Below are 922,746 nucleotides of genomic sequence, written 5' to 3' on the forward strand. Positions count from 1 at the left end.
CGGAGACGGACCCGGACGACCCTCCCCGCCGATGAGCCAGACCTGCGGGCACGACGACGGGGGTCGACTCACCGAAACGTCGTCCCGATCCGCCCCGGGCGCCCTACCCCACCGTCATGACAGACCGACGAAGAGCTAGGGGCACCCGCGACGGCGGCCTCCATCCGGGTACGACTCGCGATGTGATCCCGGCGGGGGCGCTGTCACTGAACCCGGCACCGTCACGACGGCGGGGCTGCAACTCGCCTCGGTGGTGGCGGTGGTGACCGTCATGCTGCTGATCGACCGGCAGCGGCATGCCCGGGAGACGCGCCACGAACTGGTCGGCTGACCACATCCGGTACGCCAATCAGCCACGCGTCCGTGCCACGCCCTCCGGTCAGGAGACGACGAGCGCCGCTCGCAGCAGGTCCCGGGTCGGCTCGTCGAAGGCGACCAGTCGGATCCGTTCGACCCGGGTCGGGGTCGAACGGATCGCGTCGACCGCGATCCGGGCCGCCAGCTCGGCCGGGAAACCGTAGACGCCGGTCGCGATGGCCGGAAACGCGACGCTGCTGGCGCCCAGTTCGTCGGCGACAAGGAGCGAGCGCCGGTAGCAGGAGGCGAGCACCTCCGCCTCGCCCCGGTCGCCGCCCTCCCAGACCGGGCCGACGGTGTGGATCACGTACCGCACGGGCGGATAGAGGTCGTACGCCGGTGTCGCCTTCGCGTCGCCCGGGTCGCACGGGGCGATCGCCGCGCCCGCCTCGGCCAGGCTCGGGCCGGCCGCCCGGTGGATCGCACCGTCCACCCCGCCGCCCCCGAGCAGTGACTCGTTGGCGGCGGTCACCACCGCGTCCACATCCTCACGGGTGATGTCACCCAGTACGACGTCGATCGTGGCCATCGGCCCATCATCGCAGTTACGGACCCTGCGCGAGGGCAACCGGCCCGGCTCGCGGGCGAATCGGGTCTTCCGCCCGCACCCATGTATGTCGATACTTGGTGAGCTGTCGATCATGGCCGGTTCGCTACCACCGGCCGCCCACCCGCAAGGAGACGCGTGAAAAACTCGCTCACCCTGCCGGCCGCCGCACTCGGTCTGGTCCTGGCGACCAGCCTGGCGTCGGCTCCGGCCCAGGCCCAGGCCCACGCCGCCGCCACCGCACCCGCGGAAAGCGGCACCACGGCGAACCTCACCGAGGAGCAGACCCGGCATCTGGTCGAGCGGCTGAAGTCCGGGTTGCCCGGGGACTACCGGGCCCGGATCGCCGCGCTCGACGCCGCGGTGGGGCTGCCACCGGCTGGCCTCGGGGAGACGAACGCCGGAGTGGCCGGCGCGGAACCGAGCCGGCTGGTGCCGGCCGGCGGACGGAGCGCCAGCCCGGAACTCCGACTGGCCGATGGGGACAACGAGGTCTGCCAGACGACGCCGCTGCTGGAGTGGCAGTCGGCGGCCTACGCGGAGTGGACCGAGTACGACCTCGCCGAGGTGGTGCCGTGGATCGACTTCTTCCGGATGTACGACGCCGTCCTGTTCGGCACCGAGGCCGACCACCAGTACTACGGCACCGACGGGCAGTTCACCACCCGGGTACGGCAGACGGCCCGGGACCTGAAGCGCTTCTGGGACATCCCCTCCGGCGAGATCCAGGTGGTACCCATGCACGCCACCGTGGCGCTCGACCAGGCGAAGGTCGCCCGGCTGATGGAGCTGCTCATGCTCTACCCGGCTGACCAGGCGGCACAGTTCGCGGCCGACTTCGTTCCCCTGGTGAACCAGGAGAAGTTCGACTACGGGATGCACCCGGCGCTGAGCTTCGACGCGTTCGCCTACTACGGCGGCGAGGTCCCCGGTGTCGGAGTCATCCCGCCGAAAATCCTCATCGGCGACGGCATCCTGGAGGCGTACGCCACCCTCGGGCTGGGCGACGTCGCGCCGAGGGCGATCGTGGCGCACGAGTACGCCCACCAGATCCAGTACGTACGGGGCTTGTTCGCCTCGGAGCTGACCGGCGCCGAACTCGCCCGGCGGGCGGAGATGATGGCGGACGCGTACGCCGGCTATTTCCTGGCCCACGTACGGGGTGGCGCGCTGGACCGCCGGCAGACGAAGCAGGTCAGCCAGACCTTTTTCCAGCTCGGCGACTGTTACCTCACCAGCCCCGGCCACCACGGCACACCGAACCAGCGGATGCGCGCCGCCGACTGGGGCGCCCAGGTGGCGAAGGACGGCTTTCCACGGGGCCGGATCCTGCCCACCGTCGCCTTCGCCCAGCGCTTCGACGCGCACCTGCCCGAACTCGTCTCCGCCGACCCCGCCTGACCGCTCCCACCGGCAGCGGTGGCCGTACCGGTTCACAGCTATGTGATCTTGGGGTCACCGCGTCGACACAGCTTGATCCCACAGTGGGACAACGTTTCTCAGCTGGAGGAGCATCAATGGCACCCGCCCCGCCGACCGACGCCGAACTCGACATCCTGATCAGGGCACGGCTCGCCGCGCTCGGAATCGACCTCAACCAGCTACCCCCAGGCAGCACCGCCGACCCGGAGACCGGCTCCCCCGGCCAGGACTCCGTGCTCGCCTCGCTGCGCTCGTTCATGCGCGGCACGGTGCCGGCGCTCGCCGCGTACCAGCTTCCCACCCCCGTCGGGACCGACCCGGCCGTCGCACGGGCCCTGTCCCAACAGGCCGCGCCGATGCTCTACCCCTCGATCAGTACGGAATGGCGGAGGTGATGACGGCGATCGGACCACAGGACCGTACGGTCGACCGGCGGGCCTTCCTCGCCCGCAGCGCCGCCCTGGCCGCCGCCGCCACGGTCGGCGGTACGGTCGCACTCCCCGCGATCGCGCTGGCCGCGCCGGAGGCCGGCACCAACTCCGGCGGTAACCCGGTGCGGTGGAACCCGGAGCTGGACCGGCCGAGCGCGTACACCAGGCCCCGACCGGAGGCGGTCGCCGACCCGACCGAGCTGACCATCTCCGAGGCGGCGTGGCTGATCCGCGCCGGCAAGCTCACCCCGTTGCGGCTCGTCGAGGCGTACCTGGCTCGGATCGAGGCGTACGAGGGCACGTACCAGGCATTCAACCTGGTGCTCGCGGACGCCGCGGTGGCGGCGGCACGGGCGGCGGCCGGCAGACCGCACCGGGGCGCGTTGCACGGCATCCCGCTGGCGATCAAGGACAACTACTGGACCGAGGGGGTCCGGACCACCGCGAACTCCTACCTGTTCCAGGACTTCGTGCCGCCGTACGACGCGACCGCGGTGGCGAAACTCAAGGTCAACGGCGGGATCGTGATGGGCAAGACCCAGATGGGTCCGCTCGCCACCACCCGGGCCACCACCCCGGCTGGCGTGGTCACCACGGTCAACGCCTGGACTCCGACCAACCCCGGCACCGACCCCGGCGGCTCGTCCACCGGCACCGCGACCTCGGTCGCCGGGCGGCTGGTCGCCTCCGGGATCGGCACCCAGACCGGTGGCTCGATCACCGCGCCGTCGAACGCGCAGAACCTGACCGGGTTGAAGCCGACCATGGGTCGGGTCTCGCTGAACGGCATCATCCCGCTCAGCTACACCCGTGACCATCCCGGCCCGCTGGCCCGGGACGCCAAGGACGCGGCGATCATGCTGACCGCGATGGCCGGCGCGGACCCGGCCGACCCGCGCAGCCAGGGCCTGCCGGAACTGCCGAACCTGCTCAACGCGGCCACCCCGGCGTACGACGGCAGCCGGCTCAAGCTGCGCTGGCCGTCCCGGATCGGGGTGCTGCCCGGGTACGGCAGCGGCTCGTCCGCGACCGCGCTGGCCCAGCGGGCGTACCTGGACACGCTCGCCGCGATCCCCGGCGTGACCCTGGTCGACGTGGCCCTGCCGGACGAGTGGGAGCTGCTGACCGGCAACAACTTCAACAACGTACGGCTGCCGGAGCGGAGCGAGCCGTTCATGCCGTACCTCCGCAGCGACCTGCGCGGGTTCGGGGTCTCGGTCACCGGCTGGTTGCAGGGCGCGCTGATGGGCGGCAACGAGTTCATCACCGGTCAGCGGGCCAAACTGGTGCTGATGGAACGGGTGCTGAACCAGCTCTTCGAGACCTGCGACGTGGTGGTCCAGACCGGTCCGGTGCCCTTCGACATCATCGGACTGCCGGAGATCGCCTTCCCGATCGGCTTCACCGCCGCCGGGGTGCCGATCGGCACAATCCTGGGCGGGCTCCCGTACGGCGAGGACCGGTTGCTCTCCATTGTGGCCGCGTACCAGGCCGTCACCGACTGGCACTGGCGCCGCCCGCCGAACCCGCCGGCCGGTGCGGCCTCGGCGCGTACCGCCGCCCCGGCGCTGCGCCTCACCGCCGACGAGGTGGCCACCCTCTCCCAGTGAGGGGTAAGGAAGGGCCCCTTGTTAACGCATAGCGTTAACAAGGGGCCCTTCCTTACCCGCGCTGTAGGGAGGACAGGCCCCACAGCTCGGCGATACACCCGTTGCGTACCCGGAAAATCTCCAGCATGGTCGGTGGCTGCTGTCCGGGAACGCCGCGCACGCTCGTGCGGACGGCGACGCTGTCTCTCTCGACGACCATGTCTTCGACGACCATCTGGACCTCGGGGAACGCCTCGTGGAACCGTTGCCACGCCCACGCGACGCTCTCCGGCCCAGTGGTTCCCAGCGGGTGGCTGTAGAAGTCCGCTGTGAAGATCTCCTCGACAGCGCCGTAGTCGTGGGTATTGAACGCCGCATACATGCGCCGGGCCGCGGACCGCACCTCGTCTGTCATCGGTTCTCCCGCTCGGTGACGTTCGCGCGGACGCGCCGTAGGACGCGCAGCACGATCTCCTGCTCCTGTGTGGACACGCCGTCGAGCAGCCGCTCCTGGTAAGACTGGTGCGATCGCCCCAGGTCGTCCGCCATTCGCTCACCTGCGGGCGTCAGTGCGGCCAGGGTGTAGCGGTTGTCCGCCGGGTCGAGGCGACGGCCGACCAGCCCTTCGGCCTCGAACTCCTTGACCAGCCGCGTGACGCTCGCACCGTCGATGCCCAGCGCCAGGCGCAGGTCGCTGTGGCTGATCTCGCCGTCTCGTCTCAGCCGGACGAGCAGTTGCACTCGAAGCGGGCTCATGCCCACGTGCCGCGCGAACGCCTGCCGCAGCTCGGCGTAAGCGCCGCCGAGCTCGCGGAAGAACTTGTCCTCCGATGTTTCGTCACGCCCCATCTCTTGATGGTATCAACTCTTGACGAGGTCAAGAGATTCGCCCGACGCAGGATCGTCGGAGCCCGTGTGGCCGGGTCACGCGCAGGCCAAAGTCGCGGTCAGCGCCCCACCGACCGGGGCGAGGCGCTGACCGCGACGCAAGGCGTCAGGCGACCTTGAAGCTCAGGTAGGCGGTGGAGGAGGTGTGGAGGTCGCTGACCGGGACGGTGATCGCGGTGCCGGTGCAGTTGGCGCCCCGGTAGAGCTTGAGGGTCTGGCTGGTCAGGTTGACCCAGCCGTGGATCGTGATCGGGGTGTTGGCACAGCCGGTGCCGAGCGGGGCGGCGTACTCCGCCTCCTGTCCGGTGAACCAGATCGAGTCGTTGAAGCAGACCGTGCCATCCGCGTAGGAGCAGGTGCTGCTCGCCGCAGTGGTGGTGGTCGGGGCGGCGTACGCCGGGGCGGCGAATGCCGCCGAGGCCATCGCGGCGGCGGACGCGGACGCGAGGACGGACGTGAGGGACGGCTTGCGGAGACGCATGAATCCTCCTGTGAACAGGGGGTCGATGGGCACTGCCGCGCGGCATAACTGGTGTGGAAGCGCACAAAAACGCCAACACCAGGTAGTTGAATCTTGCACTACCTTCAGGGTGACGTCAACACCTTGAAGCGCACTGTGGAATGAGGGCAGATCAGACCACTCCCGGATCTTGCGCTGAACGGCGCGAGCAGGACTGACCGACTGTGCTCAATCCGGTACGGTCGGCTCCGGGGAAGGACGACCGATTCCGGGAGGACGATGTCATGGCGTCGATCGAAGAAATCAAAGCCGGAGTGGCCCGATTCAGCAGCGAGACCAGCCAGCAGGCGGCCACCATCCGGGGCATCGCGGACTCGCTGGAACAGAGCACCGCCCTGCTGCGCAGCCTCACCCAGGGAACCAGTCACTCCCGGGTCGGCGAGGCGCTGTCCCGAATGGAGCAGGCAAAGCAGAAACTGCATGAGGCGACGACGCTCGCCCAGGGCGCGGTCGAGGCCACCAACAGCTACGCCGCCAGTTTCTGACCAAGGGGTACGCCATGCCAACCGTCATCGTGCCCGTCGGGCTCTCCATGGGACCGCGCTACCGCTACGTACGCCCACCGGACCCGACGCCGGAGTGCTACGAGATCCACCTCGGCGACGACCTGGTCGAACTGGACGAGACGGAGGCGGCGGTCTGGGCGGCTGCCTTCGTGGATGCCGAACGGCACGCCAAGCTCGCGATCAACCGGAAGTCGCTGATCCAGCTCGTCCAGACCGCACCGAAACCCGAGCCACGGGCCGCCGAGATCGTCGACGACCTGATCGCGCGCGGACTGCTGGTCGAATTCGACCCGGAAGGCGACCTCGAACCCGTCTTCCGCCGCCACAAGCTCCTCCCCCTGGGCCAGGGCCTTGGCTCCACCCCCGACGAGCCCCACCTCCACCGCATCGGTTTTGCCAACCAGCCCATCCTGGCGGTTCCCAACGACACGTACGGCATTTGGTCGTTTTCGTTCTTGCATCACGATCTGTGGGCAGCGTGTGTTGACCTAGCCGATGAGTCCGAGGAAGAGGCCGAGGGCGAGGAGGTTCAAGGGCTTACCCCAGAAGGCGTTGCTCAAGAGTTTGCAATGCAGCTTCCCATGCTGGTCTCGACAAGCTGCGCGTTCTTGGATCGCTTGGTCGAACCATGAGAAGTAGCCGGCAGATACGCCGGAACGGCAAAGTCGAGCGGCCGTTCGCTCGGCGGTTCGGCTACGAGACCGTCAAGGAGGGCACCGGCAACCTGGTGCAACAGGCCGCGATGGGTCTCGGCGCCCTGATGGGACTTCTCAGTAGCAGATGGGGATTGCCTGCCACCGCCTCCGTAATCACTGGTGCGATCATCGGCAACGCGGTGGGCTCAATCGGCAAGGGTTTCGTCGCCGCGACCGTTGACCATCTACGCGAACGCCGGGAGGAACGTGCTGCCGGCCCCGGCAGTGCCGGCAGGACTCATGGCGGTAGTGGCACAGCCAGTGGTAGCAGCAGCGAGGGCACGGTCAGCGGCCTGCACGCTCGACGTCGCGGCTCCGGCGGGTTCTCGGCGGGCCGTGGGCAACTGATAGCTGGCGGTGGGTCGGGTGGGATCGCGGGGCAGGTGATCTCGGGGATCGAGCGGGTCATCGAGGAGGTCGAGCAGACCGCGAGAAAGATCAACGCGGTCGGCACCAGCATGTGGCACAGCCAGGACGGGATGATGGTGCTGCTCAACGGCGGCCGAGAGGACGTTGTGCGGCGTACGCACGACGCCATGAGCGAGGCGCGGGACCGGATGTCGGAGAGCGCGGTCCTGCTTCGGGCGGCCGGCGAGGACCTGAACGCGTACCGGGCGAGCATCTGACGTTGCACTGTGGCGTTCTACTGCCCCTATAGGGGTAGTAGAACGCCACAGCCCTGTCAGCGCTCGACGACAAACACTCCCAGCCCATGGACGCCTTCAACAAGGCCCTGGGTCTGAAGGACGAGGATCGCCTGGCGAACGACGCCTGCCGACACTCCGTGCTCCGCACGAAGCGCTGCCGTAGACGGCAACTTGTCTCCGGGGGCGAGTGTGCCGGACGCAATCTGCTCACGAATGTGATCCGCGAGCTGCGCCCACTTCGGTTTGGCGGGCATCTGGTCTCCCTGGTCTGCACCGCCATTTGATCACAGTCAACTTGCCAGGACAAGTACGGAGTAGTACGTCGTTGACTTTGCTGGACTAGTATGACAAAGTTCGGACCGGCCGGCTCCCTGGTCTGCAAACTTCGGAGCTGGTCTCCACCGCACAGAGCCCGGTCGGCTGGTTCCCCCTGGTCGGCCGGGTGCGTGAACCTGCCCGCACCCCAGCGACGGGAGGCACCGCCGGTGAACCCACCCCAATCCGAACCCCCATCCCGACCGCCCGACTTTCTCTCCGTACAGGACGTCGAGGATGCCGAGGAGATCCTCTTCGCCCATCCGCCGATGCGGGTCGTCACGACCGTCTGCACCTGCGGCGAGGCGTACCCGTGTCGGGACGTGCGCTGGGCGCGACTGGTCAAGCAGGTCACGGAGGCGGGCGGGTGAACGCCCTCTCCGAGACCTACTACCGGCGGTACGCCCAGACTCGCCTGGCCGAGGCCCGGCAGACGATCGACCGGCACGCCGTTTGTGCGTACACCGGGGTCTGCCTCGGCTGCGGACGGCCCGGCCCCTGCGCCGACCGGACCCGGGCCCAGGAGACGCTGGCGCGCTACTCCCACCCGCCCAACCGCAGCCACCGCTGGGCGGAGCAGACCGCAGACACCACCAGGAGCGCGATCCGCACCGCCGACGGGACCGTCGAACCACTCCGCGCCGCCTGTCTCGCCGCCACCGAGGCGGTCGAGCGCGCCGGGCAGCAGCTCGACGGGGTCGAACACGAACTCGCCCGGACCGCCCTCGCCAACTGGGACAACGCACTCGTCCTCGGCTGGGAGTCACTGACCACGGTCTACGCCGGCCTGGCCGAGGCCCGCCAACTGCCCGGCGCCGAACCCCCTCAGGTCGGCGACGTGCTCGCCGGGCTCAGGCAGGCGCGCCTCGACGCCGGCCGCGCCGCCCGCGAGATCGACCGGGTACGTCAACAGCTGACCACCGCCGAGGACCGGCTCCGCCGCGCGTACGACGATCCACGCGCCCGCGCGGCGGCCCGGAGCTGGGCGGTCGCCGGCCGCCGACTCGACCTGGTCGCCGCCCGGCTCGCGCTCGGCACCCGGGCCCTGGAGCGGTACGCCGCCAACCTCGCCGGCACCCCCGAACCGGCCACCCTCACCGTCGACGCCCGGCTGCACCGGCTGCTCGCCCGCGCCCGCCCGAGCGGCGCGCAGACCCGTGACGGCGCCCGATCCGCCGCCCTGCTTCTGCTGAGGCGACACCCCTTCGGCGGCTGGCGGGGCTTCCTGGCCCGCTTGCGGCAGAATGCCTGGAAGGAGTTCATCCGCCCGTGGACCGCCTGAACCCGTACAGCAGCGCCCTGCGGGACCTGGTGCTCGGCCGGGTACGCGACCACCAGCGTCGACTACGCCGCTTCGACGACAACGACCTGCGGCGGTACGCCGAACTGCTCGACGCGATGTTCCTGCTCGCCGTCGACCGTCGGTTCCGCCCCGGTCAGGACTGCGCGCCGGTCATCCGCTTCGTCGCCGGGGTGCGCGAGCGCTACGACCACAGCGGTGTGGAGATCGACCCGGCGACGGCCGAGTCGCTGATCCAGGCCGCCCTCGGTCAGCACCCGCCACCGTCCATGGACGCCACCACCGTCGCCGCCCAGACCATGCTGATCGTCGGCCTGCTCGACGACGAAGGGCTCTCCCCCACCGAGCTGACCACATTGCTGCACGCCGCCGAACGGCAGGCGGCGGGCATCAGGTCAGCGTCAGGGCGTGACCCAGAAACAGGTGCTGATGGCCAGGACGAGGAAACACAGGAAGAAGCCGAGTCTGGCGTACAGGTTCGGTTGGCTGGCGCCGAGCCGGGGACGTCCCCAGATCGTCAGGCTGATATAGGCACCGAAGAACGCCAGCGCGGGTAGACCGGCGAGCATCCAGGCAAGCGCGGTGAACCATCCGACCTCACCGGACTTGTAACCGTCGCCGAGAAGCCACTGGGGAATGTTCGCGACCGCGATGAAGATCAGGTAGGCGGCGAGCGCGCGACCGAACGGCGAGGCGGTCGGCAGGAACGCCGGCTGGCCGGCCTGTGATTCGACCCGTTCGGCCGCCTCGTCCGCCGCCGCAGCGGCCCGGTACGCCAGATCCAGTTCGGCGTCCGGGTTCACCGGCACCGCCGGAGCCGGCTGTGGGAACTGCTGGGTCGGCGGGGCGTACGCCCCCGACGTCGGCAGCCGTGGGCCGGGCACCGACGGCGTCGGGGCGGGGGTGGTGGTCAGCGCCACCCGGTCGGGACCGGCCGCCAACTCCGGGTACGTCTCCTGTCCGGCCACCCCGCCCTGGGGCGACGGGCCGGGCGGTGAGCCGAGATGGCCGGTCACGGAGAGCGGCGGCAACGGTGCCGGGGCGTTCCACTGCGGCAGCGGCTCACCGATCAACTGGGCGAGCTCGGTCAGTCGCTGCTGCTGCATGGTGAGCCGCTGTCCGAGCTGGTCGATCGCGTCCCCGGTGGACTCCCGCCGGGCGGCGGCCTGCTCGGTCGTACGCTCACCGCTGCGCTGGAGTTCGTACAGGTGCCGGGCCAGGGCCGCGTACTCGTCGAAGCCTTGCATCGTCACAGTCCCTCGTCCAGCTCGTACCCGGGTCGGACGTACGGCACGATCAGTTTGCTGCGCTGGTCGTGCCGGTCCACCAGCAGCGCCCGGTTCGCCCGTGGCGTGTACGCCAGATCGTGCATGCCGAGGTACATGCCCAGCTCGGGGCCGGGCACGTTCAACGCCACCAGGCAGGCGATGTCGTCCTTGTTGTGCGCCCCGCCGATGTCGTCGGCGAGCCGGCGCAGCCCCCGCCACCAACCGAGCAGGTGCACCCCGTACGCGGGGCCCTGACGCAGCACCTGCTGAAGGTCGTCCAGACCGGAACGGTAGTTCTGGTCCTTCGCGGCGAGCACCCCGCTGGCCGCGTCCATACCGAACACCACCAGGTACGTTCGCTCGGTCGGCTGGGCCACCGGTTCGGCGAGCTTGCGGATCTCCTCCCGCAACGCCATCGGGTCCAGCCGGGTCACCGGGTGACCGGCGGCCAGCAGGGTCTGCTCGGTCGCGTCGCCCACCTCGTCGGCGGCGGCGACCAGCGGGGCGAGCAGGAAGCGGGCCGTACCGGGCTGGGCCTGGCGGGCCAGGCTCAGGGTGGCGGCCTGCAACACGTCGGCACCGACCGGGGTGGTGCCGACGATCGCCAGGTGCCGGCCGGGGGTGGCGTCGAGCATGAACATCGCCGAGGTCAGGTTCACGTCGACGACCCGGCCGACCAGGGCGAGCGGACGCCGTCCGCCCGGCGTCAGGCCACGGAAGGTCGGGTCGTCCTCGACGTGCGCCGAGTCGTACCCCTTGAAGACCGCGGGTGGGAACGAGCCCTGCGCCCGCGCCTGCCACAGTTCGTGCCGCAGCGCCGCGACCCGGGCCGCGCTGCCGTGCGCGTCGGGGAAACGGACCACGGTGTTCGCCGAGGCCAGGCCGGCGGCCGGGTTGATGATCGCCGACCCGAGCGGCAACGCCCCGGCGGCGTCGTTCAACGCGTCGAGCACCCCCGAGCCACCCGGCAACGCGACCCGGAGCGGGAACTGCCCGAAGATAGAGTCGACCTTGCCGTAGAGCGCTTCGATCCCGGACATGCTCTGCGACGCGAGCACCAGGTGGATGCCGTACGAGCGGCCCTTGCGGGCCAACTCCTCCAGCAGCGCGACCGCTTCCCGGGCGAGCGCGTCATTGCCGGCGAAGAGCACGTGGAACTCGTCGATGACGGCAACCACCCGTGGTACGGGTTTGCCGTCGCGGGGCAGGTCGGCGAGTTTCGTGACGCCGTGCCGCTTGAGCGCGTTCGCCCGCCGGTTCAGCTCCCGCCGCAGCTCGCGTAGGACCGCCACACCGTATTCCCGGTCGGACTCGATGCCGACGGCGCGGGCGTGCGGGATCCAGGAGCCGTCGTGCCCGGTCGGCACGAACTCGGTGAAGCTGACCCCCTCCTTGAAGTCGAGCAGGTAGAGGGCCAGTTCGTCCGGGGAGTAACGCGCCGCGAGTCCATAGAGGACGTCGAGCAGGAAGACGGTCTTACCGGAGCCGGTCCGTCCGCCGACCAGCCAGTGCGGGGTGGCGTCGTCGAACGCCAGGGTCGCCGGCTCCCGCCCGGCCCGGCCGATCACCGTACGGAGCCCGGTGGCGGCCGACTCGGCCCAGTTCCGGGCCGGGAGCAGGTCGGTGAAGTCGAGGCTGGCGTCGCGGCGGGTGGCGTCGCCGTGCCGTCCCGCGACCGCGTCGACGGTGCCGGTCGGCGGGTCGCCGTCGAGCAGGACCGGCACCACCAGGCCGGTCCCGTCGGTGCTGTACGGCCACCACGGCGGATCCCCGACCCAGGCGTAGTCGCCGTCGCGGGTGACCCGGGTGGTGTTGCCGAACGGCGGCGGCTCCAGCCCGGTGGAGCGGGGCGGGTATCCGGCGGCGAGCACGCACACCCCGGCGGTCGGACCGGCGTGGGTCAACGCGGCCAGCCGGGTCGCCTCGGCCCGCCCGTCCGGCATCGACGCCGCGACGACCAGCAGCAACTGTCCACCGTTCTCGGCGGAGTGACCGGCGCGGGCGTGCCGCTCGGCGTCGGCCAGCAGTGCCCCGATCTCCTCGTCGGTGGTCGCCGGCGGGGCCAGCACACCGGCGTCGACCAGTGGCCGCAGCGGCAGGAAGGTGGCACCGAGCGCGGCGTTGTCGATCGCCACCACCCGTACCGTCCCGGCGGGCGCGATCATGAGTAGCCGGATCACCAGGGAGCGGAGCAGCGCCGCCGTACGCGGGTCGCGGGCGTCCGTGTCGACCGCCAGGTGCGCCCCGCCGGCCAGTGGTACGACCACCGGAAAGCCGCCGTCCGAAGTGGCCGCCTCGGCGAGCCGGACCGGGATCGGCCGACCGGGGAACTCCGGCCCCGCCGACACCGCGCTCAGCGCCTCGCCGACCCGACGCAACCGCGCCACCATGTCGGCGGTCTCCGCGGGCGGGGCCGGGGCGGTGGCTCCGGCCAGCGCCTGGCGTGCGGCGTCGAGATGCGCGCGCGCCTGCCGGTGTGCCGCGACCGCCCGCCCGTACGTGGCTGCGAGCCTGCCCACACTGCCCCCCACCCCTGTCGGCGTGCGTAGTCACCGGAACACTAACCGAAGCACCCTCGTACGGGCACCTGGACGTGCCAGCGGTGTCCGCTGTCTGGACACTGTCGGAGGGAACCGCCAGACGCCGTCGGGAGGGCGCGCCGGGCACTGTCGGGAAGACGCGCTGACGGATCGGTGGCAGACGCGGAACCTCGGGGCCGACCAGGATCGGCTGCCATGTCCCGTGTTCCCGCCCAGACCACTGTCGACGACCTGGCCCGACTCCTCTTCCAACAGGACCAGGTGATCACGTACCGGCAGGCCCGCCAGCACCTTTCCGAGTCGACCGTACGACACCGGGTACGGTCCGGGCGCTGGCGACGGGCGCACCGCAGCGTGTACGTGACCCACACCGGGCCACTCACCCGGGACCAGCGACTGTGGATCGCCGTACTCGGCTGCGGGACCCGGAGCGCGTTGGCCGGGCTGACCGCCGCCATCCGGTGCGGTCTGGTCGGGTTCACCGAGTCGCGGATCCACATCATCCGACCGGCCCTGATGCGGACGAGCGCACCACCGCCCGGGGTGGTGGTGCACCGGAGCACGGTTCTCGGGTCGGTGGACGTCAACTGGCGCGCGGGTCCGCCGTACACCACGCATGCCCGGTCTCTGGTCGACGCGGCCGCCTGGGCCGACTCGGACGACCGGGCACGCGCCGTCATCGCGGCTGGTTTCCAGCAGCGGCTGGTCGGTGGTGACGAGATCCACGAGGTGGTGCACCGGCAGCCCACGTTACGGCGTCGGGCGCTGATCCTGGCCACCGCGAACGACGCCCGTGACGGCTCACAGTCCCTTCCCGAGCTGCGCTATCTGGCTTCCGCGCGCCGGGCCGGGCTGCCCGAGCCGAGTCGTCAGCACCGGCGTACGGACGCCTCGGGGCGAGTGCGGTACCTGGACGTCTACTACCAGGAGTGGGGCGTTCAGGTGGAGATCGACGGCGGGCAGCATCTGGAGGTCCGGGCTTACTGGGCGGACATGGCCCGACAGAACGACCTGTGGATTGCCGGCGACCGACTGCTGCGCTTTCCCGCGTGGCTGATCCGTGACCGCCCGCAGGAGGCGATCACCCAGGTACGCCGGGCCCTGATGGCCGCCGGCTGGCAACCACCGTCCCGTACACCCTCATGATCCGAGATCTTGGAAACGTACCGTCGCCGGAACGACGATGCCGTTCCAAGATCTCGGATCTTGAACACGCTCCCCGGTCAGCGGGCGGCGGACAGGGGTTGGGCGGAGGCGGTGACCGGGGCGGGCAGGGCGCCGGAGCCGCCGAGGTACGTGTGGATCGCGGCGGCGGCGGCCCGGCCCTCGGCGATCGCCCAGACGATCAGCGAGGCGCCCCGGTGCATGTCACCGGCGACGAAGACCCCGTCGGCGGCGGTCTGCCACTGCGCCGTGGCGTCGATCGCGCCGCGCCGGTTGCGGTGCACCCCGAACTGGTCGAGCAGCGGCTGCTCCTCGGTCCCCTCGAAGCCGATCGCCAGCAGCACCAGGTCGGCCGGGAGTTCCCGCTCCGAGCCCGGCTTGACCGTGACGATCCGCTGCCCGTCGACCTTCTCCACGCTGACCTCGGCGATCCGGACGGCGCGTACCTGGCCGGTGCCGTCGTCGACGAACTCCTGCACGGCGACCGCGAAGACCCGCTCGCCGCCCTCCTCGTGCGCCGGGTAGTCGCGCAGGATCCACGGCCAGGTCGGCCACGGGTCGCGGGACTCGTCGCGGGTGCCCGGCGGTTCCGGGTAGAGGTCGAGCTGGTGTACGCCGGCCGTGCCCTGCCGGTGTGCGACACCGAGGCAGTCGGCAGCGGTGTCCCCGCCACCGATGATCACGACGTGCTTACCGGCGGCGTCGATCGGGGTGCTCGACTCCCGGCCGCTCACCACCCGGTTCGCCGCGACCAGGTGCTCCATCGCCTGATGCACCCCGCGCAACGCCCGGCCGGGGGTGGCCGGGGTGTCCCGGCCCTGCAACGCGCCGCAGGCGAGCAGGACGGCGTCGTACTCGGCGCGCAGCTGCGCGGCGGTGATGTCGACGCCGACGTTGACGCCGGTGACGAAGCTGACGCCCTCGGCGGTGAGCTGTTCCAGCCGCCGGTCGATGTGTTCCTTCTCCAGCTTGAAGTCGGGGATGCCGTAGCGGAGCAGCCCGCCGATCGCGTCGTCGCGCTCGTACACGGTCACCGCGTGCCCGGCCCGGGCGAGCTGCTGGGCCGCGGCGAGGCCGGCCGGCCCGGAGCCGACCACGGCGACCCGCTTGCCCGACGGCTTCGCCACCACCTGCGAGGTGACCAGGCCCAGGTCGACGGCCCGGTTGATGATCTCGACCTCGACCTGCTTGATGGTGACCGGCTGCCCCCCGGAGATGCCGAGTACGCAGGCCGCCTCGCAGGGCGCCGGGCAGAGCCGCCCGGTGAACTCCGGGAAGTTGTTCGTGGCGTGCAGCTGCTCGACCGCGTGCGACCAGTTGCCGGTCCGGACCAGGTCGTTCCAGTCCGGGATGCGGTTGCCCAGCGGGCACCCGTCGTGGCAGAACGGGATGCCGCAGTCCATGCAGCGGGTGGCCTGCTCGCGGATCAGGTCGTCGGGGGCGGACGGGTAGACCTCCCGCCAGTCGCTGATGCGCACCGGAACCGGACGGCGGGCCGGCATCCGGCGGCCGTAGCGCAGGAAACCGTTCGGGTCAGGCACGAGCCACCTCCTGGGACGCGCGCGGTGCCGGCGCGGCGGGCGACGGTGCGGACCCGGCCGCTGGTGCCACCGGGGCGGCCAACGCGGTCATCACCACCTCGTCGACGTTCTGGCCGGCGGCTTCGGCGGCCCGCATGATCTGCATGACCCGCTTGTAGTCGCGGGGTACCACGGCGGTGAACTCCTCGACCGCCTCCGGCCAGCGCTTGAGCAGCCGCTCGGCGACCGCCGAGTCGGTCTCGGCGAAGTGCCGCTGGACCAGGTCGTGCAGGGTGACCCGCTCGTCGTCGGTGAGCGGGGCGAGGTCGACCAGTTCGGGGTTGATCCGACGCCGGTCGAGCCGCCACACGAAGGCGGCACCACCGGACATGCCGGCGGCGAAGTTGCGGCCGGTCGGCCCGAGCACCACCACGGTGCCACCGGTCATGTACTCGCAACCGTGGTCGCCGACCCCCTCGACCACGGTCACCGCACCGGAGTTACGCACCGCGAACCGCTCCCCCACCCGTCCCCGGAGGAAGAGTTCGCCGGCGGTCGCCCCGTACAGGATGGTGTTGCCGGCGATGATCTGGTCCTCGGCGCCGGGCGTACCCTCGGCGCGGTCCGCGGCGCGGGCGGCGAACGGCGCGGCGGCGTCCGGGCGGACGACCAGTCGGCCGCCGGAGAGTCCCTTGCCGACGTAGTCGTTGGCGTCGCCGTGCAGCCGCAGGGTCACCCCGGCCGGCAGGAACGCGCCGAACGACTGGCCGGCGGTGCCGGTGAGGGCGAACTCGATGGTGTCGGCGGGCAGGCCGGCGCCGCCGAACCGGCGGGTCACCTCGCCGCCGAGCATCGCGCCGACGCTGCGGTGCTCGTTGCGGACCCGGAGCGAGGCCCGGACCGGGGTGCCGTCGGCCAGCGCCGGGGCGGCCAGCGCCAGCAGCTCGTTGTCCAGGGCGGCGGCGAGGCCGTGGTCCTGGGCGCGGATGCCGCGCCGGGCGGCCCCCGCCGGCAGTTCCGGCACATGGAGTACAGGGCGCAGGTCGAGCCCGCGCGCCTTCCAGTGGTCCAGCGCCGGGGCGAGGTCGAGCAGCTCGGTCTGGCCAATCGCCTCCTCCAGGGTGCGGAAGCCCAGCTCGGCGAGGTAGCCGCGGACCTCCTCGGCGAGGAAGAGGAAGAAGTTCTCCACGAACTCCGGCTTGCCCGTGTAGCGCTCGCGCAGCACCGGGTTCTGGGTGGCGATGCCGACCGGGCAGGTGTCGAGGTGGCAGACCCGCATCATGACGCAGCCGGCGACGATCAGCGGTGCGGTGGCGAAGCCGAACTCCTCGGCGCCGAGCAGCGCCGCGACGAGTACGTCCCGACCGGTCTTGAGCTGCCCGTCGACCTGCACGGTGACCCGGTCGCGGAGCTTGTTCAGCAGGAGCGTCTGCTGCGCCTCGGCCAGGCCCAGCTCCCAGGGGGTGCCGGCGTGCTTGAGCGAGTTCAGCGGGGAGGCACCGGTGCCGCCGTCGTGTCCGGAGATCAGGATGACGTCGGCCTTGAGCTTCGCCACCCCGGCGGCGACCGTACCGACGCCGATCTCGCTGACCAGCTTGACGTGCACCCGGGCTGCCGGGTTGACGTTCTTCAGGTCGTGGACGAGCTGCGCCAGGTCCTCGATCGAGTAGATGTCGTGGTGCGGTGGCGGGGAGATCAGGCCGACGCCGGGGGTGGCGTGCCGGGTCCGGGCGATCCACGGCCAGACCTTGTTGCCGGGCAGCTGCCCGCCCTCGCCGGGCTTCGCCCCCTGCGCCATCTTGATCTGGAGGTCGTCCGCGTTGACCAGGTATTCGCTGGTCACGCCGAACCGGCCGCTGGCGATCTGCTTCACCGACGAGCGGCGGCGCGGGTCGTAGAGGCGCTCGACGTCCTCGCCGCCCTCACCGGTGTTGGACTTGCCGCCGAGGTTGTTCATCGCGATGGCGAGGGTCTCGTGCGCCTCGGCCGAGATGGAGCCGTACGACATGGCGCCGGTGGCGAACCGCTTGACGATCTCGCTGGCCGGTTCCACCTCGTCCAGCGGCACCGCCGGCCGCACGCCGGTCCGCAGGGTGAAGAGCCCGCGCAGCGAGCCGGCCTTCGCGGCCAACTCGTCGACCTTGCTGGTGTAGTCGCGGAAGACGTCCCACTGGCGGCTGCGGGTGGCGTGCTGGAGCAGGAAGACCGTCTCCGGGTTGAACAGGTGCAGTTCGCCCTCGCGGCGCCACTGGTACTCGCCGCCGACCTCCAGCCGGCGGTGCGCGCCGGCCGCCGCGCTCGGCGGGTACGCGACCGCGTGCCGGGCGGCGATCTCCTCGTGGATGCCGGTGAGGCCGATCCCGCCGATCCGCCCGGGGGTGCCGGCGAAGTAGCGCTGGACCAGGCGGGCGTCGAGGCCGACCGCCTCGAAGACCTGCGCCCCGCAGTACGACGAGACGGTGGAGATGCCCATCTTCGACATGATCTTGAGGACGCCCTTGCCGAGCGCCTTGACGTAGTTGCGCACCGCCAACGCCGGCTCGATGCCGGTCAGCGCGCCGGTGGCGATCAGGTCCTCGACCGACTCGAAGGCCAGGTACGGGTTGACCGCGGCGGCGCCGTAACCGATCAGCACGGCGGCGTGGTGCACCTCCCGGCAGTCGCCGGACTCGACGATCAGCGCGGCCCGGGTCCGGGTCTGTTCGCGTACCAGGTGCTGGTGCACGGCGGCGGTGAGCAGCAGCGACGGGATCGGGGCCAGGTCGGCGGTGGAGTCCCGGTCGGAGAGGACCAGGATGCGTACCCCGTCCTCGATCGCCTCGGAGACGTGCCGGCAGATCTCGGTCAACCGGGCCCGGATGCCGGCCGCGCCGTCGCGCAGCCGGTAGAGGCCGGAGACCCGGACCGCCTTGAAGCCGGGCAGGTCGCCGTCCTCGTCGACGGAGAGGAGCTTGGCCAGTTCGTCGTTGTCCAGCACCGGGTACGGCAGCACGATCTGCCGGCAGCTCGCCGGTCCCGGGTCGAGCAGGTTGCCCTCCGGGCCGATGGTCGACTGGAGGCTGGTGACCAGTTCCTCCCGGATCGCGTCCAGCGGCGGGTTGGTGACCTGCGCGAAGAGCTGGTGGAAGTAGTCGTAGAGCAGCCGGGGCCGGGTGCTCAGCGGCGAGATCGGGGTGTCGGTCCCCATCGAGCCGAGCGGTTCGGCGCCGGTCCGCGCCATCGGCCCGAGCAGGATCTTCAGCTCCTCCTCGGTGTAACCGAAGGTCTGCTGGCGGCGCTGGACCGAGTCGTGGGTGTAGACGGTGTGCTCGCGGGCGGGCAGGTCGGCGAGGTCGATCAGCCCGGCGTGCAGCCATTCGCCGTACGGCCGCTCGGCGGCGAGACCGGCCTTGATCTCGTCGTCGTGCACGATCCGACCGGCGGCGGTGTCGACCAGGAACATCCGGCCCGGTTGCAGCCGCCCCTTGGCCACCACGGTCGCCGGATCGAGGTCGAGTACGCCCGCCTCACTGCCGAGGACCACCAGGCCGTCGCTGGTCTGCCACCACCGTCCGGGGCGCAGCCCGTTGCGGTCGAGCACCGCGCCGACGATGGTGCCGTCGGTGAAGGCGACCGACGCGGGCCCGTCCCAGGGCTCCATCAGGCTGGCGTGGAAGCGGTAGAAGGCCCGTTCGGCGGGGGCCATCTCGGGGTCGTTCTCCCACGCCTCGGGGATCATCATCAGCACCGCGTGCGGCAGGCTCCGCCCGGCCAGGTGCAGCAGTTCGAGGACCTCGTCGAAGTTGGCCGAGTCGGAGCCGCCGGGGGTGCAGACCGGGAAGAGCCGCTTGATGTTGCCGGGCAGGGCGGGGCTGGCGAGCAGCGCCTCCCGGGCGTTCATCCAGTTCTTGTTCCCCCGGATGGTGTTGATTTCTCCATTGTGGGCGATGAACCGGTACGGGTGCGCCAGCGGCCAGGACGGGAACGTGTTGGTGGAGAACCGGCTGTGTACCAGGGCGATGGCACTGGTTACCCGCTCGTCGGTGAGGTCGGGGAAGAAAGCCGGCAACTGGTCCGGGGTGAGCATGCCCTTGTAGACCATGGTCCGCGCGGAGAGCGACGGGAAGTACGCCGGAATCCCGCGCTCGGCGGTTTCCCGTTCGGTCTGCTTGCGTACGCAGAACGCGACCCGGTCCAGGTCGAGTCCGGTCAGCGCGGTGCCGGCGGGACCCGCGGCCGAGCCGGTGAGGCGGCGGGCGGCGAGGAAGACCTGCCGGATCAGCGGACGGGCGTTCAGGGCGGTCTCGCCCAGGTCGGTCGGGTCGACCGGTACGTCCCGCCAACCGAGGATCTCCGCCCCCTCGACCAGGGCGTACTTCTCCGCGACGGCGGTGGCGCGCTGGCGCTCGTCCGGGTCGTTCGGCAGGAAGACCAGGCCGGTGGCGTACTGCCCGGCCGGCGGCAGCGGGAAGTCGACCGTCTGGCGGAGGAACTCGTCCGGTACCTGGAGCATGATGCCGGCGCCGTCGCCGGTGTTCTGCTCCGCGCCCCGGGCGCCACGGTGGTCGAGCCGGCAGAGCGCGCCGAGCCCCTTGGCGACCACGTCGTGCGAGCGGCGGCCGTACAGGTCGGCGATGAAGGCGACCCCGCACGCGTCACGCTCGTAGGCGGGGTCGTACATCCCTTGCGCTGCGGGGGGCCCGGCCAGGGTCGCGTTACCCGAGGCCGGCGACGCCGGCAAGGCGGGCGGCGAGGAGAGGCGAGGTCCCTGAGGGTACGGAAAAACCACCGGGTCTCCTGTCGTCACTCACGTTCAATCATGGGTCGGGACGACGTCGGCCCTGCGAGGTTCCTTGAGTCTACGTTAGGGCCCACCTCGCACCACCAGTACGGATTGATCACACTTCCAGAGAGTGGGACATGTAGTCTCGCGCGGTGAGCCTGGTGCATGGTGAGGTGTTTGAGCGTTTAGAACGCTTTTATGATGGCGTGCCTCGTGACACAGCTCACGTCGAAACGTACGGGGGGCTGGTACTTTTCGTCCGTGATGGGGCCGGATGGCCGTTCTACGCCCGACCCCGCCCCGGCGCGTCCGAACCACCCAGCGCCGCCGACGTCACCACGGTACGTGAGCGCCAGCGTGCTCTCGGCGTACCGGAAGCCTTCGAGTGGGTGCACGAGAACCACCCGGAACTGCTGCCAGTGGCCCGCTCGGCCGGACTCGCCGTGCTGGAGGCACCACTGATGGTGCTCGACCCGGCCATCCTGCCCCCGGCCGAGCGCCTCAGCGACGTACCGGTGCGGCTGGCCGACCCGACATCGCCGGACTTCGGCCGCGATGTCGCCACCCAGCGGGCCGTGGCCGCCATCGGTTTCGCCGCCCCCGGCACCGCCCCCGGCGACGCCGGCCCGGTCGCCCGCGACGCCGCCCTGGTGGCGCTCACCCCCCGTCGGGTGGACGAGGAACGGGCCCAGGCCGCCGACGGGCGACGGGCCTACGCGCTGGCCGAATCGGTCGACCAGGGCGCGGTCGCCGCCGGTATGGCGATGCGGGTCGGTGACGTGGCCGAGATCGCCGGCATCGCCACCCTGCCCACCGCCCGGCGGCGCGGGCTGGCCGCGGCGGTCACCGCGGCACTGGCCCGGCACCTGCTCGACAGCGGCACCGAACTGGTCTTCCTCTCCGCCGGCAGCGAGGAGGTCGCCCGGATCTACCTGCGGGCCGGATTCCGTCGCCTCGGCACCGCCTGCATCGCCGAACCCGCCCCGGTCACCGCCTGAACCCCGCCCGTCGACCCGACCGCCGCCGTTCGTTGATCATGAAGTTGGTGCCGATGTTCGCGCCCCCGCCTGCGCCAACTTCATGATCAACCGGCGGCTGGTGGTCCGGGGCTAGCCGGTCAGGGGGAGGGGGGCGGCGGGTGCGGGGGCGGCGGGTGCGGGGGCGCGGTCGGCCCGGCCCGGAAAGGCGGTGAGCAGGCTGTCCAGCGGCGCGCTGAGACCGAACCCGTGCGCGATGACAAATCCGGCGTCGCCGAGCTCGCCCCGAAGCGCCCGACCGGTCGCCTCGGTGTCCGGGCGCTCGCAGGCGGGCACCGGCGCGCCTATCTCGGCCCGGATCCCGGCCGCCGCACCGAGCAGCCGCGCACCGCGTACCGGGTCGCCCTCCAACCGGGCCACCTCCGCCAACGCCTCCAGCACACTCGCCGTACGCCACCGGTCGCCGACCTGCCGATGCGCGGCGAGGCTCGCCAGCAGGTGCGTACCGGCCCGATCGGGTCGCCGGGCCCGCAACTCCACCAGCCCGCGCAGGTTGTGCGCCCAACCGACCCCCTCCGGGAAGCCGACCGCGGAATACCGCCGGAGCGCCACGTCCAGCAACGACGCCGCCCGGTCGGTGTCGCCCCGGTAGAGCGCCACCGCGCCGAGGTTCATCAACGTCTCGGCCTCCGCCCGCGGGTCACCGAGCCGCTCGTACCAGCGGCGACTGACCCGCAACCGGGAGTCGGCCCGGTCCAGGTCACCGGAGAGCCAGGCGGTGAAACCCCGCAGCTGTACGGTCTGCGCCTCGCCCCACTCGTCGCCGTACTCGGCGAAGGTCGCCGCGGCGGTGGCGAGGTACACAGTGGAGTCGACGTACCGCGCCTGCTCCCGGGCGATCGAGCCGAGGGTGAGCAGCACCCGCGCCACCCCCGCCTGGTCGCCCACCTGCCGGTACGCCGCCAACGCCGCCTCAGCGTGCCCGGTCGCCGCCGGATAGTCGCAGCTCAGCATCGCCAGCATCGCCGCCGCCGCACCTGCACCGGCCCGCACCTCGGGCGGCGCGTCCGGGTGCCGGTCCAACGCGGCGGCGAGCCAGCGGTGCCCGTCCCGGTAGTGCCCGTCCAGCCGGCAGTAGCGGGCCAGCGCCGCGGCGAGCCGCAACTCGGCGTAGGGCGGCACGTCGGCGCTCGCACCCGCCTCCGCCAGCCACGACATCGCGGCCCGCAGGTTCGCCGCCTCCGCGCGCAACCGGCGCAGCCACCACTCCTGATCGCTCCCGCGTAGCCGGGCGTCGGCCCACTCGGCCAGCCCCAGACAGTGCTCCGCCAACGCGGTACGCGCCGCCGCCTCGCCGTCACCGAGCAGGGAGAGCGCGTGCCGGCGGATCGGCACCAGCATCCGGTAACGCGGCGGCAGCGGTGACTCGCCCGGCGACGGCTCGGCGGGGAAGGGCTCCCCCTGCCGGTCCCCGCCCCATCCGGCCTCCGCCGGTGCCAGCGCGTCGTGTGCCAGCACCGCGCGCAACAGTCCGGCCGGTGGTAGTCCGGCCGGTAGCAGTCCGGCCGGTAGCAGTCCGGCCTCTTGCGGTCCGGGCGGTGTCGGCAGGCCGGGTGGCAGTCCGGGCGGTGGCGGCAGGCCGGGTGGCAGGGTCGCCGGCAGCGGCGGCGCGGCCAGCGGCGCGGGCACCACCAGCGACGACTCGACCAACGCCGCCAGTGCGGCCGGTGCGTCCGGCCCGGCCACGGCGCTCGCGGTCTCCGCGTCGAAGCCGCCGACGCAGACCGCCAGCCGCTCGAAGAGCGCCCGAGCCGCCGGGTCCAGCCGCTCGACGCTGGTCTCCACCGCCGCCGCAAGCGTCCGGTGCCGGCTCGGCGCGGTCGGGTCCGGGCTGGAGAGCAACCGAGAATCGGTACGGAGCCGGGCGACGATCTCACCGACACCGAGTACCGACACGTGCGCGGCGGCCAGTTCGATCGCCAACGGCAACCCGTCCAGTTCCACACAGAGCTGGGCCACCGCGTCGGCGCTCGCCTCCGGCACCGGTCGCCCGGAGCGGGCTCGGGCCCGCTCCAGGAAAAGCCGGGTCGCCGGGTGGGCGTTGAGCCCGGCGATGGTGTTGCCGGTCACCTCCGGCGGTACGGCCAGCGTCGGCACCGTCACCACCGCCTCCGTCGGCAACCGCAGCGGCACCCGGCTCGTCGCCAGCACCAGCAGCCCCGGGCAGCGCCCCAGCAGCCGGTCGACCAGTTCCGCCCCACCGGCGATCAGGTGCTCACAGTTGTCCAGCACCAGCAGGGCCGGGGTCCCCCCGATCTCCTCGGCCAGGGTGTCGACCACGTCCCGCCCCGGCTCCGCCCGTACGCCGAGCGCTGCGGCGACCGCCTCCGGCACCCGTACCGGGCTCTCCACCGAGCTGAGGTCGACGAACCAGGCGCTGCCGAAACGACTGGCGGCGGCGACCGCGAGTCGGGTCTTGCCGGCGCCACCCGGCCCGGTCAGGGTCACCAGCCGCTGCGTCGCGAGCCGCTGGTTGACCACGGCGAGCAGCGCGTCACGGCCGAGCAGTGGTGTCATCGGCACCGGCAGCGGGGCCCGGACACCGGCCCGCGCGGCGAGCCGGGAGACCGGCTCGGACCCGTACGAGGGAAGCCACCGTTGGGCCAGATCACCGCGTTGCGCGGCGGCGGCGAGGAAACGCAGTCGCTCGCCCGGTTCGACACCCAACTGTTCCCGGAAGGTGTCCCGCGCCCGCTGCTCGACCCTGGCGGCCGAACTGCGGCCGGCGCCGATCGCGGACGCCACCAGCAGCAGTTCCCAGAGCCGGACCCGCAGCGGGTGTCGGGCCAACGCCGCTTCCAGTTCGCCGACCGCCGCGAGTCCGGTACGCGCGGCGGCGAGCCCGGCGACCACCGAGGCGCGGTCCGCGGTGGGTCCGCCGGCGGTCGCCTGCGCGGCGAGGGCGAGCCGCAGGGCGCACTCCCAACGCTCCTCGACCGCCGCGACCCGCCCCTGGACCAGCCGTCCGACCTCGGCGGCGAGCCAGCCGGACGGGCGCGGCGGGCAGCCGCCGAGCGGGTCGCTGTGCAACGGCACCCGCCAGAGCCGCAACGCGGCGTCGAACAGGGGCAGCGCCCCGGACCACTGCTCGGCCGCCATCCGACGACGGGCCCGGGTGATCAGGCGGGTGAACCGTTGGACGTCGACCCGGCGCGGCGGCAGGCGCAGCAGGTAGCCGATGGGGTGGGCGACCACCGCGTTCGGAAGTCCGGCGCGGGTCAGCGCGGCGGCGAGTTCGGCGGCGGCCCCGTCGAGGGAGTGGATCTCCGGGGTGGCACCGGCCGGTAGGACGCCGCGCAGGTCGGCGGCGGCGACCGGTTGCCCGGCCCGGAGCGCGAGCAGACCGAGCATCCGGCGTACCTCGTCGGTGAGCGGAACCGGTCCGTCGGAACCGATCAGCTCGACCGGGCCGAGCAGTCGCACCGCGCGTCGGGCCCGATGTCCCGAGCCCACGGCGGTCCGCGAAACCGGCACACTACCCCGCACCTGGAAGCCCTCGCTCTCAGTCCCGGGTAGTCTGCGCTGTGTTCCCCCCCGAGGTCATCCCCCCGTCCGGCCCGATCGGATAACGAAGAGGACGAATCCCCGCACCGCTCGGCCCTCGCGCCACCACCCACCGCGCCAGATTCTGGGCGGTGCCCCGCCGGGATCCACAGTGCGGTTCGCGCGTCCCGAGGACCGGAACAGCGTTCGGGCGGCGGGCAGGTGCCGCGCGGCAGGGTGGAACGGACGGGAACGGGTCAGGCCGGGGGGCGCCAGGCCGCGGCGGCGGTCGCGGCGCTGCCCATCAGCCTCGGCGTGATCGTGCCGAGGGCGGCGTCCCGGGCACGCAACGCGAGCCGGCCCCGGCTCTGCAACACCGCCGACATCCGCCGGGTCTGCCGTACGACGGTGACCGCGCGCGGCCGACGGGCCCGGTTGTACGCCTCGACGGCGCCGCGCAACGACTCACCGGGGACCGCGTCCCGGACCGCCGAACGGAGCGTCGCGGCGTCCTCGAACGCCAGGCAGGCGCCCTGTCCCAGGTGGTGTGGCATGGCGTGGGCGGCGTCGCCGAGCAGCACGACCCCGCCGGGTCCGGACGGGAAGGCGAACCCCCGGGGCAGCGGGCGCAGCTCGCGTACCTCCTGCTGGACCAGATCCTCCGGCTCGGTCGCGGCGAGCAGGTCGCCGATCGGCGCCGGCCAGTTCGCGTACCAGCGGCGGAGCAGGGCGAGCTGGGTCTCCGGCGACTCGGGGCGGGACGCACCGGCCGCGGTCGCCACCCAGTAGATGCCGCCCCGGGTGGAACCACCGGACGAGCCACGCTCACCGAGCGAGATCGCCACGAACCGGTAGCCGGCGCCCAGGGTCTCGCCGTTGACGGACTGGTCGGCGGGGAGTTTCGGTGCCCGGTACCAGGGGATCACCGCACGCCAGGCGGCGGAACCCGAACTGACCACGGTCGCCTCCGGGGCGAGCCGCTGCCGGACCACACTGTCCACCCCGTCGGCGGCCACCACCAGGTCGGCCTCCCACTCGGTCCGGCCGTCACCGACCGCCGGGCGGTCCGCCGCCGACGTGCGCACGGTACGCACCCGCACCCCGGTACGGATCTCGACCCGGTCACCGAGTCCGGCGATCAGGGCGTCGTGCAGGTCCTCCCGGTGCACCACGACCGGGGCCCGCTCGTCGACCATCGGGCGCGGCTGGACCAGCCAGTGCCCGTCCGGGCGACGGACCCCCACGTCGGGCAGGGCGGTCGCGATCGCGTCCAGGCCGTCACCGAGCCCGAGCGCGCCGAGCGCCCGTACCCCGTTGGGCCAGAGCACCAGTGCGGTCTGCTCGGCCCGCAGCCGGTCACCCCGCTCCAGCAGGGTGACCTGCCAGCCGGAACGGGCGAGGGCACCGGCGACGGCGAGGCCACCGATTCCCGCGCCCACCACCACGGCCGTACGCATGGCTGCGGTTCCTCCGCTCAGCTCTCGCGGTCCGCGTTGCCCGGCGGCGCCGCGCCCGCCCGAGCCTGACCGGTGTCCCCCGTCGCCCGCTCGTCGTCGCCGTCGGGCCGCTCGGTGGCGGTCGCGTCCGGCTCGTCCGACTCGTCGTCGAGGTCGTGGTCCGCGCCGTCGGTCGCGCCGGCCGCCGGCTCGGGCAGCTCACCGGTGCGCAGGTACGTCTGGTACTGCTCCTCGGTGACCACCAGGTAGCCCTCGGGGACGCCGCCGGTGTCGGGGGCGAGGGTACGCCGGGAGAGGTCGACCTGGGAGATGTCGCTCTTCGCCGCGGGCTCACCGTCGGTGCCGTCGAGGATCTCGTCGTCGCCCGGGGCGACCGTGCCCGTCCCGGCGCCCAGCGGCACCAGGAACTGCTGCGGTCCACGGACCCGCAGGAAGTAGATCAACGCACCCAGGAAGACGACCACGGCGGTCCAGACGTTGAGCCGGACGCCGAGGATCTCGTTCGCCTGGTCGGTACGGAGCAGCTCGATCCAGAACCGGCCGACGGTGTAACCCATCACGTACAGCGCGAAGGCGCGTCCCCGGCCGAGCTTGAGCTTGCGGTCGACCAGGAACACCAGCAGGGCCACGCCGACGTTCCAGAGCGCCTCGTAGGCGAAGGTCGGGTGGTAGAGCCCGGGTTCCAGGATCGGGTTGCCGTTCTCGTCCAGCAGCGCGTGACCCGGGTTGCCGGAGTCCATCCGGTGGATCTCCAGGCCCCACGGCAGCGTGGTGCGTCCGCCGAAGAGCTCGTTGTTGAACCAGTTGCCGAACCGGCCGACCGCCTGGGCCAGTGGCAGACCCGGGGCGAGCGCGTCGGCGGCCACGGTGAGCGGGATGCCGAGCTGGCGGGCGGCGAGCCAGGCCCCGACCGCGCCACCGGCGACCGCGCCCCAGATGCCGAGGCCACCCTCCCAGATGTAGAGCGCCCGGATCGGGTCACCGTCGGCGCCGAAGTATGCCTGCGGCGACGTGATCACGTGATAGATCCGCGCGCCGACGATACCGAACGGCACCGCCCAGACCGCGATGTCCAGGATCGCCCAGGGCGCGACTCCGCGCGCGCGCAGCCGGTACTCGGCCACCACCGCGGCCACGACGATGCCCAGCACGATGCAGAGCGCGTACGCCCTGATCGGGATCGGCCCGACCTCCCAAACGGCGGTGCTCGGACTGGGCAGGGATGCCAGCGGGGACACTGAGGCTAGGGTCACGATTGCACACGGTACCGCCGTACCCGCTCGCTGCGGCACCCCGGGCGGCCAGCTTCTACCCGAGTGGCCTCAGCTGTGCACGGTCCTGCGCGTTTGTCCGTGAGCCCACTCACCATCGGGAAGCACCGCTGGCGGGCCGGCCCGACCGGCGGAACACGCCACGAGGCGGCTACCACCCGGGGGCGGATCGACCGGGCGTCAGCGACCAGCCGCGCCCGGTACGGCGGGCGGACCGGCCGGGCCGGACGGCGGGCGGACCCGTCGCACCAACCCGGTCGGTACGGCCTGGGTCAGCGGACCGGCCGGGGCGTGGCCGGGTGGTTGCCGGCGTTGACCAGTTCGGCCACCGCCTCGCGCGGGCTCTTCTGGGTGACCAGTCCCTCGCCGACCAGCACCGCGTCGGCTCCGGCCGAGGCGTACCTGATCAGGTCGTGCGGTCCCCGTACGCCGGATTCGGCGATCTTGACGACGCTGTTCGGCAGGCCGGGGGCGATCCGCTCGAAGACCGACCGGTCGACCTCCAGGGTGCGCAGGTTGCGGGCGTTCACGCCGATCACCTGGGCCCCTGCCTCCAGCGCCCGGTCCGCCTCCTCCTCGTCGTGCACCTCGACGAGCGCGGTCATGCCGAGCGACTCGATCCGCTCCAGCAGGCCGACCAGCGCGTTCTGCTCCAGCGCGGCGACGATCAGCAGCACCAGGTCGGCGCCGTGGGCGCGCGCCTCGTGCACCTGGTAGCTGGAGACGACGAAGTCCTTGCGCAGCACCGGGATGTCGACCGCGGCCCGGACGGCGGCGAGGTCGGCCAGCGATCCGCCGAACCAGCGCCCCTCGGTCAGCACGCTGATGCAGCGGGCGCCGCCACCGGCGTACTCACCGGCCAGTTCGGCCGGATCGGCGATCTCGGCCAACTGACCCTTGGACGGCGACGAGCGCTTGACCTCGGCGATCACGCCGACGCCGGGGCGTCGCAGCGCCGCGTACGCGTCGCGGGGCGGGGGCATGGCGGCGGCCAGCTCCCGGATCCGCTCCAGCGGGACCTCGGCCTGTCGGCGTTCGACGTCCTCGCGCACTCCGGCCAGGATCTCGTCGAGCACACTGCCGGGGGTGGTCGGCGCGGCGCCGTCCCCCTCCGCGTGTGGATGCTCAGCAGTCACCAACGGACTCCCCTCTCCGGGCGTCATGGGCCGATGCTAGGGGGCGCCGGGCTGGGGCCGGAGCCGGGGGGTATGGCGCACCTCACCAGATGGGCTCGGGCATAATGGCCGACCGCTGGTGAGCGGACTATCACCCACTGCCACCGGCACCATCGACGGTCATCGGGTAATCACACCACGGTCGGGCGGACCGCGCAGCCCGCCGAATCGTCCTCCGTACCGCCCTCGACGGCACAGTTGACCGCCGGGTCACCGGTTCGAAACACCGCATGGGCACCATCGACGTCGGGCAGACTGGTCGCGGGGTGGCCGCGGCGGCGTCGGATCGATCATCGTGCGGGGTGGACCATGAACAGCACCGGGCCGGGCTCGACCATCGACCTGACCAGCATCCCGCGCGCGGTGGCCGCGGCGGCGATCGGCGTGGTCCACTCGGTGGAGCGGGCCGTGGTCGGCGACGCCCGGGCCAGCACCGCCCGGGGCAACGCCTGGGCCGCGATCTGCGCCGACCGGGACCGCGCGCACCAGCGCGCCGAGGTCCGGGCGATGGTGGCCGCGCTCGCCGCGTCCCGTACCGATGCGGCCAGCCGGACCAGCGGCGCGACCGCGCCCGGTAGCCGGGCCGCGTCGCCGGTCAGTTGACCGTCGGGTCCTCGCCCCGGTCGAGCGCCTCCCAGGCGGCGACGGTCCGGCCGGCCTCCACCCGGCCACCCTCCACGGCGGTGCCGGCCGGCGCGTGACCCGGGCCCGGGGTGCCGGGACGTGGCCGGTCGTACCGGGCGCCCATCGCCGGCCAGGTGTGGCCGCGTGCGGCGGTGACCAGTCCGGCGGCGACGACCAGCAGCCCGCCCAACCCGCAGAGCACCGCCCAGACCACCTTCGTCTGGTCGCCCTCCAGGCCGGCGAGCCCGTTCGCGCCACCGGCCGCGACACCGAGCCCGACCAGCACCATCAGCCCGCCGACCAACCGCCGCCCGGTCCCCCGGGTGGCCAGCAGGGCACCGGCCGCGGCCAGGCCGACCAACGCCAGCGCCGGCAACCAGGGCAGCAGGTCGCCGCCGGTGTGCGTGGCGGTCTTCGGGGGCAGCGGCGTCGCCCGGACGGTGATCTCCACCGACCAGGTCCTGGTCGCCGCGTAGAGCGCCAGCCCCGCACCGGCCAGGCAGAGCAGCACCGCGTACGTCAGCTGTCGTCGAGCCGGCTGAGCCGGCCGGGCGCTCATCGGGCCGGCCGGAGGGTCTCGGCGGCGGCGATGGCGGCGAGGACGGCGGCGGCCTTGTTCCGGGTCTCCTGGTCCTCGGCCGCCGGGTCGGAGTCCGCGACGATCCCGGCACCGGCCTGCACGTAGGCCCGGCCGTCCCGGATCAGCGCGGTCCGGATGGCGATCGCCATGTCCATGTCTCCACCGAAGCCGAAGTAGCCGACGGTGCCGCCGTAGAGGCCCCGCCGGGTCGGCTCCAGACTCTCGATGATCTCCATCGCCCGTACCTTCGGGGCGCCGGAGAGGGTGCCGGCCGGGAAGGTCGCGGCCAGCGCGTCGAACGCCGTACGGTCCTCCCGCAGCGTGCCCACCACGGTCGAGACGATGTGCATGACGTGGCTGTACCGCTCGATGGTGGCGAACTCGGGCACCTCGACCGTGCCCGGTTGGCAGACCCGGCCGAGGTCGTTGCGTCCCAGGTCGACCAGCATCACGTGTTCGGACCGCTCCTTCGGGTCGGCGAGCAGTTCGGCACCGAGCCGGTTGTCCTCCTCCGGGGTCCCGCCGCGCGGTCGGGTCCCGGCGATCGGGTGCAGCATCGCCCGGCGGGAACCGCCCTCGGCGGCGGTGACCTTGAGGTGCGCCTCGGGTGACGAGCCGACGATGTCGAACCCGTCGAAGCGGAGCAGGTACATGTACGGGCTCGGGTTGGTGGTCCGCAGCACCCGGTAGACGTCGAGCGGGTCGGCCCGGGTGGCGCGTTCGAACCGCTGGCTCAGCACGATCTGGAAGCACTCGCCGGCCCGGATCGCCTCCTTGGCCTCCTCCACCGCCAACGGATACTCGCCGTCGGGCGTACGGCAGAGCACCTCGCCTGAGGGCGGACTCTCCACCGTCGAGATCATCGGCGGGATCGGGCGGGAGAGCGCGGTGGTCATCGCGTCGAGCCGACCCACCGCCTGGTGGTACGCGGCGAGCACCTGCCCGGCCCGGTCCGGTTCGTCCGGCGGCGGCAGCACCGCGTTCGCGACCAGGATCGCCGAGCCGTCGAAGTGGTCCAGCACCACCAGGTCGGTGGCGAGCATCATGCCCAGTTCGGGGAGGCCGAGGTCGTCCTCGGCCCGCGACGGCAGGCGTTCGAGGCGGCGGACGAAGTCGTACCCCAGGTAGCCGACCATGCCACCGGTCAGCGGCGGCAGGGGGTCGGCTCCGGCGTCGGGTTCGGGTCCGGCCAGCGCGGCGACGGTCTCCCGGAGGGCGTGTACCGGGTCGCCGTCGGTCGGCACACCGGCTGGCGGCTGCCCAAGCCAGTGTGCCTCGCCGTTCCGTTCGACCAGGGTGGCGCTGCTGCGTACGCCGATGAAGGAGTAGCGGGACCAGGCGGCGCCGCCCGGTCCGGCGCCCTGCTCGGCCGACTCCAGGAGGAAGGTTCCCGGCCCGCCGGCCAGCTTCCGGTAGACGCCGACCGGGGTCTCGCCGTCGGCGAGCAGTCGCCGGGTGACCGGCACCACCCGTCGGCCGCCGGCCAGGTCGCGGAAGGTCGCCTCGTCCGGGCTGACCGCACCGGTCGTCTGGCTCATCGGGTCACCGCCGGGGTGTCGGGCCGGGCGTGGGCCGGGTCGGCCTGCGCGGTGACCGGGTGGTCGAGGAGACCGGTGACCGGAAGGTGGTCGGCGAAGCAGCTCCGGTTGCCGGTGTGGCAGGCCGGGCCGACCTGGTCCACGCTGACCAGCAGGGCGTCGCCGTCGCAGTCGAGCGAGACGGAGCGGACGTACTGGTGGTGCCCGGAGGTGGCGCCCTTGACCCAGTATTCGCGGCGGCTGCGTGACCAGTAGGTGGCCCGGCCGGTGGTGAGCGTGCGGTGCAGCGCCTCGTCGTCCATCCAGGCGACCATCAGCACCTCGCCCGAGTCGTGCTGGCGGACCACCGCCGTGACGAGGCCGTCGGCGCCCCGGCGCAGGCGCGCGGCGATCGCCGGGTCGAGCCCGGAACGGGAGCCGGGGCCGGTCGGAACCGGGGCGGTCGGGGTGGCGGGTGGGGTGGCCGGCGGGGCGCCTACCGGCAGGTCAGGTACGGGCACAGTAACCGATTGTTCCGCACGGGGGCGGGTGGTCGTCCACCCGTACCCGCCCGGTCCGGTCCGTGGCCGTGACGCACCCGGTGCTCACCGGGCCCGTTCGAGTTGGCCGTACACCTCGATCTTGAAGTCGAGCACGGCCAGGTCCTGTTCCAGTTCCGCCATCCGGGCCAGCACCCGTTCCCGGTGGGCCTCGAAGAGCTGGCGCCGGGCGCCCAGGGTGTGGTCCCCCTGGCGGGCCAGTTCGGCGTAGCGACGCATGTCACGTACGGGCATGCCGGTGCGGCGCAACCGGGTGAGCAGCATCAGCCAGTCGACGTCGGAGGTGGTGTAGCGCCGTCGACCGGCCGAGTCCCGGCCGACCGGCGAGACCAGTCCCTCCTGCTCGTACCAGCGCAGGGTGTACGCGGTCAGGCCGACCCGGTCGGCGGCCTCGCTGACGGTGAGCGTCGTCTCGTCCAGTTGGGTGTCCACCGGTCCAGGCTTCCAGGGGACCCGGGTCGGCTCAAGGGGTCCGGAACCGGACTCGGGGTCGATTGCCGGGCGCGAGGATTTCAACTAGCGTTGAGTTCATCAAGCGTTGAATTAATCGGAGGAGGCGCCATGAACACCGCGATCGATCTGCGCGACCTCGTCGTCGACCGGGGCGGACGGCGGGTACTGCACGGCCTGAACTGCGCGCTGCCGCGCGGCAGCGTCACCGGCGTGCTCGGCCCGAGCGGCAGCGGGAAGACCACCCTGTTGCGGGCCGTCGTCGGCGTGCAGATCGTCACTTCCGGCACGGTCACCGTGCTGGGCGAGCCGGCCGGCACCGCCTCGCTGCGCCACCGGCTCGGCTACCTGACCCAGGCGCCGAGCGTCTACACCGACCTGACGGTCCGGGAGAACGCCCGCTACTTCGCCACCCTCCAGGGGCGCGGCAGCAGGGAGGCCGACCGGGCGATCGCCGACGTCGGCCTCACCGCGGCCGCGAACCAACTGGTCGGCACCCTCTCCGGTGGACAGCGCAGCCGGGCGTCGCTGGCCTGCGCCATCGTCGGCGAACCCGAACTGGTGATCCTCGACGAGCCCACGGTCGGGCAGGACCCGGTGCTCCGGGCCGAGTTGTGGGACCGGTTCCACGCCATGGCCGCCGCGGGCACCACCCTGGTGGTCTCCAGCCACGTGATGGACGAGGCGGCACGCTGTGACCGGTTACTGCTGATCCGCGAGGGCCGACTGATCGCCGACGACACCCCCGCCGCCGTACGCGCCAGCGCCGGCACCGACGACCTGGAGGAGGCATTCCTCCGGCTGATCAGAAGGAACGAGGCGAGCCGGACGGAAACGTCCCCGCCACCCCCACCGCCGTCCCGGACACCGGTCGACGGCGCCACCGAAACCGGGACGGTGACCCGATGAACGTCCGACTGCTCGCCGCCACGACCGGGCGGATCCTGCGCCAGCTCCGCCACGACCCGCGTACGGTCGCGATGCTGGTGGTGGTGCCGACGGTGCTGCTCACCCTGCTCTACTTCATGTTCGCCGACCAGCCCACGCCGCCCGGCCAGCCGAGCACCTTCGACCGGATCGCACTGATCATGCTCGGCGTCTTCCCGTTCGTCATCATGTTCCTGGTGACCAGCATCGCGATGCTGCGCGAACGCACCTCCGGCACGCTGGAACGGCTGCTCACCACCCCACTGGGCAAACTCGACCTGCTCTTCGGCTACGGCATCGCGTTCGGCCTGGCGGCGACGGTGCAGGCGAGCGTCGCCACCGGGGTGGCGTACTGGCTGTTCGACCTGCACACCACCGGCAGCGCCGGCCTGGTCATCCTGATCGCGGTGGTCAACGCCGTACTCGGGGTCGCCCTCGGCCTGTTCTGCAGCGCCTTCGCGCAGACCGAGTTCCAGGCCGTACAGTTCATGCCGGTCGTGGTGATCCCGCAGCTCCTGCTCTGCGGCCTGTTCGTCGGACGGGACCGGATGGCCGGCTGGCTCCAGGCGATCAGCGACGTGCTACCGCTGTCGTACGCGGTCGAGGCGCTGCAACAGGTGGGTGCCCACGCCGAGCCGACCGGCACCATGTGGCGCGACCTGGCGGTGGTGGTCGGCGCGGTGCTGGTGGCCCTGGTCCTCGCCGCGGCCACCCTGCGTCGGCGCACCGGCTGACGCGGGAGACGACCGCGCACCACGGGACGAGGACGAGGTACGGCGATGGCACGACGGACCGGGCGGCGGCCGGGCAACCCCGACACCCGCGAGGCGATCCTCACCTCCGCCCGGGAGGCGTTCGCCGAGCGTGGCTTCGACGGCGCCTCGATCCGGACGATCGCGGCCGGCGCCGGGGTTGACCCGGCGCTGGTCCACCATTACTTCGGGGCCAAGAACAAGCTCTTCATGGCCGTGATGAACGTCCCCTTCGACCCGGACGAACTGCTGCCGCAGGTCCTCGCCGACGGGCCGGACGGGGTGGGCGAACGACTGGTCCGGACCTTCCTGCGGGTCTGGGACTCCCCCGCCGGCGCGGCCGGTGTGGCCCTGCTCCGCTCGGTCATCAGCAACGAGTGGACCGCCCGGCTGATGCGCGAGTTCGTGGTCACCCAGATCCTCCGTCGGGCCATGGCCGGGCTGGACCTGCCCCCGGCGGAGGCGCCCCTGCGTACCTCCCTGGTCGCCTCCCAACTGGTCGGGCTCGCGATGGCCCGCTACCTGCTCCGGATCGAGCCGCTGGCCGGTGTGCCGGCCGAGGTGGCGGTGGTGGCGATCGCGCCGACCGTGCAGCGCTACCTCACCGGCGACCTGACCGACGTCTTCGCGGCCCACCCGGTGCCCGGGGCGCCGGCCGAGGTGTCGACGGGCACCCCACCGACGGCCTGAACCCGCCGAGCCACCGGCCGGCAGGCAGCTCACGGGACGGTTGGTCCGCCCTGGTTGAGCCGGCCCCGTTCCGGCCGGGCGTGTCGGGCCGGCCAGAGCACCGGGTGCAGCAACTGGACCAGGTCGGCGTGGTCGTGCACCGGTCGGGGGAAGGCGAGTCGGGCCCGGTAGCGCGAACCGGGCGTACCGAGCAGCACCACGAAGCCGTACCGGTCCAGGCGGACCACCCGTGGCGGCGGACCCTCCCGGTGCGGGCCGGCGGGCTCGCCGAGTTGCCGCAGCACGAAGTCGGTGATTTCCGACTGGTGGTGGTCGGCCAGGTCGGCCAGGAGTTCCCGCTCCAGGTGGTGCAGCGGATCGGGTTCCGCCGCGCCGTACTCCGCCGGGTCGATGTGGATGGTCTCGGACTCCCGCTCCAGCCGGACCTCGGCCGGCTCGAACCGGTACAGCACGAACCGGCTGCCGACGTCGAGCAGGTCACCGGTGGGATCGACCTCGGCGTAGTCCAGCGCGGCCTGCCGGGCCTCGGCGCCGTCGAGGGCGGTGGCCCACCCCGAGATCCAGGCCCGGCCCAGCGGCGGCGCGCCGGCCGCCGGCGGCAGATCGCGTACATCGAGGACGAGCGCGGTGTCGTCGGTGCCCGGCACCGGGCGCAGGGCCAACGCCAGGTCGTCGACGACCGAGACGAGCAGCAGCACCCGGCCGAGCGGATCGCTGACGTGTCGGGTCCGGTACGGGCCGGGGCGGTTCGCGACGTACGCGCTGGCGGCGATCCGGCCGGCGGCCAACGTACGGGCGACCTCGGCGGGAGTGGGTTGCATGACCGGACCTCCGAGTGGTTTCTTAGGGTGGACTAAGTTAGGGCAGGCTAACCTACGAAGCAGGAGACGTCCACGTGAACCAGGCAAGACCCAAGGTCCGGATCTCCCGTGCCCTCGGCATCCCGCTCACCCCGAAGTGCGTGAAGTACTTCGAGCGGCGGCCGTACCCGCCCGGCGTACACGGCCGGCAACGCCGCAAGACCTCGGACTACCAGGTACGACTCCTGGAGAAGCAACGCCTGCGGCACCAGTACAACGTCAGCGAGACCCAACTGCGACGCGCCTTCGACGACGCCGTACGCCTCGACGGCAAGACCGGCGAGAACCTGGTCGGCCTCCTCGAACGGCGCCTCGACGCGGTGGTGCACCGGGCCGGGCTGGCCCGCACCATCTACCAGGCGCGGCAACTGGTGGCGCACGGACACTTCGTCGTGGACGGCGTCAAGGTCGACCGCCCCTCGTACCGGTTGCGCCCCGGCCAGACCGTACGGGTACGCGAACGCAGCCGGCAGAAGCCGCCGTTCCAACTCGCCACGGCGGGCGCGCACAGCGGCGACGGGCCGAGCGCCCCGTACCTCTCGGTCAGCCGCACCGACCTGACCGCGACCCTGGTCCGTGCGCCCGTACGGCGCGAGGTCCCGGTGATCTGCGACGAGCAGCTCGTGGTCGAGTTCTACTCCCGCTGACCCACCCCACAGCACTCCCCCGGTGTAAGGAAGGGCCCCTTATTAACGCTATGCGTTAATAAGGGGCCCTTCCTTACACCTCAGCGGGTTTGTTCGAGCCAGGAGGCGTAGAGGAGACCGTAGGTGGAGGTGGGGTCGAGGACCAGGTCGTCGTGGGGGCCGCGCTGCACGATCCGGCCCCGGTCGACCACGATCACCTCGTCGGCGGCCTGGGCGGTGGAGAGCCGGTGCGCGATCGCCACCGTGGTCCGCCCCCGGGTGACCGCGTCCAGGGTGCGCTGGAGCCGTACCTCGGTCGCCGGGTCGACCGCGCTGGTCGCCTCGTCGAGCACGAGCAGGTCCGGGTCGGCCACGTACGCACGGGCCAGCGCGACGAGTTGGCGCTCGCCGACGCTCAACGCCTCGCCGCGTTCACCCACCCGGGTGTGCAGCCCTTCCGGCAGCCCGTCGACCCAGTCGGCGAGGCCGAGTTCGGCGAAGGCCGCCGCCAGTTCCTCGTCGGAGCAGCCGGGACGACCGAAGCGGACGTTCTCCGCCACCGTCGAGTCGAAGAGGAAGCCGTCCTGCGGGACCATCACCACCCGGGAGCGCAGCGACGAGAACCGCACCCGCTCCAGCGGGACACCGGAGAGGAGCACGGTACCGGTGCTCGGGTCCATCAGCCGGGTGAGCAGCTTCGCGAAGGTGGTCTTTCCGCTTCCGGTTTCGCCGACGACCGCCACCCGGCTCTTGGCCGGGATCTCCACGTCGATGTCGGTCAGCACCGGCGGACCGCCCGGATAGGCGAAACCGATCTCGGCGAACCGTACCTCGATCGGCCCGGCCGGCAGGTCGACGCCCTGCTCGCCGGGGTCCGCGACGTCCGGGGCCAGGTCGAGTACGTCGAGCACCCGTCGCCAGCCGGCGACGGCGTTCTGCGCCTCGTTGAGGACCTCGGTGGCGATCTGGACCGGCTGGATGAAGAGGGTCACCAGGAAGAGGAAGGCGGTGAGCTGGCCGATGCTGAGCGTCCCGTCGACACCGAGCCGGACACCGAGCACGACCACCGCGGCGAGCGCCAGGCCGGCGGAGATCTCGCCGGTGGAGAAGCTGACCACGCTGGTCCGGATCGCCTTCTGCTGGGCCGCACGCTGGCCGGCGATCGCCTCGTCGAGGCGGGCGGCGGTCCGACCCGAGACGCCGTACGCCCGGATGACGGGGGCTCCGACGACGCTCTCCGCGATCACCCCGAGCAGGGCGCCCATCCGTTGCCGGACCACCCCGTAGACCTGGGCGAGCCGCTTCTGGAAGGCCCGGATGACCAGGACCGCGGGAATGAACGCGGCGAACACCACCAGGGTGAGCTGCCAGGAGTAGACCGCCATCACGATCGCGGTGACCGCCACCTGGCCGACGCTGATCAGCAGGATCACCCCGCCCCACTGGAGGAACTGGGTGATCTGGTCGACGTCGCTGGTGACCCGGGAGACGAGCGAGCCGCGCCGCTCCGACTGCTGGTGCAGCATCGACAGGTCGTGCACGTGGCGGAAGGCACGGGTGCGTACCCCGGCGAGCGCGGTCTCGCTGACGGTGAAGAGCCGGCGCATCATCAGGTAGCCGCAGACCGTGGTCAGCACCAGCACCGCGGCGGTGAGGGCGACCACCAGGCCGACCACGCCGAGGTCCGGGCCGCCGGCCGCGCGCAGGCCGCGGTCGATGCCCTGTTGGATCGCGACCGGTACGGCGGCCCGCCCGATCATCGACACGAGGGCGAACGCGAGCGTGCCGGCGAGCCCGGTACGCAGTTCGGGGGAGAGTGCGAGGCCACGGCGCAGGGTGCGCCAGGTGCCCTCGGTCGGTTCGGTGCCGGCCACCGTCGCCGCGTCGGTGCTCACGCGTTCACCTCGCTGACGTCGTCGTCGGCCGACTCTTCCACGTACGCCTTCTCCCGTTCGCGTTCGGCTTCCGCCTTCTCGTAGGCGGTGACCAGGTCGGCGTAGCCCGGCACGGTGGCGAGCAGTTCGGGGTGGGTGCCCCGGGCGACCACCCGGCCCTGCTCGACGTAGATCACCTCGTCGGCGAGCGCGATGGTGGCCCGGCGGTAGGCGACCACCAGGATCGAGCTGGCCATCGGCCTGGCCGGCGGTTCGTCGGTGCCGGCGGCTGATTCGTCGGTGCCGGTGGCGGCACCACGGCTGAGGGCGGCGAGGATGGCGGCCTCGACCCTCGGGTCGACCGCACTGGTGGCGTCGTCGAGCACCAGCAGGCGGGGTCGCCCGGCGAGCGCGCGGGCCAGGGTCAATCGCTGGCGCTGGCCGCCGGAGAGCGAGGTGCCGCGCTCGCCGACGGCGGTGTCCAGCCCGTCCGGCAGGGCCGCGACGAACCCGTCCGCCTCGGCCAGCCGCAGCGCCGCCCAGACGTCGTCGTCGGTGATGCCCGGCCGGTCCAGGGCGATGTTGGCCCGGACGGTGTCGTCGAAGACGAACGGCACCTGTGCCACCAGGGCCACGGTGCTGGTGAGCGAGGCCGCGGTCAGCGACCGTACGTCGGTGCCGTCCAGGCTGATCGTGCCGGACTGCGGGTCGACCAGCCGTACGGCGAGCGACACGATGGTGGACTTGCCGGACCCGGTCGGTCCGACCAGGGCGACGGTACGGCCGGGCGGCACGGTGAACGAGACGTCGCGCAGCACCGGTACCCGGCCGTCAGGCCCACGTCCCGATCCGGCCCGGGTGTCGCCGGCACGCTCGACGGCGGCCGCCGCCTCGTCCGGGTCGGCGAGCAGGTCCACCCCGACCGGGTCGGCCGGAACATCGACGCCGTCCGGGTCGGTGGCGGTGGGCGGGCCGCCGAGGCCGGCCGACTCATCGTCCTGCTCGGGCGGGTCGTAGCCGAACTCGACCCGGTCGAAGACGAGCGTGGCCGGGGCGTCGCCGCGCCGGTCCAGCACGGTCTGCCCGTACGGCATGTCGCCGGTGGCGGTGAGCACCCGCTGTACCCGGTCCCAGCCGGCGACGCTGCGCGGGAGCTCGGCGAGCACCCAGCCGATCGCGCGTACCGGGAAGGCCAGCACGGTGAAGAGGAAGGCAACGCTGACCAGTTCGGTCACGGTGACCGCGCCCTGGCGCAGCCGGAACGCCCCGACCAGCAGCACGGCGAGGGTGCCGAGGCTGGGCAGGGTGTCCAGCATCGGGTCGAAGACGCCGCGCAGCCGGCCGACCGAGATCAGGGCGTCGCGCAGTTCACCGGCCCGGTCGCCGAACCGGGCCGTCTCCTGGGCCTCCCGGCCCATGGTCTTGACCACGAGGGCACCGTCGAAGCTCTCGTGCGCGATCGCGCTGACCTCGGCCCGCAACTGCTGCGCCCGTGCCTGGCGCGGCGCCATCCGGCGGGAGTAGACGACGTTGAGCGCGAAGAGCGCGGGGAAGATCGCCACGCCGACCATGGCGAGCACCCAGTCGGTGAAGAAGAGCGAACCGATCGCGGCGACCAGCATCACCAGCGTGCCGACCGCGAAGGGCAGCGGCGCGATCGGGTACCAGGTCGCCTCGACGTCGGAGTTGGCGTTGGAGAGCAGGGTGCCGGTGGCGTGCCGGTGGTGCCAGGCCAGCGGGAGGTCGAGGTAGCGCCGGGTGACCCGGCGCCGGTAGGTGGCCTGGAGCCGGTACTGCATGTAGCCGGCGGCGATCCGGCGCCCGAAGACGCCGAGCACCTTGAGCAGGCTGACCCCGACCAGCGCGGCGGCGGCGAGCGCCACCAGCGCCGCGTCGGCCCGCCGGTCGGTGATCGCGGGGACCACCACATCGCCGACGATCGCCCCGACCACGTACGCGCTGGCGATGGTCACCAGCCCGAAGAGCACGCTGCCACTGACCGAGATGGCAAAGATCCGAGGTTCCTCGCGGATCGCCCGGCCGAGCACCCGCATTCCTCGACTGAGTACGTCCCGACTTGTCTTGCTCGCCACTCGCTCCCCCGCCGTAAGCCACCGGTGTCTGCCTCATCCTTACCGACCGGTGTCCATCACATCCTTACCGATCTGGGTGGTCGGGGACGATCTGGGGCTGAATGTGGCGGCGGTCACCTCCATCCTCACCTCGTCGGCCGGTCCGCGCCGACCGGTCGGGGGTGATCCCGCCTACGATCGGAAACATGCCTCGGTACGCCGAATCGGAACGCCAGTCCCTCGCCGACCTTCTTGTCACGCTCGGCCCGGAGGCGCCGACCATCAACGAGGGATGGGGCACCCGTGAGCTCGCCGCCCACCTGGTGGTACGCGAACGGCGACCGGACGCCGCGGTCGGGCTGGTGGTCCGCCCGCTGGCCGGGTACACCGAGCGGATGCTGCGGCAGGCGGCGCGGCGCCCGTACCCCGAGCTGGTTGACCAGGTGCGCCATCCACCCCGGTGGAGCCCGCTGAGCAACGCGTGGCTGGACGAGGCGGCCAACGGCATGGAGTTCTTCGTCCATCACGAGGACGTCCGTCGGGCCCAGCCGGACTGGCGGCCCCGTGACCTCTCCCCCGGGCACCAGGCGTTCCTCTGGCGGAAACTGCCGCTGCTGACCCGGATGGCGCTGCGCCGCTTCCCGGCCGCGTTGCTTGTTCAGGCACCCGGCTACGGCGAGACGTCGACCGGCGCCGGCGGCGAACCCGTACGCCTGGTCGGCTCCCCGGGGGAGCTGGCGCTCTTCCTGATGGGGCGACAACGGGTCGCCCGAGTTCAGCTGACCGGGTCGAACACGTTGACCGAACGGCTGCGTACGATCCGGCTCGGCGTCTGAGCGGAAGCTGCCGTCACGTCGGGGCCACCTGGTAGACCGGTCACCGCCGGACAGGCGCCGTCCAACGCGGCGGATCGACACTCCGCCGAGTCCGACCAATCTTGTGCCCGGCGCAGTAACCGTGTGTCGCCCGGTGGCCGTAGGCTGCATCCGCACCTCTCCCGGGCACCGTACGGCCGACGGCCCTCGGCGTCCGGTCCACCTCTCGGTCAACATCAACGGCGCGGACCCGATGCGGCGGGCCACGGCCGGTTGGGAGACGAGAGGCGTTCACCGGCACACCCCCTGGTGCCCGACTGCCGTGGTGACGCGGTTGGTCAGTCCGTTGTGGACGCCCAGCGTGCCGTGCACGTCTCGACGCCCGATCGCCGCCTGCCGCGACGAGCATCGCGCGACAGGGGGCAACATGCGGTCCTTCGCCGTGGTGGCACTCATCGCGCCGCCGTTTCCGGCGCGAGTCCACCCACACGCCGCGGAAGCGGCCCAACGGTCCGCCCGGTGGGCCACCGAACTCGGCCTGATCGTCACCGCCGACGCCGCTCGCCGTCTCGACCGGGCGAACGCCGGCGACCTCGCCGGCCGGGCCTGCCCGGACGCGCGACCGGACCGGCTCGACCTGCTCACCGACCTGGTGACCTGGCTCTTCGCCTTCGACGACGCCTGCGACGACGACGGGCTCGGCGCCGACCCGCGCCGGCTCTCCCCGGTGGTGAGCCGACTGCTCGACGTACTCGACCTGCTCGGCTGCGCCGCGCCACCGGCGTTGCTCGCCGCCGCCGGGCCGACCGGTGTCGCGCTGCACGACCTGTGCCGCCGGTTACGCGACGGAGACCACCCCGACCTGCTAATACGTTTCGCCGCCCAGGTCCGCGACTACCTGCTCTCCCTGCTCTGGGAGGCCGCGAACCGGGAGCACCACCGGGTTCCGGCGGTCGACGAGTACATCCAGATGCGCCGGCACACCGGGGCCGTACATCCCAGTTTCACGCTGACCGACCACGCCCGGGACGCCCGACCGAGCTGGTCCGCGCTCGCCGATCCGCGACTGTCCGCACTGGACCGTCTCGCCGCCGACCTGGTCTGCTGGTGCAACGACGTCTTCTCGTACGGCAAGGAACGCCGTCTGGAGCAGGACGGACACAACCTGACCCTGGTGATCGCCCGGGAGACCGGGCAGGACGAGCAGACCGCGCTCGCCGAGGCCGCCGACCGGTTCAACGCCGGGCTCGACGCGTACCTGGCGTTGGAGCGGACCGTGCTCGACGGCGCCGAACCGGCGGTCACCCGGACCGTGGAGGGGCGCCGGGCCTGGATCCGGGCCACCTACGACTGGTCCATGAACGCCAGCCGGTACGCCTGACCGGCGCCTCGGTCAGGCGTACCGACCGGCGTCCGGTCAGCCGATGGTGAGTCACCCGGCGCGGGGGTGTCGACGGCGGCAACCGGCCTCCGCCACGGCCGCCACGACGGTCAGGGTGTGGTGAGCCCGGCGGGTGATCCTGGTCCGGCCCGAACGTCGGGCGGAGACGGAGTGGTCATGCGTTGGAAATCGAGCATCGGAACGGTTCTCGCGGCCGTACTCGTGGCGGCCGTCGTGGCGGCGCCGGGCGCGGCGTCCGCCGCACCCGCAGGGGGTGGCGGCGGGTACGGCGGTTGGGTGCCGGCGCCGCAGGAGGACTTCGAGACGCCGGCCGGGGCACGTTGTGACTTCGCGGTCCGGGTTCAGCCCGTGGTCGACGAGGTCCGCAAGCTCGTACTGGCGGTGTATCCGGACGGGTCGCCGCGACGGGAGCTCTACACCGGTGCGCTCATCAACGAGGTGACGAACCTGGAGACCGGGGCGACCAGCACCGCGGACGCGAGCGGCACGTCGCTTGTCGAATACGCCACCGACGGCTCGATGACCTGGTACGTGACCGGACCGGTGCTGCTCGGCTTCCGCGAGAACGCCGGCTCCCTGCCCCGGGGTCTGTGGATCGTCGACGGACAGTTCATGGTCGAGTTCACCCCGACGTTCGACAAGACCATCACCATGCTGCACGGCACGACACACAACGTCTGCACCGACGTCAGCTGACCGGGGCGGGGCGGGACCCTGGTCGTCGTCCAGTCCCGGTGCTGCTGGCGGAGACCGCAACGACGACCGGTCGGAGCGGGCCGATGCCCGGCTCGGCACCCCGTGGGGCGGCCGGGCCGGGCATCGGCGCGAGATGTGGATGGTGCGGGTCAGTTCACCACGAACAGCAGCCGGTTCGGCGAGCCGCTGCCCGGGCTGCCGACCACGTTGGGGGTCGCGTTGTTGTAGAGGTAGTTGCGCACCTGGGTCGGGGTGTAGGACGGGTTGGCCGAGAGCACCAGGGCCGCCGCGCCGGCCACGTGCGGCGACGCCATCGACGTACCGCTGATGCTGTTGGAGGCGGTGTTGCTGGTGTACCAGGCCGAGGTGATCGCCGAGCCCGGCGCGAAGAGGTCCAGGCAGGTGCCGTAGTTCGAGTACGAGGCGCGGGCGTCGGTGCTGGTGGTGGCGCCGACGGTGATGGCCGACGGGGTACGGGCCGGGGACGAGTTGCAGGCGTTCGCGCTGGAGTTGCCGGCGGCCAGGGCGTACGTCACGCCGGAGGCGATCGAGTTGGCCACCGCGTTGTCGAGCGCGGTGCTCGCGCCGCCGCCGAGGCTCATGTTCGCCACCGCCGGCTTGACCGCGTTCGAGGTCACCCAGTTGACGCCGGCGATGACGCCCGCGTTGGTGCCGCTGCCGGAGCAGTTCAGCACCCGTACGCCGATCAGCCGGACCGCCTTCGCGACACCGTACGCGGCGCCGCCGACGGTGCCGGCGACGTGCGTACCGTGCCCGTTGCAGTCGTCGGCCGAGCCGCCGTCGACGGCGTCGTAGCCGCTGGTGGCCCGGCCGCCGAAGTCGTTGTGCGAGAAGCGGATGCCGGTGTCGATGATGTACGCGCGCACGTTGCTGGCGGTGTTCGGATAGGTGTACGACCGGCTCAGCGGAAGGTTGCGCTGGTCGATCCGGTCGAGGCCCCAGGAGGGCGGGTTGGTCTGGGTGGCGTTGATGGAGACCACCTGGTCCTGCTCGACATAGGCGACGTCCGGGTGGGCGGCGAGCCGCTCGGCCGCCCTCGCGCTCATCTTCGCCTCGAAGCCGTTGAGGGCGGCACCGAAGACGCGGGCCACGCTCCCCCCGTACCGGCTGGTCAGCTCGTTGGCCTTGGTCGGCACCGCGGCCGCGGCTCGGGCCGTGCCGGCCGCCGCACCGACCGCACCGTCGTTGAGTACGACGATGTAGCTCCCCGCGACCGCGGTGGCGCTGCCGGCGAGCCGGACCTCACCGGTCGCCGGTGCGGCCATCGCCGGGCTGCTGGTGGCCACGACGCCGGTGGCCGCGGCGACGAGGATTCCGAGCGCCAGCCGGCGCGCGTGGCGCAAGTCCGCACGTGTCATCTTCCGACTCCTCCCTGACCGTCCCGCATTGGTCCGATCGAGGTCAGCCTAGGGAAAAACATCAGCCTTCCTCTATATCGAAATCCTCATATCACGAACCGTCCGGACCATCGCCGACCCCGACGTTCGGCCATCGACCCACCCGGTCACTCCGGGGGTAGCCGAGGTCGGACCCGAACGAATACTGTCTAGTAACCAACATTTAACGTGATGCCCGTCACGCACCCATATTCGGAAGGCTGACCCCCTCATGGCTTTCGACCTCCCGTACCGGTCCGTCCCGGACATGCTCCTACAGCGCATCGCGGCCACTCCGGACCTGAGAGCGTTCGGTTCGCCCGCGCCGGACGACTCCGGACCGATCTGGCTGACCTGGGCCCAGGTGGGCCAGCGGGCCAAGGCGGTCGCCGCCGGCCTGCACGCGCTCGGCGTCGGCCGCGAGGACCGGGTGGCGATCCTGGCCAACACCCGACTCGACTGGGTCGTCGCCGACCTCGGCGTGATGTGCGCCGGCGGCGCGACCACCACGGTCTACCCGACGACCGAGCCGGAGGATGCGAGTTTCATCGTGGCCGACTCCGGTTCCCGGGTGCTGATCGCGGAGAACGCCACCCAGGCGGGCAAGATCGCTGGTGCGGACCTGCCCGCGCTGACCCACGTGGTCCTCATGGACGGCACCGCCGACCCGGCCGCGGCCGTACCCCAGCTCACCTTCGACGACCTGGAGATCCGGGGTACGCAGCTGCTGGAGGAGGAGCCCGACCTGATCGAGCGGATCGTCGCGGGGATCGACGGGGACGACCTGGCGACCCTGATCTACACCTCGGGCACCACCGGCCGTCCCAAGGGGGTCGAGCTGCTGCACACCGGCTGGGTCTGGGAAGGGGTGCGTCAGGCCGAGTTCGAGCTGCTCAGGCCGGACGACCTGCAGTATCTCTGGCTGCCCCTGTCGCACTCGTTCGGCAAGACGCTGATCTGCGGGGTGATCCACGTCGGGCTGCCGACCTATGTCGACGGTCGGGTGGACAAGCTGGTCGACCTGCTCGGGGTGGTCCGGCCGACGCTGATGTGCGGGGCGCCCCGGGTGTTCGAGAAGGTCTACAACCGGGCGGTCACCACGGCCCAGTCGGCGGGCGGCGCCAAGGCCAAGATCTTCACCTGGGCGGTCCGGACCGGCAGGGAGAAGGTGGCGCTGGAGCAGGCCGGCGCACCGGTGCCGGGCGGCCTCGCGTTCCGTTACCGGCTCGCCGAGAAGCTGGTCTTCAGTAAGCTCCAGGCGCGCCTCGGCGGCCGGATGCGGGTGATGGTCTCCGGCGCCGCCCCGCTGAGCCCGGAGATCAGCGCGTTCTTCGCCGCCGCGAACCTGCCGGTCTCCGAGGGGTACGGCCTGACCGAGACCAGCGCCGGCAACTTCGTCAACCGCCCCGGCCACCTGAAGATCGGTACGGTGGGACAGCGCCTCGGTGACCTCGAATGCAAGATCGACACCGACGGTGAGGTGCTGCTGCGCGGCGCGCCGGTGATGCGGGGCTACCACAACCTGCCGGAGGAGACCGCCGCCGCCTTCACCGAGGACGGCTTCTTCCGCACCGGCGACATCGGGAGCCTCGACGAAGAGGGCTACCTGAAGATCACCGACCGAAAGAAAGACCTGGTGAAGACCTCCGGCGGCAAGTACATCGCGCCGTCGCACATCGAGGGGCTGTTCAAGGCGCTCTGCCCGTACACGTCACAGACCGTGGTGATCGGGCAGGCCCGCAACTACTGCGTCATGCTGGTCACCCTGGACCCGGACGCAATGGCCGCGTGGTCGGTCGGCGGCCCGCTGGAGGGCAAGCCGTACGCCGAGATCGTCGCCTCCCCCGAGGCGCGGGCAATGGTCGACGGTTACGTCGCGGAGTTGAACGGCAAGCTGAACCGCTGGGAGACCATCAAGAAGGTCGCCATCCTTCCCCGCGACCTGACGATCGAGGACGGCGAACTGACCCCGTCGCTGAAAATCAAGCGTCGCGGTGTGGAGGCGAACTTCGCCAGCGAGATCGACAAGATGTACGAGGGCACCCTCGCCGAAATCTGATCTCCGCACTCGACCGCTCCCCCGGTCGAGGCCGATCAGGGGCTGCCTGGCACGGTGGCACACCCGCCTGGCGAGCAGCCCCTGATTCGGCCCCCACCCCACCCCGCCCCGCCCACCCCGGCCCGGCCCGGCCGGAGGTTAGGAAGGGGCCCTTCCTCTACCGAATGCGATAACAGGGGGCCCTTCCTTACGCGATGACGGCGGGTTGGCGTCGGTGCGGGTGGGTGGGCGCGCGGTCGAGGTCGTAACGGACAGTGGCAATGCGGTGCACCGCCTCGACGAGTTCGGCGGCGGGCAGGGTGAACGGCAGTCGGAGGAACCGCTCCAGGGTGCCGTCCAGCCCGAACCGGGGACCGGGCGCCAGTCGTACCCCGACCTCCTCCGCCGCCCGGGACAGTGCGCTGGAGATCGGCCCGTCGAGCTCCGCCCAGAGGGTGACCCCGCCGTTGGGCACCACGACCTGCCAGTCCGGCAGCGAGGCGCGTACGGCGGCAACCAGGGCGTCGCGCTGGGCGGCCAACTGGGTACGCCGGGCGGCGACGATCGTCTCCGCCTCCGCGAGCAGCCGTACGGCGACCAACTGGTCCAGCACCGGGCTGGCCATGTCGACGCCGACCCGGGCGGCGGCGAGCCGCTGCACCTGGGGTGCCGAGGCGCGTACCCAGCCGATCCGCAGCCCACCCCAGTACGGCTTGCTCATCCCGCCGATGGAGATCACCCGGGAGTGCCGGTCGAAGACGGCGGTGGGTGGCGGTACCGGTGTGCCGTCCAGGGGAAGGTCGACGAAGGACTCGTCGACGACCAGGTCGGTGCCGCCGGCGTGGGCCGCCGCGACCACCCGTTCGCGCAGCTCGGCGGACATCAGGTGCCCGGTCGGGTTCTGGAACTCCGGGATCAGGTAGGCCAGCCTCGGCCGGCTCTGGCGTACCGCGCTGAGCAGCAGTTCGGCGTCCCAGCCGGAGCCGCCCGGGGCGAGACCGTGGGTGGCGATGCGGGCCCGCCGGGCGGCGAGGGCGGCCAGCGCGTTCGGGTACGTCGGCGACTCGACCAGTACGCTCCCGCCGGTCGGCAGGGCGAGCCGCAGGACCAGGTCGAGTGCGTGCTGGGTACCGCTGGTCACCATGATCTGTTCGGCGCTGGTCGGCAGGCCGCGCTCGGTGTAGTTGCGGGCCACCGCCTCGCGCAGTTCGACGATGCCGGTGGGGTGGTAGCCGGCCCCGCCGAGATAGCGGGGCAGGTCTTCGGCGGCGGCACGGGCGGCGGGCACCAGTTGCGGTGGTGCGGAGAGCGCGGCACAGCCCAGGTCGATCATGTCCAGGTCGTCCTGGGGGGTCCAGAGACCGGAGCTGGCGACCCGGTGTCCACCGGGGAGCATGGTCCAGCTGCCGGCCCCGCGCCGGCTGTTGAGGTGGCCGCTCTCGCGTAGTTCCCGGTACGCCGCGGTGACCGTGGTCCGGCTGACCCGCAACGCCTCGGCCAGTTCCCGTTCGGCCGGCAGTCGTACGCCGAGCGCCAGCCGGCCGTCGGCGAGCAGGCCACGTACGGAGCTGGCGAGGGCGAGGTAGTCCGGGTTGCGCCGACGGCCCGGCAACGCATGCCACTGACCGAGCAGTCGAGCCAATTGTGTGCCACGTACCAGGACCGTCATGGCCACCTACCCCTGATTGGCTCTCTTATGGCTCCAGAATTGGTCCTTAGAGTGGCACTCGTGACCGAGATTGGCAACCTTCGCGACCGGCTGACGCGCCGCCTGGTCCAGCTCTACGCCGGCCTGGTGCTCTATGGCTTCAGCATGGCGTTGATGATCGAGTCAACACTCGGCCTCGACCCGTGGGATGTCTTCCACCAGGGGGTGGCGGAACGCACCGGGCTCTCCTTCGGCACCGTGGTCATCCTGGTCGGTGCCGTGGTGCTGCTGCTCTGGATTCCGCTGCGGCAACGACCCGGCATCGGCACGGTCAGCAACGTGGTGGTGATCGGGCTGGTGGTGGACGGGGCCCAGGCTCTGCTGCCGACCCCGTCCGCGCTCGCCGCCCGGATCGGTTTCCTGGTCGCCGGCATCCTGCTCAACGGCGTGGCGACCGGTCTCTACCTGGGCGCCCGGCTCGGTCCGGGGCCCCGCGACGGGCTGATGACCGGCTACGTCGTACGCCGCCCCGGCCGCTCCATCCGCCTGGTCCGTACGGTGATCGAGCTGGCCGTCCTCACCGTCGGGCTACTGCTCGGCGGGACCGTCGGCTTCGGCACCGTCGCGTACGCGCTCGCCATCGGTCCGTTGGCCCACCTGTTCATTCCGATGTTCCGGGTCGCACCGACCGCACCGACCGAGCCGACCGGTCCCGCACCTGGTCAACCGGCTGCCACCGGAAGCGGCATCGGATAGACCGTGTTCACTTCGAGACGATGGGGTCGCGGGCGGTAGTGAGGCGGGAAACACAGTCGCGGCAATGGTTCCCTCCACGGCGATCACACGGCATCATTTCCCCATGGGGGAAGAGGGTTGGCGTTGGGCAGACGCCTGGATCTTCGTGTCGCTCGTGATCGCCGGAGGTGCCGGACGGCACCGACGGTCGGCGACCACCCGGCGACCGGAGGGCGTACGCCTGGCCGACGTGCTCTCCACGGCGGACCACCTCAACCACGCCATCCCCGGCCGGCACGAGGTCGAGGCGGCCGTACGCCGGCTCGCCGGGGCCGGGCTGATCAACGTCGCGGACGGCTGGTTCCGGGTCACGCCCGCTGGTGAGCAGCTGTGGCGCACCCGGCCACGTGGCGGTCTGGCGACCACCGTCGAGACGGTGCACGGAGTGCTGACCCGACGGACCGCCCCCGGCTCGGCCGACTGGGCGCTGGACGAGGAGGAGCACGCGGCGGCGGTGCAGGAGTTCTCGGCCCGGACCACCGCGCCGAGGCCCCGGCGCTCCCCCGAGGGCGGACCGCGCTAGCGCCGGACCGGGTGCCCGGCGTCCCGCAGGGCGTCCTTGACCTCACCGATGCTCAGCTCGCCGAAGTGGAAGACGCTGGCCGCGAGCACCGCGTCGGCGCCCGCCGCTACCGCGGGTGGGAAGTCGCCGACCGCACCGGCACCGCCGCTGGCGACCACCGGCACCTCCACCACCTGGCGTACCGCCTCGATCAGCGCCAGGTCGAAGCCGGCCTTGGTGCCGTCGGCGTCCATCGAGTTGAGCAGGATCTCACCGGCGCCGAGTTCGGCACCGCGCCGCGCCCATTCGACCGCGTCCAGGCCGGTGCCCCGGCGTCCGCCGTGGGTGGTCACCTCGAACCCGCTGGCGGTGGTGCCGTCCGGGGCCCGGCGCACGTCCAGGGAGAGCACCAGCACCTGCCGGCCGAACCGGTCGGCGATCTCGGCGATCAGCTCCGGCCGGGCGATCGCGGCGGTGTTGACCCCGACCTTGTCCGCGCCGGCGCGCAGCAGGGTGTCGACGTCGGCGACCTGCCGGATGCCGCCGCCGACGGTGAGCGGGATGAAGACCGACTCGGCGGTCCGGCGGACCACGTCGAGCATGGTGCCCCGGTCGTCGACCGAGGCGGTGACGTCGAGGAAGGTCAGCTCGTCCGCACCGGCCCGGTCGTACGCGGCGGCCAGCTCGACCGGGTCGCCCGCATCGCGGAGATCGAGGAAGTTGACCCCCTTGACCACCCGGCCGGCGTCCACGTCGAGACAGGGAATCACCCGTACCGCCACCGTCATGGATCGAGCTTAACCGCCCGCCCCGGCCGGTCGACCGGGGCGGGCGGCTGGTCAGAGCCGGACGAGCATCTTGCCGAGGTTCTCCCCGCGCAGCAGGCCGAGAAAGGCCGACGGCGCGTTCTCCAGCCCCTCGACCACGGTCTCGTGGTAACGGATCCGGCCGTCGCGGAGCCATCCGGACATCTCACCGACAAACTGCTCACGCAGCCCGAGATGGTCGTGGAGCAGGAAGCCCCGCAGGGTCAGCCGCTTGGAGATGGTCAACGCCAGGTTGCGCGGTCCGGGTACCGGCTCGGTCGCGTTGTACTGGGCGATCATGCCGCAGATCGCCACCCGGCCGTGCAGCCGCAGCGCGGACAGGGCCGCCTCCAGGTGATCGCCGCCGACGTTGTCGAAGTAGACGTCGATGCCCTCCGGTGCGGCCTCGGCCAGGGAGCGCCGTACCGGCTGGTCGCGGTAGTTGAACGCGGCGTCGAAGCCGAGTTCGAGCAGCCGGCGCACCTTCTCGTCCGAGCCGGCGCTGCCGACCACCCGGGAGGCGCCCTTCAGCTTGGCGATCTGGCCGGCGAGGCTCCCCACCGCGCCGGCGGCGGCCGACACGAAGACGGCGTCGCCGGGCTGGAGCGCGGCCACGTCGAGCAGTCCGGCGTACGCGGTGAGCCCGATCCCGCCGAGCGGGCCGAGGTACGCCGAGACCGGTGCCACCGTCGGGTCGATCCGGTGCGTGCCGCGTTCGTCGAGGACCGCGTACTCCCGCCAGCCCTTGCCGTGCTGCACCAGGTCGCCGGGGCGGAACGCGTCCGTCTCGCTCGCCACCACCTCGCCGATCGCACCGCCGTCCAGCGCCTCCCCGAGCGCGTACGGCGGGGTGTACGACTTGGCGTCGTTCATCCGCCCCCGCATGTACGGGTCGACCGACATCAGCACGTTGCGGACCAGGAGCTGTCCCGGTCCGGGGTCGGGGACGGGCACCTTGACCAGGTGGAAGTTCTCCAGTGTGGGCCAACCGTGCGGCCGACTGGCCAGGTGGACCTCATGGCCCGTACGGCTCACCGGGTCTGCCCGACCCGCAGCGCGACGTCGATGTTGCCCCGGGTGGCGTTGGAGTAGGGGCAGACCTGGTGGGCCTGCTCGACCAGTTGTTCGGCGGTGGCCCGGTCGAGCTCGGGCAGGTCGACGAGGAGCGTCACGGCGAGACCGAAGCCACCGGACTCGACGCGGCCGATGCCGACCTCGGCGGTGACCGCGGAGCCGGTGACGTCGGCCTTGGCGCGCCGCCCGAGCAGCTTGACGGCGGAATGGAAGCAGGCCGCGTAACCGGCGGCGAAGAGCTGCTCGGGGTTGCTGCCGCCACCTTCGCCGCCCATCTCCTTGGGCACGGCGAGGTCGATCTCGAGCGTCCCGTCGCTGGTACGCACCCGGCCGCCCCGGCCCTCGCCGGTGGACTGGGCCTCGGCGGTGTAGGTCACCTGCATGGTGATCACTGCTCCTTCTGCTCGTGGATCAGTTGGGTGATCTGGTTCAGGGTGCCGCGGAGCGCGACCAGGTCGCCCTCGGTGAGGCCGGTGGCCCGGACGATCCGCCGTGGCACCTGCTCGACCCGCTGCCGCAGGGCGCGCCCGGCCCCGGTCAGTTCGATCTCGACCAGCCGCTCGTCCCGACTGGCTCGCCGCCGGGTCACCAGCCCGGCCCGTTCCAGCCGCTTGAGCAGCGGCGAGAGGGTGCCGGAGTCGAGGTGCAGCGCGGCACCGAGCTGGGTGACCGTGAGTGGGTCGTCGGGTCGTTCCCAGAGCACGAGCAGGGCGAGGTACTGCGGGTAGGTGAGCCCGAACTCGTCCAGGATCGGCCGGTAGAGGTCGGTGACGGCCCGGGAGGTGGCATAGAGCGCGAAGCAGACCTGGCGGCTCAGGGCCAACTCGTCCGTGGCATCCACGAGGATGACGCTAACGCACAATTGAATTGTGCACAACTAATCGGTGGTCGCAGCGCGACGCCGCCCGCCACGATCGGCAGCGGCCCCCGGAACACGACGGTGCCCCCGACCCGACGGTCGGAGGCACCGTTACACGAAGGCCGCCCGGGTCAGTCGCGCCCGGCCAGCACCGCGAGCGCCTCGGCGACGGTGAACGCGCCCGAGTAGAGCGCCTTGCCGGCGATCACACCCTCCACCCCGATCGACTCCAGCGCGGCCAGCGCCCGCAGGTCGTCCAGGCGGGAGACACCACCGGAGGCGACCACCGGCGCGTCGGTGCGGGCGCAGACCTCCCGCAGCAGGTCGAGGTTCGGCCCACGCATGGTGCCGTCCTTGGTGATGTCGGTGACCACGTACCGGGTGGCACCCGCCTTGTTCAGCCGCTCCAGCACCTCGAACAGGTCACCGCCGTCGCGGGTCCAGCCCCGGGCCGAGAGGGTACGGCCGCGCACGTCCAACCCGATCGCCACCCGGTCGCCGTACTCGCCCAGCACCCGGTCGCACCAGACCGGGTCCTCCAGCGCCGCGGTACCGATGTTGACCCGGGCCGCACCGGTGCCGAGCGCGGCACGCAACGACTCGTCGTCCCGGATGCCACCGGAGAGCTCGACGTGCACGTCCAGCCGCCGGACCATGTCGGCCAGCAGGTGGGCGTTGGAGCCCCGGCCGAAGGCCGCGTCGAGGTCGACCAGATGGATCCAGGTCGCCCCGTCCGCCTGCCACGCCAGCGCCGCCTCCAACGGGTCGCCGTAGGTCGTCTCGCTGCCGGCGGCGCCCTGGAGCAGGCGTACCGCCTGCCCGTCGGCGACGTCGACGGCGGGAAGCAGGGTGAGGCTCAAGATGGATCTCCTGTCTGGTCGGGGCCGGATCCCCACGTCGGATCGGGCCGGATCGGGCCGGGAGCCGCGCTGATGCCGGCCCCGGCAAGGGTCGCGTGCTAGATCCGGCGTCCGAGCGCTACCACCACGACCGCCGGCAGGACGAGCAGCAACAGCACCATCAACGCCAGGCGGAGCCCCAGGTCGTCGACGAGGAACCAGATCGCGCCGAGCGCCGCGATCGAGAGCACCGCCACGCCGGCCCGCTCGCCTCGGCTGCGTCGGGCGAAGAGCCGCCCGGTACGCCGGTCCGGCAACCGGGGCGTGAGACGCCGCAGCAGTGCCCGGCGCCGCTGTCGACGGCCGACCCGCCGGGCCCGCGCCGCCTTCTCCCGCTCCGCCTCGGCCTGGCGCACCGCGCGCAGCCGGGCCCGCTCCTTGCTCACCCGGCCACCCCGCGCCCCGTCAGCCGACCGGACGACCCGCTCACAGCGTGCCCAGCCAGTTGCGGAGCAGGGTCGCCCCGCTGTCCGCGGACTTCTCCGGGTGGAACTGCGCGGCCGAGAGCGGCCCCCGCTCCACCCCGGCGACAAACGGGGCGCCGTGTGTGCTGGTGGTCACCCGGGCACCCACACCGGCGAGCGCGACCAGGTCGGCGGCGGCGTACGAGTGCACGAAGTAGAACCGGCTCCCCTCGGGCAGCCCGGCGAAGAGCACCGAGTCCGTGGCCGGCTCGACGGTGTTCCAGCCCATGTGCGGCACCCGCTGCGCGGCGAGCCGGGTCACCCCGCCCGGCAGCAGCCCCAGCCCCTTGGTCACCACGCCGTGCTCCTCCCCGTACTCGAAGAGGACCTGCATGCCGACGCAGATGCCGAGCACCGGACGACCGGCGGCGACCCGCTCGGCGATGACCGGGCCGGCGCCGAGCGCCTCGATCCCGGCCATGCACGCCGCGTACGCGCCCACCCCCGGCACCACCAGGCCGTCGGCGACGAGCGCCGCGTCCAGGTCATCGGTCACGGTCACCTCGGCGCCGACCCGGGCCAGGGCACGCTGCGCGGAACGGATGTTGCCCGACCCGTAGTCGAGCACGACCACGCCGGGCATCACGCGTCACCCGGCATCAGCCAGAGCACGCCACCGGCGGTGGCCATCAACGCGAGCACCCCGACGAAGACGACCACGCCAACCGTCGCGCCCTGCCGGTGCAGCGACCAGGCCCCGCCGACCAGCACACCGGCGAGCACGAAGAGCGCCGGCGCCACCTACAACGCCCCCTTGGTGCTGGGTATCGCACCGGCGTTGCGCGCCTCGACGGTGACCGCCTCACGCAGCGCCCGGGAGACCGCCTTGAACTGCGCCTCCACCACGTGGTGCGCATCCGGGTGGCCACCCTCACGGGCGGCCCGCAGGACCGACACGTGCAACGTCATCCGGGCCGACTGGCCGAACGACTCCCAGACGTGCCGGGTCAGGCTGGTCGGGTAGACCGGGCCGATGTACGGCGCCAGCGCCGGCTCGTCGTGCACCACGTACGGCCGGCCGGAGAGGTCGACCGCGGCCCGGACCAGCACCTCGTCCATCGGGATGGTCGCCGACCCGTACCGCCGGATGCCGGCCTTGGCACCGAGCGCCTGGTCGAACGCGGCGCCGAGCGCGAGTGCGGTGTCCTCGACCGTGTGGTGCGCGTCGATCTCCAGGTCACCGACGGTCTGTACGGTCAGGTCGAACCCGCCGTGCCGGGCGATCTGGTGCAGCATGTGGTCGTAGAAGCCGACCCCGGTGCTGATCTCGGCCTGGCCGGTGCCGTCGAGATCGATCTCGACCAGGACCTTGGTCTCGTTGGTGGTCCGCTCGACCCGGGCGGTTCTGCTCACAGCGACTCCAGCACGATCGTCAACTCGGTCAGAAAGGCGTCCGTCTCGGCCGGGGTGCCGGCGGTCACCCGCAGCCAGCCCGGCAGGCCGACGTCGCGGACCAGCACGCCCCGGTCGACCAGGGCCCGCCAGACCACGCCCTGGTCGCCGCCGACCTCGAACAGGACGAAGTTCGCGTCGCTCTCGGCGACCCGCAGTCCCCGCTCCCGCAACGCGGTGACGATCCGGTCCCGCTGCGCCTTGATCGCGTCGACCGTGGCGAGCAGCGCGTCGCGGTGCGCCAGCGCCGCCCGCGCGGCGGCCTGGGTGAGTGCGGAGAGGTGGTACGGCAACCGGACCAACTGCACCGCGTCCACCACCGCCGGATCGGCGGCGAGGTAGCCGAGCCGGCCGCCGGCGAAACCGAACGCCTTGCTCATGGTCCGGGTCACCACCAGCCGGGGGTGGCCGGGCAGCAGGCTCAGCGCGGTCGGCGTGCCGGGGCGGGCGAACTCGGCGTACGCCTCGTCCACCACCACCATGCCGGGCGCGGCGGCGAGCACCGCGGTCACCACCGCCGGGTCCAGCGCGGTCCCGGTCGGGTTGTTCGGCGAACAGAGCAGCACCACGTCCGGCCGGTGCGCCTCGACCTGCGCGACCGCGTCCGCGGCGGTCAGCCCGAACTCCGCGCCCCGGCGGCCGTCCACCCAGGTGGTGCCGGTGCCGAGCGCCAGCAGCGGGTGCATGGAGTACGCCGGGGTGAAGCCCAACGCGGTCCGCCCCGGCCCACCGAACGCCTGGAGCAGCTGCTGCTGGATCTCGTTCGACCCGTTCGCCGCCCAGAGGTTCGCCGTACCGAGATCGTGCCCCAGGTAGTCGGCCAGGTCGGCGCGGAGCGCCAGCGCGTCCCGGTCCGGGTAGCGGTTCAGGTCGGCGAGCTCCGCGTGCAGCGCCTTGCCGATCGCGTCCACCACGGTTTCCGGCACCGGGTACGAGTTCTCGTTGGTGTTCAGCCGCACCGGTACGTCCAACTGCGGCGCCCCGTACGGCGAGCGCCCGCGCAGCTCCGGGCGGAGCGGCAGGTCTTCGAGGGAGGTCACGACGGTTACCGGTACCGCTCGTCGGGGAACCGGACCGCGACCGCCTGCCCGTGCGCGGGCAGGTCCTCGACCTCGGCCAGGGTCACCACGTGCCGGGCCACGTCCCGGAGGGCGGCCTCGTCGTACTCGATGATGTGGATGCCGCGCAGGAACGACTGCACCGAGAGTCCGGAGGAGTGCCGGGCGCAGCCACCGGTGGGGAGCACGTGGTTGGAGCCGGCGCAGTAGTCACCGAGCGACACCGGCGCGTACGGGCCGACGAAGATCGCCCCGGCGTTACGTACCCGCAGCGCCCACTGCCGGGCGTCCCGGGTCTGGATCTCCAGGTGCTCGGCCGCGTACGCGTCGACCACCCGCAGCCCCGCCTCGAGGTCGTCGACGAGCACCACCCCGCTCTGTGCCCCGGAGAGCGCCTCGGTGATCCGGGGGCTGTGCTTGGCCGAGGCGATCTGACGGGTCAGTTCCCGCTCGACCGCGTCGGCCAGCTCCAGCGAGGGCGTGACCAGCACGCTCGCCGCGAGCGGGTCGTGCTCGGCCTGGCTGATCAGGTCGGCCGCGACGTGCGCCGGGTCGGCGGTCTCGTCCGCCAGGACGGCGATCTCGGTCGGTCCGGCCTCGGCGTCGATGCCGACCACCCCGCGCAGCAGCCGCTTCGCGGCGGTGACCCAGACATTGCCCGGACCGGTGATCATGTCGACCGGGACGCACCGGGTGTCACCCGAGGCGTCGGTGGTCGCGCCGTACGCGAGCATCGCCACCGCCTGCGCGCCGCCGACCGCGTACACCTCCTCGACGCCGAGCAGGGCACAGGCGGCGAGCACCCGGTCGTCGGGCAGGCCGCCGTTCTCCCGCTGCGGCGGGCTCGCGACCACCAGCGACCGGACCCCGGCCGCCTGCGCCGGTACCACGTTCATCACCACGGTCGACGGGTACATGGCCAGGCCACCGGGGACGTAGAGGCCGACCCGCTCGACCGGCACCCAGCGCTCGGTGACGGTGCCACCGGGGACCACCTCGGTCACCGTCTCCGTACGCCGCTGGTCGTCGTGCACCCGGCGGGCTCGCGCGATGCTCTCGGTCAGGGCGGCCCGGACCGCCGGGTCGAGCGCCCGCTCGGCGGCGGCGATCGCCTCGGCCGGCACCCGGAGCTGGTCCAGGGTCACCCCGTCGAATCGATGGGTGGCCTCCCGGATGGCCCCGAAGCCATGCGCGCGCACCGCCTCGACGATCGGGCGGATCTGCTCCACCGCGACCGAGACGTCCAGTTGGGCCCGGGGCAACAGGCCCCGCGGGTCACGCGCGCTGCCGCGCAGGTCGATCCGGTTCAACACGCCCACGAGTCTAGGCGGCGCGGATCGGGAGGACCGACGCGCGCCCAGCCGGCGGGACGGTGAGTCAAACCACTCACCCCCAAGGTGTGCGAAACCGGCTAGGCTCGACCGGTGCACGCGCGGCTGCCGGTGTTCCCGCTCGGAACGGTGCTCTTCCCCGGTTTGGTCCTGCCGCTGCACATCTTCGAGGAGCGGTACCGGGAACTGGTACGGCACCTGATCGGGCTCCCCGACGGCACCCCGCGCGAGTTCGGCGTGGTCGCCATCCGCAGCGGCTGGGAGACCCGGCCCGCCGCCGGCCAGGGCGGGTCCGACGCCGCGGTCACCCTGCACGAGATCGGCTGCACCGCCGAGGTGCGCCAGATCACCGAACTCGCCGACGGCCGGTTCGACCTGGTCACGGTGGGACGCCGACGGTTCCGGATCAACGAGGTCGACGAGTCGGCCGCGCCGTACCTGACCGCCGAGGTGGAGTGGCTGCCCGAGCCGGGCGGTCAGGAGGAGGCGGCCGACCTGCTGGCGCCCCGGGTGCTCGCGGTGTTCCGCCAGTACCTGAGCCTGGTCCGGGCCGAGCCGGAGGAGATCTCGGAGCAGTTGCCGGACGACCCCACCGTGCTCTCCCACCTGGTGGCGGCCACCGCGTCACTGACCGTGGCGGACCGGCAGCGCCTGCTCGCCACCCCGGACACCGCCGGTCGACTCCGGGCGGAGCTGCGACTGCTCAGTCGCGAGGCGGCTCTGCTGCGCCAGGTGCGGGCGGTGCCGGTGCCGTTGACGGAGCTGGGAGCGCCACCGAGTCCCAACTGACCCCGACCGGCTCCGGCTCTGCGCCGAGCCCGGCGTACCGGGACCAGCCGGCCAGCATGGTGTACATCACCACCGCGCCGAACGCCGGGACCAGCAGGTCGCCACGGAGCGCCGGGATGAACCCGAAGATCCACTCGAATCGACCGGCGCGCAGGTCCGGGGGCTTGCCGAAGGTACTTCCGGCGGCCGAGGTCTCCAGCAGGTGGTGGTACTCGCCGAGCCCGATGTGGCGACCCACCTGCCAGGCGACCACCGCCGCGCCGAGTGCTCCGAGGCCCGCCACCACCATGCCGATCGGACCGCGGTAGCGGCGCAGGAAGAGCCAGACCAGGATCGCCGCCAGCAGGCCGAAGATCAGGCCGAAGAGGGCGAACCAACCGTCGGCGGCGACGAACTCCTCCGGCTGCGGCTGGGCCAGCACGGCCCCGCCGTCGGCCTGGATCACCGGCACCGAGGGCGCGACCGCCCGCCAGAGCAGCCCGAGCGGCACACCGAGCAGGACCAGCACCAGCACCGCGACCACTCCGGCGGTGAGCGTCCGCCACGGCTCGCCGCGCCGGGCCGGCACCGGCTGGTCGTACGCCGGAACCTCCGCGGCGGCCGACGGACCCGGCACGTCGCCGGCGCCCCCCGCCTCGCTCTCCGGGCCGTCGGGACCACCGGTTCCGACCGCGTCCGGCGCGGTCGTCGCGGACCGGGGCGGGTCGTCGGAGGTTTCCGGGGCGGTACGCGGCACCCCGTCCCGGACGGGGCTGGCCTCGTCCGCGGGTTGCTCGTTCTCGGGGGTCGCCGGGCTCACTCCGTGATCCTCTCAGGCCGCCCGGTCGCGCCGGGCGGCGGATCCACGACTCGACCCGACCCGGCTGGCGCGTCGTCCGTCGGCGTGGCGAGCGGCCGGCCCGGTTCGTTCCCGGCGCCGGGGCGACCACCGTCCGGCACGTTCACCGGTGTGCCGGGACGGTCACGGTGGCGCGCGGGTGACCGGTCAGCCGGCGACCGCGCTCGGCCCGAGCAGCGCCTTGAGGTCGGCCATCAGCGCGGTGCTCGGCGCGACCCGCATCCGGCCGAGCCGCAGCAGGGTGCCCCGGGATCCGTTGACGAGCCTGACGTGCACCTCGGCCGAGCCGGGATGGCTGGTCAGCACCTCACGGAGCCGTTCGACCAGGGGCGGGGTGCAGCGGGACGGCGGCAGTGCGAGCACCACCGGCTTCACCTCGTCGGCCGCGGTGATCTCCGGCATGGACATGTCCATCGCCATCAGCCGGGGCTGGTCGTCCCGCCGGTCCACCCGCCCCTTGATCACCACGATCGCGTCTTCGGCGATGTACTGGCCGACCACCTCGTAGGTGTTGGGGAAGAAGAGCACCTCGACCGCGCCGCCGAGGTCCTCCAGGGTGGCCGAGGCCCAGGCCCGGCCCTGCTTGGTGATCCGGCGCTGCACCCCGGAGAGGATGCCGGCGAGGTTGACGATCTGGCCGTCCGCGACGTTGCCCTCCTCCGCCAGCGAGGCGATCGACATGTCGGCCGCGGCGGCGAGGACGTGCTCCACCCCGAAGAGCGGATGGTCGGAGACGTAGAGGCCGAGCATCTCCCGCTCGAAGGTGAGCAGGTCCGTCTTGTCCCACTCGGTGGTCGGGATGGTGGGCGTGACCGAGATGCCGGGGACCGCGCTCGCCTCGCTCTCGAAGGCGGTACCGAAGAGGTCGTACTGACCGGTCGCCTCCTTCTTCTTCACGTCGAGGAAGGAGTCGATCGCGTCGGTGTGCACCGCGAGCAGCCCCTTGCGGGTGTGCCCGAGCGAGTCGAACGCCCCCGCCTTGATCAGCGACTCGATGGTCTTCTTGTTGCAGGCGACCGCGTCCACCTTGCGCAGGTAGTCGTAGAAGTCGGTGAACCGGCCCTTCTCCTTGCGGGTCCGGCGGATCGACTCGACCACGTTCGCGCCGACGTTGCGGACCGCCGCCAGGCCGAACCGGATGTCCTCGCCGACGGCGGCGAAGCGGGCGTTGGACTCGTTCACGTCCGGCGGCAGGACCTTGATCCCCATCCGCCGGCACTCGGCCAGGTAGACAGCGGACTTGTCCTTGTCGTCACCGACGGAGGTGAGCAGCGCACCCATGTACTCGGCCGGATAGTTCGCCTTCAGGTACGCGGTCCAGTACGACACCACCCCGTACGCCGCGCTGTGCGCCTTGTTGAACGCGTAGTCGGAGAACGGGACGAGGATGTCCCAGAGGGTCTTGATCGCCTCGTCGGAGTAACCGTTGGCCTTCATACCGGCGGCGAACGGCTTGAACTCCTTGTCGAGGATCTCCTTCTTCTTCTTACCCATCGCCCGACGCAGCAGGTCCGCGGCGCCGAGGGTGTACCCGGCCACCTTCTGCGCGATCGCCATGACCTGCTCCTGGTAGACGATCAGCCCGTAGGTGTCGCCCAGGATCTCGGCGAGGGACTCGGCCAACTCGGGGTGGATCGGCACCACCGGTTTGCGCTTGTTCTTGCGGTCGGCGTATTCGTTGTGCGCGTTGGCGCCCATCGGACCGGGCCGGTAGAGCGCGCCGACGGCGGAGATGTCCTCGAAGTTGTCCGGCGCCATCGACCGGAGCAGGGCCCGCATCGGTCCGCCGTCGAACTGGAACACGCCCAGGGTGTCACCCCGGCCGAGCAGGGCGTACGTGGCCGCGTCGTCCAACGGCAGGTCCTCGAGGACCAGGTCGATGCCCCGGTTTTCCTTGATCGACTCCAGGCAGTCGTCCATGATGGTCAGGTTGCGCAGGCCGAGGAAGTCCATCTTCAGCAGGCCGATGGTCTCGCAGGCACCCATGTCCCACTGGGTGATGATCGAGCCGTCCTGCTCGCGCTTGTGGATCGGCAGCACGTCGAGCAGCGGGTCCCGGGACAGGATCACGCCGGCCGCGTGTACGCCCCACTGGCGCTTGAGGCCCTCCAGCCCCTTGGCCGTGTCGACGATCTTCGCCACTTCGGCGTCGGAGTCGTAGAGCGACCGGAACTCGGCCGCCTCCTGGTAACGCGGGTGGTTCTTGTCGAAGATGCCGCCGAGCGGGATGTCCTTGCCCATCACCGCCGGTGGCATCGCCTTGGTGATCCGGTCACCGACCGCGAACGGGTAACCGAGCACCCGGGCGGCGTCCTTGATCGCGGCCTTCGCCTTGATCGTGCCGTACGTGATGATCTGCGCGACCCGGGCCTCGCCGTACTTCTCCGTGGCGTAACGGATCATGTCACCGCGCCGACGCTCGTCGAAGTCCATGTCGATGTCGGGCATCGAGATGCGGTCCGGGTTGAGGAACCGCTCGAAGAGCAGGCCGTGCTGCATCGGGTCGAGCTCGGTGATGCCGAGCGCGTACGCGATCAACGCACCGGCGGCCGAACCACGGCCCGGACCGACCCGGATGCCCTCCCGCTTGGCGTACGCGATGAGGTCGGCGGTGACCAGGAAGTAGCCGGGGAAGCCCATCTTCAGGATGACGTCGAGCTCGTACTCGGCCTGCCGCTGGCGGTCCTCGGGCACCCCGTTCGGGAACCGCCGGGCCAACCCACGCATGACCTCCTTGCGCAGGAAGGTCTCCTCGGTCTCGCCCTCGGGCACCGGGAACTGCGGCATCAGGTTCCGGGAAGCGAACATCACCGAGTAGTCACCGATCTTCTCGGCGATCTCCAGGGTGTTGTCGCAGGCCCCCGGTACCTCGGCGTCCCAGATCGCCCGCATCTCAGCCGGCGACTTGAGGTAGAAGTCCCGGGCGTCGAACCTGAACCGCTTCGGGTCGGCCATCGTCGAGCCGGACTGCACGCAGAGCAGCACCTCGTGCGCGTCCGCGTCGGCCGCGTGGGTGTAGTGCAGGTCGTTGGTGGCGATCGGCTTCAGGTTCAGGGTCTTGCCGAGGCGGATCAGGTCCTGCCGGATCCGGGTCTCGATGTCCAGCCCGTGGTCCATCAACTCCAGATAGAAGTTGTCCGCGCCGAAGATGTCGCGGAACTCCGCCGCCGACTCGCACGCCTTCTCGAAGTTCCCGATCCGCAACCAGGTCTGCACCTCACCGGACGGACAGCCGGTGGTGGCGATGATGCCCTTGCCGTACTGGTTGAGCAGTTCCCGGTCGGCCCGGGGCTTGTAGAAGTAGCCCTCCAGGCTCGACCGGGAACCGAGGGCGAAGAGGTTGCGCAGCCCGTCGGCGTCCTGGGCCAGCATGGTCATGTGGGTGTACGCCCCACCACCGGAGACGTCGTTCTCGCCACCGTCGGCCCAGCGCACCCGGGTCCGGTCCCGCCGGTCGGTACCGGGGGTCAGGTACGCCTCCAGGCCGATGATCGGCTTCACCCCGGCGGCTGTCGCCTGCTTGTGGAAGTCGTACGCGCCATAGAGGTTGCCGTGGTCGGTCATCGCGAGGGCGGGCATGCCGAGCCGGTTGGTCTCGGCGAAGAGCTCCTTGAGCCGGGCCGCCCCGTCGAGCATCGAATACTCGGTGTGCGTGTGCAGGTGCACGAACGAGTCAGACACCGGGACCCCCTTCACCTCAGCGTCAGCACGAACGGGCGTCCCCGGGCGACCGGCCACGGGGGCCGGTCCGGGGTCGCCAGACCGAGAAGCCTAGTCCCCTCTTCGGCGGACGAGGACCGCCGACACCCGTGCGGGAGAAGAGACACATCACGGTTGCTCGGGGGCGCACCGTCACCGCCTCCCGGCGCCCGGCACCGACTGCGATACCGTCTCAATCCAGTCGTGGCAGTCCGCCATGCAGCCATAGCTCACCTGTCGAAGGAAGAACCATGACCGCCCACGACAGCACGGTCGTACCAACCCCGCGGCAGGAGGTGACGGCCCCGCTGCATCAGGGCGAAACGGTACTCACCGACCGCCCGGAGGCCGCCAACCCGGCCCACGCCGGAGCCGGCGACACCAGCGGTACGGGCACCGGCAACGCCCGCCGACCCCTGTGGTTCGCGCTCGAGGTGCTGGCCAGCGTCGCCACGGCGGTCGCGTTCCTGGCCTGGAGCCGGAACATCGACGTCGACCCGCTCGACCGCAAGGGGCAGGTCAGCGGACTGGCCGCACTGCAGTTCCGGTTCGCCGTGGTCGCCATCGTCGTGGTCGCGGCCCTGGTCGTGGCACACCGACTCCTCGACGACACGCGTCGTAAGCGAGCGGTCACCATCGGTTGCGCGGTTATCGCCGGCCTGACCACCGGACTGGTCGCCGGTGGCATCGACGTCGCCCTCCGTGGCACCCAGTGGGGCCTGTGGGCCGGCGGCGGCGACTACAGCTGGATCCTCGACTGGGTCAGCCGGATGCAGCGCGGCGAAGCGGTGCCGAACCACTACCCGCCGGTCATCTTCTGGCTGATCCGGGGCTGGGCGAAACTGAGCGACCAGCCCGCCGCGTACGCGATCAAGGAGATCCAACTGGTCGGCACCGCCCTGTTCGGGCCGGCCGCCTACCTCGCCTGGCGCCTGGTCCTGCGCCCCGTCTGGGCGCTGGGCATCGGCGTGGTCGCCATGCTGCCGTTCATCGAGCCGGTCAAGCCGTACCCGCAGATCACCCTCGTGATGCTGATGCCGGTCCTGGTCAGCTTCCTGCAACTGATCCGGCGCAGCGCCACGCTGAGCACCCGCCGCGCGATCGGGCTCGGTGTCGCGTTCGGCGGCGGCCTGGGCCTGCTGTTCCTGCTCTACTCCGGCTGGTTCGTCTGGTGCGCCCCCGGCGCCGCCGCGGCCTTCCTTTTGCTCGCCCCGTGGCGACGAGGGTGGGCCAAGGTCCTGACCGTCGGCACCTCGGCGCTGGTCTCGATGATCCTGGTCTCCTGGGTACACCTGCGCGGACTGCTCTCCGACACCGGCGGGACCTCGGACAACTACTTCTACTTCGACACCAACACCGAGCCGACCTACTTCGCCATGTGGCGCAACGACCGCCCCGCCGACGTCGGCCCGGTCTGGCCGCCGCTCGGCGAACTCGGCGGCGTCGGACTGTTCACGATCTTCCTCGCGGTCGGGCTCGGTCTCGCGCTCTGGTTCGGCTGGCGGCGGACCGTGGTGGCCACCATCGGACTCAGCGCGGTCAGCAGCTGGCTGCTGCGGATGTGGCTGGCCAGCGAGCAGTGGGAGACGCTGACCGTACGCCTGTACCCACGGACCACCATGATCCTGCTCTACTGCATGCTGCTCCTCGCCGGCTTCGGGGTGCTCTTCGCCTTCACCGCACTGCGCGAACGGCTCCGGGCCAGCCCACTGCTCACTCCGGTGACCGGGGGGCGGGCCGGAGCGGGAGTGCCGATCGGGATCATGTTCATCCCGCTGTTGCTGGTCCTCGCCTCGGCCGGCTCCGCCACCGCCAACCACTACATGCCCGACAGCCGTCGGGACAGCACCGGCTACTTCGCCTGGATCGCCCAGACGAGGTGGTACCCGCACGAGAAGACCTGCTCGGCGTACGGCCGCCTGCACGACTGCGGTACGTCCGACCGGTCCACCTCGCCGGCGGCGGTCAACACCCCACCCCCCAGCCCCAGCGTCACACCGACGCCCACCCCGGCGACGGCGTCGCAGCCGGCACCGCAGACCTCCAGCGGCGCACCGGCGCGACGGCCCTCGCCGAGCAGCACGGCGACCCGCTGATCGGACAGAACGACAACTGACCGGTCCGACCCCCGGGGGGTCGGACCGGTCAGTTTTTTGGACCACTCCCGAGCGCCGGCACCAGCCGGGTCAGCGGGCGAAGGGCTCGATCATCACCGAGGCCGCCTTCAGCCACGCCTGCCGCGTCTCGTGCTGGAGGTTGGCGTACTCGATCGACGAGCCGCTCTCCAGTGCCGGGTCGTACGGCACCACCACCACCGCCCGGGTACGGGTGGCGAAGTGCCGCTCCAGGTCCGCCTGCAACGGCGAGCGGCCCGGTGTCGGGCAGGAGACCAGGGTGACCGCGTTGTCCGCCAGTTCGCCCATGCCCACCTCGTGCAGCAGGTCGAGCATCCAGTCGGCGGCGAACGCGGCGTCCTCCCTCGGCACGGTGGTGACCACCAACTGGTCGGCGGCCTGGATCACCGTCTGCCAGTTGACGCTCTCCACGTTGTTGCCGGTGTCGACACAGATCACGTCCTGGGTACGGCGCAGCAGGTCGAGCACCCGTCGTACGGTCTCCTTGTCCAGCCGGGAGGCGAACCGTGGGCTCTCCTCCCCGGCGAGGACGTTGTACGAACCGTCCGAGGCGTGCCGCAGATAGTCGTCGAGACGCCCGGTCAGGTCCGTACCGTTGCGAATCTCGACCTCGGCCAGGTCGGTGATGAGGTGCCGGATGGTCCGGGCATGCCGGGCGCTGCCCGCGCGCAGCCCCAGGGTGCCGCGAAGCTCGTTGTCGTCCCAGGCCAGCACGCCCCGGCCCCGCACACTGCCGACGGTGGCTGCGGCGAGCACGGTCGCGGTGGTCTTGTGCACCCCGCCCTTGGGGTTGGCGAAGGCGAGCACCCGGGGCGTGCCGAGGTCGCGGCGCAGCACGCTGACCGCCCGCTCGACCTCCACGTCCGGCTCGCCGTCACGCCACTCGACCCGACCCTGCGCATAGCCGTTGCCGCTGGCGGGCACGGCGGCGGAACGGGCGGCGCTGGCGGGCGCCGCGGTGGCACGGGCGGCGCTGGCGGTCCGCACGGGCGCGACCCGCGCCGCCGCGGTCACCGGGCCGGGCGGCGGAACGGGATCCGGCAGCGGCGGCGGCACAGCCGGCGCCTGGGTCGGCATCGGGGCGACGGCGGCAGCACCGGCGCTCGGCATGGGTACGCCCATCGGTACGACGACCGGCACCGAGGCGGCGCCGGCCGGAGCGGCACCCACCGGGGGCGCGGCAACCGGGGCGGCACCGACCGGCGGTACGCCGACCGGGGCGGAGCGGTTCGGCGAATAGCCCGGATCAACCCGCCCGTACGCACCGGGCTCCGCCCGACCGTAATCCTGGTCGCCCCGCGCGTAGTCCGGCTCGACCCGACCGTAACCAGCGGTGGGCTCGGGCCGACCGTACTCCGGCTCGACGCGACCGTAGCCGGGCGCCTCGGGCCGACCGTAGTCGTTCTCCGGCGCGCTGCGACGGGCTCCCGGGTCGGCGCGACCGTAGCCGGCCGCGACCTCGGGCCGACCGTAGCCCGGCTCGGCCTGACCGTAACCGCCACCGACCTCCGGGCGGCCGTACGCCGGCTCGGGCTGACCGTAACCACCGGCACCAACCGGAGTACCTGGGGTACCGGGAACACCCGGAGTACTGGGAACACCCGGTCCAGCGGGGCCGGCGGGCACCTCGGGCCGGCCGTAACCCGGCTCGGCCTGACCGTAACCACCGCCGACCTCCGGCCGTGCGTAACCGGGGTCGGCGCGACCGTAGTCCACGTCCCCGGCGGCCCGCCGGTAGTCGGACTCCAGCGCCGCGTACCGGGACTCCACCGGTGGCCCCAGGTCGCGGTAACCGTTGTCCAGCACCGCATAGCGGGACTCGGACGGTTGCCCGGGACCGGGGTCGTAACCCCCGGCGGTGGGCTCCGCCCGGTATCCGCCGTCAGCGGGATCGTCGAAGTCCCAACCGGACCGACCACCGCCGGCACGGGGACCGGCGAGTTCGGCCGACCCACCGGCCGCCCGGATCTCGTCTACCCAGCGGTCCTCCGGCTCGGCCTGCTGTTCGGTGGAACGGCCGCCAAGCCGTGCTCGGTCCAGCAACGCGCGCCAACGCGGTGCTGGTTCCGCCGGCCGGCTCCAGCCGGTCTCGGTGCCGTCCACGGCTCGCCCTCCCAGCGCCTTCGGTGCCCCGCCTGACAAGGCTATGAGGCAAACCCTATTAAGGCCACACCGGAGCCCCTACACCAGTGTCCGGTTCGCCAGACATTGCGCTTACCGTGCCGCCGTGACCTGGTCCCTCACCGCGCCTCCACCTCGACGATCTCCGTGGGCTCCACCAGGACATCGTCGGCGACGGCCGGCACTGTCGACGCCACCGGCGGGGCCGGCGTCGACGGTTCGACCGGGGGCTGCGGGGCCGACGGCGGGGCGGTGGTCGGCTCCGACGTCGGCGGGCTCACACTCACCGGCGCGGTCGGCGGCGTCGACGGGGGCGTCGGGTCGAGACTGGGATCCGGTGCCGGAGTCCCGCTCGCGGGGGCGGTGGTCGAACCGCCGGACGGGGTCGGCGACCCGTCGTCGGCCGGCGGACGCACCACGTCCCGCTGCTCCGGCAGGGGCGGGGTGAACACGGCCCGGTCCAGACGACGTACCTCCGGCGCCGCGTCGACCGCGCGTACGCCGGGCCGGGCCGCCACCCGGTCGAGCACCGTCGGGGTGGCGCGGACGATCGCCGCGTAGACACACGAGCAACCCGAGCCGTACGCGGTCGCCTCGTCGAGCGCGACCTGCGCACCACTGTCGTACAGCCGGCGGAGTTCCTGGTCGGCGTCGGGCGGCAGCTCGGCGGCGCGGGCCCGGTAGTCGGCCGCCTCCCGGTCCTTGCGCTCGGCGACCCGACGCATGCCGGCGACCACGTCCGCCGGGATACGCATCGCCGGGATACGGACGAGTTCGGTCTGGGTCTGCGGTCGGGGCACCCGGCCGAAGACCTCCGACACCGACACGTCGCCGATGATCGGGGTCAACCGGTCAGGTGCCAGGTACGCCGCCAGGGTGACCAGCGCGTACGTCTCGCCGCCCGGTTCGTCCGGCGGGGTGGCGACCAGCGCCTTCAACTCGCTACGGCTGGACTCGACGTAACCGGGGATGGACTCTCCCTCGATCACCCCGACCCGGGTCACCTCGCCCACCGTGGTGTCGCCCCCGACCTGCGCCCGGTCGGCCGCCCAGACCGCCGTGACGAGCACCGCGACCGAGGAGAACAGGGCGGCGGTGGTGAGCACCCGCATCCGCAGCGGCCCCTGCCCGAGCCGGACCAGACCCCTGGCCAGCGGGGGGAGCAGTCGTCGGTCCAACTGTCGCAGCAGGTCCCCGGGGCGCACGGACGGAACTCCCCCTCGTCGGGCGGTCGATAGCGGTCGCGTCGACGCTCAGTCGCGGAGTATCGCGAGAGCGTTCTTCAGATCGTCAGGGTAGTCGCTGACGAAGCGAACCTCTTCGGCCGTACGGGGGTGGAGAAAACTGAGCTCTCGGGCATGCAGCCACTGCCGTTCCAGCTTGAGTCTGCCGGAAAGCGTCGGATCCGCACCGTACGTCAGGTCACCCACGCAGGGGTGGCGCAGCGCGGAGAGGTGCACCCGGATCTGGTGCGTACGGCCGGTCTCGAGCCGGACGTCGAGCAGGCTCGCCGAGGGAAACGCCTCGAGCGTGTCGTAGTGGGTGATGCTGGGCTTGCCGTCGGCGACCACGGCCCAGCGGTAGTCGTGGTGCGGGTGGCGGTCGATCGGGGCGTCCACCGTGCCCCGCAGCGGGTCGAGATGGCCCTGCACCACGGCGTGGTAGCGCTTCTCGACCTCGCGCACCTTGAACGCCCGCTTGAGCGAGCTGTACGCCTGTTCGCTCTTGGCCACCACCATCACACCGGTGGTGCCGACGTCGAGCCGGTGCACCACGCCCTGCCGCTCGGCGGCACCGCTGGTGGCGATGGTGTGCCCGATGCCGGCCAGCCCGCCGATCACCGTCGGGCCGGTCCAACCCGGGCTCGGGTGGGCGGCGACCCCGACCGGTTTGTCCACCACGACGATGTCGTCGTCGGCATAGATCACCCGTAGTCCGGGCACGGCCTGGGGAATGATCTGCGGCGCGACCGGTGGGGCCGGCAGCGTCACCTCCAGCCAGGAACCGGCGCTGACCTTGTCGGACTTCGGTCGCGCGACCCCGTCGACCAGCGCGTCACCGGCTTCGACCAGGGCGGCGGCGGCGGTGCGGGAGAGCCCGAACAGGCGGGCGACCGCCTGGTCCAGCCGCATCCCGTCGAGCCCGTCCGGCACCGGCAACGAGCGCTGGTCGCCGACCGCGCGGGCCGGCCCTGAGTCATAGGTGGAAATCATTTCGCATCCCGATCCCGAGTGCCCGAACTGGCTTCTGGATCGCCGTCCTGAGCGGTCGCGGCACCCGACTGGGCGCCCTTGTCAGCCGAGCTGTTGCGGATCCGGGTGCCGTCCCGCTGCCGTCCCGTCAGTTCGAGCAGGATGGCCAGGATCACGCCGCTGACCAGCGCGCTGTCCGCCAGGTTGAAGATCGGCCAGGTCTGCCCGTACGGGTCGAAGAGGCTGACCATGTCGACCACGTGGCCGAGGAACGGGCCCGGGGCGCGGAAGATCCGGTCGACGAAGTTGCCGAGCGCCCCGGCGAGTACGAGCCCGAGCGAGATGGCCCAGGGCAACGAGCGCAGCTTGGTCGCCATCCAGCTGATCCAGCCGACCACGCCGACGGTGACCAGGGGGAAGACCCAGGTGTACTCGGAGCCGAGGCCGAACGCCGCGCCGCTGTTGCGGATCAGGGTGAGGTACACCGCCCCGCCGAGCAGGCGTACCGGCTCACCGTCGGTGAGGTTCGACAGGGCGAGCTGCTTGGTGCCGATGTCGGCGAGCAGGACCAGCAACGCGGTCGCCACCAGGATCGTGATCGCCCGCCGACGGCCCACACCCGCCTTCGGCACGGCGGTGTCGGGCCCGTCGGGCCGTACTGCGGTCATCTGCTCCCCATCGACGTTCAGCGGTACTGCCCTTCACCCGTGGCGACGCAGTCCCGCGGTCCGCGCGGCCCGGGGGTGTGCCCCCCGAACCACGTCGGACCGGTCGCTCAGCGTCGCTCTTCCAACTGTTTGCAGGAGACGCAGAGGGTGGCGGACGGGAACGCGGCGAGCCGCTCCACCGGGATCGGGTTGCCGCACTTCTCACACCAGCCGTAGCCGCCCTCGTCGAGCCGCTCCAGCGCCCTCTCCACCTGCGTGATCCGCTCCAGGATGCTGTTGGCGAGAGAGATCTCCTGCTCCCGCTCGAACGTCTTGGTACCGGTGTCGGCCTGGTCGTCACCGGCCGAGTCGGTCAGACGGTCGCGCTGCAGCTCGGTAATCTCGCTCAGCGTCTGATCGTACTCGGCGCGCAAGTCATCCCGCCGGGCCGCCAGCGCCGCGCGGATCTTCTCGGTCTCCGCGACACTGCGGGAGGCCCTCTCCGCTGACTTGCGGCCCGCGGCGGTCTTGGTGTCAGCTGGCTTCGCCATCGTCGCTCCCTCGGCCGCGTTCCCCGCGGCGATCGGCGGTGCCTGGAAGGATCTGTTCCGCGACACGGAGACTGGATCCGGCCGCGCCGTTCGCGGTCACCCCGGTGGTGTCCGCCGCACTCGTGACCGGGGCCCGCCGAGCCTTGGCCCACTTCGCGAGCGTGGCCGGACTGGGCGGGGTCACGGGTGTGACCGACGGCGTCGGGCGGTCCTCCGCCCCACCGGCGGGTACGGCCTGGGCCGCCTCCGGCGCCGGTGTGCCCGTCGGCCGTTCGCCGCCGTTCTTCTCTGGTGACGAACCCGGATCCGGGGCCGCCTCGCCCGCGGTCTGCGCCCGCTCGGCCATTGCGCCCCCCAGTTGCAAAACGGGCGCGCGGCGGGCCGCCGCGCACTCCGGAGGTTGGCAAGAATACGGAACGTATACGCGTCCGACAACACGCCGCACCGATGTCACGCATTTCACCCCGGACTAATCCCTAATCCGGGCAAAAAGAACCTAGCAGATCATCCCTCGCGATCGTCCCCGCTTTCCCCGAACCACCGGGCCAGCCGCCCGCGCCGGCTGACCGCCCGCAGCCGGCTCTCGGCCGCGTCCCGAACCCGCTCGGTGGCGACCACCAGCAGGCTGTCGCCCACCTTCAGGCGGGTGTCCGGAGCGGGTACGAAGCCGGTGCCGTCGCGGAGCACCAGGGTCACCGCCGCGCCGACCGGCAGCCGAAGCTCGTCGATGTGCACCCCCACGAGTCGGGAACCCGACGGTACTTCCAACTGGAGCAGGTCCGCGCCCATCCGCTCCAGCGGCGCCGTCTCCACCCGCAGCTCCGCCGCCTCCGCCGGGGCGACCACCCCCAGCCAACGGGCCACCGGGGCGAGCGTCGAGGTCTGCACCACCGTGAAGATGACGACCAGCACGAACACCGCGTCGAAGAGCCGGTCGGCCCCGGGCATCCGCTCGGAGAGCGGGATGGTGGCCAGCACGATCGGCACGGCCCCCCGCAGCCCCGCCCAGGAGAGGAAGACCTGCTCCCGCAGCCGGCTGCCGAACGGCGCGGCGGCGACCGCCACCGACAGCGGACGGGCCAGGAAGACCAGGGCCAGCCCGGCGACCACCGCCGGCAGCAGGGCGTTGTCCAGGCGCCCGGGCGACGCCAGGAGCCCGAGCAGGACGAAGAGGCCGATCTGGGCCAGCCAGGCCAGCCCGTCGGCGAACCCCAGGATGGCCGCGCGGTGGGGCAGCCGGGCGTTGCCGAGCACCACCCCGGAGACGTACACGGCGATGAACCCGGAGGCGTGCAGCACGGTACCGGCGCCGTAGGCCAGCACGGTCAGCCCGACCGCGGCGATCGGGTAGAGCCCGGACGAGGGCAGCGCGGCCCGACGCAGGGTCCACCGCCCGCCGAGGCCGACCAGGAAGCCGACCGCCGCCCCGGCCACCAGCTCGTAGACGACCAGGAGCGCTTCCTGCCACCACGGGTGCGCGCCGAGTGCCGGGGTGGCCAACAGGATGACCAGCAGCACCACCGGGGCGTCGTTCATTCCCGACTCGGCCTCGACGGTGGCCACCAGTCGGGGTGGCAGCCGCAGCCGGCGCAGGGTGGCGAAGACCGCCGCCGCGTCGGTCGACGACAGCACCGCGCCGTACAGCAGGGCGAGCCGCCAGTCCAACCCGAGCAGGAGGTGGACCGCCACTCCCACCACCGCGATGCTGACCACCACACCGACGGTGGAGAGCATCAGGGAGAGCCCGAGGACCGGGCGCAACGTACTCCAGCGGGCGGTCAGCCCACCCTCGGCGATGATCACGATCAGCGCGCAGAAGCCGAGCACCCGGGTCAGTTCGGCGTCGTCGAAACGGATGCCGAGGCCCGACTCGCCGATCGCCACCCCGATGGCCAGGTAGACCAGGAGACTGGGCACACCGAGCCGGGTGGAGAGCCGGACGGCGCCGACGGCGATCAGCAGTACCGCCGCTCCGACCAGGAGGGCGACATCGAGTCCGTGTGTCATGCGCGCCCCGCGCGGACGGCCCTCACCCGGGAATCCCGTCGCGCAACCGACGCAACCGGGCGTCCAGCTCCCCGGCCACACCGGTGACCAGGAAGAGCTTGTCCCGGCTGGCGGCACCGGTCCGCAGGGTCACCGCACCGGGGCGCACCTCCAGCGCCCGGGCCAGCGCCAGTCGGGCGGCCTCGGTCGCCCGGCCGTCGGCCGCCGGCGGGTTGACCGCGATCACCAACGCCGAGCCGTACGGGCCCGCGAAGCAGCCACCGACCCGGACCCGGGCGGACCCGGGCTTGACCCGGACCGCGACGGTCACCACGTCGGGGCTGGCGGACGCGGCCCCACCGGCCGGCACGACGCGGCGGCTCAACCGCGGTGGATGTTGGCCAGCAGTGCGGTGTCCGGCGCGCAGATGGCGCACGGAGTGAAGCCGAGCTCGACCGCCTCGCCAACGGGCAGCGGTTCGGTCTCCCGGTCCCGCAGGTGCGGGCAGTCGGCCAGGTGGTAACGCGGCCGGCCATCGACCACCAGGATGTCGTCGGTCATCCGGGCGACCCGGGCGGCGTCGGCGGGATCGACCCGCTGCGCCGCCGGCTCGTCCGGGTACGGGTCGTCGTCGACCTCGGCCGCCGCGACGGTACGGTCCTCGGACCATGGCGGCGCCCCGTCGGCCAGCCCTGCCGCCTCAGCCGGTTGCCGCCGGCCTCGGTCGTCGGTGCTGGTCGGATCGGGGCGACCGTACTGGTATCCGCCCTGGTGGGGAACCAGTACCTCGACCGGGCCGTCGTAGCCTGCCGAACCGAAGCTGGTCGGCTGGTCGTCGAGCTCGTCCCGTGCCGGTCGCCACCGTCGTTCAGCGGTGCGCGCACCGGCCGCGGCCCGGCGAGGGTGTGGTTCTCCAACACCCTCGCCACCGGCCCGCAGGTCTGACTCCTCGTCGGAGTCAGTCGCACCAGCGCGGATGGCAGCCGCCTGGCGGGCGCCCACCACCAGCGCGACGGCAGCCAGCAGGCTCGCCGCGATGGAGGCGACCAGCAACACGCTCGAACCGTTGGCCAGCCCGAACACGAGCAGCGCGACCGCGACGAGGATGAGCAGGAGACTTCCGACTATCACGGCTCACCCCTCGCCGCTTCGTTTCCAGCTGTTGTCGTGTGGTACGGGCTGAACTGGAGCGAGCGGGTCAGCGCCCGGCTTCAAGCGCGCCGGACCGGCTGCCACCGTAGGAGTTGGCCAGCCCTGCCGCAGCGAGGCTCGCGGATCCGCCACCAGACCGATTGCCGTCGGTCCGGGTCATCTCCGCTTCGAGACCCTGTCCACGCCCGTCGAGGTCCCGCAGCTGGCTCTCCAGGTAAGCCTTGAGCCGGGTGCGGTACTCACGCTCGAACTGCTTGAGTTCCTCGATGTGCTTCTGCAGCGCCGTGCGCTTGGCGTCCAGGCCGCCCATGGCCTCCTGGTGCCGCTGCCGCGCGTCCCGCTCGAGGGCGTCGGCCTTGGCCCGCGCCTCGCGGGTGACCTCCTCGGCCTTGGACCGCGCGTCGGAGAGCAGCTTGTCGGCCTCGCGACGGGCGTCCGACACGTGGTCGTCGGCCGTACGCTGCGCCATCATCAGCACCCGCAGTGCCTGCTGCTCGCCATCGCCGCCCGCGACCGGACCGCCCTGGGAACGCACCTGCTCCAGCTCGGCCTGCATCGCCCGGGCGGCCTGCTCGGCCGCCGCCTTGTCGCGCTGCACCCGGTCGAGCTGGGCCTTGACATCGTTCAGCTCTGCGGCCAGTCGCGGGTCGGCGCCCGGGCCGGCTGGAGCGCCGCCACGTCCGCCGCGCTCCACCTGGGCGCGAAGCTCATTGTTCTCCTCGATCAGACGGGCGAGCTCTCGCTCGACCTCGTCCAAGAAGGCGTCGACCTCCTCCTCGTCGTACCCCCGCTTGCCGATCGGCGGCTTCTTGAAGGCGACGTTGTGTACGTCAGCCGGGGTCAGCGGCATCGAAACTCCTCGGGTCAGTTGCGGCCGCGTAGCGCGCTGGTCACCTGGTAGATCACCTGATGATCAACGGCCTTAACACGAACTCCATCAGCACGAACAGGATAACCAGGAGCACAAGGGAGGCCAGGTCGATGCTCACGGTACCAATTCGCAACGGTGGGATCACACGCCTCAACGCCTTGAGGGGCGGATCAGTGACGCTCCACACCGTTTCGAGTCCTGCCGACGCTCCGCGACCCGGCTGCCAGCGGCGACCGTACTGAAGCACGGCGCCAAGGACAAAACGGGCTAAAAGAACCAGCAAAAAGACGTAGAGGATCAGGTACAGGACTTGGAACAGGATCGAAGACACGGCAGGCGAGATCCCTCGGTCGGGCTAACTCAGGCTGAAAAACCCACCCTCAGCGATCTTGGCCTTGTCCTCCGCGGTGACCTGGACGTTAGCCGGTGAGAGTAGGAACACCCGGTTGGTCACGCGCTCGATCGTACCGCGCAGCCCGAAGGCCAACCCGGCGGCGAAATCGACCAATCGGCGGGCATCGGCCTCATCCATCTCGGTGAGGTTGATGATCACAGGTACCCCATCGCGGAAGTGTTCGCCGATGGTCCGTGCCTCACGGTATGTGGTCGGATGCAGAGTGGTGATCTGATACCGCTGGTCCTCGTCGGGCGCCGACCGCTCACGCAACTGCACCTGCGGCGCGAGCGCCAGGTTGTCGCGGGTGTGGTAGCTCAACGCCGAGGACGGCTCCGGCGAACTCGGCCGGGTGATCGACCGTACGCTGGCACGCTCGCCCCGCTCGGGACGTTCGGTCCGCTCCGGACGGTCACCGTCAGACCGATCCAGATCAGCGGTACGGGTGCCGCTCCGCTCACTCAACCGGCCACGGTCGGTGGACCGGGCGCGTGGCACCGCCGGCTCGTCCGGCTCGTCGTCCTCGTCGGCGAACTCCTCGGCGTACCGGCTCTGCCGGTAGCGCGAGTCGCCGCGGTAACCGGCCTTCTCGTAGCCGTCGTCGTAGGCCCGCTCGTCGTCCTCTTCGACCAGCCCGAGCCAGACCCCCGCCTTGCGCAGTGCACCCATCGCCGCGCCCCTCCGTCCGCCGTGCGACACGCCCCCCGTGCCCATGCCACTGTCACGCGCGTGAACACTGCAGTGCCCACCGGTTCAAGGCCGCTCCCCGACGGCCGGTGTCCCGGTCGTCCCCCCTACCCCCCGATGGCGGTGAGTACGCCTCAAACAACACTGTTGTAGTTTGGTGTCCGTTGCCAGGCTACCGCAGCGTGGAACGCATTCCGAGCAACGCGCTACCGACGCGCACATGTGTCGCGCCGTAAGCGATCGCCGCCTCCAGGTCACCACTCATACCGGCGGAGAGCAGTCCGGCCCCCGGATGGTCGGCCCGCAGCCCGGCGGCCAGCTCGGCCAGGCGCGCGAAGGCCCGTTCCGGTTCCCAGCCCAGCGGCGCCACCGCCATCAGCCCGGCCAGCCGCAACGCGTCCCGGCCGGCGATCTCGTCGGCCACCCGCTCCAGCCCCCGGTCGTCGTCGGCGCTGCCCGCCAGTGCCCCGCCCCGCTCGGCGTCGCCGTCGATGCTGACCTGCACCAACACCTCGAGCGGCCGGTCCCGGTGGCGCGCCGCCGCGCCGGCCAGCGCCCCCGCCAGACGTACGCTGTCCACCGAGTGCACCAGGTCGGCGTACTCGACCACCGAACGAGCCTTGTTGCGCTGGAGCTGACCGACGAAGTGCCAGCGGACGTCCGCCCCGGCGGCGGCCACCTCGGCCGCCTTCGGTGCCGCCTCCTGGTCCCGGTTCTCGCCCAGCTCCCGCACACCGAGCCCGGCCAGCAACAGAGCGTCACTGGCCGGGTACGTCTTGGTCACCGCGATCAGGGTGACCGCGTCCCGGGGCCGACCGGACGCCTCGGCGGCGTGCGCGATGCGGTCCCGGGTACGGGCCAGAGCGTCCTGGAGTTGCGCGCGGCGGTCACGCTGCGCCGCGCTGGCTGGTGCACTCATCACCGGTCGACTCAGGAACCGTTCTTGAGGAAGTCCGGCACGTCCACGTCGTCGAAGAGGACCCGGCGGGGCGACTGGGTGGGCGCGGGCGGCGTACTCGGCGTGGCCGAGCCCGACCCGTGCGTGGCCGCGGGCTGCGGCTGGGGCGGGACCGACTTGCGCGGCGCCTCGGCCGCCTTGTACGACGGCGTACCGCCGTCGAAACCGGCCGCGATCACGGTCACCCGGACCTCGTCGCCGAGGGCGTCGTCGATGACCGCACCGAAGATGATGTTGGCGTCCGGGTGGGCCGCGTCGGTGACCAGCTGGGCGGCGTCGTTGATCTCGAAGAGGCCGAGGTCGGACCCACCGGCGATGGAGAGCAGGACACCGCGCGCACCGTCCATGCTCTGCTCCAGCAGCGGGCTGGAGATGGCCGCCTCGGCGGCCTCCACCGCCCGGTTGTCGCCCCGGGCGCTGCCGATACCCATGAGCGCGCTGCCGGCCCCGCTCATCACGCTCTTCACGTCGGCGAAGTCCAGGTTGATCAGACCCGGCGTGGTGATCAGGTCGGTGATGCCCTGCACACCGGAGAGCAGCACCTGGTCCGCCTGACGGAACGCGTCCATCATGCTGATACCCCGGTCACCCAGGGCGAGCAGCCGGTCGTTCGGGATCACGATCAGGGTGTCGCACTGGTTGCGCAGTTCTTCTATTCCCGCCTCGGCCTGCACCTGCCGCCGCTTGCCCTCGAACGAGAACGGGCGGGTGACCACACCGATGGTCAGGGCGCCGAGCTTGCGGGCGATGTTCGCCACCACGGGCGCGCCACCGGTGCCCGTACCGCCGCCCTCGCCGCAGGTGACGAAGACCATGTCGGCGCCCTTGAGCACCTCTTCGATCTCGTCGCGGTGGTCCTCGGCGGCGTTCTTGCCGACATCGGGGTTCGCGCCCGCCCCGAGGCCCCGGGTCAGCTCGCGGCCGACGTCGAGCTTGACGTCGGCGTCGCTCATCAGCAGAGCCTGGGCGTCGGTGTTGATCGCGATGAACTCGACGCCCTTGAGTCCAACCTCGATCATCCGGTTGACGGCGTTGACGCCGCCGCCACCGATGCCGACGACCTTGATGACCGCCAGGTAGTTGTGCGGAGGTGTCATCGGGGTCCTTCCCTTCGAGATTGGCGGGCGCCGACCCGTCGCGTGGCCCGGCCGGACCATGGTCGACGTCCACCCCGGTACGAGGGGCGAAGGGAAACCCTCACCCTCTACTAGAGAGTTATAGTTATGTCAACCACTGATCCTCTCCGGGCAACGTAAGCGCCCCCGCGTCCTCAACCAAGGACCCGCGCGGCGTGTCGCCACGCCCGTCCAGGATCGGTGGAGCCGACGCCCACGATCGACCCGGCGAAACTCCACTCCGGCCACCGCCAGCCGAGCCCACCGCCGGACCCGCCGGATCAGCGGATCGTGACCACGTCCGGGGAACTCACATCGATGGTGTCGGTGCGCTGGCCGAGCAGGGCGGTCGCCACACTGGCCTTCTTGTCGCTCTCGGTCGCGTCACCCCAGACCACGGTCCGGTCGTCCGCGAGCCGCACCAGGATCCGCGCCGGCCCCTCGACCGCCACCTCGACGAGCCCCTCACGCAACTGCGGGGTCAACGCGCCGAGCACCTGCAGGGCGGCCCGGGTCGCCGGGTCGTCCCGCCCTGGTCCGGGGACCTGAACCAGCGGCAGCCCGGCCGGCCGCTGGGCGACCGTCCGGAACACCACCCCGGCCCGGTCCACCACGGCGAACTGCCGGCCCTGCGGCACCACCGCCGCCGGGGTCCGCTCGACCACCTCGATCAGCAACGCGCCCGGCCAGTGTCGGGAGACCGTCGCCCGCTCCACCGGGGCCAGCGCACCGACCCGGTCACCGACGGCGGCCAGGTCCACCCGGGCCAACGGCTGCCCGTCCGGCACCGCGGCCGCCTCCCGTACCTGCTCCGGGCTGACCAGGTCGGTTCCGGTCACCCGTACCTCGCCGACCCCGAGCAGCGAGGTGCCGTAGACGACCCAGCTGACCAGGCCGGCGAGGGCCAGCACACCGCCGGCGATCGCCCACGGCAGCACCGCGCGCAGCTGCCGCTGGCGGGCCCGACGCATGAACCGCCGGGCCGACGGCGGCACCGCGTCGCTGCCGGCCCGGACCAGACGCCAACGCCGTCCCGCGCCGCTGCGCCCGACCGACCCGGACCCGCCCCGGCCGTTGGAGCCGGAGCCGACGGACGAGCCGGTCGACCCGGCGCCCGAACCGGAGGCCCGGCCGCGCGGCGTACCCGGTGTCACGCGCCGGCGGCGGCCGGACCGGGCGCGGTGACCGGGCTGCGCCCGGCATCGGCCGTATCCGAGGCGTCGGCGAGAGCGGCGAGCAACTCGTCGCCCATCAACGAGATCGGCGGCGCGCCCATGGTCACCACCACGTCGCCCCGGGTGGCCCGCCGGACCACCTCAGCCGGCACGTCCGCCCAGGACTCAAGGAAGATCTTGCGCTCCGCCGGCAACGGCACCGCCGCGATCAGCGACGCCGCCCCCTCCCCCGGCTGGCGTACCTCACCCGGGCCGAAGACCTCCAGCATCACCACCTCGTCGGCGATGCCGAGCGCGGCGGCGAGCTGGTCCTGCAGGTCCCGCGTCCGGTAGACCCGGTAAGGCTGGAAGACCACGATCAGCCGCCCCTCCCCGGCGACCTCGCGCAGCGTCTGAAGGGACGCGGTCATCGAGGTCGGGTGGTAGGCGTACTCGTCGTAGACCAGGACGCCGTCGACCACGCCCTTACGCTCGAACCGCCGGCGTACGCCGGGGAACACGCCGAGCGCGGTGACCGCCGCCGACGCCGGCAGCCCCAACCGCAGCGCGGTCAACACGGCCGCGGCGCTGTTCAGGGCCAGGTGCCGGCCGGGTACCGGAAGCTGGATCTCGCCCAGCGACTCGCCGTCCAACGTGGCCAGGTAACGGGCTCCGGCGGCCGACGAGGCCACCTCGCTCAGCCGCAGGTCGGCGTCGTCGGCCAGCCCGTACGTGTAGACGTCGCGCCCCTCGGCGCGCAGTGCCTCGGCCAACCGGCGGGTGCCCGGGTCGTCGGCGCAGGTGACCACGAAACCGTCCGGGTCGGTCAGCCGGGCGAACTCGCCGAAGCCGGCCTCCAGCCCCGCGTAGTCGCCGTACGTGTTCAGGTGGTCCTCGTCGATGTTGGTGATGATCGAGACGTACGGCCGGTAGAGCAGGAACGAGCGGTCGCTCTCGTCGGCCTCCACGACGAAGTACTGGCCGCTGCCGTGGTGGCCGTTCGAGCCGGCCTCGGAGATCTCCCCGCCGATCACGAAGGACGGGTCCTCGCCGGCCTGCTGCAGGATCAGCGTCAGCATCGAGGTGGTGGTGGTCTTGCCGTGGGTGCCGGCGACCGCGATGGCCCGTCGGCCGATCATCGCCGCGGCCAGCGCCTCGGAGCGGTGCATCACCCGCACCCCACGCCGACGCGCCTCGACCATCTCCAGGTGGTCCTGCGGGATCGCGGTGGAGTAGACCACGGTGTCCACACCGTCGAGGTTGGCCACGTCGTGGCTCATGTGGATGGTGCCGCCGAGGGCACGCAGGCCGGCCAACGAGGGCCACTCCCGCAGTTCGCTGCCGGAGACCGGGATGCCCCGGGTGAGCAGCAGGCGGGCCACCCCGCTCATGCCGACCCCACCGATTCCGATCAGATGTACGGTGCCGAGGTCCTCGGCGGCGACCGTACCGGTCGGAGTGGACTGCGCGGTGTTCATAGGGTCAACCTTCCGTTCGCGACGGGCCGGGTCACCGGCCCACCGCCTCGTAAACGAAGTCCAGCAACGCCTCGTCGCCGTCCCGCCGGCCATAGGTGCCGACCGCGTTGCTCATCGCGGCCAGCCGGCGCGAGTCGCGCGCCAACGGCAGCACGTTCTGCTCGACCCAGCCCGGGGTCAGTTCCGCGTCGTCGACGAGCAGGCCGCCACCGGCCTCGACCACCGGCAACGCGTTGCGCTTCTGTTCCTGGTTGCTGTACGGGTACGGCACGTAGATCGCCGGCAGCCCGACCGCGGAGACCTCGGCGACCGTCATCGCGCCGCCCCGGCAGAGCATCAGGTCGGCGGCGGCGTAGCCGAGTTCCATCTGCGACAGGTAGGGCACGGTCACGTACGGCACCGGCAGGTCGGTGGGGATCGACACGGGTTCGTTGCGGGCACCGATCACGTGCAGCACCTGCACCCCGGCGCGGGCCAGCTCCTTGGCCGCCCCGGCGACCGCGAGGTTGATCGACCGGGCGCCGCCGGAGCCACCGGAGACGAAGAGGGTCGGCAGGTCGGGCCGGAGCCCGAAGTGGGCGCGGGCGGCGTTGCGCTGGGCCATCCGGTTCAGCCCGGTGATGCCACGGCGCAGCGGTACGCCGACCACCCGGGCGTCGCGCAGCGACTCGGCCTGGACCGGCTGGTGCGGGAACCCGACCGCGACGTGCTTGGTGAACTTCATCCCGAGCCGGTTGGCCACCCCCGGCGGCACGTTCACCTCGTGGATCACGATCGGCGTCTCGCGCCGCCACGCGGCCAGGTACGCCGGCACCGAGACGTACCCACCGAAACCGACGACCACGTCCGCGATGACCTCGTCGAGCACCTTGCCGGCGGCGCGCGCGGCCTTCCACATCCGGTCCGGCGTACGCATCAGGTTGACGTTGACCGACCGGGGAAGCTGGTAGGCGGGAATCTGCCGCAGCTCGTACCCGTGCGGGGGGATCAGTTCGTTCTCCAGCCCCCGGAAGCTACCCACACAGGTGATCCGGACACCGGGGTCGTGACGGCGCAAGCAGTCCGCGAAGGCCAGCAGCGGGTAGATATGCCCCCCGGTGCCACCTCCGGCAAGCACTACCGACCGCAGCGGACCCATCAGCGTCTCCTCTCGTTCGCCGGGCCGGCACGCTCGCGCGCCGCCCGACTACCCGCCGCCCGGCCGGTTTCCGACCGGGCCTGCCCGTCGCGCCGCTTACCCGATCGGGACGGGCCATCACCGGCGGCCGGGGCGGGACTCGACCGTCCGCGCCGGCCCGTTGGAAGCGGCGGCAACGGGGCCCAGACTAGTCGTACCCAACGGGCCGGCGGGCGGGCGTTCAACGCTCGGGCGGCGTCCGGTTCGGCGCGGGCGAAGGAGGCGAGCATGCCGATCGCGGCGAGGGTGACGACCAGGGCGCTGCCGCCGTCGGAAATGAACGGCAGCGGCAGACCGGTGATCGGCAGCAGGCCGGTCACCCCGCCGACGTTGATGATCGCCTGACCGACCAGCCAGGTGGTCGCCGCGGCGGCGGCGAGCCGCCGGAACGGGTCGTCCACCCGGCGGGCGATCCGCAGCCCGCTGTAGGTCAGCACGGCGAAGAGGGCGAGCACCACGGCGCAGCCGACCACGCCCAGTTCCTCGGCGATGACCGCGAAGATGAAGTCGTTGTGCGCCTGCGGCAGCCAGTCCCACTTGGCGATCCCCCGGCCGAGCCCCACCCCGAACCAGCCGCCGTGGTCGATCGCGAGCCGGGCCTCGCGCAGCTGGTAGCAGGCGTTCTCGGCGCAGTCGGGGGGCGGGTTGAGGAACGTGGTGAGCCGCAGCAGACGGTAGTTCGGTTGGTTCGAGGAGCCGGAGCCGCCACCGGAGGAGGCGGCGGCGACGAGCAGCCCGATCCCGGCGAGTCCGAGCAGGGAGAGGGTGGCGAAGACACGCATCCGTACGCCGGCCGCCCAGAGCAGGCCGACCAGCAGGGCGAGCAGGCAGAGCATGGTGCCGAGGTCGTTGAAGCCGACCAGTACGAAGAGGAGTCCGACGACCGGGAAGAGCGGCAGCGCCAGTTCCCGCCAGTAACCGAGTTCGGCGCCCTTGCGTACCACCAGGTCGGCTCCCCAGAGCACCAGACCGAACTTCGCCAGTTCGGAGGGCTGGACCTGGACCGGTCCCAGGTGCAGCCAGTTCAGGCTGGCCATCAGCGGGCCGAGCTCGCCCATCTTGAGGTCGGGGTCCCCGACGGGAAACAGCACCAGCAGCCCGTTGAGCACCAGCAGCAGGACCACGGCCAGGCCGAGCACGGGTCGCCCCAGGGCGCGGAAGGTGCGGGCCGGCAGCCGCTGGCAGGCCCAGAACGCGACCAGTCCGATCACCGCGAAGAGCGCCTGCTTGGTGAGTGCGCCGAAGGCGTTGCCGCCGTTGGCGTACTCGGTGACGCTGGTCGCCGAGAAGACCATGGTCAGCCCGATCACCAGCAGCAGACCGGCGCTGGACAGGAGCACGTAGTAGGAGGCCAGTGGCCGGTCGAGCAGGCCACGGAGGGCGGCCAGGCCGCCGGCCAGGTCCAGCTCCGCGCGGGCCGCGCCGACCGGGCCGGGTCGGGCCGCGGGGGCCGTTCCCGGCGTACGTCCGGCGCCGGGCGAGGGCCTTGGCTGCTCACCCGTCATCTCGCCCGCCCCTTTGGCCTCCCCAGCGCAGTCATCGGCCCATCATCGACGTTCACCGCACGCGCTCACCGCAGGCGCACGGTCGGCGTGTCGGATCCGGTGGTACGTCGGCCGTACCGCCCGCCCGGGGTGACCGCCGCGTCGCCGGTTGACCCGGGTCGACGCGACGGCTCCACCGGGTGGGCCGGTAACCGCCCGGCTCAGCTGACGGCGGCGAGGAAGTCGCTGTAGAACAGGCCCAGGGCGATCGCCACCCCGATCCCGGCGATGATCCAGAATCGGACCACGATATTGACTTCGCTCCACCCCGCCAACTCGAAGTGGTGTTGCAGTGGAGACATCCGGAACACCCGTTTGCCCGTGGTACGGAACGAGATGATCTGGATCACCACCGACATCGTGATGATGACGAAGAGGCCACCGATGATCGGCAGCAGCAGGACCGTCCGGGTGGACATCGCCATACCGGCGATCAGCCCGCCGAGCCCGAGCGCGCCGGTGTCCCCCATGAAGATCCGCGCGGGTGAGGTGTTCCACCAGAGGAACCCGACACAGGCACCGGCCGCCGCACCGGCGATCAGCGCGATCTCCAGCGGGTCACGTACCTCGTAGCAGTAGATCGAGGGCCTGATGTTGTAGTCCGGGTCGGCGCACCAGTGTCGGTACTGCCAGAACGCGATCAACGCGTACGCGGCCAGCACCATCACCGAGGCGCCGGTCGCCAGCCCGTCCAGCCCGTCGGTCAGGTTCACCCCGTTGGTCGAGGCCATCACGACGAAGATGAAGATGACCACCGAGGCGATCTTCCCGATCTCCAGCGCGTCGATGTCCCGGATGAACGAGAGCGTGGTCGCACCGACCGTCTGCCCGTTGGTGCTCGGGAAGTAGAGGGCGATCACCCCGAACACCGCGCCGACCAGGATCTGACCCAGCAGCTTGCCGCGCTTGTTCAGCCCGGCGCTGTTGCGCTTGCGCACCTTCAGGAAGTCGTCGATGAACCCGACCGCACCGGCGAAGACCATCAGCCCCAGCAGGACCAGCGCGGTGATGGTCGGCTGCACCTGGGCGATCTGCTGGCTCGGCAGTGTGGTCAGGGCCAGGTGACCGGCGACGTACGCGATCACGGTGGCGATGATGAACACCACCCCGCCCATCGTCGGGGTGCCCTTCTTGCCCTGGTGCATCACCGGACCCTCGGCCCGGATCGGCTGCCCCGCCTTGAGCCGGGTGAACAACTTGATCGCCAGCGGCGTGCTGAAGAGCGACACCAGGAAGGCCACGCCGATGGCGACGATGACCGCCCTCACGCGCGAACCCCTTCGGTTCCGTTCCCGGTCTCCGTCACGGCGTCGGCGCGTAACGCGTCAACCACCTCCCAGGTGCGGTAGCGCGAGCCCTTCACCAGGACCACGTCGCCCGGGCGCAGCTCGGCCCCTACCGCGGCCACCGCCTCCGCCTGATCGGTCACCAGCACCGACACTCCTCCCCAAGTCCTGACCGCCGACGCCCCGTGGTGGATCGGCGCCGCCGACTCACCAACCACGAAGAGCCGGTCGACGCCCAGGTCGGCCGCCAGCCGGCCGACCTCCTCATGTCCCTGCTGCTCGAACTCGCCGAGTTCGGCCATGTAGCCGAGGACCGCGACGGTCCGGCGGCCCCGCCCGAACTCGGCCAGCGCGCGCAGCGCGGCCGACATCGAGGCGGGGTTCGCGTTGTACGAGTCGTCGATGACCGTCACCCCGTCGGTGCGGTCGAAGACGTCCATCCGGCGGGTCGACACCAGGCGGAGTTCGCCCAGCGCCGCCGCCAGGTCGGCCAGCGGCATCCCGAGTTCACGGGCCACGGCCGCCGCCGCGAGCGAGTTGCCGACCTGGTGCCGGCCGGTCAACCCGAGCCGCACCGGTGCGCTGCCCTCCGGCGTGACCAGCATGAACGCGGGCCGACCCCGCTCGTCCATGGTCACCTCGGTCGCCCGCAGTTCGGCATCGGCGGCCTCGCCGACCAGCACCACCCGCGCGCTGGTCCGGGACGCCATCGCGCGTACCCGGGGGTCGTCGGCATTCAGCACCGCCACCCCGCCGTCGACCGCGGCCGGCAACGCCTCGACCAGTTCACCCTTTGCGGTGGCGATCCCCTCGACCGAGCCGAACTCACCGAGATGGGCCACCCCGACGTTGAGCACCACCGCGATCCGGGGCGGTGCCACGCCGGTCAGGTAACGGATGTGTCCGATCCCCCGGGCGCTCTTCTCCAGCACCAGGAACCGGGTCTGCTCGTCGGCCTTCAGCACCGTGTACGGGTGCCCCAGCTCGTTGTTGAAGGAACCGGGCGGGGCCACGGTCGGGCCGAGCCGGGCCACCAGCTGCGCGGTCAGGTCCTTGGTGCCGGTCTTGCCGGAGGAGCCGGTCAAGCCGATCACGGTCAGCTCCGGCAACCGGTCCACCACCGCCCGGGCCAACGGCCCCATCGCCGCCAGCGCGTCGTCGACCAGCACCATCGGCACGCCGTCGATCTGCCGGGTGCCGAGCACCACGACCGCGCCGGCCTCGACCGCGGTGGCGGCGTAGTCGTGCCCGTCGACCCGCTCGCCGGGAAAGGCGACGAAGAGCGAGCCGGGCTGGACCTTGCGCGAGTCGAACTCGACCGGTCCGGTGACCCGTACGGTCGGGTCGGCGGCCACCAGCCGCCCCCCGACGGCCTCGGCCACCTCGGCCAGGGTGAGGGCGATCATGACTGACCCACCAGGTGCCCGAAGCGGGCGGTGAGCGCGGCGGCCAGTTCGACGTTGTCGTCAAAGGGGAACACCTGGCCATCGACCTCCTGCCCCCGCTCGTGTCCCTTGCCGAGCAGGGCGATCACGTCACCGGGCTCGGCCAGCCGGACGGCCTCGTCGATGGCGGCGCGCCGGCCGGCCAGTTCGACGACCTCGGCGCCGTCGGTCACGGTGACCGCGCCCTCGACCACCTCCGCCCGGATCGCGGCCGGGTCCTCGGTCCGCGGGTTGTCGTCGGTGACGATCACCAGGTCGGCGCCGCGCGCGGCGGCGGCCCCCATCACCGGCCGTTTCTGCCGGTCCCGATCACCACCGGCGCCGATCAGGCAGATCACCCGGCCACCTCCCACGGTCAGCTCGCGCAGTGCGGCGAGTACGGCCACCACCGCGTCTGGTTTGTGCGCGTAGTCGACGACGCCGCGTACCGGTCCCGGGGCCTCGACCCGCTCCAGCCGGCCCGGTACGCCCGCACAGGCGCCCACCCCGGCCACCGCGGTCACCGGGTCGACCCCGGCGGCGACCAGCAGGGCGATCGCGAGCAGCGCGTTCGCGACGTTGTGCCGGCCCGGCAGCGCCACAGTGGCATCCAGCGTCAGCCCGTCCGGGCCGTGCGCGGTGAACCGCTGGGCGTAACCGGAACCGCTGATCCCGGTGGCCCACCAGGTGGCGTCCGGGTTGCCGGCGGCCGAGTAGCTCACCGTGTCCGGCTTGAACAACGGGCCCAGCGCGGGGTCGTCGAGGTTGAGCACCTCGACGTCGCAGCGGCCGTCGAAGAGCTGCGCCTTGGCCGCGAAGTACTCGTCCGCGTCGGCGTGGAAGTCCAGGTGGTCCTGACCGAAGTTGGTGTAGCCACCGGCGCTGAACCGCACCCCGCCGACCCGGCCCAGGGTGAGCGCGTGGCTCGACACCTCCATCACCACCGAGGTCACCCCCCGCTCCCGCGCCGCGGCGAGCATGGCGTGCAGGTCGGTGGCCTCGGGGGTGGTCCGTACGCTGTCCAGGCTCAGGTCGCCGAGCCGGGTCTCCACCGTGCCGATCAGGCCGGTCACCTGCCCGGCGGCGCGCAGCCCCGACTCGACCAGGTACGCCGTGGAGGTCTTGCCCGCCGTACCGGTGATGCCGATCATGATCAGCCCGGCGGTGGGTTCTCCGTAGACCGCGGCGGCGATCGTGCCGAGCACAGCCCTCGGGTCGGGTACGACCAGCGCGGGAAGGCCCGCCTCGGCCGCCGCCTGCGCCCCGGCCGGGTCGGTCAGGACCGCCACCGCACCGGCGGCGGCGACCGACGGGATGAACTCGGCGCCGTGGCGGCGCGCTCCGGGCAGCGCCGCGTAGAGGTCACCGGGCTGCACCTCGCCACTGGCGTGGGTCACTCCGGTCACCACCAGGGCGGTGTCGTCGGGCGGTTGGATCCCGAGCCGGTCGGCGAGTTCGCGGAGCCGGATCGGATTCACCGTGCGTGGACGTGGATTGCCGGGCACGGCGTCAGACCCTACCGGGTCGAGGGACCGGCACCGCACAGCCGCCCCGGTGGTTTGCCCGCACCCACCGATGATGTCCCGTATTGGCCGCTCAGCGGGGATAGACAACAAACTTCGGCGGTTTGGTCCCCGTTTGAGGCACCCGGTAATGGGTCAGGGTGAACTCCATCATCTTCTTGAAAGCGGGGGCGGAGATGTCACCGCCACCACCGCCCGGCGTGTACGCGAAGACCGCGATGACGTACTTCGGGTCCTCGGCCGGGGCCATGCCGATGAACGAGGCGACCTCGCCGGGGGCGTACTTGCCGTCGACGATCCGCTTGCCGGTGCCGGTCTTGCCGGCGACCCGGTAACCGGGGATCTGGGCCTTGGTCCCGGTGCCGTCCGGCACGGTCACCGGGGCCTCCAGCATCCCCCGGAGCACCGCCGCCGTCTCCGGGCTGATCACCTGCCGGGTCTGCGGCGCCTTGGTCGGCGTACGGGTGCCGTCCGGCGCGATCGTCTCCTTGATCAGCTGTGGCTGGACCCAGGTGCCGTTGTTCGCGATCGCGGCGTACGCGGCGGCCATCTGCAGCGGTGTCGCGTCGACGCTGTGCCCGATCGGGATGGAGCCGGGCGACGACGCGCTCCACTGGTCCGGTGGCAGCACCCGGCCGGTCGCCTCGCCCGGCACCCCCTCGCCGGTCGCCTCGCCGAGCCCGAACTTGCGCTGGTACTCGTAGAGCTTCTGCGGCCCCAGCTTCTCCCCGATCCGGATGGTGCCGATGTTGGAGGAGTAGGCCAGGATGCCGGGCAGGCTCATCTTGGTGCCCGGCGGGGCGTAGTGGGTGTCGCTGAACCTCTGGCCACCGATCCACTGCACCGGGTCGACGGTGATCGTGTCCCCCGGCTTGACCACCTTCTCCTCGAGCGCCGCGGCGAAGGTGATCGCCTTGTGCACCGAGCCCGGGTCGACCACGAAGCTGGTCGCCGCGTCCTCGCGGTCGGTCGGCAGGGTGCCCTTCCAGTCGGCGGCGCTGTACGTCGGATGGCTCGCCTGGGCCAGCACCTGGCCGGTACGGACGTCGAGCACCACGGCGGCGGCGACGCTCGCCTTGTTGCCCTTGGCCGCCGCGCTGAGGATCCGTTGGCACTCGAACTGCAGGTCCCGGTCGATGGTCAGCGACAGCGAACTGCCCGGCTTGGCCGGCGTGACCTTGTCGTAGCCGCCCGGGATGGCGGTGCCCAGGTCGCCGTGACCGGCCTCGAAGACCCGCTCGCCGTCGACCCCGTGCAGCAGGTCGTTGTAGCGGGCCTCGATCCCCTCCAGCCCGCTCATGTCGTCGCCGATGAAGCCGATCAGGTTCGCCGCCAGGTCGCCGCCGGGCACCTCGCGCCGCTCGTCCGGGCCGGTGAAGATGCCCTCCAGGTTCAGCTCCGCGATCTTCTTCGCGGTCGAGATCTCGACCCCTCGGGCGAGGTACTGGAACTGGGAGTCGCTCCCGTCCGACCGCTTCTTCTTGTTCAGGTTCTCGACCAGCGTGGAACGGGGGATGCCGAGCAGCGGGGAGAGCACGTTCGCGGTGCCGGCCACGTCCGTGACCACACTCGGGTCGGCGTACACGTAGCGCGCGTCGACGCTGTGCGCCAGCACGGCGCCGGATCGGTCGTAGATCGCGCCCCGGGGCGCGGAGAGGATCACCGATCGGTACCGGTCGCTCAGCCCTCCGTCGGCGTATGCGGGGGGTTGCACGACCTGCAGGACGATCAGCCGGATGCCGATGGTGGCGAAGAGCGCGAGCGCGAGCAGCGTGCCCAGGCGCAGCCGACGGCCGGGGTCGGCCAGCCGGGGTGGGCGCGGCGGCTTGCGGGGCGGCCGGGCGGGCGCGGCGCGGCCCCGGCCGGCGCCGCTGGCGCGGCCGTCGTTGGTGCCACCGGCGCTGGGCCGGCGGCGGGGTGCGGGGACCGGCTTGGCGACGTCGGCGGCGCGCGGGGTGCGCGGCGGCACGGTGCGGCCGGCGCCGGTGCCCCGGGTATCGGCGGGTGGGCTGGGTTCGCGGCGGGTGCGTGCGGCGCCGCCCCGGCCGCCGCCGTCGAGCACCTGCAGGGCGGGCCGGAACGGGTCCGCGGAGCGGGTGGACCGGGGGGTACGGCGCAGTTCCGGGGCGTCCCGGACGGTACGGCCCCGGGGGGTGTAGGCCCGGGCGCCGGAGATGCCGCCGAGACCGGCGTCGCCCTCGTCGGCGGCGCCCCGGGTTCCGTTGCGGGCCCCGCCGTCCCGGGCGGCACCACGTCCAGCGGTGTCCCGGCCGGCGGAGCGCGCCCCGGTCTCCCGCTCCGGGCCGGCCGCCGACGCACCGCGCCGGGACGCTGACCCGTCCCGGCGCGGTTCATCGGAGCGTGGCGACACGCTAACCCCCCGCGTTCTGCTGACTGGTGATCGAAGGCTGGCCGCCGGCCGGCTTCGGTACGCCGATCAGCCGGCCGTCCGGGAGCCGGATGAACGCCGGCGGACCGGAGTCCACCAGGCCCAGCTTGCGGGCTTCGGCGACCAGGTTGCCCGGCGCCTGGGCCTCGTCGATTTCCCGCTTCAGTTCCTGCTGCTGGAGGTCGAGCGTGGCCTGCTGCTTCTGTAGCTTGTCCAGCCGGATGGCGTTTTCGTTGATCTTGGTGTTGATCACCAGAACCCCGAGCACCCCACCGACCACCATGGCCAGGATCAGCCCGACGAAGGGCGCCCTCGGCACGCTCACCGGCAGCGGCGGAGCGACCCGCAGCGCAGGCGGGTCGACCCGACCGGAGCCGGCCGGGTGCGCCTCGCGGGCGGTGGCGCCGGCCCGAGACGCCTGCCCCGACCGCTCACCGCCGGCCGGATGCGCCGCCCGGGCGCTTTCCCGGGCGGCGCGGTCCCGCGTGCCGACCTCGGCAAGCTCCGGTGCCCGCAGCGCCGCGCTGCCCTGGATCGGAAAACTGCTCCGCGCCGAGAACTCGCGCGCCCCCCGGGCGCGAGCCTCCGAAACCGGTGCCTGGCGAGTCGCCGTCCGAGCGCGGTTGATCCGCTCCGTCGTGCTCCGCTCCGCCGCGGTCCGGCCCCCCGACCGCGGTGTGCGCGGCTCCACGCCGGTCTGGTCCCGGTGGTCGCGCTTGTTGACGTTCATGATCCCTCCCCCTCTACAGCCGTGCCGTCTGCGTCCCCTGGCCCCGATGGCCCCTTCTCCCGGTCCACGTCGGACCGACCCGGCGCGGTCGCACCGGGGATGTGCAGTGCCTTCACTCGTCGACGGGGCCGCTCGCGGTCGGCCCGCCCGGTTGCCTTCGGCCCACCCGCGCGCTCCGGGTCGACCCGTTCCGCTGCCCGCAGTCGCACCGAGGCGGCCCGCGGATTGGCCGCCACCTCTGCCTCGCTCGGCAACTCGGCCCCCCGGCTGAGCAACCGCAAGGTCGGACCGGTGCCGGGCAACTCGACCGGCAGGTCGACCGGACCGGTGCTGCGGGCCCGGCCGGCGAACGCCTGCTTGGTGATTCGGTCCTCCAGCGAGTGGTACGAGAGCACCACCAGCCGACCACCAACGGCGAGCGCGTCCAACGCGGCCGGCAGCGCCGTCTCCAGCGCGGCCAGCTCCCGGTTTACCTCGATCCGCAGTGCCTGAAACGATCTTTTCGCCGGATGCCCGCCGGTACGCCGGGCGGCGGCCGGGATCGAGTCGCGGACCAGCTCGGCGAGGAAGGCCGACGAGGTGATCCGGGACCGTTCCCGTTCCCGCACGATCGCCGAGGCGATCCGTCCGGCGAACCGTTCCTCGCCGTACACCTTGAGCACCCGGGCGAGTTCGCCGTGCGAGTAGCTGTTGACGATCTCCTCGGCGGTCACCCCACGGGTCTGGTCCATCCGCATGTCCAGCGGCGCGTCCTGGGCGTAGGCGAACCCGCGGTCGGGCGCGTCGAGTTGCAACGACGACACCCCGAGGTCGAACAGCAGGCTGTCGACGTGCGGGTAGCCGAGCCGGTCGAGCACGTCGGGCAGTTCGTCGTAGACGGCGTGCACCAGATGGATCCGGTCGGCGTACCGGGCCAGCCGGGCCCGGGCGTGGGCCAGGGCCTCGGTGTCGCGGTCGAGCCCGATCAGGATCGTCTCCGGGTGGGCGGCCAGGACCGCCTCGGCGTGGCCGGCGAGGCCGAGCGTCGCATCGACGTGGATGGTGCGGCGGTCCCGGTCCAGCGCGGGGGCGAGCAGCTCGAGACACCGCTCAAGCAACACCGGCACGTGCGTACCGCGCAGCTCCCCCATGTCGACCCCCACTGACCGGCTTCCTTGTCTGTTCACGTCTGTATGCTGTCAACCGCTCGTCATACCGCCAGATCCCCATCCGCTCTGGCCCGTCGACCGGCCCGGTGTAGGCCCGTCAGCGGATCGCGTCCCTGGCACCGGGGAAGAGGCGCCAGGAACAGGAGCGGCTGGAGATCTCGCAGTACGTCAAGCGTGCTGGCCCGCCCTACAGACCGCCTGGCAACACCCCCTCCTCGATGTCCGCGAAGTCGTCTTCGCTTTCCGCGAGGTAGGTCTCCCAGGCCCGCTTGTCCCAGATCTCCACCCGGGTACTTGCCCCGATCACCACCAGCTCGCGATCGAGTGCGGCGTACTCCCGCAGGTGCCCCGGGATGGTCACCCGGCCCTGCTTGTCCGGCACCTCGTCGTGGGCGCTGGCGAAGAAGACCCGGCTGTAGGCCCGTGCCGCCTTGTGTGTCATGGGTTGCTCGCGCAACTGGTCCGCGATCCGCTGGAACTCGGGCGTCGGGAAGACGTACAGGCAGCGCTCCTGCCCCTTCGTGATCACGACACCTCCCGCCAGTTCGTCCCGGAACTTGGCCGGAAGAATCAGCCGGCCCTTTTCGTCCAGGCGCGGGGTATGTGTGCCGAGAAACACGGCTCAACCCCCTCGCCCTTCCAGCGGCGTTCGCGGCGCCGCTGTCCCCCGGGCCGGCAGGCCCTCCCGGCCCCACCATTGGGCCCCACTCTACTCCACTTCCCTCCACCCGCAACCGGAAACGCGGGCAAACCACGGCGGTGTCATTCGCAAAACTGCACGTCAGAGGGGGTGGTGCGAAGTGGAGGGCGGTGCGCCGCCGGGCCGGCGTCCGCTTTCCGACAAAGATCAAAACCAACCTCTGGTACGCCCACGGGGCGCCCGTCCCACACCCATCGGACCCGGTTTGCACCCAGCGGTACGCCCGCAATCGGCCGCGCGACGGCCATCGGTGGAGGAAAGTGGGGAGAAAGGTGGAGGGATGGCAATGGTCGGGGAGGAAGTGGGGCAGGTCACCGGGGTCGTAACCGGACAGGCCGGCGGCCCCTGCGGGACCGAACGCCTCGTGCGACGGTCTGGACACCGCCGCTGTCCGGTAACCTCGCTCGCGTGACGGACGCGAGAATGCCCCTGCGGGCGAAGGTGGCCAGCTCCGTGTCGCGCACCGCGGCGGCGCTGTCGCGGGCCGCTGGCCGTGGCGACGGATCGGTGATCGGCGGCTGGATCGGACTGAAGATCGACCCTGACCTGCTGGCACACCTCTCCGCCGGCCGAGCCATCGCCCTCATCTCCGGGACCAACGGCAAGACCACCACCACCCGCCTGAGTGCCGCCGCCGTGGGCAAGCTCGGCACGGTGGCGACCAACTCCTTCGGCGCCAACATGCCCACCGGCCACACCTCGGCCCTGGCCAAGGCGGGCAGCACCCCGTACGCGGTGCTGGAGGTCGACGAGCACTACCTGCCCGAGGTCCTCGAAGCCACCGAACCGCACGTGGTCGCCCTGCTCAACCTCTCCCGGGACCAGCTCGACCGGGCCAAGGAGGTCAGCATGATGGCCCAGCTCTGGCGGTCCGCGCTGGTCCGCTACCCGGAACTGCGGGTGGTCGCCAACGCCGACGACCCGATGGTGGTCTGGGCCGCCACCCCACCGGAGAAACGCAGCGGGACGCTGAACACCCCGGTGGTGACCTGGTTCAGCGCCGGGCAGCGCTGGCACGACGACTCCTGGGTCTGCCCCGAGTGCGGCTCACCGATCGAACGCGCCCAGGACCAGTGGTGGTGCACCGGCTGCTGGCTGCGCCGGCCGCAACCGCAGTGGGTGGTGGAGGACGACGGCGTACTCGACCCGTCGGGTGCCTGGCACAAGGTGGTGCTCCAGCTACCGGGACGGGTGAACCTCGGCAACGCGGCCACCGCGCTCGCCGTCGCCGCCGAGTTCGGCGTACGACCGGCGGACGCGGTCTCCCGGCTCGGCGGGGTCGCCTCGGTCGCCGGCCGGTACGCCCAGGTGGTCCGGGCCGGACGGAACATCCGCCTGCTGCTGGCGAAGAACCCGGCCAGTTGGCTGGAGGCGTTCGACATGGCGGAGCACGCCCCGACCCTGCTCTCCATCAACGCCCGGGACCCCGACGGTCTGGACACCTCGTGGCTGTTCGACGTGGACTTCTCGCCGCTGCGCGGCCGGCAGGTGCTGATCACCGGCGACCGGGCGTACGACCTGGCGGTCCGGCTGGACGTCAACGAGGTGCCGTTCCAGCACGTCAAGACGTTCAGTGAGGCGGTCTCGGCGGTGCCGCCGGGGCGGCTCGAGGTGATCGCGAACTACACCGCGTTCCAGGACATCCGAGCGGAGTTGGACCGTGTCAACTAACTCGTACTTCCCGGTGAACCAGCCCAGCGGGTACGCCACGCACTCGCCGAGCGGCTCGGAGAGCACCCTGCGGATCGCCTGGATCTACCCGGACCTGCTCTCCACGTACGGCGACCGGGGCAACATGCTGATCCTGGCCCGTCGGGCCCAGCAGCGCGGCATGCCGGTGGAGACCATCGAGGTCCGCTCCGACCAGCCGCTGCCCGCCGTCGCCGACATCTACCTGCTCGGCGGCGGCGAGGACGGGCCGCAGGCGCTCGGCGCCCAGCGCCTGATCGCCGACGGCGGGCTGCACCGCGCCGTCGCCCAGGGCTCGGTGGTCTTCGCGGTCTGCGCCGGCTACCAGATGCTCGGCGGCTCGTTCTTCGCCAAGGGCGCCAAGTGCGCCGGCCTGGACCTGCTCGACCTGCACTCCGACCGGGGGCCGTCGCGGGCCGTCGGCGAGCTCGCCGGGGAGATCGACCCCCGGCTCGGGCTGCCGCCGCTGAGCGGCTTCGAGAACCACGGTGGCCGTACCCACCTCGGCCCCGGGGTCTCCCCGTTGGCCCGGCTCACCACCGGCATCGGCAACGACGGCAGCAGCGAGGGGGCCTGGCGCGGCAAGCTGCTCGGCACCTACTCGCACGGTCCGGCACTGGCCCGCAACCCGGCCCTGGCCGACCTGCTGTTGCGCTGGGCGACCGGGATGAGCAACCTGCCACCGCTGGACGACACCTGGCAGGAGCGGCTGCGCGCGGAGCGGGTGGCCGGCGTCGCCGCCGCACGGTCGTGATCGTCCCGCACCTCCGTCGGCTGCTCCGGCAGCGGTCGGTCGTGCGGTTCGGGTCGCTCCTGCTCATCCTGGCCCTCTTCGGCCTGGCGCTGCTGGTCGTACAGCCCGACCTGGCTTCGGCGCCGCGGCTGGTCGACCGGCTCGGCCCGGCAGCGCCGGTCGCCGCGGTGCTCGTCGGCGCGCTGCTGATGGTGGCGTTGGTGCCCCGGACGCTGATCACCGTGGCCTGGGGGGCGCTCTTCGGCCCACTCGGCGGCGCCGGCTACACCCTGGCCGCCGCGCTGGTCGCGGCGGCGCTCGGGTTCACCGTCGGGCGGATGCTCGGCCGCGACTTCGTGGCCGAGCGGGTACGCGGCCGACTGGCCCGGCTCGACGGTTGGTTCAGCCGGCAGAGCGTGCTCGGGGTGATCACGGTCCGGCTACTGCCGGTCGGCGGGTTCGGGCTGGTCAGCTACGGCTACGGGACGACCGGCGCACGGGTGGTGCCGTTTCTGATCGGCAGCGTGCTGGCCTCGGTACCGTCCGCCTTCGGTTACGCCGCGATCGGCGCCGCGGTGGCGGACCCGGACGAGTTCAACTGGTTGGCGGTGGCACCGGCCAGCTTCGGGCTGGTCGCCGCCGCCGTACTGGTCGCCCGTTGGCGCCGGGCCGAACGCGCGCACCGTCGGCGCGCGGCCGACACCGCACCGGACTGAACGCGCCGAACGGAAAGTGGCCGCCCCGATCGGGACGGCCACTTCTCCACTCGGCGATCAGGCGACGACGCTGACCATCCGACCGGGAACCACAATGACCTTGCGGGGTTCCTTGCCGGCCAGTTGGTCGGCGATCTCGGCCAGCGCGGCGGCGCGTACGGTCTCCTCCGACGCGTCGGCGGCGACCTCGACCCGTCCCCGGACCTTGCCGTTGATCTGCACCGGGTACGTGACCGTGTCGGCCACCAGCAGCGCCGGGTCGGCGACCGGGAACGACGCGTACGTCAGCGAGCTGTCGTGGCCCAGCCGCTGCCACAGCTCCTCGGCGATGTGCGGGGCGAACGGCGCCAGCATCAGCACCAGTGGTTCGGCCACCTCACGGGGCGTACCGGCCAGCCGGGTCAGCCCGTTGGTCAGCTCGATCAGCTTGGCGATCGCGGTGTTGAACCGGATCGCGTCCATGTCGGCGCGTACCCCGTCGATGGTCTTGTGCAGCAGCCGCCGGGTCGGCTCGTCGGCCGGTGTCTCCACCACCCGCGAGGCGCCGGTGTTCTCGTCGACCAGGGCCCGCCAGACCCGTTGCAGGAACCGGTACGACCCGACCACCGCCCGGGTCTCCCACGGCCGGGAGACCTCCAGCGGTCCCATCGACATCTCGTACACCCGGAAGGTGTCCGCGCCGTACGCCGCGCACATCTCGTCCGGCGTGACCACGTTCCGCAGCGACTTGCCCATCTTGCCGTACTCGCGGCGGACCTGGTTGTCACCGTGCCAGAAGCCGCCGTCGCGCTCGGCCACCTCGGCCGCCTCGACGTAGCGTTCCCGCTCGTCGGTGTACGCGTACGCCTGGATCATGCCCTGGTTGAACAGCTTGCGGAACGGCTCGACCGAGGAGACGTGCCCCAGGTCGTACAGGACCTTGTGCCAGAACCGGGCGTACAGCAGGTGCAGCACGGCGTGCTCGGCGCCGCCGACGTACAGGTCGGTGCCGCCGGTGTCGCCGGTGTCGCGGGGGCCCATCCAGTAGCGCTCGTTGGTCGGGTCGACGAACCGGTCCGAGTCGGTCGGGTCCAGGTAGCGCAGTTCGTACCAGCAGGAGCCGGCCCACTGCGGCATCACGTTCGTCTCGCGGGTGTAACGCTTCGGCCCGTCACCCAGGTCCAGCTCCACCTCGACCCAGTCGCCCTTGCGTGACAGCGGGGTCTCCGGGTTCGAGTCGGCGTCGTCGGGGTCGAAGGTGCGGGGCGAGAAGTCCTCCACCTCGGGCAGTTCGACCGGCAGCATCGACTCGGGCAGCGCGATCGGGGTGCCGACCTCGTCGTAGACGATCGGGAACGGCTCGCCCCAGTAGCGCTGCCGGCTGAACAGCCAGTCCCGCAGCCGGTAGGTGACCGCGCCCTGGCCGTACCCGTTGGCCTCCAGCCACGCGATGATCGCCGCCTTGGCCTCGGTGACGCCCAGGCCGTCCAGGTTCAGGCCGCGCTCCGGCGCGCTGCTGTTGATCGCCGGGCCGTCCCCGGTGTACGCCTTGCCGTCGAAGCCGGCCGAGGGCTGCACGGTACGCAGGATCGGCAGGTCGAAGACCTCGGCGAAGGCCCAGTCCCGCTCGTCCTGACCGGGCACCGCCATGATCGCCCCGGTGCCGTAACCGGCCAGCACGTAGTCCGCGATGAAGATCGGGATCGGCGCACCGGTGACCGGGTTGGTGGCGTACGCGCCGACGAAGACACCGGTCTTCTCCTTGGCGTCGGCCTGCCGCTCCACGTCGGTCTTGGCGGCGGCGGCCTTGCGGTACTCCTGGACCGCGATGCGCGGGCTGGCGTGCCCGCCGGTCCAGGCGTCCCGGGTCCCCTCCGGCCAGACCGCCAGGACCAGCAGGTCGACCAGTTCGTGCTCGGGCGCCAGCACCACGTAGGTGGCGCCGAAGATGGTGTCCGGGCGGGTGGTGAAGACCCGGATCGGCGCGACCTCCGCCCCGGTCTCGACCGGCGCGGCGACCGGGAAGTCGACGTGCGCGCCGACCGAACGCCCGATCCAGTTGCGCTGCATCAGCTTGATCGGCTCCGGCCAGTCCAGCCGGTCCAGGTCCTCCAGCAGCCGGTCGCCGTACGCGGTGATCCGCATCTTCCACTGCTTCAGGTTCCGCTTGAACACCGGGAAGTTGCCCCGGTCGGAGCGGCCGTCGGCGGTGACCTCCTCGTTCGCCAGCACGGTGCCCAGCCCCGGGCACCAGTTGACCGGCGCCTCGGAGACGTACGCCAGCCGGTGGTCGTCGACGATCACGCGCCGCTGCGCGGCGGACAGCTCGCCCCAGGGCTGGCCGTCCGGGGTGGGCCGGGTGCCGGCCTCGAACTCGGCGACCAGCTCACCGATCGGCCTCGCCTTGCGCGCCGCCGGGTCGTACCAGGAGTTGAAGATCTGCAGGAAGATCCACTGGGTCCAGCGGTAGAAGTCGGTGTCGATGGTGGCGACCGAACGCCGGTCGTCGTGCCCCATGCCCAGCCGCCGCAGCTGTGCCTTGTACCGCTCGATGTTCGCCTCGGTGGTGGTCCGGGGGTGGGTGCCGGTCTGCACCGCGTACTGCTCGGCCGGCAGCCCGAACGCGTCGAAGCCCATCGCGTGCAGCACGTTGCGGCCGGCCATCCGCTGGTAGCGGGCGTACGAGTCGGTGCCGATGTAGCCCAGCGGGTGCCCGACGTGCAGCCCGGCGCCGGACGGGTACGGGAACATGTCCAGCACGTACAGCTTCTCCGCCCCGGCCCGGGGGTGGTCCGGGTCGGCGAGCGGTCCGACCGGGTTCGGCGCGTGGAACGTGCCCCACTTCTCCCAACGGTCCTGCCAGCGCTGCTCGATCTCACCCGCCAGCCCGGCGGTGTATCGATAGGGCGGAGTGTCCGCCGCCGGCTCGACTGTCTCGGTCATGTCGTCTCCTCGCCGCGCTCACCGTCGTGCGTCTCAAGGCCCGTTCCGCGCATCTCCGCGGGGGCGTTTCGTACTCCAGGGACATGCTTTTTTCGGGCACAAAAAAGCCCCTCGCGCAGGAGGGGCAGCCGTGCCGTCACGCTTGTCAGCGTCAGCACGGCTCGCTAAGGAGCAGGTAGGCCCGGGCCATACCCGGCAGTCTACGCCTTCGCCAGATGGCCTGTCGCGCCGGTTCGACCGTCGGCACGGTGGCGCCGAGCGGTCAGCAGGACCGACGTGTGGTCGGCGTGAGCGCGAGTTACGGCTAGCCTGATTCCAAGCGGGTGATCCGAGCGAGCCCGGCGGACGTATTTTCCCGTGAACCTTACGGCCGGCCCAGCAGGTCTGGACAGAGAAGCCGTGCAGCGACGAGGAGGAGGCCCGTGACACAACAGACGTGGGACGAGTTGGGCGGCGCGCTACAGCCCGACGAGTTCCGTACCGCCAGCGAAGCCATCGTGGCCAACATCGAACAGGTCATCGAGGGCAAGACCGCGACGGTACGGCTCGCGCTCGCCGTCCTGCTCGCCGAGGGTCATCTCCTGATCGAGGATGTCCCCGGGGTCGGCAAGACCAAACTCGCCAAGGCCCTCGCCCGATCGATCGACTGCTCCGTGCGACGCATCCAGTTCACCCCCGACCTGCTGCCGAGCGACGTCACCGGGGTCAGCGTCTACAACCAGGAGACGCACGACTTCGAATTCAAGCCGGGCGCGGTCTTCGCCAACCTGGTCGTCGGCGACGAGATCAACCGCGCGTCGCCGAAGACCCAGTCGGCTCTCCTCGAGTGCATGGAGGAGCGTCAGGTCACGGTCGACGGTGTCACCTACGAGCTGCAGACCCCGTTCATGGTGATCGCGACCCAGAACCCGATCGAGATGGAGGGCACCTACCCGCTGCCCGAGGCCCAGCGCGACCGGTTCACCGCCCGGATCGCGATGGGTTACCCGGACGCCGGGTCGGAGCTGGCGATGCTCGACGGCCACGGTGGCGTGGACCCGTTGCGCGCACTCCAACCGGTCGCCGACGCCGAGACCGTACGTCGCCTGATCGCGACCGTACGCGACATCCACGTCGCGGACGCGGTCAAGCAGTACGCCGTCGACCTCGTCACCGCCACCCGCGAAGCACCCGACCTGCGGCTCGGCGCCTCCCCCCGGGCGACCCTGCAACTGCTGCGCACCGCCCGCGCGGTGGCCGCGCTGGAGGGTCGCGACTACGTCCTTCCGGACGACCTGCAGGCCCTCGCCGTACCGGTGCTCGCGCACCGGATCATCCCCACGGCGGACGCGCAGCTCGCCCGGCGGACCACCGACGCGGTCGTCTCCGACCTGGTGCACCGGTTGCCGTTGCCGCACGAACGGCAGCAGCGCTCGCAGTACGACACCCGTCCCGCCCCCGCGCCGGACGGCAAGGGCCGATCCCAGTACGAGCCGCGGAGGCGGTGACCGTGCGCGAGGCACTACGCGGCCTCACCACCCGTGGCCGGTCCTTCCTCGCCGCGGCGGTGGCGGCGGCGATCTCCGCCGCCATCCTGGGCGAACGGGACCTGCTCCGGGTGGCGGTACTGCTCGCGGTCCTGCCGCTGCTGGCGGCGGCGTACGTCGGGCGCAGCCGTTACAAGCTGGCCTGCAGCCGGTCGCTGGAGCCGCAGCGGGTGCCGATCGGTGCCAGCTCCCGCGTCGTGCTGCGGTTGCAGAACATGTCCCGGCTGCCGACCGGGACCCTGCTGCTGGAGGACCGGCTGCCGTACGCGCTGGGCAGCCGGCCCCGGGTGGTGCTGGAGCGCCTCGGCGCACACCAGGCCAGCTCGGTGGCGTACACGGTTCGCGCCGACGTCCGCGGCCGGTACGAGGTCGGGCCGCTGGTGGTCCGGCTGACCGACCCGTTCGGGCTCTGCGAGCTGACCCGGGCCTTCCCCAGCGTCGACCGGCTGACCGTCATCCCCCAGGTCACCGCCCTGCCCACGGTCCGACTCGCCGGCGAGTACGCCGGCAGTGGCGACAGCCGGGCCCGGTCGGTGGCGGTGCACGGCGAGGACGACGCGGCGACCCGGGAGTACCGGCGTGGCGACGACCTGCGCCGGGTGCACTGGAAGTCGACCGCCCGCACCGGTGAGCTGATGGTGCGGCGGGAGGAGCAGCCGTGGGAGAGCCGGGCGACGGTGGTGCTGGACACCCGCGCGGTGGCACACCGGGGTGAGGGGCCGACGGCCAGCTTCGAGTGGGCCGTCTCGGCCGTCGCCAGCGTCGCCGTGCACCTGCGCCAGTCCGGCTACAAACTGCGCCTGGTCAGCGGTTCGGGGATGGACGCGGACGCGACGGAGGGCGGCGGCGAGGGTCTGCTGCTGGACCACCTCGCCGACGTCCGACTCAGCCAGCGGGGCGATGTCGCCACCCTGGTCGAGCAGGTCCGGCAACGCTCCGACGGCGGTCTGGTCATCGCTGTCCTCGGCACCCTGAGCACCGCCGAGGCCGAGGTCCTGGCCGGGTTGCGGGGCAACGGCGCGACCTGTCTGGCCTTCCTGGTCGACAGCACGACCTGGCTCACCCTGCCGGCACCGGCCAGGGCCGAGGCCGACCACGCCCACGGCGCCGCCGTGCTGGCGCTGATGCAGAGCGGCTGGCGGGTGATCGGGGTCGAACACGGCAGCCGGTTGCCGGCGTTGTGGCCGCAGGCCGCCCGCGGCTCGCAGGGCTTCGCCTGGCGGGCCGCGATGGCCGAGACCGTGGCCGGAGGGATGCGATGAGAGGACGCCGTCACCTGGGGTTCGTCGCCGCGGCGGCGACCCTGCTCGCCGCCGCGCCGATGTCGGCGATCTTCGAACGGTGGACCTGGCTGCTCGACTCGGCGATCGCGGTCGCCCTGATCGCCGGGGTGGCCACGCTGACCCGGTCGCTGCGGGCACCGGTCTGGGCGCAGGTGCTGAGCATGCTCGGCGCACTGCTGCTCGGGCTGACCTGGATCTTCCCCGGCGGCGGCGAACTGCTGGGCGTGGTCCCGACCCCCGACACGATCGCCCACTTCGGCGCGCTGCTGAACGGCTCGGCGACGGACATGCGGACGTACGGGGTGAAGGTGCCCGACACCGATCCGCTGCTCTTCGTGGTGGTGCTCGGGGTCGGCGCGGTCGCGATCGTGGTGGACCTGCTCACCGTCGGGCTGCGCCGGCCGGCGCTGGCCGGGCTGCCGATGCTCGCCATCTACTCGGTACCGGTCGCGGTCTATGTGGACAACGTGCCGGCGATGCCGTTCGTTGTCGGCGCGATCGGCTTCCTCTGGCTGCTGGCGGCCGACAACGTCAACCGGGTACGGCACTTCGGCCGCCGGTTCACCGGCGACGGCCGAGACGTCGACATCTGGGAGCCGTCACCGCTGGCGGCGGCGGGTCGTCGGCTCGCGGTGGTCGGGGTGGTGATCGCGGTGCTGCTGCCGCTGGCCGCACCGCAGATGACCGACGGGCTGCTCAACCGGTTCAACAACTCCGGCACCGGCATCGGCGAGGGCAACGGCCGGGGTGGCCCCGGTGGCGGGGTCCAGCTCTTCTCGGCGCTGCGCGGTCAGCTCAACCAGACCGCGGTGACCGACTACGTGAAGGTCACGACGAATGAACCGGAGCCGTTCTACCTGCGGTTCGCCACCGCCGACCGGGTGCGTTCGGCCGGGTTCGACCCCCGTCCGTCGACCGGCTCGCCGCTGAACCAGTTGCCCGACCCCAGGGTCGGGGCGGCGCCCGGGATCTCGTTCAACACCTACCGGGCGCAGGTCGAGGTGACGAACTTCAACATGCAGATGTTGCCGATCTACGCCAACCCGGTGGGCTTCTCCAACCTCGACGGCAACTGGCTCTACGACAAGAGCGCGCAGGTGGTCTTCTCCAACCGGCGGCTCTCGAAGGGCAAGAAGTACTCGTTCGACTACGTCCGGGCGACGTACACGCAGAAGGTGCTGGAGGGGATCAAGCCGCTCGCCGGGAACGACCCGATCCGCGCGAACTTCACCGAGGTGCCGCAGGTGCCGGAGGTCGAGCAACTGGTCGGCGAGCTGACCCGGGGCAAGACCACGCAGTACGCGAAGGTCCGGGCGATCTACGACTACTTCTCCCGGGACAACGGTTTCACGTACAGCCTCAGCACCGAGGGCGGGACCAGCGGCGAGGACATCGTCAACTTCCTCGACAACAAGGTCGGCTTCTGCCAGCAGTACGCGAGCGCGATGGCGTGGCTGGTCCGGGCGGCCGGCATCCCGAGCCGGGTGGCGTTCGGTTTCACCGTCGGCGGAAGCGAGCGGGAGAACTCGTACACGCTGACCAACCTGAACATGCACGCCTGGACCGAGATCTACTTCGCCGGGGCGGGCTGGGTGCCGTTCGACGCGACCCCGGCGGCGAACGTGACCGGCTCGACCCGTACCGACTGGGCGCCGGACACCGACGCCCCGGACCCGGTCGCACCGGCTGCGGCGCCGTCGGCGGCCCCGGGGGCGAACGCCACCGCCGGACCGGACGCGGCGGACCGGCCCGAGCGGGGCTTCGACGACCCGAACCTGGCCGGCGGCGGCACGCTCAGCACCGACACGACCACCTGGCCCTGGTGGACCGCGAGTGGGGTGCTGGCGCTGCTGCTGCTGCTCGCCGGACCGGCGATGCGCCGCTCGGCGCTGCGCCGCCGGCGACAGCTGCGTACGGAGGCGGCGACCAACGCGGTGGCCGCCGAGGGTGATCCACCGCCGGGCGTGGTCCGGGTGGTGGTGACCGGTGGCGAGGCTGATCGGGCCCGGGCCGACGCGCACGCCGCCTGGGACGAGTTGCTCGACACGATGGTCGACTTCCGGGTCCAGGTGGACCGGACCGAGACGCCCCGGGCGACCGCCGAACGGTTGATCACCCAGGATCTCGGCGAGACCGGGTCGGAGGCCGCTCGACTGCTGGGCCGGGCCGAGGAGCGGGCCCGCTATGCCCGTACCCCGCTCGCGGGTGGGGAGTTGAACCCGGCCCTGCGGACCGTACGTCAGTCGCTCGCGGCGCGGGCCGACCGGCGTACCCGCCTGATGGCGACCGTGTTGCCGCCGTCGGTGTTGCTGCAGTGGCGCCTGGCGGTCATGGATGGTTCGGAGCGGTTCGTCGCGGCTACCGGGCGGTTCCGTGACGGGCTGCTGCGGTGGAGCCCGCGGCGGCTGCTCGCCAACCGGACGGCGGCCCGGTGACGGGGGCGCGCTGACAGAATCGAAACCCGTGGTGTCCCGGTACTGGTCGGGGCACCACGGGTTTTCGTTTGGGACGAATCACGTTTGGGACGAAACAGCACGAAAAGGAACTAAGTCGGCAGAAAAAACCCGCCGACCACCGCCGGAGGGACGTTCCGGCGGGCCGTCACGCGGGCGAACCCGCGATGACGGAAACACCTGCGGTCAGCGGTGACCCTCCGGCCGTTGCCGCCACCGGTCCTCGAGACGATCGATCAGCGACATCCGCCGACCCCGCGTACGACGGCTGGTCGAACCGCCGACCACGCGCAGATCGGGCGTCTGCGCCTTGCGATGCGACTGCATCGCAAATGCCGCCGCGCCGAGCATGACCACGAAGCCGGCCACTCCGAGAAGTGAGGTCTTGCTCACCGTGCCGTAAACGACCAGTGCAAGGCCAGCGATGATCACGCCAGCGGCGACGAGCAGGCGACGTCGCGCATGGAAACGCGGGTCGCTGGCACGCACAGCCGAGGCGAATTTGGGGTCCTCGGCAAGCGACTGTTCGATCTGCTCGAACAGTCGCTGCTCGTGCTCCGAGAGCGGCACGGCACTCCTCCCCGGTCACGTTGAGTCGGTCCGGTCGGACCGACAGACCGTGGCAGCCAACCGGCTGCTTGACGCAAGTCTACGAGGGGGCTCGCGGCTCGGAAAGCGGGACGACCTACGGTCGCGCCTGATTTTCCGTCCGCCGCAGGTCATCACGTCCCAACAGACTCGCTGGACGCACCACCGGACGACCAAAACGAGCCGCCGCGGCGTCCGCGGCGGCCTCGGCCTCCCGCCAACCACGCTCCGGCTCGTCCAGGGTGAGCTGTCTTGGCGTCTCCCGGGCGTCGGTCAGCCCCTCCATCCGGACCCCCACGAGCCGAATCCGGTCAGTCGATTTGAGCGCGACGAACAGTGCCCAGGAGACCTCGAACAACTCATGGGCGACATCGGTGGCACCCGCCAGGGTCCGGGAACGGTTGACCGTACGGAAATCCGCCGTCCGGACCTTGATCGAGACCGTCCGCCCCACCTGCCCCGCCCGCCGCATCCGTACGCCCACCTTCTCGGCCAGGGCGAGCAGTGCCCTCCGAATCGCCTCCGGGTCACTGATGTCGGTGTCGAAGGTGACCTCCGCGCCGATCGACTTCTCCACCTGCTCCGGGCTGACCGTCCGGGGATCACGCCCCCAGGCCAGCTCGTGCAGGTGCTGGGCCGCCGCCTCACCGACCGCGCCGCGCAGCATCTCGATCCGCGCCTGGGCCAGGTCGGCGACGGTGTGCAGCCCGAACCGGCGCAGCGTCTCGGCCGACCGCTCCCCCACCCCCCAGAGCGCCTCGACCGGCAGCGGATGCAGGAACTCGAGCACCCGCCCCGCCGGCACCACCAGCAGCCCGTCCGGCTTGGCCCGGGTGGAGCCGAGCTTGGCGACGAACTTGGTCGGCGCCACCCCGACCGAACAGGTGATCCGCTCCTGCTCGCGCACCCTGGCCCGGATCAGCCGGGCGATCTCGACCGGGCGCCCCAACAGCCGTCGCGCACCCGCCACGTCAAGAAAGGCCTCGTCCAGCGAGAGCGGCTCGACCAGCGGGGTGACCTCGCGGAAGATCTCCATCACCGCCCGCGAGGCGGCCGAATATTCGGCGAAGTCCGGCGGTAGGAACACCGCCCCGGGGCAGAGCGCCCGTGCCCGCATCGTCGGCATCGCGCTGTGCACCCCGAACCGCCGGGCCTCGTAGCTGGCCGAGCTGACCACGCCACGCGGACCGATCCCGCCGACCACCACCGGCCGCCCCCGCAGCTCCGGCCGCTTGCGCACCTCGACCGCGGCGAAGAACGCGTCCATGTCGACGTGCAGGATCGGGCAACCCTCGTCGTCCCCGTCCGGACCGAAGCGCGCCTGGTCACCGCTCGACCCGGAGCCGCCGGCCGAACGGGGTGGCACCGCCTGGCTCCGACCCATGTCCGCAGGCTAGACCCCGGGTACGACAGCACCTCACCTGCCGCCGTGTGCCGGGCCGGGTCGGGACGGCGGCCGGCGGACCCGTGCCGCCCAGCCGGGACGTCGAGGCGTTCCGGCGGGTACTCCTCGTCACCTCGACGACCTCTCGCCGCACCGGTGTGACAGACGACGGGCACGATGTGCCCGAACCGTGCCTCCATGCCGTCGTGGGGTGTCGGTCCCGTTGCCGGTCGGCGACGCATGACGAGCGGAGACACCACCACCGTGAGCACCACCGAGGTCCGGCCCACGCACGACGTACCCGACACACGCCGTCCGGCCGGGGCGGCACTGTTCGCGCTCGCGCTCGGCGGCTTCGGCATCGGCACCACCGAGTTCGCCACCATGGGCCTGCTGCCACAGATGGCCGACGACCTGCACGTCTCCATTCCGGCGATGGGGCACGGCATCACCGCGTACGCGTTGGGTGTCGTCGTCGGCGCGCCGGTCATCGCGGCCCTCGCGGCGCGGGTGCCCCGGCGCGGGCTGCTGCTCGTGCTCATGCTCGCCTTCGTGGTGGGCAACGCGCTGACCGCTGTCGCGCCCGGCATCTGGTCGCTGGTCGGGGCCCGGTTCCTGACCGGTCTGCCGCACGGTGCCTACTTCGGCATCGCCTCCGTCGTGGCGGCCGGGCTCGTCCCGCCGGACCGCAAGGGCCGAGGGGTGGCGCGGGTCATGGTCGGGCTGACCGTGGCCAACATCGTCGGCGTACCGCTCGTCACGCTCGCCGGACAGATGTTCGGCTGGCGCGCCTCGTACGCGCTGGTGGCCGGGATCGGCGTCGTGACGATCGTCGCCGTCCGGCGGTGGGTGCCGCCCGTGGCCGCCCCGGACGGGGCCAGCATCGCCCGAGAACTGGGTGCGTTCCGCCGGGTGCACGTATGGATCGCGCTGCTCACCGGCACCGTCGGCTTCGGTGGCATGTTCGCCGTCTACAGCTACGTCGCGCCGACCCTCACCGACGTCGCCGGGATGCCGGCCCGGGCGGTGCCGTGGGTCCTCGCCGTCTTCGGCCTGGGGATGACCGTGGGCGCGTTGCTCGGCGGGCGGCTCGCCGACCGGTCGGCGCTCGCCACGCTCATCGGCTCGCTCGTCGCGATGACCACGGTCCTCGCGCTCTACGCGCTCACCGCCTCGTCACCGGTCGCCGCCGTGCTGCTCGTCTTCGCGATCGGGCTGGTGTGCCAGGCGCTCGGCGCCGGTCTCACGATCCGACTCATGGAAGCCTCGCCGGACGCGCCCGCGCTGGCGGCGTCGTCGAACCACTCCGCGCTCAACCTGGCCAACGCGATCGGGGCGTGGCTGGGCGGCGTCATGATCGCAGCCGGACACGGTTACCTGGCAACGGCGTGGGTCGGCGCGGCGCTGTCGGTCGCCGGGTTGCTGTTCGTGGGCGGCTCGGTGCTGGTGCCGCGCCTGGCGGGTGGGCGCGCTCCGCGAATCTGACCACAGCGTGTTAGGAAGGGGCCCTTGTACCACCGAATCCGATAACAGGGGGCCCTTCCTTACCGGGCGAGGAGTTTGTCCAGGGTGATCGGGAGGTGGCGGATCCGTACGCCGGTGGCGTGGTGGACGGCGTTGCCCACCGCCGCCGCCGTACCCACGATCCCGACCTCGCCCATCCCCTTGCTTCCCATCGGATTCACGTACGGGTCGTGCTCCTCCACCCAGTACGCCTCGACCGAGCCGACGTCGGCGTTGCTCGCGATGTGGTACTGCGCCAGGTCCTGGTTGACCACGTGCCCGAACCGCCGGTCGAGCACGCTGTGCTCGTGCAGCGCCATGGAGAGCCCCATGGTCATCCCGCCGATCAGCTGTGACCGGCCGGTCTTCGCGTTGATCACCCGCCCGACGGCGAAGACCCCGAGCAGCCGGGGTACGCGTACCTCACCGGTCTCCTCGTGCACCCGCACCTCGGCGAACTGGGCGCCGAAGGTGTCCATGGCGAACTTGCCGATGTGCGGGTTCACCGGCATCGACTCCTCGACCTGGAGACCGTCGGGCGGCACCTGCCCGCCGTGCTGCTCGGCCAGGGTGCGACGGAACCTGTCCGCCGCCGCGACGACGGTCGACCCCCAGGAGGCCAGCCCGGCCGAACCGCCCGCCGAGATGGCCGTCGGCGTCGCGGTGTCGCCGATGGCGAGGTCGATCCGGTCGACGTCGACATCCAGGGCGTCGGCGGCGATCTGGGTCAGCGCGGTCCAGGTGCCGGTGCCGATGTCGGCGGCGGCGATCTCGACCGCGTACCGGCCGTCCGAACCGAGCCTGATCCGGGCCGTCGAGCCGGGGAATTCGAGCACCGGATAGGTGGAGGCGGCCACCCCCGTACCGACCAGCCAGCCCGCCTCCCGGCGGACGCCCGGGGTCGGGTCCCGCCCCTCCCAGCCGAACCTGCGGGCACCGTCACGCAGGCACTCGACCAGGTTCCGGCTGGAGAACGGCAGCCCGGTGGTGGGATGCACGCTCGGCTCGTTGCGGATCCGGAACTCGATCGGGTCCAGCCCGCAGGCGATCGCCATCTCGTCGACCGCCGTTTCCAGCGCCCACATGCCCGGGGCCTCGCCCGGCGCGCGCATGATGCTCGGTGTCGGTACGTCCAACGCGGCCAACCGCTGGGTGCTGCGCCGGTGCGGTGCCGCGTAGACGGTCTGGGTCATCCGGGTGGCGTGCTCGGCGAACTCGCTGAGCTTCGAGGTCTGCTCCACCGAACTGTGCCCGATCGCGACCAGGCGGCCGGTCGCGTCGGCACCGAGCCGTACCCGCTGGATGGTCGGGCTGCGGTAGCCGACCTGGGCGAACATCTGCTGACGGGTGAGGGTGAACTTCACCGGCCGACCGGGCAGTGTCCGGGCGGCCATGACCGCCAGCACCACATCCGCGCGCGGCAGGACCTTGGAACCGAACGCGCCGCCCACGTGCCGGGACACCACCCGGACCTGGTCGGCGTCGAGTGCGAACAGGCCCAGCACCGTCTGCTTGACCCGGTACACGCCCTGGGTCGAGACGTAGAGGGTGAGCCCGGCGTCGGTCCAGTGCGCGATGGTGGCGTGCGGCTCCATCGGATTGTGGTGGAACATCGGCGTGGTGTATGTCTGGTCCAGGGTGACCGCCGCCGAACCGAGCGCGCTGTCGACGTCGCCCTGGTCGGCGTCCATCGGGAACTGCGACAGCGTCGGGGACGGGACCGACAGGTCGCCCCGGTCCGCCCGCAGGTCGAAGTCGGGCTCGTCGGCGGCGTAGGTGAACCGGACCAGGCCGGCGGCGTACCGTGCGCTCTCCGGGCTCTCGGCCACCACCGCACCGATGAACTGCCCCCGGAAGGCGACCCGGTCCGACTGGAGGACGCCGTGCTCGCCGTTCTCCACCTTGGCCAGTCGGGGCGCGTTGTCGTGGGTGAGTACGGCGTGCACCCCGGGTTCGGCGCAGGCGGCCACGGTATCGATCGCGCTGATCCGGCCGGTGGCGATGGTCGACTGCACCGGGTAGAGGTAGAGCGGCGCCTCGACCGGGTGCTCGAAGGCGTACCGGGCCAGCCCCTGGACCTTGTCCGGGCCGTCGATCCGGTCCATCGGCCGACCGATCGCCCGTGGCGTGATCGTCATCGGCCGTCCTCCGCCGCGTCGCCGGTGAGGTCGAGCAGGGTACGGATGATCGCCGCGCGGGCCAGTGGCACCTTGAAGGCGTTGCCGGGCAGCGGCTGGGCGGCGGCCAGTTCGGCGTCGGCGGCGTCGGCGAAGCTCTGTGCGATCGCCGGGGCACCCCGGAGCAGTTCCTCGGCACGGGTCGCCCGCCACGGTTTGTGCGCCACCCCACCGAGGGCCAGCCGCACGTCGCGGACCACTCCGTCCACCACGTCCACCGCGGCGGCCACCGAGACCAGCGCGAACGCGTACGACGCCCGGTCGCGTACCTTGCGGTAACGCGAGTTGGCGGCGAAGCCGAGCGGCGGCAGCTCCACGTTCATGATCAGCTCGCCGTGCCGGAGCACGGTGTCCCGGCCCGGCTCCTCACCGGGCAGCCGGTGCAGCTCGGTGACGGGGATGAGCCGGTCGCCGTCCGGTCCCCGGGTGCGCACCAACGCGTCGATCGCGGCCAGCGCGACTGCCATGTCGGAGGGGTGGGTGGCGACGCACTCCTGCGACGCCCCGAAGATCGCCATGTCCCGCTGGTGGCCCTCGCGGGCCGAGCACCCGGTTCCGGGTACCCGCTTGTTGCACGGGGTGGTGATGTTCTGGAAGTACGGACACCGGGTGCGCTGGAGCAGGTTGCCGCCGGTGGTGGCGAGGTTGCGCAGTTGTCCGGAGGCGCCGTCGAGCAACGCCTGGGAGAGCACCGGGTAACGGGTACGGATTGTCGGGTCGGCGGCCAGTTCGCTGTTGCGTACCGCGGCGCCGACCAGGATGCCGCCGTCGGGCAGGTCCTCGATCCGCTCCGAGGTGAGTCGCCGGACGTCGACCAGCAGTTCCGGTGTTGCCACGCCGAGCTTCAGCAGGTCCACCAGGTTCGTCCCGCCGGCCAGGTACGCACCGTACGGCGCGGCGGCGAGCATCCGCACCGCCTGCGGTACGTCCTGCGCGCGGGCGTAGCGCAGCGGCCTCACGACCGGGCCACCTGGGCGATGGCGGGGACGATGTTGGCGTACGCGGCGCAGCGGCAGAGGTTGCCGCTCATCCGCTCCCGGATCTCCGCCTCGTCGAGCACCACCTCGGCGTCACCGGCCGCGGTCACCGCGCTCGGCCAGCCCGCGTCGACCTCGTCCAGCATGCCCACGGCGGAGACGATCTGTCCGGGGGTGCAGTAGCCACATTGGAACGCGTCGTGCTCGATGAACGCCTGCTGCATCGGGTGCAGGTTGCCGTCCATGGCCAGGCCCGCAGCGGTGACGATCTCCGCGCCGTCGTGCGCGACGGCGAGGGCGAGACAGCTGTTGGCCCGCCAGCCGTCGAGCAGGATGGTGCAGGCGCCGCACTGCCCGTGGTCGCAGCCCTTCTTCGGGCTGGTGATGCCGAGCCGTTCACGCATCGCGTCCAGCAGCGTGGTGCGGGTGTCCACCCCCAGCGTGTATGTGGTCCCGTCCACCCGCAGCGTCACTTCGGTATCCATCGCCGCCCCCGATCGTCCGAATCACCCGAAATTATCCCAATTCAGGTATCCGGACGGTCGGTATCCCCGGTTGATCTTCCGCTGCACTCCCCAAGCCGCCAGCGGGACGGGTCAGCCTCGGACCGGGGTCAGCCTCGGACCGTCAGCAGCGGAATGGTCATCTCCGCCGCCGTCCAGGAACCGTGGTACGCCACCAGCTTCGCCTCGATCGGCGCGTCCGTCCGGCTCGCCAGCACCACGTACGACTCCCGGCAGCAGACCACCACGTCACCGATCCGGCTCAGGTGCGCCTCCGGGACCGGCCCGAACCAGCCGGCGGCGACCGCCTCGGCCCGGGAGGCCACCCACGCCGCCGGTCCCAACACCTCGGTCCAGGCGGCCCGCACGTCGTCCACCGCACCGGGCTCGGTGTGCAGGTAACGAACCCGGGGCTCGCCCGCCACCACCCGCACCCCGGCCCGCAACCGGGGATCGATATCAAGGTCGAACCGCCGGTCCGGCGGCACGTTGAGCTGCCCGTGATCGGCCGTCACCAGCAACGCGGCGTCGGCCGGCAGCCCACCGACCAACCGGTCGAGCAACCGGTCCAGGTCGGTCACCGCCGCCCGCCAATCGGTCGAGTCGACACCGGTCAGGTGTCCCCGCCGGTCGAGGTCCGGATGGTAGCCGGAGACCAGGGTCGGACCGGGGCCGGCGGAGAGCGCGGCCAGCATCTCGGTGGCGAGCTCCTCCACCCCGGCCGCGCCCCGGTAGTCGCCACCGGAGTTGGCGGCCAGGGTCAGCCCGCTGCCCGCGTACTCGGGGCGACTCACCACGGTCACCGCCACCCCGGCCGCCCGGGCCAGCTCCCACTGGGTCGGCAACGGCTGCCAACGCCGGGGCTCCGGGTCCGGCGTACGCAACCCGCCGGCCGGACCGGACCAGTTGATGTGGGTCAGCACCCGGTCGGTGCCCGGCACGTTCACCCGGAAACCCAGCACCCCGTGCGCACCCGGTGCCGCCCCGGTGCCGAGACTGACCACACTGGTCGGAGTGGTCGAGGGAAATCCGCTGGTCAGCGGCCGTCCGGTCCGGGCCGCCAGGTCGGTCAGGACCGGGGCGTACGGGGCTGCGGTGGGGAGCTGGTACCAGCCGAGCCCGTCGACCAGCAGGACCGCGATCCGGCGTACGCCCGCCATCGGGCCGACCAGGCCCAGCGGATCGGCCGCGCCCGGCACCCCGAGCACCGCCAGGGCGCTGGGCAGCACGTCGGCCAGGCTGTCGCCGCCGTACTCCGGCCGTACCAGGTCCAACGGCCCGGTGGCACCGAACGGGCCGGACCCGGCGGCCGGCCCGGTGGACCCGGTCACTCCGGCCGGCGGGCGAAAAGGTGCAACTGGGCGGCCATGTCCCGGTAGGGCGGCCGGGCCGCCGCGGCGATCTCCAGATCGAGCAGGGCCTGCGGGTCACCATCGGCGGCCGCGGCCGGAATCAGGTCGGCGAAGACCCGTACCCCGTGGGTCTGCTCGACCCGCAACCCGGCGGCGCCGAGCAGCGCCCCGGCGCCCTCCGCGTCATAACGCCGGCGCAGCGTGTCGCGCGGCCCGGCGCAGCCGTCCGGGTCTGCCAACAGCGCCGCGGCGACGTCCAGGTGACCGTTCATCGCGCGGCTTAGCACGGCCGCCGCACGGCTCGCGACCAGTACGCTGGCCGCGCCCCCGGGCCGCAGCGCGGTCGCCAGCGCCGCCACCACGCCCGCCGGATCGTCCACCACCTCGAGTACGGCATGGCAGAGCACCAGGTCCGCGCTGGCCGGCTCGACCAGCCCGGCGAGGGCGTCCCCGTCCCCCTGGACCGCCCGGATCCGATCCGCCACGCCCGCCTCGGCCGCCCGCCGGGTCAGCGCGGCGAGCGCGTCCGGGCTGGCGTCGACCACCGTCACCCGGTGCCCCGCCTCGGCCAGCGGTACGGCGAACCCGCCGGTGCCGCCGCCGACATCGAGCACGGTCAGGGCGCGCCCGGTGAGCCGGTCGAGTTCACGGCGCAGCACCGCCCAGACCACGGCGGTACGCGGGGCCGGATACGGCCCGGATGCTGGCGCCGGCCGGCCGCGCACCGCGCCGGACCCGATCTGTGTTCGCTCCACCCGGACGAGCCTAGGCCACCCGGTTCCCGCACCGGTCAGGAGAAGCCGACCGATGCCCTCCCGTGCTCCGACGCGCTCCCGCCGACGGTCGTCGCCGACCACGCCCCGCCCACCCACGGCGCCGGCCGGCCCGGTTCGGCCCGGCTTGGCCCGGCTTGGTCAGCTGTCCGGGGCTGGTCAGCGGAAGTCGCGTGAGGCGGGGGTGACCGGCGCGGCGATCGCGTCCAACCGGTCGGCGAGCAGGTTCGTCACCCCCTCGGCCCGTTCCAACCGCCCCCGTACGACCAGCGCGTTGCTGCTCCGGGCCACCTTCCGGTAACGCTGCCACAGCCCCGGCGAACAGATCACGTTGAGCATGCCGGTCTCGTCCTCCAGGTTCAGGAAGGTGACCCCACCGGCCGTACCGGGACGCTGCCGGTGGGTGACGATGCCACCGACCCGGACCCGCCGCCCCGACTCCACCCGGGCCAGCTTCGCGATCGGCACCGCGTCCAGCGCGTCGAGCCGGTCCCGGACGAACCGGGCCGGGTGGCTCTCCGGTGAGAGGCCGGTGGCCCACACGTCGGCGACCAGCCGGTCCACCGCCGCCATCCCGGGCAGGGTGGGCGCCGTCACCCCGGTCACCGTGCCCGGCAACCGGCCCGGCTTCTCCTGCGCCGCCGCGCCGGCCGCCCAGAGCGCCTCCCGGCGGGTCAGCCCGAAACAGGCGAAGGCGTCCGCGGTGGCCAGCGCCTCCAGTTGCGCGGCCGGCAGGCCGACCCGGCGGACCAGATCCGGCATGTCCGCGTACGGGCCATGGGCGTTGCGTTCCGCCTCGATCCGCTCGGCCAGGTCGGCGCCGACGGTGCGGACCCCGGCCAGCCCCAGCCGCACCACCGGACCACCCAACCCCCACCGGTGCGGTGGCTCGCCCGGTTCGCTGCCCCACCGGGTCTGCGGGGTCGACTCCAGCACCGCCTGCGCCCCGCTGGCGTTGATGTCCGGCCGGCGCACCTCGACCCCGTGCCGGCGGGCGTCGTCGACCAGGGTCTGCGGCGAGTAGAAACCCATCGGCTGGGCGTTGAGCAACGCGGCCAGGAACGGCGCCGGGTGGTAACGCTTGAGCCAGGAACTGGCGTAGACCAGGTAGGCGAAACTCATCGCGTGGCTCTCCGGGAAGCCGAAGTTGGCGAACGCGGAGAGCTTCAGGTAGACGTCGTCGGCCACCTCACCGGTGATCCCCCGCTCGGCCATGCCGGCGTAGAGGCGTTCCCGGATCCGGTCCATCCGCTCGGTGGAACGCTTCGACCCCATGGCCCGGCGCAACTGGTCGGCCCCAGCGGCGTCGAACCCGGCCAGGTCGATCGCGAGCTGCATCAACTGTTCCTGGAACAACGGCACACCGAGCGTCTTCTCCAACGCGTTGCGCATCAGCGGATGCGGGAAGGTGATCGGCTCCTGGCCGTTGCGGCGCCGGATGTACGGATGCACCGAACCGCCCTGGATCGGGCCCGGCCGGATCAGTGCCACCTCGACCACCAGGTCGTAGAACTCCCGGGGCTTGAGCCGGGGCAGGGTCGCGATCTGGGCCCGGCTCTCCACCTGGAAAACCCCCACCGAGTCGGCCCGGCAGAGCATGTCGTAGACCTCGGGATCGTCCAGCGACATGCTGCTCAGGTCGAGGGTGGAACCGATCATGTCGTACGCGTAGTGCAGCGCCGAGAGCATGCCGAGCCCGAGCAGGTCGAACTTGACCAGCCCGGCGTTGGCGCAGTCGTCCTTGTCCCACTGCAACACGGTGCGGCCGGGCATCCGCCCCCACTCCACCGGGCAGACCTCGATCACCGGCCGGTCGCAGATCACCATGCCACCGGAGTGGATGCCCAGGTGCCGGGGGAAGGTCTGCAACTCGTTGGCGTACGCGACGACGTGCTCGGGGATCTCCTCGACGTCCACGTTCGACACGCTCCCCCACCGGTCGATCTGCTTGCTCCAGGCGTCCTGCTGTCCGGGGGAGAAACCGAACGCCTTGGCCACGTCCCGCACCGCCGACCGGGGCCGGTACGAGATGACGTTCGCGACCTGCGCGGTGTGCTCCCGGCCGTACTTGGTGTAGATGTACTGGATCACCTCCTCCCGCCGGTCTGACTCGATGTCCACGTCGATGTCGGGCGGCCCGTCCCGTTCGGGGGCGAGGAACCGCTCGAAGAGCAGGTGGTGGCGGACCGCGTCGACGTTGGTGACCCGCAGCGCGTAACAGACCGCCGAGTTCGCCGCCGAGCCCCGCCCCTGGCAGTAGATGTTCGCCCGCCGGCAGAACGTGACGATGTCGTAGACCACCAGGAAATAGCCGGGAAAGCCCAGCTCGTCGATCATCCTCAGCTCGTGTTCGAGCTGCTCGTACGCCCTCGGGTGCGCCTCGCGCGGGCCGTAGCGCTCCAGCGCGCCGTCCATGGTCAACTGGCGTAGCCAGCTCATCTCGGTGTGACCGGGCGGCACCGGATAGGCGGGCAGATCGGGCGCGACCAGTTGCAGGTCGAAGGCGAGCTCGGCGCCGAACCGCGCGGCCCGCGCCACCGCACCGGGGTAGGCGGCGAACCGGGCCGCCATCTCGGCCCCGCTCCGCAGGTGCGCGGTGGCCGCCGCCGGCAGCCAACCGTCGAGTTCGTCCATGCTGCGCCGGGCCCGTACGGCCGCCAGCGCGGTGGCCAGCCGCCGCCGCGACGGGGTGGCGTAGTGCACGTTGTTGGTCGCCACGGTCGGCAGCCCGGCGCTGGCGGCCAACGCGGCGAGGGCGTCGTTGCGGTCACCGTCGGTCGGGTCGCCATGGTCGGTCAGTTCCACCGCCACGGTCTCGGCGCCGAAGAGCGCGGTCAGCCGGTCGAGTTCCCGGGCCGCCGCGTCGACTCCCTCGGTGAGCAGCGCCGCCGGCACCGGCCCCTTGCGGCAGCCGGTCAACACCAGCACGTGGTCCCGCAGGTCGGCCGCGATCTCCTCCAGGTCGTAGACCGGGCGCCCCTTCTCACCGCCGCGTAGCTGCGCCCGGGCGATGGTCCGGGCCAGTCGGGCGTACCCCTCCGGACCGTGCGCGAGCACCAGCAGGTGCCGCCCGAGCGGGTCGGGCTCACCGGCCGCCGGTCCGGGCAGGCCGAGGGAGAGCTCCGCACCGAAGATGGTGGGCAGGTGCAGCGCGCGGGCCGCCTCGGCGAAGCGCACCACACCGTAGAACCCGTCGTGGTCGGTCACCGCGAGTGCGGTCAGCCCCAGCCGGGCCGCCTCCTCGGCCAGTTCCTCCGGGTGGCTGGCACCGTCGAGGAAGCTGAAGTTGGTGTGCGCGTGCAGTTCGGCGTACGGCACGGTGTCGCCGGTGGAGGTGACCGGCCGCGTCGGTGAGGTGTAGCGCTCCCGTCGCCGGCTGCTCGGTGCCTCGTCGGCGAGCGGGTCGACCACGCGCAGGTGACCGGCCGGATCGGCGGCCGGGTCACGCCGGCCGGAGAGCGCGCGTTCCAGCTCCGACCAGGGCATCTTCGGGTTGCGGAAGCTCACCGGCGACACCCCGCGTGGACCGTTGCGCGGCGGGCCGGGTGGTCAGTCATAGACCGCCTCCACCGCCCACTGGCCCCCGGCGAGGGAGAGCAGCAGCGCACCACCGTCGGCGAGCCGTACCTGGAACCGGGCCCGCCGCCGGGCCTCGGCCGGCGCCCACCAGCGCTCGTCCAGAGGCCAGGGCCCGGCCCAGCCGACGATCTCCACCGGGGCGGCGGCGCCCACCACGAGCCGGACCGGGGCGGCACTGACCGCCAACCGGGCGGTCACCACGACCAGTTCGCCGGTGCTGTCGTAGACCGCGGCCGGCACCGGAGCGGGCAGCACCACCGCCGGCGCGGGCGGCGGCAACCGGCCCGGCCAGGGCGGTGTCGCCGGGCGGCCGGGGGTCCGCTCGTCCCCCCACGGCACCAACCGGGCCTGGTCGGACGGGGACCGCCCGCCGCCGAGCACCGCGGTCAGCACCGCGTCGGGGCCGAGGATGCCCTGCACCCGGCTCAGTGCCCGGTGTGCCCGGTCCCGTTCGGCGCCGGTCTCACCCCACAGGCCCGGTTGCAGGCCGGCCTGGGCGAGCAGCCCGTCGGGCACCAGCCGCAACCGGATGATTCCCGAGGTCGGCCGGGGCGGAACGGGACGCCCTCCGGCGCCGGGACGCCGGTTGGTCCCGGAGAGCCAGCCGTCGAGTTGCCAGCGGACCCGGTCGGCGATGGCCGCCGCGCTGAGCAGCCCGTCGTGCCGCCAGACCCGGTGCAGTTCCTGGCCGTGTTCGGTGACCGCCTCGATGCCGAGCCGGGTGCAGGCCAGGGCGTGCCCGGCGAGGGTCTCGTGCAGCCGTTCGGCGAGGGAACGGGCGGCGAACGCGGCGGCGTCGACCCGGTCGAGCGCTTCGTCGTACGTCTCGGTCACGGCCAGGTCGGGTGGCGGCCGGCGGACCGCGAGCCGCCGGTGGTCGCGGCCGGCGGCCAACTGGTGGGCGAGCGCGGCGTCGAACCCGAACCGGGCCAGTACGTCACCCGCCGGCAACGCCGCGAAATCGGCCAGGGTACGCAGCCCGAGCCGGCGCAGCAGGTCGGTCAGGGCCGGCCGGCCGAGCGCCTCGACCGGCAGCCCGGCGAGGAATTCCGGGGTGCCACCGGGCGGTACGAGCTGACCGGTACGGGCGGCCAGCCCGGCGGCGAACAGCCCGTCGGCGATGCCGATCTGGCTCTCCACCAGGCAGGTCTGGGCGACATGCTCGACGATCCGCTCGGCGGCCTGCTCCTCGCCGCCGAAGTAGCGGGCCGGGCCACGGGCGACGAGCGCGCAGGCACCCGGTCGGATCACCTCGACCCCGGCGGCGACCTCCTCGACCGCGGCGACCACCGACTCGAAGGCGCGGGCGTCCCGGCCGGGATCGTGGTCGACCACGATCAGTTGCGGGCAGCGGTTCTGTGCCTCCCGTTTACGCAGGCCACGTCGCACTCCCTCGGCTCGGGCGGCGGTGGAGCAGGCGTACACCCGATTGGCGTGCAGCACGGCGACCGGGGCGGACGCGGGCACCCCGTCGACGATCTCGGCCGCGACCACCGGCCAGTCCGGGCACCAGAGGAGCAGGGTGCGCACCGGTGCCGGTCGTTCGGCGTCCCCCGTCCCGCCGCCCATCACACCCTCCTCGACCAGCCCGTCGAGCTCGACCAGCCCGTCACGCCACCTTAGAACATGTGTTCGATTCTTGTATGGCCGGACCTCCCCTGACGCCCTGTCGACCCGCCCGGTTCGCGCAGTTGGCGGTCGCCCCGACGAGTTCTCTCCGCCACCTGGCGACCCCGGCCGCTCACGCCGGTCGGGTCCGTCACCGCGCGACCAGGGTGAGCGCGGTACGCCGACCACCGGTCTCCGGTCCGGTGGTGGGCGAACCGGGCGTACGGCTGCCGCCGGCCGCCTTGATCGTGCGGGTGACCTCGTCGCCCGGCATCCAGACCTTGATCTCCTTGGGCCGGGCGGCGGCGCCACGTCCCCGGGCGGAGACGGTCACCTCGCGCCGACGCAATCTGCCCCGACCCTGACCAAGCCCTTCCCACGCGCCCCCGATCACCTGGAGGGTGACGTCGGCTCCGGCCCACTGGCCGTACGGAACCAGCACGCTGCCGCGCTGACGGGCCCGGGCGGCCAGCCGGCCGGTGACCGAGGCGCTGATCGAGCCCGGCACAGCGACGACGACCACGTCGACCCCGTCGATCAGGGCGGCGACCACGGTCGCCCATTCCGGTCCGGGGTTCGGCACGAGGGCGAGCCGGTCCAACGCGATGCCGAGTTCGGCCGCCGCCCCCATGCCGAGGGTCGGTACGCCGACCACCGCACACCACGAACCGGTCCGGGACGCCTCGGCGAGCAGCGCCAGCAGGAGTGAGGTGCCGCCGCTGCGGGCGGGTTGGCCGGTGCCGACCGCGACCGTGCTGCCTCGTCGCAGCCCTCGGTTGGGCAGCAGACCGATCAGTTCGGGAAGCACCGGCAGGGTCCGGTGGGCACCGGCCGGATCAGGAGCGCTCGCCGGTCGAACCAGGTCCGTCAACGCTGCCGACCCGACCGTCATCCGGCCCGCCATGGGCTCACCCGTCCCCGTCTGTAGCTGTGTCGCCGATCCGATGGCGCGGTCGGACGGCCGTCGTGGTCTCCGCCGCCCGCTTCGCCTGCCCCTCGATGGTTCTCGCGGCTCAGGCGGCCAATCCGTCGAGGGCGGGTTGGTGGGACAGGCCGAGCGCGGCCTCGACCACGGCCACGAACTGCTCGGCCGAGCGGAGCAGGTCGTCGGCCTCCCGCTCGGTCACCACCCGGGGGATGCCGGCCTCGGCGGCGGCGCGCTTGGTCGCGCCGGTGGCGAAGTAGGTGGCCCACTCCCCCATCTCGGGGGCGACGAGCACGAGCAGGGCCCAGACGCTGGTGACCCGGTTGCGCCGGGTGGGGGCGGGACGGGCCCGGGCGGCGAGCACCGCGGCGGCGGCGCGCAGGGCGGCCAGGTGTGCCGCGGCGTAACGCAGTCCCTCGGGTCGGGTCTGGGCGGCTTCCGCCAGCCCACGCCGGGCGATCACGAGCAGTTGGGCCGGGGTCCGGTGCGGCAGCATGTGCGCCGGCACCGTCGGCGCCTGAACCGGGCTGGTCGGCATGGGACTCTCCTCCGCTTCGCCGCCGCGTCGCCACCGGTCGGGCCCGGAGCCCGGATGGCCACGCACTGTCGGATAGCCCGCTGCGGAGGAAGACGCACCGGTGGTGCCGGCCGGGTGTGGATGCTTCCCCACACCTCACCCTGCCGGCTGAACCGGCGGGGTCACCGTCCGCCGCCCGGGGGTCGTGGGCGGCGGACGGTGATCCTGCCTTGGTGGCCCGGGCTGGTGTGCCCGGAGCCCGCGCGGTCCGCGGAACCGCACGCCGGGAGGCACGCCGCGAACGCGACTCCCGATCGCCAGGACGAGCGCTCGACCCGGTGAGGACGACCGGACCGAAGACGACCGATCGAGCGACACCTAATCGAACACGCGTTCTAACTACTGATGACAGTACACCTCGCCGCCGACAAAAACGCAACGTACGACCGGCACCGCCGGCCGCATGTCGACGCCGGTCGTACGTCCTGTCGGCCGCCCGGGAGGCGGTCGGGTCACCCGGTGACGGCCACGAGAGCGTGGCGGTGACGCGGATGCACTCCATCAGACCGACAGAGAGGACCCGCCACTTCACGGCCCGGCCGTACGGGCTTCATCTGCCCTTCCCCCGCCCACCGGGGCGGAGTGGATAGCATCCGAAGAGTTGATCAAGAGTCACCCGAAAGGGGACCACCAGATCGGCCGACCCGTCCCGGTGATCGATCCATCGGCACCGCTGTCCCGGGCGGTGTTGACGGGGCGCTCCGGCGCCGCCTCCACGAGGGGCGACGCCGTGCGCGTGGGTCCGCCACTGATGCCGTGGCGGGCCCACGCGGCGCCGGTCACGCCCAGCCCACTCACCCCTCGCCGTCGGGCTCCCCGGTCAGCAGGAAATCCGGGCGGTCCGCCCGCCACCCCGGCAGATCCATCGAGTTCAGCACGGAGATCAGCTTCTTCTCCTCGTACGTGAAGTGCGTCTCCATGATGGCCGCCAGACCCTCCAGTTCCGCGCGTACCCGGCTCGCGGCGCCCGGGTCCGGGTCCGGGTCCGTCGGGAGGTCGCTCAGCAGCTTCTCCAGCCTGCCCAGGATCCAGTCGATCCGGTTGTGGTCGGTCTTCAACTCGGTGATGCGCCCGCAGGTCCCGGGGCGGGAGACCCTCGCCCGCGAAATAGGCGTCGACGTTGTCCCGGAGGTCTTCCAACTGCTCGCGGAGCCAGATGTGTACTTCGATCAACTGGTTGCCGAAGGCGGTGAGGCGACTGCTCGCCTCGAAACGTGCGTCCATGTTCCTCCCCGGATCGGGCGCCCGGGTGTGGAACACCACGGGCACCACGCCCCAGTATCCCCACGGACGTCCGCCTCCCGGTGCCCCGCGCCCGCCGCCCGCTCCCCGGCCAGGGGCAGGGCGCGTGTCCGAGGTGTGGGAGTAACGGGCGGGTGGCGGGGTGGGTGCTGACGTCACGCCGGTAACCTCGGTCGGTGACAACTCGTAACCCGGCTCTCGGCGTACTGATGGTGCTCTCCGCGAGCGTCCTGTTCGCCGTCAACGGGACCGTGTCGAAGCTGGTGCTCCGCGCCGGCGTCGAAGCGCCACAGCTCACCCTGATCCGGGCGGCGGGCGCCTTCGCCGGGCTGCTGCTGCTGAGCGTGCTGGTACGTCCGGGCGTACGCCGGCTCCGGGTCAGCGTCCGCGAGCTGCCGCTGCTGATCGGCTTCGGCCTGGCCGGGTTCTTCCTCACCCCGATGCTCTACTTCACCGCGATCTCCCGGCTGCCGGTCGGGATCGGACTGCTGTTCGAGTACACCGCTCCCCTGCTGGTCGCGCTCTGGGCCCGCTTCGGTCAACACCAGCGGGCCCGTCCCCGGCTCTGGCTCGGACTCGCCGCGAGCCTGGCCGGACTGGCCTGCGTGGCCGAGGTGTGGGGCGCACTGGAGTTGGACGGGCTGGGAGTGCTCGCCGGGCTCGGCGCGGCCGTCGTGCTCGCCTGTTACTACGTGCTCGGCGCGCGGGGTGTGCAGCAGCGGGACACCCTCTCCCTGACCACCTGGGCGTTCGGCGCCTCGGCGGTGGCCGGCCTGATCACCCGGGCGGTGACCGTCGGCGGTGGCGGTTGGGAACCGTTCGGTGAGCGCAGCGGCGGGGTTCCGGTGCCGCTGCTCTGCGCGTACGTGGTGGTGCTCGGTTCGATCGTGCCGTTCCTGCTGGTCTCCGGCTCGATGCGGCACCTCCCCGCGACCAGCGTCAGCATTCTCGGGATGGCCGAGCCGGTGATCGCCTCGGTGGTCGCGTGGCTGGCCATCGGTACCGGTGAGGCGCTCACGCCCGTCCAGATCGCCGGCGGCCTGGTGGTCCTCGCCGGCGTCGCGCTCGCCGAAACCGCCCGCCTCCCCGCCCCCACCGCCCCCCTACCCGATCCCCCCGTCTCCGTCGATCATGAAGTTAGTCCCCTCGGCACGCCCGATCCGGCGCGCTAACTTCATGATCGACGGGAGCGGAAACGGGAGCGGAAACGGGAGCGGGCGGGTCAGGCGGGTTTGATCGTGCCGAGCTGGACCAGGAGTTGGATCAGGGAGTACGCCTGCGGCATGTCCTCGGCCGTGAAGGTGACCGTACGGGCACCGGGCGCCCGGGAGACGCCGGGCACGAGCACGGCCAGGTCGACGGTGGTCGGGCTGTAGATGTCGACCTCGACCTGCAGCGGGCCGGTGAGCGTGAAGGGTGGCACCTGCGCGCGTCGCGCGACGGCAACGGCGGCCCCGGCGCGGAGGTTTTCCCGGGCCTCCTCCGGATGGATCGTCTCCGCCGCAGCCTGACCCAGCGCGAACTTCACCGGCACCGTCAGCGCGGCCGGGACCAGGGCGTTCAGCTCCGCACACGCCGCGTCGTCGCCGCTGAGCAGGACCGCCGGTGCGCCATGGTGACCGGCCACGGCGGCGTTGAGCCCGATCTCGCCCAACGAACGGCCGTTGATCCGCACGTCGAGCACCGTGTCACTCATGGTGTGGGCGAGCACTGCCGGACCGGCGCCGGCACGGGCGTGGTAGCCCACGAAAAGCACCACCCCGCCCTCCTCGCCGGAACCACTGGCGTCATCGGAACCGCCGGCATCGGAAAACGTGGGCAGCCCGAGGCCGCCGAGCATGCCCATCGGGCGTGGCTTGCCCCGGACCAGGCGGGCCCGCCGGTCCAGTTCCTCCGGCAGCAGGTTGCGGAACGACCCGTGCGCGTCCGCCACCCGCACCGCCGCGTCCGGCTCCGCGTCCAGCACACCGGCGATCGCGGCGTTGACCTCCGCCGTCATCAACCGGCGGCCCCGCTCGTAGTCGTACCGCTCCGGATTGGTCTCGGTCGGATGGACGATTCCGGCGATGCCCTCCATGTCGGCTGAGATCAGTACGCGCAGTGGCCCAGTCATGGGGTCAACATAGATCAATCCGCACCCGGCCGCCGCCCGCGACCACCCGCAGGGGCCGACCGGAGGGGGCTGACCGGCGGCCCCCGCCCACCCTGGGCAAGATGGGGGCATGCAGCTACACGCCAACGTGCAGGCGGTGCAGGAGACCCTGGACCAGGCCCGGGCGCAGGACGGCTCCGGTCAGCCGGCCCGGGTCCGGATCCTGCCCGAGGCGGTGCACACCGCCGCCGCGGCGGCGGCCGCCCTCGGTGTCGAGGTGGGTCAGATCGCCAACTCCCTGATCTTCGAGGCGGACGGTACGCCGCTGCTGGTGCTCACCTCGGGCGCACACCGGGTCGACACCCCACGGCTGGCGGCCACGCTCGGCCTCGGCACGCTGAAGCGGGCCACCCCGGAATTCGTCAAGCACCACACCGGCCAGCCGATCGGCGGCGTCGCCCCGGTCGGGCATCCGGGTCCGGTCCGTACCGTGGTCGACACCGCGCTCGCCGGACACCCCGAGGTCTGGGCCGCCGGCGGCGTACCCCGGGCGGTGTTCCCGACCACCTACCCGGAGTTGCTGCGGCTCACCGGCGGCGACCCCGCCGAGGTCGCGTGAACCAGCCGCCGGACCTTGTCACCCTGCACGTCTGGCGGATACCCCGCCGGGCGTTGCCGAGGGCGCTGACCCGGATGGCGGTCGACCGGCGCCGGCTGCGGGCCACCCCCGGCGTACGGTTTGGCAAGCTCCTCGGCACCGGAAGCGGGACCAGCTTCGGGCCGACCGACGCCGACCTGACCCGCTGGGCGGCGCTGGTGGTCTGGTCCGAGCCGGCGCGGGCGGCCGATTTCGACGACAGCCCGGTCGGGCGCGCCTGGGGTCGGATCGCGCTGGCCGGCGCCCGCCTCGACCTGCGCCCACTGTCCAGCCGGGGCCGCTGGGCCGGTACGGAACCCTTCGGTGACCCGACCGCCCGCACCAACCCGGCCGACCGCACCGACCCGGCCGACCGCACCGACCCCGCCGGTCGCGGCGGCCCGCCCGGGCGGCTCACCGCGTCGGACGGGCCGGTGCTGGCGCTGACCCGGGCCCGGTTGCGTCCGGCGCGGGCGGCCACGTTCTGGCGGGCGGTTCCCCCGGTCGTCGCGGCGCTACGGAACGCCCCCGGCCTGGTCGCCCGGTTCGGTGTCGGAGAGGCGCCGCTGGGCTGGCAGGGCACGGTCACCGTGTGGCGCAGCAGCACGGACCTGGTCGAATTCGCGTACCGTCAGCCGGAGCATCGCGGCGCGATCATGCGCACCCCGACCGAGCGGTGGTACGCCGAGGAGCTTTTCGCCCGGTTCGAGGTACGGGCGGTGCGCGGTGACCGGACCGTACTGGACTGGGCCGGTCACGATGGTGGCCCAGAGTGATGATTGCCGAGAGTGACGATGGCGATGAGGAGCGGGCAGGCATGAGGCTGGTGCCGTGGCAGCCGGACGATCTGGTCCGGCGGCTGGACGACGTGGTGACGGTCTACGGCGAGGCGATGGGTTACCGGGCCGAACTGCTGGAGGCCCGACGGGGCTACATCGCCACCCACGTACGCCGCCGCGGCTTCCGTGCGGTGGCCACGCTGACCAACGACGGGCGGCTGGCCGGCTTCGGTTACGGCTACCACTCCTACTCCGGCCAGTGGTGGCACGACCAGGTGTACGCCGCGCTGACCGACGACGGGCGCAAGACCTGGTTCACCGACTGCTTCGAGGTGGTCGAGCTGCACGTACGCCCGGCGGCGCAGGGGCACGGGATCGGCGCCCGCCAGCTCACCGCCCTGCTCGGCATGGCCCAGGAGAGCACCACCCTGCTCTCCACTCCGGAGGCGGACGAGCAGAAGTCCCGGGCGTGGCGGCTCTACCGGCGCTTCGGTTTCACCGACGTGCTGCGCGGCTTCCACTTTCCCGGCGACGAGCGTTCGTTCGCCGTACTCGGTCGGGAGTTGCCGCTCGCCCCGCCGATCCCCGACTGACCTGGCGGAGGATCGATTGGACCGGAACCGGTTGCGGTGGCTGCCGCTGGTCGTACTGGTGCTGGCGCAGATCGGCTACCCGCTCACCGAGGGTCGGGACCGGGCCCGGTTGACCGTGGCCACGGTCGTGCTCGGTTACCTGCTGTCGGTCGGCCACGCCCTGCTCAGCCGGGGTGCCCGGACCGCCGCCGTGCTGATCCTGGTCACCACCGGCGGCGGCTGGGCGGTCGAGGCGCTCGGCGTGACGACCGGCTTCCCGTTCGGCGACTACGACTACTCCGGGCAGCTCGGGCCGAAGCTGGGCGGCGTACCGCTGGTCATCCCGCTCGCCTGGACCTGGATGGCGTGGCCGGCCTGGTTGGCGGCGGTGCGGCTGACCCGACCCGGTCCCCGACGGGTCGCGCTGGCCGCGCTCGGGCTCGCCACCTGGGACCTCTTCCTCGACCCGCAGATGGTCGCCGAGGGCTACTGGAGCTGGCACCGGCCGACCCCGGCCCTGCCCGGCGTGGCGGGGGTGCCGGTCGGCAACTACCTGGGCTGGTTGCTGGTGGCGGTGCTGCTGATGGCGGTGCTGGCCCGGCTCGCCCCGGCCGAGGGGGCGCGGGACGCCGCCGACGCCCCGATGTACGCGCTCTACCTCTGGACGTACGCCTCCAGCGTGCTCGCCCACGCGGTCTTCCTCGACCTGCCCGGCTCGGCCGTCTGGGGGGCGCTGGCCATGTCGGTGGTCGCCGTGCCGCTGGCCGGCGCGCTGCTACGGCCCCGCCTTCCACACCGGGTACGCGCGTGAGCTGGGCCGGTGCCGTACCGGCCCTGGTTCTCGCCGCCGTGGTCGCCGCGCTGACCGTGCACAGCCACGTCAACGCCACCCGTTGGCTGCGCCGTACGCCCGCACAGGCCACGGTGGACGAACCGGTCTCGGTCCTGCTGCCGCTGCGGGACGAGGCCGACCGGCTCACCCCGTGCCTGCGGTCGCTGCTGGCCCAGCGGGGCGTACCCGGCCTGGAGATCGTGGTCCTCGACGACGGCTCCACCGACGGCACCGCCGACATGGTGCGTACGGTCGCCGCCGGTGACCCGAGACTGCGGCTGCTCACCGGCGCACCGCCCCCGCCCGGCTGGCTCGGCAAGCCGTACGCGTGCCAGCAGCTCGCCGAGGCGGCCACCGCTGAGGCGTCCGCGCTGGTCTTCGTTGACGCCGACGTGGTCCTGAACCCGTACGCGGTGGCGGGCGCCGTCGCGGCGCTGCGTACGGCGCGGGCCACGCTGCTCACCCCGTACCCCCGGATCGTCACCGGTTCGGTCGGTGAGCGGCTGGTCCAGCCGCTGCTGCAGTGGACCTGGTTGACCTTTCTGCCGTTGCGGGCGATGGAACGCTCGCCGCGCCCCTCGCTCGCGGCGGCCGGTGGGCAGTTCCTGGTCGTCGACCGGGCCGGCTACCAGCGGGCCGGTGGGCACGCGGCGGTCCGGGACCGGATCCTGGAGGACATCGAACTGGCCCGCGCGGTCAAGCGGGCCGACGGGAGGATCGCCCTCGCGGACGGTTCCGGCCTGGCCGACTGCCGGATGTACGGCTCCTGGGTCGAGTTGCGCGACGGCTACACCAAGTCGCTCTGGGCCTCGTTCGGTTCGCCGGTCGGCGCCGCGTCCGTGGTCGCGCTGCTCCTGCTCCTCTACACCGTGCCGCCGCTGCTCGCGGTGGCGGCGGCGGTCGCCGGTGCGGTGCCACTGGCCCTGGCCGCGTCCGTCGCCTACCTGCTCGGCGTCGCCGGCCGGCTGGTCAGCGCCCGGGCCAGCGGTGGCCGACGCTGGCCGGACGTTTTGGCACACCCGCTCTCGGTCGCGCTGCTGGGCTGGTTGACCCTGCGGTCGTACCATCTGCGCAGGCGGCGACGGCTCTTCTGGCGCGGTCGGCCGGTGCTCTGACCCAGCTCACGGCACCCGCGCCGGTCCACGCCGGCACCGGATTCCACGATCGACCGGCGCGGTCGGCCAGCGGAGAGGAGGCGCACGGGGTGAGTCGAATCGTCGTTGTCGGCGCCGGGGTGGGCGGCCTCGCCACCGCGGCCCGGTTGGCCGCCACCGGTCACGAGGTCACGCTCTTCGAGCGGGCCGAGACGGTCGGCGGCAAGCTCGGCCGGCACTCCCGCGACACCCCGGCCGGTACGTTCCACTTCGACACCGGCCCCAGCCTGCTCACCCTGCCGCAGGTCTTCACCGACCTCTTCCTCGACACCGGCGCCAAGCTCGACGAGTACCTCGACCTGGTGCCGTTGGACCCGATCGTGCGGCACCACTTCCCCGGGTACGGCGGCGGCGCCGCGACGGTGCTCGACTCCTGTGCCGAACCGGGGGCCTTCGCGGCCCGGATCGGCGCTGTCTTCGGTCCCGAGGCCGAGGCGGACTGGGAGCGGTTCTGGCGGCGGGCGGGCCGGATCTGGCACGCCGCCTGGCGGGACATCCTGCGCAGCAGCGTCGACTCGCCGCTCGACCTGGCCCGCCTCGCCTGGCGGCTGGGCGACCTGGCCGCGATCCGTCCCGGGCAGAGCCTGCGCGGGCTCGGCCGCTCGCACCTGCGCGACCCACGGCTGCGGATGCTGCTCGACCGGTACGCCACCTACACCGGTGCCGATCCACGCCGGGCGCCGGCCGCGCTCGCCGCGGTCCCCTACGCCGAGCTGGCCTTCGGTGGCTGGTACCTGCGCGGCGGCCTCGGCGGTCTCGCCGACGCGCTCCTCTCCCGCTGCCTGGACCTGGGGGTGGTGGTGCAGACCGGCACCACGGTGACCGGCATCAACGCCGCCGGAGGTCGGGTCCACGGGGTACGGCTGGCCGGCGCGACCGCCCCGGTGCCGGCGGACGTGGTGGTGGCCAACGTGGACGCGCTGACCGTCTACCGGGATCTGCTCCCCCGCCCGGACCGGCTCGCCGGCCTGGCCGACCGGAGCCTCGCCGGTTTTGTACTGCTGCTCGGCGTACGCGGGGCGTCCGGCCTGGCGCACCACAACGTGTTCTTCCCGACCGACTACGACGCCGAGTTCGACGCGGTCTTCGGCGACGCGGGGCGGGGCGTACCCGCCCGACCGGCAGCGGACCCGACCGTCTTCGTGACCGTCGCCGACGACCCCGCCGTCCGACCGGCCGGGCACGAGTCCTGGTTCGTGCTGGTGAACGCGGCACGGCAGGGCCGTTCGCTCACCTCGATCGACTGGCGCCGCCCCGGGCTCGCCGAGGCGTACGCCGACCGGATCCTGGACGTACTCGCCGCGCGGGGCGTGGACGTACGGGACCGCCTGCTCTTCCGTGAGATCCGTACCCCGGCCGATCTCGCCACCGCCACCGGCACCCCGGGCGGGGCGATCTACGGCACCGCCGGAGGCATGCTGCGCCCGGCCAACCGGGGCCCGGTGCCCGGTCTCTTCCTGGTCGGCGGCTCCACCCACCCCGGCGGCGGGTTGCCGATGGTCACCCTCTCGGCCCAGATCGTCGCGGCCCGGATCGGGGCCGCCTGACCGCTGCCGGGATCAGAGCAGCGCCCGGCGCACCGCCCCCAGCAACTGCACCAGTCCGAAGCCGGCGAGCAGCACCCAGATCGCGGCGACCACGGTGATGGTCCCCGCCCCCAGGTCGAACTGGATCAACCGGGCCGCCCCGGTCACCAGCAGGCCGATGAGCGCGACCAGGACCCGGCTGGGGCGCTCGCCGACGGTCACCGCCCCGATCTCCCGCATCCCGGCCGAGACCGACCGGGCCCGGACGTACTCGTGCAGCCAGGAGAGCGCCCCGGCCGCCACGACGAGCGCCCCGGGGGCGCCGAGCAGCCAGAACGCGATCAGCCAGGCGACCTCACCGACCCGGTCGGCGACCGAGTCGTAGACGTACCCGAGTCGGCTGGTCCGGCCGGTGACCACGGCGACCGCGCCGTCGACGCTGTCCGCGACGGCGGCGAGCAGCACGAACCCGGCCGCGATGAACGGCCCACCCGGCTCCCGGAGCACGGTGATCGGCACCACGACGCAGAAGAGGGTGCCGACGACGGTCACCGCCGTCGGCGGCACCCGCAGCCGGCCGAGCAGGTGCCCGATCTGGTACGCGAACCGCAGCCACCCCTGGACCGCGGGCGCGGCGCGGCGCGGGTCGAAGTCACCGTGCAGCCGCGCCCAGGCGGTCGCGTACTCGTCCCAATCCAGTCGGGTTCCCGCCACGGGTCAATTGTCGGCGTAACCGTGGGCCGACGCGGCGGGCTTGCTCACACCTCGACGCCGACCTGGAGGTTCTGCCAGATCTCCCGGGTCGCGGTGGAGCGGTTGAAGGTGATGAAGTGGATGCCGGGCGCACCCTCGGCGAGCAGCCGCTGGCACATCTCGCTGGTCTGCTGGATGCCGAGTTCGCGGACCGCCTCGGGGTCGTCGGCGACCCGAGCGAAGCGGGCGGCCAGCGCGGGCGGGAAGGGTGCCCCGGAGAGCTGCTCGGAACGCTCGATGGTGGTGATCTTCGTGACCGGCATCACCCCCGGCAGGATGGGGGTGTCACAGCCGGCCGCCGCCACCCGGTCCCGCAGCCGCAGGTAGTCGTCGGCGTCGAAGAACATCTGGGTGATGGCGAAGTCCGCGCCGGCCCGGCACTTGCGGATGAAGTATTCGGTGTCGGTGGCGATGTCCGGCGACCGGGGATGCTTGTACGGGAACGCGGCCACCCCGACGCTGAAGTCACCGGACTCCCGCACCAACCGGACCAGCTCCTCGGCGTAGAGCACGCCCTCGGGGTGCTGGACCCACTCGCCGGTCGGGTCACCGGGCGGGTCACCCCGGACCACCAACAGGTTCCGCACGCCCACCCCGGCGAGCCGGCCGACGATGTGGCGCAGTTCGGCGACGGAGTGGTTGACGGCGGTCAGGTGCGCCATCGGCAGCAGGGTGGTGTCGGTGGCGATCCGCTCGGTCACCGCGACGGTGGTGTCCCGGGTCGACCCGCCGGCACCGTAGGTGATCGAGACGAAGGAGGGCTGGAGCGACTCCAGCTCACGGATCGCCTGCCAGAGCAGCCGTTCGCCCTCGGCCGTCTTTGCCGGCCCGAACTCGAACGAGAACGACGGCCGGGGTCCACGGACGAGGTCCCCAATCGCCGGTTGCGGGTTGGGGAGAACAGAGGGGAGTCCGAGCGCCACCCTACGACCTTACCGGCCGGGTGAGCCGAATATCCGCACCTTCCCATTTACCGGCCGGTCGCACCGCCCCCGTCCGCCGGTCCGCGCGCCCCACGCCCTGCTCACGTCCGGCCCGGGAGCGGGCCGGGACCGGTTGGACGGGCCTGGGGCGGCGGCGGGCGGGGCGGGCCGCGGCGGCGGACTTCCCGCGGAACGGATAGCGTCAAGGCGTGACCGATGCCGCCCCCGTCCCGCCCCTGGACCGCGCCAGCCTCCGGCTCCGGACCGACCAGGCGTTGGCCGACTTCCTCGCCGGGCAGCGTGCCTGGCTCGCCGCCGCCGACGCCGCCCTGCTCCCGGTGGCGGAGGCGCTGGAGGCATTCGTGCTGCGTGGCGGCAAGCGGTTGCGCCCGGCCTTCGCGTACTGGGGTTACCGGGGCGCCGGTGGGGTCGACTCCGATCCGATCGTGGCGGCGCTCGCCGCGCTGGAGTTCGTCCAGGCCAGTGCGCTCATCCACGACGACCTGATGGACCGTTCCGACACCCGCCGGGGCGAGCCCGCGGTGCACCGCCGGTTCGCCGCACACCACCGGGGGGCGGGCTGGCCGGGCAACGCGGACGGGTTCGGCGACTCGGCCGCCATCCTCCTCGGCGACCTCTGCCTGGTCTGGTCCGACCAGCTGCTGCACGGAGCCGGGCTCGACCCGCACCAGGTGCAGCGGGCCCGGCCGGTCTTCGACGAGATGCGTACCGAGGTGACGATCGGGCAGTACCTGGACGTACTCGCCCAGGCGTCCGGCGACACCTCGATCGAGCGGGCCGGCAAGATCGCGCGCTACAAGTCGGCGAAGTACACCGTCGAACGCCCGCTGCTGCTCGGCGCCGCCCTCGCCGACGCCCCCGCGCCACTGCTCGCCGCCTACTCGGGGTACGGGCTGCCGCTGGGTGAGGCGTTCCAGCTGCGCGACGACGTACTCGGTGTGTTCGGCGACCCCCGCCAGACCGGCAAGCCGGCCGGTGACGACCTGCGCGAGGGGAAACGGACCTTCCTGGTGGCGGCGGCGCTGGAGACCACCGACGCGACCGGGCGGGCGCTGCTGACCAAGCGGCTCGGTGACCCCGGGCTCGACCCGGACGGGATCGACCAGCTCCGCGAGGTGATCGCCAGCAGCGGGGCGCTGGCCCGGACCGAGGAACGGATCACCACGCTGACCCACTCCGCGCTGGCCGCCCTGGAGCGGGCCGAGGTGACGGCCGAGGCCGGTGAGGTGCTGGTCGAGCTCGCGATCGCGGCCACCCGCCGCTCCATCTGACCTTGCCACCCGCGCCCGGCCCCCGGCGGTGACGGCGGCGGCGTACCGGCCGGACATCCCCAGCCCACCCCGACGTCATCCGCCCGATAGAACGGCGTCAACGTCCCGTGCGACCTTCGGGACGTGCCTGGCCCGGATCGACCGGTTTCCGAACACCCCACCCGGCTACGGCTGACCGGCCTCGCCGGGACCACGCTGATGGCCCTCGGCGGATACAGCTCCGGCGCTCTGCCCGGGGCCGCGTCGGGTCAGCGGGGAGATCCCGCACCCTGGCCCTACTGGCTGGGCCTGGCGGCCTGGTTCGTCGGCCTGGTCGTGCTGGCCGTCGCGTGGTGGCGACTGGGCGCGTCCGCGCCCCGACCGGGTCGGCGCCCTGTCCGGTTGCGGTGGCTGCTGGTCACCGGCGCGCTCTGGGCCGTACCCCTGCTGTTCGCGCCACCCATGGGCAGTCGGGACGTGTACGCGTACGCGTGCCAGGGTGCACTCTGGCTGGACGGGGTTAACCCGTACGCGGTCGGGGTGGCCGATGGCGGGTGTCCGTGGACGGCCGCGGTGCCGTCGCTGTGGTGGGACACCACCACCCCGTACGGGCCGCTGGCGATCACGCTCGCCGGCGGCGTGGTGGCGCTGGCCCGGCTGGTGGCCACGACTTCGGCGGACCAGTTGCTCGCCGCGACGTTCCTGTTCCGGGCGCTCGCGCTGCTCGGCGCGCTGCTGCTGGCCCGCTACCTGCCCCGGCTGGCGCGGGCCTGCGGCGCGGCGCCGGCGACGGCGGCCTGGCTCGCCCTGCTCTCGCCGCTGACGGCGGTGCACGTGGTGGGCGGGGCGCACAACGACGCGGTGCTGGTGGGGCTGGTGGTGGCCGCACTCGCGGTGGCCTGTGGTTCGGGTTCGGGTTCGGGTTCGGGGCTTGGTGCCCCGTGGGCGAGGTTGCTCGCGGCCGGAACGCTGGTGGGGTTGGCGGTGGCGGTCAAGGTGACGGCGGTGGTGGCGCTGCCGTTCGTCGCCCTGCTCGCCGTCGTCCGGCTCACCGGCGACCGGCAGTCGACGAGCCTCAGGGGCCGGATGCCGGCCGCGTCCGTGGCGTTGGCCGGCGCCGTGACCGCCGGGGCGGCGACCTTCGCCGCCGTGACCGTGGCCGCCGGTCTGGACACCGGCTGGCTCGACGCGCTGCCGGCGACCGGCCGGATGGTGCAGTGGACCTCGCTGCCGACCGGACTGGGGATGGCCGCCGGCTACCTGTTACGGGCGCTCGGCTGGCCCGAGGCGTTCGGCACGGCGGTGGCGACGGCCCGGACGCTGGGCGTCGCCGTGCTGGTCGCGGCGTCGGTGGCGCTGGTGGTCCGGGCCTGGCGCGCGGTCGGCGGCCCGCCGGTGGACGCCCGTCGGGCCGTGGTGACCTCGTGCGGCCTGGCGTTCGGCGCGGTGACCCTGCTCTCCCCCGTCTTCTACCCCTGGTACGCGCTGGCCACGGTGGGCGTGCTCGCCGCGACGCTCGACGGACGGTGGCGTCGCCCACTGGCCGGGGCGGTGCTGGCGCTCAGTTTCCTGGTGTTGCCGGACGGGCTGGGAATCGCGAGCCGGACCAAGCTGCCGGGAGCACTCTGCGACGTTCTGCTGGTGGTAACGCTGACGGTGCTCGCCGTACGCAGCAGGCGGCGGAGTCGACAGAGTCGGAGGCGACGGGCGGCAGACGCGGCCGGAGCCGGTCCTGATCCGACGCCGGCACGGCCTGGACCGGTCGGCCGGGTCAGCGTTCACGGCGGCGGGGCCACCGGCCGCCGGCACCGGCGGTCGGGCCTCGCTGCACGCCCCGGCGCCCCAGCCAGACCCAGGTCGAGAGGGTGAGCAGGACCAGGGCGAAGCCAAAGAACAGGTCTTCCACCGGGGCGTGGACCAGCCGTAGCCCGATGATCGCGTCCGGGTCGTACCGGACGATCCGGCGGCCGGTCAGGATGCCGTTGGAGACCAGTTGGAAGAAGACGATGATGGGATAGGTGGCCCAGAACACCCGTCGGCACACCAACCGGGTACGCAGCACGTACAGGTCGACCAGTACGGCGCCGGCCACCCCGAGCAGCGCGGCCACGGTGTAGCTCACCGGGACGGCCGGTTCACTGCTCGTCCCCGGCCGGCCAGCGTCGTACCGCCCGGACCGCCTCGAACCCGAGCACGGCACAGAGCGGTACGACGAGGAAGAAGAACACCTCGTCCAGGGGCAGGCCCCCCGGGAGCAGTACGCCGGTGATCTGCTCCGGGTCGAAGGTCCAGTGCCCGGCGGCGATGGCGGCGAGGTCCCAGAGGACGAAGAGCGCCGCCACCGGGGCGATGGTGAGCAGCAGCCGGCGCCAGCGGCGGAGCACGTTCACCCGCAGGATCGGCTCCAGCCAGAGCGCCCCGGCCAGGCAGCCGGCGAGCACCGCGAGATAGGTGAGATGCCCCATGGCCGGCGCGCTCGGCTAGAAGCCCAGCGCCTGCGCCCGGCGCTTGACCTCGCGGGCCAGGTCACCGCCGAGTGCCTTGGCCGGCGTACCGGGGAGGGTGTCGTCGACCTCGTAGAGCCAGCGCATCGCCTCCTCGTCGTCGTATCCGGCATCGGTGAGCAGGTTCAACACGCCCGGCAGGTGCTTGCGTACGGTGTCGTTCGCCACGAGATCGACGGGGATCCGCCGGACCCCGTCGCGGCGTACCGCGAGCAGCTCGCGGTCGCGGATCATCTGGTGCACCTTGCTGATCGTCACGTCGAGTCGCAGGGCGACGTCCGGCAGGGTCAGCCAGCCGTTTTCGTCCGCCGGGCCGGCGAGTGGGGATTCGGTCACCCGATCACAGTGCCACGACCTCCCCGCACTTCCACCAGCACCCCCGGCGAGGTAGCTTCCGGGCCACGCAGGGTACTTTCCAGGCGGTACGTGGCCAATTAGGCACACTGGGTGATCTTATCCCGTGGGCACGATTTCCTCACAACGCCGCCTGTGGCATCCTGTTCTGCCGTCACCCTCTGGAGACATAGACTGCCTGCCGATGGACATTCAGGTCGCCGACACGTTACTGGGCTCGCTCATCGACGGGCGTTACCGCATTCGCGGCCGCGTCGCCCGTGGCGGAATGGCGACCGTGTACACCGCCACGGACGAACGCCTTGAGCGAACCGTCGCCCTCAAGATCATTCATCCCAGCCAGGCGCAGGGCGCCCAGGGCCGGATGGCCGGGTTCCTGGCCCGGTTCACCGACGAGGCGAAGACGATCGCCCGGCTCACCCACCCGAACGTGGTCGCCGTCTACGACCAGGGCACCCACGGCGGCCTGCCGTACCTGGTGATGGAGTACGTGCGGGGCCGTACCCTGCGCGAGATCCTGGCCGAACGGCGCCGGCTCAACCCCGGCGAGGCGCTGGCGATCCTGGAGCAGATGCTCGCGGCGATCGCCGCCGCACACCGGGCCGGCCTGGTCCACCGGGACGTGAAACCGGAGAACGTGCTGGTCGCCGAGGCGCCCAGCGGCGGTTCCGGCAACCTGGTCGACAGCGTGGTGAAGGTGGCCGACTTCGGTCTGGCCCGCGCGGTCGAGGCGAGCGCCGACGACGACTCCGGCAGCCAGTTGATGGCGACCGTCGCGTACGTGGCGCCGGAGCTGGTCACCGACGGCCGGGCCGACCCGCGCACCGACGTCTACTCGGCCGGAATCGTGCTGTTCGAGATGCTCACCGGACGCGTGCCGTACGACGGCGACCGCCCGGTCGACGTCGCCTGGCAGCACGTGGATCGTGACGTACCGGCCCCCTCGACGCTGGTTCCCGGCCTGCCCCCGGTCCTCGACGACCTGGTGATCCGGGCCACCCGCCGCGATCCGGGCGCCCGCCCCACCGACGCGGGCGCGTTGCAGGCCGAGGTGCAGGTGGTCCGGGACGACCTGGGCAACGCCAACGCCAACACGGCGCTGCTGCGGCAGGTCGCCCAGCCGACCATGGTGGTCGCCTCGGTCCGCCCGACCGACCGGCCGTCGTGGGCCCGACTGCCCGACCAACCGGAGCCCCGTACCGCCGGCGCCCGCCCGCACCGTCGCCGGGCCGCACCGCCCCCGTCCAGTCCGCTCGGCCGGTTCCAGGCCCTCCGCGACCGGGTGATGGCCGACCCACGGGGACGGCGGGCCTTTGCCGCCGCCGTGGTGGTACTCGGGCTGGTCGCCGCGATCGGTGGCTGGTGGTTCGGGGTCGGCCGCTACACCGACGCCCCCCAACTGGTCAGCATGCCGAGGGCGGAGGCGGAGGCGGTCGCGGCACAGCGCGGCTTCACCCTCGCGTTCGGCACACCCCGCTATGACGAGAAGGCCGCCAAGGACCAGGTCGTCGGGCAGGAACCGGCCGCGGCCGCCCGGATGGTGAAGGGCGGCACGATCACCCTGATCCTCTCCCTGGGCCCGGAGCGCTACGAGGTCCCGGACGTGGTCGGCAAGACGTTCGACCTGGCCAAGGCGGATCTGGAGCGGGTCAATCTCCAGGTGGCCAAGGGACCGGACCGCTACGACGAGAGCCTGCCCGCCGGCACCGTGGTGGCGGTCGATCCCAAGGTCGGCACCCAGGTCAAACCCGGCGACAAGATCACGCTACTGGTCAGCAAGGGCCGGGCCCCGCTCTCCGTACCCAACCTGGTCGGCAAGAACATCAACGAAGCTCGCAGCGAGCTGCAACGGCTCGGTCTCAACGCGGTCGAGCAGTACCAGGACTCGGACAAGCCCAAGGACCAGGTGATCGAGCAGGACCCGCCGAACGAGACCGGTGTCGAGAAGGGCGCCGAGATCAAGCTCAAGGTGAGCAAGGGGCCCCCGGCGGTGCTCGTACCCCAGGTCATGGGCCTGCCCTGCGTGGAGGCGCAGCAGCGCCTCCAGGCGGCGCAGCTCGCCCCGGTGGTGCAGCTCAATCCGAACGGGACGGTCGGGTTCCAGAACCCACCCGAGGGCGCCCAGGTTCCACCCGGCAGCCAGGTCACCATCGCCTGCTTCTGACCGGACCAGCACATGCGCTGCCCGGGCCGACGGTCCGGGCAGCCAGATCGAAGCAGTAGGTGAGTCGATGAGTACGCGCAACAGCCGACCGGTCGGCTCACACACCCCTACCTCGGGCGGGATGGCGAAGGCGGCTCTGCCCTATCTGGACGCGGCGGAGTCCGAGGTCGCCCAGATCTACGTCTCCAACTCCCGGGGCTGGGCCCTGCCGCCCGGGGACCCGGCCCAGGACGCCGCCTTCCGGGAGGGCTGCGAGCAACGCGGTGTGCCGATCTACATCCACGCGTCCCTGCTGGTCAACCTCGGTTCACCCACCCCGGCGACGGTGGAGAAGTCGGCCGCGACACTGGCCCACGCACTGAACCGGGGGGCGGCCATCGGTGCCGCCGGCGTGGTCTTCCATGCCGGCAGCGCGGTCGACGCCGACTACGCCGAGACCGCGATGGCCCAGGTACGCACCGCGCTGCTACCGCTGTTGGAGAGCGCCGCCGCCAGCGGCGGCCCGAAGCTGCTGGTGGAGCCGACCGCCGGGGGTGGGCGCTCGCTCGCCTCCCGGGTCGAGCAGCTGGGCCCGTACCTGGAGAACGTCGACCGGCACCCGTGGTTGGGGGTCTGCTTCGACACCTGCCACGCCTGGGCCGCCGGACACGACCTGGCCCGGCCGGGCGGGATGACCGAGACCCTGGACGAACTGGTCGCCACGATCGGACCGGACCGGCTGTGGCTGGTCCACGCGAACGACTCGCGCGACGCCTGCGGCTCCACCCGGGACCGGCACGAGACCATCGGCAAGGGCAGCATCGGGGAGGCGGCCTTCGCCGAGTTGATGACCCACCCGGCCACCGCCGGAGTGCCAGTGGTCGCCGAGACCCCCACCGAGGGCTACACCGGTCACGCCCACGACATCGCCGTCCTCAAGCGCTTCCGCCCCTGACGCCCCGCCACCGGGTCACCGGGTCACCGGGTCACCGGGTCACCGGAGAACGGAAAACACTAACGCCGGAAAATACCCACCAGCACGTCGATCGCCCGTTCCACGCCGGCGTCGTCCAGGTCGAGGTGGGTGACCAGCCGGGCGGTCCGTGGCCCGAGCACCGAGACGAGCACCCCCTCGGCCCGCGCGGCAGCGGCCAGCGCGGGGGCGTCCAGCGGGAACTTGGTCAGGTCCAGCGGCACCAGGTTGGTCCGGACCGGGCCGGCCAGCACCCCGAAGGGTGCCAGCGCCTCGGCCAGCCGGGCCGCCCGTACGTGATCCTCGGCCAGCCGGTCGAGGTGCGCGCCGAGCGCGTGCCGACCGGCGGCGGCGAGGATGCCGGCCTGCCGCATGCCGCCGCCCATCCGCTTGCGGATCAGCCGGGCCCGTTCGATCTTCTCCGCGCTGCCCACGACCAGCGAACCGGCCGGGGCACCGAGCCCCTTGGAGAGGCAGACCGACAGCGTGTCGAAGAGTTCCCCGTAGCTGGCCAGCGGCACGCCGTCGGCCACGTGGGCGTGCCAGATCCGGGCCCCGTCGCAGTGCAGCCCGAGGCCGGAGTCGTCGGCCACCTGTCGCAGCTGGCGCAGGGTGCCCAGCGGGATGACCCCGCCACCACCCCGGTTGTGCGTCTGCTCGACCGCGATCGCCCTGGTCGCCACGGCCATGTAGCCGTCCGGCCGGACCATCGCCGCGACCAGGTCGGGGTCGATCTCCGCGCCGACCGCGGGCCACGTCCGGGTGGAGATGCCACCGTACGCGGCGGCAGCGGCCATCTCGTACGTCACCACGTGCGCGTCGGCGTCGCAGAGCAGTTCACCGGCCGGCGGCACCAGCACCTGCAGGGCGATCTGGTTCGCCATCGTCCCGGTCGGGGCGAAGAGCGCCGCCTCGTGTCCGAAGAGCGCGGCGACCTCGGCCTCGAGCGCGTTGACGTTCGGGTCCTCGCCGTACACGTCGTCGCCGACCTCGGCCTCGGCCATCGCCGTACGCATCGCGGCGGTCGGCCGGGTGACGGTGTCGGAACGCAGGTCGACCGGGCGGGGGTCAGCCACGGAGCATCTCCGCCACCAGGAAGGCCAGTTCCAGCGACTGCTGGGTGTTGAGGCGCGGGTCACAGGCGGTCTCGTACCGGTCGGGCAGGTGCACGTCCTCGATCGCCTGGGCGCCGCCGAGGCACTCGGTGACGTCCTCGCCGGTCAGTTCGACGTGTATGCCGCCCGGGTGGGTCTCCAGGCCACGGTGCACCTCGAAGTAGCCGAGCACCTCGTCGACGATCCGGTCGAAATGCCGGGTCTTGTAGCCGTTGGACGACTCGTGGGTGTTGCCGTGCATCGGGTCGCACTGCCAGACCACCTTGGCACCGGAGGCGGTGACCTTCGCCACGATCGGCGGCAGGGTGTCCCGGACCTTGTGGTTGCCCATCCGGCTGACCAGGGTGAGCCGGCCCGGCACGTTCTCCGGGTTGAGCTTCTCGCAGAGTTCGATCGCCTGGTCCGGCGTGGTGCCCGGGCCGATCTTGACGCCGATCGGGTTGGCGATGCGGGAGATGTAGTCGATGTGCGCGCCGTCGATCTGCCGGGTCCGCTCGCCGATCCAGAGGAAGTGACCGGAGAGGCCGTACGCCCGACCGTCGGAGACCCGGGTCAGTGCCCGGTCGTACTCCAGCGCGAGCGCCTCGTGGGAGCAGTACAGGGTGACCGTACGCAGCGCCTCGTCGTCGGTCATGCCGCAGGCCCGCATGAAGGCGAGCGCCCGGTCGATCTCGCGGGCGATGGCGTCGTAGCGCTCACCGGCCGGCGAGTTGCGCACGAAGCCCTTGTTCCAGTCGTGCACCGCGTGCAGGTCGGCCAGGCCACCGGCGAGGTACGCCCGGAGCATGTTCATCGCCGAGGAGGAGTTGGCGTACGCCCGGATCATCCGCTGCGGGTCGGCGATCCGTGCCTCCGGCACCGGCTCCAGCGAGTTGATCATGTCGCCGCGGTACGCCGGAAGGCCCCGCGCGTCCGTCGGCAACGACCGGGGCTTGGTGTACTGCCCGGCCACCCGGGCCACCTTGACCACCGGCAGCGACGCGCCGTACGTCAGCACGACCGCCATCTGGAGCAGCGTGCGCGCGTTGGCGAGCAGGTGGCTCTCGGTGTTGTCCGTGAAGGTCTCGGCGCAGTCACCGCCCTGCAAGAGGAACGCCTTGCCCTCGGCGACCTGCGCCAACTGGCTCCTCAGGTGATCGACCTCATACGGTGCGACCACCGACGGCACGGTAGAGAGGACCTGACAGACCTCGTCGACGGCCTTCTGGTCGGGCCAGGGCGGAGTCTGGGCACGGGGAAGCTCCCGCCACCGGTCCAGCCCAAGGGCCTCGTCCTCGACCGAATCATCGGTGGGACGGCTCGTTTGCGGGCCCAGGGTGCCCACCGTCGGGTAGCTCAGCTGATGCCACTCATGGCGCATGAGGGAAAGCGTACGGCGACGACCGGGGTCGGCCGCCAGTGAGGGTGGCCATCGTCCGAGGTATGGGAGGTGCGTCGGTCGCCGTCACTTCCGATCGACGGGTATCCTGCCTCCCCGCACCGTTCACCGGCGCGCGCCCGCAGGGCTGCCGGACGGGGCCGGCGCGGTCGCCCCGCCCACCGTCTCGTTGGCGATGCACCAGTCGGCTTCGGCCCGTACCACCGTGAAGAGGATCCGGACGGCTCTCGCCGTACCGCCCACCGCGACCGTGATCTCGGTGCTGACCTCGATCTGCCCGGCGTTGGCACGCACGTCGACGATCGACGTCCGGGAGACGGTGAAGTGGTCGGCGAAGTCGCCGTTGCGCCCGGTGGCCGCCCGGTCGAAGGCGGCGCGCATGGGCGTACAGAGTTGGGCGCGTCCGGCGGGAACGTCCTTGGCACCCATCGCGTCGAGATACGCCTGGACCCGGGCGCGGGCCTTCTCCGGACCGTCGTCCGGCCCGGCACCGGTGACGGTGGCGGTGGCGGTCGGGGTGCCGGCGGGGGTCGATCTGCCGGCGGCACCACCGTCACCGCAGGCGGCCAGCCCGAGCGGCAGCAGCGCCAGCGGTCCGACCGGCCCGACCAGACAGCGCCATCGCGTACCCATCGCGCTCCCCCACCGATTTCGGACATCTTCGCAACCTGCCCGTTCGGGCGAGACCGACCGGCGATCCGCCACTTTCCAGGGGACTACCGGACGGTTCGGTACAACGACAAAGGGGCCCGGTGGTGGCGGTGGACACCACCGGCGGGCCACTACCGGCGCCGCGACCCGCCGGGACGGTGTGAACATCCGACACAGGTCGGCTCAGTCGAGCGGGGAGACCAGCGGCCACCACCGATATTCGACCGGGCCGCCCCGCCCCATCGGTGACCGATGGCCGGTGGGTGAACGTCGACCGAACTAGATCTTGCAAGCGTTCCGCCGGGCCACCACCACGCATATGGTCAAAGGCGGGGAACACTCACATTCCCCTTCGGACAGTCCACAATGGGGGAACAATGTCTCGACTCGTGAGCCGCGGCCTGACCGCCCTCGCGATGGCCGGAGCGGCCGTCGCGACCTCGTTGGTTGCCGCCTCACCCGCACAGGCCGCGTCCTACTACAACGTGGTCAACTACAAGAGCGGCCTGTGCATGTCGGTCTCCGGCGGTGGCAGTACGGCCAACGGCGCCCACGTCATCCAGTGGGGCTGCAACGACGGCTGGGAACAGGTGTGGCGCTGGTCCGGCGACCGCCTGATCAACGGCAAGAGCGGCAAGTGCCTCTCCCTCGACAACGGGGGCAGCACCGCGAACGGCACCCACGCCATCCAGTGGACCTGCAACGACGGCCCCGAGCAGGACTGGTACCCGTCCGGCGGCTACCTCGTGAACGGCAAGAGCGGCAAGGTGCTCTCGGTCGACAACGGCGGCAGCACCGCCGAGGGCGCCCACGTCATCCAGTGGGGTTCCAACGGCGGCTCCGAGCAGGGCTGGGCGTTCTACCTGAAGTACGAAGAGGTCTGAACCGCGCCACCGGACACCCGATCGGCAACCAGGCAGGAAGCCCCCGGCGTTGACGCTGGGGGCTTTCTTTGTTCTGCTGGCCGAGCGCCGGTCCTCGGCCGACCCGTGGGCGCGGGTCGGCCGGGGACCGTCCTACTGCCGGCGGTAGCTGTCACGCCGGTGCAACGTCAGCCGTCGGCTCAGCCGAGGCCGTTCTTGACCGCGGTGATCAGTTCGCCGTTGGTGGTGTCGCCGGAGAGCTCCCAGAAGAAGGAGCCGCCAAGGCCCTGGTTGTTCGCGTACGACATCTTGCCGTTGATGGTGCTCGGGGTGTCGTAGCTCCACCAGTTGCTGCCGCACTTGGCGTACGCGGTGCCGGCGACCGTACCGGTGACGGGGCAGGTGTTCTTCAGGACCTTGTAGTCCTCGATGCCCGCCTCGTACGTGCCCGGCGCCGCCCCGGTGGCCGTGCCGCCCGGCGCGGCCTGGGTCACCCCGGTCCAGCCCCGGCCGTAGAAGCCGACGCCGAGCAGGAGCTTGTTGGCGGGGATGCCCTTGCTCTTGAGCTTCTGGATCGCGGCGTCGGAGTTGAAGCCCGCCTGGGGGATGCCGGTGTACGAGGTCAGCGGCGAGTGCGGGGCGGTCGGGCCCTGCGCGGCGAAGGCGCCGAAGTAGTCGTAGGTCATCGGCATCAGCCAGTTGAGGTTGTTGATCGCACCGGCGTAGTCGGTGGCGTCGATCTTGCCGCCGTTGCTGCCGTCGGCGGTGATCGCCGCGGTGACCAGAGCACTGGAGCCGAACCGGGTACGCAGCGCGGAGATCACGTTCTTGAAGGCGTTCGGGCCGCTGGCGTCACAGGTCAGGCCGCAGGCGTTCGGGTACTCCCAGTCGATGTCGATACCGTCGAAGACGTCCGCCCAGCGCGGGTCCTCGACCAGGTTGTAGCAGGAGTTGGCGAAGGCGGTCGGGTTCTGGGCGGCCTGGGTGAAGCCGCCGGACCAGGTCCAGCCGCCGAACGACCAGATCACCTTGATGTTCGGGTACGCCGCCTTGAGCTTGCGCAGCTGGTTGAAGCTGCCCCGCAGCGGCTGGTCCCAGGTGTCGGCGACGCCGTCCACGCTCTCCGCCGCCGTGTACGCCTTCTCGTAGTCGGCGTAGCTGTCACCGATCGTGCACTGGCCGTTGGTGGTGTTGCCGAAGGCGTACATGATGTGGGTCAGCTTGGCGGCGGACCCGCTGGTGACGATGTTCTTCACGTGGTAGTTGCGGGCGTAGACGCCCCACTGCGCGAAGTAGCCGACCACCTTCTTGCCGCCCGGCGGCGGGTTGGTGGGCGGGGTGGTCGGCGGTGTGGTGGGCGGGGTCGTCGGCGGCGTGGTCGGCGGCCGGGTGGTCGGCGGCGTGGTGGGCGTGGTGCCGCCACCACAGGAGGCACCGTTGATGGTGCAGTTCAGCGGCGCCTTGTACGGGCCGGTGCCGTTGTAGCCCCAGGAGAACGAGGCACCCGGGGCGAGCGCGCCGGCCCAGCTCTTCTTGACCGCCACGTAGTGGTTGTTGGTCCGGGTGACGTCGGCGTCCCAGAAGCTGCCGATGGTGGTGCCGGCGGGCAGGTCGAACTCGAGCCGCCAGGTGGCCAGGGACGCGTCGGTGCCGTTGGTGATCGTGACCCGGGCCTCGTGGCCGGTCCCCCAGTCGGAGGCGGCCGCGAAGGTGGTGGTGACGTTGCCGGCGCCGAAGGCCGAGGTCATCGGGACGGCGGCAACCGTCACGGCGACCACGGCGCCAGCCCACAACGCCCGACGGAGGGAAATCTTCATGTGGCGTCTCCCCAAAACAGTTAGGAAACTTTCCAAATAGCTAATGAGACGCTACTCACGGGTTCACCACTCCGTCAAGATGTACATGTTTCGATTTCCGCTTACCGCCGGTTGGCCAGGTCAACGGGTAACCTCGGGCCATGACGATCTTCGACATCGAACTCGCCGCGCTCGGCGGCGGCCCGGCCCGACTCGACCAGCACCGGGGCAACGCCGTACTGGTGGTCAACGTGGCCTCGAAGTGTGGAAACACCCCGCAGTACGCCGGGCTCCAGGCCCTCCAGGAGAGCTACGGCGAGCGGGGGCTGGTGGTGCTCGGCGTACCGAGCAACCAGTTCGCCGGCCAGGAACCCGGCACGGACGCCGAGATCGCCGAGTTCTGCCAGGTCAACTACGGGGTCACCTTCCCGTTGACGGAGAAGATCGAGGTGAACGGTCCCGGCCGGCACCCGCTCTACGCCGAGCTGGTCGACGCCGCCGACGCGGAGGGCTACACCGGCGACGTCCGCTGGAACTTCGAGAAGTTCCTGGTCGCACCGGACGGCACGGTCGCGGCCCGGTTCAACCCGAAGACCGCGCCGGAGTCGGCCGAGCTGACCGCCGCGATCGAGAAGATCCTGCCCCGCTAGCGCCGATCCGCACCCGCCGGCCGGCGCCGTGTCCTGCCACCGACACCGGGATCGAACCGGCGGGTGATCGCGGTGCTCACGTACCTCAAGGGCAACCTCGGTTGACGGGCGTCTCGACGATCGTTGCGCTGCTCGCGGAATCCTCCCGGTCGTGGCGCTCCGGCATGCTTTGATCACGGCATGAGCCTGGTCGCGGAAGCCCATGGGTCGGGCCTGCCGATGCTGTGTCTGCCGGGATTCAGTCTGGCCCGCTCGGCGATGGTCGCGGCGATGGAGCCGGCGGTCACCGCGAGTTCGGCACTGCGCCGGATCTACCTCGACCTGCCGGGCACGGGCCAGTCCCCGGGTGGCCCGGCGGACTCGGACGGCGTGGTCGACTGGGTCGGTGATTTTGTCGACCGGGAGATCGGGTCCGAGCCGTTCCTGATCGCCGGCTGGTCCTACGGCGGGTACCTGGCGGCGGCGCTCGCCCGGCGGCGACCGGAGCAGGTCGCCGGCCTGCTGCTGATCTGCCACGGCACCCGGATCCTCCGAACGGACCGGGACGTGCCGACGGCGCCGGTGGTGCCCGAGGACGCCGAATGGCTCGCCGACGTCCCACCGGACCTGCGTGCCCACCTCTCTGTCGCGCTGGGTAACCGGACCCTGGAGGCGGCCGGGCGGGTGGCGACGGTGCTGGTCGCCGCCGGAACCGGCGACGAGGAATACCTGGAACGGTTGCGGGAGAACGGTTACCAGCTCTCCGACGAGGGCTCCACCATGGTCTACCCCGGGCCGACCAGCATCATCGCCGGCCGGCACGACTACATCGCCGGTTACGCCGACCAGTTCCGCGCCCTGGCCAGCTATCCCTCGGGCAGCTATGCCGCGCTCGCCGAGGCGGGGCACTACCTGCCGTTCGAACAGCCGGAGGCGTTCCGCGGCCTCACCCTCGACTGGCTCGCCCGCTGCACGGCCGCGCTCGGCGTCGCGCCGCTCGACTACCCCGCCGGGTAGTGGACGGCCATCCCGCGTACGGTCTCGCCGATCCGCGCGACCAGTTCCGGCGGGGCCAGCACCTGGCCGTGCGCGCCCAGCCTGAGCAGGTCGGTCGCGGCGTGCTCGATCGACTCGATGGGCAGCACCGCCTGGCGCCAGCCGTCCCCGTCGGCCGGTCCGAGACTCTCCGTGGCGAGCCGGCCGGTTTCGGCCCCGAACAGGTCGGGCAGGATCCGGATGCCCTGCGGGGAGAGGCGGACCAGGCAGGTCGTACTCCGCGCGGTCCGCTCGTACCGTTCGACGTGTGACCGCCAGAACCCGGCGAGGTCGAAACCGTCGGGACGGCTGCTGGTCTCGGCCAGGGTGGTCAGCTCGATGATGCTCGCCACCCGGTAGGTGCGGACCTCGCCGTCCCTGCCGGCGACCAGGTACCAGACACCGGCCTTGAGTACGAGCCCCAGCGGGTGCAGTCGGCGGGTGACCGTTCCGGGACGGGGTGCCCAGCGGCGGTATCCGATGTCGATGACCTTCTCCTGCCATACCGCCTCCGCGACCGCGAGGAGGTGGGGCACCATCTCGGGCTCGCGGAACCAGCCGGGTGCGTCGAGGTGGAACCGCTGCCGGATGTGCAGTGACGCGTCCCGGTACGGGGTCGGCAGTGCCGCCATGAGCTTCAGTTCGGCGGCGGCCAGTTGGGCGCCCAACCCCAGTTCGGCGGCGGGCTGCGGCATGCCGGTCAGGAACAGGGAGCCGGCCTCGTCGGCGGTGAGCCCGGTCAGCCGGGTGCGGTAGCCGTCCATCAACCGGTAACCGCCGGCCGGCCCCTGTTCGGCGTAGATCGGCACACCGGCGGCAGCCAACGCCTCCACGTCGCGGTAGATGGTCCGCATGGTCACGCCCAGCTCGGTGGCGAGTTGGGCGGCGCTCATCAGGCCGCGGTTCTGGAGCAGCAGGAGCAGGGAGAGCAGACGACTGGCGCGCATGGGCGGAAACCTAGACCGGAACCACTGACAGCAGATGTCAGGTACGGGCCACAGAATCGGCTCCATGAACGACTTCGCATTTCTCGTCGGCTCGTGGACCATCGTCAACCGCCAGCTGAAAACCCTCTTCGTCGGCTCCACCGACTGGCACGTCTACCCCTCCACCAGCACCTGCCAGCCCATCCTGGACGGCATCGGCAACATGGAGGAGATCGTCTTTCCGGATACCGGTAGCCGGGGCATGACCCTGCGCCTGTTCGACACCGACCGGAAGCAGTGGTCGCTGTACTGGGCGAACAGCCGTACCGGCGTGCTCTACCCGCCTGTGGTCGGCACCTTCACCGACGGCCGGGGCGACTTCTACGGCGACGACACGCACGACGGGAAGCCGATCAGGGCGCACTTCATCTGGTCGGAGATCACCCCCACCTCGGCACGCTGGGAGCAGGAGTTCTCCCTCGACGAGGGCCTGACCTGGGAAACCAACTGGGTCATGGAGTTCACCCGCGCATAGCCGTACGGCCAGGGACATCGAGCTGCCGACCGGGCGGGACGACCGGGCGACCCGAGCCGGTCGGCAGCACCATCAGCCCACCCGCCGCGACCGGGTACGGGTCGCGCGCGAACGGGAGGCCGGGACAAACGCCCGGAACAGCCAGGTCAGGTGATCCGTACGACCGTACGGCGCTGCCGTTCTTTGCGGTCGGCCCACATTGGTCGGCGCCAACGCGGTCGATTGTCGCCCCGGTCACCGCCACCTGACCTGGCCCGAAGTCATTCAGCGATTCCTCGAACCGGTCGGCGGATGACCAACTGTTAGCGACTCGCTACAAAGGGAGAGCGTCAGTACGGCAACCGCCGCTGACGGATCCACCCGTCGCCCGGCTGAACCCCTCCGCGGCTGGTGGCTCCGTCGCCGGCCCGGCTGAGAGGAATCCGGTACGGATGAGTCCACCCGCTGAACCGGCCCCACCGCTCGACTCCCCACTCCCCGACCCGTCCGGCCCGCTACCGAACACCTTCCTGGCGCAGCTGCCCGCGCCGGCCCGCGCCGCACTGCTCAGCATCGGTACACCGCAGCGCTATCCGGCCGGGGCGCCGCTGTTCCACCAGGGCGACCCCTCGCAGCACGTGGTGATCATCGAGTCGGGTTGGGTCAAGGTCACCTCGATCTCCCGGCTGGGCTGGGAGGCGTTGCTGGCCATCCGTGGTGCCGGCGACATCCTCGGCGAGCTGTCCGCGGTGGACGGCCGGCCCCGGCTCGCCACGGTCCGCGGCCTGACCCCGGTGGAGACGACCGTGATCGCCGCCGACCGGCTCCGGCGCTGCCTGCTCGAACAGCCGGAGATCACGCTCTCGTTGCTGCGTCACCTCGCCGCCAGCCTGCGTGAGGCGGACGGCCGCCGGGCCGAGTACGGCGCGAGCAACGGCGACAGCCGGCTGGCCGGGCTGCTGCTGGAGCTGGTGTCCCGCCACGGTGTGCGTACCGCCGAAGGGGTGGTGATCGACCTGCCCCTGACCCAGCAGGACCTGGCCGCCTCGGTCGGCGCCTCCCGCGAGGTGGTGGCCCGGACCCTGCGGATACTGCGGGACCGGGAGATCGTACTCACCCGTCGGCGCCAGATCATCGTGGTCCGACCCGAACTCCTCCGCTCACTGGCCCGCTCTGTGTCAATCCCTACAGACGCTCCGTGACGATCGACGCGGCACCGCCGATCGACACGGGCCACTCTGGACCGGCAGGAATCCGCTGTTGGCGAGGGAGCGTCATGAACAGAGTCCGACCGTACGAGGCACCGACCCGTTCGCCGTACGCCCGCAACGCCGGCACCCCACGCCCGGTCGCCCACCGGTTGCGACGCCGGCCGGGCGACGATTCGTACTCACCCGCCGTCCGGCTCGCGGAACGTCTCATCGCCGAGACCCGCGACGAGGTACGCCGGGCGGACGAAAAGGCGACACACTGGCTGAGCGTGCTCGGCGGGGCGGCACTGGCCCTGGTGACCGCGTTGACCGGACAGTCGTGGCTGCCCTCGGATCTGCGCGGTGCCGACCGTTGGACCTGGTGGACGGGTTGCCTCTGCGCGGCGCTCGCCACCCTGGCACTTGTCCTGGCGCTGGTGCCGAGGACCGGTGGCGACGAGAACATCCAGCAGGTCGGCTACTTCGGACACGTCCACCAACTCGGTGACCCGACGGTGGTCCGGCTCTGTCTGGAGCGCGCCGCGCGCGACAGCATGCCGGGGCTGGTCGGGGAACTGTGCTGGATCAGCCGACTCGCGATGACGAAGTACCGCTACACGCGACTGGGGACAGGGCTGTCCGCACTCGCCGCCGGGCTGATCTCCACCAGCCTGTTGTAGGCACCACAGCGCGCCGTACCGACGCCGGACCATCCAATTGGTCAACGCTGATGGCTTCGACCCCGGGGAGAAGCAATGAACGACGTCGACAGTCAGCACCGGCCGGCCCAGAACCGCTGGCCGGCGAGCACTTTCGCCGGCCGTCTCGGCCCTGGCGAGCACGACGCACTGATGCGCCTGGGCAGGCGTACGGATTTTGTCGACGGGCAGTACCTGCTGCGTCAGGGCGAGCGGAGCCGGCACCTGCTCCTGCTGCTCAGCGGACGGGTCAAGATCATGGTCACCAGTCCTGACGAGCACCTGCACCGCATCGGTTCCCGTTCACCCGGCGACCTCATCGGCGAGATGTCCTATCTGGACGGGCGTCCGCGCTCCGCCTCGGTGGTGGGCATGGGATCGGTGACCGCGGCGCACATCACGCACAAGGCGTTCGACCGCTTCCTGGAACACCATCCGGCCGCACACCGGCCGTTCGCCCGACTGCTGACCGACCGGCTGCGGGCCTCCGACAGCCGGCACGTCGGGTCCGCGTACGACACGGTGACCCGGATCGCCACCGCGCTCTGCCAACTCACAGCTACCGTCAGTGACCGCACTTCGGACGACATCATCATCCACACGACCCAACGCGAACTCGCCCAGATGGTCAGCGCCGCACCGGTGTCGGTCTACCGCGCCCTCCAGAAACTCGCAGCCCAGGGCTATTTGGAGACCCGCCACAAGGCGATCGTCATCCGAGACCTGGACGGTTTGGCGGACGCCGCGAAGCGGCTGCCGAAAATGCATCACCTGATGTAGATCGAGTAGCTCGGGACGAAAAGCCTCACGCACAGTGATAGCAATCCCTCTAATTGATCAAGGTGAGACGATGACCCTGGAACTCCCCCAGCCCTTCACCGCCATCTCCTCCGACGTCGTGAACTCCAGTGCCGGCGGCTATCCCCGGCACACCGATCTCGGTACGGCCGCCGAGGCGACAATCACCGCCGGCATCGAACGTTGCCGGTACGCCGGAACCTGGATCCGCAGCGGCCGGGGTGACGGCGAGCTGACCCTGGCCCCGGCGAACGTGCCGAGCGCCTGGCTGCTCACCGAGTTCGTCGACTCCCTGCGGGTGACGCTGCTCGACTACAACCGCAACAAGGACGCCGAGCACAAGCTGCGGCTACGCGTCGGCATCGACTCCGGCGACGTCCACGTGGACCAGCACGGGGTGCCGCGCGGCGGCGACGCCATTGTGGTCTCCGCGCGGCTGCGCGACTCCACCGCCGCCCGGGAGGCGCTCGCCGCCATCCCCTCCGCCCCGCTGGTAGTCGTCCTCTCCGACCGGACCTACCAGCGGGCCGTACCGTACGGCGCGCTCGGGCTGGAGGAACGACAGTTCCGGCGGGTCCTGGCGCGGGTGCAGGGCAAGGAGTTCGCCGAGGTGTGCTGGCTCCACGTGCCCGGCCACCAACCCCCGTTCGTCACCGGCGCCCAGCACGAACCGTCGCCGCCGCCGGCCCCGGAGCCGCCGCCCGCAGCGGCCACGGCCGGCCCGTCGACGAACCCGGCACCGGGCGGCGCCCAACCCGGCTCCGCCCGTACCGGAGACGTGACCGTGCACGGAATCGCCGCCGTCGACCGCTCCATCGCCGTCAACCACGGCGGCATCCACTTCGGCGAGAACGCCCGATGAGCGCCGACGAGCCGACCGGGGCGGGCACCACCCCCGATCCCGGCCCCGAACCCGTCGCGGTGCCGGAACAGACCATGCCCGAGCAGCCGTCGGCCGGCCACTCGGACGGTCAGGTGCCGGTGGCGCCTCCACCGGCGGAGCCCCCCGACCCGGCAACCGGTGACGGCCCGAAGGCTCCGGAGCCCGGACCGGCCAGCACCGCCGCCCCTGCGGCCGGTCCCCGGCCGACCCCCGCTGACCAGGGCGGCTACCGGAACAAACTGCACGACCTGCAGAGCGGCGAGACCGCCGAGGAGGACCGGGACGGCACCGACACCAGTTGGAACGGGGCGGGCCAGCAGGCCACGGCGGAGGCCCCCGCCGATCCCCCACCCCCCTCGGTGCTCTCCCAGGGCGTGACCGCGATCGGCCCGAACGCGCAGGCGTACAACATCGTGCTCGCCGGCGAGCAGCGGATCACCGTCCTGCGCTCGCACCGGACCGAAACCTGGATCAAGGAGACGCAGGAAACGTACGTCACCGACGCCGGCTTCGAACAGAACCTGCGGGTCCTGGCCGACCATCGGCTGCTCTACCTACGGGCGCCGGTAGGCAGTGGCCGCCGCACCACGGCCGAGATGATGCTCGCCCGACTGGTGGGCAACGGTCGGGTCGCCGGGATCGAGGTCTCCCAGGACAGCGTGAGCCTGGCCGAGATCGCCGGCCAGCCGGACCTGCTCGTCGCCGACCACGGCATCGTGCTGGAACTCGTCCGGACCGGGACCGTGCGCTCGGGGACCCTGGGCACGCTGGCCACCCTGGCCCGGGACTGCCGGGCGTACGTCGTCGTCCTCGACGACCGGGCCGGCAGCCCCGACCCGTCGCTGCGGCCGTACGAGATCCTGCACACCCGGCCCGGCGCGGAGCCGGTGCTACGCCGCCACCTCACCTGGCGACTGGGACAGGCGCAGCGCTGCGTCGGCGACTGCCAACCCTGCCAGTCCCTGTGCCACCAGGACTTCGTCGACCGCTGTCTGGGCGAGGAACTGGTGCTGGAACAGCTCCGGAGCCACCCCCAGCCGGGCGAGGTGACCGAGCTCGCGATGGCGCTCGCCGAATGGAGCGGCGTCACCGAGGATCTGGAGCGGGCGCTGGGTGGGCTGCGGGCCCGGCTGCGGGCCCTCGCGGCGCAACTGCTCAAGGCCGATTCGGCGGGACCGGAGAGCGACAAGCTCCCGGCCGCGCCCCGGCGGCAGGCGTTCCAGATCGCGTACGCGGTCTTCGACGGTTTCCCCCTCGCCGACGCGTTCCGGGCCGGCGAGGTGCTGTTGCAGATCCTCTGGGCGGCCCAGTACGCCGAGGAACGACCGACCCGGGTCGTCTTCGACGGCGGCGTCGACCAGATGCTCCAGTCCGGACTCGGCGCCGTCGGGACGGACGAGCCGACCGAGGTGGCCGAACATCCGCTGCGTGCCCGCCTCTCCGATCCCCGTCTCCTGGTCGACGTGCTGGACGTGGTCTGGAACGACTTCGACGGCACCCGGCTGCCGCTGCTGCTCTGGCTCAACGAGTTGGTCCTGACCCAGCGCAACGGGGTGCCGCGCCGGGCCGCGCAGTTGGTCGGCTGGCTCGCCAGGTACGACTTCCACGAGGTCTACCGGCTGCTGTTGAGCGGTTGGGCCCGGTCCGGCAAGAGCGCGCTGCGGCAGGCCGCCGCCTGGGCGCTCGACATCGCCGCCGGGGACAGCCGGCTGCTCGGCCAGGTCCGCCAGCAGACGCACGACTGGGTACGCAGCTCCTCGCCGCGGTTGCACGACGCGGCGGCCCGCACGTACGGCACCCGGGTGGGTGCGGTGCTGCCCGAGGACGCCCTGCGTGACCTGCGCGTCCTCGCCGGGCGGGACGATCTCAACGGCAGTGCCTCGGTCGCGTTCGCGATGCGGGCGCTCTACCTGGTCGCGCCCGACCAGACCCGGGTCGCCCTGATCGAATGGAACCGCGAGGAGCTCTACCGGGTACGGGTGCACGCCGCCCGTGCGCTCACCCTGCTCGCCCGGCTGGCCGCCGACGAGCCGCACGAGGGTTGGCCCCTGCTGCTCGCCGACACGGTCGGCGTACCGGAGCAGCGGCAGGGGCTGATCGAGCTCTGGCGCAACGCCCTGATCGGACCGACCACCGCCTACCCGGCCTGGGCCATGTTCCGGAACTGGCTCTACCTGGCCGACACCGACCCCGCCATCGCCGACGAGGTCGTCTCGCTCGCCTGCCCGGTCCTCGCCGGACAGCTGGCCACCCGGGGGCGGTTCCACCTGCGCACCTGGAAGTCGGCGACGCCACCCTGCGAGACCGCGCGCCGCCTGCTCGAACTGCCCTGGGCCTGACCCGCGCCACAGCCCGACCCGCGTCCCCCGGACTGTGCGGGCCGGTCCCACCCGAACCCGGCCCGCCCGGTTTCACCTGATCTATAGGCATATCCACTGGAGGAAAACATGAGCACGCCCGCATCCGCCACGCCCCGACGCCGTGGTCTCTGGCGCCGCTTCGTCGAATGGCTGTTCGGCACCGACGAGACACCGGAGCCGCCGCGCCCCGAACCGGTCACCCCGGTCCGGTTGCGGGAGGTGAGCTACCAGCCGTCCGACTCCGACCGGGTGTTCACACCGCTCTGCCTGGGCGACGTCTTCGAGTTCCAGGTCCACGCCGACCTGGTCTGGTCCACCGACGCGATCACCTACACCGAACTCGTCGAGCAGGCGAAGGAGTACGGCCCCAGCGCCCACGACACCGTACGGGAGCGGGTCTGGCGCGTCGCCCGGACCTTCTCGCCGTACCACGCCGCCGACGCCGAGGCCGCCATCCAGCAGGAGTTGGACCAGAGCTGGTGCTACTCCCGCGACGACCAGACGATGGTCCGGTGCACGGCGAAGGTCCGGGTGCTGCCCGACCCACGGGTACGCCAGCACCTGCTCCCCGCCGCCATGCGGGAACTGGACACGGAGGCGCAGGCAACCCTGGGCCGGCTGCGCGCCGCCCGGGTGGAGGAGATCACCGAACGCTGGCGCGCCCTGCTCGACGAACTCGGTCACGGGCCGGCCGTGGTGCACGCCGCCCAACTGACCGAGCCGGCCTTCGCCGCCGTACTCCAACAGCTGACCTCCCGTCGCCGCGCATCGGCGATGGAACTGGTCGACGTGCTCCGTCAGGCGACAAAGGACCACGAGAACGTGGGGCTGTTCGAGTTCGCGAACGCGTACGACACCGCGCTCCAGGCGTTCCGCAAGGAGATGGGGCTCGAACCGGGTGCCTGGTTCAACGAGCCGGACGGCAGCCAGAACGCCGGAACGGGAGCCACCCAGTGACCGCCCGGCTGGTACGCGTGGGCACCACCGCCGCACTGCTGCTGACGCTCGGCCTCACCTCCGCCTGCGGTGCGGAGGAACTGGACTGCGACTGGATGGCGAACCGGGACCTGACCGGGGCGGGCCGGACGGTGTTCCTGGTCGACGTCTCCGGCTCCACCCGCTCGACCGGCGAGGCCCCCGACTACCCGGTCGCGTTGGACCCGTGGCTGCGGGCGGCGGTGGCCCGGGGCGACGCGGTGTCGATCGGCAGCTTCGACGGCTCGGCGACCACCGTGCGCTGGACCACCGAACGGCAACTCACCCGCTCCGACCGCAACCGACCGAGCCGTCAGGAGGACGAGGAGAAGGACGCGCCCGGTTGCCTGGACCGGCACCTGCGGGCAGCGGCGGGCACGGCGGCGCGGACCGACCGCACCGACATCCTCGGCGCCATCGGTGTCGCCGGCAAGCAGACCGGGCCGGCCGCCGGGGCACCGGACGGGGCCGCCGGCCAGGCCGGTTCGGAAGGCGGACCGGGCGGTACGGCCACCCCGGCCCGACGCACCGTCGTACTCGCCACCGACGGACTCGGCACCACCGGCTGCGCCGACCTGAGCGCGCGGCCGGCCGGTGACCCGGGCATCACCACGGCGATGGCGAGGGCCTGCCCGGGAGAGGCCGACTGGCCGAAGGAACTGGCCGGGGCGGAACTGGTGATGGTCGGCGTCGGCCAGCCGGCCCAGGGACAACCTATCCTCACCACCGCCGCGCTCGGCTGGTTGCAGCGGCACTGGGAACGGCTCTGCGCACTCACCGGCGCGGTCTCCTGCGAGATCTCGACCGCACCGGTGCCGGCGCGCACCGGAGGTGGGCCGGCCGGCCCAGGACCGGAGCCGGTGGTGACCTTCGCGGCCGGCACCAGCGCCCCGCCACCGGATCCGAAAAGGACCTTCAACCTCTCCGCCGAGGTGCTCTTCGACACCGCCTCCGACAAGGTACGGCCGGCGGGCGTGGCACAACTGCTCGCGTTGGAAATCGAACCGGGGGCGACCATCACGGTCACCGGACACACCGACTCACGCGGGGACAGGGCCTACAACCAGGATCTGTCGCAGCGCCGGGCGGAGGCGGTCGCCTCGGTGCTGCGTACCCGCCACGACGGTCAGATCAGGTCGGCCGGCGCCGGCGAGACCGACCTGCTCTGCCCCGGCGAACAGAACGCGAGCGGCGCCTGGGACCAGGAGTGCCTGCAACGCAACCGGAGGGTCCAGATCGCGATCACCAAGGGAAGTGGCTGACCGATGAGCGAGCACACGGTGAACGGCGGCCCGGCCAACGGTGCCGCCCCGAACAACACCTCCCACACCTCGACCGGCAGCGGCGGGCGGCGGTACCAGCCGGTGCCGTGCCCGCAGCAGGTGGGACTCGGCCCCACCCGATTGGCCCCGGAGACACCGGTCGCGGTTCCGCAGCCGTACGAGGTGCGGCAGCTCTCGCACGCCGAGGCCGCCCGCCTCGCCCGCGCGGCGGTGTCGGCCGACGAGACGCTCTCGGCGGCGCACCACCCGATCCGGCACGCCGGGGACGCGCTGCTCGACGCCTGGCACCGGGCCCGTTCCGCGATCCAGCGGCTGAGCGTGCTGGAGTCCGAGCAGGAGTTGCTGATCGCGGCGACGGCCAAACGTACCGTCGTCGAACGGCACGCCCGCGACGGCGCCGAGGACCGGACGGCCCGGACGAAGTGGCTGAAGCCCGGGGTGGTCTGGACCGTCATCATGCTCAGCGCCCTCTACGACACCTTTTTCTTCGCCACGTCGTTCCGGGACGCCCTGGACGCGGTGGACGACCTGTCCACCCCGGAGTTCTGGGTCTCCTTCATCCCCGGCGTCGCGATCGCGGTGGCGCTGATCCTCTCCGGCAGCTGGCTCGCGGTGCCGCTGTTCCGGCACCGCCTTCGGGCCGAACGTCGCCGCCAGCGGGGTCGACTGAACTGGCGGATCGTGCTCCGACGCACCTTCGTCGACTGGCGACCGGAGGAGCAGGAGCGCGAACCCGACGACCTGCCGTGGCCGAGCTGGCCCCTGCCGGTGGCGTTCGCCACCCTGGTGGTCTGCGTGCTGGGCCTCTGGGCCTGGCTGCGCGGCGCGGACATGCAGGACGAACTGCGGTGGCCGATGGTGGCGCTGCTGCTCCTGCTCACCCTCGCCGCGATCGCGCTCAAGGCCAGCGCGCACAACCCGTACGCGGATCGGGCCGAGGCGGTGGAACGGGAGTTGGTCGAGGTCACCGGGCGGTACCGCACCCTGGAGGCCGAAGCCCGGACCAGCCTCGGCGCGCACGGCAAGGCGTGGCAGGAGATGCACGTGGTGACCGAGGACGCGGCCGCGGCGGCCCGCCGGCCCGTGGTGCAGGCGTGGGCGGAGATCGCCGACGACCGGGCCCGGCACGGACTCACCGGGATGATCGCCCCGGACTTCGCCGCGCTCGACGAGGAGGACGTCGCGGGCTGCCAGCTCTTCGACGGACTGGGGGGTCCGCCGCTGCGGACCCGGGTGCTGCGGTACGGCCGGGAGGCCATCGCGCAGTACCACCCGGACCGGCTCGCCGAGGATCTCGACCAACAGCTCGCCCGGCTCAACGCCCAGCTCAGCACCGGGCTCGGCGAAGCGGGCAGCACCGGGAACGGCAGCGGGATCGGGAATGGCAGCAGCACCGGGAACGGCAGCGGCAGCGGGAATGGCGGAGCCGGGTAGGTCGAGAATCGGGTCAGCTGCGCGACGTCCAGGCCGGGTGGGGGACCACCCCGACCCGGTCGAGGAAGTCGCGCAGCACCCGGTGCCACCGTGACGGATCCTCGAGGTGCAGGTCGTGGCCGGCGTCCGGCAGTTCCACCAGCTCACTGCCGGGCAGCCGGTCCAGCATCCGCCGGGCCTGCTCGACCGGGACCACGCCCCGCCCGGCACGTACCACCAGGGTCGGGCAGCGGACCGCCCGCCAGTCGGCCCAGAACGGCGCGCGCGACGATTCGCGCAGTGACTCGACCATCAGCTCCGGCACGAACCGGGGCCACCACCCGTCCTCCTCCTCGGCCAGCCCGTCGGCCCAGGCCCGGCCCCGGCCACCGCCGCCGAAGAAGCGCACCGCGTCCGCGTACGACGGGAACGGGACCGGCCACCGGGCCAGCCAGTCGGCGGTCCGGCGCGGGGCCGTCGGATCCCCACCCGGCCAGGCGTCCACCATCACCAGTGCCCGGACGAGTCTCGGGTAACGCGCCGCGGTGAGCATCGCGGTGTGCCCGCCGAGCGCGTGTCCGACCAGCACCACGGGTGCGGCCCGCAGCGCGCCGAGCACGGCGGCGACGTCCGCCACGTACGCGGAGCGGGTGAGTTGCGCGGGGCGGCGCTCGCTGCGTCCGTGGCCCCGCTGGTCGAGCGCGAGCACCCGGTGGGTGCCGCCGAGCGCGGCGGCGCTCGCGTCCCACTCGCCCGAGTGACCGGCCAGGCCGTGCAGGAAGAGGACCGTCGGTTCCGGACCCGGTCGGTCCAGACAGGCTAGTCGTACGCCGTCCCGACTCAGGTTCTGCCAGTTACCGGCCACCACCATGGGCACCCCCTCGTCGGTGGGACCCCACCCACCCCGCCGAACCGAATTCTCGGCTCCCCCCGCCCCGACCAGGCAATGTCCTTAAGTAACAATTTGATTACTTGCCGTGCTGCACTTGCCTCGGAGTCTCACCAACGGGACTCTTTTGTGCGGACCGCTCCCCCGGTCCCGCCGCATCCAGGAGGCAGCATGCACATCCCCCAGCCGTTCGCCCGCGCACTCCGCCGGCTACTGGCACTCAGCTCCGCCGCCCTGCTCGGGGCCGGTCCGGGCCTGGTCACGGCAGCACCGGCGGGCGCCGCCGGAGTCGGCTACGTCCGGCTCGCGCACCTCTCCCCGGACACCCCGGCAGTCGATGTCTACCTGGGTGCGGCAACCGGTTCGGCCGAACCCCGCGTCTTCCCCGCGGTCGGCTACGGGGTGGTCTCGGGTTACCTGTCGCTCCCCGTCGGACGGTACGCGGTCGCCATGCGCCAGGCCGGCGCCCCGGCCAGCGCACCGCCGGTGCTCACCACCGAGGTCGCGGTGACCGCCGGGAACGCGTACACGGTCGCCGGGGTGGGCCGCTACGCCGACCTGGGACTGCGGGTGCTCGACGACGACCTGAGCGCGCCGGACAGCGGCTGGTCGAAGGTACGGGTGGTGCAGGCGTCCGTACGGGCACCCGTGATCGACATCGCCGCCGCCGCCGGCCCGACCATCGCCAACGGGGTCCAGTTCGCCACCACCACGCCCTACACACAGGTCCGACCCGGCTCCTGGAAACTGAGCCTGAACAGCACCGGAGGCGCACCGACCACGTCCGACGTCAGCCTCGCCGCGGGCACGGTCTACTCGCTCCTGGTGCTCGACGGGAAGCAGGGCGGGCTCACCACCGAACTGCGGGTGGACGCCAAGGGCGGATCTGTGGTCCCCGCCGGTGGTGTGGACGCCGGCGCCGGCGGTGCCCGTGCGGCGGTCGCCGGTCAGGACCCCGGTCGCCGGGTCGACACGATGGACGCGACCGAGCCCACCGACCGGGCGTACCCGTTCATCGCGGCCACCGCGGTCGGTGGGGTGCTGCTCGCGTTGCTCGCCGCGGCGACGGTGTTGCTGCTCCGGCGCCGCGCGCGGCGCACCTGGTGAACACCGCGCCGTCCACCCGCGCCGCCACGACGGTGCGGCACCGTGGACGGTGGTGGCGCCCACTGTCCGGGTCGCCCGGGGATCGCCCCCGAGCGGCCCGGCCGTCGTCCGGGGATCGCCGACGGGTGACCCGGCTGCTCCTGCTCGGGGTGAGCCTGCTGCTCGTCGGCGCGGTCAGCGGCACCGACGACGGACCTGGCCCGCGTGGCACCGGGCCCGCCAGCACCGGGCCCGCCAGCCCGGACGGTGCGTGGCACGCCGGCTGCGCCTCCGACTGCCCGCCGACCAGTCCCGTCACCACCACCCGAGGCACTGATCCGCTGCCCGGGCCCGCGCCGGCCGACTCCACCGCTGGCCCTCCCACCCGGGTACGGATCCCCCGCATCGGCGTGGACTCGTCCCTGGCGGTGCTGGGGCTGGACCGGTCCGGGCAGCTGGAGACCCCGGCCGACTACGCCCAGGCCGGCTGGTTCGGTGCCGGCCCGTCCCCCGGCGACACCGGGCCGGCCGTGATCGCCGGGCATGTCGACTCGACCACCGGTCCCGCCGTCTTCTACCGGCTGCACGAGTTGCGTGCCGGCGACCGGGTCGAGGTACGGCGCGGAACGACCTGGATACCGTTCCGCGTGGTGGCGACCAGCCGGCACGCCAAGGACGACTTCCCCACCGCCGAGGTCTACGACCCCACCCCCGGCCCGGAGCTACGCCTGATCACCTGCACCGGCAGCTTCGACCGCGCCACCCGCAACTACCACGACAACCTCGTCGTCTTCGCCGTCGCGGGGTAAGGAAGGGCCCCCTGTTATCGCATTCCGTACAGGAAGGGACCCTTCCTAACCGGAGCCACGCGGGGGTGGGAGAGTCAGACCGGACGACGGCCGGGAAAGCCGCACTCGACCCGGTGGTACCAGCGCACCTCGTCGTCCCCCTCCAGCCAGCACCAGAGCACCTGCCGGCCCTCCCGCTCACCCGCGAAGTCGAGCAGCACCGGGGCGAAACCCTTGACCTGGATGTCGTGCTCGTTGAACTCGTCGAGGATGCCGTGCAGGCGGGCCTCCAGGGCCTTGAGCTCCGGCATCCCACCTAGCGGACTGAGTCCGCCGCCGCTGAGGTCGGCCCGCAGTTCGGCCAGGTCGGCCCGGATCGAGATCAGCTCGTCGATCCGCGGACGCAGGGTGGCGACCAGGTATCTGGCCTGGGCGAGGGTGAACACAACGGACAGTATGGGGCACCGGCCGCCGTACCGGGGGCGGCCCGCTCCAGGTTCTCAGTCGCTCTGCGCGGCGATCTCCCGGGCCCGGTCCCGGGCCGCCTCCAGGGCGGCGAGCAGCGCCGCGCGTACGCCGTGCTTCTCCAACTCCCGGATCGCCGAGATGGTGGTGCCGGCGGGTGAGGTCACCGCCTCGCGCAGCTTCACCGGATGTTCACCGGAGTCGCGCAGCATCGTCGCCGAGCCGATCGCGGTCTGCACGATCAACTCGTGGGCGACCTGCCGGGGCAGCCCGAGCAGGATGCCAGCGTCGATCATCGCCTCGACCAGCAGGTAGAAGTAGGCCGGTCCGGAGCCGGAGAGCGCGGTGACCGCGTCCTGCTGCGACTCGGGCACCCGGATGGTCGCGCCGAGCGGGGTGAACATCTCCTCGGCCAGGCTCAGGTGCGCGCCGGTCGCGTACGGGCCGGCGGAGATGGCGGTCATCGCCTGGTCGACCAGGGCCGGGGTGTTCGTCATGACCCGGATCACCGGGGTGCCGTCCGGCAGCCGTTTGCCGAAGAAGCTGGTCGGCAGACCGGCGCAGAGCGAGATCACCAGCTTGTCGGACGGGACCTTCGGGCCGATCTCCTCCAGCAGCGCGGCGGCGTCCTGCGGCTTCACCGAGATCGCGAGCACGTCCGCCTCGGCGACCGCGGTGAGATTGTCGACCACCCGGATGCCGTACCGGGTGGCCAGTTCCTCGGCCCGGGTCAGGCGACGCGTGGTGGCCAGCAGTCTGCTCGCCGGCCAGCCCGCTCGGAGGAGTCCGGAGAGCATCAGCTCGCCGATCTTCCCGGTACCGATCACGGCAACGGTGTGCCCACCCGGCGCCATCCGCTTTCCCCCATCTCGTCGCACCGGCCCCGTACGGCGCCGGCTCGTCACCCGTACCGGCCGTGCCGGGACGGACATACCGGCTGGCCGCACCGATCCGGGGCGGACCCCCCGCCGGTCTGGGACCAGCTTCCCGGAGTCCGCCCCGGATCGGTTACGACACGCGCCGGACTAGCTGCCGAAGAAGACCTCGGCCTCTTCGTAACGCTCAAGTGGCACGGTCTTCAGCTCGCGGGTCGCGTCCGCCAGCGGCACCCGCACGATGTCGGTGCCCTGCATGGCGACCATCTTGCCCCAGTCGCCGTCGTTCACGGCGTCGATCGCGTGCAGGCCCAGCCGGGTGGCGAGGACCCGGTCGAACGCGGTCGGCGTGCCGCCGCGCTGGATGTGCCCGAGGACGACCGTACGGGCCTCCTTGCCGGTCTTCGTCTCGATCTCGCCGGCCAGCCACTGGCCGATGCCGCCGAGCCGGACGTGACCGAAGGAGTCGAGCTCCTGGTTGTGCAGCACCATCTGCCCGTCCAGCGGTTGCGCGCCCTCGGCCACCACGACGATCGGGGCGTACTGCTTCTGGAACCGCTTCTCGACGTACGTGGCCACCTGCTCCACGTCGAACTGCCGTTCGGGCAGGAGGATGACGTTGGCGCCACCGGCCAGGCCGGCGTGCAGCGCGATCCAGCCGGCGTGCCGCCCCATCACCTCGACGACCAGGGTGCGGTGGTGGCTCTCGGCGGTGGTGTGCAGCCGGTCGATCGCCTCCATCGCGATGTTGACCGCGGTGTCGAAGCCGAAGGTGTAGTCGGTGGCACCGAGGTCGTTGTCGATCGTCTTCGGTACGCCGACAACGTGGACACCGAGCTCGGTCAGCTTGGTGGCGACGCCGAGGGTGTCCTCGCCGCCGATCGCGACCAGCGCGTCGACCCCCTGCTCGGCCAGGTTGTCCTTGATCCGCTCAACACCGTTCTCGATCTTGAACGGGTTGGTACGGGACGAGCCGAGGATGGTCCCGCCCCGGGGCAGGATGCCCCGCACCTCGTCGATGCCGAGCGGCTTGGTCAGCCCCTCGAGCGGACCGCGCCAGCCGTCGCGGAAGCCCACAAATTCATGACCGTAAGTAGCGACACCCTTACGAACGACCGCTCGGATCACCGCGTTCAGACCCGGGCAGTCACCGCCGCCGGTGAGCACGCCGATACGCATGATCTGCTCATCCTCCAGGAGCTGCAGGTAAGCCCAATTCAGCCCCAGGAACGAAGTCACGTCAGACCATCGGCGTCATTGCCGGCCCGGGGCGGGCCGTCAATGCGCACTGTAGTCGTCACACGGGGGCCAAGCCAGCATGCCTCACAGCCGTTGGCCCAACCGTCGCCTGATCTCAACAAAGGCTTCTCCCGGGCGAGGTGATCGATCTCTGCCCGGGCCGCGACCGGCCCGACCGGTGCGGTTCAGCCCCCCATCGCCCGCCAGCGGGCCAGGTTGTGCCGGGCGTCGACCAGTGCGTCGTGCCGGGCCGACGCCGCGACCGGCAGCGACGGGCGCCCCTGGTCGTCCCAGAGTTGCCGCAGGTCCTTGGTGAACCGTGGGATCTCCCGGGGCAGCGCCGGCATCGCCCCCCAGAGCTGCGCCAGCGCCACGTGGTCGTACGCCGCGTACCAGGCCCAGAGCTCGAGCTGCTCGTCCGGGCGGCCCCGCACCGGTTCGACCAGGAACTCGTAGAGGTCGTCCCGGATCCGCTCCCGGGAACGCCAGGCCCGGTCGGCCGGGGACGGGAGCTTGTCCAGCACGTTGCGGCGCACCCAGGGCACCGCGCGGGAGTCGTCGAACTGGGTGGAGACGGCGTAGAACTCGCGGCCGTACTCGTCGACGACGCCGATCGACACCAGGTCGACGATCCGGCCGTCCTCGATGAACTCGCAGTCGTAGAAATAGCGGTAAACCATTCCCGCCATCCTCGCCCACCGGCCCGGCCGGCCCGGAGCCGGGGGCATGCCCGCCACCAGCGGCGATCTTCCGGATGCCACCGGGGCGCCACCGCGCCGCCCCCACGCGACCGGCCGGACGGCGACGAGTTCACGCCCCGTCCGGCCGGTCGCGGCACCCCGCGACCCCAACCCGCCACGCCCCCGTACAGCCCCCACCCAGCGGCGGATCTGGTGACCAGAATGCCGGCTGTCAGGACGCAGGACTGTCACAGAAGCGATTCGAGGGGTGTACAGCACGCGACAGGACCGTCATGATCTGATGTGTACCGCTACCGGACAGGTCATCCGGTGTCAGTTCATCTGGCTCTCGGGGGCGGGAGCCTTGACCGTGCAGACTGTGAGGGGTTGAGCCTTGGAGGTTCGCCTGCCGGAGCCGGGTGACGCGCTCACGGGTGTGCAGATGTTCGCCGGCCTCGAGCCGGAGGTCCGGCAGCGGGTGATCGCTGCCGCGGTGCCGCGCACCTATCGCAAGGGTCAGTTGCTGTTCGTCGAGAACGACCCCGGGGAGTCGCTCATCGTGCTGCGGCGCGGCGCGGTGGTCGTCTTCCGTACGGCACCCACCGGCGAGCGCGCCGTGCTGTCGGTGATCCGTCCGCCGGACGTCCTCGGCGAGGTCTCCCTCCTGGATGCCTCGACCCGATCCCTCTCCGCCGAGGCGATCGAGGACTGCACCGCGCTGGCGCTCTCCCGGGGCGCGTTCATGGAACTGGTCCATTCCAATCCGCGCATCCTCGACGCCGTGATGCGGTCGCTGGGCGGGCTGATCCGCCGGCTCACCGAGCAGAACGCCGACCACGTCTTCCTCGACCTGCCCGGCCGGGTGGCGAAGACCCTGGTCCGGCTCGCCGGGGAGAGCCAGGCCCCGATGATCACCATCGAGCTCAACCAGAGCCAGCTCGCGGAGATGGCCGGCGGCTCGCGCCAGAGCGTGAACCAGGCGATCGGTTCCTTCGCCAGCCGGGGCTGGCTGCGCACCGAGGGGCGCCGGATCGTGGTGACCGATGTGGGGGCGCTGCGGCGCCGGGCCGGCATGTCGGACCGCTGAGCGCTGGCATGTCGGACCGCTGAGGGCCCCTTGGGGACACTCGAGACGCAGCAATGTGGGGCTCCGCGGTCGCCGTTGGCGGACCGGGGAGCCCCACACTGGTCTCCTGCTCAGGGGCGGACCGGGAGATCAGGGGTTGGTGCTGGTCGGGCCGACCCATTCCTTCTGGTCGCCGCCGGCGCCACCGCTGCCGCCGCCCTCCTCGCCCACGATCCCCTCGGCCTGCAGCCGAGCCAGGGTCGCGGCGTCCACATCGACCATTTCACCCGCGGCGTGGTTGACGCCCTCGTCGTCAGTCCACCCCTGCGCCAGCTGGACGTACACCATCGACGTATCTCCCTAACATCGCTCGATCACTTGGCTGCCCGACTGTAGCCGGCAGTCGCTTGGGTCAGCCGGCCGAACGAGTGTCTGCTAGCCAACAGCCCGGTTCCCGACACTGGCGGGGACCGGCGATACTCGGCGTTGGCGACCAACAGGGCCACCACCGGCGCAACACGGCCAGCCTGGCGTAACCCGGCCAGCACACCGCAAGCCGGGCAGCGGCACGTACGGATCGCCCCAGTGCTCCGGCTGGAACGCTGGCCGGTGACAGCAGCCCGACCATCCCGACTGCGGTAGGAGGACACGATCTCCGCTCCGTGCGCGACGTGTGGCCGGATCGCCGCAGCCGAAGACCGCTTCTGCGGCGGCTGCGGCAACGAACTCGTACCCGCCTGTCCACACTGCGACCGGCCGCTCGCCGCCAACGCGGCGTTCTGCACCTCCTGCGGCAAACCCCGGCCGGGTGGGAGCGTGACCCGACCGGCTACGGCCGCCCAGGAGGACCGGCGCCGGGTCAGTGTCCTCTTCGTCGACCTGATCGACTTCACCCCGTACGTCGAGCGCGCCGACCCGGAGCTGGTCCGGGGCATGCAGACGAGCTTCTTCTCGGCGGCCCGCCGGGTGGTCGGCCAGTACGGCGGGGTGGTGGAGAAGTACATCGGGGACGCGGTGATGGCGTTGTTCGGGGCGCCGGTGGCGACCGAGACCGACCCGTTGCGTTGTGTCCGAGCTGGACTGGAGTTGCAGCGGGTGCTCGCCCGGTTCGCCCCGGCGGACGCCGGTGGACTCCGGTTCCGGGTCGGGGTGGCGACCGGTGAGGCACTGGTCGACGTGGCGGCGGCCCGCGACGGTGGTCAGGCGATCGTCGCCGGCGACGTGGTCAACACCGCGTCCCGGATGCAGTCGGTGGCACCACCGGGTGGGGTGCTGGTCTGTGGCAACACGTACGCGCTGACCAAGGACTCGATCCGGTACGAGGAGCAGCCGCCGGTGACGCTGCGCGGGCGCTCCTCCCCGACCGAGGTGTGGCTGGCCCTGGCCCCGGTACGACGGCAGCACCCGGACCGGGAACTCGACTCGACCCCGCTGATCGACCGCGAGCACGAACTCGGCCTGTTGGTCAACGCGCTGCACCGGTCGACTAGGGAGCGGGTCCCGCAGGTGGTCACGGTCTTCGGCCGGGCCGGGATCGGCAAGAGCCGGCTGGTCCGGGAGCTGTTCCGGCACGCGGACCGGTTGATCGACGAGCCGGTGACCTGGCGGACCGGGCGCTGCCCCCCGTTCGGCGAGAACGTCACGTTCGCCGCGCTGGCCGACATCGTCAAGTCCGAGGCCGGCATCCTCGACACCGACCCGGCGACCGTCGCGGCCCAACGCCTGGAGGCGGCGGTCGGCGAACTGGTGCCGACCGAGGGCGGAAGGGCCAGGCTGGTGGACGCGCTGCGCCCGCTGGTCGGGTTGCCGGGGCCGGCGCTGCCGGTGGAGGAGACCGAGTCGGCCTGGCGTCGGGTGCTGGTGGCGCTCGCCGCCCGCCGTCCGACGGTGCTGGTCTTCGAGGATCTGCACTGGGCCGACGAGGCGATGCTGCGATTCGTGGAGCTGCTCGGCGCCTCGGCCCGGGACGTACCGTTGCTGCTGCTCTGCACCGCCCGACCGGAGCTGGTCGACCGGGAGCCGAGTTGGGCGGCGAGCATCACCTCGTCGCTGACGATCAACCTGCCGCCGCTGCGCAACACCGGCATCGCCTCGCTCTACGCGCACATGTTCGGCCAGGCCGCGTTCTCCGCGGACATGCTCAGCCCGCTGGTCGAGGTTGCCGACGGCAACCCGCTCTACGCCTACGAGTACGTCCGGATGCTGATCGAGCAGGGCGCGCTGCGCCAGTCCGGGCGGGGGTGGTCGCTGGAGAAGCAGCACGACCTGCCGATGCCGGACAGCGTGCACGCGGTGATCGCGAACCGGGTCGACCTGCTCGACGTGAACGACCGGACCGTGCTGCTGGCGGCGTCGGTGGTCGGGATGCAGTTCTGGCCGGGCGCGGTCGCCTCGGCGCTGGGCCAGCCGGTCGAGTCGGTCGAGCGGGCGTTGCGCCGCCTGGAGCAGCGGGACTTCGTCCACGAGCAGGCCGGGTCCATCATGGCCGGCCAGCCGGAGTTCCGGTTCCGGCACGTACTGGTCCGGGACGTCTGTTACCAGCGGCTGCCGCGTACCGAGCGGGTGGCCCGGCACGAGCGGACCGCGGACTGGCTCGACGCGTTGTCCCGCAGCCGGGACACCGACCTGGCCGAGGTGCTCGCGCACCACCGCTGGGCCGCACACGAGATCGCCGGCACGCTCGGGGTGGACACCGAGCGGTACGCCCCGGCCGCCCGGGACGCGCTGCACCGGGCCGCCCGGCGGGCGTACGCCCTGCACGCCCTCGACGCGGCGGCGAACCACGCGGGCCGGGCGCTGCTGCTCGCCGGTCTCGACGACAAGCTCGACCGGTTGCAGTTGGAGTTGCTGAGCACCGAGATCTCGTTCTTCCGGGACGGTCGCGCGTTCCTCTCCGGCGGCGGCACCGAGCAGTTGACCGCGCTCGCCGACCGGCTGTACGCGATCAACGACCAGGGTTCGGCCGCCCGCGCCTGGACCCTGCTCGGGCACGCGGCCTGGCTGCGGGCCGACCGGGCGGCGGCGCTGGACTGCCTGGACCGGGCGGTGGAGTTGTTCGACGCGTTGCCGGACAGCGAGCAGAAGGCGGAGGCGTACGCCGAACTCGGCCGGTTGCACATGCTCAACCTCGAACGCGACCCGGCGCTCGCCGCCGCCGGGGCGGCGGCCGATATCGCCGAACGGCTCGGGTTGGTCGAGGCGCAGGTCAACGCCCGGATCACGGTGGCGATGACGCGCTACCAGGCGGGTGACCGGACCGGTCTGGACGAGTTGCACGCCGCCGTGCAGTTCTGCCGTACGAACAAGCTGCAGGCGCTGCCCCGGGCGATGCAGAACCTGGCCTACGCGATGTTGGAGGAGGGCGACTGGGTTCAGTCCAACGCCCTGCTCACCGCGGCGACGGCGGAGGAGGCGGACGGGCAGCCGCTGACCACCGGTTACTCCGGCGAGGCGATGCGGGCGTATTTCAACGGCGAGTTCGGCAAGCTGCTCGCCGCCGCCGACGCCTTCGTCGACACCGAGGACGGCCGGTGGGACATGCAGGTCCGGGGGCTGCGTGCGTGCCTGCGGGTGTTGCGTGGCGAGCCGGTCCCGGGCGCCCCGGACGGCGCCCAGGGCATCGCCAACCGGCCGGCTCCGCTGGGCGACGACATCGCGGAGGCGCTCGAGACCGCCCGCCGCAGCGGCTTCCACCGGTTGCACTGGACGGTGCTGGGGCCGGCCGCGCTCTGCCGCGCCCTGCAGGGTCGCAGCACGGACGCGGCGGCGCTGATCGACGAACTGGCGGACGCCTGGTCCACCGTGCCGGCACTGACCAGCGGCGAGTGGATCACCGCGGCCGCGTACGCCGCCGCGTTGACCGGCCGGGACCAGGCGGTCCGGGTCCGGGGCATGCTCGACCGGGTCACCCACCGGACGCCGTGGGCGGAGGCGGCGCTGCGGGTGGTCACCGCCGCGGTCGCCGCCGCCGACAGCGACCATGAGCGCGCCGCCCAGCTGTACGCCGCCGCGGCGGAGATCTACGCGCAGATCCCGGACGTGACCGACCGGATGCTGGCCCTGGCGTTGGCCGGCGGGGAGCTGAGCCGTTCCGGGGAACGGGCCAGCGCCCAGGTCACGCTCGCCGAGGTACGCGCCTTCGCGCTGCGTAACCAGGCCCCCGGCCTGCTCCGGTTGGGTGGCAATCCGGGCGGCGCGGGCTGGTCGCCGGTGCTGGCGTCCTAGTGGTCCGTCGCGCTGCCGGGGACCCGTGACCGGTGGCGCTCAGGCGGCGATCCGGTCCGGGGGTTCCACCGTCGGGCCGGGCTTGCCGGCGAGCTGCCCGGTCTTCACCTGTTGCGCGTAGACGTCGACGTACTCCCGGCCGGAGAGCTCCATCAGCTCGTACATGATCTCGTCGGTGACGGCGCGTTCGACGAACCGGTCTCCGGCGAGCCCGGCGTAGCGGGAGAAGTCCAGCGGGGCGCCGAACCTGATCCGTACCCGTCTGATTTTCGGGAGGAGTGTGCCCGGCGGCTGGATCTCGTCCGCGTTGAGCATCACCACCGGGATGACCGGGGCACCGCTGACCAGGGCCAGCCGGGCCACGCCGGTCTTGCCCCGGTAGAGCCGACCGTCCGGTGAGCGGGTGCCCTCGGGGTAGATCCCGGCGAGCTTTCCCTCGGCGAGGACCTGGAGTTGGGTGTCGAGGGCGGCCTGGGCGGCGCGGCCGCCACCACGGTCGACCGGGATCGTGCCGGTGCCGGTGAAGAAGGAGCGGATCAGCCAGCCCTTCAGGCCCCGTCCGGTGAAGTATTCCGCCTTTGCTACGAAGGTCACTTTTCGCTTGACCATCAGCGGCATGAAGATCGAATCCGAGAACGACAGGTGGTTGCTCGCGATGATCGCGGCACCCGTGCCGGGGACGTTCGCCCTCCCCTCGACCTGCGGCCGGAAGATCAGCCTCAGCCAGGGCCCGAGGATGACGTACTTCATCAGCCAGTACAGCACGGGCATCCTTTCCGGGCGCGTCGCGCGGGTGCGCATCTCGGCTCCGCGGGCGGATCTGTCGGGAATGAGCCTACGAACCAAGTACGGCACGCCACAACGCACTCCCGGAACCCGTGCCCGCCGTGTCACGATTCAAGGCACGGCACGCGCGATCAGCGCTGCGGGGGTCTGGGTCGGGCGCGCACACGCGCCGGTGAGGGAGGGTATCCAGTGTCACCGGGTGGTGCCCGCCGAGGGCGGCGGGACAACGGGCTCGACGCGACCGAATACGCCGTCGCTGGCGACGTGGACCCACGGGTGGGAGAACACCTGTTGGACGTCCTCGCCGCCGGCGGCATCGCCGCCTACCTCCAGCCCTCCGCCGACCTCAACCCGGTGACCCGCACCACGACGGTGCCGGCCCGACCGACCGACCGGCTCTACGTCGACCGGACCCACCTCGCCACCGCCCGCGACTACCTGACCCAGCTCGCCGACGAGGGCGTGCCGAACCAGCCGGAGCGTCCCGATCCGGACGTGGAGGCCGAATGGGCGCGGATCGTCGCGGGTTACCACACCGATGTCACCGGTGGCGCCCGGCCGTGGCCGGCGGCCGAGGACGTCGCCGCCGACACGGCGACCGATCCGGCCGGCGCGGCGACCGGCACCGCCACCCGTACCGGGCAGGAGAGCGCCGGGCCGGCGACCGAGGTACGCCCGTTGCAGTCCGCCACCGAGATCTCCGGCATCTCGCTGGGCGGGCGCTCCGACGAACCGTCCCTGCTCGACGGGCTGGACACGTTCGGTGCCGATCTGCCGGACGACGCCGAAGACCGTTACGTCCCGCCGCCTCCACCGCCCCTGCCCCACGTATCGAAGTACGCCGTGGCCGGCGTACTCGCGGTGGTCGTCGGTTTCCTGCTCTTCGTCTTCCCCGACCTGCTTCCGATCGACCGTGGCCTGGTCACCCTGATCGGGTTCGCCGGCATCCTGACCGGATTCGTGACCCTGGTCTGGCGGCTCCGCTCCGGTGACGAGGAGGACGACGATCCGGACGACGGTGCCGTGGTCTGACGTGATAACGAACGGATAGTGAGATTGATCGCACACCGTTCCCTTGCGTAACACTCGTGTAACTTGATGTCAGTAGGAATAAGGCTGTACGTCACCTCTCCCCCTCACCCCTATCGACTGCCCGATAGCGCATCATTCGCGGTGGTCGCCTCGCCCGGAACGAGGTGCCCGAATGCGACAGAGTCCGCTTGTGGTGGTGGCCAACCGCCTACCGGTTGACGACGGCGTGGCGCTCGACGGCGCCTGCGAGTGGCGTCGCAGCCCAGGTGGCCTGGTCGGCGCCCTACACCCGATCCTGAAGAAGACCCCGGCGGTCTGGGTCGGTTGGGCCGGTGGAAGTGGCCCGGCTCCCGCCGTACCGGACATCGACGGCGTACGGATGCACGCGGTGCCGCTGAGCGACGAGGACATGCGGGACCACTACGAGGGCTTCGCCAACGCCACCCTCTGGCCCCTCTACCACGACGCGGTCGAGCAACCCGTCTACCACCGTCGCTGGTGGGAGGCGTACCAACGGGTCAACCAGCGGTTCGCCGAAGCCGCCGCGGAAGCCGCCGAACCGGGTGCCGTCGTCTGGGTGCAGGACTACCACCTGCAACTCGTACCCGGACTGCTCCGGGCGCTCCGCCCCGACCTGCGGATCGGCTTCTTCCTGCACGTACCCTTCCCGCCGCCCGAACTGTTCATGCAACTGCCCCGCCGGGCCGAACTGCTGCTCGGCATGCTCGGCGCCGACCTGGTCGGCTTCCAGCGGGCCCAGGCCGCGCACAACTTCGCCCAACTCGCGGCCAAGGTGCTCAAGTTGCCCGCCACCGACCGCCGGATCGCGGTGGACGACCGGATGGTCCGGATCGGCGCCTTCCCGGTCTCCATCGACATGGCCGAGATGGAGGCGCTCTCCCGCCGACCGGAGGTGGTCCAGCGGGCCCGCCGGCTCCGCGCCGACCTCGGCGACCCGCAACACGTCATCCTGAGCATCGACCGGATGGACTACACCAAGGGCATCGAGCAGCGGCTCAAGGCGTACAGCGAACTGATCGCCAACGGTCACATCAAGGTCCGGGACACGGTCATGGTCCAGGTGGCGGTGCCGAGCCGGGAACGGGTCGAGCAGTACCAGGTCCTCCGCGAGCGGGTGGAGCGCGAGGTCGGGCGGATCAACGGCGAGTTCGGGCGGGTCGGCGAGCCGGCGATCCACTACCTGACGCAGCCGTTCGACCGTACCGAACTGGCGGCGCTCTACCGGATCGCGGACATCATGGCGGTGACGCCGTTGCGGGACGGGATGAACCTGGTCGCCAAGGAGTACGTCGCCGCCCGGGTCGACGACGCGGGCGCACTGCTGCTGAGCGAGTTCGCCGGGGCGGCGGCGGAGTTCACCCAGGCGTACCTGGTGAACCCGCACGACCTGGAAGGGTTGAAGCTGACCCTGATGCACGCGCTCCAGGCGACCCCGACGGACGTGACCGACCGGATGCGGTCGATGCGCGACCATCTTCGGACATACGACATCCGGGCCTGGGCTCGGGCCTATCTGACGGCGTTGGATCAGACGGGGGCTCTTGCCGATCGGCTGGCTCCGGCGTGACTGGTGGGGATTCGGGGGCGGCGTGCCCCGCTCTGGGCGGATGCTCCTATGGAGTGTCAAGTGGTGAGTGCGGCGAGGTCTGCGAGTAGGGCGGTGTGGACTTCTCGGATGATGTAGCGCTTGAGGCAGCGGATGATCTCTTTTTTGCTGAGGCCTTGGGTGGTGCGTCGTTCGGTGTAGGCGCGGGTGCGGGGATCGTGGCGTAGGCGGCAGAGCGCGATGGTGTAGAGCGCTTTGTTTGCGGCGCGGTCCCCGCCTCGGTTGAGTCGGTGCCGGTTGGTGCGTCCGGAGCTGGCGGGGATGGGTGCGGCGCCGCAGAGGTGGGCTAGGGCGGCTTCGCTGTGGAGCCGGTCGGGGTTGTCTCCGGCGGTGGCTAGGAGTTGCCCGGCGACGTCGGGGCCGACGCCGAGGAGCGCGTTCAGGCGTGGGGCGGTGGTGGCCACGATGGGGTGGAGTCGGTGTTCGAGTTGGGTGATCTCGGTGGTCAGGGTCTGGACCCGGGTGGCGATCGAGTGGAGTGCCGCTCGGGTGGCCTGGATCGGATCACTTGTCGGGGTGTCGTCGGTGGTCAGGGTGGTGCAGGCGGTGATCAGGGCCTGGCCGTGCAGGCCGGTGAGGTTGGCGCGGAGTTCTTCGGGGGCGGAGGCGATGAGGCCGTGGAGTTGGTTGAGTGCGGCGGTGCGGGCCTTGACTGCGCCGCTGCGGGCGACTCGTAGGGTGCGGATCGCTTCGACGGGGCCGGTGCGGGTCTTGGGGGTGCCGTTGGCTTGTCCGGACAGGGCGGCTCGGGCGGCGGCGATCGCGTCGATCGGGTCGGACTTGCCCTTCGTGCGGCGGGTTTTGCGGTCGGGTCGGTCGACTTCGACCAGGGTGATGTTCTGGCTGGTCAGGTAGCGGGCCAGGCCGGCGCCGTAGGCGCCGGTGCCCTCGATACCAACCTTGGTTACCCGGCCGTGTGATCGGAGCCAGGCCAGGAGGTCGTGGTAGCCGGCTGCGGTGGCGGGGAACTGCTGGTCGTTGAGTACCCGGCCGGTCTGGTCGACCACGGCGGCGTGGTGGGTTCTGCCGTGGGTGTCGATTCCACCGGTGATCTGACGCTTCTTGGCTGTCATGCTGGGGTGTCGTCCCGTTCGCTCGCACCGGACAAGGGTCGGCACGCACCGCCGCGACGGTGGACAAGACAGTGATGGGTGCCTCTCGCACAGGCTCCTATCAGGTCACATCCGCCCAGGTGGTGAGTGCGGTAGCGGGTCACCCGGACCGGTCGACGAATCCGCCCAAGGACAGTGATCGTCGGTCAGGCTTTGGGTCAGACCAACCGGGTGACCCGCCCTTACATCCTCACTGTCAGGCTTGATCCCGTCGCGGGGCACGCCGCCCCCGAATCCCTGACCTGGTCGGGCTTGGGCGGTCAGCCAGCGAGGGACGTCGTGGCCACAGTGGCTCTTGGGGTGGGACGGGTGGGTTGCCGCCGCTGGTGGGGGGTCAGGGGGTGGGGGCGTCCTTGTCCAGCCAGTCGAGGATCGCGTCGATCGGTTCGCGCCAACGGGCGTCGAGCATCAGGTCGTGCCCCATGCCGGGAAAGAGCAGCGGGGCGGCCGCGTACCGGGCGGCGGCCCGGGTGAGCGCGCTCGCGGAGACGATCCGGTCGTCCGGGCTGCCGAGGACCAGCAGCGGCGGGTTGCCGACCGGCGGCTCCGGGTCCCGGTGCGCGAGTAGCTGCCACTGCGCGCGGGCGGTGGCCCGGCCCAGTCGGGCGGTGTAGTCGGCGGCGGTGGCGACGGGAAGCTCCCGGCTGAACAGTTGGCGCCGGTTCAGCCTCAACCGCCCGCCGAAAACCGCGGGCAGGGTGCCGGCCAGGTTGCGGCGCAGCGCACCGCCCAGGGTGCCCCAGCCGCCGAGGACCGGCGCGACCAGGACACCGGCGCGGGCCGGGTAACGGGCGAGCGCGTGCGTCACCACGAGAGCGCCGGCGCCGTGCCCCACCAGCACCGCCTGCCGCGGCAGGCTCGCCGCCACCTGGACCACATCATGGACGTACGCCCGCAGCGTCGCCTTCGGCGCCGCGCCGCTGCCGCCGTGCCCGCGCAGACTCACCGCGTGTGCCGCGAACCCGCGCGACGCGCTGTGCTCCAACCAGTGCTCGGCGAACGTCCAGGCACCGTGCCCGTAGCCGGGTACGAAGAGGACCGGCGGCTTCCCCTCGTCCGTCTCGGGGGTGGCGCTGCGCACCTCCCGGTGCACCGGTGGGACGGGGCTCGCCCAGTCCCGGGTCCGGATGATCCGGGTCCGGCTCATTTGGCGGTCTCCAGGTCGTCGAGGACGGTTTGCAGTTCACGCAGGTAGTCGCTGTGGCTGATCTCGAACCAGTGCCGGGTGCTCTCCTTCACCTTCGCCGAACTCCACCGGCCGCCCGCCCCGGCGTCGACCCGCGCGGAGAACGCGGCGGCCCGGTCCGGTGCGGCCTCCTGGAGCCGCAGGCGCCGGGCGATCGCCACCGTCTGCCAGTGCACCAGGGGGAAGATCCCGGAGTCGGCCTGGAGCAGTCCGGCGACGGCGAGCGTGGGATGACGGCGGGGGAAGGCGTTGAGGTAGAGCGAGGGGCGGCCGGCCGGGTCGCCGCCGAGCAACGAAGGGTCGAGGAACTCGAACTTCGGCAGGTAGCCGGTGGCGAGCACGACCAGTTCGGGGTCGATCGTCCGGCCGTCGGTGAGTTCCACGGTGTTGCCCCGGAAGCGGGCCACGTCCGGCACCGGGCTGATCCCGCCGTGACCGACGTAGTAGACAAGTTGGCTGTTCGCGATCGGGTGCGTCTCGTAGATCTTGTGGTCGGGTGCGGGGAGGCCGAAACGGGTCAGGTCGCCGACGGTCAGCCGCAACGTCCGGGCCGCGAACCACTGGCGCAGGCCCAGCGGTAGCCGGGTCAGGCCGGCGTTGACCTGGTCGGTCGGGCGACCGAGCACGTACTTGGGGACGTACCAGTAACCGCGCCGGGTGGAGTGCCACGCCTTGCTCGCCTGCTGGGCGGCCTCGACCGCGATGTCGCAACCGGTGTTGCCCGCTCCGATCACCAGCACCCGCTTGCCCCGCAACTGGGTGGTGTCCTTGTACGCGGAGGCGTGCATGACCTGCCCCCGGAACTCGTCCAGGCCCTCGTACGCGGGGATCTTCGGCGACCAGTTGTGCCCGTTGGCGATCACCACCGCGGCGTACCGCTGGATCCGCTCGGCGCCGTAGCCACCGGTGCTGCGGGTGGTCACGTCCCAACGGTTGCCGTCGGCCGGTTCGACCCGGATCACCTCGGTGCCGAACCAGACGTACTGCAGCAGGTCGAAGTGGGCGGCGTACCGCTCCAGGTAGCCCAGGAGCTGGCTGTGGTGCGGGTAGTCCGGCCAGGAGTCCGGCATCGGGAAGTCGGGGAACTCGGTGGACGGCTTGGACGAGATCAGGTGGGTGCTGGCGTAGACCGGGCTGCGGTCGTGTCGCCAGTTCCAGGCGCCGCCGACGCTGGTCTCGCGTTCGTAGCAGTCGACGCCGAAACCGTGCTCCCGGAGGTTCTTGATGGCGGCCAGGCCGCTGGCCCCGGCGCCGATGACGCAGACGGTGCCGCCCCGGTCGTAGACCGGGCGCCCGTCCGAACGCAGGGTGGCGCTGGTTTCGGAGCTGTCAAGGCCGATGGAGGTGGACACCGGGGAATCTCCTTTTGTCCGGCACGAATGCCGAGTGCTGCCGAATCCTCTCGACTTCCGTCACCCTTTGTCCAGCCCACCGCCCAACGTTTGGCGGTTCGGGGCGGGGACGTGGGCCGGCAGCAGCAGGTCGACGAGGATCGGGAAATGGTCGCTGGCGCGACGCGTCTGTGGCGTGTCCAGCACGTCGTACCCGGTGACCTCGATCCTCGGGTCGACAAAGAGCGCGTCGATCCGGTCCCGGGGTTCGGCACAGGGGTACGTGCCCCGGTCGGCCCGGTCGGCGGCGACCGCCGCGTCGGTGAGCCCGTCGGCGATGGTGCGCCAGGCCGCCCCGCCGGAGTTCTCGTTGAGGTCGGCACCGAGCACCACCGGCAGGCGTAGTTCGGTGAGGTCACGTTTGAGCAGGGCCGCCTGGCCGGGGCGTTCGGTCGGGTCGGTGCCGAGGTGGGTGCCGACGACCACGAACGGGGCGGTGGTGTCGGAGCCGACGGCGCACTCGGCGAAGATCACGCCGCGCATGTGCCGCCCCGGGGTGAGCGGGAACTGACGGTGCCAGGTCCGGTGCACCCGTACCCGCAGGCTGGTCAGGACCAGGTTGCCCAAGGACGGCAGGCCACCGCCGCCGAGCACCAGCCCCAACGAGTCGGCCAGCGCCCCGCACTTGTGGCGCCAGCGGAACCGACGCGGTCCCTCCTGCACGATCACCACGTCCGGTTCGGCCGCCCGTACGGCCGAGGCCAGCGCGGCGACGTCGTCGCGCTGGCCGTGCACGTTGTACGACAGCACCCGCAGTCGTACGCCAGCGCCACCGGTCCCCGGAAGTCCTGCCTGCGTCACGGCGGACACCTCTCCTTTGTCAGGGTCGGCCGGGCTGGTCCACGGTCCCGGTCCGGGACCCGCGTCAGCGGCGTCGGGCCAGGTCGGCGGCGCCGATCATGCCCGCGGTGTTACCCATCTCGGCCGACCGGATCTCGGCGACCGGGAGCCGGCCGCGCTGTGCCAGCGCTTCGGTGAAGGTCCGCCGGGTGGGTCCCATCAGCAGGTCACCGGCCTCGACGACGCCGCCGCCGACGACCAGCACCTGCGGGTCGAGGATCTGCACCAGGTCGGCCAGTCCGAGGCCGAGCCAGTGGCCGATCTGGGCGAACGCCTCACCGGAGATCGGGTCGCCGTCCCGGGCCGCGCTGGTCACCATCGGTCCGGTGATCGCCTCGACCTCGCCGCCGGCCAGTTCGAGCAACCGGGCGGCGCGGACCGGGGCTTGGCGGGCGCCCGCGCGGGCGAACCGGACCAGGGCGTTGCCGCTGGCGTACTGCTCGATGCAGCCGAGTCGGCCGCAGCCGCAGAGGTGACCCTCCGGTACGGAGAGGAAGTGGCCCAGTTCGGCGGCGATGCCGTGCGCGCCCCGGAGCAGTTCGCCGCCGAGGATGATGCCGCCGCCGACACCGGTGCCGATGGTGAGCATGACCATGGACTCGTCCGCGTGCCGGCCGGCGCCGTGCCGGAACTCGGCCCAGGCCGCGACGTTGCCGTCGTTCTCCACGATCACCGGCAGGTTGACCGCGGAACTGACGTAGTCGCGGATGGGTTCGTCGCGCCAGGCGATGTTCGGTGCGAAGAGCACGACCGAACGGTCGGCGTTGATCCAGCCGGCGGCGCCGATGCCCACCGCCTCGATCTCACGACCGGCGGCGAGTTCCGAGACGACCTCGACGATGACGTCGCGGGTCTTGGCCACGTCGTCGGCCGGGGTGTCCCGCCGGGTCCGGGCCAGTACCTCGCCGTCGGCGTCAACCACGCCCGCGGCCACCTTGGTACCACCGACGTCGACTCCGATGGTCAGCGTCACCGCCGCCGCTCCCCTCTGTGCTCTGCTCCGCCGGTACCACACCGGCCGATCATGTTCCGTTCCCGCCGGTGGGTCCGACGCGCGGTCAGACCCCGTCGCCCTCGGCCGGCACCGGCTCGCCCGGAATCCGGGCAGCGGGCACCACCGGGGGTGTACCACCGGACCCGGCGGCCTGAACCGCTCCGGTGGAGCCGGTCGGCGCCGGCCGGCTGGCGGCGCCGGTGTGCTCGGCCGGGTCGGCGGGCGGGTCGGCCTGGTCGGAACGGGGGTCGGGGGCCGCGCGGGTCGCGGCCGCCCAGACGTCCTGCTCCGGGGCCGGCCACGAATCATGCCTGGTACGGGTGGCCTCGCGCCACACCGCGTCGTCAGCCAGGTCGGCCGGGGTGCCGAACGTGTCGGGGGTGGCGCCGAACGTGTCGGGGCCGGTGGGCGCGCCGTACGGGTCGGGGCCGGCAGGCGCGCCGTACGGGTCGGGGCCGGCGGGCGCGGTCTCCGGTTCCGGCGTGCTGGTGTCGGTGGCGGTGGAGAGGGCCCGCAGCAGGCTGGCCAGGCCGGCCGCGAAGTCGCCGGCACCGGTGGCGAGCCGCTCGGCGAACTCGGGGCTCGGGTCGCGCAGCGCGGCGATCGTCCGGCAGATCGGGCAGGCGCGGCATTCGGCCGAGCCGGTGGCGAATCCGCTGCCGTTGGTGCCGTCGCCGGCGTGACCAAGCACACCGGTGACCAGGTCACCCAGCGGGCCGAACCCACCGGGCCGGCCGGACGCGCCCAGTCGGGCCGCGGCCAGCGCGGTGGCGACCAGACGTTCGGCCTCTGTACGCGCGGACCCCGGATCGGTCGCCGTCATGCCCGCCTCCTTTCGCCCTGACGCCGCTTGTCGCGGGTGGCTCAGTCCGTTGCCCCGAGGGACTCAACCCGCTGCTTCAGCTGCTTCAACGCCGTGTCCATGATCATTTTCTCGGCCTTGCGCCGGAACATCCCCAGCATGCCGACCTTCAATTCCACCTCAAGGGTGTACGTGACCGTGGACGTACCGTCACCGTTGTCGCCGATGTCGTACGACCCGTTCTGCGCCTGCTGCATCCGCGACGGGGCGGCCAGGTGCCACTCGATCCGTGAGATGTCCTCGGCGTACTCGTAAACCAGGGTGTACTCGTCCGCCAGCACCCCGGCGTCGATCACGAACCGGACCTGGCTGGCGTAACCGTCCTCGTACTCCTCCAGCACCTCCACCCCGCGCACCGCGTCGGTCCACTCGGGGTAGCGCGCGAAGTCGCAGATCACCCCGGCCACCCGGTCCACGGGTGCGGAGATCACGATCGACTGGATGGAGGAGTCCGCCATGTGGGGCAGGCTACCCGGTTCACCAGCCGAGCCGGCCGTCCGCCTCAACCCCGGCACGTACCTGTCGAACCGGCCTGCCCCGGTTCCCGACCCGGACGGGCGGGTAGGTTTCCGGTATCCGGTCCCGCCCCGCGCCCACCCCTCGGGGCCGAGCACAACCCGATCGTGGGTACGAGCACGAAGGAGTGCAGGTGCGAGAGTTCTCCGTGCCACCCGTCGTCAGCATCGGCGACACGGCCAACCTGACCGACCCGGTCTGGGACAACGCCGAGGTGGCCCCGGACGCGGCGCAGTTCGCCCGGCGTACCCGGGGCACCGGCGACACCCCGGCGGCGGGCGACCGGGACGGCTGGACGGACGTGACCTGCCTCCAGTTCCGCGACGAGGTGGTGGCGCTCGCCCGTGGCCTGGTCGCGGCCGGTGTCGGGGCCGGCGACCGGGTGGCTCTGATGAGCAAGACCCGGTACGAGTGGACCCTGCTCGACTACGCCATCTGGGCGGCCGGCGCGGTGACCGTACCGATCTACGAGACCTCCAGCGCGGACCAGGTGGCCTGGATCATGGCCGACTCGGGCGCGGTGGCCTGCGTGGTGGAGACCACCGCGCACGCGTTGCTGCTGAGCGGGGTACGGGACCAGTTGCCCGCCCTCGGGCAGGTCTGGCAGATCGAGACCGGCGACCTGGACGGACTGGTCGCCGACGGGGCCCGGATCAACCCGGACGAGGTGGAGGCCCGGCGGCGCGCCACGAAGGCCGACGACCTGGCCACGATCATCTACACCAGTGGCACCACCGGGCGGCCGAAGGGCTGCCTGCTGACCCACCGCAACCTGTACGCCGACATCGCCAACGCGGTGCCGGTCCTGCCGCACCTGTTCAACGAGGGCGCCTCCACCCTGCTCTTCCTGCCGCTGGCGCACTCCTTCGCCCGGACGATCCAGATCGGGATGATCTACGCGCGGGCCACCCTGGCCCACAGCTCCGATCCGAAGAACCTGGTCAACGAGCTACAGGCATTCCGCCCGACCTTCGTGCTCTCCGTTCCCCGGGTCTTCGAGAAGGTTTACAACGGGGCTGCGCAGAAGGCCGCCGCCGAGGGCAAGGGGGCGATCTTCGCGCGGGCCGAGCGGGTGGCGATCGCGTACAGCGAGGCGCTGGACTCCCGCGACGGGCCGGGACTGGCCCTGCGGATGCAGCACCGCCTCTTCGACCGGCTGGTCTACCGCAAGCTCCGGGCCGCCCTCGGCGGCCGGTGCCGCGACGCGATCTCCGGCGGCGCCCCCCTCGGCAGCCGGCTCGGCCACTTCTTCCGGGGCGTCGGGGTCACCATCCTGGAGGGGTACGGGCTGACCGAGACCTCGCCGACGGTGGCGGTCAACACGATCAACGCGATGCGGATCGGCACGGTCGGCCGGCCGCTGCCCGGCGTCTCGGTCCGGATCGCCGACGACGGCGAGATCCTGATCAAGGGTGACCTGGTCTTCCAGGGCTACTGGCAGAACCAGGAGGCGACCGCGGAGGCGCTGGACGACGACGACTGGTTCCACAGCGGGGACCTGGGCACGCTGGACGGCGACGGCTTCCTCAGCATCACCGGCCGGAAGAAGGAGATCATCGTGACCGCCGGCGGCAAGAACGTCGCCCCGGCCGTGCTCGAGGACCGGGTCCGCGCACACCCGCTGATCAGCCAGTGCGTGGTGGTCGGCGACCGCCGCCCGTTCATCGGCGCCCTGGTCAGCATCGACGAGGACTTCTGGCCGAAGTGGCTCAGCGCACACGGGCACCCGACCGACACGCCGGTCGCCGACCTGCGCGAGGACCCGGCACTGCGGGCGGACGTACAGTCGGCGGTCGACGAGGCGAACAAGGCGGTCTCGTCGGCCGAGGAGATCAAGAAGTTCCGGATCCTGCCCCGCGACCTCAGCGAGTCGGCCGGTGAACTGACCCCGTCACTGAAGGTCAAGCGAGCCGTCGTACACCAGACATACGGCGCAGAAATCGCCGCTATCTACGGAGACTGACTACGATCCGTCAGGTGCCCGCCTCGACATCCGCCCTCCCCCGCCCGCATCCCCTCGCGGCGGCGGCACGCGTCGTCATGCTCGCGCTGGTCGCGATCCTCACCCTGATCACCACCGGTGACCTCGACCAACTGATCTGGATCGCCCTGCTCGCGGTCGCCGGCATCCCGGCGGTCCTCGCCCCACATCACCGGGTCCTCGCCCCGCTCGGCCGGTTCGCCGAGGTGGTGATCGTCGGTTTCGCGGCCAGCCAGGTGGCGGACGAGGCGTCGCTCGGCGGGATGGGCGCGGCGGCGATCCTGCCGTACCTCTCGGTGCCGCTGACCGTCGCCGCGTTGCAGCGCCGCTCACGGGAGGGTGTCGCGCTGCTCGCGGTCACCACCGCGAGCCTGGCCGTCGGCGGCTTCCTCAGCGGCAACAGCGCTGACGAGCCGTTCGGACACCTCGGCCAGCTCGGCTACCTGGCGGTCTCCGTCCAGTGGCTGGTGCTCGCCGCGCTCGGCCTGTACGCGGCCGGCACCCTGCAACGAATCTGGCAGGCCCGGGGGGAGAGCCGACCGCAGCCGTACGCCGAGGCGACCCGGCTGCTCACCCAGCTCCGGAGCGTGGCGCGCCAGCTCCCCGGGGCGACCCTGGATCCGGGGAGCATCTCCGAACACCTGTTGGAGGAGTTGCGGGTGCTGGTCCGCGCCGACCGGGCCGCGGTCCTCTCGGTCAGCGGCGGCGGTCGTCTGGTGGTGCTCGCCCAGGTGGGTGTGGACCGGGTCGACTGGGAGACCACCCTCGACGCCGACTCGGCCATCGCCGACGCCTGGGCCAGCCAGCAACCCCAGACCGCCCCGCGCTCCCAGGCCCGTTCACACTCCGGCGGCGACGTCTCCGCGCTGGTGGTGCCGCTGGTCGCGGGGGTGCGTACGGTCGGCCTGGTCACCCTGGAGGCGGACGCGGCCAACGCGTACCCGGCGCCCGTGGTGGCCCGGGTGACCGCGCTGACCCGACCGGCCGCGCTCCGGCTGGAGGCCGCGCTCCTCTTCGACGAGGTGCGCTCGCTCGCCACCAACGAGGAACGCCAGCGGCTGGCCCGGGAGATCCACGACGGGGTGGCCCAGGAACTCGTGATGGTCGGCTACGGCATCGACAACGCGATGGCGACTCTGCCCGAGGACGCCACCGAGACCGCCGGCGAACTCCGTACGCTCCGCGGCGAGGTCACCCGGGTGATCACCGAACTGCGGCTGAGCCTGTTCGAGCTCCGCAGCGAGGTCGACCGGCACGGCGGACTGGCCGCCGCGATGGCCGAGTACGCCCGGACCGTGGGCGCCTCCGGTGGACTCCGGGTGCATTTGTCCCTCGACGAGTCGACCGCCCGACTTCCGGCCGCGACCGAGGCCGAGTTGTTACGTATCGCCCAAGAGGCAATCACCAATGCGCGTAAGCACGCCGGGGCGTCCAATTTGTGGGTAACCTGCGCCGTGGACCCCCCGTTCGCACAAATTGAAGTGTCGGATGATGGTCAGGGCATCGCTGACCAGCGCCCCGATGGGCGGTATGGTCTTGCGATCATGGCGGAGAGAGCGGAACGTATCCGGGGCCGACTGGAGATCCGTCCGCGACATCCCAGTGGCACGACGGTGGCGGTGGTGGTCGGAACCACCCCCCGACGCGATAACGTGCGCGATAGCGTCACCGCATCAGAAGGGGAGTAACCCGAGCATGACCACGAGCCCCACACCCGCCGGCCGTACCAAGGTCCTCCTTGTCGACGATCACGACCTGATCCGCAAGGGCCTGCGCCACGCGTTCGAGCGGGACCGGCAGTTCGAGGTCGTCGGCGAGGCCGCGACGGCGGCTGAGGGGGTCCGCCAGGCGGGTGCCCTGCAGCCCGACGTCGTGATCATGGACCTTCGCCTCCCCGACGGTAGCGGCCTGGAGGCCACCCGCGCCCTGCGCAAGTCGAGCGCCACGATGGGCATCGTCGTCCTCACCATGTACGCCGGTGACGACCAGCTCTTCGGCGCGCTGGAGGCGGGCGCGAGCGCCTTCGTACCGAAGACCGCCCCCGCCGACGAGGTCGTCGCCGCCGCCCGGCACGCCGCCTCGTCGCCGAGCGCGTTCACCGCCGCCGACCTGGCCGAGGCGATGAAGCGCCGGCTGGCCCCCTCCGGCCCGCAGCTCTCCCCCCGCGAGGGCCAGGTGCTGCGGCTGCTCGCCGACGGCATGAGCGTGGCCGGCATCGCGAAGCAGCTCTTCGTCAGCGAGTCGACGGCCAAGACGCACATCTCCAAGCTCTACGAGAAGCTCGGCGCGGCCAACCGGGCGCAGGCACTGATGACCGCGCTGCGACTCGGTCTGCTCGAGGCCCCGGACGCGCCCAAGTTCTGATCCCGTCCGGTCCGGACCAGCACGCGAGCACGGCTCACGACTGGACCGGACCGGCGGGAACGGTCCGGGTCAGGAGCCGTCGACCGGCACCCGGGCCGGGATCACCCGCCCGCCGAACCGACGGAACGCCAGGTACGCCTCGCAGCCGAGGCAGAGCCCGAACGCCGCGTTGAGAAACGCGGCAGCCAGCGCCAATGCGGTCGCCACCAGACCCACACCGCTGCCCCCGGAGAGGTATCCGGCCGCCGCGACCAGGGTGAAGACCAGCCCGACGAGCTGGGCGAACCGCACCGGCGCGACCGGTTCCAGCTCCGTCGGCGGCCGCAGCCGACCGGCGACGACGGCCCGGAAGAGCAGCCCGTACGGGCCACGGCGCGGGGACACGGCGGTGATGCCGAAGACCACCGCCTGGGCCAACGCGAGCCAGCCGGAGCCGGTGAACAGTACGACGATCAGGACCACGGTGGTGACGGCGGCGGCGAACCGGGGCCCTCGGGGATCGAGCAACATCGTCAACCTCTGTCGGAAGGGGCGGCGCACACGGCCGCCGGTGAGCCGGGACGAGCGGGGTCCGGGCAGCGACAGAGGCTGGTGCAGAGGCGACCGTGGTCGACGATCCGGCGCCGGGTGAAGAGGCGGGCCGTCACCGGGCGGCACTCCCGGACCGGGGTGCTCATCGGTCGGTGCCGGTGAGCAACGGGGCCAGCGCGGCGATGACCTGCGCCTTCGCCGGCACCCCGGCGGCCCGCTGCACGATCCGGCCCTCGGCGTCGACAACCAGTGTGGTCGGCGTACGCCAGATGTTGAGCGCCCGGACCGCGGCGAGCTGACTCTCCGCGTCGACCTCGACATGCTCCACGCCGTCGAGCAGGCCCGCGACCTCACCCAGCACCCGGCGGGTGGCCCGGCAGGGCTGACAGAACGCCGAAGAGAACTGGACCAGGGTGACCGGCGTACCGAGCCGCACCCCGAGCCCGGTGAGCAGGCCGGGGTCGACCCGCTCGTCCGGCGTACCAATCGGGTCCGGTTGTCGGTCCGACGCCCGCGCCCCGGCGGCCCGGCCCGGGTCGGTGGTCTCGACGGGGTGGGTCGCGCCGGGCCCGGAACCCTGGTGGGCGGCCGGCCCGGATCGGGCGAGCACCGGGCGCAGCCGGCCGTCCCGGCGACGCCGCCACAGCCCGAAAGCGGTGGCGGCGACCAGTACGGTCACGACCACCAGCGGTCCGGTCAACGCGGAGTCCTGCACGGTCCCCACACTGCCACGGCTCGTCGCCGATGGCCACGGCGTCCCGTCCCGGGTGGCCAACGTCCCACTCCCGCCCCGCCCCGGTGGCCGGGCCGACCCCGTGTCCATGTCGGATCCGACACCGTGCGATGGTGTCTGCCGTCGATCGTCTCCGCTGTCGATGTTCCCACCGTCGATGGCCTCCGCCGTCGACGATCTCCGCCGGCATTGGTCCGGACGATGATCCAGCACGGTCTGGATAGCCGGGCAAGCGACGGGCAGAATAACCGGGGAAGACCCGCGGGGCAGTATTTCGTGCGTTCTCAGCATAGGGGCAGGTAGGCATGCAAAGGCCGGACTGGGCACCGCAGAGCATCGACATCGAACGACCCAGCGTGGCCCGGATGTACGACTATTACCTGGGCGGATCGCACAACTTCGCGGCAGACCGGCGGGCTGCCCAGGCGATGATCGCCTCCGTCCCGGAGGCGCCGCTGATGGCCCAGGCCAACCGGGCCTTCCTCCGCCGGGCGGTGCACTACCTGATCGACGCCGGCATCCGGCAGTTCCTCGACATCGGATCGGGCATCCCGACCGTGGGCAACGTGCACGAGATCGCCCAGCGAGCGGCACCCGACACCCGGGTGGTCTACGTCGACGTCGACCCGGTCGCGGTGGCACACAGCCGGGAGATCCTCAGCGGCAACGAGCAGGCGACGGCGCTCTGGGGCGACCTCCGTCAGCCGGCTGAGATCCTCGCCCATCCCGACGTACGCAAGCTGCTGAACTTCGACGAGCCGGTGGCCGTCATGGTGGTCGCGGTGCTGCACTTCATCCCCGACGCCGACGATCCGTCCGGGATCCTGGCGACCATCCGGCGCAGCCTCGCCCCCGGCAGTCACCTGGTGCTCTCCCAGGCCAGCGACGACGGCCGCACGGACGACGAACGCGAGGAAGCGGAACGGGTCTACCAACGCACGGACAACCCGCTCACGGTCCGCAGCCGCCACGAACTCACCCGGCTCTTCGACGGGTTCGACCTGGTCGACCCCGGCGTGGTCTGGGTGCCGCAGTGGCGCCCCGACTCGTTCGACAGTCTCGACGACGCCGAGCGGGCGGTCTTCATGGGCGGCGTGGGACGACATGGTGGGTGACGAGTACGCCGGCCGGGCCGTGCTGACCGCCGCCCAGCCCGGCCTGGCCGCCTTCGCCCGCGCCTGGGCAAAGGCGGTCACCGGCACCAGTTACCTGCCGATGACCCAGACCCAGCTCGAAGAACTCCTGCAACAGCTCACCGCCGAACTCGCGGACGCACTCCAGTCGGAGCCGTTCGATCTGCGTACCGGCCACCGGGTCGGTGCCGCGCTGGTCGCCGCGCACGTCGCGTCGGCCGAGGGCCTGGGGCGCACGATCGAGGTCATCCAACTGCGCCTGCTGCGCGATCTGGGTCTCGGTCAGGACGACGCCCAGGACCGGATGGCGCGGCTGCTCGCCACCGTCGCCACCGGCTACAGCCGGGCGATGCACGACCGTACCCTCGACGAGCAGGAGTCCATCCGGCGCGCCGGCATGGTCGCCCGTGAGCAGGCGGAGCGGGCGCTACGCGAGAGCGAGGCCCGGTTCCGGCACCAGGCCACCCACGACCCGCTGACCGGCCTGCCCAACCGCGCCCTGTTCACCGAACGACTCGGCGCCGCCGTACGCCGGCCCGGTGGTGACGAGAGACGGATCGGTCTCTGCTTCATCGACCTCGACCGGTTCAAGGTGGTCAACGACACCCTCGGGCATCCGGTCGGCGACCAACTGCTGGTGTCGGTCGCGACCCGGTTGCGCCGCGAGGTGGGCGAACACCTCGTCGCCCGGCTCGGCGGCGACGAGTTCGTGATCCTGATCGAGGAGACCAGCTGCACCGATGACGCGATCAAGGTGGCCGACGCGGCGCTGGCCGCGATCAGCGAGCCGTCGATCGTCGACGGGCACGAGTTGACCGTGTCGGCGAGCGTCGGTGTGGTCGAACGACCGGTCGCCGAGACCAGCCCGGACGACATGATGCGGGCCGCCGACGTCACCCTGCACTGGGCGAAGACCTCCGGCCGGGGACGCTGGGCCCTCTTCGACGCCGAACGCAACGAGCTCGAACTGACCCGGCACGCCCTGTCCGCCGCCATGCCGGGGGCGTTGGACCGGGGTGAGTTCTATCTGGACTACCAGCCGTTGGTCTCGTTGACCTGCGGCGGTGTCCTGGGCGTGGAGGCGCTGGTCCGCTGGCGCCACCCGGAGCTGGGCGTACTCCGCCCGGACAGCTTCATCGGGCTGGCCGAGGAGACCGGCCTGATCGTCCGCCTCGGTGACTGGGTGCTCAACGAGGCGTGCCGCGAGGCCCGCCGCTGGCTGACCCTGAGCCCGAACGCGCCCTTCGTCAGCGTCAACCTGGCGGTCCGGCAGGTACACGGGGCCGGGCTCGCGGACGAGATCCGGGCACTGCTCGACGAGACGGGCCTGCCGCCGCACCGGTTGCAGCTGGAGATCACCGAGAGCGCCCTGATGACCACCACCGGCGAACCGGTGCAGGCGCTGCGTGCCCTCGCCGAACTCGGGGTACGGATCGCCATCGACGACTTCGGCACCGGCTACTCCAACCTCGCCTACCTGCGTTCGTTGCCGGTCTGCGAGTTGAAGGTTGCCGGCTCTTTCGTGGCCGGGTTGCAGGCCGCCGGGAACGACCCGGCGAGCCACACCGACGAACGGATCCTGGCCACCCTGGTCTCCCTGGCGCACGCCCTCAACCTGACCGTCACCGCCGAGGGGGTGGAGACCGCCGGGCAGGCCGAGCGGTTACGGGCGCTGGGTTGCGACGCCGCGCAGGGCTGGCACTTCGGCCGCCCCGAACCGGCCGGCCGGATCCACGACCGGCTGGGCCGCGGCAGCGGGTGCTGAGACGGGACCCGCTACCGCCGAGACTCGGCGTTCTCGTCTGACCGGCACCGATCGGGGGTCAGTAGACCCGCCCCGCTCTTCGACCCGGTGCCGGAGAGGTAACGCTCCAGGGTCTTTCGATAGCCGGGTGACAGGTCATAGTCGAGCACCTCGGCCGGACGTACCCACAGGGCCTCGGCGATCTCGGTCGCATCGAGACGCAGTTGGGATGAATCCGTGGTGAAGGAATAGTCGAAGTAGACAAAGTGGACAGGGTGCGCGAGGTTCTCACTGTCGATCAACTCACCCCAGTCGACCAGACCCTCGTACTTCAGGGCGAGTCCCGTCTCCTCTTCACCCTCACGCTGGGCACCAACCGGCAGGCTCTCCCCCAAGCGGAGATGCCCGCCGGGCAGTGTCCATACGTCGCCCCACTTGGGTTGGCGGATCAGCAGGATGGCACCGTCCGGATTCCGGATGAGAGCCGAAACGATGATCTCAATCCCACCCACACTCGACCTCATAACTCACGGCGGACGATTATGATGTTCGTTGATCAGACGATCTCATTCAACGCGCCCGGAAGACGACGCCTCGACCAGAATTACCAGCGACCATGGACACGGCGCGGGAACGACGGCCGCACGGAAACTAGAGGTGGCGGGAAGGCACTATACACCGGGAAGCGCTTGTCAAATCGCCTGCCCACAGATCAGCATAGGTGGCACCCAGACCGACAAGGCAGGCACCTAACGCAGGATCCGGATCATCCAAGATCTTCTGAAGTGGATCAAAACAACCGGACATGGCGGCCTGCGCGCACGCGACGACCACTTTGTGGAACCGGCTTATTCCGAGGTCGGCGCTGGAACGACTCGGCTCGGCTATCAGATGCGAGTTGTCGAGGACGAAGTCGAACGGGGACCGGTCCGAGTAGAGGTCGAACCCGTAACGGCCGAGAAATCGGCGACGGGAGAGGTCGTCCTTCTCGTCGATGAGGCGTACACACTCGACCTGACTCATCGACCTCTCCGCCGGACTGGACACCGCACATTTCCATGCGCGCGACAACCGGTCCGACCCTATCCAGATCCTGATGGCCTCACCTGAGCTGTACCAGGGCAGCGCCCACGCGTCGACGACCAGGTCGTCGTGTCGCAACATCGACTCCCGAAGTATGTTGTCGACCCGGTCATCCGCGTCTCCCCCGTCGCGCAGGGACTCAATCTCCGCCATACGGTGGAACCACACCCCGACCGACGAACCCTGCCCACCGTCCAGCTCCTGAAGCAGGAGATCGGTTATGTGCAGACGGTCATATCGAAGCTCGTCGGCGAGCAGGGCGGTATGTGTCGTCTTGCCGGCGGCGGTGAGACCGCTAATTATTATCCGTGCCATGGAGGTCCATCCAGCCCTCGTAGCGAGCGGCATGACGAGGCGCGTCGAACAGAATCCGAGACGAAACATCAACCAGGTGATCGGAGAGGAAATCACCAACCGTCGGCAGCCGTCCGTCCGGCGGATCCTCCAGCCGGGAAAGCGCCCGCCCCTGCGGGTCGACGAGCAGATACAGACCCACCTTGCCGCGGTCCGTCAAGACTGACAGCTTCGTGTCGAGCGGGCCGAGCTCGGCCCGGACCTCCGCACAAATCCGGAAGAAGTCGACCGTGGACAACTCGTACTGGTCACGGTTGTCGAAACCGGCCTCGATGGCGCTGAACTGCTGCAAACTCCACCGCACAAGAGCGGTGCGGGTGGCGAGCAGGGGGGCCAACGCCACCGCTTCCGCGCCGTTGGCGCGTGAGACGACCGTACGTACGACGTACGGCTGTCCGGCCGAGTCCAGGAAATCCATCAGCTTGAACACCCGACCGAAGTTGCCCCGGCGCTGCCGGAACCCGTCATGGGTGTCGGGGCTGGCCCCGTCGATCGACAGGCCGACAAGGTCCGCGAGCAGCAGTGCGTCCCGTACGGTGGGCGGTTGGTGCTGCGCGTTCGTCAGGACCTCGACCGCCATGCCGAGCCGTTGCGCGTGCTGGACCAACTGTCCCAGGTCGGATCTCAGACTCGGGTCGCCCCCGGTGAAGGTCATGTGCCTGATACCCGCGTACGACAGGCAGTCGAGTAAGCGCACGGCGTCCGAGGTGCCCAACGCTCCGGCCCTGCTCCGGAAGCAGAAGGGGCAGTCGAGATTGCAGAGATCCCAACAGTCCCAGTTGACGCGGATGACCCCTGCCCGCGCCAACGAGCCACGGCACCCGGACGTGTCCGCGGCATGAGGGCCACATGCCCAGCAGGCTCCGATGGCCGGTTCGTCATGGCTCACCCTTCAACCTCCTCCACAACAGCCTGAATCGCGCGCGATTCTCGTCGGCCGCGGCCAGCAGGGATGTCGCGGCAACGCCGGTGAGCAGTTCACGCCAGGCGGACGGCGCGAGGAGTGCCGCCGCCGTGACAGTGGCCATGGCCGTTGCCGTCCATCTCCAGGCGACCACCGCTCGGCGTACCAGGAGGGTTCGGCGGGTGGGAGTCGCCCGGTCCCAGGCCGCGTCGAAGTTCGCGTCGAAGAGCCGGATCAGGTTGCCCCCGCGCTCGTTGACCATGAGCATCTCGCCCATCAGCGATCGTTCGGCCAGCGGTTCGTGTACGTCCAGACGAAGAATTCGACCATCGATCGACACCGAACTGCCGCACTCGATGTCCTGCGCCGTTACGGCTATCCGAACCTCGGTGTTCGGCCAGTCGCTCGTGGCGGTCTTCCATGATTCGATCGCCCGTCGGGCACGTTGTTCATGCGAGGCGCCACGCAGTTCTTTCATCACCTTCGGCGAACCGAGCAGCACCCGAATTTCCACCCCGGCCGACGACCGGTCGCGAAGGTCCTGTAGCCCTTCGATACCGGCAAGCGACTCGAAGAAAGTAATACGAATGATCCGATGTGCACTGCACACGGCGTCATGAAAGGTATCGAGGACGTTTCGGTCCGTCATATGACCGAGTGATTCGAACCGGAGGACGGGCATTCGCCCGAGCGACTCGAGCGCGGTCGCGGAGGCGAGGAGATTCAGGGCCTTGAGCTGCCCGACGTAGTCGGTCGAGGTGGTGATGAGGACGTTACCGACATAGGGGGTGAGCGTCAGCAGCTGGCGCGCCAACAGGTCGTCGATGGCAACATTCACCGACGCCGTACTTTCCAGCCCGATGTGGCCGGACAGCACATCTACCAGCTTTCGCCGCTCTCGGGCGTACCGGTGCATGACCATGGCCGTGAGAATCCTCGCCTGTACCGGCGTGAACCCTTCGGTCTCCAGAGCAGAGATGGCCGCCCGTTCCATGCCCGTCCAGACCATCAAACTCCCCAGTCGAGTGATCAGCCCGTACAGGATAGGTGATGTTCACGGCAACGACGAGCAGCATTCTGCTGGCGACCAATCTAACATTTGAGACATAAACCCACGCCGATCCTGCCGATCCTCAACCCGGTCGGTTGAGCTAACCACTCGACCGGCACGCGCCCTTAGCTGTCCGCCGGACTAAGCAACTTCCGCATCCGATCGGCCTGAATTTCCCAACGCCACTCCCGTTCCACCCACGCCCGCCCGGCACCACCCAGGCGCCGTGCGTGTTCCGGATCTTCGAGCAGGGCGGCAATCCGGTCGGCGACCTGACGAAGGTCCTCGCCGTCGACCAGGTAACCCGTCTCGCCGTCGCGTACCGCATCCGGTGCGCCACCGGAATCTCCCACGACAACAGGCAGGCCGGTGGCGGAGGCTTCGAGATAGACCATGCCCAGACCCTCCACGTCCAAGCCGGCATTACGGGTCCTACAGGGCATCGCGAACACGTCCCCCGCCGCGAAATGCGCCGGGACCTCCGACCATTCCAAGCCCCCGCTGAACAGCACATCCCGGGTCAGGTCGTGCTCGCGTACCAGCTTCTCCAGCGTGCGGCGGTACGGTCCGCTGCCGACGACGAGCAGTGCCGCGTCCGGCACCCGACGCTGGATCAACGGCCACGCCCGGATCAACGTGTCCTGTCCCTTACGCGGCACCAGGCGGGAGACACAGACGACCACCGGGCGGTCGGTGAGGCCGTAGCGGGCCCGCACCCCGGAACCGTCGACACCCGGGTGGTGCAGGTCGACGTCCACCCCGGGCGCCAGCCGGCGCAGCTCGGTGAGGTCACCCAGCACCCGGTCGAGCCGGACCCGGGTGTACTCGCCGAGGTACGTCGTCACGTCCTGCCCCCGGCCGATCCGCCGGAGCAGGGTACGGGCGCCGGGCAGTGCCGCCCAGCCGATCTCGTGCCCGTGGGTGAGGGCGACCGACCGACCGATGCCGGCGCGACGCCGCAGGCCGGCGGCGAGCAGGCCGAGCGGGGCGGCGGCCCCGAACCAGAGCGTGTCGCAGCCGTACTCGCGGACCAGGTGGGCCGCCCGGCGGGCGATCGCGGGAGTGGGCAGCAGCATGCCGGTCGGTTCGCGGACCACCTCGAACGGCTGCTCGGCGTCGAACTTCTCCGCCCCGGGCGAGGTCGAGGCGTAGACCACGATCGAACCGGCCGGCTGCCGTACGGCCAGGTTGTGCACGAACGACTGGATGCCACCGGCCCGGGGCGGGAAGTCGTTCGTGATCACCAGGGCGCGGCTCACCGCCCCTCCCCCCGGCCGTACGCACGCGCCGCGGCCATCCGCTCCACCGTGGACGGGTGCGAGGCGGAGTAGAGGTACTCCCAGCGGGGCGGGTCGGGATCGGCGAGGTTCACCGTGGCGAGCCGGCGCTGCATCGCCTCGAAGTTCGTCGGGTCCCCGGTCAGGGCGAGCGCGTGCGCGTCGGCCCGCGCCTCCACCCGTCGGGAGAGGAGCGCCTGGGCGGGGGTGCTGACCAGGCCGGCCACCGCGACGACGGCGAACACCAGCGCGAAGGCGCGGGGCTGCCCGATCGACTCCACCCCGGCCGCCCGCAGCAGCCCGCCCCACGAACCGAGCAGGTAGAGCACGGTCACCGCCGCGGCCGCGCCGAGCGCGCCGGTGAGGGTCCCGGCGAGCACGTCACGGTCCTTGGCGTGCCCCAGTTCGTGTGCCACGACGCTGGTGACCTCGGCCGGGGACGCCTCGCGCAGCAGCGTGTCGTAGACGACGATGCGCCGGGTCGGGCCGAACCCGGAGACGTACGCGTTGACCGCCCGGGTGCGGCGGGAGGCGTCGGCGACGAGCACGTCCCGTACCGGCACCCGGTCCCGGTCGGCCAACGCCGTCAGCTCCGTACGCAGCGGCCCCGGCTCCATCGGAGTGAACCGGTTGAAGACCGGCTCGACGAGCACCGGCAGGACGAACGACAGGAGCACCACGAGTACGGCGGCACCGGCGGCGCCGAACGCCCACCACCAGCGCGGGGCGAACCGGGTCACGGTGTAGAAACCGAGCAGTGCGACGGCGCCGATCACGGCGCTCACCGCGTACGACTTGAGCAGGTCGACGGTCCAGCCGCCCCAGCTCTGGGTGGAGAGGCCGTAGCGGTCGACGACGGCGTGCCGCCAGGCCGTGAAGGGAAGCGTGACCAGGTCGGCGACCAGCACCACAGCCAGCCCGCCGAGCACCGCCTGGGCGATCCAGTGGTCCCCGAAGGGGCGGCTGACCAGGCCGATCAAGCGGCTGCCGAGCGGCGTCAGGCCGAGCAGCAGCGCGGCCAGCAGACCGATGGCGAGCGCGCCGTACGAGCCGGGGCGCAACGCGGCGTGGAAGGCGCGGCTGCGGGCCACTTCGGTCGGCGCCAGCTCGCGTAGCGCGTCCAACTGGTCGGCCCGGGGCGCGGGCGGGCGACTCCAGGGCACCAGCAGGGCAACGCTGGCGATCAGCAGGACCACCAGCCCGACGAGCGTCACGACCGCCCACCCTCGAGGCGTCATCCGTGTCGCTCCTCCCGTTGCCCGTGTGCGCCGGCCCATCCTAAGCGTCCGCTCGCGCACCGGGACCTGGACGGCTCAGCGGTCGCACCGCAACAGCCCGGTCACTCGCCCCGGAACCGGTCACGCCGGAGGCGGTCAGGCCACCCGGTCACGCCGGAGGCGGTCAGGCGACCCGGGGGCGCCGGGTGCGGCGGGGTCGGGCCAACGGCAGCGGCGCGGCGGCCGGACCGGACGACAGCACCGACACCTCGAAACCGGCACGGCTGAACACCTCTATCGCCCGGTGCTCGTCCGCGGTCAGCCCCGCCTCGACCTCCGGCCGGTCGATCAGGGCACTGACCAGGCACCCGTCACAGGCAGGACCCCGGACGGTGCAACTGTCGCAGTCGATGAGCATCGCTCCTCCTCGGCGGTACGACCGGAGCCGTGTCGCGCTCCAGCCACCCTCAGTTACATCGACGCTAAGTGAGGGGTATGACAAATCAGCCGAGCGCGTTAAGAAGGGGCCCTTGTTCGACCAAAAGCGATAACAAGGGGCCCTTCCTAATCCCGGTTAGGAGCGGGAGAGGCGACGTAGGAGGGAGTCGGCGCCGAGGGGGTAGGCGCCGTGGCGGCGTACGCCGTCGGCGACCTCGCGGTCGGAGGAGACCACGACCACCGGCCGGCCGACCGGTTCGGCCCGGACCAGTCGGCGGATCAGCTCGTCGGCCGTCTCTCCCTTACGGGAGAAGAGGACCCGAACGCCGCGCGGCGCGGGTGGCAGCCCGTGCATCCGTTCGGCGCCGTCGAAGACGACGGTGACCTCGGCACCGGTCTGCGCGGCCAGCCCGCCGAGGCCGGTGATCAGCCGCTTGCGCTGCTGCTCCAGCGACATCTCGCCGAAGCCCCGCTTGGTCACGTTGTAGCCGTCCGCGACGAGGTGTACCCGGGGCATGGCGAGCAGTTCGTCGAGCCGGGCCGGGTCGTCGGTGTCCAGCGCGCGGGCGGAGGTTGCCGCCGCCGGGCGCTCGGCGAAGGCGTCCGCCACGTAGTCGGCGGGCATCCGTTCGGCCGGGTCGAGCGCCAGTTCCCGGCGCAGCCCGACGGCAGCCTGACCGATCGTCTCCAGCAACAGCCAGAGCCGGGCGTCGTCGACCGAGCGGGCCTCCTTGGCGGTCTGCCGGGTGGCACCGGCGACCGCTTCGGCCTCGGCGAGCCGGGCCCGGATCCGGCGCAGCTCGGCGTCGTGGTCGGCGTTGAGCCGCGCGGCGCGGCCCTTTTCGGTGGCGAGCATCTCGGTGGCTTTGCGCTCACGGGCCTGCGTCTCGCGCAGTGACCGGGCCAGCACCCGGGCTTCCTCGCGTAGCTGGCCGAGCTCCTCGCGTACCCGGGCCACCTCGTCGCGGAGCTTGTCCGCCTCGACCCGGGCGACGGCGCGGTCGTGTTCGGCGCGGCTGGCCCGCTGCTCGGCTTCCCGGACCAGTTCGGCGACGAGCGCGCTGTCCGCCTCGGCGCGGACCGCGACTCCGGCGGTCTCGACCAGGTCGCGCCAGCCGCGCGGGCGGACCAGGTACGCGAGCGCGGCGACCTCGACCGGGTCGGCTGCGGCCGGTGCGGTTCCGGCGATCACGGCCGCGCCCAGGTCACCGGCGTCGGCCAGCACCCGCTTGGTGATCCGTTGCCGGAACAGCGGGTCGTTGGCGAGCTGGGCGGCGATCATCGGTGCGCCGAGCCGGGCCCGCCGGTTGGGTGCGAACTTCGCCACCCTGCGCAGCGGTACCGGCAGTTCCTCGGTGGGCAGGCCGGGCAGGGCCACGGCGCTCAGCGCCACGATCCGCTGCCGGACCGGCTCGGGCAGTACGGGCTCCGGTTCGAGATCCAGGTTCTCGCCCCCGCCACCATCCCCGTCGACGGCCGGCACGGCCGGCTCCCCCGGTTCGGGGAGGCGGTCGTCGGTCGGTTCGGTAAGGGGCATGGAGCAAGTCTCCCACCGCCGGCGGTCCGGGCGCCCGATGACTCAGATGATCTCTTTTGGCAGATCGGGTGTGACCCACGGTACGAGTGGTGTCTGAGTGTCGCACCCAGGCCCTAACCTGCCCGAATGGCACAACCCGATTCCCCGGTGCGGCCCGCCCGGCCGCCGCTGCCCCGCAGCGGTTCGGACCCGGTGCGGCCCGGCTACCTCCAGGGCACCCTGGACGGGCTGCTCACCGGCGACCAGGCCCCGGACGAGTTGCCCCTGTTCCAGACGACGTTCGTGGTGGTGGACCTGGAGACCACCGGTGGTGCCCCGGACGGTGGCGGCATCACCGAGATCGGCGCCGTCAAGGTGCGCGGTGGCGAGGAGTTGGGCACGCTCGCCACGCTGGTCAACCCTGATCAGCCGATCCCGCCGTTCATCACCGTCCTGACCGGGATCACCCAGGCGATGCTGCTGCCGGCGCCGCGGATCGCCGAGGTGCTGCCGAGTTTCCTGGAGTTCATCCGGGGCGCGGTCCTGGTCGCCCACAACGCGCCGTACGACGTCGGTTTCCTCAAGGCCGCCTGTGCCCAGCTCGGCCAGCCGTGGCCGAATCCACGGGTGTTGGACACCGCCGCGCTGGCCCGCCGGGTGCTCACCCGGGACGAGGTGCCCAACCGCAAGCTCGGCACCCTGGCCGCATACTTCCGCACCTCCCGCCAGCCGAGTCACCGGGCGCTGGACGACGCCCAGGCCACGGTCGACGTGCTGCACGGGTTGATCGCCCGGCTGGGCGGGCACGGGGTGCAGACCGTCGGCGAGGCGATCGAGTTCGCCCGCGCGGTCACCCCCACCCAGCGGCGTAAGCGTTACCTCGCCGACGGGCTGCCCAAGGCGCCCGGGGTGTACATCTTCCGGGCCGCCGACGACCGGCCGCTCTATGTCGGTACCTCCGGTGACATCGCCACCCGGGTGCGCAGCTACTTCACCGCGGCGGAGAAGCGGGCCCGGATGTCGGAGATGCTGGCCGCCGCCGAGCGGGTCGAGGCGATCGAGTGCGCGCACGCGCTGGAGGCCGAGGTACGCGAGCTGCGGCTGATCGCGGCGCACGCGCCGCCGTACAACCGGCGGTCGAAGTTTCCGGAACGGAAGGTGTGGCTCAAGCTGACCTCGGAGCCGTACCCCCGGTTGTCGGTGGTCCGGCAGCTCGCCCCGGACGACGACGCCTATCTGGGGCCGTTCACCTCCAGGCGGGGCGCCGAGCTGGCGGCGGCGGGCATCCACGACGCGGTCCCGCTGCGCCAGTGCACACACAAGCTCTCCACGAAGACGGTCACGCCGGCGTGCGCCCTGGCCGAGCTGGGCAGGTGCGCGGCGCCGTGTGAGCACCGGATCTCCCCGGCGGAGTACGAGCGGACGGCGACCATTCCGCTGCGGGTGGCGACGATGGAGGATCCGCAGGTGGTGGTCGACGCCCTGCTGGCCCGGATCGAGGTCCTCGCCGCCGAGCACCGTTACGAGGAGGCGGCGACGGTGCGCGGCCGGCTCACCGCGGTGCTCCGGGCCACCCTGCGGATGCAGCGGCTGGCCGGGCTGACCCGGATCGCCGAGCTGGCGGCGGCCCGCCGGACCGAGGCCGGGGGCTGGGAGCTGGTGGTGGTCCGGCACGGGCGGCTGGCGGGCGCGGCCACGGCGGCACCGGGGGTGCATCCCCGACCGGTGCTCGACCTGGTTCGCGCGACGGCCGAGACGGTCCTGCCCGGACACGGTCCGGTGCCGAGCGCCTCGGCCGAGGAGAGTGAGCGGATACTGGCCTGGTTGGAGCGACCGGAGACCCGGCTGGTCGAGGTTTCCGCCGGTTGGGCCTCGCCGGTACGCGGCGCGGCCCGGTTCCGGGACCTGCTCGCGAAGGCGGAGTCGGCGTCCTCGGCCCAAGTCTCGACCGAACGCCTATGAGCAACTGACCGATCGGACTACGTCAACCCAACTAGGCTGTTAAGGAAGTGCAGTCCTGCCCGTTTCGACGGGCTGCTCCCGTACGACCGGACGAGGCCGTACGGCAGCTTGGTGAGGAGGTGTCTCCGCGTGGACGTCGACGCCGGACGCGGCGCCGCTCTCGGAGGCGCCCCGACGACCCGATCGGGCGAGTTGCCGCTGACCAGACGGCTGCGGTCACTGCTCTCCTGGTCCCCCGCCGAGGACGACCCGGTGACCGAGTTGGCCCGCAGCCACCGGGGCATCCACCCGAGCGCCGACACCGCCGTGCTGCGCCGGGGTTACACCATCGCGGAGAACATGCACCGGGGGCAGTTCCGCAAGAGCGGCGAGCCGTACATCACCCATCCCCTTGCGGTGGCGCAGATCTGCGCGGACCTGGGCATGGACACCACCACCCTGGTCGCGGCACTGCTGCACGACACGGTGGAAGACACCCGCTACACGCTCCAGGCGCTGACCGACGACTTCGGACCCGAGGTGGCGCACCTGGTCGACGGGGTGACCAAGTTCGACAAGGCGTTCTACGGCAAGGCCGCCGAGGCGGAGACGATCCGCAAGATGATCATCGCGGCCGGCAAGGACGTCCGGGTGCTGATCATCAAGCTGGCCGACCGGCTGCACAACATGCGTACGCTCGGGGTCCGCTCCCCCGCCTCCCGGGCCCGGATCGCCCGCGCCACGCTGGAGGTGCTGGTCCCGCTCTGTGACCGGCTCGGCATCCAGACACTCAAGCGCGAACTCGACGACGTGGTGCTGATGCACCTCGAACCGGAGCAGTACGCCCGGATCGAGGAACACGTGGCGAACCGTCCACGATGGTCGAGCTACCTGCAGGACGTGGTCGGCCGGGCGAAGGTGGTGCTGCGCCGCAACCGCGTGCTCAGCGTGGTCGAGGCCCGCCCCCGGCACTACTACTCGATCTGGAAGGACACCGTCGCCGGGGAGCACTCCGTCCCCTTCGACCTGCCCCGGATCGCGATCGTGGTGGACGGCCCGGACACCGACTGTTACGCCGCCCTGGGGGCGATCCACGGTGAGTGGCGCCCGGTCGCCGGCCGGTTCAAGGACTTCATCGCCTCGCCCAAGAACAACCTCTACCGCTCGCTGCACACCACTGTGATCGGACCGGAGGAACGTACGGTCGAGGTGCTGATCCGGACCAAGGCCATGCACCAGTCCGCCGAGTACGGCATCGCCGCCGAGTTCCGGTTCCCGCAGTCGGGCGGCGGCGGCTCCAACACCGACCAGTTGGACTGGCTGCGCCGGGTGCTGGACTGGGAGCAGGAGACCTCGGACTCGGCGCAGTTCCTCCGGTCGTTGCGCGGTGACCTCGCCGAGAGCCAGATCCAGGTCTTCGCCGAGGGGCGTCAGATCGTGCTCCCGGCCGGTTCCACCCCGGTCGACCTGGCGTACGAGCTGAGTATCCACAAGGGTGACCACTGTCTCGCCGCGAAGATCAACGGCCGGCTGGTGCCGCTCGCCTCCCCGCTCGACGAGGGCGACGTGGTCGAGATCTTCACCGAGGCGGACGGGCACGACGAGGTCGACGTGGCGACCGAGCCCGCGTCCGGGCCGCGCCGGGAGTGGCTGGAGTTCGTCAAGTCCCCGCACGCCCAGATGCAGATCAACCGGTTCTTCGCCGAGCACCAGGAGCCGGGCATCTCGATCGCGGACAAGGTACGCCTCGGCCGCGCGACGATCGGGCTGACCCTGCGCAAGCACGATCGTGGCCTCGCCAACGACCTGCCGTTGCGACGGCTCTCCGAGGAACTCGGCTACCCCGATCTGGAAACCATGCTGGTCGCGGTGGTCGACCGGACGATCGAGCCCGACACCGTGGTCAACCGGTTGATCGCCCTGGTCGACCAGCCCGAGTAGGTCATCGTGCCCCGGCGGGCGCGGAACATCCTGACGCCCTCTAGCCTGGTGGCGTGATCAGCCGTCGATCTACCCGGGCCCTTTTCTACCGCGCGTTCTACCGGTTGCCCCATCCGGTACGTCGCAAGCTGGTTCGGCTGGCCGTACCGAAGTACATCGTGGGCGCGGTGACGTTGACGTACGACGCGGAGGCACCGGCACCGGGTCGCCTGCTGCTGCTGCGCCAACCGCCGGGCCGGGCCTGGAGCCTGCCCGCCGGGCTGCTCCAGCGTGGCGAGGAACCGATCGTCGGCGCCGCCCGTGAGCTGTACGAGGAGTCCGGTGTCCGGCTGGCTCCGGAGCAGCTCACCCCGGCGACGCCGAACGCGGTGGTGCACCTGAAGGGCTGGGTCGACTGTGTCTTCGAGGCACGGGTGCCGGCCAGCAGCACACCGCTGGTGGTCGACGGTGGCGAGGTCTACGAGGCCGCCTGGCATCCGCTCGACGACCTGCCCCAGCTGACCACCTCCACCGCGCGGTTGCTCGGCCGCTACGGCATCGGCCCGTTGGCCGCAGCAGACCCGGCCGGCACCGGCACCACCCCCGAACCCGATCCCGCCCCCGAATCCGGCGCCGGTACGGCGTGAGCGGCGTACCGGGCGGGATCTGCGCCATCATCCTCGCCGCCGGCGAGGGCACCCGGCTGCGCCCGCTCACCGAGCGGGTGCCGAAGGCGCTCTGCCCGGTCGGCAACGTACCGCTGCTGGAACGGGCACTGGACCGGGTCGCCGGGCTCGGCTTCAGCGGCCCGGAACGGGTCGCGGTGAACGCCTGCTACCTGGGCGAGCAGGTGGTCCGGCAGGTCGGCGACCGGGCGCACCTCTCGGTCGAGCCCGGTCCACCGCTCGGCACCGCCGGTGGGGTGGCGAATCTGCGGGACTGGATCGACGGGCGCGGTGTGCTCGTCGGCAACGCGGACGCCTACCTCGCCGACCCGCAGGCACCGCCCGGTCCGGACATCGCCGCGTTGCTCGCCGACTGGGACGGCCGGACGGTACGCCTGCTCGGGCAGCCGATCACCGACCCGGACGAACCGTACGGCTTCGCCGGTCACCGGTTCGCCGGGTTCTCGTTGCTGCCCTGGAGCTGGCTGCGGGATCTGCCGGTGGAGCCGACCGAGTTGGTCCGGGCGGTGTGGCGGCCGGCCGAGGCGGCCGGTGAGCTGACCGTGGTGCCGTTCCCCGGCACGTACCTGGACACCGGCACCCCCGCCGACTACCTTGCCGCGAACCTGCACGCCGCCGGTGGCGGGAACCTGGTCGATCCGACCGCGACGGTTTCGGGGCGGTGTACGCGGGCGGTGGTCGGTGCGGGCGCCGAGGTGCGCGGGACCGTGCGCGACTCGGTGGTCTGGCCGGGCGCGGTGGTGGCGGCGGACGAACGGCTGACGGGTGCGATCCGGGTCGGCCACGAACTGACCGTGACCGTCGGTGACCCTCTAGCATGAGCGGCAGGCCCACGAAAGGAGCCCCACGGTGATCACCGCAATCGTCCTCATCGACTGCGCGACCGACTCGATTCCCGAGGTCGCCGAGGCGCTCGCCGCCCAGCCCGGAGTCAGTGAGGTCTACTCGGTCGCCGGGAACGTCGACCTGATCGCGGTGGTGCGGGTGCGCGAGTTCGACGAGATCGCCGAGGTGATCGCGGGCCGGATCTCGAAGGTGCCGGGTGTGATGAACACCGAGTCGCACATCGCCTTCCGGGCCTACTCGCAGCATGACCTGGAGGAGGCGTTCGCGATCGGCCTGGCCGACGCGGACTGACCTGACCGTCACCCGTACGGCGTGCCGCCCGCCAACCTGACGGCTGGCGGGCGGCGTGGTCCGCTCCGGTCGGTTCAGCTGTTGGTCAGCTGATGCCGGGGTTGGGCGAGAGCGTGCTCCCCGGACCGGGTTGGCTGCCGGTGCCGCTCGGGCTCGGTGATCCCGAGGAACGTCCCGGGCTGGGTGCACTCGGGTTCGGGGTCGGTCCGACCGACGGGTTCGCCGGCACCGGAACGCCCAGCTTCCGGGCCAGTTGCAGCAGTTCGTCGAAGTGCATCTGCAGCTTCGGCAGGGCGGTCTGGGCCACCTTCTTCACGGCCGGGTCCGAGCCCTGGGCCAGCTCGGTCTGGGTCGCCTGGATGTTCTTCAGGTGCGCGGTCAGCTCCGCCGAGATCCACTGGGTGTCGAACGCGGCACCGCTGGTCCCCTGCAACTGACTGATCACCGCCTGCTGGTCCGGAGTCGGCGAGTCCGGCAGGGTCACCCCGGCGGACGAAGCGGTGCTCTGCACCTGCTTATCCAACTGGGCGTGGTCCATGACGAATTGTGACCCCAGGTCCTGCACCTGTTTGTTCGTACCGTTCTGGCGGGCCAGGTTGCCGCTGGCGATCTCCGCCAGGTTGGCCTGGTGGAGCGCCTGCAGGTACTGCGAATCCTGCTGGGACGGCGCAGCTGCGGCATGTGCGGCGGTAGCGGGCGCGAGACCCACCAGCGCCAGACCGAGCATCGCCAGCCCGGCGCCTATCCCCAAGCGTTTGACAGCCAACATGTGCTTCCCCCCTCGCATCGTTGGACAGCAGGGGCTTACCCCATTGCGGGTCTCACACGCGGCCAATCCCGCCATTCCCCAGCACCGCCGGGTCGATCATGAAGTTGGCGCGGTCGACGGCCTCGAAAATTGCCCCAATTTCATGATCGACGCACCCGGACGACCCGGGAGGGACAGGTGGATCAGGGAGGACGGGGGGCAGAAAGGGGCGGAAAGGGGCGTGGCGCCCACCGGAGAACCGGTGGGCGCCACGTTCGAGGCGGTGGGGCGACGGTTAGTGGTTGCCGCCCCGGCTGCTGATCTCCTCGCGGTCCGGCCGCGGCTCGACCGGCGGGTGGCCGGGCGAGACCGGAGCTTCGACCGGCTTCTCGATCGGGTAGAAGAAGCCCTTGACCGCCGGGCCGAGTGCGCCCAGCCGGTTCATCTTCTTCGGCACCACCCAGCCGACGTACTCGAGCTCGCCGTGGCCGTGCTCGTCGGTGTCGGCCAGCGGCTGGTGCACCTCGATGAAGCGACCGTCCGGCAGCCGCCGGATGATGCCGGTCTCGACACCGTGCGCCAGCACCTCACGGTCGTGCTGCTGGAGACCCAGGCAGAGCCGGTAGGTGACGTAGTACGCCAGCGGCGGAACGATGATCAGCCCGATCCGGCCGGCCCAGGTCATCGCGTTCAGGCTGATGAAGAACTTGTCCGCGATGACGTCGTTCGCCCCGGAGAGGGTCAGCACCAGGTAGAACGAGACCGCCATGGCACCGAGGGCGGTACGGCTGGGGTTGTCCCGGGGACGCTCGAGCAGGTTGTGGATCTTGTTGTCCTTGTTCAACCGCGCTTCGATGAACGGGTAGAAGATCGGCAACATGGTGAGGATGCCCGGCAGGACCACCGTCGGCCAGAACAGCGGCGGGATGACGTACCCGTTGCCGATCGGGATGTTGATCTGCCACGAGGGCATCAGCCGGGTCGACCCGTCGAGGAACATGACGTACCAGTCGGGCTGGCTGGCCGAGGAGACCACCCACGCCTCGTACGGGCCGAAGAGCCAGATCGGGTTGATCTGGAACAGACCGCCGAGCAGCGCGATCACGCCGAAGACGATCATGAAGAAGCCGCCCTGCTTCAGCGCGTAGCGGGGGAACATCCGCTCCCCGACCACGTTGCTGTTGGTCCGGCCGGGGCCGGGCCACTGGGTGTGCTTCTGCTTGAAGACCAGACCCAGGTGGGCACTGATCAGCGCCAGCAGCAGACCCGGGATCAGCAGCACGTGGGCGATGTAGAACCGGCTGACGATGATCTCGCCGGGGAACTCGCCACCGAAGATCGACGAGGTGAGCCAGGACCCGATCACCGGGATGGAGAGCATGATCGCCGAGGCGATCCGCAGGCCGGTGCCGGAGAGGCCGTCGTCCGGGATGGAGTAGCCGCTGAACCCGGCCAGGAAGCCGATCCAGAAGAGCAGCGTACCGATGATCCAGTTCAGCTCACGCGGCTTGCGGAACGCGCCGGTGAAGAAGATCCGCATCATGTGCACCACGATGGACGCCATGAACATCAGGGCGGCCCAGTGGTGCATCTGCCGCATGATCAGACCGCCACGGACATCGAACGAGATGTCCAGGGTCGACTTGTACGCGGCCGACATGTGCGCCCCCCGCAACGGCGCGTAGCTGCCGTTGTAGGTGACCTCCGTCATCGCGGGCTCGAAGAAGAAGGTGAGGAAGACACCGGTCAGCAGGAGCACGATGAACGAGAAGAGCGCGATCTCGCCCAGCAGGAACGACCAGTGGTCCGGGAAGACCTTGTTCAGCAGCGCCCGCAACGGGGTGGCTACTTGCAGCCGGTCATCGACCTCGCCGGCCGCCTTGCCCGGCACCGCTGCTACGTCGAATTTCCGGCGCTTCATGGCCGCTCCCAGAAGTCGGGCCCGACGGTCTCGGTGAAGTCGGACTTCGCCACGAAGAAGCCATCCGCGTCTACCTCGATCGGCAGCTGAGGCAGGCGACGGCTGGCGGGCCCGAAGACTGGCCGGGCGTTGTTGGTGATCAGGAACTGCGACTGGTGGCACGGGCAGAGCAGACGGTTCGTCTGCTGCTCGTACAGGCTCGCCGGGCAGCCGGCGTGGGTGCAGATCTTCGAGAAGGCGATGTAGTTGCCCCACATGAAGTCGCCGTGTCCCGCGCCCTCGTTGGCGGTCCGGGCGGTGCGGGCATCGTCGTCACGCAGGTGGATCAGGAGCGTCGGGGAGTCGGCGTGCTTGTTGCTGACCCCGTCCTCGATGCCCGGGAAGACGGTGAGCTGACCGCCGGCGCTGATGTCCTCGGGACGCAACGGCGTGCCGTCCTCCCGGGTCAGCCGGATCAGCTTGCCGTCCTGCGGGGCCCACCCCGTGGTGAACATCTGGTTGTTCTTGTGCGGCTGCTTGATCAGACCACCGACCAGCGGCGCCGCCGCCACCACACCGACCGGCGCGAGGCCGACCAGGGCGGCGAAGCCGAGCAACGGCCGACGCTTGAAGCCGAGTTCCTCGGCCATGTAGACGATCGTGCTACCGGCGATCTTCCGGTCGGTCTCGCTGGACCCGCCGTCGTGCCGGCCCTGGATCGACACCTCCTTCGGCAGCAGCTTCTTGCCCCAGGCGAGGATGCCGAAGCCGATGCCGAGCAGGGCCACGCCCAGGGTCAGACCGAGCAGCGGGGTGAAGAGCTTGTCGTCACCGCTGCCCGACTCGTACCGCCACGGCCAGGCGATGTAGATCACCAGGAACGCGAGCGAGGCCAGGCCGGTGAGGAGGAAGAACAGCGAGACCGTACGGGTGAGCCGACGCTCCGCCTTGGTGCCCAGGACCGGGAACGGCGGCTCGTAGTGGACGATCTCGATGCCGTCCCGCCGCGCCCCCTCGCGCATGATCTCGAAGTGCGACAACCGGGGGTCGGTCAGATCGAGCTCCTCCTGCTCGGCCCCGTGTGTCGACGTACGCTCGCTCACGACTTCCCCGCAATCCACAAACTGGTGAAGACCAGAGCCACGATGCCTACCAGGAAGATGGCCAGACCCTCGGTGGACGGACCGAACCGACCGAGGTTGAAGAAGCCGCCCGGGTCCTGCTCGTGCTTCAACGTCTCCTGAACGAACGCGATGATGTCGGCCTTCTGGTCCGGGCGGATCTGGTTGTCCCCGAAGACCGGCATGTTCTGCGGGCCGGTGAGCATCGCGGCGTAGATCTGCCGGTCGGTGGCCGGCTTGAGGTTCGGCGCGAACTTGCCCGAGGAGAGCGCGCCACCGCCGCCGCCGAAGCCGTGGCAGGCCGCGCAGTTGATCCGGTACAGCTCGCCGCCCTCGGCGACGTTGCCGCCGGCCCGCAGCTCGTGCTCCGGGATCTGCGGCCCGCCGCCGAGTTCCTGGACGTACGCGCCGAGCTGGGTGGTCTGGTCCTCGTTGAAGACCGGGGGCTTCCGCTCGGCCTGGGCCTCCTGGCGTCCCAGCGGCATCCGGCCGGAACCCACCTGGAACTCGACCGAGGCGGAACCGACGCCGATCAGGCTCGGCCCGCGGCCCTCGATGCCCTGGGCGTTACGGCCGTGGCAGGAGACGCAACTGACGTCGAATAGCGCCTTGCCCTCCTGTGCCGCACTGGACAGCTGCGGGGTGTCCTGCGCCTGCAGGCCCGGCGCGAACACGGTGTACGCACCGCCGGCCAGGATCAGGGCGGCTACCAGGCGCACCGCCGCGCCGAGCCGCCTGCGGCCCCGACTGCGCGGCGCGGACCTGCCGCTGCGCAATCGCGCGATGATGCCGCGTTGGCGATCGCCCCGGCTGGCCCGCGTACCGGGGCCGCCGGATCGCGCGCTGGGGTGTCAGAAGTCATGGCCTGTGTCCTTAACGGTTTCTCGACCTTTTCTCAGGGACGGGGCGGCGGCGCGCAAGGTGACGGCGCCATGATCACTGAAGCCAGTAGATCATGCCGTACAACGCGATCCACACGACGTCGACGAAGTGCCAGTAGTACGACACGACGATCGCCGAGGTGGCCTGAGCCGGAGTGAACCGACCCATGGTGGTACGCATCATGAAGATGATGAACGCGATCAGACCGCCGGTGACGTGTAGGCCGTGGAAGCCGGTGGTCAGATAGAACATCGACCCGTAGCCATCTTCGTTGATCTTGACGCCCTCGTGCACCAGGTTGCGGTACTCGTTGAGCTGACCAAGCACGAAGATCAGGCCCATCACGAAGGTGAGCGTGAACCAGCGCCGCAGCGCATGCACGTCACCCCGCTCCGCGGCGAAGACGCCGAGCTGGCAGGTGACCGAGGACAACACCAGGATCACCGTGAACGTCGTCGCGTAGGGAACCTTGAGCACCTCGGTGTGCTTCTCCCACTGATCCGGCGCAGCCGCGCGGATGGAGAAGTACATCGCGAAGAGCGCCGCGAAGAACATCAGTTCGCTGGAGAGCCACACGATCGTCCCGACGCTGACCATGTTTGGACGCGTCAGAGAGTGGATCCGGCTCTTGTCAATGGCTGGGGCCGCTGTCACGCGGTCATTATTGCCCCCGATCAGCACCCGCGATCCTCGGGGTGGCAAAACCGGCACGAGTTCCGGGGTAGCTAACCTCGCCAGGTTCGACTGGCCTAGCCTGAAAAACGTGCTGCGCGTCGATCCGATCCACACTCTCACCTCGTCCTTGACGCCGACCCTGGCGTCGGGCGAGGCCGCCAATCCGCCCCCGTTCACCGTCTCCACGATCTTCACCCAGACGAGGTTGGACGGCTGGATCGCAGTCGGCCTGGTCCTCGCCGCCGGGCTCTACCTGTACGGAGTCCACCGGTTACGGGTCCGGGGCGACCACTGGCCGGTCTCCCGGACGGTGCTTTTCATCGGCCCCGGACTGGGCTCGATCGCGGCGGTCACGGTGAGCGGACTGCACGCGTACGACACCACATTGCTCTCCGTACACATGATCCAACACATGGTGCTCTCGATGGTCGCGCCGATCTTCCTCGCGCTCGGCGCGCCGATCACCCTGGCGCTGCGTACGGTCACCGGCGCGCCCCGCCGCCGTCTGCTCGCGGTGCTGCACAGCCGGGTGGCCCGGGTCTTCTCGTTCCCGCTCTTCGCTTTCGGCCTGTTCGTGGTCAACCCGTTCGTGCTCTATTTCACGGGGCTCTACCGGATCACCCTGGAGCACCCGTTCGCGCACGAACTCATCCACGCCCACTTCATCCTGACCGGCTGCCTGTTCTTCTGGCCACTGGTCGGGCACGACCCGCTGCCCAACCGGTGGCCGTACCCGGCGCGGGCGCTGCTGATGCTGCTCTCGGTGCCGTTCCACACCGTGCTCGGGCTCACCGTGATGCAGAGCTCCACCCTGTTCGGTGGCGACTGGTACCCGTCGCTGGCGCTCGGCTGGGCCGACCCGTGGGCCGACCAGAAGGTCGCCGGTGGTGTGCTCTGGGCCGGTGGCGAGTTCGTCAGCGTGACAATGATCGCGGTTCTGGTGCTCCAGTGGGTCCGCCAGTCCGAACGGGAGGCCCGCCGGATCGACCGCGAACTCGACCGTCAGGAGGCACGCGAACGCGCCGCGGCGGCGAGTTCCGGCGGCACCGCCACCTGACCACGACCTCGGGTCCGGGGCCGCCGCGAGCGCGGCGCGCCCCCGCGCGTCACGCGGCGCGCCGGTCCCGCCATCCGGGCGCACCCACCCCCGGGTCACGGGGGGAGCCGGCCCGCCGCGCCGGGACCGGTACGATCAGCGGGCAGCTACGACGTGGGAGCCCTGGGACCGATGACCGAACGCCTTTACACCGTCCTGCTCTACAGCGACGACCCGCAGATTCGGGACCGGATGCGCCTCGCCGTGGGCACCCGTCCGGCCAGCGACCTCAAGGTCGAGTTCACCGACGCCTCCAGCTACGAGGAGTGCGTACGGCTGGTCGACGACTACGAGATCGACCTGATGCTGCTCGACGGTGAGGCCACCCCGGCCGGCGGCATCGGCATCGCCCGCCAGATCAAGGACGACCGTGAGGACGCGCCGCCGACCTGTGTGGTGATCGCCCGTGCGGCGGACCGCTGGCTGGCCGCGTACGCCCAGGTCGACGCGACTCTGGTGCACCCGCTCGACCCGGTGACCACCGGCCGGACCGTCGCCGACCTGCTGCGCGTACGCGCGAGCGGGGCGAGCGCCGCGGCCTGACGCCGGACCGGCGCCCGACCGGCCGCGCTCCGTGGCCCGGCTCGACCTGACGCACCGTGGACACCCTGGCACAGCCCGTATCCCAACCCCCGCTCGGGAGGCCCATCATGGGCGAACGGACCTGGTCAAACCTCCTCGCCGCGCTGCTCCGCGCCGAGGAACTGTCCACCGCCGACACGGCCTGGGCCATGGGCGAGATCATGTCCGGCTCGGCGACCACGGCTCAGATCGCCGGTTTCGCGATGGCGCTGCGCGCCAAGGGTGAGACCTCCGGCGAGCTGGCCGGGCTGGTCGAGGCGATGCTGGGCCGGGCGGTCCTGGTGGAGCTGCCCGACGAGGTACGCGCCAGCGCGGTCGACGTGGTCGGCACCGGCGGAGACCGGGCGCACACGGTGAACATCTCCACCATGACCGCGATGGTGGTCGCCGGCGCCGGGGTACGCGTGGTCAAGCACGGCAACCGGGCCGCCTCCTCCTCGTGTGGCGCCGCTGACCTGCTGGAGTTCCTCGGCATCCCGCTCGACCTCGGTCCGGCCGGGGTGGCGCACTGTGTCACGGCGGCCGGCATCGGCTTCTGCTTCGCGTCCCGGTTCCACCCGGGCATGCGACACGCCGCGGTTCCGCGTCGCGAGCTCGGCGTGCCGACCGCATTCAACTTCCTCGGCCCGCTCACCAATCCGGGCCGCCCTCGGGCCGCCGCTGTCGGTTGCTTCGACCCCCGGATGGCGCCGGTCATGGCCGGCGTGTTCGCCGCCCGTGGCGATTCGGTGCTGGTGATGCGGGGTGAGGACGGGCTGGACGAGTTCAGCACCGCCGCGCCGACCCGGGTCTGGATCGCCGACAGGGGTCGGGTGACCGAGTCGGTGCTCGACGCGGCCGACCTCGGGCTGCCCCGTTCCGCCCCGGGCGACCTGCGCGGCGGGGACGCCACCTTCAACGCCGACGCGGCCCGGCGGCTGCTCGCCGGTGAGGCCGGACCGGTCCGGGACGCGGTGCTGGTCAACTCGGCGGCGGCGCTGGCCGCCCAGTGGGGCCTGGACGGCGATCTGATGAAGACGATGGGCGAGGGCCTGCGGGTCGCGGCGGAGTCGATCGACTCCGGCGCCGCCGCCCGGACCCTGGACCGCTGGATCGAGGTCGCCACCGCGGCCAAGGCGGCCGAGGAGAGCTGAACTTCTCCCGCACGTCCTCGCGTACCAACATCGGCTGAAAACGCGGCTACCGGCCGCTGAGCCCATTTTTCGCCACGGCAGCGCGTCAGGACACGGCAGCGCGTCAGGACCAAAAGCCGTTGACCGGGGTCCGGGCGGTGGCTGACCTTGCGTCAGTCCATCGCTGCGGATCCCCGGTCGACGGCGATACGGCGAACATCCAGGGGCCAGTGTCGGCCCGCCGGCTCAGTGCTCGGCGGTGCGCCGGGTGCCGGTGTAGTACTCGAAGAGCAGGCCGCAGGCGGAGAAGATCACCGCGACCATGCCGACCAGGATCAGCCACCACTGCCAGAACACCAGGCCGAGGCCGGCGATGCTGGCCGCGACGGCGAGGCCGAACGGCCAGTAGCTGCCGGGGCTGAAGAAACCGATCTCGCCCGCGCCCTCGGCGATCTCCGCGTCCGGCCGGTCCTCGGGACGGAGCTCGATCCGGCGGGACACGAACCAGAAGAACCCGCCCAGCATCACCAGCAGCAGGGTGGACAGTGCCAGCGCGGTGCTGCCGATCCAGTCGACGTGGCCCAACTGGCCATCGGTCCAACCCGCGTAGACAAAGGTGGCGATGAACAGAAAGACCGCGATGATGCCGAAGAGGCGCCACTCAGACTTCATGCCCGTCCTCAGCTTCCCACGCCGGCGGCGCTGGTCTTGTTGAAGTTGTTCTCGTTACGCCGGGTCTGGAACGGCTCGGTCGTCGTGGCGAGCGGGTTCTCACCGATCGCGGTGAGCGCGTCCTGGGTCGACTGGCCGGCCTTCTTCGCCGCGAGGAACTGGTCGTACTCGGCCGGCGAGACCACCCGCAGCTCGAAGTTCATCATCGAGTGGTAGGTGCCGCAGAGTTCGGCGCAACGGCCCACGTACGCGCCCTCGGTGGTCAACCGGTCGACCTCGAAGACGTTGCGTACGTTGCCCGGGAAGACGTCCCGCTTGAACAGCAGCTCCGGCACCCAGAACGAGTGGATGACGTCCTTGCTGGTCTCCTCGAACCGGATGCTCCGGCCGGTCGGCAGCACCAGCACCGGAATCACCTCGGTGGTGCCGAGCGTGGAGGCGACGGTGTTGGCGTCCGGGCCGATAGCGTCGCGGTAGTTGAACTGCCAGTTCCACTTGAACGCGACGACCTCGACGGTCACGTCCGGGTTCTTCGAGGTCCGGTCGACATCGGTCTGCACGATCGCGGTGTAGTAGAAGAGCACCGCCACGATCAGCACCGGCGCGATGGTGTAAAGGAACTCCATCGGCATGTTGAACCGGGTCTGCACCGGCAGGGAGTCACCGCGCTTGCGGTAACGGATGATGCACCAGAAGATCAGGCCCCAGACGAAGACGCCGACCGCGAGTGCGGCGATCGTCGAGGCGATCCAGAGGTCGTACATCCGGTGCGACTGCGGAGTAATTCCGCCCTGCGGCCAACCGAAGCCGTGAAACGTCTTGCCGACGTCACAACCGGTGAGCAGGGTCAGCAGCGCCGCGCCACCGACACCGAGCCCGGCGAGCCGGACGGCATTACGCCGTTGGCTGCGCCTTCCGGCCGTGGGCCGTACATCTGAACCCCTTGCGACCACCTGGTCCTGCCTCCCTAGCGCGCCGCTGGTGTCTCTTTTCCCAACCAACAGCAAAGGCGTCACCGACGGTCGCAGATTACTCGACCATTCCGGGTCCGACAGCTCTGGGGTCACTCTGTCCCCCAATGGGGATCTTGCTCGATCCGCTGCGGGTTACCGTTGCGCTGTGAATGCCGCACCATCACCGGAGAGCGCCACGCCGGTCTACTTCGACACCGCCACTGCCGCACCGCTGCATCCGGTGGCCCGTCAGGCCCTGCTCGCCGCCCTTACCGACGGCTGGGCCGACCCGGCCAAGCTCTACACACAGGCCCGCCGGGCACGCCAGCTCCTCGACGCGGCGCGGGCCGCGACCGCCGAGATCCTGGGGGTACGTCCGGACGAGCTCTCCTTCACCGCCAGCGGTACGACCGCCGCGCACGCCGCCGTGCTCGGCGGGTTGGCCGGACGTCGCCGCGCCGGGGCCACGCTGGTGCACTCGGCGATCGAACACTCCGCCGTGCTGCACGCGGCGCAGCGGCACGTGGCCGCCGGTGGCGAGGCAGTCTCCGTACCGGTGGACACGCTCGGTCGGATCGACCCGGCGGCCTGGTCGGCGGCGGTGACCGCCCCCGGGGTGGCGCTCGCCGCACTGATCACCGCCAGTCACGAGGTCGGCACGATCCAGCCGGTGACGGTGGCGGCCGAGGCCTGCGCCGGCGCCGGGGTGCCGCTCTACGTGGACGCCGCCCAGTCGGTCGGCCGGGTGCCGGTGCCGGCGGGCTGGTCGGTGCTGTCGGCGAGCGCACACAAGTGGGGCGGGCCGCCGGGGGTGGGGATCCTGGTGGTCCGCAAGGGCACCCGCTGGCTGTCGCCCTATCCGGCGGACGAGCGGGAGGCGGGGCGTACGCCGGGGGTGGCGAACCTGCCGGCGATCGTGGCCGCCGCCGCCGCGCTGCGGGCGGCGAGCGCCGACGCCGCCACCGAGGCGGCCCGGCTCGCGCCACTGGTGGACCGGATCCGGGCGACCGTCGCCGCGACCGTGCCGGACGTCGAGGTGGTGGGCGACCCGGCCGACCGCCTGCCGCACCTGGTCACCTTCTCCTGCCTGTACGTCGACGGCGAGGCGCTGCTGCACGCGCTGGACCGGCGCGGGTTCGCGGTCTCCTCCGGTTCCTCCTGCACCTCCTCGACACTCGAACCGTCGCACGTGCTGGCCGCGATGGGAGTGTTGTCACACGGCAACGTACGGATCTCGTTGCACCGGGAGAGCAGCGCCGCCGAGGTGGACCGTTTCCTGGCCGAGTTGCCGACGGTCGTCGCCGACCTGCGGGCCGAGGCCGGGGTGGTCGGGCTGTGAGCGACTCGCCCGAGATCCCGGTCGAGTCGCCGGAGGTGCTCGACTGCCGGGGCCAGCGCTGCCCGCTGCCGGTGATCGCGGCGGCCCGTCACATGCCCGAGCTGCCGGTCGGCGCGGTGCTGCGGGTGCTCGCCGACGATCCCGCCGCCGCGATCGACTTTCCGGCGTGGTGCCGGATGCGCGGCCAGGAGTTCGTGTCGGCGACGACAGTCGACGGCTCCCCCGCCTACGACCTGCGCCGCCTCCACTAACCCACCTCCCGCCCCGCCCCTGCCCCTCTCCCCTGCCCTCTGCCCCCTGCCCCCCGCGCCCCCGCGCCCCCCACCCCCGTCGATCTAGGGCAAATTGACGTGGATGGCGATCAACAAGCAGGGATTTTCCCTAGATCGACGGGTGGGGTGGGCGGGGCGCGGGGGGGGGCAGGGGGGGCAGGGGGGCAGGGGGGTGGGGGGGTGGGGGGGGTGGGGGGGTGGGTGGGGGCGATGAGTTTTGGGGTTGGCGGGGGTTGTAGTCCTGACGGACGTATCGACCGGAAGGACCGAGCTGAGTTATGGCGACCGACGAAGAGCAGATCCGTGGCCTGATCGAACGCTGGGCCGAGGCGGTACACAAGGGTGACCTGGACGGGGTCCTCGCCGACCACGCCGAGGACATCGTCATGTACGACGTGCCGCCGCCGTACGAAGGGGCACGCGGTCTCGACGCGTACCGGGAGACGTGGCCGCCGTTCTTCCGGTGGCAGGCACAGGGCGCCTCGTTCGAGATCGAGTCGCTCGACATCACCGCCGGCACCGACGTGGCCTTCGCGTACGCCCTGCTGCGCTGCGGCACCGAGGGCGACTTCGCCGCGCACCCCGACAACCGGCTACGGCTGACGCTGGGCCTGCGCAAGGAGGGCGGCCGTTGGCTGGTCACCCACGAACACCACTCGTTCCCGCTCACCGACCCGCCCGGCGCCGCGCAGGACGTCGACGGCGAGGGGGAGGTGCGCCGGGTGCACGAGCGGTGGTTCGACCGGACCGCCGCGAAGGACCTGGACGGCCTGATGGCTGTGATCGCCGACGACGTCGTCTCGTACGAGCATGTGCCGCCGCTCCAGTACCTCGGGGTCGAGGCGGTACGGGAGGTCTGCGAGCGCGGTCTCGACGCGGGTGACGGGGCGGCCGTGAGCTGGGACGTACCCGACCTGAAGATTCTGGTACGCGACGACCTCGCCGTCGCGTGGGGACTCAACCGGATCCGGGTCACGCAGCCCGCCGGCCAGACCTTCGAGACCTGGTCCCGGGGAACCCGGGTGTTCGAGCGGCGCGAGGGTGCGTGGCTGATGACCCACCAGCACCTGTCGGTGCCGTCGGAGCCGGCCGGCGAGTCGGGAAGCGATCCGCGCCCCTGACCGCCCGCGCCACCGGTCGTCCTGCCGGGTGACGTACGCCGCCCGGCAGGACAACCGACCACGGGTCAGTTCAGGTGCGGCTGCACGTCCTCGGCGGCCTGGTCCCCGTACGACTCGGCCAGGCGCTTCACGAAGAGGTCGCGGCGCACCTCGTACTCCTGGGTTCCGACGGTTTCCAGCACCAGGGTGGCGAGCAGCGAGCCGACCTGGGCGGCCCGCTCCAGGCCGAGTCCCCAGGAGAGCGCGGCGAAGAAGCCGGCCCGGAAGCCGTCACCGACACCGGTCGGGTCGGACGCCTCGATCTCGCGGGCGATCGGCACCCGGAACGTGGCGAAGTCGCGGCCGGCGATCTCCACGCCGTCCTTGCCCAGCGTGGTGACCCGGATCTTGACCCGCTCCAGCAGCTGGGCGTCGGTGAGCCCGGCCTTGCTCTGCAGCAGCGACTTCTCGTAGTCGTTGGTCATCAGGTACTCGGCGCCGTCGATCAGGGAGACCACGTCGGCGCCCTCCATCCGGGCGAGTTGCTGGGACGGGTCGGCGGCGAAGGCGTAGCCCCGCTCCCGGCACTCCTCCGAGTGGCGGATCATCGCCTCCGGGTCGTTCGCGCTGACCAGGACCAGGTCGAGGCCGCCGATCCGGTCGGCGACCGGGGCCAGCTCGATGTTGCGGGCCTCGCTCATCGCCCCGGCGTAGAACGAGGCGATCTGGCACATGTCGAGGTCGGTGGTGCAGACAAAACGCGCGGTGTGTGCGATCTCGCTGACGTGCACCGACTCGCAGTCGACACCGTGCCGCTCCAGCCAGGAGCGGTAGTCGGCGAAGTCGGCGCCGACCGCCCCGAGCAGGATCGGCTTCAGGCCGAGCTGGGCCATGCCGAAGGAGATGTTGGCCGCCACGCCGCCGCGCCGGAGCACGAGATCGTCGACGAGGAAGGAGAGTGACACCTTGTGCAACTGGTCGGCGATGAGCTGGTCGGCGAATCGACCGGGGAAGTGCATCAGGTGATCAGTGGCGATCGAGCCGGTAACGGCGATCTTCATATCGGCGCCCTCGCGTCGGTGTGGGTTGTACAGCCGAGTCAGCCTACCGGCCCGGCCATCCCGTCGCCCCCGCTCAGTCAGTTACCGGCCATGCGGGGGTAAGGAAGGGCCCCTTCCTATCGTTTTCTGTATAGGAAGGGGCCCTTCCTAACCCCAGCTGAACCCGGACGTACGAAAGCGGGGCCCTCCGGACAGGAAGGCCCCGCTGAACGTTCGTACGTACGTGGCGGTCTCGCGACCGCGGTCGTGCTAGTGGAACGAGTCGCCGCAGGCGCAGGAGTTCTGCGCGTTCGGGTTGTCGATGGTGAAGCCCTGGGCGTCGATCCGGTCCGCGAAGTCGATCTTCGCGCCGGCGAGGTACGGGGCGCTCATCCGGTCGACGACAACCTCGACCCCGTCGAAGTCGTTGACGACGTCACCGTCGAGCGAACGCTCGTCGAAGAAGAGCTGGTACCGCAGGCCGGAGCAGCCACCAGGCTGTACGGCGACCCGCAGCCGCAGGTCGTCGCGGCCTTCCTGCTCGATCAGGGCCTTGACCTTCTGCGCCGCGATGTCGGTGAGGACGATGGTGCTTGGGGCCTTTGCCTCGGTCGACTCAGTCGACTCAGTCTGCACTGGCGTGGTCACGTGAAAGTCTCCCCTGCGACGGTGTCTTGGGTCCGTACTGGCCAACGCTAGCCTTCTGACCGGCCATTCCCAATGTGGTTCGGATCTAATTGTAGGTCGGTGAGGTGCGGGTCACCCGGCTGCCGGCACTGGCGCCGACCCGAGGCTCGTCTCCAGCACCGCCCGACGAGTGGGTCGGGCCTCTTCCTGCCGCTGCCGCCCGGCGTCGGTGAGCGTGACGAAGACGCCACGCCGGTCCTGCTCGCAGAGGGCCCGGCAGACCAGCCCGTCCCGTTCCAGCCGGGCCACCGCCCGACTCAACGCACTCTGACTTAGATGTACCAGTTCGGCCAGTTCCTGCATGCGCAGTTTGGCCGCCTCGCTCGTGGCGAGCCGGTCTATCACCTCGAACTCGCTCACGCCGAGCCCGTGTCGGTCCTGTAGCTCGCGTTCGAGCGCGCACGAGGCCGCCGCGTACCGGCTGGCGAGCTGGCGCCATTCGGTGACTAGCAGGTCGTCCTCGGACACGTCCCGGACCCTACCACATGTCCAAGCAAAATGTGTGCAAGCACTTATTGTTTGTGCATTAGATGCGCGTGCAAGTAAGTTGCTCAGCATGGCACTTTCCACCACGCCCGACAGCGGGCCACCATCCCGGCCGTCCCCGCCGGACACGACCAGCGGCGGACCACGGATGACCCCCCGCCTCTACGGCACGCTGCTCGTACTCTGTGGCGCGCTCTTCCTCGACGGCCTCGACGTCTCGATGGTCGGCGTGGCACTGCCCTCGATCCAGACCGACCTCGGCCTCTCCAACTCCGCCCTGCAATGGATCGTCAGCGGCTACGTGCTCGGCTACGGCGGCCTGCTGCTGCTCGGCGGCCGCGCCGCCGACCTGCTCGGCCGGCGCCGGGTGTTCCTCTGGGCGATCGGCGTCTTCGCCTTCGCGTCCCTGCTCGGCGGTCTGGTCGACGACCCGAACCTGCTGATCGGCACCCGGTTCATCAAGGGCGTCGCCGCCGCCTTCACCGCACCGGCCGGCCTGTCGATCATCACCACCACGTTCCACGAGGGGCCGGCCCGCAACCGCGCGCTGAGCTTCTACACCGCCTGCGGGGCCAGCGGCTTCTCCATGGGACTGATCCTCGGCGGACTGCTCACCGAGGCCGGCTGGCGCTGGACCTTCCTGCTGCCCGCCCCGATCGCCCTGGTGATCCTGATCGCCGGCATCAAGCTCATCCCGCGTCACCGCACCGAACGCCCGTCCGGCGCCGGCTACGACCTCGGGGGCGCGGCCACCTCCACCGCGGCGTTACTCCTGCTGGTGTACGCCGTCGTCCAGGCACCGAACGTCGGCTGGGCCTCCGCCCGTACGCTCGGCTCCTTCGCCCTGGTCGCGGCACTCATCGCCGCTTTCGTGGCGATCGAACGACGGGTCGCCCACCCGCTGGTACGCCTCGGCATCCTGCGTAACCGGACACTGGTCCGGGCCAATCTCGGCGCGCTCGCGGTGACCGGCTCCTACATCGGCTTCCAGTTCATCGGCACGCTCTACGTACAGGTGGTGCTCGGCTGGTCGCCGCTGGAGATGGCGCTCGCCTTCCTCCCCGCCGGGCTGATCGTCGCCTTCGGCGGACCCCGGACCGGCGCACTGGTCAACCGGTTCGGCACCGCCCCGGTGGTGGCCGGCGGTTTCGTCGCCTTCCTCGCCGCGTACCTGCTCTTCCTGCGGATCGGCGGGGAGGCCCGCTACTTCAGCGTGATCCTGCCCACCATGCTGCTGCTCGGTGCCGGCTTCGCCCTCGCCTTCCCGACGCTGAACATCCAGGCCACCTCCGGGGTGGCCGACGAGGAGCAGGGGCTCGCCTCCGGGCTGGTCCAGACCGCGTTCCAGATCGGCGGGGCGATCGCCCTGGCCGGGGTCACCGCGATCCTGGCCAGCGACGCCCCCGCGCTTGGGCACGTGCCGGACTCGTTCTACCCGGCGATCGGACTGGTCAGTGGGATCGCCGTGTTCGGGCTGGTGATCGCGGCGATCGGTGTCCTGAGCCGGCGGGGCCGCCACCGGGGCACCGCCGTCGGTGACCAGGCCGCCCCGGACTACCGCCAGGTGGAACTCGAGCGCATCGGCCGCCGCGCCGCCTGACCACGATGTAGGAAGGGCCCCTTGTTATACAGAAAGCGATAACAAGGGGCCCTTCCTTACTTCTCAGCGGCTCCACTGGCGGGCCAGGCGGGCGGAGACCTCCCGCAGGCCCTCGGCGGGGCGGGTCATGGCCTGCTCGACCCCGCCGTGCTCCTCACCGCCGAAGTGGTCGACCAGGCTGTACGCCTCGGTCACCCCAGCCGCCGCCGCCTCCCGCCGACCGGTGCTGACCCGGCCGGCGAGCACCACGCAGGGCACCCCCCGGTCCCGGGCCGCGCCGGCGATGCCGGCGACCACCTTGCCGCGCAGCGACTGGTGGTCGAACGAGCCCTCGCCGGTGATCACGAGATCCGCCTCGTCAAGCGCGGCCTCCAGGTCGATCATGTCGCTGACCAGCTTGATTCCCGACTCGCACCGGCCACCGAGAGCGAGGATCGCCGCGCCGAGGCCGCCGGCCGCACCGGCGCCGGGCAGCGCGGCCAACTCCGGTGGGCAGGTCGACAGTTCCCGCTCCAGCACCACCGCGAAGCGCTCCAGCGCGGAGTCGAGCAACAGCACGTCCTCCCGGCTGGCGCCCTTCTGCGGGCCGTACACGTTCGAGGCGCCGTGCAGGCCGGTCAACGGGTTGTCGACGTCGGTCGCGGCGACCAGTTCCACCTCCCGGAGCCGGGGTGCACCGCCCAGCGACGCGGCGGCGGCGAGCACCGCTCCCCCGTACGGCAGGGCGTGGCCGGTCTCGTCGAGCGGTGCGGCGCCGAGGGCGGCGAGCAGGCCGGCACCGGCGTCGTTGGTGGCCGAGCCGCCGAGCCCGATCACCACCCGGCGGGCTCCCGCCTCGACCGCCGCCGCGACCAGCAGACCCAGGCCGTACGAGGTGGTGGCCTTCGGGTCGCGCTCGTCGGGGGCGAGCAGGTGCAGGCCGCACGCCTGGGCGCTCTCCACGTACGCGATGGGTCCGCCACCGGCACCATCAAGATCAGTGATAAGGATCTCGCCCTCGACCGGGCGGCCGAGCGGATCGACGGTCGACACCGGCAGCCGGCGCCCGGCCACCGCGCTGGCGAGCACCTCGACGAAGCCCGGACCGCCGTCGGCCAGCGGTCGGGCGACCATCTGGTCCCCCGGTGCGGTGTCGTGCCAGCCCGCGATCACCGCGGCGACCACCTCGGGGGCGGAGAGAGTACCGGCGAATTTGTCTGGACAGATCAGAACCCGCATCACGGCAGTGTGGCAGCCCACATCGGCCGGCGCTGCGGGCGGCCCGCGCTGTGGGAGCATGGAGGACGTGACTTCGACCTGGGTAGAGCCGTCAAACACCGCTGCCGCCCTGCTCCTGCTGGGTCGCGGGACCGACCCGGACAGCGAGCGTGGAGTGGACTGTCCGGGGGAGCTTCCCCCGCCGAGTGACCCCAACCTGGTGGCCCGTGCCACCGCGGCCAAGGCCAAGCTCGGCCAGCGGGTTTTCGTGCTCGGCCACCACTACCAGCGCGACGAGGTGATCCAGTTCGCCGACGTGACCGGCGACTCGTTCAAGCTGGCCCGCGAGGCCGCCGCCCGGCCGGACGCGGAGTACATCCTCTTCTGCGGCGTGCACTTCATGGCGGAGAGCGCCGACATCCTCACCAGTGAGAAGCAGCGGGTCATCCTGCCGGACCTGGCCGCCGGCTGTTCGATGGCGGACATGGCGGCGCTGCCGCAGGTCGAGACGGCATGGGAGCTGCTGGAGGAGTTGGGCGTCGCCGGTTCGACCGTGCCGGTGACGTACATGAACTCGTCGGCGGACATCAAGGGCTTCGTCGGGCGCAACGGCGGTGTGGTCTGCACCTCCTCGAACGCGGAGCGGGCGCTGCGCTGGGCGTTCGAGCGGGGCCAGCGGGTGCTCTTCCTGCCCGACCAGCACCTGGGCCGCAACACGGCGGTGCTGGAGATGGGGCTGGACGCGGACGACTGCGTGCTCTACGACCCGCACAAGCCCGGTGGTGGGCTGACCGCGCAGCAGTTGCGCGAGGCGAAGATGATCCTGTGGCGGGGGCACTGCTCCGTACACGGCCGGTTCACCCTGAGCAGCGTGAACGAGGTCCGGATGCGGGTGCCCGGGGTGAACGTGCTGGTCCACCCGGAGTGCCGCTACGAGGTGGTGACGGCGGCCGACTACGTCGGCTCGACCGAGTACATCATCAAGATGATCGAGGCCGCGCCGGCCGGCTCGGCCTGGGCGGTCGGCACCGAGCTGAATCTCGTACGCCGGCTCGCCAACGCTCACCCGGACAAGCAGATCATGTTCCTGGACCGGGCCGTGTGCTACTGCTCCACGATGAACCGGATCGACCTGCCGCACCTGGTCTGGGCCCTTGAAGAGCTGGTCGCGGGCCGGATTGTCAACCAGATCACGGTGGATCCGGACACCGCGCACCATGCTCGGGTGGCACTGGACCAGATGCTCGCACTCCCATGATCTGAGTCAATTACTCAAAGTAACGGTCGCTGTACCGATAGGCGCGGACGTCCCGATTTCATGCCATCTAAGTCGGGGTGAGCAACGCCATTTCGGTCACGGAGCGCTATGCTGCCCAGGCGACACAGAGCCAGTCGTACGTTGTGCGACTGCGCCCCCGGCGGGCTACGGCCGTGACTGACGCTCAGCCGCCCCGCACCCCTTAACCCGGCAGCACCTATCCGCTGGAGGTTGCGTTGACCGACGACGTTCTGGTCGTACACGGAGGTACCCCGCTCTCGGGGAAGATCCGGGTCCGCGGCGCCAAGAATCTGGTCTCGAAGGCGATGGTCGCCGCCCTGCTCGGCGACACCCCGAGCCGCCTGTACGACGTGCCGCGTATCCGCGACGTCGAAATCGTCCGCGGACTGCTGGAACTTCACGGTGTGAAGGTCAGCGACGGCGACGAGGACGGCGAGCTGGTCTTCGACCCGGCGAACGTGGAGAGCGCCACCACCGACGAGATCAACGTGCACGCCGGTTCGAGCCGCATCCCGATCCTGTTCTGCGGGCCGCTGCTGCACCGACTCGGCCACGCGTTCATCCCCGACCTCGGTGGTTGCCACATCGGTCCCCGGCCGATCGACTTCCACATCCAGGCCCTGCGGCAGTTCGGCGCCATCGTCGACAAGGCACCGGAGGGCATGCACCTGACCGCACCGAGCGGTCTGCACGGGACCAAGTTCGAGCTGCCGTACCCGAGCGTCGGGGCGACCGAGCAGGTGCTGCTCACCGCCGTGATGGCCGAGGGCGTCACCGAGCTGCGCAACGCGGCGGTGGAGCCGGAGATCGTCGACCTGATCGCGATCCTCCAGAAGATGGGCGCGATCATCAAGGTCCACACCGACCGGGTGATCGAGATCCAGGGCGTACCCCGGTTGACCGGCTACACCCACCGCCCCATCCCGGACCGGATCGAGGCGGCGAGCTGGGCCGCGGCGGCGCTCGCCACCGGCGGTGACGTCGAGGTGCTCGGTGCCGAGCAGGTCGACATGATGACCTTCCTGAACGTGTTCCGCTCGGTCGGTGGCGCGTACGAGGTCACCGACGCCCGCCCGCCGAAGCTGGGCTCGCCCGGCCAGGAGGGCGGCATCCGGTTCTGGCACCCGGGCGGGGAACTCCAGGCGGTGGCGCTGGAGACCGACGTACACCCGGGTTTCATGACCGACTGGCAGCAGCCCCTGGTGGTCGCGCTGACCCAGGCCCGGGGCCTGTCGATCGTGCACGAGACGGTGTACGAGCAGCGGCTCGGCTACACCGACGCGCTGAACAAGATGGGCGCCACCATCCAGGTCTACCGCGACTGCCTGGGCGGCACCCCGTGCCGGTTCGGCCGGCGCAACTTCAAGCACTCGGCGGTCATCGCCGGGCCGAGCAAGCTGCACGCCGCCGATCTGGTCATCCCGGACCTGCGGGCCGGGTTCAGCCACCTGATCGCCGCGCTCGCCGCCGAGGGCACCTCCCGGGTGTACGGCGTCGACCTGATCAACCGTGGGTACGAGGACTTCGAGGCGAAGCTCTCCGACCTCGGCGCCCACGTCGAGCGCCCGTAACCGTTTGACACACCGGCGGTGCCGGAGAGCGGTTTCACTCCGTTCTCGGCACCGCCTGACGGGTCCGCGCCGACGCCTCCCGCACCGTGATGTGTGGGAGGCGTCAGCCGCCCGCTACCCTTCATCCGTGCCGTCGTTGTTTCGCCGTAAGCCCACCGACCTCGTCGAGGAGAACGTCACCGTGGTGACGACCGACGAGGCGACCGAAGCCGCCCGCCCCCGGGGCTACACACCCAGCAAGAAGGAGCTCGGCAAGGAGACGCCGAAGCGTCCCGGCGCCGGGCGCCGACCGGGTGCCGTGGAGACGAGGCCACCGGCGAACAAGCAGGAGGCGCGGGAGCGTCGCCGGGCCGCGCGGGCCGAAGCGGCGGCCGAGTTCCGCCGCGAGGGCGGCCCCCGGGACCGGGGTCCGGAGAAGCTGCTGGCCCGCAACGTGGTCGACTCCCGTCGCACGGTCGGCACCTGGTTCTTCGGTGGCGCACTGATCGTGGTGCTCGGCTCGTCGGCCGTGATGCCGCCGGCCGTACAGCTGATCTCGAATCTGCTCTGGGGCGCACTCGCCCTCGGCGTGGTGATCGACTCGATCCTGATCTCGCGCAAGATCAAGAACCTGGTCCAGCAGCGGTTCCCCAAGACCGAGGCACGGATGGGTTCGCTCTACCTCTACGCGATCATGCGGGCGATCACCTTCCGCCGGATGCGGGCGCCGGCACCCCAGGTCAAGATCGGCGACAAGATCTAAACCCGTCCCGCCCCGAAGCGCCGTACGGCGCCGATAGCATCTGCGCCAGACCTCCCCTCTCCAGGAGAGGAGTGTCGGTCGGTGCCGGTCGGGTGGCGCGGGACGGGCGGCCGGATCCGGGCCGCCACCACCCGCTGGCGGGGTACGGCATCCCGGTCGAGCGGCCGGGTGGAGCCGGTCGAACTCTTCATCGACGTGGTCTTCGTCTTCACCCTGACCCAGTTGACGCAACAGATCATCAACCGCCCGACGTTCACCACCGTGGGTCAGGTCACCCTCCTGTTCAGCCTGCTCTGGGCGAACTACAGCGGGTACGCCTGGCTGACCAACCACGTGACACCGCGACGTACGTCACAGAAGCTGCTGCTGCTCGGCGGCGTGGCCGGCTTCATCATCGCGGCGGCCGGGGTGCCGGACGCCATCGCCGGACGGGCGACGGTCTTCAGCATCGGCTACCTGGTGCTGGTCTGCCTGCACCTGATCCTGTTCACCCAGTCCGACAGCTGGCGCACCGTCCTGCGACTGGCCCCGGGCAACCTGGGCGCGGCCCTGCTCGTGCTCGGATCCGGGTTCGCCGACGGTCCGCTGGTGTACGCGCTCTGGGCGACCGCGTTCGTGGTGCAGAGCGTCATCCCGACCCTCCTCTGGGGCACCTCCCGGGGCGGCCCCCCGCACGCGTTCCACCTCTCCGCCGGTCACTTCGTGGAGCGGCACGGCCTGCTGGTGGTGGTCGCGTTCGGTGAGGAGGTCGCGGCGATCGGCGCCAGCGCGGGGCCGGCGCACACCTCGGACGAGACCGTGTGGGTGATCATCCTGGCGCTGACCCTGCCCGCCGCGCTCTGGTGGACGTACTTCGCCGACCCGAGGGCGGCCGAACAGAGCCTGAACCGCGTCGACGACGTCACCCGGGACGTGTTGGGCGGCAAGGCGTACATCTTCGCGCACATCCCCCTGCTGCTCGGGATCGTCATCGGGGCCGCTGGCATCCACACCGCCGTCTCGCACCCGGAGCAGCCCCTCGACCACGCGTCGGCGCTCGCCCTGAGCGGCGGAGTGGCGCTCTTCCTCGTCGGGATCGCCTGGGTCCGGCGGGTACTGACGATCCGGGGCGCGTGGCGTCGCCTGCTGACCGCCGCGGCGGCGCTCGCCACGATCCCGCTGGCCCGGGTGATCCCCGCCGCCGCACAGCTCGCGGTGGTCGTCGGCATCGTCGTGGTGATGCTGCTGCTCGACACCCCGCCGCGCCACGCCCAGGAAGCCGTTAGGAAGGGCCCCTTCCTCTACCGAATCCGATAACAAGGGGCCCTTCCTTACCTGAGTCAGGGGGTGCCGGTGAGGTCGGGGCGGGAGGCCGGCTCCGGGTTCTGCGTGGGGATCGGGTGCGCCGGCACGACGACCGGCGGCGCCGGGGTCCGGTAGAGGCGGCTGACCACGTCCTCGATGTCCGGCTCGACGATGGCGATGTCGCGGAGCGTGGCGAGCCCGGCCAGCCGTGCCACCACCGCGCCGGCGGTCGCCGACTCCAGCTCGAAGACGAGCCGTCGACCGTCCGCCTCGACCCGCAGCACCGGCGCGCCCGGCAGCACCGGCACCTCCGTCAGGGGCTCGTCGAGGTCCACCACGACCAGCCGCCGGGAACCGTACCGGGCGTGCAGCGCCTCGATGTCGCCGTCGTGCACCACCCGACCGTGATCGATCACCACCAGGCGGCGGCAGAGCCGCTCGATGTCGGCGAGATCGTGCGTGGTGAGCAGCAGGGTGGTGTCACCGGCCCGGCCCAGCTCGCCCAGGAACTCCCGGACCGCCTGCTTGCTCACCAGGTCCAGCCCGATGGTCGGCTCGTCCAGGAAGAGCACCTCCGGCCCGTGCAGCAGGGCGGCGGTCAACTCGCCGCGCATCCGCTGGCCCAGCGAGAGCTGGCGGACCGGGGTGTCGAGGAAACCGTCGAGGTCGAGCAGGTCCCGGCAGCGGCGCAGCCGGGCCGCGTGGTCGGCGGCCGGCACCCGGTAGATGTGCCGCAGCAGGTCGAACGAGTCGCGCAGCGGCAGGTCCCACCAGAGCTGCGAACGCTGACCGAAGACCACGCCGATACGCAACGCCAGCCGGGTGCGCTGGGCCACCGGGACGAGCCCACAGACGCGTACCTCCCCGGCGGAGGGCATCAGCACACCGGTGAGCATCTTCAGGGTGGTGGACTTACCCGCGCCGTTCGGTCCGATGTAGCCGATCATCTCGCCCCGGGCCACGGTCAGATCCACCCCGTCGACCGCGGCGACCACCTTCTTCGTCCGGCGCAGCCGACCGGTCTTGACCCGTACCGTGAACTCCTTGCGCAGCCCGCGCACCTCGATGACGTCGCTCATGACCCCGTACTCCGGTAGTGCCTGATGCCGGTCCGCCAGACGGCGGCGGCGGCCAGCGCGGCCAGGACCGCGACGCCCGGCGAGGCCCACCCGGCCCAGGCCGGCAGGCCGAGCGGATCGGCCCGGCCGAGCAGAGCCAGCGCCGGGTAGTAGGCCACGAAGGCGAACCCCAGGCCGTACGCGAAAATCGCCCGGAACCATCCACCGTAGACGGTCACCGGGTACGCGGTGAAGTCCCGACCACCGTAGGTGAACGCGTTCCCGACCTCACCCGAGTCGATCCACCAGAACGCCAACGTCGCCGAGGCCACGAAGATCGAGCCGAAGAAGACCGCTCCGGCCAGCGGCGCGACGATGACCAGCAACACCCGACCCGGGGTCCACTCGATTCCGGCGGAGCTTGCCGCGACGGTCAGCACGGCGAGCCCGAACAGGGCACGGGACAGCTTGCGCAGCGGCAGGTCCATCAGCAGCAACTGCGGCAGCGCCCCGAGCGGGCGGACCAGGACCGCGTCCATCAGCCCCGTCCGGACGTACTGGCGGACCCGCTCGATGTTGCCGACGGCCAGGTCGGCGGTGGCGAAGGAGCAGGCGGAGAGGCTGACCATGACCATCGCCTCGCGTACGTCGAAGCCCCCCAGGGTCCGGGTCACCTGGAACAGCACCAGCACCGTGAGCACGTCGAAGACGGTGGCGCCGACATTGCTGACCAGGTCGACGACGAACGAGGTGCGGTACGACGCCTGGGACCGCGCCTGCCCGCGCAGCAGCGCCAGGTAGCCCGCCGCCGGTCCGGCCGTACGTCCCCGGTCAGCCACCCTGCACGACCAGTCGCCGTTCCGCGCGCCGCTGCACGACGGCGCAGGCGAACAGGGCCGCCCCGACCCAGCAGAGCTGTAGACCGACGAGTCCCGCCTGCACCGGCGCACCGTCGCGCTCGACCAGCACGTCCAGCGGGGTCTGCATCATGCTCGGGAAAGGGGTGGCCAGCCAGATCGTCACGAAGGCCCAGTCCGGCAGGAAGCGCAGCGGGAAGTAGAGGCCGGCCAGGATGCCGGAGCAGAGGGTCCAGAGCAGCATCGGGCCGCGTACGTCCGCGAGCCAGTAGACGGTGGCGTTGACCAGGTAGCGGCAACTGAACGAGAGCACCACCGCCAACACCATGGAGAGCAGGAAGAGCGGTACGGTCGGCCAGCGGGTCGGCAGGTAGACGTCGAAGAAGATCGGGCCGGTGAGCACCGGCGGGACGAAACGGGTGAGCACCGCGTGCGCCGCCCGCCCCAGGTCGGTGGCGAGGTAGCTGACCACCGGGGAGACCGGCCGGAGCAGGTCGCTGGCGACGTCGCCGGTCCGGATCCGATCAGCCAGCTCGCTCCAGCCCCAGAGTCCCACGACGGCGAGCAGTCCCTGTCCGACCCAGACGAAGGTGGCCAGTTGCCTGGTGTCGTAACCACCCGCCAGGCCCCCCGCGCCGGTGGCGACGGCGAGGAAGACGTAGCAGTGGAGGAACCCGAACACGATATTGGTGAAGGCACCGGCGAACGTCGCCTGTCGGTACGTCGAATAGCGACGGTAACCTGATCCGGTTATGGCGGTAAATGTCCGAAACCAGGGGATGATGTTTCTACCGATCAGCGGTGGCACAGTGGCGGTGACCGAGCCCACGCCGTTACCCTCCTTCCGCAACCAAGCTGCCGCGAGCCGGGGAACAATATCCGGAATCCCCGGCCGCCCAGTGAGAATTTTTCCGACGAGGTGACACCGCCGTGAGCGAGCGACGCGAGCCGTTCAACCGGCCGCGCCGCGCGCCCCACCTCAGCGGGGTTGCATCGTGACTGATCGCTACCGCGACCGCTGGGGCGAGCCGCCCGAGCCCTCCTGGATGGTCGAGCCGACCACGGAGTGGCAGCCCGCTTTCCCTGGCCAACGCTATCCCGGCGACCCGGGGCCGAAGCGCCCGCCACACCGCCCTTCGGGGCGTGCGTCGGTCATCTCCGGCCGGGCCGAGATCCCGTCACCCGACGACCAGTCGTCGCACCCACACGAGCCGTACGCCAGCCACCCGCGCGGCCAGCAGGGGGGATACGGTCCGACGTCCACCCCCGGCCCCGGCCGCGGTCCCGGTCCCGGTCCCGAGCAGGGACCGTCCCACCGGTACGGACGCGAACAGGCGTGGGACCGCGAACAGGGACGCGACCGCGAACAGCGCTGGGACGGCTCCCCGGGTCACGGCCGCCCGTCCGGCTACGGCCCGCCTGGCGCTTACGACCAGCCGCCCGGTTACGGGCAGCCCGCCGGCTACGGTCAACCGGCGGAGCGGGGCCAGCGCCGGTCGGTGGAGGGCGAGCCGCCCCGCGCCGATCGCCCGCAATCTCGCGGTGACGGCCAGCCGCCGCGGGTGGACGGCCAGCGCACACCCATGGACGAGCAGCCGCCCCGGATGGACGGCCGACGCCCCGGCGCGGACGGTCGACGTCAACCGACGGAGGAGCGGCGCCCGCCAGCGGAGGACCACCGGCCCGGTGTCGACGGCTGGAGCACGCCACCCGCGCCCGACCGGGCCGAACACTGGGGCGGGCCACTCCCTCCGGTCCGCCCGGTAGGTCGTCCACACCAGACAGACCCGAACCACCCGGCAGGCCCGAACCAGCCGGCGGGCCCGGCACATCCGGTCAGCCCGGCATACCCACCGAGTTCCGCTCGTCCGGTCGGCCCCGCTCACCCGTCGGGTTCCGCTCGTCCGGTCAGCCCCGCCCACCCGGTCAGCCCGGCATATCCACCGGGCTCCGCTCGTCCGGTCAGCCCGGCCCACCCGGTCAGCCCCGCCCACCCGGTCAGCCCGGCACACCCACCGGGCTCCGCACACCCGGTCAGCCCCGCCCACCCTGGCGGCCCCGCCCACCCTGGCGGGCCTGGGCGCCGTGGACCGGTGGGACCAGGGCACGGCGAATCGGCTCATGGTGACTACCGACCAGTCGACGGTCCGGACCAGCGACAGCGACCGGACCAGGGCCGGCCCACCGGTCGGCGCGGGCCAGAGCGGGACCCTCGGGAGCAGCCGCAGTACCGCGCCGGCACCGGTGCGCCCCCCGGCGGGCCCGGGCCGTACGACCGCACGGGCGGCTGGCGGCCGGACTCCGGTCCCGAGGAGACCCAGGCGCTGCCGGGCCGCCGGCCGACCCCGCCGGTCCCCCGGTTCCCGTCCTCCGACGCGCCCGCCGGCCGGCCGCACCCCACCGACCCCGGCTGGTCCACCGCGGAGCCCCGCCCACCGGTCGCCCCGGGTACGGCCCGCCCTGGTTGGCACGACGGTCCGGCCGATCACCCCGAGCGGGGCGAGGCGGGTCATCCGTCCACTCCCGAGTCGCCACGCCTCCAGATGCCCCTCGCGGGCCGCCATGAGCGCGACGTCGTGCCCCCGGTGGAGCGCCGTACGGGTGGTAGCGGGCCGGCGCCGGAGGAGACCCGGTCCCCCGACCGGGGTCCGGCCGTACGCCGGGAACCTCCACCAGCGCGCGACCTCAACCGGGCGCCTGACGGCGCTTCTCGGCCGCCCATGGCCGTTCCAGGTGCTGCCACCGGTCGTCCGGATGGGCCGACCCGGCCCGACCGCGCTGCCGGACCGGGGCGGGACGGCCAACTGCCGCCCGGTGCCGGCTGGCCGATGGCGGAGGTTCCGCCGACCTACCGAGGCCCGGAGCGGTCGAACGCGCCCGTCTCCGGTCCGCCGGTGGCGAGCGAGCCGCTGCTGAGCGGCGCCGACCTGTTCACTCCGCCCCGGGAGCGACGCAAGCAGCCGGCCGAAGCGGCCGAGACGCCGGTGCCGGCCCAGCGCACCGGTGACCGGAACGTCGAGCCGGCGCAGGTCCAGGAGCCCGGCTCCGCCTGGCTGGCACCGAAGACCGACCCGGAACCGACGTCGCGACCGGCACAACCCGAACGGCCGGCACAACCCGAACGGCAGCCCGAACGGCAGCCCGAACGGCCGGCCGGGGGCGACCAGCCCCGTCCCCCGGTCGCCGTGCCACCGGCGGCCGGGCTGCGCCTGGAGTTCCTGCCCGCGCCGACGCCGGCTCAACCACCGACGCCGAGTCAACCACCGACGCCGGCCCGACCGCCGGCACCGGTCGAGCCGGACCGGACACCGGAGAGCGCCGGGCCCGCAGTGGTGGAGCCGGCGCCCCCGAGCGCACCGCCCGTCGCCGCCCCGCACCCCGTTCCCACCCTGGACTCCGATCCGGACGCCCTCACCGGTCGGCCGGCGGGCTCCACCGAGCAGCCCGCCACACCGGACGTACCGGCACCGGTCTGGCCACCCGCGGTCCCGTCACCGGTCGTCCCCGCGCCGGCGGCGGTCACCCGGGCCGAGCCGACCCCGGTCACGCCCGCCCGGCCCGAGCCGGCGCCGTTCGCCGGCACGACGACCGAGCCGCCGACCGCCCCGAGTGACCTGGATGGCGGGTCGACCGAGGCGACCGCAACCGGTACGGACACCCCCGGGCAGGCCACCGCCACCACCACCTCATCGGTCGGGACCGGCGGGGCGGCCGATGACGCCGACCCCGTCGGGGACGCCACGATCGCTCCAGTTCAGCGCACCGACCCCGGCCCCGGGACGGACGGTGTGGCGGCCGCCGCGACGGGAAGTCCGCTGCCCGAAGCGGTCACCACCGACGGCGACCTGCCGGCGGCACCGGTCTCCGGTCCACCCGCCCCGCACTCGCCCGCCGACGCCCCCGGGTCGACTCCGACACCGCCGACGGAGGCGCGCACCCGCCCCGACGACGGGCAACGGCCACCCGAGGAGGAGCCAGCGGTCGCCGGTACGTCGGACCCGACGTCGGCCGCACCGGGCGATCCGGCCCCGGCCGCGTCCCCCTCCGACGGCCTGTACGCCGAACCGGCCGATCGGGCGCCGTACGACCAGTCGGGGCAGGCCGTCGAGGTGGAACCGGTCGTCGGGTCGGTGGACGCCGCCGAACCGCCACCGGTCCGCGCCGAGGAACAGTCACGCAGCGCCGAATCGGGACCGGGCAACGCCGACGCACACCTGGACGCGCTCGACACCCGCCCGGACCCCGTGGGCGCGCCGCTGGACGAGGGTCCGCTGCCGGAGGACCCGGTGCCGGTGTCGGGTCCACCGCTGGCCACCAGCGCTCCCGGCTCACCGGTCGCCGAGGCCAGCCCGGACACGGTGCTGCCGCCCCCGGAGGGGCCGGCGGCCGGCGCCGCCACGGCGCTGCGCGCGCCGACCATGCTGACCCCGATCATCACGACCGACGAATCGGCGGGCGGGACGAGCCCGGCGGACGAGACGGCCGAGACGGACGAAGCCCCGGTCGCCGACCCGGAGCAGGTGCTCTCGTCGTACAGCTGGCGGTTCCACCACGAGACCCTGCGGGAACTGGTCGAGGATCCGGACGAGTTGCGGGCGATCCGCGACCGGTTGACCGAGAAGCTCGAACCGGCGCAGGACGACCCGACCCGGGCCCGGCTGCTCAGCCTGCGCGCGGTCGTCTCCCGGATCCTCGGGGATCTGGGCAAGGCGCTCGCCGACGGCAAGCTCGCCCTGGGCCACGCCGAGGCCACCGGCCAACTGCGGCGGATCGCCATCGCCCAGGCGCGGTTGGCGCACGTGATGCAGTGGCGGGGTGACTTCGCCGAGGCCGACCGGCTCTTCGAGGAGGCGAACTCCTCCGAGCTGCCCGACCGGCTGCGGGCCACCATGCACGAGCACGCCGGCCGTTCCTGCTACGACCAGGGCCGCTACATCGAGGCGTGCAACCACTTCGAGAAGGCACTCGAACTGCGCAAGGTCGAGGACCCGGACCTGATCGCCCGGACCGAACTCGCGCTCGACGCGGTGTTCAACAAGGTGGCCCAGCAGGGCTGGGGCCCGTACCCCCGGGACCGCGACGAGATCCTCCAGGTGCACCAGCCGCCGGTGCCGACGTTCAGCGAGAAGATGCAGCGCTGGGGCTACGCCCTGCCCGACGGGGAGCTCGCGGTGGCGCCGAGCTACGCCGACGCCCAGCCGTTCCACGACGGTGTGGCCTGGGTACGCCGGCCCGAGACCCGTACCTGGGAACTCATCGACGAGTCCGGCGAGCCGCTGATCGAGGCGACCGCCGGTTACCTCGGCGTCGGTTCGTTCGCCGACGGTCTGGCCTGGGTGTCCCGGGACGGAACCGGCGGTTGGATCGCGATCGACAAGACGAACCAGGTGGTGATCGGGCAGGGCTGCGACGACGTACGGCCGTTCCGCCGGGGTGTCGCGGCGGTTCGTCGCGGCGGCTGGGGCGCCGTCGACAAGACCGGTCGGGTGGTGCTGCCGACCCGGTACGGTGCCTTCGCCACCGCCCTGACCGACGGCCGCTACGTCGAGGGTTTCACCGACGAGGGTCTCGCGATCGTCGACTCGAACGGTCGTAAGGGCGTGGTCGACCGGACCGGACGGGTGATCGTGTCGCCGACGTACCCGGCGATGGTGATCCATCCGGTGGCTTTCCTGATCGCCACCCCGGACGGCCAGTGGGGCGCCCTCGACCGGCGCGGCGAACTGCTGATCGACCCGGTCCACGCCAGCCGCGCGGACGTGATGGACGAGATCGACCGTCTGCTGGCGGACACCAAACCGGTGCTCTGAGCGCCCTGCGGGAGATTCCGGCACCCCAAGTCGATCATTGGTTGGAGATCGGCACCAGTTAAGGTCTGAGCATGGACTTCCGACACCTCGGCCGTTCCGGTCTCCGGGTCAGCGAGATCTCGTACGGCAACTGGATCACCCACGGCTCCCAGATCGAGGAGGACGCCGCCCTCGCCTGCGTCCACGCCGCGCTGGAGCAGGGCATCACCACGTTCGACACCGCCGACGTCTACGCCGGCACCCGCGCGGAGGCCGTACTCGGTCGTGCCCTGCAGGGCCAGCGCCGGGAAGGGCTGGAGATCCTCACCAAGGTCTACTGGCCGACCGGTCCCGGACCGAACGACCGGGGCCTGTCCCGCAAGCACATCATGGAGTCGATCAACGGCTCGCTGCGCCGGTTGCAGACCGACTACGTCGATCTCTACCAGGCCCACCGGTACGACTACACCACCCCGCTCGAGGAGACGATGGAGGCCTTCGCCGACGTCGTACGCTCGGGCAAGGCTCTCTACATCGGGGTCTCGGAGTGGCGGGCCGACCAGATCCGCGAGGCGTACGAGCTGGCCCGCCAGCTCAAGATCCACCTGGTCTCCAACCAGCCGCAGTACTCGATGCTCTGGCGGGTGATCGAGGCTGAGGTGGTGCCGGCGAGCGAGGAACTCGGCCTCGGCCAGATCGTCTTCTCCCCGATCGCCCAGGGCGTCCTCTCCGGCAAGTACCTGCCCGGCCAGCCGCCGCCGGCCGGCTCCCGGGCCACCGACGAGAAGTCGGGGGCGAACATGATCGCCCGGTTCATGACCGACGAGGTGCTCACCACCGTGCAGCAGCTCAAGCCCCTCGCCGCGCAGGCCGGGCTGAGCATGGCGCAGCTCGCCATCGCCTGGGTGCTGCAGAACCCGAACGTCTCGTCGGCGATCGTCGGCGCGACCCGACCGGAACAGGTCGCGGACAACGTCAAGGCGGCCGGGGTGAAGCTCGACGCCGACCTGCTCAAGGCGATCGACGAGGTGGTCGCGCCGATCACCGAACGGGACCCGGCCAAGACCCAGAGCCCGGCCCGCCCGTAACCGGATCAGCCCGTAACGAGAACGGTCCGGCACCCGTCCCGCAGCGGTCGGGTGCCGGACCGTTTCCGGTGCGGCGGAGTGGGTCGGCCGAACCGACCCGTACCGGATCAGCCCTGCCAGAACCGGATCAGGTCGTATCCGAGGGCGTAGAGCCCACCGGGCAGCCCCAGCCAGTCGCCGACGGTGAAGACGACCGAGAAGAACCAGCCGTTGATCCGCGGGTTCCAGAGCAGCGCGAAGAGCAGCAGGAAGCCGTACGGGGCCATCAGGTCGTAGCCGCGCCGCCACTGCGGCGAGAGCCACGGGTAGAGCATGTTGCCGCCGTCGAGGCCCGGCACCGGCAGCAGGTTGAGCACGCTCGCGGTGAGTTGCAGGAAGCCGAGCAACGCGACGCCGGCCCAGAACTCGGGATGGGCGAACACGTCCGGGCTGAACGCGAACGGGAGCACCAGGACCACGGCGAAGACCACGTTCATGGCTGGTCCGGCGAGGCTGACCAGGGTGTGCCGCAGCCGGCCGGGGATCTGGTGGTGGTCGACCCAGACCGCACCGCCGGGCAGGCCGATCCCGCCGAGCAGCACGATCGCCACCGGCAGGATGAGCGAGAGCAGCGGGTTGGTGTACTTCAGCGGGTTCAGGGTCAGGTAACCGCGATGTGCGACCCCCCGGTCCCCGGCCCGGAACGCCACGATGGCGTGGGCGTACTCGTGCAGGCAGAGGGAGACCAGCCAGCCCGAGACGACAAAGAGGAACACGTCGAACCGGACGTTGCCGAACCGGTTCCAGGCCATCACGCCGCTCGCCACGAAGAGGGCGACCAGGGCCAGGAAGATGGGGCTCGGTCGGAACGCCTCCCTCGGTACGCCGAGGACGAGCCGGTCCCGGCCCGGCTGCTCGTAGCCCATCAGATTCACTCGGCGACCGGTTGCAGGCTCATCCGGTATTCGACCCGATCGTCTTCGAGCAGGATCACGGTGGCGACGCCCGCCGCGGAGAGCTCGCGCCAGGTCTGGCCGATCCAGGACTCGGCGTCGGCCTGGCTGCCGAACGTCTCGTCCGGCCCGCTCACCGCCTGGCCGTCCGTGCCCTCGTACCGCCAGCTCCACGGCATATCGTGTCTCCCCTCACCGATGTCCCCGACAGACCCCCGCCAGCCTAGCCGGCCGGGGGCGGGCGTCGATCGCCCGCGGCGTACCGGACGGACGTAGGGTGCCGGGATGCGATTGGTAAGCAGCCCCGACATCACCTCGGCGGTGAGCCGCCTGGCCGGCCGGATCGTCCGGACTCCCCTGGTCGAGTCGCCCCGGCTCGGCGACAGCCTCGGGCTGCGGGTCCTGTTGAAGGCCGAGAATCTCCAGCACACCGGGAGCTTCAAGGTCCGGGGGGTGCTCAACGCGCTGCTGGCCCGCCGGGCCCGGGGCGAGCTGCCGGCCGGGGTGGCCACCTTCTCCGCCGGTAACCACGCCGCCGCCACCGCCTTCGGCGGCCGGGCGCTGGGGTTGCCGGTGGTCGTCTGCATGCCACCGGGGGCGGTGGTGACGAAGGTCGAGGCGGTCCGGCGCTACGGCGGCGAGATCATCTTCACCGATGACCTGCTCGGCACCTGCCAGTCGGTCGCCCGGGAGCGGGGGTACGCGATCCTGCACCCGTTCGACGACCCGGACGTGATCGCCGGCCAGGCCACCGTCGGCGCCGAACTGCTGCACCAGGCCGCCGAAGTGACGCCACCGGTCGACGAACTCCCGCCAGCGGAGCCGGCTCGGGAACCGGCGCCGGTGGACGTGGTGCTGGTGCCGGTCGGCGGCGGCGGGCTGATCAGCGGGGTGGCGGCGGCGGTACGGGCGGCGTCCCCGTCGACCCGGGTGGTCGGCGTCGAACCGGTGACCGCAAACGCGATGACGTACGCCCTCCGGCTCGGTACGCCGACGCCCCTGCCCCAGCGGCCGGTCTCGCTCGCCGACGGCCTGGCCGCGCCGTTCGCCGGCGTACACACCCTCGCGCACGTGCGGGAGCTGGTCGACGAGGTGGTGGAGGTGCCCGAGGAGGCGATCCGGCCGGCCTGGTGGGAGCTGCTCGACAGCGGCAAGCTGCTGGTCGAGCCCTCGGCCGCGGTCGGACTCGCCGCGCTGCGGCACGGGCTGGTCCGGACCCGGCCGGGCGAGACGGTCGCGCTCGTCCTCTCCGGCGGCAACGTCGCCCCGGCCAGTCTGGCCGGGCTCGGCTGACTCCGGGCGGAAGCTGGTCGCCGGTCCCCTCGGCCGGGCCGCTGCGCACGTTGGCCTGGGCGACCCTGGCAAACACCGTCGGCACCGGCCTCTGGGGCGCCGGGGCGGCCCTGTTCCTCACCCGGAGCGTGGGGCTGCCGGTCACCTCGGTCGGGGTGGGCCTCACCGTCGCCGCGGTGGTCGGGCTGGGTGCCAGCGTTCCCCTGGGGCACCTCGCCGACCGGCGGGACCCGCGCACGCTGCGGGCCGTACTGCAACTCGGGCAGGCGGTGGTCGCGGCGTCGTACCTGCTGGTCGGATCGTTCGCCACGTTCCTGGTGGTCGCGGTGCTCGACGCCCTGCTCCTGGCAGGGAACCTCACGGTCCGGGCGGCGCTGGTCGCGGCGGTCGCCGGGCCCGGGGGGCGGGTGCGCGCGTTCGCCACGCTGCGGGCGGTGGCCAACGTCGGGATCAGCGTCGGCGCCGCGCTGGCCGGGCTCGCGCTGACCGCCGACAACCGCACCGGGTACGTCCTGCTGGCGCTCGGCAACGCGGTCACGTACCTGGTCTCGGCGGGCCTGCTGACCCGACTGCCGGCCCTGCCACCCACCGCCGGTGGGATGCGGGCGGGTGGTGGTCTCGCCGCGTTGCGGGACCGGCCCTACCTCGCGGTGGGCGCCGCCGCCTCGGTCATCTCGCTGCACGCGGTGGTGCTCACCCTGGTCCTGCCGCTCTGGATCGCCGGCCAGGCGCACGTCCCACGGGCGACGGTCTCGGCGGTGCTGGTGACCAACGCGGTGCTGACCGTGCTGCTGACGGTCCGGCTGAGCCACGGCGTACGGGACACCCCGTCGGCTGCCCGCACGATGCGCCGGGCCGGGATCGTGCTGGCCGCCGCGATGCTCCTGTACGCCTCGTCCGCCGGGTTGGCCACCGGGACCGCCGTCGGTCTGCTGCTGTTCGCGACCGTGGTCTACACGGTCGGTGACCTCTACCACGCGAACGCCTCCGCCGGCCTGTCCTACAACCTCGCCGACCCGGCCGCACTCGGCCAGTACCAGGGAGTTTTCGGTCTGGTGACCGGCCTGGCCCAGGCCGCCGGCCCGGCGTTGCTCACGCTGTTGCTGATCGGTGGCGGCCGGGTCGGCTGGGTGGTGCTGGCCGTGATGCTCTCGTTGGCCGGATCGGCGGTGCCGGCGTTGACCCGTCGGGCGCGGCGTGGCGGGGGTGAGTGACCCACCTCCCAGGCGAATCCCCGGCTGGGCGCTCTAAGGTACGGGCATGTCCGTTGACGGGTGGAACACGGTTCTCGTACTCGGCGGGATCCGGTCCGGCAAATCCGAGTTCGCCGAGTCGCTCGTGGGCGACGTGACGGCTGTCCGTTATGTCGCGACTGCGCGGCACCCCGAGTCGGACGATCCGGACGACCCGGAGTGGACCGCCCGGATCGAGGCCCACCGGCGTCGCCGCCCGGAGGGCTGGACGACAGAGGAGACCGCCACCGACCCGTCCCGGCTGGCCGAACTGATCGCCGGCGCCGCACCGGACGAGACGCTGCTCGTCGACGACCTCGGCGGCTGGGTGACCGTCCTGCTCGACCCGGTCCACCAGCCCGCCGACGACCACACGACCATCAACGAGCTGGCCGTCGCGGTCCGCGACTGCACCGCCCGTCTGGTGCTGGTCAGCCCCGAGGTGGGGCTCTCGCTGGTGCCGACGACCACCCTCGGTCGGGCCTTCACCGACGCACTCGGCACCACCAACCGGGCGGTCGCCGAGGTCTGCGACGCGGTGGTCCTGGTGGTGGCCGGGCAACCGTCCTGGCTCAAGCCGGCCGCGACTCGGCAGCCCGCCAGCATCCGGCCGGAGTCGGTCGTGCCGAGCCAGTCCGGACCGCCACGGACCGCTGGCACCACCGACGCCGGGTCGGCCGACCGCAGCGCCCCCGAGACCCGGGCCGTGCCGGTGCCGAGCACCTCGCCGGCCGTGGTCACGCCGCACCTGCCGGAGCCGGAGCCGCAGGTGGCCGAGGATGGTTCGCCCTGGACCGCGCCGACCATGATGCTGCCGATGGTCGCCACCGGGCTGGTCATCCAGACCGGGATGGACCTGCCCATGCCGGACGAGTACGCCGGCCCGCAGGCGATCGACCGGCTCGCCACCCTCGACCTGCCCGGTGCCGGGCTCGGCAACCTCGAACGGGTGATCGGCTTCGCCGCCAGCACCCAGGGCACCGCGACGCCCCGCCCGTGGCGGACGGTACGCGTACTGCTGCTGCACGGCGACCACGACGGCGGCGCCTCGGCCGGGTCCGTGCCGGGCGAGTCCGGCCGCCGGGCCGACCAGGCCCGCGCCGGAGCGGGTCCGCTCGCCCGGCTCGCCGCCGAGGTCGGCGCGAGCCTCCAGGTGGTGGACGCGCCGACCGCCGCGCCGATCGAGGACGGGCCGGCGTTGAGCGCCGAAGCGGTCGAGTCCGCCCTGCGGTACGGCTGGCGGCTGGCCGAGGAGGCGGTCGACGCCGGGGTGGAGCTGATCGTGCTCGGCGCCTGCGGCGCGGGCACCGAGGCCGCCACCGCCGCCGTGCTCGCCGCCACCGCCGGCGCCGAGTCCGCCGCAGTGCTCGGCCGGGTCGTCAGCCCCGGCGGCCAGGTGGACGACGCCGCCTGGATGATCCGCTGCGCCGCCGTACGCGACGCCCTGCACCGCACCCGGCGCAGCCCCCGGGGACCGAAGGACATCCTGGCCGAACTGGGCGGCGGCGACATCGCGATCGCCGCCGGCATCCTGCTCGGCGCGACCGCCCGGCGGACCCCGGTGCTGCTGGACGGGCCGGTCGGGGTGGCCGCCGGACTGGTCACCCGCGACCTCGCCGGCCAGTCCCGGCACTGGTGCCTCCTGCCCGACCACGGCGGACACCCGGCGGTCAAGCTCGCGGCCGACGTACTCGGCCTGACTCCGCTGCTCGACCTGCGGCTGGACCTGGGCGAGGGGGCGACCGCGCTGGCCACCCTGCCGCTGCTGCGCACCGCGCTCACCCTGGCCGCCTCGGTCGGTGAACACCCGTCGCTGACCCCGACCGGCTGGGCGGAGTCGCCGACCGGCCACGGGGACGACGCCCCGGCCACCGGTGAGGACCGTCAGCCGGCGGAGGACGTACGGCCCCCCGCCGACGGCGAGCCGGCCGACGGCAATCAGCCGGACCGGGACGAGCAGCGTACGGGCACCGGGGCCGGTGACGGCCGTACCGCCGACGACGGCGAGTTCGACGAACCGGAACCGGACGGTCCGGGACCGGCCCGCAGCGACTGGTTGCCCGACGGCGCCTCGCGCGGTGCCTGACCGGAGTCTCCCGGCCGGCGCCCGGCTGGCGCTCACCACGTTCACCATCGTTCCGCTGCGCACCGGTCGGGTCGACCGGGAGACGGCGGCGGTGGCGATGCTGCTCGCCCCGGCCGTCGGGGCGCTGCTCGGCGTGGTGCTCGCCGCGATCCTGCTCGGTGCCGCCGGTGCCGGCGCGCCCGTGCTCGTCGCCGCCGGGGTGACCGTGGCGGCCGGCGCGCTGCTCACCCGGGGACTGCACCTGGACGGGCTCGCCGACACGGTCGACGCGCTCGGCTCGTACCGCTCCGGGCCGGCCGCTCTGGAGATCATGAAGAAGCCCGACGTGGGCCCGTTCGGCGTCGCCGCGCTGGTGCTCGTACTCCTGCTCCAGGTCGGGTCGCTCGCGGCCCTGCCGGACCGGCGCTGGCCGGCGCTGCTCGCCACGGTGGTCGCCGCCACCGCGGCGGGGCGGCTGGCGGTGAGCTGGGCCTGCCGGCGGGGGGTGCCTGCGGCCCGGCCGCAGGGGCTCGGCGCGCTGGTCGCCGGGACGGTCGGCCCGGTGCCGCTGGTGCTGGCCACGGTCGCCGTCGCGGGCGTCGCGGTCGCGGCCGTGCCGGGCCGCCCGTGGCAGGGGCCGCTCGTGGTCGGGGTAGCCCTCGCCGCCGGGCTGGTGCTGCTGCGCCACACCGTACGGCGCTTCGGCGGGGTCACCGGCGACGTGCTCGGCGCCCAGGTCGAGGTCGTCACCACGCTGGTCTACCTCGGTCTCGTGCTGACCGGCTGATCCGGCCGGCCTTCTTCGGTAGCGTTCGCGAAAGAGAATCACTACTTCCGGCGAGCGGGGCGCGTCATGATCATCACGGACGATTTCCTGCCTCTACCGGTGCCGGAGTCGCTCACCGCGACCTACCTGGTGCCGGTCTCGACGCCACCCGACGTAACCCCGACGCAGGCGCTGGCGGCGCTCGGGGACCGGGTCACCGAACTGGTCCACGACCTGTCCCGGCAGATGCTGGAGAGCCCGTTGATGACGGTCGACCTGCGGCCGGTCGACGAGTTTCCCGAACTGCCACCGGACCTGCTCACCGCCTTCGGCGCCACCGAGGAACAACTCGGCCGGCTCGCCACCGCGACCAACCTGATCGTGGTCCAGGCGAGCTACCGGCCCGGCTGGCCCCCGGCGCACGAGTGGGCCGCGCGGGCGGTCGGCGCGGCGATGGCCGAGGCGGTCGGCGGAGACCTGGTCGACGTCTTCGGCCTCCAGTTCCTCGACCCGGCGACCGCGCTGCGCTCGCTGCCCGATCCCGAGGGCCGGGTACGGCTGGTGGACTGGGTCCTGGTGCCGTACTCCACCGCCGAGGGCGGGCTCTGGTTCACCACCAAGGGCCTGCGCCGGTTCGGACTGCTGGAACTCCAGGCCCAGGAGGTGCCGACCCACCTCACCCGGGGCTGGGGAGCGGTGATGACCGGGGTGGCCCGCCGACTGCTGCGCACCTGGACCGACGGGCTCTCCGGGATCGAGGTGCCCGCCTTCGTCCAACTGCCGGTAGTGACCACGGTCACCGACCACGACATCGCGGTCGCGTACGGCTATCCGCGCCAGCAGGACGCGGCCGGGCCCGCCGCCCTGCGGCTGGAACTCGACCCGGCCACCGATCCCGAGGCCGACTCGTTCCTGACCCTGCTCCCGCCGATCGGTCACCCGGGTTCCGTCAGCCGGTACTTCGCCGGGGTCTGCACCACCCTGTTCGGCGCGCCCCGGTCGGATGTCCGCTACGACCGCAGCGACGACGCGATGGCGCGGGCCGTCGCCACCGCCCGCGCCGGCCTGCCCGCCATCCGCGAGCGCTTCGTCGGCGGCTCGCTCGCCGGCGACCTGCAACTGCTGGTCAAGTACGCCCTGGCCACCGCCGAGGGACCGGAGTACGTCTGGGCCGGGGTGGACTCCTGGCAGCGTCCGGAGCAGATTCTCTGCACCAGCGCCTGTGACGCGGTCGCCGATCCGACCGTACGGATCGGCGCCGCTGTCACGGTCGCCACCGCCGAGGTGGTCGACTGGGCGCTACTCGACCGGGGTTCGGTCGTCGAGGGCGGCTGGACGCAGGCCGTACTCGACGCCGGCCAGCGCGGCTGAGGTCGGTGGCGGGACGCTCAGCGCACCGACGGCTGCACGAACGGGGGCTTGACCACCCGCATCACCGAGCGGCGTCCCCGTACGTCGACCTCGACCGTCGCGCCCTCGTCGAGCCCGGCGGCGGTGTCGAGCAGGGCGAGCCCGATGCCGGCCTTGCCGGTCGGTGAGAAGGTGCCGCTGGTGACCGTGCCGACCTCGGCGTCACCGGCGAGCACCCGCATCCCCGGGCGCGGAATGCCCCGGTCCTGCGCGGCCAGGCCCCAGAGCAGGCGACGCGGGCCGGCGGCCTTCTCCGCCAGCAGGGCCTCCCGGCCCCAGAACGCCGGCTTGCCCCAGCCGACCGCCCAACCGGAGCGGGCCTGGACCGGGGTGATCTCCAGCGACAGGTCCTGCCCGTGCAGCGGGTAGCCCATCTCGGTGCGCAGCGTGTCCCGGGCGGCCAGCCCGCAGGCCCGCAGCCCGTACGGCTCACCGGCGGCGAAGAGCGCGTCCCAGACCGAGGTCGCCCCGGCCACCGGCACGACCAGTTCGTACCCGTGCTCGCCGGTGTAGCCGGTCCGGCAGACCACCAGCTCCACCGGTTCCGCCACGCCGGTGCCGAGGGTGGCGGTGGAGAAGCTCATGTAACCGTGATCGGTCGGCAGCCCGAGCGCGCCGAGCAGGTCGGCCGAGCGCGGGCCCTGCACCGCCAGTACGGCGTACGCCTGGTGTTCGTCGGTGACGGTGATCCCGGCCGGCGCGGCGGCCCGCAGCCGGCGTACCACCTCGGCGGTGTTCGCCGCGTTGGGGATCAGGAAGACGTGATCGTCGGCGTAGAGGTAGGCGATGATGTCGTCCACCACGCCGCCGGTCGCCTCGTCGCAGCAGAGCGTGTACTGCGCCCGGCCGGGAGTGATCCGGCCCAGGTCGTTGGTGAGGCAGGAGTTGACGAAGTCGGCCGCGCCGGGGCCGGTCACCCGCGCCTTGCCCAGGTGGGAGACGTCGAACACACCGACCGCCTCGCGGACCGCGGTGTGCTCCTTGAGCACCCCGCCCCCGGCGTACTCCAGCGGCATGGACCAGCCGCCGAAGGCGGCGAACTTGGCGCCCAACGCGGCGTGCCGATCATGCAGGGGCGAACGGTGCAACTGGTCGGCGGCGGCCGTGGTCAGGTCGGTCATGGGAGGCAACTTACCGGGGCTCGGCCTCCTGGCTCATGCCGGCTCGACCTCCTCGTTAGCATCGGCGGGATCCCTTCGGCGGCAGTCGCTGGGACATCCGACCTCTTCGGCGGGTAGGTTCGCCGAAGACCTTCGTCGCCGGACCGCGCACAACGCGGCCGGCCAAGCCCGTCCGGAGACGCCGAGTGACATCGCCCAGCACCACCCTCAGCTTGGTCGACACCGACCCCGCCGAGCTTGCCGTCGACGCCCTTGTGATCGGCGTGCACAGCCAGACCGGGTCCGCGGACACCGGAGGTGAGGGGCCCGGCGGGTACGCCGGCACGCTGCTGCTGGCGACCGGCGCGGAGAGCATCGCCGCGGCCTTCGACGGCCGCCTCACCGAGACCCTGGCCCTGCTCGGCGCGACCGGCGCCCCGGGCGAGGTGATCAAGCTCGCCACCCTCGGCACGGTGACCGCCCCGCTGGTCGTCGCCGTCGGCCTCGGCGCGGAGCCGACCGGTGCCGCCCCGGCGCCGGAGACCCTGCGCCGGGCCGCCGGGTCGGCGATCCGGGCCCTCGCCGGAGCCGGCCGGGTGGCGCTGAGCCTGCCCGTGCCCGACGACGAGGACGGCCCGGCCGCGCTTCGCGCGGTCGCCGAGGGCGCCCTGATCGGCGGCTACCGCTTCGCCGGCTACAAGACCCGCCCGCAGCCGACCCGCCGTACCCCGGTGGCGGAGATCGCGGTGCACGTGCCGGACTCCGGGGACGTGCGGGCCCGCGCCGAGATCGCCCGGGCGACCGTGGTGGCCGCGGCCGTCGGCCAGACCCGGGACTGGGTCAACACCGCGCCGAACGAGCTGCGCCCGCCGTCGTTCGCCGAGGCGGTGGCGACCGCCGCCAACACGGCCGGGCTGACCGTCGAGGTGCTGGACGAGAAGGCGCTGGCCGACGCCGGCTACGGCGGCATCATCGCGGTCGGGCAGGGCTCGGACGCCCCGCCGCGCCTGGTGAAGCTGACCTACCAGCCGCCGGCCGGGACCGCCAGCGGCAAGCGGATCGCGCTGGTCGGCAAGGGCATCACCTTCGACACCGGTGGTGTGTCGATCAAGCCGGCCCAGGGCATGTGGGAGATGAAGTCCGACATGGCCGGGGCGGCGGCGGTGGCCGCCACCATGATCGCGATCGCCGAACTCAAGCCGGCCGTGTCGGTGCAGGCGTACCTGCCGATGGCGGAGAACATGCCGTCGGCGAGCAGCTACCGTCCGGGTGACGTGATCACCATGTTCGACGGCAAGCGGGTCGAGGTGCTCAACACCGACGCCGAGGGCCGGATGATCCTGGCCGACGCGATCGCCCGCGCCTGCGCGGACGGCTGTGACTACCTGCTGGAGACGTCCACCCTGACCGGCGGTCAGGTGGTCGCGCTCGGCAAGCGGGTCGCCGGCGTGATGGGCACCGCGGAGTTCTGCACCCGGGTCCAGGCCGCCGGTGACGCGGTCGGCGAGCCGACCTGGCCGATGCCGCTGCCGGAGGACGTACGCAACGGTATGGACTCCGACGTCGCCGACATCTCGCAGGTCAACGCGGGGATGGACCGGGCCGGGCACATGCTGCAGGGCGGTGTCTTCCTGCGCGAGTTCGTCACCGACGGGGTGGACTGGGCGCACATCGACATCGCCGGGCCGAGCTACCACTCGGGTGAGCCGACCGGTTACTGGACCAAGGGCGGCACGGCTGTGCCGGTGCGTACCCTGCTGCACCTGATCGAGGAGATCGCGGCCGAGAACTGACGGGCACCACGGACGGACCGACCCCCGGCCACCCGGCCGGGGGTCGGTCCGGTTCACGGCTCGCGCGCCCGGCTCGCGGTGCTCGTCGATCAACCCCGAGCCCGCGCCCGGCGCGGCTCACGCACCCGCATTTCGCTTGCGGCGCTCGTTAAAGTCGCGCATCCGCTGTGGGTAGCCGACCAGCCGGACATCGTAGATCGGGATCGCCATCTTGTGCGCGAATCGCCGGGCACCCTCCGGGCCGTCGACCCGACGCCGGGTCCACTCGCCGTCGTACGCGATCAACATCACTGTCGTCTCGGTCACCGTCGTGCGTGGCTCGATGAACGCCTCGACACCCCGCCTCGACCTGACGAACTCCTCCAGGTGCTCGAAATCGCCTCGGTTCGCGATTCGGTCCCCTGCCGCGCCCGCACCCTGCTTACGCCGCCGAAACCAGGCCACCCGTCAATCTCCTCCCGCCCGCCCGTGCCGGCCGTGTCCGGTGATTGGGCAAGCGTACGTGGAATGGACGTGTCCTTGGGCACCTCAGTTACGCGGCGCGGGACCACAAGTGACAAGATGACCCAGGTAGAAGGTATCCGGCCGGAATGCAACGGCCGGTGAGGACGAAATGCCCGTTTCCATTGGCATGGCCCTCGTGGCAGCGACGCGACCTGGGAGTTAACTGTGAGCGAGCCGAACGGCGGAACCTTCGATGTCGTCATCCTCGGAGGTGGCAGTGGGGGGTACGCGGCGGCGCTACGCGCCGCCCAGCTGGACCTCTCCGTCGCGCTGATCGAGAAGGGCAAGCTCGGCGGGACCTGCCTGCACAACGGGTGCATCCCGACCAAGGCGCTGCTGCACGCGGCGGAGATCGCCGACCAGACCCGCGAGTCGGAGCAGTTCGGCATCAAGGCCGAACTGGTCGGCATCGACATGTCCGGGGTGAACTCCTACAAGGACGGGGTCATCTCCCGCCTCTACAAGGGCCTCCAGGGCCTGATCAAGAGCGCGAAGATCACCGTCGTGGAGGGGCACGGCAAGCTGGTCGGCCCGGACACCATCGAGGTCGACGGACGGCGCTACACCGGCCGCAACATCATCCTCGCCAGCGGGTCGTACGCCCGCAGCCTGCCCGGCCTGGAGGTCGACGGCGAGCGGGTGATCACCAGTGACCACGCCCTGGTGATGGACCGCGTGCCCAGCTCGGCGATCGTGCTCGGCGGCGGGGTCATCGGCGTCGAGTTCGCCAGCGTCTGGCGCTCGTTCGGGGTCGACGTGACCATCGTCGAGGCGCTGCCCCGACTGGTCGCCGCCGAAGACGAGGAATCCTCGAAGGCGCTGGAGCGCGCCTTCCGCAAGCGTGGCATCAACTTCAAGACCGGCAAGCGCTTCGAGAAGGTCGAGCACACCGACTCCGGCGTCAAGGTGACCATCGAGGGCGGCGAGACCTTCGAGGCCGAGGTGCTGCTCGTCGCGGTCGGCCGTGGCCCGACCACCGCCAACCTCGGCTACGAGGAGCAGGGCATCAAGGTCGACCGGGGCTTCGTGCTGACCGACGAGCGGCTCCGTACCGGCGTGGCGAACATCTTCGCCGTCGGCGACATCGTGCCCGGCCTCCAGCTCGCCCACCGCGGCTTCCAGCAGGGCATCTTCGTCGCCGAGGAGATCGCCGGACTGAACCCCGCCGTGATCGACGAGAACGGCATCCCGCGCGTCACCTACTGCGACCCGGAGCTCGCCTCCGTGGGGCTGACCGAGGCCAAGGCCAAGGAGCAGTACGGCGCGGACAAGGTCTCGACGTACAACTACAACCTCGGCGGCAACGGCAAGAGCCAGATCCTCAAGACGACCGGCTTCGTGAAGCTCGTTCGGGTCGAGGACGGTCCCGTGGTCGGCGTACACATGGTGGGCGCCCGGGTCGGCGAGTTGGTCGGCGAGGCCCAGTTGATCTACAACTGGGAGGCCTACCCGGCCGAGGTGGCGCAGCTCGTGCACGCCCACCCGACGCAGACCGAGGCTCTCGGCGAGGCGTTCCTCGCCCTCGCCGGCAAGCCGCTGCACGCGCACGCCTGACCCGACAGTTCTTCCGCGACACCCGGCGGCAACCGGGTGACGATCGACAGGCCACGAAGGAGTCTTGAGAGATGCCGGTATCGGTCACCATGCCCCGGCTCGGCGAGAGCGTCACCGAGGGCACCGTCACGCGCTGGCTGAAGCAGGAGGGCGACCGGGTCGAGGTCGACGAGCCGCTGCTCGAGGTCTCGACCGACAAGGTCGACACCGAGATCCCCTCCCCCGCGGCCGGCGTGCTGAGCCGGATCGTGGTGAGCGAGGACGAGACCGCAGAGGTCGGCAGCGAACTCGCCGTCATCGCCGGTGAGGGCGAGTCGGCTGGTGACAGCGGCCCGACCGAGCAGGCCGCCCCGCCCGCCCAGCAGGCCCCCGCCGAGCAGGAGCCGGTCGCCCAGGCACCGGCCCCGGAGCCGGCCGCGGCCGAGCCCACCCCGGCGGCGACCACGCCGGCCAGCGGCGGTGGCACCGTACTGAAGATGCCCGCGTTGGGCGAAAGCGTCACCGAGGGCACGGTCACCCGCTGGCTCAAGGCCGTCGGCGACACCGTCGAGGCCGACGAGCCGCTGCTCGAGGTCTCCACCGACAAGGTCGACACCGAGATCCCGTCGCCCGCCGCGGGCACCCTGTTGGAGATCAAGGTCGCCGAGGACGAGACCGCGGCGGTCGGCGCCGACCTCGCCGTGATCGGGACCGCCGGAGCGGCACCGGCCGCGACGCCGGCCCCCCAGGCAGCCCCGGCACCGGCGAAGGCCGCGCCGGCACCGGCCGCCGAGCCCGAGCCGGTCTCCGGTGCGTCGTACTCCGCCCCGGTGGCCGAGACCGAGCAGTCCGCCAAGCCGGTGCAGACCGAGCGGGCGGCCCAGCCGGCCCCGGCGGCCCAGCGGACCCCGGCCCCGGCAGCCGCACCGACCGGCGACGAGGCGGGGTACGTCACCCCGCTGGTCCGCCGGCTCGCCAGCGACCAGGGCGTCGACCTGTCGACGGTGACCGGCACCGGTGTCGGTGGCCGGATCCGCAAGCAGGACGTGCTGGAGGCGGCGGAGAAGGCACGCGCCGCCGCGGCCCGTCCGGCGGCGGCTCCCGCCGCTGCCGCACCGAAGCCGGCGCCGGCCAAGGCCGAGCCGAGCCCGCTGCGGGGTCGTACCGAGAAGATGACCCGCACCCGGGCCACCATCGCCCGGCGCATGTTCGAGTCGCTGCAGAGTTCCGCGCAGCTCACCACCGTGGTCGAGGTGGACGTCACCAAGATCGCCCGGTTGCGCCAGCAGGCCAAGAACGACTTCGTGGCCAAGCACGGCGTCAAGCTCTCCTTCCTGCCCTTCTTCGCGCTCGCCGCGGTGGAGGCGCTGAAGACCTACCCGGTGGTGAACGCCTCGATCGACCTGGAGGCGGGCACCATCACGTACCCGGCGAGCGAGAACCTGGGCATCGCGGTCGACACCGAGAAGGGCCTGCTCGTACCGGTGATCAAGGAGGCCGGTGACCTGAACCTCGCCGGCCTGGCCCGGCGGATCGCGGACGTCGCGGAGCGGACCCGGACCAACAAGATCGGGCCGGACGAGATCTCCGGCGCCACCTTCACCATCACCAACACCGGCAGCCGGGGGGCGCTCTTCGACACCCCGATCGTGCCGGCGCCGCAGGCGGCCATCCTCGGCACCGGTGCGGTGGTCAAGCGGGCCGTCGTGGTGAACGACCCGGAGCTGGGCGAGATCATCGCGCCGCGCTCGATGGTCTACCTGGCCCTCTCCTACGACCACCGGCTGGTCGACGGCGCCGACGCGGCCCGTTTCCTGACCACGGTCAAGGAGCGGCTGGAAGCCGGTCACTTCGAGGCCGAACTGGCCTGACCGGCGCAGATACGCGCTAACCGGGGACCGCGAGGCATCTGCCTCGCGGTCCCCGACGCTTTCCCCAGCCCCTTTCCCCGACGCGAACCCGCGACGCCTCCCCCGATCCCCGTGACAGACCGGCGCGGACGGAGCGGGTGGCGAGGGCGCCGACGGGCACCTGCCGGTGTCGGGGATACACCGTCCGGCACGGCGTGCCGCACCCTCTGCCAGGATGGACCGATGCGGATCCTTGCCGCCGGTGCGTCCGGCTTCCTCGGCAGTCGACTCGTCGACCGGTTGCGGGCCGAGGGCCACGAGGTGGTCCAACTGGTACGGCGACCGGCAGCCCACGCCAGCCAGGTCCAGTGGGACCCGGCCGCCGGGCAGCTCGACCCGTCGGTGCTCGCCAGCACCGACGCGGTGGTCAACCTGGCCGGTGCCGGAGTCGGAGACCGCCGGTGGAACGACCGGTACCGCGAGCTGTTGCGGACCAGCCGGGTGGACACCACCCGTACGCTCGCCGAATCGATCGCCGCGCTGCCGGCGGCGGACCGACCGGGGGTGCTGCTGAACGCCTCCGCCATCGGCTGGTACGGCGACACCGGCGATCGTGTGGTGACCGAGGAGTCGCCCGCCGGTGAGGGCTTCCTCGCCGACATGTGCCGGGTCTGGGAGGCGGCGACCGGACCGGCGGAGAACGCGGGCGTACGGGTGGTCCGCCTGCGTACGGGTTACGTGCTGCACCGCGACGCCGGTTTCCTGAAGCCGCAGCTGCTGCCGTTCCGGCTCGGCATCGGCGGGCCACTGGCCGGGGGCCGACAGTGGATGCCCTGGATCTCACTCGCCGACTGGCTCGCCGCCGTGGAGCTCCTGCTCGCCCGCGACGACGTCGCCGGGTCGGTCAACGTGGTCGGCCCGGAGCCGGTGACGAACGCCGAGTTCACCCGCGAACTCGGGGCGGCGCTACACCGGCCGGCGGTGCTGCCCGTCCCCAGCTTCGCCCTGCGGATCCTGCTCGGCGGACTGGCCGTCGAGGCGCTCACCAGCGCCCGGGTACGGCCCGGAGTGCTGCCTCGAACCGGTTTCACCTACCAGCACCCGGATCTGCGTTCCGCCCTGCACGCCGCCCTCCACACCTGAGCTACGGGGTAAGGAAGGGCCCCTTATTAACGCATAGCGTTAATAAGGGGCCCTTCCTTACCTGCGGGGGGCGCTGGACGGTGACGGCTGGCGCTGGCTCGCGGCGGCAGGCGGCGCGGTCAGCAGCCGATCACCCAGTAGTTCGGGCCGGTCTGCTTCAGGGCCGAGGTGTAGAAGGTGTTGTAGAGGCCCATCCGCTGGTCGGAGCCGTTGGCGTAGGCGTATCCGCCGGACTGGTAGGCACGACCGGCCTGGACGTGCGCGTAGTTGGTCGCGGTGACGCAGACCGGGGCCGTACCACCGCCGGTGGTGGTGGCGGAGACGGTGGCGGAGCGGGCGCTCTCGGTGCCGGCCGAGTTCACCGCGCTGACCGCGTACGAGTAGCTGGTCGCGGCGGTGAGGCCGGAGTCGGTGTAGCCGGTGGCGGCGGCCGCCGTCGACGTGACCCGGGTGCCGTTGCGGTAGACGTGGTACCCGCTGGCCCCGCTCGCCGCCGCCCAGCTCAGCGACACGGAACTGGCGGTGGTGCCGGTGACGGCGAGGCCGGTCGGGGTGGCGGGAGCACCCGGCTCACCCGGGTTGCCCGGTCCGCCGGAGCCGCCGTCCAGGCCGAAGAAGAGCGCGTCGCGGTACGCCGAGCAGATGGTGTCCAGGAAGTACGCGGCGGCGGTGCCGCACTGGTCGGTGCCGGTGCCCGGGTCGACCGGGGTGCCGTGGCCCATGTTGGCGACCTGGTAGAGCCGGACGGCGTCGTTGCCGTACACCTCGAGGGTGGTGCCGGCGGGCAGCGAGGAGGTGCTGGTCGGGGTCTGCGACACGCCGGCCACGTTGGTGAACTGGTCCCGCAGTTCGGTGCCGTTGGCGGGCACCACGACGGCGTCCGAGCGGCCGTGCCAGATCGACACCCGGGGGCGCGGGCCGGTGTAACCGGAGTGGCCGGCGCGCACCAGGTCACCCCACTGCTGCGGGGTCTTGCTCACCGTCGAGTACATGCAGGTGTAGGCGTTGACCTGCGAGGTGGCGCAACGGTACGGCAGCCCGGCGACGATCGAGCCGGCGGCGAAGACGTCGGGGTAGGTGGCGAGCATGGCGGCGCTCATCGCCCCACCGGCGGAGAGCCCGGTGACGAAGACCCGGTCGGCGTCGGTGCCGTAGTTGGCGACCGAGTAGTCGATCATCTGCTTGATCGAGGCCGGCTCACCCTGGCCCCGGCTGGTGTCGCCGGTCAGGAACCAGTTGAAGCAGGCGTTGGCGGCGTTGGCGGCGCTGGTCTGCGGGAAGACGACCGCGAACTTCCACTGGTCGGCGAACTTCTTCCAGCCGGAGTTGGTGTAGTACGCGTTCGCGTCCTGGGTGCAGCCGTGCAACGCGACCACCAGGGGCGCGTTCGACGGTAGGCCATCCGGGCGGTAGGCGTACATGCTGAGGTTGCCGGGGTTGCTGCCGAAGCCGGTGACCTGGGTGAGGCTGGCGGCCTGGGCGGGAGCGGCACCGGTGAGGACCGCCGCGGCGATGAGCACGGGTACGGCGGCGGCGCGGGCGATCCGGGCGAGTAGTGCGGGTGGGCGGCGGCGCACGGGCGTTCTCCTGACGAGGAAGTTGTGAACTGGGTCACCCCCGAGTTGCCGCGACGTTACGTCCGCATGACAGCGCACTGACATGGTTGACACTCACATATTCACCTGTGCCGCCATGTGCCCTCGTCGCCCCGCATGTAAGGAAGGGCCCCTTGTTAACGCTATGCGTTAACAAGGGGCCCTTCCTTACATCTCAGCAGTCGCGCAGGGCGGGGGACTGGTTGCGGATCTGGGCGAGCGGGGAGATGAACCGCTGGTAGGTCTCGCCACCGACCGCACCGAGCTTGAACGCCGCCACCCGGTGGCAGTTCTGGAAGGCCAGTTTCACGCCGAAGTGGCGCTCCAGCCCGCCCCGGATGGCGTCACTGGCCAGCGCGCGCAGCAACTGCCCACGCTCGGCCTCGCTCGGCGGCGGCACCGAGTGGTCGGCGAACTCGGCGGCGGTCTCCGCCGACCGGGCGGCGACGTCGGAGACGATCGTCCAGGCGTACGGCAACGACGTCCGGACACACTCGACGAACTCGGCGTCGTCGACCTGACCGGCCTCGGCCCGCTCCAGCAGCGCGGCGGAAACGTCAAGGGACATGTTCTCTCCTTCTGGTACGGATGGCTGGTACGGATGGCTGGTACGGATGGTTTCCCTGGTTCTGGTACGGGTGCTTCTTGTTCGCGTACTCAGGCGTGATCCGCGAGGTCGACCGCGGTCGGGCCGAGCACGAACTCCGGGTCGACCTGGCCGGCGAGGTCCTCGCCGACCCGGTCGTTGGCCCAGGCGGTCGCGTTGCGCAGGTGGAACTCGACCGCTTGCCGGGTGTAGGCGGCCCAGTCCTTGGCCGTGGCGTCGACGGTGGCGCGCATCAGGTCGAGCGCGTTCCGGTTCGCCGGCTCCAGGGCGGTGATCGGTTGCGGCACGCCCCGCTCGGCGGCCTTGACGTACGACGACCGCCCGATCCAGGTGAGCAGGTCGTCGCCGACGTGTTCGGTGAGGAACTCGACGTCGGAGGCGTCGTCGACCTTGTTGCCGACCACCCGCACGCGTACGCCGTACTCGCGGGCGTGGCCGACGTACTGGCGGTAGACGCCGATGCTGCGCAGGGTCGGCTCGCAGACCAGGAAGGTGGTGTCGAAGCGGGTGAACAGGCCGGAGGCGAAGGAGTCGGCGCCGGCGGTCATGTCGACCACGACGTACTCGCCTACACCGTCGACCAGGTGGTTGAGGAGCAGTTCCACGGCTCCGACCTTGGAGTGGTAGCAGGCGACGCCGAGGTCTTCGGTGGCGAACGGTCCGGTCACCGCGAGCCGGATGCCGCCGATCTCGCGTACCAGGCTGTCGTAGAGCGGGTTGGCGCCGTCGACCCGGAGCAGCCGGGAGCCGCGCCCCGGTGGGGTGGTCTTGACCATCGCGGCGGCGGAGGAGATGCGCGGGTTGTCGCCCCGCAGGTACTCCTTGATTTCCCCGAGTTGGTCGCCGAGTGCCGGCAGCAGCACCGCCTCGTGCTCGGTCGCGCCGAGCGCGGCGGCCAGGTGTTGGTTGATGTCCGCGTCGATGGCGAGCAGCGGCGCCGTCGTGGCGGCGAGGTGACGGGCGAAGAGCGCGGCGAGAGTCGTCTTGCCGCTGCCTCCCTTGCCGACAAAAGAAATCTTCACGAGACGGGACCCTTCCAGCGCATGACCAGGTTTCAAATGAATTGATAGTCATTTTCAGTAACGACGTCAAGGCTAGACGGCACACGGGCGTGTCGGGCGAAAATTGGTAACGTGCCGCCCGTGCCGATCTCCTCGTCCCTGGTCGCCGGGCCGACGCCGACGGAATCCGACCCGCCCCGCCGCCCCGCCGGGCCCCTCCGCGACCGCCTCGGGCGGCGGGCCGACCTGCTCGCCGTCGTCACGGCGGTGGCACTCGCGGTCTGGGTCACCAGCGGCCTCTGGGCCGACCCCGGAGGCCGGGCCATCACGGTCAACTCCAGCGACCAGGCCCTCTTCGAGTGGCTGCTCGCCTACGGCGCACACGCGCTGACGCACGGCAGCGACCCGTTCTTCACCACGTTGCTCAACGTCCCGGACGGGGTCAACCTCGCGGTCAACACCTCGATCACCGTGTACGCCGTGGTCTTCGCGCCGCTGACGTACCTGATCGGACCGCCGACGACCTTCCTCGTCATCCTCACGCTCAACCTGGCCGCCACCGCGCTGGCCTGGTACTGGCTGCTCTCCCGCCACCTGGTGCGGCACCGGGCGGCGGCGCTGGTCGGCGGCCTGTTCATCGGCTTCGCGCCGGGCATGGTCTCGCACGCCAACGCGCACCTGAACTGGACCGCCGGCTGGCTGGTGCCACTACTGCTCTGGCGGGTGCTCCGGTTACGCGAACCCGGCCGCTGGACGCGCAACGGCGTGATCCTCGGCGTACTGGTCGCGGTGACCTTCTCGATCGCCGCCGAGGCCCTCTTCTTCACCGCCCTGGCCTGCGCGTTGTGGCTCGGCACCTGGTCGCTGGACCGGAGCCACCGCAGCGAGGCGCGGGCGGCCCTGCCCACCTTCGTACGCGCGCTCGCGGTGACCGGAGCGGTGGCGTTCGCCCTGCTGTCGTACCCCCTGTGGTTGCACTTCCTCGGCCCGCAGCGTTACCACGGCACCGGCTTCGACCCCCGGATCCACGCCGAGGACATCCTCGCCTTCGGCGCCTTCCCGCAACGCTCACTGGCTGGTGTGGCCGGGCTGGACAGCTCGCTCGCACCGAACCCGACCGAGGAGAACTCGTTCTTCGGGCTACCGCTGCTGATCCTCGCGGCGCTCTGCCTGGTGCTGCTCTGGCGGGCCGAGCCGGCCCGGCGCGCGACCGTACGCGCCCTCGCGGTTACCGCCGTGGTCTTCGCCGTCCTCTCCTGGGGGCCACGGATCAAGATCGACGGGCACATCGTCGACTTCCCGCTCCCGTACGCGCTCCTGGGCAAACTGCCGGTCTTCGACGCGGCCCTACCGTCACGGCTCGCCCTGGTGGTGGCGCCGGTGATCGGTCTGCTGCTGGCCTACACCCTGGAACACCTGGCCGAACTACGGCCCAGTCGCCGGACCAGGATCGGCTGGACCGTCGGCTTCGCCGTCGCCCTGCTGCCACTGGTGCCGGTGAGCCTGCTCACCGTCGAGCGGGAACCGGTGCCCGACTTCATCACCTCCGGCACCTGGCGCGAGTACGTCTCCCCCGGCGGCGTCCTCACCCCGCTGCCGTTGACCCTCGACGTGACGCCCGACGGGCAGCGCTGGCAGGCGTACGCCCTCGCCCACCGGCAGGGCGAGTTCGCCCTCCCGTCCGGCTTCTTCCTCGGCCCCGGCGGCCCGGACGGGCGGGGCCGGATCGGTCCGGTGCCCCGGGCCACCGACGCGCTGCTGGCGGCGGTCGCCGAGACCGGTCAGGTACCGGTGATCACCGACGCCGACCGGGCCACCGCCCGCGCCGACCTGCGGCACTGGCGGGTCGAGGTGGTGGTGCTCGCCGACCGGGTGCACGGCGCCAAGTTCCCCGTACACGTCGACGCGCTCCGCCAGGCCGCCACCGAACTCCTCGGCCCACCGCAGCGGGTGGACGACGTCTGGCTCTGGCGCATCCCGCCCACCGTCTCGTGAGCGCTGCCGACCGTCGGTGAGCATGGTCACCGGGGTCGGTATGCCTCACCGGGACTACTCTGGGGGCGTGACCAGCACTATTTCCGGCCTGAAGACCGTCCAGCTCGGCGAGATCGAGTACCTGGCCGCCTGGGACGAACAGCGCCGTCTGCACGAGGCGGTGGTCGCCGGCGAGCAGCCGGACACCGTCCTGCTTCTGGAGCACCCGAGCGTCTACACCGCGGGCAAGCGCACCGAGCCGGCCGACCGGCCGATCGACGGCACGCCGGTGGTGGACGTGGACCGGGGCGGCAAGCTGACCTGGCACGGCCCGGGGCAGCTCGTCGGCTACCCGATCATCAAGCTGCCGGACCCGGTGGACGTGGTCGCGTACGTCCGGCGCACCGAGGAGATGCTGATGGAGGTCTGCGCCGAGGTGGGACTCACCACGGTGCAGATCGAGGGGCGCAGCGGGGTCTGGGTGCCGCAGGACGAGCGCGGACCGGCGCGTAAGGTCGCCGCGCTCGGCATCCGGGTGGCGCGCGGGGTGACCCTGCACGGCTTCTCCATCAACTGCGACTGTGACCTGGCCGCCTTCGACCAGATCGTGCCGTGCGGCATCCGCGACGCCGGGGTCACCTCGCTCACCGCCGAACTCGGCCGCCGGGTCACCGTGGCCGAGGTGCTGCCGCTGGTCGAGCGCCGGCTCACCACCCTGCTCGGCTGAACCACTCCCCCGCGTAAGGAAGGGCCCCTTGTTAACGCATAGCGTTAACAAGGGGCCCTTCCTTACGCCTACGGGGTGAGGCGGTGCAGGTCGCGGGGGAAGGCGGCGACCTCGCGTACGTTCGCCGCGCCGGTCAGACGGGAGACGAACCGTTCCAGCCCGATCGCGAAGCCCCCGTGCGGTGGCATCCCGTACTGGAACGCGGCCACGTACGCGGCGACCGGCTCGACCGGCTCACCTCGGGCGGCGAGCGCGGCCAGGTAGTCGCTGTGCCGGTGCAGCCGCTGCCCGCCGGTGACCAGCTCCACCCCTCGGAAAAGCAGGTCGAACCCGTTCGAGTACGCCGCCTCGGCGCCACCGTCACCAACGGCCGGCCGGTGCTCGACACTGCCGGGCCGGGCGGGGTGGGTGTAGAACGGGCGCTTCGCCATCGGGTAACCGGTGACGAAGAGGAAGTCGGAGCCGTGCTCGGTCCTGGCCCACTCCCCCAGCGCCCGTTCGTGTGCCGGAGCGAGGTCCGGCTCGTCGGCTGCGGCGCCGGCGATCCGCAGCGCCTCGGTGAAGTGCACCGAGGGAATCTCGGCTGGTACCGACGGCAGTTCCACCCCGAGCGTGGCCAGCGCGCCACCGGCCCGCTCGGCGACCCCGGCGAGCATGCCGGCGAGCACGTCGCGGAGCATCGCCATCACGTCCCGGTGGTCGGCGATGAACCCGAACTCGACGTCGAGCGAGGTGTACTGGGCCAGGTGTCGGGCGGTGTCGTGCGGTTCGGCGCGAAACACCGGGCCGACCTCGTACACCCGCTCGAAGACGCCGACCATCAACTGTTTGTAGAACTGGGGCGACTGGGCCAGGTACGCGGGCCGGCCGAAGTAGTCGAGCGCGAAGACGTTCGCCCCGCTCTCGGTGGCACTGGCGACCACCTTCGGGGTGTGCACCTCGACGAAGTCACGGGCGTCGAGAGTGGCCCGGAACCCGGCCACGGCCGCCGCCGAGATGCGCAGCGCGGCCGACCGGGTGGGATGGCGCAGCGCGACCGACGCGTGGTCGAGCTGGGTCGGCAGGGTTGCCGCCAGGGCCGGCCGGTACAGGTCGAACGGGGGTGCGACGGCGGGTTCGCCGAGCAGTCGTACGGCGGGCTTCACCAGCTCGACCCCGGCGGGTGCCGCCTCGTTCGCGGCCACCTCGCCGGTGACCTCGAGCACGGTTTCCTCGGGCAGTTCGACCAACCGGGCCCGCAGGTCCGGGTCGGTGACCACGACCTGGGTGAGCCCGGCGGCGTCGCGCAGGATCAGGAACGCCACCGATTTGAGCAACCGGCGCCGGTGCACCCAGCCGGCGATCGTCACCGACCGGCCGACGTGGGTGGGGAGAGAGGTGGAAAGGACGCGTCGCATGTGGTGTTACCTCCTCGTCAATCGCAACGCGATCCCCAGGGAGGTGTGGGCGAGCGGGAACCTCGCGGTGCCACCACACCTTCACCGTCAGCGACGCGAGCCGCCGACGGCCTTCTTCGTCGCCCGTGACGGGGGCCAGTCGGCGGGCTCTACTGGGTGCCGGTACGTGCCCCGACACCGTTCTTCCCGCAGCTCAGGAGGGTCTTCACGGCCGGGCGGGGGCCACCTTCACAGCTACCGGTGACTCTCTCGAAACCCCGCTGGTCGAACCGTTACTCGGCTCCGTCGTCGCTGTTGACGCAGGACCCTAGCAGGTGTCGTTACAGGCCCGTAACCGGATTCGAAACGGCGGGTGAGTGCGATCACAACCTGCGGGTAGTGAGCCCTGTCGCCTCCCGCTCCACCGACCCTTCGCTACGCGTAGGCTCGGATTCGTGACCATCGAGCAATCCGGAACGCCGACTGCCGCACCGCAGCCGGCCGGCAATGTCGCCACCGCTTCGGGCCCTCGGACCACTGGACCGGCGGCTCCCGAAGGGCGTCGTCTGCTCCGCGTCGAGGCGCGTAACGCTGCCACGCCGATCGAGCGGAAACCGCCGTGGATCAAGGTCAAGGCGAAGATGGGTCCGGAGTACACCCAGCTACGCAGCCTGGTCTCCCGCGAGGGACTGCACACGGTCTGCCAGGAAGCCGGCTGCCCGAACATCTACGAGTGCTGGGAGGACCGCGAGGCGACCTTCCTCATCGGCGGTGATCAGTGCACCCGGCGGTGTGACTTCTGCCAGATCGACACCGGCAAGCCCGCCGAGTTCGACGCCGACGAGCCGCGCCGGGTCGGTGAGTCCGTGGCGACGATGGGGCTGCGGTACGCGACCGTGACCGGCGTCGCCCGTGACGACCTGCCCGACGGCGGTGCCTGGCTCTACGCCGAGACGGTCCGCCAGATCCACGCCTTGCAGCAGGGCTGCGGCGTCGAGCTGCTGATCCCCGACTTCAACGGCGACCCGCAGCAGCTGGCCGAGGTCTTCGGTTCCCGGCCGGAGGTGCTCGCGCACAACGTCGAGACCGTGCCCCGGATCTTCAAGCGGATCCGGCCCGGGTTCCGTTACGAGCGGTCCCTCGACGTGATCACCCAGGCCCGCGCCGCCGGGCTGGTGACCAAGTCCAACCTGATCCTCGGCCTGGGCGAGGAGCGCGAGGAGGTTTCGCAGGCACTGCGTGACCTGCACGCCGCCGGCTGCGAGCTGGTCACCATCACCCAGTACCTGCGGCCCACGCCCCGGCACCACCCGGTCGAGCGTTGGGTCAAGCCGGAGGAGTTCGTCGAGCTGGCCGCCGAGGCGGAGCAGATCGGTTTCGCCGGGGTGATGAGCGGGCCGCTGGTGCGCTCCTCGTACCGGGCCGGACGCCTCTACCAGCAGGCGCTCGACGCCCGCGAGGGCAACGTCGCCGCTTTGACGAACTGAACTGCCGCGCTGACGAGCTGAACTGCCGCCGGGACCGCCGTCAAGGGCGGATCCCGGCATCGCGGACGGCTGGGGTATTTCGTCGTAGCCGGGTCGGAAACACATTCGACATGTTAGATTCCGGCCGTCGAACCCCAGCCCCCGGCGATCCATGGCCAGCACGCATCCCACCTGCGGATCGTCGCTGGCCAGACGCTGGGGGTTGCCGTCAGCGCTTCGAAGGTGATTAATATCGTCATGGCCACCTCGCCCCATACCGTGATCATCGGAGCCGGCCCGGCCGGGCTGACCGCGGCGTACGCACTGACCAGGCGCGGCGCCACCGTCGAGGTCTTCGAGGCCGACGACGTGGTTGGCGGGATCAGCCGCACGGTGGAGCGCGAGGGTTGGCGGTTCGACATCGGCGGGCACCGCTTCTTCACCAAGGTCTCGCAGGTCGAGGCGTTGTGGCACGAGATCCTGCCGGACGAGGACTTCCTGCTGCGGCCCCGGATGAGCCGGATCTACTACGACGGCAAGCTCTTCGACTATCCGCTCAAGGCCGGCAACGCGCTGCGCAACCTGGGTGTGTTCGAGGCGGTCCGCTGCGTCGGCTCGTACGCGTGGGCCCGGATCCGGCCGCCGAAGGACCAGAGTCACTTCGAGGGCTGGACGTCGGCCCGCTTCGGTAAACGGCTCTATGGCAAGTTCTTCAAGACGTACACCGAGAAGCTGTGGGGCATGCCCGCCACGGAGTTGCAGGCCGCCTGGGCGGCGCAACGGATCAAGAACCTCTCGCTCTCCACCGCGGTGATCAACGCGCTGCTGCCGAAGCGCAACCAGAAGGAGATCACCAGCCTGATCGAGGAGTTCCAGTACCCCAAGCTCGGCCCCGGCATGATGTGGGAACGCTGCGCCGAACACGTCGTCAAGGCCGGCGGCACGGTCACCCTGAACAGCTGGGCGACCGCCGTGCACCGGGGTGACGGCGGCGCGGTCGCGGTCACCGTGACCGATGCCGAACGCAGCCAGCGCCGCGACGCCGACCACGTCGTCTCCACCATGCCGCTCTCCCAGCTGGTGCAGATCATGGATCCGCCGGCCCCGCCACCGGTCCGGGCCGCGGCCTCCGCGCTGCGTTACCGCGACTTCCTCACCATCGCGCTGGTCGTCCCGGCGGAGGCCGGCTTCCCCGACAACTGGATCTACGTGCACACCCCGGGGGTACGGGTCGGCCGGATCCAGAACTTCGGTTCCTGGTCGCCGTACCTGGTGCGGGACGGTTTCACCTGCCTGGGTCTGGAGTACTTCGTCTTCGAGGGTGACGACCTGTGGGAGCTGGCGGACGACGATCTGGTCGCGCTCGGCACCGCCGAACTGGAGCAGTTGGGCCTGGTCACGCCCGGCGCGGTCAGCGCCGGTTACGTGGTACGGATGCCGAAGGCGTACCCGGTCTACGACGAGGGTTACGAGGACGCGGTCGAGACCATCCGGCGCTGGCTCGCCGAGGAGGTGCCGAACGTGCACCCGGTCGGCCGCAACGGCATGCACCGCTACAACAACCAGGACCACTCGATGCTCACCGCCATGCTGACCGCGGAGAACATCCTCGACGGCACCAGTCACGACGTCTGGCAGGTCAACGTCGAGGAGGAGTACCACGAGGAGAAGGACTCCGGCTCGGGCGGCGGATCGGGCAGCCACGGCACCGGACGGTCCGCGCCCCTCCTGCCGAAGCAGCCCGGCGGCAGCCGTACGGCCGAGTGGACCAGCTGACCGAGGCATCCCGGAACACGCCCGGCGGACGGCCAGGGGCCCGGCCGGGTGCACCCGGTAGCCACGGGTGAACGAGATCCGCGCCGCCCACTACACTTCCACGCATGGCAAAACCCCAGGAGAAGGTGTCGTTCGGCCAGCGGCTGAAGCAGATCGGCATGGTGTTCTCGTTCACCGCCAAACAGGACAAGTGGTTCGTCCCGCTGGCCGCCGGTGCCGTACTGATTCCGCTCGCGCTGACCGTGGTCGCGGTCATGGCCTGGGGTTGGCTCTGGCTGCCGATCGGCATCCTGCTGACCGTGCTCGCCCTGCTCATCGTGCTGAACCTGCGTTCCAACCGGGCGATGATGAACGCGGCCGAGGGGCAGCCGGGTGCGGCTCCCTCGATCCTGGAGAGCATGCGGGGTGACTGGCGGGTGACCCCGGCGGTCAGCTCGACCACCCAGATGGACATGGTGCACCTGGTCCTCTGCCGGGCCGGCGTGGTGCTGCTCGCCGAGGGGAACCCGCAGCGGGTCCGTGGGCTGCTCGGCCAGGAGAAGCGCCGGCTGGCGAAGGTGATCGGCAACGCGCCGCTCTACGACTACACGCTCGGCCAGGGCGAGGGTGAGCTGCCGATCCGCAAGCTGCGGATGACGCTGATGCGGCTGCCGCGCAACCTGAGCGGCAAGGACGTCAACGCGCTCGACCGGCGCCTGAAGGCGCTCACCGCCCGGCCGCAGATGCCCAAGGGCGCGATCCCGAAGAACATGCGGCCGGCGAAGGGTGCGTTCCGCCAGACCCGAGGTCGCTGACCCGCACTGACGCGGCGAGGGCCCGGGACCGTCAGGTCCCGGGCCCTCGGCGTGTCCGTACCTGGGCGGTTTCAGGGGCGGGCGCGCAGCCGGCGCAGCATCCGGGCGTCGGCGAAGCCGACCGTACGGGCGGCGGCCTCCACCGTCGTGCCGTGCCCGATCAGGTGCTCGGCCCGCTCGACCCGGAGCAGTTGCTGGTAGCGCAGCGGGGTCAGCCCGGTTGTCTGGCCGAAGAGCCGGGTCAGGGTCCGTTCGCTGACCCCGACGGCGGTGGCGAGGTCGGCCAGGAGCAGGGGTTCGGTGAAGCGGGCGTCGATCTCGTCCTGTGCCCGGTGGACCGCGTCGCTGAGGTGGGCGCGGTGCCGCAGCATGGCGCTGGTCTGCTGCTCGTTGCCGTTGCGTCGGGCGTACACCACCATCGACCGGGCGATCCGGCCGGCGGCCGCGGGGCCGTGCCGGGTGGCCATCAGGTGCAACGCCAGGTCGATGCCGCTGGCGATGCCGGCCGAGGTGACCACCCGCCCGTCGACCACGTACAGCACGTCGCGGACGACGGTCGCCCTCGGGTAGCGCCGGGCCAGTTCGTCCTGCACCTCGTGGTGGGTGGTGCACCGTCGCCCGTCGAGCAGCCCGGCCCGACCGAGCGCGTCGGCGCCGGCACAGACGCTGGCCACCGTACCGCCGGCCGCGTGGTGGTCGGCCAGCCATCGGAGGGTGGCGGCAGTGAGCTGCCCGTTGCGGTCGATCGTCGGGGCAGACCAACCGGGTACGACGATCAGGTCCTCCGGTCCGAGTGTCGGCCGCTCGACGCCGGCCCGTACCGGCAGTCCCTGTGCGGTCGGCACGTCCTCCTGCTCGCCCAGGTAGCTGAGCTGGTAGTCGTACCCGAGGTTCGCCGCGGTGGAGAAGACCTGTGCGGGTCCGGCCAGGTCGAGCAGGTGCACCTGGGGTACGAGCAGGAAGACGACCCGGGTCACGTGCGGTTCAGCCGACCGGTGCGGCGCCGACCGGGCTGGTCAGCTCGTCGACGGTACGGATGGTGGCGAACCGGCCGGCGAGGGCGTACTCAGTGCGGGTCACGATCTCGGCGGTGCCGAGGGTGCGCGGGTCGGCGATGATCTCCTCCACCGACCGTCCGGCCGGGGCGTCCCGGTGCGGGATCGGGAAGGTGGCGGTGGCGTCGGTGACGAAGGTGACCTCGAAGCCGAGGTCGGCGGCGAGGCGGGTGGTGGTCTCGCAGCACTGTTCGGTCTGGATGCCGCAGACGACCAGTTCCCGGATTCCGCCAGTGGTGAGAAGTTGGTGCAGGTTGGTGGTGGTGAAGGCGTTGCGTGAGGTTTTGGTCAGGACCGGCTCGCCGGTCTGCGCGGCGAGCGGTGCGATCAGCCGTACGTGACCGTTGACCGGGTCGAAAACGTCACCGGTGTCGGGTTCGCTGTGCAGCACCCAGACGACCAGGTCGCCGTTGTCGCGGGCGGCGTCGACCAGCCGGGACACCTGGCCGACCACGTCCGGGTTGGAGCCGGCCCGCCAGATGGGCCGCTGCCGGAACGATTCCTGTACGTCGATCACGAGGAGTGCTCTGCTCATGTGTCGATCCTGACCCTGTTCGGTCATCGTAAGAAGACACAATCACGCCCGGTTCCGGACGGATCCGGTCAACTGCCTGCGGCGGGGCGGGCCGGGTCGGCCGGCACGATGACCGAGCCGACGGCCCGATCGTGCCAGCCGCGCCGCCGGCCGTCCATGATCAGAACCGGGATCACCAGACTGACCAGTACGCCGCGGAGCAGTCCCCGGATAACGCCGATCCGGCCACCGTCGGCGTACGCGACGCAGCGGAGCCGGGTGACGAACATGCCCGGGGTCTGGGCGAAGAGCCCGACGAAGAAGCCGTACACCCCGATCAGCACGAGCACCGGGGGCCAGCCGTCGCGTACCGGGTCGCCGAAGAAGTTCGCCACCAGCAGGCAGAGAACCCAGTCGATGACCAGCGCGCCGAACCGGCGGGCCAGGCTCGGCGGCACGAAGGCCGGATCCGTCGCGGGGGTCGGGGTGATGCGGTCATCCTGTGTCGCCACGGAGAGTCAGGGTATCGGTGCCCATCCGGTGTCTCCGCACCGGCCGGTCCGGTACGGGTCCGGACCGCGACACGGAGCCCGAGCACGGTCGCTCTCGGAGTGGGCGGAGTATCGTCCGAAGCGGGGGACCAGACCACGACCAACCAGCGAAGATCACGCTCCGCAGGTGACGTAACACGGCGGAAACATAAGAGACATGCTCGGGCAACGGCATGGTCATAGCGTCCCCAGCAGCCTAGCCACCCCGTGGACGTGCCAGGAGGATGTGTGTTCGCCAATCCCGAGGAACTCCTGCGATACCTCAAGAATGAGGACGTAAAGTTCGTCGATGTACGTTTCTGTGACCTGCCCGGCGTGATGCAGCACTTCAACCTGCCGGTCGAGTCGTTCGACGAAAGCGTCTTCACCGACGGTCTCGCCTTCGACGGATCGTCGATCCGTGGTTTCCAGGCGATCCACGAGTCGGACATGCTGCTGCTTCCCGACGTGGCCACCGCCTTCATCGACCCGTTCCGGGTGGAGAAGACCCTGGCGCTCAACTTCTTCATCCACGACCCGTTCACCCGCGAGGCGTACTCGCGTGACCCGCGCAACGTGGCGAAGAAGGCCGAGGCGTACCTCGCGGCCAGCGGCATCGCCGACACCGCCTACTTCGGTGCCGAGGCCGAGTTCTACATCTTCGACTCGATCCGGCACGAGACCTCGGCGAACCAGGCCTTCTACTACATCGACTCGATCGAGGGCGCCTGGAACACCGGCCGCGAGGAAGAGGGCGGCAACCGCGGCTACAAGACCGCGTACAAGGGTGGTTACTTCCCCGTGCCGCCGGTCGACCACTACGCCGACCTGCGCGACCAGATCGTCCGCAAGCTGATCGACACCGGCTTCACCGTCGAGCGCTCGCACCACGAGGTCGGCACCGCCGGCCAGGCCGAGATCAACTACAAGTTCTCGACCCTGCTGCACGCGGGTGACCAGCTCCAGCTCTTCAAGTACATCGTGAAGAACCAGGCCTGGGCCGCCGGCAAGACCGCGACCTTCATGCCCAAGCCGCTCTTCGGCGACAACGGCTCCGGCATGCACACCCACCAGAGCCTCTGGCTCGGTGGCGAGCCGCTGTTCTACGACGAGACCGGCTACGCCGGCCTGTCGGACACCGCGCGCTGGTACATCGGCGGTCTGCTGCACCACGCCCCGTCGCTGCTCGCCTTCACCAACCCGACGGTCAACTCGTACCGCCGCCTGGTGCCGGGCTTCGAGGCGCCGGTCAACCTGGTCTACTCGCAGCGCAACCGCTCCGCCTGCACCCGTATCCCGGTGACCGGCAGCAACCCGAAGGCCAAGCGCGTCGAGTTCCGGGTGCCGGACCCGTCCGCCAACGTCTACCTGGCCTTCTCGGCCATGATGATGGCCGGCCTGGACGGCATCAAGAGCAAGATCGAGCCGCCGACGCCGATCGACAAGGACCTCTACGACCTCCCGCCGGAGGAGTGGGGTTCGGTCAAGCAGGTGCCGGGCTCGCTGCCCGAGGTGCTCACCTCGCTCGAGGCCGACCACGACTACCTGCTCGAGGGCGGCGTCTTCACCCCCGACCTGATCTCCACGTGGGTCGACTACAAGCGGACCAACGAGGTCGACCCGGTGCGTCTGCGCCCGACCCCGCACGAGTTCGCCATGTACTACGACTGCTGAACCCAGTCACCCTCGGCGAGCCGCCGACCGCCCCACACAGGTGCGGTCGGCGGCTCGCCGCATTTGGCGGAGCTGACAGCATCAGCGGGTCCAGAGGATGAAACGCTCGTACAGCTTGGCCGGCGACTCCCCGCGCAGCTCCCGGGCCGCCGACACCAACTGCTCCCCCATGTACATCGCCATGCCCACCCTGTCGCCGTGGAACGACGCCCTGACCTCCTCGCGGGCCGGCTCGCACGGCCACGGCTGTCCACAGCGGCCACAGTCCCAGCGGTGGCTGGCGCACTTGTGGGTGAGGTCGGCGGCGACCGAGGACGCCGGACGTCGGCTCACCGCCGGGCCTCCCGCTCGGCGGCCAGCATCTCCGGGTCGGCCACCATCTGGCGGGCCCAGCTCAGCCGGGCGCACCGTCCACGCCCATACGCCGGGCAGAGTCGGCACTCCTCGCCGCCCTCGTGGGCGGCCAGCGTCACTCGTGCGTTCCCGAGCATGGCCGGCCACACCGACCGGGGCATGATCGTCAAAGGGTGCCGCTCGGCGCTCATCGCCGCCGCCTGGTCCATCGGACGACGCCCGCGTTGCGCATGATCCGCAGCAGTGGCCATGGCACCGTTTGGCTCCGTGGTTCGTCGGTCCGCCTCGAAGCGGCCGGTAGGACGGGGCGCGGCTCTTCGTCCGCGTCCGTGCTCTGGGGCATCTCACTCACCTCCGTCAGGTGGAGCGCGGGGACGGGTTCGAGCGGGCCGGCCGACCTCGTCTGCGCGCACCGTGTGCACCGGGCGGCACATGGACCGGCCGGTGTGATCGGGGGCGTGGCGATCGGGCTTCGAGAGAGGGCCGCCGGATGGCGGATGTGGTGCACACACCCATCGCCGCGCCGTGATCACGAGGTTACGGACGGCTAAAAAGATCGGTATTACTCGCGGTTATGCCTGAACGTCCGCCCCGACGCGGCGAGCCAAGATACGTAGATCATCCGACATCGACCGGTCCCGAGCCCGGCGCACCATCGCCACGACCGCGTCGTGTGCGAGAGGGTTCAGCGTGAATGTCATGGGCGCGGCACGCTCCGCCCGCATGAACGCGGTCAGCGCCTCCCGGTCGCTACGACCCGAGTGCGCGAGCGCCCGGCCGAGGTCCAGCCAGTACGACTGGTGCCGGATAACCGCGCGCAGTGGACCCGGCTGGACCTCGCGCGCCACCTCGGCCACACGACCATGCTCGCCCAGTTCGGCTGCGATCGACATCTCCCACAGCTTGACGTTCGTCGGCCCGAAGCACGCCTGGTTGAACCCCGCCCCGTCAACCGGATCACCGAGGGTTGCCGCTTCTCGGGCCGCCTCGGCAAGGTGCCCGCTCGCGTCGTCGGCTCGACCATCCACCGCCGACGCGAACGCCGCCGACAGGTGCAGTTGGCCGAGCATCTGCCGCACGTCCGGCGCAGCGGCGGCATTCTGCAGGTCCGCGAGCGCCCGGCCGGCGACCCGGCCGGCGACACCGGCCGCCTCGATCGGCAACGACTGGACGGTGGCGAACCGGGCCGCCCCGATCCAGGCAGTGTGCCCCGAGGACTCGGCGGCGGCCAGTGCCACCTTCGCGGCGACCCGCGCCAGGTGGCGGTAGCCGAGATGACGCAGGCACGCCGACGCCTGGTAGCCGACCTGGGCCAGCGCTCGACCACCGTCGTCGTGACCGGCAGCGGCCAGCAGCAGCGCCGGCAGTGCCCGCGCCATGGCCGCATGGTTTGCCTGGTCCCGAAGATCGGCATTTCGCGCGATCTCGGCGCCCAACTGTTCGGCGGTCCAGGTCGGGGCGCGGCGCTCCCCCTCCTCGATCTCGATCAGGGCGGACCAGATCGCGGGTACGGCGTCGGCGGCACCTGCCTTGATCGGGTCCGTCGGGTCGCCCGGCTGGTCGAGCAGGTCGGCGACGGTGACCTGTAGGGCGGCAGCGATACCGATGAGGGTGGCCCGCCGTTCGATGGTCTTCCGGCCGGCTTCGACCTGTGAGATGTAGGGCTGGGTGACTCCGGCGAGGCCGGCGAGGACGGTCTGGGTCATCCCGCCCCGGCGCAGGCGCCAGTATTTGATCCGAGCACCGATCGTGTCCGTGGACATGGTGTCGCCTCCCCAGGTAGCGGTCTGGGCGGCGGCCTCACCGACCGCTACAACCGGCGGGCCGCCATTCCGGACGGTACACGCTCGGAGCGATCGAGAGGTCCCGATCGAGACGCGACCGGCTCGGAGCGTCGTACCCGCATAAGGCGGCTGGAGCCGGGCGTTACGTAGGCTCGCTCGGCGGGAGATGCGGCTGTGGCGTCCGGCCCTTTCGGAGGTACTGGCCCCGGGCCTCGTCGAGGCTCAAACTGCCGTTCGGCCCGCCCCTGACGACTGCGCTGTCGTGGTTGTCCTGGCCATCGTCCTCCCACCAGCACTCATCGCAGATTTCGTAGCTCCCTCGCTCCGACAACGTGGCGTGGCGGATCCGCTGCCGAGTGGGTGCGACGAGCACGGTCGGCCCCGGCGTCTTCGGTAGCTACCCGTTGCTCCTCCGGCATGATGCACCATTTCCACGGGCCCACATCGCCGAGGCGTCCGGTGTGCCGGAGCAGAACTTGCGTGGAGTGCTCCCGTTTACCTGTCTTCTGGCGCTGTTGGGTCGTCGCGTCCGGGGCCAGCCGAGCCAGAATGCGGGTACTGAACTTCGCGGGTGGCCACCAGTTCACTTTCAGACCCTGGGTGATGTCGTACGTGTGGAGCACAACCTCGGCGACGCCGAGCGCTGCGAACCCGCTGATGTCGCAGGACCCGAAGTGCCACGCCCGCGTACCCGGCCCTGCTGCCCGCAGCGCCGCGACGAGCAGTCCGCCGCATGCCTCGACGGCCAGCAACACGTCCGAGACCGGGGCATCGTCGCGGATCACCAGATCCAACGGCAGGTATGCATCCCGTGCCCGGCCCGCCACCTGAGCCGCGTACGCGACCAGATCATGGCCGATGTGGGCGAGTGTCTCGCGGCACGTCCAGTCGAGGGTGCCAGCGGCGACCGACCAGTCGTGGGCCGAAAGCGGTCCGAGGACCTCGCCCATCATTCGGACGGCACGCTCCAGATCCGCCAGGTCGCGGAGCGCGAGCTTTGCCGGCCGCGCTGTGGTCGACTGGTCGGGCTGACCGGAGGTATCCCCATGCCCAAAACACCCGCGTATCTACAGCTCGCAACCATCCTGCGCACCCAAATCCTCACCGGCGACCTGCCGCCCGGCGCCAAGCTGCCCAGCGAAACCCAACTGATGAAGCAGCACGACATCAGCCGGAGCGTGGCGAAGTGGGCCATCGCCATGCTGAAGAGCGAGGGTCTCGTCGTCGGCCGGGCAGGGTCCGGCGTCTACGTGCGCGACGGTCGTCGTCTCATCCGCTACGCCCACGGCCGCGACATGCGCAACACAGCCGGCACAACATCGCCGTTCGCTCGCGACGCCGAGCAGGCCGAGCGCACCCCGACGTGGGAGCACGACAGCCGGCACGATGTCGCCGACGAGTCGATCGCCCGGCGACTGGCCATCGAGCCGGGCGCGCCGGTGATGCGGACCGCGTACCGGTTCCTCGCCGACGGGGAGCCGATCCAGCTCTCCACCTCATGGGAGCCGCTGGCCATCACCGCCAGCACACCGGTCGAGTGGCCAGAGGACGGCGCAGCGGTTGGCGTGGTCGCCCGGATGGACCTGATCGACGTACGGATCGACGAGTTCGAGGAGCGGCTGACGGACCGGCCGGCCCTGCCGAATGAGGTGGCGGCGCTCGATCTGGCCCCGCCGTCGGCGACGGTCTGGGTCATCGAGCGGACGTACTACGCGGCCGGTGTGCCAGTGGAGACGGCCACGATCGTGCTGCCGCGCGGGCGCTACGAACTGGTGTACCGCGTGCCCGTGCACTGACCGCCCGGTGCCGTAGTCCAGGTACCCCGCCGGCCCGGACCATCGTGGTTCGTGGCCGAGGGTCGGCCCGATTCACGGTCATCCAGTCCGGTGACCCGTCAACGGCAACCGGACCGTTCGATGGTCTTCCGGCCGGCTTCGACCTGTGAGATGTAGGGCTGGGTGACTCCGGCGAGACCGGCGAGGACGGTCTGGGTCATCCCGCCTCGGCGCAGGCGCCAGTATTTGATCCGGGCTCGGAGCGTCGCGGTCCGGGGTGTGCGTCAGGCAGCCGCCCCCACGCACAACCGGGTGGGCCAGGGCACAGCCCAACCGAACGGGGCTACGGACAACTTGGCGTCCTAGCTTTGCCGGCCGCGCTGTTGTCGACTGGTCGGGCTAACCAAAGGTCATCGGCCCGGTCCGGGACGGGACCGGACCCGTCCGGAAGGTACGCCCGCCCGCTCGGCTGGGTCAGCCCATGCCTGCCCATCACCACGGCCCGTCGGTCACGGCCGCTCCGGGCACGTCCTCCGACGCTCGGCCTAGGCGAATCACGAAATCACGCTACAACCCGGGTATCACGGCACCGGACCGTCCGCCGGTACATCCCGACCAGGAAGTCGAAAACCGGCGGGCTGTACCGGCGAACACGCCGCCGGTACAGCCCATCCAGAGTTACTCAGTTCGTCGGCAGTTGCTTGGGCCGTCGACTAGCAGTCCCGCCAGGTGCCGCTCCAACCACGTCCGGAGTCGCTGGTGCACCAGTACCCGGTGCCGCCGGACACCCAGATCGAGATGTTGCGGGTGCTGCCGGACCACCACCAGGCCCGGGTCCCGTCGGGGCGAGTGCCGTTGATGATGTCGTCGGCCGACTTGTTGCCGGGCATCAACTGCCATCCGCCGCCGCCCGGCCACACGTGCCAGACCGTACGGTTGGCAGCGATCGCGAAGAGTTCCGGGCGGGAGCCATCCGACCGCCATTCGGCCCATGCCCAAGCCTCGCAGTCGATGGCGTTGAGCAGTCCGGAGTTCCACTCCGCGACCTCCAGCCAGCAACTGTCCGACGCCTGGGTCGCCCTCGGCGTCGTGACTGCCGACGCGGCCGGCACCGCGCCCGTCGCATCGGCGGGCGCCGCGCTCGCCGGTACGGCGGAGAGCAGTGCGGCCACTCCGACACCGGCGACCGCCAGTAGCATCCTGATTTTCTTCATTTGGATCCTTCCGTTGACGTGGCCCTGAGGCCCGGCCCCCCGGCCCCCCTGCCGTCCGCGCCACCGCCGTCGGCGGGCCCGAAGCGGTCCCCTGGTTGGCTGCGGTGATCGGCCTGTCGTCGACTGTCCAGCGCCGACTGTCCGCGTGGAAGGATCCCGGACGAATCCGGATGGCGGCGGAGCATGCCGCCTCGACCCACCAAAGGGGATGGACGACATGAATCGCCTTGGTGCTGACAGTCAGGGCATCGAGTCGATAGCCTGAACTGGATCCAGGTCCCCTCCGGGAAGCGAGCCATGGCACCCCTGCGGAATCCTGTCGACTCGTTCACGGTGCTGCCCGATCCCGGTCGGGCCGAGACGCTCGACGGCCTTGTCGAGCAGTTGCGGCTGTTGAAGATCTGGGCCGGCGACCCCTCCTACGAATCCATCACCAGTCGCGTCAACTCGGCCTGGGTCGCGGCCGGCCGGCCGGCCGGTGAACTCGCCCGGAAGAGCACGGTCGCGGACTGTTTCCGGCCCAGCCGACGACGGTTGAACAACGATCTCGTCATCGGGGTGGTCCAGGCACTGCACCCGGACCAGGGGTACCTGGCCCAGTGGCGGCAGGCGCTCCAGGTGGTCGGTGGGAAGGCCCAGGCGGCGTCCCAGGTCCGGGTCCAGGACACCCTGCCACAGGACCTTCCCGAGTTCACCGGCCGGACCACCGAGCTGGAGCGGTTACGCCAGGCACTCCGGCACGGGCAGCACGACGGTGGTGCGGTGGTGGTCTCCGCGATCGAGGGGATGGCGGGGGTCGGCAAGACCCAACTCGTCATCCACGCCGGGCATCTCCTCGCCCGGGAGCAGCCGTTCGACCGGGTCCTCTTCGTCAACCTGCGCGGGTTCCACCCCGATCCCGCCCAGCCACCGGCCGAACCGTCCGCCGTCCTGGACGGTTTCCTGCGCCTGCTCGGCGTCCCTGCCCAGAACATCCCTCACGACCTGGAAGCCCGGGCCGCCGCCTACCGGGACCGGCTGGCCGGCACCCGCGCCCTGGTGGTCCTGGACAACGCCGCCAGCACCGGGCAGGTCCGCCCGCTGCTGCCCGGAACTCCCGGCTGCCTCACCCTGGTCACCAGTCGCCGGAACCTCACCGAACTGCGCCCCGCGACGCACCTGACGGTGGACGTGTTCACTCCCGACGAGGCCGTGGCATTCCTCGGTCCGGCGGTACGGGAAGTGCCTGTCGGCGAGGACCCGGACGCCCTCACCCGGATAGCCCGACGGTGTGGCCACCTACCGCTGGCCCTCGGACTGGTCGCCGGGCACATCCGGGGCAGGCCCGGCTGGACTCTCACCGACCACGCGGACCGGCTGGACGAACTCCACCACGGCCGGCGTCTGGAGAGCGGGGTGGAGCTCGCCCTGAGCCTGTCCTACCAGCGTCTTTCCCCGGAGCGGCGACGGCTGCTGCGGCTCGCGGCGCTGCACCCCGGCCAGGACTTCGACGCGTACGCGGCGGCGGCCCTGTCCGACACCGACCTGCCGGCCGGCCGGGCGCAGTTGGATCAACTGGGCCGGGACCATCTGTTGCAGGAGAGCGCGCCCGGGCGGTACACCTTCCACGACCTTGTTCGGACCTTCGCCCTCAGCCGGGCCAGCGACGAAGACCCGCCGTCCGAACGCCGTGCCGCCCTGTCCCGCCTGTTCGACCACTACGTGGCCGCTGCCGCCACCGCGATGGACACGCTGCATCCGGCCGAGGCACACCGCCGACCCCGGATCGCGGCGGGCGGCACCCTTTGTCCGGCCATGCCCGACCCGGAGGCCGCTCGTAGCTGGCTGGACACCGAACTCCACACCCTGGTCGCCGTCGCCGCGCACGCGGCCATCCACGGCTGGCCCAGCCACACCGTGCGGCTCTCCACCACCCTTTTCCGCTACCTCGCCGGCGGACACTTCTCCGAGGCCCTGACCATCCACGGTCACGCCCGCCACGCCGCCCAGCTCGACGACGATCGCGCGGGGCAGGCCCACGCGCTGGTCAACCTCGCCACCGTGCACGGCCAGCTGGGCCAACACGGTCCGGCCGCCGAACAACTCCAGCAGGCGCTGGGCCTGTTCGAACGGCTTGGTGACCCGACCGGCCAGGCCCGCGCCGTGGGCAACCTCGGCGCGGTCGAGCAGCGACTGGGTCGCTACCGGTCCGCCGCCCACCACCTCGAGCAGGCCCTGGTCCTGGAACGGCAGGCCGGCAACCAGACCGGTGAGGTCTACACGCTGCTCAATCTCGGCGTCGTCGAGGAGCGGCTGGGCCACTACCAACGGGCAGCCGACCACTACGAGCAGGCCCTGACGCTGGGCCGGCGTACCGGTGACCGGACCGCCGAAGCGGCTGCGTTGACCCATCTCGGCGACGCCGAGGTACGGCTGGGGCGGCCCGAGGCGGCCACCGAGCACCTGCGACAGGCCCTGGTCCTGTACCGGCAGCTCGGCTACCGCAACGGTGAAGCCTGGACGCTGGACAGCTTCGGCACCCTGCACGCCCACCTCGGTCAGCCCGCGCAGGCCACCGAGCATCACGGGAAGGCCCTGGCCATCTTCCGCGAGATAGCCGACCGGGATGGCGAATCGCTGGCCCTCAACGGCCTCGGCGAGGCCGCCCACGCCGCTGGTCGCGCCGCCGACGCCGTCGACCACCATACCGCCGCCCGGTCCATCGCGGCCGGTGTCGGCGCCCTCGACCAGCAGGCCCGCGCCCACGCCGGCCTCGCGCACGCCCATCGGACGCTCGGCGAGCACGCCCACGCCCACGAGCACTTCCAGCAGGCCCTGACCTGCTACACCACGCTGGGCATGCCGCAGGCCGAGCAGATCCGCGCCCACCTCACCTCTAAGGAGCCAAGGCTGAATTCCGGCCGCTGACCTGCGACTTCAAAAATCCGTTCAGGCGGCTCGATGATACTCGTTGATGATTCCTCCCAGCCGTCGTCGGCGCCGGACGACCCCGTCGATCGGCACAACGACCTCCGGGTCATGGTTGGGTCGCAGGTCGATGCATCCCTCGCGCATGCTGTCATGGCTACCCATCCCGCACTTTGCCGGTTGCCCGGGTGCGTGTGTGTGAGGTCGCCATGGCGATCGGTCCGGTGCTGAAGGTGCGGTTACCGCGGTTGAGAAAGAGGCCGTCGCTGGCCCGGACGTCGGGCCGGCTGTCGGCGTTGGTGACCACCTCGGCGGCCCAGCCGTGCTGATGCGTCCGTGGTTCGCTGATCGGCGCCAGCCGCTTCGTGTCGGCGATCGGCTTTGGCCAGGCCGGTAGAGGGTTCAGGCACGGGGCGCTTCCGGTCTGGCCGGCGAGCCTAGCTGTCGGCGTACCGACTTCGGTGCACAGGCAGATCTCGCTTGACGTATGAAGCTGTGTTGAGGTCAGCCAGCCGTCCGGTGACAACGGCTGCCGTGACGTCTGTGGGTCCGGCCGGCGGTCCCGGTTGCAAACATTGCGTAACGCTCGGCTATCCAACGACGTGCGGCCCGGCTTCCGGATCTGTCGATGTGCGGGCGTTGAGCCGGGGGTGGTGCGGTAGCGATGCGCAACCTGGCCGTTGTCTCGGGCGCCCGGCGCCGTCTTGCACTTAGACGTATACGTCTATAGGTTGCCGGGGTGCCTCTGAACGCGTCACGGAACAGCCTGGTCTTGCCGATCCTCGGACTCCTCGTCGAGCAGCCGGCGCATGGCTACGACATCACGACACGCCTACGCGAGCGATACGGACACCTCTCGGTCACCCGCAGCACGGTCACGTCCCTGCTGAAGGCACTCGAGAGGGCAGGCCTGGTCTCCTCCCGGCTTCCCGAGCGAGTAGGTAACCGGCCACCACGTACGGCCTACGAGTTGACTGCGGCAGGTCTCGCCGACTTCCGCCTCAAGGTCGAGGCTGGGGTGCGAGACACCCCGGCCGCGTCCGTGGACTTCGTCATGGCGGTCGCCTACGTCGGAGTTCTTGCGATCGACCAGGCGGCGTCCATCCTGCTTGGTCGAGCCGACCGGCTCGACCAGGAGCTGGCTGTCCTTTCGGAGCCACCCGACGGCGACGTACTCGAAGTGCACATGCTCGAAGTTGCCTACTGGCGCACCATCGTCGCCGCCGAAATCAGCTGGATCAGGAACCTGGTGCGCCGGATCCGGTCACACGAGATCGGCTGGCCGACCCAACGAACCGACCAACCTGGGAGTGCAGAAGCGTGAAGTTCGGTATCTATCCGGGCGGACGGGCCGGCACCGTCTGCTCCCACCCACCCGATGTCGCCGCGATCCGCCACCTCGTCGACGACCTCTCGGACGGTCGCCCCTTCGTCATCCGCGAGTACGTGCACTTCTTCGGCGACGCGGCACCGCCGGATGTCGTCACCTCACTCGGTGCCGAAGACGAACTCGCGCACCTGACGATGCCCGACGGGTGGTACGTCGAGGGAAACCGCGAACTGGACCTCGTGGTCAGCTACATCCCCCGGGCCGCCGACCTCTCCGGATGGCTGACCTTCCTCGACACCGTCATCGACCGCTACGGTCACCTAACGCGGTACCTCCAGGTGACGCTTGAGCCGAACTTCCCCATCCCGCTCATCGACGGAAGCGCACCCGGCGTGCTCGAAGCCCTGACCCTCGGCATCCCGCACGCACGCGCCGCACTGGACCGGCAGGGTCTCCAGCACGTGCGGATCGGCTTCTCCGTCGCCGAACCACCGGAATGGTTGGGCGGCGACGACCAATTCTGGTCGTACCTCTCCTCAATCCCGCACCACGACTTCGCGGCCCACGTCGACTACGTCGGCCTGGGCCTGTACCCCGACGCCTTCTCCCCCGTCGCCCCGCGGGGCAACCCAGGAGACACCGCATCCCTCACCACCCACGCCCTGCACCACTTGCGGGGCGGGTCGCTGCCCCGCGCGCACATCCCGCCCAGCACTCCCATCCACATCGTGGAGAACGGCACCCCGAGCGGGTCACCGCGCACCGAGCAGGCACAGTGTGACTCACTGTCGGACATGCTCGGCGTCATCCTCACCGAACAAGAGTCTCTGAACATCACCCATTACGAACTGTTCAGCCTCAGGGACGCCGACAGCAGTTCCACGGAACCCACCGGAACACTGGGCATCGTCACCGACACCTACCGGCCCAAGCCCGCTCTCACCGTCTACCGCAACATCGTCCACGGCACTGGCCAGCCTCCCGTGACCAGACAACCCTGAGTTCGGCGGACCGAAACGCAGCAAGGCGGGCCAATGTCCACTATTGGCCCGCCTGCACGCTCTGAAATACCGACGGACCGACACCGTCAACCCCTCGTGTCGCCGACGCGGTACGCCGATCAATGCCCGCACATGCCGCGAGCCGGGCGTCACGGTGCGTAACGGCATGCGTCAGCGCTCCGCGTCCGGTCGTGCCGATCGCAGAACACCCGGGTCGTCGGTTCGGGCGATCACTCAGTGTCGAACCGGCCGAAAGCACGGTCCATAACGGCATGGACCGTGCTTAGGACCGATGCCGGGACCGGACCGCCCGGTCATGGTGAACCCATGCTATTTATCCGTCGACGTCGCGTCCTGGTCGCCACATGCCTGCTCGCGTTGGTCACCGTCGCCGTGTCCGCGACGACTCCCTCGGCCTCGGCCCGAGACACCGTTGCCGACCGCACATCGGCAACGCCGCCAAGCACACCGCGATTGCCCGAGCCCACCGGTCGTCAACCGGTTGGCACGACCTCGCTGCATATGAAGGATCTCTCCCGGCCGGATCCCTGGGTTCCTACGGCGAAGGCGCGAGAACTCATGGTCTCGCTGTGGTACCCGGCGAAGACCAGAGACGGCCGGCGGGTGCAGTACCTGACGCCGAAGGAGTCCGAGCTCATCCTCCAAGGCAGCCTGGGTACGCCGTCCGACGTGCTCAGCAGAACACGGACCCACGCCATCGGCGACGCAGAGCCCGCGGGAGGCAGGCACAAGCTCCCCCTTGTCGTACTCTCGCCCGGCTTCACCTGGCCACGCAGTTCCCTCTCGGCCCTAGCCGAAGACTTAGCCAGTTGGGGCTACGCGGTGGTGGGCATCGACCACACATATGAGACCTTCGCCACGACCTTTCCGGACGGACGGGTCACCACGTGTGCCGCGTGCGAACTGGAAGATGTCGAGGACTTCGGCAGAAAGGCGGAGGAGAGCAGAGCAGTCGACGTCTCGTTCGTGCTCGATCAGCTCCTCGGCGCTCATCCGAAGTGGATCGGCAGCAGGCTGCTCGATCCGTCCCGGATCGCGATCGCTGGCAGCTCCCTCGGCGGCGCGAGCAGCAGCGAGGTTATGCTGCGGGACCCGCGCGTGCGCGCCGGAATCAACATGGACGGTCACATGTTCGCCCCACTGCCCCCGGGCGGGCTATCGCGGCCATTCCTTTTCCTGGGTCAGCAGTCGTTCCACAGCCCCGGAAGCGCGGCCGACACGACATGGGACGACAACTGGCCGCTGCTGACAGGTTGGAAGCGCTGGCTCGTGGTGGCCGGGTCGGTGCACGCCTCCTTCACCGACTACGACCTCCTGGCCGAGCAGATCGGCGCCGATCTGGGCAGCGACCTGACCGGGCTTCGGTCCGTGGAGATCACCCGCAGGTATGTCCGCGCGTTCTTCGACCTGAACCTTCGTGGAGTAGCACAACCGCTGCTGGACCGGCCTTCGGCGCGCTATCCCGAGGTCAGGTTCTGCTCGCCACCGGCAACGACCTGTCAGTAAGGCTCGTAGTGGAGTCCGGCCCGCGGGCGTCCGACGCTTCACGAGCCGGGCTCCTAGCCCTAGTCGTTAGGACCGACCTGCGGCCTACGACCCACACACAAGTAGCCGCGACCCGCGGGTTACGGTCTGTAACGGAGGGATGGCGGCGCTCAGCACACGGATCTGTCGATGAGCGAGCACCTGATCTTGAATGGCGGACCTGCTCTCGCCGACATGCGCCCCCATTCGCGGCGGACTGGACACTGGATCCGCCGCGTCAGTCTTCCCTGAGGAACACCGAGCTAAATAGGTCGGCTGCGTCGATGAGTTCGTCGGTCGGCAGCTTGAGAGCGCCACTGGTCACCTCATCATTGCCGTCCTCGGTGAGGACCCAAGTGATATCTACCGAGGTTGTCTGGGGATCCCTCGTGACGATCACGTAGTCGTCCTGGTCGCTCGTCCAGGGCACGTTCGGACGAAACGACTCCGGTGTTAGCACGACTTCGGCGTCGTCGCCGCGATTGTGCCATGCCACGGGGTAATTGTGGGAGTGGGCTCGCAGGGCGGCGAAGTCGATGGACGCTCCGAGCGGATGACTCGCGCGAAAAATGGGTTCGACCGCCGTCGTGTAGTCCGCGTCATCAGGATCGCGGTAGTCGAGCAGCTCACAGCCATGGAAGGTCACGATCAGGTGGGGCTTGGCGACGAACCTGTCCCGGCTGACGACGCGAACGCCAACACCTGTGAGCGCGACGCCCAAGAAGTGCTCACGGCCTCTCGCGATGTGCTGGGTTCTCCCTTTCCGCCACGTGGCTAATGCACGCTCACGGTCTTCTGCAGTCAGGTGCGCCGTGCCGCCGAAGACGCTCGAGGCCAGCCGAATCGACGTTGCCGCGAACGCGTCCTTCGCGAGCTCTGGTTCCTTGCCGAACTGCTCTTCTTCGTAGTCTCGGAGACTCTCCAGGACCTCTTCCGCACGGGCAACTCGGCTGATCGGGCCAAGCACTTCCACCTCAAGTGCGATCGGCGGCTTCCTGCCACCGCGCGCTCGTTCGACGAGTGCCTCGACCTCTCCGGAACGAGCCGGCCTGGTATTGCTGGTGCCCCGTACGTAGATCGCGCCGTCTTCCAGGTTGTCGCGGCGGTCGTCTCCCTGAAAGCTCTTGTGGCACGCGAAGATCGTCTGCCCTTCCTGCGGTGGCTGCGCGATAACGAACAGCACCTCGTGCTCGGCGTCTACACCGATCCTTCCGAACTCGAACGCCGGGAACTGCGGCCCGAGGTAGGGACGGAGACGATCTTCGAGTTCGTGTGCCTCCGTCCCGCGTGGTACGCCTGATGCGCCGTCCTTCTGCGCACCGATTACCAGCACCGCGTACCCACGGAAGTGCCTGGCGGCTTCGTGCGGACGCCGATTGGCTGCGCCCAGAAGGAACTTCGCGATCTTGGCTGCGGCGGCCTTGCCGTTCGTGTCGAGAGTGCTCTTGACCTCGAGGTAGGTCGACTCAGCCTCGTCTCCGACAGCGATCACGTGGTCAAGGACGCCACGAAGAGCGCGTTCACCGAGAGGGGTGATATCGGTGTCCAGCCCTGAGTGCACCGAGCTGGAACCGATGAAAATACCGTGATCATGCGGCATGGCACGATTCTCTCATCAACCTCTACTCGCTCTTGGCTCGCTGCGGGGCTCTGTTGCATTGAGCGGTGGCGTGTCGAACGCGAGGATGCCCCGGGCGCTTCGCCCGGGGCATCCTCGATCGCTCAAAGCGTGAAGCTGGCGTCCACGATCATTGATCGGCCGGTCGCGCTGCGCGTTTGCAGTTCTGTGACGTGCCCCCGGCTGGAGACGAACCTGCACGCGTCGACCGTGACGTTGCCTGGGGTGAGCTGGGCGGATGCACGGGTTGACCTCGTGTTCGAGCTGCCAAGGCGGTTGCAGTTTGGTGGTTTCAAACAGGCTTCCTGCTGCACTGACGGTCGGCCCGTCTGCGTTCGCACCATGCCCTCACCGTGTCGGCGACGACGGACTCATCTGCCGAGATCAGGGCGTCCAGTCCGCCGGCCGGGTTCGCCGGGCGCGACCGCGGTGTTCAGGGGCCGCCGACGCTTCCCGGTAAGGCGTTGTCCAGTGCCAGGGTGAGCTCGGCGATCCGCCATCCGCTGTCGGACCGGCGTAGTCCGAACGTGTAGACGCCGGTCGAGATCACCTGCACGTTCCCGCCGGTGTTCCTCGTCTGCGTCAGATAGGCCTGTACCTGAGCGCTGTTGGCGTCCGCTGTCCTGACCACGACATTGCTCAGTTGGTGCCGCACCCTTCCGGTCTGGGCCGCGTGCCCGTCACGGACGAAGTCGAGCACCGTCGTGCGTCCGGCGACAGGGCCGAGCACTCCCTGTCCCGGCACCGTGAAGGTCCAGGTGGTGTCCTGGGTCAGAATCGCTTCCAGCGCGGGCACGTTCAGCTCGTCCAGGGCGTGAGCGTAGTTCTCCACCGCGTGCTGGAGTTCGGTGATCACGAGACCACCGTCAGCACGATCTTGCCCTGGATGTGGCCCTGCGCGGCTCGCGTGTGTGCGTTGCCGGCCTCGGACAGCGGATACGTGCTGTCCACCCCGACCTGGAGCTTGCCCTCGTCGAACAGGCGCCCGATCTCGGCGAGCTGGGGGCCGTTGGAACGCACCTGGATATTGGAAACCGAGATGCCCAGGCGCGCCGTCTCTTCCGGGTCGTACTGGGCGAAGAACACCGGAAGCATGGTGCCGCCACGCTTGAGCACGGTCAGGAAGCGTGAGCTGTCCGGGCCACCGACCGTGTCGATCACGAGGTCGACATCGCTGACCACGTCCGCGGCCCGCGTCCGGGTGTAGTCGATGAACTCGTCGGCGCCGAGCTTGCGCAGGAACTGCTCGTGGCGGCCCGAGGCGACCGCGACCACGCGCGCTCCCTTCCACTTCGCCAGCTGCACCGCGAAGTGGCCCACTCCGCCGGCGGCCCCGTTGACCAGCACGGTCATCCCCGGTGTGATCGGCACCGGCTGATGCACCTGACTGGTGAACGGTGACGGCACGTCGTGGCCAAGATCGATCAAATACTGCCAGGCCGTGAGCACGGCCATCGGGGCCCCGGCCGCCTGTACGTGGTCGATACCGGCCGGCTTGCGGGCCAGGTCCGACGCCGGCGCGGCCACATACTCGGCGTACGTCCGGCCGTCGAACCCGGGGAACCTCAGCATGCCGAAGACCTCGTCACCGACGGCGAACTCCGCCACGTCCGCAGCGACCGCCTGGACCACACCCGACATGTCCGTTCCGGGAGTCAACGGGAACTCCAGCGGCGGACGCATCTCGGTCGGCATGACCTTCAGACCCTCCCGCAGGTACCAGTCCGGCGGGTTGATGCCCGCCGCGTACACCCGGACGAGGACCTCGCCCGGTCCGATCTCGGGCACCGGCACCTCGTCGTACTGCAAAAGTTCCGGCCCGCCGGCCTCGTGGAACTGGATCGCCTTCATCACGCCTGTGCTTTCTCGGGGAAACATTGCTCCCTCAGTCAAGGCCGGAACGGCCTAGCCGTCCAAGACCGGTTCGGCAACCCGATCATTCCGAAAAGACATGACGCGTACGCTTAGCCGGGTGAACGATCTCGGACAGGACCTGGAACTGCGGCTGGTGCGCTACTTCACAGCGGTCGCGGCGCACCAGAACTTCGGCCGGGCCGCCGCCGACCTGCACGTCGCCCAGCCGGCGCTGAGCCGCCAGATCCAGCGACTCGAGAAACAACTCGGCGCACGACTGCTGGACCGCGTACCCCAGGGCACCCGGCTCACTCCGGCCGGCCAGGCGTTCCTCCCCCGGGCCCAAGCCCTGCTGCAGGCCGCCCGGCAGGCCGAACTGGCCGTACGCGACCAGGCCGAGACCGAACGGATCACCATCGGCTACGTCGAAGACCTCGTGATCACTGCCGCGGTTCGGGAACTGCGCCGCCGCCACCCGCACGCCGAGATCACCACCCGGTACCTGAGCTGCCGCGACGTGGGAGCGCTGTCCGACAAGCGCGTCGATGCCCTGATCGGGCGGGCCCCGCTGCCGCTGGCCGCCGACAAGGTGCTCACCACCCCGCTGTACGAGGAACCCCGGATGCTCGTGGTCCCGCGCGGTCATTCCTTGGCTGACCGCGCGTCGGTGACCTCGGAGGAACTGGCCGGCGAGAAGGCGGTTCCCTGCGCTTTCGAGACCGCGGACTGGACCTCCTACCAGCTCCTCGGGCCCGGTGTGCCACCGATGGAGAGCTACGAGGACAAGCTCGAACTGGTCGCGAGCGGCCGGGCGATCGCCGTGCTACCAGTCGGCGATCTGCGCAGCTCGCTGCGTCCCGACCTGGTCACCGTCCCGATCAAAGGTGCTCCCCCCAGCCGGGTCGTCGTGGTCAGCCGCAAGGGCGACCCGAATCCAATGATCAAGAGTTTCCGGCTGGCGGCCAAGGCCGTCCTGACCGCCCCGGCAGCCTCACCGGCTTGGCTCTGAACTGCATCCACGGCTCCGAGCGATCGAAAGCCATTTCGTCACCCGCTCAGACCCAAACGCACGCACGCTTCTGCCGCGATCCGCGCGCATCCGCCCGTCCTGCGGTGACCGACGTAGTTAGATCACGCTGTCGTCCTAGTGGGCGAAGGCAATCCCTGATCCGGCCGTCGTCTGTCCGTCGGCTTGTGGATCTCCGTATGTCAGCGTGTACCTAGCACTCCAAGCCGTACCCGACGCACGCTCGCAAGCAGCGTCTCCTCTGCTCAACGCGACGGGGAGCCGATCGCCGTCCGCCACCTCGGCCGGCTCGCCTGTGCCGTGGAGCTGGCGCAGGCGGCAATGGCCACACGACTGGCAGGCAATGGCCAGGTCATCGTTGACGGGACCAGCCTCACCGTTGCGGCGGGACCGTACCGGCCAGTGTCGGCTGGTCCGCGTCCACCGGCCCGCGCCTCGAACGGCGTACCCCGATCAACACCATGACCAGCACGAACGCGGTCATCGCCAGAGCGCCCGGGAGTTTGGTGAACCGGGCCAGGTTGGTCCCGTCGGGCAGGGTCAGGAACGAGATCCACAGACCGGGTACGAGCAACCAGCGGTTCGCCGTACCGGCCACGGTGACGGTGGCCGCGAGTACGGCCAGCGGCCAGGTCGCGTACCAGGGGTGGAAGACCGGGGCGAGGGCGACCGTGGCAGCCAACGCCAACCCGGCGCCCAGCACCGGATCGCGGTGCCGGGCCCGCCACCAGAGCACCACCAGGAGCACGGCGAGCACCGCCAACCCGACCAGTCGGGCGACCGGAACCGCGTCCGTACGGGCGCCGAAGAGCCGGGCGGCGTAGTCGACGGTGAGCCCGAACGCGGTCGGCGGCGACGTCCACTGCACCGAGTCGCCACTGCGGGCCAGCCCGTCCACCCAGCCCCAGCCCAGCCCGGAGAACCCGGTCACGGCGAGTACGGCGAACGCCGCCCCCGCCCCCACCGGCACCCCGTCGCGCAGCAGCGTGCGGAGCCGGTACGGGCCGGCCGTCGCGGCGAGCATGGCGAACGGCAGCACCACACCGGCGGTCGCCTTCACCCCGATCGCGAGCCCGAGCAGCACACCGGCGGCGAACAGTGGCACCGGGCGGCTCGGTCGGGCCACGGTGACCAGCAGCCCGGCGGTGACCAGTCCGATCATCAGCGCGTCGTTGTGCGCCCCGGAGACGAGGTGCACCGCGACGACCGGGCAGCCGAGCAGCAACCAGAGGGCCCGCTGTGGCGGCACCCCCCGGCGGCGGGCCAGGGCGGGCAGGCAGGCGGCGGTGAGGGCGACGCCGAGCAGGGCGTACAGGCGCAGCATGGTCAGGGTGCCGAACAGGGTTCCGCCGATCACCACCGCCAGCCCGGCGGCGAGCACGAAGACCGGACCGTACGGTGCCGGGGTGTCCTGCCAGGTCGGCGAGACCGAGGCCAACCACGGGCAGCCCAGCTCACGTACGCCGCTGGTGTACGGGTTGCCGCCGTCGCGGAGCACCGCCCCCTGGCAGGCGTACGAGTAGACGTCGCGGCTGCCCAGCGGCGGCGCGGCGAGCAGCGGCAGCAGCCACAGCCCGGTGGTGACGTACGCCCACCTGGTCGAGGGGACCTGGTCGCGGGCGGCCCACCAGGCGCCCGCGAGCAGCGCGGTGCCGAGCAGCCAGCCGGTCAGGACCAGCGGGCCGTGGTCATCGCGCCAGATGCTCGCCGGGGTGACGCCGGCCCGCCACTGCGGTAGCACCCCACCGAGCCGGGCCGCGACCGCGAGCAGGATCGCCCCGGCCAGGCCGACGTAGCGGACGATGCGGAGCCGGGGCACGGCGACCATCGTGTCATGTCGCCCGGACTGGCTGGTCGGGGCGGTGCGGCGGCGGTCAGCAGCGCGGACCGGGGGCGGTGAGGCTGCTGCCGAGCCGGTGCTCGCCGGGGGCGGTGACCCGGACCACGGTCCAGCCGTCGGAGGAGGGGAGTAGGCAGGCGCCGGGTTGCCCGGTGACCGCGAGGAAACCCGACCAGCGCACCCGGACCAGCAGGTCGCCGGGTACGTCGCTGGCGAAGGTCACCGCGTGCTGGTCGGACCGGACCAGTCGCCCCGGTGCCGCCACCAGGGGTGACGGGTCCGTCACCTGGTAGAGGCGCCAGTTTCGGTCCTGCCACACCGGGCGCAGCTCCGGCAGGCCCGCGCCGACCAGGGCCGCCTCCTGCCGGGCGTACCGGTCCGGCGGGCTGTCCGGGGCGAAGGCCACGTAACTGACCGCGTTGCGGCGTAACCAGGCGACGTACTCGGCCGGGGTGAGGTCGTCGGCGTAGAAGAGCGGGTTGCGGTCCACGTCGACCTGACGTTCCCAACCACGGGCGAGCGGCACGTGAGGTGCGACGTACGCCGATTCCCAGTGGTCGCGCAGCGGGACCACCTCGATCCGGCCGATCGGGGCGCGCCGGGACAGTTCGGTGACGAGCGGCCGGTAGAACCCGGCCCGGCTCTCGGTCGAACCGGCCCGGGTCAGGTCGCTGACCATCACCGGGTTCTGCCACCAGACGGCGGCGACCAGCAGCGGCACCAGCCAGCGCCAGCGCAGGTCGGCGAGGGCGGCGACGAGCGGCACCGCGAAGAGCATCGGCAGCCGCAGCGCGTTCGAGCCGATCGGGCTCTCCAGGTAGTAGGCCCCGATCAGCAGCAGCACGGTGAGCCCGGCACCGACCCGGACCGCCGGCCACCGGCGCGGTACGACCACCAGCACCACCAGCGCCAGCACCACGTTCGTCCGCATCGAGGCGAAGCTGTACGGCTGCACCCCGCCGTTGCCGAAGAGCAGCGCCATCGGGGCGAGCGCGACCGCCGGGGCCAGGCAGAGCACCAGTCCCCCGACCAGGTGGCCCCCGGTACGCCAGCGGACCGCCCGCCACCGGCGCGCGCGCCCCGAACCGCTCCGGGTCGACCTCGGCGGCGGCCCGGGGCGGACCGGAAGGCGCAGGTTGGCCAGGAGCAGGGCGCCGCCGGTCAGGCCGACGAAGAGCCCGGCCACCGGGCTGGCCCAGGTCGCCAGCGCGGCCAGCACCCCGGCCGCCACCAGCCACCAGACCCGGGCGGCCCGTCCCCCGCCGGTCGCCACCACCCAGCCGCCGGGGACCGACCGTACGGTTCCGGTGGCGGCCACCGCGCAGAGGGCGAGCAGGCCGAAGAGCAACCCGACGGCGAAGGTGATCCGACCGCTGACCAGGTTGCCGACCAGCACCACGGCCCCGAGCAGCGCACCGAGGACCGGGCGCCGGGCACCGGCGCGGACCAGCAGCCAGGCGAGGGCCAGCGCCGAGCCGACCGCGGCCAGCGCGCCGACGACGCGTACGCCGAGGGCGGCGCCGAGGCCGGCGGTGAAGAGGCTGTAGCCGAACTGGTTGACGCCGCCGTACCAGCCGAGGTCGATCGGGGTGGCGCCGAACCGGTCGACGAAGTTGGCCCGCGCCACCTGGGCGGCCAGGTCGGTGCCCATCGCGGGGGCGAGCAGGAACGCGACCGCCAGCAGCAGCGCCGCCACCCCGGCGCCCCGCACCGGTCCACGGACGGCACGGAGCGTGCCGGCCCGTGGCGGGCGGCGCCGGTCAGGCATCGAGGACGCGCTCCACGGCCGCCCGGGAGCGTCGCGCGGTACGCAGGTACTCGTCGAGGAACTCTCCCGGATCACCGGCACCGAGCAGCCGCACCACACCCGCCAACTCCACCCCGTGCCGGGGTAGCTGGTCGCCGGCCCGGCCCCGGACCAGCATCAGCGCGTTGCGTACCCGGGCGGCGAGGGTCCAGCCCGCGGCCATGACGGCGGCGTCGGCCGAGTCGATCAGGTCGGCGTCCCGGGCCGCGGCGAGCGCGTCGAGGGTACGGGTGCCGCGTAGCGCGGGCAGCTCACCGGCGTGCCGGAGCTGGACCAGCTGCACCGCCCACTCGACGTCGGCCAGCCCGCCCCGGCCGAGCTTGGTGTGGGTGGCCGGGTCGGCACCCCGGGGCAGTCGCTCGGTCTCCACCCGGGCCTTGATCCGCCGGATCTCGGTCACCTGTGCCCGGTCCAGTCCCTGTTCCGGGTAACGCACCGGGTCGATCATGAGCTCGAATTCCCGGCCCAGGTCGGCGTCGCCGCAGACGTACCGGGCGCGCAGCAGCGCCTGCGCCTCCCAGACCTTCGACCAGCGGGCGTAGTACTGGGCGTAGGCGGCGAGGCTGCGTACCAGTGGACCCTGTCGGCCCTCCGGACGCAGGTCCGCGTCGACGCCGAGCGGCGGATCAGCCGTGGGCCGGCCGAGCAGCCGGCGCAGCTCCTCGGCGATGGCGTGCGCGGCGGCGCTGGCGGTGCTCTCCGGGACCCCGGGGGGCGGGTCGTAGACAAAGAGCACGTCGGCGTCGGAGAAGTAGTTCTGCTCGTAGCCGCCGAGCCGGCCCATGCCGACGATGGCGAAGCGCAGACCGGGCAGCTCCGGCACGGCGGCGCGGGCGACCTGGAGCGCGGCGGCGAGCGTCGCGTCGGTGACCGCGCTCAGCGCCGCCCCGGTGACGGTGATGTCGGACTCGGCGAGCTGGGCCGGTTCGAGCTGTTCGATCGAGTCCGACTGGGGTGGGGCCAGCGCGCCGGCCCGGAGCAGCACGTCGGCGCAGCCGAGCCGGATCAGCTCGCGGCGGCGCAGTGCGCGGACGGCGCTGATCGCGGCGTCCGGGTCGGCCGGGTTCGGCCCCCGTCCGGGCAGGTGCCGGCTGGCGGCGGCGAGGAACCCCTCGCGCAGCACGGCCGGGTCGCGCGGCACCAGCTCGGTGTCGTCGGCGAGCAGCCGCAGCGACTCCGGATCCCGGGCGAGCAGGTCGGCGACGTACCGGGACAGGGCGAGGGTACGGGCGAGCCGGCGGGCGACCGGTCCCTCGTCGCGGAGCAGCCGCAGGTACCAGGGGGTGCTGCCGAGCTTGTCGGAGACCTGGCGGTAGTTGAGCAGCCCACGGTCCGGCTCGGGTGCGTCGGCGAACTCCTGGAGCAGCACCGGCAGCAGGGTGCGCTGGATCGCGGCGGTGCGACTCACCCCGCCGGTGAGCGCCTGAAGGTGCTGTAGCGCGCGGGCGGGGTCACGGAAGCCGAGGATCTCCAGCCGGTGCCGGGCCGCCTCCGGGGTCAGCCGCAGCCCGTCGGCGGAGACGCGGGCGACCGCCTCCAACAGCGGCCGATAGAAGATCTTGATGTGCAGCCGACGTACCTCGTTGGCGTGCGTCACCCAGTCGGCGCGGAACGCCTCGACCGCGTCCCGCTGCGCGGTGGCGGTGTAACCGAGGGCGTGCGCGAGCCAACGCAGCCCCTGCGGTTCGCTCGGCACGGTGTGCGTACGCCGCAGCCCCTGTAGTTGCAGTCGGTGCTCGACCGCGCGGAGGAACCGGTAGCCACGCAGCAGCGACTCGCCGTCGGCCCGCCCGACGTACCCGCCGGCGACCAGCGCCCGCAGCGCCGGAATGGTGCCGCTGGAGCGGAGCGACTCGTCGCCGCGCCCGTGCACCAGTTGCAGCAACTGGATGGCGAACTCGATGTCACGCAGGCCACCCGGCCCGCGCTTGATCTCGCGGTCCAGTTCCCGGGCCGGGATGTGGTCGATGATCCGGCGGCGCATCGCCCGTACGTCCTCGACCGCCTCCGGCCGCTCGGCCGCGGTCCAGACCAGCGGTGCGAGCTGGTCGATCCACTCCTGAGCCAGCTCCAGGTCACCGGCGGCCGGCCGGGCCTTCAGCAGCGCCTGGAACTCCCAGGTCCGGGCCCAGCGCCGGTAGTAGGCGAGGTGGCTGGCGAGGGTCCGGACCAGCGGTCCCCGGCTGCCCTCGGGGCGCAGCGCGGCGTCGACCGGCCAGGCGACCAGGCCGCAGATGTGGATCAGCCGGGTGGCGATCGTGGTCGCCGGAGCGAGGTCGTCGTCGGTGGCGGCGACGAAGATGACGTCGACGTCCGAGACGTAGTTCAACTCCTCGCCCCCGCACTTGCCCATCGCCACCACGGCCAGCCTCGGCGCTGGCGTACCGGCGGGCAGTTCGGCGACGGCGATGTCGTACGCGGCGCTCAGGGTGGCGTCGGCGAGTCCGGAGAGCGCGGCCATGGTCTGCTCCAGGCCCTGCCCTCCGGTCAGGTCGGCCGCCGCGATCCGCAGCAGCGCCAGCCGGTACGCCCGACGCAGCGCGGCCACCACCGGCAGCGGCGGCAGCACCGGCGGGTCCAGCGCCGGAACGTTCCGGTTGCCCGCCGGGCGGGCCGGGGCGGCACGGTCCCCGGCTCCCCGGGCCGGGGCGGGCCGGTCGCCGTTACGGCCGTCCGCCCGGTTGGCGTCGCCGGCCAGGCCGTCGTGCAGGGTGCCGTCGGCGCGCGGGGGGAGCCCGTCGGCGCCGGTGACCAGCACCCGCCACTGGTCCGGGTTCGCCACCAGGTGATCGCCGAGCGCCGACGACGCCCCGAGTACGGCCACCAGCCGGCGGCGCAGCCCCGGGTCGGTGTGCAACGCGCTCAGCAGCACCGATCCGGCACCGGTGTCCGGGGCGGCGACCCGCCGCTCCGCCTCGACCAGGCGGTGCAGCTGACGCAACGCGAGGTCGGCGTCGGCGGCCCGGGAGAGGGCGTTGATCAGATCGGCCGCCGGGGCGTCGGTCGGCTCCTGGGCGGTGCCGTCCCAGAGCCCGAGCCCGGTCGGCCCGAGCAGGTCCGCCGCGCGGGAGCCGTGGTCGCCGTCGGCGGCGCCGAAGCCGTACCGGGCGAGCCGGGCGTGCGCGCTGGTCGGTCTGGTCACCGCGGCTCCTGCGACCCGAGCAACGGCAGGTCACGGCGGGGCGGCGGTACGTCCAGGTCGCCCTGGGCCAGGGCGGCGAAACGGATCGCGAACGGCTGCCAGACCTCCTCGACGTCGGCCATCACCGCGTCGGCGGCGGCGACGACCGCGTCCGGGTCGTAGCCCAGTTCGTCGAGCATCGCCGAGTCGGTCGCCCAGCCCGCGATCATGTCGGTGTCGGCCTCGATGTGGAACTGGAGTCCCCAGGCCCGGTCGCCGAGCCGGAACGCCTGGTGCGGGTAGCGGGTCGAGGCGGCGAGCAGCACCGCACCCCGGGGCAGCTCGGTGATCTCGTCCTCGTGCCACTGCAACACGTCGGGGATGAGCGGGACCCACTTGAACAGCGGGTCGCCGTCGGCGGCGTCACGCTTGCCTACCACACCCGGCCCCACCTCCGGCCCGGACTCGCTGAGCGCCACCGTGCCGGCGTGGGCGGTGGCGAGCAGTTGCGCGCCCAGGCAGATCGCCAGGGTCGGCAGCCGGTGCCGTACCGCCTTGCGGAGCAGCCCTTCGAGCTGCGGGAACCAGGCCGCGTCCGGGCTGCCGTCGGGCAGCGGGTACGCCTGCTGCTGCCCGCCGAGCACCACCAGCGCCTCGAACCCGGTCAGCTCCCCGGGCAGGGCGTCACCGGCGTGCGGCCGGAGTACGTGCAGGTCGAGACCGGCCTCGGTGAGCCACTCCCCCAGCCGACGGAGATCGTCCGTCGGGTCATTCTCGATCACCAGCGCGGTTGCCACGACGTCGAGGCTATCCGGTGGCCGAACTTGATCCGGATAGGCTGGCACCCCGTGACCGACACCCGACCCGTGACCGCCGTACCGGTGGCCCTCGCGCAGCCCGTACGTCCGGCCGCCCTGCGCCCCGGCGACCAGGTGATGCTGGTCTCGCCCTCCGGTCCGACCAGGCCGGAGCGGTTGGCCCGGGGCCTCGAACTGCTCGCCGGATGGGGATTGCGGCCGGTGCTGGCCCCGAACGCGTACGCCCGCCACGGTTACCTGGCCGGCTCGGACGAGCTGCGAGCCGCCGACGTGAACGCCGCCTTCGCCGACCCGGAGGTACGCGGGATCGTCTGCACCCGGGGCGGCTACGGCGCGCAGCGGATGGTCGACTCGATCGAGATGGCGGCGGTCCGGGCGGATCCGAAGGTGGTGGTCGGCTTCTCCGACATCACCGCGTTGCAGTTCGCGCTCTGGCGCGGTGCCCGTCTCGCCACCGTGCACGGCCCGGGAGCCGCCTGGCTGGACCAGCGCCTCCCGGAGCACTCGGCCGAGTCGCTGCGCCGGGCGCTGATGACCACGGAGGCGGTGACCGTCAGCCGGCTTGCCACCGAGGAGACCGCCCCGGTGGTGGTTGCCGGGGTGGCGACCGGACCGCTGATCGGCGGCAACCTCTGCCTGATCGTGTCCTCGCTCGGCACCCACGACATGCCCGACCTGACCGGGTCGATCCTGCTGATCGAGGATGTCGGGGAGCCGCCGTACAAGGTGGACCGGATGCTCACCCAGCTGCGACGGACCGGGGTGCTCGCCGGGGTGGCCGGGGTGGCGGTGGGCCAGTTCACGAACTGTGCGGACAACTGGGCGGTGAGCGTCGCCGACGTGCTCGCCGACCGCCTCGGCGACCTGGGGGTACCGGTCCTCGGCGGGCTGCCGATCGGTCACGGCGACGGCCAGCTCACCGTCGGCGTGGGTACGTCGGCCACCCTCGACGCCACCGCCGGCACCCTGACCGTCTCCCCGGCCGTCGCCTGACGCACCCTCGCCACCTGCCGAGACGTACGATTCATGCCCGGATTTCGGTTTTTGCGACTGATTCACAGCTCCGGCATAGGTTCGGCACGGTCTTCGTTCAGCTCGACCGGTGACCGTGGGCGGGTCAGATACGCAGACTGAAACGGGGGTTTCGATGTTGAGGAACATCTCCAGGAAGACCGCGCTCGGTGGGCTCGTCGCCGCTGGCGCACTGGCGGTGGGTATCGCCGTACCGACCGTCGCCTTCGCCGAGGACCCGGCCACCCCGGCGCCGTCGTCGTCGAGCACGACCACCGCGCCCGCCCCGGCCCCCGGCGACAAGGGCGGTGAGCAGGGACGCCCCGACCGTGGGGCGGCGTTCGCCGACGCGCTCGCCAAGGAACTGGGCATTTCCCCGGACAAGGTGACGGCGGCGCTCGACAAGCTGCGCGAGCAGCACAAGCCCGGCGGCAAGCCGCCGGCCGGGCAGCCCGGCGACCGGAAGGCCGACTGGAAGGCCAACCTCACGGAGCGGCTGGACCAGGCGGTCAAGGACGGCAAGCTCACCCAGGAGCAGGCGGACGCCATCAAGGCGGCCGTTGACGCCGGCGTACTGCCCGGCGGGTTCGGCGGCCACTGGCGCGGCGGTCCCGGCGCCGGCCAGTCGAAGTAACCGCCGACCGGATTTGCCACCCGGAACGGTCGGGCATTTGCACCTCGGCCCGGGAGCAGCGCCCCGATGTTGCTCCCGGGCCGCCCACCTTTGTACGTTTTCATGCCGAATGTCGTCAATGGTGCAGTAAGTTGATGGCGTGGGGGCAGTCGACAAATCGCCGGCACCCGGCACACCGGCCGCGACCACCGAGACCGACCGCGTGAAGGCCTTCAGCGACGGCGTCCTCGCGATCGTCATCACCCTGCTGGTCCTGGAGCTGCGGTTACCGGAACACGCGCCGGGCCAACTCTTCCACTCACTGCTGCACGAGTGGCCGTCCTACCTGGCATTCGTGGTCTCGTTCGTCTATGTCGGCGTGATCTGGCTCAGCCACCACGCGTTGCTGCGCCTGGTCCGGGCCATGACCCTCGGGCTCGTCTGGATCAACCTGGGCATCCTGTTCGGCGCGGTGATCATTCCGTTCCCCACCGCGGTGCTCGCCTCGGCCCTCGCCAAGGGAGGCGACGACGACCTCCGGGTGGCGGTCGTCTTCTACGCCCTCTCCGCCGCCCTGATGTCGGCCCCGTGGCTCTTCTTCTTCCGCTACCTGCGCCGACACCCGGCCCTGCTGGAGCACGACATCACCGAGACGTACGTCCGCACCCAGTTCCAGCGGCCGGTGACCGGCCTGGTCCTGTACGGCCTCAGCGGGCTGCTCGGCTGGTTCGTCCACCCACTGGTGGGACTCGGCGGCATCATCGTCATGATCATTTATCACGCCGTCACCAGCGGGGGACTCCGCAAAGCCCCTCTCGCCCGCCACTCCTCCTGATCAGGCCACCTGGATCAGGCCCGCCCGATCAGGGCAACTGGACCGGGTACGCCCCGGGCGCGTACGGCATCGAACTGGCCTGGGTCGACGGGCTGTCCCGCCGCTCAGTCTGGGCGAACCCGGCCGACCGGGTGTTCTCCCGGGGCCAGCCACCGGCCTCGTGGAACAGGCGCAGCGCGGTCGCCACCACCTCGCCCAGTGGCTCGTGCGCCTCGATGTCGATGCTCGCACCGGGCGTCTCGATCCGGACCTTCGTCGGACCCGGTCGGGTGGTCACCGCCACCGTCGACGCGTCGGTGGCGACCGCGACCGTGGGGGCGTCGCTGGTCACCGCCACCACCGGAGTCTCGGCGGTGGCGACCACCGTGCCGGTGGTCGTGGTCACCACCGTGGACGCGTCACCGGTCACGGTCGGGGCCTTGGGCTGCGCGGGAACGCTCGTCACGGCACCATTCTCGCGCCACGACGCACCCTCGCGCCACGCCCCCGACCGCACCGCGTCAAAAACCCCGCCCGGGGTCAGAGCGCGCCGAGGTAACGCTTGCGCTCGTACGGGGTGACCTCGCGGCGGTACTGCTCCCACTCGGCCCGCTTGTTACGCAGGAAGAAGTCGAAGACGTGCTCGCCGAGCACCTCGGCGACCAGCTCCGAACCGGCCATCACGTCGATCGCCTCGGCGAGGTTCTCCGGCAACGCCTCGTACCCCATGGCCTTGCGCTCGGCGTTGGAGAGCGACCACACGTCGTCCTCGGCCCCCGGCGGCAGCTCGTAGCCCTCCTCGATGCCCTTGAGCCCGGCACCGAGCAGCACCGCGAAGGCCAGGTACGGGTTGGCCGCCGAGTCGAGCGAGCGCACCTCCACCCGGGCCGAGTTCGGCTTGCCGTACGCCGGCACCCGGACCAGCGCGGAGCGGTTCAGGTGCCCCCAGCAGACGTACGCCGGGGACTCGGTGATCCGGTCCGGCAGGGCCTGCGGGAAGAGCCGCTTGTACGAGTTGACCCACTGGTTGGTGACCGCGGTGTACTCACGGGCGTGCACGAGCAGGCCGGCGATGAAGGCGCGGGCCACCTTGGAGAGCTTCGACGGGTCACTGCCGTCGTGGAACGCGTTGCGCTCCCCCTCGAACAGGGACAGGTGGGTGTGCATCCCGCTGCCCGGCTGGTCGGTGAAGGGCTTCGGCATGAAGCTGGCCTGCACCCCGGTGGAGAGCGCCACCTCCTTGATGACGTGCCGGAACGTCATGATGTTGTCGGCCGTGGTGAGCGCGTCCGCGTAGCGCAGGTCGATCTCCTGCTGGCCGGGGGCGACCTCGTGGTGGCTGAACTCGACCGAGATGCCGATCCGCTCCAGCGAGAGCACCGCCTGGCGGCGGAAGTCGCGGGCGACGGCGTGGGTGGTGTGCTCGAAGTAACCACCGGCGTCGACCGGGACCGGCACCGACCCGTCGTTCGGGCCGTTCTCCAGCAGGAAGAACTCGATTTCGGGGTGGGTGTAGAAGGTGAAGCCCTTCTCGGCGGCCCGGGAGAGCGCGCGCCGCAGCACGTGTCGCGGGTCGGCCCAGGACGGGGTGCCGTCGGGGAGCAGGATGTCGCAGAACATCCGGGCGCTCTCGCCGCTGACCCCACCCTCGAACGGGAAGACCTGGAACGTGGTCGGGTCGGGCATGGCGACCATGTCGGACTCGAAGACCCGGGCGAAGCCCTCGATCGCGGAGCCGTCGAAGCCGATGCCCTCCTCGAACGCGGCCTCCAGTTCGGCCGGCGCGACCGAGACGCTCTTCAGCGTGCCGAGCACGTCGGTGAACCACAACCGGACGAAACGGATGTCGCGCTCTTCTAGGGTGCGGAGCACAAACTCCTGCTGACGGTCCACTTCAACCCCTCGTGACAACTCCTGCTCGACCCGGCCAGCCCATTCCCCGACCTAGCGGCCCAGTCTTACCCGACCTCGTTACGCCGACGTTACGTGATCTCGGTCGCGCCCGGTGCGTCGGGACGGGCGCCTGTCCCGTTCGTGGGTTTCCATCCCGAACATACGAGGACAAACGTTTTCCAGCATCCTCACCGCCGAAACCACCTCCCCCGCGTCGGCGGTTAGGAAGGGCCCCTTCCTCTACAGAATGCGATAACAAGGGGCCCTTCCTTACCTCGCTTCACCCCGGCGCGCGCGGGGGCGGCGACGGCGCGGCAAGATTGGGGGCATGCCCACCCTGCGCCTCGCTCTCGCCCAGGTGAACCCCACCGTCGGAGACCTCGCCGGCAACGCCGCGACGGTACGCCGCACCAGCCGCGCCGCGGCGTCGGCCGGCGCGCAGCTGGTCGCCTTCCCGGAGATGATGCTCACCGGATACCCGGTCGAGGACCTGGTGTTCCGCAAGTCCTTCGTGACCGCGTCCCAGGCCGCGCTCCGGCAACTCGCCGCCGACCTGGACAGCGACGGCCTCGGCGACCTGCCGGTGCTCCTCGGTTACCTGGACTCGGACGAGTTCGGCGAGACCGCCGACGGCGGGACGACGCAGCACGACCAGACGAGCACCGGCGCCGGACCGACCCGGACCCGGGGGCCGCGCAACGCGCTCGCCGTACTGCACCGGGGCGCGGTGGTCGCCACCTACTTCAAGCACCACCTGCCGAACTACGGCGTCTTCGACGAGGACCGCTACTTCCTGCCCGGCGACACGCTGACCGTGGTCCGGCTGGGCGGGGTCGACGTCGGTCTGACCATCTGCGAGGACCTGTGGCAGGCCGGGGGGCCGTTCGCGGTAGCCCGGCAGGCCGGGGTCGGCCTGGTCGTGAACATCAACGGCTCGCCGTACGAGCGGAACAAGGACGACGTACGGCTGCCACTGGTCCGGCGGCGGGCCGCCGAGGCGGGCGCCACGATCGCGTACGTCAACATGGTCGGCGGCCAGGACGAACTGGTCTTCGACGGCGACTCGATGGTCGTCGCCGCCGACGGCACCCTGCTGGCCCGCGCCCCGCAGTTCGTCGAGCACCTGCTCGTACACGACCTGGAACTGCCGGCGGGAGACGTCGACGCGCCGACCAGCGACCGGACCAGTGCCGCCAGCACCGGCGGCGCCGTGGACGGCAGCGGAACCGCCGGCGAGGTGGTGACCTCCATCGAGACCGCCGACGAGGTGCTGGCCGGGAACCGGTACGCCGAGGACGGCGGCCGGACCACGATGCGGATCGCCCGGGTGGTGGTGGGCGACCCGCCGCCCGCTCCCGCCGGACCGCCGGTCGACGGTGGGATCGCCGAACGGATCGTCGACGAGGCGGAGGTCTGGTCGGCGCTGGTGCTGGGGCTGCGCGACTACGTCAACAAGAACGGCTTCCCGTCGGTCATCCTCGGCCTCTCCGGCGGCATCGACTCCGCGGTGGTCGCGGCGATCGCGGTCGACGCGCTCGGCCCGGACCGGGTGGTCGGGGTGTCGCTGCCGAGCCAGCACTCCTCCGGACACTCCCGCGACGACGCCGCCGACCTGGCCAAGCGGACCGGACTGGACCTCCGGACCGAACCGATCCAGGCGATGGTCGACGCGTTCCTCGCCAACATGTCCCTCTCCGGGCTCACCGTGGAGAACCTGCAGGCGCGGGTCCGGGGTGTGGTGCTGATGGCACTGTCGAACCAGGAGGGGCACCTCGTCCTCACCACCGGCAACAAGAGCGAACTGGCGGTCGGTTACTCCACCCTCTACGGCGACTCCGTCGGCGGCTTCAACCCGATCAAGGATGTCTGGAAGACCCTGGTCTGGCAGTTGGCGAACTGGCGCAACGCGGACGCGGTCGCGCGCGGCCAACAGCCCCCGATCCCGGAGAACTCGATCCAGAAACCGCCGAGCGCCGAGCTGAGCCCGGGGCAGCTCGACAGCGACTCGCTGCCGGACTACTCGGTGCTCGACCCGATCCTCGTCGGCTACGTCGACGGGGACCAGGGCCGGGAGGACCTGATCGCGTCCGGCCACGACCCGGAGGTGCTGGACCGGGTGCTGCGGATGGTGGATACCGCCGAGTACAAGCGCCGGCAGGCGGCGCCCGGCCCCAAAATCAGCATCAAGGCGTTCGGCCGGGACCGCCGGCTGCCGATCACCAACCGGTGGCGGGAGCGCGGCTGAATCGGGTGGGCGGTGTGAAATCCTCCACTGCACTCTGACCCGGCCCCATATCGCGGTGCGACGATCGACGCGGACCCGGGGACCGCGAGCGCGGCCTCGAGGCGAGAGGAGTCGTGATGTCCGAACCAGGAGCCACCCCGACACCGGAGACCAGCGTCACCACCCCGGCCGGTGATCCGGCGGCGAACGAGGTGACCGCGTTGTACGGGGGCCCGGCCAGCCGGCGCGTGCGTACCCGTGACCTGGTCACCGCCCGCGAGCGGGGCGAACGGTGGGCGATGCTCACCTCGTACGACCAGTACACCGCGTCGATTTTCGACCAGGCCGGCATTCCGGTGCTGCTGGTCGGTGACTCGGCGGCGAACAACGTCTTCGGTTACGAGACGACCGTGCCGGTGACCGTGGACGAGTTGCTGCCACTGGTCCGGGCGGTGGTCCGGGCGACCCGGTACGCGCTGGTCGTCGCCGACCTGCCGTTCGGCTCGTACGAGGAGGGGCCGACGCAGGCGCTGCGTACCGCGGTGCGGTTCATGAAGGAGGGCGGCTGCCACGCGGTGAAGTTGGAGGGCGGCCGGCGGGTCGCCGCCCAGATCGCCGCGTTGACCACCGCCGGCATCCCGGTGATGGGGCACATCGGTTTCACCCCGCAGAGCGAGCACACCATCGGGGGCTACCGGGTGCAGGGGCGCGGCGACGCGGCCGACGAGGTGCTGGCCGACGCGCGCGCGGTGGCCGAGGCGGGGGCGTTCTCGGTGGTGCTGGAGATGGTGCCGGGTGAGGTCGCCAAGCGGGTGACCCACGAGGTGGGCATCCCGACGATCGGCATCGGCGCCGGCCCCGACACCGACGCGCAGGTGCTGGTCTGGCAGGACATGGCGGGTCTGCGTACGGGCAGGGCGCCCCGGTTCGTGAAGCGGTACGCCGACCTCTCCGGGGTGCTCACCTCGGCGACCCGGCAGTTCGCCGCCGAGGTACGCGGTGGCGGGTTCCCCGGCACGGAACACACCTTCTAGTCCGGCCGCCGGGGGTGCGGGCTCGGATCCGCACCCCCGGTCGGTACGGCTCAGACGTCGGTGATCCGGACGCCGGCGTGGGCCCGGTACCGCTTGTTGATGGCGATCAGGTTCGCGGTGAACGCCTCGACCTGGTGCGCGTTGCGCAGCCGGCCGGCGTAGATGCCGCGCATCCCGGGGATCCGGGCGGCGAGCGCCGCGACGATGCCGACCAGTTCCCGTTCCTCGGTGCAGATCAGCACGTCGAGGTCGATCCGGTCGATCTCCGGGTTGGCGAGCAGCGGTGCGCTGACGTGGTTGAACGCGGCGCAGACCCGGGACTCCGGCAGCAGGGCGGCGGCCTGCTGCACCGCGCTGCCCTCCTCGACCCGCAACGCGTACGGGCCCTGTTTGTCGAAGCCGAGCGGGTTGACGCAGTCGACGACGATTTTGCCGGCGAGCGGTTCGCGCAGCGCGGCGACGGTGGCGGCGTGCCCGTCCCACGGCACCGCGATGACGACCACGTCGGCGTCGGCGCAGACGCTGGCGTTGTCGTTCCCGGTGACGTCCGCGTCGGCGGGGAGCCCGGGCAGGGCGGCGATCTCCTTCGCGGACTGCGCGGCGCGCTCCGCCGAACGGGAACCGATCAGCACCCGCTGTCCGGCGCGGGCGAACCGGTAGGCCAGCCCCCGCCCCTGGTCGCCGGTGCCGCCGATGATGCCGACGGTGAGCCCGGAAACGTCGGGCAGCTCGCTCGCGTCGTATGCCATGGGGTCCATCCTGCCAAACCGGCGACGCCACCGGCCGGCATGGTCGGACGCCACCGGCCGGGATGGTCGGACGCCACCGGCCGGCATGGTCAGTCGCGGGCGAAGAGCACCTTGCGGGCGACCGGATCGGCGGTGACCAGGCGGACCCGTACCCGCTCGCCGAGCGGCAGCTCGCCCTCGCAGCGGGCCCGTACCGGTGGCTCGTCGAGCGCGACCGTGCCACCTGGTCGACGGGCCGACCGACCCGGGCCGCCGGTGGTGGTCGCCGGGCCGGCCGCCACGGCTGGGCGGTCGACGTCGAGTACGGCCACCTCGAAGCTCTCCCCCACCCGGTCGCGCAACAGCACCGCCTCGGTCAGTTCCACGGCGGCGCGGGTGGCGGCCGAGGCGGTCCGGTCGGTGCTGGCCATCACGGCCGGCAGTCGCGGCAGCGCGGCCCGGGCCCACTCCGGTAACTCCGTACCGGCGTGCAGGGCCAGGCAGACCTCGGTGGCGTACCGGTCGGCGAGTCGACGCAACGGCGCGGTGACGTGTGCGTACGCGGCGGCGACTCCACCGTGGCGGGGGTCGGCGGGCGGTTCCCCGTCGAAGGCGGTGTAACCGGAGCCGCGGAGCAGTTCGGCGGCGTGGTCGAGGAAGGCGGCGGCCCGGGGCTGGGCCGGGTCGATGGTGGTGAGCACCTGCCCGACGCTGGCGCCTTCCGGCCACTCGATGTCGAGTCCGGTCGCGGCGACCCGCAGGCCGCGCACCGCCTCCGGCTTCGGGGTCGGCATCGTGCGCAGCAGTCCGACCCGGCCGGCGAGCATCAGGTCGGCGGCGGCCATTCCGGTGAGCAGGGAGATCTGGGCGTTGTAGTCCTCCATCGGCGATGGTGCCCGCAGCACCAGTCGCCAGCCGCCGTCGTCGGGCTCGACGTCCTGTTCCGGCAGCGGAAGGTTGATCGCGCCGCGGTCCAGTCCCCGGTCGATGAGAAGTTTGCCGAGTTCGGGGAGGAGGGCGATCGGTTCGGCCAACCGGCCGGCGTCCGCGTCGGCCTGTACGCCGACATAGTCGAGCTTGGCGCGGCTGCGCACCCGGGCCCGTTCCAGTCCGACCGAGACGGTCGCACCGTCGGCGTCGAGGTCGATGGTCCAGAGCACGGCGGCCCGTTCGACGTCGGGCAGCAGGCTCGCCGCGCCTTCGCTGAGCGTGGTCGGGTGCAGGGGGATGTTGCCGTCGGGGAGGTAGATGGTCTGTCCCCGCCGCCAGGTCTCCGCGGCGAGCGCACCGTCGGGGCGGACGTGGGCGGCGACGTCGGCGATCGCGTACCGGACCCGGTAGCCGCCGCCGGGTCGCCGGCTCAGGCACATCGCCTGGTCGAGGTCGCGGGAGCTGGCCGGGTCGATGGTGACGAACGGGATGTCGGTCCGGTCGGCGGCCGGGCCCGGTGGGGCGGCCGCCGACTCGTCGGCCTCGCGTTGCGCCGCGACTGGAAACTGTGTCGGCAGTTCCAGTTCGCGGCGCAACGCGCTGAAGTCGATGCGGGGCGCCACTACGCGTCGGATCACCACGGGTCATTCCTACCAGCGTGGTGCCAGCCCGTGCCGGGGCGCCCGGCATCGTCGGTCAGCCGGCCGCCTTGCGGACCGTCGCCCGGGTCGACTTCTTGGCCGGTGCCTGCCGGGCGGCCACCTTCTTGGCGGGGGCCTTGCGGGCGGTGATCTTCTTGGCCGGCGTACGCGTGGTGGTGGTCCCCGCCTTTTTTGCGGTCGCCTTCTTGATCGCGCCGACGGTGGTCTTCCGCGCCCCGGTGGCCGCGCGCGAGGTGGTCGACTTCGCGGTGGTGGCCTTCTTGGCCGGGGCCTTCTTCGCGGTGGCGCGGGTGCCCGGGGCGGTCGACCGGGTGGCGGTCGCCTTCTTTGCCGGGGCCTTCTTCGCCGTGGTCTTCGCTCCCACGGTCTTCTTCACCGCGGATCCCGCCGTCGTGGACTTGGCCGGCGTGGACTTGGCCGCCGTCGAGCGCTTGGCGGGCGCCTTCTTCGCGGCGGTCTTCTTCACCGCACCGGCGGCACGGGTCGCCGCCGTGGTCGCCTTCTTCCGGGCGGTGGCGGCCTTCGACGCCACGGTCTTCTTCGCCGTCGTCGTCTTGGCCGCGGCCTTCTTCACCGGGGCCTTCTTCGCCGCCGTCTTCTTGGCGGTCGCCGGCCGGGTCGCGGTCGCCCGGGTCGACGTCGGGCGGGCCGCGGTCGTCGTGCTCTTCGCCGCGGCCGTGGTCTTACGCGCGGCCGGGGTCTTCTTCGCGCCGGTGGTGCTTCGTGCCGCCGTGGTCTTCTTCACGCCGGTGCGTTTGGCAGCCGGGCGGCTGGTGGCCTTTAGTGCTTCGGCCATCTGGGTCCTCCTTGCGGGACATGCTCTCGGGGGTCTCCGGGTGGAGACCGCGGAGTACTTCGACGACGCGGGCTCTGCGCCGCGCCGCTACCTCTCCTCCCCGGCCCAGCGGGCATCCTCGGCGTCCCACTCCTCGTTGCGTTGCCGGACCTTCTCCAGCGCGTGCTCCGCGTCGTGTGCCGAGGCGTACGGACCGAGGACGTAGCGCGCCGGGCAAATGTCGGCGTCCGTCTCGACCCGGTGGTGTCGTAGGCACCAGTAGTACCGTTCACCACTTCCGCTGTCGCTCATGTGATAACTGTGCACCGCAAAGTAACTGGAGCGCTACCTTTTCACACAAAAAGTCGGACTCTTCTCCACAATAGACGCGATCCGTTTCCGCAGGTGAGGAATCCGCAGAGGCGACTCATTTCCGGAAAGTGCTTGTCAGGAAAGGGAATCGCACGACACCGGAGGGTGGACACGGCGCGTGTGCCGGGCCGACCCGGCCCGGAAAAAAATATCCGGTACGCGTGCGCCGACGGCCGTGTCGCCGCCCCTGCCGGGCCGCACCCGCCCCGTCCCGACACCCGGACCGCTCTGCCCGCCACGTCGCGGCGACCGGTCCGGTCGGCAGTGAGTAGCGGCATAGGCGATCGTCTGGTCGGCTGATGGTCCGCGCCGTCACCCGGTCAGATCATCGGAGCATGTCTCGCTACGAGTACGCGGAAATTGTCGCCCAGTGCGCGCTGCACGGTCCGGCGGTGGTGCGGGAGTGGGTCGACTCGTCCGGCCAGACGCACCCGCTCGGCGGGATCCATCCGGCCGCCCTGCTCACCGCCTGGTCGACCGAGGGATGGGACCTCGTCACCTGCGCCACCTACGGGAACCTGCGCATCTACACGGTGCGACGACCGGTCGGGTAGCCGGGGCGGGTTTGACCCGCGACGCGGCGGGCATCACCGGGCATTGTCACCGCGAGGGAGAGCCAGTGTCCGACGCGATGGAACAGGTGGCCGGATGAGACTTCCGGTGGGCCGGGGACCAGCCTCGGCGATGCTGGTCGAGGCGCTCTCGGGCGTACCGGGACGGCTGTCGTTCGACGCCGTCGAGCGGTGGCGCACCGACGGTTCCGTGGACGTCGCGGCGATCGGGGACGAGGACCTGCAACTGTTCCTCTTCACCTGTTACGAGTTGCACTACCGGGGCTGGGACGGGGTCGACGAACGGTGGGAGTGGGAACCGTCGCTGCTCGCCGTACGCGCCGTCGCGGAACACCGGTTCGAATCGGCGCTGCGCCGCGTGGTCGGACCGGTGCCGGCGGTGGAGGCGGCTGACGTACCCGCTGCCCTCGGCACGTTGGTCGCCGACGACGACGGGCCGTCGCTCGCGGCCGAACTGCACCGCCGAGGTGACCTGGCGCGGTTTCGCGAGTTCGTCGCCCAACGTTCGGTCTACCACCTGCGGGAGGCCGATCCGCACAGTTGGGGCATCCCCCGGCTCGACGGTCCCGCCAAGGCCGCGTTGGTCGAAATCCAGATGGACGAGTACGGGCACGGCCAGTTGCCCCGGATGCACGCCGAACTCTTCCGCGACACGATGCGCTGGCTCGGACTCGACACCGGCTACCACGCGTACGTCGACTCGGTTCCGGCGGTCACCCTGGCGGCCAACAACCTCATCTCCCTGTTCGGCCTGCACCGCCGTTGGCGGGGTGCGTTGCTCGGGCATCTCGCCGCCTTCGAGATGACCTCCTCGTTGCCGAACCGCCGCTACGGTGACGCGCTGCGGCGCCTCGGCGGTCCACCGGAGGCGACCCGTTTCTACGACGAGCACGTGGTGGCCGACGCGGTGCACGAGCAGATCGCCACGTACGACCTCTGCGGCTCGTTCGCGGCGGCGGAACCGGCGCGCGCAGCGGACGTGCTCTTCGGCGCCGCCTGCTGCCTGACCCTCGATCGGCTGGTGGCGGAGCACATGCTGGCGAGTTGGGCGCGGGAGCGCTCCTCGTTGCGACTACCGATCGCACTGGGGCATTGACCGCCCGACGGCGCATGAGCGGGCGGTTCACTCAACCGAGCTGCGTCCACACCGACCGGTTCACTCCTGACATGTCCCTCGCGACCCTTCCGGCGCTGTGGGCCCACGGTGCCGGAAGGGTCGCGAGGCGGTGGTCATGCGGCCGACAGGAACCGGTTGACCTCGTTGGCGAACTCGTGCGGGTACTGGAACAGGAACCCGTGGTTCGCGTCGGGATAAATGATCAGCTCGGCGTTCGGCAGGTGCCCGGCGAGCAGGTACGAGTTCGAGGTGGGCACCATGACGTCGTGGTTGCCGTTCGCCACCAGGGTGGGCTGCTGGATCGCGGCCAGCCGTTCGAACTTGCCGGCGCTCGGGATGCCCCAGCCAGCGATCGCCTCGGCCTGCGCGTCGCGTACGGCGAGCGAGGCGGGTGCGTCACGGTCCTCCTGACGGGTGAAGATGCGGCCAACGTATTCCATCCCCTTGGCCCGGCTCTCCTCGGAAGGGGAGAAGAAGAGGTAGAGCAGATCCTCGGCGTCCTGCGCCTCTCGGTAGGCGTGTTCCCGGGTCTCTTCGGACCAGGCGTGGAAACCACGTCCACCCTCCGGCCCGGTGCCGGCGAGGACGAGCCGACGCACCAGGTAGGGACGCTGTAGGACGACACTCTGCGCGACGAAGCCGCCCAGCGAGAAGCCGAACAGGTCGACGCTGGTCAGCGTGAGCGCGTCGATGAACGCGATGGCGTCGCGGGCGAACTCGCCTACGGTGTGGGGCGGCTGCCCGGTCGATCCGCCGACGCCGCTGGCGTCGAAAAGGATGACCTCGCGCTCGGCGGCGATGTCGTCAACCAGGGCGGGGTCCCAGATGTCGATGTTGCCGCGGAAGCACTGGAGGAAGACGACCGGAGTACCGCCAGTCTTGCCGAATCTCCGGTACGTATAGGTTGTCCCATTACTAGCCTGAATGGTCTGGTTCGGCGCGGTCAGCAATGACATGCTCGCTCCTGGTTTCCTCAAAGGGGGCGTGGCGGCCGGCGTCGTTCGAGACCTTCCCAAGATCTTCGATCCGGCGGGGTGACCGCAGCCATCGTTTAGATGATGGGCCTAATCTATCCTCCGTAGTTAGATGTTGCATGTAATCTAAATCCCAATCGCGATGAGACGGCCGCACCAGGGAGCGGCGCCATCGGAGGAGCGCCCTGTGGATGCGGGCAAGCACCGGGACCGGCGTCACGGGCACGCCAGGGCGTCTTGGCGGCTTGGCGGCTTGGCGGCTGGACGCCGTGAACCTCACGTCGGCCGTTGGACCACACACAACGGCTCGCACGGGCACCTCAGCCCCCGAGGATGAACCGACAGTTCTCCGTCCGGCCGGTGGGTTCCCGAGCGCTGACGCCGCACCCCGGAAGCGTCCTACGCAGAGCGCAGCCACGCTGAGTCAGTAACGAGCCGCCCTCATGGGCGGCGACTGGCTCCGGCGTCCGGATCGGCATGTGTACGGCTGCCCGTTGCCGAACGGGCTAAACCTACTGTCGTTGGGCGATGAGGGCGTCGCGGACGACGTCGAGGATCTCGTCCGACAGTGCCGTCCCGCCGGTCGCCCGGGCGAGGGTGAGCGCCCCGACCATCGACGCCAGGTCGGCGATCGCGCGGCGGCGTACCTCCTCCTCCGCGTCCTGGTATCCGGTCAACTGGTCGAGCGCGGCCTCCAGCCCGACCGTGTACGCCGTCCTCAGCGGCCCGTCGTGCGGCGCGCGGGCGGCGTCGCTGGCGAGCGCCACCATGGCACAGCCGGTGCCAGGGGCGTCCCGGTGCTCGGCGGAGAGATACTGGTTGAGCAGCTCGGCTCGGGCTTCCGTCTTGCCGGGGATCGCCTCGGCCACCTGTTCCAGCATGCCCCGGATCTCGTTGTACGCCGTCTCGGTAGCGATGCCCACCAGTTCTTCCTTCGAACTGAAGTGCTTGTAGAACCCGCCGTGGGTGAGCCCTGCGGCTGCCATGAGATCCTGCACACTCATCCCGGCTGCGCCGCGCTCACGCAGGAGCCTCGACGTGGCGGCCACCACCTCTTCGCGGTGCTTCGCCGCGTCGGCGCGTGACGATCTACCCATCGACGTTCTCCTTCCCCGACGTCCGCGTCGCGAACCGGCAACATTTAGATTAGGCCGCCAATTTAAAAACCGCACCTGTCGCCACCGCGGTTTGATCATGTTCATACCCCCGGCCAACTGGCGAAACGCCCGACGACCATCAATTTGATCATCGATCCACGTGTCCCGGGCGCCGTACCGAGCGCGGAAAGGCAGGGCTGCGGTTCGCCGTCACGACGCCTCGGCTCCGGCGGCCCGAGGTTTCGCCGAGACGGTGGGCGGGTAGCCGTGGCGCGGTCCGCGCGACCTGCGACGGTGCCCGGAAGGGGGCCAGGTGGACAGCGGGAGGCAACTGGCGGCGGTCGGCCGGGCGGGAGCCCGTGGCGCGATCGCCGCGATGGCGATGTCGGGCGTACGGCAGGCCACCACCTCGCTCGGCCTGGTCGAACGGACCCCGCCGGAACAACTCCTCAAACACGTCGCACCGGCGCTTTTCAACCGCGTCCCGGTAAACCGGCGACCCGCGCTGGTCGAGTTCATCCACTGGAGCGTCGGCGCCTTCGGCGGGGCGGCGTTCGGTCTGCTGCCCCGAACAGTCCGCCGCCGCGCCTGGGTCGGCCCGGCGTACGGCTTCGTCTTCTGGGCCGCCTTCGAGGCGACGGTCGCGCCGAAGCTCGGCATCAGCCGGAAACGACACGGGCTCGGCGAACAACTCGCCCTCCTGGTCGACCACACCCTGTACGGCGTCGTGGTCGGCTCGTCCCCCTGGCCGCACGCGGACTGACCGCGCTGCCGCACGCTCCTTCACCTCCGGCCCGCGCCAGCATCAGGGGCGGCGCACCCTTCAGCAACGCTGACCTGCGTGTTTCCGAATCGTCGCGACTGGGAAGGAGGCTCCGCGTCGGCGAAAGGAGCCGGAAATGAAACGCTGGCTACGGGCGAACGCACTGTCGGTGACGATGTTCGGCGCGTTCCTGGTCTTCCTGATCCTGCAGAGCGTCTTCGGATGGCAGACCCACAACGACGAGTTGACCCAGTACGGGCGTGCCCCCGAGGGCTACCTCTCCTACCTCGGTACGGGCCACTTCGCCGAGGCGGTCTTCGAGAACTGGGAGTCCGAGTTCCTCCAGATGGGCGGGTACGTGCTGCTGACCGCGTACCTGGTGCAGCACGGTTCGTCGGAGTCGAAACCCGAGCAGGAGACCGACCGCCCGGACGACCACGCCGACCACGCCAAGCCGGACAGCCCGTGGCCGGTCCACGTCCGCGGGGTGGCGCTCACGGTCTACCGCAACAGCCTCTCGCTCGCCCTGCTGCTGCTGTTCGCCGGTTCGTTCGTCGGGCACCTGCTCGGCGGCACCGCGGAATACAACGAGCAGCAGGCGATGCAGAGCGGTGCCGCCCCGATCAGCGCGTGGCAGTTCGTGCAGACCAGTGACTTCTGGTTCCAGTCGATGCAGAACTGGCAGAGCGAGTTCCTCGCCGTGGGCGTGCTGGTCGTACTGAGCATCTTCCTGCGCCAGCACGGGTCACCCGAGTCCAAGCCGGTGACCGCGCCGAACGCCATGACCGGCGGCTGAGCCGCCGGCCCGAGGGCGATCACTGCCGGCGTACGTCCTGCGCGGTCTGCTGGGCCTGTCCGCGCAGGTCCTCGCCGGCTGACCGGGCCTGGTCGCGCAGGGCACCAGCGTTCCCGGTGGCCTTCGACCGTACCGCCCCGACCGCTTCGCTCGCCGGACCGCGCAGGTTCTCCTGCGCCTGCCGAGCCACACCGGTCGCCTGCTGCTTCAGCTGGTCGGAGTGCGCCGACGCCTGGTCGCGGAGCTGGCCCGCGAGCCGCTGCTCCCGCTGGCTCGCCGGCAGCAGCGACGAGGCGAGGACGCCCAGGCCGAACGCGACGAGACCGACCGCGAGCGGATGCCCCTGTGCCTGCTGCTGGGCCTCGTGTCCCATACCGCGCATCCGGTCGCCGGCAGCCGAGGTGGCGGCCGAGGTGGCCGCCGACATCCGGTCCTGCGCGTTCGACAAACGCGCCTGCCCGACGTCCATGCCGTGCATCGAGGCGTCACGGGCGTGCATCGAGGCGTCGCGGGCGTGCGAGGCGGATCCCATGATGTTCTCCTTGAGCTTCTGCCAGGTGCCCCGGGCCCGGTCGGCCCGCACCCGGACGGCCCGGCGCGGGTTCATCTTGTCGGAGAGGGCGTCCAGGTTGCGGCCCAGGTCGTCCTGCGTCTCCTCGATGCTGGCGCGGATCTGCGCCGGGTCCATGCTGCTCATTGCTCTCCCCCCGATCGGTGGTCCGTCCGTCCCTTGACCGCGTCCGGTATCCGCTTCACGGTGCCGGATGTCTGTGGCAGGCCGGCCAGGCCGCGCATCCGCTGCCGTGCCATGGTGACCAGGACGGCCGCGATGAATCCCCAGACCGCCGCGACGATCAACGCGGACCAGCCCTCGTCGATGACGTTCGACAGCCCCCACCACATCGCGTACGACAGGAAGAGCAGCACCATGAACCCGCCGAGCGCGGCGCCACCGAACATGCCGGCGACCTTGACCGCACTGCGTACCTCGGCCCGTACCTCGGCGCGGGCGAGTTCGAGCTCCTGACGGACCAGGATGGTGGTGTCCCGGGTGATCGCGCCGAGCAGCTCGCCGATCGAGGCCTGTCCCGGGTCGCGTTCCTGTTCCCGGGTGGCGCCCGGTCCGGTCGTCGCGGCACTCATGGCCGGGTCCCGCCGGGACGTGGGTCGGCCTCCGGTCCTCCGCCCGGGTCGGCCTCCTCGTCGGCGGTTCCGCGGCCGGCGTCGGTGTACGACGCGCCCGGCGCGCTCGACGCGGTCGGTCGGAACTCGGGCATCGCACCGGGCCGGACGTTCCGGCGATGGCCGTCACCCTCGTGGTGTCCGTCACCGCCGTCCGGTGAGCCGCCACCGCCGGACATGACACCGCCGCCCCCGGCGCCGCTCATGCTGCGCCCGAGGCGGCCGGCGAGCACCCCGGCGACCGCCGCGCCGGCGAGGAAGACACCCGGGTTACGGCGGGCGTAGTCGCGGATTTCCTTCAGCACCGCGCCTGGTTCCCGCTGGTCGAGCCAGTGCGCGGCCTGGTGGACGCGGCCGGCGGCATGACGTACGAGGTCGGTGGCGGGGCCCGGTTGGTCGGTTCGCTCCGACATGGTCCGCAACTGGTCCCCGAGCGCCCGCAGGCCGTCGGCCGCCCGTTGCTGCTGGGCCCCGGCCTGCTCCCGGAGTTGGGACGTTGCCTGTCCCATCAACTGCCGGGCCTGCTGGCTCGCTTCGTGGGCGACGTCTCGCCCCTGGTCGGCGGCGCCGTGTGCCAGCGCGCCGCCGGCCTGGGAAACCTTCTGGCCGGTCTGCGCGGCACCCTGCTTCGCCGCCTGCGTCCTGGTTGCCCGGCCGTCGCCGGCGCTTACGTCCTGCGTCATCAAGGCCCCCCACGGTGCCGCGACCCCTCGACGGGATTGTCGAATGGTGGTGGCTACCCGCTGTCGGGTCTCTCAGTCCCCGATCCGGTTGAGGAGTTCGCGCATCAGCGCCAGTTCACCAGGGGTGAGCCCGGCGGGATCCTGGTCGAGAGCGGCGAGCAACGCGATCGCCGGGGTGGCCCGGGGTCGCTCGTCCGTCCCGGGCTCCGGTGTCCGCGTCGGTGTCAGTACGGAGTCGAGGATCGCGTCGCGGACCCGTACGGAGAGCCGGGTGTCCCGCCGCTGCCCGGGTTGGGTGATCAGGCTGAGTGTGACGCCGACGTTCGCGGCCAGGATCTGGGCGGCGGCCTCGACCGGTGGCACTCGCAGCAGCCCTCGCCGGGCGGCCTCGTCCAGGAGTCTGACCAGCATGTCGGTGGCGGGACCGGTGATCGCACAGGGTCGACCCGGCTCGACGTTGCCGTAGAGCAGGGCGTAGAAATTCGGGTGTTCGAGGCCGAACGCGACGTGCCGGTCCCAACCGTCACGGAGGTCCCGCGCCGGGTCGTCGGAGAGTTCGGGGGAGCCGGCGGACGAGACGTACTGGGTGAAGCCGTGGTGGATCACGGCGTCGATGAGCCCCTGCTTGCTGCCGAAGTGGTGGTAGAGCGTGGGCGCGGTCACCCCGGCGAGGTCGCAGATCGCCCGGGTGGAGAAGGAGCGGTCGCCTCCTTCCAGCAACTGCGCGGCGGCGAGCAGCAGCCGGTCCCGGGCCGGTGCGGGATCGTCGACCGGCGACGTCGCGTCAGGTTGCATGGCGCTACATTAACCCGCCTAGCGGTCCCGCCGGTGCTCGCGGCCACTGTCCCGGCCGGACTGTCGATCGGCGCGCACGGAGATTGGCCGAGCAGCCCGAGGGTATGTAGGTCGCAGCGCCGCCACGACGCGACAGCCGACCAGGAGGTACACCGGGAATGTTCGTCTTCTTCTCGAACCGGCTCGGCTGCCTCGGCTCGATCCTGGTGTCACTGGCGCTGACCGCGCTGCTCATCCTGGTGGTCTCGCTGATCTTCTGAGCAGAACGCCGCCTGACCTCACCCGTAGGTGCGCTTGAGGCCGTGAGTCAGGCGTCGGGCTCCCCGGGCGAGCAGGAAGAGCATCAGACCGATGATGCCGGCGGTCAACAGCGACCAGTTGTCGCCCAGCACCACCCGGACGAGGCTGAAGAGAACAAGCCCGATGAAGGTGACGAACAGTACCGCCCGGATCAGGACAAAGGCCGCGACGGCGGAGGCGACGCGGCTGCGGGAAATGGAGCCGTCGCCCGTACCCGATCGGGTTCTCAGCACCGTGACCACGATGGCGATGGCGGCGAGCTGGGCAACCGCGCCGCCGACGGCGAACGGGAGCCCGGGCAACTCACCGGCCGCGAGCATCGCCGCTCCCCCGGCGGTGAAGCCGGTGAGGAGCACCACCACGACGATCCCGGCCAGGACGGTGCGGACCGCACCGCGTCGGGACGAGGCGGGGTCGGACAGAGGCGTACGGTCGTCACCGGCGTCCACAGGCGCGCTCTCCTCCATCAGCTCTTGATGTTCCAGTCGAGGGTCTTCCCACCATCGTGGACCCGTCCGTTGGAGATGTCCGACACCAGCGTCGGCCAGTGCCCGTCCGGCAGACCGTCACTGTTGTGCAGACGCTGGTCCAGGTCCCGCATCTGGGTCCAGAGCGTGGTCAGGTAGGTGATGGACATGGTGACGACGGCGGTGGTCAGGGCGATGGCCTTGGCGGTGGAGGCACCGGCGGCAGCCGCCGCCGCGGGCGCGGTGACGACGCCGAGCGCCGCTGCCGCCGCCGCGATCAGCTCGACGATGTACGGGGCGAGCACGGCGGCGATGGCGAGCCAGAAGGCGATCACACCGCCGGCCACCTTCCAGAGGGCGTCGTCCAGGTCGTCGGTGGCCGCCTTGATCGCGGCGAGGGCCTTCACCTGGAGGGGCAGCAGTCCGTTGTAGGCGGTGGCGGCGGTCCCGGTCCAGTAGTCGTCGGTGACGAGCTGCCCGGCGTCGACCTTCGAGACGAGTTCGTGGACCGGGCCGCCGACCTGCTGGGTCCAGGTCTGGCCGTGCGAGTAGAGGGTCCAGGGCACACCCCAGCGGGTGAAGAACTTGCCGACCTCGGAAAAGAACTTCGTCACCAGCTCGCCGAACCTGCGCAACAGGTCCAACGCACCCTGGGCCAGCGGTCCGAGGAAGCGGAGACCGTCGTTGACCCGGTCGATGATGTCGTTGGCGAGCTTCTCGATCCGACGGATCCCATCGTCGAGAGTGTGGATCAGGTCGTTGAACTCCGACTCGGACAGTGGCAGACCGTGCCCCACCGCGCTCCCCTTCAGTAGATGTTGTCGAGCCGGTGTACGGCGTTGGCCTCGTCCCGCTCGTACCCGTCGGCCGCGCTGCGCAGCCCGGAGGCGAGCGTGTCGAAGGTGACGGCCCCCTCCCCGAGCAGCCGGACGATCCGGTCCTGAAGCTGCTGGTAGAGCTCCACCAGCCCCACCTTGTCGCCGATGTAGGAGAAGTGCAGGCCACCGAGGTCCAGCCGGGCGCCCACCGCGGCGGCGTCCCGCAGTACGTCGGCGGATTCGTCCCAGACCGCCGCGTCCTTGCGCAGCGCCTCGATCGACGCCTTCAGTTTCTGCTCACCAGGTGGCGCCATGTCAGTCTTCCCCTCGGGGTTGTCTCGTGGCCAGGCCGAGGTCGGCGAGAAGCTGCGCCGGGTCGGCGGTCATCCGGTCGAGCTCCTGGAACGGCCACGAGCCCTTGAACGACGTACGCCGGCGCTCCGAGTCCTGGTAGGCGGCCTGGACGGCGGCGGTGACCGTGCGGCCGACCCGGTCGTCGTCGGTGGCGGCGAGCCACTGCGGGTCCAGTTGTACAGCGGCGAGTCGGCCACCGGTCAGCGTCACGCGTACCCGATTCTCGGCGTCACCGCTGGTCACACTCTCCCGGGCGTGCCGCTCGGCCTCGACGGCCACCTCATCGAGCCGGGCGAACGAGTCCTTGAGTACGTAGAACAGGCCCCGGGCGAAAGTGGTCGACGAGTCGTCCATCGGCGCAGCGGAGTCGACCACGAGGGCGGTGGAATGGTCCGATGGCAGATCGGGTGCGGCTCGGTTGTCGAGGACGGCCGCCCAGGTCTCGGCCGCGCGAAGGGCCGCCTCGTCAGCGGCTTCCACGATCGCGTTCCCCAGTTCGCCGGAGGCGAGGTTCCGACGCCACCCAGGAAGCAGCTCGATCGCGGCCACCCGACCTTCCGGGCCGAGCGTGACGCGTACGGCTTCCCGGGAGTCCCGGGCGGACGACTCGGCCGTCTCCCGCTGCCCCGCCGCGAGCCGCTGGTTCAGCTCCTCCGCCATCCGGCGAAGCTCCTCCAACTCGGCGAACTCGTCGAGCGTCTCACTCATGCAACAGCCCTCGCCGATCAGATCATCTCCGGTGCGCCCAACCTAGCGTCATGGTGCCCACCCCGCTGCCCCCGGTCGCCGTCGCCAGGGGCGGTCCCACCACTACGGATCGTCTCTCCTCGCTCCACGGATAAGCGCCCGTGTATCCGAGTCTGGACTCGATCCTGGTCGGCGCGTTAGCCTCGGCCACCATGACCAGTGCAAACGAGCCGGTTCTCCGGGAACCACCGGTGGCGGGCGACGAGACAGCCACCCTCCTGGGCTCCCTGGAACGCCAGCGAGCGACCCTGGCGTGGAAGTGCGGCGGGCTGGACGCGGCCGGTATGAGAGTGACGATCGGCGCCTCGTCGATCACCCTGGGCGGTCTGCTCAAGCACCTGGCCGCCGTCGAGGCGATCACGTTCTCGTGGAAGCTGCTCGGCGCCGATCCGGGTTCTCCGTGGAACGCGGTCGACTGGGAGAACGACCCCGACTGGCCGTGGCATTCGGCCGCCGAGGACTCCCCCGAAGAACTCTTCGCGCTCTGGCAGGACGCCGTGACCCGCGCCCGCGCGATGGTGCGGCAGGCACTGGCCGACGGTGGCCTGGACCATCCCGGCACGATCACCACCTCGGACGGCGAGTCACCCAGCCTGCGGCGTCTCCTGATCGACATGATCGAGGAGTACGCCCGACACGTCGGCCACGCCGACCTCATCCGCGAGTCGGTGGACGGGCTCACCGGTGAGGATCCACCGGCCTGACGCCCCATGATGTCAGGGTCCTCTCCATAATGGCGAGAATGGACATCATGCCCGGGGTTGGCGTCGAAGCCGTGAAGATCGGTGATCCACGCAGCGATGTTGAGCGGAGGCTCGGGCCTCCGGCCCACGCCGGCAAGCGTCCTCGCGCCGTCTACGACTCGGTGGACCCGATGCTCGTCGTCACCTACGACGAGGACGACATCGTCGAACTTGTCGAGATCGGCTACGGCGTCGACAACCAGGTCTACTTCGACGGGGTGCAACTCACCTACCGGTTCATGGACGAGGTGATGGCCGACCTGGCAGCCAAGGGCCAGTTGGGCACCCCGTCCGACATCGGGTTCGACCTGCGAGCCGGCTTCGCCATCTACTCGATGGACTCGTTGACGGCCCAGGACCTGGATCCGGACGCGCCCGAGGACGACCCGCGCCGCGTCGTCGAGGGCGTATCGGTCGCGCCCTACGCGTACTTCACCGCCGATCCGCCGCCGTTGGACGGGACCGACGAGGAACTCGATGCCTGGCTGCGGAAGCGAGGGATGCTGCCGGCGGAGTCGTGACCGCCGAGCGGGTCGGTGGCTAACCCAACCGCGCCTTGGTGGAGCGGCACCCGCAGCCTCGCCGATCTCCGTTGCTCCTGCTGCGCGGCGAGCGGTCAGGCACGGAACGCGTCGAGCACCATGATCGCGTACCGGCGCCAGACGTTTGGGTCGTTTTCCCGCAGCACGATCAGCTGACGGACCGCGCCACAGAGGATGACCCGCACGTCCCGTACGGTCGCGTCGGGCCGTACCTGGCCGGAACCGGCGGCGTTTTGCAGTAACAGGCCGATGAGGTCGAGCAGCTTTCCTGCCGACGGTATGCGTGCCTCGAAGAAGGCGGTCGCCAGGCCACGGTTGCGGGCCAGTTCGTCGAAGAGAGCCAGGACGTATTCGTTCAGGCCACGGTACGCGTCCGGCGCGGCCAACGCCTGCCGTGCCCCAGCTTCCAGCCGGTTGAAATGCTCGCCGGCAACGGCCGCGACGAGGTCCTCCTTGGTCGGATAGCTGCGATAGACGGTGGCGCGTCCGACGCCCGCCCGGGCGGCGACCTGGGGCACTGTCACCCCGAGGCCGTGCTCTGCGAACAACTCCTGGGCCGCGGCGACAACCTGTTCCTGGTTACGGCGGGCGTCGGAGCGCCGGTGCGTGCGGGCAGCGCTGGAGGGTCGCGGCTCTGTCACCGCATCAGCGTCCCACACCACCACTGGCGCTCAGGCCGTCTCGGCGTCGAGCTTGGTCAACGTCTCTTCGCCATAGACCTGGGTCACCGGCACCTGAAGCACGGTGCTGACCCGACCGAAGGTCCAGTAGTAGCCGGCGACCTGGATGACCTCGACGATCTCACGGTCGCTGAGGTGCTCGCGGGCCTCGGCGAACAGCTCGTCGCTCACCGTCGGCCGCTGCGCGATGTCGGCGGTGAAGCGCATGACCAGGCTGTCGTACGCGGAGAGGCTCGGATCGGTCAGCCGGCGCTCTTTGATGAGCCGGCGGGTCTCGTCGCTGACGCCGGCCGCTCGGGCGATCGGCACGTGCTGAGCGGTCACGAAACCGCAGTCGGTGTACTCGGCGGTGGTAAGGATGACCAGTTCTCGCGTACGTTCGGGCAGTTCGAGCCCGGTGAACAGGGTTCGGGCGAACTGGATGAACGGCTTCACCGTGCCGGTCGACTGGGTGAGCATCTTGACCTGCGGGTCGGGCGGCAGTGCGCTGAGGAAGGTGCTGACCTCCGGGGGGATGGTCGCCGGGTCCGGATCCGGCAGCCGTGGCCCTTCCGAGGGGGACTTATCCCCGATTTCGACGCCCGTCTCGCCGAGCTCGGCGAAGCGGCCGTCCGGCGCGAACCGACCGAACACGACGACCTCCTTTTGGGCAGTCGTGCCGTCGTTCATCGTAATCCGGTAGCGGTGCCGCTCCGCGTACTGGTCGCCGTCGACCACCTCGTCGAGCACGGTGACCGTGCCGCCACGGATCTGACCGCGGACGGCGATGACCATCTGACGGAACGCCGCCCGGTCCATCTCCCGGCCCTCGGCCCGGTGGACGTAGCCGGGGGCGTAGTACCTGTCGAGTGCCGTCTCAAGGTCCTCGGTCGGATAGAGGGCCACGGCGCGGAGAGCGTCGCTGATGCGTACGTGTGCCATGTGACATCTCCTGTAAGTGGACTCGCGTGTCCGCTAAACCGTAGCGGACACGCGAGTCCGCTTGCCAGTACGCTGCCTCACAGCCCGGCTTGATCGACATCGTCGGCGATGTCAGGGACACCTTCCATAAAGTCAGGTGAGCTTGACTAGATGGAAGGGTCACGTTACCTTCGTTCCATGGTGAAGCAGGCACAGCAGGATCAAGTGGCACGCGCGGCCCGCCGCGCCGCTCTCATCGACGGCCTACCGGTGGTCACGCTGGGCTGGGTGGCCCTGGCGCTCGGCAGCAGCCCGGACCAAAGCGCCACCCAGAAGGCGTGGTGGATTGCCGCTACCGGCGCGTTCGCGCTCACCATGGCATGGGTTCTGCTGCGGGCGTTCCGCCGTGCCGACGAGTATCTACGCAAGATCCAGTTGGAGAGCATGGCCATAGCGTTCGCGGTGGTCCTCGTGGCGCTACAAGTGGCCGCTGTGCTCGATTCCGCAGGCATCATCCAGCTCCATCAGCTCACGCAGCTGATCATCATCGGCGGCATGGCGATCTGGTATGTGACCGCGGACCTGCGCACCCGCTTCAACCGATGAACGCACCACACCGATGAAGAACCGACTACGCGAACTGCGAGCAGCCCACCGGTGGAGCCAGGCCGACCTGGCCGACCGGTGCAAGGTCTCGCGACAGGCCATCAACGCCATCGAAACCGAACGGTACGACCCCAGCCTGCCCCTGGCCTTCACCATCGCCGACATCTTCGGTCGGACCATCGAGGAGATCTTCCTGCCCGACCGGGCGGACACGACGAACGACCCGGGCCCATCCGGAGAGGACAGCTCGCGAGATCAGGCTTCGAACCGCCCGGATACGCGAGCCGTATCGGACTGACATTCGTCTGCGACTCAGGGACGGCCTGCTTCGGGTCGAACTGATTGCGTCGGCATGGGGCTCAGCTCTCCCCCGCCGGGCGTCGCTGGGCCGCCAGGGTTCCCATCTCCTCGGCTCGCGCCGACCTGCTGCCGGCCGCCGGCGGTAGCGGTGAGTCCTTTGCGGACGGTAGCCTTTATCGATGTTGCAATATGCCGCTGGAAGCGAAGGCACGCTCGCAATCACTCCACAATGGCAAGAGCTCATCGTCGGGGCTGTGGCGTTCTCGCTGGTGTGCTTCGTGTTGATGAAATTCGTCTTTCCCCGGATGGAGCAGATGCTCCAGGCGAGAACCGAGGCGATCGAGGGCGGCATCAAACGCGCGGAGGCCACCCGGTCCGAGGCGGGTCAGCTGCTGGAGCAGTACCGTGCCCAGATAGCCGAGGCGCGGGACGAGGCCAGGCGGATCCGCGACGACGCTCGAGTCGACGCCGAGCGGATCCGGCAGAGCGCGCTGGCCGACGCGCAGGTGGAGGTGGAACGGGCCGTATCGGCCGCCAGGGAGTTGCTGGCTGGGGAGCGGCAGGCGGTCGCCCGGGAACTACGCGCCGAGGTCGGCGCGCTCGCGGTCGAACTGGCGGGCACGATCGTGGGTGAGTCACTGGCCGAGGAAGCTCGGCGCGCCTGCACGGTCGAGCGGTTCCTCGCCGAACGCGAGGCCGTCTCAACGTCCTGACGGGTCCGCTCTTGGCGAGAGCGGCGGTAAGCCGCCGACAGCCGGCGGGACGGCCACGCCCGCTGGTCGACTCGACCGATACTGTCGCGACGTGGCTGACCCCATCGATCTGAGTCTCGACCGAGCAACTGCCGAGGATCTTCGCGACGCCCTCCACGACCTGGGTGAGCACCTGGCCGCCGGCCGCCAGATCCCTCCGATGCCCGGCGCAACCAACTCCCGGCTCGGGGCTTTGCTCCGCGACCTCGATGTACGGCTAGGAGGGCCGGGCAGGTTCTCGTAGCTCGGACACCCAGCCGGACCGGTTCGGAAGCAGACGGGGCCGGCCCCGCCGCCGTTCAGAGCCATGATCAGGACTGTGCCCTGGAGGGCGACGGACGAGTCGACCTGTACGCCGGATTCTGTGCCCGGTGGCACCGTTGCCGGTGTCACCAGCGGCGGCCATCCATCTCGGCCTACCGTCGCCGGCAGGCTCTAGCGGCCTACCCGCAGACATCGGGCGGGCAGCCCTCAAGCGTCTGCGCGGGCCGTCACCTCGCGGTGATGGCCCTGTCTTGGCCTTGCTCCGGGCGGGGTTTACCTAGCCACCCCGGTCACCCGGGGTGCTGGTGGGCTCTTACCCCACCGTTTCACCCTTACCTGGCGTCACCTGCCGAGCCTGTTGGCTCGGCTGGATCGGCCGGCGGTTTGTTTTCTGTGGCACTGTCCCGCGGGTCGCCCCGGGTTGCCGTTAACAACCGCCCTGCCCTGTGGAGTCCGGACGTTCCTCGGCGGCGGGCTTTCACCCGCCGACGCGACCGCCCGGTCGACTCGTCCGTCGCCCGGCAAGTCTACTTGTCGACACCGTCACAGAGTCGCCGGGAGTAACGCCGTCCCGACCTGGCCGCTGACTACTCTCAGCAGCGATGGATCTCCTCGATGCGGGCCTGCTGCTCGCCGCCGGGCTCGCCGCGGGCACCATCAACGCGGTTGCCGGTGGCGGGTCGTTGATCACGTTTCCGGCACTGATCGCGATCGGTATGCCGCCGATTCAGGCTAACGTAACCAATTCCGTATCGGTTTGTCCGGGTTATCTGGCGGCGGTCGCCGGCAGCAAGGACGATCTTCCCGACCGCAGCCGGGTCCTGCCGTTGATCCCCACGGCGGCGCTCGGCGCCACCGCCGGTGGCCTGCTGCTGCTGAACACCTCCGAAGACGCGTTCAAGATCGTCATTCCGGTTCTGGTGCTCGGCGCGACGGCCGTACTCGCGTTTCAGGATCGATTGCGCCGGCTGGTCGGTCATCCGGCGGATCTCAGCCCGCGCCGCCGTACCCTCACCCTCCAGGGCATGGTCGCGCTCGGTTCGGTGTACGGGGGCTACTTCGGCGCCGCCCTCGGCGTGATGTTGGTCGCCGGTCTCGCCCTGGTGCTGGACGAAAAACTGGCCCGGGTCAGCGCGCTCAAGAACGTGATCTCGGCGGTCGTCGGGCTGACCACCATCGTCATCTTCTCCGCCTTCGGGCCGGTGGACTGGGCGGCGGTGGCTATCGTGGCGCCGGCGACCCTGGTCGGGGGCTATTTTGGTGCCCGGCTGGCCCGCCAACTACCGCCGGCCGTACTCAAAGGCGTGATTGTCGCCTTCGGTACGACCATCGGCGTTCTGCTCATCTAGGGTCTGGGGACCAGTCCGCACGGGGAGACAACGCATGATCACTGTTGGCAGGCTCGCGCCGGAGGATCGCGCCGACTGGGAAGCCCTGTTCCGGGCGTACGTCGACTTCTACCAGCGTGAGCTTCCACCGGAGATGTACGACAGGGCGTGGAACGCGTTCCAGGACGACACCCGGATGCACGCGCTCGGCGCGAAGATCGACGGCAAGTTGGTGGGGATCGCGCACTTCCTCATCCACGCCAACACCTCGGCACCGGACGTCTGCCATCTCCAGGACCTTTTCACCGCCCCGGAGGCGCGTGGCCGGGGCGTGGCCAGGGCGTTGATCGCGGCGGTGACCGAGTGGGCGCGTGAGCAGGAGTGTTGCCGGGTCTACTGGTCGACCCAGGAGACCAACATCATCGCGCGGCGCCTCTACGACCAGGTCGCGATCAACCGAGGCTTCATCCTCTACCAGATCAACCTCTAGTCACCCCGCGCCTCACAGCGCAAGGAAGGGCCCCTTGTTAACGCATAGCGCTCGGGTTCTGGGGATCGTTGCAACGCCTGAGTGTTTCAGGGGTTGCAGTGTTCGAGAGCCGTTCGGATCGTCGGTCGCAGGGTCGTAAGCAACTCCGTGCCGAACGTCAGGCATATTTGGATCTTGTGGCGCGGGGTGTGGGTACGAGTGAGGCGTGTCGCCTGGTGGGGGTCAACCGGAGGACCGGTCACCGCTGGCGGTATGGCAGGGAAAGCCAGACGAAGGCCGGGTGGCAGAGCGATCGAGGCTCCGCCGTCCGGCCTTCGTCTGGGTCGGCCCGCTACTTGTCGCAGGACGAGAGGATCGTGATCGCGGACCGGCTTCGTGAGGGTGCGTCGCAGGCGGCGATCGCGGTGGAGTTGGGGCGTCCGGCCTGCACGATCAGCCGGGAGATACGCCGTAATCGTCATCCGGGTAGTGGTGTTTACCGGCCCTACGCCGCGCAGGAGCGTGCTGACAGTCGGCGTCCACGTCCGAAGCCCGGCAAGATCGCCGCCCACCCCGAGCTACGCGCCCTGGTGCAGGGAAGGCTGGATCTCAGACACAGTCCCGAGCAGATCAGCCGTCGGCTCCGCAGGGACTTCCCCGAGCGAAGCGAGTTGCACGTGTCTCACGAGACGATTTACCAGGCGCTCTACGTCCAGGGCCGTGGCGAGTTACGCCGAGAACTCACCGCGGCCCTGCGGACCGGACGCGCCGTGCGCCGACCCCGCCGGCAGCCAGGGCAACGTCAGACCCGCTTCGTCGCACCGATGCTCATGATCAGTGACCGGCCGGCCGAGGTCGAGGACCGGGCCGTGCCCGGACACTGGGAAGGCGACCTGATCATCGGCAAGGACAGTGCCTCCGCGATCGGCACCCTCGTCGAACGCGCCACCCGCTACGTCCTGCTCGTGCACCTGGGCCACGACCGGACCGCCGACCACGTCCGCGACGGCCTACTCGCCACGATGAACACCCTGCCCACCCACCTGAAACGCTCCCTGACCTGGGACCAGGGCGGCGAGATGGCACTACACCACGAGTTCACCATGGCCACCGACATGCCGGTCTACTTCTGTGACCCGCACTCACCCTGGCAACGCGGCTCGAACGAGAACACCAACGGACTACTCCGCCAGTACTTCCCCAAAGGCACCGACCTGTCCACCCACAGCCCGGAACACCTCGCCGCCGTCGCCGCCGAACTCAACGGCCGACCACGCAAAACGCTCGGCTGGGACACCCCAGCCGAGCGTCTCGCTAAGCTCCTAGCCGTCACCGGCTAGCCATCGTGTTGCAACGACCCCTGGAATCCGCCGCGTTAACAAGGGGCCCTTCCTTTCACGCGACCGGTTCGGTGGGGACGTCGTCGGAGGCGCGGCGGGGGGTGGGGGTGGAAACCGGGACGGGGACGAGGCGGGGGTCGCCCTCGTCGGCAAAGTAGTCGTCGCGGTTGGTGCCGTCCGGCCCCTCGGCGACCTTCGCCGCCCGCAGGATCAGTGTGAAGATGACGGCGACCAGCAGGTTGACCGCCACCGCCACCAGGCCGACGTAGATCGTCTTCGGGGTGTCGAGGCCGAACTTCTCCAGCGCGAAGGCGCTGCCGCCGAAGTGTTCGCGCTTCGTGGCCGGGTTCGGGATCTGGTAGAGCATCCACATGCCGAGCCCCATGCCGGCGGCCCAGCCGGCGATCAGGGCGCCCCGGTGGAACCAGCGGGTGTAGAGCCCGAGTGCGACCGCCGGCAACGTCTGAAGGATGATCACGCCGCCGATGAGTTGCAGGTCGATGGAGAACTGCGGGTCGAGGAAGACGATGCAGGCGACCGCTCCGACCTTCACCACCAGCGAGGCGATCTTCGAGACGTTCGCTTCCTGGGCGGCGGTGGCGTCCCGCTTCAGATACTCCTTGTAGATGTTGCGGGTGAAGAGATTGGCCGCGGCGATCGACATGATGGCCGCCGGGACCAGTGCGCCGATGCCGATCGCGGCGAACGCGATGCCGGCGAACCAGCTCGGGAACTGCTGTTCGAACAGGAGCGGGACCACGGTGTTGTTGTCGACGCTGCCCTCGGTGGCACCGGGCAGCGGCTTCACGTTCGCGGCGATCGCCATGTAGCCGAGCAGCGCGATCAACCCGAGCAGCAGGCTGTAGGCCGGCAGCGCGGACATGTTCCGTTTGATCACGTCCCGGTTCTTGCTGGCCAGGACCCCGGTGATGCTGTGCGGGTAGAGGAAGAGCGCCAGCGCCGAGCCGAGGGCCAGGGTGATGTACTGGAGCTGGTTGTTCTGGTTGAGCAGGATGCCGTCGCCGGGTGAGGGGCTCGCGTCGAACTTGGCGTCCGCCGCGTCGAAGATCTCCCCCCAACCCCCCAACTTGTACGGCAGGTAGATGACCGCCACCAGGATCACGATGTAGATCAGCGTGTCCTTGACGAACGCGATCAGCGCGGGTGCCCGCAGTCCGGACTGGTACGTGTACGCGGCGAGGATGGCGAACGCGATGATGATCGGCAGGTGCCGGGCGACGGTGCTCTCCCCGGTCACGCCCATCGTCTTGAGCACCGCCTCGATGCCGACCAGTTGCAGCGCGATGTACGGCATGGTCGCCGCGATGCCGGTGATGGCGATCAGCAGGGCGAGCGTCGGTGAGCCGAAGCGCTGCCGGACGAAGTCGGCCGGGGTGACGAAGCCGTGCCGGTGCGAGACCGACCAGAGCCGGACCAGCAGCAGGAAGACCAACGGATAGATGATCACGGTGTACGGCACGGCGAAGAAGCCGGCCGCCCCCGCTCCGAACAGCAGCGCCGGTACGGCGACGAAGGTGTACGCGGTGTAGAGGTCGCCACCGACCAGGAACCAGGTGATCCAGCCGCCGAAGCTGCGCCCGCCCAGCCCCCACTCGTCCAGGTGCGCCATGTCCTTCGGGGCCCGCCACCGGGCGGCCACGAATCCCATCGCGCTGACCAGCAGGAAAAGCAGCGTGAAGACGATGATCTCAGTGAGATGGTCGCGCCACATGTGGTTCACCCCCGCCGCTTCGTCATCTGGTAGACCAGCGTCGTGCTGGCCACCCCGAGCAGGACGAAGGCAAGTTGCAGCCAGTAGAAGACCGGGAAGCCGAACAGTCGCGGCGAGTCCTGGTTGAAGAACGCGGTGACCAGCGGCACCACGATCGGTACGAAGAGCAGCCAGTTCCACGGGCTACGGTCGCCCGCCTTCGACTCCGCGACGGGTGTCGGGGTAGCGGCGGTGACGGTACCGGCCGGATCCGGTGGGTCCGCCGTACCGGGATTGGCCGATTCTGGTTCGCTCATCGCACACCTCCACCAGCGTCGTGATCTCGTACGCGGGCGGAGGTTATCGAGGCTGTGACCGCCGTCACGTGCCCGAAACGGACGCTATGCGCCGAACGGCGAGCACGCTGCGCCGAACGGCCACTGGAAGGGCCTGCTGGCAGCCCGTACTCAGTCGAGCATGTTCCACACGGTGGCATGGATCTCCCACGCACCGTCCCTCGGGCGGAGAAACTTGATCAGGACGAGACGGTCGTTACCCGTACGCACGCAGAAGCGGCTGTTCTGGTCGAACTTCGCGGTGTTCACGCCGTAGCTCTGGAGCAGATTGGCGCAGTCGCTCGCCGTCGGGTCACCGGCATCGGTCCACCGCGCCACGTTCTTCCTGCTCGCCCTGAAGGTGACCAGTTGATTGCTCGACCCGTCGTAAATATCCATCTCCGGGCCCGGGTCGTCGTTGGACGGCGGCGTGACGTCGAAGTCGATGCCGCTGTTGTCGAACAGCAGGGTGTTGCTCCAGACGGGAGCGTCGGCGGATGTGTTCGGGATCGCCGCCGAGGTGGTGGCCGGTGCCGACTTGCCAGACTGGGCAGCGGGTGGGGTCGCCCGCTCCGGCTCCGATTGCCCGACCTGGTAGAGGAAGGTCAGGCCAGCCACGACAGCGGTGAGCAGAGCAGCCACAGCGCCCATGACCGCCACGATGATCTGCCATGTGGGTGTCTTGGGTGGCTGATCGGGCGGTGGTGTGAGATTCACGCAATCACCCTCTCCTCGCTACGGCGGTAACGGCCTGAATTTTGGCACGACCCATCGAACGGCAACGACCGCGCGGCCAGGTGGGGCCGCGCGGTCGTCGATGCCGTGTCGGGGCTGGCGGCGAGGTCCAGCCCCGCGACCGGTCAGAAGGTCCAGAGGCCGAGCGAGAGGGCCTTGGTCAGCGACGCGTTGTCGTCGTCGCCGTCGAGCGACCAGATCATCGCCCCGCCCAGTCCCTCCTTGCGGATGTAGAGCGACTTCTGGAGCAGCACGGCCGGGTCGTCGTACGTCCAGAGGGTGGTGCCGTCAAAAAGCCAGGCGTGTCCGGCACGCAGGTCCCGGTGCAGCGTGTAGCCGTTGCCGACCAGGTTCTTCAGCACCTTGTAGTCCTCGTACCCGGCTTCGAAGGTGGCCGGCGCCGGGCCGGTGGCGGGTCCGAAGAGCCCGTTGCCGCCGGTGGTGATCCCGGTCCAACCCCGGCCGTAGTACGGGACACCCAGCACCAGCTTGCGGGACGGCGCTCCCCGGTCACGCCAGGCGTCGATGGCGACCTCGACGGAGAAGTCGGGGTTGTCCGGGGCGCCGGCCGGCACCCGCAGCGCGGACTGCTGGTTGGCGCGCGCGTCCCAGCCGCCGTGGAAGTCGTAACCCTGCACTGTGGCGAAGTCGAGGTACTTGAAGATTTTCTGGCCCTCGAAGCCGGCGTCGATGGTGGACGGGGCGGCCGGCAGGAACGCGGTCAGCTGGTAGTGCTCCCGCTTCTTCTTGCCGTACGCGTCGAGCTGCTTGCGGAACTCGGCGAGCAGCAAGGTGAAGTTCTGCTTGTCGTCCGGGCGGATCACGTTGCCCGGCTCACCGGCCGAACCCGGCCATTCCCAGTCCAGGTCGATGCCGTCGAACACGCCGGCCGCGGTGCCGGGGGCGGTGCCCGGCAGGTTGCCCTTGAGGTAGAGGTCGATGCAGGAGGAGACGAACGCCTTGCGGGAGGCGTCGGTCGCGGCGGCGTTGGAGAAGTACGTCGACCAGGACCAGCCGCCCAGCGAGATCAGCACCTTCAGGTCGCGGTGCTTCGCCTTGAGCTTGGCGAGCTGGTTGAAGTTGCCGTTGAGCGCCTGTCCGGGCGCGTCGGCGACCCCGTCCACGCTCTCCTCGGCGGGGACCGGCCGCTGGTAGTCGGCCCACGGGTCACCCTCGCCCGGTCCGCCGTCGAGGTAGCACCTTCCGTCCTCGCTGACGTTGCCGAAGGCGTAGTTGACGTGGGTGAGCCGGGCGGCGGCACCGGAGGTGTCGAGCTTCTTCACCGGGAACGCCCGGCCGTAGATGCCCCACTGGGTGAAGTAGCCGACCTTGTAGTAGCCGTCGGAGCCGCCCCGGTGGCCGGTGGTGGCGTTGGCGGCGGTCGGTGGCGCGACGGTGAGCAGTACGGACGCGGTGGCGATCAGGACGCCGAGTCGACGGGTGAGACGGTTATTCATCCACACTCCTTGAGGAGCTACGATCTGTAAGGAAACCTTGCAGATCGATGATGTGCGTACCACCTGCCGTGGTCAAGCCTTCTCGGCTGCTGCGATCCGGTCCCGTCTCTGGCATGCTGATCGGGTGCCGAGGTTTCCCTCGTACGACGCGACCGAGCTGACCTACCACGTGCACGGCGCCGGGCCACCGCTGGTCTGCCTACCGGGCGGTCCCGGACGCGCCTCGTCCTACCTGGACGACCTGGGCGGACTCTCCGCCCACCGGACACTGATCATGTTGGATCACCGGGGCACCGGCGACTCCGAGCTGCCGACAGATCCGACCAGCTACCGCTGCGACCGGTTGGTCGACGACGTCGAGGCGCTCCGTACGCACCTCGGGCTGGACCGGATGAGCCTGCTCGGCCACTCGGCCGGCGGGGACCTGGCCCAGCTCTACGCGGCCCGGTTCCCCCACCGGTTGGCCCAGCTCCTCCTGATCACCCCGGTCTCGGCGAGCACCGGGACCGACCGGGTCGGCATGGACGACGCGCTCGACTCACGGGCCGGCGAGTGGTGGTACCAGGACGCCCGCACCGCGTGGACCGCCCTGGTCCAGGCGATGATCGCTGGCGCCGGCCCGGCCGAGACCGCCCCGCTCCTGCTCGCCACCGCCCCGTTCTTCTACGGCCGCTGGGACGAACGGGCCCGCGCGCACCACGAAGCCGGCAGCTGGCAGCGCTCGTACCCGGCCTCCGAGGGGTTCTACGCCGGTTTCACCCCGGACACCGTGGCCGTACGCGCCGCGCTGGGCCGGCTCGACGTACCCGTACTGGTGCTGGCCGGTGCAGTGGACCCGATTTCCGCCCCGCCCGCCGCCCAGCTCATCGCCGACCTCTTCCCACAGGCGCAACTGGTCGTCCAGGACGGCGCCGGGCACTTCCCCTGGCTCGACGCCCCCGCCACGTTCACCCGGCTGGTGCACGACTTCCTCGCCGCACCAGCCGGCACCGCCAGGTGACCCGGGCGGCCGGTCAGACGGTGGAGAGGTGGGCGGTGTCGTTGACCGTACGGACCGCCACCCCACCGTCCGGCCAGAGGTCCACGATGGAGAGACCGGCCGGTTCGAGGTAGAGCCGGTGCAGGAACGCGTCCCCGGCCGCGAGCGCGTCCCGAAGCAGGATCTTCAGCGGGGAGACGTGCGAGACCACCACCACCGTCTCCCCCGGGTACGCGGCCAGCAACGCGGCCAGCGCCCGGCGTACCCGGGTGGTGACGGCGCGGAACGACTCCCCGCCCGGCGGCGCGACGCTCGGCGAGGCGAGCCAGGCGTTCATCTCCCCCGGCCAGCGCGCCTGCACCTCGGCGAAGGTGTGTCCCTCCCAGGCGCCGAAGTCGCACTCGATCAGGTCCGGTTCGACCGCGACCGGCTTGCCGCCGAGCACTCCCGTGATGATCTCGGCGGTTGCCGTACAGCGGGACAGCGGTGAGCTGACCACGGCCGCGACCGACGGTGCCAGCCCGGCCACCCGGACCGCGGTCGCCCGCGCCTGGGCCAGGCCGCGCTCGGAGAGCGGCACGTCACCCCGGCCCGAATAGCGGCGCTCGGCGGTCCGCTCGGTCTCCCCGTGCCGGACCAGCAGCAGCCGGGTCGCGGTCGAGGCCGGCCTCGGCTCCCAGGAGGTGCGGGTGGTCGAACCCTGCGCGGCGACCTCCTGCGCGCGGGCGCGGGCGGACGGGTCCGACCCGGCCGCCGCCCCGGCGGCGGCGACCCCGGGCTTGCCCGCCGCCAGGTCCATCGCCGCGTTCGCCAGCGCGTCCGCGTGCCGGTTCTGCTCGCGCGGAATCCACTGGTAACGCACCGCGTCGAACTTGCGGACCAGCCCGGCCGCCTGCGCGGCCAGCGGACGCAGCCCGTGGTTCTTGATCTGCCACCGGCCGGACATCTGCTCGATGACCAGCTTGGAGTCCATCCGTACGTCGATCTCGGCGGCGCCCAGTTCGACCGCGGCCTCCAGACCGGCGATCAGCCCCCGGTACTCGGCCACGTTGTTGGTGGCGACCCCGATCGACTCGGAACGCTCGGCCAGCACCTCGCCCGACCCGGCGTCCCGGACCACGGCCCCGAAACCGGCCGGACCCGGGTTGCCCCGCGCCCCGCCGTCGGCCTCCATGACCACCCGTGGCCGGCCGCTCACCTCGGCACCGCGTTCATCCGGCCCGCCGGGGCGGGACGACCGGCGGGCACGGTCACAGCCCCGACTCGGCGGTTCGGACCATGATCCGGCGGCACTCCTCGCAGCGGACGACCTCGTCCGGGGCCGCCGACCTGATCCGGGCCAGGTCGGCGCCGTACAGCTCCAACCGGCAGCCACCACACCGCCCGGCGGTGAAGAGCGCCGCGCCGAGCCCACCGGAGACGTCCCGGACCTTGTCGTAGAGGTTGACTAGGTCCGCCGGGAGGTCCGCCGCGAGCGGCTGCCGGGCGCCGGCCTTGAACTCCTCCTCCTTGGCGATCTCGGCGAGCGCGAGGGTACGCCGCTGCTCGGTCGCCGCCCGGGTCTCCCGGGTCGCGGTCAGCCGCTCCTCGACCCCGTCGAGCACACTCTGGGCGGTTTCCCGCTGCTCCATCAGCTCCAGCTCGGTGTCCTCCAGCTCGCTCTGCCGCCGGTTGAGCGAGGCGAGTTCGTGCTGCAACGCCTCCAGCTCGCGGGCCGGGCCGGAGCCGAGGGTCAGCCGGGCCTGGTCCCGATCCTTGCGGGACCGGACCTGGTCGATGTCCTTCTCCATCCGGGCGATGTCCCGGTCCAGGTCGTCGACGGCCACCTGGGCGCGTACCCGCTCGTCCTCCAGCGAGGAGAGCTGGCGGGCCAGCGCCTCCAGTTCCGCGTGCTCCGGCAGGGTCCGGCGCCGATGCGCGAGCTGGGCCAACGCGGTGTCGATCGCTTGCAGGTCCAGCAGACGACGCTGGGCTTTCGGGTCGGCCTTCACAGGCGGTGCTCCTTGTCCACGGGGGATGCGGCGTGCACGTCAGATGCGGCGGCCACAGGCTGAGGTACGGGGGTGACGGTCGACGGCGATCCGGCCCGGACCGTCCACGGGTCGGTGTCCAGGTCGGACACGTAGACGTCGAGGTCGAGCTGATCCCGCAGGTGGGTGGCGAGCTCGTCGAGCCAGGGCCGCTCGGTGGCCCAGTGGGCGGCGTCCAGCAGCGCCGGGCCGCCCTCGGCAAGATACTCGCTCGCCGGGTGGTGCCGCAGGTCCGCGGTGAGGAAGGCGTCCACCCCGGCGGCACGGGCGTCGTCGAGGTACCTGTCCCCCGCGCCACCGCTGACCGCGACCGTGTGGATCATGCGCTCCGGGTCACCGGCGGCGCGTACGCCCCAGGCGGTGGCGGGGAGCGCGGCGGCGACGTACCGGGTCAGCTCGGTGAGGGTCAGCGGCCGGGCCAGCCGGCCGATCCGCCCGATCCCCCGGCCCTGACCCGCCGCCGGGCTGCCGGGGGCGGCGGGACGCAGCGGGCGCGGGTCGACCAGCCCGATCCGGGCGGCGAGCGCGTCGGAAACGCCCGGATTGGCCACGTCCGCGTTGGTGTGCGCCACGTAGAGCGCGACGTCGGACTTGATCAGCTGATGGACGATCCGACCCTTGTACGTGGTCGGCGCGACCGACGAGACCCCACGCAACAGCAGCGGATGGTGGGCGATGATCAGATCCGCCCCCCGGTCGAGGGCCTCGGCGACGGTCTCCGGTACGCAGTCGACCACGCAGGCGACCCGACGGACCGGCGTCGCCAGCTCGCCGAGCACCAGTCCGACCCGGTCCCACGACTCGGCCCAGGCCGGCGGGTAACGACGGTCCAGCGCGGCCACCACCTCGGCCACGCTCGGCGTCTCGGATCCAGTTATGCCCACGGCGGCCCAGCTTACCGGCGCCGGCCCGCCGACCGCGCCGCCGGCTCGAACACCCCGAGCGGCCCGTTCAGCCGGGTCGGCCGTTGACCGCGCATCTGGTCCGTACCGCCTCCAGCCCCAGGTGCCACGGGTACTGGTCGAGGTAGCGGGCGCCGCTGCCGGGTGGGAAGGGCGGCAGCACCTCGTCACCGAAGAGCACCGTGACGTCCCAGCTCCGCAGCCGCTCCAGGCTGGCCCGGAAGGCCGGGTGGGTGGCCATGGCGGCGTTGGTGAAGGGCATCGCCACGATCGGCAACCCCAGCCCCTGCGCCTCGATCAACAACCCGAGGGCCAGGCTGTCGGTGATGCCGACCGCCCACTTGTTGACCGTGTTCACCGTCGCCGGGGCGACGATCAGCGCGTCGGCCGGCGGCAGCAGGTCCGGATCGCCCGGTTGCTTGTACGCGCTGCGGACCGGATAACCGGTCTGTTCCTCCAGAGCCGTGACGTCGATGAACTTCCGCCCGTCCGGCGTACTGATCACGCAGACCGTCCAGCCGTCGCGCTGGGCGTGGGCCACCAACTGGTCGACGTTGCGAGCCAGCGGGGAACCACAGGTGATCACGTACAGGACTCGTTGTCGGTTCCCGGTCATCCGGTCACGAGCCCGCTCATATGCCAACTCCCATGTGCTCAGCCAACTCCGCAATCGGCGCGGGCGGCGCACCCCGTGTGCGACGGAGGATGTCGGACATCACCTCGTGCGCGATCGGCCGGCAACGGATCTCCGAGGGCGCCAGCCGGTCACCGTCGACCAGCATCTCCCCGGCGCTGTGCACGTCCCCGATCTGGGCGAAGCCCCGGGCGATGTCGAGCAGGTGGTGGGCCCGACGCTCGGGCAGCAGGGCGGCGAACCTGCGCTTGTCGATCCGCTGCTCGTGGGTCTCGACCGCCTGCCGTCCCTCGCCCAGTTCGACCGCGGCCGCCGCCCGGTGCAGTTCCAGGTTGGTGGGGCCGAAGCTGGTCCAGTAGTAGTTCTGGTCCGAGCCGAGCGCGTTCGCCGCCTCCTCCGCACCCCGGATCAGGTCCTTGACGGTCGCGCTGTCACCCAACCGGGCGGCGGCCATGGCGCCCTGGAGCAGCAGCATCCCGTAGACCGAGAGCCGGTCCGGGTCCGCCCCGTTCGTGCCGCCGGGGGCGAGCCGGTTGGCGATGTTGACGTTCACCTCCAGCGCGGACCGGGCCCGGCCGAGCGCGAGCAGGGCGTTGCCCACCCGGTACGTCGCCACCCCGGCCAGCAGGTGGTCGTCGGCGCGTACGGAGACCGCCATGGAGCGGTCGGCGGCGAGCCAGGCCAGCTCGTGCTCGCCCAGCTTGCGCAGGGCCGAGGAGGCGATCTGGTAGACCTGCCCGAGCAGGCTCGCGGCGAGTTGTCCGTCGTCGCCGGTGTAGTAGGCGTCCGCCGCCTGGGCGTCGCGCAGCAGCTTCGGCAGCGCTCGGGTCAGCACCCCGTAGCGCGCGTACTGGTAGGTCAGCCAGGCGTGGCTGACCGCCTTGCGGAACTCGGGCAGTGGCGGTGGCACCACCGGCGCGTGGAAGTACTTGCTCATCGAGACGTACCGCTCCAGGGCGGCCCGGATCTCCTCGACCTCGACCTCGTCGATGCAGTTGAGGGCATCGGTACGCCGTTCCGGGTCCTTGCCGAGCAGGAGCTGTACGTCGATCGTGAGCACGTCGGCGATCTCGTAGAGCACGGAGAACTTGTCCAGCCGGCGTACGCCCCGCTCGACCTTGTCGACCCAGCTCTTCGACTTGCCGAGCCGGTCCGCGAAGACCTGCTGGGACAGCTTCCGCCGCCCACGCCAATATGCGACGCGACGCCCGATGGGCAGCTCGTCCACGTCCGTTCCTCCCCTTGTGCCATGCCGGCGGTCCGGGCCGGTCGAGCTCTAAACGGGTGTGGTGGTGCTCGCTGTTCAGGTGTGACGGGGGTGGTGCGGTGGTGCTGGGGCGTACCTCTGTGCGATTTGTGCGTATATGACACGGTCGCACAGCGTGTGCGTCAGGCCGAGGGCTGGCGCTCGTACTTTTCGATGCAAGTTGCAAGTGGCTTTATGCCAGGAGCAACGAATCCACCCGGCGCCGGTGACGGCGCGAAGCTATCGATCTCGTACTGATCGATCCCGGAAGGAGCGGCGTGCCATGTGGGGGACTACCCGACCGCCTATCACCCGTCTGACGACGCTCGAACGGGTACGCCTGCGGCGCGTGGCCGTCCGCTACGCCATGCATGGCTGGGAGGTCACTCCCGGAGCGTTCCTGGCCCGGCACCGGTTCGTCTGTGGCCGCGCCGGCTGCCCCACCACCGGCTGCCACCCGGCACTGGAGGAGTGGGAGGGAGCGGCCAGCTCCGATCCCGCCCGGGTCGCCGCCTGGTGGCGGGTACGGCCGCACGCCGTCCTGCTCGCCACCGGTTACACCTTCGACGTGCTGGAGGTGCCGGCCTACCTCGGCCAGCACGTGCTGGAGGCGACCCGCCCACACCCCGGCGTGACCATTCCCGGACACGACCAGGTACGCGGACCGGTCGCGCTCACCCCCGGCGGCCGGTGGATGTTCCTGGTCCGCCCCGGCGACCCGCTCCGCCCCGAACTGGACCAGTGCCTCTACGTCGTCCGGCACGGTCCGGGCTCGTGGATCCCCGCCCCGCCGACCCGGCTGCCCGAGGGCAGCGTGCGCTGGGTCGTGCCACCGGAGGAGGCCCGCTGGCAACTGCCGGAGTCGTACGCCGTGCAGGAACTGCTGGTGGACGCCCTCCAGGCACACAACCCCGTGCTCCCGGTCGCGCTCCTCCCCGGCCGCCTGCCCGCCCCCCGGCGCGGCTACTGAACCACCGCCGCGCGGCGAGTCGGCACGCGGCACCCAACGTCCGGCCGTGGCCGCGGTCGTTAACGCAGGTGACACAGGCACGGACGGGACCGCGTCGAGCGGACCGGACCGGCGCGCAAACGGGGGATGACATGCGAACCGACGAAACGCTGCCCGCACCAGGCGGGCTGGACGGGGCGGAGCCGGCCACCGGCGCCCCACCGTGCCGCTGGGCGGGAACCCGACCGAAGGGGTCCCGCCCCGGTGGCGCCCGACCGATGGGCTCCCGGCCGGCCGGGACCCACCGCCCGGTGCGCTGATCCGGCCCGACACGGTCGATCAGTCCGCGAACGGCAGGCGGTCGGAACGCGGCGTGCGCCCGTCGTCGGTGACCACGGCCCACTCGTGACCGGCGAGCCGGCCGAGCCAACCGACCCCGGCATGCCCCATCGCCAGCGCCGCGGTGGCGTACGCGTCCGCAGAACCGAGGTCGGTGCCGACCACGGTCACCGACCGCAGCCCACGGGCCGGCGTACCCCGGCGCGGGTCGACCACGTGGTGACCGCGCTCGTACCCGCCGGAGGTGGCGACCGCCAGGTCGGTGCCGTGCACCACCAACGACACCCGGCTCGGGTCCCACGGGTCCTGGATGCCGACCCGCCACGGCTCGCCGGTGTGCGAACGACCCCGGACCCGTACGTCGCCACCGGCGTTCACACAGTGGTTCGGTGCCCCCGCCGCCACCAACCGGTCCGAGGCGACCTGCGCCGACCAGCCCTTCACGTAGCCGGACGGGTCGAGCCGGCCGGTGGCGTACGCGTCGAAGAAGCCGTCGGTCTCGCCCCACAGGTCGGCACAGCGCTCCAGGGTCGCCCGCAGGTCGGTCGACGCCTGGGAGAGCAGCACCTCCCCCCGGTCGAACCGGCTCACCTCACTGTCCGGCTGGTACGTGCTGAACCGCCGGTCCACCTCACGCAACCAGTCGAAGACCTGCCCTGCCAGCTCGTCGAGGCGACCCGGGGGCAGGTCGTCGGCGAGGTCGAGGCTGATCGCCGTACCCATGACGAACTCGACCCGGCGCAGACCCGGCCGCGTCCCCGCAGTGGTCACGACGGCCTCACATCCTGTCCAGCGCGGCCTGCAACGACCGCTTGTACGCGCTGCTGGTCGCGGTGGCCCCGCTGACCGTGTCCGGCGTCCGGCCCTGGTTCGCCGCCGTGACCGCCGCCCCGCCGGTGCCGCTGTAGGCCCGGTCCACCTGGTCGCTCTTGCCGTCGGAGGTGGCCGTCTCGCGCGGCAGCTCCAGCGCGACAACGTTGGTGACCCGGTCACCGGAGACGGTGATCTGCACCTGGACCAGGCCGAAGTCGGCCGCCGGGGTCACCGACCCGTCGATCTTGCGCGGCCCGCTCGCCGGCGGCGGGGCCTTGCTCGTGGTCGTGCCGCCGGGCGGCTTGGTGCTCGGCTTGCCGCTCGGCGTCCTTGACCTGCCGGGTGACGCGCTCGGCGTGCCCGACCGGCCCGGTACGGCCGCCGAACCGGTCGGCGTCGCCGGGTCCGGGGTCGGCTCCGGCGGGGCACCGGCACTCGGGTCGGTCGACGCGCCGGCCGTACCGACCGGCACGTCCTGGGCGGTCGCGGTGGTCGCCGGCCCACCCTTGAGCACCACCAGCAGCGTGGTGCTGGCGGCGAGACCGGTGATGCCGAGAATGGCGCGACGCAAGAAAGGAACCTCCGCTACAGCTCGAACGTGGCCTGGTGGATCTGCCGGCGCGGCACCCCGGCCTTGCGCAGTGCCCGTACCGACTCGCGGATCAGACCCTGCGGGCCGCAGAGGTAGACGTCCCGCTCGGTCAGGTCGGGGACCAGCCGGCGCAGCCCACGCGGGGTGAGGATCTGCTGCGGGCCGGGGTCGTCACGGGAGCCGATGACGTACCACACCTCCGTCTCCCGGGCCTGCGCCAGCCAGTCCAGCTCCCGGCGGAGCAGCACGTCGTCCGGGGTGCTGGCGCGGTAGACCAGCGCCGCACCGGGCGGCAACTCCTCCAGCAGGGCCCGGATCGGCGCGATCCCACTCCCCCCGGCGATCAGCAGTGCCCCCTCACCGACCCGGTGCGCGGCGGTGAACGTACCGCAGGGACCGGAGGTCCAGACCCGGGTGCCCGGCCGGAGCCGGCGCAGCTCGGCGGTGTGCCCGCCGACCACCTTCACGGTCAGCCGCAGCCACCGACCGTTACGCGCGGCCGAGAGCGAGAACGGGTGCGACTGCCACCAGCGCCCGGCGGAAAGGAACCGCCACCGGAGGAACTGCCCGGCGAGCACGTTCAGCCGGTCGAGGTTCCGGCCGGTCAGGTAGATCGAGATGGTGTCCGGGCTCTCCGCCACCACGTCCGCGACCCGGATCCGGTAGCGCAGGTTGAACACCAGCGGCGAGAGCAGCCGTCCCCAGAGCACGGCCACGACGACGAGGGCGTACATGGCGATCCAGCCGGTCCGCACCGGACCCGGCCGGAACAGCTGCTGGCCGTACGTGAACTGGTGGCCGAAGCTGAGCAGCAGCACCGCATAACTGCTCAGATGCAGGAGATGCCAGAACTCGTAGGGCAGGGCGTTGCGGATGAACCGGACACCGGTGAAGCCGAGCAGGAGAACGAGGCCGGCGGCGGCGAACGCGCTCACCATGTCCTCGTAGTCGCGCAGCAACGTGGTCGCCTCGCCGAGGAAGGACTTCCGCTCCACGGCGGCGTATCCGGCGACGGTCAGCGCCACGTGCGCGAGCACGGCCACGAACAGGGTGCCGCCGACGTCCCGGTGCCAGCGGCTGAGCTGCTCGGTGCCGATCCACCGCTCCAACATCCGCAGCCGGCTCATCAGCAGCACCTGGACCAGCAGCAGGTAGCCGGCGATCAGGCCACTGATCCGGCCGGCGGCGGTGAGGCTGGCGAACTGGCTGTTCAGCGAGCCGGGCGCGGTATCCAGCCACCAGGGCAGCACGGCGGCCAGCAACCCCACCCAGAGCAGGAGGACGACCAGCCACCGTCCCACCGGCCCGCGCCGTGCCGGCACCTCGGGCGACGTCGCCGCCGGACTCTCGGACCGGGGCCGGGTCACCGTCCCGGGCCGGGCCGCCCGTTGCGCGGAGTCGTCGAGCGGATGACGCCGCTGCCCGGGGTCCTCCGTGCGGTAACGCTCGGCGGTGGAACCACCCACCTGGTAGCGCCGCACGGCGGAGTCGTCCGTGCGGTAGCTCCGCTCGTAGGCGGAAGCCTGCTGGCCACCGTCGCGGGAGTCACTCCCGGAACGGTGGCCAGTCGAGGTAGACCAGGTCGTCACGCGTACAGCTTGACCGGGGTGATGGTCTGGCGGGGGAACATCTTCTTCACCTCGGCGTCGGTCAGGTCGAATCGGCCCTTCGCCACCGAGCCGTACACGTTGAACATGTTGTTGTACTCCGGTACGTCACCGCTGTCGAGCTTCTCCAGCCCGTTCCAGGTGCCGAGCAGCGAGCCGGCGAGCTTCTTACCGGAGAGCAGGGTGACCACGCCGCCGTGGCCGTGGTCGGTGCCGTTGTTGTTGGAGGCGACCCGACGGCCGAACTCGCTGCTCACCATGACGGTGACGTCCGCGGCGAGGGTCGGGCCGAGGTCGTTGAAGAACGCCGCCATGCCGCTGGCCAGCTCGTTCAGCCGGTTGTGCAGCTGTCCGCCCTTCGCCGTGCCCTGGTTCTCGTGGGTGTCGTAGCCGCCCATGCCGATCGTCGCCACCCGTACGTTGGCGCCGCCCTTGATGAGCTGGGCGAGGGTCCGGAAGGAGTTGCCGATCCCGCTGTACTCGACCCCGGCGGCCGGCTGGTACGGCTTCGCGGCGAGCTGCTGCGCGGTCTTGAGCGCACCCAGGCCGGCGATCACCGACTCCTCGACCGGGTGGTTGATCCCGGTGAAGAGGCCCTGGATGGCCTTGGCGGTGGCGTCCTTGTACTTGCCGTCGCCGTTGAAGCCGAGCGAGCCGACGTTGTTCAGCGAGAGCGCGCCGTTGTTGCCGACCAGCGACCGGGGCAGTGTGCTGCCGACCCCGACGCTGCGGAACGCGGTGCCCGGGCCGAGCGCGTCGACCAGGGTGTCCAGCCAACCCCGGCCGCCGGTCTCGTTCGGCAGCCCGCCGAGGTTGCAGGCGTCCGCGGCCTGGAAGTGGCTGCGGGAGACGCGCGGGTCGGAGGCGGCCGGGACGAAACCGAGCTGGCCGGCGTCGAGGAACCTCTGCAACGGGGCGAACGCGCTGGTCAGCTTGAAGCCCCGGTCGAGGGCGATCGAGTCGTTGCCGAGCAGCAGGTCCGGCCGGGCCTTGCTGAGCACCGGGTCGTTCTCCGGGGCGATCAGGCTCAGCCCGTCCAGCCCGCCGTAGAGGAAGACGTGGATCAGCGTGCCGCCGGGAGTGGCGGCGAAGGACGCCTGGGTGGAGACGAACTGGGTGGTGGCCAGGGCGGTCACGGTGGCGGCGGCACCGGCGACGAACGTACGGCGGGTGACGCCCCGCCCGTCCTGCTGGGCCTCCTCCACTTCGGACAGGTCGAGGAAGTCCCCGCGTACGGCGGCGTTCTCGGCCGTCACCGCGGCGTACTCCGCGCGCAGCACGGCCTCGGTCCGGTTCGGGGCGAGACGCCGCAGGTCGGGGCAGTCGGGGTGCAGGGGGTACGAGTGCACAGTCTTCTCCACTGTTAGCTCACCGGAGGTGGTGCTGGGGGGAGGCGAGCAGGGCCCGCGCGACGGCGGTGATCGCGCCGTTGAACGTGGCGTCGACCTTCGTCGCCGCGGTCACCCCGGCGATGCCGAGAATCAGGTTCTTCTCCTTGTCCGTCAGCTTCTGGTGCACCAGCCGCTGGGCAAGGACGTCGAGGTACGCCCCGGCGGTGGCCGGCGGAGCCGCGACCAGCTTCTCCGGCGCTGTGTAGGAGAACACCTTCCGGTTTCCGTTGATCACGTCGTGGGCCTCGTTCCAGCCGGCGACCATGGTCCCGGCGGAGGTCCAGGCGACGTAGACGTCGGGGTAACCGTTCGGGGTGGAGAGACCGGCCGGGAACTGGCCCATGTCCTCCATCTTGTTCTTGAGCTGGCTGAGCCCGTCCGCGAACGGGGTGCGGCGCAGGTCGTCCCGCTTCTTGTAGTCGGGCGAGGGGTCCGGCTGCATCCCGAGCACCCGGTAGGTGGCGACCAGGTACTCCATCGGACGGCGCACCTTCTGCCCGACCGAGCCCCAGAACTCGGTGGAGCTGAACAGGGTCATCAGCGTGGGCTTGATCGCGCCCTTGTTCGCGCTGTACGTCTTGGCCAGCCGCTCGACCAGTGCCTTCGGCGGGGTGTCCGAGACGAACCGGGTGGCCAGACTCTGCGCGACGTAGTTCGCGGTGGAGGGGTGCAGGGCGAGGTGCCTCAGGTACGCCTTGATCACCGCCTCGCCGTCCTCGGCGGAGCTGTTGGCGCTGGTGAAGCCGAGGATGCTCACCTTGCCGACGTAGTGCCGGTTGGCGCGGTAGACGTACTCGTCCTTGTCCACACCGAGGCCGGTCTGGAGCATCGCCGCCTGCCGGACGTCCATCTCGGTGTAGCCGCCGTCGACGCCGACCGAGTAGAGCTCCAGGTTCTCCCGGGCCAGGTTCTCGTTGATCGCGTCCTTGTGCGACTGGCTCTGGTTCAGGTACGTCAGCAGAGCCGGGTGGGTGTTCGCGGCCACCAGCATGTCGGCGTAGTTGCCGAGCGCGTGCTTGCGGATGACGTCCCGGTCGAACGAGGCGCGCTGGATGTCACCGCCGTCGAAGTACGCCGCCACGTGCAGGAAGTCGTTCCAGAAGTCGACCATCACCTCGTAGAGCTGGCGGTCGGACCAGATCTGCCGGGCGATGGTCGCCCAGATGAACTCCTCGTCGGCGTTGTCGACGTTCTTGACCGTGTCGCGGCGCTCACGAAGCTGCTTGATGGACATGTTCAGCGTGGGCAGTTCGGAGAGCTTCAGCTCGGCCCGGGTGGGGGCGATCTTGTCCGGGTCGAGCTGCCGGCGCAACCACTCGTCGATGCCCAACGTCTTGATCTCGGTCAGCAGCTTGGGCGTCGCGCCGAAGGTGGCCCGGGTGGCGAGGTGCCGGATCGGGTCCTTGGCCAGGACGGTCTTGACCGTGACCTCGGTCTGCGCCGCCGCGATCCCGGGGCCGCCGAGGGTACGGCCGCCGGCCGGGCTGTTCTTCTTCAGCTCCTGCCCGGCCTTGGAGCCCATGTAGCTTTCGTTCTGCTCGGTGTAGGTGCGCACCGTGCTCGGCTGCTGGCCGCTCGGGCGGTCGGCGGTCCCGTCGGTGATCGCCGCGGCGGTGGCGTTGCCACCGTCACCGCCGAACGGGGTGTGGCCGAGGATCTTGTCGGCCAGTCCGGTGCCCCGGGAGGCGACCGCGATCGCACCGGCACCGGCCACCACCGCGGCGGCCCCGGTCAGCGCGATCAGTGCCCGGCGACGACCGTTCGACCTACCCGGTCCCTCGTCGTCGTCCTCCAGTTCGGGCAGTTCGCCCGGTACGGCGTACGAGTGGCGGTCCTCCGGTTCCAGCCCTTCCGGGCCGACCCACTGCGGTCCGCGCCGCCCGCCCGCCCGGTGCTCCTCGGTCCACTGGTCGACCTGTTGGCCGGACTGCTGGTGCGCCCACTGGGCGGCCGGCTGGGAGTAGCCGGAGTATTGCGGGTGACCCGCCGACCGCGGGTAGCGCGCGTCCGGGTAGCCGTCGGACCCGGGCGCCGGGCGGCTGTACGACGGGCCACCGGGCGCGGCCCGGTATCCGTCGGCGCCGGGCTGGGGTCGACCGTCCCAGGGGCTGTCGTCACGCGATCGGCGTGGTGGCACATTCTGGTCAGCCATGTACCAATCCGTCTGCTGAGGCACGCCGGGTTCAGCTCCGCGACAATCAGCGGGGCGCGTTCTCCAGCGGCGGTTCTTGGGGGGTTGCTACGGCAAAGTAGCCAAGGGGCCGACCCGCTTCAAGATGGCCGAAATTGCACTCCAACGCCGACTTAAGGCTCGGCTCAGGGGAGTCGTCGGTACGCGGTATCACCCGGATCGGGCCGGGGTGGGCGCGAGCAGCGCCGATGCTGTCGGGCCGGTGCCCGCGACACCGTCCGTAACCTGCGTGAATGAGAGAAAGGGAATCGGCAGCAAAGGCAAACTTAAGGATGGATTAAGTGAAACCTGTGTCGTACCCGTTGGCATGCGGAGTCGCTTTACCGGGCGCCGTCACGGTCGGTAGCAGGGGCAGGAGTGAGAGCGGCCCCGGATCGGGTATCCCCGCGTCGGACAGTTGACGCGTGAGGGGAAGGCTGCCGCCATGCTCAGCAAAGAGGATCAGCGTCGGTTCGACGAGATCACCCGACAGCTGAGAATCAGCGACCCGGACTTCGTCGCCCGACTCAGTGATCGTGTGCAAGCCCGCCGGGGCAGACTCCTGCTCCTGTTGACCGTCATACTCTGGAGCGCCGTACCGGCCGTGGTCGTGATCGGCGGTTGGGTGGCTGCCGTGATGGCGCCGGTCGTACTCGCCGCCGCCAGCGTGCTGGCCTGGCGGGTGCGCCGACTGCACCATTGACCGGCCGGCGTCACCGATCCGCCCGGCGTCACTGTTTTCGGGCTGGCGTCACCGATCCGGCTGGCGTCACTGTTCCGGCTGGCCGAAACGGGCGTACGCCCGGTGTAGGCGTTCGACCAGCCCGGGACCGCCGATCGCCGCCGCCGGGGCGCCGAGCTGCCGCAACAGCAGGTCCGGCTCGGTGGCCAGAATCGGCGCCGGGTCCGGCAACGGCACCGGCGGCAGCCAGAAGCGGTCGATCGCCGTAGCCAGGGCCGCATCGGGCAGATCGGCCAGGGCCAGCTCGGCGCCGACGGACGGTGCCGCGACGGCCCGGCCGGCGGTGCCGGGCAACGGCTCGGCCGAGGCCGGCTCCTCCAGCCCGGACGGCGTGCCCTCGGCGCGCAGCGTACGGAGCCGGTCGAGCAACTCCTCCCGGGTCCGGCCCCGCCAGTGCAACAGCTGGAACGGGTCGGCGTCGAACGCCTCGGCGAGCAGGTAGAACGACGCGGCGAGATGCTTGCACGGCACCGCGAAGTCGGGGCAGTCGCACCGCATCGTCAGGTCGCCGACCGTCGCCGGGAAGAGCGGGGCGTCCGCCTCGGCGAACACCTCCTCCAGTTCCGGTGGCAGGTCGCCGGCGAGCAGTTGTGCGCTGAACAGCGCCTGCCCGGCGAGCACCGTCTCGATCCGGACCCAGACCGGTTCGGCGTACGGGCGCAGCCGGACCGTCACCCGGTACGGCTTCGGGCGGGAGCCCTGCACCACGGCCGTCACCACGCCCGGGGTGACCTCCAGGGAGAGCACCTGACCGGCGCGGGCGTACGCCCGGCCCCGGGTCAGCCGGGTGCCGAGCGCGAACGACTCCAGTACGTCGACGAACCGCCGGGACCACCAGGACGAGCCGATCGCCCCCCGGGCGGTACGTGCCCGCAGCCCACCGTCGACCTTGCGTGGCCGGCCGAAGTCGGCGAACCGCCCCGAACCCGCCCCCGTCGACTCGCTCACTCGACCACCGCCCCGGCCTCCAGCGCGAACAGTCCGCGCAGCTCCGACGTGGACAGTTCGGTCACCCACTGCTCACCGGTGCCGACGATCTTCGTGGCGAGCCCGCGCTTCTCCGCGATCATCGCGGAGATCTTCTCCTCGACCGTGCCGGCGCAGACGAACTTGCGTACCTGCACCGCCCGGCGCTGACCGATCCGGAAGGCCCGGTCGGTGGCCTGGTCCTCGACCGCCGGGTTCCACCAGCGGTCCACGTGCACGACGTGGTTGGCGGCGGTGAGGGTCAACCCGGTGCCGCCGGCCTTGATCGAGAGTACGAAGAGCGGTGGTCCGGCGTCGGACTGGAACCGGGCCACCAGGTTGTCCCGTGCCGCCTTGCCGACCCCACCGTGCAGGTAGAGCACCTCGCGCCCGAGCCGGGCCGACAGGTGCGCCCGGAGCATGTTGCCGAACTCGGCGTACTGGGTGAAGAGCAGCGCCTTCTCCCCCGCCGCGAGCACCTCGTCGACGATCTCCTCCAGCCGGGCCAGTTTGCCCGAGCGGCCGGTCAGGTTCGACCCGTCGCGCAGCAGTTGCGCCGGGTGGTTGCAGACCTGCTTGAGTTTGGTCATCGTGGCGAGCACCAGACCGCGTCGCTCGATCCCGCTGCTGGACTCGATCCGGGCCATCATGTCGTCGACCACCGCCTGATAGAGCGAGCCCTGTTCGGCGGTGAGGTTGCAGAGCACCTCCATCTCCAGCTTCTCCGGCAGATCGGAGATGATCGACTTGTCGGTCTTGGTACGCCGCAGCACGAACGGGCCGGTGATCCGCCGCAACCGCTGCGCCGCGTCGTCGTCGCCGTGCCGCTCGATCGGCACCGCGTACCGCTTCTTGAACGCGGTGGCGGTGCCGAGCAGGCCCGGGTTCGCGAACTCCATGATCGACCAGAGGTCGGCGAGACGGTTCTCCACCGGCGTACCGGTGACCGCGATCCGGTGCCGGGCGGGCAACGCGCGGACCGCGGCGGCCTGCCGCGTCGCGGCGTTCTTGATCGCCTGTGCCTCGTCCACCACCAACCGGTGCCAGTCGACCTCGGCCAGCTCCACCGCGTCCCGGGCCGCCACCGAATAGGTGGTCAGCACCAGGTCCGCGTCCCGCACCGCCTCGGTGAACGTGCCGCCCCGCGCCCGCTCGGCCCCGTGGTGCACGTGTACGCGCAACCCCGGCGCGAACTTCGCCGCCTCCCGCTGCCAGTTGCCGACCAACGACATCGGACAGACCAGCAGGGTCGGCCCGCACCCCGGCTCGTCACCGGCGAGCAGGGCCAGCAACTGCACCGTCTTGCCCAGCCCCATGTCGTCGGCGAGCACCCCGCCGAGCCCCAGCGACTGAAGGAACGCCAACCAGGCCAGACCCCGTTTCTGGTACGGCCGCAGCGTGCCCCGGAACCCGTCCGGCTCGTCGCGCGGGGTGAGGTGCCGCTCGGCCTGACCGGCGAGCAGGTCACCGAGCGGGCCGTCCGCGGTGACCGTCAGCACCGGCAACGCGTCCGGCTCGTCCGGCGTGGCCAGCCCCATCCGCAGCAGGTCACCGACGGTCAGTTCACCACCGTCGCGGAGCAGCTTCAGACCGGCGGCCAGCCGTCGGGCGTCCAACTCGACCCACTGCCCGCGCAGCCGTACCAGCGGGCTCTTCAGCTTGGCCAGGTCCCGCAGTTCCCGGCCGGACAGGGGCTGGTCACCGAGGGCCAGCTCCCACTTGTAGTCGACCAGCGCGTCGAGGCCGAGCGAGCTGCGAACCGCGACCGTGCCCGGCGCGGTACGGCTCTTCGCCTGCAACCGGGCCCCGAGCCGGGCACTCGGCCGTGACCACCAGGACGGGAGCAGCACCCCGAAGCCGGCCGCGTGCAGCACCGGCGCCCCGTCACGGAGAAACCGGTGCGCCCCCTCGGTGTCCAGCGCCAGCCCGTCCGGCATCGCCGTACGCAGCGCCCCGGTCAGCTCCGGCCAGAGCCGGCTGGCCCGACCGAGCTCCGCCAGGAGCGTCTCCTGCGGGGCGTCGAGGTGCCGGGCCAGTGCCCGCAGCCCGCCCCGGGTCTGCCAGATCCGGTCCGCGCCGACGATCAGGCTCGGCTCCTCGGCGGACTGGAGCGCGAACTCGACCCGCCACCCGTCCCCGTCGTCCACCTCGATCCCGACCCCGTCGCCCCGCCCGTCGGCGCCGCCACTGACGCCGTCCTCGCCCTCCCCGACCAGGTCGGCGTCGGGTGCCGGCGGCTCGACCAGCCGGAAGCAGGCCCGTACCGGGCTGCCCGCCGCGTCCCGCTGCCAGACACCGATCTCCCCGACCAGGGTGCCCAACGCCGCCGGGGTGATCGGGAACCGACGCTCCCGCCCGGTCAGCGCCCGCAGCCAGGCCCGTACGCCCGGCGAGACGCCGGTGGCCCGGGAGTCGATCAGGCGTACGCCCTCCAGGGCGGTCCGGGCGGCGGCGTCGGTGAGCGTTTCCAGAGCGTCGGCGACCAGCGCGGCGGCGGAGGTTTCCGGCTCGGCGGCCCGTACGGCCGGCGGCAGCGCCATCGCCAGGGCGCGTGCACGGGCCGCGTCGGCACCGGTGAGCAGCGGACGCCAGACCGCGACCGCCGTACCGTCGGAGCCGTCCGGACCGGCCAGCACCCCGGGCAGCGTACGGCCCCGGCTCACCAGGTCGGTGGCGAAGCCGGCGAGTTCCTCGACCAGTCGCAGTGTCCCGCCCCGGACCACGGTCGAGGAGGCGGCGAGCGCGAGCAGGACCGGCAGGGCGTGGTCGGCGTCGTACTCCAGGGTCGGCACCCGCCAGGCGGCCAGGGTGAGCCGACCGGTGGCCGGTCCGGCCTGGTCGGCCCCACGGACCAGCTCCGGTGAGTCGGCCGGGGCGCCGGCCCGGGTCGGCAGCGTGAGCAGTGCGGTGCTGGTCGCGGCCTTCGCGGCGACCTCGCCGAGCGTGTCGGCGAGCGCGGCGTAGCCGGCGGCGAACGGGTGCCCGCGCTCGCGCCCCACCCGCCGCGCCGGTGCCATGCCCAGCGCCGCGTCCTCCGCCCAGAGTGCCAGCCGGCCTCCCACCAGCCACACCCCGTGCACCACCCGCAAGGAAGGGCCCCTTCTTATCGTTTTCGGTAGAGGAAGGGTCCCTTCCTAACACCTCAGGCTAGTCAGCCGGTGGAGCCACCCGGCGGACGCGCGGTCCGGTGTTACCAGCCTCTCGCCCCGGCCAGCCGCTCCGCCCGACTAGCCTCGGCAGGATGACCGAGTCGACGACGAAACGGAACGCCGTGGTGATCCCCGGCGGGCAGTTCGGGCCGTACGTGCCGCTGCTGATGTACGCCGCCGACGCGGCGGAGGTCCGGGGAGCCGCGATCCGCGCGATCTCCTGGCCGGGGCCGGAGCAGCCGATGGAGGTGCCGCCGGACGACCGGCAGGGTTGGGTGACCGCCCGGGTCGCTCCGGTGCTGGACGGGCTGGAGACACGAACGGCGCCGCCGGACGAGCTGACCGCTCCCCCGCCGGATGGCCTTCCGCTGCTCATCGGCAAGTCGTTCGGGACGTACGCGACCGCCCTCGCCGCCGACCGGGGACTGCCGGCGGTCTGGCTCACCCCGCTGCTGGTCCACGAGCCGGTGGTGGCGGCGCTGCGGCGGGCGACCGCCCCGGCGCTGCTGATCGGGGGCACCGCCGACCCGACGTGGGACAGCCGGCTCGCCCGCCAGCTCTCGCCGTACGTGCTGGAGGTGACCGACGCCGACCACGGCATGTACCTGCCCGGTCCACTCGCCGGCTCGGCGGCGGTGCTCGGCCGGGTCGCCACCGCGGTCGAGGAGTTCCTGGACAACACACTCTGGCGCTGAACGCCCGCCGCCCGATACGGCCGGACCGCCCCACCCCCGGCGGGGGCGGGACGGTCCGGGACTCTCCGTTATCCGGTCAGCCGCGCGGAGTGACGTTGACCGTCACGGTGATCGGCGTCGCCCCGACCTTCGCCGCGTTGCTGGTCACCATCACCGTGGCGGCGTGCACACCCGGCGCCAGACCGGTGGTGTCGATGGTCAACCCCACCTCGGCCTTGCCGCCAGGGGCGAGCTGCCCGTTCGGGTTGGTCACGGACACCCACGGCACGTCGCTGTACGCCGGGAGGGCACCGTTGATGTGGTAGGCCACCGCCCTGCCCGGGGACCGGACGGCCTGGCCGACCAGCCACAGGTCACCGTGCTCGTCGATGTCGAGCCCGGCACCGCTGACCGGGTCGGCGTCCGGGTCCGGAGCCGAACCGAGCGTGGCGCAGGTGTTCGGGTCGAGCGCCCAGACCGCCTCACCGACGTTGTTGTTGTTGAGCCCCCAGAGCACGTTGTGCTCCTCGTTGAGCGCCAGACCGCCGACCCACGGCACGGTGGGGGTGCACTCACCGAGCACCGATCCGGGCTGGGCGTGCGAGAACCCGGCGAGGTGTCGGATCACCGTGTTGGCCGGCGTGTAGGTGGCGATGTAGAACGTGTCGTCGCTCGCGCGGTAGGCGAGCCCGTACGAGTTGTCCCCGGACCAGGGGCCGGCGATGGTCTCCTTCGTCTCCAGGGTGTCCGGGTCGAAGCACTCGATCGGGCTGCCACCGGTGATCGAAAATCCGGTGGCGCACATCAGGTCCCGGTCCGCCACGTAGGTCATGTCGGTGTAGGAGACACCGGTCGCGACCGCGCCCGTACCCAGCAACTTGCCGTTCCGGTCGAACTTCTGCAGCTTGCCGGTGAAGTACGTGTCGACGACGTACACCTCGCCGTTGCGGTAGCCGATGCCCACCCCGCTGAACAGACCGCTGAGCGGGAAGGACCCGAGCACCTGGCCGGGTGCCGAGGCCGGCGGCGTCGGCGAGTCGATCTCCCGCGCCTGCCAGTTGGCGTCGAGGTCACCCCGGTTGGTCAGGCTCACCGTCGCGGTCCGGGTCCCGCCGGCCCGCGCGGTCACCGTCACGGCGCCCTTGTTGCTGACCAGCAGGGGTGTACGTAGCGCGATGTCGTGCTTGACCACGCTCGCCTCGGCGACCGTCAGGGTTTCGGCCGGCAGGTCGTACCCGAAACTTGTCGCGGTCACCGAGAGCTCACCGGCGGGCACCTCGGCCTGGTAGAACCCGTCCTTGTCGCTGGTCACGGTCACCGGGGCCGGTACGCCCGGCGCCTGGATCCGTACGGTCGCGTCGGCCAGCGGCTGCCGGTCGTTCGCGTCGCGTACGGTGCCGCGCAGCACCCCGGTGCCCGGCACCCGGAAGGTCACCGCGGTACCGGCGTCGAGGGCCGCCTCGTTCGCCGAGTACGTCAGGGCGGTACCGGCCGGCTTCTCCGCGATGCCGACCGTCGCGGTCGCACCGGTCGCGCCCTGGGCGAGGTTGCGGTACTGGAGGGTCACCGTCCCGTTCTCGGCGAGCACGATCTGGAAATCCAGCCGGCTCTTCGGCGAACTCTTCAGCGCGGCCCGGGTCCAGCTGATGACGAACTGGCGGTTCGGGGTGCTGCCGGACGTCTTCGTCCGGACGGTGGAGACGTTGTCCAGCACCAGGTCGTCCCAGAACGCGTGGACGGCGGCGGCCGGCACCGACAGCGCGGGCAGCGCCGCGTTGTCGCCGGTCGAGGTGGTCGCGCCGGTACCGAAGGTCAGGTAACCGTCGGTGTGCACGCTGGCACCGGTGTAGGTGGTGCCGTAGAACGTCACCGGGAACGGCAGTTCGACGACGCGGCTCGCCCGGTCACCGGTGAGCGGGAGGACGCTGCCGCCGTTGACCCAGGCGGTGTCGGCGACACCGGCGGCGTAGCCGTACGCGTCGGTCTTGGCCTCCAGGGTCACGTCCAGGGTCTCGTCGCCGTCGACGGTGAACGGCACGGTCTTGCGCGCCAGCCAGCGCCCGTGCGTGACCTGCACCTCGTAGTCGGCCTCGGGAAGCAAACCGGTGTACGTGCCGTCGGCGCCGGTGGTGAAGCCCGGGAAGGTCTCGCCGACCAGGCTGACCTGCGCGCCCACCACCGGACGTCCGGCCGGGTCGGTGACCGTGCCGTGCACCGCGTGCCACGGCACGGACTCGGAGAGGTCGACCGTCAGGGTGGCCGTACCGTCACCGGCCACGGTGATCGTCTGCTGCCGGGTCCGCTGCCCGAAGAAGCTCGCGGTCAGGGTGTACTCGCCGGCCGGAACCCGGCCCAGCTGCACCGTGCCGTGCTCGTCGGTACGGGCGCTGCGGTCGACCGTGTCGGAGGTGAGCGTCACCTTGGTGCCGGGCAGCGGCTGTCCGCCCCGCGTCGCGGTCACCACGACACCGCCGAGCTGGGCACTGGAGGCCGCGGTCACCAGGGCGTACGCGTCGAGCAGACCCTCGCCGTAGACGTTGTTGTCGGCGGCGGTTCCACCGCACTGCCGGTCGTCGACGTCGTGCGCGGTGCGGTCGAGCAGTTCGCGGGTGGTGGCCACGTCACGCCGGAGGTTCGGCACGGCCGACCAGGCCAGGGCGACGGCACCGGCGACGTGCGGCGCGGCCATCGAGGTGCCGTTGTCCGCGCCGTACTCGTTGCCGGGGCGGCTGGAGACGATGTTGACGCCGGGGGCGGCGATGTCCGGCCGTACCGTGGGGTCGCCGTCCTTGCCTCGGCTGGAGAAGGGGGCGATGGTGCCGGTGTTGTCGACCGCGCCGACGGCGTAGACGCCCGGGTTGACCGCCGGGTAGCCGGCCGTGTTGCAGGGGCCCCATTCCTTTTCCCCGTCGTTGCCGACGGAGTAGACCGGGAAGATGCCGGCCGCCAGCCAGGTGTCGATGATCTGCTCGTAGAAGTTCTCGCCGTCGTTGGCGCCGCCCCACGAGTTGTTGATGATGTCGGGGGCGAGGTCCGGACGCGGGTTCTGGTTGAACCGGTCGGTCGGAGCGAGCATCCACTGACCCGCGGCGAGCAGGTGCGGGTCCTCGCAGAAGGAGTCTCCGCACCCCTTGGCCGCGATCCAGGTCGCCCCGGGGGCCACGCCGACGACCGTGCCGGCGCCGTCGTCGCCGACCATCGTGCCGACGGTGTGCGTACCGTGACCGATGTTGTCGCACGGGGTGGCGCCGCAGCCGTTGGTCGGGTCGAACCAGTTGTAGTCGTGGCTGAACGTTCCCTTGCCCGTGTTGCCACGGTACTGACGTACCAGCGCGGGGTGGTTGTACTGGACGCCGGTGTCGATGCTGCCGACGACGATGCCCTCGCCCCGTACGCCGTACTCGTTCCACACCTTGTCGGCGCCGATCTGGCTGAGGTTCCAGGGCACCGTGGCGCTGGCGGTCGCACCGGAGGACGCGGTCGGTTCCTCCAACGTGGTGTGTCCGACCGGGGCGATCCGGGCGACGTCGGCCCGCTTGGCGAGTTCGGTGACGAGGTCGAGGGTGCCGGTCACCTCGATGACGTTCGCGATCCAGAAGGGCGTGAAGTCGGCCTTGCGCTCCCGCAGCAGCGACCGCAGCCCACGCTGGGTCTGCTCGGCGTGCGAGACCTTCGTCTGGTAGACGCGGGTCGTACGCGCGATCCGGCCGGCCTTGCCGGCAGCCGTCCGCTCGACCCGGTCGAGCTCGGCCTCGTCGAGCTTGAGCTCGTCGGCCAACTCCACGAAGAAGCTCATGCTGGCGCCGGCGGAGAGCGGCTGGAGCAGCCGGGGGTCCACCTTGCGCAGCGGGTCCACCGTCGCGCTGGTGGGCGCGGCCGTTGCCGCGCCAGCGGGCAGCACGAGTACCGCGGCGAGTGCCGCGGCCACGCCCGCTGCCCAGCGCGGGATTCGCCGTCTGGATGTGAACATCAGGGTTGTCCTTCCTCACGGCGCCGAGGGGTTCGGGCGCCGCCGTCGCCGATTGTGCGGCGACCTGAGGCGTGGCCTGGTGCGCCGCCACTGGCGGAGCAATGACATGACGTATCTCCGCCACAACTGTTAAACCAAACAGCACCGGCGTGTTACCGACGATGATCAAAGTCATCGGCCCGTAACACCGCTACCGGCCGGACCGGTCCACCGTCGGCGGATCCGGGCCCCGCTCATCCCGGACAAATCCAGAGGCGGGGCGCGCCGTCGGCCCGTACCGTGCTGGCACATGACGATTGCCATCCGCGCGTTCGACCCCGGCAGCCCGACCGCGGCCACCGACAGCGAAGCCGCCGCCGAGGTGTTGCGCGCGGCGCTGCCGTACCTGGTGGTGACCCCTCGGACGCTCGGCTGGCAGGTGGCGAACTCCCCGGCCGCGCAGCACCACCGGCTGCTCCTCGCCGAGGAGGACGGACGGCTGGTCGGTGCCGCTCGGACCGGAATCTACTACGACAGCAGCGAGCCGGGGCAGGCGTACCTGAACCTCTACGTCCATCCCGAGCTGCGCGGCAGGGGCGCCGGCCGCGCCCTGCTGGCGGCTGGCGAGGCGTACGTGACCGGTCTGGGTGCCCGCACCAACTTCTGCTGGTCGCTCGATGACGAACACTCGATCGCGTTCGCCGAACGTAACGGCTACCGGCGTGGCCGGTCGGCGCACTTCCAACGGCTGCCGCTCACCGACGGATCACTGCCCCCGCTGCCGCCCGTCCCACCGGGGGTCGAGGTGCGTACCGGGACGAGTTTCGGTGACGACCTGCGGGAGATCTGGGCGGCGGACAACGAGACGAGCGGGGACGTGCCCGACGACGTGGATCCGGCGCCGATCGACTACGACGTCTGGTTGGCGCAGTACTGGGAGCATCCGGAGCACGACCGGGAGCTCACCTCGGTGGTGACGGTCGACGGCGTTGTGGCCGCGCTCAGCTTCGCGATCACCGACGGCGCCAGCCGTTACATGTCCGGGCTGGCCGGTACCCGGCGGGCGTACCGGGGACGGGGTCTGGCGAAGTTGGCGAAGTCCTCGTCGCTGCACCGGGCGCGGGCGGCCGGCTACACCGAGGCGTTCACCAACAACGACGCCGGCAACGAGCCGATGCTGGCGATCAACAGGTGGTTCGGCTACGAGCGGTGCGCGACCGAGATCCGCTGGGTGCGTGAGCTGACCGGATGAGTCCGGCGGCGACCACCGGTTGCGGTTGGCCGCCGCGCTGAACGGCTGCGGGCCGGTCCCGGCGCGGGCAAGATGGGGACATGGGAGCGACGGCTCAGGTCCCGCTGGTCGGCGGGGTGGCCGACGGTGCGGTGGTCACCGTCGAACTCGACCGCAATGGACGTCCGCCGCTGGTGCACCCGCATCTCGGCGAGGGCGGCCTGGCCCGCGCGGAGATGTACGAGTTGGAGTCCGCGCGCGACGAGGGACCGCCCTGGGTCTACCGCTGGCGGGGCCCGGTCGCCTGAGGCACGTACCGCAGCGGGCCGCCCGCCGATCAGAGGCGGTTCAGCACCGGGGTGATCAGCTGGCTGGTCAGCCTGGCCTGTTCCCGTACCTGCTCGACCCGCTGGGCGGTGCCCTCGGCTCGGGCCTCCCGTTCGTCCCAGAGCTGGTCCACCTCGGCCAGCAGCGGCCCCTCGACCTCCCGGGCGAGTCCGCTCAGGGCCGGCACTCCGATTCGCTGGGCGAAGTCGAAGACCTTGCCCGCGTACGGCAACGGCAGGAACGGCACACCGGACATCGCGGCGAAAATCAGGAAATGCAGCCGCATCCCGACAGCCATGTTCAGATGCGACATCAGCCCCAGGAGCTGCCGGGGCGTGTAGTCGCCATGGAGGATCCGGCCCTTGTCGGCGGCGGTCATGTGGGACAGCACGCCGTGCGAGTGCTTGATGTCGTCCCGCTCCATCGGCACGAAGAGCACGTTCGCGTCGAGCCGCCGGACCAGGAAGTCGCCGATCTGGGCCAGCAGCCGGTGGTAACCGTCGACGTCCAGCCGCGAGGCCGCCCGCCCCGGCTCCCGTACGCTCATGCCGACCAGCCGCCGGCCAGGGCGTACGCCCTCCCGGTGCAGCAACGACATCGGGAACTCCTCCGGTTCGAGCAGGAAGGCCGGGTCGGCGGTGACGGTGATGGGACGGTTCACCCCGATCCCCTCCAGCACCAACTCCGACTCGTCGTCACGTACGGTCACCTCGACGGCGGCGTCGAGGCTCTGCTGCACCATCGAGCAGTCGACCGGATCGCTGAGCGGGCCGGCGCCCACCGCGTACGTGAACACCGGCAGCCCCCGCTCCTGGGCGGCCAGGACCAGCCGCAGGTAACGCCGCGCCTCGCTGTCGTAGAGGATCCCGCCGCCGCCGAGGATCAGCAGGTCGAGGCGGGCGATCGTGGCCGAGGACTCGGCCCGCCTGATCCCGTCCCACGCCGCGGGCTCCACGCCCGGGTGGGTACGGGCGGTGTGCTCCGGGTTACGGGAGAAGACGATGATGCGGGCGTCCGGGCGGATGGCACGTACGTCGCCCAGTAAACCGGTCAGGATCGCCTCGTCGCCGAGGTTGCGGCCCCCGTACGAGCCGATCACGCCGATGGTCGGTCCGCCGCCGTCCGACATCTCCACCCCCCGGTATTGGGAACGGCCTACCCACTCCGGCCGCCCCCATGCCTACCGGCCCCGGGCGTTTCAGCCCTCCCCGAGCACCGCCCCCAGTCGGATGGCGAATCAGGTCAGTTCGGACAGGACCCGGGTGCCGAAGACGTCGAGGAAGTCACGCTGGTCCCGGCCGACGTGATGCAGGTAGATCTCGTCCACGCCCAGATCGGCGTACTCCCGCAGCCACTGGAGGTGCCGTCCCGGGTCGCTGGAGACAAGGACGTGCTCGCGCATGTCGTCCGGCCGGACGTACGCGGTGGCGCGGGCGAACTCGGCCGGCATCGTCAGGTCCCAGGCGACGTCACTGCCGAGAATCCCGGTACGCCACTGCTCGTGCGCGATCCGCAATGCCTTCTCCTCGTCCCGGTCCCAGCTCAGGTGCACCTGGAGCTTCACCGGTTTCCCCGCCCCGCCGCCCTCCCGGTACGCCTCGATCACCGGCCGGAGCTGTGCCACCGGCCGGTTCACGGTGATCAGACCGTCGGCCCAGGAACCGACCCAGCGGGCGGTCTCCGGGCTGACCGCCGCACCGAAGATCGGCGGCGGCTGCGCCGGACGGGTCCAGAGCGTGGCCCGGTCGACGGTGACCAACCCCCGGTGGCTGACGCACTCACCGGCGAAGAGCGCCCGCATCACCTCGACCGATTCGAGCAGCCGGGCGTTGCGTTCGTCCTTTGCCGGCCAGCGCTCGCCGGTGATGTGTTCGTTGACCGCCTCGCCGCTGCCGACCGCCATCCAGAACCGGTCCGGGAACATCTCCGCCAGGGTCGCGGCGGCCTGGGCGACGATCGCCGGGTGGTAACGCTGCCCGGGGGCGTTGACCACACCGAACGGCAGGTCGGTGGTGGCGAGCGCGGCCCCCAACCAGGACCAGGCGAACCCGGACTCGCCCTGCTCGGGGCCGAACGGTGCGAAGTGGTCGGAGCACATCGCCCGGGTGAAACCGGCCTGCTCGGCGGCCCGTACCTGGCGCAGCAGCTCGCTCGGCGGAAGTTGCTCGTGCGATGCGTGGAACCCGTACGTGGTCACCCGGACCTCCCGGTGGTCGTCTCGACAGTGTCGACGTTCCAGATGCCCACTTCGCCGAATTCTCGAACCCGACCGCGCGCACCCTGATCAGCGCCCTGCGTGACCGGCTGCTCGAGCCGTGAAGGAGCCGGCGGGATCAGGGTTCGACGAGCGCGGTCTGGACGACCTGTATGCCGTCACGGCGCCGCACCAGCGTGCCACGACCCGGTGGTAGCGCCGTGGGCCGGACGCTGCCGGCCACCGCACCCTCCTCGCGGTTGCCGGACATCACCAGGGTCGGGGTGTCGATCTCGCGCAGGCGTTGCAGGACCGGCTCGTACAGCGCCCGGGACACCCCGTTCATCCGCCGGGACACGATCAGGTGCAGTCCGATGTCCCGGGCGTGCGGCAGCAGTTCGAGCAGGACGGCCAGCGGGTTGCTGCCGCCGGTGGCGACCAGGTCGTAGTCGTCCACCAGCACGTACAGTTCGGGTCCGGTCCACCAGGAGCGGTCGCGTAGCTGTTGCGGGGTGATGTCCGGGCCCGGCAGCCGCGCCTCCATGGCGGTGCGGACCTCGCCCAGCACCTGACCGGAGACCTGGTTGGAGGAGGCGTAACCGATCAGGTGCTTGCCCTCGACCGCCCCGAGCAGGCCGCGCCGGTAGTCCGCGACGACGATGCATGCCTGCGCCGGTGAGTACCGGGCAACGATGCCGCGTGCGATCAGCCGCAGCAGGTTGGTCTTGCCGCATTCCGCGTCGCCGAAGACGATCAGGTGCGGGTCGCGGTTCGGTTCGAGGTAGACCGGAGCGAGCGCGGACTCGTTCACCCCGATCGCCAGCCCCTCGTGCTCCGGGTCGACCAGTTCGGCGAGGGCGGCCGGGGTGAGCACCCGGGGCAGCAGTCGGACCGCGGGCGCGCGCTCCCCCGGCCAGCTTTCGTCGACCCACTTCGCCAGGGCGGTGGTCGCCACGGCCAGTTCGTCGCCGGCCGGTTTGCCGTCGATCCGGGGCGCCGCGGCGACGAAGTGCGTCCGGTCCGGGGTGAGTCCCCGCCCGGGTGACCCGACGGGCACGTTCACGGCCGCCCGGCGGCCGATCTCCGAGTCGGACGGGTCGCCGAGGCGCAGTTCGAGCCGGAGGCCGAGCAGTTCGCGCAGGCTCACCCGGATCTCGGACCAGCGGGTGGCGGTGACGATCAGGTGTACGCCGAAGGCGGGGCCGCGCGCGGCGAGGGTGGTGATTGACGGCTCGAGGTTCTCGTACTCCTGTCGCAGGGTGCTCCACCCGTCGACGACGAGGAAGACGTCGCCGAACGGGTCTTCCGGGAACTCGCCGACCGAGCGCCGGCGCCGGTAGTCGGCGATCGAGGCGATGTTCGACCGGTCGAAGGCGACTTCCCGCGCCTCCAGGAGGTTTTCCAGCTCGGCGACGGTGCGGCGGACCGCTTCGGCGTCCCGACGCCCGGTGATGCCCGAGACGTGCGGCAGGCTCGCCAGGTTGGCCAGTGCGCCACCGCCGAAGTCGAGGCAGAAGAACTGCACCTCGCGCGGTGTGTGCGCGAGCGCGAGCGCGGCCATGATGGTGCTGACCAGTGTGCTCTTGCCGCTGCGGGGTGCGCCGACGACGACGGCGTGGCCGGTGGTCCCGCCGAAGTCCAGCAGCAGCGGTTCGCGACGCTGGTGCTGCGGCAGGTCGACCAGGCCGACCGGGACGACCAGCGGGGTGGTCTGCGCCGCGCGCAGCCCGTGGGTCGGGCTGTGCACCAGGTGCAGGAGCGTGTCGAGGCTGGGCGGGTCGCCGAGCGGGGGTAGCCACACCGGGTGTGCGGGCGGGCCGGCGGTGCGCAGCCGGTCCACGACGATGTCGAGGACGCGACGTCCGACCAGTTCCGGGTCGTCGGCCTGGGTTTCCGGTACGTGCGCGAGGTACGGCCCGGAGACGTAGGCGGCCCGGAACCGGGTCGGCCCGCTCGTGTCGACCTTGAGGTAGCCGTGTCCGGGTGCGTTCGGCAGCTCGTACGCGTCCGGCACGCCGAGTATCGCGCGGCTCTCCACCATGGAGAACGTACGCAGCCCGATCCGGTACGACAGGGAGGAGTCCAGGCCGCGTAGCCGCCCCTCCTCCAGCCGCTGACTGGCCAGGAGCAGGTGTACGCCGAGCGAGCGCCCGACCCGTCCGATGTAGACGAAAACGTCGATGAAGTCGGGCTTGGCGGTGAGCAGTTCGGAGAACTCGTCGCAGATGACGAGCAGTGCGGGGAGCGGGGCCAACGCCGGGTTGCTCGCCCGCGCCCGCTCGTAGTCCCACCGACTGGAGAGGTTCCCGGCCTCGCGGAGCAGTTCCTGCCGTCGCCGCAGTTCACTTTGCAGGGCGTCGGCCAGGCGCTCGACCAACGGCAGCTCGTCGGAGAGGTTGGTGACGAGCGCGCTGGTGTGGGGGAGCTGGTCCAGCGTCGCGAAGGTGGCCCCGCCCTTGAAGTCGACCAGGAGGAAGTTCAGTTCCGTCGACGAGTGGCGCATGGCGAGGGCGGTGACGATCGTACGCAGCAGTTCGCTCTTGCCGGAGCCGACCGCCCCGACGAGCAGACCGTGCGGGCCCATGCCGCCCTGGGCGGCCTCTTTGAGGTCGAGCAGCACCGGTTCGCCCTGCTCGTCCAGGCCGATCGGCACCCGGAGCTGGTCCGGGCCGATCGGGGTGCTCGCCCCGGTGTACCCGAGCAGTTCGCGGTAACCGGGCACGCCGAGCGCGGTCAGCAGGTCGTCGCGGGGCACCGCAGCCAGGTGCGCGGAGGAGCCGGTGCCCGCCATCGCGAACGGCGGCGTGCCCCATGCCTCGGCGATCGCGGTGACCATCATCGCGGCGCCGTCCGGGGTCGGGTCGACGGCCTCGGTCTCGGTCTCCACCTCACTCACCGTCAGGTCGGGCACCGCGATCCGGAACATCCGCCGGCCGAGGATGGCCCAGCCGGGGAGGTTGAGCGGCAGCCGCCCGGCGGAGTCGGGGTTGACCAGCGACTCGGACGGTTGGGTGAGTCGGGTTTCGATCCGCGCCTGCGGCAGTTCGAGAAGTTCCTCGGGGATGGTCCGCCAGCTCCGGTCGACCACGGCGACGTGCACCCCGTAGCCGAGGCCCTTGTTGGCCAGGTCGACCACGCGGGCGGTGAAGTCGTGGACCAGGCTGGCGAAGTCCTGCCAGCGGTCGACGACGAGGAAGACGTCGGGGTACGACCCGGCGCCGAGGCTGGCCCGCCGGGCGCGCAGGCTGGTCGGTGATTCCAGTTCGTGCTCGCGGAAGAGCTGCTTGCGCCGCAGCACGTCCTGTTCGAGCTGGTCGAGCAGCTTGCCGACCTCGCCGACCTCGTCGTCGCCGACGACCGCCCGTACGTGTGGCAGGCGGCGCATCGGGCCGAGCCAGTTGCCGCCGGATTCGAGGCAGTAGAAGGCGACCTCGTGGTCGGTGTGGGTGAGCGCGAGCCCGCCGATGATGGTGCGCAGCAGGGTGGTCTTGCCGGTGCCGGCCCGTCCGACGACGAGCAGGTGCCCCTCGGTGGAGGCGAGGTCGAGCCAGACCGGCTCGCCGGCCGGTTGGTCGATCCGTTGGGCCTGGCCGACGGGCACCTTGAGCAGTCCTCGGCGGCGCCATTCGGTGGCGCAGAGCCGTACGTCGTCGGCGGGCTCGAGGGGTCCGAGCAGGTCACCGAGGCGTATCTCGCGTTGGTCGCGGTGGCGTCGCTGACGGTGGTGCCCGTCCCGGGAGAGGGCGATGTGGATCTCGTCGCTGGCCCGGCCGAACTGGCACGGTGACTGGTTTGGAGCCCGGCGGGGCAGCTCCAGTCGAACGTACCGCCACAGGTCCTCGGGGGTGATCCGGCCGTTGCCGGTGATGTCGGCGGCGCCGGTGCTCAGCCCCTGGATGATCGTCTCGGTGAAGGCGGACCGGAGCCGGGGCGTGACCTCGGTCGCCGGCCGTCCGTCGTCGGCGCGTTCGACGGAGTTGGTGGCGGTGATGACGTAGCGCCCGTAGCCGGCGCTCAGCTCCCCGTCGATCGGCAGGTCGTCGGCGGACTTGAGGCCCTCGCCGTCGAAGGCGCCGCTGTAGCAGCAGTCGAGCAGGATGACCGAGCTGGCCGCGTCGGACTCGTCGAGCAGTTCACGGACGAAGGAGGCGGAGACCGCGGTCGACGACAGGGCGTCCAGTTCGGTGTTGGCGACCGCGAGGTAGAGCCGGCCCCGCTTGTTGCTGCGGATGCCGTGACCGGAGAAGTAGAGCAGGATCAGGTCCTCCGGACCGGCGGTCTGCAACATCGTCTCGATCGCGCGTTCGACCGCGCTCTTCGACTCGTTCTCCAGCAGCCGTACGTAGTCGAAGGCGCCGACGTCGGCGTCGGCCAGCAGGCTGGAGAGGTCCCGGGCCTCCTCGCGGGGCGCGTAGAGGTCGGAGAGCGACTCGTCGATGTAACGGTCGTTGGCGATCAGCAGGGCGAGGCGCTGTCCCATCGCAGGTCAGCGACCCGCCTCGCCGGCCCGGTTGCCCTCGATCGCGGGTGGCGCCTCCCCGGCTCCCACGCCGCCTCCGGCTCCGGCTCCGGCTCCGGCTCCGAAGATCTGCTCCAGCTTGGCGACCAGGGCTGGGTCGTCGATCCGACTCGCGCCGGTGATCACGAGTTCGACGTCGCCCCGGCGCAGCCGGATCGAGCGGGCCTTGGCCCGTTCGGCGTACGAGATCGCGATCTGGGCGATCGTCCGCATGGTGGTGGCCGAGAAGAGCCCGCCGACGACGAGCATGCCCAGCTCCCATGCCTGCGGCGACTTGCCGGGGCCGATCGCGGTGGAGCCGGCGTTGCCTACCCGCAGCCCGCGTACGGCCCGCAGGTCGTCGGCGAGTCCCCGGGCGAGTTGGTCGAGCCGTTCGGCTGCGACGGGGGTGTGCGTTTCGATCGCGACGGCGACCTCGGACATGGTGGTACCTCCCACGGTTCGGGCGCGTCTACATTGAACACCATTCACCGCATCAGCCGAGGACCGGAAAGCTGGAGCGAAGCGGATATGTCCGGCAGTGAACATTTCGGTGACGCCCACACCTCGTCAGCGCTGAGCAGGCAAGACGGCTCGGTTATTGTTCACTTTTTGGTGGTTTCTCCGTACCTCAGCGAGCCTAGCGTCGGGCCCACTGTCCACCAATGCGGAGGTACGCATGACTTCCGGAGACCTGACCCGTCGTAACTTGCTGCGTACGGGTGGTGTTCTGGCCGCCGGCGCCACGATAAACCTGCTCCCCGAGGTGGCGTTCGCGGCGCCGTCGACCGACGCGGCCGGCGCCACCGGCACGACTGAGCAGACCAAGACCGTGACCGGCACCTTCACCCCGAGCATCGCCGACTGGTACTACCTGCCGGTCCAGGTGCCGCGCGGGGTCAACCAGATCGACGTCGTCTACTCGTACGACAAGCCGGCCGTGCCCGCCGGCACCCGCGGCAACGCCTGCGACATCGGCATGTTCGGACCGGAGGGCCACCAGCTCGGCAACGAGCGCGGCTTCCGGGGCTGGTCGGGCGGTTTCCGCGACCGGTTCTCGATCAGCGCCTCGGAGGCGACGCCCGGCTACCTCGCCGGACCGATCACCCCCGGCACCTGGCACGTCATCCTCGGCCCGTACACGGTCGCACCGCAGGGCCTGAACTACCAGGTCACCATCACTCTGCACTTCGGTCCCCAGGGCAAGCCGTTCAAGCCGAACCCGGCGCCGTTGACCGCACCGGCCCGCCAGCGCGGCAAGTCGTGGTACCGGGGCGACGCCCACCTGCACACGGTCCACTCCGACGGTCGCCGTACGCCCCCGGAGCTGGTCGCGGCGGCACGTGCCGCCGGTCTCGACTTCATGGTCTCCACCGACCACAACACCTCCAGCTCGGCCTTGCAGTGGGGCGACCACGCCACCGACGACCTGCTGATCCTCAACGGCGAGGAGGTCACCACTCGGTCCGGGCACTGGCCGGCGATCGGGCTGCCGGCGGGCAAGTGGATCGACTGGCGTTACCGCGCCGGCGACCCGTCCGACTTCCGCCGGTTCACCGAGCAGGTGCACAAGGTCGGTGGACTGGTGACCGCCGCGCACCCGTTCGCCAACTGCTTCGGCTGCAGCTACGAGTTCGCGTACGAGATCGCCGACCTGGTCGAGATCTGGAACGGCCCGTGGACCGACGAGGACCAGCAGGCGGTCAACCACTGGGACGGGCTGCTCCGGGCGGGCCAGTTCATCCCGGCCATCGGCAACTCCGACGCGCACAACCCCGAGCAGACGGTCGCGCTGCCGCACACCGTCGTCTACGCCGACAACCTGCGCCGGGAGGCGCTGCTCGCCGGGCTCAAGGCGGGCCGCTCCTGGCTGGCCGAGTCGTCGGCGGTGAACCTCTCCTTCACCGCCAGCGCCGACGGGCGTACCGCCGGCATCGGTGAGCGACTGAAGGCCGAGATCGGCACCCCGGTCACGGTCGAGGTCGCGGTCTCCGGCGTGCCGGGGACGACCGTGACCATCCTCGACCAGCTCGGCAAGGAGTACACCGAGACGGTGCCGGAGACCGGGTCGGCGACGATCCGCTGGACCACGTACCCGCGCTACAGCCGCTGGGTCCGGGTCGAGGTCCGCCGGGCGTCGGGTGGCCCGAACACCACCGTCCCGAACGCGATGGTGGCGATGACCAACCCGATCTTCCTCGGCCAGGACTGACCGCCGCCCGCTCGGCCGCGGGGGCCGGTGTCGTCGCGACGGCACCGACCCGCGCGGCCGGCGGGAACTCGACGCTCGCCGCCCGACCGTCGCCTACACCACAGCCTCCGCCGCGAACCGATCACCGGGCAGAGCCGTGTTGCTGACGTCTGCCAACAATGTCAGGGCCATGATCGGCGCACGCACGGCAAGGAGAGCGTAGTGGGACTGCTGGACAAACTCCGGGGCGAGTTCGTCGACATCATCGAATGGCTCGACGACAGCCGGGACACGGTCGTCTGGCGGTTCCCGCGCTACCAGAACGAGATCAAGATGGGCGCGAAGCTCGTCGTACGGGAGTCACAGACGGCGGTCTTCGTCAACGAGGGGCAGATCGCCGACGCGTTCGGACCCGGCACGTACACCCTCCAGACGCAGAACCTGCCGATCCTGACCACCCTCAAGGGCTGGAAGTACGGCTTCGACTCGCCCTGGAAGGCCGAGGTCTACTTCGTCAACACCCGGCAGTTCACCGACCTGAAGTGGGGCACCCAGAATCCGGTGATCGTCCGCGATCCCGAGTTCGGCGCGGTCCGGCTGCGCGCCTTCGGCGGGTACGCGGTGCGGGTGGTCGACGCCCCGAAGCTCCTCCGCGAACTCGTCGGCACCGACCCGCAGTTCCGCACCGAGGAGGTGCAGGAGTTCCTGCGCCAGTTGATCGTGGGGCACCTGGGCAGCGCCCTGGCGACCGCACGGGTGCCGGTGCTGGACCTGGCCGCGCAGCAGGTCGCGATCGGCGCGACCCTCGCCGGGGTGCTCACCGAGGAGTTGGCGCCGGTCGGCATCCAGGTGCCGAAGTTCATCATCGAGAACATCTCGATGCCACCGGAGGTGGAGGAGGCGCTGGACCGGCGCACCTCGATGGGCGTGGTCGGCGACCTCGACCGGTACACGAAGTTCCAGGCGGCGAACGCGCTCACCGACGCGGCGAACAACTCCGGCGGTGCCGGCGAGGGCTTCGGGGTCGGCCTGGGCATGGTCGCCGGAGCGCGGATGGCCGGTGCACTGGCCCCGACTCCCCCACCGGTGCCGACCCCGGCCGGCCCACCACCGTTGCCGGCGCAGGGACAGTGGTTCGTCGGTGTCGGTGGCCAGCAGCAGGGCCCGTACGACCTGGCCGGGCTCGCCGCGCAGCTCGCCGCCGGCACCCTGACCCGGGCGACGCTGGTGTGGCGGGCCGGGATGGCGCAGTGGACGCCGGCCGGTGAGGTCGCCGAGTTGGGCAGCGTCTTCGCCGCCACCCCGCCGCCGCTGCCGCCGCAGGCATGACCGGCGAGCAGCGGATGAGCCAGCAGCAGTATCCGTGCGCCGGTTGCGGCGCGGGCGTCGAGTTCGCCCCCGGCACGACCGTGCTGCGGTGCCCGTACTGCGGGCACGAGACGGCCCTGGTGCCGACCGGGCGGCCGGTACGCGAACACGCGTACGCCGAGTTCGTCAGCCTGCCCCGCAAGCCGGTGGCCTCGCTCGGCGCGCACGTCTTCACCTGCCAGAAGTGCGGCGCGCAGACCGAGACCGAGGCGATCTCGGACCGGTGTCAGTTCTGCGGCGCGGCGATGGTGGCGGACGTGGCCGCGACCGGGCAGGTGGTGCCGGAGGCGGTGCTGCCGTTCGTGGTCGACCGGGCCGGGGTGCGGCAGGCGCTGCGGGGCTGGGTGGCGTCGCGCTGGTTCGCGCCGTCCGGGCTGAAGCGGGTGACCGAGGCCGAGTCGGCGGCGAGCACCTACCTGCCGCACTGGACGTACGACGCGCGGACCGTGTCGCGGTACCGGGGGCAGCGGGGCGAGCACTACTGGGTGACCGAGTCGTACACCGAGACGGTCAACGGTCAGTCGCAGACGCGTACCCGTCAGGTTCGCCGGACCCGGTGGCATGCGGCGAGCGGTACGGTCGAGCGCGACTTCGACGACATCCTGGTCGCCGCGACCGGGCATGTCAGCGGTGAGCATCTGGACGAGTTGGCGCCGTGGCCGCTGGCGGATGCCGACGGCTACCGACCGGAGTATCTCGCCGGGCACCAGAGCCTGCGCTACGACGTGGAGCCGGAGGCCGGGTTCGCCACCGCGAAGTCGCGGATGGCGCCGGTGATCGAACGGGACTGCCGGCGGGACATCGGCGGGGACGAGCAGCGGGTCGAATCGGTCGAGACGGACTACCGGGACGTCGGTTTCAAGCTGATGCTGTTGCCGGTCTGGATCGCCTGCTACCTGTACGCCGGGCGGACGTACAACGTGCTGGTGAACGGGCGGACGGCCGAGGTCGCGGGTGAGCGTCCGTACAGCAAGGTCAAGATCGCGTCGGCGGTGCTGGCGGCCGTCCTGGTGGTCGCGGCGGTGGTCCTTCTGTTCAGCGTGAACCGGTAGGAATACCGGCTTTTGCATCAACGAACGGAAGTTCGGACGGCTCCCTCGAAAGGTGTAGCCAATTCGACAGATGTCGATTAGTGTGACGCCAACCTCAACGCGGCGTATCGGCGAAGTCACATCGTCGGCGTGGGGCTCCCCCGAGTCGGCGTCTCCCGGGGACCCCATGACGGCAACGTCGCGTGTGGACCGTCCCACCCCCACCGCCCAGGAGACGCCATGGACAGACGATCGTTTCGTCATGCCCTCGTAGCCACCGCCCTCACTCTCCTCGTCCCCACCGCGCTGCCCTCGGCCGCGGCGGCCGGCCCGGTCCGCGCCCCCGCCCCGGGGCCGGCCGCGCTCGCCGCCGCCGCCGTTCCGCCCCAGGAACCCGGCGTCACGCTGCGCGTGTTCGACGTGCAGGTGCCGCTGGAGGAGATCTGCGTCCTCAAGCCCGGCCAGACCCCGAACGTCGACAAGCTGATGCCGACGATCAACTGGACCACCACCGCGGACTTCGGCGGCATAGCCGACAACTTCGTCACGCAGGTGATCGGAAACATCAACATCACCCAGCCGGGGGCGTACAACTTCCGGCTGTTCAGCGACGACGGGTCACGGCTGGCGATCGACAACACGGTGATCATCGACCACGACGGACTGCACGGCGCGAACCCGCCGGCGGAGGGCACCGTCACGCTGACCGCCGGCTACCACGCGCTCCGCATCGACCACTTCGACCGCACCGTGGACCAGCAGATCACCCTGCACTGGCAGCCGCCGGGCGCCTCGTCCTTCGTGCTGGTGCCGAACTCGGTGCTGAGCACCGACTCCGGCGTCGTACGGGTGACCGCACCGGGCCAGAAGCAGTGTGAGGCGAGCACCGACACCCCCGGCGACGGGCTGCCGCTGACCTCGGTGCACCCGAACTACAGCCTGACGAACCTGCGCCCGAGCGGCTTCCAGCCGCAGGTGACCGGGATGGACTTCTTCTCCGACGGCCGGCTCGCCATCACCACCTGGGGCGGCACCGACAACGTGCTCGGCGAGGTCTGGATCCTGAGCAACGCGACCGGTCCGACCGGCCCCGGGCAGGTGACCACGCAGCGGGTCGCGAGCGGGTTGCGCGAGCCACAGGGCATCAAGATCGTCGACGGCAAGATCTACGTGTCGGAGAAGCACCGGCTGACCGAACTCAACGACACCAACGGCGACGGGGTGACCGACAACTACCGTACGGTCGCCACCTGGCCCTTCGGCGGCAACTTCCACGAGTTTGGCTTCGGTCTGCTCTACCAGGACGGGTTCTTCTACCTGAACCTCTCCGTCTCGATCAACCTGGGCGGGAACACGACCGACCCGCAGCCGGCACCGAACCGGGGCACCACCATCAAGGTCAACCGGACCACCGGTGAGGTCTCGTACGTCGCGGGCGGGCTGCGTACGCCGCACGGCATCGGGTGGGGACCGGAGGGCGGCATCTTCGTCACCGACAACCAGGGTGGCTGGCTGCCGTCGTCGAAGCTGCTGCACGTGAAGCAGGACCGGTTCTTCAACCACTACATGAACCCGGCCGGCCCGTTCGACACCCGGCCGGTGACCAAGCCGGTGCTCTGGATGCCGCAGAACGAGATCGCCAACTCGCCGAGCACCCCGGTCTACCTGAACAGCGGCACCTTCGCCGGGCAGATGCTCATCTCCGACGTGACGTACGGCGGCATCCAGCGGGCGTACCTGGAGAAGGTCAACGGCGAGTACCAGGGCGCGCTGTTCCGGCTCACCCAGGGTCTGGAGGCCGGCGTCACCGAACTGGTCCAGGGACCGGACGGCGCGATCTACGCCGGTGGTCTGGGTGCGGGCGGCAACTGGGGCCAGGAGGGCAAGCTCAGCTACGGCCTGCAGAAGCTCACCCCGAACGGCGCGAACACCTTCGACATCCTGGCCATGCGGGCGACCGCCACCGGTTTCGAGATGGAGTACACCCAACCGCTGTCGGCGGCGACCGCGGCGGCGCTGGCCACCGCGTACAAGGTCCAGCAGTGGCGCTACCAGCCGACCTCCGCGTACGGCGGGCCGAAGCTGAACCTGCAGAACCTCACCGTCTCGTCGGCGACCCTGTCGGCGGACGGCAAGAAGGTCAATCTGGTGATCAACGGCCTGCAACCCGACCGGGTGGTGTACGTCCGCTCGCCCCGGCCGTTCACCTCGAACACCGGCCAGGCGCTCTGGAGCACCGAAGCCTGGTACACCCTGAACAACGTGCCCGGTGCCGCCAACCAGACCAACCTGGCCCTGGGCAAGCCGGCCACCGCCGACTCCTCCTGCAACGCCAACGAGGCCCCGGCGAAGGCGGTCAACGGCAGCGTCACCGGCGGCACCACCGACAAGTGGTGCTCGACCGGCGCCAACAAGTGGCTCCAGGTCGACCTTGGCCAGACCCAGTCGGTGAACCGGTTGGTGCTCCAGCACGCCGGGACGGGTGGTGAACAGACCTCCTGGAACACCCGCGACTTCACCATCGCGACCAGCACCAACGGCAGCACCTGGACCACCGTCGCCACGGTCACCGGCAACACCGCCTCGACCACCACCCACACCGTCAACCCGGTCCAGGCCCGCTACATCCGGGTGAACATCACCGCACCGGAGGCCGGCGGCGGCACCGCCGCCAGGATCTACGAGTTCGAGGCGTACGGCGGCAGCACACCACCGGCCACCACCAACCTCGCGGTCGGCAAGCCGGCCACCGCCGACTCCTCCTGCAACGCTGACGAGAGTCCGGCGAAGGCGGTCAACGGCAGCTACACCGGCGGCAACCTCGACAAGTGGTGCTCGACCGGCGCCTCGAAGTGGCTCCAGGTCGACCTGGGCGCGGCGACGAGCGTCAGCCGGTTCGGCGTACGGCACGCCGGGGCCGGTGGCGAGAACACCGCCTGGAACACCCGCGACTTCACCATCGCGACCAGCACCAACGGCACCACCTGGACGACCGTCGCCACGGTCACCGGCAACACCGCGTCGTCCACCACGCACGACATCACCCCGGTCCAGGCCCGGTACGTTCGGCTGAACATCACCGCGCCGACCAGCAACACCGACGGGGCGGCGAGAATCTACGAGTTCGAGGCGTACGGCACCGCGACACCGCCGACCCGGATCAACCTGTTCGACGGCACCAACCTGTCGAACTGGGAGCACACCAACGGGGCCGCCTCGACCTGGCCGGTCAGCGGCGGTTCGGCCGAGGTGCTCGGTGGTGACCTGCGGACAAAGCAGAGCTTCGGCGACTTCAAGCTGCACGCCGAGTTCTGGATTCCGAACCTGCCACCGGAGGTGACCGGTCAGGCGCGCGGCAACAGCGGCATCTACCTCCAGGACCGGTACGAGCTACAGGTGCTCGACTCCTTCGGCGACACCACGCCCGCCGACAACGAGTGCGGCGGCTTCTACCAGAAACGGGCGCCGGACAGTAACCGGGCGACGGCGCCGGAGACCTGGCAGACGTACGAGATCACCTTCCGGGCAGCCCGTTGGAACGGCACCACCAAGACCGAGAACGCCCGGGTGACCGTGGTCTGGAACGGCGTGGTGGTGCACAACAACGTCGAGATCAACGGGTCGACCGGTGGCGGTGCCGCCGAGAGCCCGAGCGTCGGACCGATCAAGCTCCAGGACCACGGCGACCCGGGCGCGAACGTCCGTTACCGCAACATCTGGATCGAACCGCAGAGCTGATCGAACCGCAGGTCTGAGAGAACGGCGGCGGCGCGGGGACGACGTGGTCCCCGCGCCGCCGTGCGGGTAACGGAAGTTACCGCTCCAGCTTGTTGTCGTGGCAGTTGCGCTGCGCGGAGACCGGGTTGCAGCGCACCGGAACCGCGCCGGGGAGTTCGGCGACGAAGTCACTGTCGTAGCGCGCGGCCATGCCCACCGTCGGGAAGTCGGTCGTCACCATCTGCGCACCGCTGGAGAGCGCGACGTCGAGCCGGCTGAACTCCTCGTTCTTCACCGTGCTCAACGGCTCGTCGGACCGGGTACGCACGATGTAGCCGCGCTTGACCAGGTCGGTGATGGTCGCGGCGTTCGCGCCACGGGGGTCGTTCACCATGGTGATCGCCGCGTCCGGGTCACCGGGGTTGCCCCGGGTGAAGACCGCCCGGCCGGCGAGGCTGGGGTGGCCGTCCAGGTACATGTCCCGGATCGTGCCGGGGCCGCCGTTGTCGAAGAAGAACATCACCTTGCCCCGGGCCCACTTGAGGCTCGGCCAGCCGTGCTTGAGCACCGACTGTTCCAGGGTGAGACCGGGCTTGCGCAGGTCGTCGGCGGTGATCAGCTCGTTCTCGGTGAAGACCGAACGAATCTCCTCGTCCACGTCGTCCAGCAGCGACGGGTCCCATGCCGGGCTCACCGCGCCGCCGAGCTTCTCCCAACGGTCGTCGGTCTGCTTCAGTTCGAGCTGGAGGATGATCGGTACGTGTCCCGGGTTGTCGTTCGACCAGTCCCGGACCTGCTGCATGCAGGCGACGAACGTACGGCAGGTGCTGTTGTAGTCCTGGTCGGCGACGTGCAGCACCTTCATCCCCGGTGCGGCCATCGCGGGGTCCTCGATCGGCCCCAGTCCGGCCCGCTGCCGGGCGAGCGGGTTGCGGTAGAGCCCACCCTGCGGATCGGGCAGCAGGTCCAGCTCGATCCCGCGCATGTTCTGCCGGCCGAGCAGGTCGGGGATGGAGGCGTGCGAGTACCAGCCCCAGGAGGGGTAGCCGGGGTCGATGTTGATCGACTCGACCAGCTCGGCGCCCTGCATCTCCCGGTGGAAGGCGTTGTGCGCGCCCATGAACTGGATCTGGTTCATCCGGATGTCGTCGCCGTTGCCGGCGCCGGCCGCGAGGGCCTCCTGCTGGGTCGGCAGCACGGTCGGCAGCAGACTGACGGCGGCGACGGTGGCGACGACGGCGGCGGCCACCGCTCCCATACGGCCGACAGCGGACATGCGTTCGCTTAAGCGGATATTCACCGACTCAGCGTTGGAAACGGGCGTTAACTCCCCATGTCATCGGTCTGCTGACCCGTCGTCCGGGTTGTGAACCTTCCCCGGACATGGAAGCTCCCCGGGTCATGCCCGCCCGGCCAGCCCGGACATGTCACGAGGGGCGAGTTTTGTCGGGGCCGCGCACCATACTCGTTCGGACTGATTCACCCCGGCACGGCCATCGGAGGAAACGGTATGGCGGAAATCCTGTTGTTCCATCACGCACAGGGGCTGACGCCCGGCGTACGACACTTCGCTGAGCTGCTGGAACGGGCCGGTCACCGGGTCCACGTCCCGGACCTGTACGACGGGCAGACCTTCGACAACCTCGACGAGGGGATCGGCAACGCCCAGAAGATCGGCTTCGGCACCATCCTCGAACGCGGGCGGGCCGCCGCCGAAGGGCTGCCGGAAGATCTCGTGTACGTCGGCTTCTCGCTCGGTGTGCTGCCGGCGCAGCTGCTGGCCCAGACCCGGGCCGGCGCGAGGGGCGCGCTGCTGCTGCACGCGGCCGTCCCGCCCGAGGAGTTCGGCGGGGCGTGGCCGAAGGGCGTCCCGGTCCAGATCCACGGGATGGACGCCGACCCGAGCTTCGTGGACGAGGGCGACCTCGAAGCGGCCCGAGCCCTGGTCGCGTCGACCGCCGATGCCGAACTGTTCCTCTACCCTGGCGACGGTCACCTCTTCACCGACGACAGCCTGCCCGAGTACGACGAGCAGGCGGCGGCGCTGCTCACCGAACGGGTGCTCACCTTCCTCGCCGGGATCAGGTAACCCCGCGCAACGTCGACCGCACGGGCCACCCGGCACACCGTTGACCGGTCCCCGTGCGGCCGACGTTCACCTGGTCAGCCGCGCGGCAGCGAGGTCGCGGAGAAGACACCCTCGGGGTCGTAGGTCCGCTTCGCCGCCAGCAGCCGGGCGGTGTTGCCGCCGTACGCGGCATCGGCCTGAGCCGCCTGGTCCGGGCCGATCAGGTTCACGTAGCCGCCGGGCATCGCGTACGGCTCCAGCGCCAACCAGGTGTCCTCGGTCCAGCCGACGTGGTCGCCGGGCATCTCCGGCTCCCAGAGCGACACGATCTCGGCGACGAAGTGCGGTTCCCGGTTGGCGAACGCGGTCGCCTCGGCCGGCACCCGGGTGGCAGCGCCGTGGAACTGGTGCACGACTGTGCCGGAGAAGGGGGACGTACGCTTCTCGCCGGTTCGTACCAGGGCGTCGACCACATCCGGGGTGAGGCTGGCGAAGCTCCGGGTACGGATGGAGGCGTGCCGCCCGGCCGGCGTCAGGCTGTCGTAGACCTTCAGCGCGTCGCCGTAGGTCGTCGGCTCCACCTGGGTCATCAGCGCGGTGCCGAGTCCTTTCAGGTTCTCGATCTGCCGGGCGCCCTCGTCCATGTCACCGACCCAGACCGGGTACACGAGCAGCGTCGGCGAGCCGTCCGGAGCGGAGAGCACGCCACTCTGCACGGTCAGCCCGTCCGGCGCGGTACGCAGGTATTCTTCCAGCCGCGCCCAGGTTCGAGGTGCCTCGTCCCAGGCGAAGAACATGAAGCCGGCGAGCATCTGCTCGACCGGGTGCACCTCGACCCGGGTCGAGGTGACGACGCCGAAGTTGCCGCCACCTCCCCGAATGGCCCAGAAGAGCTCGGGCTCGTGTTCGGCGTCGACCTGGACGATCCGGCCGTCGGCGAGGACCACCTCGGCACCGAGCAGGTTGTCGAGGGCGAGTCCGTGCAGGCCGGAGAGGGGGCCGTACCCGCCGCCGAGGGTGAGTCCGGTGAACCCGACGCTGCCGGCGTTGCCCGCTGCGGCGGCCAGCCCGTACGCGGCGGCGGCGGCGATCACCTCGGCGGTGGTCGCACCGCCACCGATGGTCGCGATCCGCCGCTCCGGGTCGATATCGACGGTGTTCAGGTCGCGCAGGTCGATGACGAGTCCACCGTCACGGACCGCCCGACCGGCCCAGTCGTGTCCGCCGCCGCGCACCGAGACGGGGAGGTCTCCCCTGTCCCGTACGGCCGCCGCCACTTCGGCAGCCGATCGAGGGCGGAGCACCCTGGCGGGTTTGTGGTCGATTGCACCATTCCAGAGATCCATTACACGTCCCATCACACGCTCAGCCAGACCATCACTTCATTCGCCAGAGTAGCACTCTGACGAAAAGGTTCCTGCTATGATCGATGGGTGCCAAAACAGCAATCGAGCCGTCGCGCGGAGTACGCCGAGAACACCCGCGAGGGAATCGTCGAGGCGGCTCGCCAGCTGTTCACGACCCAGGGCTACTTCGCCACCCGGGTCAACGACATCGCCGAACTCGCCCGGGTCGCCCCGGCCACCGTCTACGCGGTCACCGGTGGAAAACAGGGTCTGCTGCGTACGCTCACCGACATCTGGAGCGACGCGCCGATCGTCACCGAGACACTCGATCTGATCGCCCGGATCGAGGATCCGGAGGAGATCATTCGGATCGTGGCGCGGGTGACGCGGCAGATGCGGGAAGAGTTCGGCGACATCATGCGTATGGTCATCGCCACCGCGCCACACGAGACCACCGCCGCCGAGAGCCTCGCCCTGGCGACGCAGCGCTGGCGGCACGGAAACGCCACGGCCGCCCGCCGGATACACGAACTCGGCAAGCTGCGGGCCGGTGTCCCGGTGGAGGACGCGATCGACTCGATCTGGTTCTACTTCGGCTACAGCGCCATGTCCACCCTCGTCGACGACAACGGCTGGTCGTACGACCGGGCCCAGGAATGGCTCACCGAACACGCCATCCGCGATCTTCTCTGAAAGTATTCGATGCGATTCCAGTGACGCCCTCGGAGCGCCGCCGCCACGCCTTGATGCCGGTCGATAAGGTCGACTCCTGGTGGATGACGGCGGCACTACGGAGAGTGGGGCATGGGGCCGGTAGCGCGACGTGAAGACGAGCCGGGCGAGAACGCCCCACAGTTGATACGCGATCTCGTACGGAACGTCGTCGCGGAAATGGCCCCCGACGAACTGGTGCTCGTTGACGCGCTCCGACGTCTCGACGACGACACCGTGCTGCGCCGGCTGACCCGCGCCCGCCGGACCCGGGAGCCGCTCGGGTTCGGCCTGTCGGAAACAGCGGTACTCGTAGCCGCACTCGTCTGGATCGCCCTCGACGAGGTCGTCCGGCGATCGGTCGGAGCCGGCATGACACGCGCCCACAGCAGCTTCGGCGGTTGGCTCCGCAGCCGCCTGGGCCGGGCCGCCCCGCCCCGGTCGACGCCGGCACTCACCAGCGAACAGTTGCGAGCCGTCCGGGACCGGGTACGCGAGCTCGCCGTCACCACCGGCCTGACGCCGGAGGAGGCAACCCTGCTCGCCGACCGGGTGGTGGCCCGGCTCGCCCTGACCACGGAGGACGATCCGCCGCCATCAGGGCCGGTCGACCCGGCCGGCGAACGGTAAGCCCCGTCATGACGTCGACACCTGAGCAGGTGATGACAACGGAGCAACCCCCCACGCACCAGAGGCTGTCGAACGCCGGCACCCTCCCGCGCTTCGTCCTGCTGATCGTCCTCTTCGTAGGGATCGCCACGGTCATCACGGCCAGTCTCATCGAGGCTCGAACCGACCCCGACGGCGTAGGGGTCGGCTGCGGGCTCGCCGCCGGAGGTGACCCAGGCCTGAGCGACCTCGACGTCAGGGTTCGGATGCTCGACCAGCAGTCCGCCTTCGAGGAGTGCGTGGAGCGTTTTGTGCCGGTCCAGCAGTGGTGGTGGAAGCCGGGGGCGGTGCTGCTGGTGTTGCTCTGCGCCGCGGCGCTGTACTGGATGCTGCCGTGGTGGAAGGGCCGGCAGAGCCGGGTCGTGCCGGTCGAGCAGGTCGACGGTCACGGGAAACTGGCCGCGACCCTGGCCGAGCTGGTCACCGTGGCCGGGCTGCGCCGCCCGCCCCGCTTCGTCATCGCTCCCGCCGTGCCGACCACCGGGGCGGTGGTCTTCGGCCGGCTGCGCCGCTACACCGTCTGTCTGGACGGTGGCCTGGTCGCCCGGCGGCACCGTGATCGCGAGGGCTTCCGGGCGGTGGTACTGCACGAGCTGGCGCACCTGCGCAACCGCGACGTCGACATCACGTACGCGACCGTCGCACTGTGGCGGATCCTGCTGCTGGTGGTCGTCCCCCTCGACCTGGCGTACATCGCGACCGTGGCCCTTCCGGGCACGGCCGACACGTACATGGCGACGCGGGAACTGTCCCGGGTGGCGCACCACGTGGCGATGCTGGCCGTCACGGTCGTCCTGGTCTACCTGGCGCGGGCGGACATCCTGCGCACCCGCGAGTTCCACGCCGACCTCACGGCCCGGCGATGGGGCGCGGACGTACGGCTCTGGGAGGCCGCCGCCGGGTCGAACGGGTCGGCGGCCGACTCCCCCCGGTCGGCCACGTGGCGGCTGGCGGCGGCCGGGACGTCGGTCTGGCACACCCATCCCAGCTGGGCGCAGCGGCTCAGGTCGCTGGCCGATCCGGGGGCGGTGTTCGCGCTGCGGGCGCTGCCGTTCTTCCTGACCGGTGCGACGGCGGCGATCGCCGCGACCCAGATGCCGGCGCTGCTGTCTCTGCTGGGGGTGACCAGTAGCGGGGAAAACTGGGTCGTGGCGGTGGTCGTCGCGGTTCTTGTCACCACGATCACCGGGCTGCTGCTCTGGCCGGCCGTGACCCACGCGGCGCTCACCTCCGGTCCGGCGCCGTCCGGGCTGCGGGCCGGCCTCTGGGTGGCTGTCGGCCTGATCGTGGGTGAGCTGGCGGTCGGTCGCGCCGGCAGTGTCTGGGACCTCCTTCCCGAACAGCCCGCCTTCCTGCTGCTGCCCGCACTCGCGGGACTCGCGACCACCTGGTGGACGGCGGAGTACGCCCGGGTCTCGGCTACCCGGCCGACGGGTGCGCGACGAGGCTGGCCGCTGCTGGTGGGGCTCGGCGTGAGCTGTTTCGTGCTGACCCTCTGGTGGCACTGGTGGGAGGCCGAGGGCACCACCCTCGCCGGTGGCTTCCTCGCCTTCGGTGATCTCGTCAACGCATTCGAGCAGAGCGCGACCAACGGCCAGGGGTACGAGGGACCACTGCTGGCCCTCTTTCCCGGTCTACCGCTGTTGCAGGTCCTGAGTGACTCCCCGGAGCTGCTCTGGACGACCGGGGCGCTCTGGGTCCTCCCGCTCCTCGCCTGGCTCCCCCACCGGGCCGGCGCCGCCCGGCCACGGCCGGTCCTTCCCGCCGCCGCGATCGGCGCGCTCTGCGCCACAATCGCCACGGTGGCGGCCACCGCCGGTCTGCGAGTGTGGTCACCGGTGGTCGCCGGCCGGGAACAGAGCCACTTCGTCAGCAACATGACGTGGCTCATGGTCATCGTACTCGGTGTGATGTGGTTGGCGGCCGGGGTCACCGCCGCTCTCGCGGACCGCTGTCCACTGATCCAGGGCCTGATCGTGGCGGGCACCACGGGGCTGGCCGGGCTGGCCACCGTCGCCGTGCTCGCCTCGATCGACGGTTGCGTCCGTCCGCTCGCCATCCTGGCGTCGTCGTGCCAGCCCGATCCCCGGGCGGGCTGGGCGCTGGTGACGTTGCTGATGCCGCCGACACTCGGCCTGGGCGTGTTCCTCGCCGTCGCGGTCGCCGCCCTCGGCACGCTCACCGGGACATCGATACGCCGGTTCCGTGGCGCCGCATCCACCCAGCGGGCCGGGGAAGACCCACCCGTACCGGTCCATACCGGACGGCTGGTGTTACGGCGCGTGGCGGTGGCGGTGCCGTGTCTGTTGATGGTGGCGTCCACCACCGCCGTGTCCGTGGACGATTTCCGGTCGGCCACCTCGGCGTCCGACTCCTCCACCGCGCTGAACCTCGTGCTGAGCGAACACGCCACCTCACCCGAGGTGCGGGCGGCGCAGGTGCACGCCTGGCTGGTGCTCGGCGGGGACGAGCGGGCCGGCCAGGTTCTGGCCGGCCTCCGGGAGCTGACACATGGGCTCGAGCGGCTCCTCGGCGACGGGTCGAACCCGGCGCTGACCGACTGGGCGTTGATCGACACCACGTTGCGGCCGAGCTGTGCCGTCATCTCCGAACGGGTAACCGACGCGCGCCGGTACTTCGACCATCCCGACCCGCGCGGCCAGGCGGCCTGGGATGCGCTGCTGACCCGCGCCGAGCAGGTGGGCGGCGACTGCACCTTCGCGATCGAGCACCGGGACTCGGACAGGTACCTGGCCGCGATTCGACAACTGCTGTCGTTCGAGGACGACCTGCCCGGCATGCTGGAGTCGATCTCCGGCTGAACGTGTCCGGGGTGCGCGCCGAACGGCACGCACCCCGGGCACGTCGGCGCCAACGGTCACTAGCTGGGCAGCGCCTCGGTCCACTCGCCGACGAGCGTGTAGAAACCGTTCTCGGCGGCCTCGGCCCTGGATCCGTCAGAGGTGACGAAGAAGTTGGTCTTACGGAGCTGCCCGGTCGCCGGGTCGATGACCAACCGTGCCTGGTCCCCGCCCGGCAACGGGATCAGCAGGCCCTGTCCGCCCTCGACCTCGCCGAGGCTTTCCACGTCGGGATAGGCGGCGATGGCCTGGATCGCGGCGGCACGAACCTGTGGCGTGGTCGGCAACTGGGAGACCAGGGAGATCAGACCGTCGAAGACGGCCAACTCCCGCAGTTCGGCGGTGAGCAAGCCACCGCTCCACCTGGCGCCGCTGTTCGCGACGGCATCGACAAGCCACGCCTTCAACGCGTCCCGCGACGTCGGTAGCTGCTGGAGTTGCCCGAACGTGACATCGGTGGCGCCGAGCCGCAACGGCACCCCGCCCTTGAGCTCGATCACCTCCCCACCGGTCTTTTCGGCCCGGAACCAGGTCCGGCCGTCCCGGTGAGTCCAGAACTCGTACTCGTAGGCGTTGGCGGGTTGGCCGCCGCCGTCGGACATCACTTTGGTGTGCCAGTAGTCGCCGGTACCTTCGGACGTGGTCAGTACGGTGGTGGCGGCGGCGAGCAGGATCTGCTGGCCGGAGAGGGCCACCACGCCCGGTTGGGCGACCGACCCGTCGCCCGGGTTCCCGACTCCGCCGGTCCCTCCGTTACCGCCAGTGGTGATCACGACCGTGGCGACGGCGACGGCTGCGACGGCGGTCAGTGCCGAGACGAGGGCGACGGCCCGCCGTCTCGGTGAGCGGCGCGGTGTCCGCTCGGCCGCCTGTAGGTCCTGGTGGATCTGGCTCATCACGAGCTCCTGGAGTTGATGGTGGCGGTCGCTCGGCAGATCCCGCTCCACCGGTTCCGGCAGCAGCCGGGCCAGCTCCGCACGTTCGTCTGGGTCGGGCTGAAACTGGGTGGCGTTCATTGGGCGTTCTCCTGAGCGAACAGGACCGCGATGCCGCAGTCACCATCTATCTGTCCGTGGCCGGCGACGGGTTCCCGATGTGTCACGGGAGGCCGAAGTCGTCCGGTGGCGACGAGCTTGGCCAGCTTCTTGCGGGCCCGGGAGAGCCGGGAGCGTACGGTGCCGACCGGCACGCCGAGCGCGACCGCAGCCTCGGCGTAGTCGAGTCCGGACCAGACACAGAGCGCCAGCACCTCACGTTCGGCTTTACGCAGCGCCGCCATTGCCGTGCGGACCAGAGCCAGGCGTTCGTGGTCGTCGATCCGGTTACCGACTTCGTCGGCGAAGTCCGGCTCCACCTCGGGTGCGATTCGCGCCAACGCCACGTCATGTCGCCGGGCGGCCCGGCGTACGTTGCGCGCCACGTTGGTGGCGATGCCGAGCAGCCACGGTCGCAGCGACCCGGTGTCGGTGCCCACGTCCACCCGTTCGCGCAGCCGCCACGCTTCGAGGAAGGTCAGGGAGACCACGTCCTCGGCCGTCGACCAGTTCCCGATCAGCCGGTAGGCGTGGTTGTACACGGTGCGAGCGTGTCCGTCGAACAGCTCTCTGAACGCGTCCGGGTCCCCGGAACGGACCCGGACGCGCAAACTCATCTCCACACATACGAACTGTCCGGTCGGACACCCGAGTTCCCATGAGGTGTGCCACAGGTTCGACGCGGCTCCCGGGGCCGACTTTCGTACACGGTCTTTGATGTACTCACCTCATCGGAGACGGGGGTGCCGTGGACAATCGAGTCTGGGCCGGCTTGGCACTGGCGACGTTCCTGACGCTCGCGGGCAGCTGTTCCGGCACCGCTGACGAGAGGACCCTCCGGGTCGACTTCGGACTGTCGGCCTGCCCTCCCGCCGAACGGGTGTGCTTCAATCTCACGTCCTCGGACGTGGGCATCACCGTGGCGACCGCCGACGGCCGCCAACTCGTGACGGCGGTGACCGATCAGGCGGGTGTCGCCACCATGAGGCTGCCGCCAGCGGAAACGGGAGAAATCAGGGTGACCATGACCTCGCCCCTGATCGAAGGCGGAAGCAAGACCGTGGAGGCGAGCATCCCGGCCCCGGGAGGACTGACGAGCCTCACCGTGCGGGCGACGCTGGCGGGCGACGTACGCGGGCCGGGCACATAGCCGCTCGCTCCGCCCCGGGAGGGTTGCCGGGAGGGTTACCCGGTGGCACGGACCCTGGTTGCCCAGTCAAGTTGGGGGCAGCCGTTCGGGGTGCACTGGCGACAGGTCCCGGGCTGCCAGGAGTTGCCTCCGGGTTGGTGCTGTTGCCAGGTCAGGTCGGCGGACGTACGGACGACGTGAGCGTTGATCGGCTCCCGGGTTCGGCTCATCGCAACGACTCCACTCCTCTCGGTAGCGTTCGCGCTATGGTCGATCAAATCGGGTGAAAGCCATGGAGGGAACCGTCCGGCTGGACGATGGTGATGTGCCCTTCGGGTACAAGAGCAAACGGAAACGCGGCCAACCTCAGCACGAAGTCGACCGCATCCGTCCGTTTGTGATCACAACCCGATGGGTCAGCCCGCCGGGGCGTCGGCGTAGCTGACCGGCCAGTCCGCCCCGCCGCGGACATCCCCCTTCGGGTCCACCACCACGACCAGATAGGTCTGGTCCGGCGCGTCCGGATTCAGTCCGGCCCGCAACCACACATCCGCCACCGTCGACCTCCCGGCACAAGATATCGACCGGTCAACCTCTGCGCCAGGTCAGGCGAGGGTGTGGTGACCGGCTTCGATGACGTCGTCGTACTCCTTGAGCCGCGCGGCGTAGGCGGGACTGAGGAAGTATTCCGCGTCGGGACCGACCGGTAGCCGCAGCGGCGGCTTCTCCATCCTGCTCAGGCGCCAGACGACGTCGGCGAAGAGTTCCGGCGAGTTGATCGCCTCAGCGTGGTTCATGCCCTGCACCCCGCTGAGCGTTCCACCGATGATCGGCGCGTAGTCGTCGATGCGTTGACTCGGCAGCACCAGCGAGGAGCTGTAGCTGGTGGCGAAACCTCCCGGCTGCAGGAGCGTCACCTTCACGCCGAGGTGCGCGACCTCGCTCGCCAACGACTCGGCCACCCCTTCGAGCGCGAACTTGCTCGCGTTGTATGCGGAAAGCCCCGGAAATGGCACCAGTCCGGCGACCGAGCCCACGAAGATTGCGTGCCCGGAATGCTGCGCCCGCCACATCGGCAACACAGCCCGGGTCAGCCGCCAAGGCCCGAAGACATTGGTTTCGAATTGCGCGACGAGTTCCGAATCGGACACTTCTTCGACCGCACCGAACTGACCGTAGGCGGCATTGTTGACCAAGATGTCGATGCCACCGAAGGTCGCCACCGCCAGCTCGACCGCCGCCTCACACTGGGCCTGATCGCGTACGTCCAAGCCGGCCGCGACCAGATTGCCCCGACCCTGCTCGACCAGCTCAGCCAGCACTTCCGGCCGTCGCGCGGTCGCCACCACCTGCTCTCCCTCGGCCGCGAGCCGGGCCGCGAGTGCTCTGCCGAGACCGCTCGAACAACCCGTGATGAGCCAACGCTTCGCCATGACACAACCATCCAGTCTCGACAGGCTTACCGACCGATAGAAGCGTGCCAGCAGAAGGCGCAGACGTGAAGAGTAATTGCTGTCATCTATGGGACACCGGGCACGACTTCCCGGTCCGACGACAATTCCAACGATCAATCATCCCTCGCCGGGAATGGTGCCCTTTGGAATCAATCCGGCCACCTCAGCCGATCCAGACAACCAGGCGTACGTTCCCGTCCCCGAACCTGACGGCCACGTTCCGCATCGCCTCCCAAAGGCGGCCACTGCCCCGGCAGAGGTTCATCCGCCGCCACCCCCACCGCACCCGCCGCCACCACCACCACCGCCGCCACCACCGCACCCGCCACCCGCGCCACCGTCGGAGCCACCGCCGCCGCTGTCGGAGCCGCCGCCACATCCACTACCGCATCCGCCGCCGCCGCTACCGGTGCCAGCGAGCTTGCGCTGCACCTCGGCCTCCGCCGCGAAGCCGGGGTCGAGACTGTAGAGCGCGGCACCTCCGAAGAGTGCGGCACCCATCGCGGCGCTGTTCGCGCCGTAGGTTGCGTAGGCCGGTGAGGCGGACGGGGCAAGGTGTGCGTGTTCGGTTCGTAGCTGCCGTACGGCGCGTCGGGCGGCCCGCGTCTGCTTCGGCCCGCCGCCGATCACCACGATCATCACCACGGCAGACGCGACGAGTAGCACGAAGTGGAACGTCGCCTCCTGGCCGTTGGCGACCCTGAGGGCGAACCGGAGCACACCGAGCCCGAGCAGGCCGATCAGCAGCAACGGAAAGAAGCGGACCGCTCGTCGCTGCCCTTGGGTAGGCGCCAACCCCACCCGTTCGAGCTCCTGCCGAAGCTGGTCGAGCGCCATCACCACCCACTGGTGGGTGACCAGCCTCCGAGGTTGGATCCGTTGTCCGGCAGCGTTGTAGACGGCCTGGTCCAGTGGCGTAGCCCCGGCGGGCAGCGGACCGACAGTGGTGAGAGTGCGTCCTCGCGTCATACCGATCGCACCGGCGGCCCGCAGTCCGCCGAGCGAGGCGTAGACGGCGAGTCGGTCACCGCCGTTGAGGTAGGCGGCCTGCTGCGGGGTCAGTTGGGATGCCGGAAAATCTTTTCGCCCAGCTAGCACGATGGCGCGGTGCACCACGGCGGCGACGATCAACACGCCGGCCACGGCGACGTACAGGAGCAGGAAGTCCGGTTCCGAGATTCCCCAGATGTCCGCAGGCGCCGCAACATTGATCATCATGGCCCCCATTGTCAGACAACCCCGCCACCTGCCCGGAGCCCAACCACTCAACCGGGAGCGGACGCAGCGGCAGGTGCGACGCCACCAACGTTGGCGTTTCACGATGCACCGGGCTGTGGCGAGTAGCTACCCCTATAGGGGCAGCAGAAAGCCACAGCTCGGCCGAGCTTGATGTGGCACCGGAACCGATCAACCGTTGGCAACGTCAGTCAAAGAGGGAAGGAAGATCGTCGATCCAGGAGGAGAGCCATGCGTACCCGCAATCGCGCGACCGTACTGGCCACCATCGTGCTCGCCCTGGCGAGCGCGGGCTGTGCCGGGCAGGCCGGGGCCAGCAACAGTCCCGGCGTCCGCGAGGAGGTGATGCCAAATACCTCGGCACCGAACGACCCCGCTCTCGATCATGCCGCGAACGAGGTCGACGGGCTCCTGAAGTCGAAGTACGCCCAGTGGTACGCCGGCAAGGTCCTGGAGAACCCGGGCCGGACGATGATCATCTACCGGAAGCCCGGAAGCGACCTCGACCAGGCCGTACGGGAGCTGGTGAGCGGCGTGCAGGTGCGGTTCGCGGACGCGCTGCTGTCGGAGCGGGAGATGCTCGACCTGACCGAGCGGGTGATGGCCGATGCGACGTACTGGCGGGAGCAGGGCGTCAGCGTGACCGGGGCCGGCCCGTTGCCCGACGGCTCGGCGGTGCGGGTGATGACCGCCACCGGAGCGCCCGAGGAGGGCGAACGGCTGTCCCGCCACTACCAGCAACCGATCGTGGCCAGCCGCGCCTCGGTGACCTTCGCCCTCGGCTACTGAGCACCCACCGCCAACAAACCGGGCGGCAGCGGCACGGCGCGTCGAAGCGGGCGCCCTCCAGCCCGGAGAGCGCCCGCTTCGTCGGTGTCAGTGTCGGTGCCGGACCCGGTTACGGCGCGAAGTGCACGCCGAGCCGGGAGAGCTGCTGGTTCACGTCGACGTACCACCACTTCCAGGAGCACTGCCGGGAGTTGGGGTCGCTGATCGGCCCGCTCGGCACACCGTTGCAGGCGACGATCTCACTGCTCTCGTCCGAACGCAGACTGATGATGCCGCGCGCCGTACCGGTGGTGCCGGACTGGACGTAGACCGGGCCACCGCTGTCACCGTTGCCGATGCCCGCGACCCGGTTGGCCGCTTCCGCCTGCACCAGTCCCCTGATGGTGCCGAACCCCTCGATGTCGAAGCTCTGGTTGAGCGCCACCACGGTCCACCCGCAGGCGGTGCCGGAGAACGACCCGCCGGTGCAGACCGCGTTGCCGACGTGGTTCGAGGACGGGCCGGTGATCGTACGTCCGACGTTCGTGTCCCCGGAGGCGAAGGACGGTCCCTCGTAGACCGAGTAGCCCGCGTTGGTGAGGATGAGTTCGCCGTCGTACTCCCGGGTGGCGTTGGCGAGGGTGTTGCCGATGACCGCGCCGGTGCCGGTGGTCCACTGCCCGCCACCGCAGTGCGCGGCGGTGAGCAGGTAACGGGCCGCCCCGTTCAGGCCGCGTACGCCGAATCCGGATGTGCAGGCGCCACCGCTCAGGATCAGGGCGCCACCCCAGTACGGCACGGTGTCCGAGCCGCGCGAGGTGAACTCCCGGGGCGTCTCCACCGCCAGGTCGAGCGGAACCGTGGCGGTCAGTTCGCTGTCGGCCCGCTGGAGGTCGGTGCTGGCGATCCCGGTACTGGCGATCCCGGTACTGACCGCCTTGACGCCGACCTTCAGGCCGCTGCCGTCGTTGGCCGGGCTGGTCGAGATGACCCGGACACCGGAGACGGTACGGCCGATCACCCGGTCGGCTTCCTTCAGCAACTCGTCGAGCGAGTGCTTCGCGGCCCGTACCTCGACGGCGATCCCCTCGCTGCGCATCGCCTCGACAGTGGCCGCGACCGGCGCCGGCAGCGCTCCCCGCCAGTAGACCGTCAGCGTGTTGGCGGCCGCGTCGACCCGGTCACCGGCGAAACCCGACCCGGCCTGGTCACCGCCGGCCGCCCGGATGCTGTCCGCGGCCCGGTTCAACTTCTCCTGTACGGCGAAGAGTGGCGCCATCTTCGCCGCCTCGCCGCTCGGCGTGCCGGTCAACGTGGTCTTGGCGCTCGCCGACCCGGTGCCAGCGGCTCCGTCCGGTGCCGCCGCCGCGGGCACTCCGGCACCGGCTACCAGCACCAAGGCGCCGGCTACGGCACCGGCCATTTTCCATACTCGACTCATACCAGTCCTTCCTCGGACAGGGGTGGTGGCCGATACGAGCCTTACATCGAAGAATGGCAATGGTGTTACAAGATCTAGATGGCCGAGTACATGACAAAATGCCCGCTATATGCCCGACCAGCGAGCGGCGCCGTCCAGGCACCAGGGGGACCTACAACCCGTCAGGCACATACATGGAATTTCGTGTACGGCAGATACTGAACAGGCACCGGTTACAGTCGATGAAGTAACAGACCCCGTTACGGTGTCTCAACCCGGACGGTGACGGCAAGGTCGCGTACGGCCAGGGCGGCGAGATCAGCGAGTTGCTCCGGACCAAGAGTCACGCCGCGCAGGTTGCCGAGCGCGCCGAGGATGTCGGCCAGCTCGTTGCCCCGCAGGTCTGCCCCACGTAGGTCGCACCCTTCGAACTCCAGCCTGTCCAGCCGACAGCCCCGAAGTACGAGTTCACGGAGACGGCAGTTCGCCATGCTGGCTTCGGTGAGGATGCAGTCGACCAGGGCCACCGGCCCCGTACCGGCGACATCACGCAGGGCAGCGAAGTCGAGTCGGCAGTTCTCGAAGACGACGTTTTTCAGGGTCGCGCCGATGAAGTGCGTGCCGGTCAGGCGGCAGCCACTGAAGACGCAGCGCTCGACCACCACGTCGGAAAGCTCGGCGTTGGAGAAGTCGACCCGTTCGAAGACCGACCCGTGCAGGGTGACCTTTTCCCAGGCCGCATTGCTGGCATCAACCCCGGTGAGCTGACTGCTGCGGATTCGGGTCTCGTACAGACGACTCCCCGACCAGCTCTCCTCGGTGATCAGGGCCTCTACCAGATCCCCGTCCGGCAGCCCCGTCACCTCGTCCAGGTCCCGTGGGTCCAGGTCAGGGACCAGGACGTCGAGCCCACCGATTCGTCTCGTCTGCATAATCTCTCAACGATGCCAGGGCCGGGGACGGGTGCAGCCCGTCCCCGGCGGGTCGGATGATTCATTTTGGCAAGCGGCGCTACTTGCCCTTCTTGCTCCAGTTGTCCCAGCCAGGCTTGCTGTCGAACTTCGGCTTGTTGTCCCACGTCGGCCGGTTGTCGAACCTCGCAGCGTCGACGGCGACGAGCGTCGGCTGGGTCAGGTCGACCCCGAAACGCTCCAGGTAATCGGCGTCCGCGCTGACGAGAGTGACCAGTGGACTTGCCACGTCTACCTCCCTTTCTCCTCCGGATGAAACTGGTCCGCGGCGGCGCGAACCAGGGCTTGACGAGTCGTTCGGCAGTAGTTGGTCTCGGTGGCGGTCAAGGTGCCGTGCTCGAAGTAGCGGTTGCCTGCCTGCGCGCCCTTGCAGTAGTCGAAGAAGCCACAGGTATCGGCGCATCCGTTCAGAGCATCGATGAACTCCGCCACGTAGCGCAGGCTGCCGGCGTCCGCGAGCATTTCGGGAATAGATGTCTGGAGGACGTTCCCGGCGATGAAGTCGCCGTAGTCCGCGCTGCGTACGCCAAGCAACTCGGGCGAGAGGAGGACCGTATCGCCCTCACATGACACCGTAGGTATCGGCTCGTACGGCGCATGCCCAGGCGAGCCGTCCCGGCCCGCACCGATGTAGTCGGCCAGGCGGTCCAGGTCTCGTACCCGGAGCGGGCTGCCGTCCAACCGGCGCTGAACAAGCCGGCGCCAGAACCGATAGGCCGCTTCCTCTGACATCGGCGGGCGGTTCCCGCCCTCCTGCTCCTCAAGGTTGAAGCCGACCGAGACGCAGCCGGCGAGGTTGGTGAAGAACTCCGCCAACTCGTCCACATGCTCGACGCTCTCGGGTGTGACCACGCAGATCGCGGTGAACGACAGCCCCGAGCGGACCAGTGCATCCACGCCCCGCATCGTGCGGTCGAAGGTCCGCGTACCGGCCCAATCGAGACGGTTAACGTTGTTGAGCCCCGGTCCATCGATGCTCACCCCGACGTCGAATTCGTATTCGGCGAACAGGTCGCACCAACGCGAGTCGAGCAACGTCGCGTTGGTCTGGATCTCATGCCGCATGCTCCCAGCCCGTCGAAGGTCCTCGAAGGGCATGAGCAGCTCGCGGAACCTCTCGATCGGTGTGGTGGTCGGCTCGCCGCCGTGCCACACGACGTCCACCGGATAGCTGCTCCCCTGGGCGGCGATGGAGCCAGCGCAGGCAGTCGCGACAGCCTGTGACATCAGCCTGCGCTGCCCACGCTCCTGGAGGTAGCAATACGTACAGTTGAGGTTGCAGAAGGTCGTAGGCTGCACCACCAACGTATGGAAACTGCCGGCGATGGCAGGCTGGTGAAGGCGCCTTACGACACCGAGATCCTTCATCAGGTGGTTCACCTTCCTCCCGTAACCGCTTCGTTCGACATGGCGTTGACTGGCGGCAGTGGTGACTCACCGGACCGAACCTTGATCGCCCAGTCGAGTTGGGGGCAGCCGGTGGGGGTGCACTGGAGGCAGGTGCCGGGGCGCCAGGTGTTGCCGCCGGGCTGATGTTGCCGCCAGGTGAGATCGGCGGACGTACGGATGACTTCGGGGTTGATCGGCTCCAGGTTGCGGCTCACTGGCGTGACTCCGGTCGAGTGGACGGTCATCTTGGTCGGCCCGCTCATGACGTACGCCTCGTCGGCACCCAGCCGAGGAAGCGCTCGTAGAGGACACGCGGGTCCGGCGGCGGGCCGAGAGTCGGGTCGATGGTGTGCAGATCGTTGAGGGCGTCGACGTACTGGGCTGCAAGGAAGAGCGTCAGGTTGACCGTCCGGTCCCGGAAACCGCTGGTCAGATCGAGTCGCGCGTCCGCGCACGGCCACGGGTAGGCATCGATCCGGCAGATCCAGAGCGGACGCAACGGCAGGTGCGAGGCCGCCAACGAGGCCGCCCCGCTCCCCCTCACCATTCGACCAACCCGGGGATGGGCTGCGGCTGCGCCGGTCGCCACCCCGGCAAAGCCCGACGGTGTACGACCAACGACAACTCCGCCCCGTCGGCACCGTCGGCCAGGATCCGCACCCCGGTCAGGCTCACCCGGTGCCCGGTCCACTCCCCCGCACCTGCGGGCAGAGCGCGTACGCGTACCCGAAGTTCTCCCTGACCGGCGCGCAGGTCGCCACGGGAGCCGTGGTGGTAGAGACCGTCGGAGAGGTCGAGTACGTCACCGACGCTGACCAGCGGACGTTCACCTGGCACCCGGCTCATGACAGTGCCTCGCGTTCGGCGGCCAGCATTTCCGGATCGGCCAGATAGCCTTCGGCGCTGCGGAGCAGGTGACAGTCACCGGGGCCGGCACAGCGGTCACACATCGCGTCGTCGGCGTGCGCGGCGACCACGTTGCGGGACCGCCGGACGATCAGGTGCCACATCTCCCGGCCGAACATGGTCCCGTGCGGGCTCCGGTACGTCACACCGACCGCCAGTGCGAGCCACGGTTCTCCGGCCAGCGGGCGCGGGACCGCTCCGCCGTCACCGGCTCGGTGACCTGGGCGGGCTGCGCGTCGGAGTGGTCCGGTGCGGCCCGCAGGTAACCGCCGGAACGGCCGACGTACTGGGTCGCCGGCCCGATCGGCTCAGGGTTGTCGGCGACTCGCAGAAACCAACGCCATCGCATCGCGTACCTCCCTCGTAGTGGACGCGAGACCTCTGGCACGACGGGATAGCCAGGGTCAGGCGTCGGGCTTCGTCAGTGGTTCTGTGTCCGCAGGTAGGTAGTCACCCGCTCGGCCGACATCTCGGCCTGTTCCAGCAGCGTCCGCAGTGGTGAGTAGGCAACGCGGTCAGCCAGGCTCCGGGCGCTTTCGGCCTGGTCGAGTCCGGCGATGTGCACCCGAGCCAGTTCCAGGGCGCGGTTGACGCGCTCCATCTCACGGGCCATCTCGCCAGAGTTCATCACCACTCCGTTGATCAAGTACCAACGTTGCGTTACGTTGGATTGGTACCAACCATTACAGCGACATCGGTCTCCGTCAAGACTGGGACCCTAAGATTCATTCCAATGTGTCACCGAGGTGAGGAGAGCCCGTGCCGCCGCTCTACCGGAAGATCGCCACCGAGCTTCGGAAGCGGATCATCTCCGGAGAACTCAGCCCTGGCGACAAACTGCCGACCGAGACTCAACTCCAAGACCAGTACGACGTCTCCCGCAACACGGTTCGCCTTGCGACCGCTCTGCTGCTCAACGAAGGTCTGGTCGAGTCCGTACCCGGTCGCACCGGCGGGATGGTCGTCCGCGAGCGGGTCACCCTGACCTATCACGCAAGCCGGGCCGAAATGCCGCACGGGCTGTGGGCCGAGTCCGACGCCTGGTTCGGCGAAGTACGCGCCCAAGGCCACGAACCCACGCAGGAGTTCGAGCTGCGGATCGAAGCGGTGACTGCTGCGATTGCCGAACGGCTCGGCGTGGAGGCAGACTCCACAGTCGCCGTACGCCGCTGCATCCGCCGGGTCAACGGACAGCCCTCATCGGTGCAGTCGAGCTACTACCCGATGGACCTCTGCGAAACCGTGCCCGAGTTGCTGTCGCCACGAGACATCCCGCATGGCACAACCCGGCTGCTCGCCGAGCGCGGCTACCAGCAGCTCGGCGCCGAAGACGAGCTGGTCGCGGCGATGCCCACGCCGGAAGAGGTGACCCTTCTGCGGCTCAACCCGGGCACGCCGGTCCTGCACTACATCCGAACCGGGTTCACCGCCGACCGACCGGTGCGCGTATCGGTGACCACGTTCGCTGGTGACCGAAACCGCGTTGTCTACACCCTGGGCGATGCCGAAGTGATTGCCCGCTTCCGCGACCGGGACTCGACCGAATGATCATCACTCGCGCCGAGCTGGACGACGTAGACATCATCATGTCGTGGCGTCGTGAACGGGTCGCCTGGTTGGCCGCGCGCGGCGAGGAGCAGTGGTCAATCCCGCTCCCCCGGTCTGCGGTCGCCGCCACGGTGTCCGCTGGGCAGACCTGGCTCATCTGGAACGACCAAGAACCGATCGCCACTGTCACGCTGACCGCCTACGTCGACGTCGACTCGCTCTGGAAGCCCGACCGCGACCCAGAAGCGCTGTGGTACCCGGAAGACGACCCGTCTGATGCGCTCTACGTGGCGAAGATGATGATCCCGTTGCAGCACGCGGGAGGAGACTTGGGCGGCGAGATGCTGGACTGGGCCGGCGGGCGCGCGTACGAAGCCGGGCTGACCTGGCTCAGGCTCGACGCGTGGACAACAAACGTGCAGCTACACCGCTACTACCAGCGGCAAGGCTTCCGACACGTCCGCACGATCGAGTCTCGGGTGTCTGGCGCCTGCTTCGAACGACCTGCCCAGCCATACACGGGCGACCGGCTAAAGACTGAGCTGCGCTGAGCTTGGAGGCACTGCCGATGAGCACCCCGCGTTGGGCCAGCACGTCCGATCCCTACGTCATACCGGGAGTTGGCGACGCGTGGGCCAAGGAGGCTGCGGCTCGTGGCCGTACCGGTAGCCAACAGCTCCTCGGTGTCGAGACGGTGGTCCCCGATCTGGCGATCCGAACAGCTCTCGACCTCGGGGACGAGGGCCGGGCCGTAGTGCGGCGTCGCTTGATCCTTGAGGATGACCAGCCCGTCGAGCTGGCCGACTCCTACTACCCAGCCTGGTTGGCCGGCGGCACGCCTCTTGCCGAGAACCAGAAGATCCGAGGCGGCGCGATCGCTGTGCTCGCGCAGCTCGGGCACACTCCGGCCACCGTCACGGAGAACATCACCGCCCGCCAACCGACCGAGGCAGAGCAGACGGAGCTCCGCATCGGCGACCACGAGCCGCTACTTGTCATGCGGCGCCTGAACCGGAACGGCGCCGGCAGACCCGTCGAGTACGTCATCACCCACACAGTCGCCCGACTCTCCCCTGGCTTCACATACCAGATGCAGATACCCGTCGAGTGAGGTAAGGGTCACTCCAGCTCATTGCGGTGGGTAGCGGCCACCACCGATGCTGCGGCGACCTGCACCGCCGAGCATCGTCACCTGAGACGGCTGGATCCGGCCGACCTCAACTCCCTAATCCCACTCACTGCTATGACCAAGAACCGTCCGAGTCCTATCAGCGCGTCCGCCTCAAAATGATCTTCGACCAACGGTCAGGGCGGACCGGCGCCTCAATCGGGTGTCGGCCGATCCATATGGCGATGTCAGATCCTTGACAGCTTTGCGGATACGTGGCGCAATGTGCATTTTGCCCTCTAGGTGAACACGAACGGTGGACTAGGGTGATGAACCACTCGGTTCACAATAGGCGAGGTCGCAAGTGACGACAGTTGTCTCGATCTTCAACCACAAGGGTGGCGTTAGCAAAACGACTACCACATTCAACCTTGGATGGATGCTCGCACGCCTCGGCCACAGAGTGCTGCTGGTCGATGCCGATCCACAATGTAACTTGACAGGAGTCTCACTCGGCCTCTCCAACACGTGGCCACTCGACGACTTTGCCGAAAACTCCGATGCAGCCACAGCAAGGGACGAAGAGTTCCGCGCGACGCAATTGGTGACCAAGGAGTTTTATACTGCCAATGTTGAGCGGACGCTCTACGGAGCACTGAAGCCAGCGTTTGAATCTGAACCGCGAATGTTGGACGCAGTAGAGTGTGCACCAATCGTCGGTTGCGATAACCTCTTTTTGCTTCCAGGACACATCCAGATTGGCGAGTACGAGGTATCACTAAGCGTGGCACAGGAGCTATCCGGCACGCTTCTGGCACTCCGCAACATTCCCGGCGCCATAAACTATCTCATTCGCGCAACCGCCGAAGCAATTGGCGCCGACTTCGTCTTAGTCGACATGAGTCCCAGCCTGGGATCGTTGAATCAGAACATTGTGGCGACAAGCGATCTCGTATTCGTTCCAACCTCCCCCGACTTCTATACAGTGATGGCACTCAGATCCTTATCTAAAGTCCTTCCGCGCTGGTATAGATGGGCAAAGTCAGCAAGCGAGAACGAGACCCTACAGACTGCCACCTACCCATTTCCGGAGCCTCGGATGAAGTTCGCTGGAGCAGTGATTCAAAGGTACCGACTGTACCGTGCACCAACAGAAGACAATCCATATGGCGATCCTACGGGGCCGTTTAAGGAGTGGATCGATCGCGTCGCCGAGTCAATCCGCTTCGACTTCGCCCCGCCCTTGAAACAGGCCGGGTTAATGTTGCCCACCTCCACCTACCAAGACGCAGGCATTGGCGAAGATTACGTGTTGGGGCGGATTCAGGAATTCAATAGCTTGCTTCCTAAGTCACAGGAGCACAGGCTTCCGGTATTCGAGCTTACATCCAACGAACTTGGCCAATCAGGTGTCGTTTTGGACGCATCCATGAGACAGATCAGCAGCCTCAATAGGATCTTCAAAGGGATCGCCGAGAAGGTGGCCGCCTTAGCAGTAAGCCAGCCGTAATCATGAAACCTCGACAGCTATTCGATAAGCTCGCAGATCAAGTATCCGCCCTATCCACGCTCGGCCAGGCTCAGGAAACCCAAGGTCAGATTGAGTCCAGTGCGTCAATCTACCGGGCGTGCATTGTCCTCTCAGTATCAGCACTCGACGCCTACATGCACGAAAAAGCGGCTGAAGCCTTTCTAATCGCTATACGGCAAGGCGCGTCCGCAACTAACGCTTCCATCGACTCGTACCTACAGATCCAATCATCACTATTCAATCAAACGCAACTAGCCAGCTCAGTTCGATACCGACTGTCCTTCAAAACACTGGTCACACCACAGGCGATCGATAAGGCGATCGACGCAAGCGGCTCTGATGCGCGAGCCGTGTGGCGCGCAATCGGAGAAGCGCGAGGCAGTCGGGAATCTCGACTTCGAAACATGCTCGACCTGCAGGTTGACCGACGGAATCAGATCGCACACGAGGCGGACTGGGATCCGGCCCAGCTAGCATTCCGACGCATATCCCTCGATCACGTAACAGATTGCACTGAATGCATTACTTCCGTCGTTCATAATTTGGATGCCTGTTGGATCTAGGGATATCACGCCCGCAGTAATGGCTGTACTTCCACCAACATTAGTTGGATCTACCCGAGGCGTTCTCATCACCTGAATTTCTATCGCCACTTGAAGGCTCCGGAACGTTCACTTAATTCACGAGGACCCACCAAGGTCAATAGATATTGAACTAATAAGCCCGGTTTCCGGCTCATACGACTCTAACTGTTGGTGGGCGCGGCAGGTTTCGAACCTGCGACCCCTCGCTTGTAAGCTCTGGGCGGTGCGTCCGGCGGTGTCCATCCGCGTCTCCGACCTCGGGCGACTGTCCGCGCTCGGCCGCCAGCGCCGGCCCTCGCGCTGTGTCGTTGCCTCTCACCGTAGCTGTCGACAGCCGTTGCTGGACTCCCACACCCCTAGGGACTCTCTCGAATCATCCCGCCCTACGGCGCTTGTGACCCTGCGGCGACACGGCCGTAACCACCTTGGCACACTTGGCGGCGATAGCACTGCATGGATAGGGGATAACAGGCAATCCACAGTTCCTCCCATAGCCGTCACCAGCCAGCAGCCGACGCCTCCGCAATCAAGACACGCTGCGATATGAACCTAATCAGAGCCAGATCGTGATCGAGCTTGCGCGCTTCATAACTATGTGGCAACAGAAGGGACGCACCCTTAGGCCCACCATCAACTTTCGTGTGCACAATGCGACAGCGGAGCGCATAAATACGGGCCGCCACCTGGTCTGAGGGTTTTCGCCCCAAATCATTCAGATGAATCAGAGGAACGCCCGAAAGCTCCTTCTTAGCCCCCAGGAATTCCTCACTTCCGGGCGACTGGCGAATGAAAGAGACCAACTCATTCTCATTGAGGCAATTCCTAAGGAGCAGCTTTAGCTGCTCCACCTCAGGCATTCCACCCCCGCCGGCCTGCACCATTCCAAGAAGTGCCGCGATGTCCCCATTCCTACTCGGATTGAATGCGGGGTCCCGGAGCTTTTGCCCAACTCGCCTAACCATGTCGGCATGGACATAAGCCGGAAAGTAGCACTCCAGACTCTGATAATAGCCAAGATACTCTACCAAAGGCATTCCCCGCACAGCTCTAGCGTGCATATAGAGAGTCAACGGCTCTTCGTCGTAGACATTCCGTGGAATGTAGGGAGTCTGATCATACGACAGCGTCCCGCCCCTTCGATGCAGGGTATTCAGCTCACCGTGTGGCGCAAGGCGCGTGACAAGTCCATAAAGCAGGTCTAGGTCAAATATGACGGAGTTTGCGAAACGCTTGATGAAATCCAGGGCATCATCGTGGCGCATGCCCTTCACGCCCTGAACCTTGAGACTGTAACGCCCGGCCAGGAATCGCTCGCAAACCGTGAATGGCACCGACACCGGGGACACCTCAGCCAGCATCACGGCATCGGAGGTGCGGCTAACAAATCTCAGCTCACTGTCCGACGGGGAGGCAAAAGCGAGCTCCGGCGAAGGTTCCTTCTCTTTCTCGACACGGAGCCGATAGGCGTGGATTTTCTTCAGTAAGTTTTCCGGCCTAGAAATGAATGGGCCCCCACCCGTCAACACTGCCTCAAATCGACCGCTGTCGCGTTCATATACAGCGGCCAGATCGTCCAGGAATACCCATGATTCAAATTGAGCCGCAGCAAACATTTTGGCCTTTTCCTCATCCAGCGTGATCGGCCTAGTTGTTCGCCCATTAGACATATCAAGCCTCAGGATTGGGCGCATAAACGGCTTATCGAATTCATCTTCATCCTCGACTTCCCATTGCTCAATCTTAATCGAGGCGGATACTGCGCGATCTGCAACTTGCTGCAAATAGGGGGTGGTGGTCACGAAGCGATACTACGGGGCGACTCGCGGCAACGAAGGCCGCTTCAGCCTAGATTCTCTTGGGCTCTCGCACTTCCAACGACGCTGGTTGAGCGCGACGTGGTCAAGGACCTGCTCCCCACCTTGCTGGCCAGCAACAGCCTGAGCGGCCCGCCATCCCGTCTGCCGTCGACCCGCCCTCTGGGGACCAAGCCGCCGCCCGGCCCGCTACGTCAAGCAGATCTTGACGGCTTGTACGGGCGCTGGCGGGCCGGGCGGTGGTGGTCTGCTCGGCTTGCCGGTGCTGCCGACGGACTCCCAGCCCGCGTCGAATCCCGTTCGTCCACGCGGTGCTCCGCAACGCACTCCAAAATGCAATGCGCGAGGAACAGGTGTCTCGGAACGTCGCCAAGCTGGTTCGTGTCTCATCCCCTCGCTACAAGGTGGGCAAGGGCCTTGCCGTCGACCAGGTGCGCAAGCTCCTGGCCGCTACGGAAGGACACCGCCTACACACCCTCTACATCGTGGCGGCCACTATGGGCCTCCGGCGCGGCGAGTTGCTGGGCTTGCGATGGACGGACCTGGATCTCGACGAGGGGACCATGTCAATCGCTCAAACCGTCCAGCGGGCCGGTGGAAAGCTACACCTGCAAGACGCCAAAACCGCGGAGTCAGAGAGCGTCCTACCCATGCCGGATTGGACCTGGGTGGCGCTGCTGGACCACCAGGCATTCCAAAAGATGGAACGGGAAAGGTTAGCCGACGTATGGCAGGATCAGGATTGGTATTTCCGTCTGAGGTTGACACGCCAATGGAACCGCGTAACCTCAATCGGCACTTCGCCGCTCTGCGGGAAACGGCCGGCTGTCCAGACGTGCGGCTACACGACCTGCGGCACACTGTCGTCTCGCTGCTGATGGAACTGGGCGTACCGCCGCACGTCGTCCAGGCCATCGCCCGTCACGCCGACGTGAAGATCACCCTATAGATCTATTCACACGCGAACCTGGACGTGATGCGCAAGGCGCTCGGCCAACTCGACAAGCGGCTGTCATGAACGGCGTTGCTGTCACCGTAGCTGTCAACGGGCCGAATCCCGATCTTCTAGACAGCCGCCGTGCTGGTCAGAGATGGTGGGCGCGGCAGGTTTCGAACCTGCGACCCCTCGCTTGTAAGGCGAGTGCTCTCCCACTGAGCTACGCGCCCGGAACGCCCGCAACTGCGGCGTCCGGCGGCGGCAAGCTTACCCTGCCGCGTTGGTCCGGGTCACCCGAGGCGGTAACCCGGGCAGAGATCTTGGAAGCTCCCCCGCACCCCCCATGGGCGGGAAAGCTCCCAAGATCTCGCTAAGACCCTGGTCAGGCGGTGGCTGCGGCCAGCGCCTTGCGCCAGCCTGCCTGGTCTCGCGCTACGCCGGGTTCGTTCATCTCGGCGAAGCGGACCACACCCGCCCGGTCGATCACGAAGGTGCCCCGGTTGGCGTACCCCCGGACGTCGTTGAAGACGCCGTACGCCTGGGCCACCCCGCCGTGCGGCCAGAAGTCGGCCAGGAGCGGAAACAGGAAGCCCTGCTCCATGGCCCAGACCTTGTGGCTGTAGACCGAGTCGACGCTGACGGTCAACAACTGGACGTTGTCGTTGACGTACTCGTCGAGGTTGTCGCGTGCCTCGGACAGCTCGCCCTGGCAGGTGCCGGAGAAGGCCAGGGGGTAGAAGACCAGCAGGACGTTCCGCCGCCCGCGGAAGTCCGCCAGGCGTACCTCCTGGTTGTTCTGGTCCTTCAGCACGAAGTCGGGCGCCTCGGCGCCAACCTCGATCGGCATGTGTCAGCTCCTGTCACGGTGGCGCACGAATGTTCCGAGCGCCGGTCCACCGACCGGCACTCCGAGTCTCCGCAGGCGGGGGTCTACTTCTTCACTTTCGCTCCCCGGCGCAGGACCAGGCGGGCCCCGCTCCAGTCCTTGCCGGCGTTGATCGTGGAGGTCTGCTGGAGGCCGGCGGTGGGCGCCGACTCACTGACCTCGCTCGGCTCGACGTGGCCGTCACGTCCGGCCTTCGGCGTCAACAGCCACACCACGCCGTTGTCCGCCAGCGGGCCGAGGGCATCCACGAGAAGCTCGAAAAGGTCGCCGTCGCCGTCCCGGTACCAGACCAGTACGGCGTCCACCACCTCGTCGGTGTCCTCGTCGACCAGTTCCCCACAACGGTCGGTCAGGGCGTCACGGAGTTCCTGGTCGACGTCATCGTCGTACCCCATCTCCATGACGACCATCCCCGGCTCGATGCCGAACCGGTCCGCCAGGCTCCGTACTCCGTCGGCGGCCTGACCAGCGGTCGCGCTCACTGTCGCGTGCCTCCTCATCTCAGCTACACCCGGCACCGGTTCGGTGCCGATAGGGCAAAGTCCACACAGTTGTTCGGCTCGGCGCAAGTGGCGCACCGAGTGGAAGGGAATTTACCGTGCCAGCAGCGTACGGGCACCCTGGGTAATGGCATCTTCGGACACCAGCACCTCCCGGGCAGCCGGACCTAATGGTACAAACGAGTCAATAGACGCAACGCGCCGCACAACACCCACATATCCAGCATCCACCAGGCCGGCGACGATGCCCTCACCGACCCCTCCGGACCGGCGTGTCTCGTCCACCACCAGCACCCGACCAGTGGCGGAAGCCTCCCGGAAGATGTCCGCGACCGGCAGCGGAGCCAGCCAGCGTAGGTCCACCACCCGGCTGCCGATCCCCTCCTCGGCCAGCCTGGCGGCGGCCCGGAGGGACATCCTGACCCCGTTACCGAAGGTGATGATCGTGATGTCCTCGGCAGAACCGACACCGTAGACCCGGGCCCGACCGACCGGCACGTGCCCACTCGCCCAGTCCCCCGGCCCCAGGTAGGGCGCCAGCCACTCGTCGTCGCCCTCGGCGTACAGGTCCCGGGTGTGGTAGAGCGCGATCGGCTCCAGGAAGACGCAGACCGTACCGTCCACCGCCGCACTCGCCAGGCACGAACGCAGCATCGGCGCGGCGTCGTCGGGCCGCGCCGGGACCGCGAGCACCAGACCGGGAACATCCCGGAGTACGGCAACGGAGTTGTCGTTGTGGAAGTGCCCGCCGAACCCCTCCTGGTACGCCAGGCCGGCCACCCGCACCACCATCGGGTTCCGGTAGGCCCCCCGCGAGAAGAACTGCATGGTGGCCGCCTCGCCGCGCAACTGGTCCTCGGCGTTGTGCAGGTACGCCAGGTACTGGATCTCCGGCACCGGCAGCATGCCGCCCAGCCCCGCCCCCAGCCCCAGGCCCAGCACGCTCGTCTCGTCCAGCAAAGTGTCGAAGACCCGGGACGGGCCGAACCGGTCGCGCAGCCCCTTCGTCACCCCGTACACCCCGCCCTTGACCGCCACGTCCTCGCCGAAGACGGTCATCGCCGGATAGTCGAGCATGCCGTCGGCGAGCGCCGCGTTGATGGTCTGGGCCAGGGTGAGCGGACCGGCCGCCTCGGGCAGCCGGTCGGCGAAGGCGGTGGCCCGCGCCCCGGCACCCGGCCCGGCCGCCCAGGTCCCCGCGTCGGCGACGGTACGCGAGACCCGTACGGGGCGACGCGGGGCGAGCGGGGCGACGATGTCGGCGGCGCTGGTCAGCTTCGCCTCGCCGAGCACCTCCTCGGCGACCTTGCGCACCTGCCAGCCGACCGCGTCATAACGGGCGATCACCTGCTCCGGGCTGGCCAGCCCCGCCTCCACGATCAGTTTCGCGGTGCCGATCAGCGGGTCCCGGGCCAGGTCCCGCTGCAGATCCGCGGTCGGCCGGTACGCCACCTCGGCGTCCGCGCCCGCGTGCCCCATCAACCGGACCGTGGTCAGGTGCAGGATCGCCGGACGGCGGTGTCGGCGTACCCAGGCGGCGGCCTCGCTCGCCACCTCGTACGTCTGGGCGAGGTCGCAGCCGTCGGCGGAGAAGTAGCGGATGCCGGGCTTGGCGGCGAGCGTCGCGGCGACCCAGCCGTCGGGTGAGCGGACGCTGATGCCGAGCCCGTTGTCCTCGCAGACGAACAGGACCGGAATGCGCAGGCCGGTGTGGTCGCACCAGCCGGCGGTGTTGAACGCCGCGGTGGCACTCGCGTGGTTGACCGAGGCGTCGCCGAACGAGCAGACCACGATCGCGTCCGCCGGCCAGGCGGCCCGGGACTCGGCCGCGGCCGTACGCGCGTCGGTGAGCAACCGGGCCGAGGCGCCGGACCGGTTGCGGGGCGGCGCACCGGCGGCCCGGCGCTGGCGTTCTATCGCGAATCCGACACCGACCGCCCGGGGCAGATGCGAGGCGATGGTGGAGGTGGTCGGGATGATGTCGAGGGCGGCGTTGCCGAAAACCTTGTGCCGACCACCGGCGATCGGCTCGCTGGCCGACGCGACGACCCCGCGCAGCACGTCCCGGGCCGCGCCGGCGACCGGGTCGACATGCTCGGCACCCTCCCGGGGTCGCCCGTTGACGGTGCCGTCAGCACCGCTGGACTCGTCGGAGCCGTCCTGGGCGGGCATCGTGGCGGCCTGGGCCACCCGCGCGCAGTAGAAGCCGCCCGAGCGGTAGTGCAGCAGGGCGGGGTCGGTGGGGCGTACGGCGGCGGCCACCGCGGCGTTGCCCTCGTGGCCGGCGGAGCCGATCGTGTAGAAGCCCTCGCCGAAACTGCGCAGCCAGCGCGCGGCAAGGTCGAGGTGCCGGCTGGTGAGCTGGGCGTCGAAGAGTTCGAGGGCGCGCGCACCGGTGAGCGTGGCGCCGTCGTGGACCGGCCCGTCGGCCGAGCGCGCCAGGGTCGGCGCGACCAGACCGCCGACCGCCTCCCGGAACCGATCGTCGAGATCTTGAGGGGTGGTCACGTCGGACAGCATTACCGACTCATGGCATTACCGGCCACTCAGACACGGTCCGCACGCTGCCGATGTGGCACGCCGCGCAGCGACATCAGGCCACCGGCTCGGCGATACCGGCCAGCGGCTCGGCCTGGACCAGCCGTTGTACGGCCCGTGCCGCGCCCCGCGCCGCGCCGGGTCGGATTCCGGTCAGGTCAGCGGGGGCTCCAGGGGGCAACCACCGTCGGAGACCTTCCACATCAGGGTCCGCAGGGTCGCCAACTCGTCCTCGGTGAGGGGAGCGAGCAGCCGGGAATCGGACACGATCCGGCTTACCCGGTCACGTACGCGCCGACCCTCGTCGCTGACCACGAGGGTGCGCAGCCGACGGTCGGCCGGGTCGACCTGGCGGCGTACCAGGTCCAGGCGCTCCAGTTTGTCCACCAGCAAGGTGATGTTGGACGGATCGCAGCCGAGGCGTTCGGCCAGGTCACGGGCGGGCAGTGGCCGGTCCGGGTCAAGCTCGTGCAGGGCGCGGGCGACCGCCGGGGTGAGCCCCAGTTCGGCCAGGTCGGCCTCCATGAAGTGCCGCATCGCGTCGGAGACGTGCAGGATCCGGCGCACCACGTCGCCCGCCGCCGTACCGCTGGTCTGCGCCATGGTCAGGACGGTACCGGTGCCCGCCCGCCCCTCCTTTCCCCGGAGTAAGGAAGGGCCCCTTGTTATCGCATTTTGTATAGGAAGGGGCCCTTCCTAACGCCTGCGGGGGTGAGCGGGGCGGCGAGTGAGCAGGGTTGCGGGGCGGCGGGCGGGGTTGCGGGCTGGACGTACGGTTGGTTTGGAAATCTTTGAACATTGGGAACAGTGAGGGATCCGTGGTCGAGTTCTCCCCCGAACGCCGCTACATCGAGGACGTCGGCATCGTGCTGACCGGCCTCGGCCTGCCGCCCGCGTACGGCAAGGTTCTCGGCTGGTTGCTGATCTGCGACCCGCCCCACGCGACCGCCACCGAGATCGCCGAGGCGACCGGGCTGTCGAAGGGCTCGGTGAGCACCGGCATCCGGATGCTGGAAAGCAGCCAACTGGTCCGCCGGGTGGCGAACCCGGGCCGGCGCGGCATCGCCTGGGAACTCAGCCCGGACGCGTTCACCCGGGCCGCCGAGTCCGACCGGTTCCGGATCTTCCGGAAACTCATGGACCGGGGCATCGAGCTGCTCGGCGGCGAACGGTCACCCCTCACCGACCGGCTCGTCTACACCCGGGACCTCTACGCCTTCATCGAACGTGAGCTGCCCGGATTCATCGAACGGTTCAAGACCGAACACGCCCAGAAGATGGCGAGCACCCAGAGAGGAGAGGCCGATGACCGAGTCGGCCATCAACACCGAGAACCTGACCAAGACGTACGGCCGTAACCGTGGCCTGACCGGGCTCGACCTGCGGGTCGAGCGGGGCGAGGTGTACGGGTTCCTCGGCCCCAACGGCGCCGGCAAGTCCACCACCATCCGACTCCTGCTCGACCTGATCCGCCCCACCAGCGGTCACGTACGCGTCCTCGGCGTCGACCCGCGTACGGACGGCGTACGGCTGCGCCGCCGGATCGGCTACCTCGCCGGTGACTTCGTCGTCGACGGCCGACAGACCGGCCGGGACCTGCTCACCTACCTCGGCAACCTGCGCGGCGGGGTGCCCCGGTCCCGGATCGACGAACTCGCCGCCCGACTCGACCTCGACCTCAGTCGCCGGATCAAGGGACTCTCCAAGGGCAACCGGCAGAAGATCGGGGTGGTGCAGGCGTTCATGCACTCCCCCGAACTGCTCATCCTCGACGAGCCGACCAGCGGCCTGGACCCGTTCCTGCAACACGAGTTCGTGACCATGGTGCGCGAGGCCAGGGCCGCCGGGCAGACCGTCTTCATGTCGTCGCACGTGATGAGCGAGGTGCAGCAGACCGCCGACCGGGTCGGCATCATCCGCGAGGGGCGGTTGATCACCGTAGAGCGGGTCGAGGAACTGCGCGAACGCGCCGTACGGCAGGTCGAGATCGTCTTCGAGGCGCCGGTCGAGGCGGCCGAGTTCGCGTCGCTGCCGAACGTCGGCGACGTGACCGTCACCGGCAACACGCTCCGCTGCCGACTCGACGGGCGGGCCGACGCGCTGGTCAAGGCGGCCGGTCGGCACACCGTACTGAGCCTGCGTGCCGAGGAACCCGACCTGGAGGAACTCTTCTTCGACTATTACAGCGACAGCCACGACCGTACGGAGGTGCAGCATGCTGCTGCGTAACCCGTTCACGAAGACGCTCTTCGACAGTCGCCGGTCGCTGGTCGGCTGGACTCTCGCGATCGTCGCCGTCGGGGCCATGTACGCCTCGTTCTGGCCGACGATGCAGACACCGGAGATGGCCGAGGCGCTGGCCGCGTACCCGGAAGGGCTCCTCGAGGCGTTCAACTACACCGACCTGACCAGCGCCGCCGGTTACCTCGGTGGGGCGGTGTTCGGGCTGCTGGTCCCGCTGCTGGTCACCGTCTTCGCCATCGCGACCGGCACCCGCGCGGTCGCCGGTGACGAGGAGGCCGGCACCCTCGACCTGCTGCTGGCCCACCCGGTCGGGCGGGTCCGGCTCGCCCTGCACCGCTTCGCCGCACTGCTGGTCGGGCTGGTGCTGATCGGCGGACTACTCGGCCTCGCCATGATCGGGCTGAGCGGTCCGGCCGGTTTCGACGGCGTCGGCGCGGGCGAACTGCTCGCGACCAGCGCGCAACTGGTCCTCTTCGGCGCCACCTTCGGGGCGCTCGCCTTCGCCGTCGGTGCCGCCACCGGCAGCCGGGGCGCGGCGCTCGGCGGCAGCGCCGGGGTGGCGGTGCTCGCGTACCTGGCCAACGCGGTCCTGCCGCAGGTCGACGGGCTGGCCTGGTTGCAGAACCTCTCCCCGTTCCACTGGTACCTCGACGGCGATCCGCTGGTCAACGGCCTACAGACCACCGGGCCGCTGCTGCTGCTCGCCACCACCGCCGTCCTCGTCGCCGCCGGCACCTACCTCTTCACCCGCCGCGACGTCGCCGTCTGACCGGCGCCCGCGGTACGCGTTAGGAAGGGCCCCTTGTTATACAAAAAGCGATAACAAGGGGCCCTTCCTTCGGTTCGTGTCACCTGGTGTTTGGGCGGTGGTTATTGATGGTTGTCGGGGTGTGAACCATCGATCGACAGGCTTCGAGGGTCCGTACCTCCGGATCCTGGGGAGCCTGCATGTCAGTTTCGCGACGTACCCTCCTGCTCAGCGGCGCCGCGCTCGGAGCCGCCGGTGCCGTGACCGGCGCCCTGCCCACCGCGGCCGGCGCGACCCCGGCCCGCCCCCTGCGCGAGGACCCGTTCACGCTCGGCGTCGCCTCCGGTGACCCGGATTTTGACGGCTTCGTGCTCTGGACCCGCCTCGCCCCGCAGCCGCTCGCCGAGGACGGCCTCGGCGGCATGCCGTCCCGGGCGGTCCCGGTCCGCTGGGAACTCGCCGCCGACGAACGGTTCCGGCACGTGCTGCGCACCGGTACGGCCATCGCCCGGCCCGAGTCGGGACACACCGTCCACGTCGAACTGAACGGGCTGCTCCCCGGACGCGAGTACTTCTACCGTTTCCACGCCGAACGGCACACCTCACCGGTGGGGCGGACCCGGACCGCGCCGGCACCGTGGAGCATCGGCGGCTCGCTCGCCATGGCGTTCGTCTCCTGTTCCCAGTACGAGCACGGCTACTTCACCGCGTACAAGCGGCTCGCCGAGGCCGACCCGGACCTGATCCTGCACCTCGGCGACTACCAGTACGAGTACGCGCCGGACACGTACAACGTGCCCGGCGGCAACCCGCGCGACCACCAGGGGCCGGAGACCCGCACCCTGGCCAACTACCGGCAGCGGCACGCCCAGTACAAGACCGACCCGGACCTCCAGGCCGCCCACGCGGTCGCGCCCTGGCTGGTGGTCTTCGACGACCACGAGGTGGAGAACAACTGGGCCGACGACGTGCCCGAGGCCGCCGACCCGGAGTTCCCGGCGCGGCGGGCGGCGGCGTTCCAGGCGTACTACGAGAACATGCCGCTGCGGCGTACGTCGATCCCGCGCGGCATCGACATGCAGCTCTACCGGCGGGTGCAGTGGGGGCGGCTGGCCACCTTCCACATGCTCGACACCCGGCAGTACCGGGACGACCAGGGCTGCGGCGACGGCTACAAGGACTGCCCGGCGGCGGTCGACCCGGCCCGCTCGATCACCGGCGCCGAGCAGGAGCGGTGGCTGCTCGACGGGTTCCGCCGCTCGTCGTCCCGCTGGGACATCCTCGGCCAGCAGGTCTTCTTCGCCCAGCGGGACAACAACGCCGGCCCGGCCACGGTGACCAGCATGGATTCCTGGGACGGGTACGTCGCCTCCCGGGACCGGATCACCCGGGGCTGGCTCGGTGCCGGCGTACGCAACCCGGTGGTGCTCACCGGCGACGTGCACGCCCACTGGGCCAGCGATCTCAAGCTCGACTACGCCGACCCGACCTCGCGTACGGTCGGCACCGAACTGGTCTGCTCGTCGATCACCTCGGGCGGGGACGGTGCCGACTCGGTCCCGTCCGACCACCCGTTCCTCGGCATCAACCCGCACCTGCGCTTCTACAACAACCAGCGCGGGTACGTCCTGACGAAGATCACCACGGAGCGGCTGGAGGCCGATTTCGAGGTGCTGCCGTACGTCAGCACGCCGGACGCGCCCGTACACACCCGCGCCTCGTTCGTGATCGAGGACCGGGTCCCCGGCCTGCACCAGACGTACGACCGCCCGCTCGACCCGCCCGCCGCCCCGGCCCAGCGGGCGGCGACCCCGTCGGTCGCCGACACCGTCGAGCGGGAGACCGCCCGCCCCTGATCGGTTCCGTGCGCCCCGGCCCGCACTCGCCCGACGAGGCGGGCCGGAACGCGCGGCGTCAGGCGGGGAGGAAGGAGAAGCGGACCTGACGGGTGGGGTTGTCGCCGTTCGGGTCGACCAGGCAGATCGACTGCCAGGTGCCGAGCGCCAACCGGCCGCCGAGCACCGGCAGCGTCGCGTACGGCGGCACGAAGGCGGGCATCACGTGGTCGCGGCCGTGGCCCGGTGAACCGTGCCGGTGCCGCCACCGGTCGTCGGTCGGGAGCAGTTCGTCCAGGGCGGTCAGCAGGTCCTCGTCCGAGCCGGAGCCGGTCTCGATGATCGCCAGCCCGGCGGTGGCGTGCGGTACGAAGACGTGCAGCAGGCCGTCGCCCTGGCCGTCGAGGAACCGCTCCGCCTCCCGGGTGATGTCCCGAACGGTGGGACGTGAACCGGTCCGGACAGTGATGACTTCGGTACGCATGACGCACAGTCTGCCCCGAGGCGTTAGGAAGGGCCCCTTCCTATACGAAAAGCGATAACAGGGGGCCCTTCCTTCCGGGGGAGGCGCTAGCTGACAAACATGTTGCCGCCAAGTTACCGGGGGGTACATGTGTCGAGTGTCGCGTCTGTGGCGACTAGGCGTGACGGAACAGGGCATGAGGGGGCAGGATGGCGCCAGAGACTAATCCCACACACAACCTAGGGAACGCCTGTGGCCACGGAACGCAAGCGCCCGGTAATCAGCGACGGCCTGCCGAGCCAGCTTCCGGACATCGACCCCGAAGAGACCAGCGAATGGGTCGAGTCGCTTGACGGTGTCATCGACGAGCGCGGTGCCAAACGCGCCCGCTACGTCATGCTCCGTCTGCTGGAGCGCGCGAGAGAGCGCCAGGTCGGCGTACCGCCGCTGACCACCACCGACTACATCAACACGATCCCCTCCGAACGCGAGCCCTGGTTCCCCGGCGACGAGCACGTCGAGCGGCGGATCCGGGCCTACATCCGGTGGAACGCGGCGATGTTGGTGCACCGCGCCCAGCGCCCGGAGATCGGCGTCGGTGGACACATCTCGACCTACGCCAGTTCGGCGTCGCTCTACGAGGTCGGGTTCAACCACTTCTTCCGGGGCAAGAACCACCCGGGTGGCGGCGACCACATCTTCTACCAGGGCCACGGCTCCCCCGGTATGTACGCGCGCGCGTACCTGGAGGGGCGGCTCTCCGAGCACCAGCTCGACGGCTTCCGGCAGGAGCTGTCGCACCCGGGCGGCGGCCTGCCGTCGTACCCGCACCCGCGGCTGATGCCGGACTTCTGGGAGTTCCCCACGGTCTCCATGGGTCTCGGCGGGATGAACGCGATCTACCAGGCCCGGTTCAACCGGTACCTGCACAACCGGGGCATCAAGGACACCTCCGACCAGCACGTATGGGCGTTCCTCGGCGACGGTGAGATGGACGAGCCCGAGTCGCTCGGCGCGATCGGTGTGGCCGCCCGCGAGGAGCTGGACAACCTCACCTTCGTGATCAACTGCAACCTGCAGCGGCTGGACGGCCCGGTCCGGGGCAACGGCAAGGTCATGCAGGAGCTGGAGTCGTTCTTCCGTGGCGCCGGCTGGAACGTGATCAAGGTCGTCTGGGGTCGGGAGTGGGACCCGCTGCTCGCCGCGGACACCGACGGCGCGCTGGTCAACCTGATGAACACGACCCCGGACGGCGACTACCAGACGTACAAGGCCGAGTCCGGCGCGTACGTGCGGGAGCACTTCTTCGGTCGGGACGCGCGCACCCGCAAGCTCGTCGAGGGCATGACCGACGACGAGATCTGGAACCTCAAGCGCGGTGGGCACGACTACCGGAAGCTCTACGCGGCGTACAAGGCGGCGACGGAGCACACCGGTCAGCCGACGGTCATCCTGGCCAAGACCATCAAGGGCTGGACGCTCGGCTCGCACTTCGAGGGCCGCAACGCCACCCACCAGATGAAGAAGCTGACGCTGGAGGACCTGAAGTCCTTCCGTGACCGCCTCTACCTGGACATCCCGGACAGCGCGCTGGAGTCGAACCCGTACCTCCCGCCGTACTACCACCCGGGTGAGAAGTCCGAGGAGTTGGCGTACCTGCGTGAGCGGCGCCAGCAGCTCGGCGGTTACCTGCCGTCGCGGCGCACCGCCCACAAGGCGCTGGCCATCCCCGGTCCGGAGCGGTTCGCAGACGTCAAGCGCGGCTCGGGCAAGCAGAAGGTCGCCACCACGATGGCCTTCGTCCGGCTGCTCAAGGACGTGATGAAGGACCGCGAGTTCGGCAAGCGGTGGGTGCCGATCATCCCGGACGAGGCCCGTACCTTCGGTATGGACTCGCTCTTCCCGACCCAGAAGATCTACTCGCCGCACGGGCAGAAGTACACCTCGGTCGACCGGGAGCTGTTCCTGTCGTACAAGGAGGCGACCACCGGCCAGATCCTGCACGAGGGGATCAACGAGGCCGGTTCGGTGGCCTCGTTCACCGCCGCCGGGTCGTCGTACGCCACCCACGACGAGCCGATGATCCCGCTGTACATCTTCTATTCGATGTTCGGTTTCCAGCGCACCGGCGACTCGTTCTGGGCGGCTGCGGACCAGATGGCGCGCGGTTTCGTGCTCGGCGCCACCGCGGGGCGAACCACGCTCAACGGTGAGGGCCTCCAGCACGAGGACGGGCACTCGCACCTGATCGCCGCGACCAACCCGGCCGTCGTCGCGTACGACCCGGCGTTCGCGTTCGAGATGGCGCACATCCTGGAGAACGGCCTGCACCGGATGTACGGCGAGGACCCGGAGAACATCTTCTACTACCTCACCGTCTACAACGAGCCGATCCTGCAGCCGGCGGAGCCCGCCGACGTCGACGTGGAGGGGCTACTCAAGGGCATCTACCGCTACGCGCCGGCACCGTCGGTGGCCAGCGCCGGTGGCGGCGAGACGCCGCGGGCCAACCTGTTGGCCTCCGGTACGGGCATGCAGTGGGCGCTGAAGGCGCAGCAGTTGCTGGCCCAGGACTGGGGTGTGGCCGCCGACGTCTGGTCGGTCACCTCCTGGACCGAGCTGCGTCGTGACGCGGTGGAGGCCGAGGAGCACAACCTGCTCAACCCCGGTGGCGAGCAGCGGGTGCCGTACATCGCGCAGAAGCTGGCGGACGCGGCCGGTCCGGTGGTTGCGGTCAGCGACTGGATGCGGGCGGTGCCGGACCTGATCTCGCGCTGGATTCCGGGCGACTACACCTCGCTCGGCACCGACGGGTTCGGTCTCTCCGACACCCGGCACGCGCTGCGTCGGCACTTCCACGTCGACGCGGAGTCGGTCACCGTCGCCGCGCTGCGGCAGCTCGCGCTCCGCGGCGTAGTACCTGCTTCGGTGCCGGCCGAGGCGGCCGCGAAGTACGCGATCAACGACATCTCGGCGGCTCCGGTCGGCGAGACCGGCGGCGACTCCTAGTCGGACCGCCTCCGGGCACCCGCGTCGGGTGCGGTGCCCCCGGGCACCGTCGTGGTGACGTCGAAGGGCCCGTTCCACCGCTGGATCTTCTCCAGCCGGTCGGAACGGGCCCTTTCGGTTACTCGGGCGAACTCAGTTGGCGGGCTTGCCGAACCAGCGGGAGAGGTGGTCGTCCAGGTCCTGCTGATCGTCGCCGATCCAGGCGACGTGGCCGTCGGGGCGTAGCAGGACGCACGGAACATCCAGTACCGCCGTCGGATCCCCGAGGTAGTCGACCCGGTCCGACCAGCCACCGACGGTCAGGCGTTCGGTGCGGTCCAGCAACAGGCCACGGCCGCGGTGCAGCAGATCGTAGAGGTGGCCCTGTTTCACGTCGAGGTCGCGCAGGCGCCGGCCGAGCAGGTCGGGGCCTGCGCCCAGGTCGTAGCGGATGCCGATCGCGGTGATCTTCTCGATCAGATGGCGGTTCACCTCGTCGAAGTCCATCAGTTCGGTGAGCAGCCTGCGCACGGCCTGCGGGCCCGGTTCGGTGGACAGCAGTTCCATCTGGGCGCGGGTGTTGTCCAGCACGTCCTCGGCGACCGGATGACGTTCGGCCTGGTAGGTGTCCAGCAGTGTTTCCGGCGCCCAGCCACGGATCTGCGCGGCCAGTTTCCAGCCGAGGTTGAATGCGTCCTGAACGCCCAGGTTGAGGCCCTGTCCGCCGATGGGTGGATGGATGTGTGCCGCATCGCCGGCCAGCAGCACCCGCCCGACCCGATAACGTTCGGCCAGCCGGGTGGCATCTCCGAAGCGGGACAACCAGCGCGGGGAGTGCACGCCGAAATCCGTTCCGGCGATGGTGCGCAACTGTTGTTTGAAATCCTCGAGGGTGGGCGGTTCCGCACGATCGCCGACTCCCGCGGCGGGGACTATGACGCGGTAGACCCGTTCGCCGAAGGGCCCGAGACTGAATCGCCTATCGGTCTCGCGGATTTCGGTCACCTTGGCGACGATCTCCTCCTGCGGCACACCCACTTCCATCTCGCCCATCAGCGTCTCGGTCCGCGAGGGCTCGCCGGGGAAGCCGACGCCGAGTAGTTTGCGCACCGTACTGCGCCCGCCGTCGCAGCCGACGAGATAGCGCGAGCGCAGCCGTTCCCCGTCGGCCAGCTCGACGGTCACCCCGTCGTCGTCCTGCTCGAAGTCGGCCACCGCACAACCGCGCCGGACCTGCGCGCCCAGTTCGATCGCATGTTCTTCGAGCAGGTGAACGATGACCGGCTGCGGGATGCCCAGCAGATAGGCGTGCGCGGAATCCAGGCCCTCGGGCACGGGTTTGTCGATGGCGGCGAAGAAACCGCCGGCCGGACGCTGTCTTCCGCGTTCGAGGATGCGCTCCAGCAGCCCGCGCATTGCCATCAGCTCGATACTGCGAATATGCAGACCGACGATGCGGACGAACGACACGGGCTCGGTTTCCTTCTCCAGGACGAGTACCCGTACATCGTGCAGCCGCAGTTCGGCGGCGAGCATCGCACCGGTCGGCCCGCACCCGGCAATGATCACGTCGAACATGAGGGGCGCGCGATCGGCGCCGGAGGCCGGCGATGGGAGTCCGGGGACATCGCCCAGGGTGGAGTCGCGCTCGACCGTATCGGTCGACGACGGCTCGGCGGTGATTTGCAGAGAACGCATAGGTGTTGCCTTTCGGGAGGGCCTTGTTGGCGAGGCGCTCCCGGCGACACCTACGTCAATCGCCCGACTGTGACGGAAAGGGGGAGCACCCACATCGATACAGCGTTCATGGGTCTCACCTCCTCGGGCGGGTCACGGTCAGCTGCAAGCTACAAGCCCGGGCATCATCGCGTCCAGTCCTTTACCAGCTAACTGCCTATAGTGGTTAGGTGATCGGCGTACTCAGCCTGGCCCACCCGGACGGGCAGGTCTTCGGCTTCGACGCCGGGGCGCTCTGCCTGGAACTCGCCTGCGGCACCGGCGGCGAGGGATTCCGGGCCCGCTTCGAGCAGCTGCACACCCCGGCCGACTTTGTCGCCTGGTCCGCGCTCAGCCGGCTCGACCCGGTCGGCCACGGGGTCGACCCGGACGAGATTCCGGCCCGACCGGCTGACCTGACCGACGTCAAACGACTCCGCGAGGCGATCTGGTCGATCGCGGTGGCGGCAACCGGGCAGCCGGTCCCGTACGAATCGACGGAGCCTGGCCCGGCGACGGGCGCCGACCGGCCAACGGGCCTGGAGCGGGAGTTCGCCGTCGTCAACGAACTGGCGGGCGGTCCGCCGGTGGTGCCGCAGTTCGGTTCCGCCGGTGGTACGCCGGTCTGGCGGAAACCGGTCGACGCACGGCAGTTGATCACCGAGATCGCGCGGGACGCGGTCCGTACCTTCAGCGCCCCCACTGTCGAGCGGGTACGGATGTGCGCGGGGCAGCGCTGTGCCCTGATCTATCTGGACACGTCCCGACCGGGGCGGCGCCGCTGGTGTTCGATGCAGCGCTGCGGCAACCGGAACAAGGTCGCCGATCACCGCCGCCGGCAGCAGGGCGCACCGCAACGGCACCGGGAACAGCCGGCGACGCCCGTCTGAGCAGGGAAATCGTGGCCGCGCCCGCCGCCTCGTGGCCACGACCCACCGGCACCGGCCGGGGGTGGTACGAGTCGACCGGGCGCGGATCGATCGCGCGTGGGTCGGTCGGTTCAGCCGACCGGTACGGCCGGGGACGGGCTGACCGTGGCGAGTCCGGTGAGCCGGTTCAGTGAACCTTCCAGGTTCGCACCGACCCGGCGCATGCCCCAGCGGAGCAGGGCGCCGCTGATCGGGCCGGCGGGCCAGCGCACCATGATGAGCCGTACCTCGGTGGCGTCGTCGCCGTCGGGGGCGAGTTCGACGTACACCTCGGTCCGGGCCTCGGCGCGGGCGCCGGACCCCTCGGTCCGCTCGCGCCAGGCGATCAGCGTCGGTGCCTGGTAGGCGATCACCTCGGCGTCCACCGCCGGTCCGCGGATGACCCGGACACGTTGCCGCCGGCCGAATCCCTCACCGGAGAGAACCTCGGCCTGACGTACGCCAGAGAGCCAGGCGGGCAGCCGCTCGGCGCGCTGGACCACGTCCCACACCGCCTCGATGTTCGCTGCCACCCGCACGCTGCGTTCAATGAGCATCATCTCTATCTGCCTCCATTGAGGACATCGTACGAACATTCGCAGCTTATGCGCATATTGGTGCCAAACCGGACGTCTACCCAGCGACACGCCGAAGGACTAGAGTCCGAGCAACTTTCGCGTTCCGAGGAGGGTGGATGACCGCGTCCGTGCCCCGCTTCCCCACCGGATTCACCTGGGGCGTCTCCACCTCCGCGTACCAGATAGAGGGCGCGACCAGCGAAGATGGACGTGGACCATCGATCTGGGACAGATTCACCCACTCCCCCGGCACGGTCGTCGACGGCAGCACCGGCGACGCCGCCTGCGACCACTACCACCGGTACGCCGAGGACGTTGCCCTGCTCGCCGGACTCGGCGTCGGGGCGTACCGGTTCTCCATCGCCTGGCCCCGGATCCAGCCGGACGGAACCGGCCAGGCCAACCCCGCCGGCCTCGCCTTCTACGACCGACTGGTGGACAGCCTGCTGGAACGGGGCATCGACCCGGTCGCCACCCTGTTCCACTGGGACCTGCCCCAGGCGCTCGAGGACAGGGGCGGCTGGCTGGCCCGGGACACCGCCGAGCGGTTCGCCGACTACGCCACCCTGGTCGCCGGCCGCCTCGCCGACCGGGTCAAGCTCTGGATCACCCTCAACGAACCGTTCGTCCACATGAGCTACGGCTACGGGCTCGGCGTACACGCCCCCGGCCAACAGCGACTCTTCGACGCGTTCCCGGTCGCCCACCACCAACTGCTCGGTCACGGGCTGGCCGTCACCGCGCTACGCGCCCTGACCGGCAGCCCGATCGCCATCACCAACAACTACTCGCCAGTGCGGGTGCAGGGCGGCACCGACGCCGACCAGCTCGCCGCCGGGGCGTACCACGCGCTGCACAACCGGCTCTTCACCGACCCGATCCTGGGCCTCGGCTACCCGGAGATCCCCGGTGCCGACGAATCCGTGATCCGGCCCGGCGACCTCGACACCATCGCCGCGCCGATCGACGCGCTCGGGGTCAACTACTACAACCCCACCGGCGTACGCGCACCCACCGACCCGGAGAACCCGCTCCCGTTCGACCTGGTGCCGCTGACCGGTTACCCGACCACCAGCTTCGGCTGGCCGGTCGACCCGGACGGGCTACGGGAACTGCTCACCGGACTGCGCCACGAGTACGGCGACCGCCTCCCGCCGATCCACATCACCGAAGGCGGCTGCTGCTACGACGACACCCTCGACGCGCTCGGCCGCTGCCACGACCCGGAACGGATCGCGTACCTCGACGGGCACCTGCGCGCCGTACACCAGGCCATCGCCGACGGCGTCGACGTACGCGGCTACTTCGTCTGGTCCCTGCTCGACAACTTCGAATGGGCCGAGGGCTACACCAAACGCTTCGGCCTGGTGCACGTCGACTTCGCCACCCAGCGCCGGACCCCGAAAACCTCGTACGCCTGGTACCGCGACCTGATCAACGCCGGAACCGTCGCGCCCAGCGGAACCGTCACGCCCACCGAAGCCGCCGCTGTCGCACCCGCCGACGCCAGGTGACCGCCGTGCAGCCGGTCCCGGGCACCCTGCCCGCCGCCCTCGCCGAACCGACCGTGCCGGTACGCCGAGGCTGGATCGCCCTGATCTTCAGCGCGAACCTCGGCGTCTGGATGGCGTTCTTCACCCCGATCCAGATCCTGCTGCCGCAACAGGTCGAGTCGATCGCACCGGTCGGCAAGGAGGGCATGCTGGCGGTGGTGACCGGACTCGGCGCGCTCGCCGCCGTACTCGCCAACCCGCTGGCCGGAGCGCTGTCGGACCGTACCGCGCTCCGCCTGGCCGGCCGCGACGTCGGCCGCCGGCACGTCTGGACGGTGGTCGGCGCGCTGCTCGCCGCCGGCTCGTTCCTCCTGCTCGCACGGCAGCACACCATCGCCGGAGTCGCGCTGGCCTGGGTCGCGGCACAACTGAGCCTCAACGCCATGCTCGCCGCGCTGACCTCGGCACTGCCCGACCGGGTGCCGGTGGCCCAGCGCGGCGGCGTCTCCGGCTGGGTCGGCATCCCGCAGGCGCTCGGACTGGTGGTCGGCGCGGTGCTGGTCACCAGCGTGGTCACCGGCACCGGCGCCGGCTACCTGGTGCTGGCGCTCGCCCTGCTGGTGCTGGCGCTGCCGTTCGCGCTGCTCACCCCGGACGACCCGCTGCCGCGTACGCACCGGTCAACGCTGCGCTGGCGGCAACTGCTCGCGGGTATGTGGGTGGACCCGCGCCGACACCCCGACTTCGCCTGGGCCTGGGGCACCCGGTTCCTGGTCCAGATGGGCAACGCGCTCGGCACGCTCTACCTGCTCTACTTCCTCCAGGACCAGGTGCGCCACGGCGACCCGGAGGCCGGGCTGCTGATCCTGATCCTGCTCTACACCGCCGGGATGATGGCCACCGCCGTCGTCTCCGGCCGGCTCTCGGACCGGACCGGCCGACGCAAGGTCTTCGTGATCTGGTCCGGGGTGATCATGGCGGTGGCCGCACTGCTGCTCGCCGCCGCCCCGGTCTGGCCCGCCGCCCTGGTGGCGGCGCTGCTGCTCGGCGCCGGCTACGGGGTCTACCTGGCGGTGGACGCCGCCCTGATCACCCAGGTCCTGCCGGTCGCGACCGACCGGGGCAAGGACCTCGGCGTGATCAACATCGCCAACGCCGCACCGCAGGTACTCGGCCCGGCGCTCTCCGCCCCGATCGTGGTGCACCTCGGCGGCTACCCCACCCTGTACGCCGTGACCGCCGCCGTCACCCTGCTCGGCAGCGTCCTCGTCGTCAACATCCGCTCCGTCCCGTAAGGAAGGGCCCCTTGTTATCGCTTTTTGTATAGGAAGGGGCCCTTCCTAACGCCTGCGACGGCGGGAGCGGTGGGCGCGGCGGGCGCGGCGCTGACCGGAGCGGGAGCGGGGCGCGGCGGGTGAGGTGGGCGGGTCAGCGTTCCAGTAGGAGGACGGTCACGGCGGCGGCGACGGTGACCGCTGCGGTCAGCGCCCCCGTACGCAGGAAACGAGGCCAGTGTGGGCGCAGCCCCGCCGCCCGGCACCGCTCCAGCCAGAGCAGCGTGGCCAGGGACGCCCAGGGCAGCACCAGCGGTCCGGCGTTGGTGCCGATCAGCAGCCCCAGCAGTTGGTCGGTGTGCCCGAGTGGCACCACCGCCTCGGTGGCCACGTACGCCGGGAGGTTGTTGACCAGGTTGGCGAGCAGGCCACCGGCGGCGGCGGACCGCCACACCCCGACCACGCCCGGATCGGCCCCCACCACCATGCTCAGCAGCCGGGACAGACCCAGCCGGCCGACCGCGTCCACGATCAGGAACATCCCACCGACCAGGGCCACCAGCCGCCACGGGACGAGTTGCCAGCGCAGCGCGGCCCGGTCCCGTACGGCGAACGCCACCAGCAGGACCACCGCGCCGAGCACCGACACCGCCTCGATCGGCACCCCGACCAGGATGCCCAGGACGAAGAATCCGCAGGTGAGCGCGGCTACCCGGAAAAGGGTTCGGTCGCGGGGGCGGTAGCGCGGCGGCGGCTGGAAGCGACGTTCCGGTCGCAGCCCCCGGCGCCAGTAGAGGAGCCAGAGGCAGACTGCGGTGGCGAGCAGCGCGGCCAGTTGCGGCAGCGCCATCCGGCCGGCGAAGCCGAGGACCGGCAGCCCGATCCGCTCGGCGGCGAGCAGGTTGGTCAGATTCGAGACCGGGAGCAGCAGGCTTGCGGTGTTGGCCAGCCAGATGGTGGTCATGGCCAGCGGCAGCGGCGCGATGCCGGCCCGGGTCGCCACCGCCAACATCACCGGGGTGAGCAGCACCGCGGTGGTGTCCAGGTTGAGGATCATCGTGGTCAGCGCGGCCAACGCCACGCTCAGCCCGAACAGCGCCGGGTAGCTGCCCCGGGCCACGATCGCCATCCGGGCCGCCAGCACGTCGAAGAACTCGGCTCGGGCCGCCAACTCGGCCAGGATCAGCACCGCGAAGAGGAAGACCAGGATCGGGGCGATCCGGCGCAGGGTGGCGTCGGCGTCGGCGGCCGGCACCAGCCCGGTGGCGAGCGCGACCAGGCCGAGTGTGAGCAGCCCGAGCGCGAGCCACCCGGACCAGTCGAGCCGGCGGAGCGGATTGTGGCGCGGTGCCGGGTCCGGCCTCCGCTGGGCGGTTCCGGCGGGCGTCGCCGGCACCTCGCGTACCGTCACGTCTCCCCCTCCCCGCTTGTCCCGCCCTGGTCAGGGCCGTCGCCGCCCGCTGCGCGCCGGTCGGCCGCCGGGCCGTCGGCGACGATATCCCCCGCGGGTACGCAAACCTGGTGGCGGGGGCGTACGGGGTCGGCCGTAGGCTGGGGCGGTGACGGTACGCGTACGCTTCGCCCCTTCCCCGACTGGCATGTTCCACGTCGGCGGTGCCCGGTCGGCCCTGCAGAACTGGATCTACGCACGGCAGCAGGGCGGTGTCTTCGTGCTGCGGGTGGAGGACACCGACGCGGCCCGGAACCGGCCCGAATGGACCGAGGGGATCCTCTCCGCGCTGGAATGGATCGGGATCGAGCGGGGCAGCTACGAGGGTCCGTACTTCCAGTCCGCCAACGCCGAGCAGCACCGGGCCGCCGCCGAGAAGCTCTACGGTGTGGGCCGCGCCTACTACTGCGACTGCACCCGGGAGATGGTGCAGGCCCGGACCGGGTCGCAGTACCAGGGGTACGACGGCTTCTGCCGGGACCGCAATCTGGGGCCGGGCGAGGGACGGGCGCTGCGTTTCCGTACGCCGGACGAGGGCGAGACCGTGGTGGTCGACCTGATCCGGGGCGAGCCGACGTTCGAGAACCGCCTGATCGAGGACTTCGTGATCGCCCGGGGCGACGGCTCGCCGGTCTTCCTGCTGGCGAACGTCGTGGACGACATGATCATGGAAATCAGCCACGTGATCCGGGCCGAGGAGCACCTGCCGAACACCCCCAAGCAGCAGCTGCTCTGGGAGGCGCTCGGCGTCAAGCCGCCGGTCTGGGCGCACGTACCGGTGGTGGTCAACGAGAAGCGGCAGAAGCTCTCCAAGCGGCGGGACAAGGTCGCCCTGGAGGCGTACAAGGACGAGGGTTACCTCGCCTCGGCGATGCGCAACTACCTGATGCTGCTCGGCTGGGCGCCGTCGGGCGACCGGGAGATCGTGCCCTGGTCGGTGATCGAGTCCGAGTTCCGGCTGGACGAGGTGAACCCCTCGCCCGCCTTCTTCGACGAGAAGAAGCTGCGCGCCTTCAACGGCGAGTACATCCGCGCCCTGCCGGTGGCGGAGTTCATCGCCCTCTGCCAGCCGTGGCTGACCGGCACCGAGACGATCACCCCGCCGCCGTGGCAGCCGGAGGAGTTCGACCCGGCCGCGTTCGCGGCGGTGGCGGAACTGGCCCAGACCCGGATCGCGGTGCTGAGCGAGATCGTGCCGAACGTCGACTTCCTCTTCCTGGCCACTCCGCTGATCGACGAGGCGGCCTGGGCCAAGACCATGAAGGAGGGTTCGGCCGAGCTGCTCGACGCCGCGATCGCGGCCTTCGAGACGCTGGAGACCTGGGAGACCGACCCGCTCAAGGCGACCCTGGAGCAGGTCGGCACGGAGCGTGGGCTCAAGCTCGGCAAGACCCAGGCTCCGGTACGCGTCGCGGTGACCGGCCGTACCGTCGGGTTGCCGCTCTTCGAGTCGCTGGCCGTACTCGGCCGCGAGCGGACGTTGAGCCGGATGCGCGCGGCCCGGGTCCGCCTCCCCTGAGCGGACTCAGCTTTCCCGGGTACGGCGGCGGCGCAGTAGGCCGCCGCCGACCCCGGCGACCAGCAGTACGACCCCACCGACGGCCCACGGCCACCAGGTCGGACCGCCCTTGTCCACCGTGTTCCGTCCGGTGCCGGCGAGCGGGGTGAAGCCAGGCTCGGCCGAGGGCGTGGGCTGCGCCGACGCCCCCACCGGGCTCGGTGGCACCGGCGGGCTCGCTGCTGCCGGGCTCGGTGCGGTGCCGGCCGGTGCGCCGACGGTCACCGTGAAACGGATTCGGCCCTTGACCGGATGCCCGTCACGGGACGGAAGCTCGTACCCGACGGTGTAGAGGCCGGCCGGGCCGGGCCGGAATCCCACCATGACCCTGGCGCCCGAAAAGGTCGGCTCCGCACTTGCGGCCGAAACGTTATCTGGCCCGATGACCGTGATTATGGTGGCGCCGGGATCGAGTTTCGCCAGGAAGGTAAGGGTCAGCTGAGCCGGGGCGCGGTCCAGCCGCGCACCGTCGGATGGATCACTGCTGGTCAACGAGTTGTGTGCGGCGGCCGGCAACGCCGTCAGCAGGACGCAGGCGACGCTGGCGGCGGCCACCAGCGCCCCGGTCCGGGTGAATTTGCCCCCCATGCAGTCCTCCGCGAAGATACGATTCGGCCACCGATCAACGGCTCGTCACCAACTCGACCCTAGATCGCAGATAGCTACAAATACTGCTCGAACAGGTGCAACCGAGCGACGTTCTGCGGAGTCTTTGTAGTGAACGCGACGAACCTGCCCCGGCAGCAGACCGCGTTCCGATCAAGCAACCAGCGCGTGACCTGCATCAAGGCCATCCATCGAACGGGGCGAGGAGGTCAGCGATGATCCGAGAGACGAAGCACCGGCTCACGATCGTCGTCGCGCTGATGGTGGCGGTGGGCTCCTGGCTCGGACTCGCCAGTCCGGCCGCCGCCGCGCCCGCGCCCACTCCGAACGTCGTCACTATCAGTGGCGATGGCATCGACGAGGCCCTGACCGTGCGCGCCGACGCCGACGTGGAACTCTTCGGCGCGGTGCTCGACCAGGTCAGCTGGTTGCGGGGCTCCGGCCAGACCAGTTCCCCGGCCCCCGGCGACCTTGGTCCGAAGTACACCGTCGTGGTGCTGACCGGCGACGTGGCGAAGCAGACCTACGACCTCTACCCGCTGGCCAAGGGCGGCCCCCGGGCGTTCCGTCCGGCGAAGCAGCCGGACAAGAGCAAGGTCAGCGCCGCCTGGTTCTACGGTCGCCTCTCGATGAACGAGACCCTGCAGGCCGCCGGGGTGCCGCTGCCGAACCAGGCGACCTCGGTCAACGGCGGCATCGGCGGTGGCGAACGGGTGATCCGGGAGGACAGCCTCACCCCCGGCAAGGACCTGGACCGGATGTTCGGCGAACTGCGCCACCTGCTGCTGCTCAACGGTGCCGTGGTCGTGGCGATCACGCTCTGCCTGGCCGGCATCTCGTTGCTGGTCCGCCGCCGCACCCGCTGACTCCGTACGGGCGCCTATCCGGCCGACCCGGTGGGATCGTCCGTGATCCGCTGACCCGCCGCGCCCACGTCCACCGCACCCGCGCCCGCGGATGCGGTGGATCCGGAGCGGGTCAGCACGTGGATCCGGAGCGGGTCAGCACGTGGATCCGGAGCGGGTCAGCACCAGCGGTCCGGCGGTCGCTGTCGCCGGTCGCCGCGTACCCGGGGCCGCACCGCCCCGTGCCGGTGTCCGCCGGCCCAACCGGGCAGGCCCGGCTGGCAGGAGGACGCCCGATGCAGTTCCTCGCCGTCCGGCTGCTCCGCGTCGACCGGCTCGCCGCCGCGCTGCCGGGGCACCAGCCCGCCGGCCACCACATCGACCAGACCGTTGTCGGACAACAGCTCCGATGTCGCCCCACCGCCACCGCACGAACCCGGCGATCCGGAACCGGAACCGATCGAGCCGGTACTCGGGCCGGAACCGATCGAACCGGAACCGCTCGGGCCGGTCGTCAGCTCGGCCCCCGCCGGTACGGCTCCGCAGACCCAACGCAGCGGCTTCCCGGTGAAGGCGGGTGACGACTCCTCCGGATCTCCCCGCAGCGGCACCTGCTCGCCGCGGGCGCAGCCGTGCTCGGCCTCCCCGTGCGCCATCCCGGCCTCCTCTTGATTGCCGTCGCCGTGTGGGCGGTTCCCCGGACGACACAGGTCATAGGTGGTGGTAACCACCCTGGGGCTGTTACAAGCCGTACCGGGCAGTGTCACCGTACTGGCCGAAGATGACGGGTCCGACGTCGCCGTGGCTGGAGACCGGGATGGCTGACTGAGAGTGATCCCGGCGGCGCGTCAATCGTCGGTTCAGTAGAGCCTCGCGCTGTCCGGTCGTACGGCACTGTACGGCCATCCGTCGATCCCACCACACCATCGGGCTCCTGCCATCCGACGAATCGAGGACCAGTGCGGAGCCCGACTCCGTCAAACGACGGAGAGGCAGGTGATGATCACGAAGAGTCGGGGCGGTTGGCCGTACCCGCCCCGCGCCCCGTGACGAGCACCGGGACCGGCCGCCGGGACACGAACCGGTCGGTCGCGTACACCGTGAGCGGGACCACGGCCAGCCCCAGCAGCCAGCCACCGAACACGTCGGCGGGCCAGTGCGCGAGCAGCGCCAGGCGGGTCACCCCGATGAAGATCGCGAACAGCGCCGCCAGCGACACCGCGACGACCCGTCCGGTCCGCGCCAACGACGGCCAGAGCAGCAGTACGGCCGTCAGCGCGGTCGCGGTGGCGTTGCTGGTGTGTCCGCTCGGGAAGCCGTTGCTGTGCACCACGACGAAACCGTCGAGTGGTCTGGGGTGGTGCACTCCCCAGTGCAGCAGACCCCAGAGCACCGGCACGAGTACGGTCACCGCGGCGCAGCAGGTGGCGAGCCGGCGCTCACCCCGGGCCAGCAGCCCCCCGCTCGCCACCGCGCCGATCAGCAGGTACGGCACCGTGGCGGAGATGTCGGTGGTGATTCGCAGCACGCTCACCAGCCCCGGATGCCGGTCGCCGTACCTCCGGAAGGCCTCGCTGGTCGCGGCGTCGAAGCTGTCCAACGGCGCCCAGCCGGCGAGCACCAGCCCGGTCAGGACGAGGAACGCGATCGAGGCGAGCAGCGGCAGTACCACCGGCGGACGGGCGATCATCCCCGCATGATGGCACGGACCGCCCGCCCCCCACCCCACATCGTCCTCCTCGCCGGCGCGCCCTCGGTCACTCCTTCGAGGCGGACGTTAGGAAGGGCCCCTTGTTATACAAAAAGCGATAACAAGGGGCCCTTCCTTACCCCCGGGGGTGGCGTGACAGGGTGACGGGATGGTGACCGAGGCGGATGGCGGCGAGCTGGCCGCCACGCTGCGCCGAATCGAACGCGCGGCGGGGGCGTTGGCCACCGCGAGCATGGCCCGGATGGACGAGAGCCTGCCGTGGTTCCGGGGACTGCCGGCAGAGCAGCGGGCCTGGGTCATGCTGGTCGCGCAGGCGGGTGTCCGGTCGCTGGTGGAGTGGCTGCGCGAGGGTGGTGGCGCCCGGGAGAGCCCGCAGGAGGTCTCCGACGAGGTGTTCGCCTCGGCACCCCGGGCGCTGGCCCGGTCGATCAGCCTGCAACAGACGGTCGCGTTGATCAAAGTGACGATCGACGTGGTCGAGGAGCAGGTCCCGGAGTTGGCCGCGCCCGGCGAGGAACACCTGCTCCGCGAGGTGGTGCTGAAGTTCTCCCGGGAGATCGCCTTCGCCGCCGCCCGGGTGTACGCGCGGGCCGCCGAGTCGCGCGGCTCGTGGGACGCCCGGTTGCAGGCGCTGCTGGTGGACGCGCTGCTACGCGGCGACTCGTCGGACGTACTGGCCAGCCGGGCGGCGGCGTTGGGCTGGGCGGACGCTCCACCGGTGGCGGTGGCGGTGGGTCGTTCCCCGGGGGGCGAGGTGGCCGCTGTGCTGCACACGGTCTACCGGGCGGCGCGTCGGATCGGGGTGGAGACGATCGGTGGGGTGCACGGCGACCGGCTCGTCCTGGTGCTTGGCGGGGCGTTGGATCCGATCGCCGCGACGGCTCGGTTGCTCGGTGGCTTCGGCGAGGGTCCGGTGGTGGTCGGGCCGGCGGTGCCGAGCCTGGACGAGGCGACCGACTCGGCCCGGGCCGCCCTTTCCGGGTTCCGGGCGGCTCCGGCGTGGCCGGCCGCGCCGCGCCCGGTGGCCGCTGCCGACCTGTTGCCGGAGCGGGCGCTCGCGGGCGACTCGGAGGCCCGGCGCGGGTTGCGCCAGGACGTTTACGCACCGCTGGTGCGGGCCGGCGGGGAACTGCTGGAGACGATGGACGCGTTCTTCGCGGCGGGCGGGGTGCTGGAGAGCGCGTCGCGCGCACTTTTCGTTCATCCGAACACGGTGCGTTACCGGCTGCGCCGGATCGCGGATGTGACCGGCTTTTCGCCGTTGACTCCGCGTGACGCGTTCGCGTTGCGGATGGCGCTGACGATCGGCCGGCTGGACCCGGCGGCACCGGGCCCACCGTCACCGGGACATTAACGGTCGCTCACCACAAAGGCCCCATAACCCGTACTACCTTCGTTGATCTTTGTAGGAATCCCACAAAGGTCGTAGTGTGGTTTAGTGCCTTGCGGTAAGAACGTGACCGCCCAGTATCCAGCAGAGTCATAACCGTGCTCGCCGTACTCTCCCCTGGCCAAGGCTCACAGAAGCCCGGCTTCCTCACTCCCTGGCTCGACCTGACCGGCACCGAGGCGCGACTGCGCTGGTGGTCGGCGCTCGCCGGGGTGGACCTCGTGCATCTCGGCACCGAGGCCGACGCGGACGAGATCAAGGACACCGCCCGCACCCAGCCACTGCTGGTCGCGGCCGCGTTGCTCGCCGCCGAACACCTTCCGATGTACGACGTCAGCCTCACCGCCGGACACAGCGTCGGCGAACTGGGCGCGGCAGCCCTGGCCGGGGTCGTGCCCGCCGAGGCCGCCATCACGCTCGCCGGCGTACGCGGTCGGGAGATGGCCGCCGCGTGCGCGCTCGAACCGACCGGCATGGCAGCCCTGCTCGGCGGCGACGCGGAGACGGTGAACGCCGCGATCGAGGCGCACGGCCTGTACCCGGCCAACATCAACGGTGCCGGTCAGATCGTCGCCGCCGGTGCGATCGACCGGCTGGAGAAGCTCGCCGCCGACCCGCCGGCCGGCGTCCGGGTACGGATGCTGCCGGTCGCCGGCGCCTTCCACACCCCGTACATGGCCCCGGCCGAGCAGGCGCTCGGCGCCATCGCGGCCGGCATCACCCCGGCCGATCCCGCCCGGCTGCTCCTCTCCAACCTGGACGGGGCCGCGGTCAACCACGGTCGGGACATGCTCCAGCGGCTGGTCCGCCAGGTCACCGCACCCGTGCGCTGGGACCTCTGCATGGCCACCCTCGCCGACCTCGGGGTGACCGGAGTGATCGAACTTCCGCCGGCCGGCACCCTCGCCGGCCTGGTCAAGCGCGAACTCAAGGCCACCGGGGTCCCCGAGATCGTCACCCTCAACACCCCGGACGACCTGCCCGCCGCCCGTGACCTGATCGCCCGCCACGGCATGCCGCCGAGTCACGAGCCCACCATGCAGTTCCGGGTGGTCGTCGCCCCGAGCGCGGGTACGTTCGTACCCGCCACCAGCCTCAACGAGGGCGACTCGATCAAGTCCGGTCAGGTCATCGGTCAGGTCGCCACCCGCCAGGGACCGGTCGACGTGCCCGCGCACTGTGACGGCGTACTCACCGAGTGGCTCGCCTCACCCGACGACCCGGTCGCCCCGGGTCAACCCCTCGCCCGCATCGGAGGACACCTCTCATGAGTCGTATCGTCGCCATGGGGCACTACCAGCCATCGCGGGTACTCACCAACGACGACCTGGCCAAGATCGTCGACACCAACGACGAGTGGATCCGGGACCGGGTGGGGATCGTCACCCGGCGGATCGCGGACAGCGAGACGGTGAGCGACATGGCCACCGCCGCCGCCGACACCGCGCTGGCCAACTCCGGACTCACCGCCGCCGACATCGACCTGGTCGTCGTCGCCACCTGCAGCTCGGTCGACCGGAGCCCGAACGTGGCCTGCCGGGTCGCCGCCAAGCTCGGCATCGACGCCCCCGGCGCGTACGACATCAACACCGCCTGCTCCGGCTTCTCCTACGCGCTCGGCACCGTCGACCACGCGCTGCGCGCCGGAGCGGCCCGCAACGCCCTGGTCATCGGCGCCGAGAAGCTCTCCGACTTCACCGACTGGACCGACCGCTCGACCTGCATCATCTTCGGTGACGGTGCCGGCGCCGCGGTGGTCAGCGCCGACGACGACGGCGACACCCCGGGCATCGGCCCGGTCATCTGGGGCTCGGTGCCGGAGAAGAGCGACGCGGTACGGATCGAGGGCTGGCGCCCGTACATCCAGCAGGAGGGCCAGCAGGTGTTCCGCTGGGCCACCACCGCGCTCGCCCCGCTCGCGCTCCAGGCCTGCGAGCGGGCCGGGGTGGCGCCGGAGGAGATCGCCGCGTTCGTGCCGCACCAGGCCAACCTGCGGATCATCGAGGGAATCGCCAAGCGCCTCGGAATGCCGAACGCGGTGATCGCCCGGGACATCGTCGAGTCCGGCAACACCTCGGCGGCGAGCGTGCCGCTGGCCCTGTCCAAGTTGGTCGAGCAGCGTGCGGTGCCCAAGGGCGCGCCGGTCCTGCTCTTCGGCTTCGGCGGCGGTCTCACCTACGCCGGCCAGGTCGTCCGCTGCCCCTGAGCACCGCGCCTGTACGCACCCCGGTACGCGACCCCCGCGTACCGCATGACCCCACCGGCCGGTTCACGCCGGACGGTGCAGGCGGTATCGTCCGCCAGCGCAGATCCACTTATCGAGAGGAAACAAGCACCATGACGACCCGTGACGAGATCACCGCCGGCCTCGCCGAGATCCTCGAAGAGGTAGCCGGGGTGAACCCGGACGACGTCGCCGAGGAGAAGTCGTTCACCGACGACCTCGACGTCGACTCGCTCTCCATGGTCGAGGTCGTCGTCGCGGCCGAGGAGAAGTTCGGCGTGAAGATCCCCGACAACGAGGTTCAGAACCTCAAGACCGTTGGTGACGCGGTCGCCTACATCCAGGCGCAGTCCTGATCATGAGTCGCCCCGACGTCGTCGTCACCGGGCTCGGCGCGACGACCCCGCTCGGCGGGGACGTCGCGTCGACCTGGGACGCCATGCTCGCCGGCCGCTCCGGGGTGGGACACCTCACCCAGGAGTGGGCCGCGCAACTGCCGGTACGGATCGCCGCCGAGCTCGCCGTGGACCCGTCCGAGGTACTGGACCGGATCAAGCTGCGTCGGCTCGACCGGTCCGAGGCGATCGCCCTGATCGCCGCCCACCAGGCCTGGAACGACTCCGGCCTGGCCGACTCCGGGCTGGACCCGGAGCGGCTCGGGGTGAGCGTCGGCACCGGCATCGGTGGCGCGCAGACCCTGCTCGCCCAGGACGACATCCTGGAGGAGAAGGGCGCGCGTCGGGTCTCCCCGCACACCGTGCCGATGCTGATGCCGAACGGACCGGCCGCCTGGGTCGGGCTCGAACTCGGTGCCCAGGCCGGGGTCCACTCGGTCGCCAGCGCCTGCGCGACCGGTGCGGAGGCGATCGCGCTCGGACTGGACATGATCCGTTCGGGCCGCGCCGACGTGGTCGTGGCCGGTGGCACCGAGGCGGTCATCCACCCGCTGCCGATCGCCGGGTTCGCCTCCGCGCGGGCCATGTCGATCCGCAACGACGACCCGGAGACCGCCTCCCGCCCCTGGGACAAGGGCCGCGACGGCTTCGTCCTCGGTGAGGGTGCCGGCATCCTCGTCCTCGAACGGGCCGACCACGCCGCCGCGCGTGGCGCCAGGGTCTACGCCCGGCTCGCCGGTGCCGGGATCACCTCGGACGGCTACGACATCGTCCAGCCGCACCCGGAGGGCGCCGGCTTCAAGCGGGCCATCCGGTTCGCCCTCGCCGACGCCGACCTCGACAAGTCGGACATCGTGCACGTGAACGCGCACGCGACCTCGACCCCGGTCGGCGACATGCTCGAAGTGGCCGGCCTGCGCTCCGCGCTCGGCGACCACCCGGTACTGACCGCCACCAAGTCGCTGATCGGGCACCTGCTCGGCGCGGCCGGCGCGGTCGAGTCGATCGCCACCATCCTGGCCATGCGCGACGGGATCGTCCCTCCAACGATCAACCTCGACGACCCGGAGGACGGCCTGCTCGACGTGGTCGCGCACAAGCCACGCCAGATGGACATCCCCGCGGCCCTGAACAACTCGTTCGGCTTCGGCGGCCACAACGTGGCTCTCATCTTCACCCGGGCCTGAGATTAACCGCCTGCTCCGGTCGGGTACGCCCGACGTACCCGACCGGAGTGTGATTGGAGGCGTACGTGACCACCACCTCTGTCAGCGCTGATTCGTCGACCGTGGACTACCGCGACCCTGAGCTGCGACTCCGGGCGCTCTTCGACGACGGCTCACTACGCCTGCTGATGCCGCGCGACGACTCGGGCGTGCTCTGGGCCCGGGGCGAGATCGACGGCACCCCGGCGGTGGCGTACGCGACCGACGCGACCCGGATGGGTGGCGCGATGGGCACCGTCGGGTGCCAGCACATCGTCGAGGCGATCGACACCGCGGTCCGCGACCGGGTGCCGGTGCTCGGGCTCTGGCACTCCGGCGGCGCCCGGCTGGCCGAGGGCGTGGTGGCACTCGACGCGGTCGGCCAGGTCTTCGCCGCCATGGTGCGCGCCTCCGGACGGGTGCCGCAGATCTCGGTAGTGCTCGGCCCGGCGGCCGGTGGCGCCGCGTACGGCCCGGCCCTGACCGACATCGTGGTGATGAGCGGCGCCGGCCGGATCTTCGTGACCGGGCCGGAGGTGGTCCGCAGCGTCACCGGTGAGCAGGTCGACATGGAGCGGCTCGGCGGCCCCGAACCGCACGGTCGCCGCTCCGGCGTGGTGCACGTGACCACCAAGGACGACGAGTCGGCCCTGGCCGAGTCGCGCAAGCTGGCCGCGCTCCTGGGCCACCAGGGTCGGCTCAGCCCGGCTGACATCCCGGCCGCCGGTCAGGAGGGCCACGACCTCGCCGCGCTGATGCCGGCCGAGACCAACCGGGCGTACGACGTCAAGCCGGTGGTGAAGGCGCTGCTCGACGCCGCCGGGGTGGAGTTGCACGCCAAGTGGGCGCCGAACGTGGTCACCGTGCTCGGACGTTTCGCCGGCCGTACCGTCGGCGTGATCGCGAACAACCCGCTGCGCCTCGGCGGCTGCCTGGACGCCTCCAGCGCCGAGAAGGCGGCCCGGTTCGTGCGCATGTGCGACTCGCTCGGGGTGCCGCTGATCGTGCTGGTCGACGTGCCGGGTTACCTGCCCGGTCTCGGTCAGGAGTGGGACGGCGTGGTACGCCGGGGCGCCAAGCTGCTGCACGCCTTCGCCGAGGCGGTCGTGCCCCGGGTGACCCTGGTGACCCGCAAGGCGTACGGCGGCGCGTACATCGCGATGAACTCGCGTTCGCTCGGTGCCACCGCCGTCTTCGCCTGGCCGAACGCGGAGGTTGCCGTGATGGGCGCCTCGGCTGCGGTCAACATTCTGCACCGCAAGAAGCTCGCCGCCACCCCGGCGGCGGAGCGGGAGGCGCTGCGGGCACAGTTGATCGAGGAGCAGACCAAGACCGCCGGTGGGGTGAACCGGGCGCTGGAGATCGGCGTGGTCGACGACGTGATCGAGCCGGCGCAGACCCGCCGCCGGATCGCCGACGCCCTGGCCGCCGCCCCGGCCGCCCGCGGCTCCCACGGCAACATCCCGCTGTAACGGTGTAAGGAAGGGCCCCTTGTTAACGCATAGCGTTAACAAGGGGCCCTTCCTTACACCCGGGGCGGTTCGGGCGGGCGGAGGTGTCCGATTAGGGTTTACTCCCGTGGAAGCCACCGAGATCCGCAAGCTGGCCGCCCTCGAGGACACCCACTGGTGGTACCGGGAACGCCGGGCCCTGCTCGCCCGCGCGTTGCGCCGGCTCGCCACGGCCGGCGCGGGACCGGACCGGACCGGCGGTAGGGCGCTGGACATCGGGGCCGCTGGCGGCGGCAACACCCGGGTCCTGCGGGCACACGGGTGGCGTCCGGTGGCGCTGGAGTACAGCCCGGAGGGGGCCGAGGTGGCCGCCGAACGCGGGCTCCAGGTGTTGCGCGCGGATGCCCGGCACCTGCCACTGCCCTCGGCGAGCCTCGGCCTGGTGGTCGCCTTCGACATCCTCGAACACATCGAGGAGGACGCGCTCGCGGCGGCGGAGATCCGGCGTACGCTGCGCCCCGGCGGGACCGCGCTGATCGCCGTACCGTGCGACATGCGGCTCTGGTCGGCCCACGACGTGGCGGTCGGGCACGTACGACGTTACGACCGGACATCGCTGGTGTCGGTGCTGGAGCAGGCCGGCCTGGTCGTCGACGACCTGTGGAGCTGGAACGTGGTGCTCCGCCCGGTCGCCGCCTGGCGCCGCCGCCGCTCCACCGGCAGCGACCTCGACGACCTGCCCGGCCTGGTCAACTTCGGCCTGCGCGCGGTCATCACCGCCGAACGCTATCTGCCGGTCAGGTCGCTACCCGGGGTGTCGCTGATGCTCCGCGCCCACCGCCCCTGACGCGCCGCCCACCACCCCTGACGCGCGGGCGCGCGGGGACGGGCGGGGCGGGCGGGTAACCGGCGCCGCCGGTCAGCGGAGCTGGTAGACGGCGAGCCGGCCGTTGTCGAAACGGCGGTCCGCCAGGGTGGCCAACACCTCGGCCTCCTGCCCGACGGAACGGTCCACGACCAGCCAGCGCACGCCGTAGCGGTCCCGCAGATCGGCGAGGCCGGCCTCGGTCGGGGCGGTGAAGGCCGCGTCGTTGGCCCGCAGCCGCGTCTGGTCCCAGAACGGGACGTACGGCCCGTCCGGCTGCCCGACCAGTTTGGGGGTGAACGCCCACCCCTCGACCAGCACCGAGCGCTCGGTGTACGCGCTGACCCAGAACGACCGGGCGTCGCACCTGCCGTTGACCACCGCACGGCAGTACGCGTTGGTCGCCACCACGTCGTCTGCTTCGCTGTGCTCGTACACCCAGCGGGCCGCCGCCACCCGGGACTGCGGCATCGGCACCACCGCGTACGCCCCGCCGTTGGCGTAGCGGTGTGCCGCCGCCGCGTCCATCACCAGCCCCGGCGCCCCGGCGACCAGGATTCCGGTGAGCAGTACGGCGGCACCCCGGCCGCGCAGTCCGGTCCAGCGACCGGCCAGGGCCGGCCAGACCAGGGCGCCGAGCAGGGCGAGACCGGTGAGGGCCGCCGCCCACCAGAGCAGTGGCCGCAGCGGGTCCCAGACCGGGCCGGGGTGGACGATGGCCTGGTTGTTCAGCTGGATCAGGCAGAGCAGCAGCGCGAACCCGGCCGCGCCGGTGGCGAGCAGCACCCGGCCCCGCCGGTTCAGCCGGGCCCGTTCGATCAGTTCGGCGTATCCCCAACCGGAGGCGATCACGCCGAAGGCGAAGCCGGCCCGGGTGAAGTACTGGTTGCTGCTGCCGGGGTGCCCGACCAGCAGGTAGATCACGGGGCCGATGACCGCGCCGCCGAGCAGGAACACCTGCACCGGTTCGAGCCGGAACCGGCGGTGGTGCAGCAGCGCCACGATGCCGGCCAGCCGCAGTTGCAGGTTGAGCAGGAAGGCCAACCCCACCGCGCCCCAGAGCAGGACGGAGGCACCGGCACCCCGGTCGGCGGCGGCGCCGACGAAGGGCCGGAGGCCGGAGAAGGGGTCGACGGTCACGCCGTGGCTCTCGAAGGCGAAGAGGACTGCGGTGGCGAAGCCCTGCGCGGCGAGCGCCAGCATCCCGGCGACGATCACCGACCAGGCGAGCCGGCGACGTACCACCAGCGCGACCAGGGCGGTCAGCCCGAGCGCGGCGGCGACCACCGGCACCGAGCTGGCCTTGGCACCGGTGGAGGCGGCGAGCAGCAGCACCACCAGCACCCAGGCACCCCGTCCCAGCGGCGGTACGGCGACACCCCGGGCCGGGCCGATCCGGTCGGCCAGGACCGCGATCAGCGGCAGCAGCAGGACCCAGCTGTACGTCATCGACGGGCTGCCCCAGACGATGAAGGTCGCCTGGGTGCCGAAGAGCTGACGGATGCCGTTCTCGTAGCCGAACTCGCCTACGGTGAACATCAGCGCGGCCGCCACCGCACCCGCGTACGGGCGGCCGCTGATCCGCCAGCCGACGACCGCGACCAGCAGCACCGCGAGCAGGCAGAGCGTCGGTACGGCCAGCCGGAAGAAGACCGTGGGCAGGTCCACCCCGCTGACCAGGTTCGCCGCCGCCATGTGGGCGAAGCCGAACCAGTGGTAGTGCAGTGGTTCCCCGGCGACCTGCGGCACCTCCGGCGGCATCTGGTGGGTGGCCGCACCGGCGATGGAGAGCTGGAACGGCAGGTCGATGTACTGCGCCTGCTCCTCCCCGAGGGGGAGGATCGGGTTGCGGTAGAGGAACGACTCGGCCAGGTAGATGGTGAAGCCGGCGATGATCGCCGCGACCGACCAGGCCCAGCCGGTCGGGACCGGGGTGTAGCCGGTGACCCGCCAGTGCCGGCGCAGCCGGGGTACGGCCACGAAGGGCAGCACCACCGCGAGCGGCCAGAGCCACAGCCGGTGTTCGAGCCCGAGTCCGGTGAAGACCGCCCAGGCGGCCAGTTCCAGCACCAGCCCGACGGCGGCGCCGACGGCGAGGTCCTCGACCAGGGTGTGTGGCCGGGCCCGTAGCGCGCGGTAGACGAGGGTGCCGGGGAGCACCACGGCGAGCAGGGCGTACCCGGTGTAGCGGGCGATGTCCAGGGCCGGGGTGTCGGCGCTGAGCAGGATGACGACGACGAAGACGAAGGCGGCGAGCGCGGGTGCGTACCGGGGCAGCGCCTCGGCGGCCCGGTGGGGGCGGGTGGTCGGGGTGCCGAGTGCCGGCGCCCCGTCGGCGACGGCGGTCACCGCAGTGTGTCGGCGAGCGCGGCCCCGGTGCCGTCGCCGGCCGGTACGTCGCGGGCGGCACCGTTGACGACCGTCGGTGCGGGGGCGGGTGGTTCGCCGTCGGCGGTGTCGGTGGCGACGAAGTAGGCCGGTCGCCCCTGTACCGCGGTGTAGATCCGAGCCACGTACTCCCCCAGCAGACCGAGACAGAGCAACTGGACGGCCCCGAGGAAGAGCACCGCCACGTAGAGCGAAGGCCAGCCGCTGACCGTCGCGCCGAAGAAGTAGGCGACCACGGCGACCACCACCAGCAGCCCGCAGATCGCCACCCCGGCCAGGCCGAGCCAGGTGGCGAAGCGCAGCGGCGCGGCGGAGAAGCTGGTCACGCTGTCGGCGGCGAGCCCCACCATCCGGGACATCGGGTATTTGGTTCTCCCGGCCGCCCGGCTGTCGCGCAGGTAGGTCACCTCGCCGCTGGGAAAACCGAGCCAGGGTACGACCAGCCGCAGCACCGGGGTCCGTTCCGGCAGTTCCCGCAGCGCCTCCACGGCGGCCCGGCTGAGCAGCCGGAAGTCACCGGCCTGGGCGGGCACCTGTTTGCCGACGAGCCGGCGCATCAGCCGGTAGTACAGCCCGGCGGTCCACCGCTTGAAGAACGTGTCGGTACGCCGGTCGGCGCGCACCCCGTACACGATGTCGAGTTGCCCGAGCCGGGCGGCGTCGAGCATGTCGGCGATCGTCTCCGGCGGATCCTGGAGGTCGGCGTCGAGGCTGACCACGTAGTCCCCACGGGCCCGCAGCACCCCGGCGACCAGCGCCGCCTGGTGCCCGCTGTTGCGCCGCAGCCGCAGCACCCGCAACTGTGGCCAGGTGGCCCGGGCGCGGGCGAGTGCGTTCGCCGTGCCGTCGGTGCTGCCGTCGTCGACGGCCACCACCTCGTACGGTTCGGCGAGCCCGTCGAGGACGCCCCGCAGCCGCTCGACCAGCAGCGGGAGGACGCTCTCCTCGTTGAACATGGGCACGACCACGGACAGCACCGGTCCCGGTTGCGTCACGGCCCGCGCACCCCCTCCGGTCGACCCGGCGGACAGGCGAACGCTACCAGCCGCCGGGGTTCGACAGCTCGACGATGGGTGGCCGGTGGACGTATCGCCGGCCCGCTCCGGGTCAGGCGGTGCAGGAACCGCGGGACAGGCCGGTCACCGGGACCGGGGAGTGTCCGGTCGGGCGGGCCTTGCCGGCGAGTACGTCGGCCAGCGCCGCCATCGAGACGGTGCTGGAGGAGTAGGTCGCCAGCAGCACCGGGGACTTCGCCGATTCCAGCAGGTACGGGGTGTCCATCGCCACGGTCACGCCGGCGGTGGCGTTCAGGTCGGCGGCGGCGTCGCCGTAGCCGACCAGGTGCACGACGGTGCCGCCCTGCGGGACCACCTGCACCCCGGCCGCGGTCAGCGCGGAGGCGAGCGCGGCGGCGGTCTTCTCCCGGCCGTTCGAGGCGGTGACGGTCACCGGCCCGCGTACCGCCGCCTCGGCGCAGGTGCCGCGCAGCGCGGTGACCGACGCGGTCGCGACCCGCCGGGCGGCCTCCCGGTGGGCCGCGCTGTCGAGCGTCGACATCGCCGGTGCGGTGCGCCCGGCGAGCGTGAACTTCAGGGTGAGCACCCGGGTCGCCGCTTCGACCAGCCGGGTACGGGGCAGTGTCCCGGCGCGTACGGCGGCGAGCAGCCCGTCGTACGCCTGGGTGACGTTCGGCGGCATCAGCAGCAGGTCGTTGCCGGCGTTGATGGCCCGTACGGCGGCCTCGCCCGGCGGGTAGACCTCTGCCGGTGCCATGTTCATGCCGTCCGAGACGACCACACCCTTGAAGCCGAGTTCTCCGCGGAGCAGGTCGGTCAGCACCTTGTGCGAGAAGGTCGCCGAGGTGCCGGGGTCGATCGCGGTCACGTCGAGGTGGCCGGACATGACCAGCCCGGCGCCGGCCGCGATGCCGGCGGTGAACGGCGGCAGGTCCCCGGCGTCGAGCGCGGCCCGGTCCTGGGTGAGCACCGGCAGGTTGTCGTGCGAGTCGGCGGCGGTGTGGCCGTGCCCGGGGAAGTGCTTGAGGGTGGCCGCGACGCCCGCCCCCTGTAGGCCCCGGACGGCGGCGGCCACCTGGGCCGAGGTCGCCTTCGGGTCGTCGCCGAAGGAGCGGGAGCCGATCACGGTGCTGTGCGCCCCGAGTACGTCGGCGTCCGGGGCGAAGTCGACGTTGATGCCGAGGGCGGCGAGTTCGGTGCCGGCGGCCTGCCAGGCGCTCTCGGTCAGGGCCGGGTCCGCGGCGGCGCCGAAAGCCATCGCGCTGGGCAGTACGGTCACCCCGGTGCCGATCCGGGTGACCACGCCGAATTCCTGGTCGGTGCCGATCAGCAGTGGTGCGGCACCGGCCGGTAGCTGGGCCCCGGCGGCCTGCAGACCGCCGGTCAGCTCGTGCACCTGGGCCGGGTTGTCGACGTTGGTGGTGACCTGGTTCTTGCCGGTCGGGTCGTCGGCGGAGAAGCCGACCAGGATCAGCCCGCCGAGCCGGTACTTCGCGATCATCTCGGCCGGGGTGTCCACCCCGGCCAGGGCCTTGTTCCCGGCTGCCGAGCCGGCGGTGACCTTGGTCGCCGAGTTGCCGTAGGCGTACGGCATCAGCACCTGGCCGACCATGTCCTCGTCGGTGAGGCGGCCGACCAGTTCGGCCGCCCGCGCCGCCGGGTCGGCCCCGCCGGACGGGCCGGGGGCGACCGGGGTGGCGGATCCGCACTGCTGCCCGGCCGGGCAGCCGGGGTCCGCGCCGGTGGCGCCCTGGTCGGATCGACCGGCACAGCCGGTCGCGGTCAGCGCGGCCAGAACGGCGAGCGCGGCGAGGGTACGCCGGAGGGGGATCGGCATGGTGTCATCCCATCAGTCCCCTCCTTATCCGGGCAACTTGACCAAGTGCGGACCGGGTACGGACCTGCACGGGTCAGCCGACCCGGGTGAGCAGCGTCACGGGGGCGCCGTCACCGGCGTACCGGTACGGCTCCAGTTCGGCGTCCCAGGCGGTGCCGAGCGCCTTGTCCAGGGCGTGCGCCAGTGCCTCGGGAGCCCGTGCCGACGCCATGATCTCGCGCAGCCGGTCCTCGCCGAGTTGGATGTCACCGGCGGCGCCGGTGGTCGCCCGGAACAGTCCGCGTCCCGGGACGTACATGAACCGTTCGCCGTCGACCCCGGCGCTCGGTTCCTCCGTGATCTCGAAACGGATCATCGGCCACTGCCGGAGGGCAGCAGCCAGTTCCGCACCCGTCCCCGGCCGGCCGGACCAACTGCACTCCGCCCGGCGGGCGCCGGGATCGACGGGTTGAACCGTCCAGTGCAGATTGACCGGCACGGTAAGGACGCGCGCGATCGCCCACTCGACGTGTGCACACACGGCGAGTGGGGTCGAGTGGACGTATACGACGCCACGCGTTGGCACGGTGACCTCCCGGAGAGCGAGGTGCGTCTTCCCCTACGACCTCGATCACCAGGCGATCTGCAACACATGATGACTGCTGTGACGGATGGTGCGCCAGAGAATCGGAATTTTGGCATGCCGGAATAGCCGTACCGCTAGTGGGTGTTCATTCCTCACGACAGGCCGCGGTCGCCGTCCGGCTCCCGTGGTCGTGTAAAGTTCACTCGGCGTCCTGTGCCCCAGGCCGCCAAAAATGCAGTTCGGCGGCCCCGGCCACTTCGGCGACCGGGCCACCAGGCGCGTCCGGCGTGTTGCCGTCGCGCATTCCGTCCTCCCGTTATGTCTGGCAAGGAGTACTTCCGTGGCGAGCAACACCTCAAAGACCGCGCGCGCGTCAGTCCGCGCCGGCCAGGCCGGTCAGGGTGGCGCCCTGAGCGTGCTCGGCGAGTTCAAGTACCTGATCCCGCTCAACGGCGGCAAGCACGCCTACGTGCGGAACCTGACCAACGGCAAGACCGTTCACGTCCGTACCGACTCCGACGCCTTCGTCGAGGAGGTCCGGCAGCTCGCCGGTGCCGGACACGCCGCCAAGATCCGGGCTGAGATCAGCGGCCTGGCCACGGCGTTCCCGGGCGACGGCTGGGACACCGCCGAGAAGCGTCTGGTCGAGGCCGGCGTCTTCACCGCCTGAGTCGACCCGCAGCACACGAACGCCCCGTTCCGGCCGAGCGCCGGGCGGGGCGTTTGTCGCTTTCCGCACCCCTGGGGGTTTCCGCACCGCGTCGCGCTCGACGTCCGGTTTCGGCGATCACGGTCACCCGGCCACCCAGAGCCGGACAGCGGCATGAAATGAAGATCACGGGTACGCTTGTTACCCGTGGGTAGTGGCACCCCCGGAGCGAACGGGAGGTAGCCGTGTCCGACCAGATCCCGACCCCGCGCACCCCGGCCGACCCGCTCCGGCCCACCCTCCTGGCCGCCCGTACGCCCGGCTCGGTCACCCTCTCCGACGGACTCCGGCTCCACGTCACCCAGGCCGGGCCGACCAGCGCGCCGGTAACCGTACTGCTGCTGCACGGCTGGAACCTCGACCACCAGACCTGGCACCGGCAGGTGACCGCGCTGACCGGCGCGCTCGGCGACTCGGTCCGGGTGATCGGCTACGACGCCCGTGGGCACGGCAGATCCGGGGTGAGCGCCCTCGGCACCGCCACCCTGGCCCGGCTCGGTGACGACCTGGCCGAACTGCTCGACACGATCGCGCCGACCGGGCCGGTGGTGCTCGCCGGCCACTCCCTCGGCGGCATGACGATCATGGAGTACGCCCACCGCCACCCCGACGACTTCGCCGCCCGGGTGGCCGGTCTGGTCCTCGTCGCCACCACCGCCGAGGGACACACCCACACCTGCTACGGACTGCCCACCCGGCTCACCTGGCTGGTCCGGCTCGCCGAGACCACCGGCGCCGGCGTACTGGCCCGCTGCGGTGGTCTGCGCACCCCCGGGCCGGTGCTCCAGGCGCTGCGGCCGGCCATCCGCTGGCTCCTCTTCGGCGACGACTGCGCCGCCGAGGACCTCGACCTCACCACCTCGGCGGTGGCCCGCGCGGCACTGGTCTCGATCGGCGGGCTCCGCGCCTCGGTCGGCCGGCAACACCGACTGGAGACCCTCACCCGCCTCGGTGACCTGCCGGTCGCCGCCCTGGTCGGTGACCGGGACCGGCTCACCCCGCCGCGCTGCGCCGAGTCGATCGTCGAGGCGCTCCCGGCCACCGAGCTGACCGTCTGCCCGGGCGCCGGCCACATGCTCCCCCTCGAACGTCCCGACGAGGTGAACTCGGCCCTGCTCGGGGTGGTCCGACAGGCCCTCGCCCGTACCCCGGCCCCCCGACAACCCGGCAACGGGCGCCGCCGGGCCCACGTCGGGAATCACGCCTGACGATCCGGCACGGGCACGACAGGCCCATCCGGGTGGGGATTCGGCACCCGATTCGGACCACCGCGATGGCCGACACGGTGACCGCAGCGGACCCGATCGGCCGATCGGCGCAAAGCGACCGGACGGCAACCCGTACCCTCGCTACCTGGCCACCCTGCGCGGCCGCACGCCCGCCCGACCGCCGGCCGGGGTCGGGCGCCGCGTCGACACAACCAACCACCCGGGAGTCTGCACGTTGACCGACCTCACCACCCTGCAACAGGAGATCGCCGCCGAGCAGCGGCATCTCGACCTGGTCTACGCCCGGCTGGCCCAGCTGCGCCGGACCGCCGCCAAGGCTGAGCAGGAGGGCTACCAACTCGCCCGGGTGGGCAACTTCGGCGCGCTGGTGGAGCGGGACGCGATGGTCTTCCACGCCGCCCGGCGCCGACACGCCCTCGACGCCGAGCACGAAGGACTCGTCTTCGGCCGGCTGGACCTGCGCGACGGACAGGTGCTGCACGTCGGCCGGCTCGGCGTACGCGGCGAACGATCCGAACCGCTGGTGATCGACTGGCGGGCACCGGCCGCCGCCGCGTTCTACCAGGCCACCGCCGCCGACCCGCAGGGCGTGGTACGCCGACGCATGATCCAGTCCGCGAACGAGCGGGTCACCCGGATCGAGGACGACCTGCTCGACCCCGGCGCCGCCCCCAGCGGCATGCGGGTGGTGGGCGACGGTGCGTTGCTCGCCTCCCTCGCCAAGGCGACCGGGCGCGGCATGCGCGACATCGTCGCCACCATCCAGCGGGAACAGGACGAGGCGATCCGCTCCCCCGCCGGCGGGGTCACGATCGTCTCCGGCGGACCCGGCACCGGGAAGACCGCGGTCGCCCTGCACCGGGCCGCCTACCTGCTCTACTCCGACCGGAACCGGTTCGCCGGCGGCGGCGTACTGGTGGTCGGGCCGTCCGGGGTCTTCGTCGAGTACATCGCCTCGGTGCTGCCCTCGCTCGGCGAGGAGACCGCCACCCTGCACTCCCTCGGCTCGCTCTTCCCCGGCGTGGTCGCCACCCGTACCGACTCGGCGGCGGTCGCGGCGATCAAGGGCTCACTGCGGATGCGCCGGGTGCTCGAACGGGCCACCCACGACGCGGTCCCGGGCGGCCCCACCGAACTACGCCTGCTCTACCGGGGCGAACTGCTCCGGCTCGACGCCACCCAACTCGACCGGATCCGGGCCCGGGCGCTGCCCCGGGGCGCCCGGCGCAACGAGGTCCGCCGGGCCGGCATCGACGGACTCTTCCAGGCGCTCTGGTCGCAGGTGCAGCGGGCGCCGGTCGGGCGGCTGCCGGAGAAGGCCAACTTCGAGGACGACCTGGCCGAACGGGGCGAATTCCGGGACTTCATCCGCGCCTGGTGGCCCCGGTTGCACCCGTGGCACGTACTCGGCTGGCTGAGCCAGCCGGAACGGCTGCGCAGGTACGCCGAAGGGCTCCTCTCGCACCGGGAGATCCGAGCGCTCAGCGCGTCGTACCAGAACCTGGACGCCGACGGGCCGACCATCGCCGACGTCGCCATCCTCGACGAACTGGACGAACTGCTCGGCAAGCCGATGCGGCCGGCCAAGCGACGACGGGACCCGTTCCTGCTCGCCGGTGGGGTACGCGAGGTCAGCACGTACGCCGACCGGCAGCGGGCCGCCCGGGCCCACGCCGCCGAACGGCCGGAGGACTACCGCGAGTACGCCCACGTGGTGGTCGACGAGTCGCAGGACGTCTCGCCGATGCAGTGGCGGATGCTCGGCCGGCGCGGCCGGCTCGCCTCCTGGACGGTGGTCGGTGACCCGGCGCAGACCGCCTGGACCGGCGACCCGCGCGAACTGGCCCAGTCCCGGGACAAGGCGCTCGGCCGCCGGGCCCGGCACGACTACACCCTCTCCACCAACTACCGGAACCCGGCGGAGATCTTCGCGGTCGCCGCCAAGGTGATCCGCGAGGTCGCCCCCGACCTCGCGCTGCCGACGGCGGTACGGACCACCGGGATCGAGCCGGTCGAACTGACCGTGTCCGCCGGTGAACTGCCCGGGGCGACCGTACGGGCGGTCACCGAACTCCTCGGCGAGGTGCAGGGAACGGTCGGCGTGATCACACCGGTGCCGCGCCGGGACGAGGTCAGCGGTTGGCTGGCCGACCTCGCCGGCCCCCGACTCCAGGTGGTGACCAGCCTCCAGGCGAAGGGCATGGAGTACGACGGTGTCGTGCTGCTCGCCCCGACCGAGATCCGTACCGACTCCGAGTCCGGCGTACGCACCCTCTACGTGGCCCTGTCCCGGGCCACCCAGCGCCTGACCACCATCGACCCCACCCGCTGACCCTCCTGCCGGAGGGTCAGCGGTACGGATCTCAGGGGCGGGGGATGGCGGTGACGGTGTACGGGGTGGTGGCGGTCGGCGGGGTGGTGAAGCGGCCGTTGGGCAGGTAGAGGCGGTTGCCGTACGCGGCCACGGTGGTCGGTACGTCGAAACCGGCGGAGGTTACCCGCTCGACCAGCCGTCCACTGGTGCCGGCGCGGTCGAGCTCGAAGACGGAGACGGTGTTCAGCCGGTTCTGCACCACGTACAGGGTGCGTCCGTCCCGGAGCAGCCCGTCGCCGTTGGTCAGCACCTCGCCGCCGAGGTCGACGGTCCGGGCCACCCCGGTCGCCGGGTCGACCCGGAAGAGCAGGCCGGGGCCGGACTGCACGACCAGCAGGCCGCGACCGTCCGGTGTGGTCTCGATGCCGTTGGCGTTGATCCCGGCGCCGTAGACGATGTCGCCGGTCAACGGCAACGTGACCGTCTCGTCCGCGTCCGGCAGGCCACCCCACCGGTTCAGCGGCAGCTTGTAGAGGACCGGGTTGGTCGAGTCGGTGAACCAGGCGGCGTCCGGGGTGAGCACCACGTCGTTGACGAAGCTCGGCACGTTGTTGAACTGGTAGGTGGTCAGCAGTTCTCCGGTGAAGGCGTTGAACACCTTCGCGGCGGCGCCGGTGGTGCTGTTCCCGCCGCCGACGAAGAGCCGCCCGCGCAGGTCCACCTTGAGGCCCTGGGACGGGGTGCCCGAACCGGCGTTGATCTGCTCGCCCCGCCCGGTGACCAGGTTGACCCGGTAGATGGCGCCGGTGGCCCGGGAACCGAAGAAGGCGTACGGCAGGGCCCCGATCGCGATCCCCTCCGGCTGGAACCCGTCCGGCAGGGCGAACGTGGTCGGGAACAGGGTGCCGGGCCGGGTCGACGCGGTTGCGGAGCGCCCGGTGTCGACCGGGGCGGCGCTGACCGGGGCGGCCGCCGCCAGGGTGCCGGCGAGCGCCACGGCGACGGACAGGACGGTGGTACGGGGTCGAACTCGCATCCTCGATCTCCTCCCCCGCCAGTCCGGCGGGCATCGGCTGATGTCGGTCGGTACCGGGTTCGATGGTGCCCGGTCGCCCCGCTGTCCGCTACCTGACAACCGCTCCGCTTCCAGGGGCGGTGGTGATCACGTCAGACTGTGGCGTGAACTGGCCACTGCTGCGCCTGGCCGTCGCCGGGCTGCGCGCGCACGCGGTACGACTGCTGCTGACCGCCTTCGCGGTGGTGGTCGGAGTGGGTTTCCTGGCCGGCACCCTGGTCTACGGCGACACCGCGCGGGCCGCGTTCTACGACGACCTGGCCCGCTCGGCGAGGAACGTGGACGTGGTGGTGGAGCCGGCCGAGACGCTGGTGTCGGCCGAGACGGTGAACCGGATCCGGGCGGTCGACGGGGTGGCCGAGGTGGACGGCCGGGTGATCGCCTGGCTGGGCCTGCTCGACCGGGACGGTCGACTGCTGACCCAGCAGGGACACGTCGGTTATGGACTCTCGGTGCCCGGTGTGGCGTCGCTCGCCCCGTACGACGTGACCGCCGGACGGCTCCCCACGGTGCCCGGCGAGGTCGCGGTCGACAAGACCACGGTGGCCGCCACGGGGTACGCCCTGGGCGCCCCGGTGAGCCTGCTCGACCAGGCCGGTACGCCGCACCGGCTGACCCTGGTCGGGGTCCTCGACCTCGGGGTGAACCGCCTCTTCGGCGGCTCCCCGGTGGCCGCGTTGACCGGTCCCGACCTGGTCGCCCTCACCGGCACCGAGCGGTACGCCCAGGTGGTGGTCCGGGCCCGGCCCGGGGTCGACCCGGAGGTGCTCGCCGACCGGGTGGCGCGGGTGACGGGTGACCCGCTGTTGGTGGTGCTCACCGGTGACCGGCTCCGGGACCAGCTCGCCGAACAGGCGGGCAAGTACGTCGACGGCTTCCTGGCGGTGCTGATCGGGTTCGGCGTGGTCTCACTGACCGTGTCGGCGTTCGTCATCTACAACACCTTCGCCATCCTGGCCGCCCAACGGGTACGCGAGCTGAGCCTGCTGCGTTGCGTCGGGGCGTCCCGCCGGCAGGTGGGGGTGGCGGTACTGCTGGAGGCGGTGGCGCTCGGCGTACTGGCCTCGCTCGGCGGGCTGGCGATGAGCCTGCTGGTCGGCTACGGGCTGATCTGGGGGCGGGAGCTGGTCGCCACCGACATCCCGCTGCACGCTCCGGTGGTGCGCTGGCCGACGGTGGCGGTGGCACTCGGGTTCGGCACGGTGGTGACGGTGCTGGCCGCGCTCGTACCGGCGCTCGGGGCGGGGCGGGTGCCACCGCTGGCGGCCCTGCACGGCAGCGCCACCGCCGAACTGCGCGACGCGTCCGGCCGCCGTGGCCGGGTCCGGGTGCTGGTCGCCGTCGGGCTGGCCGGGGCGGGGCTGGTGGCGATCCTGGTCGGGGTGCCGCTGGCCTTTCCGGGGCTGCCACTGGTGCTCGGCGGCGGAATGGTCGTCTTCCTCGGCGCGGTGGTGGCGGCTCCGCTGCTGGTTCCGCGCGCGGTCGGCGCGCTCGGTTGGCTGCCGGCCCGGCTCTTCGGCCCGGTGGCCCGGCTGGCGGTGGTGAACGCGCGGCGCAACCCGCGCCGGGCCGCGGCGACCACCATGGCGCTGACCATCGGGGTGGCGCTGATGTCGATGTTCGCGGTGCTGCTGGAGACCGCCCGGGACCAGACCGGGCGTGAGCTGACCGAGAACTTCCCGGTCGACTTCGTGCTCGACCGGACCCGGATCGACGGTACGCCGGGCGCCACCCGGGGCGAGCTGCCGGCGGAGCTGGCCGGGGTGCTCCGGGCCGAGCCGACGTTCGCCACGGTGGCGGAGGTACGGCTCGCGCCGGCCCCGGTCGACCCGCAGGTACGGATCTGGTCGGTGCCGGCGGAACAGTTGCGCGGGCCGGTCCGGCCGGAGGTCACCGACGGCGACCTGGCCGATCTGCGCCCCGGCACGGTGGCGGTGAGCCGCCCGGTGGCGCGGGCCCGGGGGCTCGGGGTGGGTGACCGGTTCGCGCTGGGCCTGCCCGGCGTACCGGACCCGGCCGGGGCGCTGACCGTGGTGGCGCTCTACGACGACGCCCCGACCGGCGGCGGTGCCCTGGTCGCGTGGGACCAGTTCAGCGCCGCGTACGGCCCCGGGGCGCCGAACCAGCTCCTGCTCGACCTGGCCCCCGGTGTCGGTACGGCGGCCGGCCGGCAGGCCCTGGACCGGGTGCTCCGGACCTACCCGGTGGTACGGGTGAGCAGCGTCGCCGACCAGGCGAACGCGCTGTCGGCGACCCTGGACGAGCTGCTCGGCATCTTCGCCGCGCTGCTCGGCATGTCGGTGCTGATCGCACTCTTCGGGATCAGCAACACGCTCTCCCTGTCGGTCTTCGAACGGACACGTGAGTCCGCGACGCTGCGGGCACTGGGGCTCTCCCGGCGGCAACTCGGCCGGATGCTGCTCGCCGAGGCGGGGCTGATCGCGCTGGTCGGGGCGCTGGCCGGGATCGTCCTCGGGGTCGGCGTCGGCTGGACCGCCGCACTCGGACTGATCAACAGTTACGGGCACGGGCTGCCGGTCGTACCGGTGGGTCAGCTCGCCCTCTGCGTGGCTCTGGCCGGCGGCGCGGCGCTCCTGGCCGGGCTGCTGCCCGCCCGGCGGGCGACCCGGGCGCCGATCGTGGCGGCGATGAGCGTGGAGGGCTGAACCCCGCCCCCGGCGGCCCGAATCAATCGCACACATTGGGATGTCGGCATATGTTGGGTCGCGCGGGTACCGGCGGCGGAGGGTGTGTGCGTGGGCGCGGGTCATGACCACGGCGCGCAGACGATGCGCGCGGGCGAGCGGCACCGGGGACGGCTCTGGTCCGCCCTCGGACTGCTCGTCGTCTTCACCGTGGTCGAGGCGGTCACGGCGCTCGCCACCGGCTCGCTCGCGCTCCTGTCCGACGCCGGTCACATGTTCACCGACGTACTCGGGATCGGGATGGCGCTCGCCGCGATCACCGCGACCCGGCGGGCCACCGACGACCCCCAGCGGACCTTCGGCCTCTACCGGCTGGAGGTGCTGGCCGCCCTGGCCAACGCGGTGCTGCTCTTCGGTGTCGCGATCTACGTGCTGGTCGAGGCGGCGCTGCGGTTCGGTGCCGCGCGTCCGCCGACCGTGCTGGCCGGGCCGATGCTGGTGGTGGCGATCCTCGGGCTGCTGGCCAACCTGGTCGCCTTCGGGCTGTTGCGGGCCGGCGCGCGGGAGAGCATCAACCTGCGCGGCGCCTACCTGGAGGCGCTCGGGGACCTGCTCGGCTCGGCCGGCGTGATCGTCGCCGCCCTGGTGATCGCGAACACCGGCTGGTGGTGGGCCGATCCGCTGGTCGCGGTGGCGATCGGCCTGTTCATCCTGCCCCGGACCGGACGGCTGGCGCGGGCCGCGGTCCGGATTCTGGTGCAGGCCGCACCGGAGCACCTGGACGTGCCGACGGTGGCCGCCCGACTCTGTGCCGTACCCGGTGTCGCCAACGTGCACGACCTGCACGTCTGGACGCTGACCTCGGGCATGGAGGTCGCCTCGGCCCACCTGACGCTCTCCCCCGGCGCCGAGGTCGGCGCGGTGCTCGCCGCGGCGCGCGGGGCGTTGCACGACGACTTCGACATCGCGCACGCCACTCTCCAGGTCGAGCCCGGCAGCGCGAGCGAGAGCTGCGGCCCCGCCGATTGGTAGGCCCAGCTGATTGGTAGGCCCCGCTACCCGAATACGGTCCTTACCTGACTCGGAAACGCGACCACTCTTCGCTTACCTGGTCCTTAAATTTTGTCCCCCGACCGGGTGAACTTTTCTAGTTATATCCGACATATCACTTCGAGTGGCGCCGCCTGTCGGCCGCGCCAACACTGTCCGTACTGGACCAGGCCGGTAGGCTCGGCTCCGGTCTCCGCCGGGCGGCGCCCTCCGGCGCCTGCGGTGACCGTCGCCTAATCGCACGTGCGAGCCGGGGAACCATCGCGTCATTGGGGTGCATCCGCGTCAGCGGTAGGGATCTTCCGTCCCGAACCCGTCAGCTAACCCGGTCGGCGGCTGACGGAAGGACGTGCAGCAAATGCCAGACCTGGCGCCCGTACGACCACGACCACGTGCCGCACGGTTCGCGACCCTGACGGCGATCGCGATCACCCTCACCGTGCTGGCCACCCCCCTCACCCCCACCAGCGCACTGGCCGCGAACGGCCCCCTCGCCGCCGCCCCGGGAACGCTCGCCGCCGCCCCGGGCGACACCGACGACGAGGGCGGCACCGCCAGCCTCCGCGAACAGCTCGACGTCGCGGCCAAGGGCTATCTCGACGCCCAGGCGGCCCTGGACAACTCCACCAAACGGCAACAGCAGCTCGCCACCCACCTGGGCACCCTGGAGGCCGAACTGGTCACCCGTACCCAGACCGTCGCCGAACTCGCCGGCATGGCGTACCGCACCGGCCGACTGGGGCCGCTGACGGCGCTGCTCAACAGCGACTCGCCCGACGGTTTCCTGGACCGGGCCTCGTCGCTCGGCACGGTGGCCGCCAACGAGGACCGCCAGCTCCGGAACCTGATCGAGGTCCGCGACCAGGAACAGCGGGCCAAGGCGGCGATCGAGAACGAGATCCGGGAACAACGCAAGCAGCTCGACATCATGGCCAAGCGCAAGCAACAGGCCGAACGCGCGCTCGCCCAGGCGGGCAGCGGCGGCGCCAGCGCCGGCGTCACCGCCAGCACCACCTCCGCCACGGCCAAGCCGGCGCCGCGCAACGCCGACGGCTCCTGGCCGAAGGAGTCGTGCAGCGTGAACGACCCGACCACCACCGGCTGCATCACCCCGCGCACCCTCAACGCGATGAACCAGGCCAAGGCGGCCGGCTTCACCCGCTTCGTCTCCTGCTTCCGCAGCGGCGGCTCGGGCGAACACCCCAAGGGACGGGCCTGCGACTTCGCTGCGGAGACGGGCGGCTTCGGCGGGGTCGCCACCGGCGGCGACAAGACGTACGGCAACAACCTGGCGGCGTACTTCGTCAAGAACGCCAGCCGCCTCGGAGTGCTGTACGTGATCTGGTTCAAGCAGATCTGGCTACCCGGCAGTGGCTGGAAGGCGTACAACGGCGGCGGTGACCCCTCCAGCGACCACACCAACCACGTCCACCTCTCCGTGAACTGACCCCCGCCCGCTTCCCTCGTCGATCTAGGGCAGATCCGCGTGAGTGGATCGTCATCGACGACGATCTGCCCTAGATCGACGAGGCGGGGGGTTAGTGTTGGGCGTTCCAGAAGCCGATGAGGGTGGCGGTCCACCAGCCGAGTTGGGAAACGGTGGCCGCTACGGCGGCGGGGAGCAGGCGGGACCAGGGCACCGGTCCGTCGCCCACGGCCGCGAGTCGGTCACTGACCCGGCCGAGGAACAGCCCGTTGATGCCGACCACGAGCACGGCGACCAGCTTGATCTGGACCAGCGCCGACGAGGTGTCCGGGCGCAGGGCCGCACCGCTGACCACCAAACCGACCAGGCCCAACCAGATGAGCAGGTGCGTGCCCCGCGCCGTGGTCAGCACGGTCCCGATCCGCTCCCGGCGCAGCAGCCAGCGCAGGCTGAACCAGTCCACCGTGAGCACCGCCCCGAAGCCCACGACCAGACAGGTCAGGTGACAGAAGAGCGCGACCATCCGCCATCCCGGGCCGAGCGTGAGGTGGGGTGCGGCGAAGACGACGGCCACCCAGCCGACGCTCATCGCGAGGACCGCCCCGGCGAGCACGTTGCGGCCGGCGGGTCGGCGGTGGCCGCCGCGCCAGCCGGCGGCCGGTGCGGGGGACGATCCGCCCACCGAGGAGACCACGGACCGCTCGCGGACCGGGGCGGACATCAAACCGGCAGACCGGTCGCGGACCGAGGCCGGTGCCGGGGTGGCCCCGGGATCCGTCGAGGGCGAGGTCCGTTGCACCGGAACGCTGGGCTGGAGCGGGTCGCCCGACGTCGTGCCTCCCGTCCGGTCGGCAGCGATCGATGACCACGGGCGGTTGACCGGACCCGCCGTCCGCTCGGACGGGGCCGACACGGCCGGCCAGTAGCGTTCGGTGGGAACCTCCACGGGGACACGGTCGGCACGGGTCCGCCGGCCGGTCGCGGGGTCGGCGGAACCACCGGGGTACGGAGCACCGGAGTGGTGACGGCCGGTGGTCTGGAGGTCAGACATCCGAGTCCACGGGTCCCGTACCCAGCATGGTGACTCCTCCGGTCGTCTCGGCGCCGCTCCGCTGCGGAGCGGACCAGCGGCCCCTCCTCATGAGGAGACTTCCCGGACGCCGGCAGGTAACAGAAACCCGGCGTGATCTTGTCTACGTCGGCCCGGTCGGCTCGCCGTACGGCCCCGGCACTCCGGTCGCGCCGACGCGCGACCATTGATCCGATAACACTTTCTCGGCCGGTTTATTTGGCAACTTTGGACGACTCGGAATGACCGACGGGAATGCCAGGTAAACGATTGCCGAAGCGACGGAATAGCGCACCCGAAGGGGCTGCCCCGCGTGGGTGATCCCTCAACACGTGGCAGAGAGCGCTCTTTCGCTGGCGCACAGTAACCCGGTAGGCGAGGCTCCCCACCTCGCCTACCGGTGTCGTGAGAGCGCTCTCTCAAAGTTAGCCCTCCGGGCCGGGCACTGTCAACAGAGATCCCCCACCGAACCACCACTCCCGCAAAGAAGATGGCAAGACATTGACAGCAGCCACCATCTCTGATGCTCTGACGCAACGCCCCCTTAATGTGCGCGAAACCTTCGGCGCACCGACCCGTCCCCGACCGGAGGCACCATGAACCTGTCCCTCCGCCACGTCGTACCCGACGACGGCGGCCATCCGGACACCCGGCCGCGACCGGCCCAGTCGACGCTGCGCCGCCGAGCGCTGGCAAGCGCCGCGACGGTGGCGCTCGTGGTCGGCGGGCTCACCTTCGCCGTACCCGGTGGCGCCGGCGCCGACCCGCTCGGTGCCGGCAGCTACGCCACCACCCGGCCCGCCGGCGCGGCCCCGCCCTCAGGCTGTGCCGACCTCTCCACCAACCCCCGGCGCTACGTCACCGCCAACGCCCCGGCCGGCGCGGTCCCCACCAACGACTGGTGGTCCTCGCTGCTCTTCAAGCGCCTCGACTGCGCCTACTCCGAGCCGCTGCACGCGCACCCGGCCTCGTACGACCCGGTCGCCGGCGGGCTCGGCGTCTCCTACACCACCACCGCCGGCATCTCCGGGTCACCGACCGGCCCCGGCGAATACCACTACACCTACAGCGCCGACTTCACCCTCGGCGTCACCGGACTGAACTCCCCCGCCGTCTTGGTCGACGGCTGGAGCGACTGGACCGTCACGCCGTACTGGTCGGACGGGACCCGGACCCTGAAGACGACCATCGGGCACGGGCTGCCCTTCGTCTACGCCCAGGCCACCGGCGGCAACGCCCAGCTCAGCCTGACCAGCGCGCCGACCGTCTGGTCCAACACCGCAGGGCGGCTCGGCTTCACCGTACGGGGACACGACTACGTCGCGTACGCGCCGACCGGGGCGACCTGGACGGTCAGCGGCAACACCGTCACCTCCACCCTGGCCGGGCGGGGCTACTTCTCCGTAGCGGTCCTGCCGACCACTCCGAGCAGCCCCGCCGCCGACCGGACCGCCCTGCTCGCCAGCTACGGCCAGTACGCCCACGCGCACGTCACCGGCACCCGCGTCTCCTGGGGCTTCAACCCCTCGACCAGCATGGTGACCGCCACGTACGCCTTCACCACCACCGCCCGCGAGGGCAGCGCCAGCGGCACCGTCGTCTCGCTCTATCCGCACCACTGGAAGAACCTCGGCGGCGGCACCCCGATCGGCCAGACCTACATCTCCCCCCGGGGCCCGATGAAGACGCTGGTCGGCGCGGCCTCGTTCAGCACCAACATCCGCTACCAGGGGGTGCTGCCCGAGATCCCCGCGGTCGCCACCTCCAGCGGCGCCGACCTCGCCACCCTTGGTGGTTACCTGGACCAGGTCGCGACCGGTGACCCGCTGGCCGGCTTCGGCAACGACACCTACTGGACCGGCAAGGGACTCGGCCGGGCCGCCCGGCTCGCCGAGATCGCCGACCAACTCGGCCGGACCGCCCAGCGGGACCTGCTGCTGAACGCCATCCGGAGCCGGCTCACCGACTGGTTCACCGCCACCCCGGGCAAGACCGCCCGGGTGTTCCACTACGACCAGGCCTGGGGCACGCTGGTCGGCTACCCCGCGTCGTACGGCTCCGACCTGGAACTGAACGACCACCACTTCCACTACGGCTACTACATCGCCGCCGCCGCCACGCTCGCCAAGTTCGACCCGACCTGGGCCACCACCAGCCAGTACGGCGGCATGGTCAACCTGCTGATCCGGGACGCGAACAGCCCCGACCGCAACGACCCGATGTTCCCGTTCCTGCGGGACTTCGACATCTTCGCCGGACACGACTGGGCCTCCGGGCACGGTTCGTTCATGGCCGGCAACAACCAGGAGTCCTCCTCGGAGGGGATGAACTTCGCCTCGGCCCTGATCCAGTGGGGCCTCGCCACCGGCAACACCGCCGTACGCGACGCCGGGCTGTTCATCTACACCACGCAGGCGCAGGCGATCCAGGAGTACTGGTTCGACTCCTCCGACAGCAACTTCCCGGCCGCCTTCGCCCACCGTACGGTCGGCATGGTCTGGGGCGACGGCGGCGCGTACGCCACCTGGTTCAGCGGTGAGCCGGAGATGATCCAGGGCATCAACATGCTGCCCGTCACCGGCGGCTCGAACTACCTCGGCTACAAGCCGGCGTACGTCACCACCAACTGGAACGAGCTGGTCACCAACAACGGCGGCCCACCGACGGTCTGGCAGGACGTGCTCTGGTCGTTCCGGGCGTTCGCGGACGGCGACGCCGCGCTGGCGAGTTTCCGGGCCAACCCGACCTACCCGATCGAGGAGGGTGAGAGCCGGGCGCACACGTTCCACTGGCTGCGCAACCTCGCCGCCCTCGGCCAGGTCGACACCACCGTCACCGCGAACACCCCGCTCTACGCCGTCTACACCAAGAACGGCGTACGGACGTACGTGGCGTCGAACATCACCCGTAACCCGATGACGGTGACCTTCTCCGACGGCCGCACCCTGGCCGTGGCCGCCGGCAAAACCGCCACCACCGGCGCCTTCACCTGGAGCGGCGGCAACGCCAACGGCGGCATCGGCAACCCCACCGCCACCCCGACCGTCAGTCCCACCCCGACGGCCACCCCGACGCCGACGGCCACTCCCACCCCGACGCCGACCGGCCCGGTGGTCCGGTCGAACCTGCTCTACGTCCGCTCCGCCGGGGCGCTCGCCGGTGCCGCCGGCACCGGCGCGACCACCACCACGATCACCGCCGCCAACGGCAACTGGGACGGCACCCCGCACAACCCGGTGGTGCACACCGTGTGCGGGCTGACCGGCCCGTACAACTCGGGTGCGACCGCGTTCGCGCTGCACGTCGACGCGGGCGGCGCCGTCGGTGCCGGGATCCAGGCGAGGGTCTCGTACGACTTCACCGGCTCGGGCAACTACAGCCGGGTGGAGACGTACCACTACTTCGCCACCGACCCGGTCGTCGGCACCGAGACGTACACCCAGGCGGCCGGGGTGAAGACCGCCACCGGTGGCTTCGCGGCGCTGGCGAACGGCTGCGTGAAACTGGAGGTCTGGAACGCGATCGGCAACGCCGCGACGACCGTACGGGTCAACGCGACCGCCGCCGAGGGCCGCCAGTCGACCGTCACCGTCCCGTTCACGATCACGTGACCGGCTGATCTTTCCCACGGAAGGGGGGGGTCCGTCCCCGACACGCGCGACGTGTCCGGCGGCGGGCCCCACCGCCGTCCGTGCGCCACGGCCAGCCGACAATGGCGGCTGTGACCGTCGCCCGTTCGCTGCTGTTGTTCCTGCTCGCCGCCGTCGCCGAGATCGGCGGGGCATGGCTGGTCTGGCAGGGCGTACGCGAACACCGGGGCCTGCTGTTCGTCGCCGCCGGAGTGCTGGCACTGGCCGGGTACGGCTTCGTCGCCGCCTTCCAACCGGACCCGAACTTCGGCCGGGTGCTGGCCGCGTACGGCGGATTCTTCGTCGCCGGGTCACTGGCCTGGGGTGTCATCGTCGACAGGTTCCGCCCGGACCGCTACGACCTCACCGGCGCCGCCGTCTGCCTGATCGGCGTCGCCATCATCATGTACGCCCCCCGCGGCTGAGGTGTAAGGAAGGGCCCCTTGTTATCGCTTTTTGTATAACAAGGGGCCCTTCCTAACGCCGCAGGCGTCTGGACGGGTACGCACTCGAGGAGTGAGCGGCGACGGGCTAGCCGCGTGGCTCCGGGACCAGGTAGGTCCAGGTCTCGACGGTACGGAAGCCGAGTGACTCGTACAGCGGCTGGGCGTGGGGAGTGGTGTGCAGGAACGCGGCCCGGGCCCCGGCGGCGAACCCGTCGCGCAGCACGGTCTCGCTGACCAGGCGGGCGAAGCCACGGCGGCGGAACGTCGGCGCAACGGTGATGTTGTAGACGCCGAACTGGTCACCGAGGTGGGTGCCGAGTCCGGTGCCGGCCGGCACACCGTCCCACTCGACCAGGTAACCGGTCATGCCGGGGGCGTCCAGCAGCGGTGCCGAGGCGAACTCGCCGATCGCCGGGCGGGGCAGCCCCAGCGCGGTGGCGATCAGGTTGCCGTAGACGTCGGCGTCCGCACCGGTCGTCGGGCGTACCCGGGCCCCGCTGGCCGGGACCGCGTGGGGCACCGGGCCGGCGCCCCGGGTCATCAGCGGGCTGTGCGCTCTGGCGGTCAGGCCGTAGCCGGCGGCGAGCCGGGCGAGTTCCGGGCCGGGCTCGCCCCGGACCTGGATCGACCAGGGCAGCTCTCCGCCGCGCATCTCGTCGGCGAAGGCCGCGACCTGCCGGAGGTCCGGATCGGTCCCCTCGATGAAGACGCCGTTGCCGGACGGGATCCGCACCCCGCTCACAAAACGGTGGACGCCACCGGCACCCTGCTGCGCGTGGGCGCCCGCAACGGCGTCGATCTTCGCGCGCATGGCCACGAACCACGCTGCCGCTGCGGCGTCCGCGCTGGTCGGATCGCTTGCGCCGACGTACGAGCTGTTCACCTCCGCAGGGTACGGGGGACATGTCGGTCGATGTCGGGCGGATGCCGCATCTCCCCTCCAGACATAGTCCGGCGTAAATTGTTACTCGATCCGTAACACGACGCCAGCTCGCCGGACGGGTCCGGCGAGGTCGATCCCCCGTCCCCGCGTCGCTCACCCCCGAAGGATCACCATGGGTGTCCGAAGAACCCCCACCACCGTCGCCACCGCCCTGCTCAGCACCGCTCTGCTGGTCGCCGCGCTCCTCGTCGGCACGGTGACCCGCCCCTCCGTACGGGCGACCGCGAGCCCGGCGAGTCCGGGCGCCAAGGACGTCATCGTCCACCTCTTCCAATGGCCCTGGGCCTCGATCGCCAACGAGTGCACCACCGTGCTCGGGCCGAAGGGTTTCGGCGGGGTGCAGGTCTCCCCGCCGCAGGAGCATGTCGTACTGCCCGGCCGGGGACACCCGTGGTGGCAGGACTACCAGCCGGTCAGCTACCAGTTGACCAGCCGCCGGGGAGACCGGGCCGGCTTCGCCAGCATGGTGCAGACCTGCCACAACGCCGGTGTGAAGATCTACGTCGACGCGGTGGTCAACCACATGGCCGGCGGGGCGTCGACCGGGTCCGGCAGCGGCGGCTCCGCGTACAGCCACTTCGGATATCCGGCGGTGCCGTACGGCAGCGGCGACTTCCACCACTGCGGACGCAACGGCAACGACGACATCGTCAACTGGAACGACCGTTGGGAGATCCAGAACTGCGAACTGGTGGACCTCTCCGACCTCAGGACCGAATCGGCGTACGTGCGCGGCAAGCTGGTCGCGTACCTCGATGACCTGGTCTCGCTCGGCGTGGACGGCTTCCGGGTCGACGCGGCCAAGCACCTGCCGGCGGCGGACCTGGCGGCGATCGTCGGGCCGGTCACCGGCGACCCCTACGTCTTCTCCGAGGTGATCGAGGGCGGCTCCGGCGAGCCGACCCCCGAGGAGTACGCGGGCATCGGCGACGTGACCGAGTTCCGGTACGGCGACGTGGTCGGCACCGCGTTCCGCGACGGCAACCTGGCCAACCTGAACAACCTCGCCTCGTCGATGCGGCTCGGCTCCGGTGACGCGGTGGCGTTCATCGACAACCACGACACCCAGCGCAACGGTCGGGCGAAGCTGACCTACCAGGACGGATCGTCGTACGCGCTGGCGGAGGCGTTCATGATCGCCTGGCCGTACGGGGTGCCGCAGGTGATGTCCGGCTTCACCTTCACCGATCCGGAGGCCGGCCCGCCGGCGAACGGCTCCGGCACCACCAGTGCGGTCAACTGCGCCAGCGGCTGGGCCTGCGAACACCGCTGGCGCACCACCACGAACATGGTCGGACTGCGCAACACCTCGGCCGGGGCGCCGGTCACCAACTGGTGGAGCAACGGCTCCCAGCAGATCGGCTTCGGTCGCGGCAACCTGGCGTACGTGGCGTTCAACCGCAGCGGCTCCGCCCTCAGCCGTACGTTCCAGAGCAGTCTGCCGGCGGGCACCTACTGCGACGTCATGTCCGGCGACCACTCCGCCGGCACCTGCACCGGGGCGCGGTACCAGGTGGATACCGCCGGCCGGTTCACCGCCACCGTGCCGGCGAACGGGGCACTGGCCCTGCACGTGAACGCGCGTACCGGCGCGACGTCGAGTCCGACCCGGACCAACACCCCGCCACCCGGCCTCTGCGCCGGTGTCACCACGGTCACCTTCGAGGTCAACGCGACCACCAGTTGGGGGCAGAACGTCTACGTCACCGGCAACACCGCCGCACTCGGCAACTGGGACCCGGCGAACGCGGTCCCGCTCTCCTCGGCGACGTACCCGGTCTGGCGGGCCTCGGTGAACCTGCCGCCGAGCGCGCCGGTGCAGTACAAGTACATCAAGAAGGACGGCGCCCAGGTTCTCTGGGAGAGCGACCCCAACCGCACCCGCAATCCCCCGACCTACGCCCCCTGCACCGGCACCTGGACCGACACCTGGCGCTGATCGGGGTGTAAGGAAGGGCCCCTTGTTAACGCATAGCGTTAACAAGGGGCCCTTCCTAACCGGTGGCGTCGAGCGTGTCGCGCAGTCGGGCACCAAGCGCCAGGTGCGCCGTACGCGCCTGCCGGAAGGCGTACGCGAACAGTGGTGCCGGCGCCGCCAGGGTGATCTGTACGTCGATCGTGGTCACCCCGTCCATGTCCGAGCGCAGCCGCGCGTGGTTGCGCAGGGTGGTGTTCGGCCACTGCCTCGCGACGGTCACCACCTCGTCCTCGGTCGCACTCAGCACGTCCGCCTGGTAGGTGGTCCGGAACCGTACCGGGCCCCAGGCGAGGCGGTCCGAGATGGTGTAGCTCCGCAACGCGCCAGGTCTCGGCGGCCGGGGCTGGACCCGGATGATCAGCGGGTGCAGGTCCGCCTGCGCGGCCAGGTCCGTGAGCAGCCGCACCGCCTCCCCCCGGCCGCACTTCGCCTGCACCGTGTACTGGAAGACATCCTGCTTCGTCACCGGGTCGCCTCCATGGGCTTGGGCCGACTCCTCCGTGGGTATCGATCAATACTCGCCGGCGGGCATCGATCGATGCCGGACAGTGGAACACGCGAACGACCCTCGCGACAGTCCCCGACCGGTACGGCGTTCAGTGGCCGAACCGGGCCCGTTGGTCAAGCGATGTTCGCGAATCGGCTACCTGCCGACCATCCGATAGGGAAAGTAGAAGGCATGAATGCCCACGTCATGGTCTTCGCGCCCGCTCCACAACTGACGGTCACCATCGATCAGACCAGCGACGAACCGGAGATCCACCTGCATCCGGGAGGCCAGGGGGTGTGGCAGGCGCGCATGATCACCTGCCTTGGCACCCGGGTGGTGCTCTGCGCCAGCCTGGGCGGCGAGATCGGCCAGGTGCTGGAACCACTGATGGCAAGCGAGGGGGTCGAGCTGAAGGTCGTGCACCGGGACTCCAGCAGCGGCGGCTACGTGCACGATCGGCGGAACGGCCGGCGGGACGAGATCGTCGACGTGCCCGGTCACCCGCTCACCCGGCACGAACTGGACGACCTCTACAACCTGACCCTCGGCGAAGGGCTGCGGGCGTCGGTCAGTGTGCTCAGCGGACCGGGCGACCCGTCGCTGGCGCCACCGGACGTCTACCGCCGCCTCGCCGCCGACCTGGGCGGTAACGGCAGCCGGGTGGTGGCGGACCTGTCCGGCGAGCACCTGCGCGCGGTGCTCGACAGCGGCGTCTCCTTCCTGAAGGTGAGCCACGAGGAGTTGCTCCGGGACGGCCTGGCCAGCTCCGACAGCAGTGAGGAGCTGACCCGGGTCCTCTACGAGTTGCACGCCACCGGCGCCGAGTCGGTGGTGGTGAGTCGAGCCGACGAACCGGCCCTGGCCCTGGTCAACGGCGAGGTGTACGAGGTGCACATGCCCCGTTTGCAGGTCGCCGACCCGCGTGGTGCCGGCGACTCGATGACCGCCGGGGTGGCGTCCGTACTCGCCGCTGGTGGCGACCTCCAGTTGGCGATCCGTACCGGGGCGGCGGCCGGCGCACTGAACGTGACCCGGCACGGGCTCGGGACCGGCCGACCGGACTCGATCGCCGGCCTGGTCGAGCGGGTCCGCCTGGCCCCGGTCGGAACGGCCCGGCAGGACCGGATGACGCCGGACGACCTTGCCGGACGGGCGACCACCGCATGACGGACCGGGTGCTGATCACAAACGACGACGGGATCGCCGCGCCGGGGATCCGCTGGCTGGCCCGGACCGTGGCCGACCAGGGGTACGACGTGGTGGTGGCGGCGCCGAACGAGGAGGCGAGCGGCACCAGCGCGGCGATGATCGCGGTGGAGCGGGAGGGCCGGGTGGTCGTCGAGGAGCATTCGGTCGAGGATCTCGACGGCATTCCCGCGTACGGGGTGGCCGGTTCGCCGGGTTTCATCACGCTGATCGCCCTTCACGGCGCGTTCGGACCGCCACCGACGCTGGTCCTCTCCGGGGTGAACCGGGGCGCGAACGTGGGGCGGGCGGTGCTGCACTCGGGCACGGTCGGGGCCGCCTTCACCGCCGCCGCGAACGGCTGTCACGCCATGGCGGTCTCGCTCGACGTACTCTCGGCGAGCCAGGGAACCGCCGGCAGTGGCGGTGCCGCGGTGGCCTCGTCGGGGCGGTTCGACGACGAGGCGCGACACTGGGTGACGGCGGCGCGGGTGGCGGTGGAGTTGCTGCCCCGGCTCACGTCGGGGCCACGATCGGCGGTACTCAACGTCAACTCGCCGGACCTGCCGTACGAGGAACTGCGCGGCGTACGAATGGGCTCGCTGGCCGGGTTCGGCCAGGTGCAGATGACGGTCGCCGAGTCCGGCCGGGGCTTTGTCCGGACCGCGCTGGAGGAGTCGAACGAGCCGGTGCGGCCCGGCACCGATGTGGCCTGGCTGGCCGACGGTTACGCCTCGGTCACCGCGGTGCGGGCGATCAGCGAGGCGACCGAGGTGGACCTCTCCGACCTGGCGGCGTTCGACCGGCGCTGATCCGGCACGCGCTGATCCGGGCACGCGCTGATCCGGGCACGGCTGAACGCGGGGGCGGTTGAACGCGGGGGCGGTTGCACTGCGGGGCGGCCCGGGATGCGTCACGGGCGGGAGCCTGGGTCCGTCACCGGCCGCGCTGGTCCCTGGCGGCCGGTGACGGTGGGTAGATCAACTCAGGCGCTGGGGAGCTGCGGTTCCGGTGCCGGTGCCGTTCCGGAGAAGTACGGTTCGGGGGCACCGAAGAGGCCGAGCAACCCGGTGACCCAGAGTTGCCGGTGGACAAACCGGCTCGGTTCGGTGACGACCAGCTTCACACCGCTGACCTCGGCGGTCTGGAAACCAGCGACCATGGCGCTGATTCCCACCGAGTCGATGAAGCTGACCAGTCGCATGTTGAGCTCGATCCGGGGCGGTCGCCCCTTGGCGAGCAGGCCGACAATTGCTTCGCGCACCTCGTACGCGGTGTCGACGTCGATCTCGCCGCGTGGGGCGATCTCCACGACTCCACCAGGCAGGATCGACTTTGCGATCGACAGGCTCACGCGAGCACCTCCACTCGCCCAGATCTGGGCGCTTCATCAGTACGCGGGCCGCGACCGAGAGTATTCCTCGGATGGCCTCGGTCGCCACCCCTCCGGCTGGGCAATCTATGCGGCCGGTCCGACAAAACGGTCCCTATCCGGTCATTCGACAGCATATGTTCTCACAATTCAGGATGCCAGCCGCAGCACCGTCCGGCCATCAGGGTATCCCCCGATTCGGCAGGGGCGGCGCCGGCGCGGGCGGGTGCGACGTACGACTCCTGCCCGGGTGCCCGGTTCCTGCCCCTACCCCACCCGCCACCAGCCATAACCCGCCCCGGCGCGTCGCCCTCCCCCCGGCGCGTCGCCGCACCCCAACAGAAGGAAGGGCCCCTTGTTAACGCTATAGCGTTAACAAGGGGCCCTTCCTTCGCCGAGGCCGGCTGGACGGGGGGACCTAGAGTCGGGGGCTCGGTTGGTACGCGCGCACACCGAGAGAGGACTCACCATGCTCAAGCGGTTGCTCGGCCTGGCTGGCGTCGGTGCCCTGCTCGCCCTCGTGTTGGCCTGCGGATTCGGATCCGGGGGCGATGACGACGACGATGACGACGACGATTTCGCCCGTGGTACGTCGATTGTCCTGATCCGCTAAACCCGTCATACGGCAAACTCCGCCCCCGACCCGACACTGCCGCCACTCTGGTACATGACAGCGGGTTTGCCGCCGAACCTGTCCGGGCACCTCGGAGGCACAACGGAAACCGCGCCGAACAGATGGCTCTGTCCGAAGTGCCCGCTGCTTTCGGCATCCGAGGAGGTACCACGATGTTCGGAACCAACCTGGTGGCGCATCGGAGCAAGCCGGAGAAGATCACCGATCAAGCGTGGGCGCACCTACAGTCCACGTTCGGTTCCGCCGGCGACAGCGTCCGGGACGCCGCGCGGCACACCGCCCACTCCGCCCGGCGGGGCACCGTACACCTCGCCGACGGAGCCAGTAACCGGGTCAGTTCGGTGAAGGACGAGGCGTGGCGACGTGCCACGGCCGCCTCCGCCGCGCTGGCCGGACGCCGACCGGGACTGCCCTGGCTCTGGATCATCGGCGCCGCCGGTATCGGCGCCGCCCTCGGCTGGGCCGCCGGATCGGCGGCCCGAGCGATGATCGCCCGCGAGGGCGACGAGCCGGGTACGTCCGAAGGCGTGGAGTTCGTCGAGCTGAGCCCCCCGCCGAACGCCAGCGTACGGATGAACTGAACCACCCGCTCCGGTCGGGCAGTCCGGCCGGGCAGCTGACGACCGTGTGGTTGTCGCCCACCAGCTCCAACGGTGGGTGACAACCACACGGTCATGTCCCGGGTCGGATCAGCTTCGCCTGCCGACGCCGACCGGACCGGAGTCGGATCAGCTACGGGTGGCAGCCGACCGGGTTCGGCACCCCGTTGGTGCCGGTGTGGCTGGCCAGGAATCCGAACGTCGTGGTCGCGTTCGGGGCCAGCACACCGTTGTAGGCAACGTTGCGGACGGTCACGCTCGTCCCGCTCTGGGTGTGCGTACCGCCCCAGCTCTGGGTCAGGGTCTGCCCGTTGGGGAAGTTCCAGTTGACCGTCCAGCCGGTGGTCGGGCTGGTGCCGGTGTTGTGCACCGTCACCTCACCCTGGAAACCGCCCTGCCACGATCCGGTCACCCGGTAGGTGGCCGAGCAGCCGCCGACCGGCCCGGTGGTCGGTGGTCCGGTGGTCGGCGGGCTGGTCGTCGGCGGCGTGGTGGGTGGCGTCGTCGGTGGGGTGGTCGGCGGCCGGGTGGTCGGCGTTGTCGTGGGCGGGTTCGTCGGGTCGCCCAGCCGGTCCGCCACCAGGATTCCCCGACCGTTGGTGCCGAGGTAGACCCGGCCGTACACCCTCGGGTCACCGGTGATCGCCTCACCCGCGTTGCCGTACTGGTGCTGGTCGTCGTTGATCCGCACCCAGACCCCGCCGCCATTGTCGGAGCGGTACACCCCCGCCTTGCCGTCCACCGTGGCGTACGCGAACAGCGCCGGGTACGTCTGTCCCGGTGCCGCCCGCCCGAAGCCGATGTTCACCGCACCGGTCACGTTCGACAACTTGGTGAAGCTCGCGCCGGAGTTCGTCGAGTGCCAGATGCCGGTGCCGCCGGTGCTGTCCCCGCCGGCCAGCCAGATGTCCCCCTCGATCCCGGGTACGGCCTTGAAGTGCACGTTGCCGCTGCTCGGCAACCCGGTCGCGGCGCTCGCGGTGAAACTGGCGCCACCGTTGGTGCTGACGTAGAACCGGCCGCCGTGCAACGCGTAGAACCTGCTCGGGTTGACCCGGTCGGACTCGACCTTCGCGTTCGCCGGTACGCCGGCCGACGGTGTCCACGAGTTGCCGTACCCGACGGAGTGGACGACCTGCTGACCGGAGTCGCCGGGCGCCCAGACGAAGCGGCTGCCGTTCGCCGCCGCGGCGACCGTACCGCCGCTGTTGATCCCCGCCGGTTCCTGGGCCTGGAACCAGTTCGCCCCACCGTCGGTGGAGAAGGCGACATGGCTGTCGTTCGGCCGTTCGGAGTCGGTGAAGTTGCCCGCCCGGACCATGATCGAGGGATTCGACTCGGCGAAGTCGAGACTGGTGGTGCTGGTCATGTTCGGCTGGGTGAACATCATCGCCGGTACCGCGTCGAGACTCGTGTGCCGGAAACCGCCGATGTCGCCGAGCGCGCTGACCAGCGGAGCGCCGGTCGGCGGGCTGATCAGGTCGAGCACCGCCGTCTCCTCCAGCCCCCGGACCATCGGCCGGATGGTGAGCTGACCGCCGGTGTCCCAGTTCCTGAGGTTGGTGGTGCCGTAGATGGTGGCGCCGGTGCCGTACATCATCCGGTTGCCGTCGAACGGGTCGATCTCCAGCGACTCGTTCATCCAGCCCAGCTTCGGTGACTCCTCCGGTGGGGCCGGGGTCGCCCCGAAACTCAGCCACGGCACCGAGCTGATGTCCATGGTGTAGCGCTTGGTTCGGTTGGGATAGCTGCCGAAGTCCCAGATCCGGGTCCAGGTCGCGCCCCCGTCGGTGCTCCGCCAGAAAATCGCGTCCGGCCACCAGGAGATCTGGGTGGCGACCATGATGATGTTCGGGTTCTGCCGGTCGATCGTCAGCCCGCTGTAGCCGAAGTAGGTGTCGGCGCTGCTCGACGGCATCGGGCTGATCTGCGTCCAGGCCCCCGTCGCCCGGTTGAACTTCCAGACGTCGCCCTTGCCCCCGTCGTACGGGCCGCCGGTGTCGCTGGTGGCGATGTAGAGGTAGCCGCCGACGTGGTCGACCACACCCTTGTGTGCCAGGTAACCGGTCGGCTGGCCGGTGATCCGTTCCCAGGACGTGCCACCGTTGGTGCTGCGGTAGACCGGGTTCTGCTTGTCCGCCACCCCGACGTAGATGGTCTGGGTGAGGTTGCCGGGGGTTCCGCTGCTGCGGTCGAAGCTGACCCAGGTCACGCCCTGGTTGCCGGTGAGGTAGCCGTTGGGGTCGTTGGGGTCCTGGGCGTAGTTGCCGGGGTTCGGGAAGTTGGTCACCCTGGCCCAGGTGACGCCGTAGTCGGTGCTGCGCCAGAGGCCGTTGCCGCCCTCGGCGCCGTAGTAGAGGGTGCTGTTCCGGTTCGGGTCGACGGCGAGCCGCTCGCCCTGGCCACGGCCGGGCATGTTTCCGCCGACCTTGAACGGCAGCACGCTCGCCTGCCAGGTCGCGCCCTTGTCGGTGGAGCGGAGGATGGCGCCGGGGTTCGGGTCCCAACTGTTGGTGTACATGCCGACGGCGGCGTAGACCCGGTTGGTCTGGACCGGGTCGGTGGCGAGACTGAGCACACCGTTCCAGCCCCAGCGGTCCCAGCCCACCCAGTCCAGCAGTGGGGTCCACGACTGGCTGCCCTGCTCCCATCGGTAGGCGCCGCCGATGTCGGTCCGGGCGTAGATCAGGTTGCGTTCGGTGGGGTTGAAGACGATGCCGGGCACGAAGCCGCCACCGTCGATCCGGACGTTCTTCCAGGCGTACGGCTCGGACGCGGCGGCCACCGCTGGCGACGCGGATGGGCTGACGGCGACCTGGGCCAGCACGGCCACCGCGCCGGCGACGACGACCGCCGCGAGCGTGCTGGCGAGACTTCTACGCATGTACGGCTCCCTCTGAGCGCTTGCGCTGTTGCTGGGGACGGAGAACCGCCGTGCACGCCGATGGGACGGGGAGCGAACCGATGGGGGGAGGCAGAGCGCATCGACCGCCGCGCCGGCGCGTGCACGAGCGAGGAAAGGGATGTGGTGCGGAGCTGCCCAAGCTCTCGCACCGGGCACGACGGCTCCCGCACCGGTCTCGTGCAGACACTCACACACCCGGGTCAGCACTGTCAATAGTTGGGTATTTAAACTAACGAATGATCAAATAGAAGTTGATCCTGTTACTGTCCCGAGGACGACACCACCCATCGAAAGCAGCATCCACCGTGCGAAAACTGACGTACTACGTCGCCACCAGCCTGGACGGGTTCATCGCCGGACCGGACGGGGAATTCGACTTCTTCGCATTCGAGGGGGACCTGGCCGCGGCGATCCTGGCCGACTACCCCGAGACCATGCCGGCCCCCGCCCGTGAACCACTCGGCATCGCCGAAGCGGCGAACAAAACGTTCGACACCGTCCTGATGGGCCGCGCCACCTACGAACCGGCCCTGGCCAGCGGCATCACGAGCCCGTACTCCCACCTCCGGCAGTACGTGTTCTCCCGGACCCTTGAACAGTCCGACCCGCAGGTGCAGATCGTCGCGGGCGACCCGGTGGAGTTCGTCCGCGAGCTCAAGCGCGCGGACGGCATGGGCATCTGGCTCTGCGGCGGCGCGATCCTCGCCGGTCAACTCGTGGACGAGATCGACGAGCTGGTCATCAAGCGGTACCCGGTCGTCCTCGGCTCCGGCACTCCCCTGTTCCGCGCGCCCTTCAAGGTGACCGGCTTCGCGTTGAACGACAACCGGACGTTCCAGACCGGCGCGACGATCTCCACCTATGTCAAGCACTGAGGGACAACCAGTGCTCTTCCGCGCCACCACCGAAGCCGACCTTGAGCGGGTCATCAACTTCACCGCCGAGGACCCGGTCGGCTCGATCCAGGCCGACCGCTACCTGGACGAGCTGGGCCAGGGAATGTACAGGCCGGAATGGACCTGGATCGCCGAGGCGAACCAGCGGGTGATCGGCCGCGCCCTGTGGTGGGGCCAGGCATCCAGCGAGCACCCGGTCGCCTTGGACTGCCTGCACGTCGAGGCGTCCGTCCCGGACCGGGCGGCCGTGGCGAGCGGTCTGCTCGACGCGGGTATGCGGGCCTTCGCCCGGCAGGGGGCGCCCCGGCCGCCGCTGTACAACCTGACGCTCGCGAACGGGTGGCGCGACGATCCGTCCGTCGCCTCGGCGGTCGCCTGGCGACGGACTGCCGCGCTGGCGGCCGGGCTCAGCGACGAGGTCGAGCGGCTGCGGTTGGAGTGGACACCGGAGATCGGCGTACCTCCGACCAGCGGCAGACTCGTCTTCACCGAGGCCACCGACGAGGAATTCCTGGACGTGTTCCGGAGGGTCGCGGTGGGCAGCCTGGACGACGAGACACGCCGCAACCTGGCGGTCAAGGGGCCGGACCAGACCGCCAAGGAGGAGATGTCCTTCTACCTCGACTGCCCGGGCGAGCGTTCGTGGTGGCGGCTGGCCCGCACGAGCGACGGCGCGGTCGCGGGGCTGGCGATCCCGTCCGCGACGCCGTACAACCGTAACGTCGGCTATCTGGGTGTCGTCCCCGAACTGCGCGGGCGTCGCTACATCGACGACCTGCTCGCCGAGATCACCCGGTTCCACGCCGAGCACGGCGCCAAGCTGATCACGGCGACCACGGACACGACGAACGTACCGATGGCGATGGCCTTCGCACGGGCGGGTTACCGCACCGCGCAGATCAGGCTGCTCTACTCGGCCCCCGGGTCATGAGGCCCGAATTGGTGGAGGCGGCCCGGGTGGAGAAGGCCCACGGACGTTCCGCCGATCCCGGCCCGACCGCCCGTGCGCGCACGGGCCGCGAACTGTCGTCCTAACGAACCGGCTCCCCCACCGTCGGCTCCGGGGTCGGAGACGGCGGTGGTGGAGCGGTGGTCGGGCTCGGGGGCGGCGTGACCGGCGGAGCGGGCGGTGACGTCGACCGGCTCGGCGATCCCGGGACAGCCGGACGCGAGCCGGTCGGCGTCGGCGTGATGGGCCTGACGCCGGGATCGTTCCGGTCCGGGAAGCGGTTCGCTTCCGATGGCAACAGCGATCCGGTGACCGACGGATCCGGGGTCGGCAGATCAGCGGTGGGAGTCGGGGTGGAGGTCGGCTCGGCGGAGCCGGTCGGTGTCGGCCCCGGCGGCACCGGTTCCGTACGCAGCAACGTGCCGCCCAACCAGACCGCCGGCCCGAGTCCGACCGCGATGATCGCGCCGAACAGGGCGGCTACTCGCCGGTCCATCCCCACCTCCCCGGCTTCGCTCAACCGAGCCGGAACACAACCGATCCGGCGACATCCTCACGGCTGATCCCGAGCCCCTGCACGTCCCGGTTGAGCACATCCTGCCACGGTGTGCCGTTCAGGTTGTCGGGCAGGACGACAACTGTCCGGATCCCGATCTGCCGCAGGTACGCGACACTCGACGCGTCCGGGAAGCTCGGCGTCAACGCCCGGATCTGTTGCTGCGTAGGCGGTACGAACGAGGCGAGGCCGTTCGCGATCGACGGGAACCCGTCGGTGGACCAGAGCATGACGGTGAATTCGAAGGTGCCGTCGCTCGGCAGCACCAGCAGCGGACCGTCGATCCCCCGCAGTGCCGCCGGCTGCGCCTGGACCGGTACGTGAGGCGTGGTGTTGATCCCCTCGATCAGCACCAGAGCGAGTGGCACCAGCGTGAGCAGCCGAACCAGCCAGCCCCCCGAGCCGGCGTCGGTTCGGGGGGCACCCGTACCCGTGGCCACCCGCACCGAGGCGGTGACCGGGGCCGGGGACGATCCCGCCCGAGCGGCCGGTATCGCCGACCGGATGGCCGGCCTGGGACCAGCGTGAACCGGTTCCGGTTCGGGCTCGGGAGCCGGTTCGGGAGCCGGTTCGGGAGCCGGCTCGGCGTCCCGAACGGACGCGGAGGTGGACGTGGAGGTGGAAACAGGATCGGGGCCCGCTGTCGCACCAGACCCGGCTCGACGATCGGCGCCACCGCCGTCACCGTCGGGTACGGCCTCCGGTTCGGTGCGGCCGACAGCGCTCAGTGCGCCGGCGGCGAGGACGCCGAGCAGCAGCGTGGTCCAGAGGACCAGCCGCCCGGAGGTACGGATCCCGTCCCAGCCCGGCAGGTGCAGCACCAGGGTGGCGTACCCCGGGTCGCCGTCGCCGCCGAACTGGGTACCGGCGGCAAGCGCGACGCTGACCAGCACACCGACAGCGAGCAACACCCGGTGCCGCACGCGCCAGGCGGAGAAGAAGAGCCCGGCGAAAGCCAGACCGATCAGCACCACCCCCGGCAGCAGGGTCATCTCACCGGCAAACGGCAGCAGCTCCCGGGCGGCGGCGTGCCGCTCCCCCCAGAGCCAGGACTCGGGCGGCGCGGTGAAGAAACCTCGCAGCGGCGGCGAGAACTGCTCGACGTGGGCCAGCGTCCTACGGCCGTCCGGATTACGCTCCACCACCTGCAGATAGGGCAACGCCATCACGATGGTGACGGTGGCGAAGACCAGACCGCCGGCCAGGTCGGCGGCGAGCAGCCGGCCACCGAAGACCGGCCGGACCGAGCGCCGCCACCAGGACCAGAGATAGCCGACTCCGACCGCGACGCAGATCAGCGCCAGGACGTACCCGAACGGCAGACCGATCCCGAAGCCGAGCGTCATCTGCCACGCCGCGACCAGCCAGCCGCCGAGCGCCCAGCCGGGCCGGCGCCACTGCGGCCGGTAGCCGTACCGCAACGACCAGCCGTGCCCGCGCGCGAGCATGGCCAGGGCGAGCGCGATGCCGCCGATCGAGAGCACGTGCAGGTGCCCGGCCTGGGCCAGCTTCCACGGCGCGTACCCGAACGCGACACCGGCCACCGCCGCGCCGACCCGCCCCGCACCCAACTGCCGGACCAGGGCGTACGCCCCGACGAAGGCGAGCGCGTGCACCAGCACGTACAGGATGTTGTAGCGGACCACCGCGGCGACCGGCCCCTCGCCGATCATGCCGAACGGGGCGTAGCCGAGCAGGGTGTCGGAGTAGGCGTAGGTGTAGCGCTCGGGGAAGAACGTGTTCGAGTGCCAGACCTGGAGCGGGTCGGTGAGCAGTGCGTGTCCGCCCCAGGCCACCTGCCACGCCTGGAGGACCGGGTCGCCAGTGTCCTGCGGGATCGTCGTGGTGATGTCCCGCACCGTCGGCCAGGTGAGCAGTACGGCAAGCAGCAGGCCACCGAGCGAGGCGAGGGTCCACTCGTGCCGCAGCAGGCGTAGCCCGTGTCCCGCCAGGGCGGCGCCGCGCGTCGGCCCGACCGGCCGGCCCGGCACCGCGGCCGAGGCACCGGTCCGGTCGCCGGAGATCACCTCGTCGGTCGTCATCCGCTCTCCTCCACCTGGCTCCGGCACATCGCATCGATCGACAGTCGATGATTCCCTACCTGCTGCGCACTGTCACGCCCCGTCCCGGCCGCGCCCACCTTTTCCGGGTGATGGGAAGTCATCCTGGGTCATCGCACCATCGGCCGTGACAGCACCGGCACAGCGGCGAGCGCGCCGGCCGGGTCGCGTGCGCAATCTATCCGGTGGGAGGAACGACCATGGCCCCGGCGACGACGATCATCCGTAGCGACGAGGAGATCCAACGCGACGTTCTCGACGAGTTGGGCTGGGAGCCCAGGATCCAACCCCACGAGATCGGCGTGACCGTTCAGGAGGGCGTGGTGACCCTCACCGGCTGGGTGGACAGCTACGCGAAGAAGTGGGCGGCCGAACGGTCCGCGCACCGGATCAACCGGGTCCGGGCGGTCGCCAACGACATCGAGGTCCGGCTGCCGGCCTCGGCCGAACGGACCGACGCCGAGATTGCCCTGGCCGCGACCCGGGCACTGGAGTGGGACGCCTTCGTGCCGGTCGACCACCTGGACCTGACCGTCTCCAACGGCTGGGTGGTGCTTCGGGGCGAGGTCGGGTGGGAGTACCAGAAACGGGCGGCGGAACGGACGGTCCGCCGGTTGGCCGGGGTGCGCGGCGTGACGAACGGCGTCGACGTACGCCCCACCGGGGCACCGACGACCGACGAACTGGAACGGCTCGTCGTCAACGCGCTGGTCCGCAGCGCCGAGACCGACGTCGACCGGATCGGGGTCGAGGTGCAGGGTGACCTGATCGTGCTCACCGGTGTGGTCGACTCCTGGCCCGAACGGATCGAGGCCGAGCGGGTGGCCTGGTCGGCACCGGGGGTCGCGGCCGTCGACAACCACATCACCGTACGGCCGTGAGGTGCGGGCGGGGCGGGGAACCACCCTGGCCGGGTGAGTCGAGGTCACCCGCTCCGTGCCGAGGATGGGAGACATGACTGATCCCCACGGCGCACTCCGCCCGGGCCAACCGGCGCCGGAGTTCACCCTGTCGGCCGGACCGGATCGGCAGGTGAACCTCCGTGACTCTCGGGGCAGGCCGACCGTCCTGGTTTTCTACCCGGCGGACTGGAGCCCGGTCTGCGGTGACCAGATGACCCTCTACCAGGCGGTCCGGTCCGAGTTCGACCGCTACCAGGCGGCGCTGCTGGGCATCTCGGTGGACAGCATCTGGTCCCACCGCGCCTTCGCCGCCCAGCACGGGATCGAGTTCCCCCTGCTCTCCGACTTCGAGCCCAAGGGCGCGGTGGCACGCAGCTACGGGGTCTACAACCGTGAGGGCTGCGCCGAACGTGCCCTGTTCGTCATCGACCAGGAGGGGCAGGTGGCCTGGAGCCACGTGTCGCCGATGGAGGTGAACCCCGGCGCGGACGGCATCCTGGACGCGCTGGAGGAGCTCGACAGCCGGCACCGGGTGCGGGCGTGAACCTGCCGGCGGCGGGGCGGATGGCAGCGATCGAGGGCAGCAGCGACGCCGAGCGCGACGGGGAGGCCGCATGACGACGCCTATGCAGGTCACGTCGAGCAAGTTACGGGTGCCGGTGACCGAGGAGGACCACATCCGTGGGCCGGCCGAGGCACCGGTCACGCTGGTGGAGTACGGCGACCTCCAGTGCCCGTACTGCGGCCAGGCGTACCAGCGGCTGCATGAACTGCTGCGCCAGCGGCCGGAGCAGGTACGGCTGGTCTTCCGGCACTTTCCGCTGACCAACGTGCACCCGTACGCGGAACTGGCGGCGGAGACGGCCGAGGCGGCGGGCGTACGGAACCAGTTCTGGGCGATGCACGACTGGATCTTCGAGCACCAGGACCAGCTCGACCCGGTGCACCTGTCGATGGGGAGCCAGCAGCTCGGGCTGCCGGAGGACGAGGTGTCCGACGAGGTCGACCGGCACGTGCACCTCGACCGGGTCCGGCGGGACTTCGTCGGCGGCATCCGCAGCGGCGTCAACGGCACCCCGACCTTCTTCGTGAACGGCGTACGGCACGACGGGTCCTACGAGCTGCCCGAGTTGCTGGCCGTGGTCGACCAGGCGGCGCAGGGCTGATCCCCGCCCGGTGCCGCCCCCCACCTCAGATCAGGTGCAGCTCGCGGGCCCGCCGTACCGCCTCGCGGCGGCGGGTGGCGTCGAGCTTGCGGTAGATGTTGCGTACGTGCGTCTTCACCGTGTTGACCGAGACGGAGAGCTCGCTCGCGATCTCCACGTTGGAGAGAATGCTCTGCAGGTAGCGCAGGACCGTGAGTTCCCGGTCGGTGAGCGGTTCACCGAGTCCGGGCACCGAGGCGGTGAGCCGGCCGCCCCGCTCTCGCCGGTCACCGTCCCGCCCGCCGGGGTGCCGCGGTCCGGTGCCGTCGCGTCCGGCGTACTCCTCGCCGACGGCGATCAGCTCGCGCAGCAGCGGCCAGTACGCCGTACCCGAGTCGAGGTGCGCGGCGAGCAGGTCCCGGGCCGGCGGCTCGGACCGGGTGAAGACCCGGCGGAAGCCGTCCGGTTCGGCGAGGGCGAGCACCTCCTCCAACGTCCGGGCCGCCCGACGGTGGTCGCCGGCCGCACGGGCGGTCAACGCGTCGAGCAGCCCCGCCTCCAGCCGTAACGGCAGCAGCCACGATTCGCCGGCCGGACCGGACCAGGCCGGGAGCGTACGGGCGGCGGCGGCCACGTCCCCGCCCTGGAGGTAGGCACGGGCCAGCGCCACGGCGAGGGGCTCGGCCTGTCCGGCGGCCGCGTCCAGGGGCGCCAGCAGCAGTTCCCGGCTCCGGGCCAGGTCACCGTGCGCGGTGCAGAGGTCGGCCTCGGCGGCGAGCAGCCAGTGTGCGAGCCGGCGGGCCCGGGGCTGGTCGGCCAGGTGGGCGCGGCCGGTGAGCAGGAGCTGGTAGCTGGCGGGCAGGTCGCCCCGGTCCCGGGTGAGCTGGGCCCGGACCAGTGCGGCCAGCGCGGCGACCGCCGGTTCCCGGGCCTGGTCGACCCGACTGCCGGCCAGTGCCAGGTTCGCCTCGGCGTCCGCCGGCCGGTCCCGGTGCAGGGCGACCACGGCGAGCGCCAGGTACGCGTGCCCGTGGTCGACGGGTGCCGACCCGGCCGGGTCGCCGGTGGTGGCGACGGCGGAACGGGCGTCCCGTTCGGCCACCGTCAGCTCCCCCCGGACCGCCCGGACCAGTGCCAACCGGCTGGTGCAGGCGAGCACCGTGCGGGCCAGACCGGCCCGCTCGGCGTCGGCCAGCGCGCCGGCGAGTTCGGTTTCGGCGGCGACCAGGTCCCCCGCGCCGAGTTGGGCGGCACCGGCGGCGGTACGGGCGATCGCGCGGGCCGGCAGGTCCACCGTCGCCTGACCGGCGGCACCGCCGGGTGGTTGGGCCAGCGCACGCAACCGGGCGGCGGCGGCGAGCACCTCCGGCACCTCCCCGGCGACCTGTGCCCAGGCGAGTCGGAGTGCGGCCGTGATCAGCGCGAACCGGTCCCGGCGCGAACCGCTGAGCAACTGTTCGTGCCGCTCGCCGAGACGTAGGTAGTCGGCGGCAGCGGCGGGGTCGGTCCGGTCCAGCCGGTCGACGGCGTACGCCAGGGCGAGTTCCGGGTCGGCGCGGACCGCCTCGGGTGGCGGTGGCGGTGGCGCCGGCACACCCGGCCGGGCGGCCGGTGCGTACGGGACCAGGTCGGGCCAGCGGTCGACGAGCACACCGGTGGCGAAGCCCCACTCCCCGGCGGCGAGGGCGTGCCGTAGGGCTTCCGCGGGCAGGTTCCGGCGCGCCGCCCAGGTCGCCGCCCGGCGGTGCAGGTCGAGTAGTTCCTCGGCGGGGCGGCGGAGCTGCTCGGCGCGGAGCAGGTCGGCGAGCATCCGGTGGTAGCGGTAGGCCGGCGGCCGGGTGCCGAGGGCGATCACGAACCCGGTGTCCCGTTCCAGGGCGGCGAGGAGTTCCTCCCCGTCGCCGCGGTCGGTGAGGGCGTCGATCAGCCCGCCGCAGACCCGCTCGGCGACGGCGCCGCGCCGCAGGACGTCCCGCGCCTCGTCGGCCAGGCCGGCGAGCACCTCCTCCGACAGGTAGTCGGCGACGCCCTGGTCGTCACCGGCGAAACCGTCGACGAACCGAACCGGGTCGGGATGGTGCGGCAGGGTGAGCGTGGCGATCCGCAGTCCGGCCGGCCAGCCCTCGGTGCGTACACGAAGCTCGTCCGCCTGGTCGACCGGCAGGTTGATCCCGTACGCGGCGAGCAGTTCGGCGGACTCGGCGGCGGTGAAGGCCAGTTCGGCGGCCCGGATCTCGGTCAGTTCGCCGCTGAGGCGCCATCGGTGCAGTGCCAGCGCGGGGTCGGTACGCCCGCCGATCACCAGGCGCAGTCGGTCGCCGCTGTGTCGCAGCAGGAAGTCGAGCCCGCTCGCCACCGCCGGGTCGTCGACCTGGTGGAAGTCGTCCAGGACCAGCGTCACCGGCTCCGGGCGGCGGGCCAGGGCGGCGGCGAGCCGGTCGAGGAAGTCCCGGTCGGCGCTGCCCCGGGGCGCGGCGACATCCGGCGGCTCGGATGACGCGGTGCCACCGACGGCGGCGTGCAGGTACGTCCAGAGGCGTTCGCCGCCGTCGGTCGGTTCGAGCGTCAGCCAGGCCCGGGACCGCTCCTCGTCCTGAGCCCGGTACCAGGAGCTGAGCAGGGTCGTCTTGCCCCAGCCGGCCGGGGCGGAGACCACCGTGACCGGGCCGGCCGAACCGTTCTCCAGCAGCGTGTGCAGCCGGGGGCGGGCGACCACCGCACCGGGCAGTGGCGCGACCGCCAGTTTCGCCTCCAGCAGCGGCGGCGCGCCACCGCGACTGTCCCTCGACGTACCGGTACGACCGCGCGCCGCGGCGGCGCCGGCCTCGATCCGGTCCTCGGGCATCCGTCCCACCCCCCGCGGACACGAAGCAGTCATCCTGGCCCGGCGTTCCGGTCCGGGCCCGACCCGGATACCCGGCCCGCCCCGGTTCACCCCTACCGGAGGAGACGGGTTCACCCGCCCACCGGCGACGATGACGCGAACGGTCGGCGCAGGACAACGGTGATGTGAGGAGCGATGACACCGAACCGATCGCGGCTGGGCGCGGGTCACCCCAGGTCGATGCGGAGCGTGGCCTGCCTCTGCCGGCGCCACGAGTACGGCTCCGCCAGCCACCACTCGAGCCGGACGGCGTCGCCGTGGGCCCGACCGAGCCGACGCTGCCGGCCCACCTGCCGGTGAATCACCGACCGCCGCCGGCACCGTCGGCGGCGAGGGCGATCACGATGATGACGAGGATGACGACCAGCACCGCGACCGCGGTCCAGACAAGGGTCATCTTCGACGGGCGTGACACCATCCGCACCACCTCGGGGCCGGGCTTACCCGGGACCGGGAAAAACACGCACGATTTCACTCATGTGACCGGGACCCGTCACCCGTGCCATGCTCGGGAAGTTGTAGGTGCACCACTACATTCGCTCAGCTCGGCGGAGGGTACGCGTGCCCCAGCTTGACCTTGCCGGCCCCGCAGCGCTCCACTCCGAACCGCCGACGGCTGATCGCGATCATTCCAGACCCGGCCCCGATCCCCGAGCCGCCTTCGACCAACTGGCCCGGCTCCGCCTGCTGATCACCGTCAAGACCGCTCCCGATCCAGCTGACCGGCACGAACGGACGGTTTACGCGGCCGGGATCAGCGCCGACCCGTTCCGCCCCGGTTGGATCCGGCTCACCTCGCTCCCGATCCACGAACTCGGTCCAGGTGCGGCCTTCGGCACGTACGACATCATCAGCGTCGACGCCCGCCCGGCGGCCGGCGATCCCCGCCACGAGAACTGGCGACCGCTGCCGCGCACCCTGGTCCGCGAGCACCACCTCAAGCGGTGGCAGTGGCGTCAGCCGTGGCTCGACCCGTACCTCGGGGAGTCGCTGTGCCGACCGCGCCGCGACCGTGACGCGTACCTCGACGCCCCCGCGCTCATCCTGGTCCGGCCCCGCCGGGTCGACGAACTCGTGCTCGTGCCGCATCCCGGCTGGACCGCCGAGCAACGCCGGCGGCTGGACGGGTACGCCCTCCGGTACGACCCGTCCGGTACGCCGGACCCCGGTCCGCTCCGCCCGCCCCGGTTCATCGGGGCGTACCGCTACCGGTGCCCCGCGTACGACTGCGACGGGCACCAGCAGACGATCCGCGACTGGGAGTTCGTGGCGTTGCAGCACCGGCTGGCCGGACTCCCCGATGACCGGCTCCGGGCGGCGCTGACCACCGCCTTCCTCGACCGGATCTGCGGCCCGGACCGGGACACCGCGTTCTACCTGGGCCGTTCGAGCCATCAGCCGGACACCTACGACGTGCTCGGCGTCTACTGGCCGCCACGTCGGTGACAAACCGCGCCGGTTAGATTCGCCGGGTTGACCCTCGACCAGGTCGAGCCCGCAGGATCACCGGACGTGGAGAGCGACATGCGCAGCATCGGGGAGATGGCCCGCGCCAGCGGCCTGACCGTCAGCGCGCTCCGGTTCTACGACGGCGCCGGAGTTCTGGTGCCGGACGTGGTCGATCCGGACACCGGCTACCGCTGGTACGCCCAGGAGCAGCTCGGACCGGCCCGCCTGGTGGCCCGGCTGCGTCGGGTCAACCTGCCGCTGGCCGAGATCAGCCTGGTGCTCCGGCACTGGTCCGAGCCGCCGGTGGTACGCCGCCTGCTCGACGCCCACCTGCGCCGGTTGGAGGCCGGCCTCACCGATGCCCGTCGCGAACTCTCCCGGGTCCACGCCCTGCTCGACCACGAGGAGAACCTGATGACCGGATCCACCCACCTGACGCTGACCCGGGCCGAGCTCGCCGCCAGCCTCGACGCCGTACGGTTCGCCGTCGGCCACGACGCCGAACTGCCCGTACTCGGCTCGGTGCTGTTCGAGGTCGAGGAGTCGGTGTTGCGCCTGGTCGCCACCGACCGGTACCGGTTGGCGGTGGCGACCGCGACGCCGCGCGAGGTGGACGGGGCACCCTGTCGGGTGCTCGCCCCGGTCGCCTTCGTCGACCAGTCCCGCGCCCTGCTCGCCGCCCCGGGAACGGGGGCGTCCGACCCGGTCACGGTGGTGCTCGGCGCCACCGAGGTCGGCGTCAGCACGGACGGGCTGAGTGTGCGGGGCCGGCCGGTGGACAGCGACTTCCCCGACTACCGGCGACTGCTCGGTGACCGGCTCGGTGACCGGCTCGGCGGTGGCGACCGGCGCGTACGGGTGGTGGTGGACGTACCGGCGCTGCGCGCCGCGCTCGCCGCCGCGACGACCACCACCGTCGTACGCGAACACGACGGGGTGGCCTGCGAGGTGGCACGGTTGGCGATCGGTGCCGACGGCAGCCTGACGGTGCTGAACGCGGACGGGCCGGTGGAGGGGCCGTCGGCGGACGATTCCGCCGACCTGACGTCGGGACCGATCGGCGTCAACCGGGAGTTCCTGTTGGAGGCGTTGGACGCCGGTGGGCGGGGCCAGCTCGAACTCGACCTCGACGGACCCATCAAACCCCTGATCGTGCGCCTCCCGAACGACAACCAAACCTTCTCCCTCCTAATGCCCATCCGCTGCTAACCCCCCTGCCCCTCCCCCGCCCTCCCCCTGATGCCGATCTAGGGCGAATCGTCGCTCCCAGAGATCAACTCACGCGAATTTGCCCTAGATCGCCGAGGAGAGGGGTGGGGGGGAGGGGAGAGGGGTGGGGGGATGGGGGTGGGGTTAGGGGTGGAGGCCGCGGTAGTTGCGGAGGCGGTGCTGGCGGCGCCGGACCAGGAACGCGGCCACGACGAGGCAGGGCGCTGTCACCAGGCCCCGGACGATGTCCTCGGTGTCCCAGTCGCTGAACGCCAGCAACAGCAGCGCGACCAGTGCAAGCGCGCCGAGCAGGTACGGCACCGCCGTCTCCCGGGGACTGTGCGCGATCAGGTCCCGCGCGAGCAGGTCGATCCTCGGGTCGTCGGTGTTCCCGGTCCGGATCGCCTGGCGTACGGCCCGGCGCGTCTGGGCGTCCGCCCCGGTGACCAGGGGCGGGTCGAGGTGTTGTCGCTGGACCAGCCAGGCGGCGGTGAGCAGACCGACGGTGACGAGCACCGCGCCCGCGCCGATGAGGAGCCAGTTGATCAGCGGGGTGCCCCGGTCGGCGGCGAGTCCGCCGAGGACGATGGCCAGGGCTGGCAGCGGCGCGACGACCAGGATGGTGACCAGCATCCGGCGACGCAGCCGACGCCGGGCCTCTTCGCGCAACCCCGACCGTCCGGTGTCGGACCACGTCTGCGTCATGGTGCCCCCTCCCAGGTAGCTACGAAGATACCCATCTATGCCGTCGGTCAATCCGGTCGGTGTCGCCGGAGGAGCCGTCGGTGACGGTTCAGCTCAGCTGGTCGGTGCGCTGATGCGCCAGGTACAGCACGTACGAGATCACCGCCGGTGCGCGTACGGCCGAACGGGGCGGGCTGATCAGCGCCAACTGCTCGTAGCTGAGCAGCGTGCCGGTCTCCGGGTCGAGCACGGCCAGGTCCCGGGTGGCGCCGGCGGCACTGTCCACACTGACCGCGACTCCGGAGCGGCCGGCCCGGTCCACCACCCGCCCCCGGTAGACCAGCCCCTTTGTGTCGCTCAGTACGTGCAGTACGGCGGCACGCAGCGCCGGGGGCATCTCGTGGTACCGGTACATGGAGGCCACCGCCCGGATCACGGCCTGCGGGCCGTTGCTGAAGGGTTCGTGCGCGGAGAGTTGTTCGGCCAGCCGCGCCGGGTCCGTGGCCGGTGTTTCCACCACCACGGCCAGTTCGCCGGGAAGGTAGTCGGTGTGCCGCCGCTCGGGGGCGTCGGCCGGGGGTCCGTCGAGCCAGTTCGCCCGTTCGCCGCCGCGAGGCTGGGGTGGCAGCACGGTTATCTCCTCACGGCCGGAACGGTCCGCCGCCCACCACAACCGTTCGTCCCGGGCGACCACGGCGTTCGCCATCTCCGGGTCGGTCGCGGTCGTCTCCAACGACCAGCTCTGCACGTGCAGGTAGGTGTAGCGGCCGACGCCGGGCGGCTCGTCCAGCAGCGCGGTCCGTTCCGCCAACTCCCGCAGCCACGGCGCGGCCGGCGACGCCTCACCGGGAAACTGCACGCCGAGCAGGGCCGGCACCGCCGCCATCGCGACCCGGGTCGACGCGGGCCGACCGGTGCCTCCCGGCAGTACGTTGACCAGCACCAGGGCGCCGACCGCGACCGCCACGACCGGCACGGCCAGCCGGGTCCGTACGCCGGGCCGGACCATGAACCGCCACCGCCCGGCCGCCCGCCGCTGGTCGACCAGTTGGCGCAGCTCGGCGGCGCTGCGCCGGGGTGGGGGAACCTGCCTGCCGCGCATCGGGTCGTTCGCCTCGACGAGCCGCCGGAGCAGCCGCTCGGTCTGCTCGTCCCGCTCCTCAGCCATGACTGCTCTCCCCCGTGTCCCTACGACCCGTGCCGGTCAGTACCGGGTCGGCGTTTCCCACCAACATCCAGCCACGCAGCTTGCCCAGCGCCCGGGAGCGCCGCTTGCGTACGGTGGCCTGCCAGAGGCCGAGCACGTGGGCGATCTCGGCGGTGTCGAGTCCGTCGAGGTACGCCAGCCGGAGCACCTCCTGCTCGGCCGGCTTGAGCTGCCCCCAGACCCGCCCGAGGTCCAGCCGGTCGCAGACGACCGTGCTCTCCTCACCCTCGGCCGCACCGGCGACCACCTCGATCACATCCATCTCGATCAGGGCCAGCGGGTGCCGGCGGCTCCACCGGCGGTGGTTGCGCAGGTGGTTGTTGGCGGTCGCGAAGAGCCACGCCCTCGGCTCGTCCGGTACGTGTGACCGCCGGTCCCACGCGGTCATGAAGGTCTGCTGCGCCAGGTCCTCCGCCTCTCCCTCGTTGCCGCCCAGCGCACGCATCAACATCCGGACCACGTCCGGCCAGAACCGCCGGTGCAGTGCGTCGTGCCACGCCTCGTCCCGGCTGCCGTTGCCGCCCACCGACTTCTCCTCGAGGGATCGATGCCACTCGCCGCCGGCACGGACGGCACCGGCGGCGATCTTTGTCGTTCCTCCCACCATGAATATGTCCGAAGCGGCGCGGGTGTGACTGCCCAGCCGGGACCAGATCCACGCGGCGTCGACGTGTTGTGGCGTCGGTTATCCGACAGAACGTCGATCCGCGTGCGGCAAAACGGTGACGACCTGCGAAAACATGAGGGTGAATCGTGACAAGTCATTCACGGTGATCTTTGCCAGAATATGACCAAGGTCGGGTCCCCGGGCCGGCCCCCCGGCAGCCCCGAACACCCGTCCCCGAACGCCCGCCCCCGACCGACCTTTCCGGCACCCCACGGAATCCACACACCGAGGAGGCTGCAATGGCACCCACCCCCCGCCGCTGGAGCAGATCCATCACCGTCCCGATGGCGATCGCCACGATCGTCGCCACCCTCGTCGCCGGGGCGCCAGCCACCGCCGGTCCACCCGAGGACGCCCTGCCGTCCCCCGTACAGAGTGAGATCGACCGGCACCTGGCCGCGTATCCGGGCGGGCGGCAGATCAGCCCCACCGAGGTGAGCTATGCCGGCGGCAGCTTCATCATCGCCTTCGCCCCACCGGTCGGGACCGCAGCCTCGCCCAACTGCACAGCCGGCTGGTTCTGCTTCTACGACGGCCTCAACTACACCTACCCGCGCGGGCAGCTCAACAGTTGCGGGTGGCAGGACCTGGCGGACTGGGGCTGGCACGACCGGACCGAGTCGGTGCACTACAACATCGGGACCGGCTCGGTCTCATTCCTCAACCACACCAGTTCCGGTCACGGCAGCGACCCGGTCCTCTTCTCGGTCGGCGCCACCAACCGCACCGACAACGACGTGTCGCCGTACCGGAACCAGGCCGACCATGTGAACCGCTACTGCTGATCCGACCACTGTCACAGGGGGTGCCGGTACGGGTTGCCGCCCGTACCGGCACCGCCGGCAACGGCCCCTACTTCGGACCGGTGAGGCGCAGCGCCAGCGCGGGGCACATCCGTACCGCCTTGCGGGCGCCCGCCTCCAGCCAGGTCGGCACGGGCGTGGGTGGAAACGCCGGGAAGCCGTTGCCGTCGAGCCGGATGAACTCCGGTACGACGTGCGCGCAGAGCCCGTGCCCGTCGCAGCGGGACCAGTCCACCGAGAGCCGGGAGGAGACCGTCTCGGGGCTGGTCGGCAGCCCGAGCACTCCCTTGACCCGCCGGCCGCAGCCGTCCCGGGTCGCGTGTGCGGCCAGGTCCTCGGCGAAGACCTCCAACGCGGAGGTGGCGAACCGGGCGGTGCCGTCCGGGTGGCTGCACGCACCGCGCCCGCGTACCTCCCCGGCGGCGGCCCGTACCGTGTCGGCGGCGGTGGTGCCGGCCACGATCAGGTCGACCGAGCGGGCCAGGTCCGGCAGGCCGAGGCGGCACGGCCCACACTGGCCGGCGGACTCACCGGCGAGGTACTGCACCACCTGGGCGACCTCACCGAGCGGGCAGGTGTCCTCGCCGAGCGGGATCATGATCCCGGCGCCGAGGGTGCCGTTGACCGCCGCGAAACCCTTGCGGGAGATGAGGACCTTCGCCGCCGACTCGGCGCTGATCCACCGACCGTGGTAACCGCCGGTCAGCACGCCCGGCCCGTCGGGCACCTCGCAGAGTCGCAGGATGTCGGCGAGCGGCGTACCGGCGGGGCACTCCACCACCGCCGGCCGCTTGGCCGCGCCGGTGACGGTGAGCATGACGGTGCCGGGCTCGTCCTCGGTGCCGACCGCGGCGTACTCGTACGGTCCGAGCCGGGCACCGATCGCGATCTGGGCGTACGTCTCCGCGTTCGACAGCAGGGTCGGCATGCCGGCCACCCCTGAGTCGCTGGCGCGCTTCTTCACCCCGGGCGGGATGTGCGCCTCACCGTTGATTCCCTTGACCAGTGCCCCGCCCTCACCGGAGATGAACCGGTGCGGCACCGTGACGATCCCGGTCGGCACCGGCATCTGCCGCTCGGCCAGGGCGGCGGCCAGCGACGCTTCGCCGATGCCGTCGTCGGCGACTCCGATCACGATCTCGTCCGCGTCCAGCGCGTACGCGACCATCGCCGCCCCGTCCAGGATCAGGTGCGGGGCGCGGGTGAGCAGCACCTTGTCCTTCCAACTCGCCGGTTCGCCCTCGGTGGCGTTGACCACCACCACCGGCGCCAGTGCCTGCCGGCGTGCCGAGTCGAGCACCGCCTGGACCTTGCGGGCGAACGGGAAGCCGGCGCCGCCCTTCCCCTTGAGCTGCATCCCCTCGGTGAGTTTGATCAGCCCGTCGATGGAGAGCCAGTCGACCTCGCCGTGCACCTCCTCGTGGGCGAGCAGGTCGAGTCGACCGAACTCACTGAACCCGGCGGTGAGTCGCGCCGGGCCGAAGGTGGCGACCGGTGGAACGGTGGTCCGACTCACTTTGCCTCGCCTCGCAGTTCACGCCAGTACGCCTCGTCCACGCTGTCCCCCGATGCCTTCTTGCCACGCCGGCCGGAACGGCCCGATCCGGTGCCACCCTCGGTGCTGGCGGCACGCAGCGCCCGCCGGACGTCGAGGTTGACCAGGGTCGGGGTGTCGTCGACCACCGGTTCCGGCTCGGCCGAACCTCGACGCGGGCGGTAGTCCCGCTCATCGTCGTCGTCGGCCCGCCGCCGCGGGCGGTAGTCCAGGTCGGCGTCGTCGTCGGCCTGCCGGCGCGGCCGGTAGTCCAGGTCCACGTCGTCGTCGGCCCGTCGGCGCGGCCGGTAGTCCCGGTCCAGCTCCTCGTCGGCCGCCCCGCGCCGGGGCTGGTACTCCGCTTCGATTTCCGCGTCGAGGCTGCGGCGTGGCCGGTAGTCCCGTTCGGTTCCCCGGTCGTCGTCGAGGTAGTCCCGCTCCCGCTCGTCGCGGCGCCGGGTGGTCGGGGCGGTGCTGGTGTCGGTCCGCGCCGACCAGCGGCGACCGTACCGTGGGCTGTCGGTGGCCGGGTCCGCGCCGATGGTGCCGGGCTGTGGAACCTCGGGTACGACGAAGCGGCGCGACCTGCGCCCGGAGCTCTCGTCCGACCGGGCGGCGGTGTCGGTCCGGCTGCGCCGGGTGACGCCCTGCTCGGCTCGGCCCACCCGCAGGTTGCCCGCGTTCGCCGGCTCGGCCCAGCTGACCCGTACGTCGCTGCCCGGTGTCGCACCGGCGAGCACGGTGCGCGACTCGGCGCTGTCCCGCGCGGTCCTGCCGACCGGTTTGATCGAACCGGTGGTCTGCCCCTGGTCCTTGCGCTTGCGGCCGAGGCTGACCGAGAGCCGGACCAGCAGCGCGACCACCACCAGGAAGACGCAGAACAGATAGCTGAGGGTGACCCAGGCGGCGGGCGCCCGTCCGGCGTTGAGGCCGTGCGTCAGCGCGACCGGCCAGGACGCGTACGCGGTGCTGTGCAGCGCACGCCACATCCACGGCTTGCCGCGCCCGACGAACCGGGCCCGGATCAGGCCGGTCCAGAGGGTGGAGACCATCAGGTACGCGGCGATGGTGCCGAGCCCGACGTAGAGCCCGCGCTGCGAGACGAACGGGATGACGACGTCGGTCGCCCCGGCGCGTCCACTGGAGACCTTGGTGAGGATGTGCAGGGCGAGCGTGCTCACCGCGATGATCCCGGTGGTCCGGTGCGCGGACTGGAGCAGCACCCGGTGCCGGGCCAGCAGCACCAGGCGGTCGGTGGCGAGTACGCCGGCCATCACCGTGATGCTCAGCGAGACCAGGGCGACGACGCCGGCGTAGAACTCCAGGTAGACGTAGCTGTAGACGTAGAAGACCTGGCCAGCGGTGGTGAGCATGGCCAGAGCCCAGAAGGCGGCCAGCGCGGAGGCGCCGAGGACGGCCATCGCGCCCTTGGACCGTGTCGGGCCACCCCGGGTGGTGACGGTCCGGGCAATGGCGGGTTGCTGGATCTGCTGTGTCCGAGCCATACGCTCCTCGATCTCCCACCCAAGCTCTTCCGCCACGTTGTACGTAGGAGCGGAACGAGCGGATGAGTGGCTGACGCGATTTCTTTTCACGATCGACTGCCGGTCGGAATCCGACCTGGCCTCCGGTCACCGAACGACGAGAACTACCCAATGGGGCGACTTCACCACGTACAGTGAATCTGTGCCTTTTGTCCCTTCGGACCCACCGGCTCCGACCCGGACGCGCGCGCGTCTGCTGCTCACCGGTGGCCTCCTCGCGCTGCTCGGCGGCACGGTCGCGCTGGCCCTGGTGATCACCTCGGCCATCGGTCCCGACCGGGCCGGTCCGCCTTCGGCAACACCGACCTCGACGCCGACACCAGCACCAAGTGACTCGGTCGACCCGGCGGACACGGCGCCGGCGACCGTCGAGCCATCGATGCCCGCGATACCGCCGCCGGCAAACCTACCAGTGGTGGACTATGCGGCGGCACCCGGCGGTTTTCCCGCCGACCCGGATCCAATGTCGACGGTACGGCTCCGCGAAGGGCTCCATCCCACCGCGAAAGTCGGTGCGTACGACGCCCCCGGCGGCAAGCCGCGCGCCTTCCTCACGCCGAACCTGGCCGGAGTGCCGCTGACCGTACCGATCGTCGAGCGGAGATCCGGTTGGGCGGGCGTGCTGCTCCCCTCGGCGAACCGCACCCTGGCCTGGGTCCCGCCGGGCAACTGGGAAACCGTGGCGCTGCGGGACCAACTCGTGGTGGAACGGAAGACCTTCCGGCTGACCTGGTTCCGTGACGACAAACCGGTGCAGACCTGGCGGGCCACTCTCGGCACCTGGGAGACCCCGACGCCGCTCGGCCGTACCTTTGTCCTCGGCCGCTCCACCCTGGTCGGCAAGGTCTACGCGAACACCGACGTGTTTGCCCTCGGCGCGGTGCCGGACGACCCGGACGCGGTGCCGGCCGGCCTGCGCGGTGCCCACATCGGACTGCACACCTGGTACAACGACGACACGTTGGGCAAGAACGTCACCGACGGCTGCATCCGGATCACCAAGAGCGGCCAGCGCAAACTTCTCGAAGAGATCATCCCCGGCACCAGCCTGGTCGTGGTCGACAAGCTTCCGGCAGCCACGCCGGGTCCGCTCACCGGGGGCTGATCCCTTCTGCGGCAGAGTGGCGCGATGGATGCCGCCACCGGGCCGTGGGCACTGACCGATCTCGGCTTCACCGTCACCTTCACCCTCGGCCTGACCGCCGAGGAGATACTCGCCTGTTACGGGGCCGACCCCGCTGAGGCGGAGCTGCTCACCCGGCAGGAGGCGGCGACGACGTGGCCGGGCGGCGACCTGCTCCGTGTCGGGCCGCTGGGCGACTGGGGATTCTGCTTCGAAGAGGTCGGCTACCAGGGCAGCCGCCCCGAGGTCCGCACCCGGTTGTCGGCCCACACCGAGGTCTTCTCGCTCTACGACATGTCCGGCATGTGTACGTTCAAGCATGTCCGGGACGGGCAAACCGTGGAGTCGTTCGAGCCCGGCTTCAGCTACTCGGTCCGCGTCGACCAGCCGCACACGTACTGGACCAGGACCGAACAGATCGCCAACGAGCGGGGCCTACGGCACAGCCGCGCCGCGCTGGAGGCGATCGAGGAGCACATCGGCGCACGACTGCACAAGGGGTTGCTGGAGGGGCCGCTACTCACCGCGTACCTGACGACTCCGCTGCCGGCCGTACCGCCACGCCCAGCCCAGCGCAAACCACCGGGCCGTCTGCTCGGCAGTCTCGACCCCACCACCGGCGCCTACACCCCGGCCCCTTGATGATCCGAGATCTTGGAAGCAGAGCGTCGTGGGAGCGGCGGTAAGTCTCCAAGATCTCGGATCTTGCCGAGCGGGTTAACGATGGCCGGCTTCGATTCGGCGTTCGACCCGGTCCAGGTAGTCCCACCACCGGTCGTCGGCGCTGCGGTGGACGGAGAGCAGGTGTCCCGCCACGACGAACGCCATCAGGATGGTGTCCTCCGGGGGCAGTGTCCGCATGGCGTACGGCACCTCGGCGGTGGTCTCGGTGAGGAAGGTGAACACCTGCTCCGGGGTGAGTTGTGCCCAGCTCTCCACTGCGGCGATGTCGTCGGCGAGTATCCGCAGCTCGGGCTCGTTCGGCTCGCCCCGGTGGGCGTCCCAGAGGACCCGGACGACGACCCGGAGCGCGATGTCGACGGCTTTGGACGCCTTCTCGTCGTCCACGAGTTCAGCCAGTGCTTTGGTCAGCTTCGCCGGGTCACGCACCACCGCCGCGTAGATCGTGTTCCGCACCAGTGGCTCGATCCGCCGGCTGATCCGCACGCCGCGCCGACGCCGCCGCTGCCGTTCCTGCATCCACTGCCAGAACAGCAGGCCGGACAGCACCCACAGCGCCACCTGGACGACAACCTCGGCCACGTCCAGGATCACCATTCGACACCGGCCGAGTCGCAGGGTCCGTGGTGGTCGGCCCGCCGTCCGCACCGCTGGCGTCCGGGCAGGATCATGTTGCAGAAGACCCAGTGTCGTACGTTCTGGTTGTCCTCCTGGGAGACGTGCGTGGCGCCGACGTCGAGTTGGGGCAGGAAGGCGAGCGACCGGGCGACCGCGCAGGCCATGTTGAGCGCACCCGTCAGGTCGAGCGCCGCCACCGACAGGTGGATCACGTAGAGGTCGGGTTCACGCTCAGGGCCGGCGACCGCCTCGACGGCGTCCCGGGGAAGCGGCGCGAACACCGCCCTATTGATCATTTGCCACCGTTGTTCCGGTGGTTGGTTGTCCATTCGAGGCTCCCTCTCGCCATCGTCACTCGTCGCTCAGCACGTGGAAGTTTCACCGACCGGCGTCGCGGGCCGGCGTCGAAATTCATTCGGGTACGGGGTCGCGATCACCAATGCGCCCGTGATAGACACTTAGGCAAGTCGGTTAAGGACTCATCACTCCTTCAGAGGCCCGGCGAGGATCGGTAGGCGACTGCCCATCGCAAAGCCCACCCTCGCCACCTTTCTCGGCTCGTGGCACAGCCGCGGTCACCGGTAACGAGCGTGCACCCGTGGGAAAAGCAGCGGACCGGTAACCACCATCACCTCCTCCAGCGCTCAGATTTCCAGCGCCGTCGAGGGGGGAGCAATGGTTCCCAACCCGCTCATTCCAAGAAAGGTGTACGCAACCGTGCCCCACAAACCCTTCATCCGAACCCTGCGCTCGCAATGGCTCGGCCTACGTCTACGAGAGATCCGCGAGGAGCGAGAGCTTTCCCTGGCGATGGTCGCCGAGTACCTGAACCGGGACCGCTCCGCGCTCGGTCGCTACGAGCGGGCCGAGTGGCCGATCCAGCGGCACGACATGCAGGCACTGCTCGACATCTACGGCTTCCACAAGGCCGTCGAGCGCGACCAGATGCTCAACCTGACCGACGAGATCTGGCGTACGGGCCGTTGGGTCGACAGCGACCGTGACTCGCCCGACGCATCCTTCCTCAACATCCCGTGGCTGGAGTCGCGTGCGGCGCAGATCTGCTCGTACCACGCCTCGCTGATCCCGGGCCTCTTCCAGCTACCCGAGTACGCCGAGCAGGTGATCCGCTGTGTCGAGGGACCGGAGGTGGCTGAGGCAACCGTCGGCCGCGCCATCGCCTTGCGAATGGATCGCCAGAAGCTGCTCGACGAGCCGGGCAAGACCACTTTTGAAACGATCATCGACGAGTCGGCGCTACGTCGACAAATCGGCGGACCGGCACTGCTCCGGGCGCAACTCGCCCACGTCAGCAAGATCGCCCAGCGACCGCACGTCGAAATCCGAGTGCTGCCCGCCCGGGTCTGGCTCCATCCCGGCATCGACGGGTCGTTCTGGCTCTTCCGGATGCCATCGCCCTACCCGGCCGTGGCCTACCAGGAAAACCTGAGCGGGCAGATGTACGTCGAAGCGCCGAAGTCCGACCGGTTTCTCCGCGCGTACGATCGCATGCGGGAGGCCGCACTCAGCCCCAGCGAGTCGGCCACGCTGATCGCGAGCATCGGGGAGGAACTGTCATGAGCGAGACCTTGCCGGCGGTGGCCTGGCACATCAGTACCCGCAGCGCCGACAGCGGCGCCAACTGCGTCGAGGCGGGTCCGCTGGCCGACGGATCGGGCCGGGTGGCCGTACGCCACAGCAAGACCCCCGAGGCCGCGACGATCGTCTACACCCGCGACGAGTGGGACGCATTCGTGGCCGGTGTCAAGGATGGCGAGTTCGACTTCTAATGCAACTGCCGAGGGGTCTGGTCGAGCACACAGGCTCACCAGACCCCTCGAAAGTTGCAGCGCAGTCAGGATGGCTGGACTTGGTCGAAGACGGCGAGGGCTTCGGCGGGGTCCGGGCTGACGAGGCGTTCCAAACCGGCCGCCGTAATCTTCGCCCACCTGCCGGCTCGTGCCCACATCTGTTCCTCGAAGGCGCGGACGGCCTCGTCCAGATCTCCGGGGCCGGTGGCGATGGAGTCGGCGAGTTCGGCGCCTTCCAACATCGCGAGGTTCGCGCCCACCCCCAATGGGGGCATCAGATGGGCGGCGTCGCCCAGTAGCGTCACCCCGACGACGTGGGTCCAGGTGTGGGACACGGGCAGGACGTAGATGGGGCGGTGGACGAAAGCGGTGCCGTGGCGGAGGAGGTCGAGGACGGGAGCGGCCCAGCCGGGGAACAGAGCCAGAAGGCGCGATCGCACGGCCTCGACGTCGGCCAGGTCCAGGTTCGTGTGCCAGTCCAGCGGCGCGCGGAACTTGGCATTCACCTTGACGTGACCGCCGCTGTTGCGCTGGGCGACGAGAGATCGGTTCACGCCGTACACGGCCACCGAACCGTCGCCGATCAACCGGGCAAGGTCAGGGTGGCGGATGTCGACGTCGTCGAGAGAGGTCTCGACCGAGGTGACGCCGGTGTAGTGCGGCGTCACCGACGAGACCGCCGGGCGGATCCGGGACCAGGCGCCGTCCGCGCCGACCACCAGGTCGAACGTCTCCTGTCGCCCGTCGGCGAAATGGACCAGTACGCCATCTCGGGTCCCCGGCACCACCTGCGTCACGCCCCGCCCCCACTGGACGTCGAGAGGACCGAGCAGCAAGTCACGCAGTTGCCCGCGATCGATCTCGGGATTGGCCCGCTCATCTGGACCAGGTCGCCAGTCGCGCAGGACGGTCCCGTCCGCGTCCAGGATGCGCATGGCCTGCCCCTCGGGACGAGACAGCGCCTGGAACTCCGCCAGCAGCCCCGCCTTGTCCAACGCGAGCTGGCCCAGCCCTTCGTGCAGGTCCAGCGTGCCGCCCGGGGGACGGGCGTCGGGGCCGGGATCGCGTTCAAGGACGGCGACGGGGTAGCCGTGGCGGTGCAGGACACGGGCGAAGGTAAGCCCTGCGGGGCCGCCCCCGACCACAGCAATACGATGTCTCATGGCGATACACTGTATTCCCTCTACGATGCATCGCAACAGCACGGAGTGACCATGACTGTGTGGGACCGGCCTGACCCGCCACATCCTCCCGTGCCGCTCGACCGGGAGCGGATCGTCGCCGCCGCCATCGCCCTGGCCGACGAGGGCGGGCTGGAGGCGGTGTCGGTGCGCAAGGTCGCCGCCCGGCTGAACGCCGGCCCGATGCGGCTGTACGGATTCATCTCCACCAAGGACGAGCTGTTCGACCTCATGGTGGACGAGGTCCACGCCGAGATTCTCCCCGAGCAGCAGCCGAGTGACTGGCGGGAGGCTCTGCGCATCCTCGCCTACCGCACCAGGCAGGCCGTTCTCCGCCACGAATGGCTGGCCGACCTGCTTGGCGGCCGTCCGACCCTGGGCCCGAACGGCCTCGCCGTGACCGAGGCCAAGCTGGCCGCCCTCGACGGCCTGGCCGACATCGACACCGTCATGCGCGCTGTGGAGACTGTCGGCGCCTACTTCACGGGCGCGATCAGGCGTGAGATCGCGAACCTGCGGGCCGAGCGTGCCACAGGCCTGTCCAAGCGCGACTGGCAGCGCGCCCACGGCCCGCATGTGACGAGAATGTTGGCCACGGGCCGCTTCCCGGCGCTGGCCAAGGCCGTGCACGACGGCACGGACGTGGACGCCGAAGCATCCTTCGCGACCGGCCTGGAGTGGGTCCTCGACGCCGTGGCCGCCAAACTCACCCGACCGCCAGCGTGACACTCAACTCATGCCGAATATGAGCGAGACCGGGGTCGGTGAGGATGGCGCAGGGCTACTGGGTGAGTTACGAGGGAGCGTGCATCCTTAACTTCGGGATTCCGAGGTCGGCCGTCCTGCGTCGGTGGCGAGGGCCGTGACCGGGCTGACCCGCGACGCACGCTAGTTGAAACCACCACTCATCCTCGGCGGACGTCTCAAGCGGCCAACGACACAGGAGTGATGTGCGAATGCCATTGTCGACGGAGTTCACGGCGCTGTGTGGGGTGCGGCACCCGATCGTGCTGGCGCCGATGGGCGGGTCGGCCGGTGGCGCGTTGGCGGCGGCCGTCTCTCGCGGCGGCGGCCTCGGGATGCTCGGCGCGGCTGCCGGGGATCGGGAGTGGCTGGATCGTGAGGCGCCGATCGTCGCCTCGGGCACGGACCAGCCGTGGGGTGTCGGCTTCCTCACCTGGGCAATCGATGTTGGTGCGGTGGAGCATGCGCTGGCGTACGGCCCAACGGCGGTGATGTTCTCCTTCGGCGATCCGAGCCCGTTCGTGGAACCTGTCCGTCAGGCGGGGAAGGTTCTGATCATCCAGGTCACCGATCTGGAGGAGGCTCGGCAGGCCGTGGACCTGGGCGCCGATGTCATCGTGGCGCAGGGCACCGAGGCCGGCGGGCATGGAGCCCGGCGGGGGCGGTCCACACTGCCGTTCGTACCCGTCGTGGTGGATCTCGCGGCGCCGGTGCCGGTGCTGGCGGCCGGCGGAATCGCCGACGGCCGGGGCCTCGCCGCAGCCCTCGCCCTGGGCGCTGCCGGAGCCGTGATCGGCACCCGTTTCCAGGCCACCACCGAGGCGCTCGTCGCACCCGACATAACCAGGGCGATCATCGAGGGACGAGGGCAGGACACCGAACGCAGCAGTGTGCTGGACATCGTCCGGGGCTCCCGATGGCCGTCGAGATACACCGCCCGTACCCTCGGCCACCCTCACCTCGACCGATGGCGCGGTCGCGAGGCCGAACTCGTCGGCGACGCCCAGGCCGGACCGGACTACCAGGAAGACGTGGCACGTGGCGCGATACCTCCGCTGCCGATCTGGGCCGGCGAGGCCATCGACCTCATCACCGACCTGCCGTCCGCAGCCGACCTGGTCACCACCCTCGCCGCCCAGGCCGAGGACGCCCTGAACCGAGCCGGAAGACGCTGACAGACACCGGCAGGGCCGTGATCGTCAGGTGCTCAGCCGCCCTCCACAGAACGTGTCGGGGGCTGAGCACCTGACGATCACGGAAGACGAACGTCAGGCGTCGGTGGCCAGGGCCGTGACCGGGCTGACCCGGGAGGCGCGGCGGGCCGGCAGCACCCCGGCCACGGCGGTCAGCGCGATCAACGCCAGGAAGACCCCGATCAGCGGCAGCACCGGCAACTCCAGCGGCGCGTTCGCCCCGAGCGCCTCGACCGTCAGCCAGGCGTACGGGACGCCGAGCAGCAGACCAAGGGTCGCGCCGATCAGACCGTAGAGTCCCGCCTCGGCGGTGAGCATGATCCGTAGGCTGGCCCGGGAGAGGCCGACCGCCCGGAGCAGGCCGGACTCACGTACCCGTTCGACCACCGAGAGCGCGGTGGTGGTGCCAACGCCGACGACCGCGATCAGCACGGTCAGGCCGATCAGCCCGAGCGCCACCCCGAGCATCGCGTCGACCAGCCCGTTGATCTCGTCCCGCTGGTCGGCCAGGACCGTCACTCCGACCCCGTCCGCCCCGGTGACGGCCTGCCGCAACGCCTTCTGCGCCGCGTTGCGGCCATCTTCGCCGGCCTTGGTCGCATCGGCGAGCAACCCGACGTAGCCGGCCGTCGCGCCGAGCCGGTCCAGATCGGCGGAGTCGACCACGACACCGGACCCCAGCGGGGTGTTGCCGGGCAGGATCGCGGCGACCCCCACCTCGATCTTCCGCTGCTCGCGGGTCAGCACGACCCGGTCACCGGCCCGCAGTCCGGAGTACCGGGCGACGTACGCGGGGAGCACCACCCGGCCCGGCCCGAGATCGGCGAGCCGGCCCGAGCGTACGTCGAGCTTGTCCAGTTCCGGCAGGGCCGCCAGGTCGAGGTCGGTAGCACCGAACCTGGTCTCGCCACCGCCGGCCGACCCCGTTCCGCTCGAACCGGGCAGGCTCACACCCACCCCGTCCAGCCGCCGGTACGGAGCCACATGCGTCAGCTCGCCACGCCCCCGTACCCCGTCGACCACCGCCGACGGCAGGAGGCTGCCGTCACTCGTCGACAGCTCGAAGTCGGCCGGAGCCGAAAGGGCCATCTCCCGGTCGGCGAGTGCCCGCATCGACGCGCCACCGACCAGGACCCCGGCGATCAGTGTCACGCCGAGCGCGACGACCACCGAGACCGCGGCGGCCCGTCGGGGTGCCCCGCCGATCCCGCCGACCGCCAGCCGGCCGACCGGGCCGAGTTGGCGCAGCGGCCACCCCACCAGCCAGAGCACCGGCCGGACCAGCACCGGCCCGAGGGCGACCAGGGCGAAGAAGGCGAGGGTGCCGGAAACGACCACCAGGGCCAGGGCCGGCACCGCGTCGTACTCCAGCGCCTCCGGCTCGGGAAGCTGGGTGAAGACCAGCAGCACCGTCATGCCGGCGCCGGCCGTCAGCAGCAGACCGAGCACCAGCCGGACCAGCCCGACATCGCGCCGCCCCGAGGTGGTGCTCGCCGCCCGCAGCGCCTCCAGCGGGGCGACCCGGGCCGCGGAGAACGCCGGCGCCAGCACCGCGAGCAGGGTGATGAGGGTCGCGCCGGCCACCACCGCCACGGCGGGGAGCAGCGGGAAGCCCGGCGACGCGACGGTCAGGCCGAATGCCCGCAGGGCCAACGCCAGAGCGTGCCCGAACGCGAGCGCGACCGCCACGCCGACCGTGCCGGTGACCAGGCCGGTGAGCGCCCCCTCGAAGGCGAGCGCCCGGGCCAGTCCGCCCTGGCCGGCGCCGATCGCCCGCAGCAGCGCGAGTTGCCGCATCCGCTGGGCGAAAACGATCCGGAAGGTCGAGGTCGCCACCAGCGCCGCAGCGGCCACCGCGACCCCGATGAACATGCCGACCAGGACGAAGACCATTTTCAGCCGGTCGACCACCCCCTTCGCCTCAGCGGTCCGCACCTCGGCACCGGTACGCACCGGCGGGCGATCCCCGCCGGCCGCCGCCACGATTCGGTCCACCTGTTTGCGTACCGCCGTCAGGCTGGCACCGGGCGCCAGGCGCAGGTCGATCTGCCGCACGTGCTCCTGGGCGCCGAGCGCCGACACGAAGCCGTCCGGGGCGTACGCGTCCTGCCCGAAGTCCTGGTCGGCCTCGACCAGGCCGGTGACGGTCATCCTGATCGGCGGGGCCTCCGGCTCGATCCGGGCGGTGGTGACCGCACCGACGGCGAGCCCCAACCGCTCGGCGGTACGGGCAGTGACCGCGATCTCGTTCGCCGCGTCCGGGTAGCTGCCCTGGGTCACCCGGGCCAACGCCAACGGGCCGGTCCCCGGGTCGCCGCTCAACCGGAGCCAGCTACCGCCCGAACCCCCGATCTGGAGGCCCGCATCGAGGCGGCCGACCGCCTCGGCGACCCCGGGCAGTTCGCGCACCTGCCGCAGGACCGACACGGTGGTGGCGTTGCCCTCGGCATCGCCCACCACCAGATCGGCCGCGGCCGGTGTGCTGGCGCCGGTGGCCTCCACGGTCCGGGCCACGATCTGCTGGGCCAGCACCGCGGCGAAGACGACGAACGACGCGACCAGGATCGCCAGGCCGGTCAGGAGCAGTCGACTCGGGCGCCGGGCCACGCCGCCCAACTGGGTCCGCAGCAGCGCCCTCATCGGGTCGCCGCCAGGGCGCGCAGGGCCTCGGTCACCGAGGCGTGGTCGGGGCGGGCGAGGTCACCGGCGATCCGGCCGTCGGCGAGCAGCACCGCCCGGTCGGCGTACGCGGCGGCCGTCGGGTCGTGGGTGACCATAACGACGGTCTGGCCGAGGTTGTGCACCGAGTCACGCAGGAAGCTGAGCACCTCGGCGCCGGAACGGGAGTCGAGGTTGCCGGTCGGCTCGTCGGCGAAGACGACCTCGGGGCGGGACGCGAGCGCCCGCGCGAGCGCCACCCGCTGCTGCTGCCCACCGGAGAGTTCGCTCGGCCGGTGACCGAGCCGGTCGCCGATGCCGAGCACCCCGACCAGGTGGGCGAGGAGTTCGCGGTCCGGCCGCTGACCGGCCAGGTCCATCGGCAGGGTGATGTTCTGTTCGGCGGTGAGCTGCGGCAGCAGGTTGAACGACTGGAAGACGAACCCGATCCGCTCCCGCCGTACGGCGGTCAGCGCCCGGTCGGACTGCTTGGTCAGGTCGGTGCCGCCGAGCAGCGCCTGCCCCGAGGTGGCGGTGTCCAGGCCAGCGAGGCAGTGCATCAGGGTGGACTTGCCCGAGCCGGACGGTCCCATGATCGCGGTGAACTCGGCCCGGCCGAATCCCACCGTGACGCCGTCCAGGGCCCGTACGGCGGTGTCACCGCTGCCGTACACCTTGACCAGGTCGACCGCGGCCACGGCGGCCTGGGACCGGTCCTCCCGTGCGGGTGTGACGGCATGGTTTCGCGAACTCATCGATCCTCCAGCGGATGCTCAACAACTCCGCAGGAAGCTTCGCCCGCAGGCGACCGGCGGCACATCGGTCCACGGCCAGGTTCCGTCTCGCCCGACTCTGACTTTCGGCCGATCTACGCCTGCCGCCCGCTGGCTACGCTGGGTCACGATGACGACCGCTCGATTCAGACACCTGTGGTTCCGCCTGGGCCAGTGCGCGGCGCTCGTGGTGATGGCCGTGCTCGGGCTACTCGACCTGCGGGTCGGCCTGATCCGGGCAGACGCCGCGACGCCGGCCCTGGTCGGGGTGGTGATGGCGGTGGCGACGGTGCTGGTGTGGCTGCCCGCACATCCACGGAACTCGCGTCGCCTGCCTCGGGCGGCGCTGGTGCTCGCCGGTGCGTCGATCATCGTCACCCTGGTGGCCAGGGCGGTTGGACCGCCGGTCGCCACCGCTGCCAGTTGGGGGCTCGCCGAGACCTGCGGCCTGCTCGGAGTGCTCTTCGTGGTGGCCCGGCGCGGGGCCGCCGCCTGGGCGCTGGGCGCGGTGCTGGGCCTCGGCGCGGCCGTCGTCGCGCTGCCGCTGCGCAGCACGACCGGTAATGGTCTTGTCATCGCCGGCCTGTTCCTGGCGCTCTGCGCCGGTGCTTCGGCCGCTGGCGGGGTGTATCTGCGGCTGCTGGAGAACGGGCGGGAGCGGGCGGTTGCCACGGTCCGGGCCGAACAGCGCGCCGAGTTCGCCCGTGACCTGCACGACTTCATCGCCCACCACGTGACCGGGATCGTGGTCCAGGCGCAGGGCGCGCGGTTTGTCGCCGAGCAGGACCCGCAACGGGTGCTGCTCGCGTTGGAACAGATTGAGCGGGCCGGCGCGGAGACGATGACCTCGATGCGCCGGATGGTGGGAATCCTGCGTGACCCCGACGCGGCACCCGACGCGCCGCTGGCACCACTGGCCGGGGTCGCGGACCTGACCCCGCTGCTGGCCCGGTTCAACAGTTCGGCGGAGCCGACCGCCCAGCTGCACCTGGACGGGGAACTGGACGGGATACCGGTGGAGGTCTCGACCTCCGGTTACCGGGTGGTCATGGAGGCGCTGACGAACGTACGCCAGCACGCGTCCGATGCCAAGATCGTGGATGTGGCGGTCCGCCGTACGCCGGACTGGTTGGTGGTCCGGGTGAGCGACGACGGCCCGGCACCCCGCGTCCCGGGGCCGCGCGGACAGCACGGGTACGGTCTGATCGGCCTGGCCGAACGGGTACGGGCGATCGGCGGGCAGTTCTCCGCCGGCCCCGGCATCGACGGCGGCTGGGTGGTCGACGCGCGCCTGCCGCTACGTCAGGAGGTGGACCGGTGATCCGGGTGATGATCGCGGACGATCAGGCGATGGTCCGGACCGGCTTCGGCATGATCCTCGGCGCGCAGCCGGACATGGAGCTGGTCGGCGAGGCGGCCGACGGGGTCGCGGCGGTGTCGCTGGCCCGGCAGGTGCGGCCGGACGTGGCGCTGCTGGACATCCGGATGCCCCGGATGGACGGGCTGGAGGCGTTGCGGCTGCTCGCCGGGCCGGGCGTGGTCGACCCGATCCGGGTGGTCGTGGTCACCACATTCGATCTTGACGAGTACGTCCACACGGCGCTGCGCAACGGCGCCTGCGGTTTCCTGCTCAAGGACTCCGGGCCGGCGCTGCTGGTGGAGGCGGTCCGGGCGGCGGTCTCCGGTGACGCGCTGATCAGCCCGTCGATCACCGTACGACTGCTGGAGCACCTCAGCCCCCCGGCACCGGCCCGGGACGACACGGGCCTGTCGCCTCGGGAGCTCGACGTGGTGAAGCTGGCCGCCCGGGGCCTGACGAACGCCGAGATCGCCGCCCGGCTGTACATCGCCGTCGGGACGGTCAAGACACACCTGGGCAGCGTGCAGACGAAGCTCGGCGCCCGCAACCGGGTGGAGATCGCGGCCTGGGCGTGGGAGCGCCGCCTCATCGACTGAGCCGGCGGGCCGGCCCCGGCGGGCCGGCCCCGGCCGGACCAGCATCGCCCGATCCCGCCCCCGGCCCACTTCTCGGCTGCCATCATCGCCAGAGACGACGGGGGACGTTCTCCCCGCTCACGCCGGCCGAGGAGAGGTGCGATGCCCGACGAGCAGGTCCTGTCCGAATCCACCTACCACGCGGTGATCAACGCGCCGATGGAGCGGGTCGACATCGCGGAGTGGTTGTTCAACCTCCCCGACGCCGAATACCAGCGCTGCGCTCCGCCGGACCACATCGCCGCGGGCTACACCACCACCGACGACGGCCGCCCCATGTCGATCAACGTGGAGCAGATCGGCGACGGCCTCCTCGTCCAGCACTACGTCGGCGAGATCGTCGGCCCGCACCACTGTCGGATGGTGTCCCTCTCCGACGTCTACACGGAGCAGGGACGTACCAAGGTCAAGGTCGTCTGGGATCTCAGCGTCAAGCCGATCGACGAGGGTCGCTGCGAGTACACCAACAGCGTGGTCGCGCTGACCACCGACGAGTTCCTGGACTTCATCGACCTGCACAGCATCACACTCCAGCAGGCCGCCGCCGCCCGTCAGGTCGCCTCCGCCGACCACAACAGCCGCGAGACCCCGCTCTACGCCCAGAGCATCGAACGCCGGGCCCTCAAGGAGTAAGGAAGGGCCCCTTGTTATCGCTTTCGGTAGAGGAAGGGCCCCTTCCTAACCCGGCGGCGGCGCGCGGGGAGTGCGGCGTGACGGGGAGTGCGGCGTGACGGGGGCAGCGGGCGGACGACGCACCGGATCACGTTTGCGCTGGCCAGCACGGCGATTGAGTCGGCCAGCGGACACTTCTCACCGACGATCTGCATGGAACCATAAGCTCACGGTAATTGCTTAGCTACCCAGCGATTGCGTCGGTTGGGAGTGCCATGCACGAATTGGCGGACAAGAACAAGTACGTCGCGTTCCTGTTCATGAAGATCAGCCCTGAGTACTTCGCCCTCGGCCGTGAGGGCATCCACGAGGTCTCCGCCGGCCACGCCCGAGAGATGGGCAAGTACGCCAAGCAGCTCACCCACGTCGTGTGCAGCGGGGTGGACGCCCGGTACGACCAGGTCACCATGGTCGAGGCGGACTCCCTGGAGGAGATCCACGCGGCGGCGACCGACTTCCGGATGGGCGCGAAGGCCCGGTACATCGAGATCGTCGACATCGTGGTCGGCATGAAGGCCCCGCCGCGCGGTCTGGCAAAACGCGCATAGGACAACTCCCCGGCACGTCGGGAAGAGGATTTCGCGGGCGACAGGACCGGCCAGCCGCGCCGGGGCGGCGAAACCGGTTCCCGTACCGGCGGCCAGGCAACACCAGCCGGCCGCCGGTACGGGGAACAGTCACCGGTGCAGGGACGCGTCGAAGTCCACCAGACGGCCATTACCGGCGTCGAGTCCGGACCGCCACGCCCGCGAGCAGGGCGTGGCGGCGGCGCGGTGGCTCAGCTCAACTCGACATCACCGATCGGGATGTCGAGATAGGACTCCTCGCCGTCGGGCGACGAGATCTCGATCGTGCTGCCGTCGACGGTCGCATCGGCGAAGAGAATGTCCTTGGAGTCGACGACGAGTTGCAGCTGATGCCCGGCCAGGATCACGTAATGCGCGGGCTGCAGTTCGACCTCGACCGTCCTGGTCTCACCGGGTACGTCGTTGAGGAACGTGTACGGCGCACTGGTGATGATCAGCGCGCGCCCGTTCGCCGGGTTGAGGTCGAACAGGTGCGCGACCAGCGTCACGGACTCGGCCGACGGCGTTACCGTGAACCGGAGCCGGGTCGAGCCGATGATCCGCTGGTGCCTCGCCAGCGGCGGGGACGACCACACGACCGCGTGCTCGTCCGGTATCTCCGCCGTGCGGTAGACGACGGGGTTGCCCAGGCGCTCCTGCAGGCCGGTCGTGACGAGCGTCGGCGCCACCGTGGCCGGGGTGTCCACGCCTGCGGTGAAGCTCCGGCTCCAGCCCGGCCGAGGGTTGTCGAGCAGCAGCGTCTCCCCCGACGGGTCGCCGGGGTCGCCGAGGTGGAACCGACGGGGCGGTACGACGTACGACTCCCAGTCCGGCTGCTGCACGAGCGCGAACAGGTTGTGCATGTACTCCGCGCGTACCCCATGGTCGGAGGCTCCGTCGACGGATGCCTCGGCGACGTAGCGGTCCAGCCACCGTTGGCTGGTCGCCGTCGGGCGGCTGATGCCGCCGAGGAACCCGATCACCTCGTCACCGCCGTGGTCGCCAATCTGCACGAGCAGGCTCTTCGGTCCGGTCAGCGCGCGATAGAACTCGACCACCGCCGGCACCGAGAAGATCGTCTCGTGCCAGTACGTGCCGAGGAAGATTGGCAGGCTCCGGCGGTTGAACATTTCCAGATAGGTGAGTGGGGACCGTTCCGCACTGAACTCCAACAGTCGATCGATGTTCCGGTTGGCGCGGAAGTCGTCGAATATCTCACCGACCTCGGTGGAGACGCGGTCCTCACCGAAGAGTGCGACCAGCGCCTCGAACGCCTTGAGGTGCCGCGTCTCGTTCTCGTACAGCGAACGGCCCAGGTCGGCCCAGGCGCTCTGCGCGCACACGGCCCTGACCCGCTCGTCGTGGGCGGCGATCAGCAGGCTCGTGCCGGCCCCGTAGGAGGAGCCGGCGAACCCGATCCGCTCCGGGTTCGCCTGCGGGTAGTTGGCCAGGACCCAGTTGATGACGGCGGACCCGTCCGCCCAGTCACCGGGACCGGCCACCTCGATCTTTCCCGAGGAGTGGGCCAGGCCACGCTGACTGTAGGCCACCGCGAGGTAGCCCCGTCGGGCGAACTTCCGGATCATGCCCGGGTACGACTCCCAGCCCGTCGCCGCGAGCGGGGCCGGCATGATCACCACTGGGGCCGCACGAGAGATGTCCGTCGGCACGAACACGCCGGCGTCCAGCACCACCTCCGCATCGGCTCCCGGAATGCTCACCCGGGCGAAATTCCCCAGCTTCCGAAGGACCTGGTACTCCTCGACAAGTCCTTCCGGAAGGTCCTTGAAATCGCTGGAGCCGAGCTTTTCGAGAGCTTCCGACTGGGCCTTCAGTTGTGCTTTTTCCTCGGGCGCGAAATCAAACACGTTTCCAGCGCTGATGTGGACGGACACTGCGGCACCCACCTTTTCGAATTCGGGGGAGGGAGGGGTGGCGGTTTCGAGCCTATGCCGCTCCGAAACCGCCCCACGACGTTCACTCACGTGACCGCGCCCCTCACTCACCGCCAATTCCGAGACGGGAAGCCCGAACATTTTTCGCCAATGAGGTGGCCGCAGAACTTCCTATCCGAATATTTCATCCGGCAGGTGCGACCCGCTGCCCTCGCGACAAGGAGAACCCACTACATCCGCAGGTGTTCCCAGTCGAGCAGGTCGGCGCCGAGGTCACGTACGGTCGCCAGCAGGCCGAGCCGGGCGGCGCGCAGGTCGAGGTCGTCGGTCATCACGAACACCTCGTCGAAGAAGGAGTTCACCGGACCGGTAATCGCACCGGCCACCTCGTTGAAACGCTCCAGGTCCGGCTCGGGCGGCAACGCGTCGCGTACCTGGGTCAGCACCTCGTGCAGTCGCAGCTCCGCCGGCTCCACCAGCGCCTCCGGGCGGTAGCCGGCGGCCGTGCCGGCGGGAACGATCCGGCGGGCCCGCTGGATCGCCTCGGCCAGGGACCGGAACTGCTCCTCCTTGACCAGGGCGTCGATCTGGGCCAGCAGGCGGTCGGCGAGTCCGGGCCGCTCGGCGTGGGGCAGCACCGCCCGCACCCGGTCGACCGGCTGCCCCTCCTCGGTGAGCAACTGCTCCAGCCGCCGGGTCAGGAACTCGGCCGCACCGGTGAGCACCGACTCCGCGACCGGCACCGGCTGCCGCCGGGCCGCTGCGGCGAGCGCCTCGGTCAGGCTCAGACCGGCGAGTTCCGGGTGGGCGCGGTGCACGGCGAGCAGACCGAGGAAGGCCCGGCGTACGGCGAACGGGTCGCTGCTGCCGGTCGGCAGCCCGACGGTGGCGGCGAGACCGGCGACCAGGTCCAGCCGGTCCGCCAGGGAGAGCAGCGCCCCGGGCAGCGTCCGGGGCAGCGCGTCACCGGCACTGCGCGGCAACTCGGCCTCGTAGACCGCCTGGGCGACCGCCTCCGACTCCCCCGCGTGCAGCGCGTAGTCACGGGCCATCACCCCGGCGAGGCTGGTCATCTCGGTGACGAGCTGCGAGCCGAGGTCGAACTTCACCAGCGCGGCGGCCCGGTGCAGGGTCGCCGTGTCGGCCGGGTCGAGGTCCAGGGCGGCGGCCAGCACGCGGGCCAGCTCGGCGATCCGGTCCGAGCGGTCGGCCATCGAGCCGAGCTTGTCGGTGAAGGTGAGCCGGCTGATCCGTTCCCGCATCTCGACCAGCGGGACCTTCAGGTCGGCGCGGTAGAAGAAGGCGGCGTCCTCGTACCGGGCGCGCAGCACCGCCTCGTTGCCGGCGCGGACCAGGTCGGCGTCGACCGCGCCGTTGGCGACCGCGACGAAGTACGGCATCAGCCCGCCCTGCGCGTCGCGCACCGGCAGGTAACGCTGGTGCTTGCGCATGACGTTGACCAGGATCGCCTCCGGCAGCCGGAGGTAGCTCTCGTCGAACCGGCCGAGCAGCGGCGTCGGCTGCTCCACCAGGTAGAGGATCTGGTCGATGAGCGACCGCTCGGCGTCGACGTCGAGCCGGCCGCCGGCCTCGGCGGCGAGCCGCTCGGCACCGGCGACGATCAGCCGTCGGCGCTCGTCCGGGTCGACCACGATGCCGGCGTCGGCCAGGATGCCCAGGTGGGCCTCGGCCGAGGCGACCGGAATGGTCGGCGCGGGCGCGTTGCGGTGCACCCGGGTCTGCCGGTCGGAGGCGAGCGACGACACCGCCACCGGCACCACCTGGTCGCCCCAGAGGGCGAGCAGCCAACGGACCGGGCGGGTGAAGGCGAGGTTCGGGTCGTTCCAGCGCATGTTCTTCGCCGAACGCAGTGACGTCACCACCTTGGCGAGCACGTCGCCGAGGACCTCGGTGGCGTCCCGGCCGGCCTCGGGGCGGAGCACGGCCAGGTGCTCGACGCCGTTGAAGTCGACCCGCTCCAGGGCGTCGACCTCGACCTTCTGCGACCGGGCGAAGCCGAGCAGGGCGGGCGTGGGCTGACCGTCGGCGGTGAACGCGGCGCCGGCCTTGGGGCCCTTCACCGTACGGACGTGGTCCTCTTCGCGGGCGGCGACGGCGTCCACGACGGCGACCAGCCGGCGCGGGTTGGCCAGCACCCGGATCGCACCGTGCGCCAGCCTCGTCGCGGCCAGGCGCTCGGTCAGCTCCCGCCGGACCTGCTCCCGGGCGGTACGGGCCTCGGCCGGCGGCATCTCCTCGGTGCCGATCTCGAAGACGAGCTGCCGGGGAGCGGACCCACCGGCCGGCGTGACCGCCGGGGCGGTCGCCGCCGGGGTCGGTTCGACCACGCCGAGCGGGTGACCCAGCTCCTCGCGCCGGGCCACCCAGAGACGGGCGACCTCGCCGGCCATCCGGCGCATCCGGGCGAACTCGGCGGCCCGCTCGGAGGTGGAGACCGCGCCCCGGGAGTCGAGCACGTTGAACGCGTGCGAGCACTTGAGCACGTACGTGTGCGCGGGGACCGGCAGACCGGCGTCGATCATCCGCTGCGCCTCGGCGGCGTACAGCTCGAGCAGTTGGCGGTTGGCCGCCACGTCGGCGTCGTCGAGGTAGTAACGGGACATCTCATACTCGGACTGGCCGAAGACCTCGCCGTAGCTGACGCCCGGGGCGTACGCGATCTCCTTGAAGTGGCGTACGTCCTGCAACGCCATGATGATCCGCTCGATGCCGTACGTGATCTCCACGGCGGGCGGGTCGAGGTTGACCCCGCCGGCCTGCTGGAAGTACGTGAACTGGGTGATCTCCAGCCCGTCGAGCCAGACCTCCCAGCCCAGCCCCCAGGCGCCGAGCGCCGGGGAGGTCCAGTTGTCCTCGACGAAGCGGACGTCGTGCGCGGCCACGTCGATGCCGAGCGCGCTCAGGCTGCCCAGGTAGAGCTCCTGCGGATTGCCCGGTTCAGGCTTCAGGATCACCTGGAGCTGGGTGTGCGTCTGGAGCCGGTTGGGGTTCTCGCCGTACCGGGAGTCGTCCGGGCGGACCGACGGCTCGACGTACACCGTCCGCCACGGCTCCGGGCCGAGGACCCGCAGGAAGGTCGCCGGGTTGAGGGTTCCGGCGCCGACCTCCGTGTTCATCGGTTGCACCACGAGGCAGCCCTGCCCCGACCAGTACGCCGTCAGGCGCGCCAGGGCATCTTGCATGGTCAGCATGGAAAACTCCGTCCGAGGCGACCCCTGGCAGGCAGGCGCGGCGGCGGCGCCAGGGCCTGCTCAGTGTAGTGACCGGCCCGCGCGCAGGTCGGCGAGCATCCCCTCGACACTGCGCAGCACCACCCGGGCGAGCTGCCGCTGATCCGGCCGGAGCAGCGGGTCCTCGGCCTGCGCCTGCCACCGGTACAGGGCGTCGACGCCCCGCTCCCAGAGCTGCCCACCGTCGGCGTCCTGTTCCAGCTCCAGCCGTACCGCCAGGCTGGTGCCGTTCCCGCCGACCAGCCGGTGCGCCTCGGCGGCGAGGTCGCCGTCGAGCTTCGTACGCGGGTCGCGGAGGGTGGCCAGCAGGCGCAGCTCCCGGAAGTCGTGCGCGGCGGCGAGCACCTGCTCGATCCGGGCGTGCAGCTCCGCCGTACCCGGTCGGGGGTCGGTCCGCAGCACCCGTTCCAGGGCGGCGAGCGCGGAGCGGGCCTTGAGCACCTCCCGCCGGTCGGTGAAGTACCGGGCGATCGACTCGCGCAGCTCGGTCAGCCCGCTGCGTCGGACCAGTTCGGCGGCGAGCCCGGCCCGGGTGTTGGCCCCGGTACGGATGAGCGTGGTCGCCAACCGCAGCCCGAAGACACCGAACCGGTCCAGCAGTGCCCGGCGCACGATGGCGTCCGGTACCGGCGTGTACTCGGCGGCGGCGTGCGATCCCCCGGTGGCCCGGCCGGTGGCGAAGCGGGTCTCGACGAACCGGTCGGCGGAGAGCAGCGCGGCGGCGAGTTCGTCCCGGGGCAGCTCGGCCAGTTGGGCCAGCGCGACGAACTCGGTCTCACTGAGCACCCGGCCGGCGAGCGCGACCAGGCCGGCGACCGGCACCGTGCCCATGCAGAGCGGACGCACCCCCGGGTCCTGGGACTGGCGCCGGGCCAGTTGCTTCGCGGTGACCAGGGCGTCGACCCGGCCACCGCCCAGCTCGTCGGCGCGGGCGAGCACCAGGAGCGTGTTCACCGGCGCCGAACGGCCCACCACCCCGTCCCGCAGCGCGCGCAGGAACCGCAGGTCGGTGCCGCGCCCGTCCCGGGTCAGGTAGAGCACCGCGTCGGCGTCCCGGACCACCTTCATCGCGGTCGACGAGTTCCCGTCCTCGTCACCGGGCGGTACGGGTGGCATCTCCATCAGCGTGGTGTGTCGCAGCACCCGGGTCGGCCAGCGCACCACCACCTCGCTGACCTGTGTCGACCGCCAGCCACCCAGCTCCACCCGGAGTGCCCCGGTGGAGCGGACCACCGGCAGTTCCCAGGCCGACCCCTCGGCCGAGTACGCGGTCGCTCCCGGTTCCGGGCCGTCCTCGTACCACGTGTGCAGCGGTCCGCCGTCGGCCGGCTCGACCGGCGCCACCTCCTCGCCGAGGATGGCGTTGATCAGCGTCGACTTGCCGGATCGCCAGGGGCCGACGACCGCGATCCGCAACGGTTCGGCGAACCGGTCGAGGTAGTGCCGGAGCCGTTCGGTGGCGCGCGGGTTGTCCCAGTAGAGCGCCAACGCCTCGTGCAGCAACGCCGGTACGGACTCGTCCAGTCGGGGGGCACCGGTCACGGCTGCCCGCCCAGCGGCGACGCCCCGGTGGCGCTGCGGCCGGACACCAGCCGCTGGGCCTGCTCGTAGAGGACCGCCAGCCGCCGCATCTCCTGCTCGATCTGGCGGTGCCGCTGGTCGCGTACGGCCGCGTCGGCGTCGGCGGACTGCTTCGCGGTACGCAACGACGCGACGATCGCCTCCTGGAGGTCCTCGGTGAGCGCGGCGAAGTGGTCGCGCAGCATCCGCTGGACCCGTCGGGCGGTGTCCCGGCAGTCCTTGTTGAGCCGGAGGAAGAAGTCGTCGACGTGCCGCTGGGAGGCCACGCGTACCGCCGTCTGCCGGCGTTTGAGCAGCGACTTGCTCTCGTCCCGGATGCTCTTGCCGCCGAAGAGGGCACCGGCGCCGATCGAGACGAAGTTGATTAGCGGCATCCCGGCGAGGCTGGTGGCGAGGCCGAACATCAGCACCCCGCCGTACGAGCCCCGCAACGCGGTGACCACCTTCTGGGTGGGGGTGAACCGTTCGATCGGGGGCTGTTCCAGCACCGGCAGCCGTTCGGCGAGGTCCGCCGGGACCTGGACCGACCAGTCCGGCAGGGCGTCCTGGCCGTACCGGGCGAACTGGGCGGCGACCTGTCCGGCGATCCAGTCGCAACGCTGGGCGAGCCAGACGAAGTTCGCCTCCGCCGCCTCGACCAGGTTCTCCTCCAGCCACTGCTGGAACGGTTCCCAGCCGGTCTGCGGGTCGGCCGTCTCGAACGCCTCGTCCACCTGGCGCAGGATCTTGCGGGTGCGGTCACGCAGGTCGTACTCGATGTCGGAGAGCAGGTCGGCCATCTCGTCGTTGAGCGTGTTCTGCCAGCGGGTGTTGCACCGGCGCAGCTCGTCGACCTCCCGTTGGGCGGCGCGCAGGCGCCCCATGGCGGCCGTGTTGTCGCCGGACTGGGCGGACGTCAGCTCGGCGCGCAGCGGCGCGGCGAGCTGTTCGATGACGGTACGGCTGAGCAGCGCCACCGCCGACCGGGCCAGCACCTCGGACTTGCTGTTCTGGTCACGCAGCAGCCGGCCGATCAGGTCGGGGAACCGGGACTCGGCGTTGACCACCTTGTCGTCGGTCTTGGCGGCCTGTAGCCGCAGCGCGGCGGAGACCGGGATCAGCGCCGCCGGCACCCCGGCGCTGGCCAGGTGCTGCCGGTTGCGGTCGGCCACCGTACGCCAGTCCGGCACCAGGTCGATCTTCGTCTGGACCACGATCACGTTCGGGTGCGACTGGGCGATCTGGAGCAGCAGGTTCACCTCGGCGACGGAGAGTTCCCGGGTCGCGTCCGAGACCAGCAGCACCGCGTCCGGGCGGGCCATGGCGGCGTACGCGTTGGTGACCCTGGCCTGGTCGGGGCCGTCGGCGCCGGGGGTGTCGACCAGGGTGAGCCCGCCGGCGAGCAGTCCGCGCGGAACTCCGATCTCGACATGGGTGCTGCCGGCGGCACCGGCGCCGGGGGCGACCGTGGTGCTGATCCGGGCGACGGCCTGCTCGATCGGCAGCGGCAGCCGCTGTGCCGGGACCGGTGCGTCGGTCGTTGGTCGGCCGGGTGCCGGCGCGGCGGCCTGGACCAGGGCGGCGGTCGGTTGTGGGGAGTGCCGGACCACCGTCGGGACCACGGTGGTCCGGCCGTCTCCCACCGGGCAGACCGGCGCGTTGATCAGCGCGTTGACCAGTTGACTCTTGCCCTGTTTGGGTTCGCCGACGATGAGGACCCGCAACCCCGGGTCGAGCAGCTGCACCCGTTTGCGGCGTACCGAGTCGACCAGGTCGGTACGGCCGTGTGCCGCGCAGAGCCGGCTGGTCTCGTCGAGTACGTCAAGCCAAATCGGCGTCATCACGCACCAAGTGTGCCGATTTCGACGCGATTATCAAGGGGTCGTACCACCGGTACCGCGGGCGACCACACCCAGTGAAAGGGGTGGCCACCCGCGGTACCGGAGGGGGGCCGGAGGCCGGGCCCACCGCAGCGGGGCCCGGACTCCGGCCGGTCGCCGCGCCGCGCCCACCCCCGGGCCGCGGCGCAGCTGGTCAGAGCAGACCGTCGGTGAGGCCGAGCAGTCCGCCCGTGGAGTGGGCGTCGGCGGTGGCGTGCGCGTCGGCACCGAGCCCCAGGTCGCCGGTGAGGCCGACGCCGTCCAGGGTGTTGCCGACGGTCGAGGTGACGCCGCCGACCGCGCCGTGCGGGTCGACCACGTCGCCGACCACCGGGACCTCACCGAGGCCGCCGGTGAGGCCGCCGGTCAGCCCACCGGTCAGCCCACCGACGTCGAGCGAGTCGACCACGCCGAGGGAGTGGGTGAGGCCGGTGACCGTGTTGACCGCGAAGTCGGCGGTGCCGAGCAGGCCGTCGGTGGCGGTGCCGTCGAGGACCGCGCCGGTCGGGTCGTTGACCACACTCTCGGCGGTGCCGACCACGCCGGTCACGCCGGAGGTGCTGACCACGCCCAGGTCCAGGCTGTCCGCCACGTCGTTCACGCCGGAGAGGTCGGTGGCCAGGCCCTGCGGGCTGACCGCGGCACCGATGCCGGGGACCACCGAGGCGGCCGCGCCGAGGCCGCTCGGGTCGACCGTGATCGCGCCGAGCACCGAGGCGTTGACGTCGATGGTGTTGCCGTAGCCGGCGGAGGTGATCTGGTCCGCGACGGCGTGCAGCTGGCCGACGACGCCGAGCGGGCCGCCGTCGAGTGCGCCCAGTCCGAGGTCGCCGACCGGGGCGAGCGCGGTGATGCCCTGGAGCGGGACGGTGTCCACCACGAACGGGATGACGTCCTGCACGTCGGCCGGGGTGAGGTCGCCCAGCCCGGCGTCGGCCAGGGTGGCCTCGGGGTCGAGCTCGAAGGCCGAGCGGGCGTCGACGTCGGTGAGCAGGTTCAGTACGAAGTCGTGCAGGTTCTGGGTGGCGTCCATTATGGAGATTTCTCCTCGGGTGGGCGGGGCCGGACGGTCCGGCGAACGGGGGCACCGGACCTGACAACGACAGTAGGCACCGGGTGACGTACCGGACATCGGGGACGCATCCCCGTCCTGTCGGGACCCGAACTAGGGCAGAACTCACCCACACGATTAGGGGCTTAGGGAGTCCGTCCCGTCAGATTTAGGGTCCCATTGGTGGAGGGATCTCTGGTACGAAAGGAGGAGTCCGTACGAGCCCCCTCGGGGGTGGACCGTACGAGCCCCCGCGCGGCCGACACGAGCCCTCCGGGGCAACCGGGTAAAGGAATCAGGTGGAATGGCGTACGTCCTCGGGATCGACATCGGCGGAAGCCGCACCACCGCCGCCGTCGCCCGGCTCTGGGACAACACCTGGAGCCCAGCGGAGGTCACCTGGCTCAGCCCGCACTCCCCCACCGTCCCCGCCGTGCTGCACCTCGGGGCCAACGGCGCACTCACCGTCGGTGACCCGGCCGAGGGCGGCACCCAGATCGACCCCGGCCAGATCGCCCGGGAGTTCGTCGCCCGCGTCGGCGACCCGGTCCCGCTGCTCGTCGGCGGGGAGAACTGCGCCGCGCCGACCCTCGCCGCCGGGCTCGTCGGCTGGGTGATCGACCAGGTCACCGTCCGCGAGGGCGCTCCCCCCGACCGGATCGTGGTCAGCCACCCCGCAGGCTGGGGCAACTACCGCCGGGGCCTGCTGCACGCGGCGCTCTGGGAGATCGGACGCGGCGACGTCACCCTGCTCCCCGAGGCGGTCACCGCCGCGGAGAGCCACGTCGCGGCCGGCTTCACCGGACGTACCCTCGCCGTGCACACGCTGCGCGAACAGGGCTGCACCAGCAGCGTGGTCGGGCGGGCCCGCACCGGCGGCTTCACCGTGCTCGGCACCGCCGGTGAAGGCGAGGCGTACGGCGGACCGGAACTCGACCTCGACCGGGCACTCGGCGACCACGTCCGGGTCGAACTCGGCCGACAGCTCGGCCCCCGCCACCTCGACGACCCGCAGGTACGGGCCGCGCTGCTCGACCTGCCCCGGGAGTGCGCGCGGGCCCGGGAACGGCTCGCCGTGGCAACCGACACCGACGTACGCCTGCACCTGCCGAACGGGCCGATCCGGGTGCCGGTCACCCGGGACCTCTTCACCGAACTCGTCCGACCCGCCGTGCAACTGACCGTGGAAACCCTGGTCGAGACGATCCGGGCCAGCGGACTGCCCACCGACCAGCTCGACGGCGTACTCCTGGTCGGGGACTGGGCCCGTACCCCGCTCGTCGCCGAACTGGTCGAGGCCCACTTCCCCGGTCTGGTCACGGTCGCCGCCGACCCCGGGTCGAGCGCCGCCACCGGAGCCGCGGTCGCCGCCGGACAGATCCTGCTGCCGACCCACCCGGCACCCCGCCCACCCGAACACCGCCCGACCGGCCCCCACCGCGACGACACCGCGCCGGGCCGACCGGGCTCCACCCCGGCCCACCCCGATCCCGAGTGGACCCACACCGGCCCCACCACCGGCCGACCTCCCGGCCGCGACCTGGTCCGGGCCGACCCCAGCCCCGAACCGCCGCCCCGCCCGCCGATCCGGATCACCCCGCTGAAACTGCCGAAACCCCGGGTCACGGGGCTGCGCACCACCGGACGCACCGAGCCGTCCGGCACCGGACGCGACCTGGCCGACCAGCACCCCGGTCGTAGTTCCTCGAGAGGACACCGTTGAGTCCGCACACCGCCATCCGCCCGGAACTCGTGCTGGACGGAGCCGGTTCAGCACTGCTCGACGCGGTCGGCGACGCACCCCACGCCCCGATGACCGTCGCCGTCACCGCCCCCGGCGGGTACGGCAAGAGCGCCCTGCTGCACGAACTGGCCGGGATCTACCGGCGGGCCGGTCACCCGGTGGTCGAAGGCTGGCCGGCACAGGGGCCGGAACCCGACCCCGACGCCGTACTGCTCGTCGACGACGCGCACCTGCTCGACCCCGACCGACTGGCCGAACTGCGCCGCTGGCTGACCGCCGGTCCGGTCCGGGTCGCGCTCGCCCACCGGCCATGGCCCCGGTCGGCCGCCCTGGTCGAGCTGACCGAACTACTCTCCCGGGACCGGCCGACGCTGCTCCTTCCGCCGTACACCGAACGCCGGACCGCGACCCGGCTCACCGACCTGTACGGCCAGGTGCCCGACGCCGCCCTGGTGAGCTTCGTACACGCGCAGACTTGGGGCGTACCCAGGTTCGTCGAACGGCTCGCCGCCGAACTCCGCCCCGCACCGGTCACCGGCGACGGGGGCGAGGCCGGCTACCGGCTACCCCGGTCCGCCGTGGCGACCTTCGAGACCGAGATCACCGACCTGCCGGCCGACGTACGACGCCTGCTGCTCGCCGTCGCGACCGGGCTCTGGCTCCCCGTCGACCTGCTCGGCGCCCTGCTCGACCAGGACCCGGACGGGGTCGACGAGACGCTCGCCGCCGCCCGAGCCACCGGCCTGCTCGGCCCGGACGACCGGCTGCCGCCGATCGCCGAGCGGGCGGTCACCACACTCAGCCCGGCCAGCCAGCGGATCGCCGTCTGGCAGCGACTGGCCGACCTGCAACGCGCCCGGGGCGGACCGGTGCTGCCCCTGGTCCGCGCCCTGCTCACCCCCGGCGTCGGCGGTGAGTGCGACGCCGCCACCATCGAGGCCGCGGCCGAGGAGGCGCTGGCCGAACAGCCGTTGATCGCCGCCGACCTGTTCGCCGCCGCGGCGGCGGCCGGACGCCCGACCACCGGCCGCCAGGCGTACGCGGCGGCGCTCGCCGGCGACCTCGACTCGGCCCTACGACTGGCCGACCGGCTGATCGGCGCCGACGACCCGGGCGACCGACGGGACGGGGCGACAGTGGCCGCGACCGCCCTCGCCCACCGGGGCCAACTCGGCCGGGGCGCCGAGCTGTACCGCTGGTCGGACGCGCCGTCGTCGGCCGCGTTCGCGGCGATCGGGGCGATCGGCACCGGCGAGTCCGACGAGCCGTCCCCGGGCTCCGTCAGCCCGATCGCGGGCGGTCCACCTACCCTGCTCACCGGCGCCGCGCTGCTCACCGCCAGGGGCGTACGCGAAACCCTCAGCGGCCCGCCGACCGCCGCGCTCTCCACCCTGGTGCAGGCCGCCGCGCTGCTGGAACCGGCCGGCCGTACGGTGCTCCTGCCGGACAGCCCGGCGGCGCTCGCGGCGCTGGTGGCGCTGCACTGCGGCGAGCTGGAGATCGGTGAGCGGGTGCTCGACCGGGCCATCGCCGCCAACCTCGGCGGTCCGTTGATGTCCCGGCGGCACCGGCTGCTCCAGGCGTGGATCCTGATGATGCGTGGCCGGACCGCGATGGCGGCCGAGGCGCTGCGACAGATCTCCGGCCCGCTCGAACCGAGGGACCTGCTCTTCGCCAGTGCCCTGGAGATGGGCATCGCCCGACGCGACAGTGATCTGCCGGCGGTGCAACGCGCCTGGGGACAGGCACGCGAGGCCCTGGTACGGCACCCGGTGGACCTGTACAGCTTCCTCCCGCTCGGCGAGATCACCATCGCGGCGGCCCGGCTGGGTGAGCTCAACCGGCTCGACCCGTACCTGCGGGAGGCGTACACGTTGCTCGACCGACTCGGCTCGCCGCCGCTCTGGGCGACCCCGTTGCGGTGGAACGGTCTGCACGCGGCGATCATCGCGGAACTTCCCGGGACGGCCGACGAACACGTCGCGGCGCTCAACGCGAACGTGGGTCACAGCCGGTACTCTGCCGTGATGGCGGCCGCTGCCGAGAGCTGGGTGGAGGTGCTGCGTGGGACGGTCGATCCTGCCCGCGTCGAGGTCGCGGCACGTGGTCTGCACGATGCCGGACTGGGCTGGGACGGCGCGCGTCTGGCCGGTCAGGCGGCGATCCGGACCGCGGACCGGCGGGCGATGACGGCGCTGCTCGACTGTGCCCGGATGTTGCAGGGCCGACCTACCGGAGCCAAGGGATCCGCCTCGACGGCCGGTGCTTCGACGGCCGGCGTCGCGGACGCCATCACCGCACCGACCGAGAGCCGACTCAGCGACCGGGAGCAGGAGGTGGCCGACCTGGTGTTGGCCGGCCTGACCTACAAGCAGATCGGCGACCGGCTCTTCATCTCGGCCAAGACGGTCGAACACCATGTGGCCCGGATGCGCCAGCGGTTGAACTGCGCCAACCGCAGCGAACTGCTCAACCGGCTGCGGATGCTGGCCGCCGATCGGGCCGGCAACGGGTCGGTTACCCCACCCTGGCCGAAACGACAAGTGTCGTGAGTGGCCCGACGTACGGATGACCAGAGAACTGATGCCGGCGCACGGCAGTGAGAGGACAACGACGAGTGCTTTTCCCGATGGTCGCGACCGACAACCTGACCCGGCTCCTGGACGACCTGGTCACCCGGGTCGACGGGGCGGACCTGGCGATGGTGCTCTCCCCCGACGGCCTACCGCTCGCCGCCTCGAACCAGGTCGACGACGAACTCGGTGAGCAGGTCGCGAGTGTGACGGCCGGGCTGCACGCGCTCGCCGTGGCGACCGGGCGGCAGACCGAGACCGGAACCGTACGGCAGATCATCGTGCAGATGCGACGGGCGTACCTGTTCATCGCCACGACTCGCGGCGGCGCGATCCTCACCGTACGGTTCGACGGTGAGGTGGAGGTCGGCGACGTCGCGTACGAAGTCGCGCTCTTCGCCGGGCAGGCACATCACCACCTGCCGGTCTACCTCGAACCCGCGCCGCCGCACCCGGCCGCAGGGTGAGCTGGGGATTCGAACATCGAGATGGGGTACGGACCGTGAATCCGGACGAGCAGACCGGTGACCTTCGACTCGGGTCGCCGGACCGTCCACCGGGCAGTGTCGAGGCACGACCCACCGAACCGCCACAGACCGAACCGCCGCAGCTGGTTCGGAGCGGTCCACCCCGGACGGTGGCGGTGGCGGTCCTCGACACCGTGCTCGACGCGGCGGCGGCCGTGCGTAACCTGTTCGCCCCGGCGGCCGGTCGCGGCGGTGGGGCGGGACCGGACGGCGATCGGTCACCCCGGTCACCGTTCGGGCGCTGGCCGATCGGGGTGGGCTTCGTCGCCGGGGCGGCGGCGGTGCTCGGCGCCCTGGTGCTGCTCATCGCGCTCGTCCTCCGTACGCCGGAACGGGTGACGCCGTTGCACGTGGCGCCCCCGGCCGAGCAGGGGGTGGGCGGCACCGCCGACCCCGGCACCCCGGGCAGCGAGGCGAGCCCGGCCGCGGTACGGACCGGGCAGCCCGGGCCGGAGGTGGCACCACCCGCCGTGCCCCCGGCCGGTACGCAGGCGCCGGGGGTTCCGGCGTCCGGCACCACGCCCGACGCGCCACCACCGGCGGTTCCGCTGACCGCGAGCTACACGATCGAGGACCCGACCCTGCTCGGGTACCGGATGACGGTGACCGTCGACAATCCGGGGCGTGCCCCGGTTGACCGGTGGACGGTCACCATCACCCTGCCCCGGGCACCGATGGGCGTGCGCGACGTGACCGGCGCGGAGGCCACGCAGGCGGGCACCACCTGGACCTTCGTGCCGGCCGCCGACACCGGTCCGGCGCCGGCCGGTGGTTCGGTCAGCTTCCAGTTCCGGGTCGACGGTGTCGGCCTGGACTCCGCCCCCACCGCCTGCACCATCGACACCCGCCCCTGCGCCACACCCTGACGCAACACGCGGCGCGGGATCGGGCCGCTCAGCCGTCGACGTCGGTGGCCCGGCTGGTCGGCTCCCAGGCCAGTGCCTCGGCGCGGGCCGCGTCGAGGTGCGCGAAGACGCCGTCGGCGGCGTCGTTGCCAAGCGGCAGCCGCAGCGGGGTCCGCTCGGCCGCCAGTGCGGCGAGGATCGCTGCGGCGGCCTTGGCCGGGTCGCCGGGCTGCCTGCCGTCGCTGTCCGGCAGGGCGGTGCGGAGCGGGCCGACCGTCTGCTCGTACCCGGGTACGGGCACCGACTGCCGCAGCGTGCCGCGAGCGTGGAACCCGGTCCGGAAGGAACCGGGTTCGACGATCAGCACCTTGATCCCGAACGGGGCCACCTCGGCCGCGAGTGCCTCGGAGAGCCCTTCCAGGGCGAACTTCGTCGCCGAGTACGCACCGACCCCGGCGAACGAGAGGCGGCCTCCGATGCTGCTCATCTGGATGATCACGCCGGAGCCCTGGCGGCGCTGGTGCGGCAGGACCGCCCGGGTGAGCGCGGCCGGGCCGAAGAAGTGCAGTTCCATCAGCTCCCGAAGGTCCTGTTCGGAGGTCTCCTCCACCGCCCCGACCAGGCCGAAACCGGCGTTGTTGACCAGCACGTCGATCCGCCCGTACCAGAGCACGGTCTCGGCGACCACGGCGGCGACGCGTACCGGGTCGGTGACGTCCAACTGGACCGCGACAGCCCGCCCGGGGTGTGCCTCGGTCAGGTCGTGCAGCGCCTTGGGTTGGCGGGCGGTGGCCACGACGGTGTCGCCGGCGGCGAGTGCCGCCTCGGTGATCGCCCGGCCGAGCCCGGAGGACGCCCCGGTGATCAACCAGACCCGGCCGGTCGCCGTCCGGGTGGGGGTGTCGGTACTCATGTGGGACTCCAAACTGTGGGTGACAGTCAAGTTTTCCCAGCTCACGGCCGACCGGTCCAATACAGAAGATCACTGACCCGATAAGCGCGGCTTATCATTGCCGGATGGAGCTGCGCCAGCTGCGCTACCTCGTCGCGATTGCCGACGAGGGGAACATGGGACGCGCGGCGGCACTGCTCTACGTGAGCCAGCCCGCCCTGTCGTACGCGGTCCGGAACCTGGAGTCCGAGCTCGGCGTACGGCTGTTCGACCGGCACGCCGGGGGCGTCACCGCGACCGCCGCCGGGCGGGACGTCGTCGCCGAGGCCCGCCGTACGCTGCGGCAGGCCGAACGGGTGACAGGTGCGGCGGTACGGCACCGGCGCGGCGAGACCGGCGTACTGCGGGTGGGGTTCGAGGCCAGTGGGGCCGGCGAGCTGACCACCCGCGCCCGGGCCGAATACGCCCGCCGCCACCCAGGCGTACGGGTGGAGCCCAAGCGCTTCGACTGGGGCCAGGAGGCGGCGGCACTGCGCGACGGCCGGGCGGACGTCGCCTTCGTCTGGCTCCCCACCGACCTCACCGGCCTGCACGTCGAGGTGGTGCACACCGAACCCCGCGTCGTCGGGCTGCCCGTCGGGCACCGGCTCGCGAACCGGGTCGGGATCTCCGTACTCGAGGTCAACGACGAGCCGCTGATGTGGACCGAGCACGCACCGCGCGAGTGGGTGGACTGGTGGGCGGTCAACCCGAGGCCGGACGGGTCGAGCCCGCGCTGGGGGCCGACCAACGACAACGTCGAGGAGATGCTGGAACAGGTGGCCGAGGGCGGCGCGATCTGCTTCGCGCCGGTCAGCATGGCCCGGTACTACGCCCGCCCGGACCTTGCCTGGGTACCGCTCACCGACGTCCCACCGCTTCGGGTCGCCCTCGCCTGGGCCGAGGACACCCACAGTTCCCTGGTGCTCGGCTTCGCCGAGGTGGTCCGCGAACTCGCCACCGTCACCTGACCGCCCGAGGCGATTTTTTGGTGTACGGACGCGAGCGGGCATGCCTAGAGTGCCGGACATGGCCGAGCCGTCCCCACCGTCCCCGCCCTCGTCCGACTTCCCCGCACACGTGCCGATGATGTCGACCGAGTACGCCGAACGTGTCCGTGCGTGGCACGAGAGCGCGTACGCGCAGGCGCGGGCCGAGGCGGGCTCCTTGTCGGGACCGGGCCAGACGTTCGACTACCTCGGCCGGACGCTGGTCGTCCCGCCGCAGGTGCAACCGATCACCGGCGTGTCCCACCTGCTCGGCGAGGCGGTGCTGGCCGAGGTACGCGACACCGACCGGGTGCTGGACATGGGGACCGGCAGCGGCGTCAACGCGATCCTGGCGGCGTCCCGGTCGACCCGGGTGGTGGCGGTCGACATCAACCCGTACGCGGTCGAGGCGGCCACCCGCAACGCCGAACGGAACGGGGTGGCCGACCGGATCGAGGTGCGCCACAGTGACGTCTTCAGCGCCGTCGACGGGGTCTTCGACCTGATCGTCTTCGATCCACCGTTCCGCTGGTTCGCCCCGCGCGACGAACTCGAGGCCGCCAGTACGGACGAGAACTACCGGGCGATGACCACGTTCTTCCGGGCGGCTGGGCGACACCTGGCGCCCGGTGGCCGGATGCTCGTCTTCTTCGGCAGCTCCGGCGACCTGGCCTACCTGCGCCACCTGGTCGACGAGACGGGCTTCACCGCCACCGAGATCGCCCACCAGTCCCTGCTGAAGGAGGGCTGGCAGGTCGCCTACTCCACCTTCCGCGTGGTCCGACGGGACGGCCGAGTCGGGTGGTCTTCCTAGATCGGCGCGGGAGCGGGGCGCGGGGCGCGGCCCATCATCTCCAGAATCCCGGCCGCCTGGCCGACCTCGATCAGGTAGCCGTCCGGGTCGCGCAGGTAGCAGCGGATCTCGACGCCATGGTCCTTCGGCTCGGTGAGGAACTCACCGCCGCGTGACTTCCACTGGTCGTAGACCGCGTGGACGTCGTTGACGCGGATGTTCATCGCGCAGCTCAGGGTCTGCGAGTCGGCCGGCGCCTGGGCACGTACGGTCGGTTTGTCATCGGTCGGCCCGCCCTCCGTGTTGATCACGATGTAGCTGTTACGGAAGCGCAGGATGCACGGTTCGCGTTCCCGGATGCAGGTCGCGCCGAGGACCCGCTCGTAGAACTCCCGCGACCGGTCGACGTCCCGGACGATCAGCAGGGTGGTGAGCACCGCCCCGCCCTCGGGTTCGAAATAGTCGGGTACGACCTGCACCATCTGCGCACTCCTCGGGCTCGGCGGCAACATCCCCCTGGGTCGGCTCCTCCCGGATCCCCGATCGGCGAGAACTAAACCCCCGTCTTACGGGAGGCAGCCCTCCCGCCCCACGGACGTTAGGAAGGGCCCCTTCCTATACAAAAAGCGATAACAAGGGGCCCTTCCTTCGTCAGCAGCCGATGCGGCTGGTGCCGATGGCGACGTCGTCGAACCAGAGGGTGTCCGCGCCCTCGCCGTAGCTCTCCCAGCCGAGCCGCAGGTCGGTCAGGTTCGGTCGCCAGTTGGCCCGGTTCAGCCACTGACCGTCGATGTCGTGGGTGGGAGTGCCGTCGACGGTCAGCCCGGCCACCGCGGCGCCGTCGACCCAGGTCTGCAGTCTCCCCTGGGCCCCGTCGACCACCCATTCCAGACAGGTCCAGCGGTCGGTGGGCAGGGCCAGGCTCAACGCGACCCCGGCCGGGCTCTGCTCCGGCAGGGTGGCGTCGTCGGAGGCCCGGTTCCACTGCAACGCCCCGTTCTGGCCGCCGACCCGCAGGTCCCGGTTGCCGTCACCGGCGTCCCGCATGGCCAGGAAGGTCACGTGCTGGGTCGGCAGGGCGGTGGTGTGGCGTACCCAGAGGCGGCCGAACCGTACCGGCCCGAGTCCGGTGAAGTCGTGGTTCGCCCGTACGAAGACGTGGTTGCAGTAGCCGGTGCTGCCGTTGATCCGTACCGACCGGGTGCCCTGGTGCGCGGTCGTGCTGTCGACCGACGCCGTACCGGTGCCCTGGCAGTCGGGGTAGTTCACGCTCCAGGTGCCGGTCGGCGTACCGCTGGTCTGGGTCTCGAAGCCGTCGCAGAACGCGGCCGAGGCGCAGCCGCTCGGCGGCTGCGTGGTGGGCGGCGGGGTGGTCGGCGGAAGAGTGGTCGGTGGAATGGTCGGCGGTGGGGTGGTCGTGGGCGGGACGGTGGGCGGCGGGGTGCTCGGCGGCGGGGCGGTGGTCGGCCCCACGTCATTGCAGGGCACACCGTTCAGGGTGAATCCGGTCGGTGCGGGGTTGCCGGCGGTGTAGCTGCCCTGCACCCCGAACTCGGTCGAGCCGCCGGCCGGCAGGCCGCCGTTCCAGGCCACGTTGGTCGCGGTGACCACCGCGCCGGCCTGGCTCACCTGGGCGTTCCAGCCGTTGGTGACCCGCTGGTCGGCGCCGGGATAGGTCCAGGTGACGGTCCATCCGGTGATCGGGTTGGTGCCGTTGGTGAGCCGTACGTTGGCGGTGAAGCCGCCGGGCCACTGGTTCGCCCGGTAGTCGACCAGACAACTCGCCGCCGCCGAGGCGGACGGGGCCAGGGTCGGGCCGGCCAGGGTGACGACGCTCGCGGCGAGCGCGGTCACCACGGCGGTGAGCAGCGGCACGCGGCGGCGTGCGGGGATGAGCCTCATGACGGGTGGATCCTCTCGACCGGCCGCCGGGGCCGGGCGAGCCGGACCGCCGGCAGCGTTGCTGCGACGACGACGCGGCCCCCGCGCCGCATCGCGCGGACGGCCGCCACCCGGCTCCGGTGCTTCTGGTGTCCACCGCCGGCGGTCGGATCAGCCCGTACCCGTGCCGGCGACGACACCCGCTCATGCTATCCACGAGCATCTATTCGTACAACCGGCCGACCAGCATCGTCACCCCGATCGGCGTGTACCGCCGAGGGCTGCGGGTACACCGCCCGACGTGGCCACCGGGGAGACGACCGTGAAGGGCGGGAGGGTGCCTGACGGCGAACCTCGGCGAACGGGCGGGTTACGCCGCCCTGTGCGCCAACAGGTGGGCCTGCGGCACCTTCTCACGCTCGTCCGGCGCCCGTACGAGCTGGGCATCCACCACAAAACCGGCGCGCTCCAGCAACTCGGTGACCCGCTCCGGCAACAGCCGGTGGAAGGTGAGCGAGAACGTACGCCCGAACCCCTCCGTACGGTGCAGCGCCTCGTCGCCGACCTGGAAGGCGAGCAGCAGCTGACCCCCGGGAGCGAGCACCCGACGGAACTCGGCGAACACCTCCGGCAGCAGCGCCGATGGAATGTGGATGATCGAATACCAGGCCACCAGACCGGCGAGCGCTCCGTCCGCCAGGTCCAGCGCGGTCATCGAGCCCTCATCGAAGCGCAGCCCGGGGTACGTCCGGCGGGCCAGCGCGACCATCTCCGGTGACAGGTCCACACCGGAGACGTCCAGCCCCTGCTCCGCCAGGTACGCGGTCACCCGACCGGGCCCGGAACCGACCTCGACCACCGGACCCGCGCCGCCCACGGTCTCGGCGAACGCGGTGAGCAGCGCGCGGCTCAGCGGCCTGCTCTCCAGTTCGGTGGCGAAAATCTCGGCGTACGGCACGGCGATGGTGTCGTAGCCGGCCCGGGTGGTTGCCAGGAAGGAGGGCTCGGTCATGGTCGACGAGACTAGTCCCGTACGCCGGGTCAGGCGTTCGATCCGACATCGGTGCGCTCGATTCGACGTCAGGCGTTCGACCAGGATCGGGTGGAGAGCACCAACCGGTAGCCGTCGGGGTCCTCGACCGTGACGCCCCACCGGTCCCAGTAGGCACCCTGCGAGACCCGCCGGCCACCGGCCGCTCCAGCCGGGCCACCAGCGTCTCGTCCAGCGGCCCGCCGAGGTAGAGCACCAACAGGTCCTCGGCGGTGGGTGCGGGCGACACCGCGAGGTTCGCCCCGCCGACCAGTTCCAGGTGCCAGGACGCGTCCGGCCAACCGAGCATCAGCAGGCGTTAGGAAGGGACCCTTCCTATACAAAAAGCGATAACAAGGGGCCCTTCCTTACATCACCGACCCGGGCGGGCGAAGATCGGTTCATGCGGCTGACTGTGCGACAGGCAACGACGCAGGACGCGCCGGCACTGGCCCGGCTGAACTGGCGCTGGCGGGTCGAGGAACGCGGCCAGCCCGGTCCGGACCGGGCCAGCTTCCTGGACTTCTTCAGCACCTGGATGATCGACCATCGCGCCACCCACCTGGCGTTCGTGGCAGAGGTCGACGACCGGTTGGCGGGCATGGCCTGGCTGATGCTGGCCTCGCGGGTGCCCACCCCCACCCGGATGGACCGGCGCACCGGTGACATCCAGTCGGTGTACGTCGTGCCGGAGCTGCGCGGCGGCGGGATCGGCGCGGCGCTGCTCGACGCCGTACTGGCGCAGGCGCGCGACCGTGAGCTGGAACACGTCACGGTGCACTCCGGTGAGCGGGCTGTCCCGCTCTATCTCCGCTCCGGTTTCCGCGACGGCCAACGCTGGTTCCAGTGGCGCCCCTCCATCGACTGACTCCGAGCCGGCCGGTCCCTGTGGCTGCGGTCACCTGGTCGCCCCCGCCCCCTGTGGCAGTGGTCACCTGAGGGCCTTTCGGAGTACGGGCGGTCGGCATCCGTTAACGCCATGTGGGTAGCGTTCTCGACAACATCATCCAGGCAGTCGCGCGGTCGAACCGTCTCGCGCGGTCGGAGGACTTACGGACCATGGACAAGGCCCCTCAGCTCATTCAGGAACGCAGCGCGCCGCCCGCCACGCTGGTGATCTTCGGCGCTTCGGGCGACCTCACCCGACGCAAGCTGATCCCCGCGGTGGCGAGCCTGGCCCGCCACCACCGCCTGCCGCGCGAATTCGCCCTCGTCGGCGTCGCTCGGACGGCGATGAGCGACGAGCAGTTCGCTGACTCCGCGATCAACGGCCGAGGGCTGCGCGACCACCCGCAGCTCGACGGCGGAATCAGGTACGTCTCCGGCGGCTACGACGACCCGGACACCTACAAGCGCCTCGCCGAGACGCTCGACAGCCTCGACGCCGAACGCGGCACCGCCGGCAACCGCCTGTTCTACCTCTCCACCCCCGCCGAGGCCTTCGAGCCGGTGATCAACGGCCTCGCCGGCGCCGGACTCAACCACGCCCGGCCGGGCTCGTTCGCCCGGCTGGTGATCGAGAAGCCGTACGGCCGCGACCTGGCCACGGCCCGCGAACTGGACGCGATCGTGCACTCCAGCTTCGACGAGCCGCAGGTCTTCCGGATCGATCACTACCTGGGCAAGGACACCGTCCAGAACGTGCTCGCACTCCGCTTCGCGAACTCGATCTTCCAGCCCATCTGGGACCGTAGCTGGGTCGACCATGTGCAGATCACGGTCGCCGAGACCCTCGGCGTCGGCACCCGGGGCGGCTTCTACGAGAGTGCCGGCGCGATGCGCGACATCGTGCAGAACCACGTACTCCAGGTGCTCGCGCTCGCCCTGATGGAGCCGCCGGCCTCGTTCGACGCCGAGGGGCTGCGCAACGAGAAGGTGAAGCTGCTCCAGGCGATCCGGCTCCCCACCGACCGCGACATCGCCGACCTGGCCGTACGTGGTCAGTACACCCGTGGCGGCACCCGGGACGACCTGATGCCCGGCTACCGGGACGAGCCTGGCGTCGACCCGTTGTCGCGCACGGAGACGTACGCCGCGATGCGGCTCAACGTCGACAACTGGCGCTGGGCCGGGGTGCCGTTCTATGTGCGTACGGGCAAGCGGCTGCCGGCCCGGGTCACCGAGGTCGCGCTGCAGTTCCAGCGCCCCCCGCACCTGCCGATCCCGACCGACCAGCTCACCGAGCTGGACGCTGACGCGCTGATCCTGCGCATCCAACCCGACGAGGGCATCTCGCTGCGTTTCGGCGCGAAGGTACCCGGCCACTCGTTCCGGGTCCGCACGGCCAGCATGGACTTCTCGTACGACAAGACGTTCCGCGAGGAGTCCCCGGAGGCGTACGAGCGACTGCTGCTGGACGCCCTGCTCGGCGACCCGACGCTCTTCATCCGTACCGACGAGGTCGAGCAGTGCTGGCGGATCGTCGACCCGATCATCGAGCACTGGGCCAAGGACCACTCCCCGATCCCCACGTACGAGGCCGCCTCGTGGGGACCGACCGACGCCGACCGCCTGATCGGTCGCAGCGGGCGGAAGTGGCGCAACCCTGGCGGCGACGCCTGATCGTGCAAACTGGTCGATCGGCCCGCCGGGTCGGTCAGTCGGTCAGGGCGGCGACGCCGTCGGGGCCGAGTACCGGCAGGTAGTCGGTCGGACGGTCGAGGCACGAGGCGCCGGTCTCCGCCGCCTCGATGATGTCCAGCAGCCGTTCGACCAGCGGTTCCGGCTCTGCCTGCGATTCCAGGCAGAGCCGGACGTGTACCGCGCGCAACGCCGACCCGATCTCCTCGAAATCCTCGTCGTCGGCGGCCTCGCCGACGAGGCCGAGCAGCGCGTCCCAGCGCCGGGCGGCGTACTCGACCGTCAGCAGGGTCGCCTCGGTGGCGGGTCGTTGGGCGAGCACCTCCAACTCCTCGACGATCTGCTGACCGGCCTTGGCCACGTCGTACAGGTCCCACTGGCCGGTGGTCGCCTCGGCCGCCAGGCTCTCCACCACCTTGCGTACGTCAGCCAGCTCGTCCTCGGTCGGCGCGTCCAGTTCCCCGGCGTACGTCAGCAGCCGGGCCTCAAGCCGACGGTCGGTGACCGCGTGCTCGGCGACCAGCAGGGCCAACCGGCGGACCGGGAGGGTGGCGGCGACGTCGGCGAGCCGGCGGACCTCCGGGTCGACCTGGGTGGTCGACGGCGGGGTGGCGTTCGCCGACCAGGGGAAACCGTCAGCCAGTGCGGTGAGCGTCACCGCGACCGCGTGCGCGCAGAGTTCCTCCGGATCGGTTTCCGGCCCGGCGCAGTCACACTCGCTGCTGAACGCCCGGTCCACCACCCCGACCCACACCTCGTACGCGGTCGCGCCGCTGTCGGTGTGTACGGCCGCGACGACGCCGCCGTTCACCTCGACGATCCGGCCCAGCCTGCCGGCGGCCAGCAGTGCCTCTGCCGCGCGGTAGATCTCCGGATCCACCGCGCCCCGCACCGCTTCCGCGTCGATTCGCACAACCATGCGCACATTGAACCGCCCCCACCCGACCCCGCGAAAGGAAGGGCCCCTTGTTATCGCTTTCGGTAGAGGAAGGGCCCCTTGTTAACCAGGGGGAGCCTGGCGCGCGGAAAATCGGTGGTGACTGTGGGTAGGGTCAGATCCATGGGGATGATTCTCTCGGTCAACCTGGCTGTGCCGGAGCCGAACAGCGCCAAGTCGGTCGGTGTCACCGGCATCAACAAGCAGCCGGTGAGCGGCCCGGTGGCGGTCCGCGCGCCCGGACCGAAGACCACCGGGTTGGGCAGCGGAGTGGTAGGTGACCAGATCTTCGACGTGGCCCATCACGGGGGCGACGACCAGGCGGTCTACGCGTACGCCCGGGAGGACTACGACTGGTGGGAGGCGGAGTTGGGGCGCCCGCTCACGGGCGGGATCTTCGGCGAGAACCTGACCACGGTCGGGCTGGACGTCAACGGCGCGCTCATCGGCGAACGCTGGCGGATCGGCGCCGACCTGGTGCTGCAGACCACCTTCGGTCGGATCCCGTGCGCCACCTTCCAGCTGAAAATGGCCGAGCCGCGCTGGGTGAAGCGGTTCACCCGGGAGGGCCGGCCGGGGGCGTACCTGCGGGTGGTCGAGCCGGGCGAGGTCCGTGCCGGTGATGAGGTACGCGTGGTCGACCGGCCGGTTCGCGGGGTGACCATCGCCGAGGGCTTCCGCGCCTGGCTACTGGAGCCGGAACTGCTGCCCCGACTCGTCGACGCGGACGGGGTCTCGGAGAGCCTCAAGGAGGGGGTTCGGCAGCGGCTCGCCGGCCGTACCGGCTCCTAGGGTCGGGGTTGGGTTCGGGGTCGGGTTTCCGGGAGAGCAACAGCAAGGCCAGAAACGGGTACGCCACCCACTCATACGTGTTGTATATTTACTACATGTCGAGGTCAACGAGCGACAGTAGTGAGCCCCAGTTCTACAACCGCCTGGCCGTCCTGCGATCCGAACGGGGCATGAGCCGCAAGCAGCTCGCCGAAGAGGTCGGGGTCCATTACCAGACCATCGGCTACCTCGAACGCGGCGAATACAGCCCAAGCCTGGTGCTGGCCCTGCGCATCGCCGAGGTGTTCGGCCTGCCGATCGAGGCGATCTTCTCGCTGACCCCGTTCCGTCCCCTGTCCGAGCAGCTCTACGGCAGCAACAAGGAGTCATCGTGACCACCCTGACCCGCGCCGACCGCCGCGCCCGCGTACTGGACGACCCGCGCTTCGAGCGCTACCGCAACCCCCGTTCCCGTCACCTGCTCGCCGCCGGACTGATCGGCGTCCTGGCGGTCGAGGCCGGGCTGCTCGCCGTCCTGCCCCAGCTCCCCACCTGGCTCACCATCGTCGTGGGAGCACTGGTGGTGGTCGGCGCGGTCGGTTTCCTCGGCACTCTGAAGGCCGCCACCCGGGGCGTGGAGGAACTGCCGGAGCAGGCGCTCGACGAGCGGCAGGCGCAGATACGTGGCCAGGTCCACATCGACGCGTACCGGATCGGGTTCGGTCTTTTCACCACGGCGCTCGCGGTGATCGCGCTCTGGGGCATGCTCGACCTACCCGCCCCGGGTCCGGGTCTGGTCACCGCCGCGATCGTGGTGCCGTTCCACCTCGCCCTGGTGCTGCCCAACCTGGTCGCCGCGTTCCGCGCCGACATCTGAGTCGGCCTGGCGGACGGGGACGCGAGAGGCACGCTCACCGAGCGTCAGGGGTCGATCGCGCCAGCCCCGTCGTGGCATGCTGCCGGTCATGCGTACGCCCGTGCAGTCGACGCAGCAGTGTCCACAGTGACCATCATCTCGGTAATCAACTACAAAGGCGGCGTCGGGAAGACAACCCTGACCGCTAACCTCGGTGCGGAGCTTGCCACCCGTGGCCTCAGGGTCCTGCTGATCGACCTGGACCCGCAGGCCAGCCTGACCTTCTCCTTCTTCAAACCGGACGAGTGGGAACGCGACCTCGCCGACGAACGCACCATCCTCCAGTGGTTCGGTTCGGTGCTGGAAACCACGCCGACGCAACCACTGCGCCGGTACGTGGTGACCCCACCGCTGGTCAACAAGGCGATCACGGAACGGGGCCCGGGTCGGCTGGACCTCGTCGCCTCGCACCTCGGTCTGGTCGACGTGGACCTCGACTTCGCCGCCCTGCTCGGCGGCTCCCGGTTCCAGCACGGTAGTCCGCGTTTCCTTGAGCTGCACCGTGCCCTCTCCGATGCACTCGACGAGCCGACATTCGACGAGTACGACCTCGTCCTACTGGACTGCGCGCCGAACTTCACTATGGTGACCCGAACCGGGATCGTGGCCAGCGACCACATCCTGATTCCGGCGAAGGCGGACTACCTCTCCACCCTCGGCATCGACTACCTGCGCAAGAAGGTCTCCGAACTTGTCCGCGACTACAACCGGGTGGCAGGCGACGGGACCGGGCAGATCGATCCGCACTTTCTCGGCGTGGTCTTCACGATGATCCAGTACAGCAGCAGCGGCCCGCTCCTGGCCTCGCGTAACTACATCGGCCAGACCGGGAACATCGAGGTACCCGTGTTCAACCAGATGATCCGGGAGAACAAGACCATTTTCGGCACCGCCGGCGAGCACGGCATCCCGGCGGTGCTCGTGCCGAACGCCAACGCGATGATCCAGTACGAACTCCAGCAGCTCGCCAGCGAACTGCTGGCCAAGATCCGCACTTAGCACGTTCCGTCATCAGGGAGTAGTAGACGTGACCAGCCCGGCCGACCTGTCCCACGCCGTCCTGCTCCGGGTGGCGGAGTTCATCCGTACGCTGCCGGCCGACCAACTCGCGGACCTGGCTGGCGGCCGGATACGGCTCCAACTCACCGAGGAGCCGGCCACGGGTACGGCCGCACCGGCCCGGACGGCGAGGACCCGTACGACCGCGACCCGAACGACGGCCACCCCGACACCACCACCGGTCTCGGCGGAGCAGGTCCGGGCCGATCTGGTCTCGATCGGTGACCGGGTCGCCGCCACCCGGTACCTCGACGACCTCAGGCTCAAGGTGACCGAGCTACGGGTGCTGGCCCGGGAGCTGGGAATCACCGTTTCGAGCCGGGCCACCAAGCCGGCCGTGGTCCAGGAGATCGTGCAGTGGACCGTCGGCCGCCGGCTCGCCTCGGAGGCGATCGCCCGCACCACACCCACCGAAAGCTGAGCCGCACGTCCGCCCGTCGGCGGTTAACAGGGGGCCCTTCCTATACCGAAAGCGATAACAAGGGGCCCTTCCTTACTCCGGGCGTAGGAGTTGGGTGACTTCGGCGAGCAGTTCGTCCCAGTGGGGCTCGGGAGCGGCGCCGCGTATCTGGCCGGCGATGTGCTCGGCGATGCGTCGTACCTCCCGGGCGGTAAGACCACGGGGCGGGTCGTCGTCGCCCCGGGTGGGACGGGCCGGTGCGGTCAGTGGCAGCGGGTCGCCGACGCAGACCACGTCGAGGTGGCCGGTGGTCCGGGTGAACGCGACGTAGAGCAGGCGATGTCCCCGCTCGTCGCTGGCGACGATCTCCGCCGGCTCGACCACCACCACCGCGTCGAATTCGAGCCCCTTGGCCTCCTGCGGGCTGACCAGGTTGATCGACCCGCCCAGTTCGCCCCGGTCGGCGCTGTGCCATTCGACCCCGTTCTCGGCGAGCGCCGCTTCGACCTCGCGACGGCAACGCGGCGGGCAGACGATGCCGACGAAGCGACCGGCGGCGGCGTGTTCGAGGGCCACCGCGACGACTCGACCGGGCCGCTCGGTCAGGCCGACCCGATGTGTGCGCGGTTCCGCCGGGCCGTCCCGGACGACCTCCGGGGCGGTGACGCCGGGTGCGGCCACCGGCAGCAACCTGGCCGCCAGCTCGTACGCAGGGCGTGGCACCCGGTAGCCGTACCGCAGCGCGGTGACCGTGACCGGGTGTGGGGTCGGCAGGTGCCGGGTCACCTCGTCCCAACTGTCCCGGGCCCACGCCCCGGTCGACTGGGCGATGTCACCGACGACGGTGAACGAGCCGTTGGCGCTGCGCCGGCCCACGGCGCGTAGCTGCATCGGTGACAGGTCCTGCGCCTCGTCGACGACCACGTGCCCGTACCGCCGGCCAGCCCCGTTGACCAGGTGATCCAGCTCGTCCAGAAGGGCGAGGTCGGCGGCGGACCAGAGTTCCTGGGAGAGCCGGTCCGCGCTTCGGCGGTGCAGGTGGGTGAGTTCCTCGGCGGTGAAGTCGGTGCCGGCGGCGGCGCGCAGTCGACTGCGGGAGCCGAGCAGGTCGCGGAGGAACGCCGGTGCGGTCTGCTGCGGCCAGAGGCGTTCGACCAGATTCGCCAGGGCGGACCCGCCGGCCGGCGCCGCCCCGCCGGTACGGTCGGCGACGATCTGTCCGAGCCGGTCGCGGAAGAGCTGACGTCGTCCCAGATACGGCAGCTCCGCCGCCCGAGCGTGGTCCAGCGCCTCGGCGACCTCCGCGCCGGGCACGGTGACGAACCGCCCGTCGACCAGGAGACGTTCTGCGGGTTCGGGTACGCCGATCCGTCCCTCCACGGCTCGGGAGAGGAGCCCCGCCATCCGCACCTCACCCTTGATCCGGCTCACCTCGGCCGGCTCGACCCGTCCTCTCGCCACCGTCGGGGCCAGCCGGCCGATGTCGCGTAGCTCCACCTCGGCGTCGCCGAGCCCCGGCAGCACCGTACGGATGTAACGCATGAAGGTGGGGTGCGGTCCGACGATCAGGACGTCGGCGGCGTTGAGCATCTCGGCGTGGGTGAAGAGCAGCCAGGAGACCCGGTGCAGGGCCACCGCCGTCTTGCCGGTGCCCGGGCCTCCCTCGATCACGAGCATCTGGTCCCGGGGAGCCCGGATCAGGGCGAACTGGGCGGCCTGGATGGTCGCCACGATGTCCCGCATCTCTCCCGTGCGGCCGCGCTCCAGGTCGGCGAGCAGGTGCCGGTCCACCGTCTCGGCGATCTCGGCGAAGATCACCTCGGTGAAGTCCCGGATGGTGTTGCCGGTGCAGTCGAAGGTGCGGCGGCGGCGCAGGCCCTGCGGCTCCTGGTGGCTCGCCTCGAAGTAACCGGCGACGGCGGGAGCCTGCCAGTTGACGACGAGCACCTCGGCATTGTCGTCGCGGATGAGATGCCGACCGAGGTAGAGCGTCTCGCCGGTCTCGTGGTCGACCCGCCCGAACGCGACCGCGTCGTCGGCCGTGCCGATCGCCCGGCGGGCAGCCTCGGCGTGCCGGTGCAGGTGAGCGGCGGCGCCGGAGTTCGCGGCGGCACGGACTAGACCGCCAAGCTCGCTGATCTTCCGGTCCCGATGCTTCGCTGTGGTGTCGAAATACGCCTGCTCGGTAGCGATCTCGGTTGATCTGGAGTGCATACCGGCCCCCGCCCGCTCAGCCGGTCACCGACCGGATGGACCGGCTCACCGTACCGTCACCGAGAGGGAGCGGATATCGACGGATCGGTCATCGCGGGGTGGGCCGTTCCAGGCCGGCCAACGCTGACTTTTTATAGAATTGCACGACAAGTGCCTACTTCCGGAGGCGTGCGATGGCGATCGACAACGACACCCTGGTACGGAACTTCGTCGACGCCTTCGCGGAGAAGAAGGTCGAGCTGTTGGAGCCGTTCCTCGACGAGCACGTGGTGTTCCACAACTACGGCGACAGAGAGGTACACGGCCGGGACGAGGTGCTGGAGGTCTGGCGCGGCGTGTTCCAGAACTTCGAAACCGTACGGTTCGAGACCGTCAACCAGGCGGTCAACGGCAGCATCGTCCTCGCCGAGCAGGTGCACGGCCTCGGCCTGGCCGGCAAGCAGGTCGCGACGATCATGAACATGGCGGTCTACCAGATACACGACGGCAAGATCAAAGCCTGGCGCGACTACACCAATCCCGAGTACGCCCGCACCCTGCTCTGACCCGCCAACCGCCGACCAGCTGGCGGGCCGTCGTCAAGGCGTCAGCTGTCCGCGATCGCCGCCGGTGCACCGGCGAGCGAGAACTTCTCCCGCAGCCGGGAGTAGAAGTGCGACGAGTGGAGCCGCACCAGCTTGGCCGGCGTCGCGGCCGGCTGCACCGTCACCCAGTCCCCCGGGTTCAGCACCCCGCGCAACTGCCCGTCGACGCTCACCGCCACCGCCCCCGAGTGGTCGAGCACCCGTACCGAGACCGCCTCGTCGGCCGCCACCACCATGCTGCGGTTGAAGACCATGTGCGCGGCGACCGGGGTCAACACGAGCGCGCGCAGCCGTGGCGACAGGATCGGGCCACCGGCGGCGAAACTGTACGCGGTCGAACCCGTCGGGCTCGCCACCACCAGGGCGTCCGCCGAGTACGAGGTGAAGAGACTCTCGTCGAGATAGACCCCGAGGCTGGCCTGCCGGTCGCGGGCGAGCTTCTCGAAGACGATGTCGTTGAGCGCGGTGACGTCGAGCGCCACCCCGGCCCGGTCGATCGGCACCGGTGACTCGCGCAGCGGCGGTGGCGGCAGCAGCGGGCCACGTCCGTACCGGAGCAGGTCCTGCATCCCCTCCGGGATCTCCAGCGGCCGGGAGGCGCAGAGGGTCAGCATCAGCCGCTCGTCCAGCTGCACCTGCCCGGAAAAGTACGCGTCGAGCGCCGCGTCGATCTCGGACGGCTCGACCTCGGTCAGGAACCCGACCCGGCCGACGTTGATGCCGAGCACCGGTACGCCGTCCTCGGCCGCGACCCGGGCGCCGCGCAGGAACGTACCGTCGCCACCGACCGTGACGACGAGCGCCGGGTGGCCGGCGGCCTCGGCCTCGTCGACCGCGTTGCGCCGGTGGCAGTGCGCCCAGTCCGGCCCCCAGACGTCGGTGTCACTGACCTCGATGTCGTGTGCCGCCGCCCAGCGCCGCACCACGTCGGCCGCCTCGACCGCAGCCTGCCGGCCGGTGTGCGTCACCAGACCGATCCGCTCGCGCCCCATGATCTCTCGTTTCTCCTCCGTCGCCACCGACCGGCCCCTCGCCCACCCCTGTCGCACGGGCGGCGCGGAGCCGATCAGGTGCAGCTTACGGACCTGATCGACGGTGGGGCCGGCGCGGTGAGCGAACAAGCCGGCTGGTCACCGATGATGGGCGGGGAGCGGACGAGTCACCTGGAGGAGATCGTGACTGCGGACAGTGGCACCAACCGCTACGGAAAAGCCTGGCACGACGCGTACGACCAGCCGGGGTCACCACTGCGGCAGCGCCTCCAGGCGGTCCAGGAGCAGTTGCGACGGGCCCTCGCCGGCACCGCTCCGGGCCCGATCCGCCTGGTCAGCGCCTGCGCCGGCCAGGGGCGTGACGTCATCGGGGTGCTCCGCGACCATCCACGTCGGATCGACGTACGGGCCCGGCTGGTCGAGTGGGACCCGGACAACGCGGCCCGGGCGCGGACCGACACGAGCGCGGCGGGACTAGACGGGCGGGTCGAGGTGGTCGAGGCGGACGCCGGACTCGCCACCCCGTACGCCGACGCCGTACCCGCCAACGTGGTGCTGATGTGCGGCGTCTTCGGCAACATCACCGACGCCGACGTACGGGCCACGGTGGCGGCCCTGCCCCAGCTCTGCGCCCCGGACGCCTTCGTGATCTGGACCCGGCACCGGCAGGAGCCGGACCTCACCCCGGCGCTGCGGCAGTGGTTCGCCGAATCCGGCTTCCGTGAGCGGGATTTTGTCGCCCCCGCCGACCTGCACTTCAGTGTCGGGCTGCACCAGCTCGCCGCCCCACCGGCCCCCTTCGACCCGACCGCCCGCTACTTCCGCTTCACCGGGTGAGCGACCGGGTTCCGCGCTGACCGGCGGCGCCGACGACCGGTCGGCCGCCGGCCCCGACCCGCTCAGTCGGCGTCCCCGCCGCGCTCAGCTCCGCCCACTCGCGTTCGACCACGGCCGCGAGCGACTCGTCCGCGCGGCGGTGGCTAGCGGCTGACCTCGACCTGGAACTCGTGCACCCACTGGTCGGGCTGGTCCGGTACGAACTCGAGGCAGACCTCGCGGGCGTACCCGATCATGCGGTATCCGTTCTCCTCGACCCAGCGGGCGAGGATTTGCATGCTCCGGTCGGCCTCGTCCATCGAACCCCGGTGGATGATCGTCGCGGCGGATTCGATCGCGGGCAGGTCGACGATGGCGAAGTCGTGACCGGGCTGCGGTGCGACCGCGACCGCCACTCCGGCGTGCACCACCACCGCCTCGCCGGGTTCGCCCGGCGCGGGCTCGTAGTACGCGACCGACGGCCCGATCATGGCCACTCCCGCCGCGTCGACCCGCCGGATCACCTCGGGATAGAGGGGTTGGATCACCGGCCCGATGTCGGCGGCCTCGTAGCTGGCCGCGACGGCGCTCAGCTCGGCGACCCGGACCGGTGCGATCTTCTTCAGTACGACGTCCTCGGTGTGCATGTGGCCCTCGTTCTCGATCATCCGGAGCCTCGCCTCGATCCCGGTGAGCCGGGCCGCGTCCGCCGCCAGCCGCGCGGCCAGCTCCGCCCGTTGCAGGCGCAGCATGCCGCGCAGTTCCTCGACGTCGAGTTGGTCGTCGAGGACCGCCTGTACCTGTTGCAGGGTGAAGCCGAGGTCCTTCAGGGCGATCACCCGGTTGAGCCGGCGCAACTGGTCGGCGTGGTAGAAGCGGTATCCGTTGGTGGGGTCGACGACCGCCGGGCGCAGCAGTCCGATCGCGTCGTAGTGACGCAGCATGCGGACCGACACCCGGCCGACCTTCGCGAAGTCTCCGATACTGAACATGACCTGCCCCACCCTGGCCCCTGACACCGTGTCACAGTCAAGCCGAGCCTCCCCGCCGGCTGGGGTGTAAGGAAGGGCCCCTTGTTATACAAAAAGCGATAACAAGGGGCCCTTCCTTACACCCGTACGGGGCGCGTACAACTTGCTCCATGGACACGGTCGATCGGACTCCGGTATGGCTGCTCGACATCGACGGTGTGGTCAACGCGATCAGCCGGAAGCCGGACCGGAACGTCTGGCCCCGGGACCAGTGGGTCACCGGGACCGCCACCTCGGCCGGTGTCGACTGGCCGATCCTCGCCGCCCAGCCGGTGCTGGACTTCATCCGGGCGGTGCACGAGAAGGGGCGGGCCGAGGTCCGGTGGCACACGACGTGGCAGCACGACGCCGCCAACCTGGCGCGGTTGCTGGGGCTGCCGAGCTTCGAGACGCAGGAGTGCCCCGAGTTCGGCGAGCGCGAGCAGGCTCTCGCCGGGGCCGCGCCGACCGCGGTGAGCCACGGCTGGTGGAAGTATCCGGCGGCCGAGCGGGTGGTACGCGACGAGGGGCGCCCGCTGGTCTGGACCGACGACGACGCGACCTGGGAGTTGCGTGGGCACGACAACGGTGCGGAGCTGGCCCGGCTGGCGCCGACACTGATCGTGTCCCCGCCGGCGCATCTCGGGCTGACCCCGAAGCACCTGCGTCACATCGACGCGTTCCTCGCCATCCAGGCACCGCGTCCGGGTGACCGGGCCGGGGCCTAGGAGTGCGACGAGACCAGCGGCCGTGGCTTCGCGTACCGGCCGTCGGGGCGGCGACCGAGCAGTTCGGCGAGCCGGGCGGCGTCGCGGGGAGCCTGGTCACCGCAGCAGTTGTTCATCAGCACGTGCAGCTCGTCGGTTTCCCGGGCGAATTCGCGTAGCCGGTCCGCCCAGCGGGCGAGTTCACCCTCGCTGTAGGCGTACCGGAATTTTTCCTGTTTGTCGCCGCCGCCCCAGGCCGGGCTGTGCCCGTGGAACCGGACCACCGCCGGGTCCGCGGTGGCGATCAGGACCGGGGGTACGGAGGAGGCGTGTCCCTGCGGCATGTCGACGCTCACCATGGACAGGTCGTTGCGGGCGAGGAAGCCGACGGTGTAGCGGGCGTTGTCGGGGTCGAGCCACGAGCCGTGCCGGAACTCGACCGCCACCCGGTACGGCCGGCAGCGCTCGGCGACCTCGACGATCCTGCGTTTGGCCGCCTCGCTGTAGCGCAGCCAGGGCGGGAACTGCAACAGCACCACGCCCAGCTTGCCGGTGGTGGCGATCGGTTCGAGGACGGTACGGAACCTGGCCCAGAGTTCGTCGTACGTCGCCTCGGGCAGGTCGCGGCGCCGTACCCGGCTGTCGGGGTCGCCGGCGGGACGCAGGTCCCGGGGTAGCGCGGAGATGGCGGTGGGGTGCCCGGTGAAGAGACTGAACGCCTTCACGTCGAATGTGAACGTCGGCGGCGTACGGTCGGCCCAGGCGGTGGTCGTCTCCGGTGTGGGCAGTGCGTAGTAGCTGGTGTCCACTTCGACCAGGTCGAACCGGCTGGCGTAGTAGGCGAGCCGCCCAGCCGGGCTGTTGGCCTCCCGGGGATACCATTTCGAGGCTAGGAGCAGTCGGTCCGCCCAGGACGATGTGCCCACCCGTATGTCACTCATCGCCTTACTGTTCTCCGTCCCGCCCGTACTGAAACCGGCTTGCCTGGTTGACCCGTTGATCCAGAGCGGGTCGGGGGATTTGTGCTATTCTCCCCCGTCGATGTAATGGACGTCCGTCCAGTGATCACCAGAGTCGCCGGGGAGGACGGAAATTGACGACAGTCGCCATTCCCGTCAGCACCTCTCCCACCTTCCAGGGCGAGGAAAAACCCGCCGGCAAGGCCCTCGTCCAGGTCTTCACACTCTTCCCCGCCCTGCTCCGGCTGACCTGCGGGCTCGCCGGGGCCGCCGTGGCGCTGGCGGTACGGACACCGCCGGTCTCCACCCCGCTGCTGATCACCACCGTGGTCGTACTGACCGGCTGGTCGCTGCTCTTCACCGGATGGACCCTGCGACGGGGACTCACCGCCCCGGTCATCCTGGTCGACCTCTCCCTGACCATCGTCGCCTGCCTGCTGATGAACCGGCTGGTCGCCGCCGAGGTGCTGCCCGGCGAGGGCAGTTGGCTCGCCATCCTCGCCAGCACCTCGATCGTGGTCGCCCACTTCGGACTCCCCGCGCGCCTCTCCATTCCGGCCGGTCTGGTGGTCACCTCGGCGTACGCGGCCGGCGCGCACCTCGCCGGCAACGACACCGAGGCGGTCGCGCACGCCCTGACGCTGATCATCCAGACCGTTTTCGGGGCGGGGCTGGCCGTGCTGACCCGGCGCAGCAGCCGCGCCGCGGACGAGGCGTTCGCGGACTACCAGCGCACCTCCCGGGAGGTGCTGATCGACCGTGCCGCCCGGGAGGCCGAACGCCAACACAACCGCGACCTGCACGACACCGTGCTCTCCACGCTCACCGTGGTCGGCCTCGGTGGCGTCCCCGCCGGGTCGCCACTGCTGCGTGAGCGTGCCGCCGCCGACCTGCGTACGCTCGCCGAACTGGCCAGCTCGCGCGACCGGCCGCCACTGCCGGCGGCCGGGCCGAGCACGTCGGTCGCGCTCGACGACCGGCTGCGGACGGTCCTGTTCCGGGCCGGCCAACCGGACGTCACCGCCGACCTGACATCCTGCGCGGTGCCGCCCGCCGTCGCCGACGCCCTTGCCGACAGCACCGCCGAGGCGCTCTCCAACGTGGTCCGGCACGCCCCCGGCGCGACCGCCTCGGTCCGGCTGCGCTCCCGCGACGGCGCGGTGGTGGTGGAGGTGACCGACGACGGACCCGGCTTCGACCCGCTCGCCGTCCCGCTGCACCGGTTCGGCCTGCGCGAGTCGATCCACGGGCGGATGACGGCCGTCGGCGGGCGGGCCGAGGTCGAGTCACGCACCGGACACGGCACCCGGGTACGGCTGGAGTGGCCCGATGCGGGTTGAGCTGCCCGCCCTCGCCAGCGGGATGAGCCGCGCCTACGTCGCCGGGGCCGCAGGCACGCCCCCCGGCACCGGGAACCCGGCCCGGGATGTCGTGGCCGACGTGGCGGCGACCGCCGACCGGGGCAGTCGGGTGGCGGCCGTCCTCATCGCCTTCGGTTGGCACCTGGCGATCAACGTACCGGCGATCGTGGGCAGTTGGTCGGTCTACCGGGCACCGTGGACGGTCGGTGTCGGCTGGCTGGTCTTCGTGGTCGTCGGCGCGATCTCCGCCGCCCACCTGCTGCGCGGCACACCGACACCGACCTGGCGGCTGATCGCCGTACTGCTGCTGGTCGAGGCGGTGGTCTTCGTCAACACCCCGGCCACGCTGCTGTTCCAGCCGGCGAACTGGGGCTGGGGCACGCTCGGCTGGTTCGTCGTCCTGGTGCTGTGGGGGCGCCCGGTCGCACCGCTGGTCGCGGTTTTCGCCATCGAGGCGACGGTCGCGCTGGTGGCGGTCTTCGTCAACGGGGCCGGGAACGCCGCCGGCCTGAGTCGGTACGCCATGTACACCTACGGCACCGCGACGTTGCCGATCGCGTTCAGCGTCGCGGCGAGCGTGCTCCGTACCCTGGCCGCCCGTACGGCCGGCACGGCGACCGCCCGCGCCGCCCTGGAGGCTGAACGGATCGCCGCGCAGCGGGCCAGGGCGGAGCGCCAGGAACGGCTTTCCCTGGTCAACCGGACGGCCGGGGCGATCCTCACCGAACTGGCCGAGGGGCGTGCCGACCCGACCGACCCGGCGGTGCAACGGCGCTGCGCGTTGGAGGCGTCCCGGTTGCGCCGGCTGATCGCCGAATCCGACGACGTGCCCGATCCGCTGCTGCACGAACTGCGCGCCGCGGTGGACATCGCGGAACGCAACGGCCTGCTGGTCGAGCTGGTCGCCGTCGGTACGCTGCCGGCACTGCCCGTGCACGTACGCCGCCGGCTGGCCGAGCCGCTGACCGCGACTCTCGCGTCGGCCCAGCGGTGGGCCAGGTTGACGGTGGTCGCCGAGCCGGCGGAGGTCGTGGTCAGCCTGGTCACCTCCGGTACGGCGGCGGATCCGGTCGGGCCGGCCCCACCGGTCGTCGCCGACGAGGAAGTCGAGTACGTGTACGAACGGGATGGGGAACAGGTATGGGCGCAGACCCGGTGGCGGGCGTCATGACCGATACGGAGAAGCGCTTCACCGTCGCGATCATCGACGACCACCCGGTTGTGGTGGAGGGGGTGCGCTCCTGGCTCGCCCAGGAGCCCCGGCTCATCGTGGTGGCGACCGGCGAGGACCCGGACGTGGTGCTCGCCGACGACCAGCCGATGGCCGACGTCATCCTGCTGGACCTGCGGCTGCACGGTCACCTGGTGATCGACAAGGTGGCCGAGCTGGGGGCCGCCGGCCGGCGGGTGGTGGTCTACTCCGAGCACACCGAGGCGGACGTCATCCTCTCCGTGCTCGACGCCGGGGCGGTGGCGTTCCTCGCCAAGCACGAGGGGCGGGAGCACTGTGTCACCACCGTGCTCGCCGCGGCGAGCGACCGGGGCTACGTACCGCCCGCGCTCGCCGGTGCGATCGTCGGCGACCGGCGCTCGGGCCGGCCGGTCCTCTCCGAGAAGGAGCGGGAGGCGCTGCTGCTCTGGTTCCAGTCGATGTCGAAGGCGTCGGTGGCCCGCCGGATGAACATCAGTGAGCACACCGTGAAGCAGTACGTCGACCGGGCCCGGATCAAGTACGCCCGCGCCGGACGTCCGGCCGCCACCAAGGCGGCGCTGCTCGCCCGAGCGATCGAGGACGGACTCGTACGGGCAGAGGAAATCATCGACTACCGGTCATACGCCTCCCCCGATCAGCCGACCCCCTAACAGCTGTCATGACGCCGATCATCCGATCGGCGAACCTGGTGCGGAGGAAGTTCGTCAACAGGAGGCCCTTCGCCGATGAGCGACGACGCATCCCCATACTTCGTCCGTCCGCACCGCTTCGACCACGACGACCAGGACGACCGTGCCTTCCCGCAACTCGACCGGGAGCACCGGGTCGTCCTGGACCCCGGTGAACGGGCGCTCTGGCGTGGCCGGGTGGAGGTGGCCGGCTATTTGCTCGGTCCCACCCTCGGCAACGGCACCCTGCACTGGTCCCTGCTCCGTCCGGCGGAGCTGACCGTCACCGACCGGCGCCTCGCCTTCGTCTGCGAGGAGTGGGGCTTCGAGGAGGTGACGGATCGGCGTACCGGCCCGGGACGGCCCCGGCACCGGCGCCGCGACAACGCCACCAACCGGATCATCACCGGGCAGATCCGCTGGCAGTGGCCGGGGCGGCTGCATCTGATGCCGGCCGAACCGGCGACCGGGAACCGGGCGGCGCGGCCGGCGCGGGTGCTGCTGGTCTGTGACAGCCTGCGGACGATCCGGCAACCGGCGCTCTCGTTCGGGGGCGGCGAGGTCGAGCAGGGCGGGGGCGCCGCCGAGCTGATCCATCTGGTCCGCCGGGCGGTCGCCCAGTTCCGGCTGGCCCACCCCGGTACGCCGGAGATGTCGCCACAGGAGCGGGAGACGCTCACCGTACGGGCCGGGGTGGGGCGGTCCAGCGAGGGCCTCGCGGATCTGCGGGGCGTTGTTCTTCCCGGGGCGATGGTCGTCGAGTTCACACACAGGGACGACTATCACCGCCGGCCGACGCGGAGCTCCTTCTCCGCGCGCCGGGCGCCGCAGGCCGGCAGTGCCGGCCTGCGGCGCTCCCGGCAGCCGGGTTCGGCCTCCTGACCGGCCCGGGTCAGAAGGCGCCCGGCGGCGGCAGCACCAGGGGCGGGACCGGCGAGGGGAACGGGCCGACCAAGTCGATCTTCGGCTGGTCGCCCGTACCCGTTCAAGCCGGCGTTGTCAGCCGCTCATCGGCAGCCAACAGAGTGGGGCGTCAACTACGACCACCCGCTTTGGAGTAAAGATGGCCAACATCGGCGATCAGCGCCGCGTGGAGCGCCGTACCCTTTTGCAGGCCGCGCTCGCCGCGCCCGCGGTCGGTGCCGCCACGACGATGTTCAACTCCTCCCCCGCCCTGGCCGCCGCCGAGGCGTTGGGTCAGTCCGACCCGGAGAACCCCCGGTTCACCATCGCCGTGCTGCCGGACACCCAGTACCTCTTCGACGAGGACAGCTCGGATCCGGAACCGCTGAAGGCGACGTTCCGTTACCTCAACCAGGAGCGCAAGGACGCGAACATCGTGTTCATGACGCACCTCGGTGACGTCACCGAGCACGGCAGCGAGCACGAGATCACGCTGGCCGGCGAAGCCTTCCGTACGCTCGACGGCAAGCTGCCGTACAGCGTGCTGGCCGGTAACCACGACATCCGGGGCGGCGACGACCAGCGCGGCGACAGCGCCTACCTGCGTGCCTTCGGACCGCAGCGGTTCGCCCAGATGCCGACCTTCGGCGGGGCGTCGCCGGACGGGTACAACAGCTTCCACGTGCTGCGCGCCGCCGGCCGGGACTGGCTGGTGCTGGCGCTGGACTGGCGCATCTCGGACAAGGGCCTCCAGTGGGCACAGGGGGTCATCGACGCCAACCACACCCTGCCGGTCATCCTCACCACACACGACCTGGCCTCGGCCGACGACGCCGGGCAGGCGCAGTTGTCGGAGAACGGTCGGCGCCTCTGGGACCGGCTGATCCGCGACAACGACCAGATCTTCCTCACCCTCAATGGTCACTACTGGCCGCCGGGTCGGACCACGCTGCGCAACGCCGCCGGCAACGACGTCCAGGTCCACATCACCAACTACCAGGACCGCTACTACGGCGGGGCGGCGATGATCCGCCTCTACCACTTCGACGTGGTGCGCGGTGTGGTCGACGTCGAGACGTTCTCGCCGTGGTTCCTGGCCCGCGACCCCGCGAAGCGGTCGCCGCTGGAGGCGGAGACGATCGAACTCACCGGAGCGGTCGACCGGTTCAGCATGGAGATCGACTTCACGGCGCGGTTCAACGGATTCGCACCGACGACGCCGCCCGCGCCTCGGCCACCGGCGACCGTCGTGGCCCACGCCACCGTGGCGTACTGGCGGTTCGACTCGTACGGCCTGGTCACCGGCGTGTCCGGGGCCCCGGTCCCGGCCGGTGTGGTGGCCCGCGACCTGACCGGCAACGGCAACGACCTGACCGTGCAGCGGCTCAACAACAGCACCCCCGAGGTGCTGCGCTATTCGACCGAGCACCACCTGGGTCAACCGGCGCACGCCAGCCTCCGCTTCGACGGCGGCAAGGGACCGGACCGGGGTGCGATCCTGCGGGCCGGCCCGAACGCGCCGATCAACAGCATGAAGTTCACCAGCGGCTACACCATCGAGACCTTCATCAAGCTGCCCGACCCGTTCGAGGGCGACCACGCCTGGATGGGCATCTTCAGCTGGGAGGGGCGCAGCGGTGACGCCGGCAAGACCACCGGCTGGTCCCCCGACGAGTGCACCTGCAGCCTGAACGTCTCCTCGGAGCGGTTCCTCCAGTACGTCGTCTACCCCGACAAGCAGGACGCCGACCCGACCTCCTGGAGCCACGCCCTGCCGGTCGGTCGCTGGACGCACATCGCCGTGGTGAACAACAGCCGGGCGACCACCGTCTACGTCGACGGCTCGAAGATCGCCCGGAACCCCACCCAGTTGTCGACCGGCATCGCCACCCTCGGCCTGCCGTTCGTGATCGGGGCCACCTCCTCCAACCTCAAGTACGGTCAGGGTTTCTACGGATGGATCGGCGACGTCCGGATCACCGGCCGGGCGCTGCGTCCCGCCGAGTTCCTGACCCCGTACGAGTGAGTCGAGGGGTCGAGGCGCACGGATGACAGACGCCGGGTCCGGGTCGAGAGTGTTCTCGACCCGGACCCGGCGTCACGGCGTGACGGGACATCGTCCGGTCAGGAGGCGTACGCCTCCAGCTCGATGACCCGCGAGTAGCCGGCGGTCTCGTTGCTGACCAGCGTGACGATCCGCATCGCGGTCGCGGTGACCGCCGGGAAGGTGGAACTGACCAGCCCGGCGACGTTGCCACGGACCTGCGCGACGGTCTGCCAGGTGTCGTTGACGCGTACCTGGACGTCCCAGTCCCGCAGCCCGTAGCGGGCGGCCGGGTACTTGGCGGAGTCGAGGGTGTAGAGGTCGACCCGGCCCACCGACTGCGGTCGGTCGAACGTCACCTGGAGCCAGTCCGGGAAGCTGCCCTTGGTCGAGTCGTTCCAGCCGGTGGTGGAGGCCCAGTGGGTCGAGTCCCGGTCACCGTCGACCGCCCCGCAGGCCGGATAGGTGGGCAGGTTCTCCGAGGAGGCCGAGACGGGCACGTACCGGGCCAGGTTGCCGGTCTCCTCCACCGGGGCGGGGGCGACCTCGACCGGTACGGTGAGCCGCTGCTGCCCGGAGCGGACGGTGACCGCGTACCGGCCGGGTGCGGTGTCCCGGGGGGCGGTGACCGCGATCGGCACCTTGAGCGTGTAGCCGGCCGGCAGGTAGCTGGAGACCAGGTTCCGGGAGAGCTTCAGCGGCGCCGGCACCTCGAGAAACGCGTCGGCGTACACCTCCGAGCGCCCGGTGTTGCCGAACTGGAGCTGGAATCCCTGGTTGGCGCAGGGGATCGGGTTCACCTGGACCAGGCTGACGTCGGAGCCGAGGCTCAGCCGTGCCGGTTCGGGTCGACCAGCCACGGCCGGGGCCGTACCGCCGATCGCCACCAGGGCGACGACGGCACCGGCGACGGCGGCCTTGCGTCCACGGGACAGGCCGGCGAGCCGGCGCCAGAGAGTACGCGTCATGACTTTCCCCCTCATACCGGGTTCAGGCCGGGGTTGCCGGCCTCGACGGCGAACGACGTGATGGTCGAGACCGGGGCGTCGGGCCGGTCCACGTACGGCACCGCCCGGTAGTCGGCCCGCAGTTCGCGTTCGGTGAGCCGGACCCGGAGGTAGCCGCGCCGCTCGTTGACGAGCTTGAGGTGCGGGTTGCTGTCGAGGAACTTCTGCCCGGTGGCGGAGACCTCGGTGCCGTTGCCACCGCTGCTGATCGAGGTGGCGACGAGCTCCACCCCGTACGTCTGCGAGGCCGGGTCGGCGAAGTCACGCTTCATGTCCAGCGCGTACGCGGCGTGTACGTCGCCGGTGAGCACCACCGGGTTGCGTCCGCGCAGCGTAGCGAGCCCGTCGAGGGTGACCTTCTGTTCGGCGGCGTAACCGTCCCAGGCGTCCATGTTGTACAGGTCGCCGGCGGTCGGGTCCTGGTCCATCCGGCTCATCACCACCTGGTTGGCGAGCAGGTTCCAGGTCGCGTGCGAGGTACGGACACCGTCGAGCAGCCACCGCTGCTGCTGGGCGCCGGCCAGGGCGCGGGCCGGGTCACGCCGCGCCTCGGAGTCGACCTTCCAGCCGTCGCCGGAGGCCTGGTCGGAGCGGTACTGGCGGGTGTCGAGCACGTTCAGTTCGGCCAGCCGGCCGAAGGTGAACCGGCGGTAGAGCATGTAGTTCGGCCCCTGGGGTGCCGGCGAGCGCAGCGGCATGTGCTCCCAGTAGGCCCGGTAGGCGCTGGCCCGCCGGACCAGGAAGTCCTCCACCGGCGCGTTGCTCTTCGAGGTCAGGTTCGCGTAGTTGTCCTGGACCTCGTGGTCGTCCCAGGTGGCGATCCACGGGGCGGCCTGGTGCGCGGCCCGCAGGTCCGGGTCGGACTTGTAGAGCGCGTACTGGAGCCGGTACCGGTCGAGGGTGTCGGCCTCGGTACGGAACTGGCTGGGTACCGGTTCGGTGAGGTTGCGCAGGCCGCCGGCGGCGGAAATGCCGTACTCGTAGATGTAGTCGCCGAGGAAGAGCACCGCGTCGACGTCCTCGTCGGCGATGTGCCGGTGCGCGGTGTAGTAGCCGTCCGGCCAGGACTGGCAGGAGGCGACGGCGAAGGTGAGCTGGTCGACCCGCTGGCCCCGGTCCGGGGTGGTGCGGGTACGGCCGACCGGGCTGAGGTACCGACCGACCTTGAAGCGGTACCAGTAGTGCCGTTTGGGCTGCAGTCCGCGTACGTCCACGTGCACGCTGTAGCTGTACTCGGGTCGCGCGGTCGCCTGCCCGGAGCGGACCACGTGCCGGAACCGCTCGTCGCTCGCCACCTGCCACTCGACCTCGACCGCGCGGTACGGCATTCCGCCCAACGGCTCGTACGGGCGCGGCGCCAGCCGGGTCCAGATCACCACCGCTTCGGGCAGCGGGTCACCGGAGGCGACGCCGAGGGTGAACGGGTCGTCGGGCAGCGTGCCGGTGGTGGCGTCGGCGGTTGACCCGCCGGGGAGGTTGGTGGCGAAGGCGAGTGCCGTCGCGGCGCCGGTGACGGTCAGGAACCGTCGCCGGGCCAGACGCGCCGCCGGCCTGGGGTCTTCCGCTGCGATCACGCGCGGGGCTCCTTCCAAAGGGCACAATTCGTCCTACGGTCGTTGATCATTAAGCGCGGGCGAGATGGCCGCCAGGTGGCGGGCCATGGAGCGGGATGTGGAATCCGCCCGACAGTGGCGGAAATGCGCCATGTCCCAAGGTCGCCAGTCGACCGTGATGTCGGCGTGACAAACCGATCGGATGATCTTGGCGACATCCGATGACCAAAAGGGGAACCCCTTGTCTTTCGTACCCATCCGCAGACCGGGGCTGATCGCCCTCGGTACGGCTGCGGCCCTGGCCGTGGGCGTCGCGCCACCGGCCGCCGCAGCACCCGCGGGCCCGGTTCCGCCCCAGCACCCCGTCACCGCGCCACTGCCGGCCGGCGGCAGCTCGCAGAGCGTCACCCTGATCACCGGTGACAAGGTGACGGTCGGCACCGCCGCCGACGGCACCGCCCTACGCTCGGTGGAGGGTCCGAACGGGACCACCGCCAGCTTCCACCGCGCCGTGCTCGACGGCTCGCTCTACGTCTACCCGGACGCGGCGCTGCCGTACGTCACCGCGGGTGTGCTCGACCGGCAGCTGTTCAACGTGACCGGGCTGATCGCCGACGGCTACGACGACGCGCACAGCGACAAACTGCCGCTGATCGTCCGCTACACCGACACCGCCGCCCGCGCCCGCACCACCGCGAACGTGGCCGGCTCCACCGCCGTACGCCCGCTGACCAGCGTTCAGGGCGCGGCCGTGGCGCAGCAGCGGGCACAGGCCCCGACCTTCTGGTCGTCGCTCACCGGAACCCCGGTGCCGACCCCGGACGCCCCGGCGACCCGCCGCGCGCCGGCCAACCCGTCGCTCACCAACGGCATCGCCAAGGTCTGGCTCGACGGCCGGGTCACGGCCGACCTGGCCGACTCGACCGCGCAGATCGGCGCCCAGCGGGTCTGGGCGGAGGGCAACACCGCCACCGGCGTGGCGGTCGCGGTGCTCGACACGGGCGTGGACACCGAACATCCGGACCTGGCCGACCAGATCGCCAGCAGCGCCAGCTTCGTGCCGGACGAGGACGTGACCGACTACCAGGGCCACGGTACGCACGTCGCGTCGACGATCGCCGGCAGCGGCGCCGCCTCCGACGGCAAGGAGAAGGGCGTCGCGCCGGGCGTGAAACTGCACGTCGGCAAGGTCCTCAACAACGAGGGCCAGGGGCAGGACTCCTGGATCATCGCGGGCATGGAGTGGGCCGCCCGGCAGGAGAAGGCCCGGATCATCAGCATGAGCCTGGGCGGCGGCGCGACCGACGACACCGACCCGATGACCGAGGCGGTCAACCGGCTCAGCGCCGAGACCGGCGCGTTGTTCGTGGTCGCCGCCGGCAACAGCGGCCCACAGACCATCGGCACCCCGGGTACGGCGGACTCCGCGCTGACCGTCGGCTCGGTCGACTCCAACGACCGGCTCGCCGACGACTCCAGCCAGGGTCCGAGCGTGGGTGACGGCGGACTGAAGCCGGAGATCACCGCACCGGGCGTCGACATCCTCGCCGCCCGCTCCCACTACGTACGGGGCGGATCGGGCTACTACACCATGATGAGCGGCACCTCGATGGCTACGCCGCACGTCGCCGGTGCCGCCGCACTGGTGCTCGCCGCCCACCCGGACTGGACCGGCCAGCAGATCAAACAGGCGCTGGTCAGCAGTACCAAGGCCACCCCGGCCTACACCCCGTACCAGGCCGGCAGTGGGCGGGTCGACGTCGAGGCCGCGGTCCACGCGACCGTCTTCGCCACCGCCTCCGCCTCCTCCGGGTTCCACCCGTGGCCGTCGGAGCCGGGTGAGACCGACGTCAAGCAGGTGACGTACACCAACGTCGGCGACGCCCCGGTCACCCTCGACCTGGCCGTCGACGCCACCGCCCCGGCCGGGCTCTTCACCCTCTCCACCAACCGGGTGACCGTACCGGCGCACGGCACCGGCTCGGTCACGCTGACCGCGAAGCTGGACCTGCTCCCGGTCGACCAGCCGATCAGCGGCATGATCCACGCCAAGGACAACACCGGTACGGTCCGCGCGCACACGCTCATCGGCGCCGTCCGCGAGGGACAGCGGCAGAACCTGACCGTCGTCGCCACCGACCGCTCCGGCAAACCGCTCTCGGGCAAGGTCATCGTCACCGCGCAGAACCTCTTCGCCGCGGTCGACCTCGACGCCTCCGGCACCGGCACCCTGCGGCTGCCGGTGGGCAGCTACTCCGGCTGGCTCAGCGCCGACGTGCAGGGCGCCAACGGCCCGCACTCGCTCGGCATGGCGCTGCTCCCCTTCAACGACGTCAAGCTGGACAAGGACCGGACCGTCACCCTGGACGGCACCAAGCTCCGCCGGGTCCAGGCGTACGTGCCGAAGGAATCGACCCCGGCCGCCGTCCGGCTCGACATCCACCGCTCCTACACCGACAGCATGGTGGAGAGCTCGGCGCTGCCGAACGCGTCGTACGACAGCATCTGGGCGCTGCCGACCGGCAAGAAGGTGACCGACGGGGCGTTCGAGTTCGGCGCCCGGTTCCGGCTCGAACAGCCCGCGCTCACCGTGGCCACCAAGTCGCGTACCTATGAGGATCTGCTGGTCAAGCGGGCGGCAACGCCGCTGCCGGCCGGCACCGCGCAACTGCCGGCGGTCTTCGCCAACGACGGCACCCCGGCCGACCTGGCCAAGCGCGACGTACGCGACAAGGCCGTGGTGGTCCGTCGCAGCGACACCATCGCCCTGGCGGAACAGGCCCAGAACGCGGCGACCGCCGGCGCGAAGCTGCTCCTGGTCGTCAACGACGGTGTGGGGCGGCTCGACCCCTGGGACGAGAACCCGTGGACCCCGGAAAGCCCCGCCCCGATCACGGTGGCGACCCTCACCGCCGACGAGGGCGCGGAGCTGATCGGCGAACTCCGCCGTGGCAGCGTGCCACTCACGGTCACCTCGAACCCCACCACCGACTACCTCTACGACGTGGTGCACCACTGGACCGGTGCGGTGCCGGCGAATCCGACCTGGCGCTCGACGCCGAAGGACCTGGCCCGGGTGGACGTGTCGTTCCGCAACTTCCGCCAGGGCAAGGCGATGGAGTTCCGCCCCGACGTCTGGCGCGGCTGGGCGGTCGGCAACCAGCTCACCGTGGCCGCCCAGGGTGACCGGACCGACTGGGTCACCGCAGACGTGAGCTGGACGAACGACGCGCAGATCCTCGGCGAGACCGGACAGCACCTGGTGGGCGTCGCCGCCCGCTACCCGGTCGGGCCGATCAGCAAGGTGAGCTGGTTCGGTCCGATCCAGCGCCCCCGGATGGGGCCGGTCAACTACCAGCCGGTCCGTTACCTCGACTCGGTCTACATCCCGGTGCCGGGTTGGGGTGCCTCGGGCTCCGGTTACGTGGGCGACGCCGGCGGCAACTACGACGTACGGAACTGGGCCGCGCTCTACCAGGGCGACCAGCAGCTTCTGTGGGGCAACGCCGAGTACCTTCCGGTCAGCGGACTCGCCCCGGAGCGGTTGCCGTACCGGCTGGTGGTCGACAACGACCGGGGCACCTGGGCGAACCCGTACTCGACCCACACGCTGACCGAGTGGAACTTCACCTCGGCGGCGACCGGCGAGGAGTCGACGGAGACACTGCCACTGATCCAGCTCGACTACGACGTGGCGACGGACACCGACGGCAAGGCCGGCCGGCACACCGAACTGTCGGTGGCCGCCTCGCACCTGCCCGGCGTGACCGCCACCATCCGGGAGGTCACCCTGGAACTCTCGTACGACGACGGGGCGACCTGGCAGCGGGCGAAGCTGACGCAGAACGACTTCGGCTGGTCGACCAAGCTCAAGGCGACCGACACGGCGCAGTTCGTGACCCTGCGGGCCAGTGCCAAGGACAGCTCCGGCAACACCGTCTCGCAGACCCTCACCCGGGCCTTCGGCCTGCGCTGAGTCTCGCCTGACCCGTACCGCCACCGGGCGGGGCCGCATCCCGCGGTCCCGCCCGGTTCGCGTCGCACCGCCGGAGCCTCAGCCCGCACCCGTCCGAGGACCTCGGCCCGGCACCGGGGCGGATTAAGGTGGATCATCATGGAGCATCAACGACTCGGCGACAGCGGCCTGACGATCAGCAAGGTCGTGTACGGCAACTGGCTCACCCACGGCGAGACCGTCTCCGGTGACGCCGCCCTGGCCTGCGTCGAAGCCGCTCTGGACGCCGGCATCGACACGTTCGACACCGCCGACGTCTACGCCATGGGCGCCGCCGAGACGCTGCTCGGCAAGGCGATCCAGGGCATCCGGCGCGAGTCGCTGACGATCGCCTCGAAGGTGTGCCTGCCCACCGGGCCGGGACCGAACGACCGTGGCCTGTCCCGCAAGCACATCATGGAGTCCTGCCACGCGTCGCTGCGGCGGCTCGGGACCGACTATCTCGACCTCTACCAGGCGCACCGCTTCGACGACGACACCCCGCTGGACGAGACGCTGATCGCCCTGGACGACCTGGTACGTCAGGGCAAGGTCCGCTACCTCGGTGTCTCCGAATGGACCGCGGCGCAGATCGAGGCCGCGCTCACGGTCGTCGCGGAGCTTGGTCTGCGTACCCGTTTCATCGCCAACCAGCCGCAGTACAACATGCTCTGGCGGGTGATCGAGCCAGAGGTGCTGCCGCTGTGCCAGCGAGCCGGTATCGGCCAGCTCGTCTTCCAGCCGCTCGCCCAGGGCGTCCTCTCCGGTAAGTACCAGCCGGGGCAGCCGCCGCCGGCCGGCTCCCGTGCGGCCGGGACCGGACGGGCACCGACCTTCATCCGCCGGGTGCTCGGCGACGTCCTGCTCGAACGGGTGCAGCGGCTGCGGCCGATAGCCGAGGAGGCGGGGGTGTCGATGGCGCAGCTCGCCGTCGCCTGGACCCTGCACCGGCCCGGTGTGTCGGGCACGATCATCGGGGCGTCCCGCCCGGAGCAGGTACGCGAGAACGCCGGGGCCGCCGAGGTACGGCTCGACGACGCGCTGATCGAAGCCATCGACGCGGTGCTGGACAACCTGGTCGACCGTGACCCGACCAAGACCGCCCGGATGATGGCGGTCGAACCGGCCTGGATGGGCGCGCCCGCCGGCTGACGGTGGTCTGGCTGACGACGACACGGGTCGGCCCGCATCCACGTCGGTCGCTAGGCTGTCAATGTGGTGGAGGGTCACCAGGAACAGCCGGTGCGGGTCCCGTGGTGGACTCCGGCGCGAACCGCGGTGGCGCTCTGCGCGCTCTTCCTGCTGGTCAGCGTCGGTGCGTTGGTCGTACCAATGGCCCGGGCGGGGTGGGCTCCGGAGCGTACGGTCCTGCGGGTGGAGGCCTCCGCGATGGCGGTCCCGGCGGCGACGTCCTCGGCGTCGGCGCCCTCGGCGGTCGCGTTCGTCTGCGTCCGGACCGACGACGACTACTGCGCCCGGTACGTGGCGGAACTGGCCCGGCGACGGCCGCTCACCGGGGCCCAGCGCGCCGAGGCGGAGGCGGCCCGCGAGCGGGTGCTGGCCGCGCTGCCGCCCGGAGCGGCCGAACCGGTCTCCTGCGTCACGCCGAACGGGCCCTGCGCGGTGCGGCGGAGTCCGCCAACCCTCGACGAGGTCCGGCACGCCCTGGCCACCGCCGGTCACCCGGACGCGGTGGTACGTCTCGCCGGGGCGACGGATCCGGCACCGGTCGGCAGTGTGCTGCTGGCGGCCCCGGTCGGACCCGCCTGCGTCCTGGCGCACGTCGACGGCACCGGCGGGCAGAGTGTGGTCAGCGGCCGGCTGCCGGACGGCCGATGCCTCGCCGACTGACCTCGGGCGGTGACGGCTTCGGTGTCGCGGCCCAGAAACCGTGAATCTCTCACGGAAAAAGCGATTGCCGTCGGGACGCGGCGGCTCTAACTTAGAGAAGCAAGCCGGACACGGAAACAAAACAGAACAACACCGGCGGGCAAACGACAACAGCAAGCAGAGCATCAGACAACCAGCATCACAAATTAGGGAGCAGCCGTGTCAGCGCACATGCACACCGGAGTCACGCGGCCGATGCCGCGCGGCGGTGTCGTGTTGCTCCCCTGCCGGCGAGCCCACGGTCATCACGCGGGAATGTGTCAGCAGACGCTGGCCCAGCGGCGGATGTAGCGCTACGAACGCAGCGCACACACGCCGCCCTCCCCACTCGGGACCGGGCGGTTTTTTGTCGTACGACCACGCATCCCCACTGACCCGCAGATTCGAATTCTGTTTCCCGTGTTCTCCCCCCGACTCCGGTCGGCGGGCTCGATAGTTGAGAACTCCACAGCGGATGGCATACACATATGCCCGGTCGGCGGCGTACCCGCCGCCGGCCGGGCGATCCGGGGCGCGGGTTCCGGACGGGTGGGCGGTCAACATTTCGCTCCGGTAGCCCAATTGGCAGGAGGCGGCGCCTTCAAAACGCGCACAGTGTGCGTTCGAATCGCACCCGGAGCACCTGGCCCCGGTGCCCGGACCGGCATCCCAGCCGTCCTGGTACGATGATCGAGCGGGTTCGGGTCGTCTCGACGACCCCCCTGCGGACGTAGCGCAGTTGGTAGCGCATCACCTTGCCAAGGTGAGGGTCGCGGGTTCGAGTCCCGTCGTCCGCTCTCTCACACGCCAGCGTTGCTGGCATTTGCCGACGGGATTCGTCGGCCACCTTCCCGGATCGTCCAACTGGCAGGACGCGCCGCTCTGGACGGCGAAATCGTCAGGTTCGAATCCTCGTTCGGGAGCTTGCACCCTCGTAGCCCACCTCGTTGGTCTATGCCTAGACCTCGTACGTGGACAGACGATCAGCTCCGCGAAGCGGTGCCCAGCGCGCGGTCCTGGAAGGATGTATGTGTGACGCTCGCCGTTCCCGTCGGAGGCAAAACCTTCAACAGTTTGCGGGAGCGCGCCGAGACCATCGGGTTGGACTACAGCCACCTCTACGGCAACGGGCAGAGGCGTCCCATCATCGCCGCCGTGAGTGACGACAGGCTGCGGGAGCTGGTGCCACGGTGTAGGTCATGGAACCATCTCGCTTCGGAAATCGGCTACTCGAACTCTCGCGGCGGCGGCTGGCGCGACCGCTTGGCGGAACGCATCAAAACTCTCGGGCTGTCGACGGAACACTTCCGAGGTCGTGGATTCAACGGCCTGGTGCCGTTTGCAAACGAGCCCGAATTTACGTCCGAGCCCACTGCTGAACGGCTGCGCGTCGCGGCAACCGGCAAGGCCATCGCGTGGTTCTCCGAGCGAGGCTACGTCGTATCCCTTCCCGTGGAGCCGGCGGTGTACGACCTCATCGTGGACTCCCGGGACAGGCTCGATCGAGTTCAGGTGAAGTCGTCAACGGCAGCGTCGCGCAGGGTGAACTTCTCCCGCACGGTGTACGACAACCAGCACCCGGGCCGTGTTTCAACCGGGTACATCCGGAACGCCCCGTACGAACCGGGAGAGATTGACTACTTCTTCGTCGTCCTGGTCGATGGCTCGATGTACCTGCTGCCGTACAGCGTGATTGGCCGGCGAGTGAGTGCAATCATGGGCCAGCGTTATGAAGAGTTTCGAGTGTAACCAAGCCGGTGAAGCACAACGGGACAGTGCACCGATCTTGTAAATCGGAGGCAGCGGGTTCGAGTCCCGCCACCGGCTCCACGCCAGCGAAGCTCACCAGGTACGGCGCCGGATTCGTATCCCGGAGGTGCGATAGATTCCACCACCGCAGCGGTCGACGGGCTACCGTGTCGAGCCGTGGCACCTGAAGGTTGGATAGTCGACACCCGGACCTCCTACGACACCGTCGCGGTCAGCTACGCGGACCAGCTACGCGACGCCCTGACCGGTCTGCCGTACCTGCGGGCAGCTCTGGCGCTCTTCGCCGATCTGGTACGCGACGCTGGTGACGGGCCGGTTGCGGACGTGGGTTGCGGACCAGGGCACGTGACGGCTCACCTGCACACCCTGGGCATCGACGCCTTCGGTATCGACCTCTCCCCCGCGATGATCGAGGTGGCTCGCCGTGAGCACCCCGGCCTGCGGTTCGAGGTGGGCTCGATGACGGACCTGGACCTCGCCGACGCCTCGGTCGCCGGCCTGCTCGCTTTCTGGTCGCTGATTCACGTCCCGGACGAGGTGGTTCCCCGGGTCCTCGGGCACTTTCGCCGGGTGCTGCGCCCTGGTGCACCGCTGCTGCTCGGCTTTCACGTCGGCGACGAATCGCGGCTGAAGACGGCGGGATACGGCGGCCACCCGATGAAGGTCCAGGTGCACCTCCGCCAGCCTGACACGGTGGCGGCCTGGCTCCGCGACGCCGGGTTCACGGTCAAGGCCAAGATGCTGCTCAAACTCGACGAGAGCCCTCCAGGGGCAATCATCTTCGCGCGGTACGAGTCCTAGCTCGTTCGAATCCTGCGCGGAGCACGACATCAAGCGCCGCTAGCTCAATGGGAGAGCAGTGCACTTTTAATGCACGGGTTCAGGGTTCGAGCCCCTGGCGGCGTACTGCGGGCGTAGTGGAGTGGATCCATACCGGGCTCATAATCCGGAGACGCCGTTCGAATCGGACGCCCGCCACCAAGCCCGTATAGCTCAGCGGGAGAGCATCGCTCTTACAAAGCGAGGGTCCCAGGTTCGAATCCTGGTGCGGGCACTGTGACAGTAGCTCAGTGGTGAGAGCGCCGGACTGTGGCTCCGGAGGTCGCTGGGTTCGATTCCCGCCTGTCACCCCATGCGCCACCCCGCACGACCGAGTGCCCGAGTGGTGAGGGAGCCGCCTGCAAAGCGGTCTACCCGGGTTCGATTCCCGGTTCGGTCTCCATGCCATCCGCTGTGGACGAACTGGCACCGTGACGACAGCCGGGGAAACACTCGACAGGACGCTCCAGGCAGCAGAGGATCTTCAGGGTCGGATCGACGACGAACGAACCCGACCTACCGGAAGGCGTTGCCGTGAACCGTGACCTCGACCAGGCAGCAGCGGCGACCGTGCCGCAGATCTACCGCGACCTGGTCGGCGGCCAGGCCAGTCAAGCCGCCGACCGGATCGTGGCGACCAACGCGCGGGTGACCGACGTCGCACGCGCGAATCGCGCCTGGCTACAGCGAGTGGTGCGGTGCCTCGCCGACCGGGGCGTGACCCAGTTCCTGGACATCGGTTCCGGCGTTGCGGAGACCGACAGCGTCCACGAGATCGCCCAGGGGATAAACCCGGCCACCCGGGTCCTGTACGTGGACATCGACCCGGAGACGGTGCGGCTGACGACGGCTGCCCTGCACGACAACGCCCGGACCGCCGCCGTGGCGGGGGACGTGAACCGGATCGGGGAACTGCTGGATCGGCTGAACGCGCCCGACCCGCACCGCGTACTCGACCTCGACGAGCCGGTCGCGGTGCTGCTGGCAGCGGTGCTGCACTTCGTACCCGATCACCACCGGGCCGCCGACGCGCTCGCCGCGCTCCGGGACCGCCTGGCGCCCGGCAGCTACCTGGCGATTTCCCACGGCGCCACCGAGGCGTTCACCGCGCAGGAGGTGGCGCGGTTGCAGGCCGTCTACCGCGAAACCTCGGCGGTACGGCCGACTCCCCGGGACCGGCAACAGGTTGCCGGATTCTTCGGCGATTTCGAGATGCTGGATCCGGGCGTCACGTGGGTGTCCGAGTGGCGCCCCGACGGTGACCCGGAGCTGCCGACCTTCGCCGAGTCCCGCATGTCCGGCCTGCACGTCGGACTCGCTCGCAAGAGGTAGCTCCGCCGGCCGCCGAATCAGGATTGCCCCGTCCCTCGTCCTCGGCGAAGGTGTGCCCATGACTACTCAACCTGCGGTCGGTTACGACGGGATGTGGGCGCGACCCGAGGACGACGCCCGGGTGACGGCGAGCCCGGTCGGCGAACTGGCGACCATCCGCGAATACCTGACCAACTACCGGCTCACGCTCGCGATGAAGTGCGAGGACCTCTCCCCGGAGCAGCTCGCCACCCGATCCGTGCCGCCGTCCACGCTGAGCCTGCTCGGCCTGGTCCGGCATATGGCCCGGGTGGAGCACAGCTGGTTCCACCGAACGCTGCGGGGCCATCGCGAGGTGCCGCTGCTGTTCTGGTCCCCGGAGGACCACGACCTGGACTTCAACGCCGCGGTCGCCGACCAGGGCTGCGTCGAGGAGGCGTTCGCCGCCTGGAAGGCACAGATCGCGGCCGCCGACGAGTGGTTGGACGGGCTGACCGACCTCGGTGCCCTGGTGCTCCTGCCGCGTGGCGGGGAGGCGAGCGTCCGCGACATCCTCGTCCACATGGTCGAGGAGTACGCCCGGCACTGTGGGCACGCGGACCTGCTACGCGAATGCGTCGACGGGCGTACGGGCCTGTAGGCGGGCCGGAAGCCGCGGCACCGGTCAGGAGGGTCGGGCGGCGCCCCGGCGTACCGCCTCCGCGGCCAGGCGGGACCGCCGCCGGTCGTCGTTGCCGGTCAGGCCGAACTTGTCGTACAGCCGGGAAAGGTGCTTCTTCACCGCGCTCTCGGTGATGTGCAGCGCGGCGGCGATCGCCCGGACCGTCGGCGGCTCCGGGAACGGCGTGCCGCCCACCACGTACGGCCGGCAGAGCACCGTCATCACCTCCTGCTCGCGGGGCGTCAACGGCGGCGGCGCAGGCGGCGGCTCCACCCCGACCGTACGCGTGCCGCTCTCCCCCGCCGGGGCGTGGAACACCAACCGGGCCGGACCGAGCTCGACCCGGTCCCCGTCCCGCAGTATCTGCGCCGGGCGCAGCGGGTGGCCGTTGACCGTGGTGCCGTTCGTGCTGCCCAGGTCCCGGATCGACCAGCCCGCCGGGAAGCGTTCCACTAGGGCGTGCAGCCGGGACACCAGCTTGCTGTCGATGGTCACCTCGTTGCCCGGCGCCCGCCCGATGGTGAGCGCGTCCGTGGTCAGCGGCACCAGGCGCACCGCCCCGGCCAGGTGGACCTCGAAGTACCCGCCCGCGCTCACCCGCAGTACGGCTCGGTCGTCGCCGTCATCGGGTCGCCGGTGAGCCGGTGCGTCACCGTGGCCGTCGCCACGGTGCAGCCGCCGTCGACGACCGAGGGAGCGGTCCACAACTCGTATGCCTGCCCCTGCGCCCGCTGCCGCGTCCCGCCGCCCCCGGTGAGCGGGCCGACCGCCACGTCCACCAGCCAGGTGCCACCATCGAGCATCGCGTTGTCCCGGTACTGCTTCCACACCCAGACGTATGCCATCGCCGCCCGGCACGCGGGCGACCAGTACTGCTTGACCGACAGCGCCCGCAGCCCGCCCGCGTGCCCGTACGCGGTCGGGCCGACCTGGACGGCGTCGTCGTAGCAGCGGCCCGGTGGTGCGGCGTCCTTGCTCGCCGGACGGAGCCTGCCGGTGCCCACGACCCGCACGGTCAGTGGTGTCGGGCGCCCGGCCACGGTCACCACCAGCAGCGCCGTCCGCGCTCCCGGCCCCTGCGGGGTGAAGGCAACCCGCACCTCGCACCGCTGCCCGGGACTGAGTCCGTGCGTGGTGCACCCGTCGCCGGTGACCCGCAGGTCGCCGCCGTGCGGGCCGGTCGTCGTCACCCCGGTCAGTCGGACCTCCCGCTTCCCGGCGTTGTGCACGATGATCGGGTGCTCGTCCGAGGTGGCGTGGACGTCGTGCTCGCCCACGGCCAACCGCACCGGCACCGTCACCCGGTCGGCCGGGGGCAGCACCGCCGACCCCGCGACGGCCAGCACCGACACCCCGGCGAGCAGCACCCCGACCGCGCGGGCCAGCACTGGTACACGTACCCGCGTGCGCCGCGCGACGGTGGCCGTGAGGTCCGGGGCGAGGGCGGCCCGGCGGGCGGTCAACGAGAAGCGGGGCCGGGTCGGTTCGCCAACCGTCACCGTCCCGGTTTCCGCACCGAGGACGAAGGGGGTCACCGGGTGACCCGCCGCCTGCTGCGCCTGCCGTAACTCCTCGGCGAAGGCCACGACGGTCGGCTGCCGGCGGGGCGCGTCCTTTGCCATGGCCCGCTCCAGGGCCGCGCACACCGCGTCGGGCACGCCGTCGCGGCGCAGGTCGGGCACGGGGTCGGCGGCGATCCGCCGCAGCAGTTCGGCCTCGGAGCCGCCGGTGAACGCCGGTGTGCCGTGGATCCAGTGCAGCACCGTCGAGGCGAGGGCGTAGACGTCCGACGCGACCGTGGCCGGCTCGCCTCGCAGCACCTCCGGCGCGGCGTGCGGCACGCTCGCGGTGACCCGACGCCGGCCCGCGTCGGGCACCTCCGTGCGCGGTCGGGCCAGGCCGAAGTCGGCGAGCTTCGGCTCGCCGTACCGGGAGATGAGGATGTTGCCGGGCTTCACGTCGCGGTGCAGCACACCGGCCTGGTGCGCGGTCGCCAGGGCGCCGGCGACCGCGATGCCGCCCGCGACCGCCGTCAGCCACGGCGGCTCCCCGGCCTCGGCGCCGGGCACCGTCGTCGCGAGGCCGGCGGCCAGTCGGTCCGCGAGTGAGCCGCCCTCCTCGTACGCCATCAGCAGGTACGGGTTGCCGGTGGCGGTGCGGCCGGCCTGGTGCAGCGTGACGATGTGCGGATGGTCCGACAGCCGGCCCAGCGTCTTCAGTTCCCGCTCGAAGCGGGCCCGGGACGGGCCGTGCCAGTCGGCCGCGAGCACCTTGACCGCGACCCAGCGATGGAAATCCGGCTGCCAGACCCGGTAGACGATCCCGAAACCGCCCCGGCCGACCTCCACCGCGTTCACGCACCCGGAGACGCCGAGGTCGAGCCCCGGACCGTCGGCGGTCTCCCCGGGGCGGTGGGGCGCCGTTTCCTCAATGTGGACCATCGCCGGTCATTATGACCGAGGGGTACGGCGGCACCCGACAGGCCGTCATCATGACGGTGGATGGCCCGGCGGACCCCCTTCTGTCCGCCGGGCCGCGTGGAAACGCCCGGTGTCGTTGCCCAATGCGGATCCGACGCCATCAAGCAAACCGCCGATGCGCGTACGCCGGTAGGTGACGAAACGGGGAGCTTTACCTCCCCACCTCTGGATCATGTCCGAGTCAGGATTTAATGTTGGGCCGCCCACATAGCAGGCCCCACACGAAGTCCCACCGCGTAAAGGCAATTTTTCATTTTTGCCTCGACTCCGTCGGCGCGGTGACCCTTCGTGCCCGAAGGAGCTGGTCATGTCAAACGATGCGGTCACAGGTAAATCCAATCGCAGATTGTTCCTCCGCAATGTCGCGCTGGTCAGCGCCGGGGCGAGCGCCACGAGCGTGCTGGGCCCGTTGACGGCGACGGAGGCGCACGCCGCCGTCTTCGCGCACCCGGGGCTGCTGCACACGAGTGCGGGCTTCACGGCGCTGAAGACCAGGACGACCGCGACGACAACGCCCTGGTCGTCGGGGTGGAACGCGGTGAAGGCGAACGCACGCTCGAAGACCGGCTGGTCGGCCCGGCCGGTGGCCGCGCTGAACACCGGTGGTACCGGCGAGAACTTCGCCCAACTGCTCGACGACGCGCACGCCGCGTACCAGAACGCGTTGTTGTGGAAGCTCACCGGGACGACGGCTCACGCGGACACCGCCGGCAATATTCTCAACGCCTGGTCGCAGACGCTGACATCGGTTTCCGGTGCACCGCTGATCGGGCAGACAGCCGGCATCTACGGCTTCGTGCTGGCGAATGCCGCCGAGATCGTCCGGGACCACAGCGGATTCGACGCGACCCGCTTCGCGACGTTACTGAAGAACGTGTTCTATCCGGCGAGCAATGCATTCCTGTCCGCAACGGTCGAATCCTGCGGTCCCGCGTACGCCGCGAACTGGAAACTGTCCCACATCGCCTCCGTGCTGGCGATCGGGGTTTTCTGTGACGACACCGCGATGGTCGACCAGGCGACGGCCCTCATCACCGGTACGCCCCAGCTCATGAACTCGATCCCCTACATGTGGGACGGCGGCGACTCGGACCGCTACTCGGTCACCGGGCTCGGCCTGCTCGCGGCCATCTGCGAAATGGCCTGGAGTCAGGGCCGGGACCTTTACGGGAGTCACGGCAACCGCCTGCTCGCGGCCAGCGAGGAGCTCGCCCGGTTCGAGCTCGCGCCTTCGGAGGCCCCGCCGCTCGGCACCTGGGGTACCTCGGCGACCAGCCCGGCCTGGGCGATCATCCACGACCACTACGTGACGCGGAAGGGTCTGTCCGCCCCCCAGACGGCCGTCCTCGCCAACAAGGCGCGCACCGAAGGCGGCGGCTTCGACCTGCTGGGCCTCGGGTCGCTCGCCTACGCCCTGTAGCAGCGCGCGTCCGCCGATTCCCCGTACCCGCTGGTCATTCGAGAGAGAAGAGTTCTGCCATGAAGTTCGTCACCAGAGCCGAATGGGGCGCCCGTCCGCGCGGGGAGAACGACGACCCGCCGATCACGTCCACCCGGGGCGTCAAGATCCACTATCTCGGTTCGCTCTACGCGATCCAGAGCCACCAGGACTGCGCGGCGAAGGTCCGGGACGTTCAGCTCGGCCACCAGAACGACGGGTACGCGGACATCGCCTACAGCCTGGCGGTCTGCCGGCACGGTTACGTCTTCGACGGCCGGGGCAAGAACCGACAGTGCGCGGCCAACGGCAACCAGACCCTGAACCGCAACCACTATGCGATCCTCGGGCTGGTCGGCACCGGAGTCGACACCTGGGGCACCTCCGGTTGGGGCATCTGGAACACCGCCGCCACCGCCGAGATGAAGCAGGGCATCCGCGAGGCCATCGCGTACCTCAGGTACTACGGCGGCGCCGGCACGGAGATCCTCGGCCACCGGGACGGTTACGCCACCGAGTGCCCCGGCCGGCACCTCTACGACCTGGTCAGGAGCGGGGCTCTCGAACCCGGCGGGAACAGCGGACCGATCGAGTACATCACCATGGCCGGGGACACCCTCGGCTCGATCGGCCGGAAGTTCAACGTTCCATGGTTGAGTGTGGCCACCGCGAACGGGCTCCCGATGATCGTGGGCGAGAACTACACGTTCATGCTCGGCGTCCGCCTCGTCATCCCGGGCCAGGGCTCCGACCTCGATCCCCAGACCGGCGGCTCCACCCCCATCGGCGGATACGTACCGTTCCCCGGCACGGAGTGGTTCAAGGGCCGGCCGAACAGCCGGGTCATCATGGCCATGGGCGTGCGGCTGGTCCAGGAAGGCTGCAACCCGTACCGGGTGGGCCCCGGCAGCCAGTGGTCGGACGTCGACCGGGACGCGTACGCGATGTGGCAGCGGAAGCTCGGCTTCACCGGCGCGGATGCCGACGGCTGGCCCGGTCAGACCACCTGGGACCGGCTGATGGTGCCGACCGAGGACGGCGTGTCGACCGGTCCGACCAGCTACGAGCCGTACCCGGGGGCGGCCTTCTTCCAGTCCAACCCGAACAGCTCGGTCGTGACGGCGATGGGCGTACGGCTGGTCGCCGAGGGCTGCGGCGCGTACCTGTCGGGCCCGGGACCACGCTGGAGCGACGCGGACCGCGCGTCGTACGCGAACTGGCAGCGGAAGCTGGGCTACACCGGTGCGGACGCCGACGGCCTGCCCGGCAAGACGACCTGGGACCAGTTGCGGGTTCCGCGCCAGGGCTCCGGCCCATACGAGCAGGGTGGCGCCGCCGGCAGCACCTATGAGCCCTTCCCCGGCGCCGAATGGTTCAGGACCAACCCCAACAGCACGATCGTCACCGAGATGGGCCGCCGCCTCATCGCGGAGGGCTGCGGCAGGTACACCTCCGGCGCCGGCGCCCAGTGGACCGAGGCGGACCGCCTCTCCTACGCCGCCTGGCAGCAGAAGCTCGGCTACACCGGTGCCGCCGCCGACGGCTGGCCGGGCAAGTCCTCCTGGGACCAGCTCAGGGTGCCGAGGTACACCAACCAGTACGAGCCCTACCCGGGTGCGACCTTCTTCCAGTCCAACCCGAACAGCGTCATCGTGACCAACATGGGCCGCCGCCTGGTCGCCGAAGGCTGTGGCCTCTACCGCGTCGGCCCCGGCGCCCAGTGGTCCGACGTCGACCGCCAGTCCTACGCCAAGTGGCAGCAGAAGCTCGGCTACACCGGTGCCGACGCCGACGGCTGGCCGGGCAAGAGCACCTGGGACCAGCTCCGGGTTCCGAAGAGCTGACCCTCGAACGGTCAGCGCACGGCGTACGGGCCGAAGCGGAGCAGACCGCGGGTGGAGGTCACCTGCGGTCTGCTCCGTACGGTCGTCGTCAGGGCTGGTGCGTCAGGCCAGGACGTAGTCCGAGTTCAGGACGTACGGCGCGGGCTGCTGGTCGTCCCGGCCGTCGTGACCCTGGGCGTCGCACTGCCGGGCCGCCACGATGCACCCGGTCACCATCGCGGCCAGGGTCCGATCGTCCCAGCCGTTGAAGAAGTCGTAGTGGAACGTGGGGCCGGCGCCGCTGGCGAAGCGCACCTTGGACATGTCACCGTTCACCGGCCAGGCCATCTTGAACTCGAGCTTCGGCACCGCGACCGGGTGGCTGTCGGGGCAGACCCAGCCGGCGGCGCCGTGGGTGTCGACCGGGTAGCTCATGTGGCGCTGGTGGTCGGGCGAGTCCAGGTGCTGGCCGTCCCAGCAGCTCGGCGCCTGGTAGCGGATGTTGAGCTTGACGCTGCGTTCAGTCGGGCAGGTCAGCGGAATGTTCTTGTTCTTGTAGCTGTCCCCGCACTCGAAGCCCTCCTCGGTGGCGGCGAGGAACTTGTCCGCGTCGGTGTTCTTGGCGTTCCCGACGACAAAACGCAGGCCCTTCGGGAACGGACGAACGCTCTGGTAGTCGGTCACGCCGGCCTTGTAGTAGATGGTCTGCAGGCCCTCCGGGTTGACCGGGGTGTTGCCGTTGAGCAGCGTCGGCATCCAGTACGCGGACAGGTCGCCCTTGGCCTTGCAGGTGGTCTGGCCCTTTTTCAGCGACTCCGCGGTCGAGGCCGCGTTCGTGGTGGTGTTACCCATGAACGTGTGCAGGTGCGAGGCCCCGGGCAGGTTCGGAAAGACGATGGGGTCGTCGCCAAGGTTGGTCCGGCTGACCGAGCAGTTTGCCTGGAACTCGTGGAAGCCGCCCTTGTTCGGCGGAACCTTGTGGGACGGCTTGACGTTTGTCACCGGGTCGGCAGCCATGATCCAACCGGCCGGACCGGCGGGAGCCGACGGCACGTCGGTCGGCTGACCCGCCGGCGAACTGGCCGGGGCGCCGGTCGGCGTGGCCGGCGGGGCAGTCCCTTGCACCGGGGTCGGGGGCTGGCCCATGCCCGGGGTGCCGGACTGCCCGGACGGGGTGGGCTGGGCGGCGGCCGGTCCCTTCGGCCCGCAGCCGGCTACCAACAATGCGACGGCTGTGACACCAACGGACACGGCAAGGCAACGCCATCGACGGGATCGTGCATGGAACACGGAGATGCCTCCTGAACAAAGGGGTCGTGGCGACGATGGTCACTCTTCCGAGCCCCAAAGGTTTGTTCAACCGGCTGCGGCCAGCCCTAAGACTGACCTAAAGATCTTCAACCCGTTGGCTGGTTCACTCGCCTCTTCGGGCGGAATCCGGAAATTTCTGTTATCCACCCGGAGGCATGCGCGGCATGCCTCCGGGTGCCGGAATCCGGCTCTGGTTCACGAGTGGGCCCACGGGCCGAATGCCCCCCGCCCGGGTCAGTCGCGGGCCTTGATCACCTCGTAGAGAGCCGTCCAGTTACTGGTGCCATGGCCGGCGGCGACGGCACGCTCGTAGTGCGACTTGACCGCCCTGGGTAATTCGAGGTCGACGCCGGCCTGCTCGCTCGTACGCAGGATGTGGTCGGCCGTCGCTCCCATCATCAGCACGGTGCTCAGATCACCGGGATGCTCGCCGGTCTCCAACTGACGGGCGGTCTGCTCGGCCGCGTCGCCGATCATCGCCGGAACGCCGGCGAGAAAGGTCAGCGCACCGGGCAGGAACTCCACCGCCGGGACACCGGCCGCCGTGACGAGTGCCGTGGCGTGGAGCAGGCTCGACAGCGTGCTGAGGAACACGTCCAGATGTGCCTGGTAGAAGAGCTGCGCCAGCCCGGGGTCGGCGCCGAGGTACTTCGGTTCACCGATCAGCCTCAACACGGGTTCGTGGGCGTCGAACACCTCCTCCGGTCCGCTGTAGAACACGTACGCGTCAGGGGTCCCGACCACGGGAGCGGGCACCATCACCCCGCCGGTCAGGAAGCGGGCCCCCTGTTTCGCCGCCCAGTCCGAGGCCGCGCGGGACAACTCGGGGGTGTCGGAGCTGAGGTTGACGATGACCCTGCCGGCAAGGACGTCCCGGTGCTCGGCGTCGGCGACGGTCGGACCGAGGATGTCGTACATCGCCTGATAGTCCGTGAGGCTGAGAATGGTCACGTCGCTCGCGGCGACGGCGGCCGTCGGGTTGGGTGCGAGCGTGGCGCCCGCGGTGACGAGGTCGGTGGCGCGGCTCGGCGTACGGTTCCACACCGTGACGGGGTGACCGGCCCTGATCAGCCTGGCAGCCATCGCGCGGCCCATCGGACCGAGGCCGATCACCGTCACCGGGCTGAGGTCGGCCGTGGCGGTCATCGGGTGCTCCTCATTTCCTCGAAGACACGGTCGGAACCTTGCGGGCCGTACCCGGCGGTGATCTGCCGGCGTACGAGGTCGTGCACGGGACGCAGCACCTCGATGCTCACCCCCTGGTCGATGCTCGCCTGCACGATCGCGTCGAGCGCGGACCGGGTGAACTCCAGACTCTGTTGGCCCTCACCGGCATAGTCCCGGGCGTCGATGATGGCGGCGGTGCTTGCGAAGGACCCGGTCATGGCGGCGAGAAACGGTGCGGCCCGGGTGGCGAAATCCGTCGCGGACACGCCTTCCGACCCGACCATCGCCGCACCCTGCCTGAAGCCGGCGAACATCGTGTACATGCCGGCGAGGAGTGCCAGGTCGTAGAGCGAAGCCATACCGGCGTCGGTTCCGAAGTAGGTGCTCTCACCCCAGAGATCGAGCAGGGCCCGGTGGTTCTCGAAGGCGATGGCCGAGCCACTGTAGAAGAGCGCGGATCCGGGTCCGCCGATCATCGCCGGGACGGCCATGATGGCTCCGTCGAGGTAGTCGATGCCGAACCCGGCCGCCCAGGTGGCAAGCTCGCGGGCCTCGCTCGGCGTCGTGGTCGTGAGGTTGACCAGGGTACGACCGGACAGGCGCGCAGCGACCGGATCGAGCACATCATGCACTGATCGGTGATCGAGCAGGCACGCCACGATCACGCCGTCACCCGCGACGGCCTCCTCGACGGTGCTCGCATCGGTGGCACCGCGCCCGGCGAGGCGCTGTGTCCGGTGGGGTGTGCGGTTCCACACGATGGTGGGTCTGTCGGCGTCCAGCGAGGCCGTCGCAAGCGCACCGCCCATCGCTCCCAGTCCCAGGAACGTGGTGTTGCAGGTCATCAAATTTCCTTCGGTTTTGTCCGATGGTCCGTATTGGCGCGCCGCTGGCAATGCTCCGCCCACACTCGCCCGCCGGACAAGTACCTACTAATTTGTTCAATACTCACTTCGGGGTAAGTATTAGCTGCGACCAGGGATATCTCGGGAGGATCCAATGACAACGGGTGCAAGGCGCGGGCCGTACATCTGCGGCATCGACGCCGCCATGGACGTGGTGTCGGGAAAGTGGAAGTCGCTCATCCTGTGGGAGCTCGCCAACTACGGCGCGCGCCGCTTCGGCGAACTGAAGCGTGGCCTGCCCGGCGTCAGCGAGAAGATGCTCATCCAGCACCTGCGCGAGATGGAAGAGGACGGGCTGGTCCATCGCGAGGTGTACCGCCAGGTCCCGCCGAGGGTGGAGTACTCCCTCACCGAACAGGGCAGGTCGCTCAACGAAGCCCTGGGGGCGCTCGGCGAGTGGGGAACCGCCCGCTCCGCGCGCCTCGCCGCCGAGGAAGCTGCCGTCTCGGCGTAACGGCTGGTCCCGACGGTTCGCGCACCGCCCCGGTCCGTTGCCCGGCGAGGGGATCCGCGGGGCAGCTCTACGGAAACTGCCCTGACCCGGGTGCCGGAGGTGGACCTGGTGTGGTGCTGTCCACCGCCGGTCCGGGAGCAGGTTCGCTCAGCGAGCGGGGGTGGAGAAGCGCTGTGGGGTCGCGGTGCCGTGGACACGCTTGGCGTGGGCGGCGTAGGCGCGGCGACCGACGATCGGCACGATCAGCCGAACCAGCAGCGGAGCCTCGGCGAGAACGCCCTTGATCACCTCGGGGTCCCCCTCGTACATCGTCATACCGGTGATCAGCGCAAGGTACTTCTTCGGGGTCACGCGCCTTCCGTGCTCGCCCATCTCCTTCCACTCCGCAGCGGTGACGTACTTCTCCGCCAGCGGCAGAAGCTGACTCTCCTCCGTCGCCAAGTGCTCCATCAGTGCCGCGCGCAGCCGTTCGAAGGCAGCGGCGAGTTCGGCACCACCCCGTGCGGTGGCCCGCCAACCTGGAAGCAGCCTGGACACCTCCGCGTTGGCCGCTTCGATGGCGTGGTGCTGCGCGTGCATGGTGGGAACGATGGCCTCGGCCTCCGCACCGCCCCGCTCGCTCAGCCGAGGCCAGAGCAGCAGGTCCTCGCCCTCGTGGTGCTGGTGCAGAATGCCGCACACCATGCTGGCGTGTTCGCCGACGACCTCGGCGCGTTTGGTGTCACCTGGAGCAACGTCCTGGATGAGCTTCGGCATCAAGCTGATCTCACGACGGAGGTTGGCGTGCGCCATGTACATGTCGCGTACGTCGGCCATTGGTTCGTTGCGGTTCGGGTTCACTTCGACCTTTCCTGATGGAATCTGCCTATGTACCTGTTCGCGCGTTTTAGGGTGATATCTGGGCCGCTGATCTCGGCCCATGCCGCCCGAGAAGCCTGCCCGACGCCACTTGCAGGCGATTTGGAGATCACCAACGCGTATCCCCCTGTACTCAGGCAGCCCCGGAAGGCAACGGAACGGCCGCCGGACGGGAAGGAGCCACTGTCAGGCGGCGAGCGCGGACTCCGCCTCCGCCAGCCAGTACGGCGCGTCCCACCGGCGGGCCACCTCCGCCGCCAGCCTGAAGTGCCGCGCCGCCTCCTCGGTACGGCCCTGCAGGCGGAACAGCTCGCCGAGCGTCAACGCCACCGGGCGCAACGTGAACGCGGTGCTGGAGAAACCGGCCAACTGTTCCCGGACCGGGAGCAGTTCGTCGATGACGGGCTGGGCCAGGTCCGTGCGGCCCAGCGCCACGACAACCATCGCCCGCGCGGTGAGAGCAAGCGACTGGAGGTAGTCGGGACGGTAGGGGTGCACCCCGAACGGCACGGTCCTGGCCTCCTCGACCCGGCCGCTCTCGATGAGCGCCAGCGCCAGCAGGTCGTCGACGATCGGACCCAGCATCTCGCGCGCGACCCGGGTCGGCTCCAAATACTCACCAAGACGCCGCTGAGTGATCAGCAGGGTCGTGGTGGCGGAGAAGCGGAGGCTGTCGGCGTGTAGTGAGCCCTGTTGTTGCATTTGTTCGGCGGCTTCGTCGTAGCGGCGCTGCGCGGTGGTGAAGTCGCCGGCGATGTGTGCGAGTGCGGCCTGGGTGGCGAGGCCGATCCCGATCGCCTCGTGGAGCCGGTAGGTGCTGACCATCGCTTCCTGCCGGGCGATGCTGGCGCGTAGTTCCTCTGGTTGGTTGAGCGCGGTGGCGCTCTGGCTCAGCGTCTGCTCGGCCAGCCAGTGGTAGGTCACCAGGCCATGCTCGGTGGCGAGATCGCGAAGTTCCCACGCCAGGTCCCGCCGCTGCGGCGCCTCCAGGTCGAACCGCATCGTACGGAGCCGGGCAGCGAGCCCGAGAGCACGCAGTTCGGGGTCGTCGAACCCGCGCGAGATGGCCAGCGCCTCCAGCCCCGCCGCCGGGCCACGGGGGTCGTCCTCGCCGTCGAGCTCGTTGGTCAACGCCTCCAGCAGCCGACAACGGTCCACCGGATCCAGGTCGTCCCTGCCCAACAACCTGGTGAGCAACTCGACGACCCGGTGGTCCACCACCCCGTACGCGCGGATCAGCCACGGTGTCGCGACCTTCCACGCGGTGAACGCCGCGACGAGCAACTCGTCCCGACCCGAAGCGGCGGCGATCTCGACCGCCCGGGCACGAGAATCCCGGGCCGCGGCCACCGCCCCGGCACGCGCCTGGGCACGCAACAGACGGCCCAGCAGATCCACCCGCAACGCGTCACGATCCCCGGGGACCGCATCGGCGCTAACGACGGCGTTGGTGAGCAACTCGATCGCCGCGTCGTACGCGTACCGCCGCTGCGCCAGCTCAGCCGCACGTACCGCGTAGTCCACCGCGAGCCCGGCGGTGTCCGACGACGCCGCCCGGGCGTAATGGTGAGCCAACACCGGAAAGTCATCAGGACGCAACCGGCGGATACAGGCCGCGACCCGGGCGTGCATCCGGGCACGACGCAGCCGGGACACGTCGGTGTAGATGGTGTCGCGGACCAGACCATGCACGAACCGCACCCGCCCCGGCGCCGGTTCGATGAGCAACCCGGCGACCAGCCCCGCCTCCAACCCGTCCAGAACAGTGCCCTCGTCCGCGTCGGCGGCCTCGACAAGCGTCTCCACATCCGCCTCCCGACCCGCGACAGCGGCGAGACGCAACACCGCCACCGCCGACTCCGGCAACCGGGAAAGACGCCGACGCAACACGTCACGCACCCCCTCCGGCACCTCCGACGTCGCCACCAACGCACCCTCGGAAGCAAGCAACTGGGCCGACTCCCGAACATAGAACGGATTCCCACCAGTGCGCTCGGCCAACGCCGCAACCGTGTCCGGGTCGAGCGTCGTCCGGATGAACGAGCCGATGAGCCGATGCACGTCGGTTGCCGCGAGTCCGCCGAGCTGTATCCGCCGGGGTGACCGGCGAGCCAGGGAGGCCAAGCTCTCGGCGAGCCGGTCACTGTTGTCCGCCGGCCGGAACGCAACGACAAACAAAATCGCCACGTCGGTCAACTCAGCGGCGCTGGTCAACAACAGCAACGTCTCCGCGTCAGCGGCGTGCAGGTCATCAAGGAGGATCGCGACCGGTCTGCGGGCCGCTGCGGCACGCAGCCACGTCACGACCGCACAATGCAACCGGAACCGACCGGCGGCAACGTCACCACCGACCTCGCGATCGGTGTCATCGAGCAGCGGCGCGAGCGCCGGCGCGAGATCCCCCGGCGGCACCTCCTCAGCCAGCCGCCGAAGCACCTCGACCCACGCCCACGCCGGCGGAGCACCCTCAACCTCCGGACACCGCCCAACCGTGACCAACCAACCCTGGCCGGCGAGCTCCCGCCGAAAACGGGAAAGCACACTCGTCTTACCAGCACCCGCCTCCCCGGTCAGCAACACGATCCGTGGCCCCCCGCTGACCGCCTCGGCCGCCGCCTCCCCGAGAACCGCCAGCTCCGCCTCCCGACCGACGAACAACTCATCCGGCGCTGCCATGGCCGATCGCTCCGCGTCCGGTCGCGCCGGAGGCGGGGGGACGGCACGGTCGTACGGCACAGCCGGCACCGTTGCCATTGTTCCTGCCACCGGCGGCAGCAGGTCGAGGCGCTGACCCAGGATCGCCTGCTCCAACTCGACCAGCGCCGGTCCCGGATCCAGGCCGAGTTCCCTCACCAGAGTCGCCCGCGCCCGACGCAGCGCCGCGAGCGCGTCCCCCTGCCGACCGGTACGCCACAACGCCAACGCCAACAGCCGCCAGCTCTCCTCCCGCAACGGCGCCTGCCGCGTCAACACCTCCGCCTCCGGCACCGCCTCCGCCGCACTCCCCGTACGCAACCTCACATCAAGAAGCAACTCCCGAGCCACCAGGCGCAACTCCCCCAGCCGCAGCACCTCCGACCGCGCCCACGGCTCCCCAACGAACTCCGCGTACGCGTCCCCACGCCACAATCCGAGCCCGGCCTCCAGCAGCCGGCGGGCCTGGACCGGGTCGGTGACACTGACCGAACGCGCCTCGGCCAGCAGCCCCTCGAACCGCCAGGCGTCAACATCCTCGGTCGGCACCCGAATCGCGTACCCAGGCGGTGCGGTCACCAGCAGCCGGGCCGGCGCCCGACGCTCACGGGACGGCTCCAACAGCCGCCGCAGATTCGAGACGTACGCCTGGAGGGAGGCGATCGCCCGGGGAGGCGCCTCGTCCCGCCACAGGTCATCGATCATCCGATCGATGGAAACAACCTCACCACGAGCAGACAGCAGCAGGGCGAGTACGGCACGCTGGCGGGGTCCCCCGAGATCGACCGCATCGCCCCCGTCGACCTCGACCTCGAACGGTCCAAGCACCCGAAGCAGCATGACCTGGACAATGTTAGCCGTACCGGGTGACTTCGGTGCCAGGCGCCGCCTGCATCAGGTGGCAGCAACCTGGGCCGATCTCCCAGCCCAGCGCTACGCCGTCTCCGACTGCTGGCCACATGCACGCAGGATTGAGCGGGTTCTTGTGGAAGGTGAACCGATCAAGTGACGACGCAGGTCATCGTGCTCAACGGCGGTTCCAGCTCGGGCAAGTCCGGGATCGTCCGGTGCCTCAAGCACCTACTGCCGAGCCCCTGGATCGACCTCGGGGTCGACGATCTGATCGACCGGCTGCCACCGTCCATGGTTACGTTCGGGCAGCAGGGCGAGGTCATCCTGAACGAGGGCTTCGGCGACATGCAGCATGCCTGGAGGGTCGGCATCGCCGCGATGGCGAGGGCCGGGGCGCCCGTCATCATCGACGACGTGTTTCTCGGCGGCGCGGCCTCCCAAGAGCGTGCTCGCGTGTACTTGGAGGGCCTCAAGGTGCTGTGGGTCGGGGTGCGCTGCGCCCCGGACATCGCCGCTGGCCGGGAGATCGCAAGAGGTGACCGGGTGATCGGGATGGCGGCGTCACAGGCTGAGATCGTGCACCAGGGTGTCGTCTATGACGTGGAGGTCGACACCAGCCACACCGAGTCCCTGGACTGCGCGCGCACCATCGCCGCCTACGTGGTCTGATGCGGGCTCCAGCAGCACGGGCACAGCCGCCCCGTCAGCGACAGACTCAATGAGACCCGGCACAGCGCGTCGCCGCCACGACGAGACAAAGCACCGAACCCCCCACGGCCCTGGGCGCGACCCTCAGCCCGACGACGTCGCCGGCCAGTGAGCTGAGCAACCTGCCGCCGGTCGAGCTCACCGTCTCCGCCGCGCTGAAGATCTCACCGGCCCGTATCGCCACCACCTATGTCTACGACGTTGACGGCAACGTCGTCTATCAGTCGTGGGGCAGCGGAGATCAGGCCGAGGACGGCACCCTCACCGACTACCTCTACCTGGGCTGGTACGGACTCGCGGTCGGCGAATACACGATCGGCTTCACCCCGACCAACGTGGCCGAGCGCACCACCAGCTACGGCGTGCCGGCGACCCCTCCAGCGAGCCCGTGCCTGGCGGACCGCTGGTCTTCGCCATCAAGGAAGGCTGTTCAGCGGTGTGCGCCCCTACCTGTCAATGAGACGGCGGGGGCGCACACGCCCACAGGCGACGATCAACACACCATCATGTACGCACGCCCGCCGAGCGCAAGACGGCCGGCTCCCGCGCGCACGTGCGGGGATCGAGACACTGACCGGATCGACCTCACAGCTCACGGCTCATCTGACCGCAGCGGTTCGGGCACCGCCAATCCGGTTGACGTTTCTCAACCGCGGTCACGCAGGTCTTGCTTGAACCTGGCGAGTGTCCCTCGATCGGACGTCGTCGGGATGTCACCCCCGACTGTCAGCCTGGCGGAGCATCGCGTCTGTTTCGGGGTCGGTCATGATCTCCCGGACCTCTTGCGCGCAGCGGCAACCGACGGCGATCTTGGCCGCCCACCCCAGCGCCTCTTCGCGTGAGGCCACGTCGACGACCACGAACCCGCCAATGACCTCCCTGGTCTCCGGGTAAGGGCCGTCAGTGACCATCCCGTCCGTGGCCACGATGCTCGCCGTCTGCCTTTGCAGTCCGCCGCCGAACACCCACACGCCGGCGTCCACGGCCTCCTGGACCACCGCGTGCGAGGCCTTGCCCACGTCGGCCCAGTCCTCGTCGGGGATGTGGTCCATCGCGCCGTCATTGAACGAGATCAAGTACCGGGTCATCCCATGACTCCCTTGTCCCGGGCGGCCTCCTCCGGCCGCCTTCCACCTGATCTACGAACGACTCGCCCCGGATCCGACGCCACGCCAGAAGAAATTCTCACGGAATCTCCGCCGCTCGGCGCTCGCGAGCGTCATGTCGGCCCTGTTGAAAAACACATCTCGCGTGACGAGGACGGCAGGTCCCTGGTTGGCAGGTCTGGTTGCCACGGCCTCGGACTGCTTGGCCGCCACCGTGTGACCACGTCGTAGACCTCGGCGTGTGTATTCGCCAAGTTCACGCGGCACTTATCCAAACGGTTCGGCCACCGCTACGTCCGGTCTCACGTTTGCCCAGCTCAGCGCTATTGATGGGAAGGGCGGGACTCGAACCCGCGACCGAGGGATTATGAGATCAAGTTGAGGGTCTAGCAGCAAGAACGGCTCTCGACATCTCGCACCGCTCCCCGCCGCCCGTCGACCTTTTGCGGACCAGATGCGGACCGCTCCCCTGTCGACGCCGCGAAGCTCACTGCAGCTTCGGCAGCACATCCTCATGCGGCCAGACCTCGGCGAGCACCTTGGCCAGACCGGGGTACTTGGTGGGGCGGGCGGGACTCGAACCCGCGACCGAGGGATTATGAGTCCCCTGCTCTAACCTGCTGAGCTACCACCCCTTGTGGTGCGGGAATGGTAACCCGCGCGCCCGGTCGCCCACTGACCGCGCACGGGCGGCGGTAAGCACCCCGCCACGGCCACGCGGACGGACCGGCATCGCGAGAATAACAGCGGGGGCGCACCGCTTGCCCACGGCTCAGCTCCCTGGCACCAGGTGGCGCACGATGGCGGCGCCGGCCCGCCAGCCGCTGGCCAGGGCACCCTGGATCGACGGACTGTCCCGGTGGTCGCCGGCCACGAACACCCCGTCGCCGAGATCGACCGCCTGGCGCAGCCGCCCCTGCCTCGGCGCAGCGGCCGGCAGGGCGGCCGGCAGACGCACCGTCTCCAGATGCTCCCAGTGATCCGTACGGCAGCCGTAGAGCCGGGCCAGTTCGGCGCGGACGATCGGCTCCGGTGGCGGCGTCGGGCCGACCACCGAGGTTGCCACCAGGTGCCGACCGGGTGGGGCGTACGTGGGTGCGGCGCGGCTGATCACGACGGTGTTCGCCACGATCTCCCGCCGGTCGCCGTCGAGCAGCAGGACCGGTTCGTCCAGCGGTGCGGCACCGACCGAGTGGTAGAAGGTGCTGAGGGCCCGGGTGCGTACCGGGCCGAGAGTGGGAATCAGTTCGGTTGCCGTACCCGGATCGGTGGCGACCAGGACGGCCCGGCAGCGGATCTCGCCGTCCGGGGTGCGGACCCGGCCGGGGTTGATCGAGGTGACCGGTGTGCCGAGTCGCAGCAGGGTACGGGGCAACGGTGCGGCGACCGCCGCCGGCAGGGCTCCCATCCCGTCCGCGGGTACCCCGATCCTGCCCCTCACGAAGGAGCGGGCGATCAGTGCGGTGACGTGGCTGGAGGTGTCCAGGGCCCGGTCAGCGAGTACGCCGGAGAGGAACGGTCGGAGCAGTTCCTCGATGATCCGGTCGGAGAGACCGGCCCGGCGCAGGGCCCGCTCGGTGCTCTGCTCGGGTGTGTCGAGCAGGCGGTGTACCGGGGTGGCGGCGCAGCTCGCGGCGAGCGCGGCGAGTCGGAGCCGGTCGCGGAAGGTGCCGATGTCGGCCGACGCCGACAGGGGTGCCGCGATCGGGTCGCGTAGCGGGTTGCTGAGCCGGTGCAGTCGGCCGTTGCGGCGGACCAGGACCCCGGAGGTGAAGAAGCCGAGCCGCAGGGTGTGGAGGTCGAGCAGGGTGCCGAGCCGGGGGTAGGCGGTGTTCAGCACCTGGAAGCCCCGGTCGAGCAGGTAGCCGTCGATCCGGTCGGTGGCGACCCGGCCACCGAGCCGTTCGGTCGCCTCGACCAGGAGCCACGGTACGCCGGCCCGGTGCAGCCGGCGGGCGGCGGCCAGGCCGGCGAGGCCGCCTCCGACGATCACCACATCGGTGTCAGCGGGCATGGCGGGCACGGTAGTCGGGTTGTTCCGGCTGGTCGACCCGGCGCAGCCGGCTCGGCCACCAGATCGCCGGTCCGATGTGGTGGGCGAGTGCCGGGACCAGCAGGGAGCGGACCACGATGGTGTCGATGAGGACGCCGAGGGCGACCGCCAGGCCGAGTTCCACCAGGACCACCAACGGGAGTACGGCCAGCGCCGAGAAGGTCGCGGCGAGTACCACCCCGGCGGAGGTGATCACTCCACCGGTGACGCAGAGCCCGCGCAGGACGCCGGGCCGGGTGCCGTGTTTCAGGGACTCCTCGCGTACCCGGCTCATCAGGAAGATGTTGTAGTCGACTCCGAGGGCGACCAGGAAGACAAACGCGAAGAGCGGGAACGAGGAGTCCACCCCGGGGTAGTCGAACCCGTGGCTGAAGAGCACCGCGCAGAGTCCCAGGGTGGCGGCGAAGGAGAGCACCACGGTGACGATGAGCAGCAGCGGTGCGAGCAGTGACCGCAGCAGCAGGGCGAGGATCACCGCGATCACGCCGAGCACGGTCGGGATGATCACGTTCTGGTCCCGGTCGGCCGCGTCGTTGGTGTCGATGGTGATCGCGGTGAAGCCGCCGACGACCGCCCCGGCGCCGGGCACCGCGTGTACGGCTTCGCGTAGCTGCCGTACGGTCTGCCGGGCCGCACCGCTGTCCGCTTCCTCGGTGAGGGTCGCCTCCAGTTGGACCCGCCCGTTGACGACCTTGGGTGGGGCGGCTGTGCCGGCAGACGGGTCGGCCTGACCACCGGCACCGGGTGCGGCGGTGAGCGGCTGTACCCGCGCCACTCCGGGTACCGCGCGCGCGGCGGCGGCCACCTCGTCGGCGCGGTCGGCGCTGACGAAGATGGTGGTGGGGCTGCCGAGCCCGCCCGGGAAGTGCCGGTCGATGATCTCCTGCCCGTTGACGGAGTCGGTCCGGTCGGTGAACTGGTCGGCCTGGCCGAGGTTGGTGGCACCGAGCTGGGTCAGGCCGGTGGCGAGCGCGATCAGCACGGCGGCAGTGATCGGCCAGATCAGCCGGGCGCGGCGGCCGACGAAGGCGCCGATGGCCCGCCAGAGTCCGCCGGCCCGGTCGGTGGTGCCGGCGTACGGGACCCGTGGCCAGAACGCCCACCTGCCGCCGAGCAGCAGCAGCGCGGGCAGGAAGGTGAGCATGACCACGAGGGTCACGCCGACGCCGACGGCGGTGACCGGGCCGAGCGCCCGGTTGGAGTTGAGGTCGGACAGGAGCAGGCAGAGCAACCCGGCGATGACGGTGCTGCCGGAGGCGAAGATGGCCGGGCCGGCGCCGCGCCAGGCGGCGATCATCGCGTTGAGCGTACGGGGATGGTGGTGCAGTTCCTCCCGGTAGCGGGCGATGAGCAGGAGCGCGTAGTCGGTGCCGGCACCGAAGACGAGCACGGTGAGGATGCCCTGGGCCTGCCCGTTGAGTTTGATGACGTCGTTCGAGGCGAGGACGTAGACGGCGAGCGAGGCGACCACGTACGAGACGCCGGCGGCGAGCAGCGGGATGATCCAGAGCACCGGGCTGCGGTAGACGATGAGCAGGATCACCAGCACCACGACGAGGGTGACCAGCAGCAGCGGCCCGTCGATCGAGGAGAAGACGGCGACCAGGTCGGCGAGGAGCCCGGCCGGTCCGGCGACCTCGACGACGAGGCCGTCGGCGCCCGGCCCGGTGACGTCACGCAGTTCGTCGACCGCCCGGTGGATCCGGTCGCCGCCGTTGCCGCTGGCGTCGATCGGCACGATCAGTTGCACCGCCTGGCCGTCCTCGCTCGGCACCGGCGGTGGCAGCGGGGTGACCACGCCCGGGACCTGGGCGAACCGGGTCGCGTCGGCCGTCACCTTCTGCCGATCGACGTCGGTGATGCCACTGGCCCGTTCGTAGACCACCAGCGCGGGGGTGGTCTGCCGGTCGGTGAAGTCGTTGGCGAGCCGGTCGGCCCGGGTGGCTTCGGCGTCGGCGGGCAGGAAGGCCGCGTTGTCGTTGGTGGCCACATCGCTGAGGCGCCCGCTGTACGGGCCGGCGAACGCGGCCAGCGCGAGCCAGCCGAGCACCACCGCGACCGCGACCAGCGTGCCGATGGCGCGGTGCCGGATCGCCCACATCTTCCACCCCCGCCGCATCTCTTCAGATACGACGATGCCCGTCGGCGTGGCCGACGGGCGGGATTGTGGAGAAAGCTCCCCCGTTTGGACTCGAACCAAAAACCTGCCGGTTAACAGCCGGCTGCTCTGCCAATTGAGCTACAGGGGATCGTGAGGTTGCCGGATCTGGATCTCTCCGACGCCCTTGCGACGGCATAAGAGTACAGGACTTCCCGGGGGTCTGCGCTACGGGGTTATCGGCGGCACGACCCTACCCCGATATCCGGACAAAATGTCGCGCCTGCCACGAACAGGCATGAGCTTCCAGGAGTATGGGTAGGTACTTGAGCACAGACGACGCAGGCGCGACGCAGTTGCCCATCCGGACCTCGGAGGGCGCAACGGCGCGTCAGGCACGAAAGGAGCCGCCATGCGCGGAAAGCTGTGGTTCATCGGCGGGCTGGCAGCGGGTTTCGTCCTCGGCGCCCGCGCCGGCCGGGAGAAGTATGAGGAACTGGTCGTCCGGGGCCGCAAGGTGCTCGACCACCCGACGGTGCAGGAGGCGGCCGGGGTGGCCCAGGCCCAGGCCAACCGGCTCTACGCCGAGGGCAAGGACCGACTCAGCCACACCCGGCTGGGCGAGAAGCTGGGCCAGGTCACGACGGCCAACGGCAACACCACCGAACTGACCTCCACCGGCGCCGGGTCGACGACGACCCCGGCCAATCGGGGCACCAACCCGTCCGGCAGCGGAACGGGCAGCGCCTCGTTCTGACCCGGGGTAAGGAAAGGCCCCTTGTTATCGCTTTCCGTATAGGAAGGGCCCCTTCCTAACGCGCCATCGGGCGCGACGGGTACGGCAAGGGCCGGCCGCCATCGGCGACCGGCCCACCGCCGTGCCTGTGCGCGGGTCGGCCCGTACGTCAGTCCTTGCTGGCGAAGGCGGCGTCGAACGCGGCGGCCGGGGCGTCGAAGGCGAGCCGGCGGACGAACTGGAGCGCCTCCGGGGCGCCGACGAGCCGGTCCATGCCGGCGTCCTCCCACTCGATCGAAATCGGGCCGTCGTAGCCGATCGCGTTCAGTGCCCGGAAGCAGTCCTCCCAGGGGACGTCGCCGTGGCCGGTGGAGACGAAGTCCCAGCCCCGGCGCATGTCGGCCCAGGGCAGGTGGGAGGCGAGCCGGCCACGCCGGCCGTCGCCGGTGCGTACCTTCGCGTCCTTGCAGTCGACGTGGTAGATCCGGTCGGCGAAGTCGAAGATGAAGTTCACCGGGTCGAGTTCCTGCCAGACGAAGTGCGACGGGTCCCAGTTGAGCCCGAACGCCGGGCGGTTCCCGATCGCCTCGAGGGTCTTCTTCGTGGTCCAGTAGTCGTACGCGATCTCGCTGGGGTGGACCTCGTGCGCGAAGCGGACGCCGACCTCGTCGAAGACGTCGAGGATCGGGTTGAACCGGTTGGCGAAGTCCTCGTACCCCTTCTCGATCATCGACGGCGGGACCGGCGGGAACATGGCCAGGGTGTGCCAGATCGACGAACCGGTGAAGCCGACGACGGTCTTCACCCCGAGCTTCGCGGCTGCGCGGGCGGTGTCCTTGAGCTCCTCGGCGGCCCGCTGGCGGACCCCCTCGGGTTCCCCGTCGCCCCAGATCCGGCCGGGCAGGATGCCCTGGTGCCGCTCGTCGATCGGGTGGTCGCAGACCGCCTGGCTGAGCAGGTGGTTGGAGATGGTGAAGACCTGGAGGTTGTACTTGGCCAGGGTCTCCTTCTTACGCTCGACGTACGACTCGTCGGCGATGGCCTTGTCGACCTCGAAGTGATCGCCCCAGCAGGCGATCTCCAGGCCGTCGTAGCCCCATTCGGAGGCGAGCCGGCAGACCTCCTCGAACGGGAGGTCGGCCCACTGGCCGGTGAAGAGCGTGATGGGTCGCGCCATTGTCCTTCTCCCCTGTTGGATACCTGGGATTCCCGACGGGCACCGCAAAGGCGGTGTCCGTGGACGGGCGCGAGGGAGGCCGGTCCGGCCGTACGGCATACCGGAGGAGGCGGAGCCGGCGTGTGCGTACGCACCTGGGCGAGCGGGTTGCGCCTCCCGCTGCTCACCGGCGGTCTCCTGGGTTGCCAAGACCCACTCTATTCCCCGCTCCTGGATGTAAGGAAGGGCCCCTTGTTAACGCTATGCGTTAACAAGGGGCCCTTCCTTACATCGCGGGCGTTACGCGGGGAGGGTCCAGCGCTGGTTGGCCGCGCCGAGGCAGTCCCAGAGGTGTACGTCCTGGCCGTCGGCGGAGCTGTTGTTCGACACGTCCAGGCACTTGCCCGAAGTCGGGTTGCGCAGCGAACTGTCGGCCGCGTTCGGGACCCAGTTCTGGGCACCGCTCGCGTTGCAGGTCCAGAGCTGGATCTTGGTGCCGTTCGCGGTGCCGCTACCGTTGATGTCCAGGCACTTGCCCAGCGCCCGCAGGGTCTGACCCTGCACGGTCCAGGTCTGGCGCGGCGTACCGGCGCAGGTGTTGATCTGGACCTGGGTGCCGTCGGCGGTGGCGCCGCCGTCGACCTCCAGGCACTTGCCGGCCAGGCCGACGACCGGGCCGGTGCCCGGGGTCGGGCCGGGGCCACCGCCGCCACGGACCAGGGTGAGGTCGTCCACGTCGAACAGGCCGGTGCCGTTGCCGGTGAAGGTCAGGTACAGGTTCTGGGTGCTGGCGGGCACGTTCGACAGGTTGGTGGTGACGTCGGCGAAGGTGTTCCAGCCGCCGGTGTTCGGCACCGCCACCGAGCCGAGGATCGGACCGGTGGTCGAACCGGTACGGACCTGGATGGCGCCACCGGCGCCACCGGACACGACCCGGGACCGGAACGAGGTGACCCCGGTCAGGTTCAGCCCGTTGTACGCCGCCCAGTCGCCGTTGTCGATGTAGCCGATGGTCGAACCACCGTTCGCGCCGGTCTTGCCGACCACCTGCACGCCACCGGTCGAGTTGAACGCCTCGGCCTGCACGGTGGTGTTACCGGTCGGCGGGTTCGGCGGCTGGGTGCCGAGTTCCTTGATCCGGACGTTGCGGAACGACACGTCGTCGCCCGTACCGTGGTTCTGCAGGCCGATGTAGCCGGCCAGCGACCGGACCGGGTTGGTGTTGGTGAAGTCGTTGATCTGCACACCGTTGAGGTAGATCCGCAGTCGCTCGCCCTCGACCAGCAGCTCGTAGTTGTTCCACTCCCCCGGCGGGTTGAGCGCCGCGTCCCGGGCGGCGATGTCGGCCGACTTGAAGGTGTAGACCGCGCCGGTGGTGCGATCGGCCGCGTCGGTCGCGTCGATCTGGATCTCGTAGCCGTTGTCCACCGCCGACCAGGGGTCGGTCGAGGACGGGAAGCCGATGAAGATGCCCGAGTTGTCGTCGCCGTCCATCTTCCAGTCGAGCTTCAACGAGTACGACGAGAACTGCTTCGCGTTGTACCAGTAGAGGCCCATTCCACCGACCGAGGTGAGGGTGGCGTCGGTGTTGGTGAAGTTGCCCGGACCCGCCTGCGACCAGCCGGTGGTGGAGCCGTTGTAGAGGGTGGTGTAACCGGTCTCCGGCCGGCAGTCGGCCTTGGTCCGGCCGGCCGCGTACCGGATGCCGCCGAGCAGGTGGGCCCGGAACGCCGGCTCGGCGTACGTCGACTGGGTGTGCCCGGCGCCGGTGTAGAACGACCGGCCGCCCTCGTACGTCTTGCACCACGAGTGCGGGTGGTCGGCGCCCATCCCGCCCCCGGAGTACGACGACTCGTCGAGCGTGGCGAGCACGCGGGCGGTGGACCGGACGTTGGTCCGGTAGTTGTACCACTCGTCGGTGCGGGTCCAGGTCTGCGGCAGGGTGGCGGTGGCCGCCGTCGCCCGGTTCTCCACCTTGACGTTCGCCTGCTGGATCGCCGGGTGCGAGGCGAACCAGGCGCCGACGAGGTTGCCGTAGAACGGCCAGTCGTACTCGGTGTCGGCGGCGGCGTGCACGCCGACGTACCCCTTGCCGCTGCGGATGTAGGACTCGAAGGCGGTCTGCTGGGTGGCGTTGAGCGCGTCACCGGTGGTGTTGAGGAAGACGACCACCTCGTACTGGGCGAGGTTGGCGGTGGTGAAGGCTCCCGCGTCCTCGGTGGCGGTGACGGTGAAGCTGTTCGCCGCGCCAAGCTCGCGGATGGCCTGGGTGCCGACCGCGATCGAGTCGTGCCGGAAGCCGGCGGTCTTGGAGAAGACCAGGACGTCGTATGGAGCGTCCGCGGCACTGGCCGGGGTGGCGGGTGTGGTGCAGGCGATGACGGCGAGTGCCGCCAACGCCGTACCGAGGACGGGTCGGAGGAGTCTGCGCATGGGTGCTCTCTCCCTAGGGCGAGTTAGGAAGGGCCCCTTCCTATACGGAAAGCGATAAGAAGGGGCCCTTCCTTACATCAGGGGTGGGGGTGGGGTGCGGTTACGGGAGGGTCCACTTCTGGTTGGCAGCGGTGGTGATGCAGTCCCAGAGATGGACGTCCTGGCCGTTGGCGGAGCTGTTGTTCGACACGTCCAGGCACTTGGCCGTGGTCGGGTTGCGCAGGGTGCCGTCGGCCTGTGGGACCCAGTTCTGGGCGCCGGTCGCGTTGCGCGTCCAGAGCTGGATCTTGGTGCCGTTGGCGGTGCCGCCACCGTTGATGTCCAGGCACTTGCCCAGCGCCCGCAGCGTCTGGCCCTGCACGGTCCAGGTCTGGCGGGGCGTGCCGGCGCAGGCGTTGATCTGGATCTGGGTGCCGTCGGCGGTGGCCCCGCCGTCGACCTCCAGGCACTTGCCGGCCAGGCCGACGATCGGACCGGTGCCCGTGGGGCCACCGCCGCTGCCGGTGGTGAAGGTGAAGGCGTCCAGGTCGTAGAGGGCCCCGGTGCCGCTACCGGCGAAGGTCAGGTAGAGCGTGGTGGTGCCGGCCGGCGGGTTGGTGATGGTGCCGGTGACGTTGGTGAACGTCTCCCAGCCGCCGGTGACCGGTACGGTCGCCGAGCCGAGCACCGTGCCGGTCGCGGAGCCGGCCCGGACCTGGAGGGTGCCGCCGGCGCCGGCCGAGGAGACCCGGGCGCTGAACGAGGTGGCGTTGGCGAGCCGGTACGGCTCGAACGCGATCCAGTCACCGTTGTTGATGTCGCCGACCGTCCGGCCGCCCTCGGCGGGGGTCTTGGTGAAGGTGTTGATCCCGGACGAGGTCTTGAAGTGCTCGGCCTGCCGGTGCTTGGGCTGGAGGGTGTGCTGGGTGTGCGTGGTCAGCCCGCCGTTGTCGGTGTACTCGGCGTCGAAGATCGGGAAGATGTTCGCCGCGTCGTCGTGCTCACCGTCGGTCGGGATGGTGATGGTGCCGGTGCAGCCGTTGGCCGAGGTGATCTGGTGGCCGTGGGTGTCGTGGCCGAGCACGTACGTCATCTTGACCCGGGAGCAGTCGATCGCCCCGTCCTCCGGGTCGGTCACCGTGATCTGGAACGGGACCGCGTCGCCGAAGGCGACCAGTTGGCCGTTCGCCGGGGCATTGATGGTCACCGTCGGGGCGGTGTTGCCGACGCTGATGATCACGCTCGCGCTGCCGGTGGCGCCGGCCGGGTCCCGTACGGTCAGGGTCGCGGTGTAGGTGCCGTTGGCGGTGTACGTCTTGGTCGGGTTCGCCGCCGTCGAGGTGGTGCCGTCGCCGAACGCCCAGGAGTAGGTCAGCGCGCTTCCCTCGGGGTCGGACGAGCCGGCCGAGGAGAAGGTTACCGCGAGCGGGGCCGCGCCGGAGGTCCGGTTGGCCGAGGCGACCGCGGTCGGGGCCCGGTTGCCGCCGGCGATGTAGTCGAACCGGTAGAGGGCCGAGTTCAGGTCGCCGTTGAAGTAGCCGGTGCCGTAGTCGAGGACGTAGAGCGCGCCGTCGGGGCCGAACGCCATGTCCATGACCTGCTTGCCGACCCAGGGGAAGGTGTCGATCGTGCCGACCGAGCCGTCGGTGTTGACGTGGATCGGCTTGATCCAGCCCCGGCCGAGCTCACCGGCGAAGAACTGTCCCTCGAACGACTGCGGGAACTTGGTGGTGGAGGGGTTCGACGCGTTGTAGCGGTAGACCGGGCCGCCCATCGGCGACTCGGAGCCGCCGCCGAACTCCGGCGGGGTGCCGGCGTCACCGGCGTACCGGATCCAGGCCGGGCGGGCGGCCGGCAGGGTGGTCTGGCCGGTGTTGCGGAACGAGTTGTTGGTCGGGCCGCCGGTGCAGTTGAACTTGGCGTTGCCGGGACCGTCGGGGAAGGTCCACTCGTTGTACGTCTCGCTGGTGGTGTTCGTGCCGGTGCAGTACGGCCAGCCGTAGTTGCCGGGCGAGGTGACGCGGTTGAACTCGACCTGGCCGCTCGGTCCCCGGTTGGCGTTGGTGGAGCCGGCGTCCGGCCCGTAGTCGCCGACGTAGACGTGACCGGTGGTCTTGTCGACGCTCATCCGGAACGGGTTGCGGAAGCCCATCGCGTAGATCTCGGGCCGGGTGTTCGCGGTGCCCGGGGCGAAGAGGTTGCCGGCCGGGATGGAGTACGTCCCGTTCGCGTTCACCTTGATCCGCAGGATCTTGCCGCGGAGGTCGTTGGTGTTGCCGGCGGAGCGCTGGGCGTCGAACACCGGGTTGCGGTTGGTCCGTTCGTCGATCGGCGAGTAGCCGGCCGAGTCGAACGGGTTGGAGTCGTCACCGGTGGAGAGGTAGAGGTTGCCGGCGGCGTCGAAGTCGATGTCGCCACCGACGTGGCAGCACATGCCCCGGTCGGCGGCGACGTCGAGCACGTTGACCTGGCTCGCCATGTTCAGCGTCCAGTTGGCGTTGACGGTGAACCGGGAGAGCCGGTTGACGCCCTGCCAGGCGGTCCAGTTGGTGCCGGTGGGGGGAGCGTCGCCGGACGGGGTGGAAAGCGGCGGGGCGTAGTAGAGGTAGATGAACCGGTTCGTCGCGAAGCCCGGGTCGACGCCGACGCCCTGGAGCCCTTCCTCGTCGTGGGTGTAGACCGGCAGGGTGCCGACCACGGCGGTGGTGCCGTTGGCGTCGGTGCGCCGCAGTGTGCCGTTGCGGGCGGTGTGCAGGACCGAACGGTCGGGCAGGACGGCGATGGTCATCGGCTCGCCGACCTCGGCCTCACCGCGGGCCAGGGTGACCTGCTGGAAGTCGGCCGCGCTGATCGGGTGGGCCTGTGCCGGGGTGGCGGTGGTCGTGGTGGTGGTGACCACGGTGGTGAGGGTCGCGGCGACGAGCAGCAGGGCTGATCCCGCTGTCTGCCATCGCCCGGGTCGGATTCTTACGCTGTCCAATGTGGACATATGAATGCTTCCCTTCCTGAGCAGTTGACTGCCAGGCAGGGCGCGCGCCGTCGCGCCGGATGCCGTAGCCGGTTGAACCCGACCCGGTGGGATGTCACTCCCGCCGGGTGGTGATCTCGCCCGGCACGAGCGCACCGGACGTGGTCACCGGTCGATGGGTTAACCGCGCCGCCGGTTACATCGACGTAACAACTTCGTGTTCGGAGTGACACTAATTTCTATACGTGGATGTGTCCATAGCTTCTGGGTTCCGGAACTGAACTTTTGCTCAATTGAAGAAAAGTCGCCGTCCGGTTGCGCTCAGTGCCGGCGGTCGGTCGCCTCCGCGGCCAGCGCCGCCAACTCCGCCTTCGCCTGCCCCGACACCGGGGCATCCACCAACGCCGCCAGCGCGGCGTCCGTACGGACCCGGATCATCTGCTCGATCCGGTCCAGCGTGCCCGTGCCCAGGATGATCCCACGCAGCTCGGCCGCCCCCTCCGGATCCAGGTCCGGGTTGCCGAACAACTCCTTCAACCGCAGCGCCTGCTCCCGGTCCGCGCTGCCCCGGGCCAACGCCATCATCACCGTCGGCTTGCCCTCCCGCAAATCGTCGAGCACCGACTTGCCGGTCACCGCCGGATCCCCGAACACCCCGAGTACGTCGTCGCGGAGCTGGAACGCGTCCCCGAGCGGGTCACCGAAGGCGGCGAACGCGCTCAGCAACTCCGGCCCGGCACCGGCCAGCGCCGCCCCGATCTGCAACGGCCGGGTCACCGTGTAGCGGGCGCCCTTCATCCGGATCACCGTCAACGCGCTCGCCACCGAGCCGTCCCCCACCCCGGAGACCAGATCCAGGTACTGACCGGCGATCACCTCGGTACGCATGTTCGCGAAGACGCCGTACCCCTGGTGCACCTGGTCGGCGCTGAGCCCGCACTCGTGGAACATCTGGTCCGCCCAGGCCGCGCAGAGGTCGCCGCAGAGCAGGGCGGTGCTGCGCCCGTACGAGGCCGGGTCACCCCGCCAGGACGAACGGGTGTGCAGGTCGGCGAAGAGCCGGTGCACCGACGGCTCGCCCCGGCGCCGGTCGCTGCCGTCCATGATGTCGTCGTGGATCAGCGCGAACGCGTGGAACAGCTCCAACGCCGCCGCCGCCACCACGATCGGGGTGTCGTCCAACCCGCCGGCGCCGCGCCAGCCCCAGTAGCAGAACATCGGCCGCAGCCGCTTCCCACCCGCCAGCACGAACCGGTGCAGGGTGGTGAAAACGCCACGCGGCGCCCCGTCCGGCCAGTCCGGGTCCTGTCGCTCCAGGAACGCCGACAACTGGGCGTCGAACCGCTTCCGCAGTTCGGCCGCGTCGGTCAGCGGCGCCGTCGCGGTCACGACCCCTCCCGCGCGCCGATACCGGCCAGCTCCAACAGCAGCCCCTTGACCTCGGTGGCCGCGACCTTGTCCCGGGCCGCACCCGGGGCGGAGCAGAGCAGTACCGGACCGTCGGCCGGGTCCGTCGGCAACCGGCCGTGTGAGCCGCGTACGGCCCGCGCCCCGGCGTCCAGCCCCACCACGCTCATCAGGTAACGCATGCCGAGCTTCTTGCGCGCCAGCGCCACCCCGGCCCGTCGCTTCGCCGCCCCCGGTGCCTCCGGGTCGAAGAAGAGTTCGGCCGGGTCGTACCCGGGCTTGCGGTGGATCTCCACGAGTCGGGCGAAGTCCGGCGCGAGCGCGTCGTCCAACCAGTAGTAGTACGTGAACCAGGCGTCCGGCTCCGCCACCAGCACCAGCTCACCCGCGCGTTCGTGGTCGAGGCCGTACCGGGCCTTGCCGTCGGCGTCGAGCACCTCGGCCACGCCGGGCAGGGCGGCGCAGAGCTTCGCCACCTCCGCCACGTCGGCCGGGTCCTTCACGTATACGTGCGCGATCTGGTGGTCGGCGACCGCGAACGCCTTCGACGTCCACGGGTCCAGGTATTCCATTCCGTCCTGGGTGTAGACCCGTAGCCACCCCTCACGGCGCAGCAACCGGTTCACGTCCACCGGCCGGGAGACGTCGGTGATGCCGTACTCGGAGAGCACCACCACCGTGGCGTCCCGGGCGCGGGCCGCGTCCAGCAGCGGACCGAGCACCCCGTCCAGCTTCGCCGCGGCGGCGGCCGCCTCCGCCGAGCCCGGCCCGAACCGTTGCAGGTCGTAGTCGAGGTGCGGGACGTAGACCAGGGTCAGGTCCGGGTCGTGGGTGGCCATCACCTGCTGCGCCGCCTGGCAGATCCAGCGCGACGAGGGCAACCCCGCCCCCGGCCCCCAGTACGTGAAGAGCGGGAACCCGCCGAGCTTGCTGGTCAGCTCGTCGTGCAGCTCCGGCGGGTCGGTGTAGCAGTCCGGCTCCTTACGCCCGTCGGCGTAGTAGATCGGCCTCGGGGTGACGGTCCAGTTCACGTCGGCGCCCATCGCGTACCACCAGCAGATGTTCGCCACCGTGTAGTCCGGCTGCTCCTTCCGGGCCGCCTGCCACACCTTCTCCCCGCCCATCAGCGCGTGGTGCTGCCGCCAGAGGAACACCTCACCCAGGTCACGGAAGTACCATCCGTTGCCGACGATGCCGTGCTCGCTCGGCGGGGCGCCGGTGAGGAAGGTGGCCTGCGCGGAGCAGGTGACCGCCGGCAGCACCGTGCCCAGTTCCGCCTCGAACCCGGTTTCGGCCACGGCCCGCAGCCGGGGCATGTGGGCCAGCAGTCGGGGGGTCAGCCCGACCACGTTGATCACAACGAGCGGTGCCATGTTCATCTCTCCTGCCAGAAAAGCGCGGTCATGCCCGCACCGGGGCGGATACCGGGGTCAGGCCGAGGTCGACCAGCTCGTCGCGGGCGAAGGCCAGTTCGGCCGCGATGCCGCCGACGAGTTCGGCGTCCGAGTTCGGCCGCTGGGCCGCGGGCAGGACCCCCCAGGTGTACGTCTCGACGTCGAAGTGGTCACAGCCGGCGCTCCCCCCACCGAGCAGCTCGCGCAGGGCACCGCGCAGCACCGGGGTGGTGGCGCGCAGCGGCGGCTCCGGGTCGGCGTGCAACGGCACGTGGTAGTGCACCCGCCAGGCTCCGGGCAGCTCACCGGCGAGGGCCTCGTCGAGGTCGTCGGTGGCGTGCGCCGGGTCGGCCGGGTCGATCGCCCCGGCGCAACCGCTGCCCCGGGTCTGGTGCAGGAAACGCGGCTCGACGTACCCGCCCAACTGCTCGGCCGCGGCGGCCGGATCGTCCGCCTGGAGCGCGGCCGAAACCTGCACCTTCACCACCGGCAGCCCCGCCTGGCGCAGCCGCTCCAGCGCCTGCGCCGGCTCCTCCCAGGCACAGGCGAGGTGGGCCAGGTCGAGGCAGACCCCGAGCCGGTCGGTGTCCACCCGGGCGAGCTGGGCGGCGGCCTGCGCCGTGCTCTCCACCACGCAGCCGGGTTCCGGCTCGAAGCCGACCCGGACGGCCCGCCCGGTCTGCCAGGCGATCGCGGCCAGTCCGGCGGAGAGCTGTTCCAACGTACGGTCGGCGGCCCCCGCCTGGGCCGGTGTCCACGGCGTACGCCAGGCCAGCGGCAGGGTGGAGATCGAGCCCCGGGCGGCGTCGTCGGGAAGCAGGTCGACCAGCACCCGGGCCAGGTCGAGGGTGTATTCCAGCCGCTCCGGTGCGGTCCAGTCCGGGTGGTAGACGCCGAGCTTCACCACCGGTGCCTGGAACGACCGGTACGGGAACCCGTTGAGCGTCACCACCTCCAGTCCCCGCGCGTCGAGTTCCGTGCGCAGCTTCCGTCGCAGCGTCGGATCGGCGGCGAGTGCGGCGGCCACCGGTGCGGCCAGCCACAGCCCCAGGCCGAGTACGTCGGCGTCGAGCCGGCGTCGGATCGGCTCGGCGAACGTGTCGAGCTGGGCGATCACCCCGGCCAGGTCCTCGGCCGGGTGCACGTTCGTGCAGTAGCTCAGGTGGACGGTCTGCCCGTCCTGGTGGCGGAACCGCATCAGCTACCTCCGCGCAGGATCGAATTCCCCTCGAAGGTCGGCGCCGGCCCGGCCACCGCCCCCTCCAGTTCGGCCAGGTCGAGCCGGCCGGACTGGCCGTAGAACTCGATCGGGTTGCGCCAGAGCACCTGGTCGACGTCGTCGTCGGTGAAGCCGGCGGCGAGCATCGCGTCGCCGGTGACCCGGGTCAGCAGCGGGTCGGACCGGCCCCAGTCGGCGGCCGAGTTGACCAGCATCCGCTCGGTGCCGTACTTGCGCAGGATCTCCACCATCCGGGGCGGCGACATCTTGGTGTCCGGGTAGATGGAGAACCCGGCCCAGCAGCCGGAGTCGCGGACCAGTTCGACGGTGACCTCGTTCAGATGGTCGATCACCACCCGACCGGGCTCGATGCCGGACTCGGCGACCACGGCGATGCTCCGCTCGGTGCCCCGGGCCTTGTCCCGGTGCGGGGTGTGGACCAGCGCCGGCAGGTCGTACGCGACCGCCAGGGCGAGCTGGGCGGCGAACGCCTCGTCCTCCTCCGGGGTGGTCGAGTCGTACCCGATCTCGCCGACCGCGACCACGTTGTCCTTGTCCAGGTAACGCGGCAGCAGGTCGAGCACCTCCCGGCAGCGCGGGTCGTTCGCCTCCTTCGGGTTGAGCGCGATCGTGGCGTAGTGCCGGATGCCGAACTGGCTGGCCCGGAACGGTTCCCAGCCGACCAGCGAGTCGAAGTAGTCGGCGAACGAACCGGCGCTGGTGCGCGGCTGCCCCAGCCAGAACGCCGGCTCGACCAGGGCGCGCACCCCGGCGGCGGCCATCCGCTCGTAGTCGTCGGTGGTGCGCGAGGTCATGTGGATGTGCGGGTCGAAGATGCGCATGTCACGCCTCCTTCGTGGTCGGTACGGGCGACGACGCGGCGGACGGGACCAGGGTGCCGGTCGTCCCCAGCCGGGCCAGCAGGGCGGAGGCGTCGGCCGGGATGGTGCGGCCGGCGGCGCGCCGTTCCTCGTCCAGCCCGGCGAGCATGATCTGCAGTTCGTCGTCGGCCCGCTCGTCGAGCCGGTCCACCACGGTCAGCGGAATCTCCATGAAGACGCACTTGAGCACCGCCTGACGCCAGGTGGCGGCGTCGAGGTGTGCGGCGTACGGGCCGAGCGCGGCGGCGACCAGCCGGGTGTCGTTGGTCCGGATCGCGTCGTGCAGCAGCGGTACGCCGCTGGCGCCGACCGGCAGCCACGGCAGGGCCCGCAGCACGGCCCGCTTCTCCGCCGCGTCGCCGTACCGGTAGAGGGTTTCCACCTGCCCGACCACCCGGTCGGCCGGCAGCATGGTCAGCAGCAGGGCGCGGGCGGCGTCGTCGGCGGTCCAGTCGGGCGCGTCCGGCAGGGGCGCCCGGCCGCAGCGGCGGCCGGCGGCGGCGAAGGGCCGCCCGACCGTGTCCGGGTCGGTCGCGACGCCGCGCAGCGCCTGGTCGAGCCACTCCGGGTCGGGTACGGCCGCCAGTGCGGCCCGTAGTTGGTCCGGTTCCATCACGCCTCCCCTTTCGCGCCGGCCGGGCGTGCCACGGTGGCGGCCACGCTGACCGGCTCGCTGGTGACGGCGGCGGATCCGCCGCCGCCCAAGCTGCCGCCGGCCGATCCGACGTCGCCGCCGGCCGGTGGTGCGGCGGTGCGACCGGTGGCTTCGACCGGCACCCCGGCCTGCCAGGCGGCGGTGTGCAGAAAGTCGACCGAACGGGCCGCGACGGCCGGTGCGGCGTGCGAGTCGCGGGGCAGTTCGACCGCGACCAGTCCGGCGTAACCGACGTCGGCCAGGGCCCGCAGCACCGGCGGGAAATCGATCTCGCCGGTGCCGAACTCCAGGTGCTCGTGCACGTCCCGACGCATGTCGTCGATCTGCACGTTGACCAGGTGGGCGGCGACCTCGACGACACACTCCGGCACCGGCTGCGGTTCCAGGCACCGGCAGTGTCCGATGTCGAGGGTGATGCCGAAGCCGGGCGGTGCGCCGAGGGCGTGCCGCAGCCGCCACCAGGCCGCGATGTCCGGCACCAGCATGCCCGGTTCGGGTTCGAAACCGAGGGTCACCCCGGCCCGGTCGGCGACGTCGACCACCTCGGCGCAGCCGGCGACGAGCCGGTCCCAGGCACTGGTCTCGTCCAGCTCGGCCGGGCGTACCCCGGCCCAGAACGACACCGCTTCGGCGCCCAGGTCCGCCCCGATCGACACGGCCCGGCGGAGGAACTCGATCCGCAGCGCCGGATCGTCGTCGAGCAGCGTCGGGGCGTGCTTGCGCCACGGGTCGAGCAGGTAACGGGCTCCGGTCTCGATGACCAGTCCCAGGTCCAGTTCGGCGAGGCGGTTGCCGAGCGCGGCCACCCGTACCGCCAGGCCGGGCGCGAACGGGTCGAGGTGGTCGTGGTCGAGGGTGAGCGCCACCCCCTGGTAGCCCAGGTCGGCGATGACCCGCAGGGCGTCGTCGAGCCGGTGGTTGGCGAAGCCGTTGGTGCCGTAACCGAACCGCAGGCCGCCGCTCATGTCGGGGACAGCTTCCGGGCCAGGCGCCGCCCGAGCGGTGCCGCCGCGGCGACCGCGAGACCGAGCAGACCGGCACCGGTCCGGGCGACCAGTGCGCCCTGCAACGCCGGCAGGCCGGTGATGCCCGCCCCGACGGCGGCCCGGACCTGGGGCGCGGACGGATCGTTGGCGACCCGTACCTGGGCGGTGCCGTACTGGCTGACGTACCAGGCGGTCAGGGCGGCGGGGACCCAGGCCCGCCAACCGCCGCGGCGGGGACCGGCGACCGCGGCGGCGGCCACCGCCGCGGTGCCGGCCAGGGTCACCCGGGGCAGGGTACGGTCGGCGCCGCTGACCTCACGGCGGGACAGTTCGGTCACCGTGTACGTGTGCGCGGCCACGGTCACCGCCGCCGGCACCGCCCGCAGTGGTCGGCCACCGCTCGCGCCGAGCAGCACGTCGAGCCCCCGGCAGGCGGCCATCACGGCGGGACCGGCGGCGGTGTTCTTCGCCGCCACGTCGTACGCCCAGATCGCGCCGGCCAGCGGCACCGCCACGGCGAGCGCCCGCCGGCCACCGGCGAGTCCGGCGACGGCCAGGCCGGCGGCGGTCAGCCCGGCGGAGACACCGAGCGCGGTGCCCGGGGTGATCCGGCCGCTCGGAATCGGACGCTCCGGCCGCTCGACCGCGTCGAGCCGGCGGTCGGCCCAGTCGTTGGCGGCCATTCCGGCCCAGTAGAACAGGACCGAGGCGCCGGCGAGCGCCGGCACCTTCCGGTCCAGCACCCCGGCGGCGGCGGCACCGGCCACCACGTCGCCGGGAACGGAGAGCGCGGCTGGGGCCCGGACCAGTTCCGCGAGGTCAGCCAGGGAGGGCATGTCGGCGCACCTCAGCCCTGTTCCACGGGCGGCGGGACCGCCGCGCCGAACGCGTCGGCGTCGAGTTGGCGGACGAAGGCGCAGAGGGTGGCCCACTGTTCCGGCAGTGAATGCGGTCCGGTGCCGAGCGGGTCCTTGAAGAAGAAGGCCAGCTCACCGAGGGGGCCGCTACGCCCGGTGCGGTGCGCGGTCGCGGTCAGCCGGGCCAGGTCCAGCACCAGCGGTGCGGCCAGCGCGGAGTCGCAGCCGTGCCAGGTGAATTCCATCCGCATCGCGGTGCCGAGGAATCCGGAGAAGGTGATCAGGTCCCAGGCGGTCTTGAAGTCGCCGATGTCGTCGACGTACTCGATTCGGGTGTTGCCCTGCGGCACGTAACCGAGGGTCTCGCCGAGCACCCGCTGCTTGCTGGCCGCCTTGGCGGCGTTGGCTGCGGGTTCGGCCAGGTTGGCGCCGTCGCCGCCGCCGAGCAGGTTCACCCCGGACCAGGTACGCACCTTCAGGTTGCGCAGCGCGAACATCGGTGCGAGCACCGACTTGACCAGGGTCTCCCCGGTCTTGCCGTCGTGCCCGGCGTACGGCACCCGCTCCCGTTGCGCGAGTTCCGCCAGGGCGGGCAGCCGGGCTCCGGTCGACGGGGTGAAGTCCACGAAGGAGCATCCGGCGGTGAACGCGGCGTACGCGTACGCGGAGCTCGGTGGCAGCACCGTCGCCCCGGTGGTGAGCGCCTGTTCGAGCGCGGCCAGGTCGGTGTGGCCGGGGTGTGGTGCCGGGGCCGGTTCGGTGGCGGAGACGTTCACCACCACCACCCGGTCGAGCCGGTGCCGGTGCCGGAAGCTGGTGAGGTCGGCGACGAGCGCGGCGATGACGTCGGCCTGCCGCGCGGCGGCGGGTACCGGACGGATCTCGTCCTCGACCGAGGCCAGTTCGTCCGGGAGGGCGGTCACCAACCGGGCCGGCAGGACGCCGGCGGCGGCGAGCGCCTCCGCTTTCTTGACAATGGGGGTGGGTGCGATGTCGTGACCGCCGAAGACCAGGTCGGCGTAGCCGGGCAGGGCCGGGCTGCGCAGCGCGGGTAGTTCGGTGACGCAGCCGGTCGGCTCGACGAGCCCGGCTCGTAGGGCGAGAGCCCCGACCACGCTGGTGACGGCGACTGAGCCGCGTGCGCCCACCAGCCAGATTCCCGTACGCATGTTGTGCTCCTTCCTCGCGCGGGGAACTGCGCGGCGACACCTGCCGGGGGTTGACAGATGCGCCGGTATCAATACTGGCGTGCTGGAAAGTCAACGGCGTGGTGGAAGAGCACCCCGCCCGCCCGACCTGCGCGGATGGCGTTCCACGAACAGCGCCGGAGTCGGCGGCAACGGCGTTGTTCGCGAAACCCGGCAGGTACGGGCGGACGGGGCTGGCAGGCAAGGTCGGTCGGCGTCGCGACCTTGCCTCCCCCGCGTCGTGCCGGCTGGTACGGCGGCGGTACCGCAGCGCCGCGCCAGCCGGAGTCCTTCCCTGATGTAGTTGTCGTCGGATGCGGTCCGGGACGGGGGCCCCGGGCCGTACCCCGGGCTACGGCGTAGCCCACGGGAATGTCGTCCGGTTTCGTCTGCGGGCCCCGGGGGTCGGGGCCGGTGGGGGTGGCGGTCCCGAGGGGGTCGGGACCGGTGGGGCTGAAGGCGTCCGGTACGACCGGGGAATCCCGGTCCGGCCGTACCGGACGACCGCGTTACCGTCGTACGCCCTTCGCGGTCCGGCTGGACTCGCGGTGCGTACGCCCTCCGGGTCGACCCTGCTCCGGTCGCGGGGCGCAACCGCGACCGGACCCTCGCTGGTCGATCCGGAAAGCCGCTCGGGTGGGGGTGTTGGCACGCACCCCCACGGTTGGAGATGGGTTGGGAACCGTGGGGCGGACCTACCGGTGCGCCGGGCGGCTCGGCCGGTCGGTGCCGCGGTTTTGCCGGGTCAGGCGGCGACCGTGACGAGCGTGGGCTCGACCTCGGTCCACGACGAGCCCAGCTCCGCCGAGCGCACCACCGCGTCCAGCACGAGCTGGACCTGGAGGGCGTCGGCGAACGACGGGGTGGGGTCGGTCCCGGTGGCGATCGCCTCCAGGAAGTCACGCATCTCGTGCGTGAACGAGTGCTCGTAGCCGATGATGTGTCCCGGCGGCCACCATGCGGACATGTACGGGTGGTCGCCCTCGGTGACCAGGATGCGGTTGAAGCCCTGTCCGGCCGTGGGGCCGGTGGCTTCGTAGAACTCCAGCTCGTTGAGGCGTTCGAGGTCGAACACCACCGAGCCGAGCGAGCCGTTGATCTCGACCCGCAGCGCGTTCTTGCGCCCGGTCGCGAAGCGGCTCGCCTCGTACGTGGCGATGGCGCCGCCGTCGAGCCGCGCCACGAAGACGGCGGCGTCGTCGACGGTGACCTCACCGGTGGCGACCGCTTCGACGGAGCCGTTGCCGGTGGAGGCGGCGAGTCCGCTGGACTCCGCCGGCAACGGGCGCTCCTTGATGAACGTCTCGGTGATGGCGCTGACCCCGGTGATCCGTTGTCCGGTCACGTACTGGGTCAGATCGATGATGTGCGCACCGATGTCGCCGAGCGCACCGGAACCCGCCCTGTCCCGCTGCAACCGCCAGACCAGCGGGAACTGCGGGTCGACGATCCAGTCCTGGAGGTAGACCGCACGCACCTGCCGGATCACGCCGAGCCGGCCCGATTCGACCAGCTGACGCATGAGGGTGACCGCGGGGACCCGGCGGTAGTTGAACCCGCACATGGACCGCACTCCGACCGCCTGTGCCTTGGCCGCAGCGGCGACCATGGCCCGAGCCTCCTCGACGGAGTTGGCCAGTGGCTTTTCGCACAGTACGTGCTTGCCCGCCGCCAACGCCGCGATGGTGATCTCGGCGTGGCTGTCGCCCGGGGTGCAGACGTCGACCACGTCGATGTCGTCCCGGTTGATCAGGTCACGCCAGTCGGTGGTGTGCCCGTCCCAGCCGAGCCGATTGGCGGCCGTGGCCACCTTCGACTCGTCCCGGCCGCAGATCAGGGCCATCCGGGCTCGTGTCGGCAGGTCGAATACGCGGTTCACGGTGCGCCACGCCTGTGAGTGCGCGGCGCCCATGAACGCGTAGCCGACCATGCCGACCCGCAGCTCGCTTTCTACAGTGGACAAGGTGGGCCTCCCCTTAGATCAGAACCCGAGCTTCGCGTAGGTGCTCGCGTTCTCCTTGGTGATGGTCTCCGAAGTGAGAGTGATCTCCTTCGGGACCTGCAGCTCGACCAGGTCGGACATGCCCTTGCCCTGACCGATCAGGCGAGCCAGCGTGATCGCCGAGGATGCCATCGAGGGGCTGTAGGTGACGGTCGCCTTCAGCACGCTGTTGTCGGCGGCGATCGCGTCGATCGCGGCCTTGGAGCCGGCCCCGCCGACCATGATGAACTCGCTGCGGTTGGCCTGGGTGATCGCGGCCAGCACGCCGATGCCCTGGTCGTCGTCGTGGTTCCAGACCGCGTCGATCTTCGGCAGGGCCTGGAGCAGCTGCGAGGCGGCCACCCGACCGGTGTCGGCGGTGAACTCCGCCGGGATCCGCCGCGCCACGCTGAACCCGAAGGTGGCGAGCTCGGCCTTGAAGCCGGCCGAGCGCTCCGAGGTCAGCTCCAGCGAGTCGATCCCCGGGATCTCACCGATGATCGGGTTGGCGATGTTCTTGGCCTTCATCTGCTCGCCGATGTACTTGCCGGCGGAGACGCCCATGCCGTAGTTGTCGCCCTTGATCTGGAGCCGGTAGGCGAGCGCGTCCGGGAACGCGCGGTCCAGGTTGACCACCGGGATGCCGGCCTTCATGGCCTCCAGGCCGAACGCGTTGAGCTCCTTGCCGTCGTGCGGGAGCAGGACGATGACGTCCGGCTTCTGCGCGATCAGCGTACGGAGCGCGGCGAGCTGGGCGGGCGCGTCGGCACCGGCCTCGACCGTCTTGAAGGTGACGTCCGAGTAGAGCCCGGCCTGCGCCTTGGCGTTGGTGGTGATGGCGGCCAGCCAGCCGTGGTCGGCGGCCGGGGCGGAGAAGCCGATGGTGACCGGCTTGCCCGGGGCGGCGGCGGACGCGTCGGCGACCTTGGTCTGGCCTTCCGGCGCCGAAGCGTCGTTACTGGTGCAGGCGGTGAGCAGGGCACCGGCGCCGAGCGCGGCCCCGCCGAACATCAGCCGGCGGCGCGACAGGTCGCGCGCTTGCTGGGTCATAACGACCTCCTGTTTTCTTTGAAGGGTGGGGGTGTGCGGATATGTTGGGTCCGGCGAGCGCCTGAGTGCGACGTCACCTGGAGGGTTGCGGTGCCTCAGGTCGTGGTGACCTTGTTCCGCGCGAAGAACTGGGTGACCGACTTGAACCGGAATTGCTGGATCAGTACGGCGGCGACGATGATGCCGCCCTTGACCATGTTCTGGATCTCGACCGGGAGGCCGTTGATCGCGAACAGGTTGGTGATCGTGGCGAAGATGATGACGCCGAGCACGGAGCCGATGATGGTGCCCCGGCCGCCGCTGAGCAGCGTCCCGCCGATGATCGCGGCGGCGATCGCGTCGAGTTCGTAGAGGTTGCCCATGGCCGCCTGGGCGGAGTTGGCCTGGGCGGTCAGCATGATCGCGGCGATTCCGCAGCAGAGCCCGGAGAGCGCGTAGAGCAGCAGGCTGTGCCACTTGACGTTGATGCCGGCGAGCCGGGCCGCCTCGGGGTTGCCGCCGACGGCGACCGTACGGCGACCGAAGGTGGTGCGGTTGAGCAGCACCCAGCCGACGATCACCACCCCGGCGAAGATGTAGACCAGGATCGGGATGCCGAGGAACTTGTTCGCGGCGATCCCGTTGATGAAGGTGTTGGCCGAGACCTGGGTCTGCTTGCCCGAGATCTGGGCGGCGAGCCCACGGGCGGCGACCAGCATGGCCAGGGTCGCGATGAACGGCACCAACCGGCCGTACGAGATCAACACCCCGTTCACCAGGCCGACGATCGTACCGACGATGATGGCGGTGAAGATCATGCCGGCCGCGCCGTAACTCTGGGTGGCGACCGTCGTGGCCCAGACCCCGGCCAGCGCCACGATCGCGCCCGCCGACAGGTCGATGCCGCCACCGATGATCACGAAGGTCATGCCGACGGTGACCACACCCACCACGGAGGCGAGCTGGAGGATCGACAGGACGTTGCTCCACACCCAGGAGGAGTCCCCGTACAGGTCAGGCTGGGTGACCGCGCCGATGATGATCAGCAGCGCCAGTACGCCCAGCAGCCCCAGGTTGCGGGTGATCGACTCGCCCAGGTCGCCACGCCATCTGCCACCCTTTGCCGGGGGCGTGGCGCCGCCGTGCTGCGGGGACTCGGCCACCGCGGTCGCGGTCGCGTCACTCATGCTGGCGCACCTTCCATCAGCGACCCCGACATGACGAGGTCGAGCACCGTGTCTTCGTCAAGTTCGCCAGCCAGCGCCTCGCGCACCACCCGTCCCTCCCGCATGACCAGCACGCGGTCGGCCAGGCCGAGCACCTCGGGCACCTCGCTGGAGACCAGCAGCACGCCCACACCACGGGCGGCGAGGCTGCGGATCACCTGGTAGAGCTCGGCGCGGGCGCCGACGTCGACGCCCCGGGTCGGCTCGTCGAGCAGCAGCAGCCGGGTGTCGCCGAGCAGCCAGCGACCGACCACCACCTTCTGCTGGTTGCCGCCGGAAAGGGTGCGTACGGCCCGCCGTACGTCGCGCGGGCGCAGCTCCAGCGCCTCGGCGATGCCCTCCGCCTCGGCCAGTTCCTTGCCGGCGTCGGTGAAGCCGAGCCGGGCGTAGCGGCTGAACGTGGCCAGGGTGACGTTGCGGTAGATCGGTTCGCCGAGCAGCAGCGCCTGGCTCTTGCGCTCCTCCGGGGCCATTCCCATGCCGGCCCGTACGGCCGCGCCGACGCTGCCCGGGCGCAGGGCGCGCCCGTTCATGGTGACCGTCCCGGACTGGGACCGCCGCGCGCCGTAGATGCATTCGAGCAGCTCGGAGCGGCCGGAGCCGACCAGGCCGGCGATGCCCACGATCTCGCCCGGACGGACGCTGAGCGAGATGTCGGCGAACTCGCCCTCCCGGCTGAGCCCCTCGACCCGGAGCAGATCGGTGGTCTCAGCCTCGGTCTCGGCCGGCCGGTCCGGGAAGACGTACTCGATGTTGCGGCCGGTCATCCGGCTGACCAGGTCCTTGGTGGGGGTGGTCTGGGCCGGCAGGTTCGCCGCGGTGGTCCGGCCGTCCTTGAGTACGGTGACCCGGTCACCGATCTCGCGGATCTCGTCCATCCGGTGCGAGATGTAGATGACCGCGATGCCCTGCGCGGTCAGTTCGCGGATGATCCGAAACAGGTTGCCGACCTCGTCGTGGGCGAGCACCGCACTCGGCTCGTCCATGATGATCAGTCGGGCGTCGTGGGAGAGCGCCCGGGCCATGCTGACGATCTGCTTGCCGGCGGCCGGCAGCGACCGGACCATCCGGCTCGACGGGATCTCGCCGTGGCCGAGCCGACCGAGGATGCCGTTGGCCTGGCGCTCCATCCGGCCTCGGCGGACGAAGCCGAGTCGGCGGGGTTCGTGGCCGAGGAAGGCGTTCTCGGCCACCGACAGGTCCTCGACCAGGTCGAGTTCCTGGTAGATGGTGGCGATGCCGGCCTTCATGGCGGCCTGCGGGTTGGCGAAGCTGACCGGCTCCCCCAGCCACTCGACCTGGCCCGAGTCGGGCTGGTGCGCGCCGGAGAGAATCTTGATCAGGGTGGACTTGCCGGCGCCGTTCTGCCCGAGCAGGCAGTGCACCTCGCCGGCGCGTACCTCGAGCTGCACCCCGTCCAGGGCACGTACGCCGGGGAAGGTCTTCACCACGTCGGTGAGCCGCAGGACGATCTCGGCCTGCTTGTCCGCGCTATCTGGTTGTTCGGTATTGGTTTGCTCGCTCACAATGCCTCCCCGAAGGCGACGTCGCTGGCGAGTACCGCGGCGCCGGTTACCCCCGCGCGGGGGCCGAGTTCGGAAAGCACCACCGGCAGGTTGCCGGTGGCCAGCGGCAGCGACCGCCGGTAGACCACGCTGCGTATTTCCGCGAGCAGGATGTGACCCAACTGGGCCAGCCCCCCTCCGATGACAATCATCGATGGATTGGCGAAGCTGACCAGGCCGGCGAGAACTCCGCCCACCCGCCGCCCGCCGTCACGAATGAGCCGGATGCAGGTCACGTCGCCCTCGACAGCGCCCTCGGCGACGTCCAGGGCGGTGACCGCACCGCTCGCCGCGAGTCGCTCGGCCAGCACCGGTGATGCGCCACTGCGAGCCGCGACCGTGGCGTCCTTGGCCATGGCGGCGCCGCTGAACAGCGCCTCCAGACAGCCGACGTTGCCACATGAACACATCGGTCCGTGGGAGTCGACCTGGATGTGGCCGATGTCGCCGGCACAGCCGTCGGTGCCCCGGTAGACCTCGCCGGTCAGGTAGATCCCGCACCCGATACCGGTGCCGATCTTGACAAAGAGGAAGTCGTCCACGGAGTGGGCGACGCCGCCGTGCCGTTCCCCGATCGCCATTATGTTGACGTCGTTGTCCACCACCGCCGGGCACTTGTGCTCACGGGTGAGCAGTTCGCGCACCGGGAAACGGTCCCAACCCGGCATGATCGGCGGCGACACCGGAACCCCGTCCCGGAAGCTCACCGGTCCGGGTACGCCGATGCCGACGGCGTCGAGCCGCTCGTACGCGCCCTCGACCTTGGCCTTCTGCAACAGCTCGTTGACGCGTTGCAGGATGACCTTCGGGCCGGACCGGATGTCACTGGCCTCGGCGTACGCGATGACGGGTTCGAGCCGCCCGTTGACGACCTCGACGTCGATCGAACTGGCGCCCAGGTCCACCGCGGCGAACCGCAGCCCGGGGTTGAGTTCGACCAGTGTGGAGCGTCGCCCACCACGCGAGGCGGCGAGTCCCGCCTCGGCGACGTAACCGGCGTTCACCAACCGATCCAGCTCGGCGAGCAGACGCGGGCGGGGCATCTCCAACCGGTCGGCGAGTTCGGCGCGGGAGACGGCTCCCTGGTCGCGGAGCAGTCGCAGCAACCGGAGGTGGAGTGGTTCCGCCGTACGCACGTGGACTCACCTCCCGGTCGGGTCTGTTCACATCGACGCAACGCCGAGGTGTTGTGCCCGACACAGTAGGAGCCTTCCCGCGCGGCTGTCTAGAGCTTCAGGAGATCTGGAACTAACTTTTGTCTTCCTGAGCAAAAGCAGCGGGCTGATCAAGAAAACTCAATCGTTCGGCGGACGCGGCTCCTTGCGGAGTGTGCGATCGTCCCGGAGCTCGAGGTACGGCTCCCGGTCCGGCGGGTAGCCGGCCGCGATCGCCCGCCCCCGCTCCAGTTCGGCGTTCAACTCCGCCCCGATGAGGATCGCCACGTTGGTCAACCAGAGCCAGATCAAGAAGACGATGACCCCCGCCAGCGTGCCGTACGTCTTGTTGTACGAGCCGAAGTTGGCGACGTACGCGGCGAAGGCACCCGAGACCACCAGCCACACCACGACCGCGACCAATCCACCCGGGGTGATCCAGCGGAACCCACCGTGCCGTGCGTTCGGCGACACCCAGTAGAGGATCGCGAACATCAGGCTGACCAGCAGCAGCAGGACCGGCCACTTGGCGATGTCCCAGACCGTCACCGCGACGGACCCGATGCCCAGCGCGTCACCCGCCTGCTCGGCGAGCCGACCGGTGAAGACCACGATCAGGGCACTGGCCAGCAACATCACCCCGATCACCGCGGTCACCGCGAGTCGCAGTGGCAGCGTCTTCCAGATCGGTCGTCCCTCCGGCACGTCGTAGATCGCGTTCGAGGCGCGGATGAAGGCGGCGATGTAGCCGGAGGCGGACCAGAACGCGCCGAGCAGACCGAGGGCGACCGCCAGGCTGGCCGAACCCCCGCTGCGCTGCACCTGGTCGATCGCGTCGTCGAGGATCGTCCGGATCTGTTCCTGCGGCACCACGTCCCGGATCGTGCCCTGGACATCGTCGGTGGTCCCGGTTCCGAGCAGGCCGAGCACCGACACCAGCACCAGCAGCCCCGGGAAGATCGACAGCACCCCGTAGTAGGTCAACGCTGCCGCCCAGTCGGTCAGGTTGTCGCTCTGGAACTCGCGCACCGTCCGGCGCAGCGCCGCCCAGAAGGAGGTGCCGGGCAGGTCCGTGGGGCTCTTCGGACCCTTCTCCGGGCCTGGCGCGCCGCGGTCCCGACGCGCGGCGGGCTCCCCCTGTCCCGCGTCGGCGGTCTCGTCGTCCCGGGCACGATCGCCGGAAGGCTGGTCCGAGGCCACGGCGGCCCCCCTTCTGTCTGCGGGGTGCGGTCACCATGTGTTGCCCCACAGACCGTGGGCACTAACTCCCATGGTCAGCTCACTTGTACAGCATCCGACCCATCCGGCGGGAGGCGATCAGCAAACCGAGTCCGGTGGCGGCGAGCAGGTAGACAATGTCGACCAGCCGGATCCAGCCGCCGGTGCCGGTGCTGATGCCCCGGATCAGGTCGACCGCCCGGTAGAGCGGCGTCACCTCCACCAGCCAGCGCAACACCGCAGGGTAACGCTCCGCCGGCACGAAGGTGCCGGAAAAGAGGAAGAGGGCGAACTGCGCCGAGCCCATCAGGTCGAAGTCCTGCCAGCTGCGCATGAAGGTGGAGAGCGCCATGCCGAGCGCGCCGAACGCGAAGCCGACCAGCACCGCGGCCGGGAAGGCGGTGAGCGCCCGGAGCGGGGTGGTCAGCCCCATCGCGACCATGATGGCGAGGAAGGCGGCCGAGTAGAGGGTGCCGCGCAGCATCGCCCAGCCCAGCTCACCGAGGGCGATCTCGAACGGCCGTACGGGGGTCGCGAGGATCCCGTCGTACAGCTTCATGTACTTCATCTTCCCGAAGAAGTTGAAGGTCGTCTCCGACAGCGCACCACTCATCGCGGACGAGGCGAGCATCGCCGGGGCGACGAAGGCCGCGTACGTCACCACCTCCCCTCCGGGCAGGGTGAGGTCACCGATCAGGGCGCCCACCCCGACCCCGATGGAGAGCAGGTAGAGCAGGGGCTCGAAGAACCCGGAGACCAGCACCACCCAGTAGGCGGACTTGAGCGCGGCGACGTTGCGTTCGGCCACCGAGACCGAGCGGCGCGCGCCCTCGAAACTGACCAACCGGGGCAGGACGAGGCTGACCACGGGTTTCCCTTTCTAGAGCACGAGCCGGTCTAGAGCACGAGCCGGCGACGGAAGACGGCACGGGCGAGCAGCCAGCCGCCGACCGTCCAGGCGCCCAGGTAGAGCAGATGACCGGTGATCGACCACTGCGGCGCGACACCGAGCGTGGCCGCCCGGCAGAGGTCGACCCCGTGCCAGAGCGGGGAGACGTACGCCGCCCAGCGCAACCCCACCGGGAGCGAGTCGACCGGGAAGAAGACCCCGGCGAAGAGCGTCATCGGGATGACCGCGAAGCGGAACAGGATCGCCAGGTAGCTGTCGGTGCGTACCCAGGCGGAGTAGGCGAAGACCGGGGTCGCCACGGCCAGCCCGATCAACACCACGAGCGGCAGGATGGCCAGCGCCCAGGCCGAGTGCAGGGCCCCGAAGAGTGCCGCGACCAGCAGGAACGCGGCGCTGCTGGTGAGCACCCGGACGGCGACGAAGGCCAGGTGGCCGCCGAGGATGTCGACCACGCGCAGCGGCGCGGCGGCCTGGGCGAGGTAGGTCCGGGTCCAGTTGAAGTTGCCGAGCACCGGCCAGGTGGACTCGCCGACCGCGACCTGGAGTGCGGTGGAGGCGATCAGGCCCGGCACGAGGAAGTCGAGGTAGTCGACCCCGCCGACGCCCTGGGTGACGTACGCGCCGACGCCGAGTCCGAAGCCGAGCATGGTCAGCAGCGGCAGCACGAACGAGGACACCGCACTGGACCGCCAGGTCCGCCGGTAGTCGACCAGGTGATATTCGAGTACGGCCAGGGTCGGCGCCAGGCCGCGCGGCGCGTGCGCCGGGGTGCGGGTCGGGACCGATCCGTCGACGGACACCATCAGCACACCCGGTTCCGGCCGGCCGTCACGTCACACCGCATCACGTCAGCCCTCCGTACAGCTCCGCGGCACGACCTCTGGTGTCGTGCCGCGGGTACTGTACGGCGGCCCGCCGACGTTTTCGCCGGATTATTCCGCCGGGGACTCCTCCGGCACGGTGGTGTAGAAGCCGGTCGTACGCTCGGCGGCGGCCTGCGCCTGCGCCGGGTCGGTGCCCGCCTCGACGCTCGCGTCCCGCCAACGCCCGCTGCTGAGGGTGATGAACTCCCGGCCCTCGGCCGAGCCGGACCACGCCTCGACCTCGGCCCGGTCGACCGGCTCGCCACCGCTGGCGAGGTGCATGCCGAGGCCCAGCAGCCCGAGGTCCCAGCCGACCCCGGTCGCGCCGGGCCCGAACTGGTCCCAGAACTCCTCGCTGACGTGGGCGACGTGCTCCAGTTCGAACCGGGTGCCGCCGGTCGGCTCACTGTCGAGGCGGACCTCGATCCAGCTCACCTGGTCGCCGTACTCCCAGGTGGCGGCGTAGCTCTTGGGCGGGTCGCAGCGTTCGACCGTGCCACCGGCGTTGCCTTCGAGCTGGTACCGGCCACCGACCCGCAGGTCACCGGAGACCGGCAGGAACCACCGGGCGATCCGGTCCGCGTTGGTGACGGCTTCCCAGAGGTCGTCGAGCGTGGTGTCGTAGACCCGGCTGATGGTCTGCACCCGGGCCTCACCCGCCTCGAGTACGCGGGAGCCCATCTGCCGGCGTACGGCATTGATCTCGTGGTTGACGTCGATCATCAGTCTCTCCTCGGATGTGTCTACTCGTCCTGGTCGCGGAGGCGGCGTTCGCGCTTGCCCCGGGCCACCTCGGTCGCCAGCGCGTCGAGGTGTGGGGTCCAGAACCGCCGGAAACGGGCGAGCCACACGTCCACGTCTCGTAGTGGCTCGGAGTTGACCGCGTAGAGACGGCGGGTGCCCTGCGGCCGTACGGTCGCGAAGCCGTTCTCGCGGAGCACCTTGAGGTGCTGTGACACGGCCGGCTGGCTGATCCCGAACTCGCGTTGGATCACGGTGGTGACCGCGCCGGAGGTCAGCTCCCCGTCGGCGAGCAGTTCGAGGATCCGCCGCCGCACCGGGTCCCCGAGTACGTCGAACGCGTGCACGAGCAGCAAGTTATCAGTGCACGCTTATATAAGTCAACCCTGGTCATCCCGGTCGATCGTCAGGGGTGCCTCCAGACGACGTGGCAATCCGACCCTCCCGGACCGCTCGCCGAATCAGGTAGATGTCAGCGGCCACGGCCCCGAACATCCGGTGAGGCACACCGACGACGCGCCGAACCGGACAGGCTACTGAATAATCACCTTGTCGACGTCGGCCCCCGGCCCGGCATCGCTGTAGAACCTGATGTCGACCGATCCCGAGGGCAGAACGATCTGAAACGTCACCAGGGCCGGCGTCTCCCAGCTACCGCCCGTTACCTGACGGACCTGGGGAGGCCCGCCATTCACGCTGACCATCAGGGTCCTTGGGCCATCGCTCTCGTAAACGACACCCATGGTTCTCGGGCCGGCGACGGGCACCTGGGCGTGCATGACGAGATGATTGCCATCGCCAATGTAACGGACTCGATAACCACCATCACACGTACCGCACCGGACCACCTGGGCACCGAGAAGTTCGTTACGTGGGTCCTCTGCCTGAATGACGATCTGAGGAAACGGCTGAGCCGTGGGTGACGTCGGCGGCGCACCTCTTGACTCGGCCGGGCGCGGGGTGGTGGCACCGGGGTCAGACGTCGGCCGGATGGCCTCCGGCGAAGTCGTCGAGCGCGAGCGGGTCGGGGTCGGCGTGACTGGGGCGGTGACGGAGGGCCCCGGAGACCCCTGCTCGCCAGTCGGTCCCACCAGCGGCGACAGGCTCGGCGCACCGAGCGCGCTCTCACCCGAAGCCTGCGCCGGAGGAAGGGTGGCCGCCCACAGAACCAGCCCCGTCGCGGCGATCACCCCGAGTACGGTCATCGCCATCAGGACGTAGCCGAATCCGCTGAGACCGCCGCCGTCGCGCACCTTGTGGATGCCCCGGTAGTTCCTTTCGCCGGCCGCCCGTCGGATGGAGTTTCCATAAAATCCATCTCGGCCGACTTTCGTCGCTCCAGGCCGCAACGAACGCCCCGCATCCCCTGAACGCACTTTCCCTCCATCAGCCGAAAAGCAACCCTGACCCGCTGCGCCACCACCATGACGGGCAGCACGGGTGTCGGGTTCACAGCGACGGCCGAAATCCCTCCCCGACCCTGCTCGAGGAGGCCGAAATGTCACGAGGGGGCGAAATGCGAGCAGGCTTTCCGGCGATCCGCCGCCGCCGGGCAGTTCGTGAGGGGTGCGTCGTCGATTCCCTTACCGAGAGCTCGCCCCGGAATCAGCGGTTGAACGCGAGATAGAGCGCCAGGGTGAAGTTCCCGATCAGGATGATCGCGCCCACGACGGCGAACCACCGCTGCCAGGACGTCCATCGATGGGCCTTCCCCGCCCGTACGTCGTTTGCCCTCTCCACCAGGGCCGCGGCGACGGTGACCGCGATCTTCTCCCGCTCCCCGGCGTCGCGGCGGTCCGAGGTAACACTCGCACTGAACAGGCTGACGTTGGAGCGCAGTTCCTCAGTGAGGCTCTGTAGCGCGAGGGTCATCGCGTCGATCGATCCGTTTATCTTCTGTAAATGGTCGTCATGACCTTGTAGGCGCTGCTCGATCCGTCCCGCGCCCAGCCCACGGCGATAGGCTTCCTCTTCGTTGGAATCCGGCGTGGCCATTGTCAGCACCCACGCTCGTCAAGCCTGCTCTGCGGCGGAATCATGGGCGGGAACACGATGGACCCCCTACTGCCGTTGCGGGGCCGAGGTTCGGCTTCGTCGGTGCATCCGACTGATCAACTGTGGCCGGCACCCGTCGACCGGGTCAAACCGTTCCACTCTGCCCATAATCGCAGCTCAGAGGGGACTTAGCTAGCCCCGACCCACAAGCTCCCCGGGGCCAGGGCGGCGACGACGGCCGGCAACTGCGGCGGCTCGATCCGATCCGGTAGCGGGTCCAACTCGGAGCGGGCGACCCAGGCGTACGTACTCCTGGAGGTTGACCTGCTCGTCGGGGAGCAGGCCGGCTCTGGTCAGGGCGGGCCGCTCCCCGGCGAAACGGGCGAGGAAAAAATGCTCCGGGCCGACAAACCGCTTGCCGTCGCGCCCGCACCGACCCTCTGCGCATGGTCGGGAGGGTTGTCGGTCGGGCTGGTGGAGGTGCCGCGTCGTTGCCGGCCGGCACCTCGCGCAACGCGCTCTCGAACATTCACTGACAGCGATCTCGACTACGACAAACGCATGATTCGCGCAGGCTCGGCAACTCGCGAACAATATTCACACAGCACACCCTCTGTCCTTGATTACACATTAGGACAACTGGTTGCCGGCACCTGAGGCATTTAATCTGGAGAGGTAGATGGAAATGGACCGGAGGAGAACATCTTTCAACTTCCGGGGCCCATGGTTCGCCGCCATTTACTCCATCCCCGCGGGCTGCCGCAGCCTGCCGTACCGAGGAGCAGCATCATGTCCGAATCCGACGTAAACCAATCCGACGAGCAGCCCCCACTCGCTGAAACCGAGGCAGCCGAAGCAGGCACGGAAGTCGTGCCGGCGACTGGCGCCGGCCTGCCGCCCACCGCCCAGACATTCTTCGCGGTGGTCAACGCCAATGGCACCCTCGCCCGAGGATTTGGCGTTGTCTCGTCGACCCGGCTGGCCACGGGCCAGTACCAGGTCGCGTTCACCCACGACGTCAGGGGCTCCGCCTACGTCGGAACGCTCGGACTGTCCGGCAGCGTGGGGGCGTCGCCCAGCGGCGAGATCGCGGTGGTCGGTCGCGCTGGCCTGATCAACGGGGTCTTCGTGCAGACCTTCGCTTCGACCGGAACCGCATCGGACCGAGGCTTCCATCTGGCCATTCATTCCTGACAGCCAGTCAATGGTCCCCGTGGCGTTTCGGCCACGGGGACCATTGACGAGCACCTACGGTCGACTGCGGAATTGGACGCTGACCGCAGCGGTGTTGATTCAGCTGCCAGCGCCCGCGGTCGTAGCACCATGCGAGGGTCGCTTGAGCCAGGGTGACGTTCTCGTCTCCACGAGTCGCATCGCGACGATGTGCAATTTGGTGTTGGTGTTCTGGGAGACCCGGACCAGCAGGTCGAATGCCGCCGAGGCACTCAGTTGATATCGCTCCATGAGGATGCCGCATGCCTGGCCGACCGTCGCGCGGCGTTCCAGGCCGTGCAGCATGTCACGGTGCTCTTTTACTCGCAGCAGAGCGACGGTCGAGTGGGTGGCGAGTACCAGTGCGTTCTGTCTGGCCTGGATGTCGTAGGCGTGGCGCTGAGTGGCGTAGAGATTCAGGGAGCCCAGGGTGCGGCGGTCGGCGAACAGTCGGACGCTGAGAATGCTGAGGAGGCCGAACTCCTGGACGGCCGATGGCCCCCACAACAACCATCGATTGTCCCGGCTCAGGTCGTTGCACAGCACCTCGTCCTGGCCCGCGAGGGCAGTGAGACAGGGACCTTCGCCGAGTTGACACTGGAGCTCGTCGGCACCTCGGGCGATCTTGTTGCTCGCCGCCAGGACGGTGGGGCGGCGCCGGTTCAGCATGGTGATGCTGGTTTCCTCGCACCCGGGCACCAGCACCGGAGCTAACGTCAGGATGGTCTCCATGATTACCTGCTGGTCCGGGCCGGTGAGCAGTTGGCGGGCCATGGCCGTGAGGTGGGTGACCAGACGTTCGTGGTTACCGCTGTCTGTGATGTTTTGCCGCTCGGTCATCTGCTCGTCCGTCTGCTTGTTCGTGGTTCAAGCGTGGATCGGTCGTGGCGGAGCGTTGCCGCCCGACCGGGCTCGGTGGGTGATCAGGGTGCCCGGGCAGACCTGACCGCTCTGGTCGCCGGTCTGGTCGACTTCGGGAACGAAGATGACGTTCGCGGGTCTGCCGGGCCTTACCGTCGCTGAGCCGTAGCGGGCCTGGCGCGGATGGCATCGGTGACGGTGACCGGCCGGGTCGTTGTCACGCACCGCGTCGGCCGAGGTCCGGACATGGGGACCAGGGACCGTGGGGCATGAATAGGGGTGGACGCTGGCCGGCTGCTTGACCAACTGTGGGCCCTGTCGCCGGGTCGCAGAACCACGGGCGCACCGGGATGGTGGCGGAGGGTCATGTCGTCCACCCGTAGTGCAGTGCGGACCGGCTCAACCCGCCCTTCGGTAATCCGCTGGCATCGGCGGACCTCGAATCACCAAAAAGCATACGCCTCGCCTTCAGGGCGAACAACTCCTAAGTGTTAGATGACGGACAAAGGCCACTGACCTGTTCCGGGGAACAGGACCACATCTCGCAGGACGATGGTCCGCGCTGCTGACTGTTCAGAATGCGAAGGTCCTGTTCAATTTGCGCGGTCACGGAACAGCGCTAGTGGACATACCGCCGTGGTCCGGAGCAGATTTGGGTGACGGCGCCGGGGAGCCCGGGCCTCCCGGCACCGCCGGGTTGGGGCGGTTCAGCAGCGAGCCGTCCCAACCACCCGAATGAGCCGGCACCGTAAGCAGCCCGTCGGGTGTCCCTCGATCGCCATTCCCTCGTACGTCTGGATGCGAGTCGGGTAGCCGACCCCACAGGTGGTCAGTTAGCCGACTGACATTCGTCATCCCCCGGCGTGACTCTGGATAAACCGCCTGGGTCGAGCAACCTGCCCACTCAGTTCGACCGAGGGGAGGGACCATGCTCACACGAAAAGCACACTTCCTGACCACTGTGGTGGCGCTTGTTTCCGCAATCCTCACGGCACCCGGTACGGCAGTGGCCGTACTGCCGCCGTACTTCGTCGACCAGGTGGCCTTCGCCGGCTTGACCCAGCCGACGAAGGTTGCCTTCGCCGCCGACGGTCGGGTCTTCGTGGCCGAAAAACGGGGTGTGATCAAGGTTTTTGACAACCTGGTCGACACCACGGCCACCACTTTCGCCGACCTGAGCACGGCGGTCTACGACTACGAGGACCTCGGCCTGCTCGGGCTCGCGCTCGCGCCCGGCTTCCCCGGCAATCCGTGGGTGTACGTCAGTTACACCCACGACGCACCGCCCGGTGGCACCGCCCCTGTCTACCGCGACACGTGCCCGGCGACCGACAGTTGTCTGGCGAGCGGCCGAGTCTCCCGGTTGAGAGCCTCCGGCAACGGGATGATCGGCGCCGAACAGGTCCTGGTAACCGACTGGTGCCAGCAGAGCGACACGCACTCCATGGGCGATGTCGCCTTCGGGCCCGACGGCGCCCTGTACGTGGCCGGTGGTGAGGGTGCGAGTGGTAACCAGGTCGACTACGGGCAGCTCGGCACACCCACCAACCCGTGCGGCGATCCGCCGTCCCCGGTCGGCGGCGCGATGACCCCGCCAACCGCCAGGGGTGGAGCACTGCGCTCACAGAGCCCACGTTCGGGTGGGCCGGCACGACTGTCCGGAACGGTGATCAGAATCAACCCGGCGACGGGTGCGGCCCTGCCGGACAATCCCCAGGCCGGCAGCCTGGACGCGAACACCCGTCGGATCATCGCGTACGGCCTGCGTAATCCGTTCCGGTTCGTGTTCCGCCCCGGCACCCGCGAAATCTGGCTGGGCGACGTCGGGTTCCGGGACTGGGAGGAGATCGACCGGTTGGTTCCGGCGACCAGCGGGGCGGCACCCAACTACGGTTGGCCCTGTTACGAGGGGGCGACCCGGCAACCGAACTACGACGCGGCCAACCTCAACCTCTGCGAGACCCTCTACACCGCCGGCCCGGCCGCGGTGGTCGCACCGTTCCACACCTACCGACACGCCCTTCCGGTCGTACCGGGGGACGGATGCCGGACCACCAGTGGCGCGATCACCGGACTCGCCTATCTACCGGAAACTCCCGGCAACTACCCGGCCCGCTACAAGGGTGGCCTCTTCTTCACCGACCTGCTCCGGCAGTGCGTCTGGGCGATCAAGCCGGGCTCGGGCGGTGTACCCAACCCTCGCTACATCCAGCCGCTGGGCAGCACGATCGGCCTGCCGGTGGACCTGGCGGTCGGTCCCGACTGCAATGTCTACTACGTCAGCATCACCACCGGCGCGGTGCGGCGCTATGTCTACAAGACCGGCGGGACCGGAGGTTGCCCGCCATGATGCTCGGCGACGGCCGCATCAGCCCGCGCGGCCTGCGGCGCGGCCGGCCCGGACGGGCGCGCCGCAGCCGATGACCGCACCGGGGGTGGCCGGCCGCAGACGGCCGCCCCCGGTGCCCATACCGTTGTCACCTTCTCCCCCGCCGGAGCGCCCGCGCTCCGGGGACCTGACCGCCCCGGTCGGACCGCGGTGGTGTTCGTTATTCGCGCAACTGGCGGTCAACTGGTTCGCTATCTGTGCTGACGATCGGCGGCCGTGCCGGCATCGTTACGGTGTGGAAGCGAATTCGCTGGCAGACCGGATGGCCTCCTGGGCGCGCATGTTGGCATCAGCGCCCGATCCGACGAATCTGCTGGCCCACGTCGCCACGATGACCCGGACGGAGGTGCCCGGCGCAGACGCCGTCGGGGTGACCGTCTTCGACAGTTCGGGGCTGTCTCTCAAGGCGTCCACCGGGGCGCTGGTGCTTGGCATGGATGCGGCCCAGCGCACGGTGCGCGAGGGGCCTTGCCTGGACGCCGCCGCGACTCGGGCGACCGTCCGTAGCGACGACCTCACCTCCGACGTCCGCTGGCCCAGGCTCGCACCACATGCCGCCGAGGTCGGCGTACGTTCGGCGCTCGCGCTGAGGCTCTTCGTGACCGACCGGCCGTTGGGCGTGCTGAGCATCTACGCCACCACAGCAGGTGCCTTCGGGCAGGTCGCCGAGGCGACTGGCAGTCTGCTGGCGGCGCACGCGGCCGTGGCGATCGCCGCGATGAGCGTGCAGTTCGAGTTGCGTACGGCGCTGGAGTCCCGGGACCTGATCGGGCAGGCCAAGGGGGTGTTGATGGAACGGTGCGGGGTGACCGCCGAGGAGGCGTTCAAGTGGCTCACGGTCACCTCGCAGCGGAGCAACATCAAGCTCAGGGACGTCGCCCGGGAGCTGATGACCTCTCGCGATTCCGGGGGGTGGGCCGCTGGCGCACCCGTCGACCCGCCCCAGTAGGCCCGTCTGTCCACAACGCGCACATTTACCCACCTGATCTTCGTATTCCGGACAAGTGTTGATACTGTCGGATCAGGCGGATTATCTGCTTGACCGACCGGCCACACGGTCATCTGTCGGCCGCGGGTGCGGCTGAACATCAAGGGCATACGTCCTTCGGATGGCATGCCGACACGCGCTCGCGAAAGCGTTTGCCTCCATGACGGTCACCAGACGCACTCCCGACCCGCCTCTTCCGGCCCAGTCCGTTTTCACCACCACCAAACCCGAAGAGGCCCACGCCTTCTCCTGCGCCCAGTACGCGGAAGCCGCAGTGCGGTTCCGTGGATCGCGCGAGGCATTCAGGTTCCGGCATACGTACCGCTCCGCGGGGCGGTTCGCCATCGCCACCGCCTTCCACACGATGTCGATCGAGGGCGTCCACGAACCGCCGGAGCGACTCCTGGTCGGGCGGGTGCTGGCCGGTAGATTCGAATGCGACACCATGGGACACACCATCAGGGCCGGGCCAGGAGACGTCTTTCTCGCGGCGCGGCCCGGCGAGCCGTTCACGGCACGTTGGGACACCGTCCACATGCAGATCGTGCAGATCGACCACACCACACTCGCCGAGGTCCTCGGCGCGAACCCGGCCGGGCCGCCAATACAGCTCAACGGCCACGGGCCGGTCTCTCCGGCCGGCGCCCGGCTCTGGATGGACACCGTGGACTACCTCGCCACCAGTGTCCTTCCCAACCCCGAGGTCGCCCGCAGTCCGCTCGTCCTCGCCAACGCGACCCGCGCCCTCGCCGCGGCCGTCCTGACCGTCTTTCCCAACGACTCCTTCGACCGGTGCACCCCGAAAGACCGGACCGACGCCAACCCGTTCGTCCTGCGCCGTGCCATCGAGTTCATCGACTCGCACCTCGCCGCCGACATCGCACTCTCGGACATCGCCGCCGCCTCACGGGCGACCGGCCGCGCGGTCCAGCGCGCCTTCCGCCGACATCTCGGCACCACTCCGACCGCCTACCTACGTGACGCCCGCCTCCACCAGGCGCACCGCGACCTCACCAACGGCGACCCCGCCAACGGTGACACGGTCACCGCCATCGCGGCCCGATGGGGCTTTCTCCATCCCGGCCGATTCGCCACGGCCTACCGACGTGTCTACGGGAGATCCCCGCGCATCACCCTGCACCAGTGACGGAGGAGACCAATGCCCGTCAACAGCACCACCACAGCGCTCACGCGGTCCGAGTTCGCCACCGCAGATCCGGACGCCGCGCACCACTACATGAGCAATGTCTATGTCGGCCATCGGGTCCAGCAGCAAGGCAGCACGGCAGGCTTCACCTTCGCCACCACGCGGGACCCCGTCGGCGAGATGAGTATCGATCACGTACGGCATTCGTCGGGCACATCCTGCGTGACGGAGTCACCGGATCAACACATCTTCCTGTTCCCGAACGCCGGATGCATTGAGGTGTCCACGAAACGCGAGCACGTCCGACTGGCCAAGGGGGACGCAGGTTGCCACCACGTCGACTGGCCGATGACGGTGAACTGGGACATCCTGGATCTCTTTGTCCTGTCGCTGCCGGTGGAGGTGCTCAACCGTGTCGCCGACGAGCGCGCCGGTTGTGGTCTCGCCGGCGGCCTGCGTTTCGAGGCGATGACACCGATCTCGCGGGCGATGGCCAGATACTGGCGGTCGACGGTCAGTTACGTGCACCGCGAACTCGTCGCCCCGGGCTCGACCCTGTCCAGCCCACTGATCCAGGCTACGACGACGGATTTGGTCGCCATCGCGGCGCTGAGCACCTTTCCGAACACCACGATGACGCTCGGGCCGGCACGGGATTCCGAACGGGTCGCGCCGACGGCGCTGAGACGGGCCGTCGCGTACATCGATGCCCACGCCGCCGAACCGATCACCCTGACCGACATCGCGGCCGCCGCCAGGGTCGGCCCCCGGGCACTACAGCAGGCATTCACCCGCCACTACGACACCACCCCGACCAACTACCTGCGCCGGATCAGGCTCGAACATGCGCACCGCCAACTACAGAGCGCCGGTGCCACCCGGGGCGAGACCGTGGCCTCCATAGCCCGCAGGTGGGGCTTCGCCCACCCCGGCCGGTTCGCCGCCGCCTACCGTAGGCAGTTCGGCCGGACACCCCAGCAGACCCTGCGCGGCTAGTGGTGGCCCCCGGACACGGCAACGCCCGTCCGGCACAGGGCGGGACGGGCGTCGGTCGTACGGTCAGGGGCGGTTACGGACGGCGGCTGGCGGCATCGGTGACAAACGCGCGCCAGGCGGCCGGGCCGAAGGCCAGGGTGCCGCCGTCGCGGTCCTTGCTGTCCCGGACGAACACCCGGCCGGGCAGGTTGTCCGCCACCTCGACACAGTCACCGCCGCTGGAGTTGCTGCGGGTGGACTTGCGCCACTGGGCTCCGGTCAGATCCATGGCCTCACGATCTCCTTGATCAGGTCGAGCGACTGCCGGCGTGGCAGCGCGTCGTTACGGACACTCTCCCACTTAGCCAGCAGGGTTTCCACGTCCTCGGTCCGGTCCGCCACGTTGCCGCCGAGTTGGTCATCCAGGTGGCCGACCCAGCCGGCTTCCGTCGAATGGGCCAGGATGAGCGGCCCGTCCAAACCGACATACAGGCCGGCGCTGGCCGGGATGACGTGCACGCTGACGTGCTGGCGCTCGGCGCTGGCCACCAGGTGCATGAGCTGCTCCGCCATCACCTTCTCGCAGCCGTCGGCAAAACGACGCAGGGCCGACTCGTCGATCACGGCGGTGAGCTGCGGCGGGTGTTCCCGATCCAGGATGGCCTGCCGTTCCATCCGGGCGGCCACGAGCTTCTCCACCTCCTCCTCGGTGAGCCGGGAGTCGGTCCGAATCACCGCCCGGGCGTAGTCCTCGGTCTGGAGCAGCCCCGGGATCAGCGTCGGGTGGAAACAGCGGAGTTGGGTGGCGTTGCGCTCGGCCTCCAGCCAGGGCCGGAACCAGATCGGCTCGCCGTCCCGCTTGGCCAGCTCCAGCATCGCGACAAAGAGGCCACCGGTCTCGAAGATCTCGTCGGCGCGGGCCAGGTAGACCTCGTCCAGCGGGCGCTGCCCCAACTCCACCGCCGACACCTGCGAGCCGGAGTAGTGCGCCCGTTTGCCGAAGTCCTCCTGGCTCATACCGGCGGCGTTTCGCATTCGCCGTAACTGGGCCCGGATCAGTTCCGCCGTGGGTACGGGTTTGGTCGCCACACTTCCTCCACAATCTTGTGATCACCATTGTTGATCCACCTGGCGGCAGAACCGTCCGCATCGGCTCTGCCGGTTGCACCGCGAACCTCTATTGCAAGGTAGTGGGGTGAGGGCAGGCTGTCACTAGCGGAACCGTTCGGATTCAGTCGGCAAGTGACCGGGCGGAACTGCGGGGCCGCCCCGCTTCCCCACCCGCCCGTCGGGGCGGCCCCATTCCATTCCTTCGCGCAGCGAGGAGACAACCATGCAATTGCAGAATGACGAGTCGACGCCGACCATCGAGCCGGCCGTCCCCGTCACGCCGCCGCGCGAGATGACCCCCGACCTGCCGCCGGCCCCGAGCACCCGGACACGCTCGACCAACCAGGGACGCGGCTACGGCGACAGCCCGCTGATGGTGATCGCCGTCGGCGTCTACGGTCGGCGTCGCAGCACCAGCCGCCCGGCATGAACGGACAGCTCCGGTCGATCTCTGTCGCGCGTAGTCGACACCAACTCCCGCGCCGGCCGCCATGAAGCGGAAATGTTCTACATGGAATTCCATGTACGCGCTGGTGGCGGCGCCGCCACCATTCCCGAAGCGTCGGACGGGAAGGAAAAATGTGTGCAACGACGATCACCTGACCGAGCCGCATCAGCATGACCCGGACTAGCATTGCCGCGACGCGTGGCCATGCGTGATTTTCCGGCGTCGACTGCGCGCGCTCTATCACCGCGAGCCGGAGAAGCTGACAATCTTCATGAGCCACTTCCGCGACCGGGCCGCCGCCGAGTTGCCCCACCTCACACCGGAACAGATCGACGCCCGCTTTCTCGGCTGGATCGACCGGCCGTCCCACCAACGGTCGGACCGACGTTCGATCTGAAGAGCCGGCGCGGGAGACAGGGCGGGGCGGCGTAGCCTGCCGCAGTGAGCACAAGTCGTAGTTACGGAGATCCGTCCGGCATTGCCCGAAGTCTCGACGTCGTGGGCGAACGCTGGGGCCTGCTGGTCGTACGCGACCTGCTGCCCGGCCCGAAGCAGTTCAGCGACCTGCTCGCCGGCCTGCCCGGGATCAGCCCCAACGTGCTGAGCAAGCGGCTACGCGAACTGGTCGAGGGTGGGGTGGTCGACTATCAGGACCTCGGCGCACCGGACCGGGTCCGGGTCTACGAGCTGACCGAGTGGGGCCGCGACCTGGAACCGGTGCTGCGCCACCTCGAACAGTGGGGACAGCGCGCCCCACTCCCACCCGCCGGACCCCCATCTCGTTGATCATGAAGTTAGCGCACCCGATCAGGCTGGATGGGGTCGCCAACTTCATGATCAACGAGGAGGGCGGGCGACGGCGAGGGCGGCGGGCGGTCTCGACGGCGGGGAGTCGGGATCAGTCGATCAGGGTGCGGCCGGTGAGGTGCAGGAAGACGTCCTCCAGGCTGCTGCGGCGGGCCAACGAGCTGGCCGGGGCCAGGGCCCGGTTGTGGACCTCGGCCAGGGCGGCGTCACCGTTGTCGACGTAGAGCAGGATCCGGTCGGGCAGGATCTCGATCCGCTCGGCGAGACCGTCGAGTTTGCCGGCGAACTCCTCCTGCGACTCGGTCGGGAAGCGCAACTCCACCACCTCGCGGGTCGAGTAGCGCTCGATCAGCTCGCGCGGCGAACCCTCGGCGACGATCCGGCCGCCGTCCATCACCACCAGGCGGTCGCAGAGCTGCTCGGCCTCGTCCATGTAATGGGTGGTCAGCACGAGCGTCACGCCCTGCTGCTTGAGCCGGAACAACCGTTCCCAGACCAGGTGCCGGGCCTGCGGGTCGAGGCCGGTGGTCGGCTCGTCGAGCAGCACGATCTCCGGTTCGTTGACCAGCGCGCGGGCGATGGTGAGCCGGCGCTTCATGCCGCCGGAGAGCGGCTCGACCTTGCTGTTGGCCCGCTCGGCGAGCTGCACGAAGTCGAGCAGCTCGCTGGCGCGGTCGCGGGCCACCCGGCGCGGGATGCCGAAGTAGCGGGCGTACGTGGTGAGGTTTTCCCGTACGGTCAGCTCGGGGTCGAGATTGTCCGTCTGTGGACAGACACCGAGCCGGGCCCGGATCGCCGGCCCGTCGCGGAGCGGATCCATGCCGAGGATGCGCAGTTCACCGCCGGTGGGCGGGGAGACACAGCCGACCATCCGCATGGTCGAACTCTTGCCGGCGCCGTTGGGGCCGAGGAAACCGAACGCCTCCCCGGGCCGCACCTCGACGTCGATCCCATCGACGGCGGTGAAGTCACCGAAACGTTTGACCAGTCCGCGAGCTTGGATGAGAGGTTGTTCCGTGGCCACGGCGACGACCCTAGCCGCCCGGTACGACACCTCCCAGCGAGTTTCCCGGGAAGTTACGATTTTCGTTTTCATGAGCGCACGTCTGTCACCTGTGGAGAGAAAGTTTCCCGTCAGCTGACCCTTTCTTTTTGACCTTGACCGCGGGTACGGTCCGCAACAGGAGATCGACCTGCCCGGAATCCCGACTCTCTTGGCACAGAGTCCAGACTCTCTTGGCACAGAGTCCCGGCTCTCTGGCACAGAGCCCCGGGTCGGCTCCGCACTTCGGCGAATCGGCGCACGCCAGCACCACACCTGCCCACCGAGAGCTGAAAGGGACGTCAACAATGGGCTCACCCGACACCACCACCGGTCCGTGGAGCCGCCGAGGATTCCTCGGTCTCTCCGCCTGCGCGGCGGCCAGCGCCATCACCGTCGCCGGCCCGTTCACCGGCATGGCTCAGGCCGCCGACGGCGGCGAGGTACGCGACAGCCAGGGTCACCGGCTGCCGGTTGGCAAGATCGGTATCCAGCTCTACTCCGTCCGCAGCGACCCGGCGCCCTTCGCCGACAAGCTGCCGAAGCTCGCCCAGCTCGGCTTCAAGGAGATCGAGTTCGCCGGCTACGGGACCAACCCGACCGACGCCGACATCCTCGCCATCCGCAAGCTCCTCGACGACAACGGCCTCAAGGCGGTCGGCTCGCACGTCGGCTTCGGTTCGTTCCAGACCGACCTGACCCGCCAGCTCGACATCGCCCAGATGCTCGGCATGAAGTACGTCGGCACCGCGAACGCGCCGACCGGCAGCCGCTACAAGTCCGACTGGCGGGCCGCCGCCGACGCGTACAACGCGGTCGGTGGCGCGGCCAAGGCCCGAGGGCTGAAGTTCTACCAGCACAACCACGACGGGGAGTACAACTTCCTGCTCGACACCGGACCGCTGGACGCGAACGGCAAGCCGACCCGCTCCACCGGAGAGCGCGGCCTGGAGTACTTCTTCGGCCTCACCGACCCGGAGCTGGTCTACTTCGAGATGGACATCTACTGGGCGTACCAGGCCCAGGTGCGGTTCAAGACGTACCTGGACGAGTTCGGCGCGACCCGGCGCAAGAACCTCGACCCGATCAAGACCATCAGCAAGCAGCAGGAGCGGTTCCCGCTCTTCCACGTCAAGGACGGCGTGCTCAACGCCACGGGCACCAGCCTCACCATGACCGAGTACGGCGTACCCGGCGGCTACGTGCCGTTCGAGGACTTCTTCGCCAGCCTGAAGTCGCTCGACGCCCACCACTACATCTGGGAGCACGACAACGCCGGCTCGACCCCGCCCGAGCAGGGCGGCGTCTGGGGCGCCACCGAGCGCAGCGTCATCAACATGAAGGCGACCCGGTTCTGATCCGAACCCGAGTCACGGCCGCGTCCGTCGGCCGGGGAGGCGACTCCCCGGCCGGTGGGCCGGTCAGGCCGGCGCCGACAGGTCCCCGGTGCCCCGTGCCCCCTCGACCAACGTGTCCGTCTGCGCCACCACCGCCGGATCGTCGGTCGCCGTACCCGGGTCGTAGCGGACCGTCCAACGCAGGCCGTCGACCCCGCTGACCCGGCGCGCGACCACGCGTACGGCACCGCCCGCCGGCAGCTTGTAATGCGCGGTGTACGACACCGAGCTGGTCACCCGGGCGCGCACCTGGTGCGGCACATCCCCCGGCTCCAACAGCAGGTACGTCTCCACCGGCAGGTCCGTCACGACCAGGTAACCGTCGCGCTCGACCACCGTTTCGGCCGGCGTGACCGCGAGTTCCCGTCCGGACCAGACCGCCTTGTTGATCTCGTGCCAACCCAGCCGGTGCGCCCGACCGGGCAGCCAGAGCCCCCGGTTGCTGACCACCACGACCCCGTCGCCGTTGGCCGTGGCCGCCCAGGAGAGCATCCGCTCGTCCCGCTCCAACGGCGGACGCTTCTCCGCCGGCAGCTTCGGCTTCCGGTTGAACAGTCCCATCTCAGAAACCCCCAGCGGCCTGCTCGCGCAACGCCCGTGCGTGCTGCTCCAACGAGAGCAGCTCACCGAAGAGCGCGAAGTACTCGTCCTTGTTGGCGACCGGGTTGACCCGCTGCACCTTCGACTTCAGGTCCCGGATCCGGGTGGTGACCGAGCCCCACTCCAGCCGGGCCAGAGTGATCGAGACATAACGCGGGTCCGGCTCGCCGTCGATCCGCAGCGGCTCCACCGCCAGCTCCCCGACGAGCGCCCTGGCGCCCAGGTCGGCGCAGGCGTCCCGGACCTGCTCGATCCAGACCGCGCCACTGGCCGCGCTCGCCGCGCCACCCGCCTCGGCGATCGCATCCCGCACGGCCAGGTGCACCGGGTGCAGGTAGACCTCCGGGCCGAGCGCGTCGAACATCGGCCCGGCCAGCACCGGCTCCTGGATCGCGAGCTTCAACGCCTCCCGCTCCACCATCGTCTGCGGGTTGTCGACAGCGGGCGCGGCCGAAGCCACCGGGCGGGCCGGGGCGGTGGCCGTACCGCCGGGGCCGGGCTTGGTCGGGGCGTTTCCGGCGGCGAGCACCGCCCGCTGCACCGGCTCGATCTCCATGCCGAGGTCACCGGCGAGCTTGCGCACGTACTCCGGGCGCTTCTCCCGGTCCTTGAGCTTCGCCACCAGCGGCGCCGCCTGGCGCATCGCCTCCACCCGGCCGTCGACGGTGTCCAGGTCGAAGCGGTTCAGCACGTGCCGCAACGCGAAGTCGACAAGCGGCTCACGGCGGGCGACCAGATCGCGTACGGCCATGTCGCCCTTTGCCAGACGCAGGTCGCAGGGGTCCATGTTGTCCGGGCTGACCGCGATGAAGGTACGCCCGACGAACCGCTGGTCGTCCTCGAACGCCCGCAGCGCCGCCTTCTGCCCGGCGGCGTCCCCGTCGAAGGTGAAGATGATCTCGCCGGCCACCGCGTCGGTGTCCAGCAGCAGCCGGCGCAGTACGCCGATGTGGTCCGCGCCGAAGGCCGTGCCACAGGTCGCCACCGCCGTCGGTACGCCCGCCAGGTGGCAGGCCATCACGTCGGTGTAACCCTCGACGATCACCGCCCGCCCCTGCTTGGCGATCTCCCGCTTGGCCTGGTCGATGCCGTAGAGCACGTGCGACTTCTTGTAGATCGGCGTCTCGGGGGTGTTCAGGTACTTCGGGCCGTCGTCGTCGTCGAAGAGCTTGCGCGCGCCGAAGCCGATCACGTCCCCGGTCAGCTCCTTGATCGGCCAGAGCAGCCGGCGCCGGAACCGGTCGATCAGCGAGCCGGACCGGGCCTCCCGGGCCAGCCCGGCGGTGATCAGTTCCTGGGCGGTGAAGCCACGCTGCCGCAGGTGCTTGGTGAGCAGGTCCCAGCCGTCCGGGGCGAACCCGCAGCCGTACCGCTCGGCGGCGGCCCGGTCGAAGCCACGCTGGGCCAGGAACTCCCGGGCCGGGCGGGCACCGGCGGTGCCGAGCTGCCCGGCGTAGAACTCGACCGCGGCGGCGTGCGCGGCGACCAGCCGCTGCTTCTGGCCCTGCTGCTGACGTACCGGGGCCGGACCGGCCTCGATGTAGCGCAACTGGATGCCGGCCCGGCCGGCGAGCCGCTCGACCGACTCCAGGAACGACAGGTGCTCGGCGTCCATCAGGAACTTGATCGCGTCGCCGCCCGCGCCGCAGCCGTGGCAGAAGTAGACGTTGCGCGCGGGCGACACGGTGAACGAGGGCGTCTTCTCGTCGTGGAACGGGCAGAGCCCCTTGAGGTTTCCGCCCCCGGCGGATTTCAGGGTGACCGTCTCGGAGATCACGTCGGCGATCGAGGTGCGCTCACGGACCAGTGTGATGTCCTCGTCCCGGATCCGCCCAGCCATGATGCCACCCCCTCAGGCGTACATCCTGCCCTGTCGCGCCGATCCGACCGGCTCCGGGTGGCGACTCTCCACCGTGCCGGTGAACCAGGGGCGGCGGGAGGAATCTCGACCGGTTGAATCGCCCGGACCGCCTAACAGGGGATCAAACGCGTGGCATCGTCATAACATGCGCATCCTGCTCGCCGGCGCGACCGGCTACCTCGGCTCCGCCGTGCTGCCCGCCCTGCTCCTCGACGGGCACCAGGTGACCGCTATCGCCGGCAGCGACGACGCGCTCGCCGTCCTCACCGCCGCCGGTGCCAGCGCGATCCGCGGCGACATCACCGACAGCGCACTGCTCAGCCGCGCCGCCCAGGACGTCGACGGGGTGATCCATCTGTTCGCCCCCGGTGGACAGGTCACCGACGCACTGGACAACGCCGTGGTCAGCGGCGTCCTCGCCGGCCTCGAGGGCAGCGGCAAGCCCTACATCCACAGCGCCGGCATGTGGGTGCACGGCAGCGGGATCCTCGACGAGGACTCCCCGTTCGACCCGCCCGAACTCACCGCCTGGCGACCGGGGATCGTCGAACGCGTCCGGGCCGCCTCCGGCATCCGCAACGTCGTCGTCTCCCCCGCCATCGTCTACGGCCACGGTTCCGGAGTCGTCCGGATGATCATCGATGGCCCGCAGGTCACCGAGCCCGAGCCGACCCTGCTCTTCCCCGGCAGCGGCGACCAGCACTGGACCAGCATCCACATCGACGACCTGGCCACCTTCTACTCCGCCGCGCTGATGCGCGCCGCCCCCGGCTCCTACTACATCGCGGCCAGCGGCGACAACCCGACCATGCGCGAAATCGCCACCGCCGCCAGCCACACCCTCGGCCTCGGTGGCCGGGTCGCCCCGGAACCAGCCGAGGCGACCCGACGGCGGCTCGGCCTGATCGAAGGCGCCTTCCGCTTGGACCAGCAGGCCAGCGGCGAACGGGGGCGCCGGGACCTCGACTGGAAGCCGATCGGCCCGTCGCTGCTCGACGAGATCACCACCGGTTCGTACGCCCGCCGGGTCTGACCGGACACCCACGACGTGACCTGGTGGCACCCGGCCGACGAACGGCGCGGCCGGATCAGCCGGGTGGGTGGGGCCGTTCCGATCGGCCTGTCCCGACCCCGACTGCGGCTGCGCGAAACCGAACTGCCGGTGGAACAGGACGAACGGCACGCCACCTGGCTGGAACTCTTCTTCGACCTGGTGTTCGCACTCGCCCTGGCCACAGTGCAGAACCGGCTGGACACCCCGACCCCACACTTCGGCGACCTCGTCGCCACCTTCGGCCTCTACGCCGTCGTCTGGCTCGCCTGGGTCGGCCAGGCGTTCTACGACACCCGCTTCGACCCGGACGACTTCTACCACCGGCTCGCCGTGCTGGTCACCATGGTGGGCGCGGGGGCGATGGCGATCGGCGCGGCGAGCCCGCCGCACACCCTGTTGCTGCCGATCGGCTACATCGTCGTACGCCTCTCACTGCTCCTGCTCTACCTGCGGGTACGCCACACCACCCCGATCACCCACCGGCTCACCAGCATCTACCTGATCGGCTTCGGGATCGGGGTGCTCTTCTGGGTCGGATCGCTGGCGGCGCCCGTATCCCTGCGCCCGGTGCTCTGGGCCATCGGCCTCATGATCGAGTTCCTCACCCCGTGGCTCGGCCGCTCCTGGGAGTCCCGGATCCCGGTCGACGCCAGACACCTGCCCGAACGGCTCGGCCAGTTCACCATCATCCTGCTCGGCACCACGCTCACCGACCTGCGCGACGTGATCACCCCCCGACCCCCGGTCGAGGTGGTCACGGCGGCAGGGGTCGCGCTGATCATCCCGGCCGCCGTGTGGTGGGTCTACACCACCTTCGTCACCACCGGGATGGCCCTGCCCCGGCTGAGCGCGGGACTCGCCTACTCGTACGTGCACTCGATCCTCGGCGCCGCCCTGCTGCTGCTCGGCTGGGCCCTCGGCGAGATCCTCGGGCAGGTGAACGCGCACGCGACCGACCTGCCGGACCGGCTCCGGGTGCTGCTCGCCCTGGCACTCGACACCTGGATAGTCTGCGGACTCGGCCTGCAGTGGGTCTCCCTGGGCTACGTGACCCGCTACCGCCTGCTGGTGGCGCTCACCGGGCTCGCCCCGATGACGCTGATCACGCTCCTGGTGAGCGATCCGCTGACCCTGCTCGGCCTGCTCGCCGCCACGGTGGTCGGGTACGCGATCCTGGTCAGCCGGCACATCGCCAGACTCGGCAATGGCGGTACCACCGGGCCCTGACCGGACGGATGCGAATATCCGCGGCGCTGCCCGTGGTCAGGTGGAACCGGGACCGGGCACGGACCCGAGGCGGGGTCAGGCGAGTTCGCGGGCTTCCTGCTCCTCGATCCGGCGGTTCCAGTCGGACTTGGCCGCGCGCCAGCCCTCGTCGTCGGTGCCGGCCCGCCAGTAGCCGGAGATGGAGAGCTGTTCCCGGCCCAGTCCGCGCTCGACCCGGAGCAGGTGCCGCAGCTCCCGGACGAACGCCGCCTCACCGTGTACGAACGCGTGCGGCGTACCGGTCGGAAGCTCCGCCTCCCGGACCGCGGCGACCAGGCTCGCGCCGACCGCGCTGCCGTTGCGGTGCAGCCAGACGATCTCCGCGTCGGCCTCGGTGACCAGCTTCTGCTCCTCGTCCGGACCGGCGACCTCTACGAAGACCCGCGCGGTCGCGTCGACCGGCAACCGCTCCAGGGTGGCGCCGATGGCCGGCAGCGCGCTCTCGTCGCCGACCAGGAGGTGCCAGTCGGCGTCCTGGTTCGGCGCGTAGCCGCCACCCGGGCCGCAGAACATCACCGGGTCGCCGGGACGGGCCCGGGCCGCCCAGGGTCCGGCCAGCCCTTCGTCGCCGTGGTGGACGAAGTCGATGCTCAGCTCCAGCTCGGCCGGATCCCAGGCGCGAATGGTGTAGGAACGCAACCTCGGCCACTGCTCCTGCGGCAGGTCGCGGCGGATCGCCTCCAGGTCGAACGGCACCGGATACTCGACGCCCGGTCGAGGGAAGATCAGCTTGACGTAGTGGTCGGTGCAGGCGCCGATGTCGAGACCGGCCAGCTCACTCCCACCGAGCACCACCCGGATCATGTGCGGGGTGAGCTGCTCGGTCCGTCGTACGGTGGCGTGGGTGACCCGGGCGCGCGCCTGACGATCCGTCATGAGGTTAGGTTAACCTAACACCGGACCCCGTGGTTTCCGAGGCCCCGATCGCGACCCAGGTCACACCACTCCCCTCAGCGGGCCAGGCGGCTCTCCTCAGCGGGCCAGACGGTGCGCGAGCCAGCCGAGCGCCAACGGGTAGCGGTAGTCGATCCCGCCGTGCCCGGCGTCGAAGAGCTCGAAGTGAACCCGGTCCTCCGGTACGCCGACCCGGGCGAGTTCGGCCCGGTACGCCTCCGCGCCGAGGTCGAGGAACCACTCGTCCCTGGTCCCCGCGTCGATCCAGACCGCCCGCAGCGAGGTGACCGCCTCCCGGTAACGCTCGACCATCCGGACCGGGTCCCAGTCCAGCCAGCGCTGCCACACCTCCGGACGCAGCACCCCGGTACGCGGGTCGAACGGCAGTTCCGGCGTACCGTCCGGGGCGGCGGAGAAGCAGGCGGTGCAGCCGAGCACCATCAGCAGGGTCTGGTCGGCCGGTTTGGTGAACGAGGGCCGGGTCTGGAAATCCGCCCACCAACGGAGGATGTCCTGGTCGTAGTCGCGCAGGTAACGGACCGCCTTGCCGAACTCCGGCAGGTAGCACAGCTCGTACAGGTTGTCCCCGGCGTGGGTGGCCAACGCCCCGAACAGGTCCGGTCGGAGCATCGGGGTGATCATCGCACCGAACCCGCCCGACGACTTGCCCGCGATCGCCCGCGACTCCCGGTCGACGATGGTCCGGTACCGGGCATCGACCCAGGGCACCACCTCGTCACAGAGGTACGAGTGGTAGGCGCCGGTGCCCGGCGAGTCGACGAACTGCGAGCCGCCGTACGTCGTCCACGCGTCGACGTACACCACGATGCAGCCGGGCGTCTCACCCGAGGCGAAAACCTGGTCCGCGGTCTCGATGAACGGCTGCCGGTACGGCATCCGGTTCTCCCACATCGACAGGTGCCCGGTGTACCCCTGGATCTGGTAGACCGTCGGGTACCGCACGGTCGGGTCGTCGTCGTACCCCGGTGGCAGGTAGACCCAGAGCGGCCGCTCGTGCGGGTCACCCAACGGGTTGCCCCGCAGCAGCTCGGAGGAGATGACATGACGGTCGAGCCGGCCGGCCAGCTCGGTGTGCCAAGGCAGCATCCCGCGAGTCAACCACGTACGCCCCACCTCCGCCCGCCCACCTCCGCCCGCCCCGGCAACCGGCAAAACCGCCTCGGCACCGGGGCGGGCGCCGGGCATACTCGCCCGCATGTCCACACAGCCCCCGCACACCCATCCCCGCGACATCGGGCAACTGAACCGCGCACTCGCCGACGGCGTACGGCTGAAGTTCGTCTTCTTCTGGAAGCACCGCTCGGACGGGGTGGTCGACGCGGGCTGCCTGAGCCAGTGGGCGCCCTCACCGTTCACCGTGGACGGTCTGGATTTCGCCACCGCCGAGCACTACATGATGTGGCGTAAGGCGACACTCTTCGGCGACACGGGGACCGCCGAGCGGATCCTCGCCGCCGGACATCCGCACCGGCCGCAGACACTGGGTCGTCAGGTCGCCGGCTTCGACCAACGGACCTGGGAGGAACACCGGTACGACATCGTGCTCGCCGCGAGCGTGGCGAAGTTCGGGCAGGACCCGGCGCTGCGCGAGTTCCTGCTCGGCACCGGCGACCGGGTGCTGGTGGAGGCGAGCCCGGTGGACCCGATCTGGGGTGTCGGCCTGGCCTGCGACAACCCCGACGCGGCCGTCCCGGACCGGTGGCGTGGCCTCAACCTGCTCGGTTTCGCCCTCATGGACGCCCGCGCCGCGCTCCGCGAACCCACCACCCCCGATGCCGCAGCCACCACTCCCCGAAGCCGCAGCCGCAGCCGCTGAAGGTTAGGAAGGGGCCCTTCCGCTACCGAAAGCGATAACAGGGGGCCCTTCCTTACCCGGCGAGGCGGTGGTGCCAGGCGACGGCGGCCGGGTCGGTGAGGGAGGCGACCTGGTCGATCACCACCCGCAGCCGGGCGGCGTCGGTGCCGGCCTCCCGCCACAGCGGGGCGAAGACCGGGTCGAGCGCGGCCGGCGCCCGTACGGTCAGCGCGTGCACCAGTTCGGTGATGACCTCGCGCTGGCGGGCGTACCAGCGGTCGGCGCCGGGGCGGCGCATGACGTACCGCAGCGCCATCCCCTTGAGCAGTGCGCACTGGGCCCGGACCAGCCGGGGTACGACCAGGTCGGCGGCGTACCGGCGGAGCGGGTCGGGTCCGTACCGCTGCCGGGTGGCGTCGACGGCGGCCGAGACGAACCGTCCGGTCAGCGCGCTGGTGGTGCTCTTCAACGCGACCTGGGCCCGGTGGCTGCCGTCGTAGCCGGCGAGCGGGGCGAGCAGTGGGTCGGTGAGGAGGCCGAGCAGCACCGGGGCGAGGTCGGCGGCGGACTCGGTGGAGTAGGTGGCGGCGACGTCGGCGCAGAGTGCGGCCTGCTCGTCGGCGTCGTCGAAGAGGTCCGGTAGCCGCAGGTGTCCCCGGTAGACCCCGTCCTCGACGTCGTGCACCGAGTAGGCCACGTCGTCGGCCCAGTCCATCACCTGTGCCTCCAGGCACTGCGCCCGTTCCGGGGCGCCTTGGCGCAGCCAGGTGAAGACCTCGGCGTCGTCGGCGTAGACGCCGAACTTGCGTCGGCCGGGTTCCCGGGGCCAGGGGTACTTTCCGGTCGCGTCGAGCGAGGCCCGGGTCAGGTTGAGGCCGGCGGAGGCGCCGTCGGGCCGCAGCACCTTGGCCTCCAACCGGGAGAGTACGCGCAGCGTCTGCGCATTGCCCTCGAAGCCGCCGCAGGACTGGGCGAGGCTGTCGAGCACCTCTTCGCCGTTGTGTCCGAACGGCGGGTGGCCGAGGTCGTGCGCGAGCCCGGCGACGTCGACGACGTCCGGGTCGGCGCCGAGCCGTTGCCCCATTTCCCGGGCGATCTGCGCGACCTCGAGAGAGTGGGTCAGCCGGGTACGGAGGAAGTCGTCGGTGCCGGCGGTGTGCACCTGGGTCTTGGCCGCCAGCCGGCGGAAGGCGGCCGAGTGCAGCACCCGGGCGCGGTCCCGCTGGTACGGGCTCCGCCCGTGACCGGTGTCCTTGCGCGGCTCGCCGACCAGACGCTCGGCGTCGCCGTCATGGTTCACCGGCCCATCCTGTCACCCTGCCCGGACGGTTTCGGCGCCTGGCCTGCTCAGGAGGCTGGCGCCTGGCCTGCTCAGGAGGCAGCAGATGCGGCCCGGAGCACGCAGAACTCGTTCCCCTCGGGGTCGGCGAGCACGATCCACGTGTCGGTCTCGCGCTGTCCCACGTCGACGTGGCGCGCACCCATGTTGACCAGCCGCTCCACTTCGGCCTCCTGGTCGGCGGGGCGGAGGTCGATGTGGAGCCGGTTCTTCGTCTCCTTGCCCTCGGGCACCGGCACGAAGACGATGCTGGGTAGTTCGTCGGCGGAACGGCTGATCTCCACCTCTTCGGGCTTCTCATAGGTGATCCGGTAGCCGAGTGCCTCGGCCCACCAGCGGGCGAGGCGCGCCGGGTCCTGGGCGTCGACCACCAGGTTTGCCCAGAGACTGCCCATGGCAGACACCTCCGTCGCGATCAGGTGACGAAACTTGAGTGACGCCCAGGTTACGCCCGCCCGACCGGAGCGGTGCATCTTCGACCGGCTGACACTTCTCGCATTCGTTTGGTGATCCCTCGCAACCACCGATCAGGCTGGAGTTGCTGTCCAATTGCCGACCGTCACGGGATCACATCAGGCAATGGCCAGGTGTAGCGTGCCGTAAGCAGAAGGTCACCAGCCGGCGGCGATACCGGCCCGGTCGGCAGAGCCTGACCAGCCCGATGTCCCACCCGAGAGCCCGCGCGACCATTCACGTTGCCGGCCGGCGTCGAACCGACGGGACCCCAGGGCCATCTACCGCTCCCTGGACAACCCACGGTCCGGACCTCCCCGCAGCACAGTTCCTCCGTCAGCACAGTTAAGGAGAGTTTCCCGTGGACGCTGACGCCGCCATCCGGGCCGAACTGTACCGGCTGCGCCGCCGGCTCCCCGACCTGTCGGGCGCGGTGCTCGGCGGAGTGGACGGCCTGCTGATCGCCGCCGACCTCACCGACGCCGACCCGCACCACCTCGCCGCGCTCGCCGCCGCCACCCTCGGCCTGGGACACCGGTTCGCCCAGTCGGCCGGCCACGGCCCGCTGCACGAGTCGGTGGTACGCAGCGCCGGCGGCTGCGTGATCACCTACCCGGCCGGGGCGTACGGGCTGCTGACCCTGGTGACCTATCCGGACAGTGACGTGGAACGGATCCACCCCGAGGCGCGGGCCTCCGCGCACCGGCTCGGCACCATGGTCGACTCGCTCCGGGTCGCGGCGTCGGTGGCCGCCGTTCCGGCCACCGATCCGGACGCCCCGCTCGACGTACGCACCCCGATGGCCGCGCTCCCGGCCGACCTCTGGGCCGAGACCGGTGGCCTGCGCCCACCGGGGCTGCGCTGAGCGCGTACGCGCACCGCACAGTCCCCGGTGGGGGCGCTCATCGGATCAGCGGCTGTCCGAGCCGGTCGTCGTGATCGCCGCCCGGCCCGCCTCCAGCCGGGCTACCGGCACCCGGAACGGTGAGCAGGAGACGTAGTCGAGCCCGACCTCGTGGAAGAAGTGCACCGACTCCGGGTCGCCGCCGTGCTCGCCGCAGACACCGATCTTGAGGCCCGGCCGGGCGGCCCGACCCTCCTCGGTGGCGATCCGGACCAGCCGCCCCACCCCGTCCCGGTCGATCGACTCGAACGGGGAGATGCCGAAGATGCCGAGCTCCAGGTAACGCCAGAAGAACGCGCCCTCCACGTCGTCGCGGGAGAAGCCCCAGCCCATCTGGGTCAGGTCGTTGGTGCCGAAGGAGAAGAACTCGGCCGCCTCGGCGATCTGGCCGGCGGTCAGCGCCGCCCGGGGCACCTCGATCATGGTGCCGACCAGCACCTCGACGCCGCTGTCGCCGACCACCTCAGCAATGATCTTCTCGGCCTCGGTCCGGACCGTCTCCAACTCCTGCACCGCGCCGACCAACGGCACCATGATCTCCGGACGGGCCACCTGACCGTCCCGGGCACAGGCCACCGCCGCCTCCACGATCGCCCGCACCTGCATCGCGAAGAGACCGGGAATGACCAGGCCGAGCCGGACGCCGCGCAGCCCGAGCATCGGGTTCTGCTCGTGCATCCGGCGTACCGCCGTGAGCAGCGCCTCCTCCTTGGCCGCGTCCTGACCGCGCTCCTGGGCCACCGCCACGTTCACCGCCAGTTCCTCCAACGGTGGCAGGAACTCGTGCAGCGGCGGGTCGATCAGGCGTACGGTCACCGGCTGCCCGTCCATCTCGCGGAAGATCTCCACGAAGTCGTTCCGCTGCAACGGCAGCAGCGCGGCGAGCGCCTCCTGCCGGTCGGCGTCGGTACGGGCCAGGATCAACCGCTCGACCAGCTCCCGCCGGTCCCCGAGGAACATGTGCTCGGTACGGCACAGTCCGATCCCCTCGGCCCCGAACCGCCGGGCACGGGCGGCGTCCTCGCCGGTGTCGGCGTTGGTCCGTACCCGCAACCGGCGCCGCTCGTCGGCGTGGGCCATGATCCGGTGTACGGCCTGCACCAGCGGATCGCCCGACTCGGTCGCGTCGAGGCTGCCCTCGAAGTAGCGCACCACCTCGGACGGGGAGACCGGCACCTCGCCCCGGTAGATCCGGCCGGTGGTCCCGTCGATCGAGACGACCTCGCCCTCCCGCACGGTCTGGCCGTCCACGGTGAACTGACGCGACCGTACGTTCACGTCAAGGGCGTCCGCGCCGCAGACGCAGGTCTTGCCCATCCCCCGGGCGACCACCGCCGCGTGGCTGGTCTTGCCACCACGGGAGGTCAGGATGCCCTGGGCGGCGATCATGCCGGGCAGGTCGTCCGGGCTGGTCTCCCGCCGGACCAGGATGACCGACTCGCCCTCGCCGGCCAGCTCGACCGCCCGCTCGGCGGAGAAGACCACCTTGCCGACAGCGGCGCCGGGTGAGGCGCCGATTCCGGCGGCGAGCGGCGCGACATCGTGCTCCAGCCGGAACCGGGGGAACATGAGCTGGGCGAGCTGGGCGCCGTTGACCCGGTGCAGCGCCTCGTCCAGGTCGATCAGTCCCTCGTCGACGAGCTGGCCGGCGATCACGAACGCCGCCGCCGCGGTGCGCTTGCCGACCCGGGTCTGGAGCATCCAGAGCTTGCCCCGCTCGATGGTGAACTCGATGTCGCAGAGGTCGAGGTAGTGCTCCTCCAGCCGGGCCATGATGCCGAGCAGTTCGCCGTACGAGCGGGGGTCGAGCTTTTCCAGCTCCTGGAGCGGGACGGTGCTGCGGATGCCGGCGACCACGTCCTCACCCTGGGCGTTGGCCAGGTAGTCGCCGTAGATGCCCTGCGCGCCGCTGGCCGGGTCGCGAGTGAACGCGACCCCGGTGCCGGAGTCCGGCCCGAGGTTGCCGAAGACCATCGCCACCACGTTGACCGCGGTGCCGAGATCGGCCGGGATCCGCTCCTGCCGGCGGTAGAGGACCGCGCGCTCGGCGTTCCACGAGCCGAAGACCGCGAAGATCGCCAGGTCCAGCTGCTCGCGCGGGGTCTGCGGGAAGTCCCGGCCGGTGTGCTTACGGAAGATCGTCTTGTACGTGTCGACCAGCGCCCGCAGGTCCGCCGCGTCCAGGTCCAGGTCGTTGGTGGTGCCCTTGGCCCGCTTCGCCCCGTCCAGCGCGTGTTCGAACTCCTCGCCCGGCACCTCGCAGACGGTCTTGCCGAACATCTGGATCAACCGGCGGTACGAGTCCCAGGCGAACCGCTCGTTGCCGCCGGCCTGGGCGGCGAGCCCGGTCACGCTGGCGTCGTTGAGACCGACGTTGAGGACCGTCTCCATCATGCCCGGCATGGAGAACTTCGCTCCGGAGCGGACCGAGACCAGCAGTGGGTCGGACGGGTCGCCGAGCCGCTTGCCCATCGCCCGTTCCAGCGAGGTCAGGTGCGCGGTGATCTGCTCGGCGAGTTCGGCGGGTGCGGTCCCGCTGGCCAGGTACGCCTGGCACGCCTCGGTGGTGATGGTGAATCCGGGCGGCACCGGTAGGCCGAGGTTGGTCATCTCCGCCAGGTTGGCGCCCTTGCCGCCGAGCAGGTCCTTGAGTTCCCTGTTGCCCTCGGTGAAGTCGTACACCCATTTGTGTCCGACGCTTGCCGTGTCCCTCGATGCCACCAGAAGCCTCCCACGTACGACGCTGAACGAAGGGTTGAGTTGGTCTGTGTACCCCGGGTACGGAAGTCCGTACCGAGAAGAACCAATGGCCATTGGTCCGCGAAGGTTAAGCCAGCCTAGGGCGACCAGTCAGTAATGGGTGACAATCGGCACAGGCGTCGTCCCTGTCCGTGTTCGCACCGGTCTGCGGGAGCGCTTCCACGCGCATGAGCACGCACCACACCGGCGGTAACCTGGGTACGGCACCGAACGGCAACCACCCCCGGTCCCGCCCCGAGGAAGCTGAACTGACGATGAGCAGTGGCCCACAGGAGCACGCCCCCGCCCGCCCCGCGCCGCCGGCACCGCGTACGCCCGAACCGGGCCGGGCGACCGTCCGGGCCGGCGCGGCGACGGACGCCCGGCTGACCGGTGTCCTGCCCGCGCCGACGCGCGTCCGACCCGCCCCCGGTGTGCGCTACCGCCTCACCGCCGAGACGGTGATCCGGACCGGTGCCGACCCGGCCGCCGGTACGGTCGCCGACTACCTGGCCACACTGCTGCGCCCGGCCACCGGCCACCCGCTGCCGGTCACCCGCGCCGACGACGGCACGCTCCCCCCGGTCGACGCGATCACCCTGCTCCTCGACCCGACCACCGAGACCTCGGAGACCGGGACGGCGGGGACCGGATCGGCGGGCAGCACGCACGAGGGCGGGTACCGGCTCGACGTGACCGGCGACGGCATCGTGATCCGGGCCCGGGACCGGGCCGGGCTCTTCCACGGCGTACAGACACTGCGACAACTGCTGCCGGCGGCGATCGAGAGCAGCACGGTCCAGCCCGGCCCCTGGGAGGTGCCGGGCGGGGAGATCGTCGACACGCCCCGGTTCGCCTACCGGGGCGCCATGCTCGACGTCTCCCGCCACTTCTTCGAGGTCCCCGACGTACTCCGCCTGGTCGACCAGCTCGCCCGGTACAAGCTCAACCACCTGCACCTGCACCTCACCGACGACCAGGGCTGGCGGATCGCGATCGACTCCTGGCCGAAGCTGGCCGAGGTCGGCGGCGCCACCGAGGTCGACGGCGGGGTCGGCGGCTACTACACCCAGGCCGACTACCGGACCATCGTCGAGTACGCCGCCACCCGGCACATCACCGTGGTACCGGAGATCGACCTCCCCGGGCACACCAACGCCGCGCTGCACGCCTACCCGGAACTCGCGCCGGACGGGGTCGCGCCAGCGGCGTACACCGGCACCGAGGTCGGATTCAGCTACCTCGCGGTCGACAACGAGCGCACGTACGACTTCGTCACCGACGTCCTCGGTGAACTCGCCGCGCTCACCCCCGGGGCATACCTGCACGTCGGCGGCGACGAGGCGTTCAAGCTCAGCCCGGCCGACTACGCCACGGTGATGAACCGGGTGCAGCGGATCGTCGCCGACACCGGCCGTACGGTGGTCGGCTGGCACCAGCTCGCCCCGGCCGAGCACGTCCCCGGCCGGGTGCTCCAGTACTGGGGCACCACCACCGCGGACGAGAAGGTGGCCGCCGCCGTCGCCCAGGGCGCACGGGTGATCATGTCCCCGGGCAACCGCACCTACCTGGACATGAAGTACACCGAGTCGACCACGCTCGGGCAGGACTGGGCCGGCCTGATCGAGGTACGCACGGCGTACGACTGGGACCCCGGCACCTACCTGGACGGGGTGCCCGAGGAGGCGGTACTCGGCGTCGAAGCACCACTGTGGACGGAAACGATCCGTACGGTGCCGGAGATCGAGTACATGACCTTCCCCCGGCTGGTCGCCGTCGCCGAACTGGGCTGGTCGACCGCACCCGCCCGCGACTGGGAATCGTTCCGGCTCCGGCTCGCCGCACACAGCCCACGGTGGGACACCGCCAGCATCGCCTACCACCCCTCCCCCGAGGTGCCCTGGCCGACCACGACCGGCACCGGACCGGCCGTCCCGTCGCCACGCCGCGAGATCGGCCCGGTCGAGCCGACCGCCGATGGGGGCGCTCAGCCGCCGGAGTCGTCCATCTCGGCCCCGGCCGGTACGACGTCACTGTCCCGGTCGGACAACCAACCGTCCGGCAGGTAGACCTTGCCGGGCGAGTTCGTCCGGCCACGCGGCTGACCCAGCGTGTGGGTCGGGAACGGCTCCACCGGGTCGAGCTTGCCGAGCAGGTCGTCCAACTCGGCCAGGCTGTTGATCATAGCGAGAGACCGGCGCAACTCACCGCCGACCGGGAAACCCTTCAGGTACCACGCCACATGCTTACGGAAGTCGGTGCAGCCGTCCCGCTCACTACCCAGCCACCCGGCGAGCAGTTCGGCGTGCCGGCGCATCGTCCCCGCCACCTGCCCCAGATCCGGCAGCACCCGATCGGACCGGCCCGCGAAAGCCGCCGCCAGGTCGGCGAAGAGCCACGGCCGCCCCAGGCAACCCCGACCGACCACCACTCCGTCCGCACCGGTCCGCTCCAACATCCGGAGCGCGTCGTCCGCCTCCCAGATGTCGCCGTTACCCAGCACCGGCACGTCCAGCGCCTGCTTGAGGGTGGCGATCGCGTCCCAGTCGGCGCTGCCCGAGTAACGCTGCTCGGCCGTACGCGCGTGCAGCGCCACCGCCGCCACCCCGGCCTCCTGCGCGGCGAGCCCCGCCTCGACGTACGTCAAATGGTCGTCGTCGATGCCCTTGCGCATCTTGACCGTGACCGGCACCCCGGCCGGTGCCGCCGCGGCCACCGCCGACCGGACCAGCCGGGCGAAGAGCCGGCGCCGCCACGGCAGGGCCGCGCCACCGCCCTTGCGGGTGACCTTCGGCACCGGACAACCGAAGTTGAGGTCGATATGGTCGGCCAGGTCCTCCTCGACCACCATCCGCACCGCCGCCGCCGTCGTCTCCGGGTCGACCCCGTAGAGCTGCAGACTGCGCGGTCGCTCGTCGCGGCCAAACGCGATCATGCGCATGGTGCGGGGATTCCGCTCCACCAACGCCCGGGTGGTGACCATCTCGCAGACGTAGAGCCCGCCGCCCTGTTCCCGACAGAGCTGACGAAACGCGACATTGGTGATACCGGCCATCGGCGCGAGCACCACCGGCGGCCACACCTGGTGCCCGCCGAGAGCCAGCGAACCCGGCACAGCCCGGGCAGCAGCGGACGACGTCATCCTCCGAGCATCCCACCCGCCCCCCGGGGGTAAGGAAGGGCCCCTTGTTATCGCATTCGGTAGAGGAAGGGCCCCTTATTAACAGGCCCTCGTAACACACTTTCCGACCTGGTGGGCGATTTCCACAGGGAGGTCGGTTGTCCACAGATCGCTGGCGGAAGGGGTCGGGCGCGGAGCGGGGTGATCCAGGCTGCACGGATGACCGGAGCAACCGACCTCGAACCGGCCGCGCGCCTCGAACCGGCCGCGCGCCTCGAACCGGCCGCGCGCCTCGAACCGGCCGCGCGCCTCGAACCGACGCCCGTGCCGCTGGAGACAACCGCCGCTCGGCAGCAGCAGATCGTGTCGCGGGCCCAACTGCTGCTCGCCGGAGTGGACGACATGCAGATCTACCGACGCGTCCGGCAAGGGCGCTGGCAACGCCCGCTGCCGGGGACGTACTCATTGGTCACGGGGGTGTTGACGGACGAGCAACGTCGGATCGCGGCGGTGCTCTACACCGGACGGGACGGGCAGATCACCGGACTGGCGGCCCTGCACTGGTACGGCTTCCGTTACGTACCCAAGAGCGACCAGGTGCAGTTGATCGTGCCGCACCACAGCCGCAGAAGGTCGGCCGGGTACGTGAACGTCGCACGTGCTCTGACACTCGACAGCCGTGCCCGTGACGCGGGGCTCTACCGGGTCTGTTCGCCGGCCCGGGCGGTCGTCGACGCCGCGCGGGACATGCGCGACCTCCGTACCGTTCGGGCGATCGTGGCGGAGGCGATCCAGCGCGACTTCACCGACCTGCCGACGCTCGACGAGGAAGTCCGACGTGCCCGCCGCAGCCGTACCGCGCTGGTCCGACGGGCCTTCGCCGAGGTGGTCGACGGCGTGCGGTCGGCGCCCGAGGCCGAGCTCCGGGAGTGCCTGGCGGGTAGCGAGGTGCTGCCGGAGATCTGGTGGAATCCTCGGCTCGGTGACCGGTCCGGTGCCCGGCTGCCCAGTCCGGACGGCTGGATCGACGACGCCGCGATCGCCCTCGAGGTCGACTCCCAGGAGTTTCATTTCACGCCCACCGGGTGGGCCAGCACACTGAGGAGAAACAACGAACTGGGGCGGCACGGCGCGCTGGTGCTGCATTTCACACCGGCTCAGATCAGACAGGACCCGGATCTGGTACGCCGCACGGTCGAGGACGCCTACCTCTCCCGCCAGGGCTCCCGCCCCCCATGCTCGGCACTCCTCCTACCCGAGTAGGCGCGGGCCCGCCCGCCCGAGTAGGCGCGTTAGGAAGGGCCCCTTCCTATACAGAAAACGATAAGAAGGGGCCCTTCCTTACATCTCAGCAGCCGGGGAGGCGCTCGATCAGGTAGTTCTCCACCTGGTCGAGGGAGACGCGCTCCTGGAGCATGGTGTCGCGGTTGCGTACGGTGACCGCGTTGTCATTCAGGGTGTCGAAGTCGACCGTGACGCAGAACGGGGTACCGATCTCGTCCTGCCGGCGGTAGCGCCGACCGATCGCCTGCGAGTCGTCGAACTCGACCACCCAACGCTTGCGCAGGGCGGCGCTGAGGTCCCGCGCCTTCGGCGACAGCTCCGGGTTGCGCGACAGCGGCAGGACGGCCACCTTCACCGGGGAGAGTCGGGGGTCGAAGCGCAGTACGGTCCGCTTGTCGACGCCGCCCTTGGTGTTCGGCGCCTCGTCCTCGTCGTACGCCTCGAGCAGGAACGCCAGCACCGCGCGGGTCAGGCCGGCGGCCGGCTCGATCACGTACGGCATCCAGCGCTCGCCCTTCTCCTGGTCGAAGTAGGAGAGGTCGACGCCGGAGTGCTTGCTGTGCGTGGTGAGGTCGAAGTCGGTGCGGTTGGCGATCCCCTCCAGCTCGGAGAACTCGGTGCCGCCGAACATGAACTTGTACTCGATGTCCACGGTCCGCTTCGAGTAGTGGGAGAGCTTCTCCTTCGGGTGCTCGAACAGCCGCAGGTTCGCCTCACTGAGCCCGAGGTCGATGTACCAGTTCCAGCGCTCCCGCAGCCAGTAGTCGTGCCACTGCTCGTCCGAGCCCGGCTCGACGAAGAACTCCATCTCCATCTGCTCGAACTCGCGTGTACGGAAGATGAAGTTGCCCGGGGTGATCTCGTTGCGGAACGACTTGCCGACCTGGGCGATGCCGAACGGCGGCTTCTTGCGCGCCGACGTCATCACGTTGGCGAAGTTGACGAAGATGCCCTGAGCCGTCTCCGGGCGCAGGTAGTGCAGGCCCTCGTCGCTCTCCACCGGGCCGAGGTAGGTCTTCATCAGGCCGTTGAACATGCGCGGCTCGGTGAAGGTGCCCTTGTTGCCGCAGTTCGCGCAGTTGATCTCCGCCAGGGAGGCCGGCGGCCGGCCCTGCCGGGCCTCGAACGCCTCTTCCAGGTGGTCGGCGCGGAACCGCTTGTGGCAGGACTGGCACTCGGTCAGCGGGTCGACGAACGCGTCCAGGTGACCGGAGGCGGCCCAGACGTCGCGGGCGAGGATGACGGCGGAGTCGAGCCCGACGATGTCGTCGCGCTGCTGCACCATCGTGCGCCACCACTGACGGCGGACGTTCTCCTTCAGTTCGACGCCGAGCGGACCGTAGTCCCAGGCCGACCGGGTTCCCCCGTAGATCTCGCTGGAGGGGAAGACGAAGCCTCGACGCTTGGCGAGGCTGACCACGGCATCGATACGGTCGGCAGGCATTGGTTCTCCTCCTACGCCGACTGGCGGTCGGCGGGGACAGGGTCTGCGGGGACAGGGTGTCGGCGGGGACGATCCGGAACGGGACAACGGTACGGTCACCGGTGGTCCAAGCCCAGCAGATTACTCCGCTGGCCGACCGGCCCGACCAGCACCTCCGCCGGGCTGGTCGGCCGCCGCCCCCCGAGGGACCGCTCGGCCCCGGGGCCGCCTAGTTGATGCCGCAGACCTCAAGCTGACCGGTGCGGCGGTCCTGCGCCAGCAGCACCCGCAGGTTGTCGGAGCCACCGGTGTCGTAGACCACGTCGACCGGGACGGCCAGGTCGGTGGTGCCGGCAACCGCACCTATCTCGTACGACCTGATCTGCGGCTGGTCGGAGACCCGTGCCTCGAACTCGCGTGGCGACTCCCGGCGCTGGGCCGCGTCGCAGAGGACCTCGTAGGCCTTGTCGAACTCCTGCTTGCGGAGCGCGTCGAAGTAGTCGCCGGTCACCGCGCGGGCCTGTTCGTTGACCGCCTGGCCACCCGCCACGCCCAGCCCGACCACGGCGACCGCCCCGCCGCCGCAGCAGAGCACCACCGCGAGCGCGGCCACGCCCAGCCCGAGCCAGAGCCGCATGGTCCGGCCCTCGGTCGGTGGCGCGGCGAACGGCGGCGTCACTCCCGGTCCGGGCGGCGGCGCGGACACGCCTCCCAGCGGTGGCGGGCCGTACGTTCCGGGCGGCACCGGGTACGGCATCGGCGGGCCGGCCGGCCCCGGAGTGGTCATGGTCGCAAGGGTAGTGCCCGCGATCTCATCGTCGGGGATCAGTGGCCCGGTCACTCGCCGTGACCTCGACCGATCCGCCCGGAGCGGCTGCGGCGAGCGCCTCGTAGGCGGACGGCTCGTCCAGCGATTCGGCGAGCAGCGGGGTGGCGTACACCTTGACGTCGAAGGCGCCCAGGGCCCGCCGGTAGGTGCCGACGGACTCCCATTCGGTCACCAGGGACCAGTGCCGGGGGTCGTCGAGCGCACGGAGAAGCTGCCCGCGCTGGTAACCGGGGCGGGTGGCCAGCGCGGCCAGCGCGGCGTGTGCCCGTTCGGTGAAGGACGCCGCGCCGTCCTCGTCGACCACGAACCGGTTCGTCACCAGCACCGGGTGCCTCCTCGTAGAGTTTGTGCCATGCAGCGTACGCAGAGCGTCTTGCTGGCCCGTCTGGCCCGGGTGAATCCGACGGTCGTGTTCCTCGCCACGGTCATCGTGATGCTGGTCGGCCTCTTCGCGCCGGGGATCATCGGCGGGGCGGTGCTGCTGGCGCTCGCCGTCGGGCTGCTGGCGCTGCTGCGGGTCACCTGGCCGGTGCAGCCGCCGGCGACCCGACTCGTCCGCCTGCTGATGTTGGCCCTGCTCACCACGGTCGCCCTGGTGAAGATCCTCTGACCCCTGTGCCCGTCGTCCGGCTGGCCGCCGCCGTGCGGCCGGTCTGACCGGCGTACGCCGCGCGCTTGGTCACATGCACGCATGCGTTTTTGACAATCATTCTCATTCGCGCGGAGAGTAGGTGTCATGGTGATCCGTTCCGTCCCCCGCACCCTGGCCCTCGCCGCGAGCGCGCTGCTGGCCCTCGGCACCGCCGCCGCCTGCGGCTCCGGCTCCAGCGGGAGCACCGACGGACGGGTCGACGTGGTCGCGGCCTTCTACCCGCTCCAGTACGTCGCCGAGCGGGTCGGCGGCGACGCCGTACGGGTGACGAACCTCGCCAAGCCGGGCGCCGAACCGCACGACCTGGAGCTGAACCCGGGCCAGGTCGGCCAGATCAGCGACGCCGACGTGATCGTCTACCTCGACGGCTTCCAGCCGGCGGTGGACGACGCGATCAAGCAGGTCGGCGGCGACCGGAGCTTCGACGTGGCCGCGGTGGAACCGCTGCACGACGCCACGGCCGGCGGGCACGAGCACGAGGGCGAGGAGGCGGCGGCCGAGGAGAAGGCCGGCGCCAAGGACCCGCACGTCTGGCTCGACCCGACCCGGCTCGCCACCATCGGCGACAAGCTCGCCGAACGTCTCGGCAAGGCCGACCCGGGCCGGGCCGCCGACTACACCGCCCGCGCCCAGGCGCTGCGTACCGAGTTGACCGCCCTGGACCAGGAGTACGCCCAGGGCCTGCGCAACTGCCAGCGCCGCGAACTCGTCACCGCGCACACCGCCTTCGGCTACCTGGCCGCGCGCTACCAACTGGAGCAGGTCGGCATCTCCGGGATCACCCCGGAAGACGAGCCCTCGCCGAAGCGGCTCGCCGAGGTCGCCGACGAGGCGAAGGAGCACGGCGCCACCACGATCTTCTTCGAGACCCTGGTCAGCCCGAAGGTCGCCGAGACGATCGCCCGGGAGATCGGCGCGTCGACCGCCGTACTCGACCCGATCGAGGGGCTGTCCGACGGCGGCGGTGACTACGCTTCCGTGATGCGTACCAACCTCAGCGCTCTGAAGAGCGCTTTGAGCTGCTCATGAGCGAACATCTACGGGTGGACGCAGAAGAACGCCGGGTGACGGTCGGCGAGCAGGCCCGGGCCACGGGGAACAGCACGCCCCGGGCCACGGTGAACGGCACGCCCCGGACGGCCGTCGACGAGTTGCCCCGGACGGCGGTGGACGCGACCCCGGACACGGTGCCGGTCGAGTCGCGCCGGACGGTGGTCGGGGTCGACCGGGCGGTGGTGAGCTACGGCGACCGCCGGGTGCTGCGCTCCGTCTCGCTGCGGGTCCGGACCGGTGAGGTGGTCGCCGTACTCGGCGCGAACGGCTCGGGCAAGTCGACACTGATCCGGGCCGTACTCGGGTTGGTTCCGCTCGGCGGCGGATCGGTCGAGCTGTTCGGCACCCCGCTGCGCAGGTTCCGGCAGTGGGCCCGGCTCGGCTACGTACCGCAGCGGCTCGGCGCCGGCAGCGGCGTACCGGCGACGGTGGCCGAGGTGGTCGCCGCCGGCCGGCTGGCCCGGCGCGGCTTCCTGCGCCCGTCGGGCGCCGCCGACCGTACGGCGGTGGCGAACGCCCTGCACGCGGTCGGGCTCAGCGACCGAGCCGCCGACCCGGTCTCCACCCTCTCCGGCGGCCAGCAGCAGCGGACCCTGATCGCCCGCGCCCTGGCCGGTCAGCCGGAGCTGCTGATCCTGGACGAGCCGACGGCCGGCGTCGACGCCGCCAGCCAGGAGGCGTTCGCCGGGGCGCTGCGCAACTTCGTCGCCGACGGCGGGACGGTCCTGCTCGTCGCCCACGAACTCGGCCCACTGGCGCCACTGATCAGCCGGGCCGTGGTGGTGGCGCAGGGCGAGATCGTGCACGACGGCGCGGTGCCGGAGCCGGCGGGACACCACGCCGACACCGACCACGACCACGTCCACCCGCACGGTCCGGAGGAACTCCCGGGGTTGTGCATCAAATGATGATCTTCCAGTACGAATTCATGCTCCGCGCACTGGTCGGTGCGCTGGTCATCGGGCTCGCCGCCCCCGCGCTCGGCATCTACCTGGTGCAGCGCCGGATGTCGCTGATCGGCGACGGCGTCGGGCACGTCGCCCTCACCGGGGTCGGGATCGGCCTGCTGCTGAACACCTCCCCGGTGCTCACCGCCGTGATCGTCTCGGCGGTCGGCGCGGTCGCCATCGAACTGGTCCGGGAACGTGGCCGCACCTCCGGTGACCTGGCATTGGCCCTGCTCTTCTACGGCGGCATCGCCGGTGGGGTGATGCTGGTCGGCCTCTCCTCCAACAGCAGCAACGCGACCCTGATGTCGTACCTCTTCGGTGCCCTGACCACGACGTCGCCGCAGGACCTGGTGGTGATCGTGGTGGTCGCGGTCGTGGTGCTGGCCGCCATGCTCGGCCTGCGCCCGGCCCTCTTCGCGATCAGCCACGACGAGGAGTACGCCCGGGTCTCCGGACTGCCGGTGCGTGCGCTCAACCTGCTGCTCGCGGCGACCACGGCGGTGACCGTGACCATCGCCATGCGGACCGTCGGACTGTTGTTGATCAGCGCCCTGATGGTGATCCCGGTCGCTACCGCACAGCAGTTCAGCCGGGGCTTCCGGAGCACGATGGCGGCGGCGATGACGCTCGGCCTGGTCGCCGCCGCGGTCGGGGTATGGCTGGCCGGAACAGCCAATACCGCCCCGGGCGCGACGATCGTGGTGGTCTCGATCGCCGGTTTCCTGCTCGTCGCCCTCGGTGGCGCCGGCTGGCGGTCCCTGCGCCGCCGGACCGGGCCAGCCGGCGCGGGCCGACCGGTCGAGCCCGCCGGGGCGCCCGAATCGGTGCTGGAGCAGACGGCCCCGTTGGTCGGACCGGGCCGATAGTGGTTACCGTTACGTGGTGACCACTGGAGGATACGAGGTGTACGAGAGCGCCGGGGAACTGTTACGGGCTCTCTCCGCTCCGATCCGGGTCGCGATCGTCACCGAGCTCGCCGACGGTGAGCGCTGCGTACACGAGCTGGTGGAGAAGCTCGGCGCGGCGCAGCCGCTCGTCTCCCAGCACCTGCGGGTGCTCCGCGGCGCCGGGGTGGTACGCGGCTCGCGTCGCGGTCGGGAGATCGCGTACGCGCTGGTCGACGAGCACATCGCGCACATCGTCGCGGACGCCGTCAGCCACGCGGGCGAAGCGGCCCCGGCGCGGCTGAACGCGAGCTGACCGCGGAGGAGGGGACATGACGGACGCGGGTACGGCAACCGGCACCGCCGTCCGCAACACCCGGCAACGCAGCGCGGTCGCCGCCCTGCTCGCCGAGGTGGCGGGCTTCCACAGCGCCCAGGACCTGCACGGAATGCTGCGTGAGCGGGGTGAACGGGTCGGGCTGACCACCGTCTACCGGACCCTGCAGGCACTGGCCGACGCCGGTGAGATCGACGTGATGCGCCCGGCCGGCGGCGAGCAGCTCTACCGGCGGTGCAGCGACGGGCACCACCACCACCTGGTCTGCCGGGGCTGTGGCCGTACGGTCGAGATCGAGGGTCCGGCCGTGGAGCACTGGGCCGACGGGGTCGCCGCCGGACACGGGTACGCCGACGTCAGCCACACCCTCGAAATCTTCGGCACCTGCCCGGACTGCGCCGCCTGAACCACCCCGGCCGGCAGCCCCGCCCGCTGGTGTTCGCGCTGCATCCCGGCGAGGATGATCGCGAACGAAGGGGGTGGGTGCGTGCTGCACCTGAGGGTGATCGTCCCGAGTGACCGCAGCCAGGCGGTGGTCGACCTGCTCTCCGCCGATCCCGCGGTCACGCACGTGATCGTGCTGCCCGGCGCGGGCCGGGTGCCACCGGGGGACGTGGTCCTCTGCGACGTCGTCCGGGAGGGCGCCGACGGGATCCTGGTGGCGCTCCGGGAGATGGGGGTGGACCGGGCCGGCGGGATCGCCGTCGAAGGAGTGGACGTCACGCTCTCCGCGGCCGCCGAGCGGGCCGGTCGGGCCGCACCCGGGTTGGGCACCGACGCCGTGGTCTGGGACGAGGTCGCCCGCAAGACCGGCGAGGAGACCAGGCTCTCCGCCACCTACCTGGCGCTGATCACCCTGGCCACCATCATCGCCGGCATCGGCGTCCTGCTGGACCAGCCGATCCTGATCGTCGGCGCGATGGTCGTCGGTCCGGAGTTCGGCCCGCTCGCGGCCCTCAGCGTGGCACTGGTCCGGTGGCGGCGCCCGATCATCCGGCGATCGGCGACCGCCCTGCTGGTCGGCTTCGTCGTCGCGATGGCGGTGACCGTGCTCAGCACCTGGGCGCTGACCGCCGCCGGTCTGATCGACCGGGGGATGCTGCTCGCCGACCGACCGCTGACCGACTTCATCTGGCGGCCCGACGCGCTCTCCTGGGTGGTGGGCTTCCTCGCCGGGGTCGCCGGCATGCTCTCGGTCACCTCGAACAAGTCCGGCTCGCTGGTCGGCGTGCTGATCTCGGTGACGACCGTGCCGGCGGCGGCGAACGTCGCCGTCGCGCTCGCGTACCGGGTGCCCGACGAGGCGGTCGGTTCGGCCCTGCAACTGTTGATCAACCTGGCCGCGATCGTGCTCGCCGGGGTGCTGACCCTGCTGGTGCAACGGCTCTGGTGGTCGCGGATCACCGCCGGCCGCCAGCCCCGCCCACCCCGACCGGCTCGATCGGGACGGACACGGGCGGAGGTGGGCAGTGCGCGCGGATGACCTCGCACCGCTCGGGCGCACCAACCTCCGGGTGAGCCGCCTCGGCCTCGGCCTGGCCTCACTCGGCGGGATGTTCGCACCGGTCGACCAGACGCAGGCGGTCGCCACCGTGGACCGGGCCTGGGACCTCGGCGTACGGCTCTACGACACCGCCCCGGTCTACGGCTACGGGCGCTCCGAGACCCGGGCCGGGTCGGCGTTACGTGACCGGCCCCGTGACGACTACGTGTTCTGCACGAAGGTGGGGCGGTTGATCGAGCCTGGTGGGCGGGACCACCAGGCGATCTGGGCCGACCCTCCGCCGGGCGTCGGGCCCCGGCTGGACTACAGCTATCCGGGCGTCATCCGCTCGGTGGAGCAGAGTCTCGAACGGCTCGGCCTCGACCGGATCGACGTACTGCACGTACACGACCCGGACCAGGACTATCCGACGGCTCTGCGCGAGGCGTACCGGGCCCTGGCCGACCTGCGGGCGGCCGGCGTGGTCGGGGCCGTCTCGCTCGGGGTGAACCACGCGGACGTGGCGGCCCGCTTCCTTCGTGAGGCGCCCGCGCCCGGACCCGACTGTGTGCTGCTCGCCGGGCGCTACACGCTCCTGGACCAGTCCGGGCTTGCCGACCTGCTGCCGCTCTGCGCCGCACGTGGGGTCGCGGTGATGGCGGCTGGCGTGTTCCAGTCCGGTCTGCTGGCCGAGCCCCGGACCGGTGCGGCGTACGGCTACACCGACGTACCAGCCGCGCTGCTGGACCGGGTCCGGGCGCTGCGGGAGATCTGCGCCCGGTACGGTGTGCCACCGCTCGCGGCGGCGATCCAGTTCCCGTTCGGACACCCCGCGGTGGCGACGGTGGTGGTCGGGGCTCGGGCGGCGCACGAGGTTGCGGAGAACGCCGCCCTGCTGGCGTACCCGATCCCGGCGGGACTGTGGCGGGCGATGAAAGCCGAGCGCCTGCTGCCGCCGGATGCACCTGTACCCGGCGCGGACGGTTGAGCGGTTTTCGCGTCCGGTCCGGACGTGGCACGCTCTTCGGCGTGAAGATTTACGCTGACCGTTTTCCGACCGCCGTCCGGCAACTCCTCACCGACCTCCTCGTCGTCGCCTGGGTGTACCTGTCGATCCGGTTCGCGATGTGGCTGTACGACCTCATCCAGAAGCTCGCCGTACCGGGGCGGAAGCTGGAGGGCGCCGGCACCGACCTGGCCCGGAACTTCGCCGAGACGAGCGACAAGATCGGGCGTACGCCGCTGGTCGGTGACGAGCTGACCGGGCCGTTCGACCGGGCGGCCGAAGCAGCCCGGTCACTCGCCGAGGCGGGTCAGAACCAGCAGGAACAGGTTGGTGACCTGGCGCTGGCGCTGGCCCTGCTGGCACTGGTCTTCCCACTGGCCCTGGTGCTGCTCGGCTGGTTGCCGCTGCGACTTCGGTGGATCCGCCGGGCCAGCGCGGCGAAGGCGTTGCGTACCGCGCCGGCCGGGCGGGACCTGCTCGCGCTCCGGGCGTTGTCGAACCAGCCCCTGCGTCAGCTCACCCGGATCGGTCCGGATGTGGCGCAGGCGTGGCGACTCGGTGACGAGGCCACCGTCGACGCGCTGGCCGCTCTGGAGTTACGGCGCCTCGGACTCCGCGTCAATCGATAGAGTTGACCACTGTGCGTATCGTGCTCGGTCTGCTGAGCGTTGTCCTGCTCGGCTACGCGGCCGCCCTGCTCTGGGCGGCCCAGCGTGGCCGGGGCATTCCGCGCGCGGCGTACCTGGCCCTGATCCCGCTCAACCTGGCCGTGCTCATCCTGGTCATCCTGGTGGTCTGGTAACCGGTCACTGCGCCGGTCGGGCCGGTGACGGGATGCGGCGACGTACGTCCGGCACGGTGGCCGGCCCCGGCTCCCAGGCGGCCACCCATGCCTGCTCCCCTGCCGGGGTGATGACACCGTCCTCGACGAACGCGTACCGGCCGGCGAGGATCCGTTTGGCCGCCGCCACGTCGACCGAGTCGGTGTTCTCCCACAGGTGGTGGAAGAGGGTCTCGACCCGGGTCCGGGCCTGCCGGCAGAACAGGTCGGCCAGCTCGACCCCCTCGGGACGGTTGTCGCGCTCGGCGCGGGCCCGTACGGCGACCGCGGCCATCGCGAACAGTTCCGCGCCGATGTCCACGATCCGGCCGAGGAACGCCTGCTTGCGTTCGAGTTTTCCCTGCCAGCGAGACATCGCGTAGAAGGTGGAGCGGGCGAGTTTGCGCGACGACCGCTCGACATAGCGCAGGTGCTGTGCCAGGGGGCCGAATTCGGCGTACGCGCCGGGTTGCTGGCCGCGACCGACCGCGAGCGTGGGCAGCCACTTCGCGTAGAAGGCGCTGGCGTTGGCGGCGGCGCGGGCCTTGCGGCCGATTCCGGCGTCGGGGTCGATGATGTCGCCGGCGACGGAGAGGTGAGCGTCGACCGCCTCGCGGGCGATCAGCAGATGCATGATCTCGGTGGAGCCCTCGAAGATCCGGTTGATCCGCAGGTCGCGCAGGAGTTGTTCGACGGCGGCCGGTCGTTCGCCCCGGGCGGCGAGTGAGTCGGCGGTCTCGTAGCCGCGACCGCCCCGGATCTGGATCAGTTCGTCGGCGACCTGCCATGCCATCTCGCTGGCGTAGAGCTTGACCAGGGCGGCTTCGATCCGGATGTCGGAGGTGTCGTCGTCGGCGAGCATGCAGCAGAGGTCGAGCATGGTCTCCATGCCGTACGTGGTGGCGGCGATGAAGGAGAGCTTTTTCGCCACCGCCTCGTGCTCGCCGACCGGACGGCCCCACTGGACCCGTTCCGCCGACCATTCGCGGGCCACGTTCAGCGACCATTTGGCGGCGCCGACGCACATCGCGGGCAGCGAGAGCCGGCCGGTGTTCAGTGTGGTCAGGGCGATCTTCAGGCCCTTGCCCTCGCCACCGATGACGTTCTCCTTCGGCACGATCACGTCGTGGAAGCGGGTGACGCTGTTCTCCAGGCCGCGTAGGCCGAGGAAGGCGTTGCGTCGCTCGACGGTGATGCCGGGCGAGTCGCCCTCGACCACGAACGCGGTGATCCCGCCGCGCCGCCCGTCGCCGGCCGGGACCCGGGCCATCACCACGAGCAGGGTGGCGACGGTGCCGTTGGTGGCCCAGAGTTTGATGCCGTTGAGCCGGTAACCGGTGCCGTCCTCGGTCGGTTCGGCGGTGGTCGCCAGGCGGGCCGGGTCGGAGCCGACGTCGGGCTCGGTGAGAAGGAAGGAGGAGACCTCCCCGGCGGCGAGCCGGGGCAGGAAGCGTTGCTTCTGTTCGTCGGTGCCGAACATCTTCAATGGCTGTGGCACTCCGATCGACTGGTGCGCGGAGAGCAGCGCGCCGATCGCCGGGCTGGCCGAGCCGGCGAGCATCAGCGCCCGGCAGTAGTGCAGGTTGCTCAGGCCGAGGCCGCCGTACTTCTTGTCGATCTTTATGCCGAAGGCGCCGAGCCGGGCGAGGCCGTGGAAGACCTCGTCGGGGATTTCCGCGTCGCGTTCGATCCGGGCGCCGTCGACGTCGGTGCGGACGTAGGAGTCGAGTTGGCGCAGCCACTGCTCGGCCGGGCCGGCGCGCTCCGGGTCGGGACGTGGCCAGGGGTCGATCAGGTCGAGTCTGAGCCGGCCGAGGAAGAGTTCCTTGCCGAAGCTCGGTTTGCCCCAGGTGGTTTCCCGGGCGGCCTCGGCGACCTGGCGGGCCTCCCGTTCGGAGACCTGGCCGGCTTCCTTCGGTAGTGGCCCGATTCCGTCGGCGGTGCTGGTCGGCCCGGGTCCGTCGGCGCCGTCCGCCGCCGGCCGGTCATTCTGCGTCGTGGTCACGGCAACCCCCTAGACGAGGTACGGCAAAAGCCTGCGCTGACCTGCATGGACAACGCTACTGCGCCGTGTTACCCAGCGGTAGGTTCGTGCACTCCCCGAAATTTCCGGCAACGCCGGACCACGAGTGGCCGGTACGCCGCACCCGGCGTACCGGGAACGGTTACTCGCGACCGCGCAACTGCTCGTTGATGCGCAGGGCTTCCTGGAGTTGGTCTTCCAGGATGATGATCCGGCAGGCCGCTTCGAGGGCCGTGCCCTGGTCGACCAGTTCCCGCGCCCGGGCCGCCAGCCGCAGCTGATAACGGGAGTACCGACGGTGTCCGCCGGTTGAGCGTTGCGGGTCGATCAGTTTCGCCTCGTCCAGGCTGCGCAGGAATCCCGGGGTGATTCCGAGCATCTCCGCGGCCCGGCCCATGGTGTAGGCGGGGTAGTTCTCGTCGTCGAACGTCGTGTTCGGGTCTTGACCCATTGCACCTCCGCGTCACGAGGGCCCCGGTGCCGAAGCACCGGGGCCCAGGGTCTTGGGTTGAACACCATTTACCGGCTTCTGCGCCGGTCTCTTGTATGCGCACCGGCCGTCTGAAGCGGCTGGCGGTACGCGGATCGCATAATCGTGACCGGAGACCACCTCTTTCTGATGGGACTACGGTGTCCGTCCGGCGCGCGGGAGCGCAGCCGACGGGCGATCCAACGGTGTCTCTTCCCTCCCCTTTCCTCTGATTCCTCTACTTGCTGTTACTTCTACTTGCCTTGCTCTACTGCCTTGCCTTGCTCTACTGCCTTGCCTTGCTCTACTGCCTTACCTTGCTGCCGGGCGTCGGTCGCTCTGCCGGAGCCCCTAGCAACCACATGGCCCCATGCACTGTCCGACGACACCCAGGCGAGCCGGAGCCCCAGAAGGTGCCTGGCCCCAACTCCTCTGCCGGTCGTGTCCTCACGTCCCGGGCAGTCCGTCCGCGTCTTTGTTGATCGTGCTCTCTCGACAACAGGAACGTTACCCGATCCGACAGCGAATATCTACCCCAACCGCGATAGTTTTTTTGGTGAATCTGACTCAACTCTGCGCCACCGCCCGACGACGCTCCGACGCCACCCGGACCGCTCAGCTTCCCGGGATCACCCGCGGCAACTCGTCCTCGACCACATCCACGTCGTCCTCGTCGTCGTCTTCGCCCCACTTGCGGCGCAGGTACGGCAGCCCGGCCCAGAAGGTCAGGAACCAGGCCGCGGTGACACCGCTGAGCACAAACGCGATCGGACGGGGCAGGACGAAGTCGGTGATCAGCAGCACCGAGCTGACCATCGCGATCAGCATGAAGCCGAGCCCACCGGTGGCCATGCTGTGCGCGAAGAGCACCAGTTCCGGTTTGCGTCCCTGACGGAACAGTGCCCGGTGGAAGGCGACCGGCGAAATGATCAGCGCGGTCGCGGCGGCGGCGGCGAGCAGCGCCACCACGTACACGTCCTTCTGGAACTGGCTGGTGTCCGGGAAGCCGTTGCTGAACGGAAGGGTGAGCAGAAACGCGAAGAGGATCTGCACCCCGGTCTGTGCCACCCGCAACTCCTGTAGCAGGTCGGCGAAGTTGCGCTGCCAGCGCTGCTTCTCGGTCTCCTTGGACACCCTCGGCCCGCCTCTCGTTCACGTTTGGTCCGGCAGCTTTGCCCGGCTCGCGCCATAGCCAAACGTGAACTTGCCTCGGGTGAGGGCCTATCTGGACGACCGCTTCGCGCTGCCCCGCAAGCAAACCGTCAACATGGTCAGGAGCGGCTCTGACCTTCGATCCCCGGGCATGGCAGGCATTCGTCACCGCCGTCAGGGACCGCTGACCCCGGTGCCGTGGCCGAAGGTCAGGCCCCGGGCTGGGAAATGTTCACCATCCACGGGGTACCGAACCGGTCCACACACGCACCGAACTCGTCGCCCCACATCTGCTTCTCCAGCGCGACCGACACCGCGCCGCCCTCGATCAGCTTCTCCCAGTAGCCGCGCAGCTCGTCGCCGTCCTCCCCACTCAGGCTGACCGTGATGTTGTCCCCCGGGTTGTACGCCATCCCCGGCGGGGTGTCGGAACCCATGAGGGTGAACCCGCTCGGCGTCTCCAGCATCCCGTGCATGATCCCCTCGGCGTCACCGCCGCCCACCGCACCGGACTCACCGAAGGTGATCAGCCGCAGCTCGCCGCCGAAGACGGCCCGATAGAACTCCATGGCCTGCCGCGCGTTGCCATTGAAGTTGATGTACGGATTCAGACGAGAGACCACTGCACTCTCCTTACGTCGTGACCTGGCGGACGTTCGCAGGCTAACCCCGAACGGCGGCACCGGCCGGCACGGCGCGCGACGACAGACATCGTCATCGGAGTTGCTGGGTAACGGTGACGCATGCGTGCGCCACAACCAATACAAAATGAACAGTCGGAGACGTTCGGATGGTGGGAGAGGCGACTCGACCCCGACCGTTCGCTGGGCCTGCGGCTGACCATGGCGTCCGTCGCGGCGCTGCTCGTACTCGTCCCCTTCTCGGTGCTGGCGCTGCTGGTCATCTCCGCCTGGTGGCCGCTGCGCAGCCTCGACGAGAACCTGGCCGAGTCACTCCATTCGGTGGCGGTGGCACATCCCGGTTGGGCGTCGGCGATGCAGACCTGGACCGACGTCTTCGGCCCCGGACCACTGCGGGTGGCGGTCCTGGCCATGGCCGCGTGGTTGTGGTGGCGTGGCGCCCGCCGGGTGGCGCTCTGGGCCGCCACGACCATGGTCACCGGCGGTGTGCTGGGCGGCACGCTCAAACTGATCTTCGGGCGGGACCGGCCCGACCTGCTCGACCCCGTCTCGCACGCCCCCGGCTACTCGTTCCCGTCCGGACACGCGCTCACCGCCGCGCTGGCCGCCGGCGTACTCCTGCTCGCACTCCTGCCCTTTCTCGACCAGCCCGCCAGCGGCCGGCGGCGGCGCGCGGCCCGGTGGGCGCTGTGGGCCGGCGCCATCGTGCTCACGGTGGTGACCGGGCTGAGCCGGATCGCGCTCGGCGTGCACTGGATGAGCGACGTCATCGGCGGCTGGATCCTCGGCGCCGCCGTGGTCGCCGCGACAACGGCCGCATTCGCCACCTGGCGTGACCGGGTCGGCCGCCGCCCCACCTCCCCGATGAGCGACGGCGTGGTCGAAGAGGAAGGCCAACGAGAGCCAGAGCACCCGGCCGCATAGCCGGGAACGCCGCCGGGTAGCAGAACGCCATGTCCCCCACCATGATCTCCACCGGGCTCCGCCACGCCACCACCCGCCTCCTGCTACCGCTGCTCGTGCTCTACGGGGTGATGGTCGGCCTCGGCCTGCTGGTCACGAAGGTGCTGTACGACACCTGGCCGCTCACCGTGGAGGACACCGTCAACCGGGAGTTGGAATCGGAGCGCTCCGGCACCCTGAACGCCATCTCACTGGTCTTCAGCACGATCGCGAGCACACCGGCGATCATCGCGGTCACCGTCATCGCGGCGACGATCCTGGCGCTGACGACCCGACGGTGGCGGGAACCCGCGTTCCTCATCGCAGCGGTCAGCGCCCAGGCACTGATCTTCCTCTTCACCACCATGGTGATCGACCGGGAACGCCCGGCGGTCGAGCACATGGACACCTCACCGCCGACCTCCAGCTTCCCCTCCGGGCACACCTCGGCCGCGATCGCCCTCTACGGCGGGCTGGCCGTCCTGCTGGCCCTGCACGCCCGGCGTACGGCGACAAAGGTCGCCTGGTGGTCGCTGCTGGTCGTGGTCCCGGTCGGGGTGGCGCTGACCCGGATGTACCGGGGCATGCACCACCCCAGCGACGTGATCGGATCATTGGTCAACTCCGCCAGTTGCCTACTCATCATGGCCCGTGGCCTGCTCGACCGGATACTTCGCCGCGATGCCACCGCGCCTGCCCACCAACCCACCACCGCCCGCGTCTGAGACGAACCGGCGTTGACCGGCGGGCCGACCGGCGGGCCGACCGGCCGCCACGGGCCGGACACCGGCGAACGCCCCGGGTTCATATGCTGACGGCTTCCTTCGACCGTCATGAGGTACCCCGTCGTGCAGTCGCCCCCGGACCGCGCCGATGCGTCCCACGCCGCTCGGCTCGCCAGCCACGCCACCGTCTCCACCACCCTCGCCCTGCTCAGCGACCGGCAACTCGGCCGCCTGGTCTCCGACGCGGAGCCGGTCGGCGCCGGAATCGGAGGCGCGGCGGTGTCGATGGAGGTCGAAGGGTTACGCGTCTTCGTCAAGCGGGTCCCCCTCACCGACCTGGAACGGCGGCCGGAGAACGTACGGTCGACCGCCAACCTGTTCCAACTCCCGACCTCCTGCCAGTACGGCATCGGCGGCCCCGGCTTCGGGGCGTGGCGGGAACTGGCCGCGAACGTCATGACCACCAACTGGGTGCTCAGCGGGCGCAACGGCAGCTTCCCGCTGATGTACCACTGGCGGGTACTGCCCGGCGCGGTACCGACCCCGGAGGAGCACACCGACGTGGAGGGTGCGGTCGCGTACTGGGACGGTTCGCCGGCCGTACGGGAACGACTCAGGGCGGTCGCCCGCTCCTCCACCACCGTCGTCCTGTTCCTGGAACACATCCCACTGACCCTGGACGAGTGGCTGACCCGGCAGGTCGGCGACGGCGCCGACGCGATCGACTCCGCGTGCCAACTGGTCGAACGGAGCCTGACCGAGGACGTCGCCTTCATGAACACCAACGGGCTGCTGCACTTCGACGCGCACCTGCGCAACATCCTCACCGACGGGCGGCGGCTCTACTTCGCCGACCTCGGCCTGGCCACCTCGCCCCGGTTCGACCTCTCCCCCGCCGAGCACGACTTCCTCCGGGCCAACTCCAGCCACGACGCCTGCTACGCGGTCACCGCACTGGTCAACTGGCTGGTGTCCCGGATCGTCGGTGCCGCCACCCCGGCACCGTTCGGCGCGGCGGAGCGCAACGAGCTGGTCCGCCGGTACGCCAAGGGCGAGCAGCCCACACAACTGCCACCAACGGCAACGGCGATCGTCAAGCGGTACGCCCCGATCGCCGCCGTCCTGAACGACTTCTACTGGACCCTGCACGGCGAGAGCCGGACCGCGCCGTACCCGTACGAAGAGGTCGAACGCGTACGCGCCGAGACCGGGTTCGGGTCGGCCTGGCCAGGCGGGCTCCCTGGCCGGGCGACATAGGGTGGCGCGGTGAGATCGAGGAGATGGGCACGGTGACGGCGTCGGAGGCGGTGCCCCGGCCGTTGCGGGGCCGAGCCACCGAGCTGGACGTCGTACTCCGGACGTTGCGCCAGGCTCGGGACGGCCACGCGGCCATGGTGGTAATCCAGGGCGAACCGGGCATCGGCAAGAGCGCGTTGGTCGCCGCCGCGATCGAGCAGGCCGCCCGACTCGGCTACACGGTGGGCGCCGCCGCCGCGCACGCCGGCGACGACATCGCGCCACTGGCGTCGCTCGGCCCGGCCCTGCGCACCGGCACCGTGCCGCTGATCGGTTCGGCGGACTTCCTGCGGCTCGCCTCAGTGATCGAGCAGCCGCTCTGGCTCGCCGAGCACGTCGCCGCACTCCTGGAACAGCGATCCACATCCAGCCCGCTACTGATTGTGCTGGACGACCTGCACTGGGCCGACCCGCTCAGCGGGTTCGTGCTACGCATCGTCCCGTCCCGGCTGGCGTCCGTACCGATTGTCTGGCTGCTCGCCAGCCGGAACGTCGCCGCCGGCCCACTCGAACTGATCACCTCGGCCACGGCCGACCTGCCGGTGCGCCGGATCGAGCTGGGACCGCTGGCCGCCGACGCCATGAGCGCGATCGCGGCCGACCGACTCGGGTACCCGGCCGACCCGGCGCTGGTCGGAGCATTGAACGACGTCGGCGGCAACCCCTTCCTCGCCGTCCAGTTGGTGGAGGGCATGCTCGCGTCGGTCGGCGCCGACACCGGGGCCAGCCAGTTGCCGGCCGGACTGCGCGACGGAGTCCGGCAACGGCTCGCACTCACCTCCGAGCGGTGCGCCGCCCTGGTCCGATCCGGCGCGGTGCTCGGTGCGCGCTTCCCCCTCGACGACGCCGCCTGGCTGCTCGGCGAGCCGGCCTCGGCGCTGACCGCGCCGCTGGCCGAGGCGATCCGGGCGGGCCTGCTCGACGACGACGGCACCGTCGTGAGGTTCCGTCACGAACTGCTACGCCGGGCCGTCTACGAGGAGGTCCCGCCGTCCGCCCGCAGGGCCACCCACCGGTCGGTCGCCCAGCATCTGCTCGCATCCGGACGTACCCCGGCCGAGGCGGCGCCGCATTTCATGGCGATCGCCGAGCCGGGCGACCCGACCACGATCAGCGTGCTGCGTCGAGCCGCGCACGAACTGCTGGACACCATGGCGGTGACCTCGGTGACGCTGATCCGGCAGGCGTTCGCGCTGTCGAACGAGGACGACCCCGAACGGACCACGATCGGGCGGGAGGTGGTGTCCGTCCTGGTCCACGCCCGTCGCTACGACGAGGCCACGGCGTTCGCCGCCGACCTGCTCCGTACCGGGGTGTCCCCGGACGAGGCGGCCCGGATCCGACTGACGCTCACGGCCCGGCTCTGGGCGGCCGTCTACCCAGGCACCGAACTGACGTACTGGCTGCCCGAGGAGCGCGACGACCAGGCGTCGCCGCGGTTGCGGGCACGGCTGGCCGCGTACGCGGCGCTCGCCGGCAGTCCGGCGGCCCACGCACCTGCCCTGGCCGAGCAGGTGGGCGATCCGGCGGCGCTCGCGGTGGTGGCGTTCACCGCCGGTTTCCGGGCCGAACTGGTCGGGGAGTACCACGTGGCGCGGAACCGCTACGGCGAGGCGCAGACCGCCACACGGGCGGCAGCCGGCGCGACCGGCAACCCGAACGCCGGCCACATCGGGCTGCGTGAGGTGATCCTGCAGGCGCAGTCGGACGACATCGACGGCGCCCGCGACCAGTTGGCCGACGGCGCGACGGTCAACCGGCTCACCGACTCGTGGCAGGCGCCGGGACTGGCCTGGGCCAGGGCGTACCTGGACTTCGGCGCGGGCCGGCTGGACGACGCCGTCGCGACCGCCCGAAGCGCGCTGCGGCTGATGGACGAATTGCACGACCACTCCGCCGAGGTCCAGGTCCGGTACATCCTGGGCGGCGTCGCACTGCTCCGCGGTGACCCGATCGAGGCACAGGTCCAGCTGACCAACGCCGAACGGAATGCTGGTCCGATGCCGCTGCTGCGGGCGCTGCTCGCCGTCACGGACGGGAAGCGCGGCGCCGCCGCGACCCTGCTCGGAGAGATCAAGGCGGCGCTACTGCCGCCGTGGCGGGAGGATCTGCTCGTGCAGGCGGCCTGCGCGGCGGTCCGGGACGGGGACGCGGCCACCCTACGGGCCGCGAGCGTCGCGCTGGCCGATCTCGCCGCCCGCAACCCCGGGGTGGCCAGTGTGGCGGGTGCGGCGGCGCTGGCGCACGGGCTCGGCAGCGGCGATCTGGCGTCGGCGGTCGCGCTGCTGCGGCAGGCGCCACGTCCGCTGCTACTGGCACGGGCCGAGGCCGAGTACGGTCGGGTCGCGCTGGCCACCGGTGACCTGACCGGCGGCGTCACCGCCCTGGAGCGGGCTGAGCAGATGTTCGAGAGCTGCGGCGCGAGCGCGCCGGTCGCCGAGGTCCGACGGGTTCTGCAGGCCGCCGGGGTACGGCGGCCACGTCGGCCGGCGACCCGACGCCGACCCGAAACCGGCTGGGCTGCGCTCACCGCCACCGAGCGCCGGGTGGCACGACTGGTGGCGAACGGCCACACGAACAAGTCCGCCGCCGCCGAGCTCTTCCTCTCGCCGAGCACGATCAACTCCCACCTTCGCGCCGCGTTCGGCAAGCTCGGCGTCAACTCGAGGGTCCAGTTGGCCAAGGTGGTGCTGCGTACGACCGAGGAGGCGGGCGGCTGAGCGGCGGGTCCCGTTCGCCCTCGGCGGCACCGGATCGTGTGAGCCGGGCCACGGTTACGACGCCGATCTCCTACGTTCGCGTCAGGTTCTGACACCGACGCCACCCGCCCTCGTACGAGGCCGGCACCGCATTCCCGACGTTCACATGATCCGTACCCGAGGTGACGGCGGTTGCATTGCGGGTACCGGCGAAACCGGTACGAGAAGGGTGCACAGCCATGAAGGAAAAGAAGCCCACCGCGGTCCTGGTACACGGCGCGTTCGCGGACACGTCGAGCTGGGCCGGGGTGGTGGCGAAGTTGCGCAACGCGGACGTCGACGTCCGCGTCTTCGCGAACGGACTACGCGGCGGGCGGGTCGACGGCGAACACCTGGCCGCCTTCGTCCGGGCGATCGACGGTCCGGTGGTCCTGGTCGGGCACTCCTACGGCGGCATCGTCATCAGCGAGGCGGCCAGCCGGGCGGAGAACGTGACCGGCCTGGTCTTCGTGACCGCGTTCGCGCTCGCGGAGAACGAGACCGCCCTCGGGTACCTCGGACAGTTCCCGGCCAACGAGCTGGGTACGTCGCTGGTCGAGAGCCACTTCACCAACGCGGACGGCGGCGACGAGGTGGAGCTGTTCATCGCCCCGGACAAGTTCCACCAGGTCTTCGCGGCCGACCTGCCCACCGGGGTGACCGACGTACTCGCGGTGAGCCAGCGACCGATCCTGGCCCGGGCCTTCGGCGAGCCCGCCGGCAAGGCCAGCTGGGCCGACCTGCCCACCTGGTACGTGGTGGCCGCGCGCGACGAGTCGATCCACCCCGAGGCGCAGCGCGCCATGGCTCGCCGCAGCGAATCGATCACGGTCGAGGTCGACGCCTCGCACGCGGTCGCCGGCTCCCAGCCGGCCCAGGTCGCCCGCGTGATCATCAACGCGGTCGAGGGCGGTGAGCGCAAGTGAAGCGGCGCACGCGCTGGGCGGTGGCTGCCGCCGGTACCGTACTGCTGACGGTCGCGGGCGGCGGGGCGGCGCTCGCGGCGGACCGGGGACACGAGCGGCCGAAGCCGACGGTGGTGCTTGTGCACGGTGCGTTGGAGGACGCCTCGGCCTGGCACGACGTCATCAGTCGGCTACAGCGCGACGGGTATCCGGTGGTCGCACCGGCCGTGCCGCTGCGTGGTCTGAAGACGGACTCGGAGTACCTGGCCAGTGTGGTCGACAGCATCGACGGTCCGGTGGTCCTGGCCGGCCACTCGTACGGCGGCATGCTGATCAACGAGGTCGGCGCGACCGATCCGGACGTCAAGGCGCTGGTGTACGTCGCCGCGTTCATTCCCCGCGCCGGTGAGAGCGCCGGGCAGCTCAACGCCCAGTTCCCGGGCAGCCTGCTCGGCCCTGACACCACGTTCACCCGTACCACCCCGGACGGCGTGACCGATCTCTACGTCAAGCCGCAGAGCTTCCGGGCGGTGTTCGCCGGCGGCACGCCCGCCGGGGAGGCCGCTGTGGCGGCGGCCAGCCAGCGGCCGATCAACGCGGCCGCGTTCGACGACAAGGCGGTCAGGACCGCTCCGTCATCGATCCGCTCGTACGCCCTCGTGGCGACGGAGGACCGGGCGATTCCACCGGCCGCCGAGCGGTTCATGGCGAAGCGGGCCGGCGCGACCACGGTCGAGGTACGCAGCGCGCACAACGTTCCGGTCGCCCACCCGGGGACCGTCGCCGACCTGCTGGAGAAGGCGGCGGACTCAACCCGCCGCTGAACCACCGACGCACGGGTCCGGCGGCTCTCCGGATGAAACGGGGCCGCCGGATCCGTCCGCGATGAAGGTCACGAACCAGCCGTCACTGCGGGCCGGCGAAGCCGCCCTTCGGAGCGATCAGCTCCAGGTTGGTCCCGTCCGGGTCGTTGAAGTACGCGACCTCGGTGCCGACCGCGTCCGGCGGCGTCACCTCGTCGGCGGCGAAGGTGTACGGCTCGCCGAGGAACTCGTACCCGGCGTCACGCATCCGCTGGTAGACCGACCGGAGGTCGTCGACCTGGAAACAGAGGTGCATGGATCCGGGGCGGTTGGCGGCGGGCTGACTCCGCTCACCTACCGGGTCCTCGAACTGGATCAGGTCGATGCCGAGATTGCGCAGGTGGAAGGTGGCGTACCGCAGTTTCGAGCGGGACAGTCCCTGCGAGTGCGCGAACCCTGCCCCGTGCATGTTCTCGTCGTTGACCGCCGGTTGGGTCCCGGTCAGCGCCCGGTAGAACGCGACCGAGCGATCGAGGTCGGAAACGGCGATTCCGACGTGCGCGGCGGTATCAAGGCCGAACTTCGCATCCGCGGTGGTTGACATCGTGATTTCCCTTCGACAGGCCCCGGCTTCCGTCCACCGGGTCGCGGCCACGCCACCTCGTCCGGTGGCGGGGCCGACCCCATCGCAGTGCCCACTGGCGGCGAAGCTAACCCACCGCGACTGTTAGGAGGGGCCCCTTTACATCGGAATCCGATAACAAGGGGCCCTTCCTTCAGCTGCCGCGGCGGATGCGGCCGGCGTAGCGGGCTTCGAGGGCGTGGTTGTGGTCGTCACCGGTGGGGATGTTCGCCGACAGGTACACCGGCGGGGTCTGGCCGGCGTCGACCAGCCGACGAACCACCTCGACCACGATCTGCTGGGCGAGCAGCGCCGCCGTGATCGAGGAGACCGCGCCGACGGCTCCCCCTCCGGGTAACGGCAGGGTGGCGTCGCCGTACGGGGCGCCGTTGTCGAGCACCACGTCGGCCAGGTCGGCGAGCTTGCGCCCGGACGGGTGACGCGACGGAACCTGACCCGAGTGCTCCCGCGAGGTGATCGCGATCAGCGGGTGACCGTGCTCCTTGACCAGGGTCGCGAACTCGACCATCGCCCCGTTCACGCCGGAGTTGGAGGCGAGCACGAAGACGTCCGACGGGTTGACCGGGACGAGTTCGTAGAGGCGGTGCGCCACCGCCGGGTCGCGTTCCAGCATCGGACCGAGGACGCTCGCCGGGGCGCCACCGTGCAGCACCACGTCCCGCAGGGAGATCCGGTTCGTCGGCACCAGCCCACCGGCCCGCCCGGCGATCTCCATCGCGAGCGCCTCCGAGTGCCCGGTGCCGAAGGCGTGGATCACCCCGTCGTCGGTGAGCGCGGCGGCGATCAGGTCGGCCGCCCGGCGTACGCCGTCGCTCTGTTCCGCCGCCACCCGTGCCATCGTCTCCGTCACCACGGCCAGGTAGTTCTCCGCGCTCAGGGTCATGCCCCGCCCTCCTCGTTCGAGTTCGACCCGGCCGGTCACCTCTGGCGGAGCCTACCCACGGCTCACTCGTACGGCTGCTTCGGCGCCTCGACCTGGCGCCACGACTCCACGTCGAGGTACGGGATCTCCGCGTCGTTCACCGGGTCCCTGCCGAGCTTGTCGGAGTAGCGGCCGACGACCTCGACCCAGGTGTCCGGGGCGAGCCCGGTCGGCGCCTCACCGGCGAGGCCCAGTTTGATCGGGCGGCCGTCGGCGGCGCAGCAGGAGAGGATCATCCGCGCCAGGATCGGTTCGCCGTTGGCCCCGGTGGCGACAAAACCGGTGAGCTGGACCCGCCGGTCGCCGAGGGAGGCACCCTTGTCGAAGATGGCCCGGGAGGCGTAGTCGAGTACCGGAAGTTTCACCGGGTCACCGTCGGGCAGTGGCGGGTAGTCCGAGAGCGGTTGGCTGCCGAGCGCGGTGCCGGCCTGGTCCGCCGCGTACGAGCCGAGGGCCGGCGGTGCGACCAGCAGCAGGCCGAGCACCGGCAGGATGAGCAGCCAGCCGACCCGGGGCTCGTGGTGGCCCTTGCCGCCGTGGTCGTGCCCGTGGTCGTCACCGTGCGACTCGTGGTGGTCGCCGTCGGGCTCGCCCCGGTTGGCGCGTGTGGCCGGGCGCAGGTCGTGCAGCAGGGTCATCACCGCGGCGACGATCAGCAGGATCGCGGACGCGATCAGGAACGGCCGCAGCCCCTCCTTGACGTAACGCAGGTACATCTCGGTGAAGCTGGCCTTGAGCACCGCCCCGCCGAGCAGCAGCAACACGACCGCCTGAGCCTGTCGGTTCATGACCGCACCACCGCCTGTCGGTTCATCAGAAAATCACCGCTCCCACTCCGACCGCCACCAGGATGGCGAGCGCGAACGTCGCCGGGGCGAACCGGAACGCGAACCGGCGCCCGAACACACCGGCCTGCATCGAGATCAGCTTGAGGTCGACCATCGGCCCGACGACCAGGAACGCCAACCGGGCGGTGAGCGAGAACTGGGAGAGCGACGCGGCCACGAACGCGTCCGCCTCCGAACAGATCGACAGCAGTACGGCGAGCACCGCCAACGCCAGCACCGACAGGATCGGGTTGTCGGCGAGGGTCTGCAACCACCGCTCCGGCACCAGCACGTTGATGCAGGCCGCGGCCATCGCACCGAGGACCAGGAAGCCACCGGCGTGCACCACGTCGTGCCGTACGGCCGACCAGAACGCCCGGCTCTTCGACAGTCCGTCGAGGTCGGGGCGGTGTGGCAACCGGATCCAGTCGGCCCGGCCGAGCCGCAGCCAGAGCCAACCCATCACCATCGCCACGATCAGGCTGGCTACGCCCCGGCCGACCACCATCTCCGGGTTGGCCGGAAAGGCGACCGCGGTGGCGGTGAGCACGATGGGGTTGATCGCCGGGGCGGCGAGCAGGAACGCCAGCGCGGCAGCGGGGGTGACACCCCGGCGGATCAGCGATCCGGCGATCGGCACCGCCCCGCACTCGCAGCCGGGCAGGATGACGCCGGCGCAGCTCGCCACCGGCACGGCCAGCGCCGGATGTTTCGGCAACGCCTTCGCCCAGAAGGAGCGGGGTACGAAGACCGCGATCACCGCACTGAGGACGACCCCGAAGACGAGGAACGGGACCGCCTGCACCATCACCGAGATGAAGACCGTGGTCCAGGTCTGCAACCGAGGGCTGGAGATCGCCTCGGCGACCGGTCCCCGGAAGACGACCAGCAGGACGAGGAGCGCGGCGAGCACCTCGACCGAGCCGATCCGGTCGCCGAACAGACGACGTCGCCCCGGGTCGTCGCCGTCCGGATCGGCGGGGTGGCTGTCAGTGGTGCCGGCGGCGGGCTGGATCGTCCAGTCGATCCCGTCGCCCGGCCCGGCACGACGCTCGGTCGCTCGGTCGGAGGCGGTCACGGCGTTCTCTGCTCTCCTCGCTCGGCCTGGTTGCGGGGCAGCTCACCTTAACCCGACCCCCGGTGTCCACCACCACACTCAATCGACAGGGCGCTGTGCCGCGCCACCGGTCGGTGCTAGCGTCGCCGAAACAACTTCACATCCGACAGGGGAGCGCACAGCGCTGAGAGTGCGGGATGACATCCGCAGACCCTCGAACCTGATCTGGGTAATGCCAGCGCAGGGAGTTCGGTCATGCTCCGGCCGCGCCGGAGTCCGGCGGCACGCCGGGCCGAGGCGTGCGACTTCTCCTGGTTCGTTTCGAGGACTGGGAGGCACCACCATGAAGGGCTCCACCAACAACCGCTGGCGTACGGTCGACGTGGTCATCGCGTCGGTCATCGCGGTCGCGTTCGGCGTCGTCTTCTGGGCCTGGAACTACGTCTGGAGCGCGACCGAGGCGGCGTTCGCCTTCTTCCCACCCGGGCAGGCGATCCTCTACGGCATCTGGCTGATGCCGGCGGTCCTCGGCGGCCTGATCATCCGTAAGCCTGGGGCGGCGCTCTACACCGAAGCGGTGGCCGCGATCGTCTCCGCGCTGCTCGGCACCCAGTGGAGCGGAACGGTCATCCCGCAGGGACTGGTCCAGGGGCTCGGCGCGGAACTCGCCTTCGCGGTGCTGCTCTACCGCTCGTACCGGTTGCCCGTCGCCCTGTTCGCGGGTGCGTTGACCGGGCTCAGCGCCGCGTTGTTCGACTTCTTCGTGTGGAACGGCGCCTACGAACTCTGGTCCTACCGGATCCCGTACGGGCTGGTCACGATCGTCAGCGCCACTCTCGTCGCCGGCCTCGGTGGCTGGGCCCTGACCCGGGCGCTGGCCCAGACCGGGGTGCTGGACCGCTTCCCCGCCGGCCGCGAACGCGCCGCCATCTAACCCCCACCCCCACCCCCACCCGGGACGCGCCGTTGATCATGAAGTTGGCGCAATCCTGACCTTCATATTCCGGCGTCAACTTCATGATCAACGCAAAAGGTCGCGCGGGACGCGGACAGGGAGAGCGGGTGAAGGGAATGAGGGGGATGGGCAGGGTGGAGTTGCGCGGGTTCGGCTGGCGGCACGCCGGGCGGAAACGCTGGGCCGTACGCGGGCTGGACCTGCGGATCGAGGCCGGGGAACGGGTGCTGCTGCTCGGCCCCTCCGGGGCGGGCAAGAGCACTCTGCTCGCCGCACTCGCCGGGTTGCTCGCCGAGGACTCCGGTGAACAGCAGGGACTGATCGAGGTCGACGGGGCCGATCCGCGTACCGCCCGGGACCGGGTCGGCATCCTCTTCCAGGACCCGGAGAGCCAGCTCGTCATGGCACGGGCCGGCGACGACGTCGCGTTCGGGCTGGAGAACCGGGGGGTGCCGGCCGGCGAGATCTGGCCCCGGGTGGAGCAGGCCCTGCACCGGGTCGGTTTCCCCTACGGCCGGGACCGCTCCACCGCCGCCCTCTCCGGTGGCGAGCAGCAGCGCCTGGCGCTGGCCGGCGTACTCGCGCTCCGCCCCGGTCTGCTCCTGCTCGACGAACCGACCGCCAACCTCGACCCGGCCGGGGCGGCGCTGATCCGGGACGCCATCGGCGCGGCGGTCGACCCGGACACCACCCTGATCCTGGTCGAACACCGGGTCGCCGAGGCGTTACCGCTGGTCGACCGGGTGGTGGTGCTGGAACCGGGCGGCGGTGTCCGGGCCGACGGCAGTCCCGCCGAGGTCTTCGCCGCCCACGGCGACTCGCTCGCCGAGGCCGGAGTCTGGGTGCCGGGCCGGTCGGTGTCCGCCCGGGGATCGACCACCGCCGCCGGCGACGTGCTGCTCACCGCCGACCGGCTCGGCCTGCCACCCCGGCTGGCCCCGACCGATCTGACCGTACGGGCGGGTGAGGCGGTCGCCGTACTCGGGCCGAACGGGGCCGGCAAGACCACCATGGCGCTGCACCTCGGCGGGCTGCTCAAGCCGGGCACCGGCCGGCTGACCGCGAGCGCCGCCCTGGCCGGCCCGGACGCCGGCACCCCCGCGCACCGCTGGCGGGCCAGCGCGCTCACCCGCCGGATCGGCTCGGTCTTCCAGGACCCGGAACACCAGTTCCTCAGCCGTACGGTCTACGACGAACTGGCGCTCGGCCCGCGCCGGACCGGCCAGCCGGAGACCGCCGTACGGGCCACAGTGGAGGAGTTGCTGACCCGGCTCCGGTTGGACCTGCTCGCCGGCGCGAACCCGTACACCCTCTCCGGTGGTGAGGCCCGGCGGTTGAGCGTGGCGACCGCCCTGGCCACCGCGCCCCGGCTGCTCGTACTCGACGAACCGACCTTCGGCCAGGACCGGCGCACCTGGGTCGAACTGGTCGACCTCCTCGCCGACCTGCGCGACGAGGGGCACGGCGTCGTCACCGTCACTCACGACACCGACTTCGTCGACGCGCTCGCCGACCGGACCGTGACCCTCACCGCCGCCCGGGAGAGCAGCCTGGTCGCCGCCGGACCCGGGGAGCGCCCACGGTGATCATCACCGGACCCGTCGGTACGCCGACCGCGCCGCTGGCCCGCCGCAACCCGGTGGCCAAACTCGCCGCCGCGCTGATCTTCTCGTTCGCCCTGGTCACCACGATCGACCCGGTCGCACCGGCGGTCGCGATCGCGATCGAACTCGCCGTCCTGCCGCTGTTCGGGATCGGCTACACCACCCTGGCCCGGCGGATCTGGCCGTTGCTGCTCAGCGCCCTCGGGGTGCTGGTCACCATGGTCCTCTTCGCCGCCGACCGGGGCGGTACGGTGCTGCTCGACGCCGGTCCGCTCACCGTCACCACCGGGGTGCTCCACACCGCGCTGGGGTTGTCCCTGCGCCTGCTCGCGGTGGCCCTGCCCGGTCTGCTGGTCTTCGCCACCACCGACCCGACCGACCTCGCCGACGCGCTGATCCAGAACGCCAGGGCGTCGCCCCGGTTCGCGCTCGGCGCACTCGCCGCGTTCCGGATGCTGCCGCTGCTCGCCGCCGAGTGGCAACTGCTCGGCATGGCCCGGCGGGCCCGGGGCGTCGACGCCGGGCGGAACCCGGTGGCCCGGCTGCGGCTCTTCGCCGCCACCGCGTTCGCCCTGCTCGTCGGGGCGATCCGGCGCGGCACCCGGCTCGCCACCGCGATGGACGCCCGGGGTTTCGACACCGGTACGCCGCGTACCGTCGCCCGTCGTCAGCGGTTCACCGCCGCCGACGCCGCGCTCGTCGCGGGCGCCGCCGTACTCGCCGGGGTGGCGTTGGGGATGAGTGTCCTGCTCGGTACGTTCCAACCTCTGCTCGGCTGAGCCCAGCCACCGGAAGGGGTCCTGATCACCGCTGTTCGGCGGTGACCTTGGTGGCGGTGACCGTACCGGCGGAGTTGGGTCCGACGACGGTGACCGTGTCGCCCGGCTTGAGGTCGGCGAGCGATCCGGCTCTGGCCACCGCCACGGCGGTGTCGGCGCTGGTCCGGACCGTGATCAGGGAGCCGTCGGCGGTCTGGAGGTAGACCGTGCCGCCGTCCACCAGCTTCACCGTTCCGGTGGTGTCCGGCGCCGCCCCGGCCTCCGCACCGGGGGCGGCAGCACTACCGGTGGCAGTGCCGGTGCCACCGGGGCGGTTGGCGGACCCGCCGCCGGGAAAACCGGCGAAGCCGCCCGCGCCGCGCTGCCCACCCCGACCGGTCGCGGCCGCCGGACCGCCGCCGGGCGGATCACCGTACGACTTCTGCACCTGCACCCCGCCGACGAAGCCGCCGATCAGCAGCACCACCGCGCCGAGGTAGAGCGTCGCCCGGTTCCACCAGCGCCGTCCCGCCACCGCCGCCAGTTCACCGGCCAGGTCACTGTCGTCCACGGTCCCGGCTGCTCTTGTCATGGCTGCATCCCCGAGGTCATTCGTAACGGAGGGCGTCGATCGGCCGGAGACCGGCGGCGCGGCTCGCCGGTACGCTGCCGAAGAAGAGTCCGATCGCGACGGAGACGCCGAGTGCCAGCGCGATCGAACTGGGCACCACGACCGGCTTGACGCCGACGATGGTGGAGTGGCTGCCGATCAGGGCCGCCGCCACCCCCAGTCCTCCGCCCACCACGCTGAGCATGGTCGCCTCGGCGAGGAACTGGGTGAGGATCACCCGGCGCGGCGCCCCGAGCGCCTTGCGGATGCCGATCTCGCGGGTCCGCTCGGTCACCGTGACCAGCATGATGTTGGTGATACCGATCCCGCCGACCAGCAGGCTGATGCCGGCCACCGCGCCGAGCAGGACGGTGAAGGTGTCCGCCGTCTCGGTCTGCGTCTGGAGCAGTTGGGCGGCGTTCTGGATCCGGTACGGCGCGCTCTGTCCCGCCGCACCGCCGACCGCGCCCCGACCGGCCCCGCCCCGGTTCGCCGCCCCGGCACCGCGTGCGCCACCGGCCACCGCGCCACCGGTCGGAGTGACCCGGAGCCGCTGGTCGAGGATGGTGGCCACCTGGGACTCGGCCTCGTCCACCCGATCCGCCCCGTCGGCCTCGACGATCACCGAGTTGACCGGCCCGTACCCGGTCAAAGTCTGCTGGACCGAGGTCAACGGCGCCACCGCCACGTCGTTGGCGTCCTGGAAGCCGGTCGCGGAACTCTTCTCCGCGAGCACACCCAGCACGGTGTAGAGGGCCCCGCCGACGGTCACCTGCGCGCCGAGCGGATCCGTACCGGGGAAGAGTTCGGTTGCCACGGTCTGGCCGATCAGCACCACCCGTCGGCCCTGCGCCAGGTCCTCGTCGCTGAACGCGGAACCGGTCGCCAGTCGGGTGTTCGACGCGCCCAGGTAGCTCGGGTAGGTGCCGACGAACTGCGGCACCTGGTGGTCGGCACCCTGGTAGGTGATGGTCGCGGCGGCGCTCACCACCGGCGAGACCGAGCGGACGTCCGGTGCCAGCACCGGGTCCTTCAACGCCAACGCGATCGGCACGGTGATCGCGTCGCCGCTGCCGCCGCGGGTGGTGCTCTGCACGGTGAGCGTGTTGCTGCCCAGCGCGGCGATCCGGTCGGTGATCTGCTTCGCCGACCCGTTGCCGACCGCGACCAGCAGGATCACCGCGCCGACCCCGATCAGGACGCCGAGCATGGTCAGCGCGGAGCGGAGCTTGTTGACGGTGATCCCGCGTACGGCGAAACGCAGGATCTCGAAGAAGCTCACCGGGCCCGCTCCAGTCGCACGGTCGGCCACTCGCCCCGGTCGGCGCCGTCCTGGCGCTGGTCACTGGCGATCTCGCCGTCGAAGAGGCGGACCAGCCGCTTGGCCCGGTCGCCCACCTCCGACTCATGGGTGATCATGACAATGGTCCGGCCGGCGGCGTTCAGCCGATCGAAGATCGCCAGTACGTCAGCGGTCGACCGGCTGTCCAGGTTGCCGGTGGGTTCGTCGGCCAGGATCAGCGCCGGTTCGGTCACCAGGGCCCGCGCCACCGCGACCCGCTGCTGCTGGCCACCGGAGAGCTGGTTCGGTTCGTGTCCGGCCCGGTCCGCCAGACCGACCAGGTCGAGCGCGGCCAGCGCCCGACGCCGCCGCTGCGCCGCCTTCACCCCGGCGTACGCCAGCGGCAGCTCCACGTTCGCCACCGCACTGGTCCGAGCGATCAGGTTGAACGCCTGGAAGACGAAACCGATCCGGCGGTTGCGGACCAGGGCCAACTGCCGGTCGTCGAGCCGGCTGACGTCCACCCCGTCGAGCAGGTACTGCCCGGTCGTCGGGACGTCCAGGCAACCCAGGATGTTCATCAGCGTCGACTTACCCGAACCGGACGAACCCATGATCGCCAGATAGTCGCCGGCCGCGACCGCGAGCGACACCCCGCGCAGCGCGTGCACGGTCGCCTCGCCCTCGCCGTACCGCTTGGTCAGCCGGCGTACGTCGAGCACCGGCCGGTCCGGCGCGGTCACCGGCCACCCCCGGCCGCGCCGCCCCCTCGGGGGAACCCGCCGCCGCCGGTGAAGCCCCCGCCACCGGTCAGACCGCCGCCCGGCCGGCCGCCGCTGGGCCCGCCGGTGCCGCCGGGCGTGGAGAGACGGAGTACGACCAGTTCACCGACCTGGAGCCCGGCGGTGATCTGCACACCCTGGTCACCGGTGAGGCCAACCTCGACCGGACGGACCACCGGCTGACCGCCCTCGAGCACGGTGACGGTGTGCCGGTTGCCGACGGTGGTGAGCGCGGCCGGGTTGACGTAGATCGCGTCCGGCACCTGGCCGACCGTCACCGACGCCTGCACGGTCTGGCCGGGGCGGGCCCCCGGCGGCAGCTTGTCCACACTGAACACCACCCCGTACGTGACCACGTTGTTGCTGCTGCTGGCACTCGGGTCGATCGAGGCGAGCTTGCCGGTGGCGGTGGCACCGGGCAGGGCGTTCCAGGCGATCGTGACCGGCTGGCCGACCTTGAGGGTGGTGGCGTCTGCCTCGGCGACCGAGGCGGAGACCTCCAGCCGGCTCAGATCGGCGAGCTGGACGAAGCCGGTCGACGACCCGACGTTCGCTCCGCCCTGCTGGTCGGCGGCGGCGGAACCGCCCGGGGAACCGCCGGAGGCGCCACCGGAAGCGGCACCCGACGCACCGGGGGAAGAGCCCCCGCTGGCGCCGCCGACGTGGCCGTTGACCGCCACCACGGTTCCGGCCATCGGCGCCTTCAGCACCGTGCCGTCCACCCCGTCCTGCGCCGCGTCGACGGCGAGTTGCGCGTTGGTGACCTGGGTCTGGGCGTCGGTGGTGTCGGTGCCGGCGGCCTCGGCCCGGTCCCGGGCCGCCTCGGCCGCGTCCAGGTTCGCCCGCGCCGCGGTGAGCTGCCGGTTCGCCGAGGTCGGGTCGACCTTCGCCAGCACCGCGTCCCTGGTCACCAGGTCGCCGACCTTGACCTTGATCTCGCTGACCGTGCCGGCGGTGCCGAAGGTCGCGCTCGCGGTGGCGGCACTGCGCAGCGTGCCGGCGGCGGAGACGGTCGCGGTGACCGTGCCCTGCCCGACCGGAACGGTGCGGGTCGTGTCACCGGCCGAGGCCGAACTCGACCCGGGCCTGACGAACGAGGTGTAGGCCCAGAGGCCGCCGCCGATGATCACCAACCCGAGTACGGCGTTGACGAGCACCGACGGTCGGCGCGGGAAGACCAGACGTCGCACCGGCATGCGCGCCAGCCTGGCCGGTCAAACTCGGTGCAGCCCCGGGTTCAGCTCGGAGCAACCTGGGAACCGGGACCGGTGGCGGCGGGGTCGGGACCATCCATGATGGAGGGCAGCAGAACCCGGAAGGTGGCTCCCTGCCCGACCTCGGTGAAAAGCTCCACCCGCCCGCCGTGCCCCTGCACGATCGCCGCGACGATCGCCAGCCCCAGCCCGGAACCGACCCCCTGGCTACGGGTACGACTCGGGTCCACCCGGTAGAGCCGCTCGAAGATCCGGCCGGCGTGCTCCGGCGCGATTCCGCCACCGGTGTCGGCGACCTCCAGCACCGCCACCTCACCGGTCGTACCGGGTCCGGGCGGGAGAGGCGGGCTCGACCGGCCGACCCGGATCGTGATCTCGGCGTCCGGCGGGGTGTGCTGCAACGCGTTCGCGACCAGGTTCGTCGCCACCTGACGCAGTTGGTGCTCGTCGCCGAGGACGGTGACCGGCTCCAGGTCCGCCCCGGCCGGGCCGAGCGGCACCAACCGGACCGGCCGGTCGGGGCGGCGGGCGAACGCGTCCCGGATCGTGTCGGCGGCGATCGCCAACAGGTCGACCGGGGCCCGGCTCATCGGCCGGCGCAGGTCCAGCCGGGCCAGGTGCAGCAGGTCCTCGACGAGCAGCCCCATCCGGGCCGCCTCGCTCTCGATCCGGCCCATCGTCTCGTCCAACGCCGGACCGGGCGGGGCACCACCACGCCGGTACAGCTCGGCGAAGCCACGGATCGAGGTGAGTGGCGTACGCAGCTCGTGCGAGGCGTCCGCGACGAACTGCCGCAGCCGCTGCTCCGAGGCGGTACGGGCGGCCATCTCGGCGCCGATCCGGTCGAGCATCACGTTCAGGGCTATGCCCAGTCGACCAGGCTCGGTGTGCGGGTCGGCGTCCTCCACCCGACGGGCCAGGTCCCCGGCCGTGATCTCGGCCGAGATCCGCTCCATCCGGGTCAGCGGGCGCAGCCCGATCCGCACCACCAGGGCGGCGACCAGCCCGAGCACCAGCAGCACGAGCAGCATCACCGACCCGTCGATCAGCAGCAGTCCGTCGGCGGTGGCGTCGACGTCGCGCAGCGACAACGCCACCACGGCCAGCCCGCCGTTCACGGTCGGGGCGACCAGCACCCGCCAGCCGCTGCCGTCGTCGAGCGCGTCGACGGTGAACGGCTCACCGGCGGCGGCCCGCTGCGCCAGCCCGGCGAAGTTGGCCAGCCGGGGTGGGGAGAGTTCCTCGTTGGAGAGGACCGCGATCAGCACGGTCTGGTCCGGGTGGTAGATCACCACCGCCTGCCCCGGCCCGGTCGGCAGCGGGCGGCCGGCCCGCCCCGGCGCGGACCCGTGTTCCGGCAGGAGCCCGGCCATGTACGGACGGATCGAACGGTTCAGCTGCTCGTCCACCCGATCGGTGAGGTACGAGCGGAGCAGCACCAGTCCGGCCGCGTTCGCCACGATCAGGGCGATACCGGTCAGTACGGCGATCACCACAACCAGCCGCGCGCGCAGCGTCCAGTGGCTCCACCGGCGTACCCGGGCCAGTCGTCGCCGCCACCGCCCGACCGGCGGCACGGTCCATCCGGGCGGGCTGGTCACTCGCCGGCCGCCCGGGGTAACCGGAGCGCGTAACCGACGCCCCGTACCGTCTGGATCAGCGGCGGGTCACATCGGTCGATCTTCTTACGCAGGTAGTAGACGTACGACTCGACGATCCGGCCGTCACCACCGAAGTCGTAACTCCAGACCCGGTCCAGGATCTGCGCCTTGCTCACCACCCGGCCGGCGTTCACCATCAGGTAGCGCAGCAGGTTGAACTCGGTCGGCGACAGGTCCACCAGCCGGCCGGCCCGGCGTACCTCGTGCGCGTCCTCGTTCAACTCCAGGTCGGCGTAGCTGAGCACCCCCGGCTCCGGCTCGACCCGGCTGCGCCGCAGGATGGCCCGGATCCGCAGCACCACCTCCTCCAGGCTGAACGGCTTGCTCACGTAGTCGTCCGCACCGACGGTCAGCCCGGAGATGCGGTCCTCCACGGCGTCCCGGGCGGTGAGGAAGAGCACCGGTACGCCCCGGCCGTTGCCGGTCGTCCGCAACTGCCGCGCCACCTGGAAGCCATCCAGGTCCGGCATCATCACGTCGAGCACCACAAGGTCGGGCTCGAACTCGGCCGCGGCGGCCAGCGCCTCATGTCCCCCGTACGCGATCCGCACCTCAAAGTCGATCAACCGCAGGGTGGCCGAGAGCAACGCGCAGATGTTCGGCTCGTCGTCCACCACCAGCACCCTGGTCGACCGTCGGGCCTGCTCTCCTGCCGATTGGCGCACCGCCGGACCTCCTCCCCCTCGAACGTCGGCTCATCTCTAGCCGAGCCCGCTGGGAGGCACCTGGGAATCAGGTCGCGTTCCGCTGGGGATTCACCAGTTGAGGACGATTTCGTCGCTTTCGGCGAGGCCGGCGGTGATTTCGAGGTACTGGTCACCCCGTACGCCGATGGTCACCTGGCGGGGCTCGGTGCCGCCGGCCGGGGTCCGGAGCAGGACCTTCCCGCTGGACGGGCCGGTGGTGCCGTCGGCGGGAGCGGGCGGGGCGGCGTCCAGGTGGACCGCCGTCGCCGGGGCCCGCAGCACACCGGTCACCGACTCGACCGTGACCCGTACGTTCGCGGTCTGCCCGACCAACGCGTCGGCGGGCACCTGGTTGAAACTGAGCAGTGCGCCGTAGCGGACGAGCGGCCCGTCGGCGGTGCCGACCGGGTCGACCTGGGTCACCTTGGCCGGCAGCTGCTCACCTGGCCGGTTGGCGAGGGTGACGGTCGCGGGCAGACCGACCGCGAGGCGCCCGACGTCCGCTTCGGGAAAGCTCGCCGCGACCTCCATGCCGCCGACGTCGCCCAGGGTGATGAAGGTGCCGCCGCTGTTCACCGCGCTACCGACGCCACCGGCCACGGAGAGGATCCGACCGGCGATCGGTGCGGTGATCGTGGCGCCGGCCAGCACGTCCTCGGCGTTGGCCAGGTTCAGCTCGGTGCTGGTCACCTGCTGCTGTGCCCGGAGTACGGGGTCCGGCCCGCCCGCCGGGCCGGAGCCACCCCCGCCGGGGCAGTTCCGGTCCGTACCGGCGCTCTGGCCCGGCCCACCGGCACCGGTCGGTGCGGCCGACGAACCGGGACTCGGCGGCCGGGACTGCCCGGCCGACGTCGACGGGGCCGGTGGTGTGGGGGTGCCGGACTCGCGCGGGGTTCCCGCAGGGACAGACGGGCGCGGTGTGCCGGAACCGCCCGGTGTCGGCGCGCCGGACCCGCCCGCGACGCCCGTGCCACCGGTCCCGGTTCCGCCGCCACTTCCGCCCACCGTGCCACCGGTCCGGGTCCCACCGCCCGGGGTGCAGTCGTCGGCGGGCGCGGCGGACTGCAACTGCTGCGCGGCGTCGAGCGCGGACCGGGCTTCGGTGAGCGCGTCCCGGGCGGAGTCGACCCGCTGCTGGGCGTCGGCGGGATCGAGTCTGGCCAGCAGCGCACCAGCGGTGACCTGGTCACCCGCACGCACCTTGACCTCGGTGACGGTGCCACGGCCGGCGAAACCGAGAGTCCGGGTCTGCGCCGGTTGGAGGTTGCCGATGGTGGCGATGGCGAGGGTCACGTCGCCACGATCCACCCGAGCGGTCGCCGCCGGACGGGACGATTCGGCGTCGTCGCCGGTCAACGCGTACGCCGCCACCGAGCCCGAGAGTACGAGCACGACGGCGACGCCACCGGACAACCACCACACCCGCCGGCCGCGTCCCGACGCACCCAGGCCGATCCCCATGACCGGCGAGTGTGGTCACCCCGGCTCGCAGTTAGCTCGGCCGGACCTCGGAATTGCCTGGAAGTCCGGCCGGGAACGTCACCGACGGTGGGGGCGCCGCGATTCCCAGCCGGTGTCGAGCTGGGTCCGATCTGGCCCGGAGGTGCGGACGGTTGCCTGTGCAGGCGCCCCGGGATCCGCTCACCCTCTCGGTCCCCGGGCGCCGACCCGAGGGAGGTTTCGGTGGCGGTGTGGAGCTGGCGGACGCGCTGGACGTCGACCGTGGCGGTGGGATCAGCGGCCCTGATTCTCCTGGCTGCCTGCGGCGGCGGCACCGGAGCCAGCGGTCAGGATGCGGCGACACCGGCGGGTGGTCGAACCGACGCCTTCGCCGCGTACGTCGACTGCCTGAAGCAACAAGGCATCGACGTACCTGACACCCTGCCCACCGGTCGACCGTCCGCCCGGCCCCGGCCCGACGGCTCCGGTCAACCGTCGAGCTGGCCGTCCGGCCGGCCGTCCCGCTTCCCCTCCGGGCGGCCGTCCGGCCGGCCGTCGCCGGGTGCGTCCGGCTGGCCGGGCGGCAATCGGGGGCCCGGCGGCGGCACCGCCGGCCTGCGTCCGTCCGGTGTGGACGACGCGACCTGGCAGAGGGCGCAGCAGGCGTGTGTGTCCACGCTGCCCAGCGCCGGACCGGGCCGGCGTGGCGGCACCGGTCAGCCAGGCGGCCGACCAGCACCGGGCTCCGCGTACGCCAACTGCCTCAACGACCACGGCGTGCCGCCGGCACCCGACCTGAACACCGCTGACCCGAAGGTCGGTGCCGCACTGGAGGCGTGCAAGGTGCTCAGCCCGGGTCCGTCCCCCGCCGCGGGCTGAGCGGCGTCGGGCCCGTCGCCGAGAGCCGGCCCGGTCAGGACATCAGCGACGGCGGCACCGGTACGCCCAGGTGCTGCAGGAGACGGCCGAGTTTGTGGTCGAGGTCTACCGCGACCATGGTGATCTCCGGGTGGCCGTACGAGCCGAGAGTGTGGCTCGGCTGGTCGATCGTGAGGGTCGTGCCGCCCTCGTCCTGCGCGATCGCGAGATGCAGCGGGACGTACGCCAGCACCGTGGGGTCGTGCCGGAACATCCGCTCGGCGACGACGTGGTTGCCCATCAGGTACTCGACGCACTGTGCGGTGGAGCCGGCGAGACCCATCAGCGGCTGCGCGTCGAGACTCCAGAAGATGAAGAAGTCGTGCGGCGCCTGCCGACGGGCCGTCTCGACCACCTCGGACCAGTCCGCCCTCCGCTCCACCAGGGCGACGATGCTGCCGGTGTCCAACGGTGGCACGGCCGCCTCGTACCGTTGACGGAAGTCGTCGAACGGGGCGTCCACCGGGATCGTGAGCCGCCGTGCCTGGTAGTCGGTCTGCTGGGCCTGTCGGGCGACCAAAACACACCCCCTCGATCTCCGCCCCGGGTTGGGCGCGCCCGGCGCACCGGGCCCCATTTCGGCACGGTACGCCGAATCCGTAGGCATCGGTCCGGAATGTCAGTTCTGAAAGCGTTCGGCGGCAGATACTGACCGGGACGGCGAGGTGCTGCCGTTCCTCGCCGCCGACGCACCGGTCGGCGTCGGCGTCGTACCCGATCGAGCCGGGCGTGGCGAAGTCGTCCCCGCGCATCGCGGCGTCGCGGGCGGTCCGGGCCACCCGCTCGACCGGCACCGGAATCACACCGAGAGTCACCCGCCACGGCGGACGGTCACCGCGCCGATCGGCCACACATGGTCGAAGCCGCATGTTCGCATCGCTGCCGCAACCAAGACACCTGCCGTTCCCCGGGCCTCGCGAAATTGGCGCCACACACTGCCCGAAACGGAGTCACCCATGGGTCACGATCACTCTCATCACGGCCACGACCACGGCCACAGTCACGAGCACGGCCACGACCACGACCACGAGCTGTCGCCAGCGGTCGACATGGCCGTACCGGACGCGGAACTCTCGCCATCGGACCTGTCCCGGCGTGGTTTCCTGCGCAACGCCGGCCTGCTCGGTGCCGGTGCCGCCGCCGCGTCCGTGCTCGCCACCCCGGAACTGGCGCACGCGCACGGCTCGGACTCGAACGACGACCGAGACCGCACCGGCGGCTTCCAGTGGCTCGCCGGTGACCACCACATCCACACCCAGTACAGCTCGGACGCGCAGTACCGGGTGATCGACCAGGCGCGGCACGCGCAGGCGTACGGTCTGGACTGGATGGTCATCACCGACCACGGCAGCGTGGCCCACGCCAAGATCGGCGTCGACAAGGTCAACCCGGAGATCGTCGCGGCCCGCGAACAGCTCAAGGACCTGCTGATCTTCCAGGGCATGGAATGGAACATCCCCGCCGCCGAGCACGGCACCGTCTTCGTCCACCCCGGACGCAACGAGGTCGCCGTACTCAAGGAGTTCGAGAACGGCTTCGACGGCTCGGTCACCGGCACGTCCGGCCCGGGTGCGGCGAACGAGGCGCTCGCCATCGCGGGCGTCAAGTTCCTCGCCGAGGCGGTACGCAAGCGCCGCGTCGACGGTGCCCTCTTCCTCGCCAACCACCCCGCCCGTCGGGGCGTCGACTCGCCGCACGAGATCCGGGCCTGGCGCGACGCCGACCCGACCGTGGCGATCGGCATGGAGGGCGCCCCCGGTCACCAGGCCGCCGGCATCCCCGGCGGAACCGGCCGGGGCCGCGGCTACTACGAGAGCAGCCCGGGCGCCGAATCGTTCCCCGGCTACCCGCTGGAGAGCTACCGCACCTGGGGCGGCTTCGACTGGATGACCTCCACCGTCGGCGGACTCTGGGACAGCCTGCTCGCCGAGGGCAAGCCCTGGTGGATCAGCGCCAACTCCGACTCGCACGTGAACTACCTGGACACCTCCCAGCGGGGTCCGAACAGCAACTTCGACGTCGACGGCAAGCACGCCGACCCGGTACGCGGACCGCTGCTCACCGCCGCCGGTGACTACTGGCCGGGCTTCTACAGCCGTACCCACGTCGGCGCCAGCAGCGACAACTACCGCGCCGTCATGGACGGCCTGCGGGCGGGCAGGGTCTGGGTCGACCACGGCGGGCTGATCCGTGGCCTCGACGTACGGGCCCGGGTCGCCGGCGATCGGCACCGCGACTCCGGCACCCCGCTCGGCGGCGTGCTGCGGGTCCGCCGGGGCGAGCAGGTCGAGGTGACCATCGACATCGACCTCGCCACCGGTCCGAACTGGTCGCAGTTCGTGCCCACGCTCGCCCGGGTCGACGTCATCGCCGGTGCCGTCACCGGACCGGTACGCGACGGTGACACCTTCACCGCCCCGCGTACCCGGGTGGTCAAGTCGTTCGAGGTGAGCGCCAAGAACAACGGCCGGGTCTCGTTCAGCTACAACTTCGGCCGGGTCAACGAGCCGTTCTACCTGCGGCTGCGGGGCACCGACGGCAACCGGAGCGCCACCGGCCTGATGGGCGCCTCGGTCGACCCGCACGGTCCGGCGATGGACGTCGTCGGCGACGCCGACCCGTGGGCCGACCTCTGGTTCTACGCGAACCCGATCTGGGTGCTGCCGAAGTGACCCACCTGAGCGTCAGCCTCGGACACCGGGGCATCAGCCTCGGACACCGTAACGACCTCGAGGCGGAGCAGTGGCTGCGCGACGTCGTGCTGCCGCTCAGCCTGCCGGATCTGGCCGCCTGCACGCACCTCATGCGGGAGCCGTACCCGCACGTGGCGTTGAGCTTCGCCGGCACGGGACTGGACTCGGCGACGTTGCCGCCGGTGCCGCCCGAACTGCGGGACGCGGCCACGGCCGCCGCGGCCGAGCACGCCACCCGCCGCTCCGGGCGGGCGGTCTACTTCGCCGGGGTCGAACGGCTGGTGGGCACGATCACGGTCGGCGAACTGCTGGCCTGGAGCGCGATCGACCAGGTTGCCGTACTCGGCGGCGCGCCGGCGCAGCCGGAGACCCGGATCCAGACCCGGGACTTCGTCCGTCCGCAGTGGCGCAACGGTGAACTGGTGCTGACCACGCAGCCGGCCCGGGGTGGCATCCTCGTTCCCTTCGAGATGCCCGACCCCACCCCCTGCTGCGCCGACCACTGAAGGAAGGGCCCCTTCTTATCGTTTTCTGTATAGGAAGGGGCCCTTCCTAACGGCTCGACGAGCCGGGATCAGCTGCGTCGGAAGGCGTACTGGCGGGCGGGGCGGGCGCTCTGGCCCCGCCCGACCCCGCCCGACCGGCCGTTCCTGAGCGGTGGGCCGGACTTCGGCGCCACCGGTAGCGGCGCCGCCGGGGCACTGGTCTCCGGAACGTCGGCCCGAGGGATGTCGGTCACCGGAGCATCGGTCGCCCGGGTGCCGGTCGCCGGGGTGCCGGTCGCCGGCCACTCGACCGGTACGGAAAGCCCGGTCAGGTCAGGTTCCCGCCCCGGTACCGGCACCACGAACGCGGTGTCATGCTTCGGCTGCTGACCACGTCGTTTGTTCGACTTACCAGGCATCTGGGTCTCCTCTGGCAGATCTCCGCCCCGGATCGCGATCGGAACGCGGGACGGTCGGGTGAAAAACGGGAGGTGCCCGGACGGTCTGGTCCAGCGGTCGTTCCCCGCGGCGGTCACCTGGGTCGTGACGGCCCTGTCGGTCTCGTGCCGGTCGGATGCGATGGTGACCCGGTAACGGTGATCACGAGAGCTGGGGGAAGGCGTGGACGTCCGGAACACGGGGCCCACGGCGGAACGCGGGTAGGCCGGCACGGTGCACGGGGACGTCAGTAACGCATGGGAGCACGTTAACCCCGCGTCCCACCCGGCGCATCCGATTTATGCCGGCCCCGCCTCGCCCCTGGAGCGGTGCCGATCACGGTGGTTCCGGGCCAGTGTTGGTGCGACCATCAACAGCATGCTGATCGCGTTTTCGGTGAGCCCGCTCGGTGGCGGGGAGTCCGTGGGTGATGCCGTGGCCGAGGCCATCCGGGTGGTCCGGGAGTCCGGGCTGCCGAACGAGACCAACGCCATGTTCACCCTGGTCGAAGGCGAATGGGACGAGGTGATGGCGGTGGTGAAGCGGGCTGTCGACGTACTCGCCGCGCAGGCGCCCCGGGTGAGCCTGGTCCTCAAGGCGGACATCCGGGCCGGGGTCACCGACGCGATGACGGCGAAGGTGGCGCACATCGAGGCCCGCCTGGCCGAGCAGTGACCGCCCGCGCCGCGCCCACCGGCCAGGATCCGCCCACGGATCAGGATCCGTTCACCGGTCCGGCCACATCCACCGGTCCGGACATGCCGGCGCCCCGGCTGCTGATGTGGGACATCGACGGGACCCTGGTGCACACCGGCGGGGTCGCGAAACTCGCGTACGCCGAGGCGTTCACCGCCCTGACCGGCGTGGCCTGGCGGCGGATGCCCGACACGGCGGGGCGGACCGACCGGGACCTGGCCGCCGAGGCGTTCACCACACACGGGCTCAGCGACTACGAGCCGTACCTGGAGGAGTTCTTCCTCCGCTACGCCGCCGCGTTCACCGCCCGCCGGCATCTGATCCCCGAACAGGGAAGGGTCCTGCCCGGGGTCGCCGGGGTACTCGCCGGTCTGGTCGGTCACGCACACGTGACCCAGACCCTGGTGACCGGCAACATCCCGGCCGTGGCGGTGGAGAAGCTGGCCGCCCTCGGTCTCGGCACCGGTCTCGACCTCGACATCGGCGGTTACGGCCGGCACGACACCGTACGCGCGGCGCTGGTCAGACAGTGCCGCGAGCGGGCCGAGGCCAAGTACGGCCGCCACTTCGCGCCCGCCGACATCCTGGTCATCGGCGACACCGTGCACGACGTGGTGGGTGCGCTGGCCAACGGGGTCACCGCGGTCGGCGTCGCCAGTGGCCGCACCGGTGTCGCCGAGCTCGCGGCTGCCGGTGCGCAGATCGTGCTCACCGACCTGGCCGACGTGGAACCGGTGGTGCGCCTGCTCGCCGGCACCGACCGGGCAGCCGTCGCGAGCCGGGCAGTCGACACCGACCGGGCAGCCGTCGCGAGCCGGGCAGTCGGCACCGACCGGGCAGCCGTCGCGGGTCGGGCAGTCGGCTTCGGCGGCTGACCCGTACTCCGCTAGCGGCTCCGGGCGGCGAGTTCGTCGACCGTGTCGGCGATCTCCTGGAAGGCGTCGTGCCGGGCGTACTCGGCCTGCAGTTCGCGGGCCCGGTCGCGATAGCGGGGCTCGGTCAGCACCGCGTCGACAGCCGCCCGGATGTCGGCCTCGGTCGGCCGCTGGGTGGCGAGGTTGATCGCGGCGCCGCTCCAGGCCACCCGGGCGGTGCCCTCGCGCTTGTCCTCGCTCTGTCCCGCCAGCACCATCGGTACGCCGTGGCTGAGTGCCTGCTGCATCCCGCCGTACCCGCCGTTGGTCACCAGCAGGTCGGTGTGGCGCAGCAGTTCGTCGAAGGGGATGAACTCCGCCAGCCGCGCGTTCGCCGGCATCCCGGTCAGCCTCGCCGGTCGGCCCAGCGTCGCGACGACCAGGGCGTCGACCCCGGCCAACGCGCGCAGCGTGGGCTCGATCAGCTCGCTGAAGTCACGGTTCGCGGCGGTTCCCTGGGTCACCGCGATCACCCGTCGGGCGGCGGCCACCTCCCCCCACCAGGGCGGCAACGGTACGGTGCTGCCGGCGTGCGTGGGCAGCGTGCCGATGTACCGCAGGCTCTTCGGCGCGTCGCTGCGCGGGTACTCGACCGACGCGATGGAGAGCTGGAGGAAGTAGTCCGACTGCAGTACCGCACTGTCCATCACGAAGGGCAGGTCGCCTTCGGCGCCGAGAGCGCGCCACATCCGTTCGACGTACCGCTGGATGTTGCCGTAGTAGGTCTCCTGCCGGCGCCGGTTCGCCACCCGGTTGCGTTCCCGCCCCTCGGGTGAGCTGTCCGGCGGCAGGCCGGTGCCGTACGGGGCGGTGTCCACGCTGGTGAGCGTGAGCGGGGTGACGCCGATGCCGATCAGGCCGGCCGGCTCGCGCCCCGGTACGCCCAGCCGGGTCATCCGGGGGCCGCCGAACCCGGTTTCGGCGATCACCACGACCGGCTCGTCCCCTGCCTCGGCCAGCAGTTCCTGGACTGCTCGGTGCTGGTCGGCGGAGGGATCGAGGAAGAGCCGGCGGAACGCGAAGTTCGGCTCGTCCGGACCGGAGGGCGCGCCCGCCTCGACGTACATCTCGGCGAATCGCGACAGGTCGTAGTCGGCGAGGCCGGGCAGTGCCACGAACCGGGCACCGGTCCGCTCGACCGGATCGCGGAACTGTGACCCGGTCAGCACGGTCACCGGGTAACCGCGCTGGACCAGGTTCTCGGCGATCGCCCGCATGGGCGCGAAGTGCCCGGCGATGGGGGACGCGCCAACGATCACTCGTACCATGACGACCTTTGTAGTCGGTTGACGCACGATCCGCCCGCACGGGTGCCGGGCGTCACCGAGCCGGCCGACGTCGCCGGCCGGCTTTCCGCGGGTCGGGCTAGCTGGTGGCGAGTTGCGGTGCGACCGGGTTCGGCAGGGCGCCGCCGAAGCGGCGGTCGCGCTGCGCGTACAGCTCACAGGCGTACCAGAGGTGCCGGCGGTCGAAGTCCGGCCAGAGCACGTCCAGGTAGATGAGCTCGGCGTACGCGCTCTGCCAGAGCAGGAAGTTGGAGGTCCGCTGCTCGCCGGAGGGGCGCAGGAAGAGGTCGACCTCGGGCACCTCGGGGTGGTAGAGGTACCGGGCGACCATCTTCTCGTTGACCTTGGACGGGTCGATCTTGCCAGCGGCGACGTCGCGGGCGATGGCGGCGGCGGCGTCGGCGATCTCGGCCTGCCCGCCGTAGTTGACGCAGAACTGGAGCGTCAGTTTGGTGTTGCCCTCGGACATCTCCTCTGCGGTCTGCAGCTCGGAGATCACGCTTTTCCAGAGTCGGCCGGCCCGACCGGACCAGACCACCCGCACACCAAGGTCGACCAACTGGTCCCGGCGCCGCCGGATGACGTCCCGGTTGAAGCCCATCAGGAAGCGCACCTCCTCCGGTGACCGCCGCCAGTTCTCGGTGGAGAAGGCGTACGCGGAGAGGTAGGGGATGCCCATCTCGATCGCGCCCTCGATGGTGTCGAAGAGGGAGAACTCCCCGGCCTCGTGCCCCTTGGTACGGGGCAGCCCGCGCTCCTTGGCCCACCGACCGTTGCCGTCCATCACCACCGCCACGTGCTTGGGCACGGCGCCGGCGGGCAGGGCCGGTGGCCGTGCGCCGGAAGGGTGCGGTGTCGGCTCGATCGGCTGCCGACGGGCCCGGCGGGACATGGAACGGATCACGGTGTTCTCCCCCTGTTCCGACCTGGAGCCTGCTCCCCCGGCCGGTCTTCCGATCAGTCTGACCCGCCCCGACCCTCGACGTCGGCTCGGCGAGCCTGGTCAGGGCGGTGGGGCTGGTCACCACGGTCGGGTCGATCGTCTCGATCAACCAACGGCAGCGAGCGTAACGCGCGTTCGAGATGCCACTGCAGGTGCGCCGCGACCAGGCCGCTGCACTCCCGCCGGTGCCCGACCTCGGCGGCGTCGGCCACCCGCCAGTCCCCCGAGCTGAGGGCGGACATCAGGTCGATGGTGGCCGGTGCCGGGTGGGCCGCGCCGGGTGGTCGGCAGTCCGGGCAGACACAACCCCCGGCCGGTACGGAGAATGCCCGGTGTTGTCCGGGTGTGCCGCAGACGGCGCAGGCGACCAGGGCCGGCGCCCAGCCGGCCAGTGCCATGCCGCGCAGCAGGTAGGCGTCGAGTACCAGGCTGCTGGCGTGGCTCCCCTCGGCCAGTGCGCGGAGCGCGCCGAGGGTGAGTTGGAACAGCCGCAGCGACGGTTCACGTTCGACCGGGGTGAGTCGCTCGGCGGTCTCCGCGATGGCGCTGGCGGTGGTGTAACGGGGGTAGTCCTCCAGGAACCGCCGCCCGTACAGGTCGATTCCCTCGACCTGGCTCACCGTGTGCAGCGGACTGCCGAGGTTGCCCTCCGGGTCGCCGGCGAGCTGGAGGTCGACGTGGCCGAACGGCTCCAGCCGGGCGCCGAAGCGGGAGGTGGTCCGGCGTACTCCACGGGCGACCGCCCGCAACCGGCCGTGTCGCCGGGTCAGCAGGGTGATGATCCGGTCGGATTCGCCGAGTTTCTGCACCCGCAGGACCACCGCGTCGTCGCGGTAGAACTGTCTGCGGTATCCGGCCATCCACCCATTCTCTCCTGCCCCCGGTCGACCGCCGCGCACCCGGGTACGGGCGCCTCGGCCGGCCGCGCCGGGGCGGTACCGGGCAGGGCGACCCTGAGCCGGTATCAGGGTCTTTCTCCGGGGCGAATGCGTGGCTCGTCCCTGATGCCCGGCTGGGCGCGCGCCCCTAGCCTGAGACGCATGACCACGTTCCGAACCGTCACCGCCCTCACAGCGGGCGCGCTCACGCTGGGCTTCCTGGCCGGCTGCGGCGACATCAGCCTCGGGGAGCGGCGGCTCGACTTCGACCGGACCGAAGCCGTCAAGATCACCAAGATCACCGTGTCACCGGGCGCCGGCGACGTCGTGGTGTCGACCGGGGCGGTCGACACGGTCCAGATCAAGCGGGTGATCCGCTACCGGGGCGGCCAGCCCGACGACACGTACCGGATCGACGGGACCGAGCTGCGGATCGACACCGACTGCGGGTCGAGGTGCAGCGTCTCGTACGAGATCCTCGCGCCGGCCGGGGTTGCGGTCGGCGGGGAGAACGGTTCCGGCGACATGAGCCTCTCGGACGTGGGCGATGTCGACGTGAAGGTCGGTTCCGGTGACATCACGCTGGCCGGGGTGACCGGCACGGTCCGGGCCGAGACCGGCTCCGGCGACATCAACCTGCGCCGGGTCGAGAAGACGGCGACGGTACGCGCCGGGTCGGGCTCGGTGACCGGGGACGACCTCGGCGGTACGGTCGAGGCCACCACCGGCTCCGGCGACATCACCCTGGCGATGCGGGCGGCGGGCTCGGTGAAAGCGCAGGCGTCGAGCGGTTCGATCGGGCTGACGGTCCCCGAGGGTGCGTACCGCCTCCAGCTGCACAGCTCGTCCGGGACGACCCGTTCCGATCTCAAGGCTGATCCGGCCGCCAGCCATCTGCTCGAACTGGAGACTGGCAGCGGCGACATCACCGTCACTCCACGCTGACCGGGTCAGCGCCGGGCCCGGTCGCGGGCGACGGGCTCGGGACCGGGCCGGTCCCGGAGCCGCTGCGCTGGGCCGGAATGGACGGGTGACCGTCGGACCGGGAACTGGCCGACCGGCCCGGCGGCGACTTTGTGGTGCGGCGTGGGCCGGCGCCGGGCAGCAGCGCGGTCGGACGGCGCGCGGCCAGGTCCTCCATCCAGCCGAAGAGACCGACGGCCAACGCGACCAGGGTGGTGACCACCAGCAGCCGGACCGTGGTGCCGGTGACGTCGTGCAGACTCCATCGGGCCCGGACCATCAGCGCGGTCAGGCCGATCACGATCGGCATGTGCCAGAGGTAGATGGTCAGCGCCCGCCGGTTGAGCACCGTCACCGCACGGCTGAAGATCTCGTTGCGCTCCACCCAGGCGGCCCGGCTGGGGGCGAGGCCGAGCAGCAGCAGGGTGAAGCCGGCGGACCAGAGCCCGTTGCCGAGCCGGATGTCGTTGAGGTCGAACCCCCGGGGGCCGGGGTGGGTGAGGAACCACGCGGCTCCGGCCCCGGCCAGCGCGACGGCGACCGGGACGAGCACCCGCCGGGAGATCCGTCGGAGCAGTCCGTCGTGGTGCGCGAAACCGAGCAGCCACGCTCCGAAGTAGAGCCCGAACTCGCGTACCACCAGGGGGGCGGTGGGGAAGCCGAGTTCCACCACGACCAGGAGGACGTACGGGGCGGCGAGGGTGGGGAGCGGGTAGCGCCGGAACAGCCAGAGCGCGAGCGGTGAGGCGAGTACGAACCAGAGGTAGTCGCGCAGGTACCAGATCGCGCTCAACGCGAGCGCACCCCAGCTGTTGCTCGGCGGGTCGGCCACGGGTGCGATCCAGAACACCAGCCGCCAGCTGACCGGCAACCCGGTGAGCAGCATCGCCGGCACGAAAATCACGGCGAGTAACCAGAGCGACGGGAGGAGGCGACGGAGCCGGCGACCTACGGCCCCGTTGCCGGAACGGTCCAGGGAGGCGGCCATCAGCGATCCGGCGAGCGCGAACATCACTGACATCGCCGGGAAGGCGATGGTCAGGAACGCCCAACCAGTGGTGTGGTAGACGACAACTCGGATGATTGCCAAGAAACGGATCAGATCTACATATCTGTTTCGCATCAGCCTGCATCTAAACCGGGGCAACAGGGGTCTTACGTATGCCTACCCTGCCGGCCCGCCGTACGAACGATGCAGCGGGTGACCCCTAGGTGAACAATCCCATGGGATCGGCCTATATGCAGTGAAGATGCAATGAGGTATAAGACGCCAACGGTGCGACCCGTCGCGTACCGGCGTCAGCCGTCGTAGTCCGGGAGCACACCCAGCGGGTATGCGCAGAACTCGGCACCCAGCAGACCCGCCGTCTCCCGCTCCCCGGCCCGCTCACGGACCGTGTCGGCGTACCGCTCCGCGTCGTCACGCGGGTCGTACCCGATCCGCCGGCCCTCGGCGAGCGACCACCACCGGCGGCTGTTGCGACTGATCCCCCACAGCACCTGGAAACCGGTCGTGTCGGTCTTCAGGCAGGCGGTGACCAGCCGAGCGCAGTCGTCCGGCGAGATCCACATGTCCAGCCCGCGCAGTCCGGGTGGTTCGGGAAAACACGCCCCGAGCCGGAGCGCGAAGACGGTCATGCCGAAACGGTCGGCGTAGAGGCTGCCCAGCGACTCGACCGCGGCCTTGCTCCAGCCGTAGTAGGTGTCCGGGCGCGGAAAGGCGGCGGCCGGCACCCCGTCCGGCCCGGTCGGTGCGGGCACCCCGGGCGGATCGGGGCTACTGCCGGCCTGCCGGTAGAAACCCGCGGCGTGCACGGACGAGGCCAGCACGACCCGCGGCACACCCGCCACCCGGGCCGCTTCCAGCAGCGTACGGGTGCCGTCCACGTTGGTCCGGAGGAGCTTCTCCCAGCTCTCCTCGCCGGCGATGGCGGCCAGGTGCACGATGGCGTCCACACCGGCACAGGCCGCCGTGAGCGACTCCGGATCGGCCAGGTCGGCACGGATCAACCGGGCCGCCTCGCCCCGGGCGGGCGGCTCCTGGTCGGCCAGATCGAGCAACCGGAGCGTACGTCCCGGCGCGGCCAGCCGTGGTCGCAGCAACCGACCTATCCGACCGGCCGACCCGGTGATGAGCAGTTCCCCCGCCACGCCGGCCTCCCCGCCGCCGCTGGAGTCAGAAACCGAGCTTGCGTAGCTGCCTCGGGTCCCGCTGCCAATCCTTCGCGACCCGCACGTGCAGGTCAAGGTAGACCCGGCTGCCGAGCAGCTCCTCGATCTGCTGCCGGGCCCGGGTGCCGACGTCCTTCAGCCGGCTGGCCTGGTGACCGATCACGATCGCCTTCTGGCTGGGACGCTCGACGTAGACGTCGGCGTAGATCCGGATGAGCTGGTCCTCGGGGATCATCTCCTCGACCACCACCGCGATGGAGTGCGGCAGTTCGTCACGGACCCCTTCCAGCGCCGCCTCCCGGATCAGCTCGGCGACCAGCACCTGCTCGGGCTCGTCGGTGAGCATGTCGTCCGGATAGAGCTGCGGCGACGGCGGCAGGTAACCGGTCATCACGTCGACCAGGGTGTCGACCTGGTGCCCGGAGACCGCGCTGACCGGCACGACGGCGGCGAACTCGCCCATCTCGTTGACCGCGAGCAACTGCTCGGCCAGCCGCTTCTTGTCCACCAGGTCGGTCTTGGTCACCACCGCGACGACCTTGGCCTTCAGCTCGGCCAGTTCGCCGGTGATGAACCGGTCACCGCGCCCGACGGGTTCGTTCGCCGGCACGCAGAGGCCGATCACGTCGACCTCGCTCCAGGTCGACCGGACCAGGTCGTTGAGACGCTCGCCGAGCAGCGTACGGGGCCGGTGCAGACCGGGCGTGTCGACCAGGACGAGCTGCGCCTCCGGCCGGTGCAGGACGGCCCGGATCACGTGCCGGGTGGTCTGCGGCTTGCTGGAGGTGATCGCGATCTTCTGGCCCACGATCGCGTTGGTCAGGGTCGACTTGCCGGCATTGGGCCGCCCGACGAAGCAGGCGAAGCCCGCCCGGTACGGCTCGGTGCCGGTCCCGCCCACCCGCGAACCGCCACGTGCGGCCGGCGTCCGGGTGCTCATTCGACCACCGTGCCGAGCACGGTGCCGTTCGGGGCGGCCACGTGGATCGGCGCGTCGGCGGCGAGGTCCCGTACGGCCGCGTGCCCGGCGCCGTCCAACGTCGAGGCCTCGGTCACCACGGCCGCCGCCTCCAGGCGGGTGGCACCGGCGGCCGCCGCCGAGGCGACCGCCAACTGGAGCGCGGTGAGCGCCAGCGAGGGCAGGGCGACGCTGGCCGCCGCGTACGTCCGACCGTCCTGGTCCCGTACCGCGGCCCCCTCCACCGCGCCGACCCGGGCACGTGCGCCTCGGGCCAGGACGACCAGTTTGGTGTCCTCGGCGCTCAGTTCGGTGGGCGCGGCGGCCGAACCGGTCGGCCCGGCCGCAACGGCGGCGGGTACGGCGGACAACTCAGGCATCTGCGGGTTGCCTCTCCTCGGATCGCTCTTGCTTCTGTTTCTTGCCCGGCCTGGCGGTCGCGCCCGGCTCGGTGTTCCGGTCCAGCTCGGTGCTTCCGCGCTGGTCGGCATTCTTGCGCTGGTCGGCGTTCTTGCGTTGGTCGGCGTTCTTGCGTTGGTCGGCGTTCTTGCGTTGGTCGGCGTTCTTGCGTTGGTCGGCGTTCTTGCGTTGGTCGGCGCCCTCCGAGCGCCCCGTCCGATCGCCCTTGGCGCCGATGTCGACCCGGCTGACCAGCACCGAGTCGATCCGGTTACGTCGACCGGTGGTCCCCTCGGCGATCAGCCGTAGCCCGCCGAGTTCGGCGGCGGCACCCGGGATCGGCACCCGGCCCAGTGCCTGGGCGAGCAGGCCGCCCACCGTCTCCACCTCATCGGCGGGGAGTTCCACGTCGAAGATCTCACCGAGGTCCTCGACCGGCAGCCGGGCGGTGACCCGTACGTCGCCGTCGTCGAGGCGCTCCACCGGCGGCCGCTCGACATCGTACTCGTCGGTTATCTCGCCGACGATCTCCTCGAGGATGTCCTCGATCGTGACCAGACCACCGGTGCCGCCGTACTCGTCCACCACGATGACCAGGTGGGTACGGGCCGCCTGCATCTCGGAGAGCAGGTCGTCGACGGGCTTCGACTCCGGTACGAAGGTCGCCTCGCGCATCAACTCGGAGACCGGCAGCTCCTCGGCGGCGACTTCGTCGCCCTGGGTCCGCCGGATCAGGTCCTTCAGGTAGAGCACACCGAGCACGTCGTCCACGCTCTCGCCGATCACCGGAATCCGGGAGAACCCGGATCGGAGGAAGAGCAGCAGCGCCTGGGACGGCTTCTTGTGTGCCTCGATCCACACCATCTCGGTCCGGGGCACCATCACCTCGCGGGCGATGGTGTCGCCGAGGGCGAAGACCGAGTGGATCATCTGGCGCTCGCCGTGCTCGACCACCCCCCGCTGTTCGGCCAGGTCGACGAGCTCACGCAACTCGACCTGGGTGGCGAACGGGCCCTCACGGAAGCCCCGGCCGGGGGTCACCGCGTTACCGATCAGGATCAGCAGCGAGGCGAGCGGATTCAGCGCCCGGCCCAGCCAACGGACCGCCGGGGCGCTCGCCCGGCCGACCGCGTACGCGTGCTGCCGGCCGATGGTGCGCGGCGCGACGCCGACCACCACGAAGCTGACCACGGTCATCGCACCGGCGGTGACCAGCGCCGCCCGCCAACCCGCGCCGAAGGTGTCCACCGCGACCAGCGCGACCAGGGTGGTCGCGGTCAGTTCGCAGAGGAGCCGCAGCAGCAGCAACAGGTTGAGGTGGCGGACCGCGTCGGCGGCGACGATCTGGAGCGTACGGGCGCCCCGGGCGCCGTCCCGGGCCAGCTCCCCGGCGCGGGCCGGGGAGACGGCGGCGAGCGCGGCCTCGGTCATGGCGAAGAGGCCGGCGAGCACCACCAGGGCGGCGCCGAAGAAGATGAGTTGCAGATCGGGCAGGCCGGCGGCGGTGGCACCGGCGGCGGCTAAGTGGTCGGGCATCACTGCGCCCGCGCTGCTCGCCAACCGGCGAGGAGCTTGGCCTGTAGCGCGAACATCTCGCGCTCCTCCTCCGGCTCCGCGTGGTCGTAACCGAGCAGGTGCAGCACCCCGTGCACGGTCAGCAGGTGCAGTTCGTCGGCGGCGGCGTGACCGGCGGTCGCCGCCTGCTTCGCGGCCACCTCCGGGCAGAGCACGATGTCGCCGAGCAGCGCCGGCTCACCGCCGCTGACCTCGCCGGGGCCGTGGTCGACGCTGCCCTCGTCCATCGGGAAGGCGAGTACGTCCGTCGGTCCGTCCCCACCCATCCAGCGGTGGTTCAACTCGGCCATGTACTCGATGTCGACGAGCAGCACCGACAGCTCGGCGAGGGGGTTGACCCCCATCTCGTCGAGGGCGTAGCGGGCGACGGCGAGCACCGCGTCGGTATCAACCTCGGCGCCCGACTCGTTGGCGATCTCGATGGACAACTGTTTCCCCTGCTGCTCTCTTGGTCTGGTGCTCTAGCGGCGCCGGCTGGCGCGGCCACCGTGTGCGGTCCGGTCAGGTACGGCGTGCACGCCCTGGCCCTGCTGCGCCTCCCGCTCGGCGTCCCACCGGGCGTAGGCGTCGACGATGTCGCTGACCAGTCGGTGACGTACGACGTCCGAGCTGGCGAGCTGGGCGAAGTGCACATCCTCCACGCCGGCGAGGATGTCGCGTACCACCCGCAGGCCGCTGGTGGTCCCGCCGGGCAGGTCGACCTGGGTGATGTCGCCGGTGACCACGATCCGGGAACCGAAGCCGAGCCGGGTGAGGAACATCTTCATCTGCTCGGGCGTGGTGTTCTGCGCCTCGTCGAGGATGATGAAGGCGTCGTTCAGGGTGCGCCCCCGCATGTACGCCAGCGGCGCGACCTCGATCGTCCCGCCCTGCATCAGCTTCGGGATCGACTCCGGGTCGAGCATGTCGTGCAGGGCGTCGTAGAGCGGGCGCAGGTACGGGTCGATCTTCTCGTAGAGGGTGCCGGGCAGGAAGCCGAGCCGCTCCCCGGCCTCGACCGCCGGCCGGGTCAGGATGATCCGGTTGACCTGCTTGGCCTGGAGCGCCTGGACGGCCTTCGCCATCGCCAGGTACGTCTTACCGGTGCCGGCGGGGCCGATGCCGAAGACGATGGTGTGCCCGTCGATCGAGTCGACGTAGCGCTTCTGGCCCAGCGTCTTGGGACGGATGGTGCGCCCGCGCCGGGAAAGGATGTTGAGGGTCAGGACCTCGGCGGGCCGCTCGGTGCTGCCCTGTTCGAGCATGCCGACGGTGCGCCGAACGGCGTCGACGGTCAGCGTCTCACCCTTCTCGATCAGCTCCAGCAGCTCGGTGAAGAGCCGCTCGGCGAGCGCGTTGTCGGCCGGGGCGCCGGTGATGGTGATCTCGTTGCCCCGGACATGCACGTCACTGTTGATCGAGCGCTCGACCAGGCGGAGAACCTCGTCGCCCGGCCCGAGCAGGTTAACCATGATCTGCGAGTCAGGAACGGTGATCCTGGTCTGCACCCGGGCCTGCCCGGGAGGTGGGGTACCGGTCATAGGTCGGGCCCGGCGGGCCCCACGACACCTGCTCTCGATTTCCTGGCCGCGCCACGTAGGCGCAGCGTGCGGACGACTTTTCCCATCGTATCTGCTCAACGCCGGGAGCACGCCGTCCATTTCCCCACCTGACGCGAGAGCTGTCACCCGCGCCGCGAACCAACCCACCGGCGTAAGGAAGGGCCCCTTGTTATCGCATTCCGTTGTACAAGGGGCCCTTCCTAACCAGCCTGGTCGATGGCGCGGAAGTCGAACCCGTCGAAGGTCTCCTGGGTCCGGGTGAACCGGTAGGTGGCCCAGTGCATCCGTACCACTGCGCCCCGCTCGTCCCGGGTCAGCCGGAGCAGCTCCCCCGCCTCCCGACCGGAGACCGTACGGAGCACGTCCGGCTGGTCGGGCAGGGGGGTGAAGACCGACGGCGGCCGGCTGACCGGGGCGCCCGCCCCTCGGGCCTGGAGCACGCCGTCGTGCCAGCTGAAGACGTACTCGTAGCCCTCGCCCCACCAGCGCCCGAGCATCTCCCGGTAACGCTCCGGGGCCGGCTCGCCGGGCGTCCAGGCGACGATCTCGGCCGGGTCGTCGGCGACCGCGGCGTCGAGGAGCAGGTGGGGCAGTTCGAGGATCGCGCTGGCGGTGCCCGAGGAGGCGAGTACGGCGGCGCCCATCGCGCCGGGCGTACCGGGGCCGCCCCGGCGGCCGTAGACGGCGGCGAGGAACCCGGGCATGGCGCCGTCGTGCCCGACGTGCATCACCCGCTGGGGCGCGCCGGTCTCCGGGTCCGGACGCGGCACCAGGATCAGCCCGAGGCCGAACCCGCCGCTCCAGAGGGTCTCGTCGGTGACCGTGAGCGGCCAGCGCATCTCGTCGAGCGTGCCCGGCCGGAGTACGGCACCGGCCGGGTCGACCGCCGCCGGATCGGCCAGGAAGGCGGCCCAGCGGGCCATGTCCGGCGCGGTGCTCCAGAGCTGTGCGGCCGGGCCCACCCCGCCGAAGTCGGTGGCCGGTTCGGCGTGGGCGTGGTCGGAGTAGGTGTCGACCAGGAAGCCGGTGGCGGCCTCGGGGCCCGGGACCGGCGCGGTCGCGGTCAGTCCGAGCGGGTTCAGCACCCGGTCGGCGAGCACCTCACCCCAGCTACCTCCGCGCAGCCGGGCGACCGCCTGGCCGAGCAGGGCGAAACCGAGGTTGGAGTAGTGGTAGCGGCGTCCCGGTGGCAGGACCCGCTCGGCCCGGTCCAGCTCGCCCAGAAGTTGATCCACTCCGGGGGCGCGCAGGGTGTCCCAGACGTCGCCGTACGGCTCGCGTTGCAGTCCGGCGGTGTGGGAGAGGAGCCGGCGTACGGTCAGCTCGCGGTGTGCCGGCAGGTCGAGGTGCGCCCCGATCGGGTCGTCGAGGTCGAGCAGCCCCTCGTCGCGGGCCTGCAACACGAGTACGGCGGTGAGGGTCTTGGTCACCGAGCCGATCCGGAACCGGGTCGGCGGACCGAGCGGGGTGTCGTTGCCGGTGTCACCGACCGTGAGCGTCCAGAGCGGACGGTCGGCCCGGTGCAGCGCCACCGAGAGCGCGGGCACGCGGGCCTCCGCCTGCACCTGCCGGGTCATCCGTGCCAGCCGGTGTCCCACCTCGGTCATGTCCGCCCTCCTCCACCGCGTCACCAAGATCACCTGATCCTACCGGCGCCCACCCCGGCAGCCGCCGCCGCGTTCATGCACCCGGGTAGCATCGAATCGGCCTCCCGTTACCGAGAGTAGTTTTCTCCCTTATCGAACTTTTCGTACGACTTCCACATCTCGCACCCGGGAAGTGCCGTGCGATCAGAGGAGACGGGTGTGATCTCGACCCTGGAGTCCGATTCCGAACTGGCGCTGGCCGCCCAGTCCGGCGACGCGACCGCACTGGGCGTACTGGTGTCCCGACACCAGGCCGGCATGCAGGCGGTGGCGTTGAGCCTGCTCGGGTACGGCCCCGACGCCGAGGACGCGGTCCAGGACGCGGTCCTGACCGCCCTGGGCCGGATCAATGACCTGCGCGACCCGGCCGCGGTCGGGCCGTGGCTGCGGGCGATCGTACGCAACAACGCCCGGATGCGGCTGCGCCAGTCCCGTACGGTCCCGGTCGGTGACGTGGAGGCGCTCGCCCTGCCGGCCACCGATCCCACTCCGGAGGAGTTGCTGGACGGCCGGTCGATGCAGGACTGGGTGTGGCACGCCATCGGCGAGTTGTCCGAACCCGTCCGATTGGTGACGCTGTTGCGCTATTTCAGCGGCGCGTCGTCCTACGAGCAGATCGCGGCGCTCTGCGGCGTGCCGGTGGGAACCGTCCGGAGCCGGCTGAGCCAGGCCAGAAGCAAGCTCACCACGGCGCTTCAGGAGACGGCGAGCAAGGCCCACGACGACGCCGCCGCGCAGGCCGCCGCCCGCCGCCGCGAGGCCGAGCAGGGGCTGGCGACGGCGTACCGGGGCCGGTTCTCCGATTTCGTACGCGAGACCTGGTGGTCCGACGCCGAGTTCGTCACCCCCGACGGGCAGGTGGCCGGTGGGCCGGACTTCGCGGTCTGGGGCATGAACAAGGACCTGAACGACGGCGTACGGCAACGGATCGCCAACGTCGTCACGAGCGGAAACGTGATGATCTGGGAAGCAGACCTGATCAGCCCGCCGGACAACCCGACGCACTGCCCACCGTCGGCCATCTGGCTGCACACCCTGCGCGAGGGACGAACCGCCCGAATGCGCCTTTACCACCCTGAACCGGCCCGGTTGTCCAGCACGATGTGATGCCTCTCTCAACATCACCTCGACCGCTCACCGAACTTTCCGCCCGCCACGTCATCACGTAGACGTCAGCTCAGGCCCGCCTACGTCAGGCCACGGTTTCAGGAGAGTTCCGATGAGTTCCCACACCACCGACGCGCTCGCCGCCGGCACCCATGTTTTCGACGTCGACGGCGTGTCGCAGGTCTACCACGTCGCCGGCACCGGACCGGTCTGTGTGGTCCACTCCGGCGGCCCCGGGATCGAGTGGACCTACCTGCGCATGCCGACGCTCGAAGTGCACCTGACCATGGTCTACCTGGAACCGGTCGGCACCGGCGCGTCCGGTCGCCTGGCCGACGCCCGGCAGTACCACCTCGACACGTACACCCGGTTCCTGAACGCGGTCGTCGAACACCTCGGCCAGCCGAAGGTGCTCCTGCTCGGGCACTCGCACGGCGGATTCGTCGTCCAGCGCTACGCGCTGGCCTACCCGGAGCGGGTCGCCGGCCTGCTCCTGTACGACACCTCGCCGGTCACCGGTCCGGAGTTCTGGGGCGACGCGATGGCGAACGTCCAGCGCTTCGTCGAGCGGCACCCCGACCGCCCGGAGGCCGCCGACATCCCGAAGGCGTTCCAGGAGAACCCGACCGAGCCGAACGACGACTTCGTCACCGCCAAGCTGCAGCGGATCCTGCCGGTGTACTTCGCCGACTACTGGGGCAACGAGAGCGAGCTGGCGCCGATGCGGGCCGCCGTACGCGGCTGGCTCGGCCCGCAGCTCGGCGAGGAGCCGACGCCGTTCGACGTACGCGACCAGCTCGGCTCGATCACCGCACCGACCCTGATCCTGGTCGGCATGCACGACTTCATCTGCGGCACCCGCTGGGCCACCATGCTGCACGACGGCATCCCCGGCTCGCAGCTGCACATGTTCGACAAGAGCGGGCACTTCGGCCACCTGGAGCAGACCGAGGAGTTCACCGAAACGGTCGTCAAGTTCGTCTCCTGACCCCGCACCCGGCCGGGGTACGGCGGCGTCCCACTGGCGCCCCGCGTACCCCGGCCGGTTCGTGTGTCAGCGGCCCGGCGGGGCCGGGGTCGGGGTCAGCCGGCGAGCATCGGGCCGAGCGGGGCCCCGCCGAGCACGTGCGCGTGCGCGTGGAAGACCTCCTGCCCACCCCACGGCCCGGTGTTGAAGATCAACCGGAAGCCGTCCAGGCTCAGCCCCTCCTGCTCGGCGACCGTCGCCGCGGTCTCCATCACCGCACCCGTCAACTCCGGGTCGGCCTGCGCCATCGTCACCACGTCCACGAAGTGCTCCTTCGGGATCACCAGGACGTGCACCGGCGCCTTCGGCGAGATGTCACGGAAGGCGAGCGTCGTATCGGTCTCCCGGACCACCGTCGCCGGGATCTCGCCGGCCACGATCCGGCAGAACAAGCAGTCAGTCTCCACCCACCGGATGCTATGCCCCGGGAGGATGATGGTGCGCGTGACAGGACGAGCGGTACTGGTGACCGGGGCATCCCGGGGAGTCGGACGGGCGGTCGCGACCGCATTCGCCAACAGTGGGGACCGGGTGGCGATCCACCACCGGGAGTCCGCCCCACTGGCCGAACAGCTCGCCGCCGCGCTGCCCGGCAACGGACACGTCGTGGTCCAGGCCGACCTCACCGACCCCGAAGCGGTACGCCGGATGGTGGACGAGGCCGCGGAGCGGCTCGGCGGACTCGACGTACTGGTCAACAACGCCGGCCAGTCGACCCCGCACCCGATCACCGACACCAGCTACGAACAGTGGCAACAGCACTGGCGCCAGACCATCGACCTCAACCTGATCGGCGCGGCGAACGTCACCTGGTGCGCGGTGACGCACCTGCGCGCCAGGGGCGGGGGCCGGATCGTCAACGTCTCCTCCCGGGGCGCCTTCCGGGGCGAGCCGAACCACCCCGCGTACGGAGCCAGCAAGGCCGGGCTGAACTCGATGGGCCAGTCGCTGGCGGTGGCGCTCGCGCCGTACGGCATCGCGGTCGCCACCGTCGCACCCGGCTTCGTCGAACCCGACCTGACCAACGAGCACATCAAGGTGCCCCGGGACGAGGCGATGCGGGCGCAGAGCCCCTTCAACCGGGTGGCCCGCCCGGAGGAGATCGCCGCCGCCGTGCACTGGCTCGCCTCACCCGAGGCGGAGTGGGCCTCCGGCACCGTCCTCGACCTCAACGGCGCCTCCTACCTGCGTACCTGAGCTGTACGCGGTCAGAGGGACCGGCGGGCGACGCGTACCCAGCTCTCTTCCCTCGGCTGTCCCTCGCGGGTCCACTCCATGAACCGGCGGTGCAGCAGCCCGGCGGGCGTTCCCGGCAGGTCCTGCATCGCCATCACCAGGTACGAGCTGAGGTAGAGCGACAGCGACACCGGGGCGTCGACGTACGCCGCCCGTAACTCCTGCTGTCGGGTACGGCAGGGCCAGGGCAGCCCGCACCCGGCGCAGTTCCAGATCGGCATGACCGGTCCGTGGTTGCTCACGCGTCCTCCCCTGGCCAGTGGCCTCGGTTGATCGGAATCCGGTGTCTCGCCCGACACGGCAGGTCGGACCCGCAGCGGCAGACGTACCGCCACCTGGCCCACGACCACACCGGACGGTGCCTTCGGGCCAGGGTCAGCGCGACCGCGCTCAGGTACTCGTCGTACGTCACGCGCCTGTTCACCGCGCCTCCCTCGGTTGGAAGCGCAACGGCCGGGCCCTTCCGGAGCACCGACCGCCACCCCCCGGCACATCCATAGTGGCCGCATCGTATGATGCGACGCAAGCCCCCAGAATCGTCAGCGCTCAGAGTTAGGGCAGGTGGCCTCGGATAAGGGACGATCACAAGATGGCTCGCTTCACTCCCGCAACTCCTCGCAGCCGGCGACTCGGCCGGGAGCTTCGACGGCTGCGCGATGCCGCCAAGCTGACCCTTGAACAGGCAGGCAAGAGCGTCGACAGCTCTGGATCTCGCATCCAGCGGATCGAGTCCGGGGACATCAAGGTCAGGCCAGGCGACGTGATGGAACTGCTCGTTGCGTACGGCGTGGCGATCGACAGCGAGCCAGGGAGTTCACTTCTTGCGATGGCCCGTGACCTGCGCGAGCCTGGCTGGTGGCAGCGACTCGACTCGCTGTCGTCGCGGTACGCGACCATGATCGCGTACGAGGAAGAAGCGTCGGAGATCTTCAACTTCGAGCCGGTACTGATCCCTGGACTGCTGCAGACCGAGGCGTACGCGCGGGCAGTGATCAGCGTCGGCCAGGAGACCAATGACGAGGTGATCGCACAGCGGGTATCAGCTCGGATGACGCGTCAGGCGATCCTGAGTCGCAAGGACAACCGCCCAAAACTCGACGTGGCGATATCCGAGGCGGCCCTGATGGTGGAGGTCGGGGGTGTGGAAGTGATGGCTGAACAGCTCGACCACCTGGCAAAAAGTGCCGCCCGGCCGAACATCACCGTTCGCGTCTTACGGTTTGCCGCTGGCGCACACATGGCCAACCACGGCGGATTCCTGATCCTGGGCTTGAACGAAGATCCGCCACTCGGCTACATCGACACGTTGGCCGGCGCGCTGTTCCTGGAGTCGCGCAACGAAACTGACCGACTCAGGCTTGTGTACGACCACCTCAAAGAACTGGCGATGTCCCCGGCAGAGTCAGTGAGTTTCATCAAGGAGAGATCTCATGCAATGGCGTAAGTCCACCCGGTCGAACAGCGACGGGAACTGTGTCGAGGTGGCCACACCGTCCGGCGTTGTCATGGTGCGCGACAGCAAGGACAAGACCGGCCCGGTGCTGGCGTTCAGCGCTGACGCATGGACGGCGTTCACCCAGGGCATCAAGACCGACGCGTGACGTGTGCCAGGCGGGCAACGCACCACTATCCCGCCTGAGTAGGCGTCGGACCTTCTCGCGTAGCCGGCCGGCGTACAGGCGTGGCCTGTGTGTTCGAGACCGGTACCTGAGACCGACACGAGGGATATATGGCTACAGGTCAGAAGAGTTTCCACCTCGCTGACATAGAGGCGTTGTTTGGACGCATGACGCGCGGCGATCTCGTGGCGCGAGCCGAGGTAGAGCAACGTCTACCTGAACTCCTCTCGCTGGCCGACGGCGGCGATGCCGACGCACAGGCACTGGCTGGCGGCCTGTTTCTGGAGCACATGCGTCAACCGGCCGAGGCACGCCGATACTTCGAGTCTGCCGCCGACCAAGGTCATCCCGCTGGAAGCCGAGGTCTCGCCGTCATGCTTCTCAACGGCATCGGTGGTGAGCGGGACATCAAACGTGCAACCTCGTTGCTCACCCACGCGATGGAGGAGGGCGACAGTCACGCCGCCTTCAACCTGGGAGTGCTGTTCCGTACAGGCAAGCTGGTCCCACCCAACGACAGCTATGCCAAACAGATGTTCCAGCGGGCGGCCGAACTCGGGTTGGGCGCCGGAGCCGCAGTACTCGCGGAGTACCTCACCGCCGACGGGGCGCACGAGTTGGCCCGGGAGTGGAACCTACGGGGTGCCGAGGGTGGCTCCGTGATCGCGATGTATGCGCTGGCACAAGCGTGCCGAGACGGTGTGGGCGGGCCGATCGACCCGGTGCAGGCGGTGCGGTGGTTCCTGCGGATGCTGGACTGGGGGGACATCCGTGGGCTTCAGGACGCTATAGAGACCTCCTCGCTCATGTCCACGGACGAAATCAACCAGGCTGCCCGTCTCGCTGGGCGACCTGATGAGGCCCCTACTTTGATTCAGCGAGCACGCCCCACCAACTCCAATCGTCACTGATCGAAAATTGTTATCCGGCCAGGCCTGGCTGCGGGTCGAGAGTCGCCGGGAGCCGCAGCGCCGACCAGCGCGGATCAGGACGGAAGTCGGTGTAGGTGCCGTCGAAGGGAAAATCGCCGGCCATGATCAGCTTGGTGAGCCGTTCCCCCTCGGCACGGACGGCGTCGGCCGTAGCTCTGTCGAAGTAGAGCGGATTTCCGATGCGCCCGTCGAACTCGTCGACGTCCTTCCACTCCCACAGCCGGTCCGAGGTCACGACGATGTCGAGGACGAGGTCATCGGTCTCCACCCCGTCGGGTTGCCGCCGGTAGGGCGTTTCGAGGTTGACGTACCAGCCAGTGAAGGCCCCATCGCGGAAGAACCACCACACCGAGTAGGCGGCCTGCGGCGGCATGAGGACCAGAATGTCGTACGTCTGCCAGGTCAGGACCGTCAGCTTCGGGTCGCGCATCTGATCGATGGTGATCTCGTGCTGGGTCTTGCCGTCCCCATCGACAAGCCGGGCGAAGTCACTGCCGGCGGGATGCCAGAGCAGCAGACCGTCCTCGTTGTCGGCGATGACGCGCATCGGCTGCACCCACGTACACCACCGCCCGCGCAGATAGCGACGGTCGATGATCTTCCCCGGCTCGAACAGCACCACAGAACCGTAGCCCGCCTCCCGGGCGGCGGCACGGGTGACGCTTGAGTCCCCGGCACCGGTTACGAAGCACCGGAGCTGCCCAAGAAGGGGCCACAGGCCCAGCCTGCCGCCGTGCCAGGCAACCGGTGTTGGCCGCCGCCAACCACTCGCCGGCAGCATGGTCCGTGTTCACGGCGACGCCCGGAAGGCGCGCGGTAGACGCGGTCTGTAGCACCTTTTCCCGAGGAGAAATCTGACATGCCCAGCCCACAACAACCGATTGGCTCCGGCTTCCGTGCCGCTTCGACCGCTGCGGAGGTCATCAAGGGAATCGACCTCTCGGGCAAGACCGCGATCGTCACCGGCGGCCACTCCGGCCTCGGCCTGGAGACCACCCGGGCCCTGCGCTCCGCCGGGGCCACCGTTGTCGTCCCGGTACGGTCCCCGGACCGTGCCCGCGACATGCTCGCGGGGATCGACGGCGTCGAGATCGAACAGCTCGACCTGATGGATCCGGCCTCGATTGACGCGTTCGCCGACAAATTCCTTGCCACCGGGCGGGCGCTGCACATCCTCGTCAACAACGCGGGGATCCAGAACGTGCCGCTGACCCGGGACGCCCGCGGGTGCGAGGCGCAGTTCGCGACGAACCACCTGGGCCATTTCCAACTGACCACACGGCTCTGGCCCGCCCTGCGCCAGGCCGGGGGCGCGCGGGTGGTCACGGTTTCGGCCTGGGCACACAACCTCTCGCCAGTGGTCTTCGACGACCCGAACTTCGAACGACGCGAGTACGACGGCTGGCTGGGCTACGGCCAGTCGAAGACCGCCAACATCCTGTTCGCGGTCGGGGTGGACCAGCGCGGCGAGGCCGACAACATCCGCGGCTTCTCCCTGCACCCGGGCCTCATCATCGGCACGAACCTCAGCCCGTGGACCACGCCGGAGTACCTGCGGACGAATGACCTCATCGACGAGCACGGCAACCGCGTCATCGACCCGGAGTCGGGGCGCAAGACCGCCGAACAGGGGGCATCGACCACCGTGTGGTGCGCCACCGCCCCGCAACTCGACGGCATGGGCGGCGTCTACTGCGAGAACAACGAGATCTCCCCGCTACTCACCTCGCACGACGACTCCATCGACGTGATGACGGGTCGGGTGGAAACAGCCGTCGGGGTGATGTCCTACGCCGTCGACCCGCAGCTCGCCGACCGTCTGTGGAAGCTGAGCGAAGAGCTGACCAACAGCAAGATCCAATAGCGGCACCTCACGAGGGGCGTGCGGGGGCGGTCGACGGCTGGCAGGATCGACCGGAGTCGACTTTCTGGGGCGGTGTGATGACGGCAGCGGCGACAACATCGGTGGCGGAATCGGCGATCGAGCGGGCGTTGGGCGCACTCGACCTGGAGAGCAAGGTGCGGCTGCTGTCCGGACAGAACTGGTGGACACTGCCGGCGCTGCCCCAGATCGGTCTGGCCTCGCTGGTCATGTCCGACGGGCCGATCGGCGTACGCGGCATCGGCTGGCGACCGGACGACCCGTCGGTGGCACTGCCGAGCCCCACCGCCCTCGCCGCCACCTGGGACCCGGAACTGGCCCGGACCGCCGGGCGGATGCTCGGTCAGGAGGCCCGGCGCAAGGGCGTGCACGTGCTGCTGGCGCCGACGGTCAACCTGCACCGCAGCCCGCTCGGCGGCCGGCACTTCGAGTGCTACTCGGAGGATCCGCTGCTCACCGGCGAGATCGGCGCCGGTTACGTGACCGGGGTGCAGGAACAGGGCGTCGGCACCACGGTGAAGCACTTCGTCGCCAACGACTCGGAGACGGACCGGTTCACCGTCGACGTACGGGTCGACGACCGCACCCTGCACGAGTTGTACCTCGCCCCGTTCGAACGGATCGTCGCCGCCGGGGCGTGGGGCGTGATGGCCGCGTACAACGGGGTCAACGGCTTCACCATGACCGAACACAGCGGGCTGCAACACGACCTGCTGAAACGGGACTGGGGCTTCGACGGGTTCATCGTCTCCGACTGGACCGCCGCCCGGTCGGCCGTCGGCACCGCCAACGGCGGACTCGACGTGGTGATGCCCGCCCACGGCGACCCGTGGGGAGCGGACCTCGTCGCCGCCGTACGCGCCGGCCACGTCGCCGAAGAGGTGGTCGACGACAAGGTACGCCGGGTGCTGCGACTCGCCGCCCGGGTCGGACTGCTCGACGGCGTACCCCCGGCGGTCGCACCCGACGACCGGCCGGCGCCGCTGCACGGACCGGACGTGGCCCGCGACATCGCGTCCCGCTCCTTCGTGCTGGCCCGCAACGCCGACCAGGTCCTGCCGCTGGACCCGGCCGCGCTACGCCGGGTGGTGGTCTGCGGCGCGCTCGCCGACGACGCCCGGATCCTCGGCGGCGGCAGCGCCCAGGTCACCCCCGCCCGGGTGGTCTCCCCGCTCACCGGGCTGACCGCCGCCCTGCCCGACGTCGAGGTCACGTACGCGATCGGCGCCGACCCACGACCGAAACTCCCCGCCGCCACCGGCGCGCAGTGGTCGCCGATCGGCGCCACCCTGCGCGACGCCGACGGGGAGACGCTCTACCGGGCCGAACTCGGCGCCGCCACCGTCCGCTGGATGGGTGACCTGCCGCCCGGGGTCGACCAGACCGCGTTGACCACGATCGAGCTGACCGCCCGCTGCACCCCGCGTCTCAGCGGCGAACACCAACTCGCGATCAACGGCTTCGGCGTGTTCACCCTCACCGTCGCCGGCACCGAGATCTTCGACGGCCCGGTCTTCGACGAGGACCAGGATTTCACTGTCGCATTCCTCTCCCCGTCCGAACGGCGCTTCCCGATCACCCTCGCCGAGGGCGAACCGGTCGAGGTGGTGCTCACCCAGCGGGTGCCCGAGGGCATGACCGGCTACGTCGGCTTCAGCCTCGGCCACCTCGAACCGGCCGCCGACCCGGACACACTGCTCGACGCGGCGGTCCGGGCAGCCGCCGACGCGGACATCGCGGTCGTGGTCGTCGGCACCACCGAGGAGGTCGAGTCCGAGGGCTTCGACCGGACCACCCTGGCCCTGCCCGGCCGGCAGGACGAGCTGGTCGCCCGGGTCGCGGCGGCGAATCCGCGTACGGTCGTCGTGGTCAACTCCGGCTCCCCGGTGTTGATGCCCTGGGCCGACCAGGTGGCGGCGATCCTGCTCACCTGGTTCCCCGGCCAGGAGGCGGGGGCGGCGCTCGCCGACGTACTGCTCGGGGTCACCGAACCCGGCGGGCGGCTCCCCACCACCTGGCCCCGCCACGTGGAGGACGTACCGGTGCTCTCCACCACCCCGACCGACGGCACCCTCACGTACGACGAGGGCGTGTTCATCGGTTACCGGGGGTGGCGCACCGAACCGCTCTTCCCGTTCGGGCACGGCCTCGGCTACACCACCTGGGCGTACGAGTCACTGCGGATCGAACCGGCCGAGGACGCCGGTGCCCCGGTGGCGGTGGTGGAGCTGCGTAACACCGGCACCCGGCCCGGTCGTGAGGTGGTGCAGCTCTACGTCGGCCCGACCGAACCCGACCCGGAGCGACCGACCCGGCAACTCGCCGGCTTCACCACGGTCACCGCCTCCCCCGGCGAGACCATCACCGTACGGGTGCCGCTGGCAGCGCGCGCCACCCGGATCTGGGCCGATCGGTGGCGAACCGTTCCCGGTCGCTACACCGTCCAGGCTGCCCGGGGCGTCGCCGACGTACGCCTCACCGCCACCTTCGACGTCGTGTAAGGAAGGGCCCCTTGTTAACGCATAGCGTTAACAAGGGGCCCTTCCTTACACCTCACCAGCGGCTGAGCCGGGTGGACAGGACGGCCAGCGCCGCCACCCCGGCGGTCGACGTACGCAGCACCGCCGAGCCGAGCCGTACCGTCCTCGCCCCAGCGGCCTCGTACGCCGCCACCTCATCCGAGGTGATGCCACCCTCCGGCCCCACCACCAGCACGATCTCACCGGCTGCCGGCAACTCCACGGTGGAGAGCGCCACGGTCGCCTCCTCGTGCAGCACAAACCCGGCCGCCGCCCCGGAGATCCGCTTCGCCACCCGCGCGGTCGACTCGTCGGGCGCACCGGCGACGACCGGCAACCACGGACGTCGGGCCTGCTTCGCCGCCTCCCGGGCGGTCGCCACCCACTTCTCCCGGGCCCGGCCGCCCCGCTCGCCCCGCCACTGCACCACCGAACGGGCCGCCGCCCACGGCACGATCTCGTCCACCCCGACCTCGGTCATCGCCTGTACGGCCAACTCACCCCGGTCGCCCTTGGCGATCCCCTGGACCACCACGAGACGGGGGTCGGGCGCGTCGTCGTACCCGAAGGAGGTGACCCGGAGATCCAGGGTGCCCCGGCCGACGGCGTCGACCACCGCCGTCGCCGTGCCGCCCCGCCCGTCGGCGAGCAGCAGTTCCTCACCGACCCGCAACCGCTGCACCGTCGCGGCGTGATGCCCCTCCGGCCCGTCGAGGGTGAACGAATCACCCGTGGGCAGGGCTTCAACCAGGAACAGTGGCAGCGACACGTGCACAGGCTAGCCGGTCGTGCAGTGCCCCGGACCGGGTCGGCTACGGTCACCCGGTGCCCGCCCCCGACCTGATCGCCGACCTGATCGCTCTCCCGGAACCCGCTCTCATCGACCGGCTCTGCGCTCTCGACAGCGCCGAACGGGAAACCCTGCGCCGACCGGCACGTCAGGCGCTCGATGAGTACCACCGGCACCTCTACGGCGAGGCGTCACACCGCCCCCGTCCGTCCGACGGTGACCGGCTGCGCCTGATCCTGCTGGCCACCGCGCCCGCCGCCGACCTCTCGTGGCCGCAAACCAAACGGTCCGACACCGCCGGCGCCGACGCTGACGCTGACGCCCAATGGCGGATCGTGCACAGCCGGGGGCGACGTTTCCTGGATGCGCTCGCCCGCGCCACCGTCCGGTGGATGTCCGAGGTCACCTCGCACAGCCCGATTTTCGAGGAGATCCGCGCCCACGAACGCGCCGGCTCGATCACCCTGGCCGTGGACGACACCTACGTACTCGCCATGATCAGCGGGCTCACCGGCCAATTTCAGAACGAACAGAGCAAGGCCGATCTGCTCCGTGCCGACCCGGATCTCGTCGACCGGGCCTTCTGGCGCATCTTCGAGGTCGAGGGGAACCGGGAGGTGAGTCTGACCAACGTCGACCGGTTCCTCGGCCCCGAGACCCAGTCGTGGCAGGAGGCGGTGCTGGAACTCGCCGCCGACGGCACCATCGACCGGCAACGGGTGCTGGACGCCACTCTCGCCGCCCTGGCCAGGGCCTTCCCGCAGTATCGCGCCGGCTGGTTCAGCCGCCTCCACGAGGCCCTCCGACCCACCGTGGACGAAGCGGCCAGCCGGCAGGCCGCGTACGCCGGACTTCTGCGCAGCCCGCTCGGCCCCACCGTCGCGCTGGCGCTCGGCGCACTCACCACGCTCGACAACGCCGGCCGGCTCGACGACACCCTCACCAACGCCGGCCTGGCCGCCGCCGTGCACGTACCGGCCCGCACCACCGCCACGAGAGCGGTCCGGCTCGCCGGCCGGATCATGCGCCGGAACACCGCCGCCGGACTCGACATCCTGGCCGCCGCTCTGCGCCATCCGCACGCCGACGTGCAGTCCGCCGCCCTGGCCGAACTCCGCCGGCACGGCAGCCCTTCGGCCCGCGCCGAGGTCGAACGTCACCTCGACCAACTGGCCCCGAGCACCGCCGCGGCGGCCCGGCAGTGGCTGGGACCCACCGACGCCCCACCCGCACCGGAGAACACCGCGTCCGACCCGGTCCGACCGGCCCCGACACCCGCCGCCGTGGTCGCTCCACCATCACCGGTACGCGCAGCCGAGCCACACCCCGTCGTACCGGCGCAGATCGTGCCGGAACAGATCGTGCCGATCACCGAGCCGGCGGAACTGGCCGAAGCGCTCGCCGTCCTGCTCGCCCATCCCGACGACGCCGAACTCGGTGAACGCTGCCTCGGCGCGGCGGCCCGCCTCGGCGCCGACCCGGCCCGCTACGGCCCACTGACCAAACGGGCCCACCGGCTGCACCGGGACTCCCTCGCCGTCAACATGCACGGCCACCCACTCGGCGTCACCGCCCTGGTGCTGGCCTGCGCCGGTGAGCGACAGCGGGGCCAGTGGCGCTCCACCCGCTACGACGCGATCATCGCCGGCCGGTTCGCCGAGGTCACCGGCCTACTGCTCGCCGGTGGGCGCCGTCAGCTCGCCGCCGAACCGACCCACCATGGCGGTTGGGTCGACCCGGACGTCCTGATCGACCGGCTGAGCGCCACACCCGACCCGATGCCCCTGGACACCGTCGCCGCACTGCTCCGCCTCGGCCCGCACACCACCGCGACGGCAACCCTCGCCGCCCGCGCCGACCACCTGCCGCAGCGGCTCCGCCGGCCACTGACGTACGCCCTCGGCGGTCCGCCCCCAACCGAACCCGTCACCGACGACCACCCACTCTGGATCGCCGCCGCCCGCGCCCGCGCCCCGTACGACGACGATCCGTGGCTGCGCGGGTTGCCGACCGGCCCCGATCGCCCCGCCCTCGACGTCGGAGGCGCCGGCCAGGCCCCCCGCTGGACCGTCGAGGTGGCCCCACCCCGGTACGACGGCCAGCTCGCCCGCACCTGGGGCCTGGAGGCGAAACCCACCTCCACCCCGCCCGGCGAAACCGACACCGCAGACCCGCTCCGGCCCACGGTGTCGCTGGCCCAGCTGCATGCCAGCGCCTGGACGCCCGGCCCGTACCAGCCGATCCTCCACCCGCACCCGGGCTGGGCCAGCCTGATCTGGCCGGGCAACATCGACCCGATGCTCACCCTCGGTCTGGAAGAGTTGTGGGACACCGTCCACGGCATTGCCAGGACGGATGCCGTACCCGCGTTGGCGCTGCTCGCCGGCACCGCAGCCGCCCCGCCCACGCTCGGCAGCGACCTGCTCGCCGCCGGCTTCGCCTCGGCCTTCCTGGACGTACGCACCGCCGCCGTCGACGCCGCCGCCGTACTGCTGCCGGGCAGGATCGCCACAGCCGAACTCGCCGCCGCGATGGTCCGGTTCGCGCCGGCCGTACCGGTGAACCGCTGGACCAGCGCGCTGACCGACCTCTCCACGGCCGGTCGCGGCGATCAGGTCCTGGCCCTGCTCACGGCCCTCCTCCCGCACCTGGATCGCGGCACCCGGGGCCTGCACGGCCTGGTCGAGCTACTCCGCGACGAACACCTGCGCGCCGCCGTCCCGGTGACCGACCCGCCCCTGCGCGCCTGGCTCACCGCCCTGGCGAAGGGCAACTCGAAGACCGCGAAGGCCGCCGCCACCCTGACCACCCGCTGACCGCCCGCGTCGGTGGCGCCGCCGTTAATCAACAAGCGGCACCGGTCACCTCGGCAGTTGGTGCCGGTGTCCGCGGCTGTCGCCCCCGGGTTGGGCGTGGCCGACAGCGCCGCGGCCGACACCCCGAGACGAATTTTTCCAGGCCGTTTCCAATGCCTTCAATTCTCGATTGAGCTGCCAGACCGCAGCCGGTACCTGCGAACCAGGTATCTTGCCCCGGTATTTGTCGAACGATTCGCGCAACGACACCAACAAATCCGCGAGTTCGACAGGAATGGTCTGCGTCGACCGACACGCATGAAGGCCGAGCAGGCGCAAGATCTTGCCGATCCTGGTGGGCGATGCCGGCAGTATCTGACCGGCCGAGCCCTGCTGATTCAGGGGAGGCAGCTGCCGCAGCCTGCGTACGATGTCGATTACGGTTCGCACCTCAGGGTTATTGAGCACTCGTTGGACGTCCCCAGGGCGCAACGACACAAGGTTCTCCTCCTGTCGCTGCACCGCCCGTGACTGCTCCAGCATCTCCCCGAAGTCCTGGACGGCTTCCTCGAGAGAGGACCAAACCCTCTTGTACTTCCTAACCTCACCCAATAGTCGCGGCCGGGCAAATTGACCGTTGTTGTCGATCGGGTCCGAGAGGCCGACGTTCATGCCGATACCGTCGCGCTGAGTGATTCTTCTCCTTGGCCGGGCAAGGATGGCCGTATGCAGGTAATCACGAGCCCTCCCTTGATCCAGAATGTCTTCGGGCGGCGGCTCGTCGTATAGCTTGGCATATCTGCTCGGATAAGAGGGATTCCCTTGTTTGAAATGGCGATTGAACGACGATGAAATGGCCTCGCCGCGCGAGTCCAAGAACAACCTGACCGACCCAGAGGTCAGAGTCCGCACTTGATCGAGGTCGGTACGGGAGGCTAACGCCACCCAATTCTTGGTCAATATGTCGCCGTCTGTCACGCTAGTTTCCAGCGTCGCCGCAATCTGCGCATACACATGCGCCATAAACCCCCACACCTCCTTCGGCTCGCGGAATCCGGAGAATAGCTCACTGATCGTGTTGTCTACTACCAGATTCGGCGGCAGATTTCCTCTACCACCTCCTTCTGAGACGACAAACTCTGCGGCTATCTCGGACCCGAAGACCAGACCCTGGCGGAGATGCTGCAGCGGGATTGGCTGCGGAGTCCGTTCCCGACTTGCAAGAAAACTGAGAAAATCGTACAGCGAACCAGGAAGGAGCTCGACGGTGTACTGCATATGCAACTCGCGCGACCGACGGCGTTCCATATCGTTCCGCGCGGGCATCGAGTTCAGCCGCACCTTCTCGGCCCCAGGCGCCGGCTGGAGCGGGATATCCGACGGAATAAGGTCGACAAGAGATGGACCACTTTGACTGCCAGGCATCCACGGCGGAGTCTGCCACAAAATCTCCAGCACTCTTCTGAAAGTCCTGGTCGATGTTTCGACATCGACGCGCCCCGCATCATTTCGAAACCCCGCCGGATGGACGACGAGTTCCACAATATTCATGTCTTTTCGGGTCACCGCTCTGGCGCCGTCCGCAGTCGCGCTGTCCCGGTTTGGATAGATCAAACGGTCGCCGACATAGTAGTGCTTCGAATCAATGACAAGATCGAGAACCGGCCCCGTTGCGATTTCCTGCTGGTAGAACAGCTGCATCCCGCTCGTGGAAGTCGCGAAAACCCGTGTTTCCCCTTCGGAACCGACAGACACCTTGTCGGACTCACCGGCGTTCTCGCTGCGGTTCGGCCTGACCGTGGGCCCGGCCAAAGGTTGAATGCTCGGGGCCGGTGTTGATCGGTGCATACCGGGGCGGGCGCTCGCGGCGGGATCGAGCAGGGCCGTGCTGTCGGTGGCGTCGGTGACGACCTCGCCTGCGAAGACCGCGCCTGTGCCGGTGTCCACCTGCAACAGGCGGCCGTCGGCGGCGACGGGCAGGAAGATCGGTCCCCGCAGGGCGCGGGGCACGTCGGGCAGGCTTCCCGGCTGGCGGGTCGGATCAAACGTCGTGTATAGCCGCGGTTCCTCAGAGGTCGCGCGGCCCTCCGGGTCGGCCTGGGTCTCCACCGCCACCAATGACGCGTGCTTGCCGTTCGGCCGGTTAACCAAGATCGCGTGTTGCGGGTCGTTGGGGTGTTGTGTCAACGCTATGGTCAGGTGTCCCACATGTAGCTTGGCCAGGTCCTCGACTGCCGCAGGACGGAACTGGCCGTTGTTGAGCCGAGCCGCCAGCGCCGCGGCCGTTACCGTTCTGACGTCGTCGTCATACCCCCGTCCGGGTACGCCGAGCGCGGTCACCACCGAGTCGACCCGCACCAGGCAGTCACTGGCGCCGTCCCAGTGCCCCAACTGCTCCACCGCCCGGGCCACCGACGTGTCCACCGGCGGCGCGGCTGCCGTGAACCGGTGCGGCAGCAGCGGCGAAACGGCCAGGTCAGTCACCGGTGACGTGTGGTCCGTTGCGCCCGCGTCCCACCGGCCCACCTGAACCCCGTGCAGGATTCGCGTACCCGCGCCGAACTGTTCGTGCGAGGTCCCCTGCGATGGCCCGGAGGTGGCGACGCCGGGTGTGCCTACGGACAGCGGGTGGGGAGCAGGGGTGGCCGCAGCGGGAGCAGTCTTGGTCGGGGCCGGGGTCGGGGCCGGGGCCGGCGACACTACGGATGCAGGTGGAGAGAGCACCGGTCCGGACGACGGCATGACCCTGCCTGGCACGGAAGCAGGGGCGAGTTGGGACGGGCCAGCGGCCGGGGAACCGGACGACATCACGCCGCCACCGGATGACGGTGACGTGGCGATCGCTGGTGGGGCACCCCATGCCCAGCTTCCCAATACCCGGCTGGTGGAAGGGAGCTGCGCCGGGGCGGTGGTGTCCCGCTCCGCTGAGGTGGACGGCACCGACGTGGCCGGCGGCGGCGAAGGCGTCACGACAGACGTAGGCGTCAGCACAGTCGGGGTCAGCAAATCTGCCGGTGATCCCGGGACGACCGGGGTTCGCGGTACGACCGGCGTCGGCCTGGTCGTACCCTCGGCGAGCTCATCCAAAGAGGGTGCGGCACTTACGGATCTGGGCTCGGGCTGTCCCTCAGGAGACAGCTCCGAGCCGGTCTTCGAGATGGTGGACGGGCCGGTTCCGGCCGTCGTACCCGCGCCGACGGTGCCGGGTACACCGGGACCGGGGGTGTTCGGAGGCTGGCCGGGCAGAGTGGGGGGTTGCCCCGGCAGGGACGGGGGTTGACCTGGCAGGGATGCTGGTGGGCCGGAGTAAGGCGGGGGCGGGCCGCCCGTGTCGGACGGGTCACCGCTGCGGGCAGGGTCACCGCCCACCGCGTCCTCACCATGGGTAAGCCGCCGAAGGTTGGTACCAGCGACATCTCCCGCACCCTCGGCAGCACCGGACAACATGCCGGACACCAGAGTGACCGGCACCGTCCCCCACTGCCAACCCTTCCCCGTGAGCATGTTGAACGTGCCCTCACCAACAACCTCGACCGCCCCCTCGGTCGCCACGTTCTCGACGAACTCCGCCGCAACATTCCGCGCGCCATGCTGAACAACCGCATCCGCCGCACTCTTCGCCCCCGCGTCAACCGCTGCACCCGCCGCGCCCCGAACCGCACCCCCCACCGCCGCCTGCGCCGCACCCCGCGCACGATCCGCAGCCTGCTCCACCGCCTGACGAAAAAACCGGTTACCCAACCCACCCAGAACCCCACCACCCGCACCCATCACCACACCAACCAACCCAGTCCACGACCCCACCGCCGCCGCGTTCTTGGTCAGATCAACATTCCAACCCTCCTGATGCCCCCGCTGAATCAAAATCGCCTGGGCGATCACATCCATCAACACCTGCAAACCCACACCAACAACCTGACCCAGCCCTACCGCGATAATCAACCGGGCCAACCACAACGCGATCTTCCACTTGTCCACCAACAGCTTGATCGCCATATTCTGCAGCACACCCGGCCACAACCAGGCAATCGCCAACGCGAACGCAAGCTCGATCATCAACTCGATGATCGTCAAAATAATCATGATCTGGGTGTACTCGACCTGGGTCGCCGAATCCTCCAGGCCCTCACCCAACCGGCGAACATAACGCGACGCGACAACCAAATATCCATCGTCGCCGAGATAGTCCTTCATCGCGTCAACGAACGCCAACTCCGACTTACCCGCCACCCCGTTACTGATGCTGTTCACCGCAGTGACGAACAGCGGCAACACCTGCTCCAAACCATCAGACGCCGCGTAATGACCCTCCGCCAACAACCGCAACTTATCCGGATCCGTCGCCGGAAGCTCCTCACCCGTCAACCACTTCAGGAACTCGGCAGCATCATCCGACATCTCGATAGGCATGACGGACATCCACCTCCCCTCGAATCTCCGAACTCCGCGTCGGCATCCGGCGGGTACTCACGGAAACTCCTCTTCGCCCCACCGGACACCCATACGGCAGCCGGGGTTTGTCAGATAGCCAGCCGGTTCCAGGAACACGAAGGTGTTGATTGGTTCGACCCGGAACAAGTCGCGCAGATAGCATCGTGCCATAGTCGATGTCCGCAGGGAATTCGTCCAGCACTTGCACCACTGCTGCACGTCGAGCGGTCGGCACCCGACCGGGTACCCGCGCCTTTTTGGACCTGCTTCTACCAGGCACTTCTCGTATTGGTGTGGTTCGTTGCAGGTGAGGACCAACCCCCGGAGTGCCAGGTTCGGCGTGTCGCGCGCCATCGCCTGCCGACACGTCGCCGGGGCCGTACGAGCTGGCAACGCGGACACCCATGCCGTACGACGCGGTCGCGGCAGGTTGCCACCGACCGGCTCGTCGCACGTGCCCCCGAACGGGAAGCTGCCCGACACCAGCCGATGCGGTACCTCGGAGAATGCGGCTTCGCCGTTCTCACCTGGCGACGGCGCACGCGCCGCCGCCGCACCGCCAGCCCTCGAAGCGTCGGCGACACCGTCAGTGCCGTCTGCACCCCACACTTCGAGTTTCGACACCTACCTGATTCATGTCGAAATCAGGTCATTGCCCCACGCAGTACTCGTAGCCGCCTCGGCGCAGCCGAGGCGGACAAGCAGAGCGAGTCGACCGAGCGCCGCCGCGGCGTCTGGAGCCCGAGCACACGCGGCGAAGCCGTCGTGCGCGCAGGGCGAAGACGCCGCACCCGGCGGCGCGAAGCGGAGCGAGTCGCGCCAGCTAGCAGAGCGAGTCGACCGAGCGCCGCCGCGGCGTCTGGAGCCGAGGACGACGAGGCGAAGCCTTCGTCGCCCGCAGGCGAAGACGCCGCACTGGGCGGCGCGAAGCGGAGCGAGCCGCACCAGCTCCGCTGGTGCGGGCTAGCAGGGAGCGAGTCGACCGAGCGCCGCCGCGGCGTCTGGAGCCCGAGCACACGCGGCGAAGCCGTCGTGCGCGCAGGGCGAAGACGCCGCACCCGGCGGCGCGAAGCGGAGCGAGTCGCGCCAGCTAGCAGAGCGAGTCGACCGAGCGCCGCCGCGGCGTCTGGAGCCGAGGACGACGAGGCGAAGCCTTCGTCGCCCGCAGGCGAAGACGCCGCACTGGGCGGCGCGAAGCGGAGCGAGCCGCACCAGCTCCGCTGGTGCGGGCTAGCAGGGAGCGAGTCGACCGAGCGCCGCCGCGGCGTCTGGAGCCCGAGCACACGCGGCGAAGCCGTCGTGCGCGCAGGGCGAAGACGCCGCACCCGGCGGCGCGAAGCGGAGCGAGCCGCACCAGCTCCGCTGGTGCGGGCTAGCAGGGAGCGAGCCGCCTCGGCGGAGCCGAGGCCAACCAACTCAGTGTCCGTTGAAGGCGTCTCGCATGCGGGAGAAGAAGCCGCCCTGCTTGCTCAGTTCGGCGACCTCCTCGCCCCGGGTCTTGGCGAAGTCGCGCAGCATCCGTTCCTGGTCGGCGTCGAGCTTGGTCGGGGTCCGTACGTCCAGGTGGACGAAGAGGTCACCTCGGCCGGTGCCGCGCAGGTGCGGTACGCCACGTGCGCGCAGCCGGATGGTGCTGCCCGGCTGGGTGCCCGGCTTGACGTCGACGGGTTCGTCGCTGTCGAGGGTCTTGATGGTGAGCCGGGTGCCGAGGGCGGCGGCGGTCATCGGCACGGTGACCCGGCAGTGCAGGTCGTCGCCCTTGCGGGAGTAGACGTCGTGGGTCCGTTCGGAGATTTCGACGTAGAGGTCGCCAGCGGTGCCGCCGCCGGGGCCGACCTCGCCCTGCTGGGCGAGGCGGATCCGCATGCCGTCCTCGACCCCGGCCGGGATCTTGACGGTGAGCGAGCGGCGGGTCCGGACCCGGCCGTCGCCGGCGCAGGTGGGGCAGGGGTGCGGGATGACGGTGCCGTAGCCCTGGCAGACGGTGCACGGCCGGGACGAGACGACCTGGCCGAGGAAGGTCCGCTGTACGGACTGCACCTCGCCGCGACCTCCGCAGGCTTCGCAGGTGGCGAGGTGGGTGCCGGCGGCGGTGCCGGCCCCGGAGCAGGTGGTGCAGAGTACGGCGGTGTCGACGGTGATCGGTGCCTCGACGCCGAAGGCGGTCTCGTCGAGGTCGAGTTCGAGTCGGAGGATCGCGTCGGCGCCGGGGCGGGTACGCGGTCGAGGTCCCCGGCTGCCGCCCGCGGCACCGAAGAAGGCGTCCATGATGTCCTGGAAGCCGACGAACGGGCCGGCGCCGCCGGCTCCCGCGCCGCCACCGCCGCCGGGGGCCAGGGGGTCCCCGCCGAGGTCGACGATCTGCCGCTTCTGTGTGTCGGATAGGACCTCGTAGGCGGCGTTGATGTCCTTGAACTTCTCGTGCGCCTCCGGGTCCGGATTGACGTCCGGGTGGAACTGCCGCGCCAGCTTGCGGTAGGCGCGCTTGATCTCGTCGTCGGAGGCCTCTCGGTTGACGCCGAGAATCCCGTAGTAGTCCTTGGCCACTGTGTTCCGTGTCCCCATGTCAGTCGTGCCGTCCGCCGGTCGTCAGGTCAACTTTGTCGATCAGTTCCGCGTCGGTGCTTTCCCGCTACTCCGGCGCTCTGGTTCCTATCCGGGCGCTCTGGTTCCGCGCCGCGCTGCCCGCCGCACCGGCACCATCAGTTCTGCGCCAGTAGGTCGCCCACGTACCGGGCCACGGCGCGTACGGTCGCGATGGTGCCGGGGTAGTCCATCCGGGTCGGCCCGAGCACTCCGAGCCCGCCGAGGATGGTGTTGCCGGTGCCGTACCCGGTGCTCACGACCGAGGCGGCCCGCAGGTTGTCGATCTCATTCTCGTCGCCGATCCGAATGCGCAGCGTACTGGGTTCGACCTCGCCGAAGAGCTTGAGCAGGATGACTTCCTCCTCCAGCGCTTCGAGGATCGGCCGCAGCGAGCCCTGGAAGTCGAGCAGGCCGCCACGGGTCAGGTTGGCGGTCCCGGCGAGCGCGATCCGTTCCTCGTGCCGTTCGACGAGGGTTTCCAGCAGCACTGTCGCGAGTGTCGCCATGGCCGGGCGCAGTTCCGGGGTCACCTCGTCAACCAACGCCTGAACCAGCGGTGGGGTTTCGGAGAGGCGGCTGCCGACGAGCTTCTCGTTGACCAGCCGGCGAAGGTCGGTGACGTCGTCGGCGAGCAGTGGCGCGGGCATCTCGACCAGGCGCTGTTCGACCCGGCCGGTGTCGGCGATCATGACGAACATGAGCCGGGTGGTGGAGATCGGCACCAGCTCCAGGTGTCGTACGGAGGAGCGGGCCAGGCTCGGGTACTGGACCACGGCGACCTGCCGGGTGAGCTGGGCGAGCAGGCGTACGGTGCGGTGCACGACGTCGTCGAGGTCGACCGCGCCGGCCAGGAAGCGTTCGATGGCCCGACGCTCGGCCGGGGTGAGTGGCTTGACCCGGGAGAGGCGGTCGACGAAGAGTCGGTAGCCACGGTCGGTGGGGACCCGGCCCGCGCTGGTGTGCGGCTGCCGGAGGTAGCCCTCTTCCTCGAGCACGGCCATGTCGTTGCGGACGGTGGCCGGCGAGACGCCGAGCTGGTGCCGTTCGACGAGGGCTTTGCTGCCGACGGGCTCCTGGGTGGAGACGTAGTCCTCCACGATCGCGCGCAGGACGTCGAGCTTCCGGTCGTCGAGACCCATTCTCCACCTCCCTACGACCCGGGTCCGGGCAGCACCCGGCCCACCAGTCTGGCACTCGACTGTAACGAGTGCCAGTCTACGACGTGGGTCCGGCCGGTTGCGATGATCAACCTCGCGTCGAGCCGAAGATCTTGAATGATTGCTGGACGATAACTGACTCTCTGTCGGCATAGCAGCTTCAGTCGGCAATTGTCCAGAGAAAGTCACCGCTGGTCGGTGGCGTCGTTTGGTCGGTGCCCCTACCGTGACCCCATGACTGAACCACCTCGCCCGCCCGGAGACAACGGCCCCGGCGGCAACCAGCCGGAACCGCCGACCACTCCGTTCACATCCCCCGGCTCGTACTCGAGTCCCGGCGAGGCTCCACCTCCGGGTTACGCCCCGCCCCCGGCCGCGCCGCAGTACGGCACGCCGCCCCCCACCTCCGGTGGCGGCTACCCGCCGCCCGGTGGTTACCCGCCCCCCGGTGGTTACCCGCCGGGTGGTTATCCCCCGGCCGGCGGTGGCTACCCCCCGCCGGGTGGCTACTACGGCGGCCCGGCCCCGGCCGGCTTCGCCAACAGCGAAGAGAAGACCTGGGCTCTCGTCGCCCACTTCGGCGGTGCCGCGGGCGCCTTCATCAGCGGCGGCGTGGCCGGTTGGATCGCCCCGCTGGTCGCGCTCCTGGCCAAGGGGAACACCTCCCCGACCGTACGGGCGCACTCGGTGACCGCACTGAACTTCCAGGTGCTCTGGTCGATCATCGGTGTGGTCGGGTACATCTTCCTCTGCATCGGGATCGGCATCATCGGCGTCCTCGGCGCCTGGGCGCTCGGAACGATCTTCGGGATCATCGCCGGAGTCAAGGCGACCAACGGGGAGTACTACAAGTACCCGATGTCGCCGAACATGATCAAGTAACGACCACGAGCCCGGTAACGGGGTCGGGCCCGACCACCCGACCCCGTACCGTCATCCGACCCGTCGGCTACGGCAGCAGGTCGCGTACCACCGCGTCGGCGAGCAGTCGGCCGCGCAGGGTCAGCACCGCCCGGCCGTCGGCGTACTCCCCCGGGTCCAGCAGCCCGTCGGCCAGCGCCCGCGCCGCCCCGGCCCGCCCCGGGTCGTCCAGCCCGGTCAACGGCAGGCCGGACGCCAACCGCAGCCGCAACATCACGTCCTCCATGTGCCGATCGTCCCCGGTGAGCACTTCCCGGGCGTGGCCCGGAGACTCACCGGCGGCCAGCCGGGCCGCGTACGCGCTGGGGTGTTTGACGTTCCACCAGCGCACGCCGCCGACATGGCTGTGCGCCCCCGGACCGAGGCCCCACCAGTCACCGCCGGTCCAGTAGAGCAGGTTGTGCCGGCACCGGCCGGCCGCCGTCCGGGACCAGTTGGAAACCTCGTACCAGGAGAAACCAGCCGCGCCGAGGGCGGCCTCAGCGGCCAGGTAGCGGTCCGCCGCCACGTCGTCACTGGGGTACGGCAGCTCCCCGCGCCGCATCCGGCCGGCGAGCCGGGTGCCGTCCTCCACGATCAGGGCGTACGCGCTGACGTGGTCGACCCCCGCCTCCGTCACCGCCGCCAGCGAGGCGGCGAAGTCCTCGGCGCTCTCCCCCGGCGTGCCGTAGATCAGGTCCAGGTTGACGTGGTCAAACCCGGCGTCACGCGCCTCCAACGCCGCCTGGACCGCCCGTCCCGGGGTGTGCCTGCGGTCCAGCAGCGCGAGCACACCCGGGGCGGCCGACTGCATCCCCAGCGAGATCCGGGTGTACCCGGCGGCCCGGAGTGTCTTCAACGACTCCGGCGTCACCGACTCCGGGTTCGCCTCGGTGGTGACCTCCGCGTCGGCGGCGAGCCCCCAGGTCCGGTCGATTCCGTCCAGGATCCGGGCCAGCTCGTCGGCGGGGAGCAGGGTCGGGGTGCCACCACCGACAAACACCGTGTCGACCCGGGCCGGCGGCCGCTCCCCCAGCACCCGGCCGGCCAGCGCCAGCTCCGCCAGGACCGAGTCGGCGTAACCGTCCCGAGCGCCCCCGCCACCGAGCTCCGTGGCCGTGTAGGTGTTGAAGTCGCAGTACCCGCACCGGCTGGCGCAGAACGGCACGTGCACGTACACCCCGAAGCCTCGGGCGCCGACGGCGGCAAGGGAGGTACGGGGCAGCGAACCGTCGACGGGTACGGGTTCACCTTCGGGGAGCAGACCGGGCATGCGACTAGTGTGCCGGCATGACCTCAGCCCCTGACACGCTCGTCCGGGTGTCGACGGCGTCCGGGGTGACCACGCTCACCCTGGACAGCCCGCACAACCGCAACGCGCTCTCCACGCCGCTGATGAACCAGCTCCTCGCCGCGCTCGCCGAGGCTGTGACGGACGACACCGTACGGGCGGTGGTCCTGACCCACACCGGGCCGGTCTTCTGCTCCGGCGCCGACCTCAAGGAGACCGCGGCGGCGTACGCCAGCGGCTCCGTACCGGCCGGCAGGCTCGGCGAGGTGCTCACCGCCATCTGCGAGTGTCCGAAGCCGGTACTGGCCCGGGTCGCCGGTCCGGCCCGCGCCGGCGGCCTGGGGTTGATCGCCGCCGCCGACATCGCCGTCTGTACGTCGGACGCCACCTTCGCCTTCACCGAGGTACGGATCGGGGTGATCCCGGCGGTGATCTCGGCGACCGTACTGCCCCGGTTGCAGCCCCGAGCCGCCGCCGAGCTCTACCTGACCGGGGAGACCTTCGACGGCGACCGGGCCGAACGGATCGGGCTGGTCAGCCGGGCGGTGCCGGCCGACGCGCTGGACCAGACCGTGGCCGCGTACTGCGCGGCCCTGGTCCGGGGCGCTCCCGCTGCCCTGGCCGGGACGAAGGAACTGCTGCGCCGACCCGCCGGGACGGACCTCCGGGCGGACGTGGCCGAACTGGGCGCCATCTCGACCGGTTACTTCCTCTCCGAGGAAGGGCGGGAGGGAATCCTGGCGTTCCGCGAGAAACGGCCGGCTCGTTGGGTACCCGGAGCCTGAGCAGCGCGGAACGGCATTCGACGCCGGTACAGATCACGTAAAAAACTGGTGAGCACAGGTTTACCGCAAGAACAAGGCTGGTGGTGGGTACGGACCCGGCACGTACGCTAGGCCTGTTCCGCCGACCGGCGGCCCGTGGGGCCGGTCCGGACGGCGGGCCGGGCCGGGCCGGTCGACAAGCGGGGGGTGCGGGTGCGGACTCGAGCGATGGTGGCCGCTGGCGTGGCGCTGGCGGCGGTCGCCGCCTTCGGGGTCTACCTCGGCTCACGCGAGATCGTCGGCAAGCTGCCGCTGCCGACGGTCCAGGGCTGCACCGTCCAGGCCGACGGCCAGGTCAACCTGAACCCGGAGCAGATGGCGAACGCGGCCACGATCGCGGCGATCGGGGTCCAGCGGAAGATGCCGGAGCAGGCTGTGGTGGTCGCCCTGGCAACGGCCTTCCAGGAGTCCAGGTTGGAGAACCTGGCCGGCGGCGACCGTGACTCGATCGGACTGTTCCAGCAACGCCCCAGCCAGGGCTGGGGCACCCCGGAGGAGATCCGGGACCCGCGCTACGCGGCTAAGAAGTTCTACGCCGCGCTGAAGAAGGTGAAGGGCTGGGAGGCGATGCGGGTCACCGACGCCGCCCAGCGGGTGCAGCGCTCCGCGTTCCCGGAGGCGTACGAGAAGTGGGCCGACGAGTCAGCCGTACTCACCCGGGCGCTGCTCGGGAACGCGACCGGTGCGGTCGCCTGCACCGTCGGCACCGAACCGCTGCTGCGCGGTGCCGCCGCAGCCGCCGCCCTGACCGACGGGCTGAACCTGGACTGGGGCAAGTTGCAGACCACCGTGCCGGCCGAGCTGACCGGCCTGGCGGTGCCGGCAGCCAATCTCCAGACCGGCTGGCGCTACGCCCACTGGCTGGTCTCACACGCCCGGGACAACGGCGTGAAGCGGGTCAGCTTCGAGAATCTGGAGTGGACCGCCGACGACGGGTCGTGGACCCTGGTCGAGAACGGTTCGGCCAACTCGGCCCTGGTCGTCGCCGAGGTCTACGCCGAGGGGTGACCCGGTCGGGGCGTACCGTCAGCCGGAGACACCGGCGGTCCGACGTAGCACCCGTTCGCGCACGCGGCCGGGGAGTTCCGGCACGTCGAGCAGGCGCGGCAACAGCTCCGGACTGGTGTTGAAGGCCCGGAACACCTCGCCGATGGTGACCCCGTGCGCCGGCCGGTGCACCACCGTCACCAGGTCACCCGCGCCGACCTCGCCGTCACGGAGCACCCGCAGGTACGCCCCCGGAAAGGCTCGGGCGGTGAACCGTTTGATCAGGTCCCGTACGTCCCAGAAGCCGGCGAAGGTCCGACAGGGCGTACGGGGCTGGCTCACCTCGAGCAGCGCGCCGCCGACCTCCCAACGCTCGCCGATCACCGCACCGGTGACGTCGACCCCCTCGGTGGAGAGGTTCTCACCGAACCCGCCCGGTGGGATCTCCCGCCCCAGTTCCTCCGACCACCAGGCGGCGTCCTCCCGGGCATACGAGTAGACCGCCTTGTCCGGGCCACCGTGGACCGAGGTCTCGGCGACGAAGTCGCCGGTCACCCCCTGTGCGTGCAGCCCCACCCGACCCGGTGCCGGGCGCTTGTCGATCCCGCTGCGTCCGCTCGGATCCCCGGCCCAGGGGGCCACGGTCACGACGGCCAGGTTCACGGATGCCACTCTCCCCGTCATGGACGACAGCCTACGGCGCCACCGGTTACGGCAGACGCACACGGCAGGGGCGCCGGACCGGATCGGTCGGGCGCCCCAGCCGTGCGTACGGGAGGTCGGTGCGGGGATCAGTAGCGGCTGACACTGCGGCGGCCGCCGACACCGGCCACGATGGCCACCGCGATCGCCGCGACAACCACCTGGACCAGCAGCTCACGCCAGTCGATGCCGGCGGTCTCGGTGGCGATGCCCGCGGCCCGGGCGATCACCGTACCGAGGAGCGCGGCGCCGACGCCGATCAGCATGTGCAGCCACATCGGGATGTTCTGCCGGCCCGGCACGACCAGGCGGCCGAGCGCACCGACGATGAGGCCAACAATAAGGGCGGTGATGATACCGAGAACAGTCATCGGTCGTCTCCTACTCGGATCGGTCACACCTTGTCGTGTGGTGACCGGATAGTGCCCGACCGCCGGAAAATTCAAACCGACTCAGAGCCCGAGTTGTCGCGCCGCCGCCCGAACGGCCGCATCCATCGTTTCGAAGGCCAAAGGGGGCGGATCCGCCAGCGGGAACCAGGTCATGCCGGACGACTCCGCCGGGTCGAGCCGGATCTTGTCGTCGGCTCCGATCGTGGCCAGGTAGAAGATGTCCAGTACGGGCAGCGTCTCGCCCTGGTAGTCGTAGCCGCCGACGTACATGCCGACGAAGGCGCCGAGCGTCACCTCGACCCCGAGTTCCTCACGCCCCTCCCGGACCGCCGCGACCTCGGGATGCTCCCAGCCGTCGCAGAAGCCGCCCGGTGTCTCCCAGAGCCCGGACCGGGGCTCGGCGGCCCGGCGCAGGGCCAGGAACCGGGGCGTGACCGGGTCACCGTCGAGCAGGATCAGACTGGCGGTCGGGCGGGCGTTGACAAAGAGGGCGTACCCGCAGGAGCCGCAGACCGTGGGCGGGGCGCCGGCCAGCGGCGCCCCGCAGCGCGGGCAGAACGAGGCGTCCGGCCCGTACGTCCGTGGTTTCACTTCTTGCCGCCGGCCGCCTTGCCGCCCTTGCCGTCGCCGGACGACTCGTCGGAGGAGAGCGCGGCGATGAACGCCTCCTGGGGAACCTCGACCCGGCCCACCATCTTCATCCGCTTCTTGCCCTCCTTCTGCTTCTCCAGCAGCTTGCGCTTACGGGTGATGTCACCGCCGTAGCACTTGGCGAGCACGTCCTTGCGGATCGCCCGGATCGTCTCCCGGGCGATGACCCGGTTGCCGATCGCGGCCTGGATCGGCACCTCGAACTGCTGCCGGGGGATCAGCTTCTGCAGCTTCGCGGCGATGCTGACGCCGTAGTTGTACGCCTTGTCCTTGTGCACGATCGCGCTGAACGCGTCGACCGGCTCACCGTGCAGCAGGATGTCCACCTTGACCAGGTCGGACTGCTGCTCACCGGAGGGCTCGTAGTCAAGCGACGCGTAGCCCTTGGTACGGCTCTTGAGCTGGTCGAAGAAGTCGAAGATGATCTCGGCGAGGGGAAGCGTGTAACGCAGCTCCACCCGGTCGGCGGAGAGGTAGTCCATGCCGAGCAGGGTGCCCCGGCGCCCCTGGCAGAGCTCCATCACCGCGCCGACGAAGTCGTTCGGGGTCAGCACGGTCGCCCGCACCACCGGCTCGTACACCTCGGCGACCTTGCCGCTCGGGTACTCGCTCGGGTTGGTGACCGTGATCTCGCTGCCGTCCTCCAGCTTCGCCCGGTAGACCACGTTCGGCGCGGTGGAGATCAGGTCGAGGTTGTACTCGCGTTCCAGCCGCTCCCGGATGATCTCCAGGTGGAGCAGGCCGAGGAAGCCACAGCGGAAGCCGAAGCCGAGCGCACCGGAGGTCTCCGGCTCGTAGTCGAGCGCGGCGTCGTTCAACTTCAGCTTGTCCAGCGCGTCCCGGAGGTTGGGGTAGTCGGAGCCGTCGATCGGGTAGAGACCCGAGTAGACCATCGGCCTCGGGTCCTTGTAACCACCGAGCGCCTCCCGGGCCGGCCGGGAGTTGAGGGTCACGGTGTCACCGACGCGGGACTGACGTACGTCCTTCACCCCGGTGATCAGGTAACCCACCTCGCCGACGCCGAGCGCGCCGTGCTTCTCCATCTCCGGCGAGATGACCCCGATCTCCAGCAGCTCGTGTACGGCGCCGGTCGACATCATCTTGATCCGCTCGCGGGCCTCGATCCGGCCGTCGATCACCCGGACGTAGGTGACCACGCCCCGGTAGACGTCGTACACCGAGTCGAAGATCATCGCGCGGGCCGGGGCGTCGGCGTCGCCGACCGGCGGCTTGAACTGCCGCACGATCTCGTCGAGCAGGTACGGCACCCCGTCGCCGGTCTTGCCGGAAACCCGGATGCAGTCACTCGGCTCGCACCCGATCAGGTGCGCCAACTCCTCGGCGTACTTGTCCGGCTGGGCGGCCGGCAGGTCGATCTTGTTCAGCACCGGGATGATGGTGAGGTTGTTCTCCATCGCCAGGTAGAGGTTCGCCAGCGTCTGCGCCTCGATCCCCTGAGCCGCGTCGACCAGCAGCACCGCGCCCTCACAGGCGGCCAGCGACCGGGAGACCTCGTAGGTGAAGTCCACGTGGCCCGGGGTGTCGATCATGTTGAGCACGGCCTGCTCGCCCTGCTGCTCGCCCTCGCGTACGGTCCACGGCATCCGGACCGCCTGGCTCTTGATGGTGATGCCGCGCTCGCGCTCGATATCCATCCGGTCCAGGTACTGCGCCCGCATCTGCCGTGGGTCGACCACGCCGGTGAGCTGCAACATCCGGTCGGCCAGGGTCGACTTCCCGTGGTCGATGTGGGCGATGATGCCGAAGTTCCTGATCCGACCGGGGTCGGTGGCACCAGGAGTGTTCGCGCCGGGGTCGGGCGTCGGTGGCACGGCGGTCCGTTCTAATCGGGCGGGCGAGCCGGTCGGGCCGGCAAGCCGCTGCGCTGATTCGGGCTGGATCGGAACTGGTCGGCGGTACGCGACGGCCGGTGGGCGGTACGCGACGGCCGACGCGGCGCCGACCACTCTCTATGATCCCATGCCCTCGGGGAACCCCGCCGCAGCCCATCCGTTCACTCCGGGCGGAACGCCCACCCGGCTGGCGAGGTGGAGCCGGGCGGCGGCGGGCTACTCGGCCGGTGGTTCGACAAAGAGCGCAGCCAGCCGGGGCAGCTGCCGCCGGGCGGACTCCTCGTCGTCGAAGTCCCAGAACTCGTCCAGCTTCGGGTAGGCGGCGTGCTCCTGCTCCGGCATCTCGCTCGCGGTGGCCTTCCGGTAGGCGTTGCGGGCGAGGTGCAGGACCTCCCCGGCCTCGAACTCCGCACCGGTGACCGCCGCCTGACGGATCGCCGGGAGCCCGGCCAGCGAGTCCGGGTCCTTGACCGCCTGGGCAAAGGTCGCCCGGCCCTGGAGCAGCAACCAGCAGCGGAAATACTCGAAGCCGTCATCGGAGCAGCCGCCGTTGATCAGGTAGGCCGCGCCCCAGAGGTCCGCCCGGTAGGAGGCGGCGAGCACCCGCCACAGGTGCTGGTCGAAGCCCTCGATCTCGGTCACGTCGCGGGCGGCCAGCAGGGCGACCAGCCGTTCCATGATCGCTCCGCTGTCACCGTCGGCACCGGTACGCGCCTCGTCGATCAGTGCCCAGAACTCGTCGGTCCTCATGTCCCGGCAGTCTGGCAGACCGCCGGGTCCGCCCCCACCACCCCTCGCCGCGTCGACCGTACGGCGGCAGCGGCACCGGTGGACCACGTTGGGGCAGGATGGGGAGATGTCCGCGAGCCCGTTGCCGCTGGTGCCGTACGGTGCGACCGCCGTCCGACCGGACTGGGCCGACCTGCCGGCCGAGCTGCGTGCCGCGATCAGTGCCCGACTGGGGTCGACGGTGAGCTGGGCGACCACCGCCGGCGGCGGCTTCACCAGCGGCTTCACCGGCGTGCTCCACACCACCGCCGGTGACCGGGTCTTCGTGAAGGCCGCCTCCCTGACCGACCAGCGGCACCTCAGCGACTGGTACGCCCGGGAGATCGCGATCATCGCCGCGCTCCCGCCCGACCTACCGGTCGCCCGCCCCCGGTGGGCCCTCACCGCCGCCGGTTACTTCGTCATCTGCCTGGACGCCGTCGACGGCCGTACACCCGCCCTGCCGTGGCACCCGGCCGACCTGACCGCCACCCTGGCCGCGTACGCGCGGGTGGCGCAGGCGCTGCGGGAGCCCCCGGCCGAACTGGTCGCGCTGGGCCTGCCCCAGCTCGCCGACCTGCTCCGGTCGGACCTCTCCTGGTGGCGCGAGATCGTCGACGGGCAGGAGCCGGTCCCGCCGGGGATGCCGGCCAGCCTGCGTGACCGGATACCCGAGCTGGCCGCCCTGGAGGGGCTGATGCCGGGGTACGCCCTCGGCACCGGCCTGATCCACTGCGACCTGCGACTGGACAACGTCCTCGTCGACCGGGCCGGGAGCGCGTGGATCTGCGACTGGAACTGGCTCTGCTTCGGCCCCGCCTGGTTCGACCTGGCGGGCCTGCTCGTCACCGTGTACGCCAGCGGGCTCGACGCCGACCGTGTCTTCGCCGCGCATCCGGCCGCCCGGGACGCCCCGGCCGACGGACTGGACGCGGCCCTCGCCTCGCTCGCCGGTTACTGGCTCGTCCGGGCCACCGCGGAGCCGGTGGCGGACTCCCCGCACCTGCGGGCGCACCAGCGCTGGAGCGGTGAGACGGCGCTGGCCTGGCTGGCCGCTCGCCGCGGCTGGCGGTGACCGGTTTTGGCCTCACCCGGCCGACCTGGTAACCTGACTTTTCGCGTGTGGCGATGTCACTGTGTGTTGGCGCCCTAGGGGCTCCCGCCGATCGTCGCCCGTGCATCAAGCTGACCAACCCGAGCTATCAAGACGAGGCTGTCGCGTGGCGAACATTAAGTCCCAGATCAAGCGCAACCGGCAGAACGAAAAGCGCCGGCTGCGTAACAAGTCGGTCAAGTCGTCGCTGAAGACCGCCATCCGCAAGTTCAACGAGGCGACCGTTGCCGGTGACACCGAGCAGGCCACCGCGCTGATGCGGGACGCCTCGCGCAAGCTGGACAAGGCGGTCAGCAAGGGCGTCATCCACCAGAACCAGGCGGCGAACCGCAAGTCGGCCATCGCCAAGCGCCTGCAGTCGGCCACCGCCGCCTGACGGTTCCGACCCAGACTTCACCAGTTACGCCCTGAGCTTCGGCTCGGGGCGTAGCTGTCGTTGGTCCGGAGTGTCGGGCGCTACTCGTAGTGCCGGGTGCCGGACTGGCTCGCCCGCCGCTGTGCGGCGTCCGGCTGCTCGGACCACCGGCCGGTCTGCTGGCCCTGCCACTGCTGCTCGGTCCGCTCCCCCGCCGCCGGCTGGGCGTTGGCCGGTCGCCCGATCGGGGTACGACGGGTGCCGGCGTGGCCGGAGTTGGCCCGGAGCCGGTTCGCCGCCGCCCGTCCCAGCACCACCCTCGCCGCCGTCGGCAGGGCCTCGGCCGCAGCGGCAGTACCGACCCGGGGGTCGCCCGGCACGGACCGGGACGCGCCCGCCGTACCAGTGACCCGCCGCTGCTCGTGGCCGGCGGACCCGGCACCGGGCGGGCCGCCCTGGGTGTCCGGGCTGATCTTCCACTCCTCGGGCACCCTGGCCCGGCCGACCGCCGGCAGCATCTCCCGGCGGAACCGTTCCTGTTCGAGGTCGGGCACCCGGGCGGCGGACCGGACCACCGCCGCGGCCACCAGGTCATTCATCTTGACCATGACCGCGACCGTCATCGGCAGGACCAGTACGCCCCACCAGTTGACCAGTTCGGCGAGGGCGAGCAGCAGGCCCAGCGCGACGGTGCCCTCGAAGAAGAGGAAGCAGAGCAGGCCACCTGGGTCGACGTGGTGCAGCCGGAGCACCCGGGAGTAGAGCGGGCGGACCCGTTCGTCGTCGGCAACGGTGCTCTCAACGACCGGCTCGAGCAGCCGGGGGTAGACCCGTACGGTGGGGTGTTCCGCGCGCGACGCCCCGTCGAGGTCGGCGCAGACCTCCGCGACCAGACCCGGGTAACTCGCCGCGATGTCGCCGACCACCACCGGAACGGCCACGTCGGGCGATTCCGACAGGTTGGGGTAGCTGACGTCCTGGGCCACCCGGGCCCGCCGGATGGCACGTATCTGTCCGGGTAGCCGGAGACGGGACGACCCGCTCATCGCGTACCACCTCCGGTACGGGCGGCGGCGACCGCGAAGACCGCCCGTTCCAGCGCGTACCCCCGGTCGTCCGCGCCGCCCTTGACCGCGGCGTTGCACTCGGCCGCCGCCTGCATGGCGTCCACCAGCCCTTCCGGGGTCCAGCCACGACCCTGTCGCTGGGCCCGTTCGATCTTCCAGGCGGGCATGCCGAGCGTGCTCGCGAGCTGGTACGCGCTGCCCCGCCCGGCGGAACTCACCCGGGCGACGGTCCGTACGCCGTCGGCGAGGGCGTCGGCGATCGGCACCGGGTCGACGCCGACGTGCAGCGCCCAGCGCAGCGCCTCCAGGGCACCGGGTACGTCACCGACCATGGCGGCGTCGGCGACGGTGAAGCCGCTCACCTCGGCCCGGCCCTTGTAGTAGCGGGCGACCGTGTCGGCGCCGATCCGCCCGTCGGTGTCGGCGATCAACTGCGCGCAGGCGGAGGCGAGTTCGCGCAGGTCGTTGCCGACCGCGGCGACCAGGGCAGCCGCCGCGTCGTCGGTGGCGCGGCCACCGGCGCGCTTGAACTCGTCGCGGACGAAGGCGATCCGCTCCCGGTCTCCCTTGAGCTTGGCCGCCGGGATAACCGTCGCTCCGGCGGTACGGAGTCCGTCGGCGAAGGCCTTGCCCTTGGCGCCGCCAGCGTGCGCCACCACCAGGTGGACGTCCGGGTCGGGATTCTTCACGTACGCCAGCAGGGTGGCGACCAGGTCCTTGCGGGCGTCCTGGCCACCACGTAGGAGGATCACCCGGCGACCGCCGAAGAGGGAGGGGCTGAGCATCTCGGCGAGTTCGCCGGGGTTGACCGAACCGGCCTCGTACTCGCGGACGTCGGCGTCGGGTTCGATCGCCCGAGCCGATTCGGCGGCCCCGGAGAGCGCCCGGGTGACGAGTAGTTCCTCATCGCCGAGGACGAGCGTTACCGGGGGGAGGCTAACAGGGGTCACGTCGTCATCGTCGCACGTTGGGTGCGCGCGTCGGGCCTGGTCACCCCAGTACCCGTAGCCGAGCCCGCACTTAGCGCAAATCCAGACATTTATCTTAATCCCGACCTACTACTCATGGCTGGCGGCCCCCTACCCCGGTCATCCCGGCCGCTCGTCCGTCGCGTCGAGGCCACGTACGACAACGGCGAGCCGCGTGTCACGGAGCACCACCGCCAGATCCCCGTCGGTGTCCGTACGCAGCACCCGGGCACCGTTGCGGGTCAACCGGGCAAGCACGGCCGGATTCGGGTGTCCGTAGTCGTTGCCGACCCCGACCGGGACCAGCGCCACCGCCGGGTCGACCACGTCCAGGAAGTCTCCGTCCTGGTAGGCGCTGCCATGGTGGGCAACCTTCAGCACCTCCGCCCGGAGATCGGCGGCGGGCAGGAGGTCCAGCAGCGCACGTTGTTCCTCCTCCTCGGCATCGCCCGGGAGCATGATCCGCACACCACCGACCCGGGCGCGCAGCACCAGGGAGTTGTTGTTCGGATCCGACCTGGTGCCCCGCATCGGGTACGGCGGCCCGAGCAGGGTCAGCTCCACCGGCCCGGCGACGTACCGCCAGCCGGGGCCGATCGAGCGCACCGGAACCCCGGCGGCGGTCGCGGCCCGCTCGACCAGCGCCCGGCCCCCGGCTGGTTCACCCCACTCTGGAGTGACCAGTTCCCCGATCCGGCGTCCCCGCAGCACCCCGTCGAGTCCGCCCACATGGTCGGCGTGCAGGTGACTGAGCACGACAAGCGGGACCGACCGTACGCCGAGCCGACGCAGGCAGCGGTCGGTCGCCGACGGGTCGGGACCGGCGTCGACCACCACCGCCTGTCCAGCCCCGATCGGCAGCACGGCCGTGTCCCCCTGGCCGACCGCACAGACCGCGAAGATCCAGCCGGACGGTGGCCAGCCGGAGGCGACCAGGCGTACCGGCAGCGCACCGACGACCACGGCGACCACGACCACCGGGACCAGTCGACGCACCAACGGATGGCGGGCGGCGACCAGCAGCGCCACGGTGAGCGCGCCGAGCAGCAACCCGCCCCCGACCCCGTCCAGCCAGGGCAGCGTGCCGGCCGGCACCCGCGCGCCGTACCGGGCCACCAGTACCAGCCACCAGGCCGGCCAACTGCCGAGCCAGGCCGCGAACTCCGCTGCGGCCGGCCAGACCGGTGAGACCGTGGCCGCCGCCACGCCGAGTACGGTGGCCGGCGCGATCGCCGGCACTGCCAGCAGATTCGCCGGTACGGCGACCAGGCTGATCGTGCCGGAGAGGCCCGCCACCACCGGGGCGCAGGTCAGTTGCGCCGCCGCCGGGATGGCCAGCGCCTCGGCCAGCCCGGCCGGCACGCCCCGCCCCCGCAACCGATCCCGCCACCTCGGCGCGACCAGCAGCAACCCTCCGGTGGCGAGTACGGAGAGCGCGAACCCGGCGTCGCCGGCCAGTTCCGGGTCGGCCACCACCAGCACGGTGATCGCGGCGCCCAGTGCCGGCAGTGCCGCCCGGGGGCGGCCGACCGCGAGGGCCAGCAGCCCGACCGCCCCCATCGTCGCGGCCCGTACGACACTCGGCGACGGCCGGGCCAGGATGACGAATCCGACCAGGGCGATGGCGCAGATGGCGGCGGTCAGCCACGGTCCGGCGCGCGCCCAGCGGGCGCAGAGCAGCACCAGCCCGACCACAATGGCCACGTTGGCGCCGGAAACAGCATTGAGATGGGTCATTCCGGTGGTCAGGAAGTCGTCCTCGACGGCCGGCAGCAGGCGGCTGGTGTCACCGACCACCAGCCCCGGCAGCAGTCCGCCCGGCTCGTCGGCCAGCGGCAGGCAGGCCCGTTGCAACCCGGCCCGCAGGGTTCCCGCCGCGCGCTGCGTCCACGACGGTTCCCCGATCCGGACCGGTGCACCGTCCGCGGAGAGTACGGCGGCGGTCAGGTCGCCGCCCCGTGCCGGCTGCAACCGGCCGGCGGCACTCAACCGTTGTCCCGGCAACAGGTCGCGCCAGCCCTGGTCGCTGGCGAGTACGAGGATTCGGGCCGGGATCTCGATCCGGCCCCGTGCCGGGTCGCGCAGCCAGTCGAGTTCGGCGGAGACCAGCAGCATCGCCGGCCGACCGGGGGCTCCGGCAACCGCCCGGGGGTCGTCCCGGACGACCAGTTCCACGTCGACCGGGGCACCGGAGCGGGCCAGTTCGGCGAGGGCCGGCGCGTCGCGTACGCCGAGCCGGGCGGCGGTGGCGGCGCTGCCGCAGACCACGCCGAGCAGGGCGGCGACGACGATCCAGCCGTAGCGGACGACAACCGGGCGACGTCCACGGCCACGGGCCAGGTACGCGGCCGCCCCGAGGGCGGCGACACCGGCCACTGCCACGGCCACGATCCCGGTCCGGGCGCAGAGGTGGAGCATCGCGAGGGCGGAGAGCCAGGTCGCCACCGCGACGCTGGCGAGCCGTAGATCCGGTGACCTGTCCTGGGCAACGGACTCGGTGACCAGGGCGCCGGGTTGGCCGGGCTGGCCGGGTTGGCCGGGCTCGTAACCCGGCTGGGAACCGGCCGGTTCCCGTCGGGTGCGCGTGGTGGGCGCCGGGGCGAGCCGTGCGCTCATATCGTGACCAGTTCCTTGAGCTGTTCGTACCGGGCGTCGCCGATGCCGCTGACCTGCCGCAGGTCGCCCACGGAGCGGAAGCCGCCGCGCTGGTCGCGATGGTCGAGGATGCGCTGGGCGAGCACCGGACCGACGCCGGGCAGGGTGTCGAGCTGGGCCAGGGTCGCGGTGTTCAGGTTGACCTTGCCGCCGCCGGCCGGGGCGGGCGGCTGTCCCGGCGCACCCGCCGCACCGGCCGGCGGACCGGCGACACCCGGCGGGGCGCTCACCCCGACCAGGATCAGTTCGCCGTCGGTGACCTTGCGGGCCAGGTTGAGCAGGGCGACATCGACGCCGGGCAGGGCTCCTCCGGCGGCGGTCAGCGCGTCGGCCACCCGGGCACCGGCGGGCAGCCGGACCAGCCCGGGTTTGCGTACCTTGCCGGCGACCGCGACCACCACCTCGGCAGCGGTGCCACCGCTGGGGCTGGCCACGGCGCTCGCCGGCCGGTCCGACGAGCCGACCCCGTCCACTGCCGCCGACGCCGCGACGTCCACCGGCTCGGTCCTCGGTCGGGAGTGCCACGCCCAACCGGCCGCGCCGAGCACCACCAGGGCGGCGACCGCCGCGAGCGCCCGGACTCCGCGCCGGCCCGGGTCGAAGGCCCCGGGTCCGCCCAGCCGAACCGGAACGGCCGGCGGCGGCTCTGTCGCCACCGGATCCACCGCCGCCGGTACGGCGGACCGGTTCGCCCGGCCGGCACGTAGCCGGGCCAGGCGCTCCCGCACCCTCGTCTCGTCCTCGTCAGACACCCGGCGGACGGTAGCCGGATCGGACGGAGCCGAGCGCCGCGCGATTCTCGCCTGTGGACAAGCCGCCCGCCTGTGGACAACGCCCTGATCATGACGGGATCTGTTATGCGGCCCGGGGCTGGTAGCTTCGGGCCAATGGGACAAGATTCGGTGCTGGACGTTCTCCGGGGCGAGTTGGAGCAGCTCACCGAGGCGATGAGCGGACTCTCCGAGCCGGACTGGGATCGCCCCACGACCTGCGCCCCCTGGCTCGTACGGGACCTGCTGGCCCATGTCCGGGTGGTGCTCGCCTGGCTGCCGGAGATGCTGGCGGCCGAACCGCCGGCCCGCGCCGAGGTGTCGGCGACGGCGTACTACCGGCCGGACGAACGGTTCGCGTCGGGGACCAACGCGACCCGGATCAGGCTGGCCCAGGAGCACGCGGCGGCCCAGGTGACCGGTGCGGGGCTGGTCGAAGAGTTCAGCACCACGTGGCGCCGGGTGGATCTGCTCTGCCGGGCCGAGCCGCCCGGACGGCTGGTACGCACCCGGCACGGCGACCCGATGCTGTTGTCGGAGTTCCTGCGTACCCGCGTGGTCGAGGTCGCGGTGCACGGCCTGGACCTCGCCGCGGCCCTGGACCGCCGGCCGTGGCTGACCGGGCCCGCCGGCGAACTGGTGGAGGAGTTGCTGGTCGGCCCGGCCGGACCGGCCTCGGTACGGCGACTCGGTTGGGACCGGCTGACCTTCCTGGGTAAGGCCACCGGGCGGGAACCGATCACCGCAGCCGAGACGGAGCGGGTCGAACGGATCGGTCTGCGCTGGCTCACCCTGGGCTGAGGCTCACCGGCCCACTCCGGGCCCAGCGCCACCGGGGACGGCTCAGGGCCGGCGGTGGACCACCACGCAGGCCAGGCCCGGCCCGGCGTGTGCCCCGACCGCCGCACCGGCCTCGGTGACGTACCGGTCGCACAGCCGGTCGCCGAGCCGTACGGCAAGCGCCCCGGCGAGCGCTTCCGCGCGCTGGGGCGCGGCAAGGTGGTGGACGGCGACGTCGACCGCTGTCTCCTCGGCGGCGGCCACCGCCAGGTCGACCAGCCGGGCCAGTCCCCGACTCGCGGTACGCACCTTCTCCCGGATCGCGATGGTCCCGTCGCGTACGTGCAGGATCGGCTTGACCGACAGGGCGGTCCCGAACAGCGCCTCGGCGGCGTTGATCCGGCCGCCCCGGCGCAGGAATTCGAGCGTGTCGACGTAGAAGAAGGTGAACGTACGCCCGATCGCCTCCCGGGTGGCGTGTTCGACCTCGACCAGCCCGGCGCCACCGGCGGCGGCCCGTACGGCGGCCAGTGCCGGGAAGCCGAGACCCATCCCGGTGGAACGAGAGTCGATCACGGTGACCCGGTCGCCGAACTCGGCCGAGGCGAGGACGGCGGATTCCACCGTGCCGGAGAGTTCGGCGGAGAGGTGCACCGAGACGACCCCGCTGGCGCCCTGGTCGAGCAACCGGCGGTACGTCACCGCGAACTGCTCCGGCGCCGGTCTGGAGGTCTGCACCGCGATCCGGCGGCCGGTCATCGCGCGGGAGACGTCGGCGGGTGACACTTCGACGCCTTCGAGCCCCTGCACACCGCCGACGATCACGGTGAGCGGCACCACCGTCAGCCGGGGCGCGAGGTCGGCCGGCAGGTAGGCGGTGGAGTCGGTAACAACCGCGACGGGCATCTCGGCACGGTAGCCGATCGGCTCGGTGGCCGCCGACGCCGAGATGCCCCGCAGTCAGGGCAAATCATGGCAAAGAAGCAGGCAACACAGACCAAAAGGCTTGGTCGATCCGCCAGGCGGCTGCGCCCGTACCGGCTCGCACCACGGTGGCTCAGATCGCGGCGGGAATCGGCTCCCGGGCGGCCGGCCCGACGTTGTGGGCACGCAGTTGCCAGCCGCGCACCGTGTCGTAGCGCAGCTCGGTCCAGTGGCAGTTCTGCAACGAGCCGAGTTGGCGCAGGATCTCCGGGGACCAGCCGAGCAGATGGCCGCAGCCCTGCCGGGCGCCACCACCGTGGGTGGCGACCACGGTGGTGCCACCGGGCGTCTCGTCCGCCGCCGCCTGGAGCGCGGCACCGACCCGCTTGCCCAGGTCGTCGAGGCTCTCCACCTCGCAGCCCGGATCCTGGTCGCCGGCCCGCCAGCGGGCGTGCTCGGCCGGGAACCGGGCGGCGACCTCGTGCATGGTGAGGCCCTGCCACTGACCGTAGTGCCGTTCGCGCAGGCGGGCATCGGTGCGCACCGGCAACCCGGTCAGCGCGGCCAGCGCCGCCGCCGTACGGGCGGCCCGCTGCAGATCGCTCGAGACGATGGCGTCCGGCTTCAGTGCGGCGAGCATGTCCGAGGCGGCGGCGGCCTGCTCCACACCCAGCTCGTTGAGGGGGGTGTCGGTCTGCCCCTGCACCCGGTTACCCGCGTTCCAGTCGGTGTTGCCGTGCCGCCAGACGATCAGTCGGGTCATTCGCCGTGGCCGGCGTCGGCGTCCACGAGGTCGCGGTCGACGAACGGGATGATCGGGCAGTCCTTCCACAACCGGTCGAGAGCGTAGAACTCGCGCTCTTCGGTGTGCTGGACGTGCACCACGATGTCGACGTAGTCGAGCAGCACCCAACGGCCGGCCCGCTCGCCCTCGCGACGTACCGGCTTCGCCTTTTCCGAGAGGGTGAGCAGCTGCTCTTCGATCGCGTCGACGATCGCCTGGACCTGGCGCTCACTCGGCGCCGAGGCGACCAGGAAAATGTCGGTGATGGCCAGCTGGTCGCCTACGTCGATCAGGACGATGTCCTGCGCCTTCTTGTCAGCGGCAGCCTGTGCGGCGGCCAATGCCAGCTCAAGGGCGCGATCGGAAGCTGTCACCGTACTCCTTTGGTCGACTGTGGGACTCTCCTAGCCTCTCACACGCTGCTGAGTTACGACTTGGCAGTTAGCGAACAACAGGTCGCAAACACCCCAAACCGTTACTGATACAGCCGGCGTTTGGCAATGTACTGGACCACACCGTCGGGTACGAGGTACCAGACGGGCTCCCCGGCGGCGACCCTGGCCCGGCAGTCGGTGGACGAAATCGCCATCGCCGGCACCTGGACCAGGCTCACCGAGTCGGCCGGCAGGTGCCCGGCGGAGAGTTCGAAGCCCGGCCGGGTCACCCCGATGAAGTGCGCCAGCTCGAACACCTGGTCGGCGTCCTTCCAGGAAAGGATCTTCTCCAGCGCGTCCGCTCCGGTGATGAAGAAGAGCTGCGCCTTCGGGCCGTACTGCTCGTGCAGGTCGCGCAACGTGTCGACGGTGTAGGTGGGGCCGTCCCGGTCGATGTCGACGCGGCTGACCTGGAACCGGGGGTTCGAGGCGGTGGCGATGACGGTCATCAGGTAGCGGTCCTCGGGCGAGGAGACCGGCTCGTCGGCCTTCTGCCACGGGTGGCCGGTGGGCACGAAGATGACCTCGTCGAGCCCGAACCGGTCGGCGACCTCGCTGGCCGCGACCAGGTGACCGTGATGAATCGGGTCGAAGGTGCCACCCATGATCCCGATTCGTCGGGTATCTTCCTCCACCTCTTGATCGTATGCCGGGGCGGCCTTCCCGCCGCCCCGGCATGACGCAGATCGCACCCGGTCGATCCGGGCGCCGCCACCCGTCGCCGGTCCGGGCCGCCGGTCACACCACCCCGGTGGAACGCGCCCAGATCGCCCGCCGTAGGTCGTCGGCCGCGTCGGTCACCACCCGACGCAGTCCCGGGGTCAGGTCGTCGCGGGCCAGCAGCGCCGCGGCCAGATCCTGGGTCCGCTGCTCCACCACGTACTGGGGGAAGGCGAGCTTGGCCACCTGGTCGGCGGTCCACGCGGTACGCAACCGCGCTGCCGCCGGCATCTCGGCGAAGTACCGCTCCACATAGGAGGCGGTGAGCTCCGCCTGTTCCGGCTGCCAGAACCCGGCCGCGTTCGCCTCCACGAGTCGGTTGGACAGCGAGGTGTCGCTGATCAGGACCTGCCAGGCGTGCTCCTTCGCCGCCGGGTCCGGCAACGCGGCCCGGCACCGGGCCGCCCGTTCGGCACCGGCGGCACTCTGGTCGGCGGCCAACTCGGCGGCGATCTCCGCCTCGCCGACCGCGCCGAGCACGGCAAGTCGGCCGACCAGCGCCCACCGCAGGTCGATGTCGACGGCGAGCCCGTCCGGCACCCCCTCGCCGGCCAGCCAGCCGGCGAGCCGGTCAGCGTCGACGCTCGCCTCGATCAGGCCGCGGGCGGCGGCGAGCTGCACCGAACCACCGGCCGGGGCGGTTCCGAGCAACCGGTCGCAGGCCTGGGCGACGTACTCCAGCGCGGCGAGGCGGCGCTCCGGATCGAGATAGCGGTCGATCAGCGGACGGGAGAGTTTCAGCGCCTCCTCGACCAGGATGACCTCGGTCTCCCCGGGCAGCGCGGCGAGGATCAGCGCCACCAGGTCGGAGACCGGACGTTCACCGTCGGTCACCGCGTCGATGGTCGCGGTCCAGAGCAAGGCACGTGTCAGCGAGTCGTCCATGCCCGGCAGCACCTGAGGTACGGCGGCGGCGGACGCGTCGTCGAGACGTACCTTGGCGAAGGTCAGGTCACCGTCGTTGAGCAGCAGCACCGCGGCGGCCGGTTGACCGGCCAGCTCGGTGATGACCGTCCGTCCCTTGTCGACGGTCGGGTCGAGGTCGGCCTCGATCCGGGCACGCAGTACGGCCACCGGCCGACCGGCGGGACCGGATTCGTCGGTGTCGTAGAGGCCCACCCCGATCCGGTGCGGACGCAGCACCGGATGCTCCGCCGGGGCGGTCTGCACCACCGCCACCTCACGGTAGGTGCCGTCCTCGGCCACGCTCACCTCGGCCCGCAGCGTGTTCACCTGTGCCCGGCGCAACCAGAGTTCGGCCCACCCGGTCAGGTCCCGGCCGCTGGCCTCGCTCATCGCGCCGAGCAGGTCGGCCAGGGTGGCGTTGCCGTACTTCCGGGCGGCGAAGTGCGCGTTCAGCCCGGCCAGGAACGCTTCGTCGCCGAGCCCGGCGACGAGCTGCCGCAACACGGACGCGCCCTTGGCGTACGAGATGCCGTCGAAGTTGAGCAGACCGGCGGCGGCGTCGACCACCTCCGCCGGGGCGACCGGGTGGGTCGACGGGCGCTGGTCGGCCGCGTACCCCCAGCCCTTGCCCCGCAGGCCGAACGTGGTCCAGGCACCGTCGAAGCGGGTGGCCTCGGCCGCAACCCGGACGCCCAGGTACTGGGCGAAGGACTCGTTCAGCCACAGGTCGTCCCACCACCGCATGGTGACCAGGTCGCCGAACCACATGTGCGCCATCTCGTGCGCGATGGTGGTGGCCCGCCGTTCCCGCTCACTGTCGGTGACCGCCGACCGGAAGACGTAGTCGTCCCGGATCGTCACCAGGCCGGGGTTCTCCATCGCGCCGGCGTTGAACTCCGGCACGAACGCCTGGTCGTACTTGCCGAACGGGTAGCGGATCTCGAACAGCTCGTGGAACCGGTCCAGGCACTGCTTGGTCACCGTGAAGATCTCGTCGGCGTCCTGGTCGAGGTGCGCGGCGAGGGAACGGCGGCAGTAGAGGCCGAGCGGTATGCCGTCGTGCTCGTCGTGGCGGGCGTGGTACGGGCCGGCGATCAGCGAGATGAAGTAGGTGGCGAGCGGTGCGGTCGGGACGAACTCCCACCGTCCCGCCGTCGGCGGGCGCAGCGGTGCCCCGTTCGCGGCCACCAGCCAGTTCTCCGGTGCGGTCACGCTGAGCGTGACCGGCGCCTTCAGGTCGGGTTGGTCGAAGCTGGCGTGGATGGCGGGGCCCTCGTCGAGGAAGGCCATGGCGTAGAGGTACGCCTCGCCGTCGGCCGGGTCGACGAACCGGTGCAGCCCCTCGCCGGTGTTCGAGTACGCCATCTCCGCGTCGACGGTGAGCGTGTTCTCGTCGTGGAGCCCGCTGAGCGAAAGACGACCGTCGACCAGCGTCGCCGGATCGATGGTCGTGTCGTTGAGCCGTACGCTGGTCAGTCGGGCCGGCTTGACATCGACGAAGGTGGTGGCGCCGGAGGTGGCCCGGAAACGGATTGTGGTGACGGACCGGAACCGCTCGTCACCCGTGGTCAGGTCAAGATCAACGTGGTACGACTCAACGGTCAGCAGCGCGGCGCGCTCGGCCGCCTCGACCCTGGTAAGGCTCGGCATCCGCATATCCTGCAACATTGAGAGTGGAAAGGCTTTCCCATGACGGATCGCGCAGTGGAGGAACCGACAATGGCGCAGCATCCGAAGGGTGACTTCGACCTGTCCCGCGCGGTGTGGCAGCGCGCCGAAGGCGACACCTCCGAGGCGGCGGTGGAGGTGGCGTTCGTGGACGACCTGATCGGCATGCGCAACTCGGCCGAGCCGGACGGACCGGTGCTGGTCTTCACCCAGGCCGAGTGGGACGCGTTCGTGGCCGGCGCCCAGGACGGCGAGTTCGACCTGGAGTAGGAGGACCGCCACGGGTCATCCGGCGAGCCACCGGGTGGCGTGCCGGATGACCCGGACTGGTCGCCGCACCCGATCGACCCGGTCACGCGGCACCCGGTGTCATGGCCCGGACGACCACCGTCAGATCGTCGCCCCCGAAGCCACGGTCGAGCACCCGCTGCCACTGCGCCGCCAGGCAGCCCCCGACAGTGAACCGGGCCGGGTCGACAGCATCGAGGGCGAGATAGACGTCCTTGAGCGCCAGCGACAGGGGAAACTCGGGCGAATAGTCGTCCCGCGCCATCCGGCGTAGCTTCGCCTCCGCCCACGGCGGCAGGATCGGACTACCGGTCAAGGCGGTCAACACGGTCTCGGTGGCGATCCCGACCGTCTGGGCCAGCGCCACTGACTCGGCGACCCCCTCGGCCAGGAACGCGAGCAGCATGTTGTTGACGAGCTTGAGCCGCGACCCCTGCCCCACCGGGCCGACCCAGACCGTACGCTGACCAACCGCGTCGAACAGGGGCGTCACCCGCTCCCGCGCCGATGTCGGCCCGGACGCGTAGACGGCCAACTGCCCGGCCTCGGCCGGTCCCCGGCTCCCCGCCACCGGAGCGTCGAGAAAGACCACGTCCGGCCGCTCCCGGTCGACCAGCGCGGCGAACCGCTCGGTCCCGGCGATGCCGATCGTGCTCATCTGCGCCCAGATCGCGCCCGGTGGCAACGCGGCCAGCATGCCCTGGTCGACAGCGACCGCCTGGACCGCGTCGACGTCGGACACCATGGTCACCACGATCGCGGCCTGGGCCGCCGCCTCGGCCGCACTCCCGGCGACCCGCGCGCCGAGACCACCCAGCGCCTCCGCCGCCCTGGGCGTACGGTTCCACACCACGGTCGGCAGACCGGCCCGCAACGCGTTGCCGGCCATCGCACGGCCCATACCGCCAAGGCCGAGGAAGGCCACTGTCTCCCGTGCCGTACCCATCGGACCTCCTCGGCCGCCGCGCCGCCCCGCCGTTCGATCTCGACCACGACGGACCCGCCCTTCAGGCTGCGGCCGGAACCGCCGTGCGGGGCGGTGCCGGCCGGGATCTGGTCGAACATCGGCCGGTCCTGGCCGGTCGGTGGACCCCGGTCGGAGCCGCTACCGCAGCGGAAGCTCCCGCACCTCCCCGCCGACCGGGGCCTGGACCCTGTTCAGGTGGGTCCTGAGACACATCAACCACACCTCCAGGTCCACCAGATCCAGTGCCAAGGCCCGGTCACCACCACTGTCGCCCAGAACCCCCAACCGACCGGCCAGGTTGCCGCTGGGCGACGGCGTCCGCACCGGGTGTGTCACCCGACCATGGGCAAGCTGAGCCGCGACGTCGCCGTAGGCGCCGCGTACCCGGAAGGCGAAGTCGTCGAGCGGGCCCAGCAGTTCCGGACGCGGCCAGGAGTGGACCGGCGGCTGCAACACCCGCCGATGCTGGCCACCCCGGACCATCCGATGCCCGGCGATCAGCACCGCGCTCCAGTCCACACCCTCGTTCCGACGGCTCGGGGTCTCCGACTGGTACTGGACCATCGACGCCTCGGCGAGCAACCCGGCCCGGTGCGCCCGAGCCAGCTCACCCCGATCCGGCTCCTCGCCGGTCACCACCTCGACCGTCTCGAGGACCGATGCGGCGGCCTGGTCGAGATAGTTGGCCATCGACCGGCGCAGTTCCCCGCCGCCGCCGTGCGGCCAGAACAGCAGCCCGGCGAGGATACCGACGGCCGCCCCGATCAGCACGTCCAGGAACCGGGCCTGGACGATCTGCAGGTTGGGCGGTCCGATCTGGGCGAACAGCACCGTCAGCAACAGGGTCACAAAGCCCTGTCCCCAGCCCAACCCCAGCAGCGGGCCGACCGCGAAGGCCAGCACCATGGCCAGCGGCAGCAGCCCCTCGTAGATCTCTGGCCGGCTGGCCACCGTCAGCAGGCCGCCGCCGACAGCGGCACCGCAGACCGTGCCGACCACCGCCGGGCGCAACGTGGTACGGGTGTCGGCGGCCGAGGTACGCAGCAGGGTGAGCGTGGCCAGCAGCACCCAGAAGCCGTGGTCCAGGTCCAGGTAACCGGCCACCACCCGCGCCGAGGCCAGAGCCAGGGCGATCCGTACCCCGCCCTGGAAGTTCACCGACCGTCGGGTGAGATGCAGCCGCAACCGCTGCGCGTAGAGCACCAGGGTCGACCGGTAGGCGTACGTGAACGGCTGATGGTGCTGCGGCGCCCGGGGCGTGGGCAGGTCGATCGGGAGCCGGGCGGCGATCCGGGCGGCGGTGGCCAGGATCGGCACCTGCTCGACGAGCCGCAGGATGATCGTGTCCAACCAGAGCTGGTTGAGACCGCTCTCGCTGGGCGGTCCCGCACCGGGGCGGGCCCGTACCTCGTCGATCGCCTGCTGCAGCCGCAGCGGCTCCCGCCGGTCGACCGGTGGGCCCTCGCCGGAGAAGGTGCGGCCGGCGGCTCGGGTCAACTCCGCCCCCCGCCGCAGCAGCCAGTCCAGGTCACTGTCGGGCGTCGCCGGGGTACCGGGCGGCCGCGGTGCACCGGGCGGGGCGGAGGCACCCGGGAGAGCCGCGTCAACGGCCAACCGGTCGGCGAAGTCGAGCGCCTCGCGCAGTGCCACCGCGGCATCGCGCATCGCCCGATCACGCGCGTTCGCCGAGGTCGGGCGCTCGGTCGCGGGCAACTGTTCGAACGTCAGCCGGTCCAGCGCCGCGCTGGCCGCCGCCTGCCGGCGCGCGGTCTCGGGCCCCGGATCAACCCGCCCGGAGAGCGCCTCGGCGAGCAGGTCGAGGAGGTCCGCGACCGCGTCGGCCGCCTCGGCGAGCCGGCGCGGGTAAGGGACCAGCGTGACCCGACCGGGCCAGAGCACCAGCTCGGCGAGGCCCAGCAGCAGCACACTCAGGCTCACCCCGGCCAGCCGCTCCCCCAGGGTTCCCGGCGCGTACGGGCCGAATGAGGCGAGGATGTAGAAGAGCTGCAACCCGCTCGTCACCCCCGCCAGCCGTGGCCCACCGACGCTGACGAACGTGAGCCCGAACCCGACCACCAGCATGCCGGCCGCCGCCGCCCAGGTGTGGCTGGCCAGGAGGGTGCCGAGGCCGACCAGCAGCCAGGCCGCCGGTAGAGCCACGAGCAGGACCCGGACCCGTTCGCGCGGCGTCGGCGGCAACTGGGAGAGCGCGCCGACGGCGAAGACGGTGAAGACCCCGTACAGCGCCATGGTGGCGCTGTTCAGGACGTAGAGGCTGCTGTAGAAGACGCCGACGCCGATCAGCATCAGCCGAAGGGCGCGACGGATGATCTGGTAGCCCGGGTCCCGTCGACCCAGCCAGGCCAGGGCGCCGTGGCTGCTCACGCATGCCTCCGATGCTCGCCGACCCGATCAGCTCCTCACCACCAGGGAAAACGATCACCCAGGCGGCGGCGTTACGGCCCCACCGGCCACGGTTCCCAGCAGCCACCGCTGGCCGAACCGGCGTAAACGTTCACGTCCCGCCCAGTAAGCCATTCACGTCCGGTCACGGGGGGTGGGTTAAGCTGGCCGGGTGCGGATGACCACGAACGGTTGGCGGGCCCCCTGACGGGCGGCCACGCATCCGCGCACCCGAGACAGCAGAAACGGCCGCCCGAACCGGGCGGCCGTTTCTTTGCGCGCACCCGGGACGGGCGGTCGACGTACCGATGGAGGAGCTCTCGATGACCGCGACCCCGACACTCACCCGGACCCTGCCGAAACGCCGGCTCACCGGCCTCAAACCCACCGGACACCTGCACCTGGGCAACCTGCTCGGCGCGATCCGCCCGGTCGTCGACGCGCAGTACCAGGCCGAGACCATCGTCTTCCTCGCCGACCTGCACGCGCTCACCGTGGCCCACGAGCCGGCCCGGGTACGCGAGCTGACCCTGGAACAGGCGACCATGCTGCTCGCCGCCGGTCTCGACCCGGACCGGGCCATGCTCTACGTGCAGTCCCAACTGCCGGAGCACACCGAACTGCACTTCCTGCTGGAGTGCGCGACCGGGGTCGGCGAGGCCCAACGCATGATCCAGTTCAAGGAGAAGTCACCCGCGCAACAGCAGCACGTACGGCTCAGCCTGCTGACGTACCCGGTCCTGATGACCGCCGACATCCTGCTGCACGACGCCGAGGAGGTGCCGGTCGGCGAGGACCAGAGCCAGCACCTCGAACTCGCCCGGGACGTGGCCGTCCGGTTCAACTCCCGGTACGGCGAAACCTTCACCGTGCCCCGCGCGGTGCACCCCGAGGTCGCCACCCGGGTGATGGAACTCAGTGACCCGACCTCCAAGATGGGCAAGACCACCAGCTCGGACGCGGGCACCATCTTCCTGCTCGATCCGCCCGAGGTGATCCGGCGCAAGGTCATGCGGGCGGTCACCGACTCGGGCCGGAGCGTCGAGTACACCCCGCAGACCCGTCCGGGCGTGGCCAACCTGCTGGAGATCCTCTCCGCCTGTGTGGACGCGCCACCGGACACCCTCGCCGCCGAGTACGCCACCTACAGCAAGCTCAAGCGGGCGGTGGCGGAGGCCGTCGAGGGACTGCTCCGACCGATCCAGCTTCGTCACGCCGAGTTGACCCGCGACCCCGGTTTCGTCCGGCGGGTGCTCGCCGAGGGGGCCGAACGGGCCCGGGACAACGCCACCGACACCGTCCACCGGGCCAAGCGCGCCATCGGTCTGCTCACCTGAAGAGTCCCCGGTGGTGTGCGGGGTTCCCCGGCGGGACCTTCCCGCACACCACCGGTCGACCGGAAACGATCAGGCGGAGATCAGGATCCGCTTGCCGAAGCAGGCGCTCTGCGGGTTGCCGACGTGCTCGCCGTAGACCGGGATCTCCGTGTAGCCGGACGAGCGGTAGAGCGCGATCGCCGACGGCGGGTAGGTGCCGGTCTCCAGTCGCAACACCGAGTGACCGGCCTGGTAGGCCAGTTCCTCCAGTGCATCGAGCAGCTGGCGACCGATGCCGCGTCGGCGGTACGCCGGACGGACGTACATCCGGGCGATCTCGGCCGTCGTCCGATCGATCGACCGGATCGCGCCACACGCCACCGCACGCCCGCTGACCACGCCAACCAGGTAGCTGACGTCGTCCCGGGTCGGGAACGAGGCGCCCACCGAGGCGAGTGGTCGGTTCGCCTCCCGCAGCTCCCGCTGCTGGGCGCTAACCAGGGCCACGAGCTCCGGGTCGGAGCATGGACGAGACTCGATCAACATCCACTCAGGGTAATCAACCGTCGTTTCGCCGAGGTTGCTCGAAAGTGGCGGAAATAGAGAGGGATGTCGTCCAGTGGGCTGCGCCACCCGCCACCGCCGACCTACTCCTCCGCGTTGTCCCGACCACCGACGATCAGACGCACCTCGTCCTGGCCGATCGCGTCGGCCATGGCCTGCGCCGACTCCAACTCGTCCTCGGGGCGCTGACGGCGGGCCTTGCGCGCGGCGAGTCGCTGTGCCGCCGACGGCCGCGACGACTGCTCCTCAAGCCGTACGTCGGTGCCACGGTTACCCGGGGTGAAGTCCACTCCGGCGAAGAGGGTCGGCTGCCAGTCGAATTCGCGTACGCCGATCCGAACCAGACTGCCCGGCACGGCTCCCGCCTTGGCCAGCTTCTCCTCCACGCCCAGCCGTGCCAGCCGGTCGGCCAGGAAGCCGACCGCCTCGTCGTTGTCGAAGTTCGTCTGCCGGACCCAGCGTTCCGGCCGGGGGCCACGCACCACGAACGCGCCATCCTCGGCGGCCTCGATGGTGAAGCCGGCGTCGTCCACCGCCACCGGCCGGATCACGATCCGGGTCGGCTCAAGCACCGGCGTGGCGGCCCGGTTCCGCTCGACCAGCTCCGCCAGGGCGAAGGTCAGCTCCCGCAACCCGACCCGGGTCGCCGCGGACACCTCGAAGACCTGCAGACCGCGGGCCTCGATGTCGGCCCGGGTGATGTCGGCCAGGTCCTGCCCGTCAGGGACGTCGACCTTGTTGAGTACGACAACACGCGGCTTGTCGGCGAGTCCGCCGTACTCGGACAGCTCCGCCTCGATGGCGTCGATGTCGGCGAGCGGGTCGCGCCCCGGTTCGAGGGTCGCGGTGTCCACCACGTGCGCCAGCACCGAGCAGCGCTCGATGTGCCGGAGGAACTCCAGTCCGAGCCCCTTGCCGCTGGCCGCCCCCGGAATCAGACCCGGTACGTCGGCGACGGTGAAGGTGTGGTTCTCCACCCGTACGACGCCGAGATTCGGCACCAGGGTGGTGAACGGGTAGTCGGCGATCTTCGGCTTGGCGGCCGAGATCACCGAGATCAGCGACGACTTGCCGGCCGAGGGGAAGCCGACCAGGCCAACGTCGGCGACGCTCTTGAGCTCCAGCACGACGTCCATCTCGTCGCCCGGCTCGCCCAGCTCGGCGAAGCCGGGGGCCTTGCGCCGGGCGTTTGCCAGCGACGCGTTGCCGCGACCGCCACGACCGCCACGGGCCACCTCGAAGGTGGTGCCGGCACCGGTCAGGTCGGCCAGCACCTCCCCGTCGGTGCTGAGCACCACCGTGCCGGCCGGCACCTTGAGGACCAGGTTGCCGCCGTTGGCGCCGTCCCGGTTCGAGCCGGCGCCACCCTTGCCGTTGTCGGCCTTGATGTGCGGCCGGAAATGGAAGTCGAGCAGGGTGTGCACCTGCGGGTCGACGACCAGCGAGACGCTGCCGCCGTGCCCGCCGTTGCCGCCGTCGGGGCCACCGAACGGCTTGAACTTCTCCCGGTGGATGGAGACGCAGCCGTGCCCGCCGTCGCCGGCCCGCAGGTGCAGGACGACCCGGTCAACGAAGGTAATCACGACGCCAATCCTCTCCGCGAGGTCCATCCCCGCGACAACAAGCCTGCCACGCAAACGACGAAGCGGGCCGGGACACTCAGGTCCGCGGCCCGCTTCGCCGAATGGAGAAGCTAACTACTGCGCCACCGGCACAACGCTGATGACCTTGCGGCCACGCTTGGTGCCGAACTGGACCGCACCCGGGGCGAGCGCGAAGAGCGTGTCGTCACCGCCCCGTCCGACCAGGTCCCCGGGGTGGAACTTGGTGCCGCGCTGGCGGATCAGGATCTCGCCGGCGCTGACAACCTGACCACCGAACCGCTTGACGCCGAGCCGCTGCGCCGCGGAGTCGCGACCGTTCCGCGAGCTGGACGCACCCTTTTTGTGAGCCATCTGAGGACGACCTTACTTTCCGCTGGGTTCTTACCGCCGAACTTACTTACCGCTGGAGATTCCGGTCACCTTGACCTGAGTCAGCGGCTGACGGTGCCCCTGACGCTTGTGGTAGCCGGTCTTGTTCTTGAACTTGTGGATCCGGATCTTCGGGCCCTTGGTGTGGGCGGCGATCTCGCCGGAAACCGCGACCTTGGCGAGCTTGGCCGCGTCGGTCACCAGGTCGGTACCGTCGACGAGAAGCACCGCGGAGAGCGTCACCGCGTCGCCAGGCTCACCGACGAGCTTCTCGACCTCGATCACGTCGCCCTCGGCGACCTTGTACTGCTTGCCGCCGGTCTTGACGATCGCGTACATCGGAGGCGGACTCCCTGTCGTTGAGGCTGCTGGAATGCTGTTCGCGGCTGCTCGCCACAACCGCACGGATGCGGGGCGGGCACGCGACAGCTTGGCGCCAAAGGTGCGCCGCAGGCAAGCGTACGCCATGCTCCGCCCGGCACTCAAACCGGCCCGGCCGGTCAGACCCCGCAGAGCGTCTCGATCCGCTGGTTCAACTCGTCCAACCTGATCTCGTTGATCGAGTTCAGCTCGGGCTTCATCGAACCGATCTGGGTGGCCAACTCGGTCAGCACGCTCTTGAGCGTGGGATCCGAGGCCCTGGAGGAGTGCTCCTTCAGTGCGCTGGTCCAGTTGGCCAGGCCCCGCTCGGCCCGGGTCTTGGCCGCCGTGGCGGCAGCGGTGTCGCCGTCCCCGGTCGCCTGCATCATCGCCATCAGGTCGGTCACGAAGGCCGTACCCGAATCGGTGTTGGTCTTCAGCGCGGCGGCGCAGACCTCCTTGGCGTTGCCGCCGGCCGGTCCGGTCACCGAGGGAATCGGGTTGGCCGGGTTGGCCGGACCACCGGGACCAGCCGAGGGGGCTCCGGCGCCGTTCGACGGCCCCGGGGTGCCCGACGGTCCCGGCACACCCGGTGTCGACGCCCCCGGATCAGCCGACGTCGTGGCGCTCGGGGCCTGCCCCTCCGTACGGGGACGTTCGGCGGCGCAGCCGGAGCCGGCCAGCAGCACGGCGGTGAGCAGGGCGGTGGTGATGACGGCGGCCGGCAGCGGGCGTCGCATCTGATCTCCTCGCAAGGGGGTGCGGATAGTAAGGAACCCCTTCCGGTCGCGGTGTGGCGGGGAAGGGGCCCTTCTCAGCGCTCGGCCCTCAGTGCACCGCACCGGCGCGCGGTGCGCAACCGGTGCGGGGCACATGATCGATCAAGTCTGCGTACGACCGGGGAGTCGGAGTGGTTCAGGGACGGGTACGGCGGCGCGTACCGCCCCGGCGGGACCGGCGCCGACCACCACCGGCACCACCCTCCAGATCACCGTCGGCGTCCGGCTCACCGTCGTCGGCGAGCGCGTCCGGGTCGTCCGCACCGGCCAGCCGGGCCGATCCGGTCTGCAGGTCGTCGGTCTCCTCCGCCGGCTCGGGCTGGTCGACCTCGTAGCGGGAGAGGTCGTACCCCATGGTGTCGTCCTCGTCCGCCACCTCGACCACGACCCGCTCCGGAACCGCGCTCTTGCGGGCCCGGCTGCGCCGGCTGACCGTCGGGGTCTCCGGTGCGGTCGCGCTCGGCGCGGCACTGGTCGGTACGGACGCCGAGGCGACCGCCTTGACCTTGTCGCCGCCGCCGGTGGTGGTGGTGGTGGTGGTGGTGGAGCTGGTGCCGACGCGGGGCTTCTCCGGGACCGGCTCGGTGTGGATGATCACACCGCGGCCCTTGCAGCAGTCGCAGGTCTCGCTGAATGCCTCGAGCAGCCCGGCGCCGATCCGCTTACGGGTCATCTGCACCAGACCGAGCGAGGTGATCTCGGTGACCTGGTGCTTGGTCCGGTCCCGGCCGAGGCACTCGGTGAGCCGGCGCAGCACCAGCTCACGGTTGGACTCCAGCACCATGTCGATGAAGTCGATCACAACGATGCCACCGAGGTCCCGCAACCGGAGCTGCCGGACGATCTCCTCGGCCGCCTCCAGGTTGTTCCGGGTGACGGTCTCCTCGAGGTTGCCGCCGGCACCGGTGTACTTGCCGGTGTTGACGTCGACCACGGTCATCGCCTCGGTCCGGTCGATCACCAGGTGACCGCCGGAGGGGAGGTAGACCTTACGGTCCAGCCCCTTGAGGATCTGCTCGTCGATCCGACGCTCGACGAAGACGTCCGCCGTGCCGGTGTGCCGGTGCAGCCGGGCCACCAGGTCGGGCGAGACGTGCGCGAGGTACGACTCGACCATCCCGTACGCCTCGTCGCCCTGCACGACCAGCTCGCGGAAGTCCTCGTTGAAGAGGTCCCGGACCACCCGGATGACCAGGTCGGGCTCCTCGTAGAGCAGAGCCGGGGCACCGCCCTCGGCGGCCCGCGCCTGGATGTCCTCCCACTGCGCCTGGAGCCGCTTGACGTCCCGGGCCAGCTCGTCCTCACTCGCCCCCTCGGCGGCGGTACGGACGATCACGCCAGCACCGTCCGGGACCAGCTTCTTGAGTACGTCACGAAGCCGCTTGCGCTCGGTGTCCGGCAGCTTGCGGCTGATCCCGGAGGCGTTGCCGTGCGGCACGTAGACCAGGTGCCGACCGGAGAGGGCGATGTGGCTGGTCAGCCGGGCACCCTTGTGCCCGATCGGGTCCTTGGTGACCTGGACCAGCACCGCGTCGCCGGAGCGGAGTGCGTGCTCGATCGAGCGGGCCCGCCCCTCCAGGCCGCTCATGTCCCAGTTGACCTCACCGGCGTAGAGCACGGCGTTGCGGCCGCGGCCGACGTCGACGAACGCCGCCTCCATGCTCGGCAGGACGTTCTGCACCTTGCCCAGGTAGACGTTGCCGGCCATGGTGCCCGAGGTGGCCCGGGTGACGTAGTGCTCGACCAGCACCCCGTCCTCGAGCACGGCGATCTGGGTACGGTCGCCACGCTGGCGGACCACCATCACCCGGTCGACCGCCTCGCGGCGGGCCAGGAACTCCGACTCGCTCAGGATCGGCGGCCGGGTACGGCGCTGCTCGCGCCCGTCCCGGCGGCGCTGCCGCTTGGCTTCCAGCCGGGTCGACCCGGAGACGCCCTGCACCTCGTCGGCGGTCCGGCGCGGCTCGCGGATCTTGACGACGGTGTGCACACCGTCCTCGGCGCCGCCCTCCGTGGTGTCCCCCGCGCCCTTGCGCCGCCGACGGCGACGCCGACGGGTCAGCCCGTCGCCCCCCTCGGCCTCGTCTTCCTCGTCCTCTTCGGCCTCGGCCTCGGCCTCTGCCTGCGCCGGCTCCTCGGCCTCGTCCTCGTCGAGTTCGTCGGTCGGGCCCTTGCCCCGGCCGCGACCTCGGCGGCCCCGGCGACGGCGACGGCGGCCACCGGCCTCGTCGTCGTCTTCCTCGTCCTCGTCTTCCAGCTCGATCGGCTCCGGCTCGCCGGTCAGGGCGTCCGTGACGGTCTCGACCGGCTCGTTCGCAAGCTCCGCGGCCTCACCGGTACGGCGGCCACGCCGCCGGCGCCGGGTCGGCTCGACCGGCTCGAGGTCGGTCTCGTCGACGTCGACGGCCTCGGCCGGCACGATGACCGCCTCGGTCGGCGCGACGGGTGGGGTGGTCGGCCGGGCCGGGGGGATCTCCGGTTCCGGTGCCATGAAGAGCACGGTCGGCGCGGAGAGGGCGGCTCGACGGCGCCGGGTACGGGGCGCCTCCTCGACCGGTTCGGCCAGGTCAGAGGTGCTCGGCTCGGTCCCGGCGGTCGGCGGTACGGCGACGCCCGGCGGCACGGACTCGCCGGTCAGGGCGGCGGTGCCGAGTTCGTCGGACTCCTCCACGGCAGGGGTGGGTGCACCCGGTTCGGTGACCGGCTCCGCCGGAGGGCTCACCGGCTCGGCCTCGGCCGCCGGTGGCACGACCTTGCGTCGTCGGGTGCGGGTCACCTTGACCGGTGGAGTGGTTTCGGCCGGTTCGGCCGGGGTGGTCTGCGCCGGCCCGGCCTCGATCGAGGCGCTCCCGGTCTCCTGGGTCGAGTCGCCGCCCGAGGCGGTGAGTTCGGGGTCGGCGGTGCCGGTGGTCCCGAGCTCGCCGACCGGCGCGGCGGATTCGTCACGTTTGTCGGCGGTGGTCGCCTTCCGGCGGCGCCGGGTGACCTTCGGGGCCGGTTCGGTGTCGGCCGCGACGGGCGCGAACACCTCTGCCTGGGGTGCCTCGTCGGAGCCGGCGCGGGCATCGGCCGGCGCCTCGACCGGAGCCCCGGCCTGGGCCGGTTCCGCGGTGGCGGCCGGGGTACGGCGCCGGGTGGTACGAGTGCGCCGCACGGGCGCGCTGTCAGTGGTCTCGGCGGGGTCGCCGGCCGGCTGTGCGCCGGTCCGTTCGCCGCCCTCGGGCTCGTTGTCGAGCATTGGACGTTCTCCAGTTCTGGCCGCCCCGGGCGCGGGTGAGCGCTGCCACGCAGGGTTGCCGCAAAGGTGTACCCGGCAGCGCGTCAGGTGCACGGGCTACCGAAGTCTGGCTAACTGAGCGCTGGCCGGAAACCGGCTAACGTTCACCGATGGTTCGCCCCGTCGCGGTCCGCCTCCAACGGATCCACGATCGCCCCCTGCGCGGTCAACGTGCCCTGCGCCAGCCGGGTCGCCCTTGACGGCACCGGCGGCTCCAGGTCGGCCACCACGCGGAGGCCGGAAAGGACATCATCGGGTCGTACGGACGGAGTGACCTGCCGTATGACTAGGTCGAGTATCGCACACGGTACGCCCACGACCTCGGAAGGTGCCCCAGTCTGGTCGATCACATCGATCCTGTTGACTGCCTCACGAGCGTCGAAAGTGCGGCGCCCCTGCTTGGTCAACCGCTCGACCAGCACCTCGGAAGAGGCCCAGAACTTCTCCACGGCCTGTCGCGCCAGCTCCGGCTCGACACCGGGCAACTCGATGCGCCAGTGCGACGCGTCGATCCGGTCGGCCAGGCTCCCGCCCTGGGCCACCACCACCTCGATCACGTCCAGACCGGGTGAGAGGGCGGCGTCGAGCGCGAGCCGGAGCGTGGTCGGGTCGACCTCGTCCTGTAGCCCGACCTCCAGGTACTCCGCCTCGCTGGCCGTACCGGTGGGGGCCGCGCTGGCGTACGAGATCTTGGGGTGCGGGGTGAATCCCTGGGAGAAGGCCACTGGTACGCCGGCCCGGCGCAGGGCACGTTCGAAGGCCCGGGCGAAGTCACGGTGCGAGGTGAACCGGAGCGGCCCTCGCTTGGCGTACCTGATCCGGATCCGCTGTACGACCGGCGCCTGACCGCCCTCTGGCTGGTTCTTCTTGCTGATCGTGGTGCTCCTCGGTGTGGCGGCCGGTGGAGAAGGTCGTCCGACCGCAGCGGTTGGGTACGGCCGGAGGCGGCCGACGGCGGCCCGGGTCAGGCGCCGGTTGGCACCCGCAGCCCGGTGTTGACCGGAGTGAGTGGCAGCAACTTCTTGCCGGTCGGCCCGATCTGGATCTCGGTGTCCATCGAGGGACAGACACCGCAGTCGAAACACGGGGTCCACCGGCAGTCATCCTGTTCGAACTCGGACATCGAGTCCTGCCAGTCCTGCCAGAGCCAGTCCTTGTCCAGGCCGGAGTCGAGGTGGTCCCAGGGGAGCACCTCGAGTTCCTCGCGCTCGCGGGTGGTGTACCAGCCAAGGTCGACGCCGAAGGTCGGCAGTACCTCGGTGGCGGCGGTCACCCAGCGCTGGTAGGAGAAGTGCTCGCTCCAGCCGTCGAACCGGCCGCCGTCCTCCCAGACCCGGCGGATGACCGCGCCGACCCGCCGGTCGCCTCGGGAGAGCAGCCCTTCGATCAGGGACGGCTCACCGTCGTGGTAGCGGAAACCGATCGCCCGGCCGAGCGACCGGTCCGAGTTGATCGCCTGCTTGAGCAGCCGGAGCCGGTTGTCGATCACCTCCGGGGTTTCCATCTTCGCCCACTGGAACGGGGTGTGCGGTTTCGGTACGAAACCGCCGATGGAGACGGTGCAGCGAATGTCCTTCGACCCGGTCGCCGCCCGCCCGGCCTTGATCACCTCGTGCGCGAGGCGGGCGATCTGCAGCACGTCCTCGTCGGTCTCGGTGGGTAGCCCGCACATGAAGTAGAGCTTCACCTGCCGCCAGCCGTTGGTGTACGCGGTGACCACGGTGCGGATGAGGTCCTCCTCCGACACCATCTTGTTGATCACCTTGCGGATCCGCTCCGAGCCACCCTCCGGGGCGAAGGTCAGCCCGGTCCGCCGCCCGTTACGGGAGAGTTCCTGGGCCAGGTCGATGTTGAACGCGTCGACCCGGGTCGAAGGCAGGGAGAGCGAGACGTTCGTGCCGGCGTACTGCTCGGCCAGACCGGAGCACATGTCGCCGATCTCCGAGTGGTCGGCCGACGAGAGCGAGAGCAGTCCGACCTCGTGGAAGCCGGAGAACTCCAGCCCCTCCTTCACCATCTGGCCGACGGTGGTGATCGAACGTTCCCGTACCGGGCGGGTGATCATGCCGGCCTGGCAGAACCGGCAACCCCGGGTGCAACCCCGGAAGATCTCCACCGCGTACCGCTCGTGCACCGTCTCGGCGAGCGGGACCAACGGCTTCTTCGGGTACGGCCAGGCGTCGAGATCCATGGTGGTGCGCTTGTGCACCCGGAACGGGACGTCCGGGCGGTTCGGCACGACCCGCTGGATCCGGCCGTCGGGCAGGTAGTCGACGTCGTAGAACCGGGGTACGTAGACGCTCTCCGTACGGGCCAGCCGCAGCAGCAGCTCGTCCCGCCCGCCGGGCGAGCCCTCGTTCTTCCACTGCCGCACGATCGCGGTGATCTCCAGGACGGCTTCCTCGCCGTCACCGAGCACCGCCGCGTCGATGAAGTCCGCGATCGGCTCCGGGTTGAACGCGGCGTGCCCGCCGGCCACGATCACCGGGTCGGCGTCGGTCCGGTCGGCCGCCAGCATCGGCATGCCGGCCAGGTCGATCGCGGTGAGCAGGTTGGTGTAGCCGAGTTCGGTGCTGAACGAGATACCGAAGAGGTCGAAACTGCCGACCGGGCGGTGCGCCTCGACGGTGAACTGGGGCACCCGGTGCTCGCGCATCAGCTTTTCCAGGTCCGGCCAGACCGCGTACGTCCGCTCGGCGAGCACGTCGGGCTGCTCGTTGAGCACCTCGTAGAGGATCTGTACGCCCTGGTTGGGCAGACCCACCTCGTACGCGTCCGGATACATCAGCGCCCACCGGACGGTCGCCGACTCCCACTCCTTGACCACCGCGCCCAACTCGCCACCCACGTACTGGATGGGCTTGCTGACCTGCGGCAGCAGTGGCTCAAGCTGCGGCCAGATGCTGTTGCTGTGGCCGGTGGTGGTCGTCGGGACGCTCATGACCGCCAAGGGTACGCGGCGCGCCGCCGGCTCCCGTCGCCTGCCGGGCAGCCCGGTCACCGGTGTGTCCCACGGGACTCCTGATCCTTCCGGCGAGCAGTGACTGCTGTGACCATCGGTGCCGGAGTGGCCAGCCGGTACTAACCTCGTACGGGCGCGCGAGAGGAGAACGTCCTGATGCCGGAGCCGCAGCCGGAACACACCCCACCGGCAGGCCAGTCCCGACCCTCGGGGTCGGAGCAGGAAACCGTCTCCGAACCGGAGCAGAAGACCGCCACCACGCCCGAACCGGCCCGGACGCCGGAGCAGCCGACGCCCGCAACGGAACAGGCGGACCCGCCGAAGGCGGAACACGCCACACCCACACCGGAACAGGCTGCCCCGCCGTCGCCCGAGCCGGCGCGGCAGGACGGGCCGCAGGCGCCGGTGACCAGGGCAGACGAACCGGTGACGAAGGTCGACGAGGCGGTGGCCGGGCCGGACGAACCGTCGACCGAGCCGGTCGCACCGCGCTGGACCGGGTCGGCGGCGGTGCCGCAGCCAGTTCCGAAGCAGCGCCGGGGCCGGGGCCGGGGCGTACCGGTCCCGCCCGACCCGACCAGGGAACTGCCGGCACGGGAGCGGGACGAACAGGGTCGGGGCGAACGGGATCACGACCGGCAACCGGACCACGACACGCCGGTGGACCCGTGGGCCGCCGCCGACCCCGAACCGTGGGCGGCGCACGTGGCGTCACTCTCACCGGCGGAGCCGTACCGGTCGGGGTCACCGGCGGAGCCGTACCGGTCGGGGTCACCGCATCCGCCGCTGCGGCCGTACCCGGCGACGAGCCCCTTCCCGACCGACCCGGCGCCGGCCCCACCGGCCGCCGCCGGACCACCGTCGCCGCCACCCCCGCCGGCCGCGCCGCCGCCGGCCCCGGTGGTGAAGGTGCCCGCACAGACCCGGCGCGGACGCCAGGAGAAGGCGAACCGACCTCCGGGGTACGGACCGACGAGCGCGCCGCCACCGGGTTGGCGCGCACCGCCCGGCTACGTCGCGGTCACCGAACGACGGCGGCGGCGCTGGCCCCGGGTGATGCTCATGCTCTCGCTGCTGACCGTCGCCTGCTGCTGCGGTGCGCCGGCCTGGTTCGCCAAGCCGATGTGGGAGCAGTACCCGGTCAACGCCACGCTCCCGGCCGAACTGGCCGACCTGCGCAAACGGGAGGACGGGGCGAGCGAACAGGTCGCGAATCAACTCAAGGAGGAGTTGACCACAAAGAACCTGCTCGCCGAGACCTTCGCCGGGGTCTACACCGACCCGGACGGCAAGGTGGTCACGATCTTCGGCAGCACCGGGTTCCAGTGGAACCCGGAACAGGCTCTCGACGCCGAGATGTCGCGGTTGACGGACGAGTACACGTTGCACGACATCACCGCGGTGGAAACCGGGGTACGGGGTGAATTCCAGCGTTGCGGGATCGGCGAGGCGCGGGGTGCGGACGTGGTCGTCTGCACCTGGGCCGACCACGGCAGCCTCGGCACCGCCCTGTTCACCCGACTGTCCGTCGAGGACAGTGCGAACCTGCTCCCCCGGCTACGCGCGGAGATAATCACGAAGGCCTGACCATACGTTATGTGACCGGAGACACAGTCGATTCATGGCGTAGCTACGGGAGGAATCCGTCAGGCGGCGCACAATCGGGTGATGCCGCGGCGCTGGATCTTCGCTGACCAACTCGGGCCGCACTTCCTCGACGACCGGCACCAGCCACTCCTGCTGATCGAGTCGAAAGCCGTCTTCCGCCGCCGCGCCTTCCACCGGCAGAAGGCCCACCTGGTCCTCTCCGCGCTTCGCCACCGCGCCGCCGAACTCGGCGACCAGGCTCTCCACCTACGGACCGAGACCTACCGGGAAGGGCTTGCCAGGGTCCGGGAACCGGTCGAGGTCAACCACCCGACCTCCCGGCGCGCACGTGACCTGGTCCGGTCACTGGACCGGGTCAGGGTCCTGCCGCCCCGGGGATTCGTCACCACCACCGAGGACTTCACCGCCTGGGCGGACGAACGGCGCGGTGCGATGCGGCTGGACGACTTCTACCGGTACGCACGCCGGCACCACCGGGTGCTGCTCGACGGCGACGAACCCGCCGGTGGCCGGTGGAGTCTCGACGCGGAGAACCGGCAGCCGCCACCGAAGGGTTCCGAACGGCTCGACGTACCACCGCCACCGATGCCGGAAGAGGACGACATCGACGCCGAGGTCCGGCACGACCTGGACCGCTGGGCGGCGGAGGGGATCCGCTTCGTCGGCCGGGACGGTCCCCGGCTCTTCCCCGCCACCCGCGCCGAGGCCACCACCCGGCTACACCACTTCCTGCGTCACCGGTTGCCGAAGTTCGGGCCGTACGAGGACGCGATGCTCGCCACCGACCCGTTCATGGCGCACAGCCTGCTCTCCTCCTCGTTCAACCTCGGTCTGCTCGACCCGATGGACGCGATCCGGGGCGCCGAGGAGGCGTACCGGACGGGAGACGCGCCACTGTCCAGCGTGGAGGGCTTCGTCCGGCAACTGCTCGGCTGGCGGGACTTCGCCTGGCACCTCTACTGGTACTTCGAGGCCGGCCACCGCCGATCCGACGGCCTCGGCGCGCGCCGGTCGGTGCCCTCCTGGTTCGCCGACCTGGACGCCGATTCGGTACGGGCCCGCTGCCTCTCCGACGTGCTGGCCGGGGTCCGGGATCGCGGCTGGGTGCACCACATCCCCCGGCTGATGGTGCTCGGCAACTACGCGATACAACGCGGCTGGCGGCCGTCGGAGCTGGTCGACTGGTTCCACCGCTCGTTCGTCGACGGTCACGAATGGGCGATGACGGCCAACGTGGTCGGCATGAGCCAGTACGCCGACCTGGGTCAGCTGAGCACCAGGCCGTACGCCGCCAGCGGCGAGTACGTCAACCGGATGAGCGACTACTGCGGCGGCTGCCCGTACGACCCCAAACGGCGGCACGGCGAAACCGCCTGCCCGTACACCGGCGGTTACTGGGTCTTCCTGGACCGCACCCGCGAACGTCTGCCGAGCAGCGCCCGGATGGTGCGCAGCCTGCGCCAACTCGATCGACTGGACGACCTGCCCGCGATCAAGGAACAGGAGCGCAAACGCGGGTCGCAGGCACCGTGACCGCTCGTCGTGAGCGCCTGTGCGGGGCTACTCCCCGACCGGGTCGGCGGTGGGGGCGTTGCGGGCCGGGGCGTATCGCGGCACGTACTCCTGCCCGGTGAGCCGCTGGATCTCGGCCATCAGCTCGTCGGTGACCTCACGCAGCGAGGAGCGGTCGTCCCCCCGGCCGGTGACGTCGATCGGCTTACCGAAGCGCACCGTCACGCCACGTACGTACGGGCGGGGCACCCGGACACCGATCGGCTGCACCCGGTCGGTTCCGATCATGCCGACCGGGATGATCGGAACACCGGCCGCCATCGCCAGCCGGGCCGTGCCGGTACGCCCCCGGTAGAGCCGACCGTCGGGCGATCGGGTCCCCTCGGGGTAGATCGCCACCAGGTCACCGCCGCGCAGGACCGGAATCGCCCCGTCGAACGCCGAGAGCGCGGCCCGCCCACCGCCACGTTCGACCCGGATGGCGCCGAGGCCACCGATCACGGACCGGCTCAGCCAGCCCCGGAATCCGGTCCCGGTGAAATACTCCGCCTTGGCCCAGAAGGCGATGTGACGGGGCACCACCGAACCGAGGAAGAGCTCGTCGGCGACCGAGAGGTGATTGCCGGCGATGATCGCACCGCCGGTGGTGGGAACGTTCTCCAGCCCTTCGACAGTGGGCCGCCAGACCACGTTCATCGCCGTGCCGACGGTAACTTTGCCGACGGTGTAGAGCAGCGGCACGCGGCCTCCCCTGGTCAGCGCCGGGCCCACCGGTCGCGGCGGCCCTCGCCGCCGCACCGATGGTAGGCCAGACCCGCTCCGACTTCAGCATCGCCGGCGCCCGATCTCACGCAGTGCCAACCGACGCACCCCCGCACGCCGGCTCCGGCGGTTAGGAAGGGCCCCTTCCTATACAAAATGCGATAACAAGGGGCCCTTCCTTACCTCAGACGCGGGTGACGGTGACGGCTACCGGTACGCCCTCGCCGACCTCGCCGGTGAAAGCGTCCGGCGGCAGTTCGCCGGTCGTGGCGGTGAGCACGATCGCGTCGGCGAGCACCTCGGCGGAGACGAAGTCGCGGTACGCCTCGACTGCCGCCACCACCTCCGACCCGGCGGCGAGCGCCACCTCGATCCGGTCCGACACGTCCAGGTCAGCCGCCCGACGGGCCTGCTGCACCACCCGGACCACGTCCCGGGCGAGTCCCTCGGCGGCGAGTTCGGCGGTGACGGTGGTGTCCAGCACCACCACCCCCTCGCCGCCCGGCAGCGGGGCCGAGTGTTCGACGTCGGCGGCGACCAGACGCAGCTCGTACTCGCCCTCCTGGAGGGTGACCCCGGCGGCGACCGGAACACCGTCGACCAGCGACCAGTCGCCCGCCTTCACCGCCTTGATCACCGTCTGCACCTGACCGCCGAGGCGGGGGCCGAGCGCCCGGGGCACCACCGTGAGCACCTGCTCGCAGTAGCCGGCGAGTTCGGTGGTGAAGAGCACCGTCTTGACGTTGACCTCGTCGGCGATCAGGTCGGCGAACGGCTCCAGGTCGGCCGCGTTCGAGCTGGCGACGGTGAGCGACGACAGCGGCAGCCGGACCCGCAGGCCCTTCGCCTTGCGCAGCGACAGCGCCACCGAGCAGACCGTACGGGCGTCGTCCATCGCCGCGACCAGGGCGTGGTCGGCCGGGAACTCGGCCGCGTCCGGCCAGTCGGTCAGGTGCACCGAGCGCTCCCCGGTCAACCCGCGCCAGATCTCCTCGGCGGTCAGCGGCGCCAGCGGCGCGACCACCCGGCAGAGGGTTTCCAGCACCGTGTAGAGGGTGTCGAACGCCCGACGGTCACCGGACCAGAACCGGTCCCGGGAACGACGGACGTACCAGTTGGTGAGGGCGTCGAGGAACGACCGGACGGTGGCGCAGGCCCCGGAGATGTCGTACTCGTCGAGCTGGGCCTGCACCGTGGTGACCAGTTCACCGGTCTTGGCCAGCACGTACCGGTCCAGCAGTCCACCGGCGGCACTGCTGGCGCCCTCCTCCTCGGCGGTCAGCCGCCGCGCCTCGTAACCGTCGGCGTTGGCGTAGAGGGAGAAGAAGTACCAGACGTTCCAGAGCGGAAGCAGCACCTGGCGTACCGCGTCCCGGATGCCGACCTCGGTCACCGGCATGTCGCCGCCGCGCAGCACCGGCGAGGACATGAGCATCCAGCGCATCGCGTCCGAGCCGTAACTGTCGAAGACGCCGTACACGTCGGGGTAGTTGTTCAGGCTCTTGGACATCTTGCGGCCGTCGCCGCCCTGGAGGATGCCGTGCGCCAGGCAGTTACGGAACGCGGGCCGGTCGAAGAGCGCCGTGGCCAGCACGTGCATGGTGTAGAACCAGCCCCGGGTCTGGCCGATGTACTCGACGATGAAGTCACCCGGGTAGTGGTCCTCGAACCAGTCGCGGTTCTCGAACGGGTAGTGCACCTGGGCGAACGGCATCGAGCCGGACTCGAACCAGCAGTCCAGCACCTCCGGCACCCGACGCATCATCGACTTACCGGTCGGGTCGTCCGGGTTCGGCCGGACCAGGTCGTCCACCACCGGCCGGTGCAGGTCGGTCACCCGTACGCCGAAGTCCCGCTCAAGTTCGTCGAGCGAACCGTAGACGTCGACCCGGGGGTAGTTCGGGTCGTCGGACTTCCACACCGGGATCGGCGACCCCCAGAAGCGGTTCCGGCTGATCGACCAGTCCCGGGCATTCGCCAGCCACTTGCCGAACGAACCGTCCTTGACGTGCCCCGGAGTCCAGTTGATCTCCTGGTTCAGTTCGACCATCCGGTCCCGGAACCGGGTCACCTCGACGAACCAGGAGGAGACGGCCTTGTAGATCAGCGGGGTGTCGCAGCGCCAGCAGTGCGGGTACGAGTGGGTGTACGTGTCCTGCCGCAGCACCACCCCCCGGTCCTTCAGCTCGCGGATCACCGGCTTGTTCACGTCGAAGACCTGCTCGCCCTGGTACCGGGGGACGAGCGCGGTGAACCGGGCGTGGTCGTCCACGGTGACGATGGTCGGGATGCCGGCGGCGTTGCAGGTGTTCTGGTCGTCCTCGCCGAAGGCCGGGGCGAGGTGCACCACGCCGGTGCCGTCCTCGGTGGTGACAAAATCGGCGCCGAGAACCTGGAAGGCGTTCGGGCCACCGGCCTCGACCAGGAAGTCGTAGAGCGGGGTGTAGCGGCGTCCGACCAGGTCACGGCCGTACACCGTGCCGATCTGGGTGAACCCTTCCAGCTCCTTGGCGTACGCGGCCACGCGGGCGGCGCCGAGGATGTACCGCTCGCCGTCGCGCTCGAGTACGGCGTACTCGATGTCGGGGCCGACCGCGAGCGCCAGGTTCGACGGCAGCGTCCACGGGGTGGTGGTCCAGACACCGATCTTCTCGCCGGGCTGGCCGTCGGCGGTCGGGTCGAGCTGGAACCAGACGGTCAGCGTCGGGTCGTGCCGGTCCCGGTAGACGTCGTCCATCCGGGTCTCGGTGTTCGACAGCGGCGTCTCGCAGCGCATGCAGTACGCCAGCACCCGGAAGCCCTCGTAGATCAGACCCTTCTTGTGCAGGGTCTGGAAGGCCCACATGACGCTTTCCATGTAGTCCACGTCGAGGGTCTTGTAGTCGTTCCCGAAGTCGACCCAGCGCGCCTGTCGCGTTACGTACCGTTCCCAATCCTGGGTGTACTGCAACACGGAGGTACGGCAGACGTCGTTGAACTTCGCCACTCCGAGGTCGAGGATCTCGGCCTTGGTGGTGATGCCGAGCTGCCGCTCGGCGACCACCTCGGCGGGCAGGCCGTGGGTGTCCCAGCCGAACCGCCGTTCGACCCGCCGGCCGCGCATCGTCTGGTAGCGCGGCACCACGTCCTTGACGTAGCCGGTGAAGAGGTGACCGTAGTGCGGCAGGCCGTTGGCGAACGGCGGGCCGTCGTAGAAGACGTACTCGTTCGAGCCGTTGGCGCCGGCCGACCGCTGCTCGACGCTCGCCTCGAACGTCTTGTCGGCGGTCCAGTGCTCCAGCACCCGGCGCTCGACCGCGGGCAGGTCGGGGCTCGCCGGTACGCCGGTGCCGTCGGGGGCGTGCTTGGGATACGCCATCGGGGGTCGCTCTCCTCGTGCAGCTCACTCTCAGTGGACTGCGAGGACGAGCCGAACGGTACGCCGGCCAGCCGGCGCGCCGCGTGACCCGCGGTACCACCCCGCTTGACGGTCAGGGTCGACCGCCCGCTCGTTGGTCGGCTGTGACGGGCCGGACCCGTCCGGTTCTACTCCGCCGGTCGCCCCGCACCGGGACGCCCGTCGTTTCTTCCGGAGGCTCGCCGGTGATGGCCGGGTCGTCGCCTGTGCCCCCAGCTTACCCGTCCCCCCACCCCACCCGCCTCCGAGTAACCCGCAGGGTAAGGAAGGGCCCCCTATTATCGTTTTCCGTTATATAAGGGCCCCTTCCTAACGCCGTAGGGCGGGAGGGGCGCCTGCCCCACCACACGGGGGTGGGGCAGGCCGGGATGGCTCAGCGCGGCGCGGCGAGCGTGGTCGACCAGAGGGACCGGCCGTCGCGGTCACGCAAATGCACGGTCAACTCTTTCGACCGGCCGTCGATGGCGACCTCGCCGAAGTGCTGGAAACCGTCGGCGGGCGAGGTGTTGGCAGCCGGCGGGGCGTTGACGAAGACCGCCTTCGGGCCGAAGGTCCCGTCCAGCGCGTTCGGGCCGAACGCACCCGCGTGCGCCGGCCCGGAGACGAACTCCCAGAACGGGGTGAAGTCGCGTACGGCGGCGCGTACCGGGTCGTAGTGGTGGGCCGCCGTGTAGTGCACGTCGGCGGTGACGAAGACGATGCCGCTCACGCCACCCCGGTGCGCGGCCCGCAGCACCTCGGCGAACTCCAGCTCACGCCCGGCGGGCAGCCCGTTGTCGCCCTGCGCCACCCCTTCCTGGGCGGTCGCGCCGTCCGGTACGACCAGCCCGATCGGCAGATCGTTGGCGATCACCTTCCAGGTCGCCCGGGACTGCTTCAGCTCCCGGATCAACCATTCCCGCTGCGCCCGACCGAGCAGGCCACGGTCCGCGTCGGCGTACGTGTTGCCGTCGTTCGGGTCCTTGTACGTCCGCATGTCCAGCACGAACACGTCCAGCAGCGGCCCGTACGACAGCCGCCGGTAGAGCCGTCCGTCGCCGGGGGTCGGCAGCCACTCGTGGAACGCCTGGCGGGCCCGGGCGGCGAGCACGTCGACCCGCTTCTCGGTGTAGCGGTCGTCGGCGAGGATCTCGCCCGGGTACCAGTTGTTTGTCACCTCGTGGTCGTCCCACTGGTTGATCTGCGGCACCTCCGCCGCGAACGCCCGCAGGTGCTCGTCGAGCAGGTTGTACGCGAACTGGCCCCGGTACTCGGTGAGCGTCTCGGCGACCTTGCTCTTCTCGGGGGTGACCAGGTTGCGCCAGATCCGCCCGTCCGGCAGCGTCACCGTCTCCGCGAGGGGCCCGTCGGAGTAGACGGTGTCGCCGCTGCACAGGTAGAAATCCGGCCGGACCTTCCGCATCGACTCGAAGATCTTCATGCCGTCGAAGTCGGACGAGATGCCCCAGCCCTGGCCGACGATGTCACCGGTCCAGACGAACCGCAGGTCCGACCGGCGGCCGGCGCCCGGGGCGGTGCGCAACGAACCGACCAGCGGTTCGCTGAGCAGGCCCGGCCGGTCCAGGCTCTCGACCCGGACCCGGTAGTGCAGCCGCTCACCGGCGGGCAGGTCACGCAGCCGTACCTTGCCGGTGAAGTCGCCCGACGGCGCCAGCAGCGGCCCCCGGATCTGGCGGGCGCCCCGGAAATCGGGACGGCGGCTGACCTCGACGTGCAGCCGACCGGCCCGGTCCGCCCGGGTCCAGACCACCGCCGAGTCGGCGGTGGCGTCGCCGCTCTGCACCCCGTGGGTGAGCACGGGCCGTCCGCTGGGTCGCCAGGCCGGGGCGGCGGGCGCGCCGGACGCGCCGAGCAGGGCGCCGCCGGCGAGACCGGCGCCGCTGACCAGTCCGGCTCGCAGCAGGGTACGTCGGTCGAGCGAGGTCATTCGTTTCCTCCACGGTCGGTGGGGCATGACCATGGTTGTCTATCGACCCGACGTTGCCCGCCCACCCGGTTCAGGTGACCGATCCCGGAACTGGACGCGAACGACCAGATGACGTGGATCACGTTCGGGGTCCGTCACACCCTCGCCCGCTTCCCCGTCAACCCGGCATGAGCAACCGCAACACAGATCGACGGAGGTTCTCGTGACACAGCGGATGAACATGTACCAGGTGGCGCCGGAGGCGTACCGGGCCGTCATGGGCCTGGAGAACTACGTGCAGAGCAACGTCGACCACACCGTCCTGGAACTGGTGAAGCTCCGGGCGTCCATGACCAACGGGTGCGCGTTCTGCGTCGACATGCACAGCAGGGACGCGTTGGCGGCCGGTGAGTCGAACCGCCGGCTCTTCTCCGTCGCCGCCTGGCGGGAGTCGCCCTTCTTCAGTGAGCGGGAACGGGCCGCCCTGGCGTTGACCGACGCGGTGACCCGGCTCGGTGAGCACGGTGTGCCGGACGAGGTCTGGGACGAGGCGAGCAAGGTCTGGTCGGAGAAGGAACTGGCCGACCTGGTGATGGCGATAGCGACCATCAACGTCTGGAACCGGATCGCGGTGACCACCCGGGCGCAGCCGCCGACCGAGGTCTGAGCGGGGTACGCCGGCCGGGCGGCTCGGTGGATGGGGTCACGCTGCCCACCACCGCCCGCCCGGCCGGCACCTGTTGCCGCTACCCGCCCAACACCCGGTCCAGCCGGCGGGCCTCGGTCACCAGTCGACCGCTGCCGCCGCGCGCGACGATTTCGGCCAACTCTGCCCGCAGCGGACCAGGGTCGGCCTTCTCCGCCACCTCGCCTGCCGTACGGGCACCGAGCGCCAGCAGGTCCGGCGCACCCCGTGGGGTGGTGGCGAGCACCGCCGGCAGCGCCGCCTCGATCGCGGCCCAGACCGTCGTCGTGGCACCGGCACGGGCCGCTTCCGCCAGTCCGGTCACCACCCGGGTGAGCTTGATGGTGCCGCCGCCGGCGGCGAGCGCGCCCAACTCCCGGCCGAGTGCGACCCCGTCAAGGTCTCCGGCGGCGGCGAGGGCGAGGAGGGCGTCGACCCCCGCGACCCGGTCCGTCTCGTGCCGGGCCGCCAACGTGTACGCCAGCGCCAGGGTCACCGCGGGTCCGACCGGGCCGGCGGTCTCAGCGAGCAGCGGAAGCAGATCGGCCCCGCGCTGGTCGTTGTCGGCCAGACCGGCGAACGCGGGCAGCGACCACGCCGCGACCACCTCCCGGTGGTTGGGCAGCACCGCCGGCCAGAGCTGGTATTCGGGGTCGCTGAACTCCAGCACCGGCCGGTCCGGAGGGTCGACCTCGAACAGTTCCTGGCCGAGTTCGCCGTGTTGCGTTGCCCCCGGCCGGGTCCCGACCACGACCCGCCGTTCGGGCAACTGGCTCAACTGCCAGTGGTCGAAGAGCCGGACAGCGGGCCGCCGCTGCTCCACCCGTACGGAGACCGGGTGCGGCGCACCGCCGTCGGCGAGCCAGGCCGCCAACCGCAGACCGGCCGGTGAGCGCAGCGCGGCGGCCCGGCTCAACGCGTCGCCGTCGACCTCGGTCGGCACCCGCAGCAACGCCTGTTCCAGGTCGAACCGCCACGGCTGCCAGCCCTCCCGCTCGGCCTGCGCGAGCCGGTCGACCAGCACCGTCGCGTCGAGCTGACCGTTGGCCCGGCTCGGTGTCGCGACCAGCATCGGCACCGGGGAGTGCCGGGTCCGAACCGCCATCTCGGCCACCCGCACGGCCAGCACCCGGCCCGGACCCGGCCCGTACCCGATCTCGGGCAACGCGGCCGGTGCGGTACGGAACGCGGTACGGACGGTGCGGATGGCACTTTCCCAACCGGTGAGCCCGGTGTCGACCCGTACGGCGGCCCGGATCGCCTCGCCGAGCAGTTGCCGGAGCCGGGGTTTCCCTAACACGTGCCCCGTCCTGAACTGGACGTCGTACCGGTCCAGCATCGGGACGAGCGCGTCACGCAACTCCGCCGGTTCGCTCGTGTGGCAGGCGACCAGTCCGGCGAGCACCCGCTCCCAACAGATCATCGAGTCCTGGCTGTGCAGCAGCGCGCCGATCTCCTCGGCCAGTTCGGCGGCGCCGGTCACCGGCGGTGGCATCGGCACCACCAGCGGCATCGGCACCAGCGGCAACCCTGCCGGTACGGCAACCGCTGTCGCCGCCGCCGGACGGCCGAGCACCTCGGCGGCTCGGGCCGGCAGGTCACCGGCGAGTTCGACGGCCTGCTCGGCGAGGCGTTCACGGGTCGCCGGCTGACACTGCGCGGCGTGCCGGAGCACGATGCTGAGCGCGCGCTCCTGCACGTCGAGGGCGTCGTGCCCGAAGGCGACCGCCACCGTCTCCGCCACCTCGCCGGCCCGGTCCCGCTCCCTTCTGGCCACCTGGTCCAACCAGCTCAGCTGGGCCTTGACCAGCATTTTCTCCGGGCGGGCGAGAAGTTGGCCGCTGCTGTGCAACAGGGTGTCCAGTTCCAACCGGCCGGCGTCGTCCACCTGGCGCAGCGCCCGCTGGGCGAGCGCGGCGACGGTCGAGTGGGCGTCCGGCAGCAGCCGCGCGTACTGGGTGACCCGTTCGGCCAGCTCCACCTCGGTCGGCGCCAGCGCGTCGTGCAGCACCACGAACGGGCGCAGCGCGGCCACCCGGTCGCCGCGCAGGAACCGCCCCAGTACGCCGTCGAGCAGCGCCGACCGGTCCACCCGTCCCTCGGCCGCCAGCGCCACCAGCGCGTACGGGACCGCCGGTTGGTCGCTCCAGCGGCGGGTCTGCTGGTCCCAGCCCCGGCGGGCCAGTTCGGTGCCGAGCCCGTCCACCTCGAACAGTCGAGGCAGCAGGAGGTCGAGGTACGGGTCGGTACGCATCCGGTCCAGCAACGGCGGCCGGTCATCGTGGCGGCTCCACCCCAGCAGGTGTCCGAGCCAGCCCCGGACGAACGCGTCGTCGGTGGGTGGGTCGACCCCGGCCTCGGCCAGCAGCCCGGCGACCAGCGCCCATTCTCCCGGGTTCGGGTCCCGGCGGAGCTTGCCGGCGAGGCGCCGGGCCAGGTCACCGAGCCAGGTCAGCTCCCGGACGCGGGCCATCTCGATCAGGTCCGCGACCGGGAGTAGGTGCCACTGTTCGCGCAGGCCGCGGCGACTGAACAGGGCGGCGGCCCGGGCGGCCGAGGGAAGGCAGCCGAATGCGGCGATCGCGACCGCCGGCCCCGGTTGGTGGCTTGCCCACCAGCGCTCGGCGGGCAGGTTCTTGACGTACGCCTCCAGCTCCGGGGCGAACGCCAGGCGCTCCTGCTCGGTGCCGCCCCGGAGCAGCTTGCCGACCACGTCGCTCTTGGCCAGACCGATCGCCCAGCGCAGGTCCGGCCAGTTCAGTTCCGGTTCCCGGTGGATCGCGCTCATGCCCCGATCCCGTCGACGTGGCCGGATCCGGCACCGACCCCGGCCGTTTCCTCCGTGTTCCGCGTGGTCACCAACCGGACCGCGAGTACGTGCTTGCACGGTCCCCGCCCACCCCGGTACTTGGCCCACCAGGGACAGGTGCAGGAACCGACGTCACCGGTGAAGCGGACCTGGTAGCTCTCCTCGCCACTGCGTACGGTCGCCAGGTCACCGCCGACCGACACCGCACCCGACTCCGCCAGTGCCCGCGCGCCGATCAGCCGGGGGTTCATCCGCTCGGCGGCGGCCGCGTCGTACGGCAGCACCCGGTGGAAGTAGCCGGCCTCGGCCACGTCGTAGCCCACCCGTCCGGCGGTGCCGAGTTGGACCAGCGCGGCACGTACCCGCTCGACCGGGAGTCCGGCGGCGTCGGCCAGCGCCGCGATGTCGATCGTCGGGTCCCAGGAGAGGAGCGCGCTGATCAGGTCCGCGTCGTCGCAGACCTCGTCGCCGGCGAGCGCGGCGAGCACCGCGCCCTCACCGGAGAATCCCCGGTGCGGTTGGGGTGACAGGGTCAGCGACAGCCGGAGCGTGGGCGTGCTCAGCTCCCAGGTGCTGGCGACCGGGCCGCTGCCGGCGGCGACGCGCGGGCCGTACGCCCGCAGCGCGGTGGCGAAGCGCAGGAACGGCCGGAGTGCGACCAGTCGACCGGCACCGGGCAGGCAGACGGCGCCGGGGACCGGTCGCGAGGTCAGGCGCAGTGTCCGGCCGGCCGGGACGACCCAGAGCACGGAACGGTCCGATCCGCTCGGCAGCCGACGCAGGAACGCGGTCGCCTCGGCCGCGCCGACCTCGACCCGGGGCTCGAAGGGGGCGGTGATGACCTGTGCCTCGGCGAAGCCACGCAGCCAGCGTCCGGGCAGCGGCACCTTCTTCTCGACCAGCGGGCCGTCGTCGATGGTGGTGACGGTCAGATCGTCCGGTCCGACCGCGACGTGCATCGGGTCGCGGTCACCGATACCGGCGAGCGCCTGGCGCAACGGCGGGTTGACGTCGACGTTGGTGGTCCCGTGGGTGGTGATCTCCCCGTCCAACCCGTCGGGGAGCACGTCGAGCCGGGCGTAGACGCCGCAGCACCCGGAGAACGACTCGAACCGGAGCCGGTCCAGGCCCCCGGTGACCACCGGGTCGAGGCTGGCCGGACTGACGGGCTGGTAGTAGCGCGTTCGGGCCACCTCGGCAACGGCGAGCAGGCCGACCGCCGCCGGCTCGGGCGTGGTCAGGAAGCCGTTGAAGAACCTCGGGTGGGCCGCTGGCCCACCCGAGGTCTGCAGGGTCAGTCGCCGGTCGTCGGGATTCAGTCCGGACGGGCGCAGATATGAGTACGTCGCCAGCGTTGCCATGCCGGGGAAACTAGCCGTCCGGTATGACAAGCGGATAGTCGTCGTACGCCTGTTGTCCGGTTCGCCGGTGCGGCGAACCGGGCGGGAGAACGTCAGCCGAGTTCGGGGAACCAGAGCCCGATTTCCCGCTTGGCGCTGTCGACCGAGTCCGAGGCGTGGACCAGGTTCTCGCGGTTGGAGAGGGAGAGGTCACCGCGGATCGTGCCGGCCACCGCCCGCCGGCCGTCGGTCGCGCCGACCAGCCCACGAACCACCTCGATCACCTGGTCTCCGGAGACCACCAGCGCGACCAGCGGGCCGCCGGTCATGAAGTCCTTCAGCGGCGGGTAGAACGGCTTCTCGACGTGCTCGGCGTAGTGCTGGTCAGCGAATTCCCCGTCGATCGTGCGCAACTCCAGCGCGTCGATGCCGAGCCCCTTGCGCTCGAACCGCGAGATGATCTCGCCGACCAGGCCGCGGCGGACCGCATCGGGCTTGATCAGAACGAGCGAACGCTCGCCCTGGCTGCTGGTGGACACGCTGTTTCCTCCTGGACGGGGCGGGGTACGGCTGGCAAGGTCAGCCTAGCGAGCCGCCCGGCGCCCCCCGACGCCGCCCATGTCTCACGGCGGCGCTCTTTCCTTTCCTGGCGGATCGGGCCTAGCCTGGCCTTAACCAGGGAGGTCCACTGTGGCAGACGGTGTACGTCGATCGGTCGCACCCGTGCGCAAGCTCGTCGCCGGGGTGCTGGGCACCTTCGCCACCTTTGTCATCCTCTTCGGCTGCGGCATGCCCAGCTGGGCGATCGTCGCCCTCGGGGTGGCACTACTGGTGCTCGCCATCGGGTTGGGCCTGGTCACGACCGTACGCAGCGGCGCCCGCGCCTGGGTCGCCGGCATCGCCCACGTACACAGCGTCTCCGAGCCACCGGCCTCGTCGGTCTTCGGCCGGTGCGAGCTGCAGATCGTGCTGGACGCGCCGGGCCTGCCACCGAGGTCGATCCGGGTACGCGACCCACGGGTGCCGGTCACCAAGTGGCCGGCCCCGGGAACCGCCCTGCCGATCATGGTGGCGATCGACGACCCCCGGCACGTACGGATCCTCTGGGACGAGGTGCCCACCCACACCGAGGCCGCTGAGCGGGGCGACCTGCCGCCCGAGTTCGACGAGGACCTCGACCGGCTCCGCGACGACGTCCTGATCGAGGAGGACGTACCGCCGTGGGTGCGTCGGGGCGCCGACGACGGTTACCGGCCCCCGTCCCCGGGCGACCCGGTCACCGCGGACCTCGACGACGACCTGCGCGGTCTACGGGAGGAGCCGGTGGTGGTGCACCAGACGCCGGGCGGGACGATCGTGCTCGAGGGCACCCTGGTGGAGCCGCCGGCAACGGTGCCGTTGCCGCGTCGGGCCAAGCCGACGCCCGGCCCGACGCGCGGGCCACGGGCCAGTTCGGCCGGGGACCCGTACCCGGACGCACCGCTGCTGCATACCCCGACCGACCGCCTGGACACCGACCGCCACGACCCGGACTGGGTCGAGGACCGGACCGAGGACCGGGTCTCCGACCGGGCCGAGGAGGAGCAGGCCGAGGAGGAGCAGGCCGAGCCGCGGGAGCCGCACCGGGCCGGAGCCGGACCGGTGGTGGCCGACCGTGAACCGCCGGCACCCCGGGACGAGATCGACCTGCCGCTCGACTTCGACGACCCCGGAACACCGCCGGCCGGCACCGACGACGGGCGGGGCGGACCGGCCGACCGTACGCCCGACGTCGCCGACGACGAGGACCTGCTCGCCGGGTTGGCCGCCACCCCGCCGAGCGCCGAGGTCGGCGGTTCGGGCCCGATCCATGGTGTCGGGATCACCCTGCTCGTCACCGACCTCGACCGCTCGGTGACGTTCTACCGGGACATGCTCGGCTTCTTCGAGATCGACGGCGGTGACGGCAACGCGGTGCTCGCCTCCGGCGCCACCCGGATCGTGTTACGGGCGATCCCGGACGTGGCACCGATCAACCGCCGTCTGGTCCACCTCAACCTCGAGGTCGGTGACGTCGAGGCGGTCTACGAGGAACTGCGCGGCAAGGGTGTGCGCTTCACCTACGCGCCGAGAGCGGTGAACCGGGGCGCGAAGCTGGAGCTCTGGGCGGCGGCGTTCCGTGACCCGGACGGGCACGGCATCGCTCTCACCCAGTGGCGCGGTCGCCAGGCGAGCTGATCGGCGCGGCGCCGGGCCCGTCAGCCCAGGATCGTCCGGCGTACGTGCAGCACGTAGCCCCAGACGAGGGCGAAGATGACCCCGAGTACGCCCAGCGACCAGTGCAGGAAACTGGCGAGCAGCAGCAGTCCCTGCAGCCCGGTGGCGGCGTGCCAGGCCCAGCCGCGGGACAGCAGCCCACTGAGCAGCAACGCGAGTACGGCCAGCCCGGCGATGCAGCCGATCGCGGTGCCGCTGAGGTCTCCGCCGACGAGTCGGATCGGCTGGATGGCCAGGAGCAGCACCAGCATCTCGATGACCAGGGTGCCGGCGCCGAGGCCGCGTACCGCCCGGACCGGGTTACGTAGTCCGGACGGGCGTCCGCCCGACTCCGCCGCTGGCCTGTCCGACTCCGCTGCCGTCGATTCCCGCTCCGGTGTCATCGTCTCTCCGGCTTCGTTGCTGCTCGGCCGCCTGTCGCCGCGGCCGGTCACTGGTTTGTTGTCATCGCTTCAGCAGCCGCCGGGCGTCCGCGACGGTGACGACGGATCCGGTGACAATGACACCGACCCCGCTCAGCTCGGCCTCGGTGTCCGACTCGGCGAGTGCCACCGCGACCTCGATCGCGTCCGGCATGTCCTCGGCGGTCTCGACCCGGTCCGCACCGAAGAACTCCTCGGCCAGTTCGGCCAGTTCGGCGACCGGCATCGCCCGGGGTGAGGTGTTCCGGGTCACGACCACCTGGTCGACCACCGGCTCCAGCAGTTCCAGCAGGCCGGCGACGTCCTTGTCCCCGAGTACGGCGACGACGGCGACGAGTCGGCTGAAGGCGAACTCCTCCTGGAGCGCGTTGACGGTGGCGGCCATCCCGTGCGGGTTGTGCGCGCCGTCGAGCAGGATGGTCGGGGCGGAACGGACCCGCTCCAGCCGGCCCGGGGAGCTGGTCCCGGCGAAGCCCTCGCGGACCGCCTCGATGTCGAGTTGCCGGTTCTCTCCGGCGCCGAGGAACGCCTCGACGGCGGCGAGCGCGATCGCGGCGTTCTGCGCCTGGTGCGCGCCGTGCAGCGGGATGAAGATCTCGTCGTACACGCCGCCGAGCCCCTGGATGGTGAGCACCTGGCCGCCGACCGCGACGGCCCGTCGCAGTACGCCGAACTCGGCGCCCTCCCGGGCGATGGTGGCGCCGACCTCGGCGACCCGCTCCAGCAGCGGCCGGGCGGCCTCCTCGTTCTGGGCCGCCGAGATCACCGTGGCGCCCTTGTGGATGATCCCGGACTTGGCCAGCGCGATGTCCTCGATGGTGTCGCCGAGGAACTCGGTGTGGTCGAGACCGATCGGGGTGATGACGGCGACGCCGGCACCGATCACGTTGGTGGAGTCCTCGGCGCCGCCGAGCCCGACCTCGACCACGGCCACGTCCACCGGTGCGTCGGCGAAGGTCGCGAACGCGAGCGCCGTGGTCATGTCGAAGTAGGTCAGGGGTTCGTCGCCGCGTTGGTCGACCAGTTCCGCCAACGGCTCCACCTCGCGGTACGTGGCGACGAACCGCGCCTCGCTGACCGGTTCCCCGTCGAGGCTGATCCGTTCCCGGATGGTCTCCAGGTGCGGGCTGGTGTAGCGGCCGGTGTGCAGACCGAACGCCCGCAGCACCGAGTCGATCATGCGGGCGGTGGAGGTCTTGCCGTTGGTCCCGGTCAGATGGATCGACGGGTACGCCCGCTGCGGGCTGCCCATCAGGTCGAGCAGCTCCTCGATCCGCCCCAGGTCAAAAACCATCCGGGTGAATCCCCGTGCGTTGAGCTCCGCGTCAACCTTGGCGAACTCTTCATGGTCGGTCACGCGAGTGCCTCCAGTGCGGCGGCGATCCGGGCCAGGTCGGCCTCGGCAACCGCCAGCCGGTCTTTGATCTTGTTTACCACCGGCTCCGGCGCCTTGTCGACGAAAGCGGGGTTGCCGAGCTTCGCCCTGGCCTGGGCGGCTTCCTTCTCGGCCGCCGCCCGGTCCTTCTCCAGCCGTGCCCGTTCCGCCGCCACGTCGATCGAGCCACGGGTGTCCAGGGCCACGTTCACCCCGCCGGCCACCGCCAGGGTCGCCGTGGCGGAGAAGTCCGCCTCGTCGTCGGTGAGCCGGACCAGCGAACGGATCAGCGGCTCGTGCCCGGCGATGCCGGCGCCGTCGAGTCCGTCGAGCCGGGCGGCGACCCGCTGGGCCGGCCGCAGCCCCTGGTCGGAGCGGAACCGGCGGATCTCGGTCACCACCCGCTGCAACATGGCCAGTTCCGCCTCGGCGGCGTCGTCGACCAGCGCCGGTTCGGTCACCGGCCAGGTCGCGGTCTGCACCGTTTCCCGGCCGGTCAACGCGCTCCACAGCTCGTCGGTGACGAACGGTGCGATCGGGTGCAACAGACGCAGCACCTGGTCGAGTACGTGCCCGAGCACCCGCCGGGTGACCTCGGCCGACTCACCACCAGCGGCGAGCACCGGCTTGGCCAGTTCCAGGTACCAGTCGCAGACGTCGTCCCAGGCGAAGTGGTAGAGCGTGTCACAGACCTTCGCGAACTCGTACGCCTCGAACTGCTCGTCGACCTCGGCGACCACGTGCTGCAACCGGGACAGGATCCACCGGTCGACCGGGGAGAGTCGCGCCGGCTCGGGCAGCGGCCCGTCGACGTTGGCCCCGTTGAGCAGGGCGAACCGGGTGGCGTTCCACAGCTTGTTGCAGAAGTTCCGGGACCCCTGGCACCACTCCTCGCTGACCGGAACGTCTGCGCCGGGGTTGGCGCCCCGGGCGAGCGTGAACCGGGTCGCGTCGGCACCGAAGCGGTCGATCCAGTCGAGCGGGTCGATGACGTTCCCGAACGACTTCGACATCTTCTTGCCGTACTGGTCGCGGACCATGCCGTGCAGCGCGATCACGTCGAAGGGCGGACGCCCGTCCATCACGTACAGGCCGAACATCATCATCCGGGCGACCCAGAAGAAGAGGATGTCGTACCCGGTGACCAGGACGCTGGTCGGGTAGAACTTCTCCAGGTCGGCGGTCCGCTCGGGCCAGCCGAGGGTGGAGAACGGCCACTGCCCGCTGGAGAACCAGGTGTCGAGTACGTCCTCGTCCTGACGCCAGCCCGCCCCGCTCGGCGGCTCCTCGTCCGGGCCAACGCAGACGACCTCGCCGTCGGGGCCGTACCAGACCGGGATCCGGTGCCCCCACCAGAGCTGGCGGGAGATGCACCAGTCGTGCATGTTGTCGACCCAGGCGAAGTAGCGCTTGGCCAGTTCGGCCGGTTCGATCCGGACCCGTCCGTCCCGGACCGCGTCGCCGGCGGCCTGGGCCAGCGGGGTGGTGTTGACGAACCACTGGAGGGAGAGCCTGGGTTCCACCGTCGTACGGCACCGGGAGCAGTGCCCGACCGCGTGCACGTACGGCCGCTTCTCCGCCACGATCCGGCCGTCGGCGCGCAGTGCCGCGACGATCGCCGGACGGGCCTCGAACCGGTCCAGTCCCTCGAACGGTCCGGGGGCGGTGATCACCCCCCGCTCGTCCATGATCGTCAGCGAGGGCAGGTTGTGCCGCTGGCCGATCTCGAAGTCGTTCGGGTCGTGCGCCGGCGTCACCTTGACCATGCCGGTGCCGAAGGTGGGGTCGACGTGTTCGTCACCCACGATCGGGATGAGGCGGCCGGTGAGGGGAACCTCGACCTCGGTCCCGATCAGGTGCCGGTAGCGCTCGTCCTCGGGGTGTACGGCAACGGCGGTGTCGCCGAGCATCGTCTCGGCCCGGGTGGTGGCGACCACCACCTCGTCGCTGTACCGGATCGAGACCAGTTCGCCGTCGTCGTCGGTGTGCTCGACCTCGATGTCCGACAGTGCGGTGAGGCAGCGCGGGCACCAGTTGATGATGCGCTCGGCGCGGTAGATCAGACCGTCGTCGTAGAGGCGCTTGAACATCGTCTGTACGGCCCGGGAGAGCCCCTCGTCCATGGTGAAACGCTCGCGGTCCCAGTCGACCGAGTCACCGAGGCGGCGCATCTGGCCGAGGATCGCCCCGCCCGATTCCGCCTTCCACTGCCAGACCCGCTCGACGAACTTCTCCCGGCCGAGATCGTGGCGGGAGAGGCCCTGTGCGGCGAGCTGCCGTTCGACCACGTTCTGGGTGGCGATTCCGGCGTGGTCCATGCCCGGCAGCCAGAGCGCCTCGAACCCCTGCATCCGCTTACGACGGATGAGGGCGTCCTGGACGGTGTGGTCGAGGGCGTGGCCCATGTGCAGTGAGCCGGTGACGTTCGGCGGCGGGATGACGATGGTGAACGGGGGCTTGTCGCTTTCCGCCGAGGCACGGAAGTGGCCGGCGGCTACCCACTGCTCGTACCGTCGCTGCTCTACCTCGCCCGGCTGGTACTGCGCGGAGAGGGACGGAACGGCCGTGCGTTGGGTATCCAGTGTCTCGGTCACCCTGGAAGTCTACGGAGGCCCCGGGCGGGCCCGACGTGCACCACCACCGGTTGGGCTACGGTGACGGCTATGTCCGACGCGAATCTCTTCGACCGTCCCTCGGCCGCCGATTCGGCGCCGGTCGACGTCACGCCGGAACCCTTCGACATCACGCCCGGCTTCGGGCTTGAGGATGATCCGGACGGGAACCGGTCGGGCCCGATGTCGCGGCGTCGTCTGATCGTGCTCGGTGCCGCCCTGCTCGTCGGAGTCGCCGGCGCTGCGGTGCTGGGCAGTTTCGGCTGGCGGATCGCCCAGCAGAAGGACACCACGTTGGCGATTCCGGCTCAGGTTGCGGGGCTGACCCTGGACGAGAGCGCCCGGGCGAGAGGGACGGTCGACGACCTCCTTACCGGTCTGGCCGCCGACATCCAGCTCGACGCGAGCGCCGGGGCGGTCTACACCGACCCGGTCCGGGCCAATCGGCCGGTCCTGTTCTTCGGCGGTACCACTCTGATCTGGCAGCCGGAGAGGGATCTGGACCGGCTGTTCAAACTTGTCGCGGACGACTCTGGCGAGATCGCCGGGTTACGCGGTCAGCCTGCGGGTGATCTCGGCGGGGTCCTGAAGTGCGGGACCAGCGGCCAGGGCGACACGTTGACGGTCTGCGGTTGGGCCGACCATGGCAGCGTCGGTATGGCGATGTTTCCCGGACGCGAGGTCGACGAGGCGGCGCCACTGATGCTGAGCATCCGCAACGGCGTACAGACCCGCAACTGAAGGACAACCTGGTACGCCGGCGCCTTCTCCGCGCCGGCGTGGGTGAAGGAACCGATCGTCCGACCTCAAAGCCGATATGTACGCCAAAACAAGTTTGGGCCACCCCGTAAAGGGGTGGCCCAAACTAGAAAGTTGTCCGGCGGCGTCCTACTCTCCCACACCCTCCCGAGTGCAGTACCATCGGCGCTGGAGGGCTTAGCTTCCGGGTTCGGAATGTAACCGGGCGTTTCCCCACCGCTATAACCGCCGTAACACTATCGACTTAACAAACAACCCAACAGGGTCTTGTTCGCTTGTCGGGAATCACACAGTGGACGCGTAGCACCTTAGTAATCAAGTCCTCGGCCTATTAGTACCGGTCAACTCAACCCGTTACCGAGCTTACATCTCCGGCCTATCAACCCAGTAGTCTAGCTGGGGGCCTTACCCCATTTGCATGGGTGGGATACCTCATCTTGAAGCGAGCTTCCCGCTTAGATGCTTTCAGCGGTTATCCCTTCCGAACGTAGCCAACCAGCCGTGCCCCTGGCGGGACAACTGGCACACCAGAGGTTCGTCCGTCCCGGTCCTCTCGTACTAGGGACAGCCCTTCTCAAGTATCCTACGCGCACGGCGGATAGGGACCGAACTGTCTCACGACGTTCTAAACCCAGCTCGCGTACCGCTTTAATGGGCGAACAGCCCAACCCTTGGGACCTGCTACAGCCCCAGGATGCGACGAGCCGACATCGAGGTGCCAAACCATCCCGTCGATATGGACTCTTGGGGAAGATCAGCCTGTTATCCCCGGGGTACCTTTTATCCGTTGAGCGACACCGCTTCCACTCGCAAGTGCCGGATCACTAGTCCCGACTTTCGTCCCTGCTCGACCTGTCAGTCTCACAGTCAAGCTCCCTTGTGTACTTGCACTCAACACCTGATTGCCAACCAGGCTGAGGGAACCTTTGGGCGCCTCCGTTACATTTTAGGAGGCAACCGCCCCAGTTAAACTACCCACCAGACACTGTCCCTGAACCGGATCACGGTCCGAAGTTAGATACCCAAATCAACCAGAGTGGTATTTCAAGATTGCCTCCACCCATACTGGCGTATGGACTTCACCGGCTCCCACCTATCCTACACAAGCTAATTCGAGTACCAATGTCAAGCTATAGTAAAGGTCCCGGGGTCTTTCCGTCCTGCCGCGCGTAACGAGCATCTTTACTCGTAATGCAATTTCGCCGGGCCTGTGGTTGAGACAGTGGGGAAGTCGTTACGCCATTCGTGCAGGTCGGAACTTACCCGACAAGGAATTTCGCTACCTTAGGATGGTTATAGTTACCACCGCCGTTTACTGGCGCTTAAGTTCTCAGCTTCGCCCCCGAAAGAGCTAACCGGTCCCCTTAACGTTCCAGCACCGGGCAGGCGTCAGTCCATATACATCGAATTACTTCTTCGCATGGACCTGTGTTTTTAGTAAACAGTCGCTTCCCCCTGCTCTCTGCGGCCATACAACGCTCCACCCGCAAGGGGCTTCACGTCTCCGGCCCCCCTTCTCCCTAAGTTACGGGGGCAATTTGCCGAGTTCCTTAACCACAGTTCGCCCGATCGCCTCGGTATTCTCTACCTGACCACCTGTGTCGGTTTGGGGTACGGGCCGCTAAGAACTCGCTAGAGGCTTTTCTCGGCAGCATAGGATCACTGACTTCACCTGAATCGGCTCGGCATCACGTCTCAGCCACATGCGTCGCGGATTTGCCTACGACACGGCCTACACGCTTACCCCGGCACAACCACCGGCCGGGCTCAGCTACCTTCCTGCGTCACCCCATCGCTTGACTACTACCCACCAGGTTCCCAGAATCAACCGCATCAACCCGAAGGCATCAACGACATCAAATGGTTAGCACAATGAGGTTCACCACGGACGCTCTTTCGCGGGTACGGGAATATCAACCCGTTGTCCATCGACTACGCCTCTCGGCCTCGCCTTAGGTCCCGACTCACCCAGGGCGGATTAGCCTGGCCCTGGAACCCTTGGTCATCCGGCGGAAGGGTTTCTCACCCTTCTTTCGCTACTCATGCCTGCATTCTCACTCGTGCCGCGTCCACAACTGGATCACTCCGCTGCTTCACCCGCGGCACGACGCTCCCCTACCCATCCACACACCTGCACACACCCCAAAAGGAGCATGCGAAGTCACATGTGAATGCCACAGCTTCGGCGGTGTACTTGAGCCCCGCTACATTGTCGGCGCGGAACCACTTGACCAGTGAGCTATTACGCACTCTTTAAAGGGTGGCTGCTTCTAAGCCAACCTCCTGGTTGTCTATGCGACCCCACATCCTTTTCCACTTAGCACACGCTTAGGGGCCTTAGCTGGTGATCTGGGCTGTTTCCCTCTCGACTACGAAGCTTATCCCCCGCAGTCTCACTGCCGCGCTCTCACTTACCGGCATTCGGAGTTTGGCTGATTTCGGTAAGCTTGTGGGCCCCCTAGACCATCCAGTGCTCTACCTCCGGCAAGAAACACGCGACGCTGCACCTAAATGCATTTCGGGGAGAACCAGCTATCACGGAGTTTGATTGGCCTTTCACCCCTAACCACAGGTCATCCCCCAACTTTTCAACGTTGGTGGGTTCGGCCCTCCACGCGGTCTTACCCACGCTTCAGCCTGCCCATGGCTAGATCACTCCGCTTCGGGTCTAGGACACGCGACTGAACGCCCTATTCAGACTCGCTTTCGCTACGGCTACCCCACACGGGTTAACCTCGCCACATGCCACTAACTCGCAGGCTCATTCTTCAAAAGGCACGCCGTCACCCCTAAAGGCTCCGACGGATTGTAGGCGAACGGTTTCAGGTACTATTTCACTCCCCTCCCGGGGTACTTTTCACCATTCCCTCACGGTACTTGTCCGCTATCGGTCACCAGGAAGTATTTAGGCTTACCAGGTGGTCCTGGCAGATTCACGGCAGATTACAGGGGTCCGCCGCTACTCGGGAACATCCACAGAAGACCAGCCACTTTCACCTACCGGACTCTCACCGTCTACGGTTGGCTTTCCCACACCATTCGGCTAGCAACTGGTTTTATAACTTCTCGACCCAATGTCAGTTGAATCAGCAGAGTCCCACAACCCCAACCACGCAACCCCTGACAGGTATCACACGCAGCCGGTTTAGCCTCAATCCGCTTTCGCTCGCCACTACTCACGGAATCACATTTTGTTTTCTCTTCCTACGGGTACTGAGATGTTTCACTTCCCCGCGTTCCCTCCATACACCCTATGTGTTCAGGTGCAGGTGACAGCACATGACTGCTGCCGGGTTCCCCCATTCGGACACCCTGGGATCACAGCTTGGTTGACAGCTCCCCCAGGCCTATCGCGGCCTCCCACGTCCTTCATCGGCTCCTGGTGCCAAGGCATCCACCGTTCGCCCTTGACAACTTGACCACAAAGATGCTCGCGTCCACTGTGCAATTCTCAACAAACGACCAACCCACAACCCACAACCACCACACCAAACCCCACCACCAAAAAAACCTGGCTCCGGAGATCCGTTTGCAGTGACAGGCCATGCCTGGCAACCCGAAACAACAAACACACGTGTTTGTTCCTTCAGGACCCAACAGGGTGCTCATCATCCACCACCAGCCGCACCACCAAACGCTTTCCCACCCCAAAGGGCTGTACTCACATCAAAAGTGGCCGTTGCCGGCAACAAACTCACCAGTGTCTCCGCCATCGAGCACCCCACCACCACATTCGGATGATGCGGGCTCCTAACCCACTTTCGCGGGCAGGTGCTCCTTAGAAAGGAGGTGATCCAGCCGCACCTTCCGGTACGGCTACCTTGTTACGACTTCGTCCCAATCGCCAGCCCCACCTTCGACGGCTCCCTCCACAAGGGTTGGGCCACCGGCTTCGGGTGTTGCCGACTTTCGTGACGTGACGGGCGGTGTGTACAAGGCCCGGGAACGTATTCACCGCAGCGTTGCTGATCTGCGATTACTAGCGACTCCGACTTCACGGGGTCGAGTTGCAGACCCCGATCCGAACTGAGACCGGCTTTTTGGGATTCGCTCCACCTCACGGTATCGCAGCCCATTGTACCGGCCATTGTAGCATGCGTGAAGCCCTGGACATAAGGGGCATGATGACTTGACGTCATCCCCACCTTCCTCCGAGTTGACCCCGGCAGTCTTCGATGAGTCCCCGCCATAACGCGCTGGCAACATCGAACGAGGGTTGCGCTCGTTGCGGGACTTAACCCAACATCTCACGACACGAGCTGACGACAGCCATGCACCACCTGTGAACGGCCCCGAAGGACCCGACATCTCTGCCGGATTTCCGCCCATGTCAAACCCAGGTAAGGTTCTTCGCGTTGCATCGAATTAATCCGCATGCTCCGCCGCTTGTGCGGGCCCCCGTCAATTCCTTTGAGTTTTAGCCTTGCGGCCGTACTCCCCAGGCGGGGCGCTTAATGCGTTAGCTGCGGCACAGAGAACCGGAGAGGTCCCCCACACCTAGCGCCCAACGTTTACAGCGTGGACTACCAGGGTATCTAATCCTGTTCGCTCCCCACGCTTTCGCTCCTCAGCGTCAGTATCGGCCCAGAGACCCGCCTTCGCCACCGGTGTTCCTCCTGATATCTGCGCATTTCACCGCTACACCAGGAATTCCAGTCTCCCCTACCGAACTCTAGCCTGCCCGTATCGGCTGCAAGCCCGCGGTTGAGCCGCGGGATTTCACAGTCGACGCGACAAGCCGCCTACGAGCTCTTTACGCCCAATAAATCCGGACAACGCTCGCACCCTACGTCTTACCGCGGCTGCTGGCACGTAGTTGGCCGGTGCTTCTTCTGCAGGTACCGTCACTCTCGCTTCGTCCCTGCTGAAAGAGGTTTACAACCCGAAGGCCGTCATCCCTCACGCGGCGTCGCTGCATCAGGCTTCCGCCCATTGTGCAATATTCCCCACTGCTGCCTCCCGTAGGAGTCTGGGCCGTGTCTCAGTCCCAGTGTGGCCGGTCGCCCTCTCAGGCCGGCTACCCGTCGTCGCCTTGGTAGGCCATTACCCCACCAACAAGCTGATAGGCCGCGAGTCCATCCCAAGCCGAAAAAACTTTCCACCCCCAGCCATGCGGCCAGAAGTCATATTCGGTATTAGCCCCCGTTTCCGAGGGTTATCCCAAAGCCTAGGGCAGGTTACTCACGTGTTACTCACCCGTTCGCCGCTCGAGTACCCCGAAGGGCCTTTCCGCTCGACTTGCATGTGTTAAGCACGCCGCCAGCGTTCGTCCTGAGCCAGGATCAAACTCTCCAACAAAAATCTGTGGAAAAAATGTCCCGGCAACAAAAAAGTTGCCAAAGGAATCCAAACCAACAAACCAATCCCGAAAGAAAGGCAAACCGGCCCGGGTATAAATCATAATTGGCACTGGCTTATCAAGCACCCTGTTGAGTTCTCAAAGAACAACCACACACCGAATCACTGTTCTCGTTTCGAGAACCGCTCTCGGGGCAACTCGTCTAACTTACCCGCTCGTCTTGGCGCTGTCAAGCCCGTTTCTTGGACTTTCTTCGCTTCGTCCGAGTTTCCCCGCGCTCGCGCCCACCGTCTCCGGTGGTCACTTCTGTTCGAGGGAGGCCTCCAGACCGGCCGATTGTCGCTTAGCGACACATCCGCCCGGTTCCTGCCGGCCTCAGACACTCTACTCGGTTGGCTTCGCGATCTCAACCCAATCTCGCAGGCGAGTCGCACCACCCGGTCCAGCCTCGCTCGGCGGTCACCCGCCACGAGCCTGGGCGCTTGCGGTTCCGGCCGTTTTGTCCGGTGTTCCGCTTGCAGAGAGAAAGTTACGCGAAGGACTCTCCGAAGCGCAAATCAACGTCCGTCACCATGTTGACGGGGCGGGCGTGCCAGAGTGGCACCCATGGTTGCCGTACCGGAGGAACGCCACCTCGCCGCGGACGCGGTCGTCGGTCTGCTGCTGCCGATCTGGCAGCTGGTGATCGGCGGCCTGGTGGTGGTCGCACTTGTCGTGTCGGTACGCCGGCTGGCACGACGAGGGCCGACCCGGATGACCACCGGACTACTCGTCACGGCCGCCGCCATCCTCGGGCTCGCCCTGATCGGAGTGTTCCTCGAGGGCCGTTGAGGTGGGCACCGCACCACGTCGACACCGCTCTGCCGCGTGCCGCCCGTGAACCACTCGCCACTGGAACCCCGCCGGTACGGCGTCGACCGGATTCCTCGACAGCTCCAGCGCGAACCGGGCGCCCGTCAGAGCCGGCGGTTGGCGAGACTGGGCAACTCCGTACGGATGGTGTGCAGCCGGTCCAGGTCGAGATCGGCGCAGACGACCCCGACCGTGTCCGGAGCCTGGGCCAGTACGGTCCCCCAGGGGTCGATCACCATGCTCCGCCCGAAACAGGTCCGCCCGGGGTCGTGATCGCCGATCTGGGCCGCCGCCGCGACGAAGCACTGGTTCTCGATCGCCCTGGCCCGCAGCAGCACCTCCCAGTGGTCCCGCCCGGTGTGCAACATGAACGCGGCGGGCACCACCAACAACTGCGCACCCCCTGCCACGGCAAGCTGGCGGTACAACTCCGGGAAGCGGAGGTCGTAGCAGATGGAGAGACCGACGCGTACGCCGTCGACGGTGAGCGTCACCGGTTCCGGACCGGGTGCCACTGCCCTGGACTCGAGGTAGGAGACACGACCGGGGATCTCCACGTCGTACAGGTGGATCTTCCGGTACGTCGCGGCGAGTTCGCCGGCGCGGTCGAAAACCAGCGAGGTGTTGTACGTGTGTTGCGGATCGGGACCAACCTCGTGGAACGAGCCGGCGTGGACCCACATACCGAGCCGTCGCGCGGCGGCGGCAAAGAAGTCGGCGAACTCGCCGTCGAGCGGTTCGGGCTTCGGTTGTCCTGAGCCGGGACCGAGATAGTCGACGTACTCCGGCAGAATCGCCAGATCGGCACCAGCCGCGGCTGCACGGTCGAGGAGAGCACCGGCCGCGGCGAGGTTGGCTTGCCGGTCATCACGGGCGTTCAGCTGGCAGACGGCGACACGCATGCGATGAGCGTACGGGCCGCCGCCCGCCTCAAGCCAGACTCGCGCTCAGGCCGACTTCTCCTCGCGGTCACGCCGCCGCCGGCCGGTGAACTCACGCGGCACGATGGTCGGGTTGACGTTCTCCAGGACCACCTCGCGGGTGATCAGGACACGGGCGGCGTCGGGGTTGCTCGGAACCTCGTACATCACCGAGAGGAGGACCTCTTCCAGAATGGCACGCAGACCCCGGGCACCGGTCCCCCGCAGCATCGCCTGATCGGCGATGGCGGCCAGAGCATCCGGCTCGAACTCCAACTCGACACCGTCGAGCTCGAAGAGTCGCTGGTACTGCCGGACCAGCGCGTTACGTGGCTCGGTGAGGATCCGTACCAGCGCCTCGCGGTCGAGGCTCCGCACGTTGGTGATCACGGGGAGGCGGCCGATGAACTCCGGGATCAGCCCGAACTTCAGCATGTCCTCCGGCATCACCTTGCCGAAGATGTCATCCGTCGAACGCTCGGAGACGGCGCGCAGGTGGGCACCGAAGCCGGTCCCGCCCTGTCCGGTCCGGGACTCGATGATCTGGTCGAGCCCGGCGAAGGCGCCACCACAGATGAACAGCACGTTGGTGGTGTCGATCTGGATGAACTCCTGGTGCGGGTGCTTGCGACCGCCCTGCGGCGGCACGTTCGCGACCGTACCTTCGAGGATCTTGAGCAGTGCCTGCTGCACACCCTCACCGGAGACGTCCCGGGTAATCGACGGGTTCTCCGACTTCCGGGCGATCTTGTCGACCTCGTCGATGTAGATGATGCCGGTCTCGGCGCGCTTGATGTCGTAGTCGGCCGCCTGGATCAGCTTCAGCAGGATGTTCTCGACATCCTCGCCGACGTAGCCCGCCTCGGTCAGCGCGGTGGCGTCCGCGATCGCGAACGGCACGTTGAGCATCCGGGCCAGGGTCTGCGCCAGGTGCGTCTTGCCGCAGCCGGTGGGACCGATGAGCAGGATGTTCGACTTGGCCAGCTCGACCGCGTCGTTACCCGAGCCCGGCGCCCCGGCGGCCTCAGCCTGGATCCGCTTGTAGTGGTTGTAGACCGCGACCGAGAGGGCCTTCTTCGCCTGGTCCTGGCCGACCACGTAGTTGTCGAGGAACTGGCAGATCTCCATCGGCTTGGGAAGCTCTTCCCACTTCACCTCGCCGGACTCGGCCAGTTCCTCTTCGATGATCTCGTTGCAGAGGTCGATGCACTCGTCACAGATGTAGACCCCTGGGCCCGCAATGAGCTTCTTGACCTGCTTCTGTGACTTGCCACAGAAGGAGCACTTCAGTAGGTCGCCGCCGTCGCCGATCCGTGCCACCTACGTTCTCCCTGCGCTCATCGGCCGGATCAACCCGGCCCTGGCCTGAGGACGGTACGCCTCGTCGGTCTAGATCGCCCGCCGGACTGACCGGCGAAGCGGTGCAGACCCGACGTTACTCGCTGTCGGAGCTTTCTCCGACCCCCAAAACCGGGTGTGTCAGAGGTCGACCGGTGAATCCGACCCGGTCGACCTCTGAACCACCATGGTCAGCTGGCGGCGTTCGCCGCGAGCAGGCCCTTCTTACGGCTGGTCAGGATGGTGTCAACCAGGCCGTACTCGCGGGACTCCTCCGCCGTCATGATCTTGTCACGGTCGATGTCCTTGCGGACCTTGTCGACCGGCTGGTTCGAGTGCCGCGAGAGCATCTCCTCCAGCTGGGTACGCATCCGCAGGATCTCCCGAGCCTGGATCTCGATGTCCGAGCCCTGCCCGTAGCCGCCCTCGGTGGCCGGCTGGTGGATGATGATGCGGGAGTGCGGCAGCGCCATCCGCTTGCCCGGGGTGCCCGCGGCGAGCAGCACCGCAGCGGCACTCGCGGCCTGGCCGAGGCAGACCGTCTGGATGTCCGGACGGACGTACTGCATGGTGTCGTAGATCGCCGTCATGGCGGTGAACGAGCCGCCGGGCGAGTTGATGTACATGATGATGTCGCGGTCCGGGTCGGTGCCCTCGAGCGTCAGCAGCTGGGCCATCACGTCGTTCGCCGACGCGTCGTCCACCTGGACACCGAGGAAGATGATCCGGTCCTCGAACAGCTTGTTGTACGGGTTCGACTCCTTCACCCCGTACGACGTGCGCTCGACGAACGACGGCAGCACGTACCGGTTGTGCACTGGTGCGAACTGCGGCGGCAGCGTCAGGTCAGTCATCGTCAAGCTCCTCAGCTCAGGGTCCCGGCGCCTTCCGGAACCTGCGTGGCTCCGGTGATCACCTTGTCGATGAAGCCGTAGTCCTTGGCCTCCGCCGCGGTGAACCAACGGTCCCGGTCGGAGTCGGCCTCGATCGACGCCTGGTCCTGGCCGGTGTGGAACGCGACCCGCTCCTGGAACATCCGCTTCGTGTACAGCATCTGCTCGGCCTGGATCGCGATGTCCGACGCCGTGCCGCCCATCCCACCGGACGGCTGGTGCATCATGATCCGCGCGTGTGGGAGCGCGTACCGCTTGCCCTTGGTGCCGGCGCAGAGGAGCAGCTGGCCCATGCTGGCGGCCATGCCCATCGCGACGGTGGACACGTCGTTGTCGATGAACTGCATCGTGTCGTAGATCGCCATGCCGGAGTAGACCGAGCCACCCGGCGAGTTGATCCAGAGGTTGATGTCGCGGTCGGGGTCCTCCGCGGCGAGCAGCAGCAGCTGCGCGCAGATGCGGTTAGCGACCTGATCCGTCACCTCGCTGCCCAGGAAGATGATGCGTTCCTTGAGCAGCCGGTTGTAGACCGAGTCGTCGAGGTTGCCAATTGAGTCCCCACCGCGGGCTTCAACAGCCCGCAGGGGCATCGCTGGGATGTTCATTTCGGTCATGGCAGCCCTTCGCTCTCCGTACCGTCTTACGCCCGACACTAACCGCTGCGGGGGGCCGGAGCTTCCTCCTCCGGGCACTGTTCGCTCTCAGCGCAGCTACCCGAGGGCACCCCGGGAAGGGTTCCGGCCGCCGCGCGGAATACCCGCGTGGCGGCCGGAAAACGCCCGTCGATCAGTGCTCGTGCGCGTGGTTGTGTTCCTCGTCGGCCGCGGCACGCAGCGCGTCCAGGCTGACCGCGTTGCCCGCCGAGTCGGTGATCTTGATGCGGTCCATCACCGAGGCGAGCGCCTTGCCCCGCCGGACATCACCGAAGACCGCGCCGGCGGTGCCGGACCGGACCAGCTGGTCGTAGTACTGCTGCGGAGCCATCCCGGCACGCTGCGCCCGGTGCACGATCTCGTGTCCGAATTCGTCGTCCGAGACCTGAACGTCCTCGGCGTCGGCCAGGGTGTCGAGCAGCAGCTGCACCCGGACCCCCTCGGTGGCCGCCTCGGTCAGCTCGGTGTCGATCTGCTCCTCGGTCTTCTCCTCGGCGGCGAGGTACTCCTCCAGGGAGGCCCCGATCCGCTGGAGCTGGTCGACCATGGCCTGCTTGCGGTTCTCCACCTCGTCACGGACGACACCCTCGGGCGCCGGCACGTCGGCGGTGGCGACGAGCTGCTGCAGCGCCTTGTCCCGGGCCGCGTAGATCTGCTCGACCTGCTTGTTCTGGGTGATCCGGTTACGCAGGTCGTCGCGGAGCTGCTCCAGCGTGTCGAACTCGCTGGCGAGCTGGGCGAAGTCGTCGTCCAGCGGGGGCAGTTCCTTCTCCTTGACGGTCCGTACCGTCACCGCCACGTCCGCGTCCTGCCCGGCGAAGTCGCCGCCGACCAGTTGGGTGACGAAGGTGGTCGAGTCGCCGGCCGAGAGACCGACCAGGACCTCGTCCAGGCCCGGGAGGAGCTGCTTGCTGCCGACCTCGTGGGAGATGTTGGTCGCCGAGCCGCCCGGGACCTCCTCGCCGTTGACGGTGGCCGCCAGGTCGATCTGGGTGTAGTCGCCCTCCTGGGCGGCCCGCTCGACCGTCTTCAGCGTGGCGAAGCGCTCCCGCAGGCCCTTGACCTGCTCGTCGACCTCACTGTCGTCGATCTTCAGCTCGTCGACGGTCACCTCGACGGTGGCGAAGTCGGGCAGAGTGATCTCCGGCCGGACGTCGACCTCGGCGGTGAACTTCAGCGCGTCGCCGTCGTTGAACTCGGTGATCTCGACATCCGGACGACCGAGCGTCTTCACATCGTGCTCACGGACGGCGGCCAGGATGTTCTCCGGGATCGCCTCCTGCACGGCCTCGTTCAGCACGGTGCCCCGACCGACCCGCTGGTCGATCACGTTCGCCGGCACCTTGCCCTTGCGGAAACCGGGCACGGTGACCTGCTGGGCGATCTCCCGGTACGCCTTCCTGAGGCTCGGCTCGAGCTCGACGAACGGCACCTCGATCGCGAGCCGCACGCGCGTCGGGCTCAAAGTCTCGACGGTGCTCTTCACAGGCGTACTCCTTGACGGATCTCAGTCTTGTCATGGGCGTGATTCAGCCCATCGAGTGTAGGCGAGCGGTCTGGGAGGCCCTGCGGCGCCCGACACACAGCGGTGGTGGATCACAGTCGGGGTGGCGGGATTTGAACCCACGGCCCCTCGCTCCCAAAGCGAGTGCGCTACCAAGCTGCGCCACACCCCGTGGCGACCAGCAGTGTATGCCGTCGCCGCCCGGTCGCGCCGCCTGGTATCCACACGCCACGCCCGGTCCCTGCCCGAGCGTCCCTCGCGACCCGCCGCGACCTGGCCTTTTTCAAGATCAGCGTACGGCGAAACGCCCGCTGCCCCCGACCAGGCGGATACCCCCGTGCGGCCTCGAAGCCGACCCAGTACGCTAGGAGCGCGCCACCGGCACCGGGGCGCACGCGGGCGTAGCTCAATGGTAGAGCCTCAGTCTTCCAAACTGATTACGCGAGTTCGATTCTCGTCGCCCGCTCCACAGCACCCGGCCCAGGCCAGCGACATGATCGCCACACCTGGGCCGTTCTGTTCTCAGCTCTCTCCGATCTTGCGTGCCATTCGCTGCCAGTAGCGCCGTCCGTGCCGTCCCGCAACCGGAACAGGTCCTGGTAGGGCCGCCGCCGGTCAGGTCGGCCGGGTGACGTGCGTTTAGGCGAGGACGGCGTCGGGGTGCCGTAGCGGCCGGCTCGGGTCGACATCGGTACTCACGAGCACCGTCTGATCCGGGTCGGCGCGGGAGAAGAGCGTTCCCTCGTGCTGGACGGCGGCCGTACCCCAGGCCACCGCGGTACGTAACGCGGCCATGCCCGCCCCGCCGCCATGCAGGAAGCCGGCCAGGGTGGCGTCACCGGCGCCGACGGCGCTGACCACTCGGGTCACCTGCGCCTCGGCGTGCGTTACCTCGGCGGCCTCGACCAGCAGCGCCCCGTCAGCGCCGAGGCTGGCCAGCACCGCGTCGGCGCCGAGCTTGCGAACCTGGAGCGCCGCGTCGATCACGTCGCCGAATGTCCGCAGTGGCCGGCCGACCAGTTGGGCCAGCTCGGAGGAGTTTGGTTTGACCAGGTCGGGTCGGCCGGCGAGGCTGGCCCGCAGCGGCTCGCCGGAGGTGTCGACCGCGACCCGGACCCCGCGGGACCGGGCCACCTCGGCGAGTCTGGCGTACAGGTCCGGCGGTACGCCGTCAGGCAGGCTGCCGCAGCAGGCCAGCCAGGTGACGTCGTCGAGGTTGTCCAGGACGGCGCGCACCAGCGCCTCGGTCTCCTCGGCGTCCAGTTCGGGACCGGGCTCGTTCACCTTGGTGACGGTGCCGTCCGGCTCGACCAGGCTGATGTTGCTGCGGATCTCACCCCGCACCGGCACCTCCCGAATTGGCAGTCCGGCGAGCCGGAGCATCTGGGAGAGCTGGGCGCCGACCGAGCCGCCCACCGGCAGCACCGCGGTGGCCGGCTGGCCGTGGCGTTGCAGGGCCAGCGCGACGTTGACACCCTTGCCGCTGGGTTCGATCCAGCCGCGACGGCTGCGGATCACCGCCCCACGCGGTAGAGCGTCGACGAAGACCGTCCGGTCGACGCTCGGGTTGGGGGTCAGGGTGAGAATCACGCGTACTCCATCTGCAGACCAGTTTCCGCCAGCTCGCGACGTCGTACGTCGGGGAGGCCGGTGTCGGTGATGAACAGGTCGATGTCGCTCGGGTCGCCGTGCCGGTTGCCCCGGATCAGCCCGACCTTGCTGTGGTCGGCGAGCAGGATCCGGCGATTGGCGGACGTGATCATGTGCCGTTTCACGGCCGCCTCGGCTGGATCCGGGGTGGTCAGACCCCGTTCCAGGGAGATGCCGTTGGTGCCGAGGAAGGCGACGTCGACGTTGATGTCGGCGAGGGCGCGGATCGCCCAGTCGTCGACCTGGGCCAGGGTCGGGTTGCGTAGTCGGCCGCCGAGCGTGACCACGGTCAGCCGGGGCCGGTTGATCAGGGTCAGCGCGATCGGCAACGCGTTGGTGTAGACGGTCAGCTCGGCATGCCCGGGGAACATCTCCGCGAGCATCGCGGTGGTGGAGCCGGCGTCGATCAGCACCGAGCCGCTCGCCGGCAGGTGTGCCAGGGCGGCGCGGGCGATCCGCTCCTTCTCCACGCCGAACTCGGTCCGGACCGAGACCGCCGGCTCGTACGAGAGGTTCTCCACCGGTACGGCGCCGCCGTGTACCCGGCGCAGTAGGCCGTTGCGCTCCAACTGGATCAGGTCCTTGCGCACCGTCTCCCCGGTAACCCGGAGCGCGACGGCGACCTCGCCCGCCTCGACCCGCCCCTTGCTGCGCAACGCCTGCAGGATGTGCTGTTTACGCTCGTCCGCGTACGGCGGTCGGCTGTTCGTCGCACCAGCTGGACTGCTCATCGGACGTCCCTCTCGTTCTGGTCACGGCCCGGTCCCTCCGGCCACGGGGTCTCAGCACTTCGACTGGTACAGCGCCTGCTGGATCTCGGGCGTGTTCGGGTTGTCCCTGGTGACGGTGCCGGTGCCGACCTTTTCTCCGCCGCCGGTCAGCGCCGCGAGCATGTTCTTGACCCCGGTCACGCCGATTTTGCTCGGCTTCTGGGCGATCAACGCCTGCGCCGCGCCCTGCTCCAGCTGCTGGACCTGCACCGGGCCGGCGTCCAAACCGACGATCTTGGCCTTGCCGCTGGCGTTGGCGGTCCGCAGGCCGGTCGCGGCGGCGGCCAGGTCGCGGTGGGCGGCGCCTCGATCAGCGGATGGGTCGCCAGCTGCTCTCCTGGTCTGGTCCTCACCACTGGCCCCCGGCCACGACCGTGTCGCCGGAGTGAACGCTTGCCGTGGTGTCGGCGGCGTCCGGAAAGTCGTCCACACTGGCGTACACCCCGGCCGCGAGCCCGGCCAGCAGGGCGGCGCCGCGCGCCCCGGCCTCGACGACCGGGGAACGGCGTACCGGGCCGAGCCGGCGGCCCTTGACCGCCATCAGCGCCTCGCTGCGCGACCAGCCGCCGACGGCGACGAGTTCGTGATGGTCACCGCTGTACGCGGTCATCGCTTCGTGGATGACAGCGATCTCGTCGGTGACCATCTCCAGTGCCGCCCGCCAGATCTCCGCCGGCTCGGCGGACTCCCCTGCCGGTACGACGACCGACCTCCCCTCGTCGGCGATCCGCACCTCGACCCGGCCCGGCTCGACCTGCTCGGCCAGGAGGTCGAGTTGGGTCAGGTCGGCACGGTCCAGGCCGAGCCCGGCGAGTACCCGTTGCAGCACCAGTCCTCCGGTGGTGGCGCCGAGCAGGCACCAGCGACCGGCCAGGGCGTGCCACCCGACGGTGACCCCGGCGGCGACCAGACCGGCGACGGTCTCCGGGGCCAGGCCGGGCGGGACCGACCGGACCAGTGCCTCCGCCGTACCGCAGCTGTCCAGTTCGTCGCCGGGACGTACCGCGCCGGCGCCGATCGCGGCGACCTGGTGGTCGTGGCCGCAGACGGTGAGGGTGGCTCCGGTGAGCCGGTCGGGCCCGGCCCCCACGTCAACGGTGCCGAGTGCGGTTCCGGCGGTCACCAGGTCGGGCATCTGCGAGGCGCGAGCCCCTGACCATTCCAGCGCCTCGGGCCACCAGTCCCGGCCGTCGAGCCGCAGCCAGCCGGTCCGGGAGGCGAGGGACTGTTCCGTGGCCTCCGCCCCGCCGAGTCCGCGGACCACCCACTCGGCGATGTTGAGCCGACGTACGGCGGTCCGGGTCTCGGGGTGGTGGGCGAGCAGCCAGCGGTGCTTGGTGAGCGCCCACTGGTGCCGCAGCGGCAACCCCGTGGTCCGGGCGAACGTCGCGGGGCCGATCCGGGCGTGCAGGTCGGCCAGTTCCGTCTCGTCCCGGGTGTCGTGCCAGGCGACAACCGGGCCGATCGGCTCGCCGGAGCGGTCCAGCAGCACTCCGGATTCGCCCATGCTCGTCACGCCGAGTCCCGCGACCGGGCCGGGCGGGGCGGCGGACAGCGCGCCGGCCAGGGCCTCGACCGCGGCGTGGAGCAGGGCGGTCGCGTCGAGTTCGGCTCCGGTCCGGGTGACGGTCCAGGGCGTGGTCACCGCAGCTTGGGACAGCGGCTCGCCCGTGTCGGTGAAGACCACCGCCTTGCTGGCCGTGGTGCCGACGTCGAGGCCGACGAGCAGTGGAGCTGCCACCTGGTCACCTCCTTGTGATGCGGTGCCATCTGCTTGTTTAATGCTGGGGATGCTTGCTTTTCGTTGGGAAGCTGTCAAGCGTTGGTCACTGACTGGGTGCTCTGCCGCCTGGTGGCGAACCTCATTGACCAACTGGGCGACGCTTCCGACCGGAAACCGTGGAAACGGAGCACCAGATGCCCCTCGCCGCCACCGGCCAACTGGTCAACCGTGCGCGTGCCACGAACACGGCGATTGCCGCCTTCAACGTGATCACCCTGGAGCACGCCGAGGGGATCGTCGCCGGAGCCGAGCAGGCCGGCCGGGCGGTGATCCTCCAGATCAGCGAGAACGCCGTCCGCTTCCACCACGGTCGACTCGCTCCGATCGCCGCTGCCGTCACCGCGGTGGCCGAACTCGCCGCCGTGCCGGTGGCCGTACACCTCGACCACGTGGAGAGCCGGGACCTGCTGCACGCTGCGCAGGGGACCGGAATCAGCTCGGCGATGTTCGACGCGTCGAGACTCGACTACACCGACAACGTCAGCGCCACCGTGGAGGCGGTCGGCTGGGCGCACGCGCACGGGCTGTGGCTGGAGGCGGAGCTGGGTGAGGTCGGTGGCAAGGACGGCGCCCACGCCCCGGGGGTCCGCACCGATCCGGCCGAGGCGGCCGAGTTCGTCGCCGCGACCGGGGTCGACGCGTTGGCCGTGGCGGTGGGCAGCTCCCACGCGATGACCGACCGGACCGCCGCGCTCGACCTCGCGCTCATCGGCCGGCTCCGGGAGGCGCTGCCAGTGCCGCTGGTGCTGCACGGCTCCTCCGGCGTCCCCGACGACGACCTGGTCCGCGCCGTGCGGGCCGGGATCGTGAAAATCAACGTCGGCACCATCCTGAACGTCGCCTTCACCAAGGCCGTCCGGGCCGAGCTGGCGGCCGCGCCGGTCATCGATCCGCGGAAATACCTGGCGCCGGCGCGGGACGCGATCGCCCGGACCGTCGCCCACCTGGTCACCACGATCTCGTGAGCGACGGGTCAGGAAGGCCGTGGCGCAGCCACAAAGTCGGCCGCCGGTCCGGACTGAGTCCGAACCGGCGGCCGCCGGGGTCGATCTGGCGGTTACGGGACGGCGACGTCCGGCGCGCCGCTCCGGTCGAGCGTGACCGGGCTGGCCGCGTCCGCCGCCGCGGCCTCGCCGCGCTTCTCGTCGGCGTAGACCATCACGGTGGACCCGACGATGGCGAGCACGATGCCGATCGTGGCGTAGATCGACGGCATCCGCTGGTAGACGATCAGGGAGAGGATCACGGTCAGCACGGGCGCCAGGGCGTTGGTCGTGGGGGCCACGATAGAGGCCTTGCCCCGGCTGAACGCCATCACCAGGAACAGCGCGCCGACGGCGTTGAGCAGCTGGGTGACCGCGGCGAGGGTCGGCGCCTGCCAGGGCGCCTCCAGCGCCAGGCCGCCGGCCATCCAGATGGCGATCGGCGCCAGCAACAGACCACTGATCGTCATCCAGGTGAAGGTGGTGGCGTCGTTGACGCCAACCGTGGCTGCCTTGCGCATGAAGTAGGCCTGCACACCCCAGGCGACGCAGACGACGATGGCCAGGACCAACCACATTCCACCGGTGGCGGAACCGTCGCCGCCGCTCACGCTGAAAAGCACGACCGCGATCAGCGCGGCGATCACGCCGACCACGGCGAGCCGCGGGATGCGTTCACGCAGCAGCACCGTGGCCATCAGCACGGTGATCGCCGGGGACAGTGCGATCAACGGGAAGATCAGGTAGGCCGGGCCGATGGTGAGCGCCTTGAACAGCAGCAACTGGCCGCCGGCGCCGGTCAGACCAACCAGCAGGCCGTATACGGCTGCGATCGGGCGGCGGTCCAGCCGGTTGCCGCGCAGCGCGACGACGGCCGGGATGATCATGGTGATGGACCAGACGACGTAGACCATGCCGTCCGGATAGCCGTAGTCGCTGGTCGGGACGGCGGAGAAGGCTCCCCAGACGCCCCAGAACAGCACGAGCAGTCCCGCGTACGGGATCCAGCTACGGCTGATGCGGGAAATAGTCGTTGGCATCTGCGCCTCCTCAAGCGGCGGTGGCGGTCGGGGTGGTCCGGAGATGCTCGAGCGCGTCGGCGCTCAGCGGGCCGCCGGCCTGCTTCGCGGCGTAGAGCGCCGCGCCGACGACCGGCGAATACATGGGCTGACGGAGGTCGTACCCGTCGTGCAGCGTGTGTAGGTGCTGTCGGAATGCCTCGCGCACCTGCGGTGCGTTGAACGTGCCGCCGGAGTAGGAGACCAGCACCTGCTCTTCGACGGGGTAGCCGAGTCGGCTACGGGTGGTCTCCACCAGATGGGCGAGTTCCCGGCCGGCCTCGCCGAGGATCGCCGCGGCCGCCTCGTCGCCCTGGTCGGCGGCGCGGGTGACCAGCGGGCTCAGCGCCGCGATCTCGCCACGGTCGCCGTGCCACCTGTTCAGCACGATGTCGATCAGATCCAGGTCCGCGGACAGCTCCAGGTGGTCGCGCAGAACATCCAGCAGCGGGCCGGCGGGCTGTCGACCGTCGCTCATCCGGGAGAACGCCTGCAGGCCACGGATGGCGATCCAGTACGCCGAGCCCTCGTCTCCGAACAGTTCGCTCCAACCGCCGACGCGCAGCCCTCGACCGGCACGTTCACCATAGGTCATCGATCCGGTGCCGCTGATCACGTTGATGCCGTCCGCGGCGCCCAGCGAGCCGGACCAGCCGCAGAGCATGTCGTTGTCGACCCGGTACCGGTCGTGGCCCAGGACGTCCCGTGGCACCGCGTCGAGGGCGGCGATGTCCTCGCTGACCTCGCCATAGGTCGGGATCCCGAAAAACGCGAAGTCGATGTCGGCCGGGGTGATGCCGGCCGTCGCGCAGACAGCGCCGACGCCCTCCTCAAGGACCCGGGTCACGAGGTTGATGCCTTCGCTGAAGTAGTAGCTGCTCGCGGTCGTGGCCTGGGCCACGATCGAGCCGTCCGCCCTCAGTAGGCAGAAAGCGGTCTTGGTGCCGCCGCCGTCCACGCCGAGAAACATTTGTCTCACCTCCGTGTGGCGCCACTGCTGACGTCAGCTCTGTCGCCCGTCCGGGCCGGGATGGCCCTGATCTGGACCTGTTGTTCGCCTGGCCGCGGCCTAGCGGACAGGGGGTGCATGATCGCGCCCTGGACGACTCGGTTGACCTCCCCGCCGGGGAAGGGATTGTCGGGTGTGAGCCCGAGCGCCAGGGAGAAGTGCAAGCCGATCAGCTGCGCGCAGATCACGGCCGGCAGCGCCAGCGCGGCGTCGTCCACGTCCGCGATGCCGGGTAGCGTCCAGGCGTTTTCCCTGGCTGGCCGCCCGGCGTGACCGGTGACGGTGACGAGGTTCCGCTCCGGGATGACCCGCAGCAGCTCGGCCACCATGTCGCGGTCGTACTGACTGGTGTATGGGTCGTTGGACTCGTAACTGACGACCAGGGTCTGGTCATCGAGCACGGATTTCGGTCCATGCCGGAAGGCCAGCGCGGACTCGGCCATGGCCACCACGCGGCCGGCGGTCAGCTCCAGGACCTTCAGGGCGGATTCCCGGGCCGCGCCGTGCAGGGTTCCGCTTCCGAGGTAGACGATCCGGGAGTAACCGCGGGCGGCGAGGTCGGCCGCTGCGGGCGGCCGGGTGACCAAGATTTGCTCGGCTGCGGTGGCGAGCCGCTCCACCAGGCCCTCATCGGGGCCGCCGAGGGCCAGCGAGCCGGCCAGCACCATGCCGGTGAAGCTGGACGTCATCGCGAAGCCCCGGTCGTTGGCCGCTTCGGGCAGCAGCAGCACGTGCGAAGTAGAACGGTCGGCGTACTGGCGGGCGAGCCGGCCGTGCTCGTTGCAGGTCACCACGAGGTGCCAGCACTCGGTCAGCACCTGGGTGGCCAGCTCGGTGGCGGTGACGCTTTCCGGACTGTCGCCGGAGCGGGCGAACGACACCAGCAGCGTCGGGACATCCTCTGCGAAGCAGGCCAGTGGATCGGCCACGATGTCGGTGGTGGCGACGGCGTCCACCCGGCGGCCCAGCCGCCGACGCAGCGACGGCGCCAGCACCTCGCCGACGTACGCGGAGGTGCCCGCGCCGGTGAGGACGATGCGCAGGTCGGGCCGTTCGAGCAGCGGCTTCAGAAACGCGGCGGTTGCCGTACCCGACTCAGCCGCCATCCGGGCGATCTGGCGCCACACGATCGGCTGCTGCGCGATCTCGCGGCTGGTGTCGACGGCGTCGCGCCGGCGCAGGTAGTCAGGGTCGTGGCCGAGGAGGGTGCTCATGCTGCCGGCCGCCGTTCGGATGAGGTGGTCGCGTGGCGGTAGCCGCGCAGGACGTCGCGGATGCGATCGAGGACGAGCTCGACGGGGTCATTGCCGAGGGTGCCGTCGCGGACCCGCTGGTACTGGTCGGGCAGGTACTGGCTGAGCAGCGGCAGCGGGATGTCCCGGTCGGTCAGGTTGACCAGCAGGCGCCGCTCGGCGGCCTGGATCTCCGGGTCTGGCCAGTAGTAGCGCATCCGGTCGCTGTAGCTGTACCGCCGCGCCAGGCGCTGCTCCGCGGCGTCGCCGGTGTAGTACTTCGCCCACTGCCCGGGCTCGGCGCGCATTCGCTGCTCGACCACCTCTGGCAGGCTCGAGCGGTCGTGCTCCGCAACGAGCTCGGCCTCGATCGCGGCCAACGCGAACAGGGCCTCCCTCAGCGCGAAGGTCAGGCCGGGTCCGACCTTGAGCACCGCCCAGTGATCCTCGACCAGCGCGGCGAGTCGCGGGACGGTCTGGTAATCCGTGGAGTGGGCCTCGAAGACCATTGTCGGCTCGTCGTCCAGGACCCGCTGCAGGTCCTTGGTGCGGTCCCGGTCGTAGTCCACGACCCGCAGGTGGTCGAACTCGACGCCCGGCTGGACGACCAGGGCCATCACCTGCGGCCACACGTGCTCGAGGCCCAGCTCGGCGAAGGCCGCCCGGTGCCGGGCCAGGGTGCTACGGGCCGACTCGGTGGTGGTGGGCAGGAGTTCCTCGATCGTCTCCTCGGCGCCGCCGGGCACCGGGACCTCGGTGCCGATGACGTACCGGAGTTCCCCGGCCCGCCCCGTCGCGGCGGCGGTTCTCTCCGCGACGGCGAGCATGCGGGCAGCGCGGGCGGCCATCACCTCGTCGGTCAACGGGGTCTGGTCGTCCGCGCAGGGGTAGCTGCAGTCAAGATGGATCTTGGTGAAGCCGGCCTCGACGTACGCCGCGACGAGCACGTCGGCGCGCGCCATGGCCTGCTCCGCCGGCAGCGAACGCCATCGGTTCGGGCCCAGGTGGTCGCCGCCGAGCACAACCCGCTCCCGAGGAAGTCCGGCCTGGTCGGCCGCCCGGTACACCAGGTCGTGGAAGTCCGCCGGTCGCATACCGGTATAGCCACCGTCCTGGTCGACCTGGTTCGAGGTCGCCTCGATCAACACCAGGTCGCCGTCTTCCCGGGCCTGAGCCATCGCGGCCTGCAGGACCAGCGGATGGGCGGAACAGATTGACGTGACGCCGACCGGTTCCCCCCGTTTGTGCAGGGCGACGACAGTGTCGAGCGGGTTACTCATGGGGTGGTTCCTTTTCCTCGCCGTTCTGAAGCTGGTAATGGACCCTACTGGTATTCCACTTGGCCGGCTACTGTCTAGTTGGTATGTAGTTTGGTATGCTCCCGTTCGTAGCATCTCTGGGGGCACGCTGAGGGCGGCGCTGACCCAGCTCGCCGACCAGGGCGTCGTCATACGGTCACCGGCACGCGGCTGGTTTCTCGCCGATCCGACAGCGGAAGACGGCCGGCGCCGTACGCCGGCGACGGCCGGCAGTCCGGAGACGTCGTACAAGCCTTTGCCGACTACGCGGGGCGCACGGCCTCACGACACACGCTGCGGTCCTGGAGTCCCGGGTGCGGCCAAGCTCGATCGCGGAGTCCGAGATCCTCCGCGCCGCCCGGCGCCGAACCATTCGAGAAGCGACGGCCTCGGTACCCCGACAACCTGATCGTGGTGCTGGAAAACAGCCAGCTACCACCGGCCATATGCGCGGCCCTGGCCAGCACCGACTTCACCACCGCGTCGCTGTACGCCGCCCTGCGCGTCGCCGATTCACGGCAGTTGCCGCAGGTGGCCCGGTACACCGTGGAGGCCCGGCAGCCGACCGGCCCAGTCGCGGGTGACCCGTCGTCCAGTGACATGGCGCTGCTCGCCCTGCTCCGGGCTACCGCCCGGCGGCCGCCGGCGAACCTCTGCCGGCGCGGGTCGAGAGATCGCCGGGCAGCCTACAACCGCGGCCGACCATGAGGTATTTCCGCAAGCGCGCGGGGAGTCGGAGACCGCCAGGCACCGCTCAAGCTGGTGGCGCGGAGGTGTTGCTCATGGCTTATTGGTGATGGAGGCGCGAAAGCGGTAGCGGTCCCCTCGGTAGACCTGGGTGGTCAGCTCGATCGGGCGGCCTGCCTGGTTGAAGGTCAGCGTGGTCGCGACGAGCATCGGCATGGTGTCGCTGATCCCGAACAGTTCGATCTCTCGTGGCGTTGGGTGGCGGGCTTCGCACGAGTAGTCGGCGACGCGCGGAGTCTGTGGCGGGTCCGCCGCGCGCAGGGTGGCGTACAGCGAGGCGGTGTTGAAGTCGGTCTCGGCCAGGGCCGGGCAGGCCGCCAACGGAAGCCGGTTGTGCTCGAGCACGACCAGCAGGTCGTCGAGGAAACGCAATCGGTGGAGTTCGAAGAGGTCGGAGCCGGGGGCGATGCGGAGATCTTCGGCCTCGGACACCGTTGCCGGGCGAACCGCGGCAGAGAGAACCCGGCTGCTCGGCGTCAGACCGTTGACGCGGGCGAAGTCGGCAAGGCCCTGCACCTGGGGGGTTGCCGCGGTGGATGCCATCGCCGGGTCAGGGAACTGGTCGAGGTCGGCGACGAACCACCCGCGCGTCGACGCCGGTCGCACGATGCCTCGCGACTCCAGGTCGGCGAGTGCTGCTCGCAGCGTCACGCGTGAAACGGCGTACCGAGTCGCCAGCGTCCGCTCGGAGGGCAGCCGGTCGCCGACGCGGGCGGCTGCGTCGCGCAGGTCTGCGAGCAGTTGCGCGGCGGTGCGCTCGTACAGCGGGAGTGCGTCGTCGGCGAACAGGGCACGGGGCATCCGCGTCCTCGCAGCAGTCATACCAGCCAACCATACCGGTTCAATCGATCCCTGAGCCAGGCGCCCCGCAGGCGGCCCACCGCCCTCGGATCAGGTGCGGTGACCAACCAGAAATAACCGAGAACCGGCCATTGACAGGCCAACAGCATACCACTTACGTTCGTCGGGCAGACCAGCCAGACGTGAACGGGGAGTGCTCTATGTGGAGCTTCTGCTCGATCTTGTCGGCGTCAACGTCCCGGTTCGGCGGTTGGCATCCCTTTGGTCTGCTCTGCGCATTCGCTGGTGATCGAGGCGGCGGTGGCGCAGTCCTTCGACGATGGCGCCCCGCTGCTGTTGGATGCGACGTCGAACCAGGTCGACCAGTTCGGCGGCTACCCGGGCATGCAGCCGACGGATCTTCGTGACCTCGTCCTCGACCCCACGGAACGCATCGGCACGTTCGAGGTGGCTCGATCTTGACGATCTACAGCGACGAGCAACGGCGTGGCCTGGTCGTCAGAGCTGCGCAACGAGCCCGAAGGGAGTTTGACATGGCCGACATGAAGCGGCGAACCGTACTGAAGTTGGCACTGGGGGGCGCCGGCCTGGCCGCCTTCCCTGCCGTCACCACAGGTGTGGGCGCCACACCCGCAGCCGCCGCACCGAACAATGCTCCCGACGTCGTCGGGGTCGGCGACACCTCCATCACCTTGGAGTTCGACGACAAACTGCACACCCGGGTGGCCTTGAAGGGCGTCAACGTCACGCGCTTCGACGCCAGCGAAGCCCTGCTGCTGGGCGGTACGACGATCGACGAGTTCACGTACCGCGGGCACGAGACCCGCAAGACCAAGCATTCCCGGCACGGTGCGGGCGTCCAGGTGATTGTCCAGGGCTATTCCAGGGCTGGCGTGCGGAAGACGGTGGAGCTGACCTCCTTCCAGCGTTTGACCGGGATGATCGTGATGACGGTGACCTACGCCAACCTGTCCGGTTCGGAGCTGAAGGTCACCGGCTGGCGCAGCGCGGCCCACGAACTCCTGGAGAAGCCCGGCGGCTTCTACACCTTCTCGGGTACCACCTACGAGAACCGTCGCGACTGGGTGCAGCCGATGACGGACGGGTTCGACCAGAAGAACTCGCTGGGGATGGACTCCTCCGACTATGGGGGCGGCACGCCGATGGCGTCCGTCTGGCGTCCGGGTGGGGGCCTTTCCGTCGGGCACGTCGAACCCGTGGCGAGGATCCTGCGCCTACCCGTTCGCAAGACGGCCGGCGGAGCGAGCATCGCCGTCGAAGGCGACACTCCCCGCACCCTGAAGCCGGGCCAGCAGTTGACCACCGACACCACCTTCCTGACAGCCCACCCCGGCGACCACTTCGCGCCGCTCCAGCGCTATCGCGACTACATGAGCGACATCGGCTTGCGCGCCCCCAAGACGCCGACCCCGGCCTTCGAACCCATCTGGTGTGCCTGGGGTTACGAGCGCGACTTCACCGTCGAGCAGGTCATCGGAACGCTGCCCAAGGTGCGTGAGGTCGGCCTCAAGTGGGCTGTGCTCGACGACGGCTGGCAGACCAACGAGGGCGACTGGGACATCAACCCGCAGAAGTTCCCGCAGGGCGAAACGGACATGCGAGCCTTCACCAAGCAGATCCGCGACGCCGGCCTGCGGCCGCGTCTGTGGTGGGCCCCGCTGGCCGCGGACCCTGGGAGCAACCTGTTCAAGCAACGCCCTGACATGCTGTTGCTGGACCGCGACGGCAACATGCAGGAAGTGACCTGGTGGGACGCCTACACACTGTGCCCGGCGTACCAGCCGACCGTGGACTACTTCGTCGGGCAGGTGAAGAGGTTCATCGGTGACTGGGGCTATGAAGGGCTCAAGATCGACGGCCAGCACCTCAATGGCGTCACACCCTGCTACAACCCGGCGCATGGGCACACCCGCCCCGAAGAATCGACCGAGGGCCTGGCGCAGTTCTGGAAGGCGGTGCACGAGGCCGCACACAAGGCGAACCACAACGCGGTCGTGGAACTCTGCCCCTGCGGCACCGCCTTCGCCTTCCACAACCTGCCCTACGTCGACCAGTACCCGGGCTCGGACCCAACCTCCTCTTACCAGGTCCGAACCAAGGGCAAAACGATGAAGGCGCTGATGGGTCAGGGCGCCAGTTACGCCGGCGACCATGTCGAACTGAGCGACGGCGGCGACGACTTCGCGTCCAGCTACGGCGTAGGAGCCGTCCTGTCGACCAAGTTCACCTACCCTGCGGGCCCGGACGAGAACGTGCTCACGCCGGAAAAGGATGTCCTCTGGCGCAAATGGGTGAGCTTGTACAAGGAGAACATGCTGCCCACCGGCGAGTACCGGGGCGAGCTGTATGACGTCGGTTTCGACAAGCCCGAGGCGCATGTCGTGACCAAGGGTGGAGCCCTGCACTACGCCTTCTACGCCGACCGATGGGACGGGAAAGTCGAGTTGCGTGGTCTGGGCCGGGGCAGGTACCGCTTGACCGACCCGTTCAACGGCGTCTCCCTCGGCACCGTCGACGCCAGGCACAACACCGTCCAGCTGACCTTCGAGAAGTTCCAGCTCATCGTGGCCGAGCCCGCCGACTGAGCTGCGTGACATGTAAGCCGCGAGGTCTCCGGTAGAGGGTTCATCGAGCAAGAAAAACCTGGAATACCGGAGACCTCGTGGCCATCCTGGGCGAATAATTCCGACGTCACCACTCAACGTCCGCGCACAGATCACGCTGACCCCAGGTCCTCGTCCCCCGTGAGAAATCGTCCGCCGACGCTGGGCACTGCTCGGGCGACGCCTAGCGCCCGACGACCTCCGGCGGACGTCGGCCGTAACGTGCCCACACATGCTGGCGGTACGCGGCCACGTTCATGCGAGTGCGGGCGAGGCCGACCAGCGTGAAGAACACCGCCGCGGAGAGCTGGATGCCGTAGAGGATCCACTGATCGGCTCCCGTGTACGGCAGCGCGATGTGCGCGTGGTCCTGCCGGTCGACCACGACGGAGACGGTCTGGTTCACCTGATGGCGGCCGATGCCGGAGGCCCACTGCTCGTCCCACCGACCGTCGACGGTGAACACGAGAAGGTACTGCGAGCCGTCGCGGTCGTATGGCGCGGTGTCGCGGACCGTGGCCACGACCGTGGTGCCGTACCGGGACATCTGATAGTCCCCGGTCGCCGTTACCACGAAATCGACCAGAAACGCCGCGCCGATGCCCAGCAGGACGAGGGCCGACACCCACTTCCCGACCCCGATGAGCCGCAGGATCCGGCGCTCGGCGACATCCTGCGGCCAGTCGTACAGCTTCCGCCAACCCGCCGCAGAACCCCCGTCCTCGCCGCTCCTCATGATCGAACTTTAACTTGATCATGCAATCAAGCAGGTAGGCAGGCGTCCCATGACCACACAAAAAAATCTTGACGCGACCTGTAGTAGAGCGCCGACTCCGATCGTCATCCACCTGAACGACGGAGAGGAGAACGTTCATGGACATGGTCACTGGCGCACACGTGGCAATCGCCCTGACCGTCCCGGTGCCACGCGAACGGATGTGGGACCTGGTCGCGGCGGTGGACCGGATCGGCGAATGGAGCCCCGAGGCCGCTGGCGGCGACTGGTGTGAGGATGTCCAAGCGCCGGCTCCGGGTGCCCGGTTCATCGGGCGCAACCGGTACGCCGACAGATCGGAAAGTACGGTGACCTGTGTGGTCATCGAAGCAGAACGGCCGAGCGTCTTCGCCTGGACCGTACTGGACGACGCCGGCCTGGTGGGCTCGACATGGCGCTACGAGCTGCACGAGGGTCCCGAGCCGGGGAGCAGCGTCGTCCACCATTCGTTCACCCACGGTCCCGGCGCCACCGGTGCCCGGGTGGACGCCGATGCCGACCCGTTGACGCTCAATGGCCGCCTGGTCACCCTGTGTCGAAACATGGCAACCACGATCACCGCGATCGCCACCGCAGATTCCCCGACAGGAGCAACCCGATGAAGTATCTGATGTTGGTGTGCACCGATCCCGACTACACGCCCGGCCAGGACGACGGCGCCCCGGACGTGGAGGACTGGGTCACGGAGATGGACGGCAAGGGGATCCGACTGATGGGCAACCGCACCCGGCCGGCGAGCGACGCGACCACGGTCCGGGTCCGCGACCGCCAGGTGCTGCTGACCGACGGCCCGTACGCGGAGACCAAGGACCAGATCGCCGGCTTCGACATCCTCGAGTGCGCCGACCTCGACGAAGCCATCGACGTCGCGTCCCGGCACCCGATGGCGTGGGCCGGGATGATCGAGCTGCGTCCGTTCTGGCCCGACGACGAGGACCAGTAGCAAGACTGATGACCCGCGTGACAGCTCAGGTGACCGATCGGATCGCCGGGATCTACGCCGACGGGTGGAGCCGGATCGTGGCCGCCATGATCCGGTTCACCGGCGGCAACTGGGACCTGGCTGAAGAGTGTGCGCAGGACGCGTTCGCCCAGGCACTTCAGAAGTGGCCGGTGTCGGGCGTACCGGACCAGCCGCTGGCGTGGCTGACCACGACGGCGCGACACCGTGCGATCGACCGGATACGTCGCGCGTCGACAGAGGCGGCGAAGCTGCGGGAGGTGGCCGCGATGGACCTGGAGCCGCCGCCGTACCCGAGTGACAGCGAGATCCCGGACGAGCGCCTGGAACTCATGTTCACCTGCTGCCATCCGTCGCTGAGCCTTGATGCCCAGGTGGCGTTGACATTGCGGAGCCTCGCCGGCATGAGCACCGCGGAGATCGCGCGTGCCTTCCTGGTGCCGGAACGCACCATGGGTCAGCGTCTCTTCCGCGCCAAGCAGAAGGTCGCGCACGCGGGCATCCCGTTTCGGGTGCCCCCGCCGCACCTGCTGCCGGACCGCCTTCCCGCCGTACTCCATGTGCTCTATCTGGTGTTCAACGAGGGGTACGGGGACCCGCGGCGGGCCCGGTTGTGCCAGGAAGCCATTCGTCTGGCCCGGGTGCTGACGGCGTTGATGCCGGACGAGCCGGAAGCGCACGGCCTGCTCGCCCTGATGTTGCTGCACAATGCCCGGCGTTCGGCGCGCGTCGACGCGGGCGGGAACCTGGTAACCCTGGACGAACAGGACCGCACGCTGTGGGACCAGGCACAGATCGCCGAGGGCGCCCTGATCTGTGAACGGGCACTGCGCCAGCGCCGGGCCGGACCGTTCCAGCTCCAGGCGGCCATCGCCGCGTGCCACGCCACCGCGCCGGTCGCGGCCCAGACCGACTGGCCCCAGATCGTGGGGCTGTACGGGCAGCTCGCGCGTCTCGCGCCGAGTGTGATCGTGGATCTGAACCGTGCCGTCGCGGTCGGCATGGCCGATGGCCCCGACGCGGCGCTGCCACTGGTCGACGCGATCGTCGGGACGGGACAGCTCGACGGCTACTACCTGTTGCACGCCACCCGCGCCGACCTGCTGCAGCGTGCCGGGCGTGGGCCGGAGGCCGCCGGAAGCTACCGCAGGGCACTCGACCTCGCACCCACCGATGCCGAGCGTCGGTTCCTGCGCAACCGGCTGGAGCTTTGCTGACGGCACGCCCCACTGGTGGGCGGGCGTCCACGATCATGCCTTGACACACATGATCCACTTCGGCAGATTGACACCATTGTCAGCGCTTAGGGGTAATGATGTCTGATCTGCCATCCGTGTCACGGCGTACATTTCTCTCCGCCGGTGCCACGTTGCTCGCCTCCTCCGGTGTGATCGCGGTCCTGCCGGGCGCCGCCTCGGCCGCGCCCGTGACCCGCCCACCCGGAAACACGCCGCCGGTCAGCACCGACCTGGCGCGGTACCGGCCGGTTGTGGTCTCCTCCACCGACTACGCGCCGACGCCGGGCAGCTTCGCCGTCGACGGGCTGCCCAAGGTCGGTGTCGGCGGCAGTGGCTGGCGGGCCGCCCCGGGCGACCCACAGTGGATCACCGTCGACCTGCAGGCCCCGTGCCACATCGAGGCGGTCACGCTGGTCTTCGAGGCGACGCTCGCCGACGGCCCCTTCGACGGTAACTACACCAACACCGACGGCACCGAGATCCGGTCCAGCGCGGCGGTGGCGTACCGGCTCGAGGTCTCGTCCGACGGCAAGGCCTGGCGCTCGGTCTACGAGACCGCCGACGGTCAGGGCGGCGTCCAGGCGATCAAGCTCCCCGCGCCGGTGACCGCGCGCTGGATCCGGATGACCTCCACGAAGCGCTCGAACAGCAACCCGGTCGGCCTCAACGGCTTCCAGGTGTACGGCAAGCCCACCACCCACCAGCCGCCCGCGAAGGGCTGGACCGACTGGGCGGGCGGAAACAACCGCCCCGCGCCCGCGCTCACCGTCGCCGCCGACGGCACGGTACCGCTGGAGTCCGGCTGGGCGCTCACCATGGACGACTTCGCCGGCACCAACGACGGCGCCGCGCTCTCCACCGGGCAGCTCGACGTCCGGTCCTGGCTGCCCGCGACCGTACCGGGCACGGTGCTGGGCACGCTGGTCGAGCAGGGGCACCTGCCGGACCCCGTCTCCGGCTTCAACAACATGCTGATCCCGGAGGCGCTGTCGCGCCACTCCTGGTGGTACCGGCGGGCGCTGCGGCTGCCCCGGGACCTGGACACCTCCGCCGGCCGGCGAATCTGGCTCGAGTTCGACGGAATCAACCACGAGGCCGAGACCTGGGTCAACGGGGTGCGGGTCGGCAGCGTCGCGCACCCGTTCGCGCGGGCGGCGTACGACATCACCGACGCCCTGGCCGGGCACTCCGAGCACGTCATCGCGGTCCGCGTGACGCCGATGCCGCACCCGGGCACCCCCGGTGACAAGGGCGCCGACGGCAACACGTTCCTCCAGTCGGCCCACCACTACCTCGACGCGCCGACGTACCTCGCGGTGTCGGGGTGGGACTGGATGCCGGCGGTACGGGACCGGGTCACCGGGATCTGGGACCACGTACGGCTGCGCGGCACCGGCTCGGTGCTGGTCGGTGACCCGCACGTGGCCACCACCCTGCCGGACCTGCCCGACACCGGCACCGCCGAGGTCACCATCGCCGTACCGGTGCGCAACGTCGCCGACACCGCGACCACGGTGACCGTCCGCGCGGCCTTCGACAAGATTGCCGTCGAGACGACCGTGACCGTGGCCGCCCGGGAGAGCACCACGGTGACCTTCGCACCGGACCGGTTCCGGGCGCTGCGGCTGCGCAACCCCAAGCTCTGGTGGCCCAACGGCTACGGCGACCCCGCCCTGCACGACCTGCGGGTCACCGCGACCGTACGCGGCAAGGTCAGCGACCGGCGCGAGCTGCGCTTCGGCATCCGGGAGTTCGGCTACGACTGGCACCAGCCGGTAGTGGTGTCGCCGCCCGGCCAGCCGCCGCTGGTGTTCGACGGCGACGTCGCCATGCAGACGGTCACCTTCGACCGGCAGCACGCCCAGTACGTCCGGATCCAGGCCGGCCAGCGTGCCACCGGCTGGGGTGTCTCGATGTGGTCACTGTCGGTCCTCGACGGCGAGAGCGGTTCCGACCTGGCCCTGGGCAGGACGGCCCGGGCCTCCTCGGTGGAGAACGACACGAACGTGGCGGCGAACGCCGTCGACGGCGACACCGGCACCCGCTGGTGTTCGAAGTACGAGGACGACCAGTGGATCCAGGTCGACCTCGGCACTGCCGCCGACTTCGACCGGGTCACGATCGCATGGGAGCAGGCGTACGCGCTCGACTACCGGATCCAGGTGTCGAACGACGACGACAACTGGACCGACGTGAAGTCGGTCAGCAACGACACGCCGCTGGGCAACCGGGCCACCCAGGTCGAGACCTTCCCCGCGCAGACCGCGCGTCACCTGCGCATCCAGGCCGGGGCGCGGGTCACCTCGTGGGGCATCTCGATGTGGTCGCTCTCGGTCGGGCGTCAGGCCGAACCCGGCCTCGACCTCGCGTTGCACCAGACCGCCACCGCCTCCTCACAGGACGGCGACTCGAACGGGCCGGACCGGGCCGTCGACGGCAACCCGCGTACCCGCTGGTCGTCGAAGTACGAGGACAACCAGTGGATTCAGGTCGACTTCCCCGCGCCGGTCGCGTTCGACCAGGTCACCATCGACTGGGAGCAGGCGTACGCCCGGAGCTTTGTCATCCAGGTCTCGGACGACGGTGAGCAGTGGACCGACGTGAAGTCGGTCAGCAACGCCATCGTCCAGCTCAAGATCAGCGTGAACGGCGTCCCGGTCTTCTGCCGGGGCGGCAACTGGGGCTGGGACGAACTGCTCCGCCGGGTGCTGCCCGACCGGCTGGCCGACACCGTCGAGATGCACCGCGACATGAACTTCACGATGATCCGCAACTGGCTCGGCAGCAGCAACCGGGACGAGCTCTACCAGGCCTGTGACGAGCAGGGCATCCTGGTCTGGAACGACTTCTGGCAGGCCGGTCAGTTCCTGCCGAACCCGCCCGGCTACGTCGACATCGCCGCCGACACGATCCGGCGGTTCCGCCACCACCCCAGCATCGTGGTCTGGTGCGGCGCCAACGAGGGTGACCCGCCGCCGATCGTCGACGCCGGGCTGAAGGCGGCGGTCGCCGCCGAGCACCCGGAGATCCTCTACATCCCGAACTCCGCGGGTGGCCTGGTCAACGGGCACGGCCCGTACCGGTGGATCGAACCGTCGACGTACAACGACAGGAACACGTACGACACCGGCGCATTCGGTTTCCACACCGAGATCGGCATGCCGGTGGTGTCGGTGATCGAGAGCATGCGCAACCTCGTCGGCGACGAGCCGGGGTGGCCGATCAGCGAGGTCTGGAACTACCACGACTGGTCGACGATCGGGAACCAGCACACCGACACGTACCTGGACGCGATCAACGCGCGGCTCGGTGAGTCCGGTTCCCTGGAGGAGTTCGCCAGCCGGGCGCAGTTCGTCAACTACGAGAGCCACCGCGCCATGTTCGAGGCGTGGAACGCGAACCTGTGGCAGGACGCCACCGGTCTGCTGCTCTGGATGTCGCACCCGGCGTGGCACAGCACGGTGTGGCAGACGTACGACTACGACCTGGACGTGAACGGCGCCTACTACGGTGCCCGCAAGGGTTGCGAGCCGCTGCACGTCCAGGCGGATCCGGGTACGTGGCAGGTCCGGGTGGTCAACCACACCAACGCCGCGCTCACCGGCGCCACCGTCACCGCCAAGCTCTACGACCTGGCCGGTCGCCAGTTGGGCAAGACCCAGAGCCAGCGGGTGGAGGTGGCCAGGTCGGCGGCGTCTGCCGTCTTCGCGCTCACCGAGCCGGCCGGGGGCCCGCTGCACCTGGTCCGGCTCGAGCTGAGCGACAGCCGTGGTCGGGTGCTGTCGGAGAACACCTACTGGCGCTACCGCGAGGCGGAGCAGATGCGGGTGCTCAACGACCTGCCGCGGACCCGTCTGTCGGTCTCGACCAGCGGGGTCCGCTCCGCCGGGAACCGGGCGACGGCCACCACGACGGTCAGCAACCGGGGCGGCGCGGTCGCCGCGCTGATCCGGCTGGCGGTACGCGACTCGCGCGGCGACCGGGTCCTGCCGGCGCGGTACGACGAGAACTACTTCTGGCTGCTGCCCGGTGAGACGCGCAAGGTCGACGTCTCGTGGCCGGCGCGGCTGGGCGGTTCGCGCGGCTTCCGGGTGACGGCCGAGGCCTACAACTCCGCTGCCAGCTAACGCCGGACATCGGACGACACTTGATGCCCCGCAGGCGTTCATCACCAACGGGGAATAGCCAGGATGCCCTGCCAGTCCATGGCAGGGCATCCTGGTGCTCACGGTCGTCTCATTCAGCTTCAGGCTCTCCGACGTCGAGCATACGGCGGGCGATTCCGGCCATCATCTCGTCGAGATCGATACCTTGCCATCCGCCCGCTGGGCCGGTGACACGCGGACGTCCGGCGTGTTGGTGGGTGCGGCTCAGACGTCCGACGATCTCAGTCATTCCCGACCGTCGTGAGGTCACCCCAGGACGGAAATAGTGCGGTGGTCCGGGAGATCCTTCTCCCGGACCACCGCACCAGGGTCCCCAGAACCGCTGCCTATCCCTGCAGCAAGGTTTCCCGTCTAGCTACAAGCCGTGGACAGCCGGCCGCGCCATGTTGTTGTCTGGGTCTCATGTCACCTGCTCACGCTGGGTCTCGCCTGGCCCCATAGGACTTATCCCACCTTTCCACCCAAACCTCAGCCGCCTCGGCGAGGGCCGGGAATCGCTCCCGGATAGAGGCAGACAGCTCAACCAGGCCAGCTCGCGAATCGGCTGGAAAAACGTCCTCAAGCCCGAGCGATATGGCCGCCCGGTACTCATCGTCGAGCGTAAGCCATTTTCTTGCGACGCCCAGGACCTTGTCGCCATCCAGCAGGTAATACGACAAGGACATGAACATCTCGGAGAAGGCCAGGGGAGACAGGTCTTCAGCTCTTTCATCAACCAGATAATTCATTACGTCTTCGATATCCACGCTAATCAGCGCCTTCGATACACTATCGTCTCGAGAATGTCCATGTTGATCGGCGATCCGTCGGTCCTCTTCATGACCCCGAAAGCGTGCGCCGGATCCAGCGGGCCCCTACTCACCAGCTCGAATCCAGCCTCCGCAATCCGTTCGGCACTTGCCCGACCCCACTTGTTCGCCTTCATCGCCGCAGTCACCTTGAGGAGCGCACCAGGCTGCATAACACGCGCGGTTTCGGCAGAGACAGGATTGTATCCGAACGGGTTGATGGCGTGCACCTCGCTGAAGGCGCCATCCTTGAACGGAAGCGCCTTGGCATCCGCCGCAACGTCCACCCCGGGCTTCGTCGCAGATATATCTACGTTGACCGCTCCTGGCATCGGGTTTTCGCCCGACCCAAGGTTCAGCGTCTCACAGTTGTGGACAAGGAGAGGCGTGTTGTCAGCGAGCACGTAGTACGTGTGGACGCCGTCGACGGTGAGGTTGTGGACTCGTTCGTGGTGGACGTGGCGCTTGACAGCGGTGACCTGAACCCAGGTGCCCGCAGCGGTTTGCAGCCACGCCCCCGGCTGGAGCTGGTCGGCCTTGACCCAGCTACCGGAGTCGGGCAACCAGATCAGGTGGGCATCAGTGGAGGTGATACTGCCGGTCTCGGACCCGTCCCTGCCGTCGACGTCGACGGTGAACGTGATCAGAGTCTTGGTGCCCTCATTGCTACGCACGTTGGTCACCGTGCGCCCCTGGTTGTCCCCGGACTCCACATCCGCGGCCAATACCTGGTCACCGACCTTGAGATCCTCGATCGAGGTACTGCTGCCGTCAGCGAGGACGACCTTCGTGCCCGGTACGAAGCTGTTCGTCCTACAACTCGGACCCGCGGGCGCCTCGACATCGGGCTTGGTGCTCGGCGTGTTGGTCGGTACGGCCTTCGACGCGTCGGTGGTTGCCTCGACACCCTTCTCGATGTCCTTGACGGTGTCGACACCCTCGATGATCTTCTGACCGGTCCGACCGGCCTTGATCGCCGTCGCCCCGTACCCGATGAACGGGATCGCCGACGACATCGACAACGCCGCGTCGACATAGTTGCCCTCAGCCGCGTACCAGACGCCGTTCGCGACGTCGGCAACCTCACCAACCACCGGGATCAGACCCACCACATCCAACGTGGTGTGCCCGATGTCCGACCACGACATCCCGAACAGGTGCCCGTCCAACTCGACAAAGCTGACCGGGTTACCACCAGCGAACGCGTACCGGTTACCGGTGAACGGGTCCAGACCCAGACCCATGTCAGCCATCGCGCCGCCGTACATGTCACGGGTCAGGAACCGGTTCAGACCCGGGTCGTAGTTCCGGAACCCCATGTCGTACGTACCCGACCCGGAATCCCATCGGGAGGCGTTGAACCGGAACGCGTTGTACGGCTCCTCACCCTCCGCAGCCGCACCCGGCTTGTCCACACCGGTGAACTGCGACTCGTCATCCTTGCCGTACGCCGTGTACCCGTACGTCGCCCGGGTGTTGCCGTCCTCCTTCGTGATGGCCTCGACATCACCGCGCGGCCGGTAGACGAACTGCGAATACTCCCGGCTGCTGTCGTCCTTGTGCTTGATCTGCGTCAGCTGCTGACCCCAGGGCGCGTACTGGTAGGACTTGGTCGCCTTACCGGCGACCTCCTCCCGCAACACCTGGTTGTCCATGCCCAAATACGTGAACGCGGTCGTCTTCGACCCGACAGTCCGCGACGTCGTCCGGTCGAACGGGTCGTAGACGTAGGTGGTCGACTTCGCCGTCGCGCCCGTACCGGCGGTGGTCTTAGCGGTCCGGTCGAACCCGTCGTAGTAGTACTTCTGCGCGCGCTGCCCACCGATCGACACCGTGTCGAGGCGGCCCAGCGGGTCGTAGTTGTACGTCGACGTCACTCCGCTGGAGGTGGCCGAGTGCAGCCGGTTCCGGTCGTACCTGTTCGTCGCGGTCGAACCGTCGACGGTCTGCGCCACCACGTTGCTGTTCGCGTCGTAGGTGTACGTCTCGACCGCCGTGCTGTCACCGGTCTTGTCGATCCGGGTGACCCGGTCCTGCGGGTCGTAGCTGAAGGCGTACGTGTTGTCGATGTAGTCCGACGAGTTGTCGGCGTTCATCAACTTCAGGACGTCCTTCGACGGATGCCCGTTGGCCGAGTACTCCAACGTGTGCTCGGCGACCGTCGTACCCGCCGAGGTCTTCTCCACCTGGTGCCTGGTGGCACCGTCGAGGAAGTACTCGAAGTCCACCGTGTTGCCGCCGGGCTTGACCTGCTTGAGCATCTGCCCACGGGCGGTGTACGTGAACGTGGAGATCTGCTGGTTGCCCGCTGTCGCCGAGTCGGCGTTGGTCACCTTGGCGACCATGTCCCGGTCGTCGTACACGATCTCGGACCAGGTCAGATCATGGGTAGAGGTGAGCGGGTTGCCGTTCGGGTCGTACGTGAGCGCGGTGGTGTTCTTCAGCGTCGTACCGGCGAACTCCTTCACCGTGGCGATCTGGTTGAGCTCGTCGTACCCGATTTCGTACCTGTCGTTCTTCGCGCCCGGACTGAGGTCCTTGACCTCGACCATCAGCCCGTTCGGGTTGTACCGGTAGGTGAACTCCTTCTTTTCGTTGTCCACGTCACCGGAGTTGTTCCGGACGAGCTTGACCGCGTCGGCGAGCACCTTGCCCGTCGCCTGGTCGGTCACCGTGATCTTCTGGGCGCCCTCCTCGACGAAGGAGTAACTGCCCAGGCTGATCCAGACGTTGGTGTTCTGCGTCTGGTTGACCGTCTTGACGGCACTGCCGCCGTTGTAGGTGATGGTGAACTTCGCGTCCGTCGCCGCACCGGTGACCTGCGGGTGGCGGACGAACACCTCATAGCTGCCGTCCTGCGGAATGTTGAGCTGCCAGTTGAACTGGCCGGTGCCGGTGCCGGCGGCAGCGGTGTGCACGTCGTACCCGTACTGCCCGGTCGCCGCCCCGCTGGTCCAGGTGCCCTGCGACGCGGTGTTGTTGGAGTCGGAGTTGTCGACCAGGACGACGTCCTTGCCGACCGGCACACCGTCCTCCGACCGGCCCTTCTGGTTGCCCGAGGCGAAGTACTCCCAGGTCATCGTCCGGGAGGTCGACCCGCCAGCCGAGGTCAACGTGTTCTTGGTCTGCTGACCCAGGTCGTTGTAGTCGTAGGAGTTGGTGATGTCCCACGGGTCGGCCGAGGTCTTCGTCCAACCGTTGTCGTAGTAGGTGTAGATGGTGTCGTTACGGACCGTCTGACCCTCCGACGGCGGTGCGCTGACCTTCGCCAGGTTGCCGACCGAGTCGTACGAGTAGAACGTCTTGTCGGCCGTGTTGTAGTGGCCGTCGTCCTTGTCGTACGCCGACCAGGTCTCCTTCACCCGGTTCAGCGGGTCGTAGACGTTGACGGTCGCGAAGTCGTCGGCGTCGCCGGTGGTCGCCACGCCACGCGGAGTGGTGACCCTGGTGGAGTTGCCGACCTGGTCGTACTCGTACTTCGTGGTGCGGTACGTGATCGTGCCGGCGGCATCCTTGCTGTGCGGCACCTTCGACTCGATCAGCGCGCCCCGCTGGTCGTAGGTCGCCAGTGACTCGTTGCCGTCGGCGTCGACGGTGGCGACCGTCAGGCCGTCACGGTCGTAACGGGCGCTGGTGAACTTGCCGATCGCGTCAATGGTCTTGACGACCCGGTGGTTGAGGTCGTACTCGAACTTGGTCGTGTAGTCGTCGGGGTCGGCGGTGGCGTTCTTCCTCGCGTCGACGAGCATGAGGACGTTGCCGACGTTGTCGTAGGTCGAGGTCACCCGCTGGCCCTTGCCGTTGAACACCTCGACCGGCTGGTAGATCTCGTCGTACCGGGTGGTCGTCGTGTAGTCGCCGACCGTGCTGGTCAGGTTGCCCTGCGGGTCGGTAACCGTCAGGACGTTGCCGACCTTGTCGTAGGTCGTCGTGGTCCTGCGCTCCGGATCGTTCGGTTCGTCCTTCGGCGCGGTGCTCTCGATCGTCTGGTCGGCCTTGTCGTAGACCGAGGTCGAGACCGCTCCATTGGGCGCGATCACCGAGGTCATGTTGTCGTTGGCGTCGTAGACCGGTGGCGGTGTGGTGATGAACCGCCCGGCCGCCGCGTCGACCGGCTCCACCTTCGTCAGTGGGCGCCCGAACGTGTCGTACGTCTGGGTCACCTTGGCGTTACCGCCGTTGCGGACCTCGGTGACATTGCCGCGTACGTCATAGACGAAGTACGACTTTCCGGTTCCCGCGTCGGTGATGGTTCTCGGGTAGCCGCTGGCGTCGAAGTCGTCGTAACCGGTGGTGTGGCCGTTGGCGTCCTTGACGCTGAGGAGTTGTCCCGACTCGTCGTAGGCGTTGGTGGTGGTGTAGTCACCATCGGTTGGTGTCGCGTTGCCGAGCGGGTCGGTAACGGTCTCGATGTCGCCTTCGGGGGTGTAGGTGAAGGTCGACCTGCGCCCTTCCGGGCTCGTCTTGCTGGTCGGCTCGGCGATGTACCCGTTGAGCTGGTACTGGTAGGCCAGCGTGGTGCCGGGGGTGCCGTTCTTGACCGCCTCGGCATCCCTGACTTCGAGGGGGTAGCCGGTCTTCTGGTCGTAGCTCCAGGTGGCGACGGCGCCGTTGGCCTCTTCGAGCCGTACGACGTTGTGGTCGTTGTCCCAGCCCAGCTTGGTGGTCTCGTTCTTGGCGTTCGTGGTCTGGGTGGGCCGGCCGTAACCGTCCATGAGATAGGTGGTGGCGTGGTTCTCGGCGTCCGTCACCACCGTGTTGACGGTGTTGCCCTGCGGCCCGTCCGGATCGGTGTACGCGAACCGCGTCGGGTAACCGAGCCGGTCGGTGTAGGTCTTTGTCGCCCAGTGGAACTTCGGGTCGTCCTGCGGCGGCGAGTAGTAGTCGAGGCTGGTCGGGTTGCCGCGCGGGTCGGTGATCTTGACCAGCTTGACGTTCTTGTTCCCCTGCGTCATGTCATAGGCGAATTTGAACACCTTCGGCGCGCCGCTGGTCGAACCCGCCCCGTCAACCAGTTCACCGAGCAGACCCTTGTCGGTGTACGCGAACGTCAGCTTCCGACCGGAGATATCGGTGATCTGCTTGACGTGGTCGATGATGTGCGGGTTGGTCAGATTGGTGGCCGACTGTCGCGTCCAGGTGGTGTCGTTGATGAAGTCGTAGTTGTCACCCTTGGCGAAGTAGTCGATCGTCAGGGTCTGGCGGCCGGTCGGGTCGGTCAGATACTTGAGGAACTTCGTCGGCTTGTTGTTTGACTTGCGTTCCTCGTACGTGAACAGCATCTCGTTGAGGTTGTTGTCCAGCATCGCGGACAGGAACCCGTCGCAGTCGTAGAAGAACGTGGTCCGGTCCGGCCGGGTCAACTGCCAGGCCCGGGACTCCTCCGTCTTGTTGTCACAGGTGACCAGACGCTGCAGATACAGGTGCACACCCTTCGGGCTCACCCACTGCCCCGCCGTCGCGTCCCAGGTGAACCAGTGGCTCGTGCCGTCCCCGTCGGTCAGGGTGACCCTGGTCGGGTTCGGGTTCGGGTGGAAGTCGAGCGGCGCGCCCAGCCGCATCATGGAAGACGCCTGCAACGACCAGCCGTACCCGGCGACGGTGTCGGAGGTGTCCAGCGAGTTGTACGCCAACCGGACGAACGTCGACAGGCCCCGCGACGGATTGTTCCAGGCGTTGTACGACCAGACGGTGTTCCCGGCGTACAGGTTGTTCATCAACGTGCCACCCGCGCCGGTGTTCTTCCCCGCGTACGAGTAGAACTTCTCCAGACCCAACTGGTCAGAGGTCGGTTCCTCGACCGCCACGTTCTGGTCCAGCGAGCCGATCGGCACGGTGTCGGACAACCACTTGCCGGTGGTCTTGTTGTGCAACTCCCACTTGAGTACGTAATCCGTACGCTTGTTGCCCTCTGTCGTTGACGGCGGCGTCTTCACCTGCGCCGAGACGTTGACCGCCTCACCGGCGGCGACGTCCTTCGCCAGGGGCGTGACCAGCTGGTTGCTGGTATCGGTCAACACGATGCCGTCGGCCCGCGCCCACCGGTACGACAGTTCCCAGTCGGCGGCCCGCCAGGTGCTCGTGGTCGGATTCGACACGGTCACCGGCACCGTCTGGGTGCTGGCCGGAGGCAACTGCTTCGGCGTCTCGGGCGCGTAGTAGGTCTGCGCCGGGGTCGGTTCGATGTAGGTCACCGCCAGCTTCGGACGCAACTGTGGTTCCGCGGCCTCGCTGGACAGGAAGAGAGCGCGCTCACCCGGGCTGGTCTCGTTCGCCAGTTTCACCAGGAGCCCGTCGTTTCTGACCGAGTTGCCCACCCAGCCCTGGACGATGTCCTTGACGTACCAGGTACGCCAGGCCGGGTCGTCGGTGCTACCGGTGACGGTGTCCGGCACGGCCGGGTTGTAGTCCCCGCCGGCGGTGGTCCAGTTGGTGGCGGCGTCGGCCTTGGCCCAGGAGGCGGTCGCCTCGTCGAAGGGGCGGTTGAGCGCGTGCACCTCGTACGTGGCGTTGGCCGGCGTCGGGGTCGTCGGCGACCACAGGTCGAAGTCGGCCTGCAGGATCTGGGCGTTGGCCGGGATGGACGACACGTCGGGGAACCTGACCACCGTACGGGCCGTGCCGTAGGTGGCCGAATTGTTGCCCACCATCAGCCACGGTTTGCCGGCCAGGACGTCGTGCCCGACGGTCGACTCGTTCGCGGTCAGAGTGGTGTCCGTCGCGTCGCCCTGCAGCAACCGCACCACCCGTCCGGCGCGCGGTAGCCGCACGATCTGCGTCGGCGCGGGAATGACCGCGCCACCGGCCGTCTTGACCGCCACCATGTAGTAGTAGACCTGCCCGAACGGGTCAGCGGCGTCGACCGGAGTCGGAGTGGCGGTGGTGTCGGTGAAGGTCGTCGCGGTCTTCGTCACCGGGGCGACCAGGGTCGCCGCCGACGGGGTGAAGGTCTGGAACACCGAGCGGTGCACCTGGTACTCCACGATGTCGCTACCGGTGTAACCCGACCACTTCAGCTCCGGGCCGGTGGAGTAGATCTTTGTCGGCGACTCCAGGGTCACCCCCGGCTTGCCGTAGTTGATGATCAGCTTCGGGCTGTTCTCGTTCTCCCCGTTGTACGCGTACTCGGCCGCCTCGTACCGGGGGCCACCCCGGCCGAGGTTGGTCTCGTCCGCCGCCTTGAGCATGAACCCGTGGTTCGCCGTACCGGTCACCCACGACTGCACCAGGTTCGTCACCGGGTAGTCGTGCCAGACACTGGACTCGTTCGCCTTCTTCACCGCACCGGACCTGGTGAACCGCACCGCGTCGGCGATCACGCCCACCGAGGCGGACACCCCGGCGTCGCCGAGTGTCACCCGACCCGTCGTACCGGCGGTGAACCCGAACGTGCCCAACGTCGCCCAGTCCGCGACCCCCGGCGACCGCTGGTCGACCGCCTTCGGGGTGCTCCCACCACTGTGCTGCACCGAGTACGCGGCCGCCCCGCTCCGGTCCGGACCGGTGACATAGTGCGCGTCGACCGTGTACGTCCCCGCCTCCGGCAACGTCGGCACCCAGGTGAACGTCTCACCCGCGACCGTGTTCTTGTTGTACTTGTAGGTGCTGTTGATCCCGTACTTGGTGTAGTCAGCGTTCGCCGACGCCGGCCAGTCCCCACTGACCCCCGTCTTCGCCGTGTCGGTGTCGTCGACGGTGACCACCGTGGCCGCGCCCGCACCCACACTCGCGTTGATCGAATCCCAGGTGACCGACGACTCGGTCCACGGGGCGGTGATCTGCCGCGCCTCGATCGGCACGTCGTAGGCACCGGTGGTGTGGTCCTGATCGAAGTACATCTGCAACGACGCCGAGTCGATCGTCGTGTTCGCCGGGATACCGCCCAGATCGAATTTCACCAGGCTGCGCGCGAGGGACGAAGTCGTCGTGCCCACCGAGAGCCGCCAGTTACCGTCGAAGTTGGCGGCCGGGTCGTCGGAGGTGATCATCGCGTCCTGCGACTGGGTCACCGTTGGTTGGATCTTGATGGTCGGGTCGACCGTCACCGGGAACACCCGCGCCGGATCCGCCAACCATGCCCGATCCGCCGCGACCGTCACCGTCGGCACCTTGCCCGAGGTGTCCAGCGTCTGGGTGACCTTGTCGCTCCACGCCTTCCCGTACGGGGACGCCGCGTCGTCCCTGGCGTCGAACATGAAGGGCGCCGGCATCACCAGCAACAGCAGACCACTGTCCGGATCACGGAACTCGATCGCCTGATCGTCGCGCTGGGAGACCGACATCCGACCCGGGTCCAGTTCGAACGTCACCGACGCCGCCGCCGACGCCCGGTTGAGGGTGATCAGCTCCTTCAGCGCCTGCCCCGTCACCTGGTAGCTGACATCCGCGCCGTCGACCAGATCCGGATACGTGACCGTGTCACCATCCACCCTGGACGGCACCGCGCGAGAGGCTCCGGCCAGACCCAGCCTGACCCGCTCACCGCCGAGCTCGAAACTCGCCAGGTCGTCACTGCGGCCACCGAACCGGCTGGTGAACGTGTTGCTGGTGTTCACGAAGCCGCCGGATCCGGTCGGACGAACCGTGGTGTCGATCGGCTCGAACCGGCCCGACGCGTTCCGGTAGAACCGGGCCCCCGTCGACACCTCCGCCTGCACCCGACCATCAGACATCTCGAAGAGGCGGGTGGTCGCCGACCGCCTCGTGGTCAACTCCCGTACCCGCTTCGCCGGCTTCACCTCCCGGCCCACCGGTGCGGCCCGATCCACCGCCAGCCCGGCGGCCACCGGCAGGGCCGGCGAAGACCTTGAGCCGTCACTCACCAGGTTGCGGCCGGCCTCCCGCAGCCGGGCCAGCAGACCGGCATCCGCACCCGCAGCAGTCGAGTCGCCGGTCTGTCTACCTGTCCCCGGGTCGGGCCCACCCGGCGGCGCCGACTCCACACCGCCGAGGGTCACCACCAGCGCCAACAACAACGCCCCGGCCGTAACCCCGCGCAGCTTCCCCATAACCGGTCACCCTCCGCCAAACAGCAGACACGACAAGTGAGAACCTAGAAGACAGACATACATCGACAGCTATATTGGAGATACATCGGCGGATATATGTGCACTCACGACGCCCGAGCCAAGGTCACCGGTGACCGCAGCAAGCGGATCCACGCGGCGCCCCCAGGCGGTACGACCAGGCGGGCCGGCAAGAATTAATGTGACAAACACCCGCCTCGCGACACGGCGTGGCGCGGTAACAGAAAGCCGCGCCTCGGCGCTTCGCCTTTCCCCCGCCGTTGCGAATCCGCAGGTCGCGCCGCTCGTGAACGATCGGCAGTCGGCGAGTTGGCGGATGCCAAGCCATTCACGGGCATTCTCGTCGGTGGTGCGGACGGGTTGGTCGACGAATCGCCCGGCTCCGTGTCCGCCATTCCCGTTACTCTCTCCCGGTCCGTTCACCCGGAAAGGGAGTTGCCCTAATGTCGCACCAATCGACCGCACCAGAGCAAGAGCCGAAGAGGTCCGCGGCAAGCTGGTTCCGCGGCCTCCGCCCGGTCAGCAAATTTCGGGTGGTCCTTCTCGCAGTTGCCATCCTCGTCGCACCTTTTGCCATCTATCTGGGACTCGACGAGCCCAGCCAGGCCAACGTCGGCGAATGCATGGCCGGCCAGAGCGTGAACGACCTGCGTACCGTCGAATGCACCGACCCGGCGGCAACCTGGCGGGTGCTCGACAGGCTGGACGACAAGACCGAAACCGACTACGACAACGGCGCCTGCGGGGCCCATCCTGACACGGCGGCATCGTTCTATCAGGACGGACGACGGTTCCGAAAAGGCTTCATCCTCTGCCTCGGCGCGGTCAAGGAGTAACGCCCCGAATCCAGGAAAAGGTTCTGCTGCTTCCCCGCCGCCTGCCCCTGCTGTTGATGACGGCCCTCCTGCCCATCGTCATCGCGGGCCGCGGCGAGGCGTCGTTGCTCCCCGGCCCGGTGGGTTACGCCCCCCGGGCCGGGGAAAGCGCCGCCTCCGCCGCGTACTCGTGCGCCAGCGGCGGCAGCCGGTACCCGCCGCACTCCGTCGGCCGGGCCAGATGGGCGTCCACCAGCCGCTCCAGCGCCTCCCACGCCTCGTGCGCCGGCACCGCGAGTGCAGCGGCGACCTGCTGCGACGTGACCGGGGCCGGAGGTAGCCCGCCGAGGAACCGGAAGGCCCGTCCGCTCAGCTCGTTGTCCGCCCGGAGCAGCTCGTAGTCCTCGGTGAGGCGGACCCGGATCGACAGGCCCTCGTGCACCAGCGCGTCCAGGTGGTTGCCGCCCGCACGTAACTGTTCGACGAGCGTTCTCACCGGCCACAGTGGGCGTCCCGCGAGCCGGGCGCCGACGATCCGTAGCGCCAGCGGCAGTCCATCGCACAACCCGATCAACTCGGCCGCTGCCGCGGGATCGGCGGCCAACCGCTCGGTTCCAGCCAGCGCCGCGACGACCTCGTACGCGTCGGCCTGCGACAGCGGTCCCAACGGCACGTGCCGAGCGCCGTCGAGAGTGGTGAGCCGTCGCCGCGCGATCGTGATCAGTGCCGACGCCCGCCCGGCGGGGATCAGTGGCTGCACCTGTTTCGCATCAGTCACGTTGTCCACCACGACGAGGGTGCGACGAGCCGCCACCAGCGAGCGGTACCGCCCGACACGTTCCTCCGGCGAAGCCGGCACCGCTCCGGCCGGTACGCCGAACGCCCGTAGCGCCCGCGCGACGACGTCGACCTCGCTCACCTCGGTACGCCGGTGCCGGCTCTCCGCCAAGTCGATGAAGATCTGCCCATCGGGAAAGTCGGCCAAGAGTTGATGCGCCGCCCGGATGGCGACAGCGGACTTGCCACCGCCGCCCGGCCCGGAGACCACCACCACCGCACTGCCGTCCGCACTGCCGTCCGCAGTGGCGCCACGGACGGCGGCCACGACCCGCGCCACCTCCTCGGTCCGACCGACAAAGGCGGCGATGTCGGGCGGCAACTCCCGGGGTAGGCCGGCACTCGCGTCCCCACCGGTGATCGCCGGGAACAACGGATGCGGGTGGGGCAGGTCCAGTTCCGGAGCCCGATCCAGCACGGCGCGATGCAGCCGGTCGAGGTTCGGACCGGGCTCCATGCCGAGTTGGTCGTCGAGCGCGTCCCGTGCCTCCTGGTACGCCCGCAGTGCGGCTGCCGCGTCGCCGCTGCGGTAGAGCGCGAGCATGAGCTGCCCCCACGCACGCTCACGCAGCGGGTACAGCGCCAGGTGCTGGCGCAGTAGGCCCAGCACCGCAGTGTGCTCGGCCTGGGCCAGTCGGGCCTCCACCTGGTCCTCGACCACCCGGAGACGTTCCTCGTCGAGACGGGTCAGCTGCCCGTCGAGCGCCGTACCGCGCTGTAGGCCGTCACCGGCCGGCCCGCGCCACAGCCGCAATGCCGCTGTCAACAGTGGTAGGGCCTGCGCGGCCTCGCCGGCAGACAGCGCCGCGCGCCCCTGGTCAGCGAGGCGCAGGAACTCCTCGACATCGAACTCACCCGACGCGACCCGTAGCTCGTATCCACCGGAGCGGGCGACAATCCGGTCGCCCAGTATCCGACGCAGTGCCGCCGCGTGCGTCCGCAGGTTAGCGACCATGGAGCGAGGCGGTACGCCGGCCCACGCAACCGCAGCCAGCCGGCGTAGCGATACCGGCCGGTTGGCATCGAGGGCCAACGCGGCAAGGACGGCATGCCGCTTCCCACCGCCCGGATTCACCAACTCCCCGTCGCGATGGAGCTCGACGGCACCCAACAACTTGATACTGATATCCACCGGCTCCCCCGTTCGGCGTCGTCGCCGACATCCGAGAGGGAATGCGTCGATGACAACACCGGATAATTCACGCGTCAGAAGGCACGTACCACGGTCTCAGCCAATTCGGTCAGCTTGACCTGGGGCGCGACTGCCGGCGCGGCGAGACACACCAGCGGGCGCCCCTCGGCGTGCCCCACCGCCGTCACCACGTACCGGAATCCCTGGGTCGTGTAAGTGACGGCGCGGATGCGGTCTGACCACGACCACCGGCCGCGCCGCCCCTGAATGCCACCGCCAACAGTCCCGGTCGCAACGTCGCCACGTGTCCACACCTCTCTGTCGGTCACCTTCCGCCGCCGCCCACCGCCCGCACAGCAGAGGTCGGCGGACGGGACGACGTCACCGCCCGCATCCGACTCGAGGACGACCGCGAATCCGCAGGACAAATGCAAGGCTAGGAGTGGAGGTATTCGGACAGCAAGGAACGTAAGCCCGAAAATAAGTGGTAATTGTCAATGTCGAAACCTGGCGTGTCGGAGTAACAAATACGCGCGCCGGGGCGCTACCCCGGTCATGTATGTACCAGCCCACCACCGTCGGGTCTTCGACGGGTCGGCGCCGGGCCCATGTCCCGGACGCGCGTGGCTGCTGGCCCGCCGGCCTGCGCGCCTTAGACTGCCCCGGTGAGCGACGCGCGCCGCCAGGCCCCAGGTGACCTGCTGGTCCACCTGCGGCGGGCCCGTGACCACGCCGACCGCCACTACGCCGAGCCGCTGGATCTGGACACGCTCGCCGCGGTGGCGGGGATCAGCAAGTACCACTTCCAGCGGATGTTCACCGCCACGTACGGCCTCTCCCCCGCCGCGCACCTCTGCCGCCGCCGGGTGGAACGGGCGCAGGACCTCCTTCGCGTCACCAACCTCACCGTCACCGAGGTCTGCCACGCCGTCGGCTTCTCCAGCCTCGGCTCGTTCAGCAGTCGGTTCCGCGAACTTGTTGGGGAGACACCGAGCGAGTTCCAGCGACGGTGGGCGGCGACCGGCGCGCCCCGGATCCCGGGATGCTTCGTGCTCATGTGGGGGCTGGCCGAACGGAAAGAATGTGCAACTCAGGAGAAGCCGCCGGCCCCGGAGCACTCATAGCCTGGTCACATGATTACCAACATCTCGATCACCAGTGTCTTCGTGAAGGATGTGGACGCGTCCAAGGCGTTCTACATCGATGTCCTCGGCTTTGAGGAACACACCGACGTCGCGCTCGGCGACGGCTACCGCTGGTGCACGGTGAAGCACCCGAACCAGCCGGAACTTGAGGTCCACCTGACCATTCCCGGCCCGCCGTACTCGCCGGGAATGGTCGCCGAGATGAACCGGGCGCTCGACGACGGTGGCATGTTCGCCCTCGGTCTGCGCGTGGACGACTGCCAGAAGACCTACGACGAGCTGCGCGCCAAGGGTGTGGCGTTCATCCAGACCCCGGAGGAGCGCCCGTACGGGGTGGAGGCGGTCGCCCGCGACAATTCGGGCAACTGGATGGTGCTGGTCGAGCCACGAGCCTTCAACCCCGCCGACTTCGCCTGATCCAGCCCGCCGGGCACGGCACATCCGGCCGGGCACCCGGGGCCCTCACAAAATCCATCGGGGGGAGGGCCTCCGACTCGGACGGGTGGTTCGCCGTGCCCGATCGTCACTGTCGATCATTCCGGCCCGCGCCCCGCCAATCGGGCGGAGCAGGTTGCGCCGGTCCGCAAAACAATCGGAGGGGGACGGGCGTGACCACGGTCAGCTCGGGTACGGCCGCCGCAGGCGCCGGGGCTTCGGGAGCGGATCCCCGGCGATGGTGGGTGCTGGCCCTGCTCTCCGGCCTGGCGTTCATGATCCTGCTGGACATGACCATCGTGAACGTGGCGCTGCCCCGGATCCAGGGCAGCCTCGGCTTCTCGGAGGCCGGGCTGGCCTGGGTCGTCAACGGTTACGTGCTGGCTGCGGGCGGGCTGCTGATCCTCGGCGGGCGGTTGGCCGACGTCTTCGGCCGGCGACGCCTGTTGCTGACCGGTGTCGTCATCTTCGCGGTCTCCTCGGCCGTCTGCGGCGCGGCGGTCAGCCCGGGGATGTTGATCGCCGGCCGATTCGGCCAGGGCGTCGCCGAGGCGATCGCCGCCCCGGCGTCACTGGGTCTGATCGCATTGCTCTTCACCGATCCGAAGGAGCGGACAAAAGCATTGGGGATCTGGGGTGGCCTGGTCGCGCTCGGCGGGACCCTGGGTTACGTCATCTCCGGCGTGCTGACCGACCTGACCTCCTGGCGTTGGATCTTCTACATCAACCTGCCGTTCGCCGCACTGGTGCTCCTGATCATGCCTCGCCTGGTCACGGAAAGCCGGATGGTGCGCGAGCGGGGTCAACGACTCGACGTCACCGGCGCGATCACCTCGACCACCGGTCTGGTCGCCATCGTCTACGGGCTGCTCCAGGCCGCCGAGCATCCCTGGAGGTCCGCGAGTGTGGTGTTTCCACTGGTCGGCGGTGTCTGCCTGCTGGCCGCCACGGTCGTCGTCGAGCGTCGGGCGAGAGATCCGCTCATCCCACTGGCCTTCTTCGCCAACCGGACGAGGTCGGTGATCAACGTCGTCTCGCTCTTCTTCATGGCGGCGTTCATCTCGTACACGTTCATGCTGACCCTGTTCGAGCAGCAGGTGCTGGGCTACTCCCCGCTGGTGAGCGGGCTGGCCTGGCTGCCGCTCGGGCTCGCGATCGGGGTCGGCATCGGTGTGGGTACCGCGTTGATTCCCCGCCTGGGAGTGAAGGCGGTGGCCGCCGCCGGTTTCATCGGTGCCGGTGTGGGGCTGTTCCTGACCAGCACGATCGACGTCGACACCCGGTACGTCAGCGGCATCCTGCCGGGGATGATCGTGTTCGGGGTGTTCGCCGGCGCCACCATGCCGGCCGCGACCAATGCCGCGTTGCACGGGGTGACCGCCCAGGACTCCAGCCTGGCCTCCGGGGTGCAGAACACCATGCAGCAGATCGGCGGTGCGCTCGGACTCGCCGTGCTGGTGACCCTCGCGCTCCGCTACACCGACGACCAGCTCCAACTCGGGGTGGCCGCACAGGTCGCGGTGGTGTCGGGCTACGTCGTCGCGTTGCGTACCGGGGCCGGGCTGATGGTGCTCGGCGGAGTGCTCATCCTGCTGCTGTTCGAGCGCGTCGACCCGGAACTGCGGGACCCGACCGCCGAGATCGTCGGGGCGACCCGCTGAGCGGCGGTCCCGACCGGATCCGGTGGAGGCGCACCGCCGCCGGGTCCGGTCGGGACCGGTCGGCTCAGGAGGAGAAGGCCGAGCCCGTTTCGACGAGGGTCTTGAGGTCGCTGAGGATCCACGCCCAGCCGCCGCCGGCCCCGCTCTCCTCGTGCTTGCCCCCGGTCATGGCGCCGGTGGCGGGGGCATCGGTGACGTCGTGGGTCACGGTGAGCCGGCAGACGCCCGGCTGCGCCGCCAGCTCGGAGATCTCCCAGGTGAGCGTGGTGAACGGCTCCTTGGCGGTGCTCTCGTCCATCAGCAGGCGCCAGGTCTGGACCAGCTTGCGCGGCGGGTCGACCTCGATGACCTCGCCGTCGACGATGACCTCCTGCATCGGGAAGCCGTTCTCGGCGGCGTACTTGCGCATCTCGTCGCTCGGGGTGGAGTGGTACGAGCCGCCGGGGCGCAGGTCGTACATCCCCGGGGCGCCGTAACCGTAGCGGGCGTTCCACTCCGGCTGGGTGATGGCGTCCCAGATCTTCTGCGAGGTGGACTTGATGTAGACCCGGTAGACCTGGGTGGTGGTGTCGGCCGAGACGTCGGTGTTCGTGGTCATGGTTGCTCCTCCAGATGGTTCTTCAGGTCGATGAGCGCCACCACGTGACGCTCCGTGTACTTGTCGATCCACCGGTCGTGGATCAGCCTGATCGGCACCGGGTTGAGGAAGTGCAGCTTTTCCCGGCCGGACCGGCGCACGCTGACGAGACCCGCCTCTTCCAGGACTTTCAGATGTTTCATGACGCCGAAACGGGTCATCTCCAGCTCCGATTCGAGCTCGGTGAGCGTCCGGCCGTCGCGAGCGAAAAGAAGGTCGAGCAGGAAGCGACGGGTCGGGTCGGCCAGTGCCTTGAAGACCCGGTCGTCGTCCGTCATGACGCCAAGTTATGTGACCCAATGGTCACATGTCAAGGCTGACGGAACCCCGGACAACCCTCGTACCGGCATGTCGGACCCGGACGGACCGGGCTCAGGCCCCGCGCTGCCGACGCTCGGCGGCCCGGCGCCGGTCCGCGTCCTCGATCGCATGACGGACGGCGAACCGGACCACGGCGTACAGGACGAAAAGCCCGACCAGCCACAGCACGAAAGCGAAGATCAGCTCAGGGATATTCATTCCCGTCACGATAGAAGCCACCCGGCCCCCGCCGTGGACCCGAACGGATCAGCCCGCGCTGATCACCGCGGTCACGGTGGTCCCCGGTGCGTCGTTGCGGATGAACAGCTCCGCGCTCAGGTTCCGGACGATCCAGAGACCCCGGCCGCCGATCTGGGTGGCCGCCGGTTGGGTCGTGCCGCTGGCCGGCTCACTGATCCCCGTACCCGCGTCGCTGACCTGGCAGCAGAGCCGCGCACCGTCCCGCCACAGTCGCAGCCGGCCACGGCCGCCGCCGTGCCGGACCGCGTTGCTCGCCAACTCCCCCGCCACGATCAACAACTGCTGCAACTGCTCGTTGTCGATGCCGAGAAGATCGGCGTGCGCGGAAATGGTGGCCCGCATGCCGTACAGGCCGTCGCCGTCGAAGGCATGGTCGAGCGTGACCTCCTCCGGCTCGGGATTCTCTCCCTGGGCCGAGGCGGCGACACGCGGATCGGAAGTACTCATGGTGCCGCTGTTATCCGAAACCGGTCGGTCCCGGTCAGGCCGGTCGCACCGACCAGCTCCATCACCTTCCGCACCAGCCCGTGGCAGGTCACGGTCATCCGCCGGGCGGCGGGCAGCTTCAGCGCGGCGTGGGTGATCGCCGAGGCGCAGGCCGCGTCGATGTAGTCCAGCCCGGTCAGGTTCACGTGCGGGTGCCGGTCGAGCCGTACCGTCTCGGTCAGTGCCCGGTTCAGCTCGTCGAGGTGCTGGTAGTCCAGCTCACCCGCGATCCGGATGCCGGGCGGGCTGTACTGCCGGCAGATCCGCAGCAACGCGTCGTCGTGGTACGCCAGCGCGGCGACCGCCCTCGGGTGCGCCTTCGCGGCAAAGGCCAGGGTGACCGCGTCGAACCGCTCCCGGTCGTACTGGCAGATCACGCAGAGACGCCCGTCGGCGAAGAGAGCCCCGACCTCCTGCTCGAAGGTGAGCAGCTCCTCCGGGGCGGCCAGCGGACGGGTGGCCCAGCACATGTCCGCGGTCACCCGGAGCCCCGGATAACCCTCCCGCCCCGCCAACTCCAGTTGCTCGGCGAGCGTGTCGACCATGCTCAGCGCGTCCGCCGTCCGGCCGGCCAGCAACGACGCCTCCATGGTCTCGAAACGCAGTTGCCCGCGTCGCAGCGCGCTGCCGGTGCGTACCGAGCGGCCGAGCAGTTCCCGACCCAACTGCTCCGGGTCGACCGAGTCGGTCCAGCAGAGCACCTTCTGCCCTTGGCGCAGGCCATCGCGGACGAAGGCGGCCAGCAGATCCAGCCGCTCCTGCGGATCGGAGAACGTCAAACACCCATGGTCCCCGAGTTCGAGCTCGTCTACCCGGACAGCCTCGGCCATGCAGCCCCGCCTCCGTACCGTGATGAAGCTGGACCCACCGTAAGGCCCGCCGGCCGATCCGTCACCTCGGGGGGCGGACAAGGTGGGCCGGGGTGGGGCGATCGTCGGCGTACCCGCCCCGTTGTTGACCTGATCACATCGAGCGGTCGCGGTACGTCACGACCCGACCCGACGCTGCGGGGCTGTGCCAAGGTGGGGCGGTGACCGTGCCCGCCGCTGCGCCCCGCCCGCCGACCCCGGTCCGGCCGGGACGGATGCGACTCGTCCTGCGGGAGCTTCGCTCGTGGCGCCCGACCGTCGCCCGCCTGGCCGGGCTCGTTCGCAGCGCGGTCACGCTCTTCGTCGTCCTCGGCGGCACGCTCTGGCTGATGCCGGGGGTCGACGCCGACGGGTTGATCGCGATCGGATGGGTGGTGGTCCTGGTCGCCGTCGTCGGCGCCCTGCTACGACCCGTACTGCTGGCGTTGGCGACCGTGCTCGGCGGCCTGGGCGCGATGATCGTCGGTGCCAGCCTGCAGACGATCATCCTGTACGTGGCGCTGCGGCTGGCCCCGGACGCGCACCTCTCCGGGCTGCCGGCCGCGTTCGCGGCGTCGTGGTTCGCGGTGGCGCTGGCCGCCGTGGTCAACTGGTTGACCGACTCCGGCACCGACGACGCCTTCGTCAGCGAGGCGCTGCGGTTGATGCGCAAGGTGAGCCGGACGGCTCAGAAGCGGGGTACGGCACCCGAGGGCGACGGCCTGCTGGTGGTACAGCTCGACGGGGTGTCGGCTCCGCTGCTGCGCTGGGCGATCCACGCCGGCAACCTGCCCAACACCGGCCGCTGGCTCCGCCTGCGCAGTCACCGGCTCAGTGCCTGGCACACCGGCCTGCCGGCGACCACGCCGGGGGCGCAGGCCGGCATCCTGCACGGCGACGACCGGTCGGTGCCGGCGTTCCGCTGGTACGACAAGGAGGCCGGGCGACTGATGGTCGCCAACCGGCCGCGCGACGCCGCGGAGATCGAACGCCAGCTCTCCGACGGTCGCGGGCTGCTCCGCGACGGCGGTGTCAGCATCAGCAACATCTTCTCCGGGGACGCGCCCGCGACGCTCTTCACGGTCAGCCGGGCCACCCTGCCGGGCCGCTCCTCCCGGGGCTACGCCGAGTTCATGATCAGCCCGGCCGGCTTCGCCCGCGCGATCGTGCTGGGCCTCGGACGCGTACTCAAGGAGCTGCACCAGGCCCGTGGTCAGCGGCTGCGCGACATCCGACCGCGGGTCAGCCGGTCCGGGGCGTTCCTGGTGCTCCGCCCCCTCGCCGGCATGCTGCGCGACATGAACGTCTCGCTGATCGCCGAACAGATGGCGCTCGGCGCCCCGGTGATCTTCTGCGACTTCGTCGACTACGACGAGGTGGCGCACCACGCCGGGCCGGCACGGCCGGAGTCGCTGGACGCGCTGGGCCGCCTCGACCAGGTCCTCGGCGTACTCGAACGGCTCGCCGCCGAGGCCGACCGGCGCTACCACCTGGTCGTTCTCTCCGACCACGGCCAGAGTCAGGGCGAGACCTTCCGGCAGCGGTACGGCGAGTCGCTGGCCCAGACGGTCGACCGCCTGGTGAACGCCACCGCCGAGGTGGCGCGGGCGGCCGATGACAGCACGTCCCCGGTGGGTGGGACCAACCGGGCCAGCCGGAACGGATCGGCGCGGGGTGAGCGGACCGCGTCGGCCGCGACCGGACCGGTCGAGCACTGGGGACCGGTGAACACGCTGCTCACCGAGATCAGTGGTCGACCGGGACCGGGCGCGGCGGCGACCCGGGCGGCGGTCCGCTCCCGGACCGTCGACCGCGAGGTGCGACTCGGCCCGGCCCGCGAACCCGCCACGCCACCCCGACCTGGCCCTGCTGGTGAGGCCCAGGAACTCGCCCGTACGGACGTGCTGGTGGTCGCCTCGGGCAACCTGGCGATGGTCTACTTCACCCGCTACCCCGGCAAGCCGACCCGGGCCGAGATCGAGGCCGCCCACCCGGGCCTGGTGAACGCCCTGGCCGCGCACCCGGGTGTCGGGGTGGTGGTGGTCGGCGACGAGTCCGGTCCGGTGGCCGTGGGCAAGCGGGGCGAACACCACCTCGGCGACGGGCGGGTCACCGGTGAGGACCCGCTGGCCGGGTACGGGCCACGCGCCGCCACCGACCTGCTCCGGCATCAGGAGATCGCGCACGTCGGCGACCTGGTGCTGATCAGCACCATCGACTCGGGCACCGAGGAGGTGGCCGCCTTCGAGGAGTTGGTCGGCAGCCACGGCGGGCTGGGTGGTTGGCAGACCGACGCCTTCCTGCTGCACCCGGCCGAGTGGCCGGTCGAGGCCGACCCGCTGATCGGGCCGGTCGCCGTACACCGGCAGTTGCTGGCCTGGCTGCGGCAGCTCGGGTTGCGCGAGGCGGACGAGCCGGCCACCACGACGGAGCGGGTGGCCGCGCCGATCCTGTCGGCGGACCGGGCGTTCGTGCCGACGCAGGCGCCGGTCGGCGGCCGGTCAGGCCCCGGAACGCCGCCGGACCACACCGACGATCTGGCTGATCGCCACCACGATGACGACCGCGACCAGGACCCCCTGCCAGGGCTCGGGGAAGATCGAGCCGCCGAGGACGCCGAAGCCGGCGTAGACCACCGACCAGAGCCCGCAGGCCGGGGCGTTGGCCAGCGCGAAGCGCCGCCAGTCTAGGCCGGCCAGGGCGATGGTGAGCAGCACCGGGATCCGCCCGCCCGGCACCAGCCGGGAGACCAGCAGCACCGACACCTCGCGTTCGCGCAGCCGGGCGGCGAGCCCGTCGAGCCGGTCGCCGTTGCGCAGCCACCGCAGCCGGCGGGCGAGCTGTTCACCACCGACCCGGCAGAGCAGGTAGGTGACGGCGTCGCCGAGGTAGGCGCCGGCCGCACCGGCCAGGACGACAAAAACGATCATGAGCGAGTGCTGGTGGAAGGCGAGCGCCGCCGCCGCGCTGACCGCCGCGCCGGTCGGTACGACCGGCAGCACCGCGCCGAAGGCCACCAGTACGAAGAGCGAGGCGAGCACCCCGATGGCGTTGCTCACCGTACGGTTTCCACCGCTAGCGTCTCCCCCGGCAGCAGCTCGGTGGCCCGGACCTCGGGAACGGCGGTCGCGGCGTGCGCGACGAACCGCTGACCCGGCTCGTGGAACATCCCCCGCCGGAACCTCAGGCCGGCCGGCCAGAAGGTGCCGAAGTGCACCGGCACCGCGTACCGGGGTCCGGCCAGCCGTACCGCCTCGACCGCCTGGACCGGATCGAGGTGGCCGACGCCGAGGGTTGGTCCCCAGCCGCCGACCGGGATCAGCGCGAGGTCGAGCGGACCGAGGTCGGCCATCCCGGGGAAGAGTCCGGTGTCACCGGCGAACCAGGTGTTCGCCCGACCGTGCACGGTGTAGCCGATCGCCATCGCGCGGTGCCGCGACCAGGGCCCCCGACCGCCGTCGTGGTTCGCCGGTACGGCCCGGACCGTGACCGCGTCCACCTGGAACTCCTCGCCCGGCGCCAACTCGACCGCGCGGGCCGCACCGGCGACGCCGAGCCGGCGACGCAGGAACGGGCGTGACCCGGCCGGCACCACCAGGGCGACCCGCTCCGGCAGCCGGCGCAGCGACCCGATGTCGAGGTGGTCGGCGTGCAGGTGGGAGACGAGTACGGCGTCCGGCGTCCCGGGCAGGTGCGGGGTCGGCCCACGCATCCGCCGCAGGTGGGCAATCCGGTCACGCAGGACAGGATCGGTCAACAGCCGCACCCCGGAGTCCTCGATCCAGGCCGTGCTGTGCCCCCACCAGGTGACCTGAACCGCGGCTGCCACCCTGCCACCGTACGGGGGTGGTCAGGGTGGGCCGGCGGGGCGGTGGGTGATCGGGGTCGTGGCGGTTTCGCCGCTGGCGCCACGGGGCACATCCTCCGGCAGCGGTGAACCACCGGCGCCACCCCAAGCAAGTGGAGATCACAGTGAGCATCAGCGACAAGATCAAGCACAAGGCCGAAGAGATTGCCGGCGCGGTGAAGGAGAAGGTCGGCGACTCCACGGACAACGAGCGGTTGCAGGCCGAGGGCACCACGCAGCAGACCGAGGCGAACGTCAAGCAGGCCGGCGACCACGTCAAGGACGCCGCCCACGACACCCGGGACGCGTTCCGCCCCTGACCTTCGAAAACCTCTGATCCTCTGGTACGTCTGCCGGCTGGGCGCCCCGATTCCGGGGCGCCCAGCCGGCTTTTGTCTACGTTCCGGTCATCGGTCAGCCCGGTGACCTCCCCTCCAACGGGCTGCGTACGCGCCCCGCGCCGGCCGGACGTGAACCGGCGCCGCCGCGACGACGGCGAAGAGTAGCGCCGCGCGACGATCACCATCGATCTGACTCCCGAGCAGGCCGAGGCCCGGATCACCGGCCGGATCAAGGATCCGCCCGCAGCGGTGCCGGTCGCGTTCGGTCGCAGGTGTCGCGAGTGGACCCCGATCCGCACTGCCACCGGATGTCCCCGCTGGTCGAGCTTGTTGCCAAGCGATGAATTGACATCCATTGACTTTTAATAGTTAAGTTTCCTAAGCTTTCACCCACCTGAAGCGTCGCAAACGGCACAACCCCACCTCCCGCCTCGAACCCGACCCTGGGCCCTGGTCGGCCGAGTGCTCACGAACACACCCCGCCCGGAGCGGGGCCCATGGCGCGTACGTCGCGAAAGGTCGAACATGTCCAACACATCCCCCGCACCCGCCCGGACCGGCAGATCCCGCTTCTTCACCGGGGCGATGGCCCTGGTCACCGCCCTCGTCGGCACGGCAACCGCGCTCGCCCCGGCAACTGCCTCGCAGGCGGCCGTGCTCCCCAACGGCTTCAAGAGCGTCGGCTACATGCCCTCCTGGGCCGGCAACGTCACCACCATCCAGTACAGCAAGCTGACCCACATCAACTACGCGTTCGTGCTGCCGAACTCGAACGGCAGCCTGCAGGCCGTGGACCAGCCGGGCAAGCTCCAGCAGTTGGTCTCGCTCGGGCACCAGAACAACGTCAAGGTGCTGATCGCGGTCGGCGGCTGGAACGACGGCAACGACTCGGCCTTCGAGGCGCTCGCCGCCAACTCGGGAACGCGTACGACGTTCGTCAACAACATGATCAACTTCGTCAACCAGTACGGGCTCGACGGCGTCGACATCGACTGGGAGTACCCGGACCCGGGCACCTCGGCCAACAACTACACGCTGCTCATGCAGCAGTTGAGCACCGAGCTGCACAACCGGGGCAAGCTGCTCACCGCCGCGGTCGTCTCCGGTGGCGGCACCGCCAACGGCATCCAGCCCGCCGTCTTCGGCTACGTCGACTTCCTCAACATCATGTTGTACGACGGCGGCGAGCCGCACGCCAACTACGACTGGTCGATCAGCAACGCCCAGGGCTGGAAGAACCGTGGCCTGCCGGCGAGCAAGACGGTGGTCGGGGTGCCGTTCTACAGCCGCCCCGGTTACCTCACGTACAGCCAGCTCGTGCAGCTGGACCCGGCGAACGCCAACCGCGACTGCACCACCGCCAACGGCGCCCAGCAGTGCTACAACGGCATCCCCACGGTCAAGCGCAAGACCCAGTGGGCACTGGCCAACGCCGGCGGCATGATGAACTGGGAGTTGTCCCAGGACCGCAACGACGGGACCTCGCTGGTCAGCGCGATCTACGACACGGTGATGGGCGGGGGCGGCAACCCGCCGCCGAGCGGCCGTACCGGCCGGATCACCGGGCTGGCCGGCAAGTGCGTCGACATCGCGGCGGCCAGCAGCGCCAACGGCACCCCGATCCAGCTCTACACCTGCAACGGCAGCAACGCGCAGACCTGGACGGTCGGCACCGACGGCACCATCCGGGCACTCGGCAAGTGCATGGACATCACCAGCGCCGGGACCGCCAACGGCACCAAGATCCAGCTGTGGGACTGCAACGGCAGCGGCGCTCAGGTCTGGCAGGGCCAGAGCAACGGCACCGTACGCAACCCGCAGTCGGGCCGGTGCCTCGACGTCACCGACAAGAGCACCGCCGACGGCGCCCGGCTCCAGATCTGGGACTGCTACAACACCAGCAACCAGATCTGGCAGCTCCCCTGACCTGACCTCGGCAGGACCGCACACGGAGGGCCCCGGTAGACGCGACAGGCGTCCGCCGGGGCCCTCCGGCCTGCCCGACGACGGTCGATGACGTCACCCCGGACCAGCGGCAACGTCCCGGCCGGGTACTGGCTCGTTGGGGATCTGGAGATCGCCGAGCGACGAGGGGGCGCCGTGATCCACCCTGGCGCGGCTCGCCCCGGTCCGAGCGGGCACAGAGCCGATCGGGTCACCCGATGACCAACGGCGAGGAGTCGGAACCGGGGGTGCTGCGCAGCGCCGAGAACTCGCAGCGGGCCACCTTCCTCGAACTCTTCTTCGACCTCGTCTTCGTCTTCGCGCTCACCCGGATCTCCCAGCGGCTGATCACCGACTTCACCGACCGACGGAGCACCCTGCTCTCCGAGGCCGGCCAGACGCTGCTGCTCTTCCTCGCCCTCTGGCTGGTCTGGACCTTCACCGCGCTGGTCACCAGCCGGCTCGATCCGGACCAGCCGGCGATCCAACTCGTCGTGGTGGGCACGATGTTCGGCGCGATGGTGATGGCGGTCGCGGTGCCGAAGGGCTTCGGCGAACACGCGGTCATCTTCGCCGTGGCGTACCTGGCGCTCCACCTCGGACGTACGCTCTTCCTCTTCCTCGTCCACCGCCGGGATCGGGACGTACCCTTACGGCTCTTCATCTGGCTCGGACTCAGCGCGGTGCCCTGGCTGTTCGGCGCGATCAACGACGATGCCGGGCTCCGCGCGGTGCTCTGGACCATCGCCATCCTGCTCGACTACGGCGGAGCCGTCGCCGGCTGGCCGATCCCGAAGCTGGGCCCGGCACCCACCACCGAGATCCCGATCGCGGGAGAGCACCTGGCCGAGCGCTACCAGCAGTTTCTGCTGATCACCCTGGGCGAGTCGATCCTGGTGATCGGCCTGACCTTCAGCGGCGCCAGCTTCGCCGTCGACCGGACCACCACGTTCCTGATCTCGTTCCTGACCACCGTGCTGCTCTGGCGGGTCTACTTCCACCAGGCCGGTCACCTGCTACCGGTCGCGATCACCACCGCCCGCCAACCGGCCCGGTTCGGCCGGTCCATGTCCTTCTCCCACCTGTTCATGATCGCCGGCATCGTGCTCACCGCGGTCGGCTACGAACTCTCCATCACCCACCCCCTCGAACACACCTCCCCGGTCTGGCTCTACACCATGCTCGGCGGCCCCGCACTCTTCCTCGCCGGCCGAGCCCAGTTCGAGTACCAGGTGTTCGCCCGAGTCTCCCGGTCCCGGATCGGTGGACTGATCGCGCTGGTCCTGCTGACACCGGCGATGCTGCTCGTACCACCGCTGGCGGTCAGCAGTGCCGCGGCGGCCGTACTGGCCGCGGTGGCGCTCGCCGACGCGCTCCGGTCCCGCCGCCGGACGATGCCGGAGGCACCCACACCGCCGACCTGACCGGCACCGCCGACCGCACCGCGCCGCCGACCTCACCGCACGCCGGCCGACGGAGGTTCAGGTCGACCGGGTACGGAAGACCGCGTCCGGGTCGTACCGCTTCCGGGTCGCGAGTACCCGCTCACCCGTGGCACCCGGGTAGATCCGGGCGAAGGCGGCCGGGTCCGGCCTGCTCTCGAAGTTCACGTACGCCCCGTCCAGGTGTCCGGCCAGCGGCTGCCACGCCACGTCCAGTTCGGCGCCACGCTGCGCCGGAAAGATGGTGCCGACCACGAGGGCCTGCTGGTGCCGGTGGGCGTACGCGGTGGCGTCGGGCGCGACGTCGTTGACCGCACCGCCGACCGATCGCAGTTGCAGCAGCATCTGCTCCCGCCCGCTCGCCACGGCCATCACCGCCCCGGCGGTCTCGGCCGTCAAGGTGGGCAGCAGCCCGTTCGTGGTGAGCACCGACTGCTGCCCGGTGTTCGGGTGCAGATGCGCGGTGGAGACCAGGGCGGTGTACGGGGCGAGCTGTATCCGCTGTTCCAGCAGGTTGACGCCGATCTTGAGCAGCGGCGCGACGGCGGCTCGGATGAGGCCGGTGTCAGCGCTGGCGACCACCGCCTGGACGACCACCGCCGACCCGGTGCCGTACGGCACCACGCTCATCGCGGTGGAGAGTTCACGCGGGGCGGTCGCCAGGTACTCCGACCACCGGCGCAGCGTGTCGCCACGGCGATCGGCCTCCAGCACGACCTGCGCGTACCCGACGTCGGTCAGCTCGATGGCCTCGATCTCGAACGCCACCACGATGCCGAGTCCGGCACCGGCACCGCGTACCGCCCAGAAGAGTTCCGGCTCGTGGTCGGCGTCGGCCCGTACGGTGGTGCCGTCGGCGAGGACCAGTTCGACCGCGCGGACGTGGTCGATGGTCAGTCCGTACTGGCGGACCAGCCAGCCGACGCCCCCGCCGGTGGTGAGGCCGCCGACGCCGACGTTGCCGTGGTCACCGGAGCTGATCGCCAATCCGTACGGGGCGAGCGAGCGCGCGACCGTACCCCAGCGGGCCCCGGCCTCGACCCGGACGAGCCGGGAGGCCCGGTCGATCAGCTCGACCCGGTCCATCGCGGAGAGGTCGATGACGACGCCGCCGTTGTTGGCGGAGTCCCCGGCGAGGCCGTGCCCGCCGCTGCGGACGGCCACGGCCAGTCCCTGGTCCCGGGCGAACCGGAGGGCCGCGACCACCTCCTCGGTGCTCTCCGGGAGCAGCACGGCGGCGGGTTGGAAGCTCCTGGTGTAGGTGGATCGGAGCAGCGGGTAGCGGGCGTCGTCGGGTCCGACGATCCGCCCCCGCAACTGCTCCGGTACGGAACTCAGCCTGCTCATCGCCGGCCCCCTGACCCGTCGCCCCGCTGGCCACGGAGCTCCTGGACCCGCTGGCGTACGGCGGGCACCACCTCGGCGGCGAAGATCTCGGCCTGGCGCAGGTGTGCGGTCGCCGGCCAGAAGACAAACGTGTCGAAGCCGAGTTCGACCGCCCACGCGGCGAGTGTGTCGACCCAGAGTTCGACCGGTCCGACCAGCCCGGGGCCGGTGTACGAACCGATCGCGCCGATCACGTTGTAGACGCGGCGCACGGTCGCCGGGTCTCGACCGGCCTGGCGGGCGGCGGTGTCGATGAGCTGTTGCCGGGAGGGGACCTCGTCCGGCCGGACGTAGATGTTCAGTGGCGAGATCCACCCGTCGCTCGACCGTCCGGTGACCGCGAGCATTCTCGACTTCTGGCTACCGAGCCAGAGGGGAACCGGGGCGGGCGGGACGGGGCCGGCCTGGTAGCCGCCGATGTCGTGCTGTTCGCTGCGCAGACGTACCGCGCCGCCGGCCAGCGCCCGGCGCATGACCTGCAACGCCTCCTCGGTGTAGGCGACCATCTGGCGGCCGTCGCGGCGAAGGCCGCCCATCGCGGCGATGCCGTCGGCGGTGGCGCCGCCGCCGAGGCCGAGGATGATCCGGCCGCCGCTGAGCACGCTGAGCGAGGCGGCGGCCTTGGCCAGCATGGTCGGCGGGCGCAGTTGCAGGTCGGCCACGTCGGGGAAGAAGGCGATCCGTTCCGTCTCGGCGACCAGGTGACTGATCATCGTCCAGACGTCGAGGTAGCCGGGCTGGTACGGGTGGTCCTGCACGGCGAGGTAGTCCAAGCCGCCGGCGGCGGCGTGCCGCGCCATCTGTCGGGTTTCGGGGAGCCGGTCGACCGCTGGGTCGAGGCTCAATCCGAAGGTGATCGGGTGTCCGTAATCGGTCATGCGTCAACCCTCGGCAGCGGGCACCGGGTTGGCAAACTTGAGATTAGCTACTTACATTAGGTAAGTGACTCAGCAGACGACGCCCGCCGCTACCCCACCCGGACAGCACGAGCGCATCGACGATCTCTCCTGCCGCAGCTTCCAGGGGGCGCTCGAGCTGGTCGGACGTCGCTGGACCGGTGCGATCCTGCTCGCCGGGCTGCGCGGCGCCCGCCGGTTCGGCGAGTACCGCACGATGGTCGGCGGCGGCATCTCCGACCGCCTGCTCGCCCAGCGTCTCAAGGAACTCGAGGCCGAGGGCCTGATCGAACGTACGGTGATCCCGAGCACCCCGGTGCAGATCCGCTACGCGCTCACCGGCGAGGGCCGGGAACTGATGTCCGTCCTGCAACCCCTGGTGGCCTGGAGTCTTCGGCGCTCGTCGGACAACCCTGCCCACACGTGACCTTCCCGGCACCTGGCAACCACCCCCGGCCAGGGAGTCGGACGCGGCACCCCGGAGGTGGTCACGGCGCCGGTGGCCGCCGCTACGGACCGGTCCGCGCACGGTCATGCCCCCGTACCGGTCGTCGGTCGGGGGCATGATCCGGAGGGTCCGTGTCGCCGGTCAGCTCTGCTGGTCGAGGACGTGCTGGGCGAGCAGCTCACCGTGCTTCTCGGCGGACACGTGTCCCGCCTCCAACTGCTGACGGGCCTGGCCGCGCAGTTCGGCCATCGCGGGGTTGCTCTCGGCCATGGTCAGCTCGATCTCACTGACGTGCAGCTCCATACCGAACAGGTCACCGAAGATCCGGCGGTAGTACGGCGTGGCGTGGTCCCAGCCCTCGCGTGGGGTGCCGGGGCCGTAGCCGCCGCCCCGGGCGGTGATCAGTGCCGCCGGGCGCCCGGCCAGTGGCGGTTGCCCCGTCCCCATCCGCGGGTCGGTGAGCAGCAGGTCGATCCAGTTCTTCACGTGCTGGGAGACGCCGTAGTTGTAGAGCGGGACGGCGAGCAGGTACGCCTCGGCCGCGAGCAGTTCATCGAAGAGTGCGGTCCTGAGCGCGACTGACTCGGCCTGCTCGTCGGTGCGCTGGTCGGCCGGGACGAATCCGGCGGAGACCGCCGAGGTCCAGGCGTGCGGCGGCAGGGGCGACGCGACCAGGTCACGCCGGGTGATCAGGCCGGACGGGTGGGTGCGCAGCCACGCCTTCTCGGCGGTGTCGGCGACCGCGCGGGTGGTGGAGCGCTCGCCCTGGATGCTCGAGTCGAGTCGGAACAGGCTCATTGCTTTCCTCCAAATTATTCTGCGTTGCAGACTAAAGTATTGGCAGATAATCCAGGATGCAGCATGACTGTGACTCAGATCATCTGCACTATCGCACTACCGCTGAACAGAAGATCTGTTGAACAGATTATCTTTTCGGATCGCTATGCTGGGGGTGTGTCCCACGATGCAGCCACCACGCCGAACGCCCCCGGTTCCTCCGACCGGGGCGAGCAGGTCGCGGCCGACCTGCTCAAGGACGACTTCGGCTGGGCCCTCGGAGTCATCCTGCGGCGCTACTCGAAGGCGGTCGGGGAGCTCCTCGACGACGTCCCCGGCGGCGCCCGGGGCTACCAGGTCGTCGCCTCGGCGAGCCAGAACCTCGCCATGAACCAGGGCGCGCTCGGCGCCCAACTCGGCATCGACCGGACCGTCCTCACCTACCTGATCGACGACCTGGAAGCCGCCGGCCTCGTCGCCCGCCAGCCGGACCCGAGCGACCGACGCAGCCGCAGGGTGGTCGCCACCGAAGCCGGTCGGACCCTCTGGCAGGACCGGCGCAACGCCCTCACCACCGCCGAAACGGAGATCCTCTCCGTCCTCGGCAACGAGCAGCCGGCTTTCAAGGAACTGCTCCAGCGGGTCGCCACGCACGCCGACCGCCTCGACCCACTGCACAACGCCTGCCAGGTGGTGGAAGAGCTCACCGAGCCACGCGGCGGGCGCCGGCGGCGCCGTACCTCCTGACCGCCGAGAGTTCGCCGGCCCTGTGCGGTAGCGTCACCCCGCGACCCGACAAACCGAGCAGAACCAGGAGAAGTACGTGGCAACGGAACTTCAGCCGGCAGTCCGGACCCTCGTCGACGCGGCCAACGCGAACGACCTGCCGGCCTTCCTCGCCGGGTTCACCACCGACGGTGTGGTCGACGACTGGGGCCGGGAGTTCCAGGGCGCCGAACGGATCAGCGCCTGGAGCGACGCCGAGTTCATCGGCAAGCAGGTCAGCCTCGATGTACGGGACGTACGGCAGCACGGCGAGGAGACCGTGGTCGTCGCCGAGGTCGGTGGGAACGGCTTCAACGGCCCGAGCACCTTCGCGTTCCGGATGGCCGGCGACCGGGTCTCCCGGATGACCATCCGCGCCTGACCACGGGCCGCGTTACAGCAGGTCCTCCACGGTGATCGGAAGGTGCCGCACCCGGCGCCCGGTGGCGTGGTGCACCGCGTTCGCGATCGCCGCACCCGAGCCGACGATGCCGATCTCCCCGACCCCCTTGACGCCGAGCGGGTTGACCACGGTGTCGGTGACCTCGATGGTCTCCACCACCACGTCCGGCACGTCGGAGTTGACCGGGATCAGATAGTCCCCGAGGCTCGGGTTCGCCCAGCGACCGAGGCGGGCGTCCATCTGGCTCGCCTCCAGCAACGCGTGGCTCAGCCCCCAGAGCATCCCGCCCATGAGCTGGCTGTGCGCGGTCTTGCGGTTCAACACCCGGCCCGGCGCGAAGACCCCCACCATCCGGCGTACCCGAATCAGGCCGAGGTCGGCGTCGACGGCGACCTCGGCGAACTGCGCGCCGAAGGTGTGCAGTCCGTACCCGGGGTCCGGCGGTGGCGGAGTCCAGACGCCCAACGCCTCGACGTCCGGGGTGAACTGCCGCGACAGCATCTCGGCGTAGGTCTCGCCGACATCGGGCCGATCCCGTAGCCGCATCCGCCCGTCCTCGACCGACACCGCGCCCGGATCCGCGCCGTGCAGCGGCGACTGCGCGTCCGCGACGGCCCGCCCGACGAGTTCGTCGCGCAGTTGCGTGGACGCGAGGTGCACCGCCGCGCTGACCGCGCCGGTGCCGGCGGATCCGACCGCGGCGGTGATGTTCGGCAGGTCGCTGCCGCCACCGATGAACCGGACCCGCTCGACCGGCAGGCCGAGTCCGTCGGCGGCGACCTGGGTCATCGCGGTGGTCACGCCGGTGCCGAACTCCGACACGCCCGCCTCGACCACCGCGCTGCCGTCGCTGTAGAGCCGGGCCCGCGCCCGCTGCGGATTCGGGGGCGCCACATGCGGGTACGCGGACGCGGCCACCCCCCAACCGATCAACGTCCGCCCCTGCCTGCGGGTGCCCGGGTTCGGGTCACGCCCGGCCCAGCCGAAGAGGTCCGCGCCCCGCTGGAAGCACTCGCGGATGCCGTTGCTCGACCACGGGCGGCCACTGGTCGGGTCGGTGTCCGCGAAGTTACGCAGCCGCAGCTCGATCGGGTCGACCCCGATCCGCTCGGCGAGTTCGTCCATCGCGCACTCCAGGGCGAAGATCCCCGTCGCCTCCCCCGGGCCGCGCATGAACGTCGGGGTGATGGTGTTTCCCTTGGCGATCCGGTAGATCCCCTCGTAGTTGGGCGTGGCGTAGAGGATCCCGGGCGACTGCAGCGAGGTCTCCGCCCAGTCGTCGAAGTGTGAGGTGATGGAGAGCTTGTGATGACGCAGCGCGGTCAACCGGCCCTCCGCGTCGACACCGAGGGTGAGGTGCTGCTCCTGCTCCTCGCGATGCCCGCAGGAATGGAACATCTGCTCCCGGTTCAGGGAGAGCCGGACCGGCCGCCCCACCTGGCGGGCGGCGAGCGCGGCCAGGGTGACATGTGGCCAGATCATCGCCTTGCTGCCGAAGCTGCCGCCGACGAACTCGCTGACCACCTTGATCTGGGTGGGCGAGATGCCGAGCAGCGCCGCCACGGTCAACTGGGTGGCGGTCGGTCCCTGGGTGGAGTCGTAGATGGTGAGCCGGTGGACGTCGTCCCAGACCACGGTGCTGGCCGAGGGCTCGATCGGGTTCTGGTGATTGGCCGAGAACCGGTAGGTCACGTCGACCTGAGCCGTCGCCTGGCCGAGGCCGGCCTCGACGTCACCTCGGGCAAACCGGCCCGGCAGCATCCCACCGAAGATCCGCTCCGGCTCGTACGCCTGGTCGCGTACCTGGTCGAGGGTGGTTTTGGACGGCGTCTCCTCGTAGTCGACGCGGAGCAGACTGGCCGCGTGCTCGGCACGTTCGACCGTGTCGGCGACCACGATGGCCACCGGCTGCCCGGCGTAGTGCACCACGTCGTCCTGCATCGGGAAGTAGCTCTGTCCGGGGGCCGCCATCCCGGCCAGCGAGGGCAGCAGTTTCGGCGTGCCGGGGATCTTCGGCAGGTTGAGGTGGGTGAGTACGGCGATCAGCCCGTCGGCCCGTTGCGCCGCGCCGGTGTCGATCGAGACGATTCGCCCGCTCGCCACCCGGGCGCCGACCAGGACCGCGTGCACCAGTCCGGGCAGGACCAGTTCGGCGGTGTAGCGGGCGGCGCCGCTGACCTTCGCCCGACCGTCGACCCGGTCGAGGGTGGTGCCGATCGCCGGGCTCATGCCGCGCCTCCCGTTCCCACACCTTGTCGCCAGTCGTCGGCGGTGACCATCTCCAGGGCCCGTACGATGCTGCGCCGGGCAAGTTCGATTTTGTATTCGTTCATCCCGTGCGAGATCGCCGGCAGCAGTTCCGCCCGCGCCGCCTCGCCGAAGTTCTGCACCGTCGCGGGTGCCCCGGTCAGCAGCCGCTCGGCCTGACGGGCCCGCCACGGCTTGGTGGCCACACCACCGAGCGCGATCCGTACGTCGCTGATCCGGTCGCCCTCCAACGAGATCGCGACCGCGACCGAGGCGAGCGCGAACTCGTACGAGTCCCGGTCACGGACCTTGAGGTAGAGCGACCGGTCCGCCACCGGGCTGGGCGGCACCTCGATCTCGACGATGAGTTCGCCGTGGCCGAGCGGGTGCTCACGTTCCGGGGTCTGGTCGGGCAACAGGAAGAAGTCGTCGATGCCGATCTCGCGCCGGCCGGAGGAGCTTTCGGTGTGCACCACGGCGTCGAGCGCGACCAGCGCGACAGCGAGGTCGGAGGGGTGGGTGGCGATGCACTTGTCGCTCGTACCGAGGACCGCGTGCTCCCGGTTGACGCCGTGCAGCGCGGCGCACCCGCTGCCCGGCGTCCGCTTGTTGCAGCCGGCGGCGAGGTCGCGGAAGTAGCCACACCGGACCCGCTGCATCAGGTTGCCGCCGATCGAGGCCATGTTGCGCAGCTGCGGGGAGGCGCCGAGCAGCAGGGACTGGGAGATCACCGGGAACCATGTCCGGACCAGCGGGGCCTGGGCCACGTCGCTCATCCGGGCCAGGGCGCCGATCCGTAGCCCGCCCCCGGGTGTCGGGTCGACCTGGCGCAGCGGCAGGTCGTTGATGTCGACCAGCCGGCCGGGCTGTTCGACGTAGATGCGCAGCAGGTCGACCTGGGTGGTGCCGCCGGCGAGGAAGGAGCTGTCCGCGTCCGCGCTGACGACGCCGACGGCGGTGGCGATGTCGGCCACCCGCGAGTAACTAACGGGTCGCATCGGTCCCCCCGACGCCCATTTCGTCGCGGACCTGCCGGATCGCGGCCCGGATGTGCGGGTACGCCGCACAGCGGCAGAGGTTGCCGCTCATCCACTCGCGGATGTTCGCGTCGTCGGGCTGGTGCCCCTCGTGCAGGAAGGCCACCGCCGACATGATCTGACCAGGGGTGCAGTAGCCGCACTGGAACGCGTCCCGCTCGATGAAGGCGGCCTGCATGGGGTGCAGTTCGCCATCCTGGGCGAGTCCCTCGATCGTGGTGATCTCCCGGGCCTCGCAGGTGATCGCCAGGGTCAGGCAGGCGAGCACCCGCCGCTTGTCGACCCAGACCGTGCAGGCGCCGCAGGCGCCCTGGTTGCAGCCCTTCTTCGTGCCGGTGAGGTCGAGCCGGTCGCGGAGCGCGTCCAGCAGGCTCACCCGGGGCTCGATCGGAATGGTCCGTGGCACTCCGTTCACGGAGAGCGTGATCATGACTTCCCCCGGGCCGCGTACGACCGCGGTGTCCGCGGTCCCCACCGCCCCCACGTACGACTTCACGTCGCACCACCCCCGCTCCTGGTCCAGGCGAGAGTATCGAGAAATCAGGCTGTATCAGACAAAACCCTTCAAATGCCTCTAGGGCTTGCCGCTACCGGGCGCCCGCCCCGGACCACCCGTTCCCAGCCACCAACGACGCCGTCACACCAGGGCCGGCGTGCCGCCGAGCGGCAAGCCACGCAGGCGGGCGGCGTCCTGGCTGGGCGGCGCGCCGAACTGGCGGCGGTACTCGCGGCTGAACTGGGACGGGCTGTCGTAGCCCACCCGCATGCCGACACCGGCGACGTCGTGGGGATGCGTGGCGAGCAGGAGCCGGGCCTCCTGCAACCGGATCTGTTTCTGGAACTGAATCGGGCTCATCGCGGTGACCGCCTGGAAGTTGCGGTAGAAGGCGGACGCGCTCATGCCGGACATCTGTGCCACGTCCTCCACCCGGAATGCCTGCATGTAGTGGTCACGGATCCACCGGACCGCCCGTGCGACGTGGGTGAGACTGCTGTCGGCGAGGCCGAGTTGGCGGACGACGGCACCCTGCTCGCTGGTGATCAGCCGCCAGAGGACCTCCCGTTTGACCAGTGGCGCGAGCACGGCGCGGTCGCGTGGCTGGTCGAGCAGGCGCAGCAGCCTGATCACCGCGTCGAGGAGCTCGTCGGACGCGTCACTGACGGCCAGGCCGGACGGCACGCCACTGCCGGCGGGCGGAATGTCACCGGGGGCCGCCTGCAACAGCAACTCGGCAACGGCGGCCGGCTGCAGGGTCAGGCCGAAGCCCAGCGCCGGCCACTCGGGGCTGGCCTCGGTGAAGTGGCCGGTGATCGGCAGATCGACCGAGGCGACGAGGTACTGGCCCGCGCGGTACTCGTACACACGGTCGCCGAGTGCGATCCGTTTCGCGCCCTGCGCGATGAGTGCCATCACGGTGCCCGACATCGACGCTGACGGCGGTGGCGGCTGCTCGACCTTCGAGATCAGGACACCGTCGATGGCGGTGGTCATGTCCGGTCGGACGTGCCGGGCGAGCAGGGTACGCAGCTCATCAAGGCTCATGCACCGATTGAAGCACGGAACGATACTCGCGACAAAAGTAGGATCAGGCAAGAGGTAAGGAGCATCCTTCTAACGTTTGTGCTGGTCACGGTGGTTTGATGAGTAGGTCGATGTCGCAGGAACACGCGACAGTCCCACGAATGAGGAGATGCACCGATGATCGTCAACCACGGTTTCCACGCCACCATGACCGCGCAGCCCGGCAAGGGCGACGAACTGGTCGAGTTCCTCCTCGACGCGCCGTCCCTGCCGCACCCCGACTGCGTTGTCTTCCTGGTCAGCCGCTCGGCCGGCAACCGCGACATCGTCCACGTCACCGAAGGCTGGACCAGCGCGGACGCTCACCGCAGGTTCTTCGCGACCGAGGAAGCCACGGCACTGGTCGCGAAGCTCCAGCCACTGCTCGCCGGCGAGTCCCAGTACGCCGACGAGGTACCGGTCGGCGGTAAGGCCGCCTTCTGAGCCCCGCCGCCCAGACGACCCGCCCCCTCAAGGTCAACCCGCTCCCCCTCCACGAAGGAACCACCATGACGCTCGCACGCCCCCACACCGACCCCGAACTGCGCGCACTTCTCGCCGACATGCCACTCATGCCCCAGCTCAACACCGAGGTACTCGCGCAGATCCGCCAATTCCCGCCGACCCCGATCGAGACCCTGCTCGAAGGCCGCTCCGTCGACCGCCGCGAGGTCACCATCCCCAGCCCGGACGGCGCGCGGATCCCACTGGAGATCCTCCGTCCGGCCGGAGCCGGCCGCTCCACGACGGCAGCGCCCTGCGTCTACTGGATCCACGGCGGCGGAATGGTGATGGGAGATCGCTTCTCCCAGATCGACATCCCACTCGAATGGCTCGACCGGTTCGGTGCCGTCGTGGTCTCCGTGGACTACCGGCTGGCACCGGAGGCCACCGGCACAACACTGGTCGACGACTGCTACCAAGGTCTGCTCTGGGTCGCCGAGCACGCCGACGAACTGGGCATCGACCCCACCCGGATCATCGTCGCGGGCACCAGCGCCGGCGGCGGCCTCGCCGCCGGGGTCACCCTCATGGCACGGGACCGGAACACCCCGGCGATCGCCGCCCAGATCCTGATCTACCCCATGCTCGACCACCGCAACGACACCACCTCAAGCCAGCAGTACTCCGGCGGCCCGGGCGTCTGGACCCGCGAGATGAACGAATTCGGATGGCGATCGGTGCTCGGCGACCTCGCCGACGAGAACGTGCCCAGCTACATCTCACCCGCGCTCGCCGACGACCTCTCGGGCCTGCCCACCACCTACATCGACGCCGGTACGGCCGAGGTCTTCCGCGACGAGGACGTCAACTACGCGACACGGATCTGGGCGGCCGGCGGCCAGGCCGAACTGCACGTCTGGGCGGGCGGCTTCCACGGATTCGACGCCCTCTACCCGCAGGCACGGGTCTCAGCCGCCGCACGCCGCACGCGGGGCGACTGGCTCGACCGGATCCTGAACCCCGCCACCGACGCATAGGCGCCCGGATCCCGACGCGGTACGTGGTCCAGCCGGACGGTTCCCCCGACACCGTCCGGCCACCACGCGGTGCCTGGGCGGCGGAACATCCGTCCGGCGAGGGCAACGCCTTCCCCGATCCGGGCGACGCCTGACGGGCCGGGGCGACGCCTAACCGCCCCGGGTGCTGGCGTCCGGTTGCCGTTCGACCACCTCGTCGGGGAGATCGAGCTGCTCCCGGAGGGCGTCACGACCGAGCCCGGTGAGCGCGACCGCACGGCTGGTGCCGATCCGGGTGATCCAGCCGGCGTCGAACGCGTACCGGCAGAGCGCCGCGCCGACCGCCCCGGCTAGGTGCGGGCGCCGTTCGGTCCAGTCCAGGCACGAGCGAACCACCGGCCGCCGCCCGGATCCCGACGGTGGCAGGGCCACACCGAGCCCGCGCAGCCAGGCCGTACCCGGCTCGGTCAGGGTCAGTCCCCGCGCCCAGTCCAGGTGGCCACGGGCCGTCATCGCGTCGGCGATCCCCACACCGAGCTTGCCGGCGAGGTGGTCGTAGCAGGTACGCCCCTGCGCCAGCGCCCCCCGCTGACGCGCCATCGACAGTGAGCTGACCGGCTCGGGCCGGTGCGGCAGGTTAGCCGTGAGCAGCTCGATCAGTTCGGCGGTCCCCGGCCCGGCGAGCCGTACGTACCGGTGCCGCCCCTGCCGCTCCTGGGTCAGCAGCCCGCCGTCGACCAGCAGGTTCAGATGCCCGGTCGCGGTCGATGCCGCCACCTGGGCGTGCCGGGCCAGCTCGGTCGCGGTCCAGGCCCGGCCGTCGAGCAGGGCCAGGCAGATCGTCGCCCGGGTACGGTCGGCCAGCAGCCCGGCCAGGGCGGCCAGCCCGGCGCTCTGCTCGTGTGGGTGCCGGTTACCCATCGCCCACCCTGACCACGGCATCCTCCTCCGGAACGTGTGGCCCAGTCTGCGCCCGGCAGACTTCGGCCGACAACGAAGCGTGGCCCTGGAGGGGCCCGACGGGTGTGGTTTTCCGCATGCCGGCACCTGCGGTTCGCCCGGCGGACCTGGCGGCCCACCGCATGGTGACGCTCAGAATGGCCCCGTAACGTCTTTCCCGTGAATCGAACCTGGGATTACACCAGCTCGTTGCTCGCCGCCACCCCAGAGCCTGATTCGGGCGGGATCGTGGGTTTTGTCACCGGCCTGATGGAGACCCTCGGTGGTCCCGGTGCCGGGCTGGCGGTCGCCCTGGAGAACCTCTTCCCGCCCATCCCGAGCGAGGTGATCCTGCCGCTGGCCGGGTTCACCGCGAGCCAGGGCAACCTGAGCCTGTTCAGCGCGATCATCTGGACCACCATCGGTTCGGTGGTCGGCGCGCTCGCGCTCTACTACGTCGGTGCGTTGCTCGGCCGGGACCGGGTACGCGCGATCGCCGCGAAACTGCCGTTGGTGAAGCTCGCCGACGTCGACCGGACCGAGGCGTGGTTCCTGAAGCACGGGGTCCAGGCGGTCTTCTTCGGCCGGATGATCCCGGTCTTCCGCAGCCTCATCTCCATCCCGGCCGGGGTGGAACGGATGCGGGTCACGACGTTCCTGCTCTTCACCGCGCTGGGCAGCCTGATCTGGAACACCGTCTTCGTGCTGGCCGGTTACTTCCTCGGCGAGAACTGGCACGTGGTCGAGAGTTACGTCGGCGTACTCCAGAACATCGTGATCGCGGTCTGCGTGATCGCGGTCGGTTACTTCATCGTCACCCGCGTACGCCGCGCCAGGCAGGCGAAGCTGGCACCGGAGGAGGCGGACGAACCGGAGCAGCCCTGGCACGGGCAGCCGTGGGACGCACAGCCGGCGGCGGACCCGTACGCCGGGTATCCGGGTCAGGCCGATCCGGTCGCCCAGGCCCGCGCCGAGCGGGGCACCCTCTACGGCACCCCGCGCCAGCCCGGCGACCACTGGTGACCTGACTCCGGTGTAAGGAAGGGCCCCTTGTTATCGCTTTCTGTATAGGAAGGGGCCCTTCCTAACCGGCGTCTAGGCCCTCACCGGCTCCGGCTCCGGAACGCGCACCGCTACGACGGGCTGCGGGACCGCCGGGTCGCCGTGGGAGAGGCTGGGCAGCCAGCCGAGCCACCCGGGCAGATACCAGTTCCGCTCCCGGAGCAGGACCATCACCGAGGGGAGCAGCACGGCCCGGACGATGGTCGCGTCGATCAGCACCGCAACAGCCAGACCGAAACCGAGCTCCTTCATCGATACCAGCGACCCGGTGGTGAAGAGCCCGAAGACCGCGACCATCACCAGCGCGGCACTGGTGATCACCCCTGCGGTGCTCCGGATGCCTCGGGAGACCGCGAGCTTGGTCGGCCAGCCCCGGTCGTGTCCTTCGCGGATCCGGCTGAGCACGAAGACGTGGTAGTCCATCGAGAGCCCGAACAGGATCACGAAGAGGAAGAGCGGCACCCAGTTCGTGATCGACCCACTGGACTCGAAGCCGAGCGGTCCCTCACCCCAGCCGTGCTGGAAGACCAGGACCAGGAGGCCGTACGCGGCGGCGACGGAGAGCAGGTTGAGCGCTATCGCGGTGAACGCGACCACCAGTGACCGGAACGAGACGAGCAGCAGCAGGAACGCCAGCCCGAGCACGAACCCGAAGACCAGCGGGGCGCTGCGTCCCATCGCGTCGTTGTAGTCGACCGAGTCGGCCGCCCGCCCGGTCATCAGCGCCTCCGCACCGGCGACGCCGGCGAGGGCGCCCGGGAGGACGTCGTCGCGCACCGTCCGTACCGCCTGCTCGGAGGTGGCGTCGATGCCGGAGCCGGAGAGGCCGGCGCTGACGATCGCGACCGTACGGTCCGGGTTCACCTCGACCGTCACCGGCTCGTGCAGTGCGCCGGAGGCCAGTCCACGGGTCTTGATGTCGTCGATGACGCCGGTGACCGCAGGGCTGGTCACGTCGTCGGCCCGTACGGTGATCAGCGCCGGGTCGCCGCCGCCGGGGAAGGCGGTCTGGACCTGGAGGAAGGTGGCCAGCGCCGGGGAGGAGCCCTTCAGCGAGGTGATGTCCTCCTCGGCGGTCCGCATGCCGAGCGCCGGCACGGCCAGGGCGAGCAGTGTGGTCGTGGCGAGGACGGCGGCCAGCCCTGGCCGCCGGAGCACCACGCCGAGGAAGTGGCTCCAGCCGCGTCCGGTCGACCCGCGCTGGTAGAGGCCCGGCACCCGTCCGAGGTCGATCCGGTCGCCCAGCTTCGACAGCACCGCCGGCAGCACGGTGAGCGAGCCGAGGGCGGCGATCGCGACGACCAGGATGGTGCCGGTGGCGAGGCTGTTGAAGACGGTGTCCCGGGTCAGGAACATGCCGGCGGTCGCGACGATGACGGTCAGGGCGGAGATCAGCACCGCGCGGCCGGAGGTGGCCGCCGCGATCGCCAGCGCCCGTTCGGGGTCGGCGCCCTGTGCCCTTTCCTCCCGTTCCCGGCGCAGGTAGAACAGGCAGTAGTCGACGCCGACGGCGAGACCCATCAGCAGCATCAGGTGCATCGTGGTGTCGACCGCGGGGACCAGCCGGCTGGCCGCCGCGAGCAGGCCGATCGAGGCGGCGAACGCGGTCAGGGCCAGGCCCATCGGGAGTACGGCGGCGAGCAGCGCGCCGAACGCCACGATCAGGATGCCGAGCGTCACCGGGATGGAGAGCAGCGACAACCGGTGCATGTCGCCGGTCAGGATGGTGCCGATCGACTCGTCGATGCTCGCGTCTCCGGTCTGGGCGACCAGCAGGTCCGGATGCTCCCGTTGTACGCCGGCAACGGCGTCGCGTACGGGACCGACCCGGTCGGCGGCGGTGTCGGCCGGCCCGGTGAGGTCGAAGGTGACCAGCGCGGCGTGCCGGTCGGCCGAGACGGTGTCGGCGTTGACGTTCTCCGCCAGGCCGGTCCCCTCGACCGCGGTGACGGTGGCGGCGATCGCCTCCCGGAACGCGGGTGCGTCCACGTCGAGTGAGTCGCCACGGATCAGCACCATCTCCCCGGCCCGGTCGGGGAAACCGGCGGCGGCGATGAGATCGGTGGCCCGACCGGAGTCGCCGTGGCCGTACTGGCTGTCGGCGGCGTTGACGGTGCCGATCACGGCGCTGAGCGCGGTCGCCGCGATCACGAACAGCAGCCAGCCGAGGATGGCCGTGGTGCGGTGCCGGGCGCTCCAGCCGGCGATCCGCGCGGCGACGTTGCCGGCGGGCCTGCGTCGTGGTCCGGCGTACGGGTCCGGCCGGGCCGGCGGCGAGGGAACGGGCGTCATGGTCATGGTTCGACGCTATGAGCCGGGCGGCCCGGGATCGATCCAGCTCACACCCCGGTTGCCGGTAGGGCTGACCGGGTCGTCCGGGTAGGGCAGGCCCGACCGTCCGGCCGATACGCAGGGCGAAGATCAATCATGAACCGTTTCATACGGGAGGAGGGGTACCGGGGTACCGGTCAGCGTCCTGAGGGAAAACAAGCTCAGCTTCGACGCCAGCGGCCACGAGACCGCCGTGACATCGGTGCGGACCGCGTTCGCCCGCAAGGGCGACCCGATGCTCGGGCGGATCGACGTACCGGCCCTGCTGAAGGCGGCCGAGAGCGGCTTCCCCTCCTGGGTGCCCGTCCTGCAGAACGTTCGACACACCGTGGTCTTCGCCGGCTCGGTCCTGGCCCTGGCCGCGACCGTCCTCGCCTGACCGGTCCCCTTACATCCGCCTCGCCGGGTGCCATCCCCTATGGTCGGGTGGGGTGCCGTCCGGACACCCACCGCACAGGTCGGAGTGAGGACGAGCTCGGGCCGGACATCTTCTACCGCCCGACCAGACAGGGAGATTGACATGCCGGACGGCTGGCAGTGGGACAGCACCCTGTTCCGGGGAAGCGCGGCGTACTACGGGCCCGGCCGGCTGCCGTACGCACCGGGCTTCGCCCAGACACTGGCCACAGCCCTCGGCCTGGACCCACCAACCGAGATCATGACCTGGCGCAAGCCGTACGGCGGGCAGTGACCGGCGGTCGTCCTCCCCACTCGAATACTCAAGGCACTCCCCGGGTACGTCGCGCCAGGTCCTGTCTACGTACCAGGCGTTCTCGCGAGGTGTGACCAAGCCCTTGATCTTCACCCCGGCACCGCGTCTACCGTTGCGTCCACTATGGATGCATCGGCTGGACGTCTGATCCCCGTCGCGGCGACAACCCTGATCATGGATCCGCGACCGCGAAGGAGGGAGCGCCGACGTGACCGAGCCCGACGACGACCTGAGCGCCCCGCACCGCCCCGGCGACGACTGGCGCTGCCGCGACGACGGCGAGGCGTGGCCGTGCCCGATCTTCCGACGGCGGATGCGGTTGCTCTACCCGGACGACCCGCACCGGCTCGCCGCGTTCATGCGTCACTTCCGCGACAAGGCGGCCCCCGCACTGCCCGAGTTGAGCGCCAAGCAGGTCGAGGCCCGCTTCATCGGCTGGATCAACGACCCGCCGCCGCGCCGGCTGCGCATCGTCTGACCCGGCGCATCGAGGCTTGCCATCACCCTTGCCCGCGAGCATGATCGTCGTTCGTGGACCGGGCCCTCGAAGTGACGACACACATCCTGATCGTGGCGCTGCTGGCGTTCAAACTGGCGGCGGTGATCCGGGGTACGAGGTACCGCGACCGGTTCCACCAGCACCTCAACGCCATACCGGAGGCGCGGGGCAGGTTCTACCGCCGGTTCATGGTGACCTCGTGGGCGGTAGCGGCCCTGGTCCCGGTCATCGTCCTCACCAGCGCCGACCTGACCGCCGCCGACGTCGGTTGGGCCTGGCCGAACGGTGACGGCCTCGACTACCTCTTCGCGGCGGCGATGGTGGTGGCGCTCGGGCTCGGCGGCCTGCTCGCCCGACACCGGATGCGTCGCGGACACGTCTATGCCAGCCGCGCCCGGTCGGCCTCGATCATGCCCCGGACGACGCACGAGCGCCGGCTCGCGGTCGCGGTCTCGCTCACCGCCGGCATCACCGAAGAGGCGGTCTACCGGGGTTTGTTCATCGCAGCCGGCGTGCTGGTGTACGACCTACCGAAGCTGCTGGTTGTGGTGGCCAGCCTGTTGCTCTTCGTGGCCGCACACACCTATCAGGGCCGCCTCGCGCTGCTCGGCATCGCCTACTCCGGCAGCGTCTTCACCGCGCTGTACCTGATCTCGGGCAGCCTCCTGCTCGCGATCGTGGTGCACGTCTGGCAGGACCTGGTGGCGCTGCTGCTGATCCCCGCCCGGTCCACGGCTGCGCCCGCCTCCGCCGAGACCGAGCCGGAGCCGGCCGTACCGCAACCGGCGCAGCGCCCCGTGGTGCGGGCGCCGATCCCACGATGATTGGAACCCGCACCGACGGGGAGCGAGGCGGAGTCAGTCCAGCGCGAACGAGCCGGTGACGATCTCGCCCGCCGGCTCGTATCTGGTCATGATGACGCCGGTGGAGGAGACGCTGCTGTCGACGAGCTTCAGCCCGGCGGGCACGGTGCCCTCGGCGAAGAGTCGCTTGCCCGACCCGACCACCAGCGGGAAGATCCAGAGGCGGTACTCGTCGACGAGGCCGTGGCGCAGCAGCGTCTGCATCAGATTTCCACTGCCGTGCACCTGTAGCTCCGGCCCGTCACCCTGCTTGAGCGCCGCCACCGCCTCGGCCACGTCACCCTCGATCAGGACGGAGTTGCGCCACTTCAGCTCCGGACGGCTGCGCGAGGCGACGTACTTGGTGGCGCCGTTCAGTGCCTTGGAGGCGGCGTCCTCCGGGGCGTTCGGCCAGTGCGCGGCGAAGATGTCGTAGGTCTTGCGCCCCAGGATGAGGTCGAACGGCGGTGTCATCGACGCGCCCATGACCTCGCCCATCCGCTCGTCCCAGTAGTTCACCGACCAGCCGCCGTACGCGAAGCCGCCCTCGTCGTCCTCCCCCGGCCCGCCGGGGGCGTGCATGACGCCGTCGAGGGTCAAGAAGGTGTTCACGATCAGCTTTCGCATCCCTGGTGTCCTTCCGATCGAATCGCGGGTACGCGCGCCTCAGCTACGGACGGCAACCGTCCCACTGACGTACAACCATTCGGTTGCAGGTTAGTGACGGTCATCCCTGGACGCAAGCAAGGGCACGGATCAGGGAGCGGTGGCGGTCGCGAACACTCGCCGGATCGAATCGAACATCTCCAGTGAGCGCCGCCCCTCCGCCTGGAGCGACCGCATCGCCTGGTCCGAGTCGACCACCGCGACCACCTCCTCCCACATTTCCCGCTCGGCCCGACGCCACTCGGGCACATCGCGCACCTCCACCTCGACAAAGCCGGCCTCCGGCAGGTCCCGCCGAAGGTCCACCTGGTGCAGGCGGGACGGAATCCGTTCGTCCGACGGGTCGACCACCTCCCAACAGGTGACGGCGAGGCGACCCCCCGGAGCCAGCAGCCGCCGGAACTCACGCAACGCGGCGAGCGGAGGTTCGGCGAACTGCACCGCGTCCACACACATCAGTCCGTCCGCGACGCCGTCCGGCAGACCGGCCGCGACCAGTGCCCCGATCCGGAACTCGGCCCGACCGGCGGGCAGCAGACGGGCACCGGCCGCCCTGGCCTGCTCCACGGCCACGGCCGAGAAGTCCACCCCGACCAGCCGCGCCCCCGTACGCCGGGCGACCTCGATGCCGTAGCCACCCCGACCACAGGCGATGTCGAGCAACAGGCCGTCCTGCGGCAGACTCAGCTCCTCGGTCAGCTCGCCGATGCCCTGCCAGCTGAGCGTGCTGGTGGAGCGCAGGCGCGGTGGCAACCCGAGGGCCCGGGCCCAGATGGCGTCACGGACCGGCGAGGTGCTCATGTCCGCGTACCACTGGTCGAAGTAGGTGGCATCGGGCATCGCCGCGGCCGACTTCTCTGCTGTCATGCCCGCATTGTCGCCGCCCCCGGCCGCAGGACGCGAAGCGGAAACGTCGGTGCCGGCCGTTACGGTGCCGCGCAATCGACGGGTTCACGAAAGAAGGCAATGATGGGTGCGTCCGGGTGGGACTACTTTGTCCCTTACCAGCCTGACCTGCGGGTGGCGTTGCGGGATCTCCGGCAGCGGGTCTTCGCCGAGGGCGACTACTGGTGGGCGCGCGGCGAGATCGGCAAGTCGGCGAGCGACCACGACAACCGCCCGGCCACGCTCGATGAACTGTTCGAGGACGAGTGGGTGCAGGAGTCGGGGACGCATTCCATCCTCGACATGTACAAGATCGTGTCCGACGGCGAGCAGCCGGACTACGGCACCGTCCAGCCCGTGACCCCCGCCGAGGCACTGCGGTGTGCCGGCACCGAACGACTCACCCGAGACCACCTCGAGGCGATCAACCATCTGGCCGAAGAGCGCTGGTTCGGCCGCTGCGCCATCCTGCACGACCCGACCGGTCAGCCCCGGGAGATCTACTTCTGGGGTTTCTCGGGCGACTGACCCACCCCGCCGCCCGCCCGCCTGCCGGAAATCGGCGCGGTGCTGGTCGCGGTGGCGCTCTGGCGCTCCCGCGTACTCCCCCGGGCCAGCGGCATCCCGTTCGCGCTCGGCTTCGCCCTCTCCTGCCCCAGTTCTACACACCCCCGCGGCAGTCCCGATCGGGCACGGCGTGCTGGTGGCGTGAAAGGAAGGGCCCCTTGTTAACGCATAGCGTTAACAAGGGGCCCTTCCTTTCACTCAGCTACTTCTTCGCCACGTTGATGTCGGTACGGCGAGCCGGGAGCGGGTACGCCGGGTCGAGGTAGAAACTCGGGTGCGGCGGCTGGTTGTAGGTGATGTTCTCGCAGGCGACCTGGTTGCGGTACTGCGGATCGTGCATCAGGGTCCGGATCTTGTGCTCGGTCGGGATGGTGGTGGTGTAGAGGCGGAGCTTGTCGTTGCCGACCCGCAGCACCAGCTCCTCCCGCCAGTCACCGAACAGGTCGGCGGTTAGCGTCGGGGTCGACTTGCTCCCGTTGTTCGACGAGGCGTCCGTCGCCACCAGCAGGTCGGTCTTGTTGACCGTGCTCGGCCGGGTGGTGTAGTCCGTGTTCGCCTTGGAGATCCGGTTGCTGTCGAGCAGCTCGCGGGTCAGGTCGCCGTCCCAGTAGATAAGGAAGTTCTGCGGCAGGTTGCCCGCGCCGTAGAGGCGTTCACCGGTGACCGCGCTGTAGACCGACCCGTTGGACCAGTATTCGGCACCGGGACTGTTCGGGTCGATGTTGTCGGCGGCGCCCCGGCCGTTGTCCTTGCCGGCGTAGAAGGCGGTCATCAGTTCGCCGGTCACCGGGTCGTAGACGCCGCCGCCGGGGCGTACCCCGTCGACCGTGTTACCGGCCCGGTCCTTCGCGTCCTGCCAGGCGTTCCACGCCTCCTGGACCAGGAACACCTCCGGACCGGGGCGGTCCGGGTTGAGGTCACCGACGTGCATGGCGTCGCCGTGGGCCAGGTAGACGAACTTGGCGTTCTCGTCCGGGTTCTTGATCTGCGGGGTGAGGTCGACGTTGGTCGCCGGCGGCGGGGACGGGAACCAGGTGTTCCCCACCGTCTTGATGGCCAGGTTGTCGTCCAGCACCATCGCGCCGTACACGATCTCGTCCTTGGCGTCGCCGTCGACGTCGGCGACCATCAGACTGTGCACCCCGCGCTCCTCGCCGACCTTCGGGTCGGGCAGCCGGTCGGAGTCGAAGGTGTTGCCGAGCACCAACTTGTCACCCCGCATGGAGTACGCGGCGACGGTGGTCTTGGCGTAGTAACCGCGCGCCATGATGGCGCTCGGGTGTACGCCGTCGAGGTAGGCGACACCGGCGAGGAACCGGTTGGAGCGGTTGCCCTGCGGGTCACCCCACGGGAAGTGGCCCCACCGGGTCTGCGGGTTCTGCCAGTACGGATCGATCTCGGCCTTGAAGAACGCGCCCCGGTGGTCGACCGGTGCCGCACCCCAGTTCGGCTCCCCGTACGGGAACGCGTAGTCGACCGTGTCGAGCACCCGACCGGTGGCACCGTCGAACGCGGTCAGGTACTCGTTGCTGGTGCCGATCGGCCCGTACGTGTAGACCTTGCCCCACTGGCGTACGTTCTGCTCCGGCGGGGTGTTGCCGCCCGGCAGCACCCACGAGACGCTGTACGTGTTCATCGCGTCGGTGAACTTGTCGAGTTTCGCCTCGTCACCGCCACGGATGTACGACTGGATTTTGTCGGCGGTGGCCTGCTTGTCGCCGACCACGTCGCGGACCTGGTAGCTGCCGTCGGCGAGGACCTTGCCGGTGGTGGTGCCGTCGGCGGTCTTGATGATCAGCTCGGATCTGCCGTCGCCGTTGAAGTCGGCGACGACGAGCTGGGTGTCGTGCGCCCCGGCCCGGATGTTGTAGCCGACGTTGACCCGCCAGAGCAGCGTCCCGTCGAGCTTGTACGCGTCGATGATGGCCGGGGCGGTGAAGCCGTACGCCGACGAGTCCTTGCTGTCACTCGGGTCCCACTTGAGGATCAGCTCGTAGCTGCCGTCACCGTCCAGGTCGCCGACGCTGGCGTCGTTGGCCGAGTAGGTGGCGGTGTTGGTGCGCAGCGTGCCGTCCGGGTTCTTGGCGTACGCGAGCTTCGGACCCCGGTCGAGTTCGTCGACGTACCGGGTGAAGGCCTTGTCCAGTTCGGCGAAGAGCTTGTCGCTGATGCCGTACCGGTCCCCGCCCTTCCAGGTGCTACGCGTCCCGAACGGGTTCTTCGGCGCCCACGACGGATCGTTGAAGTACGTCCGGAACGGCGCGATCAACGCCGCGAACTCCGTCTCGGTCACCCCGGCCGGGTTCTCGTGCGCCTCCCGGATGTGCCGCAACAGGTCCATGTTCACCGGCTCGTACTGCTTGCCCGAGACGGTGGTGGGGTAGGTCTCGAGCACCGGCGTGATCGCCGCCGGTGGCTGCTTGAGCTGGATGTCCTGGTACTGCTGTGACAGCGGGGTGGCGGCGGCGGACTTCGGCCGGGTCACCCCGTTCACGATCGCCGCCACCCGGTACGCCGACGTCGCCGTACCAGCCGCGTCGGTGTAGTTACTGCTACCGGTCACCGTCGCGACCAACTTGTTGTCCCGGTACACCCGGTACGCCACATCGTCCGGCTCATCACCCAGGAAACGCCAACTCAGGTAGACACCACCGTCCACCTTCACCGCCACCAGGCCACGATCCAGGAACTCCAACTGACGCAACCCCGAACCGGGATCAGCCACCGCCACCGACGGAGCGACCAACCCCGTCACCACCAGCGGCAACGCCGCCAACAACGCCACCGTACGGCGCAGCCGGCGACCCCTTCGAATTCTGCTGTTCATGGGAATCCTTTCTCCGGCACCGGCCGGGAGGCCGACCAGGGGAAATGGGCGCGAACCGCTGCGCAGGGCGGGAACCGCAGGGTGCTGCGCCATCAGGACAGACAGGCAATGACGAACAGGTGTACGCGGGGACGGGCGGAGCGGGCCGGCTCAGCGGTTGCCGAGCACGGCCACCTCGGCCAGTGCCGCCCGCCATCGCCCGGAACGACGGGCGGATCGGGATCGGGACGGGGGTAGCTGCGGCATGTCGGAGCCTCCTGGAGGGAGCGGGGGGATTCCGCAAGGAGATGAACCGTTTCAATAAGCCGCGGCCAAGATATCCAGGACGTTACGAAGCTGTCAAGGAAAACAACGCGTTCGCAGAATTGACGCCTACTTTTAGCAGATCGCAGTCCGCAACGATTGACTCGAGCTCCGGACCGCCGGTAACTTCCGTGGATTGAACTGTTTCAGCTCAATCCCGCAGGCGGCCGATCAGACCTGCCCGCCGAAGAAACCGAAGCGGGAGAGCGGCCCGACCAGTTCACGCTCCTCGTACGCGAGATGCGAGAGCAGCGCGTCAGTGAGCACGTCCACCGCCTCCTGCACCCCGGACAGGTCCTCCGGGTGGCGCACCAGATCCACCAGGGCCTGGTCGACCGCCTCCAGCACGTCGTGGATCACCTGATGCTCCTGGTCCAGCCGTTCGATGACCGCCGCCAGCCCCTGATCGGAGGCGCGCAGGTGCGGGAAGATTCCGCCGCTCTCCATGGTGTGATGCTGGGTCAGCGAGAGGCAGTACGACTGACAGATGGAACCCAGGGTCCAGTTGTTGGAGCGAAGCGTCATCGCGTTCAGCTCGCCCCGGGCCACGCCGACATCCATGGCGTTGGCGCGTACCTGTTCGAGGATGTCCCGTACCCGGGTGAGCTCCGCCCGGTAGTGGTTGTGCACCTCGATCAGGTGCTTGCCGGCGGAGAGCCCCCTACCGGTGAAGCGTGTCTCGCGGTCCGGCTCGGGCGCGGTCGGCCGGGTGCTCTCGTCCCAGACCTCGGTGGTGCTGTGCCGGGTCTGTGGCGGGGGCGTGGGAACGAGGCCGGTACGGGCGGTCAGCCAGTGCTGCGTGTCGGTCACGGTGGTCCCTGTTCTTCACGAGGTCGACGGGCGGAGTGGTGCGAGGGGTCAGCGGGGCCAGTCGCGCCATCGCCGTACGGTCGGGATGATCGTGGCCTCCTCCAGATCGAGGTGGGCGAGCAGACCGCCACGTACGTCGTTCAGCGCCAGGATCAACCGCTTGCGGGTCTCCGGACGGTCGTCGCTGGCGAGCAGCTTGGCCAGCGCCTCGACCTGGTCGAGCAGGTCGGAGATCCGGCGATGGTCGGCCTCCAGCCGGTTGACCGCCGGGATCAGCGCCGGGTTGGACCGACGCAGGGCCGGGAAGATCCGCACATCCTCGTTGCCGTGGTGGCCGTGCACCAGCCGGCACCAGCTCAGACAGTTGACCCGGAGTTGCCAGAGCGGGCTGCGGGTCTGCAACGACCGGACGGTGGCCTGCACCCGGTTCGCCGACGCGCCCCGGCTGACCTCGTCGGCGAGCCGCCGGAGCTGGTTGAGGTCACGGCGCAGTACGCCGTGGATCCACTTCAGCTCCTTGACCAGATGCTCGCCCGGGGCCTCCCGGTCGACGCGACCACGCTTCATGGCGTCGACCGTACCAGATAGTTTTTCGACGCCAACGATTGGGTAGGGCGAATCATTTTGCCTCTGCTAACATAACCCGCATGACGGTCGAGCAGACCCGGTCCCGGCGGGCGATGGACCGCATCGGCCTGTTGCTGGCCCGCCACGGCGGGATCAGCAACGCCCGGATGCGCCAGGCACTGGAGGCTACCGGCCTGACCATGCGACAGGGCATCACCCTGATGCACCTCGCGGAGACCGGCCCGATCGGGCAGCAGGCCCTCATGGAGGCGCTCAAGGTCGACCCGAGCGCACTGGTGGCGATCCTCAACGACCTCGAACGGGACAACCTGGTCGAACGACGCCGGGACCCGGCCGACCGCCGACGGCACATCGTCGCGATCACCGAGGCCGGCACCTCGGCGGTCACCAGGGTCGACACCACGATGAGCGCGGTGGAGCGCGAACTCCTGGCCCACCTCGACCCGGACGAGATCGCCACCCTGCACACGCTGCTGGCCCGGATCAACACCTCGGTCAACGACGAGGCCTGCGCCGAGAGCTGACCCCGGCCACCGGCAGGGGTACGCCATCCCGCAACGGGTACGCGCCATCTGTCGACCCCGGGCCGCGTGCGTCGCGCGGACACCCCGGGCGTCGCATGGGGAGGAGGCGTACATGATCGGGCTACCGACCGAGAACGACCCTCGACTGGAGGCCACCTACCGCTCCGACCGCGCCTGGAGCGGCGTGACCACAAGCGGCGACGGGCGGGTCTTCGTCAGCTTCCCCAACGCCGACCGCCCCGGCGTCCAGGTTGCCGAACTCAGCGCGTCCGGACAGATCGTGCCCTACCCGGACCAGGCGTGGAACATGCCCCACTCAGGGGCCGAGGCCACGGAGGCCTTCGTACAGGTCAACGGGTTGCGGATCGGCCCGGACGGGCGACTTTGGATCATCGACGCGGGCGCACCAGGCGTCGGCAGCCCGGCCGTGCCGGGTGGGGCCCGCCTGATCGTGGTCAACCTCAGTACCGACACCGTGAGCGACATCTACGACCTCGGGCCGATCACCAAGCCCCGCAGTTACCTCGATGACCTGCGGTTCAACGGCAACCACATCTACCTCACCGACGCGGGCGAACCGGGACTGATCGTGCTGGACCTCTCCACCGGTGAACTGCGTCGGTTGCTCGACGACCACCCCAGCGTGGCGGACCAACGCCCGATGTACGCGGACGGCCAGCTGTTGCGTACGCCCGACGGGAGCGAGGCACGGGTCCACGCCGACCAACTGGAGGTCTCCCCGGACGGCCGGCAGCTCTACTACCAGCCGACGTCCGGACCGATGTCCCGGATCGCCACCCGGTGGCTGGACGATCCGCTGGTCACCCCCGGCGAGTTGGCCGATCAGGTCGAGACGTGGCTGGACACACCGACCACCGGCGGGACCGCGATCGACGCGAACGGTGTCATCTACCTCAACGACGCCAACCAGCGACGCATCCTGTCGATCACCGCGGAGCGGGAGGTGGAGACGCTGGTCGCGGACCCCCGGCTGGTCTGGGCGGACGCGATGTGGCTCGACGGTGCGGGCGACCTCTGGATCCCGGTGCCGCAGCTCAACCGCAGTGCGGAATTCAACGGCGGCGAGCAGGCGATCGAATATCCGGTATGGATCTACAAGATGCACGTGGGGGCGATCCCCGCCGCCAACGACCACCGCTGACCCGCGCGCACCGACCCACCAGCAGCACCGCCGTCCCGGGGCCTGATCACGACCTCGGGGCGGCGTTCCTATGCGTGAATCATGCAGTTCCGGTCGAGAATGGATCATGCATGAATACGGTAGGTGTCGGATATGTGCGACTGAGCTAAGGTTAAGGCAGTTTTGATGCCCGTGTCGCACTGGAAAGTTGGTTGGACGCCGATCGCGCAGCCGCATAATGCAACGCAGGTCGCCAGGCATCCGGCCAAAAGCGACATACCCGAGAGTGAGAGGTGGAGCCGTGAAGCTCACCTTCGTTCGCAAGACCGCGCTGTCCCAGGTGAACAACTGCCCATCCCTATACCGCACCGACCGCGACACCTTCGTCGTCCAGGGGTGGCGGGTATCGGATCCGGAGGCCCTGGCCCAGCTCGACGTACCCGCGCACGAGACCGTGGTCGAAGTTCCGGTCGACGTACTGGCGGAGATCGCCAAGGCGCTCTAGTCACGGGCGATCGGCTCACCGGCCAGGGACACGTTCCGGATGACTGGCCGGTGAGCCGATCACCTCGGCTGGTCGGACTCCGGCCGGCGGACCCTCGGGCCGGCGAGGGGTCCGTACCGGCCCCCCGACCACCGAGCCGGCCCGATGCCCGCGGGTCGAGTCGCTGCTTTACAGCGTGCGATGGCGTATGAGCGGTACCGTGACGCCTACCCAAGCGCAGCTTAGGAGCAGGTGATGTCCAGCAACCAGACCGGCAACGATCGTGGGGCGCTAGGGGCGAGACTGCGGGAACTGCGTGCCCGCGAGGGCATCTCCGGCGTCAACCTGGCGGGCCGGCTGGGCTGGGTCCAGTCGAAGATATCCCGGATCGAGACCGGTCGGCAGCTACCGACCGAGGACGACGTACGTGCCTGGGGTGCCGCCGTACGGCTCGACGACGCCCTGGTCGACGAGTTGCTGCGGCAGCTCCGGGAGCTGCGTGGCGAACACATCGCGTGGCGGCGCGGGGCGAGCGACACCGCCCAGTCCGGCACCCAACGCTCCATGATGGAGCTTGCCGCCGAGGCGACCCTGATCCGCAACTTCGAACTGGGCGTGGTGCCCGGCCTGCTCCAGACCGCCGACTACGCCCGGGTACGCCTCGCCGAGAACATCGAGTTCCACGGCGCCCCCGCCGACGACCTGGAGGAGGCGCTGCTGCTCCGGATACAGCGGCAGCAGGTGCTCTACGACTCCAGCAAGCAGTTCCGGTTCCTGGTGACCGAGTCCGTACTGCGGATGTCGCTCTGTCCGGTCGACGTGATGCGCGGGCAACTCGACCGGCTCACCGCGCTGATCGGCCTGAACAACCTGGAGCTGGGCGTCATCCCGGTCGACGCCCGCCTCCCGCTCGCCCCGCTGCACGGCTTTGTCATGTTCGACGACACCATCACCGTGGAGACCTGGGCCGAGGAGCAGACCTGGCAGACCTCGGTCGACGCGGAACGGTTCGGCCGGATCTTCGACCGGTTGGGCGAGGTGGCCCGGCACGGTGAGGAGGCGCGCGACATCATCCACGCCACCCTGGCCGGGCTCGCCGGACCGGAGCAGTAGCGGGTCAGGATTCGAGGACGGCCGAGGCCACGGCCGACGCGGCCGGGAAGACCTCCGCGAACGCGGCGTACACCGGGGTCCCGGGCAGGTTGTCGTAGACCGCGAAGACGACCTGGTCGAAGCGGTCCACCTCGGCCAGTGCACCGGCGAACGCCCGCGCCACCGTGGCGGCGTCGTTGCGGAACACACCGCAGCCCCAGGCCCCGAGCACCAACCGCCGGTGGCCGTGCGCCGCCGCGACCCGGAGCACCCGCTCCGCCCGCCGCCGCAGCACCGCCGGCACCCCCGCCGCGTCCGCCGGCTGGTTGCGCAGGATCGCGCCGAGGTTCGGCGCCGCCGAGGTCAGGAAGGCGACCTGGTACGGCTGGTCGAGCAGGTTCCCCTTGTCGTCCCGGAAGACCGGCACCGCCGGTGAGTAGATCACCCGGTCGCTGTAGCGCAGGTCATGCTGGGCCCGGTGGAAGTCGTAGAACTCCGGGGCGGTGCGCAGACAGGGATAGAGCGCGGACGCGCGGGCGAGACTCTCCTCCTGTGCCTTCGCTCCGCCGAGAAAGCCACCGCCGGGGTTCTTGGCCGAGGCGAAGACCAGGCAGGCCGCGTCCGGGGCGAGCCGTCGGGCGGCGACCAGGGTGGATTCGCGGGTCACCGTCACCACCGGGCCGGCACCGGCCGGATCGGCCGCCGGTGGCACGGGCAGCGGAGTCTCCGGCAGGTAGTGGCGGGTCCCGGCGACCGCCGACGCGACCGCCCCGGCGATGCTGATCTCCCTGCCGGCCGGATCGCGGTAGTGCCCGGACTCGGCGATCTCCACCGTCTGCCGCGCGATCTCCCGTAGTCGCCCGCTCATCGGAGCGGGTCATTCCTTCCGCTGCGCACCGGCCGCGCACTGGGCGCAGGTGCCGAAGATCTCGAGAGTGTGTCCGACGTCGGTGAAACCGTGCTCGTCGGCCACCCGCTTGGTCCAGGTCTCGACCGTCGGCCCGGCGACCTCGACCGTACGGGCACAGTGGCGGCAGACCAGGTGGTGGTGATGGGTGGGACTGCACCGACGGTAGAGCTGCTCCCCGTTCGGCAGCCGCATCACGTCGATCTCGCCCGCGTCGACCAGCGTCTGGAGGGTCCGGTAGACCGTGGTCAGCCCGACGCCGACACCCCGCTGGCGCAGGTCGGCGTGCAGCTGCTGGGCACTGCGGAACTCGTTCAGCTCGCCGAGCAGCGCGACGACCTCGCCACGCTGCCGGGTGTTGCGGGTCACCCCCGGCATGGATTTGATCACGAGTGGACACCCTTCCGACTCGGCCTACAGGCGCAGCCAAGTGTACGGGGATACGGCGTGGCGTGTTTCACCACGATCACGTCGTACGGTGTCCGACCGACGGACCGTGCGTCGGCGTGGCGACCGAAGAAGGGGCGGGGAGGTCGCCACGCCGACTGTTCACCGTGCCGGTCCGCCGAACGGCCCGGTGGTTCGCGGTCACTCCTTCAGCTACCAGGACGCCTTCCGGACGCCGGGCAGTTCGCCCGGAGTGCCAGTTCGCGGAAACGGACCCGGGAGAGGCCGAACCGGCTCAGCACTCCGCGTGGCCGGCCGTCGATCTGGTCGCGGTTGCGCAACCGGACCGGGCTGCTGTCCCGGGGCAGCCGGTTGAGTCGGCGGACCGCCTCGGCCCGCGCCGACGGCTCGGTGTCGGGGTGGACGATCGCTCGTTTGAGCTCGGTGCGGAACGCGGCGTGCTGGTCCACGAGTTCGGTGCGTCGGTTCTGCCGGTTGCCGAGGCTCAGCCGGGCCATCAGCGCTCCTCGCGGAAGTCGACGTGCCGGCGTACCAGGGGGTCGTACTTGCGCAGCACCAGCCGGTCGGGGTCGTTGCGACGGTTCTTGCGGGTGACGTACGTGTAGCCGGTCCCGGCGGTGCTCTTGAGCTTCACCACCGGTCGGACATCGGTCTGGCGGGCCATCAGAGCCGCACCCCACGGGCCCGCAACTCCGCGACGACCGCGTCGATCCCCTTGCGGTCGACGGTGCGCAGCGCCTTGGCGGTGAGGGTCAGCCGGACCCAGCGCCGTTCGCTGGCGAGCCAGTAGCGGTGGCTCTGGATGTTGGGGTTCCACCGGCGGCGGGTGCGCCGGTGCGAGTGGGAGACGGCGTTGCCGAAGCTCGGTTCGGCGCCGGTGACATCACATCGTCTGGACACAGTAGTTCCTCCTCAGACGCACACCGTAACGGAAACCATTTTCATTTACATCCCCGGGTGCCGGTCGACGACCGGGGTGGCCGTGCCTATAATGACAACCGTTTTCATTTAGAACGAAGGGACCCGCATGTCGTCATCGCTTGCCCGGCGGGCATCCCGCAGGCCCGTACCGACCTGCGTCCGGCGGTCACCGTGCTCTCCGGGTTCTGGCCCTCCGCCACCTTCGCGGTGGCCCGCGCCCTGCTCGCCGACGACCCGACACTGCTGCTGGTCCGGCACGACCTGACCGACGTACGGCACGGAACCGTGCGCCGGATCGTCCGCGACCAGACCGGGGTGATCGAGGACGAGGCGATCACGCTGGCCCACGGCTGTGTCTCGTGCACACTGCGCGAGGACGTCCTGCCCACCCTGGCCCGACTGGCCCGGACCCGGCCCGGACGGGACCTGATGCTGATGCTGCCCGAGGTGGTCGAACCCGAGGCGGTCGCCGTCGCGTGTGCGTACTGCCTGCTCGACGGGGTGCCGGTCACCGACCTCGTCCGCTTCGACTCGTACGTGACCGTGGTCGACGCCGAACACCTGCTCGACGGCCTGGGCAGCACCGACGACCTGGTGACCCTCGGCATCGAGGCCGCCGAGGAGGACGACCGCGCACTCGCCGACGTCATCTCCCGGCAGATCGAGTACGCCGACACCGTCCTGCTCTGGGGCGAGTCCCCCGACGGCGCGTACGAGACCGGGCAACTGGCGGTCCTGCTGCACCGGATGGCGCCGTGGGCCGTACACGTCAGCGCCGCCACCCAGCGACGGGTCGACGTCACCGCCCTGCGGGGGCAACTTCGGCACACCCACCGGCACCGCCCGGAGACACCCGGCGTACTGGCCCGGGGCATCGAGGGCTACCCGCTCGGCGTACACGCGCCACTGCCTGACTCCGGCGTGGTCTCCGCGGTCTTCCGCGCCCGCCGCCCGTTCCACCCGACCCGGCTGCACGACGTGCTGGAGACGGTCACCGGGGAAGCCCTGCGCTCCCGTGGCCACCTCTGGCTGGCCAGCCAACCACAGACCGCGGTCGCCTGGGAGTTCGCCGGCGGCGGACTGAGCCTCGGCACCCTGGGTCGCTGGCTGGTCGACCTGCCGCCCGAACACTGGATCGAGGCGAGCGAGCAGCGCCGGCTCGCCGCCGACCTGGACTGGGATCCGTACTACGGGGACCGGAGCAACCACCTCGTCTTCATCGGCCTCGACCTCGACCCGGTGGAGATCCACCGACTGCTCGCCGGTTGCCTGCTCACCGACACCGAGTTGGCCGACGGGGAGTTGGAATGGCGGGCATATCCCGACCCGTTCGCTGGTTGCTTCCCCATCGGCGACGACCACGATCCCGCCGGGCGGCAGCCCGAAATCGCCGGGCAGCGGCCCGAATCCGGCGGGCAGCGGCCCGAGCTGGAATCAACACCGGAAGGAACCGAACCACAGTGAAACCGAACATCCACCCCGCCTACCGCTACGTCGTCTACCGCGACCGCAGCGCCGACTTCGCCTTCCTCACCCGGTCCACCGCCAACAGCGAGAAGACCATCGAGTGGAGCGACGGCAACACGTACCCGGTGATCGACGTGGAGATCTCCTCCGCCAGCCACCCCTTCTGGACCGGCCGCCAACGCCTGCTCGACACCGCCGGACGGGTGGAGAAGTTCCGCGCCAAGTACGCCCGCCACAACCGCTGACCCCCACCCCCTCCCCCGTCCCCCGTTCCCCCCGTTCCCCCGTTCCCACCTCGTTGATCATGAAGTTGGCGCGCCCCGGCAGCGGGAATTCTGCGCCAACTTCATGATCGACGGGGCGGGATCCGGGGGTGGGTGGGAGCGGGTGGGTCAGGGGTGGTTGTCGACGTCGGCGAGGTCCCACTCGGGGAAGGGGTCGGGCAGCGTCGGCCAGGCCCGCTCCCCGATCGCCAACTCCCGCTCGCCGAGCAGGCAACCCGCCAACGCGGCCCGTAGCGGCTCGACCGCCAGGTCCACGCCGATGAAGACCAGTTCCTGCTGGCGGTCGCCGAAGACCGGGTGCCAGCGCGCGGTCAGCTCGGCCCGCTCCGCCGGGTCGTCCGGCCACTCACCGGAGACGACCACCGGCACCCCGACCGGGTCACACCGGCCGGCGGGCCCGGCCTGGGACCAGAGCGCCTGTACGCCGGGACGGCTGGCCAGCCAGAGGAACCCCTTCGAGCGCAGTACGCCGTACGCGGCGAGTCCGCCGCCGGTGAACAGGTCCCAGAGCCGCTGCGGGTGGAACGGGGCGGCCGCCCGGAAGACGGTGCTGCTGATGCCGTACTCGATGGTCTCCGGGATGTGCGTGCCGTTCAGCTCGGCGACCCAGCCGGGCGCGGTCTCGGCCCGCTCGAGGTCGAAGCGTCCGGTGTGCAGCACCTCCGGCAGCGCGACCCGCCCGTGCGTGGCGCGCACCTGCCGGGCGCCGGGGTTGAGGCGGGTGAGCAGGGCCTCGACGGTGGCGAGTTCGGCCGGCTCGACCAGGTCGGTTTTGTTGACCACGAGTACGTCGGCGAACTCGATCTGGTCGACCAGCAGATCGGCGATGGTCCGGTCATCCTCGTCGTACGCGGCCAGCCCACGCTCCTCCAACGACTCGCCCGCGTCGATCTGGGCGATCAGTTGGGCCACGTCCACGACGGTGACCATGGTGTCGAGCCGGGCCAGGTCGTCGAGCACCCAGCCGCCGTGCTGCCGATCGGCGCTCGCGGCGCTTTCGGTGGGCGCGGTGGGCGCGGCGGTGTCGGCCGGCGCGGGTCCGGTATCGATGCCGAAGGCGAAGGTGGCGGCGACCGGCATCGGTTCGGAGATGCCGCTGGACTCGATCAGCAGGTAGTCGAACCGGCCCTGCCGGGCCAGCCGGGCCACCTCCTCGAGCAGGTCGTCCCGGAGCGTGCAGCAGATGCAGCCGTTGGTCAGTTCGACCAGGCGTTCCTCGGTCCGGGAGAGTGCGCCGCCCTCCCGGACCAGCGCGGCGTCGATGTTCACCTCGCTCATGTCGTTGACGATCACCGCGACCCGGAGCCCGTCCCGGTTGCCGAGTACGTGGTTGAGCAGGCTGGTCTTGCCCGCGCCGAGGAATCCGGAGAGCACGGTCACCGGCAGCCGCGACGGGAGCGTCATCCCTCCCCCACCACCTGACGACCCTTGTAGAGACCGCAGTGGGCGCAGGCCCGGTGCGGCAGCACCTTCTCCTGCCGGGGGCACGGGCAGGTGACCAGGGTGGGCGGGCTCGCCTTCCACTGGGCGCGACGGTGCCTGGTGTTAGCGCGCGAGGTACGGCGCTTGGGTACGGCCATCGGGGCCTCCTTCCAACCGCCATACGATAACGGTACTCATTTTCGTTAAGCCGGTCCGGGGTACCGGAGAGAGGACGACCCGTACCGGAGAACTCGCGGCGACGAGGAATGACCCCACGCGGACCGGGTAACAGGCGGCGTGACGTGGTGGAGGGCGACAATCCGGATACGGGGCCTCCCGGCGGTGCGCCCGGCACCGGTCGACTCCGGGCCCGGAGCCACCCCCGGGCCCGGCGGGCCGACCCGATGAGCGACCCGACCCGCCGCCCCGGTCGACGGGCCGCCCTGATGGCCACGCTCGGCACCGCCGTGGCGAACGCCGTCCCCGCGGTGACCGTGCTGCCCCGGGTCCGGCTGCGACTCTTTCCCCGGCTCAGCGGATTCGGTACGACCGACCACGTGGCGCTGACCTTCGACGACGGGCCGGACCCGGCCTCCACGCCCCGGTTCGCCGAAGCGCTCGCCGCACACCAGGTACGGGCGACGTTCTTCCTGCTCGGCTCGACCCTCGCCGACGCGCCCTCGGTGGGGCGGGACCTCGCCGCGGCCGGGCACGAGGTGGCCGTACACGGTTGGGCGCACCGGAACCTGCTGCTGCGCGGCCCGTACGCGACCCATCATGACCTGGCCCGGACCCGGGACCTGGTACGGGAGACGACCGGCCAGACGCCACGCTTCTACCGGCCGCCCTACGGGGTGTTGAGCGCGTCGGCCCTGCTCGCGGCGAGACGGCTGGCGCTGAGCCCGGTGCTCTGGACCTGCTGGGGGCGGGACTGGACGCGTACCGCCACCCCGGCGTCGGTGCTCGCCACACTCCGGACCGGGCTCGCCGGGGGCGGCACCATCCTGCTGCACGACTCCGACTGCGCCTCCGCACCGGGCGCCTGGCGGTCGAGCCTGGCCGCGCTGCCGTACCTGCTGGACGAGTGCGCCCGGCGCGGGTGGCGGGTGGGTCCGCTCGGCGAGCACGGGTTGCCACCCCGCCGGGCGGCACGGGTCAGCGCACCCGGTCCCGTACCTCACCCGGAATGATCACTTCGTCGGCCGGCCAGACCGCGGTCGGCGCCGCCGCCGAAACCGATGCCGCCGGGTGCGACCGGGCCCGGGAGCGGACCCGCGTACGTTGCCGCCGGGTGAGCACGCCACCGACCCGGTTCGCCCGGCGCAGCGCCTCGAACAGGCGGTACGCCCCGGTGGCGATGAGCCGGTGCTTGACCCCGGCGGCACCCGACGGAACCTGGTAGCCGGCGACCGGCCGGTACCGGCGGAACCGGTCGACCATGGCGGCGAAGAACTCCCGGCGCCGTGCCGCCGGCACCCGCTGGGCGTGCCCGAGCACCTGGAGGAAGTGCCAGACCATCCGCTGGAAGACCAGTCCACGCAACCCGTCCCGGATCTCCGGACGGGCGGCCATGAAGGCGAAGACCCGGTCCCAGTGCGGAAAAAGTTCGAAGTGTCGATCGCTGACCGTGTGCGTGATCGCGCCGGTACGGCGCTGCCGGTAGGCGTAGCAGTCCCGGTCCAGCAGACTGATCCGCTCCGCCGCCAACATCAGCGGGAAGCTGAACGACACGTCCTCGTACCAGCCGTCGCCGAAGCAGAGGCCGAGTTCGGTGAGGAACCGCCGTCGGACGATCTTGTTACAGGCGATGTGCAGTACGGAGAGGAGCGCGGGGCGGTCCGCCAGGGTGAAGACCTGCGGCGCGCCGGGCGGTCCGACCACCCGGGACACCGACTCGATCCGGACCCGGCCGTCCCAGTAGATCCGGCTGAACCCGGTCACGAGCAGATCGGGTCGGGTGTCGGCCAGCCGGTCGGCGACGGCGCCCAGGGTGCCGTCGGGCAGCCAGTCGTCGCTGTCGACGAACCAGACGTAGGTGCCGGTCGCACGGGCCAGGCCGGCATTGCGCGCCTGGCCCAGCCCCCGGTTCCGGTCCAGGGTCACCACGTGCAGGCGGGGGTCGGTCGCCGCGTACCGGGCCAGGATGTCGGCACAGCCGTCGTCCGAGGCGTCGTCGACGGCGATCACCTCGAAGTCGGCGAAGGGTTGCCGCAGGATCGAGTCCAGACAGCGGGCCAGGTACTCCTCGACCCGGTAGACCGGGATGATCATGCTGAGCAGAGCCACTGGTCTCGACCTCCGGAGAGCGCACGGACCGGACGGTCGTCGCCCCCCGGCTGACCTAAAACTCAGGCATATATATGACGATCGACACCCTCGATTGGTTGCTGGCCTGTCGAAAGTTGGACACGCGTGCGTCTGTTCGGCCAGCACCACGACGGCAACGGCCCGAACCCGCCGGACCAGGGGGCGGGAGTAGGTTCGGGGCGACGGCTGCGTGACGGCGAGGGAACGGGGCGACATGGGCGACGTACAGCGCAGGCTCGAATCGTTGGGGCTCAGCCTGCCGCCGGCCCTGCGACCACCGCCGGGAGTGCGGCTGCCGTTCGAGTCGGTCCGGCTCTTCGGCGACCGTGCCGTGATCTCCGGGCACGGGCCACAGAATCCGGACGGTTCGATCGGGGGGCGACTCGGCCGGGTGGGGCTGGACCTCGACATCGCCGACGGTTACGAGTCGGCCCGGCTGACCGCGCTGTCGATGCTCGGCAGCCTGCATCGCGCCCTCGGCGACCTCGACCGGATCCAGGCCTGGGTACGGATCTTCGGCATGGTCCGCGGCGTTCCGGACTTCGACCAGCAGCCCGCCGTCATCAACGGCTGTTCCGACCTGATCCTGGAGGTGTTCGGCCCGGAGGTCGGCGCGCACGCGCGCAGCGCGGTGGGCATGGCCGAGTTGCCGTTCGGCCTCCCGGTGGAGATCGAGGCCGAGGTCGTCATACGCTCCTGAATCGCCGCCTCGGAGCCCGGGGTCAGGTCTCCGCGATCAGGTGCCGGCGATCCAGTTCCAGGCGTTCACCACCCACTCGGTCTGCCGCAGATAGGCCACTCCGACACCGGCCAGGAAGATTCCGGCGACCAGGTGTGCGCCTCGGGCGCTGCGTCGTACGCGGCCCAGTTGCCGTTCCAGCACGACCCGGCCGAGCAGCCGGGCCAGGGCGAAAAGACCGATCGCCACCAGCAGGGTGAGCAGGAAGGCCACCACCGGACTGGTGAAGTCGCCCCGGGCCGAGATCGCCCAGATGCCCCAGCAGACAAAGGCGAAGAGGCCGCCGAGGGTGCTCCAGTGGCTGCCCTTGCGCAGTTGCCGCAGGTGGTACGCGAGCGGCATCCGCTCCCGTGGCTCGTCCTCGATCGGCCAGCCGGTCCCGGTCTCCTCGTGTGGGGCGACGGGGAAGGACTCGGTGCTCCGCTCGCTCCGGGGTGCCCGTGGGCTGACCGAGGCCACCCCGCGTTGGAAGCCGTCCCGCTGTGGCGGCACCTCGACGGTCCGCTCTGCCCACGGCTGCGTGGTCTGGTCGGCCCACGGCTGCGTCTGGTCTGACATCTGTTCCTGTCCTCCCCCATCGGGCCGGTGACCCGTCCCGATTCGAGGGTAACCAGAACACAAACCGTCCGCCCCGCCGGCATCGACCGATGACGGAATCGGGCATCGATCGACAGACCGACGAAGGTTGCCCACCTCTGGTCGACCGGGGGGCGGGTACCGTCGGCACATGGCTGATCCTGAGCGTCGTCGGCGGCGGCACCGGCACGGATCCACCGCCGGCCCAGACGGCAGCACCGACGACGGGACTCCGCAGGGGCGGTCGGCGAGCACCTCCGAGGTGCACGATCCGGTTGTCGAGCCCGACCCGCCACGTCGCTCGCCCGGCCCCGACCGACACCGGGGCGAAAGCAGTGGTGGCGGCGGACACCGGGGCGGCAACGGTGCCGGGCACGGCAACGGATCCGACGACCGGGACAGTGAACGCGGCCTGCGCGGCCTGATCGGATCGGGCGCCTCCCAGGTCGGCGTCAGCGCGGCGATGCGGGCGCGGGACGCGTCCCGCCCGACCGAGGCCGACCTGGCCGAAGCCGAACAGCGGGTGGTGGTGATCCGCCGCAACTGGGTGCCCCGCGAGGATCTGCCCCGCAACGGCCGCTGACCGCCCCGTCCGGAGCACCCGGCCCGTTCGGGACCTCCCCGTCGCGCGTCCGGGAGGTGTCCGGTCTCTTTGTCGTGGATCGGTCACTTGTGTTGCTGACACCGCGATAACTCTGCGTAAATCCGACCCGTACGTTCCGCAGAGCGCGATGTCCCCAGCCCGCCCCCGCCGGACAGTCCGGCGCCGGGCGCGGAATCGCAGGTAGGGGGCAACGGATGTCGGATCCACGAGAACATGTCGGCAACAACCGGGGCCGGCGACGGCAATCACTCGCCGTGATGCTCGTTCTCGTACTCGCGGTAGCCCTGGCGCCAGCGACAGCCACCGCCGGCACCCGGAGCACGGCACCGGTCAGCCCCGAGGTGAGAGCCGCCGTACGTTCCGGGGCCACCGCCAACTTCCTCGTCTACCTGCGGGAACGGGCCGACCTGACCGGCTCGGCCCGACGGGGCGACTCGAACGCTCGCGCCGTCGAGATCCACCGTCGGCTCACCGAGACCGCGCTCCGTACCCAGCGGGGGCTGGTAGCCGAGCTGACCACGAGAAAAGCGCGGCACACGGCGTACTGGATCAGCAATGCCGTACGGGTGGAAGGCGACCAGGCCCTGGTCGACGCGATCGCGGCCCGCCCCGAGGTGGAACGGATCGTGCCGTCGCGCAGCTACCCGCTGGTCGAACCGAAGCCGGTCGAGCGGGCCGAGGTGGCCGAGGCCGAGTGGGGCCTGCTCAACATCGAGGCACCCCGGGTCTGGGACGAACTGCACGTACGCGGGGAGACAGTGGTCGTCGCGAACATCGACACCGGAGTCGAGTACGACCACCCCGCGCTGGTCGCCGGCTACCGGGGCAACCAGGGCAACGGCACCTTCGACCACAACTACAACTGGTACGACCCGTCCGGCGTCTGCCCGGACGCCGTCCCCTGCGACAACGACTCACACGGCACCCACACCATGGGCACCATGGTCGGCAGCGACGGCCCGGAGAACCGGATCGGGGTCGCGCCCGGCGCCCGGTGGATCGCCGCCAAGGGCTGCGAGTCCAGTAGTTGCTCCGACGCGGCACTGCTCGCCGCCGGCCAGTGGGTGCTCGCCCCGACCGACCTCGACGGCCACAACCCCCGCCCCGACCTGCACGCCGACATCGTCAACAACTCGTGGGGCGGTGGCACCGGCGACCGCTGGTACGCCGACACCGTGGACGCCTGGCGGGCGGTCGGCATCTTCCCGAACTTCTCCACCGGCAACACCGGTCCGGAGTGTGGCACCGCCGGCTCCCCCGGCGACTACCCGCACTCCTACGCCGCCGGTGCGTACGACAGCGACAACGTCATCGCCGGCTTCTCCAGCCGGGGCGCCTCCTCGGTCGACGGCGGGATCAAACCGAACATCGCCGCCCCGGGGGTGGCGATCCGTTCCAGCGTGCCGGGGCACTCGTACGACTTCCTCAGCGGCACGTCGATGGCGGCACCGCACGTCGCCGGCACGGTGGCGCTGCTCTGGTCGGCGGCGCCGACGTTGCGCGGGGACCTGGCCGCGACCGAGGCACTGCTCGACGGCACCGCCGCCGACGTCGACGCGGTCGAGTGCGGCGGCACAGTGGACGACAACAACACGTTCGGCGAGGGCCGGCTCAACGCGTACCAGGCGGTCAAGGCCGCCCCGCGTGGGCCGGTCGGCACCGTGACCGGCACGGTGACCACCGCGGCCGGTGGCGACCCGGTCCCCGGTGCCCGGGTCAGCGCCGCCGGGCGTGCGGTCAGCACCGGCGACGACGGCCGCTACTCGCTGGTGCTGCCGGCCGGCCGGCAGACGGTCACCGCCGCCGGCTACGGCTTCGTCGCCCAGACCGCGACCGTCGAGGTGCCCGAGGATGGTTCGGTCACCCGGAACTTCGCCCTGGTGGCGGCGCCGACCGTGACGGTCTCCGGACGGGTCAGCGACGGCTCCGGCCACCGCTGGCCGCTCTACGCCGCGATCGAGGTCCCCGGCCGCCCCGGTGGCCCGGTCTTCACCGACCCGGTCTCCGGCCGGTTCCGTTTCGCCGTGCCGGGCAGCACCACGTACCGGATCACCACGACCGCCCGCTACCCCGGCTACCCGCCGGTGACCACCACGTTGAAGCTCGGTGCCACGGACAAGACCACGAACATCGCGGTGCCGGTCGGAGCGGACTGCCTCGCCCCCGGGTACGCCAACGCCGACGGCGGCTGCGTCACCGTGCCGGGCGGCCTGGTCGTCGGCTTCACCACGGACCAGAACACCTCGGCCCCGCTGACCGGGGTCAGGGTGGTCCGCGCGGACCAGGCGACCGGGCAACCGTACGGGCTGTCGGCGGCGACGCCGGACGATCCGAACCTGCCCGACGGCTTCTACTCGCTCTTCTCCAACCGGGTCGGCAGCCTCCAGTTCCAGGCCGGGCGGTCCGGGTACGCCACCTCGTCGACAGCGGTGGTGGTGGCCGGGGACAGCGTCAAGCGGGCCGACTTCGCGCTGCAGGCCGGCCGGTTGACGGTCGACCCGCCCAGCGTGCTGACGCACCAGCCGTACGGCAGCACCCGTACCGCCACGGTCACCCTCACCAACACCGGGAGCGCCCCGGCCGAGGTCGAGGCGCTGGAACGCCCCGCCTCGTTCGGCCCGCTCTCCCGGCCCGGTGCCCCGCTGGTGGAGCGGAAGGTCACCGGCACCGGCACCGGCACCGGCACCGCTTCCCGGGCCGGTGCGTCCCGCCCGGCGCTCGGCACCTCCCCGTACCGGGGGGACCCGGTCTCGGCCGGTGCACCGCTGTCGGCCGGCACCGCGCCCGCCGGGGCGTTGTCGGCGGCGGCGAGGGGCACCACCCGGTACCCGTCGGCCGCACAGGGCTGGTCGCCCGTCGCCGACCTCCCCTCCCCCGGATACGACAACGCGGCCGCGACCTGGGGCGGCCGGGTCTACACCGCCGGCGGCGGCCTCGGGGAGGGCAACGCGCACCACGCCTCGGTCTACGACCCGGCCACCGACAACTGGGCCCGGTTGCCGGACCTGCCCGGCGGACGTGCCAAACCGTCGATGGCGATCGCGAACGACAAGATCTACGTGGTCGGCGGCTGGGCGGAGGACGAGGACGACTGGAACGCCCCGCCGCTGCCCAGCGTCGTCGGTTACGACCTCGCCGCCGGCGGCGCCTGGCAGACGTTGGCCGGGGTGGTGAACCCGGCGCCGCGCGCGGCGGCCGGGACCGCCGTGGTCGGCGGCAAGCTCTACCTGGTCGGTGGCTGCGTGGACACCGAGTGCGCGCCCTCCGCCGACCTGGTCGTCCTGGACCTGGGCACACTGCGGTTCAGCACCGGCGCGAGCTACCCCCGCGACGTCTCCTGGGCCTCCTGCGGCGGCATCGACGGCCGGGTCTACTGCGCCGGCGGGTCCGGGGACGATCAGGTCAACGACGCCTACGTGTACGACCCGGCCACCGACGCCTGGAGCCCACTACCCGCGCCGCCGGTCCCGCTCTGGGGTGCCCAGTACGCCGCCGCCGGCGAACTACTGGTGATCAACGGAGGTTTCCGGGGCGACCAGGACGTGCTGACCAACCGCACCATCGCCTTCGACCCGGTCCGCCGGAGCTGGTCGGAGCTGCCGAACTCGGACTCCGCCCAGTACCGGGGCGCCGGGGCGTGCGGCGCGTACAAGCTCGGCGGCCTGTCGGAGCAGGGGACCGCGTCCGGGCAGGTCGAGCGGCTCGGCGGCCTTGAGGCGTGCGAGGACGCGGTCGACGTACCGTGGCTGGCGCTGACCCCCGCCACGTTCACGCTGGCACCGGGTGAGTCGAGGGCGGTGACCGTGAGCCTCACCGCCGGGGCGGTGAACGGGATCGACCAGCCCGGCACGTACGGCTCGACGGTGGCGTTCCGGGCGGACATCCCGTACCCGGCACCGACGGTCCCGGTGACCATGAACGTCGCGCCCCCGGCGAGCTGGGGCAAGATCCAGGGGACCGTACTCGGACGACCCTGCGCCGGGGCACCGGTCCCGGTGCCGGCGACGGTGCAGATCAACCTGGTCACCGACCCCACCAGCGGTTACACGCTCAGCGCCGACGAGCAGGGCCGGTACGCCCGCTGGCTGCCCCGGGGGCGGTACGACGTGATCGTCGCCCGGGACGGGTGGAAGCCGCAGAGCCGACGGCTGCGGATCTCGGCCGGCCTGGTGTCGACGGTCGACTTCACCCTCGACCCGGTCCGCTCGTGCGGAAACCGGGCGGGCGGCCGCTGAGCCGCCCCGCCCGGGCACCGCGTCAGGCGGGCAGGCTCGGCAGGGCGCCGGTCTCCTCGTACTCGGTGACCTGGGCGATCCGGCGGGCGTGCCGCTCGTTGCCGGAGAACGGCGTGGTCAGGAACGCCTCCACGATCGCGGTCGCCTCGTCCAGGGTGTGCTGGCGCGCGCCGACCGCGATCACGTTCGCGTCGTTGTGCTGCCGCGAGAGCTGGGCCGTCTCGACGCTCCAGGCCAGTGCCGCCCGGACCCCGGCGACCTTGTTCGCGGCGATCTGCTCACCGTTGCCCGAGCCGCCGATCACCACTCCGAGGCTCTCCACGTCGTCGACCACGTGGTCGCCGGTGTGCAGGCAGAACACCGGGTAGTCGTCGTCCGGGTCGAACACGTGCGGCCCCACGTCGACCACCTCGTAGCCCTGCTTGGCCAGGTGGTTGACCAGGTGCACCTTCAACTCGTAACCGGCGTGGTCGGATCCCAGGTAGACGCGCATGGCAGGCAGTCTCTCAGCTCGCTTCGGGGCCGCGACGCGCAGGCGCCGACAACCAGATCCGGCTCACATCCGTACCGGCCCGGCTCATGCGTTCAGCTCCGCCAGCACCAGGCCACCGCGTGCCTTCGGGGTGAACCAGGTGCTCTTGCGGGGCATCTTCTGCCGGGCCAGGTTCACCGCCACGAAGTCGTCGACGGTCACCGGGGCGATCAGCACGGCGAGCTCCGCCCGACCCCGGTCGACCTCACCGGCGAGCCACCGGGCCGGGTAGTCGCCCCCCACGTACGTGATCCGCTTGTCGCCCGGGTCCAGCCCGAGCGCGTCCCGCAGCAGCACCCGCTCGACCAGGGCGTGATCGAGGTTCTCCACCGCCGCGCCGTCGCCGCCCGGCAGCGTCACCGCGTACGTCCGACCGGCCAGGTAGAGCTGGACCGGCTCGCCCGGTGCCGGCACGGTCGGCGCCCCGTTGACCGGTTCGACCCGGGCCCCGGCCGACCGGAGCCGGTCAAGCAGCTCCTCCGGCGTGCTGGTCAGCTCGCTCACCAGCCGGTTGTAGGGCTGGATCGCCACCGACGCCGGTGTGGTGATGACGCTGAGGAAGCGTGGTATGCCACCGGTCTGCGCGGCCAGGCTGCGGTGGTTGCCGTCCGCGACGACCAGTTCGCCGCCGCCGGCGAGCGCGCGCAGCTCGTCCTGTGCCGGCCCGGGGCCGAGCAGCCAGATCGCGTGCGTCCGGCCGGCCTGGTCGATGTCGGTCGCGGCGGGCGCCCCGGCCGCGTCGGTCGCCGCGGCGAGCGCGGCGTGCAGCTCGTCACCACGCCCGGTCTGGAGCAGCAGTACGGGTGAGAGCAGGTGCCCGGTCGCGTCGGCGAGAGCTACCCGCTCCCTGACCTTGGCGATGAACACGTCCTCGTTGCGGATCACCAGCCCCGGCTCGTCCGCGCTGGTGGAGATCTGGTCGGTGTCGACCAGGGCGAACATCCCGTAGCCGGGCTCGTCGACCGGTGAGCTGATCCGGTAGAGGACGACCACCTGGTCCGCCGGGGTGTAGCTGCCGTCGGCCTTCGCCTCGGCCAACCGGGCCACGGCGTCGGGCAGGGACTCGGCGAAGGAACGGCCGAGGCTCTCCGGTGCCCGGTGCGGCATCTCGATGGCGAGAGCGCTGTGCGGGTTGGCCTCGATGATCGCGGTGATCTCCGCGTCGTCGGCGAACTCGTCATAGTTCTGCGCGCCGGTGCCGCCGGTGGTGATCCAGGCCCGGGTGATCGGATGTACGACCGTCATGCCCGGTGACGCTACCGGGCGGTCGTCGTATCCGGCCGTCGATCCCCCACCCGAGTCCACTCGCTGGGCGTGCTCGACGGGGAGCGGTCAGTTGGCCGGCGCGTGGCGGCGGTGCCGCCCGCCCCGGCGACGGGACACCGGCGCGCTCGCCAGCAGCGCGCTGGTCGGCACCGGCGCGGCCCCGACCACGATCGGCGGGGCGACTAGGTCGGCGAGGTGCTCGGGCAGACCGGGGTGCAGCGTCGGCCACCGGCAGTCGTCCACCGACCAGTAGGCGCCACCCAGGTTCCGGGCCACCACCTCCGACGGCAACGCGCGGGGCTGCTCAAGATCATGGTGGTGCTTCGGCATCGGGGCCTCTCCGGTGGTCGGTCGTGACCGGGCGGCCGGCGGAACCGGCGCGTCGGACGCAGGGTCCAACGAGCGCACCCGCCGCCCGGTCACGCCGAGCCGTCAGTCGAAGATCGGCCCCACCGTGCGCGAGCGCTTCAGCTCGTAGAAGCCGGGGGTGGCGGCGACCAGGAGTACGCCGTCCCAGAGGCGGCCGGCCGCCTCACCCTTCGGTGCCGGGGTGACTACCGGGCCGAAGAAGGCGACGGTCTCCCCGTCGACCGGGCCGGGAGTGTGGATCACCGGTGTGCCGACGTCGGTGCCGACGGGACGCATGCCGGCCTCGTGGCTGGCCCGCAACGCCTCGTCGTACGCGGTGGAGTCGGCGACCTCGGCCAGCGCCGGGTCCAGACCGGCGTCGGTGAGCGCGGCGGCGTACATCTCCTGACCACGTTCCTCCTTGCGGAGGTGGATCCGGGTGCCGAGCGCGGTGTAGATGTCACGGACCGCCTGCTGCCCGTACTTCTGCTCGACCGCGATGCAGATCCGTACCGCGCCCCACGACTTTTTCATCGATTCGCGGTATTCCGCCGATAATTCCCGCCCCTCGTTCAACACCGAGAGGCTCATCACCCGGAATTCGACGTCGACCGGGCGGACCTGCTCCACCTCAAGCAACCAGCGGGAGGTCATCCAGGCCCAGGGACAGGCCGGATCGAAATACATGGTGGCGCTCGTGCGCTCGGACACGGCGGCTCCCTTCACTGTTAACGAACGGCGATTTCCCTATCCAACCCCACAAATCTTCACCCCGACGACGCTTGCACGGCACTGGGATGAGACCGTGAGTTGGACCACCCCCGCTCGCTCCCCCACGTGAAACACTCGACTGGGAGCCACCGGGGGTGGATCTTCGCTGTCAGTGAGGACAGCGGGCGAGCTGCGGATGGAGAAATAACGTGCCGGGAGTGCGCAACCTTACTCAGGTCGAGGCGACCGAGCGGGCCCGCCTGCTCGACGTCGCCGGATATGACATCAGCCTGGACCTGACCTCTGGTGACCAGGCCGCCGACAATCGCACCTTCCGCTCGGTGACCGAGGTCCGGTTCCGCTGTGCCGAGCCGGGCGCCAGCACCTTCATCGAGCTCGCCGCCGACTCGGTACGGTCGGCAACGCTCAACGGCAGGCCGATCGACCTCGCCACCTGGTCCGCCGAGAAGGGGCTCACCCTGACCGACCTGGTCGGCGAGAACACCCTGGTGGTCGACGCCGACTTCGCCTACTCGGCGAGCGGACAGGGTCTGCACCGCAGCGTCGACCCGGTCGACGGCGAGACGTACCTCTACAGCCAGTTCGAGACGGCCGACGCGCAGCGCGTCTTCGCCTGCTTCGACCAGCCCGATCTGAAGAGCGTCTACACCTGGCACGCCACCGTCCCCGCGCACTGGCGGGCGATCTCCAACATGCCGGTGACCAGCGAGGACACCAACGGCGAAACGAAGACCGTCCACTTCGCCGAGTCGCCCCTCATGAGCACCTACATCACCGCTCTCTGCGCCGGCCCGTACCACGAGGTCCGCTACACCCACGACGGCATCAGCATGGGCTACTACTGCCGGGCCAGCATGGCGCAGTACCTCGACGCCGACGAACTGCACCTGATCACCACGCAGGGATTCGACTTCTTCCACGAGCAGTTCGGGGTCCGCTACCCGCTGCCGAAGTACGACCAGCTCTGGGCGCCGGACTTCAACGCGGGCGCGATGGAGAACTTCGGCTGCGTCACCCACTCCGAGACGCACTACATCTTCCGTTCCCAGGTCACCGACTTCGAACACGAGCAGCGGTCGAACACGGTGCTGCACGAACTGGCGCACATGTGGTTCGGCAACCTGGTCACCATGCGGTGGTGGAACGACCTCTGGCTCAACGAGTCGTTCGCCGAATGGGCCAGCCACTGGGCCAACTCGAACGCCACCCGGTTCACCGACGCGTGGACCACCTTCCTGTCCGTCCGCAAGAACTGGGGCTACCGGCAGGACCAGCTCTCCTCCACCCACCCGGTCTACTGCGAGATGCCGGACCTGGAGGCGGTCGAGGTCAACTTCGACGGCATCACGTACGCCAAGGGCGCGAGCGTGCTCAAGCAGCTCGTCGCGTACGTCGGCGAGGAGCCGTTCCGGGCCGGCCTGCGCACGTACTTCGCCCGGTACGCCTGGGGCAACGCCACCTTCGACGACCTCCTCTCCGAGCTGGAGACGGCCTCCGGCCGGGAACTGCGCAAGTTCGCCGCCCAGTGGCTGGAAACGTCCCAGGTGAACACGCTGCGGCCGGAGGTGACGATCGACGCCGACGGCAACTACCAGCGGGTCGTCGTACGCCAGGAGGCGCCCGCCGACTACCCGACCCTGCGTACGCACCGGATCGGGGTCGGCCTCTACGACCTGCGCGACGGCCGGCTGGTCCGGCGGGACCGGCTCGAGATCGACGTGGCCGGCGAGGCGACCGAGCTGCCCCAGCTCGCCGGGGTGCCGGCGCCGGACGTACTGCTGCTCAACGACGACGACCTGACGTACGCGAAGCTCCGTCTCGACGAGCGGTCGATGGCGACCGTGGTGCAGCACGTCGGCGCGTTCGAGTCCTCCCTGGCACGAGGGCTCTGCTGGGCCGCCGCCTGGGACATGGTCCGGGACGCCGAACTGGCCTCCCGTGACTACGTCGCCCTCGTACTGGCCGGGCTTCCCGCCGAGACCGACATCAACCTGGTCACCCAGACCCTGCGCCAGGCGGCGAGCACACTCGCGATGTACGCCGACCCGGACTGGGCCACGAGCGGCTGGGCCGACCTGGCGCGTACCGCCCGTACCGCGGTGCGGCTCGCCGAACCGGGCAGCGGGCTGCAACTGGCCTGGACCCGGGCGTACGCCTCAGCGGTCCGCTCGGACGAGGAGCTGGCCACGATTCGCGGCTGGCTCGACGGGGTGGATGTGCCGGACGGGCTGGCGATCGACACCGAGTTGCGTTGGACGCTGCTGCGGGCCCTGGTGGCGAACGGTGCCGCCGGGACCGCCGAGATCGACGCCGAGCTGGCCGGGGACCGGACCGCGAGCGGCGAGCGCGAGGCGGCGCTGAGTCGGGCGCTGGTCCCGACGTCGCAGGAGAAGGCCGCGACCTGGGCCGCCCTGACCGGCGAGGAGGCTCTGCCGAACTGGCGCAACCGGGCCCTGCTCCAGGGTTTCCAGCACCCGGCCCAGGCGGAGCTGACCGCGCCGTACAGCGCCCGGTACTTCGAGTCGCTGGGGCGGGTGTGGGCGAGCCGGGACAGTGAGCCCGCGCAGGAGTTCGTCATGCTGGCGTACCCGTCCTACCAGGTGAGCGCGGAGACGATCGCCGCCACCGACGAGTGGCTGGCCCAGGAGGGGCACCCGGCCCCGCTGCGCCGGCTGGTGACCGAGGGCCGTGACGGGGTGGTCCGGGCACTGGACGCCCGCGCCCGCGACGCCGCCACCGCCTGAGACGCGGAAACCCCGGTGGGGGTCATCGGTGATCCGATGACCCCCACCGGGGTTTTGAGCCTTCGTTACGCCTTGCCGGCGCGGCTGGCGAGCTGGTCGAGGCCGCTGATGATGCCACCGGCCAGGTCGCCGCCACCGAAGGCGGCCACCATGGAGAGTGCGGCCAGCTTGGCGTCCCGGTCCGGAATGCGCTTACGCGCCTCCGCGCCGGTGATCACCTCCAGCATCCGCTGGTTCGGCGACACCGCGATCAGCACCGACCTGGCCGGGTCGGCGAGCTGGTCCAGCAGCCGTACGGCGTGCTCGCGCACCGGCTCGTCCAGCGCACCCACGTAGACCGTGAAGACCAGCCCGCTGCCCTGGTCGGCGAGGCGCAACGCCTCGTCGATGCGGAGCAGCTGCCGGGTGGAGAACGGACCGTCGAGCACGTCCGGTCGACCCGCCGGCTCCGGCTCAGCCGGGCTGTACGTCATCATGGCCTGCTCACCAGCGGTCACTTGCGCCTCCAGTTGTGCCCGCCGGACTCGGCGTACCCGTGGTCTCGGTCTCCGCACCGGTCAACTCGGCCGCGCGGCCGCTGCCGCGCAGTGCCGCGGTGGCGGAACCGGCCAGATTCTCCGGTGCGGACAGGAACCAGACCGGTGTGAAGTCGAACGGACGCCCCGGCCGATACCGCTTGGCACTCCGGCCGCTACCGGCGAGCGCCAACACGGCGATCACCAGCACCACGGCAGCCGGGATCCCGACGAAATACAGCAAGGTGTCGGTAACCGTCCACTGCTCGGTAGCAGACAACCTCAACGCTCCCAGGCGTGATAGGGACCAAGACACCCGGCCCAGGGTGGGCGGCCAGGCTGCCGGTCCGCTCCGACTCAGACTTTGTCAACGGTATCGTGCAGCGACGCGCCGCGTATCTCGGGGTGGCGATCCGACCCCGCATTGACCTGCCCGGGACCGGGCGCGGGCGGTACGCCATCGGTGGCTGTCGCCGTACCGGACAACCGGACACCGCCCGCGCGGGGACGCGAAAACGCCCCGGGAACCGGCTCAGCCGTCGACCGTATGGGCGAGCGCGTCGGCCAGCCGCCAGCAGTCGTGGTACGTCGAGTAGAGCGGGACCGGCGCCGCCCGGATGACGTCCGGTTCACGGGAGTCGGTGAGCACCCCGTGCTCGAACCGCAGTCGTCGGGCCAGTTCGGCGGCGCTGCCCTGGCCGATCCGCAGCGAGAGCTGGGCTCCGCGCCGCTGCGGGTCACGCGGGGTGAGCAGCGTCATCGGCCGGGTCGCGACGACCTCGTCGAGCACCCGCTCGGCGTACGCGGTCAGCCGGACGCTCCGTTCGCGGAGCGCGGTCATTCCGATCTTGTCGAAGAGTTCCAGGGAGGTGCGCACCGGCCCCATCGCGAGGATCGGCGGGTTGGAGACCTGCCAGGCGTCAGCGGTGGCCGGTGGCCGGATCTGCGGGGTCATCTCGAACCGGGTCGCCGGTTCGTTGCCCCACCAGCCCTCGAACCGGGGCAGCCCGTGGTCGCCGAGGTGCCGCTCATGTACGAACGCGGCGCCGATCGCACCCGGCCCGGCGTTGAGGTACTTGTACGTGCACCAGGCGGCGAAGTCCACGTCCCAGTCGTGCAGTCGCAGCGGTACGTTGCCGGCCGCGTGGGCGAGGTCCCAGCCGACCACCGCACCGGCTGCCCGGCCGGCCCGGGTGATCGCGGGAATGTCCATCAGCTCGCCGGTGAGGTAGTTGACCCCGCCGAGCAGCACCAGCGCGACGTTCTCCCCCTCCCGGTCGAGGTAGTCGAGCACGTCGGCGGTGCGCAGGTTCTCCTCGCCCGGGCGGGCACGCAGCCGTACCACCACCTGGTCCGGGTCGAGCCCGTGGAAGCGCGCCTGGCTCTGCACGGCGTAGCTGTCCGAGGGGAACGCGGTGTCCTCGATGACGATCCGGTTCCGGGCGCCGGACGGGCGGTAGAACGAGACCATCAGCAGGTGCAGGTTGACCGTGAGGGTGTTCATCACCACGGTCTCCGCCGGGAGGGCGCCGACCAGTCGCGCGGCCGGCTCGGTGAGCAGACCGACGTACGGGGTCCAGGGGCGGGCGCCCTCGAAATGGCCCTCGATCGCCAGCCGGGCCCAGGTGTCCAACTCCTCAAGCAGTTCCGCCCGGGTGGCCCGGGGCTGGAGACCGAGGGAGTTGCCGACCAGGTAGGCGGCCTCGGCGTACCGTCCGCCCTCGGCGGGCGGAATCAGGAACAGGTCGCGCTGGCCGGGGTCGGCGGCGTCGAGACGGTGGGCTTCTTCTTCGGAGAAGGGCATCTTCGCTTCCACTTTCGGTGTCGTTCCGGTTCCGGTCCCCACGGGTCGCCGCCTCACATCGAGGTACGGGCCGACCAGAGCTCGGGAAAGACCGTACGGGCCATGCTCCGTTGCAACCAGGCCACGCCGCCCGAGCCACCGGTGCCCGGCTTCGCGCCCATGGTCCGTTGGGTCGCCTTCAGGTGCTGGTAACGCCAGTCGCCGAACTGCTCGGAGATCTCGGAGAGCGCCTCGCCGAGTGGACGCAGCTGGTTGTCCGGGCCGGTGTCGGAGTAGATCTCGACCCAGCAGCGCTCCACCTCGGGGCTCGGCTCGGCCGGCTCGGTGAGGTCCCGGTCGAGCAGCGTCGTGGGGATGTCGAAGCCACGGCGGGCGAGCAGCCGGAACACCTCGTCCCAGAGGCTCGGCGCGTGCAGGGCGTCGAGCAGGGCGTCGTACACGGCTGGTTGCCGGCGGAACGGACGGATCAGCGAGGGGGTCTTCAGCCCGAGCAGGAACTCGAGCTGGCGGTACATGGCCGACTGGAAGCCGGAACCCTCGCCGAGCAGGTCGCGGAACTTGTTGAAGTCGGCCGGGGTCATCCAGCGCAGACCCCGCCAGGCCGCGTTCAGCCCTTCCAGGTGCAGTGCGGCGCGGCGCAGCGGACCGAGCGCTGCCCAGACGTCGTCCTCACCGAGCCGCTGACGCGCCTGCCGCAGTTCGAAGCAGGTGAGCCCGAAGTACAGCTCCATGATCTGACTGACCATCAGGAACGACATCTCGCCCGGGTCCTTGCTCAGCGTCTGCTGCAACGTGTGCAGAGTGCTGGCGTGCACGTACGCGTCGTACGGCGTCCGGTCCGCGAACTCCAGCGTCGGCTCGCCCTGGTTCGCCTCCGCTCGAGCGGTGCGCTCGTCCGCGGTGACCGGCCGGATACCGGCCCCGTTCCGCCCCGTCGCACCGACCGGGTCGCGCCCACCGGTGGCCGCGATCACCGACCCATGCTGCCCGTGCTCCATCCGCCTGTCCCCTTCCGTTACCGCCGTAGCGTCATGATCTCGCTCTCAGGCCGCGCCGAGGAATGCCGAAGCAACGGCATACTTGCGTCCTGACCTGCTGATCAGCGGCTATTTTCGGGAAACACCTCACGAAGGGAAGGTGCGGCGTGGACGGCATGGACTGGGCGCTGCTACGCGAGCTACAGGCCGACGCCCGGCTCTCCTTCAACGAGCTCTCCCGCCGGGTCCACCTCTCACCACCCGCCGTCGCCGAACGGGTCCGCCGGCTGGAGGAGGCCGGGGTGGTCACCGGCTACCACGCCCACGTGGACCTGACCCGGGCGGGACGGACCGTGGTGGCTCTGATCCGGATGTCCTGCTACGGCCCGCACTGCATCCTGCGCGACCCCTCGGTCGCCGACTGGCCGGAAGTGCTGGAGATACACCGGATCACCGGGGACGCGTGCAGTGTGCTCAAGGTCGCCGCCGGGTCGATCGACGCGTTCGAGGAGGTAATCGACCGCCTCGCCCCGTACGGGCAGCCCTCCAGCACGATGGTGCTCTCGTCCCCGCTGGAATGGCACCCGGTCACCCCCCTACCGGCGGCACCGGGCCCGGTCAGCCCCTGAGCCGCGCCCCCGGACGGTCGTCGGCCACGCCGACCGACGAGCGGCTTGGCGATCCGGCGTGATTCGCGGGTCCGGGTGGGAACACCTCCCTCGACGCGAGTAACCGCGCGAAGCCGGCCGGAGGGCCGGAAGGGGGAGGTCATGCGGGGTCGAACGGCAGTCCGTCGGGCAATCGTCTCGGCGGCCGGTGTGGTCGCCCTGGGCGCGCCAGCGGCGCCCGTGGCAGCGGCACCGACGCCGACGCAGTCATCCAACGCGTTCGTCGAGGTCACCCCGAATACCGCCCAGGCGGGCAGTCGGGTGAACATCCGGGCAAGTTGCGACCAGGCGAACAACAACCAGGCGACGGTCGAGTCGCAGGCGTTCAACCGGGTCGTCGTGCGACCGAACAACGGCTTCCTGACCGGGGCCGTGACCATTCCGGGCAACCGGGCGCCGGGCACCTTCGACGTCAACCTGACCTGCCCGAACGGCAACACCGCGCACACCACCCTGACCGTGGTCAACATGAGTAAGCCGACCCAGGGCCCGGCCACCGGCGGTGGCGGCACGGCGGGCGGCTTCGGCGGCCCGATGGTGCTCGTCGGTGGCCTCGCCGTGGTCGTGCTCGGCGGTGGGCTCTGGCTGATGAGCGCGCGTCGCCGGCCCGAGACGCGACTCTGAGCCGGCCGAGCCGATGGCCGGTCGCCTCGCTCCGGTCCGGGCGGCGCAGAGCCGGGCCTGGCGCCTGCTCTCCCGGCTCGCCGCGGAGGCGTCGGCGGCGAGCATCGTCACCCCGGACACCGCCGACCGCACCGCTCCCGGCACGCTGCGTGCCGGTCCGGCCCGCCCCGGTACGGGGCGGGCGGTCGGCACCGCCCGCCCACCCGGCTACCGGGTCGCGCCACCGCGTGTGCGCCGGGTCCGCCAGCCGGCGCGCCGTCCTGGTCCGGTGCCCATCATCATCGTGCTGATGGGACTGATCATCACCGGTTTCGGCGTCCAGTACGTGACCGGGACGAACTTCCTGCCGGGGTTCAGCTCGGGCAGCCAGCCGCCACCCCGCAAGTTTCCGGTGATGGAGCAGAGCCCGCCGACCGCGATCGCGATCGACTCGCTCGACGTCCGGGCCCGGGTGCACCGGGTCGGGATCGCTCCGGACGGCTCGATCGCCGTACCGCCGCCCGACCGCTACCAGGAGGCCGGCTGGTACGACCAGAGCCCGACCCCGGGCCAGTACGGCCCGGCCGTGATCGTCGGCCACGTCGACACCCGGACCGGACCGGCGGTCTTCCACGACCTGGCGAAGGTCCGGCCCGGCGCCGAGATCGAGGTCACCCGGACGGACCGTTCGGTGGCCGTTTTCAAGGTCAATTCGGTCCGGCGTTACGACAAGTCGCAGTTGCCGACCGAGGAGGTCTTCGACGACTTCAACCGGCCCGGTCTGCGGCTCATCACCTGCGGTGGCCGCTGGGTCGGCGGCACCACCGGGTACGCGGACAACGTGGTGGTCTTCGCCTCGCTGGTCTCCGCCCGCCCGGCATGACCCCGCTCGCCCGGGTCAGGCGTCGGCGCGTGGTCAGGGTGGCGTGGCGGGTCAGGGTGGCGTGGCGGGTCAGGCGGCGGCCTCGGCGTCCCGGAGGTCGAGCCAGTCTGCCCAACGCGGGTCGGGTGCCCGGTGACCGAGCACCCGCCAGGCTGTTCCCTTCGGCGGGGCCGGTAGCGCGTGCAGCCGCCAGCCCATCTCGGCCGGGGTCTTGTCACCCTTGCTGTGGTTGCACCTGGCGCACGCCGCGACGACGTTCTCCCAGGCGTGTCGACCGCCACGGCTGCGCGGGAAGACATGGTCGATGGTCTCGGCGGGGCCCCGGCAGTAGGCGCACCGCCAGCTGTCCCGGGCGAAGATCGCCCGTCGGGAGAGACCTACATGGCTGCGGTACGGCACCCGGACGAAGCGCGTCAGGCGTACCACCGAGGGAACCGGCAGCGAGTTGCGGGCGCTGTGCAGCATCCCCTCGCCGTCGGCGACACAGACTGCTTTGGCCGAGAGCACGAGAATCGCTGCTCGACGCACCGAGACGACACACAGCGGCTCATACGTCGCATTGAGCACCAACGAGCCGGAGCCCACCGTGGGTCGTATGTCAGGCATCGCGATCACCCTCCCGGTTGTGTCTTGCTCCACCCCTGTCATCTGCCTGTGCCGACCGACGGCGCGGTTCGCTACCGACCGCGGCCGACGCCGGCAGATCACCGGCGTCCGTGCGCCAATAGTCCCCGATAGGACCCCCGATTGCACGCACTAATCCGGGGTCCCTCATGAAGCTTTTGTGTCGCGTGGCACGATGACCGGTTCCGTCCGGTTAACCCGGCGGCATCCGCCGGTTCCCGGCCGTTCGCACCGGCGGGAGTGAGCCCACCTTGCGGCGGGGCGCCCGACGGCGACGCTCACCCGTGAGGTACTAAGGCACTCGTGAATCTCGTGTTGCCGTACGCCGTACCCTCCCCCAGTCCGAGCAGCCCCGGTCCGAGCAGCCCCAGCCCGGCCTGCCTGGACAGCTACGCCTGCGACCTGCTGTGGAAGTGGACCGACACTCCGTGGTTGGCGGAGGGCAGCTACTACCTCCTGATCAAGCCGCTGCGGATCATCGCGATCGTCCTGATCGCCATGCTGACCCGGTACCTGCTGCACCGGACCATCAAGCGACTGGTGGGCGCGACCGCGGAGGGGTCGGTGCCGACCATCCTCAAGCCGCTGCGGGAGCGGATTCCCACCGCGCACGTCGACCCGGCGATGGTCGTGCCGGAGCGCCGTCGACAGCGCGCCGAAGCGATCGGTTCGGTGCTGCGCAGCCTGGTCACGGCGGTGGTCTTCGGGATCGCCGTACTGCTGGTGCTGAGCGAACTGAGCTTCGACCTGGCGCCGCTGCTGGCGAGCGCCGGAATCGCCGGCGTGGCCCTGGGCTTCGGCGCGCAGACACTGGTCAAGGACCTGATCGCCGGGTTGTTCATGCTCCTCGAAGACCAGTACGGGGTGGGCGACACCGTCGACCTCGGTGAGGCCACCGGCATCGTGGAGGCGGTCGGCCTGCGGATCACCACGATCCGGGACGGGCGCGGGGTGCTCTGGTACATCCGCAACGGCGAGATCGTCCGGGTGGGGAACAAGAGCCAGGGCTGGGCCCTGGTCATCGTCGACCTGCCGATCGGCTTCGCCGGTACGGAGGAGGCGACCGCGGTGCTGCGTACGGCGGCGGCGTCGGTGGCGGTGGACCCGGAGCTGTCACCGGAGATCGTCGAGGAGCCGGAGGTGCTCGGAGTCGAGCAGATCACCGTGGACGGCGCGGTGATCCGTACGGTGGTCAAGACGACGTCGGACGGACAACTGGCGGTGGGGCGGGAACTGCGCCGCCGGCTCGCCGAGGCGTTGGAGAACTCCGGCATCACCGCGCAGATCGCCGCGTCGCGGATGTATCTCCGCCCCCCGACGCCCGGGACGGGCGGCACCGAGACGGGTCAGGGCGGGGCCACCTGACCGAGGGTGGGTGGGGCCGTCGGAACGGTTCGCGGGATCAAGGGGTCGCGAACCACATGGCCGGTCAGGTATCGTCCGTTCGTTCAGTCATTGGTGCGACGATCTACCCATTCACACTAGCCAAATGTCTGACGATCGGGCAGAATCCGGGACAAGCTCCTCTCGGAGCGTGACGAAGTCTTCGCTGCCCCCAACGTCTGACAACGTTTCCCGACGGCTCCATCCTGAGTGGTCAGCGGTCGAGAACGATGGAGGCCCCCGTGTCCGAGGCGACACGAACGCCCGAAGGGCCGGCTACCTTCCGCGAGGTGTTCGCGCAGCCGGAGTTCCGGGCGCTCTACACGGCCAACGCGTTCTCCTGGCTCGGTGACTACCTGGCGCGAGCCGCCGTCACCGTACTGGTGTTCCAGGAGAGCAAGTCGGTCGCGCTCTCGGCCGCCGCCTTCGCGGTCAGCTTCCTACCGTGGCTCGTCGGCGGCCCGCTGCTCGCCGCGGTGGCGGAGCGCCACCCGTACCGGAACGTGATGGTCATCTGTGACCTCGCCCGGATGGTGCTGATCGGCCTCATCGCCATCCCCGGCCTACCGGTGCCGGTCATCCTGGCGTTGCTCTTCGGTGTCACTCTGGCCAATCCACCCAGCCAGGCGGCCCGATCCGCGCTGCTCCCGATGCTGCTCACCGGCGACCGCCTGGTGGTCGGCCTGGCGGTCAACACCAGCACCGGGCAGGCCGCCCAGATCGCCGGGTACGTGCTCGGCGCCTCGGTCGCCACACTGAACCCGACCACCGCGCTGCTGATCAACACCGGCACCTTCGCGCTCTCCGCGACGCTGATCCGGTTCGGCATCCGCCCGCGGGCGGCGGCGATGACCGAGGAACACCGCAGCCACCTGCTCCGCGAGACGGCCGAGGGTTTCAAGCTGGTCTTCGGCACCCCGGTGCTGCGATCCATCGCCGTCATCGTCTTCGCCTCGATGCTCTTCGCCATCGTGCCCGAGGGCCTCGCCGCCGGGTGGGCGGCGAAGTTCGCCGACGTGTCCGACCCTGATCACCCCGGCGCCGGACTGACCCAGGCGATGATCATGATCGCCAGCCCGGTCGGCTTCATCCTCGGCGGTCTCACCATCGGGCGTGGGCTGCGTCCGGACGTACGACGGGCCATGATCCGGCCGTTCGCGGTACTGGCCCCGCTCGCCCTGGTGCCGGCCCTGCTCAACCCGACCCCACCGGTGGTCGCCCTGATGGCGGTGATCAGCGGCTTCGCGGTGGCCGGCCTGCTGCCGGTCGCGAACGGCCTCTTCGTGCAGGCCCTGCCGCCGGGCTTCCGGGCCCGCGCGTTCGGGGTGATGAGCAGCGGGATGCAGGTGCTCCAGGGCGCCGCCGTGCTGATCACGGGGGTCCTCGCCAGCCGGTTCAACATCCCCACCGTGGTGGGCCTCTGGAGCATCGGCGGAGTGCTGTTGATGCTGGTCGTCTCGACCCAGTGGCCGAGTACGGCGGACTTCAACGCGGCGATCGCGAACGCCTCCCGGCAGACCCGGATGGGTGCCGAGGTACGCCCGGCGCAGCGCTCGGCGGAGGAGTCGATCGACGACCGGGCGCCGGGCTCACCGAGCCCGCAGGGTGGCGTCAGCACTTTGTGATCAAGGCCGCCCCGACCGCGTCCCAACCGATCGATCCAGACCTGGCAGGATGGAAGTGTGACGTCTCCAGCTGAGGGCGATCCGACGCGGACGCCGACCACCCTGTTCGAGGCGATCGGCGGTGAACCGACCTTCCGCAAGCTGGTCGACGAGTTCTACGTCGGCGTCGCCAGCGATCCGTTGCTCCGCCCGCTCTACCCCGAGCAGGATCTCCGCCCGGCGGCGGACCGGATGACGCTCTTCCTGATGCAGTACTGGGGCGGTCCGAACACCTACTCGGAGCAGCGCGGCCACCCGCGACTGCGGATGCGGCACGCTCCGTTCCGGGTCGGGCCGGCCGAGCGGGACGCCTGGCTGCGGCAGATGCGCCGGGCCGTGGAGAGCCTGGACCTGCCGAAGGAGTACGAGGAGACGCTCTGGGACTACCTGGAGCGGGCCGCGTACTTCATGGTGAACACGGATGAGGGCGATGTGACGCCCCCGCCCCGACTCGGCTGAGCTGACGGTCGTCGTCCACCCGTGGGCGTCTGAGGATCCGCGAGCGATGCGTCAGAGCAGGGCACCCTCGTCGTGCAGCCAGTCGACGAAGGTGGTCGCCATCGCGGCGCCGCAGTCGAGCACCTCGACCACCAGTGCGTCGTGCGCACCGGACCGCATCGGCACCTGCATCTCGGCGTAGATCGGCAGTTGGCCGCGTTCGGTCGGGTCGCCGACGTACGCCTTGGCGAAGCGCTGCGCGTGGTTCCACTCGTTGACCACCCGGTAGGCCCGGTCGGCCCAGTCCGGCGGCACGGTCGAGTACGGCCGGGCGCGCATGACCAGGATCTCGTCCTCCGGCCCTTCCAGCGAGAAGAGCACGGCGTGCCGCTCCCACATCGCCAGCAGGCTGCCGTCGCCGTCGGCGAGGTAGCGGACGTCGAGTAGGTCGAGGGCCTCACCGAGCCGGCGCAGGGTCACCGGTGCGACCGTTGCCGGCGCGGCGGTGGCTGGTACGACGGCCGTGTGCCGTTCGTTTGTCGCGGGCGATTCCGACGGATCACAGTCGTGCTCCGGTTCACGTGGCGCGGGCGGTCCGACCCGCACGGCCTCGTCCACGGAGATCCTGCTTCGAGTCTCCGGCCCACCGCTCGAAGCGGTGTGACCGGGGCGCCATGACCACCACGGCATTGCTCGCGCACCTCGCTCCCCAGCGGATCCAGTCGCCTACGGTGCGTTGGATCCGAGGGACGACGGTACCCGGATAGCCGTTCGGAGGCATCCCCCCAACGGATGCCCATGACCAGAGGAACTATATAGCATCAGCCGTTCAGGGGATCTCAAACTGGCGTAATCGACAGTTGGCTCGCCCTGAGTGACCAAGCAACTCCAAAGGGTGCCGAGAGCCCTGTCCACCGCCCCACGGCCCGGACCTGGACCCCGTCCGGGCCGATCAGGCCCGCCGAGCCCGGCCCGACGGCTTCGACGGGAGTGGATCCGGCCGCTTCGACCGGGGTCGCGGCGGGACCGAGAAAGCCCATCCGGACCACCGCCTGCACCAGCCGCTGCGACACCTCGAACCGGCCGGGCGGACCGTCCGGCGAGGATCGGGTGACCACCACCGCGACGTGGTCCAGCAACGCGTCCCGGAGCATCCGCTGCCCCACCGCCCGACCGGCCACGCCGTGGTCCGCCGCATCGCGCAGGGTGCCGGCCGCCGCGACGGCGATCCGACGTACGTCCGCGCCCGGCATCGTGTCGACCAGTTCGCCGGCCGACGGCGGCAACGGCCACCGCCAGTCGGCGTCCCGGCGGGGCGGCAGCGCGGCACCACCCCGGGCCAGCTCGGCCAGGAGCGCGGCCGCCGAGACGGTCACGTCGGCCGGACCGGGCCCGGCGACGGTCCGGCCGACCAGCACCGCCCACGGCAGACGGGCCCAGAGCGCGGTACGCCCAGCCGGACCCGCCGGGCGCAGGCGTACCACCGCGGTCGGGTCCAGCCGGGTCAACCGGGCCAGGAAGGCGCCCGCGTCGGCGATCCCGGTCAGCCCGTGTCCGGGTGCCGCCGTGGCCACCGGCTCGCCGGGAGCGTGCCCGTCCACCGCCGGCCCGGTCACGGCAGCAGGTACGGCCGCAGGAAGGCCTGCTCGTCCACGGAGAGGCGACGGGGCTGCCCCTGTTCCAGGTCGTACGGCACCAGCACCGAACGGGCCCGGCTGGCCAGCACGTCGCCGTCGAAGAGCTCGTAGCCGATGGTGAACCGGGAGGCCCGGATCTCCTCCACCCAGAGCTCCACCCGGACCGTCGGCGCCTGCTCGGCGGTGGCCCGGCCGAGGGCGTAGTCCACCGGACGCAGGTAGTCCACCTCGTGCCGGGCGATGACCACCCCCTCGGCGAACGAGCCGACCCCCCAGGCCCGGCCGCCGACGAACATCAACGCCACCCGGGCCTCCTCGTACAGGGTGAGGAAGCGGGCGTTGTTGACGTGCCCGTACGCGTCCAGGTCGGACCAGCGCAGGGCGCAGTGGTAGACGTACCGGGCGGCCGGCGGGTGCTCGGCGGCGACCGAACTAGTCACGGGTGAGCTTGCGGTAGGTCACCCGGTGCGGTCGGGCCGCATCGGCGCCGAGGCGGTCGATCTTGTTCTTCTCGTACGCCTCGAAGTTGCCCTCGAACCAGAACCACTTGGCCATGTTCTCCTCGTCGCCCTCCCAGGCCAGGATGTGCGTCGCCACCCGGTCCAGGAACATCCGGTCGTGCGAGATGACCACGGCGCAGCCGGGGAACTCCAGCAGCGCGTTCTCCAGCGAGGAGAGGGTCTCGACGTCGAGGTCGTTGGTCGGCTCGTCGAGCAGGATCACGTTCCCGCCGATCTTGAGCGTGAGCGCGAGGTTGAGCCGGTTCCGCTCGCCACCGGAGAGCACCTTGGTCGGCTTCTGCTGGTCCGGGCCCTTGAACCCGAACGCCGCCACGTACGCCCGGGACGGCATCTCGACCTTGCCGACCATCAGGTAGTCGAGCCCGTCGGAGACCACTTCCCAGACCGTCTTGTCGCCGTTGAGGCCCTCACGGTTCTGGTCGACGTACGACAGGTGCACCGTCTCGCCGACCCGGACCGCGCCGTCGGTCGGCTGCTCCAGCCCGACGATGGTCTTGAACAGCGTGGTCTTACCGACACCGTTGGGGCCGATGATGCCGACGATGCCGTTGCGCGGGAGGGTGAAGCTGAGATCGTCGATCAGCAGCCGGTCGCCGAAGCCCTTGCTGAGGCTGTTCGCCTCGATCACCGTGTTGCCCAGGCGCGGGCCCGGCGGGATCTGAATCTCCTCGAAGTCGAGCTTGCGGGTCTTCTCCGCCTCGGTGGCCATCTCCTCGTAGCGGTCCAACCGCGCCTTGGACTTGGTCTGTCGCGCCTTGGCGTTGGAGCGGACCCACTCGAGTTCCTCGGTGAGCCGCTTCTTCATCTTGGCGTCGCGGCGACCCTCGACCGCCAGCCGGGCGGCCTTCTTCTCCAGGTAGGTGGAGTAGTTGCCCTCGTACCCGATGGCCCGGCCCCGGTCCAGCTCCAGGATCCAGCCGGCCACCTTGTCCAGGAAGTACCGGTCGTGGGTGATCGCCATGACGGTGCCGGCGTACTTGGCCAGGTGCTGCTCCAGCCACTGCACGCTCTCCGCGTCCAGGTGGTTGGTGGGCTCGTCGAGCAGGAGCAGGTCCGGGGCTTCCAGCAGCAGCTTGCAGAGCGCGACCCGGCGGCGTTCACCACCGGAGAGCTGGGTGACGTCGGCGTCCGGCGGCGGGCAACGGAGCGCGTCCATCGCGAGTTCGAGCTTGGAGTCGATGTCCCAGGCGTCCTCGTTGTCCAACTCCTCCTGGAGCCGACCCATCTCCTCCATCAGCTCGTCGGAGTAGTCGGTGGCCATCTGCTCGGCGATCTTGTTGAACCGCTCCAGCTTGGCCTTGGTCTCCGCGACCGCCTCCTCGATGTTGCCGAGGACGGTCTTGGCGTCGTTCAACGGCGGCTCCTGGGCCAGCATGCCCACCGAGTAGCCGGGCATCAGCCGGGCCTCACCGTTGCTCGGCCGGTCCAGCCCGGCCATGATCTTGAACAGGCTGGACTTACCGGCGCCGTTCGGGCCGACCACACCGATCTTGGCCCCGGGCAGGAAGCTCAGCGTCACATTGTCGAGCACGACCTTGTCGCCGTGCGCCTTGCGCGCCTTTTCCAGAACGTAGATGTACTGGGCCACGGTGCGGCCTACCTCCAGAGTCTGCGGAACAGGGAGTCTTAACCCGAGCCCGGGAGCCCGCGAGCGGGACGCGAGCGCAGGGTGAACTCCGCGCGGGCCGTCGTCAATCCTGACAGGTGAGGCGCCGTACGCCCACATCACCCCGCCGGGACCCGGAACGAGGGCCGAAACGGCTCGATATCGTCAAGATCACTTGCTGGTTTGCCCTCGCCGTCCCGCAGGGCAGTAAGAGTGGCACCGCAAGGGAGGCACCGCAGCTACGCTCAGTACGCTCAGCGGTGGACTGCGGAATCACCGGAGGTGCACAGATCGTGACGGAACGTAGCTCGTTCGTGGTCGTGGCGAATCGTCTGCCGGTTGACGAGGTGACCACCCCCGAGGGCCGCCAGTGGCGCCGGAGCCCAGGTGGCCTGGTCACCGCCCTGCACCCGGTCCTGGTCCAGCACCAGGGCACCTGGGTGGGATGGGCGGGCGGGGTGGGCGCCGCCCCTGAACCGTTCAACCTCGATGGCATCGGGTTGCATCCCGTTCCGCTGAGCGCCGAGGAACTGGAGCGGTACTACGAGGGCCAGTCGAACGCCACCATCTGGCCGCTCTACCACGACGCGGTGGAGACCCCGGCCTACAAGCGCCGCTGGCGGGAGGCGTACCGGCTGGTCAACGCCCGGTTCGCGGAGGCCGCCGCGGAGGTGGCCGCCGAGGGGGCCACCGTGTGGGTGCAGGACTACCAGCTCCAACTGGTGCCGGCGATGCTGCGGGAACTCCGACCCGACCTGCGGATCGGTTTCTTCCTCCACATCCCTTTCCCGCCGATCGAACTCTTCATGCAGATGCCGCTGCGGGCCGAGGTGCTGCGCGGCCTGCTCGGCGCCGACCTGGTCGGCTTCCAGCAACGGCTCGCGGCCCAGAACTTCGTCCGGCTGGCCCGGCACCTGCTCGGCCTCCGCTACGAGGGGCAGATGATCCAGGTCGACGGGCGCCAGGTGAAGGCCGGTGCCTTCCCCATCTCGATCGACGTGGCCGAGATGGAGCGGATGGCGGCCGACCCGGCGGTGCAGGCGCGGGCCAAGCAGATCCGGGCCGAACTGGGTGATCCGAAGACCGTCGTGCTCGGCGTCGACCGGCTCGACTACACCAAGGGGATCGAACTTCGTCTCAAGGCGTTCCGGGAGCTGCTGGCTGACGGAAAGTTGACAGTTCCGGACGCCGTTATGGTGCAGGTCGCCACTCCCAGCCGGGAACGGGTGGAGCACTACCAGGCACTACGGGTAAAGGTCGAGCGCGAAGTTGGCCGGATTAATGGCGAATTTGGGCGTGTCGGCGTGCCTGCTGTTCACTATCTGCACCAGTCGTACAGTCGCAGTGAACTTGCCGCGCTCTACTGCGCGGCTGATGTGATGATGGTGACCCCACTGCGAGACGGAATGAACCTGGTGGCCAAGGAGTACGTTGCATCGCGCGCCGACTCTGGCGGCGCGCTCGTGCTCAGTGAGTTTGCCGGCGCCGCCACCGAGTTGCGCCAGGCCTTCCTCTGTAACCCGCACGACCCCGACGGGGTGAAGGACGCGCTGTTGCGCGCGGTCCACGTCGACAAGGTGGAAGCACGGCGGCGCATGCGCATCATGCAGCGCCACCTGCGTACCCACGACGTCGAACACTGGGCCCGGTCTTTCCTGAACGAGCTGGGCGTGCCCGAAACGGAGGCAGTGTGAGCACGTCCGTACTGGACACCGGGTCGATGGCCCTGGACACGATCGATCCCGCGCTGCGGGACGCGATCGGTCGAATCGCACGCTCCCCCAACCTGCTGGTCGCCTGCGACTACGACGGCACTCTCGCGCCGATCGTGGAGGACCCGAGCAAGGCCGTGCCGCTACCGGAGTCGGTGGCGGCCGTACGCGCGCTCGCCGCCCTGCCCCAGACCACGGTCGCCGTGGTCTCCGGCCGGGCACTGCGCGACCTGGCCACCCTCTCCCGGCTCCCCAGCGAGGTGCACCTCGTCGGCAGCCACGGGTCGGAATTCGACATCGGTTTCGTGGAGCGTCTCTCCCCCGAACTGGTCGAGGTACGCACCCGGCTCCGCAGTGAGCTGCGCCGGATCGTCGCCGAACAGCCCGGGGTACGTCTGGAGAGCAAGCCCGCCAGCATCGCGGTACACACCCGCGGCGCGGCGCCCGAGGTCGCGTCCCGGGTGGTCGAGGCGGTACGGAAGGGACCGGCGAGCTGGAGCGGCGTGACCGTCACCCAGGGCAAGGAGGTCATCGAGCTGTCGGTGATCCCCACCCACAAGGGGACAGCCGTGGACCAGCTGCGCACCCAGATCTCGGCCAGCGCGGTGCTCTTCATGGGCGACGACGTGACCGACGAGAACGCCTTCGCCAACCTGCACGGCCCGGACCTCGGCATCAAGATCGGCTCCGGGGAGACCCAGGCGACCCACCGGGTCGCCGACCCGGTCGAGGCCGCGCGGGTGCTCGGCCTGCTGCTCCAGGTCCGCCGCACCTGGCTCTTCGGCGAGCGAGCGGTGCCGATCGAGCGCCACTCGATGCTCGCCAACGGCCGCACCGTCGCGCTACTCACGCCGGAAGCCAAGGTCACCTGGCTCTGCCACCCGAAGCCGGACGCCTCGGCGATCTTCGCTGACCTGGTCGGCGGCCCGCCCGCCGGGCACTTCAGTGTCGGACCGGAGCGGGGCGGGCTACCGCTCGGACAGCGTTACCGGCCCGGCACGATGACGGTGGAGACCCGCTGGTCCGGGCTGACCGTCACGGACTGGCTGGACCGGCCGTCGTCGGACAACGTACCGGCCGGATCGGCCGTCATCTCCGGCGACTCGACCCTGGTCCGGGTGCTCACCGGCTCCGGCCGGGTCCGGTTGGAGTTCGCCCCCCGGCCCGAGTTCGGGCAGGTGGCGGTACAGCTCCAGCCGCTCGCCGACGGGCTGCTGGTGCTCGGCTCGAACGAACCGATCGCGCTCTACGCCCCCGGCGTCGAGTGGCAGGTGGTCGCCGACGGCGGCTACGAGACCGCCCGCGCCGTGGTCGACCTCGCCGCCGCTGGCGGATCGCTCACCCTCGAACTCCGCTTCGGTTCGCACAGCCTGGCCCACCACCGGGTGCCGGTGGCGGAACGGCAGGCCGCCGCCGAGCAGCCCTGGCGGGACTGGGTGGCCGGTCTGAAGCTCCCCACGCACGACCGGGAACTCGTCGCCCGCAGTGCACTCACCCTGCGTGGGCTCTGCCACGAGGCCACCGGTTCGATCCTCGCCGCCGCGACCACCTCGCTCCCCGAGGAACTCGGCGGGGTACGTAACTGGGACTACCGCTACTGCTGGCTGCGGGACGCGGCGATGACCGCCCGCGCCCTGGTCGACCTCGGTTCACTCACCGAGGCCGAAGCCTTCCTGCGCTGGGTTGACGGCTGTGTCGAACGTACCGGCGGACACCCGGAACGGCTGCACCCGCTCTACACCGTCGACGGCTACGAACTCGGCGCCGAAGCGGTGATCGACACCCTGCCCGGTTACGCCGGCTCCCGGCCGGTCCGGGTCGGCAACCTGGCCAACCACCAACTCCAGCTCGACGTCTTCGGCCCGATCGCCGACCTGCTGGCCGCCGTCGCCGACCTGCGTGGCTCGGTGCTGGAGACCGAGTGGCGGGTGCTGGAGTCGATGGTCGAGGCGGTCAGCCGGCGCTGGCACGAACCCGACCACGGCCTCTGGGAGGCCCGCCTCCCTCCCCGGCACCACGTCTACTCCAAGGTCATGTGTTGGATGACCGTGGACCGGGCGCTGCACATCGTGCGCCAGCACGGTGACGGGGACCGGCCGGACTGGGTCGAGCTGCGCGACCGGATCGGGCACAACGTGCTCGAGTACGGCTGGCACGAGGGCGTCGGCGCCTACAGCGTGGCGTACGGCGACGAGGAGATGGACGCCTCCTCGCTCTGGATCGGGCTCTCCGGCCTGCTTCCCGACGACGACCCGCGGTTCCTCTCCACCGTGCTGAAGATCGAAGCGGACCTGCGCAGCGGCCCGGTGGTCTACCGCTACCACTGGGACGACGGGCTGCCCGGACGCGAGGGCGGCTTCCACATCTGCACGGCGTGGCTGATCGAGGCGTACCTGCGGACCGGACGCCGGGCCGACGCCGAGGAACTGTTCGTGCAGATGGTCGACACCGCCGGCCCGACCGGCCTGCTGCCGGAGCAGTACGACCCGTTGGCCGAGCGGGGGCTCGGCAACCACCCACAGGCGTACAGCCACCTGGGGTTGATCCGGTGTGCGCTGCTGCTGGACGAGATGGTCAAGGAGTGAGGTAGTCGCTGTTGGGGTGGGCGCCGCCGCGCCCGTCGCGGACCGATGCTCCTATGGAGTGTCAAGTGGTGAGTGCGGCGAGGTCTGCGAGTAGGGCGGTGTGGACTTCTCGGATGATGTAGCGCTTGAGGCAGCGGATGATCTCTTTTTTGCTGAGGCCTTGGGTGGTGCGTCGTTCGGTGTAGGCGCGGGTGCGGGGATCGTGGCGTAGGCGGCAGAGCGCGATGGTGTAGAGCGCTTTGTTTGCGGCGCGGTCCCCGCCTCGGTTGAGTCGGTGCCGGTTGGTGCGTCCGGAGCTGGCGGGGATGGGTGCGGCGCCGCAGAGGTGGGCTAGGGCGGCTTCGCTGTGGAGCCGGTCGGGGTTGTCTCCGGCGGTGGCTAGGAGTTGCCCGGCGACGTCGGGGCCGACGCCGAGGAGCGCGTTCAGGCGTGGGGCGGTGGTGGCCACGATGGGGTGGAGTCGGTGTTCGAGTTGGGTGATCTCGGTGGTCAGGGTCTGGACCCGGGTGGCGATCGAGTGGAGTGCCGCTCGGGTGGCCTGGATCGGATCACTTGTCGGGGTGTCGTCGGTGGTCAGGGTGGTGCAGGCGGTGATCAGGGCCTGGCCGTGCAGGCCGGTGAGGTTGGCGCGGAGTTCTTCGGGGGCGGAGGCGATGAGGCCGTGGAGTTGGTTGAGTGCGGCGGTGCGGGCCTTGACTGCGCCGCTGCGGGCGACTCGTAGGGTGCGGATCGCTTCGACGGGGCCGGTGCGGGTCTTGGGGGTGCCGTTGGCTTGTCCGGACAGGGCGGCTCGGGCGGCGGCGATCGCGTCGATCGGGTCGGACTTGCCCTTCGTGCGGCGGGTTTTGCGGTCGGGTCGGTCGACTTCGACCAGGGTGATGTTCTGGCTGGTCAGGTAGCGGGCCAGGCCGGCGCCGTAGGCGCCGGTGCCCTCGATACCAACCTTGGTTACCCGGCCGTGTGATCGGAGCCAGGCCAGGAGGTCGTGGTAGCCGGCTGCGGTGGCGGGGAACTGCTGGTCGTTGAGTACCCGGCCGGTCTGGTCGACCACGGCGGCGTGGTGGGTTCTGCCGTGGGTGTCGATTCCACCGGTGATCTGACGCTTCTTGGCTGTCATGCTGGGGTGTCGTCCCGTTCGCTCGCACCGGACAAGGGTCGGCACGCACCGCCGCGACGGTGGACAAGACAGTGATGGGTGCCTCTCGCACAGGCTCCTATCAGGTCACATCCGCCCAGGTGGTGAGTGCGGTAGCGGGTCACCCGGACCGGTCGACGAATCCGCCCAAGGACAGTGATCGTCGGTCAGGCCTTGGGTCAGACCAACCGGGTGACCCGCCCTTACATCCTCACTGTCAGGCTTGATGTCCGCGCCGGTCACGGCGGCGCCCACCCCGATCTGGCTGAGCTGGTGGCGGGGGGAGCCGGTGGTCAGGTGGCGGTCAGGTGGCGGTCACGACCGGGGGCAGGGTCCCGACCACGTTGCCGATGACCACCACCGCCGGGGGACGGATCCTGGCCGTAGCGGCGGCGTCGGCGACCGTACCCAGGGTTGCCCGCAGCGTCCGCTGGGCGCCGGTCGTACCCTCCTGGACCACCGCTGCCGGCGTGCCCGGCTCCCGCCCGTGTGCCAGCAGCGTCGCGGCGATCGCGGCCAGGTTCTTCAGCCCCATCAGCACCACCACCGTGCCGCGCATTCGGGCCAGCGCCGCCCAGTCGACCAGGGAGGCCGGGTCGTCCGGGGGCACGTGTCCGGAGACCACGGTGAACTCGTGCGCCACCCCCCGATGGGTCACCGGGATGCCGGCGAGCGCCGGGGCGGCAATCGAGCTGGTCACCCCGGGAACGACGGTCACCGGTACGCCGGCCGCCGCGCAGGCGAGCGCCTCCTCGCCGCCGCGACCGAAGACGTACGGGTCGCCGCCCTTGAGCCGGACCACGAACGCGCCGGCCTGGGCCCGCTCGACCAGGATCCGGTTGATCTCCTCCTGGGCACGGGCCGGGCCGTAGGGGATCTTCGACGCGTCGACCAGTTCCACGTCCGGACGGAGTTCGTCCAGGAGCAGGCCGGGGACGAGACGGTCGGCGACCACCACGTCCGCCTCGGCGAGCAGCCGCCGCCCCTTGACCGTGATCAGCTCCGGATCGCCCGGCCCCGACCCGACCAACGCGACCCGTCCACCGCTGGGTCCGTCGCGCTCCGCGCGGTTGACGACGGGCCCTTCCACCACCGAATCCGACAACAGTGAGCCTGTGCTCACCAGGGTGCCGTCGGCGAGGCGGTCACGGACGGCGTCGCGGACCGTCACCGCCCGGTGCGGGTCACCGCCGCCGAGTACGGCCACGGTCACCGCCCCGTGCCGGACCACCGCCGGAGTCCACGCGGTGGCCGCGTTCCGGTCGTCGGCGCGTACGCAGAAGACGCGGCGCTCCAGCGCGGCGACGCTGACCGCTTCGGCGGCGACCGGGTCGTTGACGGCCACCTGCACCAGCCAGGCGCCGTCGACGTCGGCGGGCTCGAACGGGCGGGCCGTCCAGCGCACCCGTCCCGCGTCCACCTGTGCCCGCAGCGCCGGGGTCAGCTCGGGGGCGACCACCTCCACCAACGCGCCCGCGTCGAGCAGCGCCGGCACCCGGCGGGTGGCCACCGCTCCCCCACCGACCACGAGCACCCGGTGCCCTGCCAGGCGCAGCCCGAGCGGATAAGGGTTGGCACCGATCTGTCGGGTCACTTCTCCGATACCCCCGCCGCGTCGAACGTGGCCACCTCGTGCAGCACCCGGGCGGCGCCGGCGACCACCGGGAAGGCGAGCAGTGCGCCCGTTCCCTCGCCGAGCCGCAGCCCCAGGTCGATCAGGGGCTCCAGGCCCAGTTGGCGCAGACCGACAGTGGCGCCCGGCTCGGCGGAGCGGTGTCCGGCGATCATGGCGCCGGTCGCGTCCGGTGCGAAGGCCGCCGCGACCAGCGCCGCGGCGACCGCACTCACGCCGTCCAGCAGAACCGGGGTACGCCGGGCCGCGGCCCCGAGGATGAAGCCGGTCAGCGCCGCGTGCTCCAGCCCGCCGAGGGCGGCGAGTACGCCGAGCGGGTCGGCCGGGTCGGGACGGTGCCGGGCGAGCGCGGCCGAGACCACGGCGACCTTGCGGGCGTACGTGAAGTCGTCGACCCCGGTGCCACGGCCGGTCACCTCGGCCGACGCCGTACCGGTGTGTACGGCGATCAGCGCGGCGGCGGCGGTGGTGTTGGCGATGCCCATGTCCCCGGTGAGCAGGATGCCGGCGCCCGCGTCGATCAGTTGGTCGGCGGTACGGATGCCGACCTCGATCGCGGCCCGCGCCTCGTCCCGGGTGAGGGCCGGCTCGACGGTCATGTCCCGGGTGCCGGGCCGGACCCGCGCCCGCACCAGGGCGGGTACGTCAACCGGGTGGCCGTCGGCGGTGCCGTTCCCGCCCGCGACCCTCGGGCCCGGTACGGCGGCGGACGGGACCGGGGTCGGTGCCACCCCGGCGACCGGCGACGCGGTGGCGGGGCCGTCGAGGTCGACCAGCGCGTCCGGCGAGGTGAGGCTCTCCAGCGCGGTGCGCTCGTCGAAGACGGTGACCGGGGTGGTCGGGCCACCGGTCGGCGCCGGGCCGGCAGGGCCGTCGAGGTCGACCAGCGCATCGGGGGCGACCAGGTCGTCCAGCCCGGTCCGCTCGTCGTAGGTGGTGGCCACGGCCGAGCCGGTGGCGGTAGCTGTCGGGGCGGTGCCGAGGTCGGGCAGTGGGGTGGCGACACCGACGTCGACCACGGTCACGGAGGCACCGGTCTGCCGGGCGAACGCGTTCACCACCGCGCCACCGGCGAGGAAGTTGCCGACCATCTGCGCGGTCACCTCACGTGACCAGGGGGTCACCCCCTGGTCGTGCACCCCGTGGTCACCGGCGAAGATCGCTACGGCGGCGGGGCCCGGCAGCGGCGGCGGGCAGCTACCGGCGAGCCCGCAGAGGCGTACCGACAGCTCCTCCAGCTCGCCGAGCGAACCAGCGGGCTTGGTCAGCCGGCTGTGCAGCGCGCGGGCCGCCTCCATCGCCTCGGTGTCGAGCGGGCGGATCGTGGCGATCAACGCCTCCAACATCATGCCTCCAGGATCTCCGCCAGCACGGCGACGAACGCGTCAGTGGTGGCAGTGTCCCGTACGGCCACGCGCAGCCAGTCGGCACCCAGCCCCGGGAAGGTGTCGCCCCGGCGTACGGCGTAGCCCCGGTCCCGCAGCGCGAGCCGTACCTCGGCCGCACCGGCCAGTTCGACCAGGACGAACGCGCTCGCCGGGGTGCCCGCGACCCGTACGCCGGGCAGGGCCGCCAGGCGGCGGGCCAGATGCTCGCGGTCGGCGGCGAGGCGTACCGCGATCTCCCGCTCGGCGGCGACCGCGACCGGCGTGGCGCAGGCCGTGGCGGCGGCGAGCGCCGGCGTCGAGACCGCCCAGAGCGGCTGTACGGCGGCGAGCCGCTCCAGCAGCTCGGCTGGTCCGAGCAGATAGCCGATCCGCAGTCCGGCCAGTCCCCAGGTCTTGGTGAGGCTACGCACCACGACGACGCCGGGCAGGTCCCGGCGGGTGGCCAACGACTCCGGCTCCTCCCCGGTCGACGCCGGCGCCACCCCACCGGCGACCGTGTGGGCGGGGTCGGCGGGGTCGGCGGGGTCGGCGGCGGGGCGGGTGGTGGTGTCGGCGGGGCGGGTGGTGGTGTCGACGGGGCGGGTGGTGGTGTCGGCGAACGCCTCGTCGACGACCAGTACCCGGCCCGGACGGGCCAGTTCGGCGAGGACGGCGGCAGGGTGCAGGACCGACGTGGGGTTGGTGGGGTTGCCGACGAAGACCAGGTCGGCGTCATCCGGCACCAGCGCGGGGTCCAGGCGGAAACCGGTCTCGGCGCGGAGCAGCACCCGTTCGACCCGGTGACCGGCGGCCCGTAGCGCCGCTTCCGGCTCGGTGAACTGCGGGTGCACCACCACCGGCCGGCGGGCACCGCGCAGTGCCTGGGCGAGCAGCACGAAGCCCTCGGCGGCCCCGGCGGTCAGCAGCACCTCGGCGCTGGGCCGGCGGTGCCGGGCGGCGATCGCCGCCCGGGCCGGGCCGGGGTCCGGGTAGCTGGCCAGCTCGCCCAGGGAGGCGGTGATCGGGTCGGCCAGCCAGTCCGGCATCGGCGCCCGGCGGACGTTGACCGCGAGGTCGACCAGGCCGGGTACGACCTCGACGTCGCCGTGGTGCCCCAGGTCGATGTCGAGCTCGTCGGGCCGACCGGGGGCCACCTCGTCGGTCGCCGGTGCCCGGGGCGCGGTTACCTGCGGTTGCATGCTGGCGATCCTGCCCGTCGGCGGGAGCGCTGACCAAAGGATGGGGGCCGGGTGGCCGGAGTCCGACGGCGACGTTCGCGAATTTTTATCAGGTTAAAATGGGGCATGTCATAGCTTAAGAGGGTGACGAAGCCCACCCTCTCGCCTTCCGAAGGCAACCGCTTCCTACCCCTGCTACGAGCCGGCCTCATCGCCGGCGTCATCCTGGCGGCCGCGGCGTACCCGCTCGCCGCCATCGGCGGAATCGGCGCCAAGGCAACCGCCGACCTGGTCCGCGACCGGCCCCGCGACCTGCGCCACACCTCGCCCGCACAGACCACCTACGTCTACGGCGCGGACGGCAAGACGCTGCTCACCACGTTCTACGAGGAGCACCGCAAGTACACCCCGATCGGGGAGATGTCCCCCTACATCCAACAGGCGATCGTCGCCTCGGAGGACTCCCGCTTCTACAAGCACAACGGGGTCGACGCCAAGGGCGTGGCCCGCGCCTTCGTCGCGAACCAGCAGGCCGGCGGGGTCTCCCAGGGCGCCTCGACCCTGACCATGCAGTACGTCCGGATGGCGCTGCGCGACAGCGCGCAGACCCCGCTGGAAGTGCAGGAGGCGACCGAGCAGACCAGCATCCGCAAGCTGCGGGAGATGCGGATAGCGCTCGACCTCGAGAAGGAGATGAGCAAGACCGAGATCCTGGAGCGCTACCTCAACTCCGCTTATTTCGGTCACCGCGCGTACGGCATCTACGCCGCCTCGGAGATCTTCTTCTCCAAGACCCCGAAAGACCTCAGTCCGGTCGAGGCCGCCACCCTCGCCGGCCTGGTCAAGGCCCCCTCCGAGTACGACCCGGCGGTCAACGACCAGAAGGCCGCCACCGACCGGCGCAACTACGTGATCGACCGGATGCGGAGCATGGGCTACATCTCGCCGGACGCGGCAGCGGCGATGCAGGCCGAACCGATCAAGCTCAAGCTCTCCACCCCGCCCAACGACTGCGCCTCGGTGTCGGAGGATTACAACAGCTGGGGCTTCTTCTGCGACTACCTGAAGTCGTGGTGGTCGGTCCAACCCGGCTTCGGCACCAACTCGCTGGAACGGCTGGACAAGCTGCGCCGCGGCGGCTACAAAATCGTGACCAGTATCGACCCGAAGGTCCAGGACATCGCGGAGAAGCACGTACTGGCCAAGGAGAGCGCCAGCAGTCCGTTCGCACACGGCCTGGTCGCCGTCGAACCCGGCACCGGTCGGGTGAAGGCGATGGCGGTCAACCGGATCTACTCGCTCGACTCCACCGAGAACGGCCCCCACTCCGACCCGAGCAAACGCGCCCGGATGAAGGGAAACTACCCGAACACGGTCAACCCGCTCCTCGGCGGCGGTGACCTCCCCGGCTACCAGGCGGGGTCGACGTTCAAGATGTTCGTCATGCTCGCCGCGCTCGACGCCGGCATGCCGCTCTCGACCGCGTACGACTCGCCGTTCCGGATCACCTCGATCTATCCCGGTGGCGGCACCACCAGTAGCTGCGGCGGACTCTGGTGCCCGTCCAACGCCAGCGCCGCGATGACCGGCCGACAGACCATGTGGTCCGGCTTCGGCAAGTCCGTCAACACCTACTTCGTGCAGCTCGAACAGGCGGTCGGCGCGGACAAGGCGGTCGCCCTGGCGGAACGGCTCGGCCTGCAGTGGCGTACGGACGTGGACAAACGCCAGGCGTCCCCGGAGAAGCGGAAGGAGTGGGGCGCGTTCGTACTGGGCGTCTCCGACGTCACGCCGCTGGAGATGGCGAACGCGTACGCGGCGATCGCCGCCGACGGCCGGTTCTGCGAGGCGATCCCGGTGACCTCGATCAGCAACCCGGACGGCACCCCGACCATGATCACGACGAAGAGCGGTGGGCAGGTCGAGGCCGCGAAGCCCCGCTGCCATCAGGAGGTGAACGCCGACGCGGCCCGTGCCGCCACCGACGCGGCCCGCTGCCCGACCGGTGACACCCCGGCCCGTGGCTCCTGTGGTGGCTGGTCCACCGCCGACAGCGTCAAGGGCACCGTCGGCCGCCCGGTGGCCGGCAAGACCGGTACCACGGACAGCACGCGGTCCGCCTGGTTCGTCGGCTACACCCCGGAGTACGCGATGGCGAGCTTCCTGGCCGATCCGGACAACCCGTTCAACGCCGTCGGCGACGCGCAGTCGAACAAACCGGTCAGCACCGTCTCCGACACCTTGCGGGACGCGCTCAAGGATCAACCCGTACGCCAGTTCGCCCCACCCTCCCTCACCATCAGCTGAGGGGTAAGGAAGGGCCCCTTGTTAACGCTATGCGTTAACAAGGGGCCCTTCCTTACCTGCTAGCGGAGGTCGGCGGAGACGAACGACCAGGACTCCAGGTCCACCCGGCCACCCTGGGCGTACCCGGCGTTGCGCAGCAGCCCCTCGTAGCTGAAACCAGCCTTCTCGGCGACCCGACGGGAGGCGATGTTGCCCGGCGCCACCCGCAGTTCCAGCCGCTGGAACCCGTGCTCGAGGATCAACGCGATCGCCAGGGCGAGCACCGCCTCGGCTGCCAGCCCGTACCCGCGCGCCTCGGGCGCCACCGCGTAGCAGACCTCGGTGGTCCGGCCGGACCAGTCGGTCCGCTTGGTCCAGAGGGCGCCGACCAGCCGGTCGTCCTCCCGACGGATCACCCCGTAGTGGTCGCCGTTGCCACTGTCCCGCCGCTCCTTGGCCATCTCCGTGCACCAGGCGACAGCATTGATCGGGCCCGACGACTCGGGCAGCGGCAACCAACGCTGGGTCAGTTTGTCGGCGAAGATCTCCGCGACCGCCGGGACGTCGGCGGCCAGCAACGGCCGTACGTGTGCCCGCGGAGTGGAAACGGTCAGGGTCGGAAAACGGCGGACCGCCACCTCCCCGGTCACGCCGACCGCCCACCGTCCGGGCCGCCCGGCACCGGCCGCTCACCCTGACCGGGTCGGGCACCCGACTGCACCGGGTCGGCCGGCCGGTTCGACGGCACCAGCCGCAGCCCTCCGACCGGCTCCGCCCCCGCCCGGGGCGCCCGGGGACCGGCTACCGGACCGTTCCGGACCCCGGCTGCGGGCTCCGCCCCCGCACGCGGCGCCAGCGGGCCAGGCACGGCGAGCGCCCCGACCAGTCGTCCCGCGATCTCCGGGGCACCCGCCCAGTGGAGGATCAGCTGCGAGGCGTGCACCTGCCGCCAGACGAACCCCTCCGGGGTGCCGCCGCCCCAGCTCCAGGCCGGGGTCTGCCCGGCGCGGGGGTCGAGCAGACCCCGGTGCTGCTTGTAACCGACCAGCCGGGCACCGAGCGGGGCGACCACGCTGGCCGCACGGGCGGTCGCCTCGCGATAGCCGACCACGATCCGGTCGGTGCTCACCCCGGTCGCGTCGAACACCCCGCACATCGGCCGGCCGTCGAACTCCCGGGCCAGCCAGAGCGCCCCGGCGCCCTCGGCGAGCACCGGCCGACCGGAACGGGCGAGTTCGGCCACCGCCGCGGCGAGCCGCCGGTTCGCCGACAGTTCCTCCGCGTACGACTCGGGCAGCCCACCCCCGACGACCAGCGCCTCGGTCCCCTCCGGCAACTCCTCGTCCTGCAACGGGTCGACCGGCACCACCTCCGCGCCGGCAGCGGCCAACAGCTCGGCGGTCTCCGGGTAGGAGTAGGAGAGCGCCGCGGTGCCGGCGAGCGCGATCACGGGCCGCCGGCCGCCGGCACCACTGCCGGGCACCATCGGAGGCTGCCCCGGACCGGCCTGACCTGGCGCGCCCTGGCCGGGACCGCGCGGCGCCGGTCCGGGCGGCAACGGTGCCGCCGCACGGGCCTGGGCCAGTGCCTCCGCCGCCGACCATGGCTCGGTGGCGAGCCGGGGCGCCGACCGGGCCAGGCTGAGGAGCCGGTCGAGGTCCACCGTGGCGGCGATCGCCTCACCCAGCCGGCGCACCCCCCGGTACGCGTCCACGCCCCGGTGCAGCACCGGCACCACACCGTGCTGGCGGGAGGGGAGCGCGGCGGGCAGTTCGTGCCGGCGCAGCGCACCGAAGACCGGTACGCCGATGTCGTCGAGGGCCTCCCGGAGCAGTTGCTCGTGCCGGTCCGAGGCGACCCGGTTGAGGATCACCCCGCCGAGCCAGAGCATCTCGTCGTACGCCCGGAACCCGTGCACCAGCGCGGCCACCGACTGGCCCATCGCCGCCACGTCGACGACCAGCACCACCGGCGTACGCAGCGCGGTCGCGACGGCGGCGGTGGAGTCGGTCTCGGAGCGTCCGGCGAGACTGTCGAAGAGCCCCATGGTGCCCTCGACCACCGCCACGTCGGCGCCGGTCGCGCCGTACGCGAAGATCGGGGCGACCCGGTGCGGGCCGACCAGCCGAGGGTCGAGATTGCGCCCCGGCCGACCAGCGGCGAGTCCGAGGTACGCGGCGTCGGTCTGGTCCGGGCCCACCTTGAAGCCGGCGGCGTCGAGCCCCCGGGCGGCGTACGCGGCGAGCAGACCGACGGCGACCGCGGTCTTACCGTGTCCGGAGGAAGGCGCGCTCACCAGCACGCGCGGCACGGCGGTCATGGTCGGCTCCTCGGGGGCGGACGGATCGGGGCGAGACGGGTGGCGGTCGATGGTGGCGCTGCTGTCAGGTATTGAACGTTGTGCAGTGGGGTAACGGTTGCCACACCCGGCCGGCCCTCGTCCCGGACCGTGGGCACAAAGGGCGGAGCGGGCGACCCGGCAACCGGTTCGCCGGCCGTGACGATACCGGGCGTCGTGAATGGCCGCCTGCCGCCAATCCGGGCACCGGCGTAGTGGTCGCGGTCATACGGGTAACCTCGTCTCGTGTACCGCTTCCTGCTCACCCCACGCTGGCTGGGCATCTTCGCCCTGACGCTGGTCGCGGCGACGGTGATGGTGCTGCTCGGCAACTGGCAGCTGAGTCGCTACCGGGAGCGGTCCGCGATCAACGAACGGATCGACGCCGCGGACCGGGTGGCGCCGGCCCCACTGGCCGACGTGTTGCCGACGGCCGGCGGATCGGCCGGGGTGGCTGGACCCGCACCGGAGAAGGACGCGGCCTGGACCCGGGTGACAGTGACCGGGCGGTACGACGACACCAACACGATCGTCGTACGCGGCCGTACGGTCGACAGCCGGGTCGGCTTCGAGGTGGTCACACCGTTGCTTCTCGCTGACGGCAGCGCGGTGCTGGTCGACCACGGCTGGGTGCCGCCGCCGCCGGGTTCGGCCACCGCCCAGCCGGAACTGCCGGCGATCCCCACCGGGCAGGTGACCGTGGTGGGCCGGGTGCACCTGTCGGAGAGCAAGCCGGGCGTGGTCGATCGTCGCGACGGCAGGCTGGAGACCCGTCGGATCGCACTGCCGCGCCTGGCCGGCGAACTGCCGTACCCGATCTACGGCGCGTACCTGCTGCTCGACGAGCAGACCCCGGCGGCCGACCCCACGTTCGCGGCGGTGCCGATCCAGCATGAGAACAACTGGCAGAACGCCGGCTACGTGATCCAGTGGTGGCTCTTCGCCCTGATGACCCTCTACGGTTTCGGCTGGCTGGCCCGCCGCGAGGCGCTTGGTGACAACAAGTCGAAGACCGACGACCGCACCCCGCGCAGCCGGGACCGGGCTGCCGAACCGGCCTGATTCGGGCGGGCCCGACCGGTTGCCGCGCTGACGTCAGCCGCCGACCCGGCCGGTGTGGATGGCGCGGACCATGTCGATGGTGTCCGCCTCGGCGGCGCTCTTGTCGTCGCGGTAGCGGACCACCCGGGCGAACCGTAACGCCATCCCGCCCGGGTAGCGGGGGCTGGTCTGCACCCCGTCGAAGGCGATCTCGACCACCTGCTCCGGCCGGACCCGGACCACCCAGTCGCCGCGCTCGACGGCCAGTTCGAGGAAGCGTTCGGTCTGCCAGCGCAGCAACTCGTCGGTGAGGCCCTTGAAGGTCTTGCCGAGCATGACAAAACCGCCGGTGTCCGGGTCACGGGCGCCGAGGTGCAGGTTCGACAGCAGACCCCGACGCCGGCCGCTGCCCCATTCCACCGCGAGCACCACCAGGTCCAGGGTGTGCCGGGGTTTGACCTTGATCCAGCCGCCGCCGCGCCGGCCGGCCTCGTACGGCGCGTCGGGCGACTTGACCACCACGCCCTCCTGCCCTGCGTCGAGCGCGGCGGCGAAAGCGTCGGCGGCGGCGAGCACGTTCTCCACGGTCACCCGCCCGACGAGTTGGGGTGCGGCGACCGTCTCGGCCAGGGCCGCCCAGCGCTCCCGGCCGGGGGCGTCGAGCAGGTCCGTGCCGTCGAGGTGGAGCAGGTCGAAGAAGTACGGGGTGAGCACGCTGGTGCCGGTGCTGCCGGCCGCCGCGCGTACCGCTGGCGCGGCCGGAGCGGGACGGACCGGGGCCGGCAACTGGGCCGGTGCGGGGCCGACCGGGGTGGCTGGTTCCTGATGCCCGGCCCGTCCGGTCGTCGTCGCCGAGTCCGTCGGTGTCGCCCGATCGGCGGGCGCCGCCGGGCCGACCGGCGCGGCACCGAACGACCGCACCGGCTCGTTCGCCGACTGTTCGGCGGCGACCTCGGCGGAGAGGCCGGCGGTTGCGCTCGGGCGGGCGCCCCGGGTCGCCGCCCGGGTCGCCGCCCGGCTCGCCGTCTCCTGGAACGGCCGGGGTCGACCGGCGGCATCCAGCGCGATCGCCTCGCCGTCGAGCACGATCTCGCGGGCCGGCAGGGTGCGGACGGCCGCGACCACTTCCGGCACCCGGGAGGTGATCTCGTCGAGGCTGCGGGTGAAGACGGCGATCTCGTCACCGGAGCGGTGCACCTGGATCCGGATGCCGTCGAGCTTGACGTCGACCACGGCCGGCGTTCCGGTCACCGCCAGGGCCTGGTCGACCGAGGGGGCGCTCTGCGCGAGCATCGGGGCGAGCGGTCGGCCGACCCTCAGGGTGATCTCACCGAGGGCGGCGGCGCCGCCGGTCAGCGCCGTCGCGGCGACCATCTTCAGGTCGCCGGTGAGCAGCAACGCCCGGCGTACGGCGGGGAGCGGCACCTCGGCGGCGCGGGCGATGGCGTCGGCCAGGAGCCCGGCCTGGGCACCCTGGCGCAGTTCGCCGCTGAAGAGCCGGACCAGCATCTGCTGCTCGTCGGCGGTGGCGGCGGTGAAGAGCCGGCCGAGCAGTTCGCGGCGGCGGGCCTGTGATCCGGGGCCGGCCACCGCGGCGATGGCGTCGATGGCGGTGTCGACGTCGGTGACGGTCAGCACCGGCTGTGCCGCCGGTGGTGGCAGCTCACGCAGCGCGGCGTAACCGACCCCGGTCTGGCGTTGGCGCAGCTCACCGGCGAGGTAGGCGGAACCGGCCGGGATCTCGTCCGGGGCCAGGCCACGGAGGGCGGCGGCGAGCAGCTCGACCTTCGCCCGCCGGCCGGAGGTCGCACTGACGGCGGCCGAGGTGGCCACCAGGTCGAGGAACCGCACGCCCCCATCCTGGCAGCCACCCCCGACAGGACGTGGCTGAAGCTACGCGGAGGCGGGCTCCTCGATCCGCAGCCCCCGGGCCCGCACCTCGTCGGCGACCCGGGAGAGGACGGCGTCGAGCGCGCAGAGGACGCTGGAAAGCTCGCCAAGCTGGTCCTTCAGGGTTTCCTCGGACCACGCGGAGACGTTGACGTCCCCCAGAGCACTGACAGCGGCGTCGAGCCGCGTTATCGCCTCGTTCGTACGCATGTTCGAGACCATACCGCGCGACTCGGGACGTACGCACGAACTTCGCCTTTTTCCGCTCGGCGGGTTGTCTCCACACGATCGTGGGCCGCGACCAGGAACCCCTGGCCACGGCCCACGTTGTTGGCGATCGACGGTCAGCGGTCGGCGGCGGCCGCCTCCGCGACCTTGGCCAGCAGCAGCGTCTCGGCCAGGCAGACCCGGGCGAACTCACCCAGGTGCAGGCTCTCGTTCGGCCCGTGCGCCCGCGCGTACGGGTCCTCGACCCCGGTGACCAGAATCGCCGCCGCCGGGAACATCTCCTGGAAGGTGGCGATGAACGGGATCGAGCCGCCGACCCCGATGTCGACCGGCTTCACCCCGTCCCAGGCCGCCTCGAAGGCACCCCGGGCGGCGTCGAAGTACGGTCCGGAGGCGTCGATCACGCACGGGTCACCGTCGTGCTCGATCGTGACGACGGCGGTCGTACCCCACGGCGCGTGCTTCTCCAGGTGCGACCGGAGCGCGGCGTACGCCTGCTTGGGGTTGTCGCCCGGGGCCAGCCGGACGCTCAGCTTCGCCTTGGCCGCCGGCACCAGCGCGTTCGGTGCCCCGGTCGTCGGCGGCGCGTCGATGGCGAGGATCGCCAGCGCCGGCTTGGTCCAGATCCGGTCGGTGAGCCGACCGGTGCCGATGAAGGAGACGCCGTCGACCAGCCCGGACTCGTGCCGGAGCCGGTCCTCCGGGTAGTCGACCGTCGCGCCACCCCGGCTGATCAGACCGTCCACCGCGACGTCGCCGTGCTCGTCGTGCAGGGTCGCGAGCAACCGGGTCAGGGCGGTCAGCGCGTCCGGCACCGCGCCGCCGAACATGCCGCTGTGGATGGCGTGTTCGAGCGTACGGATCTCGACGAAACAGTTCACGATGCCGCGCAGCGAGGTGGTCAGCGCCGGTACGCCGATGTCCCAGTTGCCGGAGTCGGCGATGACGATGACGTCCGAGGCGATCTCGTCGCGGTGTTCCCGGAGGAGCCGCTCCAGCGAGTCGGAGCCGTACTCCTCCTCGCCCTCGATGAACAGGACGACACCGACCGGCAGGTCGTCACCGAACGCCCGGAGCGCGGCGACGTGGGCCATGATCCCGGCCTTGTCGTCGGCCGCGCCCCGCCCGTAGAGGCGGCCGTCCCGCTCGACCGGCTCGAACGGGTCGCTCTCCCACAGGGAGATGTCGCCGACGGGCTGGACGTCGTGGTGGGCGTAGAGCAGCACGGTCGGCGCCCCGGGCGGTGCGGCGCGCCGACCGATGACCGCGGGCTGCCCGCCGGAGCGCACGATGCGTACGTCGAGCGAGCAGCCGCGCAACAGCTCGGCGACGGCCTCGGCGGAGCGCTCCACGTGTGAGTGGTCGAAGCCGTCGAACGCGATGCCGGGGATCCGGACGAGGCGTTCGAGGTCGGCCCGGACGCCCGGCAGTTCCCGCTCGATCGCGGCCCGCAACCCGGCCTCGGTGAAGATCGGTCTGGTCATGACCGGAATCGTAGGCCGGACTTACCGTGGCCCGCCCGGGGAGCCCGCCGAACCGGTTCAACCGGGAGTGTCGCCGGGGTGGTGCCACTCACCGCAATCGAACGTAGTGGACATCCGGGTCGAGCGCGGTGATCGAATCGTCGACCGGGTCGGTGGCGACCGCTGGATCCGTGGCGACCGCTGGATCCGTGGCGACCGCCGGGTCCGTGCCGGCGGCGGCGCCGGGAGCACCGTCGACCACGAGGTCGGCCCGATCGGCTGTGGCGTCCGCGTCGAAGTGCCGGCGCTCTCCCTGCCGCCACCGGGTCAGGTCCGGCAACACCGCCGCCCCGTCACGGGTCAACACCCGGTCCAGCCGCAGCCGGGGCGGCGCGGTCACGAAGATCGCCAAGCTCAGCTCCGGGGCGATACCGGCCCGGCTGGAGCTGACCCCCTCGATGACCACCACCGGCGCGGGCGGCACGGTCACCCAGTCGGGGCCGAAGGCGGCCCTGGTCCAGTCGTAGCGACGGTAGCGTCCGGGCCGCGCGGCCCGCAGCGGAGTCAACACCCACTCGTCCAGCCTGGGCCAGAAGCTGAGCTGGTCGTCCCAACCGGCGAGCAGGTCATCGGTCCGCACCACCGGCACGTGCTCGCCCGGCAGCAGCTCCGGCGGGTCGAGCGGGGCGTCGCCCGGCAGTTCGGCCGGCGCCGGCAACGCGGTGAGCGCGGCGGCGAGACGGCCGGCGAAGACGCTCTTACCCGCGCCGCTGGGACCGTCGACCGCGACCAACCGGGTCCGTCCGAGTCGGGCCGGCCGTCCCATGATTCGTCGTGCCAGCTCCGGAAACGTCTCCACCCACTCGGCCACCCCGGCACGCTACCGCCCGCCCCGTCGCGCGAGCGGCGGGTGGTGCGTCAACCGGCAGGTGGTGCGCCCGGCGGGATGAAGGGCAGGTCGGCCGGGGGGCCGCCGTCGACCAGACGCCAGAGCGCGTCGGTGTCGAGGTGCTCCTCCACCAGGTCGCCGAGGAGGTCCAGGGTCCGTTCCCGGGCGGCGGCGAAGGAGGTGTCCGGCGCCACCTGGAAACCGTGCCGGCCGGCGAGCCGGGCCGCCTCGGTCAGGAACCGGCGACGGAACCCGTCGGACTCGAACGCCCCGTGCCAGTGGGTGCCGAGTACGGCGCCGAGGTTCGCCCCTTCGGTACGCCCGTCGGCGTACGTCAGCAGCGGCGGCAGCCCGGGGTCGGTGTCGGAGACGTACCCGTGGTGGATCTCGTAGCCGTGCACCGGAAGCGAGTCGAAGGCCGTGCCCACCGATCGGGTCACCGTCTTGCGCGGGTCGAACGCGATCTCGATCGGCAGCAGGCCGAGCCCTTCGACGGTGCCCCGTCGGCTCTCCACCTCGTCGTGGATGACGCGGGACAGCATCTGGAACCCGCCGCAGATGCCGAGCAGCGGCCGGCCGGCGGCGGCGTGTGCGAGCACCGCGTCGGCGAGGCCGGTACGGCGCAGCCACGCCAGGTCGTCCACGGTGGACTTGGTGCCGGGGAGCACAACCAGGTCGGCGGCGGCGACCTCGCCCGGTTCGACGGTGAGCCGGACGCGTACCCCGGGTTCGGTGGCGAGTGCCTCCAGGTCGGTGGCGTTGGAGATGCGGGGCAACCGGACCACCGCCACGTCGAGCCACTCGGTGCCGCGTGGCGACGCCGGCCGCCCGAGCAGCCGGTCGTACGCGAGCGAGTCCTCGGCGTCGAGCCACAGGTCCCGGTCCCAGGGCAGCACCCCGTACGTGGGGCGGCCGGTGACGTTGCCGAGCATGTCGATGCCGGGTTGGAGCAGACCGAGGTCCCCCCGGAACTTGTTGATCACAAAGCCGGCGATGAGTGCCTGGTCGGCGGCGTCGAGCAGCGCGACGGTGCCGAACAGCGACGCGAAGACACCGCCCCGGTCGATGTCGGCGACGACGATGGTGGGCAGGGCCGCGTGCCGGGCCAGCCCCATGTTGACGTAGTCGGTGTCCCGCAGGTTGATCTCGGCCGGGCTGCCGGCCCCCTCGCAGATCACCACGTCGTACTCGGCGCGCAGTTCGGCCAGGGCGGCGAAGGCGGTCCGGGCGAGCCGGGGTCGCAGCGTCCGGAAGTTGGTGGCGGTGATCGAGGTGGTCCCGGGTGCCGGGGTCCCGTCGGCGCCCACCCCGGGTTGCGTGCCCACCCCGGGTGGCGCGGCCGGCTCCCGCAGCGCCTCGCCCAGGAGCACGACCTGGCTGGACAGGTCGCTGCCGGGCTTGAGCAGCACCGGGTTGAAGCGCAGGTCGGGGGCGAGCCCGCAGGCGGCGGCCTGCATGGCCTGGGCCCGGCCGATCTCGCCGCCCCGGCCGTCCGGTCCGACCACCACTGCCGAGTTGTTGGACATGTTCTGCGCCTTGAACGGGGCGACCTTGACCCCGCGCCGGAACAACCAGCGGCAGATGCCGGCGGTGAGGACGCTCTTGCCGGCGTCGGAGGTGGTCCCGGCGACGAGCAGGCCGCCGCTCATCGGCGTACCCCGGGAGGCGGGCCGGGGCGCAGCACCCGGGACCGGACCACCCGGGCCAGACCGCCGAGCAGCGCCCGCCGGGGTCGGGCGGTGATCGCGTACGTCACCGCGACGCCCAGCGCGGCCAGCCCGACGGTGCCGGAGAGCCGGGCGGCACGACGGATGTGCCGCGCCTCCGGCCGGGGCCCGTCACCGAGGAAGGGGCGGGCCTCGGACCGGCCGAAGTAGATGTTGCGACCGCCGAGCCGCACCCCGAGCGCGCCGGCCATCGCCGACTCGCACTGTCCGGCGTTCGGGCTGGGGTGGTCGTGCCGGTCCCGGCGCCAGATCCGCCAGGCGCGGCCCCGGTCGCCACGTACGGTCGGCGCGCTGACGATGGTGAGCAGCGCGGTCAGCCGGGACGGCACCAGGTTGAGCAGGTCGTCGAGGCGGGCGGCGGCGGTGCCGAAGCGCGCGTACCGGGGCGACCGGTGCCCGACCATAGCGTCGAGGGTGTTCGCCGCCCGGTATCCGATCAGTCCGGGGAGTCCCGCCACGGCACCCCAGACCAGGGGCGCGACCACGGCGTCGGAGGTGTTCTCGGCCACCGACTCGACCGTCGCGCGGGCCAGCTCGGGCTCGTCCAGCATCGACGGGTCCCGTCCGCAGAGGTGGTTCAGCCGGCCCCGGGCCGCCGGCAGGTCGCCCTGGCGCAGTGCCCGGCCCATCACCGTCGCCTCGTGCCGCAGGGTCCGGCCGCCGAGCACGGTCCAGGTGCCGGCCGCGACCAGCGCCGCACGGGCGATCGGCCGCTGCCGGGTCGCGGTCGCGGCGGCCACCGCCACCAGCACCGGTACGCCCACCGCCAGCGCCGCGTACGCCGCTCCCGCCGAGCGGTTCGGACGGTAGAGCCGGCTTTCGAGAGCGGCCGCCGCCTGTCCGAATCCGGCGACCGGGTGCAGTCGACGGGGGTCGCCGAAGAGCGCGTCGAGCGCGTAGCCGGCGGCCAGCCCGGCCGCGTTGGCCGTGCCGCTGCCCAGCCGCACCCGGCTCGAGCCGTTGCCCGATGTTGTCGTGCTTGTCGTGGCCGGTCGTCCGACCCGACGCATGATCGTCTCCGGTCGCACGGCGATCACCCCCGGCGGCAGCCTAGCCAGCCGTTTGGTGTGCCGGGGAGGCGGGATGCGGGCGGCTCCCCTGATGTCTCGGCGTGCCGGCGGGCATGGCAACGCCCCCGCACCTGTCGGGCACGGGGGCGAGGTGCGAGGTCTGCTAGCCCTGCTTGGCGAAGCCGACGAAGGCCCGCCACGCCTCGGGGCCGAAAGTCAGGGCCGGTCCCGCCGGGTCCTTGCTGTCGCGGACGAGGACGTGGCTGGCGATGTTGTCAGCCACGTCCACACAGTTTCCCTGATTCCCGCTGCTACGAGTGCTCTTGCGCCACTCGGGGGCCAGGTCAGTCATGATCTTCGATTGCTTTCACTATGAGGTCCCTTGACAGGTGCACCGGCACGGCTAACCCGGTGACGATCTCCCACGCTACTTCCAGCCGATCGAGGTCCCCGCCCTCAACCACCAACCGACCCCGTAGTTGGTCATCGACGTATCCCGTCCGGCCCTTCGCAGGGAGGGTCGCGAGCACGAACGCGCCGGCAAGGCCAGCATGAAGGCCAGCGCTCCGAGGCACAACCAGGATTTGCACCTTCGGGCGCTCGCTCATGTCCAGCAGATGCTTCAGTTGAGGACCGAGAACATCGGGCGGCCCGCAGGTAAGCGCGAACTCGCCGAGCACGGCGGAGAGCATCGGGGCGTCGTCCTGCTCGACGGTTGCGGCCTGGCGCTCATGGCGAACTTGAGTCGTGCGCTCGACCTCGTCGTGCGACAGCCGGCTTCCGCGCAGTACGGCGCGGGCGTACGCCTCGGTCTGAAGCAGTCCGGGGACCAGCATTGACTCGAAGGTGCGCAGCAGCACAGCCCGCTGCTCGTGGTCTGTCCAAGGTCGCAGCCACGTCGGACGCGCGTCATCGCGCGCCTCGTTAGCGGCTCGCTGGACCTTGTCACCAGTGCCAAACAGGTCGTCTAGCTGGGCAGCGGTGTCAGGCTGTGGGACCAACCGGCCGTTCTCGATCGCCGCGATCAGCGAGGCACTGACGTTGATCGCCGTCCCTGCCTGGTCTTGGGTGATGCCGCTCTTCCAACCTGACCCCTCGCGCCACCGATGCACTGATCAAGCTAACACGTGACCAAACCCAAACGGACGCAGTCAACGCAGCAGTGCGACTCGCCGCATTGGCCAAGGAATTGGCACCTCACGGTGACCTGATAGTTCTAGCAGCAGACGGGACGCAGCATCGCATTGTGCTACTTGGGTAGCAATCCGAAACGAAAGGTGCGGTCAGACAGCAGACAGGAATAGCGCGGCCTTCAGCAGGGGAAACACATTCCCCTACTGAAGGCCGCGCTATTCCTGCCCTTTCTTGATCGACATTTGTCTATTGTTAATGGTCAAGGTGAACCCTACAGTGGGCGGCATGAGAAACCCCTTACGCCGCATATTTGCGGCCACACTCGCGGCGCTGTCCGCCGCTGCGCTCATGAGCGCCCCATCGCCCGCAATGGCTGAGCCGGCATCCAACAACCAGCCGGCCCTCAGCTCCGAGGCGCGACACTACGCGGGAGCGGAATCGGTCCGCGTCGCGGGGAGGATCAATGCTCCCTGGCGCTCGGCGCACGTCAAGCCGCGTGGCTGTGCCTGAACCCGCCGACGAACACCCAAGGCAACGTGTGCACGCTCATCGGTTGCTACTACTACGTCGCCAACTACAAAGTCGAATTCCGTGGATCGGGAACCTACGGCTACGGCGGCACCCGACTGGGCCAAGCGGCACTAGTCGGTAACTATGGAGCCGAGCGGGCACGCCGTACCGGGCGTGCCCGCTTCGGGGTCAGCGGCATACAGGCGGCGATAGAGTGAGTCGATGGAGAACAAACGCCGCCCGATCGCTCGACACTATACGTCCGCGCCGCTGGATCACTTCACGAATGAACCACAGCGACACGGATCACCCCGCCCCAGACACGGCACCGTGTATGTCAAAGCTGAGGGCGGCGCCCCGCCCTACCCTCCCTTAACCTATTCAGCCAGTTGGATCGACCAATACGACCAGCCGACCGAACGGGGCGAGTCGTTTGGGGCCGAAGACTTCGAGGGAACCCGCGCAGAGGTCTTAGCGTGGGCGCGAGCCCAACCAGCGGCACAGCACCTACTTGCAGGTGAACACGAATGGGAGCCCCTGCCCGACGACGACGCCGACGTACGGCTCCGTGGGGAGTGACCGGCAGCACTAAAGAAATGGTGCCACCACCGAATTGCAGAGCCGACCCGCCCTGGGTGCGCGTTGTCTTCCCCCGTGGACGACGCCCCAGGACGGGTCTTTGCCTGTCCGGGTGGCAGGCGCCGAGGAGCGCCGAGCAGGATGACGAAGTGACGGGGCCGCCCTCCAGCGCCGCTCGGGCCGCCGCCGGCCGACGTCCTGAACACCTCGGGTAGTCCAGGCCGACTTGCAGAGCGACCACCCCTGCAACGGCCTACGGAGGCCATACCCGAGTGATCGCAGCCCCACCCTGCCCCCCCGGCCGCGGGGCCGCCCTTTGGCGTTGGTACGAGCCCACGCCGGGCGACCCCGAGGACGCCGACCCGCACGCGCAGTGCAACGACCCCGACTGTTCCTACGGCTACTGAGGAGCCCGCCCCGTGACGACCCTTTACAACTTCACCGACACCGACGGCAACCGTCTGAAGGTGATGACCGGTGCGACTACCAGCAACGTCTAAGTCGAGACCCTCGACGGCAACGGAGACGGCACCCCTGGTTGTGAACCGGTGCCACACGAAGGGCGTCACCGCTCGGCCCCGGACACGACGAAGCCCCCCGCACCGATCGCGGGTTCTAGCGATCCCCGCAACACCCCTGGGTTTCAGGGGGTTGCGGGGATCATGCTTTCGCCGGAGTTGCGGGTGGGGTTCTTCGAGGCGCTGGACCGTGAAGGCGGCAACGTCTCGGTGGCGGCCCGGTCGGTAGGGGTGAACCTGAACACGGCGTTTGGGTGGGTGCGGAAGGCTGGCCTGCGAGGGTGTGGGAGCGGCGGCAGCGGGGGTCATCCTGGGCGTGTGGAGTACGACCGGTTGCGTGCCGACGGGGTCAACCGGAAGGAGGCCGCTCGGCGTGTCGGGGTGAATGTGCGCACCGCCCGGGACTGGGATCACGGGGTGCGATCTGTAGGACATACCCGCATCTATCCCGACGGGCGCAAGGTGGACTACCGGACGGGTGTGACCACGATGGCCACCGCGTCTCAGCCGCGGTCGGTAGGGTCCCTGGAGGCCGAACTCCATCCTCGGTTCCTGACCCTGGTCGAGCGTGAGACCATCGCTGACCTGCATCGTGAAGGCGTCTCCCTGCGGGCGATCGGGCGCGAGTTGGGCCGGCCGGCATCGACGATCAAGCGAGAGATCGATGCCCGTTCCGTCGACGGCGTCTACCGGCCGCACCGGGCCCAGCGAGCGTGGGCGAAGGGGCGTGCGCGCCCCAAGACCTCCAAGCTGGCTCAGGACGGCCCGTTGCGCGACTACGTCACCAGCAGGTTGCGGGAGGAGTGGTCACCGGAGCAGATCTGCCACGCTCTTGTCAGCCAGTTCCCCCACGACGGGAGCATGCGGGTGAGCACGGAGACGATCTACCAGGCGATCTACGTCCAGGCGCGTGGCGGGCTGCGGCGCGAGGTCGCCGCAGCACTGCGTACCGGACGCACCAGGCGCAAGCCCCACCGGCGTCCTGATCAGCGCACCGCGCGGTTCGTCGACAAGATGGTGATGATCTCTGAGCGTCCGCCCGAAATCGAGGACCGGGCCGTGCCAGGCCACTGGGAAGGTGACCTGATCGTCGGCACCCGAAGCGAGTCCGCGATCGTGACCCTGGTCGAACGCACCACCCGCTACGTGATGCTCGGCCACCTACCCGGCGGGCACACCGCCGAGGAAGTCCGCGACGTCCTGATACCGCTGATCCAGGCCCTTCCCGAGCATCTGCGCGGATCGCTGACCTGGGACCAAGGCTGCGAGATGGCCGCGCACAGGCAGCTCTCCCTGGCGACCGGGATGGCGGTCTACTTCTGCGACCCGCACTCGCCCTGGCAGCGTGGCACCAACGAGAACACCAACGGCCTGCTCCGGCAGTACTTCCCCAAAGGCACCGACCTGAGCATCCACGGCTCCGAAGATCTTGAGCACGTCGCCCAGAAACTCAACCGTCGACCACGCAAAACACTCGGCTGGGAAACCCCAGCCGAGCGCCTGCGTGATCTACTGACATCCGTCTAGACCATCAGGTGTTGCGAGGACCACGAGAATCCGCCGATCAGGCGCGGGGGGCGCGAGAAAGGTCTGCTAGCCCTGCTTGGCGAAACCGACGAAGGCCCGCCACGCGTCGGGGGCGAAGGTCAGCGTGCCGCCGTCGCGATCCTTGGTGTCACGGACCAGGACGCGGGCGGGGAGGTTGTCGGCGACCTCTATGCAGGCGCCACCTGATCCGTTGCTCCGGCTGGACTTGCGCCACTCAGCACCGGTTCGGTCACTCATTGCTACTCTCCTTGGAGATCATGGCTATCAAGTCGGCTGACCGGTCTGCGTCGAGCGTCAACCCTTCAAGCACCTTCCATGCCCCAGAGTACGTCCTGACTTCCGACGGCTTGTCGAGGTAGAGGGCACCAGTCAGTGACTCGCTGTAGACCGTTGTGGGCTCCGGGGTTCGGAGTCCGAGCGGAGGGAATTCTAGGATGATGAACTGCCCGCCCGAGAGCGAATAGTTGGATAGCGCTGCACTCGGTACAACGCGGATAGTCGCCGTCCCGTTGGTCGCCTGATCGTGAAGATGGGCGAGCTGGCGTCCCATCCCTGGGGCTCGGCGACGCAACACCACCTCGTCGAGGATGACGTCCAGACGCGGTGGTGCAGGATTCTTCCGGCGCAGGATGTGCTGGCGCTCCATTCGGACCTCAACCAGGCGGTCAACCTCCCCACCGGGGATGTCGGGATGCGACCGCAGCAGGTGCTCCGCGTACTCCCTGGTCTGCAACAGGCCCGGCACCGAGGCCGGCTCCCAGTGGCGCAGCCGCGAGGCTGCTGCCTCCAGTCCGACGTACAGCTCGAACCAGGTTGGGATGGCGTCGCCATACGCGTGCCACCACCCCTTCGCCTTAGTCTGCGTCGCCAAGCCGACCAGGACCGACGTCATCTCCGGGGTTAGGCCGTAGGTGGTGCACATGGACAAGACGTCGGCCTTGCGTACGGCGTTCTGTCCACCCTCGATCCGGTACATGGTCGCCCGAGAGACCTCCAGCTCCCCGGCAGCGGCCTCAAGCGACAGTCCCGCCTGCTCACGTGCCTGTTTGAGATAGCGCCCTAGCTGCCTTCGCGGTACGGATGACCCTGAATCGGTCATTCGGCCCCCTGTCTCAGATTGAAGCAACTTGTCTACCGAGTATGAGACCGTTCCCCACTAGCTGTCGAGACAGCGACATGTACTGGTGAACAGTCTCAGCGTTGACTGTTGCATGTGCTGCGACGTGCACCCAGAGTGTCATCAGCGGAACTGCTCGAATCCACACCCTCGGATGTCGCCCATGCACCCGCAAGGACGGGCAGGACCGCGCGGGGCCGTCCCAACCTCTCCGTGGGACGGCCTCGCATCCAACCCAAGGAGGTGCGATGTCCGTCTACCGCCGTTGGCGGGACCGCCTGTGGCCGTGGTCCGCCGACACCGCCGAGGCACAGCCACCCGCCCCGCCCCCACCGTCCGCCCGCCCGTCGTGGGCCGATGAGCGAACGGTGAACCTGGGACCGCTGCTCACCTTCGGCCAGCGGACGGGATACCGAGTACCCCGGAACGGGGGTCGCCATGATCGGTAGTGCCTTCGTGCAGGTCGGCGACATCGTCAACGCCGAGGCGGGCGACTACCGCCGGACCCGCACCCCCGCCTATCAGGACAACATGGGTGATCTTCACCTGCGGTTGACCCACGTGCCGATGGACGCCGGGGCGTACGACACCGAGTGGGTCAGCGTGCGCGGCGTCGAGAAGCCGACGGGGAAACCCGAGCTGCCCGAGGCTGACTACGTGATCCGTCGCCGCGCACTGGCGGACGTCGAGCGGCCCGCGCCGACGGGACCGGACTGGTGATCGACCCGAAGCCGGTCGCCGGCCGGCTACTCCACCTCCCGCTGCGCCCGGTTTGGTGCTGCCGGGTCTGCGCCCAGCCGTGGCCGTGCGCCGACGCCCGGCTCGATCTGACCGTGAGCTTTCGTCACCAGCGGGTCGCGTTGATGCTCTACCTCGGCACGCAGTTCGTCGACGCCATCTCTGACCTGCACGTCTATGACTCGGCCCTCGGGCCGCCGCCGGACGTGCGGACGATCTTCGAACGGATCATGTGCTGGGCGCCGCCCGAGCGCCCCGCTCCCCCGCCCTGATCGCGCCTCTGGCGCCCCCGGACTCCCGCCGGTTGTCGTCACTGGCCAGGCGACGCCTGACGGGCGCACAAGGCAGCACCGGCGCGGGGACCGAATCCCCGCACAGCACCTGAAGGGAGATTGTCTCGTGGCGGAGAAGGTCAATCTGTACGAGGTCGACGCCACCGGCGTGAACCTCCGCAAGCTCTGCGGCGGTGGCATCAACAACTTGTCCATGGAGAGCTGCGTCGCCGCCGCCATCCTGCCCGGCAACCCCGACGCCGTCACCATCGGCGACAGCAAGCTCGGCGCCGATACGCCGACCCTCCGGTTCACCCGCCAGGAGTTGAACAACTTCTTCGCGGCGTACCAGGCCGGCGAGATCAGCTAACCGATCGATCAAGGGCTGGCCGCGCGAGTCGTGCGGCCAGCCCACCCCCGGAGGGAACAATGGCGCTGGTGACGCCGCACTGGCACGCCTATGGCCCGTGGACGGGGCCACATCAGTTCTTCTCGCGCGAGCACGAGCATGAGCGGCGGCCTGGGAACGGCCCCGGCGACGCCGGGTGGGCGGCGTTCGTCGCGGCGACCACGCCGCCTATGCAGACCGGTCACTATCTCCTACGCCGCGATCAAACGGCACGGGAACGGACATGGATCGACGTGCAGGGGCCGCTGACCTGGCTGGCCGAGACGTATGCCCAACTGCCGCCCGACCCCGCTCTCAGCTACATGGAACTGGCCGAACGCCTTGAGTACACGGGCCAGTCGCTGCGACATGGGGGCGACACCATCTGGCACTACACCACGAGCAAGAGCGGCAACCGGCTCGTCGTGTTCGCGGTTATCTGCTGTCCGCATCGCCACCTCACCGCCATTCCATGTCCCCTCCCGCCGAACTGACCTTCGACCCTGGGAGAACCCATGTCCCTCGACCTCATCATCGGCAACAAGGCAGCCGCCGCCCTTCTCAGCGACTGGCCCGCCCACCCATACACACTGACCCTGCCGCCGGACAGCCCGATCGGCCGGGTGATCAACGCGCAGACGATTCGCGGCTTCCTCGACGCCGGCTGCGCGCCGAGCAACTACGTCAACATGTTCCACAGAGGTGAGGCGCTGCATCCGGGCCGCTTCACCGCTGACGACCGGGTGGCGCCGGGCTCCGTGCAACTCCTGCTCGATCAGGGTGTCACCATCCAGCTCCGCGAGCTGAACCGCTGGCATCCGCCCATGAGTGCCATCTGTGCGGGCATCCAGGCGCAGACCGGCTGCGCCGGGTACGTGACAGCATTCATCACGCCGGGCGGAACTCAGGGCCTCGACTATCACTGGGACCAGTACCTCGGGATCGTCGTGCAGCTTGAGGGGTCAAAGACCTGGGAGCTGTGGAAGCCCAAGATCGAGGCGCCATACCGCGATCACGCGACGTCGACGCACCTCTGGGATGGCGACTGGGTCAGGCAGTGGCAGGACTCCGGCCCCGACATGACAGTCGAGTTGACCGCCGGGGATGTGCTCGTTCTTCCGCGAGGGTGGGTGCACAACCCGCACTCGCGGAATGCCGCAGAAACCAGCGTGCACTTGACCTTCGTGCTGCGGGAGCGCGTACCGCTGTGGTTCGCCGAGCGGCTGATCGGCAGCGCGATCAACGACCCCCGCTTCCGCGTCGTGATCCCGCCGTCGGGGCTCGACTCCGCGAAGATGCCAGAGACGGTCGAGGCCGTGCGGTCGTTGATGGTGGACTACCTCGGTGGACTGAACATCGAGGAGATGTCGGGAGTGCTGCGCCGCGCCGCCCAGCAGGAGACCAGCCACGCCACGCTGTGAAGCGCAAGGAAGCGGGCGAGCCTGATCGAGGCTGGCCCACATGACGCCATCTACGTAGAGGGCCTCCGCGCCCGACCTGACCGGCCCGCCCTGGGTGTGCGTCGTCTTCCCCCGTGGACGACGCCCCAGGGCGGGTCTTCGCTTGGGCAGAAACGCGACGCTGTTGGCCTCATGGCCAGCCGACGGGTATGCGGGGAGGCGGGCGGCTCCCCCGACGCCCGCCTCCCCACCGCCGGTGGCCGACCGGCGAAACCGATCAGGCCGGCACGGGCACCCGGCTCCGCCCGCGTCGGGCCCGGCCGCCCACCTGCGGGCCCTCGGCCCCCGACGCCGGGTCGCCCCCGTCGAACTCGTCGTCGTCCGGCCCGCCCGACAGAATCCCGTCGACCGGCACGTCCACCGGCAGGGTCCCGTCGCCCGGCACGGCCGGCGGCACCTCGTGTCGGCCGAGGTCGGCGAGGTCGTGGGGCGGCAGTTCCGGCAACTCGTCGCGGAGGGTCAGGAAGGTACGCGACTCCTCCTCCCCGTACGGGCCGCCGGGCCGGGCCGGCGCCAGTTCGTCCGACACCGGCTCGGTCGGCTCGCCGTGGACCCGGTGCTCGGCTTCGCCGTCCTCGACCGAACTCGTGGTCATGGTCGGCCGGTTGCGGGCGAACTGTCCCCGCCCCCGGGAGAGGTCGTGGCCGACGGCGACCGCCTCCATCTCGTACATGGTCCGGTGGTTGCCGGCGTCGTCGACCCAGTCACGGGTGTACATCCGGCCGACCACGATGACCGGGTCGCCGGTCATCACCGACGAGGAGACGCCCTCGGCGAGCTTGCGCCAGCAGTTGACCCGCACCCGCAGGCTGTTGCCGTCGACCCAACGCCCGCTCTCCCGGTCGAGGCGGCGGGCGGTCGAGGCGACCTTGAAGTTGGCCACCAGCGTGCCGCTCTGGGTGGTACGTCGCCACTCCGGCGCGGTGAGCACGTTGCCCACCACGGTCACATAGGTATCGAACATCATCTCTCCGTAACTCTCACGGTTGTCCAGGGATCACCACATCGAGTCGACTCACCGACGAGCGTGGCCGTCGTCCGGCGGTGACGCCACCGACCGTCCACCGACTGTGGACAACTCCCGGGCCTGTGGAGAAAGACCTGATCAAGCGCGAATGTGGTACGGCGCGATAACGTCGACGCTGTGGAACCGGACCTGCTCGGCGGCGCGTACGAGTACCAGACGATCGATCTCGGGCACGACGACGAAGGACCTGTGCTGGCCACGCTGGTACATCGCCGCGCCGACCATCCCACCGGGCGTGCCGTGCTCTACCTGCACGGGTTCGCCGACTACTTCTTCCAGTCCCACCTGGCCGACTTCTACGTCGAGCGCGGCTGGGACTTCTACGCGCTCGACCTGCGCAAGTACGGTCGCAGCCTGCTCCCACACCAGACGCCGAACTTCTGCCGCGACCTCCGCGAGTACTTCCCGGAACTCGACGCGGCGGCCAGCATCATCCGCGACCAGGACGGCAACGGCACCCTTCTGGTCAACGGACACTCGACCGGTGGGCTGATCGCGGCACTCTGGGCGGACGCCCGCCGGGACGAGGGGATCATCGACGGGCTCTTCCTCAACAGCCCGTTCCTCGACCTGAACGCGCCGTGGCTGGCCCGTCGACCCCTCGCGGCGGCCGTCGCCCGGCTGGCCCGGCGGATGCCGTACCTGGTCGTCCCCATCACCCTCTCCCCGGTGTACGGCCAGAGCCTGCACACCGAGCACCGGGGGGAATGGAGTTACGACCTGGCCTGGAAGCCGCTCGACGGTTTCCCCGTCCGGGCCGGCTGGCTGGCCGCGATCCGCCAGGGCCAGCGGCGGCTCCAGCGAGGGCTGGACATCCGGGTACCGGTCCTGCTCGCCTCCTCCACCCGGAGCTGCCGGGTGAGCACCTGGCACGAGTCGGCGACGCTCGCGGACTCCGTACTCAACGTCGCCGACATGGCCCGCTGGGCACCGGCGATCGGACGGCACGTGACCCTGGTCCGGTTCGACGGCGGCCTGCACGACCTGACGCTCTCCGGACCGGCCGTCCGCGAGCGGGTCTTCAGCGAGCTGGACCGCTGGGTCGGCGCTTTCCTCGCCCCAGCTCCCCCGGCTGCGGTGACTCCGACCAGCGCACCTCCGGACCCGACCCCTTCGTCGGCTCCGGAGGCTCGGGCCGTTCCGGACGTTCGGACCGCTCCGGACGCTCAGACCATTCAGGGCGCCCAGACTGTTCCGGACGCTCAGGCCGCTCCACCCATTCAGACCGCCTAGGCCGCTCGGCCCGGTCACGCGGTTCAACCCGCTCTGGCCGGTCACGCGGTTCAACCCGCTCTGGCCGGTCACGCGGTTCGGTGCGCTCGGCCCGCTCGCGCCGATCCACCCGGTCACGCCGCTGCGGCCGCTCCGGCTGCTGGCGCCGTCCCTGCCGCGCGGCTCGGAACGGGGAGGGCGCCGGCTCGTACGGCGGCTCCGGGCGCGGCTCGTACGACGGAGGCTGGTACGGCGGTTCCGGGCGCGGGCCGTACGGCAGTTCCGGCGGCGGCTCGTACGCCGGCTGCGGCAGCGGCGGCTCGTACGCCGCCGGGGCCGGCTGCCGGTACGACGGACGACGCGTCGGCTGGTACGGCGCCGCCACCTCCCGGCCGACCTCCGCTCCCGACAACGGCCGGGACGGAAGGTCCACCGGGGGACGCGACGGTGGCTGCGGGACCGTACGCCGGCCCGGACCGGAGGTCAGCCCGGCCGGGGCCGGGTGGAACGGCAGCCACATTCCCTGCCGCCACACCAGCAGGTCCCGGCTGAGCGGGTGCGGGTCACCGGCGAAGAAGACCCGGTCCACCGCGCGACGCGCCTTCTCCCGTCCCGGACGCGACTGCGACCCGGTGACGATCACCACGTCCCGGGCCGGAACGCCGATGACCAGTTCGCCGGGGACGGACTGCTGGAGGTCGTCCCAGAACTCGTCGACCAGCAGGACGCTGGACTCCAGGCCGTCGAAGGAGAGCAGCAGGGCCGGTGGCTGGCCGGAGATCCGCAGCCGGTTCATCGCGACGTCCAGGTTCTCCATCGCGGTTCGCCGCAGCGCCCGCCGACCCACTCCGATGCGGTCCAGGTCCGCCCAGGTCACCAGGCGCTCACCGTACGGTGGGCCGAACGAGTAGGCGATGCCGATGTCGTCGGAGAACTCGTCCAGCACGTGGTCTTCGCCGAGCTGGTCATCGATGGTCGACACCAGCAACGGCAAAAACTCAGTGCTCGTCACCTGCACCCGTGAAAACCTAGTATGTGCTGGCCGGGCCGGCGACCCCGTCCAGCCGAACGCTCCGCCCGGCGGCGCGGGTACCCTACTCCCGCGTACCACAACACGCGCTCGTAGCTCAGCGGATAGAGCAGGGGACTTCTAATCCCAAGGTCGCAGGTTCGATCCCTGCCGGGCGCACAACCAGCTACAAGGGCAGCTCAGCAAGGCTGGGCGCACCTTGGGCCACAACTGCGGGGGCGGCTCCCAGCTGCTCCAGCTTCGCCCGCAGCGGCGCGGATCCGATCGGCATCCAGGCCGCCGCGCCGACCTCCGCCGTCTGGAGCGTCAGCTCGGGCGCGTCCCCGACGGTGAACGCGTAGCAGAGATCGAAGTGCCAGTGCCCGGGTTCGCCCCGCCCCGGGTTGGCGGGGATCGGGTGGATGTCGATGTCCACCGGTCGTCGGTCCAACGGCACCAGGTCACCAGCGGTCAGGCCGGTCTCCTCCTCGACCTCACGCAGGGCGGCGCCGAGCAGGCTGGTGTCGGTCGGCTCCAGGTGCCCGCCGGGCGGGAGCCAACGGTCGAGCACGTTGTGGTGGATGTGCAGGGCCCGCCCGGCGGGGTCGAGCAGGATCGCCGAGCAGGTGAGGTGGCCGGTGAAGGTCGAGCGGGAGGTGATCGCCGAGCGCTGCGCGATACCGGCGAGCAGCGGAGCGAGGCGGTCGTGCTCGGTGCCGTACCGGTCGAGGTAGTCCCCGACCGTGCCGGCGACCTCGTCCATGTCGATCATCGGTGTCTCCTCGGGTGCGACCACCGGCTAGCGGGACCGGAGTACGACATCCTTGCTGAGACCAGCCCACCCGGTCGCACGGGCATCGGCGAGTACGTCCCGCAGGCGGGGCGCGTCGACCGGTTGCTCGACGCCGGACCGGATCACGCTGACCGCGAAGCGGTCGCAGAGATAGCCCACCAGTTCCTCGTCCGCGTGCATCACCTCGCAGATCCCGGCGACCTGGCGCCGGTGCAGCAGACCGGCCATCCCTTCCAGCGCCTCCAGTTCGTGCCCCTCGACGTCGATCTTGAACAGCAACGAGTCGTCGGGTGCGAGGGTGATCCGCTCGTCCAACCGGAAGCAGTCGACGGAGACTCCCCGGTCGCTGCGCAGCCGCAGGGACGAAACCCCGGAGTGCAGGTGGAAGTTCAGGCGGGCGACGCCGGTGGTGTCGCTGGCCGCACCCTCGTGCAGCACGATGCCCGGATAGTCGCCCCCGCTGTGCCTCAGCGTCTCGCGCAGCATCCGGATCACCACGGGATTCGGTTCCACCAGGTGGAGCGCGCGCAGCCCCTCGTGGTAGCGGGTGGAGAAGGCCACCTCGCCGTAGTTCGCACCGATGTCGAGGGCGACCGTCGGGCGTAGCTCACCGGCGAGACGCCGCCAGGTGGCGACGGCGCTCCGGTCGAGGTTGCCGTGGTACATCGCCAGCAGTACGCCCCGGATGTCGGCGGGGTCCGCGTGCATCCGCACGCCGATCTCGTTGCGGAATGCCCCGGAGCGGGCGCGTAGCGCGGTGCGTTGCGCCACGATCCTGACCCGTTGACCGCCTGACTTGTGGAACGCCTGCCGAAGTACCGACCGGAAGGTTGCCAACCGAGCCTCCCCTGCTCACGCGCCTGCGCCTCACGTACGCGGCGTCCTCACCGCAACGAGGCAGGTGGGCCGGAGGTGACGCCGGGTGGGGCGTACGGCGGGGTTGGGGTTCCGGTGGGCCTCGGTCCGGGCTGGTCAGTCGAGCGGGGTCGGCGGGTCGGCCGGCCCGAGCAGGCCGGTCGAGGAGTTGCCGCCGCGGCGGCGTTCGGCTCGCCTGGCCCGCTGCTCGGCGCTGAACCGTTTGCGCTCGGCAAGGTCACGCCGCCATCCCTCACGCGCTTCGGCGCTGGTGCCCTGGACCGCGTTCTCGACCGTCGGCGGCCCGAGGATCTTGAACAGGACGTCGAACGTCCGGTCCCGGCCGGCCAGCCGGGACAGGAACGACCGCTTCGGCTTCGACGCATCCATGTCGATCCCGTCCTCTCGTCGACCAAGTGCTTGGCGCACCAATAGTTTGTACACCAAGTATCGGTCGGACAAGGGGCCAGGGTCACCTTTCCCGAACCGCCCGGGATCAGCCCTGGGGTGAACCGCCGGCGCCGGCAGCGCGGGTGGCGGCAATCAGCCGGGTGAGCGACGCATGCAGATGGAACAGTTCGTCGAGTTCCATACCGAGACGTTCGATCACCGCCGCCGGGATCTTCTCCGCCTGCGCCCGCAACGCCCGACCGGAATCGGTCAGCACCACGGCGAGCGTCCGCTCGTCCTGCGCGTCCCGCTCCCGCCGGATCAGGCCGTTCACCTCCAGCCGCTTCAGCAGCGGGGAGAGCGTGCCCGGGTCGAGTTGCAGCAACTGACTGAGGGCCTTGACCGACAGCGGCGTCGACTGCCACAGCGCCAGCATCACCAGGTACTGCGGATGGGTGAGTCCCATCGGCTCGAGCAGCGGCCGGTAGAGCGCCACCACGTTGCGCGACGCGACCGAGAGGGCGAAACACACCTGCCGCTCCAGCGCGAGCGGATCGACCGCGAGCGGGTCGACGCCGCTCCCCTCGTCGCCCATCACAGCTCCCCCGCTCACTCACCGGCGCCGCACCCCGGGCGGACACACCGGGACGAAGGCTACTCGCGGGCGTCCGGGCCACCCGGCAGGACCGTTGACCGGGTACGGCACCCGGCCAACGGCCCCACTTACGCGCCTGCGGTCAGGCCGGGAACCCGTACCGGGCCGCGTGCTCGGGGTCGGCCGGGTCGATCTGCCGGATGCCCTCGTCGGCGAGCCGCTTGTTGATCTCTTCCAGGTTGTCCCGGACGAGTTGCGCCTCTTCCTCGGTGGTCTTGCCCCGGTGCGGCTTGCCCGCGTGTTCGAGCGTGGCGTAGTCGATCCGCTCGGCGGTGACCCGCTTGGTCGCCTTCGGCGGCTTGATCCGCTCCGCGGTCTTGAGCAGCTGGGCCATCGGCACGTCGGTGGCGAGCGCGTCGAACTCGCTGGCGGTGAGCACCACCCGGCGCGGTTCACCGCCGCCGTGGCTGTCGTAGATCTCCACGACCGCGACGTCCAGCGACGCGTCGTCGATGCTCTCCACCTCGACCGACCTGGCCTCCAACTGCACCGGTCCAGCCACCAGGTCCGGGTGTTCCAGGACGACGACGCGCACGATCTCGTCGTCCGACTGGAGGACCTTGCCGCTGAAATCGGAGATGTGAACGGTCTTTCTACCCATGCGGGAAACTTCTCCTGTCGGACGGTACTGCCAGGGCCAGGGAACGAAGTTACCCGACAGGTGTGCGAACGACTTGCTAGGGCCGGCCTCCGCGCCCCCGGTGTGTCGCCCCGTCCTCCGCCTCTCCGACGTACCGACGGGTGACCCGGATCGCACAGAATCGTTTGCGAAACTCACACACTGATGTTTGAATCGAACACATGTCTGTGCAGCAGCAACGCCACCAGGGAATCCTGGAGGCACTCCAGGGACAGGGCCGAGTGAGCGTCGCCGCGCTCGCCGCCCGCGCCGGAGTGTCGGAGATGACCGTTCGGCGCGACCTGGAACTACTCGAGGGTGAAGGGCTCCTGCTCCGGGTCCACGGCGGCGCGGTGAGCACCATCTCCGGCAGCTACGAACCACCCTTCGCCGTACGCGCCCGGCTCGGATCAGAGGCCAAGACCCGCATCGGTACGGCGGCAGCCGCGCTGATCGGCGCGAACGAGACCGTGGTCATCGACGCCGGCACCACCGCCCTCGCCGTGGCCCGTGCCCTGCGTGGGCGCCGGCAACTCACCGTCTGCGCGCTCAGCGTCCCGGCCCTGGCCGAACTCGGCGACGAACCCGGCATCCGGCTCATCGCCGCCGGTGGCGACGTACGGGCCGGCGAGCAGTCCTTCGTCGGGCCACTGGCCGAACGGGTCTTCGACGACTTCCGCTTCGACACCTTCGTGCTCTCCGTCGGCGGCTTCGACCCGGAGCACGGCCTGACCGATTTCAACCCCGACGACGTACGCCTCAAGCAGGCCGCCATCCGGGGCTCCCGACGGCGGATCGTCGTCGCCGAGGGGGCGAAGCTCGGACGGATCACCTTCGCCCGGATCGGCGCCACCCCCCTCGCCGACGTGCTGGTCACCGACGGTGAAGCGGCCGAGGACCAGCTCTCCGCGCTCCGCGCGGCCGGCGTGAACGTGGTCGTGGCATGACCGGCGGCACCCGGTGGTGACCCTCACCCGGACGCCCGGGGACAGCGCCAGCGGACCCCGCCTCGCACCAGCCGCCGTCACCGCCGCCGTGGTCGCCTTCGTGGTCATCGGCGTGCAGCAGTCGCTCTACGGCCCGGCGATCCCGGCGCTGCGCGCGGCGCACGACATCTCCGCCGGCGCCGCCGGTGCCGCGCTCAGCGTCCACTTCCTCGGCGCCGTGCTCGGCGTGCTGGCCCTGCCCCGCAGCCGCCGCCGTGGCATCGCCGACGGGACGTTCCTCGCCGCCGCACTGGCGCTGATCGCGAGCGGATGCGTCGGCTTCCTGCTCGCCCCCGGTTGGCCACTTGCGCTCACCGCCGCCTTCGTCGCCGGGGTCGGCTTCGGCGGCATCGACGGGGGCGTCAACCAGGTCTTCACCGAGATCTACACCGGCGACGGCGGTGGGCACGGCATGCTCAACCTGCTGCACGGCTGCTTCGGCGTCGGCGCCATCGCCGGGCCGGTGGCGATCGGGCTCCTCCCCGGCTACGGCTGGGCCTTCGTCGCCTGCGCGGTCGGGTCGGTCATCGTGCTGCCGGTCCTGCTCGGGATCAGGACCGGCCGGGTCGCCGACCCGCGCCGTGCCGGCCGACGGGTCCTCAGCCTGCTCGGACTGGCGTTGATCGGGTTCTTCGTGCTGCACGTCGGGCTGGAGACCGGGGCCGGGGGTTGGGAGACGACCCACCTCATCTCGACCGGCCTCACCGCATCGGCGGCGGCGACCGCGACCTCCGGTTTCTGGTTCGCCTTCACCGCCGTACGGTTCGCCGTCGTCCCACTCTGCCGCCGCTTCCCGCCCCGGACGATCGTCATCGCCTGCACCGTGATGACTCCGGTGGCCGCCGTCGCGACGCTCTCCCACCCGCTCGCCCCGTGGGCGTACGGGCTGCTCGGTGTCGCGGTCGGGCCGCTCTTCCCGACCGGACTCGCCTGGCTGGGGCAACTCCGACCGGAGCTGATCCCGACCGTCGTGGCGGTCTCGATGCTGGGCGGGGTCGCGTTCCCGCCCGCGCTCGGGCTGGCGGTCGAGTCGTTCGGCCCCGGCGCCGTGCCGTGGGGGCTGGTCGGCGTGGCGCTCACCACGGTCGCCACGCTCGCCCTGATCACCGGACTGGCGTCCCGACCCGGCCCGAACCGCTGATCCGATTCCGCCGCCGGCCGGGCCGTCATCGCCGCGCGGTGCCGAACGTCATTCGCCGGGCTCATTCGCCGGGCGTCACTCCTGTGCGGAGTCGGCGCCCGGCACCGCGTCGAGCAGCACAAGCTCCTCGTTGCGCGAACGCTCCAACCCGGCGGCGAGGGCCCTGGTCCGGTCGCTGCCACCGGACTCCTGCTCCGACCGGGCCACCACCGCGCTCTGGGCCAGGTGTTCCCGGATCACGGTGACCACGCGGGGGCCGAACTCGGCGGCCGGCGCGGCCTCGAGATCGGCGATCCGAAGCTCGGTGATCATGCCGGGCATCTGGTGCCCCTCATGGATGTTCTCCTCGGCCACGTTCCCGGCGGCCAGCAACGACCGCAGTTCGGCCAGTTCGGCCCGGTGGGTCGAGGTGAGCCGGCCGGCCAGCTCGCGTAGCGCCGGTGTGGTGGCCGCACTGGAATCGAGGTACGAGAAGAAGGCCAGCGCCCGGTCGTTCATCGGGATCATCAGTTGGATGAACGCCACGTCCGTGCCGCTCAGCACCACCGGTGCGGCGGTCGCGGTCGACGCTGGCTGCCCCGCCTTCGCCCGGGACGTTCCGCGGCCCCAGCCCTGCACCAACGCCACCGCCAACGCGGTCACCACCAGGATCGTGAGCGCCCCGAACAGACGCCCGTGACCGGCACCGTCGCCGGTCGCGACACCCCGCCCGGTCACACCCGCCACCCGGCGATCCCGGCCCGATCCCCGACCTGGTCGACGCTCGGCGAGGCAGTTGTCACGGATGGGGAACCGAGGGCAGGTCGCGTGGTCATAGCGGGGCACACACCTTTCTCTCTCCGCGCAGACAATACGTGAATGACACCCGCGTCCTCGACTCGAATCCCTTATCTTTCACTTAACTCCGACCCCGGTTCCGGCCCTGTTCCGCACGTCCGCGTACGAATCCCGGAAACGGTCGGGCCGCGACGGAAAAGACAACTTCCGTCGCGGCCCGACAATCTACGAATAGCTATGTGACGGTACGTCGAACCGACCGGGCGACCGTTCTCAACCGGCGGCTTGGAAGGCCCGGCCGACCGCGGTCGCCTCGGTACCGGTACGGAACAGTCCGGACTGGTCCCGGTCGGTCGCGGGCAGCCCGAACCAGGCGTACCGGTGCACGAAGGAAAGGCCACCGAGCATCTTCGTGGCAGCGGTGAGAAACGCGGCCTGCTGCGCCTGGGTCGGGAAACGCTGGGCGCCGTCGGCAAAGTTCATCAGGGCGAACTCGGTCAGCCAGATCGGCAGCTTGTAGCGGTTGTAGACCGCCTGGATGTACTGCTTCAGCTGGTTGACCGCGTTGGTGGTGTTGAAGTCGCCGCCGTACCAGTGCAGGGTGATGAAGTCGACCCGCAGACCGCGTGACTTCGCCCCGGACATGAACCGGTCCAGCCAGCCACCCGCGTCGGCGCCGCCCCAGGCGACCGCCGGGCTGCCCAGCGTGCTGCCGGTGGCGACCAGCTGCGGCCAGAGGTCGAGCGCCTGCTCCGGCGTCATGTTCGACTGTTCACGCAGGTCCGGCTCGTTGAAACCGAGCAGGTACGGTCCGGCGGCCTTGGCGCGGGCGAGTTCGGCGGCGGTGACACTCTTCGAACCCCAGATCATCGGTACGAAGGTGGCCCCGCTCGGGGTGTTGATACCGGAGTGCTGGGTGCTCCAGGTGTAGTACCAACTCGCCTTCGAGTTGCTCAGCGCCTGACTCACGCCGCTGAACTCCCAGACGCCGACACCCTTCTTCGCCGAGGTGACCGCCGGTCCGACGGCGGGCGCCCGGCTGCTCGGCTTGGCGCTCGGCGTCGCCTTCACCGAAGGGCTGGCCGAGGCCGACGGGGTGACCAGGGGCGTGGGCGTCGGGCTGGTGCTCGGGTCGACCGGGGCCAGGCCGGCGTCAACCGCCGGCGGGGCGGCCACCGGGGGTGGTGTCGGGCCGGTCAACTTGGTCACCACCAGCGCGCCGGCCACCAGCGTGGCCACCGCGGCGGCGGCGCTGAACGGGATCAGCACCTTGCGGGCGCCGCCGGTGAAGAGGTGGCCGAGCCAGCCCGACCCGTCCACGGCGGAACCGTCGGGCAGCCCGCCCCCGGCGGCGGGCGCCTGGTGGGCGGCGGTCGCCGCGTGCGACGGGGCCGCGCCCGCGTACGCGGCGGCGGTGGAGATCTGGTCACCGAAGCTCGCCGGCAGTGGGAGCAGCGGCAGCCCGGCGAGGAGCCGGTCGATCGGAAGGAAGTCCTCGCGGTAGCGCCCGCAGAACATGCAGTCCCGTACGTGCCGGGCCAGGCGCTTGCGCCAGAGCGGGGTGGGCGTGCCGTTCCAACCGGCCGTCATGTTCCGCAGATCCGGGCAACCGGGTCGACCGCGCAGTGCCCGGACGACCGTACGGGCGGTCTGGATCTGCTCCTTCATCCGGTGGATCCGTACGGCCGCGTGGCTGACGCTGAGGCCGAGCGCGGCGGCCAGGTCGGCGCGACCGAGTTCACCGGTCTCCTCCAGCCACCACAGGGCGAGCAGTTCCTGGTCGTCCGGGTCGAGCCAACGGGTCGCCTCGGCAACCTCGCGGCGCTGGTCGGTGAGGCCGAGCCGAAGAATCGTCACCTCGGCGAAGTCAGCCGCCGGGTCGGGCACCTCGTGGATCGCGTCGATTCCGGCGTCGCGGATCAGCGCGGTACGGCGATGCTGTTCCCAGTCGCGGATCTGCCGGATGGTGATCGCCACCAGCCAGGGCCGGAACGCCCCGGGGTCGCGCAGGTCGGTCAGGTGACGGACGACCCGTACCAGGGTCTCCTGGACCACGTCGTCGACGTCGGCGTGCCCGCGCAGTGCCCGGCCGACGATGTTGTAGACGAGTGGAAGGGAGTTCGCCACCAGATCGTCGAGCGCGTGCTGGTTGCCCCGCTGGGCCGCGATGACCATCCCGGTATCGGGTACGCCCCGACCGGCTGAGGACATGGCGTCTCACTCCCCTTCGATTTCTCTTGGCTCGCGCGGCATTTCACCTGTTTGCGGCGATCGCCCGAGCGTCAGGCGCCGAAGGCCGGATCTGTTCGGCCTCTCCCTGTCAGGAGACCGGCGGGCGTCCGGCGAATTACGGAAACCTCCACGAGTTCACCGAGGAGCGGGATCAGGCAGTTCAACCGCAGGTCGTTCCCGGCATGGTGGCGGGCCGGCCGGCCTGCCGGCGCAGGCTAGGCAGCCCGTCAGCGGCCTGTCAACCAGTGCCTGCCCAACCGGCCCGAGCCTCTCCCACAGCACAGATGACAACGATCCGTTGACATTGTCGCGCGGCAGCCGGGAGCATTTTGGCATGGGGCAGACGGACGAACGGCAGTCACGGTCGCTGCGCGATCACCGGACAGCCGCAGCCACCGCCACCGCCACCGATCCCACTCCCGAGCAACTGCTGGCCGCGCTCGCGCTGCTCGACGGCGTACGCGCGGACCTGGACCGGATCGAACGCGCGCTGATCGAGTCGGCCAGGGACCGGCGGACGAGTTGGGCCCGGATCGCCGCCGCACTGGGCCTGACCTCGCGGCAGGCGGCCGAGCAGCGCTGGCTCCGGCTGCGCGGCGGGAGCGGGCGTGCCCTGGCTCGGGCACGCGAGATCCGACAGCGTCAACAGTCCGTTGACATCGGGTACGGCACCGCGATCCGTCACCTCAGAGCAGCGACGGACGCGGCGTGCCGGGAACTCGACGCCGATCCGGACTGGGACGCCCGGCACCCGCGCGCCGGGCTGGCCCGTACCAGCATCGAGGCCGCCTCGACCGCTACCCCTGGAGCGCTTTACGCGCTGGTCATCCAGGCACTGGCGGATCTGGAGGCGATGACGTCGACACCCGGCGGGGCGCTTCCCGACGACGTGCCGGACCCGGTCCGGGCAGCGCTGGGCCACTTGCGCCGGGCCGCCGACACCGCCCGCCCCGAACCCGGGCGGCCGTCCACACCGCCCGCCCCGGCGCCGGATTCGTCACCGGAGGATCGGCAGCCGCTTGACACCGAACGGCGCCGCCCCCAGGATTGAGCCCGGCAGGCTCAAGTTTGGGGGTGGTCAGCGGTGCGACTGCTCCGGGACCGGAACGCGGTTCTCTTTGTCGGGGTCTCCCTGGTCGCCGGCTTCGGCGGTACGGCGATGTCGCTCGCCGCCGGACTCTGGGCGCTCGGCCTGACCGGCTCCACCAGCCTGGCCGCCCTCGCCGCCGCCTGCGTGTTCGCGCCCAGCCTGCTCGGACCGGCGCTCGGCGTACTGGTCGACCGGCTGCCCCGCCAGCCGCTGCTGGTCGGGACCAGCCTGGGCATGGCTGGCCTGCTGCTCCTGCTGCTCGCGGTCCGCTCCGCCGACCAGCTCTGGCTGCTCTACACGGTGATGCTCGGCTACGGCGTCAGCTACGTACTGCTGGACGCGGGCGAGGCGGCGGTGCTGCCGGCGGCACTGCCGGACGACCAGCTCGGCGGTCTCAACGGCCTGCGGATGAGCGCACAGGAGGGCACCAAGCTGATCGCCCCGCTGGTCGGCGCCGCACTGTTCACCTGGATCGGTGGTCCGGCGGTCGCCCTGCTCAGCGCCGCCCTGCTCGGCATCGCCGCCGGCCTCTACGCCGCCATCCGCACCACGGCCGCGTACGTCGAGGACCGCGCCCCGGAACCCCGACCCGCTGGACGATCCCGCGACGGCGTCGACTTCCTCCGCGGCCATCGGCCACTGCGTGCCGTCGTACTGGTCGCCTCGGTCACCATGCTGATGTCCGGCCTCGGCTCGGCGGTGCTGTACGCGGTGGTCCGCGACGGCCTGCACCAACCAGCCGCCTTCGCCGGGGTGATCACCTCGGTACACGGTGTCGGCTCGATCATCGGCGGGCTGCTCGCCGGCCGACTCCTCGACCGGTACGGCGAACTGCCGCTCGCCGGCTGGGCCGCCCTCGTCTTTGCCGCCGGTACGGCCCTACGTTGCCTCCCCTGGTCACCAGCCGTGCTGGTCAGCGGCGTGCTCATGGGAGTCGGTCTGCCGTGGACAGTGATCGCGGCGATGACAGCGGTCCAGCGACGTACGCCGCACGCCCTGCTCGGCCGGGTAGCCGCCACCGCCAACTCGCTGGTCTTCGCACCCACCTCGATCGCCCTGCTGACCGGGGCCGGGCTGCTGGCCGTGGTCGACTACCGGATCCCTCTCGGCACGGCCGCGCTCGGCGCGCTACTGGCCGGTGGCTGGCTGCTGACCCGCCGCGACGCCGAACCGCTGAGCGTCCCCGCTCCCGTTCCCGCCGAACCGCTGAGCGTCCCCGCTCCCGTTCCCGCCGAACCGACCCCGGCCCCAACCCCGGCCCCGGCCACCCCGATGGCGGCTGCCCCAATCGCTCGCACCTGATACACCGATAACGACGCTCGGCGATTCGCCACACAACGGCCCCACCCCCCAGCTCCGCAACCTCCTGTGCGCCGGCCGGTTCCAGTGTTAAGAAGGGGCCCTTCCTATACAGAAGGCGATAACAAGGGGCCCTTCCTTACCCCAGGGTTGGTGGAGGTGGTGGGTGGGCAATTACCCGCGTGCGCGCCGGGCCATCGCGGTCCGGGGCCTAGTCGACCAGGGCGAAGGAGCACCATGCAGGTCTGGCCGGGGGAACGGTATCCGCTGGGGGCGACCTACGACGGCACGGGAACCAACTTCGCGATCTTCTCGGAGGTGGCCGAGTCGGTCGAACTCTGCCTCTTCGACGAGTGGGACCTCGGCGCCGAGCGTCGCGTCCCACTGCCGGAGGTGGACGCGTACGTCTGGCACGCGTACCTGCCGGGGGTGCAGCCGGGACAGCGGTACGGCTTCCGGGTGCACGGGCCGTACGACCCAGCGAACGGGGTGCGGTGCAATCCGCACAAGCTGCTGCTCGACCCGTACGCGAAGGCGATCGACGGTGAGGTGGTCTGGGATCCGGCGGTCTACGACTACGACCTGGCCGACCCGGACCGGATGTCGGAGACCGACTCGGCGCCGTTCATGCCCAAGGCGGTGGTGGTCAACCCGTACTTCGACTGGGGCAACGACAGCCCGCCCCGGACGCCGTACCACCACTCGTTGATCTACGAGGCACACGTACGGGGGCTGACCCGGCGGCACCCGGAGATCCCCGAGGAGCTGCGCGGCACGTACGCCGCGATCGCCCACCCGGCGATCATCGAGCACCTGACCCGGCTCGGCGTGACCGCGATCGAACTGATGCCGGTGCACGAGTTCGTGCACGACCACCGCCTGACCGACCTGGGGCTGCGCAACTACTGGGGGTACAACACCATCGGCTTCTTCGCCCCGCACCACGGCTACTCGGCGCTGGGCCGGCTCGGCCAGCAGGTGCAGGAGTTCCGGGCGATGGTGAAGGCGCTGCACGCGGCCGGCATCGAGGTGATCCTCGACGTGGTCTACAACCACACCGCCGAGGGCAACCACCTCGGCCCGGCGCTCTCGTTCAAGGGTGTGGACAACCGGTCCTACTACCGGCTCTCGGAAGAGGACCCCCGCTACTACGTCGACTACACCGGAACCGGCAACAGCCTAAACGTACGCAGCCCGCACTCACTGCAACTGATCATGGATTCGCTCCGGTACTGGGTGCAGGAGATGCACGTCGACGGTTTCCGGTTCGACCTGGCCGCCACCCTGGCCCGGGAGTTCTACGACGTGGACCGCCTCTCCACCTTCTTCGAGGTGGTCCAGCAGGACCCGGTGGTCAGTCAGGTGAAGTTGATCGCCGAGCCGTGGGACGTCGGCCCCGGCGGCTACCAGGTGGGCAACTTCCCGCCGGTCTGGACCGAGTGGAACGGCAAGTACCGGGACACCGTGCGCGACTTCTGGCGCGGTGAACCGGCCACCCTGTCGGAGTTCGCCTCCCGCATCTGCGGCTCCGCCGACCTCTACCAGGACGACGGGCGCCGCCCGTTCCACAGCATCAACTTCGTCACCTGCCACGACGGCTTCACCCTGAACGACCTGGTCTCGTACAACGACAAGCACAACGAGGCCAACGGCGAGGAGAACCGCGACGGGGAGGGACACAACCGGTCCTGGAACTGCGGTGTGGAGGGGCCGACCGACGACCCCGAGGTGCTCGCCCTCCGGGCCCGGCAACGTCGCAACTTCCTTGCCACCCTGATGCTCTCCCAGGGCGTGCCGATGATCGGCCACGGCGACGAACTGGGCCGGACCCAGCACGGCAACAACAACGCCTACTGCCAGGACAACGAGTTGGCCTGGGTGGACTGGGCGAACGTCGACGAGCAGCTACTGGAGTTCGTCCGTACGCTGACCGCCTTCCGCGCCCGGCACCAGGTCTTCCACCGGCGCCGTTTCTTCACCGGACTGCCGGTGCAGACCCGCTCCGCCGACGCCCCCCTGCCCGACCTGGCCTGGTACACCCCGGACGGTCGGGAGATGACCGGTGCGGACTGGGGCAACGACTTCGGCCGGGCCCTCACGCTCTTCGTCAACGGCGACGGAATCCGCGAACGCGGCCAGTACGGGCAGCGGCACCGGGACCACTCGTTCCTGCTGCTGTTCAACGCGCACGACGCGGCACTGGACTTCACCCTGCCCGGCGAGGAGTTCGGCCAGAAGTGGGAACGCGTGATCAGCACCGCCGAACCCGACCCGGACGACCCGACGGTGATCGAGACCGGGGCGACCGTACGGGTGCCGGACCGTTCGCTGGTGGCGCTGGAGAGGATGGTGTGAAATGCCCACCGGTGCCCACCGACAGGTCACGGCAACCTACCGGGTGCAGGTCCGACCCGGATTCGACCTGGACGCCACCGCCGGCCTCACCGGCTACCTGGCCTCCCTCGGCGTCACGCACCTCTACAGCGCGCCGCTGCTGACCGCCGCCCCCGGCTCGGCGCACGGTTACGACGTGGTCGACCCCCGCGCGGTCAACCCGGAACTCGGTGGCGAGGCCGCCCGGCGGCGGCTCGTCCAGGCGCTCCGGGCGGTGGGGCTGGGGTTGGTCGTGGACATCGTGCCCAACCACGCCGGGGTCGCCGTACCGGTGGCGAATCCGGCCTGGTGGGATGTGCTGCGCCGAGGTCGCTCGTCGCCGTACGCGGCATGGTTCGACATCGACTGGTCGCGTCCCCGGTTGCTGCTCCCGGTCCTCGCCGACGACGCGGGTCGGACCGGCGGGCCGGACGCCCCCGATGCCCTCGACGACCTCAAGATCGCCGACGGGGAGCTGCGCTACCACGAACACCGGTACCCGATCGCCGACGGCACCGACGGCGGCAGCCCACGCGAGGTGCACGACCGGCAGCACTACGAGCTGGTCTCGTGGCGGCGCGGCGACACCGAACTGGGCTACCGGCGCTTCTTCGCCGTCTCCGACCTGGCCGGCGTCCGCGTCGAGGACCCGGAGGTCTTCGACGCCACCCACGCCGAGGTGCTGCGCTGGGTGGCGGCCGGCGAGGTGGACGGCATCCGGGTCGACCACCCCGACGGGCTCCGCGACCCGGCCGGCTACCTGGCCCGGCTGCGGGCCGCCGCACCGGAGACCTGGCTGGTGGTGGAGAAGATCCTCGAGTACGGCGAGGAGCTGCCGGACTGGCCGGTCGACGGAACCACCGGGTACGAGGCCCTCGCCTCGGTCTGCGGACTCTTCGTCGACCCGGCGGCGGCCGGCGACTTCACCGTCCTCGACACCACCGTCACCGGCCGCCCCACCTCCTGGCCCTCGCTGATCCACCACTGCAAGCGCACCGTCGTCACCCGGCTCTTCGCCGCCGAACTGAACCGGCTGGCCCGGCTGGTGCCGGAGGTCGCACCGGAGTCGGCCCGCGCCGCGCTGGCCGAACTCGCCGCGTGTTTCCCGGTCTACCGGGGCTACCCGCCGCACGGCGCCCGGCACCTGGCGATGGCCCGGTCGGAGGCGGGCCGGCGGCGGCCGGACCTGACCGCCACCCTGGACACGGTCACCGCCCACCTCCGTGACCCCGACGACGAACTGGCACAACGGTTCCCCCAGCTCACCGGGGCGGTGATGGCCAAAGGTGTGGAGGACACCGCCTACTACCGGTGGAGCCGGTTCGTGGCGTTGAACGAGGTCGGCGGCAGCCCGGCCCGGTTCGGCGTACCACCGGCGGAGTTCCACCGTGCCGCCGCCGCCCGCCAGGAACGTTGGCCGGCCGGGATGACCACGCTCAGCACCCACGACACCAAACGCGGCGAGGACGTGCGGGCCCGGCTGGCCGTACTCGCCGAACTTCCCGCCGACTGGGCGCGACGGGTACGTGACTGGATGGCCCGCTTTCCCCTGCCCGACCCGTCGCTCGCGCACCTGCTGTGGCAGACCGCCGTCGGCGCCTGGCCGGTCGAGCGGGACCGGCTGCACACGTACGCGGAGAAGGCGGCCCGGGAGGCGGCGGCCTCGACCAGTTGGTCCGACCCGGACCCGAGGTTCGAACACGCCCTGCATCACCTGGTCGACCGGATGTACGACGACGAGGCGTTGCACGCCGAGATCAGCGCCTTCGCCGACCGCCTCACCCGGCCCGGCTGGTCCAACTCGCTCGGCCAGAAGCTGGTGCAGCTCACCATGCCCGGGGTGCCGGACACCTACCAGGGCACCGAGCTGTGGGAGAACTCCCTGGTCGACCCGGACAACCGGCGCCCGGTCGACTTCGCCGTACGCCGGGAACTGCTGGACCGGCTCGACGCCGGCTGGCTGCCGCCGGTCGACGCCAGCGGGGCGGTGAAGCTGCTGGTGGTCTCCCGGACCCTGCGCCTGCGCCGGGACCGGCCGGAACTCTTCACCGGCTACCGTCCGGTGCCGGTGCACGGCTCAGCCGCCGAACACGCGGTCGCCTTCGACCGGGGCGGTGTGCTCGCGGTGGCGACCCGGCTGCCGGTCGGCCTGGCCCGACGGGGCGGCTGGGGCGGCACCTGGCTGTCACCCTCCGTTAATAACGTGACCGAGCTGTTCACCGGACGCGTCTACAGTGACGAACGGGTCCTCCTGGCCGAACTGCTGGCCGACTACCCGGTGGCACTGCTCGTTCGAAGCAAGCCCGTGGAGGCATCATGACCGAGTTCACGGTCTGGGCACCGGAAGCGTCGCGGGTACGCCTACGCCTGGTCGGTACGGGTGACCACGAGATGATGGCCGGCCCGGACGGCTGGTGGCGCCTTGACGTACCGGAGGCCGGGCCCGGCACCGACTACGCGTACCTGCTCGACGACGGGGACCAGGCGCTGCCCGACCCACGGTCGGCGTGGCAACCCGACGGGGTGCACGGATACAGCCGGGTCTACGACCATGGCGCGTACGAGTGGACCGACCAACGCTGGACCGGCCGGCAGCTACCCGGCGGGGTCCTGTACGAGCTGCACGTCGGCACCTTCACCCCGGAGGGCACGTTCGACTCCGCGATCGAGCGGCTCGACCACCTGGTCGACCTCGGGGTCGACCTGATCGAACTGCTGCCGGTGAACGCCTTCAACGGCGAGCACAACTGGGGCTACGACGGGGTCTGCTGGTTCGCCCCGCACCACGGATACGGCGGGCCGGACGGTCTGAAACGGCTGGTCGACGCGGCCCACGCACGTGGCCTGGGAGTGATCCTCGACGTCGTCTACAACCACTTCGGCCCCTCGGGGGCGTACGCGCCGCTCTTCGGTCCGTACCTGGCGGAGACGAGCAACACCTGGGGACGCTCGGTCAACCTCGACGGCCCCCACTCCGACGAGGTGCGCCACTACATCGTCGACAGTGTGGTGATGTGGCTGCGTGACTACCACCTCGACGGGTTGCGGTTGGATGCCGTGCACGCGCTCCGCGACCATCGGGCGATTCCGCTGCTGGAGGAGTTGGCGACCGAGGTGGAGGCACTGTCGACGCATGTCGGCCGGCCGTTGTCACTGATCGCCGAGTCGGACCTGAACGATCCGCGACTGATCACCCCTCGGGAGGCGGGCGGGTTCGGGCTGCACGCCCAGTGGAACGACGACGCCCACCACGCCCTGCACACCCTGCTCACCGGCGAGGAACAGGGCTACTACGCGGACTTCGGTTCGTTGGAGTCGCTCGCCGACGTACTGGCCGGCGCGTTCTTCCACGCCGGTGGCTGGTCCAGCTTCCGGGGGCGTAGCCACGGCCGCCCGGTCGACCGGCACCGGGTGCCTGGCCACCGGTTCGTCGCGTACCTACAGAACCACGATCAGATCGGCAACCGGGCCAGCGGCGACCGGCTCTCCGCGTCACTCTCCCCGGGTTTGCAGCGGGTCGGCGCGACCCTGCTGCTCACCGCGCCGTTCACGCCGATGCTCTTCATGGGCGAGGAGTGGGGGGCGAGTACCCCGTGGCAGTTCTTCACGAGTCATCCGGAACCGGAGCTGGCCGCCGCGGTGGCGACCGGTCGACGCCGTGAGTTCGCCGCGCACGGCTGGCCGGAGACGGAGGTGCCGGATCCGCAGGACCCGCAGACCTTCGTCCGCTCCCGGCTCGACTGGGCCGAGTTGGAGAAGCCGGAACACCGCGACATGCTGGACTTCTACCGACGACTGATCAAGCTGCGCCGCAGCCACCCGGATCTCTCCGACCCTCGGCTGGACCGGATCGGGGTGCGCTACGGGGACCAGTTCCTGGTGGTCCGTCGAGGCAACTGTGTGGTGGCGGCGAATCTGGCCGGCAAGCCGCAGCGGATCGACCTGGCCAGTGGCGTACGCGCCGTGCTGTTGGCGACCGGTCCGGGGGCGAGCGTGACCCGTAACGGGGTCGAGTTGCCGGCGGAGTCCGCCGTCATCGTCGCGGTCTAGAGCTTCACTTCATTCGGGTACGCGAAAAGCCGGGCCCCCGTTCGGGGGCCCGGCTTCCGTTTCCGCTATTCGTACTGGTTACTTGGTCCAGACGTCCTGGACGATGTGGGCGGCCTGGTTCTCCCACTGCGCGTACGCGTCCGGGAACGCCGACACCTGAACCTTCTGCGCCGCCACCGTCAGCGGCAGATCCTGCCAACCGTCAACCTGCTTCAGGTTGCTCAGGAACGCCGTCGCCGCATACGTCGGGTCCGTGATCTGCTCCGGGCTACCCCAACCACTACTCGGACGCTGCTGGAACAAGCCCAGGGAGTCGTGGTCGTTCATGTCACCCAGATGACCCAGGTTCTCCAACTTCGACTCCTGCATGGAGGTGGCGACCGCGATCACGGCACCTCGCTCACCCATGCCGAGCTTCTTGGCCACATCGGTGATGGCCTTGGCGTTGTCGGTCTGGTCCTTGGAGAGGCTGATCTCCGACTGGGCACCCTGGGTGCCGTGCGGCACGAGCTTGTCCATGCCGGGCTTGCTGTCCGCAACCTGGGCGACGGTGGTCATCGCCGGGGCGGTGTGCACGGCCGGGGACGCGAACGCGTGCGACGCGGGACCGGCGACGGCGCCACCAACAAAGGCGAGGCCAGCGATACCCAGGGCGGTCTTACGAACGAACGAAGCTTCGGTAACAGCGGTGAAAGTCGTCTTCACGATGGTTCACCTTCCAATCGGGGGTACCGAGGCGCACACAAGAAAGGGGGGAAACAGGTGCGTCACTCGGGAAGAAGTACGAGGCCACAGGCCCTCATGAGGCGGGGGACACCTCGGCGCTGCTCCGGTCGTACGCGATGTATAACGACCCCACCCCCGCCAACATTCCGCCGATCATGCCCCGAACCAAGTCGATCAAGCCCGAAAACCTCGCACCGGGGACAGCCCGGCCGACCTGCGATCACGGCCGGAGCAGGCGGAGCCGTTGAGGACGCATGGCCGCCCGGATGGGGCGAATGTCCGAATATTGCCGGTGCCCCACCGCCTGTACCGGCTGCGAACAGAGGCATCCCCACCGCCGGCGCCTATGTCCGGCTACTTGCATATACTGCCAACGCGTATATGCTCCCCACATGACCGAGCCTCCCATGCGAGAGCCCACCTTCATGATCCTCACTGCCCTGGTCGAGGGCCCCCAGCACGGCTACGCGATCCTGACGGAGGTGCGACGGATCTCCGGCGGACGGGTTGAGCTCCGCGCCGGCACGTTGTACGCGGTGTTGGATCGCCTGCGCGCCGACGGGCTGGCCGAGGTTGAACGCGAGGAGCTGGTGCAGTCACGCATGCGCCGCTACTACCGACTCACCGCACTGGGCGTCCGGCGCCTGGCCGAGGAAACCAGCCGACTTCGCGACAACGCGGAAGCCGCCACCGTCCGGCTGCGACGCGCCGGCCTGCTGCTGGAGGGTGGCGCGGCATGACCCTGGAACAGACCTACCGTCGACTGCTGGCCTGCTACCCGTGGGAACACCGCCAGCAGTACGAGGAGGAGATGCTCGGCGTACTGCTCGACGACGCCGGTCCGCAGCAGCGCCACCCCCGGGCGCGTGACGTGCTCGACCTGCTCTCCGGCGCACTGCGCACCCGCACCCGGTACGCGCTCACCAACCTGTCCGGGCAACCGTGGCGGGAGGCTGCGGCCGTACTGGGCCTGCTCGCCCCACTGGCCCTGTTCGCGTACGCCGGGCGCCTCGTGCTGCTCAACCTCACCGTGGCGGCGACCAGGGGTTACTTGGCGGAGTTCAGCGCCCTGCTGACCTGGCGGTCCTGGGCTCCGGTGGCCGTCTGGCTCATGGTGGTGATACTCGCCGCGACCGGTTGGCACCGGACGGCAGCCTCACTCGCGTGGGCCGGCACCGCCCTCCAAGCGGTGCCAGAGGCTGGCGACTACGGCAACTACCAGTCGGTTTCCAGCTCGTGGACGGTGGCGCTCGCCGTGGTGGCCGCAGTAGCCCTCACCGTCGCGGCACCGCGCTCGGGCGCGACCTCGCTCGGACGTCGGTGGCTCGTCCCGCTCGCGGGCGCGGCGCTGCTCGTCGGCGCACCCACGATCACGGCCATCGTCTTGCCGAACCTGTGGACCGGGAACCTTCGCACTCCGTGGATCTTCACCAACAACGTCACCTATCTGGAGGCTCTGCTACTCGGCGTCGGCTACGCACTCGGCGCCCTCACCGTGTTGCTCACCCCGGCACCGCTACGACGGCGCCTGCTCGCGCTGCTCGCTCCGGTCGGCGCGACGCTGCTGATCACCCGGATCGGGTTCGGAGACCGGGGCTTTCTGGCCCGTACGTCCAACGGGGAAATCCCGACCGGCCTGAACCTGGCGCAGTGGTTGGCGCTGGTCCTGATCCCGCCACTGACGCTGGCGGTCGCGGTGGCGGTGGTGCACCGGCGGGAACGGTCTCTGCGCGTACCCGCCCTCAGCCGCGTCGTGGATCGGCAACCACCGTCCGCCGAGCCGGGACCAGCCTCGTAACCATCGATAACGAAAAGCGCCCCAGGAGCTAGCCCGCGATCCCGGCCGGCCGAGGCTGGGGCACGTCGGTACGGGGAGCCGGCGCTGGCCCGTACCCGCCGAGCAGGCGTTCCATTGCCCGGCGGGTACGGGCCAGCGCCTCACGGTCGCGGTGCAGCCGCAGCCCATGGTTCAGCGCCAGCATCTGACCGACCAGCTCGAACACCACCTGGTCCGGGTCGGTCCCGGCGGGCAGGTCCCCGTCGGCGACGGCGAGGCGTACGTGCAGGCGCAGGTCGCGTTCCCAGAGTCCGACGAGTCCGGCGACGGCGTCGCGTACCGGGCCGTCGCGGTCGTCGAACTCGCTGGCGGCGGCGGTGAAGAAGCAGCCACCGGGGAAGACCTCACGCTCCACGTGCGACACCCATGCCGCGCACATGGCGCGCAGGCGAGGCAGTCCGGGTGTGACGCCTTCGGTGTCGCCGGACGTTTCGCGGAAGAAGATCTCGGCGGCGGTGTCGACGACCGCCAACTGGAGGGCTTCCTTCGAACCGAAGTGGCCCAGCAGTCCGGACTTGCTCAGCCCCAGGTCGGTGGCGAGCCGGCCGATGGTGAGCCCTTCGAGACCTTCGACCGAGGCGACCTCGACACCGCGCGCCAGGATCGCGGCGCGGGTCTGACCGGCTTCGGCACTGGAACGGCGAGGGCTCACGGCGATCACTATAGCTAGCACCAAGACATTTAGCGTACGACCGTTCGGACGCTATAGTCCGGTGACACCACACCGACCCGAGCCCCCGAGGGAGCCCCCCGTGCTCTACCTGATCGTCAGAGCGCTGCTGATTCCGCTGGTCCGACTCATCTACCGGCCCGTCATCGAGGGCCGGTCGAACGTACCGATGCGGGGCCCGGTGATCCTGGCGAGCAACCACCTGTCGTTCTTCGACAGCATCGTCATCCCCCTGATGGCGCCTCGACGGGTGGTCTTCCTGACCAAGGCGGAGTACTTCCAGGGCCGTGGCCTACGGGGGCGGCTGGTGCGCTGGTTCTTCACCGCGATCGGTTCGGTGCCGGTGCAGCGCGGAGCCAACCGCGCCGCGCAGGCGTCGCTTGACGCGGCCCTGGAGGTGCTCACCGCCGGTGACGCCTTCGGCATCTACCCCGAAGGAACGCGCTCGCTCGACGGGCGGCTCTACCGGGGCCGGACCGGTGTCGGGTGGCTGGCGTTGACCGCCCGCGTACCGGTGGTGCCGGTGGCGCTCAAAGGCACCGACCGCATCCAACCCGTCGGCAACCGGCTGCCGAGGATCAGCCGGGTGACCATCCGGTTCGGCACTCCGCTGCACTTCGGCCCCGAGCACGGCGAGGCAACCTCCGCGATGGACCGGCGCCGGGCAACCGACGAGATCGTACGGGCGATCGGCGCCCTCTCCGGCCAGGAGTACGCCGCCAGCTACAACGACCCGGCCAAGGTGTAGCTACCCTGCAAGCGTGGGCAACCAACAACTGCTCGATGTCGGCGGGATACAACTGGGTTACCGGACCTCGGGCGATCCCGACGCGCCCGCGATGGTGCTGCTGCACGGCGGTGGCCGCGACGGGTCGACCTGGGACGCGACGCTCACCGGGTTCGCCGACCAGTGGCGGGTCTACGCCCTGGACCTTCGCGGACACGGGCTCAGCGACCGGCCAGGCCGCTACTCGGCCGAGCTGATGCGGGACGACCTGCTCGGATTCCTCGACGGGCTGGGGCTGGGTCGAGTAACGCTGATCGGGCACTCACTCGGCGGCGTGGTCGCGTACCTCTTCGCGGCGGCGTACCCGGATCGGGTCGAGGCGTTGGTGCTGGAGGAGACACCGCCTCCGGTCCCCCTCGGCCTGAACGTTCCGCAGCGCCCGGACGGGCCGCTCCCCTACGACTGGGCCGTACGCCCTGCGGTCATCCGGCAGCTCAACGCGGCAGATCCGAGCTGGCGGGAGGCGCTACCGCGGATCACCGCGCCGACCCTGGTCATCGCCGGAGGGTCGGCCAGTCACCTGCCGCAGGATCAGATCGCGGAGATGGCCGCCCGCCTGCCGGCTGGTCGGCTGGTCACCATCCCGGCCGGACACCAGGTCCACGGCAACCAACCGGCCGAGTTCGTCGCCGAGGTCCGAGCCTTTCTGGGCACGGACACCAGGATCAGCTGACTTCCGGGTACGCGAAAAGCCGGGCCCCTGGTCGGGGCCCGGCTCGTGTTCGCTGTGCTTGTGCTGGTTGCTTACTTGGTCCAGACGTCCTGGACGATGTGGGCGGCCTGGTTCTCCCACTGCGCGTACGCGTCCGGGAACGCCGACACCTGAACCTTCTGCGCCGCCACGGTCAGCGGCAGGTCCTGCCAGCCGTCGACCTGCTTCAGGTTGCTCAGGAACGCCGTTGCGGCGTAGGTCGGGTCGGTGATCTGCTCCGGGGTACCCCAGCCACTACTCGGACGCTGCTGGAACAGGCCCAGGGAGTCGTGGTCGTTCATGTCACCGAGGTGACCCAGGTTCTCCAACTTCGACTCCTGCATCGAAGTAGCGACCGCGATCACCGCACCACGCTCACCCATACCCAACTTCTTGGCCGTGTCAGTAATGGCCTTGGCGTTCGCGAGCTGATCCTTGCTCAACGAGATCTCCGACTGGGCACCCTGGGTGCCGTGCGGGACGAGCTTGTCCATGCCGGGCTTGCTGTCCGCCACCTGGGCGACGGTGGTCATCGCCGGGGCGGCGTGCACGGCCGGCGACGCGAACGCGTGCGACGCGGGACCGGCGACGGCGCCACCAACAAAGGCGAGGCCAGCAACACCAAGAGCGGTCTTACGAACAAACGAAGCTTCAGTAACAGCGGTGAAAGTCGTCTTCACGATGGTTCACCTTCCAATCGGGGGTACCGAGGCGCACACAAGTAAAGGGGGAAACAGGTGCGTCACTCGGGAAGAAGTACGAGGCCACAGGCCCTCATGAGGCGGGGGACACCTCGGCGCTGCTCCGGTCGTACGCGATGTATAACGACCCCACCCCCGCCAACATTCCGCCGACGGCCCCCGCAACCAAGTCGATCAAGCCCGAAAACCTCGCATACCGAACTCCCAGGACGGCCGTCGTCAACATTTCGACGGCACACGAAAGGGGCCACCCATCCCGGATGGCCCCTTTGGGTCGCGCAGGTAGCAGACGAACCGCTACCACCGAAACGGCTAGCGCCCCTCCTGCGGAGCATGCTCCGGTTGCTGAGGGGCGACCGGCTGTGCGGCCTGATCCCGCTTCTCGCTCCAGCTCTTCACTGCCCGGACGGTGAGCAGCACCGGAAAGATGAAGGCATAGAAGAAGATCCGGTAGGTTCCGCCTTCGAACAGGAACTCCAGGTAGAAGCCGTAGCCGAAGAATCCAAGACCGACCACGACGGTCAGTACGCGGGCCCCGACGCCCTGACCACTGAGCGCCGCACCGACGGCGACGAGAAGCAGTCCACTGACCATGAGCAGGATCGTGTAGGCATCAAACATGATTTCCCCGTGGTAGTCGCTTGATCAACTACCGCAACCTAGGGGTCTCCGGGCCAGGGGGCAAGATCTTTACAGGGTGCCCATCGCGACACTCCAACCGCAGCAGCACAGACGCCGCTGGCCGGGCCCCCTGGAACGGGGGCCCGGCCAGCGGCCGTTCTGCTGTCTGTCCTACCTGGTTGCTTACTTGGTCCAGACGTCCTGGACGATGTGGGCGGCCTGGTTCTCCCACTGGGCGTACGCGTCCGGGAACGCCGACACCTGAACCTTCTGCGCCGCCACGGTCAGCGGCAGGTCCTGCCAGCCGTCGACCTGCTTCAGGTTGCTCAGGAACGCCGTCGCGGCGTAGGTCGGGTCCGTGATCTGCTCC

Annotated in this window: 806 protein-coding genes, 15 tRNA genes, 3 rRNA genes, 1 other RNA gene, 12 pseudogenes and 2 riboswitches (1 of these 839 cut by a window edge); of the genes and pseudogenes, 364 read left to right on the plus strand and 473 right to left on the minus strand. The window is 70.7% G+C overall.

Annotated features, from left to right (window positions below):
- Positions 1-379 precede the first annotated feature (379 nt).
- Entirely contained in the window at positions 380-886 is a 507-nt protein-coding gene (locus BDK92_RS06830; protein ID WP_121155627.1) for an O-acetyl-ADP-ribose deacetylase, read from the minus strand.
- Positions 887-1,042: 156 nt separating this feature from the next.
- Here BDK92_RS06830 and BDK92_RS06835 point away from each other — a divergent pair, with 156 nt between their 5' ends.
- The 3 genes from BDK92_RS06835 (at position 1,043) to BDK92_RS06845 (ending at position 4,367) form a co-directional block, all read left to right on the plus strand.
- Positions 1,043-2,305, plus strand: coding sequence for a neutral zinc metallopeptidase (locus BDK92_RS06835; RefSeq protein WP_121155629.1), 1,263 nt, complete (start codon positions 1,043-1,045; stop codon positions 2,303-2,305).
- 116 nt (positions 2,306-2,421) lie between these two features.
- The gene (locus BDK92_RS06840) at positions 2,422-2,721 is read left to right on the plus strand and encodes a hypothetical protein (protein ID WP_121155631.1); all 300 of its coding nucleotides are present in this window, start codon (positions 2,422-2,424) and stop codon (positions 2,719-2,721) included.
- Positions 2,721-4,367 carry an amidase gene (locus BDK92_RS06845; RefSeq protein WP_246016872.1) on the plus strand — a complete coding sequence of 549 codons (1,647 nt, stop codon included), beginning with the start codon at positions 2,721-2,723 and terminating at the stop codon, positions 4,365-4,367. The genes BDK92_RS06840 and BDK92_RS06845 overlap by 1 nt, the downstream gene beginning before the upstream one ends.
- A gap of 52 nt (positions 4,368-4,419) precedes the next feature.
- Here the strand turns inward: BDK92_RS06845 and BDK92_RS06850 are convergent, their stop codons facing one another.
- From BDK92_RS06850 to BDK92_RS06860, 3 genes are all read right to left on the minus strand, one after another.
- Positions 4,420-4,761 carry an ester cyclase gene (locus BDK92_RS06850; RefSeq protein WP_121155635.1) on the minus strand — a complete coding sequence of 114 codons (342 nt, stop codon included), beginning with the start codon at positions 4,759-4,761 and terminating at the stop codon, positions 4,420-4,422.
- A complete protein-coding gene (locus BDK92_RS06855; RefSeq protein ID WP_121155637.1) occupies positions 4,758-5,195 on the minus strand; it encodes a MarR family winged helix-turn-helix transcriptional regulator in 438 nt (145 codons plus the stop codon). The genes BDK92_RS06850 and BDK92_RS06855 overlap by 4 nt, the downstream gene beginning before the upstream one ends.
- Positions 5,196-5,340: 145 nt before the next feature.
- The gene (locus BDK92_RS06860) at positions 5,341-5,715 is read right to left on the minus strand and encodes a hypothetical protein (RefSeq protein WP_121155639.1); all 375 of its coding nucleotides are present in this window, start codon (positions 5,713-5,715) and stop codon (positions 5,341-5,343) included.
- A 263-nt stretch (positions 5,716-5,978) separates the two neighbouring features.
- Between BDK92_RS06860 and BDK92_RS06865 the strand changes: the two genes are divergently transcribed.
- Genes BDK92_RS06865 through BDK92_RS06875 form a run of 3 tightly spaced genes read left to right on the plus strand, consistent with a single transcriptional unit; the run spans position 5,979 to position 7,581 of the window.
- Positions 5,979-6,239: a hypothetical protein gene (locus BDK92_RS06865; RefSeq protein WP_147456931.1), complete on the plus strand. Its 261-nt coding sequence runs from the start codon at positions 5,979-5,981 to the stop codon at positions 6,237-6,239.
- A 14-nt stretch (positions 6,240-6,253) separates the two neighbouring features.
- A complete protein-coding gene (locus tag BDK92_RS06870) occupies positions 6,254-6,892 on the plus strand; it encodes a hypothetical protein (protein ID WP_121155643.1) in 639 nt (212 codons plus the stop codon).
- Positions 6,889-7,581, plus strand: coding sequence for a hypothetical protein (locus BDK92_RS06875; RefSeq protein ID WP_121155645.1), 693 nt, complete (start codon positions 6,889-6,891; stop codon positions 7,579-7,581). The genes BDK92_RS06870 and BDK92_RS06875 overlap by 4 nt, the downstream gene beginning before the upstream one ends.
- Before the next feature lie 56 nt (positions 7,582-7,637).
- On the opposite strand, the gene BDK92_RS06880 is transcribed toward BDK92_RS06875, so the two are convergent.
- A complete protein-coding gene (locus BDK92_RS06880; RefSeq protein ID WP_121155647.1) occupies positions 7,638-7,856 on the minus strand; it encodes a winged helix-turn-helix domain-containing protein in 219 nt (72 codons plus the stop codon).
- Between the two features lie 231 nt (positions 7,857-8,087).
- Between BDK92_RS06880 and BDK92_RS06885 the strand changes: the two genes are divergently transcribed.
- Positions 8,088-8,288, plus strand: a complete 201-nt coding sequence (locus BDK92_RS06885) for a hypothetical protein (RefSeq protein WP_147456932.1) — start codon at positions 8,088-8,090, stop codon at positions 8,286-8,288.
- A complete protein-coding gene (locus tag BDK92_RS06890; protein WP_121155650.1) occupies positions 8,285-9,199 on the plus strand; it encodes a hypothetical protein in 915 nt (304 codons plus the stop codon). The genes BDK92_RS06885 and BDK92_RS06890 overlap by 4 nt, the downstream gene beginning before the upstream one ends.
- 419 nt (positions 9,200-9,618) lie before the next feature.
- On the opposite strand, the gene BDK92_RS06900 is transcribed toward BDK92_RS06890, so the two are convergent.
- Both BDK92_RS06900 and BDK92_RS06905 read right to left on the minus strand, forming a co-directional pair.
- Positions 9,619-10,470 (minus strand): hypothetical protein, encoded by an 852-nt coding sequence (locus tag BDK92_RS06900; protein ID WP_147456933.1) that lies wholly within the window; start codon positions 10,468-10,470, stop codon positions 9,619-9,621.
- Positions 10,467-13,004, minus strand: a complete 2,538-nt coding sequence (locus BDK92_RS06905; RefSeq protein ID WP_121155657.1) for an FtsK/SpoIIIE domain-containing protein — start codon at positions 13,002-13,004, stop codon at positions 10,467-10,469. Before BDK92_RS06905 ends, BDK92_RS06900 begins: the two co-directional genes overlap by 4 nt.
- A 216-nt stretch (positions 13,005-13,220) precedes the next feature.
- On the opposite strand from BDK92_RS06905, the gene BDK92_RS06910 reads away from it, so the two are divergent.
- Positions 13,221-14,171, plus strand: a complete 951-nt coding sequence (locus BDK92_RS06910) for a type IV toxin-antitoxin system AbiEi family antitoxin domain-containing protein (RefSeq protein WP_121155659.1) — start codon at positions 13,221-13,223, stop codon at positions 14,169-14,171.
- Positions 14,172-14,248: 77 nt separating this feature from the next.
- Here the strand turns inward: BDK92_RS06910 and BDK92_RS06915 are convergent, their stop codons facing one another.
- Together BDK92_RS06915 and gltB are read right to left on the minus strand one after the other, a co-directional pair.
- A complete protein-coding gene (locus BDK92_RS06915) occupies positions 14,249-15,730 on the minus strand; it encodes a glutamate synthase subunit beta (RefSeq protein WP_121155661.1) in 1,482 nt (493 codons plus the stop codon).
- Positions 15,723-20,369, minus strand: a complete 4,647-nt coding sequence (gene gltB, locus BDK92_RS06920) for a glutamate synthase large subunit (protein WP_121155663.1) — start codon at positions 20,367-20,369, stop codon at positions 15,723-15,725. Before gltB ends, BDK92_RS06915 begins: the two co-directional genes overlap by 8 nt.
- A gap of 308 nt (positions 20,370-20,677) precedes the next feature.
- Here gltB and BDK92_RS06925 point away from each other — a divergent pair, with 308 nt between their 5' ends.
- On the plus strand, positions 20,678-21,469 hold the full coding sequence (locus BDK92_RS06925) for a GNAT family N-acetyltransferase (protein WP_246016874.1): 792 nt from the start codon (positions 20,678-20,680) through the stop codon (positions 21,467-21,469).
- A 111-nt stretch (positions 21,470-21,580) separates the two neighbouring features.
- Here the strand turns inward: BDK92_RS06925 and BDK92_RS06930 are convergent, their stop codons facing one another.
- From BDK92_RS06930 to trpC, 4 genes are all read right to left on the minus strand, one after another.
- Positions 21,581-24,982 (minus strand): AfsR/SARP family transcriptional regulator, encoded by a 3,402-nt coding sequence (locus BDK92_RS06930; protein ID WP_147456934.1) that lies wholly within the window; start codon positions 24,980-24,982, stop codon positions 21,581-21,583.
- A 266-nt stretch (positions 24,983-25,248) separates the two neighbouring features.
- On the minus strand, positions 25,249-26,448 hold the full coding sequence (locus tag BDK92_RS06935; RefSeq protein ID WP_121155667.1) for an FAD-dependent oxidoreductase: 1,200 nt from the start codon (positions 26,446-26,448) through the stop codon (positions 25,249-25,251).
- 17 nt (positions 26,449-26,465) lie between these two features.
- The gene (lgt, locus tag BDK92_RS06940; RefSeq protein WP_121155669.1) at positions 26,466-27,701 is read right to left on the minus strand and encodes a prolipoprotein diacylglyceryl transferase; all 1,236 of its coding nucleotides are present in this window, start codon (positions 27,699-27,701) and stop codon (positions 26,466-26,468) included.
- 290 nt (positions 27,702-27,991) lie between these two features.
- Positions 27,992-28,795: an indole-3-glycerol phosphate synthase TrpC gene (trpC, locus tag BDK92_RS06945; protein ID WP_211349572.1), complete on the minus strand. Its 804-nt coding sequence runs from the start codon at positions 28,793-28,795 to the stop codon at positions 27,992-27,994.
- Positions 28,796-29,203: 408 nt separating this feature from the next.
- On the opposite strand from trpC, the gene BDK92_RS06950 reads away from it, so the two are divergent.
- The gene (locus BDK92_RS06950; protein ID WP_121155673.1) at positions 29,204-29,497 is read left to right on the plus strand and encodes a hypothetical protein; all 294 of its coding nucleotides are present in this window, start codon (positions 29,204-29,206) and stop codon (positions 29,495-29,497) included.
- On the opposite strand, the gene BDK92_RS06955 is transcribed toward BDK92_RS06950, so the two are convergent.
- From BDK92_RS06955 to BDK92_RS06970, 4 genes are all read right to left on the minus strand, one after another.
- Positions 29,490-30,077 (minus strand): Trp biosynthesis-associated membrane protein, encoded by a 588-nt coding sequence (locus tag BDK92_RS06955; RefSeq protein ID WP_121155675.1) that lies wholly within the window; start codon positions 30,075-30,077, stop codon positions 29,490-29,492. The two genes, BDK92_RS06950 and BDK92_RS06955, sit on opposite strands and share 8 nt — an antisense overlap.
- The gene (locus BDK92_RS06960) at positions 30,074-31,636 is read right to left on the minus strand and encodes an anthranilate synthase component I (RefSeq protein WP_121155677.1); all 1,563 of its coding nucleotides are present in this window, start codon (positions 31,634-31,636) and stop codon (positions 30,074-30,076) included. Before BDK92_RS06960 ends, BDK92_RS06955 begins: the two co-directional genes overlap by 4 nt.
- Entirely contained in the window at positions 31,633-32,136 is a 504-nt protein-coding gene (hisI, locus tag BDK92_RS06965) for a phosphoribosyl-AMP cyclohydrolase (RefSeq protein WP_121155679.1), read from the minus strand. Before hisI ends, BDK92_RS06960 begins: the two co-directional genes overlap by 4 nt.
- 84 nt (positions 32,137-32,220) lie before the next feature.
- Complete coding sequence (locus BDK92_RS06970) at positions 32,221-32,607, minus strand: MerR family transcriptional regulator (protein ID WP_121155681.1); 387 nt, start codon at positions 32,605-32,607, stop codon at positions 32,221-32,223.
- A gap of 129 nt (positions 32,608-32,736) precedes the next feature.
- Between BDK92_RS06970 and BDK92_RS06975 the strand changes: the two are divergent.
- The 3 genes and pseudogenes from BDK92_RS06975 to BDK92_RS06985 form a co-directional block, all read left to right on the plus strand.
- Positions 32,737-33,444 (plus strand): annotated as a pseudogene (locus BDK92_RS06975) (ABC transporter ATP-binding protein); the annotation flags it as partial.
- 86 nt (positions 33,445-33,530) lie between these two features.
- A complete protein-coding gene (locus BDK92_RS06980; RefSeq protein ID WP_121155685.1) occupies positions 33,531-34,286 on the plus strand; it encodes an ABC transporter permease in 756 nt (251 codons plus the stop codon).
- 45 nt (positions 34,287-34,331) lie between these two features.
- Positions 34,332-34,994 (plus strand): TetR/AcrR family transcriptional regulator, encoded by a 663-nt coding sequence (locus BDK92_RS06985; protein ID WP_121155687.1) that lies wholly within the window; start codon positions 34,332-34,334, stop codon positions 34,992-34,994.
- 29 nt (positions 34,995-35,023) lie between these two features.
- Here the strand turns inward: BDK92_RS06985 and BDK92_RS06990 are convergent, their stop codons facing one another.
- A complete protein-coding gene (locus BDK92_RS06990) occupies positions 35,024-35,815 on the minus strand; it encodes a DUF2470 domain-containing protein (protein WP_121155689.1) in 792 nt (263 codons plus the stop codon).
- Between the two features lie 74 nt (positions 35,816-35,889).
- On the opposite strand from BDK92_RS06990, the gene rpsD reads away from it, so the two are divergent.
- On the plus strand, positions 35,890-36,501 hold the full coding sequence (gene rpsD, locus BDK92_RS06995; RefSeq protein ID WP_121155691.1) for a 30S ribosomal protein S4: 612 nt from the start codon (positions 35,890-35,892) through the stop codon (positions 36,499-36,501).
- An 80-nt stretch (positions 36,502-36,581) separates the two neighbouring features.
- Here the strand turns inward: rpsD and BDK92_RS07000 are convergent, their stop codons facing one another.
- Positions 36,582-38,375 (minus strand): ABC transporter ATP-binding protein, encoded by a 1,794-nt coding sequence (locus tag BDK92_RS07000; protein WP_425462213.1) that lies wholly within the window; start codon positions 38,373-38,375, stop codon positions 36,582-36,584.
- Positions 38,372-40,447 (minus strand): ABC transporter ATP-binding protein, encoded by a 2,076-nt coding sequence (locus tag BDK92_RS07005; protein WP_246016875.1) that lies wholly within the window; start codon positions 40,445-40,447, stop codon positions 38,372-38,374. Before BDK92_RS07005 ends, BDK92_RS07000 begins: the two co-directional genes overlap by 4 nt.
- A gap of 185 nt (positions 40,448-40,632) precedes the next feature.
- Between BDK92_RS07005 and BDK92_RS07010 the strand changes: the two genes are divergently transcribed.
- From BDK92_RS07010 to BDK92_RS07020, 3 genes are all read left to right on the plus strand, one after another.
- Positions 40,633-41,262 (plus strand): TIGR03085 family metal-binding protein, encoded by a 630-nt coding sequence (locus BDK92_RS07010; RefSeq protein WP_121155693.1) that lies wholly within the window; start codon positions 40,633-40,635, stop codon positions 41,260-41,262.
- 406 nt (positions 41,263-41,668) lie between these two features.
- Positions 41,669-42,622, plus strand: coding sequence for a terpene synthase family protein (locus BDK92_RS07015; protein ID WP_121155695.1), 954 nt, complete (start codon positions 41,669-41,671; stop codon positions 42,620-42,622).
- Between the two features lie 177 nt (positions 42,623-42,799).
- A complete protein-coding gene (locus BDK92_RS07020; RefSeq protein WP_121155697.1) occupies positions 42,800-43,339 on the plus strand; it encodes a hypothetical protein in 540 nt (179 codons plus the stop codon).
- Between the two features lie 149 nt (positions 43,340-43,488).
- Here the strand turns inward: BDK92_RS07020 and BDK92_RS07025 are convergent, their stop codons facing one another.
- Positions 43,489-44,718: a S8 family peptidase gene (locus BDK92_RS07025; protein ID WP_121155699.1), complete on the minus strand. Its 1,230-nt coding sequence runs from the start codon at positions 44,716-44,718 to the stop codon at positions 43,489-43,491.
- A gap of 250 nt (positions 44,719-44,968) precedes the next feature.
- Between BDK92_RS07025 and BDK92_RS07030 the strand changes: the two genes are divergently transcribed.
- On the plus strand, positions 44,969-46,795 hold the full coding sequence (locus BDK92_RS07030) for an AMP-dependent synthetase/ligase (protein WP_121155701.1): 1,827 nt from the start codon (positions 44,969-44,971) through the stop codon (positions 46,793-46,795).
- Positions 46,796-46,982: 187 nt separating this feature from the next.
- On the opposite strand, the gene yczR is transcribed toward BDK92_RS07030, so the two are convergent.
- Entirely contained in the window at positions 46,983-48,443 is a 1,461-nt protein-coding gene (gene yczR / locus BDK92_RS07035) for a MocR-like transcription factor YczR (protein WP_121155703.1), read from the minus strand.
- 60 nt (positions 48,444-48,503) lie between these two features.
- Between yczR and yczE the strand changes: the two genes are divergently transcribed.
- A complete protein-coding gene (gene yczE / locus BDK92_RS07040; RefSeq protein WP_121155705.1) occupies positions 48,504-49,178 on the plus strand; it encodes a membrane protein YczE in 675 nt (224 codons plus the stop codon).
- A gap of 103 nt (positions 49,179-49,281) precedes the next feature.
- A complete protein-coding gene (locus BDK92_RS07045; protein ID WP_121155707.1) occupies positions 49,282-49,740 on the plus strand; it encodes a hypothetical protein in 459 nt (152 codons plus the stop codon).
- On the opposite strand, the gene hisF is transcribed toward BDK92_RS07045, so the two are convergent.
- The 11 genes from hisF to hisD form a co-directional block, all read right to left on the minus strand.
- Entirely contained in the window at positions 49,737-50,507 is a 771-nt protein-coding gene (hisF, locus tag BDK92_RS07050) for an imidazole glycerol phosphate synthase subunit HisF (RefSeq protein WP_121155709.1), read from the minus strand. The genes BDK92_RS07045 and hisF overlap by 4 nt on opposite strands.
- Before the next feature lie 51 nt (positions 50,508-50,558).
- Entirely contained in the window at positions 50,559-51,560 is a 1,002-nt protein-coding gene (locus BDK92_RS07055; protein ID WP_121155711.1) for an NADP-dependent oxidoreductase, read from the minus strand.
- Positions 51,557-51,982 (minus strand): organic hydroperoxide resistance protein, encoded by a 426-nt coding sequence (locus tag BDK92_RS07060; protein ID WP_121161757.1) that lies wholly within the window; start codon positions 51,980-51,982, stop codon positions 51,557-51,559. The genes BDK92_RS07055 and BDK92_RS07060 overlap by 4 nt, the downstream gene beginning before the upstream one ends.
- Before the next feature lie 5 nt (positions 51,983-51,987).
- Complete coding sequence (locus BDK92_RS07065) at positions 51,988-52,440, minus strand: MarR family winged helix-turn-helix transcriptional regulator (RefSeq protein WP_425462214.1); 453 nt, start codon at positions 52,438-52,440, stop codon at positions 51,988-51,990.
- 149 nt (positions 52,441-52,589) lie between these two features.
- Complete coding sequence (gene priA / locus BDK92_RS07070) at positions 52,590-53,318, minus strand: bifunctional 1-(5-phosphoribosyl)-5-((5-phosphoribosylamino)methylideneamino)imidazole-4-carboxamide isomerase/phosphoribosylanthranilate isomerase PriA (RefSeq protein ID WP_121155713.1); 729 nt, start codon at positions 53,316-53,318, stop codon at positions 52,590-52,592.
- Positions 53,319-53,416: 98 nt separating this feature from the next.
- Complete coding sequence (locus BDK92_RS07075) at positions 53,417-53,743, minus strand: hypothetical protein (RefSeq protein ID WP_121155715.1); 327 nt, start codon at positions 53,741-53,743, stop codon at positions 53,417-53,419.
- Between the two features lie 40 nt (positions 53,744-53,783).
- Entirely contained in the window at positions 53,784-54,404 is a 621-nt protein-coding gene (hisH, locus tag BDK92_RS07080; RefSeq protein ID WP_121155717.1) for an imidazole glycerol phosphate synthase subunit HisH, read from the minus strand.
- A complete protein-coding gene (locus BDK92_RS38875) occupies positions 54,404-54,562 on the minus strand; it encodes a hypothetical protein (protein WP_170208518.1) in 159 nt (52 codons plus the stop codon). The genes hisH and BDK92_RS38875 overlap by 1 nt, the downstream gene beginning before the upstream one ends.
- Positions 54,563-55,174, minus strand: coding sequence for an imidazoleglycerol-phosphate dehydratase HisB (gene hisB, locus BDK92_RS07085; RefSeq protein ID WP_121155719.1), 612 nt, complete (start codon positions 55,172-55,174; stop codon positions 54,563-54,565). It abuts the gene before it with no gap.
- Positions 55,171-56,253: a histidinol-phosphate transaminase gene (locus tag BDK92_RS07090; protein ID WP_121155721.1), complete on the minus strand. Its 1,083-nt coding sequence runs from the start codon at positions 56,251-56,253 to the stop codon at positions 55,171-55,173. The genes hisB and BDK92_RS07090 overlap by 4 nt, the downstream gene beginning before the upstream one ends.
- A gap of 5 nt (positions 56,254-56,258) precedes the next feature.
- Positions 56,259-57,584, minus strand: a complete 1,326-nt coding sequence (gene hisD, locus BDK92_RS07095; RefSeq protein WP_121161761.1) for a histidinol dehydrogenase — start codon at positions 57,582-57,584, stop codon at positions 56,259-56,261.
- 111 nt (positions 57,585-57,695) lie between these two features.
- Here hisD and BDK92_RS07100 point away from each other — a divergent pair, with 111 nt between their 5' ends.
- Positions 57,696-58,391: an LON peptidase substrate-binding domain-containing protein gene (locus BDK92_RS07100; protein WP_121155723.1), complete on the plus strand. Its 696-nt coding sequence runs from the start codon at positions 57,696-57,698 to the stop codon at positions 58,389-58,391.
- Here the strand turns inward: BDK92_RS07100 and BDK92_RS07105 are convergent.
- Positions 58,306-59,127: a DUF2567 domain-containing protein gene (locus tag BDK92_RS07105; RefSeq protein ID WP_425462294.1), complete on the minus strand. Its 822-nt coding sequence runs from the start codon at positions 59,125-59,127 to the stop codon at positions 58,306-58,308. The genes BDK92_RS07100 and BDK92_RS07105 overlap by 86 nt on opposite strands.
- 249 nt (positions 59,128-59,376) lie before the next feature.
- Positions 59,377-62,910, minus strand: coding sequence for a DNA polymerase III subunit alpha (dnaE, locus tag BDK92_RS07110; RefSeq protein ID WP_121161763.1), 3,534 nt, complete (start codon positions 62,908-62,910; stop codon positions 59,377-59,379).
- Positions 62,911-63,179: 269 nt separating this feature from the next.
- On the opposite strand from dnaE, the gene BDK92_RS07115 reads away from it, so the two are divergent.
- A complete protein-coding gene (locus tag BDK92_RS07115; RefSeq protein ID WP_121155728.1) occupies positions 63,180-65,024 on the plus strand; it encodes a hypothetical protein in 1,845 nt (614 codons plus the stop codon).
- A 90-nt stretch (positions 65,025-65,114) separates the two neighbouring features.
- Here BDK92_RS07115 and BDK92_RS41095 read toward each other — a convergent pair.
- From BDK92_RS41095 to mraZ, 24 genes and pseudogenes are all read right to left on the minus strand, one after another.
- Positions 65,115-65,984 (minus strand): annotated as a pseudogene (locus BDK92_RS41095) (MinD/ParA family ATP-binding protein); the annotation flags it as partial.
- A gap of 1,319 nt (positions 65,985-67,303) precedes the next feature.
- Positions 67,304-68,389: a hypothetical protein gene (locus BDK92_RS38880; RefSeq protein WP_170208519.1), complete on the minus strand. Its 1,086-nt coding sequence runs from the start codon at positions 68,387-68,389 to the stop codon at positions 67,304-67,306.
- Between the two features lie 48 nt (positions 68,390-68,437).
- Complete coding sequence (locus BDK92_RS07130) at positions 68,438-69,397, minus strand: RluA family pseudouridine synthase (protein WP_121155732.1); 960 nt, start codon at positions 69,395-69,397, stop codon at positions 68,438-68,440.
- The gene (lspA, locus tag BDK92_RS07135; protein WP_121155734.1) at positions 69,394-70,044 is read right to left on the minus strand and encodes a signal peptidase II; all 651 of its coding nucleotides are present in this window, start codon (positions 70,042-70,044) and stop codon (positions 69,394-69,396) included. The genes BDK92_RS07130 and lspA overlap by 4 nt, the downstream gene beginning before the upstream one ends.
- A gap of 107 nt (positions 70,045-70,151) precedes the next feature.
- Positions 70,152-70,574 carry a TraR/DksA family transcriptional regulator gene (locus BDK92_RS07140; protein WP_121155736.1) on the minus strand — a complete coding sequence of 141 codons (423 nt, stop codon included), beginning with the start codon at positions 70,572-70,574 and terminating at the stop codon, positions 70,152-70,154.
- 504 nt (positions 70,575-71,078) lie between these two features.
- Positions 71,079-72,581 carry a potassium/proton antiporter gene (locus BDK92_RS07150; RefSeq protein ID WP_121155741.1) on the minus strand — a complete coding sequence of 501 codons (1,503 nt, stop codon included), beginning with the start codon at positions 72,579-72,581 and terminating at the stop codon, positions 71,079-71,081.
- Positions 72,582-72,603: 22 nt separating this feature from the next.
- Positions 72,604-72,945, minus strand: a complete 342-nt coding sequence (locus BDK92_RS07155) for a DUF167 domain-containing protein (protein ID WP_246016876.1) — start codon at positions 72,943-72,945, stop codon at positions 72,604-72,606.
- Positions 72,942-73,691 carry a hypothetical protein gene (locus BDK92_RS07160; protein ID WP_121155745.1) on the minus strand — a complete coding sequence of 250 codons (750 nt, stop codon included), beginning with the start codon at positions 73,689-73,691 and terminating at the stop codon, positions 72,942-72,944. The genes BDK92_RS07155 and BDK92_RS07160 overlap by 4 nt, the downstream gene beginning before the upstream one ends.
- A gap of 67 nt (positions 73,692-73,758) precedes the next feature.
- Complete coding sequence (locus BDK92_RS07165; RefSeq protein ID WP_121155746.1) at positions 73,759-74,562, minus strand: DivIVA domain-containing protein; 804 nt, start codon at positions 74,560-74,562, stop codon at positions 73,759-73,761.
- Between the two features lie 52 nt (positions 74,563-74,614).
- Positions 74,615-74,914 (minus strand): YggT family protein, encoded by a 300-nt coding sequence (locus BDK92_RS07170; protein ID WP_121155748.1) that lies wholly within the window; start codon positions 74,912-74,914, stop codon positions 74,615-74,617.
- Between the two features lie 24 nt (positions 74,915-74,938).
- Positions 74,939-75,646 carry a cell division protein SepF gene (locus BDK92_RS07175; protein WP_121155750.1) on the minus strand — a complete coding sequence of 236 codons (708 nt, stop codon included), beginning with the start codon at positions 75,644-75,646 and terminating at the stop codon, positions 74,939-74,941.
- A 190-nt stretch (positions 75,647-75,836) separates the two neighbouring features.
- On the minus strand, positions 75,837-76,583 hold the full coding sequence (locus BDK92_RS07180) for a YggS family pyridoxal phosphate-dependent enzyme (RefSeq protein WP_121155752.1): 747 nt from the start codon (positions 76,581-76,583) through the stop codon (positions 75,837-75,839).
- An 11-nt stretch (positions 76,584-76,594) separates the two neighbouring features.
- Entirely contained in the window at positions 76,595-77,719 is a 1,125-nt protein-coding gene (gene ftsZ, locus BDK92_RS07185) for a cell division protein FtsZ (protein ID WP_121155754.1), read from the minus strand.
- Positions 77,720-78,018: 299 nt separating this feature from the next.
- A complete protein-coding gene (locus BDK92_RS07190; protein ID WP_246017488.1) occupies positions 78,019-78,756 on the minus strand; it encodes a cell division protein FtsQ/DivIB in 738 nt (245 codons plus the stop codon).
- A 131-nt stretch (positions 78,757-78,887) separates the two neighbouring features.
- Positions 78,888-80,369 carry a UDP-N-acetylmuramate--L-alanine ligase gene (gene murC / locus BDK92_RS07200; protein WP_121155758.1) on the minus strand — a complete coding sequence of 494 codons (1,482 nt, stop codon included), beginning with the start codon at positions 80,367-80,369 and terminating at the stop codon, positions 78,888-78,890.
- 31 nt (positions 80,370-80,400) lie between these two features.
- The gene (murG, locus tag BDK92_RS07205; RefSeq protein ID WP_121155760.1) at positions 80,401-81,507 is read right to left on the minus strand and encodes an undecaprenyldiphospho-muramoylpentapeptide beta-N-acetylglucosaminyltransferase; all 1,107 of its coding nucleotides are present in this window, start codon (positions 81,505-81,507) and stop codon (positions 80,401-80,403) included.
- Complete coding sequence (locus BDK92_RS07210) at positions 81,507-82,934, minus strand: FtsW/RodA/SpoVE family cell cycle protein (protein ID WP_246017489.1); 1,428 nt, start codon at positions 82,932-82,934, stop codon at positions 81,507-81,509. Before BDK92_RS07210 ends, murG begins: the two co-directional genes overlap by 1 nt.
- 317 nt (positions 82,935-83,251) lie before the next feature.
- Positions 83,252-84,358, minus strand: coding sequence for a phospho-N-acetylmuramoyl-pentapeptide-transferase (gene mraY, locus BDK92_RS07215; protein ID WP_121155764.1), 1,107 nt, complete (start codon positions 84,356-84,358; stop codon positions 83,252-83,254).
- Positions 84,355-85,782, minus strand: coding sequence for a UDP-N-acetylmuramoyl-tripeptide--D-alanyl-D-alanine ligase (locus tag BDK92_RS07220; RefSeq protein ID WP_121155766.1), 1,428 nt, complete (start codon positions 85,780-85,782; stop codon positions 84,355-84,357). Before BDK92_RS07220 ends, mraY begins: the two co-directional genes overlap by 4 nt.
- Positions 85,779-87,305, minus strand: coding sequence for a UDP-N-acetylmuramoyl-L-alanyl-D-glutamate--2,6-diaminopimelate ligase (locus BDK92_RS07225; protein WP_121155768.1), 1,527 nt, complete (start codon positions 87,303-87,305; stop codon positions 85,779-85,781). Before BDK92_RS07225 ends, BDK92_RS07220 begins: the two co-directional genes overlap by 4 nt.
- A 91-nt stretch (positions 87,306-87,396) precedes the next feature.
- On the minus strand, positions 87,397-89,694 hold the full coding sequence (locus BDK92_RS07230; RefSeq protein ID WP_121155770.1) for a peptidoglycan D,D-transpeptidase FtsI family protein: 2,298 nt from the start codon (positions 89,692-89,694) through the stop codon (positions 87,397-87,399).
- A 1-nt stretch (position 89,695) separates the two neighbouring features.
- Entirely contained in the window at positions 89,696-90,442 is a 747-nt protein-coding gene (gene ftsL / locus BDK92_RS07235) for a cell division protein FtsL (protein ID WP_121155772.1), read from the minus strand.
- The gene (rsmH, locus tag BDK92_RS07240; RefSeq protein WP_121155774.1) at positions 90,439-91,572 is read right to left on the minus strand and encodes a 16S rRNA (cytosine(1402)-N(4))-methyltransferase RsmH; all 1,134 of its coding nucleotides are present in this window, start codon (positions 91,570-91,572) and stop codon (positions 90,439-90,441) included. Before rsmH ends, ftsL begins: the two co-directional genes overlap by 4 nt.
- A 205-nt stretch (positions 91,573-91,777) precedes the next feature.
- Complete coding sequence (gene mraZ / locus BDK92_RS07245; RefSeq protein ID WP_121155776.1) at positions 91,778-92,209, minus strand: division/cell wall cluster transcriptional repressor MraZ; 432 nt, start codon at positions 92,207-92,209, stop codon at positions 91,778-91,780.
- 504 nt (positions 92,210-92,713) lie between these two features.
- On the opposite strand from mraZ, the gene BDK92_RS07250 reads away from it, so the two are divergent.
- The 3 genes from BDK92_RS07250 to BDK92_RS07260 are packed head-to-tail and all read left to right on the plus strand — an operon-like array spanning position 92,714 to position 95,428.
- Positions 92,714-93,961, plus strand: coding sequence for a MurT ligase domain-containing protein (locus BDK92_RS07250; RefSeq protein ID WP_121155778.1), 1,248 nt, complete (start codon positions 92,714-92,716; stop codon positions 93,959-93,961).
- A gap of 13 nt (positions 93,962-93,974) precedes the next feature.
- Positions 93,975-94,733, plus strand: coding sequence for a type 1 glutamine amidotransferase (locus BDK92_RS07255; RefSeq protein WP_121155780.1), 759 nt, complete (start codon positions 93,975-93,977; stop codon positions 94,731-94,733).
- Positions 94,676-95,428: a TVP38/TMEM64 family protein gene (locus BDK92_RS07260; protein ID WP_425462295.1), complete on the plus strand. Its 753-nt coding sequence runs from the start codon at positions 94,676-94,678 to the stop codon at positions 95,426-95,428. The genes BDK92_RS07255 and BDK92_RS07260 overlap by 58 nt, the downstream gene beginning before the upstream one ends.
- 57 nt (positions 95,429-95,485) lie before the next feature.
- Here BDK92_RS07260 and leuS read toward each other — a convergent pair whose 3' ends face one another.
- Positions 95,486-98,350, minus strand: a complete 2,865-nt coding sequence (gene leuS / locus BDK92_RS07265; RefSeq protein WP_121155782.1) for a leucine--tRNA ligase — start codon at positions 98,348-98,350, stop codon at positions 95,486-95,488.
- A gap of 422 nt (positions 98,351-98,772) precedes the next feature.
- On the opposite strand from leuS, the gene BDK92_RS07270 reads away from it, so the two are divergent.
- Genes BDK92_RS07270 through BDK92_RS07280 form a run of 3 tightly spaced genes read left to right on the plus strand, consistent with a single transcriptional unit; the run spans position 98,773 to position 103,594 of the window.
- Complete coding sequence (locus BDK92_RS07270; RefSeq protein ID WP_121155784.1) at positions 98,773-99,837, plus strand: AAA family ATPase; 1,065 nt, start codon at positions 98,773-98,775, stop codon at positions 99,835-99,837.
- A gap of 2 nt (positions 99,838-99,839) precedes the next feature.
- Complete coding sequence (locus tag BDK92_RS07275; RefSeq protein ID WP_121161769.1) at positions 99,840-101,138, plus strand: DUF58 domain-containing protein; 1,299 nt, start codon at positions 99,840-99,842, stop codon at positions 101,136-101,138.
- A complete protein-coding gene (locus BDK92_RS07280) occupies positions 101,135-103,594 on the plus strand; it encodes a transglutaminase TgpA family protein (protein ID WP_121155785.1) in 2,460 nt (819 codons plus the stop codon). Before BDK92_RS07275 ends, BDK92_RS07280 begins: the two co-directional genes overlap by 4 nt.
- A gap of 204 nt (positions 103,595-103,798) precedes the next feature.
- On the opposite strand, the gene BDK92_RS07285 is transcribed toward BDK92_RS07280, so the two are convergent.
- Positions 103,799-104,182: a DUF3040 domain-containing protein gene (locus BDK92_RS07285; protein ID WP_121155786.1), complete on the minus strand. Its 384-nt coding sequence runs from the start codon at positions 104,180-104,182 to the stop codon at positions 103,799-103,801.
- 115 nt (positions 104,183-104,297) lie between these two features.
- Positions 104,298-105,584, minus strand: coding sequence for a DNA polymerase IV (locus BDK92_RS07290; RefSeq protein WP_121155787.1), 1,287 nt, complete (start codon positions 105,582-105,584; stop codon positions 104,298-104,300).
- A gap of 264 nt (positions 105,585-105,848) precedes the next feature.
- On the opposite strand from BDK92_RS07290, the gene BDK92_RS07295 reads away from it, so the two are divergent.
- Positions 105,849-107,069 carry an MFS transporter gene (locus BDK92_RS07295; protein ID WP_211349123.1) on the plus strand — a complete coding sequence of 407 codons (1,221 nt, stop codon included), beginning with the start codon at positions 105,849-105,851 and terminating at the stop codon, positions 107,067-107,069.
- A 59-nt stretch (positions 107,070-107,128) separates the two neighbouring features.
- Here BDK92_RS07295 and BDK92_RS07300 read toward each other — a convergent pair whose 3' ends face one another.
- From BDK92_RS07300 to BDK92_RS39625, 10 genes are all read right to left on the minus strand, one after another.
- Positions 107,129-109,225: a xanthine dehydrogenase family protein molybdopterin-binding subunit gene (locus BDK92_RS07300; protein WP_121155789.1), complete on the minus strand. Its 2,097-nt coding sequence runs from the start codon at positions 109,223-109,225 to the stop codon at positions 107,129-107,131.
- Positions 109,222-110,223 (minus strand): FAD binding domain-containing protein, encoded by a 1,002-nt coding sequence (locus BDK92_RS07305; protein ID WP_121155791.1) that lies wholly within the window; start codon positions 110,221-110,223, stop codon positions 109,222-109,224. Before BDK92_RS07305 ends, BDK92_RS07300 begins: the two co-directional genes overlap by 4 nt.
- Positions 110,220-110,726: a 2Fe-2S iron-sulfur cluster-binding protein gene (locus tag BDK92_RS07310; RefSeq protein WP_121155793.1), complete on the minus strand. Its 507-nt coding sequence runs from the start codon at positions 110,724-110,726 to the stop codon at positions 110,220-110,222. Before BDK92_RS07310 ends, BDK92_RS07305 begins: the two co-directional genes overlap by 4 nt.
- A gap of 128 nt (positions 110,727-110,854) precedes the next feature.
- On the minus strand, positions 110,855-112,075 hold the full coding sequence (locus BDK92_RS07315; RefSeq protein WP_121155795.1) for an alkaline phosphatase family protein: 1,221 nt from the start codon (positions 112,073-112,075) through the stop codon (positions 110,855-110,857).
- Positions 112,072-112,851, minus strand: coding sequence for a methyltransferase domain-containing protein (locus tag BDK92_RS07320; protein WP_425462215.1), 780 nt, complete (start codon positions 112,849-112,851; stop codon positions 112,072-112,074). The genes BDK92_RS07315 and BDK92_RS07320 overlap by 4 nt, the downstream gene beginning before the upstream one ends.
- 177 nt (positions 112,852-113,028) lie before the next feature.
- Entirely contained in the window at positions 113,029-116,376 is a 3,348-nt protein-coding gene (locus BDK92_RS07325) for an error-prone DNA polymerase (protein ID WP_121161773.1), read from the minus strand.
- 42 nt (positions 116,377-116,418) lie between these two features.
- On the minus strand, positions 116,419-118,017 hold the full coding sequence (locus BDK92_RS07330) for a DNA polymerase Y family protein (RefSeq protein WP_121155797.1): 1,599 nt from the start codon (positions 118,015-118,017) through the stop codon (positions 116,419-116,421).
- A 190-nt stretch (positions 118,018-118,207) separates the two neighbouring features.
- Positions 118,208-118,960 carry a hypothetical protein gene (locus tag BDK92_RS07335; protein WP_246016877.1) on the minus strand — a complete coding sequence of 251 codons (753 nt, stop codon included), beginning with the start codon at positions 118,958-118,960 and terminating at the stop codon, positions 118,208-118,210.
- A gap of 109 nt (positions 118,961-119,069) precedes the next feature.
- On the minus strand, positions 119,070-119,519 hold the full coding sequence (locus tag BDK92_RS07340; protein ID WP_121155799.1) for an SAV_6107 family HEPN domain-containing protein: 450 nt from the start codon (positions 119,517-119,519) through the stop codon (positions 119,070-119,072).
- 833 nt (positions 119,520-120,352) lie between these two features.
- Complete coding sequence (locus tag BDK92_RS39625) at positions 120,353-120,616, minus strand: hemerythrin domain-containing protein (protein WP_211349125.1); 264 nt, start codon at positions 120,614-120,616, stop codon at positions 120,353-120,355.
- Between the two features lie 360 nt (positions 120,617-120,976).
- Between BDK92_RS39625 and BDK92_RS07355 the strand changes: the two genes are divergently transcribed.
- Complete coding sequence (locus BDK92_RS07355; RefSeq protein ID WP_211349127.1) at positions 120,977-121,972, plus strand: EamA family transporter; 996 nt, start codon at positions 120,977-120,979, stop codon at positions 121,970-121,972.
- A 50-nt stretch (positions 121,973-122,022) separates the two neighbouring features.
- Here BDK92_RS07355 and BDK92_RS07360 read toward each other — a convergent pair whose 3' ends face one another.
- A complete protein-coding gene (locus tag BDK92_RS07360) occupies positions 122,023-122,913 on the minus strand; it encodes a M55 family metallopeptidase (RefSeq protein ID WP_121155804.1) in 891 nt (296 codons plus the stop codon).
- A 109-nt stretch (positions 122,914-123,022) separates the two neighbouring features.
- On the opposite strand from BDK92_RS07360, the gene BDK92_RS07365 reads away from it, so the two are divergent.
- The 6 genes from BDK92_RS07365 (at position 123,023) to BDK92_RS07390 (ending at position 128,413) form a co-directional block, all read left to right on the plus strand.
- A complete protein-coding gene (locus tag BDK92_RS07365; RefSeq protein WP_121155806.1) occupies positions 123,023-123,511 on the plus strand; it encodes a YbaK/EbsC family protein in 489 nt (162 codons plus the stop codon).
- On the plus strand, positions 123,508-124,305 hold the full coding sequence (locus tag BDK92_RS07370) for a monooxygenase (RefSeq protein ID WP_121155808.1): 798 nt from the start codon (positions 123,508-123,510) through the stop codon (positions 124,303-124,305). Before BDK92_RS07365 ends, BDK92_RS07370 begins: the two co-directional genes overlap by 4 nt.
- A gap of 41 nt (positions 124,306-124,346) precedes the next feature.
- The gene (locus tag BDK92_RS07375) at positions 124,347-124,901 is read left to right on the plus strand and encodes a GNAT family N-acetyltransferase (protein ID WP_121155810.1); all 555 of its coding nucleotides are present in this window, start codon (positions 124,347-124,349) and stop codon (positions 124,899-124,901) included.
- Between the two features lie 16 nt (positions 124,902-124,917).
- The gene (locus BDK92_RS07380) at positions 124,918-125,691 is read left to right on the plus strand and encodes a carotenoid biosynthesis protein (RefSeq protein ID WP_121155812.1); all 774 of its coding nucleotides are present in this window, start codon (positions 124,918-124,920) and stop codon (positions 125,689-125,691) included.
- Complete coding sequence (locus BDK92_RS07385; protein ID WP_121155814.1) at positions 125,688-126,827, plus strand: glycosyltransferase family 2 protein; 1,140 nt, start codon at positions 125,688-125,690, stop codon at positions 126,825-126,827. Before BDK92_RS07380 ends, BDK92_RS07385 begins: the two co-directional genes overlap by 4 nt.
- An 89-nt stretch (positions 126,828-126,916) precedes the next feature.
- On the plus strand, positions 126,917-128,413 hold the full coding sequence (locus tag BDK92_RS07390) for a phytoene desaturase family protein (protein WP_121155816.1): 1,497 nt from the start codon (positions 126,917-126,919) through the stop codon (positions 128,411-128,413).
- 12 nt (positions 128,414-128,425) lie between these two features.
- On the opposite strand, the gene BDK92_RS07395 is transcribed toward BDK92_RS07390, so the two are convergent.
- Both BDK92_RS07395 and metF read right to left on the minus strand, forming a co-directional pair.
- A complete protein-coding gene (locus BDK92_RS07395; RefSeq protein ID WP_121155818.1) occupies positions 128,426-129,106 on the minus strand; it encodes a CDP-alcohol phosphatidyltransferase family protein in 681 nt (226 codons plus the stop codon).
- A gap of 44 nt (positions 129,107-129,150) precedes the next feature.
- The gene (gene metF / locus BDK92_RS07400; protein ID WP_121155820.1) at positions 129,151-130,068 is read right to left on the minus strand and encodes a methylenetetrahydrofolate reductase [NAD(P)H]; all 918 of its coding nucleotides are present in this window, start codon (positions 130,066-130,068) and stop codon (positions 129,151-129,153) included.
- A gap of 209 nt (positions 130,069-130,277) precedes the next feature.
- Between metF and BDK92_RS07405 the strand changes: the two genes are divergently transcribed.
- Both BDK92_RS07405 and mptB (BDK92_RS07410) read left to right on the plus strand, forming a co-directional pair.
- A complete protein-coding gene (locus BDK92_RS07405) occupies positions 130,278-131,360 on the plus strand; it encodes a polyprenyl synthetase family protein (RefSeq protein ID WP_121155822.1) in 1,083 nt (360 codons plus the stop codon).
- Positions 131,361-131,483: 123 nt separating this feature from the next.
- Complete coding sequence (gene mptB / locus BDK92_RS07410; protein ID WP_121155824.1) at positions 131,484-133,208, plus strand: polyprenol phosphomannose-dependent alpha 1,6 mannosyltransferase MptB; 1,725 nt, start codon at positions 131,484-131,486, stop codon at positions 133,206-133,208.
- On the opposite strand, the gene BDK92_RS07415 is transcribed toward mptB (BDK92_RS07410), so the two are convergent.
- Genes BDK92_RS07415 through BDK92_RS07425 form a run of 3 tightly spaced genes read right to left on the minus strand, consistent with a single transcriptional unit; the run spans position 133,111 to position 134,179 of the window.
- Positions 133,111-133,461, minus strand: a complete 351-nt coding sequence (locus tag BDK92_RS07415; protein WP_121155826.1) for a lycopene cyclase domain-containing protein — start codon at positions 133,459-133,461, stop codon at positions 133,111-133,113. The two genes, mptB (BDK92_RS07410) and BDK92_RS07415, sit on opposite strands and share 98 nt — an antisense overlap.
- A gap of 13 nt (positions 133,462-133,474) precedes the next feature.
- The gene (locus BDK92_RS07420) at positions 133,475-133,804 is read right to left on the minus strand and encodes a lycopene cyclase domain-containing protein (protein WP_121155828.1); all 330 of its coding nucleotides are present in this window, start codon (positions 133,802-133,804) and stop codon (positions 133,475-133,477) included.
- A gap of 15 nt (positions 133,805-133,819) precedes the next feature.
- Entirely contained in the window at positions 133,820-134,179 is a 360-nt protein-coding gene (locus BDK92_RS07425) for an Rv2175c family DNA-binding protein (protein WP_121155830.1), read from the minus strand.
- A 202-nt stretch (positions 134,180-134,381) separates the two neighbouring features.
- Here BDK92_RS07425 and pknB point away from each other — a divergent pair, with 202 nt between their 5' ends.
- Both pknB and BDK92_RS07435 read left to right on the plus strand, forming a co-directional pair.
- On the plus strand, positions 134,382-136,361 hold the full coding sequence (gene pknB / locus BDK92_RS07430) for a Stk1 family PASTA domain-containing Ser/Thr kinase (RefSeq protein ID WP_121155832.1): 1,980 nt from the start codon (positions 134,382-134,384) through the stop codon (positions 136,359-136,361).
- Positions 136,362-136,428: 67 nt separating this feature from the next.
- The gene (locus BDK92_RS07435) at positions 136,429-137,295 is read left to right on the plus strand and encodes a deoxyribonuclease IV (RefSeq protein WP_121155834.1); all 867 of its coding nucleotides are present in this window, start codon (positions 136,429-136,431) and stop codon (positions 137,293-137,295) included.
- 59 nt (positions 137,296-137,354) lie between these two features.
- On the opposite strand, the gene BDK92_RS07440 is transcribed toward BDK92_RS07435, so the two are convergent.
- The 3 genes from BDK92_RS07440 to BDK92_RS07450 form a co-directional block, all read right to left on the minus strand.
- A complete protein-coding gene (locus BDK92_RS07440) occupies positions 137,355-138,389 on the minus strand; it encodes a threonine aldolase family protein (protein WP_121155836.1) in 1,035 nt (344 codons plus the stop codon).
- Complete coding sequence (locus BDK92_RS07445; RefSeq protein ID WP_121155838.1) at positions 138,382-139,788, minus strand: class II 3-deoxy-7-phosphoheptulonate synthase; 1,407 nt, start codon at positions 139,786-139,788, stop codon at positions 138,382-138,384. The genes BDK92_RS07440 and BDK92_RS07445 overlap by 8 nt, the downstream gene beginning before the upstream one ends.
- Positions 139,789-139,911: 123 nt before the next feature.
- Entirely contained in the window at positions 139,912-140,439 is a 528-nt protein-coding gene (locus BDK92_RS07450) for a hypothetical protein (RefSeq protein ID WP_121155840.1), read from the minus strand.
- Between the two features lie 407 nt (positions 140,440-140,846).
- Between BDK92_RS07450 and BDK92_RS07455 the strand changes: the two genes are divergently transcribed.
- A complete protein-coding gene (locus BDK92_RS07455; protein WP_170208520.1) occupies positions 140,847-141,341 on the plus strand; it encodes an RICIN domain-containing protein in 495 nt (164 codons plus the stop codon).
- Positions 141,342-141,520: 179 nt separating this feature from the next.
- On the opposite strand, the gene BDK92_RS07460 is transcribed toward BDK92_RS07455, so the two are convergent.
- Entirely contained in the window at positions 141,521-143,137 is a 1,617-nt protein-coding gene (locus BDK92_RS07460; protein WP_121155844.1) for a glycosyl hydrolase family 18 protein, read from the minus strand.
- A gap of 140 nt (positions 143,138-143,277) precedes the next feature.
- Here BDK92_RS07460 and BDK92_RS07465 point away from each other — a divergent pair, with 140 nt between their 5' ends.
- Both BDK92_RS07465 and BDK92_RS07470 read left to right on the plus strand, forming a co-directional pair.
- Entirely contained in the window at positions 143,278-143,766 is a 489-nt protein-coding gene (locus tag BDK92_RS07465) for a glutathione peroxidase (RefSeq protein WP_121155846.1), read from the plus strand.
- Between the two features lie 180 nt (positions 143,767-143,946).
- Complete coding sequence (locus BDK92_RS07470; RefSeq protein WP_121155848.1) at positions 143,947-144,762, plus strand: alpha/beta fold hydrolase; 816 nt, start codon at positions 143,947-143,949, stop codon at positions 144,760-144,762.
- Here the strand turns inward: BDK92_RS07470 and BDK92_RS07475 are convergent.
- Complete coding sequence (locus BDK92_RS07475) at positions 144,747-145,727, minus strand: helix-turn-helix transcriptional regulator (protein WP_121155850.1); 981 nt, start codon at positions 145,725-145,727, stop codon at positions 144,747-144,749. The two genes, BDK92_RS07470 and BDK92_RS07475, sit on opposite strands and share 16 nt — an antisense overlap.
- A gap of 64 nt (positions 145,728-145,791) precedes the next feature.
- Between BDK92_RS07475 and BDK92_RS07480 the strand changes: the two genes are divergently transcribed.
- The 9 genes from BDK92_RS07480 to BDK92_RS07520 all read left to right on the plus strand — a co-directional run bounded on the left by BDK92_RS07480 (position 145,792) and on the right by BDK92_RS07520 (position 155,841).
- Positions 145,792-146,241 (plus strand): hypothetical protein, encoded by a 450-nt coding sequence (locus BDK92_RS07480; protein ID WP_121155852.1) that lies wholly within the window; start codon positions 145,792-145,794, stop codon positions 146,239-146,241.
- A gap of 431 nt (positions 146,242-146,672) precedes the next feature.
- Positions 146,673-147,422: a Crp/Fnr family transcriptional regulator gene (locus tag BDK92_RS07485; protein WP_121155854.1), complete on the plus strand. Its 750-nt coding sequence runs from the start codon at positions 146,673-146,675 to the stop codon at positions 147,420-147,422.
- Positions 147,423-147,496: 74 nt separating this feature from the next.
- The gene (locus tag BDK92_RS07490; RefSeq protein ID WP_121155856.1) at positions 147,497-148,090 is read left to right on the plus strand and encodes a Pycsar system effector family protein; all 594 of its coding nucleotides are present in this window, start codon (positions 147,497-147,499) and stop codon (positions 148,088-148,090) included.
- 75 nt (positions 148,091-148,165) lie between these two features.
- The gene (locus BDK92_RS07495) at positions 148,166-148,888 is read left to right on the plus strand and encodes a Crp/Fnr family transcriptional regulator (protein WP_121155858.1); all 723 of its coding nucleotides are present in this window, start codon (positions 148,166-148,168) and stop codon (positions 148,886-148,888) included.
- A gap of 70 nt (positions 148,889-148,958) precedes the next feature.
- Positions 148,959-149,768, plus strand: coding sequence for a nucleotidyl cyclase domain-containing protein (locus BDK92_RS07500; protein WP_121155860.1), 810 nt, complete (start codon positions 148,959-148,961; stop codon positions 149,766-149,768).
- Positions 149,765-152,128: a hypothetical protein gene (locus tag BDK92_RS07505; RefSeq protein WP_121155862.1), complete on the plus strand. Its 2,364-nt coding sequence runs from the start codon at positions 149,765-149,767 to the stop codon at positions 152,126-152,128. Before BDK92_RS07500 ends, BDK92_RS07505 begins: the two co-directional genes overlap by 4 nt.
- A gap of 108 nt (positions 152,129-152,236) precedes the next feature.
- A complete protein-coding gene (locus BDK92_RS07510) occupies positions 152,237-153,106 on the plus strand; it encodes a hypothetical protein (protein WP_121155864.1) in 870 nt (289 codons plus the stop codon).
- Positions 153,103-154,386, plus strand: a complete 1,284-nt coding sequence (locus BDK92_RS40755) for an OmpA family protein (protein WP_281278615.1) — start codon at positions 153,103-153,105, stop codon at positions 154,384-154,386. The genes BDK92_RS07510 and BDK92_RS40755 overlap by 4 nt, the downstream gene beginning before the upstream one ends.
- A 3-nt stretch (positions 154,387-154,389) precedes the next feature.
- Entirely contained in the window at positions 154,390-155,841 is a 1,452-nt protein-coding gene (locus BDK92_RS07520) for a hypothetical protein (RefSeq protein ID WP_121155866.1), read from the plus strand.
- A 13-nt stretch (positions 155,842-155,854) separates the two neighbouring features.
- On the opposite strand, the gene BDK92_RS07525 is transcribed toward BDK92_RS07520, so the two are convergent.
- Entirely contained in the window at positions 155,855-156,691 is an 837-nt protein-coding gene (locus BDK92_RS07525; protein ID WP_121155868.1) for an alpha/beta fold hydrolase, read from the minus strand.
- Positions 156,692-156,880: 189 nt separating this feature from the next.
- On the opposite strand from BDK92_RS07525, the gene BDK92_RS07530 reads away from it, so the two are divergent.
- Both BDK92_RS07530 and BDK92_RS07535 read left to right on the plus strand, forming a co-directional pair.
- A complete protein-coding gene (locus BDK92_RS07530; protein ID WP_121155870.1) occupies positions 156,881-157,816 on the plus strand; it encodes a DUF4397 domain-containing protein in 936 nt (311 codons plus the stop codon).
- A gap of 125 nt (positions 157,817-157,941) precedes the next feature.
- On the plus strand, positions 157,942-158,604 hold the full coding sequence (locus tag BDK92_RS07535; RefSeq protein ID WP_246016878.1) for a class F sortase: 663 nt from the start codon (positions 157,942-157,944) through the stop codon (positions 158,602-158,604).
- Between the two features lie 74 nt (positions 158,605-158,678).
- Here BDK92_RS07535 and BDK92_RS07540 read toward each other — a convergent pair whose 3' ends face one another.
- The 4 genes from BDK92_RS07540 to BDK92_RS07555 form a co-directional block, all read right to left on the minus strand.
- Positions 158,679-159,029: a DUF2203 domain-containing protein gene (locus BDK92_RS07540; RefSeq protein ID WP_121155872.1), complete on the minus strand. Its 351-nt coding sequence runs from the start codon at positions 159,027-159,029 to the stop codon at positions 158,679-158,681.
- A gap of 54 nt (positions 159,030-159,083) precedes the next feature.
- On the minus strand, positions 159,084-159,902 hold the full coding sequence (gene proC, locus BDK92_RS07545; RefSeq protein WP_121155874.1) for a pyrroline-5-carboxylate reductase: 819 nt from the start codon (positions 159,900-159,902) through the stop codon (positions 159,084-159,086).
- A gap of 171 nt (positions 159,903-160,073) precedes the next feature.
- Positions 160,074-161,102, minus strand: a complete 1,029-nt coding sequence (locus BDK92_RS07550; protein WP_121161781.1) for a 6-phosphofructokinase — start codon at positions 161,100-161,102, stop codon at positions 160,074-160,076.
- 245 nt (positions 161,103-161,347) lie between these two features.
- Complete coding sequence (locus tag BDK92_RS07555) at positions 161,348-161,842, minus strand: polyadenylate-specific 3'-exoribonuclease AS (protein ID WP_121155875.1); 495 nt, start codon at positions 161,840-161,842, stop codon at positions 161,348-161,350.
- A gap of 394 nt (positions 161,843-162,236) precedes the next feature.
- Between BDK92_RS07555 and BDK92_RS07560 the strand changes: the two genes are divergently transcribed.
- Positions 162,237-162,929 (plus strand): Crp/Fnr family transcriptional regulator, encoded by a 693-nt coding sequence (locus BDK92_RS07560; RefSeq protein ID WP_121155877.1) that lies wholly within the window; start codon positions 162,237-162,239, stop codon positions 162,927-162,929.
- Positions 162,930-163,058: 129 nt separating this feature from the next.
- Here BDK92_RS07560 and BDK92_RS07565 read toward each other — a convergent pair whose 3' ends face one another.
- Positions 163,059-163,256 carry a hypothetical protein gene (locus BDK92_RS07565; RefSeq protein ID WP_121155879.1) on the minus strand — a complete coding sequence of 66 codons (198 nt, stop codon included), beginning with the start codon at positions 163,254-163,256 and terminating at the stop codon, positions 163,059-163,061.
- 303 nt (positions 163,257-163,559) lie between these two features.
- On the opposite strand from BDK92_RS07565, the gene BDK92_RS07570 reads away from it, so the two are divergent.
- Complete coding sequence (locus BDK92_RS07570) at positions 163,560-167,132, plus strand: ATP-binding protein (protein ID WP_121155881.1); 3,573 nt, start codon at positions 163,560-163,562, stop codon at positions 167,130-167,132.
- A gap of 39 nt (positions 167,133-167,171) precedes the next feature.
- On the opposite strand, the gene BDK92_RS07575 is transcribed toward BDK92_RS07570, so the two are convergent.
- The gene (locus BDK92_RS07575) at positions 167,172-167,897 is read right to left on the minus strand and encodes a lysophospholipid acyltransferase family protein (RefSeq protein WP_121161783.1); all 726 of its coding nucleotides are present in this window, start codon (positions 167,895-167,897) and stop codon (positions 167,172-167,174) included.
- 210 nt (positions 167,898-168,107) lie between these two features.
- On the opposite strand from BDK92_RS07575, the gene BDK92_RS07580 reads away from it, so the two are divergent.
- Positions 168,108-168,950: a DUF308 domain-containing protein gene (locus BDK92_RS07580; protein ID WP_121155883.1), complete on the plus strand. Its 843-nt coding sequence runs from the start codon at positions 168,108-168,110 to the stop codon at positions 168,948-168,950.
- A 172-nt stretch (positions 168,951-169,122) separates the two neighbouring features.
- Positions 169,123-170,538, plus strand: coding sequence for an alpha,alpha-trehalose-phosphate synthase (UDP-forming) (locus BDK92_RS07585; RefSeq protein ID WP_121155885.1), 1,416 nt, complete (start codon positions 169,123-169,125; stop codon positions 170,536-170,538).
- 56 nt (positions 170,539-170,594) lie between these two features.
- On the opposite strand, the gene BDK92_RS07590 is transcribed toward BDK92_RS07585, so the two are convergent.
- The 7 genes from BDK92_RS07590 to BDK92_RS07620 form a co-directional block, all read right to left on the minus strand.
- The gene (locus tag BDK92_RS07590) at positions 170,595-171,650 is read right to left on the minus strand and encodes an IS110 family RNA-guided transposase (protein ID WP_121155887.1); all 1,056 of its coding nucleotides are present in this window, start codon (positions 171,648-171,650) and stop codon (positions 170,595-170,597) included.
- Between the two features lie 373 nt (positions 171,651-172,023).
- Complete coding sequence (locus BDK92_RS07595; protein WP_121155889.1) at positions 172,024-172,836, minus strand: alpha/beta hydrolase; 813 nt, start codon at positions 172,834-172,836, stop codon at positions 172,024-172,026.
- A complete protein-coding gene (locus BDK92_RS07600; protein WP_121155891.1) occupies positions 172,833-174,227 on the minus strand; it encodes a flavin-containing monooxygenase in 1,395 nt (464 codons plus the stop codon). Before BDK92_RS07600 ends, BDK92_RS07595 begins: the two co-directional genes overlap by 4 nt.
- A 60-nt stretch (positions 174,228-174,287) precedes the next feature.
- On the minus strand, positions 174,288-175,067 hold the full coding sequence (locus tag BDK92_RS07605) for an endonuclease/exonuclease/phosphatase family protein (RefSeq protein ID WP_121161785.1): 780 nt from the start codon (positions 175,065-175,067) through the stop codon (positions 174,288-174,290).
- Between the two features lie 64 nt (positions 175,068-175,131).
- Positions 175,132-176,079 carry an ROK family glucokinase gene (locus BDK92_RS07610; protein ID WP_121155893.1) on the minus strand — a complete coding sequence of 316 codons (948 nt, stop codon included), beginning with the start codon at positions 176,077-176,079 and terminating at the stop codon, positions 175,132-175,134.
- Positions 176,080-176,164: 85 nt separating this feature from the next.
- On the minus strand, positions 176,165-176,923 hold the full coding sequence (locus BDK92_RS07615; RefSeq protein ID WP_246016879.1) for a hypothetical protein: 759 nt from the start codon (positions 176,921-176,923) through the stop codon (positions 176,165-176,167).
- A gap of 41 nt (positions 176,924-176,964) precedes the next feature.
- Positions 176,965-177,420, minus strand: a complete 456-nt coding sequence (locus BDK92_RS07620; RefSeq protein WP_121155895.1) for an SRPBCC family protein — start codon at positions 177,418-177,420, stop codon at positions 176,965-176,967.
- Between the two features lie 191 nt (positions 177,421-177,611).
- Between BDK92_RS07620 and BDK92_RS07625 the strand changes: the two genes are divergently transcribed.
- The 3 genes from BDK92_RS07625 to BDK92_RS07635 are packed head-to-tail and all read left to right on the plus strand — an operon-like array spanning position 177,612 to position 181,823.
- A complete protein-coding gene (locus BDK92_RS07625) occupies positions 177,612-179,441 on the plus strand; it encodes an AMP-dependent synthetase/ligase (RefSeq protein ID WP_121161787.1) in 1,830 nt (609 codons plus the stop codon).
- A 14-nt stretch (positions 179,442-179,455) separates the two neighbouring features.
- Positions 179,456-181,147, plus strand: coding sequence for a sensor histidine kinase (locus BDK92_RS07630; RefSeq protein WP_121155897.1), 1,692 nt, complete (start codon positions 179,456-179,458; stop codon positions 181,145-181,147).
- Positions 181,148-181,154: 7 nt separating this feature from the next.
- Complete coding sequence (locus BDK92_RS07635) at positions 181,155-181,823, plus strand: response regulator transcription factor (RefSeq protein ID WP_121155899.1); 669 nt, start codon at positions 181,155-181,157, stop codon at positions 181,821-181,823.
- Positions 181,824-181,892: 69 nt separating this feature from the next.
- Here the strand turns inward: BDK92_RS07635 and BDK92_RS07640 are convergent, their stop codons facing one another.
- The gene (locus tag BDK92_RS07640; RefSeq protein WP_121155901.1) at positions 181,893-182,333 is read right to left on the minus strand and encodes a DUF4395 domain-containing protein; all 441 of its coding nucleotides are present in this window, start codon (positions 182,331-182,333) and stop codon (positions 181,893-181,895) included.
- Between the two features lie 163 nt (positions 182,334-182,496).
- Positions 182,497-183,069 carry a TlpA family protein disulfide reductase gene (locus tag BDK92_RS40175; protein ID WP_246016880.1) on the minus strand — a complete coding sequence of 191 codons (573 nt, stop codon included), beginning with the start codon at positions 183,067-183,069 and terminating at the stop codon, positions 182,497-182,499.
- Positions 183,070-183,392: 323 nt separating this feature from the next.
- Between BDK92_RS40175 and BDK92_RS07650 the strand changes: the two genes are divergently transcribed.
- Together BDK92_RS07650 and BDK92_RS07655 are read left to right on the plus strand one after the other, a co-directional pair.
- Complete coding sequence (locus tag BDK92_RS07650) at positions 183,393-184,202, plus strand: SAM-dependent methyltransferase (RefSeq protein WP_121155905.1); 810 nt, start codon at positions 183,393-183,395, stop codon at positions 184,200-184,202.
- Complete coding sequence (locus BDK92_RS07655; RefSeq protein ID WP_121155907.1) at positions 184,192-185,985, plus strand: putative bifunctional diguanylate cyclase/phosphodiesterase; 1,794 nt, start codon at positions 184,192-184,194, stop codon at positions 185,983-185,985. Before BDK92_RS07650 ends, BDK92_RS07655 begins: the two co-directional genes overlap by 11 nt.
- A gap of 11 nt (positions 185,986-185,996) precedes the next feature.
- On the opposite strand, the gene BDK92_RS07660 is transcribed toward BDK92_RS07655, so the two are convergent.
- From BDK92_RS07660 to BDK92_RS07695, 8 genes are all read right to left on the minus strand, one after another.
- Positions 185,997-186,476 carry an NUDIX domain-containing protein gene (locus tag BDK92_RS07660; RefSeq protein ID WP_170208521.1) on the minus strand — a complete coding sequence of 160 codons (480 nt, stop codon included), beginning with the start codon at positions 186,474-186,476 and terminating at the stop codon, positions 185,997-185,999.
- Between the two features lie 139 nt (positions 186,477-186,615).
- Complete coding sequence (locus BDK92_RS07665) at positions 186,616-187,362, minus strand: cytidylate kinase-like family protein (RefSeq protein ID WP_121155911.1); 747 nt, start codon at positions 187,360-187,362, stop codon at positions 186,616-186,618.
- Positions 187,343-188,290, minus strand: coding sequence for a radical SAM protein (locus BDK92_RS07670; protein WP_121155913.1), 948 nt, complete (start codon positions 188,288-188,290; stop codon positions 187,343-187,345). The genes BDK92_RS07665 and BDK92_RS07670 overlap by 20 nt, the downstream gene beginning before the upstream one ends.
- Entirely contained in the window at positions 188,280-189,314 is a 1,035-nt protein-coding gene (locus BDK92_RS07675; RefSeq protein ID WP_121155915.1) for a hypothetical protein, read from the minus strand. The genes BDK92_RS07670 and BDK92_RS07675 overlap by 11 nt, the downstream gene beginning before the upstream one ends.
- A gap of 167 nt (positions 189,315-189,481) precedes the next feature.
- Positions 189,482-190,615 carry a glycosyltransferase family 4 protein gene (locus BDK92_RS07680; protein ID WP_121155917.1) on the minus strand — a complete coding sequence of 378 codons (1,134 nt, stop codon included), beginning with the start codon at positions 190,613-190,615 and terminating at the stop codon, positions 189,482-189,484.
- Complete coding sequence (locus tag BDK92_RS07685; protein WP_121155919.1) at positions 190,612-191,871, minus strand: M48 family metalloprotease; 1,260 nt, start codon at positions 191,869-191,871, stop codon at positions 190,612-190,614. The genes BDK92_RS07680 and BDK92_RS07685 overlap by 4 nt, the downstream gene beginning before the upstream one ends.
- 163 nt (positions 191,872-192,034) lie before the next feature.
- On the minus strand, positions 192,035-192,268 hold the full coding sequence (locus BDK92_RS07690; protein WP_121155921.1) for a hypothetical protein: 234 nt from the start codon (positions 192,266-192,268) through the stop codon (positions 192,035-192,037).
- 156 nt (positions 192,269-192,424) lie between these two features.
- Positions 192,425-193,825 (minus strand): NYN domain-containing protein, encoded by a 1,401-nt coding sequence (locus BDK92_RS07695; RefSeq protein ID WP_121155923.1) that lies wholly within the window; start codon positions 193,823-193,825, stop codon positions 192,425-192,427.
- 126 nt (positions 193,826-193,951) lie between these two features.
- On the opposite strand from BDK92_RS07695, the gene BDK92_RS07700 reads away from it, so the two are divergent.
- From BDK92_RS07700 to BDK92_RS07720, 5 genes are all read left to right on the plus strand, one after another.
- Entirely contained in the window at positions 193,952-195,766 is a 1,815-nt protein-coding gene (locus BDK92_RS07700; protein WP_121155925.1) for a DEDD exonuclease domain-containing protein, read from the plus strand.
- Positions 195,767-195,895: 129 nt separating this feature from the next.
- The gene (locus BDK92_RS07705; RefSeq protein ID WP_121155927.1) at positions 195,896-197,686 is read left to right on the plus strand and encodes a RelA/SpoT family protein; all 1,791 of its coding nucleotides are present in this window, start codon (positions 195,896-195,898) and stop codon (positions 197,684-197,686) included.
- Between the two features lie 53 nt (positions 197,687-197,739).
- Positions 197,740-198,312, plus strand: a complete 573-nt coding sequence (locus tag BDK92_RS07710) for an NUDIX domain-containing protein (protein WP_121155929.1) — start codon at positions 197,740-197,742, stop codon at positions 198,310-198,312.
- Complete coding sequence (locus BDK92_RS07715; RefSeq protein ID WP_121155931.1) at positions 198,309-199,172, plus strand: sugar phosphate nucleotidyltransferase; 864 nt, start codon at positions 198,309-198,311, stop codon at positions 199,170-199,172. The genes BDK92_RS07710 and BDK92_RS07715 overlap by 4 nt, the downstream gene beginning before the upstream one ends.
- 28 nt (positions 199,173-199,200) lie before the next feature.
- The gene (locus BDK92_RS07720) at positions 199,201-199,488 is read left to right on the plus strand and encodes an Lrp/AsnC family transcriptional regulator (protein ID WP_121155933.1); all 288 of its coding nucleotides are present in this window, start codon (positions 199,201-199,203) and stop codon (positions 199,486-199,488) included.
- A gap of 85 nt (positions 199,489-199,573) precedes the next feature.
- On the opposite strand, the gene BDK92_RS07725 is transcribed toward BDK92_RS07720, so the two are convergent.
- The 5 genes from BDK92_RS07725 to ctaE all read right to left on the minus strand — a co-directional run bounded on the left by BDK92_RS07725 (position 199,574) and on the right by ctaE (position 204,793).
- Positions 199,574-200,257, minus strand: coding sequence for a DUF4142 domain-containing protein (locus BDK92_RS07725; RefSeq protein WP_121155935.1), 684 nt, complete (start codon positions 200,255-200,257; stop codon positions 199,574-199,576).
- Between the two features lie 274 nt (positions 200,258-200,531).
- Positions 200,532-202,157, minus strand: a complete 1,626-nt coding sequence (gene qcrB / locus BDK92_RS07730) for a cytochrome bc1 complex cytochrome b subunit (protein WP_121155937.1) — start codon at positions 202,155-202,157, stop codon at positions 200,532-200,534.
- Positions 202,154-203,239 (minus strand): cytochrome bc1 complex Rieske iron-sulfur subunit, encoded by a 1,086-nt coding sequence (gene qcrA, locus BDK92_RS07735; RefSeq protein WP_246016881.1) that lies wholly within the window; start codon positions 203,237-203,239, stop codon positions 202,154-202,156. Before qcrA ends, qcrB begins: the two co-directional genes overlap by 4 nt.
- Positions 203,236-204,042, minus strand: a complete 807-nt coding sequence (gene qcrC, locus BDK92_RS07740) for a cytochrome bc1 complex diheme cytochrome c subunit (protein ID WP_246017491.1) — start codon at positions 204,040-204,042, stop codon at positions 203,236-203,238. The genes qcrA and qcrC overlap by 4 nt, the downstream gene beginning before the upstream one ends.
- A gap of 151 nt (positions 204,043-204,193) precedes the next feature.
- Positions 204,194-204,793, minus strand: a complete 600-nt coding sequence (gene ctaE, locus BDK92_RS07745) for an aa3-type cytochrome oxidase subunit III (RefSeq protein ID WP_121155941.1) — start codon at positions 204,791-204,793, stop codon at positions 204,194-204,196.
- A 109-nt stretch (positions 204,794-204,902) separates the two neighbouring features.
- Here ctaE and BDK92_RS07750 point away from each other — a divergent pair, with 109 nt between their 5' ends.
- From BDK92_RS07750 to trpD, 3 genes are all read left to right on the plus strand, one after another.
- Complete coding sequence (locus BDK92_RS07750) at positions 204,903-205,871, plus strand: cytochrome c oxidase assembly protein (RefSeq protein WP_121155943.1); 969 nt, start codon at positions 204,903-204,905, stop codon at positions 205,869-205,871.
- A gap of 171 nt (positions 205,872-206,042) precedes the next feature.
- A complete protein-coding gene (locus BDK92_RS07755; RefSeq protein ID WP_121155945.1) occupies positions 206,043-206,453 on the plus strand; it encodes a response regulator in 411 nt (136 codons plus the stop codon).
- Between the two features lie 107 nt (positions 206,454-206,560).
- Positions 206,561-207,625 carry an anthranilate phosphoribosyltransferase gene (trpD, locus tag BDK92_RS07760; RefSeq protein ID WP_121155947.1) on the plus strand — a complete coding sequence of 355 codons (1,065 nt, stop codon included), beginning with the start codon at positions 206,561-206,563 and terminating at the stop codon, positions 207,623-207,625.
- A gap of 225 nt (positions 207,626-207,850) precedes the next feature.
- Here trpD and BDK92_RS07765 read toward each other — a convergent pair whose 3' ends face one another.
- Positions 207,851-208,276 (minus strand): cytochrome c oxidase subunit 4, encoded by a 426-nt coding sequence (locus BDK92_RS07765; RefSeq protein WP_121155949.1) that lies wholly within the window; start codon positions 208,274-208,276, stop codon positions 207,851-207,853.
- 8 nt (positions 208,277-208,284) lie between these two features.
- Positions 208,285-209,229: an aa3-type cytochrome oxidase subunit II gene (ctaC, locus tag BDK92_RS07770; protein ID WP_121155951.1), complete on the minus strand. Its 945-nt coding sequence runs from the start codon at positions 209,227-209,229 to the stop codon at positions 208,285-208,287.
- A gap of 166 nt (positions 209,230-209,395) precedes the next feature.
- On the opposite strand from ctaC, the gene BDK92_RS07775 reads away from it, so the two are divergent.
- The 3 genes from BDK92_RS07775 to BDK92_RS07785 all read left to right on the plus strand — a co-directional run bounded on the left by BDK92_RS07775 (position 209,396) and on the right by BDK92_RS07785 (position 211,961).
- Positions 209,396-210,568: a cysteine desulfurase family protein gene (locus BDK92_RS07775; protein WP_246016882.1), complete on the plus strand. Its 1,173-nt coding sequence runs from the start codon at positions 209,396-209,398 to the stop codon at positions 210,566-210,568.
- Positions 210,565-210,819 (plus strand): sulfurtransferase TusA family protein, encoded by a 255-nt coding sequence (locus BDK92_RS07780; RefSeq protein WP_246016884.1) that lies wholly within the window; start codon positions 210,565-210,567, stop codon positions 210,817-210,819. The genes BDK92_RS07775 and BDK92_RS07780 overlap by 4 nt, the downstream gene beginning before the upstream one ends.
- Before the next feature lie 299 nt (positions 210,820-211,118).
- Entirely contained in the window at positions 211,119-211,961 is an 843-nt protein-coding gene (locus BDK92_RS07785; RefSeq protein ID WP_121155955.1) for a nuclear transport factor 2 family protein, read from the plus strand.
- 65 nt (positions 211,962-212,026) lie between these two features.
- Here the strand turns inward: BDK92_RS07785 and BDK92_RS07790 are convergent, their stop codons facing one another.
- The 3 genes from BDK92_RS07790 to BDK92_RS07800 form a co-directional block, all read right to left on the minus strand.
- Positions 212,027-213,001 carry a carbohydrate kinase family protein gene (locus tag BDK92_RS07790; RefSeq protein ID WP_121155960.1) on the minus strand — a complete coding sequence of 325 codons (975 nt, stop codon included), beginning with the start codon at positions 212,999-213,001 and terminating at the stop codon, positions 212,027-212,029.
- Between the two features lie 249 nt (positions 213,002-213,250).
- Positions 213,251-213,628 (minus strand): iron-sulfur cluster insertion protein ErpA, encoded by a 378-nt coding sequence (gene erpA / locus BDK92_RS07795; RefSeq protein ID WP_121155962.1) that lies wholly within the window; start codon positions 213,626-213,628, stop codon positions 213,251-213,253.
- A 111-nt stretch (positions 213,629-213,739) separates the two neighbouring features.
- Complete coding sequence (locus tag BDK92_RS07800; protein WP_246016886.1) at positions 213,740-214,135, minus strand: MarR family winged helix-turn-helix transcriptional regulator; 396 nt, start codon at positions 214,133-214,135, stop codon at positions 213,740-213,742.
- Positions 214,136-214,223: 88 nt separating this feature from the next.
- Here BDK92_RS07800 and BDK92_RS07805 point away from each other — a divergent pair, with 88 nt between their 5' ends.
- Positions 214,224-215,753 (plus strand): MFS transporter, encoded by a 1,530-nt coding sequence (locus BDK92_RS07805; protein WP_121155966.1) that lies wholly within the window; start codon positions 214,224-214,226, stop codon positions 215,751-215,753.
- A 63-nt stretch (positions 215,754-215,816) separates the two neighbouring features.
- Here BDK92_RS07805 and BDK92_RS07810 read toward each other — a convergent pair whose 3' ends face one another.
- Positions 215,817-216,971, minus strand: coding sequence for a glycerate kinase family protein (locus BDK92_RS07810; protein WP_121155968.1), 1,155 nt, complete (start codon positions 216,969-216,971; stop codon positions 215,817-215,819).
- 67 nt (positions 216,972-217,038) lie between these two features.
- On the opposite strand from BDK92_RS07810, the gene nadA reads away from it, so the two are divergent.
- From nadA to BDK92_RS07830, 4 genes are all read left to right on the plus strand, one after another.
- Positions 217,039-218,208 (plus strand): quinolinate synthase NadA, encoded by a 1,170-nt coding sequence (gene nadA, locus BDK92_RS07815; protein WP_121161793.1) that lies wholly within the window; start codon positions 217,039-217,041, stop codon positions 218,206-218,208.
- 236 nt (positions 218,209-218,444) lie between these two features.
- Positions 218,445-219,800 carry a UDP-N-acetylglucosamine 1-carboxyvinyltransferase gene (murA, locus tag BDK92_RS07820; protein WP_121155970.1) on the plus strand — a complete coding sequence of 452 codons (1,356 nt, stop codon included), beginning with the start codon at positions 218,445-218,447 and terminating at the stop codon, positions 219,798-219,800.
- 127 nt (positions 219,801-219,927) lie between these two features.
- Entirely contained in the window at positions 219,928-220,542 is a 615-nt protein-coding gene (locus tag BDK92_RS07825) for a DUF3043 domain-containing protein (RefSeq protein ID WP_121161795.1), read from the plus strand.
- A gap of 81 nt (positions 220,543-220,623) precedes the next feature.
- On the plus strand, positions 220,624-221,838 hold the full coding sequence (locus BDK92_RS07830) for a low temperature requirement protein A (RefSeq protein WP_170208523.1): 1,215 nt from the start codon (positions 220,624-220,626) through the stop codon (positions 221,836-221,838).
- 23 nt (positions 221,839-221,861) lie between these two features.
- On the opposite strand, the gene BDK92_RS07835 is transcribed toward BDK92_RS07830, so the two are convergent.
- Genes BDK92_RS07835 through BDK92_RS07845 form a run of 3 tightly spaced genes read right to left on the minus strand, consistent with a single transcriptional unit; the run spans position 221,862 to position 224,570 of the window.
- A complete protein-coding gene (locus BDK92_RS07835; RefSeq protein ID WP_121155974.1) occupies positions 221,862-222,905 on the minus strand; it encodes an ABC transporter ATP-binding protein in 1,044 nt (347 codons plus the stop codon).
- A complete protein-coding gene (locus tag BDK92_RS07840; protein ID WP_121155976.1) occupies positions 222,902-223,723 on the minus strand; it encodes an ABC transporter permease in 822 nt (273 codons plus the stop codon). The genes BDK92_RS07835 and BDK92_RS07840 overlap by 4 nt, the downstream gene beginning before the upstream one ends.
- The gene (locus BDK92_RS07845) at positions 223,716-224,570 is read right to left on the minus strand and encodes an ABC transporter permease (protein ID WP_121161797.1); all 855 of its coding nucleotides are present in this window, start codon (positions 224,568-224,570) and stop codon (positions 223,716-223,718) included. The genes BDK92_RS07840 and BDK92_RS07845 overlap by 8 nt, the downstream gene beginning before the upstream one ends.
- A 1,999-nt stretch (positions 224,571-226,569) precedes the next feature.
- On the opposite strand from BDK92_RS07845, the gene BDK92_RS07855 reads away from it, so the two are divergent.
- Both BDK92_RS07855 and BDK92_RS07860 read left to right on the plus strand, forming a co-directional pair.
- On the plus strand, positions 226,570-229,551 hold the full coding sequence (locus BDK92_RS07855; RefSeq protein WP_121155980.1) for a WG repeat-containing protein: 2,982 nt from the start codon (positions 226,570-226,572) through the stop codon (positions 229,549-229,551).
- A gap of 71 nt (positions 229,552-229,622) precedes the next feature.
- Positions 229,623-230,618 (plus strand): aldo/keto reductase family protein, encoded by a 996-nt coding sequence (locus tag BDK92_RS07860; protein WP_121155982.1) that lies wholly within the window; start codon positions 229,623-229,625, stop codon positions 230,616-230,618.
- Positions 230,619-230,725: 107 nt separating this feature from the next.
- On the opposite strand, the gene BDK92_RS07865 is transcribed toward BDK92_RS07860, so the two are convergent.
- Positions 230,726-231,523: a site-2 protease family protein gene (locus tag BDK92_RS07865; RefSeq protein WP_121161799.1), complete on the minus strand. Its 798-nt coding sequence runs from the start codon at positions 231,521-231,523 to the stop codon at positions 230,726-230,728.
- A gap of 5 nt (positions 231,524-231,528) precedes the next feature.
- The gene (locus BDK92_RS07870; RefSeq protein ID WP_121155984.1) at positions 231,529-231,729 is read right to left on the minus strand and encodes a hypothetical protein; all 201 of its coding nucleotides are present in this window, start codon (positions 231,727-231,729) and stop codon (positions 231,529-231,531) included.
- Between the two features lie 106 nt (positions 231,730-231,835).
- Here BDK92_RS07870 and BDK92_RS40180 point away from each other — a divergent pair, with 106 nt between their 5' ends.
- From BDK92_RS40180 to BDK92_RS07895, 5 genes are all read left to right on the plus strand, one after another.
- Positions 231,836-232,843 (plus strand): threonine ammonia-lyase, encoded by a 1,008-nt coding sequence (locus BDK92_RS40180; RefSeq protein WP_121155986.1) that lies wholly within the window; start codon positions 231,836-231,838, stop codon positions 232,841-232,843.
- A gap of 50 nt (positions 232,844-232,893) precedes the next feature.
- Complete coding sequence (locus tag BDK92_RS07880; RefSeq protein WP_281278616.1) at positions 232,894-234,057, plus strand: MFS transporter; 1,164 nt, start codon at positions 232,894-232,896, stop codon at positions 234,055-234,057.
- Positions 234,058-234,103: 46 nt separating this feature from the next.
- Positions 234,104-236,161 carry a bifunctional adenosylcobinamide kinase/adenosylcobinamide-phosphate guanylyltransferase gene (locus BDK92_RS07885; RefSeq protein WP_121155990.1) on the plus strand — a complete coding sequence of 686 codons (2,058 nt, stop codon included), beginning with the start codon at positions 234,104-234,106 and terminating at the stop codon, positions 236,159-236,161.
- Positions 236,154-236,927, plus strand: coding sequence for an adenosylcobinamide-GDP ribazoletransferase (locus BDK92_RS07890; RefSeq protein WP_121155992.1), 774 nt, complete (start codon positions 236,154-236,156; stop codon positions 236,925-236,927). Before BDK92_RS07885 ends, BDK92_RS07890 begins: the two co-directional genes overlap by 8 nt.
- A gap of 66 nt (positions 236,928-236,993) precedes the next feature.
- A complete protein-coding gene (locus BDK92_RS07895; RefSeq protein ID WP_121155994.1) occupies positions 236,994-238,277 on the plus strand; it encodes a DUF2314 domain-containing protein in 1,284 nt (427 codons plus the stop codon).
- A 17-nt stretch (positions 238,278-238,294) separates the two neighbouring features.
- Here the strand turns inward: BDK92_RS07895 and gcvT are convergent, their stop codons facing one another.
- Positions 238,295-239,437: a glycine cleavage system aminomethyltransferase GcvT gene (gene gcvT / locus BDK92_RS07900; protein WP_121155996.1), complete on the minus strand. Its 1,143-nt coding sequence runs from the start codon at positions 239,435-239,437 to the stop codon at positions 238,295-238,297.
- 185 nt (positions 239,438-239,622) lie between these two features.
- On the opposite strand from gcvT, the gene BDK92_RS07905 reads away from it, so the two are divergent.
- Positions 239,623-241,209, plus strand: coding sequence for a leucyl aminopeptidase (locus tag BDK92_RS07905; protein WP_121155998.1), 1,587 nt, complete (start codon positions 239,623-239,625; stop codon positions 241,207-241,209).
- A gap of 117 nt (positions 241,210-241,326) precedes the next feature.
- On the opposite strand, the gene BDK92_RS07910 is transcribed toward BDK92_RS07905, so the two are convergent.
- Positions 241,327-241,653: a hypothetical protein gene (locus tag BDK92_RS07910; protein ID WP_121156000.1), complete on the minus strand. Its 327-nt coding sequence runs from the start codon at positions 241,651-241,653 to the stop codon at positions 241,327-241,329.
- Positions 241,654-241,878: 225 nt separating this feature from the next.
- On the opposite strand from BDK92_RS07910, the gene lpdA reads away from it, so the two are divergent.
- The 3 genes from lpdA to BDK92_RS07925 all read left to right on the plus strand — a co-directional run bounded on the left by lpdA (position 241,879) and on the right by BDK92_RS07925 (position 246,239).
- Complete coding sequence (gene lpdA, locus BDK92_RS07915) at positions 241,879-243,267, plus strand: dihydrolipoyl dehydrogenase (protein WP_121156002.1); 1,389 nt, start codon at positions 241,879-241,881, stop codon at positions 243,265-243,267.
- Positions 243,268-243,338: 71 nt separating this feature from the next.
- Positions 243,339-245,117 (plus strand): 2-oxoglutarate dehydrogenase, E2 component, dihydrolipoamide succinyltransferase, encoded by a 1,779-nt coding sequence (gene sucB, locus BDK92_RS07920; RefSeq protein WP_121156004.1) that lies wholly within the window; start codon positions 243,339-243,341, stop codon positions 245,115-245,117.
- A gap of 222 nt (positions 245,118-245,339) precedes the next feature.
- Positions 245,340-246,239, plus strand: a complete 900-nt coding sequence (locus BDK92_RS07925) for a TIGR01777 family oxidoreductase (RefSeq protein WP_121156010.1) — start codon at positions 245,340-245,342, stop codon at positions 246,237-246,239.
- Positions 246,240-246,358: 119 nt separating this feature from the next.
- Here the strand turns inward: BDK92_RS07925 and BDK92_RS07930 are convergent, their stop codons facing one another.
- The 3 genes from BDK92_RS07930 to BDK92_RS07940 all read right to left on the minus strand — a co-directional run bounded on the left by BDK92_RS07930 (position 246,359) and on the right by BDK92_RS07940 (position 249,463).
- A complete protein-coding gene (locus BDK92_RS07930) occupies positions 246,359-247,816 on the minus strand; it encodes an extracellular catalytic domain type 1 short-chain-length polyhydroxyalkanoate depolymerase (protein ID WP_246016890.1) in 1,458 nt (485 codons plus the stop codon).
- Between the two features lie 193 nt (positions 247,817-248,009).
- The gene (locus BDK92_RS07935; protein WP_121156014.1) at positions 248,010-248,402 is read right to left on the minus strand and encodes an SCO5389 family protein; all 393 of its coding nucleotides are present in this window, start codon (positions 248,400-248,402) and stop codon (positions 248,010-248,012) included.
- Between the two features lie 89 nt (positions 248,403-248,491).
- Positions 248,492-249,463 (minus strand): ATP-binding protein, encoded by a 972-nt coding sequence (locus tag BDK92_RS07940; protein ID WP_121156016.1) that lies wholly within the window; start codon positions 249,461-249,463, stop codon positions 248,492-248,494.
- A gap of 120 nt (positions 249,464-249,583) precedes the next feature.
- Between BDK92_RS07940 and BDK92_RS07945 the strand changes: the two genes are divergently transcribed.
- Both BDK92_RS07945 and lipB read left to right on the plus strand, forming a co-directional pair.
- The gene (locus BDK92_RS07945; RefSeq protein WP_425462216.1) at positions 249,584-251,437 is read left to right on the plus strand and encodes a DUF6311 domain-containing protein; all 1,854 of its coding nucleotides are present in this window, start codon (positions 249,584-249,586) and stop codon (positions 251,435-251,437) included.
- A gap of 67 nt (positions 251,438-251,504) precedes the next feature.
- Positions 251,505-252,143, plus strand: coding sequence for a lipoyl(octanoyl) transferase LipB (lipB, locus tag BDK92_RS07950; RefSeq protein WP_170208524.1), 639 nt, complete (start codon positions 251,505-251,507; stop codon positions 252,141-252,143).
- A gap of 68 nt (positions 252,144-252,211) precedes the next feature.
- Here lipB and aspS read toward each other — a convergent pair whose 3' ends face one another.
- Positions 252,212-253,540: an aspartate--tRNA(Asn) ligase gene (aspS, locus tag BDK92_RS07955; protein ID WP_121156018.1), complete on the minus strand. Its 1,329-nt coding sequence runs from the start codon at positions 253,538-253,540 to the stop codon at positions 252,212-252,214.
- Between the two features lie 434 nt (positions 253,541-253,974).
- On the opposite strand from aspS, the gene lipA reads away from it, so the two are divergent.
- The 3 genes from lipA (at position 253,975) to BDK92_RS07970 (ending at position 257,555) form a co-directional block, all read left to right on the plus strand.
- The gene (gene lipA / locus BDK92_RS07960; protein WP_121156020.1) at positions 253,975-255,006 is read left to right on the plus strand and encodes a lipoyl synthase; all 1,032 of its coding nucleotides are present in this window, start codon (positions 253,975-253,977) and stop codon (positions 255,004-255,006) included.
- Positions 255,007-255,243: 237 nt separating this feature from the next.
- Positions 255,244-256,761, plus strand: a complete 1,518-nt coding sequence (locus tag BDK92_RS07965) for an NAD(P)/FAD-dependent oxidoreductase (RefSeq protein ID WP_121156022.1) — start codon at positions 255,244-255,246, stop codon at positions 256,759-256,761.
- Between the two features lie 104 nt (positions 256,762-256,865).
- Positions 256,866-257,555, plus strand: coding sequence for a DUF4191 domain-containing protein (locus BDK92_RS07970; RefSeq protein ID WP_121156024.1), 690 nt, complete (start codon positions 256,866-256,868; stop codon positions 257,553-257,555).
- A gap of 71 nt (positions 257,556-257,626) precedes the next feature.
- Here the strand turns inward: BDK92_RS07970 and BDK92_RS07975 are convergent, their stop codons facing one another.
- From BDK92_RS07975 to BDK92_RS07985, 3 genes are all read right to left on the minus strand, one after another.
- On the minus strand, positions 257,627-258,532 hold the full coding sequence (locus BDK92_RS07975; RefSeq protein ID WP_121156026.1) for a GlxA family transcriptional regulator: 906 nt from the start codon (positions 258,530-258,532) through the stop codon (positions 257,627-257,629).
- 7 nt (positions 258,533-258,539) lie between these two features.
- Positions 258,540-259,145, minus strand: a complete 606-nt coding sequence (locus BDK92_RS07980) for an isochorismatase family protein (RefSeq protein WP_211349129.1) — start codon at positions 259,143-259,145, stop codon at positions 258,540-258,542.
- 68 nt (positions 259,146-259,213) lie between these two features.
- Positions 259,214-259,636, minus strand: coding sequence for an RDD family protein (locus tag BDK92_RS07985; RefSeq protein ID WP_425462217.1), 423 nt, complete (start codon positions 259,634-259,636; stop codon positions 259,214-259,216).
- A 267-nt stretch (positions 259,637-259,903) separates the two neighbouring features.
- Here BDK92_RS07985 and glnA (BDK92_RS07990) point away from each other — a divergent pair, with 267 nt between their 5' ends.
- Positions 259,904-261,328, plus strand: coding sequence for a type I glutamate--ammonia ligase (glnA, locus tag BDK92_RS07990; protein WP_121156031.1), 1,425 nt, complete (start codon positions 259,904-259,906; stop codon positions 261,326-261,328).
- An 81-nt stretch (positions 261,329-261,409) separates the two neighbouring features.
- Here glnA (BDK92_RS07990) and BDK92_RS07995 read toward each other — a convergent pair whose 3' ends face one another.
- From BDK92_RS07995 to BDK92_RS08015, 5 genes are all read right to left on the minus strand, one after another.
- A complete protein-coding gene (locus BDK92_RS07995) occupies positions 261,410-261,661 on the minus strand; it encodes a hypothetical protein (protein WP_121156033.1) in 252 nt (83 codons plus the stop codon).
- Complete coding sequence (locus BDK92_RS08000) at positions 261,658-261,933, minus strand: hypothetical protein (RefSeq protein WP_147456936.1); 276 nt, start codon at positions 261,931-261,933, stop codon at positions 261,658-261,660. The genes BDK92_RS07995 and BDK92_RS08000 overlap by 4 nt, the downstream gene beginning before the upstream one ends.
- Positions 261,934-262,254: 321 nt before the next feature.
- Entirely contained in the window at positions 262,255-263,445 is a 1,191-nt protein-coding gene (locus BDK92_RS08005) for a helix-turn-helix domain-containing protein (protein WP_121156037.1), read from the minus strand.
- Positions 263,446-263,608: 163 nt separating this feature from the next.
- A complete protein-coding gene (locus BDK92_RS08010) occupies positions 263,609-263,839 on the minus strand; it encodes a CPCC family cysteine-rich protein (protein WP_121156039.1) in 231 nt (76 codons plus the stop codon).
- Positions 263,763-264,419: a maleylpyruvate isomerase N-terminal domain-containing protein gene (locus BDK92_RS08015; RefSeq protein ID WP_121156041.1), complete on the minus strand. Its 657-nt coding sequence runs from the start codon at positions 264,417-264,419 to the stop codon at positions 263,763-263,765. Before BDK92_RS08015 ends, BDK92_RS08010 begins: the two co-directional genes overlap by 77 nt.
- A gap of 93 nt (positions 264,420-264,512) precedes the next feature.
- On the opposite strand from BDK92_RS08015, the gene BDK92_RS08020 reads away from it, so the two are divergent.
- Positions 264,513-265,262, plus strand: coding sequence for a GntR family transcriptional regulator (locus BDK92_RS08020; protein WP_121156043.1), 750 nt, complete (start codon positions 264,513-264,515; stop codon positions 265,260-265,262).
- 113 nt (positions 265,263-265,375) lie between these two features.
- Here BDK92_RS08020 and BDK92_RS08025 read toward each other — a convergent pair.
- Both BDK92_RS08025 and BDK92_RS08030 read right to left on the minus strand, forming a co-directional pair.
- Positions 265,376-265,492: pseudogene (locus tag BDK92_RS08025) on the minus strand (helix-turn-helix domain-containing protein); the annotation flags it as partial.
- Between the two features lie 462 nt (positions 265,493-265,954).
- Positions 265,955-266,455 carry a hypothetical protein gene (locus BDK92_RS08030; protein WP_147456937.1) on the minus strand — a complete coding sequence of 167 codons (501 nt, stop codon included), beginning with the start codon at positions 266,453-266,455 and terminating at the stop codon, positions 265,955-265,957.
- Between the two features lie 297 nt (positions 266,456-266,752).
- Between BDK92_RS08030 and BDK92_RS08035 the strand changes: the two genes are divergently transcribed.
- The 4 genes from BDK92_RS08035 to BDK92_RS08060 all read left to right on the plus strand — a co-directional run bounded on the left by BDK92_RS08035 (position 266,753) and on the right by BDK92_RS08060 (position 273,220).
- Positions 266,753-269,362, plus strand: a complete 2,610-nt coding sequence (locus BDK92_RS08035; RefSeq protein WP_121156049.1) for a tetratricopeptide repeat protein — start codon at positions 266,753-266,755, stop codon at positions 269,360-269,362.
- A 739-nt stretch (positions 269,363-270,101) separates the two neighbouring features.
- Positions 270,102-270,686, plus strand: a complete 585-nt coding sequence (locus tag BDK92_RS08050) for a PadR family transcriptional regulator (RefSeq protein ID WP_121156053.1) — start codon at positions 270,102-270,104, stop codon at positions 270,684-270,686.
- A complete protein-coding gene (locus BDK92_RS08055) occupies positions 270,683-271,693 on the plus strand; it encodes a hypothetical protein (RefSeq protein WP_121156055.1) in 1,011 nt (336 codons plus the stop codon). The genes BDK92_RS08050 and BDK92_RS08055 overlap by 4 nt, the downstream gene beginning before the upstream one ends.
- 327 nt (positions 271,694-272,020) lie before the next feature.
- A complete protein-coding gene (locus BDK92_RS08060; RefSeq protein ID WP_121156057.1) occupies positions 272,021-273,220 on the plus strand; it encodes an alpha/beta hydrolase family protein in 1,200 nt (399 codons plus the stop codon).
- A 256-nt stretch (positions 273,221-273,476) separates the two neighbouring features.
- On the opposite strand, the gene BDK92_RS08065 is transcribed toward BDK92_RS08060, so the two are convergent.
- The 3 genes from BDK92_RS08065 to BDK92_RS08075 form a co-directional block, all read right to left on the minus strand.
- Positions 273,477-274,838 carry a hypothetical protein gene (locus tag BDK92_RS08065; RefSeq protein ID WP_121156059.1) on the minus strand — a complete coding sequence of 454 codons (1,362 nt, stop codon included), beginning with the start codon at positions 274,836-274,838 and terminating at the stop codon, positions 273,477-273,479.
- Between the two features lie 451 nt (positions 274,839-275,289).
- Positions 275,290-275,712 carry a nuclear transport factor 2 family protein gene (locus tag BDK92_RS08070; protein WP_121156061.1) on the minus strand — a complete coding sequence of 141 codons (423 nt, stop codon included), beginning with the start codon at positions 275,710-275,712 and terminating at the stop codon, positions 275,290-275,292.
- Entirely contained in the window at positions 275,709-276,707 is a 999-nt protein-coding gene (locus BDK92_RS08075; RefSeq protein ID WP_121156063.1) for an NADP-dependent oxidoreductase, read from the minus strand. The genes BDK92_RS08070 and BDK92_RS08075 overlap by 4 nt, the downstream gene beginning before the upstream one ends.
- 121 nt (positions 276,708-276,828) lie before the next feature.
- Between BDK92_RS08075 and BDK92_RS08080 the strand changes: the two genes are divergently transcribed.
- The gene (locus tag BDK92_RS08080) at positions 276,829-277,719 is read left to right on the plus strand and encodes a LysR family transcriptional regulator (RefSeq protein ID WP_121156065.1); all 891 of its coding nucleotides are present in this window, start codon (positions 276,829-276,831) and stop codon (positions 277,717-277,719) included.
- A 391-nt stretch (positions 277,720-278,110) separates the two neighbouring features.
- On the opposite strand, the gene mptB (BDK92_RS08085) is transcribed toward BDK92_RS08080, so the two are convergent.
- From mptB (BDK92_RS08085) to BDK92_RS08100, 4 genes are read right to left on the minus strand one after another with little or no spacing between them, the layout of a single operon-like run.
- Positions 278,111-279,565, minus strand: coding sequence for a polyprenol phosphomannose-dependent alpha 1,6 mannosyltransferase MptB (gene mptB, locus BDK92_RS08085; RefSeq protein ID WP_121156067.1), 1,455 nt, complete (start codon positions 279,563-279,565; stop codon positions 278,111-278,113).
- 46 nt (positions 279,566-279,611) lie between these two features.
- Positions 279,612-281,345 (minus strand): hypothetical protein, encoded by a 1,734-nt coding sequence (locus BDK92_RS08090; RefSeq protein ID WP_246016894.1) that lies wholly within the window; start codon positions 281,343-281,345, stop codon positions 279,612-279,614.
- On the minus strand, positions 281,338-284,526 hold the full coding sequence (locus tag BDK92_RS08095) for a bifunctional [glutamine synthetase] adenylyltransferase/[glutamine synthetase]-adenylyl-L-tyrosine phosphorylase (RefSeq protein ID WP_121156071.1): 3,189 nt from the start codon (positions 284,524-284,526) through the stop codon (positions 281,338-281,340). Before BDK92_RS08095 ends, BDK92_RS08090 begins: the two co-directional genes overlap by 8 nt.
- Positions 284,523-285,302, minus strand: coding sequence for a type 1 glutamine amidotransferase (locus BDK92_RS08100; protein ID WP_121156073.1), 780 nt, complete (start codon positions 285,300-285,302; stop codon positions 284,523-284,525). Before BDK92_RS08100 ends, BDK92_RS08095 begins: the two co-directional genes overlap by 4 nt.
- A gap of 138 nt (positions 285,303-285,440) precedes the next feature.
- Here BDK92_RS08100 and BDK92_RS08105 point away from each other — a divergent pair, with 138 nt between their 5' ends.
- The 3 genes from BDK92_RS08105 to BDK92_RS08115 all read left to right on the plus strand — a co-directional run bounded on the left by BDK92_RS08105 (position 285,441) and on the right by BDK92_RS08115 (position 287,782).
- Complete coding sequence (locus tag BDK92_RS08105) at positions 285,441-286,316, plus strand: S66 peptidase family protein (RefSeq protein ID WP_425462296.1); 876 nt, start codon at positions 285,441-285,443, stop codon at positions 286,314-286,316.
- 154 nt (positions 286,317-286,470) lie between these two features.
- Positions 286,471-286,968, plus strand: a complete 498-nt coding sequence (locus BDK92_RS08110; RefSeq protein ID WP_121156075.1) for a hypothetical protein — start codon at positions 286,471-286,473, stop codon at positions 286,966-286,968.
- A gap of 139 nt (positions 286,969-287,107) precedes the next feature.
- Positions 287,108-287,782 (plus strand): TMEM175 family protein, encoded by a 675-nt coding sequence (locus BDK92_RS08115; RefSeq protein ID WP_121156077.1) that lies wholly within the window; start codon positions 287,108-287,110, stop codon positions 287,780-287,782.
- Positions 287,783-287,810: 28 nt separating this feature from the next.
- Here the strand turns inward: BDK92_RS08115 and BDK92_RS08120 are convergent, their stop codons facing one another.
- Complete coding sequence (locus BDK92_RS08120; protein ID WP_121156080.1) at positions 287,811-288,227, minus strand: hypothetical protein; 417 nt, start codon at positions 288,225-288,227, stop codon at positions 287,811-287,813.
- Between the two features lie 74 nt (positions 288,228-288,301).
- The gene (gene glnA, locus BDK92_RS08125) at positions 288,302-289,654 is read right to left on the minus strand and encodes a type I glutamate--ammonia ligase (RefSeq protein WP_121156082.1); all 1,353 of its coding nucleotides are present in this window, start codon (positions 289,652-289,654) and stop codon (positions 288,302-288,304) included.
- Positions 289,655-289,982: 328 nt separating this feature from the next.
- Between glnA (BDK92_RS08125) and BDK92_RS08130 the strand changes: the two genes are divergently transcribed.
- Both BDK92_RS08130 and panB read left to right on the plus strand, forming a co-directional pair.
- Positions 289,983-291,899, plus strand: a complete 1,917-nt coding sequence (locus tag BDK92_RS08130; protein WP_121156084.1) for an NAD+ synthase — start codon at positions 289,983-289,985, stop codon at positions 291,897-291,899.
- Between the two features lie 116 nt (positions 291,900-292,015).
- Complete coding sequence (panB, locus tag BDK92_RS08135; protein WP_121156086.1) at positions 292,016-292,912, plus strand: 3-methyl-2-oxobutanoate hydroxymethyltransferase; 897 nt, start codon at positions 292,016-292,018, stop codon at positions 292,910-292,912.
- Positions 292,913-292,962: 50 nt separating this feature from the next.
- On the opposite strand, the gene npdG is transcribed toward panB, so the two are convergent.
- From npdG to BDK92_RS08155, 4 genes are all read right to left on the minus strand, one after another.
- Positions 292,963-293,661, minus strand: a complete 699-nt coding sequence (npdG, locus tag BDK92_RS08140) for an NADPH-dependent F420 reductase (RefSeq protein ID WP_121161809.1) — start codon at positions 293,659-293,661, stop codon at positions 292,963-292,965.
- Positions 293,662-293,750: 89 nt separating this feature from the next.
- Positions 293,751-295,211, minus strand: a complete 1,461-nt coding sequence (locus BDK92_RS08145; protein ID WP_121156088.1) for an RNB domain-containing ribonuclease — start codon at positions 295,209-295,211, stop codon at positions 293,751-293,753.
- A gap of 55 nt (positions 295,212-295,266) precedes the next feature.
- Positions 295,267-296,028 (minus strand): histone, encoded by a 762-nt coding sequence (locus BDK92_RS08150; protein ID WP_211349133.1) that lies wholly within the window; start codon positions 296,026-296,028, stop codon positions 295,267-295,269.
- 87 nt (positions 296,029-296,115) lie between these two features.
- On the minus strand, positions 296,116-296,319 hold the full coding sequence (locus BDK92_RS08155) for a hypothetical protein (protein WP_121156090.1): 204 nt from the start codon (positions 296,317-296,319) through the stop codon (positions 296,116-296,118).
- Between the two features lie 395 nt (positions 296,320-296,714).
- Here BDK92_RS08155 and BDK92_RS08160 point away from each other — a divergent pair, with 395 nt between their 5' ends.
- Positions 296,715-296,933: a hypothetical protein gene (locus BDK92_RS08160; protein ID WP_121156092.1), complete on the plus strand. Its 219-nt coding sequence runs from the start codon at positions 296,715-296,717 to the stop codon at positions 296,931-296,933.
- 94 nt (positions 296,934-297,027) lie between these two features.
- Positions 297,028-298,047, plus strand: a complete 1,020-nt coding sequence (locus BDK92_RS08165; RefSeq protein WP_121156094.1) for an iron-containing redox enzyme family protein — start codon at positions 297,028-297,030, stop codon at positions 298,045-298,047.
- 134 nt (positions 298,048-298,181) lie between these two features.
- Here BDK92_RS08165 and BDK92_RS08170 read toward each other — a convergent pair whose 3' ends face one another.
- Both BDK92_RS08170 and BDK92_RS08175 read right to left on the minus strand, forming a co-directional pair.
- A complete protein-coding gene (locus BDK92_RS08170; protein ID WP_121156095.1) occupies positions 298,182-299,024 on the minus strand; it encodes an alpha/beta fold hydrolase in 843 nt (280 codons plus the stop codon).
- Positions 299,025-299,554: 530 nt separating this feature from the next.
- Positions 299,555-300,139 (minus strand): TetR/AcrR family transcriptional regulator, encoded by a 585-nt coding sequence (locus BDK92_RS08175; RefSeq protein ID WP_121156097.1) that lies wholly within the window; start codon positions 300,137-300,139, stop codon positions 299,555-299,557.
- A gap of 313 nt (positions 300,140-300,452) precedes the next feature.
- On the opposite strand from BDK92_RS08175, the gene BDK92_RS08180 reads away from it, so the two are divergent.
- On the plus strand, positions 300,453-300,902 hold the full coding sequence (locus BDK92_RS08180) for a DUF6789 family protein (protein ID WP_211349135.1): 450 nt from the start codon (positions 300,453-300,455) through the stop codon (positions 300,900-300,902).
- Between the two features lie 136 nt (positions 300,903-301,038).
- On the plus strand, positions 301,039-301,698 hold the full coding sequence (locus tag BDK92_RS08185; protein WP_121156099.1) for a DUF6766 family protein: 660 nt from the start codon (positions 301,039-301,041) through the stop codon (positions 301,696-301,698).
- A 19-nt stretch (positions 301,699-301,717) separates the two neighbouring features.
- Here BDK92_RS08185 and BDK92_RS08190 read toward each other — a convergent pair whose 3' ends face one another.
- The 8 genes from BDK92_RS08190 to BDK92_RS08225 all read right to left on the minus strand — a co-directional run bounded on the left by BDK92_RS08190 (position 301,718) and on the right by BDK92_RS08225 (position 307,005).
- Positions 301,718-302,395, minus strand: coding sequence for a DUF3618 domain-containing protein (locus tag BDK92_RS08190; RefSeq protein WP_121156101.1), 678 nt, complete (start codon positions 302,393-302,395; stop codon positions 301,718-301,720).
- Complete coding sequence (locus tag BDK92_RS08195; RefSeq protein WP_121156103.1) at positions 302,392-302,841, minus strand: phage holin family protein; 450 nt, start codon at positions 302,839-302,841, stop codon at positions 302,392-302,394. Before BDK92_RS08195 ends, BDK92_RS08190 begins: the two co-directional genes overlap by 4 nt.
- A complete protein-coding gene (locus BDK92_RS08200; RefSeq protein WP_121156105.1) occupies positions 302,838-303,563 on the minus strand; it encodes a hypothetical protein in 726 nt (241 codons plus the stop codon). Before BDK92_RS08200 ends, BDK92_RS08195 begins: the two co-directional genes overlap by 4 nt.
- Before the next feature lie 72 nt (positions 303,564-303,635).
- Positions 303,636-304,358: a TetR/AcrR family transcriptional regulator gene (locus BDK92_RS08205; protein WP_121156107.1), complete on the minus strand. Its 723-nt coding sequence runs from the start codon at positions 304,356-304,358 to the stop codon at positions 303,636-303,638.
- A 278-nt stretch (positions 304,359-304,636) separates the two neighbouring features.
- Complete coding sequence (locus tag BDK92_RS08210; RefSeq protein WP_121156109.1) at positions 304,637-305,125, minus strand: hypothetical protein; 489 nt, start codon at positions 305,123-305,125, stop codon at positions 304,637-304,639.
- Complete coding sequence (locus BDK92_RS08215; protein ID WP_121156111.1) at positions 305,125-305,922, minus strand: hypothetical protein; 798 nt, start codon at positions 305,920-305,922, stop codon at positions 305,125-305,127. Before BDK92_RS08215 ends, BDK92_RS08210 begins: the two co-directional genes overlap by 1 nt.
- A gap of 11 nt (positions 305,923-305,933) precedes the next feature.
- Complete coding sequence (locus BDK92_RS08220) at positions 305,934-306,257, minus strand: hypothetical protein (RefSeq protein WP_121156113.1); 324 nt, start codon at positions 306,255-306,257, stop codon at positions 305,934-305,936.
- Between the two features lies 1 nt (position 306,258).
- Complete coding sequence (locus BDK92_RS08225) at positions 306,259-307,005, minus strand: YbaB/EbfC family nucleoid-associated protein (RefSeq protein ID WP_121156115.1); 747 nt, start codon at positions 307,003-307,005, stop codon at positions 306,259-306,261.
- A 191-nt stretch (positions 307,006-307,196) separates the two neighbouring features.
- Between BDK92_RS08225 and BDK92_RS08230 the strand changes: the two genes are divergently transcribed.
- Positions 307,197-307,748, plus strand: coding sequence for a DinB family protein (locus tag BDK92_RS08230; RefSeq protein ID WP_121161813.1), 552 nt, complete (start codon positions 307,197-307,199; stop codon positions 307,746-307,748).
- 38 nt (positions 307,749-307,786) lie between these two features.
- Complete coding sequence (locus tag BDK92_RS08235; RefSeq protein WP_121156117.1) at positions 307,787-308,308, plus strand: hypothetical protein; 522 nt, start codon at positions 307,787-307,789, stop codon at positions 308,306-308,308.
- 95 nt (positions 308,309-308,403) lie between these two features.
- Here BDK92_RS08235 and BDK92_RS08240 read toward each other — a convergent pair whose 3' ends face one another.
- The gene (locus tag BDK92_RS08240; protein ID WP_121161814.1) at positions 308,404-308,970 is read right to left on the minus strand and encodes a TetR/AcrR family transcriptional regulator; all 567 of its coding nucleotides are present in this window, start codon (positions 308,968-308,970) and stop codon (positions 308,404-308,406) included.
- 30 nt (positions 308,971-309,000) lie between these two features.
- Positions 309,001-309,930 (minus strand): carboxymuconolactone decarboxylase family protein, encoded by a 930-nt coding sequence (locus BDK92_RS08245; RefSeq protein ID WP_121156119.1) that lies wholly within the window; start codon positions 309,928-309,930, stop codon positions 309,001-309,003.
- Between the two features lie 177 nt (positions 309,931-310,107).
- Here BDK92_RS08245 and BDK92_RS08250 point away from each other — a divergent pair, with 177 nt between their 5' ends.
- The 3 genes from BDK92_RS08250 (at position 310,108) to atpF (ending at position 311,528) form a co-directional block, all read left to right on the plus strand.
- Positions 310,108-310,515, plus strand: a complete 408-nt coding sequence (locus tag BDK92_RS08250; RefSeq protein WP_121156121.1) for a hypothetical protein — start codon at positions 310,108-310,110, stop codon at positions 310,513-310,515.
- A gap of 13 nt (positions 310,516-310,528) precedes the next feature.
- A complete protein-coding gene (locus BDK92_RS08255) occupies positions 310,529-310,813 on the plus strand; it encodes a helix-turn-helix transcriptional regulator (RefSeq protein ID WP_121156123.1) in 285 nt (94 codons plus the stop codon).
- 181 nt (positions 310,814-310,994) lie between these two features.
- Positions 310,995-311,528: a F0F1 ATP synthase subunit B gene (atpF, locus tag BDK92_RS08260; RefSeq protein WP_121156124.1), complete on the plus strand. Its 534-nt coding sequence runs from the start codon at positions 310,995-310,997 to the stop codon at positions 311,526-311,528.
- Positions 311,529-311,902: 374 nt separating this feature from the next.
- Here the strand turns inward: atpF and rnpB are convergent.
- Positions 311,903-312,341, minus strand: an RNA gene (gene rnpB / locus BDK92_RS08270) — RNase P RNA component class A.
- A gap of 92 nt (positions 312,342-312,433) precedes the next feature.
- Between rnpB and BDK92_RS08275 the strand changes: the two genes are divergently transcribed.
- From BDK92_RS08275 to BDK92_RS08285, 3 genes are all read left to right on the plus strand, one after another.
- Positions 312,434-313,180 (plus strand): sulfite exporter TauE/SafE family protein, encoded by a 747-nt coding sequence (locus BDK92_RS08275; RefSeq protein ID WP_121156128.1) that lies wholly within the window; start codon positions 312,434-312,436, stop codon positions 313,178-313,180.
- Between the two features lie 34 nt (positions 313,181-313,214).
- The gene (locus BDK92_RS08280; protein WP_121156130.1) at positions 313,215-313,649 is read left to right on the plus strand and encodes a GNAT family N-acetyltransferase; all 435 of its coding nucleotides are present in this window, start codon (positions 313,215-313,217) and stop codon (positions 313,647-313,649) included.
- Positions 313,650-313,816: 167 nt separating this feature from the next.
- Positions 313,817-314,968 carry an IS30 family transposase gene (locus BDK92_RS08285; RefSeq protein ID WP_425462297.1) on the plus strand — a complete coding sequence of 384 codons (1,152 nt, stop codon included), beginning with the start codon at positions 313,817-313,819 and terminating at the stop codon, positions 314,966-314,968.
- 55 nt (positions 314,969-315,023) lie between these two features.
- Here the strand turns inward: BDK92_RS08285 and mctP are convergent, their stop codons facing one another.
- The 4 genes from mctP to BDK92_RS08305 form a co-directional block, all read right to left on the minus strand.
- Entirely contained in the window at positions 315,024-316,700 is a 1,677-nt protein-coding gene (gene mctP, locus BDK92_RS08290; RefSeq protein ID WP_246016895.1) for a monocarboxylate uptake permease MctP, read from the minus strand.
- A gap of 5 nt (positions 316,701-316,705) precedes the next feature.
- The gene (locus BDK92_RS41100; protein WP_121156135.1) at positions 316,706-316,996 is read right to left on the minus strand and encodes a DUF3311 domain-containing protein; all 291 of its coding nucleotides are present in this window, start codon (positions 316,994-316,996) and stop codon (positions 316,706-316,708) included.
- 150 nt (positions 316,997-317,146) lie between these two features.
- A complete protein-coding gene (locus tag BDK92_RS08300) occupies positions 317,147-317,665 on the minus strand; it encodes a hypothetical protein (RefSeq protein WP_147456938.1) in 519 nt (172 codons plus the stop codon).
- Between the two features lie 209 nt (positions 317,666-317,874).
- Positions 317,875-319,206, minus strand: a complete 1,332-nt coding sequence (locus tag BDK92_RS08305) for a glycoside hydrolase family 18 protein (RefSeq protein ID WP_121156139.1) — start codon at positions 319,204-319,206, stop codon at positions 317,875-317,877.
- Between the two features lie 124 nt (positions 319,207-319,330).
- Here BDK92_RS08305 and BDK92_RS08310 point away from each other — a divergent pair, with 124 nt between their 5' ends.
- On the plus strand, positions 319,331-320,206 hold the full coding sequence (locus BDK92_RS08310) for an alpha/beta fold hydrolase (protein ID WP_121156141.1): 876 nt from the start codon (positions 319,331-319,333) through the stop codon (positions 320,204-320,206).
- 13 nt (positions 320,207-320,219) lie between these two features.
- On the opposite strand, the gene BDK92_RS08315 is transcribed toward BDK92_RS08310, so the two are convergent.
- From BDK92_RS08315 to BDK92_RS08335, 5 genes are all read right to left on the minus strand, one after another.
- Complete coding sequence (locus tag BDK92_RS08315) at positions 320,220-321,359, minus strand: bifunctional RNase H/acid phosphatase (protein ID WP_121161816.1); 1,140 nt, start codon at positions 321,357-321,359, stop codon at positions 320,220-320,222.
- A 76-nt stretch (positions 321,360-321,435) separates the two neighbouring features.
- Complete coding sequence (locus BDK92_RS08320; RefSeq protein WP_121156143.1) at positions 321,436-322,176, minus strand: zinc ribbon domain-containing protein; 741 nt, start codon at positions 322,174-322,176, stop codon at positions 321,436-321,438.
- Entirely contained in the window at positions 322,173-323,060 is an 888-nt protein-coding gene (locus BDK92_RS08325) for a Nif3-like dinuclear metal center hexameric protein (protein WP_425462298.1), read from the minus strand. Before BDK92_RS08325 ends, BDK92_RS08320 begins: the two co-directional genes overlap by 4 nt.
- 106 nt (positions 323,061-323,166) lie before the next feature.
- Complete coding sequence (locus BDK92_RS08330) at positions 323,167-323,733, minus strand: flavoprotein (protein ID WP_121156147.1); 567 nt, start codon at positions 323,731-323,733, stop codon at positions 323,167-323,169.
- A 16-nt stretch (positions 323,734-323,749) separates the two neighbouring features.
- Positions 323,750-324,979 carry a helix-turn-helix domain-containing protein gene (locus BDK92_RS08335; RefSeq protein WP_121156149.1) on the minus strand — a complete coding sequence of 410 codons (1,230 nt, stop codon included), beginning with the start codon at positions 324,977-324,979 and terminating at the stop codon, positions 323,750-323,752.
- 301 nt (positions 324,980-325,280) lie between these two features.
- Between BDK92_RS08335 and BDK92_RS08340 the strand changes: the two genes are divergently transcribed.
- Positions 325,281-325,967 (plus strand): bifunctional DNA primase/polymerase, encoded by a 687-nt coding sequence (locus tag BDK92_RS08340; protein WP_121156151.1) that lies wholly within the window; start codon positions 325,281-325,283, stop codon positions 325,965-325,967.
- A 318-nt stretch (positions 325,968-326,285) separates the two neighbouring features.
- Here the strand turns inward: BDK92_RS08340 and BDK92_RS08345 are convergent, their stop codons facing one another.
- From BDK92_RS08345 to BDK92_RS08365, 5 genes are read right to left on the minus strand one after another with little or no spacing between them, the layout of a single operon-like run.
- Entirely contained in the window at positions 326,286-327,008 is a 723-nt protein-coding gene (locus BDK92_RS08345) for an FAD:protein FMN transferase (RefSeq protein ID WP_121161818.1), read from the minus strand.
- A gap of 55 nt (positions 327,009-327,063) precedes the next feature.
- A complete protein-coding gene (locus tag BDK92_RS08350; protein WP_121156153.1) occupies positions 327,064-327,669 on the minus strand; it encodes an FMN-binding protein in 606 nt (201 codons plus the stop codon).
- Between the two features lie 14 nt (positions 327,670-327,683).
- Entirely contained in the window at positions 327,684-329,279 is a 1,596-nt protein-coding gene (locus BDK92_RS08355) for a ferredoxin reductase family protein (RefSeq protein ID WP_246016897.1), read from the minus strand.
- Entirely contained in the window at positions 329,276-330,658 is a 1,383-nt protein-coding gene (locus tag BDK92_RS08360; protein WP_121156155.1) for a DUF1501 domain-containing protein, read from the minus strand. The genes BDK92_RS08355 and BDK92_RS08360 overlap by 4 nt, the downstream gene beginning before the upstream one ends.
- Positions 330,659-330,665: 7 nt before the next feature.
- Positions 330,666-332,840 carry a DUF1800 domain-containing protein gene (locus BDK92_RS08365; RefSeq protein ID WP_121156157.1) on the minus strand — a complete coding sequence of 725 codons (2,175 nt, stop codon included), beginning with the start codon at positions 332,838-332,840 and terminating at the stop codon, positions 330,666-330,668.
- Between the two features lie 463 nt (positions 332,841-333,303).
- Between BDK92_RS08365 and BDK92_RS08370 the strand changes: the two genes are divergently transcribed.
- Complete coding sequence (locus BDK92_RS08370) at positions 333,304-333,561, plus strand: DUF3040 domain-containing protein (protein WP_121156159.1); 258 nt, start codon at positions 333,304-333,306, stop codon at positions 333,559-333,561.
- Between the two features lie 66 nt (positions 333,562-333,627).
- Here BDK92_RS08370 and BDK92_RS08375 read toward each other — a convergent pair whose 3' ends face one another.
- Both BDK92_RS08375 and BDK92_RS08380 read right to left on the minus strand, forming a co-directional pair.
- On the minus strand, positions 333,628-334,548 hold the full coding sequence (locus tag BDK92_RS08375) for an SWIM zinc finger family protein (RefSeq protein WP_121156161.1): 921 nt from the start codon (positions 334,546-334,548) through the stop codon (positions 333,628-333,630).
- On the minus strand, positions 334,545-337,655 hold the full coding sequence (locus BDK92_RS08380; protein ID WP_121156164.1) for a DEAD/DEAH box helicase: 3,111 nt from the start codon (positions 337,653-337,655) through the stop codon (positions 334,545-334,547). Before BDK92_RS08380 ends, BDK92_RS08375 begins: the two co-directional genes overlap by 4 nt.
- A 152-nt stretch (positions 337,656-337,807) precedes the next feature.
- Here BDK92_RS08380 and BDK92_RS08385 point away from each other — a divergent pair, with 152 nt between their 5' ends.
- The gene (locus BDK92_RS08385) at positions 337,808-338,410 is read left to right on the plus strand and encodes an alpha/beta hydrolase (RefSeq protein ID WP_246016899.1); all 603 of its coding nucleotides are present in this window, start codon (positions 337,808-337,810) and stop codon (positions 338,408-338,410) included.
- A gap of 76 nt (positions 338,411-338,486) precedes the next feature.
- Here BDK92_RS08385 and BDK92_RS08390 read toward each other — a convergent pair whose 3' ends face one another.
- Positions 338,487-342,359 carry a S8 family serine peptidase gene (locus tag BDK92_RS08390; protein ID WP_121156166.1) on the minus strand — a complete coding sequence of 1,291 codons (3,873 nt, stop codon included), beginning with the start codon at positions 342,357-342,359 and terminating at the stop codon, positions 338,487-338,489.
- 289 nt (positions 342,360-342,648) lie between these two features.
- Between BDK92_RS08390 and BDK92_RS08395 the strand changes: the two genes are divergently transcribed.
- Both BDK92_RS08395 and BDK92_RS08400 read left to right on the plus strand, forming a co-directional pair.
- Positions 342,649-343,590, plus strand: coding sequence for a GNAT family N-acetyltransferase (locus BDK92_RS08395; RefSeq protein WP_121156167.1), 942 nt, complete (start codon positions 342,649-342,651; stop codon positions 343,588-343,590).
- A gap of 80 nt (positions 343,591-343,670) precedes the next feature.
- A complete protein-coding gene (locus tag BDK92_RS08400) occupies positions 343,671-343,877 on the plus strand; it encodes a hypothetical protein (RefSeq protein WP_121156169.1) in 207 nt (68 codons plus the stop codon).
- A 29-nt stretch (positions 343,878-343,906) separates the two neighbouring features.
- Here BDK92_RS08400 and BDK92_RS08405 read toward each other — a convergent pair whose 3' ends face one another.
- The 4 genes from BDK92_RS08405 to BDK92_RS08420 all read right to left on the minus strand — a co-directional run bounded on the left by BDK92_RS08405 (position 343,907) and on the right by BDK92_RS08420 (position 351,032).
- Positions 343,907-345,025: a polysaccharide pyruvyl transferase family protein gene (locus BDK92_RS08405; RefSeq protein ID WP_121161824.1), complete on the minus strand. Its 1,119-nt coding sequence runs from the start codon at positions 345,023-345,025 to the stop codon at positions 343,907-343,909.
- 108 nt (positions 345,026-345,133) lie between these two features.
- A complete protein-coding gene (locus tag BDK92_RS08410) occupies positions 345,134-346,093 on the minus strand; it encodes a TIGR03885 family FMN-dependent LLM class oxidoreductase (RefSeq protein ID WP_121156171.1) in 960 nt (319 codons plus the stop codon).
- Between the two features lie 136 nt (positions 346,094-346,229).
- On the minus strand, positions 346,230-350,570 hold the full coding sequence (eccCb, locus tag BDK92_RS08415; RefSeq protein ID WP_121156173.1) for a type VII secretion protein EccCb: 4,341 nt from the start codon (positions 350,568-350,570) through the stop codon (positions 346,230-346,232).
- A 6-nt stretch (positions 350,571-350,576) separates the two neighbouring features.
- On the minus strand, positions 350,577-351,032 hold the full coding sequence (locus BDK92_RS08420; protein WP_121156175.1) for a hypothetical protein: 456 nt from the start codon (positions 351,030-351,032) through the stop codon (positions 350,577-350,579).
- 235 nt (positions 351,033-351,267) lie between these two features.
- Between BDK92_RS08420 and BDK92_RS08425 the strand changes: the two genes are divergently transcribed.
- From BDK92_RS08425 to BDK92_RS08440, 4 genes are all read left to right on the plus strand, one after another.
- Entirely contained in the window at positions 351,268-352,800 is a 1,533-nt protein-coding gene (locus tag BDK92_RS08425) for a CehA/McbA family metallohydrolase (protein ID WP_121156177.1), read from the plus strand.
- Between the two features lie 201 nt (positions 352,801-353,001).
- Positions 353,002-354,108: an SPFH domain-containing protein gene (locus BDK92_RS08430; protein WP_121156179.1), complete on the plus strand. Its 1,107-nt coding sequence runs from the start codon at positions 353,002-353,004 to the stop codon at positions 354,106-354,108.
- Positions 354,109-354,122: 14 nt separating this feature from the next.
- A complete protein-coding gene (locus tag BDK92_RS08435; protein ID WP_121161826.1) occupies positions 354,123-355,199 on the plus strand; it encodes a TFIIB-type zinc ribbon-containing protein in 1,077 nt (358 codons plus the stop codon).
- Between the two features lie 219 nt (positions 355,200-355,418).
- Positions 355,419-358,916 carry a discoidin domain-containing protein gene (locus BDK92_RS08440; RefSeq protein ID WP_121156180.1) on the plus strand — a complete coding sequence of 1,166 codons (3,498 nt, stop codon included), beginning with the start codon at positions 355,419-355,421 and terminating at the stop codon, positions 358,914-358,916.
- A gap of 76 nt (positions 358,917-358,992) precedes the next feature.
- Here BDK92_RS08440 and BDK92_RS08445 read toward each other — a convergent pair whose 3' ends face one another.
- Complete coding sequence (locus tag BDK92_RS08445; RefSeq protein WP_211349136.1) at positions 358,993-360,195, minus strand: phosphatidylinositol-specific phospholipase C1-like protein; 1,203 nt, start codon at positions 360,193-360,195, stop codon at positions 358,993-358,995.
- A 210-nt stretch (positions 360,196-360,405) separates the two neighbouring features.
- On the opposite strand from BDK92_RS08445, the gene BDK92_RS08450 reads away from it, so the two are divergent.
- Positions 360,406-360,984, plus strand: coding sequence for a dienelactone hydrolase family protein (locus BDK92_RS08450; protein ID WP_121156184.1), 579 nt, complete (start codon positions 360,406-360,408; stop codon positions 360,982-360,984).
- Positions 360,985-361,058: 74 nt separating this feature from the next.
- Here the strand turns inward: BDK92_RS08450 and BDK92_RS08455 are convergent, their stop codons facing one another.
- Positions 361,059-362,309: an FAD-binding oxidoreductase gene (locus BDK92_RS08455; RefSeq protein ID WP_211349138.1), complete on the minus strand. Its 1,251-nt coding sequence runs from the start codon at positions 362,307-362,309 to the stop codon at positions 361,059-361,061.
- 87 nt (positions 362,310-362,396) lie between these two features.
- On the opposite strand from BDK92_RS08455, the gene BDK92_RS08460 reads away from it, so the two are divergent.
- The 3 genes from BDK92_RS08460 (at position 362,397) to BDK92_RS08470 (ending at position 366,511) form a co-directional block, all read left to right on the plus strand.
- Positions 362,397-363,002 (plus strand): TetR/AcrR family transcriptional regulator, encoded by a 606-nt coding sequence (locus BDK92_RS08460; RefSeq protein WP_121156188.1) that lies wholly within the window; start codon positions 362,397-362,399, stop codon positions 363,000-363,002.
- Between the two features lie 111 nt (positions 363,003-363,113).
- Positions 363,114-363,650, plus strand: coding sequence for a hypothetical protein (locus tag BDK92_RS08465; protein WP_147456939.1), 537 nt, complete (start codon positions 363,114-363,116; stop codon positions 363,648-363,650).
- An 8-nt stretch (positions 363,651-363,658) separates the two neighbouring features.
- On the plus strand, positions 363,659-366,511 hold the full coding sequence (locus tag BDK92_RS08470) for a M48 family metalloprotease (protein ID WP_121156191.1): 2,853 nt from the start codon (positions 363,659-363,661) through the stop codon (positions 366,509-366,511).
- Positions 366,512-366,570: 59 nt separating this feature from the next.
- On the opposite strand, the gene BDK92_RS08475 is transcribed toward BDK92_RS08470, so the two are convergent.
- Both BDK92_RS08475 and BDK92_RS08480 read right to left on the minus strand, forming a co-directional pair.
- Positions 366,571-367,566 (minus strand): CU044_5270 family protein, encoded by a 996-nt coding sequence (locus tag BDK92_RS08475; RefSeq protein WP_121156192.1) that lies wholly within the window; start codon positions 367,564-367,566, stop codon positions 366,571-366,573.
- Complete coding sequence (locus BDK92_RS08480) at positions 367,563-368,201, minus strand: RNA polymerase sigma factor (protein ID WP_211349140.1); 639 nt, start codon at positions 368,199-368,201, stop codon at positions 367,563-367,565. Before BDK92_RS08480 ends, BDK92_RS08475 begins: the two co-directional genes overlap by 4 nt.
- 131 nt (positions 368,202-368,332) lie before the next feature.
- Here BDK92_RS08480 and BDK92_RS08485 point away from each other — a divergent pair, with 131 nt between their 5' ends.
- Positions 368,333-368,734, plus strand: coding sequence for a hypothetical protein (locus tag BDK92_RS08485; protein ID WP_121156193.1), 402 nt, complete (start codon positions 368,333-368,335; stop codon positions 368,732-368,734).
- A gap of 395 nt (positions 368,735-369,129) precedes the next feature.
- On the opposite strand, the gene BDK92_RS38885 is transcribed toward BDK92_RS08485, so the two are convergent.
- From BDK92_RS38885 to BDK92_RS08495, 3 genes are all read right to left on the minus strand, one after another.
- The gene (locus tag BDK92_RS38885) at positions 369,130-369,270 is read right to left on the minus strand and encodes a hypothetical protein (RefSeq protein ID WP_170208525.1); all 141 of its coding nucleotides are present in this window, start codon (positions 369,268-369,270) and stop codon (positions 369,130-369,132) included.
- Positions 369,271-369,318: 48 nt separating this feature from the next.
- On the minus strand, positions 369,319-370,284 hold the full coding sequence (locus tag BDK92_RS08490) for an SDR family oxidoreductase (protein ID WP_246016901.1): 966 nt from the start codon (positions 370,282-370,284) through the stop codon (positions 369,319-369,321).
- Positions 370,285-370,428: 144 nt separating this feature from the next.
- A complete protein-coding gene (locus BDK92_RS08495) occupies positions 370,429-371,385 on the minus strand; it encodes a TIGR04222 domain-containing membrane protein (RefSeq protein WP_246016902.1) in 957 nt (318 codons plus the stop codon).
- A gap of 249 nt (positions 371,386-371,634) precedes the next feature.
- On the opposite strand from BDK92_RS08495, the gene BDK92_RS08500 reads away from it, so the two are divergent.
- Positions 371,635-372,192 (plus strand): hypothetical protein, encoded by a 558-nt coding sequence (locus BDK92_RS08500; protein ID WP_121156195.1) that lies wholly within the window; start codon positions 371,635-371,637, stop codon positions 372,190-372,192.
- Positions 372,193-372,301: 109 nt separating this feature from the next.
- On the opposite strand, the gene BDK92_RS08505 is transcribed toward BDK92_RS08500, so the two are convergent.
- From BDK92_RS08505 to BDK92_RS08550, 10 genes are all read right to left on the minus strand, one after another.
- On the minus strand, positions 372,302-373,612 hold the full coding sequence (locus tag BDK92_RS08505) for a chymotrypsin family serine protease (RefSeq protein WP_147456940.1): 1,311 nt from the start codon (positions 373,610-373,612) through the stop codon (positions 372,302-372,304).
- 239 nt (positions 373,613-373,851) lie between these two features.
- Positions 373,852-374,523 carry a pentapeptide repeat-containing protein gene (locus tag BDK92_RS08510; protein WP_121156197.1) on the minus strand — a complete coding sequence of 224 codons (672 nt, stop codon included), beginning with the start codon at positions 374,521-374,523 and terminating at the stop codon, positions 373,852-373,854.
- A gap of 79 nt (positions 374,524-374,602) precedes the next feature.
- On the minus strand, positions 374,603-374,791 hold the full coding sequence (gene amcA / locus BDK92_RS08515) for a multiple cyclophane-containing RiPP AmcA (protein WP_121156199.1): 189 nt from the start codon (positions 374,789-374,791) through the stop codon (positions 374,603-374,605).
- Between the two features lie 2 nt (positions 374,792-374,793).
- Complete coding sequence (gene amcB / locus BDK92_RS08520) at positions 374,794-375,930, minus strand: cyclophane-forming radical SAM peptide maturase AmcB (protein ID WP_121161832.1); 1,137 nt, start codon at positions 375,928-375,930, stop codon at positions 374,794-374,796.
- A gap of 8 nt (positions 375,931-375,938) precedes the next feature.
- Entirely contained in the window at positions 375,939-376,214 is a 276-nt protein-coding gene (locus BDK92_RS08525) for a hypothetical protein (RefSeq protein WP_121156201.1), read from the minus strand.
- The gene (locus tag BDK92_RS08530) at positions 376,211-376,498 is read right to left on the minus strand and encodes a hypothetical protein (protein ID WP_121156203.1); all 288 of its coding nucleotides are present in this window, start codon (positions 376,496-376,498) and stop codon (positions 376,211-376,213) included. The genes BDK92_RS08525 and BDK92_RS08530 overlap by 4 nt, the downstream gene beginning before the upstream one ends.
- The gene (locus tag BDK92_RS08535; protein WP_121156205.1) at positions 376,492-376,797 is read right to left on the minus strand and encodes a hypothetical protein; all 306 of its coding nucleotides are present in this window, start codon (positions 376,795-376,797) and stop codon (positions 376,492-376,494) included. The genes BDK92_RS08530 and BDK92_RS08535 overlap by 7 nt, the downstream gene beginning before the upstream one ends.
- Entirely contained in the window at positions 376,794-377,003 is a 210-nt protein-coding gene (locus BDK92_RS08540; protein ID WP_121156207.1) for a hypothetical protein, read from the minus strand. Before BDK92_RS08540 ends, BDK92_RS08535 begins: the two co-directional genes overlap by 4 nt.
- Positions 377,000-377,206, minus strand: a complete 207-nt coding sequence (locus BDK92_RS08545) for a hypothetical protein (RefSeq protein ID WP_121156209.1) — start codon at positions 377,204-377,206, stop codon at positions 377,000-377,002. Before BDK92_RS08545 ends, BDK92_RS08540 begins: the two co-directional genes overlap by 4 nt.
- 72 nt (positions 377,207-377,278) lie before the next feature.
- A complete protein-coding gene (locus BDK92_RS08550; RefSeq protein WP_121161834.1) occupies positions 377,279-377,485 on the minus strand; it encodes a hypothetical protein in 207 nt (68 codons plus the stop codon).
- A gap of 131 nt (positions 377,486-377,616) precedes the next feature.
- On the opposite strand from BDK92_RS08550, the gene BDK92_RS08555 reads away from it, so the two are divergent.
- The 5 genes from BDK92_RS08555 (at position 377,617) to BDK92_RS41405 (ending at position 381,607) form a co-directional block, all read left to right on the plus strand.
- Entirely contained in the window at positions 377,617-378,405 is a 789-nt protein-coding gene (locus BDK92_RS08555; protein ID WP_121156210.1) for a GntR family transcriptional regulator, read from the plus strand.
- A complete protein-coding gene (locus BDK92_RS08560) occupies positions 378,402-378,956 on the plus strand; it encodes a GNAT family N-acetyltransferase (RefSeq protein ID WP_121156212.1) in 555 nt (184 codons plus the stop codon). Before BDK92_RS08555 ends, BDK92_RS08560 begins: the two co-directional genes overlap by 4 nt.
- A gap of 17 nt (positions 378,957-378,973) precedes the next feature.
- Positions 378,974-379,516, plus strand: a complete 543-nt coding sequence (locus BDK92_RS08565) for a UTRA domain-containing protein (RefSeq protein ID WP_147456941.1) — start codon at positions 378,974-378,976, stop codon at positions 379,514-379,516.
- Between the two features lie 361 nt (positions 379,517-379,877).
- The gene (locus BDK92_RS08570) at positions 379,878-381,023 is read left to right on the plus strand and encodes a ParA family protein (RefSeq protein WP_121156216.1); all 1,146 of its coding nucleotides are present in this window, start codon (positions 379,878-379,880) and stop codon (positions 381,021-381,023) included.
- Between the two features lie 2 nt (positions 381,024-381,025).
- Complete coding sequence (locus tag BDK92_RS41405; protein WP_484198435.1) at positions 381,026-381,607, plus strand: HEPN domain-containing protein; 582 nt, start codon at positions 381,026-381,028, stop codon at positions 381,605-381,607.
- Between the two features lie 518 nt (positions 381,608-382,125).
- Here BDK92_RS41405 and BDK92_RS38345 read toward each other — a convergent pair.
- Positions 382,126-383,427 (minus strand): hypothetical protein, encoded by a 1,302-nt coding sequence (locus BDK92_RS38345; RefSeq protein ID WP_147456942.1) that lies wholly within the window; start codon positions 383,425-383,427, stop codon positions 382,126-382,128.
- Between the two features lie 353 nt (positions 383,428-383,780).
- On the opposite strand from BDK92_RS38345, the pseudogene BDK92_RS40760 reads away from it, so the two are divergent.
- Both BDK92_RS40760 and BDK92_RS40765 read left to right on the plus strand, forming a co-directional pair.
- A pseudogene (locus tag BDK92_RS40760) lies at positions 383,781-383,984 on the plus strand (site-specific integrase); the annotation flags it as partial.
- Between the two features lie 230 nt (positions 383,985-384,214).
- The gene (locus BDK92_RS40765) at positions 384,215-384,391 is read left to right on the plus strand and encodes a tyrosine-type recombinase/integrase (RefSeq protein ID WP_281278617.1); all 177 of its coding nucleotides are present in this window, start codon (positions 384,215-384,217) and stop codon (positions 384,389-384,391) included.
- Positions 384,392-384,534: 143 nt separating this feature from the next.
- On the opposite strand, the gene BDK92_RS08580 is transcribed toward BDK92_RS40765, so the two are convergent.
- From BDK92_RS08580 to BDK92_RS08600, 6 genes are all read right to left on the minus strand, one after another.
- Positions 384,535-384,609 (minus strand) — tRNA-Val (locus BDK92_RS08580).
- 152 nt (positions 384,610-384,761) lie between these two features.
- A complete protein-coding gene (locus tag BDK92_RS08585) occupies positions 384,762-385,226 on the minus strand; it encodes a peroxiredoxin (RefSeq protein WP_121156218.1) in 465 nt (154 codons plus the stop codon).
- Positions 385,227-385,309: 83 nt separating this feature from the next.
- Positions 385,310-385,747: a DUF3052 domain-containing protein gene (locus tag BDK92_RS08590; RefSeq protein ID WP_121156219.1), complete on the minus strand. Its 438-nt coding sequence runs from the start codon at positions 385,745-385,747 to the stop codon at positions 385,310-385,312.
- Between the two features lie 111 nt (positions 385,748-385,858).
- Positions 385,859-388,285 carry a thiamine pyrophosphate-dependent enzyme gene (locus tag BDK92_RS08595; protein WP_121156221.1) on the minus strand — a complete coding sequence of 809 codons (2,427 nt, stop codon included), beginning with the start codon at positions 388,283-388,285 and terminating at the stop codon, positions 385,859-385,861.
- A gap of 73 nt (positions 388,286-388,358) precedes the next feature.
- Positions 388,359-388,484 carry a hypothetical protein gene (locus BDK92_RS40770; protein WP_281278708.1) on the minus strand — a complete coding sequence of 42 codons (126 nt, stop codon included), beginning with the start codon at positions 388,482-388,484 and terminating at the stop codon, positions 388,359-388,361.
- Positions 388,457-388,906, minus strand: a complete 450-nt coding sequence (locus tag BDK92_RS08600; RefSeq protein ID WP_121156223.1) for a MarR family winged helix-turn-helix transcriptional regulator — start codon at positions 388,904-388,906, stop codon at positions 388,457-388,459. The genes BDK92_RS40770 and BDK92_RS08600 overlap by 28 nt, the downstream gene beginning before the upstream one ends.
- A gap of 215 nt (positions 388,907-389,121) precedes the next feature.
- Here BDK92_RS08600 and BDK92_RS08605 point away from each other — a divergent pair, with 215 nt between their 5' ends.
- The 4 genes from BDK92_RS08605 to BDK92_RS08620 all read left to right on the plus strand — a co-directional run bounded on the left by BDK92_RS08605 (position 389,122) and on the right by BDK92_RS08620 (position 393,151).
- Entirely contained in the window at positions 389,122-389,661 is a 540-nt protein-coding gene (locus BDK92_RS08605) for a GbsR/MarR family transcriptional regulator (RefSeq protein WP_121156225.1), read from the plus strand.
- Positions 389,609-390,532 carry an ABC transporter ATP-binding protein gene (locus tag BDK92_RS08610; protein WP_121156227.1) on the plus strand — a complete coding sequence of 308 codons (924 nt, stop codon included), beginning with the start codon at positions 389,609-389,611 and terminating at the stop codon, positions 390,530-390,532. Before BDK92_RS08605 ends, BDK92_RS08610 begins: the two co-directional genes overlap by 53 nt.
- Positions 390,519-391,316: an ABC transporter permease subunit gene (locus BDK92_RS08615; protein WP_121156229.1), complete on the plus strand. Its 798-nt coding sequence runs from the start codon at positions 390,519-390,521 to the stop codon at positions 391,314-391,316. Before BDK92_RS08610 ends, BDK92_RS08615 begins: the two co-directional genes overlap by 14 nt.
- A 179-nt stretch (positions 391,317-391,495) precedes the next feature.
- Complete coding sequence (locus BDK92_RS08620) at positions 391,496-393,151, plus strand: alkaline phosphatase D family protein (protein WP_121156231.1); 1,656 nt, start codon at positions 391,496-391,498, stop codon at positions 393,149-393,151.
- A 58-nt stretch (positions 393,152-393,209) separates the two neighbouring features.
- Here the strand turns inward: BDK92_RS08620 and BDK92_RS08625 are convergent, their stop codons facing one another.
- Positions 393,210-393,614 carry a YjbQ family protein gene (locus tag BDK92_RS08625; RefSeq protein WP_121156233.1) on the minus strand — a complete coding sequence of 135 codons (405 nt, stop codon included), beginning with the start codon at positions 393,612-393,614 and terminating at the stop codon, positions 393,210-393,212.
- Between the two features lie 231 nt (positions 393,615-393,845).
- Between BDK92_RS08625 and aceE the strand changes: the two genes are divergently transcribed.
- Positions 393,846-396,602 carry a pyruvate dehydrogenase (acetyl-transferring), homodimeric type gene (gene aceE / locus BDK92_RS08630; RefSeq protein ID WP_121156235.1) on the plus strand — a complete coding sequence of 919 codons (2,757 nt, stop codon included), beginning with the start codon at positions 393,846-393,848 and terminating at the stop codon, positions 396,600-396,602.
- Positions 396,603-396,734: 132 nt separating this feature from the next.
- On the opposite strand, the gene rox is transcribed toward aceE, so the two are convergent.
- Positions 396,735-398,159, minus strand: coding sequence for a rifampin monooxygenase (rox, locus tag BDK92_RS08635; RefSeq protein WP_211349581.1), 1,425 nt, complete (start codon positions 398,157-398,159; stop codon positions 396,735-396,737).
- 329 nt (positions 398,160-398,488) lie between these two features.
- Here rox and BDK92_RS08640 point away from each other — a divergent pair, with 329 nt between their 5' ends.
- The gene (locus BDK92_RS08640) at positions 398,489-399,187 is read left to right on the plus strand and encodes a CGNR zinc finger domain-containing protein (RefSeq protein ID WP_121156239.1); all 699 of its coding nucleotides are present in this window, start codon (positions 398,489-398,491) and stop codon (positions 399,185-399,187) included.
- A gap of 110 nt (positions 399,188-399,297) precedes the next feature.
- On the opposite strand, the gene BDK92_RS08645 is transcribed toward BDK92_RS08640, so the two are convergent.
- Positions 399,298-399,765, minus strand: coding sequence for an SRPBCC family protein (locus tag BDK92_RS08645; protein ID WP_121156241.1), 468 nt, complete (start codon positions 399,763-399,765; stop codon positions 399,298-399,300).
- A 134-nt stretch (positions 399,766-399,899) separates the two neighbouring features.
- Between BDK92_RS08645 and BDK92_RS08650 the strand changes: the two genes are divergently transcribed.
- Positions 399,900-401,297, plus strand: coding sequence for a GH1 family beta-glucosidase (locus tag BDK92_RS08650; protein ID WP_121156242.1), 1,398 nt, complete (start codon positions 399,900-399,902; stop codon positions 401,295-401,297).
- Complete coding sequence (locus tag BDK92_RS08655; protein ID WP_121156244.1) at positions 401,294-402,571, plus strand: MFS transporter; 1,278 nt, start codon at positions 401,294-401,296, stop codon at positions 402,569-402,571. Before BDK92_RS08650 ends, BDK92_RS08655 begins: the two co-directional genes overlap by 4 nt.
- A 133-nt stretch (positions 402,572-402,704) precedes the next feature.
- Here BDK92_RS08655 and BDK92_RS08660 read toward each other — a convergent pair whose 3' ends face one another.
- A complete protein-coding gene (locus tag BDK92_RS08660) occupies positions 402,705-403,961 on the minus strand; it encodes an ArsB/NhaD family transporter (RefSeq protein WP_246016903.1) in 1,257 nt (418 codons plus the stop codon).
- 148 nt (positions 403,962-404,109) lie between these two features.
- Between BDK92_RS08660 and gltX the strand changes: the two genes are divergently transcribed.
- Positions 404,110-405,519 carry a glutamate--tRNA ligase gene (gltX, locus tag BDK92_RS08665; RefSeq protein WP_121156246.1) on the plus strand — a complete coding sequence of 470 codons (1,410 nt, stop codon included), beginning with the start codon at positions 404,110-404,112 and terminating at the stop codon, positions 405,517-405,519.
- A 6-nt stretch (positions 405,520-405,525) separates the two neighbouring features.
- On the opposite strand, the gene BDK92_RS08670 is transcribed toward gltX, so the two are convergent.
- Complete coding sequence (locus BDK92_RS08670) at positions 405,526-406,146, minus strand: copper resistance CopC family protein (protein ID WP_121156248.1); 621 nt, start codon at positions 406,144-406,146, stop codon at positions 405,526-405,528.
- Positions 406,147-406,379: 233 nt separating this feature from the next.
- Here BDK92_RS08670 and BDK92_RS08675 point away from each other — a divergent pair, with 233 nt between their 5' ends.
- Positions 406,380-407,030, plus strand: coding sequence for a hypothetical protein (locus tag BDK92_RS08675; protein ID WP_121156250.1), 651 nt, complete (start codon positions 406,380-406,382; stop codon positions 407,028-407,030).
- A 158-nt stretch (positions 407,031-407,188) separates the two neighbouring features.
- Here BDK92_RS08675 and BDK92_RS41105 read toward each other — a convergent pair whose 3' ends face one another.
- Positions 407,189-407,665: a hypothetical protein gene (locus BDK92_RS41105; RefSeq protein WP_121156252.1), complete on the minus strand. Its 477-nt coding sequence runs from the start codon at positions 407,663-407,665 to the stop codon at positions 407,189-407,191.
- Between the two features lie 347 nt (positions 407,666-408,012).
- Positions 408,013-408,699, minus strand: a complete 687-nt coding sequence (locus BDK92_RS08685; RefSeq protein ID WP_121156254.1) for a phosphatase PAP2 family protein — start codon at positions 408,697-408,699, stop codon at positions 408,013-408,015.
- A gap of 169 nt (positions 408,700-408,868) precedes the next feature.
- Here BDK92_RS08685 and BDK92_RS08690 point away from each other — a divergent pair, with 169 nt between their 5' ends.
- The 7 genes from BDK92_RS08690 (at position 408,869) to BDK92_RS08720 (ending at position 416,232) form a co-directional block, all read left to right on the plus strand.
- Positions 408,869-410,074, plus strand: a complete 1,206-nt coding sequence (locus BDK92_RS08690) for a PucR family transcriptional regulator (RefSeq protein ID WP_211349142.1) — start codon at positions 408,869-408,871, stop codon at positions 410,072-410,074.
- Positions 410,075-410,208: 134 nt separating this feature from the next.
- A complete protein-coding gene (locus tag BDK92_RS08695; RefSeq protein ID WP_121156255.1) occupies positions 410,209-411,381 on the plus strand; it encodes an acyltransferase domain-containing protein in 1,173 nt (390 codons plus the stop codon).
- Positions 411,378-412,316, plus strand: a complete 939-nt coding sequence (locus tag BDK92_RS08700) for a beta-ketoacyl-ACP synthase III (RefSeq protein WP_121156256.1) — start codon at positions 411,378-411,380, stop codon at positions 412,314-412,316. Before BDK92_RS08695 ends, BDK92_RS08700 begins: the two co-directional genes overlap by 4 nt.
- A 131-nt stretch (positions 412,317-412,447) precedes the next feature.
- Positions 412,448-412,690 carry an acyl carrier protein gene (locus tag BDK92_RS08705; protein ID WP_121156257.1) on the plus strand — a complete coding sequence of 81 codons (243 nt, stop codon included), beginning with the start codon at positions 412,448-412,450 and terminating at the stop codon, positions 412,688-412,690.
- A 2-nt stretch (positions 412,691-412,692) separates the two neighbouring features.
- Positions 412,693-413,916: a beta-ketoacyl-ACP synthase II gene (gene fabF / locus BDK92_RS08710; RefSeq protein ID WP_121156258.1), complete on the plus strand. Its 1,224-nt coding sequence runs from the start codon at positions 412,693-412,695 to the stop codon at positions 413,914-413,916.
- A gap of 65 nt (positions 413,917-413,981) precedes the next feature.
- The gene (locus BDK92_RS08715; protein WP_121161840.1) at positions 413,982-415,406 is read left to right on the plus strand and encodes an acyl-CoA carboxylase subunit beta; all 1,425 of its coding nucleotides are present in this window, start codon (positions 413,982-413,984) and stop codon (positions 415,404-415,406) included.
- 106 nt (positions 415,407-415,512) lie between these two features.
- A complete protein-coding gene (locus tag BDK92_RS08720) occupies positions 415,513-416,232 on the plus strand; it encodes a class I SAM-dependent methyltransferase (protein ID WP_121156259.1) in 720 nt (239 codons plus the stop codon).
- A 72-nt stretch (positions 416,233-416,304) separates the two neighbouring features.
- Here BDK92_RS08720 and BDK92_RS08725 read toward each other — a convergent pair whose 3' ends face one another.
- The 4 genes from BDK92_RS08725 to BDK92_RS08740 form a co-directional block, all read right to left on the minus strand.
- A complete protein-coding gene (locus tag BDK92_RS08725; protein WP_121156260.1) occupies positions 416,305-418,599 on the minus strand; it encodes a hypothetical protein in 2,295 nt (764 codons plus the stop codon).
- Positions 418,596-419,633 carry a glycosyltransferase family 2 protein gene (locus tag BDK92_RS08730; protein WP_281278618.1) on the minus strand — a complete coding sequence of 346 codons (1,038 nt, stop codon included), beginning with the start codon at positions 419,631-419,633 and terminating at the stop codon, positions 418,596-418,598. The genes BDK92_RS08725 and BDK92_RS08730 overlap by 4 nt, the downstream gene beginning before the upstream one ends.
- A gap of 112 nt (positions 419,634-419,745) precedes the next feature.
- Positions 419,746-421,491 carry a glycoside hydrolase family 3 protein gene (locus BDK92_RS08735; protein ID WP_121156261.1) on the minus strand — a complete coding sequence of 582 codons (1,746 nt, stop codon included), beginning with the start codon at positions 421,489-421,491 and terminating at the stop codon, positions 419,746-419,748.
- Between the two features lie 73 nt (positions 421,492-421,564).
- Entirely contained in the window at positions 421,565-422,056 is a 492-nt protein-coding gene (locus BDK92_RS08740; RefSeq protein WP_121156262.1) for a DUF3145 domain-containing protein, read from the minus strand.
- A gap of 340 nt (positions 422,057-422,396) precedes the next feature.
- Between BDK92_RS08740 and BDK92_RS08745 the strand changes: the two genes are divergently transcribed.
- The 3 genes from BDK92_RS08745 (at position 422,397) to BDK92_RS08755 (ending at position 426,326) form a co-directional block, all read left to right on the plus strand.
- A complete protein-coding gene (locus tag BDK92_RS08745) occupies positions 422,397-422,726 on the plus strand; it encodes a hypothetical protein (protein ID WP_121156263.1) in 330 nt (109 codons plus the stop codon).
- 281 nt (positions 422,727-423,007) lie between these two features.
- Positions 423,008-423,973 (plus strand): alpha/beta fold hydrolase, encoded by a 966-nt coding sequence (locus BDK92_RS08750; protein ID WP_121161844.1) that lies wholly within the window; start codon positions 423,008-423,010, stop codon positions 423,971-423,973.
- 235 nt (positions 423,974-424,208) lie between these two features.
- On the plus strand, positions 424,209-426,326 hold the full coding sequence (locus BDK92_RS08755; protein ID WP_121156264.1) for a HelD family protein: 2,118 nt from the start codon (positions 424,209-424,211) through the stop codon (positions 426,324-426,326).
- A 31-nt stretch (positions 426,327-426,357) separates the two neighbouring features.
- On the opposite strand, the gene BDK92_RS08760 is transcribed toward BDK92_RS08755, so the two are convergent.
- Positions 426,358-427,344 carry an SMP-30/gluconolactonase/LRE family protein gene (locus BDK92_RS08760; protein ID WP_121156265.1) on the minus strand — a complete coding sequence of 329 codons (987 nt, stop codon included), beginning with the start codon at positions 427,342-427,344 and terminating at the stop codon, positions 426,358-426,360.
- A 143-nt stretch (positions 427,345-427,487) separates the two neighbouring features.
- On the opposite strand from BDK92_RS08760, the gene BDK92_RS08765 reads away from it, so the two are divergent.
- From BDK92_RS08765 to BDK92_RS08775, 3 genes are all read left to right on the plus strand, one after another.
- On the plus strand, positions 427,488-430,049 hold the full coding sequence (locus tag BDK92_RS08765) for an ABC transporter permease (RefSeq protein WP_170208526.1): 2,562 nt from the start codon (positions 427,488-427,490) through the stop codon (positions 430,047-430,049).
- Positions 430,050-430,139: 90 nt separating this feature from the next.
- Positions 430,140-431,060 carry a cation diffusion facilitator family transporter gene (locus BDK92_RS08770; protein ID WP_121156267.1) on the plus strand — a complete coding sequence of 307 codons (921 nt, stop codon included), beginning with the start codon at positions 430,140-430,142 and terminating at the stop codon, positions 431,058-431,060.
- Between the two features lie 238 nt (positions 431,061-431,298).
- A riboswitch (cyclic di-AMP (ydaO/yuaA leader) is annotated at positions 431,299-431,429 on the plus strand.
- A gap of 16 nt (positions 431,430-431,445) precedes the next feature.
- Positions 431,446-432,525 carry a coiled-coil domain-containing protein gene (locus BDK92_RS08775; RefSeq protein WP_211349584.1) on the plus strand — a complete coding sequence of 360 codons (1,080 nt, stop codon included), beginning with the start codon at positions 431,446-431,448 and terminating at the stop codon, positions 432,523-432,525.
- A gap of 91 nt (positions 432,526-432,616) precedes the next feature.
- On the opposite strand, the gene BDK92_RS38350 is transcribed toward BDK92_RS08775, so the two are convergent.
- Complete coding sequence (locus tag BDK92_RS38350) at positions 432,617-433,225, minus strand: hypothetical protein (protein ID WP_147456943.1); 609 nt, start codon at positions 433,223-433,225, stop codon at positions 432,617-432,619.
- A 944-nt stretch (positions 433,226-434,169) separates the two neighbouring features.
- On the opposite strand from BDK92_RS38350, the gene BDK92_RS08785 reads away from it, so the two are divergent.
- Positions 434,170-437,184 (plus strand): glycosyl hydrolase, encoded by a 3,015-nt coding sequence (locus BDK92_RS08785; protein WP_121156270.1) that lies wholly within the window; start codon positions 434,170-434,172, stop codon positions 437,182-437,184.
- A gap of 110 nt (positions 437,185-437,294) precedes the next feature.
- Complete coding sequence (locus BDK92_RS08790; RefSeq protein ID WP_121156271.1) at positions 437,295-437,627, plus strand: YnfA family protein; 333 nt, start codon at positions 437,295-437,297, stop codon at positions 437,625-437,627.
- Between the two features lie 106 nt (positions 437,628-437,733).
- On the opposite strand, the gene BDK92_RS08795 is transcribed toward BDK92_RS08790, so the two are convergent.
- Positions 437,734-438,531: a GNAT family N-acetyltransferase gene (locus tag BDK92_RS08795; protein ID WP_121156272.1), complete on the minus strand. Its 798-nt coding sequence runs from the start codon at positions 438,529-438,531 to the stop codon at positions 437,734-437,736.
- Between the two features lie 172 nt (positions 438,532-438,703).
- Here BDK92_RS08795 and BDK92_RS08800 point away from each other — a divergent pair, with 172 nt between their 5' ends.
- Positions 438,704-440,530 (plus strand): carbohydrate-binding module family 20 domain-containing protein, encoded by a 1,827-nt coding sequence (locus BDK92_RS08800; RefSeq protein WP_121156273.1) that lies wholly within the window; start codon positions 438,704-438,706, stop codon positions 440,528-440,530.
- Between the two features lie 55 nt (positions 440,531-440,585).
- Here the strand turns inward: BDK92_RS08800 and BDK92_RS08805 are convergent, their stop codons facing one another.
- Positions 440,586-441,035, minus strand: coding sequence for an SRPBCC family protein (locus BDK92_RS08805; protein ID WP_121156274.1), 450 nt, complete (start codon positions 441,033-441,035; stop codon positions 440,586-440,588).
- 213 nt (positions 441,036-441,248) lie between these two features.
- Here BDK92_RS08805 and BDK92_RS08810 point away from each other — a divergent pair, with 213 nt between their 5' ends.
- Both BDK92_RS08810 and surE read left to right on the plus strand, forming a co-directional pair.
- A complete protein-coding gene (locus tag BDK92_RS08810) occupies positions 441,249-442,226 on the plus strand; it encodes a 1-phosphofructokinase family hexose kinase (protein WP_211349144.1) in 978 nt (325 codons plus the stop codon).
- Positions 442,227-442,234: 8 nt separating this feature from the next.
- A complete protein-coding gene (surE, locus tag BDK92_RS08815) occupies positions 442,235-443,056 on the plus strand; it encodes a 5'/3'-nucleotidase SurE (RefSeq protein ID WP_342775811.1) in 822 nt (273 codons plus the stop codon).
- A gap of 173 nt (positions 443,057-443,229) precedes the next feature.
- Here surE and BDK92_RS08820 read toward each other — a convergent pair whose 3' ends face one another.
- Positions 443,230-443,598 carry an STAS domain-containing protein gene (locus tag BDK92_RS08820; protein ID WP_121156277.1) on the minus strand — a complete coding sequence of 123 codons (369 nt, stop codon included), beginning with the start codon at positions 443,596-443,598 and terminating at the stop codon, positions 443,230-443,232.
- A 487-nt stretch (positions 443,599-444,085) separates the two neighbouring features.
- Between BDK92_RS08820 and BDK92_RS38890 the strand changes: the two genes are divergently transcribed.
- Positions 444,086-444,229, plus strand: a complete 144-nt coding sequence (locus BDK92_RS38890; RefSeq protein WP_170208527.1) for a hypothetical protein — start codon at positions 444,086-444,088, stop codon at positions 444,227-444,229.
- Positions 444,230-444,402: 173 nt separating this feature from the next.
- Positions 444,403-444,831, plus strand: coding sequence for a hypothetical protein (locus BDK92_RS08825; protein WP_121156278.1), 429 nt, complete (start codon positions 444,403-444,405; stop codon positions 444,829-444,831).
- A gap of 151 nt (positions 444,832-444,982) precedes the next feature.
- Here the strand turns inward: BDK92_RS08825 and BDK92_RS08830 are convergent, their stop codons facing one another.
- Positions 444,983-447,733, minus strand: a complete 2,751-nt coding sequence (locus BDK92_RS08830; protein ID WP_121156279.1) for a cellulose-binding domain-containing protein — start codon at positions 447,731-447,733, stop codon at positions 444,983-444,985.
- A 326-nt stretch (positions 447,734-448,059) separates the two neighbouring features.
- Between BDK92_RS08830 and BDK92_RS08835 the strand changes: the two genes are divergently transcribed.
- Both BDK92_RS08835 and BDK92_RS08840 read left to right on the plus strand, forming a co-directional pair.
- A complete protein-coding gene (locus tag BDK92_RS08835) occupies positions 448,060-448,629 on the plus strand; it encodes a dihydrofolate reductase family protein (protein ID WP_121156280.1) in 570 nt (189 codons plus the stop codon).
- Positions 448,616-449,581, plus strand: coding sequence for a GNAT family N-acetyltransferase (locus BDK92_RS08840; protein ID WP_246016905.1), 966 nt, complete (start codon positions 448,616-448,618; stop codon positions 449,579-449,581). Before BDK92_RS08835 ends, BDK92_RS08840 begins: the two co-directional genes overlap by 14 nt.
- 100 nt (positions 449,582-449,681) lie before the next feature.
- On the opposite strand, the gene BDK92_RS38355 is transcribed toward BDK92_RS08840, so the two are convergent.
- Both BDK92_RS38355 and BDK92_RS41110 read right to left on the minus strand, forming a co-directional pair.
- A complete protein-coding gene (locus BDK92_RS38355; protein ID WP_147456944.1) occupies positions 449,682-450,095 on the minus strand; it encodes a hypothetical protein in 414 nt (137 codons plus the stop codon).
- Positions 450,096-450,115: 20 nt separating this feature from the next.
- Positions 450,116-452,197, minus strand: coding sequence for a hypothetical protein (locus tag BDK92_RS41110; protein ID WP_211349147.1), 2,082 nt, complete (start codon positions 452,195-452,197; stop codon positions 450,116-450,118).
- Positions 452,198-452,415: 218 nt separating this feature from the next.
- Here BDK92_RS41110 and BDK92_RS08855 point away from each other — a divergent pair, with 218 nt between their 5' ends.
- The 3 genes from BDK92_RS08855 to BDK92_RS08865 all read left to right on the plus strand — a co-directional run bounded on the left by BDK92_RS08855 (position 452,416) and on the right by BDK92_RS08865 (position 454,283).
- Positions 452,416-453,096 carry a BON domain-containing protein gene (locus tag BDK92_RS08855; RefSeq protein ID WP_121156283.1) on the plus strand — a complete coding sequence of 227 codons (681 nt, stop codon included), beginning with the start codon at positions 452,416-452,418 and terminating at the stop codon, positions 453,094-453,096.
- A 73-nt stretch (positions 453,097-453,169) separates the two neighbouring features.
- Positions 453,170-453,661, plus strand: a complete 492-nt coding sequence (locus BDK92_RS08860) for a redoxin domain-containing protein (protein ID WP_121156284.1) — start codon at positions 453,170-453,172, stop codon at positions 453,659-453,661.
- Positions 453,662-453,731: 70 nt separating this feature from the next.
- Positions 453,732-454,283 carry a DsbA family protein gene (locus BDK92_RS08865; RefSeq protein ID WP_121156285.1) on the plus strand — a complete coding sequence of 184 codons (552 nt, stop codon included), beginning with the start codon at positions 453,732-453,734 and terminating at the stop codon, positions 454,281-454,283.
- A 25-nt stretch (positions 454,284-454,308) separates the two neighbouring features.
- Here the strand turns inward: BDK92_RS08865 and BDK92_RS08870 are convergent, their stop codons facing one another.
- Positions 454,309-457,107: a winged helix-turn-helix domain-containing protein gene (locus BDK92_RS08870; protein WP_246016907.1), complete on the minus strand. Its 2,799-nt coding sequence runs from the start codon at positions 457,105-457,107 to the stop codon at positions 454,309-454,311.
- A gap of 600 nt (positions 457,108-457,707) precedes the next feature.
- Between BDK92_RS08870 and BDK92_RS08875 the strand changes: the two genes are divergently transcribed.
- Both BDK92_RS08875 and BDK92_RS08880 read left to right on the plus strand, forming a co-directional pair.
- Entirely contained in the window at positions 457,708-458,592 is an 885-nt protein-coding gene (locus BDK92_RS08875) for a hypothetical protein (RefSeq protein WP_121156287.1), read from the plus strand.
- 78 nt (positions 458,593-458,670) lie between these two features.
- Positions 458,671-459,804: a DNA polymerase III subunit beta family protein gene (locus BDK92_RS08880; protein ID WP_121161846.1), complete on the plus strand. Its 1,134-nt coding sequence runs from the start codon at positions 458,671-458,673 to the stop codon at positions 459,802-459,804.
- Positions 459,805-459,948: 144 nt separating this feature from the next.
- Here the strand turns inward: BDK92_RS08880 and BDK92_RS08885 are convergent, their stop codons facing one another.
- The 3 genes from BDK92_RS08885 to BDK92_RS08895 all read right to left on the minus strand — a co-directional run bounded on the left by BDK92_RS08885 (position 459,949) and on the right by BDK92_RS08895 (position 462,302).
- A complete protein-coding gene (locus tag BDK92_RS08885) occupies positions 459,949-460,509 on the minus strand; it encodes a hypothetical protein (protein ID WP_121156288.1) in 561 nt (186 codons plus the stop codon).
- Positions 460,510-460,597: 88 nt separating this feature from the next.
- Entirely contained in the window at positions 460,598-461,656 is a 1,059-nt protein-coding gene (locus tag BDK92_RS08890) for a CU044_5270 family protein (RefSeq protein WP_121156289.1), read from the minus strand.
- Positions 461,649-462,302: an RNA polymerase sigma factor gene (locus BDK92_RS08895; protein WP_121156290.1), complete on the minus strand. Its 654-nt coding sequence runs from the start codon at positions 462,300-462,302 to the stop codon at positions 461,649-461,651. Before BDK92_RS08895 ends, BDK92_RS08890 begins: the two co-directional genes overlap by 8 nt.
- 299 nt (positions 462,303-462,601) lie before the next feature.
- Between BDK92_RS08895 and BDK92_RS08900 the strand changes: the two genes are divergently transcribed.
- On the plus strand, positions 462,602-463,147 hold the full coding sequence (locus BDK92_RS08900; RefSeq protein WP_147456945.1) for a hypothetical protein: 546 nt from the start codon (positions 462,602-462,604) through the stop codon (positions 463,145-463,147).
- Between the two features lie 67 nt (positions 463,148-463,214).
- Here BDK92_RS08900 and BDK92_RS08905 read toward each other — a convergent pair whose 3' ends face one another.
- Entirely contained in the window at positions 463,215-464,681 is a 1,467-nt protein-coding gene (locus tag BDK92_RS08905; RefSeq protein ID WP_121156292.1) for an NADH-quinone oxidoreductase subunit NuoF family protein, read from the minus strand.
- Positions 464,678-466,204, minus strand: a complete 1,527-nt coding sequence (locus BDK92_RS08910) for a ferric reductase-like transmembrane domain-containing protein (RefSeq protein ID WP_121156293.1) — start codon at positions 466,202-466,204, stop codon at positions 464,678-464,680. Before BDK92_RS08910 ends, BDK92_RS08905 begins: the two co-directional genes overlap by 4 nt.
- 181 nt (positions 466,205-466,385) lie before the next feature.
- Between BDK92_RS08910 and BDK92_RS08915 the strand changes: the two genes are divergently transcribed.
- Together BDK92_RS08915 and BDK92_RS08920 are read left to right on the plus strand one after the other, a co-directional pair.
- Entirely contained in the window at positions 466,386-467,348 is a 963-nt protein-coding gene (locus BDK92_RS08915; protein WP_246016909.1) for a L,D-transpeptidase, read from the plus strand.
- A gap of 24 nt (positions 467,349-467,372) precedes the next feature.
- Positions 467,373-468,008: a DUF6461 domain-containing protein gene (locus BDK92_RS08920; protein WP_121156295.1), complete on the plus strand. Its 636-nt coding sequence runs from the start codon at positions 467,373-467,375 to the stop codon at positions 468,006-468,008.
- A gap of 75 nt (positions 468,009-468,083) precedes the next feature.
- Here the strand turns inward: BDK92_RS08920 and BDK92_RS08925 are convergent, their stop codons facing one another.
- Positions 468,084-468,644: a hypothetical protein gene (locus BDK92_RS08925; RefSeq protein ID WP_121156296.1), complete on the minus strand. Its 561-nt coding sequence runs from the start codon at positions 468,642-468,644 to the stop codon at positions 468,084-468,086.
- Complete coding sequence (locus BDK92_RS08930; protein ID WP_246016911.1) at positions 468,638-468,994, minus strand: hypothetical protein; 357 nt, start codon at positions 468,992-468,994, stop codon at positions 468,638-468,640. The genes BDK92_RS08925 and BDK92_RS08930 overlap by 7 nt, the downstream gene beginning before the upstream one ends.
- Positions 468,995-469,382: 388 nt before the next feature.
- Between BDK92_RS08930 and BDK92_RS08935 the strand changes: the two genes are divergently transcribed.
- Both BDK92_RS08935 and BDK92_RS08940 read left to right on the plus strand, forming a co-directional pair.
- Positions 469,383-470,246, plus strand: coding sequence for a DUF5753 domain-containing protein (locus BDK92_RS08935; protein WP_121161849.1), 864 nt, complete (start codon positions 469,383-469,385; stop codon positions 470,244-470,246).
- On the plus strand, positions 470,243-470,455 hold the full coding sequence (locus BDK92_RS08940; protein WP_121156297.1) for a DUF397 domain-containing protein: 213 nt from the start codon (positions 470,243-470,245) through the stop codon (positions 470,453-470,455). The genes BDK92_RS08935 and BDK92_RS08940 overlap by 4 nt, the downstream gene beginning before the upstream one ends.
- A gap of 65 nt (positions 470,456-470,520) precedes the next feature.
- On the opposite strand, the gene BDK92_RS08945 is transcribed toward BDK92_RS08940, so the two are convergent.
- On the minus strand, positions 470,521-471,681 hold the full coding sequence (locus tag BDK92_RS08945; RefSeq protein ID WP_246016912.1) for an FAD-dependent oxidoreductase: 1,161 nt from the start codon (positions 471,679-471,681) through the stop codon (positions 470,521-470,523).
- 48 nt (positions 471,682-471,729) lie between these two features.
- Between BDK92_RS08945 and BDK92_RS08950 the strand changes: the two genes are divergently transcribed.
- Entirely contained in the window at positions 471,730-472,383 is a 654-nt protein-coding gene (locus tag BDK92_RS08950; RefSeq protein WP_246016913.1) for a TetR/AcrR family transcriptional regulator, read from the plus strand.
- 230 nt (positions 472,384-472,613) lie between these two features.
- Entirely contained in the window at positions 472,614-473,576 is a 963-nt protein-coding gene (locus tag BDK92_RS08955) for an NAD(P)H-dependent flavin oxidoreductase (protein ID WP_121156299.1), read from the plus strand.
- A gap of 93 nt (positions 473,577-473,669) precedes the next feature.
- Here the strand turns inward: BDK92_RS08955 and BDK92_RS08960 are convergent, their stop codons facing one another.
- Both BDK92_RS08960 and BDK92_RS08965 read right to left on the minus strand, forming a co-directional pair.
- Positions 473,670-476,234, minus strand: coding sequence for an FtsX-like permease family protein (locus tag BDK92_RS08960; protein ID WP_121156300.1), 2,565 nt, complete (start codon positions 476,232-476,234; stop codon positions 473,670-473,672).
- Positions 476,231-477,007: an ABC transporter ATP-binding protein gene (locus BDK92_RS08965; protein WP_121156301.1), complete on the minus strand. Its 777-nt coding sequence runs from the start codon at positions 477,005-477,007 to the stop codon at positions 476,231-476,233. The genes BDK92_RS08960 and BDK92_RS08965 overlap by 4 nt, the downstream gene beginning before the upstream one ends.
- Positions 477,008-477,155: 148 nt before the next feature.
- Between BDK92_RS08965 and BDK92_RS08970 the strand changes: the two genes are divergently transcribed.
- The 4 genes from BDK92_RS08970 (at position 477,156) to BDK92_RS08985 (ending at position 480,240) form a co-directional block, all read left to right on the plus strand.
- Positions 477,156-478,346, plus strand: a complete 1,191-nt coding sequence (locus BDK92_RS08970; RefSeq protein WP_121156302.1) for a sensor histidine kinase — start codon at positions 477,156-477,158, stop codon at positions 478,344-478,346.
- Positions 478,343-478,981: a response regulator gene (locus BDK92_RS08975; RefSeq protein WP_121156303.1), complete on the plus strand. Its 639-nt coding sequence runs from the start codon at positions 478,343-478,345 to the stop codon at positions 478,979-478,981. Before BDK92_RS08970 ends, BDK92_RS08975 begins: the two co-directional genes overlap by 4 nt.
- 141 nt (positions 478,982-479,122) lie before the next feature.
- Entirely contained in the window at positions 479,123-479,653 is a 531-nt protein-coding gene (locus BDK92_RS08980; RefSeq protein ID WP_121156304.1) for a hypothetical protein, read from the plus strand.
- A 254-nt stretch (positions 479,654-479,907) separates the two neighbouring features.
- Positions 479,908-480,240, plus strand: coding sequence for a hypothetical protein (locus BDK92_RS08985; protein WP_121156305.1), 333 nt, complete (start codon positions 479,908-479,910; stop codon positions 480,238-480,240).
- A gap of 230 nt (positions 480,241-480,470) precedes the next feature.
- On the opposite strand, the gene BDK92_RS08990 is transcribed toward BDK92_RS08985, so the two are convergent.
- The 5 genes from BDK92_RS08990 to BDK92_RS09010 form a co-directional block, all read right to left on the minus strand.
- On the minus strand, positions 480,471-482,126 hold the full coding sequence (locus tag BDK92_RS08990) for an alpha/beta fold hydrolase (RefSeq protein WP_211349152.1): 1,656 nt from the start codon (positions 482,124-482,126) through the stop codon (positions 480,471-480,473).
- A gap of 257 nt (positions 482,127-482,383) precedes the next feature.
- Positions 482,384-485,365 (minus strand): glycine--tRNA ligase, encoded by a 2,982-nt coding sequence (locus tag BDK92_RS08995; RefSeq protein ID WP_121156307.1) that lies wholly within the window; start codon positions 485,363-485,365, stop codon positions 482,384-482,386.
- A 60-nt stretch (positions 485,366-485,425) separates the two neighbouring features.
- Entirely contained in the window at positions 485,426-486,946 is a 1,521-nt protein-coding gene (locus tag BDK92_RS09000; RefSeq protein ID WP_121156308.1) for a P-loop NTPase family protein, read from the minus strand.
- Positions 486,943-488,805 carry a dynamin family protein gene (locus tag BDK92_RS09005; protein WP_211349585.1) on the minus strand — a complete coding sequence of 621 codons (1,863 nt, stop codon included), beginning with the start codon at positions 488,803-488,805 and terminating at the stop codon, positions 486,943-486,945. Before BDK92_RS09005 ends, BDK92_RS09000 begins: the two co-directional genes overlap by 4 nt.
- A gap of 193 nt (positions 488,806-488,998) precedes the next feature.
- Complete coding sequence (locus tag BDK92_RS09010) at positions 488,999-489,877, minus strand: IniB N-terminal domain-containing protein (RefSeq protein ID WP_121156310.1); 879 nt, start codon at positions 489,875-489,877, stop codon at positions 488,999-489,001.
- A gap of 322 nt (positions 489,878-490,199) precedes the next feature.
- Between BDK92_RS09010 and BDK92_RS09015 the strand changes: the two genes are divergently transcribed.
- The 4 genes from BDK92_RS09015 to BDK92_RS09030 all read left to right on the plus strand — a co-directional run bounded on the left by BDK92_RS09015 (position 490,200) and on the right by BDK92_RS09030 (position 495,605).
- Positions 490,200-491,618: an Hsp70 family protein gene (locus BDK92_RS09015; RefSeq protein ID WP_121156311.1), complete on the plus strand. Its 1,419-nt coding sequence runs from the start codon at positions 490,200-490,202 to the stop codon at positions 491,616-491,618.
- Positions 491,615-494,191: a helix-turn-helix transcriptional regulator gene (locus tag BDK92_RS09020; protein WP_211349154.1), complete on the plus strand. Its 2,577-nt coding sequence runs from the start codon at positions 491,615-491,617 to the stop codon at positions 494,189-494,191. Before BDK92_RS09015 ends, BDK92_RS09020 begins: the two co-directional genes overlap by 4 nt.
- A gap of 77 nt (positions 494,192-494,268) precedes the next feature.
- Positions 494,269-494,679 (plus strand): roadblock/LC7 domain-containing protein, encoded by a 411-nt coding sequence (locus tag BDK92_RS09025; RefSeq protein WP_121156312.1) that lies wholly within the window; start codon positions 494,269-494,271, stop codon positions 494,677-494,679.
- A 35-nt stretch (positions 494,680-494,714) separates the two neighbouring features.
- Positions 494,715-495,605, plus strand: a complete 891-nt coding sequence (locus BDK92_RS09030) for a cellulose binding domain-containing protein (protein WP_121156313.1) — start codon at positions 494,715-494,717, stop codon at positions 495,603-495,605.
- Between the two features lie 28 nt (positions 495,606-495,633).
- Here the strand turns inward: BDK92_RS09030 and BDK92_RS09035 are convergent, their stop codons facing one another.
- A complete protein-coding gene (locus BDK92_RS09035; protein ID WP_121156314.1) occupies positions 495,634-496,497 on the minus strand; it encodes an oxidoreductase in 864 nt (287 codons plus the stop codon).
- 104 nt (positions 496,498-496,601) lie between these two features.
- On the opposite strand from BDK92_RS09035, the gene BDK92_RS09040 reads away from it, so the two are divergent.
- Together BDK92_RS09040 and BDK92_RS09045 are read left to right on the plus strand one after the other, a co-directional pair.
- Positions 496,602-497,486 (plus strand): LysR family transcriptional regulator, encoded by an 885-nt coding sequence (locus tag BDK92_RS09040; protein WP_121156315.1) that lies wholly within the window; start codon positions 496,602-496,604, stop codon positions 497,484-497,486.
- Between the two features lie 58 nt (positions 497,487-497,544).
- Positions 497,545-498,318: a methyltransferase gene (locus BDK92_RS09045; RefSeq protein ID WP_211349156.1), complete on the plus strand. Its 774-nt coding sequence runs from the start codon at positions 497,545-497,547 to the stop codon at positions 498,316-498,318.
- On the opposite strand, the gene BDK92_RS09050 is transcribed toward BDK92_RS09045, so the two are convergent.
- The 4 genes and pseudogenes from BDK92_RS09050 to BDK92_RS40195 form a co-directional block, all read right to left on the minus strand.
- Entirely contained in the window at positions 498,315-498,779 is a 465-nt protein-coding gene (locus BDK92_RS09050) for a VOC family protein (protein ID WP_121156316.1), read from the minus strand. The two genes, BDK92_RS09045 and BDK92_RS09050, sit on opposite strands and share 4 nt — an antisense overlap.
- A 169-nt stretch (positions 498,780-498,948) precedes the next feature.
- Positions 498,949-500,199, minus strand: a complete 1,251-nt coding sequence (locus tag BDK92_RS09055; RefSeq protein WP_121156317.1) for a cellulose-binding domain-containing protein — start codon at positions 500,197-500,199, stop codon at positions 498,949-498,951.
- A 349-nt stretch (positions 500,200-500,548) separates the two neighbouring features.
- A complete protein-coding gene (locus BDK92_RS09060; RefSeq protein ID WP_121156318.1) occupies positions 500,549-501,190 on the minus strand; it encodes a class I SAM-dependent DNA methyltransferase in 642 nt (213 codons plus the stop codon).
- A gap of 68 nt (positions 501,191-501,258) precedes the next feature.
- Positions 501,259-501,524, minus strand: a pseudogene (locus tag BDK92_RS40195) (VOC family protein); the annotation flags it as partial.
- A gap of 87 nt (positions 501,525-501,611) precedes the next feature.
- On the opposite strand from BDK92_RS40195, the gene BDK92_RS09070 reads away from it, so the two are divergent.
- Both BDK92_RS09070 and zwf read left to right on the plus strand, forming a co-directional pair.
- Complete coding sequence (locus BDK92_RS09070) at positions 501,612-502,076, plus strand: GNAT family N-acetyltransferase (protein WP_121156319.1); 465 nt, start codon at positions 501,612-501,614, stop codon at positions 502,074-502,076.
- 191 nt (positions 502,077-502,267) lie between these two features.
- Positions 502,268-503,770, plus strand: a complete 1,503-nt coding sequence (zwf, locus tag BDK92_RS09075) for a glucose-6-phosphate dehydrogenase (protein WP_121161857.1) — start codon at positions 502,268-502,270, stop codon at positions 503,768-503,770.
- A 34-nt stretch (positions 503,771-503,804) separates the two neighbouring features.
- Here zwf and BDK92_RS09080 read toward each other — a convergent pair whose 3' ends face one another.
- Positions 503,805-504,707: a hypothetical protein gene (locus BDK92_RS09080; RefSeq protein WP_147456946.1), complete on the minus strand. Its 903-nt coding sequence runs from the start codon at positions 504,705-504,707 to the stop codon at positions 503,805-503,807.
- A 141-nt stretch (positions 504,708-504,848) separates the two neighbouring features.
- On the opposite strand from BDK92_RS09080, the gene BDK92_RS09085 reads away from it, so the two are divergent.
- From BDK92_RS09085 to BDK92_RS09105, 5 genes are all read left to right on the plus strand, one after another.
- On the plus strand, positions 504,849-505,517 hold the full coding sequence (locus BDK92_RS09085) for an MOSC domain-containing protein (RefSeq protein WP_121156321.1): 669 nt from the start codon (positions 504,849-504,851) through the stop codon (positions 505,515-505,517).
- 95 nt (positions 505,518-505,612) lie between these two features.
- Entirely contained in the window at positions 505,613-505,891 is a 279-nt protein-coding gene (locus BDK92_RS09090) for a helix-turn-helix transcriptional regulator (RefSeq protein WP_121156322.1), read from the plus strand.
- Positions 505,888-506,373, plus strand: coding sequence for a hypothetical protein (locus BDK92_RS09095; RefSeq protein WP_121156323.1), 486 nt, complete (start codon positions 505,888-505,890; stop codon positions 506,371-506,373). Before BDK92_RS09090 ends, BDK92_RS09095 begins: the two co-directional genes overlap by 4 nt.
- A gap of 126 nt (positions 506,374-506,499) precedes the next feature.
- On the plus strand, positions 506,500-507,411 hold the full coding sequence (locus tag BDK92_RS09100) for a ParA family protein (protein WP_121156324.1): 912 nt from the start codon (positions 506,500-506,502) through the stop codon (positions 507,409-507,411).
- A gap of 28 nt (positions 507,412-507,439) precedes the next feature.
- A complete protein-coding gene (locus BDK92_RS09105) occupies positions 507,440-507,892 on the plus strand; it encodes a hypothetical protein (RefSeq protein WP_121156325.1) in 453 nt (150 codons plus the stop codon).
- Positions 507,893-507,964: 72 nt separating this feature from the next.
- On the opposite strand, the gene BDK92_RS09110 is transcribed toward BDK92_RS09105, so the two are convergent.
- The gene (locus tag BDK92_RS09110) at positions 507,965-510,085 is read right to left on the minus strand and encodes a HelD family protein (RefSeq protein WP_121156326.1); all 2,121 of its coding nucleotides are present in this window, start codon (positions 510,083-510,085) and stop codon (positions 507,965-507,967) included.
- A gap of 173 nt (positions 510,086-510,258) precedes the next feature.
- Here BDK92_RS09110 and BDK92_RS09115 point away from each other — a divergent pair, with 173 nt between their 5' ends.
- Positions 510,259-510,630, plus strand: a complete 372-nt coding sequence (locus BDK92_RS09115; RefSeq protein ID WP_121156327.1) for a nuclear transport factor 2 family protein — start codon at positions 510,259-510,261, stop codon at positions 510,628-510,630.
- 41 nt (positions 510,631-510,671) lie between these two features.
- Here BDK92_RS09115 and BDK92_RS09120 read toward each other — a convergent pair whose 3' ends face one another.
- Positions 510,672-511,688, minus strand: a complete 1,017-nt coding sequence (locus BDK92_RS09120) for an NAD(+)/NADH kinase (RefSeq protein WP_211349158.1) — start codon at positions 511,686-511,688, stop codon at positions 510,672-510,674.
- Positions 511,689-511,739: 51 nt separating this feature from the next.
- Here BDK92_RS09120 and BDK92_RS09125 point away from each other — a divergent pair, with 51 nt between their 5' ends.
- Positions 511,740-512,498, plus strand: a complete 759-nt coding sequence (locus tag BDK92_RS09125; protein WP_246016914.1) for a class I SAM-dependent methyltransferase family protein — start codon at positions 511,740-511,742, stop codon at positions 512,496-512,498.
- 143 nt (positions 512,499-512,641) lie between these two features.
- On the opposite strand, the gene BDK92_RS09130 is transcribed toward BDK92_RS09125, so the two are convergent.
- Positions 512,642-513,469, minus strand: coding sequence for a MerR family transcriptional regulator (locus tag BDK92_RS09130; RefSeq protein WP_121161861.1), 828 nt, complete (start codon positions 513,467-513,469; stop codon positions 512,642-512,644).
- A gap of 149 nt (positions 513,470-513,618) precedes the next feature.
- On the opposite strand from BDK92_RS09130, the gene BDK92_RS09135 reads away from it, so the two are divergent.
- Positions 513,619-514,215 carry a hypothetical protein gene (locus tag BDK92_RS09135; protein ID WP_121156329.1) on the plus strand — a complete coding sequence of 199 codons (597 nt, stop codon included), beginning with the start codon at positions 513,619-513,621 and terminating at the stop codon, positions 514,213-514,215.
- Here the strand turns inward: BDK92_RS09135 and BDK92_RS09140 are convergent.
- On the minus strand, positions 514,212-515,135 hold the full coding sequence (locus BDK92_RS09140; RefSeq protein WP_121156330.1) for a DUF72 domain-containing protein: 924 nt from the start codon (positions 515,133-515,135) through the stop codon (positions 514,212-514,214). The genes BDK92_RS09135 and BDK92_RS09140 overlap by 4 nt on opposite strands.
- 152 nt (positions 515,136-515,287) lie before the next feature.
- Here BDK92_RS09140 and BDK92_RS09145 point away from each other — a divergent pair, with 152 nt between their 5' ends.
- The 5 genes from BDK92_RS09145 (at position 515,288) to BDK92_RS09165 (ending at position 521,324) form a co-directional block, all read left to right on the plus strand.
- Entirely contained in the window at positions 515,288-516,493 is a 1,206-nt protein-coding gene (locus BDK92_RS09145) for a sensor histidine kinase (protein WP_121156331.1), read from the plus strand.
- Positions 516,483-517,685, plus strand: a complete 1,203-nt coding sequence (locus BDK92_RS09150; protein WP_246016917.1) for a hypothetical protein — start codon at positions 516,483-516,485, stop codon at positions 517,683-517,685. The genes BDK92_RS09145 and BDK92_RS09150 overlap by 11 nt, the downstream gene beginning before the upstream one ends.
- The gene (locus BDK92_RS09155) at positions 517,655-518,377 is read left to right on the plus strand and encodes a response regulator (protein WP_121156332.1); all 723 of its coding nucleotides are present in this window, start codon (positions 517,655-517,657) and stop codon (positions 518,375-518,377) included. The genes BDK92_RS09150 and BDK92_RS09155 overlap by 31 nt, the downstream gene beginning before the upstream one ends.
- A 75-nt stretch (positions 518,378-518,452) precedes the next feature.
- Positions 518,453-519,277 carry an SH3 domain-containing protein gene (locus BDK92_RS09160; RefSeq protein ID WP_211349160.1) on the plus strand — a complete coding sequence of 275 codons (825 nt, stop codon included), beginning with the start codon at positions 518,453-518,455 and terminating at the stop codon, positions 519,275-519,277.
- 181 nt (positions 519,278-519,458) lie between these two features.
- Positions 519,459-521,324, plus strand: a complete 1,866-nt coding sequence (locus tag BDK92_RS09165; RefSeq protein WP_121156333.1) for a laminin G domain-containing metallophosphoesterase family protein — start codon at positions 519,459-519,461, stop codon at positions 521,322-521,324.
- A gap of 98 nt (positions 521,325-521,422) precedes the next feature.
- On the opposite strand, the gene BDK92_RS09170 is transcribed toward BDK92_RS09165, so the two are convergent.
- Positions 521,423-522,310: a discoidin domain-containing protein gene (locus BDK92_RS09170; protein WP_170208529.1), complete on the minus strand. Its 888-nt coding sequence runs from the start codon at positions 522,308-522,310 to the stop codon at positions 521,423-521,425.
- An 11-nt stretch (positions 522,311-522,321) separates the two neighbouring features.
- Positions 522,322-523,923: an alkaline phosphatase D family protein gene (locus BDK92_RS09175; RefSeq protein WP_211349161.1), complete on the minus strand. Its 1,602-nt coding sequence runs from the start codon at positions 523,921-523,923 to the stop codon at positions 522,322-522,324.
- A gap of 220 nt (positions 523,924-524,143) precedes the next feature.
- Here BDK92_RS09175 and BDK92_RS09180 point away from each other — a divergent pair, with 220 nt between their 5' ends.
- The 16 genes from BDK92_RS09180 to BDK92_RS09255 all read left to right on the plus strand — a co-directional run bounded on the left by BDK92_RS09180 (position 524,144) and on the right by BDK92_RS09255 (position 534,305).
- A complete protein-coding gene (locus BDK92_RS09180; protein WP_246016923.1) occupies positions 524,144-527,878 on the plus strand; it encodes a S8 family serine peptidase in 3,735 nt (1,244 codons plus the stop codon).
- Between the two features lie 138 nt (positions 527,879-528,016).
- Positions 528,017-529,048 carry an aldo/keto reductase family protein gene (locus tag BDK92_RS09185; RefSeq protein WP_121156337.1) on the plus strand — a complete coding sequence of 344 codons (1,032 nt, stop codon included), beginning with the start codon at positions 528,017-528,019 and terminating at the stop codon, positions 529,046-529,048.
- 63 nt (positions 529,049-529,111) lie between these two features.
- Positions 529,112-529,747: a hypothetical protein gene (locus tag BDK92_RS09190; protein WP_147456947.1), complete on the plus strand. Its 636-nt coding sequence runs from the start codon at positions 529,112-529,114 to the stop codon at positions 529,745-529,747.
- A 585-nt stretch (positions 529,748-530,332) separates the two neighbouring features.
- Positions 530,333-530,407, plus strand: a tRNA-Leu gene (locus tag BDK92_RS09195).
- Positions 530,408-530,489: 82 nt separating this feature from the next.
- Positions 530,490-530,562, plus strand: a tRNA-Gly gene (locus tag BDK92_RS09200).
- Between the two features lie 52 nt (positions 530,563-530,614).
- A tRNA-Gln gene (locus BDK92_RS09205) sits at positions 530,615-530,688 on the plus strand.
- 109 nt (positions 530,689-530,797) lie between these two features.
- Positions 530,798-531,514 carry a group I intron-associated PD-(D/E)XK endonuclease gene (locus BDK92_RS09210; protein WP_147456948.1) on the plus strand — a complete coding sequence of 239 codons (717 nt, stop codon included), beginning with the start codon at positions 530,798-530,800 and terminating at the stop codon, positions 531,512-531,514.
- Between the two features lie 4 nt (positions 531,515-531,518).
- Positions 531,519-531,595, plus strand: a tRNA-Thr gene (locus tag BDK92_RS09215).
- Positions 531,596-531,691: 96 nt separating this feature from the next.
- Positions 531,692-532,336 (plus strand): class I SAM-dependent methyltransferase, encoded by a 645-nt coding sequence (locus BDK92_RS09220; RefSeq protein WP_121156340.1) that lies wholly within the window; start codon positions 531,692-531,694, stop codon positions 532,334-532,336.
- 33 nt (positions 532,337-532,369) lie between these two features.
- A tRNA-Lys gene (locus tag BDK92_RS09225) sits at positions 532,370-532,441 on the plus strand.
- A 2-nt stretch (positions 532,442-532,443) separates the two neighbouring features.
- A tRNA-Ile gene (locus BDK92_RS09230) sits at positions 532,444-532,512 on the plus strand.
- A gap of 5 nt (positions 532,513-532,517) precedes the next feature.
- Positions 532,518-532,589: transfer RNA gene (locus BDK92_RS09235), tRNA-Val, on the plus strand.
- Positions 532,590-532,591: 2 nt separating this feature from the next.
- Positions 532,592-532,668 (plus strand) — tRNA-His (locus BDK92_RS09240).
- A gap of 15 nt (positions 532,669-532,683) precedes the next feature.
- Positions 532,684-532,757 (plus strand) — tRNA-Cys (locus tag BDK92_RS09245).
- 131 nt (positions 532,758-532,888) lie between these two features.
- Positions 532,889-533,686, plus strand: coding sequence for an SAM-dependent methyltransferase (locus tag BDK92_RS09250; protein WP_170208530.1), 798 nt, complete (start codon positions 532,889-532,891; stop codon positions 533,684-533,686).
- 58 nt (positions 533,687-533,744) lie between these two features.
- Positions 533,745-534,305: a DinB family protein gene (locus BDK92_RS09255; protein WP_211349162.1), complete on the plus strand. Its 561-nt coding sequence runs from the start codon at positions 533,745-533,747 to the stop codon at positions 534,303-534,305.
- A gap of 24 nt (positions 534,306-534,329) precedes the next feature.
- On the opposite strand, the gene BDK92_RS09260 is transcribed toward BDK92_RS09255, so the two are convergent.
- Positions 534,330-534,923: an FHA domain-containing protein gene (locus tag BDK92_RS09260; protein WP_211349163.1), complete on the minus strand. Its 594-nt coding sequence runs from the start codon at positions 534,921-534,923 to the stop codon at positions 534,330-534,332.
- Complete coding sequence (locus BDK92_RS09265; RefSeq protein WP_121156343.1) at positions 534,920-536,767, minus strand: serine/threonine-protein kinase; 1,848 nt, start codon at positions 536,765-536,767, stop codon at positions 534,920-534,922. The genes BDK92_RS09260 and BDK92_RS09265 overlap by 4 nt, the downstream gene beginning before the upstream one ends.
- Positions 536,768-537,152: 385 nt before the next feature.
- On the opposite strand from BDK92_RS09265, the gene BDK92_RS09270 reads away from it, so the two are divergent.
- Together BDK92_RS09270 and BDK92_RS39650 are read left to right on the plus strand one after the other, a co-directional pair.
- Positions 537,153-538,226, plus strand: coding sequence for an alginate lyase family protein (locus BDK92_RS09270; protein WP_170208531.1), 1,074 nt, complete (start codon positions 537,153-537,155; stop codon positions 538,224-538,226).
- A 59-nt stretch (positions 538,227-538,285) separates the two neighbouring features.
- Positions 538,286-540,088 (plus strand): peptidoglycan-binding protein, encoded by a 1,803-nt coding sequence (locus tag BDK92_RS39650; RefSeq protein WP_211349164.1) that lies wholly within the window; start codon positions 538,286-538,288, stop codon positions 540,086-540,088.
- Positions 540,089-540,190: 102 nt separating this feature from the next.
- Here BDK92_RS39650 and BDK92_RS09280 read toward each other — a convergent pair whose 3' ends face one another.
- The 3 genes from BDK92_RS09280 to BDK92_RS09290 all read right to left on the minus strand — a co-directional run bounded on the left by BDK92_RS09280 (position 540,191) and on the right by BDK92_RS09290 (position 543,390).
- Positions 540,191-541,084 carry a DUF1996 domain-containing protein gene (locus tag BDK92_RS09280; RefSeq protein ID WP_246016925.1) on the minus strand — a complete coding sequence of 298 codons (894 nt, stop codon included), beginning with the start codon at positions 541,082-541,084 and terminating at the stop codon, positions 540,191-540,193.
- 528 nt (positions 541,085-541,612) lie between these two features.
- Entirely contained in the window at positions 541,613-542,524 is a 912-nt protein-coding gene (locus tag BDK92_RS09285) for an NAD(P)-dependent oxidoreductase (protein ID WP_121156346.1), read from the minus strand.
- Entirely contained in the window at positions 542,521-543,390 is an 870-nt protein-coding gene (locus tag BDK92_RS09290; RefSeq protein ID WP_121156347.1) for an NAD(P)-dependent oxidoreductase, read from the minus strand. Before BDK92_RS09290 ends, BDK92_RS09285 begins: the two co-directional genes overlap by 4 nt.
- Before the next feature lie 154 nt (positions 543,391-543,544).
- Here BDK92_RS09290 and BDK92_RS09295 point away from each other — a divergent pair, with 154 nt between their 5' ends.
- Positions 543,545-543,904 (plus strand): winged helix-turn-helix transcriptional regulator, encoded by a 360-nt coding sequence (locus BDK92_RS09295; RefSeq protein ID WP_121156348.1) that lies wholly within the window; start codon positions 543,545-543,547, stop codon positions 543,902-543,904.
- Positions 543,905-544,051: 147 nt separating this feature from the next.
- On the opposite strand, the gene BDK92_RS09300 is transcribed toward BDK92_RS09295, so the two are convergent.
- Both BDK92_RS09300 and BDK92_RS09305 read right to left on the minus strand, forming a co-directional pair.
- Complete coding sequence (locus tag BDK92_RS09300) at positions 544,052-544,744, minus strand: hemerythrin domain-containing protein (protein WP_121156349.1); 693 nt, start codon at positions 544,742-544,744, stop codon at positions 544,052-544,054.
- Between the two features lie 204 nt (positions 544,745-544,948).
- On the minus strand, positions 544,949-548,284 hold the full coding sequence (locus tag BDK92_RS09305) for an ATP-binding protein (protein ID WP_121161864.1): 3,336 nt from the start codon (positions 548,282-548,284) through the stop codon (positions 544,949-544,951).
- A 177-nt stretch (positions 548,285-548,461) separates the two neighbouring features.
- On the opposite strand from BDK92_RS09305, the gene cpt reads away from it, so the two are divergent.
- Entirely contained in the window at positions 548,462-548,977 is a 516-nt protein-coding gene (gene cpt / locus BDK92_RS09310; RefSeq protein WP_121156350.1) for a chloramphenicol phosphotransferase CPT, read from the plus strand.
- A gap of 752 nt (positions 548,978-549,729) precedes the next feature.
- Here cpt and BDK92_RS09320 read toward each other — a convergent pair.
- The 5 genes from BDK92_RS09320 to BDK92_RS09340 all read right to left on the minus strand — a co-directional run bounded on the left by BDK92_RS09320 (position 549,730) and on the right by BDK92_RS09340 (position 554,424).
- Positions 549,730-550,104, minus strand: a complete 375-nt coding sequence (locus BDK92_RS09320; protein WP_121156352.1) for a YciI family protein — start codon at positions 550,102-550,104, stop codon at positions 549,730-549,732.
- 576 nt (positions 550,105-550,680) lie between these two features.
- A tRNA-Ile gene (locus BDK92_RS09325) sits at positions 550,681-550,757 on the minus strand.
- Between the two features lie 137 nt (positions 550,758-550,894).
- Entirely contained in the window at positions 550,895-552,136 is a 1,242-nt protein-coding gene (locus BDK92_RS09330) for an NAD(P)/FAD-dependent oxidoreductase (RefSeq protein ID WP_121161866.1), read from the minus strand.
- The gene (locus BDK92_RS09335) at positions 552,126-554,276 is read right to left on the minus strand and encodes an MMPL family transporter (protein WP_121156353.1); all 2,151 of its coding nucleotides are present in this window, start codon (positions 554,274-554,276) and stop codon (positions 552,126-552,128) included. Before BDK92_RS09335 ends, BDK92_RS09330 begins: the two co-directional genes overlap by 11 nt.
- Positions 554,277-554,351: 75 nt before the next feature.
- A tRNA-Asn gene (locus BDK92_RS09340) sits at positions 554,352-554,424 on the minus strand.
- 261 nt (positions 554,425-554,685) lie between these two features.
- Between BDK92_RS09340 and BDK92_RS09345 the strand changes: the two genes are divergently transcribed.
- Positions 554,686-555,030, plus strand: coding sequence for a hypothetical protein (locus tag BDK92_RS09345; protein ID WP_121156354.1), 345 nt, complete (start codon positions 554,686-554,688; stop codon positions 555,028-555,030).
- A gap of 148 nt (positions 555,031-555,178) precedes the next feature.
- Here the strand turns inward: BDK92_RS09345 and BDK92_RS09350 are convergent, their stop codons facing one another.
- From BDK92_RS09350 to BDK92_RS41115, 24 genes and pseudogenes are all read right to left on the minus strand, one after another.
- Positions 555,179-556,186, minus strand: coding sequence for a sugar phosphate isomerase/epimerase family protein (locus BDK92_RS09350; protein WP_121156355.1), 1,008 nt, complete (start codon positions 556,184-556,186; stop codon positions 555,179-555,181).
- Positions 556,187-556,465: 279 nt separating this feature from the next.
- A complete protein-coding gene (locus BDK92_RS09355) occupies positions 556,466-558,598 on the minus strand; it encodes a ThuA domain-containing protein (RefSeq protein WP_121156356.1) in 2,133 nt (710 codons plus the stop codon).
- Positions 558,599-558,698: 100 nt separating this feature from the next.
- Complete coding sequence (locus BDK92_RS09360; protein WP_425462218.1) at positions 558,699-561,557, minus strand: PQQ-dependent sugar dehydrogenase; 2,859 nt, start codon at positions 561,555-561,557, stop codon at positions 558,699-558,701.
- Positions 561,558-561,866: 309 nt separating this feature from the next.
- Positions 561,867-562,934 (minus strand): polyprenyl synthetase family protein, encoded by a 1,068-nt coding sequence (locus tag BDK92_RS09365; RefSeq protein ID WP_121156358.1) that lies wholly within the window; start codon positions 562,932-562,934, stop codon positions 561,867-561,869.
- Entirely contained in the window at positions 562,931-564,325 is a 1,395-nt protein-coding gene (locus BDK92_RS09370; RefSeq protein WP_121161868.1) for an alkaline phosphatase family protein, read from the minus strand. The genes BDK92_RS09365 and BDK92_RS09370 overlap by 4 nt, the downstream gene beginning before the upstream one ends.
- A 28-nt stretch (positions 564,326-564,353) precedes the next feature.
- Positions 564,354-565,544 carry a metabolite traffic protein EboE gene (gene eboE, locus BDK92_RS09375; RefSeq protein WP_121156359.1) on the minus strand — a complete coding sequence of 397 codons (1,191 nt, stop codon included), beginning with the start codon at positions 565,542-565,544 and terminating at the stop codon, positions 564,354-564,356.
- Positions 565,544-566,407 carry a TatD family hydrolase gene (locus BDK92_RS09380; RefSeq protein WP_121156360.1) on the minus strand — a complete coding sequence of 288 codons (864 nt, stop codon included), beginning with the start codon at positions 566,405-566,407 and terminating at the stop codon, positions 565,544-565,546. The genes eboE and BDK92_RS09380 overlap by 1 nt, the downstream gene beginning before the upstream one ends.
- Before the next feature lies 1 nt (position 566,408).
- Positions 566,409-567,059, minus strand: coding sequence for an EboA domain-containing protein (locus tag BDK92_RS09385; RefSeq protein WP_121156361.1), 651 nt, complete (start codon positions 567,057-567,059; stop codon positions 566,409-566,411).
- On the minus strand, positions 567,059-568,066 hold the full coding sequence (locus BDK92_RS09390; RefSeq protein WP_121156362.1) for a sugar phosphate isomerase/epimerase family protein: 1,008 nt from the start codon (positions 568,064-568,066) through the stop codon (positions 567,059-567,061). The genes BDK92_RS09385 and BDK92_RS09390 overlap by 1 nt, the downstream gene beginning before the upstream one ends.
- Positions 568,063-568,923, minus strand: a complete 861-nt coding sequence (locus tag BDK92_RS09395; protein WP_121156363.1) for an SCO3242 family prenyltransferase — start codon at positions 568,921-568,923, stop codon at positions 568,063-568,065. Before BDK92_RS09395 ends, BDK92_RS09390 begins: the two co-directional genes overlap by 4 nt.
- An 11-nt stretch (positions 568,924-568,934) precedes the next feature.
- Positions 568,935-570,113: an inositol-3-phosphate synthase gene (locus tag BDK92_RS09400; RefSeq protein ID WP_121156364.1), complete on the minus strand. Its 1,179-nt coding sequence runs from the start codon at positions 570,111-570,113 to the stop codon at positions 568,935-568,937.
- Positions 570,114-570,876: 763 nt separating this feature from the next.
- On the minus strand, positions 570,877-572,061 hold the full coding sequence (locus BDK92_RS09405) for a Gfo/Idh/MocA family protein (RefSeq protein WP_425462299.1): 1,185 nt from the start codon (positions 572,059-572,061) through the stop codon (positions 570,877-570,879).
- A 51-nt stretch (positions 572,062-572,112) separates the two neighbouring features.
- On the minus strand, positions 572,113-573,162 hold the full coding sequence (locus BDK92_RS09410; protein WP_121156366.1) for a substrate-binding domain-containing protein: 1,050 nt from the start codon (positions 573,160-573,162) through the stop codon (positions 572,113-572,115).
- 95 nt (positions 573,163-573,257) lie between these two features.
- Complete coding sequence (locus BDK92_RS09415; protein WP_121156367.1) at positions 573,258-574,328, minus strand: ABC transporter permease; 1,071 nt, start codon at positions 574,326-574,328, stop codon at positions 573,258-573,260.
- The gene (locus BDK92_RS09420) at positions 574,325-575,893 is read right to left on the minus strand and encodes a sugar ABC transporter ATP-binding protein (protein WP_246016928.1); all 1,569 of its coding nucleotides are present in this window, start codon (positions 575,891-575,893) and stop codon (positions 574,325-574,327) included. The genes BDK92_RS09415 and BDK92_RS09420 overlap by 4 nt, the downstream gene beginning before the upstream one ends.
- Positions 575,890-577,068, minus strand: a complete 1,179-nt coding sequence (locus BDK92_RS09425) for an ROK family protein (RefSeq protein ID WP_121156369.1) — start codon at positions 577,066-577,068, stop codon at positions 575,890-575,892. Before BDK92_RS09425 ends, BDK92_RS09420 begins: the two co-directional genes overlap by 4 nt.
- Before the next feature lie 159 nt (positions 577,069-577,227).
- Entirely contained in the window at positions 577,228-578,286 is a 1,059-nt protein-coding gene (locus BDK92_RS09430; protein WP_121156370.1) for a YihY/virulence factor BrkB family protein, read from the minus strand.
- Between the two features lie 79 nt (positions 578,287-578,365).
- Positions 578,366-579,172 (minus strand): ABC transporter permease, encoded by an 807-nt coding sequence (locus tag BDK92_RS09435; RefSeq protein ID WP_121156371.1) that lies wholly within the window; start codon positions 579,170-579,172, stop codon positions 578,366-578,368.
- 29 nt (positions 579,173-579,201) lie between these two features.
- A complete protein-coding gene (locus BDK92_RS09440; protein ID WP_121161870.1) occupies positions 579,202-580,017 on the minus strand; it encodes an ABC transporter permease in 816 nt (271 codons plus the stop codon).
- Positions 580,018-580,146: 129 nt separating this feature from the next.
- Complete coding sequence (locus tag BDK92_RS09445; protein WP_121156372.1) at positions 580,147-580,800, minus strand: SRPBCC domain-containing protein; 654 nt, start codon at positions 580,798-580,800, stop codon at positions 580,147-580,149.
- Positions 580,801-580,820: 20 nt separating this feature from the next.
- On the minus strand, positions 580,821-581,165 hold the full coding sequence (locus BDK92_RS09450) for an ArsR/SmtB family transcription factor (RefSeq protein WP_121161872.1): 345 nt from the start codon (positions 581,163-581,165) through the stop codon (positions 580,821-580,823).
- 186 nt (positions 581,166-581,351) lie between these two features.
- Positions 581,352-582,194 carry a carbohydrate-binding protein gene (locus BDK92_RS38360; protein WP_147456949.1) on the minus strand — a complete coding sequence of 281 codons (843 nt, stop codon included), beginning with the start codon at positions 582,192-582,194 and terminating at the stop codon, positions 581,352-581,354.
- Positions 582,195-582,423: 229 nt separating this feature from the next.
- Positions 582,424-582,813 (minus strand): hypothetical protein, encoded by a 390-nt coding sequence (locus BDK92_RS09460; protein ID WP_147456950.1) that lies wholly within the window; start codon positions 582,811-582,813, stop codon positions 582,424-582,426.
- A gap of 188 nt (positions 582,814-583,001) precedes the next feature.
- Positions 583,002-583,233: pseudogene (locus BDK92_RS41115) on the minus strand (NUDIX hydrolase); the annotation flags it as partial.
- 369 nt (positions 583,234-583,602) lie between these two features.
- Here BDK92_RS41115 and BDK92_RS09465 point away from each other — a divergent pair.
- Entirely contained in the window at positions 583,603-584,007 is a 405-nt protein-coding gene (locus BDK92_RS09465; RefSeq protein ID WP_121156375.1) for a hypothetical protein, read from the plus strand.
- A 99-nt stretch (positions 584,008-584,106) separates the two neighbouring features.
- Here the strand turns inward: BDK92_RS09465 and BDK92_RS09470 are convergent, their stop codons facing one another.
- Entirely contained in the window at positions 584,107-584,865 is a 759-nt protein-coding gene (locus BDK92_RS09470; RefSeq protein WP_121156376.1) for a GAF and ANTAR domain-containing protein, read from the minus strand.
- 949 nt (positions 584,866-585,814) lie between these two features.
- On the opposite strand from BDK92_RS09470, the gene BDK92_RS09475 reads away from it, so the two are divergent.
- The 4 genes from BDK92_RS09475 (at position 585,815) to BDK92_RS09490 (ending at position 590,406) form a co-directional block, all read left to right on the plus strand.
- Positions 585,815-587,236, plus strand: coding sequence for a PQQ-dependent sugar dehydrogenase (locus BDK92_RS09475; RefSeq protein ID WP_121156377.1), 1,422 nt, complete (start codon positions 585,815-585,817; stop codon positions 587,234-587,236).
- Between the two features lie 319 nt (positions 587,237-587,555).
- A complete protein-coding gene (locus BDK92_RS38905) occupies positions 587,556-588,224 on the plus strand; it encodes a GAF and ANTAR domain-containing protein (RefSeq protein WP_170208532.1) in 669 nt (222 codons plus the stop codon).
- 199 nt (positions 588,225-588,423) lie between these two features.
- A complete protein-coding gene (locus tag BDK92_RS09485) occupies positions 588,424-589,410 on the plus strand; it encodes an AraC family transcriptional regulator (RefSeq protein WP_170208533.1) in 987 nt (328 codons plus the stop codon).
- Between the two features lie 12 nt (positions 589,411-589,422).
- Positions 589,423-590,406: an AraC family transcriptional regulator gene (locus BDK92_RS09490; protein WP_121156380.1), complete on the plus strand. Its 984-nt coding sequence runs from the start codon at positions 589,423-589,425 to the stop codon at positions 590,404-590,406.
- 73 nt (positions 590,407-590,479) lie between these two features.
- On the opposite strand, the gene BDK92_RS09495 is transcribed toward BDK92_RS09490, so the two are convergent.
- Together BDK92_RS09495 and BDK92_RS09500 are read right to left on the minus strand one after the other, a co-directional pair.
- Positions 590,480-590,674, minus strand: a complete 195-nt coding sequence (locus BDK92_RS09495) for a DUF397 domain-containing protein (protein ID WP_121156381.1) — start codon at positions 590,672-590,674, stop codon at positions 590,480-590,482.
- Entirely contained in the window at positions 590,665-591,420 is a 756-nt protein-coding gene (locus tag BDK92_RS09500; RefSeq protein WP_121156382.1) for a helix-turn-helix domain-containing protein, read from the minus strand. The genes BDK92_RS09495 and BDK92_RS09500 overlap by 10 nt, the downstream gene beginning before the upstream one ends.
- Before the next feature lie 298 nt (positions 591,421-591,718).
- On the opposite strand from BDK92_RS09500, the gene BDK92_RS09505 reads away from it, so the two are divergent.
- The 3 genes from BDK92_RS09505 to BDK92_RS09515 all read left to right on the plus strand — a co-directional run bounded on the left by BDK92_RS09505 (position 591,719) and on the right by BDK92_RS09515 (position 592,729).
- Complete coding sequence (locus BDK92_RS09505) at positions 591,719-591,925, plus strand: hypothetical protein (protein ID WP_121156383.1); 207 nt, start codon at positions 591,719-591,721, stop codon at positions 591,923-591,925.
- Positions 591,926-592,151: 226 nt separating this feature from the next.
- A complete protein-coding gene (locus BDK92_RS09510) occupies positions 592,152-592,340 on the plus strand; it encodes a hypothetical protein (protein WP_121156384.1) in 189 nt (62 codons plus the stop codon).
- A 44-nt stretch (positions 592,341-592,384) separates the two neighbouring features.
- Entirely contained in the window at positions 592,385-592,729 is a 345-nt protein-coding gene (locus BDK92_RS09515) for a winged helix-turn-helix transcriptional regulator (RefSeq protein WP_121156385.1), read from the plus strand.
- A 112-nt stretch (positions 592,730-592,841) separates the two neighbouring features.
- Here the strand turns inward: BDK92_RS09515 and BDK92_RS09520 are convergent, their stop codons facing one another.
- Complete coding sequence (locus BDK92_RS09520; RefSeq protein WP_121156386.1) at positions 592,842-593,774, minus strand: ABC transporter ATP-binding protein; 933 nt, start codon at positions 593,772-593,774, stop codon at positions 592,842-592,844.
- Positions 593,775-594,100: 326 nt separating this feature from the next.
- Between BDK92_RS09520 and BDK92_RS09525 the strand changes: the two genes are divergently transcribed.
- Complete coding sequence (locus BDK92_RS09525; protein ID WP_121161874.1) at positions 594,101-595,150, plus strand: sugar phosphate isomerase/epimerase family protein; 1,050 nt, start codon at positions 594,101-594,103, stop codon at positions 595,148-595,150.
- A gap of 63 nt (positions 595,151-595,213) precedes the next feature.
- Here BDK92_RS09525 and BDK92_RS09530 read toward each other — a convergent pair whose 3' ends face one another.
- Both BDK92_RS09530 and dnaG read right to left on the minus strand, forming a co-directional pair.
- Positions 595,214-595,750: a hypothetical protein gene (locus tag BDK92_RS09530; RefSeq protein WP_121156387.1), complete on the minus strand. Its 537-nt coding sequence runs from the start codon at positions 595,748-595,750 to the stop codon at positions 595,214-595,216.
- Between the two features lies 1 nt (position 595,751).
- A complete protein-coding gene (dnaG, locus tag BDK92_RS09535) occupies positions 595,752-597,629 on the minus strand; it encodes a DNA primase (RefSeq protein ID WP_121156388.1) in 1,878 nt (625 codons plus the stop codon).
- A gap of 166 nt (positions 597,630-597,795) precedes the next feature.
- Between dnaG and BDK92_RS09540 the strand changes: the two genes are divergently transcribed.
- A complete protein-coding gene (locus tag BDK92_RS09540) occupies positions 597,796-598,683 on the plus strand; it encodes an NAD-dependent epimerase/dehydratase family protein (protein WP_121156389.1) in 888 nt (295 codons plus the stop codon).
- Between the two features lie 15 nt (positions 598,684-598,698).
- Positions 598,699-599,931 (plus strand): low temperature requirement protein A, encoded by a 1,233-nt coding sequence (locus BDK92_RS09545; RefSeq protein WP_121156390.1) that lies wholly within the window; start codon positions 598,699-598,701, stop codon positions 599,929-599,931.
- A gap of 75 nt (positions 599,932-600,006) precedes the next feature.
- Here the strand turns inward: BDK92_RS09545 and BDK92_RS09550 are convergent, their stop codons facing one another.
- On the minus strand, positions 600,007-600,846 hold the full coding sequence (locus BDK92_RS09550) for a siderophore-interacting protein (protein ID WP_121156391.1): 840 nt from the start codon (positions 600,844-600,846) through the stop codon (positions 600,007-600,009).
- Positions 600,847-600,942: 96 nt separating this feature from the next.
- Positions 600,943-601,971, minus strand: coding sequence for an alpha/beta hydrolase (locus BDK92_RS09555; protein WP_121156392.1), 1,029 nt, complete (start codon positions 601,969-601,971; stop codon positions 600,943-600,945).
- Between the two features lie 109 nt (positions 601,972-602,080).
- Here BDK92_RS09555 and BDK92_RS09560 point away from each other — a divergent pair, with 109 nt between their 5' ends.
- Positions 602,081-602,701 (plus strand): riboflavin biosynthesis intermediates N-glycosidase, encoded by a 621-nt coding sequence (locus tag BDK92_RS09560; RefSeq protein ID WP_121156393.1) that lies wholly within the window; start codon positions 602,081-602,083, stop codon positions 602,699-602,701.
- A 52-nt stretch (positions 602,702-602,753) separates the two neighbouring features.
- Here the strand turns inward: BDK92_RS09560 and BDK92_RS09565 are convergent, their stop codons facing one another.
- Together BDK92_RS09565 and BDK92_RS09570 are read right to left on the minus strand one after the other, a co-directional pair.
- Positions 602,754-603,980, minus strand: coding sequence for a deoxyguanosinetriphosphate triphosphohydrolase (locus tag BDK92_RS09565; protein ID WP_121156394.1), 1,227 nt, complete (start codon positions 603,978-603,980; stop codon positions 602,754-602,756).
- Between the two features lie 71 nt (positions 603,981-604,051).
- Positions 604,052-604,414 carry a VOC family protein gene (locus tag BDK92_RS09570; RefSeq protein WP_121161876.1) on the minus strand — a complete coding sequence of 121 codons (363 nt, stop codon included), beginning with the start codon at positions 604,412-604,414 and terminating at the stop codon, positions 604,052-604,054.
- Between the two features lie 419 nt (positions 604,415-604,833).
- Here BDK92_RS09570 and BDK92_RS09575 point away from each other — a divergent pair, with 419 nt between their 5' ends.
- Positions 604,834-605,337 (plus strand): roadblock/LC7 domain-containing protein, encoded by a 504-nt coding sequence (locus BDK92_RS09575; RefSeq protein ID WP_121156395.1) that lies wholly within the window; start codon positions 604,834-604,836, stop codon positions 605,335-605,337.
- Between the two features lie 45 nt (positions 605,338-605,382).
- Here BDK92_RS09575 and ppdK read toward each other — a convergent pair whose 3' ends face one another.
- Positions 605,383-608,097, minus strand: a complete 2,715-nt coding sequence (gene ppdK / locus BDK92_RS09580) for a pyruvate, phosphate dikinase (protein ID WP_121156396.1) — start codon at positions 608,095-608,097, stop codon at positions 605,383-605,385.
- Between the two features lie 293 nt (positions 608,098-608,390).
- Here ppdK and BDK92_RS09585 point away from each other — a divergent pair, with 293 nt between their 5' ends.
- Positions 608,391-610,184 carry a beta-N-acetylhexosaminidase gene (locus BDK92_RS09585; protein WP_170208858.1) on the plus strand — a complete coding sequence of 598 codons (1,794 nt, stop codon included), beginning with the start codon at positions 608,391-608,393 and terminating at the stop codon, positions 610,182-610,184.
- On the opposite strand, the gene dusB is transcribed toward BDK92_RS09585, so the two are convergent.
- Positions 610,103-611,257 (minus strand): tRNA dihydrouridine synthase DusB, encoded by a 1,155-nt coding sequence (dusB, locus tag BDK92_RS09590; RefSeq protein ID WP_121156398.1) that lies wholly within the window; start codon positions 611,255-611,257, stop codon positions 610,103-610,105. The two genes, BDK92_RS09585 and dusB, sit on opposite strands and share 82 nt — an antisense overlap.
- A gap of 198 nt (positions 611,258-611,455) precedes the next feature.
- Between dusB and BDK92_RS09595 the strand changes: the two genes are divergently transcribed.
- On the plus strand, positions 611,456-612,499 hold the full coding sequence (locus BDK92_RS09595; RefSeq protein ID WP_121161878.1) for a type IV toxin-antitoxin system AbiEi family antitoxin domain-containing protein: 1,044 nt from the start codon (positions 611,456-611,458) through the stop codon (positions 612,497-612,499).
- A gap of 85 nt (positions 612,500-612,584) precedes the next feature.
- Here the strand turns inward: BDK92_RS09595 and BDK92_RS09600 are convergent, their stop codons facing one another.
- From BDK92_RS09600 to BDK92_RS09610, 3 genes are all read right to left on the minus strand, one after another.
- On the minus strand, positions 612,585-613,964 hold the full coding sequence (locus BDK92_RS09600; RefSeq protein WP_121156399.1) for a glycine--tRNA ligase: 1,380 nt from the start codon (positions 613,962-613,964) through the stop codon (positions 612,585-612,587).
- Between the two features lie 208 nt (positions 613,965-614,172).
- The gene (locus tag BDK92_RS09605; RefSeq protein WP_425462300.1) at positions 614,173-614,700 is read right to left on the minus strand and encodes a hypothetical protein; all 528 of its coding nucleotides are present in this window, start codon (positions 614,698-614,700) and stop codon (positions 614,173-614,175) included.
- A 55-nt stretch (positions 614,701-614,755) separates the two neighbouring features.
- Positions 614,756-615,097, minus strand: a complete 342-nt coding sequence (locus tag BDK92_RS09610; RefSeq protein WP_121156400.1) for an antibiotic biosynthesis monooxygenase family protein — start codon at positions 615,095-615,097, stop codon at positions 614,756-614,758.
- Positions 615,098-615,124: 27 nt separating this feature from the next.
- Here BDK92_RS09610 and BDK92_RS09615 point away from each other — a divergent pair, with 27 nt between their 5' ends.
- From BDK92_RS09615 to BDK92_RS38910, 10 genes are all read left to right on the plus strand, one after another.
- On the plus strand, positions 615,125-615,382 hold the full coding sequence (locus BDK92_RS09615) for a hypothetical protein (RefSeq protein WP_121156401.1): 258 nt from the start codon (positions 615,125-615,127) through the stop codon (positions 615,380-615,382).
- A 126-nt stretch (positions 615,383-615,508) separates the two neighbouring features.
- On the plus strand, positions 615,509-616,453 hold the full coding sequence (locus BDK92_RS09620; protein ID WP_121156402.1) for a metal ABC transporter substrate-binding protein: 945 nt from the start codon (positions 615,509-615,511) through the stop codon (positions 616,451-616,453).
- Between the two features lie 182 nt (positions 616,454-616,635).
- Positions 616,636-617,385, plus strand: coding sequence for a metal ABC transporter ATP-binding protein (locus tag BDK92_RS09625; protein ID WP_246017500.1), 750 nt, complete (start codon positions 616,636-616,638; stop codon positions 617,383-617,385).
- Entirely contained in the window at positions 617,382-618,293 is a 912-nt protein-coding gene (locus BDK92_RS09630; RefSeq protein ID WP_121156403.1) for a metal ABC transporter permease, read from the plus strand. The genes BDK92_RS09625 and BDK92_RS09630 overlap by 4 nt, the downstream gene beginning before the upstream one ends.
- Before the next feature lie 16 nt (positions 618,294-618,309).
- The gene (locus BDK92_RS09635; protein WP_425462219.1) at positions 618,310-618,627 is read left to right on the plus strand and encodes an ArsR/SmtB family transcription factor; all 318 of its coding nucleotides are present in this window, start codon (positions 618,310-618,312) and stop codon (positions 618,625-618,627) included.
- A gap of 16 nt (positions 618,628-618,643) precedes the next feature.
- Positions 618,644-619,054: a Fur family transcriptional regulator gene (locus tag BDK92_RS09640; protein ID WP_121156405.1), complete on the plus strand. Its 411-nt coding sequence runs from the start codon at positions 618,644-618,646 to the stop codon at positions 619,052-619,054.
- Positions 619,055-619,135: 81 nt separating this feature from the next.
- The gene (locus BDK92_RS09645; RefSeq protein ID WP_121156406.1) at positions 619,136-620,131 is read left to right on the plus strand and encodes a DUF389 domain-containing protein; all 996 of its coding nucleotides are present in this window, start codon (positions 619,136-619,138) and stop codon (positions 620,129-620,131) included.
- Positions 620,118-621,119, plus strand: coding sequence for an aldo/keto reductase (locus tag BDK92_RS09650; protein ID WP_121156407.1), 1,002 nt, complete (start codon positions 620,118-620,120; stop codon positions 621,117-621,119). The genes BDK92_RS09645 and BDK92_RS09650 overlap by 14 nt, the downstream gene beginning before the upstream one ends.
- Before the next feature lie 41 nt (positions 621,120-621,160).
- Positions 621,161-621,766, plus strand: coding sequence for a hypothetical protein (locus BDK92_RS09655; protein WP_121156408.1), 606 nt, complete (start codon positions 621,161-621,163; stop codon positions 621,764-621,766).
- Positions 621,767-621,777: 11 nt separating this feature from the next.
- Complete coding sequence (locus BDK92_RS38910; RefSeq protein WP_170208534.1) at positions 621,778-621,939, plus strand: hypothetical protein; 162 nt, start codon at positions 621,778-621,780, stop codon at positions 621,937-621,939.
- Positions 621,940-621,943: 4 nt separating this feature from the next.
- Here the strand turns inward: BDK92_RS38910 and BDK92_RS09660 are convergent, their stop codons facing one another.
- The 4 genes from BDK92_RS09660 to BDK92_RS09680 form a co-directional block, all read right to left on the minus strand.
- Complete coding sequence (locus tag BDK92_RS09660) at positions 621,944-623,962, minus strand: acyl-CoA dehydrogenase family protein (RefSeq protein WP_121156409.1); 2,019 nt, start codon at positions 623,960-623,962, stop codon at positions 621,944-621,946.
- 160 nt (positions 623,963-624,122) lie between these two features.
- A complete protein-coding gene (locus tag BDK92_RS09665) occupies positions 624,123-624,431 on the minus strand; it encodes a MerR family transcriptional regulator (RefSeq protein WP_121156410.1) in 309 nt (102 codons plus the stop codon).
- Positions 624,432-625,064: 633 nt separating this feature from the next.
- A complete protein-coding gene (locus tag BDK92_RS09670; RefSeq protein WP_121156411.1) occupies positions 625,065-625,583 on the minus strand; it encodes a DUF6328 family protein in 519 nt (172 codons plus the stop codon).
- Positions 625,584-625,810: 227 nt separating this feature from the next.
- The gene (locus tag BDK92_RS09680) at positions 625,811-626,224 is read right to left on the minus strand and encodes a VOC family protein (RefSeq protein ID WP_121156412.1); all 414 of its coding nucleotides are present in this window, start codon (positions 626,222-626,224) and stop codon (positions 625,811-625,813) included.
- Positions 626,225-626,443: 219 nt separating this feature from the next.
- Here BDK92_RS09680 and BDK92_RS09685 point away from each other — a divergent pair, with 219 nt between their 5' ends.
- The 6 genes from BDK92_RS09685 (at position 626,444) to BDK92_RS09710 (ending at position 633,672) form a co-directional block, all read left to right on the plus strand.
- A complete protein-coding gene (locus BDK92_RS09685; protein ID WP_246016929.1) occupies positions 626,444-627,166 on the plus strand; it encodes a phosphatase PAP2 family protein in 723 nt (240 codons plus the stop codon).
- A 29-nt stretch (positions 627,167-627,195) separates the two neighbouring features.
- Complete coding sequence (locus tag BDK92_RS09690; RefSeq protein WP_246016930.1) at positions 627,196-627,909, plus strand: phosphatase PAP2 family protein; 714 nt, start codon at positions 627,196-627,198, stop codon at positions 627,907-627,909.
- Positions 627,910-628,017: 108 nt separating this feature from the next.
- A complete protein-coding gene (locus tag BDK92_RS09695; RefSeq protein ID WP_121156414.1) occupies positions 628,018-629,166 on the plus strand; it encodes a protein kinase family protein in 1,149 nt (382 codons plus the stop codon).
- Between the two features lie 23 nt (positions 629,167-629,189).
- Positions 629,190-631,925: a helix-turn-helix transcriptional regulator gene (locus BDK92_RS09700; protein ID WP_121156415.1), complete on the plus strand. Its 2,736-nt coding sequence runs from the start codon at positions 629,190-629,192 to the stop codon at positions 631,923-631,925.
- 218 nt (positions 631,926-632,143) lie between these two features.
- Positions 632,144-632,869, plus strand: coding sequence for an alpha/beta fold hydrolase (locus BDK92_RS09705; protein WP_121156416.1), 726 nt, complete (start codon positions 632,144-632,146; stop codon positions 632,867-632,869).
- Positions 632,866-633,672, plus strand: coding sequence for an alpha/beta fold hydrolase (locus tag BDK92_RS09710; RefSeq protein WP_211349166.1), 807 nt, complete (start codon positions 632,866-632,868; stop codon positions 633,670-633,672). Before BDK92_RS09705 ends, BDK92_RS09710 begins: the two co-directional genes overlap by 4 nt.
- Before the next feature lie 82 nt (positions 633,673-633,754).
- On the opposite strand, the gene BDK92_RS09715 is transcribed toward BDK92_RS09710, so the two are convergent.
- The 4 genes from BDK92_RS09715 to BDK92_RS09730 form a co-directional block, all read right to left on the minus strand.
- Positions 633,755-634,255: a VOC family protein gene (locus BDK92_RS09715; RefSeq protein WP_121156417.1), complete on the minus strand. Its 501-nt coding sequence runs from the start codon at positions 634,253-634,255 to the stop codon at positions 633,755-633,757.
- A 172-nt stretch (positions 634,256-634,427) separates the two neighbouring features.
- Positions 634,428-635,177, minus strand: a complete 750-nt coding sequence (locus tag BDK92_RS09720) for a sugar isomerase domain-containing protein (RefSeq protein ID WP_121156418.1) — start codon at positions 635,175-635,177, stop codon at positions 634,428-634,430.
- 62 nt (positions 635,178-635,239) lie between these two features.
- A complete protein-coding gene (locus BDK92_RS09725) occupies positions 635,240-636,004 on the minus strand; it encodes a TIGR03943 family putative permease subunit (protein WP_121156419.1) in 765 nt (254 codons plus the stop codon).
- Positions 636,005-636,029: 25 nt separating this feature from the next.
- Positions 636,030-636,986: a permease gene (locus BDK92_RS09730; protein ID WP_246017501.1), complete on the minus strand. Its 957-nt coding sequence runs from the start codon at positions 636,984-636,986 to the stop codon at positions 636,030-636,032.
- A 272-nt stretch (positions 636,987-637,258) separates the two neighbouring features.
- Positions 637,259-637,365, plus strand: a riboswitch (TPP riboswitch).
- Between the two features lie 78 nt (positions 637,366-637,443).
- Here BDK92_RS09730 and BDK92_RS09735 point away from each other — a divergent pair.
- The 3 genes from BDK92_RS09735 to BDK92_RS09745 all read left to right on the plus strand — a co-directional run bounded on the left by BDK92_RS09735 (position 637,444) and on the right by BDK92_RS09745 (position 640,438).
- Positions 637,444-638,034 carry an ECF transporter S component gene (locus BDK92_RS09735; protein WP_121156420.1) on the plus strand — a complete coding sequence of 197 codons (591 nt, stop codon included), beginning with the start codon at positions 637,444-637,446 and terminating at the stop codon, positions 638,032-638,034.
- A gap of 146 nt (positions 638,035-638,180) precedes the next feature.
- A complete protein-coding gene (locus tag BDK92_RS09740; RefSeq protein ID WP_121156421.1) occupies positions 638,181-639,641 on the plus strand; it encodes an ABC transporter ATP-binding protein in 1,461 nt (486 codons plus the stop codon).
- Entirely contained in the window at positions 639,638-640,438 is an 801-nt protein-coding gene (locus BDK92_RS09745) for an energy-coupling factor transporter transmembrane component T family protein (protein ID WP_121156422.1), read from the plus strand. The genes BDK92_RS09740 and BDK92_RS09745 overlap by 4 nt, the downstream gene beginning before the upstream one ends.
- A gap of 25 nt (positions 640,439-640,463) precedes the next feature.
- On the opposite strand, the gene BDK92_RS09750 is transcribed toward BDK92_RS09745, so the two are convergent.
- From BDK92_RS09750 to BDK92_RS09780, 7 genes are all read right to left on the minus strand, one after another.
- Entirely contained in the window at positions 640,464-641,009 is a 546-nt protein-coding gene (locus BDK92_RS09750) for a hypothetical protein (protein ID WP_121156423.1), read from the minus strand.
- A 16-nt stretch (positions 641,010-641,025) separates the two neighbouring features.
- Positions 641,026-642,309 carry an ABC transporter permease gene (locus BDK92_RS09755; protein WP_121161892.1) on the minus strand — a complete coding sequence of 428 codons (1,284 nt, stop codon included), beginning with the start codon at positions 642,307-642,309 and terminating at the stop codon, positions 641,026-641,028.
- On the minus strand, positions 642,306-643,052 hold the full coding sequence (locus BDK92_RS09760; protein WP_121156424.1) for an ABC transporter ATP-binding protein: 747 nt from the start codon (positions 643,050-643,052) through the stop codon (positions 642,306-642,308). Before BDK92_RS09760 ends, BDK92_RS09755 begins: the two co-directional genes overlap by 4 nt.
- Positions 643,049-644,287, minus strand: coding sequence for an efflux RND transporter periplasmic adaptor subunit (locus BDK92_RS09765; RefSeq protein WP_121156425.1), 1,239 nt, complete (start codon positions 644,285-644,287; stop codon positions 643,049-643,051). Before BDK92_RS09765 ends, BDK92_RS09760 begins: the two co-directional genes overlap by 4 nt.
- Before the next feature lie 41 nt (positions 644,288-644,328).
- Positions 644,329-645,906, minus strand: a complete 1,578-nt coding sequence (locus BDK92_RS09770) for a sensor histidine kinase (protein WP_246016931.1) — start codon at positions 645,904-645,906, stop codon at positions 644,329-644,331.
- Positions 645,903-646,631: a response regulator transcription factor gene (locus BDK92_RS09775; RefSeq protein ID WP_121156426.1), complete on the minus strand. Its 729-nt coding sequence runs from the start codon at positions 646,629-646,631 to the stop codon at positions 645,903-645,905. The genes BDK92_RS09770 and BDK92_RS09775 overlap by 4 nt, the downstream gene beginning before the upstream one ends.
- Before the next feature lie 90 nt (positions 646,632-646,721).
- Positions 646,722-648,113, minus strand: coding sequence for an RND family efflux transporter (locus BDK92_RS09780; protein ID WP_121156427.1), 1,392 nt, complete (start codon positions 648,111-648,113; stop codon positions 646,722-646,724).
- Positions 648,114-648,335: 222 nt separating this feature from the next.
- Between BDK92_RS09780 and BDK92_RS09785 the strand changes: the two genes are divergently transcribed.
- Positions 648,336-648,971 carry a hypothetical protein gene (locus BDK92_RS09785; protein ID WP_170208536.1) on the plus strand — a complete coding sequence of 212 codons (636 nt, stop codon included), beginning with the start codon at positions 648,336-648,338 and terminating at the stop codon, positions 648,969-648,971.
- Positions 648,972-649,005: 34 nt separating this feature from the next.
- On the opposite strand, the gene BDK92_RS09790 is transcribed toward BDK92_RS09785, so the two are convergent.
- A complete protein-coding gene (locus BDK92_RS09790) occupies positions 649,006-649,530 on the minus strand; it encodes a DUF302 domain-containing protein (RefSeq protein ID WP_121156428.1) in 525 nt (174 codons plus the stop codon).
- Between the two features lie 436 nt (positions 649,531-649,966).
- On the opposite strand from BDK92_RS09790, the gene BDK92_RS09795 reads away from it, so the two are divergent.
- Positions 649,967-651,682, plus strand: coding sequence for a PHP domain-containing protein (locus tag BDK92_RS09795; protein ID WP_121156429.1), 1,716 nt, complete (start codon positions 649,967-649,969; stop codon positions 651,680-651,682).
- A complete protein-coding gene (locus BDK92_RS09800) occupies positions 651,679-652,209 on the plus strand; it encodes a hypothetical protein (RefSeq protein WP_246016932.1) in 531 nt (176 codons plus the stop codon). Before BDK92_RS09795 ends, BDK92_RS09800 begins: the two co-directional genes overlap by 4 nt.
- A gap of 68 nt (positions 652,210-652,277) precedes the next feature.
- Here the strand turns inward: BDK92_RS09800 and BDK92_RS38365 are convergent, their stop codons facing one another.
- Positions 652,278-652,607, minus strand: coding sequence for a hypothetical protein (locus tag BDK92_RS38365; protein ID WP_147456951.1), 330 nt, complete (start codon positions 652,605-652,607; stop codon positions 652,278-652,280).
- Positions 652,608-653,004: 397 nt separating this feature from the next.
- On the opposite strand from BDK92_RS38365, the gene BDK92_RS09810 reads away from it, so the two are divergent.
- Both BDK92_RS09810 and BDK92_RS09815 read left to right on the plus strand, forming a co-directional pair.
- A complete protein-coding gene (locus BDK92_RS09810; protein WP_121156431.1) occupies positions 653,005-653,301 on the plus strand; it encodes an MTH1187 family thiamine-binding protein in 297 nt (98 codons plus the stop codon).
- A gap of 83 nt (positions 653,302-653,384) precedes the next feature.
- Positions 653,385-654,197: an HAD family hydrolase gene (locus tag BDK92_RS09815; RefSeq protein ID WP_246016933.1), complete on the plus strand. Its 813-nt coding sequence runs from the start codon at positions 653,385-653,387 to the stop codon at positions 654,195-654,197.
- An 11-nt stretch (positions 654,198-654,208) separates the two neighbouring features.
- Here BDK92_RS09815 and BDK92_RS09820 read toward each other — a convergent pair whose 3' ends face one another.
- The 3 genes from BDK92_RS09820 to recO form a co-directional block, all read right to left on the minus strand.
- Complete coding sequence (locus tag BDK92_RS09820) at positions 654,209-655,504, minus strand: nucleotide disphospho-sugar-binding domain-containing protein (RefSeq protein WP_121156432.1); 1,296 nt, start codon at positions 655,502-655,504, stop codon at positions 654,209-654,211.
- Positions 655,505-655,601: 97 nt separating this feature from the next.
- Complete coding sequence (locus BDK92_RS09825; RefSeq protein WP_211349592.1) at positions 655,602-656,414, minus strand: isoprenyl transferase; 813 nt, start codon at positions 656,412-656,414, stop codon at positions 655,602-655,604.
- A 65-nt stretch (positions 656,415-656,479) separates the two neighbouring features.
- Entirely contained in the window at positions 656,480-657,325 is an 846-nt protein-coding gene (gene recO / locus BDK92_RS09830) for a DNA repair protein RecO (protein ID WP_246016934.1), read from the minus strand.
- A gap of 180 nt (positions 657,326-657,505) precedes the next feature.
- Between recO and BDK92_RS09835 the strand changes: the two genes are divergently transcribed.
- The gene (locus BDK92_RS09835; RefSeq protein ID WP_170208537.1) at positions 657,506-658,288 is read left to right on the plus strand and encodes a DUF4097 family beta strand repeat-containing protein; all 783 of its coding nucleotides are present in this window, start codon (positions 657,506-657,508) and stop codon (positions 658,286-658,288) included.
- On the opposite strand, the gene BDK92_RS09840 is transcribed toward BDK92_RS09835, so the two are convergent.
- From BDK92_RS09840 to BDK92_RS09875, 8 genes and pseudogenes are all read right to left on the minus strand, one after another.
- A complete protein-coding gene (locus tag BDK92_RS09840) occupies positions 658,275-659,429 on the minus strand; it encodes an acyltransferase family protein (RefSeq protein ID WP_121156435.1) in 1,155 nt (384 codons plus the stop codon). The genes BDK92_RS09835 and BDK92_RS09840 overlap by 14 nt on opposite strands.
- A 176-nt stretch (positions 659,430-659,605) precedes the next feature.
- Positions 659,606-660,457 (minus strand): NAD-dependent epimerase/dehydratase family protein, encoded by an 852-nt coding sequence (locus BDK92_RS09845; protein ID WP_211349167.1) that lies wholly within the window; start codon positions 660,455-660,457, stop codon positions 659,606-659,608.
- Between the two features lie 25 nt (positions 660,458-660,482).
- Positions 660,483-661,418, minus strand: coding sequence for a GTPase Era (gene era, locus BDK92_RS09850; protein ID WP_121156436.1), 936 nt, complete (start codon positions 661,416-661,418; stop codon positions 660,483-660,485).
- Complete coding sequence (locus tag BDK92_RS09855; protein ID WP_246016935.1) at positions 661,415-661,816, minus strand: cytidine deaminase; 402 nt, start codon at positions 661,814-661,816, stop codon at positions 661,415-661,417. The genes era and BDK92_RS09855 overlap by 4 nt, the downstream gene beginning before the upstream one ends.
- Positions 661,817-661,973: 157 nt before the next feature.
- Positions 661,974-663,371: pseudogene (locus BDK92_RS09860) on the minus strand (hemolysin family protein); the annotation flags it as partial.
- Positions 663,371-663,838, minus strand: a complete 468-nt coding sequence (ybeY, locus tag BDK92_RS09865; protein WP_121156439.1) for an rRNA maturation RNase YbeY — start codon at positions 663,836-663,838, stop codon at positions 663,371-663,373. The pseudogene BDK92_RS09860 and the gene ybeY, both read right to left, overlap by 1 nt.
- 33 nt (positions 663,839-663,871) lie before the next feature.
- A complete protein-coding gene (locus BDK92_RS09870; protein ID WP_121156440.1) occupies positions 663,872-664,930 on the minus strand; it encodes a PhoH family protein in 1,059 nt (352 codons plus the stop codon).
- Positions 664,931-665,151: 221 nt separating this feature from the next.
- Positions 665,152-666,558, minus strand: a complete 1,407-nt coding sequence (locus BDK92_RS09875; RefSeq protein WP_121156441.1) for a serine hydrolase domain-containing protein — start codon at positions 666,556-666,558, stop codon at positions 665,152-665,154.
- Between the two features lie 198 nt (positions 666,559-666,756).
- On the opposite strand from BDK92_RS09875, the gene BDK92_RS09880 reads away from it, so the two are divergent.
- Together BDK92_RS09880 and BDK92_RS09885 are read left to right on the plus strand one after the other, a co-directional pair.
- Positions 666,757-667,704, plus strand: coding sequence for an RNA polymerase sigma factor (locus BDK92_RS09880; RefSeq protein WP_246016936.1), 948 nt, complete (start codon positions 666,757-666,759; stop codon positions 667,702-667,704).
- Positions 667,705-667,816: 112 nt separating this feature from the next.
- Entirely contained in the window at positions 667,817-668,692 is an 876-nt protein-coding gene (locus tag BDK92_RS09885; RefSeq protein ID WP_121156443.1) for an alpha/beta fold hydrolase, read from the plus strand.
- A gap of 95 nt (positions 668,693-668,787) precedes the next feature.
- On the opposite strand, the gene BDK92_RS09890 is transcribed toward BDK92_RS09885, so the two are convergent.
- Positions 668,788-669,138 (minus strand): histidine triad nucleotide-binding protein, encoded by a 351-nt coding sequence (locus tag BDK92_RS09890; protein ID WP_121156444.1) that lies wholly within the window; start codon positions 669,136-669,138, stop codon positions 668,788-668,790.
- Between the two features lie 28 nt (positions 669,139-669,166).
- On the opposite strand from BDK92_RS09890, the gene BDK92_RS09895 reads away from it, so the two are divergent.
- The gene (locus BDK92_RS09895) at positions 669,167-669,928 is read left to right on the plus strand and encodes an SDR family NAD(P)-dependent oxidoreductase (protein WP_211349168.1); all 762 of its coding nucleotides are present in this window, start codon (positions 669,167-669,169) and stop codon (positions 669,926-669,928) included.
- Between the two features lie 11 nt (positions 669,929-669,939).
- Here the strand turns inward: BDK92_RS09895 and BDK92_RS09900 are convergent, their stop codons facing one another.
- The gene (locus BDK92_RS09900) at positions 669,940-670,209 is read right to left on the minus strand and encodes a hypothetical protein (RefSeq protein WP_121156445.1); all 270 of its coding nucleotides are present in this window, start codon (positions 670,207-670,209) and stop codon (positions 669,940-669,942) included.
- A 347-nt stretch (positions 670,210-670,556) separates the two neighbouring features.
- Between BDK92_RS09900 and BDK92_RS09910 the strand changes: the two genes are divergently transcribed.
- The 3 genes from BDK92_RS09910 to BDK92_RS09920 all read left to right on the plus strand — a co-directional run bounded on the left by BDK92_RS09910 (position 670,557) and on the right by BDK92_RS09920 (position 672,497).
- Complete coding sequence (locus tag BDK92_RS09910) at positions 670,557-671,411, plus strand: helix-turn-helix domain-containing protein (RefSeq protein WP_121156447.1); 855 nt, start codon at positions 670,557-670,559, stop codon at positions 671,409-671,411.
- Positions 671,398-671,568, plus strand: coding sequence for a DUF397 domain-containing protein (locus BDK92_RS09915; RefSeq protein WP_121156448.1), 171 nt, complete (start codon positions 671,398-671,400; stop codon positions 671,566-671,568). The genes BDK92_RS09910 and BDK92_RS09915 overlap by 14 nt, the downstream gene beginning before the upstream one ends.
- Positions 671,569-671,696: 128 nt before the next feature.
- The gene (locus BDK92_RS09920) at positions 671,697-672,497 is read left to right on the plus strand and encodes a tetratricopeptide repeat protein (RefSeq protein WP_121156449.1); all 801 of its coding nucleotides are present in this window, start codon (positions 671,697-671,699) and stop codon (positions 672,495-672,497) included.
- Between the two features lie 10 nt (positions 672,498-672,507).
- Here BDK92_RS09920 and BDK92_RS09925 read toward each other — a convergent pair whose 3' ends face one another.
- The gene (locus BDK92_RS09925) at positions 672,508-673,137 is read right to left on the minus strand and encodes a ribonuclease FAU-1 family protein (RefSeq protein ID WP_121161905.1); all 630 of its coding nucleotides are present in this window, start codon (positions 673,135-673,137) and stop codon (positions 672,508-672,510) included.
- Positions 673,138-673,377: 240 nt separating this feature from the next.
- On the opposite strand from BDK92_RS09925, the gene BDK92_RS09930 reads away from it, so the two are divergent.
- Together BDK92_RS09930 and BDK92_RS09935 are read left to right on the plus strand one after the other, a co-directional pair.
- The gene (locus BDK92_RS09930; protein WP_121156450.1) at positions 673,378-674,382 is read left to right on the plus strand and encodes an SDR family NAD(P)-dependent oxidoreductase; all 1,005 of its coding nucleotides are present in this window, start codon (positions 673,378-673,380) and stop codon (positions 674,380-674,382) included.
- Between the two features lie 77 nt (positions 674,383-674,459).
- The gene (locus BDK92_RS09935) at positions 674,460-676,901 is read left to right on the plus strand and encodes a beta-glucosidase family protein (protein WP_121156451.1); all 2,442 of its coding nucleotides are present in this window, start codon (positions 674,460-674,462) and stop codon (positions 676,899-676,901) included.
- Positions 676,902-676,953: 52 nt separating this feature from the next.
- On the opposite strand, the gene BDK92_RS09940 is transcribed toward BDK92_RS09935, so the two are convergent.
- The gene (locus tag BDK92_RS09940; RefSeq protein ID WP_121161907.1) at positions 676,954-677,688 is read right to left on the minus strand and encodes a 16S rRNA (uracil(1498)-N(3))-methyltransferase; all 735 of its coding nucleotides are present in this window, start codon (positions 677,686-677,688) and stop codon (positions 676,954-676,956) included.
- A gap of 56 nt (positions 677,689-677,744) precedes the next feature.
- Between BDK92_RS09940 and BDK92_RS09945 the strand changes: the two genes are divergently transcribed.
- Positions 677,745-680,525 (plus strand): DUF6493 family protein, encoded by a 2,781-nt coding sequence (locus BDK92_RS09945; protein WP_121156452.1) that lies wholly within the window; start codon positions 677,745-677,747, stop codon positions 680,523-680,525.
- 45 nt (positions 680,526-680,570) lie between these two features.
- Here the strand turns inward: BDK92_RS09945 and BDK92_RS09950 are convergent, their stop codons facing one another.
- The 3 genes from BDK92_RS09950 to hrcA form a co-directional block, all read right to left on the minus strand.
- Positions 680,571-684,914 carry a WXG100-like domain-containing protein gene (locus tag BDK92_RS09950; RefSeq protein WP_147456952.1) on the minus strand — a complete coding sequence of 1,448 codons (4,344 nt, stop codon included), beginning with the start codon at positions 684,912-684,914 and terminating at the stop codon, positions 680,571-680,573.
- A 1,437-nt stretch (positions 684,915-686,351) separates the two neighbouring features.
- The gene (dnaJ, locus tag BDK92_RS09955) at positions 686,352-687,482 is read right to left on the minus strand and encodes a molecular chaperone DnaJ (protein WP_211349594.1); all 1,131 of its coding nucleotides are present in this window, start codon (positions 687,480-687,482) and stop codon (positions 686,352-686,354) included.
- Positions 687,483-687,637: 155 nt separating this feature from the next.
- Entirely contained in the window at positions 687,638-688,660 is a 1,023-nt protein-coding gene (gene hrcA / locus BDK92_RS09960) for a heat-inducible transcriptional repressor HrcA (RefSeq protein ID WP_121156455.1), read from the minus strand.
- Positions 688,661-688,912: 252 nt separating this feature from the next.
- Here hrcA and BDK92_RS09965 point away from each other — a divergent pair, with 252 nt between their 5' ends.
- A complete protein-coding gene (locus tag BDK92_RS09965; protein WP_121156456.1) occupies positions 688,913-689,560 on the plus strand; it encodes a DUF4870 domain-containing protein in 648 nt (215 codons plus the stop codon).
- Positions 689,561-689,627: 67 nt separating this feature from the next.
- On the opposite strand, the gene hemW is transcribed toward BDK92_RS09965, so the two are convergent.
- Positions 689,628-690,851 carry a radical SAM family heme chaperone HemW gene (hemW, locus tag BDK92_RS09970; RefSeq protein WP_121156457.1) on the minus strand — a complete coding sequence of 408 codons (1,224 nt, stop codon included), beginning with the start codon at positions 690,849-690,851 and terminating at the stop codon, positions 689,628-689,630.
- A gap of 17 nt (positions 690,852-690,868) precedes the next feature.
- On the opposite strand from hemW, the gene BDK92_RS09975 reads away from it, so the two are divergent.
- Together BDK92_RS09975 and BDK92_RS09980 are read left to right on the plus strand one after the other, a co-directional pair.
- Positions 690,869-691,654: an enoyl-CoA hydratase family protein gene (locus BDK92_RS09975; RefSeq protein ID WP_121156458.1), complete on the plus strand. Its 786-nt coding sequence runs from the start codon at positions 690,869-690,871 to the stop codon at positions 691,652-691,654.
- A 186-nt stretch (positions 691,655-691,840) separates the two neighbouring features.
- Positions 691,841-692,701 (plus strand): hypothetical protein, encoded by an 861-nt coding sequence (locus BDK92_RS09980; RefSeq protein ID WP_121161909.1) that lies wholly within the window; start codon positions 691,841-691,843, stop codon positions 692,699-692,701.
- An 18-nt stretch (positions 692,702-692,719) separates the two neighbouring features.
- Here BDK92_RS09980 and BDK92_RS09985 read toward each other — a convergent pair whose 3' ends face one another.
- From BDK92_RS09985 to BDK92_RS10005, 5 genes are all read right to left on the minus strand, one after another.
- Positions 692,720-693,364, minus strand: a complete 645-nt coding sequence (locus tag BDK92_RS09985) for an MOSC domain-containing protein (protein WP_121156459.1) — start codon at positions 693,362-693,364, stop codon at positions 692,720-692,722.
- A gap of 107 nt (positions 693,365-693,471) precedes the next feature.
- Positions 693,472-693,753, minus strand: a complete 282-nt coding sequence (locus BDK92_RS09990; protein ID WP_121156460.1) for a GlsB/YeaQ/YmgE family stress response membrane protein — start codon at positions 693,751-693,753, stop codon at positions 693,472-693,474.
- An 81-nt stretch (positions 693,754-693,834) separates the two neighbouring features.
- On the minus strand, positions 693,835-694,365 hold the full coding sequence (locus BDK92_RS09995) for an NUDIX domain-containing protein (protein ID WP_121156461.1): 531 nt from the start codon (positions 694,363-694,365) through the stop codon (positions 693,835-693,837).
- Positions 694,362-696,257 carry a translation elongation factor 4 gene (gene lepA / locus BDK92_RS10000; RefSeq protein ID WP_121156462.1) on the minus strand — a complete coding sequence of 632 codons (1,896 nt, stop codon included), beginning with the start codon at positions 696,255-696,257 and terminating at the stop codon, positions 694,362-694,364. The genes BDK92_RS09995 and lepA overlap by 4 nt, the downstream gene beginning before the upstream one ends.
- A 237-nt stretch (positions 696,258-696,494) precedes the next feature.
- Positions 696,495-697,028: a DUF4240 domain-containing protein gene (locus BDK92_RS10005; RefSeq protein WP_121156463.1), complete on the minus strand. Its 534-nt coding sequence runs from the start codon at positions 697,026-697,028 to the stop codon at positions 696,495-696,497.
- Between the two features lie 106 nt (positions 697,029-697,134).
- Between BDK92_RS10005 and BDK92_RS10010 the strand changes: the two genes are divergently transcribed.
- The gene (locus BDK92_RS10010) at positions 697,135-698,121 is read left to right on the plus strand and encodes a phosphotransferase (protein WP_121156464.1); all 987 of its coding nucleotides are present in this window, start codon (positions 697,135-697,137) and stop codon (positions 698,119-698,121) included.
- Positions 698,122-698,266: 145 nt separating this feature from the next.
- Positions 698,267-698,536, plus strand: a complete 270-nt coding sequence (rpsT, locus tag BDK92_RS10015; protein ID WP_121156465.1) for a 30S ribosomal protein S20 — start codon at positions 698,267-698,269, stop codon at positions 698,534-698,536.
- A gap of 80 nt (positions 698,537-698,616) precedes the next feature.
- Here rpsT and BDK92_RS41120 read toward each other — a convergent pair whose 3' ends face one another.
- The 4 genes from BDK92_RS41120 to BDK92_RS10035 all read right to left on the minus strand — a co-directional run bounded on the left by BDK92_RS41120 (position 698,617) and on the right by BDK92_RS10035 (position 703,957).
- Entirely contained in the window at positions 698,617-699,561 is a 945-nt protein-coding gene (locus BDK92_RS41120) for a hypothetical protein (RefSeq protein ID WP_121156466.1), read from the minus strand.
- Positions 699,558-700,532, minus strand: coding sequence for a DNA polymerase III subunit delta (gene holA, locus BDK92_RS10025; protein ID WP_121156467.1), 975 nt, complete (start codon positions 700,530-700,532; stop codon positions 699,558-699,560). The genes BDK92_RS41120 and holA overlap by 4 nt, the downstream gene beginning before the upstream one ends.
- Before the next feature lie 138 nt (positions 700,533-700,670).
- Positions 700,671-703,166, minus strand: coding sequence for a ComEC/Rec2 family competence protein (locus tag BDK92_RS10030; protein WP_121156468.1), 2,496 nt, complete (start codon positions 703,164-703,166; stop codon positions 700,671-700,673).
- Positions 703,163-703,957 carry a ComEA family DNA-binding protein gene (locus BDK92_RS10035; protein WP_121156469.1) on the minus strand — a complete coding sequence of 265 codons (795 nt, stop codon included), beginning with the start codon at positions 703,955-703,957 and terminating at the stop codon, positions 703,163-703,165. Before BDK92_RS10035 ends, BDK92_RS10030 begins: the two co-directional genes overlap by 4 nt.
- A 135-nt stretch (positions 703,958-704,092) precedes the next feature.
- Here BDK92_RS10035 and BDK92_RS10040 point away from each other — a divergent pair, with 135 nt between their 5' ends.
- The gene (locus BDK92_RS10040) at positions 704,093-704,776 is read left to right on the plus strand and encodes a maleylpyruvate isomerase N-terminal domain-containing protein (RefSeq protein ID WP_121156470.1); all 684 of its coding nucleotides are present in this window, start codon (positions 704,093-704,095) and stop codon (positions 704,774-704,776) included.
- A gap of 42 nt (positions 704,777-704,818) precedes the next feature.
- On the opposite strand, the gene BDK92_RS10045 is transcribed toward BDK92_RS10040, so the two are convergent.
- From BDK92_RS10045 to pepN (BDK92_RS10065), 5 genes are all read right to left on the minus strand, one after another.
- Positions 704,819-705,661 carry a DegV family protein gene (locus BDK92_RS10045; RefSeq protein ID WP_121156471.1) on the minus strand — a complete coding sequence of 281 codons (843 nt, stop codon included), beginning with the start codon at positions 705,659-705,661 and terminating at the stop codon, positions 704,819-704,821.
- Positions 705,662-705,812: 151 nt separating this feature from the next.
- On the minus strand, positions 705,813-706,442 hold the full coding sequence (locus BDK92_RS10050; protein ID WP_121156472.1) for a histidine phosphatase family protein: 630 nt from the start codon (positions 706,440-706,442) through the stop codon (positions 705,813-705,815).
- Positions 706,439-706,837 carry a ribosome silencing factor gene (gene rsfS, locus BDK92_RS10055; protein WP_121156473.1) on the minus strand — a complete coding sequence of 133 codons (399 nt, stop codon included), beginning with the start codon at positions 706,835-706,837 and terminating at the stop codon, positions 706,439-706,441. The genes BDK92_RS10050 and rsfS overlap by 4 nt, the downstream gene beginning before the upstream one ends.
- Positions 706,838-706,938: 101 nt before the next feature.
- Entirely contained in the window at positions 706,939-707,532 is a 594-nt protein-coding gene (gene nadD, locus BDK92_RS10060) for a nicotinate-nucleotide adenylyltransferase (RefSeq protein WP_121156474.1), read from the minus strand.
- 103 nt (positions 707,533-707,635) lie between these two features.
- Positions 707,636-710,173, minus strand: a complete 2,538-nt coding sequence (pepN, locus tag BDK92_RS10065) for an aminopeptidase N (protein ID WP_121161911.1) — start codon at positions 710,171-710,173, stop codon at positions 707,636-707,638.
- Between the two features lie 69 nt (positions 710,174-710,242).
- Between pepN (BDK92_RS10065) and BDK92_RS10070 the strand changes: the two genes are divergently transcribed.
- Entirely contained in the window at positions 710,243-710,461 is a 219-nt protein-coding gene (locus tag BDK92_RS10070; protein ID WP_121156475.1) for a DUF397 domain-containing protein, read from the plus strand.
- 82 nt (positions 710,462-710,543) lie between these two features.
- Here the strand turns inward: BDK92_RS10070 and BDK92_RS10075 are convergent, their stop codons facing one another.
- Positions 710,544-711,425, minus strand: a complete 882-nt coding sequence (locus BDK92_RS10075; protein ID WP_121156476.1) for an NAD(P)-dependent oxidoreductase — start codon at positions 711,423-711,425, stop codon at positions 710,544-710,546.
- A gap of 159 nt (positions 711,426-711,584) precedes the next feature.
- Positions 711,585-713,831, minus strand: coding sequence for an FUSC family protein (locus BDK92_RS10080; RefSeq protein WP_121156477.1), 2,247 nt, complete (start codon positions 713,829-713,831; stop codon positions 711,585-711,587).
- Positions 713,832-714,172: 341 nt separating this feature from the next.
- Between BDK92_RS10080 and trpS the strand changes: the two genes are divergently transcribed.
- On the plus strand, positions 714,173-715,186 hold the full coding sequence (trpS, locus tag BDK92_RS10085) for a tryptophan--tRNA ligase (RefSeq protein WP_121161913.1): 1,014 nt from the start codon (positions 714,173-714,175) through the stop codon (positions 715,184-715,186).
- A 69-nt stretch (positions 715,187-715,255) separates the two neighbouring features.
- Here trpS and BDK92_RS10090 read toward each other — a convergent pair whose 3' ends face one another.
- From BDK92_RS10090 to BDK92_RS10125, 8 genes are all read right to left on the minus strand, one after another.
- Positions 715,256-715,711, minus strand: coding sequence for a GNAT family N-acetyltransferase (locus tag BDK92_RS10090; RefSeq protein ID WP_121156478.1), 456 nt, complete (start codon positions 715,709-715,711; stop codon positions 715,256-715,258).
- Between the two features lie 101 nt (positions 715,712-715,812).
- Positions 715,813-717,312 (minus strand): GTPase ObgE, encoded by a 1,500-nt coding sequence (obgE, locus tag BDK92_RS10095; RefSeq protein WP_121161915.1) that lies wholly within the window; start codon positions 717,310-717,312, stop codon positions 715,813-715,815.
- 114 nt (positions 717,313-717,426) lie between these two features.
- A complete protein-coding gene (gene rpmA, locus BDK92_RS10100; protein ID WP_121156479.1) occupies positions 717,427-717,684 on the minus strand; it encodes a 50S ribosomal protein L27 in 258 nt (85 codons plus the stop codon).
- A gap of 42 nt (positions 717,685-717,726) precedes the next feature.
- Entirely contained in the window at positions 717,727-718,041 is a 315-nt protein-coding gene (rplU, locus tag BDK92_RS10105) for a 50S ribosomal protein L21 (RefSeq protein ID WP_121156480.1), read from the minus strand.
- A 161-nt stretch (positions 718,042-718,202) separates the two neighbouring features.
- Positions 718,203-718,802: a hypothetical protein gene (locus tag BDK92_RS10110; protein WP_121156481.1), complete on the minus strand. Its 600-nt coding sequence runs from the start codon at positions 718,800-718,802 to the stop codon at positions 718,203-718,205.
- 175 nt (positions 718,803-718,977) lie between these two features.
- The gene (locus tag BDK92_RS10115) at positions 718,978-722,079 is read right to left on the minus strand and encodes an Rne/Rng family ribonuclease (RefSeq protein ID WP_121156482.1); all 3,102 of its coding nucleotides are present in this window, start codon (positions 722,077-722,079) and stop codon (positions 718,978-718,980) included.
- A 143-nt stretch (positions 722,080-722,222) separates the two neighbouring features.
- Entirely contained in the window at positions 722,223-722,936 is a 714-nt protein-coding gene (locus BDK92_RS10120; RefSeq protein ID WP_121161917.1) for a TIGR03936 family radical SAM-associated protein, read from the minus strand.
- Positions 722,937-723,082: 146 nt separating this feature from the next.
- Complete coding sequence (locus BDK92_RS10125) at positions 723,083-725,059, minus strand: TIGR03960 family B12-binding radical SAM protein (RefSeq protein WP_121156483.1); 1,977 nt, start codon at positions 725,057-725,059, stop codon at positions 723,083-723,085.
- A gap of 177 nt (positions 725,060-725,236) precedes the next feature.
- Here BDK92_RS10125 and BDK92_RS10130 point away from each other — a divergent pair, with 177 nt between their 5' ends.
- Together BDK92_RS10130 and BDK92_RS10135 are read left to right on the plus strand one after the other, a co-directional pair.
- Entirely contained in the window at positions 725,237-726,667 is a 1,431-nt protein-coding gene (locus BDK92_RS10130) for a hypothetical protein (RefSeq protein ID WP_121156484.1), read from the plus strand.
- Between the two features lie 81 nt (positions 726,668-726,748).
- The gene (locus BDK92_RS10135) at positions 726,749-728,221 is read left to right on the plus strand and encodes a cryptochrome/photolyase family protein (protein WP_121156485.1); all 1,473 of its coding nucleotides are present in this window, start codon (positions 726,749-726,751) and stop codon (positions 728,219-728,221) included.
- A 27-nt stretch (positions 728,222-728,248) separates the two neighbouring features.
- Here BDK92_RS10135 and BDK92_RS10140 read toward each other — a convergent pair whose 3' ends face one another.
- The 3 genes from BDK92_RS10140 to BDK92_RS10150 all read right to left on the minus strand — a co-directional run bounded on the left by BDK92_RS10140 (position 728,249) and on the right by BDK92_RS10150 (position 734,286).
- Entirely contained in the window at positions 728,249-728,941 is a 693-nt protein-coding gene (locus BDK92_RS10140; RefSeq protein WP_121156486.1) for a lysophospholipid acyltransferase family protein, read from the minus strand.
- A gap of 205 nt (positions 728,942-729,146) precedes the next feature.
- Positions 729,147-732,320: an isoleucine--tRNA ligase gene (gene ileS, locus BDK92_RS10145; RefSeq protein WP_121156487.1), complete on the minus strand. Its 3,174-nt coding sequence runs from the start codon at positions 732,318-732,320 to the stop codon at positions 729,147-729,149.
- A gap of 412 nt (positions 732,321-732,732) precedes the next feature.
- Positions 732,733-734,286 (minus strand): alkaline phosphatase D family protein, encoded by a 1,554-nt coding sequence (locus tag BDK92_RS10150; RefSeq protein WP_121156488.1) that lies wholly within the window; start codon positions 734,284-734,286, stop codon positions 732,733-732,735.
- A 214-nt stretch (positions 734,287-734,500) separates the two neighbouring features.
- On the opposite strand from BDK92_RS10150, the gene BDK92_RS10155 reads away from it, so the two are divergent.
- Positions 734,501-734,932, plus strand: coding sequence for a carboxymuconolactone decarboxylase family protein (locus BDK92_RS10155; RefSeq protein WP_121156489.1), 432 nt, complete (start codon positions 734,501-734,503; stop codon positions 734,930-734,932).
- Between the two features lie 79 nt (positions 734,933-735,011).
- Here BDK92_RS10155 and BDK92_RS10160 read toward each other — a convergent pair whose 3' ends face one another.
- The 3 genes from BDK92_RS10160 to ndk all read right to left on the minus strand — a co-directional run bounded on the left by BDK92_RS10160 (position 735,012) and on the right by ndk (position 739,638).
- Positions 735,012-737,738: a DUF6493 family protein gene (locus BDK92_RS10160; protein WP_121156490.1), complete on the minus strand. Its 2,727-nt coding sequence runs from the start codon at positions 737,736-737,738 to the stop codon at positions 735,012-735,014.
- Entirely contained in the window at positions 737,735-739,120 is a 1,386-nt protein-coding gene (locus BDK92_RS10165; RefSeq protein WP_121156491.1) for an SWIM zinc finger family protein, read from the minus strand. Before BDK92_RS10165 ends, BDK92_RS10160 begins: the two co-directional genes overlap by 4 nt.
- Positions 739,121-739,212: 92 nt before the next feature.
- The gene (gene ndk, locus BDK92_RS10170) at positions 739,213-739,638 is read right to left on the minus strand and encodes a nucleoside-diphosphate kinase (RefSeq protein ID WP_121156492.1); all 426 of its coding nucleotides are present in this window, start codon (positions 739,636-739,638) and stop codon (positions 739,213-739,215) included.
- Positions 739,639-739,789: 151 nt separating this feature from the next.
- Between ndk and BDK92_RS10175 the strand changes: the two genes are divergently transcribed.
- Entirely contained in the window at positions 739,790-741,316 is a 1,527-nt protein-coding gene (locus BDK92_RS10175) for a VOC family protein (protein WP_121156493.1), read from the plus strand.
- 20 nt (positions 741,317-741,336) lie between these two features.
- On the opposite strand, the gene BDK92_RS10180 is transcribed toward BDK92_RS10175, so the two are convergent.
- The 3 genes from BDK92_RS10180 to BDK92_RS10190 form a co-directional block, all read right to left on the minus strand.
- Positions 741,337-741,738, minus strand: a complete 402-nt coding sequence (locus BDK92_RS10180) for a DUF4233 domain-containing protein (protein WP_121161919.1) — start codon at positions 741,736-741,738, stop codon at positions 741,337-741,339.
- A gap of 61 nt (positions 741,739-741,799) precedes the next feature.
- Entirely contained in the window at positions 741,800-743,134 is a 1,335-nt protein-coding gene (locus tag BDK92_RS10185) for a bifunctional folylpolyglutamate synthase/dihydrofolate synthase (protein WP_121156494.1), read from the minus strand.
- Positions 743,131-745,746 carry a valine--tRNA ligase gene (locus BDK92_RS10190; RefSeq protein WP_121156495.1) on the minus strand — a complete coding sequence of 872 codons (2,616 nt, stop codon included), beginning with the start codon at positions 745,744-745,746 and terminating at the stop codon, positions 743,131-743,133. The genes BDK92_RS10185 and BDK92_RS10190 overlap by 4 nt, the downstream gene beginning before the upstream one ends.
- 69 nt (positions 745,747-745,815) lie before the next feature.
- Here BDK92_RS10190 and BDK92_RS10195 point away from each other — a divergent pair, with 69 nt between their 5' ends.
- A complete protein-coding gene (locus BDK92_RS10195; protein WP_121156496.1) occupies positions 745,816-746,505 on the plus strand; it encodes a hypothetical protein in 690 nt (229 codons plus the stop codon).
- Between the two features lie 134 nt (positions 746,506-746,639).
- Here BDK92_RS10195 and rrf read toward each other — a convergent pair.
- The 3 genes from rrf to BDK92_RS10210 all read right to left on the minus strand — a co-directional run bounded on the left by rrf (position 746,640) and on the right by BDK92_RS10210 (position 751,821).
- Positions 746,640-746,756 (minus strand): 5S ribosomal RNA (rrf, locus tag BDK92_RS10200).
- Between the two features lie 78 nt (positions 746,757-746,834).
- A 23S ribosomal RNA gene (locus tag BDK92_RS10205) occupies positions 746,835-749,944 on the minus strand.
- Between the two features lie 361 nt (positions 749,945-750,305).
- A 16S ribosomal RNA gene (locus BDK92_RS10210) occupies positions 750,306-751,821 on the minus strand.
- The 16S, 23S and 5S rRNA genes sit together here, the layout of an rRNA operon.
- A 607-nt stretch (positions 751,822-752,428) precedes the next feature.
- On the opposite strand from BDK92_RS10210, the gene BDK92_RS10215 reads away from it, so the two are divergent.
- Entirely contained in the window at positions 752,429-752,653 is a 225-nt protein-coding gene (locus tag BDK92_RS10215) for a hypothetical protein (RefSeq protein ID WP_121156497.1), read from the plus strand.
- Between the two features lie 125 nt (positions 752,654-752,778).
- Here the strand turns inward: BDK92_RS10215 and BDK92_RS10220 are convergent, their stop codons facing one another.
- From BDK92_RS10220 to BDK92_RS10245, 6 genes are all read right to left on the minus strand, one after another.
- On the minus strand, positions 752,779-753,576 hold the full coding sequence (locus BDK92_RS10220; RefSeq protein ID WP_121156498.1) for a carbon-nitrogen hydrolase family protein: 798 nt from the start codon (positions 753,574-753,576) through the stop codon (positions 752,779-752,781).
- Between the two features lie 45 nt (positions 753,577-753,621).
- Entirely contained in the window at positions 753,622-754,914 is a 1,293-nt protein-coding gene (gene clpX / locus BDK92_RS10225; RefSeq protein ID WP_121156499.1) for an ATP-dependent Clp protease ATP-binding subunit ClpX, read from the minus strand.
- Between the two features lie 209 nt (positions 754,915-755,123).
- Positions 755,124-755,786 carry an ATP-dependent Clp protease proteolytic subunit gene (locus tag BDK92_RS10230; RefSeq protein WP_121156500.1) on the minus strand — a complete coding sequence of 221 codons (663 nt, stop codon included), beginning with the start codon at positions 755,784-755,786 and terminating at the stop codon, positions 755,124-755,126.
- Positions 755,787-755,797: 11 nt separating this feature from the next.
- Entirely contained in the window at positions 755,798-756,439 is a 642-nt protein-coding gene (locus tag BDK92_RS10235; protein WP_121156501.1) for an ATP-dependent Clp protease proteolytic subunit, read from the minus strand.
- 172 nt (positions 756,440-756,611) lie between these two features.
- On the minus strand, positions 756,612-757,964 hold the full coding sequence (tig, locus tag BDK92_RS10240; RefSeq protein WP_121156502.1) for a trigger factor: 1,353 nt from the start codon (positions 757,962-757,964) through the stop codon (positions 756,612-756,614).
- A 116-nt stretch (positions 757,965-758,080) separates the two neighbouring features.
- Positions 758,081-758,154, minus strand: a tRNA-Pro gene (locus BDK92_RS10245).
- 223 nt (positions 758,155-758,377) lie between these two features.
- Here BDK92_RS10245 and BDK92_RS10250 point away from each other — a divergent pair.
- A tRNA-Gly gene (locus BDK92_RS10250) sits at positions 758,378-758,451 on the plus strand.
- A 170-nt stretch (positions 758,452-758,621) separates the two neighbouring features.
- On the opposite strand, the gene pfkB is transcribed toward BDK92_RS10250, so the two are convergent.
- From pfkB to BDK92_RS10270, 4 genes are all read right to left on the minus strand, one after another.
- Positions 758,622-759,572 (minus strand): 1-phosphofructokinase, encoded by a 951-nt coding sequence (gene pfkB / locus BDK92_RS10255; RefSeq protein ID WP_121156503.1) that lies wholly within the window; start codon positions 759,570-759,572, stop codon positions 758,622-758,624.
- The gene (locus tag BDK92_RS10260) at positions 759,569-760,363 is read right to left on the minus strand and encodes a DeoR/GlpR family DNA-binding transcription regulator (protein ID WP_121156504.1); all 795 of its coding nucleotides are present in this window, start codon (positions 760,361-760,363) and stop codon (positions 759,569-759,571) included. The genes pfkB and BDK92_RS10260 overlap by 4 nt, the downstream gene beginning before the upstream one ends.
- Before the next feature lie 51 nt (positions 760,364-760,414).
- Complete coding sequence (locus BDK92_RS10265; RefSeq protein ID WP_121156505.1) at positions 760,415-760,627, minus strand: hypothetical protein; 213 nt, start codon at positions 760,625-760,627, stop codon at positions 760,415-760,417.
- A 124-nt stretch (positions 760,628-760,751) separates the two neighbouring features.
- Positions 760,752-762,143: an FGGY-family carbohydrate kinase gene (locus BDK92_RS10270; RefSeq protein ID WP_170208538.1), complete on the minus strand. Its 1,392-nt coding sequence runs from the start codon at positions 762,141-762,143 to the stop codon at positions 760,752-760,754.
- 176 nt (positions 762,144-762,319) lie between these two features.
- Here BDK92_RS10270 and BDK92_RS10275 point away from each other — a divergent pair, with 176 nt between their 5' ends.
- Entirely contained in the window at positions 762,320-763,150 is an 831-nt protein-coding gene (locus tag BDK92_RS10275) for a class II fructose-bisphosphate aldolase (RefSeq protein WP_121161921.1), read from the plus strand.
- Between the two features lie 92 nt (positions 763,151-763,242).
- Here the strand turns inward: BDK92_RS10275 and BDK92_RS10280 are convergent, their stop codons facing one another.
- The 4 genes from BDK92_RS10280 to BDK92_RS10295 are packed head-to-tail and all read right to left on the minus strand — an operon-like array spanning position 763,243 to position 767,747.
- On the minus strand, positions 763,243-764,208 hold the full coding sequence (locus BDK92_RS10280; protein WP_121156507.1) for a DMT family transporter: 966 nt from the start codon (positions 764,206-764,208) through the stop codon (positions 763,243-763,245).
- A 10-nt stretch (positions 764,209-764,218) separates the two neighbouring features.
- Positions 764,219-765,196: an N-acetylglucosamine kinase gene (locus BDK92_RS10285; RefSeq protein ID WP_121156508.1), complete on the minus strand. Its 978-nt coding sequence runs from the start codon at positions 765,194-765,196 to the stop codon at positions 764,219-764,221.
- 5 nt (positions 765,197-765,201) lie between these two features.
- A complete protein-coding gene (locus BDK92_RS10290) occupies positions 765,202-766,449 on the minus strand; it encodes an SIS domain-containing protein (RefSeq protein ID WP_121156509.1) in 1,248 nt (415 codons plus the stop codon).
- The gene (locus BDK92_RS10295; RefSeq protein ID WP_121156510.1) at positions 766,446-767,747 is read right to left on the minus strand and encodes a D-tagatose-bisphosphate aldolase, class II, non-catalytic subunit; all 1,302 of its coding nucleotides are present in this window, start codon (positions 767,745-767,747) and stop codon (positions 766,446-766,448) included. The genes BDK92_RS10290 and BDK92_RS10295 overlap by 4 nt, the downstream gene beginning before the upstream one ends.
- A gap of 312 nt (positions 767,748-768,059) precedes the next feature.
- Here BDK92_RS10295 and BDK92_RS40205 point away from each other — a divergent pair, with 312 nt between their 5' ends.
- The gene (locus BDK92_RS40205; RefSeq protein ID WP_281278690.1) at positions 768,060-768,473 is read left to right on the plus strand and encodes a UTRA domain-containing protein; all 414 of its coding nucleotides are present in this window, start codon (positions 768,060-768,062) and stop codon (positions 768,471-768,473) included.
- A 72-nt stretch (positions 768,474-768,545) separates the two neighbouring features.
- Here the strand turns inward: BDK92_RS40205 and BDK92_RS10305 are convergent, their stop codons facing one another.
- Complete coding sequence (locus BDK92_RS10305) at positions 768,546-769,313, minus strand: GntR family transcriptional regulator (RefSeq protein ID WP_121156512.1); 768 nt, start codon at positions 769,311-769,313, stop codon at positions 768,546-768,548.
- Between the two features lie 237 nt (positions 769,314-769,550).
- Between BDK92_RS10305 and BDK92_RS10310 the strand changes: the two are divergent.
- A pseudogene (locus tag BDK92_RS10310) lies at positions 769,551-769,775 on the plus strand (class II D-tagatose-bisphosphate aldolase non-catalytic subunit); the annotation flags it as partial.
- Between the two features lie 71 nt (positions 769,776-769,846).
- On the plus strand, positions 769,847-771,919 hold the full coding sequence (locus BDK92_RS10315; RefSeq protein ID WP_121156514.1) for a glycoside hydrolase family 36 protein: 2,073 nt from the start codon (positions 769,847-769,849) through the stop codon (positions 771,917-771,919).
- Between the two features lie 202 nt (positions 771,920-772,121).
- On the opposite strand, the gene BDK92_RS10320 is transcribed toward BDK92_RS10315, so the two are convergent.
- Entirely contained in the window at positions 772,122-772,673 is a 552-nt protein-coding gene (locus BDK92_RS10320) for a hypothetical protein (protein ID WP_121156515.1), read from the minus strand.
- A gap of 137 nt (positions 772,674-772,810) precedes the next feature.
- Between BDK92_RS10320 and BDK92_RS10325 the strand changes: the two genes are divergently transcribed.
- The 4 genes from BDK92_RS10325 to BDK92_RS10340 all read left to right on the plus strand — a co-directional run bounded on the left by BDK92_RS10325 (position 772,811) and on the right by BDK92_RS10340 (position 779,038).
- Positions 772,811-773,314, plus strand: a complete 504-nt coding sequence (locus BDK92_RS10325) for an SRPBCC family protein (protein WP_121156516.1) — start codon at positions 772,811-772,813, stop codon at positions 773,312-773,314.
- Entirely contained in the window at positions 773,311-773,655 is a 345-nt protein-coding gene (locus BDK92_RS10330) for a YciI family protein (RefSeq protein WP_121156517.1), read from the plus strand. Before BDK92_RS10325 ends, BDK92_RS10330 begins: the two co-directional genes overlap by 4 nt.
- 8 nt (positions 773,656-773,663) lie before the next feature.
- Positions 773,664-774,890 carry an RNA polymerase sigma factor gene (locus BDK92_RS10335; protein WP_121156518.1) on the plus strand — a complete coding sequence of 409 codons (1,227 nt, stop codon included), beginning with the start codon at positions 773,664-773,666 and terminating at the stop codon, positions 774,888-774,890.
- Positions 774,891-775,006: 116 nt separating this feature from the next.
- Positions 775,007-779,038, plus strand: coding sequence for a discoidin domain-containing protein (locus tag BDK92_RS10340; RefSeq protein ID WP_211349169.1), 4,032 nt, complete (start codon positions 775,007-775,009; stop codon positions 779,036-779,038).
- Between the two features lie 109 nt (positions 779,039-779,147).
- Here BDK92_RS10340 and BDK92_RS38915 read toward each other — a convergent pair whose 3' ends face one another.
- The 3 genes from BDK92_RS38915 to BDK92_RS10350 all read right to left on the minus strand — a co-directional run bounded on the left by BDK92_RS38915 (position 779,148) and on the right by BDK92_RS10350 (position 788,873).
- Positions 779,148-779,306 carry a hypothetical protein gene (locus BDK92_RS38915; protein WP_170208539.1) on the minus strand — a complete coding sequence of 53 codons (159 nt, stop codon included), beginning with the start codon at positions 779,304-779,306 and terminating at the stop codon, positions 779,148-779,150.
- Positions 779,307-779,490: 184 nt separating this feature from the next.
- Positions 779,491-779,823 (minus strand): hypothetical protein, encoded by a 333-nt coding sequence (locus tag BDK92_RS10345; RefSeq protein ID WP_121156519.1) that lies wholly within the window; start codon positions 779,821-779,823, stop codon positions 779,491-779,493.
- 5 nt (positions 779,824-779,828) lie between these two features.
- Positions 779,829-788,873, minus strand: coding sequence for a golvesin C-terminal-like domain-containing protein (locus BDK92_RS10350; RefSeq protein ID WP_121156520.1), 9,045 nt, complete (start codon positions 788,871-788,873; stop codon positions 779,829-779,831).
- A 551-nt stretch (positions 788,874-789,424) separates the two neighbouring features.
- Here BDK92_RS10350 and BDK92_RS10355 point away from each other — a divergent pair.
- Entirely contained in the window at positions 789,425-789,727 is a 303-nt protein-coding gene (locus tag BDK92_RS10355; RefSeq protein WP_147456953.1) for an LppU/SCO3897 family protein, read from the plus strand.
- A 124-nt stretch (positions 789,728-789,851) separates the two neighbouring features.
- Here BDK92_RS10355 and BDK92_RS10360 read toward each other — a convergent pair whose 3' ends face one another.
- On the minus strand, positions 789,852-791,498 hold the full coding sequence (locus tag BDK92_RS10360) for an AfsR/SARP family transcriptional regulator (RefSeq protein WP_121156522.1): 1,647 nt from the start codon (positions 791,496-791,498) through the stop codon (positions 789,852-789,854).
- Positions 791,499-792,340: 842 nt separating this feature from the next.
- On the opposite strand from BDK92_RS10360, the gene BDK92_RS10370 reads away from it, so the two are divergent.
- The 3 genes from BDK92_RS10370 to BDK92_RS10380 all read left to right on the plus strand — a co-directional run bounded on the left by BDK92_RS10370 (position 792,341) and on the right by BDK92_RS10380 (position 794,916).
- Entirely contained in the window at positions 792,341-792,799 is a 459-nt protein-coding gene (locus tag BDK92_RS10370) for a helix-turn-helix domain-containing protein (protein ID WP_121156524.1), read from the plus strand.
- Between the two features lie 9 nt (positions 792,800-792,808).
- Positions 792,809-793,237 carry a VOC family protein gene (locus BDK92_RS10375; RefSeq protein ID WP_121156525.1) on the plus strand — a complete coding sequence of 143 codons (429 nt, stop codon included), beginning with the start codon at positions 792,809-792,811 and terminating at the stop codon, positions 793,235-793,237.
- A gap of 191 nt (positions 793,238-793,428) precedes the next feature.
- Positions 793,429-794,916, plus strand: coding sequence for a DHA2 family efflux MFS transporter permease subunit (locus BDK92_RS10380; RefSeq protein ID WP_211349170.1), 1,488 nt, complete (start codon positions 793,429-793,431; stop codon positions 794,914-794,916).
- Positions 794,917-794,980: 64 nt separating this feature from the next.
- Here the strand turns inward: BDK92_RS10380 and BDK92_RS10385 are convergent, their stop codons facing one another.
- The 5 genes from BDK92_RS10385 to BDK92_RS10400 all read right to left on the minus strand — a co-directional run bounded on the left by BDK92_RS10385 (position 794,981) and on the right by BDK92_RS10400 (position 797,379).
- The gene (locus BDK92_RS10385) at positions 794,981-795,514 is read right to left on the minus strand and encodes an SRPBCC domain-containing protein (RefSeq protein WP_121156526.1); all 534 of its coding nucleotides are present in this window, start codon (positions 795,512-795,514) and stop codon (positions 794,981-794,983) included.
- Complete coding sequence (locus BDK92_RS10390) at positions 795,511-795,831, minus strand: ArsR/SmtB family transcription factor (protein ID WP_121156527.1); 321 nt, start codon at positions 795,829-795,831, stop codon at positions 795,511-795,513. Before BDK92_RS10390 ends, BDK92_RS10385 begins: the two co-directional genes overlap by 4 nt.
- A 94-nt stretch (positions 795,832-795,925) precedes the next feature.
- On the minus strand, positions 795,926-796,072 hold the full coding sequence (locus BDK92_RS38920; RefSeq protein ID WP_170208540.1) for a hypothetical protein: 147 nt from the start codon (positions 796,070-796,072) through the stop codon (positions 795,926-795,928).
- A 48-nt stretch (positions 796,073-796,120) separates the two neighbouring features.
- A complete protein-coding gene (locus BDK92_RS10395; protein ID WP_121156528.1) occupies positions 796,121-796,561 on the minus strand; it encodes an ATP-binding protein in 441 nt (146 codons plus the stop codon).
- Positions 796,558-797,379 carry an MEDS domain-containing protein gene (locus tag BDK92_RS10400; protein WP_170208541.1) on the minus strand — a complete coding sequence of 274 codons (822 nt, stop codon included), beginning with the start codon at positions 797,377-797,379 and terminating at the stop codon, positions 796,558-796,560. The genes BDK92_RS10395 and BDK92_RS10400 overlap by 4 nt, the downstream gene beginning before the upstream one ends.
- Positions 797,380-798,113: 734 nt before the next feature.
- On the opposite strand from BDK92_RS10400, the pseudogene BDK92_RS41125 reads away from it, so the two are divergent.
- A pseudogene (locus tag BDK92_RS41125) lies at positions 798,114-799,049 on the plus strand (alkaline phosphatase family protein); the annotation flags it as partial.
- A 900-nt stretch (positions 799,050-799,949) separates the two neighbouring features.
- On the opposite strand, the gene BDK92_RS41130 reads toward BDK92_RS41125, so the two are convergent.
- Together BDK92_RS41130 and BDK92_RS10415 are read right to left on the minus strand one after the other, a co-directional pair.
- Positions 799,950-800,507 carry a DedA family protein gene (locus tag BDK92_RS41130; protein ID WP_121156530.1) on the minus strand — a complete coding sequence of 186 codons (558 nt, stop codon included), beginning with the start codon at positions 800,505-800,507 and terminating at the stop codon, positions 799,950-799,952.
- Positions 800,504-801,277 carry an MBL fold metallo-hydrolase gene (locus BDK92_RS10415; RefSeq protein WP_121156531.1) on the minus strand — a complete coding sequence of 258 codons (774 nt, stop codon included), beginning with the start codon at positions 801,275-801,277 and terminating at the stop codon, positions 800,504-800,506. Before BDK92_RS10415 ends, BDK92_RS41130 begins: the two co-directional genes overlap by 4 nt.
- Before the next feature lie 143 nt (positions 801,278-801,420).
- Here BDK92_RS10415 and BDK92_RS10420 point away from each other — a divergent pair, with 143 nt between their 5' ends.
- The 3 genes from BDK92_RS10420 (at position 801,421) to BDK92_RS10430 (ending at position 805,004) form a co-directional block, all read left to right on the plus strand.
- Entirely contained in the window at positions 801,421-801,615 is a 195-nt protein-coding gene (locus BDK92_RS10420) for a CsbD family protein (RefSeq protein ID WP_121161927.1), read from the plus strand.
- 546 nt (positions 801,616-802,161) lie between these two features.
- Positions 802,162-803,562: a glycosyl hydrolase family 18 protein gene (locus BDK92_RS10425; protein ID WP_246016943.1), complete on the plus strand. Its 1,401-nt coding sequence runs from the start codon at positions 802,162-802,164 to the stop codon at positions 803,560-803,562.
- A 236-nt stretch (positions 803,563-803,798) separates the two neighbouring features.
- The gene (locus BDK92_RS10430; RefSeq protein WP_121156533.1) at positions 803,799-805,004 is read left to right on the plus strand and encodes a low temperature requirement protein A; all 1,206 of its coding nucleotides are present in this window, start codon (positions 803,799-803,801) and stop codon (positions 805,002-805,004) included.
- 57 nt (positions 805,005-805,061) lie between these two features.
- Here the strand turns inward: BDK92_RS10430 and BDK92_RS10435 are convergent, their stop codons facing one another.
- Both BDK92_RS10435 and BDK92_RS10440 read right to left on the minus strand, forming a co-directional pair.
- Entirely contained in the window at positions 805,062-806,369 is a 1,308-nt protein-coding gene (locus BDK92_RS10435; RefSeq protein ID WP_121156534.1) for an FAD-binding oxidoreductase, read from the minus strand.
- The gene (locus BDK92_RS10440; RefSeq protein ID WP_121156535.1) at positions 806,366-807,286 is read right to left on the minus strand and encodes an LLM class flavin-dependent oxidoreductase; all 921 of its coding nucleotides are present in this window, start codon (positions 807,284-807,286) and stop codon (positions 806,366-806,368) included. Before BDK92_RS10440 ends, BDK92_RS10435 begins: the two co-directional genes overlap by 4 nt.
- A gap of 64 nt (positions 807,287-807,350) precedes the next feature.
- Here BDK92_RS10440 and BDK92_RS10445 point away from each other — a divergent pair, with 64 nt between their 5' ends.
- Positions 807,351-807,731 carry a winged helix-turn-helix transcriptional regulator gene (locus BDK92_RS10445; RefSeq protein WP_121156536.1) on the plus strand — a complete coding sequence of 127 codons (381 nt, stop codon included), beginning with the start codon at positions 807,351-807,353 and terminating at the stop codon, positions 807,729-807,731.
- A 162-nt stretch (positions 807,732-807,893) separates the two neighbouring features.
- Here BDK92_RS10445 and BDK92_RS10450 read toward each other — a convergent pair whose 3' ends face one another.
- Positions 807,894-808,550: an FMN-dependent NADH-azoreductase gene (locus BDK92_RS10450; RefSeq protein ID WP_121156537.1), complete on the minus strand. Its 657-nt coding sequence runs from the start codon at positions 808,548-808,550 to the stop codon at positions 807,894-807,896.
- A 156-nt stretch (positions 808,551-808,706) separates the two neighbouring features.
- On the opposite strand from BDK92_RS10450, the gene BDK92_RS10455 reads away from it, so the two are divergent.
- Positions 808,707-809,276 (plus strand): MarR family winged helix-turn-helix transcriptional regulator, encoded by a 570-nt coding sequence (locus BDK92_RS10455; RefSeq protein ID WP_246016945.1) that lies wholly within the window; start codon positions 808,707-808,709, stop codon positions 809,274-809,276.
- A 76-nt stretch (positions 809,277-809,352) separates the two neighbouring features.
- Positions 809,353-809,676: a nuclear transport factor 2 family protein gene (locus BDK92_RS10460; RefSeq protein ID WP_121156539.1), complete on the plus strand. Its 324-nt coding sequence runs from the start codon at positions 809,353-809,355 to the stop codon at positions 809,674-809,676.
- A gap of 12 nt (positions 809,677-809,688) precedes the next feature.
- On the opposite strand, the gene BDK92_RS10465 is transcribed toward BDK92_RS10460, so the two are convergent.
- The 4 genes from BDK92_RS10465 to BDK92_RS10480 all read right to left on the minus strand — a co-directional run bounded on the left by BDK92_RS10465 (position 809,689) and on the right by BDK92_RS10480 (position 814,524).
- Entirely contained in the window at positions 809,689-811,926 is a 2,238-nt protein-coding gene (locus BDK92_RS10465; protein ID WP_121156540.1) for a xanthine dehydrogenase family protein molybdopterin-binding subunit, read from the minus strand.
- Complete coding sequence (locus tag BDK92_RS10470; protein ID WP_121156541.1) at positions 811,923-812,942, minus strand: FAD binding domain-containing protein; 1,020 nt, start codon at positions 812,940-812,942, stop codon at positions 811,923-811,925. The genes BDK92_RS10465 and BDK92_RS10470 overlap by 4 nt, the downstream gene beginning before the upstream one ends.
- Positions 812,929-813,411, minus strand: a complete 483-nt coding sequence (locus BDK92_RS10475) for a (2Fe-2S)-binding protein (RefSeq protein WP_121161929.1) — start codon at positions 813,409-813,411, stop codon at positions 812,929-812,931. Before BDK92_RS10475 ends, BDK92_RS10470 begins: the two co-directional genes overlap by 14 nt.
- 207 nt (positions 813,412-813,618) lie before the next feature.
- Entirely contained in the window at positions 813,619-814,524 is a 906-nt protein-coding gene (locus BDK92_RS10480; RefSeq protein WP_121156542.1) for an AraC family transcriptional regulator, read from the minus strand.
- 156 nt (positions 814,525-814,680) lie between these two features.
- Here BDK92_RS10480 and BDK92_RS10485 point away from each other — a divergent pair, with 156 nt between their 5' ends.
- Together BDK92_RS10485 and BDK92_RS10490 are read left to right on the plus strand one after the other, a co-directional pair.
- A complete protein-coding gene (locus BDK92_RS10485; protein ID WP_121156543.1) occupies positions 814,681-814,986 on the plus strand; it encodes a putative quinol monooxygenase in 306 nt (101 codons plus the stop codon).
- A gap of 65 nt (positions 814,987-815,051) precedes the next feature.
- Positions 815,052-816,023 carry an alpha/beta hydrolase gene (locus tag BDK92_RS10490; RefSeq protein ID WP_121156544.1) on the plus strand — a complete coding sequence of 324 codons (972 nt, stop codon included), beginning with the start codon at positions 815,052-815,054 and terminating at the stop codon, positions 816,021-816,023.
- Positions 816,024-816,173: 150 nt separating this feature from the next.
- On the opposite strand, the gene BDK92_RS10495 is transcribed toward BDK92_RS10490, so the two are convergent.
- Positions 816,174-816,923, minus strand: a complete 750-nt coding sequence (locus tag BDK92_RS10495) for an ArsR/SmtB family transcription factor (protein WP_121156545.1) — start codon at positions 816,921-816,923, stop codon at positions 816,174-816,176.
- A gap of 198 nt (positions 816,924-817,121) precedes the next feature.
- Here BDK92_RS10495 and BDK92_RS10500 point away from each other — a divergent pair, with 198 nt between their 5' ends.
- On the plus strand, positions 817,122-817,964 hold the full coding sequence (locus BDK92_RS10500; RefSeq protein ID WP_425462220.1) for a DedA family protein: 843 nt from the start codon (positions 817,122-817,124) through the stop codon (positions 817,962-817,964).
- Positions 817,965-818,036: 72 nt separating this feature from the next.
- Here BDK92_RS10500 and BDK92_RS10505 read toward each other — a convergent pair whose 3' ends face one another.
- Positions 818,037-820,301, minus strand: a complete 2,265-nt coding sequence (locus BDK92_RS10505) for an MMPL family transporter (RefSeq protein ID WP_246016947.1) — start codon at positions 820,299-820,301, stop codon at positions 818,037-818,039.
- Between the two features lie 226 nt (positions 820,302-820,527).
- Between BDK92_RS10505 and BDK92_RS10510 the strand changes: the two genes are divergently transcribed.
- From BDK92_RS10510 to BDK92_RS10525, 4 genes are all read left to right on the plus strand, one after another.
- Positions 820,528-820,713: a hypothetical protein gene (locus BDK92_RS10510; protein ID WP_211349171.1), complete on the plus strand. Its 186-nt coding sequence runs from the start codon at positions 820,528-820,530 to the stop codon at positions 820,711-820,713.
- 141 nt (positions 820,714-820,854) lie between these two features.
- Positions 820,855-821,025 (plus strand): hypothetical protein, encoded by a 171-nt coding sequence (locus tag BDK92_RS10515; protein WP_246016948.1) that lies wholly within the window; start codon positions 820,855-820,857, stop codon positions 821,023-821,025.
- A gap of 229 nt (positions 821,026-821,254) precedes the next feature.
- Positions 821,255-821,524, plus strand: a complete 270-nt coding sequence (locus BDK92_RS10520; RefSeq protein ID WP_121156546.1) for a hypothetical protein — start codon at positions 821,255-821,257, stop codon at positions 821,522-821,524.
- 53 nt (positions 821,525-821,577) lie between these two features.
- Positions 821,578-822,369, plus strand: a complete 792-nt coding sequence (locus tag BDK92_RS10525; RefSeq protein WP_121156547.1) for a CPBP family intramembrane glutamic endopeptidase — start codon at positions 821,578-821,580, stop codon at positions 822,367-822,369.
- Between the two features lie 33 nt (positions 822,370-822,402).
- Here the strand turns inward: BDK92_RS10525 and BDK92_RS10530 are convergent, their stop codons facing one another.
- On the minus strand, positions 822,403-823,014 hold the full coding sequence (locus BDK92_RS10530; RefSeq protein WP_121156548.1) for a dihydrofolate reductase family protein: 612 nt from the start codon (positions 823,012-823,014) through the stop codon (positions 822,403-822,405).
- Between the two features lie 129 nt (positions 823,015-823,143).
- Positions 823,144-823,920, minus strand: a complete 777-nt coding sequence (locus tag BDK92_RS10535) for a class I SAM-dependent methyltransferase (RefSeq protein ID WP_121156549.1) — start codon at positions 823,918-823,920, stop codon at positions 823,144-823,146.
- A 102-nt stretch (positions 823,921-824,022) separates the two neighbouring features.
- On the opposite strand from BDK92_RS10535, the gene BDK92_RS10540 reads away from it, so the two are divergent.
- A complete protein-coding gene (locus tag BDK92_RS10540; protein ID WP_121161935.1) occupies positions 824,023-824,466 on the plus strand; it encodes a hypothetical protein in 444 nt (147 codons plus the stop codon).
- A gap of 241 nt (positions 824,467-824,707) precedes the next feature.
- Here the strand turns inward: BDK92_RS10540 and BDK92_RS40775 are convergent, their stop codons facing one another.
- The 3 genes from BDK92_RS40775 to BDK92_RS10555 form a co-directional block, all read right to left on the minus strand.
- Complete coding sequence (locus tag BDK92_RS40775) at positions 824,708-827,332, minus strand: rhamnogalacturonan lyase (protein WP_170208542.1); 2,625 nt, start codon at positions 827,330-827,332, stop codon at positions 824,708-824,710.
- A gap of 474 nt (positions 827,333-827,806) precedes the next feature.
- Entirely contained in the window at positions 827,807-828,445 is a 639-nt protein-coding gene (locus tag BDK92_RS10550) for a hemerythrin domain-containing protein (protein WP_121156550.1), read from the minus strand.
- Positions 828,446-828,493: 48 nt separating this feature from the next.
- Positions 828,494-829,012 carry a hemerythrin domain-containing protein gene (locus tag BDK92_RS10555; RefSeq protein WP_121156551.1) on the minus strand — a complete coding sequence of 173 codons (519 nt, stop codon included), beginning with the start codon at positions 829,010-829,012 and terminating at the stop codon, positions 828,494-828,496.
- Positions 829,013-829,092: 80 nt separating this feature from the next.
- Here BDK92_RS10555 and BDK92_RS10560 point away from each other — a divergent pair, with 80 nt between their 5' ends.
- The 4 genes from BDK92_RS10560 (at position 829,093) to BDK92_RS10575 (ending at position 832,295) form a co-directional block, all read left to right on the plus strand.
- On the plus strand, positions 829,093-829,557 hold the full coding sequence (locus BDK92_RS10560) for a MarR family winged helix-turn-helix transcriptional regulator (RefSeq protein WP_121156552.1): 465 nt from the start codon (positions 829,093-829,095) through the stop codon (positions 829,555-829,557).
- Positions 829,558-829,669: 112 nt separating this feature from the next.
- Positions 829,670-830,719, plus strand: a complete 1,050-nt coding sequence (locus BDK92_RS10565) for an L-dopachrome tautomerase-related protein (RefSeq protein WP_121156553.1) — start codon at positions 829,670-829,672, stop codon at positions 830,717-830,719.
- A 280-nt stretch (positions 830,720-830,999) separates the two neighbouring features.
- The gene (locus BDK92_RS10570; RefSeq protein ID WP_121156554.1) at positions 831,000-831,203 is read left to right on the plus strand and encodes a hypothetical protein; all 204 of its coding nucleotides are present in this window, start codon (positions 831,000-831,002) and stop codon (positions 831,201-831,203) included.
- 234 nt (positions 831,204-831,437) lie between these two features.
- Entirely contained in the window at positions 831,438-832,295 is an 858-nt protein-coding gene (locus BDK92_RS10575; protein WP_121156555.1) for a helix-turn-helix domain-containing protein, read from the plus strand.
- Positions 832,296-832,299: 4 nt separating this feature from the next.
- Here the strand turns inward: BDK92_RS10575 and BDK92_RS10580 are convergent, their stop codons facing one another.
- The 5 genes and pseudogenes from BDK92_RS10580 to rpmB all read right to left on the minus strand — a co-directional run bounded on the left by BDK92_RS10580 (position 832,300) and on the right by rpmB (position 834,489).
- Complete coding sequence (locus BDK92_RS10580) at positions 832,300-833,142, minus strand: TIGR02452 family protein (protein ID WP_121156556.1); 843 nt, start codon at positions 833,140-833,142, stop codon at positions 832,300-832,302.
- 9 nt (positions 833,143-833,151) lie between these two features.
- Positions 833,152-833,559 (minus strand): Fur family transcriptional regulator, encoded by a 408-nt coding sequence (locus BDK92_RS10585; protein WP_121156557.1) that lies wholly within the window; start codon positions 833,557-833,559, stop codon positions 833,152-833,154.
- A 222-nt stretch (positions 833,560-833,781) separates the two neighbouring features.
- Positions 833,782-834,086, minus strand: a pseudogene (gene rpsN / locus BDK92_RS10590) (30S ribosomal protein S14).
- Entirely contained in the window at positions 834,086-834,253 is a 168-nt protein-coding gene (gene rpmG / locus BDK92_RS10595; RefSeq protein ID WP_121156558.1) for a 50S ribosomal protein L33, read from the minus strand. Before rpmG ends, rpsN begins: the two are co-directional and overlap by 1 nt.
- Positions 834,253-834,489: a 50S ribosomal protein L28 gene (gene rpmB / locus BDK92_RS10600; RefSeq protein ID WP_121156559.1), complete on the minus strand. Its 237-nt coding sequence runs from the start codon at positions 834,487-834,489 to the stop codon at positions 834,253-834,255. The genes rpmG and rpmB overlap by 1 nt, the downstream gene beginning before the upstream one ends.
- Positions 834,490-834,624: 135 nt before the next feature.
- Between rpmB and BDK92_RS10605 the strand changes: the two genes are divergently transcribed.
- Entirely contained in the window at positions 834,625-835,974 is a 1,350-nt protein-coding gene (locus BDK92_RS10605; RefSeq protein WP_246017505.1) for a CobW family GTP-binding protein, read from the plus strand.
- Positions 835,971-836,222 carry a type B 50S ribosomal protein L31 gene (locus BDK92_RS10610; RefSeq protein ID WP_121156561.1) on the plus strand — a complete coding sequence of 84 codons (252 nt, stop codon included), beginning with the start codon at positions 835,971-835,973 and terminating at the stop codon, positions 836,220-836,222. Before BDK92_RS10605 ends, BDK92_RS10610 begins: the two co-directional genes overlap by 4 nt.
- Positions 836,223-836,369: 147 nt before the next feature.
- On the opposite strand, the gene BDK92_RS10615 is transcribed toward BDK92_RS10610, so the two are convergent.
- Positions 836,370-837,665 carry a GTP-binding protein gene (locus tag BDK92_RS10615; RefSeq protein ID WP_121156562.1) on the minus strand — a complete coding sequence of 432 codons (1,296 nt, stop codon included), beginning with the start codon at positions 837,663-837,665 and terminating at the stop codon, positions 836,370-836,372.
- Positions 837,662-837,841, minus strand: coding sequence for a 50S ribosomal protein L32 (gene rpmF / locus BDK92_RS10620; RefSeq protein ID WP_121156563.1), 180 nt, complete (start codon positions 837,839-837,841; stop codon positions 837,662-837,664). The genes BDK92_RS10615 and rpmF overlap by 4 nt, the downstream gene beginning before the upstream one ends.
- A 246-nt stretch (positions 837,842-838,087) precedes the next feature.
- Here rpmF and BDK92_RS10625 point away from each other — a divergent pair, with 246 nt between their 5' ends.
- Positions 838,088-838,873: a polysaccharide deacetylase family protein gene (locus BDK92_RS10625; protein ID WP_121156564.1), complete on the plus strand. Its 786-nt coding sequence runs from the start codon at positions 838,088-838,090 to the stop codon at positions 838,871-838,873.
- On the opposite strand, the gene BDK92_RS10630 is transcribed toward BDK92_RS10625, so the two are convergent.
- On the minus strand, positions 838,839-839,969 hold the full coding sequence (locus BDK92_RS10630; RefSeq protein ID WP_170208543.1) for a glycosyltransferase family 2 protein: 1,131 nt from the start codon (positions 839,967-839,969) through the stop codon (positions 838,839-838,841). The two genes, BDK92_RS10625 and BDK92_RS10630, sit on opposite strands and share 35 nt — an antisense overlap.
- 235 nt (positions 839,970-840,204) lie before the next feature.
- On the opposite strand from BDK92_RS10630, the gene BDK92_RS10635 reads away from it, so the two are divergent.
- On the plus strand, positions 840,205-840,690 hold the full coding sequence (locus BDK92_RS10635) for a RidA family protein (RefSeq protein ID WP_121156566.1): 486 nt from the start codon (positions 840,205-840,207) through the stop codon (positions 840,688-840,690).
- A 36-nt stretch (positions 840,691-840,726) separates the two neighbouring features.
- Here BDK92_RS10635 and BDK92_RS10640 read toward each other — a convergent pair whose 3' ends face one another.
- Positions 840,727-841,287 carry a hypothetical protein gene (locus BDK92_RS10640; protein WP_121156567.1) on the minus strand — a complete coding sequence of 187 codons (561 nt, stop codon included), beginning with the start codon at positions 841,285-841,287 and terminating at the stop codon, positions 840,727-840,729.
- A 169-nt stretch (positions 841,288-841,456) separates the two neighbouring features.
- Between BDK92_RS10640 and BDK92_RS10645 the strand changes: the two genes are divergently transcribed.
- Both BDK92_RS10645 and BDK92_RS10650 read left to right on the plus strand, forming a co-directional pair.
- Complete coding sequence (locus BDK92_RS10645) at positions 841,457-841,888, plus strand: hypothetical protein (protein WP_121156568.1); 432 nt, start codon at positions 841,457-841,459, stop codon at positions 841,886-841,888.
- A 278-nt stretch (positions 841,889-842,166) separates the two neighbouring features.
- A pseudogene (locus tag BDK92_RS10650) lies at positions 842,167-846,090 on the plus strand (S8 family serine peptidase); the annotation flags it as partial.
- A gap of 76 nt (positions 846,091-846,166) precedes the next feature.
- Here the strand turns inward: BDK92_RS10650 and BDK92_RS10655 are convergent.
- From BDK92_RS10655 to BDK92_RS10670, 4 genes are all read right to left on the minus strand, one after another.
- The gene (locus tag BDK92_RS10655; protein ID WP_121156569.1) at positions 846,167-846,637 is read right to left on the minus strand and encodes a ribose-5-phosphate isomerase; all 471 of its coding nucleotides are present in this window, start codon (positions 846,635-846,637) and stop codon (positions 846,167-846,169) included.
- An 84-nt stretch (positions 846,638-846,721) separates the two neighbouring features.
- Entirely contained in the window at positions 846,722-847,921 is a 1,200-nt protein-coding gene (locus tag BDK92_RS10660) for a DUF1015 family protein (RefSeq protein ID WP_121156570.1), read from the minus strand.
- An 87-nt stretch (positions 847,922-848,008) separates the two neighbouring features.
- A complete protein-coding gene (locus tag BDK92_RS10665; RefSeq protein ID WP_147456954.1) occupies positions 848,009-848,272 on the minus strand; it encodes a hypothetical protein in 264 nt (87 codons plus the stop codon).
- 102 nt (positions 848,273-848,374) lie between these two features.
- Positions 848,375-849,001 carry a mycothiol-dependent nitroreductase Rv2466c family protein gene (locus BDK92_RS10670; RefSeq protein WP_121156572.1) on the minus strand — a complete coding sequence of 209 codons (627 nt, stop codon included), beginning with the start codon at positions 848,999-849,001 and terminating at the stop codon, positions 848,375-848,377.
- A gap of 218 nt (positions 849,002-849,219) precedes the next feature.
- Here BDK92_RS10670 and pepN (BDK92_RS10675) point away from each other — a divergent pair, with 218 nt between their 5' ends.
- Positions 849,220-851,766, plus strand: a complete 2,547-nt coding sequence (gene pepN, locus BDK92_RS10675) for an aminopeptidase N (protein ID WP_121156573.1) — start codon at positions 849,220-849,222, stop codon at positions 851,764-851,766.
- Between the two features lie 65 nt (positions 851,767-851,831).
- Here pepN (BDK92_RS10675) and BDK92_RS10680 read toward each other — a convergent pair whose 3' ends face one another.
- The 4 genes from BDK92_RS10680 to BDK92_RS10695 form a co-directional block, all read right to left on the minus strand.
- A complete protein-coding gene (locus BDK92_RS10680) occupies positions 851,832-852,242 on the minus strand; it encodes a DUF5130 family protein (protein ID WP_121161939.1) in 411 nt (136 codons plus the stop codon).
- A gap of 7 nt (positions 852,243-852,249) precedes the next feature.
- The gene (ctaJ, locus tag BDK92_RS10685) at positions 852,250-852,561 is read right to left on the minus strand and encodes an aa3-type cytochrome oxidase subunit CtaJ (RefSeq protein WP_484198485.1); all 312 of its coding nucleotides are present in this window, start codon (positions 852,559-852,561) and stop codon (positions 852,250-852,252) included.
- A 252-nt stretch (positions 852,562-852,813) separates the two neighbouring features.
- The gene (gene kynU / locus BDK92_RS10690) at positions 852,814-854,085 is read right to left on the minus strand and encodes a kynureninase (RefSeq protein ID WP_121156575.1); all 1,272 of its coding nucleotides are present in this window, start codon (positions 854,083-854,085) and stop codon (positions 852,814-852,816) included.
- Between the two features lie 53 nt (positions 854,086-854,138).
- Positions 854,139-855,083: a tryptophan 2,3-dioxygenase gene (locus BDK92_RS10695; RefSeq protein WP_121156576.1), complete on the minus strand. Its 945-nt coding sequence runs from the start codon at positions 855,081-855,083 to the stop codon at positions 854,139-854,141.
- Between the two features lie 146 nt (positions 855,084-855,229).
- Here BDK92_RS10695 and BDK92_RS10700 point away from each other — a divergent pair, with 146 nt between their 5' ends.
- The 3 genes from BDK92_RS10700 (at position 855,230) to BDK92_RS10710 (ending at position 857,216) form a co-directional block, all read left to right on the plus strand.
- Positions 855,230-855,691 carry an Lrp/AsnC family transcriptional regulator gene (locus tag BDK92_RS10700; protein WP_121156577.1) on the plus strand — a complete coding sequence of 154 codons (462 nt, stop codon included), beginning with the start codon at positions 855,230-855,232 and terminating at the stop codon, positions 855,689-855,691.
- A 141-nt stretch (positions 855,692-855,832) separates the two neighbouring features.
- Positions 855,833-856,354: a hypothetical protein gene (locus BDK92_RS10705; RefSeq protein WP_121156578.1), complete on the plus strand. Its 522-nt coding sequence runs from the start codon at positions 855,833-855,835 to the stop codon at positions 856,352-856,354.
- Positions 856,355-856,367: 13 nt separating this feature from the next.
- On the plus strand, positions 856,368-857,216 hold the full coding sequence (locus BDK92_RS10710; RefSeq protein ID WP_121156579.1) for a class F sortase: 849 nt from the start codon (positions 856,368-856,370) through the stop codon (positions 857,214-857,216).
- Between the two features lie 69 nt (positions 857,217-857,285).
- Here the strand turns inward: BDK92_RS10710 and BDK92_RS10715 are convergent, their stop codons facing one another.
- On the minus strand, positions 857,286-857,822 hold the full coding sequence (locus BDK92_RS10715; protein WP_121161941.1) for an HNH endonuclease: 537 nt from the start codon (positions 857,820-857,822) through the stop codon (positions 857,286-857,288).
- 330 nt (positions 857,823-858,152) lie between these two features.
- Between BDK92_RS10715 and BDK92_RS10720 the strand changes: the two genes are divergently transcribed.
- From BDK92_RS10720 to BDK92_RS10730, 3 genes are all read left to right on the plus strand, one after another.
- Complete coding sequence (locus tag BDK92_RS10720) at positions 858,153-859,205, plus strand: mechanosensitive ion channel family protein (protein WP_121161943.1); 1,053 nt, start codon at positions 858,153-858,155, stop codon at positions 859,203-859,205.
- Positions 859,206-859,453: 248 nt separating this feature from the next.
- On the plus strand, positions 859,454-860,848 hold the full coding sequence (locus tag BDK92_RS10725; protein ID WP_246016951.1) for an MFS transporter: 1,395 nt from the start codon (positions 859,454-859,456) through the stop codon (positions 860,846-860,848).
- A 57-nt stretch (positions 860,849-860,905) separates the two neighbouring features.
- Entirely contained in the window at positions 860,906-861,346 is a 441-nt protein-coding gene (locus BDK92_RS10730) for a globin (protein WP_211349173.1), read from the plus strand.
- Positions 861,347-861,397: 51 nt separating this feature from the next.
- On the opposite strand, the gene BDK92_RS10735 is transcribed toward BDK92_RS10730, so the two are convergent.
- The 4 genes from BDK92_RS10735 to ettA all read right to left on the minus strand — a co-directional run bounded on the left by BDK92_RS10735 (position 861,398) and on the right by ettA (position 865,071).
- Positions 861,398-862,015, minus strand: a complete 618-nt coding sequence (locus BDK92_RS10735) for a type III secretion system chaperone family protein (RefSeq protein ID WP_121156582.1) — start codon at positions 862,013-862,015, stop codon at positions 861,398-861,400.
- Between the two features lie 149 nt (positions 862,016-862,164).
- A complete protein-coding gene (locus BDK92_RS10740; RefSeq protein WP_211349175.1) occupies positions 862,165-862,941 on the minus strand; it encodes a DUF8185 domain-containing protein in 777 nt (258 codons plus the stop codon).
- Positions 862,938-863,402 (minus strand): acyl-CoA thioesterase, encoded by a 465-nt coding sequence (locus BDK92_RS10745; RefSeq protein WP_121156583.1) that lies wholly within the window; start codon positions 863,400-863,402, stop codon positions 862,938-862,940. Before BDK92_RS10745 ends, BDK92_RS10740 begins: the two co-directional genes overlap by 4 nt.
- Positions 863,395-865,071 (minus strand): energy-dependent translational throttle protein EttA, encoded by a 1,677-nt coding sequence (gene ettA / locus BDK92_RS10750; RefSeq protein ID WP_121156584.1) that lies wholly within the window; start codon positions 865,069-865,071, stop codon positions 863,395-863,397. Before ettA ends, BDK92_RS10745 begins: the two co-directional genes overlap by 8 nt.
- Before the next feature lie 311 nt (positions 865,072-865,382).
- Here ettA and BDK92_RS10755 point away from each other — a divergent pair, with 311 nt between their 5' ends.
- Together BDK92_RS10755 and otsB are read left to right on the plus strand one after the other, a co-directional pair.
- Entirely contained in the window at positions 865,383-866,783 is a 1,401-nt protein-coding gene (locus tag BDK92_RS10755; RefSeq protein ID WP_121161947.1) for an alpha,alpha-trehalose-phosphate synthase (UDP-forming), read from the plus strand.
- Between the two features lie 26 nt (positions 866,784-866,809).
- Positions 866,810-869,386, plus strand: a complete 2,577-nt coding sequence (otsB, locus tag BDK92_RS10760; RefSeq protein ID WP_121161949.1) for a trehalose-phosphatase — start codon at positions 866,810-866,812, stop codon at positions 869,384-869,386.
- 61 nt (positions 869,387-869,447) lie between these two features.
- On the opposite strand, the gene BDK92_RS10765 is transcribed toward otsB, so the two are convergent.
- The 4 genes from BDK92_RS10765 to BDK92_RS10780 form a co-directional block, all read right to left on the minus strand.
- Complete coding sequence (locus tag BDK92_RS10765; RefSeq protein WP_121155887.1) at positions 869,448-870,503, minus strand: IS110 family RNA-guided transposase; 1,056 nt, start codon at positions 870,501-870,503, stop codon at positions 869,448-869,450.
- A gap of 322 nt (positions 870,504-870,825) precedes the next feature.
- Entirely contained in the window at positions 870,826-872,103 is a 1,278-nt protein-coding gene (gene cobA / locus BDK92_RS10770; protein ID WP_121161951.1) for a uroporphyrinogen-III C-methyltransferase, read from the minus strand.
- An 8-nt stretch (positions 872,104-872,111) separates the two neighbouring features.
- Complete coding sequence (locus tag BDK92_RS10775; RefSeq protein WP_121156585.1) at positions 872,112-873,503, minus strand: nicotinate-nucleotide--dimethylbenzimidazole phosphoribosyltransferase; 1,392 nt, start codon at positions 873,501-873,503, stop codon at positions 872,112-872,114.
- Complete coding sequence (locus tag BDK92_RS10780) at positions 873,500-874,720, minus strand: aminotransferase class I/II-fold pyridoxal phosphate-dependent enzyme (RefSeq protein WP_121156586.1); 1,221 nt, start codon at positions 874,718-874,720, stop codon at positions 873,500-873,502. The genes BDK92_RS10775 and BDK92_RS10780 overlap by 4 nt, the downstream gene beginning before the upstream one ends.
- Before the next feature lie 123 nt (positions 874,721-874,843).
- Here BDK92_RS10780 and BDK92_RS10785 point away from each other — a divergent pair, with 123 nt between their 5' ends.
- On the plus strand, positions 874,844-877,006 hold the full coding sequence (locus BDK92_RS10785) for a transglycosylase domain-containing protein (protein WP_246016952.1): 2,163 nt from the start codon (positions 874,844-874,846) through the stop codon (positions 877,004-877,006).
- Between the two features lie 59 nt (positions 877,007-877,065).
- On the opposite strand, the gene BDK92_RS10790 is transcribed toward BDK92_RS10785, so the two are convergent.
- Together BDK92_RS10790 and BDK92_RS10795 are read right to left on the minus strand one after the other, a co-directional pair.
- Positions 877,066-877,635 carry a GNAT family N-acetyltransferase gene (locus tag BDK92_RS10790; protein ID WP_121156587.1) on the minus strand — a complete coding sequence of 190 codons (570 nt, stop codon included), beginning with the start codon at positions 877,633-877,635 and terminating at the stop codon, positions 877,066-877,068.
- Positions 877,632-879,305 (minus strand): cobyrinic acid a,c-diamide synthase CobB, encoded by a 1,674-nt coding sequence (locus BDK92_RS10795; protein WP_121156588.1) that lies wholly within the window; start codon positions 879,303-879,305, stop codon positions 877,632-877,634. The genes BDK92_RS10790 and BDK92_RS10795 overlap by 4 nt, the downstream gene beginning before the upstream one ends.
- A gap of 264 nt (positions 879,306-879,569) precedes the next feature.
- Between BDK92_RS10795 and BDK92_RS10800 the strand changes: the two genes are divergently transcribed.
- Positions 879,570-880,385 carry an SURF1 family cytochrome oxidase biogenesis protein gene (locus tag BDK92_RS10800; RefSeq protein WP_121156589.1) on the plus strand — a complete coding sequence of 272 codons (816 nt, stop codon included), beginning with the start codon at positions 879,570-879,572 and terminating at the stop codon, positions 880,383-880,385.
- Between the two features lie 33 nt (positions 880,386-880,418).
- Here the strand turns inward: BDK92_RS10800 and BDK92_RS10805 are convergent, their stop codons facing one another.
- From BDK92_RS10805 to BDK92_RS10840, 8 genes are all read right to left on the minus strand, one after another.
- Positions 880,419-882,215 carry an ATP-dependent DNA ligase gene (locus tag BDK92_RS10805; RefSeq protein ID WP_121156590.1) on the minus strand — a complete coding sequence of 599 codons (1,797 nt, stop codon included), beginning with the start codon at positions 882,213-882,215 and terminating at the stop codon, positions 880,419-880,421.
- Between the two features lie 42 nt (positions 882,216-882,257).
- Positions 882,258-882,464 (minus strand): hypothetical protein, encoded by a 207-nt coding sequence (locus BDK92_RS10810; RefSeq protein WP_121161955.1) that lies wholly within the window; start codon positions 882,462-882,464, stop codon positions 882,258-882,260.
- 134 nt (positions 882,465-882,598) lie between these two features.
- The gene (locus tag BDK92_RS10815) at positions 882,599-883,966 is read right to left on the minus strand and encodes a dipeptidase (RefSeq protein ID WP_121156591.1); all 1,368 of its coding nucleotides are present in this window, start codon (positions 883,964-883,966) and stop codon (positions 882,599-882,601) included.
- Positions 883,967-884,054: 88 nt separating this feature from the next.
- Positions 884,055-884,804: a uridine kinase family protein gene (locus tag BDK92_RS10820; RefSeq protein ID WP_246017506.1), complete on the minus strand. Its 750-nt coding sequence runs from the start codon at positions 884,802-884,804 to the stop codon at positions 884,055-884,057.
- A 59-nt stretch (positions 884,805-884,863) separates the two neighbouring features.
- Entirely contained in the window at positions 884,864-886,483 is a 1,620-nt protein-coding gene (locus BDK92_RS10825; RefSeq protein WP_121156592.1) for a cobyric acid synthase, read from the minus strand.
- Positions 886,480-887,598 (minus strand): cobalamin biosynthesis protein, encoded by a 1,119-nt coding sequence (locus tag BDK92_RS10830; protein WP_246016953.1) that lies wholly within the window; start codon positions 887,596-887,598, stop codon positions 886,480-886,482. The genes BDK92_RS10825 and BDK92_RS10830 overlap by 4 nt, the downstream gene beginning before the upstream one ends.
- 136 nt (positions 887,599-887,734) lie before the next feature.
- Positions 887,735-887,923 (minus strand): DUF397 domain-containing protein, encoded by a 189-nt coding sequence (locus BDK92_RS10835; RefSeq protein ID WP_121156593.1) that lies wholly within the window; start codon positions 887,921-887,923, stop codon positions 887,735-887,737.
- Positions 887,916-888,683 carry a helix-turn-helix domain-containing protein gene (locus BDK92_RS10840; protein WP_121156594.1) on the minus strand — a complete coding sequence of 256 codons (768 nt, stop codon included), beginning with the start codon at positions 888,681-888,683 and terminating at the stop codon, positions 887,916-887,918. Before BDK92_RS10840 ends, BDK92_RS10835 begins: the two co-directional genes overlap by 8 nt.
- 1,773 nt (positions 888,684-890,456) lie before the next feature.
- Here BDK92_RS10840 and BDK92_RS10845 point away from each other — a divergent pair.
- On the plus strand, positions 890,457-891,839 hold the full coding sequence (locus BDK92_RS10845; RefSeq protein ID WP_425462251.1) for an IS30 family transposase: 1,383 nt from the start codon (positions 890,457-890,459) through the stop codon (positions 891,837-891,839).
- A 66-nt stretch (positions 891,840-891,905) separates the two neighbouring features.
- Here the strand turns inward: BDK92_RS10845 and BDK92_RS10850 are convergent, their stop codons facing one another.
- Complete coding sequence (locus BDK92_RS10850) at positions 891,906-892,097, minus strand: DUF397 domain-containing protein (protein WP_121156595.1); 192 nt, start codon at positions 892,095-892,097, stop codon at positions 891,906-891,908.
- Positions 892,090-892,959, minus strand: coding sequence for a helix-turn-helix domain-containing protein (locus tag BDK92_RS10855; protein WP_121156596.1), 870 nt, complete (start codon positions 892,957-892,959; stop codon positions 892,090-892,092). Before BDK92_RS10855 ends, BDK92_RS10850 begins: the two co-directional genes overlap by 8 nt.
- A gap of 456 nt (positions 892,960-893,415) precedes the next feature.
- Between BDK92_RS10855 and BDK92_RS10860 the strand changes: the two genes are divergently transcribed.
- From BDK92_RS10860 to BDK92_RS10880, 5 genes are all read left to right on the plus strand, one after another.
- Complete coding sequence (locus BDK92_RS10860; RefSeq protein WP_121156597.1) at positions 893,416-893,697, plus strand: hypothetical protein; 282 nt, start codon at positions 893,416-893,418, stop codon at positions 893,695-893,697.
- A complete protein-coding gene (locus BDK92_RS10865; RefSeq protein ID WP_246016954.1) occupies positions 893,694-893,987 on the plus strand; it encodes a hypothetical protein in 294 nt (97 codons plus the stop codon). Before BDK92_RS10860 ends, BDK92_RS10865 begins: the two co-directional genes overlap by 4 nt.
- 127 nt (positions 893,988-894,114) lie before the next feature.
- Positions 894,115-894,357, plus strand: a complete 243-nt coding sequence (locus tag BDK92_RS10870) for a DUF397 domain-containing protein (RefSeq protein ID WP_121156598.1) — start codon at positions 894,115-894,117, stop codon at positions 894,355-894,357.
- A 59-nt stretch (positions 894,358-894,416) separates the two neighbouring features.
- Positions 894,417-894,869, plus strand: coding sequence for a hypothetical protein (locus tag BDK92_RS10875; RefSeq protein ID WP_147456956.1), 453 nt, complete (start codon positions 894,417-894,419; stop codon positions 894,867-894,869).
- Positions 894,870-894,890: 21 nt separating this feature from the next.
- Positions 894,891-895,796, plus strand: a complete 906-nt coding sequence (locus tag BDK92_RS10880; protein WP_121156600.1) for a JmjC domain-containing protein — start codon at positions 894,891-894,893, stop codon at positions 895,794-895,796.
- A 256-nt stretch (positions 895,797-896,052) separates the two neighbouring features.
- Here the strand turns inward: BDK92_RS10880 and ssb are convergent, their stop codons facing one another.
- On the minus strand, positions 896,053-896,799 hold the full coding sequence (gene ssb / locus BDK92_RS10885; protein WP_121161963.1) for a single-stranded DNA-binding protein: 747 nt from the start codon (positions 896,797-896,799) through the stop codon (positions 896,053-896,055).
- Positions 896,800-896,979: 180 nt separating this feature from the next.
- Here ssb and BDK92_RS10890 point away from each other — a divergent pair.
- Positions 896,980-897,993 (plus strand): annotated as a pseudogene (locus BDK92_RS10890) (alpha/beta hydrolase); the annotation flags it as partial.
- On the opposite strand, the gene BDK92_RS40225 reads toward BDK92_RS10890, so the two are convergent.
- Positions 897,884-899,086, minus strand: a complete 1,203-nt coding sequence (locus BDK92_RS40225; RefSeq protein ID WP_425462221.1) for a hypothetical protein — start codon at positions 899,084-899,086, stop codon at positions 897,884-897,886. The pseudogene BDK92_RS10890 and the gene BDK92_RS40225 sit on opposite strands and share 110 nt — an antisense overlap.
- Positions 899,087-899,190: 104 nt before the next feature.
- On the opposite strand from BDK92_RS40225, the gene BDK92_RS10900 reads away from it, so the two are divergent.
- Positions 899,191-899,263: transfer RNA gene (locus BDK92_RS10900), tRNA-Arg, on the plus strand.
- A gap of 7 nt (positions 899,264-899,270) precedes the next feature.
- Here the strand turns inward: BDK92_RS10900 and BDK92_RS10905 are convergent.
- From BDK92_RS10905 to BDK92_RS10925, 5 genes are all read right to left on the minus strand, one after another.
- Entirely contained in the window at positions 899,271-899,855 is a 585-nt protein-coding gene (locus BDK92_RS10905) for an NUDIX hydrolase (protein WP_147456957.1), read from the minus strand.
- Positions 899,856-899,882: 27 nt separating this feature from the next.
- Positions 899,883-900,647 (minus strand): FkbM family methyltransferase, encoded by a 765-nt coding sequence (locus BDK92_RS10910; protein WP_121156604.1) that lies wholly within the window; start codon positions 900,645-900,647, stop codon positions 899,883-899,885.
- Between the two features lie 201 nt (positions 900,648-900,848).
- On the minus strand, positions 900,849-901,121 hold the full coding sequence (locus BDK92_RS10915; RefSeq protein ID WP_246016955.1) for a hypothetical protein: 273 nt from the start codon (positions 901,119-901,121) through the stop codon (positions 900,849-900,851).
- Between the two features lie 106 nt (positions 901,122-901,227).
- Complete coding sequence (locus BDK92_RS10920; protein WP_121156605.1) at positions 901,228-901,716, minus strand: MarR family winged helix-turn-helix transcriptional regulator; 489 nt, start codon at positions 901,714-901,716, stop codon at positions 901,228-901,230.
- Between the two features lie 142 nt (positions 901,717-901,858).
- A complete protein-coding gene (locus BDK92_RS10925; protein ID WP_121156606.1) occupies positions 901,859-902,377 on the minus strand; it encodes a hypothetical protein in 519 nt (172 codons plus the stop codon).
- 200 nt (positions 902,378-902,577) lie between these two features.
- Between BDK92_RS10925 and BDK92_RS10930 the strand changes: the two genes are divergently transcribed.
- Positions 902,578-903,342 (plus strand): DeoR/GlpR family DNA-binding transcription regulator, encoded by a 765-nt coding sequence (locus BDK92_RS10930; protein WP_121156607.1) that lies wholly within the window; start codon positions 902,578-902,580, stop codon positions 903,340-903,342.
- Between the two features lie 16 nt (positions 903,343-903,358).
- Positions 903,359-904,522: an MFS transporter gene (locus BDK92_RS10935; RefSeq protein ID WP_170208545.1), complete on the plus strand. Its 1,164-nt coding sequence runs from the start codon at positions 903,359-903,361 to the stop codon at positions 904,520-904,522.
- Positions 904,523-904,597: 75 nt separating this feature from the next.
- Here the strand turns inward: BDK92_RS10935 and BDK92_RS10940 are convergent, their stop codons facing one another.
- Both BDK92_RS10940 and BDK92_RS10945 read right to left on the minus strand, forming a co-directional pair.
- On the minus strand, positions 904,598-905,248 hold the full coding sequence (locus tag BDK92_RS10940) for a DUF305 domain-containing protein (protein WP_246016957.1): 651 nt from the start codon (positions 905,246-905,248) through the stop codon (positions 904,598-904,600).
- A 324-nt stretch (positions 905,249-905,572) separates the two neighbouring features.
- A complete protein-coding gene (locus BDK92_RS10945) occupies positions 905,573-907,510 on the minus strand; it encodes a sigma-70 family RNA polymerase sigma factor (RefSeq protein ID WP_121156609.1) in 1,938 nt (645 codons plus the stop codon).
- Positions 907,511-907,865: 355 nt separating this feature from the next.
- Between BDK92_RS10945 and BDK92_RS10950 the strand changes: the two genes are divergently transcribed.
- From BDK92_RS10950 to treZ, 5 genes are all read left to right on the plus strand, one after another.
- The gene (locus tag BDK92_RS10950) at positions 907,866-908,582 is read left to right on the plus strand and encodes a hypothetical protein (protein ID WP_121156610.1); all 717 of its coding nucleotides are present in this window, start codon (positions 907,866-907,868) and stop codon (positions 908,580-908,582) included.
- A gap of 33 nt (positions 908,583-908,615) precedes the next feature.
- Positions 908,616-909,923, plus strand: a complete 1,308-nt coding sequence (locus BDK92_RS10955) for an MFS transporter (RefSeq protein ID WP_246016958.1) — start codon at positions 908,616-908,618, stop codon at positions 909,921-909,923.
- Between the two features lie 234 nt (positions 909,924-910,157).
- Complete coding sequence (glgX, locus tag BDK92_RS10960; RefSeq protein ID WP_121156611.1) at positions 910,158-912,275, plus strand: glycogen debranching protein GlgX; 2,118 nt, start codon at positions 910,158-910,160, stop codon at positions 912,273-912,275.
- A 1-nt stretch (position 912,276) separates the two neighbouring features.
- Entirely contained in the window at positions 912,277-914,613 is a 2,337-nt protein-coding gene (gene treY / locus BDK92_RS10965; RefSeq protein ID WP_121156612.1) for a malto-oligosyltrehalose synthase, read from the plus strand.
- Positions 914,610-916,343 (plus strand): malto-oligosyltrehalose trehalohydrolase, encoded by a 1,734-nt coding sequence (gene treZ / locus BDK92_RS10970; RefSeq protein ID WP_121156613.1) that lies wholly within the window; start codon positions 914,610-914,612, stop codon positions 916,341-916,343. Before treY ends, treZ begins: the two co-directional genes overlap by 4 nt.
- A 78-nt stretch (positions 916,344-916,421) precedes the next feature.
- Here treZ and BDK92_RS10975 read toward each other — a convergent pair whose 3' ends face one another.
- Entirely contained in the window at positions 916,422-917,048 is a 627-nt protein-coding gene (locus BDK92_RS10975) for a hypothetical protein (protein ID WP_121156614.1), read from the minus strand.
- 413 nt (positions 917,049-917,461) lie between these two features.
- Here BDK92_RS10975 and BDK92_RS10980 point away from each other — a divergent pair, with 413 nt between their 5' ends.
- The gene (locus tag BDK92_RS10980; protein ID WP_121156615.1) at positions 917,462-917,809 is read left to right on the plus strand and encodes a PadR family transcriptional regulator; all 348 of its coding nucleotides are present in this window, start codon (positions 917,462-917,464) and stop codon (positions 917,807-917,809) included.
- Positions 917,806-918,867, plus strand: a complete 1,062-nt coding sequence (locus tag BDK92_RS10985; RefSeq protein ID WP_121156616.1) for a hypothetical protein — start codon at positions 917,806-917,808, stop codon at positions 918,865-918,867. The genes BDK92_RS10980 and BDK92_RS10985 overlap by 4 nt, the downstream gene beginning before the upstream one ends.
- Positions 918,868-918,895: 28 nt before the next feature.
- Here BDK92_RS10985 and BDK92_RS10990 read toward each other — a convergent pair whose 3' ends face one another.
- Positions 918,896-919,558: a TetR/AcrR family transcriptional regulator gene (locus BDK92_RS10990; protein ID WP_121161971.1), complete on the minus strand. Its 663-nt coding sequence runs from the start codon at positions 919,556-919,558 to the stop codon at positions 918,896-918,898.
- A gap of 100 nt (positions 919,559-919,658) precedes the next feature.
- Here BDK92_RS10990 and BDK92_RS10995 point away from each other — a divergent pair, with 100 nt between their 5' ends.
- The gene (locus BDK92_RS10995; RefSeq protein WP_121156617.1) at positions 919,659-920,324 is read left to right on the plus strand and encodes a lysophospholipid acyltransferase family protein; all 666 of its coding nucleotides are present in this window, start codon (positions 919,659-919,661) and stop codon (positions 920,322-920,324) included.
- Between the two features lie 13 nt (positions 920,325-920,337).
- Positions 920,338-921,036, plus strand: coding sequence for an alpha/beta fold hydrolase (locus BDK92_RS11000; protein WP_246016959.1), 699 nt, complete (start codon positions 920,338-920,340; stop codon positions 921,034-921,036).
- Positions 921,037-921,107: 71 nt separating this feature from the next.
- Here BDK92_RS11000 and BDK92_RS11005 read toward each other — a convergent pair whose 3' ends face one another.
- The 3 genes from BDK92_RS11005 to BDK92_RS11015 all read right to left on the minus strand — a co-directional run.
- A complete protein-coding gene (locus tag BDK92_RS11005) occupies positions 921,108-921,734 on the minus strand; it encodes a hypothetical protein (RefSeq protein WP_121156618.1) in 627 nt (208 codons plus the stop codon).
- 333 nt (positions 921,735-922,067) lie between these two features.
- Positions 922,068-922,376, minus strand: a complete 309-nt coding sequence (locus BDK92_RS11010; protein ID WP_121156619.1) for a hypothetical protein — start codon at positions 922,374-922,376, stop codon at positions 922,068-922,070.
- A gap of 183 nt (positions 922,377-922,559) precedes the next feature.
- Positions 922,560-922,746, minus strand: partial view of a hypothetical protein gene (locus BDK92_RS11015; protein WP_121156620.1) — the 3' end only. It continues 440 nt past the right edge of the window; 187 of the gene's 627 nt are visible here — the last part of the coding sequence; its start codon lies beyond the right edge, outside the window; the stop codon is at positions 922,560-922,562.

Source organism: Micromonospora pisi (assembly GCF_003633685.1).
GTDB classification, from domain to species: domain Bacteria; phylum Actinomycetota; class Actinomycetes; order Mycobacteriales; family Micromonosporaceae; genus Micromonospora_G; species Micromonospora_G pisi.

Bases quoted from the DNA above. Each gene is read 5' to 3' on its own strand.
- BDK92_RS06830 (WP_121155627.1), bottom strand. From the start codon at position 886: ATGGCCACGATCGACGTCGTACTGGGTGACATCACCCGTGAGGATGTG.
- BDK92_RS06840 (WP_121155631.1), top strand. From the start codon at position 2,422: ATGGCACCCGCCCCGCCGACCGACGCCGAACTCGACATCCTGATCAGG.
- BDK92_RS06845 (WP_246016872.1), top strand. From the start codon at position 2,721: ATGACGGCGATCGGACCACAGGACCGTACGGTCGACCGGCGGGCCTTC.
- BDK92_RS06850 (WP_121155635.1), bottom strand. From the start codon at position 4,761: ATGACAGACGAGGTGCGGTCCGCGGCCCGGCGCATGTATGCGGCGTTC.
- BDK92_RS06855 (WP_121155637.1), bottom strand. From the start codon at position 5,195: ATGGGGCGTGACGAAACATCGGAGGACAAGTTCTTCCGCGAGCTCGGC.
- BDK92_RS06860 (WP_121155639.1), bottom strand. From the start codon at position 5,715: ATGCGTCTCCGCAAGCCGTCCCTCACGTCCGTCCTCGCGTCCGCGTCC.
- BDK92_RS06865 (WP_147456931.1), top strand. From the start codon at position 5,979: ATGGCGTCGATCGAAGAAATCAAAGCCGGAGTGGCCCGATTCAGCAGC.
- BDK92_RS06870 (WP_121155643.1), top strand. From the start codon at position 6,254: ATGCCAACCGTCATCGTGCCCGTCGGGCTCTCCATGGGACCGCGCTAC.
- BDK92_RS06875 (WP_121155645.1), top strand. From the start codon at position 6,889: ATGAGAAGTAGCCGGCAGATACGCCGGAACGGCAAAGTCGAGCGGCCG.
- BDK92_RS06880 (WP_121155647.1), bottom strand. From the start codon at position 7,856: ATGCCCGCCAAACCGAAGTGGGCGCAGCTCGCGGATCACATTCGTGAG.
- BDK92_RS06910 (WP_121155659.1), top strand. From the start codon at position 13,221: ATGTCCCGTGTTCCCGCCCAGACCACTGTCGACGACCTGGCCCGACTC.
- gltB (WP_121155663.1), bottom strand. From the start codon at position 20,369: ATGTACGACCCCGCCTACGAGCGTGACGCGTGCGGGGTCGCCTTCATC.
- BDK92_RS06935 (WP_121155667.1), bottom strand. From the start codon at position 26,448: ATGCGTACGGCCGTGGTGGTGGGCGCGGGAATCGGTGGCCTCGCCGTC.
- BDK92_RS06950 (WP_121155673.1), top strand. From the start codon at position 29,204: ATGAACAGCACCGGGCCGGGCTCGACCATCGACCTGACCAGCATCCCG.
- BDK92_RS06955 (WP_121155675.1), bottom strand. From the start codon at position 30,077: ATGAGCGCCCGGCCGGCTCAGCCGGCTCGACGACAGCTGACGTACGCG.
- BDK92_RS06960 (WP_121155677.1), bottom strand. From the start codon at position 31,636: ATGAGCCAGACGACCGGTGCGGTCAGCCCGGACGAGGCGACCTTCCGC.
- BDK92_RS06980 (WP_121155685.1), top strand. From the start codon at position 33,531: ATGAACGTCCGACTGCTCGCCGCCACGACCGGGCGGATCCTGCGCCAG.
- BDK92_RS06985 (WP_121155687.1), top strand. From the start codon at position 34,332: ATGGCACGACGGACCGGGCGGCGGCCGGGCAACCCCGACACCCGCGAG.
- BDK92_RS06990 (WP_121155689.1), bottom strand. From the start codon at position 35,815: ATGCAACCCACTCCCGCCGAGGTCGCCCGTACGTTGGCCGCCGGCCGG.
- BDK92_RS07010 (WP_121155693.1), top strand. From the start codon at position 40,633: ATGCCTCGGTACGCCGAATCGGAACGCCAGTCCCTCGCCGACCTTCTT.
- BDK92_RS07015 (WP_121155695.1), top strand. From the start codon at position 41,669: ATGCGGTCCTTCGCCGTGGTGGCACTCATCGCGCCGCCGTTTCCGGCG.
- BDK92_RS07020 (WP_121155697.1), top strand. From the start codon at position 42,800: ATGCGTTGGAAATCGAGCATCGGAACGGTTCTCGCGGCCGTACTCGTG.
- BDK92_RS07025 (WP_121155699.1), bottom strand. From the start codon at position 44,718: ATGACACGTGCGGACTTGCGCCACGCGCGCCGGCTGGCGCTCGGAATC.
- BDK92_RS07030 (WP_121155701.1), top strand. From the start codon at position 44,969: ATGGCTTTCGACCTCCCGTACCGGTCCGTCCCGGACATGCTCCTACAG.
- yczR (WP_121155703.1), bottom strand. From the start codon at position 48,443: ATGACGGTCCTGGTACGTGGCACACAATTGGCTCGACTGCTCGGTCAG.
- BDK92_RS07045 (WP_121155707.1), top strand. From the start codon at position 49,282: ATGGGGGAAGAGGGTTGGCGTTGGGCAGACGCCTGGATCTTCGTGTCG.
- hisF (WP_121155709.1), bottom strand. From the start codon at position 50,507: ATGACGGTGGCGGTACGGGTGATTCCCTGTCTCGACGTGGACGCCGGC.
- BDK92_RS07060 (WP_121161757.1), bottom strand. From the start codon at position 51,982: ATGCAGGTGACCTACACCGCCGAGGCCCAGTCCACCGGCGAGGGCCGG.
- hisH (WP_121155717.1), bottom strand. From the start codon at position 54,404: ATGCCCGGCGTGGTCGTGCTCGACTACGGGTCGGGCAACATCCGTTCC.
- BDK92_RS07115 (WP_121155728.1), top strand. From the start codon at position 63,180: ATGACCGCCCACGACAGCACGGTCGTACCAACCCCGCGGCAGGAGGTG.
- BDK92_RS07130 (WP_121155732.1), bottom strand. From the start codon at position 69,397: ATGATTTCCACCTATGACTCAGGGCCGGCCCGCGCGGTCGGCGACCAG.
- lspA (WP_121155734.1), bottom strand. From the start codon at position 70,044: ATGACCGCAGTACGGCCCGACGGGCCCGACACCGCCGTGCCGAAGGCG.
- BDK92_RS07140 (WP_121155736.1), bottom strand. From the start codon at position 70,574: ATGGCGAAGCCAGCTGACACCAAGACCGCCGCGGGCCGCAAGTCAGCG.
- BDK92_RS07150 (WP_121155741.1), bottom strand. From the start codon at position 72,581: ATGACACACGGACTCGATGTCGCCCTCCTGGTCGGAGCGGCGGTACTG.
- BDK92_RS07165 (WP_121155746.1), bottom strand. From the start codon at position 74,562: ATGCCGCTGACCCCGGCTGACGTACACAACGTCGCCTTCAAGAAGCCG.
- BDK92_RS07175 (WP_121155750.1), bottom strand. From the start codon at position 75,646: ATGGGTGCACTGCGCAAGGCGGGGGTCTGGCTCGGGCTGGTCGAAGAG.
- BDK92_RS07180 (WP_121155752.1), bottom strand. From the start codon at position 76,583: ATGAGTGCACCAGCCAGCGCGGCGCAGCGTGACCGCCGCGCGCAACTC.
- ftsZ (WP_121155754.1), bottom strand. From the start codon at position 77,719: ATGACACCTCCGCACAACTACCTGGCGGTCATCAAGGTCGTCGGCATC.
- murC (WP_121155758.1), bottom strand. From the start codon at position 80,369: ATGAACACCGCGCAGTCCACTCCGACCGGTACGGTCGCCGCCGAGGAC.
- murG (WP_121155760.1), bottom strand. From the start codon at position 81,507: ATGGGTCCGCTGCGGTCGGTAGTGCTTGCCGGAGGTGGCACCGGGGGG.
- BDK92_RS07220 (WP_121155766.1), bottom strand. From the start codon at position 85,782: ATGATCGCCCTCACCCTGGCCGAGGTGGCCGAGGCCGTCGGGGGGCGG.
- ftsL (WP_121155772.1), bottom strand. From the start codon at position 90,442: ATGAACGTCAACAAGCGCGACCACCGGGACCAGACCGGCGTGGAGCCG.
- rsmH (WP_121155774.1), bottom strand. From the start codon at position 91,572: ATGGGGGAGCTGCGCGGTACGCACGTGCCGGTGTTGCTTGAGCGGTGT.
- BDK92_RS07250 (WP_121155778.1), top strand. From the start codon at position 92,714: ATGCCCCTGCGGGCGAAGGTGGCCAGCTCCGTGTCGCGCACCGCGGCG.
- leuS (WP_121155782.1), bottom strand. From the start codon at position 98,350: ATGACCGAGACAGTCGAGCCGGCGGCGGACACTCCGCCCTATCGATAC.
- BDK92_RS07280 (WP_121155785.1), top strand. From the start codon at position 101,135: ATGAGAGGACGCCGTCACCTGGGGTTCGTCGCCGCGGCGGCGACCCTG.
- BDK92_RS07290 (WP_121155787.1), bottom strand. From the start codon at position 105,584: ATGGGTCGGAGCCAGGCGGTGCCACCCCGTTCGGCCGGCGGCTCCGGG.
- BDK92_RS07300 (WP_121155789.1), bottom strand. From the start codon at position 109,225: ATGACGATCACGCCACGGGCGATCGGTCGGCCGATGGACCGGATCGAC.
- BDK92_RS07310 (WP_121155793.1), bottom strand. From the start codon at position 110,726: ATGGATACCGAAGTGACGCTGCGGGTGGACGGGACCACATACACGCTG.
- BDK92_RS07330 (WP_121155797.1), bottom strand. From the start codon at position 118,017: ATGGGCGGCGGGACGGGGGACGCCGAACGACCGGCACCGGTGCGCACC.
- BDK92_RS07335 (WP_246016877.1), bottom strand. From the start codon at position 118,960: ATGGCGGGCCGGATGACGGTCGGGTCGGCAGCGTTGACGGACCTGGTT.
- BDK92_RS07340 (WP_121155799.1), bottom strand. From the start codon at position 119,519: ATGCCGACCAGCCCGGTTCAGGCGCCGACGGTGCCGGCGCACATGCTG.
- BDK92_RS07360 (WP_121155804.1), bottom strand. From the start codon at position 122,913: ATGACTGGGCCACTGCGCGTACTGATCTCAGCCGACATGGAGGGCATC.
- BDK92_RS07365 (WP_121155806.1), top strand. From the start codon at position 123,023: ATGCAGCTACACGCCAACGTGCAGGCGGTGCAGGAGACCCTGGACCAG.
- BDK92_RS07375 (WP_121155810.1), top strand. From the start codon at position 124,347: ATGAGGCTGGTGCCGTGGCAGCCGGACGATCTGGTCCGGCGGCTGGAC.
- BDK92_RS07420 (WP_121155828.1), bottom strand. From the start codon at position 133,804: ATGGGGCATCTCACCTATCTCGCGGTGCTCGCCGGCTGCCTGGCCGGG.
- pknB (WP_121155832.1), top strand. From the start codon at position 134,382: ATGGACATTCAGGTCGCCGACACGTTACTGGGCTCGCTCATCGACGGG.
- BDK92_RS07435 (WP_121155834.1), top strand. From the start codon at position 136,429: ATGAGTACGCGCAACAGCCGACCGGTCGGCTCACACACCCCTACCTCG.
- BDK92_RS07445 (WP_121155838.1), bottom strand. From the start codon at position 139,788: ATGCGCCATGAGTGGCATCAGCTGAGCTACCCGACGGTGGGCACCCTG.
- BDK92_RS07450 (WP_121155840.1), bottom strand. From the start codon at position 140,439: ATGGGTACGCGATGGCGCTGTCTGGTCGGGCCGGTCGGACCGCTGGCG.
- BDK92_RS07460 (WP_121155844.1), bottom strand. From the start codon at position 143,137: ATGAAGATTTCCCTCCGTCGGGCGTTGTGGGCTGGCGCCGTGGTCGCC.
- BDK92_RS07465 (WP_121155846.1), top strand. From the start codon at position 143,278: ATGACGATCTTCGACATCGAACTCGCCGCGCTCGGCGGCGGCCCGGCC.
- BDK92_RS07470 (WP_121155848.1), top strand. From the start codon at position 143,947: ATGAGCCTGGTCGCGGAAGCCCATGGGTCGGGCCTGCCGATGCTGTGT.
- BDK92_RS07475 (WP_121155850.1), bottom strand. From the start codon at position 145,727: ATGCGCGCCAGTCGTCTGCTCTCCCTGCTCCTGCTGCTCCAGAACCGC.
- BDK92_RS07480 (WP_121155852.1), top strand. From the start codon at position 145,792: ATGAACGACTTCGCATTTCTCGTCGGCTCGTGGACCATCGTCAACCGC.
- BDK92_RS07485 (WP_121155854.1), top strand. From the start codon at position 146,673: ATGAGTCCACCCGCTGAACCGGCCCCACCGCTCGACTCCCCACTCCCC.
- BDK92_RS07490 (WP_121155856.1), top strand. From the start codon at position 147,497: ATGAACAGAGTCCGACCGTACGAGGCACCGACCCGTTCGCCGTACGCC.
- BDK92_RS07495 (WP_121155858.1), top strand. From the start codon at position 148,166: ATGAACGACGTCGACAGTCAGCACCGGCCGGCCCAGAACCGCTGGCCG.
- BDK92_RS07500 (WP_121155860.1), top strand. From the start codon at position 148,959: ATGACCCTGGAACTCCCCCAGCCCTTCACCGCCATCTCCTCCGACGTC.
- BDK92_RS07505 (WP_121155862.1), top strand. From the start codon at position 149,765: ATGAGCGCCGACGAGCCGACCGGGGCGGGCACCACCCCCGATCCCGGC.
- BDK92_RS07510 (WP_121155864.1), top strand. From the start codon at position 152,237: ATGAGCACGCCCGCATCCGCCACGCCCCGACGCCGTGGTCTCTGGCGC.
- BDK92_RS07520 (WP_121155866.1), top strand. From the start codon at position 154,390: ATGAGCGAGCACACGGTGAACGGCGGCCCGGCCAACGGTGCCGCCCCG.
- BDK92_RS07525 (WP_121155868.1), bottom strand. From the start codon at position 156,691: ATGGTGGTGGCCGGTAACTGGCAGAACCTGAGTCGGGACGGCGTACGA.
- BDK92_RS07530 (WP_121155870.1), top strand. From the start codon at position 156,881: ATGCACATCCCCCAGCCGTTCGCCCGCGCACTCCGCCGGCTACTGGCA.
- proC (WP_121155874.1), bottom strand. From the start codon at position 159,902: ATGGCGCCGGGTGGGCACACCGTTGCCGTGATCGGTACCGGGAAGATC.
- BDK92_RS07550 (WP_121161781.1), bottom strand. From the start codon at position 161,102: ATGCGTATCGGCGTGCTCACCGGCGGCGGTGACTGCCCGGGTCTGAAC.
- BDK92_RS07555 (WP_121155875.1), bottom strand. From the start codon at position 161,842: ATGGTTTACCGCTATTTCTACGACTGCGAGTTCATCGAGGACGGCCGG.
- BDK92_RS07565 (WP_121155879.1), bottom strand. From the start codon at position 163,256: ATGGTGTACGTCCAGCTGGCGCAGGGGTGGACTGACGACGAGGGCGTC.
- BDK92_RS07585 (WP_121155885.1), top strand. From the start codon at position 169,123: ATGCGACAGAGTCCGCTTGTGGTGGTGGCCAACCGCCTACCGGTTGAC.
- BDK92_RS07590 (WP_121155887.1), bottom strand. From the start codon at position 171,650: ATGACAGCCAAGAAGCGTCAGATCACCGGTGGAATCGACACCCACGGC.
- BDK92_RS07595 (WP_121155889.1), bottom strand. From the start codon at position 172,836: ATGAGCCGGACCCGGATCATCCGGACCCGGGACTGGGCGAGCCCCGTC.
- BDK92_RS07615 (WP_246016879.1), bottom strand. From the start codon at position 176,923: ATGACGGCGACCGATCCGGGGTCCGCGCGTACAGAGGCCGAACGTCTG.
- BDK92_RS07620 (WP_121155895.1), bottom strand. From the start codon at position 177,420: ATGGCGGACTCCTCCATCCAGTCGATCGTGATCTCCGCACCCGTGGAC.
- BDK92_RS07635 (WP_121155899.1), top strand. From the start codon at position 181,155: ATGACCACGAGCCCCACACCCGCCGGCCGTACCAAGGTCCTCCTTGTC.
- BDK92_RS07640 (WP_121155901.1), bottom strand. From the start codon at position 182,333: ATGTTGCTCGATCCCCGAGGGCCCCGGTTCGCCGCCGCCGTCACCACC.
- BDK92_RS07650 (WP_121155905.1), top strand. From the start codon at position 183,393: ATGCAAAGGCCGGACTGGGCACCGCAGAGCATCGACATCGAACGACCC.
- BDK92_RS07655 (WP_121155907.1), top strand. From the start codon at position 184,192: ATGGTGGGTGACGAGTACGCCGGCCGGGCCGTGCTGACCGCCGCCCAG.
- BDK92_RS07665 (WP_121155911.1), bottom strand. From the start codon at position 187,362: ATGGCACGGATAATAATTAGCGGTCTCACCGCCGCCGGCAAGACGACA.
- BDK92_RS07675 (WP_121155915.1), bottom strand. From the start codon at position 189,314: ATGGTCTGGACGGGCATGGAACGGGCGGCCATCTCTGCTCTGGAGACC.
- BDK92_RS07685 (WP_121155919.1), bottom strand. From the start codon at position 191,871: ATGACGCCTCGAGGGTGGGCGGTCGTGACGCTCGTCGGGCTGGTGGTC.
- BDK92_RS07690 (WP_121155921.1), bottom strand. From the start codon at position 192,268: ATGCTCATCGACTGCGACAGTTGCACCGTCCGGGGTCCTGCCTGTGAC.
- BDK92_RS07695 (WP_121155923.1), bottom strand. From the start codon at position 193,825: ATGCCCCTTACCGAACCGACCGACGACCGCCTCCCCGAACCGGGGGAG.
- BDK92_RS07700 (WP_121155925.1), top strand. From the start codon at position 193,952: ATGGCACAACCCGATTCCCCGGTGCGGCCCGCCCGGCCGCCGCTGCCC.
- BDK92_RS07725 (WP_121155935.1), bottom strand. From the start codon at position 200,257: ATGTTGGCTGTCAAACGCTTGGGGATAGGCGCCGGGCTGGCGATGCTC.
- qcrB (WP_121155937.1), bottom strand. From the start codon at position 202,157: ATGAAGCGCCGGAAATTCGACGTAGCAGCGGTGCCGGGCAAGGCGGCC.
- BDK92_RS07755 (WP_121155945.1), top strand. From the start codon at position 206,043: ATGACCGAACGCCTTTACACCGTCCTGCTCTACAGCGACGACCCGCAG.
- trpD (WP_121155947.1), top strand. From the start codon at position 206,561: ATGGGCGAACGGACCTGGTCAAACCTCCTCGCCGCGCTGCTCCGCGCC.
- BDK92_RS07765 (WP_121155949.1), bottom strand. From the start codon at position 208,276: ATGAAGTCTGAGTGGCGCCTCTTCGGCATCATCGCGGTCTTTCTGTTC.
- BDK92_RS07785 (WP_121155955.1), top strand. From the start codon at position 211,119: ATGGCGACCGACGAAGAGCAGATCCGTGGCCTGATCGAACGCTGGGCC.
- BDK92_RS07790 (WP_121155960.1), bottom strand. From the start codon at position 213,001: ATGAAGATCGCCGTTACCGGCTCGATCGCCACTGATCACCTGATGCAC.
- BDK92_RS07805 (WP_121155966.1), top strand. From the start codon at position 214,224: ATGGCACTTTCCACCACGCCCGACAGCGGGCCACCATCCCGGCCGTCC.
- BDK92_RS07810 (WP_121155968.1), bottom strand. From the start codon at position 216,971: ATGCGGGTTCTGATCTGTCCAGACAAATTCGCCGGTACTCTCTCCGCC.
- BDK92_RS07835 (WP_121155974.1), bottom strand. From the start codon at position 222,905: ATGAGCGACGTCATCGAGGTGCGCGGGCTGCGCAAGGAGTTCACGGTA.
- BDK92_RS07855 (WP_121155980.1), top strand. From the start codon at position 226,570: ATGGCGGAGGTTCCGCCGACCTACCGAGGCCCGGAGCGGTCGAACGCG.
- BDK92_RS07860 (WP_121155982.1), top strand. From the start codon at position 229,623: ATGGACTTCCGACACCTCGGCCGTTCCGGTCTCCGGGTCAGCGAGATC.
- BDK92_RS07865 (WP_121161799.1), bottom strand. From the start codon at position 231,523: ATGGGCTACGAGCAGCCGGGCCGGGACCGGCTCGTCCTCGGCGTACCG.
- BDK92_RS07870 (WP_121155984.1), bottom strand. From the start codon at position 231,729: ATGCCGTGGAGCTGGCGGTACGAGGGCACGGACGGCCAGGCGGTGAGC.
- BDK92_RS40180 (WP_121155986.1), top strand. From the start codon at position 231,836: ATGCGATTGGTAAGCAGCCCCGACATCACCTCGGCGGTGAGCCGCCTG.
- BDK92_RS07885 (WP_121155990.1), top strand. From the start codon at position 234,104: ATGTCCGTTGACGGGTGGAACACGGTTCTCGTACTCGGCGGGATCCGG.
- BDK92_RS07895 (WP_121155994.1), top strand. From the start codon at position 236,994: ATGATCATCACGGACGATTTCCTGCCTCTACCGGTGCCGGAGTCGCTC.
- gcvT (WP_121155996.1), bottom strand. From the start codon at position 239,437: ATGACCGACCTGACCACGGCCGCCGCCGACCAGTTGCACCGTTCGCCC.
- sucB (WP_121156004.1), top strand. From the start codon at position 243,339: ATGCCGGTATCGGTCACCATGCCCCGGCTCGGCGAGAGCGTCACCGAG.
- BDK92_RS07925 (WP_121156010.1), top strand. From the start codon at position 245,340: ATGCGGATCCTTGCCGCCGGTGCGTCCGGCTTCCTCGGCAGTCGACTC.
- BDK92_RS07935 (WP_121156014.1), bottom strand. From the start codon at position 248,402: ATGTCCCTTGACGTTTCCGCCGCGCTGCTGGAGCGGGCCGAGGCCGGT.
- aspS (WP_121156018.1), bottom strand. From the start codon at position 253,540: ATGCGACGCGTCCTTTCCACCTCTCTCCCCACCCACGTCGGCCGGTCG.
- BDK92_RS07965 (WP_121156022.1), top strand. From the start codon at position 255,244: ATGGCCACCTCGCCCCATACCGTGATCATCGGAGCCGGCCCGGCCGGG.
- BDK92_RS07970 (WP_121156024.1), top strand. From the start codon at position 256,866: ATGGCAAAACCCCAGGAGAAGGTGTCGTTCGGCCAGCGGCTGAAGCAG.
- BDK92_RS07980 (WP_211349129.1), bottom strand. From the start codon at position 259,145: ATGAGCAGAGCACTCCTCGTGATCGACGTACAGGAATCGTTCCGGCAG.
- BDK92_RS08000 (WP_147456936.1), bottom strand. From the start codon at position 261,933: ATGGCCACTGCTGCGGATCATGCGCAACGCGGGCGTCGTCCGATGGAC.
- BDK92_RS08005 (WP_121156037.1), bottom strand. From the start codon at position 263,445: ATGTCCACGGACACGATCGGTGCTCGGATCAAATACTGGCGCCTGCGC.
- BDK92_RS08015 (WP_121156041.1), bottom strand. From the start codon at position 264,419: ATGATGGGCGAGGTCCTCGGACCGCTTTCGGCCCACGACTGGTCGGTC.
- BDK92_RS08020 (WP_121156043.1), top strand. From the start codon at position 264,513: ATGCCCAAAACACCCGCGTATCTACAGCTCGCAACCATCCTGCGCACC.
- BDK92_RS08030 (WP_147456937.1), bottom strand. From the start codon at position 266,455: ATGAAGAAAATCAGGATGCTACTGGCGGTCGCCGGTGTCGGAGTGGCC.
- BDK92_RS08035 (WP_121156049.1), top strand. From the start codon at position 266,753: ATGGCACCCCTGCGGAATCCTGTCGACTCGTTCACGGTGCTGCCCGAT.
- BDK92_RS08060 (WP_121156057.1), top strand. From the start codon at position 272,021: ATGCTATTTATCCGTCGACGTCGCGTCCTGGTCGCCACATGCCTGCTC.
- BDK92_RS08065 (WP_121156059.1), bottom strand. From the start codon at position 274,838: ATGCCGCATGATCACGGTATTTTCATCGGTTCCAGCTCGGTGCACTCA.
- BDK92_RS08075 (WP_121156063.1), bottom strand. From the start codon at position 276,707: ATGAAGGCGATCCAGTTCCACGAGGCCGGCGGGCCGGAACTTTTGCAG.
- mptB (WP_121156067.1), bottom strand. From the start codon at position 279,565: ATGGTCGCCGTGCCCCGGCTCCGCATCGTCCGCTACGTCGGCCTGGCC.
- BDK92_RS08090 (WP_246016894.1), bottom strand. From the start codon at position 281,345: ATGCCTGACCGGCGCCGCCCGCCACGGGCCGGCACGCTCCGTGCCGTC.
- BDK92_RS08105 (WP_425462296.1), top strand. From the start codon at position 285,441: ATGCTGGTCTCGCCCTCCGGTCCGACCAGGCCGGAGCGGTTGGCCCGG.
- BDK92_RS08110 (WP_121156075.1), top strand. From the start codon at position 286,471: ATGTTGAGGAACATCTCCAGGAAGACCGCGCTCGGTGGGCTCGTCGCC.
- BDK92_RS08130 (WP_121156084.1), top strand. From the start codon at position 289,983: ATGCCCACCCTGCGCCTCGCTCTCGCCCAGGTGAACCCCACCGTCGGA.
- panB (WP_121156086.1), top strand. From the start codon at position 292,016: ATGTCCGAACCAGGAGCCACCCCGACACCGGAGACCAGCGTCACCACC.
- npdG (WP_121161809.1), bottom strand. From the start codon at position 293,661: ATGGCATACGACGCGAGCGAGCTGCCCGACGTTTCCGGGCTCACCGTC.
- BDK92_RS08150 (WP_211349133.1), bottom strand. From the start codon at position 296,028: ATGGCCGAAGCACTAAAGGCCACCAGCCGCCCGGCTGCCAAACGCACC.
- BDK92_RS08155 (WP_121156090.1), bottom strand. From the start codon at position 296,319: ATGAGCGACAGCGGAAGTGGTGAACGGTACTACTGGTGCCTACGACAC.
- BDK92_RS08160 (WP_121156092.1), top strand. From the start codon at position 296,715: ATGTCTCGCTACGAGTACGCGGAAATTGTCGCCCAGTGCGCGCTGCAC.
- BDK92_RS08165 (WP_121156094.1), top strand. From the start codon at position 297,028: ATGAGACTTCCGGTGGGCCGGGGACCAGCCTCGGCGATGCTGGTCGAG.
- BDK92_RS08170 (WP_121156095.1), bottom strand. From the start codon at position 299,024: ATGTCATTGCTGACCGCGCCGAACCAGACCATTCAGGCTAGTAATGGG.
- BDK92_RS08175 (WP_121156097.1), bottom strand. From the start codon at position 300,139: ATGGGTAGATCGTCACGCGCCGACGCGGCGAAGCACCGCGAAGAGGTG.
- BDK92_RS08185 (WP_121156099.1), top strand. From the start codon at position 301,039: ATGAAACGCTGGCTACGGGCGAACGCACTGTCGGTGACGATGTTCGGC.
- BDK92_RS08190 (WP_121156101.1), bottom strand. From the start codon at position 302,395: ATGAGCAGCATGGACCCGGCGCAGATCCGCGCCAGCATCGAGGAGACG.
- BDK92_RS08195 (WP_121156103.1), bottom strand. From the start codon at position 302,841: ATGAGTGCCGCGACGACCGGACCGGGCGCCACCCGGGAACAGGAACGC.
- BDK92_RS08200 (WP_121156105.1), bottom strand. From the start codon at position 303,563: ATGACGCAGGACGTAAGCGCCGGCGACGGCCGGGCAACCAGGACGCAG.
- BDK92_RS08205 (WP_121156107.1), bottom strand. From the start codon at position 304,358: ATGCAACCTGACGCGACGTCGCCGGTCGACGATCCCGCACCGGCCCGG.
- BDK92_RS08210 (WP_121156109.1), bottom strand. From the start codon at position 305,125: ATGGAGGAGAGCGCGCCTGTGGACGCCGGTGACGACCGTACGCCTCTG.
- BDK92_RS08220 (WP_121156113.1), bottom strand. From the start codon at position 306,257: ATGGCGCCACCTGGTGAGCAGAAACTGAAGGCGTCGATCGAGGCGCTG.
- BDK92_RS08225 (WP_121156115.1), bottom strand. From the start codon at position 307,005: ATGAGTGAGACGCTCGACGAGTTCGCCGAGTTGGAGGAGCTTCGCCGG.
- BDK92_RS08230 (WP_121161813.1), top strand. From the start codon at position 307,197: ATGACCAGTGCAAACGAGCCGGTTCTCCGGGAACCACCGGTGGCGGGC.
- BDK92_RS08235 (WP_121156117.1), top strand. From the start codon at position 307,787: ATGGACATCATGCCCGGGGTTGGCGTCGAAGCCGTGAAGATCGGTGAT.
- BDK92_RS08245 (WP_121156119.1), bottom strand. From the start codon at position 309,930: ATGGCACACGTACGCATCAGCGACGCTCTCCGCGCCGTGGCCCTCTAT.
- BDK92_RS08250 (WP_121156121.1), top strand. From the start codon at position 310,108: ATGGTGAAGCAGGCACAGCAGGATCAAGTGGCACGCGCGGCCCGCCGC.
- BDK92_RS08255 (WP_121156123.1), top strand. From the start codon at position 310,529: ATGAAGAACCGACTACGCGAACTGCGAGCAGCCCACCGGTGGAGCCAG.
- atpF (WP_121156124.1), top strand. From the start codon at position 310,995: ATGTTGCAATATGCCGCTGGAAGCGAAGGCACGCTCGCAATCACTCCA.
- BDK92_RS08275 (WP_121156128.1), top strand. From the start codon at position 312,434: ATGGATCTCCTCGATGCGGGCCTGCTGCTCGCCGCCGGGCTCGCCGCG.
- BDK92_RS08280 (WP_121156130.1), top strand. From the start codon at position 313,215: ATGATCACTGTTGGCAGGCTCGCGCCGGAGGATCGCGCCGACTGGGAA.
- mctP (WP_246016895.1), bottom strand. From the start codon at position 316,700: ATGTGGCGCGACCATCTCACTGAGATCATCGTCTTCACGCTGCTTTTC.
- BDK92_RS41100 (WP_121156135.1), bottom strand. From the start codon at position 316,996: ATGAGCGAACCAGAATCGGCCAATCCCGGTACGGCGGACCCACCGGAT.
- BDK92_RS08300 (WP_147456938.1), bottom strand. From the start codon at position 317,665: ATGGGCGCTGTGGCTGCTCTGCTCACCGCTGTCGTGGCTGGCCTGACC.
- BDK92_RS08305 (WP_121156139.1), bottom strand. From the start codon at position 319,206: ATGAATAACCGTCTCACCCGTCGACTCGGCGTCCTGATCGCCACCGCG.
- BDK92_RS08315 (WP_121161816.1), bottom strand. From the start codon at position 321,359: ATGGAGGCCGACGGCGGGGCGCGGGGCAACCCGGGTCCGGCCGGTTTC.
- BDK92_RS08330 (WP_121156147.1), bottom strand. From the start codon at position 323,733: ATGACCGGGAACCGACAACGAGTCCTGTACGTGATCACCTGTGGTTCC.
- BDK92_RS08340 (WP_121156151.1), top strand. From the start codon at position 325,281: ATGTGGGGGACTACCCGACCGCCTATCACCCGTCTGACGACGCTCGAA.
- BDK92_RS08345 (WP_121161818.1), bottom strand. From the start codon at position 327,008: ATGGGTACGGCGATCAGCCTCGACCTCGCCGACGACCTGCCCCCGGGT.
- BDK92_RS08365 (WP_121156157.1), bottom strand. From the start codon at position 332,840: ATGGCTGACCAGAATGTGCCACCACGCCGATCGCGTGACGACAGCCCC.
- BDK92_RS08370 (WP_121156159.1), top strand. From the start codon at position 333,304: ATGCTCAGCAAAGAGGATCAGCGTCGGTTCGACGAGATCACCCGACAG.
- BDK92_RS08385 (WP_246016899.1), top strand. From the start codon at position 337,808: ATGACCGAGTCGACGACGAAACGGAACGCCGTGGTGATCCCCGGCGGG.
- BDK92_RS08390 (WP_121156166.1), bottom strand. From the start codon at position 342,359: ATGTTCACATCCAGACGGCGAATCCCGCGCTGGGCAGCGGGCGTGGCC.
- BDK92_RS08395 (WP_121156167.1), top strand. From the start codon at position 342,649: ATGACGATTGCCATCCGCGCGTTCGACCCCGGCAGCCCGACCGCGGCC.
- BDK92_RS08400 (WP_121156169.1), top strand. From the start codon at position 343,671: ATGGGAGCGACGGCTCAGGTCCCGCTGGTCGGCGGGGTGGCCGACGGT.
- BDK92_RS08405 (WP_121161824.1), bottom strand. From the start codon at position 345,025: ATGTCGGACGGCGGCGGACCGACCATCGGCGTGATCGGCTCGTACGGG.
- eccCb (WP_121156173.1), bottom strand. From the start codon at position 350,570: ATGGGACAGCGCCTCGCCCTGCTGATCGCCAACGACCGTTACATCGAC.
- BDK92_RS08420 (WP_121156175.1), bottom strand. From the start codon at position 351,032: ATGTCCGAGGTCGCCGTCGCGATCGAAACGCACACCCCCGTCGCAGCC.
- BDK92_RS08425 (WP_121156177.1), top strand. From the start codon at position 351,268: ATGACTTCCGGAGACCTGACCCGTCGTAACTTGCTGCGTACGGGTGGT.
- BDK92_RS08435 (WP_121161826.1), top strand. From the start codon at position 354,123: ATGAGCCAGCAGCAGTATCCGTGCGCCGGTTGCGGCGCGGGCGTCGAG.
- BDK92_RS08440 (WP_121156180.1), top strand. From the start codon at position 355,419: ATGGACAGACGATCGTTTCGTCATGCCCTCGTAGCCACCGCCCTCACT.
- BDK92_RS08450 (WP_121156184.1), top strand. From the start codon at position 360,406: ATGGCGGAAATCCTGTTGTTCCATCACGCACAGGGGCTGACGCCCGGC.
- BDK92_RS08455 (WP_211349138.1), bottom strand. From the start codon at position 362,309: ATGGATCTCTGGAATGGTGCAATCGACCACAAACCCGCCAGGGTGCTC.
- BDK92_RS08465 (WP_147456939.1), top strand. From the start codon at position 363,114: ATGGGGCCGGTAGCGCGACGTGAAGACGAGCCGGGCGAGAACGCCCCA.
- BDK92_RS08470 (WP_121156191.1), top strand. From the start codon at position 363,659: ATGACGTCGACACCTGAGCAGGTGATGACAACGGAGCAACCCCCCACG.
- BDK92_RS08475 (WP_121156192.1), bottom strand. From the start codon at position 367,566: ATGAACGCCACCCAGTTTCAGCCCGACCCAGACGAACGTGCGGAGCTG.
- BDK92_RS08480 (WP_211349140.1), bottom strand. From the start codon at position 368,201: ATGAGTTTGCGCGTCCGGGTCCGTTCCGGGGACCCGGACGCGTTCAGA.
- BDK92_RS08495 (WP_246016902.1), bottom strand. From the start codon at position 371,385: ATGATGATCAATGTTGCGGCGCCTGCGGACATCTGGGGAATCTCGGAA.
- BDK92_RS08500 (WP_121156195.1), top strand. From the start codon at position 371,635: ATGCGTACCCGCAATCGCGCGACCGTACTGGCCACCATCGTGCTCGCC.
- BDK92_RS08505 (WP_147456940.1), bottom strand. From the start codon at position 373,612: ATGAGTCGAGTATGGAAAATGGCCGGTGCCGTAGCCGGCGCCTTGGTG.
- BDK92_RS08510 (WP_121156197.1), bottom strand. From the start codon at position 374,523: ATGCAGACGAGACGAATCGGTGGGCTCGACGTCCTGGTCCCTGACCTG.
- amcB (WP_121161832.1), bottom strand. From the start codon at position 375,930: ATGAAGGATCTCGGTGTCGTAAGGCGCCTTCACCAGCCTGCCATCGCC.
- BDK92_RS08525 (WP_121156201.1), bottom strand. From the start codon at position 376,214: ATGAGCGGGCCGACCAAGATGACCGTCCACTCGACCGGAGTCACGCCA.
- BDK92_RS08530 (WP_121156203.1), bottom strand. From the start codon at position 376,498: ATGGTGAGGGGGAGCGGGGCGGCCTCGTTGGCGGCCTCGCACCTGCCG.
- BDK92_RS08535 (WP_121156205.1), bottom strand. From the start codon at position 376,797: ATGAGCCGGGTGCCAGGTGAACGTCCGCTGGTCAGCGTCGGTGACGTA.
- BDK92_RS08545 (WP_121156209.1), bottom strand. From the start codon at position 377,206: ATGCGATGGCGTTGGTTTCTGCGAGTCGCCGACAACCCTGAGCCGATC.
- BDK92_RS08550 (WP_121161834.1), bottom strand. From the start codon at position 377,485: ATGAACTCTGGCGAGATGGCCCGTGAGATGGAGCGCGTCAACCGCGCC.
- BDK92_RS08560 (WP_121156212.1), top strand. From the start codon at position 378,402: ATGATCATCACTCGCGCCGAGCTGGACGACGTAGACATCATCATGTCG.
- BDK92_RS08565 (WP_147456941.1), top strand. From the start codon at position 378,974: ATGAGCACCCCGCGTTGGGCCAGCACGTCCGATCCCTACGTCATACCG.
- BDK92_RS41405 (WP_484198435.1), top strand. From the start codon at position 381,026: ATGAAACCTCGACAGCTATTCGATAAGCTCGCAGATCAAGTATCCGCC.
- BDK92_RS40765 (WP_281278617.1), top strand. From the start codon at position 384,215: ATGGAACCGCGTAACCTCAATCGGCACTTCGCCGCTCTGCGGGAAACG.
- BDK92_RS08585 (WP_121156218.1), bottom strand. From the start codon at position 385,226: ATGCCGATCGAGGTTGGCGCCGAGGCGCCCGACTTCGTGCTGAAGGAC.
- BDK92_RS08595 (WP_121156221.1), bottom strand. From the start codon at position 388,285: ATGCTGTCCGACGTGACCACCCCTCAAGATCTCGACGATCGGTTCCGG.
- BDK92_RS08600 (WP_121156223.1), bottom strand. From the start codon at position 388,906: ATGGCGCAGACCAGCGGTACGGCGGCGGGCGACGTGGTGCGCCGGATC.
- BDK92_RS08610 (WP_121156227.1), top strand. From the start codon at position 389,609: ATGACCGAGTCGGCCATCAACACCGAGAACCTGACCAAGACGTACGGC.
- BDK92_RS08615 (WP_121156229.1), top strand. From the start codon at position 390,519: ATGCTGCTGCGTAACCCGTTCACGAAGACGCTCTTCGACAGTCGCCGG.
- BDK92_RS08620 (WP_121156231.1), top strand. From the start codon at position 391,496: ATGTCAGTTTCGCGACGTACCCTCCTGCTCAGCGGCGCCGCGCTCGGA.
- BDK92_RS08625 (WP_121156233.1), bottom strand. From the start codon at position 393,614: ATGCGTACCGAAGTCATCACTGTCCGGACCGGTTCACGTCCCACCGTT.
- rox (WP_211349581.1), bottom strand. From the start codon at position 398,159: ATGTTCGACGTGATCATTGCCGGGTGCGGGCCGACCGGTGCGATGCTC.
- BDK92_RS08645 (WP_121156241.1), bottom strand. From the start codon at position 399,765: ATGATGCTCATTGAACGCAGCGTGCGGGTGGCAGCGAACATCGAGGCG.
- BDK92_RS08650 (WP_121156242.1), top strand. From the start codon at position 399,900: ATGACCGCGTCCGTGCCCCGCTTCCCCACCGGATTCACCTGGGGCGTC.
- BDK92_RS08670 (WP_121156248.1), bottom strand. From the start codon at position 406,146: ATGGGGGGCAAATTCACCCGGACCGGGGCGCTGGTGGCCGCCGCCAGC.
- BDK92_RS08675 (WP_121156250.1), top strand. From the start codon at position 406,380: ATGATCCGAGAGACGAAGCACCGGCTCACGATCGTCGTCGCGCTGATG.
- BDK92_RS41105 (WP_121156252.1), bottom strand. From the start codon at position 407,665: ATGGCGCACGGGGAGGCCGAGCACGGCTGCGCCCGCGGCGAGCAGGTG.
- BDK92_RS08685 (WP_121156254.1), bottom strand. From the start codon at position 408,699: ATGATCGCCCGTCCGCCGGTGGTACTGCCGCTGCTCGCCTCGATCGCG.
- BDK92_RS08690 (WP_211349142.1), top strand. From the start codon at position 408,869: ATGGTGACCGAGGCGGATGGCGGCGAGCTGGCCGCCACGCTGCGCCGA.
- BDK92_RS08700 (WP_121156256.1), top strand. From the start codon at position 411,378: ATGAGTCGTATCGTCGCCATGGGGCACTACCAGCCATCGCGGGTACTC.
- BDK92_RS08705 (WP_121156257.1), top strand. From the start codon at position 412,448: ATGACGACCCGTGACGAGATCACCGCCGGCCTCGCCGAGATCCTCGAA.
- fabF (WP_121156258.1), top strand. From the start codon at position 412,693: ATGAGTCGCCCCGACGTCGTCGTCACCGGGCTCGGCGCGACGACCCCG.
- BDK92_RS08735 (WP_121156261.1), bottom strand. From the start codon at position 421,491: ATGCCGATCCCCCTCCGGCGTACCCTCGCCGCGCTCGCCGTTCTGGCC.
- BDK92_RS08760 (WP_121156265.1), bottom strand. From the start codon at position 427,344: ATGCGAGTTCGACCCCGTACCACCGTCCTGTCCGTCGCCGTGGCGCTC.
- BDK92_RS38350 (WP_147456943.1), bottom strand. From the start codon at position 433,225: ATGTCCGCCCCGGTCCGCGAGCGGTCCGTGGTCTCCTCGGTGGGCGGA.
- BDK92_RS08785 (WP_121156270.1), top strand. From the start codon at position 434,170: ATGAACCTGTCCCTCCGCCACGTCGTACCCGACGACGGCGGCCATCCG.
- BDK92_RS08800 (WP_121156273.1), top strand. From the start codon at position 438,704: ATGGGTGTCCGAAGAACCCCCACCACCGTCGCCACCGCCCTGCTCAGC.
- BDK92_RS08810 (WP_211349144.1), top strand. From the start codon at position 441,249: ATGAATGCCCACGTCATGGTCTTCGCGCCCGCTCCACAACTGACGGTC.
- BDK92_RS38890 (WP_170208527.1), top strand. From the start codon at position 444,086: ATGCTCAAGCGGTTGCTCGGCCTGGCTGGCGTCGGTGCCCTGCTCGCC.
- BDK92_RS08825 (WP_121156278.1), top strand. From the start codon at position 444,403: ATGTTCGGAACCAACCTGGTGGCGCATCGGAGCAAGCCGGAGAAGATC.
- BDK92_RS08830 (WP_121156279.1), bottom strand. From the start codon at position 447,733: ATGCGTAGAAGTCTCGCCAGCACGCTCGCGGCGGTCGTCGTCGCCGGC.
- BDK92_RS08840 (WP_246016905.1), top strand. From the start codon at position 448,616: ATGTCAAGCACTGAGGGACAACCAGTGCTCTTCCGCGCCACCACCGAA.
- BDK92_RS38355 (WP_147456944.1), bottom strand. From the start codon at position 450,095: ATGGACCGGCGAGTAGCCGCCCTGTTCGGCGCGATCATCGCGGTCGGA.
- BDK92_RS41110 (WP_211349147.1), bottom strand. From the start codon at position 452,197: ATGACGACCGACGAGGTGATCTCCGGCGACCGGACCGGTGCCTCGGCC.
- BDK92_RS08855 (WP_121156283.1), top strand. From the start codon at position 452,416: ATGGCCCCGGCGACGACGATCATCCGTAGCGACGAGGAGATCCAACGC.
- BDK92_RS08860 (WP_121156284.1), top strand. From the start codon at position 453,170: ATGACTGATCCCCACGGCGCACTCCGCCCGGGCCAACCGGCGCCGGAG.
- BDK92_RS08865 (WP_121156285.1), top strand. From the start codon at position 453,732: ATGACGACGCCTATGCAGGTCACGTCGAGCAAGTTACGGGTGCCGGTG.
- BDK92_RS08870 (WP_246016907.1), bottom strand. From the start codon at position 457,107: ATGCCCGAGGACCGGATCGAGGCCGGCGCCGCCGCGGCGCGCGGTCGT.
- BDK92_RS08880 (WP_121161846.1), top strand. From the start codon at position 458,671: ATGCGCAGCATCGGGGAGATGGCCCGCGCCAGCGGCCTGACCGTCAGC.
- BDK92_RS08885 (WP_121156288.1), bottom strand. From the start codon at position 460,509: ATGACGCAGACGTGGTCCGACACCGGACGGTCGGGGTTGCGCGAAGAG.
- BDK92_RS08890 (WP_121156289.1), bottom strand. From the start codon at position 461,656: ATGGCTGAGGAGCGGGACGAGCAGACCGAGCGGCTGCTCCGGCGGCTC.
- BDK92_RS08895 (WP_121156290.1), bottom strand. From the start codon at position 462,302: ATGGTGGGAGGAACGACAAAGATCGCCGCCGGTGCCGTCCGTGCCGGC.
- BDK92_RS08900 (WP_147456945.1), top strand. From the start codon at position 462,602: ATGGCACCCACCCCCCGCCGCTGGAGCAGATCCATCACCGTCCCGATG.
- BDK92_RS08910 (WP_121156293.1), bottom strand. From the start codon at position 466,204: ATGGCTCGGACACAGCAGATCCAGCAACCCGCCATTGCCCGGACCGTC.
- BDK92_RS08920 (WP_121156295.1), top strand. From the start codon at position 467,373: ATGGATGCCGCCACCGGGCCGTGGGCACTGACCGATCTCGGCTTCACC.
- BDK92_RS08925 (WP_121156296.1), bottom strand. From the start codon at position 468,644: ATGGTGATCCTGGACGTGGCCGAGGTTGTCGTCCAGGTGGCGCTGTGG.
- BDK92_RS08930 (WP_246016911.1), bottom strand. From the start codon at position 468,994: ATGGACAACCAACCACCGGAACAACGGTGGCAAATGATCAATAGGGCG.
- BDK92_RS08940 (WP_121156297.1), top strand. From the start codon at position 470,243: ATGAGCGAGACCTTGCCGGCGGTGGCCTGGCACATCAGTACCCGCAGC.
- BDK92_RS08955 (WP_121156299.1), top strand. From the start codon at position 472,614: ATGCCATTGTCGACGGAGTTCACGGCGCTGTGTGGGGTGCGGCACCCG.
- BDK92_RS08960 (WP_121156300.1), bottom strand. From the start codon at position 476,234: ATGAGGGCGCTGCTGCGGACCCAGTTGGGCGGCGTGGCCCGGCGCCCG.
- BDK92_RS08965 (WP_121156301.1), bottom strand. From the start codon at position 477,007: ATGAGTTCGCGAAACCATGCCGTCACACCCGCACGGGAGGACCGGTCC.
- BDK92_RS08970 (WP_121156302.1), top strand. From the start codon at position 477,156: ATGACGACCGCTCGATTCAGACACCTGTGGTTCCGCCTGGGCCAGTGC.
- BDK92_RS08980 (WP_121156304.1), top strand. From the start codon at position 479,123: ATGCCCGACGAGCAGGTCCTGTCCGAATCCACCTACCACGCGGTGATC.
- BDK92_RS08985 (WP_121156305.1), top strand. From the start codon at position 479,908: ATGCACGAATTGGCGGACAAGAACAAGTACGTCGCGTTCCTGTTCATG.
- BDK92_RS08995 (WP_121156307.1), bottom strand. From the start codon at position 485,365: ATGCTGACCATGCAAGATGCCCTGGCGCGCCTGACGGCGTACTGGTCG.
- BDK92_RS09005 (WP_211349585.1), bottom strand. From the start codon at position 488,805: ATGACGCCGATTTGGCTTGACGTACTCGACGAGACCAGCCGGCTCTGC.
- BDK92_RS09010 (WP_121156310.1), bottom strand. From the start codon at position 489,877: ATGGACGCCACCCAGAACCTGCACGACTTCGTACTGAACCTGCTCACC.
- BDK92_RS09015 (WP_121156311.1), top strand. From the start codon at position 490,200: ATGGCGTACGTCCTCGGGATCGACATCGGCGGAAGCCGCACCACCGCC.
- BDK92_RS09025 (WP_121156312.1), top strand. From the start codon at position 494,269: ATGGTCGCGACCGACAACCTGACCCGGCTCCTGGACGACCTGGTCACC.
- BDK92_RS09035 (WP_121156314.1), bottom strand. From the start codon at position 496,497: ATGAGTACCGACACCCCCACCCGGACGGCGACCGGCCGGGTCTGGTTG.
- BDK92_RS09040 (WP_121156315.1), top strand. From the start codon at position 496,602: ATGGAGCTGCGCCAGCTGCGCTACCTCGTCGCGATTGCCGACGAGGGG.
- BDK92_RS09045 (WP_211349156.1), top strand. From the start codon at position 497,545: ATGGCCGAGCCGTCCCCACCGTCCCCGCCCTCGTCCGACTTCCCCGCA.
- BDK92_RS09050 (WP_121156316.1), bottom strand. From the start codon at position 498,779: ATGGTGCAGGTCGTACCCGACTATTTCGAACCCGAGGGCGGGGCGGTG.
- BDK92_RS09055 (WP_121156317.1), bottom strand. From the start codon at position 500,199: ATGAGGCTCATCCCCGCACGCCGCCGCGTGCCGCTGCTCACCGCCGTG.
- BDK92_RS09060 (WP_121156318.1), bottom strand. From the start codon at position 501,190: ATGACCGAGCCCTCCTTCCTGGCAACCACCCGGGCCGGCTACGACACC.
- BDK92_RS09070 (WP_121156319.1), top strand. From the start codon at position 501,612: ATGCGGCTGACTGTGCGACAGGCAACGACGCAGGACGCGCCGGCACTG.
- zwf (WP_121161857.1), top strand. From the start codon at position 502,268: ATGGACAAGGCCCCTCAGCTCATTCAGGAACGCAGCGCGCCGCCCGCC.
- BDK92_RS09080 (WP_147456946.1), bottom strand. From the start codon at position 504,707: ATGGTTGTGCGAATCGACGCGGAAGCGGTGCGGGGCGCGGTGGATCCG.
- BDK92_RS09085 (WP_121156321.1), top strand. From the start codon at position 504,849: ATGGGGATGATTCTCTCGGTCAACCTGGCTGTGCCGGAGCCGAACAGC.
- BDK92_RS09090 (WP_121156322.1), top strand. From the start codon at position 505,613: ATGTCGAGGTCAACGAGCGACAGTAGTGAGCCCCAGTTCTACAACCGC.
- BDK92_RS09110 (WP_121156326.1), bottom strand. From the start codon at position 510,085: ATGCACTCCAGATCAACCGAGATCGCTACCGAGCAGGCGTATTTCGAC.
- BDK92_RS09115 (WP_121156327.1), top strand. From the start codon at position 510,259: ATGGCGATCGACAACGACACCCTGGTACGGAACTTCGTCGACGCCTTC.
- BDK92_RS09130 (WP_121161861.1), bottom strand. From the start codon at position 513,469: ATGTTCAGTATCGGAGACTTCGCGAAGGTCGGCCGGGTGTCGGTCCGC.
- BDK92_RS09135 (WP_121156329.1), top strand. From the start codon at position 513,619: ATGGACACGGTCGATCGGACTCCGGTATGGCTGCTCGACATCGACGGT.
- BDK92_RS09140 (WP_121156330.1), bottom strand. From the start codon at position 515,135: ATGAGTGACATACGGGTGGGCACATCGTCCTGGGCGGACCGACTGCTC.
- BDK92_RS09150 (WP_246016917.1), top strand. From the start codon at position 516,483: ATGCGGGTTGAGCTGCCCGCCCTCGCCAGCGGGATGAGCCGCGCCTAC.
- BDK92_RS09155 (WP_121156332.1), top strand. From the start codon at position 517,655: ATGGGCGCAGACCCGGTGGCGGGCGTCATGACCGATACGGAGAAGCGC.
- BDK92_RS09160 (WP_211349160.1), top strand. From the start codon at position 518,453: ATGAGCGACGACGCATCCCCATACTTCGTCCGTCCGCACCGCTTCGAC.
- BDK92_RS09165 (WP_121156333.1), top strand. From the start codon at position 519,459: ATGGCCAACATCGGCGATCAGCGCCGCGTGGAGCGCCGTACCCTTTTG.
- BDK92_RS09170 (WP_170208529.1), bottom strand. From the start codon at position 522,310: ATGACGCGTACTCTCTGGCGCCGGCTCGCCGGCCTGTCCCGTGGACGC.
- BDK92_RS09185 (WP_121156337.1), top strand. From the start codon at position 528,017: ATGGAGCATCAACGACTCGGCGACAGCGGCCTGACGATCAGCAAGGTC.
- BDK92_RS09255 (WP_211349162.1), top strand. From the start codon at position 533,745: ATGACTACTCAACCTGCGGTCGGTTACGACGGGATGTGGGCGCGACCC.
- BDK92_RS09265 (WP_121156343.1), bottom strand. From the start codon at position 536,767: ATGGTCCACATTGAGGAAACGGCGCCCCACCGCCCCGGGGAGACCGCC.
- BDK92_RS39650 (WP_211349164.1), top strand. From the start codon at position 538,286: ATGAAGTTCGTCACCAGAGCCGAATGGGGCGCCCGTCCGCGCGGGGAG.
- BDK92_RS09280 (WP_246016925.1), bottom strand. From the start codon at position 541,084: ATGGCTGCCGACCCGGTGACAAACGTCAAGCCGTCCCACAAGGTTCCG.
- BDK92_RS09285 (WP_121156346.1), bottom strand. From the start codon at position 542,524: ATGACCGCCACGGCCGACCTCAGCCCGGTGACGGTGATCGGCCTCGGT.
- BDK92_RS09290 (WP_121156347.1), bottom strand. From the start codon at position 543,390: ATGACCTGCAACACCACGTTCCTGGGACTGGGAGCGATGGGCGGTGCG.
- BDK92_RS09295 (WP_121156348.1), top strand. From the start codon at position 543,545: ATGACAACGGGTGCAAGGCGCGGGCCGTACATCTGCGGCATCGACGCC.
- BDK92_RS09320 (WP_121156352.1), bottom strand. From the start codon at position 550,104: ATGACCCGGTACTTGATCTCGTTCAATGACGGCGCGATGGACCACATC.
- BDK92_RS09330 (WP_121161866.1), bottom strand. From the start codon at position 552,136: ATGCCCGCTGACACCGATGTGGTGATCGTCGGAGGCGGCCTCGCCGGC.
- BDK92_RS09335 (WP_121156353.1), bottom strand. From the start codon at position 554,276: ATGTGGGCGATCCGGCACCGCGCCATCGGCACGCTGGTCGCGGTCGCG.
- BDK92_RS09345 (WP_121156354.1), top strand. From the start codon at position 554,686: ATGCGCGGAAAGCTGTGGTTCATCGGCGGGCTGGCAGCGGGTTTCGTC.
- BDK92_RS09350 (WP_121156355.1), bottom strand. From the start codon at position 556,186: ATGGCGCGACCCATCACGCTCTTCACCGGCCAGTGGGCCGACCTCCCG.
- BDK92_RS09355 (WP_121156356.1), bottom strand. From the start codon at position 558,598: ATGCGCAGACTCCTCCGACCCGTCCTCGGTACGGCGTTGGCGGCACTC.
- BDK92_RS09370 (WP_121161868.1), bottom strand. From the start codon at position 564,325: ATGGCACCGCTCGTTGTGATCAACGTGGTCGGGCTGACCCCCCGACTG.
- eboE (WP_121156359.1), bottom strand. From the start codon at position 565,544: ATGCGGTTCCGCCACCAGGACGGGCAGACCGTCCACCTGAGCTACTGC.
- BDK92_RS09380 (WP_121156360.1), bottom strand. From the start codon at position 566,407: ATGCGCATCTTCGACCCGCACATCCACATGACCTCGCGCACCACCGAC.
- BDK92_RS09385 (WP_121156361.1), bottom strand. From the start codon at position 567,059: ATGGAACCGGACCAACTACGGGCCGCACTGGCGGCCGTACCCGACCCG.
- BDK92_RS09390 (WP_121156362.1), bottom strand. From the start codon at position 568,066: ATGAGCGGCGGCCTGCGGTTCGGTTACGGCACCAACGGCTTCGCCAAC.
- BDK92_RS09395 (WP_121156363.1), bottom strand. From the start codon at position 568,923: ATGCCCTCCCTGGCTGACCTCGCGGAACTGGTCCGGGCCCCAGCCGCG.
- BDK92_RS09400 (WP_121156364.1), bottom strand. From the start codon at position 570,113: ATGCGTACGGGAATCTGGCTGGTGGGCGCACGCGGCTCAGTCGCCGTC.
- BDK92_RS09405 (WP_425462299.1), bottom strand. From the start codon at position 572,061: ATGGTCGGCTACGCGTTCATGGGCGCCGCGCACTCACAGGCGTGGCGC.
- BDK92_RS09410 (WP_121156366.1), bottom strand. From the start codon at position 573,162: ATGACCCAGCAAGCGCGCGACCTGTCGCGCCGCCGGCTGATGTTCGGC.
- BDK92_RS09415 (WP_121156367.1), bottom strand. From the start codon at position 574,328: ATGAGTGACGCGACCGCGACCGCGGTGGCCGAGTCCCCGCAGCACGGC.
- BDK92_RS09440 (WP_121161870.1), bottom strand. From the start codon at position 580,017: ATGGTGTCCGTCGACGGATCGGTCCCGACCCGCACCCCGGCGCACGCG.
- BDK92_RS09445 (WP_121156372.1), bottom strand. From the start codon at position 580,800: ATGATCGACGTCAACCACGAGATCAATGCCGTACGCCGGCAGATGGGC.
- BDK92_RS09460 (WP_147456950.1), bottom strand. From the start codon at position 582,813: ATGGCCACGCCGGATTCCAACGAAGAGGAAGCCTATCGCCGTGGGCTG.
- BDK92_RS09465 (WP_121156375.1), top strand. From the start codon at position 583,603: ATGTCCGAATCCGACGTAAACCAATCCGACGAGCAGCCCCCACTCGCT.
- BDK92_RS09470 (WP_121156376.1), bottom strand. From the start codon at position 584,865: ATGACCGAGCGGCAAAACATCACAGACAGCGGTAACCACGAACGTCTG.
- BDK92_RS09475 (WP_121156377.1), top strand. From the start codon at position 585,815: ATGCTCACACGAAAAGCACACTTCCTGACCACTGTGGTGGCGCTTGTT.
- BDK92_RS38905 (WP_170208532.1), top strand. From the start codon at position 587,556: ATGTTGGCATCAGCGCCCGATCCGACGAATCTGCTGGCCCACGTCGCC.
- BDK92_RS09485 (WP_170208533.1), top strand. From the start codon at position 588,424: ATGACGGTCACCAGACGCACTCCCGACCCGCCTCTTCCGGCCCAGTCC.
- BDK92_RS09490 (WP_121156380.1), top strand. From the start codon at position 589,423: ATGCCCGTCAACAGCACCACCACAGCGCTCACGCGGTCCGAGTTCGCC.
- BDK92_RS09495 (WP_121156381.1), bottom strand. From the start codon at position 590,674: ATGGATCTGACCGGAGCCCAGTGGCGCAAGTCCACCCGCAGCAACTCC.
- BDK92_RS09500 (WP_121156382.1), bottom strand. From the start codon at position 591,420: ATGCGAAACGCCGCCGGTATGAGCCAGGAGGACTTCGGCAAACGGGCG.
- BDK92_RS09505 (WP_121156383.1), top strand. From the start codon at position 591,719: ATGCAATTGCAGAATGACGAGTCGACGCCGACCATCGAGCCGGCCGTC.
- BDK92_RS09525 (WP_121161874.1), top strand. From the start codon at position 594,101: ATGGGCTCACCCGACACCACCACCGGTCCGTGGAGCCGCCGAGGATTC.
- BDK92_RS09530 (WP_121156387.1), bottom strand. From the start codon at position 595,750: ATGGGACTGTTCAACCGGAAGCCGAAGCTGCCGGCGGAGAAGCGTCCG.
- dnaG (WP_121156388.1), bottom strand. From the start codon at position 597,629: ATGGCTGGGCGGATCCGGGACGAGGACATCACACTGGTCCGTGAGCGC.
- BDK92_RS09540 (WP_121156389.1), top strand. From the start codon at position 597,796: ATGCGCATCCTGCTCGCCGGCGCGACCGGCTACCTCGGCTCCGCCGTG.
- BDK92_RS09550 (WP_121156391.1), bottom strand. From the start codon at position 600,846: ATGACGGATCGTCAGGCGCGCGCCCGGGTCACCCACGCCACCGTACGA.
- BDK92_RS09555 (WP_121156392.1), bottom strand. From the start codon at position 601,971: ATGCTGCCTTGGCACACCGAGCTGGCCGGCCGGCTCGACCGTCATGTC.
- BDK92_RS09560 (WP_121156393.1), top strand. From the start codon at position 602,081: ATGTCCACACAGCCCCCGCACACCCATCCCCGCGACATCGGGCAACTG.
- BDK92_RS09570 (WP_121161876.1), bottom strand. From the start codon at position 604,414: ATGGGCAGTCTCTGGGCAAACCTGGTGGTCGACGCCCAGGACCCGGCG.
- BDK92_RS09585 (WP_170208858.1), top strand. From the start codon at position 608,391: ATGAGCAGTGGCCCACAGGAGCACGCCCCCGCCCGCCCCGCGCCGCCG.
- dusB (WP_121156398.1), bottom strand. From the start codon at position 611,257: ATGACGTCGTCCGCTGCTGCCCGGGCTGTGCCGGGTTCGCTGGCTCTC.
- BDK92_RS09595 (WP_121161878.1), top strand. From the start codon at position 611,456: ATGACCGGAGCAACCGACCTCGAACCGGCCGCGCGCCTCGAACCGGCC.
- BDK92_RS09600 (WP_121156399.1), bottom strand. From the start codon at position 613,964: ATGCCTGCCGACCGTATCGATGCCGTGGTCAGCCTCGCCAAGCGTCGA.
- BDK92_RS09605 (WP_425462300.1), bottom strand. From the start codon at position 614,700: ATGCCGTACCCGGTGCCGCCCGGAACGTACGGCCCGCCACCGCTGGGA.
- BDK92_RS09615 (WP_121156401.1), top strand. From the start codon at position 615,125: ATGCAGCGTACGCAGAGCGTCTTGCTGGCCCGTCTGGCCCGGGTGAAT.
- BDK92_RS09620 (WP_121156402.1), top strand. From the start codon at position 615,509: ATGGTGATCCGTTCCGTCCCCCGCACCCTGGCCCTCGCCGCGAGCGCG.
- BDK92_RS09630 (WP_121156403.1), top strand. From the start codon at position 617,382: ATGATGATCTTCCAGTACGAATTCATGCTCCGCGCACTGGTCGGTGCG.
- BDK92_RS09640 (WP_121156405.1), top strand. From the start codon at position 618,644: ATGACGGACGCGGGTACGGCAACCGGCACCGCCGTCCGCAACACCCGG.
- BDK92_RS09665 (WP_121156410.1), bottom strand. From the start codon at position 624,431: ATGGGTCAAGACCCGAACACGACGTTCGACGACGAGAACTACCCCGCC.
- BDK92_RS09685 (WP_246016929.1), top strand. From the start codon at position 626,444: ATGGCGTCCGTCGCGGCGCTGCTCGTACTCGTCCCCTTCTCGGTGCTG.
- BDK92_RS09690 (WP_246016930.1), top strand. From the start codon at position 627,196: ATGTCCCCCACCATGATCTCCACCGGGCTCCGCCACGCCACCACCCGC.
- BDK92_RS09695 (WP_121156414.1), top strand. From the start codon at position 628,018: ATGAGGTACCCCGTCGTGCAGTCGCCCCCGGACCGCGCCGATGCGTCC.
- BDK92_RS09700 (WP_121156415.1), top strand. From the start codon at position 629,190: ATGGGCACGGTGACGGCGTCGGAGGCGGTGCCCCGGCCGTTGCGGGGC.
- BDK92_RS09705 (WP_121156416.1), top strand. From the start codon at position 632,144: ATGAAGGAAAAGAAGCCCACCGCGGTCCTGGTACACGGCGCGTTCGCG.
- BDK92_RS09715 (WP_121156417.1), bottom strand. From the start codon at position 634,255: ATGTCAACCACCGCGGATGCGAAGTTCGGCCTTGATACCGCCGCGCAC.
- BDK92_RS09720 (WP_121156418.1), bottom strand. From the start codon at position 635,177: ATGACCCTGAGCGCGGAGAACTACCTGGCCGTGGTGACGGAGACGATG.
- BDK92_RS09725 (WP_121156419.1), bottom strand. From the start codon at position 636,004: ATGAACCGACAGGCTCAGGCGGTCGTGTTGCTGCTGCTCGGCGGGGCG.
- BDK92_RS09735 (WP_121156420.1), top strand. From the start codon at position 637,444: ATGAAGGGCTCCACCAACAACCGCTGGCGTACGGTCGACGTGGTCATC.
- BDK92_RS09740 (WP_121156421.1), top strand. From the start codon at position 638,181: ATGGGCAGGGTGGAGTTGCGCGGGTTCGGCTGGCGGCACGCCGGGCGG.
- BDK92_RS09750 (WP_121156423.1), bottom strand. From the start codon at position 641,009: ATGACAAGAGCAGCCGGGACCGTGGACGACAGTGACCTGGCCGGTGAA.
- BDK92_RS09765 (WP_121156425.1), bottom strand. From the start codon at position 644,287: ATGCCGGTGCGACGTCTGGTCTTCCCGCGCCGACCGTCGGTGCTCGTC.
- BDK92_RS09780 (WP_121156427.1), bottom strand. From the start codon at position 648,113: ATGGGGATCGGCCTGGGTGCGTCGGGACGCGGCCGGCGGGTGTGGTGG.
- BDK92_RS09795 (WP_121156429.1), top strand. From the start codon at position 649,967: ATGGGTCACGATCACTCTCATCACGGCCACGACCACGGCCACAGTCAC.
- BDK92_RS38365 (WP_147456951.1), bottom strand. From the start codon at position 652,607: ATGCCTGGTAAGTCGAACAAACGACGTGGTCAGCAGCCGAAGCATGAC.
- BDK92_RS09810 (WP_121156431.1), top strand. From the start codon at position 653,005: ATGCTGATCGCGTTTTCGGTGAGCCCGCTCGGTGGCGGGGAGTCCGTG.
- BDK92_RS09815 (WP_246016933.1), top strand. From the start codon at position 653,385: ATGCCGGCGCCCCGGCTGCTGATGTGGGACATCGACGGGACCCTGGTG.
- BDK92_RS09820 (WP_121156432.1), bottom strand. From the start codon at position 655,504: ATGGTACGAGTGATCGTTGGCGCGTCCCCCATCGCCGGGCACTTCGCG.
- BDK92_RS09825 (WP_211349592.1), bottom strand. From the start codon at position 656,414: ATGTCCCGCCGGGCCCGTCGGCAGCCGATCGAGCCGACACCGCACCCT.
- recO (WP_246016934.1), bottom strand. From the start codon at position 657,325: ATGGCCGGATACCGCAGACAGTTCTACCGCGACGACGCGGTGGTCCTG.
- BDK92_RS09835 (WP_170208537.1), top strand. From the start codon at position 657,506: ATGACCACGTTCCGAACCGTCACCGCCCTCACAGCGGGCGCGCTCACG.
- BDK92_RS09840 (WP_121156435.1), bottom strand. From the start codon at position 659,429: ATGCGAAACAGATATGTAGATCTGATCCGTTTCTTGGCAATCATCCGA.
- era (WP_121156436.1), bottom strand. From the start codon at position 661,418: ATGAGCACCCGGACGCCGGCCGCACGTGGCGGTTCGCGGGTGGGCGGG.
- BDK92_RS09855 (WP_246016935.1), bottom strand. From the start codon at position 661,816: ATGCCTGAGTTGTCCGCCGTACCCGCCGCCGTTGCGGCCGGGCCGACC.
- BDK92_RS09870 (WP_121156440.1), bottom strand. From the start codon at position 664,930: ATGACCGGTACCCCACCTCCCGGGCAGGCCCGGGTGCAGACCAGGATC.
- BDK92_RS09875 (WP_121156441.1), bottom strand. From the start codon at position 666,558: ATGACCGAGGTGGGACACCGGCTGGCACGGATGACCCGGCAGGTGCAG.
- BDK92_RS09885 (WP_121156443.1), top strand. From the start codon at position 667,817: ATGAGTTCCCACACCACCGACGCGCTCGCCGCCGGCACCCATGTTTTC.
- BDK92_RS09895 (WP_211349168.1), top strand. From the start codon at position 669,167: ATGGTGCGCGTGACAGGACGAGCGGTACTGGTGACCGGGGCATCCCGG.
- BDK92_RS09910 (WP_121156447.1), top strand. From the start codon at position 670,557: ATGGCTCGCTTCACTCCCGCAACTCCTCGCAGCCGGCGACTCGGCCGG.
- BDK92_RS09915 (WP_121156448.1), top strand. From the start codon at position 671,398: ATGCAATGGCGTAAGTCCACCCGGTCGAACAGCGACGGGAACTGTGTC.
- BDK92_RS09920 (WP_121156449.1), top strand. From the start codon at position 671,697: ATGGCTACAGGTCAGAAGAGTTTCCACCTCGCTGACATAGAGGCGTTG.
- BDK92_RS09930 (WP_121156450.1), top strand. From the start codon at position 673,378: ATGCCCAGCCCACAACAACCGATTGGCTCCGGCTTCCGTGCCGCTTCG.
- BDK92_RS09935 (WP_121156451.1), top strand. From the start codon at position 674,460: ATGACGGCAGCGGCGACAACATCGGTGGCGGAATCGGCGATCGAGCGG.
- BDK92_RS09950 (WP_147456952.1), bottom strand. From the start codon at position 684,914: ATGCCTATCGAGATGTCGGATGATGCTGCCGAGTTCCTGAAGTGGTTG.
- hrcA (WP_121156455.1), bottom strand. From the start codon at position 688,660: ATGGGTCTCGACGACCGGAAGCTCGACGTCCTGCGCGCGATCGTGGAG.
- BDK92_RS09965 (WP_121156456.1), top strand. From the start codon at position 688,913: ATGACTGAACCACCTCGCCCGCCCGGAGACAACGGCCCCGGCGGCAAC.
- hemW (WP_121156457.1), bottom strand. From the start codon at position 690,851: ATGCCCGGTCTGCTCCCCGAAGGTGAACCCGTACCCGTCGACGGTTCG.
- BDK92_RS09975 (WP_121156458.1), top strand. From the start codon at position 690,869: ATGACCTCAGCCCCTGACACGCTCGTCCGGGTGTCGACGGCGTCCGGG.
- BDK92_RS09985 (WP_121156459.1), bottom strand. From the start codon at position 693,364: ATGACGGGGAGAGTGGCATCCGTGAACCTGGCCGTCGTGACCGTGGCC.
- BDK92_RS09990 (WP_121156460.1), bottom strand. From the start codon at position 693,753: ATGACTGTTCTCGGTATCATCACCGCCCTTATTGTTGGCCTCATCGTC.
- BDK92_RS10005 (WP_121156463.1), bottom strand. From the start codon at position 697,028: ATGAGGACCGACGAGTTCTGGGCACTGATCGACGAGGCGCGTACCGGT.
- BDK92_RS10010 (WP_121156464.1), top strand. From the start codon at position 697,135: ATGTCCGCGAGCCCGTTGCCGCTGGTGCCGTACGGTGCGACCGCCGTC.
- BDK92_RS41120 (WP_121156466.1), bottom strand. From the start codon at position 699,561: ATGAGCGGGTCGTCCCGTCTCCGGCTACCCGGACAGATACGTGCCATC.
- BDK92_RS10030 (WP_121156468.1), bottom strand. From the start codon at position 703,166: ATGAGCGCACGGCTCGCCCCGGCGCCCACCACGCGCACCCGACGGGAA.
- BDK92_RS10040 (WP_121156470.1), top strand. From the start codon at position 704,093: ATGGGACAAGATTCGGTGCTGGACGTTCTCCGGGGCGAGTTGGAGCAG.
- BDK92_RS10045 (WP_121156471.1), bottom strand. From the start codon at position 705,661: ATGCCCGTCGCGGTTGTTACCGACTCCACCGCCTACCTGCCGGCCGAC.
- BDK92_RS10050 (WP_121156472.1), bottom strand. From the start codon at position 706,442: ATGACCCGACTGATCGTCTGGCGGCACGGCAACACCGACTGGAACGCG.
- pepN (WP_121161911.1), bottom strand. From the start codon at position 710,173: ATGCCGAGCCTTACCAGGGTCGAGGCGGCCGAGCGCGCCGCGCTGCTG.
- BDK92_RS10070 (WP_121156475.1), top strand. From the start codon at position 710,243: ATGGCGCAGCATCCGAAGGGTGACTTCGACCTGTCCCGCGCGGTGTGG.
- BDK92_RS10075 (WP_121156476.1), bottom strand. From the start codon at position 711,425: ATGGGTACGGCACGGGAGACAGTGGCCTTCCTCGGCCTTGGCGGTATG.
- trpS (WP_121161913.1), top strand. From the start codon at position 714,173: ATGACCGCGACCCCGACACTCACCCGGACCCTGCCGAAACGCCGGCTC.
- BDK92_RS10090 (WP_121156478.1), bottom strand. From the start codon at position 715,711: ATGTTGATCGAGTCTCGTCCATGCTCCGACCCGGAGCTCGTGGCCCTG.
- rpmA (WP_121156479.1), bottom strand. From the start codon at position 717,684: ATGGCTCACAAAAAGGGTGCGTCCAGCTCGCGGAACGGTCGCGACTCC.
- rplU (WP_121156480.1), bottom strand. From the start codon at position 718,041: ATGTACGCGATCGTCAAGACCGGCGGCAAGCAGTACAAGGTCGCCGAG.
- BDK92_RS10110 (WP_121156481.1), bottom strand. From the start codon at position 718,802: ATGCGACGCCCGCTGCCGGCCGCCGTCATCACCACCGCCCTGCTCACC.
- BDK92_RS10115 (WP_121156482.1), bottom strand. From the start codon at position 722,079: ATGCTCGACAACGAGCCCGAGGGCGGCGAACGGACCGGCGCACAGCCG.
- BDK92_RS10125 (WP_121156483.1), bottom strand. From the start codon at position 725,059: ATGAGCGTCCCGACGACCACCACCGGCCACAGCAACAGCATCTGGCCG.
- BDK92_RS10130 (WP_121156484.1), top strand. From the start codon at position 725,237: ATGCCGGAGCCGCAGCCGGAACACACCCCACCGGCAGGCCAGTCCCGA.
- BDK92_RS10135 (WP_121156485.1), top strand. From the start codon at position 726,749: ATGCCGCGGCGCTGGATCTTCGCTGACCAACTCGGGCCGCACTTCCTC.
- ileS (WP_121156487.1), bottom strand. From the start codon at position 732,320: ATGGCGTATCCCAAGCACGCCCCCGACGGCACCGGCGTACCGGCGAGC.
- BDK92_RS10150 (WP_121156488.1), bottom strand. From the start codon at position 734,286: ATGACCTCGCTCGACCGACGTACCCTGCTGCGAGCCGGACTGGTCAGC.
- BDK92_RS10155 (WP_121156489.1), top strand. From the start codon at position 734,501: ATGAACATGTACCAGGTGGCGCCGGAGGCGTACCGGGCCGTCATGGGC.
- BDK92_RS10160 (WP_121156490.1), bottom strand. From the start codon at position 737,738: ATGAGCGCGATCCACCGGGAACCGGAACTGAACTGGCCGGACCTGCGC.
- BDK92_RS10165 (WP_121156491.1), bottom strand. From the start codon at position 739,120: ATGGCAACGCTGGCGACGTACTCATATCTGCGCCCGTCCGGACTGAAT.
- BDK92_RS10180 (WP_121161919.1), bottom strand. From the start codon at position 741,738: ATGACACCGGAGCGGGAATCGACGGCAGCGGAGTCGGACAGGCCAGCG.
- BDK92_RS10195 (WP_121156496.1), top strand. From the start codon at position 745,816: ATGTCCGACGCGAATCTCTTCGACCGTCCCTCGGCCGCCGATTCGGCG.
- BDK92_RS10215 (WP_121156497.1), top strand. From the start codon at position 752,429: ATGGTTGCCGTACCGGAGGAACGCCACCTCGCCGCGGACGCGGTCGTC.
- BDK92_RS10220 (WP_121156498.1), bottom strand. From the start codon at position 753,576: ATGCGTGTCGCCGTCTGCCAGCTGAACGCCCGTGATGACCGGCAAGCC.
- BDK92_RS10230 (WP_121156500.1), bottom strand. From the start codon at position 755,786: ATGACTGACCTGACGCTGCCGCCGCAGTTCGCACCAGTGCACAACCGG.
- BDK92_RS10235 (WP_121156501.1), bottom strand. From the start codon at position 756,439: ATGACCGAAATGAACATCCCAGCGATGCCCCTGCGGGCTGTTGAAGCC.
- BDK92_RS10260 (WP_121156504.1), bottom strand. From the start codon at position 760,363: ATGAGCAGTCCAGCTGGTGCGACGAACAGCCGACCGCCGTACGCGGAC.
- BDK92_RS10275 (WP_121161921.1), top strand. From the start codon at position 762,320: ATGCCCCTCGCCGCCACCGGCCAACTGGTCAACCGTGCGCGTGCCACG.
- BDK92_RS10280 (WP_121156507.1), bottom strand. From the start codon at position 764,208: ATGCCAACGACTATTTCCCGCATCAGCCGTAGCTGGATCCCGTACGCG.
- BDK92_RS10285 (WP_121156508.1), bottom strand. From the start codon at position 765,196: ATGTTTCTCGGCGTGGACGGCGGCGGCACCAAGACCGCTTTCTGCCTA.
- BDK92_RS10290 (WP_121156509.1), bottom strand. From the start codon at position 766,449: ATGAGCACCCTCCTCGGCCACGACCCTGACTACCTGCGCCGGCGCGAC.
- BDK92_RS10295 (WP_121156510.1), bottom strand. From the start codon at position 767,747: ATGAGTAACCCGCTCGACACTGTCGTCGCCCTGCACAAACGGGGGGAA.
- BDK92_RS10305 (WP_121156512.1), bottom strand. From the start codon at position 769,313: ATGCCCCGTGCCCTGTTCGCCGACGACGCACTCCCGCTGTACGAGCGC.
- BDK92_RS10315 (WP_121156514.1), top strand. From the start codon at position 769,847: ATGGCCGACATGAAGCGGCGAACCGTACTGAAGTTGGCACTGGGGGGC.
- BDK92_RS10320 (WP_121156515.1), bottom strand. From the start codon at position 772,673: ATGAGGAGCGGCGAGGACGGGGGTTCTGCGGCGGGTTGGCGGAAGCTG.
- BDK92_RS10325 (WP_121156516.1), top strand. From the start codon at position 772,811: ATGGACATGGTCACTGGCGCACACGTGGCAATCGCCCTGACCGTCCCG.
- BDK92_RS10330 (WP_121156517.1), top strand. From the start codon at position 773,311: ATGAAGTATCTGATGTTGGTGTGCACCGATCCCGACTACACGCCCGGC.
- BDK92_RS10335 (WP_121156518.1), top strand. From the start codon at position 773,664: ATGACCCGCGTGACAGCTCAGGTGACCGATCGGATCGCCGGGATCTAC.
- BDK92_RS38915 (WP_170208539.1), bottom strand. From the start codon at position 779,306: ATGACTGAGATCGTCGGACGTCTGAGCCGCACCCACCAACACGCCGGA.
- BDK92_RS10350 (WP_121156520.1), bottom strand. From the start codon at position 788,873: ATGGGGAAGCTGCGCGGGGTTACGGCCGGGGCGTTGTTGTTGGCGCTG.
- BDK92_RS10360 (WP_121156522.1), bottom strand. From the start codon at position 791,498: ATGGTCGCTAACCTGCGGACGCACGCGGCGGCACTGCGTCGGATACTG.
- BDK92_RS10375 (WP_121156525.1), top strand. From the start codon at position 792,809: ATGATTACCAACATCTCGATCACCAGTGTCTTCGTGAAGGATGTGGAC.
- BDK92_RS10385 (WP_121156526.1), bottom strand. From the start codon at position 795,514: ATGACCACGAACACCGACGTCTCGGCCGACACCACCACCCAGGTCTAC.
- BDK92_RS10390 (WP_121156527.1), bottom strand. From the start codon at position 795,831: ATGACGGACGACGACCGGGTCTTCAAGGCACTGGCCGACCCGACCCGT.
- BDK92_RS38920 (WP_170208540.1), bottom strand. From the start codon at position 796,072: ATGAATATCCCTGAGCTGATCTTCGCTTTCGTGCTGTGGCTGGTCGGG.
- BDK92_RS10395 (WP_121156528.1), bottom strand. From the start codon at position 796,561: ATGAGTACTTCCGATCCGCGTGTCGCCGCCTCGGCCCAGGGAGAGAAT.
- BDK92_RS10425 (WP_246016943.1), top strand. From the start codon at position 802,162: ATGTCCAACACATCCCCCGCACCCGCCCGGACCGGCAGATCCCGCTTC.
- BDK92_RS10430 (WP_121156533.1), top strand. From the start codon at position 803,799: ATGACCAACGGCGAGGAGTCGGAACCGGGGGTGCTGCGCAGCGCCGAG.
- BDK92_RS10435 (WP_121156534.1), bottom strand. From the start codon at position 806,369: ATGAGCAGGCTGAGTTCCGTACCGGAGCAGTTGCGGGGGCGGATCGTC.
- BDK92_RS10440 (WP_121156535.1), bottom strand. From the start codon at position 807,286: ATGACCGATTACGGACACCCGATCACCTTCGGATTGAGCCTCGACCCA.
- BDK92_RS10450 (WP_121156537.1), bottom strand. From the start codon at position 808,550: ATGAGCCTGTTCCGACTCGACTCGAGCATCCAGGGCGAGCGCTCCACC.
- BDK92_RS10465 (WP_121156540.1), bottom strand. From the start codon at position 811,926: ATGAGCCCGGCGATCGGCACCACCCTCGACCGGGTCGACGGTCGGGCG.
- BDK92_RS10470 (WP_121156541.1), bottom strand. From the start codon at position 812,942: ATGCGACCCGTTAGTTACTCGCGGGTGGCCGACATCGCCACCGCCGTC.
- BDK92_RS10475 (WP_121161929.1), bottom strand. From the start codon at position 813,411: ATGATCACGCTCTCCGTGAACGGAGTGCCACGGACCATTCCGATCGAG.
- BDK92_RS10480 (WP_121156542.1), bottom strand. From the start codon at position 814,524: ATGAGCCTTGATGAGCTGCGTACCCTGCTCGCCCGGCACGTCCGACCG.
- BDK92_RS10485 (WP_121156543.1), top strand. From the start codon at position 814,681: ATGATCGTCAACCACGGTTTCCACGCCACCATGACCGCGCAGCCCGGC.
- BDK92_RS10490 (WP_121156544.1), top strand. From the start codon at position 815,052: ATGACGCTCGCACGCCCCCACACCGACCCCGAACTGCGCGCACTTCTC.
- BDK92_RS10495 (WP_121156545.1), bottom strand. From the start codon at position 816,923: ATGGGTAACCGGCACCCACACGAGCAGAGCGCCGGGCTGGCCGCCCTG.
- BDK92_RS10505 (WP_246016947.1), bottom strand. From the start codon at position 820,301: ATGACCATGACGCCCGTTCCCTCGCCGCCGGCCCGGCCGGACCCGTAC.
- BDK92_RS10515 (WP_246016948.1), top strand. From the start codon at position 820,855: ATGCCGGACGGCTGGCAGTGGGACAGCACCCTGTTCCGGGGAAGCGCG.
- BDK92_RS10530 (WP_121156548.1), bottom strand. From the start codon at position 823,014: ATGCGAAAGCTGATCGTGAACACCTTCTTGACCCTCGACGGCGTCATG.
- BDK92_RS10535 (WP_121156549.1), bottom strand. From the start codon at position 823,920: ATGACAGCAGAGAAGTCGGCCGCGGCGATGCCCGATGCCACCTACTTC.
- BDK92_RS10540 (WP_121161935.1), top strand. From the start codon at position 824,023: ATGGGTGCGTCCGGGTGGGACTACTTTGTCCCTTACCAGCCTGACCTG.
- BDK92_RS40775 (WP_170208542.1), bottom strand. From the start codon at position 827,332: ATGAACAGCAGAATTCGAAGGGGTCGCCGGCTGCGCCGTACGGTGGCG.
- BDK92_RS10555 (WP_121156551.1), bottom strand. From the start codon at position 829,012: ATGAAGCGTGGTCGCGTCGACCGGGAGGCCCCGGGCGAGCATCTGGTC.
- BDK92_RS10560 (WP_121156552.1), top strand. From the start codon at position 829,093: ATGACGGTCGAGCAGACCCGGTCCCGGCGGGCGATGGACCGCATCGGC.
- BDK92_RS10565 (WP_121156553.1), top strand. From the start codon at position 829,670: ATGATCGGGCTACCGACCGAGAACGACCCTCGACTGGAGGCCACCTAC.
- BDK92_RS10575 (WP_121156555.1), top strand. From the start codon at position 831,438: ATGTCCAGCAACCAGACCGGCAACGATCGTGGGGCGCTAGGGGCGAGA.
- BDK92_RS10580 (WP_121156556.1), bottom strand. From the start codon at position 833,142: ATGAGCGGGCGACTACGGGAGATCGCGCGGCAGACGGTGGAGATCGCC.
- BDK92_RS10585 (WP_121156557.1), bottom strand. From the start codon at position 833,559: ATGCCGGGGGTGACCCGCAACACCCGGCAGCGTGGCGAGGTCGTCGCG.
- rpmG (WP_121156558.1), bottom strand. From the start codon at position 834,253: ATGGCCCGCCAGACCGATGTCCGACCGGTGGTGAAGCTCAAGAGCACC.
- BDK92_RS10615 (WP_121156562.1), bottom strand. From the start codon at position 837,665: ATGACGCTCCCGTCGCGGCTGCCGGTGACCGTGCTCTCCGGATTCCTC.
- rpmF (WP_121156563.1), bottom strand. From the start codon at position 837,841: ATGGCCGTACCCAAGCGCCGTACCTCGCGCGCTAACACCAGGCACCGT.
- BDK92_RS10625 (WP_121156564.1), top strand. From the start codon at position 838,088: ATGAGCGACCCGACCCGCCGCCCCGGTCGACGGGCCGCCCTGATGGCC.
- BDK92_RS10635 (WP_121156566.1), top strand. From the start codon at position 840,205: ATGGGCGACGTACAGCGCAGGCTCGAATCGTTGGGGCTCAGCCTGCCG.
- BDK92_RS10640 (WP_121156567.1), bottom strand. From the start codon at position 841,287: ATGTCAGACCAGACGCAGCCGTGGGCCGACCAGACCACGCAGCCGTGG.
- BDK92_RS10645 (WP_121156568.1), top strand. From the start codon at position 841,457: ATGGCTGATCCTGAGCGTCGTCGGCGGCGGCACCGGCACGGATCCACC.
- BDK92_RS10655 (WP_121156569.1), bottom strand. From the start codon at position 846,637: ATGCGCGTCTACCTGGGATCCGACCACGCCGGTTACGAGTTGAAGGTG.
- BDK92_RS10660 (WP_121156570.1), bottom strand. From the start codon at position 847,921: ATGACGGTCGTACATCCGATCACCCGGGCCTGGATCACCACCGGCGGC.
- BDK92_RS10665 (WP_147456954.1), bottom strand. From the start codon at position 848,272: ATGCCGAAGCACCACCATGATCTTGAGCAGCCCCGCGCGTTGCCGTCG.
- BDK92_RS10680 (WP_121161939.1), bottom strand. From the start codon at position 852,242: ATGATGACGTACAGCCCGGCTGAGCCGGAGCCGGCGGGTCGACCGGAC.
- kynU (WP_121156575.1), bottom strand. From the start codon at position 854,085: ATGCCCTTCTCCGAAGAAGAAGCCCACCGTCTCGACGCCGCCGACCCC.
- BDK92_RS10695 (WP_121156576.1), bottom strand. From the start codon at position 855,083: ATGGAGCACGGGCAGCATGGGTCGGTGATCGCGGCCACCGGTGGGCGC.
- BDK92_RS10705 (WP_121156578.1), top strand. From the start codon at position 855,833: ATGCGGGGTCGAACGGCAGTCCGTCGGGCAATCGTCTCGGCGGCCGGT.
- BDK92_RS10710 (WP_121156579.1), top strand. From the start codon at position 856,368: ATGGCCGGTCGCCTCGCTCCGGTCCGGGCGGCGCAGAGCCGGGCCTGG.
- BDK92_RS10715 (WP_121161941.1), bottom strand. From the start codon at position 857,822: ATGCCTGACATACGACCCACGGTGGGCTCCGGCTCGTTGGTGCTCAAT.
- BDK92_RS10725 (WP_246016951.1), top strand. From the start codon at position 859,454: ATGGAGGCCCCCGTGTCCGAGGCGACACGAACGCCCGAAGGGCCGGCT.
- BDK92_RS10735 (WP_121156582.1), bottom strand. From the start codon at position 862,015: ATGCCGTGGTGGTCATGGCGCCCCGGTCACACCGCTTCGAGCGGTGGG.
- otsB (WP_121161949.1), top strand. From the start codon at position 866,810: ATGGCCCTGGACACGATCGATCCCGCGCTGCGGGACGCGATCGGTCGA.
- BDK92_RS10765 (WP_121155887.1), bottom strand. From the start codon at position 870,503: ATGACAGCCAAGAAGCGTCAGATCACCGGTGGAATCGACACCCACGGC.
- BDK92_RS10775 (WP_121156585.1), bottom strand. From the start codon at position 873,503: ATGATGTTGGAGGCGTTGATCGCCACGATCCGCCCGCTCGACACCGAG.
- BDK92_RS10780 (WP_121156586.1), bottom strand. From the start codon at position 874,720: ATGCAACCGCAGGTAACCGCGCCCCGGGCACCGGCGACCGACGAGGTG.
- BDK92_RS10795 (WP_121156588.1), bottom strand. From the start codon at position 879,305: ATGACCGCCGTGCCGCGCGTGCTGGTGAGCGCGCCTTCCTCCGGACAC.
- BDK92_RS10810 (WP_121161955.1), bottom strand. From the start codon at position 882,464: ATGCGTACGAACGAGGCGATAACGCGGCTCGACGCCGCTGTCAGTGCT.
- BDK92_RS10815 (WP_121156591.1), bottom strand. From the start codon at position 883,966: ATGACCAGACCGATCTTCACCGAGGCCGGGTTGCGGGCCGCGATCGAG.
- BDK92_RS10825 (WP_121156592.1), bottom strand. From the start codon at position 886,483: ATGAGCGGCGGCCTGCTCGTCGCCGGGACCACCTCCGACGCCGGCAAG.
- BDK92_RS10835 (WP_121156593.1), bottom strand. From the start codon at position 887,923: ATGACTGACCTGGCCCCCGAGTGGCGCAAGAGCACTCGTAGCAGCGGG.
- BDK92_RS10845 (WP_425462251.1), top strand. From the start codon at position 890,457: ATGCTTTCGCCGGAGTTGCGGGTGGGGTTCTTCGAGGCGCTGGACCGT.
- BDK92_RS10850 (WP_121156595.1), bottom strand. From the start codon at position 892,097: ATGAGTGACCGAACCGGTGCTGAGTGGCGCAAGTCCAGCCGGAGCAAC.
- BDK92_RS10855 (WP_121156596.1), bottom strand. From the start codon at position 892,959: ATGACCGATTCAGGGTCATCCGTACCGCGAAGGCAGCTAGGGCGCTAT.
- BDK92_RS10860 (WP_121156597.1), top strand. From the start codon at position 893,416: ATGATCGGTAGTGCCTTCGTGCAGGTCGGCGACATCGTCAACGCCGAG.
- BDK92_RS10875 (WP_147456956.1), top strand. From the start codon at position 894,417: ATGGCGCTGGTGACGCCGCACTGGCACGCCTATGGCCCGTGGACGGGG.
- BDK92_RS10880 (WP_121156600.1), top strand. From the start codon at position 894,891: ATGTCCCTCGACCTCATCATCGGCAACAAGGCAGCCGCCGCCCTTCTC.
- ssb (WP_121161963.1), bottom strand. From the start codon at position 896,799: ATGTTCGATACCTATGTGACCGTGGTGGGCAACGTGCTCACCGCGCCG.
- BDK92_RS10905 (WP_147456957.1), bottom strand. From the start codon at position 899,855: ATGATCGACATGGACGAGGTCGCCGGCACGGTCGGGGACTACCTCGAC.
- BDK92_RS10915 (WP_246016955.1), bottom strand. From the start codon at position 901,121: ATGGATGCGTCGAAGCCGAAGCGGTCGTTCCTGTCCCGGCTGGCCGGC.
- BDK92_RS10920 (WP_121156605.1), bottom strand. From the start codon at position 901,716: ATGGGCGACGAGGGGAGCGGCGTCGACCCGCTCGCGGTCGATCCGCTC.
- BDK92_RS10925 (WP_121156606.1), bottom strand. From the start codon at position 902,377: ATGGGTAGAAAGACCGTTCACATCTCCGATTTCAGCGGCAAGGTCCTC.
- BDK92_RS10930 (WP_121156607.1), top strand. From the start codon at position 902,578: ATGTCTGTGCAGCAGCAACGCCACCAGGGAATCCTGGAGGCACTCCAG.
- BDK92_RS10945 (WP_121156609.1), bottom strand. From the start codon at position 907,510: ATGTCCTCAGCCGGTCGGGGCGTACCCGATACCGGGATGGTCATCGCG.
- BDK92_RS10950 (WP_121156610.1), top strand. From the start codon at position 907,866: ATGGGGCAGACGGACGAACGGCAGTCACGGTCGCTGCGCGATCACCGG.
- glgX (WP_121156611.1), top strand. From the start codon at position 910,158: ATGCAGGTCTGGCCGGGGGAACGGTATCCGCTGGGGGCGACCTACGAC.
- treY (WP_121156612.1), top strand. From the start codon at position 912,277: ATGCCCACCGGTGCCCACCGACAGGTCACGGCAACCTACCGGGTGCAG.
- treZ (WP_121156613.1), top strand. From the start codon at position 914,610: ATGACCGAGTTCACGGTCTGGGCACCGGAAGCGTCGCGGGTACGCCTA.
- BDK92_RS10980 (WP_121156615.1), top strand. From the start codon at position 917,462: ATGACCGAGCCTCCCATGCGAGAGCCCACCTTCATGATCCTCACTGCC.
- BDK92_RS10985 (WP_121156616.1), top strand. From the start codon at position 917,806: ATGACCCTGGAACAGACCTACCGTCGACTGCTGGCCTGCTACCCGTGG.
- BDK92_RS11010 (WP_121156619.1), bottom strand. From the start codon at position 922,376: ATGTTTGATGCCTACACGATCCTGCTCATGGTCAGTGGACTGCTTCTC.